Annotated in this window: 748 protein-coding genes, 9 tRNA genes, 1 other RNA gene and 4 pseudogenes (2 of these 762 running past the window's edge); 390 read left to right on the top strand and 372 right to left on the bottom strand. The window is 39.8% G+C overall.

Translation table 11 applies throughout. The features are described 5' to 3' along the window. The 3 genes from EJ994_RS12430 to hemA form a co-directional block, all read right to left on the bottom strand. A protein-coding gene (locus EJ994_RS12430; RefSeq protein ID WP_126592790.1) for a four helix bundle protein crosses the window boundary here: on the bottom strand, positions 1–143 show its 5' portion. The gene continues 214 nt to the left of window position 1, outside the view; the window shows 143 of its 357 coding nt (coding positions 1–143); the start codon lies at positions 141–143; its stop codon lies off the left edge, out of view. A gap of 67 nt (positions 144–210) precedes the next feature. Continuing rightward, positions 211–1,788 (bottom strand): hydroxymethylbilane synthase, encoded by a 1,578-nt coding sequence (gene hemC / locus EJ994_RS12425; protein ID WP_126592789.1) that lies wholly within the window; start codon positions 1,786–1,788, stop codon positions 211–213. After that, complete coding sequence (gene hemA, locus EJ994_RS12420; RefSeq protein ID WP_126592788.1) at positions 1,785–3,041, bottom strand: glutamyl-tRNA reductase; 1,257 nt, start codon at positions 3,039–3,041, stop codon at positions 1,785–1,787. The genes hemC and hemA overlap by 4 nt, the downstream gene beginning before the upstream one ends. Before the next feature lie 192 nt (positions 3,042–3,233). Between hemA and EJ994_RS12415 the strand changes: the two genes are divergently transcribed. Then, the gene (locus tag EJ994_RS12415; protein ID WP_126592787.1) at positions 3,234–4,124 is read left to right on the top strand and encodes a helix-turn-helix domain-containing protein; all 891 of its coding nucleotides are present in this window, start codon (positions 3,234–3,236) and stop codon (positions 4,122–4,124) included. Between the two features lie 25 nt (positions 4,125–4,149). Here EJ994_RS12415 and EJ994_RS12410 read toward each other — a convergent pair whose 3' ends face one another. Both EJ994_RS12410 and EJ994_RS12405 read right to left on the bottom strand, forming a co-directional pair. Beyond that, complete coding sequence (locus tag EJ994_RS12410) at positions 4,150–4,989, bottom strand: N-acetylmuramoyl-L-alanine amidase-like domain-containing protein (protein ID WP_126592786.1); 840 nt, start codon at positions 4,987–4,989, stop codon at positions 4,150–4,152. 18 nt (positions 4,990–5,007) lie between these two features. Beyond that, a complete protein-coding gene (locus EJ994_RS12405) occupies positions 5,008–6,072 on the bottom strand; it encodes a mechanosensitive ion channel family protein (RefSeq protein ID WP_126592785.1) in 1,065 nt (354 codons plus the stop codon). Positions 6,073–6,229: 157 nt separating this feature from the next. Here EJ994_RS12405 and hemH point away from each other — a divergent pair, with 157 nt between their 5' ends. The 10 genes from hemH to EJ994_RS12355 all read left to right on the top strand — a co-directional run bounded on the left by hemH (position 6,230) and on the right by EJ994_RS12355 (position 22,378). After that, entirely contained in the window at positions 6,230–7,261 is a 1,032-nt protein-coding gene (gene hemH, locus EJ994_RS12400; protein WP_126592784.1) for a ferrochelatase, read from the top strand. A gap of 67 nt (positions 7,262–7,328) precedes the next feature. Next, on the top strand, positions 7,329–8,432 hold the full coding sequence (locus tag EJ994_RS12395) for a lactonase family protein (RefSeq protein WP_126592783.1): 1,104 nt from the start codon (positions 7,329–7,331) through the stop codon (positions 8,430–8,432). 294 nt (positions 8,433–8,726) lie between these two features. Continuing rightward, positions 8,727–11,861, top strand: a complete 3,135-nt coding sequence (locus EJ994_RS12390) for a VPS10 domain-containing protein (RefSeq protein ID WP_126592782.1) — start codon at positions 8,727–8,729, stop codon at positions 11,859–11,861. Between the two features lie 93 nt (positions 11,862–11,954). Then, on the top strand, positions 11,955–15,080 hold the full coding sequence (locus tag EJ994_RS12385; protein ID WP_126592781.1) for a WD40/YVTN/BNR-like repeat-containing protein: 3,126 nt from the start codon (positions 11,955–11,957) through the stop codon (positions 15,078–15,080). A gap of 88 nt (positions 15,081–15,168) precedes the next feature. Continuing rightward, positions 15,169–15,720: a CopD family protein gene (locus EJ994_RS12380; RefSeq protein ID WP_126592780.1), complete on the top strand. Its 552-nt coding sequence runs from the start codon at positions 15,169–15,171 to the stop codon at positions 15,718–15,720. 153 nt (positions 15,721–15,873) lie between these two features. Then, positions 15,874–17,307 (top strand): sensor histidine kinase, encoded by a 1,434-nt coding sequence (locus tag EJ994_RS12375; protein WP_099574019.1) that lies wholly within the window; start codon positions 15,874–15,876, stop codon positions 17,305–17,307. Between the two features lie 11 nt (positions 17,308–17,318). After that, on the top strand, positions 17,319–18,101 hold the full coding sequence (locus EJ994_RS12370; protein ID WP_126592779.1) for an enoyl-CoA hydratase/isomerase family protein: 783 nt from the start codon (positions 17,319–17,321) through the stop codon (positions 18,099–18,101). 17 nt (positions 18,102–18,118) lie between these two features. Continuing rightward, entirely contained in the window at positions 18,119–19,672 is a 1,554-nt protein-coding gene (locus EJ994_RS12365; RefSeq protein ID WP_126592778.1) for a hypothetical protein, read from the top strand. Between the two features lie 46 nt (positions 19,673–19,718). Continuing rightward, complete coding sequence (locus EJ994_RS12360) at positions 19,719–20,792, top strand: PA0069 family radical SAM protein (RefSeq protein WP_126592777.1); 1,074 nt, start codon at positions 19,719–19,721, stop codon at positions 20,790–20,792. A gap of 179 nt (positions 20,793–20,971) precedes the next feature. Continuing rightward, on the top strand, positions 20,972–22,378 hold the full coding sequence (locus tag EJ994_RS12355) for a glycosyltransferase (RefSeq protein WP_126592776.1): 1,407 nt from the start codon (positions 20,972–20,974) through the stop codon (positions 22,376–22,378). Between the two features lie 13 nt (positions 22,379–22,391). On the opposite strand, the gene EJ994_RS12350 is transcribed toward EJ994_RS12355, so the two are convergent. The 3 genes from EJ994_RS12350 to EJ994_RS12340 form a co-directional block, all read right to left on the bottom strand. Then, positions 22,392–23,069: an HD domain-containing protein gene (locus EJ994_RS12350; protein WP_126592775.1), complete on the bottom strand. Its 678-nt coding sequence runs from the start codon at positions 23,067–23,069 to the stop codon at positions 22,392–22,394. After that, positions 23,066–23,803, bottom strand: a complete 738-nt coding sequence (locus EJ994_RS12345; RefSeq protein ID WP_126592774.1) for a lysophospholipid acyltransferase family protein — start codon at positions 23,801–23,803, stop codon at positions 23,066–23,068. The genes EJ994_RS12350 and EJ994_RS12345 overlap by 4 nt, the downstream gene beginning before the upstream one ends. Before the next feature lie 91 nt (positions 23,804–23,894). Then, positions 23,895–24,305 carry a BrxA/BrxB family bacilliredoxin gene (locus EJ994_RS12340; RefSeq protein ID WP_126592773.1) on the bottom strand — a complete coding sequence of 137 codons (411 nt, stop codon included), beginning with the start codon at positions 24,303–24,305 and terminating at the stop codon, positions 23,895–23,897. 132 nt (positions 24,306–24,437) lie between these two features. Between EJ994_RS12340 and EJ994_RS12335 the strand changes: the two genes are divergently transcribed. From EJ994_RS12335 to EJ994_RS12320, 4 genes are all read left to right on the top strand, one after another. Continuing rightward, positions 24,438–25,178, top strand: coding sequence for a TerB family tellurite resistance protein (locus EJ994_RS12335; protein WP_126592772.1), 741 nt, complete (start codon positions 24,438–24,440; stop codon positions 25,176–25,178). Positions 25,179–25,343: 165 nt separating this feature from the next. Beyond that, complete coding sequence (locus tag EJ994_RS12330) at positions 25,344–25,928, top strand: HupE/UreJ family protein (RefSeq protein WP_126592771.1); 585 nt, start codon at positions 25,344–25,346, stop codon at positions 25,926–25,928. A gap of 88 nt (positions 25,929–26,016) precedes the next feature. After that, positions 26,017–26,448, top strand: coding sequence for a deoxycytidylate deaminase (locus EJ994_RS12325; protein ID WP_099574010.1), 432 nt, complete (start codon positions 26,017–26,019; stop codon positions 26,446–26,448). A 19-nt stretch (positions 26,449–26,467) separates the two neighbouring features. Then, positions 26,468–28,090: a S41 family peptidase gene (locus EJ994_RS12320; protein WP_126592770.1), complete on the top strand. Its 1,623-nt coding sequence runs from the start codon at positions 26,468–26,470 to the stop codon at positions 28,088–28,090. On the opposite strand, the gene EJ994_RS12315 is transcribed toward EJ994_RS12320, so the two are convergent. Beyond that, entirely contained in the window at positions 28,087–28,290 is a 204-nt protein-coding gene (locus tag EJ994_RS12315) for a hypothetical protein (RefSeq protein WP_126592769.1), read from the bottom strand. The genes EJ994_RS12320 and EJ994_RS12315 overlap by 4 nt on opposite strands. 34 nt (positions 28,291–28,324) lie before the next feature. Continuing rightward, positions 28,325–28,909, bottom strand: coding sequence for a MarC family protein (locus EJ994_RS12310; protein WP_126592768.1), 585 nt, complete (start codon positions 28,907–28,909; stop codon positions 28,325–28,327). Positions 28,910–29,024: 115 nt separating this feature from the next. Between EJ994_RS12310 and EJ994_RS12305 the strand changes: the two genes are divergently transcribed. Then, positions 29,025–29,594: a DUF3109 family protein gene (locus EJ994_RS12305; protein ID WP_126592767.1), complete on the top strand. Its 570-nt coding sequence runs from the start codon at positions 29,025–29,027 to the stop codon at positions 29,592–29,594. Here the strand turns inward: EJ994_RS12305 and EJ994_RS12300 are convergent. Next, on the bottom strand, positions 29,587–31,380 hold the full coding sequence (locus tag EJ994_RS12300; protein ID WP_241240775.1) for a tetratricopeptide repeat protein: 1,794 nt from the start codon (positions 31,378–31,380) through the stop codon (positions 29,587–29,589). The genes EJ994_RS12305 and EJ994_RS12300 overlap by 8 nt on opposite strands. A 191-nt stretch (positions 31,381–31,571) precedes the next feature. Beyond that, a complete protein-coding gene (locus tag EJ994_RS12295) occupies positions 31,572–32,306 on the bottom strand; it encodes a LytR/AlgR family response regulator transcription factor (RefSeq protein WP_126592765.1) in 735 nt (244 codons plus the stop codon). A 507-nt stretch (positions 32,307–32,813) separates the two neighbouring features. Here EJ994_RS12295 and EJ994_RS12290 point away from each other — a divergent pair. The 3 genes from EJ994_RS12290 (at position 32,814) to EJ994_RS12280 (ending at position 37,460) form a co-directional block, all read left to right on the top strand. Further along, positions 32,814–33,359 carry a hypothetical protein gene (locus EJ994_RS12290; RefSeq protein WP_126592764.1) on the top strand — a complete coding sequence of 182 codons (546 nt, stop codon included), beginning with the start codon at positions 32,814–32,816 and terminating at the stop codon, positions 33,357–33,359. A 472-nt stretch (positions 33,360–33,831) separates the two neighbouring features. Next, a complete protein-coding gene (locus tag EJ994_RS12285; protein ID WP_126592763.1) occupies positions 33,832–34,818 on the top strand; it encodes a ribonucleotide-diphosphate reductase subunit beta in 987 nt (328 codons plus the stop codon). 140 nt (positions 34,819–34,958) lie between these two features. Further along, on the top strand, positions 34,959–37,460 hold the full coding sequence (locus EJ994_RS12280; RefSeq protein WP_126592762.1) for a ribonucleoside-diphosphate reductase subunit alpha: 2,502 nt from the start codon (positions 34,959–34,961) through the stop codon (positions 37,458–37,460). A gap of 655 nt (positions 37,461–38,115) precedes the next feature. Here EJ994_RS12280 and EJ994_RS12275 read toward each other — a convergent pair. From EJ994_RS12275 to EJ994_RS12265, 3 genes are read right to left on the bottom strand one after another with little or no spacing between them, the layout of a single operon-like run. Continuing rightward, positions 38,116–39,036, bottom strand: coding sequence for a hydroxypyruvate isomerase family protein (locus EJ994_RS12275; RefSeq protein ID WP_126592761.1), 921 nt, complete (start codon positions 39,034–39,036; stop codon positions 38,116–38,118). Position 39,037: 1 nt separating this feature from the next. After that, a complete protein-coding gene (locus EJ994_RS12270; protein ID WP_126592760.1) occupies positions 39,038–39,685 on the bottom strand; it encodes a gluconate 2-dehydrogenase subunit 3 family protein in 648 nt (215 codons plus the stop codon). Next, the gene (locus EJ994_RS12265; RefSeq protein ID WP_126592759.1) at positions 39,685–41,403 is read right to left on the bottom strand and encodes a GMC oxidoreductase; all 1,719 of its coding nucleotides are present in this window, start codon (positions 41,401–41,403) and stop codon (positions 39,685–39,687) included. Before EJ994_RS12265 ends, EJ994_RS12270 begins: the two co-directional genes overlap by 1 nt. A gap of 293 nt (positions 41,404–41,696) precedes the next feature. On the opposite strand from EJ994_RS12265, the gene EJ994_RS12260 reads away from it, so the two are divergent. The 4 genes from EJ994_RS12260 to EJ994_RS12245 are packed head-to-tail and all read left to right on the top strand — an operon-like array spanning position 41,697 to position 45,444. Further along, complete coding sequence (locus tag EJ994_RS12260) at positions 41,697–42,566, top strand: sugar phosphate isomerase/epimerase family protein (RefSeq protein WP_317128086.1); 870 nt, start codon at positions 41,697–41,699, stop codon at positions 42,564–42,566. Positions 42,567–42,582: 16 nt separating this feature from the next. Beyond that, positions 42,583–43,026: a DinB family protein gene (locus EJ994_RS12255; protein WP_126592757.1), complete on the top strand. Its 444-nt coding sequence runs from the start codon at positions 42,583–42,585 to the stop codon at positions 43,024–43,026. Positions 43,027–43,029: 3 nt separating this feature from the next. Then, positions 43,030–44,259, top strand: coding sequence for a nucleoside permease (locus EJ994_RS12250; protein ID WP_126592756.1), 1,230 nt, complete (start codon positions 43,030–43,032; stop codon positions 44,257–44,259). Positions 44,260–44,304: 45 nt separating this feature from the next. Continuing rightward, positions 44,305–45,444, top strand: coding sequence for a Gfo/Idh/MocA family protein (locus tag EJ994_RS12245; protein WP_126592755.1), 1,140 nt, complete (start codon positions 44,305–44,307; stop codon positions 45,442–45,444). 51 nt (positions 45,445–45,495) lie between these two features. Here the strand turns inward: EJ994_RS12245 and EJ994_RS12240 are convergent, their stop codons facing one another. After that, positions 45,496–45,954 carry an ASCH domain-containing protein gene (locus EJ994_RS12240; RefSeq protein ID WP_126592754.1) on the bottom strand — a complete coding sequence of 153 codons (459 nt, stop codon included), beginning with the start codon at positions 45,952–45,954 and terminating at the stop codon, positions 45,496–45,498. Positions 45,955–46,023: 69 nt separating this feature from the next. After that, positions 46,024–47,727, bottom strand: coding sequence for a GMC oxidoreductase (locus EJ994_RS12235; protein WP_126592753.1), 1,704 nt, complete (start codon positions 47,725–47,727; stop codon positions 46,024–46,026). Positions 47,728–47,887: 160 nt separating this feature from the next. On the opposite strand from EJ994_RS12235, the gene EJ994_RS12230 reads away from it, so the two are divergent. The 7 genes from EJ994_RS12230 to nadD all read left to right on the top strand — a co-directional run bounded on the left by EJ994_RS12230 (position 47,888) and on the right by nadD (position 53,538). After that, positions 47,888–48,940 (top strand): sugar phosphate isomerase/epimerase family protein, encoded by a 1,053-nt coding sequence (locus EJ994_RS12230; protein ID WP_126592752.1) that lies wholly within the window; start codon positions 47,888–47,890, stop codon positions 48,938–48,940. Between the two features lie 87 nt (positions 48,941–49,027). Beyond that, positions 49,028–49,777 (top strand): DUF1080 domain-containing protein, encoded by a 750-nt coding sequence (locus EJ994_RS12225; protein WP_126592751.1) that lies wholly within the window; start codon positions 49,028–49,030, stop codon positions 49,775–49,777. Between the two features lie 15 nt (positions 49,778–49,792). Continuing rightward, the gene (locus tag EJ994_RS12220; protein ID WP_126592750.1) at positions 49,793–50,611 is read left to right on the top strand and encodes a DUF1080 domain-containing protein; all 819 of its coding nucleotides are present in this window, start codon (positions 49,793–49,795) and stop codon (positions 50,609–50,611) included. Between the two features lie 37 nt (positions 50,612–50,648). Beyond that, a complete protein-coding gene (locus EJ994_RS12215; RefSeq protein ID WP_126592749.1) occupies positions 50,649–51,455 on the top strand; it encodes a DUF1080 domain-containing protein in 807 nt (268 codons plus the stop codon). A 53-nt stretch (positions 51,456–51,508) separates the two neighbouring features. Next, on the top strand, positions 51,509–52,366 hold the full coding sequence (locus tag EJ994_RS12210; RefSeq protein WP_126592748.1) for a YicC/YloC family endoribonuclease: 858 nt from the start codon (positions 51,509–51,511) through the stop codon (positions 52,364–52,366). Then, positions 52,367–52,957 carry a guanylate kinase gene (gmk, locus tag EJ994_RS12205; protein ID WP_126592747.1) on the top strand — a complete coding sequence of 197 codons (591 nt, stop codon included), beginning with the start codon at positions 52,367–52,369 and terminating at the stop codon, positions 52,955–52,957. Then, positions 52,954–53,538 (top strand): nicotinate (nicotinamide) nucleotide adenylyltransferase, encoded by a 585-nt coding sequence (gene nadD, locus EJ994_RS12200; RefSeq protein WP_126592746.1) that lies wholly within the window; start codon positions 52,954–52,956, stop codon positions 53,536–53,538. Before gmk ends, nadD begins: the two co-directional genes overlap by 4 nt. Before the next feature lie 13 nt (positions 53,539–53,551). Here the strand turns inward: nadD and EJ994_RS12195 are convergent, their stop codons facing one another. The 3 genes from EJ994_RS12195 to EJ994_RS12185 all read right to left on the bottom strand — a co-directional run bounded on the left by EJ994_RS12195 (position 53,552) and on the right by EJ994_RS12185 (position 57,111). After that, positions 53,552–54,289, bottom strand: coding sequence for a DUF6503 family protein (locus EJ994_RS12195; RefSeq protein WP_164721460.1), 738 nt, complete (start codon positions 54,287–54,289; stop codon positions 53,552–53,554). Continuing rightward, entirely contained in the window at positions 54,276–56,519 is a 2,244-nt protein-coding gene (locus EJ994_RS12190) for an inorganic phosphate transporter (RefSeq protein WP_126592745.1), read from the bottom strand. Before EJ994_RS12190 ends, EJ994_RS12195 begins: the two co-directional genes overlap by 14 nt. A 199-nt stretch (positions 56,520–56,718) precedes the next feature. Beyond that, positions 56,719–57,111, bottom strand: a complete 393-nt coding sequence (locus tag EJ994_RS12185) for a carboxypeptidase-like regulatory domain-containing protein (protein WP_126592744.1) — start codon at positions 57,109–57,111, stop codon at positions 56,719–56,721. Positions 57,112–57,274: 163 nt separating this feature from the next. Between EJ994_RS12185 and dgt the strand changes: the two are divergent. Next, a pseudogene (dgt, locus tag EJ994_RS12180) lies at positions 57,275–58,617 on the top strand (dGTP triphosphohydrolase). On the opposite strand, the gene EJ994_RS12175 reads toward dgt, so the two are convergent. Next, the gene (locus EJ994_RS12175; protein WP_126592743.1) at positions 58,614–59,741 is read right to left on the bottom strand and encodes a DUF3078 domain-containing protein; all 1,128 of its coding nucleotides are present in this window, start codon (positions 59,739–59,741) and stop codon (positions 58,614–58,616) included. The pseudogene dgt and the gene EJ994_RS12175 sit on opposite strands and share 4 nt — an antisense overlap. Continuing rightward, positions 59,738–61,504 (bottom strand): 1-deoxy-D-xylulose-5-phosphate synthase, encoded by a 1,767-nt coding sequence (locus EJ994_RS12170; RefSeq protein ID WP_126592742.1) that lies wholly within the window; start codon positions 61,502–61,504, stop codon positions 59,738–59,740. Before EJ994_RS12170 ends, EJ994_RS12175 begins: the two co-directional genes overlap by 4 nt. A 97-nt stretch (positions 61,505–61,601) precedes the next feature. Between EJ994_RS12170 and EJ994_RS12165 the strand changes: the two genes are divergently transcribed. Then, positions 61,602–62,045 carry a nucleoside deaminase gene (locus tag EJ994_RS12165; protein ID WP_126592740.1) on the top strand — a complete coding sequence of 148 codons (444 nt, stop codon included), beginning with the start codon at positions 61,602–61,604 and terminating at the stop codon, positions 62,043–62,045. 100 nt (positions 62,046–62,145) lie between these two features. On the opposite strand, the gene EJ994_RS12160 is transcribed toward EJ994_RS12165, so the two are convergent. From EJ994_RS12160 to aspS, 4 genes are all read right to left on the bottom strand, one after another. Continuing rightward, a complete protein-coding gene (locus tag EJ994_RS12160) occupies positions 62,146–62,337 on the bottom strand; it encodes a cold-shock protein (protein WP_099573978.1) in 192 nt (63 codons plus the stop codon). Between the two features lie 71 nt (positions 62,338–62,408). Further along, positions 62,409–62,675 carry a hypothetical protein gene (locus EJ994_RS12155; RefSeq protein WP_126592739.1) on the bottom strand — a complete coding sequence of 89 codons (267 nt, stop codon included), beginning with the start codon at positions 62,673–62,675 and terminating at the stop codon, positions 62,409–62,411. Between the two features lie 23 nt (positions 62,676–62,698). After that, complete coding sequence (locus EJ994_RS12150; protein ID WP_126592737.1) at positions 62,699–64,486, bottom strand: chloride channel protein; 1,788 nt, start codon at positions 64,484–64,486, stop codon at positions 62,699–62,701. Positions 64,487–64,728: 242 nt separating this feature from the next. Continuing rightward, the gene (gene aspS / locus EJ994_RS12145; protein WP_126592735.1) at positions 64,729–66,477 is read right to left on the bottom strand and encodes an aspartate--tRNA ligase; all 1,749 of its coding nucleotides are present in this window, start codon (positions 66,475–66,477) and stop codon (positions 64,729–64,731) included. Between the two features lie 256 nt (positions 66,478–66,733). On the opposite strand from aspS, the gene EJ994_RS12140 reads away from it, so the two are divergent. Continuing rightward, complete coding sequence (locus tag EJ994_RS12140) at positions 66,734–67,081, top strand: toxin-antitoxin system YwqK family antitoxin (RefSeq protein ID WP_126592733.1); 348 nt, start codon at positions 66,734–66,736, stop codon at positions 67,079–67,081. A 68-nt stretch (positions 67,082–67,149) separates the two neighbouring features. Here the strand turns inward: EJ994_RS12140 and EJ994_RS12135 are convergent, their stop codons facing one another. The 7 genes from EJ994_RS12135 to EJ994_RS12105 all read right to left on the bottom strand — a co-directional run bounded on the left by EJ994_RS12135 (position 67,150) and on the right by EJ994_RS12105 (position 75,484). Further along, positions 67,150–70,647, bottom strand: coding sequence for an efflux RND transporter permease subunit (locus EJ994_RS12135; protein WP_126592731.1), 3,498 nt, complete (start codon positions 70,645–70,647; stop codon positions 67,150–67,152). A 92-nt stretch (positions 70,648–70,739) separates the two neighbouring features. After that, positions 70,740–71,912 (bottom strand): efflux RND transporter periplasmic adaptor subunit, encoded by a 1,173-nt coding sequence (locus EJ994_RS12130; RefSeq protein ID WP_126592729.1) that lies wholly within the window; start codon positions 71,910–71,912, stop codon positions 70,740–70,742. A 57-nt stretch (positions 71,913–71,969) separates the two neighbouring features. Next, the gene (locus EJ994_RS12125) at positions 71,970–72,329 is read right to left on the bottom strand and encodes a four helix bundle protein (RefSeq protein ID WP_126592727.1); all 360 of its coding nucleotides are present in this window, start codon (positions 72,327–72,329) and stop codon (positions 71,970–71,972) included. A 24-nt stretch (positions 72,330–72,353) separates the two neighbouring features. Beyond that, positions 72,354–73,694 (bottom strand): TolC family protein, encoded by a 1,341-nt coding sequence (locus EJ994_RS12120; RefSeq protein WP_126592725.1) that lies wholly within the window; start codon positions 73,692–73,694, stop codon positions 72,354–72,356. Beyond that, complete coding sequence (locus tag EJ994_RS12115; RefSeq protein ID WP_126592723.1) at positions 73,695–74,300, bottom strand: TetR/AcrR family transcriptional regulator; 606 nt, start codon at positions 74,298–74,300, stop codon at positions 73,695–73,697. Positions 74,301–74,534: 234 nt separating this feature from the next. Beyond that, on the bottom strand, positions 74,535–74,942 hold the full coding sequence (locus tag EJ994_RS12110; RefSeq protein WP_126592722.1) for a hypothetical protein: 408 nt from the start codon (positions 74,940–74,942) through the stop codon (positions 74,535–74,537). A gap of 11 nt (positions 74,943–74,953) precedes the next feature. Next, entirely contained in the window at positions 74,954–75,484 is a 531-nt protein-coding gene (locus EJ994_RS12105) for an RNA polymerase sigma factor (RefSeq protein WP_099573967.1), read from the bottom strand. Positions 75,485–75,626: 142 nt separating this feature from the next. Here EJ994_RS12105 and EJ994_RS12100 point away from each other — a divergent pair, with 142 nt between their 5' ends. Next, entirely contained in the window at positions 75,627–76,601 is a 975-nt protein-coding gene (locus tag EJ994_RS12100) for a polyprenyl synthetase family protein (RefSeq protein WP_126592721.1), read from the top strand. Here EJ994_RS12100 and EJ994_RS12095 read toward each other — a convergent pair. Together EJ994_RS12095 and EJ994_RS12090 are read right to left on the bottom strand one after the other, a co-directional pair. After that, positions 76,598–77,746, bottom strand: a complete 1,149-nt coding sequence (locus tag EJ994_RS12095; protein WP_126592719.1) for a lycopene cyclase family protein — start codon at positions 77,744–77,746, stop codon at positions 76,598–76,600. The genes EJ994_RS12100 and EJ994_RS12095 overlap by 4 nt on opposite strands. A gap of 53 nt (positions 77,747–77,799) precedes the next feature. Continuing rightward, positions 77,800–80,067: a TonB-dependent receptor gene (locus tag EJ994_RS12090; RefSeq protein ID WP_126592717.1), complete on the bottom strand. Its 2,268-nt coding sequence runs from the start codon at positions 80,065–80,067 to the stop codon at positions 77,800–77,802. 101 nt (positions 80,068–80,168) lie between these two features. Here EJ994_RS12090 and EJ994_RS12085 point away from each other — a divergent pair, with 101 nt between their 5' ends. The 9 genes from EJ994_RS12085 (at position 80,169) to EJ994_RS12045 (ending at position 93,575) form a co-directional block, all read left to right on the top strand. Continuing rightward, complete coding sequence (locus EJ994_RS12085; protein WP_126592715.1) at positions 80,169–80,843, top strand: metal-dependent transcriptional regulator; 675 nt, start codon at positions 80,169–80,171, stop codon at positions 80,841–80,843. A gap of 11 nt (positions 80,844–80,854) precedes the next feature. Further along, positions 80,855–81,676, top strand: coding sequence for a ZIP family metal transporter (locus tag EJ994_RS12080; protein ID WP_126592713.1), 822 nt, complete (start codon positions 80,855–80,857; stop codon positions 81,674–81,676). A 21-nt stretch (positions 81,677–81,697) separates the two neighbouring features. Next, on the top strand, positions 81,698–82,207 hold the full coding sequence (locus tag EJ994_RS12075; RefSeq protein WP_126592712.1) for a DUF4440 domain-containing protein: 510 nt from the start codon (positions 81,698–81,700) through the stop codon (positions 82,205–82,207). 265 nt (positions 82,208–82,472) lie between these two features. Next, positions 82,473–83,480: an endo alpha-1,4 polygalactosaminidase gene (locus EJ994_RS12070; protein WP_164721459.1), complete on the top strand. Its 1,008-nt coding sequence runs from the start codon at positions 82,473–82,475 to the stop codon at positions 83,478–83,480. Between the two features lie 147 nt (positions 83,481–83,627). Beyond that, positions 83,628–85,169, top strand: coding sequence for a GT4 family glycosyltransferase PelF (pelF, locus tag EJ994_RS12065; protein ID WP_126592708.1), 1,542 nt, complete (start codon positions 83,628–83,630; stop codon positions 85,167–85,169). A gap of 10 nt (positions 85,170–85,179) precedes the next feature. Beyond that, the gene (locus EJ994_RS12060; protein WP_126592706.1) at positions 85,180–86,784 is read left to right on the top strand and encodes a hypothetical protein; all 1,605 of its coding nucleotides are present in this window, start codon (positions 85,180–85,182) and stop codon (positions 86,782–86,784) included. Further along, entirely contained in the window at positions 86,771–87,592 is an 822-nt protein-coding gene (locus EJ994_RS12055) for an endo alpha-1,4 polygalactosaminidase (RefSeq protein ID WP_126592704.1), read from the top strand. The genes EJ994_RS12060 and EJ994_RS12055 overlap by 14 nt, the downstream gene beginning before the upstream one ends. A 5-nt stretch (positions 87,593–87,597) precedes the next feature. After that, positions 87,598–89,568, top strand: coding sequence for a hypothetical protein (locus tag EJ994_RS12050; protein ID WP_126592702.1), 1,971 nt, complete (start codon positions 87,598–87,600; stop codon positions 89,566–89,568). Next, positions 89,565–93,575, top strand: a complete 4,011-nt coding sequence (locus EJ994_RS12045) for a DUF2194 domain-containing protein (protein WP_126592700.1) — start codon at positions 89,565–89,567, stop codon at positions 93,573–93,575. Before EJ994_RS12050 ends, EJ994_RS12045 begins: the two co-directional genes overlap by 4 nt. 191 nt (positions 93,576–93,766) lie before the next feature. Here EJ994_RS12045 and EJ994_RS12040 read toward each other — a convergent pair whose 3' ends face one another. Then, on the bottom strand, positions 93,767–96,550 hold the full coding sequence (locus tag EJ994_RS12040) for an alpha/beta hydrolase family protein (RefSeq protein ID WP_126592698.1): 2,784 nt from the start codon (positions 96,548–96,550) through the stop codon (positions 93,767–93,769). Positions 96,551–96,674: 124 nt separating this feature from the next. On the opposite strand from EJ994_RS12040, the gene EJ994_RS12035 reads away from it, so the two are divergent. Together EJ994_RS12035 and EJ994_RS12030 are read left to right on the top strand one after the other, a co-directional pair. After that, complete coding sequence (locus tag EJ994_RS12035; RefSeq protein ID WP_241240774.1) at positions 96,675–97,181, top strand: hypothetical protein; 507 nt, start codon at positions 96,675–96,677, stop codon at positions 97,179–97,181. A gap of 55 nt (positions 97,182–97,236) precedes the next feature. Then, entirely contained in the window at positions 97,237–97,650 is a 414-nt protein-coding gene (locus EJ994_RS12030) for a DUF2141 domain-containing protein (protein WP_126592696.1), read from the top strand. A 10-nt stretch (positions 97,651–97,660) separates the two neighbouring features. On the opposite strand, the gene EJ994_RS12025 is transcribed toward EJ994_RS12030, so the two are convergent. Further along, on the bottom strand, positions 97,661–98,065 hold the full coding sequence (locus EJ994_RS12025; RefSeq protein ID WP_126592694.1) for a TonB-dependent receptor: 405 nt from the start codon (positions 98,063–98,065) through the stop codon (positions 97,661–97,663). Positions 98,066–98,174: 109 nt separating this feature from the next. Between EJ994_RS12025 and EJ994_RS12020 the strand changes: the two genes are divergently transcribed. Next, a complete protein-coding gene (locus tag EJ994_RS12020) occupies positions 98,175–98,561 on the top strand; it encodes a DUF423 domain-containing protein (protein WP_126592692.1) in 387 nt (128 codons plus the stop codon). 144 nt (positions 98,562–98,705) lie between these two features. On the opposite strand, the gene EJ994_RS12015 is transcribed toward EJ994_RS12020, so the two are convergent. The 5 genes from EJ994_RS12015 to EJ994_RS12000 all read right to left on the bottom strand — a co-directional run bounded on the left by EJ994_RS12015 (position 98,706) and on the right by EJ994_RS12000 (position 103,834). Beyond that, positions 98,706–100,241, bottom strand: coding sequence for a carboxypeptidase-like regulatory domain-containing protein (locus EJ994_RS12015; protein ID WP_126592690.1), 1,536 nt, complete (start codon positions 100,239–100,241; stop codon positions 98,706–98,708). 173 nt (positions 100,242–100,414) lie between these two features. Next, complete coding sequence (locus tag EJ994_RS17440; RefSeq protein ID WP_164721458.1) at positions 100,415–100,564, bottom strand: hypothetical protein; 150 nt, start codon at positions 100,562–100,564, stop codon at positions 100,415–100,417. A 1-nt stretch (position 100,565) separates the two neighbouring features. After that, on the bottom strand, positions 100,566–102,809 hold the full coding sequence (feoB, locus tag EJ994_RS12010; protein WP_126592688.1) for a ferrous iron transport protein B: 2,244 nt from the start codon (positions 102,807–102,809) through the stop codon (positions 100,566–100,568). Positions 102,810–102,816: 7 nt separating this feature from the next. Beyond that, positions 102,817–103,050: a ferrous iron transport protein A gene (locus tag EJ994_RS12005; protein WP_099573954.1), complete on the bottom strand. Its 234-nt coding sequence runs from the start codon at positions 103,048–103,050 to the stop codon at positions 102,817–102,819. 109 nt (positions 103,051–103,159) lie between these two features. Then, complete coding sequence (locus EJ994_RS12000) at positions 103,160–103,834, bottom strand: SCO family protein (RefSeq protein WP_126592686.1); 675 nt, start codon at positions 103,832–103,834, stop codon at positions 103,160–103,162. A 161-nt stretch (positions 103,835–103,995) separates the two neighbouring features. Here EJ994_RS12000 and rseP point away from each other — a divergent pair, with 161 nt between their 5' ends. Next, on the top strand, positions 103,996–105,348 hold the full coding sequence (gene rseP, locus EJ994_RS11995) for an RIP metalloprotease RseP (RefSeq protein WP_126592684.1): 1,353 nt from the start codon (positions 103,996–103,998) through the stop codon (positions 105,346–105,348). A gap of 81 nt (positions 105,349–105,429) precedes the next feature. Next, positions 105,430–105,503 (top strand) — tRNA-Asn (locus EJ994_RS11990). 169 nt (positions 105,504–105,672) lie between these two features. Here EJ994_RS11990 and EJ994_RS11985 read toward each other — a convergent pair. The 4 genes from EJ994_RS11985 to EJ994_RS11970 all read right to left on the bottom strand — a co-directional run bounded on the left by EJ994_RS11985 (position 105,673) and on the right by EJ994_RS11970 (position 109,589). Next, on the bottom strand, positions 105,673–106,269 hold the full coding sequence (locus tag EJ994_RS11985; RefSeq protein WP_126592682.1) for an SIMPL domain-containing protein: 597 nt from the start codon (positions 106,267–106,269) through the stop codon (positions 105,673–105,675). A gap of 10 nt (positions 106,270–106,279) precedes the next feature. Then, the gene (locus EJ994_RS11980) at positions 106,280–106,705 is read right to left on the bottom strand and encodes a hypothetical protein (RefSeq protein WP_126592680.1); all 426 of its coding nucleotides are present in this window, start codon (positions 106,703–106,705) and stop codon (positions 106,280–106,282) included. A gap of 211 nt (positions 106,706–106,916) precedes the next feature. Then, positions 106,917–107,564 carry a response regulator gene (locus EJ994_RS11975; protein WP_126592678.1) on the bottom strand — a complete coding sequence of 216 codons (648 nt, stop codon included), beginning with the start codon at positions 107,562–107,564 and terminating at the stop codon, positions 106,917–106,919. Between the two features lie 3 nt (positions 107,565–107,567). Continuing rightward, positions 107,568–109,589: an ATP-binding protein gene (locus EJ994_RS11970; protein WP_126592676.1), complete on the bottom strand. Its 2,022-nt coding sequence runs from the start codon at positions 109,587–109,589 to the stop codon at positions 107,568–107,570. A 239-nt stretch (positions 109,590–109,828) separates the two neighbouring features. Here EJ994_RS11970 and EJ994_RS11965 point away from each other — a divergent pair, with 239 nt between their 5' ends. The 6 genes from EJ994_RS11965 (at position 109,829) to scpA (ending at position 119,591) form a co-directional block, all read left to right on the top strand. Next, positions 109,829–110,308: an acetyl-CoA carboxylase biotin carboxyl carrier protein subunit gene (locus tag EJ994_RS11965; RefSeq protein WP_126592675.1), complete on the top strand. Its 480-nt coding sequence runs from the start codon at positions 109,829–109,831 to the stop codon at positions 110,306–110,308. Between the two features lie 10 nt (positions 110,309–110,318). Beyond that, a complete protein-coding gene (gene accC, locus EJ994_RS11960) occupies positions 110,319–111,791 on the top strand; it encodes an acetyl-CoA carboxylase biotin carboxylase subunit (RefSeq protein ID WP_126592673.1) in 1,473 nt (490 codons plus the stop codon). Positions 111,792–111,810: 19 nt separating this feature from the next. Continuing rightward, a complete protein-coding gene (locus EJ994_RS11955; protein WP_126592672.1) occupies positions 111,811–113,352 on the top strand; it encodes an acyl-CoA carboxylase subunit beta in 1,542 nt (513 codons plus the stop codon). A 213-nt stretch (positions 113,353–113,565) separates the two neighbouring features. Further along, entirely contained in the window at positions 113,566–116,004 is a 2,439-nt protein-coding gene (locus tag EJ994_RS11950) for a carboxypeptidase-like regulatory domain-containing protein (RefSeq protein ID WP_164721457.1), read from the top strand. 61 nt (positions 116,005–116,065) lie between these two features. Continuing rightward, on the top strand, positions 116,066–117,442 hold the full coding sequence (locus EJ994_RS11945; RefSeq protein WP_126592669.1) for a methylmalonyl-CoA mutase subunit beta: 1,377 nt from the start codon (positions 116,066–116,068) through the stop codon (positions 117,440–117,442). Then, on the top strand, positions 117,435–119,591 hold the full coding sequence (scpA, locus tag EJ994_RS11940) for a methylmalonyl-CoA mutase (protein ID WP_126592667.1): 2,157 nt from the start codon (positions 117,435–117,437) through the stop codon (positions 119,589–119,591). The genes EJ994_RS11945 and scpA overlap by 8 nt, the downstream gene beginning before the upstream one ends. Positions 119,592–119,670: 79 nt before the next feature. Here the strand turns inward: scpA and EJ994_RS11935 are convergent, their stop codons facing one another. After that, entirely contained in the window at positions 119,671–120,903 is a 1,233-nt protein-coding gene (locus EJ994_RS11935; protein WP_126592665.1) for an MFS transporter, read from the bottom strand. A 162-nt stretch (positions 120,904–121,065) separates the two neighbouring features. Here EJ994_RS11935 and EJ994_RS11930 point away from each other — a divergent pair, with 162 nt between their 5' ends. Then, positions 121,066–121,644, top strand: a complete 579-nt coding sequence (locus EJ994_RS11930; protein WP_126592663.1) for a RidA family protein — start codon at positions 121,066–121,068, stop codon at positions 121,642–121,644. 43 nt (positions 121,645–121,687) lie between these two features. On the opposite strand, the gene EJ994_RS11925 is transcribed toward EJ994_RS11930, so the two are convergent. From EJ994_RS11925 to EJ994_RS11910, 5 genes are all read right to left on the bottom strand, one after another. Next, positions 121,688–123,541: an FAD-dependent oxidoreductase gene (locus tag EJ994_RS11925; protein ID WP_126592661.1), complete on the bottom strand. Its 1,854-nt coding sequence runs from the start codon at positions 123,539–123,541 to the stop codon at positions 121,688–121,690. After that, positions 123,538–124,701, bottom strand: a complete 1,164-nt coding sequence (locus tag EJ994_RS11920) for an AGE family epimerase/isomerase (RefSeq protein ID WP_126592659.1) — start codon at positions 124,699–124,701, stop codon at positions 123,538–123,540. Before EJ994_RS11920 ends, EJ994_RS11925 begins: the two co-directional genes overlap by 4 nt. Positions 124,702–124,764: 63 nt before the next feature. Beyond that, positions 124,765–125,712 (bottom strand): DUF4434 domain-containing protein, encoded by a 948-nt coding sequence (locus tag EJ994_RS11915; protein WP_126592658.1) that lies wholly within the window; start codon positions 125,710–125,712, stop codon positions 124,765–124,767. Between the two features lie 65 nt (positions 125,713–125,777). Then, positions 125,778–125,987 carry a hypothetical protein gene (locus tag EJ994_RS17750; protein WP_317128085.1) on the bottom strand — a complete coding sequence of 70 codons (210 nt, stop codon included), beginning with the start codon at positions 125,985–125,987 and terminating at the stop codon, positions 125,778–125,780. Then, positions 125,987–127,600 carry a sodium:solute symporter family protein gene (locus EJ994_RS11910; RefSeq protein ID WP_317128084.1) on the bottom strand — a complete coding sequence of 538 codons (1,614 nt, stop codon included), beginning with the start codon at positions 127,598–127,600 and terminating at the stop codon, positions 125,987–125,989. The genes EJ994_RS17750 and EJ994_RS11910 overlap by 1 nt, the downstream gene beginning before the upstream one ends. A 126-nt stretch (positions 127,601–127,726) precedes the next feature. Between EJ994_RS11910 and EJ994_RS11905 the strand changes: the two genes are divergently transcribed. The 8 genes and pseudogenes from EJ994_RS11905 to EJ994_RS11870 all read left to right on the top strand — a co-directional run bounded on the left by EJ994_RS11905 (position 127,727) and on the right by EJ994_RS11870 (position 136,424). Further along, a tRNA-Arg gene (locus EJ994_RS11905) sits at positions 127,727–127,798 on the top strand. Between the two features lie 458 nt (positions 127,799–128,256). Then, positions 128,257–129,705, top strand: coding sequence for an arginine decarboxylase (locus tag EJ994_RS11900; protein WP_126592656.1), 1,449 nt, complete (start codon positions 128,257–128,259; stop codon positions 129,703–129,705). 175 nt (positions 129,706–129,880) lie between these two features. Then, entirely contained in the window at positions 129,881–130,819 is a 939-nt protein-coding gene (gene speB, locus EJ994_RS11895) for an agmatinase (RefSeq protein ID WP_126592654.1), read from the top strand. Continuing rightward, complete coding sequence (locus EJ994_RS11890) at positions 130,809–131,783, top strand: deoxyhypusine synthase family protein (protein ID WP_126593714.1); 975 nt, start codon at positions 130,809–130,811, stop codon at positions 131,781–131,783. Before speB ends, EJ994_RS11890 begins: the two co-directional genes overlap by 11 nt. A 2-nt stretch (positions 131,784–131,785) precedes the next feature. Next, the gene (locus EJ994_RS11885) at positions 131,786–132,109 is read left to right on the top strand and encodes a hypothetical protein (protein ID WP_126592652.1); all 324 of its coding nucleotides are present in this window, start codon (positions 131,786–131,788) and stop codon (positions 132,107–132,109) included. Positions 132,110–132,185: 76 nt separating this feature from the next. Then, on the top strand, positions 132,186–133,712 hold the full coding sequence (locus tag EJ994_RS11880; RefSeq protein WP_126592651.1) for a bifunctional GNAT family N-acetyltransferase/carbon-nitrogen hydrolase family protein: 1,527 nt from the start codon (positions 132,186–132,188) through the stop codon (positions 133,710–133,712). A gap of 5 nt (positions 133,713–133,717) precedes the next feature. Beyond that, positions 133,718–135,087 (top strand): annotated as a pseudogene (gene rimK, locus EJ994_RS11875) (30S ribosomal protein S6--L-glutamate ligase). Between the two features lie 476 nt (positions 135,088–135,563). After that, positions 135,564–136,424 (top strand): RNA polymerase sigma factor RpoD/SigA, encoded by an 861-nt coding sequence (locus tag EJ994_RS11870; protein ID WP_126592649.1) that lies wholly within the window; start codon positions 135,564–135,566, stop codon positions 136,422–136,424. Positions 136,425–136,442: 18 nt separating this feature from the next. On the opposite strand, the gene EJ994_RS11865 is transcribed toward EJ994_RS11870, so the two are convergent. Next, positions 136,443–137,384, bottom strand: coding sequence for an NAD-dependent epimerase/dehydratase family protein (locus tag EJ994_RS11865; RefSeq protein ID WP_126592647.1), 942 nt, complete (start codon positions 137,382–137,384; stop codon positions 136,443–136,445). Positions 137,385–137,449: 65 nt separating this feature from the next. On the opposite strand from EJ994_RS11865, the gene EJ994_RS11860 reads away from it, so the two are divergent. Further along, on the top strand, positions 137,450–137,950 hold the full coding sequence (locus EJ994_RS11860) for a hypothetical protein (protein WP_126592646.1): 501 nt from the start codon (positions 137,450–137,452) through the stop codon (positions 137,948–137,950). Then, complete coding sequence (locus EJ994_RS11855; protein WP_126592645.1) at positions 137,937–138,428, top strand: nuclear transport factor 2 family protein; 492 nt, start codon at positions 137,937–137,939, stop codon at positions 138,426–138,428. Before EJ994_RS11860 ends, EJ994_RS11855 begins: the two co-directional genes overlap by 14 nt. 45 nt (positions 138,429–138,473) lie before the next feature. On the opposite strand, the gene EJ994_RS11850 is transcribed toward EJ994_RS11855, so the two are convergent. From EJ994_RS11850 to EJ994_RS11840, 3 genes are all read right to left on the bottom strand, one after another. Beyond that, complete coding sequence (locus EJ994_RS11850; protein ID WP_126592644.1) at positions 138,474–139,178, bottom strand: hypothetical protein; 705 nt, start codon at positions 139,176–139,178, stop codon at positions 138,474–138,476. Between the two features lie 129 nt (positions 139,179–139,307). Beyond that, on the bottom strand, positions 139,308–139,682 hold the full coding sequence (locus EJ994_RS11845) for a hypothetical protein (RefSeq protein WP_126592642.1): 375 nt from the start codon (positions 139,680–139,682) through the stop codon (positions 139,308–139,310). A 120-nt stretch (positions 139,683–139,802) separates the two neighbouring features. After that, entirely contained in the window at positions 139,803–140,618 is an 816-nt protein-coding gene (locus EJ994_RS11840; RefSeq protein ID WP_126592640.1) for an NAD(P)H-binding protein, read from the bottom strand. 137 nt (positions 140,619–140,755) lie between these two features. Here EJ994_RS11840 and EJ994_RS11835 point away from each other — a divergent pair, with 137 nt between their 5' ends. After that, positions 140,756–141,220 (top strand): CBS domain-containing protein, encoded by a 465-nt coding sequence (locus EJ994_RS11835; protein ID WP_099573007.1) that lies wholly within the window; start codon positions 140,756–140,758, stop codon positions 141,218–141,220. 202 nt (positions 141,221–141,422) lie between these two features. Here the strand turns inward: EJ994_RS11835 and EJ994_RS11830 are convergent, their stop codons facing one another. The 10 genes from EJ994_RS11830 to EJ994_RS11785 all read right to left on the bottom strand — a co-directional run bounded on the left by EJ994_RS11830 (position 141,423) and on the right by EJ994_RS11785 (position 152,411). Then, on the bottom strand, positions 141,423–141,773 hold the full coding sequence (locus EJ994_RS11830) for a hypothetical protein (RefSeq protein WP_099573006.1): 351 nt from the start codon (positions 141,771–141,773) through the stop codon (positions 141,423–141,425). After that, positions 141,774–142,265, bottom strand: coding sequence for a DUF6265 family protein (locus tag EJ994_RS11825; protein ID WP_126592638.1), 492 nt, complete (start codon positions 142,263–142,265; stop codon positions 141,774–141,776). A 102-nt stretch (positions 142,266–142,367) separates the two neighbouring features. Further along, positions 142,368–142,940, bottom strand: coding sequence for a pentapeptide repeat-containing protein (locus EJ994_RS11820; protein ID WP_126592637.1), 573 nt, complete (start codon positions 142,938–142,940; stop codon positions 142,368–142,370). A gap of 18 nt (positions 142,941–142,958) precedes the next feature. After that, positions 142,959–146,108, bottom strand: coding sequence for a WD40/YVTN/BNR-like repeat-containing protein (locus EJ994_RS11815; RefSeq protein ID WP_126592635.1), 3,150 nt, complete (start codon positions 146,106–146,108; stop codon positions 142,959–142,961). A gap of 107 nt (positions 146,109–146,215) precedes the next feature. After that, positions 146,216–147,772, bottom strand: coding sequence for a M20/M25/M40 family metallo-hydrolase (locus EJ994_RS11810; RefSeq protein ID WP_126592633.1), 1,557 nt, complete (start codon positions 147,770–147,772; stop codon positions 146,216–146,218). Between the two features lie 76 nt (positions 147,773–147,848). Then, complete coding sequence (locus EJ994_RS11805; protein ID WP_126592632.1) at positions 147,849–148,811, bottom strand: 2-hydroxyacid dehydrogenase; 963 nt, start codon at positions 148,809–148,811, stop codon at positions 147,849–147,851. Continuing rightward, positions 148,812–149,300 carry a VOC family protein gene (locus EJ994_RS11800; protein ID WP_126592631.1) on the bottom strand — a complete coding sequence of 163 codons (489 nt, stop codon included), beginning with the start codon at positions 149,298–149,300 and terminating at the stop codon, positions 148,812–148,814. It lies immediately after the preceding gene. 4 nt (positions 149,301–149,304) lie between these two features. Beyond that, a complete protein-coding gene (locus tag EJ994_RS11795; protein WP_126592629.1) occupies positions 149,305–150,468 on the bottom strand; it encodes a mandelate racemase/muconate lactonizing enzyme family protein in 1,164 nt (387 codons plus the stop codon). Between the two features lies 1 nt (position 150,469). Next, positions 150,470–151,354: a sugar phosphate isomerase/epimerase family protein gene (locus EJ994_RS11790; RefSeq protein WP_126592627.1), complete on the bottom strand. Its 885-nt coding sequence runs from the start codon at positions 151,352–151,354 to the stop codon at positions 150,470–150,472. Positions 151,355–151,964: 610 nt separating this feature from the next. Then, entirely contained in the window at positions 151,965–152,411 is a 447-nt protein-coding gene (locus tag EJ994_RS11785; RefSeq protein WP_126592625.1) for a hypothetical protein, read from the bottom strand. Positions 152,412–152,628: 217 nt separating this feature from the next. Here EJ994_RS11785 and EJ994_RS11780 point away from each other — a divergent pair, with 217 nt between their 5' ends. The 3 genes from EJ994_RS11780 to EJ994_RS11770 all read left to right on the top strand — a co-directional run bounded on the left by EJ994_RS11780 (position 152,629) and on the right by EJ994_RS11770 (position 155,414). Then, entirely contained in the window at positions 152,629–153,498 is an 870-nt protein-coding gene (locus EJ994_RS11780; RefSeq protein WP_126592624.1) for an IS1595 family transposase, read from the top strand. Positions 153,499–153,526: 28 nt separating this feature from the next. Next, positions 153,527–154,642 (top strand): virulence RhuM family protein, encoded by a 1,116-nt coding sequence (locus EJ994_RS11775; RefSeq protein ID WP_126592623.1) that lies wholly within the window; start codon positions 153,527–153,529, stop codon positions 154,640–154,642. 439 nt (positions 154,643–155,081) lie between these two features. Then, positions 155,082–155,414: a single-stranded DNA-binding protein gene (locus tag EJ994_RS11770; protein ID WP_099572997.1), complete on the top strand. Its 333-nt coding sequence runs from the start codon at positions 155,082–155,084 to the stop codon at positions 155,412–155,414. Between the two features lie 40 nt (positions 155,415–155,454). On the opposite strand, the gene EJ994_RS11765 is transcribed toward EJ994_RS11770, so the two are convergent. From EJ994_RS11765 to EJ994_RS11650, 24 genes are all read right to left on the bottom strand, one after another. Beyond that, positions 155,455–156,747 (bottom strand): phenylacetate--CoA ligase family protein, encoded by a 1,293-nt coding sequence (locus EJ994_RS11765; protein WP_126592622.1) that lies wholly within the window; start codon positions 156,745–156,747, stop codon positions 155,455–155,457. A gap of 3 nt (positions 156,748–156,750) precedes the next feature. Continuing rightward, positions 156,751–158,424 (bottom strand): C45 family autoproteolytic acyltransferase/hydolase, encoded by a 1,674-nt coding sequence (locus EJ994_RS11760; RefSeq protein ID WP_241240773.1) that lies wholly within the window; start codon positions 158,422–158,424, stop codon positions 156,751–156,753. Between the two features lie 5 nt (positions 158,425–158,429). Further along, a complete protein-coding gene (locus EJ994_RS11755) occupies positions 158,430–159,302 on the bottom strand; it encodes a cupin-like domain-containing protein (protein WP_126592620.1) in 873 nt (290 codons plus the stop codon). Then, complete coding sequence (locus EJ994_RS11750; RefSeq protein ID WP_126592619.1) at positions 159,302–160,852, bottom strand: phytoene desaturase family protein; 1,551 nt, start codon at positions 160,850–160,852, stop codon at positions 159,302–159,304. Before EJ994_RS11750 ends, EJ994_RS11755 begins: the two co-directional genes overlap by 1 nt. Continuing rightward, positions 160,849–164,541, bottom strand: coding sequence for a 1-acyl-sn-glycerol-3-phosphate acyltransferase (locus EJ994_RS11745; RefSeq protein WP_126592617.1), 3,693 nt, complete (start codon positions 164,539–164,541; stop codon positions 160,849–160,851). The genes EJ994_RS11750 and EJ994_RS11745 overlap by 4 nt, the downstream gene beginning before the upstream one ends. After that, positions 164,534–165,703 carry a DUF2062 domain-containing protein gene (locus EJ994_RS11740; protein WP_126593712.1) on the bottom strand — a complete coding sequence of 390 codons (1,170 nt, stop codon included), beginning with the start codon at positions 165,701–165,703 and terminating at the stop codon, positions 164,534–164,536. Before EJ994_RS11740 ends, EJ994_RS11745 begins: the two co-directional genes overlap by 8 nt. A gap of 101 nt (positions 165,704–165,804) precedes the next feature. Continuing rightward, the gene (locus tag EJ994_RS11735; RefSeq protein ID WP_126592615.1) at positions 165,805–166,287 is read right to left on the bottom strand and encodes a hypothetical protein; all 483 of its coding nucleotides are present in this window, start codon (positions 166,285–166,287) and stop codon (positions 165,805–165,807) included. Next, positions 166,287–166,655, bottom strand: a complete 369-nt coding sequence (locus tag EJ994_RS11730) for a 3-hydroxyacyl-ACP dehydratase (protein WP_126592614.1) — start codon at positions 166,653–166,655, stop codon at positions 166,287–166,289. The genes EJ994_RS11735 and EJ994_RS11730 overlap by 1 nt, the downstream gene beginning before the upstream one ends. A gap of 28 nt (positions 166,656–166,683) precedes the next feature. Next, positions 166,684–167,292 (bottom strand): hypothetical protein, encoded by a 609-nt coding sequence (locus tag EJ994_RS11725; RefSeq protein ID WP_126592612.1) that lies wholly within the window; start codon positions 167,290–167,292, stop codon positions 166,684–166,686. Continuing rightward, on the bottom strand, positions 167,273–167,890 hold the full coding sequence (locus EJ994_RS11720; RefSeq protein WP_126592611.1) for a LolA family protein: 618 nt from the start codon (positions 167,888–167,890) through the stop codon (positions 167,273–167,275). Before EJ994_RS11720 ends, EJ994_RS11725 begins: the two co-directional genes overlap by 20 nt. Then, positions 167,883–168,659, bottom strand: coding sequence for a polysaccharide deacetylase family protein (locus tag EJ994_RS11715; RefSeq protein ID WP_126592609.1), 777 nt, complete (start codon positions 168,657–168,659; stop codon positions 167,883–167,885). Before EJ994_RS11715 ends, EJ994_RS11720 begins: the two co-directional genes overlap by 8 nt. Continuing rightward, positions 168,653–169,720: a beta-ketoacyl synthase N-terminal-like domain-containing protein gene (locus EJ994_RS11710; protein WP_126592608.1), complete on the bottom strand. Its 1,068-nt coding sequence runs from the start codon at positions 169,718–169,720 to the stop codon at positions 168,653–168,655. The genes EJ994_RS11715 and EJ994_RS11710 overlap by 7 nt, the downstream gene beginning before the upstream one ends. After that, the gene (locus EJ994_RS11705) at positions 169,717–170,916 is read right to left on the bottom strand and encodes a beta-ketoacyl-[acyl-carrier-protein] synthase family protein (RefSeq protein WP_126592607.1); all 1,200 of its coding nucleotides are present in this window, start codon (positions 170,914–170,916) and stop codon (positions 169,717–169,719) included. Before EJ994_RS11705 ends, EJ994_RS11710 begins: the two co-directional genes overlap by 4 nt. A 63-nt stretch (positions 170,917–170,979) precedes the next feature. Beyond that, positions 170,980–171,234, bottom strand: a complete 255-nt coding sequence (locus EJ994_RS11700; RefSeq protein WP_126592605.1) for a phosphopantetheine-binding protein — start codon at positions 171,232–171,234, stop codon at positions 170,980–170,982. A 4-nt stretch (positions 171,235–171,238) separates the two neighbouring features. After that, positions 171,239–171,835 carry a 3-oxoacyl-ACP synthase gene (locus EJ994_RS11695; RefSeq protein WP_126592604.1) on the bottom strand — a complete coding sequence of 199 codons (597 nt, stop codon included), beginning with the start codon at positions 171,833–171,835 and terminating at the stop codon, positions 171,239–171,241. 6 nt (positions 171,836–171,841) lie between these two features. Then, positions 171,842–172,903 (bottom strand): methyltransferase, encoded by a 1,062-nt coding sequence (locus EJ994_RS11690; protein WP_126592603.1) that lies wholly within the window; start codon positions 172,901–172,903, stop codon positions 171,842–171,844. Between the two features lie 48 nt (positions 172,904–172,951). Further along, positions 172,952–174,103: a beta-ketoacyl-[acyl-carrier-protein] synthase family protein gene (locus tag EJ994_RS11685; protein WP_126592602.1), complete on the bottom strand. Its 1,152-nt coding sequence runs from the start codon at positions 174,101–174,103 to the stop codon at positions 172,952–172,954. Further along, a complete protein-coding gene (locus tag EJ994_RS11680; protein ID WP_126592599.1) occupies positions 174,096–174,545 on the bottom strand; it encodes an acyl-CoA thioesterase in 450 nt (149 codons plus the stop codon). Before EJ994_RS11680 ends, EJ994_RS11685 begins: the two co-directional genes overlap by 8 nt. Further along, positions 174,523–175,785 (bottom strand): ABC transporter permease, encoded by a 1,263-nt coding sequence (locus EJ994_RS11675; protein ID WP_126592598.1) that lies wholly within the window; start codon positions 175,783–175,785, stop codon positions 174,523–174,525. The genes EJ994_RS11680 and EJ994_RS11675 overlap by 23 nt, the downstream gene beginning before the upstream one ends. Further along, a complete protein-coding gene (locus EJ994_RS11670) occupies positions 175,778–176,521 on the bottom strand; it encodes an ABC transporter ATP-binding protein (protein WP_126592597.1) in 744 nt (247 codons plus the stop codon). Before EJ994_RS11670 ends, EJ994_RS11675 begins: the two co-directional genes overlap by 8 nt. Positions 176,522–176,656: 135 nt before the next feature. Then, positions 176,657–178,855, bottom strand: a complete 2,199-nt coding sequence (locus EJ994_RS11665; protein ID WP_126592596.1) for a PepSY domain-containing protein — start codon at positions 178,853–178,855, stop codon at positions 176,657–176,659. Between the two features lie 11 nt (positions 178,856–178,866). After that, positions 178,867–179,352: a DUF2271 domain-containing protein gene (locus EJ994_RS11660; RefSeq protein WP_126592595.1), complete on the bottom strand. Its 486-nt coding sequence runs from the start codon at positions 179,350–179,352 to the stop codon at positions 178,867–178,869. Between the two features lie 17 nt (positions 179,353–179,369). Beyond that, on the bottom strand, positions 179,370–180,866 hold the full coding sequence (locus EJ994_RS11655; RefSeq protein ID WP_126592594.1) for an ankyrin repeat domain-containing protein: 1,497 nt from the start codon (positions 180,864–180,866) through the stop codon (positions 179,370–179,372). A gap of 7 nt (positions 180,867–180,873) precedes the next feature. Beyond that, positions 180,874–181,809 (bottom strand): DUF6607 family protein, encoded by a 936-nt coding sequence (locus tag EJ994_RS11650; protein ID WP_126592593.1) that lies wholly within the window; start codon positions 181,807–181,809, stop codon positions 180,874–180,876. 103 nt (positions 181,810–181,912) lie between these two features. Between EJ994_RS11650 and EJ994_RS11645 the strand changes: the two genes are divergently transcribed. After that, on the top strand, positions 181,913–184,006 hold the full coding sequence (locus EJ994_RS11645) for a TonB-dependent receptor plug domain-containing protein (RefSeq protein WP_126592592.1): 2,094 nt from the start codon (positions 181,913–181,915) through the stop codon (positions 184,004–184,006). A 10-nt stretch (positions 184,007–184,016) separates the two neighbouring features. Further along, positions 184,017–184,652 carry an HmuY family protein gene (locus EJ994_RS11640; RefSeq protein WP_126592591.1) on the top strand — a complete coding sequence of 212 codons (636 nt, stop codon included), beginning with the start codon at positions 184,017–184,019 and terminating at the stop codon, positions 184,650–184,652. 187 nt (positions 184,653–184,839) lie between these two features. On the opposite strand, the gene EJ994_RS11635 is transcribed toward EJ994_RS11640, so the two are convergent. The 12 genes from EJ994_RS11635 to hutH (EJ994_RS11580) form a co-directional block, all read right to left on the bottom strand. Beyond that, positions 184,840–185,847: a BtrH N-terminal domain-containing protein gene (locus tag EJ994_RS11635; RefSeq protein ID WP_126592590.1), complete on the bottom strand. Its 1,008-nt coding sequence runs from the start codon at positions 185,845–185,847 to the stop codon at positions 184,840–184,842. Then, complete coding sequence (locus tag EJ994_RS11630) at positions 185,840–186,241, bottom strand: hypothetical protein (RefSeq protein ID WP_126592589.1); 402 nt, start codon at positions 186,239–186,241, stop codon at positions 185,840–185,842. Before EJ994_RS11630 ends, EJ994_RS11635 begins: the two co-directional genes overlap by 8 nt. Before the next feature lie 4 nt (positions 186,242–186,245). Beyond that, positions 186,246–186,701, bottom strand: a complete 456-nt coding sequence (locus tag EJ994_RS11625; protein ID WP_126592588.1) for an ABC transporter permease — start codon at positions 186,699–186,701, stop codon at positions 186,246–186,248. Positions 186,702–186,706: 5 nt separating this feature from the next. Further along, entirely contained in the window at positions 186,707–187,141 is a 435-nt protein-coding gene (locus EJ994_RS11620; RefSeq protein WP_126592587.1) for a hypothetical protein, read from the bottom strand. Beyond that, a complete protein-coding gene (locus EJ994_RS11615) occupies positions 187,142–188,275 on the bottom strand; it encodes a beta-ketoacyl-ACP synthase III (protein WP_126592586.1) in 1,134 nt (377 codons plus the stop codon). Beyond that, entirely contained in the window at positions 188,275–189,201 is a 927-nt protein-coding gene (locus EJ994_RS11610; protein ID WP_126592585.1) for a dialkylrecorsinol condensing enzyme DarA, read from the bottom strand. The genes EJ994_RS11615 and EJ994_RS11610 overlap by 1 nt, the downstream gene beginning before the upstream one ends. 94 nt (positions 189,202–189,295) lie before the next feature. Then, a complete protein-coding gene (locus tag EJ994_RS11605; protein ID WP_126592584.1) occupies positions 189,296–190,180 on the bottom strand; it encodes a lipid A biosynthesis acyltransferase in 885 nt (294 codons plus the stop codon). A 20-nt stretch (positions 190,181–190,200) separates the two neighbouring features. After that, complete coding sequence (locus EJ994_RS11600; protein WP_126593711.1) at positions 190,201–190,446, bottom strand: acyl carrier protein; 246 nt, start codon at positions 190,444–190,446, stop codon at positions 190,201–190,203. Beyond that, a complete protein-coding gene (locus tag EJ994_RS11595) occupies positions 190,446–191,675 on the bottom strand; it encodes a beta-ketoacyl-[acyl-carrier-protein] synthase family protein (protein ID WP_126592583.1) in 1,230 nt (409 codons plus the stop codon). The genes EJ994_RS11600 and EJ994_RS11595 overlap by 1 nt, the downstream gene beginning before the upstream one ends. Positions 191,676–191,687: 12 nt before the next feature. Continuing rightward, entirely contained in the window at positions 191,688–192,434 is a 747-nt protein-coding gene (gene fabG, locus EJ994_RS11590; protein ID WP_126592582.1) for a 3-oxoacyl-ACP reductase FabG, read from the bottom strand. A 27-nt stretch (positions 192,435–192,461) separates the two neighbouring features. After that, positions 192,462–193,583, bottom strand: coding sequence for a WG repeat-containing protein (locus EJ994_RS11585; RefSeq protein WP_126592581.1), 1,122 nt, complete (start codon positions 193,581–193,583; stop codon positions 192,462–192,464). Beyond that, positions 193,580–195,115: a histidine ammonia-lyase gene (gene hutH / locus EJ994_RS11580; RefSeq protein WP_126592580.1), complete on the bottom strand. Its 1,536-nt coding sequence runs from the start codon at positions 195,113–195,115 to the stop codon at positions 193,580–193,582. The genes EJ994_RS11585 and hutH (EJ994_RS11580) overlap by 4 nt, the downstream gene beginning before the upstream one ends. A 116-nt stretch (positions 195,116–195,231) precedes the next feature. On the opposite strand from hutH (EJ994_RS11580), the gene EJ994_RS11575 reads away from it, so the two are divergent. Beyond that, positions 195,232–196,479 (top strand): NAD(P)/FAD-dependent oxidoreductase, encoded by a 1,248-nt coding sequence (locus EJ994_RS11575; protein WP_126592579.1) that lies wholly within the window; start codon positions 195,232–195,234, stop codon positions 196,477–196,479. A 286-nt stretch (positions 196,480–196,765) separates the two neighbouring features. Beyond that, entirely contained in the window at positions 196,766–198,424 is a 1,659-nt protein-coding gene (locus tag EJ994_RS11570; RefSeq protein WP_126592578.1) for a solute:sodium symporter family transporter, read from the top strand. A 14-nt stretch (positions 198,425–198,438) separates the two neighbouring features. Here the strand turns inward: EJ994_RS11570 and EJ994_RS11565 are convergent, their stop codons facing one another. Together EJ994_RS11565 and EJ994_RS11560 are read right to left on the bottom strand one after the other, a co-directional pair. Continuing rightward, a complete protein-coding gene (locus EJ994_RS11565) occupies positions 198,439–199,275 on the bottom strand; it encodes a phosphatase PAP2 family protein (RefSeq protein ID WP_241240772.1) in 837 nt (278 codons plus the stop codon). A gap of 115 nt (positions 199,276–199,390) precedes the next feature. Further along, positions 199,391–200,293 (bottom strand): histone deacetylase, encoded by a 903-nt coding sequence (locus EJ994_RS11560; protein WP_126592577.1) that lies wholly within the window; start codon positions 200,291–200,293, stop codon positions 199,391–199,393. Positions 200,294–200,335: 42 nt separating this feature from the next. Here EJ994_RS11560 and EJ994_RS11555 point away from each other — a divergent pair, with 42 nt between their 5' ends. Beyond that, positions 200,336–201,289, top strand: a complete 954-nt coding sequence (locus tag EJ994_RS11555; protein ID WP_126592576.1) for an L-threonylcarbamoyladenylate synthase — start codon at positions 200,336–200,338, stop codon at positions 201,287–201,289. On the opposite strand, the gene EJ994_RS11550 is transcribed toward EJ994_RS11555, so the two are convergent. Beyond that, positions 201,286–203,418 (bottom strand): Tex family protein, encoded by a 2,133-nt coding sequence (locus tag EJ994_RS11550; protein WP_126592575.1) that lies wholly within the window; start codon positions 203,416–203,418, stop codon positions 201,286–201,288. The two genes, EJ994_RS11555 and EJ994_RS11550, sit on opposite strands and share 4 nt — an antisense overlap. Before the next feature lie 200 nt (positions 203,419–203,618). Here EJ994_RS11550 and EJ994_RS17435 point away from each other — a divergent pair, with 200 nt between their 5' ends. After that, positions 203,619–204,773 carry a hypothetical protein gene (locus EJ994_RS17435; protein WP_164721456.1) on the top strand — a complete coding sequence of 385 codons (1,155 nt, stop codon included), beginning with the start codon at positions 203,619–203,621 and terminating at the stop codon, positions 204,771–204,773. A 167-nt stretch (positions 204,774–204,940) separates the two neighbouring features. Continuing rightward, positions 204,941–205,756, top strand: a complete 816-nt coding sequence (locus EJ994_RS11540) for a hypothetical protein (protein WP_126592574.1) — start codon at positions 204,941–204,943, stop codon at positions 205,754–205,756. 86 nt (positions 205,757–205,842) lie between these two features. Here the strand turns inward: EJ994_RS11540 and metG are convergent, their stop codons facing one another. From metG to EJ994_RS11525, 3 genes are all read right to left on the bottom strand, one after another. After that, entirely contained in the window at positions 205,843–207,981 is a 2,139-nt protein-coding gene (metG, locus tag EJ994_RS11535; protein ID WP_126592573.1) for a methionine--tRNA ligase, read from the bottom strand. 176 nt (positions 207,982–208,157) lie between these two features. Continuing rightward, complete coding sequence (locus EJ994_RS11530) at positions 208,158–209,867, bottom strand: DUF1501 domain-containing protein (protein WP_126592572.1); 1,710 nt, start codon at positions 209,865–209,867, stop codon at positions 208,158–208,160. 11 nt (positions 209,868–209,878) lie between these two features. Next, positions 209,879–211,372 (bottom strand): DUF1800 domain-containing protein, encoded by a 1,494-nt coding sequence (locus EJ994_RS11525; RefSeq protein WP_126592571.1) that lies wholly within the window; start codon positions 211,370–211,372, stop codon positions 209,879–209,881. 189 nt (positions 211,373–211,561) lie between these two features. On the opposite strand from EJ994_RS11525, the gene EJ994_RS11520 reads away from it, so the two are divergent. Both EJ994_RS11520 and EJ994_RS11515 read left to right on the top strand, forming a co-directional pair. Then, the gene (locus tag EJ994_RS11520) at positions 211,562–211,921 is read left to right on the top strand and encodes a YraN family protein (RefSeq protein ID WP_126592570.1); all 360 of its coding nucleotides are present in this window, start codon (positions 211,562–211,564) and stop codon (positions 211,919–211,921) included. 85 nt (positions 211,922–212,006) lie between these two features. Next, the gene (locus EJ994_RS11515; protein ID WP_126592569.1) at positions 212,007–212,666 is read left to right on the top strand and encodes an aspartate kinase; all 660 of its coding nucleotides are present in this window, start codon (positions 212,007–212,009) and stop codon (positions 212,664–212,666) included. Here the strand turns inward: EJ994_RS11515 and EJ994_RS11510 are convergent. Then, positions 212,663–213,982 (bottom strand): TlpA family protein disulfide reductase, encoded by a 1,320-nt coding sequence (locus EJ994_RS11510; RefSeq protein WP_126592568.1) that lies wholly within the window; start codon positions 213,980–213,982, stop codon positions 212,663–212,665. The two genes, EJ994_RS11515 and EJ994_RS11510, sit on opposite strands and share 4 nt — an antisense overlap. Positions 213,983–214,115: 133 nt before the next feature. Here EJ994_RS11510 and EJ994_RS11505 point away from each other — a divergent pair, with 133 nt between their 5' ends. Continuing rightward, positions 214,116–214,958, top strand: coding sequence for a zinc-ribbon domain-containing protein (locus EJ994_RS11505; protein ID WP_126592567.1), 843 nt, complete (start codon positions 214,116–214,118; stop codon positions 214,956–214,958). 8 nt (positions 214,959–214,966) lie between these two features. Here EJ994_RS11505 and EJ994_RS11500 read toward each other — a convergent pair whose 3' ends face one another. From EJ994_RS11500 to mfd, 4 genes are all read right to left on the bottom strand, one after another. Further along, positions 214,967–215,281 carry a TerB family tellurite resistance protein gene (locus EJ994_RS11500; protein WP_126592566.1) on the bottom strand — a complete coding sequence of 105 codons (315 nt, stop codon included), beginning with the start codon at positions 215,279–215,281 and terminating at the stop codon, positions 214,967–214,969. Between the two features lie 100 nt (positions 215,282–215,381). After that, positions 215,382–216,197, bottom strand: a complete 816-nt coding sequence (locus EJ994_RS11495; RefSeq protein WP_126592565.1) for a helix-turn-helix domain-containing protein — start codon at positions 216,195–216,197, stop codon at positions 215,382–215,384. 141 nt (positions 216,198–216,338) lie between these two features. Further along, complete coding sequence (locus tag EJ994_RS11490; RefSeq protein WP_126592564.1) at positions 216,339–216,959, bottom strand: hypothetical protein; 621 nt, start codon at positions 216,957–216,959, stop codon at positions 216,339–216,341. 32 nt (positions 216,960–216,991) lie between these two features. Then, a complete protein-coding gene (gene mfd, locus EJ994_RS11485; RefSeq protein WP_126592563.1) occupies positions 216,992–220,342 on the bottom strand; it encodes a transcription-repair coupling factor in 3,351 nt (1,116 codons plus the stop codon). Between the two features lie 395 nt (positions 220,343–220,737). Between mfd and EJ994_RS11480 the strand changes: the two genes are divergently transcribed. Beyond that, positions 220,738–222,087 (top strand): dihydrolipoyl dehydrogenase family protein, encoded by a 1,350-nt coding sequence (locus tag EJ994_RS11480; RefSeq protein WP_126592562.1) that lies wholly within the window; start codon positions 220,738–220,740, stop codon positions 222,085–222,087. On the opposite strand, the gene EJ994_RS11475 is transcribed toward EJ994_RS11480, so the two are convergent. The 5 genes from EJ994_RS11475 to EJ994_RS11455 form a co-directional block, all read right to left on the bottom strand. Next, a complete protein-coding gene (locus EJ994_RS11475; protein ID WP_126592561.1) occupies positions 222,084–222,881 on the bottom strand; it encodes a tryptophan-rich sensory protein in 798 nt (265 codons plus the stop codon). The genes EJ994_RS11480 and EJ994_RS11475 overlap by 4 nt on opposite strands. Before the next feature lie 68 nt (positions 222,882–222,949). Further along, positions 222,950–223,621 carry a ligase-associated DNA damage response endonuclease PdeM gene (gene pdeM, locus EJ994_RS11470; RefSeq protein WP_126592560.1) on the bottom strand — a complete coding sequence of 224 codons (672 nt, stop codon included), beginning with the start codon at positions 223,619–223,621 and terminating at the stop codon, positions 222,950–222,952. A 297-nt stretch (positions 223,622–223,918) separates the two neighbouring features. Continuing rightward, complete coding sequence (locus EJ994_RS11465) at positions 223,919–226,381, bottom strand: ligase-associated DNA damage response DEXH box helicase (protein WP_126592559.1); 2,463 nt, start codon at positions 226,379–226,381, stop codon at positions 223,919–223,921. Positions 226,382–226,384: 3 nt separating this feature from the next. Continuing rightward, entirely contained in the window at positions 226,385–228,019 is a 1,635-nt protein-coding gene (locus EJ994_RS11460) for an ATP-dependent DNA ligase (RefSeq protein ID WP_126592558.1), read from the bottom strand. Beyond that, a complete protein-coding gene (locus EJ994_RS11455; protein WP_126592557.1) occupies positions 228,016–229,038 on the bottom strand; it encodes a ligase-associated DNA damage response exonuclease in 1,023 nt (340 codons plus the stop codon). Before EJ994_RS11455 ends, EJ994_RS11460 begins: the two co-directional genes overlap by 4 nt. 101 nt (positions 229,039–229,139) lie before the next feature. Between EJ994_RS11455 and EJ994_RS11450 the strand changes: the two genes are divergently transcribed. Then, positions 229,140–229,562 carry a TerB family tellurite resistance protein gene (locus EJ994_RS11450; RefSeq protein WP_099572975.1) on the top strand — a complete coding sequence of 141 codons (423 nt, stop codon included), beginning with the start codon at positions 229,140–229,142 and terminating at the stop codon, positions 229,560–229,562. Between the two features lie 56 nt (positions 229,563–229,618). Here the strand turns inward: EJ994_RS11450 and fbp are convergent, their stop codons facing one another. Beyond that, positions 229,619–230,626, bottom strand: a complete 1,008-nt coding sequence (gene fbp, locus EJ994_RS11445; RefSeq protein ID WP_099572974.1) for a class 1 fructose-bisphosphatase — start codon at positions 230,624–230,626, stop codon at positions 229,619–229,621. Between the two features lie 112 nt (positions 230,627–230,738). Here fbp and EJ994_RS11440 point away from each other — a divergent pair, with 112 nt between their 5' ends. The 3 genes from EJ994_RS11440 to EJ994_RS11430 all read left to right on the top strand — a co-directional run bounded on the left by EJ994_RS11440 (position 230,739) and on the right by EJ994_RS11430 (position 234,420). After that, a complete protein-coding gene (locus EJ994_RS11440) occupies positions 230,739–231,218 on the top strand; it encodes a GNAT family N-acetyltransferase (protein WP_126592556.1) in 480 nt (159 codons plus the stop codon). Positions 231,219–231,263: 45 nt separating this feature from the next. Continuing rightward, positions 231,264–232,511, top strand: coding sequence for an aspartate kinase (locus EJ994_RS11435; protein ID WP_126592555.1), 1,248 nt, complete (start codon positions 231,264–231,266; stop codon positions 232,509–232,511). Positions 232,512–232,596: 85 nt separating this feature from the next. Continuing rightward, on the top strand, positions 232,597–234,420 hold the full coding sequence (locus tag EJ994_RS11430) for a GNAT family N-acyltransferase (protein ID WP_126592554.1): 1,824 nt from the start codon (positions 232,597–232,599) through the stop codon (positions 234,418–234,420). Here the strand turns inward: EJ994_RS11430 and EJ994_RS11425 are convergent. The 13 genes and pseudogenes from EJ994_RS11425 to EJ994_RS11370 form a co-directional block, all read right to left on the bottom strand. Further along, a complete protein-coding gene (locus EJ994_RS11425; RefSeq protein ID WP_126592553.1) occupies positions 234,417–234,914 on the bottom strand; it encodes a GNAT family N-acetyltransferase in 498 nt (165 codons plus the stop codon). The two genes, EJ994_RS11430 and EJ994_RS11425, sit on opposite strands and share 4 nt — an antisense overlap. Before the next feature lie 19 nt (positions 234,915–234,933). Then, positions 234,934–235,422, bottom strand: a complete 489-nt coding sequence (locus EJ994_RS11420; protein WP_126592552.1) for a DUF6428 family protein — start codon at positions 235,420–235,422, stop codon at positions 234,934–234,936. A gap of 11 nt (positions 235,423–235,433) precedes the next feature. Continuing rightward, entirely contained in the window at positions 235,434–235,757 is a 324-nt protein-coding gene (locus EJ994_RS11415) for an ArsR/SmtB family transcription factor (protein WP_126592551.1), read from the bottom strand. A gap of 113 nt (positions 235,758–235,870) precedes the next feature. Beyond that, positions 235,871–236,365 (bottom strand): NINE protein, encoded by a 495-nt coding sequence (locus EJ994_RS11410; protein WP_126592550.1) that lies wholly within the window; start codon positions 236,363–236,365, stop codon positions 235,871–235,873. 50 nt (positions 236,366–236,415) lie between these two features. Further along, positions 236,416–236,805 carry a VOC family protein gene (locus EJ994_RS11405; RefSeq protein ID WP_126592549.1) on the bottom strand — a complete coding sequence of 130 codons (390 nt, stop codon included), beginning with the start codon at positions 236,803–236,805 and terminating at the stop codon, positions 236,416–236,418. Positions 236,806–236,859: 54 nt separating this feature from the next. Continuing rightward, positions 236,860–237,315, bottom strand: coding sequence for a DUF1801 domain-containing protein (locus tag EJ994_RS11400; protein WP_126592548.1), 456 nt, complete (start codon positions 237,313–237,315; stop codon positions 236,860–236,862). A 28-nt stretch (positions 237,316–237,343) separates the two neighbouring features. After that, complete coding sequence (locus EJ994_RS11395) at positions 237,344–238,285, bottom strand: 2-hydroxyacid dehydrogenase (RefSeq protein WP_126592547.1); 942 nt, start codon at positions 238,283–238,285, stop codon at positions 237,344–237,346. Between the two features lie 101 nt (positions 238,286–238,386). Beyond that, the gene (locus tag EJ994_RS11390; RefSeq protein WP_126592546.1) at positions 238,387–238,752 is read right to left on the bottom strand and encodes a cupin domain-containing protein; all 366 of its coding nucleotides are present in this window, start codon (positions 238,750–238,752) and stop codon (positions 238,387–238,389) included. Between the two features lie 54 nt (positions 238,753–238,806). Then, positions 238,807–240,159, bottom strand: a complete 1,353-nt coding sequence (gene mgtE / locus EJ994_RS11385; protein ID WP_099572962.1) for a magnesium transporter — start codon at positions 240,157–240,159, stop codon at positions 238,807–238,809. Continuing rightward, positions 240,146–241,015 carry a 16S rRNA (adenine(1518)-N(6)/adenine(1519)-N(6))-dimethyltransferase RsmA gene (rsmA, locus tag EJ994_RS11380; protein ID WP_126592545.1) on the bottom strand — a complete coding sequence of 290 codons (870 nt, stop codon included), beginning with the start codon at positions 241,013–241,015 and terminating at the stop codon, positions 240,146–240,148. The genes mgtE and rsmA overlap by 14 nt, the downstream gene beginning before the upstream one ends. A gap of 114 nt (positions 241,016–241,129) precedes the next feature. Then, on the bottom strand, positions 241,130–241,450 hold the full coding sequence (locus tag EJ994_RS17620) for a gamma-glutamylcyclotransferase family protein (RefSeq protein ID WP_410504179.1): 321 nt from the start codon (positions 241,448–241,450) through the stop codon (positions 241,130–241,132). 6 nt (positions 241,451–241,456) lie between these two features. Then, positions 241,457–241,762, bottom strand: a pseudogene (locus tag EJ994_RS17615) (DUF4286 family protein); the annotation flags it as partial. A 118-nt stretch (positions 241,763–241,880) separates the two neighbouring features. Continuing rightward, the gene (locus tag EJ994_RS11370) at positions 241,881–243,662 is read right to left on the bottom strand and encodes a tetratricopeptide repeat protein (RefSeq protein ID WP_126592544.1); all 1,782 of its coding nucleotides are present in this window, start codon (positions 243,660–243,662) and stop codon (positions 241,881–241,883) included. A gap of 201 nt (positions 243,663–243,863) precedes the next feature. On the opposite strand from EJ994_RS11370, the gene EJ994_RS11365 reads away from it, so the two are divergent. After that, a complete protein-coding gene (locus tag EJ994_RS11365) occupies positions 243,864–245,171 on the top strand; it encodes a ComEC/Rec2 family competence protein (RefSeq protein ID WP_126592543.1) in 1,308 nt (435 codons plus the stop codon). A gap of 1 nt (position 245,172) precedes the next feature. Here EJ994_RS11365 and serS read toward each other — a convergent pair whose 3' ends face one another. The 3 genes from serS to EJ994_RS11350 all read right to left on the bottom strand — a co-directional run bounded on the left by serS (position 245,173) and on the right by EJ994_RS11350 (position 248,789). Next, positions 245,173–246,444 carry a serine--tRNA ligase gene (serS, locus tag EJ994_RS11360; protein ID WP_126592542.1) on the bottom strand — a complete coding sequence of 424 codons (1,272 nt, stop codon included), beginning with the start codon at positions 246,442–246,444 and terminating at the stop codon, positions 245,173–245,175. A gap of 87 nt (positions 246,445–246,531) precedes the next feature. After that, positions 246,532–247,860, bottom strand: a complete 1,329-nt coding sequence (locus EJ994_RS11355; RefSeq protein ID WP_126592541.1) for an HTTM domain-containing protein — start codon at positions 247,858–247,860, stop codon at positions 246,532–246,534. 2 nt (positions 247,861–247,862) lie between these two features. Further along, the gene (locus EJ994_RS11350; protein ID WP_126592540.1) at positions 247,863–248,789 is read right to left on the bottom strand and encodes a bifunctional riboflavin kinase/FAD synthetase; all 927 of its coding nucleotides are present in this window, start codon (positions 248,787–248,789) and stop codon (positions 247,863–247,865) included. A gap of 53 nt (positions 248,790–248,842) precedes the next feature. On the opposite strand from EJ994_RS11350, the gene EJ994_RS11345 reads away from it, so the two are divergent. Together EJ994_RS11345 and EJ994_RS11340 are read left to right on the top strand one after the other, a co-directional pair. Next, entirely contained in the window at positions 248,843–252,619 is a 3,777-nt protein-coding gene (locus EJ994_RS11345) for a reprolysin-like metallopeptidase (protein ID WP_126592539.1), read from the top strand. Continuing rightward, positions 252,616–253,302 carry a hypothetical protein gene (locus tag EJ994_RS11340; protein ID WP_241240771.1) on the top strand — a complete coding sequence of 229 codons (687 nt, stop codon included), beginning with the start codon at positions 252,616–252,618 and terminating at the stop codon, positions 253,300–253,302. Before EJ994_RS11345 ends, EJ994_RS11340 begins: the two co-directional genes overlap by 4 nt. A gap of 5 nt (positions 253,303–253,307) precedes the next feature. On the opposite strand, the gene pth is transcribed toward EJ994_RS11340, so the two are convergent. From pth to EJ994_RS11325, 3 genes are all read right to left on the bottom strand, one after another. After that, complete coding sequence (pth, locus tag EJ994_RS11335; RefSeq protein WP_126592538.1) at positions 253,308–253,937, bottom strand: aminoacyl-tRNA hydrolase; 630 nt, start codon at positions 253,935–253,937, stop codon at positions 253,308–253,310. Positions 253,938–254,023: 86 nt separating this feature from the next. Next, entirely contained in the window at positions 254,024–254,671 is a 648-nt protein-coding gene (locus tag EJ994_RS11330) for a 50S ribosomal protein L25/general stress protein Ctc (protein WP_099572954.1), read from the bottom strand. A gap of 109 nt (positions 254,672–254,780) precedes the next feature. After that, complete coding sequence (locus EJ994_RS11325; RefSeq protein ID WP_126592537.1) at positions 254,781–255,722, bottom strand: ribose-phosphate pyrophosphokinase; 942 nt, start codon at positions 255,720–255,722, stop codon at positions 254,781–254,783. Positions 255,723–255,899: 177 nt separating this feature from the next. On the opposite strand from EJ994_RS11325, the gene EJ994_RS11320 reads away from it, so the two are divergent. Further along, a tRNA-Leu gene (locus tag EJ994_RS11320) sits at positions 255,900–255,979 on the top strand. Between the two features lie 37 nt (positions 255,980–256,016). Here EJ994_RS11320 and EJ994_RS11315 read toward each other — a convergent pair. Continuing rightward, positions 256,017–256,916, bottom strand: coding sequence for a hypothetical protein (locus EJ994_RS11315; RefSeq protein WP_126592536.1), 900 nt, complete (start codon positions 256,914–256,916; stop codon positions 256,017–256,019). A 206-nt stretch (positions 256,917–257,122) separates the two neighbouring features. Here EJ994_RS11315 and dinB point away from each other — a divergent pair, with 206 nt between their 5' ends. Then, positions 257,123–258,337, top strand: coding sequence for a DNA polymerase IV (dinB, locus tag EJ994_RS11310; RefSeq protein ID WP_126592535.1), 1,215 nt, complete (start codon positions 257,123–257,125; stop codon positions 258,335–258,337). 79 nt (positions 258,338–258,416) lie between these two features. After that, positions 258,417–261,452: a DNA polymerase III subunit alpha gene (locus tag EJ994_RS11305; RefSeq protein WP_126592534.1), complete on the top strand. Its 3,036-nt coding sequence runs from the start codon at positions 258,417–258,419 to the stop codon at positions 261,450–261,452. A 9-nt stretch (positions 261,453–261,461) separates the two neighbouring features. On the opposite strand, the gene EJ994_RS11300 is transcribed toward EJ994_RS11305, so the two are convergent. The 4 genes from EJ994_RS11300 to EJ994_RS11285 form a co-directional block, all read right to left on the bottom strand. Next, on the bottom strand, positions 261,462–263,129 hold the full coding sequence (locus EJ994_RS11300; RefSeq protein ID WP_126592533.1) for a sodium:solute symporter: 1,668 nt from the start codon (positions 263,127–263,129) through the stop codon (positions 261,462–261,464). Between the two features lie 153 nt (positions 263,130–263,282). Next, positions 263,283–265,919, bottom strand: a complete 2,637-nt coding sequence (locus EJ994_RS11295; RefSeq protein ID WP_126592532.1) for a glycoside hydrolase family 3 C-terminal domain-containing protein — start codon at positions 265,917–265,919, stop codon at positions 263,283–263,285. 49 nt (positions 265,920–265,968) lie between these two features. Further along, entirely contained in the window at positions 265,969–267,612 is a 1,644-nt protein-coding gene (locus tag EJ994_RS11290; RefSeq protein ID WP_126592531.1) for an endo-1,4-beta-xylanase, read from the bottom strand. Between the two features lie 198 nt (positions 267,613–267,810). Next, entirely contained in the window at positions 267,811–269,883 is a 2,073-nt protein-coding gene (locus EJ994_RS11285) for a hypothetical protein (RefSeq protein WP_126592530.1), read from the bottom strand. Positions 269,884–270,035: 152 nt separating this feature from the next. On the opposite strand from EJ994_RS11285, the gene EJ994_RS11280 reads away from it, so the two are divergent. The 4 genes from EJ994_RS11280 to EJ994_RS11265 all read left to right on the top strand — a co-directional run bounded on the left by EJ994_RS11280 (position 270,036) and on the right by EJ994_RS11265 (position 282,574). After that, positions 270,036–274,181, top strand: coding sequence for a two-component regulator propeller domain-containing protein (locus EJ994_RS11280; RefSeq protein WP_126592529.1), 4,146 nt, complete (start codon positions 270,036–270,038; stop codon positions 274,179–274,181). Positions 274,182–274,424: 243 nt separating this feature from the next. Continuing rightward, on the top strand, positions 274,425–277,484 hold the full coding sequence (locus tag EJ994_RS11275) for a SusC/RagA family TonB-linked outer membrane protein (RefSeq protein ID WP_126592528.1): 3,060 nt from the start codon (positions 274,425–274,427) through the stop codon (positions 277,482–277,484). Positions 277,485–277,528: 44 nt separating this feature from the next. Beyond that, positions 277,529–279,049: a RagB/SusD family nutrient uptake outer membrane protein gene (locus EJ994_RS11270; protein WP_164721454.1), complete on the top strand. Its 1,521-nt coding sequence runs from the start codon at positions 277,529–277,531 to the stop codon at positions 279,047–279,049. A 201-nt stretch (positions 279,050–279,250) separates the two neighbouring features. After that, positions 279,251–282,574, top strand: coding sequence for an FG-GAP-like repeat-containing protein (locus EJ994_RS11265; protein ID WP_126592526.1), 3,324 nt, complete (start codon positions 279,251–279,253; stop codon positions 282,572–282,574). Positions 282,575–282,674: 100 nt separating this feature from the next. Here EJ994_RS11265 and EJ994_RS11260 read toward each other — a convergent pair whose 3' ends face one another. The 4 genes from EJ994_RS11260 to EJ994_RS11245 all read right to left on the bottom strand — a co-directional run bounded on the left by EJ994_RS11260 (position 282,675) and on the right by EJ994_RS11245 (position 287,516). Next, complete coding sequence (locus EJ994_RS11260) at positions 282,675–283,877, bottom strand: glycoside hydrolase family 5 protein (protein ID WP_126592525.1); 1,203 nt, start codon at positions 283,875–283,877, stop codon at positions 282,675–282,677. 471 nt (positions 283,878–284,348) lie between these two features. Further along, positions 284,349–284,972 (bottom strand): SDR family oxidoreductase, encoded by a 624-nt coding sequence (locus EJ994_RS11255; protein WP_126592524.1) that lies wholly within the window; start codon positions 284,970–284,972, stop codon positions 284,349–284,351. 15 nt (positions 284,973–284,987) lie between these two features. After that, positions 284,988–286,373 carry an NAD-dependent succinate-semialdehyde dehydrogenase gene (locus EJ994_RS11250; protein WP_126592523.1) on the bottom strand — a complete coding sequence of 462 codons (1,386 nt, stop codon included), beginning with the start codon at positions 286,371–286,373 and terminating at the stop codon, positions 284,988–284,990. Between the two features lie 30 nt (positions 286,374–286,403). Next, complete coding sequence (locus EJ994_RS11245; RefSeq protein WP_126592522.1) at positions 286,404–287,516, bottom strand: alkene reductase; 1,113 nt, start codon at positions 287,514–287,516, stop codon at positions 286,404–286,406. A gap of 495 nt (positions 287,517–288,011) precedes the next feature. On the opposite strand from EJ994_RS11245, the gene EJ994_RS11240 reads away from it, so the two are divergent. Beyond that, positions 288,012–289,250 carry a site-specific integrase gene (locus EJ994_RS11240; RefSeq protein WP_164721453.1) on the top strand — a complete coding sequence of 413 codons (1,239 nt, stop codon included), beginning with the start codon at positions 288,012–288,014 and terminating at the stop codon, positions 289,248–289,250. Positions 289,251–289,883: 633 nt separating this feature from the next. Here EJ994_RS11240 and EJ994_RS11230 read toward each other — a convergent pair. The 9 genes from EJ994_RS11230 to EJ994_RS11195 all read right to left on the bottom strand — a co-directional run bounded on the left by EJ994_RS11230 (position 289,884) and on the right by EJ994_RS11195 (position 296,934). Further along, on the bottom strand, positions 289,884–290,336 hold the full coding sequence (locus EJ994_RS11230; RefSeq protein ID WP_126592519.1) for a DoxX family protein: 453 nt from the start codon (positions 290,334–290,336) through the stop codon (positions 289,884–289,886). 68 nt (positions 290,337–290,404) lie between these two features. Next, positions 290,405–290,971 carry a Crp/Fnr family transcriptional regulator gene (locus EJ994_RS11225; RefSeq protein ID WP_126592518.1) on the bottom strand — a complete coding sequence of 189 codons (567 nt, stop codon included), beginning with the start codon at positions 290,969–290,971 and terminating at the stop codon, positions 290,405–290,407. Between the two features lie 328 nt (positions 290,972–291,299). Further along, positions 291,300–292,316: a nucleoside hydrolase gene (locus EJ994_RS11220; RefSeq protein ID WP_126592517.1), complete on the bottom strand. Its 1,017-nt coding sequence runs from the start codon at positions 292,314–292,316 to the stop codon at positions 291,300–291,302. Next, entirely contained in the window at positions 292,306–293,133 is an 828-nt protein-coding gene (locus EJ994_RS11215) for a hypothetical protein (protein ID WP_126592516.1), read from the bottom strand. Before EJ994_RS11215 ends, EJ994_RS11220 begins: the two co-directional genes overlap by 11 nt. Before the next feature lie 389 nt (positions 293,134–293,522). Then, on the bottom strand, positions 293,523–293,654 hold the full coding sequence (locus tag EJ994_RS17725; protein ID WP_262707409.1) for a hypothetical protein: 132 nt from the start codon (positions 293,652–293,654) through the stop codon (positions 293,523–293,525). 3 nt (positions 293,655–293,657) lie between these two features. Beyond that, positions 293,658–294,056: a DUF6326 family protein gene (locus tag EJ994_RS11210; protein WP_126592515.1), complete on the bottom strand. Its 399-nt coding sequence runs from the start codon at positions 294,054–294,056 to the stop codon at positions 293,658–293,660. Between the two features lie 45 nt (positions 294,057–294,101). After that, complete coding sequence (locus EJ994_RS11205; RefSeq protein WP_126592514.1) at positions 294,102–294,719, bottom strand: hypothetical protein; 618 nt, start codon at positions 294,717–294,719, stop codon at positions 294,102–294,104. A gap of 362 nt (positions 294,720–295,081) precedes the next feature. Beyond that, on the bottom strand, positions 295,082–295,780 hold the full coding sequence (locus EJ994_RS11200; RefSeq protein WP_126592513.1) for a LytR/AlgR family response regulator transcription factor: 699 nt from the start codon (positions 295,778–295,780) through the stop codon (positions 295,082–295,084). An 11-nt stretch (positions 295,781–295,791) separates the two neighbouring features. Further along, the gene (locus EJ994_RS11195) at positions 295,792–296,934 is read right to left on the bottom strand and encodes a sensor histidine kinase (RefSeq protein WP_206507130.1); all 1,143 of its coding nucleotides are present in this window, start codon (positions 296,932–296,934) and stop codon (positions 295,792–295,794) included. A gap of 171 nt (positions 296,935–297,105) precedes the next feature. On the opposite strand from EJ994_RS11195, the gene EJ994_RS11190 reads away from it, so the two are divergent. From EJ994_RS11190 to EJ994_RS11140, 11 genes are all read left to right on the top strand, one after another. Continuing rightward, entirely contained in the window at positions 297,106–297,711 is a 606-nt protein-coding gene (locus EJ994_RS11190) for a Crp/Fnr family transcriptional regulator (protein WP_241240770.1), read from the top strand. 53 nt (positions 297,712–297,764) lie between these two features. Beyond that, positions 297,765–298,409 (top strand): hypothetical protein, encoded by a 645-nt coding sequence (locus EJ994_RS11185; RefSeq protein WP_126592512.1) that lies wholly within the window; start codon positions 297,765–297,767, stop codon positions 298,407–298,409. Between the two features lie 12 nt (positions 298,410–298,421). Next, positions 298,422–298,877 carry a DoxX family protein gene (locus EJ994_RS11180; RefSeq protein ID WP_126592511.1) on the top strand — a complete coding sequence of 152 codons (456 nt, stop codon included), beginning with the start codon at positions 298,422–298,424 and terminating at the stop codon, positions 298,875–298,877. Positions 298,878–298,879: 2 nt separating this feature from the next. Next, positions 298,880–299,413, top strand: coding sequence for an NADPH-dependent FMN reductase (locus EJ994_RS11175; RefSeq protein WP_126592510.1), 534 nt, complete (start codon positions 298,880–298,882; stop codon positions 299,411–299,413). Positions 299,414–299,597: 184 nt separating this feature from the next. Then, on the top strand, positions 299,598–299,966 hold the full coding sequence (locus EJ994_RS11170; protein WP_126592509.1) for a hypothetical protein: 369 nt from the start codon (positions 299,598–299,600) through the stop codon (positions 299,964–299,966). Beyond that, on the top strand, positions 299,950–300,444 hold the full coding sequence (locus EJ994_RS11165) for a DUF1772 domain-containing protein (RefSeq protein WP_126592508.1): 495 nt from the start codon (positions 299,950–299,952) through the stop codon (positions 300,442–300,444). Before EJ994_RS11170 ends, EJ994_RS11165 begins: the two co-directional genes overlap by 17 nt. Before the next feature lie 41 nt (positions 300,445–300,485). Further along, positions 300,486–300,887 (top strand): DUF5367 family protein, encoded by a 402-nt coding sequence (locus tag EJ994_RS11160; protein ID WP_126592507.1) that lies wholly within the window; start codon positions 300,486–300,488, stop codon positions 300,885–300,887. A 71-nt stretch (positions 300,888–300,958) separates the two neighbouring features. Next, entirely contained in the window at positions 300,959–301,798 is an 840-nt protein-coding gene (locus EJ994_RS11155) for an NmrA family NAD(P)-binding protein (protein ID WP_126592506.1), read from the top strand. Between the two features lie 114 nt (positions 301,799–301,912). After that, positions 301,913–302,746 carry a CPBP family intramembrane glutamic endopeptidase gene (locus EJ994_RS11150; RefSeq protein ID WP_126592505.1) on the top strand — a complete coding sequence of 278 codons (834 nt, stop codon included), beginning with the start codon at positions 301,913–301,915 and terminating at the stop codon, positions 302,744–302,746. Positions 302,747–302,750: 4 nt separating this feature from the next. Then, positions 302,751–304,040, top strand: coding sequence for a serine hydrolase domain-containing protein (locus EJ994_RS11145; protein WP_126592504.1), 1,290 nt, complete (start codon positions 302,751–302,753; stop codon positions 304,038–304,040). Next, positions 304,012–304,761 carry a hypothetical protein gene (locus EJ994_RS11140; protein WP_241240769.1) on the top strand — a complete coding sequence of 250 codons (750 nt, stop codon included), beginning with the start codon at positions 304,012–304,014 and terminating at the stop codon, positions 304,759–304,761. The genes EJ994_RS11145 and EJ994_RS11140 overlap by 29 nt, the downstream gene beginning before the upstream one ends. Before the next feature lie 27 nt (positions 304,762–304,788). Here the strand turns inward: EJ994_RS11140 and EJ994_RS11135 are convergent, their stop codons facing one another. The 4 genes from EJ994_RS11135 to EJ994_RS11120 all read right to left on the bottom strand — a co-directional run bounded on the left by EJ994_RS11135 (position 304,789) and on the right by EJ994_RS11120 (position 308,412). Further along, positions 304,789–305,643, bottom strand: coding sequence for a helix-turn-helix domain-containing protein (locus EJ994_RS11135; RefSeq protein ID WP_126592502.1), 855 nt, complete (start codon positions 305,641–305,643; stop codon positions 304,789–304,791). A 50-nt stretch (positions 305,644–305,693) separates the two neighbouring features. After that, the gene (locus tag EJ994_RS11130; RefSeq protein WP_126592501.1) at positions 305,694–306,446 is read right to left on the bottom strand and encodes an NAD(P)-dependent oxidoreductase; all 753 of its coding nucleotides are present in this window, start codon (positions 306,444–306,446) and stop codon (positions 305,694–305,696) included. Between the two features lie 74 nt (positions 306,447–306,520). Next, the gene (locus EJ994_RS11125; RefSeq protein ID WP_126592500.1) at positions 306,521–307,618 is read right to left on the bottom strand and encodes an adenylate/guanylate cyclase domain-containing protein; all 1,098 of its coding nucleotides are present in this window, start codon (positions 307,616–307,618) and stop codon (positions 306,521–306,523) included. 29 nt (positions 307,619–307,647) lie between these two features. Then, positions 307,648–308,412: a DUF6090 family protein gene (locus tag EJ994_RS11120; RefSeq protein ID WP_126592499.1), complete on the bottom strand. Its 765-nt coding sequence runs from the start codon at positions 308,410–308,412 to the stop codon at positions 307,648–307,650. Positions 308,413–309,162: 750 nt separating this feature from the next. Here EJ994_RS11120 and EJ994_RS11115 point away from each other — a divergent pair. The 9 genes from EJ994_RS11115 (at position 309,163) to EJ994_RS11075 (ending at position 317,002) form a co-directional block, all read left to right on the top strand. Next, positions 309,163–309,453 (top strand): helix-turn-helix domain-containing protein, encoded by a 291-nt coding sequence (locus EJ994_RS11115; RefSeq protein WP_126592498.1) that lies wholly within the window; start codon positions 309,163–309,165, stop codon positions 309,451–309,453. 138 nt (positions 309,454–309,591) lie between these two features. Then, on the top strand, positions 309,592–309,939 hold the full coding sequence (locus tag EJ994_RS11110; RefSeq protein ID WP_164721452.1) for a plasmid mobilization protein: 348 nt from the start codon (positions 309,592–309,594) through the stop codon (positions 309,937–309,939). Continuing rightward, positions 309,929–310,975, top strand: coding sequence for a relaxase/mobilization nuclease domain-containing protein (locus EJ994_RS11105; RefSeq protein WP_126592496.1), 1,047 nt, complete (start codon positions 309,929–309,931; stop codon positions 310,973–310,975). The genes EJ994_RS11110 and EJ994_RS11105 overlap by 11 nt, the downstream gene beginning before the upstream one ends. Positions 310,976–311,205: 230 nt before the next feature. After that, positions 311,206–311,451 carry a helix-turn-helix domain-containing protein gene (locus EJ994_RS11100; protein ID WP_126592495.1) on the top strand — a complete coding sequence of 82 codons (246 nt, stop codon included), beginning with the start codon at positions 311,206–311,208 and terminating at the stop codon, positions 311,449–311,451. A 71-nt stretch (positions 311,452–311,522) separates the two neighbouring features. Next, the gene (locus tag EJ994_RS11095; RefSeq protein WP_126592494.1) at positions 311,523–312,053 is read left to right on the top strand and encodes a hypothetical protein; all 531 of its coding nucleotides are present in this window, start codon (positions 311,523–311,525) and stop codon (positions 312,051–312,053) included. Positions 312,054–312,261: 208 nt separating this feature from the next. Further along, positions 312,262–313,251, top strand: a complete 990-nt coding sequence (locus EJ994_RS11090) for a type IV toxin-antitoxin system AbiEi family antitoxin (protein ID WP_126592493.1) — start codon at positions 312,262–312,264, stop codon at positions 313,249–313,251. Next, positions 313,226–314,074: a nucleotidyl transferase AbiEii/AbiGii toxin family protein gene (locus tag EJ994_RS11085; protein ID WP_126592492.1), complete on the top strand. Its 849-nt coding sequence runs from the start codon at positions 313,226–313,228 to the stop codon at positions 314,072–314,074. The genes EJ994_RS11090 and EJ994_RS11085 overlap by 26 nt, the downstream gene beginning before the upstream one ends. A gap of 16 nt (positions 314,075–314,090) precedes the next feature. After that, the gene (locus EJ994_RS11080) at positions 314,091–315,659 is read left to right on the top strand and encodes a type I restriction-modification system subunit M (RefSeq protein WP_126592491.1); all 1,569 of its coding nucleotides are present in this window, start codon (positions 314,091–314,093) and stop codon (positions 315,657–315,659) included. A gap of 131 nt (positions 315,660–315,790) precedes the next feature. Then, the gene (locus tag EJ994_RS11075; protein WP_126592490.1) at positions 315,791–317,002 is read left to right on the top strand and encodes a restriction endonuclease subunit S; all 1,212 of its coding nucleotides are present in this window, start codon (positions 315,791–315,793) and stop codon (positions 317,000–317,002) included. 361 nt (positions 317,003–317,363) lie between these two features. Here EJ994_RS11075 and EJ994_RS11070 read toward each other — a convergent pair whose 3' ends face one another. Both EJ994_RS11070 and EJ994_RS11065 read right to left on the bottom strand, forming a co-directional pair. Next, on the bottom strand, positions 317,364–317,744 hold the full coding sequence (locus EJ994_RS11070) for a hypothetical protein (RefSeq protein WP_126592489.1): 381 nt from the start codon (positions 317,742–317,744) through the stop codon (positions 317,364–317,366). 5 nt (positions 317,745–317,749) lie between these two features. Continuing rightward, the gene (locus tag EJ994_RS11065) at positions 317,750–318,871 is read right to left on the bottom strand and encodes a hypothetical protein (RefSeq protein WP_126592488.1); all 1,122 of its coding nucleotides are present in this window, start codon (positions 318,869–318,871) and stop codon (positions 317,750–317,752) included. 90 nt (positions 318,872–318,961) lie between these two features. Here EJ994_RS11065 and EJ994_RS11060 point away from each other — a divergent pair, with 90 nt between their 5' ends. Beyond that, entirely contained in the window at positions 318,962–321,826 is a 2,865-nt protein-coding gene (locus EJ994_RS11060) for a type I restriction endonuclease subunit R (protein ID WP_126592487.1), read from the top strand. Positions 321,827–321,882: 56 nt separating this feature from the next. On the opposite strand, the gene EJ994_RS11055 is transcribed toward EJ994_RS11060, so the two are convergent. From EJ994_RS11055 to dnaE, 9 genes are all read right to left on the bottom strand, one after another. Continuing rightward, the gene (locus EJ994_RS11055) at positions 321,883–322,083 is read right to left on the bottom strand and encodes a hypothetical protein (RefSeq protein WP_126592486.1); all 201 of its coding nucleotides are present in this window, start codon (positions 322,081–322,083) and stop codon (positions 321,883–321,885) included. A 9-nt stretch (positions 322,084–322,092) separates the two neighbouring features. Continuing rightward, on the bottom strand, positions 322,093–323,568 hold the full coding sequence (locus EJ994_RS11050) for a hypothetical protein (RefSeq protein WP_126592485.1): 1,476 nt from the start codon (positions 323,566–323,568) through the stop codon (positions 322,093–322,095). Positions 323,569–323,750: 182 nt separating this feature from the next. After that, complete coding sequence (locus EJ994_RS11045) at positions 323,751–324,515, bottom strand: metallophosphoesterase (protein ID WP_126592484.1); 765 nt, start codon at positions 324,513–324,515, stop codon at positions 323,751–323,753. A 234-nt stretch (positions 324,516–324,749) separates the two neighbouring features. Then, positions 324,750–324,823 (bottom strand) — tRNA-Asp (locus tag EJ994_RS11040). A 74-nt stretch (positions 324,824–324,897) separates the two neighbouring features. Beyond that, a complete protein-coding gene (locus EJ994_RS11035; RefSeq protein ID WP_126592483.1) occupies positions 324,898–325,827 on the bottom strand; it encodes a DUF58 domain-containing protein in 930 nt (309 codons plus the stop codon). 111 nt (positions 325,828–325,938) lie between these two features. Continuing rightward, on the bottom strand, positions 325,939–326,256 hold the full coding sequence (trxA, locus tag EJ994_RS11030; protein ID WP_099574059.1) for a thioredoxin: 318 nt from the start codon (positions 326,254–326,256) through the stop codon (positions 325,939–325,941). Between the two features lie 192 nt (positions 326,257–326,448). Beyond that, positions 326,449–328,077 (bottom strand): hypothetical protein, encoded by a 1,629-nt coding sequence (locus EJ994_RS11025; RefSeq protein ID WP_126592482.1) that lies wholly within the window; start codon positions 328,075–328,077, stop codon positions 326,449–326,451. A 95-nt stretch (positions 328,078–328,172) separates the two neighbouring features. Next, complete coding sequence (locus EJ994_RS11020) at positions 328,173–329,384, bottom strand: cytochrome c3 family protein (RefSeq protein ID WP_126592481.1); 1,212 nt, start codon at positions 329,382–329,384, stop codon at positions 328,173–328,175. 7 nt (positions 329,385–329,391) lie between these two features. Continuing rightward, positions 329,392–333,777 (bottom strand): DNA polymerase III subunit alpha, encoded by a 4,386-nt coding sequence (gene dnaE / locus EJ994_RS11015; protein WP_126592480.1) that lies wholly within the window; start codon positions 333,775–333,777, stop codon positions 329,392–329,394. Between the two features lie 171 nt (positions 333,778–333,948). Here dnaE and EJ994_RS11010 point away from each other — a divergent pair, with 171 nt between their 5' ends. Next, positions 333,949–335,370, top strand: coding sequence for a sulfatase (locus EJ994_RS11010; RefSeq protein WP_126592479.1), 1,422 nt, complete (start codon positions 333,949–333,951; stop codon positions 335,368–335,370). 58 nt (positions 335,371–335,428) lie between these two features. On the opposite strand, the gene EJ994_RS11005 is transcribed toward EJ994_RS11010, so the two are convergent. Further along, positions 335,429–335,884 (bottom strand): ferritin-like domain-containing protein, encoded by a 456-nt coding sequence (locus tag EJ994_RS11005; protein ID WP_126592478.1) that lies wholly within the window; start codon positions 335,882–335,884, stop codon positions 335,429–335,431. 279 nt (positions 335,885–336,163) lie between these two features. Here EJ994_RS11005 and EJ994_RS11000 point away from each other — a divergent pair, with 279 nt between their 5' ends. Then, positions 336,164–336,748, top strand: a complete 585-nt coding sequence (locus EJ994_RS11000; RefSeq protein ID WP_126592477.1) for a 30S ribosomal protein S16 — start codon at positions 336,164–336,166, stop codon at positions 336,746–336,748. A gap of 10 nt (positions 336,749–336,758) precedes the next feature. Further along, positions 336,759–337,286, top strand: a complete 528-nt coding sequence (gene rimM, locus EJ994_RS10995; protein ID WP_126592476.1) for a ribosome maturation factor RimM — start codon at positions 336,759–336,761, stop codon at positions 337,284–337,286. Positions 337,287–337,320: 34 nt separating this feature from the next. Here the strand turns inward: rimM and EJ994_RS10990 are convergent, their stop codons facing one another. From EJ994_RS10990 to EJ994_RS10960, 7 genes are all read right to left on the bottom strand, one after another. After that, entirely contained in the window at positions 337,321–340,656 is a 3,336-nt protein-coding gene (locus EJ994_RS10990; protein ID WP_126592475.1) for a VCBS repeat-containing protein, read from the bottom strand. 113 nt (positions 340,657–340,769) lie between these two features. Further along, positions 340,770–342,248: a SusD/RagB family nutrient-binding outer membrane lipoprotein gene (locus EJ994_RS10985; RefSeq protein ID WP_126592474.1), complete on the bottom strand. Its 1,479-nt coding sequence runs from the start codon at positions 342,246–342,248 to the stop codon at positions 340,770–340,772. 10 nt (positions 342,249–342,258) lie between these two features. Further along, positions 342,259–345,363: a SusC/RagA family TonB-linked outer membrane protein gene (locus tag EJ994_RS10980; protein WP_126592473.1), complete on the bottom strand. Its 3,105-nt coding sequence runs from the start codon at positions 345,361–345,363 to the stop codon at positions 342,259–342,261. 201 nt (positions 345,364–345,564) lie between these two features. Beyond that, on the bottom strand, positions 345,565–347,835 hold the full coding sequence (locus EJ994_RS10975; RefSeq protein WP_126592472.1) for a GH92 family glycosyl hydrolase: 2,271 nt from the start codon (positions 347,833–347,835) through the stop codon (positions 345,565–345,567). A 34-nt stretch (positions 347,836–347,869) separates the two neighbouring features. Then, positions 347,870–348,958: a carbohydrate-binding family 9-like protein gene (locus EJ994_RS10970; protein ID WP_126592471.1), complete on the bottom strand. Its 1,089-nt coding sequence runs from the start codon at positions 348,956–348,958 to the stop codon at positions 347,870–347,872. A gap of 6 nt (positions 348,959–348,964) precedes the next feature. Continuing rightward, positions 348,965–349,930, bottom strand: a complete 966-nt coding sequence (locus tag EJ994_RS10965; RefSeq protein ID WP_126592470.1) for a glycoside hydrolase family 130 protein — start codon at positions 349,928–349,930, stop codon at positions 348,965–348,967. A gap of 33 nt (positions 349,931–349,963) precedes the next feature. Further along, positions 349,964–351,841: a sodium:solute symporter family protein gene (locus EJ994_RS10960; protein ID WP_126592469.1), complete on the bottom strand. Its 1,878-nt coding sequence runs from the start codon at positions 351,839–351,841 to the stop codon at positions 349,964–349,966. Positions 351,842–352,030: 189 nt separating this feature from the next. Here EJ994_RS10960 and EJ994_RS10955 point away from each other — a divergent pair, with 189 nt between their 5' ends. From EJ994_RS10955 to EJ994_RS10935, 5 genes are read left to right on the top strand one after another with little or no spacing between them, the layout of a single operon-like run. Continuing rightward, positions 352,031–353,122, top strand: a complete 1,092-nt coding sequence (locus EJ994_RS10955; RefSeq protein WP_126592468.1) for a sensor histidine kinase — start codon at positions 352,031–352,033, stop codon at positions 353,120–353,122. After that, the gene (locus tag EJ994_RS10950; protein WP_126592467.1) at positions 353,119–353,844 is read left to right on the top strand and encodes a LytR/AlgR family response regulator transcription factor; all 726 of its coding nucleotides are present in this window, start codon (positions 353,119–353,121) and stop codon (positions 353,842–353,844) included. Before EJ994_RS10955 ends, EJ994_RS10950 begins: the two co-directional genes overlap by 4 nt. Beyond that, on the top strand, positions 353,834–355,300 hold the full coding sequence (locus tag EJ994_RS10945; RefSeq protein WP_126592466.1) for a sulfatase: 1,467 nt from the start codon (positions 353,834–353,836) through the stop codon (positions 355,298–355,300). Before EJ994_RS10950 ends, EJ994_RS10945 begins: the two co-directional genes overlap by 11 nt. After that, positions 355,297–356,010: a tRNA1(Val) (adenine(37)-N6)-methyltransferase gene (locus EJ994_RS10940; protein WP_126592465.1), complete on the top strand. Its 714-nt coding sequence runs from the start codon at positions 355,297–355,299 to the stop codon at positions 356,008–356,010. The genes EJ994_RS10945 and EJ994_RS10940 overlap by 4 nt, the downstream gene beginning before the upstream one ends. Positions 356,011–356,066: 56 nt before the next feature. Next, a complete protein-coding gene (locus EJ994_RS10935; RefSeq protein ID WP_126592464.1) occupies positions 356,067–357,245 on the top strand; it encodes an acyl-CoA dehydrogenase family protein in 1,179 nt (392 codons plus the stop codon). A 425-nt stretch (positions 357,246–357,670) separates the two neighbouring features. Here EJ994_RS10935 and EJ994_RS10930 read toward each other — a convergent pair whose 3' ends face one another. Continuing rightward, complete coding sequence (locus EJ994_RS10930; RefSeq protein ID WP_126592463.1) at positions 357,671–358,756, bottom strand: phosphotransferase enzyme family protein; 1,086 nt, start codon at positions 358,754–358,756, stop codon at positions 357,671–357,673. Further along, positions 358,747–359,625, bottom strand: a complete 879-nt coding sequence (locus EJ994_RS10925) for an NDP-sugar synthase (protein WP_241240768.1) — start codon at positions 359,623–359,625, stop codon at positions 358,747–358,749. The genes EJ994_RS10930 and EJ994_RS10925 overlap by 10 nt, the downstream gene beginning before the upstream one ends. Positions 359,626–359,772: 147 nt before the next feature. Between EJ994_RS10925 and EJ994_RS10920 the strand changes: the two genes are divergently transcribed. Further along, positions 359,773–361,125 (top strand): Gfo/Idh/MocA family protein, encoded by a 1,353-nt coding sequence (locus tag EJ994_RS10920; protein ID WP_126592462.1) that lies wholly within the window; start codon positions 359,773–359,775, stop codon positions 361,123–361,125. A gap of 58 nt (positions 361,126–361,183) precedes the next feature. Here EJ994_RS10920 and EJ994_RS10915 read toward each other — a convergent pair whose 3' ends face one another. The 4 genes from EJ994_RS10915 to EJ994_RS10900 form a co-directional block, all read right to left on the bottom strand. Then, the gene (locus EJ994_RS10915; protein WP_126592461.1) at positions 361,184–362,326 is read right to left on the bottom strand and encodes a permease; all 1,143 of its coding nucleotides are present in this window, start codon (positions 362,324–362,326) and stop codon (positions 361,184–361,186) included. 127 nt (positions 362,327–362,453) lie between these two features. Further along, positions 362,454–363,644 carry a pyridoxal phosphate-dependent aminotransferase gene (locus tag EJ994_RS10910; protein ID WP_126592460.1) on the bottom strand — a complete coding sequence of 397 codons (1,191 nt, stop codon included), beginning with the start codon at positions 363,642–363,644 and terminating at the stop codon, positions 362,454–362,456. Positions 363,645–363,670: 26 nt separating this feature from the next. Next, the gene (locus EJ994_RS10905; protein WP_126592459.1) at positions 363,671–364,171 is read right to left on the bottom strand and encodes a hypothetical protein; all 501 of its coding nucleotides are present in this window, start codon (positions 364,169–364,171) and stop codon (positions 363,671–363,673) included. Positions 364,172–364,204: 33 nt separating this feature from the next. Continuing rightward, complete coding sequence (locus EJ994_RS10900) at positions 364,205–367,165, bottom strand: TonB-dependent receptor (RefSeq protein ID WP_126592458.1); 2,961 nt, start codon at positions 367,163–367,165, stop codon at positions 364,205–364,207. Between the two features lie 549 nt (positions 367,166–367,714). Here EJ994_RS10900 and EJ994_RS10895 point away from each other — a divergent pair. The 3 genes from EJ994_RS10895 (at position 367,715) to EJ994_RS10885 (ending at position 370,450) form a co-directional block, all read left to right on the top strand. Next, positions 367,715–368,176 (top strand): Lrp/AsnC family transcriptional regulator, encoded by a 462-nt coding sequence (locus EJ994_RS10895; protein ID WP_126592457.1) that lies wholly within the window; start codon positions 367,715–367,717, stop codon positions 368,174–368,176. A gap of 73 nt (positions 368,177–368,249) precedes the next feature. After that, positions 368,250–369,611, top strand: coding sequence for an oxygen-independent coproporphyrinogen III oxidase (hemN, locus tag EJ994_RS10890; RefSeq protein ID WP_126592456.1), 1,362 nt, complete (start codon positions 368,250–368,252; stop codon positions 369,609–369,611). 17 nt (positions 369,612–369,628) lie between these two features. Beyond that, positions 369,629–370,450 (top strand): universal stress protein, encoded by an 822-nt coding sequence (locus tag EJ994_RS10885; RefSeq protein WP_126592455.1) that lies wholly within the window; start codon positions 369,629–369,631, stop codon positions 370,448–370,450. Between the two features lie 2 nt (positions 370,451–370,452). Here the strand turns inward: EJ994_RS10885 and EJ994_RS10880 are convergent, their stop codons facing one another. Then, positions 370,453–371,844: a Gfo/Idh/MocA family protein gene (locus EJ994_RS10880; RefSeq protein ID WP_126592454.1), complete on the bottom strand. Its 1,392-nt coding sequence runs from the start codon at positions 371,842–371,844 to the stop codon at positions 370,453–370,455. A gap of 162 nt (positions 371,845–372,006) precedes the next feature. Here EJ994_RS10880 and EJ994_RS10875 point away from each other — a divergent pair, with 162 nt between their 5' ends. From EJ994_RS10875 to EJ994_RS10860, 4 genes are all read left to right on the top strand, one after another. Next, entirely contained in the window at positions 372,007–372,465 is a 459-nt protein-coding gene (locus EJ994_RS10875; protein WP_099574071.1) for a COG2426 family protein, read from the top strand. A gap of 98 nt (positions 372,466–372,563) precedes the next feature. Beyond that, positions 372,564–372,923, top strand: coding sequence for a pyruvate kinase (locus EJ994_RS10870; protein WP_126592453.1), 360 nt, complete (start codon positions 372,564–372,566; stop codon positions 372,921–372,923). Positions 372,924–373,056: 133 nt separating this feature from the next. Further along, entirely contained in the window at positions 373,057–375,144 is a 2,088-nt protein-coding gene (gene pta, locus EJ994_RS10865) for a phosphate acetyltransferase (protein ID WP_126592452.1), read from the top strand. Positions 375,145–375,150: 6 nt separating this feature from the next. Further along, the gene (locus EJ994_RS10860) at positions 375,151–376,338 is read left to right on the top strand and encodes an acetate/propionate family kinase (protein WP_126592451.1); all 1,188 of its coding nucleotides are present in this window, start codon (positions 375,151–375,153) and stop codon (positions 376,336–376,338) included. A gap of 9 nt (positions 376,339–376,347) precedes the next feature. Here EJ994_RS10860 and EJ994_RS10855 read toward each other — a convergent pair whose 3' ends face one another. The 9 genes from EJ994_RS10855 to EJ994_RS10815 all read right to left on the bottom strand — a co-directional run bounded on the left by EJ994_RS10855 (position 376,348) and on the right by EJ994_RS10815 (position 385,629). Next, complete coding sequence (locus tag EJ994_RS10855) at positions 376,348–376,839, bottom strand: GTP-binding protein (protein WP_126592450.1); 492 nt, start codon at positions 376,837–376,839, stop codon at positions 376,348–376,350. Between the two features lie 8 nt (positions 376,840–376,847). After that, complete coding sequence (locus EJ994_RS10850; protein WP_126592449.1) at positions 376,848–377,552, bottom strand: sulfite exporter TauE/SafE family protein; 705 nt, start codon at positions 377,550–377,552, stop codon at positions 376,848–376,850. A 3-nt stretch (positions 377,553–377,555) separates the two neighbouring features. Then, positions 377,556–377,999: a FixH family protein gene (locus tag EJ994_RS10845; RefSeq protein ID WP_126592448.1), complete on the bottom strand. Its 444-nt coding sequence runs from the start codon at positions 377,997–377,999 to the stop codon at positions 377,556–377,558. A 13-nt stretch (positions 378,000–378,012) separates the two neighbouring features. Beyond that, a complete protein-coding gene (gene ccoG / locus EJ994_RS10840; RefSeq protein ID WP_126592447.1) occupies positions 378,013–379,431 on the bottom strand; it encodes a cytochrome c oxidase accessory protein CcoG in 1,419 nt (472 codons plus the stop codon). A 69-nt stretch (positions 379,432–379,500) separates the two neighbouring features. After that, positions 379,501–380,382 carry a cbb3-type cytochrome c oxidase N-terminal domain-containing protein gene (locus EJ994_RS10835; RefSeq protein WP_126592446.1) on the bottom strand — a complete coding sequence of 294 codons (882 nt, stop codon included), beginning with the start codon at positions 380,380–380,382 and terminating at the stop codon, positions 379,501–379,503. A gap of 80 nt (positions 380,383–380,462) precedes the next feature. Continuing rightward, the gene (locus tag EJ994_RS10830) at positions 380,463–380,654 is read right to left on the bottom strand and encodes a CcoQ/FixQ family Cbb3-type cytochrome c oxidase assembly chaperone (protein WP_126592445.1); all 192 of its coding nucleotides are present in this window, start codon (positions 380,652–380,654) and stop codon (positions 380,463–380,465) included. Positions 380,655–380,750: 96 nt separating this feature from the next. Continuing rightward, on the bottom strand, positions 380,751–382,952 hold the full coding sequence (gene ccoN, locus EJ994_RS10825) for a cytochrome-c oxidase, cbb3-type subunit I (RefSeq protein ID WP_126592444.1): 2,202 nt from the start codon (positions 382,950–382,952) through the stop codon (positions 380,751–380,753). Positions 382,953–382,958: 6 nt separating this feature from the next. Then, positions 382,959–383,162 carry a cbb3-type cytochrome oxidase assembly protein CcoS gene (gene ccoS, locus EJ994_RS10820; protein ID WP_126592443.1) on the bottom strand — a complete coding sequence of 68 codons (204 nt, stop codon included), beginning with the start codon at positions 383,160–383,162 and terminating at the stop codon, positions 382,959–382,961. Between the two features lie 70 nt (positions 383,163–383,232). Further along, the gene (locus EJ994_RS10815; protein WP_126592442.1) at positions 383,233–385,629 is read right to left on the bottom strand and encodes a heavy metal translocating P-type ATPase; all 2,397 of its coding nucleotides are present in this window, start codon (positions 385,627–385,629) and stop codon (positions 383,233–383,235) included. Between the two features lie 119 nt (positions 385,630–385,748). On the opposite strand from EJ994_RS10815, the gene EJ994_RS10810 reads away from it, so the two are divergent. The 3 genes from EJ994_RS10810 (at position 385,749) to EJ994_RS10800 (ending at position 388,202) form a co-directional block, all read left to right on the top strand. Further along, positions 385,749–386,429, top strand: coding sequence for a Crp/Fnr family transcriptional regulator (locus EJ994_RS10810; protein WP_126592441.1), 681 nt, complete (start codon positions 385,749–385,751; stop codon positions 386,427–386,429). Positions 386,430–386,530: 101 nt separating this feature from the next. Beyond that, complete coding sequence (locus EJ994_RS10805) at positions 386,531–387,220, top strand: Crp/Fnr family transcriptional regulator (RefSeq protein WP_410504178.1); 690 nt, start codon at positions 386,531–386,533, stop codon at positions 387,218–387,220. 82 nt (positions 387,221–387,302) lie between these two features. Continuing rightward, entirely contained in the window at positions 387,303–388,202 is a 900-nt protein-coding gene (locus EJ994_RS10800) for a universal stress protein (protein ID WP_126592439.1), read from the top strand. On the opposite strand, the gene EJ994_RS10795 is transcribed toward EJ994_RS10800, so the two are convergent. The 7 genes from EJ994_RS10795 to hutH (EJ994_RS10765) form a co-directional block, all read right to left on the bottom strand. Further along, positions 388,199–388,426, bottom strand: a complete 228-nt coding sequence (locus tag EJ994_RS10795; protein ID WP_126592438.1) for a hypothetical protein — start codon at positions 388,424–388,426, stop codon at positions 388,199–388,201. The two genes, EJ994_RS10800 and EJ994_RS10795, sit on opposite strands and share 4 nt — an antisense overlap. A 63-nt stretch (positions 388,427–388,489) precedes the next feature. Then, a complete protein-coding gene (locus tag EJ994_RS10790) occupies positions 388,490–389,695 on the bottom strand; it encodes a hypothetical protein (RefSeq protein WP_164721451.1) in 1,206 nt (401 codons plus the stop codon). Between the two features lie 345 nt (positions 389,696–390,040). Continuing rightward, positions 390,041–390,385: a hypothetical protein gene (locus EJ994_RS10785; protein ID WP_126592436.1), complete on the bottom strand. Its 345-nt coding sequence runs from the start codon at positions 390,383–390,385 to the stop codon at positions 390,041–390,043. 2 nt (positions 390,386–390,387) lie between these two features. After that, positions 390,388–391,341 carry a formimidoylglutamase gene (hutG, locus tag EJ994_RS10780; protein ID WP_126592435.1) on the bottom strand — a complete coding sequence of 318 codons (954 nt, stop codon included), beginning with the start codon at positions 391,339–391,341 and terminating at the stop codon, positions 390,388–390,390. A 5-nt stretch (positions 391,342–391,346) separates the two neighbouring features. Further along, a complete protein-coding gene (locus EJ994_RS10775; RefSeq protein WP_126592434.1) occupies positions 391,347–393,389 on the bottom strand; it encodes a urocanate hydratase in 2,043 nt (680 codons plus the stop codon). A gap of 64 nt (positions 393,390–393,453) precedes the next feature. Then, positions 393,454–394,704, bottom strand: a complete 1,251-nt coding sequence (gene hutI, locus EJ994_RS10770) for an imidazolonepropionase (protein ID WP_126592433.1) — start codon at positions 394,702–394,704, stop codon at positions 393,454–393,456. Between the two features lie 12 nt (positions 394,705–394,716). Next, the gene (gene hutH, locus EJ994_RS10765; RefSeq protein WP_126592432.1) at positions 394,717–396,297 is read right to left on the bottom strand and encodes a histidine ammonia-lyase; all 1,581 of its coding nucleotides are present in this window, start codon (positions 396,295–396,297) and stop codon (positions 394,717–394,719) included. Between the two features lie 78 nt (positions 396,298–396,375). Between hutH (EJ994_RS10765) and EJ994_RS10760 the strand changes: the two genes are divergently transcribed. Together EJ994_RS10760 and EJ994_RS10755 are read left to right on the top strand one after the other, a co-directional pair. Next, positions 396,376–397,272: a LysR family transcriptional regulator gene (locus EJ994_RS10760; RefSeq protein WP_126592431.1), complete on the top strand. Its 897-nt coding sequence runs from the start codon at positions 396,376–396,378 to the stop codon at positions 397,270–397,272. Positions 397,273–397,283: 11 nt separating this feature from the next. Further along, positions 397,284–397,838 (top strand): nitroreductase, encoded by a 555-nt coding sequence (locus EJ994_RS10755; protein ID WP_126592430.1) that lies wholly within the window; start codon positions 397,284–397,286, stop codon positions 397,836–397,838. On the opposite strand, the gene EJ994_RS10750 is transcribed toward EJ994_RS10755, so the two are convergent. Continuing rightward, positions 397,835–398,350 carry a DUF456 domain-containing protein gene (locus tag EJ994_RS10750; RefSeq protein ID WP_126592429.1) on the bottom strand — a complete coding sequence of 172 codons (516 nt, stop codon included), beginning with the start codon at positions 398,348–398,350 and terminating at the stop codon, positions 397,835–397,837. The genes EJ994_RS10755 and EJ994_RS10750 overlap by 4 nt on opposite strands. A 160-nt stretch (positions 398,351–398,510) precedes the next feature. Between EJ994_RS10750 and EJ994_RS10745 the strand changes: the two genes are divergently transcribed. The 15 genes from EJ994_RS10745 to EJ994_RS10675 all read left to right on the top strand — a co-directional run bounded on the left by EJ994_RS10745 (position 398,511) and on the right by EJ994_RS10675 (position 411,611). Further along, complete coding sequence (locus EJ994_RS10745; RefSeq protein WP_126592428.1) at positions 398,511–398,903, top strand: BlaI/MecI/CopY family transcriptional regulator; 393 nt, start codon at positions 398,511–398,513, stop codon at positions 398,901–398,903. Positions 398,904–398,907: 4 nt separating this feature from the next. Beyond that, complete coding sequence (locus EJ994_RS10740) at positions 398,908–400,290, top strand: M56 family metallopeptidase (protein WP_126592427.1); 1,383 nt, start codon at positions 398,908–398,910, stop codon at positions 400,288–400,290. Positions 400,291–400,301: 11 nt separating this feature from the next. Continuing rightward, positions 400,302–401,438: a tetratricopeptide repeat protein gene (locus tag EJ994_RS10735; RefSeq protein ID WP_164721450.1), complete on the top strand. Its 1,137-nt coding sequence runs from the start codon at positions 400,302–400,304 to the stop codon at positions 401,436–401,438. A gap of 41 nt (positions 401,439–401,479) precedes the next feature. Further along, complete coding sequence (locus tag EJ994_RS10730; RefSeq protein WP_099574099.1) at positions 401,480–401,956, top strand: hypothetical protein; 477 nt, start codon at positions 401,480–401,482, stop codon at positions 401,954–401,956. Between the two features lie 4 nt (positions 401,957–401,960). Further along, positions 401,961–402,515, top strand: a complete 555-nt coding sequence (gene ruvC, locus EJ994_RS10725) for a crossover junction endodeoxyribonuclease RuvC (RefSeq protein WP_126592425.1) — start codon at positions 401,961–401,963, stop codon at positions 402,513–402,515. A gap of 62 nt (positions 402,516–402,577) precedes the next feature. Further along, positions 402,578–402,943: a four helix bundle protein gene (locus EJ994_RS10720; RefSeq protein WP_126592424.1), complete on the top strand. Its 366-nt coding sequence runs from the start codon at positions 402,578–402,580 to the stop codon at positions 402,941–402,943. 44 nt (positions 402,944–402,987) lie between these two features. Next, positions 402,988–404,118, top strand: a complete 1,131-nt coding sequence (gene hemW / locus EJ994_RS10715; protein WP_126592423.1) for a radical SAM family heme chaperone HemW — start codon at positions 402,988–402,990, stop codon at positions 404,116–404,118. 92 nt (positions 404,119–404,210) lie between these two features. After that, positions 404,211–404,957 (top strand): cyclase family protein, encoded by a 747-nt coding sequence (locus EJ994_RS10710; protein WP_126592422.1) that lies wholly within the window; start codon positions 404,211–404,213, stop codon positions 404,955–404,957. 2 nt (positions 404,958–404,959) lie between these two features. Continuing rightward, complete coding sequence (locus tag EJ994_RS10705) at positions 404,960–405,319, top strand: DUF4260 domain-containing protein (protein WP_126592421.1); 360 nt, start codon at positions 404,960–404,962, stop codon at positions 405,317–405,319. Then, a complete protein-coding gene (locus EJ994_RS10700) occupies positions 405,312–405,935 on the top strand; it encodes a DUF4230 domain-containing protein (RefSeq protein ID WP_126592420.1) in 624 nt (207 codons plus the stop codon). Before EJ994_RS10705 ends, EJ994_RS10700 begins: the two co-directional genes overlap by 8 nt. A 46-nt stretch (positions 405,936–405,981) precedes the next feature. Continuing rightward, positions 405,982–406,374: a Dabb family protein gene (locus tag EJ994_RS10695; RefSeq protein ID WP_126592419.1), complete on the top strand. Its 393-nt coding sequence runs from the start codon at positions 405,982–405,984 to the stop codon at positions 406,372–406,374. Between the two features lie 6 nt (positions 406,375–406,380). Continuing rightward, positions 406,381–406,734: an MmcQ/YjbR family DNA-binding protein gene (locus EJ994_RS10690; RefSeq protein WP_126592418.1), complete on the top strand. Its 354-nt coding sequence runs from the start codon at positions 406,381–406,383 to the stop codon at positions 406,732–406,734. A gap of 60 nt (positions 406,735–406,794) precedes the next feature. Beyond that, positions 406,795–408,582, top strand: a complete 1,788-nt coding sequence (locus tag EJ994_RS10685; protein ID WP_241240767.1) for a MutS-related protein — start codon at positions 406,795–406,797, stop codon at positions 408,580–408,582. 82 nt (positions 408,583–408,664) lie between these two features. Beyond that, a complete protein-coding gene (locus tag EJ994_RS10680) occupies positions 408,665–409,666 on the top strand; it encodes a metal-dependent hydrolase (RefSeq protein ID WP_126592416.1) in 1,002 nt (333 codons plus the stop codon). A 109-nt stretch (positions 409,667–409,775) separates the two neighbouring features. Next, positions 409,776–411,611, top strand: a complete 1,836-nt coding sequence (locus EJ994_RS10675) for a DUF5060 domain-containing protein (RefSeq protein ID WP_126592415.1) — start codon at positions 409,776–409,778, stop codon at positions 411,609–411,611. A 3-nt stretch (positions 411,612–411,614) separates the two neighbouring features. Here the strand turns inward: EJ994_RS10675 and EJ994_RS10670 are convergent, their stop codons facing one another. From EJ994_RS10670 to EJ994_RS10660, 3 genes are all read right to left on the bottom strand, one after another. Continuing rightward, complete coding sequence (locus tag EJ994_RS10670; RefSeq protein WP_126592414.1) at positions 411,615–412,715, bottom strand: DUF4407 domain-containing protein; 1,101 nt, start codon at positions 412,713–412,715, stop codon at positions 411,615–411,617. A gap of 130 nt (positions 412,716–412,845) precedes the next feature. Further along, the gene (locus tag EJ994_RS10665) at positions 412,846–415,338 is read right to left on the bottom strand and encodes a M56 family metallopeptidase (RefSeq protein ID WP_126592413.1); all 2,493 of its coding nucleotides are present in this window, start codon (positions 415,336–415,338) and stop codon (positions 412,846–412,848) included. Between the two features lie 2 nt (positions 415,339–415,340). After that, entirely contained in the window at positions 415,341–415,706 is a 366-nt protein-coding gene (locus EJ994_RS10660) for a BlaI/MecI/CopY family transcriptional regulator (protein WP_126592412.1), read from the bottom strand. A gap of 230 nt (positions 415,707–415,936) precedes the next feature. Here EJ994_RS10660 and EJ994_RS10655 point away from each other — a divergent pair, with 230 nt between their 5' ends. After that, positions 415,937–416,518, top strand: coding sequence for a PhnA domain-containing protein (locus tag EJ994_RS10655; RefSeq protein ID WP_126592411.1), 582 nt, complete (start codon positions 415,937–415,939; stop codon positions 416,516–416,518). 65 nt (positions 416,519–416,583) lie between these two features. Here EJ994_RS10655 and EJ994_RS10650 read toward each other — a convergent pair whose 3' ends face one another. Then, positions 416,584–417,972 (bottom strand): dipeptidase, encoded by a 1,389-nt coding sequence (locus EJ994_RS10650; RefSeq protein ID WP_126592410.1) that lies wholly within the window; start codon positions 417,970–417,972, stop codon positions 416,584–416,586. 265 nt (positions 417,973–418,237) lie between these two features. On the opposite strand from EJ994_RS10650, the gene EJ994_RS10645 reads away from it, so the two are divergent. Further along, positions 418,238–418,319, top strand: a tRNA-Leu gene (locus EJ994_RS10645). Positions 418,320–418,480: 161 nt separating this feature from the next. Here EJ994_RS10645 and EJ994_RS17780 read toward each other — a convergent pair. The 6 genes and pseudogenes from EJ994_RS17780 to nirB form a co-directional block, all read right to left on the bottom strand. After that, complete coding sequence (locus EJ994_RS17780; protein ID WP_126593704.1) at positions 418,481–418,843, bottom strand: DUF7009 family protein; 363 nt, start codon at positions 418,841–418,843, stop codon at positions 418,481–418,483. Between the two features lie 6 nt (positions 418,844–418,849). Further along, positions 418,850–419,425 (bottom strand): annotated as a pseudogene (locus EJ994_RS10635) (bifunctional precorrin-2 dehydrogenase/sirohydrochlorin ferrochelatase); the annotation flags it as partial. Continuing rightward, the gene (locus EJ994_RS10630) at positions 419,412–421,253 is read right to left on the bottom strand and encodes a type IV pili methyl-accepting chemotaxis transducer N-terminal domain-containing protein (RefSeq protein ID WP_126592409.1); all 1,842 of its coding nucleotides are present in this window, start codon (positions 421,251–421,253) and stop codon (positions 419,412–419,414) included. The pseudogene EJ994_RS10635 and the gene EJ994_RS10630, both read right to left, overlap by 14 nt. A gap of 25 nt (positions 421,254–421,278) precedes the next feature. Continuing rightward, complete coding sequence (locus EJ994_RS10625) at positions 421,279–421,872, bottom strand: DUF4202 domain-containing protein (RefSeq protein ID WP_126592408.1); 594 nt, start codon at positions 421,870–421,872, stop codon at positions 421,279–421,281. A gap of 21 nt (positions 421,873–421,893) precedes the next feature. Then, a complete protein-coding gene (gene nirD / locus EJ994_RS10620; RefSeq protein ID WP_126592407.1) occupies positions 421,894–422,271 on the bottom strand; it encodes a nitrite reductase small subunit NirD in 378 nt (125 codons plus the stop codon). 104 nt (positions 422,272–422,375) lie between these two features. Beyond that, positions 422,376–424,880 carry a nitrite reductase large subunit NirB gene (gene nirB / locus EJ994_RS10615; RefSeq protein ID WP_126592406.1) on the bottom strand — a complete coding sequence of 835 codons (2,505 nt, stop codon included), beginning with the start codon at positions 424,878–424,880 and terminating at the stop codon, positions 422,376–422,378. A 126-nt stretch (positions 424,881–425,006) separates the two neighbouring features. Between nirB and cobA the strand changes: the two genes are divergently transcribed. From cobA to EJ994_RS10550, 13 genes are all read left to right on the top strand, one after another. Beyond that, positions 425,007–425,777, top strand: a complete 771-nt coding sequence (gene cobA, locus EJ994_RS10610; RefSeq protein WP_126592405.1) for a uroporphyrinogen-III C-methyltransferase — start codon at positions 425,007–425,009, stop codon at positions 425,775–425,777. Between the two features lie 248 nt (positions 425,778–426,025). Further along, entirely contained in the window at positions 426,026–427,411 is a 1,386-nt protein-coding gene (locus tag EJ994_RS10605; RefSeq protein WP_126592404.1) for a CmpA/NrtA family ABC transporter substrate-binding protein, read from the top strand. A 36-nt stretch (positions 427,412–427,447) separates the two neighbouring features. Continuing rightward, positions 427,448–428,548 (top strand): ABC transporter permease, encoded by a 1,101-nt coding sequence (locus EJ994_RS10600; protein WP_126592403.1) that lies wholly within the window; start codon positions 427,448–427,450, stop codon positions 428,546–428,548. Between the two features lie 189 nt (positions 428,549–428,737). After that, the gene (locus EJ994_RS10595; protein WP_126592402.1) at positions 428,738–429,577 is read left to right on the top strand and encodes an ABC transporter ATP-binding protein; all 840 of its coding nucleotides are present in this window, start codon (positions 428,738–428,740) and stop codon (positions 429,575–429,577) included. Between the two features lie 15 nt (positions 429,578–429,592). Then, positions 429,593–430,414 carry an ABC transporter ATP-binding protein gene (locus tag EJ994_RS10590; RefSeq protein ID WP_126592401.1) on the top strand — a complete coding sequence of 274 codons (822 nt, stop codon included), beginning with the start codon at positions 429,593–429,595 and terminating at the stop codon, positions 430,412–430,414. Between the two features lie 39 nt (positions 430,415–430,453). Continuing rightward, positions 430,454–431,755 (top strand): alginate export family protein, encoded by a 1,302-nt coding sequence (locus EJ994_RS10585; protein WP_126592400.1) that lies wholly within the window; start codon positions 430,454–430,456, stop codon positions 431,753–431,755. Between the two features lie 426 nt (positions 431,756–432,181). Beyond that, positions 432,182–432,850, top strand: coding sequence for a response regulator transcription factor (locus EJ994_RS10580; protein WP_126592399.1), 669 nt, complete (start codon positions 432,182–432,184; stop codon positions 432,848–432,850). Positions 432,851–432,919: 69 nt separating this feature from the next. After that, a complete protein-coding gene (locus tag EJ994_RS10575) occupies positions 432,920–433,804 on the top strand; it encodes a sce7726 family protein (protein ID WP_126592398.1) in 885 nt (294 codons plus the stop codon). Continuing rightward, the gene (locus EJ994_RS10570; protein WP_126592397.1) at positions 433,786–434,721 is read left to right on the top strand and encodes a sce7725 family protein; all 936 of its coding nucleotides are present in this window, start codon (positions 433,786–433,788) and stop codon (positions 434,719–434,721) included. The genes EJ994_RS10575 and EJ994_RS10570 overlap by 19 nt, the downstream gene beginning before the upstream one ends. A 2-nt stretch (positions 434,722–434,723) precedes the next feature. After that, on the top strand, positions 434,724–435,764 hold the full coding sequence (locus EJ994_RS10565; protein ID WP_126592396.1) for an RES family NAD+ phosphorylase: 1,041 nt from the start codon (positions 434,724–434,726) through the stop codon (positions 435,762–435,764). Between the two features lie 128 nt (positions 435,765–435,892). Then, entirely contained in the window at positions 435,893–437,242 is a 1,350-nt protein-coding gene (locus EJ994_RS10560) for an alpha-amylase family glycosyl hydrolase (RefSeq protein ID WP_126592395.1), read from the top strand. A gap of 133 nt (positions 437,243–437,375) precedes the next feature. Then, positions 437,376–440,903: a nitrate reductase gene (locus tag EJ994_RS10555; RefSeq protein ID WP_126592394.1), complete on the top strand. Its 3,528-nt coding sequence runs from the start codon at positions 437,376–437,378 to the stop codon at positions 440,901–440,903. A gap of 16 nt (positions 440,904–440,919) precedes the next feature. Beyond that, positions 440,920–442,359 (top strand): rubredoxin, encoded by a 1,440-nt coding sequence (locus tag EJ994_RS10550; protein WP_126592393.1) that lies wholly within the window; start codon positions 440,920–440,922, stop codon positions 442,357–442,359. A 21-nt stretch (positions 442,360–442,380) separates the two neighbouring features. On the opposite strand, the gene EJ994_RS10545 is transcribed toward EJ994_RS10550, so the two are convergent. The 5 genes from EJ994_RS10545 to EJ994_RS10525 all read right to left on the bottom strand — a co-directional run bounded on the left by EJ994_RS10545 (position 442,381) and on the right by EJ994_RS10525 (position 450,860). Next, a complete protein-coding gene (locus EJ994_RS10545; protein WP_126592392.1) occupies positions 442,381–443,862 on the bottom strand; it encodes a sulfatase in 1,482 nt (493 codons plus the stop codon). 173 nt (positions 443,863–444,035) lie between these two features. Further along, on the bottom strand, positions 444,036–444,746 hold the full coding sequence (locus EJ994_RS10540) for a fasciclin domain-containing protein (protein ID WP_126592391.1): 711 nt from the start codon (positions 444,744–444,746) through the stop codon (positions 444,036–444,038). Positions 444,747–444,772: 26 nt separating this feature from the next. Next, entirely contained in the window at positions 444,773–446,329 is a 1,557-nt protein-coding gene (locus EJ994_RS10535) for a RagB/SusD family nutrient uptake outer membrane protein (RefSeq protein WP_164721449.1), read from the bottom strand. Positions 446,330–446,355: 26 nt separating this feature from the next. After that, on the bottom strand, positions 446,356–449,460 hold the full coding sequence (locus EJ994_RS10530; RefSeq protein ID WP_126592389.1) for a SusC/RagA family TonB-linked outer membrane protein: 3,105 nt from the start codon (positions 449,458–449,460) through the stop codon (positions 446,356–446,358). Positions 449,461–449,813: 353 nt separating this feature from the next. After that, on the bottom strand, positions 449,814–450,860 hold the full coding sequence (locus EJ994_RS10525; RefSeq protein WP_241240766.1) for a GntR family transcriptional regulator: 1,047 nt from the start codon (positions 450,858–450,860) through the stop codon (positions 449,814–449,816). A gap of 183 nt (positions 450,861–451,043) precedes the next feature. On the opposite strand from EJ994_RS10525, the gene EJ994_RS10520 reads away from it, so the two are divergent. The 9 genes from EJ994_RS10520 (at position 451,044) to EJ994_RS10480 (ending at position 462,811) form a co-directional block, all read left to right on the top strand. Further along, positions 451,044–453,143 (top strand): bifunctional aldolase/short-chain dehydrogenase, encoded by a 2,100-nt coding sequence (locus EJ994_RS10520; RefSeq protein WP_126592388.1) that lies wholly within the window; start codon positions 451,044–451,046, stop codon positions 453,141–453,143. Between the two features lie 76 nt (positions 453,144–453,219). Continuing rightward, positions 453,220–454,500 (top strand): sugar isomerase, encoded by a 1,281-nt coding sequence (locus EJ994_RS10515; RefSeq protein ID WP_126592387.1) that lies wholly within the window; start codon positions 453,220–453,222, stop codon positions 454,498–454,500. Between the two features lie 10 nt (positions 454,501–454,510). Beyond that, positions 454,511–455,884 (top strand): FGGY-family carbohydrate kinase, encoded by a 1,374-nt coding sequence (locus EJ994_RS10510; protein ID WP_126592386.1) that lies wholly within the window; start codon positions 454,511–454,513, stop codon positions 455,882–455,884. 11 nt (positions 455,885–455,895) lie between these two features. Continuing rightward, a complete protein-coding gene (locus tag EJ994_RS10505; protein ID WP_126592385.1) occupies positions 455,896–457,047 on the top strand; it encodes an alpha-hydroxy acid oxidase in 1,152 nt (383 codons plus the stop codon). Positions 457,048–457,059: 12 nt separating this feature from the next. Continuing rightward, a complete protein-coding gene (locus EJ994_RS10500; protein WP_126592384.1) occupies positions 457,060–458,478 on the top strand; it encodes a purine-cytosine permease family protein in 1,419 nt (472 codons plus the stop codon). Positions 458,479–458,595: 117 nt separating this feature from the next. Continuing rightward, positions 458,596–459,636 carry a sugar kinase gene (locus tag EJ994_RS10495; RefSeq protein WP_126592383.1) on the top strand — a complete coding sequence of 347 codons (1,041 nt, stop codon included), beginning with the start codon at positions 458,596–458,598 and terminating at the stop codon, positions 459,634–459,636. Positions 459,637–459,713: 77 nt separating this feature from the next. After that, positions 459,714–460,382 carry a bifunctional 4-hydroxy-2-oxoglutarate aldolase/2-dehydro-3-deoxy-phosphogluconate aldolase gene (locus EJ994_RS10490; RefSeq protein ID WP_126592382.1) on the top strand — a complete coding sequence of 223 codons (669 nt, stop codon included), beginning with the start codon at positions 459,714–459,716 and terminating at the stop codon, positions 460,380–460,382. A 9-nt stretch (positions 460,383–460,391) separates the two neighbouring features. Next, on the top strand, positions 460,392–461,792 hold the full coding sequence (gene uxaC / locus EJ994_RS10485) for a glucuronate isomerase (RefSeq protein ID WP_126592381.1): 1,401 nt from the start codon (positions 460,392–460,394) through the stop codon (positions 461,790–461,792). 38 nt (positions 461,793–461,830) lie between these two features. Then, positions 461,831–462,811 carry a Gfo/Idh/MocA family protein gene (locus EJ994_RS10480; protein ID WP_126592380.1) on the top strand — a complete coding sequence of 327 codons (981 nt, stop codon included), beginning with the start codon at positions 461,831–461,833 and terminating at the stop codon, positions 462,809–462,811. A gap of 83 nt (positions 462,812–462,894) precedes the next feature. On the opposite strand, the gene EJ994_RS10475 is transcribed toward EJ994_RS10480, so the two are convergent. From EJ994_RS10475 to EJ994_RS10430, 10 genes are all read right to left on the bottom strand, one after another. After that, complete coding sequence (locus tag EJ994_RS10475; protein WP_126592379.1) at positions 462,895–464,595, bottom strand: GMC oxidoreductase; 1,701 nt, start codon at positions 464,593–464,595, stop codon at positions 462,895–462,897. 91 nt (positions 464,596–464,686) lie between these two features. Beyond that, complete coding sequence (locus tag EJ994_RS10470; protein ID WP_126592378.1) at positions 464,687–465,982, bottom strand: TRAP transporter large permease; 1,296 nt, start codon at positions 465,980–465,982, stop codon at positions 464,687–464,689. 3 nt (positions 465,983–465,985) lie between these two features. Then, positions 465,986–466,447, bottom strand: coding sequence for a TRAP transporter small permease (locus EJ994_RS10465; protein ID WP_126592377.1), 462 nt, complete (start codon positions 466,445–466,447; stop codon positions 465,986–465,988). Between the two features lie 11 nt (positions 466,448–466,458). Beyond that, positions 466,459–467,436, bottom strand: a complete 978-nt coding sequence (locus EJ994_RS10460) for a TRAP transporter substrate-binding protein (protein ID WP_126592376.1) — start codon at positions 467,434–467,436, stop codon at positions 466,459–466,461. A 7-nt stretch (positions 467,437–467,443) separates the two neighbouring features. Then, complete coding sequence (locus EJ994_RS10455; protein WP_126592375.1) at positions 467,444–468,622, bottom strand: DUF4861 domain-containing protein; 1,179 nt, start codon at positions 468,620–468,622, stop codon at positions 467,444–467,446. A 5-nt stretch (positions 468,623–468,627) separates the two neighbouring features. Further along, positions 468,628–469,422, bottom strand: a complete 795-nt coding sequence (locus tag EJ994_RS10450; RefSeq protein WP_126592374.1) for a gluconate 5-dehydrogenase — start codon at positions 469,420–469,422, stop codon at positions 468,628–468,630. Positions 469,423–469,426: 4 nt separating this feature from the next. Further along, a complete protein-coding gene (gene kduI / locus EJ994_RS10445; RefSeq protein WP_126592373.1) occupies positions 469,427–470,266 on the bottom strand; it encodes a 5-dehydro-4-deoxy-D-glucuronate isomerase in 840 nt (279 codons plus the stop codon). A gap of 109 nt (positions 470,267–470,375) precedes the next feature. Continuing rightward, a complete protein-coding gene (gene uxuA, locus EJ994_RS10440; RefSeq protein ID WP_206507127.1) occupies positions 470,376–471,569 on the bottom strand; it encodes a mannonate dehydratase in 1,194 nt (397 codons plus the stop codon). Between the two features lie 12 nt (positions 471,570–471,581). Beyond that, positions 471,582–473,018, bottom strand: coding sequence for a sulfatase (locus EJ994_RS10435; protein ID WP_126592372.1), 1,437 nt, complete (start codon positions 473,016–473,018; stop codon positions 471,582–471,584). A 10-nt stretch (positions 473,019–473,028) separates the two neighbouring features. Further along, on the bottom strand, positions 473,029–473,859 hold the full coding sequence (locus EJ994_RS10430) for an SDR family oxidoreductase (RefSeq protein WP_126592371.1): 831 nt from the start codon (positions 473,857–473,859) through the stop codon (positions 473,029–473,031). Between the two features lie 436 nt (positions 473,860–474,295). On the opposite strand from EJ994_RS10430, the gene EJ994_RS10425 reads away from it, so the two are divergent. The 7 genes from EJ994_RS10425 to EJ994_RS10395 all read left to right on the top strand — a co-directional run bounded on the left by EJ994_RS10425 (position 474,296) and on the right by EJ994_RS10395 (position 489,288). After that, complete coding sequence (locus EJ994_RS10425; protein WP_241240765.1) at positions 474,296–478,318, top strand: hybrid sensor histidine kinase/response regulator transcription factor; 4,023 nt, start codon at positions 474,296–474,298, stop codon at positions 478,316–478,318. Positions 478,319–478,522: 204 nt separating this feature from the next. Beyond that, entirely contained in the window at positions 478,523–481,552 is a 3,030-nt protein-coding gene (locus tag EJ994_RS10420) for a SusC/RagA family TonB-linked outer membrane protein (protein WP_126592370.1), read from the top strand. A gap of 19 nt (positions 481,553–481,571) precedes the next feature. Then, a complete protein-coding gene (locus EJ994_RS10415) occupies positions 481,572–483,092 on the top strand; it encodes a RagB/SusD family nutrient uptake outer membrane protein (RefSeq protein WP_126592369.1) in 1,521 nt (506 codons plus the stop codon). Positions 483,093–483,155: 63 nt separating this feature from the next. Next, positions 483,156–484,352 carry a glycoside hydrolase family 88 protein gene (locus EJ994_RS10410; protein ID WP_126592368.1) on the top strand — a complete coding sequence of 399 codons (1,197 nt, stop codon included), beginning with the start codon at positions 483,156–483,158 and terminating at the stop codon, positions 484,350–484,352. A 110-nt stretch (positions 484,353–484,462) separates the two neighbouring features. Further along, on the top strand, positions 484,463–486,871 hold the full coding sequence (locus tag EJ994_RS10405) for a glycoside hydrolase family 2 protein (protein WP_126592367.1): 2,409 nt from the start codon (positions 484,463–484,465) through the stop codon (positions 486,869–486,871). Between the two features lie 72 nt (positions 486,872–486,943). Beyond that, complete coding sequence (locus tag EJ994_RS10400; protein WP_126592366.1) at positions 486,944–488,101, top strand: alginate lyase family protein; 1,158 nt, start codon at positions 486,944–486,946, stop codon at positions 488,099–488,101. Positions 488,102–488,145: 44 nt separating this feature from the next. Beyond that, entirely contained in the window at positions 488,146–489,288 is a 1,143-nt protein-coding gene (locus EJ994_RS10395) for a lactonase family protein (RefSeq protein ID WP_126592365.1), read from the top strand. Here EJ994_RS10395 and EJ994_RS10390 read toward each other — a convergent pair. Then, positions 489,285–490,286 (bottom strand): Kelch repeat-containing protein, encoded by a 1,002-nt coding sequence (locus EJ994_RS10390; RefSeq protein WP_126592364.1) that lies wholly within the window; start codon positions 490,284–490,286, stop codon positions 489,285–489,287. The genes EJ994_RS10395 and EJ994_RS10390 overlap by 4 nt on opposite strands. Positions 490,287–490,512: 226 nt before the next feature. Here EJ994_RS10390 and EJ994_RS10385 point away from each other — a divergent pair, with 226 nt between their 5' ends. Genes EJ994_RS10385 through EJ994_RS10375 form a run of 3 tightly spaced genes read left to right on the top strand, consistent with a single transcriptional unit; the run spans position 490,513 to position 495,955 of the window. Further along, positions 490,513–493,347, top strand: a complete 2,835-nt coding sequence (locus EJ994_RS10385) for a DUF1549 domain-containing protein (RefSeq protein WP_126592363.1) — start codon at positions 490,513–490,515, stop codon at positions 493,345–493,347. A 39-nt stretch (positions 493,348–493,386) separates the two neighbouring features. Then, on the top strand, positions 493,387–494,838 hold the full coding sequence (locus EJ994_RS10380) for a DUF1501 domain-containing protein (RefSeq protein ID WP_126592362.1): 1,452 nt from the start codon (positions 493,387–493,389) through the stop codon (positions 494,836–494,838). Positions 494,839–494,857: 19 nt separating this feature from the next. Beyond that, on the top strand, positions 494,858–495,955 hold the full coding sequence (locus EJ994_RS10375; RefSeq protein WP_126592361.1) for a 6-bladed beta-propeller: 1,098 nt from the start codon (positions 494,858–494,860) through the stop codon (positions 495,953–495,955). A 26-nt stretch (positions 495,956–495,981) separates the two neighbouring features. Here EJ994_RS10375 and EJ994_RS10370 read toward each other — a convergent pair whose 3' ends face one another. The 13 genes from EJ994_RS10370 to EJ994_RS10310 all read right to left on the bottom strand — a co-directional run bounded on the left by EJ994_RS10370 (position 495,982) and on the right by EJ994_RS10310 (position 514,901). After that, the gene (locus EJ994_RS10370; protein WP_126592360.1) at positions 495,982–497,010 is read right to left on the bottom strand and encodes a Gfo/Idh/MocA family protein; all 1,029 of its coding nucleotides are present in this window, start codon (positions 497,008–497,010) and stop codon (positions 495,982–495,984) included. After that, positions 497,011–498,279: an MFS transporter gene (locus EJ994_RS10365; protein ID WP_126592359.1), complete on the bottom strand. Its 1,269-nt coding sequence runs from the start codon at positions 498,277–498,279 to the stop codon at positions 497,011–497,013. Further along, positions 498,276–499,655 (bottom strand): four-carbon acid sugar kinase family protein, encoded by a 1,380-nt coding sequence (locus tag EJ994_RS10360; RefSeq protein WP_126592358.1) that lies wholly within the window; start codon positions 499,653–499,655, stop codon positions 498,276–498,278. The genes EJ994_RS10365 and EJ994_RS10360 overlap by 4 nt, the downstream gene beginning before the upstream one ends. A gap of 5 nt (positions 499,656–499,660) precedes the next feature. Next, positions 499,661–500,305: a cyclase family protein gene (locus EJ994_RS10355; RefSeq protein ID WP_126592357.1), complete on the bottom strand. Its 645-nt coding sequence runs from the start codon at positions 500,303–500,305 to the stop codon at positions 499,661–499,663. Between the two features lie 5 nt (positions 500,306–500,310). Next, entirely contained in the window at positions 500,311–501,372 is a 1,062-nt protein-coding gene (locus EJ994_RS10350) for an isocitrate/isopropylmalate dehydrogenase family protein (RefSeq protein ID WP_126592356.1), read from the bottom strand. Between the two features lie 178 nt (positions 501,373–501,550). Beyond that, positions 501,551–501,865, bottom strand: a complete 315-nt coding sequence (gene rhaM / locus EJ994_RS10345; protein ID WP_126592355.1) for an L-rhamnose mutarotase — start codon at positions 501,863–501,865, stop codon at positions 501,551–501,553. A gap of 25 nt (positions 501,866–501,890) precedes the next feature. Then, entirely contained in the window at positions 501,891–503,189 is a 1,299-nt protein-coding gene (locus EJ994_RS10340) for a Gfo/Idh/MocA family protein (RefSeq protein ID WP_126592354.1), read from the bottom strand. 42 nt (positions 503,190–503,231) lie between these two features. Beyond that, entirely contained in the window at positions 503,232–504,473 is a 1,242-nt protein-coding gene (locus tag EJ994_RS10335; RefSeq protein WP_126592353.1) for an alginate lyase family protein, read from the bottom strand. A 1-nt stretch (position 504,474) separates the two neighbouring features. After that, complete coding sequence (locus tag EJ994_RS10330; RefSeq protein ID WP_241240764.1) at positions 504,475–505,575, bottom strand: glycoside hydrolase family 105 protein; 1,101 nt, start codon at positions 505,573–505,575, stop codon at positions 504,475–504,477. Positions 505,576–505,605: 30 nt separating this feature from the next. Beyond that, the gene (locus EJ994_RS10325; protein ID WP_126592351.1) at positions 505,606–507,870 is read right to left on the bottom strand and encodes a glycoside hydrolase family 3 N-terminal domain-containing protein; all 2,265 of its coding nucleotides are present in this window, start codon (positions 507,868–507,870) and stop codon (positions 505,606–505,608) included. 46 nt (positions 507,871–507,916) lie between these two features. Next, positions 507,917–508,690 (bottom strand): hypothetical protein, encoded by a 774-nt coding sequence (locus tag EJ994_RS10320; protein ID WP_126592350.1) that lies wholly within the window; start codon positions 508,688–508,690, stop codon positions 507,917–507,919. Continuing rightward, positions 508,687–511,512: an alpha-L-rhamnosidase gene (locus tag EJ994_RS10315; protein ID WP_241240763.1), complete on the bottom strand. Its 2,826-nt coding sequence runs from the start codon at positions 511,510–511,512 to the stop codon at positions 508,687–508,689. Before EJ994_RS10315 ends, EJ994_RS10320 begins: the two co-directional genes overlap by 4 nt. A 38-nt stretch (positions 511,513–511,550) precedes the next feature. Continuing rightward, positions 511,551–514,901, bottom strand: coding sequence for a glycosyl hydrolase (locus EJ994_RS10310; RefSeq protein ID WP_126592348.1), 3,351 nt, complete (start codon positions 514,899–514,901; stop codon positions 511,551–511,553). A 338-nt stretch (positions 514,902–515,239) separates the two neighbouring features. Here EJ994_RS10310 and yiaK point away from each other — a divergent pair, with 338 nt between their 5' ends. Then, positions 515,240–516,253, top strand: coding sequence for a 3-dehydro-L-gulonate 2-dehydrogenase (gene yiaK / locus EJ994_RS10305; protein WP_206507125.1), 1,014 nt, complete (start codon positions 515,240–515,242; stop codon positions 516,251–516,253). A gap of 11 nt (positions 516,254–516,264) precedes the next feature. Continuing rightward, on the top strand, positions 516,265–517,182 hold the full coding sequence (locus EJ994_RS10300) for a sugar phosphate isomerase/epimerase family protein (RefSeq protein ID WP_126592347.1): 918 nt from the start codon (positions 516,265–516,267) through the stop codon (positions 517,180–517,182). A gap of 155 nt (positions 517,183–517,337) precedes the next feature. Here EJ994_RS10300 and EJ994_RS10295 read toward each other — a convergent pair whose 3' ends face one another. From EJ994_RS10295 to EJ994_RS10235, 13 genes are all read right to left on the bottom strand, one after another. Continuing rightward, complete coding sequence (locus tag EJ994_RS10295) at positions 517,338–518,726, bottom strand: sulfatase (RefSeq protein ID WP_126592346.1); 1,389 nt, start codon at positions 518,724–518,726, stop codon at positions 517,338–517,340. A gap of 106 nt (positions 518,727–518,832) precedes the next feature. After that, positions 518,833–519,273, bottom strand: coding sequence for a glycosylhydrolase-like jelly roll fold domain-containing protein (locus EJ994_RS10290; RefSeq protein WP_410504177.1), 441 nt, complete (start codon positions 519,271–519,273; stop codon positions 518,833–518,835). Positions 519,274–519,310: 37 nt separating this feature from the next. After that, complete coding sequence (locus EJ994_RS10285; protein ID WP_126592344.1) at positions 519,311–521,209, bottom strand: gliding motility-associated C-terminal domain-containing protein; 1,899 nt, start codon at positions 521,207–521,209, stop codon at positions 519,311–519,313. Positions 521,210–521,323: 114 nt separating this feature from the next. Next, entirely contained in the window at positions 521,324–527,452 is a 6,129-nt protein-coding gene (locus EJ994_RS10280) for a tail fiber domain-containing protein (protein WP_126592343.1), read from the bottom strand. Positions 527,453–528,456: 1,004 nt separating this feature from the next. Continuing rightward, positions 528,457–528,768 (bottom strand): glycosyl hydrolase, encoded by a 312-nt coding sequence (locus tag EJ994_RS10275; protein WP_126592342.1) that lies wholly within the window; start codon positions 528,766–528,768, stop codon positions 528,457–528,459. Then, the gene (locus EJ994_RS10270; protein WP_126592341.1) at positions 528,765–530,480 is read right to left on the bottom strand and encodes an alpha-L-rhamnosidase N-terminal domain-containing protein; all 1,716 of its coding nucleotides are present in this window, start codon (positions 530,478–530,480) and stop codon (positions 528,765–528,767) included. Before EJ994_RS10270 ends, EJ994_RS10275 begins: the two co-directional genes overlap by 4 nt. Continuing rightward, positions 530,477–533,995: a glycosyl hydrolase gene (locus EJ994_RS10265; protein ID WP_206507123.1), complete on the bottom strand. Its 3,519-nt coding sequence runs from the start codon at positions 533,993–533,995 to the stop codon at positions 530,477–530,479. Before EJ994_RS10265 ends, EJ994_RS10270 begins: the two co-directional genes overlap by 4 nt. 34 nt (positions 533,996–534,029) lie before the next feature. Continuing rightward, on the bottom strand, positions 534,030–535,505 hold the full coding sequence (locus EJ994_RS10260; RefSeq protein WP_164721448.1) for a sulfatase: 1,476 nt from the start codon (positions 535,503–535,505) through the stop codon (positions 534,030–534,032). Positions 535,506–535,510: 5 nt separating this feature from the next. After that, complete coding sequence (locus EJ994_RS10255; protein ID WP_164721447.1) at positions 535,511–537,706, bottom strand: glycosyl hydrolase; 2,196 nt, start codon at positions 537,704–537,706, stop codon at positions 535,511–535,513. Positions 537,707–537,795: 89 nt separating this feature from the next. After that, positions 537,796–539,364 (bottom strand): sulfatase, encoded by a 1,569-nt coding sequence (locus EJ994_RS10250; protein WP_126592338.1) that lies wholly within the window; start codon positions 539,362–539,364, stop codon positions 537,796–537,798. 1 nt (position 539,365) lies between these two features. Further along, the gene (locus EJ994_RS10245) at positions 539,366–541,840 is read right to left on the bottom strand and encodes a heparinase II/III family protein (protein ID WP_126592337.1); all 2,475 of its coding nucleotides are present in this window, start codon (positions 541,838–541,840) and stop codon (positions 539,366–539,368) included. A gap of 4 nt (positions 541,841–541,844) precedes the next feature. Continuing rightward, positions 541,845–544,616, bottom strand: coding sequence for a family 78 glycoside hydrolase catalytic domain (locus tag EJ994_RS10240; protein WP_126592336.1), 2,772 nt, complete (start codon positions 544,614–544,616; stop codon positions 541,845–541,847). Positions 544,617–544,679: 63 nt separating this feature from the next. Beyond that, complete coding sequence (locus EJ994_RS10235) at positions 544,680–546,590, bottom strand: hypothetical protein (protein WP_126592335.1); 1,911 nt, start codon at positions 546,588–546,590, stop codon at positions 544,680–544,682. Positions 546,591–546,841: 251 nt separating this feature from the next. On the opposite strand from EJ994_RS10235, the gene EJ994_RS10230 reads away from it, so the two are divergent. Together EJ994_RS10230 and EJ994_RS10225 are read left to right on the top strand one after the other, a co-directional pair. After that, positions 546,842–548,227, top strand: a complete 1,386-nt coding sequence (locus EJ994_RS10230) for a DUF1080 domain-containing protein (protein WP_126592334.1) — start codon at positions 546,842–546,844, stop codon at positions 548,225–548,227. Between the two features lie 5 nt (positions 548,228–548,232). Next, complete coding sequence (locus tag EJ994_RS10225) at positions 548,233–549,576, top strand: Gfo/Idh/MocA family protein (RefSeq protein ID WP_126592333.1); 1,344 nt, start codon at positions 548,233–548,235, stop codon at positions 549,574–549,576. An 83-nt stretch (positions 549,577–549,659) separates the two neighbouring features. On the opposite strand, the gene EJ994_RS10220 is transcribed toward EJ994_RS10225, so the two are convergent. From EJ994_RS10220 to EJ994_RS10190, 6 genes are all read right to left on the bottom strand, one after another. Then, positions 549,660–551,141 (bottom strand): sulfatase, encoded by a 1,482-nt coding sequence (locus tag EJ994_RS10220; RefSeq protein ID WP_126592332.1) that lies wholly within the window; start codon positions 551,139–551,141, stop codon positions 549,660–549,662. A 5-nt stretch (positions 551,142–551,146) separates the two neighbouring features. Then, positions 551,147–553,690 (bottom strand): heparinase II/III family protein, encoded by a 2,544-nt coding sequence (locus EJ994_RS10215; RefSeq protein WP_126592331.1) that lies wholly within the window; start codon positions 553,688–553,690, stop codon positions 551,147–551,149. A 28-nt stretch (positions 553,691–553,718) separates the two neighbouring features. Then, the gene (locus EJ994_RS17610; protein WP_241240762.1) at positions 553,719–555,722 is read right to left on the bottom strand and encodes a hypothetical protein; all 2,004 of its coding nucleotides are present in this window, start codon (positions 555,720–555,722) and stop codon (positions 553,719–553,721) included. Positions 555,723–555,748: 26 nt separating this feature from the next. Then, positions 555,749–557,614, bottom strand: coding sequence for a DUF5060 domain-containing protein (locus EJ994_RS10200; protein ID WP_241240761.1), 1,866 nt, complete (start codon positions 557,612–557,614; stop codon positions 555,749–555,751). Positions 557,615–557,646: 32 nt separating this feature from the next. After that, the gene (locus tag EJ994_RS10195) at positions 557,647–561,168 is read right to left on the bottom strand and encodes a sulfatase-like hydrolase/transferase (RefSeq protein ID WP_126592330.1); all 3,522 of its coding nucleotides are present in this window, start codon (positions 561,166–561,168) and stop codon (positions 557,647–557,649) included. A 123-nt stretch (positions 561,169–561,291) separates the two neighbouring features. Continuing rightward, positions 561,292–562,758 carry a sialate O-acetylesterase gene (locus tag EJ994_RS10190; protein ID WP_126592329.1) on the bottom strand — a complete coding sequence of 489 codons (1,467 nt, stop codon included), beginning with the start codon at positions 562,756–562,758 and terminating at the stop codon, positions 561,292–561,294. A gap of 160 nt (positions 562,759–562,918) precedes the next feature. On the opposite strand from EJ994_RS10190, the gene EJ994_RS10185 reads away from it, so the two are divergent. Beyond that, complete coding sequence (locus EJ994_RS10185; RefSeq protein WP_164721446.1) at positions 562,919–564,613, top strand: sulfatase; 1,695 nt, start codon at positions 562,919–562,921, stop codon at positions 564,611–564,613. Between the two features lie 117 nt (positions 564,614–564,730). Here EJ994_RS10185 and EJ994_RS10180 read toward each other — a convergent pair whose 3' ends face one another. From EJ994_RS10180 to EJ994_RS10155, 6 genes are all read right to left on the bottom strand, one after another. After that, positions 564,731–567,274 (bottom strand): TonB-dependent receptor plug domain-containing protein, encoded by a 2,544-nt coding sequence (locus EJ994_RS10180; protein WP_126592328.1) that lies wholly within the window; start codon positions 567,272–567,274, stop codon positions 564,731–564,733. Positions 567,275–567,422: 148 nt separating this feature from the next. Continuing rightward, the gene (locus tag EJ994_RS10175; RefSeq protein ID WP_126592327.1) at positions 567,423–568,832 is read right to left on the bottom strand and encodes a cellulase family glycosylhydrolase; all 1,410 of its coding nucleotides are present in this window, start codon (positions 568,830–568,832) and stop codon (positions 567,423–567,425) included. 171 nt (positions 568,833–569,003) lie between these two features. Then, positions 569,004–570,572: a RagB/SusD family nutrient uptake outer membrane protein gene (locus EJ994_RS10170; RefSeq protein WP_126592326.1), complete on the bottom strand. Its 1,569-nt coding sequence runs from the start codon at positions 570,570–570,572 to the stop codon at positions 569,004–569,006. Between the two features lie 16 nt (positions 570,573–570,588). Continuing rightward, positions 570,589–573,636 (bottom strand): SusC/RagA family TonB-linked outer membrane protein, encoded by a 3,048-nt coding sequence (locus EJ994_RS10165; protein WP_126592325.1) that lies wholly within the window; start codon positions 573,634–573,636, stop codon positions 570,589–570,591. Positions 573,637–574,134: 498 nt separating this feature from the next. After that, positions 574,135–575,649 carry a sulfatase gene (locus EJ994_RS10160; protein ID WP_126592324.1) on the bottom strand — a complete coding sequence of 505 codons (1,515 nt, stop codon included), beginning with the start codon at positions 575,647–575,649 and terminating at the stop codon, positions 574,135–574,137. Positions 575,650–575,670: 21 nt separating this feature from the next. Further along, complete coding sequence (locus EJ994_RS10155) at positions 575,671–577,017, bottom strand: sulfatase-like hydrolase/transferase (RefSeq protein WP_126592323.1); 1,347 nt, start codon at positions 577,015–577,017, stop codon at positions 575,671–575,673. Between the two features lie 383 nt (positions 577,018–577,400). On the opposite strand from EJ994_RS10155, the gene EJ994_RS10150 reads away from it, so the two are divergent. Both EJ994_RS10150 and EJ994_RS10145 read left to right on the top strand, forming a co-directional pair. After that, positions 577,401–578,783, top strand: coding sequence for a DUF1800 family protein (locus EJ994_RS10150; RefSeq protein WP_126592322.1), 1,383 nt, complete (start codon positions 577,401–577,403; stop codon positions 578,781–578,783). A 10-nt stretch (positions 578,784–578,793) separates the two neighbouring features. Further along, positions 578,794–579,984, top strand: a complete 1,191-nt coding sequence (locus EJ994_RS10145; RefSeq protein ID WP_126592321.1) for a DUF1501 domain-containing protein — start codon at positions 578,794–578,796, stop codon at positions 579,982–579,984. Positions 579,985–580,144: 160 nt separating this feature from the next. On the opposite strand, the gene EJ994_RS17720 is transcribed toward EJ994_RS10145, so the two are convergent. The 4 genes from EJ994_RS17720 to EJ994_RS10135 all read right to left on the bottom strand — a co-directional run bounded on the left by EJ994_RS17720 (position 580,145) and on the right by EJ994_RS10135 (position 582,331). Further along, positions 580,145–580,267, bottom strand: coding sequence for a hypothetical protein (locus tag EJ994_RS17720; RefSeq protein WP_257212949.1), 123 nt, complete (start codon positions 580,265–580,267; stop codon positions 580,145–580,147). Between the two features lie 264 nt (positions 580,268–580,531). Beyond that, positions 580,532–580,660, bottom strand: a complete 129-nt coding sequence (locus EJ994_RS17715; RefSeq protein WP_262707407.1) for a hypothetical protein — start codon at positions 580,658–580,660, stop codon at positions 580,532–580,534. Between the two features lie 144 nt (positions 580,661–580,804). After that, positions 580,805–581,077: a hypothetical protein gene (locus EJ994_RS10140; RefSeq protein ID WP_126592320.1), complete on the bottom strand. Its 273-nt coding sequence runs from the start codon at positions 581,075–581,077 to the stop codon at positions 580,805–580,807. Between the two features lie 15 nt (positions 581,078–581,092). Then, positions 581,093–582,331, bottom strand: coding sequence for a 3-deoxy-D-manno-octulosonic acid transferase (locus EJ994_RS10135; protein WP_126592319.1), 1,239 nt, complete (start codon positions 582,329–582,331; stop codon positions 581,093–581,095). A 91-nt stretch (positions 582,332–582,422) separates the two neighbouring features. Here EJ994_RS10135 and EJ994_RS10130 point away from each other — a divergent pair, with 91 nt between their 5' ends. From EJ994_RS10130 to EJ994_RS10115, 4 genes are all read left to right on the top strand, one after another. Beyond that, positions 582,423–583,577, top strand: a complete 1,155-nt coding sequence (locus tag EJ994_RS10130) for a DegT/DnrJ/EryC1/StrS family aminotransferase (RefSeq protein ID WP_126592318.1) — start codon at positions 582,423–582,425, stop codon at positions 583,575–583,577. A 42-nt stretch (positions 583,578–583,619) separates the two neighbouring features. Next, positions 583,620–584,636: a UDP-glucose 4-epimerase GalE gene (galE, locus tag EJ994_RS10125; RefSeq protein WP_126592317.1), complete on the top strand. Its 1,017-nt coding sequence runs from the start codon at positions 583,620–583,622 to the stop codon at positions 584,634–584,636. A 76-nt stretch (positions 584,637–584,712) separates the two neighbouring features. Continuing rightward, positions 584,713–585,987 carry a metal-dependent hydrolase family protein gene (locus EJ994_RS10120; protein WP_126592316.1) on the top strand — a complete coding sequence of 425 codons (1,275 nt, stop codon included), beginning with the start codon at positions 584,713–584,715 and terminating at the stop codon, positions 585,985–585,987. An 8-nt stretch (positions 585,988–585,995) separates the two neighbouring features. Further along, on the top strand, positions 585,996–586,358 hold the full coding sequence (locus tag EJ994_RS10115; RefSeq protein ID WP_241240760.1) for a hypothetical protein: 363 nt from the start codon (positions 585,996–585,998) through the stop codon (positions 586,356–586,358). A 2-nt stretch (positions 586,359–586,360) separates the two neighbouring features. On the opposite strand, the gene EJ994_RS10110 is transcribed toward EJ994_RS10115, so the two are convergent. Continuing rightward, positions 586,361–586,876: an alpha-ketoglutarate decarboxylase gene (locus EJ994_RS10110; protein WP_241240759.1), complete on the bottom strand. Its 516-nt coding sequence runs from the start codon at positions 586,874–586,876 to the stop codon at positions 586,361–586,363. A gap of 118 nt (positions 586,877–586,994) precedes the next feature. Between EJ994_RS10110 and EJ994_RS10105 the strand changes: the two genes are divergently transcribed. Together EJ994_RS10105 and odhB are read left to right on the top strand one after the other, a co-directional pair. Continuing rightward, positions 586,995–589,796 (top strand): 2-oxoglutarate dehydrogenase E1 component, encoded by a 2,802-nt coding sequence (locus EJ994_RS10105; RefSeq protein ID WP_126592315.1) that lies wholly within the window; start codon positions 586,995–586,997, stop codon positions 589,794–589,796. A 22-nt stretch (positions 589,797–589,818) separates the two neighbouring features. Continuing rightward, positions 589,819–591,036 carry a 2-oxoglutarate dehydrogenase complex dihydrolipoyllysine-residue succinyltransferase gene (gene odhB, locus EJ994_RS10100; protein ID WP_126592314.1) on the top strand — a complete coding sequence of 406 codons (1,218 nt, stop codon included), beginning with the start codon at positions 589,819–589,821 and terminating at the stop codon, positions 591,034–591,036. Between the two features lie 81 nt (positions 591,037–591,117). Here the strand turns inward: odhB and EJ994_RS10095 are convergent, their stop codons facing one another. Then, positions 591,118–591,564 carry a retropepsin-like aspartic protease gene (locus EJ994_RS10095; RefSeq protein WP_126592313.1) on the bottom strand — a complete coding sequence of 149 codons (447 nt, stop codon included), beginning with the start codon at positions 591,562–591,564 and terminating at the stop codon, positions 591,118–591,120. A 99-nt stretch (positions 591,565–591,663) separates the two neighbouring features. On the opposite strand from EJ994_RS10095, the gene EJ994_RS10090 reads away from it, so the two are divergent. The 8 genes from EJ994_RS10090 (at position 591,664) to EJ994_RS10055 (ending at position 596,902) form a co-directional block, all read left to right on the top strand. Continuing rightward, entirely contained in the window at positions 591,664–592,431 is a 768-nt protein-coding gene (locus EJ994_RS10090) for a TatD family hydrolase (protein WP_126592312.1), read from the top strand. A 19-nt stretch (positions 592,432–592,450) separates the two neighbouring features. Further along, the gene (locus EJ994_RS10085) at positions 592,451–593,482 is read left to right on the top strand and encodes an asparaginase (protein ID WP_099574131.1); all 1,032 of its coding nucleotides are present in this window, start codon (positions 592,451–592,453) and stop codon (positions 593,480–593,482) included. A 71-nt stretch (positions 593,483–593,553) separates the two neighbouring features. Beyond that, positions 593,554–593,641 (top strand) — tRNA-Ser (locus tag EJ994_RS10080). A 78-nt stretch (positions 593,642–593,719) separates the two neighbouring features. Further along, positions 593,720–594,469 (top strand): MotA/TolQ/ExbB proton channel family protein, encoded by a 750-nt coding sequence (locus tag EJ994_RS10075; protein WP_099574132.1) that lies wholly within the window; start codon positions 593,720–593,722, stop codon positions 594,467–594,469. 25 nt (positions 594,470–594,494) lie between these two features. Beyond that, positions 594,495–594,926 carry a hypothetical protein gene (locus EJ994_RS10070; RefSeq protein WP_126592311.1) on the top strand — a complete coding sequence of 144 codons (432 nt, stop codon included), beginning with the start codon at positions 594,495–594,497 and terminating at the stop codon, positions 594,924–594,926. Positions 594,927–594,938: 12 nt separating this feature from the next. After that, a complete protein-coding gene (locus EJ994_RS10065; protein WP_126592310.1) occupies positions 594,939–595,562 on the top strand; it encodes an ExbD/TolR family protein in 624 nt (207 codons plus the stop codon). Between the two features lie 20 nt (positions 595,563–595,582). Continuing rightward, entirely contained in the window at positions 595,583–596,065 is a 483-nt protein-coding gene (locus EJ994_RS10060; protein WP_099574135.1) for an ExbD/TolR family protein, read from the top strand. A 150-nt stretch (positions 596,066–596,215) separates the two neighbouring features. Next, positions 596,216–596,902, top strand: coding sequence for a porin family protein (locus EJ994_RS10055; protein ID WP_126592309.1), 687 nt, complete (start codon positions 596,216–596,218; stop codon positions 596,900–596,902). Here the strand turns inward: EJ994_RS10055 and EJ994_RS10050 are convergent. The 6 genes from EJ994_RS10050 to pyrH form a co-directional block, all read right to left on the bottom strand. After that, entirely contained in the window at positions 596,897–597,502 is a 606-nt protein-coding gene (locus tag EJ994_RS10050; protein ID WP_126592308.1) for a hypothetical protein, read from the bottom strand. The genes EJ994_RS10055 and EJ994_RS10050 overlap by 6 nt on opposite strands. Continuing rightward, positions 597,502–598,959 carry an RNA polymerase factor sigma-54 gene (gene rpoN, locus EJ994_RS10045; protein WP_126592307.1) on the bottom strand — a complete coding sequence of 486 codons (1,458 nt, stop codon included), beginning with the start codon at positions 598,957–598,959 and terminating at the stop codon, positions 597,502–597,504. Before rpoN ends, EJ994_RS10050 begins: the two co-directional genes overlap by 1 nt. Positions 598,960–598,997: 38 nt before the next feature. After that, positions 598,998–600,431, bottom strand: a complete 1,434-nt coding sequence (gene asnS, locus EJ994_RS10040; protein WP_126592306.1) for an asparagine--tRNA ligase — start codon at positions 600,429–600,431, stop codon at positions 598,998–599,000. Positions 600,432–600,529: 98 nt separating this feature from the next. Beyond that, positions 600,530–602,917 carry an efflux RND transporter permease subunit gene (locus tag EJ994_RS10035; RefSeq protein WP_126592305.1) on the bottom strand — a complete coding sequence of 796 codons (2,388 nt, stop codon included), beginning with the start codon at positions 602,915–602,917 and terminating at the stop codon, positions 600,530–600,532. Between the two features lie 137 nt (positions 602,918–603,054). Next, complete coding sequence (gene frr / locus EJ994_RS10030) at positions 603,055–603,609, bottom strand: ribosome recycling factor (protein WP_126592304.1); 555 nt, start codon at positions 603,607–603,609, stop codon at positions 603,055–603,057. 43 nt (positions 603,610–603,652) lie between these two features. After that, positions 603,653–604,360, bottom strand: a complete 708-nt coding sequence (pyrH, locus tag EJ994_RS10025) for a UMP kinase (protein ID WP_126592303.1) — start codon at positions 604,358–604,360, stop codon at positions 603,653–603,655. Between the two features lie 175 nt (positions 604,361–604,535). Here pyrH and EJ994_RS10020 point away from each other — a divergent pair, with 175 nt between their 5' ends. After that, positions 604,536–606,407 (top strand): peptidase M61, encoded by a 1,872-nt coding sequence (locus tag EJ994_RS10020; RefSeq protein ID WP_126592302.1) that lies wholly within the window; start codon positions 604,536–604,538, stop codon positions 606,405–606,407. Between the two features lie 75 nt (positions 606,408–606,482). Here the strand turns inward: EJ994_RS10020 and tsf are convergent, their stop codons facing one another. The 4 genes from tsf to rplM all read right to left on the bottom strand — a co-directional run bounded on the left by tsf (position 606,483) and on the right by rplM (position 609,742). After that, positions 606,483–607,448 (bottom strand): translation elongation factor Ts, encoded by a 966-nt coding sequence (tsf, locus tag EJ994_RS10015; RefSeq protein WP_126592301.1) that lies wholly within the window; start codon positions 607,446–607,448, stop codon positions 606,483–606,485. Between the two features lie 71 nt (positions 607,449–607,519). After that, entirely contained in the window at positions 607,520–608,686 is a 1,167-nt protein-coding gene (gene rpsB, locus EJ994_RS10010) for a 30S ribosomal protein S2 (protein ID WP_126592300.1), read from the bottom strand. Positions 608,687–608,900: 214 nt separating this feature from the next. Then, positions 608,901–609,287: a 30S ribosomal protein S9 gene (rpsI, locus tag EJ994_RS10005; RefSeq protein ID WP_099574146.1), complete on the bottom strand. Its 387-nt coding sequence runs from the start codon at positions 609,285–609,287 to the stop codon at positions 608,901–608,903. Continuing rightward, positions 609,287–609,742, bottom strand: coding sequence for a 50S ribosomal protein L13 (gene rplM / locus EJ994_RS10000; protein WP_099574147.1), 456 nt, complete (start codon positions 609,740–609,742; stop codon positions 609,287–609,289). The genes rpsI and rplM overlap by 1 nt, the downstream gene beginning before the upstream one ends. Positions 609,743–610,061: 319 nt before the next feature. Here rplM and EJ994_RS09995 point away from each other — a divergent pair, with 319 nt between their 5' ends. Next, entirely contained in the window at positions 610,062–610,565 is a 504-nt protein-coding gene (locus EJ994_RS09995) for a lipocalin family protein (RefSeq protein WP_241240758.1), read from the top strand. Positions 610,566–610,621: 56 nt separating this feature from the next. Here EJ994_RS09995 and EJ994_RS09990 read toward each other — a convergent pair whose 3' ends face one another. Next, entirely contained in the window at positions 610,622–610,954 is a 333-nt protein-coding gene (locus EJ994_RS09990; protein ID WP_164721445.1) for a T9SS type A sorting domain-containing protein, read from the bottom strand. Positions 610,955–611,285: 331 nt separating this feature from the next. Between EJ994_RS09990 and EJ994_RS09985 the strand changes: the two genes are divergently transcribed. Further along, positions 611,286–611,846 carry a hypothetical protein gene (locus EJ994_RS09985; RefSeq protein WP_126592298.1) on the top strand — a complete coding sequence of 187 codons (561 nt, stop codon included), beginning with the start codon at positions 611,286–611,288 and terminating at the stop codon, positions 611,844–611,846. A 48-nt stretch (positions 611,847–611,894) separates the two neighbouring features. Here EJ994_RS09985 and polA read toward each other — a convergent pair whose 3' ends face one another. Both polA and EJ994_RS09975 read right to left on the bottom strand, forming a co-directional pair. Continuing rightward, positions 611,895–614,729, bottom strand: coding sequence for a DNA polymerase I (gene polA, locus EJ994_RS09980; RefSeq protein WP_126592297.1), 2,835 nt, complete (start codon positions 614,727–614,729; stop codon positions 611,895–611,897). Between the two features lie 48 nt (positions 614,730–614,777). After that, on the bottom strand, positions 614,778–615,770 hold the full coding sequence (locus tag EJ994_RS09975; protein ID WP_126592296.1) for an isoaspartyl peptidase/L-asparaginase family protein: 993 nt from the start codon (positions 615,768–615,770) through the stop codon (positions 614,778–614,780). A 41-nt stretch (positions 615,771–615,811) separates the two neighbouring features. Between EJ994_RS09975 and EJ994_RS09970 the strand changes: the two genes are divergently transcribed. The 3 genes from EJ994_RS09970 to EJ994_RS09960 all read left to right on the top strand — a co-directional run bounded on the left by EJ994_RS09970 (position 615,812) and on the right by EJ994_RS09960 (position 618,208). After that, positions 615,812–616,534 carry a copper homeostasis protein CutC gene (locus EJ994_RS09970; protein ID WP_126592295.1) on the top strand — a complete coding sequence of 241 codons (723 nt, stop codon included), beginning with the start codon at positions 615,812–615,814 and terminating at the stop codon, positions 616,532–616,534. Between the two features lie 55 nt (positions 616,535–616,589). Further along, positions 616,590–617,819, top strand: a complete 1,230-nt coding sequence (locus EJ994_RS09965) for a metallophosphoesterase (protein WP_126592294.1) — start codon at positions 616,590–616,592, stop codon at positions 617,817–617,819. Positions 617,820–617,911: 92 nt separating this feature from the next. After that, entirely contained in the window at positions 617,912–618,208 is a 297-nt protein-coding gene (locus EJ994_RS09960) for a thioredoxin family protein (RefSeq protein ID WP_099574154.1), read from the top strand. A gap of 51 nt (positions 618,209–618,259) precedes the next feature. Here EJ994_RS09960 and EJ994_RS09955 read toward each other — a convergent pair whose 3' ends face one another. Further along, positions 618,260–621,604: a DUF2723 domain-containing protein gene (locus EJ994_RS09955; protein ID WP_126592293.1), complete on the bottom strand. Its 3,345-nt coding sequence runs from the start codon at positions 621,602–621,604 to the stop codon at positions 618,260–618,262. A 188-nt stretch (positions 621,605–621,792) separates the two neighbouring features. Between EJ994_RS09955 and EJ994_RS09950 the strand changes: the two genes are divergently transcribed. From EJ994_RS09950 to EJ994_RS09940, 3 genes are all read left to right on the top strand, one after another. Further along, positions 621,793–621,867: transfer RNA gene (locus EJ994_RS09950), tRNA-Gln, on the top strand. 388 nt (positions 621,868–622,255) lie between these two features. Beyond that, positions 622,256–622,804 carry a hypothetical protein gene (locus tag EJ994_RS09945; RefSeq protein WP_126592292.1) on the top strand — a complete coding sequence of 183 codons (549 nt, stop codon included), beginning with the start codon at positions 622,256–622,258 and terminating at the stop codon, positions 622,802–622,804. Between the two features lie 173 nt (positions 622,805–622,977). Next, positions 622,978–623,250: a hypothetical protein gene (locus tag EJ994_RS09940; RefSeq protein WP_126592291.1), complete on the top strand. Its 273-nt coding sequence runs from the start codon at positions 622,978–622,980 to the stop codon at positions 623,248–623,250. A gap of 83 nt (positions 623,251–623,333) precedes the next feature. On the opposite strand, the gene EJ994_RS09935 is transcribed toward EJ994_RS09940, so the two are convergent. Continuing rightward, entirely contained in the window at positions 623,334–624,659 is a 1,326-nt protein-coding gene (locus tag EJ994_RS09935; protein WP_126592290.1) for a cation:proton antiporter, read from the bottom strand. Between the two features lie 225 nt (positions 624,660–624,884). On the opposite strand from EJ994_RS09935, the gene rimP reads away from it, so the two are divergent. The 3 genes from rimP to infB are packed head-to-tail and all read left to right on the top strand — an operon-like array spanning position 624,885 to position 629,350. Then, entirely contained in the window at positions 624,885–625,346 is a 462-nt protein-coding gene (gene rimP, locus EJ994_RS09930) for a ribosome assembly cofactor RimP (RefSeq protein WP_126592289.1), read from the top strand. A 12-nt stretch (positions 625,347–625,358) separates the two neighbouring features. Further along, entirely contained in the window at positions 625,359–626,591 is a 1,233-nt protein-coding gene (gene nusA / locus EJ994_RS09925) for a transcription termination factor NusA (protein WP_126592288.1), read from the top strand. A gap of 41 nt (positions 626,592–626,632) precedes the next feature. Further along, the gene (infB, locus tag EJ994_RS09920; RefSeq protein WP_126592287.1) at positions 626,633–629,350 is read left to right on the top strand and encodes a translation initiation factor IF-2; all 2,718 of its coding nucleotides are present in this window, start codon (positions 626,633–626,635) and stop codon (positions 629,348–629,350) included. A 31-nt stretch (positions 629,351–629,381) separates the two neighbouring features. Here infB and EJ994_RS09915 read toward each other — a convergent pair whose 3' ends face one another. Continuing rightward, on the bottom strand, positions 629,382–629,756 hold the full coding sequence (locus tag EJ994_RS09915; protein WP_126592286.1) for an SPOR domain-containing protein: 375 nt from the start codon (positions 629,754–629,756) through the stop codon (positions 629,382–629,384). 233 nt (positions 629,757–629,989) lie between these two features. Between EJ994_RS09915 and EJ994_RS09910 the strand changes: the two genes are divergently transcribed. The 9 genes from EJ994_RS09910 (at position 629,990) to EJ994_RS09870 (ending at position 642,719) form a co-directional block, all read left to right on the top strand. Further along, positions 629,990–631,354, top strand: coding sequence for a cytochrome c3 family protein (locus tag EJ994_RS09910; protein ID WP_126592285.1), 1,365 nt, complete (start codon positions 629,990–629,992; stop codon positions 631,352–631,354). Between the two features lie 34 nt (positions 631,355–631,388). After that, the gene (locus EJ994_RS09905) at positions 631,389–634,511 is read left to right on the top strand and encodes a TAT-variant-translocated molybdopterin oxidoreductase (protein WP_126592284.1); all 3,123 of its coding nucleotides are present in this window, start codon (positions 631,389–631,391) and stop codon (positions 634,509–634,511) included. Between the two features lie 31 nt (positions 634,512–634,542). Further along, positions 634,543–636,285 carry an NrfD/PsrC family molybdoenzyme membrane anchor subunit gene (nrfD, locus tag EJ994_RS09900; RefSeq protein ID WP_126592283.1) on the top strand — a complete coding sequence of 581 codons (1,743 nt, stop codon included), beginning with the start codon at positions 634,543–634,545 and terminating at the stop codon, positions 636,283–636,285. A gap of 3 nt (positions 636,286–636,288) precedes the next feature. Further along, complete coding sequence (locus EJ994_RS09895) at positions 636,289–636,819, top strand: DUF3341 domain-containing protein (RefSeq protein WP_099574166.1); 531 nt, start codon at positions 636,289–636,291, stop codon at positions 636,817–636,819. A gap of 2 nt (positions 636,820–636,821) precedes the next feature. Continuing rightward, positions 636,822–637,382: a c-type cytochrome gene (locus EJ994_RS09890; protein WP_126592282.1), complete on the top strand. Its 561-nt coding sequence runs from the start codon at positions 636,822–636,824 to the stop codon at positions 637,380–637,382. Between the two features lie 16 nt (positions 637,383–637,398). Beyond that, positions 637,399–638,733, top strand: a complete 1,335-nt coding sequence (locus EJ994_RS09885) for a quinol:cytochrome C oxidoreductase (RefSeq protein WP_126592281.1) — start codon at positions 637,399–637,401, stop codon at positions 638,731–638,733. Between the two features lie 31 nt (positions 638,734–638,764). Beyond that, positions 638,765–639,868 (top strand): cytochrome c oxidase subunit II, encoded by a 1,104-nt coding sequence (locus EJ994_RS09880; RefSeq protein ID WP_126592280.1) that lies wholly within the window; start codon positions 638,765–638,767, stop codon positions 639,866–639,868. A 60-nt stretch (positions 639,869–639,928) separates the two neighbouring features. Next, positions 639,929–641,758 (top strand): cbb3-type cytochrome c oxidase subunit I, encoded by a 1,830-nt coding sequence (locus EJ994_RS09875; protein WP_126592279.1) that lies wholly within the window; start codon positions 639,929–639,931, stop codon positions 641,756–641,758. 136 nt (positions 641,759–641,894) lie between these two features. Beyond that, positions 641,895–642,719, top strand: a complete 825-nt coding sequence (locus EJ994_RS09870) for a GIN domain-containing protein (protein WP_126592278.1) — start codon at positions 641,895–641,897, stop codon at positions 642,717–642,719. On the opposite strand, the gene EJ994_RS09865 is transcribed toward EJ994_RS09870, so the two are convergent. Further along, positions 642,716–644,980 (bottom strand): acyl-CoA dehydrogenase, encoded by a 2,265-nt coding sequence (locus tag EJ994_RS09865; RefSeq protein ID WP_126592277.1) that lies wholly within the window; start codon positions 644,978–644,980, stop codon positions 642,716–642,718. The genes EJ994_RS09870 and EJ994_RS09865 overlap by 4 nt on opposite strands. 95 nt (positions 644,981–645,075) lie before the next feature. Between EJ994_RS09865 and ruvB the strand changes: the two genes are divergently transcribed. From ruvB to EJ994_RS09815, 10 genes are all read left to right on the top strand, one after another. Further along, positions 645,076–646,098 carry a Holliday junction branch migration DNA helicase RuvB gene (gene ruvB / locus EJ994_RS09860; protein ID WP_126592276.1) on the top strand — a complete coding sequence of 341 codons (1,023 nt, stop codon included), beginning with the start codon at positions 645,076–645,078 and terminating at the stop codon, positions 646,096–646,098. Beyond that, positions 646,099–647,424, top strand: a complete 1,326-nt coding sequence (locus EJ994_RS09855) for a cytochrome P450 (RefSeq protein ID WP_126592275.1) — start codon at positions 646,099–646,101, stop codon at positions 647,422–647,424. After that, complete coding sequence (gene queG / locus EJ994_RS09850; RefSeq protein ID WP_126592274.1) at positions 647,421–648,338, top strand: tRNA epoxyqueuosine(34) reductase QueG; 918 nt, start codon at positions 647,421–647,423, stop codon at positions 648,336–648,338. Before EJ994_RS09855 ends, queG begins: the two co-directional genes overlap by 4 nt. Before the next feature lie 175 nt (positions 648,339–648,513). Continuing rightward, positions 648,514–649,821, top strand: a complete 1,308-nt coding sequence (locus EJ994_RS09845; RefSeq protein WP_126592273.1) for an MFS transporter — start codon at positions 648,514–648,516, stop codon at positions 649,819–649,821. A 116-nt stretch (positions 649,822–649,937) separates the two neighbouring features. Then, positions 649,938–652,232 carry an NADP-dependent malic enzyme gene (locus EJ994_RS09840; protein ID WP_126592272.1) on the top strand — a complete coding sequence of 765 codons (2,295 nt, stop codon included), beginning with the start codon at positions 649,938–649,940 and terminating at the stop codon, positions 652,230–652,232. 74 nt (positions 652,233–652,306) lie between these two features. Then, the gene (gene ruvA / locus EJ994_RS09835) at positions 652,307–652,888 is read left to right on the top strand and encodes a Holliday junction branch migration protein RuvA (RefSeq protein WP_126592271.1); all 582 of its coding nucleotides are present in this window, start codon (positions 652,307–652,309) and stop codon (positions 652,886–652,888) included. An 80-nt stretch (positions 652,889–652,968) separates the two neighbouring features. After that, entirely contained in the window at positions 652,969–660,072 is a 7,104-nt protein-coding gene (sprA, locus tag EJ994_RS09830) for a cell surface protein SprA (RefSeq protein ID WP_126592270.1), read from the top strand. Between the two features lie 155 nt (positions 660,073–660,227). Continuing rightward, positions 660,228–660,608 carry a glycine cleavage system protein GcvH gene (gcvH, locus tag EJ994_RS09825; protein ID WP_099574180.1) on the top strand — a complete coding sequence of 127 codons (381 nt, stop codon included), beginning with the start codon at positions 660,228–660,230 and terminating at the stop codon, positions 660,606–660,608. A 37-nt stretch (positions 660,609–660,645) separates the two neighbouring features. Beyond that, entirely contained in the window at positions 660,646–660,993 is a 348-nt protein-coding gene (locus tag EJ994_RS09820) for a VanZ family protein (protein WP_164721444.1), read from the top strand. 62 nt (positions 660,994–661,055) lie between these two features. Then, positions 661,056–661,760 (top strand): energy transducer TonB, encoded by a 705-nt coding sequence (locus tag EJ994_RS09815; RefSeq protein WP_126592268.1) that lies wholly within the window; start codon positions 661,056–661,058, stop codon positions 661,758–661,760. A gap of 79 nt (positions 661,761–661,839) precedes the next feature. On the opposite strand, the gene EJ994_RS09810 is transcribed toward EJ994_RS09815, so the two are convergent. Continuing rightward, positions 661,840–662,718 (bottom strand): MBL fold metallo-hydrolase, encoded by an 879-nt coding sequence (locus EJ994_RS09810; RefSeq protein ID WP_126592267.1) that lies wholly within the window; start codon positions 662,716–662,718, stop codon positions 661,840–661,842. A gap of 114 nt (positions 662,719–662,832) precedes the next feature. Between EJ994_RS09810 and cyoE the strand changes: the two genes are divergently transcribed. From cyoE to tsaB, 17 genes are all read left to right on the top strand, one after another. After that, complete coding sequence (cyoE, locus tag EJ994_RS09805) at positions 662,833–663,735, top strand: heme o synthase (protein ID WP_126592266.1); 903 nt, start codon at positions 662,833–662,835, stop codon at positions 663,733–663,735. A gap of 12 nt (positions 663,736–663,747) precedes the next feature. After that, positions 663,748–664,329 carry a heme-copper oxidase subunit III gene (locus tag EJ994_RS09800; RefSeq protein WP_126592265.1) on the top strand — a complete coding sequence of 194 codons (582 nt, stop codon included), beginning with the start codon at positions 663,748–663,750 and terminating at the stop codon, positions 664,327–664,329. A 98-nt stretch (positions 664,330–664,427) separates the two neighbouring features. Continuing rightward, on the top strand, positions 664,428–665,492 hold the full coding sequence (locus EJ994_RS09795) for a cytochrome c oxidase subunit 3 (RefSeq protein ID WP_126592264.1): 1,065 nt from the start codon (positions 664,428–664,430) through the stop codon (positions 665,490–665,492). A gap of 54 nt (positions 665,493–665,546) precedes the next feature. Next, positions 665,547–665,930 carry a cytochrome C oxidase subunit IV family protein gene (locus tag EJ994_RS09790; protein ID WP_126592263.1) on the top strand — a complete coding sequence of 128 codons (384 nt, stop codon included), beginning with the start codon at positions 665,547–665,549 and terminating at the stop codon, positions 665,928–665,930. Between the two features lie 125 nt (positions 665,931–666,055). Then, complete coding sequence (locus EJ994_RS09785; RefSeq protein WP_126592262.1) at positions 666,056–666,688, top strand: hypothetical protein; 633 nt, start codon at positions 666,056–666,058, stop codon at positions 666,686–666,688. Further along, positions 666,685–667,413 (top strand): SCO family protein, encoded by a 729-nt coding sequence (locus tag EJ994_RS09780; RefSeq protein ID WP_126592261.1) that lies wholly within the window; start codon positions 666,685–666,687, stop codon positions 667,411–667,413. Before EJ994_RS09785 ends, EJ994_RS09780 begins: the two co-directional genes overlap by 4 nt. A 4-nt stretch (positions 667,414–667,417) precedes the next feature. After that, positions 667,418–667,948, top strand: a complete 531-nt coding sequence (locus tag EJ994_RS09775; RefSeq protein WP_126592260.1) for a DUF420 domain-containing protein — start codon at positions 667,418–667,420, stop codon at positions 667,946–667,948. 8 nt (positions 667,949–667,956) lie between these two features. After that, positions 667,957–668,172 (top strand): hypothetical protein, encoded by a 216-nt coding sequence (locus EJ994_RS17775; protein ID WP_099574190.1) that lies wholly within the window; start codon positions 667,957–667,959, stop codon positions 668,170–668,172. Between the two features lie 115 nt (positions 668,173–668,287). Continuing rightward, positions 668,288–669,538, top strand: coding sequence for an ABC transporter permease (locus tag EJ994_RS09765; RefSeq protein WP_099574191.1), 1,251 nt, complete (start codon positions 668,288–668,290; stop codon positions 669,536–669,538). Between the two features lie 36 nt (positions 669,539–669,574). Next, positions 669,575–670,831: an ABC transporter permease gene (locus tag EJ994_RS09760; protein ID WP_126592259.1), complete on the top strand. Its 1,257-nt coding sequence runs from the start codon at positions 669,575–669,577 to the stop codon at positions 670,829–670,831. A gap of 33 nt (positions 670,832–670,864) precedes the next feature. Then, the gene (locus EJ994_RS09755; RefSeq protein ID WP_126592258.1) at positions 670,865–671,977 is read left to right on the top strand and encodes an efflux RND transporter periplasmic adaptor subunit; all 1,113 of its coding nucleotides are present in this window, start codon (positions 670,865–670,867) and stop codon (positions 671,975–671,977) included. 94 nt (positions 671,978–672,071) lie between these two features. Next, complete coding sequence (locus tag EJ994_RS09750) at positions 672,072–672,773, top strand: ABC transporter ATP-binding protein (RefSeq protein WP_126592257.1); 702 nt, start codon at positions 672,072–672,074, stop codon at positions 672,771–672,773. Then, complete coding sequence (locus tag EJ994_RS09745; protein ID WP_099574195.1) at positions 672,766–673,995, top strand: ABC transporter permease; 1,230 nt, start codon at positions 672,766–672,768, stop codon at positions 673,993–673,995. Before EJ994_RS09750 ends, EJ994_RS09745 begins: the two co-directional genes overlap by 8 nt. Before the next feature lies 1 nt (position 673,996). Beyond that, on the top strand, positions 673,997–675,259 hold the full coding sequence (locus EJ994_RS09740) for an ABC transporter permease (RefSeq protein WP_126592256.1): 1,263 nt from the start codon (positions 673,997–673,999) through the stop codon (positions 675,257–675,259). Between the two features lie 39 nt (positions 675,260–675,298). Next, positions 675,299–676,441: an efflux RND transporter periplasmic adaptor subunit gene (locus EJ994_RS09735; protein ID WP_126592255.1), complete on the top strand. Its 1,143-nt coding sequence runs from the start codon at positions 675,299–675,301 to the stop codon at positions 676,439–676,441. A gap of 36 nt (positions 676,442–676,477) precedes the next feature. Next, entirely contained in the window at positions 676,478–677,836 is a 1,359-nt protein-coding gene (locus tag EJ994_RS09730) for a TolC family protein (RefSeq protein ID WP_126592254.1), read from the top strand. An 80-nt stretch (positions 677,837–677,916) separates the two neighbouring features. Beyond that, on the top strand, positions 677,917–678,591 hold the full coding sequence (gene tsaB, locus EJ994_RS09725; protein ID WP_126592253.1) for a tRNA (adenosine(37)-N6)-threonylcarbamoyltransferase complex dimerization subunit type 1 TsaB: 675 nt from the start codon (positions 677,917–677,919) through the stop codon (positions 678,589–678,591). 52 nt (positions 678,592–678,643) lie between these two features. Here tsaB and EJ994_RS09720 read toward each other — a convergent pair whose 3' ends face one another. The 4 genes from EJ994_RS09720 to EJ994_RS09705 all read right to left on the bottom strand — a co-directional run bounded on the left by EJ994_RS09720 (position 678,644) and on the right by EJ994_RS09705 (position 682,871). Beyond that, positions 678,644–679,468 (bottom strand): mechanosensitive ion channel family protein, encoded by an 825-nt coding sequence (locus tag EJ994_RS09720; RefSeq protein ID WP_126592252.1) that lies wholly within the window; start codon positions 679,466–679,468, stop codon positions 678,644–678,646. Positions 679,469–679,546: 78 nt separating this feature from the next. Then, positions 679,547–681,595: a thioredoxin domain-containing protein gene (locus EJ994_RS09715; RefSeq protein WP_126592251.1), complete on the bottom strand. Its 2,049-nt coding sequence runs from the start codon at positions 681,593–681,595 to the stop codon at positions 679,547–679,549. Positions 681,596–681,688: 93 nt separating this feature from the next. Beyond that, positions 681,689–681,889 carry a dodecin family protein gene (locus EJ994_RS09710; RefSeq protein ID WP_099574202.1) on the bottom strand — a complete coding sequence of 67 codons (201 nt, stop codon included), beginning with the start codon at positions 681,887–681,889 and terminating at the stop codon, positions 681,689–681,691. 73 nt (positions 681,890–681,962) lie between these two features. Next, positions 681,963–682,871 carry a NifU family protein gene (locus EJ994_RS09705; protein ID WP_099574203.1) on the bottom strand — a complete coding sequence of 303 codons (909 nt, stop codon included), beginning with the start codon at positions 682,869–682,871 and terminating at the stop codon, positions 681,963–681,965. A gap of 123 nt (positions 682,872–682,994) precedes the next feature. Here EJ994_RS09705 and EJ994_RS09700 point away from each other — a divergent pair, with 123 nt between their 5' ends. Then, positions 682,995–684,017 carry a type IX secretion system membrane protein PorP/SprF gene (locus tag EJ994_RS09700; protein WP_126592250.1) on the top strand — a complete coding sequence of 341 codons (1,023 nt, stop codon included), beginning with the start codon at positions 682,995–682,997 and terminating at the stop codon, positions 684,015–684,017. 52 nt (positions 684,018–684,069) lie between these two features. Here EJ994_RS09700 and EJ994_RS09695 read toward each other — a convergent pair whose 3' ends face one another. Next, positions 684,070–685,248 (bottom strand): vWA domain-containing protein, encoded by a 1,179-nt coding sequence (locus tag EJ994_RS09695; RefSeq protein WP_126592249.1) that lies wholly within the window; start codon positions 685,246–685,248, stop codon positions 684,070–684,072. Positions 685,249–685,449: 201 nt separating this feature from the next. Between EJ994_RS09695 and EJ994_RS09690 the strand changes: the two genes are divergently transcribed. The 7 genes from EJ994_RS09690 to EJ994_RS09660 all read left to right on the top strand — a co-directional run bounded on the left by EJ994_RS09690 (position 685,450) and on the right by EJ994_RS09660 (position 698,099). Then, positions 685,450–687,654 carry a histidine kinase gene (locus tag EJ994_RS09690; RefSeq protein ID WP_126592248.1) on the top strand — a complete coding sequence of 735 codons (2,205 nt, stop codon included), beginning with the start codon at positions 685,450–685,452 and terminating at the stop codon, positions 687,652–687,654. Further along, a complete protein-coding gene (locus EJ994_RS09685; protein ID WP_126592247.1) occupies positions 687,651–688,382 on the top strand; it encodes a LytR/AlgR family response regulator transcription factor in 732 nt (243 codons plus the stop codon). The genes EJ994_RS09690 and EJ994_RS09685 overlap by 4 nt, the downstream gene beginning before the upstream one ends. A 16-nt stretch (positions 688,383–688,398) precedes the next feature. After that, a complete protein-coding gene (locus EJ994_RS09680; RefSeq protein ID WP_126592246.1) occupies positions 688,399–688,905 on the top strand; it encodes a gamma carbonic anhydrase family protein in 507 nt (168 codons plus the stop codon). Between the two features lie 87 nt (positions 688,906–688,992). After that, on the top strand, positions 688,993–689,880 hold the full coding sequence (gene fabD, locus EJ994_RS09675) for an ACP S-malonyltransferase (RefSeq protein WP_126592245.1): 888 nt from the start codon (positions 688,993–688,995) through the stop codon (positions 689,878–689,880). A 142-nt stretch (positions 689,881–690,022) separates the two neighbouring features. Then, positions 690,023–695,173, top strand: a complete 5,151-nt coding sequence (locus EJ994_RS09670) for a Calx-beta domain-containing protein (RefSeq protein WP_126592244.1) — start codon at positions 690,023–690,025, stop codon at positions 695,171–695,173. Then, positions 695,152–696,174 (top strand): type IX secretion system membrane protein PorP/SprF, encoded by a 1,023-nt coding sequence (locus EJ994_RS09665; RefSeq protein ID WP_317128083.1) that lies wholly within the window; start codon positions 695,152–695,154, stop codon positions 696,172–696,174. The genes EJ994_RS09670 and EJ994_RS09665 overlap by 22 nt, the downstream gene beginning before the upstream one ends. An 11-nt stretch (positions 696,175–696,185) precedes the next feature. Further along, positions 696,186–698,099: an OmpA family protein gene (locus EJ994_RS09660; RefSeq protein WP_126592243.1), complete on the top strand. Its 1,914-nt coding sequence runs from the start codon at positions 696,186–696,188 to the stop codon at positions 698,097–698,099. A 25-nt stretch (positions 698,100–698,124) separates the two neighbouring features. On the opposite strand, the gene EJ994_RS09655 is transcribed toward EJ994_RS09660, so the two are convergent. Beyond that, positions 698,125–699,375: an NRAMP family divalent metal transporter gene (locus EJ994_RS09655; protein WP_126593691.1), complete on the bottom strand. Its 1,251-nt coding sequence runs from the start codon at positions 699,373–699,375 to the stop codon at positions 698,125–698,127. A 21-nt stretch (positions 699,376–699,396) separates the two neighbouring features. Beyond that, positions 699,397–700,032, bottom strand: a complete 636-nt coding sequence (locus EJ994_RS09650; protein ID WP_126592242.1) for a vancomycin high temperature exclusion protein — start codon at positions 700,030–700,032, stop codon at positions 699,397–699,399. 273 nt (positions 700,033–700,305) lie between these two features. On the opposite strand from EJ994_RS09650, the gene EJ994_RS09645 reads away from it, so the two are divergent. Continuing rightward, positions 700,306–703,725, top strand: coding sequence for a methylmalonyl-CoA mutase family protein (locus EJ994_RS09645; RefSeq protein ID WP_126592241.1), 3,420 nt, complete (start codon positions 700,306–700,308; stop codon positions 703,723–703,725). A gap of 75 nt (positions 703,726–703,800) precedes the next feature. On the opposite strand, the gene EJ994_RS09640 is transcribed toward EJ994_RS09645, so the two are convergent. From EJ994_RS09640 to mutS, 3 genes are all read right to left on the bottom strand, one after another. Beyond that, positions 703,801–703,884: transfer RNA gene (locus EJ994_RS09640), tRNA-Leu, on the bottom strand. Between the two features lie 81 nt (positions 703,885–703,965). Next, positions 703,966–704,037: transfer RNA gene (locus EJ994_RS09635), tRNA-Gly, on the bottom strand. 141 nt (positions 704,038–704,178) lie between these two features. Next, positions 704,179–706,761: a DNA mismatch repair protein MutS gene (gene mutS, locus EJ994_RS09630; protein WP_126592240.1), complete on the bottom strand. Its 2,583-nt coding sequence runs from the start codon at positions 706,759–706,761 to the stop codon at positions 704,179–704,181. A 144-nt stretch (positions 706,762–706,905) separates the two neighbouring features. Here mutS and EJ994_RS09625 point away from each other — a divergent pair, with 144 nt between their 5' ends. Continuing rightward, positions 706,906–707,436, top strand: coding sequence for an RNA methyltransferase (locus tag EJ994_RS09625; protein ID WP_126592239.1), 531 nt, complete (start codon positions 706,906–706,908; stop codon positions 707,434–707,436). A gap of 113 nt (positions 707,437–707,549) precedes the next feature. On the opposite strand, the gene folK is transcribed toward EJ994_RS09625, so the two are convergent. Next, the gene (gene folK / locus EJ994_RS09620) at positions 707,550–708,695 is read right to left on the bottom strand and encodes a 2-amino-4-hydroxy-6-hydroxymethyldihydropteridine diphosphokinase (RefSeq protein ID WP_126592238.1); all 1,146 of its coding nucleotides are present in this window, start codon (positions 708,693–708,695) and stop codon (positions 707,550–707,552) included. A 71-nt stretch (positions 708,696–708,766) separates the two neighbouring features. Between folK and sppA the strand changes: the two genes are divergently transcribed. Genes sppA through EJ994_RS09605 form a run of 3 tightly spaced genes read left to right on the top strand, consistent with a single transcriptional unit; the run spans position 708,767 to position 714,012 of the window. Further along, positions 708,767–710,527 carry a signal peptide peptidase SppA gene (gene sppA, locus EJ994_RS09615; protein WP_126592237.1) on the top strand — a complete coding sequence of 587 codons (1,761 nt, stop codon included), beginning with the start codon at positions 708,767–708,769 and terminating at the stop codon, positions 710,525–710,527. A 3-nt stretch (positions 710,528–710,530) separates the two neighbouring features. Then, positions 710,531–711,241, top strand: a complete 711-nt coding sequence (locus tag EJ994_RS09610; RefSeq protein WP_126593690.1) for a queuosine precursor transporter — start codon at positions 710,531–710,533, stop codon at positions 711,239–711,241. Positions 711,242–711,285: 44 nt separating this feature from the next. After that, positions 711,286–714,012: an AsmA family protein gene (locus tag EJ994_RS09605; protein ID WP_126592236.1), complete on the top strand. Its 2,727-nt coding sequence runs from the start codon at positions 711,286–711,288 to the stop codon at positions 714,010–714,012. Here the strand turns inward: EJ994_RS09605 and EJ994_RS09600 are convergent. After that, the gene (locus EJ994_RS09600; protein WP_126592235.1) at positions 714,005–714,799 is read right to left on the bottom strand and encodes a DUF2797 domain-containing protein; all 795 of its coding nucleotides are present in this window, start codon (positions 714,797–714,799) and stop codon (positions 714,005–714,007) included. The genes EJ994_RS09605 and EJ994_RS09600 overlap by 8 nt on opposite strands. A gap of 77 nt (positions 714,800–714,876) precedes the next feature. On the opposite strand from EJ994_RS09600, the gene EJ994_RS09595 reads away from it, so the two are divergent. The 5 genes from EJ994_RS09595 to EJ994_RS09575 all read left to right on the top strand — a co-directional run bounded on the left by EJ994_RS09595 (position 714,877) and on the right by EJ994_RS09575 (position 719,378). Beyond that, positions 714,877–716,397, top strand: a complete 1,521-nt coding sequence (locus tag EJ994_RS09595) for a GH3 auxin-responsive promoter family protein (RefSeq protein WP_126592234.1) — start codon at positions 714,877–714,879, stop codon at positions 716,395–716,397. A 22-nt stretch (positions 716,398–716,419) separates the two neighbouring features. Beyond that, a complete protein-coding gene (locus EJ994_RS09590) occupies positions 716,420–717,535 on the top strand; it encodes a helix-turn-helix transcriptional regulator (RefSeq protein WP_126592233.1) in 1,116 nt (371 codons plus the stop codon). A 94-nt stretch (positions 717,536–717,629) separates the two neighbouring features. Further along, the gene (locus EJ994_RS09585) at positions 717,630–718,160 is read left to right on the top strand and encodes a hypothetical protein (RefSeq protein ID WP_126592232.1); all 531 of its coding nucleotides are present in this window, start codon (positions 717,630–717,632) and stop codon (positions 718,158–718,160) included. Between the two features lie 34 nt (positions 718,161–718,194). Continuing rightward, a complete protein-coding gene (locus EJ994_RS09580; protein ID WP_126592231.1) occupies positions 718,195–718,545 on the top strand; it encodes a hypothetical protein in 351 nt (116 codons plus the stop codon). Between the two features lie 275 nt (positions 718,546–718,820). Next, positions 718,821–719,378 carry a hypothetical protein gene (locus EJ994_RS09575; RefSeq protein ID WP_126592230.1) on the top strand — a complete coding sequence of 186 codons (558 nt, stop codon included), beginning with the start codon at positions 718,821–718,823 and terminating at the stop codon, positions 719,376–719,378. Between the two features lies 1 nt (position 719,379). Here the strand turns inward: EJ994_RS09575 and clpX are convergent, their stop codons facing one another. The 6 genes from clpX to EJ994_RS09545 form a co-directional block, all read right to left on the bottom strand. After that, a complete protein-coding gene (clpX, locus tag EJ994_RS09570) occupies positions 719,380–720,615 on the bottom strand; it encodes an ATP-dependent Clp protease ATP-binding subunit ClpX (RefSeq protein WP_099573250.1) in 1,236 nt (411 codons plus the stop codon). An 84-nt stretch (positions 720,616–720,699) separates the two neighbouring features. Further along, positions 720,700–721,380 carry an ATP-dependent Clp endopeptidase proteolytic subunit ClpP gene (gene clpP, locus EJ994_RS09565; protein WP_126592229.1) on the bottom strand — a complete coding sequence of 227 codons (681 nt, stop codon included), beginning with the start codon at positions 721,378–721,380 and terminating at the stop codon, positions 720,700–720,702. 88 nt (positions 721,381–721,468) lie between these two features. After that, a complete protein-coding gene (tig, locus tag EJ994_RS09560) occupies positions 721,469–722,791 on the bottom strand; it encodes a trigger factor (RefSeq protein WP_126592228.1) in 1,323 nt (440 codons plus the stop codon). A gap of 105 nt (positions 722,792–722,896) precedes the next feature. Further along, positions 722,897–723,241, bottom strand: a complete 345-nt coding sequence (locus tag EJ994_RS09555) for a phage holin family protein (RefSeq protein WP_126592227.1) — start codon at positions 723,239–723,241, stop codon at positions 722,897–722,899. Between the two features lie 140 nt (positions 723,242–723,381). After that, positions 723,382–724,155 (bottom strand): alpha/beta fold hydrolase, encoded by a 774-nt coding sequence (locus tag EJ994_RS09550; RefSeq protein ID WP_126592226.1) that lies wholly within the window; start codon positions 724,153–724,155, stop codon positions 723,382–723,384. Next, complete coding sequence (locus EJ994_RS09545) at positions 724,152–724,865, bottom strand: pyridoxine 5'-phosphate synthase (RefSeq protein WP_126592225.1); 714 nt, start codon at positions 724,863–724,865, stop codon at positions 724,152–724,154. Before EJ994_RS09545 ends, EJ994_RS09550 begins: the two co-directional genes overlap by 4 nt. Positions 724,866–724,957: 92 nt before the next feature. Between EJ994_RS09545 and EJ994_RS09540 the strand changes: the two genes are divergently transcribed. From EJ994_RS09540 to EJ994_RS09510, 7 genes are all read left to right on the top strand, one after another. Then, on the top strand, positions 724,958–725,614 hold the full coding sequence (locus EJ994_RS09540; RefSeq protein WP_126592224.1) for a CBS domain-containing protein: 657 nt from the start codon (positions 724,958–724,960) through the stop codon (positions 725,612–725,614). A 1-nt stretch (position 725,615) separates the two neighbouring features. Beyond that, on the top strand, positions 725,616–726,497 hold the full coding sequence (locus tag EJ994_RS09535) for an NAD kinase (protein ID WP_126592223.1): 882 nt from the start codon (positions 725,616–725,618) through the stop codon (positions 726,495–726,497). 115 nt (positions 726,498–726,612) lie between these two features. Further along, a complete protein-coding gene (locus tag EJ994_RS09530) occupies positions 726,613–727,299 on the top strand; it encodes a DUF6089 family protein (protein ID WP_126592222.1) in 687 nt (228 codons plus the stop codon). Positions 727,300–727,307: 8 nt separating this feature from the next. Beyond that, a complete protein-coding gene (locus EJ994_RS09525) occupies positions 727,308–728,048 on the top strand; it encodes an isoprenyl transferase (protein WP_126592221.1) in 741 nt (246 codons plus the stop codon). A gap of 4 nt (positions 728,049–728,052) precedes the next feature. Continuing rightward, entirely contained in the window at positions 728,053–730,668 is a 2,616-nt protein-coding gene (locus EJ994_RS09520) for an outer membrane protein assembly factor (RefSeq protein ID WP_126592220.1), read from the top strand. Positions 730,669–730,772: 104 nt separating this feature from the next. Beyond that, a complete protein-coding gene (locus tag EJ994_RS09515; protein WP_126592219.1) occupies positions 730,773–731,615 on the top strand; it encodes an OmpH family outer membrane protein in 843 nt (280 codons plus the stop codon). Positions 731,616–731,664: 49 nt separating this feature from the next. Continuing rightward, positions 731,665–732,174, top strand: a complete 510-nt coding sequence (locus EJ994_RS09510) for an OmpH family outer membrane protein (protein WP_126592218.1) — start codon at positions 731,665–731,667, stop codon at positions 732,172–732,174. Between the two features lie 54 nt (positions 732,175–732,228). Here the strand turns inward: EJ994_RS09510 and EJ994_RS09505 are convergent, their stop codons facing one another. From EJ994_RS09505 to gcvP, 4 genes are all read right to left on the bottom strand, one after another. Further along, positions 732,229–733,083 (bottom strand): glycosyltransferase, encoded by an 855-nt coding sequence (locus EJ994_RS09505; protein ID WP_126592217.1) that lies wholly within the window; start codon positions 733,081–733,083, stop codon positions 732,229–732,231. A gap of 15 nt (positions 733,084–733,098) precedes the next feature. Next, a complete protein-coding gene (locus EJ994_RS09500) occupies positions 733,099–733,629 on the bottom strand; it encodes a methyltransferase (RefSeq protein ID WP_126592216.1) in 531 nt (176 codons plus the stop codon). A gap of 1 nt (position 733,630) precedes the next feature. Then, entirely contained in the window at positions 733,631–734,686 is a 1,056-nt protein-coding gene (locus tag EJ994_RS09495; RefSeq protein ID WP_126592215.1) for a 3-oxoacyl-ACP synthase III family protein, read from the bottom strand. 167 nt (positions 734,687–734,853) lie between these two features. Next, positions 734,854–737,706, bottom strand: coding sequence for an aminomethyl-transferring glycine dehydrogenase (gcvP, locus tag EJ994_RS09490; RefSeq protein ID WP_126592214.1), 2,853 nt, complete (start codon positions 737,704–737,706; stop codon positions 734,854–734,856). 127 nt (positions 737,707–737,833) lie between these two features. On the opposite strand from gcvP, the gene EJ994_RS09485 reads away from it, so the two are divergent. Then, a complete protein-coding gene (locus EJ994_RS09485) occupies positions 737,834–738,667 on the top strand; it encodes a hypothetical protein (protein WP_126592213.1) in 834 nt (277 codons plus the stop codon). Positions 738,668–738,885: 218 nt separating this feature from the next. Here the strand turns inward: EJ994_RS09485 and EJ994_RS09475 are convergent, their stop codons facing one another. After that, complete coding sequence (locus EJ994_RS09475; RefSeq protein ID WP_099573275.1) at positions 738,886–739,440, bottom strand: sigma-70 family RNA polymerase sigma factor; 555 nt, start codon at positions 739,438–739,440, stop codon at positions 738,886–738,888. A gap of 110 nt (positions 739,441–739,550) precedes the next feature. On the opposite strand from EJ994_RS09475, the gene EJ994_RS09470 reads away from it, so the two are divergent. The 4 genes from EJ994_RS09470 to EJ994_RS09455 all read left to right on the top strand — a co-directional run bounded on the left by EJ994_RS09470 (position 739,551) and on the right by EJ994_RS09455 (position 744,525). After that, a complete protein-coding gene (locus EJ994_RS09470; protein WP_126592212.1) occupies positions 739,551–739,910 on the top strand; it encodes a rhodanese-like domain-containing protein in 360 nt (119 codons plus the stop codon). A gap of 400 nt (positions 739,911–740,310) precedes the next feature. Beyond that, positions 740,311–740,943, top strand: coding sequence for a hypothetical protein (locus EJ994_RS09465; protein ID WP_126592211.1), 633 nt, complete (start codon positions 740,311–740,313; stop codon positions 740,941–740,943). 47 nt (positions 740,944–740,990) lie between these two features. Further along, a complete protein-coding gene (locus EJ994_RS09460) occupies positions 740,991–741,866 on the top strand; it encodes a hypothetical protein (RefSeq protein ID WP_126592210.1) in 876 nt (291 codons plus the stop codon). Between the two features lie 88 nt (positions 741,867–741,954). Beyond that, positions 741,955–744,525: a DUF1963 domain-containing protein gene (locus EJ994_RS09455; protein ID WP_126592209.1), complete on the top strand. Its 2,571-nt coding sequence runs from the start codon at positions 741,955–741,957 to the stop codon at positions 744,523–744,525. A 206-nt stretch (positions 744,526–744,731) separates the two neighbouring features. Here EJ994_RS09455 and EJ994_RS09450 read toward each other — a convergent pair whose 3' ends face one another. Together EJ994_RS09450 and EJ994_RS09445 are read right to left on the bottom strand one after the other, a co-directional pair. After that, positions 744,732–745,457 carry a class I SAM-dependent methyltransferase gene (locus tag EJ994_RS09450; protein WP_126592208.1) on the bottom strand — a complete coding sequence of 242 codons (726 nt, stop codon included), beginning with the start codon at positions 745,455–745,457 and terminating at the stop codon, positions 744,732–744,734. After that, the gene (locus tag EJ994_RS09445) at positions 745,447–746,073 is read right to left on the bottom strand and encodes a TMEM175 family protein (RefSeq protein ID WP_126592207.1); all 627 of its coding nucleotides are present in this window, start codon (positions 746,071–746,073) and stop codon (positions 745,447–745,449) included. The genes EJ994_RS09450 and EJ994_RS09445 overlap by 11 nt, the downstream gene beginning before the upstream one ends. A gap of 130 nt (positions 746,074–746,203) precedes the next feature. Here EJ994_RS09445 and EJ994_RS09440 point away from each other — a divergent pair, with 130 nt between their 5' ends. After that, positions 746,204–748,771: a toxin-antitoxin system YwqK family antitoxin gene (locus EJ994_RS09440; RefSeq protein WP_126592206.1), complete on the top strand. Its 2,568-nt coding sequence runs from the start codon at positions 746,204–746,206 to the stop codon at positions 748,769–748,771. 170 nt (positions 748,772–748,941) lie between these two features. On the opposite strand, the gene EJ994_RS09435 is transcribed toward EJ994_RS09440, so the two are convergent. From EJ994_RS09435 to purK, 4 genes are all read right to left on the bottom strand, one after another. Continuing rightward, positions 748,942–749,991, bottom strand: coding sequence for a cadherin domain-containing protein (locus EJ994_RS09435; RefSeq protein WP_126592205.1), 1,050 nt, complete (start codon positions 749,989–749,991; stop codon positions 748,942–748,944). Positions 749,992–750,186: 195 nt separating this feature from the next. Then, on the bottom strand, positions 750,187–752,205 hold the full coding sequence (locus EJ994_RS09430) for a M3 family metallopeptidase (protein ID WP_126592204.1): 2,019 nt from the start codon (positions 752,203–752,205) through the stop codon (positions 750,187–750,189). Positions 752,206–752,349: 144 nt separating this feature from the next. Then, positions 752,350–752,838, bottom strand: a complete 489-nt coding sequence (gene purE, locus EJ994_RS09425) for a 5-(carboxyamino)imidazole ribonucleotide mutase (RefSeq protein WP_126592203.1) — start codon at positions 752,836–752,838, stop codon at positions 752,350–752,352. 2 nt (positions 752,839–752,840) lie between these two features. After that, positions 752,841–753,995, bottom strand: a complete 1,155-nt coding sequence (gene purK / locus EJ994_RS09420; protein WP_126592202.1) for a 5-(carboxyamino)imidazole ribonucleotide synthase — start codon at positions 753,993–753,995, stop codon at positions 752,841–752,843. 137 nt (positions 753,996–754,132) lie between these two features. On the opposite strand from purK, the gene EJ994_RS09415 reads away from it, so the two are divergent. From EJ994_RS09415 to EJ994_RS09385, 7 genes are all read left to right on the top strand, one after another. Beyond that, the gene (locus EJ994_RS09415; RefSeq protein WP_126592201.1) at positions 754,133–755,239 is read left to right on the top strand and encodes an adenylate kinase; all 1,107 of its coding nucleotides are present in this window, start codon (positions 754,133–754,135) and stop codon (positions 755,237–755,239) included. A gap of 287 nt (positions 755,240–755,526) precedes the next feature. Beyond that, entirely contained in the window at positions 755,527–756,528 is a 1,002-nt protein-coding gene (gene obgE, locus EJ994_RS09410) for a GTPase ObgE (protein ID WP_126592200.1), read from the top strand. Between the two features lie 20 nt (positions 756,529–756,548). After that, on the top strand, positions 756,549–757,259 hold the full coding sequence (locus tag EJ994_RS09405) for an ion transporter (protein WP_099573216.1): 711 nt from the start codon (positions 756,549–756,551) through the stop codon (positions 757,257–757,259). A 31-nt stretch (positions 757,260–757,290) separates the two neighbouring features. Then, entirely contained in the window at positions 757,291–757,815 is a 525-nt protein-coding gene (locus tag EJ994_RS09400) for a DUF4136 domain-containing protein (RefSeq protein ID WP_126592199.1), read from the top strand. A gap of 309 nt (positions 757,816–758,124) precedes the next feature. After that, the gene (locus EJ994_RS09395) at positions 758,125–758,328 is read left to right on the top strand and encodes a hypothetical protein (RefSeq protein WP_126592198.1); all 204 of its coding nucleotides are present in this window, start codon (positions 758,125–758,127) and stop codon (positions 758,326–758,328) included. Positions 758,329–758,529: 201 nt separating this feature from the next. Further along, positions 758,530–759,600 carry a sensor histidine kinase gene (locus EJ994_RS09390; RefSeq protein WP_241240757.1) on the top strand — a complete coding sequence of 357 codons (1,071 nt, stop codon included), beginning with the start codon at positions 758,530–758,532 and terminating at the stop codon, positions 759,598–759,600. Beyond that, positions 759,597–760,331, top strand: coding sequence for a LytR/AlgR family response regulator transcription factor (locus EJ994_RS09385; protein ID WP_099573213.1), 735 nt, complete (start codon positions 759,597–759,599; stop codon positions 760,329–760,331). Before EJ994_RS09390 ends, EJ994_RS09385 begins: the two co-directional genes overlap by 4 nt. An 11-nt stretch (positions 760,332–760,342) precedes the next feature. Here the strand turns inward: EJ994_RS09385 and EJ994_RS09380 are convergent, their stop codons facing one another. The 5 genes from EJ994_RS09380 to EJ994_RS09360 all read right to left on the bottom strand — a co-directional run bounded on the left by EJ994_RS09380 (position 760,343) and on the right by EJ994_RS09360 (position 769,931). Beyond that, complete coding sequence (locus EJ994_RS09380) at positions 760,343–761,356, bottom strand: transglutaminase domain-containing protein (RefSeq protein ID WP_126592197.1); 1,014 nt, start codon at positions 761,354–761,356, stop codon at positions 760,343–760,345. After that, the gene (locus EJ994_RS09375; RefSeq protein WP_164721443.1) at positions 761,356–761,967 is read right to left on the bottom strand and encodes a carboxypeptidase-like regulatory domain-containing protein; all 612 of its coding nucleotides are present in this window, start codon (positions 761,965–761,967) and stop codon (positions 761,356–761,358) included. The genes EJ994_RS09380 and EJ994_RS09375 overlap by 1 nt, the downstream gene beginning before the upstream one ends. 296 nt (positions 761,968–762,263) lie before the next feature. After that, a complete protein-coding gene (locus tag EJ994_RS09370) occupies positions 762,264–768,677 on the bottom strand; it encodes an MG2 domain-containing protein (RefSeq protein WP_241240756.1) in 6,414 nt (2,137 codons plus the stop codon). Positions 768,678–768,806: 129 nt separating this feature from the next. After that, complete coding sequence (locus EJ994_RS09365) at positions 768,807–769,592, bottom strand: SDR family oxidoreductase (protein WP_126592195.1); 786 nt, start codon at positions 769,590–769,592, stop codon at positions 768,807–768,809. A gap of 21 nt (positions 769,593–769,613) precedes the next feature. After that, a complete protein-coding gene (locus EJ994_RS09360) occupies positions 769,614–769,931 on the bottom strand; it encodes a cupin domain-containing protein (RefSeq protein ID WP_126592194.1) in 318 nt (105 codons plus the stop codon). Positions 769,932–770,031: 100 nt separating this feature from the next. Here EJ994_RS09360 and EJ994_RS09355 point away from each other — a divergent pair, with 100 nt between their 5' ends. Beyond that, on the top strand, positions 770,032–771,387 hold the full coding sequence (locus tag EJ994_RS09355; protein WP_126592193.1) for a UDP-N-acetylmuramate--L-alanine ligase: 1,356 nt from the start codon (positions 770,032–770,034) through the stop codon (positions 771,385–771,387). Positions 771,388–771,391: 4 nt separating this feature from the next. Here EJ994_RS09355 and EJ994_RS09350 read toward each other — a convergent pair whose 3' ends face one another. Beyond that, positions 771,392–771,835 carry a DUF1569 domain-containing protein gene (locus tag EJ994_RS09350; protein WP_126592192.1) on the bottom strand — a complete coding sequence of 148 codons (444 nt, stop codon included), beginning with the start codon at positions 771,833–771,835 and terminating at the stop codon, positions 771,392–771,394. A gap of 63 nt (positions 771,836–771,898) precedes the next feature. On the opposite strand from EJ994_RS09350, the gene radC reads away from it, so the two are divergent. The 6 genes from radC (at position 771,899) to EJ994_RS09320 (ending at position 777,577) form a co-directional block, all read left to right on the top strand. Next, positions 771,899–772,597, top strand: a complete 699-nt coding sequence (gene radC, locus EJ994_RS09345) for a RadC family protein (protein WP_126592191.1) — start codon at positions 771,899–771,901, stop codon at positions 772,595–772,597. Further along, positions 772,598–773,893, top strand: coding sequence for a polysaccharide deacetylase family protein (locus tag EJ994_RS09340; protein WP_126592190.1), 1,296 nt, complete (start codon positions 772,598–772,600; stop codon positions 773,891–773,893). Continuing rightward, positions 773,886–774,575: a YjjG family noncanonical pyrimidine nucleotidase gene (locus EJ994_RS09335; protein ID WP_126592189.1), complete on the top strand. Its 690-nt coding sequence runs from the start codon at positions 773,886–773,888 to the stop codon at positions 774,573–774,575. The genes EJ994_RS09340 and EJ994_RS09335 overlap by 8 nt, the downstream gene beginning before the upstream one ends. A 61-nt stretch (positions 774,576–774,636) precedes the next feature. Continuing rightward, positions 774,637–775,179: a hypothetical protein gene (locus EJ994_RS09330; protein ID WP_126592188.1), complete on the top strand. Its 543-nt coding sequence runs from the start codon at positions 774,637–774,639 to the stop codon at positions 775,177–775,179. Continuing rightward, positions 775,176–776,606, top strand: coding sequence for a DUF5723 family protein (locus EJ994_RS09325; RefSeq protein WP_126592187.1), 1,431 nt, complete (start codon positions 775,176–775,178; stop codon positions 776,604–776,606). The genes EJ994_RS09330 and EJ994_RS09325 overlap by 4 nt, the downstream gene beginning before the upstream one ends. 68 nt (positions 776,607–776,674) lie before the next feature. Beyond that, the gene (locus tag EJ994_RS09320) at positions 776,675–777,577 is read left to right on the top strand and encodes a hypothetical protein (RefSeq protein WP_126592186.1); all 903 of its coding nucleotides are present in this window, start codon (positions 776,675–776,677) and stop codon (positions 777,575–777,577) included. Here EJ994_RS09320 and EJ994_RS09315 read toward each other — a convergent pair. Continuing rightward, positions 777,574–778,851, bottom strand: a complete 1,278-nt coding sequence (locus EJ994_RS09315; RefSeq protein WP_126592185.1) for a replication-associated recombination protein A — start codon at positions 778,849–778,851, stop codon at positions 777,574–777,576. The genes EJ994_RS09320 and EJ994_RS09315 overlap by 4 nt on opposite strands. 146 nt (positions 778,852–778,997) lie before the next feature. On the opposite strand from EJ994_RS09315, the gene EJ994_RS09310 reads away from it, so the two are divergent. Next, positions 778,998–779,741: a rhomboid family intramembrane serine protease gene (locus EJ994_RS09310; protein ID WP_126592184.1), complete on the top strand. Its 744-nt coding sequence runs from the start codon at positions 778,998–779,000 to the stop codon at positions 779,739–779,741. Here EJ994_RS09310 and rlmB read toward each other — a convergent pair whose 3' ends face one another. From rlmB to EJ994_RS09270, 8 genes are all read right to left on the bottom strand, one after another. After that, on the bottom strand, positions 779,742–780,482 hold the full coding sequence (gene rlmB / locus EJ994_RS09305) for a 23S rRNA (guanosine(2251)-2'-O)-methyltransferase RlmB (protein ID WP_099573198.1): 741 nt from the start codon (positions 780,480–780,482) through the stop codon (positions 779,742–779,744). It abuts the gene before it with no gap. Positions 780,483–780,550: 68 nt separating this feature from the next. After that, entirely contained in the window at positions 780,551–781,354 is an 804-nt protein-coding gene (locus tag EJ994_RS09300; protein WP_126592183.1) for a hypothetical protein, read from the bottom strand. Positions 781,355–781,469: 115 nt separating this feature from the next. Beyond that, a complete protein-coding gene (locus EJ994_RS09295) occupies positions 781,470–782,246 on the bottom strand; it encodes a hypothetical protein (protein ID WP_126592182.1) in 777 nt (258 codons plus the stop codon). A 1-nt stretch (position 782,247) separates the two neighbouring features. After that, positions 782,248–782,991, bottom strand: a complete 744-nt coding sequence (locus EJ994_RS09290) for a hypothetical protein (RefSeq protein ID WP_126592181.1) — start codon at positions 782,989–782,991, stop codon at positions 782,248–782,250. A gap of 52 nt (positions 782,992–783,043) precedes the next feature. Further along, entirely contained in the window at positions 783,044–784,357 is a 1,314-nt protein-coding gene (locus tag EJ994_RS09285) for an aryl-sulfate sulfotransferase (protein WP_126592180.1), read from the bottom strand. 87 nt (positions 784,358–784,444) lie between these two features. Beyond that, the gene (locus tag EJ994_RS09280; RefSeq protein ID WP_126592179.1) at positions 784,445–785,302 is read right to left on the bottom strand and encodes a hypothetical protein; all 858 of its coding nucleotides are present in this window, start codon (positions 785,300–785,302) and stop codon (positions 784,445–784,447) included. 16 nt (positions 785,303–785,318) lie between these two features. Further along, positions 785,319–786,854: a SusD/RagB family nutrient-binding outer membrane lipoprotein gene (locus EJ994_RS09275; protein ID WP_241240755.1), complete on the bottom strand. Its 1,536-nt coding sequence runs from the start codon at positions 786,852–786,854 to the stop codon at positions 785,319–785,321. A 120-nt stretch (positions 786,855–786,974) separates the two neighbouring features. Then, positions 786,975–790,214 (bottom strand): SusC/RagA family TonB-linked outer membrane protein, encoded by a 3,240-nt coding sequence (locus EJ994_RS09270; protein ID WP_126592177.1) that lies wholly within the window; start codon positions 790,212–790,214, stop codon positions 786,975–786,977. Positions 790,215–790,617: 403 nt separating this feature from the next. Here EJ994_RS09270 and rpsL point away from each other — a divergent pair, with 403 nt between their 5' ends. The 41 genes from rpsL (at position 790,618) to EJ994_RS09065 (ending at position 818,796) form a co-directional block, all read left to right on the top strand. Beyond that, a complete protein-coding gene (rpsL, locus tag EJ994_RS09265; protein WP_027078345.1) occupies positions 790,618–790,992 on the top strand; it encodes a 30S ribosomal protein S12 in 375 nt (124 codons plus the stop codon). Positions 790,993–791,014: 22 nt separating this feature from the next. After that, positions 791,015–791,491, top strand: coding sequence for a 30S ribosomal protein S7 (rpsG, locus tag EJ994_RS09260; RefSeq protein ID WP_099573190.1), 477 nt, complete (start codon positions 791,015–791,017; stop codon positions 791,489–791,491). 6 nt (positions 791,492–791,497) lie between these two features. Further along, positions 791,498–793,630 (top strand): elongation factor G, encoded by a 2,133-nt coding sequence (fusA, locus tag EJ994_RS09255; protein ID WP_126592176.1) that lies wholly within the window; start codon positions 791,498–791,500, stop codon positions 793,628–793,630. A gap of 9 nt (positions 793,631–793,639) precedes the next feature. Further along, a complete protein-coding gene (gene rpsJ, locus EJ994_RS09250; RefSeq protein WP_007094989.1) occupies positions 793,640–793,945 on the top strand; it encodes a 30S ribosomal protein S10 in 306 nt (101 codons plus the stop codon). Between the two features lie 218 nt (positions 793,946–794,163). Beyond that, positions 794,164–794,781: a 50S ribosomal protein L3 gene (gene rplC, locus EJ994_RS09245; protein ID WP_099573188.1), complete on the top strand. Its 618-nt coding sequence runs from the start codon at positions 794,164–794,166 to the stop codon at positions 794,779–794,781. After that, positions 794,781–795,413 (top strand): 50S ribosomal protein L4, encoded by a 633-nt coding sequence (gene rplD / locus EJ994_RS09240; protein ID WP_126592175.1) that lies wholly within the window; start codon positions 794,781–794,783, stop codon positions 795,411–795,413. The genes rplC and rplD overlap by 1 nt, the downstream gene beginning before the upstream one ends. Before the next feature lie 4 nt (positions 795,414–795,417). Further along, entirely contained in the window at positions 795,418–795,708 is a 291-nt protein-coding gene (gene rplW, locus EJ994_RS09235) for a 50S ribosomal protein L23 (RefSeq protein WP_126592174.1), read from the top strand. 9 nt (positions 795,709–795,717) lie between these two features. Continuing rightward, entirely contained in the window at positions 795,718–796,542 is an 825-nt protein-coding gene (gene rplB, locus EJ994_RS09230; protein WP_126592173.1) for a 50S ribosomal protein L2, read from the top strand. 13 nt (positions 796,543–796,555) lie between these two features. Further along, complete coding sequence (gene rpsS, locus EJ994_RS09225; protein WP_027078352.1) at positions 796,556–796,834, top strand: 30S ribosomal protein S19; 279 nt, start codon at positions 796,556–796,558, stop codon at positions 796,832–796,834. A 3-nt stretch (positions 796,835–796,837) separates the two neighbouring features. Beyond that, complete coding sequence (gene rplV / locus EJ994_RS09220) at positions 796,838–797,245, top strand: 50S ribosomal protein L22 (RefSeq protein ID WP_099573184.1); 408 nt, start codon at positions 796,838–796,840, stop codon at positions 797,243–797,245. Between the two features lies 1 nt (position 797,246). Further along, entirely contained in the window at positions 797,247–797,966 is a 720-nt protein-coding gene (rpsC, locus tag EJ994_RS09215; protein WP_099573183.1) for a 30S ribosomal protein S3, read from the top strand. 19 nt (positions 797,967–797,985) lie between these two features. Continuing rightward, positions 797,986–798,414, top strand: a complete 429-nt coding sequence (rplP, locus tag EJ994_RS09210) for a 50S ribosomal protein L16 (RefSeq protein ID WP_099573182.1) — start codon at positions 797,986–797,988, stop codon at positions 798,412–798,414. Between the two features lie 12 nt (positions 798,415–798,426). Then, a complete protein-coding gene (gene rpmC, locus EJ994_RS09205) occupies positions 798,427–798,618 on the top strand; it encodes a 50S ribosomal protein L29 (protein ID WP_099573181.1) in 192 nt (63 codons plus the stop codon). Positions 798,619–798,631: 13 nt separating this feature from the next. Continuing rightward, positions 798,632–798,892 (top strand): 30S ribosomal protein S17, encoded by a 261-nt coding sequence (gene rpsQ / locus EJ994_RS09200; protein WP_027078357.1) that lies wholly within the window; start codon positions 798,632–798,634, stop codon positions 798,890–798,892. Between the two features lie 3 nt (positions 798,893–798,895). Further along, positions 798,896–799,264 (top strand): 50S ribosomal protein L14, encoded by a 369-nt coding sequence (rplN, locus tag EJ994_RS09195; RefSeq protein ID WP_013993867.1) that lies wholly within the window; start codon positions 798,896–798,898, stop codon positions 799,262–799,264. 12 nt (positions 799,265–799,276) lie between these two features. Beyond that, a complete protein-coding gene (gene rplX, locus EJ994_RS09190) occupies positions 799,277–799,591 on the top strand; it encodes a 50S ribosomal protein L24 (RefSeq protein ID WP_099573180.1) in 315 nt (104 codons plus the stop codon). A gap of 2 nt (positions 799,592–799,593) precedes the next feature. Beyond that, positions 799,594–800,145, top strand: coding sequence for a 50S ribosomal protein L5 (gene rplE / locus EJ994_RS09185; protein WP_099573179.1), 552 nt, complete (start codon positions 799,594–799,596; stop codon positions 800,143–800,145). Position 800,146: 1 nt separating this feature from the next. Further along, a complete protein-coding gene (gene rpsN, locus EJ994_RS09180; protein WP_047246265.1) occupies positions 800,147–800,416 on the top strand; it encodes a 30S ribosomal protein S14 in 270 nt (89 codons plus the stop codon). 69 nt (positions 800,417–800,485) lie between these two features. Further along, a complete protein-coding gene (rpsH, locus tag EJ994_RS09175) occupies positions 800,486–800,884 on the top strand; it encodes a 30S ribosomal protein S8 (protein ID WP_126592172.1) in 399 nt (132 codons plus the stop codon). 19 nt (positions 800,885–800,903) lie between these two features. Continuing rightward, positions 800,904–801,446: a 50S ribosomal protein L6 gene (rplF, locus tag EJ994_RS09170; protein ID WP_099573176.1), complete on the top strand. Its 543-nt coding sequence runs from the start codon at positions 800,904–800,906 to the stop codon at positions 801,444–801,446. 10 nt (positions 801,447–801,456) lie between these two features. Then, positions 801,457–801,813, top strand: a complete 357-nt coding sequence (gene rplR, locus EJ994_RS09165) for a 50S ribosomal protein L18 (RefSeq protein WP_126592171.1) — start codon at positions 801,457–801,459, stop codon at positions 801,811–801,813. Positions 801,814–801,822: 9 nt separating this feature from the next. Then, positions 801,823–802,347 (top strand): 30S ribosomal protein S5, encoded by a 525-nt coding sequence (gene rpsE / locus EJ994_RS09160; protein WP_099573174.1) that lies wholly within the window; start codon positions 801,823–801,825, stop codon positions 802,345–802,347. Between the two features lie 10 nt (positions 802,348–802,357). Beyond that, on the top strand, positions 802,358–802,537 hold the full coding sequence (gene rpmD / locus EJ994_RS09155) for a 50S ribosomal protein L30 (RefSeq protein ID WP_099573173.1): 180 nt from the start codon (positions 802,358–802,360) through the stop codon (positions 802,535–802,537). A gap of 11 nt (positions 802,538–802,548) precedes the next feature. Next, the gene (rplO, locus tag EJ994_RS09150; protein ID WP_126592170.1) at positions 802,549–803,001 is read left to right on the top strand and encodes a 50S ribosomal protein L15; all 453 of its coding nucleotides are present in this window, start codon (positions 802,549–802,551) and stop codon (positions 802,999–803,001) included. Positions 803,002–803,015: 14 nt separating this feature from the next. Then, positions 803,016–804,359: a preprotein translocase subunit SecY gene (gene secY / locus EJ994_RS09145; RefSeq protein ID WP_099573171.1), complete on the top strand. Its 1,344-nt coding sequence runs from the start codon at positions 803,016–803,018 to the stop codon at positions 804,357–804,359. Between the two features lie 3 nt (positions 804,360–804,362). After that, a complete protein-coding gene (gene infA, locus EJ994_RS09140; protein WP_013305172.1) occupies positions 804,363–804,578 on the top strand; it encodes a translation initiation factor IF-1 in 216 nt (71 codons plus the stop codon). Between the two features lie 8 nt (positions 804,579–804,586). Beyond that, positions 804,587–804,703, top strand: a complete 117-nt coding sequence (gene ykgO, locus EJ994_RS09135) for a type B 50S ribosomal protein L36 (RefSeq protein ID WP_073370549.1) — start codon at positions 804,587–804,589, stop codon at positions 804,701–804,703. 2 nt (positions 804,704–804,705) lie between these two features. Continuing rightward, the gene (gene rpsM, locus EJ994_RS09130) at positions 804,706–805,080 is read left to right on the top strand and encodes a 30S ribosomal protein S13 (protein WP_126592169.1); all 375 of its coding nucleotides are present in this window, start codon (positions 804,706–804,708) and stop codon (positions 805,078–805,080) included. A gap of 9 nt (positions 805,081–805,089) precedes the next feature. Then, positions 805,090–805,482: a 30S ribosomal protein S11 gene (gene rpsK / locus EJ994_RS09125; RefSeq protein WP_099573169.1), complete on the top strand. Its 393-nt coding sequence runs from the start codon at positions 805,090–805,092 to the stop codon at positions 805,480–805,482. A gap of 89 nt (positions 805,483–805,571) precedes the next feature. Beyond that, a complete protein-coding gene (gene rpsD / locus EJ994_RS09120) occupies positions 805,572–806,177 on the top strand; it encodes a 30S ribosomal protein S4 (protein ID WP_126592168.1) in 606 nt (201 codons plus the stop codon). A gap of 17 nt (positions 806,178–806,194) precedes the next feature. Continuing rightward, the gene (locus tag EJ994_RS09115) at positions 806,195–807,187 is read left to right on the top strand and encodes a DNA-directed RNA polymerase subunit alpha (protein ID WP_126592167.1); all 993 of its coding nucleotides are present in this window, start codon (positions 806,195–806,197) and stop codon (positions 807,185–807,187) included. 57 nt (positions 807,188–807,244) lie between these two features. Further along, positions 807,245–807,778 (top strand): 50S ribosomal protein L17, encoded by a 534-nt coding sequence (gene rplQ / locus EJ994_RS09110; RefSeq protein ID WP_126592166.1) that lies wholly within the window; start codon positions 807,245–807,247, stop codon positions 807,776–807,778. Positions 807,779–807,875: 97 nt separating this feature from the next. After that, positions 807,876–809,003 carry a glutamine-hydrolyzing carbamoyl-phosphate synthase small subunit gene (gene carA, locus EJ994_RS09105; protein WP_126592165.1) on the top strand — a complete coding sequence of 376 codons (1,128 nt, stop codon included), beginning with the start codon at positions 807,876–807,878 and terminating at the stop codon, positions 809,001–809,003. 107 nt (positions 809,004–809,110) lie between these two features. Beyond that, entirely contained in the window at positions 809,111–810,403 is a 1,293-nt protein-coding gene (gene eno / locus EJ994_RS09100) for a phosphopyruvate hydratase (protein WP_126592164.1), read from the top strand. A gap of 109 nt (positions 810,404–810,512) precedes the next feature. Next, positions 810,513–812,048, top strand: a complete 1,536-nt coding sequence (locus EJ994_RS09095) for a glycogen synthase (protein WP_126592163.1) — start codon at positions 810,513–810,515, stop codon at positions 812,046–812,048. A 129-nt stretch (positions 812,049–812,177) separates the two neighbouring features. Next, complete coding sequence (locus EJ994_RS09090; protein ID WP_126592162.1) at positions 812,178–813,464, top strand: citrate synthase; 1,287 nt, start codon at positions 812,178–812,180, stop codon at positions 813,462–813,464. Positions 813,465–813,559: 95 nt separating this feature from the next. Then, complete coding sequence (locus EJ994_RS09085) at positions 813,560–814,471, top strand: dimethylarginine dimethylaminohydrolase family protein (protein ID WP_126592161.1); 912 nt, start codon at positions 813,560–813,562, stop codon at positions 814,469–814,471. Positions 814,472–814,482: 11 nt separating this feature from the next. Beyond that, complete coding sequence (gene ctlX / locus EJ994_RS09080) at positions 814,483–815,412, top strand: citrulline utilization hydrolase CtlX (RefSeq protein ID WP_126592160.1); 930 nt, start codon at positions 814,483–814,485, stop codon at positions 815,410–815,412. Between the two features lie 109 nt (positions 815,413–815,521). After that, entirely contained in the window at positions 815,522–816,130 is a 609-nt protein-coding gene (locus EJ994_RS09075; RefSeq protein WP_126592159.1) for a hypothetical protein, read from the top strand. An 8-nt stretch (positions 816,131–816,138) separates the two neighbouring features. Beyond that, the gene (locus tag EJ994_RS09070) at positions 816,139–816,630 is read left to right on the top strand and encodes a (2Fe-2S)-binding protein (RefSeq protein ID WP_126592158.1); all 492 of its coding nucleotides are present in this window, start codon (positions 816,139–816,141) and stop codon (positions 816,628–816,630) included. Positions 816,631–816,633: 3 nt separating this feature from the next. Continuing rightward, complete coding sequence (locus EJ994_RS09065; protein ID WP_126592157.1) at positions 816,634–818,796, top strand: xanthine dehydrogenase family protein molybdopterin-binding subunit; 2,163 nt, start codon at positions 816,634–816,636, stop codon at positions 818,794–818,796. Between the two features lie 78 nt (positions 818,797–818,874). Here EJ994_RS09065 and EJ994_RS09060 read toward each other — a convergent pair whose 3' ends face one another. Continuing rightward, the gene (locus EJ994_RS09060) at positions 818,875–820,314 is read right to left on the bottom strand and encodes an SDR family oxidoreductase (protein WP_126592156.1); all 1,440 of its coding nucleotides are present in this window, start codon (positions 820,312–820,314) and stop codon (positions 818,875–818,877) included. 21 nt (positions 820,315–820,335) lie between these two features. After that, the gene (locus EJ994_RS09055; protein ID WP_126592155.1) at positions 820,336–820,761 is read right to left on the bottom strand and encodes a hypothetical protein; all 426 of its coding nucleotides are present in this window, start codon (positions 820,759–820,761) and stop codon (positions 820,336–820,338) included. A gap of 102 nt (positions 820,762–820,863) precedes the next feature. Here EJ994_RS09055 and argS point away from each other — a divergent pair, with 102 nt between their 5' ends. After that, positions 820,864–822,648: an arginine--tRNA ligase gene (gene argS, locus EJ994_RS09050; protein WP_126593686.1), complete on the top strand. Its 1,785-nt coding sequence runs from the start codon at positions 820,864–820,866 to the stop codon at positions 822,646–822,648. 83 nt (positions 822,649–822,731) lie between these two features. On the opposite strand, the gene EJ994_RS09045 is transcribed toward argS, so the two are convergent. Continuing rightward, positions 822,732–823,469 (bottom strand): bacteriorhodopsin-like, encoded by a 738-nt coding sequence (locus EJ994_RS09045; RefSeq protein WP_099573155.1) that lies wholly within the window; start codon positions 823,467–823,469, stop codon positions 822,732–822,734. 108 nt (positions 823,470–823,577) lie between these two features. On the opposite strand from EJ994_RS09045, the gene EJ994_RS09040 reads away from it, so the two are divergent. After that, a complete protein-coding gene (locus EJ994_RS09040; RefSeq protein ID WP_126592154.1) occupies positions 823,578–824,480 on the top strand; it encodes a Brp/Blh family beta-carotene 15,15'-dioxygenase in 903 nt (300 codons plus the stop codon). A 13-nt stretch (positions 824,481–824,493) separates the two neighbouring features. On the opposite strand, the gene EJ994_RS09035 is transcribed toward EJ994_RS09040, so the two are convergent. The 3 genes from EJ994_RS09035 to EJ994_RS09020 all read right to left on the bottom strand — a co-directional run bounded on the left by EJ994_RS09035 (position 824,494) and on the right by EJ994_RS09020 (position 828,707). Further along, complete coding sequence (locus EJ994_RS09035) at positions 824,494–827,022, bottom strand: carboxypeptidase-like regulatory domain-containing protein (RefSeq protein ID WP_126592153.1); 2,529 nt, start codon at positions 827,020–827,022, stop codon at positions 824,494–824,496. Beyond that, entirely contained in the window at positions 827,003–827,914 is a 912-nt protein-coding gene (locus EJ994_RS09030) for a FecR family protein (protein ID WP_126592152.1), read from the bottom strand. The genes EJ994_RS09035 and EJ994_RS09030 overlap by 20 nt, the downstream gene beginning before the upstream one ends. A 262-nt stretch (positions 827,915–828,176) precedes the next feature. Next, positions 828,177–828,707 carry an RNA polymerase sigma factor gene (locus EJ994_RS09020; RefSeq protein ID WP_241240754.1) on the bottom strand — a complete coding sequence of 177 codons (531 nt, stop codon included), beginning with the start codon at positions 828,705–828,707 and terminating at the stop codon, positions 828,177–828,179. Positions 828,708–828,795: 88 nt separating this feature from the next. Between EJ994_RS09020 and EJ994_RS09015 the strand changes: the two genes are divergently transcribed. The 4 genes from EJ994_RS09015 to EJ994_RS09000 all read left to right on the top strand — a co-directional run bounded on the left by EJ994_RS09015 (position 828,796) and on the right by EJ994_RS09000 (position 835,186). Then, positions 828,796–830,556, top strand: a complete 1,761-nt coding sequence (locus tag EJ994_RS09015) for a hypothetical protein (RefSeq protein ID WP_126592151.1) — start codon at positions 828,796–828,798, stop codon at positions 830,554–830,556. Between the two features lie 235 nt (positions 830,557–830,791). Further along, on the top strand, positions 830,792–832,120 hold the full coding sequence (gene ffh, locus EJ994_RS09010; RefSeq protein WP_099573150.1) for a signal recognition particle protein: 1,329 nt from the start codon (positions 830,792–830,794) through the stop codon (positions 832,118–832,120). 35 nt (positions 832,121–832,155) lie between these two features. Continuing rightward, positions 832,156–833,040, top strand: a complete 885-nt coding sequence (locus EJ994_RS09005; RefSeq protein WP_099573149.1) for a bifunctional 5,10-methylenetetrahydrofolate dehydrogenase/5,10-methenyltetrahydrofolate cyclohydrolase — start codon at positions 832,156–832,158, stop codon at positions 833,038–833,040. Between the two features lie 100 nt (positions 833,041–833,140). Beyond that, positions 833,141–835,186, top strand: coding sequence for a M13 family metallopeptidase (locus EJ994_RS09000; RefSeq protein ID WP_126592150.1), 2,046 nt, complete (start codon positions 833,141–833,143; stop codon positions 835,184–835,186). A 54-nt stretch (positions 835,187–835,240) separates the two neighbouring features. Here EJ994_RS09000 and EJ994_RS17425 read toward each other — a convergent pair whose 3' ends face one another. Next, positions 835,241–835,384 (bottom strand): hypothetical protein, encoded by a 144-nt coding sequence (locus EJ994_RS17425; RefSeq protein WP_164721442.1) that lies wholly within the window; start codon positions 835,382–835,384, stop codon positions 835,241–835,243. A gap of 137 nt (positions 835,385–835,521) precedes the next feature. Here EJ994_RS17425 and EJ994_RS08995 point away from each other — a divergent pair, with 137 nt between their 5' ends. From EJ994_RS08995 to EJ994_RS08985, 3 genes are all read left to right on the top strand, one after another. Continuing rightward, entirely contained in the window at positions 835,522–837,255 is a 1,734-nt protein-coding gene (locus EJ994_RS08995; RefSeq protein ID WP_126592149.1) for an alpha/beta hydrolase-fold protein, read from the top strand. Positions 837,256–837,333: 78 nt separating this feature from the next. After that, positions 837,334–837,765 carry a DUF1569 domain-containing protein gene (locus EJ994_RS08990; RefSeq protein WP_126592148.1) on the top strand — a complete coding sequence of 144 codons (432 nt, stop codon included), beginning with the start codon at positions 837,334–837,336 and terminating at the stop codon, positions 837,763–837,765. Positions 837,766–837,809: 44 nt separating this feature from the next. Continuing rightward, positions 837,810–838,781 (top strand): aldo/keto reductase, encoded by a 972-nt coding sequence (locus EJ994_RS08985; protein ID WP_126592147.1) that lies wholly within the window; start codon positions 837,810–837,812, stop codon positions 838,779–838,781. Between the two features lie 34 nt (positions 838,782–838,815). Here the strand turns inward: EJ994_RS08985 and EJ994_RS08980 are convergent, their stop codons facing one another. Next, complete coding sequence (locus EJ994_RS08980; protein ID WP_126592146.1) at positions 838,816–839,244, bottom strand: VOC family protein; 429 nt, start codon at positions 839,242–839,244, stop codon at positions 838,816–838,818. A 58-nt stretch (positions 839,245–839,302) separates the two neighbouring features. Further along, the gene (locus EJ994_RS08975; protein WP_126592145.1) at positions 839,303–840,142 is read right to left on the bottom strand and encodes an alpha/beta fold hydrolase; all 840 of its coding nucleotides are present in this window, start codon (positions 840,140–840,142) and stop codon (positions 839,303–839,305) included. 96 nt (positions 840,143–840,238) lie between these two features. Between EJ994_RS08975 and EJ994_RS08970 the strand changes: the two genes are divergently transcribed. Continuing rightward, entirely contained in the window at positions 840,239–840,661 is a 423-nt protein-coding gene (locus tag EJ994_RS08970) for a winged helix-turn-helix transcriptional regulator (RefSeq protein WP_126592144.1), read from the top strand. Between the two features lie 109 nt (positions 840,662–840,770). Here EJ994_RS08970 and EJ994_RS08965 read toward each other — a convergent pair whose 3' ends face one another. Then, positions 840,771–841,325, bottom strand: coding sequence for a hypothetical protein (locus EJ994_RS08965; RefSeq protein WP_126592143.1), 555 nt, complete (start codon positions 841,323–841,325; stop codon positions 840,771–840,773). A gap of 84 nt (positions 841,326–841,409) precedes the next feature. Continuing rightward, on the bottom strand, positions 841,410–842,915 hold the full coding sequence (locus EJ994_RS08960; RefSeq protein ID WP_126592142.1) for a helicase HerA-like domain-containing protein: 1,506 nt from the start codon (positions 842,913–842,915) through the stop codon (positions 841,410–841,412). Positions 842,916–843,096: 181 nt separating this feature from the next. Here EJ994_RS08960 and EJ994_RS08955 point away from each other — a divergent pair, with 181 nt between their 5' ends. After that, positions 843,097–843,729 carry a 7-carboxy-7-deazaguanine synthase QueE gene (locus tag EJ994_RS08955; RefSeq protein WP_126592141.1) on the top strand — a complete coding sequence of 211 codons (633 nt, stop codon included), beginning with the start codon at positions 843,097–843,099 and terminating at the stop codon, positions 843,727–843,729. A 271-nt stretch (positions 843,730–844,000) separates the two neighbouring features. On the opposite strand, the gene EJ994_RS08950 is transcribed toward EJ994_RS08955, so the two are convergent. Both EJ994_RS08950 and EJ994_RS08945 read right to left on the bottom strand, forming a co-directional pair. Then, positions 844,001–844,879, bottom strand: coding sequence for a hypothetical protein (locus EJ994_RS08950; RefSeq protein ID WP_126592140.1), 879 nt, complete (start codon positions 844,877–844,879; stop codon positions 844,001–844,003). Between the two features lie 42 nt (positions 844,880–844,921). Continuing rightward, on the bottom strand, positions 844,922–845,635 hold the full coding sequence (locus EJ994_RS08945) for a class I SAM-dependent methyltransferase (RefSeq protein ID WP_126592139.1): 714 nt from the start codon (positions 845,633–845,635) through the stop codon (positions 844,922–844,924). Positions 845,636–845,710: 75 nt separating this feature from the next. Between EJ994_RS08945 and EJ994_RS08940 the strand changes: the two genes are divergently transcribed. Continuing rightward, positions 845,711–846,205, top strand: coding sequence for a YkgJ family cysteine cluster protein (locus tag EJ994_RS08940; RefSeq protein WP_126592138.1), 495 nt, complete (start codon positions 845,711–845,713; stop codon positions 846,203–846,205). 68 nt (positions 846,206–846,273) lie between these two features. Further along, positions 846,274–847,110, top strand: a complete 837-nt coding sequence (locus EJ994_RS08935) for a sterol desaturase family protein (protein ID WP_126592137.1) — start codon at positions 846,274–846,276, stop codon at positions 847,108–847,110. A 114-nt stretch (positions 847,111–847,224) separates the two neighbouring features. Here the strand turns inward: EJ994_RS08935 and EJ994_RS08930 are convergent, their stop codons facing one another. Then, entirely contained in the window at positions 847,225–848,463 is a 1,239-nt protein-coding gene (locus tag EJ994_RS08930; protein WP_126593683.1) for an exo-beta-N-acetylmuramidase NamZ domain-containing protein, read from the bottom strand. A gap of 3 nt (positions 848,464–848,466) precedes the next feature. On the opposite strand from EJ994_RS08930, the gene EJ994_RS08925 reads away from it, so the two are divergent. The 7 genes from EJ994_RS08925 (at position 848,467) to EJ994_RS08895 (ending at position 856,926) form a co-directional block, all read left to right on the top strand. After that, complete coding sequence (locus EJ994_RS08925) at positions 848,467–849,708, top strand: ABC transporter permease (RefSeq protein WP_126592136.1); 1,242 nt, start codon at positions 848,467–848,469, stop codon at positions 849,706–849,708. 33 nt (positions 849,709–849,741) lie between these two features. Further along, positions 849,742–850,722: a PLP-dependent cysteine synthase family protein gene (locus EJ994_RS08920; protein WP_126592135.1), complete on the top strand. Its 981-nt coding sequence runs from the start codon at positions 849,742–849,744 to the stop codon at positions 850,720–850,722. Positions 850,723–850,759: 37 nt separating this feature from the next. After that, positions 850,760–852,157, top strand: coding sequence for a CotH kinase family protein (locus EJ994_RS08915; RefSeq protein WP_126592134.1), 1,398 nt, complete (start codon positions 850,760–850,762; stop codon positions 852,155–852,157). A gap of 25 nt (positions 852,158–852,182) precedes the next feature. Continuing rightward, positions 852,183–852,959, top strand: a complete 777-nt coding sequence (locus EJ994_RS08910; protein ID WP_126592133.1) for an aldose 1-epimerase — start codon at positions 852,183–852,185, stop codon at positions 852,957–852,959. A 28-nt stretch (positions 852,960–852,987) separates the two neighbouring features. After that, positions 852,988–853,578, top strand: coding sequence for a DinB family protein (locus tag EJ994_RS08905; protein WP_126592132.1), 591 nt, complete (start codon positions 852,988–852,990; stop codon positions 853,576–853,578). Between the two features lie 90 nt (positions 853,579–853,668). Continuing rightward, positions 853,669–855,396: a SulP family inorganic anion transporter gene (locus EJ994_RS08900; protein WP_126592131.1), complete on the top strand. Its 1,728-nt coding sequence runs from the start codon at positions 853,669–853,671 to the stop codon at positions 855,394–855,396. A 120-nt stretch (positions 855,397–855,516) separates the two neighbouring features. Further along, positions 855,517–856,926 carry an MBL fold metallo-hydrolase gene (locus EJ994_RS08895; protein WP_126592130.1) on the top strand — a complete coding sequence of 470 codons (1,410 nt, stop codon included), beginning with the start codon at positions 855,517–855,519 and terminating at the stop codon, positions 856,924–856,926. 456 nt (positions 856,927–857,382) lie between these two features. On the opposite strand, the gene EJ994_RS08885 is transcribed toward EJ994_RS08895, so the two are convergent. From EJ994_RS08885 to ssrA, 5 genes are all read right to left on the bottom strand, one after another. Next, positions 857,383–858,771 (bottom strand): exonuclease domain-containing protein, encoded by a 1,389-nt coding sequence (locus EJ994_RS08885; protein WP_126592128.1) that lies wholly within the window; start codon positions 858,769–858,771, stop codon positions 857,383–857,385. Positions 858,772–858,909: 138 nt separating this feature from the next. Further along, positions 858,910–861,207, bottom strand: coding sequence for an FdhF/YdeP family oxidoreductase (locus EJ994_RS08880; protein WP_126592127.1), 2,298 nt, complete (start codon positions 861,205–861,207; stop codon positions 858,910–858,912). 167 nt (positions 861,208–861,374) lie between these two features. Further along, the gene (locus EJ994_RS08875) at positions 861,375–861,596 is read right to left on the bottom strand and encodes a hypothetical protein (RefSeq protein ID WP_126592126.1); all 222 of its coding nucleotides are present in this window, start codon (positions 861,594–861,596) and stop codon (positions 861,375–861,377) included. 241 nt (positions 861,597–861,837) lie between these two features. Beyond that, complete coding sequence (locus EJ994_RS08870; protein WP_126592125.1) at positions 861,838–862,038, bottom strand: hypothetical protein; 201 nt, start codon at positions 862,036–862,038, stop codon at positions 861,838–861,840. A 322-nt stretch (positions 862,039–862,360) separates the two neighbouring features. Continuing rightward, positions 862,361–862,758: a transfer-messenger RNA gene (ssrA, locus tag EJ994_RS08865) on the bottom strand. A gap of 356 nt (positions 862,759–863,114) precedes the next feature. On the opposite strand from ssrA, the gene EJ994_RS08860 reads away from it, so the two are divergent. Further along, positions 863,115–864,320, top strand: a complete 1,206-nt coding sequence (locus EJ994_RS08860) for an NAD(P)-dependent oxidoreductase (protein WP_126592124.1) — start codon at positions 863,115–863,117, stop codon at positions 864,318–864,320. Between the two features lie 573 nt (positions 864,321–864,893). After that, on the top strand, positions 864,894–865,265 hold the full coding sequence (locus tag EJ994_RS08855) for a DUF1801 domain-containing protein (protein WP_126592123.1): 372 nt from the start codon (positions 864,894–864,896) through the stop codon (positions 865,263–865,265). 10 nt (positions 865,266–865,275) lie between these two features. Here the strand turns inward: EJ994_RS08855 and kdsA are convergent, their stop codons facing one another. Further along, positions 865,276–866,094 carry a 3-deoxy-8-phosphooctulonate synthase gene (gene kdsA / locus EJ994_RS08850; RefSeq protein WP_126592122.1) on the bottom strand — a complete coding sequence of 273 codons (819 nt, stop codon included), beginning with the start codon at positions 866,092–866,094 and terminating at the stop codon, positions 865,276–865,278. An 88-nt stretch (positions 866,095–866,182) separates the two neighbouring features. Here kdsA and EJ994_RS08845 point away from each other — a divergent pair, with 88 nt between their 5' ends. Both EJ994_RS08845 and EJ994_RS08840 read left to right on the top strand, forming a co-directional pair. Next, positions 866,183–866,749 (top strand): hypothetical protein, encoded by a 567-nt coding sequence (locus EJ994_RS08845; RefSeq protein ID WP_126592121.1) that lies wholly within the window; start codon positions 866,183–866,185, stop codon positions 866,747–866,749. A 296-nt stretch (positions 866,750–867,045) separates the two neighbouring features. Then, positions 867,046–867,630 carry a hypothetical protein gene (locus tag EJ994_RS08840; protein ID WP_126592120.1) on the top strand — a complete coding sequence of 195 codons (585 nt, stop codon included), beginning with the start codon at positions 867,046–867,048 and terminating at the stop codon, positions 867,628–867,630. Here the strand turns inward: EJ994_RS08840 and EJ994_RS08835 are convergent. The 3 genes from EJ994_RS08835 to EJ994_RS08825 are packed head-to-tail and all read right to left on the bottom strand — an operon-like array spanning position 867,627 to position 870,027. After that, positions 867,627–868,349, bottom strand: a complete 723-nt coding sequence (locus EJ994_RS08835; protein WP_099572760.1) for a LytR/AlgR family response regulator transcription factor — start codon at positions 868,347–868,349, stop codon at positions 867,627–867,629. The genes EJ994_RS08840 and EJ994_RS08835 overlap by 4 nt on opposite strands. Then, positions 868,346–869,416, bottom strand: coding sequence for a sensor histidine kinase (locus EJ994_RS08830; protein ID WP_126592119.1), 1,071 nt, complete (start codon positions 869,414–869,416; stop codon positions 868,346–868,348). Before EJ994_RS08830 ends, EJ994_RS08835 begins: the two co-directional genes overlap by 4 nt. Before the next feature lie 17 nt (positions 869,417–869,433). Continuing rightward, positions 869,434–870,027 (bottom strand): hypothetical protein, encoded by a 594-nt coding sequence (locus EJ994_RS08825; RefSeq protein WP_126592118.1) that lies wholly within the window; start codon positions 870,025–870,027, stop codon positions 869,434–869,436. 195 nt (positions 870,028–870,222) lie between these two features. On the opposite strand from EJ994_RS08825, the gene EJ994_RS08820 reads away from it, so the two are divergent. From EJ994_RS08820 to EJ994_RS08805, 4 genes are all read left to right on the top strand, one after another. Next, positions 870,223–872,619 (top strand): TonB-dependent receptor domain-containing protein, encoded by a 2,397-nt coding sequence (locus EJ994_RS08820; protein WP_164721441.1) that lies wholly within the window; start codon positions 870,223–870,225, stop codon positions 872,617–872,619. A gap of 57 nt (positions 872,620–872,676) precedes the next feature. After that, complete coding sequence (locus EJ994_RS08815) at positions 872,677–873,240, top strand: hypothetical protein (RefSeq protein WP_126592116.1); 564 nt, start codon at positions 872,677–872,679, stop codon at positions 873,238–873,240. A 102-nt stretch (positions 873,241–873,342) separates the two neighbouring features. Then, on the top strand, positions 873,343–875,142 hold the full coding sequence (gene typA / locus EJ994_RS08810) for a translational GTPase TypA (RefSeq protein ID WP_099572765.1): 1,800 nt from the start codon (positions 873,343–873,345) through the stop codon (positions 875,140–875,142). Positions 875,143–875,224: 82 nt separating this feature from the next. Further along, a complete protein-coding gene (locus tag EJ994_RS08805; RefSeq protein WP_126592115.1) occupies positions 875,225–876,133 on the top strand; it encodes a hypothetical protein in 909 nt (302 codons plus the stop codon). A gap of 78 nt (positions 876,134–876,211) precedes the next feature. Here the strand turns inward: EJ994_RS08805 and ppgK are convergent, their stop codons facing one another. Beyond that, a complete protein-coding gene (gene ppgK, locus EJ994_RS08800) occupies positions 876,212–876,961 on the bottom strand; it encodes a polyphosphate--glucose phosphotransferase (protein ID WP_126592114.1) in 750 nt (249 codons plus the stop codon). Positions 876,962–877,659: 698 nt separating this feature from the next. On the opposite strand from ppgK, the gene EJ994_RS08795 reads away from it, so the two are divergent. The 3 genes from EJ994_RS08795 to EJ994_RS08785 all read left to right on the top strand — a co-directional run bounded on the left by EJ994_RS08795 (position 877,660) and on the right by EJ994_RS08785 (position 882,713). Then, on the top strand, positions 877,660–880,572 hold the full coding sequence (locus EJ994_RS08795; protein ID WP_126592113.1) for a PEP/pyruvate-binding domain-containing protein: 2,913 nt from the start codon (positions 877,660–877,662) through the stop codon (positions 880,570–880,572). Next, on the top strand, positions 880,569–881,828 hold the full coding sequence (locus tag EJ994_RS08790; RefSeq protein ID WP_126592112.1) for a serine hydrolase: 1,260 nt from the start codon (positions 880,569–880,571) through the stop codon (positions 881,826–881,828). Before EJ994_RS08795 ends, EJ994_RS08790 begins: the two co-directional genes overlap by 4 nt. 204 nt (positions 881,829–882,032) lie before the next feature. Continuing rightward, on the top strand, positions 882,033–882,713 hold the full coding sequence (locus EJ994_RS08785; protein ID WP_126592111.1) for a hypothetical protein: 681 nt from the start codon (positions 882,033–882,035) through the stop codon (positions 882,711–882,713). 79 nt (positions 882,714–882,792) lie between these two features. Here the strand turns inward: EJ994_RS08785 and EJ994_RS08780 are convergent, their stop codons facing one another. Continuing rightward, positions 882,793–885,603, bottom strand: a complete 2,811-nt coding sequence (locus EJ994_RS08780) for an NTP/NDP exchange transporter (RefSeq protein WP_126592110.1) — start codon at positions 885,601–885,603, stop codon at positions 882,793–882,795. Positions 885,604–885,635: 32 nt separating this feature from the next. Continuing rightward, a complete protein-coding gene (locus EJ994_RS08775) occupies positions 885,636–886,541 on the bottom strand; it encodes a serine hydrolase (protein WP_126592109.1) in 906 nt (301 codons plus the stop codon). A gap of 264 nt (positions 886,542–886,805) precedes the next feature. Here EJ994_RS08775 and EJ994_RS08770 point away from each other — a divergent pair, with 264 nt between their 5' ends. Genes EJ994_RS08770 through EJ994_RS08760 form a run of 3 tightly spaced genes read left to right on the top strand, consistent with a single transcriptional unit; the run spans position 886,806 to position 890,031 of the window. Then, entirely contained in the window at positions 886,806–887,867 is a 1,062-nt protein-coding gene (locus tag EJ994_RS08770; protein WP_126592108.1) for a pyridoxal-phosphate dependent enzyme, read from the top strand. Between the two features lie 41 nt (positions 887,868–887,908). Next, positions 887,909–888,982 carry a DUF1611 domain-containing protein gene (locus EJ994_RS08765; RefSeq protein ID WP_126592107.1) on the top strand — a complete coding sequence of 358 codons (1,074 nt, stop codon included), beginning with the start codon at positions 887,909–887,911 and terminating at the stop codon, positions 888,980–888,982. After that, positions 888,979–890,031: a mandelate racemase/muconate lactonizing enzyme family protein gene (locus EJ994_RS08760; RefSeq protein WP_126592106.1), complete on the top strand. Its 1,053-nt coding sequence runs from the start codon at positions 888,979–888,981 to the stop codon at positions 890,029–890,031. The genes EJ994_RS08765 and EJ994_RS08760 overlap by 4 nt, the downstream gene beginning before the upstream one ends. A 14-nt stretch (positions 890,032–890,045) precedes the next feature. On the opposite strand, the gene EJ994_RS08755 is transcribed toward EJ994_RS08760, so the two are convergent. Beyond that, positions 890,046–892,673 (bottom strand): MGH1-like glycoside hydrolase domain-containing protein, encoded by a 2,628-nt coding sequence (locus EJ994_RS08755; protein ID WP_126592105.1) that lies wholly within the window; start codon positions 892,671–892,673, stop codon positions 890,046–890,048. A gap of 64 nt (positions 892,674–892,737) precedes the next feature. Further along, on the bottom strand, positions 892,738–893,421 hold the full coding sequence (locus EJ994_RS08750; RefSeq protein ID WP_126592104.1) for a cell division ATP-binding protein FtsE: 684 nt from the start codon (positions 893,419–893,421) through the stop codon (positions 892,738–892,740). A gap of 157 nt (positions 893,422–893,578) precedes the next feature. Here EJ994_RS08750 and EJ994_RS08745 point away from each other — a divergent pair, with 157 nt between their 5' ends. From EJ994_RS08745 to EJ994_RS08715, 7 genes are all read left to right on the top strand, one after another. Then, on the top strand, positions 893,579–896,602 hold the full coding sequence (locus EJ994_RS08745) for a tetratricopeptide repeat protein (protein WP_126592103.1): 3,024 nt from the start codon (positions 893,579–893,581) through the stop codon (positions 896,600–896,602). Between the two features lie 23 nt (positions 896,603–896,625). Next, a complete protein-coding gene (locus EJ994_RS08740; protein WP_126592102.1) occupies positions 896,626–898,380 on the top strand; it encodes a TonB-dependent receptor in 1,755 nt (584 codons plus the stop codon). Between the two features lie 82 nt (positions 898,381–898,462). Further along, positions 898,463–899,566, top strand: a complete 1,104-nt coding sequence (locus EJ994_RS08735; protein WP_241240886.1) for an OmpA family protein — start codon at positions 898,463–898,465, stop codon at positions 899,564–899,566. 102 nt (positions 899,567–899,668) lie between these two features. After that, positions 899,669–900,973 carry an MFS transporter gene (locus EJ994_RS08730; RefSeq protein WP_126592101.1) on the top strand — a complete coding sequence of 435 codons (1,305 nt, stop codon included), beginning with the start codon at positions 899,669–899,671 and terminating at the stop codon, positions 900,971–900,973. 90 nt (positions 900,974–901,063) lie between these two features. Beyond that, positions 901,064–901,822: an NYN domain-containing protein gene (locus EJ994_RS08725; RefSeq protein WP_126592100.1), complete on the top strand. Its 759-nt coding sequence runs from the start codon at positions 901,064–901,066 to the stop codon at positions 901,820–901,822. Between the two features lie 34 nt (positions 901,823–901,856). Further along, positions 901,857–903,674 carry a DUF885 domain-containing protein gene (locus EJ994_RS08720; protein ID WP_126592099.1) on the top strand — a complete coding sequence of 606 codons (1,818 nt, stop codon included), beginning with the start codon at positions 901,857–901,859 and terminating at the stop codon, positions 903,672–903,674. Between the two features lie 83 nt (positions 903,675–903,757). After that, positions 903,758–904,180: a hypothetical protein gene (locus EJ994_RS08715; protein ID WP_126592098.1), complete on the top strand. Its 423-nt coding sequence runs from the start codon at positions 903,758–903,760 to the stop codon at positions 904,178–904,180. A 75-nt stretch (positions 904,181–904,255) separates the two neighbouring features. Here the strand turns inward: EJ994_RS08715 and EJ994_RS08710 are convergent, their stop codons facing one another. Then, complete coding sequence (locus tag EJ994_RS08710; RefSeq protein WP_126592097.1) at positions 904,256–904,795, bottom strand: DUF2911 domain-containing protein; 540 nt, start codon at positions 904,793–904,795, stop codon at positions 904,256–904,258. Positions 904,796–905,042: 247 nt separating this feature from the next. Here EJ994_RS08710 and asnB point away from each other — a divergent pair, with 247 nt between their 5' ends. The 3 genes from asnB to EJ994_RS08695 all read left to right on the top strand — a co-directional run bounded on the left by asnB (position 905,043) and on the right by EJ994_RS08695 (position 910,297). Beyond that, positions 905,043–906,713 (top strand): asparagine synthase B, encoded by a 1,671-nt coding sequence (asnB, locus tag EJ994_RS08705; RefSeq protein WP_126592096.1) that lies wholly within the window; start codon positions 905,043–905,045, stop codon positions 906,711–906,713. Between the two features lie 492 nt (positions 906,714–907,205). Further along, complete coding sequence (gyrB, locus tag EJ994_RS08700) at positions 907,206–909,206, top strand: DNA topoisomerase (ATP-hydrolyzing) subunit B (RefSeq protein WP_099572792.1); 2,001 nt, start codon at positions 907,206–907,208, stop codon at positions 909,204–909,206. Between the two features lie 71 nt (positions 909,207–909,277). Next, on the top strand, positions 909,278–910,297 hold the full coding sequence (locus tag EJ994_RS08695; RefSeq protein ID WP_126592095.1) for a DUF6588 family protein: 1,020 nt from the start codon (positions 909,278–909,280) through the stop codon (positions 910,295–910,297). Positions 910,298–910,432: 135 nt separating this feature from the next. Here the strand turns inward: EJ994_RS08695 and EJ994_RS08690 are convergent, their stop codons facing one another. Further along, on the bottom strand, positions 910,433–910,807 hold the full coding sequence (locus EJ994_RS08690) for a hypothetical protein (protein ID WP_126592094.1): 375 nt from the start codon (positions 910,805–910,807) through the stop codon (positions 910,433–910,435). Positions 910,808–911,087: 280 nt separating this feature from the next. Between EJ994_RS08690 and EJ994_RS08685 the strand changes: the two genes are divergently transcribed. From EJ994_RS08685 to secDF, 3 genes are all read left to right on the top strand, one after another. After that, positions 911,088–912,014, top strand: a complete 927-nt coding sequence (locus EJ994_RS08685; RefSeq protein WP_126592093.1) for a malate dehydrogenase — start codon at positions 911,088–911,090, stop codon at positions 912,012–912,014. 135 nt (positions 912,015–912,149) lie between these two features. Then, positions 912,150–912,761: a hypothetical protein gene (locus EJ994_RS08680; RefSeq protein ID WP_126592092.1), complete on the top strand. Its 612-nt coding sequence runs from the start codon at positions 912,150–912,152 to the stop codon at positions 912,759–912,761. Between the two features lie 131 nt (positions 912,762–912,892). Then, the gene (gene secDF, locus EJ994_RS08675) at positions 912,893–915,862 is read left to right on the top strand and encodes a protein translocase subunit SecDF (protein ID WP_126592091.1); all 2,970 of its coding nucleotides are present in this window, start codon (positions 912,893–912,895) and stop codon (positions 915,860–915,862) included. Between the two features lie 59 nt (positions 915,863–915,921). Here secDF and EJ994_RS08670 read toward each other — a convergent pair whose 3' ends face one another. The 7 genes from EJ994_RS08670 to folE form a co-directional block, all read right to left on the bottom strand. Then, positions 915,922–917,163 (bottom strand): ATP-binding cassette domain-containing protein, encoded by a 1,242-nt coding sequence (locus tag EJ994_RS08670; protein WP_241240885.1) that lies wholly within the window; start codon positions 917,161–917,163, stop codon positions 915,922–915,924. Then, positions 917,147–917,665 (bottom strand): GNAT family N-acetyltransferase, encoded by a 519-nt coding sequence (locus EJ994_RS08665; RefSeq protein WP_126592090.1) that lies wholly within the window; start codon positions 917,663–917,665, stop codon positions 917,147–917,149. Before EJ994_RS08665 ends, EJ994_RS08670 begins: the two co-directional genes overlap by 17 nt. A gap of 4 nt (positions 917,666–917,669) precedes the next feature. After that, complete coding sequence (locus EJ994_RS08660) at positions 917,670–918,158, bottom strand: DUF192 domain-containing protein (RefSeq protein ID WP_099572798.1); 489 nt, start codon at positions 918,156–918,158, stop codon at positions 917,670–917,672. 2 nt (positions 918,159–918,160) lie between these two features. Continuing rightward, the gene (lgt, locus tag EJ994_RS08655) at positions 918,161–919,120 is read right to left on the bottom strand and encodes a prolipoprotein diacylglyceryl transferase (RefSeq protein WP_126592089.1); all 960 of its coding nucleotides are present in this window, start codon (positions 919,118–919,120) and stop codon (positions 918,161–918,163) included. Positions 919,121–919,199: 79 nt separating this feature from the next. Beyond that, positions 919,200–919,421: a membrane protein insertion efficiency factor YidD gene (gene yidD / locus EJ994_RS08650; RefSeq protein ID WP_126592088.1), complete on the bottom strand. Its 222-nt coding sequence runs from the start codon at positions 919,419–919,421 to the stop codon at positions 919,200–919,202. Between the two features lie 36 nt (positions 919,422–919,457). Beyond that, a complete protein-coding gene (gene cysS / locus EJ994_RS08645) occupies positions 919,458–920,939 on the bottom strand; it encodes a cysteine--tRNA ligase (protein WP_126592087.1) in 1,482 nt (493 codons plus the stop codon). 14 nt (positions 920,940–920,953) lie between these two features. After that, positions 920,954–921,634, bottom strand: coding sequence for a GTP cyclohydrolase I FolE (gene folE / locus EJ994_RS08640; protein WP_126592086.1), 681 nt, complete (start codon positions 921,632–921,634; stop codon positions 920,954–920,956). Positions 921,635–921,769: 135 nt separating this feature from the next. Here folE and EJ994_RS08635 point away from each other — a divergent pair, with 135 nt between their 5' ends. After that, on the top strand, positions 921,770–922,746 hold the 5' portion of the coding sequence (locus EJ994_RS08635; RefSeq protein ID WP_126592085.1) for a T9SS type B sorting domain-containing protein. Its footprint extends 823 nt past the window's final position; 977 of the gene's 1,800 nt are visible here — the first part of the coding sequence; the start codon lies at positions 921,770–921,772; its stop codon lies beyond the right edge, outside the window.

Raw genomic sequence — 922,746 nt, 5'->3', positions numbered from 1 at the left:
GAAGGTATAGAAATTGCTGCTCTCGTAATTTGACTTCTCAGTCCAAATTTTTCATTAGCGGGTAACTGTTCAGCTATTTCATATATTTTTTGAACGAGCGTTATCCCGTTTTTCCAAATATCAAGCTTTTTAAAATCTCTCATTTTATAAATTCACCGCTACAACGTAATTCTAATAACAGGGCTAATAGCAAAAGGCAAAAGGCAAATATTATTTAAAATCATCATTCACTAGATCAATAACACTTTCCACATCCGGTATTTTAGAGACCTTAACATCCTTAAAATGTTTGCGTGCTTCAGCAGCGGTGGTCTCACCGATACAGTAGGCTGTCTTATTTGGTTCATTATTGATTAAATAACTTTCAATGGTAGAAGGGCTATAGAACAAAACACCTTCCACTGCTTCATCAATCTTCTTTCCAGCTAATTTTGTTCGGTAAGCCTCAATGGTATGAACGGTAATGGTATTCTCCTCTAAAATTTTTGGTATTATATCCAGGCTAAGGTTTCCATGAAAGTACGTTACTTCGGTGCCCTCGATATACTCTACCAAATAGTTTGCTAAATCTGTAGCATTTTTTTCAAAATGGGTAACCTTGCCTATTTTCTTCTGAATGAGACGTCTGGTTTTTCTACCAACACAGTAGATGTTTTCAAATTTTAGCTCTTCTGGACTTATGTTGGTCAGCAAGCTCTCCACTGCATTTTTACTGGTAAATACCACATTTTTCATTTCCTTCCTAAGCTGTATCGGAGAAATCCTATTGGGGCTTATCTTTATAAAATCCTCTGAATCTACCCTTACTGAAGACGAGAAGCGTTGTTGCTGTTCTTCGGTGAATTTTTTAGTAGAGAACACGTGTGGTTGTAGATTGCCATTCTGCAGCTCGTTCATGAGGCGTTTGCCTCCCCGGCTAAGAATACTTTTGGCGCAATCAATTCCCAGATTTTCATGCTTTCCAAGCGGTGCTTCCAAAGAAGCTTCCAATTTTTTAGAACCGTCAACGGTTAAAAGAATACCTTTTAAATGAACAATATTCTCTTTGTTTATATAGGCTAATGCCCCTATGGGTGCAGAACAACCACCTTCAAGCTCTCTTAGGAATTCCCTTTCTAGTTGGGTGCAGATGTCCGTTTCCTCATGATTAAGTTGTGCACAGATTTGGCGTATTTCATCATCATGTTCCATGGCAACCACCATAATCGCTCCTTGTGCAGGTGCGGGTAGCATCCATGTAAGACCTAAGGTATTTTTGGGTTCTAAACCTATGCGTTCTAATCCGGCAGCTGCAAAAATGGCTCCGTTCCAATCGCTATTGTTCAGTTTTTCCAAACGGCTGTTTACATTACCCCTTAAATCAACCACAGTATGGGTGGGGTATCTGTTCAACCATTGCGCTTTTCTTCTTAAACTACCTGTGGCGATAACTCCTTCGCGTTGTCCAAGGAACTCTTCATTGTCATTATATGCCAGAATATCCAGATAATTTGCACGCTTTAATACCGCCGCTTGCACAATGCCTTTGGGTAGCGCGGTGGGTACATCCTTCATGGAATGCACAGCGATATCCACATCGCCATTGAGCATAGCAACATCTAAGGTTTTGGTAAATATGCCCGTAATCCCAAGTTCGTAAAGAGGTTTGTCCAAGATGAGATCTCCAGTGGACTTTACTTTTACGATCTGTGCTTTATGGCCCATAGATGTCAAGGCATCTTTTACCGTATTGGCCTGCCACAGTGCTAATTCACTATCGCGGGTTCCTATGCGTATGGTTTTGCTCATTTCTTGTCCAGTTCTAATTGAAATACTTTTTGGATAAGTTCTAGACTGGAATCAGAATCTACCTTATCGTCTTTGAGGTGATTCGCAAATTGTTTGGTTATCTTTTGAATAATGCGGTCAGAGATAATATCCGCATGTTCCGTATCAAAATCGGATTTCTTTTTGGACTGATAGTCCAGTTCCTCGTCCTTCATAGTTTTCAACTTCATTTTCAAGGCTTTTATAACTGGAGCGAACTTACGGGTCTCCAACCACTGTATAAAGTCTGCCATGACATCCTCTATGATTACCTCCGCAGCAGGTATAAATTCTTTTCTTCGTTCCAACGTTTCATCGGTCATCTGGGAGAGATGGTCCAAATGAATCAGGGTTACGTTTTCCAAATCGGATACATTTTCATCTACATTTTTTGGAACGGATAAATCCAATACCAGAAGCGGCTTCTTTGTATAGATTAATTCCTTGGAAACGGTAGGTTTTAGTGCGCCTGTGGCTACTACCAAAACATCGGCTTTACGGATTTCGGTCTGTAAATCCCCATAATCTTTAACGGAAAGGTTAAATTTTCCGGCAATTTTTTCAGCTTTACCCTTTGTTCTGTTGATAAGGGTGATATGCGGATTTTTAGTGTGTTTGATTAGATTTTCACAAGTATTTCTACCAATCTTACCTGTACCAAAGAGTAGAATATTCTTTGCGGCAATATCGGTGACATTCTTTAAAATATATTGTACCGATGCAAAAGCCACGGATGTGGCTCCTGAAGAAATTTCGGTTTCATTCTTTATACGCTTGCTCGCCTGTATTACGGCATTACATAGCCGTTCTATAAAAGGGTTCGCAATACCAATTTTTTTAGAACGATTAAAGCTTTGTTTTAATTGACTGATGATTTCAAAATCACCTAGTATTTGACTGTCCAAACCTGTACCTACGCGGAACAAATGGCCAATGGCCTCGTTATTTTTGTAAACATAGGCTACTTCCTGAAATTCTTCTACGGTTCCGTTGGAATGCTCACAAAGTAATTTTATAAGTTGAAAGGGGTGCTGTGCAAAGCCGTGAAGCTCGGTTCTATTACAGGTAGAAGTTGCCAAAAGTCCGTCTACCCCTTGTTCTTGTGCTTTAAGTAAAAGATTGTTCATGGAAGTCTCGTCCAAACTGAATTTACCCCGCACTACGGCATCGGCCTTTTTGTAGTTAAGTCCTATGGTGTAAAAGGAATTGTGTTTGGAAATATGATAATCTTTCATAAAGCGAAACAAAAATAGAATCCCTTCACGGATAAAAGTAACGCTAGAGGAACAATTAACATCGATAAAAGTGTTTTTCTGAGTAAATTGATGTAAATCCGCTTAAATGCCTTAATTTTAGTATGATTTTAAGCATCATCGGTGAATTATTTAGACTCTATCTAAATAACTTAGAAGTAAAATTTATTTAAAATGAAATTAGAAAATGTCGCTACAGGTTCTTTCGAGGAAATATTAATCGATGACGGTTTCTATGTACTCAAAATACAGAATGAAGGGGTTGAGCCTCAGCAGGTAACAAGAGAGATCAATAAAAGATATATACAGTTCCATTTCTGTTTAAAAGGGGGTGGAAAATTTGTCTTTAACCAAGGAAACTATGCCCTGGAAGTTTCTGAGGAAAATTCATTATTGTTGTATAATACGCAGGTAGACTTACCATTGGACCTGTCCTTAGCTCCTGGTTCATGGATGGTTTCCGTGGTAATGACCATACGTAAGTTTCATTCCTTATTCTCTGATGAAGCCAGTTATATCCCCTTTCTCAATACTGAAAGTAGCGAAAAGAAATACTACGCCCAAGAGGCGGTCTCGCCGGCCATAGCGGTAGTGCTCAGTCAAATGATAAACTATAATTTGCACCCTACCATCAAGAAGCTATATATCAAGGGAAAGGTCTACGAATTAATTTCCCTTTATTTTAATAAAAGCACGGATGCTGATGTAGAACAATGCCCTTTTCTTGTAGACGAGGATAACGTAAAACGCATTAGAAGGGCTAAGGAGCTGATTATTGCGAATATGGCCGAACCTCCTTCTTTGCCTGAACTTTCCAAGGAAATAGGACTAAGCCTTAAACGTTTGAAAGAGGGGTTTAAGCAGATTTACGGAGATTCGGTCTACAGCTTTCTTTTTGATTACAAAATGGAGTACGCTAGAAGGCTTCTGGAATCTGGACAGTACAATGTCAACGAAATAGGTTTAAAAATAGGGTACAGTACTTCTAGCCATTTTATAGCAGCATTTAAAAAGAAGTATGGTACTACACCTAAGAAGTATGTAATGGCCTTGCCCAACGTTTAAATCGTAAAATACCGTTCGTTATCTGTTAGGAAGAAACCCTAGCCACCATGATGCCGGTATTGCCTTTTATTTTCTTGAGATAGTCTATCAGGGGTAGTTTAGATACTACTACTTTACCCACGGTAGAGGCATGTAATAAATGGATACGACCGTCCTTTTCCCGAGTTGCAATTCCGGTGTGTGTAATATCTAGGCCTTTAATAGAAGTTGTTAGGGCTATGATATCTCCGGATTTCACGAGGTGTTCGTTAGCCAAAATATCTTCTTGTGATAGGACACAAATTACCTGTTCGTTCAGATACTTCTCCGAAGCCTTAATTTTTTCAAAATTGGCATCATCGCTCAAAAAGGGATATAAATCGCGATGGGTGCTCATAAAATTTATAGGCTTGGTAATTTCCTTGCCACCTATTTCATTGGTAATATCTTTCAATAAACCCTTAGACTCATTATTGGCTATCCACTCCGAAAAATAGTGCAATCTAGAAGCATAACCATCTAACTCGCCATCTTTATACCGAATGGTTTCTAATGTCTGAGTGAAATCATCAAAACTGGACTGCCCGTTCTTTAAAAGCACACTAAAAGCAAGCACGTTTTCAACAAAGGTGGTGCAGTCCAATCCATGAAGGTTTACCACCAGTGATTCTGTCTTACCAATTTCTAGGGTTTTTGCAACATATGGGGTGCCTAAAAAAGTCTTTCCAACAGCAACCATGGTTTTGCCCAAATCCTTTTCAAGAAGACCATCTACATGTATCAATTTATCTTTTACTGCCTGTTTGTCTTTCGGGGTGCAGGTGATTTGTTGGGAAAATACCGCAGTCGTTAGAATGAAAAATGTAAATAGCAAAAAAGATTTCATGGGAATAAAAGTACGTATTTATTGTTCTTTTGTATTAACGTCCTTCAACAACACCCTGTTGTGAGCAATACTATCCGGATAGTTTTCTTGTAAAAAAGTAATCAGTCTTTCCCGTACCAGCACTCTTAAATCCCACGCGTCTGATGCATTCCGAGCACTGACCATGGCCCTGACCTCCACATAGGTCGCTTTGCTATCGGTTATTTGAATATTACTTGCTTCACCGTCCCATAAGTCCGTGCTTTCTAAAATGGTATCGAGTTCTTTTCTGAGCGCATCGAACGGAACCCTATAATCCATATGAAGGAACACGGTTCCTAAAATGTCCGAAGACGATTTGGTCCAGTTCTGGAAGGGTTTCTCAATAAAATAGGGAGTTGGGACTATCAGCCTACGTTTATCCCATATTTTAACGACCACATAGGTCAGGGTAATTTCCTCTATACGTCCCCATTCACCCTCAACAATGACAACATCATCTATTTTTATGGGCTGCGCAACGGCTATTTGAATACCCGCAAGAATGGTCCCTATTAATTTCTGAGCGGAGAACCCTATGATTATACCGGCAACCCCTGCAGAGGCAAAGATACTGACCCCGATTTCACGAATTTCTTCAAAACTCATTAGCGCTAGGCCTATAGCTAATATTACTACTATAAATATGATAATCCGTTCCAGAATATTAAACTGCGTGTATATTTTTCTGGCTTTCAGGTTATCGGAAGAACTAACGTCGTAGTTATGTATGATAAGTTTTTTTATCACCTTTAAAACTCCTATTACCAACCACGTTGCGGCGAAGATGAAAAGCAAGGTACTTGCTTTTCGAAAAAGGTATCCTTCATTCTCTAGTCCTAGCAATTGCCTAAAAGAGGCCATTCTAATAACGATGGAAACAAAGATTAGGAAAATAGGAAAAGCTACCCGCTTCATAACGCCTTCGGGCAGTAAGTACTTGGGGTCCCTACCCAGTTTTCGCAAAACAAAAAGTACCGTCCAATAGAGTATAAGAAAACTACCAAAGGTTAAACTCAGATATAAAATAGCCTCCTTGGGCATATCCTTAAAAACAGTGTCCATAGGTTTTAGGTTTGTAGCGAAATCATGAATTAGTTGTCGTCAAAGTTATCATTAAGCTGCGATTGAAACAACTTATATCACCATTGATAAAGTATTGCTCATCCGTTAGGGTAATATTGATGTCAACTCGTATTTTTGTTTTAAAACACAAAGCAGCATGAAAGGAGTTTTACTAGTTAATTTGGGTTCCCCTGATAATCCTACCGCAGAGGATGTGAAACCTTATTTGGATGAGTTTCTCATGGATGAGCGTGTAATAGATGCTCCAAAATGGTTAAGAACGCTATTGGTCAGAGGGATAATACTTCAAACTAGGCCCAAGAAATCTGCTAAGGCTTATGCAAAGATTTGGTGGGATGAAGGCTCTCCTTTAATTGTGCTCTCCGAACGGTTTACAAAAAAATTACGTGAGCACACCAAAATGCCCGTTGCGCTAGGGATGCGTTACGGTACCATGACCATAAAAAATGCATTGCAAGAGTTGAAGGAAAAAGGCGTGGACGATGTGTTGCTAGTTCCCCTATACCCGCATTACGCCATGTCTTCCTATGAGACAGTAGTAGTGAAGGTGTTGGAAGATCAGCAAAAACTTTTTCCTGAAATGAAGGTCACCACAATGCCAGCCTTCTATAAGAATCCGGATTACATTAAAGCCTTGTCCGAAAATATTAAAGAGGGATTAAAAGACTTTGAATACGATCATATTCTGTTTTCCTACCACGGCATACCAGAACGCCATATCAGAAAAAGCGACCCTACCCGTTTTCACTGTAAAATAGATGGTAGTTGCTGTAATATAAACTCTGTGGCCCATAATACCTGTTACCGTCATCAAGTATATGACACTACGGAAAGTGTAAAAGCTTATTTAGGCCTGGCGAACGAGCAGGTAAGTACTTCTTTTCAATCCAGATTGGCGGGGGACCCTTGGTTAAAACCCTACACGGATTATGAGTTTGAACGTTTGGCCAAAGAAGGCAAAAAACGTCTGGCCGTTATTACACCTGCCTTTGTGAGCGACTGTCTAGAAACCTTGGAGGAAATTGCGATGGAAGGGAAGGAACAGTTTGAAGAGGCGGGAGGCGAACATTACAAACATATTGCCTGCCTAAACGATAGCGATGCTTGGGTGCAGGTTATGGCAAATTGGGTAAATTCTTGGGAAGAAAAAGAGCTTTTGCCGGTTTAGGTCGTTTACGCTGTTTACGGTTTAACAGTATTCAACTACATTATTTAATCTAATAAATTCTTGATAGATGAAAAACAAACACACCTATGCACTACTTTTTTTTATAAGCTTATTCCTTGGATGTAAAATGAACCAACCCTCTAAAACATATCGGTTATTTGTAGGTACTTATACAGATGGTGAGAGTGAAGGAATTTATTCTTACAGTTTTAACGCCAGTACAGGTGAATTATCCGCTAAAAAATTGGCGGTTACTTTGCCCAACCCATCTTTCTTAACGATTTCACACGATAAACAGAACTTGTACGCCGTACAGGAAACGGCTGATTTTGATTCCTTGGGCGGTGGTGTCTCTGCTTTCAAAATAAGCGATGGACTTTTGACATTTCAAAATAGTTTAGGTACGGGGGGAGCACATCCTTGTCATGTTTCGCTTACGGGGAAAAATAAGTTAGTAGTATCAAACTACACTGGTGGCAATGTCATGGTTGCCGATTTGGAGTATGATGGTAGTTTGTCTGAAAAACATCAAATAATCAATCACATAAGTATTGATACGCTCTCTAAACCACATGCCCACATGGCAAAAGGTAGTAGAGGCGAGCTATTCGTGTCTGATTTAGGTCTTGACGCAATAAAGCGTTACCAAAACGTCGACGGCGATTTCATTGCAGGCGAGCAACCGTCGATAGATTTGAAAAAGGGTGCAGGTCCCCGACATTTTGTTTTCTCAGAGAACCACGAATTTCTATACGTTATTAACGAATTGAATTCTACTATTACCCTTTTGCAAAGGAATGCGGAAAATGTATTTAATGAAGTGGACACAATTAGTACGATATCAAAGGATTTCAATGGAGATAGCTATTGCGCCGATGTGCACCTATCAAAAGACGGTAAATTTCTTTATGGATCCAATAGGGGCGAAAATACGATAGTGATTTTTATGGTTGATGAAGTTTCGGGTAAATTAAAATTAGCCGGAAGGGAAGCAGTTAGAGGAGACTGGCCAAGAAATTTTACTTTGGACCCGACCAATAATTTTTTACTTGTTGCGAACCAGAAAAGTGATAACGTCTCTATTTTTAAACGGGATACTGAGTCCGGCACCCTAACCTTTCTTAAGAGCGAAAAATTACCAAACCCCGTTTGCTTGCAATTTTTGAATTAGCGAATACTTCTGCTGAAACTTCTTGTCCGATGGTGTTAAGTTCGCCTTAGATGTGACTTTGGTGTAGAAACATGTTTCTAATACTAAAATACTTTACCACTTATGGGCATACTTATTATTGGCATATTCATTATTTCCATTGGGTTACTTGTTTACAGTTTCATAGAATTGTTCAAATCGAAGAAAGCGTACAAGAAGATTTCTGAGAAAAATCAAGAATAAACCTACTTCGTAATTTCATTGTAATACTGCTTTTCATTACATTTAAGCTAGACTAATTCAACTACTTAAAAAATGAAAAATTTCTACACATGGGCAAGTGTGCTATTGCTTGTCTTATTCCTTTTTCCAACGAATACCGAAGCACAGCGCAAGAAAAAATCCAATACTGTTACGCCCCAATATCCAGAAGATTTATATTCAAGTCTTGACTATCGTTTGGTAGGCCCGTTTAGAGGGGGTCGTTCTGCTGCGGTAACGGGTGTGCCTGGAGAACCTAATCTATTTTATTTTGGAGCAGCGGGTGGCGGGGTTTGGAAAACTCTAGATGGTGGCCGTACGTGGAGTAATATATCCGATGGTTACTTTGGCGGTAGTATCGGCGCCGTTGAAGTAGCAAAGAGCGACCCCAACGTCATCTATGTGGGTGGAGGCGAAAAAACCTTAAGGGGGAACGTGTCTTCTGGTTATGGAATTTGGAAAACGGAGAACGGAGGTAAGACATGGATGTCCGCCGGATTAGAAAATAGTCGTCATGTGCCAAGAATAAAAGTGCACCCTACGGATTACAATATCGTTTATGCAGCGGTACTCGGTAATATTTATAAGCCTACGAAAGAAAGGGGAATCTACAAAAGTACCGATGGGGGGAAAAATTGGAAACAGATTTTATTCGTAAACGACCAGGCAGGTGCCGTTGATTTGACCTTAGACCCGAACAATCCAAGAATTTTATATGCTTCTACATGGCGCGCACAAAGAACCCCGTACAGTTTAAGTAGTGGTGGAGCAGGTTCGGCACTTTGGAAAAGTACGGATAGTGGGGAAACATGGACAGAAATATCAAAGAACGAAGGTTTTCCAAAAGATACCTTGGGAATTATGGGGATTACGGTGTCACCCAAGAATTCGGAACGTGTTTGGGCCATTGTTGAGAATAAAGAAAAAGGCGGTCTGTACCGCTCTGACGATGGGGGTAAAAAATGGATACAGGTCAACAGTGAAAGAAAATTACGCCAAAGGGCATGGTATTATACAAGAGTCTATGCTGATACCGAAGATGAAGATGTGGTTTATGTGTTGAACGTTAGATATCACAAATCTACCGATGGTGGAAAAACCTTCAATACCTTTAATGCGCCTCACGGGGATCATCATGACTTATGGATTGCGCCTGAAAATTCCCAACGCATGATTATCGGGGACGATGGCGGCGCACAGATATCCTACGACGGAGGCGAAACTTGGAGTACCTATTATAACCAACCTACCGCCCAATTTTACAGGGTAACTACGGATAATGCCTTCCCGTACCGTATTTACGTGGCACAACAGGATAATTCTACCTTGCGTATCAACCATCGCAGTGATGGGGGTAGCATAGACGAGTCAGACTGGGAACCAACGGCCGGAGGAGAATCGGCGCATATTGCCGTGGACCCCACTAATAACGATATTGTATATGGAGGTAGTTATGACGGTTTCCTTACCCGGGTAAACCACGACAAAGGAACGGTGAGGGGCATTAATGTTTGGCCGGATAACCCTATGGGAGCAGGAGCGGAAGCTATGAAATACCGTTTCCAGTGGAACTTTCCCATTATTTTCAGCAGACATGATCCAAAGAAACTATACACCTTTTCGCAACACGTACACGTCTCGGAAAATGAAGGACAGAGTTGGAAGGTGCTAAGTGGCGACCTTACAAGAAACGACCCTACCAAGTTGGGTTCAAGTGGTGGTCCAATAACTCAGGATAATACCAGTGTGGAGTACTACTGTACCATTTTCGCTGCTAACGAAAGTCCTCTAAAAGAAGGTTTGCTTTGGGTAGGTAGTGATGATGGATTGGTGCACGTTTCCAAAGATGGAGGAGCTTCTTGGGATAATGTTACTCCAACCGGGATGCCCGAGTGGAATATGATCAATAGTATTGAACCATCCGCATTTGATGAAGGCACTTGCTACATTGCCGCTACACGCTATAAACTGGGTGATTTTCAACCGTATTTATACAAGACTACGGATTATGGGAAGACCTGGACAAAAATTATAAACGGTATCGATAAAGAGCATTTTACTAGAGTAGTTCGCGAAGACCCTAAAAGAAAAGGATTATTGTATGCAGGAACGGAAACAGGCATGTATATTTCTTTTGATGATGGTGCAAATTGGAGCTCTTTTCAGTTGAATCTACCTATTGTGCCCATAACGGATCTAACAATTAAGGATAACAACTTGATTGTTGCCACGCAAGGACGAAGTGTTTGGATGATAGACGACCTTACCGTTCTTCATCAGCTAGATACTAACAAGAAATCCGCTTCTTCAATTTTATACAAACCAAAGGACGCTTACAGGACCAAGGGAAGAGCAGCTAAAACCCCGTCTAAAACCGCGGGACAAAACCATACTAACGGAGTGATAACCCACTTCTATCTAAAGAATCTATCGGAAAAGGACAGTATTAACCTAACCTTTACCTCAATGGCGGGTGATACCTTGGCGAATTACAGCAACACTACCAAAGAGAAAAACAAAAAGCTAGAGCTAAAAAAAGGAGGAAACACCTTCGTTTGGGATACTCGTGGAAAGGGAGCTGAAAAATTAGATGGTATGATCTTATGGTGGGCAAGTCTTGATGGTGCCAAAGCCGTTCCGGGAAGCTACAAAGTACACTTAAATGTCAATGGCGATAGAAGCACGGAGACTTTTAAAATTGTACCGGATCCCAGAGCAGAAGCTTCGGTGCAGGAAATGCAAGAACAATTCAACTTCATCACCGATATCAATACAACAATTGATAAAGCGCATCAATCTATAAAGAAAATCAGGAAAATCAATACCCAGCTAGATGCCTTTTCTTCCCAGTACAAGGATAATGAAGCCACAAAGGAATTAGTAACGAAGGCTAAGGCGATGAAAGAACGTTTGGAAGAGGTTGAAAAGGCCTTGTATCAAACGAAAAACAGAAGTAACCAAGACCCCTTGAATTTTCCCATTAAGCTAACAAATAAATTAGGGCATCTAAATAGTCTGGTGGCCATTGATGATTTTCCACCTACGGAGCAGGACATTGCTGTAAAGAATGAACTTACGGGAAAAATAATTAAGCAGTTAGACACTTTTGATGCGGTTATCTCAAAAGAGCTTCAAGAATTCAATAGTGCTTTTAATAATTTAAAGCTGAATTATTTATTTGTTGAATAGCCAGCTATTGAATTAAGTGTTTCGTGATGTTTCTGTCATTCAGAGCGGAGTCGAGAAGCGCATGAACACCAAATTTAATTATATAAAAACATAATGAGAAAACAATTTTTATCCCTAGTACTCGTCCTGGTAACAGTCATTACTTTCGGACAAACGGTCAACGACTATTTTCAGCCTGTGAAATATCGGAATATTGGTCCTTATCGAGGTGGGCGTTCCGTAACGGCAAGTGGTGTTGTTGGGGATCCTATGACCTATTACATGGGAACAACCGGCGGTGGCCTTTGGAAAACAGAAACAGCGGGACAAAAATGGGAAAATATCTCCGATGGTTATTTTAAAACCGGTTCCGTTGGGGCAGTAGCCGTATCAAAATCAAATCCGAATGTCGTGTATGTGGGTATGGGAGAACATGCGCCAAGAGGTGTAATGACCTCCTATGGCGACGGTGTTTATAAGTCTACTGACGCTGGGAAAACATGGAAGCATTTAGGCCTGGAAAAAACGCAGCATATTTCTCGGGTTATAATTCATCCTACCAATCCGGACGTTGTTTATGTTGCTGCACAAGGTGCACTGCACGAAGGTAACGCGGAAAGAGGAATCTATAAATCAGTAGATGGTGGTATTACTTGGAAAAACACCTTGTTCGTCAATAATTTGACTGGCGCTGCGGAACTTTCCATGGACGCCAATTATCCAGAGATTATGTACGCCGCTATGTGGGAACACCAACGGAAACCTAATATGGTCATTAGTGGAGGCAAAGGAAGTGGGTTGTACAAATCTACGGACGCAGGCGAAACTTGGTCAAAAATTCACAAAGGCTTGCCCGAGGAAAAAGGCAAAATGGCGATAGCGGTTAGTCCGGCAAATTCCAATAAGGTATATGCCTTGATAGAAAGCGATTCCAATGCGGATAAAGGTGGGTTGTTCGTTTCAAATGATGCAGGAGAAAGTTGGTCTATGGTCAGCGGAGATAACCGCTTGGTACAACGAGCTTGGTATTATATTGAAGTATTTGCCGACCCCAACGACGCAGATACGGTCTATGTGTTAAGCGCACCTGCTTTGCGTTCTACGGATGGCGGTAAAACCTGGGAACGACTTTCGGGCACGCACGGGGATTATCATGATTTATGGATAAATCCGGATAATTCCAAAAATATGGTCATAGCTAACGATGGCGGTGCCGCCATTTCCTTTGATTTTGGGGCTAGTTGGTCTACCCAACTTAATATGCCTACCGGTCAGTTTTACCGCATTAATGCAGATAATCTATTTCCCTACAACGTATATGCCGGGCAGCAGGATTATTCTTCTGCAATGATCGCCAATATGGCGAATAGTAGTAGTGGTATCTCCATGGCGGAATTTAGCCCTTCGGCCGGTGGGGAAAGTGCCTTTTTAGCTTTTGACCCAGATAATCCAAGATACGTTATGGGCGGAAGTTATTTGGGTACAATAGAGATTTTGGATACAAAATCCAAGGGGTCTACACAGATAATGGCGGCTCCTATTCAATATTTGGGTAGGGAAGCCAGAAATATGAAATACCTCTACAATTGGAATGCGCCCATTATTCGCTCGCAACATGAGCCAAATGCTTTTTACCATGGAGCACAATTGGTATTGAAAACTACGGACATGGGAGTTTCATGGAAAGAGATGTCACCAGACTTAACAAGGGATATCGATGAAAAACAAGGAAATGGTGGTGGTCCTTATACGAACGAAGCCGTAGGAGCCGAAAACTACGGAACCTTAGCCTACCTCATTGAATCTCCGCACGAAAAAGGGGTGTTTTATTCGGGCAGTGACGATGGCTTTGTACAGATCACTAAAGATAACATGCAAACTTGGCAAAACATTACGCCAAAGGTTTTGAAGGAGTGTTTAATTAATGCTATCGAGGTGTCACCACATGAGCCTGCTACTGCGTACATTGCCACTACAAGATATAAATTCAACGACTATACTCCAGCTATATATAAGACGGCGGATTACGGGAAAACGTGGACTAATATCAGTGCGGGCATTCCCTACGGTGCCTTTACGAGAGTAGTACGAGAAGACCCTAAAAGGAAAGGACTTTTATATGCAGGTACCGAAAAGGGAATATACATTTCTTATAATGATGGTAAAAATTGGGAATCCTTGCAGTTAAACCTACCCGTGACCCCCATAACCGATTTAAAGGTACATCAAGGAGATTTAATTGTAGCCACTTCGGGTCGTGCATTTTGGATTTTAGATGATTTAGAACTACTTCCACAATATGAATCTCCCAAAAAACAGCTCCATGTATACAAGCCAGCGCTTGCTTATAACGGTTCATGGAGAAGTCAATTAAACGGTAATGCCAAAATTTTCAAGGGGACACATCCTTTCAATGGGGTTAATCCTGCAAACGGACTCGTCATATACTATGAGCTTCCAGAATTGAAAGACTCGACCGTCCTGACGATGGAAATTAGAAATGCCAAAGGAAACTTGGTCAGAAGCTTAAGCTCTGAAAAGGACCCTGATTACAAACCGCATAATGGCGGCGGACCGTCACCAGAACCTTTGCTATCTAAAAATAAAGGTCTTAACCGTTTTGTTTGGAACATGAGCCATAATACCATGCCTGGAATTCCTGGGGCATATATTGAAGCAGGGTTTAACGGTCATAAGGCTATCCCAGGAATATACGATATTCAATTAAAGGTGGGGGACAAGCTAGTTAAGACTCAGGGAGAAATTAAGGCCGTTCCTACCTTTGAGACGAAACCGGGACAATATGAAGCGTTCGATGATATAATGACGGAAATGGAGACTAAGGTTACAGAAATGCATCACATGGTCAATACATTGTATCGTCTTCAGGGTGATCTTAAGGAACATTTAAAAGATGTTGAAAATGCCGAACTTAAAAAAGAGGTTGATGCCGTATTGGAAAAAATGGAAGCATGGGATAATGACATGATTCAACGTAAGTCCCAGGCGTATGACGATGTGGAAAATTTTCCCAATAAATTTACGGCAGAGTATCTGTTTTTAATTAATCAAACCAGTAGTAGTATCCCAAGGGTTAACAAGGCTAATTTGAATCGGAAACAGGAATTGGACGAGCAATGGACCATTTTAAAATCTAGGGGTAAAGCCATTTTGGAAAAAGACCTGCCTGCAGTGAACAAGAAATTATGGGAGAATGGTATTGGAGCGCTAAAACTTTAAAGCCAATTGATGCGTCTTTCACTAACTTTGAGTGATGAAATCTTTGTTGATGTTTGTTGTATAGACTGGAAGTTAGAACCCTATTGTTATGAGTGAGTATTACAACTATATAAAAGCCCTGCACCTTATTTTTGTGATTACCTGGTTTGCAGGACTCTTTTATATGCCCAGACTCTTCATTTATCACATTGAGGCCAACGAAAAGGGGTCCCCAGAGAAAGAAATTCTTTCCAAACAGTTAAAACTGATGGCCAAGAGGCTTTGGTACATTATCACGTGGCCATCCGCAATTTTAGCAACGGTATTTGCCATATGGTTATTGGTTTTAGCGCCATACTGGCTACAACAACCCTGGATGCACATTAAACTTGGTTTTGTGCTGTTGCTCATTATTTATCACCTTAGAAATCATTTTATTTTCAAAAAGTTTCAAAAGGACCAAATTAACTATACCTCTAATTATATGCGTATTTGGAATGAAGGTGCTACGCTGATTCTTTTCTCGGTCGTTTTTCTAGTGATTCTGAAAAGTTCCTTTAATTGGATTTTTGGAGTTGCCGGAATCATTGTGCTCGGGGTAATATTGATGCTAGGGATAAAACTTTACAAGCGTATCCGTCATAAAAGCCAAGAGGACTAAGGAAAACCGAAATCAAATTTCTTTCCCTTTTTAAGTTCGTATTCTTCACTTCTATTTAAGTTTCAATTATTTGGTTCGATATTTGCTAACTTTGAATGAAACGCCAGAGTCTTGCTTAAAAAATTATCCCTAAGATCCCGTATTTTCTTTGCCATGATTTTCTTGGTGCTATTGGCCTCGGTATTGATTTTGGCAACTACAATTTACCAGTTTCAAGAAATAAATAGGGATTACCATCAAGATAGGATGGAAAGGAAAGAGGAACAAATACGGCAAAGTATTGATTTGGCCATTCAAAAAACCACGTATCCTGTTACCACAGAAAATCTAGGACTTATTTTTAAAGACGAAATTTATGAGATTGCGGTCGTCCAGAATATGAACTTTAACCTTTACGATTTGGAAGGTCAACTTATTAAAAGTTCCAGGCCAAAGTTCGAGAACGATTCCTTATCTATTTGTTTGGACCCCATAATCCTAAACCACCTAGAGGCCAGTGCAGATAAAAGGTATGTGGAGGAACGGTCTGCTGCGGGTGATAAATATCAAGCTTCCTATACCTACATCGCCGACCGCCAGTTTAAGCCCATAGGGATTATAAACCTACCCTATTTTGAGGATAACTCGTTCAACGATAAAGAGCTCAGGGAATTTCTAATACGTTTGGGAGGAGTTTACCTAATTATGTTGCTTATTGCTATTGGCTTTGCATTCTTTATTTCTAAATATATTACAAGATCATTAGAAACCATTTCTGATATGATGGGTAGAACCAATCTTACGAAGAGGAATGAAAAAATTCATATTGAAAAACCCGGCGAAGAAATAGAAAAGCTGATTTCATCATATAATGCTATGATTGACGAACTAAGTCAGAGCGCGGCCAAATTGGCGAAGAGTGAGCGGGAACAAGCTTGGCGAGAAATGGCAAAACAAGTAGCGCATGAAATAAAAAATCCGTTAACCCCGATGCGTTTAAGTGTGCAAAGTTTTGAGCGAAAGTTCGATGCGAACGATCCAGAGATAGAGAAAAAGGTAAAGGAGTATTCTACGACACTCATACAGCAGATAGATACTATGAGCAGTATTGCCTCGGCCTTTTCCAATTTTGCTGAAATGCCGGCACAGCAGAACGAAACGCTTAACGTAGTCAAAATCGTAAAGCTGGCCCTGGATATCTTTAATGAGGATTACATACATTTTATAGCCGAAGAGGAGGAAATTATAGCGAAACTAGATCGTACGCAGCTCATAAGAGTGGTTACCAATTTGGTAAAAAACGCTATTCAGGCGGTACCGGAAGTAAAATCTCCACGCATTTTGGTTTCCGTAGCCTCGGATAAGGATATGGTAAAAATTTCTGTGGCAGACAATGGTATAGGAATAGAGCCCGAATTCACCGATAAGATTTTTGAACCAAAATTTACCACTAAGACCAGCGGAATGGGCCTAGGTCTCGGGATGGTTAAAAATATCGTAGAAACCTATAAGGGCAGTATTAATTTTACATCGCAACCGGGTAAAGGCACAGTTTTTTGCGTAAAATTCCCACAAGAGAAAAATCACCCTTTTATCATAAAAAAATAAATTTTCAGCTTATGTCCTACAATACTATTTTGATTGCAAAAAAGGCGGCTATCGCCACAGTGACGATAAATCGCCCGAACAAACTCAATGCCCTGAACAAAGAAACTATAAAAGAATTGCATGACGGAATCAAGGATTTAGCGGAGGATAGTGGAATAAAGGCAATTATAATCACGGGAAGCGGAGAAAAAGCCTTTGTAGCGGGAGCGGATATATCCGAATTTGCCGATTTTTCGGTTAAAGAGGGAAAAAAGCTAGCTGCCAAAGGGCAAGAAATTTTGTTCGACTTTATCGAGAACCTTTCCACACCGGTAATTGCCGCTGTAAATGGTTTTGCCCTTGGAGGAGGCTTGGAGTTGGCAATGGCTTGTCATTTTAGAATTGTTAGCGATAATGCTAAAATGGGGCTTCCCGAAGTTTCTTTAGGAGTTATTCCTGGTTATGGCGGTACGCAAAGATTACCACAGTTAATAGGCAAGGGCCGGGCCATGGAATTGATTATGACAGCGGGAATGATTTCTGCAGAGGAAGCTAAGTCGTACGGTTTGGTGAATCACATCACCACGCAAGAAGAACTACTTCCCTTATGTAATAAAATCGCCTATAAAATATGTGGTAACTCAAGTGTTGCCATATCATATGCAATAAAATCTATAAATGCTGGTTTTAAGAATACTGTTAACGGTTACGAGCAGGAAATTAAAGCATTTGGCGCTTGTTTTGGAACGGACGACTTTACCGAAGGTACAACGGCTTTTCTAGAAAAACGTAAGGCAGAATTTCCGGGTTCGTAACGCTAAGCGTACCCGACATGTTCAAAAAAAGTATTTCCTATATCCTTATTTTAATAGCTGTTTGGAGCATTAAAGCCCAAGAAACCAATATAGCTTATGATATTGGTGAGAAGTATAACGACAAACATAAATACTCTAATTTACTATCCATTGCGGATGATGGTAATGGCGGCACCGTTGTGGTACGGTCATACTTTTCGGGAATAGTCTTAAAGCCCAAGGGATATCTAATAGAGCATTACGATGAGAACCTTGCGTTGTTGTCCGAGTACAATTATAAGCTCAAGAAATCTAATTTTGTTGAAGCCTATGTTAAGAACGGTCAGGTTTACCTCCTGTTTTTAGAGTATAACTATAGTTCGTTATCTTATGAATACATAGTACACAGAAGTCCGTTTACGGAATTTGCATTTACCAAGGAAGTATTACTTTCCATTCCGTCTGAAATCGTGCAACAACCTTTGGATAGAAATTATTACAACCGTAATTTTAGCAAAGGCTTTACAACTTCGGTCCTTTTCAATGACGATAAAACCGCTTTCGCCATAACTTCTCATTTTAAAAGGCGTAAAGAGCACAAGCATTTTATTTATGTGTTCGATTCCAGTTTACGCAAATTGATGGAGCACGATTTTTCCGAGGAAGTAGAGGAGAAAAATTACGCTTTTGAAAATATTGTTTTTTCAGATGATTTAAGTAACGTTTACTTGGTAGGTAAGGCTTATTTTAAAAAGAAACGTTTCAATGCCACGGAGCGCAAATTTCAATACGAATTGGTTCGCATATCTAAAAATGACCGTGATACACAATCCTTTTACACCCCGGGAAAGTTTCCTGAGGCCCTAAAGCCCATTTTTAAGGATAAAGAATTACTATGTATAGGCTTCTATGCAGACCGAAAGGATAATCGCTACAATGGCATTGCATACTTTAAATTGAATCCACAGTCCCTTAGCATTGAATCTCAAAAGTTCAATGCATTTTCGCAGCAATTTATGTTGGATAAATTTGGTAGGGAAGAAGATCAAAACATTAAGAACCTTGTTTTTAAAAGTATGGATGTGACCGACAATGGGGAAATACTTTTCAATGCCGAAGAATATTTTACCAGTAATAGCGTGCAGGCGAATACAAGTGGGGGTCGTGTTATGGTCACAAGATACCATCACAATGATATTGTCAGTGCTAAGTTAAACGCAACGGGAGATATGCTATGGGCGCGAAATATTAATAAGACCGAAGTTACCCAAGGAGATGGAGCCTATGCTTCTTATAGTGCCTATACGAAGGATAACGACACCTACTTTTTTATAAGTACGTCTGCAGAAAATCCGCAACAACTTAGTGCGGAACGTATTATGTTTAAACAGGGCTTAAGTAGAAATAGGAATATTTTTCTTATTAAGTTGGATGCACAAGGTCATATGAGCTATGACAAGGTCATCGATGATACGGATGCCCGCCTTCCATTAATGGTTTCGAAGCCCCTGATTGATAGTGGTGCGGACGAGCTTCTTTTTTATGCGAAAAGAGGTAGTAAAAAACAATTGGTACAGGTAGCCGTTAAATAAAATCAAGTATTGGATAAATTCCATATTTTTGGAATAAATCCAATTTATGACATTTAATGGAACGATAAAAGGGAGAGGTGCCCAACAGAACACTCCGAACAAGTTTTTAGAGCATATTTACGAAACCAGAGCTGATTTTTTGGAGTATTGCCGCTTAGCGGGTGAGGAAGCGGATAACAATAGAACACAGTACATACCAATTTTTCCCAAAACCATTGTCAATAAGGTTACCAGCCCCGATGTTGGTATGCAATATTCTATGAATACCTACCAAGGATGTGAGCACGGTTGTATTTATTGTTACGCCAGAAATACCCATGAATTTTGGGGCTATAGCCCAGGTCTCGATTTTGAGCGAAAAATTCTCATTAAAAAAGATGCGCCAAGACTTTTGGAAGCGAAACTGATGCATAAGAATTGGAAAGCCTGTACCATTGTGCTATCGGGCAATACCGATTGCTATCAACCCGCAGAAAAAAAATATGAGATCACCCGGAAATGTCTAGAAGTATTCTTAAAGTATAGGCATCCCGTTGGTATCATTACTAAAAACGCTTTGGTTTTAAGAGATTTGGACCTGTTTAAAGAACTGAACAAAGATGGTTTGATCGGAGTAAATATTTCGGTGACATCCATGTCGGAGACTACCAGAAGAATTTTAGAACCCAGAACAACAACCATTAAAAAAAGATTGGAGGCCATACGTGTACTTTCTGAACATAATATTCCCGTTAATGCCATGCTTGCGCCTATAATTCCTGGAATCAATAGTCATGAGGTTCTGCAATTGGCAAAAGCTGTCTCTGAAAATGGTGCAAGGTCATTCGCTTTTACGGTGGTGCGTCTAAACGGGGCTATTGGAGGTATTTTTACGGATTGGATTAAAAAGACAATGCCAGATAAGGCTGAAAAGGTACTACATCAAATACAGGAATGCCATGGAGGTAATCTCAACGATAGTAGATTCGGTATAAGAAGTCGTGGAGAAGGTAAAATAGCAACCCAAATTCACGATATGGTTGGCCTTGCTAGGCGCAAGTATTTTAAAGAAAAATCTTTTCCTAAATTAAACACGGAATTACACGAACAATATAAGAATGGTCAGATGAAATTGTTTTGAACTTTATTTCTGTATAGTTTTTCGTTTTTTGATTAAGTAAGGGTTGAACGTTTCAATATGGTATTTGAAATAAATGTTAACAAGGACCCTTTTGTCTTAAAACTTTCAAAAGTTCTAATCTAAAAAGTGTTTGTCAACGTAGATGAGGGGAACACTATAAATGCTGATTTAAGATACCTATGAAAACTGAAATTTCTACTCTTCCCAATTCTAAGAAAAATGTATATATAACACGCTGGAAATCAATAATTGAAGGAGCCAACCCATGGGGCATTTTTGTTATGGGCAGTACCTTTGTTCTAATGATAGGCGCGGTGTATCTCGCCTATATTTTACAAAATGACTTCACGCAGTTTAACTTAGATCGGTCCAATACTACTATTGGTTCTTTCTTCATGAATCTTGCTTTGGGACTGTTCGCTTTTAAGGCCTTGTTCTTTGTTTTTGTTACTTACAAATATTTTAGATACAAAGCGATACCGTCCGTCTCTGATGAAAAGTTGCCGACCTGTACGGTTATAGTTCCCGCTTATAATGAAGGAAAACAGGTTTACGATACGCTAATGAGTTTGGCGAAGAGCGATTTCCCTAAAGAAAAATTACAATTGTTGTCCATAGACGATGGTAGCCAAGACGATACCTGGCACTGGATGAAAGAGGCAAAAAAAGTACTAGGCGATGCAGTTACCATTTTTCAACAGCCTAAGAATATGGGAAAACGTCATGCGCTGTATAGAGGTTTCAACGAAGGAACAGGTGCTGTTTTTGTAACCGTGGATAGTGATTCCATCGTAAGACCAGATACACTTCGCAATCTAGTAACCCCGTTTGTTACCAATGAAAAATGTGGAGCAGTTGCCGGAAATATCAGGGTCTTGAATAATAAAAAGGCGCTATTACCTAAGATGCTCGATGTTAGTTTTGTAATGAGTTTTGAGTTTGTCCGTTCTGCGGAGAGTACCTTGAATTCGGTGTTATGTACGCCAGGAGCGTTAGCTGCTTACAGAAGAACGGCGGTTTTTGATTGTTTGGACGAGTGGATCAACCAAACCTTTATGGGGCAGCCTTCTGACATAGGTGAAGATAGAGCTATGACCAACATGATTCTTAAACAAGGTTTTCATGTACTCTTTCAAAGAAATGCCTATGCCTATACTAATGTACCCGAAAAATACCGTGGCTTGTACAAGATGTTCATTAGGTGGGGAAGAAGTAATGTTAGGGAGAACATACAAATGTCCAAATATGTATTCAAAAACTTTAGAGAAGGTTCAAAACTAGGGGCAAGATTATTATTCGTTAGTCAGTCTTTGAAAATTATTATGAGCTATCCATTTTTGCTGTTCATGCTTTTCTTCATCGTAATGCATCCGTTACTTTTTCTAAGTTCTACATTGGCAAGTATTTTAATTTTATCGACTTTTCCAGTGTTGTTCTACGCTAAAAGATATAACTTTTCAGAATCTGTTTGGGCATATTCCTATAGCATATTATACACTTTTGGGCTGTTTTGGATTACGCCGTACGCCATTGCAACGGCCAATAGAAGAGGATGGTTAACAAGGGGGTTGTCCGAGAAGAAATAGCATCTAGTTGCTATTATGCTTTGGGCGGTAGAGGATTCCATTCTGCGTAGAATTGGTCTAGAAACCCCAGCATATATTGGTGGCGTTGTTCGGCCATTTTCTTACCTGTTAATGTGTTCATTTTATCCTTTAGCAGCAATAGCTTTTCGTAAAAATGATTTATAGTTGGTGCGGTAGTTTTCTTATACTGCTCCTTGGTCATTTTCAGGTTGGGGGCAACGTCGGGATTATAGATTTCTCTATTTTTGAAACCGCCATAATTAAAAGCGCGTGCAATTCCTATAGCACCTATGGCATCTAAACGGTCGGCATCTTGAATAACGTCTAGTTCTTTTGAGTTAAAATGGCTTTGATGTTGTCCATTTGATTTCAAACTGACTTTAAAAGAAATATTTTCAATAATGTTTACCACATGTTTAATGATATCAGGATCTACTTCCATCGATTTCAAAAATTCCGCAGCCTTTCTAGGGCCAACGGTTTCATCTCCATCATAAAATTTTGCATCTGCTATGTCATGCAGTAAGGCGCCCAGGCTTACGATGAGTATATTAACTTTTTCGTCTTTCGCTATAAGCAGGGAATTTCTGTAAACCCGTTGTATGTGAAACCAATCATGACCTCCTTCTGCCCCCTGTAATGTTATTTTGACATAAGTAATGGTTCTTTCTATCAGTTCTGAATCGGTCATTTAAATGAATTTATGCCAGAGTTTACGGCTGCCTCTGTTTGCTGGATAATTAGTTCGGCGTCACCAACATTTTCTATAGGCTCATGAACTTTGAAGGAAACGCTGGCCCCAAGACCCATTGGAAATTTTCCGTAGCGTACCAACTTCCAAGAATTATTAATACTTACGGGGATAATAAGTGCGGACGGAGCCTTTTTCAATAACATTTTTAGCCCCATGGGTTTAAAAGGTTTCGGATGTCCGTCCCTACTTCTAGTACCTTCAGGAAAAATAACGGCACTTCTGTTGTGTTTTTCTATGTAGCTCCCCAACTTTGCAATTTCCAATAAGGCTCCTTTTCCGTCGTTTCTATCGATTAATACTGAACCACCATGAACTAAATTGAAAGATACACTGGGGATTCCTTTTCCTAGTTCTTTTTTACTGACGAATTTGGGATGATATTTACGCATGTGCCAAATAATGGGCGGAATATCGTACATGCTTTGATGATTGGTAACGATAACCAGAGGTTTCCCAGTAGGAATCTCATACGAATTGGAAAAGGTATAGGTGGTACCAAGAATGTTGGTGCTGCGCATCAGGCACCAGTTTAGAATACTTACTGTTTTTTTAAGGCCGTTATATCCGAACAGTTTTAACCCTAACCATTGTATGGGATGAAAAAAGAGCAGGCAAGCTCCAAAGGCAATGAAGAAAATAGGGGTTAGTATGTAGGACAGTATTTTCTGCATGGTACAAAAATAAAAAACCGCTTTATATAGAGCGGTTTTTTATTTTTTTAAAATCAGACGGAACACTAAAGTGTTGATCCAAATATAAATTTTAACAGAACTCGTCGTAAGCTTGAACCAAGTTCTCTGCTATCATTTCGGCCGGTCTTCCTTCAATATGGTGACGCTCTATCATGTGAACTAATTCGCCATCCTTGAACAAGGCCATAGATGGAGATGAAGGGGGGAAGGGAACCATAAGATTTCTAGCGGCGTTTACGGCATCGGTATCAACACCTGCAAATACAGTTACTGCATAATCTGGAGTCTTGGCGTTCTGTAGGCTCATTTTAGCGGCAGGTCTGGCATTGGCAGCAGCACAACCACAAACGGAATTAACAACGACCAATGTTGTCCCTTCTTTTTTTATAGCGCTTTCAACAGCTTCTGCCGTATATAATTCTTCAAACCCGGCTGATGCCAAGTCGTCTCTCATAGGTTTTACTAATTCTGCGGGATACATAGACTATTTTTTAAATTAAATCGATAAACAAAGATAACCAATTTGTCGTATTTCTTTAGTAGACCTTAACTTTTACTTGGCTCCTTATTTATGGGTTAATATTTTATCTTTGGCAAATATCAAAAACAGGACATGATAAAGTGGATTGCAGCTTTTATTGGTTTTTTTATTAGAGGATTATCAGGTGCTGTTCTAGGGTTTTTCGCAGGTAGTGTTTTGGACAGTCTCTTCGGTTCAAACGGCGGTAGGGCAAAAACGGTCTTCGATGACTTTACGAGACAAAGTGTGTCGCCAGCTGATTTTGAACTGAACTTACTTTCGCTTTGCTCTATCGTAATTAAAGCCGATGGTCAGGTGAGCCAGAGAGAAATGGACTATGTACGCCAGTATTTCGTGGGTACGTACGGTAAGGAGAAGGCAAATGCCATTTTTAGAAGTTTTAATGATATCAATAAGAAAAGGGAGATATCGGCACAACGTATTTGTGCGTTTTTAAATCAAAGAACGCGTTATGAAGTACGTTTACAGCTACTTCATTTCTTGTTCGGTATTGCCCAGGCAGATGGAAATGTTAGCACCCCTGAAGTTAATAAAATAAGAGAAATCGCTGGGTATTTACGAGTTTCTCTAAATGATTTTGAGAGTATTATGGCCATGTTCATAAAGTCGGCCAACAATTCTTATAAAATATTGGAGATTGATAAATCTGCATCTAACGATGAGGTGAAAAAAGCATATCGAAAGATGGCCAAAAAGTATCATCCCGATCGGGTGAATACCCAAGATGAGGCCATTAAAAAGGGTGCGGAAGAGAAGTTCAAACAAGTTCAAATGGCTTATGAAACTATACAAAAGGAACGAGGTATAGGATAGCCGGCCGGAGCTTAAATATGCGTAATTAGTAAACTACCTCGGGGCAAGCCCGCGAGGCATTCGTAAGGAAAAAACCTTAAGAAACGAGGCAAGCCTCGGAGCATTTAATCTTGATTATCGAGTAAATAACTATCATATCCGTTAATTAATTCAAATATGTAAGCCATGCAAGATTTTTGGTTCTATATTAAATTAGGTTTAGATCATGTGCTAGACTTTAGCGCGTACGATCACATTCTATTTCTATCTGCCCTGGCCATACCGTTTACCTTCAAGCATTGGAAAAAAGTTCTGTTATTAGCTACTGTCTTTACCGTTGCGCACTGCTTTTCTTTGATGCTATCTGTCTATGAAGTTGTTGTAATGGATGTGTCGTTGATAGAGTTTCTAATCCCGGTCACCATTTTTTTAACGGCAGTTTTTAATGTCATCTATTTAAAAACAGTACAAAACCATAGGAATATAGCACTACATGTGGTCGCAACCACATTTTTTGGACTTATCCACGGTTTTGGTTTCTCAAACTACTTTAAGATGTTGATTTCCGGTGCCGAGGAGAAGTTGGTGCCACTTCTTGGGTTTGCGACAGGGATAGAGATTTCTCAAGTTATTATTGTTCTCTTAATGTTGGCTTTGGCTTTTGTTGTGCAGTCTGTCCTAAACGTTAAATATCATTTGTTTGTTTGGATAGCAAGTATTATTGTACTCTTAATTACTATCCCGCTTCTTTACCAAACATTTCCTTGGTAGGGTGTTTTGTTAAAATTAACCATAAGAGGTTGTAGGGGAATGGTAAAGCCGGTATCTTAGTTTTTCAAGGATAGTATCGCATTAGCTAATGAAGAAATCCAAACAGAAGAAATACGATAAGGCTTATTTAAGAATGGCACAGGAGTGGGGAAAACTCTCCTATTGTGAACGTAAACAGGTAGGAGCGATTATTGTAAAGGATCGGATGATTATTTCAGATGGGTATAACGGTACTCCAACAGGTTTTGAGAACTATTGTGAGGATGAAGATGGTTATACCAAATGGTATGTCCTACACGCAGAAGCTAATGCAATTCTAAAAGTAGCGGCCTCAACACAATCCTGCCAAGACGCGACACTGTATATTACGCTGTCTCCTTGTAGAGAGTGTAGTAAACTCATTCATCAATCTGGCATAAAACGTGTAGTCTATCAGGTTGGTTATAAGGATGATTCGGGCTTACGATTTTTAGAAAAGGCGGGGGTAGATTTGGTGCATATGCCAGAAATAAGTGAGTAGTAGAAAAAGAAGGTTTAGAATGAAAAAATATAGTTACTTCATACCAACACTGATTGCGGCTGCACTGGCGCTGGGCATATTCGTAGGAGGAAAACTGCATTTCAATGATACTCCAGAACGTCTCTTTACCACCAATTCCAAAAAGGATAAACTAAACAGGCTTATAGATTATATAGACTATGAGTATGTAGACGACGTTAATACGGATAGCATAGTGGATGTAACCGTGAATAGTATCTTGGAAAAACTTGACCCACATTCCGTTTATATTCCAGAAAAAGATATGACGCGCGTTTCAGAGAATATGAAAGGCGATTTCGTAGGTATAGGGGTAAACTTTTATCCTTACCGAGATACTATAGCGGTAATCAGAGCCATAAAAAATGGGCCTAGTTTTGTAAAGGACATAAAACCTGGGGACCGTATCCTTATGGCAGATAAGGATACATTGTTTGGTAAGGGAATGCCTAGCGATGTTATTGTAGATAAATTAAAAGGGAAGGAGGGTTCTCCTGTTAAACTAACGGTTTACCGAAAGTCAGAGGATAAGGTATTTACGGTCAACGTTATTAGGGGCGTAGTACCAATTAAAAGTGTAGAGGCGCAGTATATGTTAAAAGACGACATGGGCTACATTAAGGTGAACCGGTTTGCGGAATCTACGTTCAAAGAATTTAAATCTGCTTTAAAGAAACTTCAGAAGAAAGGAGCAAAAAAGCTGGTATTGGATTTACGGGATAACCCTGGGGGATATCTAGGTATAGCGGAGGAGATGGCAGATGAATTTTTGAAGGAAGGAAAATTGATACTTTTTACCAAGAATAAAAAGGGAAAAGTGGACAAGACTTATGCTACCGATAAGGGTAGTTTTGAAGATAAACCCATTTATGTATTAATTAACGAACGTTCTGCTTCTGCAAGCGAAATTATAGCGGGGGCACTCCAGGACAATGATATCGGCACTATAGTTGGGCGCCGTTCTTTTGGAAAAGGATTGGTACAAAGGGAGATGGCTCTAGGAGATGGTTCGGCAGTACGGTTAACCGTATCCAGATACTACACCCCTACGGGAAGAAGCATCCAAAAGACCTATGCAAAAGGAAACAAGGACTACTATAAACGCTTTACGGAAAGATATCATAGTGGAGAAATGATATCGGTAGACAGTATAAAGGTAGCCGACTCCCTAAAATTTACTACGCCCAAAGGAAAGATAGTTTATGGTGGTGGGGGTATAGTTCCAGATGTTTTTGTTCCGATAGGGTCTAACGAAGAAGAGGCGGTAGAGAGTATGGATAGTCTAGGGTTTCTTTCCTTTTTTGTTTTTGAGCATTTGGATGAAGACAGAAATAGATACAATCAATACACCGAAGAGGAATTTGTAAGTGATTTTAGGGTCGATGATATCCTCTTTGAAAGATTTGTAGATTACTCCGTGAACCGAAACCTTAAAATGAATTTTTATGATTTTGAAGATAGCATAAAACTGTATCTCAAGGCAGCTTTAGCGGAGCAATTGTTCAATAAAGATATTCATGCTAAAATAAAAAGTAGTGAAGATGCTATGCTTCAGAAAGTGATACAATTGGATAACCCACCCGTAAAACAGGAAGAAGCGGAAGCCATTGAAGCTAACAACTAATCCTTATCAACTTCTTTCTGCACTTTTTTACTCATTACATAAAGTAGCAGAAGTACTATGGCACACAATGAGGCCATGATTCCAATTATTGCCACTATGCTGTTGCCTTCCAATGGATTTGAAAAATTTACCAATGTCACGTTGTAGGCAATTAAAGCCAGGGCCAGGACAATTAGAACTACAAGAAGTGTTTTGTTCATAATTAAAAAATTATAAGTAAAAATACGTCCTTTTTTAGTGATTAAGAAGTTCGTTGATGTTTGTGGCAAACAATTTTACTGCAATAGCCATTAGTATAACCCCAAAGACTTTTCTAATAACGTTGACGCCGTTTTTTCCTAATATTTTTTCCAGCTTAACGGAAGATTTAAGAACAATATAGACGAAAATAATATTTACGATGATGGCAACGATTATATTTTCAACATGATATTCCGCTCTTAAAGAGAGTAACGAGGTTAATGTTCCGGCCCCTGCAATGAGTGGAAATGCTATAGGAACTATCGAGGCGCTTTCCGGCTCGTCATCCTTATACAACTGTATTCCTAAAATCATTTCTATAGCTAGAAAAAAGATAATAAATGCACCTGCAACGGCAAAGGAATTTACATCGATACCGATAAGCTTAAGAATTTCTTCTCCCAAAAATAGGAAAGCCACCATGATACAGGCTGCCACGATAGAAGCCTTTTCAGATTGAATATGACCAACCTTATTACGGAGCCCAATGATTATAGGGATACTGCCCAGTATATCTATGACGGCAAAAAGAACCATGCTTGCCGTTGCGATTTCTCTAAAGCTAAAACTAAAATCCATTCCCAATATTTTTGCAAATTTACGTCTATAAATGTGGTTTTGGATGTTTAATCTTTCAATTCTTCCTTTATTCAAAGTAGAGAAATAATGTATCTTGCTCCCAATATAACTGCACATGTTTCAATTAGGAAAGACTATAGTATCAGAGGAAATCATTGAGAACGATTTTGTGTGTAATCTAAATGCCTGCAGAGGAGCTTGCTGCATAGATGGCGATGCCGGCGCACCACTTGAAGATAATGAAACGGAAATCTTGGTTGATATCTATTCCAAAGTAAAACCTTTTCTAAGTGAGGAAGGAGTTTCCGTTATAGAAGAAAAGGGAGCTTTTGTAAAAGGAGAAGATGGCGAATGGGAAACGCCATTGGTAAACGGAAATGCTTGTGCTTACGTTATTTTCGATGAAAATAAAATAGCCAAGTGTGGTATTGAAGAGGCCTATAACCAGGGTGAGACCAATTGGAAAAAGCCACTCTCGTGCCATCTCTATCCTGTTAGAATTAAAGAATACACCGAACTAACCGCAGTAAACTACCATAAATGGCAAATTTGTGACCCCGCTTGTGCTTTAGGAGAGCAGCTAAAAATGCCTATTTATAAATTTGTAAAAGAAGCTTTGATCCGAAAGTTCGGAGCCGATTGGTATCAGGAGTTGGAAGAAGTAGCTCAAGAGCACCTTAAATAGTGGGTATATGTAGTACTATCTTAGTTCCCGACGGGTTATTGGAATCATCGTAAACGTCAATTATCTCAACGTGGAAGGAATTTTGATAGTCTTTAGAAAAATTGGCCAATCTTTCTTTTGTAATATCGATACCAACAGATTTTCGTTTTAGGACCTTCCCTTGTTTTATTTTTTCCGCAGCGTCCCTACCCACACCATCGTCTATAATTGATATTTTTATAAAGCCTTCTTGAGCTTTCATGACTTCTAATACTATGTTTTTCTCGCCATCTTTTGAGGAGAGTCCGTGCCATAAAGCATTTTCTAAAAAGGGTTGTAATATAAGAGATGGTATCCTTATGGTGTGCACATCTAAGGTTTCGTCCACTTTTATCTTAAAATTTATTTCGTTAGAGAATCTTATATTTTCAATGTTCATATAAAGTTCTACCGTCTCTAACTCCTCTGCCAAAGGAATTTCCCGCTGAGAGGAGGCCTCCAGTATTTTACGAACCAATTTGGAGAACTTGTTCAAATAATGAACAGCGTTCTTTTTTTCATTATTGATGATGTATAATTTAATGGAGTTTAGCGAATTGAAAAGGAAATGAGGATTCATTTGGCTTCGTAACATCGTCTGTTCCAAGGTGAGCAGCTTTTTTTCGTTGTTCAGTTGGTATTGTCTGTATAGAATGTATAGGATGCCAGCCAACAAAGCCAAGCCAATACCGCTAATAAGCAACATGGTTCGGTTCTTTCTTAACTTAAGGCGTACCGTCTCGTTCTCTTTGGCCAAAGTTTCTAGTTGACTAGCGCGCTTTTCAGATTCATACCTTAGAATCATGTCATTTACGTATCTTAAATTAAGGTTGTTCGTAATCTGTTCTTCATATTTCTTTGCTTCCTTATAGAAAGCCATCCCTTTTTTAAAGTCGTCCTTTTTTATCCAGAGCTCTGAGAGAAACTTATTAGATTCGGCAATTTCGGCAGGTAAATTATATTGTTGCGCTATTCTTAAGCCTTCGGTAAGATTATTTTCGGCTAAATCGTACTTGTTTAATTGAATATAGGTCCAACCTAGGTTAATGAAGATAGATGAAATAATCTTTTGGTCGCCTAGTGGTTTTGCTGCAACAAGAGCGCTATTCAACAACTTTAGTGCTTCTTGCATCTTCCCTAAATGTACATAAACATGGGCTATGCTATAATTGCAAATAATTTTACCCTTATCCGAGTCTATATCAATATTGTAGGCTAGTGATTTTTGGAAGTTATCCAGAGCTTCCTCAAGTTTCCCTTGAGCTTCATAGCATTCACCTATATTTTGATGGTTTATGGCCAGACCCAACTTATTCTCTAGCTCTTTTTCTAATCTCATTGATTGCTTGAACTTTTCGATGGCCAAGTCGTACTGCTCCAATATCTGATATATATTTCCAATACTGTTCAAAGAGACGTTGATACTTCTTTTTAAGCCAACAGATGGGTTTTTAACGGTTTCAGCAAGTTCTAAAGCCTCCTGACTGTAGTCCAGGGCAGATTTTATGGCATCAGTTCTTCTGAAAACAACACTTATCATGTTTAGACTGTAGACCTGAAATTCGATATTCTCGGATTTTCTGGAAACCTCTAGTGCTTCTTGAAATGATATGAGTGCCTTAGAGAATTCCGAAATACTTCTATACGTACGCCCAATTTGATTCAGGGCATAAGCTTGCCCGTCCAAATAATTATTTTGCCTTGCTTTGGTGTTAAAATAGCGCATTAATAGGGTATCCTTCCTAAAGGGGCGCAGAACTTTATCCATCTCAGAGTAAGTTTCAGGTGTAACCCTTATCAAACTATCTACGCTGTTCTTAAAATTTTCGGTAATTTCTTGTCCGTAATTTGAACTTGTGAAAAAGAGTACTATAAATAACTTGAAAAAATTGAAACGTAGCGATTTGCTATCAGGACAGCAGTTTTGATTAATTGACTTACGAAATCCCATAAATCGTACTATAATAAATCAAGGAAGTCCGATTTCTTTTGTCTGGAAACTGGAATTTTATGATTGGATTTCAGGACCACGTAACCATCGGTTTTCAAGAATTCCTTTATTTTGTTGAGGTTGATGATATAGGAATTATGAATTCTGAAAAATGAATCTTGAGGTAATAGGGTATTAACTTCTTTTAGTTTCTTGGTCAAAACTATTTTTTGACCATCGGCAAGAAAAATAGTGCTGTAATTACCATCGGATTCTGCATACAGTATTTCATCACTTTCCAAGAACAATAGCTTGCCGTCCGTATTCAAGGTAATTTTTTTATTTATGAGATTGGAATTAAAATTAAGCAATATTTGCTCTAATTTTTCCGTAGTGAAATTTTTGGCATTGAACTTTTTTATTTTGATAATCGTTTCCTTTAGATCATCCGTATCTATTGGTTTCAGGAGATAATCAATAGCTTCATTTTTTAAAGCCTTAATAGCATATTGATTATAGGCTGTAGTAATGACTACCGGAAAATTTTTGTTGGTAAGTTTCTGTATAAATTGAAATCCGTCCATAGTTGGCATCTCAATATCTAGAAAAAGACAATCGGGTGTATTCTTTTCCAAATAGGTTAAGGCCTCAAATGGATTAGTGAAAGATGCGGATACGTTTATTTCTTCACTAAAGTTGGTAAGCTCCCAAGTCAGGCTTTTCAAGGCTTTTATTTCATCATCTACAATTACGGCTTCTAACATATATACGGGAAAAATCAAAAACGAAAGTTAGTTAAAAATAAGATTTCACCAGAGAGAATGGGGTTTTTTTGTATCAATGGAACTTATTAGAGTATAATTGGCACTAAAAGCCAAGTACCTTGCCGAATGATATAATAATTATTTATTAACAAGAAAAATATTACATAAATTGTTTTCTAATAAGACTAGAAAATTTGAGTTCTCCCGTTTACACAATAAAATATGCAGATTATACATAATGACCCTTAAATATTAGGTGTTGGTCTAATTTAGCTTTTACAGAAGATAGTCCAACCATTTATTGTTTAATGTATAAACAATAAAACAAAGAAGTCAAAGTAGTCATGAAAAGATGTATGTTAATGTTCGTGTTTTTTATACTTACGTTATGTATAGCAGTTTTAATTGACAGTTCAAAAAACACAGACAGCGAAATTCCGGTAGGTCAAAAAGAGAGTGTAGAAAATAAGTCTTTTGTAAACCATAAAGGGAAATAAATCAAGACCAATGCCGAACACGTTAATAAAAATCTTTAAAGTATTGTTTTTGGGACTTGTACCTATGCTTCTAATATCGAATAGACATCAAGAAATAGAATTACCGTCCCAAAGCGGTGAAAGTTTTTCTTTTCACAGTAACAATCTTGTCAAAACTTTAGATACTTCTAGTGACGTTGAAATTAAAGCCAACACTTTTGATCTGCCAGATGGTAAAAGTTCTTTAGAATTAGAACTTTTGATTCAGGAAGATGGGGAGCCCTATACTATATCGCTTTTCATTTCCGGTGTTTCCCAATCTGCTGGGAGGTTTCATAAGAAATATACCGTTGCTCCAATTGAAGGCTTCTTAAGTGATTTCAGTGGTATTTTTGGAGTTGTCAATATGGATTCCCTTGGAGAAAAACCATTTTTCTCAAAAACCGGAAATATCGAATTAGTAGCAATGGCCAATAACAGGCTCAAAGCTAATTTAAATATGCAATTTTCAAACGATAAAGGAAAAACCATTACAATATATGGTGAGTTTAATACAATTAAAGATGTAAAGCCATAAAGAGGTACGGCTCAGAGAATATGTTTTTGGATGTATTTTCAACCAGTGTTTTGAGCGCCAAAAAAGTGACTGATACAGCTAGTCTGTTAAGTTGCAAGTCTAATATAGGTTTCGGGGGAACTACCTTAATTAGCACTTGGTGGGCATTTTCATTATATGAAGCACAGGAAGAGCCGTACAATTTGGCTTAATTTATTTTTAGCTTTTTAATAAACCAAGAGGTATAGTAATTATACTTTTTGGTTTATTTTTTTGTGTTCAATCTTCGAGTTTATTTTATATTTTATTGGAGTAGTCCCTGAAGGTAGCAAACATCACTTGTGAGCTTAGATTTCAACATGTTGTGTTAAAAACTTTGTGCTTCAAATGATAAAACAGACTTCGTAAATCGTTCGTATTTCCACATCTTTGTTAGTCCCTATTAGAAGGTAGTTTTCATCTTCTTTACAATTAATTTTAAAAAGTAATAACTATGTCCGCAGCCTTAGAGCCTATCCTGGAACCAAATGACGACCGCTTTGTAATTTTCCCTATCAAACATCACGATTTGTGGGAATGGTATAAAAAATGTGAGGCCTGTTTTTGGACGGCTGAGGAAATAGACCTTACCGAAGACCTAAATGATTGGGAGAACAAAATGAGTGGGGACGAGCGCTATTTTGTAAAACATATCCTTGCGTTTTTTGCAGCTTCGGATGGAATCGTAAATGAAAACCTAGCCGAGAATTTTGTAAGTGAGGTGCAATACGCAGAAGCTAAGTTTTTCTATGGTTTTCAAATAATGATGGAGAATATCCATTCAGAGACCTATTCACTTTTGATTGACACCTACGTAAAAGACGAAAAGGAGAAAAATGTTTTGTTCAAAGCATTAGAGAACTTTCCTGCCATAAAGAAAAAGGCGGACTGGGCCTTAAACTGGATTGAGTCCCCAAGCTTTGCAGAGCGCCTTATTGCCTTTGCCGCTGTGGAAGGAATTTTCTTTTCAGGAGCCTTTTGCTCTATCTTTTGGTTAAAGAAAAGAGGGCTTATGCCGGGCCTTACCTTCTCTAATGAATTAATATCCAGAGATGAAGGTATGCACTGTGATTATGCGGTTCATCTTCATAATAAGCACTTGATGAATAAAGTCCCAAAGGATAGAATAAAGCAGATTTTAACTAACGCTCTGGATATAGAGCGTGAATTTATAACGGAGTCATTACCCGTTAGTCTTATAGGAATGAACTCCAAACTAATGACACAATACTTGGAGTTCGTTACGGATAGATTATTAGTAGAATTAGAGTGTGACAAGGTTTATAACGCAACGAACCCTTTCGATTTCATGGATATGATATCCCTACAAGGGAAAACCAATTTCTTTGAAAAGCGTGTTTCTGAATATCAGAAAGCGGGAGTCCTCAACAATGAAAAAGATGAGGATGCCCAAAAAATTAGTTTCGACGCAGATTTCTAGAAATCGATCACTTTTGGAAACGTAGAGGTTTCAAAAGATATGTAATACTATAAATAGAATTTTCCATGTGTTGGCCAAAGATAACTTCTTAGTGTATGACATGGACGGAATGAATAACCCACAAAAACAACTGTAACAAAATGTATGTAGTAAAAAGAGACGGAAGAAAAGAGCTGATAATGTTTGATAAGATAACAGCTCGAGTTAGAAAATTATGTTACGGGCTCAATGGTCTTGTAGACCCATTGAAAGTAGCTATGAGGGTTATTGAAGGTCTGTATGATGGGGTTACTACTTCCGAGCTTGATAATTTAGCCGCGGAAATAGCAGCAACAATGACAACCACGCATCCGGACTATGCAAAACTAGCTGCACGCATATCTGTCTCTAACCTACATAAGAATACCAAAAAGTCCTTCTCTGAAACAATGAAGGATTTATACGAATACATTAACCCAAGGACAGGCAAAAAAGCACCGTTATTATCAGACGAAGTGTTTAAGGTGATTTCTGAAAATTCCGAAAGATTGGACTCTACCATAATTTACAACAGAGATTTTGGTTACGATTATTTTGGTTTTAAAACATTAGAGCGTTCCTATTTGCTAAAAGTTAACGGACAAATAGCGGAGCGTCCACAACACATGTTAATGCGCGTTTCAGTTGGAATTCATTTAGAGGATTTAGATGCAGCTATAGAGACATATGAATTAATGTCCAAGAAGTATTTTACACATGCAACGCCAACCTTGTTTAACTCGGGTACACCTAAACCCCAAATGTCCTCTTGCTTTTTGTTGGCAATGAAAGAAGACAGTATCGACGGGATTTATGACACCCTTAAACAGACAGCAAAAATTTCGCAATCCGCAGGAGGCATAGGACTATCTATTCACAACGTAAGAGCAAGAGGTTCCTATATTGGAGGAACTAACGGGACTTCTAATGGAATAGTGCCTATGTTGAAAGTGTTTAATGACACGGCGAGATACGTTGATCAGGGTGGTGGTAAGCGTAAGGGTAGTTTTGCAATTTATATGGAGCCATGGCACGCAGATATCTATGATTTTCTTGATTTAAAAAAGAATCATGGTAAAGAAGAGATGCGTGCACGTGATTTATTCTATGCCATGTGGATATCCGATTTATTCATGAAAAGAGTAGAGGGCAACGAAGATTGGACCTTAATGTGTCCTAACGAGTGTCCAGGGTTATTTACAAAGCACAGTGAGGAGTTCGAGGAGTTATATCTTAAGTATGAAGCAGAAGGAAAAGGTAGAAAGACCGTTAAGGCCAGAGATCTTTGGGAAAAGATATTGGAATCTCAAATAGAAACAGGTACGCCTTACATGTTGTACAAAGATGCTGCCAACCGTAAGAGCAATCAAAAGAATTTAGGAACCATCCGTTCATCAAATCTATGTACGGAAATTATGGAGTATACATCTCCAGATGAAATTGCTGTGTGTAATTTGGCTTCTATAGCGCTTCCAATGTTCGTTAAGAATGGTGCATTTGACCATAAGGAACTTTTCAAGGTAACCAAAAGAGTTACCAAAAACTTGAATAAAGTAATTGATAGGAATTATTATCCCGTAAAAGAGGCCGAGAATTCTAACATGCGCCATAGACCTATTGGATTGGGTGTACAAGGCCTTGCAGATGCCTTTATAATGCTACGCTTGCCATTTACTAGTGATGAGGCCAAGAACTTGAATCAGGAAATTTTTGAAACACTCTATTTTGCGGCGGTTACCGCTTCTATGGAATTGGCAAAGGAAGAAGGTCCATATTCTTCATATAAAGGTTCGCCTATTGAGCAAGGAGACTTTCAACATAACCTTTGGGGCATTAAGGATGAAGAATTATCAGGACGTTGGGATTGGGCAAAATTAAGAAAGCAGGTTCAAAAGAACGGCGTTAGGAACTCTTTGTTGGTGGCTCCTATGCCAACAGCATCTACTTCTCAAATTCTTGGTAATAATGAGTGTTTTGAGCCTTACACTTCTAATATTTATACCAGAAGGGTCCTATCAGGTGAGTTTATCGTGGTAAATAAGCATTTATTGGAGGATTTGGTGGGTCTGGGTCTTTGGAATGAAAATATGAAGCAGGAGCTTATGAGAGCAAACGGATCTATTCAGCATATTGAGACCATTCCACAAGAGATTAGGGAATTGTACAAGACGGTATGGGAATTGAGTATGAAAGATATAATCGATATGTCCCGTCATAGAGGTTATTTTATTGATCAAAGCCAGTCCCTAAACCTGTTTATGGAAAATGCTAACTATTCAAAGTTGACCTCAATGCATTTTTACGCATGGAAAAGCGGTCTAAAGACGGGAATGTATTACCTGCGAACCAAGGCTGCAGTTGATGCTATCAAATTTACTTTGGATAACACCAAGAAGAAAGAGGTTCCTGTGAGTATTGCAGCAGAGGCAGAGGTTCTTGCCGCCACGGGAGTAGATTCAGCTTCCACTGCGGAATTAAAAGTTAATACGGACATGCCACAGGCGCAAACTAAGGGACAAGTAGAGACAGATATTAAACCTATGACACCAGCGGAGATGAAAGAGATGATTGCACGAGCAAAAGAAGGGCAAGCAGACGATGACTGCCTCATGTGTGGATCCTAGGCCCTATATTTTAAATTTAGTACTCTTTTAGCGATATATTGAATATCGTTTAACTAAAAAGACACCGTTATTAACGGTGTCTTTTTGATTTCATTCCAGAATATAATTTCTACTTATTTTTTATATAAGGCTTTAAAACACTTGTGAATACAAGGGCCGCGGCATATATCATTAATATAATTACATAATTATCCATAGTGCTTTTTTTAGGGGATTCAATCTATATACGTAATAACAACGCAAATTGGACTATGGAAATTTTATTAAATCATTAAAAAAATTGTTAAAATTTAATAAATATGGTTTTTTCAGACCTTTACTATGGGATAAGGATTTTTCTCGGCTAAGACCAGTTTTTCGTTTCATGTAAAAATGAAAGCTGATTTTAGAAATACAAAATAGCAGTACATAGACTGTAAGTAGGTATAAGTAGGGAAACATAATTATAAATTTGGGACTTACATAAAGTAACGGATAAATGTGCTATTACTTACCATTGCACATGGTAGTTCATCGAAAGGTTGAATTTATTCGATGAGCGACATCAGAAAGAAAAAGTTATAAGCAAAAAAGCTAATAAGAAGATGCATCAATTTGAATATACAAGAAAGCCGCGATACTCAATTGCGGCTTTCCTACCTCTAGAAGTATAATATTAGAGAAAGTTATCTACTTTTCTGTACGCATCTATAACGGCTTGCTCGCCTTCTTTATTTGGTCGCGAATTACCGTGCTCCATACCTAATATGCCATTAAATCCCTTGCTATGTATAAATTTAAAGACATTTTTATAATTTATTTCCCCGGTAGTAGGTTCCTTACGGCCTGGATTATCACCAATTTGTATATAGGCTATTTCGTCCCAACAAGCTTCCATATTAGGGATTAAATTACCTTCCTGTATCTGTTGATGATATATATCAAAAAGAATCTTGCAAGAAGGAGAATCAACAGCTTTACAAATTTCGTAGGCTTGTGGAGATTCCGTGAGAAATAGTCCTGGGTGATTTCTAAAATTTAAAGGTTCCAATACCATCGTAAGGTCATGAGGTTCAAGAATAGCCGATGCTAGCTTTAAGGTTTCAACAACGTTAGCTGTTTGATATCCCATGTTCAGTTTTAAATCGACATGCCCAGGAACTACGGTCATCCATTTAGCATTAGCACGTTTGGCAACTTCAACGGACTCTTTTATGAAATTTAAAAATTCAGTTCTCTTTTCGCTATCTCCGGATGCCAAATTGGGTTCCTTCCAATAAATCTTATGCGCTACAAAAACGCCCATTTCAAGGTTACGTTTTTGCATGGTTTTAGCCATTTCATTTTGAACACTGATTTCTCGTGTTCTCATATTGTTATCTTCAAAAGCGGTAAAACCCTGATCAGCAATAAAGTTAAGTTGGTCAATGGGGTCCTTACCCGCATGATGTTCAAACATGCCTATATGAGGCGCGTACTTAAGGTTAAACGCAGGTGCTGTAACATCACTTTTGCCAGATGCAAATGAAAAATTGCTACCTAACACCATAGCACCACCGGTCAAAATTGAATTCTGAATAAAACCTCTTCGTTTCATATTATAAAGACCAAGCCTTTCCTCCGGTTAGTTCTTGGGTATCGGCACACCCGATATATTCCCCAGGAACTGGAAGATAAGCCAATACTTCTTCACCCACATATTCTGATGTTTTGTAGCCCCAGATAGTTAGCCCTCTTAAATTATCGGCAAAGGCAAAACGAGAGACCGTATCATCCAGCTGGGCTTCTTCACCTGCGGCGACAGCTTTATTATACGTGTTTATCATCTTCATGTTCGTTATCTTATCTTCGTTGCTCACTTTTAAAGCGGCCGCTAAGACCGGTTCTAAATCCTCTGTGGTTATATCCTTTATTTGTTCCTTTCCACTATCCGCCAAGACTTTATCCATAAACTTGTTCATGGACATTCTAACAAAATCTTGTTGCTCCTTTTCCATCACTTCATTTGCAAATTTATCAATGAAAAGATGAACATTAACTTCGGAGGCAGAAGGAGTATCTGTTTTAGGTAATATAATATCTACTAATTTAGTAACTGCCGAGCCTTCATCCATTGTAAAGAAATCTGGCGTCCATACCACCGCGGGTTCACCTTTACAGCTTTGCATTAGGCTAATTAATGTTGGGGTGGCTAAGGTGTAACCCATTGCTAACCCCATGTTTTTAAGTGCTTTTCTTCTATCCATTATATATTTCCTTTTTTAAGTTCTTTTGCTGCATGGTTTGCCGCTCTTGCCGTAAATGCCATATATGTTAACGATGGATTAACGCAACTGGCGGAGGTCATGAATGCACCGTCAGTGACATAAACATTGGGTACATCATGTAAGGCATTGTTCCCGTCTACTACAGACGTTTTTCTATTACGACCCATTCTGGCAGTACCCATTTCATGGATTCCAAGACCAAGAGCTGTCTCTTTATCAAATGGTTCTACTTCTTTTAGTCCTGCCTTGGTAAGCATATCCACAGCAGACTGCATCATATCTTTTCGCATATTCAATTCGTTCTCCTTGAATTCTGCATCAAAGGTTGCCGTGGGTAAGCCCCATTGATCTAATTTGTCATAATCCAAGGTGAAACGGTTATCTTGATAGGGCAATACTTCGCCGAAACCACCCATGCCAAAGGTCCAACCTCCTGGCTTAAGAATAGCCTCTTTGAGTGCTGCACCGTGGGAAAGCTCTGCAATACTTTCCTCCCAATTACCTCTTCCGGCACCTCCTTGATAACCAAAACCTCTTGTGTAATCCTTTCTGTTGGAATCACCTCCTAGGTTCCTAAAACGCGGAAGGTAAATTCCGTTGGGTTTTCTTCCCTTGTAGTATTTATCTTCGAATCCGTCGAATTTTCCTTGTGCGCCTACTCCTAAATGATGATCCATAATATTACGGCCAAGTTGGTCGGAATCGTTCCCCATACCATTTGGAAAACGGTCGGATTTGGATTGCATTAAAATGGAAGTAGAGGCTATGGCAGAAGCACAAAGAAAAATTACCTTAGCTTTGTACTCATAGACTTCTTTTGTTACACGATCTATAACTTTTACACCGGTCGCTTTTTTAGAATCAGCATCATAAATAACTTCATGTACGATGGAGTCTGGCCTCAGTGTCATGTTCCCGGTTGCTTCGGCTGCAGGCAATGTTGAGGAAAGGCTGCTAAAATAGGCGCCGAAAGGACATCCGCGAATACATCTGTTTCTGTATTGACATCTAGAACGGCCATCGCCATCAAACTGTTTATCACTATTGATATGCGCTACACGACCGGCAGTAATAACTCTACCATTAAAATTTTCCGCTACTTTTTCCCTAACGTGTTGTTCAACGCAGTTTAGCTCCATCATAGGTTCAAATTGCCCATCAGGAAGTTGCGGAAGGCCCAGTTTCTCGCCGGTAACACCAATGTAGGACTCTACCTTATCATACCAGGGCGCAATATCTTTATAACGCACAGGCCAATCCACGCCGTGACCATCATTTAAATTTGCTTTAAAGTCTATGTCGCTCCAACGGTAACTGTGACGGCCCCATTGTAAGGAACGTCCACCAACATGGTAACCGCGCATCCAGTCAAAACGTTTAACTTCATTATAAGGATGCTCTAAGTCATTCACGAACCACATTTTGCTGGCAGCTTGGGTGGTGTATCCTGTTCTGTGTTGTTTTTCTTGTTTAGCAATATCTTCTTGAGTAGGTTGCCCTGCATTTGGAAAATCCCATGGGTCCATATTGGCCGTTTCATAGTCATCCCGATGTTTTACCATTCTTCCCCGCTCTAGAACAAGAGTCTTTAGGCCATTTTCACATAATTCCTTTGCAGCCCAACCACCGCTAATACCAGTTCCGACAACAATTGCGTCGTAAGATTCCTGCTCTTCGTTGTAATAAAATTTACTCATAGAAATTGTTTAGTTTCTAAATTTATTAAATATAAAATTAATTCTCTACATTTAATCCGCAATCTTCCTGATGATTCCTAACTAAAACGTTAGAGAACATCATTTTTAGATTTATTTTTAACAGTTGTATCATTATTAAACTGCTAACCTTTAAAAGTATATACCGAACCGATGAAAGAAGAAATTTTATTAGGAAAACCTCCGTAGCAAGTGTTGGCATTACGTTCCTAGGAACATACGCTTGTAAGGAAACAAAGAAAGAGAATGACAGTACAGCCGAAGTAACGGATGAAGTGGCCGAGCCAGCACCATTTTTTACCCTTTCACTGGCGCAGTGGTCCATACATCGTATGATAAGGGAAGATGGGGTAGATCCTTACACCTTTGCTGAAAAGGCGAAAAATTGGGGCTTTACGGGATTGGAATATGTGAGTCAGCTTTATAATCCAGAGCTTTCGGATGCAGAGTATTCCGAAGAAGCCATGGCTTCTTTCGTGAACAAATCTAATGCTGAGGCGGAGAAGCATGGAATGAAAAACGTGCTTATTATGATCGACGGTCAAGGAAATTTAGCCGTAAGTGATGAAGCTGAACGAAATGAAACTGTTGAAAAGCATAAGCGTTGGGTAGATGCCGCAGCTGCAATGGGCTGCCACTCCATTAGGGTGAATCTTAACGGAAGTCTTGATCCCGAAGAATGGAAAATGAATTCGGTAGACGGACTCACCAAATTATCAACTTACGCTAAAGGGAAAAACATTAATATACTAGTGGAAAACCATGGAGGTCTTTCTTCAAACGGAGAAATGCATGCCGAGGTCATGAAAATGGTGAATATGGATAACTGTGGGACATTGCCGGATTTTGGTAATTTCTGTATCACCAGAAAACCGGATAGCCGGGAGTGCGAGTTAGAATACGATAAGTACAAAGGAGTAAAAGAATTGATGCCTTATGCCAAGGCAGTAAGTGCAAAATCTAATAATTTTGATGCCGATGGTAATGAAATTGGAATAGATTACGTAAAAATGTTACAGATGGTAAAAGATCATGGCTATAAAGGTTTTATAGGAGTGGAATATGAAGGGAGTGTATTGGATGAGGAAGCCGGGATAAAAGCCACCAAAGATTTATTACTTAAGGCCGCTAAAGAAGTGGTTTAAAAGAGCCCAACATCCTATGAAAGTTTTTTTCAACGAGCTTTTTGATTACAATTTTTATTGTAACAAGAAAATTATAGACAACGCTATGACCCTGGAGAAGCTTCCTGAAAAAAGTCAGGATCTCTTTAGTCATATATTAAATGCCCATCATATTTGGAATGCTAGAATCTTAGGTAGACCATCGGACTTTGATGTTTGGGTTAAACATCCGATTAAGGATTGGGCAGACATTCACTATGAAAACCAAAGGAGTTCTTTTGAAATTACCACTAACGCGGATAATTTTGAAAAGAGAATAGATTACGAAAATACCGAGGGCAGACTATTTACCAATACCCTCCAGGATATGCTTTTTCATATAATAAACCACTCAACAAACCATAGGGGACAAATAGCCACAGACTTTAGAAATAACGACATACAACCCATTGTATTAGACTACGTTTACTACAAAAGATAAAATATGAAAACCGGGGTCCGAATACAGCTTTGTATTATGATGTTTTTGGAATTTTTTATCTGGGGAGGATGGTTCGTTACGCTCGGTACTTTTCTGGGGCGTAATATTAACGCTACGGACGGGCAAATAGCCCAGGCATTTTCTACGCAGTCATGGGGCGCCATCGTCGCTCCTTTTATAATAGGGTTAATTGCAGATAAATATTTTAATGCGGAAAGAATACTCGGTGTTCTTCATATTATTGGTGCTGGGCTGCTTTACATGATGTACGGAACTACCTCGTTTGCCCTCTTTTATCCCTTCGTTCTCGGATATATGATACTATATATGCCAACCTTGGCCTTGGTTAATTCCGTTTCTTTTAATCAAATGAAGAATCCGGCGAAGGAGTTTTCCTTAGTGCGTGTTTTTGGTACGATAGGTTGGATTTTTGCTGGGCTTTTAATCAGCTATTTTTTTCATTGGGACTCCGATGTCGGGATTTCTGCAGGTTTGCTCAAAAATACTTTTTTGATGACGGCTATTGCTTCCCTGGTACTTGGAGTGTTTAGTTTTACGCTACCTAAAACACCTCCAAAAGCCCAAAGCCCGGAAAAATTAACCTTGTCCGAGATGGTAGGTTTAGATGCGCTAAAATTATTGAAGGATAAGAACTTCTTCATATTCTTTCTCTCTTCCGTTTTAATCTGTATTCCCCTAGCTTTTTATTATCAAAACGCGAATCCGTTCTTGGTAGAAATAGGAATGGAAAATCCGACGGGAAAAATGACCTTAGGGCAAATCTCCGAAATTCTCTTTATGCTATTATTACCATATTTCTTTACGAGATTCGGGTTTAAGAAGACCATTCTTGTTGCCATGCTGGCCTGGGCGGTGCGGTATTTGCTTTTTGCTTACGGTAATACAGGAACCTTAGGATTCATATTATTGATAGGTATAGCACTGCACGGTATTTGTTATGATTTCTTTTTTGTTTCCGGACAAATTTATACGGATAGCAAAGCCGGAGTCAAATATAAAAGTTCCGCTCAAGGCTTAATAACATTGGCTACATACGGCGTAGGAATGTTAATAGGTTTTTGGATAGCAGGGGAAATTTCCAATAGTCATACGCTTAGCAATGGAACCCATTTATGGGATGCTATTTGGTTATATCCATCGGGCTTTGCAGCGATTGTGTTGGTTTTGTTCGCTCTTTTGTTCAAATCTGAAAAAATCGACTATAAATCTTAGAATTTTATATAAATTGAAGTTTAAATAATTAAATACGATTACGACATGCCAAAGAAGATTAGATTAGGAATTTTAGGAGGGGGAGGAGATTCTCTTATTGGAGTTTTGCATAGGGTAGCTTCCCATATAAACGATAATTATCAGATTACCGGTGCTGTTTTTAATCCGGATTTTGATGCCAACTTGGCTTTTGCGAAGGAGATAGACGTTCCTCTAAATAGAATTTACAAGGATTTCGATACGTTTATAGAAGAGGAGATGAAGCTTCCTGTTGAAGAACGGATTCAGGTTTGTTCAGTCCTTACGCCAAATTTCCTGCATTTCCCTATGGCAAAGAAGTTGTTGGATAACGGGTTTCATGTTATATGCGAAAAACCGATGACCACAACATTGGAAGAAGCTAAGATATTACAAGAGGCCCATAAAAAAGCAGGAACTGTTTTCGCTTTGACACACACCTACACGGGTTATCCAATGGTGCGTCAAATGAGAGAAATGATCAAAGCGGGCGTCCTTGGAAGAATACATAAGGTAGATGCCAGATATTACCAAGGTTGGATAAACACCATTATCCATGATAAGGACAAACGTTCTTCTGTTTGGAGGCTGGACCCTAAAAAAGCCGGGATAAGTTCTTGTATGGGAGATATTGGCGTACATGCCTTTAATCTGGTAGAATTCACCACTGGGTTAAGAGTAAAATCATTGCTGTGTGATTTCAATTACCTGTATGAAGACAATCAGATGGATGTGGACGGTACCGTACTCATCCGTTTGGGAGATCATGTAAAAGGTGTTATTAGAGGCAGTCAGGTAGCTACTGGAGAGGAAAACGGTTTGGCAATTGCAATTTATGGTGAAAAGGGTGCCTTTAGATGGGAACAGGAAAAACCGAATTTCCTTTATAAAATGAGCGATACGGAGCCCATGCAGGTATACAAACCTGGCCATGCTTATAATTCCGAGCTTTCCTTAGATGGAACAAAACTTCCTGCTGGCCATCCAGAGGGTATTTTTGATTCTATGGCCAATATTTATCTGGGAGCTGCACGTGCCATAAGGGGAGATCAATATAATGACGGAGAATTTCCTACCATGACCGATGGTGTACGTGGTATGGATTTTATTGAATCTACGGTAGTATCACATAAGAACGGAAATACCTGGGTGCAATTGGAAGAGTAACCAAGGATTTTTGATCAGATAAAACAAAAGCCGCTTTTTGCGGCTTTTGTTTTAAAATACTTTTTCGAATTCTTCACATACAATAATCATACTTTCTCTCGGAACACGTCCAAAAGGTTCCAATTCACGGGTAAAATAGTCCCAGTGAACTTTTTTCCAGTATGCTAAACTTTTGTCTCCTTCCCCTTCCAACTTAGCATAGCTTTTATCGATACTAAAAAATGGTTTAAGTTTTACCGCGGTCGTTTGTACAATGCATTGTGCTTTACCCTCCCAGTTTGTAACCACTAAGAAATCTCCTATTTTAGGAAGTGGTTCATTCCTATATTGTAAACCAAGTAAAGAATGTGAGGTGGCTCTTTTAATGCCCTTTTTTACCAAGGCGGCGCATTCGTTGGCATCCTTTTCATTATCACAGAAGTAATCGGCTTTTGGTGCCTCTTGAAAGACATCCTCAAGATGATTTTTCAAGTAATCTCCCCACATGTTGTTAGCAGAAGCGTTTTCCATGAAATTTAAACGTATGGTATTTGGTTTATATTGTTACTTTTTGTCAAAACTGTAGTGGTGTTCAAGGCATCAAGAAAACTTCCCGGCCTTAAATTCCTTGGCCGCATGGTTGGCTGCTCTCGCTGTGAACGCCATATAGGTCAAAGATGGATTTACACAACTAGAACTACTCATAAAAGCACCATCAGTCATATACACATTGGGTACAAGATGTACCTGATTGTGCTTGTTGACGATTGAAGTTTTTGAAGAGTGACCCATTCTCGCACCTCCCATTTCATGAATACCCAACCCTGGTCCGGATGGTTCGTCGTACGGCTGTACATCTTTAAATCCCGAAGCTTTGAACATTGCTACAATCTCTTTTTTGATATCCTCCCTCATTCTATATTCGTTCTCCTTGAATTCCACATCAAAGGCAAGCTGTGGTAAACCCCATTTATCTTTCTTGGTTGTGCTTAACATTACCCGGTTATCGTCGTAAGGTAAGAATTCACCGAACCCGGTAACACCTATTTGCCATTTTCCAGGTTTGAGTATTTCTTCCTTCAGCGCAGACCCATAACCCATTTCGGCTACAGAAGAGGACCAATCTTCTCTGCTTGCAGTTCCTTGGTAACCAAAGCCTCTTAGATAACCCTCTCTTTTGGTCTTTTCGTCTAGATTTACAAAACGAGGAATGTAAAAGCCATTGGGTCTTCTGCCTTTGTAGTATTTGTCCAGATATCCATCGATTTTAGCGGTGGCCCCTAGTTTGTAGTGATGGTCCATAATTCCTCTACCCAGTGCATCTGAATCGTTTCCTAGACCGTTAGGAAAACGCTCTGATTTAGACTGCAGCATGATGCCAACGGAGGCCATTGCGGAAGCACATAAAAATATGACCTTTGCATTAAAGGTTAGTGCCTCATTGGTTTCTGCGTCAATAATCTTTACCCCGGTCGCTCTTTTGGTCTTGTCGTCATAGACCACCTCATGAACAATGGAATTTGGTCTCAGAGTCATGTTTCCGGTGCGTTCCGCGGCGGGTAACGTAGAAGAATTACTACTAAAATAACCCCCAAATGGGCAGCCCCTCCAACATCTATTTCTATATTGACACGGATTTCTTCCCTCTACTTTAGCATCCTTATCGGTGATGTGCGCCACCCTGCCAATGGTAACCAGCCTGCCATCGTCAAATTTATCTGAAACGGCAGATTTAAATTCTTCCTCGGCACAGTTTAGGTCCATTGGTGGCTGAAACTTGCCATCTGGTAATTGTGCCAAACCAAGGTTTTCTCCACTTACGCCTATATATTCCTCTACCTTGTCGTACCATGGCGCTATGTCCCTATAGCGAACAGGCCAGTCTACACCAATACCCTCTTCTTTATTTGCTTTAAAATCTAAATCGCTCCAGCGGTAACTTTGTCTGCCCCATGTCAGTGAACGTCCACCAACGTGATATCCTCTTATCCAATCAAAACGCTTTATTTCTTCATAAGGATGTTCCAAGTCGTTCACAAAGAAGTGTTTTACGTCTTCCCGTGGAGCCCAATTTACGCGACGTTGTTTATGGTATTTCTCTTTATCTTCTTTGGAAAGTTCTCCCCTAAGTGGATAGTCCCATGAGTCATCGTTCATGGTTTTGTAATCCTTAATATGTTCCACCATTGGACCTCGCTCCAAGACTAAGGTCTTTAAGCCATTCTCACACAATTCCTTGGCAGCCCAACCACCGCTTATTCCTGTTCCTACGACGATTGCGTCATACGTGTTATCTTGATTCATCCGGATAATTTTATTCTAATACTGATGTAATTCCTATATTTATAACGTAACTCGTTTAAAACTTAATATCAAACAAGTATTTTCTAAATATAGGATTAAAATCTGAACTTTATAAAGTTCAGATAAGACACATTTTAATTAACAAATAGTACAGAACAATATGAAAACAATAAAGGGGCCAGCAGTATTTTTGGCACAATTTGTAGATAATAAAGCACCTTTTAATTCGCTAGACGGGATGTGTAAATGGGCTTCCGATCTAGGTTACAAGGGTATACAGATACCCACATGGGAAAGTTTTTTAATCGACTTGGATAAAGCGGCAGAAAGTCAAACCTATTGTGACGAGTTAAAAGGCAAGGTAAATTCCTATGGTCTGGAAATTACAGAACTTTCTACGCATTTACAGGGACAACTGGTTGCCGTACACCCTGCATATGACTTAATGTTCGATAATTTTGCCCCGGATGCCGTTAAGAATAATCCTAAAGCCAGAACGGAATGGGCGGTAGATGTTGTGAAAAAAGCTGCTACTGCGAGCTGTAGATTAGGGATTACGGCGCATGCCACATTCTCCGGAGCCCTACTTTGGCACACATGGCATCCATGGCCTCAACGACCTGCGGGACTCGTAGAAATGGGCTTTGAAGAGCTTGCCAAGCGTTGGATGCCTATTTTGAACCATTTCGATGAGCAAGGTGTTGATCTGTGTTATGAAATACACCCGGGAGAAGATCTTCATGATGGAGATACTTTTGAACGGTTTTTAGAAGCTACAGGAAACCACAAAAGGGTAAATATTCTTTACGACCCTAGCCATTTTGTATTACAGCAACTGGATTATATCGAATATATAGATCACTATCATGAGTTTATCAAATCATTTCATGTAAAAGATTCAGAGTTTAATCCTACGGGTAAAAAAGGAGCTTTTGGGGGGTACAATGATTGGGGAAATCGCGCAGGAAGGTACCGTTCACTAGGTGACGGACAGATAGATTTCAAAACCATATTCTCAAAACTAACGCAGTACGGTTGTGACGTTTGGGCAGTGATGGAGTGGGAATGTTGTATTAAAAGTCCCGAGCAGGGTGCAAGAGAAGGGGCTATTTTTATTCAGGACCACATCATAGAAGCTACTCAAAAAACATTTGATGATTTTGCCGGGTCGGCCGTGGACAAGGAAATGTTGAAAAAAATCCTTGGAATTTAGTGCCTACTGGTGCCTAAAAATGTTGTTCGTAGAAAAAAGAATGTCAAATAGCTTTTCTGCTTTATTTTAACGCTTAAACTTAGAATCATGAAACAACTATTAGTGGTAACAGCTTTGGTTTTTGCGTTCGGCTCTTGTAAGGAGAAAACAAAACCAACGGATATAGCAGAACAAAAAGTAGAATTGGAAGAAAAAAAAGAAACGCAGGCAGATTGGACCACACTTTTTGACGGAAGTTCTTTTGATAATTGGCATTACTACGGTAGGGGCGAAGTTACGGAACCCTGGAAGCTAGAAGACGGAGCAATGGTTTTTTATCCTCCGCAGGTTAGAAAAAAAGGAGAAGCATTTAACATTGTGACCAAACAGGAATATACAGATTTCGTCCTGTCTCTGGAATGGCGAATAGCCGAGGCCGGCAATAGCGGTATTTTTTGGGGAGTTCATGAAGACCCATCCCTAAGTGAAGCTTATCAAAGTGGCCCTGAGATACAAGTGCTGGACAACGACAAGCACCCTGACGGTAAGAACGGAACGACACATCAGGCAGGAGCACTATATGACATGGTGGCTCCTTCAGAAGATGTTACCAAACCAATAGGAGAATGGAATCACTGTGTAATTACAGTAAACCATAAGACAAATACAGGAATCGTTGTGCTTAACGATGTTGAAATCGTAAATTTCCCAGTGAACGACCCAGAGTGGAGTGCCATGGTAAGCCAGTCTAAATTTAATGGTTGGGAACACTTTGGAAAATATACCATCGGTAAAATAGGATTACAAGATCATGGCGATGTTGTTGCCTACAGAAATATTAAGATTAAAGAATTGTAAATTAAAGTATCTAGAATGAATAAACTACGTGCCCTCGGAGTACTATGTGCGCTACTATTGAGTTCTTGCCAAGAACCGTCCAAAGAAAAAGTTAGCTCTGATATTGAGAATAGAGACGCTGTTATTGTGTATGAAGAATATGAAAAGCCAGAGCCCACAACTCCAGAAGGTACGGAATACTACGAGCCAAAAGTACCCGTGGTTGGGTCCGCGTTAAATGGAAACGTCCCTAGTGACGCTATTGTTCTTTTTGATGGAACTTCTTTAGAAGGGTGGATGCATGTCCAAGATAGTACGGCCGCTAAGTGGCATTTAAACGAAGATGGTAGCATGACGGTTGCGGATAAGACGGGAAATATTAGGACGAAACAAGAATTTGGAGACGTACAATTGCACATTGAGTGGAAATCGCCCCTTCCCGTTCAGCGAGACGGCCAGAATAGAGGAAATAGTGGTGTTTTCCTGAACGGTATTTATGAGGTGCAGGTCTTGGACAATAATGATAACGATACCTATGTTAACGGACAGGTTGGTGCCATCTACAAACAAGGTCCACCTTTGGCCATGGCATCGGCCCCGACAGGGGAATGGAATGTTTACGATATTATTTATCATGCGCCGGAATTTAATGAGGAGGGTGGCAAGATAAAATCGGGCACCTTAACTGTTTTCCATAATGGTGTTGTAATTCAAGATCATACAGAAATTAAGGGTACAACGCCTTATATCGGTTGGCCAAAGAATCCAGCGCATGGTAAAGGGCCACTAATGCTTCAAGACCATGGGGACGATAGTCGTGTAAGCTATCGTAATATTTGGGTAAGAGAACTTTAGGTTTAAAATCCACTACGAAACAGGTTAAAACTATAAAATGAAACAATTTATTTATGTCTTTATAGTGTTTTTTGTTCTGATAGGTTGCCAAGAAAAGAAGAGTGCCAACCTTACGAAAGAAAATAATTCAAACGAAAGTTTACAACCTACAAAATATAAGGGAACGGAACCTACAACGCCGGAGGCTACCGAGCTATACCAGCCAGTACCCCCCAAAGTAACACTTACAAAAAATAATGTCCCCAGTGATGCTATTGTGCTTTTTGATGGAAGCGGACTCGAGGAATGGGTACATGTTGTAGATAGTAGTGCGGCGCAATGGTATGTCCAAGACGATGGTAGTTTGTTGGTAAAAGACAGATCTGGTGATATTATGACAAAAAGAAATTTTGGTAGTATACAATTACACATCGAATGGAAGTCTCCAAAGGACGTTATTAACGAAGGACAAAGTAGAGCGAATAGCGGTATTTTTATCCAACGGAGATATGAAATTCAAATAATGGATAGTAATGACAACCCTACCTATACCAATGGTCAAGTAGGTGCTGTTTATAAGCAGTCCATCCCTTTGGCCATGGCATCTGTACCATCAGGCGAATGGAATACCTATGATATCATTTATGAAGCTCCGGAATTTGAAAATGAAAGACTAGTACAACCAGCCTACGTAACAGTACTTCATAATGGTGTGCTTATTCAAAATCATTTTGAAATTGAAGGCCCTGTTAGATATATAGGTTGGCCCAGTTATGAAGCACATGGCAAGGCACCGATTCAGTTGCAGGATCATGGTGATAACAGCCGTGTGAGCTATCGTAATATTTGGGTAAGAGAATTGTAGTCTTAAATTTTCTTTTACAAAAGAATTACCTTTGCGAAATATAATTAGAACCTATGATTCAATCCATGACTGGATTCGGCAAGCATGTTGTACAGCTTCCAACTAAAAAAATTACGGTAGAGATTAAATCCCTAAACAGTAAGAGCATAGATTTAAACGCTCGTATGCCATCTGCATATCGGGAAAAAGAGTTGGAGTTGAGGAAACTAATCGCCAACTCACTTCAAAGAGGAAAAGTTGATTTTAGTTTGTACATTGAAATCACTGGAGATGAAACCTCCGCTCAGGTAAACGAGAGTGCTGTAAAGCAATATATGAAGCAGCTGAAGTCCATTGCGGATGGGGATGATCTTAGGTTATTAGAGATGGCCCTGCGTTTTCCTGATGCTATGCGAACGGATAAGGAAGACATAGATGAAGAGGAATATAAGGCTATAATTAAGGCGCTGAAGGGAGCGTTATCAGAAATAAATAAGTTTAGATCAGAAGAGGGAAACGTTTTAGAGAGAGATTTCTTAGATCGTATTTCATCCTTAAAGAATTTACTGCAAAACGTGCTTGAGATGGACCCGGACCGCCAAGGTACCATTAGGGAGCGTTTGGAAAAAGCAGTACAGGAGATAAAGCAGGATGTGGATGCGAATAGATTTGAACAGGAGCTTATTTATTATCTAGAGAAGTACGATATTACCGAGGAAAAGGTGCGCTTAGCCAATCATTTGGATTATTTTACGAAAACCATACAATCCAATGATAGTAATGGTAAAAAACTTGGTTTTATCTCCCAAGAGATAGGAAGGGAGATAAACACTATTGGGTCAAAGGCCAATTATGCACCAATGCAACAGCTCGTTGTTCAAATGAAAGACGAGTTAGAAAAAATAAAGGAGCAGATGCTAAATGTACTTTAGATGAAAGGTGGTAAACTTATTATATTTTCGGCTCCTTCTGGTAGTGGTAAAACTACCATCGTTAGACATTTACTTGGATGTGAAGACCTTAACTTGGCTTTTTCTGTGTCAGCCACTTCAAGGCCTAGACGTGGAAAGGAGAAGAACAAACAGCATTATTATTTTATGACTGTATCCGAATTTAAGAAACATATTAAAAATGATGATTTCTTAGAGTGGGAAGAAGTATACAGGGATAATTTTTATGGCACTTTAAAGAGCGAAGTAGAACGCTTATGGGCAGAAGGAAAGAATGTAATTTTTGATATAGACGTGGCAGGTGGACTTCGTATTAAAAAGAAATTCCCAAAACAGACGCTAGCTGTTTTTGTAAAACCACCGAGTGTGGATGAGCTTAAGATACGTTTGAAGAAGCGAAGCACGGAGACCGACGATAAAATTAATATGAGAATTGCAAAGGCTTCTGTAGAACTTGCGACGGCGCCACAGTTTGACAGGATTATCAAAAATTACGATTTAAATACAGCTCTAAAAGAGGCAGAAGAACTAGTGTCCGATTTCGTTAACCAAACGGAGACTGACGAAAGATGAAAAAGGTAGGGTTGTACTTTGGAACCTTTAACCCAATTCATATTGGTCATATGGTCATAGCCAACCACATGGCAGAGTTTTCCGAGTTGGATGAGATTTGGTTCGTAGTAACACCTCAAAGTCCCTTTAAGGTCAAGAAAACGCTTTTGGAAAATCACCACAGGTATCAGTTGGTACTTGAAGCTACCAAAGATTTCCCAAAGTTAAAGCCCAGTAAAATTGAATTTGATTTGCCTCAACCTAACTATACTATTAACACCCTTGTACATCTTGGAGAAAAGTATACAGATGAATACCAGTTTTGCCTTATTATGGGAGAGGATAATTTAAAAGGGTTTCACAAGTGGAAGAACTATGAAGTAATCTTGGAAAACTACGAGCTCTATGTATATCCAAGAATTTCTGAAGGTACCGTAGCACATAGATTTGAGGGGCATCCTAAGATTCATAAGGTTGAAGCGCCCATAATGGAAATATCATCGACCTTTATTAGAAATGAACATAAAAAGGGTAAAAACATTAGCCCAATGTTACCCTATAATGTTTGGAAATATATGGATGAAATGAATTTTTACAGGTAATGGACAGCAAATTCTATAAGGCACCGCCTTTGGTAAGAATGTCCGTTCCCAAATATTTATCATCCTTATTGTAATACCATGCTCTAGTTTTGGGCATTTTTATACCATTGACCTCGAGCAAATCATCTAGTACTATATATTCGCCATCATTTTTAGACTCGTCATGGAAAAATTGATAAACTTCCATAGCATAGGTTAAAGGATCAAAATAGAAATACCAAGTATCTTTGCCCACTTCTTCATCGTAGTTTACCTTCAAAACAAGATATTCCTTTCCTTTGAACGATTTCTTTTTTACTTCTGGAGCAATGATTGTTCCTGGGTCTTTTAGCTTCATCGGTAAGCCGTAGAGATAGGTGTAATAATTTTTCATCATTTTAGCCCTATCACAAGTTATTCTAAGGCTATCCCTATATTTTTTAGATATTACCGGACTTCCGTTTAGTTTTAGATTACAACTGTCCTTCATCAAAACAGATTCAATAGTGTTGTTATCCCTTCTAACCTTAGATTTAAAATATTCCGCAGGAAGGTCCATGAACAAGATACTATGACGGTCGCTAGAATTTGGAGATTTCATGGTGATAGCCAATTTACCTTTAAAACTTTTCCAATTAGCTTCTTTATCATGGAACTGGATTGCTTTTTCCAATAATTCTCGTCCCGATAGTTCTTGGGAGTTTCCCAGATGATTTAAGAATATCACCAGAATAAAGGAAAGTATAAATTTCAGTGTCTTACCTATTTGCATATTTGTCATAGGTTTCTATCAAGTTCATTGTTGCTTGCAACAAGTCTTTAGTTTCTAGTAGCAAGCTAAAATATAGCGCCGTATTCTTTGGACTAGATTCATCGGAACGGGTGCGCTCTACCTGTTTGGCTATTTTTTGATCTAGTTTAAGGAGTAGTTCCTCTTTTCCCATCAAAAGGCTGGTCAGATTTCCAAAATTTCTTGATTCGAATATTTCGCGTACCTCTACAAACAGTTTTTCTACGTATTGGTCCGTTTCCTTGAGGTCTTTGATTTGATTGAATCTTAGTTTTTTATGGTTGTTGTTTACATGTTTGAAACCAGCTTTGGATATATATTCCAAAGATTGGGTCATATCTTGAAGGTAACTTAAAGCCGTAATATAAAAGTTACTGGCTCCTACGCTTGATTCATCTAGGTTTTTGATAAAGTAAAAAATGTTGCCTCTAAGGTCCTCTACTTCCTTATCTAATTTTGAAATTCCTTTTTTTCCTTTTTTTAGGGTGTCAATATCATGCTTTGCAAGACCATCTATACTTTGGGTATAAATTTTACTGCCGCGCTTCATAGCTAGTGCTACATTGGTTGCACTTTCTTCGATCAATCCAATTATAGTATTGCTCTCTGCCTTCTGTAACTTTTCCTCAAGTTTGGTTTCCTTCATTTTCTTAGAATGCGAGAGGTAATTTTTACCGATAAGCAAAAACGCCAAGGTCAAAAGAATTCCAATGGCAACGATACCGCCAAGATGAATAATATAAGCTATTATGGCCGCTGCCGTAAAAGCACTGAAGGCAGTAAAGAACCAGCCTCCTATGACGTTAAGTACACCTGCTACCCGATAAACAGCACTTTCTGGACCCCATGCCTGGTCTGCCAAGGAAGTACCCATGGCAACCATAAAAGTTACGTAGGTTGTAGAAAGTGGTAATTTCATGGAGGTTGCCAACGATATCAATACACTGGCCACCATTAAGTTTACGGACGCCCTGACCAAGTCAAAAGCAGGTAGGTCCTTTACTTTACTTTTTGGAATGTACACATAAGGCTTTTCAAACTGGCTATTTATTCTTTTCTGAATGTTCTTTGGAATGATTCCCGATAAGTTTTCAGAAGCCATTATGCTATATTTTACGATTTGCCTCGATAAGTAGTTCGGTTGAAAACGTTCGTCCCCTTCGTCCTGCCTGGATAAATCTACACTGGTTTTTACCACGTTTTTAGCTTTGGAAGAAAACCAAAGCGTAATGACCATTATAAGACCGGATGCCAGCAAAAGGTAGGTGGGTGCTTGGCTTGCCGTATTTAGTCCTTTCATATTAAATTCAGAAGCTAACATACCGGAGGCTTGCCAGCTTTCATAAGAGGCCAAGGCTGCTAGCGGTACCCCTATGAAATTAACAAGGTCGTTGCCCGCAAAAGCCATCGCAAGTGCAAACGTGCCTAAAACTATGATTACAGTGTAAATATTCCAGTTTAAAAATTGGGTAACCACAAAGGATAATATGGACCAAAATAGGATATTTCCCAGTATGAATAATTCTGGTTGGGTGCCTATGAACATGGATATTTCAGGTGACAGAATAGAGGTTCCCTTTAGGCCCTTGACCAGAATAAAATAAACAATGGCGGTTATGGCAAACCCACCAAAAACAGCACCTATCCATTTTGGTTTTTCCTCGAATTTAAAAGAAATAAGTATTCTAGAAACAAACTGGACCAAAGCACCTATTGTAAAGGCTACGACTACGGACAAAAGAATACCTAATATAATCTCAGTAGCCTTTTCTGTATTGATATATTGGACCAAATCTGAAACACCACCGTCCGAGGCATATATTTTTACCATTGAAATAGCGACAGCGGCACCCAATAATTCAAAAACTATGGAAACCGTGGTTGAAGTAGGCATTCCAAGGGTGTTGAAAAAATCCAACAAAAGAATATCGGTAATCATTACCGCCATGAAAATAATCATGATTTCAGCAAAGACGAACTCACTCGGATTAAAAATTCCCTTCCGTGCAACCTCCATCATACCACTAGAGGAAATTGCGCCAAAGGCAATACCTACACTTGCAACGATCATGATGGTCTTGAACGAAATGGCCTTTGAGCCAATTGCAGAATTCAAAAAGTTTACGGCATCATTACTTACCCCAACAACCAGGTCGGTGATGGCCAGAACGGCCAAGGCAATAATCATAAACAAGTAAATGTTTTCGCTCATCTAAAAAGAAATAAAAGCAAAAATCATATTATAATTCATCAGTAAGGTTAAAATAAGGTTATGAAGTAAAAAGTTTGTCTTCTTAACAGGAGTGTAAAGTCGAAAAATACTAAAATCTTTTGTAATAAACGGTACTAGAAATAAGGTAATTTCAGACCCTAGTCCATAATAGTACCATTCGCTAAAAGAATTGGGTAACTTACTTTTTAAAACCTGAAATTTGACTATCGGTAGCGTAGTCCTCTTTTGCCGCAACTACAGAGTCGGGAAGGGCAGGCAAGGATTTGGCTTTTAAAGACTGTAGTACATCCAAACGTTCACCATCCTTAATTTCTACGGGTACTTCCACCGTTTCATAACCTAAAAAGCTAATCTGCAGCGTGTATTTACCAGGAGTTACTCCAGCAATTTCAAAATTGCCGTTAAAATTAGTCTGTGCTTTCCAAGAGGTGCCTTTTAAACACAATGAAGCCATAAGTAAGGGTTCATTATATATCTCCGCATCTAATACCTTACCGCTCAAGACACCATTTGATTGGGCGGATACATTGTAAAAAACTGCGAATAAGAATACAAAAAGTAACTGTTTCATTGAAGGACTTTGTTTCTAGACAAAGAACGCTTTACAAGGTTAAGTTAAGGTTAGCTGTCTGTTATTTATTTATTTTCAAATGGTTAAGATTATGATCGTTTTGCTTGCTTGCGATGTTAAAAGGATGGCAAAAAATGTATCTTGCGCGTACTAAATTTTAAACATGAATTGGGAGCAATTACTTTCATTACGAAGAAACGGGGATACCAATAAAAGGCTCAGAAACGAGCAGGATGAAACCAGACTTGGTTTTGAAGTTGATTATGACCGTATTATTTTTTCTTCGGCCTTCAGAAGTCTACAGGATAAAACGCAAGTAATACCGCTTTCAAAAACAGATTTTGTACATACGAGACTAACCCACAGTTTAGAGGTATCCGTTGTAGGACGAAGCCTGGGAAGATTAGCCGGTAAAAAAATATTGGAAAAACACCCCTATCTTCAAGAAGTTCATGGTTTTAAATTCAACGATTTTGGCGCTATTGTCGCTGCGGCCGCTCTTGCACACGACATTGGGAATCCTCCGTTTGGACATAGTGGTGAAAAATCCATCGGTGAATATTTTAGAACGGGTAGCGGTAAAAAATATAAGGAGCAGTTGACCGATAAGCAATACCAGGATATTATTGATTTTGAAGGGAATGCCAACGGTTTTAAGCTTTTGGCCCAAGATAGAGAAGGAGTTTTGGGTGGACTCCGTTTAAGTTACGCTACGTTAGGGGCTTTTATGAAATATCCAAAAGAGTCTTTACCTAAGAAACCGACCAAACATATTTCAGATAAGAAATTCGGGTTTTTTCAAACGGAAAAGCAAACTTTTGAGGACATAGCGAATGACTTAGGACTAATACAGACTAGAAAAGGAGCGTCTGTTTCCTACGCTAGGCATCCCTTGACTTTTTTAGTCGAAGCAGCGGATGATATCTGCTACACGATAATAGATTTTGAAGACGGCATTAACCTTGGCCTTATTTCGGAAGATTTTGCTTTGGAATACCTTATAAAATTGGTCAAGGACAGTATCAACACCAAAAAGTACCGTTCTTTGGCTTATAAAGAGGATCGGTTAAGTTATCTAAGAGCCTTGGCGATCAACACATTGATACAAGATGCTGTTTCAATTTTCATGGAAAACGAAGAACAGATTTTAAGCGGTAATTTTGATGTATCACTTTTAGATAAGAGCAAATATGATGCGCAAATAAGGGATATTATAGGAATCAGTGTTGAGCGGGTTTATCGTGCTCAGGAAGTAGTTGAAAAAGAAATTGCGGGCTATAAGATCATCTCAAATATCCTGGATGTTTATATAGATGCGTTGGTTCAGAAAAAAATGATAGTGCCTCTAATTATCATAAGCTAATCGTTCAAACTTTACCGGAACCATATCAGCATACCTGTATTTCACTTTATGAAATTTTACTGAATACCTGCTGTTACGTAGCTAGTCTTTCCGATAGTAGTGCCGTTCATATTCATAATAAAATTCAAGGAAGACAACTTTAAAAATCGTAAGCTACACCTACCCCTAGCACTTGTTTAAACTGCAACCTAGGTTCTCCGGGGTCGGTAACGATACCGTCCACATTCTTTACTTCATCAAAAAGAATATCATCGTCGTAAATAAGATGTGTGCCTATGGTGGTCAAAATATACTTGTTCACCCTCATCTTAATATTAAGTTCCCAATCTAAATCTATGTTCCCAAAGCTGGCGAGATAATCGGTATACAGGTTTAGCCTACTGTTCAAGTCAATATTCTTCCCCAGGTTCAGGTTCCAATTATGCGTAACCAGAAACCCCAGTTCTAAAAGATGGTTTTCCCCGGGTGTAATCACATTTCCATCTGCATCCAAAACGGCTTTTTCAACACCAAATGCACCCCTGTCCGCCAATCTTTGGTCTAGAACAAACGTAGATTTCTGTGTTAAGGGAGAGAGGTAAAGATTAAATTTTTGGTCTTGACTTATATACGATGTTCCAGCACCAAAAAACAAATATCCGGGAGCCATGAAACGGGATATTGGTGTAGTTCTATCTGGATACTTAAAACCGTTGGAAAATTGGGTGTTAAAGTTTAACTGCACGGAGTAGTACCAATTACTGATGGTATCCCTGCGATAACCGACATTTGAGTTTAGCCGTATAACATCTTCTGTCTTTCTTAATTTACGACCTTCCTGTGCGTTAAGACCATATCTGAGATCTAGATTATTGTCCCATTTAAAATATCGAAATTTGTAGTTACGGGAAAATTTAAGAAATCCTAGACCGCTTATGGCATTGTCCCCACCTGCATTCCAATTCACAAAGGCCGTCTCGCTCACATTTATCCCCAGTTGATTCTCCTTTTTCCAAAAAGAAGGTACCCTAAATCGGTTGTACCTATCTTTAAGTGGTTTTGTTTTTTTAAATGAGATAACGGGATTGGTAAGGTTAACGCCCCTTGGTATATGCTTTATCTTGGTGAGTGTTTTTCGTATAACTATGGTATCCACAACAGTTGTATCTATTGAAACACTGTCGGTAGGCGTTGTAGCCGGAATTGTATTTTGAGCGAAAAATAAATTTGCAGCTAACCCTAATATAATGGTAAACCATACGGTCTTATTCGTAATCCTCTTGGTCATGTGATATGCGCTAAATACTCTTTAATAGTTTCTTTGTCTATCCCGGCTAATTTATAAAGTTCTTCCACGGTTCCATGTGGTATAAATTCATCCGGAACTCCAAATATCTTAATATTTTTAGTGATGTCATTTTCGTTCGCAAATTCTACCACTGCACTCCCAAAGCCACCGATACTACTGCCATCTTCAATAGTGATAATATGTTCGTAAGATGCCAATAGGTGCGCCAATCTTTTTTGATCTAATGGTTTTACGAAAGGAAAATTATAATGCCCTATCATGTCCTTAGAATCAAATTCTTCGATTATATCGGTTATCATATTACCAACTGGGCCGGTACTTAATAAGGCTATCTTATTTCCTTTTTTGAGCTCAAAAGATGTGCCAATTTCCATTTTTACCATGGGTCGTTTCCAATGCTCCAAACGACCTTTTCCTCTGGGATATCTAATGGCAATCGGTTTTTGAAGACCTAGTTGAGTAGTATACATTATATTCCTTAACTGTATCTCGTTCATTGGTGCGCAGATGATAAGATTAGGAATGCACCTGAGATAAGCAACATCAAAAACACCATGATGCGTGGGGCCATCTTGTCCTACGATTCCTGCTCTATCCAAACAAAATATGACAGGTAGGTTTTGTAGGGCAACGTCATGTATGAGCTGGTCATAAGCACGTTGTAGGAAGGTAGAGTAAATATTACAAAAAGGAACTAGGCCCTGCGTGGCCATCCCTGCTGCCATTGTTACGGCATGTTGTTCGGCAATACCAACATCGAAAGCGCGATCGGGTATTTTTTCCATCATATATTTCAAGGAACTTCCCGTAGGCATTGCAGGGGTAATACCAACAATTTTTTCATTATCGTTAGCCAGCTCTACCAACGTATGACCAAAGACATCCTGGTATTTTGGCGGCCCTGGTTTCATTGTCTTTGGAATTAACTCTCCGGTGTTTTTGTCGAATTTACCTGGAGCATGATAAACCACCTGGTTCTCTTCTGCCTTTTGAAGCCCTTTACCTTTGGTGGTTATGACATGCAATAGCTTTGGACCTGGAACAGATTTTAGTCGATTTAACTCCGTTATCAGTGTTTGGAGGTCGTGGCCATCTATGGGTCCAGAATAATTAAGGTTTAAACATTCAAAAATATTTTCGTCCTTTGCAACTCCTTTCTTGACATTGGTGAGATATTTTTTCAATGCCCCTACACTAGGGTCTATACCAATGGCATTATCGTTTAGGACAATGAGCACATTGGCATCTGTAACACCTAAATGGTTAAGTCCTTCAAAAGCCATTCCGCTGGCAATAGAGGCATCCCCGATGACGGCAATATGTTGTTGTTCCCTTTTTCCTTGAATTTGCGCGGCTAGGGCCATACCCAGTATGGCAGAGATAGATGTAGAACTATGTCCGGTACCAAAGGCGTCATAGCTGCTTTCTTCTCGTTTTGGAAAACCGCTTATTCCGTTTAACTGCCTATTGGTTTCAAAAATTTCCTTTCTGCCCGTTAAAATTTTGTGTCCGTATGCTTGGTGACCGACGTCCCATATAAGTTGATCTTCGGGTGTGTTGAATGTATAGTGCAACGCAATGGTAAGTTCCACAACACCCAAGCTTGCTCCTAGATGACCCTCTTTAGTGGCTACGATGTCTATGATGAATGTTCGAAGTTCTTTCGCTAGTGCAGGAAGTTGATGCACGGAAAGCTTTTTTAAATCAGCCGGGGAGTTAATATGGTCTAAAAACGTATCCAAGATTGAAGTGCTAAGCCACAAAAATACTTCTTTTAATAGGTTAAACAATTGTTTTAAAGCCTAGTTATTAAAGCTAGGCTTATTGTATTTTTGATTTATGATATTACCCTATGATGATTCCTATTTTATGAAAAAGGCCCTTCAGGAGGCGGAATATGCCTTTGAGCAGAACGAAATACCTGTTGGAGCTGTCATCGTTATCAAGGATAGAATTATAGCTAGGGCCCATAATCTAACAGAGCAGTTGAACGATGTTACTGCACATGCCGAGATGCAGGCCATTACGGCGGCGGCCAATTTCCTGGGCGGAAAATACCTCCGCGCTTGTACCCTATATGTTACCTTAGAACCCTGCCAAATGTGTGCTGGTGCGCTTTATTGGAGCCAAATAGGCAAAATTGTTTTTGGTGCAAAAGATGAACAAAGGGGATGTGGGGTTATGGGGACGCAATTACATCCTAAAACAGTCATTACCGGTGGTATTTTGGCCATGGAATCAACGACCCTATTGAAACGTTTTTTTGAAAAAAGGCGGGAGTAGTGACGTATATAAGTACGGAATTATGGGAAAATTCAAAAGAACCAATAAAAAAACCATGCATTGGCATGGTTCTAATTCTTACAAGATGTCATACGTTTGGTTAAAGGACTTGAACTTGCCCTGCAACTATTCCTTTTCTTCCTTCTTCTTCAACGTATTCCACTTTGTCTCCTTCTCTCAGCTCCGTTCCGTTAAGGGCGGTTGCATGAACGAAGATGTCCTTTCCGGTGTCGTCATTGGTAATAAAGCCATATCCTTTGGATTCATTAAAAAATTTAACTGTGCCAGTCATGAAAATTAAAGATTAAATGTTAGTACTCTAATTTAATCATTTTTTGTCTAAGAAACGTGGCGTTGAAGAATTTAATTGGACGGAGTGTCCTGATTATCAGTATTCTTAGGTTCCTTTCCTTGCATTTTCCTTACGTTTTCTTCCGTAAGCATATAGTCGTTCCACTTTCTGGTTTTACTTTCTTTATACAAGAAAAGCGGCATAGCAACAAGAAATAGGGTCAAAGTTCCTGAACCGATATACTTATCGGCAATCGCTTCTTCTGTTTCATCTAAGGAAAAGCCATAAATAATAAGGCCAAAAGCAATGCAGACAATAAGCGATATCAGATATTTCATAGTGCAAATTTACAGAATGAAAATTAGTTACTGGTGAAATTTATAAGCTCTCTGCGATAGGCCGTTAGCAGTTTGGATTTGGAGACAAAGCCTATATATTTTCCATTTTTAATGACCGGAAGGTTCCACGCCCCACTATCCTGAAATTTTTGCATTACCTGTTGCATATTATCCTTACCGTAGAATATATGTTCTGGAGCGTTATGCATAAACGTCTCTACTCGGGTTGTCTTATACAATGCGGTGTCGAACATAAATTCACGTATGTCGTCCAATAGTATAATGCCTACCAAGGAATTGTTGGTATCCACTACCGGGAAAATGTTTCTAGCCGATTTGGCAACGGACTCGTGCAACATATCTCCCAAGGTCATATCCGGGCGTACGGTCTTAAAGTTCTTTTCAATGATATCATCAAGCTGCATAAGTGTCAAAACCGCTTGGTCTTTGTTGTGCGTCAGTAAATCACCACTTTCTGCCAGTTCCCTTGTATAAATAGTGTAGTCTATCGCATTTTTGGTAATGATGTATGAAATGGAAGCGGTAATCATTAAAGGAACAAAAAGTTCATATCCTCCGGTAATCTCAGCTATTAAGAAAATGGCCGTTAAAGGGGCATGGAGTACTCCCGCAATAAGACCAGCCATGCCTATCAACGTAAAGTTACTCTCCGATACGGACAGACCGAGGCCTAGGTTATTGATGACCTTCCCCACAACGTTCCCCAATGCACTGCCCATAACCATGGTAGGAATAAAAATACCTCCTGCACCGCCTGCGGCTAAAGTGGTGGTCATGGCCACCGCCTTGAAGATGGTAATACCGAACAATAGGGCAATGACTACCCAAATATTATCCATAAATGCATCAAAAGGGGTAGTGCCCAGTGCAAGTAAGTGATTCCCGTCTAACAAGTGGTTAATAAACCCAAAGCCTTCACCATAAAGAGGAGGAATAAAGTAGAGCATTATACCTATGGCCAATCCACCAACCAATAAACGGTATTTAGGACTTCTAAGGGGTTTAAATAGTTTCATAATGCCAAAGTACATTTTGGTAAAGTATATGGAAGCTATTGCGGTGCCCACACCAAGCAGAATATAAAACAAGGTGTCTTTTACCTCAAATGATTGTGTAATGGTGAATTTAAAAAGCACTTCGTTACCCAAAAAAAAATAGGAGGTAAGTACGCCGGAAATGGAAGCAAGTAACAGGGGTAACATAGAGATCATGGTCAGGTCTAGACTAAAGACCTCCACGGCAAAGATTATCGCTGCAATCGGAGCTTGAAAGATGGAAGATATAGCCCCGGCCGAGGCACAGGCAATTAGTAATGACCGTGTTTTGGTATTGATATGAAAGAGTTGTCCAAGATTGGAACTAATGGCCGCTCCAGAGGCCACCGCGGGTCCCAATAAACCTACCGAACCACCAAAACCGACCGTTAGCGGTGCTGCAACAAGTTGGGTTAGTATCTGTTTTTTGCTGATGATACCTTTGTTTTTTGAAAGCGAGAACAAAATGGATGAAACGGCGTGTTTCAATTTTTCTTTATGGACGTATTTTACGTATAGAAAAACCAGTGTTAACCCTAGTATAGGAAGTACAAAGTAAAGTTGATTCCTTGTAAGGATAATACCGTTCTCTAAAGAGGCCTCTATAAAATAGGTGATGTTCTTTAGGGTTACCGAAGCTAGGCCAGCTAATAGTCCAACGATTACGCTAAGAATGTAAATAAAGGTTTTGTTGGAAATATGTTTGTACCTCCACTTATATATACGTTTTAAAAGACTGTTTTTCTGGTTGGGCATTACTGTGCTTTACTCGATAACCGAGATTAAAAATACTCCTAAGCTTCCCTCGGAGTAATTTTCTTCTTAAAAATAATCTATTTTGTTAGACGATTTTTTAAACAGCGCAGATCTCGTTATAATTACAGCGTTTTCAATGGACTTCCTTGTCCTTTAAAAAAGGGAAATAAGTCGTATTGACTTTACCTCATCATTGGATACGAATGGAATTCGTAGAACCAGAAAATTATAATTAAAGAAAATTACAAATCTAATTTCAAGTTCAATTCCTTTAATTGTTCGTCATCAATAGCGGCAGGAGCGTCAATCATTACGTCACGGCCACTGTTATTTTTAGGAAAGGCGATAAAATCACGTATGGTTTCCTGTCCGCCTAAAATAGCTACTAGTCTATCCAGGCCAAAAGCAATTCCACCGTGCGGAGGCGCGCCATACTGGAAGGCGTCCATTAAAAACCCAAATTGTTCCTTGGCTTCTTCAGGGGTAAACCCTAAGTGACGGAACATGGTAGCTTGGGTTTCTTTATCATGTATACGAATGGAGCCACCACCAATTTCATTGCCGTTCAATACCAAATCATAGGCATTGGCGCGTACGGCTCCCGGATCTGTTTCCAATAATGCTAACTGGCCCGGTTTCGGTGAAGTAAACGGATGGTGCATGGCGTGGTAATGACCGGTCTCTTCATCCAATTCCAATAAAGGAAAGTCTACCACCCATAATGGCGCAAATTCAGTATTTTTTCTTAGGCCCAATCGTGTGGCCAACTCCATACGTAAAGCACTTAATTGAGCTCGTACCTTGTTTGTTTGTCCCGATAGCACGCAAATAAGATCTCCCGGTTTGGCTCCCGTTGCTTCTGCCCACTTGGCCAAATCCTCTTGGTCATAAAATTTATCCACAGAAGATTTAAAACTGCCATCCTCATTACACCGGCAGTACACCATACCCAAAGCGCCCACTTGTGGTCTTTTAACCCAATCTATCAGTTTGTCAATTTCCTTGCGTGTATACGTATTTGCACCCGGGACGGCAATACCTACGACCAATTCGGCCTTGTTGAAGACATTGAATTCTTTGTGTTGAGTAACGTTGTTTAATTCACCGAACTCCATGCCAAAACGAATATCCGGTTTATCGTTACCGTACTTGGCCATGGCTTCATCATAGGTCATTCTAGGAAAGCTATCTACGGTAATACCATTTATCTCTTGTAACAGATATTTTGTTAAACCTTCAAATACATCCAATATATCCTCTTGCTCTACAAAGGCCATTTCACAATCTATTTGTGTAAATTCTGGCTGGCGGTCCGCTCTTAGGTCCTCGTCCCTGAAACATTTTACAATCTGAAAATATTTATCCATACCACCTACCATAAGCAATTGCTTAAAGGTTTGTGGCGATTGTGGTAATGCATAGAACTGTCCTTCGTTCATACGACTAGGCACCACGAAATCACGGGCACCTTCTGGTGTGGATTTAATCAAGTAAGGCGTCTCTACTTCTATAAAATCTTGGTTAGACAGGTATTTTCTAACTTCCATGGTAACCTTACTTCTGAAGATAAGGTTGTTTTTTACTGGATTTCTACGAATATCCAAGTAACGATATTTCATACGCAAATCTTCTCCACCATCCGTTTCGTTTTCTATGGTAAAAGGAGGGGTCTTAGATTCGTTCAAGACAATAAGTTCTTCAACTAAAACTTCAATATAACCTGTAGGGATATTAGCGTTCTTAGAGGCCCGCTCAATAACCTTTCCTTTGACCTGTATAACAAATTCACGACCAAGATTTCTCGCTTGTTCCAACAACTCGGGAGAAGTCCGGTCCGCATCAAATACCAATTGTGTAATTCCGTAACGATCTCTAATGTCTACCCAAACAACAAAACCCTTGTCCCTTGTCTTAGATACCCATCCAGAAAGTGTGACAGCACTATCAATATGTGATTCTCTCAATTCTCCGCAGGAATGGCTTCTGTACATGGTCGTATCTTTAAATAAAGGGCAAATTTAAGAAGTCTCATCCATTAAATATCTATATAAATTGGAGGTTTTATAGGTGAAACAGCAAATTCAAATATGTTAAAGTGTTTAATTTAATAGTCTAATTATCAATAAATTAGTCTTGCAATGTTAATTTAAGGTAAATTAAAAGTTATGTAATAATTGATTTATTGTAAAATAATTCTAACTTTGTAACGTTAATGTTAGATAAATATCAATTTAAAAGAATTATATCATGAAAAAAATACTAATAATAGCTTTGATGTCATTTTCATTAGGAGCCTTTGCCCAAGACATAGCTCCGAAATTTGAAAAAGAAGGAGATATGGTCAAAGCGACTTATTTTCATGCTAATGGTGCAGTGGCGCAGCAGGGTTATTTCCTGAACGAAAAATTGGAAGGTGAATGGACCATGTTCAACGAAAAAGGTGATAAAATTGCAATGGGAAACTACGTAAAAGGCGCTAAAACAGGAAAATGGTTGTTCTGGGAAGGTGATGCGCTAAGAGAAGTTAATTTTGACAACAACAAAATAGCTGCTGTAACCAATGCGAACCAAAGTAGGTCTCTTGTAAAGGACTAACGATAATTCATGTAATGGAAAAAGCCTGTACTTTAAAAGTACAGGCTTTTTTTAGTGTTCATGTTTATTTAAGCTGCCGCTTCTAAACGATCTGTTTCGGCATTCTTACTTCCACGCCCTCTTATGGCAGTTTTAATTCTGTATACAATATTGAACAATACCGGCACAATAATCAGGGTAAGGAAAGTGGCTACGATTAAACCAAAAATTACGGTCCAGGCCAAAGGACCCCAGAAAATAACGTTATCTCCGCCGATATAAATTCTTGGGTCAAACTGAGAGAACAACGAAAAGAAATCTATGTTGAGTCCTATAGCTAAGGGGATTAAACCTAGCACTGTTGTAATCGCCGTTAATATTACAGGTCTTAATCTTGCTTTTCCACTTTTAACAATGATTTCGGTAGCTTCATCCATAGGTAACAAATCTTTATCCTCTAAATCAAGTTTAACCTTTCTACGATCTATCAATATCTGTGTATAATCTAGAAGTACTACTCCATTGTTTACAACAATACCGGCAAGGGAAATAATTCCCATCATGGTCATAAGAATTACAAAGGACCACCCGGTGAGCATTAGCCCTCCGAATACTCCGATAAAACTCAAGAATATAGCGATCATGATGATCAGTGGTTTGGAAATACCTCCGAATTGAAAAATGAGAATAAGCATTATAAGCCCAAGTCCCGAGAAAAATGCACCCACTAAAAAGTTCATTTGTTTATTCTGTTCTTCAATTTCTCCAGTAAAATCTACCTTTACCGTATCCGGAATACCTTCATAGTTTTCCATTACTTTTTTAATTTCCTCCACGACCAAGGCCGGGTTACCACCTGCTTTAAGTCCGGAATATACCGTAACTACCCTATTCCCGTTACGGTGCTTTATAGCACTATAGCCAGAGGAGTTTTTCTGTGACGCCACGGCAGAGACGGGAACCTCTTTTATTTGACCGGTAGCAGGGTCCCTGAAAATTATGTTTTGATTGAAAAGGGCATTCTTATCAAAACGGATATCCTCGTTAAAGCGCACGTTAATATCATAATCGTCTCCATCTAACTTATAAACACCCGCTTTTTCTCCAAATAGAGAACGTCTTAATTGTTGCCCTACCTGACCAACGGCTACACCTAGTTCTCCTGCTTTTTGACGGTCTACGGTTACCTGCATGGAAGGTTTGCTCTTATTTACATCAATCTTCAATTCTTCTATGAAGGCGATGTTTTTTGTATTGATAAAGTTTCTAATATCTTCAGCCGTTCCAATTAATTCATTATAGTCTTTACCTTCCAGCTCAATGTTTACGGGGTATCCCGGTGGTGGGCCATCTGCATTCTTTTCAACGGAAATAGAAACGCCGGGATAAATACCTGTTAGGCTTTCCTGAATTTCACCACGCAACTTCTCCGTATCAAGCCCGTTTCGGTATTTGTACTCTCTCATAGAAACGGTAACCTTACCACGGTGCGGCATCTCTGCTGAGGAGCCACCATCGGTCTGGGGGTTTCCGGCACCTTCTCCCACTTGAGAAACGGCAGATTCTACCAAGTAGTTCTCTCCGTCCGGGTCTATATACATTTCTCTATTAACAACCTCATAAACACGATCCTCTATGGCTTTGGTAAGTGTGTTTGTTTTGGTGATGGAAGTCCCTTCAGGATACTCAATATAGACGTATATTTCGTTGGGGGTGTTCTCCGGGAAGAACTCGATTTTTGTTCTACCAGAGCCTACCGACATGCCGAAGAGCATAAAAGTTGCTATCAATAAAGCGAAGGTGATTCCGAAATACCAGTACACGTTTTTGCCTCTTAAAGCATGTTTTATGCGCCTTTCGTACCAATTTTCAAAACGTACCATGGTGCTGTTCTGAAATTTCGTAGCCCATTTCTTTATGGCGTATTTATATACCCAAAAGAGGATAGCGGTAAAAATCATTACCGTACCCAGACCCCTCATGGCACCACCGAAGATGAGTATGAAAATACCAAAACCGCCTAGTATGGCACTAATGCGCAATAGTTGTTTCTTAGTAAGTTCTTTCTCTTCCGTGTCCATAAACTGTGAAACCAACATGGAGTTCATGAAGATGGCTACGAATAGTGATGATCCTAAAACAACGGATAATGTAATAGGAAAGAAAATCATGAATTGACCGAATATACCCGGCCAAAATGCCAATGGAACAAAGGCTGCTACCGTTGTAACGGTAGATATGATGATCGGGAACGCAATTTCCCCTATTCCCTTTTTTGCAGCCTGTGTGCGGCTCATGCCCTCACTCATTAAACGATATACGTTTTCTACCACAACGATACCATTATCCACCAACATTCCAAGCCCCATGATCATTCCAAAAAGAATCATGGTATTTAGGGTGTAACCCGCTAAGTTTAGTACAGCAAAGGATATGAACATGGACATGGGTATGGCAAACCCTACGAACAAGGCATTCCTAAAACCGAGGAAAAACATTAAGACGTTGACTACCAGAATAATACCAAAGATGATGTTGTTCACCAAATCATCCACCTGATTCAAAGTTCTATCCGATGAGTCGTTGGCAATGGATATATTCAGGTCAGCGGGATAGTAATTCTCCTGAGCTTTTTTGACTATTTCGCGAATTTGCGTAGTAGCTGCAATCGTATTTTTGCCAGACCTCTTTTTTATATCCAGCATTACCACACTTTCCCCAAATTCACGTGCATAAGTGGTTTTTTCCTTTTCCTGAAAATACACTTTGGCAATATCCTTAAGGTAGACGGAGCCATTTTCCGATTTTACTACGAAATTATTCAGTTCTTCTGGTTTTTCAATCTCGCCCAATACGCGGATGGTACGCCGTTGTTCCGAAGTTTTAATGTTGCCCGCGGACATGGTCATGTTGCCATTACTGATGGCACCGATTACATCTTGAAAATTTACTTTGGCCGCCATCATTTTATACACATCAACAGCTACTTCTACCTCTTTCTTTTGCGCACCGCGAATATCCACTTGTTTTATTTCCGGTAAATTTTCAATTTCTTCCTCCAAGTATTCCGCAAATTCTTTTAGTTTTTCTACCGGATAATCCCCCGTGAAATTCACGTTCATGATGGGAAAGGATTCCGCAAGATTAAGGTCAAAGATATTTGGCTCTACCTTAGCACCGTTGAAGGTGGGCCAATCTTCACTGGCTTTTTCCCCGTCTACTTCATCCTTTACCTTTTGTTTGGCCTGTTCAACGGTGATATCCTCATCGAATTCGACCGTAATAATAGAATAATCTTCTTGAGAGGTAGAGGTTGTTTCCACTACATTACTCACATTTTTTAGTCGGTCTTCAAGAGGGTCGGTAAGCAATCGTTCAATATCCTCAGCGGTATTTCCCGGATAGGGGGTACTCACGTATATTTTGGTCTCCACAATTTCTGGATAATCTTCTCTGGGCATGGCCTGATACCCTGAATAGCCTATTAAAAGGAAGAGTGCAATCATTACATAGATTACAGATGGATTATCTATGGCCCAGGACGATAAGCTAAATTCTTTGTCGGCGTTTTTCTTTTGTTTACTCATTTTAAGTCTTTAGTTATTGTTTTTATGAGTGAGTAATTACACTAAAAACATTTCTAGTTGTTACTTAAGTTTTTATGCTAATTATGTAGATGCTAGTCCGTACTTAAAATCTGTACGCTTTGACCATCCTTTACGCTCCTTGCTCCTTCTTTTATGAGCAAATCCCCAGCTGTAATTCCAGATAATACTTCAACCATGTTACCTTGTGTACGTCCGGTAGTGATAATCCGTCTCTTTGCCGTCGCCTTGTCCTCTGTTCTGTCGCTCGCAATATAAAGGTATTGTTGTCCTTCTGCATTTTCTGAAATAATCCCTTGTGGAACTAAGACCGCGGCTTCTGAAGAGTAATCATTGAGGCTTACTTTTGCCGTTAAATTCGGTTTTATCGTATTATCCCTATTAGGAACAGCAACCTCTACTTTAAATGCCCTGTTACCTGGGTTGATAAAATTTCCGGTCTGTCTTATTTCAGAAATTAGCGTGTCGCCTAAGACAGGAAAATATACTATGGCGGAATTTCCTTTTTTAATATCACCTAAATACGTTTCAGGGACATCTATCGCTATATACATATCAGAAAGGTTCACTATTCTAAATACTTCCGAACCTGGGCCTGGTGCAACTACCGTTCCTTGATCTTTTATCACATTATCTATAATGCCGGAGAAAGGGGCTCTAATGGTTGATTTTCCTAACTGACTTTTAATTTGCTTTACGGCACTTTGCGCTGCTTCGTAGGTTGTTTTTGCCTGCAGATATTGTATTTCAGAGCCAATTTTCTGATTCCAAAGACGCTCTTGCCTTTCAAAGGTTGTTTTCGCCAAATCTGCTTGGGTCTCTAATTGTGAAAGTTGACTGGCCATACCACCATCATCAATGGAGGCCAATAGCTGCCCTTTGAAAACTTGCTGTCCTTCTTTTACATAAACACGTTGCAGCGTACCCTGCATTTCTGGGTAAATAAGCACATTCTGTTTTGTAGTAACATCGCCTTGAAGTTCCAAAAAGTGGTCAAACTTTTCTGTTTTCGCAGTAATGGCAGAAACAAGGGGTAGATTACCTTCCCCGGTCTGCGCGGCAATCGCAGAATCTAACTGCTTAATCTCTTGGCCCAAGTTTTTATAGGCTTCTGAAATCTCATTTTTCCTTTCCCTAATCGTTTCAAGGTTCCCTTCAGCGATAAGTTCTGTTACGGATTTCTCGTTAGAACCTCCGCAAGCTGTTAATAGAATTGCAAGGAATAAAAAATAACTAATGTTTTTCATTTGTAATACGTTTAATAGTTTATAAGGTTGAAAAGTTTAGGTTTTTATCTAGAGTTTTCATGCCAATTGTGATTTTCTTAGTGCGTTCAACATTGCAGTAATCTCCGTTAGTTCTGTTCTAATAAGTTCGTAGTTTTCATTGGTTAGAAATTCCAAATCATTTGATACTATAGTTTGATTCAATAGTTCTAGTGCCGAACCATATGCTATTTCTGTAAAACGAGCTTTATCTTTTGCTGTATGTCTACCCGTTCCCTCTGCAATATTTGAGGAAATTGAAATGGCACAACGCCGCATTTGAGATATTAAGCCAAACTTTTCGTCATCTGGGAAAACCTTGGTTATTTTGTAAATCATAATGGCCAGATTTCTTGATTTCTGCCAAACTTTTAATTTTTCAAAAGAGAATAATCTCATAGTTAACTTCTAAACCATTAAACTTTATAAACTTTCGTTTAGAATAATTTCCAATGCCGTTTTTTTGTTAATTACCTCTACCATACTTTGTAAATAACCTTGTTGCGCATCATAGAGTTGTGTCTGTGCCTGGCGAAGTTCAAAACTACTTGCAAGACCTTCTGCGTATTTAATCTGATTTTTATTTTCTATGCGCTCCGCAAGATTAAGATTATTCTTTGATGTTTGATATTGTTCTATGGCCAGGGTGTAATTACTTTTTGCACTTTGTAACTGAAGACGTATCTGTTGCTCCGCCTCCGTAAGCTGTGTCTTGGCTTTTTCCAGGGCTATTTTGGCTCTAGCCGTGCTGGCACTTCTTTTTCCTGAACTGAAAATTGGGATGCTCAGGTCTACGCCAACCGTAGAAAATTCAAACCATTGTTGTCCGTTATCAAAAAAAGAGAAATCTTCTCCAAAAGATAGACCACCGTAAGAGGCAAATGCGTTAAGCGTTGGTAAGGCCCTGCTTTTGGCGAGTTTCCATTCAAAATACCGCTGTTCGTTCAGATTGGTAATTAATTTATAATCGACATTATTTTCAATAGTCAATTCACTTTCTAAGAGATTAAAATCTATTTGAGTTTGTGTAAGATTGTCTAAGTTTTCCTCTAATTGGGTAGGTGCATCCAACTCGATTCCCATCACCAAATTGAGCATTTGAAGGGTAATTTCCTCCAAGCGCATGGCATTTTTCAATTGGTTGTCTATTGAGGATAGCGTAATTTGTAACTGCTCAACGCTTTCTTCATCTCCTAAGCCATTTTCGTAGATTTTTGTGGTCTCAAAAAGTGTTTTTTCCAATGTTTCCTTATTCTTTTGTAGAATTAGCACACTTTCTTGAGATAACAATACATTGCCGTAGGCCTCCACTACGGCCTTTCTTACTTCCTGTTCTGTTTTTTCTTTGTTATTGGCGCTATAACTTAAAAAGGATTTAGTTGCCTGTACGCCCACAATGTAGGATCCATCAAAAAGTTGTTGTCTTAATGTTGCTGCGGCATTGACCTGTTGCGGCTGACCAAAAACCACTTCTACGAAGGTGCCGGGCTCACCACCTGCAATTTCCCCGGGTAGTTGCACCACCTGCTGAATTAATTGATTCTGATAATTAACAGCACCTGTAATCTGCGGAAGTCCGGTGGCTATGGTCTCCCATTTTTGTTTTTTAGCGGCCAACACGTCGCGATCCGCATTGATGGCACTATAATTATTCTCAAGTGCAAAGCTTATCGCTTCTTGAAGTGTAAAACTATAGGTCTTTTCTTGGGCAAAAGACCAACTACCTATGCACAATGCCAGTATTAGTAATCTGATTGGTTGCATTTATTCTTGGTTTGAATTGATGATTTTATTTAATGTTTTCCTTCCCTTAGGAGTTACTATTCCCCGTAAATGATACTCTAGATAATCATCCATTAATTGAGCGATTGGAAATTTATTCAATGGAAACAATTTTTGATCTTTTATACTAGTTACTCCAGAGAAATAGATTCTGGAAACAAATTCCACGTTCAGATTTTCCCTGTATATTCCCAAACCAATACCTCTGTTTACATTGTCTACGACGCAATCTTGCATCATTTCAAAATGCTTTTTCTTTAAGGCTAAATGTGTTTCCGGATAATACTTTTGAAGCTGATATTCTGGCGAGGATTTCTCACCCTTAAGATGCAGCATAACAAACTTTTTAATTTCGTAAAGCTCTTCAATCGGATTTTTTTTCAACGCTATTATGGCATCAATACCGGTGCGTATAAACTCAAAGAGATGAAGCGTACATTGTTGTACTAAGTTTGTCTTATTATCATAATGACTATAAATGGTTTTTTTTGAAATACCCATTTCCGCAGCCAGATCATCCATAGTCACACTTTTGAAACCTTGTTCCAAGAATAGTTCAGTTGCCTTATTTAAAATGTTTTCTTTCATAGCGAAGGCAAATGTACATCAGGAAACTTTAAAAACATTAAAAGTTTCCTGAGTTTTACACTTTTTTAACACATTCTTAATTGTTTGGTCACACTTTTCTATCGGTAACCGTTTTATCATCTGATTTTTCTTGCGGGCTTGCCGTATATGCGGATTTAGCATTAAGACTTCAGTAAAATGGTCTGGTTGGATATTTGCTCTTTCTTTTATCTAGATTATTTTTCGCTGTGTTCATTATTCCTCTTTTTTAATTCTTTCCAAATAATTATTATAAGCTTCCTCGCCTTCCGCTTTCCAGAATTCATCATAGTGCTGCCACTCTGAAAAATCTCTTCGTAGTGATACACATTTTTTAGAACTAGGACGCTTCTTGGATTTACTACTGCTCCTAGGTCCTTCTCCACCGCCAAAACCAAAAATTATTTTGGCTAAGATTAAAATACCTACCGCTTGCCAATAGCCAACTGTAGGCAGGCCAAAAAGTTCTGGCATGAGCCAATTCCATAAGCGCATAACTACATACCCTACCAAAAAGGCAATCAATAACCCAAGCACTATAAAGAATAGTACTTTACAGATTTTGACTACGTAATATTTCACTTTGTTCTCTACTTGCCTTTCTAAATGATCTTTGTACTCCATATCTTATTTTTTTATTGTTTCATTTCTAAATGTTTTACTAATAATGCTATTGCCCTGTGTCTTCTAGACATCAGTGTTCCTTGAGGAATTCCTGTCTCTTCTGAAATTTCTCTGTAGGTATACCCTTCAAAATCAACCGCCAGTATAATATCTCTGTAAGGCGGTTTTAAGGCTGTTATCGCTTGCTTCAACTTTTCCCTTAACCGCTCTGAATATGCCATCGTTGGGCCTTCATAGAACATTGCGGTGAAATCCGTCCAAAGTCGCTCAATGTCTTTCTCATCGTTAATGCTTTCTTTTTTAGTTCGCATAATGTCAATAATCCTATTTTTAACGGCGTTGTATACAAACCCTCCCACATTTTTAATAGGAATCGCATTGGGTGGTCTTGAAAAAATTCTTAAAGCCACGTCTTGTATGATATCTTCAGCATCACTTTCCGTAGTGTGCTCAATTTTAGAGCGCACATATCTTTTTAAAGACTGGTATTCGTCTCTAAAAAAATCATTCAGGTTGTTATTATCTTGTTTCTCAGAAACCATTGACGGTTTTTAAAGCGATCCTTATTAGTAAAGACGACGAATTAAAAATCTATTGCATTTTTTCTATCTATTTTCTTTATATCATTTGACGGTTATATGAACTATTTGTAACAATGGATGTATTTTTGAAAAAAATTCGACTATGCTCTCCATAGAAAAGTATCGTAACGATTTTATCTCTTATTTGGAATCCAAAACGGAGACAAAGGAGCCAAAAAACCTATATGCACCTATCACCTATATATTACAATTAGGTGGTAAACGCCTTAGACCGGTATTGGTTTTATTGTCCGCACAGCTCTTTGAAAAGGATCATACCGATGCTTTGGACGCTGCATTGGCTATTGAAGTGTTCCATAATTTTTCATTGGTACATGATGATATTATGGATGATGCCCCCAAAAGACGTGGTAAACCCACGGTTCATGAAAAATGGGACACAAATACGGGCATTTTATCCGGAGATGCTATGCTAATCATGGCGTATCAATTATTTGAAAATTATGAAGTTCATATTTTCAAAGATTTAGCAAAGTTATTCAGTAAAACAGCTTTAGAAGTTTGTGAAGGCCAACAGTATGATGTTGATTTTGAAACCAGGGAAGATGTTACCCTTGAAGAGTATCTTAAGATGATAGAATACAAAACTGCTGTTTTAGTAGCGGCTGCCATGAAAATGGGAGCTATTGTTGCCGAAGCCTCAGAAAAGTCTCAAGAAGAACTATATGCTTTTGGTTTGAATCTAGGGATTGCTTTTCAATTACAGGATGATTATTTGGATGTGTACGGCGACCCTTTAACCTTTGGGAAACAAGTTGGGGGAGATATTATAGAAAACAAAAAGACCTATCTCTTTATCAAGGCAATGGAGGCAGGCACCGTAAGTAACCGAAAACAACTTATGGACCTCTATTCCATACAACCCAAAGAAACGGACAGTAAAGTAAAAGCGGTTAGAACAATTTTCAGCGAAAGTGGAGCAGCCACTGCTACCCAAGACGCTATCGTAAGCTATAGCAAAAAAGCTTTTGCGGTATTAGAGAGTTTAGAGTTAGCACAGGAAAAAAAGGATATTCTCAGAGCTTTTGGTGAGAATCTTATGCGAAGAACTGTTTAGAATAAGCGTTTTATCAAAGCGGTCGTAAATGGTATTTTAGGACAACCTAAAATGTAGTAGATGTCTTCCATGACGCTAGTATCTTCGTCTAAGAATTTAAAGATCAATTGAGGATTCCTTTCCTTAAAGAGTTTTTGGAATATTAAATGTCCGTTTTCATTTTTGTTATGAAGTACGTCTAGAAGAAGTAGGTCGTAATACCAAAAACGATTCTTAAAATCTAATTCCTTTAACGGCCTGCCCGTTTTTAAGAAGGTTATAAGTTGTGGAATTTTTTTTGAGGTACTCATAAAGGTATAGCCAGTACTAGGTTTGGCCCATCCGCCAGCGGTACCGATGAACCGAATTTTATCAGTGTGGTGTTCCTTAAAATCATAACATGTCATGGGTATGCTCCCTTGTTCTTTTTCCAATATTTCGTACACTGAGCAATCTAGATTGTTATGTAGGTACTCCTTTATGGCCTTTTCGTATTCTTCTTTTGGAAGAAGCTTATCAGAGAACAAAGTGTATTCAATAAGTGCCGTGTCATCACTGTAGGGTAGTATGTACATAAACCTAGTATTCCCTTTCTGTGCTATGGAGAAATCCATATAGGTGGCTTGACTAGCGTCAAAAATTGGTTTTTTAGTCTTTACCACCCATCCTATAAAATGCTGTTGAAGTACAGGGTATTTATTCTGCTGGGTCGCCATTTCATAGTCGAAAATGCTATTTAATACTTCCTTGGTCGAATAGGTTTCTGCCGAGGTGTGTACGTGCACCTCTTCTTTTTGCTCCTCTATATTGGTAACGCTTTCAGTCTTGAAGGTAATGTTGGGATAGCTTCTTATGCGGGCTAAATAGGCGGAATAGAAATCTATACCACGGACCATTTTATAAGTGTACGGAGCTATATCATACCGCTTGGAAAAACCCTTTCCTGCGAAAAAAATATGGTCCCATTTCTTATAGACAATAGCGTCGAATGTACCTTCTCCTTTTTCCCAAAAACACCATGTACGATCATTGGTTTCCTTGGTTTCTTTATCTAGCAATAGAATGGATTTTGTTTCAAAAAAGGCATCTTTCCCCATAGCGTCCGCAAGCATAAGACCTGCTGCTCCCGCTCCTATAATGATGTAATCGTATTGTAATTTGGGCATCAATCAAAAATAACAATTAATAGCCGGTTGTATTTAAAATAAGAATAGGTTATTCAATTTATTCTGTAACGCATACCAAAAAAACCGCGAATACCTTGGTTTGGACCATAAACATAGGAGGGATCAAACGTAAGGGCATTTGGATTATTAGGTGTGGCGAGGGGGTTGCCGTTGGAATCAAAAGTCACTTCCTTATCAAAAGGGTCGTTTGCTCTGGCTATAATGAAGGGATTGCCTCTGTTTGGGGTCCAGTCCAAAAGATTTTTAATACCTCCGTAAAATTCAAAGTCCGCTAAACCTTTATAGGTGAACTGTATGTTTTGGATACTCCAAACGGGTGAAAAGTCTCTTCGGGGGTCGGTATCCCCTAAAACGGGTAGTCTCATAGGACCATAAAGATTTCCTGTGTAATCTATACTCAGGTCAAGGTTTCTAAACGTGTAACCAATATTCCAAGTTGCAGTATAACTCTCTGTCAAGATTTGCCTTTCTTTAACTCCGCTTTCAGTCTGGGCAACATCTTGAAAGGTAGCCCCAAGTAAAAATTTGAATCCATTTGGGAAGACAATATCAATATTGGCACTAACTCCTTGAGAAACCGATTTTCCATCTAAATTATCATAAATAATCTGATCGGGGTTGGTATCATAATCAGGTAGTATTGCATTGCTAAAGTTGGTATAAAAGGCGGAGGCATCCAAACTTATAAACGTACCGTTATCACCGTATATCTTTTTAAGATAATTTAGGTTAAAGTTGAACGAACGCTCCGGATTTAGTTCTTCCGTTACCACCACTTCCCTTGCCCCGGTCAATGCTGCATGATCTTCCGTAAAAAGATTTACGACCCTAAAACCTGTTCCTGCATTAAACCGGAGAATGTCGTTATCGGTTATTTTCCATCTGTAAGCGGTTCTGGGGGTAAAAATGTTACCGTGTCTTTTGTCGTAATCATAGCGCATACCCAATAAAAGAGAATGCTTCTTGGAGAAGGCTATTTCATCTTGTACGAACAGACTAGGAATAACTATTTCATCTGGCTCAATGGTAGCCGTTGTATTGTCGTCGTAGTAGTTATAGCGCAGTGCAGAACCGAATAATACATCATGATTACCCCACATTTTATCCCAAGTGAGCTGTGTAAAACCAATCCTTTGGTCTGCCAAATAAGAAAGATCTCCGTAAACCGAGTTTTGATTATGGTCGTTGTACGAGAAAGAAAGCATTACTTTTTCGTCTACGGGTAGTTGATATTTTCCAATGATTTCCCATCGGCGGGTATAAATACTTTCCCCATAAACTTCATTTCCTCCTCTAAATGCGGGAGTCCATTGGAGCTCACCTCCCCATCTATCTTCATAGAAGAAGCGACCGGCTAAGGAGAGAATTCTGGACTTACTCCGCTCAAAGTTCCACTTTTGAAAGATAGAAATACGGTCCTGTAGGGTGAGGTCAGTAAAATTATCCCCGTTATTATCTATGATTTCATCATAGTTGAAATAGTTTACTCCCAGTAACATATCCGTCTTTTGTCCTAGCGCTATTTTGGCGCCAACATCCAAGTTGTATTCACCCCAGCCCGTGGCGAAAGCATCGGCAAAAAAATCCGGAGCTTCCAAGGAATTCTTGGTAATGATATTAATGAGTCCACCTACGGCTTCGCTTCCATATAAACTGGAGGCGGGACCCTTAACAATTTCAATCTGATCTATGAGCGAATTTGGTATTCCTGTTAGGCCGTAGACCGTGCCCAGGCCGCTGACAATTGGCATGCCATCGATTAAAACCAAGGTGTATGGACCTTCTAGGCCATTAATATGTATATCACCTGTGTTACAAACGTTACAATTAATCTGTGGTCGCACGCCGTTCACATTCTGTAAGGCTTCAAAAATACTTGCGGTAGGATTTTTTTTCAAGAATGTAGGGCTGTATACTTCTACGGGGACCGGACTCTCTGAACGTCGTACCGCTTTTAAAGTTCCGGTTACGACCATTTCATCCAATGCTTCCATAGATGGAACAAGTTCAATATCTAAAAGTCTAGTTTGTCCTTTGTTCAGTTCGATATTGGTGCTAAAAGTATGATAACCCAGTACCGAAACGATAATTCTTTGTGTTCCGCTCTCAAGATTATTTAATCGATACGTACCATTCTCGTCAGATGTAGTTCCCGTCTGGGTATTTTTTAAATAAATGTTGGCATATGGTACGGGTGCTCCCTCGGAGGAAATAGTCCCTAAAATGCTTCCTCTCTGTGCATTACAAAAAAAAGAGAACAGAAATAAAAGAGAAAAATAAAGATATAGTTTTTTGAACACCCTTGAATAATATTTAAATAAATCAAAATATTAATTTAGACAAAACTAAAAATTTGTTTTTATATATAAAAATGTATTTTAGCATATATTTTAATTTGTGAATGACACTCTCTGAGGAAGACTATATCAAAGGAATTTATCACCTTAGTAAAGGCGAGCAAATTGCGATTTCTACTAACGCAATAGCCAAGCAAATGGATACCAAACCTTCTTCGGTAACAGATATGATCAAAAAGCTATCTGATAAAGACCTTATTTTCTATAAAAAATATAAAGGCGTATCCTTAACCGAACGAGGACGGTTATCAGCATTGTCCATTATTAGGAAACATCGTTTGTGGGAAGTCTTCTTAGTAGAAAAACTAGATTTTGCCTGGGATGAGGTACATGAGGTAGCGGAGCAGCTAGAACATATAAAAAGTGAACAGCTCATTGATAAATTGGAAGGCTATTTGGGAAGCCCAAAAGTTGACCCCCACGGAGATCCTATTCCCTCGAAGGACGGAAGGTTTACCAAATCGGTAAAAAAGCTGATAAGTGAACTTCCTATTGGCAGTAAGGGCATCTGTGTTGGTGTAAACGACTCTTCAGCGGCCTTTTTAAAATTTTTGGATAAAAATAAGATTGCTCTGGGCGATACCCTGAAAATATTGGACAAAGAGGAATTCGATGGGTCGGTACAATTAGAAACTTCTGAACAAAAACTACGTATTTCCGCTCAAATTGCCTCCAATCTATTTTTAGAGATAGTGGAACAAGAGTTGAATAAAAATTAGCGCAAGATTTTATGGAACAGGTAATTAACTATTTTGAATCTATCAACCCAATTTTGGCGGCATTCTATGCAACCCTTTTTACGTGGGGATTGACCGCTCTTGGTGCCAGCCTGGTTTTTTTATTCAAAAATCCCAATAGAGCTGTCATGGATGGTATGCTGGGTTTTACAGGAGGTGTCATGGTAGCCGCTAGTTTCTGGAGTCTTTTGGCTCCGGGAATTGAAATGAGCCCTGGTGAAGGGTTTATAAAAGTAATACCGGCTGCTGTTGGCTTTGCCCTTGGAGCATTATTCTTGTTTGGATTGGACAAAGTATTACCCCACTTGCATTTGAACTTTAAAGAAAGTGAAGCAGAGGGTGTTAAGACACCGTGGCACAGAACCACCCTATTGACACTTGCTATTACCTTACATAATATTCCGGAGGGTTTGGCGGTAGGGGTTCTCTTTGGTGGGGTAGCGGCCGGCTTTGACGGAGCAAGTATAGGTGGTGCCGTGGCTTTGGCATTGGGTATTGGTCTTCAGAATTTCCCAGAAGGTTTTGCAGTTGCGATGCCTTTGCGCCGACAAGGATTGACCAGAAGGAGAAGCTTTATGTACGGTCAAGCTTCCGCTATAGTAGAACCAATAGCAGCGGTTATAGGTGCCTGGGCAGTATTGACCTTTCAACCTATATTACCATATGCACTTTCGTTCGCTGCAGGAGCGATGATTTTCGTGGTAGTGGAAGAAGTAATTCCCGAAACACAGCAAGATAAACATTCCGATGTGGCCGTGTTAGGCTTTATTGGAGGATTTATAGTGATGATGACCTTAGATGTGGGATTAGGATAATACTTATTTAAAATAAATTTTATGAGATATATTATAGCCATGGCGATTATGCTTTCATCCGCCACTGTGGGTGCACAAATCGAAGTCTTGAATATTCAGAGAGAAATAGATACCAGCGTTTGGAGACCTTTTCAAACGGCTTTTGAATCTTTGGATGGTGAAGCTTTAAACAGAACTTATGCGAAAGAGGTATTGCGGGTTACACCAAATGGAATAGATACCAATAATAGTTTTAAGTCTGCCAATATAAAACGTTTTGATAAAAACAGGGAGGATGGAGCCAGTATAACGCTAGATTTTTGGTTTGATAGCAGACACACCAATGAAACAACGTCATATGAAGTTGGTTTTTACAGAATAGGAACCACCTATACGGGAAAAGAACCTAGCTATAATTACGGACAGTTTCATATAGTCATTAAAAAGATTGATGGGCATTGGAAAATTACCCAAGATTGGGATACTGCACATATTAATGGTAATAACATCTCCCAGGAAGATTTCCAAAAACAAGAGCCCTTAGAATTTTAGGGGGGGATACTTATAGGAGCACCCCATCCTTATCTTTAAATGCAAGTCATATTAGGCACAGTTCTTTAAAAATACTTTTTTAATCTACGTTTAAAACTAGGATGTTTAGTTTTAAGGACAAGAGATCTATTTACAATTAGACCGAGGGGCTATTCGAACGTGGTAATAGTGTTAGACATCACTCAGAATGAAAAATGTATATTGAAGATTTTGAGGAATTACTTTACCTTAGCGTAATATAGAAGAACAAATGGGTTTACTAAAAATGAATTGTTTATTGTTGTTACTTGTTTTAGGATGTAATAACAATCAGGAACTTTCTGAAGTTTTTGGCGAAGAAACGGACCAATCCGTGAATCAGGCAAATAACGGAATCGATTATAGACAAGAGATGAGAGATTTTGTGATCGGGCTTGGAAAACATGCTAAAGAGGTTAATCCTGATTTTAAAATTATTCCACAGAATGGCATCGAACTGGTTACTATGAACGGAGAACCGGACGGTAAAATCAGTAAGGATTACTTGGCACTAATAGATGGTAACGGTCAGGAGAGTTTATTTTATGGGTACAAAAAAGATAACGTTAAAACAAATCAGTCCGTTAGTAAAACATTAATTTCTTATCTGGAAATTTCCCAGAAACAAGATAACATGATTTTTGTAACGGATTATTGTTCTGATTTGGAAAAAGTTAAAGATTCCAAACACAAAAATTCATCTTATGATTTTGTTTCATTTGCTGCTCCAGACCGGGATTTGACTATAATTCCTGAACTAAATCAGACCACAGACAAACTAAGTGGTAAAGACATTATCAATTTAAACGATGCCAATAATTTTTTATTCTTCCTGAATTACGAAAATTACCCCACTAAACAATCGGTTGTAAGCGCCATTTCGGATTCTGATTATGACATTGTTTTCATTGATATGTTTTTTAATGACGGCACGCCCTACTCCAAAAGCATGATTGAACGTCTAAAAATAAAAGCTAATGGCTCTAAAAGATTAGTACTGGCCTACATGTCCATTGGGGAAGCAGAGGATTACAGATTTTACTGGAATCCAAGCTGGAAACAAGAACAACCTGAGTGGCTGGATAAGGAAAACAAAAATTGGCCAGGTAATTTTAAGGTAAAATACTGGGAAAAGGATTGGCAAAATATCATTTACGGTAATACAGACTCCTATCTTGATCGAATTGTAGCAACTGGCTTCGACGGAGTATACTTGGATATCATAGACGCCTTTGAATATTTCGAAAATGAATAGATTCTCCTTTCTATTAAAAGTGCATTTTATCGATTATGGTATTCTACATCGTAGTTCATAGATAAAACGCTTACGTTTAACAAAATAAAATTAACATTCCCGTTAAGAGTGATTTCTTTGTGGTTACATACTAACTATAACTATTTAATGAATCATTCTAAGAACATTGAGGTTCTGCTGATTTGTGAGGGTACATTCCCCTATAACACAGGAGGCGTATCAACCTGGGCCAACGATCTTTGTACTCGAATAGAAGATGTGGACTTTACCGTTTATTCTATAAATGCAAACGTAGAGCGCTCAACCAAATACCATCTTGGAGATCGAATAAAAAAGGTCATACAGGTTCCCATGTGGTCTTCAGAGGAGCCATTTGACTGTTTGGACTACGGTATAAAGTATTCAAAAATACTCCAGAAAAGAGAGTTAACCACAGAATCGGCAATCGCTAGTTCGTTTTCACAAAGTTTCAAGACTTTTATAGAAGAGATATACGCTACGGAAAAGTCCATTGAGGTCATAGAACAATGTTTCCATAGGATGTGGCAGTTTTTTCAAAAATACGACTACAAAAAGACGATGAGCAGTGCCGTTGTCTGGAATAGCTTTAAAGAGGCCCTGATTTCCGTCATCCCCAAAGAAGAATTGGAAGACATAACACTTGAAGACACCACCACCGCTATGCGTTGGATTTACCGTTTTTTGATACCCATGGCAATCAAAGTTCCAAAGGTGGACATTGCTCATATCACAATTTCCGGTATCGCAGTGTTGCCCGCGTTGGCCCTTAAATATAAATATAATACACCCATATTGGTTACGGAACACGGTGTATTCATTAGAGAAAGATTGATTGCGATAAGTTCGGCAGAGTATCCGTATTTTTTAAAAAAAATGCTTATAAATTTTTCTGAGTGTATTACAAAACTAGTTTACTATCACGCTACTAAGATTACAACGGTAAGTAAGTTCAACCTATCGTGGGAAACCTTTTATGGTGCCAATGCCGCTAAAATAAACGTCGTATATAATGGGGTAGATCATACTAGATTTAAGCCACTACCAAAACCGGAACCTTTACTAAATATACCTACGGTAGTAGCCGCTGCTAGAATATTTGATTTGAAAGATATTATTACCATGATTCGTGTCTGTCATGAAGTAAGAAAATCAATACCAAATGTGCAGTTTTTAGTCTATGGTAATAAAGATGCCGTTCCGGAGTATACGCTTGCCTGTGAAGAATTGATTGTATCACTTAATTTAAAGGAGCATTTTCACCTTAAAGGATTTCATCATAATCCAAGTAAACTATACTCCGAGGGAGATGTGTCTATTCTAACCTCAATTTCTGAAGGATTTCCTTATACGGTAATTGAATCTATGAGCTGTGGTATTCCTGTAGTTTCAACGGACGTGGGTGGAGTTTCAGAAGCTCTGGATGAAACATGCGGGTTTATATGTAAGCCAAAAGACTATCAAGACATTGCCGATAAAGTAATAACACTTCTGAATGATCCTGATTTAAGGAGGGAAATGGGAGATAGTGCAAGAAAAAGAGTGATTTCAAACTTCACTATAAATAGTTTTACGACTGCTTTTAAAGATATATATAAGGGTTTGGGCAATAAAGATGTAAAGCTGAAAGAGACAAAAGAAACGAGCGTAGAAATAGCCGTTCCTCAATAGTATTTGCGAAATGATAGATTACAATAAAGTAGTAGCGGACACAACGAACGCAGTTGTCCTTAAGGTGGGTAACCCGGTAAACGATAGGGTGGTATTAGCAACTCTGGAATCCTTCGGCATTAGGGATAGTGACGTGTTATCAGATTATGGATTTCCCTCTATAAATGAGCTCGCGCAACATATTTTTTTAGATTTAAAAAGTAGAAACCCTAAGGATTTGAAGAATGAGCCAGAAATGAGAAGGGAAAAAAAGTCCAGAAGTATTCCCGTTTCCGATTATTTATGGATCAAATCAAAGCTCTTTACAAAGTATTACCCCTTAGGTCTATTTCATTTAATGCCCGTATTTATACAGATTATTACTATCGTTTTTTTTGGGTATTCCCTCTGGACCTATTTGGGATTTAATATTGTACAATCAACATCAGTTGTATTTGGGGTAATTCTTGGCCTTACGATTTCTGGCGGTTACATTCAAGTTCTCGGAAGGCAGTCATCCTTTTATTGGCATCATCAAGAATACTACAAGGCTAAAGTGGTCATAGATAAAATGACGTTCTCAGGAATCAAAGGATTGCTGGTTTCTTTCGCAGCACTGCTAGTGATTAATATGTTCTTTAATTTTTATCCATTTTCATTTGTCCTCATAACAATGATATACGCCTTCCTAATAGGCTTATTATTATTGGTTATGGCTCCTTTCCATTCTATAAAACAACGTTGGTTCAACTCATTGGTTATACTTATTTCTACAGTATTGGCACTTACCTTGAGTTTAACCACCTCTATTCATATCTACATTACGCATTGGATCGGGATTGGCTTGGCGATTGTCCTTTGCAGGGTTTATTTGTTATTATTCTTTAAGAAGAAAATCGGATTAAATGGTACAGACGCTATAAAACCAAGAACGGTTACCGTGATTTATAGGAATTATCACTACTTCTTTTATGGTATTCTGGTTTATCTATTTATCTTTTTGGATAGACTATTGGCATGGTCCGCAGACGCTACACTCACACATAACTACTTATTTCTTTATGAAAAAAATTATGAAATAGGCATGGATCTCGCCATCATTATTTTCTTCTTGTTATCCGGTGTTTTGGAATATTCCATCGCTTCATTCAGTAAGTTTTTGGATATAAGACAAAAGAGTACATCATTAATATATATAAAGTCGTTTAATATGCGCATGCATACCATGTATAAAGGACATATTACACTTTTATTGGGGACTGCTTTTTTATCTACTCTTTTCATTTATTTCTTTGTGACGAAATCATGGGGTTACCAAGCAAATTTTGGCGAAGCACTTGACCCCATAAGTATAAGGGTCTGTATCATTGGAGGGTTCGGATACCTGTTCATGACTTGGGGTATGCTCAATTCTTTATACTTATTTCTTCTTAATAAACCACAGGGAGCTTTGAAAGCAATTACGATTGCCTGCGTAATCAACTTTACGATCGGATTCTTTTCTAGTAGAGTTTTAAGTTATGAGTACAGTTCCGTAGGTATGCTGATCGGAGCATTCGTTTTTATGATTTTAACAAGTAAGCACACGATGTCCTACTTTAAAAAATTGGATTACCATTATTATGCGTCTTATTAATATACTCTTAGTCATATGGCCCTTCTTGTGTTTCTCAAAAGGAGCACATTTACAAGGTTCAAACGAAAAATCGTTGTTTGTCTGTTATGGAAAAATAGACCCGAACAGTATTGTAGGTTACAAACTTGTAGTGCTGGAGGCAGGTCATTTTAATGATGAAGATATTAGAATTTTTAAGAAAAATAATGAAAAAGTGATAGCATATATCAGTCTTACGGAGGTCAATGAGAACAGTCCACTTTTTAATAAATTAAAGTCATATTGCATTGGTGAAAACACCAATTGGGGAAGTAGGTTCGTTAATATATCTGATGAAAGAGCTAAGAAGGTTTTGCTCAGTCGAATCGGTAAACTCGAAAATCACGGCTTTGATGGACTGTTCTTGGATAACCTTGACAATGTTTCTAGTTGGGGCGCACTTAACGGAATGGAGAATGAGTTAGTAGAGCTTTTACAGACCATCAAAAGGAAGTATCCACAATTTTATCTCTGCCAGAATTCAGGTCTTTTTCTTGATGCTCAGCTATCGAGCCTTACTGATGCCATAGTTTTAGAATCTTTGGTAACCAACTATGATTTTCAAAAACAAGAATATCTTTTGAGAGATGAAACATCTAAGAATCGCATGTTGCAAGAAATTCTAAACCAAAGAAAGTCAAAGGATAAGCCTATTTATATTTTGGAATATAGCGACAATTTTAAAATAATGGAAGAGGTTACAAAAGAGTTGATTACGTACAAATTGCCATACTACATTGCTCAGATAGACCTTCAACATCCATCTCAATTTTTAATGCTGAATAAATGATACTCATGGATTATGTTTTAGTTGGCCCACTTAGGGTTCTCTTTTTGTTTGCAGGGGTTTTGTTCTTTCATCAAATAATAACAAGACAGCCCTTACGCAATTATGGTTTGGACTATATTTTAAAAAGGATAACTTTTTATGGCAGTAGTTTGTTGATTTTGGTATTTATCCTGGTTCAGTTGGATTTATATGACACTTTTTCGGTATTGGCTATTCTAGTAATTATACTAGTTTCCCAATATTTCGGATTAAAGAATTATGCTTTTAGCGGTAAGTCATTTAAACGTAAAAAAGTAAAATTCCTATTAAAGTTCTTCAAGTTCATTGAAGAACGCCCCAGGTTTGGGGATATTTACACAAGTTTAAAAAGGTTATATGTTCCACAACATATCAGTTTAAAACTTATCACTGCTTTTCTAGTTGCCGCTGTTTGTTTTGTATCCAGATATTTATTTCTTGAAAGTGATTTATATACTCTATCCGATTTATGGCAAACAAACTTGGAGTTTGTCAAACAATTTAACTATAACCAATGGTTTACCAGTGGATTTAGATTATTAGGTGAAGACGCTGTTATCAATTTATATTCAAAAGTTACTGGGATAAGTGAAGAAATGGCTGTGCACTCTTTTGGACTGTTAGAAGTGTTTGGTCTCAGTATAGTGCTGTACTGGATAATCTCTAAAATTAGTAAATCCGATTTCTTAGCACCCATGTTTTCAGTACTATTTTATGGTTTTGTATTCAAATACTTGCCAATTAACACCAACTTATTGTTAGAGCATAATCCTATAAATATGGCTTTTTGGATTGCCTTACCAATTATGATATACACACTTTTACCAGGACTACTGACTATTAAAGCAAAAAAGTTCATGACACAATTAATGGTGGCGTACAGTGCACTGTTTTTCGTAAATCTTTTCGTCGCCATTATCGTAATACCCCTTTTTTTATTGACAGCACTTATGTTTCAAACAAAAAAACGAAGAATGTTCGTACTGAGAAGCATTTGGGTTTATATTTTGGCGGGAACCCTTGTGATAGGTTTGCATGGAATAGCCTGTTACGTAAACGATGTTTCCTTTTATAGTTTTTTTAAGGAGAACCTTATTTTAGTAGATGCGTACACCTATTTTCCCCAGATAGAAATGGGTATAGAAAAGCTTATGAGCTATTACGCTATTTTTGGAGTAATCGTACTGTTATGTCTCTTGCCTATTTATCTTAAAGAAAAAGCAAAATGGACCCCTGCACTAATAATCATCATATTTTTTAATATAGTCGTTTCCCTTAAATGGTTAAGGTGGGATTGGATAGATGTTGATCTATATTATCAAACTATTGCCGCATTGATTGCCATGCCCATCGGTATCTTTTTTGGGGTGGTAATGCATTATTTGAAAATGACAATTCCTAAAAACCAACTCCTTAGGGCTCCTGTCTATAGTTTCCTATTCTTGATGCTTGTTTACATGGCTTATACTTCAAACAGCTTCCTTAAATCTGATGAGAACCAAAAAGACAAACTTAAAAGTGATGTATTACTGGTTTATAATAAATTGTCCAATGACTATTTACCCTACTCTTATATGGTTGTGAACGACAATTATGGTTTTACGATCAGCAAAAGTAAACACCATTTTATTCAGTATGAAAATTTTCTGAAGACCTATATAGAAAGAGATTCCATATACCACAACATAAAGGAGAATGACAAATTGTTAAGAGAGAACTCCCAGTATATTCTACCCAACAGTGTTTTTGTTTTTGTTTCTGAAAACGAGGACAAAGAGAACCTAAGTTCATTGGCCACATCGGCAGAAATAAAAAGTAACATTTTAAGAACACTCAAGGTTCTAAGAAGTAGAGGTAGAAAAATAGACATTTTCTATACTAATCAATATTTAACGGTTTACGAAATCGTAAACCAAAAAAACTCATCAAGATTAGATGAGCTAATATTCAATCTATGATAAAAAGTGTTAAAATAATTTTAGTTGCAATCTCGATTCTAAGTCTGAATATTGGATGTCAGAGTGATTTGTATCGATTCAATAGTCGGTTTAATATCCCTGCAAAAAGTTCAGAATCACCGTTAGTTCAATTCATACAAGAATCGGGGGATTATGAGGCTATGATGGAGCGAGAAAATTTAGGAAAGGCCTTTGAATACACCAAAATACCCTACAACTATATTCCCGTTAAGCAATTTAACGAAGATGTAACCTTGGCCCCGACCGCACGACTATTAGTCATCAACCAGACGTTTGGACTCAAGGATGCCGCTATCGATTCATTATTGGCATTTGTTGCAAAGGGCGGAAGCATATTTTTTACTAAACCTATTAATGACGAGCGTCTCGCTTTTTTCTACGGTTTCGGGACAAATTCAAATTGGAAGACCAATAAGACGGCAGAAGGCTTTTATTTTAAAAAGCCAATTTTTCCTGAAAAGATGAAGTTTACCTATTTAAACAAGGGCTTACATTCAGGATTTCAGAATTCTAATTTCTCCGATAAAATTGAGGTTTTGGTTGCTGCGGCTAACGATAAGGAATATCCAGTTCTAATCAAAAATAAAATAGGGAAGGGTCAGGTCCTTTTACATAATTCTTTTGAACAATTGAACAAAAGTATGAGAGGATTTATTTTTAGTTGTTCTTTGTTGGGGCTGGAAGGTGTTCCCTATCCGGTGGCAAATGTGGCAACTATTTTCCTTGATGATTTTCCTTCTCCTACTTATGCCATCTATAAAGAGCCGATAAAATCCGAAATGAACATAACAGTGACAGATTACGTGAATAATGTATGGTGGCCAGATATGAAGAAACTTGCCAAAGAGGAGAATATGAAATATACAGCCTATGTTACCTTTGACTACAATGCCGGCGTTATTCCACCTTTCTCATTTAAAGAATGGGACAGGAACAAAGTTACTGTGAACAATCTAGAGCAGAGTGCTAGTGGTTGGATCGGGAGAGACATATTAAAGAGTGGTCATGAATTAGGTTTTCACGGATACAATCACGTGTCACTTTTAGCTAGTGATTGGACAAATCCCGACTATATGGTCACGGCCCTAAAATCTGCTGATAAAAAATGGAACATCTTAAACTTTAAAGACCTTCCTAGATCATATGTACCACCCAGTAATTATATCGATAGTGTGGGCTTAGCAAAATTATATCAGGGAATGCCAAGTCTAAGATATGTGCAAAGTACTTATTTAGGGGAGTTGAAGGAAGGCGGATTGCGTGAATTTGACCCAGAACCGTATAATAATCGCTTTTTTAACTTTCCAAGAATCAGTAGTGGTTACGTTTTGGATACGACAAGTGAATGGGAAATTGAATCCATGTACATGTGTACGGGTATATGGACGCATTTTGTGCATCCAGACGATGTTTATCAAATACCGGATAAATCCAACTCTGAAACAAGTGGTCATTTTGAATATCGTAATAAGTACAATTTAAACTGGTATAGCACTGGCTCAAAGAAAGGAATGTTAGATCGGTTTAAGGAACATATTAAGGATTACAAAAAGAATCACCCTAATGCTAGGTTTCTAAATGCGACTGAGGCATCGGAAGTTACCGTAGAATGGCGTAATAACTATTATTCACATTCTAATTATGATGGTCTTTACGAGGTTCAGGGTAGGAGTGAAAGCAAGGGTTCCCCTGAACGTTTTTGGTTGATGTATGTAGGCAGAGAAAATGTTCAACAGATGGATAATACGTTGAACAGGGAAGAGATAGCCTACGAAAAGAAAAAGCTAATGAACGGCTTCCTCTATTCTATAAAGACTAGAACTGCCGAACTTGTGATTCCTGACTTGAATCCCAGTTTACCCGTCCTGTTCGAAGACGAAAATAACAGAATAGGGCAGGTAATGACAGAACGCGCCGTATTTGAAAAAAACAAGAAATTACTAATGCCTATTGACGAAAGGATAAAACGGTATGTAGCAGAGGGTGATTTGAGTGCCGCAACAGATTTAATTCAAGAGCAATTTAAAATAAGTTCCAAAGTAAACAGAGTCATGATCAAAGACTATGCCCAGTATATGGTCTGGCAAGAAAGGGAAAAAGAACTATGGACCGTATTGGATAGGTATTATTCTCGTTTTGAGTCTGCTAGTACGGCCCAAGTTCACAGTCTTGTTCTGGATGTAACTTTCTACCCTGAACCAAGTGAACATCAAAAATGGTTGGAGCGAGAACTTTATTGGGATACGGATAACGCGGAGATACTTAAAGATTACATACAAAATTTTAATACAGAGGAAAACTATCATAGCATTAATAAATCTTTTCAAAAACTTATAGCAATTGAACCCTCTATTGATTTAACCAAGGCCTACGCTAATTTTTTAATAGGTAGTGAAGCAGAAGAGGTTTTATCTTTTTTAAACACCATAGAGGTTTGTTCTTTTGATGATAAAGCATTGGCCAATGTAATAGCTTGGTCCTATGCAGACAGATTGGTTTTTGAAAAGGCCCTACTTTGGGCACAATGCGCTCAGGGTATTAACCAAGAAACTATTGATTTTTGGACATTAAGCTCAACTTCTTTTGAGGAGAAAAAAGAGACAGATTTACCCTATTATATAAGGCTGTTATTGGCCAACGATGCCAGAAAGGCCTATCAGGAATTGAGGAATATTACCCCATGTTTTAGAGGTCTAGAAAATGAAGCAACTCGGATAGCGGTTAATTTTGCTGATTATGGTGATTTTTCTAAGGCCTTGGAATGGTCTAAATGCGGTGCGGAGGTGCCAATTGAAAAAAAGATGGAATGGTATTTTGAAACCAATCAGTTAAAAGAGTTGAAGAAGGTCTTTAAAGAATACTTAAGTGAAAATCCAAGGGATTATAAGATAAAAAATCATATGGCGACCCTCATGCTGTACAGTAGTGACATTATGGGCGCAGCTAGAATTGTTATCGGAATGCCCATGAACAAAGTAGATAAGAACATCATAAAAGCTATCAATCGAGAAGTAAAGGAAATGGATTTGAGGCAGCAGGCTTCTTTCTATAAACAATATATAGAACTGATCGATGCTAACGTTGGAAAGGAAATAGTGTCGAAAATAAGAGAAAACCAGGGTAACGAGATTGGTTTTGAAACGTTTAACATAAATGATGCTTTTAGGCCTACGGCTCTGATGAATAGCGTTTACTTCAAACTAAGAAATCAAAAGGGTAATTTTCATAAAATTGGGCTTACACAGAGTACCATGTACAAAATTCCGCCAGATTCTATCATAAGGCCAAATAATGAAGGAAGAGATTTATTAGGTTTAGAATACGGCTATTATATGAATTCAAAAGAAAATAAAAATGCTTGGTTAAGAGGAAGATTAGAAAGAGATAATCAAAACAAGTTGTATTATCAGTTTGGAATAGGTTATAGCACTAGTCAAAAACTGAATTTTACATCGTTTCAATTGGATGCTTTTCCCGTAAGAACGGGTCCAGGACATGTTTTAGACATCTATAGAATTAGGTTCAATGGATACAAGGAAATAGCATTGGGTAAATCTTTCAAGAATATCATATCCTTGGAATCCAACTATTATACGGATGACGAGTTTGAAACAACCGGGCTGTTGAGGCTTGAGTATGCCCTCCTTAATTTGAAAAAATTCAAAATTTCCCCATTGTTGGAAACATCTTACGGATTTGGGACTTTAAATAGAAGGGACGGATTTCCTTACTGGATAGCTAATAATAGATTAGTGGGCGGTGGAGGCATCCTTTTTACAATTGGTTCGCCTTTGACAAATTTTCAATTTACTACGGATATTAGCCTTTTTGCAGAACGGGACCAACCTAACTTTGAGAGATATATGGGGCAACTAACCTATAAAATCAAAAAGTTTACACAGATAAGAGCAGCTTATGAAATCTATACCATTGATGACTTTTTCTCTAATGTATTTCAACTGGGATTGGGATATCGGTTTAAGTAAAGATCGGGTCAAAGCAATTATGGGTTTAACGCTTACTAAATAAACGTTAAACCCGTAATAGCTTAATTTCATTGGCACCACCAAAGGGTGTGATATTCATGGGCTTGCCTCGAAATTGAAAATATGTTTCCAATGAATGCCTCGAGGGCTTGCCCCATGGTAGTTTACGAATCAAGGATCAATTCTTTCTTTTACTCTGGAGAATCCGTTAACTCATACCCTTGGTTAATTCCTTTTACAAGGGCAGGGACTCCTTTCTCCATCCATACGGGTTTTGGAGCACCCTTGAGATAGTAATCGAAAAATTGGGCCATTCTTAGGTTAAAATCTTTTCTGTTCTGTAATTTTAACGGCCAATGCGGTTCCCCATTGTAGTTTAGAAACCAAGATGGTTTCCCCAACCTTCTAAGGCTAACGAAGAATTCAATACCTTGATACCAAGGCACATGGCCATCTGCATCGTTATGCATGACCAATAGTGGTGTATTTATTTTATCGATGTTGAAAATTGGGGAGTTTTCTATATAACGCGCTGGGTATTCCCACGGTGTACCTCCGATTCTACTTTGGGTATGTTCGTACTGAAATTGCCTACTAAGCCCTGTCCACCAACGAATACCTCCGTAGGCACTAATCATATTGGGTACGGGAGCACCGGATTCAGCCGCTTTGAATATATCGGTTTTAGTAACTAAATAGGCAATTTGATACCCTCCCCAGCTATGTCCTTGCACACCAATGTTGTCCTTATCTATAAACCCTTTTTCTATAAGGGAAGTTACACCAGGAATGACACAATTATAAGCGCTTTCACCAGGATAACCTACACGATAGGCCACATCAGGATTAAATATTATATAGCCTCTACTGGTATAAAAGCTATAGTTAATAGATGATCGCTCCGCTCTGGGTATTCTGTGACGGTGCAGACCGTCCGAACTACGTTCGTAAAAATTTACGAGTAAGGGGTATTTCTTGTTCGGGTCAAAATTCTCTGGTTTTATGAGCATCCCTGTAAGCTCTTTACCGTCTAGGGATGTCCAGTTGATAAGTTCATTGGTACCCCAATTATAGCCGCTTTGTTGCGGATTGGCATCGCTTAGCACAGTGATATTCTCAAAATCGAAGTCGGTTGTTCTTAGATCTGGGAATTCCTTAAAAGATTCCCTCGTAAATAACAGTTGTTCACTCAAGACAGCCTTTTTAGGATTGGAATACCGATATGGTCCTGATACTAGTTTGGTCAATTTTTGATTCTTTGGGTTGAAAAGTACGTAACCGGAATTCTTGGTAATTTCGTCAAATACCGTAAATAACCATTTCGTATCGGGATTTAAGAAACGTTCTTCTTTGTCTAATTGAACCAAACGGTACCTGGTCTTTGTTTCACGCCCTTTGGTTAATCTATTTCCTGCGCCTGTTTTCGGATTAAACTCCCAGATGTCGTACCTGTCATAAAGTAGAACTGAAGCATCATCTTTTGTAAAGCCGGCCATTCCATAGGCATAAGGGTGGTCTGGGTAATCATGGAATTCATTATAAAAAACCTTGTCCTTTGTTAGTGCTTTATAGATTCCCGATTTCATATCATGTGTAAACCAAGTGGTATCTACCCTGCTGTAACCATATGCATACTTAGCCTTTGGGCTGAGCTTCATTTGAGCGGATTTTTTGATTTTCCTTACGGTTTCTCCCGTACGGACATCCAGTACGGCATAATCGTACTCCTTAAAACCTTTCCATTGACTTTCTAATTCATAAGGTGTTGAGGTGCCTATTAGCGTATAAGCAGCATTACCTTCATCACCCAGTTCACTTTCTGTAAACTCGGTATTTGCCAGTTGTACTAGTTTGTTATCTTTTAAATGGATTACGGTTTCAAAGGACCGTATGGTGTCATTTTTTAACTGTAGTTCTTGTACAGTGTACAACCGGGGTTCATTATAGGTCCATACCTCTACGTTCACGATTTCATCATCGGTAAGGGTGGTGTCCTTAACGATAGGTGGGGTTCTTAGACCAAAAAATAGTTTGGACTCATCTTTGGAGAAATGTACTTTTCCATCAGATGAAACCAAATAATCTTTAGGGGCACTGGACGAATCAACTAGTTTTTCTGCTTTCCCAGCACCTTTTTTCCATAAAAAAAGTTCGTTTGGGCGTATCTGTACTTTCGTGGTGTCCGCATCTACCACAAAACCAAGATGCCGGCCTGTCTCGCTAAACTCAAGTTGGTAATATTTGGCGCTTTTAACGGAGTGAATATTGTTTGTTTCTTCATTCTCCAAATCCATAACAACAACACTCGAGTTACTGTCTTTATCTGGACCCGTAGTACTATAGGCAAACATGTTGTCCTTTTTTGAAAAGGTATAGTGTGTTACGAATTTTAAGGTATCCTCCGTATTATCTTCGAGATTACGTAGCACTACGTGATAGCCATTTTCCTTACTTACGTTCTTTTTTTTAGGCTTTTTCTCTTGAACCGAATCTTTACTTTTTGACGTATTATCGGTTTTTACTTCTTCCAGCATATAAGCCACATAACCGGACCATTTTTCCGGTACTTTGTACGATTTTAGATTCCCTATTTTGGTAAGGCTCTTATTTTCTAGGTTGAAAATTCCTAAAGAATCCTTTGGCAAATTTTTCTTCTTCACCTTTCTGCTTTTCATGGCCCTAAGGCTATCTTTCCAAGGTTTTATTGTAAAGAACAGGTGTTTGGAATCATAACCGAATAGTCCTTGCTTCCCGCGGTCGTACGACAATAATTCCCTTCCGTCAATGTCCTTTATCTTCAGGAAATGGTCCTTTTCTCCCTTTGCTAAAGCGTAAACTAAATACTTTCCATTTGGGTCTAGTTGGTCTCCTTCAATAGTACTCCAAAGCTCATAATCGCTGTGGTCCAGCACTTTTTTTTGTGCGGAAACAGTCAGGGAAATAAACAGTAGCAGAAAGGGTATTATAATTTTCATAGGGTCTAATTATTTAATGCTTTTAAATATAAAGGGATTATTGGAATAATGTTTGCGTTAGAACCTTAAAAGAACAATTTTAATTATAAGAGTGAGGTGGCAATAGTGTTCTTAAGGTGTCGTTATGATTATAGTACATAGTGATATCTTTGAAGAAATAAATTACAGTAGGGCAATAGTTAAGAATGGTATGACAAGCAAAAAAAGACATTGGTTTTGGAATTTGGTAATGATTATTACTTTCATCATATGCCTCTCTAGCTTGGTGATGCATTACAAAAATTGGGTAAAATTAGAACCTAATGAAATTCAATTACTTTCTGGATTTTATCGTGTTGCTATCCCTTATGCCGACATGGATAGTGTGCTGTTCGTAGAGCGTATACCGCCAATGGAAAGATTGAATGGATTTTCTGCGTTGGAAAAGGAAAAAGGTATTTTTAGAGCATTTAAGGATTCTCTTACAGAAAGTAAAATTCATGTTTTCGTGGATAATATTTCACAACAGAAAATAAAAATAGTCTATAAGGACTCGCTCAAACTGTTCGTAAACCTTAAAGATTCTGTTGAAACCTTAAACTTATTTAACCACTTACAAGAAAAAAGTTTGGATGTTACCGTTCCAAACTAGAACAATAGACACTATAATTTATAAATTATTGAAGCTATGAACGCTTCAAATCCCTATGAAAAAAATAATCAGTTCCTTTTTGATTTTAATGGTTTACGCCGGTTTTAGCCAACATAATCTTAGCCTTAAGATTGAGGGTGTGCCGTCTAACGCAGGTGCTATTTGTGCCGCTGTCTATAAAGACCACGAATCATTTTTAAAGTTTGATAAGGTCTATAAAATGGGTTCTAAAAAGGCAACAGAAGGGAATACGATTATCCAAATAAACGATATTCCGGAAGGTAACTATGCCGTGGCCATTTTCCATGACGAAAACGGGAATGATGTTTTAGATACCAATATGTTCGGTATTCCCAAAGAAGCCGTAGCCTTTTCAAAAGCAAAAATGAAAATGTTCGGCCCTCCTAGATTTGACGAATGTGCGTTTAAAATTGTTGCGAACACTGAAATTACAATAGTGTTGGACTAAGGAATAATTCTTAGTCGTACGTTGTGATTTTTATGACGCCATTAGCCGCTCTGGTGCCATACTCCGCTGCTGCAGCATCCGAAAGTATTTCTATGGTTTTTACATTAAAACTATCTACCAACTGATTTACAGAGTTAAAGGAACTACCAACGATATAGGAATTAAGGATATACAGCGGTTCTTCCGTAGCACTTGCCAAAATAGAATTTGCCGTTTTGTTGATTACCGGCCTTCCGTTTCTGCGAACTATGCCGGGCAACTGTATTACCCTAGTAAGTAGGGAAACGGCACCTCTATTTTTTTCGGTGAGCTCTTGTTCAAGTTCCGATTTGGAAGTATCCTTGGCTTTTGAGCTACCGCAGCTGTACAAAATTACCACAGCAATTACGGTTAAAAGTAGTGATACGTTTTTCATTATGGCGGATTATTAGCTTTCTAAATATAATCCATTTTGTTGGGTAATATGTAAATCTTTATCAGGAACTTCGTTATTCAATAATTAAAGAAACTAAACAAGGAATACTATGGTTTTACTTGCACAATGCTTGGGAGCACTTTTTGGATTATTGGCAATAGTCTTTGGAGCCTTTGGGGCACACGCTTTAAAAAAACGTTTTAGCGTGGAGCAGTTGAACAGTTTTGAGACTGGGGTCAAATATCAAATGTATCATGCCCTGGTTCTATTGATGTTAGGTTTTAACCTAAACATGGATACGTCATTGGAAAAATATATGGTGTACTGTTTTATTATCGGGATCCTTCTTTTTTCCTTTAGTATCTATGGCCTATGCATAAGTTCCTCAAAAGGGAAGAAATTGAAGTTTTTAGGTCCAATTACTCCCATCGGAGGATTATTTTTGGTAGCGGGCTGGGCGCTTTTATTGTACTCCTTTATTCGGAACTTGATTTAAAGTCTCGGCTGTTTTAGAAGGACATGTTTTCCTAGGAACTGATTTATAAGCCTAGACCATTTATTTATTATTTAAAGAAATTACTAAACCCAATGATAAAATAGGCTTTAAAGCAATGTTCTTTTCTTCTAAAATATAAGGGCTTTATTTTTCTGCCGCCACCTCGGAGGTAAATTCTTTTATCGCAGTATTAGGCTCCATAATCGTATATCCTTTCCAGAATTCTGGGTCGTAATTAGCCATGTACTGTGGCAACACCTCGTTAGACTCTTTAAAGTTTTCAAAGGTGGTATCGCTGATGTTCTCGGTATCAAAAACAACGACCTCATAACGATTTAATCCACCAAAGGCGGCATCGATTTTTAAATGAAGTTCATTTTGTTTTCTTCTTCCTTTTACGTTTTTATTTTTCTCAATGATCTGAACAGGTCTTCTAAAGCCAACCCTGTTTCCTTTTGTTATTTCATAATACTTTAAACCGTATAGTCCATCTTCGTCCTTTCCGAACAAGATGCTGCCCTTAGCGAGATATTCATTGATAGAAATGCCCAAGAGCTTAAAGTTTCGGATGGGTTCCGTATTCTCAAAATCCATCTTTACTAGGGCAAAATCATCGGAATCAATATAAAGCTTACCGCGAAATTCTTCTGACCCCTTAGGTTCAAAACGAATAACATATAATGCTTTATCACCGATATAGGTAAAGTCTTCCAGTGTAAGTTCAAAACGTCGAGGTTTAAAAAGTACATTGTAGTCGGTATCCTTAAATATGGGAAGATTGCTATACAGATTCCCTAGCGTTCTACGTTTGTAATTGGCAAAGAATTTTTTCTGATTCACCTTTTCCTTCTTTTTCTTTTCAAGTTCTTTGTTTAAAGCCGCCACATCTGTGGAATCTACTTCTGCATCAAATAGTTCATCTGCGTCTAACCGAGTGCCGAACAGGCCGGATTTCACCTTAAAATAAGAATCGGTTTTCACGTTTTTCTTAATGATCTCATTAAAACGTTCTTCTAAGTTCTCTATATCTATACGTTTACTCTTGTCATACAGTTCAGAAGCTTTAATCAAGTCTAGTTTCTGTTCATCATCGTCCTCACTACCGTATAAATCGCCTATCATTTCCGTATAATAGGTATCCCTTTTAGGAACCGAGCGTATAACACTATCCAAAAAGGGTTTGCTAAACGCAGGTATGGTAGACTCTTTTATGGTATAATCGGTTTTGATGATGGTATTTTCATACGATTCTCTCAAAAACAACCTTTTTTTGGTAAAACCCAGCCTATAGTTTTTTTCTAAGTTTTCCTCGACCAGCTTTATAATCTCTTTAGGGGTGTAATTCTTGTTGGAAACGATTACTTCCTTTAGCTCAATAGCCTTAGGACTGAGATAGATAGAACTTTCTTTGAATTCTTCAATAGGTTTGCCTAGAGACTCATAACCGATACATGATATGAACAAGGAATCCGTTGGCTGTATACCTTTGTCCAACAAAAAAGTAAATTGACCTTCCTCGTTGGTTATAACCCCTTTATTGTTCAATAAAACTGTAGCGTAAGGGATTGGTTTTTGCGTAACGCTGTCCAATATTTTGGAGCTGAGTGTCTGAGCCTGAATAGTGGGGAATGATAGAAAAACGGTCAGTATTGCAATTTTTGAGGTAAAGGTCTTTCGCATATAATAGGAATAACTTAATTACAAACTAAAGAATAGGTAGGCGTAATACCTGCCTGTTTTTGTTTTTATTAGGATGTATTTATTATTTTTTTAACGAACTAAGTTCGGTTTAAGGAAGACTTCAAAAACGTCTCATTTGTTACGATAAAATTGAAAAACTGCTCATTTAAACTTTAATGACAGCCACAATCATCTTGTCCACATGCTTTGGACTGCTGTTTTTTGGTTCCGAACAAGGATTTGGGAAGGAAGAATTTTTTAAGGATGTACCCAATGGCTATCGCTAAAGTAAGGTAGACTAGAATCTGTTGTAGGATATCCATTTTATTTTAAAAGTTGATAGGCGATTAAAGCTACAATATAAGCAAAAAGACTCATGAAAACGAGCTGACCTGCCGGCCATTTCCAAGAATTGGTTTCACGTTTAACAATGGCCAAGGTGCTCATACACTGCATGGCAAAGGCGTAAAATAATAAAATTGAAATGCCAGTCGCCAAGTTAAAAACCGGCTTTTGAGTTTTTGGGTTTACCTCCGCTGCCATTCTTTGCGTAATGGTGTCCGTGTTTTCTTCTCCACTACCAACACTATATATGGTGGCCAAAGTTCCAACAAACACTTCTCTAGCGGCAAACGAGGTTAAAACGGCAATACCTATTTTCCAATCATAACCCAAAGGTTTTACAAGGGGTTCAATAACCTTGCCTGCGTATCCCATAAAAGAATTTTCGAGCTTAAAACTTGCAATTTCTTGGCTTTTAGCAGCTTTAAAAAGTTCGGTCTTCTTCTTCTCCATAGCATCCGTAAAGTCAACTTTATCTAATTGGTAAGCGTTTTTAGAAATACTATCGTTCAGCTCTTGTTGGTAAAGTGCTAGTTTCGTTTCCACGTCCGATTGATTAAATGCGGAGAATCCGTCCCTTTCAATACGTTGTTCAACAATCTGTTCGGCGTTTTTGAAATTGTTTGAAATTCCAAAGGAGCCCAAAAACCAGAGGATAATAGAAATGGCTAGAATAATTTTACCCGCACCCAATACAAAACTCTTGGTTTTTTCCAATACGGTGTAGGCCACATTTTTGGGCAGGGGGAGCTTATAGTTTGGCATTTCTACTACGAAAAAGGACCTGCTTTTTATTTTTAGGATTTTGTTCAACACTACGGCAGAGAGTATTGCTGCCCCAAAACCTAGGAGGTAAAGCAACATTAAAATCAGGGCCTTATAGCTAAGTCCTAAAAAACTTCCTTCTGGAATAACCAGGGCTATGATAATTAGGTAAACGGGCAGCCTGGCAGAACAGGTGGTAAAAGGGGTAACTAAAATAGTGATAAGGCGTTCTTTCCAGTTTTCTATGGTCCTGGTGGCCATAACAGCTGGGATGGCGCATGCCGTGCCAGATATTAATGGTACTACACTTTTACCACTTAGTCCAAAAGGACGCATAACGCGGTCCATTAAAAAAACCACCCTACTCATATAGCCGGTCTCTTCCAATAATGATATAAAGAGAAATAGAAATGCAATTTGAGGAATAAAGATCACGATTCCCCCTATACCTGCTAGTATGCCCTCGGCAATAAGATCGGTGAATACCCCTGCCGGCAAGGTATTTTTCACCCATTCCGTTGCAGAGGCAAAAAAGGAATCTATCATATCCATGGGATATTCGCTCCACCCGTAAATAGCTTGGAAAATAATCAATAGGATTAAGAAGAAAATTAGGTAACCAAAAATCTTGTGGGTAAGTATTTTATCTAAACCGGCCCGAAACCCTTTGGCCGCATTGACATCAATTTTATAGGTCTCCTTTAAAATGCCGTTGATGTACTGGTATCTTAAAATAGTCTCTTTTTGCTGCAATCTTTTGAGCTCGGATTTTGATTTGGTATCAAAAGAAGAGGTGTCCTTTATGAGATTTTTCTCAATAGGCATAAAGTTTACATCTTGGGTGATGACCAACCACAGCTTATACAGGTCTTCGTTCGGAAAAGTATTTTTTAATCCGTCAAAGTAGTCAGGAGCAATAACGGTAGTATCTACAACTGGTCTTTTAGAAAGATTTTTAAAATCGGCGATGAATTCCTTTAATTCAGTAATACCTGTGCCTTTTCTGGTGCTGACCAAAGCAATTCTGGTATCTAGTTTCTCTTCTAGCAAAGGTATGTCTATACTAATGCCTTTACGAGACATTCTATCGGCCATGTTTATGACTAGTATCGTAGGAATTTTGAGGTCTTTTATCTGTGTGAATAGAAGGAGGTTACGTTTTAAATTTTCAACATCCGATACTACCAGGGCAACATCTGGATGGTCTTTATCATTTTTATTCAGTAATAATTCTACCGCTACACTCTCATCCAAAGAGGTGGTGTTAAGACTGTATGTTCCCGGCAAGTCTAAGATATGGGCCTTGACCCCACGGGGAAGCTTACAAATACCTTCTTTTTTCTCAACGGTGATTCCGGGGTAGTTCCCTACCTTTTGATTGAGTCCGGTAAGCTGATTAAAAACCGAAGTTTTTCCCGTATTCGGGTTTCCTATGAGCGCTACATTGATTTGTTTGGCCATAGCTATGCTACTCTTTAATGATTTCTAAGGCAATCTTAAAAGCCATGGATCGTCTGATAGCGATATGCGAACCATTAACATTAATGTATATGGGATCTTGGAGGGGTGCAACTTGTATCAACTCTACTTCATTGCCGGGCAGGCAGCCCAATTCTAGGAGTTTTATGGGCAATGCGTCCTCTGCGAACTCTTTTATGATTCCTCTCTCCCCACGCTTTAAATGCCCAACAGTTGTCTCCAATTTTTATTTAGATTCATTTTAAGTAAGGGCAAAAATAAGGGAAAAAACTGAAAGGGAATCTGTAAAAATAAAAAAAGCCCTTTAGATTAACTTACGGTTTTCTCAAAGATTACTCTAGGTACGATGCTTTCAATAGCGCCAAATCTTCTAGGAGCTCCTCAATAGCGTCTTTCTTAGTGCCATCGTAGAAACCACGTATGCGTTTTTCCTTATCTACCAGAATAAAGTTCTCTGTATGTATCATATCGAATGGACCTCCATCACCATCGGTCTTTACCGCTAGATATGATTTTCTGGCCAGTTCATAGATAACTTTTTTATCGCCCGTGACCAAATTCCATTTTGCGTCGTTCACTCCTTTTTCCAAAGCGTATTTTTTTAATTGCGCAACGGAATCTATTTGGGGGGTTACGGTATGGGACAATAGTAATATATCGGGGTCGTCCATAATTTGGGCCTGTATCTCGGCCATATTTTTTGTCATTATAGGACAAATCGTAGGGCAAGTGGTAAAAAAGAAATCGGCGATATAGATTTTATCCCGGTAATAGGCCTCCGTGATGGTTTTCCCATTTTGGTTGGTAAGCGAAAAGTCCGCGATAGTATGATACTTACGAATATGCTGTATCTCTTCTGGAACCAGTTCCGAATTAACCATTGCCGGAGAATAAACAGGCAGCAGCTTTTTAGGTTTCAGTGCATTATAGAACAAATAGATGATTACCGCTGACAATAATAGAAGTACTATTCCTAAAAATTTAAATCTGCCAAAAAAAGAGCGCATCGTTTTTTTTTACAAAGGTACGTTAGGGCTGTGAAGGTTTCAAGCCGTGCGTTGGTAATCGCTGCCAAAATATTCTTAAAATAGACCAAGGGCAGCGAGTTTCTTTTTTTAAGACCCTGTAAAAATGTACTTTTGTCCGATTTAAATTTTAGAAGACACTAATGAGTCCCATTATAATAAAGACGATACAATTTTTTTTAAGCCTGTCCCTGCTTATCGTATTGCATGAACTTGGACATTTTATCCCAGCAAAATTATTTAAGACACGCGTAGAGAAATTCTACTTGTTTTTTGATGTCAAATTTTCCTTGTTCAAAAAGAAAATAGGGGAGACCGTCTATGGTATCGGTTGGTTGCCCTTAGGCGGTTATGTGAAAATTGCCGGGATGATTGATGAGAGCATGGACACCGAAGCCATGAAAGAGGAGCCCAAGGAGTGGGAGTTTAGAAGCAAACCGGCCTGGCAACGATTGATAATTATGCTAGGTGGGGTAACGGTAAACTTTATTCTAGCGGTTATCATTTATATAGGAATGGCTTGGTCTTATGGTGAAGAATATATACCTGCGGATAGTCTAAAGGACGGACTCTTAGTTACGGAGAAAAACATAGGCGATAAATTAGGGGTACAGACGGGAGATTTAATACTTGCCATCGATGGTGAGAAAATTGAAAAATTCGGAGCACTTCCTATAGAGATTGTCAATGGCAATACAATGACCATTCAAAGGGATGGTCGCACTTTTGAACAGGAAATCCCGGTGGATTTCATTGCTACCTTGTTAGAGGATGAGGATAAGATTCGTTTCTTAAGTATGCGTACACCGTTCGTCATTAGAGAGGTGCCAGAAGATTCTCAAAACGCAAATATTGGACTACAGGAAAAGGATGCTGTCATAGGTATAAATGGAAATGTGGTACACTACCAAGATGAAATAGTGCCTATTCTCACAGAAAATAAGGGGAAGAAGGTGCAGTTGTCGGTTTTAAGAGATGGGGCAACCATACCTATGGAAGCGGAAGTTTCGGAGGAGGGAAAATTAGGGGTAATCGTAGGACTTTCTTCTATGGAAGAATATCAAGAAAAGGGGTATTTTAAAATAGAGACGGTTAAATACTCTTTTCTGGAATCTATACCTGCGGGAATTGATAAAGGCGTGAGCACTTTGTCCGGCTACGTAAAGCAAATGAAGAAAATTTTTAATCCTTCTACAGGTGCTTACAAAGGAGTTGGAGGTTTTGCCGCCATTGGAGGTCTTTTTCCGGATTCTTGGAACTGGCCTGCATTTTGGAGCGCAACGGCCTTTATATCAATTATTTTAGCCTTTATGAACATACTACCGATACCTGCGTTAGATGGGGGCCACGTGATGTTTCTTTTGTATGAAATAATATCGGGAAGAAAGCCAAGCGATAAGTTTTTGGAGTATGCGCAGATGACAGGATTCTTTCTTTTAATTGCCTTGTTATTGTTTGCGAACGGTAATGATGTCTATAAATGGCTTTTTAAATAGAAAAAGCGGTTTTTTTTGTTTGGCGAGTTTTAAAAAACGATTATATTTGCAGCCGCTTTGAGTGATTAAAGCGGGTTATTTTCCTCCTTAGCTCAGTTGGTTAGAGCATCTGACTGTTAATCAGAGGGTCCTTGGTTCGAGCCCAAGAGGGGGAGCTTGTAAGACGAAAACCTTATCAGAAATGATAGGGTTTTTTTGTTTCGCGAGGTCTGGATTTGTCAGCCTTAGCATAGTCATTTGATGCAGAATTAGAACTTTGGAAAAAACAAAACCCAGCCATCAACAAAAATGCTGACCACTGGGTTCATAACCAACCAACTATTTTTAGTTCAATTGAAAGCTAACGCTTAGTGTTAGTAATTCCTCATAGGAGTCGTAATACGAACTCCATAACTCTGGTCTAGGGGCACTTTCGCTTATGTTCATGATAGCTCCCAAGGTACCACCTGAAATTTTGCAAAGTTGCTCTGCATTGACCCTAGCATCTGCTAAAGCTTTTGTACGCAATTCGTTTCTTCTTTCAGGGCTTAGAACGGATTTAAATTGGTATTGTAGCGTAATTCCGTTCATTCTTACGCTCATTAATATCTCTGCCATCTCTTTAGAAGTGGTTTCAAACTTTAGAATGGTACCTTCTTTTTGATAACCTAGGGTTAGGAATTCCATCTTTGATTCTTCAAAAGCCTTTGGGTCAAAGCCATTTTCACGTAACGCATTAAAGTATTTTTCTTTAAACTCTTCAAGGCTTTTGCATTGTGGATCGGAATAATAAGCCTGATCCATATTAAGGGTGGTTTTTATTCTGTAATGGGTGGTTTCCCTTTTGATGACTGCGCTACCTGTAGACGTAACGGTTCTCTTTTCTTGGGCGTTGGTCATAATGCCAATGAATAAAATTAAAATAGCGATTACTTTTTTCATTTTTTTAGGTTTAGGAGATAGTGAATAAAAAAGAAGCAACAATCATCCAAGCGCCGACGGCAATGCCTAGAATACCTAGTTTTCCTTGTTTGGGGGCAATTTTACTTCTAAGTTGTGCCGCTTTTTCTTGGGCTTCTGGATTCTTTCCCATAAAAAGTTTGTTCATAAGACCGGAGCCTAACATAAAGCCAAGTGTGGCCTGTACCAAACTACCCGCGGCTAGGGTAACCCACCATATGGGAGCAGTGGTTAACCATCCCAGGTTAAGGATACTACTAATAATGCCCCATACCCCTAGAATGCAAAATACCAGACCAATCCAACCTTGATAGGGTTCTATTTTTTCCAATAATTCTTTAGCATTTGGTTTTTTGGACAGCACTAAAGAAGGTACTGCGATAATGCTTAATAATACTAACATAATTCCGTTGATCATAATAAAGGTTTTTTATAAGTTTATAAGGCAAAGATGCCTCAATTAAGGTGCCCTTCTAGCCCCGTTTTCCGTAGAAATGTACCCCCTGAAAACAGGGATGCAAGTCAGGTGTAGAATCATAAAAACCGTTTAAAGCATTAGAGGAATCGCTTTAAACGGCCTTATATTCGGAAACCACCGATAGGGAAGTTTGTTAGTGGGCTGTGAAAAATTAGGTATCTAACAAGCCAAATTTAATTGCGTGTTTAGTAAGTCCGGCCAAGTTGCGTACCCCTAGTTTTGAGATAAGATTCTTTCGGTAACTTTCTATCGTGTGTTTGCTTAAGAATAGTTCGTCTGCTATTTCTTGGGTAGTATATTCTTTCGCAATTAGGGTAAGTACTTCCTTTTCTCTCTTAGATAAGGATTCCTCTAAGCTTTGCTCGTTGGAGAACATTCCTTTTAGGTACACATCTTTAATAGATTGGGCAAAGTATTTGTCGCCGTTCAAGATGGTTTCTATAGCGGTTAACAACTCATCTTTCTCGGCATTTTTTGGAATATAACCGTCCACATTATCCTTTGTTAAGGTTTGTACTGTGGTGGCATCGTGCAGCATGCTTACAACTAAGGTCTTTATTTTAGGATGATTTTCCTTGATGTGCTTATTGAGTTCAATTCCGTTGTATTCCGGCATGTTTACGTCGGTGATGACCAGGTCTATACCATCCTTTGCGTTAATATCTACATATTTAGCTACGTTCTTTCCATTGTTCGCGGTAAGGATTACTTCATAATTTTCTTTGTGCGCAAGGATACTCATAACGCCGTCTAGGAACATTTTATGGTCGTCTGCAATAATCAGTTTATAGGTTTTCATTTGTTATGCGTTTATTGGAATTTCAATGGATACTGCGGTTCCGCGACCTATGGCACTATCTAAATGCAAGGTGCCGTTCCATTGTTGAATTTTATTTTCAATATTATAGAGTCCTATACCTTTTTTGGTTTCATTTACATTAAAACCGGAACCATCATCCTCAAATAATAACTGAAATATAGTTTTATGAAATGTCAAATGTAACTCCACTTGTTTTGCCTCGGCGTGTTTAATAGTGTTGGTAAAAAGTTCCTGTATAATTTGATATAAGGCAACCTTCAGGGGTTCCCCTAAATTGTTGATACGTTCTTTTGGATGTGCCTGAAAGGTAATCTCCATTTGAGAACTACCTTTTAGTTTTGCTACATATTCCTCGATTAAAAGGGTAAAGGCACTTTCATTGAATTTTCTGGGGGTGAGATTATGGGAGATTTCACGGACCAGCTCATAGGTTTCGTTAATTTGGGTCATGATGCCTCGTTGCAGTTCATTTTTATCATCAATGTTTGCCATTTGTAATTTAATGCCCGCAAGGTTTCCACCAATGCTATCATGCAATTGTTGGGCAATGCGCGATCGCTCTTCTTGTTGCGCATGTAAGGAGGTTCTGGCAAGTTTCAATTCTTGTTCGTTGAGAAGTCCTGCAATGCGTTGGGAATTGATTTCTTCCTGCTGTTGGTTGAGCTTGCTTTGCGTCTGTAATTTTTGATAATAGACGTAAAGTAGCGCAAAGATGGGAACCAGCAAGGCCAAGAAGCCGTATAGTACTGCTTTTTTAATGGTTTTTTGTCGTTCGATCTCGGATTGTTTCGCCTGTTGCTCTTCTTTTAGTTCATAGATTTGATTCTCTTTTTGAAGGGTTTGATATTTATACTCTAGTTCTTGGATTGCCCTTCCGTTTTGTTGTGCTATGATTTCACTGGAGAGCGCAGTATATTGGGTCATTAAGTTGTAGGCATTTTCATAATCGCCCTTTGTGGCGTAGGTTCGTCGTAGACTGTTCACTATTTTTTTCTGAAGGTCTAACCTGTTCCATTGCATGGCGTTGGCATAGGCCATGGATAAGGTCATTTCTGCAACCTGGTAGTTGCCCAAAGCTCGGGAAGCACTGCCATAGCCTAAAACAGCTTCGGTATACACATCAAAATAACTTTGTTGTAATCCTTCGTTTAAAATGGTCTCGTAAATGGGGAGCGCCTTAGTATAGTTCTTTTCTTTAATGGCCAGTTCCGCAAGTGCCAAGCGAATCTCCATACTTAATTTTGATGTCGTTTCATCGCCAAGAAGTTCTTGAGCTTTGTGGTATGCCTGTATGGCATCTACATATTTATCCTGTTCAAAAAAATTACGGCCTAAATAGAGATAGGCTTCTGCGGCAAAAATTGAATCTTCTTCATTAGATGTGGCTTCTAGGAATATGTGCTCTGCCTTATCCAACATTTTCTTTTGCAGGTATACCTTGCCAAGACCTAATCGCAACCTTTGGGTAGTACTGTCCTTTTTAATAGTTGCCATGGCGGACAAGCCGTTTATGAATGCCTCAAGAGCCTGATCGTATAAACCGTTTAAATATTTACCCTCTCCTAAAAGTTCATTGCCCTTGGCGATGTAAAGTTTGGTCATAACAAATGCTTCCGGACTTTTAGAGACCGCTAGAATGCGATGTGCATAGTGCACAACAGAATCAGCATTTCCGTATACCAAATGCTCCTTGCCTATGGTATATAATATAGGAAGTCGTTCCCTAGTTGAGTTTGCCTTGTTTAGACTGGTGTATAAAGAATCTTGAACAAGATTAGGCATGTAACCAAAAGCCTTGAAATTAACTTTTTCCTGAGCATTTAGTGGTGATAAAAAGCAGAGAAAAAGGATGCACTTTAAAAGAAACGAGCCATGACATTGATACCTCAATAAGGCGGTAGGTTCCGTTTTTGTTCCGGTATTAAGATGTCTTGATTGCTGAGGTATTCCCACGCCGAGTATTAATTTTAGGTGCACAAGTAGATTGCTGAAAATTAGATTCATCAACCTTAAAATCAAAATTAAGATATTATAAGGCACCAAAGCACCCTGTTTTCAGGGAGTTTGTTCAAATGGTCTGATACTTCCCTCTATGGATTCCTCCAAATAATCCCTAATGTAAGGTTTGATGGTACGATTTACTAGTCGTAAATTAGAGCATTATGGAAGCGTAAACCTTCTTAGTGGGTTAGCATATTAAAGACGAAAAGATACTAGCCTCGAAATGGACTTAATAAAATATAATGGAAAAATACCTCATAATGGTAGACGATGCGGAGTTTAGCCTTAGTGCTCAGGATGTTGCCGCATTGGACATACAAACGCTAACGGACAAAACTTATCATCTCTTAGACAACGGGAAGGCCTATCATGTGGAGTTGGTAGATGCTAATTTCACCGATAGAACATTGAGTTTCCTGATCAACGGAAATACGTATCGGTTAAGCATAAAGGATAATTATGCCCAGTTGGTCGATAAAATGGGATTATTATCCGGAGCTTCACAAAAGGCAAAGAACATCAAAGCACCGATGCCAGGTCTTATTATGGATGTGTTGGTGGAAGCCGGACAAGAGATTGAAGAGGGTACGCCATTATTGGTCCTTTCCGCTATGAAAATGGAGAACCAAATTCTGGCCCAAGGAGCAGGCACTATTAAATCCATCGAGGTAACCGTTGGAGATAGTGTGGATAAAGGACAACTGATCATTGAAATGGAATAAACTGAAAAAGATGCAAAAAATACTAGTTGCTAATCGAGGTGAAATTGCGTTACGAGTCATGAAGACCATTCGTAAGATGGGGATAAAAACGGTGGCTGTATATTCGGATGCCGATCGTAATGCGCCCCATGTAAAGTTTGCCGATGAGGCGGTCTTATTAGGCAAAGCTCCTTCTTCCGAATCTTATTTAGTGATGGAGAAAGTGATAGCCGCTGCAAAACAGACTGGAGCGGATGGCATACACCCGGGATACGGATTTTTAAGTGAAAATGCCGTTTTCGCAAAGCTAGTGGAAGAGAACGGAATTACGTTTATTGGTCCCAGACCACATGCTATTGAAATCATGGGAAATAAACTAGCGGCCAAGGAAGCGGTTAAATCTTATGATATTCCTATGGTGCCAGGCATAGAAGAAGCCATTACGGATAAAGACCTGGCAAAAAAAGTGGCTAAAGAAATAGGCTTTCCTATTCTCATAAAGGCCGCGGCAGGAGGTGGTGGTAAGGGGATGCGGGTAGTTCATAACCTAAAAGAACTTCCCGAGCAAATGGATCGGGCCATTAGTGAGGCCGTTTCCGCTTTTGGGGACGGGGCCGTTTTTATAGAAAAATATGTAGGTTCTCCAAGGCATATAGAAATTCAGGTTTTAGCGGATACACACGGGAATGTAGTTCATCTTTTTGAGCGGGAATGCAGTGTGCAACGCAGGCATCAGAAAGTTGTGGAGGAAGCCCCTTCTTGCGTGTTAACGCCAGAGATTCGGACCGCGATGGGAGCAGCTGCTGTCCGTGTGGCGAAAGCATGTGATTATGTAGGCGCAGGAACGGTGGAGTTTTTACTGGACGAAAACAAAAAGTTCTATTTCTTGGAAATGAATACGCGTCTGCAAGTAGAACACCCCGTAACGGAATTGATCACCGGGTTGGATTTAGTGGAGCAGCAGATAAAAATTGCAAGGGGAGAAGCACTAGTATTTAAACAATCTGATTTAACTATAAAAGGACATGCCTTAGAAGTACGGGTATACGCAGAAGACCCGCTAGAGAATTTTATGCCGAGTATCGGTACCTTATCCACCTACAAAACACCAACTGGTGACGGGATTCGCGTAGATGACGGCTTTGAAGAGGGGATGACGGTTCCCATGTATTACGACCCTATGATCTCAAAACTGATTACCTACGGAAAAACGAGGGAAGAGGCCATACAATTAATGGTGCAGGCTATTGATAGCTACCGCGTTGAAGGCGTAGCAACCACTTTGTCTTTTGGAAAATTTGTTTGTGAGCACGATGCGTTTAAATCGGGCGATTTTGATACCCATTTTGTGCAACATCATTACAGTCCGGAAGCATTGAAGGCTAAATATGATAATGAAAAGAAAATTGCTGCTATGGTTGGTTTACAACTTTATTTGGAACAGAAAGTAAAGTTGAAAGTGCATAGGGCCGCATCCCAAGATTGGAAACAGAATAGAAGCTAAGAGAAGGTAAAAGTGAAATATGAGCGACAAAATAAAAAATCTAGAAGCCAAATTAGCAGCTGCTAAAGCAGGCGGTGGAGAAGAACGCATCAAAAAACAACATGCCAAGGGTAAGTTAACGGCAAGAGAGCGTATCCATTTTTTAATGGACGAGGGTTCTTTTGAAGAAATGGGTGCCCTGGTTACCCATAGAACCACCGATTTTGGTATGGACAAACAGAAGTTTTACGGTGATGGAGTGGTCACGGGGTACGGAACAATCAACGGGCGACAGGTTTGTGTCTTTGCGCAGGATTTTACGGTATTTGGCGGGGCGCTTTCAGAAACGCACGCGGAGAAAATATGCAAGGTGATGGATATGGCCCTTAAAATCGGTGTGCCCATGATCGGACTCAATGATAGTGGTGGCGCCCGTATACAGGAAGGGGTACGTTCCTTGGGAGGCTATGCGGATATCTTTCATAAAAATGTGATGGCATCCGGAGTCATTCCTCAAATATCAGGAATTATGGGACCTTGTGCCGGTGGGGCGGTATACTCTCCGGCTATTACGGATTTCACTTTAATGGTAGAAAATTCCAGCTATATGTTCGTTACCGGGCCCAACGTGGTAAAAACGGTGACCAACGAGGAGGTTACTTCGGAAGAATTGGGAGGTGCAATAACCCATGCCACTAAGTCTGGCGTAACACATTTGACAGCGGTAAACGATATGGAATGTATTGCTCAAATAAAGACCATGCTATCCTACATGCCACAAAATTGTGAAGAATTACCGGAGTTAATCCCTATGGAATTCGGAAATGAGATTCGGGATGAGTTGGAACATATTGTGCCTGAAAATCCGAATCAGCCTTATGATATGCGACTGGTTATCAAAGGAATCATCGATGAAGATTCGTTCTTTGAAATCCACAAGGATTATGCAGAAAACATTGTAGTAGGTTTTTCAAGAATAGGTGGCAGAAGCGTAGGTGTTGTGGCCAACCAGCCCAATAGTCTGGCCGGTGTTTTGGATGTGGATGCCTCTAAAAAAGCTGCTCGTTTTACGCGTTTCTGTGACTGTTTTAATATTCCTTTATTGGTATTGGTAGATGTACCGGGTTTTTTACCCGGAACCGACCAAGAATGGAACGGCATTATAACCAACGGTGCTAAGTTGCTATATGCTTTGAGCGAGGCTACGGTACCAAAAATAACGGTAATTACTAGAAAGGCCTATGGCGGGGCTTATGATGTGATGAACTCCAAACACATTGGTGCGGATATGAACTATGCTTGGCCAGGTGCGGAAATTGCGGTAATGGGAGCAAAAGGAGCTAGTGAAATCATATTCAAGAAAGAAATTGCCAATGCAGCAGATTCCGAAGCGAAATTGGCTGAAAAGGAAAAGGAATATTCGGATAAATTTGCTAACCCTTATAGTGCTGCGGAAAGAGGATTTATAGATGAGGTGATTCTTCCTAAGAATACGCGTAGAAAATTGATTAAAGCATTTAGCTTGTTAGAAAGTAAGGTGGCGCATTTGCCAAAGAAAAAACATGGGAATATTCCGTTGTAATTAAGCTTTTTTTCAGGTGTAGAAGGAAAAAGGGCCTCCACTTTTTTTCTTGTCTCCGACGAGCGAGTTATGAGTGAAAGGAAGGCACAAGTGGATTCCGACTATTTTCGTGAGGACGAAAGAGTGACGTTTTGTAATACTAAAGGGCTATTTTTATAGTCTTCAAGAGCGAGCAAAAATGATAATGAATTAATGCCATATCAGCAGATGAATATGAACATAATTAGCAAACTATTTCTACTACTTGCCGGACTTTTCCTAAACCTCGGAATAGCACAAAAACCTACGTTCAACGAAAGATTTTTAAGCGATTATGAAATTGTCCTGCTGGGCGAACAAACCCATGGCGATGGCGCCGTTTTTGAAAGAAAGCTTGAAATGGTCAAGGAACTGCACGAAAAAGGCGGGTTTAACCTCTTGATTTTTGAAAGTGGCATGTACGATAATTTTAAGGCCGATCAGTTGTATGCTACGAACAAAGAGGATAGCAGTATTTTTAAACAAAGTGTGGGTTGGCTGTATTCTGACACCAAAGTATTCCAAGAACTTTTGGAGTATATGGATACGCATCCAGAATTGAAAATCATGGGATTTGACTCTCAGGAATCCAGCTTATTTGAAACGTATTTTCTCGATGATTTTAAAGCACTTTGTCAAAAGAATGCTATTTTCATTTCGACCGAAACCTACAGGACATTGGAAAAGACCTTGGTTGTAAAGGATGTAGAAGCTTATGTAGGTAACAAAAAGGATTCCACTGCCTTGTATTCTACCATACTATCCATACAGGATCAGCTAGACCAGATTCCGAAAAAGGATATAGAAACCAAAATACTGATACAAACCTTTAAAAGTGTGTTTTCGGATATGGATTTTATATTAAAAGACCTTCAGAAAGAAAAAATATACGTTCAGAACCCTAGGGACAAACAAATGGCAGAAAATCTGATTTTTCTTAAAAAAACGTATCCCAACGAAAAAATCATAGGTTGGGGTGCCAGCTATCATTTTGCCAACCGTTTAAGCAATTTTGAATTTACTAGCACAACGGAGAAGTATATTAAAAAGGTATTCCAAGATATAGATAGTATTGCGGAACACAACCATACAGCGCTACAGGAAGAAATAGACCAAATAAAGGAATTGAGTTTTGCCGTACCCATGGGGCAAATCCTAAAAGAAGAATACGGAGATAAACTATTTAGTTTGGCTTTTACCTCGTATGAAGGCACCTATCAAAATTTTATACATGATAACATTCTTCCAGTACCGCAACCACCTATCAATAGCCTTGAATACACACTAAAAAAGCAGGGGATTACAGAAAAACTCCATTTTTTGGAGCAGAACAAAGAGAAAACATATTCCTCCGTCCTAGGTTATATACCGGTATATGCTCATTGGAATACCATTTTTGATGGTATCTATTATATCGAAAAAATGACACCTCCCGTGTACACGGAATATGGTTCCAAACGGGAACAACTTTTGATCTCAACTAGACCCAATATGATTTCTGGAGCTGTCCTGGATGCCGAAACCTCAGAAGAAATTCCTTATGCAGATGTGTATTATTCGGATACGAACCGTAGCACGGTTACAGATGCCAAAGGTGCTTTTTCAATTTCCAGTTCCAACAATACTGATGCCTATTTGATCTTTTCTGCCATAGGCTACAAGAGCGATTCTATCCAAGTCCGTAATCTAAAAAAGAAACAAAGCATTGGTCTGAAAATTTCAAAGAATGATATTGTGTTAAATGAGGCAATAGTCACTGCAAAATCCACTCCTTTAACAGCGGAAGAAATCATTAAAAGAGCACGAAAAAATATACCAACGAATTATGTGCAAACACCTTATAACCAAAGTTTCCTGTTTAGGGTAATAGATTTTAGTACCAAGGATTCTATCACTCATGGAGAAGAAGCTTTAATATACACCTATAATAAAAAGGGAATTAATGGGTCTAATAAAGCTGAGAACGGTTTTTTTGGAGAAATTCAACATATTAGAAACAATTCTAACAAATATGATAAAGACCGATGGAATGGTATAGGTTCTCTATGGGTACTATTTAATCGTGATATTATTTTAAGTAAGGCAAATGTCCTTTATCGGACTCCTTCTTATGACGTTGCCACCGAAGGTATTGTGAATTACGAAGGTCGTAAGGTGCATAAAATAAGCTTTGTAAACAATTCCCCTGGATCCTATTCTACAGGCTTTGGGTATCCAGCCCCTGAAAAATCAAATGGCTCCATATTTATAGACACCGAAAATTACGCCGTTCTTAAATATGAACACTATATTATACGCGAACCATTTGTTTCAAAGAAAAGTAAGAATACGAATAAGTGGAGGCACCACATTGTACAATCTTATAAAAAGGTTGATGGCAACTATTTCATTAACCTTCTTCAAATGTCAAATACAAGTGATTCCTATTCTCCGGACAATATGTTTTTAAATAGATATAGTGTTCATGAAAAATTAGTATCGAACGATATAAATACCCAAAATGTCACTGTTATTAAAAGACCTTTGGTAGATTTAAAAAAGGAGTTCAAAAAACATGCTGCTGATACGTTTTGGGACAATAAACCGATGGACTTTAGCATCAGTGGTTCAACCTTTAATACTGTTATGGAATGATGGTCATGACTATAGTAAAATCCCTGATAAGACCACGTATTTCTCTAAGTTTGCCTAAGATATGAAGCAAAAACTATTTACCGAATTCGAAGAAGTCTCCGAAAAGGCCTGGAAACAGAAAATCCAGTACGACCTTAAAGGGGCGGATTATAACGATACCTTGGTTTGGGAATCTCCGGAAGGGATTAAGGTAAAACCCTTTTACCACCAAGACTCCATGTCGGATATTGTTTCGAAAATACCTTTGCCTGAACATGGGTGGTCTATCGGACAGGAAATTTATGCTGGTAATGCGGCCATGGCCAATAAAAAAGCCATTAAAGTACTGGAGAACGGAGCAGAACGGGTACAGTTTAATATTCCATCGGAAACGATTGATGGTTCAGTGTTGTTGAAGAATATTGACCTAAAACAGACTTCTGTTTATTTGGAGATGCAGTTTCTTTCGGAGCCCTATATACAGTCAGTTTTGGAGGTTGCCAAGGGTCATGAAGATGCTATTTATTTTAATGTAGATATCATCGGTAATTTGGCACGAACCGGAAATTGGTACACTAGTCTAGAAAAAGACCATCGATGCTTGGATTTGATGCTGAAAACTAAAGCGCAACACATCCTAAGCGTGGATGTTTCCTTGTATGAAAATGCAGGATCTACAATGGTACAGCAATTGGGCTATGCCCTGGCACATGCCAATGAGTATTTAAACCATATAGATCAAAGTGGAAGCGGTAACCAGACAAAATCCTTGGTTTTTAAGGTAGCTGTTGGAGGCAACTATTTCTTTGAAATAGCCAAACTACGGGCGTTACGACTGCTGTGGGTAAATTTAATTTCGGTTTATGACATAAAGTTAGAATGTCATATTGTTGCCTATCCTTCTAAAAGAAATAAAACACTTTACGATTATAATGTAAACATGCTGCGGACCACCACGGAATGTATGTCCGCCGTATTAGGAGGTGCCAATACGCTTATTAATATGCCTTATGATGCGCTATATCATAAATCCAACGATTTTGGAGAGCGTATTGCCCTGAATCAATTGTTACTCTTAAAAGAGGAAAGCTATTTTGATAAAGTAAGCAACGCATCGGACGGGTCTTATTATATAGCATCTTTGACTGAGCAGCTGGCAGAAAAAAGCTTGGAACTGTTAAAGTCTATTGAGAAGGGCGGCGGATTCTTAAAACAGCTTAAAAACCACACTATCCAAGGAAAGATTAAAGAGTCTGCCAATAAACATCAGGAACGCTTTAATGCACAAGAAGAAGTTTTGGTGGGGATGAACAAATTCCAGAACGAGACGGATACCATAAAAGAAAACCTAGAGCTTTATCCTTTTGTGAAAACCAACGCAAGAAAAACGTTGCTCGTACCTATAATAGAAAAGCGTTTAGCAGAAACCATGGAACAAAATAGATTGAAGGATGAGTAGAAAAAGCCTGGACAATCTTAGTTTAAATTTTTTGGCGGTAACAGCTAAAAAAACTAATGCTACCTCAGATGGCAGTACGGGGTATGTTACCGCGGAAAATATCGAACTAAAAAAGACCTATTCCGAGTCGGACATAGCGTCTTTGGAGCATCTAAATTTTGCAGCAGGAATCCCACCTTATTTGCGTGGGCCCTATTCCACAATGTACGTTAGAAGGCCTTGGACCATTCGCCAATATGCTGGGTTTTCTACGGCTCAAGAGAGCAATGCATTTTATAGAAGAAATCTGAAAGGCGGACAAAAGGGTTTATCCGTTGCTTTTGATTTGCCTACCCATCGTGGATATGATAGTGACCATGAGCGCGTGGTGGGAGATGTAGGAAAAGCAGGTGTTGCAATCGACTCCGTAGAGGATATGAAAATCTTGTTCGATGGAATTCCTTTGGATAAGATGTCGGTTTCCATGACCATGAACGGTGCGGTATTGCCCATAATGGCCTTTTATATTGTCGCTTCGGAAGAGCAAGGCGTGTCCAAAGCGTTATTGGCAGGCACTATACAGAACGATATTTTAAAAGAGTTTATGGTGCGTAACACCTATATCTATCCACCAGAACCTTCCATGCAACTGGTGGCCGATATTTTTGAATATACGAGTCAGTTTATGCCTAAGTTCAATAGCATTAGTATCTCTGGGTACCACATGCATGAAGCCGGTGCGCCTGCGCACATAGAATTAGCGTACACCCTGGCAGACGGACTGGAATACATCCGTACCGGAATTAAAGCCGGTTTAAAAATTGATGATTTTGCACCCAGACTTTCCTTTTTTTGGGGTATTGGCATGAATCATTTTATGGAAATAGCCAAGCTGCGCGCTGCACGTATGTTGTGGGCAAAACTGGTGAAGCAGTTCAACCCTCAAAATCAAAAATCACTTGCCTTGCGAACGCATTGCCAGACCAGTGGCTGGAGTCTTACGGAACAAGACCCGTTTAATAATGTGGCCCGAACTACCATTGAAGCAGCGGCAGCTGTTTTTGGAGGCACACAAAGTTTACATACCAATGCCTTGGATGAGGCCATAGCCCTACCAACGGATTTTTCTGCCCGAATTGCCCGTGAGACCCAGATATACTTACAAGAAGAAACCAAGATAACCAAGACTGTAGATCCTTGGGCGGGAAGTTATTATGTGGAGACCTTAACGCATGAGTTGGCTGAGAAAGCTTGGGAGCTTATGGAAGAGGTAGAAGATTTGGGCGGTATGACCAAAGCTATTGAAGCAGGAATCCCCAAGATGCGTATCGAGGAAGCGGCTGCCAGAAAACAGGCACGATTGGACAGCGCACAGGATGTACTTGTGGGCGTAAACAAATACAGACTAGAAGAAGAGGACGAGTTACAGATACTGGAAGTAGACAACCAAGCGGTTCGTAAGGAGCAAGTCGAAAGATTAGATGCAATAAAGCGAGATAGGGATAGCAAAGAAGTAGAAGTTTGCCTGCAGAAGCTAACAGAGGCGGCCAAAACAAAGATGATTGGTAACGGAGCTTCTCATAATTTATTAGCTTTAGCGGTAGAAGCGGCCAGAGTTAGGGCAACCCTAGGAGAAATCAGTGATGCCTTGGAAGTTGCTTTTGGGCGTCACAAGGCAGAAATAAAATCATTTACAGGAGTGTATTCCAAGGAGATAAAAAACGACAGTAGTTTTAAGAAGGCACAAGAGCTTGCCGATAAATTTGCGGAACAAGATGGCCGTAGGCCGCGTATTATGATTGCCAAAATGGGTCAGGACGGGCATGACCGTGGCGCTAAGGTAGTCGCTACGGGATATGCCGACCTCGGTTTTGACGTGGATATAGGACCTTTGTTTCAAACACCGCAGGAAGCCGCTAAACAGGCCGTGGAGAACGATGTGCATATTTTAGGCGTATCCTCCTTGGCAGCAGGGCATAAAACCTTAGTGCCAGCTGTAATAGCAGAATTAAAAAAGTATGGCCGGGAAGATATTATGGTCATTGTTGGCGGCGTTGTTCCCAAACAGGATTACTCCTTTTTATTGGATGCAGGAGCAACCGCCGTATTTGGACCTGGCACAAAAATCAGTGATGCCGCTATTGAGATATTGGAGCTTCTGATAGAATAGAAAGAAGATAGCAAACAATTGAAATGCAAAATACCCAAACAGTTTTCTGTTTGGGCATTTTTTATGCTTTAGAGATTGTTTAGGCAGTTGCCACTTCTACCTCACTTTTTTTATTCTTTAGCCAGAAATATAGTATGGTAAACAGAACGATTAATATGCCCGGAAAAAGTACCATGGTTCCTAAAGTTGCTTGTCCAGATACTAATTCCAGTTCGTCCCCAGTTAATCCCTGAGCAACCGCATCCGCCTTGTCAGAATCAATCCAACCTCCTATAATAGGCTGAAAAATGGAATTGGCGAACATACCGATAGCACCAATGATAGACATGCCCAAAGCACCACTCTTAGGAACTTTAGTAGCTACTAAACCAATCATATTCGGCCAAAAGTAGGCAATACCAAGGGCAAAGATTATAGCGGCAACATAGGCCATTGCCCCTGTTTGCGTGCTAAAAAGATATATCCCGATAGTGGCTAAAATTGCGGAACCCAATAATACACCAGTTTGGTCAAAACGTTTCACCATGTCACCACCAAAATAGCGGGCTACGGCCATTAAACCAGCGGTTAAGGCCAATATCAAGGTGGGTTGTGCTCCACTCTTTGCTAAAATAAGACCTACCCATTGATTAGGTCCAAATTCGGTAATTGCTGTCAAGGCCATACAAACTCCAATGAATAAGAACAAGGGAGTAATCATAGACCTTAAATTAACGCCAATGGCCGCAGCTTCCTGTATTTTAGCTTTTGGCCAATCCTGTCCAAAAAACATATACGCATAAATTAGTGTTGGAATCAGGAGCAGCCACATCTGATTTTGTCCTGTGATTCCATAATCGGTCATAAAACCCGAGAGTAGACTCCCTATGGCAATACCTCCTGGAAACCACATATGAAAACGATTCAACATCTTACTCATTCTAGTACCTTGATAAGCGTCTGCAATCATTGGATTACAAGCAGCCTCAGTACAACCATTACCCAAGCCTATCAAAAGGTTGGCAATTAATAAACCGAGATAATTACCGGAAAATATGAGTAATAAGATACCAACGGCATGCGCAAAGAATGCAAATTGCATAATAGCTTTTCCACCTACCTTATGATAGATTAATCCGCCAACTACCATGGAAATGGGAAAACCTAAAAACCACATCGATGTGATAAGACCGGTCTGACTTGCCGTTAATTCTAATTCAGTTTTAAGTTGGTCTAAAATTCCAGCTGCAATAGCAAAAGAGAACGCTGTCGTTATTAATGCGAAACAGCTACCGTAAAAAAGCCTATTCGCATTTACCTTAGAATTTTCCATATTCAATTAATTTTATTGGTTTGGTTAATATGCTAATCTAATAAAAATGAAATAGTTTTTAGTATTTTTTAGCTAAATCCTATCCTTCACCGTATAAGGTTAACATATTATCATATTTTTATGATGAATATGTATTTATAATCTTATAAACAGTAATGTAACATGAAAAACTTGATGCTAGGGGCCTTTCTATTACTTCTTTTGTCCTGTGGAGCCGAACCCAATAACGAATCAGAACAGAAAACCGTTGAGAATCCGATAGAAACGGTTCCCGGTGATTATAATCCAGAGGCCAAACTTGGGGATCTCAATATTACACTAAGAGATCAAGGAACGCCTGTTGCTAATTATGTACATGCCGTACGAACGGGAAATCTAATTTTCTTGGCCGGGAAAGGGCCTAAGCAAGATAATGGCGAAAACATTCTTGGTAAATTAGGTGCGGACTTAAGTGTAGAAGAGGGCTATAACGCCGCTCGGGAGGTTGCTATTAATCAACTGTCCGTCTTAAAGTCGGAATTAGGGAATCTGAACAAAGTTAAAAGAGTAGTCAAGGTAAAAGGTATGGTCAATGCAATACCAGATTTCAAGGATCATTCCAAGGTTATTAATGGCTATTCTGACCTTATGGTCGCTGTCTTTGGTGATGCGGGTAAACATGCCCGAGCTGCGGTAGGTATGGGTTCGTTACCTGGTAACATGGCTGTGGAGATAGAGATGATCGTTGAGGTGTATGAGTAACAGGAAATTCTACTCGATAATTAAGGTTAAAAACGTTTCGAAGTTACTTCTGCTTTAATTCTCCATTCCAGTTTACTTCCATCGCAAATGGGTTCAATAATTTATCAGCGAGAATGCTTACGGTACGCCTGTTCAATGCTATTTTATCATCACAAGCCTGGTGAATACCCCATGTATTCCATTTTGTTTTAATAACCGGAATTGAGTATTCCATGTTTACCTTTTGTAATATAGAGGCGATAAAAGGTAACCTGATTCCAGCACCGGAAGCCGCCATACTCTCTAAAGAAGGAAAGTAGGGTTGAAGCCCCCTAATAAGTTCATGTTCCGATACCATTCTATTGGGGTAAAACCAAGTCTGATTTGCCCACTTATAGGCAATTCCGGTACCTTTTAGTATTCCTGTTGCACCCATGCGTTGCATGGCCCCAAAAGCGGAATCTTCTTTTTTGATATCGATAAAAGGCATGATATAGACATTACTCTCTAACAGCGCGTTTTGAACCTTTCTTATGGATATTTCAGAGGGTTTTTTGTTTTCTAGAATGGACATGGCTGACAAAGCACCAGCAGCTTGGCCTATGCCCAAAACTACAGGTTGGAGTCTTGTTGCCCCGTTGACAATATTGGATACGCTAATATTTTTTTCCGCCACTATAAATTGCTCCACGCTTTCTGGAACCAAACTACCTAAAGGTACATTGTAACTTGGAACTTTTATATTGATAAAATCGATTTCTGGAGCTTCGGAATTTTTATCGTGATGATGGTCTATAGGATAGTCGCCCACCGTAATTCCTGTTCTGTATAAAGTGAAATCATATGGTCTTTCTAAATGGTCTACGGTTAAGAACGTTTTTCCTTTTACCCTTCTAGCCTCCCTATCATAAGGAATCATTGGAAAATTGTCTTTGGTAGGAAATTCTTCTGCTACCCTTAGGTGTTTAAAGCCTAATTCATTTTGAATGTAGTAGACGAAACCTTGTGTGAATGCTTTGGCATCCGCTAGCTTATTTGAACGTTCTTCTTTTGACAATTCTGGCCAGTTCACATAAAAATCATTTCCACAATTGGGCCAGTTCACCATATATTTATTGTTGGGTAGTTTGCCGTAGTTCAGCATTTGTTCACAACCGGAAACTCCACCGAACATATCACCATCTTCCCGTTTACAGGCACAGGCATACGCTTCAGGGTCGTAGTTTTTGGGTTTTTTTACTAGCCCTTTTTTACCCTGATTAAGGAGAGGGATTTTCGAAACATCCTCCAATGTCAAAACATAAGTTAGGTCCTGCACAATGTTATTGGCTGTTTCGGGAGCTTCTTTTTCGTTTGTATCGCTTTTTGCATCCATACCTAGCCTAAAATCGGCACCAACCAAGGGCAATAGTTCGCCTATTTCGGTAGCATCTATGAGTATTTTGGCCTTTGTGGAATAGACTTTTTTGTTTCGACTGTAGGTAATTTGCCATCCTTCCCCATCTTTTTTTACATCACTGTATATCGCATTAAAAGCGATGTCCAAATTAGGGATATTTGCCATTTCTTGAAGGATTTTGTTGCCTACCGAGGGTTCAAATAAGGTGTGGCTAACCCAGCCTGTAGCCAATGCCTCTGCTCCGCCATAATGGTCACGCAATTTTTGACGAAATTCTCCCCAAATACCAGAGGGCATTTCATGGTTGCCGTCAATGGCCGACACACCGGCCGAGGTCAGCATACCGCCTAACCAAGGTGTAGCTTCGATGATTTGCACTTTAACACCCATCCGTGCCGCCTGGATTCCTGCAGAAGTTCCGCCAGCACCGCCTCCGATAATCAAAACGTCTACTTCTTTCTGGCCGGCACATATGGTTAGTAGTAATAACGAAAAAAGAGTACAATACAGATTTTTCATAGACTAGAATTTTCCAAGGTTTTCCAAATTTCTAACAGAGCTCTTGGTACATGAAAACAGCCTTTCCATTTACCGCCTTTTAGGTTTAGGTGCACCTTTCCCTCTCTGTTAAGGTAGCCGAACCATTCGCCACCGTTTTCTATATCCCTGAAATGGGACCAAGTATAGTCATGTACTTTTTTGAACCATTCCGCAGCTTTGGGGTTTTGATTGTAGGCATATGTTTTTGCCAAGGCGACCAGGGTTTCTAAATGCACCCACCAAAGTTTTTGGTCGTGTTCCAGTTGCTGCGGTGGATGGCCTTTTCTGTCCATAAAATATAGGATTCCACCATATTCCGGGTCCCAACCATGTTCCAGTTGTTGAAACATAAGTTTTTCCGCTTTGTTGATCAGGGCCGTATCATTTTTACGGATTCCCAAATTCATGATAAACCACATGGCCTCTATTGCATGACCGGGATTCAACAATCTGCCCTCAAAGCTGTCCACAAACTCTCCAGTGTGCGACACGTTTTCTAGTACCAATCCAGTTGCATCGTCATAGAAGGTATTCATGACCAAATCGATGACGTTATCCGTCACCTCGGAAACTTTTTCCGATCCTAATAAAGGTTCCAATTCCAAGGAAAGGTTGCACAGGATCATGGGCAGAGCAAAGTTTTGCATGGGTCGTGTACCGGGAACCGATTTGTCATATTTCCCCTTGGGATGCTGCTGCCGCTTTAAAATATGTTCAAACGTGGTCTTAGCGATTGTTGCGTATTTCTCTTGCGGATCTATTTCATAGAATTTGCCAAAGGCCATAGCCGCAAAACAGTCCGAAAATATATTGTAAGGTTGGATGAGAGGCTGTCCTTTTCGGTTCAAGGAAAAGTACCAATCACCGGCCGTATCCCGCCCATAGTTTTCCAGAAAATCGGCACCTAATGTGGTGATTTCCTTCCATTCCTGTTTTTGTGCTACTTGTTGGTACAAGGTAGCGAACATCCAGACTTGTCTAGCCTGTAGCCATACAAATTTATCGGTATCGTAAACTTCTCCTTTTGGGGTCAAACAGGTGAAATAGCCCCCATATTCTTCATCCAAAGAATACTTTTCCCAAAAAGGTAGAACTTCGTTCAAGAGTTCATTTTTGTAAAGGTTTGCGTAGTCTTTCAATATAAGTGCTATTTATTTTTTTACATTGATATCCAGTCAAGGATAAATTGTTCAATACGGTTTTTATGTCGTTCCTCGGCCTGGAGCGAGGGAACTTTCCATATATCTATTATATAAATGTCCCGCTTGCAAATAAGCTGATTGTGGACTCATAAAATGGGAGAATTCAAACGTAATGGCTTTTTTACAACCAGCCTTTTTTGCAGCCCTTAATTTAAAAAGAAGTTTTTCCCACTTTATTGGTAAGAACTTAATAGGCATATCTCTATCAAATGATTCTGAATTAGTCCATGATTGTAGGCCGTATTTATCGGCTAATTTTTTATTTAGTTTTAGGTAATCTTCCAAATCATTATAATCCACATGGCCATCTTGGAATGCTACGATGTCCACACTATCTTTAATGCCTTTAAATATCTGGTCCCATTCTTTTTCGTGTTCTTGTAACGAAACTCCAGAATCTTTGGTGAGTTCATTGTTTGCCGCCATTACCGCTTTTTTACCGTCTATCCAAGGAGAAATCAATACCGGCAAACCCTCGCTGACCGCTTTGCATTTGGCACCCAATTGTGCAATGGAAGTTACGGCACCTATGGTCTTTCGACTCAGCTCCAAACTCAAATACCAGCCGCCAAAACTTTTGTAATGGCCATAGGTGTTATAGGCTTCTTCGATTATGTGGAGATTTACCTCAATTTCGTGTCGCATATCCCCTGTTTTCCAATATTCCCCACTGTCATATGTGCCAAAATAAAAGGTCATACCGTACTTGTCCGACAGTTCCAAATATAGTTTTACCAGATCCATGGGAGGATCAAAACAATGGTGTTCTTTTGTTAGGTATTTAGAAGGATAGGTCAAAAACCGTTTGTAACCGCAACGAATTAAGATTACGGTCTCTATACCCATGGCCTTCATATGTGCAAAGTCCTTATCCCATTCTTTTGCTCCCCAGTTCTGATGAGGTATATCGTGACTAATTTCGTCTATAAAAGTTCCAGTTATTTGCATTAAAACAAGTTTCAAGTTTATGGTTTCAAGTTTACAACCTTGAACGTTGAACTTGAAACCTTAAATTATTTTTCAAGGTTGTCCCACCAATATTTCTTCAATAGTACGCTTGTTAGTATTAATATAGCGCTCCAAATTACCATCTGCGTATTTTGGCGTAACATAAAATACATGGGAATCAGTACTTGTGCCATTTGCCAAATGACACCTATGACCACATTAAAACTATCGCGTTTAAAGTCCATATTAGGCACAAAGCTAAAGTCTTCTTCCATCACTTCTTTCTTGATCGGCCCCAGAATCCCCAAGGTCTAGTTTGTTTGTAGAAGGTTTTTATCTGTTCTCGATTAGGTAAAGGCTCCATATAAGTGCCAATAATACAACCAATAAACGCAAACGCAAAAATGAGCGGGAACACAAAAATATCCACATAATGCGGAAAGAATATGAATTTTACCGTAGAACCAATTAGGCCAAAAAGCATTCCCCAGAAGTAGCCGTTACCTGAAAAACGCCACCAGACCCATTTTAATACATTGGCCGCCACATATCCTCCATATAAGGAAGAGCTGAGCCATAGGATAAGACTGTTTAGGGAGCCGGCATTAAATCCAAAGGCAATACCTACCATAACCAAGCCTAAAGAAGAAATAATACTTAGCTGTACCAGTTTTTTATCCGGTGCACCTGGATTGATGTATTTCTTATAAATATCATTGACAATATAGGCAGGAGCCGAATTTACAAATGCGGCGAAGGTCCCCATAAAAGCGGCTAGAAAACCGGCAAGCATTAAACCCTTTAACCCTACAGGTAAAAATTTATTGATAGCCATGGGAAGTACTTGTTCAAAATCTATAGCATCTCCCATTGCCTTTAATTCAGGGCCAAGAAAAACCAAGGCTAACACCGCAAAACCTATAATCATAAAATAGCGTGGAATATATAACACACAAATGGTTAAGAAACTCATTTTTGCAGCTTCAGAAGGTGTTTTAGTAGCAAGTATACGTTGCATGTCATAACTGGGAACAGGGCCAGCAACAGAAGCAAAAACTCCTTTTAAGACCATTAGTATGAATAGTATTCCAAAAAGGTCAAAGCCATCGGAATCAATTTTATTGCGTACCTGAGGGAAGGCGGAGTTACTCCAGTCTAAATCTAGATTCCACCCAAACCAAAGTTTGTCCCAATTATCAGGTACAACGGCGGTAATCTGTTCTGCCGTAACCATGTTGTAAGCAACGATTCCAACCCCAATACAAGCAATGGTCATGATTACAAATTGCATTACTTCTGTGGCTACAACGCTATGCATTCCGCCCTTTACCGTGTACAAAGAGGTAAGGCCACAAATGATAAGAGCATAACTTCTTGCAGAAGAAACCTGATAACCAAGTAAATCAAAGGCCATATCCCAAGGTAGTATAGACGTGCAATATTTGCCGATTCCTTCAAAAAAGTAGGCTATAAAGCCAAGAACACTGATAACCGCAAAAATTACGATAATGATATGGGAAAGCTTTGCTCCCCTTCCGTCTCCAAAACGGAACGTAATCCATTCTGCCCCTGTCATCACACCGGACCTTCGCATCCAAATAGCAAGATATACAAATACGAAAACCTGGTTCCATACTGGCCATAACCATGGTAGCCAAGCACTTTTTAATCCGTAAACGAACAGAATACCGACTGACCACATGGTGCCGGAAATATCGAACATTCCCGAGGCGTTACTAAGGCCAAGATAATACCAGGGTAGTTCATTTCCTCCTAAAAAATACGATTCAAGATTCTTGGAAGATTTTCTGGATAAATAAAAACCAAGTACTAAGACCCCAACTACGTAAGCGATAACAATACCTATATCCCAAGGGGAAAGTGTCATACTAGGATTTAATTTAAATCTTGAATATAATCAAGATTTCCGTCGGGTTGAAGAATAGTGGTAATTAGTTCTTTGAGATTTTTATAGAATACCTGAAAAACCCTAATTTAGCGCACTTGATTTTTTGGCCTCGTAGTTCAATGGATAGAATAGAAGTTTCCTAAACTTTAGATGCAAGTTCGATTCTTGCCGAGGCTACAATTAAATTTTAAACATAAGTTTTTTACCTCCATTTTCAATTATTCGAAAAATAAGCCTGTAACTTACTGATTGCAAGTAACTTAATTTTAAAAATTATTTTATCAAAAATAACTTCTTTTTCAAAAAAAATGTTTTCATTTGCATGCTCAAAATAGCCATGCGCTACTTTGTATTTAGCATTTAGCTGAACATGACATGTAATGTTTATATGTTCGGGCTTTGGGGGATTAGGAAGTCAAACCTTAAAGTAGCTTATAAGATGAGCGACCGAATTTTAAAGCTTACTTCCGTTTTAAATTCACCGATTGTGCGGCCACAGCACAACTACTTTTTTATTCCTACTACTCAGGAGCAAATCATCATTTGATTTTCAATTTGCTTACATTTTATTAATGTCTAGCAACACTTTCCATTATTATTTTTAACGAATTTTAAAGCGTAATTGTTTATAAAGCATGAATACCAAATATATTGACCTCATAGAACAAACCTATGATTTCCCTCAAGAAGAATTTACTTTAGAAGGAGAGCACCTGCACTTTCATGGAATCGATTTAAAAAAATTAATCGCGCAGTACGGGAGTCCTCTAAAATTTACCTATCTGCCAAAAATATCGGAGAATATTCAAAGAGCCCAACATTGGTTCAAAAAAGCTATTGATAAATACGACTATAAGGGTACGTACAAGTATTGTTACTGTACAAAAAGCTCTCATTTTCAGCATGTGTTACACGAGGCACTGAAAAATACTATTCATATCGAGACTTCATCGGCTTTTGACATTAATATTGTGGAAGAACTCAAAAGTGTAGGGAAAATTAAGGACGATACCTATGTACTTTGCAACGGTTTTAAAAGAGCCCAATACATTGAGAACATAGGAAGACTGATTAACAATGGCCATCGGAATTGTATCCCCATTATAGATAATTACGAGGAGATAGATTTACTCTCTGATGTTATTAAGGACGATTTTCAAGTAGGTATTAGGATTGCATCGGAAGAAGAACCGAAATTCGAGTTTTATACCTCTCGCTTGGGCATTGGCTATAAAAACATTGTTCCTTTTTATGAAGATCAAATTAAGAACAATGATAAAGTAGAGCTTAAAATGCTTCATTTTTTCATTAATACCGGTATTCGCGATAACGCCTATTATTGGAACGAACTAGTCAAATGTTTAAAAGTATACGTAAAGTTGAAAAAGGTTTGTCCGTCTTTGGACAGCTTAAACATTGGTGGAGGTTTCCCCATAAAAAACAGTTTGGCGTTCGATTATGATTATGAATATATGGTCGATGAAATCATTAATCAAATTAATATTACCTGTGCAGAGGCCGAGGTACCTGTACCTAACATTTTTACGGAATTCGGAAGCTTTACCGTTGGGGAAAGTGGCGGTGCCATCTATGAAATTCTGTATCAAAAACAACAGAACGATAGGGAAAAATGGAATATGATAGATTCCTCTTTCATCACTACCCTGCCAGATACTTGGGCCATAAATAAACGTTTTATCATGCTGCCCATTAACCGCTGGAACGATGAATATGAGCGTGTGCTTCTGGGTGGACTTACTTGTGATAGTGATGATTATTACAATAGTGAACAAAACATGAACGCTATTTATTTACCTAAATACAAGCGGGACAAACCTTTGTATATCGGATTTTTCAATACTGGGGCGTACCAAGAAACTATAGGGGGTTACGGAGGCTTACAACATTGTCTAATTCCGCAACCAAAGCATGTTTTAATTGATAGGGACGATGAGGGCAATCTAATGACCACTTTGTTCAACCCTCAACAAAAGGCAGAAGATTTACTCAAAATATTGGGATACGGTTCCAGATTTGAAGTAAAACAGGATACGCTAGAAGAGCTTCAGGATGAAGTACGTTAGAACCCGTTTATTGAGGAACAGATAGCTTCTCTATAAGCTTCGATTGGAATAACGGGTTATGTATAGGTTTTTCGCTAAAAAGGAGGGATTAAGGGAGGTGTAGAAAACAATATTGCAATCTTAAAGATTACAGAAAAAATATATTTTATCAAATTAAAAAATAACGAACATTACAATGAAATCAACAAAGAATTACGCAGGTATCGCTGACGAATTCGCGCAACTGGAAACCGCAAAGGTGGTTTTAATCCCTGTTCCTTACGACGGGACAAGTACTTGGGGAAAAGGAGCTGACAAGGGTCCGGAAGCTTTCTTAGAAGCCTCGGAGAACATGGAGCTCTATGATATTGAGACGGAGTCGGAAGTATACCGGCAAGGCATACATTTGGCAGAGGCTATTACGGAGAACACTTCCCCGGAAGCTATGGTAAATGCCGTGCATAGAACCACCAAGGAATATATAAAACGAAATAAATTCGTAACCCTATTCGGTGGCGAGCATTCTATTTCTATAGGGAGTATTAGAGCTTTTAATGAATGTTTTGATAATCTTACGGTACTGCATATCGATGCTCACGCAGATTTACGTGAGTCCTATGATGGTACGGCGTATAACCATGCTTGTGCCGTACACGAGGCGAGCCAAAACACCAATTTGGTTCAGGTAGGAATACGCTCTATGGACGCTATCGAGAAAACCTTTATGGATGCGGAAAAGACATTCTTTGCCCATGATATGGTTACGGATGAATATTGGATGGACAAGGTTATAGAGGCCATGTCGGATACCGTATTCATTACTTTTGACTTGGATGCTTTAGACCCTTCAATACTTCCTTCTACAGGAACTCCCGAGCCAGGTGGCTTATTATGGTACGAAACACTGGATTTTTTAAAACAGGTTTTTGAAGAGAAAAATGTAGTCGGTTTTGATATCGTTGAACTATGTCCGAATAAAGTAGATAAGTCTTCGGATTTTCTTGCTGCAAAACTTTATTATAAAATGTTGAGCTATAAATTTATGGGACAGGACATAGACGAAGACTATGATAATACTTACGATGTGGATTATAAATCCAATAACGGATTAAAATTTCAAGATGATGAAGACTAAAGGAGCGATCTCAAATTTTATCGAAAAATACTACCTACACTTTAACGCAGCAGCTTTAGTAGACGCAGCCAAAGGCTATAAGGAGCAGTTGAACAATGGGGCTAAAATGTTGGTTTCCTTGGCTGGAGCCATGAGTACGGCAGAACTGGGCAAGATTTTTGCGGAGATGATCCGCAAGGATAAAGTCCATATAATTTCATGTACCGGAGCCAATTTAGAGGAGGATATTATGAATTTGGTAGCACATTCACATTACAAACGTGTTCCGAATTATCGCGATTTAACGCCTCAAGATGAATGGGACTTGCTAGAGAAAGGATTAAACCGTGTAACGGATACCTGTATTCCAGAAGAAGAGGCGTTTAGAAGAATACAGGAACATATTGTAAAAATTTGGATGGATGCAGAAGCAAAGGGAGAACGTTATCTGCCTCACGAGTATATGTATAAATTATTACTTTCCGGTGTTTTGGAAGAACACTATGAAATAGACCTTAAAGATTCTTGGATGTATGCCGCCGCGGAAAAAAACCTGCCTATCGTTTGTCCCGGTTGGGAAGACAGTACCATGGGAAATATTTTTGCGTCCTATGTCCTAAAGGGAGACCTGAAGGCCAGCACCATGAAATCGGGAATAGAGTACATGACCTTCTTAGCGGATTGGTATACGGATAATTCATCCAATGGAATCGGATTCTTCCAAATTGGAGGTGGTATTGCAGGAGATTTCCCAATCTGTGTGGTTCCCATGCTCTATCAGGATATGGAACGTACGGACACACCGTTTTGGAGTTATTTTTGTCAGATAAGTGATAGTACAACGAGTTATGGTTCTTACTCGGGAGCCGTTCCTAACGAAAAAATCACATGGGGAAAACTGGATATTGATACACCAAAGTTTATCATTGAAAGTGATGCCACTATTGTAGCACCTTTAATTTTTGCTTATCTTTTAGATTTATAATTATGGATAAACACGCACATTTAAAAAAAGTAATCGTTGACTTTAAAAAGTTGACGCCAGAAGTGCTGAAACTCACCGTGGCACGTTACCCGGACGGTTATGATGATAGGGATATCGTTTCCTTCAGAAACGCTCATGGTGAGCGTGTAGAGGCGGTAGAGGTTTTAACCCATGACACTAAATACTTGGTAAAAATCAGTGAGAAACTGGAATATACCATGGAAAATTACGATGAGTCGGATTATGAGGATTTTGAGGATGACGACCCTGAGGCAGTGGTGGAACCAGACCCTAAGGACATGGTAGACGGAGATGACGACGAATAAATTTTACTGAATTTCTAATTAAAAATATACCACGGGATTTTCATAGCGAAAATCCCATTTTTTTATGCAAAGAAGTATGAAAATAGAACATATAGAAAATATTGAATTAAAGTTTTTAGACCTGGACGATTATCAGGAATTAAAAACCGCAATGATATCGGCATACTCCAATATGCCCGGGGCTTACTGGAAAGAAAAACATATAGAAGCCCTGATAAAGAAGTTTCCTGATGGCCAAGTTGTTATTAAGATTAACGGACAATTGGCCGGTGTGGCCCTTTCCATAATCGTAGATTACGATAAGTTCGATGATAATCACACCTACGAACAGATAACGGGTAATTATTCTTTTAAGACGCACGATCCCGATGGAGATGTGCTCTACGGTATCGAGGTTTTTATAAAGCCAGAGTTCAGAGGCTTAAGATTGGGCCGTAGGTTGTATGATTATAGAAAGGAACTCTGTGAGAAGCTAAACCTTAAGAGCATTGTTTTTGGTGGTCGTATGCCCAATTATCATACCTATGCAGAAGCGTTGACCCCAAAAGAATATATCGCCAAGGTGCGTCGTAAAGAGATACAAGACCCCGTACTCAATTTTCAAATTAGCAACGATTTTCATCCGGCAAAAGTGATGAAAGGCTATTTAGACGGAGATTTGGCATCTGGAGAGTTTGCCATTCTAATGGAGTGGGACAATATTTACTATCAAAAACCATCCAAAAAAGCTGCCACTAAAAAGACGGTAATTCGCTTAGGATTAATACAGTGGCAAATGCGTCCTTATAAAGATTTAGAGGAGCTGTTGCAGCAGGCAGAGTATTTTGTGGATGCGGTCTCTGGCTACCGCTCGGATTTTGCGCTGTTCCCTGAGTTTTTTAACGCTCCACTAATGGCAAAGGACAACCATTTGTCCACGCCGGATGCCATACGGGAGCTTGCTAAACATACCGAAGCTATCGTACAGAAGTTCTCGGAATTTTCCATTTCCTATAACATCAATATCATCACGGGAAGCATGCCGGAAATGATTAATGGGAGACTCTATAATGTGGGTTATCTATGCAGACGAGATGGAAGTATGGAGCGTTACGAAAAGTTGCATGTTACCCCAGATGAAGCTAAAGTTTGGGGTATGCAAGGGGGCACGCAACTGAAGGCATTTGATACCGACTGTGGCAAAATTGGAGTGCTTATTTGCTATGATTCCGAATTTCCGGAATTAAGTCGTCTTCTGGCAGATGAGGGGATGGACATTCTTTTTGTACCCTTTTTAACGGATACACAAAACGGGTATTCTAGGGTAAGGCACTGTGCGCAGGCAAGGGCTATAGAGAACGAATGTTACGTAGCCATTGCCGGTAGTGTGGGTAATTTACCCAATGTGCAGAATATGGATATCCAATTTGCGCAATCCATGGTTTTTACGCCTTGCGATTTTTCTTTTCCTACTAACGGGATTAAAGCCGAGGCAACCCCAAATACCGAAATGATACTGATTGCCGATGTGGATATCGACTTGTTACGGGAATTGAATCAATTCGGTGCGGTAAGAAACCTAAAGGACCGTAGAACCGATATCTTTGAACTTAGAAAAAAATAAGAATTTTGAACGATTTAAAAATAATTGGTAGTGAAGAGTGGTGTGTTTTTGAAGGTCTTGGCGTTCCTGCCATTAAGGCCAGAGTAGATTCAGGTGCAAAAACCTCATCTATACAGGCGACCAACTTAAAGGTCATTACCAAGGGTACCCAAGAATGGGTGCGTTTTGAAGTGAATCCGCTTCAAGAAAACAGAAGTATCGCCATTCCATGTGAGGCACGTTTGGTAGATCGCCGTATGGTAAAGAGTTCTTCAGGCATTTCGGAAGAGCGCTTGGTGGTAAAGACACCGGTAACCATAGGGAAGGACACTTTTGAGATTGAATTGACCTTGGCCAATAGAGATACCATGGAGTTCCGCATGTTATTGGGAAGAGAAGCGTTGACCGAGCGCTACATCGTAAACCCTGCATTAAACTATGTGGTACAGTATTTTTCCAATGAAGAGATAGCGTCCAAGTACGCTCCTTTCAAAAAGGAAAAAACAGGGTTAAAAATAGCTTTGCTGGCTAGCAACCCTAACTTATACAGTAATAAGAGAATTATGGAGGCCGCAGAGGCACGTGGGCACGAGATTCAGTTTTTGAACGTAGAGCTGGCCTATATGAAATTAGATGCCCAGTCTCCCGAAATACGGTATAGAGGGGGTAATATACTTACCGATTTCGATGCGGTCATACCACGCATAAAACCGTCGGTAACTTTCTACGGCTGTGCTTTGATACGGCAGTTCAATAACTTGGGTGCTTATTGTCAGAATTCCGCTGAGGCCATTACACAGTCTCGCGATAAACTGTTCGCTTCCCAATTATTTTCCAAGAATGACATTCATATTCCTATTACCGGTTTTGCCAAGTCCCCTATGGATACCAAAGACCTGATAAAGATGGTCAATGGTGCCCCTTTGATCATAAAACTGTTGGAGAGTACGCAGGGTAAAGGTGTGGTATTGGCAGAGACCAATAAAGCAGCTGAAAGTGTTATCAATGCTTTTAAAAGTGTAAATACCAATATTTTGGTTCAAGAATTCATTAAGGAAGCTAATGGACAGGACATCCGGTGTTTTGTGGTCAATGGTAAAGTTGTCGCCAGTATGCAACGACAGGCGCAAAAAGGCGAATTCAGGGCCAATATCCATCAAGGAGGAAAGGCTTCTATCATTAAAATAACTTCAGAGGAAAAGAAATTAGCCATAAAAGCCGCTAAAATTCTGGATTTGGCAGTTGCGGGGGTAGATATTATCCGGTCTAATAAAGGCCCCTTTTATTAGAGGTAAACTCCTCTCCGGGATTGGAAGGTATAGAAAACGCAACAGGTAAGGATATTGCCAATGAGATGATCGTAGCGATCGAGAAGAAGTTGAAGTTTAGTAGTTGACTTAAATTCACCAAAACCTCTTTGGTCGTTCTGGTAGACCAAAGGCTGCTTGCCAGTCTCAATCTAGCTGTGCATTAGTGTTTCTTATATTGCTGGGTCAAGCATTTGTAATAGCCTGTCTAAAATTGGGCTCATATGTCTCTTGAAAAGAGAGAACTTTTTCTTGCATTCTTTTGGCTATTTCGGCGGGAGCAAGACGCATAGACTATAAATTTTGTGAAAAGCGGATTTTTATGTCCCCGGTTCTGACCCCATAATCTTCAACGTAGCCTTATGAGCATCTTCCATGAAGATTACCGTTATTATAGCATCCTTTTTTAGGAAGCGAGTGTATGCGCCTCCAGCGATAGCTTCGCGATGAATTTTTACACGATAATTGTCCGTTTTTGCACAAAAAAGCTAAAAAACACGTCAATTACTTGTATTTCTGGTATATAATGATAGATTAAAGGAGAATAGTAAACCAAAATAAATATATGCGCCAATTAAAAATTACAAAGCAGATTACCAACAGGGATTCCAAATCTTTAGAAAAGTATTTTCAGGAAATTTCTAAATTAGATATGATAACAGCAGAGGAAGAGGTGGAACTAGCGATTAGAATACGAGAAGGTGATCAAGTGGCTTTGAATAAATTGGTGAATGCTAATTTACGTTTTGTGGTTTCTGCCGCAAAGCAATATCAAGGTAGGGGATTGCGCCTTTCAGACCTTATTAACGAAGGAAATTTCGGATTGGTCAAAGCGGCCAAACGTTTTGACGAGACCCGTGGGTTCAAATTCATTTCGTATGCAGTGTGGTGGATACGGCAATCTATCCTACAGGCCATATCCGAACAGTCCAGAGTAGTGCGCTTACCTTTGAACAAAATAGGAACTATCAGTAAAATATATAAAGTACATTCTAACTTAGAGCAGAAATATCAACGCCAACCATCCGCCGAGGAGATTGCAGGTGAATTGGATATCAGTGTATCAAAGGTTAAGGGTGCAACGAAAAATTCTGGAAGACATATTTCTATGGACGCACCTTTGCGTGAAGGAGAAACGTCTAGCCTGTACCATGTAATGAAATCAAAAAATGCCACAAGTCCGGACAAAAAGGTGATGCAAGATTCCCTTTCAACCGATATTGATTTAGCATTGGATACGTTACCCGATAGGGAGCAAAACATTGTGCGTCTTTATTTCGGTATTGGCGAGCGTCATCCGATGAGCCTCAATGAAATAGGGGAAATATTCGATTTAACAAGGGAAAGGGTCAGACAAATTAAGGAAAAAGCGATACGCTTGTTAAGGAATAAATCCAGAAATAAAGTCCTAAGGGCTTATCTGTAGTGTTTTACGAACCCACAGTTAGCTACTTAAATTTACCAACATCTCATTTGTAGTTTTCTCTAAATCAAATTCTGCGTTCCAACCCCAATCTTGTTGAGCGTTCGTGTCATCTATACTACTGGGCCATGAATCTGCAATGGCTTGTCTAAAGTCCGGTTCGTACTTCATTTTAAAGTCCGGGAGTTGCTCTTGAATACTTTTGGCCATCTGCGCCGGAGTAAAACTCATAGCGGATAAATTATAAGAAGAGCGGACTTTTATGGCTTCTGGTGCTGACTCCATTATCTGTAGTGTAGCCCTAATGGCATCATCCATGAACATCATGGGCAATGCGGTATCTTCCTTAAGAAAACAGGTATAGGCACTTTTCGCAAGAGCCTTGTGATAAATTTCCACGGCATAATCCGTGGTACCCCCTCCGGGCATGGTTTTCCAACTAATTAAGCCAGGATAACGTATGCTTCGCACATCTACGTTGAACTTGTTAAAATAGTACTCGCACCAGCGCTCCCCACTTTGTTTGCTTATTCCGTATACCGTGCTGGGCTCCATTATGGTATTCTGAGGGGTATCTGTTTTTGGAGTATTAGGACCAAAAACGGCAATGCTGGAAGGCCAAAAGATTTTATCTATTTTCTTTTCCTTCCCTAGATTTAGCACGTTAAAAAGGGAATTCATATTCAGGTTCCATGCCCGCATCGGGAATTTCTCTGCAGTGGCACTTAACATGGCCGCCATAAGGTAGACTTCACTAATTTCATAATATGCTACTATCTCTTCTAAAGCGTCGTAATCCGTAGCATCCAGAATTTCAAAAGGACCAGAAGCCATAAGACTTTCGCTACCTTCTCTAATATCACTGGCAATGACATGGTCATTTCCGTATTTAGAACGTAAGGCTAATGTGAGTTCCGTTCCTATTTGCCCGCAGGCACCGATGATTAAGATATATTTTTGCATTTAAAATGAGGTTAAAACAGTACTTGTGTAAAGATACCTTTTCTTAAAATTTGTACCTTCGTTTAATGCGAAAAACCTTTTTGCTTATTTGTTTCATGGTGCTGGTAAGTTCTTGTAAGGACTCTGCCGCTGGAGACGCAGAGCTTCAAGATGCTGGTTGGTCGGTTGATGTTTCTAAGTTGCCAAAAAAAACTAATGTTAATGCCAAAGCCCTGGCAATTTTAAAGGGTTGGCAACCCTACAATGCTTTTGAAGTTAATTTTGATAGGTTGTATGAAACGGAATATCGCGAAGATTTTGTGTTGACCGTAGAGGGGCTGGTGGAATCACAAAAACTTTGGGAAAGTTCTACCTATCCCGTACAATTTGATATCCCTCAGGTACGTGGTCGTCAAAAAGTTTTGAAAACCTATATCCTAAAAATTAAGGGCGACTTGGAATACAGACAAAACCCGGAAACTTCCATAAAGGAGATGATAGGTGCCTTTAATGATTTACGGGAACATTTCAATATTGTGGTAAACAGTAATTTGCCGGAAGATTTATTTTCAGATGAAAAAAATTAGCGTTTTACTATTCTTCATAGGATGCTTTACGTTCGCACAGGACAAGACCAAAGAAGCAATAGACAGTACTTTGGAGGCATGGCACGAAGCTGCCAGTAATGCAGCGTTCGATACGTATTTTGACTTAATGACCGCCGATGCCGTATTCATTGGAACGGACGCTACGGAGCATTGGGATATACCAGCGTTCAAAGCGTATTCAAAACCGCATTTTGATAAAGGTAAGGCGTGGAGCTTTAGAGCGGTTGAGCGCAACATTTACCTCAATGAAACGCAAGATATCGCTTGGTTCGACGAGTTGTTGGATACACAAATGAAATTGTGTAGAGGTTCCGGAGTTCTAAAAAAGACCCCCAATGGATGGAAAATTACACATTATGTCCTTTCTATTGCGGTTCCTAATGAGTATGTAGGCGAACTTATTGCCATCAAAAAAGACACCGATAACGCCTTATTGACAAAGTTATCTAGAAATTAAAAAGGGTGAACGAACGTTCACCCTTTTTAAATAAAAAAATTGAGTTTATTGCTTTGTCCCAGTTTCCGCTGGTGCCTCTTTTCTAGATGCGAGTGCTTGCTTGCTTAAACTGGCCAGGTTAAAATTAGGGTCAATTTTAAGTGCCTCATCCAATATGGCGATAGCCCCATCTATATCTTCTTTGTTTTGATTAAATTTTATCAAGGCCTTTAAGTGAAGAAAAGCGGCTTTTAAAGGTACTTCGTAGGGTTGTTGTCTTTCGTAAAAAGCATACTTCATGTCGTCCTTGGCATTCGACAAACCATAATCTACGTTGGTAGACGCACCTGCATTATCTCCTAATTGTATTTTTAAATCTGCCAGCTCATAGGCCAAATAAGCATTGGGAGTTCTCGTGTTCAAAACCTCAAACTGTTCTAAAGCTCTTTTTGGTTGATTCAATGCCTTTAGTGATATGGCCTTCACCTGAACTGCTAAATCTGAATCTGTATCCAGTTTTTCTATACCAATGGTGTTTAAGGCTTGTAAATGCCTGTTGTCGTTAGCATAGATATAAGCTAAGGTATCTTTTCGCTCTTTGGACGGAGAAAGAATATTAAGATGTGTTAAGGCGTTAATAACACCATCTATATCTCCCTGTAATCGCATTTCATCATAAAATGCTTCATAATGCTTTTGTAATTCGGTTTTGGTTTGCGCTATCCCGTTAAAACTAATGAGAAGTACAAGCGCAAAAAGTAATTTTTTCATTGTTTGTCAATTTTGGTGCGCTAAACTATTAAAATATTCCCTAAGAACCTGTTAAGGAAAGCATTAAATATGGTAAAGAAAAAAAGGGCACCAAGAGATACCCTTTTTGTTAGGTAATTTGAATAGGATTTAAGCCAATGTGTACTGATTTTCCTTCTGATGAAAAGAACGGAGAATTTGCGCATAGAAACCAAGGCTTTTAGGGTCTTTATCTATACAGGATTTCAGGAACTTTTTAAGATTAAGAAAAAGTAAATTGGTGTACAAAGTAGGAACGTTAACGTTTACCTGCGATGCTTGAAACATTTTATCGTCCAGAATAATATCCATCTCTACCCTGTTTCTATGATAATCAATAGTAACATCTGCTGCATTATAGTGCTTTTTTAAAAGAGCTATATGCAAGCGATTGAATTTCTTATATCTTTTTGGGTCTTTACAACTCAGGGAGATGAGGTTATCCAATTCCATTAAAACCTTCTCCCGTATTTTTGATTTTTCCATAACATTTTGTTTTTAATGAGATATAAAGGTATGTATTTCATCGATAACTATCTAGAAATCAATAAGATGTTAACATCGGTTGGGAGCAATTGTTGTGAAGTGCTAAAATCTTGTGGTAAACTAATCGTATAGCGAGGTGAAAAACGACCTTCTCTTAATAAGAAAAGACCTACAAGTAATGATTTTCTTATACTTTTTATCCTTAACTAATTGATATTCAGGTATTTTTAAGTCTCTTGTTTTAGCAATTCTAGTATAATAATCTCTCTTCGAGGGATGTTCTGGGTGGACTCCATTAAGCACCGTGTCCCATTGATTTTCTAATATGATGCTCTTAATAATACCGATACAATCATCTAGATGAATGAGGTTTACAGGGGCATTGCCATCTTTTAGGTTCTTTTTTGTGGATAAAATGGTAACAGGATGTCTTGAAGGTCCTATTAATCCGGCGAAACGGAGAATGGTCGTTTTTAAGGATGAATCTTTTCTAAATAAGTTCTCTGATGTTAATAATTGTATACCAGATTCAGAAATAGGCTGTGGTATAGTTTCTTCGTCGACGTCCCCGGTGGCATTACCGTAAACAGCCGTGCTACTCACAAAAATGACGTGTTTTACTGAGGCTTTTTTTATTTCCAGATGTAGCAATTGCATCTTTTTTACATAGCTTTCCTTTGGACCTGTTCCTCTTAATCCCGGAGGCACGTTAATGATCAGATAATTAAGGTCCTTAAGGAAATCCTCTATTTCTCCGGTAATTTGATGCTCTGAAAGTTTAATCTGATAAGGTTTGATGCCCGCCGCTCTTACATCATCTATTTTAGTCAGGGATGTGGTAGTGCCCTTTACCGCATACCCATCGGCGATAAATTCTTTTGCCAACGGCAGTCCTAACCAACCAATTCCAAGTATTCCTATTGTTTGCTTTGTCAAAAGAATTCTATTTTTTAGTTCACGAATTTCGCATTAAAAAACTTAAAACCTTGAATAACATAAGCCATACAACGATTATTTCTAAGAAATCCATAATTTTTTTCTATCTTTAGTAATCAACCTCTAAACAAAATGCCATGGGAATCAAGAGCTTTCAAGGGATACGCAAGATCGTAAAAAAAGAATTCGAAGCGCCTATTTTGGTCTCAGATTATATGACGACCAAACTAGTGACCTTTAGTCCGGATCAATCCATTCTCGCGGTTATGGAGCAGTTTGCAAAGCACCATATTTCCGGGGGTCCCGTTTTGGACAATAATGGATTTTTAGTGGGTATCATCTCCGAGGCGGATTGCATGAAGCAGATTTCCGAAAGTCGCTATTTTAATCAGCCTATATTGGACAAAAGCGTGGAACGATACATGACTAAAAATGTAGAAACGATACCTCATGATATCTCTATCTTTGATGCTGCAGGCATTTTTGACAAGCACAATAGACGCCGATTACCAGTAATGAAGAATGGACTGCTTGTAGGGCAGATAAGCCGCAAGGATATCGTTATAGCCGCTTTGAAATTAAGCGGACACAATTGGAAATAGAAAGCTCCTTAATCCCCAAAAGGGGAAACACAATGTACTAGATGATTCAAGCATTTTCCATTTTAAATAGTTGATCACAAAATAATAAGTTTCATAATAACTAGTTTAGGTTTGGCTGTAAAGGCAATATCCTGAAATAACGTTGCGTAAAATGTTATTTTAGAGTTGACCAGTAGACGCAAATCATGGGATGTAAGGCTTGTTATTCTCTTTTCACAATCATATAGTAATCATTATCCAGAGGCAAGTAGCCCAAATCATACACAAAATAATATGTTGTACCTTTTTTGGTGGTGTAGAGATTGGTGATGAAATCAAAATCGAATCCTTTGTCCAATAAACGTGTTCGCGTGGTCTTGGTTTTGCCGTCCGTTAGTTTAAAACTGTCCAAAACCCGATAGTTTTTGCGTAATCTATTATTAATATTGCGTATAAGGTTCTTACTGTCTTTATTTACTTTGTTGTTATAGGCATTACGGCAATAATCGTTACAGAATTTCTTATCTATGCGCCCAATAATCTCCGTTCCACATTCCAAACACTTTTTCTTCATTTACTGTCTTTTGTAGTTGAACTTAACCTCTGCCACCGAACCGTCATCTTGGTGAATTAGGCCGTAAATGTTTATTTCGTCATGACCTAGTCTTTCAAAAGTAAACCCATCAAAATAGAGACGGTTATCGGCTATTTTAATCAACTTAAAACGTTGTACTTCTTCTTTCTCTTCCCATCCCCTTAATTCCTTGTCAAAATGTTTCAACTCAAAGGCCAAGGTGTTGTCTACCTCTCGAATATGACCAATTTCATAGAAATTAACTTCACCATCAACTATCAATCTAAATACGAACATCATGGAACCGGCACTTGGTGGACTCCAAATTTCTTCTGTTATCCCACCAAAGGCCTCTCCTTTCCAATGGCCTGTCATCCATGCTGCCTCCGCAATGGTAGCTTTGGGAGAAGTCGTGTTCGCATTTAAGGACATGGTATTTTGACCATTAGCGATGCCTCCTAAAAATAAGAACAAGATTACTATTGATTTCATACGTGTGCTTTGTCACAAGATACAAATTATCCGATTACAAACGGATAGTGTTATTTTCATAAGTCGAGCAAATAATAGCTGTAAGATGCACTTTGTTTAGCATTAGTCCTTAATTTGAAGTTGGTATTTTTTTAATAGCTTGGGAAGCTCCTTCAAAGTAAATGCGGCATTTTTCAGGCGATTAATTTCAGGGTCAATGTTAAAATTAAATGCTGTAGTAAAATCCACTTTTTCTAGGATAGTATGTTCAAAGGTAGCCCTCTCTAAATCGCATTTCTCAAAAACGGATGCTGTCAAATCTGTCTTTGTGAAATCTACCTCGTTTAGCTTGCAATTCAAAAATCGCGTCTTTTTAAGGTTTAGAGTCCTAAAAGAGGAGAGTTGTAAAGCACAATGCTCAAAAGTAAAATCCATTAAAAAATCCGATGTATCTTCAAATTTAACGCCCATGATTTTACAATGGTCAAATAGCACTTCCTTGAATTGGGTATTGGCAACATTAGTATTACTTAGGTTACATTCCAAAAAAGAACATTCCATAAAGTTTTGATTGTCCAGATAACCGTCAGAAAAATTACAACTTTCGAATATGCAGTTTTCATAGTCGGCCTTGGGCAAACGCTGTATGGTAAAATCTAAACCTTTAAAGGATTCATCTGAAATAAAAGTGGTCATTTCCTAGTTTATGACGTTCTAATCTTTTGGTATGATGATAGCGGGTATTCCCAATTCTTGATAGAGGTCGTTAAAGGCTTTCATCTCTCCATTAACAATGGCTTTATGTTCCGTGCTGTAACTACTCCATTCACTCAAAAGGTCTTTTAGCCTTTGTTTTGCCCCTTCTGTAACCTTAGGCTCAGCAACGTCAACGTAGCCCCTTAAATGAAGTAATTGTGCATTTAATTGATTGGGGAAATTGATGACGTCCTGAAAGGTCTTCTGTTTGGGTTGTATTAAGTGCTCTTCCCATGTGGTAATGCGTTTCGTAATCGAATCGCCCTTTTCTAGTAAGGCCTTAGCTTCATCCCTATCTTTCAAGAGTTTTGCATATTGCGAAAGTTGCGTTTTAACAGTACGCATACTATTGACCGCTACATGTATTTCCTTTACGGTATTTTCAATTGTAGTCAGCATTTGTTGTTGCTCCTTATAATCGGCCATATCGCCTTTGACCTTAGGATTCGGTAAAATAGTTGCGGTAGTTTCAGCACTGTGGGCTTCTGTACTTAGCCGTAAGGTATAGGAGCCAGGTCCTACCGTTGAACCGTCGAGTCCACCAAAAGTGAAGACTTTTTCAACGCTCGGAAGCACATCTCTCTTAAAATCCCAAGTAAATCGGTTATACCCCGCTTTTGAAGGTAGTAGTTGCGGTTTTGCAGGTCCTCCTGGCCAAGATTTAAAATCCTTTGGTTTTTGGTTGGTAAGGGTCCTTATGAGTTTGCCATTTTGTAGCACCTCTAATTTAAGTTCCATACTATCCATTTGCTGCTTCAAATAATAGTCGAACGTGACACCACTTTTTGGGTTATCTCCCAAGCCTGGTCTTGGTTTATCGCTAGAACCACCAAAAAATAGATACGTATCCTTTGGCTGAAATAGACTTATTTCCTGTTTGGGTGATTGTATCTGCTGTATTGCGGCAACATCATCTAGAATCCAAAAAGCACGTCCTGCGGTAGCTACTACCAAATCATTGTCCTGAATGGTTAGGTCATTAATGGGAACTATGGGCAAGTTTAACTGAAATGGTTGCCAATTGGCCCCGTCGTTCAATGAAATAAACAGTCCTGTTTCGGTACCCGCATATAACAGGCCTTTTTGTTTGCGGTCTTCGCGCACTACTCTGGTAAAGGTATGTTCCCCGTCGATACCATTGGTAATTTTCGTCCAGGTATTGCCATAATCCGAGGTCTTGAAAATATAGGAATTCAGGTCCATAGATTTATAACGCATGACCACAACATAGGCTGTTGCCGCATCATGTGGTGATACCTCAATAGAATTAATAATACCATCTTTGATGTTTATAGGTGTAACATTTTTCCATGTTTTACCGCCATCTTGTGTCAAGTGCAATAGCCCATCATCACTACCCGCCCATAAGACGCCTTCTTCATGTACAGACTCCACAAGATAGGTTAGCGTATTGTAGTTTTCCCCTCCGGCGGCCTCATTGGTAAAAGGACCTCCACCTGCGCCATGTTTGTCTTTTTCGTTCTTAGTTAAATCTGGACTAATTGGTGTCCAGCTATGTCCTTCATCCGTAGATTTGAAGACAACGTTACCCGCGTGATAAATTGTTTTTCTATTGTGTGGGGATGTAATTATCGGAGCGTTCCAATTGTAGCGGTATTTAGCATCTTTAGGAGCTATACTTAATCCCAATTCGGGATATTCTTTAATGGGTTTTGATTCCCGCGTAGCGGCATCCCATTTGTCAATATTCCCCTGATAGGTCCCGCCATAAATAATTGTGGGATTATCCGGGTCAAAAGCTAAAAAAGCACTTTCGCCGCCTGCAACGGCATACCAGTCTTTCCAATCGATTCCCGCATCATTGGTCCGTGATGCAATGGCAACCGTAGAGTTGTCCTGTTGACCACCATATATGTTGTAGGGCATTAAATTATCCGTAATTACCCTGTAGAATTGTGCGGTATTTTGATTTTGTTGGGTACTCCAGCTTTTACCACCGTTATTGGAAACGTTAGACCCGCCGTCATTGGAATTTATCATCTTCTGGTTGTCATAAGGATGTATCCATAAATGGTGATTGTCTCCATGGGGTGTTGCTAAAGGAGTGAAGGATTTTCCGCCATCAATAGATTTTGTAACAGGGGCGTTCAGCACATAAACCACGTTTTCATCCTGCGTATCGGCAAAAATCTCCATATAGTACCAAGAACGGGCAATATTGATGCGGTCTTTATTAACCTGTGTCCACTTTTTCCCCGCATCATCGGAACGATAAACGCCTCCTTTGTCACCTTCGGCCTCTATTACCGCAAAAACACGTTCAGGATTTGCCCGAGAGACGGATATACCCGCTTTTCCAAATTCTTTAGGAAGACCTTCTTTTAAACGTTTCCATGTGGTGCCACCGTCCGTAGATTTATATAATCCAGAACTTTTTCCGCCCGACTCCATTAGCCAAGGATATCGGCGATGTTCCCACATGGCGGCATAGAGGATTAACGGGTTTTTCATATCCATGGACAAATCCGAAGCTCCGGTAGTATTAGCTACGAACAACACGTTTTCCCAAGTGTTTCCGCCATCTAAAGATCTATAGATGCCACGTTGTGCACTTGGGCCGTATTGAGCACCCTGCGCCGCAACGAAAATGATATCAGGATTCGTGGGGTGGATAATGACATCGGAGATGTGTCTAGTTTCGTCCAGACCAATATGCGACCAGGATTTTCCAGCATCCGTAGATTTGTAGACACCGTCTCCCATAGAGGTCATGACCCCACGGGCGGCATGCTCTCCCATACCTGCTATGACAATATTCGGATTGGTTTCGGAAACAGCAATAGAACCGACGGTTCCTGTTTTCAGAAATCCATCCGAAACGTTTTTCCAAGTAATACCATCATCCGTTGTTTTCCAGATACCTCCGCCAACGGTACCATTGTAATAGGTCATGGGTTGGCCTACAACTCCAGAGGAGGCTACGCTCCGCCCACCTCTAAAGGGGCCTATGTTTCGCCATTTTAAGCCATGAAAAGTAGAATCTTCAACCTTTACGTAAGGAGCGGCTTTTCTGTTTTTTCTGCTTTGTGCTTGTAGGGATAACGGTAAGATGAATACCGCAATGAGGAGATAGTGTACTGTTTTCATTGGTTGGTTTGATGGTTATTATTGTTTACGCTACGTTAAGCGGAATTCAGATTTCTCAGAACTAAAAGGGTCTCTACTCTGCTAGATTCTGAGGTCATTACTTTTCATTAATCCAAGCCCCCTTTTCTATTGGGACTTCTTTGTGTTGGCCACGAAAGTGGCTCACCGGTTCTGCGGCTTGTGCCGATCAAAGTGGCTTTTTCGCGGGATGTCTTTTCAGGGTCTTCACAGGCCATATAAGTTAGTATGGCCGTTAAAATGGCATTGTTTCGTACATCGTCGAATACAATTTTATCATAGGTGTCCAGATTCGTGTGCCATGTATAGTTCCAATAACTCCAGCTCAAGGAACTTAAGGAAAATCCAGGTGCTCCTGCCGCTACAAATGAAGCATAATCAGAACCACCACCGCCTGGAGTTCCTGGGAAAGTAGTTTCTATGTGTTTTTTGATGTCTTCTGGTACAGCTTCCAACCATCTTCCTAAATAATCATATGCGTGCAGAAACCCCTGACCAGATAAGCGAACAACACGGCCTGTACCATTATCTTGATTAAAGAGGGCTTGCAACCCGTCAACGATTTTTGGATTATCCTCTACAAAGGCCCGTGAACCGTTCAAACCTTGCTCCTCACTTCCCCAATGTCCTATAAGGATAGTGCGTTTTGGGTTAGGGTACACCTTTTTAAGAATACGTGCGGCCTCCAGCATGGTTATAGTACCCGTTCCGTTATCGGTGGCGCCGGTTGCTCCGTCCCAAGAATCAAAGTGGGCGGAGAGTATTACGTATTCATCCGGAAATTCAGTTCCGGGAATGGTTGCAATAGTATTGAAGGTGGGTACTTCTCCGAGTTCTTTGGATTCCGCTACGATTTTGATTTTTGGGTTGGCACCTTTCACTGCCATCCTGTAGAGCATGCCGTAATCTTCCAAGGATAAGTCTACCACTGGAATCTTATCGGTTCCAGCACTGAAAATCTTATTGGCTCCAAACCCTTCGGACCATCTGGATTGCGCAATACCCACCGCTCCTGCTTTTTCTAATGCAGCGTTGATATTTCTACTGGTATATCCTGTATTTCTAAAATTTTCCCGCCATGCTTTTTCCTTGGCATCACGCTCCGTTTTCATTTTTTCAAAGGATTCCGGCGTGGCGAATTCTTCCCAGTTATAATCCGGCCTCCCTGTAGGTTGCAGCATGCTCACCATCACAATTTTACCCTTTACGTTAGGTAGCCATTTTACGAAGGCTAAGGAATCGGATATCGTAGGCAGTGTAATCAAAGAGGCCGTTACGCCATTTTTTCCCGTACTTGGGTTCCAGGCCAATTGGGTGGCATGTAAAGAAGCAATTCTCGGAGAAACCATATCTACATGGGTAATACCGCGTTCCCATCCGCGCCATTTCCCCCATGCTTGATTTTCAGCCATAATACCCCATTTCTTATAGGTGTTTACTGCCCAATCGTGCGCGGTCTTCATTTGTGGTGTACCGACCAATCTAGGACCGTTTACGTCCATTAGTTCATAGGCTAATTGTTCTAATTGTGAATTTTCGTTAGCTTCTTTTTCAATAGCGGATACCATTTCCGCCGTAGATTGTGCGATAGTATAGTGGCTAATAAATAGTACGATAAGAAACAGCACGGGTAGTCTTTTTTTCATTTTCTAGTGTGTTGGTTGAATGATTTCAAGTTAAGGAATAAAAGAATAAAAGCGTAGCTATTTTCTTTTAAGATTTTTAGGAAAGACCAAGTTCATTGCGATTAAAGATGCAATTGGGTGCAGGTGCTTCCCGTCTCAAGATTTTCAAAGTATTTTCAACCGTCATCACACACATTTGAGTATAGGTAGTTGTTGTAAGACTACCTACATGGGCCGTAATCAAAGTATTCGGATATTGAAGTAGCGATTCGTTAGTTTCTGGAGGTTCAACAGCTAAAACATCTGCGGCAAAACCACCAATCTTTTTATTCGCCAACGCTTTGGAGAGTGCCTCTTGGTCAATGATTTTACCTCTTGCCGTATTTATAAGTAGAGCTGTGGTTTTCATTTTTGCTAACGCTTTCTCATTAATTAGGTGTTCTGTTTTCGTCGTAAGGGGTAGATGAAGGCTAAGTGCGTCGGAATTCTTTAAAACTTCTTCTAGGCTTAAAAAAGGGTAGGGGACATCCTCTTTTTGAGCGCTCCAATAGATAATGTTCATTCCCATGGCATTCGCAATATGAGCTACCTTTTTGCCAATATTTCCAAGACCTAGAATTCCTAGTGTTTTACCATGAATTTCATCACCTACGTAAGTTCCTCTTTCGTTCCAACGACCTTCTTTTACCATGGTGATGGCACCATAAAGATTTCTCTGTAACAGAAGTAGTAGCGAAATCGTATGTTCGGCAATGGTATTGGCATTGGAATTTGGAGCGTTCACTACTTTTATGCCCCTTTTCGTGGCTGCGGCAACATCGATATTGTCCAAACCAACACCGCAACGCGAAATGACTTTTAAATGAGGGAGTTGGTTCAATAATTTCTCCCGTACTTGACCCTTGCCACGGGTGATGATGGCATCTATGGTAGTATTGGCTATATTTTTTTGAAGTGATACTTCATCAAAACCGGTAATGATATGCATATCCGGAGCCTCCTTCAAAAGCTGCATTGCCTCCTTGGCCACGGTTTCTAAGAGTATAATGGTTTTAGGCATTTATTCTTTATGATATAAGGTAGCGTCCTTGGATTTGTATCCTCTAAAATCATTTCGGCCAGAGACGTAGATGCCTGGTTTAAAAAGTTCATCCTTAAAAATCCTAGGGTCAATATGGGCTTCAGGGTCAGAGGATAGCTCTACTAAATTTCCCGAGGGGTCCCGGACGAACATTTGTATGGCCCCGTCAGGTAACTGACGCACGTTTCCCCATGGTTCAATATCAATAATTCCCAATTCCTTCATTCTAAAGAATAGGGCATTTATGTCATCTACCTGAACACAGATATGACCTCTAAAGGAATAGGCGTCCTCCCATTCCGTAAGGCGTAATTGCTGTTCTTTATTGAACTTGAAAAAAGCTGTGGGATAGTCGAACAAGAAGGCAGGTATAGGTTCCAGTCCCAACTCATATTCGTAAAATTTACAGGCTTCCTCTAAATTACTTACCACTAGGGCTACATGATTTATTTTTACCGCTCGCGCCATGATTCTATTGTTTAAATTCCTTTACAAAATCCCAGTTAGGGGTTAAACCCAAACCAGGCTTATCTGGTTCAGAGAGCATTCCATTAGTATCTACCGCTATCTGTTCTTGTACTAAATCGTACATCATAGGATTACCCCCTAGGGAGAATTCAATAACGTTAGCGGATGGTGATGCGAAAGCAACAGATACCCCGGCCATGAAGGAGAAAGCAGAACCCCAACAATGCGGTGCCAGCTCTAACTGGTACGTGTGTGCCAGTTGTGCTACGCGCATGGCTTCCGTAATACCACCAATGATGGCACAATCTGGTTGAACAACATCTAAAGCTCTTTCGGCTATCATATCCCTAACATCAAATGCCGTGTATTCACTTTCGCCAGCGGCTATCGGAATATCCGTACTGGCCCTGACTTCTGCCGTACCTACTCTGTTATCGGGGCTGAGGGGTTCTTCAAACCAGTAGAGATTACAATCTGCTACACCTCTGCAAAACTGTTTGGCTTCGGGTACGCTAAAGGTACCATGTGCATCGGTCATTAATTTGATATGGTCTGGTAAGGCCTCTCGTGCCGCTTTCACTCTCGTGATACTCGCCTGCACGGTCTCGTCCATAATTCCTACACGCATCTTTACGCCTGAAAACCCCTTTGAAGTGTAGCTTAACAATTGTTCCCCAATAGCATCTGCCTTAGCCCACCCACCACTGGCATAGGCAGGCATTTGTTCTCGGCAACTTCCGCCTAACAATTCCACTACAGGCACTCCTAGAGCTTTCCCCTTTAAGTCCCACAAAGCCGTGTCAATACCGCTCATGGCAGAAACGGTCAATCCCCGTCTCCCTAAAATAGGGAATTTGCGACCTCTGGATAAGGCATAATGGTCGCGCGTTCCGTTATAAATGTGTTCCCAGATTCGTGAGATATGTCGTGCATCTTTCCCTATTAGTATGGGTTTAATTTCATTTTCAATACAACTTACGATGCTCGCACAAGAACCCGATGAACCTACTGCGGCCTTTGCTTCTCCAAACCCTTGTAGCCCAGAATCCGCAGTTACGACCACAAGGGTCATATCAAAATTAGTGAGTAAGCCGTAATCGGAGAAATGCTGTTTTTCCTTTGGAATGGGACACCGTAACCAAAAGGCTTCTACATTGGTGATTTTCATATTATAGCAAAGGTTTTAAGGTGTCGATGGATTTTTTCGTTAGCATGGAATAGAATTCCTCAGTTACCGCTGAGCTGCCATGGTCTTGCAAAAATTTCAGTTGTTCATCACTTAGCCCAACCTGTGCCGTGTCGATGGAATTTGGATAGGGATTGGCAGGAGTGCGGTCCATGGCCGCACAGAACTCTACCGATAATACGCCATCATACTGTATTTCCTTTAAGGTGCTCATAATCCGCACCCAGTCTAAATGGCCCATACCGGGCGCCATACGGTTGTTGTCCGCAACATGAAAATTCACAAGACGGCTCCCCACTTTTTTCATGGTGTCGAACATGTCCTCCTCCTCTAGGTTCATATGAAAGGTATCCAAGCAAACCCCGCAATTGGGACCTACCGCTTCTGCCAGTGCCAAGGCTTGTGCTCCGCGATTAATGAAGTAGGTTTCAAACCTATTAATGGGCTCAATACCTATGCGTAGGTCATTGACCTCCGTATAGGCATACACTTCCTTGATACCCGCTATGGCCCATTCCCATTCTTCTTCCGGTCGTGCATCGGGAATTATTTTACCCACAGTAGCCGGAACAAGGGAAATCACGGAACCGCCCAATTCTTTGACCATCTTGGCTAAATCCAACACATATTGTACGGACATTTGGCGTTGTGCCGCATCCTTGGCCAACATATTACGCTCTTCTAGCATTAAGGTAACGGAACCCCAACATTGTATGCCATGTTTATCTAGCAAGGCCTTTACTTCTTTGGTGTTATAGTTTTCTGGAGTACCCTGAATTTCAAGGTGAGTGTACCCCATTGCTGCAATCCGGGTTATGGTGCTTTCCAAAGGCTCGGCACGCATCCAATTATGTATGGCTAATTTCATTTATGTTAGGTGGTTTGCTGGTAATAGACAGTAAGTTAATTGAAAAAAATGAAAATATCTAGGCGGCTCTCTATTCTAGCGTAATGAAGCCTAACAGAAAACTATAACTAGGTTTTTCAGCCATGTTTTAAATTTAGGGTTCTATGAGGTGATATATAATTGAAAACGTAATATATTTATCGCAAGGAGAAAAATAAAGGACATGATGAAAAAGCTATTGGGAATTCTGATAATTATAATAAGCATTGGTCTGATAGGGCGCCTCATTTTTACCCTACCTACTGTTGCCGCTGAATTTACTGAAGCATTAAATTCCGGTCGAGCACGTTCTTGGGGCGTTTTCACAGGAACACTACTGTTCCAAGTAATTTTATGGGTCGTGGTCTATTTTCTTTTCAAATTCGGAAGGAATCTTTATCGGGTTAATTGAAAAACTAAAAATTTACTTTTCAACCTTGTCTTAATAAAAGCGATAGATGCCAAAAATTACGTTCAAGTAGTTTGATAATCTATTTTATTTAATCCTCCCAATTTCGATATAATTACCTTATAACCGATAATTATATACTTGTTTACACCGATTAAATGAAGACTGATATATCAATAATACTTATTTCGATTTTTGTTTTAAGCTATCTTTTTGGGGTTCGAATTGTAAGGAATTATTTTCCTGATTGGGAGTTTTCAAAGAATCAGAAGTTTGAGGGACTGAAGATGAAGTATGCGGTTTGGCTGCTTCCCCTTCCCTTTGTTGGATGGGCGTTCGTGTTGCTTCTTTATTTACTTCGTTTCTTGGGGATTGAAGGGTTTGTATAAAATTATAAATACTTAGTATAAAAGCGATAACCGAAAAACTGAAAATCCACCAGTATGTAAAATATCTATATTTCGAATAGTAATAATCCCATTTGTCTTTTCTCTTGGATCTATCAGCTTTAAGTTTTTCATCTTCTATATATTTTAACCAACCTCCATTTTCAGAAATCCTTTTTCCTTTTTCAGAAAGAATTGCCTTATTACTCGCTATCAAAGTCAAAAGTTTTAATTCAGTTGTCATTACTATTGTAACCAACCTCCTATAGGAATTGTATTGTTGCTGATTGTTACCAAAATCGTAAAGGTGTTTAAACTCATAGATTTCTACGTTTTCCGCTTGTTTTAAGATTTCATCAATATTATTGTCGTTCATAAATTGACTAAATAGAAGTTATTTACACTAAATGATTAGGTTTGGTGTAATTAAAGTATTATCATAGCTGTATAATAATACAGTTATGATTAACCAAGACTTCAACTCCATTATCGAACTAATACAAGCCTTTCCTGACCAACAGTCTTGTATAGACCATTTAGAGCAATTAAGATGGAACGGTAACGTAGTTAGTCCATTTGATGTTGAATCTAAAGTATATAACTGTAAGGGGAACAAATACAAATGTAAGAATACGGGAAAGTACTTTAATGTAAAGACCAATACTATTTTTGATAACACTAAGATTGACCTTCAAAAATGGTTCTTAGCTATTTGGTTGGTTACTTCACATAAAAAAGGAATCTCTTCTTTACAATTAGGTAGGGATTTAAAAATCACTCAAAAATCAGCTTGGTTCATGTTATCTAGAATACGTCAATGTTTTGGTATCGATAACGATACTAAACTTGATAATGAAGTAGAAGCGGACGAAACATTCGTAGGTGGTAAGAACAAAAACAGACACGCCAACAAGAAAACTAGAGATACTAGCGATGATAAAGCACCAGTTTTAGGAATGGTAGAGAGAAGCGGCAAAGTAATCGCTAAGCACGTTCCCAATACGACTATGGAAACCTTATCCCACGAGATTTTAAAGAATGTAAAGGAAACCGCCAAGCTTTATACGGATGAATACACTTCCTACGCTAGAATGAAGCGTGTATACGACCATTCAGTTGTAAAGCATAGTCAGCACCAATACGTTAACGGAAGGGTTCATACGAACACTATAGAGGGCTTTTGGTCATTGTTAAAGCGTGGTATATTCGGAATCTATCATTTTACATCAGTAAAGCACTTGCAACGATATGTAGATGAATTTTACTTTAGATACAATTCTAGAAAACAACCCGAAGCAATGAGATTTAATTTATTTTTGAAAAATACTTAGAATAGAATCACTTATAAAGAATTGATAAATGCATAGTTTAGAGAATACAAACTTCATGTTTTATACTTCGGATAATGGAACTACCAATATCCAAGTAATACTTGATGATAAGAACGAAACGGTTTGGGTTTCTCAAAATAGTATGGCTGAAATATTTGATACTTCAAAACAAAACATCAGCTACCATTTAGGGAATATTTATAAGGACGGTGAATTAAATAAATTTTCAACTGTCAAAGAAATTTTGACAGTTCAAGAAGAGGGGAATCGTAATGTTCAAAGGAAGATAGAGTTTTACAACTTAGATGCAATAATATCAGTAGGTTATCGTGTCAGTTCTCAAAAAGCAACTATGTTCAGGATATGGGCAAATAGTGTTTTGAAAAACTATCTCGTTAAGGGTTTTGCAATTGATAATGATAGGCTGAAACAAGGCAAAAACCTTTTTGATAAGGACTATTTTGACGAGTTAATTGAAATAGTAAGGGAGATACGAGCTTCTGAAAGAAGGTTTTATCAAAAAATTACCGACCTATACGCTACGGCAATAGATTATAATCCTAAAGCAGAGATAACAAGATTGTTTTTTGCGACTGTACAAAACAAACTTGAATTTGCAATAACACATCACACAGCACCTGAAATTATTAAACTAAGAGCAGATGCAAACAAACCCAACATGGGGTTAACTAGTTGGAAAAACGAAAAGAAAGGAGGTAAAATCATAAAAACAGATGTTTCAGTAGCTAAAAACTATCTCAAAAAAGAAGAGATTGGAGAATTAAACACTTTGGTAAATATGTACTTAGATTTTGCAGAGCTTCAAGCTAAAAGAGGAAAAACTATGACTATGGCGGAATGGGCAGACAAATTAGACTCCTTCCTTAAATTTAACGATTACGATCTTTTAAGTGATGCTGGAAAAATTAAAAAAGATGTTGCTAAAAAATTCGCCGAATCAGAATATAAAAAATTTAGAATTCAACAAGATAAAGAGTTTGTGTCTGACTTTGATAAAGTAGTTTCTAAAATAAATAAAGGGGAAAAATTGCCACCCCCACCGCCTTTAGCACCTCCTTTATCTGATTTTAATAAAAAACTAAAAAAAGGCTTAGATTGGAATCCTAAAGAAAATAAATCATAGCATCGGTTCTGACCGTTTAGCCTTGGTATCGTCCTAAGAAAACGATTCATTGGCAATGTGACACGCTCTCTGAAATACGGAAATACCTATAGTGCCAATTTGCCTTTGCTCTTTTGGTTTGAATTAGTGAACCAATAACAATGGGGTATCGACCGTAAAAAAAATACAGGATATAGCATCCGAAATCAAACTTTACTTCCTAGTGTAAACAAGTATATAGTTACCTAATAATCAATAATATAAAAGTTTTCAAACGACTACAAATGATTACAAACGAAAGTAAGTATTTTGTAACCGTATAACTTTTAAGGCTCGTTCTATGTTTGCAGTGTCCAAATGATAAAGCGTGTAATCCACAACTTATTACAGGATAAATTAAAAAGATACTGAAGCGATTTCAGTATTAAGTTTTAACTGTTTAACGATAAAATAAATTATTATGAACGCACTTAAAAACAAAGTACAGTTGATTGGAAATTTGGGTCAGGACCCGGAAATTGTAAATCTTGATGGTGGAGCCAAATTGGCAAAATTTTCCATTGCCACAACAGAAAGCTACAAAAACAATAAAGGAGAAAAGGTAGACGACACGCAATGGCATAATGTGGTCGCCTGGGGTAAAACTGCAGAAATCGTAGAAAATTACCTGACCAAAGGAAAGCAGGTGGCCGTAGAGGGGAAATTAACACATCGCTCTTATGAGACCAAAGAGGGAGAAAAACGATATATTACCGAGGTTCGTTGTAACGAGCTTTTGATGTTGGGTAAATAAAAAAGAAGAGGCCTCACCGTTAGGGTGGGGCTTTTTTTCATTAAACTGTTCTTGTATCTATGACCCTTATGGGTTTTCTTCCCAACTTAGAAGCCTGTAATTTCTGAATTTCTCTAAGGTCCGTTATTTCTATTTTAGGAGAAACCCGAAGACGCGACCTAAAATGGTCTTTAATGTTCCTTAGAAGCCGTTCTGATGCAGACGAAGCGTTAATTTTAATTTTTATTTCATCCGTGCCAATTTCATTATGATATATTTCTATGACATGGTTGGTTACTTCACTGAAATCGTTCAGTAAATTATCCATTGCTGGCGGGTAAAGTGTAGTTCCCTTGTATTTAATCATTTGCTTTTTTCTCCCTAGAACCGGCCCCAAACGCAAGGTATTTCTTCCGCACTTGCATGGCAATCTATGGGCTACTACTACGTCACCTGTTCTAAAACGAAGCAGTGGCATTGCTTCTATTCCTAAGGTGGTTATGGTAAGTTCACCCGGGTAACCATCCGGTACTTCATTTCCTTCGTCATCTAGTATTTCGGCAATGAGCAATTCCGGATGCAAGTGTCCGCCCTGTTGCTCCGAGCATTCGGTAAATGCTGTACTCATTTCTGTCGAGGCATAGGTGGAATATAGGGCTATATCCCATTCTGATTTAATTCTATTCCCTAAGACGTTCAATTCAAAATCCTGATCGCGTAAAGCTTCTCCTATGCAAATAGCCGCTTTGATGCCGGATTTTTTATAGTCGATATTATGGGCCTTGGCGTATTCGATTAATTTTAATAGAAAGGATGGCACTATGATGAGATAGGTAGGCTTAAACTTGAGGATGGTGTCCCATTGTAATTCAGGGATTCCTGCACCCACTCGGATAATTCCCGCTCCTAATTTACGCGCTCCCAAGAAATAGGCCAAGCCGGCCATGAACCTTCGGTCAATAGTGGTCGTTAATTGTAGGATGTCATCCTTCTGCACCCCTGCACAGGCGAAGGAAATAGCTTCATTATAGGCCAAGCGTTCTAAATCCGTATCTGTTAAGCCAATGGTTACTGGATCACCTAGCGTACCTGAGGTAGTTACATAATCAATGATTTCTGTTCTAGGAACACAGAAAAAATCCTCATTTTGTTGTTGAAGGTCGTCCTTATCGGATGTAGGTATTTTTGCGAGATCTTCGATTTTTCTTATACCGGTTATATCAATATTATTGGTTTTGAAAAGCTTTTGGTAAAAAGGTGACTTATCTGCCAAATAAGAGATAAGTGCTGCCAACTTCCGCTCTTGGAGTAGTTTAATCTCCTCTATCTGTGCCGTTTCAATTTCAGGAACCATATACTACCTTCTATTTATTTTACGAATATAACGCGCTATCGATTCCCTATCAGGAACGGTTGTAATTTCTTTTTGTTCCGCTGCTAAAAAATAGGAGCGGGCCACTGCCTCATATCCTTTTTGGTAATTGTATATGCCCGCTAGGTAATAGCCTTCCCAAAAGTTAGGATTCAACGCAATCAATTGCTCCAGTTTTGACGGTTCAATATGCGATTTATCGTTGATGGCAGTTTCTATGTCATTCCGTAATATCCGATAACGCTCATAATCTTTATAAGCCACAGTTTTCAAAAAAGAATCCGCTCCGATATTTGCATCACTCGTGGCGATAATTTCAGTAGGCTCGGGGCTATTGTCCCTTTGGAATATTTTCTTTAAATCGTATGCTACAAACTCACCCATTTGATAGGGATTGCTAGATACCCATACCATCAGGTCTTCGGGCTTAAAAACTATCCCGTGATGCGCCAATAATTGATTCAACGCTTTTTCATTGCCGTAGCCGATTTTTTTGTCACCCAATCCTTCTCTATCACGAAGAATGTCAACAACGGCTTTTTGGTCTACTTTTGAGGATTCTTGTAACAGTTCTTCCATGCGTTCGTAACGGTACTGTGAATGACTTTCAAGGATGTGTCTTTGATTCTTTTTATCGTTTTGGTAGGCGGCACTTTGGAAGTGATTGGCACAAATCAATTGATTTGAATTTTGCACTTCGTATACCCCGAATTTTTGAGGAGAGACTTCAATAATAGCTGCTTTTTTATCTTTTGCACTGCCTACAAAAATGGATTCCGATACAAAAACTTCTCTTTTTTTGGCTATGGCGATAGCCTCCTCAATGGTTGCTGCATACTGCAAAATTTCTCGGGTCACCAAAGAAACGGGTGTCTTAGCAATCAAAGGAAATTGCGATTTGCCCGCGTTGATGGTAACGGTTAATCCTTGGTCGTTCATACCGGACACTACTCCTATCATTCCGCCCCAGGTTACGGACATAAAGGAATGCCCTTTGTCCGGTGCTATAAAGGCTATGATTTTGTTTTTGGCAAAATCGTCCCCTGCATAAAAGTCGAAATTTCTTCCTATCAATAACTTTCCATCCTGCGTCTGGTTGCCCCACGCAGCAAAAGAAGAACAACCCACCAAAGCTAAATCCTGAAGTGCATGGCCAATATCATGCGCGCCATGAAAGTACATAACCCGCTGGTAGGGCTTGGCTACGTAATCGTAATTTGGAGAGGCATATTTAGAAACACCAAAAAGCTCTACTTTAAATTGCTCGTCTATGTTTAGGTACATTTTTCTGTTGAACCATGCCAAAAATTTTCGCAATAGATTCTGGTATCCTTTAGAAGGAACCAATTCGTCAATTTTTTTGATAAAAATATCTTCCTGTTCGTTGAATAGTTCTTGTGTAAGACTACCTGTTTTTAGTCCTATTTCCAACGGATTACCACTAACATAGAGTTCCCAAAGCCCTTGTTCGTTTTTCCGAAGAAAATTGTCCGAAATACTGAAGGTACTATCATTAAGCTGCACACGCTCCGGTATTGGTGTTTCGTATTGTGAAACATCCAAGTTTTCCTTAAGCGATTTGGATACGCCACAGGAGTTTAGACCTATTGCACAGACAATGATGAAAAGATTGCGGAACAAATTTGCGGTATACGCCACTTGGGTTAAATGTTGTTTAAGTTCTTATGTGTTCTTTTTATGGCCAATTCATCTTTGTAATCGAGCCATTTCTGACCCCAGTATTTTCGAGTAAAATTATCGAAATTTCGCATGATAAGCACGTTGTACAACATGTTCGCAAATCTTTTTGGATGGCGCGGCAAAGCCCTTAAGGTCATGGAGAAACCTCCATCTAAATATTTAATATAATGCCAATAGCCACTAGGCATAAAGAGTGCATCTCCGTGTGCCATCTCAGCGGTAATGCCCTCTGCACGTTTTAAAGCGGGATATTTTTCAAAATCCGGATTATCCATATCTATCGATTCTAAATTATGAATGGAGTAGGGCACTCTATAGAGGTATTTTGTTTGCTCGGGTGAAAAGAGTGTTACGTGCTTGTGTCCATCAAAATGAAAATGCATGCTATCCGGTAGGTCAATATCATAATGCATAAAGACTTTGGAGGCTCCGCCCCCAAAAAACAAAGCGGGTAATTTTTTAAAGAATTTGAGTCCAATATCGGGATACGTGAAATCCTTTGTCAGCTCAGGCATTTTTTTTAAAATCTCATAAAAAAAGATTCTAAGGTCTGTAGGTTCTGTTTTTAGGATTTCTATATAATCCTTCAGCTTCATTTCCTTTACGGGTGCATAGACACTCTGTTTATCTTTTGCCGGTTCATTATTGTATAACGGTACAATTTGGTCGCCTGCTTTATCTTGTATATAATCTAAGGACCATTTTTTGAAAGCTGGCCAATTTTTGGTCAACCCTTTAATTAGCACTGGCTTTTGAGGTTTATAATAGTGCTGAATAAAGTCTTTTTTGGAAATATGTTCCAATACAGGCACGGCAGATGTCTTAAACGTTCCCATTAGGCAGTGATTGTTTCTTTATTTTGTTTTAAGGGAGTACCCTTTATTTTATTTATGAGATATTCTCCCCCTAAAATCTCCGAACAAGTGACCACTCCGCTAATGGTTACACCCAAGATGCCATGCATGTTAAGACTTTGCCCGGTAAAATATAGGTTACTGATTTTTGTTCTCGGTGAAATGAATGACTTCAACGGGTCGTTTACATCTTTTACATAGCCATACATGGAGCCTTTATTGCAACCAATATAATCTCTATAGGAAAGTGGCGTAGATGTATAAATGGATTGTATGCAATTTCTTAAATCGGGAAATTTTTTCTCTAGTTCGTCCAGTAATTTCTCTGTCTTTTCTTTTTTAAACTCCTCATAATCTTGTCCACGCTCATTTTTATGGGCTACGGTATTGAACGTATCTTCCCATGCTGCTACTTCATCGTAATTCATGTACGTTATGGCCGTTAATTGTTCTCCCCATTCCCCTTGGTTTTTACGAACGCCCATAGAAACCATGTACGTCTCTGGCCAGCTTTCTTCAGTATATTTATGACCCTCCCAAACCTTTTGGTAATCTTTAAAATGATAGTAATTCTTATTCAGGTATTTAAAGGTCTTTGGTTTAAGGACAATATGAATGCTAAAGGCAGATATGGTACTCTCCATCTCTTGTATTCTATGGGTATACGATTTTCTGAAGTGTTCCTCCCCAATCATTTTTAAGGTGTGTTTGGGCTCAATATTGGAGATGAACACATCTCCTGTCACGACGCTACCATCCTTAATCTGTACGGATTTAAGCTGCTTATTTTCACAGGTCATGTTTACTACTTCACTGTGTTTATAGGCTTCCCCACCGTTCTCTTTCAATCGCTTTAGAAGTAGTTTGGTAATTTGGCTTCCACCATCCGCACAGCGGTAAGCACTTTCTATGTAGGAGTTTATAGAAAGTGCGTGTACGTATAAGGGTGTTTTATCGGGGTCACCGGCATATAACAGATTAGACCCCGCTAGTACAGCTCTCAGTTTTTTATTCGTGGTAATACGCTCTATATAATCCTTTGCGGATTGTTGAAATATTTCTGCGTCGTTTCCATAGGGTTTCCCCTCCTCTAGGTTATAGAGCGGAAATTTATGGCAGACTTCTTTGAGTTTGTTACAGTAGGTTTCAATAGCTTTTTTCTCTTCGGGAAATTGCTTTGTCAATTGTCTTATAAAGTTATCGTAACCCTGTGCATGCGGATAGGAAACCGTATCATTATCAAAAGTGATAATATCAAAACCATCTTCGTTCAGTTTTTTTAAATGTAGCCCATCCAGAATATCCAAATATTCAAAATACCGATATAGGTTTTGCCCTTTTGAGAGCCCACCCAGATAATGTACGCCCGTATCAAAAATAGTACGCTCCCTAACAAAGGTCTGTAAGTTGCCACCGTATTGATTGTTTTTCTCCAAGACACATACACTACGCCCTTCGCGCGCCAAAATATTGGCGGCAACCAATCCTCCCATGCCACTTCCAATAATAACAACGTTGTAATGCGATTTCATTTAAGGCTTTCTTTTATAAGTACGATAAATGTATCATTTTGGATACGAACAGAAAAATCCTTCAGCGCTAGTTGAGCTAGGTTCAGATTTCTACTCGCTTTCAATAAGATTAAGGTAGTGATTTCCTTGCTTATTTTAGTATGAAGCTTGTTGAGGTCTAAGTCTTTTATATTGAGAATAAGGACTGAGGCTGATGTTTCAAGTGCGGTAGTAAGCGTATCAAAAACCTTTATTTTGCTGTATTGATGGGTCAAAAAATTATGTTTTAATCTAGCACTTGCACTGCTATCTTTTAAGTAGGAAAATATTTTACGGTCTATACTATCTAGTGCCAGAATCAAATCTAATTGTCCTTTATCTTCCGATAAATGTAGTATTGTATCCTTTTCTCCGATCAGATTAGTTATTTCATGGTAGGTCGATGCAAAATCCTTCAAATCGTCTTTCACTTCACTATAATAGGTGGCCCCTTTGTACCGGTAATGCTCCAACACTGTTTTGTGCCAATATGTTTCTGTCTCAATCTGATTTCTTAGACGTCTGAATTCATTTCTAAAATAGGCTCCGATTAGTTTTCCTTGCTGCGTATAATTGCTGCCATAGGTATGATTATCTGGAGTTATCCGAGGTAATAGCTCTACGGTTATACTACCATCACGGATTACAAAGCTTCCCTTAGGTAATACTTCAGAATTGCCGTGAATGAGAATGGGTATAATATCTAGATGAAACTGTTGCGCCAAATAAAAGGCGCCTTTGTGAAATCGTTTAATTTTATTAGTTGTGGAGCGGGTGCCTTCGGGAAATGCGATGATGGAAAATCCTTGTTCCACTTTCCTCTTAAGAAAAGCCTCTCCGTTTTCTACTCCCCCGGATACGGGATAGGCTCCTACAAGCTTAGCAGCGCTTCCAAAAATAGGGGAGTTATAAACCCAGTCGTTCACCAAGAAAATCATTTTAGGATGCAGCATCCCAATACAAAGAATATCTAAAAAAGAAGTATGGTTGGCAATAATCACTGCCGGCTTCTTAAAGTTTTCCTCGTGAGGGTTTAGCACTTTCTTGCTAACAAAAGGGTTGGTGTACAGTACGGAGCCCATAAATTTAGAAATCCATTTATGAAAACCTACATTCGCTCCATGAAGGCTATTCGGCCTAAGTTTCATGACTATCCATGCATATAGGGAAAATAGAAGTCCTATAATCCCAAAATACGTAAAGGAAAGTACGGAGTGCACGAAATAGCGTAATGATGTAGGTCTTTTTCCAGTATTTCCAACAAATAGACGGAACAGCAGGGGTTGCACTGTAAAAGAAACGAATGCCGCAGAAAAAATTCCAATAAGCGATACTTTTGATATGGTGTACAAAGCAGGATGTTTGGCAAATATCATAACACCCACGCCAGCAATCGTAGTTATTACGGAAAGGATAATTGAGGTTTTGTGTGTAGGGAGTACTTTATTACCCGTTCTATATTCCGCCAAAAGGCCGTTGGTCATAAAGATGCTGTAATCCACACCCAGTCCAAAAATAAAGCTGCAGATAATGATATTGAAAATATTGAATTCAATATGAAGTAACCCCATAATACCTACGGTCAAAAACCAGGTTAAAAATATGGGGATAGCGGTGATAAGGGTTAACGAGATACTTCTATAAAACAAAAGAAGAATTATTAAAACAGTTATAAGCGAATAACGGAGTAAGCTGTTAAAATCATCTTTTAAACTTCCCAAGAACGATTCATTTACCTGCTTTCTGTTTATTAGAAGTGTTTTTTCCAGGTTTTTAAAACGGGCCGTAACGGTGTCAAAGTTTTCATCCTTTAGTTTTAAAAGTGAGGTTATGGTGGTCACATTTTCGTCTTTTACAATATAATCCGAGGTGGAGAACGCAGGTATGACCTCAAATTCTTTCGGAGCCACAGTTTTAAAATCTGTTTGTAGCCAATCAAAGAAGGAATCAAATGTATTGGGTTTAAAGCCTAAATTAGAACTATTGGTAACTAAATTACTCCGTAGGGTATCTATTTTTTGGCTGTACCAAAACGCTTCCCAATCCCTAATTTTTTGCTCCTGTTTTTTTATTGATCTTACCAGGCTTCCGGCCGAAGTAAAATTAATAAGGACCTTGTCTTTTTTTAACTGTTGTAGTTCTTTAAAAATGGCATCGTTACGTTGCAATACTTTTTCCTCATCGTCCCCATAGGTGCTTAGGTAAACGGATTTAGAGGCGATGTCGGTAAGTTCCTCTAATTTTTCACGAGCTTTTGACAATACTTCCGACTCATAGTTGAGCTTACTGATATCTTGATTGAATACTACATCTTTATAGGTGATAACACTGGTTACACATGCTAAGACCAAGAACCCTAAAGCCAGTTTGTTTTTGTGCAAATCTAATGAAGCGATACGGTCTAGCAGATTTTCTTTGGGAACCTGAAGCGTTTTTGGTCTATAAACCACGGGAATAAAAAGTAGCGCAAATAGAGAGGCCCCTGTAACGCTTACTGCTGCAAAAATCCCTAAATCTTGAAGCGCTTGTGAATCCAAGAACAGTAGGCAAAGAAAGGCAGCTGCCGTGGTAAGGCTACTCATGAGTATAGAAGGAGCAACTTCTGCGTACAATTCCTCTACCGTTCTGCCATTGCGAATATGGGTAAGGATATGCAAGGCATAGTCTAAAGTGACGCCTAGTAAAATTGCACCAATGCCTAAAGAAATAGCAGAAATATGGGGTCGTATGAAATACAGAAAGACCAAAGCCATTAAGGCTCCAAATATTGTGGGAGCAAATAGAATTAATGGAAGTCTAATCTCTTTATAAAAAAGTATGAGTAAAAGAACCAGAAGCGTCATAGCTATACTCACGGTAAATTGTATATCACTTTTTATTTGTCCAGCATTGGCCACAGCTACCAAGGCAGCACCAAAAAAGGAAACTTCAATTCTTGAGCTATAGTTTTTTTGTAGCGCTTCTTGTAATTTATAGAGCCCGTCGGATAATGGTTTGTTTTCTACAGTGGCACTAGAAGGGTGTACAGGAGTTATAAAAAGTAAGATATTGGTCTCCGCATTATTCACTAAAAACCCGTTCTTCAGTTTAAAATTTTCTGCAACACCTAGTTGTTGTAATTTTTTTAAGGCGACAAAGGAAAGTCCCAAAGGATCTTTAAGGATACTCTTTTTTGCTATTATTCCCGAGGGCGATATAAGAGTCCTGTAGTTTTGAGTCATTATCGCCGATACGGTGTCTTTTGATAATTTCTGATTAATGGAATCATAATCGCTTTTATCCAAAAAAAGTGGCAGATGGTCATAGACAAAATCAAAGGTCTTTAAAATTTGCGCATCTGCTACTTTACCTTGAATATGCTTTATATGTAATGCATGGTTTTTCTGAACACTGTCTATAAAATCCGCAGCGTATTGTGTAAGCTCATCTACCGAAGCTTCCGGACTTTTTTCAATATTCACTATAATTTTGTCCGTAAAGGAAATGGACTTTAGGACTTTTTGTACCCGCTGGGTTTCTTCGTTAGAGGGGATTAAGGAGGTGATATCGTCTTCAAAGCGAATTTTTGAAGCAAGAAAAACAAGTAGACCCACTACTGAAATCAGCGCTAGAATACTTACTATTTTATTTTTTAAAATGCCACGGTATGTCCTGAACAAGATATTACCCATTGTTGACGGCTATTTTCCGTTTTCCTAAATACAATAGCATAAGATACCCTATTACGCCTAAAACCAAAGCCCCAAGTACTGCCAATACCAGACTGCCCAAAATGTAGGTTTTTAGATGGATAAGAAAATCAAAATCTGTAGTAATGGAGTCTAGTGATAAAGAAAGTGGCTCCCCCAAAATCCATCCGCCTATTTGTAAGCTAAAAAATACGATGAATGGGATAAAAGGAGGTAGACTTACGTTGGAAAAGGCGAATGCAATGGGTTTGTTCAGTTTAAACACAAAGGCGAGTAGAAGTACCAGAAGCGTATGAAGTCCCCAAAACGGGCTTAAACCTATAAAGACTCCTAGTGCAATCGAAAATGCTTTTTTTGATGGAGCATCCGTACTGCCTAATACATCTTCTAAAAGAAATTTTTTCATCCCCCTTTGCTTTAAACGTCTATAAAAATCCCTTGGCTTAATATAAAAAATTGCAACAAGAACAAACCAGGTATTGAGTATGCTTATACGTGTAAAATCGGGAACCGTTCTAAAGTGTGTAACCCGCTCTTCTTCATCGTACAGAATTTTGACCGGCACATTCTTGACCAAAGTTCCGTTCCAGGCCGCCTTTACAATGACCTCTATTTCAAATTCGAATTTAGGGGTAAACAGGTTTAGCTTCTCAATTTCCTTTAAAGGGTATAACCGATAACCACATTGGGTGTCCGCTAGCCAATTTCCGGTTTCAAACCAAAACCAGAAGTTAGAGAATTTATTGCCGAAACTACTTTTGCCGGGAACATCGGACTGTTCCATATTTCTTGCACCGATGTAAAGGATATTTTTGGTAGTTTCTTTTTCTAAAGCACTGAGAAATACAATGATATCCTCTGGGAAGTGTTGGCCATCGGAATCTATGGTAATTGCATAGGAATACTTAAGCTCCAAAGCTTTCTTAAAACCTATTCTAAGGGCATTTCCTTTTCCTTTGTTATGGGGTAGATGCACTTGTGGCACTTGGGGGAAACTTTTTAAAACCTCCTGGGTATTGTCCGTTGCGCCATCGTTTATAACTATGATATTCGTGGTAAATTCTAGAATACCCTGTAGCACTCTTGCTAGGGTTTTGTCATTGTTATAAGTTGGTACTAGAACACAACAGCCCAGTTGTTGCATTCTTTCATGTATAGAAGTTTTAATTTCTGCCACTTATTACGGTTTTACCGCCGTTACAGGTCGTTGGTATTTCTAGGACAAAGATACGTATAAGGGAGCCCCTAGAATAATTGCTTTTCTGTCTGTGAAAAAAGAGTTGAGTTTATGCAATATTTTTTGATCATACTTTTTAACTCTTGGTCTTTGATAGTTCTGTATTTTTTTAAGATAAAGTTTTTATCGGCTTCAATTTGTTGGTTGTACCGCACAATTTTTGGAGCGTTTTCTTGCACCGTTAACCGAACAAAATGTATTTCTACATTATCTGGCGAGGCCTTCAATGCAGTCTCTAGAAGCGCAACGCCATCCTTGAAAAACTCTTTTTTAATCTTAATGCCTTTACTATGCTTTGCTTTTAGGGTATGCACAGCTCCTTTATAGGCCAGAAGGATGTGGTTATCCGTGTCTTTCAGATTGGACAATGTTGAAAATAGGGTCTCCGTTATTTCAGGGCTTTCTTGAGCTTTGGGATATACTTCACGAACCTCGGAGAGCGATATCCCGAAAGATAAAGTACCTAGAAGAAGTAAAATTAATTTGTGCATTACGCTCTATTTTTGAAAGTAGCACTCAATTTTAATGCCAAGGTATCGTCAAAACTAACGGTGTTCTTTACTTTAATTTCATTGCCTACTTCCGTGAGGTCTAGCTTAAAATTTATGATATCGTTTTTTTCTGGATTGATAACCGCCATGAATTTAACGTTTGAGGCCACGGCGAGTAAAAGCTTTTTGTTCAGTGCCTTTTCCGTGAATTCTTTAATCATTTGTATGACGCAAACTCCTGGTAATACGGGATGACCAGGGAAGTGCCCCTCAAAAATTTCATGCGTTTTATTCAGCTTTACCTTAGCTTCAATATGTCCTTCTTGGTAGTCATAACTTAGTAATTCATATAAACCCTTTATCAACATAGTGTGCTATTTTTGTACTACTTACCTGTTATTCAAATGCCTTTAATTCAATTTGAAACCTTAAGTTTTTATGGTTGATTTGAATATGCTTTGCAATGTTATTACTTATTTCCGAGAACAGGAAAACCACTTTTTCTTTTTGGCCTCCCACTCTTGTAATACGTTCTAATTGCGTTTCTTTAAAGGTGTAAAAATGTGGTTTTCCATAGATAGTGGCAGCTGAGATGGTGCTATGACCATCGGTGTAATTTTTGGTTATTTCGGCTTGTTCGTGAAGTAAGCTTTTAAAGTCCTTTTCAAGAATATTCAGGAGAATTTTCCGGTCTATCTCTTTTAATACACGATTTACTTTAAACTCGTTATCAATAATTGAAAAATCAAAAATGGTATTCCCTAGTTCGGTGGTAAAAACGATACGGTGAGCCGCAGGTGCTGTTTTTTTTATAATGAGGATTCCTCCTAAATCGTTATTGAATACTTTAATCTTTGCTTTGTAGACATAATCTGTGTTTGTATCGAAAAAATAGGGGTTGCTTACCGTTAATGCCATGCTATCCGCCTCGGTAAATCCCATTTTAGCTGAATAGGAACCACATCCTACAAGCAATAGAATAAGACTACTGATTAAAAACCGCATCAGGAATGGCTTGGTTCTCTATTCTGTTGCTAAAAGTAATTTTAGTGTAGTCATCACTGGGTTCTATCATCTTTACTTGAGTAACTTCCCCACTATTGGAGAAAGTGATATGAAAGGCTTTTATAAATGTTGCAAATTGACTATCCTTCGGTATAAAATAAACCCTGTTTTTACCATCTACCTTAAAATAGGAAATATCAAATTCTTCCGATAGAAACATATCTCCACTGATACTTGCCGTAATCAATCTGTTCAATTGTTTAAAAAGCTTGTTGGAACTTAAATCCATAGCGCTTTTATTTCCATCATCGTTGACAAACAGTTTTTCATTTTTAAAAAGTACGCTGTACGCGAAAGGAGTAGTATATTCCCATTTTACCTTTTCCGGAGCCATAAACGCCAACTTCCCGGTGGATTTAATATCGTCGGATAGAAAATCTAAGTGTTTGTATTGGATAAAATCACTAGTGATGGTTTTGGTAGCTGCTGCCTTTTCTTTTACTGTAGCGCGTAGTGTTGCTGCTTCATTCGCATTCATCGGCGTTTGCGCCTCAACGGTACAGACTGCAAGTAAAAAGACAAATAATATTCTATACATAGGCTGGCAATTGAAGGAGATGGTCCACAGTAACCGACTTTAATTCTCTCTCTTTCAAAAATAACAATAACTGTTCCAAAACAATTACTGTTTTGTCGCTGGTATCATGCAAGAGTACAATATCTCCTTTTGTGACTTTGGAAGTTATTCGATTTAAAACGCTGGAGCTACTTCTAGGCGTGGTATCCAAAGAGCGCACATTCCAACCAATGGAATCTAGTTGAAGTTGTTTTACCGCCTTTTCAATACTTGGGTTGGTCACCGCGAATGCGGGGCGATAAAGTTTCATTCGTTTCCCTATTAATTCCTGTACAATGGCATTTGTTTTCTGAAGTTCCTGAACGACTCGCTCAGTAGAAAAGAATCCGAAGGACTTAGAATGCGAATAGGTATGGTTTCCCACGGTGTGGCCGGCCGCAATTATAGCCTTAAATAACGCTGGATGGTCTTCTACGTTCTTGCCAATACAGAAAAAAGTTGCTTTGGCGCCATACTTTTCTAGAAGTTTCAGAATTTGAGGTGTAAATTCTGGATGCGGACCATCATCAAAAGTGATGGCTATACAATTATCCGAAACATTTTTATTGGAATGGGTAGAGGTATAATGATAGTTCCAACGAATAAGAAATGAACCACATAGGGTAATTAAGAACCAAAAGAGGCCCACAATTACAAATATCCAAAAAGGGATAACGTAATAAAAAGAAGCTATGGCCAGTACCACAAGGGTGATGAGCGTTAGGGTATTTATGGTTCTACGCCTTAACATTTTTCAAGTACTACTAGGCTATGGTTTTTACCGCGGTATTGGTTGTAGATTAAAATTCGTTGAGGTTTCGCAGTTTTCAACTTATTTAAACGAAGAACTTCTGGAACGGATTGTGTTTTAAATACTTTGTTCGCTACCCAAAATGCAAATCCCGTGGCAGTATCGTATTCACCGGACAAATGCTTGTAAGCAATCTGGGAAATGTCTTTGAACAGACCTGCGCTTAAATTATGGTAATACCTGTCGTACTCTGAATCTCCGTTGTTGCCAAGCACTACTAAATCTATACCTTCCAAGGGTATATTCATTTCACTTAAAAACGCGGTAATGGTCGTTGAGACTTCAGAAATGTCCAGGGTATTGTAGGTGCGTACAGCGACCAGCTTGGAATAACTTGTGTCTTGCTTTTTGTTGGAGAGCACAAAAAAATGCGAACCCTCTGCTATTATACAGCCTTTGGTGGTAGCGGTTAACACTTCTTCATTGGATGTAGGAACTTCTTTTAAATGTCCTATCAGACGATGGGTTTCTACATGATGGTTTACCATTTCATCCACACCGCCTACTAAAATATTTGTAGCCTCGTCGTTCTCTAATTGTAATTTTGCATCCCATAAGCTGGACTCAAAAGAGACGTTGGCATGTACGTAAGTGAAATTATATCCCTTACATCCCATCGCAAGTGCTATTTGGCCGGCTACGGTATTATGGGAGGATTGTATGAAACGTGTAGGGGTAAGGTATTGCTCATCGTTATCAATAATATCACTAACAAATTTTTCAGAGTCTCCCAAACAACCCAGACCGGTGCCCACTATAATGGCATCTACGTTTTCTAGACCTGCTTCTTTTAAAGCCGTGTGCGAGCTAACGGTGCTCATTTTTATCCCTTTGGCCATTCTTCTGGCGGCTGCCGGAGGAATAAAGTCCTTGTAATTAGGATCTACTACTTTAAGCGTGGTGTCCTTGTAGGCTATAATGTCCTTTAAAAAAGTAGTGCCGTCATACGTTTTTTGAACGGAAACAGAGCCAATACTGTTGATATAAACCGATTTTTTCATGCCTCCTTGGAAAATATTAAAGTGGAACAATTACCTCCGAAACCAAAGGAATTGGAGAGCACGGTTTTTATTTCTTTCTTTTTCAATTCGGTTTGAGGCACCAAATTAAATTCCTTCATTGGTGTTTTGAAGTTTAGATTAGGATACACCACATTGTGCTGAAGTGCCAAAATAGAATAGATTGCTTCAACGCCGGCAGCCACAGCTAAGGTATGCCCTGTAAAGGCCTTGGTAGAACTAAAATCGGGAACTCTTTCTCCAAAAACACGTTGTAATGCTCTTCCTTCTGAAAGGTCGTTGTTCGGTGTAGCAGTACCGTGTGCATTGACATAATCTATGGCAGAAGGGGCCAAACCAGCGACCTTAAAAGCTTTTTCCATAGCCAATACGGCACCATCCCCGTTTTCCGAGGATGCGGTTTGATGAAAAGCATCGTTCGCGTTGCCATATCCCTTTACGTAAGCTAGAACCTTTCTATTTTCTTGGGCCACAATAGTATCTGACTCCAGGACTAAGAAAGCGGCGGCCTCCCCGAGATTTAATCCTTTTCTGTTCTCATCGAATGGGCTATTGTACGTATCCGATAAAATCATAAGTGTCTTAAAACCGTTGATGGTAAATTTTGATAACGAATCAGAACCTCCGACCACTACACGGTCCAATTCCCCTGATTTTATCATTCTTGCTCCAAGCATTATAGCATTGGCGACAGAAGAGCAAGCTGTACTTATGGTGGTGACAAAACTCTTTTCAAGTCCAATCGCTTCCGCTATTTTTTGTGTTGAATCTCCTGCATGTAGCGCATTGATATGGGCCCAGTGCGTATCCCTTTCAAAATAGTCGTAGAAGTATTGTTCCGCTTTGTCCATTCCCCCTACGGTAGTACCAGAAATTAAGCCTGTTCTATACGAAGAAATATCGGTAATGCCTGCTTGTTGTAGGGCCTCTTTTGCTGCTATAATCCCTAACAATGGCGTTCGTGAATGCGTGTTATGAGGAAGGTTTAAGCGTTTTTCCAGTTCTTCATTGGTAGCAGCTACTTCGCCCACCATAATTTCATTTTCATGCACCGTTTGAATCTTGGTAATCCTTGAAATCCCCGATTTTCCTGCTATCAAGGAGGCATAATTTTCTGCCACATTGTTTCCAATAGCAGAAATCATTCCCATTCCCGTGATTGCAATTCCTTGGTTCATTGAAAGTATTTAAGCAAAAGTAGGACTATCGTCCTAACTTCAATACGGTATTTGAAATCCGCTTTAAGACTTATTCGCTGTAATATAGGCCGCCATGGTATCTATGGACTCAAAAATATTCCTCCCCTCTTTGGGGTCGGCCAATTTTATTCCGTAATCCTTGTCTAGCATTACTATAAGCTCTAGCGCGTCAATAGAATCTAGACCAAGACCATCACCAAAAAGTGGGTCATTGTCCGCAATTTCATCAACAGAGATATCCTCAAGATTTAATTGCTCTATAATCTTTTCTTTTAGTTCTAATTTTAAGTCGCTCATCAGTCTAATATAATCGGTTTATTTCGGTAGTGGAATGTACAAAAATACCCTTCTTTGCCACAACATACAAAAATGCGTCATATTTTCCATGGTCAACATCTACCCATCCGCAAAGCACCTTTTCGGCCTTATTATTATGAAGTAAATTGCTGGAATAGGAGTGTAAAATAGATGGGGAGAATTCATTGAAGATATAAAAACTATTTTCTGAAAATAGTTTGTGTTTAATACTTATTTCACCCAAACAAATATTGGGAAGTGTATAAACGAACACAGAGGGACTCGGATAATACTGAGTGGGGTCTTTAATGGACTTTTGATGCTTTCTGTCGGTATCCAAGCTTGCCGCCCTATTGGATAGGACCAAGGCCATGTTCTCCTCTTTTTCGGTTTTTAAAAGCATATCGGTAGCAATGAAAGCAAGCTTACTTAGACTATCCATTTTAAAGAACTTGGAATAATCCAGTTGCAGTTTTTTGTAGGCCGATTTCATTACCGATTTTAAATCGGTCTCTTCACTTTTAAATATGGTTTTGCCATTAAGACGTATCTCCCCATTTCTGATATGGCAGTAGTCCTGTATGTAATATGGTTCTTCCAAATGAACTTATATCTTTTTACAAACGAACAAGGTATGGAATTCACCTAAATTAACGTCCTCTTTTATTTCCAAGCCAGCTTCATTGGCCAAGGCAATAAGTTCTGTGGCCTTGTACATTTTGCTATTACCGTTTGCAATGGCCGTAAAATATAACGAAGTGGCTTCCAGGGTAAATTTTGCATTTCCAAACTTTTGCCGGTCTGTATAGGTTTCTATAATGATGAGTTCCGTATCAGAATCCATCGCTCTTACCGCTGTTTTTAAGATTTTTAGAATCTCCTCCTTGGAAAAACAATCTAGGAACTGACTCATCCAAATAGTATCGGCCCCAAGAGGGATTTCTGGATTGTCGGACAGCCAATCTATCGCTGTACCGCTTACTCTATCTTCAAAACCTTTCTCTGCCGTTTTATGCAAGGCCTTTTTTAGTTGCCCCGGCAAATCAAAAATCCGAATATGTACATCGGGGTTATATGTGCAGCATTGTATGGCGAATTTTCCCGTATTACCGCCAATGTCGAATAACAGTTTTGGTTCATGTCTAAAAACCAACCGCAAGGCCTCCTCAAAAATTCCATCGGAATAGAAGTGGTCAAAAGCAAACCATGATTGTTGTACCTGTGGTTCTAATTGTGAAAGTCCTTCGTAAACAGTTTTCCAGTCCCCTAGTTCTTTTAAGCCAGCAGGCTTTCCTTCTTTAATCGCATCTTGGAGATGAAAAAGACCTTGATAGCAAACGTCTTGGGTGAAATTCATATTCACCTCGGTCATTGGGTTATAACTTAAAAAATAGCCAATTTTGGTGAGTTCGTATTTACCGTCTTCGTCCAAACTTACGATATCTGCGCTTTCGGCAATCTCTAAAAGTACACTTAACCCGTACTCGGTTAAAGAGAGTGCTGCGGATATTTCCGATATGGTTACTCCACCTTTGGCATTATTTTCAAAAATAAAATCAAAAACGCCAAGTTTCTTTAACGAAACCGTGGTTTGAAAAACAAAGGGGGCAAAGGCAATTTTTTGCGCCTCTTGTAACGCATCTATGGCCTTTATATTTTTCTTTGACATGCTACTGAACAATTTTAACGGCGAATTTAATACTATCCCGTTTATTTTCTAGTATTCTTGAATTTTTTGAAAGATTACCGCTGTATTGCAGCCGCCAAATCCTGACGCAGTTTTTAAAAAAGTACGGATATCTTTATGCCTTGTCTCTCGTATGATGTTTAAAGGCATTGATACTCCTAATTCTTGAAATCCTTTTGAAGCGAATAAGGTATTCTGATGTAAGGAATACATGCCAATAATCGTTTCCAATAATCCGGAAGCGCCGAGGGTATGCCCAAAATATCCCTTCAAACTATTTAAAGGAGTGTTCCCCATTTCGGCCCTATTGAATGCGATTGCCTCCATTTCATCATTGAACTGTGTGGCGGTCCCATGTGCTGAAATATAGTCTATTGCTGTGGAGGAAAGCCCTGATTGTGCCAATGCTATCTGAATACTTTTGTATAAACCTTCCCCAGTTCTTGACGGACCTGATATATGATTGGCATCATTACAGGAAGCTTCGCCTAGCACCGCAACGGATTCAGGTATTGCTTTCTTAGAATCTTTGGTCACCAGCACACTAGCAGCTACCTCTCCAATATTGATGCCAGTCCTTGTGTTACAATAGGGACGGCAGGGCGCATCACTTAAAGCCTGAAAAGCGTTAAACCCCGAAAGTATGAATTGAGTAACCAAATCACCACCTATTACAAAGACATGGTCATAAGTTTCCTGTTGGATAAATCGTTTGGCGGCCGCCACTGCCAATACTCCGGAAACGCATGCATTGGAAAGAACAATAGCTTTATTTCTAAACCCGAAGAATTTTTGGATTTTAGCACCAAGAACGCCGAGATATGCTCGCTCTTCCGGAAAAGGATTACGTTCTTCTAATACATCTATGTTTCCCTTCGTGGTCGAGATGATAAGTCCGACTCTTTCATTAAGTTCAATATTGGCTTTCGATAGCGCATCCGATAAAGAAACTATGAGCATTTGCTCTAGTCTTGTATGGGTTTCCTTTGGACTTAATTTATGATACTCTTCCAATAACCGATTTTGGTCAATTCGTGATGCATAAAAAGGATGTGGAAGAATGTGTTTGTCTTCTATAAGCTGAAGGCTAGATACTTCACTTTCTACCTTAGAAATAGCCGCTTGGGTATGAAACCCATAAGCAGAAACGATGTTGTTATGTGATAAGAAGATATTAGCCATCTAGCAAGCCAACTTTTTCTTTCCAATCCAAGAAGAATTTTGGAATGACCAAGGATAAATTTCCATGAAGTTCTACAAAAACCTGTACTGTCTTTCCTGTGCAGACCACTTTTCCTTCCGGATTTAGAATTTCATACTTAAAAATCATTTTTGCTGCCGGAGAATCAATGTACGTTGTTTTGATTTCAGCAACATCACCATATTTCAAAGGCAGTTTATGTTCACAGAAAGAACTAACGATAGGCGTAGAAAAATTATGCTCTTTTTGATCCAAATAAGAGATGCCATGATGTCTGCCAAAAGCTTCTCTCCCATCCTCAAAATACTGAATATAATTTCCATGCCAGACAATACCCAACGGATCTGTCTCCGTGAAACGAACTCGTACTTTGCTCGTAAAGCTGATTTCCTTTTCTTTTTTAGACTGCATTTTTTCTTTCATTGTAGATAATTGCAATAAGGCTTGTTCCTATAAAGAACAGAAACAGGAGTGAGATTTCCGGAATGATTTCTAAAAATCCAACATGGCGTAAAAATACGTCATAAAAGGCATTTAGTCCCCAATTCATAGGTGATACGTTTGAGATGACCTGCATGAATTTTGGCATGGCAAATACGGGAACCCAAACGCCTCCGATTGCCGCTAAAATAACTACGAAGGTTGCGCCAAAAGGTGCAGACTGTTCTTGGGATTTGGCGATTGTGCCTAAAAGTAAACCTAGGCCCACTGCCGCCAATCCTGCAAAAAATGCAACAATAAAAAGTAAGGGTAACCTCCCGGCAACCTCTAATTTTGGGAGGTCTATTAAAGGGAACAAATAGATGCCTAACAAAAGCATCAGCGCAAATTGTAATAGGGCCACTGCTAAAAAAATAAGGGCCTTACCGCCTAAAACAATGGCATAAGAAACCGGTTGAGTCCGTAGGCGCACAAAAGTTCCCTGATTTTTTTCCTTTACCATGTTTATGGACAAGGGCAGGATTATAAAAAAGATAGCAAATAGCGTCCAAGCTGGGATATTGTGTTGCGTGGAATTTGGAATGGAGGCCTGTTTGTCCGCGTTTGGGATGATCTCCCTGAACGAGATAAAACTTTCCGTTTCAAAAAAGGGTTCGGTATCATCTTCTCCTAATTCTTGCTGAAAGGCTTTGTAGATAGACTGACTTTCAATTTGCGCAATCATCTTGTCAATATTATTACGTACAGAACTTTTGAAGGATTGTTGACTGGCAGGGTCAAAATACAATCTAATTTCTTTGTTCGCTATCGGAGTATTAGGAAGCTTCTCTTCTTCTACGCCGAATTTGGCCAAAATTCCTTCAACGTTGCTAGCGATTTTTAAATCTAAATCCTTAGAAAGGTTTTGTGGAAGGATGACCGCTAATTGATACGTTCCCGTCTGTACGAGATTTTGCGCCCGACCTTCATCTTTTTCTACGATGACGTCAAATAGGTTGGAGGCTACTAAGCTTTCTTTGACCTGGTCGGAGACATTACCTTTATCCATATCTACGAGTAGTATTGGGATTTTGTTTTCCTGAATAATTTTAAAGGTATTGTCTTGGATAACGGTAATGGTAATCACCAGTAGTAGGGGCATTATAAAAAGTACGGCCAAACCGCCCAAGTCTCTGGTAAGAAGTAGCAGTTCTTTATATGTGGAGACCCAAAGTTTATACATGGTCCCTTAAGGCTTTACCGGTTAGTGCCAGAAACACATCCTCTAAGTGTTCTGCATCTTTTTGTTTAGCGATTAAGTCTTTTGGCGTGCCAACACCTACCAATTCGCCATGGTCTATAATGCCTACACGGGTACAGAAATGTTCTGCTTCGTTTAAGTGGTGCGAGGTGTAAATAATTGTTGTGCCGTTATGGTTCAATTCTTTCAAATAGTCAATAATGACGGTTTTGGACTGTACATCTACACCAACCGTTGGCTCATCTAAAAAGAGGACTTTAGGCTTGTGAAGGATACTCGCTATAAGATTTACCCTTCTTTTCATACCACCGGAATAGGATTTTATTTTTTTACGAGCAAAATCGGACAGCCCAAGAATACTCAGATGTTCTTGAACTGAATTGGTGAAATCAGAACCTTTTAACCCGTACATAGCTCCAAAATAATTAAGGTTTTCTACCGCTGTCAAATCGGGGTATAGGGCATATTCTTGTGGGACTATGCCGATGTGCTTTTTTAATTCTTTTTTGCTGTTGGAATAGTCAAGCCCGTTAATATTAAAGGAACCAGAAGTAGGTTTTATAAGGCCGCTTAACATAGAAATTAGGGTGGTTTTTCCCGCTCCGTTGGGGCCCAATAGACCAAAAATCTCTCCGTCAAGAATTTCCAAATTCAATTTAGAGACCGAAAACTGTTCGGCCTCTTTGTATTTCTTAGAGAGTTGGTTGATTGTAATCATCTAGTTGCAAACTAAGGTACAGTAAAATTTAAAAGTACGATAGAGATAAAATTATTGAATACCTCTTAACAAAACGTAGTTTTTCATTGATTTGTAATAGCAGTATGGAAATATTAAGCTAAATCATTGATTTGTTTAATAACAATCCATTTTTAATTGTCCGTTATTTTCAAACTCGTTTAGTGGCGTTTTTAGTTGGTCAGTGGCAATTACCTCCAATATGGACAACACTTGCTTTTGCATCGCCACAGAACCACAAATCATGAATACCGCACCCGATTGTAGCTTATGAGCTATACTTTCAGCTTCTTGCTGAAGTAGGTCCTGAACATAAGTTTTTTCTTGATACTCTTGTGATAAGGCTAACTGAACACTGGTAAGTTTTTTAGCATTCAAAGAGCTGTCTATAATTTCTCTATAGGGGTCAAAAGAAGTGCTAGTTTTTCCACCCCAAAATAACTGTATGGGTATCTGTTTTTCATTTTCATCTATAATTCCTAAAAACGGAGCTATGCCCGTACCGTTGGCAATACACACTAGCTCTTTGGCATGCTTTGGAAAACGAAACGCCTTATTTTTTTGAATTGCGGCATTTACCGTGTCGTTTTTGGAAAGCTGATGAAAGTAATTGGAACAAATACCAAACTCATGCTTTTTAATACTCAGGAGAACATCATTCTGTATTCTCGCAACAGAATATAGTCGGGGTATCTCTTCTTCTTTAGGTTGATATGCCAATAGGTCCCCCGACTGAAATTTAATCTTGTTTGCAGGACGAAGGCGTATTAAAAAAGTGTTGTCATTTAAAGGACTTTTGTCCATTACCTTGAAGGGTTTCGTTTTTAACGGCCTAATGGTTTTCTTAAGTTGATTTATTTGTAATGATACCCCGTTTGCCGCACTCCATTCAGATGACCAATCTTTAAAGGCTTCAAAAGATTGATTGTTTACTTTATATAAAGGGAGTAGTCTTTTGAAGAAGGCATTCTTTTCCAATAAAAAATCTATATCCTTCGCAAACTTGCAATAATAAGGATATACCAAGGAACCAAAGCCCAACACGCTAAAACTTAAATTGCTTCTTGGCCTAACTGCGTCGAAAACCTTTATAAAATTACGAGCATTCGTTGGTGCATCGCCCTCGCCGTAGGTTGCCGTAAAAATGATGATATGTTTCGCACTGTCATACGTGGTATAGTTATTTAGGTCGGACTTAAAAACATTTTTTCCCGCTTTGGTCAATGCGTTATAAAATAAGGTGGCATAGTCATTGGTGCTTCCAGTTTCTGAACCTACTAAAAGAATGTATTCACAATTATCCTTATTCTCTTGCGATACTACGGGTTTTATTTTTTTTCTCCTTTTAAGGGTCATCACAAAACCAGAGTACATGAAAAATACCAAAGAAAGACTTGTTATGCACAGCACTATGGACCAAAGAATACTTCCCTGACCTGTATGAAGCGTTAGACTAAATCTAGATACCAAGGTCACAAAGGGATATTTTGCTTCACTCAAGGTCTCACCTGAATATTGGTCTACATACAATTCACGGTCGGTCAGTGCAAGTTCAAAGTAATCTTCTGGCGCTTCGGAAAAGGGATAAATAAGTGACCGAACATTTCCAAGAACAATATTTTCAAAAATGGGAAGGGATTTCAACTTGCTTTCAGGAATACTAGCTATTGCCTTTCCAGTGCTTACGTGCTGTAAATCATCAGCAGGCAAGAGTGAAAATTTCTCCGCAGATAAATAAACACCTGTAGTGGCAACGAGGATTATAGGAAGTATGAACCATCGTCCAAGTATCACATGATACCTTTGCTCAAAATAATCTTTCTGAAATTTAGAAAAAACTTTTCGGATTCCACCTTGTCTTTTCGCTATTAGTACGAATCCCGTCACGGTAATAAGGCAAAGAAGAAACGAGATAAAGCCTACGAAAAACCGTCCAGTACTTTTTAAAAAAAGTGAACGATGTAGATTCGTTGTCCATTGAAAAAAGGCAGATTTCTCTTTTGGGATTCCTAGTTTTTCTCCTGAAATTGGGTTAACGTAAATTCTTTCGTTCAACCCATCAAGCGTAATGACCGATGCGATTACAAAATCGTTAGCATCTACTTCTATATCAAGTATTTCATCATATTTTTTATCTAGTGCGGCAACTGTTTGGGCTATAGATACCTTATTAAGATCAGTTTTAGCGATTGGCCGGCTTGCCTCTGAAATAGGTTCAAACGCGAGAATTGCTCCCGTGATAGCGGCAACAAATAAAAATAGCGATGAGGTAATAGCCAGCACAAGATGACTATATCTCCAGATAGAGATGGTCATTATGCCTTATTTTATTGAGGTATCATACGCACGTATCTAATAAAACCTTTTCCTTCTTTTTTAGATTTTAAGTTAGTGGCAGTAAGATCAAATTCCACATCATCTTTATAGTATTCCTGATCTTCAACGGCCGACTCAAAGCGTATCTTATATCCGGCGTCTATTTTATCCGATGGTATTTTTAGAACTGTCATCTTTCGTTGACCACCAGTGACAGTTTCTCCCACTATAGCATCAACATCCGGTCTTTTGATACCATATACGTTTTTCCACCACTCTTCAAGGTCTCGGTACCATTCCTTATCATCCCCTTGTATGTAAAGGGTTTCCTCATATTCACCTTCAGTATCTAACAATGATACTACCACGTAAGCGCCTTCTCCTGAATAATTCGTTAGTTGAATCATGCATTTATAATTGACGGTCTCTTTAGGTTGTATAAAACCTAAGATTCCGAATAAGGACAAAACAAATAGAAGTGTAATTAACTTTTTCATCTTCTTGATGTAATAATTTATTTCAAGTAGTCTAGAATGTTGAGCTGTTCTCTTAGAAGTTCGTTTTCACTAACTAGATCATAGACCGTTTCTTCAAACTCGGTTTTCAATGATTTGTCCGCGCCTTGGGCAATGAGATATTTTAAAATAGTCTCGTTATGACTGCTCATTGCGGCTAGGTGCAATGCCGTGTTGCCATCATTGTTTCTTTGATTAATGCCAATATTAAACTTTTCTAAACGCTTTAAAAGTGTTAGGTCATTTTCTTTTGCGGCTAAATGGAGTAAGGTGTTCCCATTATTCTGTGCGGTTGTCATGACCAAACCGCTTTTTTGAAGTGCCTTTAGCTTGGCCTCGAAAACCTCAGGTTTTTTGGCGTTAAAAGAATTCATAAGGTAGTAGGCCAATGAATTTCCCTTGACATCAACTGTTTTACTATCTGCTCCTTTTTGCAGCAGATATTTAACAATATCAGCACTATTTCTGTTTACGGCCATGGCAAGTGCAGAGCGTCCATTTTCATCTTTTGTATTGATGTCTTCCACGTAATCGAACAAAAATTCTACTACGCTTAAGGTATTGCTGTTAGCCGCGTTCATAAAGGGAGAATCACCGCCTTTGTCTTGTTTATTAACATCAACACCTTTTTCAATAAAATACTCGAACAAAGAAAGGTCATCACTTTTGTAGGCTATAGCATGTAGAGGATTACGCCCTTGTTTATCTGTAATATTGGCCTCTAAGCCTAGATTTTCTAGATATTTGAAAGTAGTCAATCCGTCTTTTAATTGGTCTGCACCTTGGCTTGCCATTAAGATGGCGTTACCACCTAATTTGTTCAAAGAATTGTAGGACAGCCCTTTTTCAATCAATTTTTTCAGTAATTCAATATTTCCTCCACGTGCGGCATAGTGAAAGAGATTGTTTCCTTCATCGTCAGTACTTTCTAAATCCAGCCCTTTCATATTGAAATAGGCTATAGTAGCATAATCCAAAACAGAAGGAGCGACCAATAAAAGCGCGTTTGCCCCATTGTTCGTTACATCATTGATATCCGCCTTGTGTTTTAGTAAAAAGTCATAGAGCGTTGTATTCGTTATGCCAGCTCTTGCAGCAAAATTGATAACATTATAACCGTGACTATCCTTTACATCTGCCTTGGCGCCATTTTCAACTAAATACTTTACAATATCAAGATTATTACGATAAGCTGCCCAAAAGATATAGGTTCTTCCGTCGTGGGTAATTTTATCCACTTCGTTTCCTTTTTTGGTTAATAGGTACTTGACAATGGAATTATCCGTTTCTGCAAGTAGGGCATAGGAGACCGCATCGAACATATTTCCATTTAACTGGGCTATATCGTTCCCTTCGGAAATATCGGCTTCAATTTTATCTATGGACGGGTTGGCTTTCCAATAATCCCTGCTTAGAAAAACATTTTCTTGAGCAAGGCCTAAGGTAATACATAGCAATGCTAAAAAGCTACATGTAAGTTTTGATAGTGACTGCATATCCTTTTTATTTGCTTCTGACTTTTTCTGCTTGGTTTGTTTTTACAAAAGATTCTATAATCTCAGCGATCTCCTTTTCCTTTTGCATCTCATCTGCGAAGAGATGTTTGTACAAGACCTTATTATCCACTTTTTCGGCAAGGACCAAATCTTGATTTCTGGAAAAAACCTCGTCCCATTTATTGCGAACACTGGCCCATTTCCCCTGTTCTTTCATCCACCAATCGGCGGCCGCTTGGCACCTGGCATCCAGTACTTTAACGTAAGTATTATAGCCTTTTTCCTTGGCTAGGACCACATCTTCTTCTCCCTCCTTGCGTATAATCTTAGCATTATCTTGGTCATGTGCCCATCCGTTCTCGGTGATTTCATGGCGATTTCCACGCATGGTAATATTGTAATCTCCCCTGGTAGTATATTCTCTACGTGGTAGTGGAGCGGGTGTGGTGTTTTCCCAAAAGCTCTTGCCATCTACATGTACCCAGGTGGCAGTACCCTCATAGCGTGGACTATCATCTACTTGGTATACTTTTTGTGTCCATTGGCCAGCGACATCAGCGTCACTTTTCTTCTCATAGTTCCAATGGTTATCACCGTTGTAGGTATATAGATCGGTATTCTCATATAACCAATCTTGGCGCCAGTGCTTTACGACCATAGGCTTAGCAGGATTACCAACCTGCAGTAAATGTTGAATGACTACTTTACCATCTTCATCGCTTACAAGTTGTGCCCATTCTAAGGCTTTGTCAACTTTAGATTTGGAGGGTTTGTACAGAGAGTCATTACTATAGTTAAAAGTTTCCGCAAAATTGAAGGTGACTTCAAAACAGCCACACATTTCTTTTATGGCGTTTGCGTCTTGCTCTTTTTTGTCTTGTTGCGCAAAAGTCGGTATGCTAAGCGTAGCAAATATTAACACTATTAAATTTTTCTTGATCATTTCGTGACTTATTTAGGTGGTCTAATAATTTCTTTGACAAAAATATAAAATTTATTTAGACTGTTTAAAAATAAGCCTATATATTTGACGAAAATTATTAATAATGAATCTAAATAAGGTTTTAGCCTTTATGCTTTGTACGTTCTTAACGGGCTCCATTTTTGGTCAGGAGAATTACGAGGTTCCAGATTCTATACTTACCCAAGATTTAGACGAGGTCATTGTCACCGCAACACGTACCGTTCGTCAGCTCTCGTCTGTTCCACTTCCCGTAACACTTATTTCAAAGAAACAATTACAACGTACAGGTGTTATTAGACTTGATGAAATCTTGAACGAGCAGACGGGAATAATCACGGTAGCTGATGAAAGTGGATTTAATGGTGTACAGATTCAAGGTATTGCTTCGGATTATGTTATGATTTTAATAAACGGGGTGCCTTTGGTAGGGCGCTCCTCGGGCAATTTTGATTTGAGTCGTTTAACCGTAGGGAATATAAAACAGATAGAAGTGGTTAAAGGGCCATCTTCTAGTTTGTACGGTTCAGAGGCATTAGGGGGTGTAATTAACATTATTACCGAGGACCCCAAAGATGAAGAATTACACGGAGAAGCAGCATACCGGTTCGCCTCTTTTAACACGCATGATGCTAACTTTAATCTTGACCAAAAGCTAGGTAAATTCGGCTATTCTTTCTTCGTCAACACGCTACATAGCGATGGCTACGACTTAAGACCTGAAACAGCTGGACAAACGGTAGAACCTTTTAATAATTATACATTTAATGCTCAGTTTTTCTATGACTTTACGAACGATTTAAGATTATTTACTTCCGGCAGGTACTACCAACAAAACCAGAATGCCTCTCTGGTTTTAAGTGATGAGGTATTCGAAGGTAGCACGGACCTTGATGAAGCAAATATACACTTAAGGCTAGATGATAATGCAGGAGCTAAATTACAGTTACAGTATGAATTTTATTATACGAATTATAAAGCTTCTGAGCTGCTTGCAAGCCCTATTACTGATGACGTTTTTAGCCAAAGTGATTTTGACCAGAATCTATTGCGCCCAGAAATAAGAGCAACATACACGATAAAGGACGAAAATAATCTCACATTAGGAGTAGGTTATAATCACGAAAACCTAGACCGAACCTTCTTTGACGATAAAGTCATATTCAATTCCCAATATGCCTTTGCCCAGTACGATTTCTATCCCTTGGAAAGAGTAAACGTAATTTTAGGTGCCCGCTTTGATAATCATAGTGAATACCAATCGCAGTTTAGTCCTAAAGCTTCCGTCAATTGGAAACTTAATGATGAAATTTCCATAAAAGGGTCAATGGGCTATGGGTTTAAAGCTCCTGATTTTAGGCAGTTGTATTTTGATTTTACCAACTCTGCAGTAGGCTATACGGTGCTAGGGTATAACGTTGCAGTAGAAAAAGTACGGGAGTTAGATGCACAAGGGCAAATCATAGATATCTTATTTCCGCTGTCAGATTTAAAAGAACCTTTGGAGGCAGAGCGTTCTATTGGTTATAATTTGGGTGCTTCCTACAGAAAAGGGAAAGTAAAACTAAATGTAAATCTATTTAGAAATGAGTTTACAAACCTTATTGATACGCGTGCTATTGCTAGATTGACTAATGGGCAAAATGTCTTTAGCTACGTCAATTTTGATGAGATCTATACAACGGGAGCTGAATTTGATGTGGATTATAAACTCACCGAACATATTAGTCTTGCTGGGGGTTATCAGTTACTTTTCGCCAAGGATAAACAGAAAAAGGTGGCTTTGGAACGGGGTGAGGTTTTTGCACGCGACCCGCGGACGCTGCAAACCGTGGTCCTAGATAATTCCGATTATTTTGGACTCGTGAACCGTTCCAGGCACACCGCCAACTTTAAAATATTCTATGAAATTCCAAAGTGGGATTTCAATATGAACTTCAGAGTAAATTACCGAAGTAAATACGGTCTTTTCGATGGTAATGGTAATGGCATAATCGATGATTTTGACACCTCATTTGTTAATGGCTATGCCTTATCCAATATCGCCTTGAACAAAACTTTTGCCAGCAAATATACCTTACAGGTGGGGGCTAATAATCTCTTTGATTATAGGGATGAAGAAAATATACCCGGTCTCGCCGGAATACAATTATTTACAAGAATTAACTATCAATTTTAAAACGAGTACTATGAAGATGACCCTTAAATTTTTTACCTTTTTTCTTTTAGCAACTGTATTTATTTCATGTGATAACGAGGACGACGAACCTCCTTTAGTTGCCGTGGAGAGCCAAACTGCCAGTAATATTCCAGCGCCTCAAACGGGTGGTCAACCTTCGGATGAACCGGTAGGAGGTCCATTCACTAAATTTAACTTTGCCACGGGAGCGGTTACCACTAGTGATACGGAATGGGATATAGCCTTTCGAGGAACAACTATTGCCGTAAACGGTGGGGTAGTTACAGGCACCAATGATGAACCTGCAAGAGAAGGTGAGGCTGGAGCGGCAATAGCTACCGGTACTTTTGCCAGTATTACCGACGCCGCTAGTTACACCTTTGCGCAAGATTCCGATAGTGGTTTCGCTATCCCCACAGGAAGCGATAATGGCTGGTACAATTATAATTTTATGACTAACGTAATTGCGCCTATTCCAGGAAAAGTTTTGGTGATTAGAACTAGTGACGGTAGATATGCCAAAGTTGAGATTCTAAGTTATTATAAAGATGCGCCTGCACAGCCAGACGGTTTTGCGGATGAATCTCGTTTTTATACTTTCAATTATGTATATAATCCGAACGAAGGCCAGACTTCTTTAGAATAATAAAATTTAGGAAGCCATTACCCAAAAAGAGCTTTAATCTTTAATATGGATTAAGGCTTTTTTTGAGTTGTATTATATATGTATATACGTGTAATTTCTTTTTATGTTAACGGTTATCAGAAAACAAAAAAATACTACAAAAGATGCTACTCTTTCAACTTTTTGCTTAGCAAATCCAAAGTGCCTTTTAGACCGCCTTTTTGAGTGTTTTAAAAAAGACTTCTTCGCGATCCGCTATTTCTTCCAGTTGTATGGCAACATCTTCGTATCCGCCGCTCTTGGCATTTCTATTTTTATAAATTCTAGAAGCGTCTACGGCAAAATCGCGCCAAGCATCTCCAATTGAGGTCATTTCTTTGGAAAGCTCCAATAGTTTTTCATTTTGTAATACTTCACTTGCCTCTTGCAAAAAAGCCGCATAAATATATCGGAATCCTCCTCCTCCTGTTCCAATCTCTTCTTGCATACGAACAAGCTGTCCCAAATAGTGATTCGCTTTTTTCGGTCCCAATTTTTTTGGCCATTTTCTAATGTTCTTGGCAACCCAACGCATTGCCTTTACCCCAACAATAGGTACAGGCGCAGTCATATCCCTGCTAGTCTGTTTAATTCCTTTGGTTATCGCCTTCTTTAGTTCTAACTCCTTGGGAAATTCGGTAGGATAGTACATATGCCCCTTGGGTGCGAAAGCGCCTTTGGCAAAGCGTACTTTTTCTAACTCCTTACTGGAAAGACTGGTAACCTCTTCCATAACAGGGTCGCTTATCAAATAGCGGTCATCCTGTTTGCCGTATACGACCATATTATGTGCGTTGAAATGAAAGCGGTATTCGTCCGGAAAATAAACCAGATTATACACACCTACCTGTAAACCAACGGGATTGTTCTTGGCCAAGTTCTCATCCAACCGCGCTTTTGCAGCTGCCGGGTTCTTGAACTTTTCCTTTTTCATCTTCACTCCTACTCGTTTAGCGAACTTATTGAATATAAAGCCCGGCATGGAACGATAGGTAAATACAGGCGCATAATTCACCTTTAAGAAAGGTAGATAGCTGAACAATAAGCCAGAACCAATTCCAAAGACCATAGGCTCGCTTATTTCAAAGCCTTGATGTCTCATAAGATTGGAGACTACACCGTTCTCGCAATGCGCGGACTGGTTGTGGGTAAAATTTATTTTTGGTTCTTTAGACATTAATATGTTTTAGTTCACTGAGACTTATTTCAAAAACATCGGCATATTTTTGTAACGTTTTTTCCTTTAGTTTCTTAAATACGGCCGGTTTAAAATGTCTTTTTACACGCCACTGCCAAAGTCCCACATAACTAGCCAGAACGGGTATGTCCATTTTATGTAATTCCATGTAATATTCTATAGGACTCGTTTCCCCTTTTAAAACTTTTTCTTTAGCTATGGCAATCCGCTCTTCAATGACCTTAATGGCATTGTCCAAGGCAATGGTCTTTGGGTCCCATCCAGTACTGAGAGAGGTGGTGTATTTACCATCTTTGTCAACGGCGTACACCATTTCCCTAATATTCGCAGATGCCAAATTACTTTTGTCCTGTGGGACTTCTTCTTTTTTCATTTACTTATACTTCGTGAATGAGACAATTTAATGTACAATCTACAATTAAATCATCATTTCTAAAAGTAGCGCAATCTATAGTGCAAATACTAAGATTACCCGTGTCATAACGAGATATTAAATTTGCTCTTGTCACCAAAATATCACCTACTCGTGGTAATTGATGAATGATAACGCGTTTAATGGCACTTATATAACCAATGAGTTTATTGCTTGTTCCTTCTAAATCCTCTTTGTCAAAATATCCTTGACCTACAATGGCGGAACAGGTTTGTGCAGCGTTCTCTATTAAGCCTGCTTCCATCAAAATATTATCCTCGACAAAGAGACAGTCCCCTTCAATATAAAATTCAGTAGTTACAGAAGTATCATCTATATAGGGCATGTTACTTACCAGTAACATGGGTGGTCTATGGGGCAAGAATTTCTTAATATCTATTTTTCGCCCGTTGTCTTCCATCGTATTTACGCAAGCGCTGTTTTAATTTCACTTATAGCAATGACTTCTTGGTTGCATTCAATTTTTGCTTTTACCAAGGTAACACCCATAATATCATGTAGGATGGTGACCGTAGTCCTAAGTTCGTCCCCGAGTTTGGGTAGCGAATAAATCTCCGCTTTCTTGATCGCACCAATATATCCAACAGGTGCAGGTTCATTTTTTAGGTAATAGGTGTAGCCTTTGTGCATGGCCACCGTTTGAGCCATATTTTCCACCAATCCTGGCTCGGTAAATAGATTATCAAAACAAAGCAGGTTCTCTTTCTTAATGGTTAATCCTGACACTATTTCATTTTCTGAAAACCCATGAAGCTTATCTACCATGACGAAAGGCCATTTTTGAGGTATTAAATTAACGATGAAAGCAGCATCGGTAATAGGTGGTTGCACAATACTCATCTAGCAAACGGTTAAATAAGCATACATATAGGAGAAACGAGCGCTTTCCGGGACATGCAATAAAATTCTATCTCCCTTCTTTAGCTTTCCGCTAGAAACCAGTTCTTCTAACATGACATAAATAGATGCCGCACCAACATTGCCCACATGCGAGAGGTTCAAGAACCATTTATTCCATGGCATAGGTATGCCTTGCTTTTCCAACTCTTTATAAAGCCCTTCCTTAAAGTAGTAAGAAGATATATGTGGAAGGTAGTAATCAACATCATCAGGTCCTATTCCGTGTTTTTCATAGGCCTGCTTTAAACTATCCACACCTTTTACCAAAATATTGTCTCCAAGGAGCCTGGTGTCCTGTTTCATTGCGAACAAGGACATCTTAGCCCATTCACTGGCCGGGAACTCGCTCCATGGCTGAAGGTGTCCATTTTCTTTTTTCTCCGCTCCTGCATACATGCAGGCTTCCATTTCAAAGGCGTAAGAATAGGCTTCCATCCAATTTATTCGTAATGGATTTTTGCCTTTTGGCTCCGATTCCAGTAATACGGCACCTGCGCCATCGGATAGCATCCACCTTAAGAATTCTTTGTTAAATGCTAGAATAGGATTGTCTTCTAGGTCTTTTAAATGTGCTACTTCGTTTTCAAATACATCAGACTTCATCCACGAAGAAGTGCGCTCGGAACCTGCGCAAACAGCATTTTCGACTTGCGCTGTCATCACTGATAAATAACCATATTTAAGTGCGCTCATTCCAGCACAACAGGCACCTGAAGGCGAGTTGATTTCCATATTCCCATTTTCAAGGAAACCATGGACCATTGCAGTATGAGATGGAAGAATCTGATCCGGACTAGATGTTCCGCAGGATAACAATTGAATGTCTTTTGTAGTGAATTCGTCATCACATAGCAATTCAATTGCCTCTTTAGTAAGTTGAGCATTGTTATGGGTAACTTCGCCATTAGCATCCAATGCGTAATAGCGTTCCTTGATCTGATTGTTTCTAAGGACTATACGGCGCGCTTTAGAGCTCTTACCATCTATAAATCCCAATTTAGCCTCCATGTCTTCATTGGAAACGGGTCTGTTCGGTAAAAATTTAGAGATTTTGGTAATAAATACGTCCTTCATCAATTCTCTTTTAAGGCTACTGAGGCATAGTAGGCCTTGTCTGTTTTTCTTTGTTTAAAACTCGGTAAATAGGTCAACAAAAATACGATAAAAACTATTGGTGCTATGACCCATATGGCAAATAACAGGTAATATTTAAACAAAGTAATCCATTTTAAACGTTTGGGATTACCAGGCCCTCCTTTCTTTATGATGAGATTGGCCCATTTGGAAAAAAGAATATTTCCACGTTTGTCCGTCATCACCAAGAAGGGGTTGATTTTAACTCCTCCTAATTTTACAATAGTGTTTTGTAAATCTTTAAAATTGTTCGAAGTCAAGGCTGATTTTATGGGTGGCCCAAACCTTTCCGCCTCCCGTATGTCCCTGTCGGATACACCTGGTTTTGGGAAAATACCTAAATAACGGTCTTTTCTTCCCGAGAACATCCAGTGCGAAATGGTAATAACGCTCACATGGTTAATATGCTTATCCACTAGAGCTATATGGCCTACAAGATTTGCTCCTACATCCGTAAGGAGTCGCTTCATTTTTTCCTGTGCTTGAATCCACATGTTTCTACAGGCTAGTACGGTTATTACGGGAGTATCCTTTAGAATTTGACTAGCATAGCGGGACTTTAAAAATGAGTTAACCGGTATAGAGGGTGTTAAAAACCAGACTTGATAACCGAGTATGACCAAGTCATATTTTTTTTTGAGAATGGTTTCTTTTGGAGGGTGAAATTTATCGGGGATTTGTAAGAAGGATTCTGGAAAGCTATCATAAAATTTTTCCTGTTTCCAGGGAAATTCATAAACGGGTTCCGGTATAATTTCGTAATAAGAGATGGTAACATCGTCTCCTTTTATTTTCCGCGCCATATTTTCCAAAATATCGAGGAGTTGTCCGGTCTGGGAATAATAAATAATTAAAACTTCTTTCATCTTTTACTCGATAATCGAGATTTATAATGCTCCGACGACTGCGTAGAAATAAATGTTGGCTTTACTTCCAATGCTTCGTGGGCTTACCTTATGGTTATTTACTTCCGTCTTTCCAAAAATCAAAATAGTTGAACCACTGTAAAGGGTACTTCTTAAGGATCCACTCCATACTGGTCGTATATTCTTTTAATAGCGCTTGTGGATCTCTAGCCTTAGCAATGGCTTTTCTGGCATAGAGGTGATATTCCTTTTTGGGTCCTTTCATAACGTAAACGAACAGGACCGGGACTTTTAACCTTGATGCTAAGAGGTAAGGCCCTAGCGGAAAATCTGCTTCTGCACCTAAAAATTCTTGCGTAAGTATTTTTGAACCGGGAAGATAGCGATCTCCCGTGAAAACTACCAATCCGCCCTGGTCTAAAGCCGTATGGATTTCAAAAATATGTGACATATCTTCCTGTACCACAATAAATTTCATGGACGATTCCGCCACTAGACCGTCCATATATTCCCTGATGTTGGCATGTTCAGCGTGCGTTGTGACCATGAAGATTTTTGAAATGGAATAACGGTCTTGTAAAAAGTAATGTGAAACTTCAAAATTACCTATGTGACCACTTATAAGTATACCACCCTTATTCTCCTTTAGAAGGTAATCTATATGTTCGATCCCATCATGGGTATAGGTAAATTTATCACGGAACTTTGTGGATATCGCAACCCTGTCCGTTAATACACGACCCAGCATATAATAGCTTTTATAAATTGATGCAATACTTTTTGCTCGGGTATATCTTAATCTTCTTTTAAAATAATAGTATATGGCTTTGGAGCTGCTTGGAGAAAATATAAAGTAATAGGCTACTACAAACCGTAATATAAAATAGGCTCTGTTTATACCAAAAGTAGTTAGGAAGAAAATAAATAGTTTGTAACCTAAAAGCGTTCCCTTGGATTTCCCTTCCCACTCCGTTGCCATTTCATTTTATGTAAAGGATGTTATTGATCCAGTTTTCTTTCAATAAGGTTATAAAAGTCCCGTAGGGTAATTATATTCACGAAATCCTCGCCAACTAGTTTTACACTAAAATTACTTTCTACCGCGACTACTAAATCTACAAAGTCTAAACTATCTAATCCAATAGCATCTTTTAGATTAGCGGCGGGCACCAATTCCTCCTCCTCTACTTCAAAATCATCAATGAGGAAGTCGTTTATTTTTTCAATAATGGTTTCCTTGGTCATCATTCTTGGCTGACATTTTTTACGATTAAAGCGGAGTTGGTTCCGCCAAAACCAAATGAATTCGACAAAAATACATCAATTTTTTTATCTACAGTTTTACTTGTAATGTTAAGTTTAGCCGAGTCCTCATCAGGTTTTTCCAAGTTAATGTTGGGGGCTACGAAATTGTTTTTCATCATGATCATAGAATAGATGATTTCACTTGCCCCGGCCATCCAACATTCATGGCCGGTCATTGATTTCGTAGAGCTGACCAAAGGACCGTTTTCGCCGAATACTTCAAAAATTGCTTTCGCTTCATTAGCGTCTCCCACTGGAGTAGAGGTGGCATGTGCATTTACGTAATCTATGGCCGAAGCCTCTAGTTTAGCATCTTCTAAAGCTTTGTTCATGGCCCTTGCAGGTCCTTCCATATTTGGTGTAGAGATGTGTGCACCATTTGAGGAAAACCCATAGCCTATGAGCTCTCCAAGAATGGGAGCATCTCTTTTTATAGCAGATTCATAACTCTCGAGGATAACGGTCGCTCCCCCTCCGCTAGGGATCAGTCCATCTCTTTCACTATCAAAAGGTCGCGAGGCTTTTGTTGGCTCATCTTGTCTCATGGCAAAAACCCCAAGACCGTCAAAACTGGCCATGGCTAGATGGTTTATCTCCTGGGCGCCACCTGCGATGATACAGTCCTGCATTCCACTCTTAATCAAATGATAGGCCATGCCAATAGCGTGTGAACCACTTGCACAGGCCGCACTCAAAGTGAGGTTTATACCCGTTAAACGGAATATGGTAGAGAGGTTCATGGTTACCGTGGAATTCATTGCCTTGAATATGGCTCCTGAACCAACCAATGTGGTGTCTTTTTTTTCTCTTATGGTATCAATGGAGTTGATGACCGATTTTGCGGTACTGTCATTTCCGTAAATAATGCCTACTTCGTTACCATCAATAAAATCTTGTTCTATTTGAGCATTTTTTAACGCTTCAATTGTAGCAGCATAAGCGTATTTGCTTTCTTCACCCATGCTTATGCGCTGTCTTCGGGAGAGGAGTTTTTTTAAATCGGGCTCTGCGACAAAACCGGTTAAGGACGATCTAAAACCGAACTCTTTACGGACAGGATCATAAATAATACCCGATTTACCTTGATAAAGGGATTCTTTAACCTCTTCTAGGTTTTTCCCTATACAAGAATAAATTCCCATACCTGTTATAACAACTCTCTTCATCAGCCTAAACGTATTCTAAGAATATATACCACCATTAATGTTAATGACCTCACCGGTAATGTATGATGCTTTATCCGAAGCTAAAAATGATACTACATGTGCTACCTCTTCCGGTTTGCCAAAGCGGTTTGCAGGAATCATTTTTTTGAGTTCTGACTCATCTAAATCTTCTGTCATATCTGTTGCTATAAATCCGGGTGCTACTGCATTTACAGTAACCTTTCTTTTTGCAACCTCTTGTGCGAGCGCTTTTGTAGCTCCGATAACGGCACTTTTAGCGGCGGAATAATTAGTTTGCCCGGGGGTGCCTTTAAGTCCGGACACGGAGACCATATTAATAATACGACCATATTTATTCACTAACAATTTTTGAATAAGCGTGTTGGTCACATTGTAAAAGCCATTTAAACTTGTATTGATTACCGAAGACCAATCGTCTGAAGACATCCACATAAATAGCCCATCTTTCGTTATTCCGGCATTGTTCACCAATACTTCTATAACACCATTCTTATTGGCTTCATGCCAAGCCTCTAACTTTGTGGTCACTTCTTCGCCATCTGCTACATCAAATTGTATTATGGCACCTTCCCCACCGACAGCTCTTACCATTGCCAGTGTTTCTTCTGCAGCTTCCTTATTTTGTTTATAATTGATAAGCAACGGATAATTCAGGTCTTTGGCAAGTTGCACACATATAGCCCTTCCAATACCCCTGGAACCTCCTGTAATTAAAGCATATTTTACTTTTTCCTCTCCCATATATCCTATCTTGCTTGGTTTGCCGGGTTAATTTTTGACAAATGTTTCTGCATTTTCATACCATTTGTTACCTAAAAGCTCTCCTTTAGCATTAAAAAAGCCCCAGCCCTTTTTAGATTTTAATCTAGCAAGCTCTCCTATAAAGCCTTTGTCATTATTGCCTGCTAAAAAGGCAAGGCCGGCGGTAATACTATAGTCGGTGGGTATGATCATGTTTCCAGAGGTGTCTATAAACCCCCAATCCTTCTCTTTTACCGGTGCAAGACCATTTGCGGCGAAAACTTCGGCATCACGGTATTGAAAGTCTACTACTGTTTCTCCCTTAGTATCAATATAGCCCCATTGTTTGTCTTTTGAGACTGGTGCCAATCCGTTAGAAAAAGCGCGTGCCTTATCAAAAGTAGGAGCAATCACCCAAGTTCCTTTTGAGTCAACAAAACCTATTTGCTTGTCTTTCCTTGCATAGGTTAGGCCAGAATCTCCGTGGAAGTTCCAAACCTTATCCGCCCCCTCTACTACATTGAAACTACCATTGTGGATGATTCCAAATTCTTCACCTTTTTTTCCGTAAACACCGGACTTATTAAAGGTATTCCCTATTTCTTCGTACGCCGTAGGAATCACCTCTTTCCCATTGGTATTAATCATACCCCAAAGCTCTCCTTTTTTAACCTTTGCATGGCCATTTCTAAACGCCTTTATAACTTCGTATGTGGGGTCTAGGACTATTTTTCCGTCCGTTCCAATCAAGCCAATTTTCTCATTTTGCCTGATAAAGGCTACGCCGTCATCAAAATCAAAATATTTTTCTGTGGCCGGCACCTCCAATTCTTTCTCCGCACTGTCTATGTAGCGCCACTCATCATCCTTTAGGACAAGGACGTAGCCAGAATTAAAGTATTTTACTTTGTCATAGGTGGGCTCAATTGCCCACGCTCCTTTTGTATCTATAAAACCCCAGGCTTTATCCTTTTCTACGGCTGCATAACCTTCTGAAAAACTTTTTGCCTTGGAAAACTGTGGTTGAATAACATATTCTCCAGATGTGTTGATATACCCGAACAATCCATCTTCACGGACTAACGCTAATTCCTGTCCAAAGGAAAACGCAAAGCAAATGACTAGTAATACTGTAAAAATTTTTCTCATGACTTTTTATTTTGATGATTAATAATATAGTTCTTTACTTCATTTACATAAGGATACATTACCTTATCTGTTTTGAACGGGGGAACTATGTTACGGACGGCATCATACATTTTTCTTGTCTTAGATGAGACTTTGTCCTTGACATCAAGATACTCTATTGCTTGTACAACGGTAATCATTTCAATGGCTACCACTTCGAATGCATTTTCAATTACTTTTTTAGTAATTAGGGCCGCATTAGTACCCATGCTCACAATATCTTGGTTGTCGTTGTTGTTAGGTATGCTATGCACGTACATGGGGTTGGACAGCATCTGATTCTCCGCTGTGGTAGAGGTTGCCGTAAACTGTACGCCTTGCATTCCAAAATTTAATCCTAATGTTCCTAAGTTAACAAAAGGCGGAAGAATATCGTTCAATTTGGAATTCAGTAGATAATTGAGTTGTCTTTCGGCCAACATGCTCATTTTAGTTACCACGATCTTTAATTTGTCCATCTCCAAGGAAACGTAATCTCCATGAAAATTACCTCCATGATACACGTGCTGTTTTTCAACATTTACGATTGGGTTGTCATTGGCAGAGTTCACCTCTTCTATCAAAATCCGCTCTACCTCATTCAAAGTATCCAGAACGGGACCCAGTATTTGCGGTACGCAGCGTATGGAATAGTATTCCTGTACCTTTTCTTCAAAAACAGAAACATCAGTATTGTCCGTATATAGATGATGTTCTCTTTTTCTTGTTAAGGTGCTGTCCTCTAAATGACTTCGCATAGAACGTGCTATCTCTCGCTGGCCTAAGTGCTTTTTAGTATAATTTAAATCATAGGACAAATGATCATCATAAGCTTCTACTATCTCGTTGATAGCAGAAGAACAACAAATCACCCATTCCAACAGACGTCTTGTGTAAATCGTGTTTACGATACCAATTCCGGTCATGACAGACGTACCGTTGATAAGGCCAAGACCTTCCCGCAGTCTTACCTCGATAGGACTTATTCCTTCTATTTTAAAAACTTTGCTAGTCGGTGTTCTTGCACCTTTGTAAAAGACTTCTCCCTCTCCGATTAAGACTAAGGCCAAGTGTGCCAGTTGTACTAAATCCCCGCTTGCGCCAACACCTCCGTGCTCATAGATAAGGGGAATAATGTCTTTATTAATCAATTCTGACATCACTTTAACAACGGATACGTGTACACCGGAATTTCCCAGACTTAGGGTGTTTAATCTTGCCAGCATTGCTGCCTTTACATACTTCGGGTCAATGGGGTTTCCCGTTCCCGACGCATGGCTTCGAATAAGATTATACTGTAACTCTAAGGTTTCGGGATCTTTGATTTTGTACTGTGCCATAGGGCCAAATCCTGTGTTGACACCGTAAATGACCTTATTCTTCGAAAATTCTTTCAAGAAATTAAAACTTTCCTCAACAGTATTTAAAAGCTCTTCATGTAGTGATATGGATTCTTGATTAAAAATCACATCGTAAAATTCCGCTATTCCTAACCTTCCTTTAATTTCTGGCATGTATGGTTGATTCTATCGGGTATAAATAATACCTTAGTACATAAAAATAAGCATCTTGAAGCGCAAATTTATAATAATTAGCGAATTTGAATACTTATTGTATCGGAAATATAGAGATGGAAAAAGAAAAAGTTGATGTCTTGATAATAGGTGCTGGCCCCTCGGGTTGTGTGGCGGCCGCATATCTGCATAATAAAGGCTTTTCCATTAAAGTGGTTGAAAAAAATAAGTTTCCACGTTTCGTTATTGGCGAAAGTCTTATTCCAAGATGTATGGAACATTTTGAAGCGGTCGGACTACTAGATTGTCTTAAAGCGAAAAACTTTGAAGTGAAGACTGGTGCACGGTTTATGCAAGGTCCAAAAATTTGTGAATTTGATTTTAGCAAGAAACATACAAAGGGGTGGAACTGGACCTATCAAATACCGAGAGCAGATTTTGATAAAACCCTTACTGATGAACTTCAAAATAGAGGTGTAGCCATTGATTTTGAGAAAGAAGTGGTAGGGGTGGAATTTGCCAATGAAATTTCTACGACGCAAATAAAGGACCTGCAAGGTAGAACCTCTCAAATTGAAGCAAAATATATCATAGATTCCAGTGGTTTTGGCCGTGTGTTACCGAAATTATTAGACTTGGATAAACCATCGGAAATACCTGCACATTCATCTATTTTTACACATGTCAAAGATATTAGGAGACCCGATGGCTGGGAAGGCCATAGAATAACTTTTGATATCGTAAGCCTTGAAACTTGGTTATGGGTAATTCCGTTTTCGAACGGATATACGAGTATAGGATATGTAGGGCCAACGGATTACTTGGAATCTTTTGAAGGAAACAACGAAGAACGTTTACGGGAGATGATGAAGCTTTCGAATCACTATCTAAGTAGATTTGAGGACCTTCCTTATGAATTTGAACCTAGGATGATTAAGAATATTGCTAAATCTGTAAAACAGCTCTATGGACCTGGTTACGTGCTTACAGGAAATAGTGCCGAGTTCTTAGACCCTGTTTTCTCTTCTGGTGTAACTTTTGCAACGGAATCTGCCCATTTGGCCGCAAAAATGATAACAAAGGAACTAAACGGTGAAGCAGTGGATTGGGAGCATGATTACTCTAAATATATGCTGGATGGCGTTAACGTATTTTCCACTTATGTTAAAGAGTGGTACACAGGAAACCTTCAAAAAATATTCTTTGCCGACTCTGAAAACCCTGTTATAAAATCACAGATTTGTGCCGTACTCGCCGGGTACGTTTGGGATAAAACCAATCCTTTTGTCAAAAATCATCATCGTCTGGTCAAAACAGTTGCTCATATCGCCGATATGGAGAAAGAGGCTGCTAACGCCCGTTAGGATATTCAACGTAATTCAGTTAAAAATTACAGCTTTTTTTAAAGGAAAATCTCCTATGGCAGAAAATGAGGTCTAAGTTTTGTTTCAGGCATAAAACACCTGTAATACTTAGGTCTATTCAGTTTCCAAAGTAATTCTAGTCAGCTCGGACCGGGGGGAGTATTAATTGACTACAAAATTGGTGTTCTACTCTTGGATGTATTATATTAGACCTTTCGCTTTTATGCATGTGGCACAAATTAGTGCAGTTATGGAGCGTGTTAACCAATTAACCAACTCAACCCTCATGGATTACTTATCGATTTTCTCTTTTATTGGATTCACACTTTTGGTAGCGATTATCGCTTGGTACGCTACAAGAAACACCAATGAAAGTACCGCAGACGGATATTTCCTCGGTGGAAGGAGTTTGGGTGCCTTGACTATTGCAGGTTCCTTGTTATTGACCAATCTTTCGGCAGAACAAATAGTGGGTTTAAACGGTCAGGCATTTTCTGAGGGAATACTCGTGATGGCTTGGGAAACACTTGCCGCTATAGCCATGGTCATTACAGCTGTCTGGTTTCTGCCCAAGTATATGAAAAAGGGGATTACCACCATTCCTGAATTTATACAGGGTCGTTTTGACGAAAACACCAAAGCCATTCTATCCATATTATTTTTAATCGCATTTGGTATCGTGTTATTACCGACCATTCTTTATGCAGGTTCTAAGGCTTTTATCACCATGTTCGAATTGCCCGATGCTTTGGGAGTTTCAGAGACGGCCGCTTATTGGATATGTGTTTGGAGTATTGGTTTAATAGGAATTATATACGCAATATACGGTGGTCTAAAAGCGGTGGCGGTATCCGATTTGGTCAATGCTATAGGATTGTTGGTTGGTGGTCTGGCTATACCTTACTTTGGATTGGTTATGATTAGTGATGACAATAGTATCGCTGGAGGTTTGTCCAAGTTATGGGTAGACAATCAGGATAAATTTGATGTCACCGGCGATATTACTTCTTCCATACCGGTGGGGACTATCTTCACAGGGATGATGATTGCGCAGATGTATTATTGGGGTACGAACCAAGCTATTTTACAACGTGTCTTTGGAGCGAAAAGTTTGGCCGAAGGTCAAAAAGGGATGTTGCTAGCGGCATTTGTGAAATTCTTGATTCCTGTTATCGTGGTGTTACCAGGTATCATTGCGTTCAATATGTTCGGGTCTGAGCTAAACGATGCGGACGCCTCCTATCCAGAGCTGGTTAGAAGGGTACTACCAGGTGGATTGTTAGGATTCTTTGCCGCAGTTTTATTCGGTGCCATATTAAGTTCGTTCAATAGTCTTTTGAACAGTAGCGCTACCTTATTCGGTTTTGATTTGTACAAAAAGTTTTTCAACCCTGAAGCAAGCGAATTACAGACAGTAAAAGCAGGAAAACGTTTCGGTTTGGCATTGGCGGTTATCTCAATGTCCATAGCCCCATTTATACGTTATGCTCCGGACGGTTTGTTCTCCTATATACAGCAAGCGTTAGGAAGTTTAAGTGTACCAATATTAGCCGTGGTCGTTATCGGAATTTTGACCAAAAAGGTGCCAGCCTTAGGTGCTAAGGTTGTTTTAATCGGTGGGGTGATTATGTATTTGATCAGTCTATTAGGATTGGGCCCCGCAATGATTAATTCAGCTATGGCTAAGGCAGCCGAGAATGGTATTACCGATGCGGGCCAATTAGCAATTATAAAGGCTGAAGCTTATCCTCATTTTCTCCACATCATGGGAATACTGTTCGTGGTTAACATTATTATTATGCTCATTATTGGAGCTGTTAAACCAAAAACTGAGGAGTATGTGCCAGAGGTGACTAAAGTAATCGATACTACGCCTTGGAAGTATGCCACCGTTGTTGGTATTTTGGTCGCGTTGTTGGTTCTAAGTACCTATCTGATTTTTTAGGAGAAGGGTGTTTTTTAGAATTCTAGATGTAACCCTACTTGGCCCGGTCCAAAGTTGAGGTTCCAGCTTAGTTTTTTAGCATTGTCATTATATTTTTGGTCGTATTTAGAGTCTAAATAGCGGTCTATCGATTCCACGGTAAAAATACTGATAGCCACACCTAGGACTACGTCGGAGAGCCAATGTTTACCCTCCCATAACCTTGATATGGCAGGTATAGAACCGAGTGTGTAAATTCCGGTTTTCACCCAACAATTCTTAAATTGTTTGGCTATGGCATGAGCATTGGTCATTGCTAAAATGGCATGACCTGACGGAAAGGAATGAAATTCTCTATCACCGGCCCATAGTGGTCGATAGGTATCCTTGTTTTTTCCGCTTAAGGGTCTTGCCCTACCAACTGCGGATTTTAGTACTTGTTGAAGTAGACCTGCTGAGGAAGCGGAGGAAATTAAAAGTACCCCTGTTCGCCTCAATTTTTCGTTTTTACTAATTAGACCCGTGAGGTAAACCGCTCCTGTAATCATATAATTATTCTCTGGACTCCCATAGTTGAATCCGTAGTCGCGAACAACTTTTGGTACGTCTTCTTTAATACCTCTAAAATAATCACTGGTAGGGGTGTCCACTAAATAGGCAATGCCCGTTGCCCCCATCGTATAACCAAAATTAGACCAATCCTTGCCAGTCCAATGTAGCGGTCTGCTATAGGAATAGCCTATACCTTTAAACACATTTCCTATGTCATAGGTAAACATTTGCCATCTGGTTTCAACAGAATCCTTAGAAGTGCTTTGAGCAGAACACGAGAAGGAAAATAGAATAAGGAATACTATTATTGAATTTTTCAAAATGCTGTTTTTAGAATTTGCAAATTAAAAAAATAAATAAAAAACTATTATTTCTAACGATTGGAAAGTTAGCTCAATCTATTATTCATCGCTGAAGGTTAAGATAAAAATTTTGTCAAAAATAAATTCCTTGCGCTAACCTAAATGTATTGGCATGGGCATCAACAATAACCTTAATTTCAGGAGAGTAGCCACCACCCATACTACATTGCACGGGTATTTGAAGCTTGTGGCAGGTCTCTAGGACAAAGCGATCTCTTTCCTTACAACCTTCTACGGTTAAACTTAATGTGCCTAATTTGTCCGTTTCAATAACGTCTACGCCACATAGGTAAAATATAAAATCCGGTTGTTGTTCGTTAATAAGTTTTGGAAGGGTTTTTTTTAAAATAGATAAATACGTGGCATCCGTTGTTCCTTTTTCCAAAGGAATGTCCAAATCTGAATGCTCCTTTTTAAAGGGATAATTACCTGCCCCATGCATGGAAAAGGTGAAAACGGAGGCATCTTTTGCAAAGATTTCAGCTGTCCCGTTACCTTGATGTACATCCAGATCGACAATTAGTATTTTCCTCGCCAATCCTTTTGATTGTAAGTATCTAGCCCCTATAGCTTGGTCATTTAGCATACAGAAGGCTTCCCCTTTATCGGTATAGGCATGATGCGTGCCACCGGCAATATTCATGGCAATTCCGAATTGTATGGCGTACTCACAGGCTTTCATGGTTCCGTCCGCAATGATTCGCTCACGCTCTACCAAATCCTCCGTGAGGGGAAAACCTATTTTTCGGGCTTCTTTGGGTGGAATTTTAATGTTCAATAAATCGTAGAAGTATTCCGGGTCGTGCACCGCAACAATATGCTTATCGTTCGGTATTTCTGGTTCAAAAAAATTGGTTTCCTCACAAGTACCTTCGTATAGGAGTTGTTTGGGAAGCAAATCGTACTTAAGCATGGGAAACCGATGTCCTTCCGGTAACGGATGTTTGTAAATAGGGTGAAACGCAATTCTTAACATAGCAGCACAAAAATACCAAAAACCTGCACTACCTTTGTACCAATGCGTACTTCAATTACTACAGATATTGCCTTTTGTCAAAAGCTTTTAAAAACAGGCGAATTGGTTGCCATACCCACGGAGACGGTTTATGGGTTAGCAGCGAGCATCATGGATATAGGAGCTATAGAACGTATTTTTGAAATGAAGGGTAGACCTATGTTCAATCCTTTAATAGTTCATATTCATAGCTTAGAGCAATTGTCTCTTTTGGCGAGGGATATTCCCGAAAACGCTCTAAGACTGGCACGAGCTTTTTGGCCGGGCTCACTAACGCTTATTTTGCCCAAGACGGCGGAAGTTTCCGATACCATTACGGCAAATAAACCTACGGTGGGTATCCGTATGCCAAATCACCCAAAGACCTTAGCATTGTTAAAGGGGCTGCCTTTTCCCATCGCGGCACCCAGTGCAAATCCGTCCACCAGAGTTAGTCCTACTTCTGCTGAACATGTGTTCTCTTATTTTGGAACGAAGCTACCGGCTATTTTAGATGGCGGACCTTGCGAAGTAGGTTTAGAATCTACCATTGTAGGATTCAAGGGAGAAACGCCGGTTATATATCGAAAAGGGGGGATTACCGTTGAGGCTATCGAAGCTATCGTCGGTAAAGTTCAATTGGTTACTAAAGAAGATAAAGCGCCAGTGGCTCCGGGAATGTTGGCAAAGCACTATGCTCCAAAGACTAAACTGATCATTAGTAGCAGTGTGGCTGAAACAGTTGAAGAATATACAGGCTTTAAAGTGGGTGTCATTTCTTTTTGCTCAAATTATGAAAGGGTTGAAGCGCTAAGAATACTTTCACAAGAAGGCAATCTTGCTATAGCCGCAAAAAACCTTTTTTCCGCTTTACATGAGCTGGATCAGATGGAACTGGATTTCATTGTCGCAGAGAAATTTCCCGAGGAAGGATTAGGGAGGAGCATTAACGACCGTCTAGAACGAGCAGCATACTAAGTTTTCTTATGCATTGCCAGCTGTATTCTTTTTCTGGGAATATCTACGGATAATACTTTTACAATAAGCTGCTGGTTCAAGTGAACATGAGCGTTCACATCCTTTACAAAAGTATCCGCTAAATTAGATACGTGAATAAGGCCACTTTCCTTAATGCCGATATCTACAAAACATCCAAAATTGGTAATATTGTTGACAATACCTGGTAGCAATTGCCCGTCTCGCAGATCACCTATGGATCTTATGTTTTGATCAAAAGAAAAAACCTTCGCCTTCTCCCTTTTGTCCAAACCGGGTTTCTCCAGTTCTTCTACAATGTCTTGTAATGTAGGTAAACCTACTTCTTCAGAACAATACTGTCGTAAATCTATTTCTTTGAGTTCCCTTTTGTTTCCGATTAAATCAGATAGGGATATTCCCCTATCTTTTGCCATTTGTTGTACAATGGTATAGCTTTCCGGATGCACTGCAGAATCGTCCAACGGATTTTCCCCGTCTTTAATACGAAGAAATCCCGCACCTTGTTCAAAAGCTTTACCGCCTAAACGGGCAACTTTTTTAATTTCGTTCCGTGAAGGAAAAGCACCATTTTCAGTTCGGTACGCAACTATGTTTTCTGCTAATTTTGGACCTATTCCACTAACATAACTCAATAATGGAACACTGGCGGTATTGATATTAACACCTACTGAATTAACACAACTTTCCACCACGCGGTCCAAGGATATCTTTAACTTGGGTTGGTCCACATCGTGCTGATATTGACCTACACCAATAGATTTGGGGTCTATTTTAACCAGTTCCCCTAGAGGGTCTGCCAACCTACGACCAATGGAAACCGCACCTCTTACGGTGACATCATAGTTGGGAAATTCATCCCGGGCAATTTTAGAGGCAGAATATATGGATGCTCCAGCCTCGCTCACCACAAAGACTTCAATCGGATCTTTGAACACCACCTTTTTAACCAACCGTTCTGTTTCTCTAGATGCTGTTGCGTTGCCAATGGCAATGGCTTCAATTTTATAGGCATTGGCCAAAGAGCTTAGTTTTTTAATACTTCCAGACACATCGTTTTGTGGGGCGTGCGGGTAAATCGTTTCATTGTGCACCAAGTTTCCCTGTTGGTCTAAGCAAACTATTTTGCAACCTGTTCTAAAACCAGGGTCAATCGCTAAAATTCGCTTTTCACCTAGTGGGGGGCTCAGTAGAAGTTGTCTTAAATTTTTAGCGAATACCTCAATAGCATTGCCGTCTGCCTTTTCCTTGGCCTTTTTTAATAATTCAGCACTTAGTGAGGAAAATAATAACCTTTTGTAGGCATCTGATATAGCCATTTTAATCTGCTCCGCACTTTCGGTAGTATCATTTTTAATGATGCGTTGCTGTATACGTTCCAATGCTCGATTGTCGTCAATCTCAATTTTAATGCGGATGTATTTTTCCGATTCCGCGCGGGAAATAGCTAGGAATCGGTGAGACGGACAACGATTTAAAGCTTCGCTCCAATCAAAGTAATCCCGGTATTTCTGTGCTTTTTCCTGATCTTTTTGTTTAGCGACAACTTTGGTCGTAATCATGGCAAAGCGTTCTAATTGCCGTCGTAGTTGATTTCTGATATCCGTACGTTCATTGACCCACTCTGCAATAATATGTCTTGCCCCTTCTAAGGCTTCACCCTCGTTTTGCACTTCTGCATTTAAGTACCTACCTGCCAAATATTCCAACTCTTCCGTACGTTGGGCCATAATAATTTTGGCCAAGCGCTCCAATCCGTTCTTACGGGCAACTTCTGCCTTTGTTTTTTTACTTTTTTTGAACGGTAGGTACAAATCTTCCAGACTAGTGAGATTGGCGCATGATTCAATTTTTGATTTTAGTTCTGCGGTTAGGACACCTTGTTCTTCAATGACCTTAAGAATAGTGGATTTCCGTTTCTGTAATAATTCAAATTCATTTTTATACTTTACAATGTTACCTATCTGCACTTCGTCCAACCCACCAGTTGCCTCTTTTCGGTAGCGGGAGATAAACGGGATGGTACAATCCTGATTTAGAAGTGCTACTGTATTTTGAATTGATTTTTCAGGGAGTTGGGTGTGTTGAAGAATAGAGGATATAAGATTCATGGGAACTTAAATAAGAGGTAAAGATAAAAAATACCCATTATTAGGTATTCTTTTTGGTTTCGGTTTGTAATAATATTGGTAAACGAAAGTCAATTTACTATCTCCCCTAGAGTACTTTTCGTTGAATCCCCCCTGTTATATAAAGGAACATGATAATTATCCGTAAAAGGGATTATTAGATAAACACTAAATAAATGATTATGAAAAAACCAATGATGGCATTAATTTGCGCAATGATGGCTTTCAGCGCCTGTAACAAAGATGACGACAACCCAATTACTACCGAAGAAGAAACGGCGAATCCTCCAAAAGAGGAGGTTATGGACCCGCCGGAGGTACTAACCGGTGTTTTTAGGGATAGTGAGGTACAAGGCCTAAGCTTTAGTACCGCTACTCAAAATGGGACTACAAACGATAAAGGCGAGTTTTCCTTTTTGGAAGGAGAGACCATTACCTTTACAGTGGGGGAACTTACATTAGGAAGCACAATAGCCGATACCTTGATTACCCCTATTTCTTTGGCGAAAGCTATAGATGCCAATGCGACTATAGCAAGTCCTTTAGCACAGAATATAGCAGCTCTTTTACAAACCTTGGATAGTGATAATGATCACAGTAACGGTATAATCATACCACAAAATATAGCAAGTGCTATTGGGGTGCAAAATATAGATTTTACACAACCTATTGAAAGTACTTTGGCGGATATTGTGTTAAGTGTTGCACAGAATCAGGGCCCTGCATTACAGATTGTTTATCCGGGACAAGCGGCCGATAACATGGCTGCTGCGCTTAATATTGACTATGATGCACCACCGAATTTTGCGATAAGTCATTTAATGCCAGCTTTAAAAGCATTTTTTCAGGGCTACTATAAACAACATACTCCGGCATCGGCAGTGTATAAAAATACCTTCGATGTAGAGGGAAGGTTAATTTCTACCGACATCATATCGAGATTTTCCGGAAATATGCTGTACAGTTTCAGGTTTTCGGGATATGCTGATGATGGTCAGCCAGTAACAGGTACGTACACTAGCTTTAATGCGAATTCTAGATTTGGAAGCGCGGTTTTAAACGCAAGTTTTGAGTATGGTCTAGAGCTTGGTTATGATGAAGATCATAGATTGACAGAATTTGGAGAATTGTTCAATGGGCAAATGTCTAACTTAACTCAATTCACAACGTTCGATGAAGATAATAGGCCTTTGTCCTATTTTAGGGACTTGTCTCAAGAGGGCGAAGACCTTGAATTCACTATTACCATAGATGCCACATATGAAAACGGGCTGATAAATACTTCTCGAAGAAACTTTTATCAGGAATATGACCAAGGGGGGTCACTGGTATTATAAATACCACTAGAGAATTAACCTACAGGTATAATGAGGTCAAGAATTTAACTAATATCGATTTTACCCGTGTTTTTGAAGAAACTTTTACTCAGGACGGCGTAGTAACAAATACTGTTGATGATGGCACGCATAATGAAACTTTGAGCTATGATAATAATAACAAGTTAGTGACTCATCAATCTCTGGAACAAGGTACTACCGGCGCTGATGTTACGTATACCAGTGAATGGACAAGGGCATATGACGCCAATGAACTGTTAGATTCCTATACGTTCTCCTCTACTTTAAATAGAGAAAGTTTTATTGATTACGAGGCAGGAATACTATTAAGTTCGCAAGATTTTTTTAATGGTCAGCTTACTTTTGAGGCTAGTTATGCCGCAGATGGTTCCAGTATCTTTACCAATTATTTCTATAATGAAAACAATGATCTGATTCGGACAGAACTGTTTGAACGTGATGCAAATTTCAGAACCATTAAACAAATAAACGTATATTATGATAATGGGGTAATATCCTTCATAGACGAGTTATTTTATGACGAAAACGGAAACATAGGTTCAATTATTTATAAGGATGCCGATGGAACAGTAGTTCAAACGAATAATTATACTTACAACGCATCTGGTCAAATTATTAGTGTGGAGGGATTATTTGCCGACGGAAGTTTACGGTTTACGGAAGAGTGGGAGTATAACAGTGATGGTCTGTTGACCACAATAAATGTTTTTAGGGCCGACGGAACTCTCGAAGTCATATATCGTTACGAAAATGGAGAATTAGCTACTGGAGAGTTTTATGATGAGGATGGCAATTTAATTGAAACAGTAGATTATACCACCAGTGGAAAATCTAAACTGAATACGAATAAAAGAGAAAGAAACAGGAAACATCTACAATCAAGAATAACCAGAGGAGAACAAGTACGGACAATATCTACCTCCAGTTATGACGATGAAATTAGATGGATAAGCAAAAAATAAGAAAAAGTTCAAGCTCTTGCTTTCTATCTTTATCTTGTCCTGTTATTTTGAATTAGTTAAATCCCCGGTCATATGGCTGGGGATTTTTAACTTATCCCCTCACCATTACCAACACCTTCCTCATCCGGATTTACAAAGACCAATTTGCCTTCGGCATTTTCGGTCATCAGAATCATGCCTTCACTATCTACACCACGTAAAGAACGTGGCGCTAGATTGACTAGTACGGTGACTTTTTTACCCACAACCTCTTCTGGCGTAAAACTTTCGGCAATGCCGGACACTATTGTCCTAGTATCTAAACCGGTATCTACCTTAAGAACCAGCAGTTTCTTGGCCTTGGCCATCTTTTCAGCTTCCACGATGGTGCCTACCCGCATATCTAGTTTTGTAAAATCATCGAATTGTATGGTATCTTTTTGTGGCATAAGTTCTTTGCTGGCGTTGGAGCTTGTACTGAGCGAAGTCGAAGTATTAATTTTTTTCGTGGCCTCTAACTTGTCTAGCTGAACTTGAATTTCTTGGTCTTCTATTTTTCTGAAAAGCAATTCGGCTTTGTTGATTTGGTGGGCTGGGGGTAAGAGGGTTTCTTTGGATGAAACTTCTGACCAATTGTGACTTTGGCTACGCTCAGTCTCGGCTTGAGTTTTGTGGTCGCTGAGCGTAGTTGAAGCGATATTTAGTATTGATTTTAGTTTCGTAGAAGTAAACGGTAAAAAAGGTTCGCTTAAAATGGCTAAACCTGTAGCGATCTGTAGCGCTACGAACATAATGGTCTTTACTCTTCCCTCATCTTGCTTTATAACTTTCCAGGGTTCCTCGTCCGCTAAATACTTATTTCCCAAACGTGCTAAGTTCATTAATTCTTGACCGGCTTCCCTATAACGATACCGTTGAAGGGAACTTGAAATTATTTCGGGATATTTGCGAAGCTGTTCTAGGGTTTCACTGTCAACTTTTGTAAAATTACCGGGAGAAGGCACTTCTCCACCATAATATTTCTGTGTAAGTACGGCCACACGGTTTATAAAGTTCCCGAATATGGCCACAAGCTCATTATTGTTCCTAGCCTGGAAATCTTTCCAAGTAAAATCATTATCCTTGGTTTCCGGGGCGTTTGCCGTTAAGGTGTAACGCAATACGTCTTGCATTTCCGGAAAATCAACCAAATATTCATGCAACCAAACTGCCCAATTTTTAGAGGTGGATAGTTTGTTGCCTTCCAGATTCAAAAATTCATTGGCAGGTACGTTGTCCGGAAGGATATAATCCCCATGCGCCCTTAAAATAGCAGGGAAAATGATACAGTGAAAAACAATATTGTCCTTGCCTATAAAATGTAGGAGTTTGGTGTCCTTATCTTTCCAATAGGGTTCCCAATCTTTACCTTCTCGTTCAGCCCATTCCTTTGTAGAAGAAATATAGCCGATAGGAGCATCGAACCAAACGTATAATACTTTTCCTTCCCCACCTTTTACCGGTACGGGAATTCCCCAATCTAAATCGCGTGTTACCGCTCTAGGTTCGAGTCCGCCGTCTATCCATGATTTACATTGACCGTAAACATTGGGTTTCCAATCGTTTTTATGACCTTCTAAAATCCATTTTCGCAGAAAATCTTCGTGCTTATCCAGGGGTAAGAACCAATGCGTTGTTTCTTTGGTCGTGGGAACGGTGCCGGTTATGGTAGATTTAGGATTGATTAGGTCCGTAGCGTTCAAGGTAGACCCGCAATTTTCACATTGGTCACCATAGGCCTCTTCATTTCCACATCTGGGACAGGTACCCGTTACAAAGCGATCGGCCAAAAATTGTTTTGCTTCGCCATCATATAATTGTGCGGTTGTCTCCTCGATAAAATCTCCTTGTTCATAGAGCTTTTTAAAAAAATCGGAAGCAGTTTCATGATGTATGGGCGCCGAGGTCCTTGAATAGTTATCAAAGGTGATTCCAAAATCCGCAAAAGACTGTTTAATAATGGCATGGTATTTATCTACTACCTCTTTTGGTGTTATACCTTCTTTTTTTGCTTTCATAGAAATGGCCACACCGTGCTCATCACTACCGCAAATAAAGGCAACATCTTTCCCCGTAATCCGTAAATAACGGGCGTAAATATCCGCTGGTACGTAAACACCCGCTAGGTGACCAATATGTATGGGTCCGTTAGTATACGGTAGGGCTGCTGTAATTGTATATCTTTTGGGTGACTCTATCGTGGACATCTCATTTTATTAAGCCACAAAAATACTGAAATTGTTGTAAGAACTTGTATGATGTACCTCATCAATAAAGGTGTTCTTTTTTAGGAAAATAGAATGAACTGTGACGGGTAAAAAAGAAAAACCTTCGGATTGTAAAAAATACTACCGAAGGTCAAGTTGCATAGTGGGGAAACAGATTAAGCGACCATAACTGATTTACTCATCTTTTGATTCTGTACACTTATACGATAAATGTACTTGCCAGTTGATAGTTGCTTGGGCATGCGCTCTCGTATGTTAATTTCTGTGGAGCCCTCTAGCATCATCTCGTTAAAGACGGTTCCTACGTGTTGTCCAAGAATATTGTATAATTGGATATCTACCTGTGCGGTAAATGGCATTTCTAAATAAATGTGCGGTGCACCTTCAGAAGGATAAAAAGGTTTGTGTACAATAGCAGTCGCTATTTCTTCACTACCTACTTCAGGCTCTTCTGCTGGTGGAGTAGGAGGGGTCACGGGGTCATCGTTATAAACAATATCCGGGAAATCTACACCGCTACAGTTAAACCCAAGGTTAACCGGGGCATAGGTGTGGTTCAATAAATGTTGTTCTACCAAGGGGATATCCACACAGAGCCATTCTGCCAGAACAGTCGCATACAAATCTCTAAAGTCCATGGTATATTCCAAGTTTCCTCTACCGTCCGGGTCTTCCAGAGTAGGATGGTCACCCACAAAAGCACTTCCATTAAGTCCTGAACCAAAAAATAAGGTTGGTGCGGCCTTTCCGTGATCAGTACCGTTAGAGCCGTTTTCAAAAATTCTACGGCCAAATTCGGAGAATGTCATACTTAGCACTTTATCATCTTGTTGTGTACAGGCTAAATCTTCATAGAAACTGTTGATAGCTATGGATAAGTTAGACATTAATCGTTCATGGGCCAAGGGTTGGTTACCATGGGTATCAAAACCACCCATAGAAATCATATACACCTTTGTGCCTAAATTACCTTTAATCAATTTTGAAATGACCGATAATTGTCTAGCAAAACTGTTGTCCTGATATTCTACGCCGCAACCAAGCGCTTCACCTCTCTCGTAGGCTTCATGGATTAAACCGGAATACTCGTACGTGGTATTGGCAACACCTCTTAAAAACTTAAGCTGGTCCCCATACATACAATCGTTGAACAAGGAATCGTCCAGTCCGTAAACTACTCCCGATTCGGCAATCTCTTCTAATTGGTTAATATTTGAGGTTACGAACGCATAGTTGGTCTCTTCTCCTTGAAAAACCAAGCTCCCGAACTGCCCTATTTGTATGGCTGCTGGTGCTGCTGGTGGATTTACTAGATAATCGGGATAAATGTTTTCAAAATGTCTACCCATCCAGCCGGTGTTCAATCCGCTAAAACCGGTGGTGGCCAAATCCGTATTGGCAAAAATGTCTGAGCCTGTAAAGTGGGAAAGACTCTGACCTTCATAACCAACCCCGTGAACGGCCTTAAATTGGCCTTCGCCCCACATGGGTTCCAAAGCACTCATGTAAGAGGGTACCCCAAATTCATCGGTAAGTTTTAAAACTTTACTTTCTGGAATATAAATATTGGGTCTTGCATTGGCATAAGCATCGTACTGTTCTATGGGAATAACCGTACTTAGCCCATCGTTTCCTCCGGATAGACGAATCAGGATTAAAATATTATCTGTTTCTGCGGCCGCGATCCCTGCAGATAGGGCAGATGGAGCAGAAGCCGTAAGCATATTGGCACCTAGCATCATGGAACCGGAACCGGCTATACCCAATGCTTGTAAAAAGGAACGTCTGCTCCAATATTGATGTTCGTGATCATGGCCATCGTGTTCTAAGCCTTTATGGGGAGAATTATGATTTATATCGCACATAGTAGTAGGTATTATTTTAATTGAAACTCAGGTTGTCTTGCTAAATATTGCAATAATAGATAGACTTGGAATGGAGCCGCAGGCCAAGTGGCCAATGTCCATGATTCTTGATTGCCGCCTTCATAGTAAACGTCTTCTACATCACTTCTGAAAATGGCATAGGCTTTTTGATACTCACCCTCGTCCAAAAGACCTTTGGGAAGCATAAAATCTATGATAAGCCTAGATACTTCATCTGGATTGTTGCTGGTTAACCCAACATTGCCGGAAATGGCCAACCCTAATGACCTGAATTGTTCGTTATCAGCTTGATAAAAAGCCTCAAGTATACTTTCAATAGTTAACCAACGGCCAATAATGAAATTGGTGTTGATCCAGGATCGGTCTCTTTGCCAACCGGCAACATCTACCGGATCAAATAATTCTTGGCTAAGTAACCTACTATAGTTTGCCATTTCAAGAACGGTGGCATCCGTATAGGCAAAGCTTGTTTCCTTTAAGGTATTGAAATAAAAATCGAACGGACTTTTAATGATCACACCGATGGCCTCATCATCAAAAAAGTGCTCGCTTCTAAAAAGTTGTCTTAGTACAGGAGCTATTTCAAAGTCGTTGGCAAGAAATGTTGCCGCCATACCATCTATAATGGTCTGTGCATTATTAGCTTCGTCCTTGGAATCTGGATGTACAAAGAATTCATAAAGCTTTCTGCATACGAACTCTGCTATTTCATTGGGTCTTTGCTGAAAAAGAATATTTATAACATCGTCATAACCCCAATTTCCGGTCTGCCCTAAAATCGTTTTAGGACCGGCATCGTGGCGGTCCGCTCTAAAAGTAACCTGAGTACAACCTACTTCTCCCCGCTCAACATAACCGGTCAAAGCTTTTGCTGTCTCTATAACATCTTCTTCTGTGTAACCGTTACCTTCACCTAAAGTGAAAAGCTCATAAAGTTCACGGGCATAGTTTTCATTGGGGTTGTTGCCATTATTGAAAACACCATCTAAATAGTAAAGCATGGCGCTGGTGAGCCCAATTTCACTGGTAAAGGTTCTAAAATTACCGATTGCGTTTCGTTGTAGACAATTTACATAGTAATACAAGAAAGAATTACAATCATAAACATCCAGTTCTGTTACGAAATGATTACTCCAAAAAAAACTTAAGCGATCTCTTAGATTATTGTTCAGCAGACCATTGGCGTAGTCTAATCCAAATTCTGTTCGTTGTTGGTTGCGTAGTTGCCTGCGGGCATCATCGTCTTCGGGATAGTTTGCATTCGTCCAGTCTGCCCAAGCAGGGGCGGGTAAGGGAGCCATATTTAATGCTTCGTCCACCAAAGCGTCAACAAGCGTACCTGCATTTTGACCTACGGCTTGGTTTATGGTATCCACGGATGCACTGAATCCTAACCTTCTATACAAATGCGATGCTCTTAGTTGGTCTAAGGGAGCGTTGTAGGCTGCAAGAGTAGAAGTATTACAATTAATGAAATATTCCATAGTCTTATTGAAAAGCGTTAGTAAATTACGTTCATAGAGTTGGGGCTTCTATTCAACGTAACGAAATTTGGGATAGTATACGAATCCTAGTATTTTCGTTAACTGACACCCCAAAAGTAAGTGCTAGATTTAAAAAACCCGCTCAAGAGTCTATATTTTCGATGAACTACACAATTTTGATGCAATTTTATGGGAAAACATAATGAGTTTGGAAAGGAAGGGGAAAAGATTGCCGTTGATTATCTCAAAAAAAAGGGATATCAAATTTACTATAAGAACTATAGATACCTTAAGGCCGAGATAGATATCATTGCTCGTAAAGGTGATATTTTGGCCATTGTTGAGGTACGATCTCGTAGCTCGGATTTTATTGAGAATATTGCCGATACCGTGACCCCGAAAAAGATAAAATTATTGGTCATGGCTGCAGACCACTATGTTACCGAAACAGATTTGGATGTGGAGGTCAGATTTGACATAATCACTATTCTGAAGAACAGGAAGCAATTTGAATTGGAGCACCTAGAATCAGCATTCTATCATTTTTGAATACCTATTGAAGTACTAGAATAGATTTAAAAACATTTTGTTTTATTTGTAACAAGTTGTTATATTTGCCCACAATCTAACTATCATGAAAACAATATCATCTGTCGTAGAACAGTATATTAAGAAAAAACCATTTCTTCAAAGTGCTCTGGCACAGGGTATTATAAATCTTACCTCATTATCCCGTATCGTTAAGCCAGAGATTGAAGAGGAACTTGGAAAAGACATTCGTAACGGCGCTATCGTAATGGCTTTAAAGCGGCTGTCTGATGATTTAGAATTCCGCGCTACCCATAAGATTCTAAAGGTACTTAAGAATATAGGCGAGATTACGGTGCGATCTTCTTTAACGGATTATACCTTTCTGGCCTCGGACAATATTTTGGTGCAACAGGCAAAACTTTTAGAGGAGATCAACAACAATCAAGATGTATTCTACACCTCTTCAAGAGGAGTAAATGAAATCAATATTGTCATCAGTAACATTATGGACAAGACCGTTGAGGAATTGTTCCAAGAAGAGAAATGTACGCAGAAGGCAGAAGATCTTTCTTCTATTACGGTAAAGCTGCCGGCTGAAAACGTGTCCGTACCTGGAATCTATTATTTTATTTTTCAGCGGTTGGCTTGGGAGGGAATTGTCCTGTACGAGGTTATTTCTACGACCAATGAGTTTACCATATTGGTAAACGATGAGCAGGTAGATATCGCTTTTAAAACCATAAAAGATTTAAAGGGACTCTAATCTTTAAGAAATGCTACAACTTCCTTATCCGTATGGGGTTTTGAAATAAATCGTTTTTTCTTATCCAGAATAAAATAGGTCGGTGTTTGTTGTATAGCGAACAGTTGTGCATATTCGCTTTGCCATTTATCCAAGGCAATGGCATGGTGAAAATTGGGCAGTTTGGCAATTTCCATGTTCCAGTTCGCTTCATCATCTTCTAGTCCTACTGCAATTACCTCAATATTCTCGTAAGTTGCTAATTCTTTATGCAAGGCGGGTACTTCCTTTAAACAATGGGAACACGTGCTACTCCAAAATACCAATACGTAATGCTCCGCTCCGTTCAGGCTAGAAAGTGATTTGGTAGTACCATTTTCCTTCCATGTGATGTCAGGAGACGGTGCTCCTATACTAAGCCGCGTCTGTACCGTTATCTCATCTATTAATTGCTGTTGACCGTTTTCTATAGCTAGGGTCTTCAAGTGGTTGTCGTAAATGACCTCCGCAATAGTATTGAGACTGTTTTCTCTTGCTGTTTCCCAAAGACCATGAAAAATAGCTACCTGAAAATTACCCGGTGTAGTTTCTAGCTTAGCTGCTATAATCCTTATATTTTCTTGTATTGCTTTTTCAACTTCAGTTTGCGAGGTTTGCTCCAGAGGTATGGCGGAAAAAACATAATTGGTTATTTTGTCCTTTAAAAATCCCGATGCCTGTAACATTTTGTCTTCAACATTGATATGCTCAAAATATCGTTTCTTTTTCTGATTAAAATAAGATGTGACCGGTTCATAACTCTCTGGAATATAAGGCTTGTTGGCCATTATAAAGGAACTGACCAGTAGACCTTCACTTCGCGTTTCAAAGCTTTGTTGGGTATTTTTTAATTCTTTAAGAATAGCTTCAAATTCCTTTTCCGATGTTTTTCCCGACTGATAATACGCGACGAGCTTACTTTCTAAGGCACCAATAGTTGAGAAATAGGAATCGAACGTTATATTTTCTTTTGAACTTGTAAAAGATACCCCTTCTTCAAAATCAAAATTGAAACTGATTTCTTCCTCACCATTGTAGATAACATCAATGTAAAATTCATCTTGCGGAATAGCATAGACCAATCTGTACATGCCTTTGACGGCATTCGCAGGCAAGTCCAATTTAAAATAACCGTCATTGACTGCCGTATCCGCAACATATCGCTGACTACCTGGTGTAAGCTCATAGGCAATGAGCCATTTAAAATCTTTAGCGGGTGTAAAGTTCCCCGAGATGGACTGTTGGGCCTGTAGACCGAACGTTAAAAGAACAATGAATAAACTAGTATAAAATTTCATAGTAGTAAAAAGACAATAATCAGACCAAATTTAAGACTTCTATTTGTGTATTTGTAAAATCCCTGAAAATGGGGAGTACAACAGCAAAGGAATAGGCTACTTTTGAGTTTATTAATCCATTTAGACCTAGCCAATGATTTTCTTTTTTGGAACCCGTGCTTCAAAAATAAAAGAGCGACAACTAAAGGGCACTACCTGTCCTTATTGTCAATCCCAAGATTCTTTTATAGTAAGCTCATTCAGTAAATACTTTCACTTTTTTTGGATTCCGATTATCCCGTTGTTCAAGACCCACATTGCGGAATGCTCCCATTGTAAAAAGAGCTACGGTATAGGGCAATTCACTAAGGAAATGCAACGCAGTCTTGAAAATGAAAACCGACTGAACCCTGCAAAAAGACCCCTGTGGCAAGGTCTTGGGTGTTTGGTCCTGATAGTATTTTTTGGCGTTATGATTACTATTTCATTCTATGGAGTTTACAGGCGCTCTAAGAATCCAGAGAAATATAAAGTGGAAATTGACCCAAGGTTGGAACTCTTAAATGCGGATATGGATAAGCTTTCAAAATTGGTTACCACAGAAACGGATAGTTTGACCTTAGCTTTAAAACAATGCGTAACCCATGATATTGTTGGCGGATTGAATACTGAAAATATTGAATACTTTACAAAGCGAAACGATAGTAGCATATTGGTTCTTTTACGAATAGAGGAAATAAAAAAAATAAAGCCAGGGTTTAGAAAAGATATTATAGCTGTGGTAAACGATTGCCTATTTCAGATGGATAGTATCACTAGGACAAACGAGATATATATTGGGGTTGAGGGACGATGGAATATAGTCTTGGTACAAACCCCTACAGATGCTGATTTAGGAGGTAGATTTGCGGATAAAAACAAACTGTTGCCTTTTTACGGAACCAAAGCTCTAAGTCCCGTATTAGAGGGTGTGCAAGATAGTATTAGCGTACCTTAAGGAAGCAGTTAAACTTCCAACGCGGTATACAGACTGTTTAAAAGTTCTGTTTCCTTTTCATGAACAAATCCGTCCGCCTTTGCGATGTCCTCTAGAATTCTAGTCAAAGCAATCTTCTTTTCTTCTGTCATTTCTTGTAAAATGGCTACGCTCTGTTCCTTTTCAATATTCTGGGCAAACTGAATATGATTGCTATCAAAATCAATGACGTTCATGAGCTTACTTACTTCATTGATTTCGCCCTTATGCACTACGCCATCTGCATACACCATTGAATAAATCATCTTTACGATGGCTAATTTTTCAGCTAAATTAAACTCCATGGTTTTGGTCGGTATTTTTAATTAACGGCCTTGAAGATAGGGAATATTGCTAAATCTATACTCTTCAAGATTGCTGACCGTGTAAAAAGGACTTGCCGCCTCAAACACTTTGCACCTTTATGGCTTGCCTAATTTTAAGAAGTACGATGACTTCTATAATAACGGTAGGGAATTGTAATACCAATCCTAATAAGGATAGGACTACCAAAAGGAAACAGACCGCGGTAATAATTTCTAAGCCTCCTGCTAGATAACCTAATGTGCCTAATTTCTTGGCGGATTTAAGGATTGAAATACCGAAAAGCACTCCCAAGGTCCCTAATATGATGGATTCCGCTATAAGGATTCCTTCAATAGGAAAAGTGCTTTCAAAAAAGAGAGATGTAATATCATAAGCATAAAATAGTAAAAGGACCACAATAAGTAGCACCGCAGCTATTTTCATCAAATAATTTCTCAAGAGCTTTCCTACGATAAGGAAACCATAAATAAGGACGGCATAGCCTATATAAGAAATGATTTTGATAATAATATGACCGGCCAATCCAAAAACGAGCTCGCCATCACCAAAACGATAGTAATCGGCAAAACCTTCGAACGGACCAATAAGGAGGTAAAGGATACCAAAAATACTGGCTACGATCAGCAAGGTGCCGATAGATTTAGCTTCGCCCTCCGAGTTAACGACGATATCGGTACCGGTAGTTTCCTCCGTAGAGGAATAGAGCTCCTCATAATCATGGTCCAAAGCGGACAGTATGGTTTTGATCGTATAGCTCCTAGGGGATACTTCCCCATTTTCTATGCGCTGCAGGGTGCGTACGTTAATATTACAGCGTTCTACCAATTCTTCTTGGGTGAGACCTTTTTGCTTGCGTAACTCAACAATTTTAGAACCTAATGCTGGTTGTTTCATCTGTTTAGATTTTAAGTGTTCAGCAATGTTACAATCAAGATAAAACCAAACCTAAGAACTTCCCAAAATTTGACCCGACATTAGCACGGCATTGTAATCCTAGAACTTATAACACTAAAGTTATTTTTACGCTTAAAAAAATCAAGAGTTTATTTCTTTTCTTATTTGAGTGGTTAGTTGAGCTAATTCTTTCATAAGAGGAAGATATAAAGAGGGAACCTCATTTGGAATATAAAATTCCTTTGAACTATTAATCTCAATAATTTTATTTTCTATTGAATATTTCAAACTAAGGAGTTCTGATTTTATTTTACTCAAATGATTTATAATGACTATACTTCCAAATGTTCGAAGTCCATCTATTTCAAATAAATTATTGATTTTCAATTCCAAATCCTTTTTTAAATTTTTATATAACTCGACTAATTGTTCATTGTGATTTAAAATAGAAGCTTCAATTAATTGTTTTTCTTGTTGAATTTCTTTGGTACCACGCGACCTATTTGTTTGCAGTTTTCTTATTAAATTTAATTCTTGACCTATGGAAATTGAATCATGATTAATAAAGGGTTTCAGAAGGATAGAGGTAATATTATCTAATTCAGATTGTAGTATCAAATAGGTGTTGGTTTTCTTTATTCTTAACTCATCTTTCTTCTCATATTTCCGTTTAAGAAAAAATTGCCAAACACCCCAAATCAGGCCAATTACACCTAGATAAGGAAGGATATTTTGAATTAACCAAGTAGAATTACCCTCCATACAATTATGAGATATTAAATTAAAACTATAATCTATTTCAACTGCTCTAACGCTAAAAAGGCCCTGTCTATACTTCTGATGCCGTCAAAGACCAACAACAAGCGCAGTCCGTTACGTGTTTTTTTCTCTTTTATCTTACAAAGATGTGCATGACTTTGAACATATTGTAATACCCTGGTAAAGGAGGCAGTTTGGTAGAAATCCGATTGCTGGTCCGCAATGAAGTAGCCGATTAATTTGCCCTGCTTCATTACTATTTTTTCAATACCCATGGTATTGGCGATCCATTTGATACGAACCGAATTCAATAGGTCTTCTGCCTGCGGGGGTAATTCTCCGAACCGGTCTACCAATTGTGCTTCAAAATTCTTTAAAGCGTCTTCATCCTTAATCTGGTTCAGTTCGGTATACAGGTTTAGCCGCTCTGTAATATTGTTAATGTAATCGTCCGGGAATAAGAGTTCAAAATCGGCATCTATCTGGGTTTCTTTAATAAAGACTTTGTTCGCTTTACCTTCTACCTCTTCATAAAGGTCTTTAAACTCATTCTCCTTAAGTTCGTCTATAGCTTCGGCCAAGATTTTCTGATAGGTTTCAAAACCAATTTCGTTAATAAACCCGCTTTGTTCGCCACCCAATAAATCCCCGGCACCACGGATTTCTAAATCTTTCATGGCGATGTTAAACCCGCTTCCCAGTTCGGTAAACTGTTCCAGGGCCTCAATACGTTTGCGAGCATCACTGGTCATGGATTCATATGGTGGGGTAATGAAATAACAGAATGCCTTTTTATTGCTGCGACCTACACGTCCACGCATTTGGTGAAGATCGCTGAGCCCAAAATTATTGGCGTTGTTTATGAATATGGTATTGGCGTTGGTAACGTCTAGCCCACTTTCTACAATCGTCGTAGAAACCAGAACATCAAAAGCACCATTGATAAAACTTAACATCAATTGTTCTAGTTTTTTGCCTTCCATTTGGCCGTGGCCAATACCCACTTTGGCATCTGGCACCAAACGTTGTATCATACCCGCAACTTCCTTTATATTTTCAATACGGTTATGGATAAAGAATACCTGTCCGCCACGTTGTATTTCATAGGTAATTGCATCGCGTATGGTTTCCTCGTTAAAACGGATTACCGCACTTTCAATGGGGTAGCGATTGGGTGGAGGGGTAGTGATTACGGACAAATCCCGAGCCGCCATTAAACTGAACTGAAGGGTTCTTGGGATAGGTGTAGCCGTTAAGGTAAGCACATCTACATTTTCCTTGATCGATTTTAATTTATCCTTGACCGCCACACCGAATTTTTGTTCTTCATCTACAATTAACAAACCTAAATCCTTGAACTTTACGTTCTTGTTCACCAATTGATGTGTGCCAATAATAATATCTACCTTGCCCGCTTCCAGTTTTTCCAAGGTTTCCCTTCGCTCTTTGGCTGTTCTGAACCGATTAAGATAATCTACGGTAACGGGCATTTCCTTTAAACGTTCACTAAACGTGCGGCTATGCTGAAAGGCTAATATGGTAGTCGGCACTAAGACAGCAACTTGTTTTCCATTATCTACGGCCTTAAATGCCGCTCGTATCGCGACTTCCGTTTTGCCAAAACCTACATCTCCACAGATGAGACGGTCCATGGGGCGTTCGCTCTCCATGTCTTTTTTTATGTCTGCGGTCGCCGTACTTTGGTCGGGCGTATCCTCGTAGATAAAGGAGGCCTCAAGTTCGTTTTGAAGATAACTGTCCGGGTCGTATTGAAATCCTTTTTCCAAACGTCTTTTCGCATAGAGTTTTATCAGGTTGAAAGCAATTTTCTTGACACGGGATTTCGTCTTGTCCTTTACCTTTTTCCAAGCTCCGGAACCAAGTTTGTATATTTTTGGTGGGGCGCCGTCCTTCCCATTGAACTTGGATATTTTATGAAGGGAATGAATACTTACGTAAAGAATATCTCGTTCTCCATAGGCCAGTTTTATTGCTTCCTGCTTTTTCCCTTCGACATCTATTTTTTGTAATCCGCCGAATTTGCCAATACCATGGTCAATATGGGTTACATAGTCCCCAATTTCTAATTTATTGAGTTCTTTAAGGGTGATGGCCTGCTTTTTGGCGTACCCATTTTTAAGGTGAAACTTATGATAGCGTTCAAAGATTTGATGGTCCGTGTAGCAGACAATCTTTAAATCATCGGATATGAAGCCCTGATGGAGCGGAAAAACGATAGTCTTATAGTGTACGAGCCTACCGACCTCTTCAAAAATGTCATGAAACCGCTTGGCCTGCTGTTGTGACGCACAGAAAATATAATTGGTAAAGCCTTTGGAATGATTATCGTTCAGGTTTTCAATCAGCAGATTAAATTTTTTATTGAACGAGGGTTGGGGTTTGGTATGGAAAACGATGTTCTCTTGCGTAGCAGGGAGCACTGACCCGCCAGATGTAATCAACATGAAATTTGCCAACTGCGCTTTAAATTCCGTCGCATTCAAGAAAAGTTCTTCCGGTTCGGCATGTTTTATGTCTTCCGAGAGCTCTTTGAAAGCTGCTATGGCCTTTTCAAAGAAGTCATCCAAGCGACCAAAAAGAAGGTCGGTATTCTTTGAAAAAACAATGGTTTTAGAAGAGATGTAATTTAAAAAACTCTCTCTTCGCTCTTCTAAAAATTTATTCGCTACGTTAGGGATAATGGTGATTTTGGTCACTTTTTCCGTAGAAAGTTGGGTCTCTACATCAAAAGTTCTAATGCTGTCCACCTCATCACCAAAAAACTCTATTCGGTAGGGCTCGTCGTGGGAAAAGGAAAATACATCTACAATACCACCACGCACGGAAAATTCGCCTGGCTCCGTCACAAAATCCACCCGCTTGAATTTATACTCAAAAAGGACTTCGTTCAAGAAATCCAAAGAAAGTGTATCCGCTAGTTTTATCTTTAAAGTGTTCTTATCCAGTTCCTTTCTGGTGACCACTTTTTCAAAAAGTGCATCTGGATAGGTAACGATTACCGCTGGTTTTTTTCTGGAATTGATACGGTTCAAGACCTCTGCCCTTAAAAGTACGTTGGCGTTATCCGTTTCCTCTATTTGATAGGGTCTGCGGTAACTTCCTGGATAAAAAAGTACATCTTTCTCACCGATTAGTTTTTCCAGATCATTGAGAAAATACGCCGCTTCTTCTTTATCGTTGAAAACCAAAAGGAAGGGCGCATCGCTCTGCAAAAAAGCATCGGCCAAAACAAAGGAGAGCGATGAACCTGTAAGGCCTTTTAAATGAATGGAACTTGGTGACGAAACGGAATTGGCAATAGCATCCCTCAGTTTTCCGGCGGTGGAAGACTGTGAAAACAGTTGTTGAATAGAGGAGTGCGTCAACCGTTACATTTTGTGAACTGCAAATATAAACATCCAGCCTCAATGTATTGCGTTCATTTTTATCGAATGTGAGCAATAAAATATCGCTAATAAAACGGAACTTGTATCGCAGGCTACGCGTTACAAAAATGGGAGTGAAGAATGAAATAGGAAAAGACCTGAATTATGTATTTCACTGGATAATCAAGATTTGTAATGTCTGGGTATTTGCATCCAAATCAATAATGATTTACCTTCCAGTGCCTAGCGGCTCAGTGCGAGGACATGGACTGGTTTAGTATTTTTCGGGTATGTAAAACTTGTTGCCTACCAGTTATGAGCCCGATATCTAATCAACGGTAGCAATAGTGCGGTGTTAACAGGAAATGAAGATTTCATAAAAACAACTTGTTAAGATGGAAGAAAAGGAATTCGATGTTTTTGTAATTGGAAGCGGTATAGCGGGCCAGACCGTTGCGGAAACTTGCGCAAAAGCGGGTAAGAAGGTCGCTATAGTGGATAATAGAGAGTTTGGAGGCACTTGTGCCAATAGGGGGTGCGACCCAAAAAAGGTCTTGATGTCATTGACCGAAATTTTGGAAGATGCCCATAACCTTAAAAAGAAGGAAATCTTACAATCCCCAAAATTCAATTGGAAAAAGCTACAGCAGTTTAAAAAGAAATTTACGGCCAAGGTGCCCGAAAGCACAGAGAAGAAATTAAAAAATTTGGGAATAACCCTGTACCATCAATCTCCAAAATTTTTGGATGAGCGCACGGTGCTGGTCGAAGGTAAAAAGATTATCGCAAAACACTACGTCATTGCAACCGGATACGAACCTCGGAAATTTAACTTTGATGGGCATAAGCATTTAAAAAGTAGTGACGAATTTTTAAATTTAAAGGCACTGCCCAAACACATTACTTTTATGGGGGCGGGCTATGTAGGAATGGAACTTGCCCATATTGCGGTACGGGCAGGAGTTAAAGTAACCGTCATCGATTCTGGTGAGCGACCTTTAAGCGCATTTGATAAGGATTTGGTGAAAGAGCTCACCCATTATTCCAAGAAATTGGGAATCGACTATATTTTTAAGGCTAAAATTACTTCGCTACAAAAGCTAAGGAAGAATTACAAGATTACCTATATTAAAGGCGGTAAAAAACCAACGTTTAAATCCCGAATGTTATTCAATACCGCTGGTAGGGTTCCCGCTATTTCTCAGCTAGATTTGAAGAAGGCCAATGTATTATTCAGCGATGCCGGTATTGAAACCAATGCGTTTTTGCAGAGTAAGAGCAACACCGCTGTGTATGCTTGTGGCGATGTTTCCGCCAATGGATTGCCCCTTACCCCCTTATCGGGGCTAGAAGGTCATATTGCAGCGAAGAACATTTTAGAGGGCAAACAGAAAAAACTGTCGTATCCAGTGATACCCTCGGTGGTTTTTACGCTCCCCAACCTCGCATCGGTAGGCTATTCGGAAGAAGAGGCCCAAGCGCGCTTTAAAAATATAATAATCAAACAAGGTGTTGCCAATGCTTGGTTCAATGCCAAAAGAATCAACGCGCCTGTTTACAGTTATAAAATTCTACTGAACGAAAGAACCGACGAAATTGTAGGCGCCCACCTTTTGGGTCCCGAAGCAGCCGAAACCATCAATATTTTTACCATGGCCATAAATGCGAAGATGACGGCGAGAGATTTGAAGACCACTATTTTTACCTATCCCTCCTGGGTGAACGATGTTAAAAGTATGGTTTAGGTATTGGATGTTCTTTCCATTAATTTTTTTAAAAAATTGGTTTTTCTATTCTGGTATCCATGCACGAGGATGGCAATAAAAAGCACGATGCTTCCCATCAAAGCACTAAGGGCAATATTTTCTTGAGTCTCTTGATGCCTCACATAAATGGCAAATAGTGCCCAAACGCCTACCAATGCAAATTCCCGCATGTTGCGTTTTACGATCATTAGCAGATTTAGGATTACCGCTACTACAATCAGAATTATGGTCCAACTTACCTCCGTTAACGGATTCCCGTTCCATCCCAGTTTACTGAAATAGGCCGAAAAATTGGCAATGGTTGCTACGGTAATCCACCCGCTATAGATGCAAATGGGCCACCAAACAAAAGCAATAATGGAAACAGGGGCATCCCATCGCTCCATGTTGGTTCGTAGCACTACCTGCAACAGTGAAAATAAAATTCCCAACATAATAAGAACGGACATGGCCGTATAATCGTAGACAAATGCTAATACCCAAGACGCGTTCAATACATTGGCTAAACAGAACCAGTAACCGGTCTGTTCAATAAACACACTCTTCTTATCACTAAAAAAAGCTCGGCGTACCTGAAAAATACCATAAGCGAGTAGACTTAAAAAGATGATGCCCCAGATGGAAAAGGCATATGAGGCCGGGGTAAACAGATTATCGTAGGTGGCACTTATTTCGCCAATGGTGGTATTGTTCAACCGTAATGCTTGGGAGAGGTAATTAACGACAATAACGAAAATGACGGAGGCCAGATTAAGAATGGCGTATTTTTTCATGCGGTATGGGTTTCTGTAAAAATAACGATTAGACCTGTACGGGCCGTATCTATTATTAACCCAAATGGTTACCTAGCGGAACGCCTTCTTTTTTTAACTTCCTTGATAGGAACTTTCAACACGGAATCGCCCAAAAGGGCGTAGGCCTCACAGTCATCTGTTGGTTGCATCGTAAAGGTTCCCGTAAATTCCCCGAAGGCAGGCAGGATCATTTGATTTTTCGTCTTAAAGAAACAGGGGAGTCTTACGGATTGCCGGCCTAGTCCTGTAAGTTTAATGGCAGGATGTATATGCCCCGCAAAATTAAACCATCCTTCACGTTCTTCCGGGTGATGCGTAAGTAAGAATCCTTCTAGGTCTAGTTCTGATACCACGGTAATCCCCAAATCTTCATATCTCAAGGGTGATATAATATCATGATTTCCAGATACCAATACCAACTTAGCTGTAATTTTCGCACTCCATTCCTCAAATAAACCCCATTCTTTGTTGAGCGAAGAATGAAATAAATCGCCCATAAAAACAATGGTCCTCGGTTTAAAAAATGCAACGCTTTCATTTAGAACATCAAAATTCTTCTGAACGGCTTGTTGCGGTACCGCCGCCCCAAATTTTCTAAAGTGCGAGACCTTCCCCAAATGCACGTCACTGATCAACAACGTAGATCGCTCTTCCCAAAACAAGACGCCAGAGGCATGCATTGCAAAGTTGTGGCCATTAATCTGGATGGGACAGGTCATTTATTTTTTTTAACCAATACTGCCTAACTGTAGTTTTTTCTAAAAACAGCATAATGAGTTTGTAAAAGTATAATAAACATCAATACTAATTGTTACGAATTAAATGTACAAGAGAATGGACACCTCCCTTAATCCCTCCTTAAAAGGAGGGAGGTTTTACTTTGATAAAAACTACTACCTGCACCGATTAATTAGGAAAACATCCCAACATAAATTAAGCCTGTTTATTTCGCTTTATGGACTAACCATTACAAGAGGGAAGAGTAATTCCCTCTTAGAGGGACAGAAGGCCTTTTGTTACTTCATCAAAATGGCCGTCATACGTTTTATTCTATCTGCCAACTTTTCACTGGATAATTTTTCTCGCAATCTATCGGTGATTATAGGAAATGAGAACGGTGTGGCCTTTGTGCATTGCTTCCACACGGTTTCCTGCCGTGCAATACGTTCCAATGCCAGTCGTAACCGGCCTTCTTCCAACTGGTGTTCAAAGGTTTCCGTATAGGCCTGTTGATACAATAGATTATCATCCTCGAAATCTTTAAATACATCAAAAAGGAGTTGAGAACTACTTTGCAAGTGCTTCATTTTTATGCCTTTGTTGGGGTACCCGGTAAATACCATGCCGCTTATCACGGCAATATCACGGAATTTACGGCGAGCCATTTCGTTGGAATTCAGGCTCTTTTGAAGGTCTCCTAACATATAATCCGTAGTGAAAAGGTCATTGTCCAGAACTTCTTGAATGTTTATCTGTTGGTCCGATAGTAATTCAAATCCATAGTCGTTATACGCTAAGGAACAGGTTATGGGCGAAAGCAGACTTATACGATAGGCCAATAAACTACTCATGGCCTCGTGCACTGCACGACCTTCAAAAGGATAGAAGATATGGTGGTACCCATCTCTTGTTTTAAATGTTTCTATTAAAAATTCACTTGGCTTAGGAACGATACTTTCTTCCCGTTGCTTAGCGAACATGGGTGCCAAGGATTGAATTTCTATGGATTGCTCTTTTGTTTCCAATGTTGCCGTGTACAGTTCCTGTCGCAATAATTCTGACATTTGAGCGGAGAAACTTAGTCTGCCTCCCATCCAGCTGGGTACCTTATTCGTGCGTTTGGTAGAATTACGAACATGGGCCTGCATTCCTTTAACCCTTATAAATTCTAGGTTTCTCCCAGCGAAGGTAAAGACATCTCCCTGGGTTAACTTGGAAATGAAATATTCTTCGATAGAACCAATGTACCCGCCTTTTTGGTAGCGTACCGAGATATTGGCATCACCGACAATAGTCCCTATCTGAAAACGATGGCGCATGGCTATACCACGATTGGTTACCTTAAATTTTCCATCCGCCTCCACATCAACTTTTTTGTATTCATCATACGACTGAAGGCTTTGACTGCCCATCACCAAGAAATTCAACAACCATTGCCATTGAGTTCGTGAAAGCGACTGATAGCAGAATGTCTGTTTGATCTCATTATAAATTTCATCGGGATAAAATCCATCTGATACTGCCAACGTGGTAAGGTATTGCAAGAGGACATCGTAGCTGTTGAGGTATGGGATCCTGTCCTCAACGGCTTCCTGTTTAACGGCTTGTTGCATGGCAGATGCTTCAATAAGTTCCATAGCGTGTGTGGGTAAAAAGTGAATTACACTTTCTTTTCCTGGTCTATGCCCGCTTCTTCCGGCGCGTTGTAAAAATCGTGCAACACCTTTAGGTCCGCCAATTTGAACTACCGTTTCTACCGGGGCAAAATCGACCCCTAAGTCCAGACTGGAGGTACAGACCACTGCTTTTAGACTTTCGTTACGTATCGCTTGTTCTACCCAAACCCGGGTTTCTTTGTTGACGCTACCATGGTGCATGGCCATTTCGCCTGCATATTCCGGGTGTTTTTCCAGTATTTTCTGAAACCATATTTCGCATTGGCTGCGCGTATTGGTAAAAAGTAGGGTGGTTTTGCTACTATTGATTATTGGTACTACATCTTCTAACAAACGCAGACCTAAATGACCACGCCATGGAAAGGTTTCCATCTCTTTTGGGATGATGCTTTTTACCGTAATTTTTTTATTCAGTTTGGCTTTGATTAGCACTGAATTTTTTAATGCCGCTGTTTCTGGACCTAACAGCACCTCTCTTGCCTGTCCTAAATTGCCTATTGTTGCCGATATACCCCATATGCGCAAATCTTTGGAGATGACCTTTAACCTGGATAGTCCCAACTCCATTTGAACGCCTCGCTTGGTGCCCAGTAGCTCGTGCCATTCGTCTACCACAATGGCGGTACAATCCTTAAACACTTTTTCGTACCCTTTGGAGGATAGTAAAAGTTGTAGACTCTCTGGTGTGGTGATAAGGAGGTCTGGCATTTTCGTTTTTTGCCTAGCACGTTCTTTGGCGGAGGTATCACCTGTGCGTATACCAACGGTCATCTGTGTTCCCAAATCTTGGGTAATACGTTCGGCAGATTGTTGAATTTCATTGGAAAGGGCTCTTAGTGGTGTAATCCAAATAGCCTTTAAGCCTTTTTTATGTTTTGTTTTGTAGTCGGGATTTTTTTTAATGTAGTTCAACACAATCGGAAACCAAAGGGCATAAGTTTTTCCGCTTCCTGTAGGGGCGTTCAGTAGGCCATTTTTTCCCTGTAGAAAAGCGGTCCAAGCATCTTTTTGGAACTTAAAGGGCTTCCAGTTTTGCTCTTGGAACCAGGTCTCGGCTATGTTATACAAATCGCGTCTATTCATTACCTACTTGGGTATCATCGCCTTTAAATCTTCCAGGTTGTTTGCTTCGTGTATGGTTTTATCCTGTCGCCATCTAACTATTCTAGGAAATCGTGTTGCAATACCGCTCTTGTGTCTTTTTGAAAGGGCTATGCCTTCAAAAGCGATTTCAAATACGTGATGGGGCGTAACGCTGCGGACGGGTCCAAAACGTTCCAGGGTATTCTTCTTTATCCAAGCGTCCACTTTTTTAAATTCAGCATCCGTAAGACCTGAATAGGCCTTTGCAAAGGTTACGAGTTCTTTTTCTCCTTGCTCATTCTCTTGCCATAATGCGAAGGTGTAATCGGTAAAAAGATTGCTTCTTCTTCCGTGACCACGCATAGCGTAAGTAAGCACGGCATCAATAGATAATGGGTCTACCTTCCATTTCCACCAATCCCCTTTTTTTCTACCAACAAGATAAGGAGAGTCTTTTCGCTTTAGCATTAACCCCTCACTTCGCATTTCCCTAGCCCGTTCTCGTTCCTTGGCCACTTCTGACCATGAATTAAATTGTAGTCTTTGGGATAAAAATAACGGAATTTTGCCCTTAAGGTTTTTCTCGTCCTCGCTTGGTATTTCGGATGTAGTTCTGAAAAGATCCTCTAGGAGTTTACGGCGTTCCATGAAGGACTGCTGACGAATATCTTTTCCTGCCCATTCCAATAGGTCGTACGCTTTTAAAATGACGGGTACTTTCCCCAGTAATGCCTTGGAAACTGTTTTGCGGCCAATTCTAGTTTGCAAATCGTTAAAAGTTCCTATTTCTCCGTTGGGATAGGGTAGTATTTCACCGTCGATTACGGTGCCGTTAGGTATAGTGCCCACAAAAGCCTGAAATTCTGGATATTTATCCGTCACCAATTCCTCTCCACGACTCCAGACAAATAGTTCGTTATTTCTAAGAATTACTTGAGACCGTATACCGTCCCACTTATGCTCTGCCGACCATTCGCTCACATTTCCTAAATCACTTACCGCTCCTTCGATGGCATAGGCCAGATAAAAAGGGTAGGGCTTGGAAAGAAAATCGCTTTCGTTTTCTTCCAATACCAATTCTTGAAAGGTAATTTTATTGGGGTCCCAGTTGCCCATCAATTTGTAGGCTAGGATATCCTCGTCAATTGTCGTGGCTTTGGAAAGTGCCTTGGTCATCAGTTTTTGACTTACTCCAATACGAAAACCTCCGGTAATGAGCTTGGTAAAAACAAATCGCTCATAATAATTCAACACTTTCCAATTCTCGTAGAGGTAATTTTTTTTATCCTCGTCCGATTTCTTTTTTAAGGAAATCATCTCCTCTAAGAACTGCGTTAAACTTTTTTCGGTGGATTGTTGGGAAGTCGGCAGTACCAAAGCAATTGTTTCTGCCAGATCACCCACAATATGGTAACTTTCCTCAAAGAGCCACAGGGGTATGTTGGCCAATTCGGAAGCCCATTCCCGTAATAAAGTCGTATTAACAGGTCTTGGCGGACGCCGATGAGAAAGTATGGCAATGGTCCAGACTTTATCCCTGTCATTGGCCTGTTCAAAATAATCCGCCAGGGCATTCACCTTTAAGGTGGTCTTATTGGTGCTGTCCAAGGTTTTTATGAGCGCTGCAAATCTTTTCATGGTTCTACCTCTTCCTTGGCCATAATAGTTTCGTTTTCTTCTTCACCATATTGCGTTTCCTCTGTTCTGGCATCATAGCCTTGATCTCTTAAATACCTAGAAAATATTTCGGTATAGCCATGCGTACAGATAATTTTTTCTGCTCCGGTGGCTTCAATACTGGCCAGCAATCCTTGCCAATCGCAATGATCGCTCAAAACAAAACCTTTGTCAATGGCACGTCTTCTTCTAGCGCCTCTAAAGGCCATCCATCCGCTGGCCGATGCGGTAACATAGGGAACCATTTTACGAATCCAAGAGGAGCTATGCGCACTTGGGGGTGCCAAAACGATATTTCCTAAAAGCTCGGTTTTTTTGGTATCCTTCGTAATGAGATGGGTATCCGGAAAATTGACCAATGGTCGTAGCACTCGCGTCATATTTTCGATAGCGCCATGGGTGTATATTTTGCCAATATCCGTATCTAAATATTTGAGCAGACGTTGCGCTTTGCCCAGGCTATAACCAAAAAGAACGGATGTTTTTCCTTCGGCTTTATTCGCTGCCCACCATTGATTAATATTTTGTAATACTTCAGCTTGTGGTGTCCATTTAAATGCCGGCAGGCCAAAGGTACATTCTGTAATAAAGGTGTCACATTTTATAGGTTCATAAGGTGTTGAAATACCATCATCCTCTGTTTTATAATCACCCGTAAACACCCATACTTCATCTTTATGTTCCACTCTAATCTGCGAAGATCCAATAATGTGACCCGCTGGGTGAAGACTGAATTTTACGTTATTAATAACAAAGGGTTCTCCCCAGTTTACACCGGTAACGTTTATATCCCCGAGCCTATGGGAGATTATGGGTACATTTCTATGATGGGTTATATATTGTTGGTGTCCCCATCTGCTATGGTCTGCATGACCATGTGAAATAATTGCTTTTTTCACTGGCTTCCAAGGGTCTAGGTAAACCTTTGCAGGATTGCAATAGATGCCTTTATCCGTAAATTCTAAAAGAGGTTTGTTCATAGCCCTGTGAAATTACAAATTTGAGCGCAAAACAAAGTTGGGAAGTATATAAACTATGACCTCTAAAAAAATTATATTTGTGTCCAATAAATAAAGAATTTATGTCATTTACAGATTTATACGGAAACCCCGAACATAGGAAAAACGTAGCACATTTTGCCGCTATGGCCACCTTGGCGGCATCTGACGGAATAATAAGCGAGGAGGAACAATCGTTATTGGACAAATTTGCCCGTAAGTTGCAGATTTCCGATAGTGAGTACAAGGAAGTCATGAAACCCTCAAATAAATATCCAATTGAACCTCCTGTAGATTCGGAAAAGAGATTGGAGCGTTTATACGATCTTTTTAGAATCATCTTCGCTGACCACATGATAGACGACGAAGAAATGATACTCTTAAAAAGATATGCTATAGGCTTAGGTTTCTCCGAGGAAGCCGCTAATAAAGTAATAGAGCGATCCGTAGCTATATTCAGTGGTAAGATAGATTTTGAAGATTATAGCTATTTATTAAAGCGCTAATAACAATTGTGGAAAAATGGATTAAAAAAGGGGAGGCATTTGCCTCCCCTTTTTTATTAATGGTACTTATCTAAAAATTCTTGTAACTTTTCTACCATTTTTCTACTTCCGCAGAAAAAAGGAACACGCTGGTGTAGTTCCGTTGGTTCAATGTCCATAATACGCGTCTTACCTCCAACGGCTAGACCATTTGCCTGCTCCGCAATAAAGGCTATAGGGTTGCACTCATACAATAAGCGTAGTTTTCCACTTTCGGTTAAACTGCTTTTGGGATACATGTAAATGCCACCCTTTATCATATTTCTGTGAAAGTCGGAAACTAGCGAACCTATGTATCTAGAGGTATAGGGTCTGTCACCTTCTTCTTGTTGGCAATATTTAATGTAGTCCTTAACACCTTGGAGGAAATGCACATAGTTCCCTTCATTAACGGAATATATTTTACCTGTTTCCGGGAATTGCATGTTAGGATGTGATAGATAGAATGTTCCTAGGGCCGGGTTTAGTGTAAATCCGTTAACACCATCACCCGTGGTGTATACCAACATGGTAGATGTTCCGTAGACTACATATCCTGCGGCAACTTGTTTATTTCCGGGTTGCAGGAAATCTTCTAAAGTAACGGGAGTGCCTACTGGAGTTACCCTACGATATATAGAAAAAATGGTTCCAACGGAAACATTTACATCTACATTAGAAGAACCATCCAACGGGTCAATCAGAACAATGTATTTATTTTGATGTTTGTTGTCGTTACTATTTATACTGATAAAACTATCTTCCTCTTCAGAGGCAATACCACAGACGATTTCCCTGTTTTTTAAGGTCGAAATAAATTTCTCATTTGCAAAGACATCCAATTTCTTTTGTTCTTCGCCTTGGATGTTAGTATCTCCGGCATCTCCAAGAATATCGACCAATCCTGCCTTGTTCACCTCGTGGTTAACTACCTTGGCCGCCAAACGGATGGCATTAATCAGTTTAGATAACTCTCCAGATGAATATTGAAATGAGGACTGATTTTCAATAATGAACTCTCCAAGGGTCTGATTTTTTTTTGTCATCAAAAAAGAAGTTAGGTTTAGACCACAAATATCGGGTATTTTGTGAAACTACATCGTTTTAGGACATTTTACATTTCTTAAATTTATAACTTTGTGTTTTATTTGTAACAATATGGAGTTTACGATTAGAAATGCACAAGAAAAAGACATGGCTCATGTTCTTGAACTAATTCATGAATTGGCTAGGTTCGAAAAGGAGGCTAATGCTGTTGAGGTCACCGTTGATGATTTAATAGCTGATGGTTTTAAAGAGAATCCGTTGTTTCATTGTTTTGTTGCCGAGCATGGGAGTTCTATTGTAGGAATGGCATTGGTGTATCCTAGATATTCTACTTGGAAAGGACCCGTCATCCACTTAGAAGACCTCATTATTACGGAAAAAATGCGGGGTAGCGGTTTAGGTACGGCCTTATTGAATGAAGTGGTGAAATATGGAAACGATTTGGGTGTAAAACGAATCAGCTGGGAGGTAATAGACTGGAACGACCCTGCCATAGACTTTTACGAGAGCAAAGGAGCCAACGTTATGCGCGATTGGGACGTGGTACAGTTGGACGAAAAAGGAATTAAAGCATATTTAGAGAATATATAATACTGTAACTCGCTATGAAGTGAGGAATTGAAAAGAGAATTTTTTATGAGGGTTTTTAAATTTGGTGGTGCATCGGTAAAGGATGCTGCAGGTATAAAAAATGTAGTAAAAGTATTAGAGGAAGTTGGACATGCAGATACAATTTTAGTCGTTTCTGCCATGGGTAAAACCACTAATGCCATGGAGGCTGTGGTAGACGCTTATTTCAAGGATAAAAACAAAATATCCAGTACTATACAGGATATTGTAGTCTATCACCAAGATATTCTTAAAGATTTATTCCCCAATACCCAACACCAAGTGTATAAAGATGTGAAGACTTTGGTGGATGAGGTTACCGGATTTCTTGCTTGGAACAAATCACCTAATTATAATTTTGTGTACGATCAGGTGGTAGGATACGGGGAGTTGATTTCTACCACGATTATTAGTGCTTATTTAAAGGAAATCGGAATCAAAAATCAATGGTTAGACGTTAGGAATTTCATTAAAACCGATAACGCCTACAGGGATACGACGGTATCTTGGGAAAAGACCCAGGAGAATATTGCTAAGATAAATAGGGGAATATTGAATATTACCCAAGGCTTTTTAGGTAGTGATGACAACAATTTCACCACCACTTTAGGAAGAGAAGGCTCTGATTATACGGCCGCGATATTGGCCTATTGCCTTAATGCGGATTCCGTTACAATCTGGAAAGATGTACCGGGGGTTTTGAATGCAGACCCTAGGTATTTCAAGGAAACACAACTTCTGAACAACATTTCTTATCGGGAAGCTATAGAACTAGCTTTTTACGGGGCTTCTGTAATTCACCCTAAAACCCTGCAGCCGCTTCAAAGAAAGGAGATTCCACTTCACGTAAAGTCTTTTATCAACCCTAAGAACAAGGGTACTACGGTGGGTAAGGGCGTGGGGATAGAACCAAAAGTGCCCTGCTTTATCGTTAAAAAGAACCAAGTCTTAATGAAGTTGTCCTCATTGGATTTCTCTTTCATTGTTGAGGACAGCATCAGCGCACTGTTCAAACTTTTTCATGAACATAAAATGAAAGTAGATTTAATCCAAAATTCTGCAATCAGTTTTTCCGTCTGTGTGGATAATAAATTTGGTGGTCTTGAGCCATTACTAAATCAACTTAAAAGCAAATTTAAGGTTGTGCATCATGAAGATGTTTCGCTGTATACCATTAGACATTTTGATTCTAAATCCATAGAATCCTTGCAAAACGGGTATGAAATATTGCTGGAACAACGCGGAAAAGAAACGGTTCAACTGGTTGTGAAGTAGTGCTGTCTTTTATCTTTTAAAAGTTAAAATAGCAGGCTCAACTAGGGATTTTGCTATATTTACCGCACGCTAATATTTTCTTTCTATGGGTTTAGTGACCGCAAAAGAGATAGCAAAGGCTATCAACCTTTCTAAATACGGTTATGTAGGTACTTTTATCGGCTGGCTCTTGATGAAAATCACCAGAATCTCAAGTATTAATTCTTTTTACGATAAAATAGCACATCTAGATTGTGAGGACTATGCCGCGGCCATCCTAAAGCATTTTGAGATTGACTACGAGATACCCGAAGAAGATTTTAAGCGATTGCCAAAAGAGGGAGCGTACATTACCATTAGTAATCATCCTTTAGGTGCTATTGATGGTATTCTTTTAATGCGGTTAATGTTACCAAACCGTAAGGATTACAAGATTATGGCCAACTTTCTCTTACAACGGATGGTTCCTCTGGCGCCCTATATTCTTCCGGTAAACCCTTTTGAGGAACATAAAGATGCCAAGAGCAGTATAGCAGGCTTTAAGAAGGCTTTGGTTCACGTAAGAAACGGTCATCCCCTCGGGATTTTTCCGGCTGGGGAAGTATCCACCCATAAAGAAGGGAAGCTACTGGTAGATAAACCATGGGAAGAGGCTGTGTTGAAGTTGATAAGAAAGGCAGAAGTGCCTGTAGTGCCCATATATTTTCATGCTAAAAACACCAAGTTGTTTTATCGACTTTCTAAATGGAGTCCTATTTTTAGAACAGCTTTAATTCCCTCTCAAGTATTCTCTCAGCGTAATAGACCTATAAAAGTGCGCATTGGGCAACCTATTTCGGTTCAGTCCCAAAAAGAACAGGAAAATCTTGAAGAGTATACTGATCTGTTGCGCAAAAAAACCTATATCCTTTCCAATGCCTATGAGAAAGAACGACTCATAGACCAGATACCGGCGACACTGAAAATACCCAAGCCTCCCAAAAAAATTGCCGGTGCCATGCGTAAGGAGGTTATGGAGGGCGAAATTGAAAAACTTCGTGAGAAGGATTGTAGGCTACTCCAGAGTAAGAACTATGAGGTATTCCTGGCCAAAGAAAAGGACATGCCCTTTATTTTAAAGGAAATTGGTCGGCAACGAGAAATTACCTTTAGGGCCATTGGCGAAGGCACCAATAATGCCATAGATTTAGACAAATTCGATGCGTATTACCATCATTTATTTCTTTGGGATAGCGATGATAAATGTATTGTGGGAGCTTATAGAATGGGTATGGGGGCGGAAATTTTTCCAGAGTATGGTATCGATGGCTTTTACCTGCAGGATTTGTTTCGCGTAGAACCGGAGTTATACGGTATGATGAAAAATTCCATAGAAATGGGCAGGGCTTATATTGTAAAGGAATATCAGCAGAAACCTATGCCGTTATTCTTACTATGGAAAGGTATCGTGCATACCACGCTAAGATACCCAGAACATAAATATTTAATCGGAGGGGTAAGTATAAGCAACCAATTTTCAAATTTCTCTAAGTCACTTATGATAGAGTTCATGAAATCTAATTATTGGGACCCTTATGTTGCCCAGTATATCAGACCAAAAAAGGAATTTAAGGTAAAATTGAATGATGCCGATAAGGAATTTGTTTTTGACGAAACCCAGGCCGATTTAAATAAATTTGACCGTTTAATAGACGAGGTAGAACCGGGTAGTCTGCGTTTACCGGTATTGATAAAGAAATATATTAAGCAAAATGCAAAGGTCGTTGCCTTTAATGTTGATCCGTTATTCAACAATTCTGTAGATGGCTTAATGTACATTAAAATCGCCGACTTACCAGAAAGTACCGTGAAACCTGTTATGGAAGAGTTTCAGGCAGAGTTGGAGCGTAAATTAATGGAGACCCAGTCTAAAGGAAAAGAAGAATCCTAATCTATACCGACTAGCTCACTTCGACGCTCAAAAAGTAAATTATCTTTCCAAGCTCCTTGGCTTGTTCTGCCTACTCTTTCACGTTTGCCTATATACCGGAATCCGACCTTTTCATGGAGCTTAATACTGGCTTTGTTCTCTGGAAAAATGCCCGACTGTAAAGTCCATAACCCTTCTTTTTCGCTTTCATAGATGAGATGCTTCATGAGTAGTTTTCCCACTCCTGTTCCTCGAGAGGTCCTGCTGATATACACACTCACTTCTCCAACCCCGCCGTAAACACATCTGCCGGACACTGGAGAAAGTGCCGCCCATCCTATCACCGTAGTCTTGTCAAGAGCAACTATTCTACAACTTTTTAGGTGTGCCTTATCCCAATCCTCATAGGTCGGTACTTTTGTTTCAAACGTGGCGATACCTGTATCTATACCCTCGTTGTAGATTTCTGAAACAACATTCCAGTGACCCTGCTCCATCGGTTTAATAACAATCATCCTAATTCTTTTAGATTAGTTAACAACACCCACTTTCCGGACTACAGGAATTTGCGGAACTGGAAGTCATTTCAACAGGAACACCACAAGTGTCCTTAGCTTTGCAGTCTGTTTGTTCTACGCCAAGATGAAAAACCAAATTGTTTCCCGCTACTTGGTGCGCATTAACAAAAAGTTGAGCGGTATGAAAATTTGGGTTGCTGTATTCAAATTTTACTTCTACCTCTTTCTCCATGGGTTTTATCTTATCTACCTTGTTTAAAATGGATAAGGCTTTAAAGGCGGACATATAATCTCTTTTACCAATTTCTTCAGGACTTTCCCATAGTTGAATAATGGTTTCTTTCCAGAAGTCAGTCCCTGCACCGCAGTCTACGGAATCAATAGTTATATTTTTAACCTCTGTAATATGATAATTCGCCGGTACAAGTTGTCCCGGTTTGTATTCAAACAAAAGGTTTTTGTTGGGATTTTCTTTTAAGAGGGATAAGAATTCGTTCGTTTTCATAGTTTATGTTATTAACAACAATTAAATTTAGTTTTATCAAAAAAGGAATTGAGAAGGTCTTGTATTTTCTTCCATTTTTTTAGGTTGATGCAATAGCAGACCCGTTTACCCTCAATTTCTCCTGTGATGAGGTCAATGCTTTTTAACTCCTTTAGGTGTTGGGAGATGGTGGGTTGTGCCAAACCTATTTCATCTACAATATCGTTGCAGATACAGGCTTCTTGCGTACTTATATATTGCAGTATGGCAATCCTGGCAGGATTGGAAAGCACCTTGAATATGGTGGCAAGTTCGTTCTGGTTTGTATTGAATATTTGTGTCTTGGTTACACCCATAACATATTTATATATTGCAATATTACGATAATAAATGAATTAAAAAAAGCCAGACTTTAGAAAATCTGACTTTTAAAATTTTGTAAGCTTAGAAAAATTCTAAGCTCAATTTTTCAAAACCAAGGTTTTTTCCCTATTTGATAGGTGTTATAAAAATCTTCATCTGACTTAGTCAGATAAATAATTCCTTCTACCAATCCAACAATAGCGACTCCCATAACTATAAAACTACCTATAACAAAACAAGCAGTAATATAGCCTAGGATTGTAGCCCCTAGCATAATAAAACCTTCCTTTTGATAACCCAAAAGAAATTTATGAACACCAAATTGTCCCAATATTATAGCAAGAATACCTACTAACATTTTTTTATTTTCTCCGCCTCCAACTGCTTTATTTAAGCCGTCGCTAAATTCATTTGCAGTCTTTTTTGCTTCATCTGCAAAGTCATTCGCTTTTTCTTCTGCTTTGTCCGCAAACTCCCCAGCCTTTTCCTTGGCACTATCGAAGGCATCCTCTGCTTTATCTCCTAAATCTTTTGCTTTATCCTTGGCGGCATCAAAAGCATCTTCCGCTTTGTCCCCAAGGTCTTTGTTTTCTTCTGACATTTTAATTGTTTTTGGTGGTTAAAATACTTCTAAATGTAACAAATTAATAGCTATTGTAGAAAAGCTTTATCAATAGGTTCCCAAAGTTCTAATTTGTTCCCGTCAGGATCTAATATCCATCCAAATTTACCATAGCTATATTCTTCTATTTCCCCAACGACAGTTACACCTTCTTTTTTTAAGACTTGAAGTAGTTCCACTAAATTCTCTACTCTAAAATTCATCATAAAAGTAGCGGTGCTTGGTCTAAAATATTCGGTATCCTCATTCATAGGGCTCCATTGTGTGGAGCAGTCATTACCCTCCTTATCCTTCCACCAAAAGGTACATCCGTATTGGTCCGTATTCAGACCCAAATGTGTGGCATACCAATCTTTTATTTTATTTGGTTCTTTGGTTTTAAAAAAGAATCCGCCCAGTCCGGTTACTCTATTTTTCATTTTTTTTCAATATTTAGAAGTTTGTATTGTATGCGGTATAACCATGATTTAAAGCTATTTCTTTATCCGCTCCTCGTATATCCCAATCCAGTCCTTCACGGTCATTTTGGTGCTGAGTTCGGCGATAAGTTCATATGGAATATCGTCCATGTGCTTAAATCTAACACAGCTTTTGCCCATATCCAATTTTCGATTACAGTGTTTGGGATACTCCGCCACGAACCAGTTTAAAAGTTTTTTATCGGCATAGATTCCCGAGTGGTATAAGGCTACATAATTCTTTTGAGAAGCAATATTTATAAAAGGTAGCGGTAGCTTAGGGTCACAATGATAACCGTTTGGGTAAATCGTATGCGGTACAACATACCCGATCATTTTATAGTTGATACATTCTTTAAAACCGTTAGGAAGGTTTTCCTCGATGGTTTTACGTAATAGCGCGATTACTTTTTTTCGTTCCTCAGGAAGCTTGGAAATATATTCATCTACGGTTTGGGCATCGATGGTCATTTTGTTTTCCTATTGATTCGGAATAAAGTTAACAAAATTCAGCCTTGATTTTAGCAACGATGGTCTGTGCTAGTTTTTCTTTACTCTCTACGGTCCAACCTGCAACATGGGGAGAGAGCAGTACATTTTCCGCCTTAATAAGATATTGAAAGGCTTTTGGGAGAGCTTGTTCAGTGAACATGTTTTCAAAGGATGTTTTTTCATATTCTAATACATCTAGCCCTGCACCCAAGATTTTTTGGGACTCCAAGGCATGGACTAAATCTTCTGTGTTAACGCATTTACCCCTGGCGGTATTGAACAGCCAAAAAGGTTTCTGAAACTTTGATATGAATTCGGAATTGACCATCCCAAGCGTGAGTTCTGTTTGGGGAACATGAAGACTTATAATGTCCGCTCTTTGTTGCAGTTCCATAATGCCTACCTGTCTTGCATTATCGTCTTCAACGCCTCCTTTGATGTCATAACAGATGACTTCATCAACATCAAAGCCTTTCAGTTTTTTCGCAAAAGATTTGCCCATATGGCCGTAACCTATAATGCCAACTACTTTACCCTCTAATTCTAATCCGCGATTTCCTTCTCGGTCCCATTTTCCGCCTCGTACTTCCGTATCCGCTTTTTTAAGTTTATTAAAGAGGGAAAGTAGCATTCCTAGAGTATGTTCCCCCACTGCATTGCTGTTTCCTTCTGGAGCTGCCGCCAAAAAGATTCCCTTTGCCTTTGCATACCTTACATCTATATTCTCCAGACCCGCACCAAGCCTTCCAATAAATTTTAGATTGGTGGCTTTATCCAAAAAATCTGCATCAATGGTAAATCTACTGCGTATAATTATCCCGTTGTAGTGCTGAATTTTCTTCTCAATTTCCGATTTTGAAGCGCTATAATCCTCATCATTCTCGAAGCCTAATTGTGAAAATTGTTCTAAAAGCAATGGGTGATTGGTATCTAAGTGGAGGACTTTCATATGTTTCAGTATTCAGTATTCAGTATTCAGTATTCAGTATTTGGTAATTCGTGTTTGAAATTGGTTTTGGAGTCTATTATTATCTCGTATAAACCTTCTATTTAAATTTTAGGATAATCAGTTTGGGTCATTTCATGGGTTACATTGCCTGTGTGTGTGGTATCTTGTTTCTCGAACAATAATAAATGCACTTCTTCATCATTTTTAGTTGATGGGCAATGTTCTACTCCTTTAGGGACTACTATAATTTCGCCTTCTTTTACAATCTCTGTCCTATCCCTGAACTTCATGTACAAGGTGCCTTTCAGCACTTGAAAGAGTTCGTCTTCATTTTCATGTGCATGCCATACAAATTCACCCTGTATTTTGGCCAAAATCACTTGCATATTATCCACGGTGGCTATCTGGTGGGGGTGCCATTGCTTGCTAAATAAAGCATGTTTTTCTCTAAGGTTGATGGATTTCATAACATTGATTTTAGATGGTGCCGATTTAAAGATATTTTACGACTGACATCTATTTTAAATGCCTAAGATAAGCTTGGCAATCATAAAATAGATAAGTATGCCGAAAATATCATTACTCGTAGTGATAAAAGGTCCTGTAGCAATGGCGGGGTCAATTCCCCTTTTATGTAAGAACAAGGGCGTAAAGGTTCCAATAAACCCAGCAACGACGATTACGGCTATCAAGGAGGTAGATATGGCCAGAGCGGTCAAGAAGTCGCCCTTCCATATCCAAGTGAACAGCAATAACAACGCTGCTAAAATAACTCCGTTCAAAAGTGCCAGAAGCATTTCTTTCAATAACCGATTTCCAACGCTACCTTTGATATCATCATTGGCCAAACCCTGTACAATTATGGCACTGGATTGCACCCCTACATTTCCTGCCATGGCGGCAATTAAAGGGGTAAATAAAAATAAAATGGTGTACTTTTTAAACATTTCCTCAAAACCACCCATGATGACCGCAGCGGCAGCTCCTCCAAAAAGGCCTAGGATAAGCCAGGGCAACCTTGCTCGGGTCAACTCCCATATACTGTCATCCGCTTCCACATCTTGGGAGATACCGGCCGCCATTTGATAATCCTTATCCGCCTCTTCACGAATAACGTCTACAATATCATCAATGGTAATGCGTCCTACAAGCCTACCTATTTCATCAATTACCGGAATGGCTTCCAAATCATATTTGGACATGATTTTAGCTACTTCTTCCGGTTTTTCGTTCACGTTCACGGCATCTACCTTAGGAATGTATATTTCCCTAATGTGTGTAGCGGTAGAAACGGTCAATAAATCTTTCAAGGAAAGTCTTCCCATTAATTTCTCTTCCTTGTCCACTACATAAATGGAGTGCACACGGGTAACATTCTCGGCTTGAGCCCGCATTTCTTTTACGCATTTGGTTACCGTCCAGTTCTCGCTAACCTTCACCAATTCCTTCGCCATTAAACCACCGGCCGAGTTTTCGTCATAACGTAATAAATCAACAATATCCTTGGCATGTTCCCTATCCTCAATTTCTGAAATGACCTCTTGTACAATCTCCTGAGGAAGTTCCGCAATGATATCCGCGGCATCATCCGTATCCAGTTCCTCTAGTTCTTCGGCAATCTCTTTGGAGGAAAGGTTACTAAGAATAGCTTCCCTTACATCTTCATCCAGCTCGGTAAGTACGTCCGAGGTTTTATCACTGTCCAAAAGCTTTATGAGATACGTGGCATCATCCTCATTAAGCTCATTGATGATTTCCGCTACATCCGCGTAGTGTACTTCTTCCAGAATGGAATTCAATTGAGAATCCTTTTGGGTTTCTATAAGCTGCTCTATTTCGCTTACAAGTTCTTCTGTAAGTTTAAACGGTGTCATCTGCTATTTTCTTTGTCAAAGCTATAAAATCAGCTACTGCCAGTTGTTCTGGACGCTGGTCAAATATAGCATCTTCTTTGAGAATATCTGAAAGGGAGAACGATTTTAGACTGTTGCGAAGTGTCTTTCGCCTTTGACCGAAAGCCGTTTTAACTACCTGATAAAATAGTTTCTCGTCACAATCTATTTCAAAATCGGTTTTTCTGGTTAGTCTAAGCACACCAGATTGAACTTTTGGTGGTGGGTCAAAGACTTGTGGATGTACCGTAAAAAGATATTCCGCCCTATAGAAAGCTTGGGTCAGTACCGAAAGGATTCCATAGGTTTTACTGCCTTCTGGGGCGCAAATACGCTTCGCGACTTCTTTTTGGAACATACCCGTAAATTCGGGTACTTGTTCGCGCATTTCAAGCATTTTAAAAACAATTTGTGTTGAAATGTTATACGGGAAGTTTCCGGTGATGGCAAATTGCTCGGTTCCAAATAACGCCTTTAGGTCGTATTTAAGAAAATCGGCCTCAATTACCTTAAAAGAGTTTGTGCCCTGTAAAACCTTAGGATGTTCTAAAGGAAAACTATGGTTTAGATAAATAATAGAATCGGAATCCAGATCCATAGCTACCAAATCTATATCCTGTAGCAAAAGATACTTCGTTAAGACGCCTGTTCCTGGACCAATCTCAATAACATTTTTATAATCTTTAAAGGATAGGGTCTCCGCAATCTGACGGGCAATACCTTCGTCCTTTAAAAAATGCTGCCCTAAATTTTTTTTTGCCTTAACGGGACTCTCCTGTTTTGATTTGCCTTTATTCCCGTAAAAATCGTTCTTATTCTTCTTCCTTTTTTTTCCCATACCCTCATTTTACTCGATAATCGAGATTTAAATGTCCTAACACTTGCCTCGAAATTAAGCGCGATTCTCGTCTTTTCAATATCTTGTCAACTTGCCCTACGACAATTTACTACGCTATTTTGCAATATACGCCCATGCTTTTTCACCGGAGGCTAAAACTACTTGAATTCTTTTATAAGCCTCTCCCTCGTATGCATCTGCCTTAATGAGTTCTTCGGGAGATAGTATATATATTTTTCCCGTTAGGGTTTTGGAGCTATCATTAGACACTGCTATGGTAGGGTAGCGGTCCGCAACTTTTTCATTCGAAATGATATATCCGTTCAAAATTGCTTCTTCACCTTGGAGCACCCTAGAAAATACCCCCAGTTGCACCTCTGTTTCTTGTAGGGTTCCGTACGTAAAAAGATATTGGGTTGCGCTTGGGCGTTGCAAGGTTTGCTCGTGTGTAATTTGTAATTCTGTTCTAAAGGAAACGAACTTACCTGCAAAAAGGGTATTGGCTTCTTCTCTTAGTGTTGGCGCATCTTCTTGATAATATCGGTAGAGAGTTTCCTTGTCGGAAACGGAATATTGTACGGAATAAGTTACCCCTCCCATATCTTCCTCAACGAGTACCTTACTCATCTTTGCGCTAATGAATTTACCGGTATCCAACATATCCGGAATGTGTTTGTCCTTCATCCATTTGACCCAATGATCGTGAGCGGATTCTTCAATATTCGTAGTAACGTTATAGATGTACATTGGCCCCTCTCTTATCTCTCCAAAGGGGAGAGGATTAGTATATATTTGTTTAAATCTTCCAAGATAATTTATTTTAGAGTTAAAAGTCCTTCCCTTGAGAAGCATTTAGGACGGGTCTTTAGTTAATGGCATCTCCCCTTAATATTCTGAAATTCTTACGCGCCTGTGGAAAGTAATAGCTGTCTTGGTAGTTATAAATTATCTTCTCATAGTGTCCTTTTGCCTTTTCGGGTTTATCAAATGTTTTTCGATATAGCTCTCCCAACGCAAAATGGGCATCATCGGCCAAAATGCCATTACCGTAAAATTCTATTATTTTTTTATAATTGAACTCGGCGGATTCATACTTTTTCTGTGCTTCAAAAAGTTGTGCTTGTTTTAGTAGTGCCTCATCCTCTATTTTTTCCCCTTTATGATTTTGTAGTATATCCTCTAAGCCTTCAATGGCCTCTTCCGTCTTATTCTGATACGCTAAAAAATCTGCTCTGGCATATTTCTTTAATGCAGTTTGGGTGGAATCTTCCAATGAATTGTCAGAAATCAAAAGACTTAACTGCATAGCATCATTGGCAATGAGCTGAGAAGTAGAACCGCGTAGTACTTTTAATTGGGTCAGTGCCCAGTCGAAATCTCCTTTGTAAAAACTGGTTTCGGCAACTTTGTACCTAGCGTTTTGACCTAGGACATCGTTCTTTAATTTTTTTTGAATTTGTGAAAAATAGATAAGAGCCTCGTTAAATTTTCTGTCATAGACCAAAATGTCCCCTAAGGTTAATTTTAGGTAAGCCGTTCCCCTATCGTTAAGGGGTAACTCTAAACTATTTTTTAGTAGTTTAATCGCTAGCTCGGGACTATCCTTTTTAAAGGTCAGAAATTTGGCATAGGCCACCTGCAATTGCAGGGTTTGGGTTCTATATCCGTAGGTGTCTATAAGTTCTTCATACTTTTTTTGAATGGAAGGGTAATCGCTTTTTGTTGACTCTAATAGCTCAATATCCAACAAATTGAGGTTGGCCTCCAAGCGCGTAACTTCATCTCCCGTTTCCTTAACAATGTAATTAAATATTTCCCTGGCAATCTCGGTCTCCTCCTCATCAAGTGCGGTTTGGGCTAAATTTTCTAGCCGTACCGTTGTGCTGCCATCCATACGTTTATAAATTGCTTTTTCTTGTCTAAACGCACTGCTATATTGTTCTTGTTGTACGAATAACCAACTCAAAAGTTCGTTCCAGACAATTTCCGGTGTCTTCTGTGCCTTTTCAAGTAAAATTTGCTTGAGAAGGGTATTATTATAGTTTTCGGGGTCTTCGGTAATGAAATCATCTATATTCCTAAGAATGTTGGACTTTGAGGTTTTTCCATTGCCTATTAAATCCAAGTAGGAGCGGTACATTTTGTCAATGTTTCCTTGCTCGCCGTATAATCGCGCCAATTGAAAGCTATAATCAAGGGCCGGGTTCAACTCCATTGCCTTAGTATAAGCTAAAACAGCCTTATCTAACAAGCTGTATTTCTGAAACTGATATCCTAGGGCATAACCATAATTGGGATTTTGCTCAATAATCTGTAGGGCTTGTGTGTAATACTCATTTGCCTTATCGGGCATCTCCTGTAGGGTATAATTATAGCCTAATTCTATAAATAGACTTGGGTGTGGATTCCTCTGCTTCAACTGTTTCAAGAGAAATTCTTCTGCGTCGTTATACCTTTGTAATTGTTGGTAACAGGAAATTAAACCCTGTTGATAGTCTGTTCTTCTGGGATTTTTCTCCGCCAGTTTTTCGTAAAAAACGAGTGCCTTTTCAAAATCACCATCCGCAAAATACTGTTTTGCAAGAAAGTCTTCTTGAGCTCCAAGAGAAATAGAAAATAACAGCAATAGTAGTAGAAACAACCGCATATCGGAAATTTATCAAATTTAAGCAAGCTTGGGAAAACAATCTGTTAAGTGTTCGCTAATTCCAGTAAAAGGTGCTGTAGCTTTTGAATATATCTTGCCAGATGTACAAAAGATAGGGCCATTTACAAACAAAGCGTACGTCAATTTTTATAAAGACGTAACTTTAGAATACGATATAACGTAACTAAAAAAAATTATAGAATGGAAAAACGATTTTTAAGCTCAAAAACGAAACGGTTCTATTTTAATAACGGTCAAGCAGATGTTAGTTATGTTGCCATCCATGGAGATGAATTAGCAGTAGACCCTACGCAAGATGGAACGGTCACGGGGAGGAGGGATACCGTTTATAGGGGTCGACAAGGAAGTATAGCGGCCAATACGCCAATGTCACCGCAACGCAGTATTGAATACTACTTTTTGGATATTGGACAAGGTGATGCCTCTTTTATCGTTACCCCGAACAACAAAAAAATTCTGGTGGATGGTGGTCTAAAGGATAGGGCATTGGGCTTTTTAATCTGGAAATATAGATTGGACAAACCCGGTAACAAGGTAGTCATAGACCATTTATTCCTGAGTCATGCCGATAAGGACCATGTTGTGGGACTTATACCCTTATTGAAACACCCTAGAATAGAAGTGAAGAATATCTACCATAATGGAATAGGTCTATACGAAGCTGGTCATAATACGGAATTGGGAACTATGGTGAACAACAAACTCACTACTATTCATGATTCGGTACAGGATTTGGATGGCGAACAATTAAAACCTGGTTTCAAGAAATGGATCGATGCAGTGAAGGCATCACGAGCCAATTATAGAAGACTGGACGCCTCACAGGGGTTTCTGCCAGTAGGTGATGCTAGTGTACAATTGGAGATACTAGGGCCCGTATTTGAGGAGGATAATACATTGAAGTGGTTTGGAGGTAAATCGCATACTATTAACGGACACTCCCTCATATTCAGGATGGATTACAAACACGTGCGTACCTTCTTTTCTGGGGATCTGAACGTGGAGGGGAGCGAACATCTATTAAATATACCCGGGAACAACTTAAAGATAAACGCTCAAATTTTTAAGGCCCCGCACCATGGGAGTCACGAATTCTCGCAAGAATTATTTCATCATGTGCATCCTATGATTACAGTGGTATCCTCTGGTGAGACACCAGACCACGGTCATCCGCGCGCTGTATTTTTAGGGGGACTGGGACTGGCGGGAAGAGGCCGAATGCCACTTATTTTTTCAACGGAACTTTCAGCTCTTTTTGTAGATGCGGGAGATACCGAGGCCGAGGCTCATTCTAATTCTGAAATTACTACAATGGATGGTTTGGATTTTTCCAGTTCTGCTGCAAATGCTGAAGCAAGACAGCGATTTAAAAAAATTCTACCCGGTATCATCAACGTACGAACGGACGGTGAAAATATCTATGCTTTTAGGCGGGTTCAAATGGGATACCAATGGGAATCCTATAAGATAAAATATAATGATTTGTAAACTAGTCTATCTTATCAAAACCACAATAGGGAACCAGTACTTCTGGTATTTGAATGCCATTCGCCGTTTGATAATTCTCTAAAATTCCTGCTAAGACCCTTGGCAACGCCAAGGAGCTACCATTTAGGGTATGTGCTAATTGACTTTTCCCGTTCTCGTCTTTAAAGCGAAGTTTTAATCGATTGGCCTGATAGGTTTCAAAATTGGAAACGGAGCTTATTTCTAGCCAACGGTCCTGAGCGGTAGAAAATACTTCAAAATCGTAGGTCAAGGCCGCTGTAAAACCTAAATCTCCGCCGCACAAACGTAAAATTCTATACGGTAACTTAAGTTCGCGTAAAATATGCTTAACGTGTTCTACCATGCCGTCCAAAGCCTTATAGGAGTTTTCAGGGTGTTCTACGCGTACAATTTCAACCTTATCAAATTGATGTAGTCTGTTCAACCCTCTAACATGGGCACCATAACTACCCGCTTCTCTCCTAAAGCATGGGGTGTATCCCGTATAGCAAATTGGGAATTCCTTTTCGTCCACTATTACATCCCTGAAAATATTGGTCACGGGGACTTCTGCGGTCGGGATTAGATAAAGGTCGTCTGCCGTAACGTGGTACATTTGGCCCTCTTTGTCGGGTAATTGTCCCGTTCCGTAGCCTGATAGTTCATTAACCAAATGGGGTACCTGTATCTCCGTGTAGCCTGCCTCGGTATTTTTATCAAGGAAATAGGTAATCAAGGCACGTTGTAGTCGCGCTCCTTTTCCTTTATAAACAGGAAAGCCTGCCCCAGCTATTTTAACACCTAATTCAAAATCAATAATGTCATATTTTTTAGCCAATTCCCAATGCGGTAGTGCATTTTCTATAAGTTCAGGAACAACACCTTCTTTGAAGATTTCCTCATTGTCCTCATCGGTATTTCCATTGGGTACGGAAACGTGTGGTATATTAGGAATTTGATAGAGTAACGTTTTGAGCTCCTCTGCCGCAATACTTAAATCCTCGCTCAGTTTTTTGGATTCTTCCTTTAGACCCCCTGTTTTTTCTTTTAGAACGCTTGCTTCTTGAGCCTTTCCGGTTTTGTAAAGGATTCCGATTTCCTTAGAAAGACTATTGGATTCCGCTAGTACCGCATCTAAACGTGTTTGAGTGGCTCTTCTTTTATCGTCTAACTGAATAACGTTTTCAAGCAAGGAATTTCCATCGATATTTCGCTTTTTAAGTGCGTCTACCATTTCATTTTTTTGCTCGCGGATAGCCTGTAGCTGTAACATGAGTGAAATCTTTAAGAGTGCAAATTTAAGCTAATCTTATGATTTAATACAGCTACCTTTGTGATGTATATCGATTAAATAGGCACGTTATGGTCTATTGGATAGTTGCGAAGGCAATATCCACTCATGATGCCGATAGGGATTCCATGGAGTGTTTGTTAAATCGACCTTAGGGTCTATAAAAGGAACATAGGGTCTCCCGTTGATGCTGATCGTAGATTCAACGAGGTATACAGAAACTCTTTCGCCCTTCTTTGAAAATTCCTTTTTCATATAATTGGCAAATTGCCAGGCAAAATCAGGATAGGAGAATACCTTGCGTTTTTGACCACGGTTTAAATAGTCGTTTGTACGGACAAATATCTGTTTACCTGTGGTATGATTAACAATTTTGAACTGACCTCTACCATTTCTACTGCGAAGCATCATACGCCAGCTCATGCGGTGTCCTTCTTCCGTCCAAAGCACATCGTCTTCAATTGCATGATGCCGTAAAGGCAAGAGCAACTGTATCGTAAAGTAAATCCCAAACCCTACCAGAAATGCCTGTTTGTAAGAGGGCTGACTTATTTTTTTAGAGAAAAATGGAATCTTGTTTTTAAAGAAAATTTTTCGAATTGTTTCTGTCTCGAAGAAGAAAACACTAAAAGCTAAGGACAAATAGGGGAATATACCAATTTGAAAAACGATGGAATTGAACAAGTGAAAAAAGATGGATAGAAAAAAAGCAATTTTTCTGCTGGGTTTCCAAAGCAAGGCAGGAATAATCAGTAGGTCGAACAGGATGCCCGCCGAACCAATTATTTTATGCACCCAAGGTTGTTGCAGAATTTCACCGATTAAAAAGTAATCGGCTTTAGGACGCATTAGAATCTTAATCATACCAAAATCTAGCCAATCTCCATATAATTTTGCCACCGAGGCATACACGTAAACGATGAGAAGCTGTAATACGATAATCCATTTGACATAACCATACATGGAATTTTGGTTCGGTGCCGCACTGTTCCTTGCATCTATGGCATAGTTTTTATGTGCTGGAAAAAAACACATGAACAATGCAATCAATATCAATAGGTAATAATGATTATTGTAGGCCGTTTTTTGCATAAGATACACCGCTGTCCACAGTAGTGTAAAGGCTATGATGCTAAAACGATATTTATAGCCAAGGGCGATGGTAATGCCCAGTGTTCCCATAATGGCAAAGTAGAGATACATGCCTGGCCCTGAAAGGTTTTGAAGCCATTCAAAATCAATAAACGGAAAAGTAAACTGCGGTTCTACCAGATTTTTTTTGACCCAGCCTGTAATGAGGGCTCCAAAGCACTCTAATGAGATAAGTATACCAAAAAAGATTCTAAAAATTAGTAGCGGACTGTTGTCTATTCTCTGAAATAACAACCTGTTCAACATACTTATTTGGATATGAATTCGAGAGCGTTTTTACGGTCTATCGCAAGTTGTTGCTTGAGTGCGTCCAAAGACTCAAATTTATGTTCGTCCCTAAGTCGGTGTAGCATATTCACTTGTATTTCCTGTTCGTACAGGTCTTTTTCAAAATCAAAGAAATGAACTTCTATGGTTTGTTTCTTGCCGTTTACCGTAGGATTATAGCCAATATTCATCATGCCATGAACAGTGTTACCGTCAATAACACTGCTTACGGTGTAGGCACCTGTTTTTGGAATAAGTTTATAGTCTTCTTTAATAGCTAAATTGGCCGTAGGGAAATTGAGCTGTCTACCTAATCCTTTACCTTTTTGGACAGTTCCGGTGAGCATGTATTCATACCCTAAATACATATTCGCCGTTACGATATCACCACTATCAAGTGCTTTTCTAATTTTTGTGGAACTTACGGATACATCATCGATTTCTTGGGCGGGTATTTCCTCTACCTCAAATTCCAGTGTGTTTCCAAAAGAGATGAGATCTGTGATATTGGCATTTCTATTTCTCCCGAACCTATGGTCGTAACCAATGATAATTTTCTTTGATTTGAGTTTATTTACCAAAAGGTCTCGAACAAACTCAGTTGCGGATAGTCTAGAAAATTCCTTGGTAAACGGATGAATAACCAAAATATCCAGACCCATTTTTTTGAGGATGGTCGTTTTTTCATCAATGGTATTGAGCAATTTAATATCCGCATCTTTTTGTAGTACCATCCTCGGATGGGGGAAAAAGGTAAGCACCGCAGATTTCAGTTCGGCATCTTTGGCATGATTTATGACCCTTTCCAGTATTTTCCGGTGACCAATATGAACGCCATCAAAAGTGCCAATGGTAATGGCAACAGGATGTTGTTGGTTATATTTGGAAATGCTACGGACTGTATTCACCTATGATGGAAAATAAAAGAACTATATTTGATATTGAGATAAAAGCCCCCTCAATGGTTACAAAATTACGTCTAGTTTTCTCAATTACCATAGTATTTTTCTCCTTTTATGGTACTGCGCAAAGTAATTATTGGAATGATGCAGTGTTAAGTGACGCCAATAAACGAATAGTACGTAATAAATTGGCGGTAGAAGAGGTTAAAGTTTTTAGTTTAGACGATTCACTTTTTCGGGCGAAGCTCACTCAAAATAACGTCCAGACCGGTTCCATCGTTTATTTTCCGGACGATAATGGCAAACAGATTGCTTTTAAAGTTTTTGAGGCCAATGTATTTTCTAAGGAACTGTCCATAAAATATCCAAATATAAAGTCGTATCGAGGTGTAAGTATGGATAATAGCACCAAGAGAATTCATTTTAGTGTTTCGCCCAAGGGCATCCAAAGTATGATGACAGGGCGCGGCGAGAAGGGAATGTTGTTCATGGAAAAGAGTATAGGTCAAACCTACGTGCTATATAATCGCAATAACCATAATGCCAAGGATATTGGGTTTATCTGCAAAACCTCGCCTAAAATTCTTGAACAAAGTTTATCATCGACTGCAAAGCTGGTCGATGACCAGACCTTAAGAAAATTTAGGGTGGCCATAGCTGCCTCTGGAGAATATACGAATTATCACGGCGGCACAAAGGCTGGTGCTCTAACGGCCATTAATGCAACACTTACACGTGTAAACGGTATTTTTGAGCGTGATTTAGGAGTTACGCTGGAACTTATTGGAACTACGGACGAGGTCATCTATTTAGATTCGGAAACCGATCCGTTTACGGGTAGCCTAAGTTCTCAGACCCAAAACGTTCTTACAAGTGTTCTTGGTGAAGAGAGCTACGACATCGGTCATCTGTTCAATCAAAAAGACGATACACTAGATGGTAACTCAGGTTTCATCGGTTCAGTCTGTAGGGATAATCGAAAAGGGAGTGCGTATACCACGTTTTCCGATCCTGAGGGAGATGTCTTTGATATTGATTTAGTAGCGCATGAAATGGGGCATCAATTTGGTGCAAATCACACCTTTTCTCATCTTTCAGAGGGCACTTCTGTTCAAGTAGAGCCTGGTAGCGGAACTACCATAATGGCTTATGCAGGTATTACCGGGGCCAACAATGTTGCCTCTAATAGCGACGACTATTTTCATTACTCCAGTATTCTTCAAATTAGGGAATATCTGGAAACGGTGTCGTGTGGGGAGACCATGGCGCTGACCAATGTTCCGCCGGTTCTTAACCCGGTTCAGAACTATATTATCCCGAAGACTACGGCTTTTGTCCTAACAGGGGACGCCACGGATGCGGATGTAGGGGATATTATCACTTATGCTTGGGAACAAATAGACAACGGCATAGTTACTCAAGCCACTTTTGGACCTACAAGTCCTACAGGAGCTATGTTTCGCTCTTTGCCACCTACAACGGTTCCGGAACGGTATTTCCCAAATATAGATAGAATTTTATCAGGTAATTTAACCCAGACCAACCCAGGTTTGGGAGATGCTTGGGAAACAGTTTCAAGTGTAGAGCGAAATTTGAATTTCTCGTTAACCGTTAGGGACAATGCGTTGAACGGTGGACAACTGGTATCTGATGAAATTGCAGTATTGGTCAGTAATGATGCCGGGCCCTTTATAGTTACTTCGCAAAGCGCGCCAGACACATATGTTGCAGGCGAAGTACAAACTATTAGCTGGGATGTCGCCAATACCAATTTGGCTCCTGTTTCTGCAGAAACTGTTGATATTTTTTTATCGATAGATGGAGGGTTGACCTATCCGACGATAGTCGCTCAAAATGTGCCCAACGATGGCACTCATGACGTCGTTATTCCGGCACAGCCTACGTCATCGGCCAGGTTTATGGTAAGAGCCCACAACAACATATTTTTCGCTATTAACAGTGTTGATTTCACTATTACCGCATCGGAGATTGTTCTCAATTTCGATGCCTTGGAATATGAAATATGTAAACCAGATGATTTGGTAGTTGATTTTAACTATGAGACCTATCTAGGTTTCTCAGAAGAAAGTACCTTCAGCATAGTATCCTTGCCTCCTGGCTTAAATGCAACATTTTCATCACCAACTGCAAACACCAATAATACGCCTATTTCCATAACTTTTACCGGAACCAATAGCGTGCCCATAGGGAACTACCCTTTAACGGTAAGGGCTACAGCACCCACTTTTACCAAGGAGCTGGAGATTACTTTAAATCTTTATGATACTACGTTTACTGAAGTGCAATTGGTGGCTCCAACGGACGGATTCTTGAATGCGTCCAAAGACCTTACTTTGGAATGGGAGTCCAATATTCAGAATACAGCTTATGTGCTAGAAATTGCCACTGATGCATCTTTTACCAATATTGTTGAATCTCCTACGGTAAGTAACAATGTGTATATGCCAACTGCCTTGGAAAACAATACCGAGTACTTTTGGAGGGTAAAACCGATCAATAGTTGTGGGGAAGGGGTTTTTGGCGCTTCTAGAACTTTCACTACCATAGATTTCAACTGTATTTCACAAGATGCTTTTGGACTTCCACTGGACATTTCATCTAGCGGAACGCCGACCATAATTTCGAGGATATCTTTTTTTGAAGACCTTCCATTGGCAGATTTGAATGTAAATCTAGATATAGAACATAGTTTTTTAGCGGATTTGGTGGTAAGCCTCACATCACCTCAAGGTACGACCGTAGTTTTGGTCTCTAGTTCCTGTGGGGAAGCGCGTAATATTAATGCGGTTTTTGATGATGACGCCTTGCCATTTACCTGTACCGGAAACCCTGCGGTAAATGGTACGGTTAGGCCATTAGGTTCCTTAAGTTCTTTCAATGGAGAATCTATCTTAGGGGAATGGATATTGGAAGTGAAGGATAATGCCCCTTCGGATGGGGGAAGGTTAAATGCATTTGCCTTGGAAGTTTGTGTAGAAGGAAATTTTAGGCCCGACGCTGATAATGACGGGGTTTTTGATGATGGAGATGACCTTTGCTTGGATACTCCTACGGGTCAAGAGGTAGATGCGTCCGGATGTCCTATATTCCGATTTCCAACGGAAAATTTCAATGTAAGTCTACAAAGTGAAACCTGTAGAACAAATAATGACGGACAAATTCAAATTGAGGCTAAGATTGGATTAGACTATGAAGTTACGGTTACTGGAGCGGGGGTTAATGTTGTTCAAAATTTTACGGACTCATTTGTACTTCCAAATTTAAGTGCCGGAACATATGCTATTTGTATCAATGGTACAGACGGGACCATAGTCTATGAGGAAGAATGCTTAGATGTTGTTATTACAGAGCCAGATATCCTAGAAGTAAGTGCTATCGTTGCTTTAGACAGTAATCAGTTGACAGTTAGTTTAGAAGGTTCAGCCTTGTACAACGTAGCACTAAATGGTGTTGTACAACAAACGGAACTTTCCGAAATAACTTTGGACTTGAAGGATGGCGCTAATATTTTAAAGGTTTCTACTAATTTACCTTGCCAGGGGATTTACGAGGAAGAGATTATAGTCGCTAGTAATAGCTCACCCGTGGTTTTTCCAAATCCATTTACAGATTTTATTGAAGCGTATTTGGGTATGGAGTCCGGAAAGGTAATTTTGAAGGTTTTTAGTGCGACCGGGAGATTGGTTAAAAGTGATAGCCTAACGCTTAATGGACCGGTGACACGAATTGATCTTAGCGAACTTTCAACGGGACTGTACTATGTTCAGTTTCTTGGTGAGAATAGCAAGGGAACCGTAAAATTGATTAAAAGATGATACGCTATATTTTACTATTCATAGTCTCTCTCTTTATAATTACCAGTTGTAAGAAGAAGAACAGTCCAAAACCACCGGGGCAGGTGCAACTTATTTTTCCGGATAGGAATTCTGAATGTACTACGGGTCAAAGTTTAAATGCGGAAACAAGTCAAGTAGAATTTAGATGGGAAGAGGGAATCAATGTAGATACTTATGAGCTTAGGGTTACCAATGGTAATACGGGTACCGTACAAACCATTAATACCGCCAGTACATCGGCAAGACTACCTATTGCAAAAGGGGAGCCATTTTCTTGGTTTGTAAAATCTAAGAACAATGAGGTGCCGGAAACGGTTTCCAGTCAAATCTGGAATTTTTATAATGCCGGTTCTAGGACCACTTTTGCTCCTTTCCCTGCCGATATCCTAAACCCTAGGATGTCAGAAAATGTCTTTAAGGATGTAAATAACGAAGTTAGTCTGTCTTGGTCAGCTTCCGACCTTGATGACGATATTCTGGAATATGAAGTATATCTTTCTGTTGAAACACCACCCGCAGACTTAGTAGGCACCCTTGATGAAGATGAGACTACACTAAAAGTTAGTGTGGCCTCCAATACCGTATACTATTGGAGTGTTATTACTAAGGATGAAGAAGGGAATGCCACAAACTCCGGAATTTATAGTTTTAAGGTTTTATAGCTTACTTACGAACCGTTAAACTGGTTCATAGTTCTAGAAATACCTGATAGCACAAAGGAATCTACAAGTTCTACAGATTTGTTTAACCGTACTTCTAAAGCAAGTTCTTCATCTTCGGTCCATTTGCCTAAGACATACTCTACTTGTCTTCCTTTACCAAAATCGGACCCTACACCAAACCTAAACCTATTATACTTTGTGGTCTGTAGATATTCCTGCGTATCTTTTAATCCATTATGTCCGCCATCACTGCCTTTGGTCTTAACTCTAATAGTACCGAACGGAAGATTGATATCATCCGTAATTACGAGTATATTTTCCAAGGGTATTTTCTCCTTATCCATCCAATATTTAATGGCTTTACCGCTCCGGTTCATGTATGTAGATGGTTTTAGACAAAGGATGCTTCTGCCTTTCAGCTTATAAACGCCTAAATCACCAAGCTTTAAGGTTTCAAAGGTAAATTCTTTTTTCTTCGCCAAATTGTCCAACACCTTAAAACCAATATTGTGCCTTGTTTCAGCATATTCATCCCCAATGTTTCCAAGACCCACTATCAAAAACTTTTTCATACTGTCTTTCTCTTCTAGCAACAAATTATCGTGACCAAATAACGATAAAAAATATTTGAACATTGACTTTTATATGGTTTATGACATATAAAAATACAAAAGCATCCACCATTTGGCGGATGCTTTCTATCAACTTTACATTAAAATTCTTATTCTTGAGCTGCTTCGGCTGCAGGAGCATCTGCACCTTCGGCGCCTTCAGCACCCTCAGCACCTTCTTCTCCTTCTTCTTCATCTTCATCAACAGCAACGGCGGCACGAGCAGTTTTAACCTGCACTACAACAGTACTATCTGGGTGTAAGATGGTAAAATCGTCATTTAACAAACTAGCCACTGAAATATTTTGGCCAATTTTTAATTTCGATATATCAATATCGAAGAAATCGGGAAGTTTGTCCGGTAAGGCTTTAATGGCCAGTTTTCTTTTTCTAAATAAAAGACGACCACCGTTTCTAACCCCAGGAGAGTTCCCTTGAAGACGAACAGGAATGTTCATGGTTACCTCTTTATCATCGAATAATTGGTAAAAATCAATATGTAAGATTTTATCTGTAACAGGATGGAATTGAATATCCTGCATAATTGCTCTTACTTGCCCTTCACCCAAGTCAACCTTTACGGTATGTGCGGCGGCGGTGTACACTAAATCCCTGAAACTTAATTCAGGTGCTGAAAAATGTAGTGGTTTTTCCCCTCCGTATACTACGCAAGGAACCATTCCAGCATTACGTAGGGCCTTTGTTGCCTTTTTGCCCACGCTTTCTCTTTCTGATCCTTTAATTGTAATTGACTTCATTATATATATTAAAAATTAATAATTCAAAACTAATTTGTGACTTCGACTACGCACAGTCACCTTATTTCCTCTAGATTATCTCAGCATCGGTAGCTGAGCGCAGCCGAAGCTACATTAAAAACTTGGAGGAAATAGAGTTGTTGTTATGTACTTTATGCATTACATCAGCAACTAGATCAGCACAACTCAATGCCTTTACTTTATCACTTTTTATTTCTATCGGAATAGAATCTGTAATGATCAATTCTGTTAATTTAGACTTTTCTATCTTCTCGTAAGCATTTCCCGACAACAGACCATGTGTTGTTATTGCTCGTACACTGATAGCGCCCCTTTCCATCATCAAATCGGCCGCCTTGGTCAATGTGCCTGCCGTATCTACCATATCATCCACCAGTACCACATTTTTTCCTTGAACATCACCTATTAATTCCATATGCGAAATTACATTGGCCTTTGCGCGTTGTTTATAACAGACCACAACATCACTTTCCAAGGCTTTAGAGTAGGCGTAAGCTCTTTTCGATCCGCCCATGTCAGGGGAGGCAATAGTAAGATTCTCCAGGCCTAAGTTCTTTAAATAGGGTAAAAACAGTGTTGAAGCGAATAAATGGTCTACGGGCTTTTCAAAAAAACCTTGAATTTGGTCTGCATGGAGATCCATAGTAATAATGCGTGTTGCCCCTGCAGCTTCAAGCATTTTCGCAACCAACTTTGCAGCGATAGGAACCCTAGGTTTGTCTTTTCTATCTTGGCGTGCCCAGCCAAAATAGGGCATGACCGCCGTTATATGTCTTGCGGAGGCTCTCTTTGCCGCATCTATCATCAGCAACATTTCCATTAGGTTTTCAGGGCCGGGATGGGTAGAGCCAATGATAAAGATTCGTGTGCCTCTAATAGATTCTTCATAAGAAGGTTGAAACTCACCATCGCTGTAACGTGATGTAATGACTTTACCTAGCTCCATTCCATAGGCTTTTGCTATCTTTTTGCCAAGTACCATACTTTGGGTACAAGCAAATATTTTTGGTTCTGGAACTTGATATGGCATAATCAAATATATTGTGACCTCTGAAACATGGAAGTCCCTACTTCGACTGCGCTCAGCACAGGTGTTTTCTAAGGAGGTGCAAATTTAAAAATTAATTTGAGTTGCTAAAGGATAAATGTTTATATTTTTAGGTGTGAAACCAAAATATTTTTTAGTTTTGCAGTCCTATTTGGGAAAGCTCGAGTGGCGGAACTGGTAGACGCGCTGGATTCAAAATCCAGTTCTTCGGAGTGTGGGTTCGATTCCCACCTCGAGTACTTAAAAGAAAAGCTGAGATTTGTGTCTCGGCTTTTTTTACTTTTTTACACTTATCATTACCGCTTCACAGCTTTCCAAATCGGAATTAAGGATGATGTTTTCAGATTTGGCGCCATCTGTGATCTCTATAGATACCGTATTTGGAGGTGCATCGCCAAGATTGTGTGCGTACAGGAAAAGATCATTGGATTTATTGGGGTCCAGGGTTACTTTGAATTCTCTTTTCCAATAAGTCAGATAGTGTTTGGACACAATAGAATTACCGTTTAAAAAGATGGATACAATATCCCCGTCTTGCCTGCCGTGGTCCCATATTTTAATACTAATGTCTTCATTGGTAAAACTCAGTTCTTTGGTGTAGGATATTTTTCTGCCCTCAAATTCTTCCCTGATGTTTGGCTTAGCTTCTTCTTTTGAGCTTGTAATCGCCGTTGGTGTACTTTGTGTTTTGGTTTTTGGTTGTTTTTTCGGTCTCTTCTTTCTTTTTTCTCTTTTTTTCTTGGGAACTATAGCTGCTTGCGATGCTTGTTCCTGTTCTTTTTTTCGTGCATCCGAGGCCGCGTTTACAATAGAGAAAAATGGGGTTACAAATTTTGCGATGTTATACTTGTCATTAGGAAATAATTCAATACCAACAACTTGGTATCTATCTCCAGACCCAATATTTTTGGCTAGTGCTATATTTTCCGCTAAACCATTATTCTCATAGGAGCCTAGTTCCTGAACTACCATTTCATCACGAACCAGAAAGAAGCGTGTAGATTTTGTAGTATCTATATGCTCAACATCCCACTCTAATTTCACTAGTTCGGGTATGGACCACACTGTTCCTTGAGTAGGATAATTGATGGTAATCGCAGATTTCCCCTCTTGAGAAAAGCAAGAAAAGAGATTTATAAATAAAAAACTGAAAGAAAGGATATGGGGGAATTTCATAATCTAGATACGTATGAAAAAACGCTAATATAAAGTTAGACTTTTGACTTTAACAACAAGTTAATGGTTTGGTTTTTACTTAACGCTAATTGCCTTAAAATGTTGGGTATTAGTATTCAATTTAAAAAAGTATATTTTATTTATTGGAAATAATCCAAAAAATAGGAATTATTCCATAAATTAGCTATCCCTTTTTCAGGATGCTTATGCAAAAAACTATCTTACATTTAGATTTAGACACTTTCTTCGTGTCCGTAGAGCGTAAACTGGACAGCCGTTTAGTAGGTAAGCCTATACTTGTCGGAGGCCTCAGTGACCGTGGCGTGGTGGCAGCTTGTAGTTATGAAACACGGGGATTTGGCATACATTCCGGAATGCCCATGAAAATGGCAAAGGAACTCTGTCCTGAAGCGATTAGGATCAAAGGTAATGCAGGTACCTATAGTACCCATTCTGATGTGGTCACCGATATTATTAAAGCGTACGTACCACTGTTTGAAAAATCTAGTATCGATGAGTTTTATGCCGATTTAACGGGGATGGATCGTTTTTTTGGATCATATAAATATGCATCCGAGCTTCGGCAACGAATCATCAATGAGGCAGGACTTCCTATTTCCTTTGGGTTGTCCGTGAACAAAGTAGTCTCAAAAGTGGCTACGGGACAGGCCAAACCTAACAATCAATTAAAAATAGATTATGGACTCGAAAAACATTTTTTAGCACCACTTTCTATTAAAAAAATTCCAATGGTGGGGGATAAAACCTATCAAACCCTTAGAAATCTTGGGTTACGGAAAGTAGGCACGGTACAAAAAATGCCTGTAGATGTTATGCAGCGCGTACTGGGTAAGAACGGAGGAATCATTTGGAAGCGTGCCAACGGTATTGATCATAGTCCGGTCGTTCCTTTTTGTGAACGTAAATCTATTTCTAATGAACGCACTTTTGATAAGGATACTATTGATGTGGTAAAATTGAGGGGTCTATTGATTGCCATGACGGAGAATTTAGCATACCAGCTAAGACGTGGGGAAAAGTTAACGGCCTGTATTGCGGTTAAGATTAGGTATTCCGATTTTAATACCTATTCCAAGCAGATGCGTATCCCCTACACGAGTGCCGATCATATCCTGATTCCAAAGATTTTGGAGCTATTCAAAACGCTTTATAACAGAAGGCTGTTAGTACGGTTAATAGGTATCCGGTTTAGTCATTTGGTCAGTGGTAATTATCAAATTAATCTATTTGAAGATACTGAAGAGGCCTTGAGCCTATACCAAGCAATGGATCACATCCGAAATAAATATGGGGATAAGAGTGTAGTACGCGCTTCAGCGATGGGCAAGAATACCATAGGCCGAATGCACAACCCGTTCAATGGGCAACCGCCTATTGTGCTTGCGCACCGAAAACAATAATACGGTTGTTGGTTACTAGTTCCTCGTTGTCTACAAGGATGAACAATTAGTAACTGGCAACTAGCAACTAATATTCAATTTGTATATAAATTGTCATACATATTACAGTCTTCGCTTTGGAACCTTTTCCGAAAAAGTACTCCTGCAATTGGCGCAAGATAATCAGGTGACACAACTGGTGCTGACGGATATTAACAATACTTCGGCCGGACTCAATTTTGTGCGGTTAGCACCGGAATATGGTATTGAACCTTTATTGGGAATCGATTTTAGGAACGGGGTAAATCAACAATTTATAGGGATAGCTAAAAACAATGAAGGTTATCTGGAGTTGAACAATTTTCTTTCAGAACACCTCCATGAGGAAAAAGTGTTTGCTCCCATTGCCCCAAAGTTTGAAAACGCCTATATCGTGTATCCTTTTGAGCAGGTACTTCAGAATGATCAAAAAGTTTTTGCTCCGAATGAATTTATTGGAATATCCATTACAAACCTTAGGAAACTACCTTTTTCAAGATTGTCTAAATTGAAGGATAAGTTAGTGGTCCAACAACCCGTCACCTTCAGGAATAAGACTGATTTTAATGCGCATAGATTGCTCCGCGCCATCGATAACAATATTTTGTTGAGTAAGTTGGAAAAGACAGAAGAAAGTGATGAGGAAAATAAAATGTTCCCTATTAAAGATTTAGTGACCGCTTTTTCCGAATACCCTTTTATTTTAGAAAACACGGAGCGATTGATGAGCTCATGCAGTATTCACTTTGATTTTTCCAAAGAAAGAAAACCTCAGAATCTTCAAACCTATTGCGGTACTAGGGAAGAGGATGAGGAAATGATTGAAAGATTATGTCATCAGGGGCTGGCCTACAGATACCCTGATGGGGGAGTAGGTATTATGGAACGTTTGGAAAAAGAAATGAAACTTATCAAGCGTATGGGTTTTGTCTCTTACTTCTTGATTAATTGGGACATTGTAACCCATGCAAGGAAACAAGGGTTTTTCTACGTGGGCAGGGGAAGCGGTGCCAATAGCATTGTTGCTTATCTTTTGCGCATTACGGACGTAGACCCTATAGACCTGGACCTGTATTTTGAGCGTTTTATTAACCTGTACCGGGCAAATCCGCCCGATTTCGATATCGATTTTTCGCATCGTGATCGCCCAATAATGACGCAGTATATTTTTGACCGCTTTGAACATGTAGCATTACTTGGTACTTACGTAACGTTTAAAGATAAAGGAGTTATCCGTGAATTGGGGAAAGTGTTCGGGTTGCCAAAAAGCGAAATAGATTCCCTTTCTGAAGGGCAATACGATTTTTCAAAGCTTGATGAAATAGCGTTACTCGTCCTAAAATACGGTCGCCTTATCAAAGGTATGCCCAATTACCTAAGCATCCATGCGGGGGGTATCTTGATCAGTGAAAAGCCCTTGCACTGGTTTTCGGCGACCAACCTGCCTCCCAAAGGATTTCCAACAACGCAATACGATATGGTCATCGCCGAAGATGTGGGTCTTTTTAAGTTTGATATTCTAGGACAACGAGGACTTTCTAAAATAAAGGAATCATTAGAGATCATTGCTTACAATCAGTTTAAAGGGGCGGTTACTTTTGATATTCATGATGTCAAGAGATTTATAAAAGATCCGACAATTAATAATCTCGTGAAGACAGCGCAATGTATGGGTTGTTTTTACGTAGAATCGCCCGCTATGCGTATGCTGTTGAAAAAGTTGGAAGTGGATAATTATTTGGGTCTGGTCGCGGCAAGTTCCATTATTCGCCCTGGAGTATCAAAAAGTGGTATGATGCGCGAGTATATTTTACGGCACAGGAATGCAGGCAGGGCAGAGAAATTAGCGCATCCGGTGATGTTGAATATTATGCCAGATACTTATGGTGTTATGGTCTACCAAGAAGATGTAATTAAGGTAGCGCATCTTTTCGCGGACCTTGACCTAGGAGAGGCCGATGTATTGCGGCGAGGTATGAGCGGAAAATTTCGCTCGCGAGCGGAGTTTCAAAAGGTAAAGGAAAAGTTTTTTGAGAACTGCAGGAAGAAAGGTTACGATGAAAGACTGATTTCTGAAATCTGGAATCAGATTGCCAGTTTTGCAGGTTATGCTTTTGCGAAGGGGCATTCCGCCAGTTATGCGGTAGAGAGTTATCAAACACTGTTCTTAAGAGCTTACTATCCATTGGAATATATGGTGGCGGTGCTTAACAACGGTGGTGGGTTTTATCGTGCCGAATTCTATGTGCATGAGGCTAGGATGCTGGGTGCCACCATTCATCCGCCCTGTATCAATAAAAGTTTTACGCAGAATGTAATTTATGAAAAGGATATTTTCCTGGGCTTTGGTTACCTCCATGAGTTGGAGAACCGTGTAGCAGAGCGCATTTTAAGGGAACGAGTGGAGAATGGAAATTTTAGTTCCCTAGAAAGTTTTTTAGACCGTGTCTTTATTACTGTTGACCAGATCAGTATCCTTATCCGTATCGATGCATTTCGGTTTACCGGAGTAAACAAACATAAATTGCTTTGGAAAGCACACCTCTTCCTGAACAAGAACGTAAAAGTTGACCATCCAAAACTATTTCCGCCAAAGCATCAAAATTTTAAGATTCCGCAATTGCACACTACGGACCTTGAAATGGCCTTCACACAACTAGAACTTTTGGGTTTCTGTCTTTGCAGTCCGTTCGCTTTATTGGCAGAGGCACCAAAAAATACTAGATGTGTTGATGATCTACCACGGTTTTTAAATCATCATATCGATATTTATGGCTATCTGGTAACGGTTAAGCATACGAGTACCAGTAAGGGAAAGCGTATGCATTTTGCAACAATAATCGATCAGCAAGGAAAAGTTTTTGATACGGTTCTTTTTCCGCCTGTAGCTGCACAGTATAGTTTTAGGGGTAAAGGAATCTACCGTTTTTACGGTAAAGTGGTTAGTGAATTCGGTTTTTTGAGTATTGAAGTCATCAAAATGCAGAAACAAGACTACGTTCCCGACCCTAGATATGCTGACATGAAGACCAGTACAAAAGTGTTCAATGCCAAAAAGCAGCATCCAAGGAAGAACGAGACACCAAGTATGGGATAAGGAAGAAAATCAACCTGTAAAATACATGAGTATTCCTATAACGATAACCACCAATAATACCGATAAGACTACGTCGATAGTATCATAGCTTTTCTTTGCCAACTGCTTATCTTCAGCACTCAATGTTCCAAAAGACAAACCTCTTATGGTTTGGTAATTAGGTGCAGTGGTGGCCAATGATGTTCCTATACATAAGGCCATAGAAAAAATGAACATAAAAATAGCCATATGAGCAAAATTTATGGTGGCAAAAGTGTACATAAAACCAGAGGCTAATTGCTCTCCTGTCTGTTTAAAATGTTCAATTGCTGGCTGGTAGTATATCTCACTACCCAACCTAGCGATAAGAAGCCCTAGTCCACTCATTAGGGTGGTAATGGCTGCAGTGGAATTCACCCTTTTCCAGATAATTCCTAGTAGAAAAACCGTTGTAACCGGGGGAGCAATATAGGATTGTACATTCTGGAGGTACTGGTACATTACACCGCCACCAATCTTTTCCATAATGGGAATCCATAAGATTCCAAGAATTACGATTACCCCCGTGGCCAATTTTCCTATTTTGAGAAGCTGTTTTTCGCTCTTTTGCGGCATTATTTTTTTATATATGTCTATAGTGAAAATTGTAGAGCAAGAATTAAATACGGATGCCAATGAACTCATTAATGCGGCGATAAGCCCTCCGGCCACCAAGCCTTTTAATCCTACGGGTAATAATGTCTTTACCAACATTGGAAAAGCACGGTCTGCTTTGTCTACACTAAAAACATCAGGATTTTCGATAGTCAATGCAAAGGCAATAATACCAGGAATCAGAAATATAAATATGGGAAGTAGTTTTAAGTAAGCTCCAAAAATAGCCCCTCTGCGACCTATTTTAATATTATTGGCAGCTAAGGTTCTTTGCACGATGTACTGATCCGTACACCAGTACCAGATACCTACTATGGTGCCGCCTATCAATAATCCCGTCCATGGAAAATCAGGGTCGGTCATAGGTCGCCACATATTAAAGTGTTGTGGACTCACTTCTTTTACGGTTTCGGTCATGGCCGTCCAGCCGCCAATTTCCTGTAGGCCAAGAAAAGTGATGATCAATGATCCTAGAATTAGGATAATAGTTTGTAGGGTTTCCGTATAGATAACCGCCTTCATTCCGCCAACGATCGTGTAAATACCCGTAAAAATTACGATGCCTATAGCCCCACCCCAAAAGGATACACCTAACAACTCGGAAACAACAATACCACCTGCATATATGGTTACCGAAACTTTGGTGATTACATAACCTACAAGAGAGAAAATGGATAAGAACCATCGGGAGCGACTATCAAAACGTTTCTCAAGAAACTCGGGCATCGTAAATGCCCCGCTCCGTATATAAAATGGAAGGAACAACCATCCCAAAAGAAGCACGATCCAAGCGTGTAGCTCGTAATGTGCCATTGGTGTTCCGGACTCAAACCCTGTACCGGCCAAGCCTACGACATGTTCTGAACCAATGTTCGATGCAAAAATAGATGCTCCAATGACAAACCATCCTACGTTTCTACCTGCTAAAAAATAGTCCTCCGTATCCTTGTTCTTTTGAAGCACCACCCAAACCGCAACACCGATTAGGACTAGGAAATACATTCCCAAAACTATCCAATCACCAAATTCCATAACGGATTCCATACGCTCTATACTTTATTATTATTTAAAAACAATCTTACTTTTTGCCTTCTTCATTCTTCGCACTTCGTACTGTTCAACTAGTCGCTATCATGAACCCATTTCTAGTTTCTTGATTTAGAAAGATAAAGAAATCCCTTAAATCTTTACGGCGCTTCACAAAACAGTTAGTTTATGTGTCACTACGGAACCCTCTTTGATTCTTTTTTCAGAGGGTTGTGCCCCACCAACTGAAATATTATATGCTCCTGGTAACATTACTTTTTCACCATTCGCATTTACGGAACTCAATTGTTCTTTGTCAATGGTAAAAGTCAAGGTTTTCTTTTCTCCCGGGGCAAAGGAAACCCGTTCAAAAGAAGCTAGGGTTTTATGAGGATTAAATTCATCTGCATTGGTGTTTTGCACATATACTTGTACTACTTCATCTCCTTTTAAATCTCCAATATTTTCTAAATTAACCTTTACGGTAAGGTCATTGCCAGATTCTAAAGTACTTGGCACTTCTATATTGCTGTATTTAAATTTGGTGTAGCTAAGACCGTAACCAAACTCATATAAAGGATCTCCTTTAAAGTAGCGATAGGTCTTGCCTTTCATTTTATAATCACTAAAGGCAGGAATATCATTAATGTCTTTGTAGAAAGTAACTGGTAACCTTCCCGAAGGGTTGTAATCTCCAAAAATAACATCGGCAATGGCCGTGCCACCTGCTTGACCCGGATACCAAGCCTCTATAATAGCCGGTATGTTGTCGTTTTCCCAATTAATGGATAATGCGCTACCATTTAGCAAGACTAGAATTGTTGGTTTTCCTAGTGCCTGAATTTTTTTGATTAATTCGGATTGTGTTTTAGGTAATTTGGTATGCACACGGTCTCCGCCAGAAAAACCATCTACCTTAACTTTCATTTCTTCCCCTTCTAATAAAGGACTTATACCCATACACAAAATAACCGTATCTGCATCTTTGGCAATGGCAATGGCTTCTGCCTCCAAATTATCTTTAGGTGCTTCCCATAATAGCCTCATGATAGAATGGTCCGTTTTATTCTGAACACATTCAAAACGAATTTTATACTTTTTACCCGCCTGTAATTTTACGTATTCGTATATCTTTTTTGGGTGATGTACATCGTTTCTTTCCAACAACAATTTGTCGTCTAAAAATAACTTCATGGAAGAGAAGGCTTCTCCACCGAGCGCGTAATTTCCAGTTTTGTCAACGGAAAGAATTCCTGACCATTTAACAGCATAGGTATCTGGATTCATGTCTTTAAAAGGAGGTGTTGTTCTCCACGTAAAATCAACAGTTTCGTCCACACGGGTATGTACTGGGGCGCCTTCAAAAGAAATATTGTCGTAGTACGCTCCTTTTAATCCGCTAGTTTTCATAGAACTATCAGAAAATAATACGGATTTTGGCATTGGCTCGAAAACGGGTAGTCCTTCTGCCAATTTGCATCCGACCGCGTAAGACACCTCTGCATTGGGTAATTTTTGTTTAATGCCTTCTAAGGGTGTTATAGGCTCAGTGGGGTAACCATTGTAATTGCCGAGTAACACTTCTAAATCATTTGCGTTGGAGCCAATTACCGCAATTTTCTTAATCTTATTTTTATCTAAAGGCAACAACTTGTCCTCGTTCTTTAAAAGCACCATGGATTTGCGAGCAGTTTCTAATGCCGAAAGCCTGTGTTTTTCAGAATCCACCACCTCATAGGGTATAGCTGCATATTTTACGGCTCCTTCAGGTGCAAATAGGCCTAATTTTAAACGGGCCACCATCAATCTAATTAAAGAAACATCCAATTCTGCTTCACTTATTAAACCATCTTCAACAGCTTTTACCAGTGCAGGGTAAGAGCTTCCGCAATTTAAATCAGTGCCCGCTTTTACAGCTATGGCTGATGCTTCTTTGGTATCTGCACTAATATCATGCGCATTATCATCATAAAAATCCCTAATCGCCCAACAATCGGATACAATGTAACCTTTAAAACCCCAATCGTTTCGTAACAAACTACTGAGTTCTTGATTTCCGCAACAAGGTTTTCCGTTATAACTATTATAAGCGCACATAATGGAATACACACCTGCTTCTTTTACTACTTTTTCAAAATGTGGACTATAAGTATTCAAAAAATCTTGTGGGCTCGGGACCGCATTAAACCGATGCCTGTCTGCTTCTGGTCCACTGTGCACCGCAAAATGCTTAGCTGTTGCCACCAGCTTTAAATAATTAGGGTCGTCTCCTTGTAGCCCTTTAATAAATCTCACGGCCAATTCTCCAGCTAAATACGGGTCTTCGCCATAGGTTTCCATGCCGCGACCCCATCTTGGGTCACGAAAAATATTAATGTTAGGAGTCCAATAGGTCAAACCCTGATAAATACCTCTTTTTCCGCGTGATGCAAAGTCATGGTGTTTAGCACGAGCCTCATCAGATATGATCGTTGAAATTTTAGACATGTTATCCTTATCAAAAGTAGCTGCCAAGCCTATGGCCTGTGGATATACTGTTGCCTTACCTGCTCTTCCAACACCATGTAAGCATTCGTTCCACCAATTGTATTCTGGTATACCCAAACGCGCTATAGCCGGAGATTCGTAATGCATTTGGCCTACTTTTTCCTCTAAAGTCATTTGAGCGACCAGACCCTTGGCCTGCTCTTCAAAATTGGGTTTTTCATACACTTGCACATCCGTACGTTGTTTTTTGGATTCTGAACACCCCGTAAGAAATAGTAGGACTAATAAGAGTACTTGAGCTATATTTTTTAAATGGTTCATATTTTTAATGCTTTACATTTTAATAGTACGAAGTTGAGTTGTGTTCAAGTTACTTTTCTAATGCTTGTATGAAGGCGGCATAAGCCTTCTTTTTGCCAAAAGAACTATCGAATAATAGTGGCCAATCTAGAAAACCATAACGTGGCGTTACCCAAGAATCATCATCTTTAAGCCCCCAAACTGTTAAGGCATATTTATTTTCTGTGGGTATGGCGTTGTAAACTTCCACTACTTCATAAACCTTTTGTGCCTGCGCATTATTTCTTTTCTCGGTAAACTCAGCGATAGCTCCTTTAGGGTTAGTTTTTACATCTAATTCAGAAAAATGAACTAGTAATTTTCGTTTTACAATAAGGGCTGTTGCGGTTTGTAGAGCTTGCTTATTGGGAAAGTTATAATCTATATGCATTTGGTATCCTACGCCGTCTATAAGGTTGTTGGCCATTAAATCATCAATAATTTCAAAAGCTCCTTTCTGTTTTTGTGTATCGAAAACCAAGTTATAGTCATTATAAAATAGCTTTACCTCTTGGTCCGCATTTCTGGCATACTGAAAACACTTTTTTACATAGTCCGGCCCCATGCGCTCCAGAAATACCGATGGCCTTAAAGCTGAACTGTTGTCCGTGATAGCTTCGTTTACCACATCCCAAGAATCAACCTTGTCTTTGTATCTTGTTACAACGGCCGTGATGTATTTTTCTATGATGGACTCAAATTCTTGATTTGTGCCTGTAAAAGTCTTTATAAAGTCAGGAATACTTTCGTGCCATATGAGTGTGTGCCCATGTACGTTTAAACCATTTGCTTCTGCAAAATCCACGATAAGATCAGAATTAGTCCAATCTAAGTTTAGATTTCCTTCACTATCTATTCCTTTAAAGATGCTCTTCATCTTCATGGCGTTCTCTGCCGTAACGCTATTAAACTCCTTTGTGTAAACAGCGCTATAATTAGCGTCTTGAACTCGTGATGGATTAACCGCTATGCCAACGAAAAAATCCTTAGCCCCATTTTTTAAGGTGTTAGTGTCAGCGATACTTGCACTAGGGTCATAGCCTGTAACTGCTACCTTGTCTTTAACCACTAGCGCCACATTGTCAAATTGAACAAGTTGTCTTTTGGTTCCCGAAAAAACATCCACACCTATCTTAACTCTTCCTACTTTATTGATGTTAATACTTTTTTCATGATTGCTGGGGTCATAGGCATAGCCAAATTCTGCTAAGTTTATTTCTATGGTTTCCCATTCGCAGGTGTTTTTAACAAAAGAATACTGCCAGTTTACATCGTTACTACAGCAATCATTAGGGCCATCTACTAAGACTATATTTATTTTAGTGCCAGGAGCTCCTCCACAACTGATATCTAGCCTAAGAAAGACATTGTCTATAGTTTTATCTTTTAATTTCTTTTTGGGAATTAGCCTAAATGTGATATCAGATTGGCTTACAATATAACCTTCATCGGTACTACCATTCCAAACTTGTTCGTAAAATTTGCCATCGCTGTTTGGCTTGGCGCTCACCACGCCATGAGAACCTAAATCCCCATATGATTGCCATGCATTGGGTAATATACCGTTTCCATCAAAATCAGTGATCAAATAGGTGGTTTCTTCTTGTGCAAAACTCAATTGGGCAAAAAGAAGCATTATTAGGGTAAGAACTGTGAAAGGTTTTAGAAAATTCATGGTAGGTTTAATCAAGATATATGTTGCTTATTCATTTTTTTAACCTGTTTTAGATTTAAATGAGGTATATCATTACCTGATAATTTTCTTAGGAAAATTTAAAAACAGACCAAATGTTTCGCAAATTAAAGGGCGAGCCAAGTCAGTAAGAGGCTCACCCTTTTAAGGCTACATAAAGTTAATTGTCAATGTTTAATTTTATTCCGGACAAGACCCGAGGTTATCAATATAGAAGGTGCCAGAAACATCTTCTCCTGGTGCTATAAAGAAGGTTGGTTGGTTGTATTGCCCTGTTGGAGCTAGAGCCTCACCGTTGGCGATACCAAGTGCCTCTCCACCATTTGCAAAACCGGCAACCGCTGTTGCAAAATCAAAGCGTAATTCTTCCCATCCGGTTCCTCCGTGTGCCACAGCGACTTCAACCTCGCGCTCGGTTTCATTATTGTTGGGATTTTGTTGCATGTTCAGTCTAAAAGTCACAGCACTCGTAGACCATACCAGTACGCGTACCACTTTATCTTCTGCGCTAAAATCCACAGGGTTTGCCAGTACAGTACCAAATCCGTCAAAATTACCACCGCCGTCTTGCACTATTTCTAATACATTGGTAGCGTTTGCATTAGCACCAGTTTGGTCTGGATTAGGAACTATTTGTACGGTTACTCCGTTGAATCCGAAGAATTCTTCACCATTTTCGAATGTTATTGCGTCTGGAAAAATAGTAATACACGGATCAGCTGCTTCTTCTTCCTCTTCTTCTCCACCACCAGTTGAACTAGTGTCATCACCTGGACATGCGCCAAGATTATCTAGATAGAATGTTCCCGCAACATCTTGTCCTGGAGCTATGAAGAATGTAGGTTGATTATATTGACCAGTAGGTGCAAAAGGTGCACCGGTTGCAATACCAAGAGCTTCACCTTCGCTAACGAAACCTGCTACTGCATTGGCAAAATCGAAAAGAAGTTCTTCCCATCCTGTTCCGCCATGTTCTGCTGCAACCTCAACTTCACGTTCTGTTTCATTATTGGTAGGGTTTTGCTGCATATTTAACCTAAAGGTAACAGCAGAAGTAGACCATACAAGTGCACGCACTACTTTATCGTCACTACTAAAATCCACAGGATTTTCTAATACTGTTCCAAATCCGTCAAAATTGCCACCACCGTCTTGTACGATTTCCAATACATTGGTAGCGTTAGGGTTGGCTCCAGATTGGTCCGGGTTTGCTACTACTTGAACATCAACACCGTTGAATCCAAAAAACTCCTCACCATTTTCAAAGGTAATTGGGGTGTTAAAAATTCTGGCACAGGCCTCCATTTCTTCCTCCATTGGTTCTTCCGGCGGTGCTGCGCCACCACCTTCGCAAATACCAACGTTGTCCAAGAAAAAGGTGCCGGCAACATCGTCACCAGGGCTAATGAACATTTGGAATCGAATATACGCTCCCGTGGGCACAAAACTTGCGCCATCTGCAATACCAAGTGCCCCATCAGGATTGCCCGTAAAACCTGCTATGGCATTAGAAAAGTCAAAACGAAGTTCTTCCCATCCGGTTCCTGTATGTATTAAATTTACTTCTGCTTCTCGTTCTGTTGTGTTATTAGGGTCCTGCTGCACCGTAAGTCTTACGGGCAATTCCACATCCGACCAGAAATTTAATCTAACAATTTTATCTGCGGCGCTAAAAAGAGCAGGTCCTGTCATTTGCACGCCAAATCCATCAAAATTACCGCCTCCGTCCTGTGTAATCTGTAAGACGTTGGAAACTTCAGAATTGGCTCCAGAAGGGTCTGGATTAGCTACCACTTCTAGTTCTACACCATTAAACCCAAAGAAGAACGCCGGGTCATTACCATTATCCCAACTTACCGGGGCACTGAATATCTGAGTACATGGGTCGGCAGGGGGTACAATCTCAAACTGTTCTTCCGTTACCCTACCGTTGGGGGCAATCGCCCTAATGGTCACGAAAAAATTCTCATCGGCATCGGGATAATCAAAGGTTAAGGATTGTTGTATTCCAATGAGTTCAGCGGCTTGTCCGGGTATGCCCGATAATACTTCAAACGCCGTAGCCCCGTCAGCTGTAGGGCTTATCGTAACCGAAAAAGGGGGCTCCTCATTATTAAATACGATATTTGCTTGCAATTCGCTAGGTGCCGGACCTTCGTTTAAGATGGCGTCGAAGCCCCTATCCCTATCACAGGAGGCCATTAAGAATAATGCCATCGCGAAAAAGGCGAATCGTGGAGTAAAAAATTTCATAGTTTGGTTTGTTTTAGACATAATGAATACAATATAACTTTTTACTTCCTTTGAAAGGTATATGTACATTCTTTGCAAAGGTGTTTGCAACATTTGAAGCCTAAAATGCTACAAATTTTATTTTTATTAGATTCGAAATACCTTTAATTGACATGCTAATTGAATTGGGAATGGTGAACGTTAAAATGAAATGCGCTAAGGTTTTACAGCTTATATTTTTACTGGTTTTTTTGATAAACCCAAAAGAAGCGGCTTCTCAAATAGACTTTAAGGCTTTAGAGTTTAATACGGTAAAGGAAAATATTTTTCAGCGTCCCATTACGACCATGGTCAAGGACAGGTTCGGATTTATCTGGATAGGAACGGATGGAGCAGGACTTTATAAGTTCAATGGACTGTCCTATACGTATTACGGTCATGATATAACAGACGCAAACAGCATAAACAGTAATTCCATTAGTTCCTTGTTCTTGGACAGTTCAGGTAAATTATGGATCGGCACGGACGCTGGCCTAAGTCTCTACGATGATAAACAGAACACTTTTATACGAATAGCTACGAGAGTAGGGAATATACAAAGCGAGAACTATACGAGTGTTTTGTGTTTTGCCGAATACAAGGAAAAATTACTTATTGGAACATATGATGGTATCAAAGAAGTAAATATTAAGCATACCTCAATAAATAATTACGCTTTAAGCGGCATTTCTATATTGGATCTTCAATATTCTACCAAGGGCAACTTGTACATAGCAACGAACCAAGGGCTTAAACTAGAGCACTATTCGGAAAGAGGAGCGATTCAGGATTTAGCAATCCCTAGTCTTATTTCGGCGCCTCACGTTACAAAGCTACATCTTGATAAGAGAGAAAACCTATGGATAGGTACGTTAAGGAGTGGTGTATTTACGGCCGATTTAAAAAAAGTCCGGACCTCGTTTACCAAATTGAATATTATAGAAAGTACCATTATGGCCATTACCAGCGGTATGGACCATATCTTCATCGCAGTGGAAAACGAAGGACTGGTTGTTTTAGACCAAACAGGAAACATCATTAAACATTATCAGCAAGATGTTCAGGATGTGCGTAGTATCAGTTCAAATTCGGTATGGTCTATATTGGTCGATGGAGAGAATAGACTTTGGCTAGGCTATTACGAAAACGGGTTAGGCTTTTTTGACCAACACTACAAAAAGTTCAAAGCTGTTTTAAACGAGGATACGGATAGAAATATTCAAGCCAACGATATCAGAGCTTTTGCAAAAACGGAAGATGGTAACCTTTGGATAACCCAAGCCAATAATCGTATAGATATCCTGGATATTAAGACCAAGAAAGTTACCAATGTATATGGCGGGTCCGGTTCTCGCTATAAAGGTTTAAAAGAAGGTATCTATTTAGAGGACGTATTTGCAGATAGTAAGGGTAACATTTGGCTAGCAACCTGGGGCGAAGGAATATACCTTTTAAAAAAAGGCAGCAAAACATTTATAAATATCAGCAGTAAAAATACGTCTGGAGCACTTACTACGGATAAAATACATTGTTTTACAGAAGATGCCTTTGGTAGGGTGTGGATAGGATCGTTCTTAAAAGGTGTTTTCTATTTAGATCCAACAACCAATGAAATTAAAGTGCCTTCTAGCGATTCTTACAAGAATTCCGGAATCGCAGAAAGAGATGTAAGGGTTATACACAACGATAGTAATGGTAACGTTTGGATAGGCACTTCCTCTGGATTGTACCATATAGAAATGGACAGTAAAAATGATTTTGAGGTCGTAGCCCATGGAAACGCGATTTCATCCAAATTTGGAGGACACCCAAGCTCTAATCGTATCCTAGATATTTATGAAACCCAGGACGGGACGGTCTGGTGCGGCACTAATGGTGGCGGATTGTATTCCTATAATAAGGATAAACAGAATTTTGAGCGGTTAGCGTTAGACGACTATGACCTAACCTATGTTAACGCCATACACGAACCTATTAAGAACGAGCTATGGCTCAGCAGTAAACAAGGCATTTTAAGAGTTAATCGCGCTACAGGTAAAGTGGAAAAATTTACTACCTATGATGGTCTTTTAGAGAATTATTTGATTGACAGGGCCTTCATAATGGACGATAATAATACGCTGTACTTGGGTACCAAAAAAGGAATCAATTACATAGCGCCACAAGACATTGCCTATAATCCTTATTTGGCAAAGCCTTACCTGAAAGATATTAAACTGTTCAACAAAAAAATCGATAAAAAAGATAGTATCAACGCGCTACACTGGACACCCGAGACGAATACCATTACCCTGAGGCACGACCAGAATATATTGACTATCGATTATGAAACGATAGCCTATACAAGGCCGGAGAAAAATCAATATGCCTATTTTCTAGAAGGTTTTGAAGAAACATGGAATTACGTAGATTCTAAAACCAGTGCTACCTATACCAATCTTGCATCTGGTGAATATACCTTTAAACTGAAGGCTTCTAATAACGATGATAAATGGAACGAGGCTTCGGTGTTGCTGCAAATTCAGGTATTGCCGCCGTGGTGGAGAACGGTCTGGGCATATCTGTCCTATATACTTTTGTTCTTACTACTCGTATTATCCGGTATGTACCTATATAAAAAGCGAATCAATGAAATAAACACTTTTAGACTTGAACGTGAGGGAAGAAAGCAGAAGGTAGAATTGCAAAAACAGAAACTCCAATTTTTCACCAATATTTCCCATGAATTCAGAACACCACTGACCTTAATTATAAATCCGATACAAGAACTTATAGACGCTAAGGAAGACAATATTTCTAAGAGCACTGCTCAAAAATACCATATCATCCATAAAAATGCAGAACGCCTCTCTAGACTAATCAATGAACTAATGGACTTCAGAAAATTGCAGTCTAATAAGTTTAGGCTTCAGGTAGATCAATTTAATCTTGTTGAAAATACTAGAAATATACTCAGCTTTTTTAATGAGGAATCTAAAAGAAGGGCAATTCGTCTAGATTTAAAACACACCAAGAAGAACTTACTGATATGGGCAGATAAAGGGATTTTGGAAAAGGTCCTATTTAATCTTTTATCCAATGCCTTTAAGGTTACGCCCAATGAAGGAAAAATACAAGTGCGTATAAGTGAAATCGAAAAAAAGGTGTTACCATTGGTCAGTAAGGAAAAACCCATTCCGGCCGTAGAACTCAGCATAAAGGATAATGGTCCTGGAATAGACCAAAAGGACTATAAGAAAATTTTTAAGCGCTTTTATCAAGTTAGCGAACTCAATAAATCTTATTATGGCAGTACGGGAATAGGTTTGGAGATGGTCAAAAGCTTTGTAGAACTACATAAGGGAAGTATAGAGGTGGAAAGCGAATTGGGAAAAGGTTCTATATTTAAGATTATTCTTCCTTACGGGAAAGCGTTTTTTCAAGACTCGCAATTTTTGGAATCTGATGCAAACCTTCAAAAGATTGCTGCCAATAAGATGCTTAAAACAAAGCCAGAAGTTTATGCCATTGAAGATATCCTTTCAAAAAAAGAAGCCAAGAAGAAGTTACTAATTGCAGAGGATAATGTAGACCTTCAAGATTACCTAGTTTCTATATTGGAGCAGGATTATGATATAATATTAGCATCCGATGGTCAAGAAGGGTGGTTGAGAACTATGGAGCATCGTCCGGACATCATAATTACAGATGTAATCATGCCGCTTATGGACGGTATCGCATTTAGCGAAAAAATAAAAAAGGACCCCACCTTGAATCATATCCCTATTGTTATCCTCACCGCAAAGGAACTTGCTGAGGACCGCATAAAGGGCCGCGAGGTTGGTGCGGAAGCGTATTTGGTAAAACCTTTTAATACCAAGGAACTCAAAGTAATATTAGAGCAACTTTTATTGAAGAACGAGCGTCTTCATCGTCAATTTGCTACGATAGATCTTCCAGAAGTAAAAACAAAGGAAACAGATTTTAATGATAGGTTTATACAAGGTGTCGTAGAATACATTCATGAAAATATAGAGGACACTTCATTGAACGTTGAAAAGTTATCTTCCCACCTTTGCTTAAGCAGGAGCCAAGTGTATAGAAAGATTAAATCTCTGACGGGGCTGTCTCCCATTGAATTTATTAGAAGGGTCCGCTTGGAAAAATCCAGGACGCTTTTTCAAAATGATAAAAATTTGAACGTGAGTGAAGTGGCCCATAAGGTTGGATTTTTATCGGCATCCTACTTCACGGTTTGCTATAAAAAGCAATTTGGCGAACTTCCTAAGGCTGGTAAATAAAGAATTCATCGGTCTTACTTCTAAGAAAATCCAAATAGTTGCAGTGCGCTCAAACCCCTGAAAACCTATTTATTTAGAAGGCTTACGCTAAATGCAACATATGAAATATTTATTGCATCAAATAAGTTCCCGTTAACTTCCTGTTAAAATTAACTTGCACTTAACAAATCTAACTTTCACTGTGAACGCACAGTATTCTAGGGGATGATTTGGTTTTCCATTAAAACTAAACTAATCTAACAAATGAAACTAAAGAACTTATTTTTTGCTCTGATTCTTATGACAGTGAGTCAGGCAATAGGTCAAGTCGTTACCGGGACCGTAACTGCAAGTGACGGGCCTTTGCCTGGAGCAAATGTTATTATAAAGGGTACTAAAATTGGTGTAGTGACCGATTTTGAAGGAAATTACACCCTTGATAAAGTAGCTAATGGTGACGTGCTCGTATTCTCATATATTGGTTTCAAACCAAAGGAGGTGACCTATACAGGTCAAGCCCAAATAGACGCCCTCTTGTTTGAGGATTTGGTAAGCCTGGATGAGGTCGTTATCGTTAACTACGGTACGCAAAGAAACACTCCTGTGTCCGTAGTGAAGGCAGATGCCTTGAGTGAGTTTCCTACAACGGATATTGGTCAAGCGCTGCAAGGTAGGGCTGCTGGGGTAACGATTACGAACGGAGGATCTCCTGGTTCACAGACCTTGGTGCAAATACGTGGCGTAAATACATTTGGTGATGGTACTCCTCTCTTTGTAGTAGATGGTGTTTTTACCAATAGTATTAATAGTCTTGATTTGGCAAGTGTTGAAAAAATCGATGTTTTAAAGGATGCCGCTTCGTTGGCTGTTTATGGTTCTAGAGGAACCAATGGAGTTATTTTGATAACCACTAAAAAAGGTAAAGTGGGGAACGCTACATTGTCATTTAATATTTCCTCTGGTATTCAGGAGTTCAATAGACGCTATGACTTATTGAATACACAACAGTATATTCAGTTTACTAAGGAAATAAATGCGTTGACCGGTCAGAACGGAGGTCCGGATTTCCCTATTGGAAGAGTTAATCTTGATCCAAATTTTGATGGGGACGGAATAGATACCAACTGGCAAGATGCCTATTTTAGGCAGGCACCTATTTTGAATATTAGTGCTAGTGTCAACGGTGGTAGTGAAAAGGCGCGCTTTAATGTTGGGGTGTCTAGATTGGACCAAGATGGTGTATTTATAGATACAGGTTTTTCAAGGACGACCCTAAATATTAATACGGATGCCAATATTGCCGAGTGGTTAGAAATAGGACAAACACTTTCTTTGGCTCACAACGAAACCACATTACCTGAGCGAGACGGCGGTAGAGATCCTTTTCAAAATATAATAGGACAGGCGCCCTACATACAAGTACGGACAGACAACAATCTTTTTGGTGGAACAAATTCACTTGACCTCAACGATTCTCGAAACCAAGTGAGAGTGCAATCTTCGCAGGATAATTTAACGAGACTCTCCAGCGTGATAGGCAGCTTATATGCTAAATTCAAAATTACCAACGGCCTAACTTTCAGGTCACAATTTGGCTTAAATGCTAATTTAACGTTGCAGGATAATGAAAGAAGGGCTTTTGCCGAAGATGGTGGTCGATTTGTAAACCCGATTAACTTTGTAGATAAAACTAGACAGACCTTATCCCAGACGATATTTACCAATACTTTGAATTTTGATAGAGATTATGGAAAACATTCGTTGAACGCCTCTGCGGTGTTGGAGCAAACTAAAATCCGTTTTGAATCTACCTCCATATCTGACAATAACGAGGTGTCTTCTGAAATTCCCGAAGCTTTTTCCCCTAATGCAAGAGCAACTTCATTCTCAATTCCCGAAAATTTAAACTCCATTCTTTTTCTTGGAGGGTACGAATTCGATAATCGCTATTCCATTAGTGGATCAGGGCGTCGTGATACGTCTTCACGATTTTCTCCGGAGAATGCATCGCAGTGGTTCTTTTCCGGTGCTCTTGGTTGGGACATTTCTAACGAACCATGGTTTAAAGTAGACGCGGTGAATAGTTTAAAATTGCGCGCTAGTTATGGAGAAACCGGGAACAACAGAACCGGAAATGCCGTGAATCAATTTTTACCTACATTGGGTCTAAACCTTCCTTCTTCTATAGGAGACCAGACTTCTGCTGGTATTAGCCCGAATAATGCAGCAAACCCTGATTTGAGATGGGAAACACAGATCAAGCAGAATTATGGTTTTAGCTCTGCATTTCTTTATGATCAGATTCAGTTTAGCGCAGACTATTTCAAGAACAGGAGTGAAGATTTATTGATTCCCGTAGAATTGCCATCATCGGCAGGAATACCAGGCAACTCGCAAACAGGTTCTACTGTTATTAGAAATGTTGGGATTGTTGATGTAGAAGGTTACGAGCTTACGCTTGGGTACAATGATTATAAAGGCAAGTTTAAATGGAATTTTTGGGCTAATCTAACGAGAGCAACAAATGTCGTCGAGAGTTTAAGTGGGTCTGGAGAACCTATTGAGCGAGCTAGATTAAACCCTCCTTTTGCATCGGCCTTGAATAGATTGGCTGTTAATGAAGCTCCCTTCCATTTTTTCGGATTGGTTGCGGACGGAGTCTTTTCCACCCAACAACAGATAGATGCTGAATTGCCAAATAACAACACTGCGGCTGTGCCGGTACAACCAGGCGATGTCCGTTTTTTAGATCTTAACGGGGATGGTCTTATTACTTTAGATGACAGGGATGTCATTGGAAATCCTAATCCAGATTTTACCTATGCCATAAATCTAAGGGCAGAATACAACGGATGGGATTTTGATGTTCTCTTCAACGGTGTACAAGGTGTGGATGCGCTTAATAGTAATATATTTTATTTAGAAGGTTTGGACAACGGATTAAATTATGGTACGCAGGTATTGCGCAGATGGCAAAACCCTGGTGATATTACGGATATTCCACGTTTCAGATTCGGGTCAAATATCAATAATGAAATATCTACCAGGTACATCGAGGATGCTTCTTATCTTAGGTTAAGAAATGTAACCGTAGGCTATACTTTACCAACTACCATGGTGAACAAGTCAGGGAACGGTATCATCAAAAAACTACGTTTTTATGTGCAAGGACAGAATTTGGCAACGTTCACCAATTATTCCGGATTAGATCCAGAGATAGCACCTTTTTACAATGCTGCGGGATTAGTAGATGGTCTGGGAATAGATAGAAGTGCACAGCCCAGGCCTATTACGGTTTTGAGCGGAATCCAAGTGGAGTTTTAAATTTATAAATTGTTAGAAAAATGAAAAGTATCAAAAATTATTTTATGAACGGTTTAGTACTACTATTTGTACTATTCCATGTATCATGTGATGATGATGTGCCCGTAGAGAACAGAAACGCCTTGAACCCTGAGATTTTCTTTGAATCTTTAAGTCAGGTCGAAGCTGCGGTCAATGCGAGTTACAATCAATTTCAAATCGTATACCAACGTAACGGGTATGTGTTTCCTGATGCCATGTCGGATGAGGTGGTGTCCAGTGGGGACCCCAACTTTGCACCATTTAATAGGTTCGAATTTAATGCCACTTTAGAAAACATAGCTCAATACTGGACCGCTTGTTTCAACGGTGTTGGGGCTTGTAATTTCGTTATCGGGAACGAGGAAAGAATGCGAGAAAACACGTCGCTCGGGAATTTTACCCAAGGTGATATTGATAATGCATTGGGGCAGGCTTATTTTTTAAGAGCACTGTACTATTACCATTTGGTGAAACGTTTTGGAGGGGTCCCTTTAAAATTGGATATAGCAACTGCTTTGGAAGATACCCCGAGATCTACCGCTGATCAGGTGTACGATCAAATGATAGCAGATTTAATTTTAGCTACGCAGCTTACATTGCCAAAAGGAACTACAGAGGTTGGAAGGGTGACCAAGGAGGCGGCATACGCTTTACTAGGAAAAATTTACCTGCACAGAGAAAGATACGCAGAAGCAAAGCAAGCATTTGACAACGTTACTAATCATAGTCTGCTTCCCATTGAAAACTACAGGGATAATTTCAGTGAATCGGGAGAGCATAATGACGAATCCATGTTTGAAGTAGGCTATAACGGCGAGGTAGGTACTGAACAAGAGCGTTGGGCGCAAACGGGTATCGGAACTTCGGAAGTAACTTTTCACTCTCAAGACTATACGGGTTGGGCCAATGCGAGACCTTCATCTAAGGTAATAGCGGAGTTTGAAGATGATGACCCAAGACTTAATCAGGCAATTCTTATTGACGGCACCAACAATTATGGTCCAGGAGAGGCTTTTCAGTTTCCATGCCCGGGATGCGTAGGCGGCCCCGTATGGTATAAATTCTCTCAACTCTACGACAATGTGGATGTGTCCGAGAATAGTGGTGTAAATGTTCGTATTATGCGCTATGCCGATGTAATCTTAATGCAAGCGGAAGTAGAATTGAATTTGAACAATAATCAGGGCGCAATAGATTTTCTTAATCAAATTAGAGACCGTGCGGAAATGCCAAGATATGGTACCGCCACTATGGATGCTAGAGGTTATCCCGTGAATACTTCGGAGCAGATATTTAACGCTATTGTTCATGAAAGATTCGTGGAGCTTAGTGGGGAACAGCAGCGCTTTGATGATTTGGTGCGTTGGAATTTGGACGATCAGGAACTTTCTATTTTTCCGGACGCAAACTTTAATAATCCGGACGAATCGTTGCGCTTGATTAGAAATTATGATCCCAATGTGCATCGGGTAATGCCATTACCACAAAATGAACTGGACAGCAATACGGCTATCGGAGAAGGTGACCAGAATCCAGGATATTAAGAACTTTGAGTTAGTTTAGTTAGGTATGACAATGGGCGTAAATTTTAATTTTCGCCCATTTATCTTTTTAGTAATTTCAAGATCGGAATGGGAGTAAATAATCTTGGGACAAGTCTACAAGAGATTAGTGGCATAATTAACATTGGTTTAGAAGCAATTGTAGGAGTATTCAGATTTCGATTATCAAGAAAAATTAAAAGCATGCGGAGAGTATTCGGGATATTGTTTGTATTGATGGTTTTTGGATGTGCCGATAAGGCGGATAAAGACGATAGCAAATCGGAAATCAAAGAACAACCTATTTTCACAAAACTAGCCTCAAACATTTCAGGAATAGGTTTCGAAAACCGTTTGAAGGAAAACGATACCATCAATTATTTTACGTATCCATATATTTATATGGGTGGGGGAGTATCGGCGGGAGATATGAATAATGATGGTCTTACCGACTTATTTTTTACAGGCAACATGGTACAGAACAAATTGTACCTCAATAAAGGAAATCTAGAATTCGAAGATATTACCGTAACTGCTTCGGTAGGAGGAGATCAAAGATGGTATACAGGTACGAGCATGGCAGATGTAAATGGTGATGGCCTGTTGGATATTTACTGTCTGGTTGCCGGGCAATCAGGAAATAAGCAAAACCAACTATTTATTAACCAAGGAGATAGCACGTTTAAAGAGGAGGCTGCCCTTTATGGTTTAAACGATGCTGGCAATAGTGTAGATGCTACTTTTTTCGACTTTGATAATGACGGCGATTTAGATGTGTACGTAGCGAACTATCCCATTACGCCATTTGAGTATAACAGTTACAATTATAAAATGCGAATGGACCGCGTCACTGACATAGAGACGGATAATCTCTATAGAAACGATGACGGGAAATTCACAAAAATAACTGAGACATCGGGCGTAAAACTATATAGCCTTTCTTTAAGTGTTACGGCATCTGATTTAAATGATGATGGGTGGACAGACCTTTACATCTCCAACGATTTTGGAACTCCCGACTGCCTCTACATCAATCAAAAAGATGGAACCTTTGTAGATGAAATTAAAAATGCGACCTCGCACACCTCTTTTTACGGAATGGGTGTTGATATCGCCGATTTCAATAACGACGGTTTTTTAGATATTGTACAAATGGATATGGATGCGGCTTCTAACCGAAGGGCTAAGGCAAATATGGCGAGTATGAATCCTGAGCTTTTTGCTAATATTGAACGTGTTGGTTTTCAATACCAGTATATGCAAAATGCCCTTCAAATGAATACGGGTCATACCTTTAAAGGAATTCCAAAATTTAAGGATATCTCAAGGTTGGCAGGCGTATCTTCCACAGATTGGAGTTGGGGTCCCTTAATGGCAGATTTTGATAATGATGGCTTTAAAGACCTTTTTGTCTCTAACGGTACGCGCCGTGAAATTAATAACAAGGATTATTTCAATAGCCTTGTAGGTGAGAAAAAACATAAGGATAGCTTATTGATTAAAAGCCAACGAATTCCTTCTGAACCTATTGACAATTTTATTTTTAAAAACAATGGAGACCTTACTTTTTCAAGAAAAAATAAAGCATGGGGTATCGAGGACAAAGGTTTTTCCAATGGTGCGGTGTATGCCGATTTGGACAATGATGGGGACTTAGAAATAATTACCAACAACATCGATAAAACGGTTTCTGTATTTCAAAACCATAGTGCTGATTTAAATAACCATCTTACTTTAAATTTTAAAGGGAGTTCCGAAAATAGATATGGTCTGGGAACAAAAGTGCATGTATATCATAATACCAAACACCAAGTTCAAGAAGTTACACTTAGCAGGGGGTTTCAGTCATCGGTAGCACCAAAATTACATTTTGGCCTTGGTAAAGATAGTAGCATAGATAGCCTTATCGTTGTCTGGCCGAATTTAAAAAGACAAAAACTAACCGAAGTCAAAGCTAATAACACTTTGGTACTTCAAATAGACGAGGCAAAAAACACATTTAAACATCCTGTTGCTAAGAATCAATTATTCGAAAGCTATACGGATACCTTAGCCCTTTACAAGCACAAAGAGAATACTTACGATGATTTTAAGAACGAAGTGCTCTTACCTCATAAAACTTCACAATTTGGGCCTGGTTTGGCAGTGGGGGACTTAAATGGCGATGGTTTGGACGATTTTTATGTGGGAGCGGCTTCCAAATACCCTGGGGGATTGTTTTATCAAAATCAAGATGGTTCTTTTGAACAGCAAAAACTAAAGTTGCTCTTAAAAGATAGAATGCATGAAGATATAGGGGCGCTTATTTTTGACGCGGACAGCGATGGAGACAATGACTTGTACATTGTAAGCGGCGGTAATGAATTTGGCCCCAATTCTCCCTTGCTTCAAGACAGGCTTTATGTAAACGATGGAACCGGAACTTTTATGAAACGTACAGATGCACTTCCGGTGATGATAAGCAGCGGCAGCAGGGTCTATGCCTGTGATTTTGATAAAGACGGGGATAAAGACCTGTTTGTAGGAGGGAGGCTCATACCGGGCAACTATCCTTATCCTGCTTCGAGCTATGTTTTGGAAAATGTAAGTACTAAAGGAAATGTAAGGTTTATAGATGCAACAAAAAAAACACTTCCTGTTTTAAATCGTTTGGGACTTGTGACCTCCGCTCAGTGGATGGACTATGATAATGATGGATGGCAAGACTTGGCCATAACTGGAGAGTGGATGAAACTTAGGATTTTTAAGAATTTGAATGGGAAAAAATTTAAAGAAACAACGGACGAATTAGGTTTGGATGAGACTACTAGAGGATGGTGGTTTAGTTTAAAAGCCGATGATGTGGACAATGATGGGGATTTAGATTTAATTGCTGGAAACCTTGGTGAAAATTATAAATACAAGGCTAAGGAAAAAGAAACCTTTGATGTGTTTTTGAATGATTTTGACGGCAACAAGACCAACGATATTGTTTTAAGTTATTATAATGAAGGGGAACAATATCCTGTAAGAGGAAGAGAATGTTCTTCTCAGCAAATGCCTTCCATTAAGAAAAAGTTTGAAGATTATGATACTTTTTCTAAAGCTACTTTGGTCGATATTTATGATGAAGAAAAGCTTGAAAACAGTATTCACTACCAAGTCTCTTCTTTTAAAAGTGCTATATTCATTAATGAGGGAGGTACATTTGTAAGACAAGATTTACCGATAAGAGCTCAAATTGCTCCAACCAACCAAATTCTTGTAAAAGATTTTGACGCTGACGGCATTAAGGATATTGTCCTTGGCGGTAACCTTTACGCTTCTGAGGTGGAAACTCCAAGAGCGGATGCTGGTCACGGAACATTCCTTAAAGGTTTAGGAGAAGGCGGCTTTATTGTACAACAACCCAAAGAAAATGGACTTTATATGGACGGTGATGTAAAAGATTTAGGTCTTATCAATGTAAAGGGTAAAAGCTATATTATTGTAGCCAAGAATAATGATTTTTTGAAGTTTATTAGAGTAGCTAATAATTTGAAAATTTAGTACCATCTAGGCTACCTTAATTTTTTAAAGTAGTCAAATATTTAAACCAAAAAAGACAAGCTTTTGGCTCGCCTTTTTTAGTTTATACTTGTATTTTACCTTAATTATTAGGCTCGATAATGGCATCGGCTATATTACCGAATGGCCATGTTATGTTTGTTCTATTAAATATAGCAAGGCCATCATTAGATACGCCACTATTACCGTTATCCCACCAAATACTTGCGAAACCTCTTTCAGCAGCTGCTTCGGCGTAGAAGGAAGCATGTTCTAAACGGTCGGCTAAGTTATTTTGATTTCCAGAACTCCATTCCCCCAAAACCACTGCTTTACCGTTGTCAGTAAATTTTGCTTTAATCCGGTTCATCTCCATCGTAAGTTGTGTTCTGTCATCGGTAGATCCCCAAGTTTGGTCCGTACCTTCTAAAGTAAAAGGAAAAGGAAAATAGGAATGTAGTGATATTAATGTTCTTGGGTCATCGTTAGGTACGATAAGGGCATCCATAGCCACAGGAAGTGTACTTGCCGCATAGGTAGAAATCATAATTTGACGTAAAATATTATTCCCTCCTGTTGCGCGTATGGCATCTAAACTTACTTGGTGGTATTGGTTAACGGCCGCTCTTCCTTCGGCTGTTCCTCCGTTCCATTCATTTGGGGTATTCTCGTGTCTTGGCTCATTTAAGGTTTCGAAGATGACGTAGTCACTATATTTTCTAAATCTATTGGCAATTTGTGTCCATAATTTGCCTAGTCTATCACTTACTTCGGCTGTTTCTGCTGCGGTTGGTATAATCCAGGGGTCATCATGATGAACATTGACTATGGCGTACATATTATTGGCTCTGGCGTAATTCACTACCTCTTCAACCCTATCTAACCAAGCCTCTTCTACTGTATAGTCAGGTGCTGGACCCTGATGAAACCTCCAAGTAACAGGAATTCGTAAAGTTTTGAAGCCCCTTGCGGCGACGGCATCGATCATTTCTTTAGTTGTTGCTGGATTTCCCCAAAAAGTTTCATCAGGACCCTCTGCATCTAAACTATTTCCAAGATTCCATCCAGTCTTCATGTCTGCGGTAAAATCAAACGAAGAAAGATTCCTAAAAGTGCCATCATCAAATTCACTTGCAGCACCTTCCTCCCCTCCCGTTGGTTCTTCTCCAACAGGTTCTTCAGGAGTTTCCTCCACCATAGGTTCTTCCATCTGTTCGCCTTCTGGGATTATGGTAATGCTACCGGAATCGGAATCACATGAAAACAGAAATACCAACAAGGTAGTGTAGAACAGTAAATTTTTCATAAGCAATCAATTTTTTAACAAATTTAGGAATAGATCAAGAGAACAACTATCCTAAATGATGTATAAGTTGAAACAAATGTAGCATCTTCCTTAACAGTGGGGTCTATTGTTCAAGTCTTTCCAATTACTTGACCGTTCCTATTATTTCCAAGCTTGATGGTCATTTCTTTCTCTTTCTTAAGATTTTAAGACTGATTAAAAGCAAAGCTGTTGGGAGCAATGACAGTAAAAATCCTTGATAACCATACTGTTTGGTAATCCAAAAGATCATGTAAAGATTTATCCATGCTATAAGGAACAGGATAAACCATTTTTTATACTTCATAACTGTTCTCATACGGTGTTATTCCATTTACTACATATATACGACAATTCTGTACATAAGGTTCTTTCTTAATAAACTGTTCAAATGTTATATTAGATGATTTACTTTTTGATTTTGCTTAATTTTTGCCATCTACATCGACGATATTAATTGGGTAAAGCTTCACCGATAATGGTATCGCCCGACAATATTTCAAAGGTTTTGTTCTTAGAGGTGTCATCATGTAGTACTCTGGAGAGTACTTGCGCTACATCTGCACGACTTATGGACCCATCTTTTGCAATTGATTTTCCTAAGGTTATTTTCCCAGAACCTTTTTCATTGGTCAAGGCGCCAGGTCTTACGATAGTGTAGGGTACGGAGCTAGACTTTAGGTATTCGTCCGCGTTATGCTTGGCTCTAAGATATTCCTTAAGCTCGCTAGCTTTTTCTGGGGCATCGGCACCCATGGAGCTGAGCATTACAAACTTCTTAACGCCTGCGTTGCGTGCAGCATCAACCATTTTCTTGGCGCCCTCTTGGTCTATTTCAACCACTTTCTTTCCTCCCGAGCCAGCGGCGAAAATGATTTTGTCAATGTTTTCAACGGTATGGGAAACATCATTTTCTAGATCACCATGAACCGTTTTCACTTGATGCGCTTTGAACTCTACTGATTGGCTCTCCTTTCTGACCATAGCAATAGGTTCAAAATACTGAGATTCTTTAAGTAAGCGAACAACTTTTTTTCCAGTGGTGCCCGTAGCACCGACTACTAATATATTTTCCATATTTTTTCTTTTTTATTATGATCTTGTAATCGATTTTACATTTACAAATTCCCTTATTCCAAAGCCTCCGTGTTCTCTTCCGTAACCGGATTCTTTTACACCACCAAAAGGCATGTTCGGATGTGCCAGACCAAAGGAGTTGATATTAACCATCCCAGTATCGAAATGATTTTTGGCCAATTCCATTGCTCTATCCTCGTCTCTACTAAATATTCCTCCCCCGAGACCAAATTTACTGTCGTTGGCAATGCGCATGGCATCTTCATTATCCTTGGCCTTGATTAGTGAAGCAACCGGACCAAAGAGTTCTTCTTCATAAGCCGGTTGATTTGGTTTTACATCGCCGATTACCGTAGATGGATAGTAAAAACCGGTCATGTCGGGGATTTCTCCACCGCATAGAATCGTTGCACCCTTTGCTACGCTGTCCAACACTTTTTGGTGTAGCTCTTCCCTGAGGTCCTTTCTGGCAATAGGGCCAAGGTCAGCGGCTTCCTCCGTAGGATTTCCCATTTTCATAGCTTTCATAGTATCCACGAATTTTTCCTTGAATTCTTCGTAAACAGCATCAACCACGATAAATCTTTTTGCTGCTACGCAGGTTTGTCCGTTGTTATAGAGTCGTCCTTTGGCACATGTCTTAGCTGCTAAATCTACATCAGCATCATCTAGAACAAGGTAGGCATCATTACTGCCAAGTTCTAATACTGTCTTTTTTAAAACTTCCGCAGATTTTTTGGCCACATATCTTCCGGCGTCGGAACTACCGGTTAAGGTGACTCCCCTAACAAAATTGCTTTCAATGATTTTATCGGAGACATCATGGTTTATGATCAGCACTTTAAAAACGTCTTTGGGCAATCCCGCTTCTTCAAAAATTTCGCTGAGCTTCAATGCACTGCCGGTTACGTTCTTTGCGTGCTTCAATAATACTCCATTACCTGCCATAATATTTGCAATAGAATAGCGTATGGCCTGATAAAGCGGAAAATTCCACGGCTGTATCCCATAAATTACGCCTATGGGCGAATAAATTATGGTTCCCTTACCACCATCTTGTAAGGTTCTATGTTCTTCTTGTAATTGTTTTAAACCCTCTGATGCGGTGTAGTTACAAATGCCGATACACAATTCAATTTCTTGATGACTTTGTTTTAGTAGTTTACCCATTTCTTGTGTCATCAATTGGGCGTACGAGTCCTTGTTTTTTTTCAAGGTCTTACCTACGGATTTTATAATTTCCGCACGTTCTTCCAAAGTCGTTAATTTCCAATTTTCAAAGGCCTTATGACAGTCTTCCACAGCTAGTAGTGCCGTGCGCTCTGACATATAATCATAGTGTACAATTTTATCCTCTGTTGTAGGATTTATAGTATCAAATCCCGTTTCTGTCTTACTCATGTTCTTTGTTTTTTATTGACTTAGATCGAATTACGCTTCTTGTGTCGCTTTTGCTTTAGGGTAGTCTATATATCCTTCCTTTCCAGTAGTATAAAAGGTATCGTTGTCCCATGGTGCCAATTCTAAATTATTCTCAAAACGTTCTACTAAATCCGGATTGGAGATGAAAAGTTTTCCGTAGGCCACTAAATCTGCGTCACCGCGCTTAATGACAGCATTGCCTTTTTCTTGGTCGAAGCCTGCGTTTATCATTAAGGTGCCATCGTACATGGGACGGTATCTTTTGGCAATTTCGGTTTCCGCGTAGGGGATATCGGAAACATCATTGAAAGGTTCCGAGAGATGCAAGTAAGCCAAATCATAATCGCTGCTTAGTTTTTTGATGATAAAGTCGAACGTGGGTATGGTATCCTCATCCATGGTCATTCCAAAAATGCCATTTAATGAGGGATTTAAGCGAACCCCAATTTTATGAGTAGGCATCACCTCTTTGATGGCGTCGATTACTTCAAAAAGAATGCGCGATTTATTTTCATGCGAACCTCCGTACTCGTCCGTTCTTTTGTTGGAGGTACTATTGAAAAATTGATGTAGCAAATATCCGTTGGATGCATGTATCTCAACACCATCGAATCCTGCTTCCATGGCATTTGCTGCGGCTAGTTTAAAATCGTTAATCGTTCGTTGAATATCTTGCTTGGTCATGGCCTTGGGTACAACGGTCTCTTTTTGGCCCTCTGGCGTATATACTTCAGATTCCGGGTTCAGGGCAGATGGGGCTAGAGGCAACTCCCCTTCGTGAAAATCTGGATGCGAGATACGGCCAACATGCCAAAGCTGAATATAAATTCGGCCACCCGCTTCGTGTATTTCCTTGGTTACTTGTTTCCAGCCTTCTACCTGTTCTTTACTATGAATGCCTGCGGTATTGACATACCCTACCGCTTCTTTTGATATTTGAGCACCCTCCGTAATGACAAGGCCAGCACTTGCCCGTTGTTTATAATAGACGCCATGTAAGTCGCTTGTAGGTTTGTTATGCTTATTATCAGCGCGACTTCTGGTCATGGGTGCCATGACGACTCTATTCGGTAGTTCTAAATCCCCTAAAGTGTATGGTTGTAGTAATTCTTGTTCTTTCATTATAGCAATAGTTTTTAATTAGTGAAAAGGGATGCTACAGTGTTTTCCTGTACCATTAATGGTTACAATAAGTTTTCGGAATAACCTTAATATCGGTTATTGAAAAGTGGTTTATGGTAGTGAAATCCCGTTCGCTTCCTTTGAAATTTCTTATCGGGATAAAAGTACTAGCGTAATAAGGTTTTTTGTAACTGTATCACTAGGAATAGTGTCTTGAATACGCTCTGAAAATAAAAAATATCAGGGAGGCAGGTGAGCTATCTAAAAAGTATAAGCGAAATATCAAAATTCGTGTTAAAAAAGAATCAACCAAAAAAAGCTCCCAATTTCTTGAGGGCTTTTTGCGGTCTGGACGGGATGCTTCCACGGTAGTTTAACTTTTCATTAACATACATTATTTTATTGATTATCAGACTATTAAATAAATATGGATTTGTATTTTACACTATAAAACACTACTTTTCATGAAAAATGCGGCACGAATGCGGCACGCTAATGTACAATTATAAGTTTTACATATCTGACAAACCGAACCTAAACGGAACCCATAGTGTAAAATTACGATACTATGAAAATCGCAATTCCAGAATTCAAATCGATACTGGAATCGAAATTCCTACAAGATATTGGAACAGGGAAAAATCATTTCTTAAAAAGTCTAAAGAAGTGGGTTCGGAATTTGTACAATTGACGCAAATGGACATTTTGGCGCGCCAAATTGTTTCCACATATCAAAACCAAAACAAACCACTATCCAAAAAGCTTTTTAAAAGACAGTTCGAAGATGGTGAACCATCGGTAAACCAAAAACCGCTACAAGATTTCTTTGATGAGTTCGAGGACTATTTAGAAAGTAAAAGAGGTAAGGTAGTCAAAGATGTCATTAAGGATTACAATTCCCTTACAAAGCATCTAAAAGGATTTCAGGAATTCTCGGGAATCATTATCGACTTCAATGCTTTTGACTATAATTTTTACCAAGAGTGGACGGATTACCTCGCTTATCATGCTCCTCTAAGAAATGGGAGTGTTGGAATGAAGAACAACACCATTGGTAAACTGGTCAAAAACCTCAAAGCCTTTTTAAACGATCGTATGCGCAGAAATCGTATTCAGTCGATAGATTTGTCAGCCTTCAAAGTCGTTCAGGAAGAGGTAGACCATATCTATCTGTCAGATAATGAGATTCAAGCTATTGCAAAAATTGATTGTAAGGAGGATAAAGAACTTGAACAGGTCAAAGATTTTTTTGTCATTGGTTGTTTGACTGGACTTCGGTTTTCGGATATTTCAAGAATACGACCTGAATATTTGGACAACGATGGGTTTTTAAATATCAGGCAAAAGAAAACCTCTGGGCGTATTGTGATACCGCTACGAGAACAGGTCAAGGAGATATTAAAAAAGTATAAGGGGTATGCGCCCGATATTGATTCGTTTACCTTTAATCGACGCATCAAAGAATTAGGCGACGCGGCAGAACTTCACCAAAAAGTTGAAATCGAACACAAAAGGGGCACCATCAAAGAGGCGCAACTTTTTAAAAAATACAAGCTTATCAGTTCACACACCTGTAGGCGTTCATTCTGCACCAATGCTTATTTGAATGGTATCGATGTACAATTGATTATGAAAATATCAGGACACAAATCCGAAAAGGCTTTTCGGCGTTATCTGAAAATCTCGAATTACGAAGCGGCTCAAAAACTAAAAGAGGCGTGGGGCCTAGATTAGAGCTTCTAGATATAATTTATTTGCTAGTATATTTTAAAACAGTCCTATTATTTGTTTGATTTTATAGAATGCAAAAATTAACTCGGCATAAGTCAAATAGACTCTTATAACAATGCGCTTTAAGTGAGGATTGTATTAATGCAATGTGTCTCTTCCGATTCAATTAGTCCCCTAAATGTTAGACTTTTACTTGATAAGCAAAGAATAAACAGCAGGATATGATAAGTATGTTTATGGAAGCTCGAATTATCCATGGGAAATTTGAATAGTCTATTTTAGCATAATCTCCTATAATCACGCAAAAACCCATAAACAAAAACCACGGAGTCAATAGCAATGTAAAATCCCGTCTTAACAACATGATTACTAAATCATGTAAAAATCCACAGAAAATAAAAGTTATTAATAGAGATAATGCCGGAGGAAAAATGATTTTAAGAGGTTTAAAAATGTATTTCCCCAAATAATAACTCCAAATCGGATTCCAATATTTCCAAAATATGGAGAACTTTCCTGCTCCCAATGAACGATACAGCATATTTCGCAGTGAATTGGCTGCACCCATTGGTACGCCGTTTCTTCTCTTTATATAATCGGAAAGGTTCAAGTTTTAAATTATTATTGTTTCTCAAGTTACATTCGGATTGAACAGATATAAGTCCAAACGATAAAAAAGATTTGTAAAGGAATCCGAAACCACAAATAGGAAAGACCATTCCCGTCAAAGGTTCCTTTTTGGTAGTTGACATTATTTATAGCCGAATAGATATTGGCAGGTAGCATCAACAGCAGAAAGATAATAAGTGCCCAACCAGATATATATTTAAATCGGGGAATTAAAAGGCCTATTGCAAGTAAGACTTCAAATATGCCCGTTAGGTGAACGAATGTCTCTTTATAAGGAATAAAACTAGGTATCATCATTGCCATCCCTTTTGTAAATACAAAATGGCCAATAGCCGTAAATACAAGCATTATTGACATTGCAATTCTAGCGGATAAGGCAAAATCATATTCTTTTTTGACGGTTCTAATTACAAAAATGGAGATTGTAAAACTTAACAATAGTACTAGTAGTGGTTTCATGCTTTTCAGAATTTTTGTATTGAAATCCAAAGGTCAGAAAAGACCAATCTCAAAACAATGAACCCAAGTTAAGTAATGCGTCTTCTTATCCTGCTTAATGCTTGTGGGGTTACACCAATGTATGATGCAATATATTTTAATGGGATTTGTTGTAACAATTTTGGCCTATCAGAGAATAAGCCCAAATAGCGTTCTTCTGCAGTTTTGCTCAATAACGAAAGTTCACGTTTTGATTTTATCAAAAACATATTTTCGGCCATTTTTCGTCCGATGATATTTCCACTGCTTGTAGTTTTGTAGACTTCTTCCAAGTCATTGTGTGAAATTTGCCATAAAACGGTATCTGTTAAAGTTTCAATTTGGTATTCAGAAGGGGTCCGGGTCAAAAATGAATCGTAACCTGTGACAAATTCATTTTCGAACAAAAAACCAAAAGTCAAATCGTCTACTTCCCTTGGAACAAAAAATCTGACCATTCCCTTTGATATAAAGGACAGATGGTTTTCGACTTCCCCGATTTTCAATAAAGGCGTGTTTTTTTTGAGATGTACTTCCTGCAATTTTGAAGAGAAAAATTGCCAATCAGAATCGTTCATTGGAGCGATATTATCAATAAACTTTCTGATTTCGTTCATTTAAGATTTTTTTAGTTTATGACTAAAATGTAAAGCATTGATTAAGGATACAAAAAGTTCCTAAGAGAAAATAATATTCCTAATCATAAAAATTTCTTCTGCTTAAATTATTCCTAATAATTAAGTTACTCAGTCCTTCTTCCGCTTTATTTCAGGGGTATCGAACTTATCACAGGTTTTTTCAATGCATAATTGCTTAAAAGCTGGATTGCCTCGGCAACATGTGATCGGCTTTCTCGTGATATTACATTCAGATTGTACAAATCTGGATTTAAGAAGCACCTCCAAATAGTTGTAAACAAACCGTGTTATAAATCCTTCAAATGTTTCACCTTCTATTTATATCCAACATGGTGATTTCCCCCTTTGATGGCGGACTTGCAGTCAAAAGATAATCAAGTATAAACTGTTTATACTCTTTATCAGTATGGTAAAAGTAATCGACCTTATGAGAACCCTTAAAAGACTCAGAGACCAGTAGATAGGGTTTTACTTTTTTGAGAGACCATAACCAAGAATCGTTTTTAAGTTTATAAATCTGTACAGGTATGTTCTCGTATTTCTGCATGTAATCTTCCCTAATAAAACTACCAAGGGTTATGGCATCGAACGGAATAAACCCTTCTTTAGACCCAATACTTACCCGCCAAATTTTCAACCATTTACTCAACTGTTTATACAACCAACGGTCTCCTTTATTATCACTTTTCCTCAAAGGTGCAATATCGGTCTTGGATAAGTATATATTCGATGCGGGCTCATAACTGGCAAGACTGATGTTTACGCCCGAGGAAATTAGAATTTGTGCTGCTTCGGGATCTTCTTCAAAATTACAGTCACATACATTTACCTTCCCATTACCTGGCGCAAACTTTTGATTCGGCTGCCTGCCAGCGCACCAAACTATATTCTTTATGCGCGGTGCCAGTTCCGGATATCTTTGTAGCATCAATGCTATATTGCTCACCGGTCCCAGGGCTAAAATGGTCATTTCATGTTTTCGCAGGGCTTCCGCCATGGCTTCTACAGCTTCATTCTGGTGATAGGTGCGTATATCTGTGGATGTAACTCCCCTGTAAACAGGAATTTGAGGCCCATTGTTATACCATCCTAGCAGCTTTTGGGTGACCTTGTAGCCATAGTTTGGCCATCTAACCAGACTGATGCCCACTATTTCCAGTTCATCGGATTTAAGGGCCATAATTAAGGCTATACCGTCATCCACATCCCTGCCTAACTTGCCTATCGCAATATCTGTGTCTATCCATACTTTCTCTGCGTTTTGGACTTGGGCATTACTTAGTGTTGTGAGCATAAAACAGATTGCGATAATTTTAGTTTTCATTACCTAATTTATTTGCGTTATTTCTTGATGTATAAATGGCTTGAACGGGCGTGCCAAACTTTAATGTATCGTTGTTTGAGTAGGGCATAGCTGTAATAACATAATGTTTACCAAAAGCACATTTTTTATCTTCACAAACAAATTCATAATACACGTGATTATCTGATACCCACGTAAGTTGACTTTGGTCATTTAAAAAAGCATAGTGTGGATTTTCGTAATCTAATGCTCCATTCTTATTAAAATGGTATACGTGGCCTAGGATGGTTATTTCTTCTCCATTCTGAATCAAATAATTCCACCCAAATCCGTCTCCTGTAAAGCAGCTTTGAAAACCAATGACTTTATACCCAAGTCCAATTTTTACATTACAACTTCTTATAGGAAGCCAAAGATGCTCAACATCCATAGATTGCCATTTTCCGAACCACTCGCCAGAAAACGTATGCAGTACTTCTGAACTTTTATCACTTGTTGATGTGTTCATTGAAGGCACTTTCAACTGATGTTTTAGATGATACTGGTATACCAAGTTTTTTTTAAGAACATTGTTAATATCATACTGTTCCATAAGATTTGGAGACTGATAAAAATGAAAAGATTTTAATGCGCCTTTCCAAAACAAATTTTTGAAGCTTACTTCGGAAATCCCGTATGCTTTCATCTGCTCTGAAAAATCAGATAAATGCCGATAATCCAATAACAGTATCTCATTCAGTTTATCGCGCTCTTTTGAGATGTCCGCAGGTCTCTCTAAATTAATCGTGAAACTGAGCAGGAGAGGTAGCACCGCCCTAAAATTCAGAAATGCCTTCATCCTTTAAAGTTTAGATCGTTAGGCCTTTTCCGTTTTTTGGCATTCTCTTGAACGGAATCAGAAATTTTTTCATTTTTATTCTGATGTTGAGCTTCCCATTCTTTTATACTTTTATCCCGAGGGCTTAGTGCCCAACTTGAGAAGCAACCCGTTAAGAGCAATGAGGTAAGCCCCATTAAACCGAATACCATCAGAAAACGAGCCGATTTTTCTATCTTTTTTTGGACATTATTATTTGCATTGTGCATGACTCTAATTGATTTGTTTTAATTGATTAATGAGCATTTTTGGAAAAGTCTATTCCTATCCAAATTCATATGATGAACTTGGCTGAGAAAGAAATTTTTAAAGCTTGGGCTAGAAAAATCGTATGCTTGGCAGTACTTGTCTTAATCGTACGGGTCTATAAATTCCAATAAGGGAAACGGCAATTGCGATAAAAAACCAAGGTCGTATCTTTCCATTTCGAGAAGTCGTAGCATATCATGCGTTTCATGTTCTATATCAATACTATTGATCATGGCTTATTGCAATTGATGGTTCTTAGTATGAATCGGTAATTTCCAGGCTATGCGCAGAACGATGAGAAGCAGAATATTTTCAACAATGACAAAGAAAACATCATCCATATCGGCTGTCGGCAAGGTGCTTAGGAAGCCAAGTGACGCTATAAGGCCGGCAACCGTATTAAACCACTTATTTGCTTTGTCTTTTAATGTTCTAGATAAGAGTATCATAAGTATGGGTACTTGAGCCACAAAACCGTAAAACAGCATATTTTCCTCAGGTATTCGAAGTGACATCATTTCTTCTATGTACCCTTCGCGTAAAAACTCGTGTAGGTCTCTAATAATCATATTGAACAGTATTACGATCCACAGGGTGGATAGGAGTACTTTCGGGTCTGTATTTTTTGTGTTCATAGTGAATTATTTTTATTATTTGTTGAGTGATATTTTTTGGATTGTTCAAAAATGATAGCCTATGAAAAACCAAAAATTGTTGACGTATTTGTGAGCGGAAATCGTTGTATTACCCCATTCCGTTTCTGGAATGTCATTGAAATAGTATCGGAACGGTATTGATATATTGGTGTATAAATGCTTTACACCAAATAAATTTTCTTTTCTATAACCAATGGCAAATCCAACGGTCGCTGTTTCGTTTTCTAGGCTATTGTCTGAAATAAGATGGTTGTACTCGTCCCTGACATAGGCTATACTGCCACTGTAATAGAAGTTCTTGCGTTTTCCAAAGTACCGGTCATAGTATAGTTCATAGATTCGAAAATACCCCTCTACATTGTCTCCGTCCACAGCTGCGGCTTCCCACTTACTGGACAAATGTCTTTCAGTTAAGTTGACTTCTCCGATCATCAATCTAATTTGATTTTTATCATCAAAACGGTAGCCCATCTCACCCGCAAAATTTTGAAATTTATTCATAGTCATTTCAAAGGTTTCATAGCCAATAAAAAATGATGATCGGTCAGTAGCCTGAGCATTTACCGAACCATATAGAAAGCATGTCACAAGTCCAATAATTAGGTTTAGCTTATTACTGATTGAATTTGTTTTTTTAATCATAACAATAGATTTTAATCTAATTAAACAATTGATTATGAGGCAAATATTAGCATAAGGGAATAACCCAAAAACTTTATTATGCAAGTTTGGTATAGTTGTCTGCGAAATGGTGTTTTTAACCTGCAAAAGATTTAGCTCAGAGCGCTATTTTGAATAAATCAGTAAGGAAATCTGAAGAGAGTCTTATAAATATTTCAGCGTCAAAATCAATACGATCATTTTGATATCCTTCATTTGTCGTAAAGTGCTGTGGTGGATAAATTATCCACATAAAAAGGCGATTAGTTTTTAATTAAAAACCAATCGCCTAAGATGTACTAGAACCTATTTTAGAGGCTTTATTTTCTTAGTATTTTATGAATTTACCATTTGCTATTACTTATTTGCTGAAAAAAACTGGTTTTATACGTTTCGGAAATGGGAATGCGTTGGTCCGCAATTCTTATTCTATTTCTTTCTATGGAATCTATTTTACTTAATGAAACCATGTAGGATTTATGAACTCTACACACCAATTTGGGCGGTATGATTTGTTCAAATTCCTTAAAATTTTGCAAGGTCATAATCCTTTTGTCGATGGTGTGTATTCTGCGATAATCACGCATTCCCTCGATGTACAAAATTTCATGAAGGTTGATTTTTTCAAGACGATTTTCAGTCTTAACGAAAATAAATTCAGGGGGCGTGATTGTCGTTACTTTATGCAAATTACCCAAAGCCTTATTGGCGGCTTGCAAAAACCGATTGAAGGTAAACGGTTTTAATAGATAATCCGTTACATTAAGTTCATAGCTTTTAAGTGCATATTCTTGATAGGCGGTAGTAATAATTACCTGACTTTCTATTTTCGAACTTTCTAATAATTCTACCCCGGTTAACTCATCCATATTAATATCCAGAAAAAGAACATCCACTTTGTTGGTTTTCAGAAAAGCAAGGCCATCCAATGCATTGTCAAAAGTAGCGGAGAGCTCAAGAAAAGGCACCTTTTGAGCGAACTGTTTAGTTCTTTCGAGTGCCAATGGCTCGTCTTCAATGATGATACAGTTAAGTGGTTTCATTGTCTATAAACTTACTGAACAATCGTTAATCTAACGCTATATTGCTCTTTTCCTTTCTCTACTTCTAAAGTGTGTTTCTCCGGGTATAGCAGGTTCAGCCTTTTTTCAATTAGTGTATTTCCCAAACCACTATTCTCCTGTCTGATTTTTCTATTTGGATTAAATTTGTTTATACAATCGAATTTCACGATTTCCTTATCTATAGCTATGCGAATTGTAATCGCATCATCCAATTTCTTATTTGTGGTATGCTTAAAGGCATTTTCAATAAAGGGAAGAAAAACCATAGGTGCAATGGTCTTGCCATTTGGCGAACCTGTAATGCCAAAATTGACGTAACTGGAATTGGCCGTTCTTATTTTTTGTAGGGCGATGTACTTTTCAATGTATTCAATTTCTTTGGATAGTAGAATTTTGTCCGCTTTGGTTTCGAACAACATAAAGCGCATAATATCCGACAGTTTGTTCAGGTATTTGGAAGCTTCGGTGGCATCCTTTAAAATAAGGATGTCGATATTATTCAAAGTATTGAACAAAAAGTGTGGATCCAGTTGCGACTTGACCAATGCCATTTCCATTTCATGATTTTTTTGCTTGAGTTCCTCTTTCAATTTTAATTCTTCGTACCAAGTGATGAACCCTTTGGTAATTAGTGCTACGATACCTGTTGCTAAACAGACAAAAGAACTGAAAGCGATACCAACCATAATAGATTCCTCGCGTTCCGTCAGGCTCTCTAACCCTAAAAAAATGTAGATTAAAAGATTTCCAATTAAAGATGAACCAATTGCAAACAAAAGTGCGTACGTAATGGTGAGCACAAACTTCTTTTCACGAATCTTAGGAAAGACAAGAAAATAGAATAAATAGTAGCAAATAACAGAAGGAATCACTGTAAAATACAGAACTCTTTCAGTCGTTTCAGCTACAATAGCATTATTATCCTCTCCACGTAACGAAAGGACAACTAAAACAATGGTCAAGACCAAGTAGCATAACCAAAACCCAATATGTAACCCGACAACAATTGATTTTTTCACGATTTTAAAATACTGAATAATTCTAAGTAAAAATCGATGTATTCCTTTTCTATAGAAAATAGGTTCTGCAAATTGGGAATATTTGTCTGCAAAATGATGTTTGGTGAATGTCATGCAGATTTATGCAAGAATGGATGCGACGAGGAATTCGAGAGTGTTTGAGCGCAAATAGGGTTTAGCTTTGATAGTCGTAGAATTACTATTCCAAATCTATTTTGAGTAGTTAGTCATCGTATTATCGAATTTCTAAGTCTGAGATTTATTATTTAAATTATAGTCAATCAAATGTCACAAGAATTGAATTATAAAGAATCTCATACGCTTGTACTTAAAAATGTATCTCGGTTTATCGATTTAACGAAGTTAGAAAAGAAGAAATACATCTCTTTGTTGACTGAAGTTAAGGTAGAGAAAAAAGACTTTCTGATGCAGGCGGGTGAGATTGCCAAGTATGAGTACTTTATAACAAAAGGATGTTTAAAAGTCTATACCTTAGATGATGATGGAGCACCTCATATTTCAATGTTTGCTATTGAAGATTACTGGACTGGTGATTTGTCGAGCTTTATGACCAAAGAACCTTCTAGGTATTATATTAAAGCAACTGAACATTCAGAACTTCTGGGAATTTCGAGAGAGAATTATGATTTGTTGTTTCGAGAGATTCCAAAATTTGAACGGTTCTATCGCATCTTATATCAAAAGTCTTTAATAAGTTATATCCGACGCTCAAACCATGGAATATCGCTAACCGCGGAAGAAAGATATATCAATTTTAAAAAGAAATATCCTCAAATTGTCAATAGGATAACCCAAAAAGACTTGGCCGGATATATTGGGATTACACCAGAATTTATGAGCAAAATTATCACAAAAGTCAACCGAACGTAAAAGTCTTAAACTAGTTCATTTTTTTTCACACCGCCCCGTCGGAATTTTGAAGTGTGAAAAGAATAGAACTCATATCGACAACATTCTTAATTGGTTTTGTAAGTACTCTGCAAGCACAGTTTACTCAACTGGAATTGTTTTCAGGGTTTGAGAAAACAGACTTCACCTTATTCTCTAATTATCCGATCAATGCCAATAGTAATCTAAGTATTGCCACCCTCGCCTTCTTTCAGAAATATAGAGAAGAAGAAAATCAAATATTTGATGAAGTCGGTGTTCAGCCCACAGCATTCTGGAATATCAATGAAATTATTGCTTTAGGACCTTCCCTGTACTATAACAGCTTTGGAGGATTTTCAGAAAGGCTTTCGGCTAAGTTCACCCTTAAGAATTCGAGAGCTTTGCTAGTGGTCATTCCTACAGTAGCCTATTCAGAGAAGAAAGATGCAAGCCTTGGGGAGGTATTTACCCAATTTCAGATACAAAAGCGACTTACCAAAAATCTATCCCTGTGGTTGAATGGACAATTCTTAACCGTTTGGGATACGTTCAAATCACACTCCAGAAGCTTCCAACAACTACGTTTGGGCGCAGCCTATAAAGACCATCAACTTGGACTTGGGGTGGACTTTGACCAATACGGAACTGAACCAATTCGAAAATCGAGTTTCGGAATCTATTATCGTAACACATTTTAAATCTAACATATTATGAAAAATCTATTCAAAAAATTAATTACGACACACCCTAATTTGGGATTTAGTATTGCACGTTTAACGCTAGGATTAGTCATATTTCCGCACGGCGCGCAAAAGTTATTAGGACTCTTCGGTGGATATGGCTATCAAGGTACGATGGAGTCATTGACTACCCAAATGGGTTTGCCAAGTATTGTAGCCTTCTCAGTTATAATGATTGAGTTTTTTGGTTCCATTTCATTGGTTCTTGGAATCTTCTCTAGGTTTTGGGCATTATCCCTTGTAGGTATGTTTACAGGCATCATAATTACTACGCAGCTAGAACACGGCTTTTTTATGAACTGGTATGGTAACCAAGCAGGTGAAGGTTACGAATATTCTCTTTTAATAATTGGTCTTGCATTGAGTGTGTTATTAAATGGAAGCGGAAAATGGTCAATTGATTCTATAATCTCAAAAAATAAATAATTATGAAAAAAATAATCACAATTGCAGGAAGTAATAGCCAAAAATCTATCAACAAAATGCTTATAGCATATACGACGACGCTTTTAAAGGATGTAGAAATCTTGACCATTGATTTAAATGATTATATACTTCCCATCTATGGAGAAGACTTTGAAGCAGAGAATGGTATTCCAACCGCTGTGAAAAGATTGAACGAAATCATTAATTCAGCGGATGGTTTTATCATCTCTTTAGCAGAGCATAATGGCTCTTATGCAGCAGTATTTAAAAACACCATAGACTGGTTATCACGTTTAGATATGAAAATTTGGAAAGAAAAACCTATGCTGCTTATGGCAACTTCACCCGGAGGAAGAGGTGGTGCAACTGTACTACAAACAGCAAATACTTCTTTTCCATTTCTGGGAGCACGAATCATAGATACATATTCGTTGCCATCTTTTTATGACAAATTTAAGGATGGTGGAATTGTAGAAGAGCACTATAGAAAAGAGCTGGCAGATAAAGCAGTGGCATTTTCTAAAGAATTGGACTAAGATAACGGAACACAACTCTGGAAATTCCTTGATAAACTACATCAAGTTAATAAATAGAAATCCAGAGAGTTAGCCTTCGATTTTCACAATGCACTTTTCGAACAAATCATATTTCCGCTCGAATAAATGATTGGGAGTATATCTCCGCAACTTTGTATCATCATTAACAATCAGCCTTTTAACAATGAACACATTAGTGAAATTAATTGTCGCCACCTGTCTAGCAATTATGGCAGGGCAAAATGACCCTCACACATCATCTGATGGATATGAAGGTCTAGCGTATACAGGTCTATCTAAAGAAGACCCGATAGAGGAAAGAGCGTTTACGGTTCTTACAAACAAATGCAACGTCTGTCACGAGAAACGCAATCGTAGACGTGTCTTCACTGAAGATAATATGAATGGCTGGTCAAATGATGTATACAAGCAGGTGTTCATTAAAAAGCGAATGCCCAAAGGCAAGAAAATAGAATTAACCAGCGAAGAATATCAAGATTTATTAACCTGGATATCATCCATAAAAAATAATGAAAATGGAAATCAACTTTAAAATCATCATATTGATACTAGGCATCTTATTTACTGGACTCACCGCAGGCTTATGTTTTACCTGGTCTAACGCAGTAACTCCAGGAATCGGCAGACTGGATGATTTAGGTTTCTTACAGTCATTTCAAGCAATGAACCGCGCCATCATTAACCGCAGTTTTCTCATCACTTTTTTTGGACCTGTGATACTGCTATTCATTAATGCCTATCTGCATCGCAATGCACATCCAACGACATTTTGGTCATTTATGCTCGCGGCAATTCTATTCCTTATCGGAATAGGGTTGATAACGGTTTTCAAAAATGTACCGCTTAACGAACTGTTAGATAAAACGGTTCTTGAAAACCTTTCGGCTATTGAGCTTAAGGAACTACGAACCAAATTTGAGCAGCCTTGGAATCGTTGGCATATTCAACGTACTATAGCCTCATTCACATCATTCTCATTACTATTAATAGGCTTGATATATTCAAAATGATACAGCAAATAAAATATTCATTCATCAATAAACGAACAGTTATGAAACTAACAAGAGCAATTAGCATTGGAATACTTATTTGGATAATAGGGGTAAGTTTATATGCGTCATCCTTTTATGTACCACTTTTAGAAGATGCAGAACAGCAAGCGAATATTTGGTTGTCTATAGTCATAGTCCCCGTGGTTTGGTATGGAGCAAAACTCTATTACCGAAATAATATTAATACTCACGGATTGAGAGTAGGACTGATTTTCTTCATCATATCTGCAGTTTTAGATGCACTCATCACGGTGCCATTTACAGTTCTGCCTTATGGCGGCACATATTCTGACTTCTTTATCGATTTTGGGTTTTGGTTTATTGGACTAGAGTTCATTACAACGACAACTCTGTATTGGTACCTCAAAGTATTAAAAAAAAAGAGTATTCAACACATATAGTATAAAAAGTAATATCAAAAACCCTCATAATATTGGAGGAGAAATTAATAACAATTTAAAAACAAAGAAAAATGAAAACTGAAAACATCGTAGTAATCGGAGGAACTGGAAAAACTGGTAGCCGAGTAGTAAAAAATTTACAAGAAGCTGGATACAACGTTCGCGTTGTGGGTCACAAAACGAATCCCGCTTTGCATTGGGAAAATCCAAAAACTTATGACGCTGTATTAGAGGGTATGGATAGAGCTTATATTGTGTATTATCCAGATTTAGCAGTACCTGGCTCAAGAGAAGCGATAACCACCTTAACAAAAAAAGCTATAGCTGCTGGTTTGAAAAAAGTAGTATTACTTTCTGGCAAGGGCGAAACAGAGGCGGAAGCTTGTGAACAGATTGTTGCCAATTCTGGCTTGGACTACACCTTGGTTCGAGCATCTTGGTTCAACCAAAATTTTAGCGAAGGTGCTTTTATAGACTTTGTTTTAGATGGTGTTGTAGCACTACCTATGCCAGAAGCTAGAATACCTTTTGTAGATGCCAATGATATCGCAGATGTAGTTTCTAAGGTATTAGTAGATGACTCTTACAACGGACAAACGATAACGGTTACAGGTCCAAAAATGAGAACTTTTGAAGAAGTTGTCGGCATTATGGCAAATGCTAGCAACAGAGAGCTACAGTATGTACCTATTTCTATTGAAGAATTCAAGGACGGAATGCGAAAAGCTGGATTACCTGATTCTTATGTTTGGCTCTTTGGTTACCTATTCAAAGAAGTTTTAGGAAATCCAGATAACCAAGAGATTTCTAATGACGTTGAAAAAGTATTAGGTAGAAAAGCTATTGACTTTACCGAGTATGCTGAACAAGTAGCAGCAACTGGGGCTTGGAATCCTGTAACAACCGCATAACTGTTGTTGATAGCGGGTGTAGCCCGTTGTAAAGAATCAATTCGAATTTATACAACGGGCAATACACCTAACCGCATTCAATACTTCAGCCATCATCATCAAAAAACGAACATTATGAAAAAATCAAAACTACCAACGTACCCGAGCATAGGGCAAAGTTTTGCGATTACAGGAATCATCATTATTGCAATGATGATAGTAAGCGTTGTTATTCCTGCCCTTAATAAAGTTGTGGGTAATGAGACTGCTGCACTACTTTTTCAAATTTTGGCAATGGGAATTCCATTTTTGATAGTTTTTAGAATCAAAAAAAGAAAGTCTTCTGGAAAAGCATTTAACCTAACAGTAAAAAACAAAAGAATAATACCATTTTTAATAGTCGGCGGGATAGTACTATTATTAGGCGTGGTAGGGCCAATTTCTGCTTTAATATCAGTTCCAGAAAGTATGGAACTAGCATTTGCCAAAGCGGCAAGTCAAACCGGACTTTCAACTTTTATGTTAATGGTCATTGCTGCACCTGTTCTGGAAGAATTGATTTTTAGAGGAATAATTCTAGACGGTCTGTTGCATAGGTACTCGCCTAGAATATCCATCTTAATTTCTAGTCTATTGTTTGCTATAGTTCATTTAAATCCGTGGCAATTTGTAGCGGGACTCATTATGGGTGCGTTTCTTGGATGGGTGTACTACAGAAGTAAGAGTATGTTGGCGGCTATAATAATTCACGCTTCGGCCAATTTTAGTGTGTACTTTCTAAGGTTTTTCAATGATTCATCAATGATAGACAAGAATTACATTGAAAGCGTAGGTGGCTTGACCAACTTTATACTAATACTTTTAAGCTCAATTTTAGTTGTTAACATCTGTATCTATTTCTTGAAAAGAGAATTTAGAAATAAGCTTCAGACTAATTCAGATTCCATAATAGTACCTTCTAAAACATAGCTTTATGAAACGATTTTTAAAATATACAGGACTTGCAATTGTATTAATGGTAGTCCACACTTTAGTAGTTTTCCTTGGCACGGATAACGGGTGGTGGTATACACCGTTTACAAAAGAGAGAGTACCTGAAACATTTATTGCCTCGGTGCAAAAAGAGCTTCATAACGAGTTTGTGGGTAATATGGCTTTGGGAGTTTTCAAAAATGGACAACTCGAAGCAGAGTCTTTTCATTCTAATGATAAACTTGTAGATAGAAATACTGTTTTCCAAGTAGCATCACTATCTAAGTTTGTTTCTGCCATTGGCGTGATGAAACTTGTTCAGGATGGGAAGCTAGATTTAGATGTTCCAATAGACCAATACCTGACCAGATGGCACTTGCCAAAAAGTGGCTTTGACAATTCAAAAGTAACAGTAAGGCGATTGCTAAGTCACACGGCAGGTTTAACAGATGGATTGGGTTATGCAGGTTTTGAATCTCTAAAAGATTTGCAATCATTAGAATCATCATTAACAAAAGCTACAGATGCAGACCCAGGTAGCGATGTTAGAACGGTCGTTGGTATCGAGCCAGGAATTGAGTGGCGATACTCAGGTGGTGGTTTCACCCTTTTGCAACTTATTGTTGAAGAAGTAAGTGGGCAATCTTTCGATGTCTATATGAAAACTGAAATTTTTGAGCAATTACAAATGACATCGTCCTTTTATGAATGGGATGAACGCTTTCGCGAATGCGTAGCAGATTTCTACAATTCAGATGGTTCAAAAGCAAGACATCGCTATTATACAGCGCAGGCAGCAAGTGCGCTTTATACCACTTTGGCAGACTTAGAAAAACTCTTTTATTCTTTGAAAGAAGATGAGCGCAAACAAAAACCGTTGTCAGTACAATTTCAAAAAATGATGTGGCAAGCCCAAGCAGAAACTCTTGGAACACCCATCTATGGATTAGGCACTTTCTTGTATGCCGAACTAGAAAACAATTCTTTCATCATTGGTCACGATGGCAAAAACAATCCACCACTTAACACCGCTTTTCGATACAATCCTTTAACAAAAGATGGAATTATTCTTTTAACTACTGGAAGCACTGATTTTGCCACAAGAATAGCGAGCGATTGGGTTTACATCCACACTGGTAAAGTAGATGCACTTCTCTTTAAAAGGCAACTGGGGAAGATGATTCAAACAATAATTATTGGCTTGGTAGTCATATTGGTTTTGGTCATATCTATCGCTTTCATTCGTAAAAAACTAAAAAATAATGATATCGTATCCACTCATCAAGCCTAAATATTATTGGTCTTTGATAAATGATTTAAGCACTTTTATTGTGTCGCCCAAGTACAAGACAGTACAAGAAAAAAGCAAGAGAAACAAAGTCTATGATACCATTGGCCTCTTCTTAATCAAGGTAGTTTTCTCAGTAGTAGTCGCATCATTACTTCAGTTTATCTATGACCCCGAAAACTTGACGTCCACAAGTATGGCGGAACGTTTTTCTCCATTACTCTTACTGCTAGTAGGTGGAATTGTATTACCTCTATTCGAAGAAATAACCTTTAGACTGTCATTAAAATTTAATCCAAGTTATCTAGCCCTGACTACGGGAGGGTTTACCTATTACATTCTAACTAAGGCAGTCTTTAAAAGCAGATTATCTCTTGTGGATGATACGTTTTGGTACAGAGTAATTAGCACTATTATTATTGTTTTGATTGCTTATGTAGTCTGTAGTAGAAAAACCGTCAATGTCAATGCGCAGCGGTTTTGGGAAAGGCATTTCAGAATGATATACTACTTGTCTTGTCTGAGTTTTGCTTGGTTACACATTTTTAATTTTGAGTTGAGTTTAGTCAATCTATTGTGGATGCCTATTCTAACACTTCCGCAATTATTCAGCGCTACTATTGCAGGATATACAAGAGTCGCCTTTGGATTTCAATATCCACTTTTAGTGCATATGATAACCAATATTTTCTTTCTAAGTCTCACTTTTTTACCGTTTGACTAGAAAAGAATGTCAAATGAGTCTTTTGGGTTATTTAATCTGGCTTGGGCGATAGCCAAACTTTTTCGCGAAAGCGTTAGAAAATGAACTAAGACTATCGTAACCCACCTGCCAAGCGGCTTCCTGCACTGTGGCTTCATTTTCACTTATGAGTTTATGTGCAGAAGTAAGCCTTTCATTTTGGAGATATTTAAAGACAGGTACACCGAAAATAGCTTTAAATTCTTTTTTAAGTCGGGTAGTATTAAAACCAATCGCCTTTGAAAGCTCTGAAAGTGAAGGTGGGTTTTCCAAATTTTCCAGAAGAATATCTTTTGCCTTATTCAATTGCTCTCTATGTAGTGGCTTCGAAGCTTCTTCTTGTTTTAATGCTAGTTGACCAAAGAAATGAGATAATAATGCGGTAATCTGACTTCTAAAAAACATCATTTTTGTTTTTCCTGAATAGGTGTTTGAGAAAAAAGCGTCCACGATGTGTTTCATCTCTGGCGTCATAAAAAAACTTGGCCCTTCTACGTAATGGTCTTTAGGATTGACTAATTCATTCAGCAAGTCAGAGAACAACTCGCCTTCTTGATTCGGGAGTTCTTCAAGTTTACTCATCTTCGTAGCCACAACGATACATTTAAGGCTCTTTTCTGGGCTAACGGTATGTTCAAACTCTACTTTTTCATCTGCATAAAAAGCAAAGGAAAGTCCTTTGGTGTAATGAAAGTCTTTTCGTTTTTCACCGTATTTAACCGCTAAATCTACATTGCCAGAACCGTAAAAAGCCACAGCTACAATGGGCTCATCAAAATAACACGTATCTACTTCTATCTTAGTTTCATTTGCTTCTTCAACTAAAATTACAAAGTCATTGATATGGATAAAATCGCGGGTCATGAGAACTTCATAAATTTACAAAATTGGAGCGTATTTTGGGAAAAGAAGAGTTAGCGGTACTTTGCTTGTTTCACTATCATTGATGTTTCATTATAAATGACCGGCATTTGTCCCTTCCACTTAATCCATGTATCATCGTCTACGATCAAAGCTGCCATGAAATGTGCGACGTTGATTCTACTGACTTTCCCTGCATTGAAAATCGCACTTCGAATTGGTGAAGGATGTATTTCATATGCGGTCACTTCGTCCTCGTCAATTAAACCGTCGGGACGTACGGCACACCACTTTACAAATTGGTTGTTCTGACCAATATGGGTTCGTAAGTAATCCGCAGCTTTTTCATTATCCACATGAGGTGGCAATAACAGGCGAAGAAGTCCTATTACGCATTTATGGGTAAACGAAATGGGTTCTTCCAAATCGCGGTTCCGGTTTCCCGAAGTATTCATAAGGATATATTTTACCGCCTTGGTTGGAGTATTCACTATTATTGCGTTGCAAAGTCGGCGTGTGGCATCTGTGACAAGTTTTCTTGGTTGGCCATATATGCCCTTAAAGGTCAAGTTATGACCAAGACACGAGGCTACAGCATCACAGTCAGCTACATATTCGACCATTTCGGCAGCGGTAAGATCCAAAATACTAGCTTCGATGATTGTCAAACGGTTTTCGTTTCTAAGGGATACCGGTAACTTTTCGGCGTTCCGTACAATAGCCCTAACATGTTGACCTTGTTTAAGAAGTTGCGATACTAGATGTTGTCCCGTTGCTCCACTTGCCCCTACTACTAATGTTGTCATCTTTTAGATTTTTGATGTAATTTCAATAAAGAGAGCGTTTTGTTGGCCAACAATATTACTTTGCCTCCTGATGCTCATTTCTGAATCGTAAACAATTCTAGATTCTCTTCTTTTCCTTTCAACTCGAAAATTCCCAAAGGATTGATTCTAAAAACAGTTCCAAGTCGAAGCTCTTTTATCAGGTCTTCAGAAACCAAGATTTCAACCTTGTATTTATTGCAAAGGCCTTGAATTCTAGCTGTGGTATTGAGCACATCCCCAGTGAAGATAATCTCTTTTTTCAGCGCACCTATTTCGCCTGTGGTAACCTCGCCAACATGAAGTCCAGCTTTGAATGTAGGGGCTACCCCAAAAGTTGCAGTATACCAATCCGCTCTTTTTCTTAGGTCTTCTTTCATGGCGAAAAAGCAATTGATACAATTATTGGATTTGATTCCATCTTCATACTTCCAAGAAATCACGATTTCATCGCCTATGTATTGATATACTTCCCCGGAATAACGAACAATGGCATCCGAAAAATCGGAATAGTATTCCCTGAGCAGCTCAAAATATTTGATGTGGCCCAACTGCTCGGCAATGGTCGTGGAGGACTTCATATCCGAAAACAGGAAGATCCGTTTTTCCTCGATCGGTTTATGATATTTTCCAATAAAAAAATTCATCAATACGCCATGGCCTATGTTCTCGCTTATCTCTGAATAAAAAAGACTTATGAATAGACTGAAGGATATAGAGACCATGGTACTTGCAAATTCAATATTCATTAGAAAGTCTAGCAATTTGTCAAAAACGATTGGGTCGAAAAGTGATATTTGTGACTCCAAAGCAACTGCAATTGGGTAGTTTATGAGGATGACAAGCAACAAGAAAATGGTGTAAAAAACCAGCTTGTAGCCAATTTTGAGTAAGAAACTCCTTTTACCGAACAGTTTGCCCAACCATACCACTTCAATGGTACCTACCAACAAACCGACGATGATGGTGGCTATGCTTGCAAAAAGAAAAACCTCGCGAGTCATTCTGATCACGGCAGACTGATTCGAATTTTCGTCCAGTGCGGCAGTCAGCACGGCTTCTTGCGAGAATAAATTGACCCACCCCAGAACCAGCCAAATCACTCCGAAAGGAATAATTCGTGAAATGTTTCGCTTTATTTTTGGGGATAGCATTGACAATTATTCTAAATCAAACCCAATTTTTACTCCTTTATTTCCGTATCCAGAATTTCTAAAATAGCATCTAGGCTTTCCATTAATGGTGTATAATGGGCATTCTCCGTTGCATAGGTTGTCAGCATAAAAGTGAGAATATTATTCTCGAATTCCTGTGAATCCAACAGGTGCAGGTTACTGCTTACTTGGTTCCCTTGGGGCAAATCCAGTACTGCATTTACTCCCGCCAAATCGAAAATAGTGCGAATACTGTTTTCGTTGTTCCTGAACATATCCAGCACTTTTTCCCTTTGCAGGGCAAGTTCGTTCTCTTGCTTGCCGATATCATCCAATGTTGATATCCAATTCGTCAAATCCATTCTTAATTGCGGATTTGAAAGATCCTTTAAACTTCCGGAATTGATCATTTCATTCAAGAGGGAGTTGTTGGGGTTAAAGGAAATACCGGAAACAAACGAATTATAGAGCAGTTCGGAAAACTGCTTTTCCGTAATGGCCATAGTATCCTCGGAAATATGTTTTATTATTTTTTTAGCTCCTTTGTAATTATTCCTATTTACCCCGATCAATTCGTTCAGTTTCAACTTACTGAACTGAAATTCGGTTTTTAACCCTTTTAGGTACGTTTGCTCTTTTTTTTCCAGAATCCTCTTTTGTTGGCCGTTATTGATGGCAAGTGCGATCAAAATTCCAATGACCACAAGTATGATTTCCCCAATGGCATACAATAGATAGTTGCGAATTTTTTTTTCTACGACCAACTTCTGTCTGATTTTTCGAAAGAATTTCATCACTTTTTATTGTTGATTATGATTCAGGCAACCAATACAATATGGTTATGTCACATCGCAATTACAATAAAAATAGGTAATTAAACGAAATTTATTTGTCTATTATGAAAGTCATATTAATTGACTGTTTTAGGGGCCACTTTCGCCAAAGCGTAGAAGCTCGTACTAGAATGCCCCATTTCTGGTCTTTTTAATAGTTTCGATTAATATTTTTTCTCCAGAAGATATCGATTCGTTTCAAGACAAGAAAAATACAATACTGAAGTACATATTACGATAAGGACTTGAACTCAATTCATGAGGTAAAATCTTCCATCGAACTCTTGAATAGCTACATTGCTCCATTTGACCATATAATCATATGAAACTATGGTTATAGCAATATATAACGCGATAGTGCTATACATAGCTTTTTAAAACTTAACCTTTGTGGTTAGGGAAAAAAGAAGCGCAGTCAAATATCTGCAAACTTTCCGGTATAAAGCTATTTTCTTTTCTTTACCCGAACAACATCCTTTCTGCGGAAGTGGACAAAAATCTATCGTTTTTCGTCCACCCCCTTGAAAAAAAATAACGATAGCGATAAAAAAGCTTTTTGGCTTTTCCATCCCTATCTTCAATATTCCCCGGCCAATTAAAATACTTCTTTCTATCTGTTTGCCGTACATAATCGCGTGTACAGCAAACGGATAAAATATCGTTCAATGCTGCTAGGTTTGTTCAATAAAGTAAACCTTAAAACAGCTCATTATGAAACGAATATTTATTATGGACGATAACGGGATAAAAGAATACGTACCTGCCGATTATCCCCAAAAGAACAATTCTATTCCCGTTGAAAACTCTTCTAAGGAAGAATCAACTGAAGACAAATTATTGACCATTGCCGACTTGGTAAAAAAATTTCAGGTAACAAGGCCCACAATTTATGCCTGGATTGAAAAAGGCCTTTTGAAAAAAATTCCACTTGGAGGAAGGGTTCTATTTCACCCTGATGACATTGATTCACTTATCCAAGAAATGAGGGGAATATTATCTTGAGGGTAACAAACAGAAGCCCAAATACTGTTCAAAACTAAATTTTAATCGGAGGTCATGTAGCAAGCCATGTTTTTGCAAGCAAAAACTGCTCACTTTGTTCGCATGACTTGTTGGGGATGCTCCCCAAACCCCAAGATTATGGCAAGACCAAAAAAGAAAATACAAGACTTAAAAGCTATTCGTGTCAACGTAAGGATGACCGTTTCGGAATATCTAACAGTATCCGAAAATGCGGACACCTTAGGAATTACAATTCCTGATTTTATACGAATGAGAACAACTGGAAGGGTACTGCCTAGAAAAAAAATAACTCCGGAGGACAGAAAACTTTTTATCGAGTTGGGCCGAGTTGGAAACAACATCAACCAATTGACCAAAAAGGTGCATTTGGGAATGAACAATACTACGGTGTTGACTAAACAATTATCTGAATTGGAAAGAACCTTGGATATCCTAAAATCAAATATTGTAAACCGTGATAGCTAAGCAGATTAAGGGGAAAGATTTCTACGGAGTGTTGGCCTACAATGAAAGAAAGGTCGAGCAGGGAATAGCGTATGTACTGGACACCAATATTTCCTATGGAAAAACCGTTGATATGACCCAAGAGTTCAATATAATTAGACAGCTCCGACCAAGATTGGGAAAGGCGGTGTATCACGTTTCGCTGAACCTGCCCTATGAGGATAAATTGAGCGACAAGCAATTCACTTCTTTGGGAATGGATTATATAAAGGACATGGGGTTCGATGACAATCAATATATCATGTACCGACACGGTGACCAAGAACACGAGCATATCCATATCATTGCCAATAGGGTAAAGTTTTCTGGAGAACTGGTCAGCGACAGTAAAGATTATGAACGAAGTGAACGTCTTGTCCGGAAACTAGAATCAAAATACGGACTGTCTCAGCTCGAGGATATTAAACTAACGAGAAAGGCGACCATTACCCATAAAGAGATACAAAAGGCATTTCGAACTGGCGAACCTCCAATAAGGTTAATCCTTCAGAACCATCTTGAAAGTACAATCTCAAATTCCAAGAATACAACTGAATTCATTAGCAAATTGAGTGCAAAGAAAATAAGTCCCAAGTTCAATGTAAGTAAAAGCACGGGAAGGGTAACAGGGTTATCCTTTAGATACAAAGACATCATTTATAAAGGAAGCAGTCTGGGGCGACAATATTCATGGAACAACATTATAAAACGTATCGATTATGAACAAGACAGAGACCGTACAATTATTCTCGAAACTAATAACACAGCACGAGGAGCTGATAGTGCTACTAAGAAAAATTCAAACTCAGCAACAACAAGTAAAGGAAAGACAAAACCTATTTCAGAACGGCATATCAAAGCTACTGAGCAACCAAAATCTTATTTGGAAAAAACTCAATCAGAAGAATTGAAACCCCATCAAATAGAAGACAATCCATGGAACGCTTTTAAACTAGAGATTGAGAACGATAGCCGATTCAAAAAGAGGAAACGCAAACGGAAAGGTCGAAAATGGTAATTGGTTTACTTCTATAGAAAAATTAAAATCTTATTGTTTAGAAAAAAACGATAATAGCAGTAATAATTACCACCTTTCTTATAAGTTTACTAAGACCTAGATTTAGATTCCAATTTGAGTAACTAAAATTATACCCTTTCAGATATAATTGACTACTCCAATCTTATTTTATACCTCATAGGGTATAATTCAAATTGATTTGTTTAATTTGCACCCGAAAAGGTATAATAATGGAAGATTGGAGTAGAGATAACCCAATAGCTGAATTTACCCGACAGCGAAGAAGAGAACTTAAGCTCACGCAAGTTGAACTTTCAGATATTACCGGAGTCGGACTTCGATTTATTCGTGAATTAGAGCAGGGAAAACCTAGTTTAATGATGAATAAGGTTAACGAACTGCTTCTGTTTTTTGGTCATACGCTTACCCCCATAGAGCTCTCTAGAGAGCAGCGTTTGAAATTGATAGAAGATTAATTGTTTGAATAATAGCGACCTTAGTCTAAGCTTATCTTTTTCGGTTAGACTTAAAATAAACGAATAGTATTATGATTACAGTTGACGACCGATTGTTGGTAACCAATGAAATGAATGCCATCGTAATCGATTACACTCAAAAAATGGTTTTGAAAAAATTGTTGATGGGATTCTCTTTTGAATCTATCGGCAAGGCTCAAGTTGTCACCGAATTAATTCAAAGCGTCAATTATTATGGCACAGATACAAAACCATCTGATATTGAACTTGAGCTTTCAGCGTATGTATGGAATTTCTTCGCAGATCTCAAAAAAGAAGAACGTACTGCTCTGTATTATTGGGTGCTGAACCAAAAATACCTGCTCTATTTAGAGGCTTTTGAATGTAAAATTGTTCCATTCTCCGAAAATGAATTCGATTTAAAGTTTGGCAGGGAATTGGCCTATAAAATTTATGAGCCAAATCATAGCGAATTAACGCAGGACACCATACACGAGCTGAAGAACCTTCTAATCAACTTTTCTTCAGAATTAGATTTATCAGTAATCGACGAGTACACCTCGGAACAAATTTTAGAGGAAATAGATGATTATTGTTTGTAATTGAAATATCATTTAAAGCTTAGACCTCGTCCCACCCTGCCTAATTATTATGTGATTTTTGGAGATAAATGTGCATTGTTTAACCAAATGTGAAAGATTTGAAGCGTTTTGTTATTTATAAAACTGCTGTATTATTACTTTAAAACGATGAGTATTTTCATTATATTTGATTGTTCATGTAACATGAACATTTGAAATAAATGAACAAATGCTAAGCACTATTTACCTAAATGAATTTTTTGATGAGTTAGACTTTGCAACAGAAGTACGCTATGTAAATCTAGATGTCAAATCAGAGGAAAAAATTTATACCATAAATGGTGAAAGCGTTTTTGTAGAGTTTAAAAACGAAGTACGCCCACATAATATTTCTCTTTTTGAAAAAACTAGAAGTAAAGAGCTTCCCGTTTTGGTTGCATCTAAATACATTACTCCAAAAGCAAAGGAAGCACTGAAAGCAAGAAACATCAATTACATTGATAGTTTCGGGAACGCTTTTTTAAATCTTGATAATCTTAAACTATATATAGAGAAAAATAACGGCAAACCAGTACACAATCAATATTCAGATGTTTTCACTCAGTCAGGCGGACAAATATTATTTCACCTGCTCCAAAATCCTGAATTAATAAATGCAACTTATCGTCATTTGGCAGAAATAAGTAAAGTTTCATTAGGTAGTGTTAGTAAAATGATAAATGGTCTTTTGGATGAAGATTTTGCGGTAAAATGGGATAACGAAAAAAAGTATCAATTGGTTCGTATGGAAGAACTGCTAGAAAAATGGATTGATGTATTAAATCAAAAAATACTGCCAGTTTACAAATTAGGGAAGTACAGTTTTTCGAAAAACAGATTTGAAATTAAAGAAAACAGTCCTGAATTTGAAACCCGATGGGGAGGTGAATCAGGCGCGGCAATGTTGACCAATTACTTAAAACCAGAAAAGTATACACTGTTCACGAATCGCCCCAAACAAGACTTAATTAAGAATTACAGATTATTACCCCAAGAAGATGGCGAGATTAGTGTTTATCATCCCTTTTGGAAACTAGGGTCATGCGATCATGATTATGAAGACAGCAATGTAGTCGCCCACCCTCTTTTAATATATGCCGAACTCATTTACAGCGGCAACGATAGAAACATAGAAACCGCTAAAATAATCTTTGATGAGTATATCAAACCCAACTTATAAAGATTATTCATTTGCCAACCATGGTGAAGTATATCAGATATTGGAAAAAGTATTCACTTCGCATAATATCAAATACTACTTAATTGGTGCGAATGCTAGAGATGTGCAACTTTATAAAGCAGGTCTTAAACCTGCTCGAAACACCGCTGATATTGATTTTGCAATTATGGTACCTGATTTTGAAAAATATGACATTTTGTTCAATGAACTATGTAGCAGAGGATTCAAAAAAACAAACGAAAGCTACCGACTTATATATAATAAAACAGATACCATTCTCGACCTCCTACCCTATGGAGAAATCGAACAAGACTATACCGTCAATTTTGATGCGCGTGATATTTCATTATCAGTTCTTGGTTTTAAAGAAGTTGGCGAACAAGCGGAAGAAATAACTATCAAAGAAGCTGGTTTTTCATTACCCACTTCACCTGTAGTAGGGTTGATCATTCTTAAACTGGTTTCTTGGAATGATAAAAAAGATAGAATCAAAGATTTAGAGGATATCTCATTACTCCTTAACTCCGGATGGGAATTCTATGAAGCCGAAGCCTACGAAAATCACTTAGACCTTTTTGATGATGATTTTGAAATGACAACTGCGGCTGCCAGAATCATTGGTAGAAAGATGAAACCCATTCTAGCATCAAATGCAAAATTACAACAAACCATCATGAACATCTTGGAAGAGGCTATACAAGAAAAACCAAAAGCAAATTTGACTGAAGTTACGCTAGCCCTGAATATGAAGAAATCTTTGCAAGAAGTGCAGAGGATTTTGAGTGAAATTAAAAAAGGAATTACTGAAAGTTCAACCAATTAAACACCCACGATATAATATGTCAGAAGAACAAAAACAACTCCTACAGCGTAAACTCTGGGAAATAGCAAACCTCCTAAGAGGTAAAATGAACCCAGATGATTACCGTGATTACATTTTGGGATTCATATTTTTTAAGTATCTATCTGAAAAACAGGAGCTTTACGCTAACCAACTACTTGAAGGTGAGGAAGTTACTGATTTCACACAAGTAACTGACCCTGAAACACTTGAGGCAATCCGTGAAGAGTCGCTTATCAAATTAGGGTACTACCTCAAACCTGAAGAATTATTTGCAGCGGTAGCTAGCAAAGGAAGCTCAAAGGTAGAAGGAGAAAGTACGTATATTCTGGATGACCTTCAGGAAATCCTAAGACATATAGAGCAAAGCACGATGGACAGCGAGTCTCAAGATGATTTTGAGGCATTGTTTGAAGACTTAGACCTAACCTCAACAAAGCTAGGGCGTACCGTAGGAGCAAGAAACGAGATTATCGTAAAGATTATCAATGCACTAGATGAAATCGATTTTAGATTAGAAGATATTGAGAGTGACGTACTAGGAGATGCGTATGAGTTTCTAATTGGTAAATTTGCAGCTGGAGCTGGTAAAACCGCAGGAGAATTTTACACACCTCAACAGGTGTCTACTATACTAGCCAAAATTGTTACTACAGGAAAAACCAAAGTAAAATCAGTATATGACCCAACCTGTGGCTCGGGTTCGTTGTTATTACGTGTAGCCAAAGAAGCAGACGTAAGTGAGTTCTACGGTCAGGAATTAAACCGTACCACCTACAACCTCGCACGTATGAATATGATACTGCACGATGTGCATTACCGTCAGTTCGATATACGTCAGGAAAACACATTAGAAGAACCTCAGCATTTAGAGTACCGTTTTGAGGCGATTGTTGCAAATCCACCATTTTCAGCACATTGGAAAGGGAACAAAAATCCGCTCAACAGTACAGACGAGCGTTTCAGTCAATTCGGGAAGCTAGCACCTAACACAAAGGCAGATTATGCATTTGTAACCCATATGTATTACCAGCTAGCAGATAATGGCACAATGGCGTGTGTATTGCCTCACGGTGTCCTGTATCGTGGCGCAGCAGAACACGTAATACGCAAGTACCTCATCGAGGAGTTGAACGCACTAGACGCCGTTATAGGCTTGCCAGCAAATATCTTTTACGGTACATCCATTCCTACCTGTATTCTGGTACTCAAAAAATGCCGTGAGGCAAATGATACCATAATGTTTATTGATGCCAGTGGTGAAGACCACTACGAGAAGGTAAAGAACCAAAACGAACTGCGAGAGCAGGACGTTATGGAAATTGTAGAAACCTACCGCAACAGAACCGAGAAGGACAAATACAGTAACGTAGTCACCATCCAAGAAATACGTGATAACGATTACAACCTCAATATGCCTCGTTATGTAGATACGTTTGAAGATGAGGTTATCATTGACCTCGATGCGGTGACCGAAAGACTCAAAAATATAGATGAACAACTAGCCGAAGTAGATAAAGAGATTGCAGGCTATTGTGCAGCATTAAACATCGCAACGCCTTTTTAGATGAAGTATAACAACTATTTGGGCGTGACCTTATCAGGTCGGGCTATCCACTATATCTTTTGTTCTCCCGATTCCTATCGGGACCACAAAAGGATGCCGTTACTATCCCTCACGCAAAAAACTAGCTCGCTATGTCAAAACAACTAACGCCAGAGCTGCGTTTTCCAGAGTTTGATGGGGATTGGACTACTAAAAGTTTAGGAAATCCAGAGGTTGCTACATTTTTTAAAGGGAAAGGAATTTCTAAAAATGATATTGTAGAAGATGGTGAAACGCCCTGTATAAGATATGGCGAACTTTATACCGAGTATAACGAGGTTATTGATGAGGTTAAGTCAAGTACAGACGTTCCAGAAGATGAACTTGTTCTAAGTGAAGAGTTTGATGTTATTATTCCAGCATCGGGTGAAACGGTTATTGATATAGCAACTGCATCTTGTGTCTTAAAATCCGATATCGCATTAGGTGGTGACCTAAATATCATTAGACCTAATACATTAAATGGAGTATTCTTAGCATATTACCTCAACAATGCTAAAAAGAGAAATATAGCACGGTTAGCACAAGGTATATCTGTAATTCACTTGTACAAGAACCATTTAAAAAGTCTAAGCCTAAATATTCCTGAACCAGACGAACAACAAAAAATAGCCAATTTCCTTAAAGCTATAGATAAGCGCATAAAGTTACTCAAAACCAAAAAAGAAGCTTTAGAAGATTACAAAACCAGCATAATGCAAAAGCTATTTTCACAAGAAATACGCTTTAAGCAAGAGGATGGTAGGGACTTTCCTGAGTGGGAAGAACTAACGTTTAGTGATTTGGTGAAAATCAATCAGGGATTACAAATACCAATAAGTGAAAGGTATACAGAACATATCCCAAATTCATATTTCTATATTACTAATGAATTTTTAAAGGATACTAATGACAAAAATTATTACATAAAAGAACCTCCACAATCTGTTATTTGCTCAAGGGAAGATGTATTAATGACAAGAACAGGGAATACAGGAATGGTGGTAACAAATGTTGAAGGAGTATTTCACAACAATTTTTTTAAAATTGACTACAATGAATCTCTAAATAAAGATTTCTTGGTTTACTTTTTAAACTCTTTTAATACACAAAAAAGAATTAAAAGGTTAGCAGGAACCTCAACAATACCAGACTTAAATCATTCTGATTTTTATAAAATTGAAATAAATCTGCCTGTTTTTGAGGAGCAAGCCAAAATATCAAGGTTCTTGATTAAAATAGATTCACGCATTGAAATTCTTATCGATAACATCTTTGACCTGAAAGCTTTTAAGGATTCTTTACTTCAAAAAATGTTTGTTTAGATATGGAGTTGACTAAGGCAAAAATAGAAGAGTTTAATCATAGCAGAGCTGTTTTTCATTGTTGTTTAGGTCTTAGTCAACTAGTATTAAAAAGTATCATTTTATACCATTTTGTATCATTTTGGTACATTTTATGTATATTTGCAGTAACAGTACGCACCGCGCTACCCACTATAACAGCGTCCCAGGGTGCGTCTTTTGCTTACTTCGACTACGCTCAGCATAAATTTAAAAACTTTTTTCACGTATCTTTTCTATGTAACGGGGATGTAACTAAGCGACTTTCGCGAAAGCGAAACCCCAGTAAATACAGGGGTTTTTAATGTAACTGCAATGTAACTTAGCGATGAATAGTGAAGATTTAAGGTCTGTATTGCCATCCTCGTTCCGTTGCTTTTTTCTTGAGCAACGTAGCTTTCTTCTTAATTTGGCTGTTTGATTTTTCTCGGTAGTCTATAAAACTATGACCATCAAAAGGGATGTTATCTTCAACTACAGGTAATTCAATATCGTTACATTCTTGTAAGGAGACAGAAACCACACCAACAGATTCCATTTCAGTATCTACATAATGTTCATAGCTTTCGTCTGGTTGATATTTATCTCCATTATACACTGATAAACACTTTTCATCTTTAGGTGTAGGTTTAAATGTTTGCGAAGAGAAAACTAAGGATGAAAGTCTGTCACCTTGTATAAATGATGGATGTACCTGTCTATGTAAGAGCGTATTTTCCTCCATAAAATTTAGCTAAGATGCTCTTTTAAAAGAGTATTTAACTCAGACCAACTATCATCCTCAGACAGCTCCAATATTATGTTTGTTTCATTTGAAGGATTCGTATGATTTATAATTTGTAAATCAGAAGTTTTAGTTTCAAGATTCACAACCAGCTCAATATCTAAATCTTCATTAGACCATTCTAATTGTAAATTTCCATCAGGTGTAGGATACGCATATGTATTCACTTCTAATGCTTCAATAAAGGTCTCAAATTTCAATTCAAACCACTTTAGAGCTTCTTTACTAAGCTTTGTCCCTTCTCCATTGAGCCAACCATCTTTTAATTGAGATAGTTCGTCTAATCTGTAACCCAAATCATTTTCATCAAGCAATATCAACTCTTCCACACTTTTAATTTCTTTGAGTTTAGAAAAGGAGGAAAATTTTCCAAGACCATTGACTATTACCTTCTGGTTTCCCTGACTAGCTCCAAAAGCTTGTAGAAACTGAGAATATTGCAATTCATCGTAAAAACCAGTGATTTTTTTTCCACTCGGAGTTTCTATTTGAAAAGATAATTTGCTTTTATCCATTTCGCACAAAGTACCTCTCAGCATTGTGTCTTCAGTGTATTCTCCCGAGGTAGAAGATGCTGAAATCAATTTCCTGCGTGTATTTCTAGTAAAACGCGCTTTTTTCTCGCTATGTTCAGGACGGAATTCTATATGCTCGTCTTCACGAAGTTTTTTTCCAAATCTATTGAAATAAGCCAAAACAGATGATGGCGCATTTTCAGAAATATTGCCATCCTCAGATGCAATTTGTACTACTTCCTTAATGTGTTCGCTTGCCTGTTCAAAATATGTAACATTAGCTTCTGGAAACATACCTGCAAGTGCAAATGTCATAATAATCTTAGGTATAGTACTACCTTCTTGAAGACCTTCTAACTCAAAAGAAATTCCCTGTGTAAAGTTTTTAGGAACTCTCTGGCGGTCATTTTGTTCCAAATAAAGAAACTTTGCCATTTCCACAGTCATTTCCTGCAATACTTTTAAATCTTCTAAAAGCTCTAAAGGCATCGTATGGTTCTCAAATCGAGAACCATCAAATCGTGGTGCAAATATTTCTTTTTTATTTTCCAATACTTCTTTAAAGAATTACAACGTACAAAATAACGAAATTACTAAGTTAGTTATTCTACAATTATGATTATTTTGCTTATTTAATTGTAAATGACAACACAACCAGAACAAATATTAGAAAATAACTTAGTTACACAACTAGTTGCATTAGGTTATAAAAAGGTCGAGATAATTGATGAGGTTTCTATGTTGTCCAATTTAAAAACGCAACTAGAGAAGCATAATAAGGTCACTTTATCCGAGCAGGATTTTAAGCAAGTACTTAATTACATCAACAAAGGGTCAATTTTTGACCGTGCAAAAATTCTACGTGACCGTGTACCCTATGTAAACGATAAAGGTGAGAATAAAACCATAGAACTCATCAACCAGATACATTGGTGTAGAAACCAATATCAAGTCACACAGCAAGTCACCATAGAAGGGAAATACAAAAACCGTTACGATGTTACAATTCTCATAAATGGTTTACCGTTAGTGCAAATAGAGTTAAAACGTAGAGGTTTAGAACTAAAAGAAGCTTTTAACCAAATTAACCGCTACGAGCGTCACAGTTTTGGAGCTGGAGCTGGTTTGTTTCAGTTTATACAGTTATTCGTAATCAGTAACGGAGTCAACACAAAGTACTACGCAAACAGTCCTATAAAAGCGCGTTCGTTCAAGCAAACCTTTTACTGGACAGATACCAAGAATAAGCTCATCACACAGCTCGCAGACTTTTCTGAGATATTCCTAGAGCCGTGTCACGTATCAAAAATGATATGTAAATATGTTGTGATGAATGAGTCAGGACGTTACCTAATGGTATTACGTCCGTATCAGTTTTACGCAGTAGAAGCTATTATTGATACCGTAAAGACCACAACTAAAAACGGTTACATTTGGCATACCACAGGTTCAGGCAAAACCCTGACATCGTTTAAAACCAGTCAGATACTTACACAAATGCCACAAGTACACAAGGTGGTTTTTGTAGTTGATAGGAAGGATTTAGATTATCAGACTACCAAAGAGTTTAATAGTTTCAGTAAAGGCAGCATTGACGGTACAAATGATACCTCAACATTGGTAAAGCAATTAACTGGAGATGCGAAGTTGATAGTAACTACGATACAGAAGCTTAATACCGCAGTCACCAAGTCACGCCATATTAAGAAAATGGAATCGCTTAGGGATAAACGAGTTATATTCATTTTTGATGAGTGTCACCGTTCGCAATTTGGTAAAACACACGAAGCGATTAAAGGATTTTTCGAGAATAGTCAGATGTTTGGCTTTACAGGTACACCAATTTTTGAAGATAACGCTGGAAAGAATGAATACGGTAAACGTACCACTGCAATGCTATTCAATAAAGACTTGCACAAGTATGTAATCACCGATGCAATACGTGACGAGAACGTACTAAAGTTCTCAGTAGAGTATATCCAGACGTTTAAAAAGAAAGACGGTATTCAGGATATCGAGGTAGAAGCGATTGATGAGAAGGAAGTAATGGAAGCACCTGAACGTTTGGATGCTATTTCTAACTACATCATAGCAAACCACAACAGGAAAACACACAGCCGAGAGTTCACAGCAATATTTTGTGTGAGTAACGTTGATACCCTAATCAAATATTACAACCTGTTCCAACAGAAAAAGGAAGCAGGAGAACACAATCTACGCATAGCAACCATATTTTCATACAACGCTAATGAGGACGATAAAGAAGCTGTAGGTGACACGTGGACAGATGATGAGTTTGCGATGGCAGCAGAACCAGAAGCAAGCTATGGAACAGCGGAGAAGAACCAGCACACCAGAGAACATTTAGAAGGTTTTATTGGTGACTACAATAAAATGTTTGCCACAAATTACAGTACTAAAGACTCGCAGTCATTTTACAATTACTACAATGACATTGCAAAACGAGTAAAACACAAACAAGTAGATATTTTACTTGTGGTGAATATGTTTTTGACTGGTTTTGATAGCAAGTCGCTAAATACCATTTACGTTGATAAGAATTTACGTTATCACGGTCTAATACAAGCCTATTCCAGAACAAACCGAATTCTGAACGAATTAAAATCACAAGGCAATATCGTAGCGTTTAGAAATTTAAAAGAACGTACCGATGAAGCAATAAGCCTATTCTCGAATATAAATGCTAAGGACGAAATCATAATGCAACCGTACGAAGAGTACGTTGAGAAGATGAACGCAGCTTTTATCGCATTACTGCAAATAGCACCAACGGTTAACAGCGTAAACAATCTGAAGGATGAAGAAGAAGAGCTAGCTTTTGCGAAAGCATTTAGAGAGCTAATGCGTTTAAAAAATATTCTTAGCACGTTTACAGAGTTCACGTTTGATGACCTTAGTGTAAATGAGCAAACTTTTGAAGATTACAAAAGCAAGTATCTCGATTTATACGATAAGGTCAAGAGTCACGATGCAAAAGAAAAAGTATCAATACTTCAGGATATAGATTTTGAGCTGGAATTGATACATCGTGACGAGATTAACGTTGCATATATTTTAAAGCTACTAGCAAAACTGAAAGATGCGACACCAGAAGAAAAAGAACAGCAGGAAAAAGCTATCTACGATATCATTGCTGGAGATACGAGATTGCGTAGTAAGCGAGAATTGATTGAGAAGTTTATCAATCAGCATTTACCATTAATTGAAGATTCTGAAGATATCGGTGATGAGTTTGCAAATTTCATCAGTATCGAAAAGATGAGAGCCATAAAAGACCTCAGCGATAAAGAAGACTTAGATGCTACCAAACTGGAGAAAGTAATCGGTGACTATCTATTTACAGAAAAGAAGCCACTACGTGATGATATTGTCGATTTAATGAACAAAAGACCAAGTTTGAAGGAACGAAAAGCAAAATCAGAAAGAGTAACAGCAAAAATCTTAAAGTTCGTTGAAACCTTTATTAATGGCATTTCAAGACCTTAAAATATACCAAGAAATATTAAACAAAAAAGCCGCAATTTGCGGCTTTGGTATTTCTTTTACGCTGTGAAAACAACGTTTGAAATGTCTTCTTGGGAATCTTTAATTCGCTGTTGATTTTCAAATTTATACTCTTCTAGGTCTTCTTCTATACCATCGAATATAATCTTTGTGGTGGCCTCATCTACGATTTTTACTTCGGCTTCAGCTTTTAACTCTTTAATCAACAACTCATAATATTCTTTGATAGATTGTGCCATACTACTCTACTATCTTAAATTATTGTTGAAGTTCTTAAACGGTGACAAAGGTACATTTATTTGCACAATTTCGTTTAAATTTTCTGTAAGGTAATAATTTCCTATCAATCCAGCAATCAAGCCCTGACGATTGGTCTCTGTTGCATCTAATACAAAAACACCATTTACATAGTTCTTTTTAATTAATTCTTTAGTGCTTAGTTCAGCTACCCATATAAATTTTGGCATAGGCAAACGCAATAAAAGTTCTCTTGGTAAAGCCCCTAAAGAGTCATTAGCTGTCAATTCATTTTTATAAGACCTAGATGATGCTAAAAACACTTTTAATATTACATCAGTATCCTTAAGCACTTTCAGCTGAGTTATATATCTTTTGAGAACAGACTTTGCAAATGTCCTTGCCTCGCCTGCATCCATATAAATTTTTGAATATAAGGGAACGATAAAGCTTTTTATTTCACAGCCAGCCCAGTTAGCTTGAGAATAAAAACTAGAAGGGTTCTCTAGTTTACTATGCATATAAGGAGGATGATTATCATCCATAAAAACATAATCAACATTTATATCCTCAAAATCGTATACAAGAACGTTATTTCCATAGTCCACAGGGTTTGCCAAAGCATCTACGTCGGCATCTGAAAACCGTGCTCGACCAATTATGCTTTGAGCGTGACCTATACCTTGAGTATTCTGAATTGCACTTACAACAGGAATACCTGACTCTATATACATTTTGAGCAACTTGATAAATTCGTTACCATAGGCATCACTTGAATAAATTTTAACACCAAACCCCAGTTCTCGAAGAGCAAATGAAATTTGCTGAGCAGTAAGCCCTTTAGATGGCAATAATCGTTCAAAAGACTGAGAAGCAAGAAGTGCACCTATCTTTGACGGTAACGTAGGTCTATATTCCGGATAACGCATTCCAAAATATTCCATGATACACCATATTGTAGTTTCTGCACAAGTAATTGTTTCTGAATTCTGAGATGCATGCGGGAAGCCGGTAACCGAAGTTTTCAAACTGTTGGCAGTCACATCTACTGTTACTGAACAAATTCTAAAACTATTTTTCTTTATTGCTTGTGGAGATATTACGGACCTTCCAATTACCTGGGGAAAAGTAGGTCTAATAATAGTAAAGCCCAAATAGCTTTCCTTTATGTCATCATGTACCTTGACATCTCTAAAATCTTCAAGCTTTAGCTCTTTTGAAAAAAAAGAAAGACGAGCACAATCTCTATGGTATTCCTGATTTTTTGAAGAATAGTAGTGATAATAAGAATCTCTATAAACCTTATCCACATAAGGGTGTTCAACTAAAACATAAATATCATCTCTTAGATGGTTTAAATAATTATTTAAGACTCCTATACTAGAGACTCTTGGATATTGATGAAGCTGATATTGTTTCTCAAATAGCTCATCAAGGCAAACACCTACTTTATTTATTGGTAAAAACTGTGTGGTGATTAATTGCATATAGTTAAACTCTTACGCTAAAATGAGTAAAAAATGACAAAATGCCAACTTTTGTAAATTGTTAATTGGATTGGTTTGATAACACTAAAAAATGCTTTATAACATACGGCAGATAGTGGTAAAACCAAAACTGAATATAAATCTTACTTTTCTTCGGTATCAAGAAATGAAACTTTTCGCTATCATTCTATTTCAACAAACCTATCTCTTGAAAAATCCATATGCTCATTCAAATCAACATACCCCAATTGATTGCACAGCATTGTAGTACCTCCCAAATCCAAACCGTTACCAAGATTTCTATGTACATGGCCGTAAATCCAGTAATCAATATTTGATTTGGTTATGTAATCGGTTTTATCAACGACAAAAGCATCGTTGATTAAACTGCCCTTGAATTCGGGGGAATTGCACAACGGCGTGGGCAAATGATGGGTAACCACAACCGTTTTGCCATTATGGTCTTCAAGATTTTGATTCAAAAAATCAAAAGCCTCCGCATGAAGTTGATTAAAATCATCTACACTCAGCCGATTCTCGCCCATTCGTATTTTGTAAAAGTCATTGACCCCTCTGGCCACCGAGTTTCTATTTTCAGCATGTACATGGCTCCAAAATGTAGAAAATAGGAGTGTGACATCATTTATTTGTACAGATTGATTGTTTAGAAAGAACACGTTATGCTGCAACTCCCATTTAAAGGGCTTTTGGTGTAAAGACAGGTCATACCCGCCATAGTATTCGTGATTGCCAGCAATAACATAGGTTTGTTCGTAATGGTCAGAAGCCCATTTATAAAAATCGAGGTTTTCAAAATCATTCCCCAAATAATAGGTGTCTCCGGCAACAATGAGAATCTCCCCAGAAGGTATTAAAGGGTTTTTCGATAGCCATCTGTTGTTTTTGGCAAACTCTAAGTGCAGATCAGAACAGTATTGTATTCTCAATTTATCTTAATTTAGAAATAGAAAAGTATGAAGATAAATTGATTTTATTCCATTTTACAATGAATGCCAATATCAATTCTAGGGTGTTGTAAAATGCTGTAAAGAAGTGAAAAAGGGTCAAAAATGCAGCACGATTGCAGCACGCTGATTAACTTTTATTTAACATTAACATTTTTATAACATTGAATATCAAATACTTATAAATAAAAAAGCCTCGAAAAATCGAGGCTTATGCGGTCTGGACGGGACTCGAACCCGCGACCCCCTGCGTGACAGGCAGGTATTCTAACCAACTGAACTACCAGACCGTGGCGTTTAGCGTGTGCAAATATACATTGCTATTCCAATACCACAAACATTTTCTTTTAAAATATTAATTTACTTAAATGAATTTCTGCCTTTCTACCAAAAAAGTGTTCAGAACAGTGGAAAAACTAGCATTAATGTCTACGGGAACATATTTAATTCTGTACTGTGAACATTTAAGTTTTATCTGGGTAAGGTAGTTGGTAATGGCCTCCTCATAGGCTTCTTTTACATTATCTGCATACAAGTCTAAATGCGCTCCCGTCTCTACATCTACAAAGCGTTTGGGAGTATTATCAAAGTTGAAATGGTGTTCATGTTTTTTATCCAAAAGATGGAACAAGACTACTTCATGCTTATTATACTTTAAATGCCGTAGAGCTTCAAAAAGCTCATCGTCCGATTTTTCGGTTTGGAACATATCGGTGAACAAAAAAATAAGACTTCTTCTTTTTATTTTTTCCGCTATTTGATGTAAATAGGTATAGGTGGCTGTTTCTTTTGGTGCTTGTGCTACTTGGTTAATTTCATTCAATTTAGCTAGAAGCATTTGAAAATGCCGTTCGCTTCCTTTTTCCGCTGCGTAGTAATTGTAACTATCAGAATAGATGCTTAAGCCTACGGCATCTCGCTGGCGTTTAAGAACGTTCATAAGAGCGGCTATGGACAAAGTTCCAAAGCCAATTTTATTCAAATTGTTCAGGCCCAGCTCCTTCACTTCGGGAAAATACATGGAGGCGGAATTATCCAAAATCATATGGCAACGAAGATTGGTCTCTTCTTCATAGCGCTTGGTATAAAGCTTATCACTTTTGGCGAAGAGTTTCCAATCTATATGCTTGGTACTTTCGCCATTGTTATAAATTTTATGTTCAGCAAATTCTGCGGAAAAACCATGGAAGGGACTTTTGTGGATACCACTTATAAAACCCTCCACTACTTGGTTGGCAAGTAACTCCAAGTTTTGAAACAGGGAGGCTTTATTTAATACTGATTGTAAATTCACAAGAATAAAGATATGAAAAACTAAACCCTAAACGGATGGTGTAGGGGTTATAAATAAAAAGAGCTGGCAACATACCAGCTCTTTTTATTTATCTGTTCTTAAGTGCTTACCCTATAATAAGGCATCTATAGCATCTGTATAAACTTTCTTTGGAGATACGCCGACCTGTCTGCTAACGATTTCACCGTCTTTAAATACCAATACGGTAGGAATATTACGCACACCATATTTCGCAGCGAATTCTTGATTGGCATCCACATCTACCTTACCTACAACGGCTTTACCATCATATTCATTGCTTACTTCATCAATGATAGGACCTACCATTCTACATGGACCACACCAGGCTGCCCAGAAATCTACTACTACGGGTTTATCACTTTTTAAAACTACTTCGTCGAAAGTAGCGTCTGTTATTTCTAATGCCATTTTAATTTACTTTTATTGATTACACAAAGTTAGTCAAATAATCTGCTTGTTCCTTACTAACTACATATACGTTTTGACTATCAAGGTATTGATTTTAATAATGATGTTATTCCTTAGGAAATCAAAGGCAATAAAAAACCTTCCCAAAGTATGGGAAGGTTAAGGCTACGTATTATTTTAGCTACTACTAATTCAGTCTTTGGAACTACACGCTAACGTTACTTCGGGTCCCTTATCGCATTCGCCTTCGTAGACTACTTCACCTTCCAGATTCGTTGCAACGATTACAAATACATCGCCCTGTTGGGTTGTTGTTATTTTCAGTTCAGAAGTGCCTTCTATGACTATTTCTCCACATTCCGTAGTAATAACGCATTGTTTTACGTTCGTATCATCTTCAGTGGTATTGTCATCGGATGTATCTTCCGTTTCATTATCGTCTTCCATAGTATCTTCTTCGGCTTCCCCGTCATCAGAATTCGTTTCAGAACTGCACTCCAAAGTTACTTCAGGTCCTTTGTCACACTCTCCTTCATAGACCACTTCTCCTTCTAGGTTCGTCGCCACGATAACAAATACATCACCTTGTTGGGTCGTTGTTATCTTAAGTTCCGAAGTACCTTCTATTACTACTTCTCCGCATGCTGTAGTAATCACGCATTGTTTGGTGGCCATGTCATCTGCTGTCTCATCGTCATCATCAGTGCCGTCCTCATCGGTTTCCTCTGTGTCGTCATCATTATCGTCCATGTTGCTAGAGCTACAGGAGACGGATACATTGGCTCCTTTTTCACATTCGGCTTCGTATACCACCTCACCATCTTGGTTCTTCGCTACAATAACAAAAACACCATCAACTTGGTTTACTTCTATGCTGATATTGGACGTATCTTTTATCACTACTTCTTCGCAGTCCGTAGTTATGGTACATTGCTTCGTATTCGTGTCCTCGTTATCATCATCATCTTCATTATTTCTGGATGTGCCCAAAGTAACTTGACTTTCTGTTCCGTCTGGGAAGGTAGCGGTGGCAAATTCATCACAAGTACCATCGCCATAGTCCAAGGTAGTTGTACCCTCACTTGTGGTATAGGTCTTGATACCAGAAACAATAAATCTGCAACTGGCCGGTTTTATCAATGCAGATGTAATGTTCACTTCAAAAGTTTCTTGAAGACCTGTATAGGTATAGGAGCCGGTAATGCTTCTAACATCGTCTTTATAGGTTCTTGTGTCCGCACCTTCAATGATTTCAACAGTTCTATTCCCTACTCTGGATATGGTGCCCATTTCGGTCGTTACACTTATATCTACGGAGCCGTTCATTTCGGGATTTCCGTTTTCATTACTGGCTATCCAAGTGTGGCTTTTGGCACCGTTAATAGTGCGGCCATTAATGGTAACATCTTCAATAGTCATTGTATTTTCAGAACTTCCTTCTCCAAAAGTGGTTGTCCTTATGATGGTTCCGGTAATAGCATTGCCATCGCGGTCTTTGCATTCACCGTTGAAAGTGAGCGTTATGGTGCGTGACATCTCTGTGCGCGATATGGTAATGTCCATACAATTTCGAAAAAATGTGCGGTCGTCATCATCTTCTTTGTCCGATTTTGAACTTGTTCGTAGGGGACCAAAATTACTTGTGTAAATGGCAATATTGTCTAAAGCATTGTCTGCCTCATCAATGAAGTTTTCTACGTTGATTTGTGCATTAATGCTCTCTAGTGCATTATCGTCCAGAATTTGCGTTTCTATTTTTTCTGTTTCGCAGGAAAAGAATAATAAGGCCGTGGCCAGAAATAGGGCATTAAAATGTTTCATGATTAAATGTTATTAGGTTATGGTCATAAAACAACTGAGTATTGAAAAACCCTACCTGGACAAAAAATGAATGAACCTATTAGGTTGAATTTACTCTAGTAAATAGTAATGTTATGGGTCCGCACTTTTACGGCCGTTTTTGTGCTGTCTACCTTTATGACCATGGATTTGGAAGGTGTTAACGGCATGTGACAAGTAATGCAATCCGTCATTGAAGTATTCGCATGCGTATCCTCTTTTTTACAGGAAATAGTGGATTGCGAGTGGCAAGACATACATTTTAAATTGAAAAGCTCCGATTCACCTCTTTCATTTTCATGAGGGTTGTGGCAGGTGGTGCAATCCATTTGAGGACTATTTTTAAAACAGGCACTGCTCGCAAGTAAACCATACTGATTGCCATGTACGTCCAAAGTATCCTCATCGTCTTCCTCATTAGGGAAGTAAAATTTGTCAAGGTCATCTCCGACCAAAAAGCTAAAAGGAGGTTCTTTAGGCGCTCTGTTACCGCCGGAATGGCATAAGGCACAGGCATCCAATCGCTGTTGTCTGGAAAGTTCTTTGTATTTTAAAATATACTTTGCCGTTCTTGTCTTCGGATTCTTTTGCTGATACCCAACATGTTTTGCGGCTGGTCCATGACAACGTTCACAATCAATACCGTAAATGATGTTTTTTTTGTCGTATTGGTTACCTCTACCGTTGGGTGTGATGTTCTTGGCAAACGTACTATGGCATTCAAAACAACGTGCTACCACAGGTCTTTGAGCGCGCAAGTTTTCTAGTCCCGGACTGCTCATCCAACGGTTTTCAGGCGTAAAGTAAGATGCTTGTAATTGAAAGAGTTTATCATCTTCCCAGCTTAAATAGGACTGCCCTTTTGTTCCAGAACCAAATACGATGTCACTCGGTAGCTTAAATAACTCTAGCTGATTGTGGATGAAATTTGCACGTTGGTAAAACCCCGAGTCGGTTTTAATCATAGTAAAGACGGCTCTGTTATTAAATGTGAAGGTATTTTCACCTGTTTTAAAACTACCTTTAATACTTGATGAATCTGCAAGCGCAGAAGTTTTATAATGTGCCGTATGCACATGGGTGTCATAAATGTCTTTGTGACAGGCAATACAACTGGCACTACCGGCGAAGGCTCCGCCATTCCCATGGACGGCGATGGGTTCTATCGCATAATAATCCGAGGCTATTTCGGGATTTTTACACTTATATACTATTAGTAATAAACAAAAAAGGAGTGCGCTGAGTAAAAGGTTTTTGGCCAAAAATCGCAAGCGCCAATACCTATGCATCCTTGGTTTAGTTTAATTTAAAATGTACCTCTTGTTCTTCAAGGATATGTAAGAGTTCACTTGTAATCTCTACTTTTTGTTTTCTGCTGGATAAATTTACCTTTATCTCTTCTTCCATTTCATAGATAACAAAATTTAAAGGGTGGTTTCCTTTATGAGAAACCAATGTGTCCTTTAATTGGTGAATACCTTCTTCCTTTAATTCATCAATATTTAATTTTATGGTAAGCTTTCTGGCATAGGTCTCCATAACATCTTGAAGCAACATAAAACTATTGAACTGCATTCTAGGGTCCCCTTTCTTACCTGTTTCCCTATTTACCCAACCTTCGCGAATGAAAATTTTGACATAGGCAAAGGAATTTATCATAAGAAAGTGTCTGAATTTTAAATATTCTTCACCAAAAATCCGGAACTCAAATGAGTCTGTATAATCTTCCATGGTAAAGGCGGCCCATCCTTTACCGTTCTTGGAAATACGATGTTGCACATCTGTAATTACTCCAGCAAAAGTGAGCTCTCGGTTAACATAACTGGCCATGTCGTTAATATGGGAAATACCCGCATTGCAGAACGCCTTTATTTCCGTTTTAAAATCATCCAAGGGATGTCCGGAAATATAAATACCTACCACTTCTTTCTCCCGTCGCAGTTTCTCCATGGTGCCCCATTCTTCACATGGTGGTACAATGGGTTCAGGGATTTGTGCCTCGCTCATTCCTCCGAACATATCCATCTGGGAAGAATTTTTATTCTCTTGATATTTTGCTGCAGACTTGATAACTTTTTCCAAAAAAGTGATGCCATCGCCTTCCGTGTGAAAATATTGGGCTCGATGAGTGGTCCCAAAAGAATCGAAACCACCTGCAACGGCAAGGTTTTCAAAAGCTTTCTTATTGGCGGCACGGAGGTCTATACGCTTGGCCAAATCAAAAACAGAATGGAAATTCCCATCTTTTTTACGATGTTCCACGATAGTTTCCACGGCAGAACGACCTACGCCTTTAATGGCCCCCATACCAAAACGTACGGCTCCTTCTTTGTTTACCGCAAACTTATAGTAAGATTCGTTTACATCCGGTCCTAAAACGTCCAAGCCCATGCGCTTACATTCTTCCATAAAGAAGGTAACCTGTTTAATGTCGTTCATATTATTACTCAATACCGCAGCCATGTATTCTGCTGGGTAGTGGGCTTTTAAATAGGCCGTTTGGTAGGCGATGTAGGCATAGCAAGTGGAGTGACTCTTGTTAAATGCATAGGCTGCGAAGGCTTCCCAATCTTTCCATATTTTTTCCAGAACCTCGGTAGGGTGCCCATTGGCTGCGCCTCCTTCCAAGAACTGAGGTTTCATTTTTTGGAGCACCGCAAATATCTTTTTCCCCATGGCTTTACGGAGTACATCGGCATCACCCTTGGAGAAACCGGCTAACTTTTGTGACAAGAGCATCACCTGCTCTTGATAAACGGTAATCCCGTAAGTTTCCTTGAGATATTCTTCCATGTCCGGAAGGTCGTACGCTATTTCTTCATCACCGTGTTTTCTGGCGATGAAGCTAGGGATATACTCCATAGGACCGGGTCGGTACAGCGCGTTCATGGCGATGAGGTCGTCAAAAACAGAGGGTTTTAAATCCTTCATGTGCTTTTGCATACCTGGAGATTCATATTGGAAAACCCCTACGGTTTCTCCTTTTTGGAAGAGTTCATACGTTTTTTCATCATCCAACGGAAAATCGTCCGGTACTAAATCAATACCATGTTTTGCCTTTACAATTTTGACGGTATCCTTGATCAATGTTAAGGTTTTAAGCCCTAAGAAATCCATCTTCAGCAGACCGGCACTTTCAACGACCGAGTTATCGAATTGTGTGACGTATAGGTCTGAATCCTTCGCCGTTGCTACGGGCACAAAATTGGTAATGTCATCTGGTGTTATGATTACCCCACAAGCGTGTATTCCTGTGTTTCTTACAGAACCTTCTAAAGTTCGTGCCATTTTTAGGGTCTGACCTTCAAGGTCGTCCCCATCATGTATATTTAAAAGTTGATGGATTTTTTCCAAATCCTCCGCACGGAATTTCTTCTTCAGTTCAGCGTCGGACTTTCCAAAAATCTTCCCTAATTTCGACATCGTGGGAATAAGTTTTGCAATCCTATCCGCATCACCCAAGGGCAGGTCCAGTACACGGGCCGTATCCCTGATAGAGGACTTGGCCGCCATGGTTCCATAAGTGATAATCTGCGCTACTTGGTTGGCGCCGTATTTATTAATGACATAGTCCATAACACGCCCACGACCTTCGTCATCAAAATCAATATCAATATCGGGCATGGATACCCTATCCGGATTCAGGAAACGCTCAAAAAGTAAATCGTATTTTAAAGGGTCAATATTGGTAATGGTCAAACAATAGGCGACTACGGAGCCTGCGGCGGAGCCACGACCTGGACCCACGGAAACATCCATGTTTCTTGCCTCTCTGATAAAATCTTCGGTAATCAGAAAATACCCGGGATATCCCGAATTTTTAATGGTATCCAATTCAAAATCGATGCGTTCGCGTATTTCTTCGGTTATCTCCGCATACCGCTTTTTCGCACCTTCGTAAGTGATGTGCCTTAGATAGGCATTTTCACCGCGGTTACCGCCATCAATTGCATCCTCGGGGTCTTTGAAATCGTCGGGGATGTCAAATTTAGGTAAGAGCACGTCCCGTGCCAGTTCAAATGGCTCAATCTTATCTACAATTTCCTGCACGTTCAAAATGGCTTCCGGAACATCTTTGAACTGTTCCTTCATCTCTTCTTGAGATTTAAAGTAATACTCTTGATTGGGCAGGCCATAACGATATCCACGACCACGGCCTATAGGCGTAGCTTGTTTTTCACCGTCTTTAACACATAGTAATATGTCGTGCGCCTCCGCATCTTCCTTATTGCAATAGTAGGTGTTATTAGTAGCCACAAGCTTTACGCCATGTTTTTTGGAAAACTCCACCAAGACTTGGTTCACACGGTCCTCATCTTCCTGTCCGTGACGCATCATTTCTATATATAAATCGTCTCCAAATTGGGCTTTCCACCAAAGAAGTGCCTCTTCTGCTTGGTTTTCACCAACATTCAAGACTTTACTGGGGACTTCCCCATAAAGATTTCCGGTAAGGACAATGATATCCTCCTTGTACTTCTGAATTACCTTTTTATCGATTCGTGGCACGTAGTAAAACCCGTCCGTGTATGCGATGGAGGACATTTTGGCGAGGTTGTGATATCCCTTCTTGTTCTTGGCCAAGAGCACCATTTGATATCCGTAATCCTTTACACTTTTGTTGGTATGGTCTTCACAAACAAAAAACTCACAACCAATAATCGGGGTTATCTCCTTTAGTTGCGTTTCTGCTCCCGTTTCTTCCGCTTCCTTGTTTTTTTCCTTTACCGCTTTATTATGAGCACTGATTTCCTTTACAAAATGAAAGGCACCCATCATATTGGCATGGTCCGTTAAACCCACCGCAGGCATTTGATTATCCGCTGCTGCCTGTACAAGTGATTTGATATTGATGGTGGATTGCAATACCGAAAACTGGGAGTGATTGTGAAGATGAACGAAGGTCGCATCTTCCAGTGTTTTTATATTCTCATTGATTTCCTCTTGCGAAACACCACCCGTATCTTTTTCCCAAAGGGCGTCCGCAATTTTTTTAGAGGCCTTTTTTAGGTTAATGTGTTTTAGACCGATCAGCTGTATTTCCTCAGGATTGGCTTCGGAGAAGTTCTTAAAATAATCTGGCTGTACGTCTAGTTGCTCGGTGGTATACTGCCTTAAGCGTACCAACTCCAAAAAACATCGCGTAGTAGCTTCAACGTCGGCAGTGGCATTATGTGCCTCGCCAAAGGGTTTGCCAAAGAGATGTTGGTGCAGTTCGGTAAGCGTGGGTAGCTTAAATTTTCCGCCACGGCCTCCAGGGATTTGACAGAGTTGTGCCGTATGTTCGGTACAGGTATCTAGGACGGGTAGGTCTTGTAACGGGTTGTCAACGCCCATACGGTGAAATTCCGCTCCCATGATATTTAAATCGAACCCTACGTTTTGACCCACAATAAATTTGGTCTTGGACATGGCCACATTAAACTTTTCCAAAACCTCGCTTAAGGAAATGCCCTTCTGTGAAGCTAGTTCTGTAGAGATACCATGTATTTGCTCCGCATCATACGGAATATTGAAGCCGTCTGGGCGTACTAGATAATCTTGATGTTCAACAAGGCGACCCATATCGTCATGCAACTGCCAAGCGATTTGAATGCATCTGGGCCAGTTGTCCGTATCTGTGTAGGGTGCATCCCAACGTTTTGGAAGACCTGTGGTTTCGGTATCAAAGATTAAGTACATATGTTATGTTCAAAGTGTTTAAAAGCCTTCCAATTCCGAAGTAGAACAGTATAAAAAAGGCAAGGTTAAAATTAAGCAAAAGGTATTGGCCTAAAAAGAGGAGTTACTAAGAGTTATTAACCTAGTCAATTACAAATATGACTATCTTGGAAAAGATATAAACTTTACCAAATGAAAATTAATAACCGTTTCACCCTCAGATTTCATTTTTCAATATGGCTGTATGCGATAAGTTGTACCATTTTATATGGTCAAGAGCCCCAAGTAAAACCTCCCAATTTTATCATCATCTTTGCAGATGACTTGGGGTATGGGGATATTGGGGTGTTTGGAAATCCATCCATAAAAACCCCCAATCTTGACGCTATGGCCTTCGAGGGTCAAAAATGGACAAATTTCTACGCTGCTGCAAGTGTTTGTACACCCAGCAGGGCTGGTCTGCTGACCGGACGGCTTCCCGTGCGCAGTGGCATGGCCAGCAACGGGAGGAGGGTATTGTTCCCTAACTCTAAAAATGGTTTGCCGGCTTCGGAAATTACCCTAGCTGAACAACTTAAAAAAGCCGGTTATACTACCGCTGCCATTGGAAAATGGCATTTAGGCCATAAGGAGAAATTCTTACCGACCAATAATGGGTTCGACTCCTATTTTGGTATTCCATATTCCAATGACATGGATAGGGTTGTTAAAAAAAGCGGAAAGGAGTATTGGAATCAACCTAATGATAGCATTAAAACAGAACATTTTAATGTGCCTTTACTTAGGGGGAACAAGGTAGTGGAGCGTCCAGCGAATCAAAATAATATAACAAAGCGATATTCCGAAGAAGCTGTTGCTTTCATAGAAAATCAAGGTGAAAAGCCTTTCTTTTTATATCTAGCGCATAATTTACCACATATACCACTATTTGCCTCTGAGGATTTCTTAGGTAAAAGTAAGCGGGGATTGTATGGGGATGTAATTGAAGAGATAGACCATGGGGTTGGGAATATAATAAGTGCCTTAAAGGCAAAGGGTCTTCAGGATAACACTATAGTCGTATTTACTTCCGATAATGGACCTTGGTTACCTTTTAAAGATAATGCCGGAAGTGCCGGGCCTTTAAGGGCGGGCAAAGGAACTACCTGGGAAGGAGGTATGCGCGAGCCCACGGTATTTTGGGGTCCAGGACTTATTAAAACGGCCGTAATATCGGATATAGGTTCTTCGCTGGATTTTTTTACTACGTTCAGCGCCATGGCTAATATTCCAACTCCAAAGGATGTTTTCCTAGACGGGAAAGATTTAAGCGAAACCTTAAGAAATGGTGCACCTAGCCCTAGAAACAGTATATTGTATTATCGTGGTACGGAATTGTTCGCCGTGCGATTAGGTGATTTTAAAGCACATTATCGTACTCAAGGAGCGTATGGGCAATTTGGTGAACGCAAAGAGCACGAGGTTCCTTTGCTATATAACTTGGTCATTGATCCAGGAGAGCACTTCAATGTTGCGGACGCTCATCCCAAAGTTATCGAGCAAATTAAAACACTTGTCGTGCAACATACCAATCTTCTCGTTATGGGGGAGGACCAGTTAATTGATCGGGAATAGATGGCATAAAAAAACCGAGCGTTTCGCTCGGTCTTTTCAAATCTTTCTGTGATGTAGACTAGGATACTAGTTCCTCATATCTTTTGTTCACGTTCAATGCTGATTCGATAGCATTTCTTTGTTTCATCAATAAATTCTCCGTGGATGGTGGTAATACCATGTCGCTATCGTTTAGTATGGCATTATATTCTTCTAGACTTGCCTTCTCTCCGCGTTCTACTTCCTCCAAAATACGTTCTGTTTCATTTCCTGAGAGCGTGGCCGTTAAGTTCATCCAAGTTCTGTGTAAATCGCCTTTGATACTTCCTCCTTTTTCTGGCAGTTGTCCAAAATTGGCTATCTCATCCTTTAACTCGTGCCCAAAATTGTAACGCTGTTGCACCCTTTCGTTCAAGAATTTTTTAATGGACGGATTATCAATTTTGTCTTGTGCTAGTTTATATCCTTTTTCCGCATCGTATGTACGTGTTAATAAATCATTTAATCTGTTTGATACTTTTTCTGTGTACTTCATTTATCTCTTATCATTTTAGTTCAATCGCGTTATTGACTATCAATAACTACACTATATAAATTAATAGAATATGTCGAAATTACAAGTATTTACGGGGGTTTAGCATGAGTTTAACGACTTTCCCCGTAAATGTTAAGGCTATTTAACAATAATCGATAAAATTTGAGGCATAATATGGGGAAGTATAAAAGTGAATGTTCTATATTTGCAGCCCTTTTAGGAAATAATAGAGATAGAATTAATAATCAAGGGTCGGGCACCCTACAAAATTAATGTGATATGCCAGTAAAAATTAGATTACAGAGACACGGTAAAAAAGGTAAACCATTCTATTGGGTAGTTGCAGCAGATGCACGAGCAAAAAGAGATGGTAAATTCTTGGAAAAATTGGGAACTTATAATCCTAACACCAATCCAGCAACGATAGATTTGAATGTGGACAATTCTGTACAGTGGTTACAGAATGGAGCGCAGCCAACGGATACGGCTAGGGCAATACTTTCTTATAAAGGAGTGCTTTTGAAGCATCACTTACTTGGAGGTTTGCGCAAAGGAGCCTTAACGGAGGAGCAAGTAGAGGAGAAGTTCAATGCTTGGTTAGAAGAGAAGGAAAAATCAGTTGCGGATAAAGTTGGTGGTTTAGATAAGGCTAAGGCCGAAGCAAAAGCTAAGGCGTTACAAGCTGAGAAGGAAGTGAACGAGAAGAGAGCTGCTGATGCTGCTGCTGCCGCATTACCAGAAACTCCAGAAGGCGAAAGTGCTGAAGAAGAAGTGGAAGCCTTAGAAGAGGCCCCAGCTCCTGAAGCGGCTGTGGAGGAAACTGAAGCTCCTAAAGAGGAAGCTACAACTTCGGAAGAAGAATAGATAGGTAACGATGCGCAAGGAAGATTGTTTCTACCTAGGCAAAATCGTTTCAAAATATAGTTTTAAGGGAGAAGTACTTGTTAAATTAGATACGGACGACCCTGAAGTTTACGAAAAAATGGAATCGGTTTTTATTTCCTTGGGAAATAATCTGGTTCCATTTTTTATTGATAGGTGTCGCCTTCATAAATCTAATTTATTACGAATAGATTTTGAAGAAGTGAAAACAGAATCCGATGCGGATAGGGTCATGGGTGCTGAACTGTACCTACCGCTAACCTTACTACCCGAGTTAACGGGGAACAAATTTTACTTTCACGAAATTATCGGATTTACGATGATGGATGATGTGCACGGAGATATCGGTATTGTCCAGAGTGTTAACGATACTACCGCTCAAGCTTTGTTCGAGGTTTTGAAAGACGGGAAACAACTTTTAATCCCTCTGAACGATGATATCATCAAAAAGGTAGATAGAGCTAAAAAAGTAATAGAAGTACGTACGCCTGAAGGATTGGTTGAACTTTACTTAAGCTAGTCCGGCCCGGCCTTTCATTAATCCCATTTTGAGCTTATCGCAGCTGAAAACTCTGTAGGACATCATTATTGTTACCTACGAGAATATGGTTTTTCCCTGAGACCTTTATAGTAGCGATTCTTTTGGCATCCCCAGCAGCATAGAAACCTATTTTAGCCCCCCTTAGTGGTGTAAAATCTCCTTTACCGTTACCTAAAAGTAAGAGACCGGTGCCTGCATCGTTTCTAGGGGTTTCTATTTCTGAGACGAATAGATTACCAACGATTAAAACATCGGTGTGTCCATCACCATTATAATCCTCCACTTGCATGTCGTTAATATTGGTAAGCTGCGCTAAGCCTGGCAATGGGGATATTTTAAACTTACCTTGTCCCAAATTTTCGATATACACAGAAGCAAAAGTATCAGTAATGTAGTGCAGGGAATTCTTTAACTGCTCTTCCCCATACACTTCTTCTAGTTCTAACGAAGCGAAGGCATCGTATTTTTTAATTTTGTCCTTTAAACCTGGTATTTGTTGCGAAGAGCATGAAAAACCGCGAAGTGGGTAATGTTTTTCATTGTTGTAATAACCTAGCACTATATCGCCATTTCCATTGGTATCAAAATCATTGTAGTAGATGTCGAAGGGCTTTTCTGAACTGGTTTTGTATTTATAGTTAAGGCCCAAATTGCCTGCAATGTAGTCCATATCGCCATCGTTGTCAAAGTCGCCATGTTCAAGACTGAACCACCATCCCTTAGTTTTTTCAAGGTCAGGTTGATCTAATTTGGTCAATTGGCCGTTCTTGTTATCGAAAATAGTAATAGGCATCCATTCTCCGGTAAGAATTAAATCCAAATCTTGATCACCATCATAGTCAGACCAAACGGCATCGGTAACCATGCCTATCTCTTGGAGCTCTTTTGCTAGCGTAGCTGTGCTGTTGACAAGTTGCCCATTGTCGTTAAGCAACAAGGCACTGGATGTGGGATTGGGATATTGATGGGGTAAATGTCTACCGCCTACAAAAAGGTCCATATCGCCATCGTTATCATAATCGGATGCTTTTACCACTGAACCACTAGCTCTGTCTCCATTTAGAATAGCACCTTTTTTAAAGCCTCCAGTACCATTATTTAAGTAAAGACGGTCCGTATAGTGAAAATCATTTTTTTCATAGGCATTTCCACCACTAACCACGTAGAGATCTTTAAAACCATCCCCATTTATATCAACGAAAAGCGCATCGATATCCTCATAGGCACTTTCCTTTGTCCAGAAGGATTCGTTCGTAGCGGAAAAACCGCCGTCTGGGTTTTGTACGAAAAGCTGTGGACGCTGCTCCGCTGCTCCGCCAATATAGAAATCCTCTAAACCGTCATTATTAATGTCACCAACGGCCAGTGCCGGACCAAATTGAGAAAGTTTGTGTGGAAGTAATATCTGCTTTTCAAAATCATCAAAATTGTTCTCTTGATGTTTAAAATTGGCCGTAAAAGATTCCGTAATGTCTTTAAAAAGTCTGTCATGGGTATTCACCAATATAGGGCGAGATAGTTCATCAGCTTTATCCATGCTCAGCTTTAGGACTTGATTTGCTGCAATATTTTGTTTTACGGTACTTTTACCGTTTGGCCAGCTGATTACCAAACTGTCCACTTTTGTGTTTCCAGATATTCCGAAGTGAACCAAAGGCTCACTTGTGGAATAGATACCCCTAACGTTAGTGGTTTCTTGGGTTTGTAATCCGTCAGCCGTGTAAATATTGATACGTGTGCCAAATAATGGTCTATTCTCGGAATCGGTGAGTTGAATGCGGAGATAATTGGTGTCATTAAGATTTTCCGAGTTATTGCGATAAATGAAGGCTTCAGCATTGATATTATTGACCACTAAGTCTAAATCACCATCATTATCCAAATCGGCATAAGCAGATCCATTGGAAAAGGATTCTGAGTCTAGGCCCCAGTCATTGGATATTTTCTTAAACTGAAGGTCGCCCATATTCTTATAGGCATAGTTTTTAAGGGGTTGGGAGGGAATCATACTTACAGCCTTTTCCAAATCTACAATGTCCCAGATACTATTAATATTGCCCCCATTAGGATTCTTGGACAACCAATCCATTCTAGTTGTATTTATATAATTGGCAATTTTTTTGTCGGCATCTGTATTTCGTATGTCTCTTAGCAGGCCGTTGGTGACGTAGGTGTCTTTTAAACCATCATTATCAAAATCTGCAATTAAGTTGGACCAACTCCAATCTGTAGCGGCCATGTTAGCGTACTGAGCGATATTACTAAAAGTTTCATTTCCGTTATTCAATTGTAAGGTGTTGTACATGTATTGGTATCCACCACCATCTTCTACAACCTTCCAAAAGGAACTGATGTCCATACCGCTCATGTTGGACTTTAGCCGAAAATTGTCTTCGGCAACCATATCCAGAACAAAAACATCCAATAAAGCGTCATTATTTATATCCGCTACATCAACACCCATACTGTAATAGGATGTCTGCTTTAAGGCATCTTTCTCCATGCTAGAAAATGTGCCATCCTGATTGTTGATAAATAAGAAATCAGGGGCATAAAAGTCATTGGCCACGTACAAATCTGTCCAGCCATCATTGTTTAAATCACTAGCGGAAACGGCATTAGGAAATCCCGTCCTATTTATCCCAGAGGATGTTGTAACATCCTTAAACGAATTGCCTTCGTTCTTATATAAACGTAAAGTGTATTCGGGTATTAAAAGATTGTCCGTATTAAAATATTGCGATAGACTGCCCGGATTTGGCGGTTGTGTGAGTAAAAAGAGATCTAAACGCCCATCTTTATCATAATCCAAAAAGGTGGCGTGACGGGTTCTTTGATCGTTGGCAATGTTGTAAGCTTCGGCCTGCTCCTTAAACGTCCCATCTCCATTATTGATGTAAAGTAGGTTTTTTCGCCAAGCAGGGTTCTCATCATAAAGTTCCCGGCTGACATAAATATCTAAATAACCGTCATTAGTAACGTCCGCAACAGTTACTCCTGTAGACCAACCGGGGATATCTTGAATTCCCGACTGAAGGGTGCGGTCTTCAAAAACCATGTTTCCCTTATTAAGGTACAACTTATCCGGAACCATGTTTCCTGCAAAAAAGAGATCTTGTAGGCCGTCATTATTGAAATCTCCAACGCCAACTCCTGCGCCTCCGTAGAAATTTGCATAAAGGAAAATACTTTTATCCTTGTCATCTTTTATCTTGTTTACAAAGTCGATACCCGTATCTGATGATTTTAGTAGCGTAAAGTGCGTCTGTGCGGGTCGCTGTTCCTCTTCCGTATTACAGGACCATATGAAGAGAATAAATATAAAATAGGGTAAATAGCCTGCTTTCATAAGTACAAGATACTATTTTGTATAAAAAAATAAAGGAGAGTTTCCCCTCCTTTATCAACTCAATTAAAACTAACTCAAACTTTATAAAGATTACTTATTAAGTATTTTAAATACTATTCAACATCCCACCAAACTCTTGTAGTAAGAATATCCGGACCTTGAGCCGCTATTGCTGCTTGATAGTTATCCGCATTTACAGCTGCTTCATTTTCTGTCCAGGTTAATCTTCTTGGGATGGTTCCGCCAGTTTCGTTACCTGGGAAATTTACGGGTACCAAGGTCGGGAAACCTACTCTTCTCCAATTAGAAAATGTCTCGTATTCGTTAAGAAATGTTGCCACCCAGTACTGGTTCGCAATTTGCTCTATCGCATTTGCAGCGTCATAAGGATTAGCCGCTAGATAGGTGTCAATATCCGCATCTGCTATGGTAGCAGCATCTGTATATAATGAAAGTTGTTTCATAGCAGCTCTAACACCATTGTTGTAAGCTGTTTCAGCATCACCACCAATACCCCAACGTACGTTTGACTCTGCAATCATGAACTGTACTTCAGCATAAGTTTGGAAAATCATTGGAGCTTCAAAAGCGGCTAAGATATCCCTGTTCGGCTCCGCGTAAGCGTCCGTGTTTTCTTCACCTGTCATTTCTAATAACATGGCACTATTTAAACCGTTAGGGAATCCTATCAAGTCTTCTGCAGCTGTGCTGCCATCCCCTCTTCTAGCAGCCAAAATAGGTAACCTTGGATCATTACCGGCCTGTAAAAAGTCGATAAACGTCTTACTCATTCTTGGATTACCATCAGCAGCAAATACTTCGGAGATGCCATTTCTGTTATTATTATCATGCTGAAGATAGAAGATGTCATCATTTGATTCCATTACGCCACCGGCGATTGCCTTGGTAGCCCAAGATTGTGCGGCTGCGGGGTCAACTTTGATTAAACGTAGTCCTAAACGAAGCATTAACGAATTGGCCAGTTTTTTCCATTTTGCCTGATCACCGTTGTAAATGACATCTGCAGCACCAAAACCTGAAGTTCCGCTACTTAAAGCAGCTGCGGATTCTTCTAGCTCATTCAGCATATCTGGATAGATTTCACTTTGAGCATCGTACTTGGGTAGAAAAATACCCTCTAATACCGCTTTGCCTGCTTCACTATAGGGAACGTCCCCATATAGGTCTGTCAAACGTGAAAAAGCGAATACCCTTAGAATACGCACTATGGCCTTCATTTCATCGGGAGCTTCTTCTTCATCCAATTGAAAGAGTAAATCTTCAATAGTTTTTATGGCGTTACCATAATAACGGTCCATTAAAGAAGAGGCATAACCTCTGTTCCAGGTGTATTTGTCACCATCCCAATAACCGGCGGTCGTTGCAATATGTTGCATCATGGTAGATTGATAAATCATACCTGCTCTCCAGTTATCATAACGCTCACTGGAAATAAATTTCTGTACAGCGGTCAACTTATTGGCCGCTGCAATTTGCGGTGGTTTTGTTGGATCTACGTTTAGTTCGTCAAATCCTTCATCACAAGCGCCTACTACAAGCGCCATCATAAATAAATAAATTAATTTTTTCATACTTTTTTTTTTAAAACTTAACATTGATGGACAAGCCGTAATTTCTGGATGCTGGAACACCAAAGTATTCTAAACCTTGAGAATTTCCAACATTATAAGAACTTTCAGGGTCTATATTATCTATACTTCTAGAAATATAGAAAAGATTTGAAGCTATAACCGAAACATTTACACTTGTTAGAAAAATATTTTCTAAAGATTTTTGAGGTAAGGAATAGCCTAAGCTCAATTGTCTAAATTTAATATAATCCGAGTCTTCAACAAACTCTTCTGCAATGTCGTTTATCTCTCCCCAGTAGGTCTGAAGGTTTTCTGGAGCTACGGTGGTTGTAAAAGGCTGGTCCGTAGCATTGTCAATACCTGATACGGTTAGCCCAGTCTCTCTACCTTCTACGGTTTTTTTATGAAGACCAAATCCGTATAATAAGGTATTTGTTCCCGAGAATATTTGACCGCCGAATTTACCGTCTATCAAGAAATTAAGATTAAAATTCTTGTAGGTAAAAGAGTTAGTGAAACCTAATGTTAATGGAGGAACACCTTCACCTAAGATTTTACGCTCACCTTCAACAGCTCGTGGAACCCCTTCTGCATCAATATCGTATTTGATAACTCCATTGGCATCTCTCTCATAAGAAACACCTACGATTGTACCGTATCTTTCACCAACACGATGTGTAATCCTAACGTTTCTCGTTCGTGGTTCATCTAAATTAACATCCGAACCTACGTCATCGGTAGCTACAACCAAACCTTCGTTATAAGCACCATTCACAGAGACGTTCCAGTTAAAATCCGCGGTTCGTATAGGCGTTCCGCTAACCAAGAATTCAAAACCTTTATTGGATACCTTACCTAGATTTGCACTAGCTCCCCCGTAACCGGAGAATGATGAGGTGGCAACGTTTACAATATCATTTGTTGTTTCATTGCTGTAGTATGCTAAATCAAAGGAAAGTCTGTTTCCGAACATTCTTAAATCTAAACCTATTTCAGATTCATTCTTACTAAAAGCGACTAGATTGGCATTTGGCACACTACCATTACTTATGTTCCCAGTAGGTTGACCATTTAAAGGGTTGCCGAAGATTTGATACGTTAATCCTAGTGTGTAAGGATCTTGCGCACCACCTGCTACTTCAGAATAACCACCTCTCAATTTTAAAAAATTAATAAAAGAGGGCATTTCAAAAGCATCCGATAAAACCAAACTCGCATTTACAGAAGGATAAAAATCATCGTTAGGTGTTGTCTTTCCCGGAAATGATAATGTGGAGAACCAGTCATTTCTTCCCGTAAAGGTAATGTAGGCCCAGCGATCATAGGATAATTCTAAAGAACCGTATACCGAACCAATTTTACGTTCTGAAAATTCTCTACGTCTATTCTGTGTTACCGTATTTCCAATATCCTCTAAGCCAGGAACGATAAAATCACCACCTCCCAGAAAGAGGTTTTCGCTTCTTAGGTGGTTTGAGTTGGCTCCCACTAAAGCCGAAATGGCAAACTTATCCGTTATATCACGCTCGGCGGCTAAAATGATATCTGCATCTACCTGATTGGTTCTTCTTTCAGATTCAGTAAGACTTCCTAAAGGCTGAAATCCTGTACCGAAAGGTGTTACTTCTGTTCTACGTATTACATCATTATCGATACCCATTCTACCCGTTAAGGAAAGCCAATCGGTAAAGTCGTAACGAAGGGTAGTAGAAGCTATGATTCTATTTCTTCTATCCTGTCTTCTAAAGTTAAATGCGGAGAAGTAGGGATTGGTAACAAAAACATTGTCTGTAAATTGACGTTCTTGTCCATTTTCATCCGTAGCTGGTAAAAAATCACTTTCATTTAAGTTTCCAGGAAGAAGACCTACAGAGAAGTTTGCATTTCCAGGACTATCGGATAATCTCGGTCTGTTTTGTACCTTCTCTATAATATACTTAGCGTTTACCGTACTCGTCAGCTTATCTGCCAAAACAGCTGTAGTATTCAAGGAGAAAGACTTTCTGTTGAAACCTGCATTTGGCAGTACATCTTCGTTGGTAAGGTCAGATACGGACATTCTATAGGAAAGGTTCTCTTTTGCCGAAGTAAGTGCAACGGTGTTGATAAATGTGGTGCCTGTTCTGTAAAATCTATCCTCATTATTTCCTGTGTAAGAATAAGGCCTGGAAACGCCATCCCACTGAGGAACAGAAGAACCATCAAAACGAGGTCCCCAAGAATTAAAACCTGCTTCCAAAGCACCTGCGGTATTAGCCGGCTTAGCTCCAAGAAGCCCTTGGCCGTATTCTGTTTGATAATCCCTTAATGAGGTATCTACTCTGTCGAAAGTTACTTGGCTGCCAAACTCTACTCCAAACCCTTCTTGACCTTTACCGGATTTTGTAGTAATAATTACTACACCACCGGCTGCACGGGAGCCGTATAGTGCCGATGCAGCACCACCCTTTAATACTGAAATAGATTCAATATCATCCGGGTTGATACTAGAGATACCATCTCCACCATCAGAACCACCCCATAGACTTGCGGAACCGTTGTTGCCATTACTTATAGGAATACCGTCTACAACGTAGAGAGGTTGGTTTTCACCGGATAGGGAGCTAGAACCCCTGATGATTACCCTACTGGAACCTGCCGCCCCGGTAGCATTTTGCGAAATGTTAACACCTGCTATTTTACCCTGGAGGGAGTTGATTGCGTTAGGTGTTTTTACTGTTGCGATTTCCTCGCCACCAACTTCGGTTAAGGAATAACCGAGTGCCTTGGTTTCCTTCTTAATACCTAGTGCAGTAACTACAACTTCGTCCAATTCACTAGCATCTTCGGCTAGCGAAGTGTTTACAGTGCTCTGCCCGTTCACTGCAACTTCTTTTCTTTCGTATCCTAAGGATGAGAAAACTAAGGTTGCATTATTTCCCACACTAATGGTATAGTTACCGTCAAAATCGGTAGAGGTACCATTTGATGTGCCTTTTTCTACAACATTGACACCGGGAAGTGGTGAGCCAGAATCATCTGACACCGTACCGGATACCGTGCTGTTTTGTGCAACTACCCCCTGAAAGAAGAGTAATGACACAAGAGTCAGAAAACTTAAGATTTTTTTGTTCATAAATTTTGAGTTTAGTTAGGTAATACTAATATGAATACTAAAAGTGATGAGATGACCACTAAAGTTGAAAATTATTCGACTAATAACAGCCGTGAAAAGCTAAAGAGCGTATTTGCGAAACTGCTACGAAAGTTAAATAATCCTTAATTTCATTTAAATTAGGGTTTAAATTTGTGATAATATGTTAAAATTTAACAAATATTAATGACTCAGTTTAATTTTCAATGATTTATTATTCACTAGATTTTCGTGTGACACAAAGAATTCTGTAAGCGTTTTTAACCCACTTTGTAGCTCTGATATTTTACCCTTGCCTACCTTACTAATTTCAATTTTATTTTCTTTATAATATTTTTGGTTCAGATGAATGGTGATTTTATCAAAACTTGGTGTCGTGATGGCGTAAACAGGATTTGCAGGATTTATAGGATAAATTCCCATCATTGAAAAGACGGCCCACGCACTCATGGTACCGGTGTCATCATTTCCAGGTAGACCTTCGGGCTTGTTCTTGTAGTATTTCTCTAAAAGTTCTTTCACTTTAACTTGTGTTTTGTATTCTTCCCCGCTTACATAATTAAAGAGATAGGGATACATAATATCGGGTTCATTTGCCATATCAAACTGGCCGGAGTTAAAAACTTTAGCTAACTGTTGCGAAAATTTTTTCTTTCCGCCCATTAATTTTATAAGTCCCGGAATATCATGAGGTGCCATAAAGGTATACTGCCATGCATTTCCTTCTATAAAACCTACATTTTTAATAAAGTTTGCACCGTCCGTAGGATCGTATGGAGTTACCCAACTGCCATCTTCGTTCCTTGGTCGAAGTAAATTCAGGTTTTTATCCAATAACTTTCTATACGATTTTGAACGTTTGGAAAAACGTTGGTAATCTTCTTTTTTGCCTAATGCTTTAGCCAATTGTGCTATGGCATAATCACTGATGTTATATTCTTGGGTGGTGGAGACAGAACCACTATTGGTGGTGGTTGTCGTTAGATAGCCGTATTTAAGATAATCTTCTAAACCTGGCCTAAGCGGATTGTCTTTTAATTGGTCCGCACTTTTGACCATGGCCTCATAAGCTAATGCCACATCAAAATCCTGTATACCCTTTAAATAGGTGTCCGCTATTATAATACCTGCGGGATCGCCCACCATGGTCGTAGTTTCTGTAGCGTTGAGTTCCCATTTAGGTAGCCATCCAGATTCTTTATAAATGCGAAGCATACTATTAATCATATTGGATTGTTGTTCAGGGTATACCAAACTCATCAGTTGGTGTAAATTTCTGTAGGTATCCCACAAGGAAAATACAGTATATCTTGTCCCATCTGTTTTTAAGGTCTCTCTAGTGCCCATTTTTGGATATTCTCCGTTAAAATCATTAAGCGTGCTAGGATGAATTAATGTATGGTACAGTGCGGTGTAGAATTTAATTTTGTCTTCTTCGGTACCGCCTTCAACTTCAATTCTTGATAAATTCTCGTTCCATTCTTTTCTAGTTTCCGCTAGAATTTCCTTAAACGGTTTATTACCGACTTCTTTTTCTAGGTTTTCTCTGGCATTGGCAACACTTACATAAGAAATACCTACCCGCAGCTCAACATTTGTTGGCGCATCAAAATTATAACGCATGTAGGCTCCGATACTGTCCCCCACTACTTCTTGCATAAACCCTTCTTTCAAAAGGGTCTTACCGTTGTAACTTCCTTCATGGGACTGCATCCATTGTGTTTCTACCCCTTCTGTTTTATGTGATTTTTTCCAAATTCCGTATGTGGTCGCGGGCTCTGAGAATCGGGCAACGAAGTAAAGTGGGTAGGCTTCTTCCGGTTTGTAATAACAAAAGGAACCCACTGTTCGCATACCTTCTACTTCGGTAGGTGAGACTATCCTTAGTCTGGCTCCCTGCTCATTGGTTAAACCTAACCCAAGATTCAGAAGAATATTGGCCTTGCCCTTGGGAAAATTATATTTTGATATACCAACTCTGGTAGATGCGGTAGTTTCAACTTTTATATCGTATTTCTCCAATCTGTTGGAATAGTAACCTGCTTTGGATACTTCGTCGCCATAGGCGGAGCCATATTTTAAATGATCGGTCTCCAATTTACCAGTTGTTGGCATGGCCAGTATGACACCTAATTCCGGACAGCCAACCCCACTTAGATTGGCATGGCTGAATCCTGTGAGAAATTTATTTTCGTGGACATAGGGAGTGGAGAGCCATCTACTGTCTTTTTCCAACGGTAAATTTTTGGCACCTGCTACATTGAAAGGCGAAACATTAGCCATACCACGAACTGCTATGGGCCCGGGATTGGTAGTGCCAAAATTAGATGTACCAATAAACGGGTTGACATATTCTATTAAATCCTGTGTTGTAGTTGATTGGGCTCGTATGGTAGTTTCTGAACAGAATACCAGAACGAGCACCACTATCCTATAAGTGATCCTAAGTTTCATTCAATACGTGTTTGTAAGCCTTGGTTATAAATGCCTATTCCGCTTGGAAACTCTCAAATTTCCCATCGTCATGAACAATCAATTTTTTATTGGTAAACGGACTTGTTGCCCAAATATCAAACCCGAAAGTATTTTTTTCCAGAATAGGAGTAACTGATTTTCCAAGTATCATTTTAGCTGCTGTGGTATAGGCTTTTCCATTTTTTCTCCAAACCACTTTGCCCTTATTTTCATCTCCGTAGTCTCGGTATAATTCATATAAATACCATTTTATATGTTCATCTTCCGGAATCGTAAAATGAGATTCCACACCAACTTTATCGGTAGAAAAATAGACATATCCCCAATGCTCTGGTTCATGCATATTGATGACTCCTTGTGGTGACCACACCCAATTACTTTCGTGAAGGTATTTCCCTGAGGCATCTTTCTTTCTAGTATAACGACCTCCGTCTAATTCATGTTCCCAATTGACTCTCGAGAAGTTGACGCGCCAGAATTTATTCTCGGGAACATCGGTGGTTCCTCCAGGAGGTGTTACAAATGACCAAGGAATGGCAATTTCTGCCGTCCATCCTTCGTCAATGTCTCTTGAATCGTTAAGCGTTCCGTTAACATGTACAGCAGATTTTAATCCCTTAAAATCCCAATCCCCAAGAATATAACCGCCATTACGATATGGTTTGGACAAGAACAGATCCCAAATGGTATTCAATGCGTTCATCTCATACTCATAGTAGTTATGCGTATCACCGTCCGGATCAATAAAAATTTCAAAATCATTGTTATAAAAAATAATGGTGTCTTTCTTCTTTAAGGTTGCCCAAACATGGGGTTCCTTGATTTCTGCCAGAAAATAGAGATAATGCTGATCCCAAATCATTTTAAAGCGCGTATTGTAGGTAGCGGATTTTTCCCCTTCAATATCTTTGAAAATTTCCGACCATTTTGCTTTTTCCCAAGAGAGTTCATCCATTTTTCCATCTACCTGAATTTCCTCGGTTGTTTTTTGAGCTACATAGCTATTTGGCTTGTTCTGTGCGAGTAATGATATAGAACCGATATAAAGTGCAAATAGAAGTATTGCGATTATTTTTTTAGTCTTAAGGGATGTGTTGTTCATAACGCTTTACAGACTATTTTTCTTGGTAAATTCTATTATTTCGGACAATTTTCCAAATGCCAAACCTACAACGGTATCCGCAGCACCATAGTAAATAGCTACTTTATCCTCTTCATGAGAATGTAAAGATGCACAGGGAAACACTACGTTAGGAACATCCCCCACACATTCATAAGTAGTCTGTGGAGATAACAAATAGGGTTTGGTCCGGTACTTTACAATTTCTGGTTTATTGGCGTCTAGGATTGCGGCACCCATGGAATAGCGAAAGCCGTTACAGGTATTTATTACCCCGTGGTAGAACATTAACCACCCTTCTTTGATTGGAATGGGTACGGAACCAGCTCCTATCTTTGTGCATTGCCATGCGCTCTCGGTAAAAGGGGCAACCTTCATAACGCATCTGTGCTCCCCCCAATATTTCATATCCGGACTATAGCTTACATAGATATCGCCGAAAGGCGTGTGGCCATTGTCGCTTGGTCTGCTCAGGATGGCAAATTTCCCGTCTATTTTCTCTGGAAATAATACGCCATTTCTGTTAAAAGGTAAAAATGCATTTTCACATTGATAAAATTCCTTAAAATCAAAAGTGTAACCAATGCCAATAGTAGGACCGTGATACCCGTTACACCAAGTAATCCAATAACGGTCTTCAATAAAGGTAACGCGTGGGTCATATTTATAATCAGAGGCAATCATATCCGTATTGCCTTTTTTAAAATTGATGGGTTGGTGTTCAATGTCCCAATGGACACCATCGGCACTGAACCCGGCAAATATGTTCATTTGAACAGCTTTGTTGTCGCACCTGAAAACACCGGCAAACCCTTCATTGAAAGGTACTACCGCACTGTTAAAAATACTATTGGATGTAGGTATGGCATCCCTTTTAATAATAGGGTTTTCGCTGTATCTCCAAAGGACTTCAGTATGTTCTTTTGGCTTTTCTTGCCATGGTATTGTATTCACTACTTGATTGGTTTTAAGTTTAGTATTTGATTGTTAATTGGGCATCTTCCTGACCTTATCTAACCAGGTATATTTGAGTACTATGGAAGTCGCTAAAAATACCGCTAAGGCGATAAGGGTCTTAGGGTAATCCCGTATCATAAAATAAACCGGCAATACGATCATGCTGGATTGCCATATGATTCCAATACCACAGTTCATCATATCCCAATAGAATTCTTTATTGGGCGTAATTTTCTCGCCGTCTAGTTTAATTCTCTCGTAAACTGGCCTCCAAAAGCCCCATGGTCTAACATTTTTGTAAAAAGACTTAAGTACAGCTAAATCCGTTGGTTGTGTTAGGAAAGTGCCTAGAAACGAACCCAGAAGAGAAAAGCCGAAAATAATAGGAAATAGATAAATCGCATGTACATTACAAAGATCAAACAGTAAAGAGCCTTCCGTAAGATTGGCCTTATTTTGGTCTAGTATAAATTGTAATGAGGCAATCAGGAGCCCCGCCAACATTCCCCAAAAATATCCCCAACCATTAAAGCGCCACCATATCCATTTCAAGAAATTTGAAGCGACATAACCACCGAACAACGCACTGGTGATCCATAGTGTTAAGGAGTTAATGGAGTCTGCAAAAAAACCCATGCAAACCCCGAGAAGAACTATTAAGAAAGACGCAATATGGCTTACTTTAACATAGTGTTTGTCCGTTGCTTGTGGCTTAAAATATTTTTTGTAGATATCATTAACGATATACGCCGGTCCCGCGTTTACAAACGCAGAGAATGTAGACATAAATGCAGCTAAAAGGCCGGCTAAAAGAAGTCCCTTGATGCCTACAGGAATATGGTTATTGATGACCTTGGGGAGAATAATCTCTAAATCCGCACCACTAAGATTCGGGTTTGAAGCCATTACCGGGCCAAGAAATACTAATGCAATAACAACAATACCAGCAATTAGGAGGTACCTTGGAATAAAGAGTACCAAATTTGTAAAACCGCTCATGTAAGCCGCTTCTTTAACGGATTTAGTAGATAAAATCCGTTGAAGATCATAACTGGGCGTTGGGCCCGCTACACTTGCGAAAAAACCTTTGAATAAGGTCATTCCTATTAGGGCTCCAAACATTTTGTAACCTTCGGAATCTATTAAGTTATTGAATGCCTGAAACTTTTCGCTCCAATGTGTTTCTAATTGGGCTCCGAAAAATACATTTTTCCACTCTGTGGATATGATGGTGTTTATTTCTACATCCGTAACGGTGAAAAATGCATAACCGGCAACCAAAATACCGGCAATGACCATAATGCCATATTGTAAAACTTCCGTGGCTACAACGGAAAACATGCCGCCTTTAACGGTATAGATCGTAGTCAAGAAAATAATTATAAGCGCATAACTTTGTTCAGAGTTTAATAGTGCGGTGCTACCTATTTCTAAAGCTAAATCCCATGGAAGGATGATGGTCATAAATTTTCCGATACCTTCAAAAAAGTAAGCTATGAAACCTACTGCGGCAACAATGGCAAATACCGCTACAATACTATGAGAGGCCCTACCTGCCTTTCCATCTCCAAAACGTGTTAGAATCCATTCCGAACCTGTCATTATATTGGAACGCCGTATCCAAACGGCCAGGAACATCATTATGAAAATTTGATTCCAAATAGGCCATAACCACATGAACATAAAGCTCTTGGCCCCATAGAGGAAGAGTAAACCTACCATCCAAGCGGTTCCGGAAACATCAAACATGCCCGATCCGTTGCTTAGTCCAAGGTAATACCACTTAATATTATTCCCGCCAAGAAAATATGACTTTAAACCTTTTGATGCTTTTTTAGATACCCATATTCCAACGGCCAAAGTAAGCAGCACATATAGGAATATAATAAGAGTATCAATAATGTTCATTCTGTTGGTTATACTTTTTTATCTTAGGTTTTTCAGTACTTTAGTCTAAGATAATGGTCAATGGCTTTGGAACGTATTGAGAGTAAATAATTTTAAAATGTTGGGAAATTTCTTCTAATGTAGAATAAAATTAGACCAACAACCTTCCGCTAGTGCTAAACGTCAAAAAAACTCTGTAGAACATTTGTAATGAACGCTAATAATAAGATCGGTGAATTTTTGGGCAAAACGAATTCTTCGTCTAATTATGGAATTAAATATTGGCATCATATTGTCTTTTGGTTGGTATATTTTATTTTTAATACTGTTAGATGGAGTAGTATTCATAACGACTTTCTTTACTCTTTAAAGACCAATCTTATCGGTTTTCCTATTCACATGTTGCTAGCCTACTTCAATGTGTATTATTTAATGCCCAAATTCGTCTACAAGCAAAAGTATTTGCTTTATGCCCTGGGAATTTTTGGTTCATTGGTAGTTATGTTACTTGTAAAGTTCAACCTAACCTATTATTTGGTCAGTAATGACGTTATGCCAGAGGGACAGGGGGAAACCAATAGTATAACGTTCGCCTATTCGGTTACCACTATGATCGGGGAGGTATACGTAATGTCTTTTTTTACGGCTATCAAATTAACAATAGATTGGTTAAGGGAAAGTAGCAAATTACACGATTTGGAGCGTAGGCAATTAAAGACCGAGCTAAGATTCTTACGTTCACAGGTTTCGCCACATTTTTTCTTCAATACCTTAAATAACATTTATTCCCTAACTTTAGAAAAGTCGGATAAAGCACCAGAAGTGATCTTAAAGCTATCCGAGTTAATGCGATACCTTTTATATGCAACCAAGAAAAGAAGACAAGACCTAACGAACGAAATAGAATGTATCCAGAATTATATTGATTTGGAGCGGATACGGTTTGACGATTCCTTGAAAATCGATATTCATATTTCAGGTAATCTAAATGGGTGTAGTATAGCGCCAATGCTTTTGGTACCATTAGTGGAAAATTGTTTTAAACATGGCGCAAGTAAAAACATAGGTCAAATGAAGATTAGTATTAACCTTGAAGTTGTAGAGGGTTATATGACCTTTAAAATATGCAATAATATACCCAATGCGGATAGGGCTACCAACTTTCCTACGAGATCTGGTGGTATTGGACTTTCTAACGTAAAAAAGCGGCTAGAACTGGGATACGAAGATGGGGATTATGATTTGTCGATTTTCGAAGAAAATGAAATGTTTAATGTTATACTTAAGCTGAAAGTTATATGAATTTAAAAGCAATAGTGGTAGATGACGAACCCTTGGCCATAAACGTACTAAAGAATTATATCTTGCAGGTAAAGGAGTTGGAGTTGGTCGCCACATTTTCCAATGCCATGGACGCCTCCTCTTTTTTAAGGGATAACGATAATGACATAGATATCATGTTCCTTGATATCAACATGCCTTATTTAGATGGTTTAGAATTCTTGAGCACTCTTCACAAGAAGCCTTTTGTAATTATGACAACGGCCCATGAGGAGCACGCATTAAAAAGTTTTGAACTAGAGGCAATAGACTATCTGGTCAAACCCATTTCCCTACCCAGATTCTTAAAATCGGTCGATAGGATTATTGGTCTAAAACAGGGAATGGTTACATCTAAGAGCCTTAGAAAAAAGGAAAAGCCTAGTATTTTTGTTAAGGTAGATAAGAAGAAACTCCAAAAGGTATATCTAGATGAGATTATGGTGGTAGAAAGTTTAAAGGATTACATAAGGATTATTACTCCTACGGCAAAGTTTATTATTCATAGAACATTAAGTAGTTTCACGGACGAGCTGCCATCGGATCTCTTTTTACGAATTCATCGTTCTTATACCATAGCTATAGACAAAGTAAGTGTTGTTGAAGGTAATAGCGTTGAGGTAGGGGGAATAAGATATACCATCGGCAGGAGCTATTTAAATGATGCAAAGAGTAGAATTATACCGAATTTCAATGCTGGATAAATTAACCAAACCGGGAAGAAAATACTTGCTATCCGCTCTTGTCCTCATATTTTTAACGGGCTCTAGTATAGGTTGTGCGGATAAGAAACCAAAACAAGAAACCAAAGAAAGGCCTCCTAATGTAGTTCTCATTTTTACGGATGACCAAGGCTATAACGATGTGGGTGTTTTTGGTGCCAAAGATATAGCCACGCCAAACTTGGACCAGATGGCAAGAGAGGGCGCTATGCTCACAAGTTACTATGCGGCACAGGCCGTATGTTCTGCGTCTAGAGCGGGAATCTTAACAGGCTGCTACCCTAATCGTATCGGTATACATAATGCTTTGGGTCCAGGGAATACGCACGGTATTAACGCTTCGGAAACTACCTTGGCGGAAATGTTGAAAGCAAAAGGATATGCCACCGCAATTTTTGGAAAATGGCATTTGGGACACCATGAAAAGTTTTTGCCTACCAGACATGGTTTTGATGAGTGGTTCGGAATTCCGTACTCTAATGATATGTGGCCTTACCATCCACAGCAAGGGCCTATTTTTAATTTTCCAGACTTACCTCTATATGAGAACGAGACGGTTATAGATACTTTGGAAGAACAATCACAATTAACCACTCAAATAACAGAACGTAGCGTTTCTTTCATTAAAAAGAATAAAGACAATCCCTTCTTTCTTTACGTTCCCCATCCGCAACCACATGTGCCCTTGTTCGTTTCGGATAAATTCAAAGGTAAATCCAGTAGGGGGCTATATGGAGATGTGATTATGGAAATAGATTGGTCTGTTGGCCAGATAATGAACGAATTGAAAGTTAATAATTTAGAAGAAAATACCATAGTCATTTTCACATCGGATAACGGACCATGGCTATCTTATGGTAATCATGCGGGTAGTGCTTTTCCGCTTAGAGAGGGTAAGGGAACCGCTTGGGAAGGCGGTCAACGAGAACCGTTTATCATAAAATATCCAAAGGCTATACCCGCAGGGAGTACAATTGATGTTCCTGTTATGGCAATAGACATTCTTCCCACTTTAGCAGAAGAGACGGGAGCTACCTTGCCTGAACAAATCATTGATGGCAAAAGCGTATTGAAAGTTTTAACAGGCGAAGAAAATAAAAGTCCTCAGGAGGCCTATTTCTTTTACTATAGGGTTAATGAACTCTTTGGGGTTCGCTATGGAAAATGGAAATTGTATTTTCCACATCGCTATAGAACCATGGATGGGCAAGAATTAGGAAAGGACGGTCTGCCCGGTGATTATAGAATGGTCGACATGGAGGAAATTGAACTTTATGACTTGGCAATCGATAAAAGCGAAACCAAAAATGTGGCCGAGCAGAATCCTGAAGTCGTTAATAAAATAAAAGTATTGGCCAATAATATGCGCTACCGTCTAGGAGATGCTTTATTGGAGTTGGAAGGTTCTGAAACCAGAATGGCGGGACAGTTAGAATGAGCGAACCTTTTAGATTTAAAGAGTTTACCGTAAATCAAGACCGTTGTGCCATGAAAATTGGCACGGACGGCGTACTACTTGGCGCGTGGGTCTCTGTAGAGAATAACCCTAGCTCTATTCTGGATATTGGAGCAGGGACCGGACTTATTGCCTTAATGCTGGCTCAAAGAAGTAATGCCGACACTATCGATGCCATAGAAATTGATGCGGACGCTTACGAACAATGTGTAGATAATTTTGAAGCATCTCCCTGGGGAGATCGTCTTTTCTGTTATCATGCCGGTCTAGATGAAATGGTTGATGAAATCGAAGAGCAATACGATTTAATTGTTTCTAACCCGCCATTTTACAAAGAGGATGTTTCTAGTGGAAACAGTTCTAGGGATACCGCTAGACAAAACAGTTCGCTACCGTTTGACGAATTGGTAGAAAGCATTTCAAAACTTCTTTCACCGGCGGGCATCTTCTCGGTCGTTATACCGTTTAAGGAAGAGCGGAAATTTTTAGAATTGGCTCATGACTATGGGTTATATCCGACACGCATACTACATGTAAAGGGTAATAGTATATCCAAAACAAAAAGGTCACTGCTTGAGTTTAGTTTTACTAAGGTCAACCCGACTATCAAGGAGTTATATATTGAAATAAAAAGACACGAATACACGTTGGAGTACAAAGCGCTGACCAATGCGTTTTACTTAAAAATGTAACAATAGCGTGTTGAATCGTTATATTTCTTTAATTACCTTTGATAAAAATATTGCTTATGAGACCTGATTTATTTGAAGCTCCTGATTATTATAACCTAGACGATTTACTTTCTGAAGAGCACCTTCTTGTTAGGGATGCAGCCCGTCAATGGGTAAAGAGAGACATTTCTCCCATTATAGAGGAATATGCTCAAAAGGCGGAATTCCCTAATCAAATTATAGATGGTCTTGCGGAAATAGGGGCATTTGGACCTTACATTCCTGTGGAATATGGTGGTGCGGGATTGGACCAAATAAGTTACGGACTTATCATGCAGGAAATTGAACGTGGCGATAGCGGTGTGCGATCTACCGCTTCCGTGCAATCTTCTTTAGTGATGTACCCCATTTATACTTATGGTACGGAGGAGCAGCGAAAAAAATATTTACCAAAATTGGCGAGCGGAGAGATGATGGGCTGTTTTGGTCTTACGGAACCTAATCACGGGTCTAACCCAGGCGGTATGGAAACAAAATACAAGGATATGGGCGACCATTATCTTTTAAACGGTGCCAAACTTTGGATATCTAACTCTCCTTTCGCTGATATTGCCGTGGTATGGGCCAAAAATGAAGAGGGTAGAATACACGGTTTAATCGTAGAAAGAGGAATGGAAGGATTTTCAACCCCAGAAACCCATAACAAATGGTCACTTAGGGCATCTGCCACGGGAGAGTTGATTTTTGACAACGTTAAGGTGCCTAAAGAAAATTTGTTGCCGAACAAAACGGGTCTTGGTGCTCCTTTGGGATGTTTAGATTCTGCAAGGTACGGTATTGCTTGGGGAGCTATCGGAGCGGCTATGGACTGTTATGATACGGCACTGCGCTATGCAAAGGAAAGAGTGCAGTTCGGCAAGCCCATAGCGGCTATGCAACTACAACAAAAAAAGCTGGCGGAAATGATTACGGAGATTACAAAAGCACAATTGCTTGCCTTTAGGTTAGGTCAGTTAAAAAATGAAGGTAGCGCCACCACTGCACAAATATCCATGGCCAAACGGAACAATGTGGACATGGCCATTAAAATTGCTCGAGAGGCAAGACAAGTGCTTGGCGGTATGGGCATAACCGGAGAATATAGCATCATGCGCCATATGATGAATCTAGAGAGTGTTATAACCTATGAGGGGACTCATGATATTCACCTTCTTATCACAGGTGCCGACATTACGGGGCATCAGGCATTTAAATAAGATAACACACTCCTTAGATTCTCTTAACACTGAACCTATAAAGAGAACGTACTTTTGAACTGTTCTGCAGAACATACGTTCATATTTTTTGAGTTAGTTAGAGCCGATGTTCGCATCGGCTCTTTTGTATCCTCTTTATTAAAAAAGGGTATATGTCGCTCAAAAGATGTCTAGATATCAAAAAAGATGGTTTTCACCACATTTTTCTTCAAGTTCACAACAATTAGTTTAAAATAGTAAGGAAAGAAAGTACCTTCACTATGACAATAAAAGCGAATTATAATTTTTCATTTTCATATAGTGTTCTCGTAAAAGAGTCTGATTTTAATTAATCGGACTCTTTTTAGTTTAGGAAGGTTTTTAGGGCATTCTCATTTGATAATTATCATTCTACGAAAAGTGTTTGGTAAACTTTTCTGGTATCACTATGCCTGTAGTGCCGGAAAATGACTGGCTAGAATACGCTGTATTTCTTTCTGATTGCCCCATGCTTTTTCAGAAAAAGAAAACAGACTCCTACAACGGTCTAAATTTTGATTCTCATAAGAAACTTTATAATATTTATTGTTGTTCAAGTAATCGGTCAAGGCTCTTAAACCATGGATAAAGGGCATAAAAACAACTCCTAAAGGCAAAGATTTCAACTCCTCCTTTGTGAGAAAAGATGAATTGTCCGAGAGGCCCTTTACAAAAGCTTCAAAGAGATCTAAACAAAATGTAATTTTACTGTGGTCCTGTTCGTCTTCGGGTGCCGTATTGACAATAGTGCGTACGGCATCTCCAAAATCATAAAAGAAATAACCCTTCATAATAGTATCCAAGTCTATCAGAGAAAGGGCTTTATTGGTTTTTTTGGAGAAAAGGATATTGTTTAGTTTGGTATCGTTATGGCAAATGCGAACCTTGAGTTTATCCACTTCAATAGCCTTTAGTTTTTGTAAGGTAGTCCGCGCATAACTAATGTCTTCTTGGGCTATTTCCAGCTTAGATGAATGAGCATTTTCGAGGGCACTGTTAAACGCAGCGGACCTATAGGATAAATCATGAAATCTAGGAATAGTATCAGCATATGCCGAAGGTTTTTCATGTTGTAACAAATCATGGAATTTACCCACTATTCGCCCTGCTTCAAAAGCTATTGTAGCTTTAGTAGTGGTATTAAATGTGGTGCTATTCGGAATAAAAGTCATTAAACGCCAGTATCCATTCATAACTTTGATATGGTATTGGCCGGAGGGTGTCGAGACAAGCTTTATTTGAGTGTAGTCACGAGCATTGAGTACCTTAAGAGCGCTTGATACGTTTTGCATTAAACCATCAATATCCGCGAAAACAGTATGGTTAATACGTTGAAAAATATATAGGGGTCTATCGGTTTTGGATACCAGAAAGGTGTCGTTGATGTATCCAGCAGTTAAGGTCTTTACATGAAAAGAAGCCGCGTCAATAGAAAAATACCCTAGAACAATATGTAATTCTTCTAGGGTATAATTGCTATTCTCTAGTTCCATAAGGGAGATGTGTACTGACCTTCCTTGGTTTTTTTCAGAAGACTTCCCATAGCCTTCTCCTTGTCGCTGGCATAGGTAACGCCGAACCATTCACTACCAGAAGGGATACATTTTACGTTTATTTCCTTGCCCTGGAGCATTTCTTGGATCATTAGCGGAATATAAAGTTCGCTGTTTGCTATACGGTCTTCGTCCTTTAAGAAGATTCTGAATTCGGATTCTATTTTGTCAAAAATTGATGGTCTACAGACCCAAAAATTCATACTGGCCTGCTCCTCTCCCGAAAATTCTAATCCTGTGTCTTCATCAAGAACCACATCGCCTTTTTGAATCAATTTTAATCGCTCTTCTACCGAAAGTAAATTATCACCAGAAACTTTACAGACCCCTCTAGAGACCGATCCATGTTCAGATAAGGTGTCTTTTAAGGTATAGCCCAATAAGCAATAGTCATTTTCATTAGATTTCATAAAATCGGCTGCCCTTTTGTAGGCAGATTGCCCATAAAAATCATCGGCATTGATGACTACAAAAGGTCCGTTTATTACGTTTCTCGCCGTCCATACCGCATGTGCGGTTCCCCAAGGTTTTTTACGCTCCCCGGTAAAGGTAACCCCAGAAGGTAAATCCGTAATTTCCTGTGCTAGAACATCTAGTCTAATGTTTTTAGGGAGTCGGGCGCTGAGGTAGTCGTTCAAGAAAGTGACATTGGCCGCCTTCGTAATGACGACAATCTGACTGAAATCATTTTTGATGGCGTCATAGATGGCAAATTCCATGAGGAATTCCTCCTTTGGTCCTAACTCGTCAAACTGTTTTAATTTTCCATATCTGCTACCGCTTCCGGCAGCCATTAAAAGTAGTGTCATGGTTACTGTTTTAGGGTGCAAAAATAAGAATTGCTTGGCTAAATCAATTTTATTTTGGTTGTACGGCAACGAAATTAGGGTAATCTTGTAAAAGGATCCCTAAGTTTTTCATAATTTACTAATCCAAACCAACAACACTGTTTTAATATGGGCACGAGACGAAATTTTATCAGAAATACATCAATCGCGGGAGCAGGTTTATTTGCGGTTCCAAGCTTTGCGAGCAAACTTTATAGTCCTGCTGATAAATTGAATGTAGCCTTGATAGGAGTTGGATTAAGGGGAACGAACCATCTTCAAAACTTGTTGCTTCGTAAAGATATCAACGTGGAGGCTATTTGCGATATTGACCCAAAGAGGATTTCCATTGCGAAAGACCTTATCACAAAAGAAGGAGCAAAAGACCCCTTGATATTTGGAGCGAACGATTATGATTATAGGAACCTATTGGAGCTTAAGGAGATAGACGCTGTGGTGATTTCTACACCTTGGTTATGGCACACACGTATGGCAGTAGACTCCATGAAAGCGGGTAAATATACCGGGGTCGAGGTTTCAGCTTCAAACACCATGGAAGAGTGTTGGGATTTGGTCAATACGCACGAGGCCACTGGTTCACATTTAATGATTCTTGAGAATGTAAATTATAGAAGGGACATCTTGGCCGTTCTTAATATGGTGAAAGGGAATGTTTTTGGCGAACTGGTGCATTTTAGATGCGGGTATCAACATGATTTACGCCACGTAAAATTCAACGACGGAAAAACTGCCTACGGCAAAGGGGCAGAATTTGGTGAAAAGGGAATTTCAGAATCTAAATGGCGTACCCATCACTCCGTAAAGAGAAACGCCGATGTATATCCCACGCATGGGTTGGGTCCTATTGCGGTAATGGCAGATATAAACCGTGGCAATAGATTTATGTCCTTAACATCGCATGCTACGAAAGCAATTGGTCTGCACAACTACATTGTTCAAGTTGGTGGAAAGGACCACCCAAACGCTAAGGTTAAGTTTAAGCAAGGAGATGTTATTACGACTACCATAGATACCGCAAACGGAGAAACGATAATTATTACCCACGATTGTAATTTACCTAGACCCTATTCCTTAGGGTTTAGAGTGCAAGGTGCTAACGGATTATGGGAGGTTGATGGTAATAGAATTTACGTAGAAGGTAAATCGGAATCGCACCAATGGGACGAGGCTACCGATTGGTTGAACAAGTATGATCATCCTTTATGGAAAAAGTACGGTGAATATGCTCTGGATGCAGGACATGGCGGAATGGACTTCTTTGTATTGAATTCTTTCGTTGAATCTGCCAAAGCCAACATTGCCCCACCTATGGATGCCTATGATGCGGCAGCCTGGAGTGCGGTAACACCGCTTTCGGAACTTTCCCTTGCCAATAATGGTGAACCTCAAGATTTTCCGGACTTTACCAGAGGCTTATGGATTAACCGTAAGCCGTACAAATGGTTAAAGGAAACTTATTGACTTAAAAGGTTAACTTGCTTTCTCTTTTTTAACGGTCTAACCTTTCTAAGGTGCACTATCAAGAATTTTTAGATTTGAAGCTGCCTTTTACGCTTGGCGAATTGAACTTTTCTTTTTCCCGATCTCTTAAAAAGCTCTTTGATTTGAAAATATGGGGGGCATATGAAATTCCAAGGGCAGTTAGACCAATACCTAGCAAGGCAGGCGCGCTGATAAAAAAGTCACTAAAAGAAAAAATCCCTATAATTAACAGAGTAGAAAAAGGTAGGGAACATGCCATTACGTTTACCGCAAAATTAATATCAAAAGTAGGTTCTGGGTGATTATCTTTTTCCTCCAAGGAGTTGATGGCGCTCATATGGGCAAAAGGCCAGAAGCTGCAGGAGCTTTGTGGAAAAACCACTACTAGTAAGAGAAGTGCTGGTGTTAATGAGGGAAACAGAAAAATAAAGGTGCTGGACAAACAGAAAGATAATCCAGCTCTGCGCAATAACATAGAGAATATAACTCCAAACTCGCCCGATTTAATTCGCACGGCCATTCCGATGAACAGCAATACTAAAGGAGTCATAAGTGTAGACATGCTTAAAATAGTGTTCTGAATAAAACCAGGTAATGAAGAAAGATTTATACTAAAGCCCAATAAAACAAGCTCAATCAAAATCACCATATTGATTGGTTCATTGAGCAATGAGAAAAGCAAGCCTTTTAATTTGTTTTTGGAAGAGACTTCGTTTTGTTCTAGGGTTCTTTGACGATACCAACGCATGGCCAATATGTAGAGGAGAATGAGTACGAATATTTTGTTACCTACATCGGTAATTGCCGCTAGTGCGAGGGAATCATCTCCCAAATAAGCTACGATAAAAGGGAAACATGAAAGGCCTGGAGCCAATGATGGTAAGAGCATCGTCAAGGTGCGTTTTTTTGCATTCTCCTTAGTCGGAAGGGTAACAGAAAGAAAGTATTTTGAAGCAAGAAGCATTAAAAGGTTAAACGTTAATGCCAATAACGGAAAAACTAATAAGGTTCCTTTTAATTCTATTTTTAACAATGCAACGAAAATGGTCGCAGGAAGTGCAACACTTAGGATTATTACCTTAACCCCCTTTAAATCTTGCTTTGCTACTTTCTTTTGCAAGAAAAGCCCTAACCCAATAATTATAAGAAGCTCTAAAGTTTTTTGAAGTGCAAAGTTCATAAGATTTATAAATAAAAAGGTGGTTTAATTATTTAGGAAGGAAGCTAATAGAATAGCCCTAAGGAGCTGAATAAAATATGATTATCGAGCAATTGTCTGAAAATCCAACTCCAGGGCTAATTCAAACTTAAACTAGCACTTTTTCAAGGGCAGCTGTAAACAGCTTCATTTCATCCATAGTACCCATGCTTACTCTGCACCAGTTTTTATTATAGATTTCAAACGCCCTGACCCCAACACCTAAAGCAGTCATTTTTTCCAAGAAGGGTTTACCCTCCATCTCAATTGGGAATAATATAAAGCTTGTAGAAGATGGCACGTAATCAAAACCCATGCGTTTTAGGTTTGCGTAAACATATTCTCTACATTCTTTGTTCAATGTTCTTGATTTGTTCTTAAAGGCAACATCATCCATACTGGCCATTGCTGCATATACAGATGGTAAGGTGATACCCATACCGCCGCGAGTAACTTTTTGAATGACCTCTAGGGTTGCTGGTTGAGCAACGACATAACCTACACGTAAACCTGCCATTCCCTGAATTTTAGAAAAAGTACGCGCGATGATCACGTTATTACCTTCGTTGATAAGGGACACCATACTCTTTTTTGCACCGTCCTCTAGGAAACCTAAATATGCTTCATCAACAAAAATTGGAACTTTGGCCGAAACTCTAGAACAAAAATCCACTAGTTCCGCATGATCTGTCATACTTCCTGTTGGGTTATTTGGATTACAGATGTACACTAATTTGGTATCGGAATCAATCGCAGCTTCCATAGCTGCCAAATCGTGAGACCAATCTTTTTTTAGTGCAACGGGTTTCCAAGTCGCCCCTGTGGCTTCAGCAACTTTGATTAAGGACATGTATGCTGGATCGGCAGAAACAATGTTTCCTCCATCTTTAAAAAATACCATAGCGGTCTTTTCCAAAAGATCTGACGACCCGGGACCCATCATTATATTACTTTGTTTTACACCCTCTTCTAAGGCAATTTTATCCATTAGTTGGTATAATTCCTTCCATGCGTAACGGTTGCCCATTGGAGCGTATTTTTGCATTGCATCAACAGCCATGGGAGACGGTCCATAAGGATTTTCGTTGGCATTGATTTTAGCGGCCAACTCAACAGGTTCGGTTGGGGCATACGGTAAATACTCTTTAAAAAATGGGGTATAGGGGATATTTCCTTGCGCATCCATTTTAATAGGTTGCGACGGAAATGCTCCGTAAGTCAAATAAGGTGCCGCCATTACCCCGGCAGCTGTGAGAACGCCTCTTTTGAGCCAATCTCTTCTGTTTACTGTTGTTTTCATTGTGCGCTATATTTAAGTTATAAAATTTAATTAGAATCCACTGGATCCGCATTAATTCCTAAATTTCCTGACGCCACAACTGTATTGTCCGTTTCACTTAGGTAAATGTTAACATGCGAATCCATAGTTAATATCGAATCATAAAAGTTAGTGTCGGCTATTAGGAAAAGCTTATTGCTATTTAGCTCTCCTGTATCACCGGATACGTCATCTAAGGTCAGCATTGTGGCACCCGCCGACTCAACAGCGCCATCTAAAACCAATGCGGGATGTAAAGTACCGGGTATGGTATTGAATAGCGAGATTTGCACGAGCGTTTGGTTTAAGCTGGTTTCCCAAAAAACTATTCTTCCATATACATTTGAACCATCTGGGTCGGTAGAATCTATGGTATAGGCAGTAAATGTATCCAACGTGCCTCCGCCAGGAGCAACCTCTTGAGCTGATTCTAATCGCTCTAAATCACAGGAAGTAGTAAGGGACAATGCAACTACCACTAAAATTATTCTTGCTATATAGGTTTTCATAATTTTTTTATTTTTGAATATCATACTATTGTTTTAGAAACTAAAAGTTGCTCTTGCTGAATAAAAAGCGCCTAACGCACCTTGTTGCCCACCATTATAGAGGAGAAAGCCTCTTTCCTCTTGTCTTCGTATATCAGGATATTGATTAAAAATATTTTGACCTGTAAGGGTGAAAGCTAAGTTTTCCGAAAATTGATAGGTTACGCCGATATCGTTTACGAACTGAGCCGAAAATGTTTGATCTGAAAATCCTTGAGTTCCCGCATTAGGAAAATTTTCGTCTACTAGGGTGCCTAGGCCGTCATCAAGTCGGGATACTTCTCCAAAATAAGTACCTCTTAAATTGGCAGACCACCTTCCTAGGGAATAAGACACAGAAGCAATCATAGTCGTGTTCGGGTTACCAACTTCGTATTGTCCTATCACCGCTCTATCTATATACCTAGCTTCAAGATCTTCATCAGAAAGGACCGTATTTAAATTAGGAATGTTGGCTCCTTCAAAAGTTCTGTCCATAAATGTTCCTGAGAACATAACACCTAAAAATCCATCACCAATACGCTCATTATAATTTGCTACAACTTCAAGACCCTTTGTGCTAATGTCACCTCCGTTTATGCGAAAGCTGGCCAAACCCGAACCAATAATGGGTTCTAAAGCTGGAGCATCGGTAGCACTGAAATTCCCAGTGTCAAACAAACGGTCCGAAATCTGTATATCAAAATAATCTACGGTCAGGTCTATTTTGTTGAAAAGTTTTGCGGTAAAACCTACGCCAAAGTTTGTGGATTTTTCTTCTTGTAGAGCTGTAATCCCAATCGCCTGTGCAGCGGAACTTCCATTAGGAAATACGGTGCCATCGAACGGTACCAAATCAACGAAAAAGGTAAAAGTGTGCGAATAGTTGAGCTCTTGCAAGGATGGAGCCCTGAATCCCGAACTTAGTGAACCTCTAAGAGCAAAATTATCTGTAATTTTATAACGTGTGGCGAATTTTCCAGTGAAAACACCACCAAAATCTGTGTATTGTTCCGTTCGCAAAGCTCCGCTTACGAACCACTTATCGGTCACGTCAAGTTCCGTATCCAAATAAAGGGCCGTAACCGATCTAAATTCGTTTGCCTCATTTTCAGGGGCAAATCCTCTAAAACACTGAGAATTTGGACTATGCTGATGGACAGGAAAAGAACTAACGCCTCCAAAGGGAAGCACTAATGCATTACCATCGTTACCAAGTATAGGATTCCCGTTCAAATCTGTCAAAGGAAAACCATCTGGTCCAATAAGGGCTTGGTTATCCTCTGTAGCAGTGAATAAACCTGCATCGCCTGCTTCAAAACTCTCTGACTGACCAGCTTCTATGATATAATTCTCAACTCTAAACTCGGCTCCGACAGCGATGTTAAATCCAGAAAGAAAATCATCATAGTACTTGCTCATGTCAAAATTGGCCGTATTTTGAAAAAAGCTATGCGTGCCAAGATCCATCTCTGTAGGCGATTCTGACTGTAGACTGGCATTAAAGGTATTGAACTGAGTATAAACTTGTTTATTTTTACCGTAGGTGTTACTGAAATCAAAGTCCCAATCTCCAAGTTTCCCTTCGATACCTGCGGTAAATCCAATATTGGTCTGAGTATTTACCATCTGAGGCCTAAACCCATTGGGATATAGGTCAAAGTTGAAACGATCAGTTTGTGCCGGTCTTCTGTAAAAACAACTTAGAAGGTCTGAATTTTTATATCCGAAATCTCCAAAAGAATAGAAACTGGTTTCCGAGTCAGCGGATAATGGTAATGCTAAACTATAATTTACTACACCTAACTGGCTGGCGGGCAGTCCTGCAAAGGTAGAAATATCTCTAGCGGTAAGGCCTCTGGCCGAAAGTAAACCATCATTTGTCTGAAGTTCAGCGGCCAAAGCCGTATTCCCTGCAGTTTGGGCGGCCAGTAGCTCAGGGTTGGTAATGATGATATTGCCCCGTTCATCCGTTCTTTCATTGTTCAGATATGAATCTCCGTAAGGTGTAGAACCACTAATATTAGGGCGGATTGCTATTTCATTTTGTCTGTAAGTACCCGATACGTTAAGATAGCCACCATTCTCAAAGGTTACTCCATAATTTGCACCCAATTGATGGGTTATACCGTCAACACCTCCATTATCCTCTAATAACGCCTGGTCAGACTCACTAATGCTGGTTCCCTCGGTGTTAGGCGTGGTGTTAGAATAGAAACCCGCAGTGTAATTCGCTGTAAATCTATTAGTTCCTTTTCTGGTGATAAAATTCATTACACCAGCTATAGCATCTGAACCATATTGGGCCGAAGCACCGTCTCTTAAAACTTCCACACGATCTATGGCATCTAGCGGTATAAAGGACAAATCTACAGAGTTTGCTTGTGAGCCGTTCGGTGAGGCTATCAACTGCGCGCCACTGTGTCTTCTTTTTCCATCAATGAGTACCAGAAGTTGGTTTGGTCCCAATCCCCTTAGAGTTGGTGGATTTACGGATGCACTAAGGTCACCGCCTTGGGATTGCACAGCAGTAAATGAGGGTACGGACGCTACCAAGAGTGATGCAATGTCTAATTGCGGCATATTAACGGCCTGTTTACTTACACTGATAACATCTACTGGAGCAGCAGTTTCCAATTTGGTACGTGATTGCCCTCTTGATCCAACAACTATGGTTTCCGTAAGTTGTTCTGCCGCCTCTTGCAATGTTACATCTATGTTGGTCTGATTATTGACCGCAATATTTTTGGTGGCATATCCCAAATAGGAAAAAATCAAAGTTCCCGTACCGGAAGCATCAATAGTATAGTTACCATCAAAATCCGAGATTACACCTTTGGTAGTTCCCTTTACCCTAACATTAACTCCGGGTAAGGCACCCGTTGCATCTGAAATCTTTCCGGATACTGTAATTTCTTGTGCATATACATTTATAATTGCACTTAAAAAAAATGATACAAATAAAACTTTCTTCATAAGTCTTGAGGTTTAGTCAGTTATTACTCAAATTTCCATACCCTTACCGTTCATAAAAGCGTAATACAATTAAGAATGATTTTTTTGGTGTATGTTAAAAGAAAAGTTCCGGACACTTTACTATGACAGAATTGATTTTAAGTTTCAATTCTGTCACGAACAATATTAATAAGACTTCATCATAAAATAAAACTGATAACCTCTGGGAAGTTCCGATTTCATTAAGATTATTGATTTAAAACCTATCATATCGATAACTTTTTTCATTTTTTCTATCGATATGGCAAATTCATACATTTTCAATTTTAGAAAGCTGTTTTTTTGATAAAATTTTGGGCAAAGACATTTTTATGACATTTATATTTTGAGAAGATTATTTTAAAATATTATCATTAAAATGACATTTATATTATCAAATAATAACTAAAAATTAAATTTGGTTAAATTAAATTTACTAAAACAAAAATAAGTTTAGTTAAATTGATAATTGTTCAAACAAAGTGATGTTCAAACAAAGTGATGTTCAAAATTCCTAATTAACCTTTAGATGTGAAGAATAAATTAGACCAAGTAGATTTCAATATTCTGTCCATCCTTGCTGAAGATGCGCAGACTCCTTACACTGAAGTTGCTAAGACGTTAATCATATCTCCTGGAACAGTACACACCCGCATAAAAAAAATGCGTGAGATGGGCCTAATACTTGGGGCCTCTTTAAATTTAGATTACACCGTTATGGGTTGGAATTTTACTGCTTTTTTAGGAATCTACCTTACTAAAATTACTTTGTACAAGCAGGTCATAGAAAACCTTATTAAAATAAGGGAGGTAGTTAAAGTACACCATGTAACCGGTAAGTATGATATATTTATTAAAATGCATACGAGGGACAGTATCCACTACCGAGAAATTTATCAGGATGCTATTCTTACCGTTGAGGGAATTAAAGGTGTTGATTCCTTTATATCGGTCGAACAGAATTTGACTCGCCATATCGATTTGTCCGGATAGTATTATTAGACTGACATTTATCATATTTTCTAACAAGCACAGCCTATAGATTTGTATAAAATTTTATAGTCATATGTGCAGTCTTGTTCAAAAATACAATGTTCCCGGACCCAGATATACAAGTTATCCAACGGTACCTTACTGGAACATAAAGGAGTTTTCTGGTAAGAAGTGGTCGGCATCAGTTCAAGGAAGCTTTGGGGAGTCAAATTCTAAAGAAGGGATAAGTTTATATATTCATCTACCTTTTTGTGAGAATATGTGTACTTTTTGTGGCTGTCATAAAAGAATTACAAAAAGACACGATGTAGAGTTGCCCTATATTAAATCGCTTTTAAAGGAATGGTCCCTCTATTTGGACCTCCTTGAAGAAAAACCCAAGGTCAAGGAACTTCATTTGGGTGGGGGGACACCAACTTTTTTTAGTCCCGAGAATCTAAAATTGCTCATCAACGAAATCTTTAAAAAGGCAGATAGAGCAGAAAATTATGAGTTTAGTTTTGAAGGGCATCCAAATAATACCACGAAGGAGCATTTACAGGCATTACATGACGTAGGCTTTAAGCGCGTGAGTTATGGCGTACAGGATTACAATGAAACTGTTCAAAAAGCCATCAATAGGGTACAGCCTTTTGAGAATGTAGCTAACGTAACGAATTGGGCAAGAGAGATAGGATATACCTCCGTAGGCCATGATATCATTTTTGGTCTGCCATATCAAACCATGGCCCATGTGGCTAAAACTATACTGAAGACAAAATCCTTAATGCCCGATAGATTGGCCTTTTACAGCTACGCTCATGTACCTTGGCTAAAGGGAAATGGACAAAGAGGTTATAAGGATTCTGATTTACCATCACCAGAAGAAAAACGTAGACAATATGAAGACGGTAAGAACTTGCTAGGCTATTTGGGTTATGAGGAAGTGGGTATGGATCATTTCGCCTTAAAAACAGATAGTTTGTATGCATCTTCCGTTGAAGGAAGATTGCACCGAAATTTTATGGGATATACGGCCTCTAGAACAAAATTGATGATAGGTCTGGGCGCCTCAAGTATTAGCGATAGTTGGTACGGCTTCGCTCAAAATGTAAAAAGTGTGGAAGAGTACCAACACTTGGTGGCAAATAATGTGATCCCAATTTTCAAGGGCCATCTTCTTACCAAGGAAGACCAGGTAATACGAAAACATATCCTTAATCTCATGTGCAATTTTGAAACCTCCTGGTTTAACGAGGAGATGTTTTTTGCCGACTTACCCTTTGTTTTGGATGAATTGAAGGAGCTGGAGCATGACAGATTAATAGAGATAACGCCGAGACAACTTAGGGTAAATGAAGCAGGCCAACCCTTTATACGCAATATTTGTATGGCATTTGACCGTAAACTTCATGAAAGAAAACCGGAAACGCGATTATTTTCTATGACCATCTAATTTTAAATAATTGACCTATGAAAAACATAATTGTTCCTATAGATTTCTCGGACCAATCGGATAATGCCTTACAGGTGGCCGCTAGTATTGCAGAAAAAAATGACGCAACGGTCTATGCGCTGCATATGTTAGAACTGAACGAGGCTATTTTATCTTCCAGTGAAGGTTTTCATCCTGAACAGACCGTATTTCTAATTAAACTGGCCGAGAAACGATTAAGCGATTTTTTAGATAAAACCTATTTACAGCCTATTAAAGTGGTGCCCATCATAAAACATTTTAAGGTGTTCAGTGAAGTAAGTCAGGTGGCGGAAGATCATAATGCGGACTTAATTGTCATGGGTAGTACGGGAAGTGATGGGTTAAAAGAGATCTTCATTGGGTCAAATACCGAAAAGGTAGTGCGTCATTCGGATATTCCGGTAATGGTCATTAAAACCAAAATAGAACATTTTAGTCCAAAAGAAATGGTCTTCGCCTGTGATTTAAAAGAGGAAAACATTCATGCTTTTCAACGTGCAAAATATATAGCGGATACCTTTTCAGCAGAATTGAAATTGGTATACATTAATACTCCAGGAGATGATTTTTTAAGTACTGCGGAAATTCAAGAGAAAATAGCCTCGTTCTGTAGTACTGTTGGCCATGATGTGTTGATAGCGATTTATAATGACTATAACGTAGAACGCGGAATTCTCAATTTTACCGCGATGAGTAATGCGGACCTTATCGGAATACCCACTCATGGTCGTAAAGGGCTATCCCACTTCTTCATGGGAAGTATTGGTGAAGATGTAGCCAATCATTCCGTTTTACCGGTGGTAACATTCAAAATCTGATGTTATAACAATTTCATTTTTGTTGGGTCCCAATCTACCGGTCTGTTTTTAAAATAACTCTTGTTTGCAAGTAGTGCCGCCCCTGCAGCTCTAAGACCAAAGGTAGGGTCTTGTATTACCGCTCCGTTAGTGCGAATAGCCGAAAAAAAGTTATAAAAATGGTCATAATGGCCTCCCTTATAATTATGGGGCGCCTCCCAAGTGGTAGTGCCCGTACTTAGGTTGTTCTTACGTGACTCTAAATTTTTATTGGCATAAGCGGTTTTGATTTTCTCTTGCGTTTCTTCCGTATAGGCAATAAGGGAGTAACTTCCGGGGACTCTGCCTAGCTTAGAACGGGTTAATTTAACCTGATTCTGGCCTACCTCCATTTCACCTTCCGTGCCAATTAACTTAAAACCACCTCCACCGCCGTTTCCAGCAATGAAGTTTATTCTAAAAGCTGCATTGAATGCCGCATGTGTTTCCGTTTTGGGATAATCATAAAGGGTAATGGTCACGTCGGGTACATCTCTTCCGTCTTTCCAGTAGCGTAGGCCACCTGTGGCGAGTGCCCTATTTGGTCCGTGTGAACTAATTACGTGGTTTAATGTGGAAAAGGCATGAACGAATAAATCACCGGCGACACCCGTGCCATAATCCTGATAATTCCGCCATCTAAAAAAGCGTTTTAGCTCATAAGGTACTTTTGGAGCGGTTCCCAAAAAAGTATCATAATCTATGGTGGTTTTATTAGCATCTGGCGGAATGGGATACTGCCATGCACCTTCTGCGGAATAACGGTCGTTGTACATATCCAACATAACAATATCGCCTATGGCGCCATCCTCATATAACTGTTTTGCCTTTTCGTTTCCTAAGGACGACATTCCTTGACTACCTACCTGACATATTTTACCACTTTTCTTCTGAGCCTCGATAATCGCCTGCCCTTCTTCAAATTTTTGTACCATCGGTTTTTCACAATAGACGTGTTTCCCTGCATTTAGTGCGTCGATTGTAATTTTTTGGTGCCAGTGGTCTGGTGTTGCTACAATAACAGCGTCAATATCTTTTCTTTCTAAAATTTTTCTGTAGTCCTGCGTTACAAAGATGGCATCTCCCCACAATTCTTTCGCCCTGTCAAGTCTTCCTAAATAGAGGTCACAGGCCACAACTAGCTTAATACCTTGAACTCCAAGTGCTGCTTGCGTATCATATATGCCTTGAATTCCGGCCCCGATTAATGCAAGATTAATATGGTCGTTCGCTGTGTATTTAGGTTCATTGTAATTTCTTGAGAGCAGTATTTTTTCATCCTCTTGTGAAGTAAGAATAAAAGGTGATGCTGTTAGCGCAGCGGAGGTGAGTGATGCTTTTTTTAAGAAAGATCTTCTAGAATTATTTTTTTTCATATCAAGCGAATTAGGTGGAATACTACTGTACTGTAGATAGTTCTAAAATAGGGAATTTAAAAGTATTGGCTATACACGGTTTCTTTTAAAGATTATTTATGATTTTATAAGCTGTTTTAAGTGATTTGAGACGTAATTTTACCGATTCCTAAAACAACACTAGTGATACTTGATCTTATAATAGCTGCGTTGTGGAGTATTTCCCCTTTTGGAGAAGCTAAGGTGGGTATTCCCTATGGTCTTTTAAAAGGGGTGAATAGTTATGCTGTATTCCTAGTATGTTTTGTGGCTAATTTATTGGTATTCCCAATTATGCACTTTTTTTTAAAATACCTGAACAAGTCAATGCTTAAATGGGATTTTTACAAAAAATCTGCCATTTACGTGGCCAGAAAAGCAAAAGTTGGTTCTGGGGATAAGATTAAAAAATACGGCTTTTATGGCCTTATTTTCTTTGTGATGCTCCCGGTACCTGGAACTGGAGTATACGCTGGTAGTATCGCTAGTTATTTGTTCAAAATAGAGAAGAAAAAAGCTTTTGCGGCCAATGCTATCGGAATATTCTTTTCGTCGGTCATTGTCTGGTCAACTACCTTGCTTACCATGAAAGGTATGGGCTAATACCCAGAAATTTTGACTTTATAAATTTTGTGAATAAGTAAGTGCGGTCTTTCTTCCAAGAACCCTACACTGTTTTTAGTTTAGCATCTTTTTTATATATGTATAAACTTAAGATAGGAGATAAAGTCTATAATGTCGCTAAAGATGGGTTCGATGATTTTGCACGGTATTCTTTTTCGGAGGTTGTGGCACTAACAGAAACTTTGGCCGTTTTAAAAAATGGAGTACGATTGGTGAATAGACCTAAACCATCCTACATCATAGAAGATGTAGGTTATTCCGTTTCCAGAAAAAAGGGTACGCATTGGCATATCGTTTCCTTACAAGCTATTAGAAATGCCCAAATAGAAAACGAAAAAATTAAAATCCATGAATGGTTTGCTTCCAAAGAGTTTACTTTAGAAGAGAAACGGCAGATTTTTGAAAACTTGAATGCACCTGTAGTAGATGTAAAATAGTAGTAGGTAATCAACTATGTAAATCTATAAGCTTTAATTACCTACTGGCTTTTTACTTGTTTTGATTCTGATTGTTGTACTGCAGTGTGGCAAAAACCATATCTTTATTTTTTCAAATCAGCACCTTCGAATAATGACAAAAGCCCTTTATGTTGCCACATTAGAATCCCATAGCGGTAAATCTTTAGTTGTTCTCGGTTTAATGCAACTTTTGCTTGGTAAGATGGCTAAAGTAGGCTATTTCAGACCTGTTATTGATGATGTGGCAAAAGGAAAAATTGACAATCATATCAACACGGTAATCTCTCATTTTGATTTGGATATTAATGCCGAAGATGCCTATGCTTTAACGCAAAGTCAGGTTGTAGATATGTTCAATGATGGTAGACAAGGCGATATTCTAGACATTATTATAGCAAAGTTCAAACAGCTGGAAGAAAGGTTTGATTTTATTCTTGTAGAAGGAAGTGATTTTTCTAGTGACGGTAGTATTATCGAATTCGATTTGAACATAGATATCGCAAAAAATCTGGGCACGCCCGTTATTTTAATAGATAATGCCAAGGGTAAAGCTCTTGAAGAGTTTTGCGGAAATCTAGAATCTGCGGTAAATACCTATATTCAAAAAGGAATAGAAATTCTAGGCGTAGTGGCCAATAAGGTGCGTCCGGAAAATACGGATGTAGTTCACGAAAGGCTACTTGAAGAATTGAAGGATAAAACGATTCCGTTTACAGTTCCGAGGGTTAAAAATCTATCGCACCCAACATTACACGAGATTTTAGAATCCCTTGACGGGAAAGTGCTTTTTGGAAAAGAGAATTTAGATAACCAGACGGGAAGTTTTGGAGTAGGGGCCATGCAGTTACATAATTACTTAACGCATCTTAGGGATAATAGTTTGGTCATTACCCCGGGAGATCGGTCAGATATCATTCTTGGTGCTTTGCAGGCCAACCTTTCGGATAATTATCCTACCATCTCTGGTATTGTGCTTACCGGAGGCATTTTGCCGGAACCATCTATCATAAAGCTTTTGGAAGGTTTTGAAACCCATGTTCCTATCATCTCCGTGCAGCAGGGAACTTTTGAGACTACCAATTCCGTAGGTAATATTAAATCAAAAATCTATGCGAAAAGTAAGCAAAAGATTGCTACATCAATAGCACTTTTCAACACCCATATTAATGGTGAGGTATTACTAGAACGACTGAAAACTTTTGAGCCTAAAAGCATTACACCAAGAATGTTTCAATACAATCTATTACAACGGGCCAAGACACAAAAGAAACATATTGTATTGCCAGAGGGAGAGGACGCTCGCATATTGGAAGCAGCCAGTGAACTAGGCGGTTTAGGAATCGTAGAGATAACGCTTTTGGGAGATCCAGAAAAAATAGAGAAAAAGGCTATGCAATTGGGGATAGATATTTCTCACCTTAATTGTATTGACCCGGCACGCTCGCCAAACTTTGAAAATTATGCGGAAACCTTTTGTGAGCTTAGAAAGCACAAAGGTGTCAATATGGACGTCGCAAGGGACACCATGCTAGATGTCTCCTATTTTGGGACTATGATGGTGTATCAAGGACATGCGGACGGAATGGTATCCGGTGCCGTACATACCACCCAGCATACCATAAGGCCGGCGTTACAATTCGTAAAGACCAAACCGGGCATAAAGGTAGTTTCTTCCGTATTTTTTATGTGTTTGGAAAATAGGGTGTCCGTCTTTGGTGATTGTGCCATAAACCCTAACCCAACTGCGGAGCAATTGGCTGAAATTGCAATCTCTTCAGCTGCTTCTGCCGAAAGATTTGGTATTAAAGCAAAAATTGCCATGCTATCCTACTCCTCGGGAAGTTCTGGAAAGGGCGAAGATGTAGACAAGGTAAGAAAGGCAACCGAAATCGTAAAAAGTGAACATCCTAATTTACAGATAGAGGGTCCCATACAATATGATGCGGCAGTAGACCCCTTGGTAGGTAAAAGTAAGTTGCCGGATTCTTTGGTGGCCGGTCAGGCCTCTGTACTCATATTTCCGGATTTGAATACGGGGAACAATACCTACAAGGCAGTGCAGCGAGAAACAGGTGCCCTAGCTATTGGGCCAATGCTTCAAGGTCTTAATAAACCGGTAAACGATTTAAGTCGCGGTTGTTCCGTGGACGATGTTTTTAACACGGTAATCGTTACCGCCATCCAAGCACAAGAAAGTTAAAATCCTATGCAGATACTGGTCTTAAATTCAGGAAGTTCGTCCATTAAGTTTCAGATTATTGAAATGCCTTCCGAAATAATTATGTGTAAAGGTCTGGTGGAACGTATTGGGCACAAAAATGCGAAGATACATTATACAACCAAGGCTATTTCGTTGTCCAAGGAGAAAGCGGTTTTTAGTCATAAGGAGGGATTAGAAGCGATAACTACGCTTTTGATGGATGCGGATAATGGAGTATTGAACACGGCGGAAGAAATTGCTCTTGTCGCCCATCGTGTGGTACATGGTGGGGAACATTTTAATAAACCCGCCAAGATTGATGCATCTGTTCTTGCCGAAATTGAACGTTTGTCAATATTGGCGCCATTACACAATCCCGCTAACGCCACGGGAATAAAAGTAGCGGCAGAAATCTTTAAGAACGCCCTTCAAGTTGCGGTGTTTGATACGGCCTTTCATCAAACGCTACCCGAAAAAGCGTACCGGTATGCCATACCCAAAGCGCTTGCCGATAGGGAGCATATTCGGGTATATGGTTTTCATGGCACAAGTCACCACTATGTTTCTGAAAAGGCAATTGATTATCTGAACAAATCAGCTTCTAGAATAATAAGTATTCATTTAGGAAATGGCTGTAGTATTACCGCTGTTAAGGATGGAAAGAGTGTGGACCATTCCTTAGGTTTTGGACCCACCAACGGACTCCTAATGGGAACACGCAGTGGTGATATTGACCAATCCGTAGTTTTTTTCCTGATGGACAGTCTTAAAATGACTTCCCAAGAAGCAAACGAGCTGTTGCAAAAGCAAAGCGGCCTGTTAGGAATTACAGGATATTCCGATTTAAGGGACGTACAAACGCAAGCAGCAAACGGCAACCAAGACTGTCAATTGGCATTGGATATGATGGCCTATCGTATCAAGAAATTTATTGGTAGTTATATAGCAGTCCTTAACGGTGTTGATACCCTGTTATTTACAGCGGGTATCGGTGAAAATTCCAGTTTACTCCGTGCCATGGTCTGCGAAAATATGGATGGCCTAGGAATTAAAATCGATTTAAAAAAGAATCAAAAACGTACCGATGGTATTCAGGAAATACAGCATGAAGACTCCCGGGTAAAGATTTTGGTCGTGCCCACAAATGAGGAATTAGAAATTGCTAAACAGGCGTTTGAATTAATGAATGCCTAAGCGCTTCTTTTAAATCGTTAATACATTCATCATAAACCCATATAATTCCTGCATTTGAGGTTTCCCCTTTCGTTTTCCCACCCTACCCAGTACATAGAGTACAAACCATAAAAAGACCATAAAGACCATTAATCCTATTTGTAAGTCATATGGTTTATTCAAAGCGGCACTAGAATAAGCCCATATCGCCAAAATGACAAATACGGTTGCTACTGCAAAATGCAGAAACATAAAGAAGGTCCAAAGTGTGGGATTGGGACCAAATACCCCGTAGAGTTTACAGTTGTTTTTATCTATTTCATCAATTTCTAGATGTAGCTGAGGCGACCAAAAATGATGCTGTTCTTGGTTGAATTTTATAAATAGATGCTCATCTACACGTTTTACCAAAAACGGTGGCTTTTTAGATTGCTCAAAATTGGAAAGTACGTTGTCCTTAGGATGGGATAGTTCCAATTGAAATCTTGGACGTAAAACAATATCGTTGGGTAATACGCTCATGACCTAGTTCAAGGATGACATTCTATTTGAGAAGAAACTAGTGCTGACACAGGTTCTGGGGAAACATAAGGAATACCAAGTCCCAGTCCTCTCAGAATAAATAAGATTCCCATAGCGATAATAAAAACCGGAATGAGTTTTTGAACACGTTTTTTTACTCCACCTTTTAAAAAACCACTAAAATATATGGCTGTAGTCATTAAAGGTATGGTACCCACTCCGAATAGGATCATGAATACACTTCCTTTGGCGATATCTCCCATGGCTATTGCTCCGAACACTGCCATGTACACCAGCCCGCAGGGAAGAAAACCGTTTAGGATGCCTATGGTTAAAAAAGTGTCCGCGGTCTTCTTTTGCAGTTCTTTGCCTAATCTTGTTTTTACTTTTGATATCCATCTATAAACCGGTTTAGAAAGATTATAGTTGGCTAATGTTCTTGTGGGTATCAGTACTAGGACAATCATTAGAACGCCAATGCCAATAGACAATTTCTGTTGTAAGCCAAAGACATAAAGGCCTTTTCCTAAAAGTCCGAACAGGAGGCCAATTAACCCATATGCAAGTAGTCTTCCCGTATGATACAGTAAGATTTGACTAAACTTCTTTATCGGGTTATTTCTTTCCACAGGAAGCATAAAAGCGATGGGCCCACACATTCCAATACAGTGCAAACTTCCCATAAAACCCAATAAAATGGCTGTTAAGAGCATTTTTTAGTAGGTTATTTTTTCTTTTTGCAAATAGGAATCTTCATTGATTTTCCAATTTATTTTAATGTCCCAGCGACCATCTAACAAACGTTTGTCAGGTATGAGCAAATGTGTATTGGATAAACTTATGGGTAAGTCAAAATCCAATTGTTTATTAGATGGTCTGTATAGGGACACTGTTCCTTCTAGTTCCTTTAGGTCTATGGTTTCCGGAAATATCAGAAGTAAGCCTTCCGCTGTTTTTTCAATTAAGATTTTATCGGCATTATTCGCATTTACTTGCGCATTTATTTCAGTTTGATGATTCAATGCATCCTTGTAATAATCTTCTGTGACCAAATCATGGTTAGATCTGTTGTCCATATTCATTTTAAAAACGAAAAAAAGTATGAACGAGATAAAACCAATAAAGGCCAATACTACTCCGGTTCCCCAATTAATTTTCATAATATTATTTTATTTATTTGTAACTCCTTGGTGCCATAAAGGCGCATAGTGTGGTTTCAATCAACTTATCACCGCTGTAAACGCCTACCTTAACTTTTTCCTTATCGCTTTTAACCGCGGCATTATCAATTTCTATAAAGAGAGTGCCCTCTGCTAGATCCTGAGCAGGTACTACAAAGTTTTTGGTGCGTACTACTTTTACAATTCCTTCATGTGAAAGGAGCCTAAAGTTAACATCGGGGACGGCCTCTGTAGTCTTGTTCATTAGTTTGTATGTATATACATTACTAATAATATCTCCTTCTTTGTGCTCATACAATTGTCCTGGCAAGCGTAATATATTGGCTTCTAAATCATTCCGGAGAAACAGCATTCCTGCCAGAACGCCTATTAATATGAATAGAACAGCGGTATATCCTTTAAGTCTGGGCGAAAATTTAAACTTTTCCTTTTTGGTGATTTCATCTTCACTTGCATACCTGATCAGGCCTTTTGGAAGGTTTACTTTTTCCATAATCGTGTCGCACTCGTCAATACAGGCGGTACAGTTTACACATTCTAACTGTGTTCCATTTCTAATATCTATCCCTGTAGGACAAACATTGACACATTGAAAACAGTCAATACAGTCGCCGTGTCCTAATGCCTCCCTATCTTCGTTTTTACGCCATTTTTTCCGCCCCTTTTCCGCTTCGCCCCTTTTATGGTCGTAGGCGACGACTATAGATTTATTATCCAATAAAACGCCCTGCATCCTTCCGTAAGGGCAAGCAATGATGCAGACTTGTTCTCTAAACCATGCGAAAACGAAATAGAACACTGCGGTAAAAATCAATAAGGAGATAAGTGTGCTCCAATGCTTAAAAGGGCCATCAATGATGTAGCTCATAAGCTTGTCACTCCCTATTAAATAGGCTAAAAAGACGTTTGCGATGAGGAAGGAAATGATAAAGAAAATCAGACCTTTAAGGGTCCTTTTTTTTATTTTTTCCGCATTCCAGGGTTGTCTGTCCAATTTTATTTGGGCGCCGCGGTCGCCATCTATCCAATATTCAATCCTACGGAACACCATTTCCATGAAAATGGTCTGTGGACACATCCACCCACAAAAAATACGGCCAAAGGCAACCGTGAATAGCGCAATGAAAATAACACCGATGATCATGGAAATTACAAACAAGTGAAAATCTTGCGGCCAAAATGGAAAACCGAATATATTGAAACGCCTTTCCAGTACATTGAACATTAGAAACTGGTTACCATTGATTTTCACGAATGGGGCCGCCAAAAGAAAAATCAATAGCACATAACTAACATATTTGCGATAGGTATAGAATTTACCACTAGGTTTTTTAGGGAACACCCAAGCGCGTTTTCCCTCCTCGTTTATAGTTCCGATGGAGTCCCTAAAATTTTCTTGACCTTGTGCCATTACCTAATTTGCATTAACTACGATTACATAGCTCTTTGAAGAGCCTAATAGTGTCTTCTCGTAAAACATCTAAGGAGTTTCTACCCAAATATCTCCTTCCGGTGCTTTTGGATTGGCTGGTGTGGTTCCGTTAATTTCTGTGAGGATATAGCTAGATACCTGCGCTATTTCCGCAGGCTTTAAAATCTGTTTCCATGCCACCATTCCCTTACCATCTCTACCTCCTTCGGATATGGTGTTGAACACATTTTTGATGCCACCACCAAGAATCCAGTTCTGGTCTGTGAGATTAGGACCAATACCACCGCCACCATCGGCCATATGACAGGCTACACAGTTGTTCTGAAATATGGTCTTTCCGGCGTTTATATCAGAAGCATCAGTTAAGAGTTCAACGGTATTTACATCCACAAGGTCTTTAGCGGTTCTCTTGTACTCTTCAATCGCTAATTGTGCAGCAGCCACCTCCTGTTCGTATTCTAAGTCTTGGTCATAGCCATTGAATACATGGAAGCGCGCCAAATAGATAAACCCAAAAATGATGGTAGCATAGAACATGTACACCCACCAAGGCGGTAGTTTGTTATCCAACTCGCGTATGCCGTCATAGTTATGGTCAAGAATTATTTCTCCTTCTGCTTCAATAGGTTTTGATCCCAACAACTTCTTGTAGGTCTTTTTGCCCCAAGTCCATTCCCATCTTTTGGATGATGCCGCTAGATATTTCTCTTTAGCTTCATCCGATAAGGTTTGGAACATAACGTTCTCTATAGATGCAAGAATAAGCTCTATGGCGATCAATAGAATTAATATAAAAACCAAGAAGGCGGCTGCCATAGGAAAAGCTATGAAGGCGGGTTGCTCACCGGAATCTATAAAATACTCCATCAATCCAAAAATGGTAAAGAAGAGAAGTGGAATTCTAATCCACCAAGGTGACATATTTTTCATCTGTATTTGTTTTAAAGTTTCTAGTTGTAATGAAAAGAGGCATCGTAAAACAGAAAGGTCTTAAAGTGCCAAGCCTCATTTCATAACTCTATGTTCTGTTGGTTCGTTTGGTCCAATGGCAATTCACTAACTTCTTTTATGTACTCCTTTGATGCGGTAAACACCCAAGCGAAAAGCACGACAAAAAAAATGAAGAAAATTAACAGTGATAACATGGGGTAGGTGGCTATCCCATCTATACTTTCCATATATCCTTTTACAAATTTTAGCATAACGGTATCTTGTTTAAAGTGTTGACATTGGATTTGAGCTGTAACATAAATTCTGCGTTTTATCTAACATCTTAAATCCTTGGTCCATTACGTTGTTTAATTGTTTTCTGACAGTAACTCGTTGGTTCCTTTTATTTTAATATCTGTCCCCAAACGTTGCAGGTAGGCAATCATGGCCACGATTTCCCTATTGCGCATTTCCACAAATTGCTCACCATTTGCAGCGGCCGATTTTTTGTCTGCCTCATAACTTTTGGCAAAATCGGGATCGGTGTACAAGTTCTTTTCAATTTGAGTAGCTTGTTCGTTCATATGCTGTTGCGCATTGGCAATATCCTCATCTGTGTAGGGAACGCCCAAAGCGACCATGGCTTCCATTTTTTTCGCTACATCATTACGGTCATGTTCGTTTCGTACGAGCCACGAGTAGGAGGGCATTATGGAGCCTGATGAGGTACTCTGCGGATCATACATATGGTTTAAGTGCCAGTTATCGGAATATTTACCTCCGACCCTAAGTAAATCCGGGCCAGTACGTTTACTACCCCATAGAAATGGATGGTCATAAACAAATTCTCCTGCTTTGGCGTATTCTCCATAACGTTCTACTTCACTACGGAACGGCCGTACCATTTGAGAGTGGCAACCCACACAACCTTCTCTAATATAGAGGTCCCTACCTTCTAGTTCTAGTGGTGTATAGGGCGTAACACTCGTAATTGTTGGAATGTTAGATTTTACTAGGATGGTTGGTACAATTTGGATGATACCTCCTATAAGAATGGCAACGGTAGCCAAAATAGTTAGTTGTATAGGTTTACGCTCTAACCAAGTGTGAAAGGTTTCTCCGGCTGTTCTTCTTTTGGATACCCTAGTCAAAGGCGCAGCCTCCGCTAACTCATCCTCCACGGTTTTCCCTGATCTTATGGTAATTACAATATTATATACCATGACCAATGCACCAATAATATACATGCTGCCACCAATGGCACGCATCCAGTACATGGGCATAATTTCATTTACGGTTTCCAAGAAATTACCATAGACCAATGTGCCATCAGGATTAAAGTCTTTCCACATGAGTGCCTGTGTAAACCCGGCTACGTACATGGGAAGTGCATATAATATAATACCAAGGGTACCTATCCAAAAGTGGAAATTTGCCAAACCTGTTGAGGCAAGTCTTGTTTTGAACATTTTGGGAACCAGCCAGTAGATCATTCCAAAGGTCATAAACCCGTTCCAAGCTAAGGCTCCAACATGCACATGGGCAATAATCCAATCACTGAAATGAGCAATAGCGTTTACGTTTTTCAAGGACAACATAGGTCCTTCAAACGTTGCCATACCATAGCCGGTAATGGCCACTACCATAAATTTTAAAGTAGCGTCCGTACGTACCTTGTCCCAAGCTCCTCGTAAGGTAAGTAGCCCATTGATCATACCTCCCCAAGAAGGTGCTATTAACATGATGGAGAAAGCGACTCCCAAGTTCTGTGCCCAATCCGGTAAAGAAGAATACAACAAATGGTGCGGTCCTGCCCAGATGTAAATAAATATTAAGGACCAGAAGTGAACAATGGATAATTTGTAAGAGTATACCGGTCTGTTGGCGGCTTTAGGCACAAAATAGTACATTAAACCTAAGAACGGTGTGGTTAAAAAGAACGCTACGGCATTATGTCCGTACCACCATTGTACCAATGCATCTTGAACGCCGGCATATACCGAGTAGCTTTTTAACGCGCTTACGGGAAGCTCTAGACTATTGAAAATATGGAGCACTGCAACGGTAACGAATGTGGCCAAATAGAACCAAATAGCGACATATAAATGGCGCTGTCTTCTTTTGATCATTGTGCCTATGAGATTTGCTCCAAAAGCTACCCAAACCAAGGCAATGGCAATATCAATGGGCCATTCTAGTTCTGCATACTCTTTAGAGGTCGTATAGCCTAATGGAAGCGTTATCGCCGCGGCAACGATAATTAATTGCCAACCCCAAAAATTGAAGTTGCTTAGGAAATCACTGAACATTCTAGCTTTTAACAAGCGCTGTGTGGAGTAGTACACCCCAGCGAAAATGGCATTCCCTACAAACGCGAAAATGACGGCATTGGTGTGTAAAGGTCTTAGACGACCAAAACTTAGCCAAGATATACCGTCGGTAATGTTTGGAAACATAAACATAAAGGCCAGTAAAAGGCCAACGGACATTCCTACAATACCCCAAAGCATTGTAGCATAGATGAACTTTTTTACGATTTTGTTATCGTAATAAAACTGTTGTACTTCCATAGTTGATTAGTTATTTTGTTCTGTGTTTATATCCATATCGGGCGGTAGTTCGCCAACCTGTGATTTTACTAGTTCATCTTCAAACAGCATACGTACCGATGGCGTGTAGGCATCGTCATACTGACCACTTTTTACCGAAAAAATGAAAGCCATGAAAAAAAGTACAGCGACACTGATGCTGATGGCCAATAACACATAAATTACACTCATACCTACCTGAATTCTGATGTAAAACTAAATGGACTAGCAATGAATAAATATGACATTTGTCAGGTTTTTATTATTTTAATTTTCTTCCTAAAAGATTGGTTGTTACGGTAGCGAAAACCACGACGCTAATAGAACTCAAAGGCATTAAAATCGCCGCAATCACAGGCTCTAACTGACCAGTTACCGCAAAATACAGCCCTATACTATTATAGAGTAGCGAGAGTAGAAAACTGAGCCTTATAATTTTTAGGGCCTTTTTTGAGGCTTGTATGTACTGGTATAGTTCTTTAAATTTTATGGCATCCATAATTCCGTCGCACGCAGGAGAAAATACGTTTGTATTCTCTGAAATCGCAATACCTACATGGGCTTGGGCCAAAGCACCGGCATCATTAAGCCCGTCTCCAACCATAAGCACCTTTTGTCCTTGTTCTTGTAGGGATTTAATAAACTTGAGCTTATCCTCAGGTTTTTGATTAAAATAGAGCGGTGTCAATTTTGGGAGGAGTTTTTCCAGTCTAGATTTTTCTCCTTCATTATCTCCGGAAAGAATGGCCAATCTCAAATTTTTGGACATGGCTTTGAAGGTTTCGCTTATACCTTCCCTATACTGATTATGAAAAATGTACCTACCTTTATAACTGTCATTATTGGCGACATGAACAGCGGTGTCCAGAAGCCCTTTGACATCAGTATTGCCTACAAAATCCGCAGAACCTATTTTCATACGGTTTTCTCCCTTACGCGCCATTAAACCTTTGCCTAAATACTCGTCGTAGTCGTCCAAGGGATAGATATCCTGTTCTGCCAATAAATTATATAAGGTTCTACTTAAAGGATGGTTAGAAGAACGTAGGGTATTCTTTAGAAGTGACGCTTCTTCATGGTTTAAGGGCATGCCCTCGTAGGTCGCTGTACTTGTTTTTGTGCTGGTTATGGTACCTGTTTTATCAAAAATTGCGGTGTCAATTTGTGCAAGTAGCTCAATGGTCAGGGTGTCTTTTAGATAGAATTTTTTTCGACCAAAAATCCGAAGCATATTGCCCAAGGTAAATGGTGCTGCCAATGCTATGGCGCAGGGGCAAGCAATGATGAGCACTGCGGTGAAAACATTCATTGCCTTTGAAGGTTCATAATACAGCCAAAAACAAGAGGCCAAGACTGCAATGGATAATACGGTAACCGTAAATCTTTTCCCAATACTATCCGTTAAGGTTTGAAACCTACTAGATTTATCGGTTTTAAAAATAGCATTGCTCCACAGCTGGGTAAGATAACTTTGAGAAACCGACTTCATAGCTTCCATTTCAATGACCCCGTTTACCTGCTTTCCGCCAGCAAAAAGTTTATCGCCAGATTGCTTTTGTTGCGGTTCCGATTCTCCGGTAACAAAACTGTAATCTATCATCGCATTCCCTTTAAGGAGTATGCCATCTGCAGGAATCAATTCCTCGTTCCTTATTAATAACCTGTCACCCGATTCAATATCATGCACCTGGGTCGTTTCTTCCTTGCCCGAGGGATTTATCTTTGTTACGGCTATCGGGAAATAGGATTTGTAATCGCGCTCAAAGGACAAAAAGGAATAGGTTTTTTGCTGAAAAAATTTACCTAACAAAAGAAAGAAAACCAATCCGGTAAGTGAATCAAAAAAACCACTTCCCAAATTAAATGTAATCTCGAAGGTACTACGTAAAAAAAGGACTAAAATGCCAAGCGTAATAGGTACATCTATGTTTAATATGCCCGAACGAAGCCCTTTAAAAGCAGATGTAAAGTAGTCTTTTCCTGCGTAGCCTACTACTGGTAAGGAAAAAGCGAACATGAGCCAACGGAACAAAATTTCATATTCGTTGAGCCAAAACTCACCGCCAGTAGAGGCGCTCGAGGAAAGATCAAAATAGTCCGGAAACGACAGGAACATCACATTACCAAAAGCAAAGCCGGCAACACCTAATTTATAGGTGAGACTGCGATCCGTTACCTTTTTCTTGTTATCAAAATCATCTAAGGAAATAGTTGGTTCATAGCCTATCTTAGCCAATAGCAGCACCATTTCTTTTAAAGAAATTTGGGTAGGGTTATAATGTATGCGTACTGTTTTTTTCGGAAAATCTACTTGTGAGCTATTAATTAAGGGGTTTAGCTTGTTCAGATTTTCCAAGACCCATATACAGGAGCTGCAATGGATATGTGGTACATAGAGATTTGCGATTTGTAAATCACTATCGTTAAAGTCCGTTAATCTTTCAACAATAGTAGGAGTATCGAGAAAATCATATTTTCCTTCAACTTCGATAGGACTAGCCCCAGCACTTTCTTGTAAATCATAATAATAGGACAAATCGTTAGAAGCAAAAATCTCGTATACCGTCTTGCATCCCGTGCAACAAAAACATTTTTCATCATACGTTACTGAAACCTGCTCACAATCGTCACCGCAATGATAACAACTTTGTTTATCCATAATAACTTTGCTTATACCTAAAACAAAGTTCTTGTTTGTGGGCACTTTAAAACATGACATATGTCAGGTTTTAAGATGGTAGTCTAGATTAATTTTGTGGAGAATTTAATTGAATACTTATGACAACTTGTAATCTTAGTAAGGCAAAGCAGTTGAATTTTTTGAACAGTCTTTCCATAAAAGAAAAAGAAAAACTGAACGCCAATAGCGAGATGTGCCAAATAAGGAAAGGGTCTGTAGTTTTTGTTGAAAACGAACAACTTCAAAAATTATTTTTCATTAATGAGGGTGCCTGTAAGTTTTCTGTTTTTGATGATAAAGGCAAAGAACATATTACCAGATTACTTGGAAAAGGTGACCTTATGGGACGTCGTTCCTTAATAACAAAAAAAGGCGCTTTAGTAACTGCTACCGCAATTAGCGATACTACACTGTGTTGTTTGGATAAAAGTGCGCTACTAAAGAATCTAGAAAGAAATAATAATTTTTGTATTGATGTATTAAGAGGATTTTTGAGTGACTTTGAGGACCAAGAGTTTAAAATGAAAGTATATCAAAACCGACAGAGTATTCAGAAACGTTTAGCAGGACTTTTACTTTATATGAGGACTAAATTTGGGTTAAATGCTGATGGTAGTCTAAGAATTACCTTAAAGCGAGAGGATATGGCCAATATTTTAGGAACATCCAGTGAATATATCATAACAATACTAACCCGTTTTAAGAAAGCACATTTAGTAGCCTTAAAGAAAGGCAAGATTACCATTATCTCTGATAATCAACTCCGTACATTTTTGTGAAATAAAAAACTAAAACCTTTAATTTTAAAGGTTTTAGTTTTTGGTTAACTTGTATTTTTACTGGGTCAGGTAAACAAACGGTAGTTATGGAACGTGAAGAAATGGAAACCCGCTGTGAAAATTGTATTGTACGAAAATTCAATGCTTTGCGCGCTATGAACAAGGAAGAATTGAAACGAGTATCCGATTCTAAAGTGAGCAAAACCATAAAGAAGGGAGAAGCTATTTTTGAAGAAGGAGAAAAGCTAGATGGCGTATATTGCGTAAGAGCTGGGGTTTCTAAATTATCAAAACTGAGTGCGAATGGGAAAGACCAGATTGTAAAATTGGCCAGTAAAGGCGAAGTTATAGGTCAGCGATCGGTGGTAGCAGAGGAGTCCGTTAACTTAAGTGCAGTAGCGGTTAACGATATGGAGGTTTGCTTTATACCCAAAGAGGGAATCGTAAATACACTACATACCAATCCTAACTTTACCTTAGAAGTACTGCGCCATATGGCACATGATTTAAAAGAAGCCGATGATGTTATCGTAAACATGTCTCAAAAAACGGTAAAGCAACGCATTGGAGAGGCCCTTCTTTATCTAAAGAACAATTTTGGTGAAGATGAGGAGGGTTTCCTAAAGTTGACACTTTCCAGGGAAGATATATCAAATGTTGTAGGCACGGCCACGGAGTCTTGCATCAGAATCATTTCCGAATTCAAAAAGAAAGGGTTCATTAAGGCATCTGGAAAAAAAATTGCCATTCTAGACCAAAAAGCGCTTCAAAATTTGGTCGATGGATTTTAATCGTCTTGTATAAAACCTGACATTTATCATAGTTCCAAGGGTTGAACAGGGCTACTTTTACGGTATACAATACCAATTTTAGATGAAGTATATCTTAATTCCGACAGACTTTTCTAGCAACGCATGGAACGCTATACAATACGCCTTAAAGCTTTTACAAGATGAGGAGTGCACGTTCTATTTGCTTAACACCTATACGCCGGCTATTTCTAGTAGCAGATTTATAGCCGCTTCTTTAGAAGGAGGGCATTTGGCAAATTCTGCGCACAGCGCTTCAAAAATGGGATTAAAAAATGTCCTTTCTGCAATAGCAAGGCAATATCCAAATGACAAGCACACTCTTAAGACCATCTCTTCCTTTAGTTTGTTGGTAGATGAAATTGTTGAAATTGTCGCCGACCATGGCATAGATTTGGTTTTGGTGGGAACTAAAGGAGCTAGTGGCCTGGAAGAGGTTTTTATGGGTAGTAATACCGTGAGAATAATAAAGGCGGTTAAAAATTGTCCTGTTTTGGCAATCCCCCAAAACTATGAGTTCATAAAACCGTCCGAAATTTCATTTGCGACGGATTTTAATCGTTTTTATACAATTTCCGAACTAAAACCTGTGATAGATTTGGCGGTTTCGTTCGGGGCAGCCGTGCGTATTGTTCATGTGCAGCATAAAATCAAGGCGCTAACGGAATTACAACGCTTTAATTTAGGTATGTTGCGAAAGTATTTGGGAGAAGTAGCGCATTACGTGCATACGGTTTCTGAATGTAACTCGGTCTCGGAAACGCTAGAGTTATTCGCGCAAGAACTGGACATTCATCTTTTGGCCATGTTGCATTACCCTCATAGTTATATGGAACGCTTAACCAGAGCGCCTGTAGTGAAAAGGGTTGCATTTCATACCCGTATTCCGTTGTTGGTTATACCGGAATTGGGCATGGGCACTTCCAATAAGAAAAATTCAAAAGCACTATCTTTTTCTGATTAAGTAGAACGTTTGCCAATAGGATGGTCCTCATAAAAATCGTCAAAAGTTTTCGCCGTTTTATAATTATCGGTCAATATGCTATAGACCATGGCAATAAGTAAGCCCTGACCTACAACAGTCACATAAAAAATCCAATTAAAGGGCAAGTTCATAGCCACCATTATTACCAAGGTCACTAATAAAAAACTGGTGAGTACGACCCAAAAAGAAACTGTGGTTTTCATTTTTAATTTTAAAATTACCTCAAACAGATGGCCTTGTCCGTTAAAATATTTTTAAAATTTGTGCTAGTTGTTTGCAATCCAAAACATATCTCCGTCAGGGATGTCATATTTTCTTCCCAGATGTAGCGGATTAAAACCTAATTTGGCAAAGGAATACCAGATGGTAGAGGACAGTGCCGGGGCAATGTCGGCGTGGTTCCATAACATGCTATTTCCGTAGGATGTTCCATGATTTGATGCATAAGGTATGCCTTGGGCATTTACCACCGTTGTGCTGTTGAGCAATGTTTTTTCTAATGTTACTATGAGCGTTTCGGATTTGTCAAACCTTCCAATACTAGCAAAAGCAACCGCCATTTGTGCGGTGCCTTCTAACCAGATTACATCCTTATCATCATCAAAACAATACCCCGTAATTTCTTCGCCGGTCACCGTTACGTTCTGACTGTTAAGATACCTGTTTGCCTGAAAAAGCACATCATCGGGCATATCTTGAAAAACACCATTGCCAAGAGGATGAAGATCCATGGCATATTTGTATTGCGGATTCTCTGGCCAAGAGGTCAAAACTCCAAGCGTATTATCCCATCTATTCTTATGTAGAAAATTTAAAATTCCTTTATGGAAATCGTCGTACCCCTTAACCGCGTTAAAGGCCATTAGAATGCCCTCGGTTACCTTAGGAATTATACTGCCGTCGCTATTGACACCTCCTTTTATGCTCCCGTCTTCATTTTGCATGGAACGGAGCCAATTGTCCAAAGCATTGGATAGGGATTCGTATTTATTAGATTGATAGGTTGCTTCATAATGGTTCAAGGCAATCAATAGCCAGGCGTTATCGCCCATCCATATTCTTTCTCCTTCTTCCCCAGAGCTATTCCTGGATTGATAAAAACCGCCATTGGTTATAAGTTCCGTTTCCTTCTTGGTATGGTAAAAATCGAATATTTTTTCTGCTCTTTCCGGATTGCCTTGCTGAATGAATAGAATGGCTGCCAGCGCATTATCGTAAAGTGATACAAAATCTGTGTTCTCGGCACTTTCCAATAACCCTGAAGTTCCCTGCATTTCATAGATCCAATTAAGGTGGGCATCTAGGTCCGCAGGCTTTGTATCCAAATCATTTTTAGAGACTTCATCTATAGTTTCATCAAGGATTACTTCAATTTCCTCATTGTAAAGTATTTCGTCTTTTTGACAGGAGCCGAAGAGGAGAACTATGAAGAGTAAGAGATATAATTTAACGTGCAGGTGTCGGTAGTTCATCGGTTTGGTTTTCTTTGGGGCTACCAAATTTACACCAGCATTAAAGGTTTTTAAAGGCATCACGACCACCCGCACAGTTTATCGATAAGCGTAACAGGGATAGTGTATTGCCGATATAACCGACGTTTAGTCGATAACGATACAAACCCCCATAACTCGTTTTACAGAGGAATACGTTTATTTCGTCGATAAGAAAAAAATTCCAGTTCTAAATTGTTGAAAAGCTTTAGTATCTTTGCTTTGTTGTGTTGTGCTTCAGACAACGTTTGGAGCAACTAGTGTTAATCGATTTGTTATCGATTTTAACCAATGAAAGGCTTTCCATAAAGGGAGGCTTTTTTTGTTTTATTTCGTTTTGTAGGCTTCTCTTATAAATTGATTTATCCTATTGGCTGCTGCCATTGCTATGCCTTGGTCGCCACCTTTTAACGAAATCACTATTAACTTTCCTTCATAATTAAATTTGAGTTTATCTCGTTCTTTGTAAACATCTCCTGAAGTTTCAGTAAAAACTCCCACAATGAAAGAAAGTATGCTTACAACCCAATTGACTCTTTTTCCAATTTGAAAAGAATCGATTTCTTTTAATACATATTCTGTTTTTTCCTTATCTTTTTCATGGAGTTCTAATCTATCATTGAATAGAACAATCTTAATTTGCGGATTTTCTCTGATAATAAACTCTTCCATAATTAAATATTCTGCATAACAGCATGGATTAGGGATGCAGCTAACTTTGCAGTTTGGTTGTCCACATCAAATTCGGGATTTAATTCAGCAATGTCCAAAGTACATAATTTACCGGAACTTATGATGGTTTTTAAGGACTCCAATACGACGTCTGGCGTAAATCCCATAGGAGAAGGGGCACTTACCCCAGGCGCATAAGCAGATGAAAATCCGTCAAGGTCTATGGTCACATAAACCGCATCTACATTTTGTATGAAGGCATTGATCCAGGCATTGATCTCCGTATGAAACTGAATTCTGAACGTATCCCGTAGAATATACTTTACATCGAGCTCCTTTGCTGTCCGAAACAATTTACGGTCGTTCGCATCTTCCCTGATACCCAGACATAAGTAATGAAAAGGATTTTCAGTGTTCTTGCAGTCCTGTGCAATTTGATAGAATGGGGTTCCCGAATTGGTGCCATTTTCCGTTGAACGTAAATCAAAATGGGCGTCAAAATTAATAATGCCTATTGTTTTAGAATTCTTCAAATAATTCTTAATAGCGTTGAAAGTTCCATAGGCTATATCATGTCCGCCACCTAGGATAATAGGAAATGTATTTTGTTCTAAGATTGATGTTATTTTTTTGGACAGAAGTCCTTGCGCGGCTTCTAAATCGGCATCGTCACAGATGATTGTTCCCATGTCTAAGAGCGAGGTGTCCCTACTCAGGTGATTTGGGAGTTTACCCAATTGTTTACGAATAGCGTCGGGCCCTTTTTTAGCACCGATCCGCCCTTGATTTCTTTCTACACCTTCATCACAGGCATATCCCAACAGGCCAATGGCCTTATTGGTAGTTTCGCTAAGTTCGGGGAGTCCAACGCAGGTAATTTTCTCGTGCAGATAGTGCTGTGCTTCCGATGTTCTCCCACTGTAGAAATCCGATTTGGTAGTTTTGAAAATCGCCATTTAGTTCAGATAAATAATCCGTTTAACAACTCATCTTCCACTAAGTTAGGTAAAGTAACTTTAAGTTGCGGTGTCCGTGCCATTTCTCGTTCAATGGCAAAAATAGCTTCTTTGTTACGGGCCCAACTTCTTCGGGAGATGCCATTGTTGACATCGTAGAACAGCATATTCCTCAGCTTTCGGGATGCCTCTTCGGACCCGTCCAGCACCAAGCCAAAACCGCCATTGATTACTTCTCCCCACCCTACACCTCCGCCATTGTGAATGGAAACCCATGTGGCGCCCCTGAAACTGTCGCCAATTACATTGTGTATGGCCATATCTGCGGTGAATTTGCTGCCGTCGTAAATATTGCTTGTTTCTCTGAAAGGCGAATCTGTTCCACTTACATCATGATGGTCCCTACCTAAAATTACCGCAGCCGAAAGTTCTCCGCTAGCGATAGCCTGGTTAAATGCCGCTGCAATTTTAGCCCTACCCTCTGCATCCGCATATAAAATACGTGCCTGTGAACCTATGACCAGTCTATTCTCTTCAGCTTCCTCGATCCATTTGATATTGTCTTGCATCTGTTGCTGAATTTCCTTGGGAGCAGTTTTTTTGATATCCTGCATTGTTTCTAGGGCTATTGCATCTGTTTTTCGCAAGTCCTCTGGTTTTCCAGAAGCACAAACCCACCTAAACGGTCCAAAACCGTAATCAAAACACATTGGGCCTAGAATATCTTGGACATAACTTGGGTAGGCCCAATTCTTTTCTCCTTGGTCTTTAGAAGGGGAGTCTAAAAAGTTTCCTTTTGCATCTTTGTATACAGCGGCACGGGCTCTTGAGGCTTCCAGTAGAAAAGCGTTTCCGTAATCGAAAAAGTAGGTGCCTTTCTTCGCATGTTTGTTAATGGCATTTATGTGTCTTCGTAAAGATTCCTGAACACTTTCTTTAAATGTTTCCGGGTCGGAACTCATTAAGACGTTCGATTCTTCAAAGGATAAGTCCACGGGATAATAGCCGCCCGCCCATGGATTATGTAAAGAGGTTTGGTCGGAGCCTAGATGAATAAATATGTTCTCTTGATAGAAGCGTTCCCAAACGGCAACCACGTTCCCGATAAAGGCGAGCGAAACGACTTCTTTTTTTTGAATTGCCTTTTTAGTGCGATGTACTAGTGCATCAATATCATCTAATAGCTCATCTACCCATCCTTGCTCATGTCTCTTTAACGCTGCGACGGCATTCACTTCTGCACAAATGGTAATGCAGCCCGCAATATTTCCAGCCTTGGGTTGTGCACCACTCATACCGCCCAAACCTGCCGTAAGAAATATTTTCCCTGCCGGGGTTTCGTCTTTCTCCAGCACTTTTCTAAAGGCGTTCATTACCGTAATGGCAGTCCCGTGAACAATGCCTTGTGGACCAATATACATATAGGAACCTGCGGTCATTTGACCATATTGTGTAACCCCAAGCGCATTGTATTTTTCCCAATCGTCCGGTTTGGAGTAGTTGGGAATCATCATGCCATTGGTGACTACTACGCGTGGTGCTTCTTTCGACGATGGAAAGAGGCCCATTGGGTGCCCCGAATAGATATGTAGCGTTTGCTCATCAATCATGGTGGCCAAATACTTCATGGTTACCAGGTACTGCGCCCAGTTTTGAAATACCGCTCCATTACCTCCGTAGGTGATAAGTTCTTCAGGATGTTGGGCTACAGCGGGATCAAGGTTGTTCTGTATCATTAGCATTAAAGCGGCGGCCTGTGAAGATTTAGCAGGGTATTCTTGAACGGGACGCGCGTACATATCATAATCTGGCATAAATCTGTACATGTATATCCTACCATGCTCCTTAAGCTCTACGGCAAATTCCTTTGATAGTTCCGTATGCCAAGCTTTGGGAAAATAGCGTAGCGCATTTCTGATGGCCAGCTTTTTTTCATCGAGCGATAAAATCTCTTTTCGTTTAGGAGCGTGACTCACTGCTATTGAACGCTCTTTTTTTGAAGGAAGTTCTTGTGGAATACCTTGTACTACTTGTGATTTAAAATCCATTTTATGCTTAATTACACTGTCTTTTTTTAATTTTCAACCCTTGTCCCGAGCGTAGCCGAAGGAATCAACCTTTATGCTTATCAAAAACCAATATTCCTTTTTTCCAAACCATGCAGGGTTTCAGATTGCCTTGATTGTATAAGATTTCTTGATAATTTCCAGTATGGAAAAGGCTAAAATCCGCTAAAAGACCTTCTTCCAATCGGCCTCTGTCCTCTAGCTTTAAAGCCGCCGCCGCCCTAAAGGTTATTCCGGCCAATACCTCGGCATTGGATAATTTTTCAAAGGTTCCCAATATGGCTGCCTGTGTTAAGAGATCACCCATTGGAGCAGAACCTGGATTGTGGTCACTGGCAATGGCCAATGCACCGCCAGCGTCCAAAATTTTTCTGGCAGGTGTAAAAGCGCATCCCAGTCCTATGGATGCTCCTGGTAAAGCGGTTGCGATAACATTACTATTTGATAATTGTCCTATTTCGGTATTGGTACTGGCCTCTAAATGGTCTGCACTTAGGGCTTCAAAATCTATAGCCACTTTACTCCCTCCGGTAGAAAATTGGTCGGCATGAACCGTGATGTCAAAACCCATTTGCCTTGCTTTTTCAAAATAGGCTGTAATCTGTGCTGCTGAGAAAGCACTTTCCTCAATAAAGGCATCTATGCGATTGGTTAATTTTTTAGCTTTTAAAATTGGAAAAAGCTCAGTGCTGATTTCTTTCAGATAGGCTTCCGCGCTACCTTTATAATCCTTGGGAACCATATGCGCCGCTAGGCACGTGGCTATTAAATCGCTAGCAATGGTTTCGTTTGCCTCTTGTATTGCGCGTAACATTTTAATTTCCTCCGCAACGGATAAACCATAGCCGCTTTTTACTTCAATGGTGGTTACACCATTTTTTAAATGTCTATTGGCTCTTTTTTTAGTGCTTTTTACCAAGGTTTCTTTTGTGGCTTTCCGCGTTTGCATAACGGTATCCCAAATACCACCACCGGCTTTTGCAATTTCTAAATAGGTTTTGCCTGCATTTCGCATGGCATAGTCATTGGCCCTTGAGCCTCCAAAACAAATATGCGTGTGAGCATCGATAAAGCCCGGAAGACAGGTATGGTCTCCTTTTAGCTCATGAAGTTCTGCCTCCTTATACTGTGTTCGTAACGTATCAAAATTACCTACGGATTTTATCTTTTCTTCTTCAAGTAGGATGCCGGCATCTTTTAAAACAAGGAGCTGTTCGTCCAACAGTGCCCCTTTTAGGGAAAGACCGGTCATGGGAACTATTTGCTTAATGGGGCCAAGAAGCTTTAATTTTTTCATTGTAAAAACTATTTAGTAGGTTTCAAATTCATTGGAATACTTTGTCTTTAAAGATATCCCTTCTTTTGCTCCAATACGCTCAATCAGTTTACTAATTGTGTTGTTTTTTATCATCTTAATTCCCTTTTCAATATCATCGGCAAATACCCTATCCTTATCGGCAAAGGCAACTTTTTTTCGAATTTCTTTATGGATTTCATCCAGAAAAATACCGGACTTCATAGGTTTCCTGAATTCGAAAGCTTGGGCGGCGGTCAATAGTTCTATGGCCAATATCTTTTCTACGTTTCCAATGACCTGTAGGGCCTTACGCCCGCCAATGGAGCCCATGCTTACATGGTCTTCTTGACCCAATGACGTGGGAATACTATCCGCACTGGACGGAAAGCAAAGTCCCTTATTTTCGCTGGCGAGGGCAGCCGTAGTATACTGAAGAATCATATAGCCAGAATTGATGCCCGTATCCTTCATCAACAATTTAGGAACTCCGGGGCTATTGCCTTCTAGTGCTAAATAAATTCGCCGATCCGAAATATTTCCAATCTCCGATGCCGCCAAACAGGCATAATCCAAAGCCATTGCCAAGGGCTGCCCGTGAAAATTACCTCCACTAATCGTAAGTTCCTCATCAATTATTACGGGATTATCGGTGACGGAGTTTAATTCTACTTCCAACAACTCTTTGAGATGTAACCAGGCATTTCTAGACGCACCATGTACTTGCGGAATACACCGCAGTGAATAGGGGTCTTGTACACGCTCGCAGTCAATATGGTCCTCCATAATTTCGGAACCCTTTAATAATCGTTTCACGCGTTTGGCAACATGAATGTTACCCTTGTAAGGTCGTAAGGCGTGTAGTTCATTATAGAAGGGTTTTACAGAACCTTGAAGCCCTTCAATCATCATAGCCCCAATAATATCGGCCTGGGAAAGAACGGAGTGTAATTTTTCTACAACTTTAACGGCGTGGGCGGCTATAAACTGTGTTCCGTTAATAAGTGCCAGACCCTCTTTTGGTCCAAGGTCAAGTGCTTCGAGGTCAGTTTTCTTAAATAATTCTTTAGTGCTTATCGTCTCGTTTTTATACCGCACTTCTCCAAGGCCTATTAGTGGAAGGAACAGGTGTGATAAGGGTGCTAAATCACCCGAAGCTCCTACCGAGCCTTTAGAAGGTACTATGGGAATAGCATCATTTTCTATATGCCAAACTATTCTGTTCAGCGTAGCTTCGGCAATACCGGAATAACCTTTTGCCAAAGAATGGGCCTTTAAGACCAGCATCAGCTTCGCAATGGATTTAGAAATGGGTTTGCCCACGCCTACGCTATGGCTTTGAAGAATGTTGGTTTGTAGTACATTGGTTTCAGAAGAAGAGATTTTTGTAGTGCAGAGCGGACCAAAACCGGTGTTGATTCCATATACCGGATGTCCCTTATCCACAATGTTCTGCACAATTCCCCAGCTGGTTATTACATTATCTCTGGTTTTTTGACTTATCGTGAGGTCAGTAATACCCTTTGAGATGCTTATGGCGATACTTGCGGTAAGCCAATCCTCTCCTAATCTAAATGTTTTTGGTGCGGTAACCATTATCTATGTTTTAGTTCTATAAATTTATTTATTAAGTTTGATAATTACCAATACTATTTTTGTATATAATTAATAACTATGAGTTCTCAAATAGAATTGCGACATCTATCCTATTTCTTGGCGGTAGCGGAAGAACTGCACTTTAGAAAGGCTGCGGAAAAATTATTTATTTCTCAACCTGGCCTAAGTCGGCAAATTAAACAGATGGAGAACCTTCTGCAGGTAGAACTATTTGTGCGAAATAAGAAGAAGGTGGCGCTTACACCAGCGGGACATTATTTGAAAACGCAAACGGAAGCCATATTAAAACAGTTAAAAGAGACAAAGAGACAGTTGCAGTTGATAGGGGAAGGTGACACTGGTGAAATCCGTATTGGATTTCTAGGCTCCGCTATGCAGAACGTAATTCCTAATTTGCTTTTGCAGTTGCGGGATAACTACCCTAAAATAAAAACTTCCCTAGAGGAGCGTGCCAATCAAGACCAAGTAGACGCGGTGTTGAAAGACGAATTGGATATTGGTTTTGTGCGATTGGCCAGAGTGCCTGCAGCTTTGCATATGCAAACCATTTTTGAGGATACGTTTTCTTTGGTGCTACCAGAGAGTTATCCTATGCTTACAAGGGATTATAAAGGCATGTATCAGTTTTCAGAAGATAATTTTATACTGTTCAGTCAAGCGTATAGTCCTTACTATTTTGAAACGATTATGAGTATTTGCTCCGATGCCGGTTTTGTTCCTAAAGTATCACATAAGTCGGTACACGCGCATACGATATTTAAATTGGTGGAGAACAACTTGGGTATTGCCATTGTACCAACGGCCCTACAAGCCGGATTTCAGATGAAAGTGAAGTTTATTGAGTTGAAGACTTTAAAACAGCGTGCGCTACTTTCGGTGATATGGAGGAAGGAAAACGCTAATCCCGTGTTAAAAAATTGTATGGATTTACTTTTAGGTAGATCTTCATCCTAAAATTACTTATTATGATATTTGATTTGATAAAGGAGAGACGCTCCATATTCCCAGCGCAGTATATTGAAAAGCCTATTGTAAAAAGGGATATTGAGCTAATATTGGAAGCCGCTAATTGGGCACCCAATCACAAGAAAACAGAACCCTGGCGGTTTAAGGTAATACAAGGAACAAAAAAGGCCGAGTTGGGCGAGTTTTTATCGAACACCTACATTGATATTACGCCAAAACCCAAGCAAATAAAAGCGAAGAAGCTCATTGAAAACCCAAAAAAAGCTGGGGCTATTATCGCTATTTGTATGCAACGAGACCCTTTGGAAAGTATTCCGGAATGGGAAGAGATTGCAGCGACTGCCATGGCGGTGCAGAATATGTGGCTTTGTTGTACGGAGCTAGGTATTGGTTGTTATTGGAGTTCTCCGGGGCTCATTACATATATGGACGAATTTCTTCCCATGGAGGAAGGTGAGAAATGCTTGGGATTCTTCTATATGGGCTACTACGAGGGCGAATTACTGGAAAGAACAAGAAAACCTATTTCTGAGAAAGTGGTGTGGTTAGACTAATCAAAATAGGGAAAAAGAGCCGCTTTATACTCCCAAGCCGTTGTAATAAAAAGTCCTAGGAATACGATGGTAACCATAAATTTCAGGAAAGTTCCTGTCAAAAAACCTAGAAAGGAACCAAAAGCCGCTTTAGTAGCGGTTTTTTTGTCGGCCTTGTTCAGTAATTCTCCTACAAGCGCACCAACAAATGGCCAGATAATAATTCCTAACGGACCTAGAATCGGAAAGAATATAGCTACCAATAACCCAATGGTAGTTCCGATCATACCCGCTTTTGTACCTCCGAATTTTTTCGTGCCCATTGCTGGTATAATGTAATCCAAAGCAAAGACGACAAGGGCTACCGCGAGGGTCACCCCCAGTATCCACCAGTTGTTTGGAACCGCGTTGGTCAGATAGAGGAGTAAAAGCCCGATCCAGCTAATGGGCGGCCCGGGTAGTACGGGCAAAAAACTACCTAGAATTCCAATAATCATAAAAATAAACCCAATAATAAGTAGTGCAATATCCATACTATGTACGCTAATAGACTGTTTATGGGACGAAGATAGCATCATTTTGTTACAAATACAGGAAGAGTCTTCCTGATGACTTCAATTTTGAACTAAAAAGTTAGTTTAAACTAAATATTTAGTTATATTTGTTTCAGAAATGAACTAAAATTTTAGTTGAATGAAACAATTAACAAAAGCGGAAGAGGAGGTAATGCAGGTTCTTTGGAAGTTGGAAAAAGGCAACGTTGCTGCGATTATTGCGCAGCTTCCAGAACCTAAACCGGCTTACAATACGGTATCTACTATTGTGCGAATATTAGAGAATAAAGGATTTGTAGATCATGAGCAGGAAGGAAAGGGCTATTTGTATTTTCCATTACTAAAGAAATCGGACTATAGTCATCAATCCATCAATAAATTGGTAGACGGGTATTTTCAGGGTTCTTTTAAAAGTATGGTGTCGTTTTTTATGAAGAAGAACGATATGAGTTTGTCCGAACTGGAGTCTATCCTGAACGAAATAAAGACTGCCGAGCCTAAGGCGGTAAATAGAAAACCTGATAAAGAATAATGGCATGATACAGTATATTCTAGAGTGCATCGCCTTTCAATTGGTGTTTCTCGTCATCTATGATTTCTTTTTGAAACGCGAGACCTTCTTTCAGTGGAACAGGGTTTATTTAATAGCTACATATAGCCTGTCGTTACTGTTACCGTGGATTAAGATAGATGCCTTTAGTAGCGAAGTACCACGAACATTTCAAGGTTATTCTGAATTTCTTTGGAATTTGGACCAAAAACCAATTTTGTTGAATGCGGAAGTAAGCCAAGGGTTTTCCCTCGCTTGGCAAGAGTGGGTCTTCATAATAGGTGCTTTGTTCTCCTTTCTTTGGTTTCTCTCCAAATTGTGGCGTCTGCATCAACTTAGGTCAAAAGGAACTATTGATTATTTCAAGAATTTCACTCAAATATTAGTCCAGGACAGTCATGTGGCCTTCTCGTTTTTCAAATCTATTTTTTTGGGAGATCAATTGCCCCATAAAGAGTATAATGCTATCATCTCTCACGAATTAGTACATATAAAACAAAGGCATTCGTTGGATTTGCTCTTTTTTGAGCTGATGCGCATCGGAGGCTGGTTCAATCCTTTGGTGTATGTATATCAGCATAGAATAGCCGAGTTACACGAATTTATTGCGGATGCCCATGTACCCAAGGAAGAACGGAAAGCTCATTATGAACTTTTATTATCTCAGGTTTTTCAAACCCAACATATCTCTTTTGTCAACCAATTTTTTAAAACCTCATTAATCAAAAAACGAATCGTCATGTTACAAAAATCAAAATCGAAGAAAATCTGGCAATTAAAATATTTAACAATAGTACCTGTGTTACTTGGGATGTTGTTGTATACCTCTTGCCAAACTGAAATATCGTCCGAAGAAAAGAAAAAATCACCGCTATCTAAAAAAATTGAGGCTCTTGAACTGGAAATAAATAATAAGGACTCACTTACACAAGATGAGAAAGATCAATTGGCAAAATTGATCTACAATACATTTCCGAGAGATCTTAAGGGTCTATCTGGAGAGAAGGGAGAAATTACATATAGTGGAATTCCATTCGCCGTAGTGGATGAAGTTCCAGTTTTTCCAGGATGCGAAAACTTAGCGGATAAAAGAGCTTGTTTTAATGAACGGATACAAAAACATATCAGTAAGAACTTTAATTATCCCCAGGAAGCACAGGATAAAGGCATTCAGGGTAGGGTCAATGTTGTTTTTACCATTCAAAAAGATGGAAGTATCGGAAATGTTAAGATGAGAGGTCCTGATAGGTTATTGGAAAATGAGGTAGCGCGTATTATCAAAAGATTACCTAAAATGACAGCAGGTCAACATAAAGGAGAATCAGTGGATGTTCCCTTTTCAATTCCAGTTACTTTTAAACTAAAATAGTTCTTAGAATTGTGAAGAGGATTTTCTTGCTGGTATTACTTATAGTTTTCAATGGCATAGCCCAATCCTCTACATTGTCACTTGCAGATAGTCTTTATGCGCTAGGAAATTACACGAAAGCTATTAATGCTTATGCTTCTGAAGGGAGTATATCTTCTGGTTTGCAAATTGCACGATGCTATAAAGCTATTGGGGATTTTGAAAAGGCTATGGTGCAGTACCAGAATCTGGTCAAGGAGCACCCTGAATTGCAGATAGCATGTTTTGAGTTGGGGAAACTTAGGTTCAAAGTCAAAGACTTTAACGAGGCTAGGAAGCTGTTTACTGATCTCATTGCTACTAATAATCAGAATCCGGAATATTTCTACTACTTGGGCGAATCTTTTCGGGAACTGGAGCAGCCAGCAAGTAGTTTGGTAGCTTTTAAGAACGCCGTTAGAATAGATAGTACGCACCTAAGAAGTCTTTTTCAATTGGGGAAATATTTTACGATTAAGCAAGAACGTGACAATGCCTTGCGGTATGTTGATGCCGGATTGCGATTTTATGAAAACGACGTTTCCCTAATAAACTTAAAGGCGCTGATTTATTTTAACGATGGGCAATATGAAAAATCCATTCCTTGGTTTGAGCGGGTGCTGGAACTAGGGGAGCGCAAAGCATACGTATATGAAAAATTAGGTTATAGCTATTATAAGAATTGGGATTTTGACAAGGCCAAGAAAATGTACCAAACTTTAATCGGAAAGAACGAGACCAATTCGGAAGCCTATTTTAGTTTGGCTGAGGTATACCGAAAGAATAAACAGTTAGATAGTGCAGCGATTTTTATTAAAACCGCTATGGACGTCAAAAGACCCATTTTTGGACAGGGCTACAGTGCTCTAGCAGGTTTGGCACGAGAAAGAAAAGATTTAAAAAAGGCCTTGGCATACTATACCCTTGCTCACAAGGAAATGCCAACTGAACCGCGCCATTATTTTCAAATATGTACCGTATACGATCGGTTATCGGAAAATGCGGATAAGAAATTAGAGCACTATGAAAATTTCATCCGGTTATACGGTAAAGCACAACCCTATTTATCAGAAATAGTAGTAAAACGGGTTTCGGAATTAAAGGAACAAATACATTTTGAAGCGGATTAAACTAGGTAAAAATTCGTAATTTCCACCATACTTTTGGTGGCATGAAACGGTTTTTTATAGTTCTGATTTGTTGCAACTTGGCTTCTTGTAGTTTCTTTGAATCCAAAGAAAAAAGAACCCAAGAGCTTATCAACGCCGAACTACGCGAAATTGACTGGAATTCCATTGATTCTTATCCGCTTTTTCTATCCTGTGACGAGACCGCTTCAAAGGAAAATCAGCGTTTGTGTTTCGAAAATAAACTAATCACGCATTTTGAAGCAACTTTGAACGAGTTTGAATTTACCGTAGATTCAGCCAAAAACCCCGTTGTAGCAGTTATCTTTGTTATTGACACCGAGGGTAGGATTACCATTGTTGACATTGAGAAGGATGCGGACATTGTAAAACAAATGCCAGAATTTGATGGTATTATTAGCCAGAGCTTAAAGAACGTTCCGGCAATTGCCCCGGCATTAAAAAGAGGAATACCGGTGAGCACCAAGTTTAGGATTCCTATTCAATTAAATACCAAGTAAGAATTTGGCGAACGAAAAGATAATTTTAGGAATAGACCCCGGAACAACGATAATGGGCTTTGGTCTCATAAGGGTAGTCGGAAAAAAAATGGAGTTCATCCAAATGAACGAACTCTTACTTCAAAAATATAGCGATCCCTATACTAAATTGAAGCTCATTTTTGAACGGACCATAGAGCTGATAGACACCTATCACCCTGATGAAATAGCGATAGAGGCGCCCTTTTTCGGAAAGAACGTACAGTCCATGCTTAAACTGGGTAGAGCGCAAGGCGTGGCCATGGCAGCGGGACTCTCCAGACAGATTCCTATCACGGAATATTTGCCTAAAAAAATCAAAATGGCTATTACAGGTAATGGTAATGCTAGTAAGGAACAGGTGGCCAGAATGTTGCAAAGCGTTTTGGGCCTTAAGACCTTACCAAAAAATTTGGACAGTACCGATGGTCTTGCGGCAGCAGTTTGTCATTTTTATAATGAAGGTAGGGTAGAGGTCGGTAAATCGTATACGGGTTGGAGTGCCTTTGTGAAGCAGAATAGTCAACGGGTTAAAAAGTAAACAGTGTTCAGTTGGCAGTATTGAGTTGGCATAAAAAATAACTTATAAAAATACGAGTATTTATGAAGTTTCAAGATTTATTGGCATATCGAAAATCATTTGATCTTGCCATGCGAATTTTCGAATTGACTAAATCTTTTCCAAAAGAAGAAAGGTATTCTTTAACAGACCAGGTAAGAAGATCATCCAGGAGTGTTTCTATTAATATTTCGGAAGCTTATAGAAAAAGGAGCTATCCTAAGCATTTTGTAAGTAAGCTTACGGATAGTGATTCTGAAAATTCTGAAACACAAGGTTGGCTAGAATTTTCTCTTGCATGTAATTATATCGACCAACCTACTTTTGAAGAGCTCATAAAAGTGAGTGACGAGGTTGGAAGGTTAATTTATTATATGATAAATAACCCTGGCAAATTTGGAGCAAAATGAACCATAAAAAAACTGCCAACTGCCAACAGCTAACTGTTTACTAAATGTCGGGAATCTACATCCACATCCCTTTTTGCAAACAAGCTTGTCATTACTGCGATTTTCATTTTTCTACGCGTATGATGAAGAAAGAAATTATGGTACATGCTTTGTGCAAAGAGTTGGAGCTTAGGAAGAAAGAATTTGAAGATGAGCTTGTAGCAACGATTTATTTCGGAGGTGGAACACCGTCCGTTCTGGAAACAGAAGAAATAGATCGTATTATAAAAGCGGTTTATGATAATTATTCGGTTGCGGCATCTCCAGAGATTACCTTGGAAGCGAATCCTGATGATTTGTCGGAAGAGAAATTAGTAGCACTTTCAAGAAGTCCTATTAATCGATTAAGTATTGGGATTCAATCTTTTTTTGAGGAAGATTTAAAGTTGATGAACCGGGCACATAATGCCAAAGAAGCTGAAGACTGCATTGCCCGAGCGAGCCGTTATTTCGATAATATTTCTATTGACCTCATTTACGGAATGCCCAACATGACCAATGAACGGTGGAAAGAGAACATCGCAAAGGCCCTAACGTTCAAAATTCCGCATATATCTAGCTATGCCCTGACCGTTGAGCCTAATACCGCCTTGGCCAGCTTTGTTAAAAAAGGCTTGGTAAAGCCTGTGGAGGATGAGATTGCACAGGAACATTTCAATATATTAAACGAAACTTTGAGTAATGCGGGGTATTCCTGTTATGAGATTTCCAATTTTGGTAAACCTGAATATTTTTCTAAGAACAATTCGGCCTACTGGCAGCAGAAAAAATATCTAGGAATAGGGCCCTCCGCGCATTCTTTTAATGGAACTAGCCGCGGATGGAATATCAACAATAACCCAAAATACCTAAAGGCCATTGAACAAGGAGAACTCCCTATGGAGGTTGAGGTGCTTTCTACTACCGATAAGTACAACGAGTATGTAATGACCGGTTTACGCACCATTTGGGGTGTTTCACTGTCTAGAATAGCTGCTGAGTTTGGTACTAAATATAAAGAGTATGTAATGTTACAAGCAGAAAAATACATAGAAGAGCATCTGTTATACCTAGACGGAGATGTGCTTTTAGCAACTAAAAAAGGTAAATTCTTGGCCGATGGGATTGCGGCGGACCTCTTTATGATTAACTTGTAGGCACTAAAATTTTGCGGTTAAAGGGAAATAGAGAGCCTTAAAAACCTAACTTAAAAGACACGTCTCCGCTACAATCGCTGAGACCTACTATATTGAAAACTACAATAACATATAAAAAGAAGGACTATAAAATAAATTTGTCCAAGCCATTGGATATTTCAATGCCCTTAAAAGGGGACCAGACCAATGTAAATGCATGGTACGTAAATCATCCTAAAATGGAACCACACAAAGCGGGCGATTTTATAGGAAGTGTTGCCGCGGGAGCTTCGACAAATTTTAATGATATTAGTTTCAATCCCCATGCACATGGAACGCATACCGAATGTGTGGGACACATTACCAAGGATTTTAAATCTGTAAACAAGGTGCTAAACAGTTATTTTTTCTTAGCGGAATTAATAACTCTTGCCCCGGGAAAATTAGGGGACGACTTCGTGATTTCTAAAAAACAGTTGCAAAATGCTATCGCTAACGCAGATGCAGCGGCTTTAGTCATTAGAACTTTACCCAATACGGCAACTAAAATTACACGACAATATTCAAATACCAATCCGCCTTATCTGTTGGAAGAAGCTGCTATGTATTTAAGGGAAAAAGGAATCACTCATCTATTGATCGATTTGCCTTCGGTGGATAAAGAAAAGGACAACGGTGCGCTTTTAGCTCATAAGGCCTTTTGGGATTTTAATGGTGTAATTAGGAATGAAGCTACTATTACAGAATTCATCTATGTACCTAACACAATTGCCGATGGAGATTATTTTCTAAACCTACAGGTTGCTCCTTTTGAAAATGATGCTAGTTCAAGTAGACCGGTGCTTTATAAAATAGAATAGCGATGAGAACCCTGCTAAAATTAGAAGAATTGGCTCTGTTTCTTTTAGGGATATTCATGTTCGGTTTGTTGGGATATCAATGGTGGTTGTTTCCGGTATTATTGTTATTGCCAGATGTGGGAATGTTAGGGTATTTGGTCAATAATAAGATGGGGGTTAGGCTTTACAATCTCTTTCATCACCGTGGAATTGCTATTGTCCTATACTTTTCCGGCATGTATTTTTCTTTTCCAATCGTTCAATTAATAGGCGTTATTGTATTTTCGCATGCCGCCATGGATAGAATCTTTGGGTACGGACTTAAATATGATCGCGGGTTCAAGTTTACACACTTAGGTGAAATAGGGAATAAAAATGGATAATGTGTTAGAAGTTTTTCTGGGATTAATATTAGGAGCCATTAGCATGTACTGGCTATTTTCTTTCTTTAGAAAAAAACAAAGCAAGGAGATTACATCGCATCAGTCTACCGTATTGTTAGAAAAAATAAGAAGTGTATGTAAGTTAATATCCGTGGAGGGCGATTTCGCCGAGATTTATAAGTATGAGAATACCAAAGAGCGCTTTCTAAGTTTGGTGAGCAGTAAGAAAAAGGCGCTCATAGTTATTAAAGCAAAAGCGCAAATAGGGTATGATCTGAAGAAAATTTTTATGCATGCCGATGACGGAAAGAAGAAAATCATCCTAACCAATTTTCCTGAGCCAGAGGTACTTTCCATATCCCCAGAAATGGAATTTTACGATGTAAAAAACGGACTCTTCAACACATTTACCCCTGATGATCTGACTACGCTGAACCAAGAGGCAAAAAATCATATTCTAGAGAAAATACCGGAAAGTGGTTTGATGGATACGGCTAGAAAGGAAGCTTTGCAGACCGTGCTTCTTATTGAAAAAATTGTAGAAACCATTGGTTGGAAGCTAGATTATACCGCTCTGGAGATTACCGAAAAACAAAAGGAGTTGTTGGACAAATAACGCTCATATAAGAACTTTATTTAAATTAGGACTAGACTTATTTATTATGAAAACAATTACGACTTTATTATTTTTAACCGTATCACTAACGGCCCTTGCCCAAAACAAAGAAACTATGAACGAGTTTGATTCCAATTTTGCCCATACGGTATATTTTTGGCTCGAAAATCCTGATAGTAAGGAGGATTGTAAAGCTTTTGAAACGTCACTTCAGAAATTCTTGGATAACTCCGCCTATGCTAAAACAAAATTCATCGGTAAACCGCCAAGAGCCAGTAGAGATGTAGTTGATGGTTCTTTTACTTATTCCTTGATTGTTTCTTTTGAGTCGGCCGAGGCACAGCAGAACTACCAAGATGAAGCACCGCACAAACTTTTTATAGAGGAGTCCAGTAAATTATGGACTAAAGTAATCGTTTATGATTCTCAAGGTATTTAGTCCCTCATGAATATCGAAGAATTCAGGGAGTACTGCATCGCAAAGAAAGGTGTGACCGAAGGTTTTCCTTTTGATGAGCAAACCCTTGTTTTTAAAGTCATGGGAAAAATGTTCGCACTTTGCGGTCTGGAAAGAGTTCCTGCACAGGTAAACCTCAAATGCGACCCCGAAAGGGCCATTGAACTAAGGGAGACCTATGATGGCGTCATTGCAGGCTGGCATATGAGTAAAAAGCACTGGAATACTGTTTTTCTGGATAATATAGACCCTCAATTAACCAGGGAACTTATAGATCATTCGTATGAGCTAGTAGTGGCGAAATTTACAAAGAAATTAAGGACTGCTTTGGAGGCATTGTAATACCAGGCTTATCCATATCTTTATGCGTCAATCAACGCTGGGTTTCTCTTCGCAATAAAAATGTTCAATAGAAGAATGCAAGATTTATTTGCCTTTTACCAAAATCAGACGCAAAAATACACTGCAGAACTTTCCCAAAAGCAAAAGCAGCTATGGGCGTCCAGCATGTTGCGTTTAGGGGGCTTTGTTCTTGCCGTTATTGCGATATACGTTCTAAGGGATACTATCAAATTTGTTGTTGCCGTACTTTTAGCGACAGTTATTTTATTCCTGTATCTCGTGTCAAGACATACAAATCTGCAGCAGAAGCGAGATAAGTTAAAGGCATTGATAGCCATCAATGAAACGGAAATTCAGGTACTGAAAAGAGATTTTCATCATCTGCCCAGCGGTGATGAATTTAAGGATAGTACCCACTATTACAGTCAAGATATCGACCTTTTTGGGAAGGGTTCGTTTTATCAATATAGCAATAGAACTGCACTAAAGGAAGGTGCAGACATGCTTGCGCACATTTTAAAAGAAAACAGCATCGATGCCATTAAGCAAAAGCAAGAAGGTATTGCAGAATTGGCTAAAAATCCACAATGGCGACAAGAATTTTCTGCAACTGCTAGTATGGTTAAAACAGATACGCCTACACCAACTATTATAAACTGGCTTAACAACTATAAGCCCTTTGTGCCAAGGTTCATGAAGGTTTTACCTTGGATATTTTCTGGAATTTCAGTTTTCCTGTTTATACTTTATTTCATGGATTTCCTTGCGGAGTCCACCTTAATCTATTGGGTGGTTTTCGGATTGTTACTTACGGGGATTTATACCAGGCAAATAGCTAGACTGGGCGCAAATTCTGGTAAATTGTTAGCTACGTTTCATCAGTATTCAAAACTATTACGGCTCATAGAGGAGCAAGAGTTCACATCGGATTTTTTGATGGATAAAAAGAGTCAAATCTTAAGCGATGGTCGTAAAACTTCAGAAACCTTAAAAGAATTTTCAAACCTATTGAACAGTTTGGATAGGAACAATAATATCATTTACCTCATTTTTGGAAATGGGCTGTTTCTTATGGGCTTAGCAACCTGTTTTAAGATGGAGAAGTGGATTAGCACCTACGGAAGTGATGTTGAGAATTGGTTCAATACCATCGCCTTTTATGATACCTACTGTACGCTAGGTAATTTTGTATTTAACCATCCAGATTATACGTTTCCAAAAATCGTCAAGGAAGGAAGTACCATAAAGTCGGTACAGGCGGGTCATCCACTTTTAGCACCTGAAAAAAGTATTCTTAACGATTTTGAAGTCAAAGAAGAAGAATTTTTCATTATTACAGGAGCAAATATGGCCGGCAAGAGTACTTTTCTACGTACGGTTTCCTTACAGTTGCTTATGGCCAACATCGGACTTCCGGTCTGTGCCAAGTCTGTTACCTATAAGCCTATAAAATTGATTACCAGTATGCGTACCACCGATTCTCTAACGGATGATGAGTCGTACTTCTTTTCAGAATTAAAGCGATTAAAATTTATTGTGGACGAAATTCAGAAAGACCACTACTTTATTGTTCTGGATGAAATCTTAAAAGGAACGAACAGCACGGACAAGGCCAAGGGGTCTAGAAAATTTTTGGAACGTTTAGTTGTTTCAAATTCCACAGGTATTATAGCTACGCACGATTTAAGTCTTTGTGATGTTGCCGAGGAACTACCACAGGTAAAAAATTATTATTTTGATGCTGAAATCATAGCGAACGAACTGCATTTTGATTATAAGTTCAAAGGGGGTATTTGTCAGAATATGAACGCTTCGTTCTTGTTAAAGAAAATGGAGATTGTAGATTAAAACAGGAGCTAGCAGTGTTCAGTATTTAGCAAACAGTATTGAATAAGTAGAAAAAAGTAATTTAACGAATATTTCTTAACCTATGGATTCACTCACACAAATAGTATTAGGAGCAGCTGTAGGGGAGGCAGTACTTGGGAAAAAAGTGGGGAATAAGGCGATGGTTTATGGTGCAATTGCAGGCACAATACCAGACTTGGACGTACTGGCACGTTATTTTACGGATACGGTTACCGCTACCGAATGGCATAGAGGCTTTAGCCATTCCTTGCTATTTGCGGTTTTATTTGCACCCATTTTTGGTTGGCTGGTATGGCGCTTAAATAGAAATGGTAATGCAACATGGAAGAATTGGTCATGGTTAATGTTTTGGGGTCTCTTCACCCACCCCATACTAGACGCTTTTACCACTTGGGGTACACAACTTTTTTGGCCATTTGAAACAAGACTAGCCTTTCAGAGCATATTTGTAATAGATCCCTTGTATACCCTTCCTTTTTTGGTATGCTTAATCTTGGCAGCGCGTCAAAGAAGAACGGCGCCCCGACGAAAAAAGTACAACGTGGCCGGACTTATACTAAGTTCAACATATTTACTACTTACTTTAGTTTTAAAAGGTATTGCATTCACAAAATTTGAGGATAGTCTTAAAAATCAGAATATAGTGTATACCCAGATGGATATAAGGCCCACTCCTTTCAATACCGTTCTTTGGACCGCTAATGTAGACACCAAAGACGCTTATTTAATTGGGAATTATTCGTTTTTTGATTCAGATACGGTTCAGTTTAAGGCTTATCCCAAAAATAGAAACCTGTTGAAAACCTTAAAGTCCCATGAAAAAATCAAGAGACTGATTGCGATAACCGAGGGCTGGTATACGCTTTCGGAAAAAGATGGACAACTTGTCTTCAACGACCTTAGGTTTGGTTTGGTAAGTCTCTCTGAAAACGAAGAAAAATTCGCTTTCTCTTATGAATTAATTAAAAAGGAGGACGATATCATAGTGAAGGAAACTCCAAAATTTCAACGGGATGCAAAAAGACTGTTGAAGGAGCTTTGGAAAAGAATGTGGGGAAATTAAACGAACTATAAGTTGAGTTGACTTATTGGATAGGGTAGTATTTGTTTATGTAGTTCAGGAAAAAAGTTCAGAAATATTTCTGTAAAAAAGAAAGCTTAAAAAATAATTTATGAAGAAATACATGCTATTTTTTGTCATTCTACTTCATCTAGGATGTGTAACTGAAGATAAAGATAAGGTGTTGACTAAATACCAAAAGTGGCATACCATAACCTTATCCTTTGATGGAGAGGAAACTTCCGAGACGGATGAAATCAATCCTTTTCTAAATTATAAATTAGTGGTCAATTTTACGCATAAGGAGTCTCAATATGCAATTAGGGGGTTTTATGCGACTGATGGAAACGCGGCTGAGACTAGTGCCAATTCCGGTTCCGTTTGGCAAGTCCGTTTTACGCCGGACAAAATAGGGGAATGGAGTTTTGAGGCTACACTATACAAAGGAGAAGAGATAGCGTTACAGCAAATAACGGCCAACACTGAAAAATTACCCGTTGCAGATGCAAGTGGCAAATTCATGGTCGTTCCATCTAATAAAAAAGCCCCGGATTTTAGGGCTCAAGGGAGATTGGTGAATGCTAACGGCTACTTCAAATTTCAGGATTCTGATACCTATTGGATAAAGGGCGGTGCCGATAGTCCAGAAAATTTACTGGCGTATGAAGATTTTGACGGTACGTATAGGATGCAGGCCGCTGAAAGGGATGGCGAATCCAAGACCAGCCAACTTTTACATCAATACGAACCACATTTAGAAGATTGGAATAGTGGCGACCCCACTTGGCAAAATGGCAAAGGTAAAGGTCTTGTGGGGGCTATGAATTATCTGGCCTCTAAAGGAATGAACGTCGCCTACTTTTTAACGATGAACATTAAGGGCGATGGTAAGGATGTTTGGCCCTATGCGGAACCGGACGATTTCACCCGCTTTGATGTTAGTAAACTTGAGCAATGGGAAATTGTTTTTCAACACATGCAGTCCAAGGGTATTTTTTTGCATGCGGTTTTACAGGAAACAGAAAATGAAACGATGTTGGATAATGGAGATACTGGTTCCTTAAGGCAATTATACTTTCAGGAAATGGTAGCTCGGTTTGGACACCATTTGGGTCTCCAATGGAATTTGGGCGAAGAGAATGGTTTTGCAGAATTCACGCCTATCGCGCAAAATGATGGTCAGCGTAAAGCGATGACCGATTACCTTACTCAGATAGACCCATACGATCACCCTATACTATTGCATACACATTCTCACGAACCTGCAAGAGGTAATGTATTGGATTCCATAGTCGGTTATAAGAACTTAGACGGACTCTCCCTGCAGGTCGATAAAAGGGAAAACGCTGCTAAAGTAGTAACGGAATGGAAGAAAAAATCTAAAGCTGCCGGGCATCCTTGGCTCATTGCAATGGATGAAATAGGGATGTGGCATACCGGGGTTGTCCCGGATTCCGTCGATTATAACCACGATTCCATTAGGCGCTATGTCCTATGGGGTACCTTACTTTCCGGTGCGGCAGGTGTTGAGTGGTATTATGGTGCAAATAATAGGTATAATGATTTAAATACAGAGGACTGGAGAACAACGGATAGGCTTTGGGAATTAACGGATCATGCGCTTCAATTTTTTCAAAATCATTTGCCTTATTGGGAAATGGAAGCGAACCCAGAGCGCATTAGTGCAGTACAAGGCTATTGTTTAGAAAAACCTGGAGAGATCTATGCCATTTACTTGCCAGACGCCAAGAACTACACCATTGATTTAAGTGCTATTGAAGGTGTTTTTACCATTCAATGGTTTGACCCTTTGGTAGGGGGCGAACTTCAAAATGGAAGTGTATTATCTGTAAAAGGCGGTGGTACAACCGAAATGGGCGCGCCACCATTAAAACAAGAGCAAATTAAAAATCAAGACTGGGTAATCTTGATTAAAAAATCACAGTGACAGTTAAAGATTTTTAACCTGTACCTCATGGAATGTATCGGCTTGTAAACGAAGTAATTCTTCGGCTTTTTTCTTCTTGTACCCATAAAGTTCTTCTTCACCTTTAAGGTCTTCATAGATTTTTTGGTTGATATCACTATCCGTAGATACAATTAGTTTACGTTGGGCCACTTTTTGGGCCACCCATGAAGCTAGGATACTTTCTTCTTCTTCCAGCTTTATATCATACTCACCTTTTGGCGCTAAAAGTTTTGCGATAATGGGAGAGGTTTCGATGGCTAGGAACAATAGAAAAATAAAGAAGGATGGAAACCATGGTAATTCTCCCAAAGCGGTGATGCGTGCCATTAAACCATCAAAACCATCAATGATGGGCTGGGAATTTTTCACCACATCGGCATATTCCTTATTTAAGGCTGTAATGTCCGCTTCTATACCCGAAATTTTTTCAGCGTTAGTAGATTTTAGTGATTGAAGCTCCGCAAGAGCAGCGTCATGTTTTTCTCGCTTTTCAGCATATACAGGACCTTTACCTAAAAGTTTGGTGCCGGCAGTACCTTCCGCTTCGGAAATATACGTGTCATAAAGTGCGTTGGTTTCTGCCTCTTTTAGGGCTATTTCCGCTTTTAAAGCGTTAATATCTTGATTTAAATTAGCAACGGATGGTGCGTACTGCAGCGCTAGTTGTTCCTTGTTGGTAAGGGTAAGTTCGTTCTTCTGTTCTAGTAGGACCTGGTTGATTTCTTTCTCAAAAATTTTCATTTCCAAGGGTTTGGAAATGACCACTGCAATGATAAGTGCTAGTATAATTCTCGGTGTAGCTTGTAATAACTCTTGTGAAAAATTAGCCCTTTTTTTGATGGTAGAAACTATGAACCGGTCTAGATTAAAAATAAGAAGACCCCATATAAAGCCAAAGAATATCGCTGCATAAACGCTGTCAAAAACAGTATATAAGGCATAGCTACTTGCAATAAATGCCATCACAGCGGTAAAAAATACCGTGGCGCCGATGCCTGCATATTTGTTCTGTTCCCCTTTGGAACAGGTTTTTAAAATTTCGGAATCCGCCCCGGAGCAAAGGATGAAAAAGTGCTGTAACATAGTGTACTGATTTTGATTGATGATGATTTAAAGGTTAGAACGCTATTTCTAGTAATTTGTTACACAAAAAGCCCTCTTTCGGAGGGCTTTAACAGTGAATTGTGATTTTAGTTTACGATGACCAAGAGTTTTAAACTTTTTTCCAAAGGTAAACCTTAGGTTTTCCTGTTCTGGACCCTACGTTGTTTACACGGTCAATGTGCTCGTTTTGAGTTAGCCATAATGCTTTTTCAGCGGATATGGGTTCGTTGTTATAGAAGAATAGAGCCTCTTTTGCTATCATCTCTGTTAAGTCTATGGCCGAATTCGGATTAGGGTTGTGATTGTAATTTGTGTTATCGGACGATTTACTTAAGTCAGACAAAACAATAGCATATTCTTCGTCGGAATACGTTTCAGTGGTAACTTGTATTGATTTATTATTTTGTAATAATCTATGTGCTTTTTCCGAGGATATTTTATTTCCATTGAAATAAAATGTAGGGTTTTGTTTATTTAAACTGGTTAGTTTTTCTCCCTTTTTATCTACTTGTTGCCCAAATTCATTAAAATAACTCGTTATTCCATTTTTAGTACTATAAAATAATTCTTTGCCGTTTACTTTAATATTTCCGGTTTCTAGATTTATACCCGAAGAACTACTTTTAATAGAGATTGGCTCTTTTGAAATTTTTACCTTAGGCTTTTTAGAATTACTTTTTGTTGTAGATATATTGAAGTTTTTATTGTTCTTTATTAGCTTAATGGCTTTGTCCGATGAAATTTCCTTTCCTTCATAAAAAAATATTGCTCCCTTTTTAGCCATATTAACCACATGGTCTAATGGGTCCATCGGTTGTGGTGGCGCAGGTACCTTACTTACTCTCCCTGTTATGGTTTTGGGATGATTCACATTTGGTGGCGGCGGCACGTTGCTTACCCTGCCCTTTAGTACCCTAGGGCTTTTTGGCGCAATTGGAGAATTTATTGAATTCGATGCTTGTGGTGCCGGTGGTGGTTCCGGAAAATCTGGAAAGGGTTCAGCGTCGGCTTTTTGCTTGTCCGACATTAGACTATAGATGAATTCCAAACGTTCTACATCACTTTTTAGAATACGCATACGGTCGCTATCCATTTCATTATACTTTTTGGCTAAGGCGTTGTACTCCTTTATTTCCGCTCTGGTTATGTTTCTTTGTTTAGAAGGTTGGGATGAATTCTCTGGGCCAATAATTTCAATGATAGCAGAACCGTAATCGGTAACTATTTGGTTTACCTGCTTTATTACATCTTTTGGGGTCTTGAAGTCCACTTTGATAATAAAGTGTAAGACCTTTTTTCGTTGATTAAACGATAAGTGTTGATTAATTTTAGAGAGAAACTCAGGCAGATTACCCAAAGGAACCAATTCTTCTTGAACCAGTAATTGCCCTTTATTATTGATATTAATTTCTATTAAGTTTTCGTTTTGATAAACTATTTTTTCTAAACCATTTTTGGTATATAAATGAACCTGAAAGGGTTGCGGATATTTAGTACTTCTCGCATTCTCATAAACAAAACTACTCACGAAATGGACTATCTGATTAGGGTCTAAGTTTTTTAGAGCCGTATTATTGATATTTTTATCGTCAAGCCAAAGTGCATATTCCTTGGCATCTATCCATTTGGCGAAATCCTTAGCTGTGGCTTTTTGATAAATTTCTCCTTTGACTTTCTGGTAAGGGGAATACCCGCTATTTGGGACTGCTTTTTTTGATTGTATTTCAATAATTTTAGTTTCAGTAAAACTGTAAAGAAGTAAGGCTAAAAGTGGAAATACCAATAGTCCACGTAAAACTGCTGCTTTTTTTGATGTTCTTTTTTTCATGACGGTAAATCGTTTTTTGATTGATGAATAATTAATGGCGTTTGCAATGCCGGTCGACTGATATTTTTCCAGACTTTCCTTTGATAAATAGGACAGTAATGTATTCTGGTAATTTTTAGTGTGTATTTCTTGTTGTAGTACGGCATTATCTGCCAAAAATTCATGATTTAGTTTTATCGCTTTTTTATAGAGATAGACTAGGGGATTAAACCATAGTATTACTTGTAGAAATTCTACGAAAAGGACATCTAGGCTATGGCGTTGCTTGGCATGTGTTTCTTCATGTAGCAATACTTCTTTGGGGATAGCATTCTCTTCATACTTTTTCTTATTCAAAAAAATATAACTAAGGAACGTATGCGGTGGTAGTACTTCTTTTAGAAGAACTCTAACACTTGAAGCTGCCTTAAAGTTTGGGTTTCTTTTAATGCGTCTTAAAATTTGAAAGAGGTTTCTAAAGAACCGGAAACTAAAAAAAATGATTCCTATTAAATATATAGTGGTCATTATCAAACTCCAGTTGATCATATCTAAATCTTTGGGTTCATTGGAAACCACGGCTACATAAGGCACATTAGCAATGTTTTCGATGTTTTCCGAAACGGTTTCCACATAGGAGGTAAATACGATGCCTGGTATTAAAAAGGAGGCTACAATTGCCGTTAATAAGAAGAATCTCTTAAAAACATGCATGTTCTCTTGCTCTAAGAATAGTTTGTAAAAAAGCAGAAATACGGCCATGCAGGCCCCGGATTTTAATAGATATATCAACATTATTATTTCTTTTTGATTTCGTCGTCTATTAGTTTTTTTAATGCTTCCAGTTCTTTTTTGCTGAGGTCTGTTTCCTGAGTAAAAAATGAGGCAAACTGACCTGGACTATCGTTGAAAAAATTTTTAATGAGTCCGTTTACGTGTTTAGAGAAATAGTCTTTCTTCTTTACCAAAGGGTAGTATTCCCTGCTTCTACCATAGCTTTTGTATGCGATATAACCTTTGTCCGTCATCCTTTTTAAAAGGGTGGCTATGGTGGTGGTCGCTGGTTTGGGTTCTTCGTAGGAGTCCAGTAAATCTTTCATAAAGGCTTTTTTTTGCTTCCATATGATATTCATTAGTTCTTCCTCGGTTTTTGATAGCTGCATTTCTACGTTCTTAGAATTAACTCTACAAACATAGAATAAAAATTTTAATTCTACAAGTGTAGAGTTTAATTTTTGATTTTGCGTTAGGGATAGAAATGGAAAGCCCGGATTTTCCCGTAAGGGTAAAACGGACTTGTAATGTATAGCCCGACCCTTTTTTAGGGTAACGCCCCAAACATATATCTTGCTTGATGTAAAAAGATTAAGTTTGTTCCTTAAATTCATTTTTAATGAGTGTATTGACCGATTTACAGGAGCGCAGCGGTACTGCTTGTGAGCTTTGTGCCGCAACTACAGATTTAGATATTTACGAGGTGCCACCAGTTTCTATTAGTGGGCTGGACGTAAGTCTACTGGCTTGTAATACCTGCCGATCGCAAATTGAAAAAGCAGCTGAAATGGACCCTAACCATTGGCGTTGTTTAAATGACAGTATTTGGAGCGAGTACGATACGGTTAAGGTAGTGGCGTGGCGAATGCTTCAAAGATTAAAGAAAACGGAGGGCTGGCCAAACGATTTGTTGGACATGATGTATTTGGAGGATTCTGTCTTGGAATGGGCCAAAGCTACGGGGGAAGGACTTTCTGAAAATGAAAAAATTATTCACAGAGATGTGAACGGCGTTATTCTAGAGAATGGAGATAGTGTAGTACTTATCAAAGACCTCAAAATAAAAGGGTCCAGTCAAGTGGCCAAACAAGGTACGGCCGTTCGCAGAATTTCACTTGATTGTGAGAACGCTGAATACATTGAAGGCAAAGTGGGACCCACACAGACCGTTCTCATTACCAAATACGTGAAAAAAATATAATTTTAGAAACTAGAATACAGCTTGTTCTTATTCGTGTTCTAAAAGCGCAGCCATCTTGCTTTTATTTAAGAATTCATCTCCGTAAAGTATTGATAGAAATACGGAATGGTCTCTATACCTTTTAAATAATTCCACACGCCAAAATGCTCGTTAGGGGAATGAATGGCGTCGCTATCCAGGCCAAACCCCATGAGAATGGTTTTACTTCCAAGTTCCTGCTCAAAAAGGGATACAATGGGAATGCTACCACCACTACGTTGCGGAATAGGTTTTTTGCCAAAGGTAGTTTCGTAGGCTTTTGAGGCCGCTTTGTAACCAATTGTATCTATAGGCGTAACGTAGCCCTGACCACCGTGATGGGGAGTCACCTTTACCTTGACTCCCTCGGGGGCACTATTTTCAAAATGGTTTTTGAAAAGTGTCGTTATTTCTTTCCAATCCTGATTGGGTACCAAACGCATGCTAATTTTGGCAAAAGCCTTACTGGCAATAACGGTTTTGGCACCTTCGCCAGTATAACCTCCCCATATACCATTGACATCTAGTGTGGGGCGTATGGCATTGCGCTCATTGGTCGTATACCCTTTTTCCCCATAAACTGCGTCAATATCCAATGCTTTCTTATAGGCTTCCAAACTAAAAGGGGCTTTGGCCATCTCCGCTCGTTCCCCTGTAGAAAGTTCTTCTACGTTGTCGTAAAAACCTGGAATGGTAATACGATTATTCTCATCATGCAGACCGGCAATCATTTTGGTTAAAATATTGATGGGATTGGCCACTGCACCACCATAAAGGCCGGAGTGAAGGTCTCTATTGGGACCCGTAACTTCTACTTCAACATAACTTAAACCTCTTAGTCCGGTAGTGATAGAAGGAATATCGTTAGCGATCATGCCCGTATCCGAAATAAGAATAATATCGTTGGACAGTTTTTCCCTATTCTCGGCAACGTAAATGGCCAGATTGTTACTACCCACTTCTTCCTCGCCCTCTATCATGAATTTTACGTTACAGGGTAGCCGACCTGTTTCTACCATAAGTTCCAAGGCTTTTACGTGCATGTACATCTGCCCCTTGTCATCACAAGCACCTCTAGCGAATATGGCCCCTTCTGGATGTAGGTCGGTTTTTTGGATGACAGGTTCAAACGGTGGTGAGTTCCATAAGTCTAATGGGTCTGGCGGTTGTACATCATAATGTCCGTATACCAAGACCGTAGGTAAGGTTTCGTTTATTATTTTCTCTCCGTAAACAATAGGATAGCCTTCTGTTTCATGAATTTCCACTACATCGCAACCCGCCTTTTCTAGTGCGTCTTTTACGGATGCTGCCGTACGAAGTACATCTTTGGAATAGGCATTATCCGCACTTATAGAAGGTATTTTGAGTAAATTGATGAGCTCCTCTACAAAGCGTTTTTTATGTTGGGAAATGTATTCGGTAATGTTTTGCATGTGACGTTGTTATAAGTAGCTGCAAAAATACAAAAGAAGATGTTCTATAACGGACTTATTTAGGACCCACTTTTCGATTATGTTTTCTCATTAGTATTGTTCTCCATGTAGCGTTGATGTTTGCTCGAGTCAGGTGTAATGGGATAGGAAACTTTTCTTGATATGTGATATTCCCTAAGAAAAAGAAGAATAGATTTTTTGATAAAACCTTATGCGTGAATTTCAAATTTTACTTTATATTTGCATCCCGTTTTAGAACGGATAAGCAGGCGTGGTGGAATTGGTAGACACGCTAGACTTAGGATCTAGTGCCGCAAGGTGTGAGAGTTCGAGTCTCTCCGCCTGTACAAAGTAAAAGCTCTTCGGTAAACGGGGGGCTTTTTTAGTTAGGAATAATCCGTATGCTCACTGCATTTAAGGAGAGGCAAGTCTCGGAGTTTATCCTGAGCGAAGCCGAAGGGCCTGTACAGAGGGAAAAGCCGACTTTTAGAAGTCGGTTTTTTTGTTTTTACGCTTTTGGATTAGGATAATTATCGGATTGATCTTCAATGGTCTCGTCCATGCACACGAAATCCTTTTCTACTAAAAGCGAAAGCTCGGAATTATCGGCCCTGACCGAGGTATGCCTAAAGCCTATTTCATTAGAGGCATACCAACCCACACTCATTTCTTTGGACATGAATAGGGTAATCGTATTGTCTTTAAACTCCGCATCTAGGACAGCAGTAGCTTCTTTGGCTTCCAAAACATAAGTGAATACCGAATTACCAAAGTTCGTAGATTCTTCATAACGCCCCGTTGCACAAAAAGTCTCCACTTCTGATTTTGTTAACCGGTATCGTATGGAATTTCCTCTAATCCTTATTTTCATCCTTTTCTTTTTTTGGACCAACCCCTTAGTAAATTCGTTCAGGGTCTCTACTTTTTCTTCAAAATCTCCTTTTATAGTTTTGCGGTATTCGTTGAGGTTCTTTACCAAATCATCGATATTTTCCGGAATCACATCTTCAAAGAATTGGCGCAAGCGCTTGGCCGTTGTTGGCGATTTTCCATTCGTGGAAATAGCGACTTTTACATTGCCTTTGGTAACGATACCTCCCATATAAAAATCGCAAAAAGGTGGGTTGTCCGCCACATTCACTAAAATAGAACGTTTTCTGCAATCTGCATAAACTTGTTCGTTTACTTCTGGAAATTCTGTTGTTGCGATGACAAGGTGTTTTTTTCTCAAAAACCTCTTTTTATAACGTCCCTTATGCATTTTTACATGGTGCTTTTCGGCCAATTCAATGGTGCCCTTGCGATACATTGGAGAAATCATTTCCACTTGTGCATTAGGACTGGATTTTAGTAAAAAGGTCAGTTTCTCCTCAGCAACGTTGCCTCCGCCCACAATTAAAATATGCAATTGCGACACTTTTAGAAAAACGGGATATAACTCATTCTGTTCCATTCGAGATTGTTTTTTGTTCACTTTTGTAATTAATGGTCACACGTGTTCCCTTTCCCGGTTCGGAATGTATAAAGAGACGTCCGTTAATGTAACTGATGCGCTCTTTCATAAAGAAAAGCCCCATACCGCCTTCGCTATTGTTTTTGGGCACATCGTTCAAGATGTTGGTATCAAAACCTTTGCCGTCGTCATCAATAACAATGCTTAAAATAGCTTCCTTAAAATTGATGGTGACGAGAATATAGTTCGCCTGCGCATATTTTATGGCATTATTAACGGCCTCTTGGGTAACCCTATAAATATTAGTTTCAGCAAGGGAGTCCAAGCGGATGTTGGTGTCCGATTTATTTTCGAAAAGAATTGTTTTTCCTGTGAGTTTAGAGAGTTCTACGGTCATTTTCTGGAGGGCCGGAAAAATACCGTGATCGCTCAATTCCGGAGGTGTCAAATTAAACGTAGCGGTACGCACACCTTTGATAAGGTCAGCGGTAAGGTTTTTAAGGTAGGATATTTTCTCCACTGATTTTTCTTTGTTCGCAAGGTCGATAGACTCTATATTAAATCGTAATGCCGTTAGCATCTGACCAATACCATCATGAATATCTTTGGCGATGCGTTTGCGTTCTTCTTCCTGACCCTCCACTATTTGACTGGCCTGGCGTTTCTTTTGAAGCATACGTTCCTCGAAATTATCTTGGGTCAATTGCTCAAGTTTCAAGGCGTTTTGCTTACGCTGGGTAATATCGGAGCAAAGAATTAAGATGCTCTGTTGCCTGCTTGCTTGGTGCATGGGTATAATGGACATGTCAAACCAAATGCGCTTACCATCTAATGTGGTCAATGCCATCTCCTCATTTCTAATATTGTTTTTTCTATTGCTTTTAAAAATTTCTTTTAAGTACTGTTGCTGACCCTCGTCCGTAGTCAAAAGTTCCGATAAAGGCTTGTTCAACTGGGCTTCTTTAAGGTTCAGTAAGTGCATAAATTTTTTGCTTATGAAAACAACGCTTCCATCGTTTCTGGCACTTGCAAATAGGGCTGCATTATCGATTACAAAATTGAGTTCTTGTAACTCTTTTAAGGCTTTTCCCTGCTCCGTTAAAAGCGTTTTTATTTTTTCAGCGTTGGTGTTCGATTCCGTTTGTGCACGCATCAACTTGGAAATCGTTTTGCGTATCTGTACCGACAGCGGTCTAAAAATAAAGAACATTTCCAGAAGCAAAATCAAAAGTGAAAAAGCAAGAAGCCAATATTCTTTTCTTTTCAAGTTCTGTAATTGCGCATTACTACGAGCATCATACTTGTTCACTATATTGTCCATCATCCACAAAAAAGTCCGTTCGTTTTCTAGGAGAATGGTTTTTTGCTCATTAAAATCTTCTGTTTGGCCTTTTTGGGATAAAATTGTTTCTATGGCGCCGACCATTGCCTTGTGGTGCGGGTCTATTTCTTCGAAAAGGGATAGAATTTCAGTATTCTTTTCAACGGGAAGTCTCATTTTCCTATCCCCGGATTGCAGCCCTTGATGAGATGCTTTCCAAACCGTTAAGGTTTTCTCTATTTCCGATATGATTTGTTGCCTATCTATAGGGATGTTGGTTTCTTTAAGCAGTAATATTTCCTTTACCAACTTTTGGCTGAATGCCCGTTGACGACCGGCAACGTTAATGACCCGTGAATCGTTGAGTTGGGAGTTTAAGTGCGCTTGTATTAGAATTTGCGCAATGATAATGGTTAGAGCAATACCGGCCAAGGCCAAAAGATACCACTTACGAATCCTCTGAAAGGTCGTAGTGTCAAGTGGCTTCTCATGTTTGCTGTTCGCCATTGCCGTTTTTATTTAAAAGGGTAGTTTATGCGCTACCTATCGCCTTGGATACTAAATTTATGGAGTTTTCTGATAAGGGTAATTGTAAGGCGGCCCCATGCCCTTTTTTAGACATTTTACGCCATGTTTTTTGAAGAATATCAATAGTTTTTTCCTCGGGATGTTTTTCCGCGAAAGGTTCAAAGTAGTGTTCTAAAAATACGAGGCAAATGACATCTTCCAAGGTTTGGGTTTCTTCGTTCTTCTTTAATTGCTTTTTTTCTAAAAGGAATTTAACTTTTGAAATGATTTCCTCTGTATAACCTACCTCAGTTAAAATAGCAGCTGCCTTTTCTGCATGGAATTTCTTAAGTGCCTGTCGCCAACGTAGATATCCCTCTCGGTTCATTTCGTAGGAATCCCTGCCAATCTCCCAACGGCAGATGTGCTGGCACCTTGCCGTTAATTGTAAGGCTTCGGAAGCGTTGGGTTCAAAACTATTGAGCTGCATTGTCATCCGTTGCGCGTACAACAGTTCTTTCGGATAGGTTTTTCCATCAAAAACTTCGGTATTTGGGTCTTGTTGATTGGCCTCGTCAAAAAGATGAAACGCACGTTGAAGTCTATTGGAAGCGGACATATTATTCGGTTTAGGCCAAAACTATTCAGAAAAGCCTACATACACAACGTCATTTTCAACTTTTACGGGATAGGTGGCAATTGCCTCCAAGTCACCGTTCAAATGCTTTCCGGTTTTCAAGGAGAAATTGTTCTTATGCAAAGGGCAGGCTACCTTCGCTTCCATTTGCTCATCACCTATCATTCCCCGAGAGAGTACCATTTCCATTTTATGCGGACAAAGATTTTGACAGGCATACCAAGCGCCTTCTCTTTTAAAATTAAAGACTGCGATTTGTTTGTCCTTATATTTAATGCACGCACCTCCATTTTCGGGAAATTTAGAGGTGGCTGCCGCTTTGAACCAAACCTTTACTTCCTCGGGTTTTACGGTTTCATAAGTATTTAGATTTGTAATCATAGTTTTACGGTTTAAAATCTCGAAGGGACAGAAAATTTTTATTTTTTTTGACTGATTTTCTATCAATTTATTTGACTTAGGGGTTGGCTCAGCGAAGCCCTAAACTAAGCCCATTCTTTAGGCATTTTCTGTTCTCGTAGCGATACAAACTCAATGTTATTGTCCGTTTCCTCAGAATTGACAAAATGGGTATAACGTTCTCTTATTTCAGGTGTTTCTACGGCTTCTTTCCATTCACATTTGTACGAATCCACTAAAGCTTGCATCTCGGTATCCAGCTCAGCGCAGATGCCTAAAGAATCATTAATGATCACGTTCTGTAGATAGGTGATACCTCCTTCCAACTTTTCCAACCAAGGAGCGGTGCGCTGCAAGGGTAAGGCTGTTTTAATATAGAACATGATAAAGCGATCTACATATTTTATAGCGGTTGCCTTATCAACTTTTTCAGCCAGTAATAAGGCATGTTTAGGATTGGCACCACCGTTGCCGCCAACATATACGTTCCAGCCGCCTTCTACAGCGATGAAACCAAAATCCTTTCCCCTAGCTTCAGCGCATTCCCGAATGCATCCGGAAACGCCTCCTTTGAATTTATGTGGGGAGCGAATGCCTTTATAACGGTTTTCAATTTCCACGGCAAAACTTACACTCTCATCCATACCGTAGCGACACCAGGTGGAACCTACACAACTTTTTACGGTTCGGAGCGATTTGCCATAAGCTTGCCCCGTTTCAAATCCTTCTTTGATAAGTTCTTCCCAAATTAAAGGAAGCTCATGCAGTTTAGCACCGAACATGTCAATGCGCTGACCTCCTGTAATTTTGGTGTACAGGTCATATTTTTGTGCAATCCTACCCATGGCCATCAACTGCTTTGGTGTAATTTCTCCGCCTGCTACTCTAGGAACCACGGAATAGGTGCCATTGCGTTGTATGTTGGCAAGGAAACGGTCGTTGGTATCCTGAATGGTATTTTGTTTATTGGCTGTTTCGTTGTAGATACTGGCGAAAATAGCGGCAACGGCAGGCTTACAAACTTCACATCCATGACCTTTGCCCACGGTATCCAACAATTCATCATAACTTTGGATGCCCCTCAATCTAACGATATCGAATAGCTCTTGACGGGAATAATCAAAATGTTCGCAAATCTGGACTTTTACCGTTTTCCCTAGCGTTTTCAAGCTTTCGGTTATCAGGTCCGTTACCATAGGTTTACAACCACCGCAGCCTGTAGCCGCTTTGGTCGCTTTAGCGACCGCTTTTAAATTCTCATTACCATCTTCTAGGACAGAACAACAAATGGCACCTTTGGTCACTGCTTCACAAGAACACACTACAGCCGTGTCCGGTAAGTCCATAGCACTACCAAAAGAGGCACCACCCTCACCACGACCGCCAATAATAAGGGCTTCGGGATGTTCGGGTAAAGGCATTTCGTTCTGGTACATTTGGAGGAGCATATTGTAGTCATCCGCATCGCCTACCAAAATACCCCCTAATAGTTTCTTACCGTCATGGGTAACGTTGATACGTTTGTACAAGCTCTCTGTTTTATTTTCGAAAATGATGGAATGTCCTTTATCCGCAGGCATAAAGGGCACTCCGAAACTGGCAACATCTACACCGATGAGTTTTAGTTTGGTAGACATATCTATTGCTGCGGCCATGACCGTGTCTTTCTTGTCAAGAATCTGGTCTACCGCAACTTGCGCCATTTCATATCCCGGAGCTACAAGACCATATATCATTTGGTTGTATAGTGCAACTTCTCCAATAGCTAGAATATTAGGGTCAGAGGTTTCCATTTTGTTATTGACCACAATTCCGCCCCGTGTTCCCATTTCTAGACCGGCACTTTTTCCCAGTTCATCCCTGGGGCGTATGCCGGCGGATATAACCAACATATCCACGTCCAGAGCATCGTCCTCGCCAAATTCCATGCCACTAATTTTACCATTGCCAAGAATTCTATTTGTGGCTTTGCTCAGATGGATATGAATGCCCATGGACTCCAATTTTACTTGAAGTACTTTACTACTCCTACTATCCAACTGCCGGGGCATCAATTTAGGCGCAAACTCTACCACATGTGGTTCAAGACCCATATCCATTACTGCTTTTGCTGCTTCCAAGCCCAAGAGACCACCACCTAGAATGGCCGCTTTTCCGCCTTTGATGGTAGCTGCATAGGCCAGTGTATCTTCTAAATCTTCAATAGTGCGATAAACGAAAACGCCATTTTTCTCCACTCCGTTGATAGGAGGTACAAAAGGAACAGAACCCGTGGCCAATACCAAGTAGTCGTAGGTAAATGTGCCATCTTTGGAGGTGGTTATCGTTTTGGCTGTCCTGCGTATTTCAGTAACCCGTTCACTTGTATAAAGTTCAATGCCATTTTCTTCGTACCAACTCCTTGGTGCAAGGCTCAAACGCTCTGCATCTCCGTCTTCAAAGAATTCACTTAAATGAACACGGTCATAAGCAACTCGGGGCTCTTCCCCAAAAACGATGAGCTTATATTCGGTATGAGCTGCTTGAGCTACAAATTTCTCACAGAACTTATAACCCACCATTCCATTTCCAACGACTATAATAGTTTTCATGTGCTTCGATTTAAAACTAAAACACAATATTACGTATTAATACGTATTTTTAAAGTGTTTATTTGAAAATAAATACGTACTCTTGTTGTCAAATTGATAATATAACCGAAATAATACGATAGGATTATGACCAAAATAGAGCCTAAAGTAAGTTTAGTAGGAGCGGGCCCAGGAAGTGAAGACCTCATAACAGTAAGGGGTTTACGTGTTTTACAAATGGCCGATGTGGTGTTGTACGACGCACTCGTAAGTAAAGAATTATTGGCGGAAGTCCCGCCTTCGGTTCCTAAAATATACGTAGGTAAACGCTGTAGTCAGCATTCGTTCACACAGGATGATATCAATATATTAATCGTGGAGCATGCGTTTAAATATGGACATGTAGTAAGGCTAAAAGGGGGCGACCCTTTTGTCTTTGGTAGAGCTCATGAAGAGATAGCATATGTGGAGTCTTTTGGTATATCGGTTAGTGTGGTGCCTGGAATTTCTAGTGCGCTGGCCGTACCTTCCGGTCAAGGTATTCCCATGACACGAAGAGGGGTGAGCAGTAGTTTTTGGGTAATGACCGCGACCAAAAGAGACGGTTCTTTCTCAGAGGATTTAAGGTTAGCGGCCAAATCTTCTACAACAATGGTCATTTTAATGGGTGTGCGTAAACTAATGGAAATTGTTAAAGAGGTGAGTAGATACAGAGGTTCCCAGACGCCTATTGCCGTAATCCAGAACGGTACTATGCGCAATGAACAATGTACGGTAGCTACTTTAGAAGGCATACAGGAATTAAGTAATGGTATCGATGTTACAAAGCCTGGAATAATTGTGATTGGAAATGTTGTAGCGGAGCACCCCTCCTTTTTTGAAGATGAAGTGCAACGCGTATTGCATTCTAGCTTATAGTACTACCTTAATATATATATAATGCTTGTTCTTTACAGAAAAGAACGGCTGTATTTCCTAAAAAAATCTGAATTCCTCAGTTTCGTTCTCCTTTTTTTCTCAATTCTCAATTTTTAATGAGCAGATTACTTCATCCTCATAAAAATACGTATGAAAGCACATTTTATAGTGAGTTAAATACGTATTAATACGTATAAGTACGTATTTTTGATTTGTTGATAATATGTATAACCAAAAATCTATTGAATATGAAAACCATCTTAACTAAGGTATCGTTACTAGTATCCATGGCATTTCTTTTTATAGCCTGTGGGGGTAAGGATGCCAAAAAAGCAACTACAGAGTCTGCTATTGAAGAAGTAGCCTCTAAAACAAAACAACTTGATATTGAAAAACCACAGCTTACGTTCGGGTTTATCAAATTAACGGATATGGCTCCTTTGGCTATAGCCAAGGAAAAGGGATTTTTTGAGGATGAAGGTCTCTTCGTTTCTGTGGAAGCACAGTCCAATTGGAAGAACGTACTAGATCGTGTCATCGATGGTCAATTGGATGGTTCTCATATGTTAGCCGGCCAGCCCATTGCGGCAGGTGCCGGATTTGGAAGACAGGCGCAGCTGGTAACGCCATTTTCAATGGACCTGAACGGAAACGGAATCACGGTCTCTAACGATGTCTGGTCAAAAATGAAACCCAATGTTCCTGCCGATGCTTCGGGAAAACCTATTCACCCTATTAAAGCAGATGCCTTAAAACCGGTTATTACGGAATATAAGAACAGTGGTAAACCTTTTAAAATGGGAATGGTTTTTCCGGTTTCTACGCACAATTATGAAATACGTTATTGGTTGGCCGCAGCTGGGATTCACCCAGGAATGTATACTGCCGAAAATGTTCAAGGACAGATAGACGCCGAGGTGTTGTTATCGGTAACGCCACCACCTCAAATGCCTGCTACGTTGGAATCTGGAACTATTTATGGCTATTGTGTAGGAGAGCCTTGGAACCAGCAAGCGGTTTTTAAAGGTATCGGGGTGCCAGTTACCACCAACTACGATATCTGGAAAAACAATCCGGAAAAGGTATTTGTAATGACGAAGAAATTTGTAGATGACAACCCTAATACCGCTATTGCAGTGACCAAAGCTCTTATTCGCGCAGGGAAATGGTTAGACGAGCCATCGAATAGAGCGGAGGCAGTAAAGATTTTATCCATGTCCCAATACGTGGGCGCGCCAGAGGAAGTACTGGCGAACTCCATGACAGGAACGTTTGAATTTGAAAAAGGCGACAAGCGAGAGATGCCAGATTTTAACGTATTCTACAAGTACAATGCTACCTATCCTTTTTACTCTGACGGGATTTGGTTCTTGACCCAAATGCGGAGATGGGGACAGATTCCTGAAAAGAAATCGGCGGATTGGTATGGTGAGACGATAAAAGACATCTACCGTCCTGATATCTGGAAAAAAGCTGCGGATTTATTGGTGGCCGAGGGTCAGATTCCAGCAACGGACATTCCCGAAACCGATGGTTACAAACCGGTAACGAGCGATTTTATAGACGGAACATCGTATGATGCTAAAGACCCTATAGGTTATATCAATAGTTTCTCCATCGGAAATAAGGATTAAAAAAGAGCATACCTAATCGAAGCAAAGCAAAGTAGTATGGAACAAGAAATCACATTAAAAAAAGAGAATCAGGGCCTTGCGTTTTTGAAACCGTTGGTGGCTAAGTTGACGCCCAAATTTCAAAAAGGAGATGTAATCGCATCGCTTAAGAAAACAGGTATTACCATCCTTTCTATAGCCCTATTCCTAGGATTATGGCATCTGGGTTCAAAAGCACTCTATAACAAAGAGGCCAATTTTAAGATTGAAAAGGCCTTAACGGAGCAAGGGCAGGCGGCGGCCGATGCAGAAAGAGCCTGTATCGCATCTGGGGATAGCAGTTGCCAACCGAACACCTTACCATCGCCTTCACAAGTGTGGGCCTCTTTACAGTCTCTAATAGCGGACCATAAGGTAATTACTGCGGATAAAGCTGCTTTTGAGGAAAAAATGGCTACTATGAACGCCAAACTGATAGCCCAAGGTAAAGATGCCATCGTGTATACGGGTCGTGCTTCTTTTGTGGATATTGTTCTAACGAGCATTAAAACCGTTTTTGCCGGATTTTTACTGGCCCTGTTGATTGCGGTTCCTATCGGAATTATTATTGGTTTGAGTCCGTCGTTGCGGAGTGCCTTCAATTGGTTCATTCAGGTTTTTAAACCGGTGTCGCCCGTAGTTTGGTACCTCTTGGTTTTTATGATCGTAAAGACCTTGTATATTGGCGATAGTTCAGACAATGCCTTTGTAATTTCCTTTATCAGTGTGGGCCTTTGCGCCATGTGGGCTACTTTGGTCAATACCGCAATGGGCGTTTCTTCCGTGGATAAAGATTACATCAATGTCGCCAAAGTATTAAAGCTAGGTACTTTTCAAAAAGTCTTTAAGGTGATTTTACCCTCCTCTTTACCCTTGATTTTTACAGGATTGCGAATTACGCTTTCCGTGGCATGGATGGTACTCATCGCTATTGAGCTTTTGGCACAGAGCCAAGGATTGGGATTATTTGTGTGGGAGGAATTTCAAAATGGGGCCAACGACTCGAATGCTAAAATTATCGTGGCGATGTTCATTATTGGAATCATTGGTTTCCTTTTGGATAGATTAATGTTAACCGTTCAAAATATGGTTTCATTTAATAAAAACGAAGGCGTCTGAAATAGATGAAAGACCGCTGTGCTTTTAGATATAAGACTAGAAGAACTGTCCGGTAGAGCGTAGTCGTCGAGACCTATTCAACTTACGAAATACGAAAGGAAAAGTCTGAAGTAAAAATACTAGCAACTAGCAACTAGCAACGAAAAACGAATAACGAATAACGAAGAACGAAGAACGAAGAACTAAAATATGGCATACTTAGAACTGAATAATATTTATAAAACCTATGGAGAAGGAGAAAATGCTACTGAAGTGCTTTCTGATATCAATTTATCCATCGATGAAGGAGAATTCGTGGCGATCGTCGGCTTTACGGGTAGTGGAAAAACAACCTTGGTGAACCTGATTAACGGACTCTTGAAACCCACGAGCGGAGAGGTGCTTTTCAAAGGAGCACCTGTAGTGGATACCAGTCATGAAAGAGGGGTTATTTTTCAAAACTACTCCTTACTGCCTTGGCTTACAGTCGGTCAAAATGTTTATATGGCGGTAAAGGAAGCCTTTCCGAAAGAGGATAAGGCTACTTTGAAAAAACGGGTGAGCGACTATGTGGAAATGGTGAGTCTAAGCCCTGCTATCAATAAAAGACCTAAGGAATTATCGGGTGGAATGCGCCAACGGGTTGCCGTTGCCAGGGCCTTGGCAATGAATCCGGAGATGATCATAATGGATGAGCCGTTGGGGGCCTTGGATGCACTTACCCGTGGTAACCTACAGGATGAAATATTGAATATCTGGAGTAAAGACAAGCGTACCGCCTTATTGATTACCAATGACGTTGATGAGGGTATTTACATGGCAGACCGTATTATTCCATTAAAACCGGGACCGAACGCCACGTTAGGACCGGAGTTTAAAATTGATATAGAACGGCCTAGGGATAAAACGGCCTTGAACGATAACCCCAATTACAAGAAAACCAGAAACGCCATTATCGAATATCTGATGGATATCGGTGCGGAAAGAAAGTCGGTTTCGCATGAAGAATACCTGCTCCCAGAGATAGCACCGAAAAGTTTTGTAGCCTAATAAAAGAAAACAGATATGAACACAGCAACTATAGCAAGTACAACGTCGGAAAACGGTATTGTCTATCCTTCGAAGGTAATGCTCGATTTATCCAAATTAAAGAAAGTCTATCCCACTCCTAAAGGAGATTATGTGGTGTTAGAAGATTTGGATCTGCAGATAATGAAAGAGGAGTTTGTGACCATCATTGGACATTCCGGTTGTGGTAAAACGACCATGCTTTCTATGATAGCGGGTTTAAACCCTATCTCTGGCGGTAATATTGCAGTACTGGGCAACCCCGTTAAGGGTCCTGGGCCGGACCGTGGAGTTATTTTTCAATCGCCGAGTCTTATGCCGTGGATGACGGCTTTGGAAAATGTGCTGTTGGGCGTTAATCAAGTTTTTCCGCATGCCACCAAAGCACAACGAAAAGACATCGCGAAATACTACTTGCATAAAGTGGGCTTGGATGGGGCCTTTGATAAAAAAGCGCTGGAATTATCACAGGGTATGCAGCAACGGGTTGGCATTGCAAGGGCCTTTGCCATTAAACCCAAGGTTTTGTTGCTGGACGAACCTTTTGGAATGTTGGATTCTTTAACGCGCGGAGAGCTTCAGGACATTCTAATCGAAATCTGGAACAAAGAGAAAATTACGGCGGTGATGATTACCCACGATGTGGACGAGGCCATTTTCTTGGCCGATCGTGTGGTCATGATGACAAGTGGACCAAGAGCCAAAATCGGGGATATTCTAGACATCGAATTTGAGCGGCCTCGAACCCGAAAATCTGTTTTGGAGCACGATGATTATTATACCTACAGAAAACATTTAATTGATTTTCTAGAACACTAAAAACCAAATTTAAGTACAATCCTTTTAAAAACTAAGATCATGAAAAAACAACACGTTGTAGTTGTCCTAGCTTTGCTATGCACTACTTTTACCTTCGCTCAATTTACTTTAGACGGTCAATTTAGACCAAGGACCGAGTACCGAAACGGATTTCAAACCTTGATTCCCGATGCGTCGGATGCCGGTTTTGCCATCAACACCCGATCGCGTTTAAATGCCGGTTTTACCGCTGATTCTTTTAAAGTATATATTAGTCTACAAGATGTTTCGGTATGGGGAGAAAATCCACAGATTATTCCGGTGGATGATAATAACTCTTTTGCACTGTTCGAAGCTTGGGCCTCACTTAAGTTAAGCGAAAAGTGGTCTACAAAATTAGGAAGACAGATAATTTCTTATGACGATCAACGCTTTTTCGGCGGCTTGGATTGGGCACAGCAGGGCCGTAACCATGACTTGGCACTTTTACAGTATAAAGGGGGTAAGTTTATGCTAGATGTCGGGTTGGCCTTTAATCAGGATTTAGATGGTAACGGAGGTCCGCTTTTTGGCTTTCAAAATGAAGGAACCGCCTATCCTGCGAATAATCCGTTCCAGTACAAAACAATGCAATATGTCTATGCCAAGCAGCAATGGGAAGGTTTTTCTGCCAGTCTTTTAGCGGTGAACTACGCGCATCAGAATTTTGACGTTGATGGTAATGCCGATGGTGTCAATAGTCTTATTACCCTAGGTACGCACTTAAATTATAAAAAGGGAAGTTTCGGTGCAGCGGCGAACGCATTTATCCAAAATGGGGAATTTTTTAATGGCGCTACCGATGTAAAAGGTGCCTATTTATTAGGATTGGACTTAAGTTATAAGGTGTCCTCTAAAGTAGGCCTGGGAGCGGGTGTTGAGTTAATTAGCGGTAATGACGTCACTACTACCGATAGAACGGAGGCCTTTTTACCTACTTTCGGCACCAACCATAAGTTCAACGGTTTTATGGATTACTTCTACGTAGGGAACCATGTGAATACGATCGGTCTGTTCGATGTGCACGCCAGCGCTAATTTTAAACTAGGGGAGAAAGCAAGTCTCCTAGCTAAAATATTGAACTTCTCCGGGGATCAGGAATTGCCTAGCGGCGAAAAATCCTTGGGTACGGAGCTGGATTTGGTCTATACACAAGGTTTTAAAGGCTATGCCCTAAAAATTGGGTACTCGCACCTATTTCCCGCAGATGGTATGTACGAGTTAAAAGGAGTTACGGAAGCCGATGCGGCCAGTTCACAGAATTGGGCATGGGCCATGTTAATTATAAAGCCTAAATTTTTAAATACGGCAAAATCGGAATAGTTGGTCTACCCACCGCAGTATAGGTAGGATATCATCTTATGATGCTTCGATTGGCTATCATGACCGCTTTGGTTGTGGTAGCTTTCGAGGGTTAAGGGGTTGGTAGTTGTTAGTCAGTAGGCAGTGTTCAGTAGGCAGTGTTCAGTAGTCAGTAAGCAGTATTTAGTATGCAGTACTAAGTAGTTCATATGTAGTAGTGAACGCCAGATTCAGCCTGGTTAAAGATATTCATCGATCAGTGCTTAACCCTTAAACCTTAACTCTTAAACTTCTAAACCCTAAACCCTAAACCCTAAACCCTAAACCCTTAAACTCATAAACTCATAGACTTCTACACTCCGAAACTCCTAACAACCAACCCCTACTTTGCACTTCTTCTTTAGAATCCTATCTTTGTAAGTATAACTACGTATAGCGCCACACATTTTGAACCAGACCAGTATTGTTTTAGTAGATGACCATTCCCTTGTACGTGATGGTATCCGTGCACTTTTAGAGAGCGAAGAAGATTTGAACGTTATTGGCGAGGGTGTCGATGGTACCGAGGCATTGACCTTGGTGAAAGAGAAAAACCCCGATATACTGATTATTGATATTCGCATGCCCAAAATGACGGGTATTGAGGCGGTGGAGAAATTGAATGCAGCCAACGCCACCACCAAATGCATTATCCTTTCCATGCACGATTCCGAAGAATACATTCTGCAGTCGGTAGCGGCGGGGGCCAAAGGTTATCTGTTGAAAGATACCGGGAAAACTGAATTTATCAAGGCCATCCATGCCGTACAGGGCGGTGACAAATACTATAGTGGCGATATTTCTAACGTGCTGGTGAACAATTTACTGAACCCGGGCGCAAAGATGGCGGAAAGCCCTAAAAATGATAGCCGAACCAGCAAACCCTTTGACCTTACCAATAAAGAAATTCAGGTCTTGGAACTGGTCTTATCCGGGCTCACCAACCAACAAATCTCTGAAAAACTAAAGAACAGCAAACGCACCGTAGAAACACACCGTTTTAATTTGATGCGGAAGATGGAGGTTAAAAACCTTATGGACCTTTCTAAAAAGGCACAGGAGTTTGGCTTGGTGTAAACGTGATAAAATTTTCAGAACAATTTTGACTAAGGATTTAAAAAATTCGAATTTGTATATTTATACTATATGGAAGCTATAACTGATATAACTCACTTACGTAGTCTATCACAGATAATTGCAACATCTAATTTTAGGAAGATTGTGAGAGAGAATGATTACTATTCAACGCTCTATAGATTGAGGAAGTATGCAATAATTGAAGACTCTACCACCATTCTTGATGCAATTAATGTTATTTATGATTCCCTGTTAAAGAATTACAGAAATGAATATGTGTATAAAAACATACTTACCAATAAGCTATTACTTAAGAAATATAGTTTAAAAAACACAATAGCATTAAATGAGTTTAATATTGGGAATTCAATAGCTGATTTTGTTTTATTAAATGGAGAGGCAAGGGTTTATGAAATAAAAACAGAGCTTGATAAGCTTGAAAAATTGGATAAACAAGTATTAGATTATTGCAAATTTGGAGACAAGGTTTATATAGTAACTTGTTCAAAACATATAAATAAATTAATTGAACTCTATGAAAATTCTACTATTGGTATTATTGAATTAACTTCAAGAAACGCTTTAAAAACTATAAGAGAAGCAACAAGTAATGAAGTTACTTTTAGTTATGATGTATTGTTTAAAACTCTTAGAAAACAGGAGTATTTAGAGATAATTAAGGAATACTTCAACTTTGTGCCGGCAGTTTCTAACACTAGAATTTTCAAGGAATGTTTGGCCCTAGCAAAAAATATTGAAATCTCATTATTTCAAAAAATGGTGGTTGCCAAACTCAAATCGAGAAATATTTCTAATCCAAAAAAAATCCAAGAAAAAACTATTCCGGAGAGTCTTAAACATATTTGTTACACGTTGGATTTTTCAAAAAATGAATACGAAAAACTAAACACATTTCTTAATCAAAAAAGCAAAATATGTATCTCCCATATTTAAGAGGCAAACAATTTGAACTAATTGCCTTAAGAGAATTGTGTTCTCTTTTTCCGCAGGAATTAAATAAAATTTCCCCAATTATTGAACCTGTCAAAGCTTCGAGTACTATAAAATCTACTCTAGCTGAATTCGTAAATCGAAACGCAAATTTTAACTTAATAATAAATCCGAGAGTTGGAGATTTAGAAGGACAATACGAAAGAATTATTGAAATAATTACTTCTTCAATTCCATCAGAATATAATAACTACCAACTAGCTGTTATAATTGACACTAAAACTGAAAGAAACCTTGGAACATTAATTGAGTTCGTAAATGAGTTAGATTTAACTTTTAACGGAATCACATTAATACATAAAACAGAAATAAACAGCCAAAATATTGAGGTTTTAAATAATCAATTAAACATAATTTATAATGTTATTTATTTTCAAAAAACTAGTCGTAGGTATTACCGTGAATTTGAAGCCAACACACTCGTTAGTCTAGATGATTATTTTATAGAACAATCTAGGAATGCAGACTATTTAAACCAAGAAAGTGATTTTTCAAAAGAATATAGGTACTATATCCAAGACGGCTTTGTTGGGTTTTCTGATTTCTTAACAATTGGCGATAGCTATTCAGAATCTGGATTTTTGCCAAGAGCTGTAGCAATTCACTTGAGCTATTTGGAAAATGAACAAATCAAGGTAAAACATTTCGTTTCTGACTCTAATGAAGATGTTGCTGATATTGGGGGTAAATTTTCAGAAGCAATAAATAAATTGGTCATTTGGTGCAACGAAAAAAATCTAAATACTGCTGCAATTAATGAATTTAGAGATTTAAAAGAAAGAGGTCATTTTCCAGGGCTTGGAACTTTAAAAAAACTTTCAATAATGAATCACATTGAGTTGATAGTTAACAATATTTAATTATGAACTGTTGTGTTAATTGCTTTACTAGTTCTTACTTAATTAGTATTATTAATGGTGATGAGAGAACTGGAAAATGTGATTTCTGTAAAACTAAAAATACATCAATTTATTCAGCACGAGAGTTATCGCCATTTTTCAGAAATATATTATCTCTGTATGTTCCAGACGTAAATTCTAATTCTCAAATATCTGAATCTTTAAAGGAAGATTTTAATGTAATTAACGAAATTGTATTTAATCCAACTGATTTATTGAAAGCTATTTTTGCTGATGAACTTGAAGTTTTTGAATCGCTTTTCAAAAATAATGTATCCTTGAAACTTAAGCCTTTTCTGGAAACTCAGGCTGATAATATTCATAATGTTTGGAACGATTTTAAGGAAGAAATAAAATTTGTTAACCGTTACCATATTCAGAATACAATTGACTTAAAAAAGTTAGAAACATTTTTTCTTCACGAAAGCTTTTATAGAAAAATTAAAAAAGGTAGGATTTTTTTTAGATGTAGAGTTTCAGATAAAAGTGGTTTTCCTTGTGAAAAAATGGGAAACCCGCCAAGTGAATTAGCTTCAAGCGGTAGAGCCAACCCAAAGGGAATATCGTATTTATACGTTGCTGATAGCCTTGAAACGTCGATGTATGAGACCAGAGCATCACTTTTTGACTACGTGACCGTTGGCGAATTTAAACTAACAGAAGATATTAAAATATTGAACCTTCGAAACCCTAAAGATGACCCAATTTATTGGTCTGAAATCGAAGAAATAGAAAATTATTTAATTTATATTCCTTTCATACAAACACTTCAAAAGGAATTGTCTTTGCCAATTAGAAAGAGAGACCAAATTCTAGATTATATTCCTACTCAATATATATCGGAATTTATCAAGTCTTTGGGATTTGACGGTGTGGAATATCAAAGTTCTTTAAATTCGGAGGGATATAACATTGCTATCTTTAATCCAGAAAAATTGGAGTGTTTTAAAACCAATGTTTATGAAATTAAAGACATTAATTTAACGCACGGAAAAATAAAATAGCTTTTTGGGTCTATGGAATTATATTTCATTCCCGCTAGCACTCGTCTATGAAGAGTTCCAAAACAAGTAAGCTAAATTGGTAACTTGGAATATAATAAATCAAATAATACCTCCTCTAGTAGCTCCTTATGCAAAACCAAATCTTTTACCATATCTATCCCTTGGGATTAGTAGGTACGCCAAAGGAAAACGACTTCCTATCCGCAGCCACTAATAACCTAAATAGTTTGGTTCCTTGGTTGGAACATTTAAAGGCTTTGGGCTGTACCGCGTTATATCTAGGTCCTGTTTTTGAATCCACTTCGCACGGTTATGATACGGCGGACTATTTTCAGGTAGACCGCCGTTTGGGTACCAAGGCTCAGCTTCAGGAATTGGTGACGAAAGCCCATGAGTTGGGTATCAAGGTGATTTTGGACGCGGTGTTCAATCACGTAGGGCGTAACTTCTGGGCTTTTAAGGACCTCCGGCAAAAAGGGGAGCGTTCTCAATACAGGGACTGGTTTGCTAATGTGGACTTTTCCCAAGCGGGCGAACACGGCGATGGTTTCACTTATGATGGGTGGCACGGGCATTACCAATTGGTAGCGCTAAACCTACAGCACCCAGAGGTACGCGCTCATCTTTTTTCTGCCGTTTCGGAATGGATGGACAGGTATGGATTAGACGGCCTACGCCTAGACGCGGCCGATGTAATAGACCTGGATTTTTTGGAGGCCCTCCGTACGTTCTGTACGAACAAGAAGCAAGATTTCTGGTTGCTTGGGGAAGTGGTTTTCGGAGATTATAGGGAGTGGGCCAATGCCAATAGGTTACACTCCGTGACCAACTACGAATACCATACACCCTTGAGCGAGAGTTTTAATCGGGAAAATTTTGAGCATATCGCTAGCATATTACGGCGGCAATTTGGCCCTGCTGGAACATATAAGGATTTGACGCTGTATTCCTTTGTGGACAATCACGATGTAGACCGTGCGGCAAGTGCCTTGGCCGAGCCAGCGCACCTCTTTCCACTATACCTATTGCTATTTACACTCCCGGGGATTCCCGCTATCTACTATGGTAGCGAATGGGGTTTTGAGGGAAGAATCAAGGATGGTACACACGATGCCTTGCGCCCCAAAGCGGTTTTAGGTGCTATTGAGAAGCAGGCCAAACATCCGCTACTATTGGATTCCATAAAACGATTTACCGCATTACGGAAGACAAACAAATGCCTGCGCCAAGGAGATTACAAAGAGCTATTGGTCCAGAAAGAACAATTGGTATTCGCGCGGGCCTTGGATAGTGATGTTGTGATTTGTATAATCAATGCATCAAGACATGTGGTAAATCTTGAAATTCCTTTGGGGCCATATACTTCAACGGGATACAAAGACCTTTTAAACCCTGAATATTCAGGTAAGGTCAGGGACGGAATGCTTAGGGTGGAAATTCCGTCTTGTTGGGGACGCGTGTTGGCGCCATTGGATTAATCCTAGCGGATGCCTTAATTTTTTATCATTCTCACAGAATATAGGGCAACTATTATCATTTCTTTACTACGTATTAATACGTATTTTTCTAATTTGCTTACTGTAATTTGATGGGAACATCAAAGATGGAGCTATGCAGAAAAAGAAGACAGAAAAGACGATTTGTAGTTACTGCGGTGTTGGTTGTGGTATAGAAGTAGCGGTAGATACTAAGGGCGCTATCTCAGTAGAAGGCGACCCGGACTATCCCGCTAACAAAGGAATGCTCTGTTCCAAAGGAAGAAACCTTAACTACGTAGCACAAGATATCACGGACCGCATACTTTACCCGGAAATGCGATGGAGTAGAGACCATCCACTTCAAAGAATTTCTTGGAATACTGCTTTTGAACGCGCTGCTGCGGTCTTTAAAAGTATTATTGCCAAACACGGTCCGGATAGTGTGGGGTTTTATGTCTCCGGTCAGTGCCTTACAGAGGAGTACTACCTCGCCAATAAGATTATCAAGGGATTTATTGGTAGCAATAACATAGATACCAATTCCCGTCTCTGTATGAGTTCGGCCGTGGTGGGGTATAAAAAAACGATGGGGGAGGACTCCGTTCCTATTTCCTATGCAGATATTGAACTGGCGGATACTTTTCTGATTGCCGGGGCTAATCCCGCCTGGTGTCACCCTATTCTGTACAGGCGTTTGGAACAGCACAAAGCCGATAATCCAGAGGTAAAAATTATTGTGGTAGACCCAAGGAAAACACAAACTGCTGCCGCGGCGGATTTACACTTGCAAATTCTCCCCGGTACCGATGTGGTGCTCTTCAATGCCATAGCGCGATGGCTCATAGAAAAACGAAAGCTGGATAAGTCGTTCATTAAAAACCATACGGTAAATTATGAGGCGGTCGAGGAAATGGCCTTTTCACTATCTATACGGCAAGCAGCACAAAAATGTGGCATTCCGGCCTCGGAAATTCGCAAAGCGGCGCAATATATTGGGGAAGCTAGTAGGTTTCTAAGTATGTGGACTATGGGACTCAACCAAAGTGTCATAGGCGTGTCCAAGAATGTATCACTTTTAAACCTTTCTTTACTTACCGGTCAAATAGGTAAACCGGGTTGTGGTCCGTTTTCATTAACGGGTCAACCCAATGCCATGGGCGGCCGGGAAGTGGGCGGTATGGCCAACTTACTAGCGGCGCATAAGGATTTGGGCAATCCAGTCCATAGAAAGGAAGTAGCCGATTTTTGGGGTGGAAAGGAAATACAGGGAGAGCCGGGCTATACCGCTACGGAAATGTTCGATGCCTTGGAAAATGGAAAATTAAAGGCCATCTGGATTATTTGTACTAACCCGGCCGTAAGTATGCCCAACGTACACAAAGTGGAGCGCGCCCTTAAAAATGCCGCTTTCGTGGTGGTACAGGATATATCCCATAAATCGGAGACTACCAAGTTTGCTGACCTGCTCTTACCCGCCGCCGGATGGTTGGAGAAGGAAGGTACGATGACGAATTCCGAACGACGCATCAGCTATTTGCCCAAAGTAATAGACCCTCCTGCGGAAGCCTTGCCCGATGTGGAAATTCTTTGGCGTTTTGCTCAGGCCATGGGTTTTAAAGGTTTTGACTATACCAGTGCAAGCGAAGTTTATGATGAACATTCCCTTCTGACAAAGGGCACCAATATCGATATTTCGGGTCTGAGCTACCAACGCCTTAAGAACGAAGGTAGTTTTCAGTGGCCCGTTCCCCATAAGACCCACCCGGGCACGCCACGCTTGTTCACCGATTACGTTTTTCATACGAATGATAGAAAGGCACACTTTAACGCACCACAAAGCCTTTATAACAAGTCTGAGGAAACCAGTACGGATTTTCCCTTGATTCTTAATACTGGTAGGGTAAGGGACCAGTGGCACACGCGTACCAAGACAGGTAAAGTAAAACGTTTGCTGACCCATATCCCGCAACCCTTCTTGGAAATGAATACGGTGGACGCCTATCTCAGAAAACTTAAAGAAGGCGATATAGCGGTCGTTAAAAGCCGTAGGGGTGAAGTGCAGGTAAAGGTAAAAGTCAATGATGATATACGGGACGGAGTGGTGTTTTTACCCATGCATTGGGGCAAGGTGTTGAACAACGATTTTGGTAGGGCCAATAATTTGACCAACGATCTGGTAGACCCGGTATCCAAAGAACCGGATTTTAAATATTGTGCCGTACAGGTGGAAAAATTTAAAAAAGAGAAACAGAAGATTGTAGTTATCGGTGCCGGTGCCGCAGCTTATCGTTTTATACAATCCTACCGAGAAAAGAACAAAAAAGACGAGCTTCATGTTTTTTCCATGGAAAAAGACCCGTTTTACAACCGGGTATTGCTGCCGGAATATGTAAGTGATGAGCTCTCGTGGGAGGCCTTGGAGAAACTGAAAAACGGGGAGCTTCAAAAATTGGAGGTCAGCCTTCATCCCGGAATAGGAATCGTAAAAATTGATGATTCCTTAAAATTTGTCACGGATACCAATGGAACCGAACATTCCTATGACTTGCTCGTTATGGCTACCGGTAGTCGTGCCTTTGTGCCCAGTGATGTGAAAATGGATATGCCGGGCCGGTTTACCATGCGTGAACGTGGTGATGCTGATAAACTGAAACAATATTTACAGCAAACGGGTCTGCCGGCCGTTGAGCAACACGTGGTCATTGTAGGGGGTGGTCTTTTGGGACTGGAACTGGCTGCTGCACTAAAAAAAATAAACGTTAACATAAGCATTATTCAACGGGCCCCACGTTTAATGGAGCGTCAATTAGACCGTGTCGCCAGCCGATTACTGGCCGAGGATGTTGAAGAGCGGGGAATCCAAATTTATTTTGATAACGAGGTTAGTACCGTTTTTGAAGAGAAGGAAGCGCCCAGCTCCTTATTGGTGAACCTAAAGACGGGGAGAACCATACAATGCAACGCCATTGTCTACGCCATTGGCACCCGACCTAATATTGAACTGGCCAAAAAGGCCAATTTAGAGACCCGCCGTGGGGTACAGGTGAATGCATATTTACAGACCAGTAACCCATCTATATTTGCTTTGGGAGAAATTGCGGAGTTCAATAATTCGCTTTTTGGGATTACCTCCGCGGCAGAACAACAGGCAGATATTGCAGCCAATTATATGTTGGGAGATTTTAGTAGCATCTACAATGGCTCGGTTTTGATGAATATCCTAAAATTCGAAAATCTAGATCTGTGCAGTATCGGTATGGTCAACGCTCCCAAGGAAGATAGTAGTTACGAGGAAATTATTTTGATGGACGTAAGCAAACGTTTCTATAAAAAGTGCATTGTTAAGGACGATACATTAAAAGGTGCTATTCTGATGGGCGACAAAAACGAGTTCGCAGAATTCAAACGCTTGATAGAAGAGGAGATTGAACTTTCAGAGAAACGAAACGAATTACTACGTGGAGCATCTAATACCGTTCCCCTAAAAGGGAAGCTGGTTTGTTCTTGTAGTCAGGTAGGGGAGGGAAATGTATTGGATGCCATTGCCAATGGCTGTTCCGATTTTAATAAACTATGTGCGGAGACCGGTGCCGGCTTGGGTTGTGGTAGTTGTAAGCCAGAGGTGAAGGTTTTGTTAGACAGTCAATTGCAGTTGAATTAAAGCTAATATCAAGAATATGAACGACGATTTACATCGTATTTTGATACCGGGAGGGGTGACTTCCCCAGGTGAGTTGAAGGATATCATTTCTATGCTAGAATCCGCCGGCCTAAAAGAGGTTTATTTTGGTTCGCGACAAGACCTGTTGTTTCCTATTGATAAAGCCAACGAAAGACAACTTGAGGGTATTTCTAAATTCAATACGGATGTTGTTGGGGAACGTAGTTATCAGAATATCGTATGCTCCTATGTTTCGGCAGATATTTTTGATATGTCCTATTGGTTAAAAGGGTCTACCTACCTCTATATCTTAGAGGGGTTTGATTATTCGCCCAAACTCAAAATAAATATTACGGACCCCAAACAACGATTGGTGCCTATTTTCAGTGGCGACCTTAATTTCATTGCGTCGGATAGTGAAGACTACTGGTATCTAAACGTGAAATTACCGCACTGGAAAACATCGGCGAACTATCCCGTACTCATTTACAGTTGGGATATCACGACCATTTCAAAAGCCATAGAAGGAGTCTATGAGGATATACAAGATGTGGAAGAACTTTTCTTCGTCATCAGCAAACAACTGGACACCAATAATAAAACCATAGAAAAGGAACTGAATATAGATTATACGACTTTTCCATATTACGAGGGCATGAACCGCATGGGACTAGACCAATATTGGTTAGGCTTGTATTGGAGAAACAATAGGTACGATCTTGATTTTTTAAAGGAGTTTTGTGGTTTTTGTTTGGATAATAGTATCGGCAAAATATGTATTACGCCATGGAAGTCTTTTATTGTGAAGGGGATAAAGCAGGAAAGCCGACCAGAATTGGAACGCTTCTTAGGAAGTTGGGGAATAAACGTGCGCCATTCTCAATTGGAAATGAACTGGCACATTCCCGTAGACGATGCAGAGGCTTTAGATCTTAAAAAGTTTTTGGTACGTAGTTTTGACCAAAATGATATTAGTACGTATGGGCTTACTTTTGGAATCAGTAATGATGTAGGGAAACGCTCCCATTTTTCCTCCGTTATTATTGAAAAAAACAGCCCGCCTACCATTGTAAAAAACTTCGAAGTTCGCCCTACGTATAACGTGTTGCATTTTGAGAACTTTGACCCTAATACACATCATTACATTTCGTACGCTCAGGATATTGATAAAATTGAGCTTCCGGGCTTGTTAATGGAGTTGAGTAAGAAATATTTTGAGCAGTTGGGGAAGGTAAAACCAATTGAAAAACGGGCCGAGAAAAAGAATACCGTCGCCCCACAACGTATTCATCAATGTCAGTCCTGCTTTACGGTTTATGATCAAGCGTATGGGGATACGAAAGCCGGCATATCCGCAGGTACTACTTTTGATTCTATTCCTGAGAATTACGTTTGCCCTGTATGTGATGCCCCGAAGGCGGATTTTAAGGAAACATTCTTAAGTGCCGCCATCTAAAGCTGTTTCATAGGGCTATTACTACCAATGCTCTATAATGAGATAATCTTCCTTGTTTAAAGTGTTTTTGAGCGAATCTGGAATTGTTCTTCTGGGCGTATCTTGATCCAGTTTAAAGCCCCTATTGCCTGGAGGGGTTATGAGGGGCATTGTGCCTGTTTCTTCGCTTAAAAAATCTCCTTGGTCTTGCATCCATTTGAACATGTCTTCCGTTAGTCTATCCTTAATGACGGCATAGTAGGTATCTGTTGCTAGATTATGCAGCTCATAAGGGTCGTTTTCCAAATCGTATAATTCTTCAAAAGGTTCCTCTTTAAAGGCTAGGGCTCCTCTTCGTATGAATACATTGATATTCGGATTGTTTCCAAGATTCTTTTCCACCACTTCCACAGCATTAAAATTCCTGATGTATTTGAAACGTTTATCACGTATCATCCGTGAAGGAAATACCTCGGATTTGAGAATATTTTGATTCGTTCGTACGCCGTAGACATATGGGTTGATTTCTACATTTTCGCCTTTAAGTAGTGGTAAGAAACTTTTGCCGTCCATATCTTCTGGCACTTCGCCACCGGCAATTTTTATAAACGTAGGAAGTACATCGGTATAATGTATAAGTTGCTCAGTGGTGGTGTTTGGTGCTATTACCTTGGGCCATCGTGCAACAAAAGGTACTTTTAACCCCACATCTTTTACCGTAAACTTGCCAGATACGCCATGGTCCGCACTATAAATAAACAAGGTATTTTCCTTGTCTAAATAAGTGTCCACCAAATCCAATACCGTAGTTAATTGTGCATTATCCTCTGCTATGCTACGGTAGTAACCTGCTTTGCTTTTTAAGAACTTTTGGTTGTTACTTTGAACTTTATTAAACGGAAAGAGTTGAATATCCTCCGGGTTGACCTCAGGCACATCGTAATATTCCGCATGCGGATAGGCCGAGGCGATCAGCATGAAAAATGGTTTTTTAGTTTTTTTGAAGTAGGCTTCTATACTGTCTGTTGGGACGTACTTTCGAGGTCCGGTGGACTTTTCGATGTTGTCCCAGGCTACGTCCCAATCGTATACCCGCTCTGGGGCAATATGGCTTTTACCGGCCCTAATGACCTCATATCCCAAATCTCGCATGTACTTCGTAATACTTACTATATTCGGTCTGGTACGCGTGTGGTTTGCGAAACATCCATTTTTTAGGGGATATTTTCCCGTGAGTAGTTGAGACCTACTTGGTGCGCATATGGCTTGTCCCGTAAAAGCGTTTGAGAAAAGTATCCCTTCCGATGCCAACTGGTCAACTGCTGGGGTCTTTACCTTTTCATTCCCATAACAGCCATAATCATAGACGTCTTGGTCATCAGATAGGTAAAAAATAAGATTTGGTTTTTCGGCAACCTGCACGGTGCTTTCCTTTGTTAGCGGATTTTTATGCGTTTGTCCGCAACTTGTCACTATAAAAATTACAGATCCAATCAAACTACCTGTAAATCGAATTTTAATCATAAATTGATTTCTGTTTTGTTGATAATTCTATGTGGAATACGCATTTCTGTTCTATTGGATAAATTTCACTGGTCTAGGTTTTTATAATAAACGAAATTAAAGTGTTTCACTAAAAATCCTCTATCATCAATTAAGACCATAGAGGATTTAAACAAACTACTAAAATCTAAATCTTAATTTGGACTAGGATAAGGCTGATTCCTAACGGGATCATTTAAACTATGTCCGATACCATTATTAAAAACATAATTATAATTTCTAATCCTTTCGTTATTACCTCCACCTGTTGCGGTACCGGGTAATGGTGCAGGACTTCTATTGACGTCAACACGCAACCTGTCGTCCCTTCTTAATACGATTTTACCTGCTTCTCCAGGTATCAGGGTTTGGAACTCATAATTGACTCCAAACTCTTCCAAGGGATCGTTTTGGGTTACATAGGTGGTAATGATATGATATTGTAAAATCAATCTTAACACGTCAACATCCGCTCTTGCCATGACCTCTGCAGGAGTTTCTCCGTCTTCAACATCGGCTGAACCCGTAACCAAGGCGATAACATCTCCATTTCCTGTGAAGGCGTTGTTGTTGAGCATTAGAAAAGTTCTGCCACCATTGGCGGTATTGTATTCATCTACCATACCTGCAGCCTGGATGGCCGCGGCCATATAGTTATAGTTGTCCCCTACCAATTCACCATCTTCGTTAAGGGCATTGACTTGTGGTAGATTGAAGAACTGCCAGGCCGTTAGTTCGGCAAAAGGATCACTTAGGTCCACATCCGGTTCAAAAACGAAACGTTCTTGCAAGTCTAAATCACAACCTGTTATTAGGAGGGTTAGACTTAGAAGCCCCCAAATTGTTATATTTTTTATTTTTTTCATTGTTACTAGTTTTAGGTCAAAAATGATTAATATCCTGGGGTCTGGTCTAACATAGGATTCTCTACGATATGCTCGTCAAATATTGGGAATAATAGTCTTTCCTGGGTGAGCGGAACTCCGCCACTCAAGGTATCCAATATAGGATTCATTACTTCCAATGCTCTATTAGTTCTGCGTAAATCCCACCATCTTTGGGCCTCACCCAGTAATTCTAACTGACGTTCATCCAGTATAAAAATTTCGCGTTCATCTTCCGTTGCCCCAAACTCAGCCTCATCCACTAAGGGCAATTGTCTTGCGGTCCTGAATTCATTGATGATCTCTAAAGCTCTTGGCGCATTGCCCAAACGATTTTCTACTTCTGCTAGATAAAGTAAGATACCGGCATAACGGTAAAGTACAATATCGGTATCATCTAAACTTACGTTGTAGTTGAATTTGTTGTACTTGGCCAATCTGGCATTGCCAACCCCTTTTGCCTCAAGATTGGTGAACTGTTCCCTGCATAAATAATATCTGTAATCACCATAGATAAATTCCCCGGTCTCTAAATCAGTAAGTATTGGGTCCGTATCTGGATACTTGGTTACCCAACCTAAAGAGTCAATTGGAAATTTATCTCTCCATTTGTTCTCTAACGCCGGTGATAAGGTAAAGGAAGGTATACCTGCAAAGAACAGGGAAAAGACGCCAGACCTGTTTGCATTACCGGTGCCCTGGGACTCGTCTAAACTATATCTTAGGGACATTATTAATTCGGGTCCTTCTTGTATTTTCAATGGACCATCACTCTCTGAATTAGGGTCAAAAGGATTACCGTTATCATTTAAAAATTGATTTTGCCATTCTACGGGAGAAGAGGCTAAGCTAAATCTATTGCTTTCAACTATCTTTAACAGGGCCTCCTTCGTCTTTTCGTCATCGCCTAAAAAGCCATAGACATCTGCTTGTAATCCCCAAATACTTGTGAGTGAAAAACGGAATCTATTCGTTAGACTACTTAAATCCATATTCTCTTCTGCAGCTAACATATCAGGAACTATAATTTCGTTAATAATAGTCTGCGCATCTGTACGGGAACGTTGTAAGTCTTCTGGAACTCTAGTGGGTTCAGTGAAAACAGGTACAGACCCCCAAACGCGAACGGCTTGGAAATAGGCATATGCCCTTAGCGCTTGTGCTTCTGCAAGGAGATTGGCATCGAAACCTTCAATATTCGGAATATTGGCAATAGCCTCGTTAGCTCTATTGATCATTCCGTAGAAATCGTTCCAGCGCAATGCAGGAGTGTTGCCAGAGGTTACGTCGTTAGTGGTCAACTCTATATTATTTGCGTTGGCCCCATCATTACCGTTGATATAGCTATCTCCCCTGAACTCTCCCCATAAATAATGTTTCACTCTAAAGGCAGGTTGCATGGCGTCATAGATACCAATTACTGCTGCTGAGGCGTCATTATTGTTTCTGTAAAAGTTTTCTGGATCTATTTCGCTTATGGGCGATTCATCAACGAGTTCTTCACAAGATAGTATACTACCCAATATTAGAAATAAGGGTAGTAAAGTTGATATATACCTTTTCATATTCTCAATTTTCATGTGTGATAAATTTAAAATTTAAAATTAGCTCCAAAAATTACTTCTCGATCATTAGGGAACCTAAGATTATCCAGACCAGGTTGTAAAGGGTTTCCTCTGGTTCCCAATTCCGGATTGTAACCTGGGTAATTGGTCCATGTTAACATATTATTTCCAGAGACGAAGAAAGAACACTTCTTAATAAATCCTAACTTATCCAAAATAGATTTAGGTAAGTCATAGCCTAGGCGAACAAAACGCAGTTTTATAAAGCTACCGTCCGTTACAAAAAAGCTGTTGGGTCTATCCCTGTTTTGGGGTACCCTATTTAGTCTTGGATACACCGTAACATCACCTGGGTTCTGCCACGCACCTTCAATACGTCTTGGGCCCGGGGTTTCGTTGGCCGAGTTCAAATCGTTTCTTAGTTCGTCCCAACGTCTCCAAGTGTCATTTCCAAGGGTAAAATCGAACAAGAAGCTTAAGCTTAGATTTTTGTACGCAAAATCATTGGAAAAACCACCAAAGGCCGTTGGAAGACCATTACCGATGACTTGTCTGTCAGCATTAGTAATTACAAAATCACCATCCACATCGTCCCAAATGATATCTCCACCTTCAGCTACACGCCCATCGTTTCTTATCTGGTTGACATCACCTGTAAATTCTGAACCGTTGAGTGTATAGTTAACAAAATCACCTGCTGCATCAAAATTTGGAGTTAGCTGTACTCCATCGTCCGTGAATGCGTTTGATTCATCATATTGGAAAACACCCAAATTCTTAAAACCAAATATATTACCTATAGACTCTCCTTCTTCTATGATATAATCTCCTGATTGAAATGGTGTTCCGCCTGCAAGTCTGGTAACTTCATTTTCTTGAAAACTGATGTTAAAATTACTGTTCCAGCTAAAGTTCTTTGATTGGATTATGGTCCCACCAATGTTCAAGTCAATTCCTTGGTTACGAACGGCACCCACGTTTTGGCGAATTCCGCCAAATCCAGACTCCTCTGGTAAGGGTACGTTCGCTAAAAGATCTTCAGTATCCTTACGCCACACATCAACGTTAAAGGTTAATCTGTTCCTGAACATGCCAAGATCTAAACCTATATTGGTTTGGTTGGTACTTTCCCAACTCAACTCAGGATTTCCTAGTCTTGTCGGCCTAACTCCACTAATACCATCATAGATAGCACCTGGTTCAAAAGCCGAAGTAAATTCGTAGTCCCCGATCCTATCATTACCTGTCTCTCCATAACTTGCTCTAATTAAAAGATTGTTTACGGTAGTATTTCCTTTTAGGAATCCTTCATTACTAACTCTCCAACCAATAGAGCCCGATGGGAAATAACCAAATTCGCGATTTTCTCCAAAACGGGACGATCCGTCTCGTCTTACCGTGGCACTGAATAAGTACTTGTTGTCAAAGTCATAGTTGAAACCGGCGAACAGTGAAAACAAGTTACTTCTGGTATTGAAAGTTTGCCCGGCATTTATTGCGAGACCGTCCGGATCTACATTGTTAAAGGTTTGAATGTCCTCGGAGACAAAAAGGGCGTTGGAAATACCAAATTCTTCTTGATATCGCTTTAAAATCTGCATACCTGCGAAAGCTGATACACTGTGTTTCCCGAAGGTATTCGTATAGTTCATGAAATTTTCTTGCTGAATGTCATAATCTATTCTATCCCGGAAGCTTGCCAGAGGATTCGTATTTCTTGGATTTAGAACCAGTAAAGGTTGAAAATCATTGTTTCTTCTTAGTCTAAAATTAATTCCCAAGGTAGATTTTATGGATAACGAGGGCGTTATCTTATACTGGATAGAGTTAAAACTTTGTCCCCTCCAAGTTCTTAGTTGAAGTTGTCTTAAGTTGGCCTCAGCCAGTGGATTTTGACGACCAGCAATTTCTGGTGTAAAATCCCCATTGGGTTCCAATACCGGAAAATAGGCGATACGTTCTACCAATTGCTGAAAAACCTGATTTTCACTTAAACCGCTGAACTCCTCGAAGGAAGCATTAAAACTGGAGCTTACGGCCAATTTTTTGTTTGGTGTAAAATCCAACTTGAACCTGGTATTGATTCTTCTAAAATTGCTATTTACTACGATACCATCTTCGTTTAGGAAACCGGTATTCCAATAGGCCTTTAATTTTTCGCTACCGGCAGCTACAGCTACGTTCACTTGATTTCTAAATCCTGCCCTTGTAATTAAGTCCTGTAAGTCAAAGGAATTTCTCAACAGCAGATTCAAAGAATCACGGTCATTACCTGTTGGATTTTGTCTTTGGGCATCCGTACGTCTCACGTCCTCATAGAATAAACGTTGTCTTGTGTTGGCTACCGGAATGGCACCATTAAGACTATTAATACCAGTAACTACGTTCACATCTAGGCTTACGTCTCCAGACTTACCGGATTTTGTGGTAATCAATACCACCCCATTTGCACCTCTTGTACCGTAGATGGCCGTTGTAGCACCATCTTTTAATACTTCAAGGGAAGCAATGTCATTTGGATCTATGTTGTCTATGTTGTCTAATTGTTGACCGTCTACTACATATAAAGGCCCTGTGCCGCCCGCACTAAAAGTAGAGGTACCCCTTACCCGGATATCAAAACCAGCACCGGGACCACCATTGGTGGCAATCTGTACACCGGCCAAACGACCCTGAACACCTTCAAAAGCATTTGTGGGAGTCACTTCGGCGATATCTTCCGATTTAACAGAAGATAATGCGCCCAATACCTTTTCTCTAGATACCGTAGCGTAACCAATAACAACTACTTCGTCTAAATTCTCGGTATCTTCTTCCAGTACAACGTTCATGTTGGCAGCATTAACGGTTACCTCCTTAGTGTTAAAACCAATATAGGAGAAAACCAAAACTCTAGACCCTGGTACTAGCCTAATAGTATAGTTACCATCAAAATCGCTGGACATTCCGTTAGTAGTATTTTTTTGAACAACGTTTACACCCGGTAAAGGTTCTCCGTTTACATCGGTTACTGTTCCTGTAACCGTTTGTACCTGTGCAATAGCGAAAGAGCTAAAGAGAATACACAGGATAAGGGTTAAAAAAACAGGAAGACCGGTATTGCGCAATCTTCTGGTATACTTTTTCTTCATTTCCAGTTTAGTTTTGTTAAAATTGAGTTATTCTTATTTCATCAAAAAAGAGCCTTGATATTTTTCAATCGAATAATTAAAAAGGAAATTGACTGATGAATTCTTAACAATTATATAAACTAGCCTTCGTGAAGGCATCCTGTACTGTACGGTAAAGATGATAGAGTTTTTTGTGCTAATTGGAGTGCAAAGAACATTATATATTCATAAATAATTGATAATCAAATTATTATGTGAATAAAAAGTAGTATTTAATTTTTTTTACCATCAATCTATATTAACATTTGTGAAATACGATTAGGTGTGATTAGAATGTTTCTAGGTATTTTCTGGTTTAATAAACCATAATGATATCAAACAGAGAATCGGTCGATAAAATTAAAATCGTTTTTTATTTCTTGGGGCTTATTATTTAAGATCATTTTAGCGGCTTCTTCACCCATGTTTTTAAAATTGGTGCTAATTACAGTAATCCCCAACAGTTCTTTAAGAGGCGTGTCGTTATAAGAAATGATACCAATGTCCTCTCCTAATTTGTAATGCCTGTCCCTACTCTGTTTTACTAAATTAACCAAATCCGATTCTTCTATGGTAATGTACAAATCTCCCAACTGTAGTTCCATACTGTCATAGATTTCATCTAAAATCTCATAATCGATATCATGTTGTATGCAGAACCTTTTAAAACCGGTAACGATACCTTGTGGATAAGGATACACTCCCTTACTTGGGTAAACTAAAATTATTTTCTTGTATTTCTCGAGTTTTTCCAGACCGGCTGTTAAGGCATTATAAATGTCTTCGGTAAAATCTTGATAAATTCTACCAGCCTCCTTGGATAAACTTTTAAGATTACGGTCCATGATAATCAACTTTCCCTTGGGTATCGAATGGATTGCCTTAAGAATCTCATCCGTACAACCCATATGCTGCAAGTTTTCATTTTTAAAATGGGGCATGATGACATAATGGTCGTAAAGGTGTTTTTTGTTTTCCAATATGGTGCTGAAAACCAATGGTTCACAGTGGTAAATATCTAAATCAACATGCACATTTGCACCCAAACTGTTAACAAAGGAGTTGAAAATACGCATTTTATAGGTGCTTAATTTATTGATTAAGAAAAGCACCTTGATTTTTACGGAAAGATCGGTTTTAGCGATATAATAACCCTTTCCTTTAACGGAAACAATAATATTCTGCTCTTTTAGAAGTCCATAGGCTTTCTCAACCGTATCTCTGGACAGGAGATATTCTTCACTGACCTCGTTTATGGAAGGTATTTTTTCTCCCATACCTAGTGTGCCCTTATGGATACTGTTTATAACGGAATCCATCACTTGCTTATACTTCGGAATTCGAGACTCTGTGTTTATATCTATATACTCTAGTCTTTCCACCTTAAATTGTTTACTATTGATTTAAAATTGTACTTTTTATAAAGTTATTTAAAAAAACAAAACTAGGTATTTACCTTGGATTATTTATTTTTTCGAAATTGTACCTGTCAGCATAGTACAGGATGCTTGGTTTTTTTTCATAATCTATTTTCGTTGACAAGCATCTTATAAAAATAAAGTTTAATGCAGGTTAAGACATACAAGCACGTAGATTATCTTTGGGATGAAGCCAAAGCAGCCAAACTAGGCGACAATCAAGTAAAATTATTCCTATATAGGTCCAATATTCTTGGAGCGGACCTAAGAATCACAAATTACGGTGGTGGTAATACCAGCTGTAAGACCATGGAGAAAGATCCCTTGACAAATGAGGAGGTAGAGGTCATGTGGATCAAAGGTTCTGGAGGAGACATAGGTACACTGACCAAAGCTGGAATTGCTGGCCTGTATACAGAAAGATTGCGAAATCTTAAGGATGTTTACGGCGGTTTGGAAGATGAGGATAGAATGGTGGGACTTTTTAACCACTGTATCTATGATTTGGATAGTAAGGCTCCGTCCATTGATACACCATTACATGGACTGCTACCATTCAAGCATATTGATCATTTGCATCCGGATGCGCTTATTGCAGTAGCTGCCGCAAAGGATAGCGAAAAGGTGACCAAGGAAATTTGGGGAGATACCATGGGCTGGGTTCCATGGCAGCGTCCTGGTTTTGACCTAGGCTTACAATTAGAGAAATGTTTAAATGACAATCCTGGTATTCGAGGAATAGTTTTGGGTAGTCATGGATTGTTTACTTGGGGAGATACTTCTTACGAGTGCTACATCAATAGTCTTGAAGTTATTGAAATGGCATCCCAATTCATTGAGAACAAGATAGAAGAAAACGGAAGTGTTTTCGGGGGACAAAAACTGGAAAGTCTTCCAAAAGAGGAACGCTTGGAAAAAGCCGCTCAATTAATGCCTTTACTTAGAGGCCTATGCTCATCCGAAAACGGAATGATCGGTCATTTTAACGATAGTGACGTTGTTCTAGAATATATCAATAGTAATGATTTAGAGCGTCTAGCGCCGATGGGGACTTCTTGCCCGGACCATTTTTTAAGGACCAAGATTCAGCCCTTGGTATTGCAGTTAGATGCCAAACAAGACCTGAGTAACTCTGATGAAGTACTCAATATGTTGAAGCCGGCCTTTGCGCAGTACCGAAAGGAATATCAAGAATATTATGACAATCATAAACGCGCTAATAGTCCCGCAGTAAGGGATGCTAACCCGGTCATTATAATCTATCCTGGAGTAGGGATGTTCAGCTTTGCCAAAAACAAACAGACTACCCGTGTCGCAAATGAATTTTATGTGAACGCCATTAACGTAATGCGCGGTGCTGAGGCAATAACGGAATACACTTCATTGCCAAGACAAGAAGCATTCGATATAGAATATTGGTTGTTAGAAGAGGCAAAATTGCAGCGAATGCCCAAAGAAAAACCTTTATCAAGGAAAGTTGCTCTGGTCACCGGTGCAGGAGGAGGCATAGGCAAGGCCATTGCGGATAAACTTGCAGAAGAAGGGGCGAATGTGGTGCTCACCGATATAGCTGAGGACAGGTTAGAAGAGGCGGTGGCCACTTATCCTAGGGATACGGCTAGCTATGCTCTTTGTGATGTAACCGATAGCGACTCTATTGCCGAAGCGTATAAAAAAGCCTCATTGGAATTTGGAGGTGTAGATATCGTGGTACATAGTGCAGGATTGGCAATTTCCAAACCACTGGAAGAAACCACCCAGAAAGATTGGGACATTCTGCAGAATGTGCTTGTAAAAGGGCAGTTTGAGCTGGCAAAGCAGGCGGTTGCCATCATGAGAGACCAAGGTTTAGGTGGTAATTTTATCAGTATAGCCAGTAAAAACGGATTGGTTTCCGGACCAAATAATGTAGGTTACGGTACTGCTAAGGCTGCACAACAGCACATGTCAAGACTCCTTGCTGCAGAACTCGGTAGTGATAAAATAAGGGTCAATGTAGTAAACCCTGACGGGGTCATTGTCGGTAGTAAGATATGGGAAGGAGAATGGGCTGAAGGTCGCGCCAAGGCCTACGGTATTACTGTCGAAGAATTACCTGCGCACTACGCCAAAAGAAATTTATTGAACGAGATAATCTATCCAGAAGACATTGCCAACGGGGTTTTTGCCTGTGTTGGTATTTTGGACAAGACTACAGGAAATATTATCAATGTAGATGGCGGTATGGCCAATGCATTTGTACGATAGTTGTTAAGTTAGTTTTCTTAAGCTTCCAAGGGCACTCGTCTTTGGAAGCTTATTTTTAAAAAGAGAGGTACGAGATATGAGAATAGATATAAATCAATTAGAACAGGTCAATAAGAACAGTCTTTCCGGTCATAATGATAGGTTTAATTTTTTAGCGGATAGCTTATCAAAAGAGGGTAAGGATGTTTCTGGAATTATAGAGAAAATCTCAAAATTTCAGGTGGCCATTCCAAGCTGGGCCTTGGGTGCCGGTGGAACGCGTTTTGGGCGTTTTGGATTTCAAGGTGAGCCTAGTAATTTGGAGCAGAAAATTGATGATGTAGGTATCTTACACCGTCTTACGCAAACGGCAGGTGCCGTATCTTTACATATTCCTTGGGACGTACCCAATGATTATACAGCGATAAAAGAATTGGCTTCATCGCACAATATTCTTTTTGATGCGGTAAATTCCAACACATTTCAAGATCAGGCCAATGCCGAACATAGTTATAAATTCGGTTCCCTGTCCAATACAAGCAAGGCTTCCCGAGAGCAAGCCATTGCACATAATATCGATGTTATAAAAATCGGGGATAAGTTAGGTTCCAAGAGTCTTACCGTTTGGTTGGCCGATGGTTCAAATTTCCCCGGACAGAGCAACTTTCAAGCGGCATTGCAGAACACCGAGGATAGTTTAAAAGAAATTTATAAAGGTTTGCCAGATGACTGGAAACTCTTTATAGAATATAAACCCTATGAGCCAAACTTCTATAGTACTGTAATTCAGGATTGGGGTACTTCTTTTATGCTGGCCAATGCCTGTGGCGATAAAGCGTATACACTTGTGGATTTAGGACATCACTTGCCCAATACCAATATTGAACAGATTGTTTCTACCCTAATGTTAAAGGGTAAACTTGGTGGTTTTCACTTCAATGATAGCAAATATGGAGATGATGATTTAACCGTAGGTAGCGTAAAACCCTACGCACTTTTCTTAATTTTCAATGCCTTGGTGTACGGTATGGAGAATAATCCGCAGAATCCATATCCTGCTTGGATGATAGACGCTAGTCACAACCTTAAGGATCCTTTAGAAGATCTAATTCAATCTTTGGAGGCCATACAAGAAGCTTATGCAAAAGCTTTAATAGTAGACCAAAAAGCACTTCAAGAGGCACAGTTAAACCATGATGTGGTTACCTGTCAAGAAATACTACAAGATGCGTACCGCACGGACGTAAGACCTTTGTTGGAAAAAGCGAGACTTAACGCTGGTGGGGTGATAAACCCAATAACTGCTTACAGGGAGTTGGAAATACGAAAAAAACTAATACAGGAGCGAGGCGCTAACTCGGTGGCATCCGGACTATAAGGCAACACATATGAAAACCGACGTAACCGCAGTATTTGATATAGGTAAAACGAATAAAAAATTCTTTCTCTTCGATAAGGATTATCAAGAAGTGTATAGAGAATATAATCGTTTTGAAACTATTAAAGATGAAGATGGTCATGAAACGGAAGACCTAGCATCTTTACAAACGTGGTTAAAGGAAGTTTTTGATAGAATTCTAAAGACGGACAAGCACAATATCACGGCCATCAATTTTTCTACTTATGGTGCCAGTTTTGTCCATTTGGATAAAAATGGAAAAGTATTAACGCCTTTATATAATTACACAAAACCACTGGATAAAGAAATCGTTGAAGATTTCTATAAAAAGTACGGTCCTAGAGAGGAATTTGCCAAAACGACAGGTTCATCGGATTCTGGTATGCTCAATTCTGGAATGCAATTATATTGGTTAAAGCATACGAAACCAGATGTTTTCAAGAAAATTGCCTTTTCACTTCATCTTCCACAATACATTAGCTATGTATTTACGGGAATACCCTTGAGTGAATATACGAGTATAGGTTGCCATACGGCAATGTGGAATTATAGTAAGAAAGATTATCACGATTGGATTTACAAGGAAGGGTTAGACCATATTTTACCCCCTATCGTCTCTACGGAGACCAGTATCAATATGAACTATAATGGAAAGCGCATCAAGCTTGGTGTAGGTATTCATGATAGTTCGGCAGCTTTACTTCCCTATGTAAGAAGTATTAAAAAGAAATTTATTTTGGTGTCGACCGGAACCTGGAGTATCGCCTTGAATCCGTTTTCGGAAAAGTTGCTCTCTGAGGAAGATATTAAAAAGAACTGTATCAACTATATGCGCATCAATGGAAAACCTGCAAAGGCAAGTCGCATCTTTCTGGGTAATGAATACAGTTTACAGGTAAAGGAGCTGGCCGATTATTTTAAGGTTTCAAAGGATTTTCACAAGTCCATTGCTTTTAATTATGATACTTTTTTTGCCATTATAAAGGATTTTAAATTTTGCTTTAGATGGAAAAGTATTGAAGACAATAATATGCCTGCGGAAACAAAATTTGGGTATGATAAATTTGAACATGCCTACCACCAACTAATGATTGAACTGGTTTTGCTACAGGTAGAAAGTATCAAAGTTGCAGCAGGAGACGATATCATCGAAAAGCTTTATATTGATGGTGGTTTCAGTGATAATGACGTATATATAAAACTTGTTTCTCACTATCTAAGAAACATGGAGTTAAGAACAACCGATTCCTCTTTAGGGTCTGCCTTGGGGGCTGCGATTGCAATATCGGATGCTAAGCTCAATTCGAAGTTTTTGAAGAAGAATTATTCGTTAAAAAAACATATTCCTTTCATTTTAAAATAAGTAGTTGCTATATGGCCAAGGAGTTTAATCCCGATTACCCGTCCATGGACGATTTAAGAAATAAGGCTATGCGAAGAATACCAAAATTCGCATTTGAATATCTAGACGGCGGTTGTAACGAAGACGTTAGTATTTCTAGAAATACGAAAGAAATACGTGATGTTCAACTACAACCCAGATATCTCAGGAATAAAGGTATAAGTTCTACGAAGACAAAAGTTATGGGAATGGAGTTTGACGCTCCTTTTGGTATAGCACCTGTGGGGTTACAGGGCCTTATGTGGCCCAATTCCCCAGAAATATTGGCAAAGTCCGCCTTCAAAAATAACATCCCCTTCATTCTTAGTACGGTGACCACGATGAATATTGAGCGTGCTAGTGAGCTTACAGAGGGTAATGCTTGGTTTCAGCTTTATAATCCTGCAGAGGATAGTCTTAGAGACGATATTATAAATAGAGCGGCCGCTGCAGAATGCCCGGTTTTGGTGCTGCTTTGTGATGTGCCAACATTTGGTTATCGCCCTAGGGATATAAGAAATGGTTTGGCCTTACCGCCTAAAATGTCGGTAACCAATATCATGCAAATATTGGGTAAACCCACATGGGCATTTAATACCTTAAGGTACGGACAACCAACTTTTGAGACCCTTAGGCCTTATACACCAGAGGGTTTAAACCTTAAACAACTAGGTCAATTTATGGATAAGACCTTTTCTGGCCGATTAAACGAAGAAAGAATAAAGCCCATACGGGAAAAGTGGAAAGGGAAATTGGTATTGAAGGGTGTTGCTTCGGAACAGGATACGCAAGACGCTATTAGATTAGGCTTTGATGGTATTATCGTTTCCAATCATGGTGGCAGACAGTTAGATGCAGCGGAATCCACGATAAACTCACTCGCTGGTATTGCCGCCAAGTATGGCGACCAAATAGAGGTAATGATGGACAGTGGTCTGCGCTCAGGTCCGGATATCGCTAGAACTATGGCTACTGGAGCCAAATTCACCTTTATGGGAAGGTCTTTTCTCTACGGTTGTGGTGCTCTTGGAAATCAAGGAGGAGACCATACTATTTCCATGTTAAAAACTCAGTTTAAGCAGGTCATGGACCAACTATGCTGTGAACGTGTAGAAGACTTGCCCAAGCATTTGATAAACAACTAAAACCAACCTAAAATGAGCCAACATAACATCGAGGAAGAAATAGAGGAAATCGCGGGAGGGGAATTTGAGAGAGAACCCATTCCACAATCTAAACTAAAAGGTTGGAAAAGTTTTCTTGGGATGTACGCAGGCGAACACGCAGCAGGTACGGAATTCATGATCGGTCCCTTATTCCTAACAGCAGGGGTTAGTGCCTTCGATTTAATTGTTGGACTATTGTTGGGTAACTTATTGGCGGTGCTTAGTTGGCGATTTTTAACGGCAAGGATTGCGGTTGAAAATAGATTAACGCTTTATTACCAATTGGAAAAAATCTGTGGAAAAAAATTAGTCATCGGTTATAACTTAGCGAACGGAATTTTGTTCTGTTTTCTAGCGGGTGCAATGATAACGGTGTCTGCCACTGCTGTTGGTATTCCGTTTGATATGGAAATGCCTAAACTAACGGATACCACACCCAATGGTGCTACATGGGTTATTATAGTAATACTTATTGGAGCGGTAATTTCCTTAATTGCCTCCAAAGGTTACGATACGGTTTCAAAGGCGGCCAATTGGATGTCGCCAGTTATCGTGCTTGCATTTATTGCCTGCGGCGTAGTGGCTTTGAACCAACTCGGAGTAAAGAATTTTTCTGATTTTTGGAATATTTGGGGAGAGGGTTCAGAACCGTTCCCAGGGCAGTTAAAATATACGTTTTGGCATGTTGTTATCTGGTCTTGGTTCGCTAATGCGGCCATGCATGTGGGCATGTCCGACTTATCGGTATTCCGTTTTGCAAAAAAAGAAAGTGCTGGTTGGACAACCGCCGCAGGGATGTACGTAGGTCATTATATGGCCTGGATAGCTGCAGCTTTGTTGTACGCCGTCTATTTGAAATCCCCAGAGGCACAAGCCTTTTTATCTAGTGGAGAGGCACCTCCGGTGGCACCGGGACCATTGGCCAATAACGCCATCGGTATTTTTGGAATCATTGCAGTAGTTTTAGCAGGATGGACCACCGCCAACCCTACCATCTACAGGGCAGGATTGGCATTCCAGGCTATTATGCCTAAAGTGTCTACATTTTGGGTCACCATAATAGCGGGAACGGTGGCAACGGTTGCCGGCTTATTTCCGGCGTTTGCAATGAAATTGTTGGGTTTTGTGGCCTTGTACGGATTTATCTTAGCTCCGTTTGGTGCCATTATCGTCTTTGAACATTTCTTTCATAAACAAGTGGGTATTGTAAAGAACTACGCCGAAATAGCAAATCTTAAATTTAATAAATCTGTTTTTTTAGCTTGGGCGATTAGTTTTGGATTGTTCTATTTTATATCGCTTCAGTTTGATGTTTTTCTGTCTTTTGTTACCTTACCAGCATGGCTTTTATGTGGAATCTTGTTTTTACTGTTCAGTAAAAAATTTCAAAAGAGTGCTGAGATTGCTTAGTAATTTTGGATTAGAAAGAATGTACTTTTTTAATCCCTATAGTGAACCGGATGAAAATAAAGAAAGGTTAATTTTAAATGCTAAATATTAACTCCTTCTATTAATTAAATAAATTGAATGAAAAAAGTAGTGACTTTCGGAGAAATTATGCTCCGCTTATCCCCTCCTGGATTTTTAAGGTTTTCTCAAACCAATAGTTTTGATGTGGTCTACGGTGGTGGTGAATCCAATGTCGCCGTTTCACTAGCTAATTACGGTGTTCCTGTAGAATTCGTTACACGATTGCCAAAAAACGATATCGGCGAATGTGCCTTAATGGAAATGCGCAAGCGAAACGTTGGGACAAGCAATATTGTTTATGGAGGAGATCGTTTGGGAATATATTTCCTGGAAACGGGTGCGGTAAGTAGAGGTAGTAAAGTGGTCTATGACCGTGCGCATTCTGCTATCGCGGAAATTACCGCAGGCATGATAGACTGGAAGACCGTTTTTAAAGGGGTGGAATGGTTCCACTGGACGGGTATTACTCCCGCCATTTCGCAAGGAGCGGCGGATGCCTGCTTAGAAGCTGTGAAGGTTGCGAGTGAAATGGGTGTTACCATTTCTACAGATTTAAACTATCGCGCTAAGCTTTGGAAATATGGTGGTGATAGGGAGGCCATAATGACAGAGCTTACCTCGTATTGTGATATTATACTGGGTAATGAAGAGGATGCAGAGAAACATTTTGGGATTAAACCCGAGGGATTGGATATCACAACGCAGGGAGAACACGTAAAGGCAGAGGCCTTTTTATCTGTCTGTGAGCAGATGATGAAAAAATTCCCTCGTGCTAAAAAGGTGATTACTACCTTAAGAGGCTCCATATCCGCTTCACATAATAGTTGGGCAGGAGTTTTATACGATGGTAAAACAATGTTTAAATCTCCAGAATATCAAATTACGGATATTGTGGACCGCGTAGGTGGCGGTGACAGCTTTATGGGTGGATTGATTTACGGACTTTTGAAATATCCAGAGGATGACCAAAATGCACTTAACTTTGCAGTTGCAGCATCTTGTTTAAAACACACCATTAAGGGAGATGCAAACTTAGCTACAGTTGCTGAGGTAGAAAAGCTGATGAGCGGAGATGCCTCTGGAAGGGTAGCTAGATAAACTGAGTTATAAATAGTATTTTAATGGTATATATAACGGAGCGGTTTTCTGCTCCGTTATTTTTTAAAAATAGCGATATGGCACAATTTTCAAGGATTGAAGTGGCTTCTGTGATGAAGGAAAACGGTATGGTACCCTTATTTTACCATCCAGATATTGATTTGGGAAAAAATGTTCTAAAGGCATGCTATGATGGTGGCTCTAGATTAATGGAGTTTACCGCCCGGGGTGATTTTGCTTTTGAGGTGTTTTCGCAATTAAATAAGTATGCAATTGAAGAATTACCCGGGATGATTATGGGCGTTGGATCCATAACAGATGCAGCAGCAGCGAGTATGTTTATGCAAATGGGTGCAAATTTCATTGTTACGCCTTCTTTAAGAGAGGATATAGCCATTGCATGCAATCGTCGTAAAGTACTATGGTCACCAGGTTGTGGTTCTTTGACAGAAATCAATAAAGCAGAGGAAATGGGTTGTGAAATTATTAAATTATTTCCAGGTTCAACCTACGGACCAGGTTTTGTAAAGGCCATTCGTGGGCCACAACCATGGACGAATATTATGCCCACGGGAGGGGTGTCTACAGAGGAATCAAATTTAAAAGGCTGGTTTGATGCCGGTGTTACCTGCGTAGGAATGGGCTCGCAATTGATTAGCAAGGATATTTTGGCCAATAAAGACTATGAGGGTTTAAAAAATAGAGTGGTTACAACTCTAGCACTTATTAAAAAACTACGTGCGTAATATTTCAATATGAAGACATTTATCACGGACGATTTTTTACTGCAGAATAAGTTTTCAAAAAAACTGTATCATGGGTACGCTGCGGATTTGCCGATTATAGATTACCATAATCATTTACCTCCAAATGAAATTGCGGAAAACAGGGTATTCAAAAACATAACCCAGGTATGGTTGGCAGGAGATCATTACAAATGGCGAGCCATGCGTGCTTTGGGTATCAACGAAAAGTATATTACAGGAGATGCATCAGATAAGGATAAATTTCTTAAATGGGCCGAAACGGTCCCATATACCGTTCGGAACCCATTGTATCACTGGACACATCTAGAGCTACAGCGTTATTTTGATATCGATACCTTATTATCGCCCCAAAACGCCGAGGAGATATATGACCGTACAGCATTTATGCTACAGCAACCGTCTAATCATACGGTTGGTTTACTACAAGAAAAAAAGGTTGAATATTTATGTACTACAGATGATCCAACGGATAGTTTGGAACATCATAAACATATTGGTAAACAGGAAATCTCACCTAAAGTATTTCCAACGTTTCGCCCAGATAAGGCTTATGCCATTGAGGACAGTGTCTCCTACATTCAATATGTTGAAAAGCTAGGAGCCGTTGTAGGAAGTGAGATAAAGAATTATGATGATTTATTATCGGCCTTAACACAGAGAATAGATTATTTCCATGAAGTAGGAGGCAGGTTGGCAGATCATGGTCTGGAGCAAATGTACCATGTTGATAAGGATAACTTTAATAGTGATGTGCTTTTTAAAAAGGCTATGGACAAGAAGAGCCTTAGTCCCGAAGAAGTTTATTTTTTCAAGGCTAAGATATTGTTATTTTTAAGTAGGGAATATCATAAGCGAAAGTGGGTTCAACAGTTTCATCTTGGTCCTATAAGAAATAATAATAAAAGATTATTGGCGAATTTGGGCCCTGATACTGGCTTTGATTCTATGGGAGATTTGCCTCAGGCTAAAACCCTGAGTGGCTTTCTCAATGAATTAGATAGTACAAACGAACTTACTAAAACAATACTTTATAACCTTAATCCCTCTTACAATGAAGTTTTTGCTACCATGGCAGGGAATTTTAACGACGGTAGTATTAAGGGTAAAGTGCAGTTTGGCTCGGCTTGGTGGTTTCTAGACCAGAAAGATGGTATGGAAAAGCAAATCAATACCCTTTCCAATATGGGCTTACTCAGTTGTTTTGTTGGGATGCTTACCGATTCTAGAAGTTTCCTTTCTTTTCCAAGACACGAATATTTCAGAAGAATTCTTTGCAATCTAATTGGTAGAGATGTGGCCAACGGTGAACTTCCGGCAGACGAAAAGTGGCTGGGGAAAATAGTTGGCGATATCTGTTATCATAATGCAAAAGACTACTTTGGACTCTAGCAGGGTAGTTTAGAATCGTAAACAAAACTTGTAATACCATGAAAACTGTAAAATGGGGTATCATCGGATGTGGTGATGTTGCCGAGGTAAAAAGTGGTCCCGCTTTTCAGAAAGTAAAACATTCGGAGTTGGTTGCGGTCATGCGACGTAACAAAACTAAAGCCGAAGATTTTGCGAAACGTCATAAGGTTCCCTTTCACTATGATACGGTAGAGGCATTATTAAGGCACAAGGCGATCAATGCGGTTTACATCGCTACACCGCCCTCAACACATTTGGAGTACACCCTAATGGCCTTGGATGCCGGAAAGGATGTCTATTTAGAAAAACCGATGACCTTAAATTTTGTGGAGGCCAAAATCCTTGCTGAGGCTCTAAAGGATACCACGCATAAACTTACCGTAGCTCATTATAGAAGAAAACTACCAGCGTTCTTAAAGGTAAAACAACTTTTGAATGAAGGCGTTATCGGTAAGGTTTCGAGTGCCGATATTCAAATACTACAACCTAAAAAATCAAACATAATTGCCGATACCGAAGACAACTGGCGATTGAATCCTGAGGTTTCGGGTGGCGGTTATTTTTACGATATCGCTCCGCATCAAATCGATTTAATGTATCATTATTTTGGAGCTATTGACGCCGTCTCCGGGTTTTCTAGCGCTGATGATAAAGCTGCATTAGTAGATGATGTGGTAAATGGAATTATCCGTTTTGAAAACGGGGTTCAGTTCAGGGGAATTTGGAATTTTACCGCATCCGAGCAAGACCAGAAGGACGAATGTATTATCTATGGCTCCGAGGGTAGCATCCATTTCTCATTTTATGGGGATGAGGTTCAATTAAAAAATAAGGAGGGTGAAAAAAGCTTCCCATTCCAAAATCCGAAACATATACAACAACCTATGATTACAGCCGTAGTGGATTACCTTTTAGACAAAACAGAGAATCCATGTCCGGTACAAGACGGGTTAGTTGTCATGAAGACCATGGAACAACTCTGCGGGCGCTTTTCTTAGAGTAAATTTTTATTTCCAGTTCAGTTGTAGGAGACTCAAATAGATATATCTAAGCGGTTTAAGTGGAAAAACCAAGGCTAAGTTTAAATATTTCTCTTTTTTAATTCCTTTACCGCATGGTCAGCCGCCCTTGCTGTTAAGGCCATATAGGTCAGTGAAGGGTTTTGGTTTCCAGAAGAGGTCATACATGCACCGTCCGTTACATAAACATTGGGTACTTCATGGATTTGATTATGTTTATTGAGTACTGAGGTTTTAGGGTTATGCCCCATACGTGCCGTTCCCATTTCATGGATTCCACCGCCCATATAAGAGTCTCTCTTAGTAGCTCTAACGTCCTTGAAACCTGAATTCTCAAGCATCTCCTGTGCTTGAACAATCCAATCTTTCTTCATTCTTTTCTCATTCTCCTTAAATTCAGCATCAAAAACGATTGTAGGAAGGCCATACTGGTCTAACTTGTCATAATTTAAGGTCATTTGATTCTCGTGATAGGGTAGTACCTCACCGAATCCACCAAGGTTTATGCGCCATCCGCCAGGTTTCAGCATGGCGTCTTTATATTCTTTACCATAGCCGTATTCTGGAATTACAGTACTGTAATCATTTCTTCCAGCACTTCCCTGATATCCATATCCACGAATAAAATCAACTTTTTCAGATTTTGCGTTCAGATTTCTGAATCTAGGGATATAGAAGCCGTTGGGTCTCCTGCCTTTATAGTATTTATCGTCGTAGCCATCTATTTTCCCCGATGCGCCCGCACCCAGTTGGTGGTCCATAATATTATGTCCGAGCTCTCCACTCGCATTACCCATTCCATTAGGAAATGCATCGGATTTGGATTGCATTAGAATAGCGGTAGAGGCCATTGATGATGCACAAAGGAAAATTACCTTAGCTTTAAACTCTAGTATTTCTTTTGTATTGGCATCTACTACTCTAACGCCTGTGGCTTTCTTTTTGTTCTTATCGTACAACACTTCGCATACAATGGAGTCTGGTCTTAAGGTCATATTCCCGGTAGCTTCGGCCATGGGAATGGTAGAAGAGTTAGAGCTAAAGTAGGCTCCATATGGGCAGCCTCTTTTACATCTATTTCTGTGCTGACAAGTTCCTCTTCCTGCACCAGGTTTTGTTCCCTCTGTGATATGTGCCACCCTTCCTATTGTCAGAACACGATCCTCATAATGGTCCGCTATTCCCTTCCTTAAATGTTCTTCCACACAGTTTAGCTCCATTGGTTTAAGGAAAACACTATCCGGTAGCTGAGGTAATCCTAAAGCTTCACCACTAATGCCCACATGTTTTTCAACATAGGTGTACCAAGGCTCAACATCTTTGTAACGTATGGGCCAATCCACACCTATTCCATCTTTGACATTGGCTTCAAAATCTAGGTCGGACCAGCGATAAGTTTGTTTTCCCCATATTAAAGAGCGGCCTCCAACTTGTGTGCCACGGATCCAATCAAAACGTTTTACTTCATCGTAGTCATGTTCAGAATCGTTATTGAAAAAGTGTTTTGTAGTATTGTCCAGCCGCCACCGTAACTGCTTGCTATAGTCTTTCTTTTGTTCGGCGGTAAGAACGCCTGCATTTGGGATATCCCAAGGGTCTTGGTGCATGGTCGGGTAATCCAAAAGGTGGTTTACCATTCTGCCACGTTCCAGCACAAGGGTTTTTAACCCTTTTTCACAAAGTTCTTTTGCAGCCCAACCGCCGCTAATTCCTGTTCCTACTACAATGGCGTCAAATTCAGTTTCTGGATTTTTTAAAGGCATTCTTTAGTGTTTGAGTGTTACTAAAAGTACAAATTAGAACCTTTTAGGGTGTCCTGTAGTGTAAGGTGTACCTTGTTCTCCTTAGCAGACTTTACAACCCAAACTGTCTTGGCAACCACAGACTCAACTCTGGAAAATAGGTGACCAAAAACAATGCAAAAATCATGGCGATAAATAAAGGCAATAGCGGTTTCACTACTTTTTCAATAGAGGTCTTAGCTATTCCGACACCCACAAAGAGCACTGAGCCAACAGGCGGCGTGCAGAGTCCTATACAGAGATTCAGTACCATAATGATTCCAAAATGAACGGGGTCTAAGCCAAGCGCCGTAACGACTGGTAAAAAAATAGGGGTAAAAATGAGTACGGCCGGGGTCATATCCATAAATATTCCCACGAACAGCAACAGTAAGTTTATAATCAATAATATGACAATAGGATTATCGCTTAAGGCTAAAAGACCTGTACTTATCTCTTGTGGAATGTTTTCATAACTTAGTGCCCAAGACATGCTCATGGAGGCGCCTATGAGGAGCATAACTATGGCTGTTGTTCCAGCAGAATCTAACAGAATCTGAGGCATTTTAGGAAGGCTTATTTCTCGATATATCATTCCTAAGATAAAACTGTAGAGTACTGCAATGGCAGAGGCTTCTGTAGCCGTAAAAATTCCTGTAACGATACCTCCAATGACTACTACGAGCATAAATAGGCTAGGTAATGCATCCACGAAAGTCTTTAAAACAGCCTTTAAAGTGCTTCGTTTCCCAACTTTATATCCTTTTTTCTTTGCCCAGAAAGAGGCAACTATCATTAAAAAGAGTCCCGTTAAAATTCCCGGTATATAGCCTGCCAAGAAAAGAGCGGCTATAGATGCGCCACCACTGGCCAAGGAATAAACGATCAATACATTACTAGGGGGTATGACAAGACCTGTAGTTGCCGCAGTTATATTTACGGCGGCACCGAATTCCCTAGAATATCCTTCTTTTTCCATTTCTGGGCCAAGTATACTCCCCATTGCGGAAGCAGCGGCCATAGCAGAACCTGCTATGGCGCCCATAAGCATAGCCGAAATGATGTTAATTAAAGCTAAACCTCCTGGTAATGCACCTACTAGGGTTTTTGCGAAGGCAATAAGTCGATGGGCAATACCTCCCTTGTTCATTAGTTCTCCCGATAGAATAAATAAGGGTATGGCCAAGAGGGCAAAGCTATCCAATCCGGTGCCTATTCGCTGTGAAACGGTAGTGGCCGCAGGCAATATAGGTATGCTGACCAACAGGGTCAATAGCGATGAAATAGCGATGCTCCAAGCAACGGGCGTTCCTATGGCCAAAAGGCATATGAAACTGATAACTAATACTAGTATAGGTGCGTATTCCATGGCTTATTGTTTTTTGAGAATGTCCGAAAGTTTATAGTATATAATAAGTAGACCACTAATGGGGATGACCATGTATACGACAGCTAACGGAACTTGTAGGGCAGGGGAATTTTGACCCAGAACATAGGTAATATAGACCAGTCTAGAACCACCAATGACCATGGCCAGTAGGCAGAACAGAATTATCAATATGCGTACGATTAAGATCAATCGTTTCTGCATAGGTGGGCTCAAGCGGGTTGGTAGTACATCAATGGCCACGTGCATATTTCTGCCCGATATATAGGCAGCACCTAAAATACCGACCCAAATCATTAGATAACGCGCCAATTCATCCGTAAAGGAACTGGGTGAGCCTAGAATAAAACGACTGGCTACCTGCCAAAGCACATTAAGTACCATAATGGCCATAATGATTACCAGAAAATTGGCAAGTATCTTATCAATGGTTTTTCGTAGTTGCATACCTTGGTTGTTTAGTTGGTTGCTTGAATATCTTGTATCAGTTGGTAAAATTCTTTGTCCTCTTTGTACTTGTCAAAGGAGTCTTTTATTTTGTCCGAGAACAATGTTTTATCTGGTCTTATGATTTGTACGCCAGCTTCTTTAACAGCTTCCAAGGCTTCATTCTCTGCTTCTAACCAAAGTTTACGTTGGTACACTACAGATGTTTCCACGGCCTGCTTTAACCAGCCTTGTTCTTCTGGAGTTAGTTTATCCCATAAATAGGTTCCTGCCAAAAGAACGTCGGGGAGTACGGTATGCTCATCCAAGGTGTAATATTTAGCTACCTCGTAATGTCTGGACAGGTAAAAACTCGGAGGATTGTTCTCTGCCCCATCTACAACGCCTTGTTGTAATGCTGTGTACAGTTCACCCCAAGATATTGGGGTAGGGGAGCCACCCAAACCACTTACCATATCCATGGCGGTAACACTCTCCATGACACGTATTTTCTGTCCCTCTAGGTCTTCCGGGGTATTTACAGGTTTATCCTTAGTGTAAAAACTACGACTTCCGGCATCGTAATACCCTAATCCTTTTAGCCAATATTGTTCCCCTTCATTAAGTAGTTGCTGTCCTATGGGGCCATCGAGAACGGTAAAAGAATGTTCCCTATCCCGAAACAGAAATGGTAGTCCCAATACCTTCATTTTTGGTGCAAAGTTCTCTAAAACTCCTACGGAAACCTTGGTCATATCTAGGCTTCCAATTTGCAATAATTCTAAACACTGTCGTTCCGTTCCCAATTGTTGACTTGGATAGATTTCCAGTTTTAACTTTCCGTCGGATAACTTGTCCAAGTCTTCTCCCATTTTCACCATGGCTTTATGAACACTATGGCTCACATCCAAACCATGACCTAGGCGAAGTGTTTTGGTGTCGTCCGTTTTTGCACAGGACGCCATTAGAGCAACAATAAGAATCAGAAATACGTGTCTTTTTAGTTTCATAGTACGTTTATTTCACGGTGACTTGTAACGGATTTTTAAGGTTTTCCGCGAATGTTGCCAAATACTTCTCCCATTCCTCTTTAGAAGTAAATTGATTGCTTTTTTTCCAACCAAAACCAGCATAATAAACTGCCTTACTGTCTTTGGTTTTGATATGGGCAAAAAGATTGCTTTCGTCTTTTCTAGTCGTTTCGTAATGTTCATAACCCACCATCCTATCATTAGGTACTACGATACCTGTACCTAGTTCGGAGTCAAAATGGGGTTCCCAATAGCTAATCCATCCCTGATCCTCATTTACTCCAATCTCCCCTTCTTTTTTATGTAGTGTTAATCCGGCCGAAATGGTATCCGTTCCTTTTAACGTAATTTCAAAACGAGATAAATTTTGACCGTAATCCAAGGAAATCATTTTTTCTTCGGATATATTGTTGCCTGCTGCATCCCAATTCGAATAGATTAAAATAAAACTGGTTCGTATGGGTCCTGTACTCAACGTTTGCCAAGAGATGAAGTTTTTAGAAATATAGTAACTGGTATCTATCTTTTTAGCAATACCACCCACACCTCTACTGATGCCCACATGAAAATTATCCAAACCTTCACCATCATCCTTATGATAACTGCCATCGGTTTCTAATTCTTTTTTATACCATTTATTAATGATAGGATAATCTACACGTTTTAGCCAAGCATCTATTCCGCTAGAAAGGGTGCCTCCTTTGATACCATCCTCAATCATTTTTTGTGCAACGGGTCCGTAGGTTCTAAATGCAACGCGATTGTTCTCCCATGCGTAATCGTCCGTACGCTCAGGCACAAATCTTGAATAGCAAGCGGGAATACTGTCCTTAGGTACCATACCTTCGGAAAAGCTGATTTCATACACTTTTTCACTATTGGCAGCAATTTCTGGTTGAAATAAAATTTCATCCATGGTACCATCTCCATCAGTATCTATTTGTTGTGAAACGATTTCGGCCTTTGTCTCGGCATCCAAAATGACAATGTTGCCTTTTTGGTTCTCTTGTGGTATAGCTTCCAAATCCACGGAAACGGTTTCAAAAGAGCGGTCGCTATTCAAGGTATTCTTCACTACAACCTGTTGGTTGGGTTGTGTCTGCTCTTCGCAAGAGAAGAGTAGTAAAGTGACATATACAGATACTAAAAGCTTGACTGTTCTCATGATACTTATTTTTCGTTCGATGGTTTTCCTATAGTGGCCAAAATACCTCCGTCCACATAGACGACATGGCCGTTGACAAAATCACTTGCCCGAGAAGCCAAGAAAATTGCAGCTCCTGCTAAATCGTCCGGATCTCCCCATTTTGCCGCTGGTGTTCTATTGATGATAAATTCATTGAACGGATGACCGTCCACACGTATAGGGGCGGTTTGCGATGTAGCAAAGTAGCCTGGGCCAATACCGTTGGTCTGTATATTGTGTTTGGCCCACTCGGTTGCCATGTTCTGTGTAAGCATTTTTAGTCCGCCTTTGGCGGCCGCATAGGCTCCCACCGTATTACGTCCCAACTCGCTCATCATAGAACAAATATTGATGATTTTTCCTTGTTTACGAGCAATCATACCTTTGACAACATGTTTGGAAACAATAAACGGACTCACTAAATCTACGTCGATTACCTGTTTAAAATCTGCGACCTCCATCTCTTCCAAAGGTGTTCTTTTGATAATACCGGCATTGTTGACCAGAATATCAATAGTCCCCACTTCGCTTTGAATCTTATTGATGGCGTCAATGACTTGGGCTTCGTCGGTAACGTTGAATTTATAGCCTATTGCATTGATGCCTTCACTTTCATACATTTTAATAGCATCATCAATTTTTTGTTGTGATGAATTTCCGTTAACGACTATGGTAGCTCCCGCTTTACCAAGTCCTTTGGCCATAGCCATCCCCAGGCCGTGCGTACTGCCGGTTACCAAGGCTATTTTTCCGCTGAGGTTAAAAAGTTCTATACTCATGAAATTATCTTAAATCGGTTATTTTGGCAACATCCATATCGCCATAATCTAAATTCTCACCTGCCATACCCCATATGAAGGTATAATTGGAAGTTCCGGAACCACAGTGAATGGACCATGGTGGGGAAATGACAGCTTCATTGTTCTGCATCCAAATATGTCTAGTTTCTTGAGGCTGGCCCATAAAATGACAAACCGATTGACCCTCTGGTACATCCAGATAAAAATATACTTCCATTCTTCTATCATGAACATGCGCTGGCATGGTGTTCCAAACACTACCCGTTTTTAATTCTGTCATGCCCATCTGTAGTTGGCAAGTAGTAACCACACCCCCAATAATCATTTGACTTACGGTACGATGGTTTGCAGTTTCTAAAGAGCCTAATTGTAGTTTATTGGCTTCGGCCAGGCTTACTTTTTTTGTGGGGTAGGAGGTGTGCGCCGGAGCAGAGTTCAAATAGAACTTTGCTGGGTTTTTTGGGTCATCACTTTTAAAAATGACCTCTTTAGCACCGCTGCCTATATACAAAGCGTCTTTATGCGCAAGGCTGTAGGTAGTACCATCTACGTCTACCGTACCAGCTGCTCCAACATTGATGATTCCGAGCTCTCTCCTTTCTAAAAAGTAACTCGCTTTTAAAGGGTCTATAGCCTCTAATTTTAAGGGACTGTCCGGAACTGCAGAACCCGCAATGTAGCGGTCATAGTGCGTATAGGTGAGGTTGATTTTACCTTTTTGCATAAGGTTATCGATTAAGAACTCATCTCGCAATGCGGTTGTGTCATATTTTTTAACGGCTTCCGGACTGGAGGCATATCGTGTTTCGTAGGATATGGACATTGTATAGTTTATTTTATGATTAATATTGATTCGATAATCGAGATTTTTCTATTCCGAGGCTTGCCTCGAAAGGTAAACGTTGTATCTTTTCTAATGACTCGTAAATTTGCTACGAGTTGGCCGACCTTCTAATTCCAAGTTCAAGCCCACGTAATTCCGCAAGACCTCTTAAACGACCAATGCCGGAATATCCCGGATTCGTTTTTTTACGTAAGTCGTCAAGCATCTTATGGCCATGGTCCGGACGCATAGGCATCCGTATATCTTTACGACCCGCTTTCTTTCTTTTTTCTTGCTCTTGCACAAGGGCTTTCATCACCGCGTACATATCCACATCGCCTTCTAAATGATTGGCTTCATGGAAATTACCATCTGCATCCCGTTGTGTGCTTCTTAAATGGATAAAATGAATTCGATGTCCCAATCGGTTCACCATTCCCGCTAAATCGTTGTCATCACGGACTCCAAAAGAACCCGTACAAAAGGTAAGTCCATTATTAGGACTGTCCACAGCATGATACAAATCCAAGATATCTTGTTCCGTACTTACTACTCTTGGTAGGCCAAGAATAGGATAGGGAGGATCATCTGGGTGTATACACATTAAAACTCCCGCCTTTTCTGCAACCGGGATAATATGTGCTAAAAATTCAAAGAGATGTTCTTTAAGTTTTGCCGCGTCAATGGTGTCATAGGTAGCCAAGATAGTATTGAATTCCTCCAAGGAATAACCTTCCTCCGCTCCGGGTAGTCCCGCAATGATATTATCAGAAAGTTTTTGCTTTTGAGCATCGTCCAAACCGTCAAAATAGGTCTTTGCTTTATGTTGTTGTTCCACCGTATAGGATTCTTCAGCTCCGGGTCTTCTTAGTAAGAACAGCTCAAAGGCTGCGAATGCGGCTGCTTCGAATCTAAGGGCTGTGGAACCATCTTCGATTTCATAGTCCAAATTGGTCCGTGTCCAATCCAGCACCGGCATAAAATTATAGCAGACAATATCTATACCACATTTTCCTAAATTAGATAGGGTTTGCTTGTAATTTTCAATATAGTCTAGATAGCCTTCCGATTGTGTTTTGATGGCTTCGTGGATGGGTACACTTTCTACAACAGACCATTTGAGCCCGGCAGCTTCAATAGTTTCTTTTCTTTTTTGGATTTCCAAAATGGGCCAAACTTTTCCATTAGGAATATGGTGTAAGGCAGATACGATACCAGTAGCACCGGCCTGTCTTATATCCGCTAAGGATACTGGGTCATTAGGTCCGTACCATCTCCATGTTTGTTCTAATGACAAATTCATTTTATATTTATTTTAATCATATAATTCGCTATTCAATTTTATCTGAAGCATTCGTTTCAATTCATTTACTTTACTCCTATTGCTTTCTGCAATATTTAGGTTTTCTTTTTCAATAGATTCATAGTTGTAAAGTTCAACAAAGTTATCATCATGTACTATAAGTCTGTAATCGGGCACGCGAATAGTTTTGGCTTTTTTCCAGTACGATACGGCCGAGTGTCCGGGGTTATCAGCATTTTCCAACATAGGGACTAAAGATTTACCAGTGGTATAAGCTGTTTTAGCAACTCCTGTTAGTTCACATAAGGTAGGAAAGATATCCAAGGTTTCTACAATACCTTTGGCTTTTGCCCCAGGATTTTTCATTTGGGGGGTAGCGATGATTAAAGGAGATTTTAAGGCTACATCAAAAAGATTGTGTTTGCCCCAAATGCCATGCTCTCCTAAATTCCATCCATGGTCTCCCCAAAGGACTATCACAGTATTCTTATCCGCACCTGTTGTCTTTAATTTTCTAAGGATTTGGCCAACTTGTTCGTCGGCATAACTTACGCAGGCGGCATAATATTTTTTAAGTTCCAAATCCAGTTCGGAACCAAGTTCAAGGTCCTTTCCAAAGAAATCATAACGTCTTATCTCATTAGATGGATGCCAAGTACTTTTACCATCTGGTTTTTTAGGATAGGGGTTTTCTGGAATTGAAATAGTATCATAGCGGTCCAAATATTTTTGAGGAACCCCGAATGGTAAATGTGGCTTTATAATACCTACCGCTAGAAAAAACGGTTGGTCAGGGTTGGAGGCTAAGTTTTCCAATTCGGAGAGGGCTTGTTTTGTGATAAGGTCGTCCGGATAGCTGTCGCCAAAATTATTTGCGGACTCGTATACGGGCATCGTACCTTTTTCTTTGCTACGAATAATACCATTCTTTAATCCGTGCATGGCACCACGGGGATGTTTCCACGGTCCAACGGGCATAAGACTACTATCCCAAGCGCTGGGCATTTCAATAGCGTCCTTATCGTTCCAGTCTTTACCTCCCAAGCCACCGGGGTGATGGGATACTTTACCTACTGAAACTGTTCTGTATCCATGGTTTCTAAACCATTCCGGCATAGAGGGGTGTGTGTTCTTGGTCTCCTTTAAAATTATTTCAGCCCTTTTAAAAAGCGCATTATTTGAAGATGGACCATAAACACCGGTCAACAAGGTATATCTTGAAGGACCGCAGCTAGGGGCATTTACATAATGATTTAAGAAGACGCGGCCTTTTTGAGCCAGTTTGTCAATATTTGGAGAGTGAATATAGGGTTGGCCGAAAGAACTTAGTTCTGGGCGCAAATCATCGATACAAATTAGAAGAACGTTTTGCAGCTTTTCAGATTGCGCATTAGTGTTCAGTCCTACAACACATAGGGCAAGTACACAGATAACACCTTTATAATTCATTATACTCTTATTAAACTCCGCTAAATGCGCTAAATCCACCATCTACAGGAACTACAACTCCCGTTACAAAAGTAGCACCATCGCCACACAACCATAGGGTTGTACCTATAAGGTCTTCCGGTGTTCCAAAACGACCCATAGGGGTCTGACCGATAATCGTATTACCTCTTGGTGTTAGTGAACCATCCCCTTCTGTTAATAATGCCCTATTTTGGTCGGTAAGAAAAAAACCAGGTGCCAAAGCGTTTACGCGAATGCCCACTTTTGAAAAGTGTACCGCTAGCCACTGGGTGAAATTTGAGACGGCCGCCTTGGCTCCGCTGTAGGCGGGAATCTTGGTCAATGGTGTAAAAGCGTTCATAGAAGATATGTTTAAAATACTACAACCTTCCCTACCTACCATATCTTGGGCAAAAACTTGAGTGGGTAAAAGGGTTCCAATAAAATTAAGATTAAACGTGAACTGGATGCCCGAACTATCCAAATCGAAAAAGGTTTTAAAACCCTCCGTGGTATTCGATAGGTCTTCTTCTTCTAAATACGGGTTACTTGTGGTGCCCAAAGGATGATTTCCTCCGGCGCCGTTTACAAGAATATCGCAAGCACCTAATTTTGAATTGATTTCTTCCTTGGCCGCCAAAAGCGATTCTTTTTCCAATACGTTGGCCACAACTCCTATGGCCGTACCCCCAGAGTTGTTTATTTCATTGGCAACCTCTTCCGCTGCCTCTTTTTTAAGGTCTAAAACCGCAATTTTATGCCCTTCTTTTGATAGGGCCAATGCTAATGTGCTGCAAAGAACACCCCCGGCTCCGGTGAGCACAACTACTTTTTTACTCATTTTTAGTTGTTATTTTAAAGCTAGTGAGCAGAAATATTAGTATAACTGCTATTTACTCAAATTTCAAGCTTTTAATTTAAAAGAACTAATGGCTCGTTCAAACAATAGTGCAAATAAGGGGTAAAAACGTCCATTTCATTAGTTCTAAAACTACTTCATACCTGTGTTATACGTATCCTGTAGTATCTTGTCTTGGCATTAATCTGTACTGTTTTTATAGCTATATTTAATGGATGTTCTTTCTTTGTAGCGGTACAACCTGCTCAAAGCTCGGTAAGAGGACTATTAAGTAAATCGTTCATCCTCGAAGTATGGTCTAAAATTGCTTGAAGTAATATTTTTCGATTTCATGAAAACTAGGTTCGTCATATTTATAATGCTTAATTGTATTTTTTGTCTTGGACAAAATTTACCTAGTACCTATCAGTTTAAACACTTGAACACTTCGGATGGACTCTCACAAAGTTCTGTTATCGCCATTGAGCAGGATAATCTAGGGCGTATGTGGCTGGGTACGCGCGATGGCCTGAACCTATATGACGGTACAGGTTTTAATGTGTATAGAACCGTTGTGGATGATAGTACCTCCATCAGTAATAGTGACATTCTTTCCATTAAACAGGATACGGAAGGTTATATATGGATCGGTACCTATAACGGTTTGAACAAATATGACCCAGCCCATAATTCGTTTGAGCGATATTACCATTTTAATGAGAAGACATCTTTAAGTAACAATACCATTTGGGCTATTGAAGAACTATCTGATGGTGAAATTTGGATTGGCACCTCAAATGGACTTTCTATTTATAACAAAGAGAAGGATAGTTTCACTACCGTTTATGCAAATGCGAACGATCAGCACAATACCTTACCGTCAGATTATATCCTTAGTATCACCCAAGCGAATAACGGGACAATTTGGATTGGAACTTCAGAAGGCTTTTGCAAGGTGGTCTCTGCCGATAATAATACGTTTGAGTTCAAAACCTATCAACCAAAAAACGAGGATAAAAATCTCTTTGTTCAAACAATTACCGTTTGTGATGAGAACACACTTTGTGTAGGTACAAAGAATATGGGTCTCCTTAAATTTGATTTGATCTCGGAACGTTTTCTTCCCAGGGATATTATCAACACGGATGAAGATATCAGAGCTGTTGCTGCTGCCGATAATGGTTTGTTATGGGTAGGTAGTTCGGATGGGATAGACCTTATAGCTAATGAGAATCTCGTACGGACAATAAAAAATGAGCCCAATGAAGAAAATAGTTTAAGCCATAACTACGTAAAATCTATTTTCAAGGATAAAAAAGGGTCCATTTGGGTGGGCTCGTATTATGGCGGCGTTGATATTTGGGATGCTTCAAACACCAACTTTCTAAATTATAAGGAGTCCTCCGGTAAGAAACGGTTAGGGCATAAGGTAGTTAGTTCTATAGTGGATGATACCGAAGGTAACCTCTACTTAGGTACCGAAGGCGGTGGAATAACCATCTTTAATAAAAAGACAAATGGTATGCAGTATATCAATACAGAAAACAACGAATTTTTACGTAGCGATAATATCAAATCATTGCTCTTCGATAATCAAAAGTTATGGATCGGCACTTTTAATAAAGGAGTGAAAATCTATGATTTAGCAAGAAATCGTTTTGTCACGGATATTTTGACGGATGATTTAAGTACTCTTTTAAGTAATTCAGGAACCTATACCATAAAAAAAGGTCTACACAATGATATTTGGTTCGGAACATTTGGTCTAGGCCTAATAAAATATGATGTTGAAAGTAGGAAGTACGTGATTTTTGATAATTCTAAAGAAGAATTGAAAGGCCTATCCAGTAATAGGATTAGAAGCTTAATGGTAGACAAAGGGTCTAATATTTGGGTAGGTACCCAAGGGGGATTGAATCTATTAAAATATGCAAATGGCGGTTATTCCGAAGAGCGGCTTACACGTTTTTTCTACGATAAAGAAACGGGTTCCGGGGATGACATACTAACTATTTTTCAGGATTCAAGAGGTACCATATGGGTAGGTATTAGAGCCAAGGGTTTGTTTCGCTTTGATGGTAAAACATTCAATCAAGTGCCTATAAAGACCACCCGAGAAATAACGTCTATCTATGCCATATTAGAAGATGATAACAATAGACTTTGGATGAGTAGTAACCAAGGGCTGTTAAAGTATGGTGTGGCGGACGACTCTTTTGTAGTGTACACGGAACGAGATGGTTTGGTGGGAAATGAATTTAGCAGTGGCGCGGCACTTAAACAAGGAAGTTCAAAACTATATTTTGGCGGACCGGAAGGAGTTTCTTTTTTTGACTCCAAGACAATTGTAAGTAATAATTTCAACCCCCAAGTACTGCTTACGGACTTAAAAGTAAAGAACCAATCTGTACTGGTCGGTGATGAAAACGGTGTTTTGTCCCAGAGCATGCCCTTTACGAAAGAGATAGCGCTTGACTATGATAACGCTAATTTTTCCATTGATTTTACCATGCCCAATTTTATAAATCCCAACAGTAATCAGTATCGATATCGTATGGTTGGCTTAGAGGAGAATTGGACCTTGACGGACCAAGCCAGTGCAAACTATACGATTCAGAGGCCGGGAAATTATGTTTTTGAGGTCATGGGGGCAAATAACGATAAGTTATGGAATCCGCAGCCAACTACCTTGAAAATTACGGTACATCCTGCGCCGTGGTTCAGTAAATGGGCGTTTGCGCTGTACATTTTTACTATACTAGCTGTGGTTCTTGGCATCATAAGTATAATACGTTCAAGGACAAAATTAAAACACAAGTTGCAGCTAGAGCATTTAGAAAATGAAAGAAATCAGGATATTACCGATGCAAAACTTAGATTTTTCACTAACGTCTCCCATGAATTTAGAACGCCCTTAACTTTAATAACGGGTCCGTTACAACAATTGTTAGCAGATTATAAAGGTAGCAGTATGGTGTATAAGAAACTACTGGTCATAGAAAGTAACGCTAATCACCTGCTGCAACTCATCAACAGGCTTATGGATTTCAGGAAACTTGAACATAAAAAATATGTGCTAGAATCTGCCGAAGGGAATTTTATAAAATTCTTGAAAGAAATTTTCCTGTCCTTTTCAGAGTTTGCTAAAGGCAATTATTATGAATATACTTTTGAAACCGACGAAGAACAGGTTTTAGTGTATTATGATCGCCCTAAATTGGAACAAGTCTTCTATAACCTTATTTCCAACGCTTTTAAATATACCCCCGCAGGCGGAAAAATAGCTATTAAGGTAAAAAGGAGTCACAACCAGGTCGTGATTGATATTGTTGATTCCGGGCCAGGGATTCCCGCCAAATATCAGGATAAGGTGTTTGAACGATTTTTTGAAATTCCCGATTATATAAAAGGGGATACCTCTCAAAATAAAGGAACCGGTATTGGACTTGCCATCGCAAAAAAAATCATCGAATTGCACAAAGGAGAGATATCTGTTTTAAGTGACTCAAGAACTGGAAGTACGTTTAGGGTTGCGTTAAAATTGGGTAATGAACATATTGCTAAGGAAGAAATCATAGAGGATTTTAAATTTAGTGACGATGTAGCCTTGTATACTTCCCAATTATCACATACACCGTCTAAGGAAATTCTTTTAAGTTCGGAACAATTAGCCATGGATAAGGAGAAAGACCTTGTGCTAATAGTAGAGGATAATTTGCCGTTACGTAATTTCATTAAAGATATTTTGAAGGATACTTATAACGTTATGGAAGCTGGTGATGGTCGTGAAGCTTTAAAGAAGGCGATGAAGTACGTTCCTACCTTAATCGTATCGGATGTGATAATGCCCGAGATGGTCGGGACCGAACTGTGCGCAAAAATCAAGGAAAACATCAAGACCAGTCATATACCTATAATACTGCTTACCTCAAGGACCTCGCTTTTATATAAGTTTGAAGGCTTAGAAAGCGGTGCCGATGATTATATAAGTAAACCTTTTAATATTAAGGAATTCAAATTACGTATTAAGAACTTAATAGATTCTAATAAACGCTTGCGCACAAAATTTGGTGAAGAGCAAAGTCTTACTCCTAACGAGATAGTAATTTCTTCAATTGACGAGCAATTACTCAAAAAGGCATTACAGATTGTTGAGGATAATATTTCTAACGATCAATTTGATATTATTACTTTTAGCACGGAATTGGGTGTGAGCAGGACCTTGTTATTTACTAAAATAAAAGCATGGACAAATTTTACTCCCAATGATTTTATTCAAGAAATTAGAATGAAACGTGCTGTGCAGTTACTAGAGCAAGGTAATCTGAATATTTCAGAAATAGGATATCAAGTAGGTTTCAAAAACCCAAAATATTTCAGCAAGTGTTTTCATAAAAAGTTTGGTTTGAGTCCTACAGCTTATATTGAGAAATTCTCAGAAAAATTCTTCGATTTAAACTAATTCTTCGATTTTATAGGGTCTAAATAGGGGTTTTGGGATTATTGTACCCCTAGTTCTGTATTTTTAATAATCCGTATTCCTTTAATTTTGAGTCATGCTAATAGCCATACATCACTCATAGATACTTTCAAGCACCTATGAATTTTTTAAACGCTTTAGTTGTGTTTTTAATGAATAATCAAACTAACTCAAAATTTAAAACTTATGTTCAAACAACGAAAAAACAATTGGTTAGGAGCACTATTGTTCTTTACCTTTTTGCTGGCAAGTTCGGTGGGCTTTTCGCAATCGACCTATACAGTAACCGGCACGGTTACGGACGAGGCCAACGTTCCCGTTCCGGGGGCCAATGTCGTCGTTACGTCCAGTGCGACAGGAACCTCTACCGATTTCGACGGTAACTATTCGATCACGGTAAGCGAAGGGGACGTACTGGAATTTTCCTCACTTGGTTTTACCACTGTTTCCAGAACCGTTACGGGACAGACGAGAATAGACGTTGTCCTCGCGGAAGACTCCGCTCAACTGGACGAAGTGGTGGTGGTCGGTTACGGCTCCAGAAAGAAGAGCGACATTACCGGTTCGGTATCCTCGGTAAAATCGGAGGAACTGAACGCCTTCCCTGTGCTCGATGCGGCGCAGGCGATACAGGGACGTGCCGCCGGTGTGGTGGTACAGTCCAACAACGGTGGGGAGCCCGGTGCCCCTATCAATATTCAGATCAGGGGCAACACCTCTATCAATGCCAGTAGTGCGCCACTGATAGTGGTCGACGGTTTTGTGGGGGCGGTCTTTCCCCAACCCAACGATATCGAATCCATAGAGATCCTGAAAGATGCTTCCGCAACCGCGATCTATGGTTCAAGGGGTTCCAACGGAGTGGTCCTGGTGACCACCAAAAAAGGTAGGAAGGGCAAACTGTCCGTTGAGTTCAATACCAACTATTCCGTTCAGAATACGGCGAACGAACTGGATCTGTTGAACGCGGACCAGTTCGCTACCTATCAACAGGCCATCAATCCCGGTTATGTGCAGGGTAGCGCCAATACGGACTGGCAAGATCTACTGTACAGGTCGGGAAGTACACAGAACCATCAATTCTCCTTTTCGGGAGGGACGGATAAAGTGAACTTCTATGCCTCCGCCACTTACTTTAAACAAGAGGGGGTCATCGTGAACTCGGAATTCGAGCGTGTATCCTTTCTGTCCAATATCGATGCGCAGGTAACGGATAAGCTTAAACTGGGATTCAACCTTTTTGGAAGTAGGGGTTCCAAGGACGGTGTTCCTACACAATCCACCGGTGAGACCGCCAACGGAGGTGGGGACGATGTTATTTCACTACTCTTCAGGTTTGCTCCCGATCAGCCCGTTCAAGACGCTAACGGCGTAAATACCATTAATTCGGTAGGCGACAACGTGGACAACCCCTTTGCAGTTGCAACGGAAGGGGTCAACGAGACGAAGACGGATAATTACAGGGCCAACCTTTATGCCAATTACGATATTGTCAAGAACCTGGCCTTTAAAACAACGTTCGGTCTCAGTACCGCCAACGGTACGGAAGGGGTCTTTAGACCATCCACTTTGGTGGTGACCGCCGGAGCTGGTACCGGGGGCAGGGCCACGGTACAGAACTTTAAGAGAACAAGTCTGTTGAGCGAGAACTATTTGACCTATAACAAGGAAATAGGTAAGGGCAATTTGAACCTTTTAGCGGGTTACTCCTACCAAAAGACGACAACGGAACGGTTTTCCGCAGGTGCTTCCGGTTTTACATCCGATTCTTTTTCCTATTTCAACCTACAGTCGGGCGCAGTTCAGCTGATCCCTACTTCGTCTTTCTCGGAAACGGAGATTCAGTCCCAGTTCGCTAGATTGAACTATGATTATGACGATAAGTACCTGATTACCGCGACCGTAAGAAGGGATGGAGCCTCCAACTTCGCCGAAAATGAAAAATATGCCATTTTTCCGTCCGGTGCATTGGGCTGGAAAGTCTCCAACGAGAATTTCCTGAAGGATCACAAAACCATATCCAACCTGAAATTAAGGGCCAGTTACGGTGTTACCGGTAACCAGGCGATAGCGGCATACCAGTCCTTGGCGAGTTTCGGTTCCGTATTCACACCGATCAACGGTACCACGGTGATCAACGTAACGCCGAATCAAGTTGCCAATCCCGATCTGAAATGGGAATCGTCCTTCCAGACGAATCTGGGTCTTGACCTGGGACTTTTCAACAACAGGGTCTCCCTTTCCCTGGACTACTATAATATAGATACGAAGGATCTTATCATCGAGGATACGAGCCAACCACAATTTTTAGGTTTTCTTACCGCGGCCAGTCTAAGAAATGTAGGTGAGGTGAACAACAAGGGGTTCGAGATTACCTTGAACACAAGGAACATAGTGAACGATAATTTCAGTTGGACGACCGATTTCAACTGGTCCAGGAACAGGAACGAATTCGTTACACTATTGAACGGAGAGGATATTTTCCAAGATGCCTCCCCCGGATATTTCAACGTACCCCGTACGCATGTCCTAAGGGAAGGTGAAGCGGTAGGTGTTTTCTGGGGCTTTGATTACAAAGGCGTATATCAAGGAGGTGCATTGCCAGAAGGTACGGCCCTACTTGCCGGTAGTGATGTAGGGGATCAATTGTTCGCCGATCTTGACGGTAGTGGTGATATTACTACGGACGACCAGACCATAATCGGTGATCCCAACCCGGATTGGACCATGGGTATCACGAACAACTTCTCTTACAAAAACTTTGACCTGAACATCTTTTTCCAGGGGTCTTTCGGAGGGGACGTGATGAACCTCACCAATGTGCAGTTGTTCAACGGAGATTCAAACGCTACGACGGCTATCCTTGATTCTTGGACACCGACCAATACGGATACCGATATACCACGAGCTAGGTTGAGAGGTAAGCAGATAACTTCCCGTTTCGTGGAGGACGGTAGTTATCTTCGACTAAAAAACATAGCTTTAGGGTATAACCTGCCTCAGGAGGTAACCGATAGAATAGGTATGGACAACGTTAGGTTCTCCATCAGTGGTCAGAACCTGTTGACCTTTACCGATTACTCCGGATTAGATCCCGAGGTAAGTTATGGTGTGGTAGGCCAGGACAGCTCGGCCAGTAATACTACCAACGGTTTCGATTTTGGTAACTATCCAACGGTAAGATCCGTTAACTTCAGTGTCAATTTAAAATTTTAAAAACAAAAAAAAAATCAATATGAAAACTTGTAAATTTTTATTCGCGTTCATTGCATTGTCGATCATGGGATGCTCCGATCTAGAGGAAGAACCGATAGGGCTATTGGCCCCGGACGGTTTCTTCCGATCTACCAATGATATCCAAACTGCGGCAAACGCCGCTTTTGGCCACATGACCCACGAAGATTTCTGGGGAAGGAAAATGTCCTTGACCCTTATGTTACGAAGTGATATGGTAGCTTTTGGCGACCCGACCACATCACAACGAAGAATCGACCACGACATATTCACCGTGCAAGCGGATAACGGTATGATCGACGGGTACTGGCTTAGGGTCTACCAGATCATAGCCGCCGCCAACCAAGCTATCGCCGGTGCGGAGGACGTGGACGTGGACGAGTCCATCAAGAACCCGGTTACGGCACAGGCCTATTTTGCAAGAGCCTTCGCTTACTTTCATTTGGTAAGGCAATTCGGGGACATCCCGTACATATCAGAAACAGTAACTGATCTTGCAGCTGCAAGTAGTATCAGTAAAACTCCTGCTGCCGAGGTGTATGCCAACATAATCGCAGACCTTCAATTCGCTAAGCAGTGGTTGCCCGATACGCAGGCGGCAAGATCCATACCCGCAAAATCCGCGGCACATTCCTATTTGGCACTTGTATATTTGACCATGGGAGAATATGCTAACGCGTACACGGAGGCCAAAGGGGTTATAGACAACGAAGGTGCCTATGGGCTAGGTCTGGAAGCCGATTTTCAGGATCTGTTCGACGCCACTAAGATCGACGGTTCCAGTGAACCGATCTTTGTATTGGATTTCATAGGGGCCAGTAACGGGGACGACGGTAGGGACTATCAGGCCGCACTTACGGGCATTCGTGACGACGAACAGTATGGCCTGGGAGGAGGTTGGTCCGTAGGAGTTCCGGCACTGGGCGTATACGATTCATGGGACGGACGCGATTATAGGAAGGCCGTAAGCCTGGATACCATCGGGCTTTTTGACGGTGTGGTACAGCCCTTTACCGTTTTTAAGGAAAGCGGGGCGGGCAGAGCCGTGAACAGACCGCATATCGCCAAGTATACCCGTGGTACGGGGGTCACTTCCACCGGTAACGGTAGGGGGTCCCAGCAGAACTACATGATGATGCGCTATGCCGAGGTACTCTTGATAGCCGCAGAGGCGTTGAACGAGACCAGTCCGGGTTCCGGTGAGGCGGCAGGTTATGTGAACAGGGTGCGCGCAAGGGCAAGAGCGGGTAACGGTTCCGCTTTTCCGGAAGATGTAACGGGAGGTATGTCGCAGGGAGACTTTAGGGACATGGTCCTAGAAGAACGCAAATGGGAACTTGCTTTTGAATACAAGAGATGGTACGATATTGCCAGAAGACAATTGGGTGCAGAAGTATTCGGGGCCTCGGGACTGGAAGGATTAAAGGAAAACTTTGACCCGGGCAGGGATTACCTATTCCCCATTCTCGCCGACGAACTGGCAAGAAATCCGAACCTTGAACCACAGAACCCAGGATACTAATCACTTACCAAACTCCTTTAAGTTTTATGTTAAAACTTAAAGGAGTTTTTCAAAAAAAATTGAATGAACAGAGTTAGCTATGTTGTCTTAGCTATTGGTTTTGTATTGCTTTTTAGTGCGTGCAAAACCGATGGCAAAGATGATAAAAACACCGGTGCTATAACGATAGATTCCCTACTACAGGTTCGTTATCAAAAATTACTGACGTACCCTCTAGATTCCCTAGCGTTTCCAAGAAGTTATACTGCCGAGACAACAACTATTAAAAAAGTACCTTCCAAGGATTGGACCAGTGGTTTTTTTCCAGGTAATCTTTGGCAGCTCTATCAACTAACGGGAAATAACGATTACAAAGAGCGTGCAAAGGCTTGGACCATTTTTATGGAAAGAGAGAAATTTAATGGTGTCACGCACGACATGGGCTTTAAGGTGTTTTCAAGTTTTGGACAGGGATTGAAGGTTCAAGGAAATATACAGTACGACGAAATTGTCGTTGAGAGCGCAAAAACCTTATCTACGCGTTTCAATGAAACCGTTGGAAGTTTACGATCTTGGGATTTTAACGAGGATATTTGGGAATTTCCGGTTATTATAGATAATATGATGAATCTGGAATTGTTATTCGAAGCTACTCGGATTTCTGGAGATAGTACCTATCACAAAATCGCAATATCCCACGCCAACACAACAATGAAGAACCATTTTAGAGAAGATAATAGCAGCTATCATGTGGTAGTATACGATACTATTTCTGGGAAGGTAAAGGATAAAGTCACCCATCAAGGATATAATGCCGATTCCGCCTGGGCTAGAGGCCAAGCTTGGGGTATTTACGGGTTTACCATGTGCTATAGGTATACAAAAAATGTGAACTATTTAGAACAGGCCAAAGCTAGTGCTTCCTTTTACTTAAGTCATCCAAATTTAAGAGAAGATGGTATACCATATTGGGATTTTAACGACCCAGCTCTTCCAAACGCGGTTAGGGATGTTTCCGCCGCTACTGTAATAGCTTCTGCATTTTATGAGCTTATGAAATATGATGATGACCCTAGATATAAGGAATATGCGGATAAGGTCTTGGATAACTTACGAACGAAGGAATATGTTTTGGACGCTGGTATAAATGCACCATTCATTTTAGATCATAGTACGGGAAATTGGCCTAAAAAAGATGAGATGGATGAGCCTATTGTTTATGGGGACTATTATTTTCTAGAGGCCTTGCTAAGACAAAACAGTATTTCGAGGTTAAACTAGCAATTATAATATGGCTTTTTGTCTCCCTTAATTGTTATATCCATAGGCCCTAATAGACCATACCAAAAGCCCCTTAAAATCGGCTTGTTTATCATTATTAAAAGTTTAAAATGAAATTTAATCTTAGTATTCTTTCTATTGTTCTTGTGTTACTAGGCTGCATCAATATGTTTGGTCAAGCAGAAGTTAGAACAGCGCAGGTCATCAATGAAAATTGGTCTTATCTTGAGCATGCAACAGAAGAGTTGAATAATGCTAAAGCACAGACGAATTGGGTAAACATAAACTTACCACATACCTGGAACAGTGAAGATGTAACCGATAATGAGCCGGGCTACCGAAGGTCGATAAGTTGGTATAAAAAGGATGTATTAATCGAAAAAATTATTAATAATCGTCAATACTTCCTTTACTTTGAAGGCTCCAATATCACAACTACCGTATTTGTTAACGGTCAAAGAGCAGGAAACCACATCGGGGGATATATTGGTTTTGAAATCGATATTACCCCCTATATCAAAAAGGGAAAAAACGAAGTATACGTAAAAGTCGATAGTGGCTACAATCCAGATATCATTCCTTCTCAAAAGAGCGATTTCTTTATTTATGGTGGTATTACTAGGGATGTTTGGCTTAAGACCAAACCTAGTACGGCTATTGGAAAGATACAGGTAACTACACCTAAAGTATCTAAGGAATCAGCTTCCTTGCAAATTGCTGTACCCATAGAATCAAAAGAAGATTTAAAAGGGTATGGGGTTGAGATTATTTTGAAAAGCCCAGATGGGAATGTAGTCATTTCAAAAACGGGTCTTGTTCAAGGGGGCTCTGCTACGATTACTATAGAGAATATTGTGGAACCTAAACTTTGGGATATTGATAATCCGAACTTATATACCATCGATGTTTTTTTGAAAAAGGGAAAAAAGGAGATGGACAAAGTATCCGATAGGGTAGGTTTCCGCTGGTTCGAGTTTGTAGAAAACGGACCGTTTTTCTTAAATGGACGTCGCGTCTTATTGCGAGGAACACACCGTCATGAAGAGCATGCTGGAGTAGGAGCGGCCATGTCCAATGAACTTCATAGGAAGGACATGGAAATGATCAAGGAGATGGGAGCCAATTTTGTTCGGTTGGCACACTATCCCCAAGATCCAGAAATTTACAAGGCATGTGACGAGCTAGGACTACTTGTTTGGGACGAATTGCCTTGGTGCAGAGGTGGTTTAGGAGAAGCTGTTTGGCAGACCAATACCAAGAATATGCTAAAGGAAATAATTACTCAAAACTATAACCATCCGAGCATCATTATTTGGTCATTAGGGAATGAAATGTATTGGTTGCCAGATTTTGAAGGTGGAGATGATACGGGTAAAATGAACACTTTCTTGACCGAATTGAATACCATAGCCCACGAGTTAGACCCGAATAGAAAAACGGCGATACGTAAATATTATGAAGGCGCAGATATCGTGGATGTTTTCTCACCATCTATCTGGTCGGGATGGTATTCGGGTAGTTATAAAAGTTATCAAAAGGCTTTGGATACCTACAAGCCCAAATACAAAAGTTTTTTGCACGCGGAATACGGGGGCTCTAGCCACGTAGGAAGGCATACGGAAAACCCTATCACAGGAGAGGGCGTTATTAACTCTGACGGTTGGGAAGAAGCCATTGTACAAACCAAAGTTGCTAACATCGCTCAAATTGGCGACTGGAGCGAGAATTATATGGTAGATCTTTTTGATTGGCATTTACGAATTACGGAAACCGATTCTACCTTCGTGGGTAACGCGCAATGGGCCTTCAAAGATTTTGGTACACCTCTGCGTCCAGAAAATGATATTCCGTACATGAACCAAAAAGGATTGGTTGATCGTTCGGGTAACCCAAAGGATGCTTACTACGTATTTAAGAGTTATTGGGGCAAAGAACCTTTTGCTTATATTGAATCACATACATGGACCGAACGCCAGGGCCCTGAAGATTTAGCAAGGACCATTAGTGTTTTTAGCAACTGCGATGAAGTTACCCTATTCCATAATGGAAAATCGTTGGGTCTTAGGTCAAAAGATATTACAGCATTCCCTGCATCAGGTTTAACTTGGGACGTAAATTTTATCGAGGGCGCTAATGAACTTATCGCAAAGGCAAGGTATAAAAACGGTACTATGGTAACGGATTCGTTATTATTGAATTACCGATATACAAAAAATGAAACAGCTAAAGGTTTAGAACTTTCCGCGCAAAAAATGGAGAATGGAAATTATTTGGTCACGGCCATTGCTGTGGATGCAAATGGCTTGCGCTGTTTGGATTATGAGGATAAAGTGTACTTTCAAACCTTAGAGGGTGGACGAAGTTTAAAGCATCAAGGAACACCTACCGGAAGTGAAATTATCGGTATGGCCAACGGGAAGGCATCTATAGAAATTATACCCAATGAAACGCAGGATGCCCTAAAGGTAATGGTGCTGAACCAAAATTTTAAAGGAACCTATTTAACCATTGAGAAATAATTACGAGTTGAGTTGTTAGGTGAATGCCGTGGTTGTGTTATGCAATCATGGCATTTTAAGTAAATTAAGCGTATGAAATATGTAGGATATTGGCTTTTACTATTGTTTGTTGCGTACGGGAGCGCACAGACAAATCATGAAAATGTAATCTTTGATAAAGAGAAGAAAAGAGTTCTGAAGCTTGCCAATGATTATTCTAAATTAAAACCTGTTACGGTAAGTGCTTTTGTTTGTGAACGTAGCGCCGGTGGTAAGAACGATTTTTATTCCGAGGGCGACTATTGGTGGCCAGACCCCGAGAATCCCAAAGGACCTTATATGAGAAAGGACGGGATGACCAATCCTGAAAATTTTACCGCGCACCGAGAGGCTATGATTCGTTTCAGTCAGATTTCAGGAGCATTAGGCTCAGCTTATCTTATCACCGGTGATAAAAAATATGCCCATTACCTGTTGCCACATCTAAAAGCGTGGTTTTTAGATGAGGATACTAAAATGAATCCAAACCTTCTTTTCGGGCAAGCCATAATGGGAAGGGTTACCGGTAGGGGTATTGGAATTATAGATACCATTCATCTATTAGAAGTTGCCAAAGCCGTTATGGCAATAGCCGATACCGATGTTTTATCCATGGAGGAATTAAAGGGAATCAAAAGCTGGTTTTCTCAATATTTAGATTGGATAACTACCCACCCTTACGGCATAGCTGAGCGAGATAATGGAAATAATCATAGTGTCTGTTGGGCACTCCAAGTAGCGGTTTTTGCAGAACTTGTTGGTAATGAAGAACAAACCGATTACGCGATAAAAATGTATAAGACGGTATTACTGCCCAATCAAATGGACATAGACGGTTCTTTTCCTTTAGAATTGAAACGCACGAAGCCTTACGGATATTCTCTTTTTAATTTGGATGTGATGACCGCATTATGTCAAGTACTTTCATCATCAGAGGAAAACCTATTTGATTATAGAACAAATGATAATAAAGGTATTCTAAAAGGCATCTCGTTTCTTTTTCCATATGTAACGGATAAAACAAAATGGCCTTATGCCCAAGACGTTATGTTTTGGGAGGAATGGCCTGTTCGGCACCCATTCTTGTTTTTTGGAGGTATGGCCACTAAAAACGAGGCCTATTTGGTGTTATGGAACAATTTAGAAGCGGATTTTAACACCCCAGAAATAATCCGAAATATGCCAGTGCGTTATCCTTTGTTATGGCTGTGACAATTGTTTTAATACTAACTTAGCTTTAATGAAGCCTATTCCTTATGAGAAAGTATATCGTTTTATCACTTATTCTAATCGCTTCTTTCATGTCCTGTGTAAAGAAACCTTCAAAAACTTTACTTTTTGTTGGCAGCTTTACTGAAGGCGCACCAAGTGATGGTATACATGTCTATGAGTTTGACGATGCAACTGGAGAACTTTTCTTTCGCTCTAAAGTAGATTCATTGATTAATCCATCATTCTTAAAAATTGCCATAGATGGTAAGCATCTTTACTCCGTAATGGAAAGTCAGTTGCCTACCCATGGAAAAGTAGCTGCGTTCGCCGTAGATTCCTTAACCGGTTCGTTGAAATTACTTAACGTGCAAAGTGCTGGAGGACGCAACCCCGCACACCTTTCTTTACATCCTGACAGAAAATATTTAGTGAATTCCAACTACACCGATGCTGGCATTTCCTTTTTTCAAATTGAAACCGATGGAAGTTTAGCACCGTATCATCAACTAGTGGAATTTAATGATAGTAGTATCGTAAAAGGAAGGCAGGACGAAGCGCATTTGCATTCTACAAATTTTTCACCTGATGGGCAGTTTTTATTTGGACAGGATTTAGGGGCCGATAAAATACGTGCCTTTAAGGTAACTGACATTGAAGCCGATTCTTTGCGATTGCAGCCATCAAAAGAAATTCCCGTAAAACCAGGTAGTGGTCCAAGGCACTTTACCTTCCATCCCAATGGTAAGTTCGGATATGGCGTGTCCGAATTAAGCGGTAAGGTCGCTGCATACACATATGACAACGGTCATTTAGAATTTTTAGCGGATTATCAATCCTACGCAACGAAGCAAGAGATATATAGGTCAGCGGATATCCATATTTCTCCAGACGGAAAATTCTTGTATGCCTCTAACCGTGGCCCTAAGGAAGATTCTATTTCTATTTTTTTAATTAATCAAGAAACAGGTAGTTTAAACGCAGTGGGACATGTGCCAACATACGGTAAACACCCGCGAAACTTTGTTATAAGCCCATCAGGGAAATTCTTATTGGTAGCCAATCAGTTTTCTAATAATATCATCGTGTTTGAACGGGATTCGGTTACGGGAGAGCTCACTAAACTAGCAACAGAGTTGCCCTTTAATAATCCTTCCAGCCTTCAAATGCGCACTTACAAAAGGTACTAGTTGGTTTTTAACGGCAACTTCTCTAGGGAGTCTAATTCCGGTTTTCCGGCCCTATTACCACAACCCGCCGCAATATAGATAGCATCTTTATGTACAATTGCTTGGGTGCCATGCCTTCCCCTATTTAACGGTTGTAATTCATTCCATTTCATCGTTTTAAGATGTAGTGCCTCTACATGGTCATGAGCACTTTCCTGACTGCTACTTTCTCCTCCAATAACGATAAGTTGGTTGTTATGTAGAACAGAAGTAGTACCTGCTCTTTCGGTAGGTATATTTCCGCTTTCTTTCAGAGTGGTCCATATGTTACTTTCTATATCGAAAACATCAACTTCTGGAATGGTGAGCTCAAAAGTTTGCTTCGTAGCGTAGGATGAATTTCTTCCCCCAGCAGCATAAATTTTACCACCGCCAATAGCTGCTTGAAAATGGTCTCGTGCTCTTGGTGCATCCGCTAAAACTGTCCATTTTCCCGTTTTAAAATCATAGCGGTCAAGCCACGGCACGTGTGTGCTGTTGTGCCCGTCAACAATTCCGCTGACCATATAAACACTATTTCCATCAACTACTACACCACAGGAGCCTCTTCTTCTTTCTTTCGGTATTTCAGGGCCCTTTTCCCACGTGTCCGTACTAGCATCATAAATTAGCATATGCGGCAGGGGAGTCTCATAAGGGTACTTTCCAGTCATGGCTCCGATAACATAGATTTTGTTATTGTATGTAACCCCTTGAAAATGATGAATTTCAATAGGAGGAGTGGAACCCGTCGTCCACGTATGGCTATCTACATTGTATATGGATATGGGTTTTAGGCCTCTTCCGCCTAACAAATAAAAATTTTGTCCAATAGAGACAAAACTGTTTTCATGCCGTGCCAAAGGAAGTCCATTTGTTTCTATAGTTTTCCATTCATTTAGCGAATCCTGATTTTGGGAATGTATAAGGCAAGTGCCAAGAAACAAAAGAAATAAATAAGTGATACGTATATTTTTCATTTTAATGTGATAAGAGCCATTATTATTGAAAAGAGATAAATAGTTTTCAATAGCCAAGATAACGTTATTTTTTTGACATAGTAATCGTAAGATAGAGGGGTTACTCATGAGAACGACAGTATAGTACAGGATGGTAACAAGTAGAAATTCTATTAGTATTGATTGTTTTCTGGGACAAGGTTTAACCGCTCAGAACTAAAGAATTTACTATAACAGAGAGGTTTTAATGGAAGATTTTAATTGGGTACTTCAGCTTCTAGGAAGGTTTCATCCCTTGATGGTGCATTTTCCTATTGGACTGTTAGTGGTGGCGCTATTTATGGAACTGCTGAGTATAGGTGGAAAAAGAAAAGGGCTTCGTGAAGGTATTCGTTGGATGCTCTACATTGGAACTATTTTCGCTGTTCTTTCCGCATTGTTCGGTTGGTTGTTACGCACCCAAGAAGACTATGCAGGGGATTTGGTAGATAATCATCAATATACCGGAATCGCCACAGCGGTTTTAGCGGTCATCACGTCCTTTTTATTGCATCAAACGAACAAAGGGAAGTTAAAGGATTTAAAAATTTATAGAGCCACTTTCATCGCCACGGTTGGGCTATTGACCGTGGCAGGACATTTAGGTGCTAATTTAACGCACGGCGAGGATTATTTGAGCGCTGTTCTCCCGAGTAATCAAAATTCTTATGACGATGCCAAAGGCTTAGCATTACTAGCTGACTTAAAGACATCTGATTCCATAACACAGCATCAACAAGATGAGCTAAATATGGAGGTGAGGGCTATTTTTGCACACAATTGTTACCAATGTCATAACGAGAACAAGCAAAAAGGAGGTTTAGTACTGGACAGTAAGGAAGGTGTTTTCAAGGGTGGTGATACGGGTATGGCCGTTGTAGCGGGTAATTTAGGGGAAAGTGAACTATACCGAAGGATTACGCTATCACCCAATGACGATGAGGTGATGCCAAAAAAGGGCAAAGTGCTAAAAAGCAATGAAATCAGTCTTATCAAATTATGGATTGAAAACGGAGCCCATTGGTCCGACCAGGCGTTAAAGGTCTTTCCTGAAGCCGAACTGGCACTTCAGGAACCGGAGCTACCAGAATCTTCGGAAAAGCAACCAGTAGATAAATTGGTTGACGCCTACTTTGAGAAAGAAGGGGTAGATTGGTCCAAGGTGGTAAACGACGATGTCTTTATACGTCGTGTTCATTTAGATATTATAGGTTTGCTTCCGGGGCCCGATGTAATAAGTGCTTTCAAACGGAATACTGATGCTAAAAAGCGAGAAAAATTAATTGATACCTTGCTTGCGGATACGCACAATTACACACAACATTGGCTGAGTTTTTGGAACGACCTCTTGCGGAATGACTATAGCGGTACCGGATTTATTACGGGAGGTAGAAAACAGATTACAGATTGGTTGTATACCTCATTGAAGGAAAACAAACCATATGACCAAATGGTTGCGGAGCTTGTAAATCCCTCGCCAAGTTCTGAGGGTTTTATCAAGGGTATTCAATGGCGAGGCGTGGTCAACGCCAGCCAACGTACTGAGATGCAGGCGGCCCAAAACATTGGGCAGTCTCTTATGGGTGCCAACGTCAAATGCGCATCTTGTCACAATAGTTTTGTAAGTAATATGACTTTGGACCAGGCCTATGGCTTTGCGACCATATTTGCAGATTCGGTTCTGGAACTCAACCGTTGCGATAAGCCGATAGGCAAGATGGCAAAAGTGAATTTTTTGTATCCGGAATTGGGTAATGTGGCTGGTGAAACCGTTCAGGAACGATTGTTCAATCTCTCTAAAATAATGGTAAAGCGAGAAAATGGTCGTTTGTATCGGACCATTACCAACAGACTTTGGCACCGATTGATGGGCCGGGGTATTATTGAGCCTTTGGATGAAATGGATAATGCGCCTTGGGATGCTGATGTGCTAGATTGGCTGGCCTCTGATTTTGTGGCATCGGGTTATGATTTGAAGCATTTATTAAAACGCATTATGACTTCAAAAGCTTATCAGTTGCCGGCGGTAACCTATGACAATCAGGAAGGACTAAAAAGTGACTATGTTTTTCAGGGTCCGGTGGTGAGGCGATTGAGTGCAGAACAATTTTCCGACGCTGTAAGTCAAATTATTGAACCGCTTTATCATACGGTGGCCTATAATCCGGCCAATGAAAAGATTATGGCGAAACGTATTTGGCATCCTGAGATAAAATTTGACCGTAACGTTCTTCCAGAACCTGGAAAGCGCTATTTCAGAAAAACAATTACGTTACCAAGTACAGCGCCAGAAATAGCGGAAGTTTTAATTTCCGTAGACCACTCTTACATACTTTATATTAATGGAAATAAAGTCTCGGAGGGAAACGATTGGGAAAAAGTAACTCGATTAAAGGTTGAAAAGTACCTGAATTCTGGCGAGAATATTATCGCTATAGAGGGTATAAACGAAGGAACTCTGGCCAACCCTGCAGGCACTCTATTTTCATTGAGAGTTTCTTATGGTACTGAAAAGGAAATTCAAATTGATTCCGATACCACCTGGAAGAGTACGGCCGAAGCCCCATTGGAAGATTGGGTTTCGTTGGAATACGATGATAGTTCTTGGGTTAAAGTCCGTAATTATGGTACTGCAAATTGGGGAGATTTGGTCAATTTTACCTTCAAGGAACAAAATGGGGTATTTGCCCGTGCCAGTTTGGTGAAGCAACACCCGTTCATGAAAGCTTTAGGTAGACCGAGCAGGGAGAACGTTACGACCTCAAGAGACGACCAAGCGACCTTGTTGCAAGCCCTAGAACTAACAAACGGAGCTTTTTTTAACGGGGTTTTGGCCGACGGTGCTAAAAGTTGGATTGACAAATATCAAAATGATAGTCAAAAGATAATAACTCATCTATATCAGAAAACGCTGGGGAGGAATCCATCAGAGGATGAGCAGGATGTTCTGCTTGGTGTGTTGGGCAATGAACCTAACCCAGAAGATGTACAGGATATATTTTGGTCCACTTTAATGTTACCGGAATTTCAATTTATAAATTAATTTCAATGTAGTTGTATTAGATTTAAAAAGTATCGATTCATGGAGAAACAGAATCAAAGAAGGGAGTTTATAAAGAAAATGACAGCGGCTAGTTTGGCAGCGTCCACAACCACAATTCCCTTAGCCAGTTTCTTAAGTTCCTGTTCGCCAGAGGTTGCCAGACGAGCCGCCACGGCGGACAGTGTTATTCTTTTATGGATGGCAGGAGGTATGGCACATACCGAAACCTTTGACCCAAAAGCCTATGTGCCTTTTGAAAAAGGGGTGGAAAGCAAGCGGATATTAAGCACTTTTCCCAAAATACCAACGGTGGTAGATGGATTGGAATTTTCAGAAGGATTGGAATCCATTGCCGGAGTTATGGACAAGGGGGCTATCATTCGCTCCTATAAATCGGCCGATTTAGGTCATATTCTCCATACGAGGCATCAGTACCATTGGCATACCTGTTATGAGCCACCCCAATCCGTACAGGCTCCTCATATTGGAGCTTGGATAGCTAAAGAGTTGGGGCCTGCCAATCCGGTAATTCCTCCATTTATTAGTATGGGGCAACGTTTTACCGTGGGAGAGGCAGAGGAGTTGAAAGCATTTCATTCCGCCGGGTTCTTAGGTTCCGAATTTGGACCTTTTTTGATTCCCGACCCTTCTGGCGGATTGGAAAGTGTACGCCCTCCGCACGGGATGTCCCTCAAACGTTTTGAGGCCAGATACAAATTGTACAAAGAATTGGCGAACAAGAATAAACTGATGGAGCAGGGGAGTGATTACCAAAGGGAATCCCTAATGCGCTCCATGGAACAGTCCTATCGCTTATTGAACTCCCCAGAGGCCAAGGTGTTTGACCTTTCCCAAGAACCTAAAGAAGTCTACGACACGTACAATACAGGTAGATTTGGATTAGGCTGTTTATTGGCAAAAAGATTGGCTATGAACGGGGGACGCTTTATCAGTGTCTCTACCGAATATGAGCCGTTTTTAGGTTGGGATACCCACGAAAATGGACATACACGAGCCAAAAAAATGAAGGAGTTGATAGATAGGCCTGTTGCCCAACTAATTAAAGATTTGGATGAAAGTGGTCATTTGGACAGGACCTTAATCATTCTAGCGAGTGAGTTTAGCCGTGATGCCATCATGGAAGGTAGACCGGGGGAACAAGTAAAAGACCAAGTAAGGCAACCGGATATTATTGAGGACGAAAAGTTCTACGGCATGCATCGCCACTTTACGGACGGGAGTTCTATCTTGCTTTGGGGTGGGGGTATCGAAAAAGGGTTGATATATGGTAAAACCGCTGACGAAAGGCCCTGCTCTTCCATAGAAAATCCTGTGGTCATAGATCAAGTACATCAATCTATATATCATGCTTTGGGTATACATCCCCAAACGGAATACACCATTGAAGGTCGGCCCTTTTATACCACGCCAGACGGTCACGGAGAACCTATTTTGGATTTGTTCGGCAAGCCGATGACCGAGGCTGGTTAATCTATTTAAATAATTACACATGAGTGCACCTAAAACAAGTCGCAGGACTTTTTTGAATACAACCGCAAAGGCAAGTGCCGGTATGGTTTTAATGCCGCATTTCAATATCAATAGTGCTAAACCTAAACTATCGGATGACATTATTGGTCATGGCGATTATACCTATCGGGTGCACAAGGCTTGGGGCGATTTAGACCCTAATACCACTCCGGTTAAAAATTGCCATGAAATGGTAATGGATTCTCAAGGGAGATTGGTTATGGTGGGTGATCATACCCAGAACAATATCCTGATTTATGATAAATCCGGAAAGTTGTTGGATAGTTGGGGTATTCGTTACAAAGGGGGACATGGACTTTCTTTGTGGAACGATGGTGAAGAAGACTTTCTTTTTATCTGTGATACCGATGGGGCCATGATAAAGACCACATTGGATGGAAGGGAGTTGCTATTGATTGGCCATCCTTCGGAATATGGAGCGTATGAAAAGGACGATACCTTCAAACCTACCGAATCCGCCATTGGTCCTAATGGGGATATCTATATTGCGGACGGATACGGTTCACAGTACGTCCTACAATTTACTAAAAATGGAGAGTTTAAACGAAAAATAGGAAACGGACGGGGTACCGAAAACGAACAGTTTCAGACAGCCCACGGAGTTTGTATCGATAATCGGGATAAGACAAATCCCACTTTGTTGATTACTTCGCGTGCAAGCAATAGTTTTAAGCGTTTTACACTTGATGGCAGGTATCTGGAAGAAATTTCTTTACCCGGTGCTTTTGTCTGTAGGCCCGTAATACATGGTCAGCAATTGTATGCGGGCGTATGTTGGTCCTCAGAGACCGACTTTGTGGAAGGGGATATGACTACGCATCCGACCAGAACCAGTCCAAAATCTGGTTTTGTTACCATTTTAAATGAACAGAATAAAGTGGTTTCTAATCCCGGAGGTACCGCTCCAACCTATAAAAAAGGAAAATTGGAACGTATGCTTCAAAAAGAGCCAATTTTTAAGCACTGCCATGATGTTTGTGTAGATGAGGACGAAAACTTATACGTTTGTCAGTGGAACGCCAACAGGACTTATCCGGTAAAACTGGAGCGGGTATAAGTCCTATTTTGATAATAATGGAAGGCCTATTGCACGATTAGTGGATGTCCTTTGCTATTGGATGCATAAACGCTTTCCAATACCCTAATGTTCGCCAGGTATTCTTGAACATCGGTTTCAAAAGACTTTTTCGAAATTAGTTGTGTTATAAAGTGCAACTGGGTATAGTACACACAATCTCCAGAAAAATTTTTATCCTCAAAATGGTAGTCATGTACGGTTTCAGGCTTACCCAATCGCTTTACGGTAATACGGCCATCTTGGTGTAAGTGCAAATGGCCTTTGTTCACTTCGATATGGACTTCACCAAAGGTTAATCTAGGGTTTTCACAGGTACTCTCATGAAACCGATTGGCATCTATAATAGCCGTGCCTCCCTGTGAGAAATCGCATAGCACCAATGCAGAATCTTCTCCTTTAATGTTGGGATTGAACCGTTGTAATTTGGCAAACACCTGATTGATTTCCCCTCCAAAATAACGAAGTACATCAATGAGATGTATCCCGGTTTCATATATCAATAACTGTTTCATTTCTCGAAAATAAGGCTGCCGGTTCATATAGGCATCTTTCTGCCAACCGTCTCCCATGCGCATACGCCAGTGGATACTATGCAATTGGTTTCCAATAGTTTGTTGGTCAAGCAGTTTTTTGATTTCCCGATGCCAAGGCTGAAACCGAAAGTTTTCATGTATCATCATCCGAACCTTATTTTTTGAAATGGTTTCGGCTATTTTTTGTGCTTCTTTTAAATCTGGTGCCAGAGGCTTTTGACAAATAATATCAATTCCCATTTCAGCGGCCAAGATACACAGTTCCAAATGGGTTTCAGGTGGAGTTATGATATCGATGAAATCGGGATTTTCATTGGCTAGCATTTCATTGATATCAGAATAAAATCGTGGTATGCCATATTGGGATGCAGTGCCTTCAGCCTTGGCGATATCGGTATCACATATCGCTACCAAATCGACCTCTTTTATACGCATCCAAGCTTCTAAATGAAACTGACTGAAATACCCTAGACCTACCGCTACGCCTCTTTTTCTTTTCATTTAATATGTCGTAAAATGTCGTCTTGGCTTCATTTTTGACCAAAGTAGTATTGCTATGATATTTAAGGCGGCCCCAACAATAAAAAAAAGTGTTGTGGAGCCAGTCCAATCCAAAAGATACGGAAATAAAAGTGCCGTGATAAATGCACCTATATTTCCGGCCATATTCATGGTGCCAGAAATTGCCCCCGCATTTTTCTTGCCAATGTCCACACAGAAGGCCCATGAGGGCGGTAAGGTCATATCCGCACCAAAAATGGCGATGCTTAGCATCAATATGGCACCTGTAGCGGTATCCATATATATACTTCCTATCAAACCTATGGCGGCTAAGCCAAAACCTAAGGATGCAGGAAATATCCTAGACTTGTCCCAATCTCCTTTGGAAAAAATCCTATCTATTAACCAACCTGCAAACCAATTACCGAAAGCTCCAAAAATCAAGGGCACGGCGGTATAAAGTCCGGCCTCAATGGTTTCCAATCCATACTCTTTTTTTATGTGTGGAAATAACCAAGTCAGGGCGAAAAAGAACGTAAAATTACTGCAGAAATATTGCCCCATGGCTAGCCACATGTTCTTTGATTTTGAAAGCTGACGAAAACTGATTTTCTCTTTGGTCAGGGATACTTTTTTATCCTGTCTGTTCGAGATTATATATTCTTTTTCCGCTGCGGAGATACCTTTATGGTCTTCTGGTCTATCCCTGAACAAAATGTACCAACCAGAGGCCCAGATTACACCTATGCCACCTAGTATGAGGAAGGTAGCCCTCCATCCTAAATCCTCAATCATCCAAGCTACTAGAGGCAGTGCAAATGCCGCCCCCAATCTTGAACCTGAAAAATTGATACCGGTAACCACCCCCCTTTCCTTTAAAGGAAACCAATTGTAAATGGCCCTTGACATTCCAGGGAATGCCCCGGCTTCACCTGCGCCAAAAAGAAAACGAACTACCAGTAAGGAACTAAAGTTCCATGCCGCACCGGTTAGGGCAGTAAAAGCGGACCAGATAGTGACAATCCCGGCCAATATTTTTCTAGGCCCGTATCTGTCTGCCATAAGACCCGATGGAGTCTGAAAAAACGCATAGCCGAGGGAAAATGCTGCCAGAACCCAACCCATTTGCTTATCACTAAGGTCCAAGCTTGAAGAAATGGGTTCTTTCGCTACCGAAATGCATATCCTATCGATGTACAGTAACAATGCCAATAGAAAGGTGCCGGCCACCATAAAATAACGCTTTGGGAAATGGTTTTTTGTGCTCATTCCAATCTATTTAAAAGGTTATACAAATCGTTATCTGTACCTACATTACCGGGAAAAACGATATAAGGGATTCCGGGAAATTTAGAATTTTCGTCCGCTTGCCAAACAGGAACGCCTTTAATGAGTTGACCTATCACAATTGCGCGTTTAATTTGTAATGATTTTACGGCAATATCGCTTGAGGTAATTCCGCCTTTCGCTACAATAAACCGAGGCTGAGGACCTATAAGTTCAACGAGCGTGGTTAGCGCTTGTGATACCCTGTTCACGATAGCTAAACTGTCTTCTTTGGTACTTCCCTGTTTAACCTTTCTGCTGGTGTAAAGTACCACATTTTCACCCTTACCCAACCATAAATCTATACGCTCCGCCTTCTTCTTTAATGAAGCGTTCAAATTTTCATCATTAAAAATCTCATCAACATCTAGCTCCATATAACTCGCCTTATATTTTGCTTTCAGAACGTTTAGCTGTGCTGTGGTTTTTGGCACATAGGAGCCTATAACAATTAAACCTCCCTGTCCTTTTGCTTTACCTAGGGCATCTTTTTCCAGTAAAGCTGCCGGACGCTTACCTATGATGGCATTGACAAAAGAAGCTGCGGTTCGGTGAACCAATGGAATATTGGTTTTTAGCGCAAACAGGGCAAAAGTTTCTAAATCGGCATGGGTCGTGGCGTTGACTATAATGCATTGGTGTTGCTCTATCTTCTTTTTGATATCCGAAAAGTCTGGACTCGACCTAAGTTCATTTAAGGATATTGATGTAATTTGTGTCGCATCAATCTTGCCTTTGTACTTTTCAATGGCATACTCGGTAAGGTCTGAGGCGTCGTAGCCAAAGGTGTTATCCTTTGCGAAAGGCGTACTAGCGGCTGGGATAAATGTGTCTCCTTCCCTCACGTAATGTATGTTGTCACAGGTGTATCTTCCACCCTCGAAGAAAGCGGGAATCAATACGTGTTTGTCATTTTTATACCCAAGTGACTTTGATAGCGCGATTACTTCATCCGGATAATGCCCACGCAGGGTAGAATCACCACGGTTGACCACTAGTAACTTTTTATGATGTTTTTCTGCTAGTTGTTTTAATCGCCTACCGATGAGAGTTAGAAGGGCTATTGCTTTGTCTTTTTGTAAGGCCCTAGAATTAGTGAGGATAAAAAAAACGGGACTCTGTAAAAGTTCTTGTTCCAAAATAGGTTCCTCCCAATTGGTTATCACGGGAATGTTCTGAACCGTTTGAGTGCCGGTAGGGTCGTCATCTAAAATTACTATGGTTTTGGGGTGCTCTTTTAGATAGTCAACTATATCCTTCTCTTGACCCTTTAAAAGGTTGCCCTCTTCTATTGATTTTAAGATGCGTTGGTTTTCCATAGTTGTTATTCCAAGGCCAAAACTCTTGCCGGTGCACCATCACCCCGTAAAACCTTAAGTGGTAGGGCAATCAAGGTCACCTGTTCTTTGTTTATTGAATCCAAGTTTGTCAAGCCTTCTACAATGATAATGTCATTTTGCATCAGGATGGTATGTATTTCCGTCACTTCCTTCAGATTATTGACATCAGCGACAGAAGGTGGTTCCACGCCCAAAAGTCCAATACCTTTTTTACCCATCCAAAGTGCTAATTCTTTGCTAATTCTGGGTAGCTCATCGCGATAACTTTTGGTATCCACTCTTTTGCTCCAATCCGTTTGAAGGATGAGGCTTTGCCCCTTCTTAATTTTATTGGCAATAGGTGACATATCCGAAACTGTTATCATGGCACTTGGGGCAATATGTGATAAGTTGACCACCCAAGCTTCCGAGATGAAACGCGCAACAGAAATCTCATCGATACTTTGTTGGGTTACTTCAAAATGCAGCGGAGCGTCCATATGAGTTCCCACATGGGAGTAGAGTTCCAAGGTGCTGGCGTTCCAACCATCTTTAGCCAAACTTCTTGCCTCTGTGATGGAAACTCCTTTCATTTTGTCAGACAAGGTGAGGGTTAAATCAATCACATTTTTACCGATGAGGTCCATCATCTAAACTATGAATTGATAAAGCCAACAATGCGTTCCGCAATTTCCGAAGTGGAAGCGTTGCCTTTGAGGTCTTTGGTGAGGTTTCCTTGCGCGGTGGCATATTCAATGCCCGCCACAATGGTATCGGCAGCTTCCTGCTCCCCCAAATGTTCTAACATAATTGCGGCCGACCAAATTTGGCCAATGGGGTTTGCGATGTTCTGCCCTGCAATATCCGGTGCAGAACCGTGAATAGGTTCGAACATGGAGGGGAAATCTCCTTCTGGATTGATGTTTCCACTACCGCCCAAACCTAAACTTCCCATGATGGCGCCTCCTAGGTCTGATAGTATATCGCCCATCATATTGGTAGTAACGATGACGTCGAAAAATTCCGGTTTCAGTACAAAACTAGCGGAGGCATTATCAATATACATTTTACCGTATTCTACATCGGGATATTCGGCTGCTACTTCGGCAATCACTTTGTCCCAAAATCCCAAGGTATAAATTAGGGTGTTGGATTTGGTGACGTTGGTTACCTTTTTTCTTCTTTTCCGTGCCAATTTAAAGGCATAATGCGCTATGCGTTCTACACCCAAACGGGTAACCATACTGGTATCTACTGCGCAACCATTGGGTGTGTCCGGATAGAATATTTTACCATTTTGTACAAACTCCCCTTCATTGTTTTCCCGTAGAATGACAAAATCAATATCTTTTTCTGTTTTGTCACGCAATGGACTCTGCACCCCTGAAAATAATTTTACAGGTCTGTAGTTTACATATTGTTCCAATTCCGTTCGTACTTTAAAAGTATAGTCCTTTGCAGGTAGGGTGTCGTCCACTTCGGGAAGTCCCACGGCACCAAAGTAAATGGCGTCGAAATTTTTTAGAGTTTCCAGACCGTCTTTCGGCATAAATTCCCCATGTTTCACATAATGTCCTGCACCCCAAGAAAAATATTCTGTTGTAATGTCAAAATTATATTTTTTGGCAACCGCACTTAATACCGATACCCCTGCCGGAACAATCTCGTTTCCTATGCCGTCACCGTTAACTACTGCGATTTTGTATTGTTTACCCATTGTACTACCTAGTTTAATATTAAAATGTTTGTGATTTGTTTTTTATAATCTAAAGCGTGTATAATACTAGCCTTATTTTAGGAATAGCACATCCTGTACTATACTGGTCAGTAAATCGTTGCCATACTGGTAAAAAAATAAGCTTGTAAAACGGGGAAATTGAACTTTAACGAAGGAATTATTCCATGTAGAACACTTCTTCCAATGCCGTCGAAACGGGCGAGTTATCGGGATTGGTTTCCATGATATCCGCCATAAAGGCCCACCATTTCTGCACTATGGGATTGTTCGCCAAGTCCTGGGAACCGCCATTACCCGATACCTTTTGAAAAGCAAAAAGGGTGTGGGTATCCTCATCAAGGAAGATGGAATATTCACTAACACCGGCTTCCTCTAATAATTTTTTAAGTTCTGGCCAGATTTCATTATGGCGTTTGGTATACGCTTCTTTCTGACCTGGATTCAGTTTCATTTTAAAGGCTAATCGTTGCATAGTTTTTTAGATACTATTCTCAGGGTTAAGCATAATTGCGTTTTTTTCTCTTCCTCATTTTGTTGGCCTCGTAATCTCCTTTGAATTTTTCCTTTTCAGGGTTCCATTCCAAAGGTCTACCGAGTTCATAGGCAATATTCGCAACATTACAGATGGTCGCGGAACGATGCCCAGTTTCTACCCCGCAAATAGGTTCTTGTCGTGTTCTAATGGCATCCAACCAATTTTGATAATGGTTGCCCTGGTCTTTGAACAGTTCTTTTGGGTCACCTCCGTTTGGTAAAAGAATGGTATCGGGTCGCGTTTCCAAAAATCCACGGCTTACGTCCAATTCCCCTTCGGTGCCTATAAAACGTACCGCCCATCCACGACCAAAGTCCTCATGTACCAGTTCGATTCCGTTTTCATAGAACATTCGTAGTCCGCGAACGGCATTGGGGTCTTTTGGCGGAATAAAAGATACTGGCCCGGTTTTGTCCATACCCAAGCACCATTGCGCAATATCGAACATGTGCGTTCCCCAATCGGCGATGCGTCCACCACCGGTTTCCTTAAAGTCGCGCCACGCGGGATAGGTTTTTACGATTTCAGGAGCAATGCTTTCATGATAACCAAGTAGGGGAGCAGGACCACACCAAAGGTTCCAATCTACACCTTTTGGTAAAGGCTGCGCGGTTAGGTCATATGGCCGGTAAGGGTCACCAACATTAACCAGTACTTTTTTAATCTCACCCAGCTTGCCGGAACTTACGATTTCCTGTGCTTTCTTAAATTTAGCCCATGAGCGTTGCATACTACCTATTTGCACTACGCTGCCATACTTTTCTTTGGCATTTACCATATCCCTACCATCTTTGATGGTGTTGGTCATGGGTTTTTCGCAATACACATCTTTACCCGTTTTCATAGCGTCTATAGCTTGCTTGGCATGCCAATGGTCTGGTGTGGCAATGACTACAGCATCAATATCCGTTCGTTCCAAGAGTTCACCGTATTCTAAATAGGTAGTGACCCCCTTGTAGTTGGTTATATTCCTTTTTTGAGCATAATAGCCTTCTACCAGTTGCTTAAACCATTTTTGTTTAGAATTCCAAACTTCGGCACCAGCAACAATTTGCGCTTCGGTATTGCCCAAAAACCTATTCGCTAAAATGCCACCTTGTTTTCCCAAGCCTATATAACCCAGATTTATCTTATCATTAGGTGCCATAAAACCTCTCCCCAAAACGTGCCTTGGCACAATACTTATGAGCCCTGCAGCAAGTGCCGTATGCTTTATAAATTTTCTTCGGGAATTATGATGGTTGGGTACGTCCTCTTTCATAGTATAGCAGCAATCAAATTTGTAATCTTAAAGTTAGGTATTTTATGGGAAACAGGGATAAAGTAGGTGTAGTACGTCATTCTTCTCTATTAAGCTAATATTGGTTTTACAATAGGATGGGATAGTAAGCATGCTGCCCGTAGCTGCGAACATTTTTTGAAGTCTTTCTAACGCTTTGTCCATACTGCCTAATTGCTGGTAGGGCCAAGTTTTATCTTCATTCATATAGGGATACAGAAAGTCATGCCCTTTTTTTAGGGTTCCTGATGCCGATTCATCTTTCCATAAATCGATTTGCATACTTTCTTTTCTTCCTAGGAAGGCTAATTTGGTAAGACCGGACAGATTTAGGATGCTATAGGTCATGCCTTTAGTTCTTTCCAATTCATGTGGCTGTCTCCCATCAGCTTCAATTTGATGCCGAATTCTATTTTCACTTACCGATTCTAGGACAGTTCTTGCGGCATCGGTTTTATCTAAAAATAGAAGCAAGGAGACGACTTGTACATCGTATAGCGTGCCATGATTGTTTTTACGGGTTTTTTCAAAGATTCCAAATTCGCTGGTCTGTAACCAATGCAGATAGTCCTCCATCCATTTTCTCATCGGGGTTTCAACTTCAGGTTCCAATGTATTCCCCACCTTCAAAATTTCCAAAGCGGTTACAATGTTCAGGATGCCATGAAAGTCGATAATGCCAAAACCCCTGCCGGTATTCCTTCCCGGGATGCCCTGTGCATAATCTAGGTTGGGGTTCATTTTAGTGGTTTCGTCTATAAACCAAACCTGCAATAATTCTTTGGTTTTATCGGCATATTGCTTTTCGCCTGAAAAAAAGAATGCAAAGGAAAGTGTTTTAACATGATAGAATAATAGATTTTTTGCATCCGTATCTACATTTTCTCCTCGGGTCATCGGGTTTACTTCCCCGTCCCTGCGTATCCACGGTAGGCCGTCCTCTTTATCCGGGTTTGGCCACCAATAGGGGGCCAGACTTAAATAATCGCGCTTATCGCCGCTAGCCGCCGTTCTGCTTTTTTCAACAACTGAAGTTGGTTTCGCATCTAAAGCGTTTTTCGCATCGGCCATCAATTTTTGATAGGCTGGTAAAAAATGGTCAGATTTATTTTTGATTTCTAGTTTTACCTTCTGAAGTTTATCAAAATCAAGCATAGTAAAGGTATCGCTTATGTAGGATTCCTTTTCTTGACCGTAACAGGAACAGCCTAACAGTATCAGCAAGAAAAAAACTGAAAACGGAAGGCTTTTGGTGCCTGTATGCATTTTATCGTTCCAGTTTTAGTAGCTCGCTACCGGCCAATAAAAAAGCGCCTGTACCATAATTCTGCCAGCTGTCTGCCGTGGCTGGTTGTGGGTCGGCACCAATATCTTGCACCCAGCCTACCATACCGTTCTCTTGCTGACAAGCCACCAAGGCATTCCAAGCTTTTTTTGCGGATGGGCCATATTCGTCTTTGTCTAGAAGTCCATTGTTTACTCCCCAAGCCAATGCAAATGTGTAAAATCCGCTTGCACTGACCTCACCGTGATTCCATGATTCTGGCGAGAGCAAACTGGTTCTCCAAAGACCATCCTCATGTTGTAATTCTTTGATTCGAGCGGCCATTTCTTTGTAGAGATTTACATAAAATTCACGGTGTTCATAGTCTTTGGGCAAATCAGTCAATACTAAGGCAAGTCCGCCCAATACCCAACCGTTACCGCGGGCCCAAAATATTTTCTTACCATTGGGTTCTTTCAAATCTTTTTCGTTAACGCCCCACTGGTAACGCGTATCCCTTGCAAAAAGGTGTTCTTCTTTATCAAACAATAAGTTATAGGTTTCCATGTAATACTTGTGCATTGCATCAAGGTATTTCTGCTCCCCGGTTTGTTTGGCGTATTCGGTAATTACCGGGGGCGCCATAAACAGCGCATCACACCACCACCAAAGAATTTTTTTCTCTTTGTTTTTGTCAGTACCATCTTTCCATTTGTTGGGTTCGTAAAGATGTGTGTCTAAAAATTCCTTGGTAGGGCCTAAATCCACCAAGTTTTTCCGAGTACTATTGGCATATAAATATGAATAGGAAATAGCGACATCATCGGCATGGTAGGTTCTATACAATGGTTTCCAATGATTTCTATACCCCTGTGTTTTAAGAGCTGCCAAGAAGATAGGGTTTTTGGTCGTTTCATGGGCTTTGGCTACGCCCACGTAATAGGCACCATTGGTCCAGTCCGTTGGGGCAAGGGCAAAAATAGGATGCGCTTCTTGCCACTCCATCGCTTTGACCATGGCGGTTTCTATGGCCTTGTTGTCCATCTGCTGCCCCATGTTTTTGGTTGTCGCAAATACTAGTAGAATAAGCAGTAATCTTTTCATCGTTTTCATCGTTTTCGTTTTAGTGCGTTTTTATTTTTCTAGTCTGAATTTCCCCGTTACCCCTTCTTTGGAAGAAGTACCTACCATAACCGTATAATCTCCTGTTTCCAGTATTTTCTCCATGGTCAATCCAGTAAATTCGAGCATTTTTGGGTTGATGGTGAAGGAAACGGTTTTGGATTCCCCTGGGGCCAATTCAATTTTTTCAAAGCCTTTTAGCTCTTTGTCCGGTCTGGTTACGGAGCCAATATCATCTTTCAAATAGAATTGAACCACTTCCTTGGCTTTTACTTTTCCGGTGTTGGAAACGTCAACGCTAATGGTTATTTCGGAAGTAGGGGTGATGGTACTGTCCGATAATTTAAGGTTTTTATATTCAAATGTTCCATAGCTCAATCCGTGGCCAAAAGGATATAAAGGACCATCTTCCAGAAATAAATAACCTTTCTTGTTATTGATTTCCTTCATGCTGTAATGAAAGGGAAGTTGCCCTATGGACCTAGGAATAGTTACGGGGGATTTCCCGGACGGGGACACATCTCCAAAAATGATTTTTGCCAATGAGGCGTCGCCAAGTTCGCTTAAATCCCATGCGTCTAAAATGGCATCAGCTTGTTCCGATATCGTGTTGATGGATAAGGTTCTTCTGTGTTTTAAAATAACGATGACGGGTTTTCCAAGAGCTTTAATTTTCGTTACCAGTTCGTCTTGGGCACCAACGGGGTCAATAGTAGCCCGGTCGCCCAAGGCATTATTGAAAAAGGCCTCTTTCGAGGTAAACTCATCACCGCCTAAAAATAGGACAACGGCGTCCGAGGCTTGGGCAATATCAACTAATTTATTTATCTCTTCAGAACTGGTTGGAAGTAATTTCGGTACGCCTTTATTCTTGTCCGTCAATTCAAAACCTTGTGCTGCTACAAAAGTTACTTGGTCACCTGTTACCGATTCAAAAGCGGCTTTGGTGGTTTCGTTCAAGATAGGCCCTAATAGAGCAATTTGCTGTTTCTCTTTTTTTAGGGGTAGTGTATTTGCCTCATTTTTCAATAGGATAATGGATTCTAAATCGGCTTCTTGCGCTAATGCCAATGAGGATTCAGAACGGACCGTTTTCTCTACCTTTTTTATGTCAACATAGGGGTTGTCAAAAAGCCCTAGAATCATCTTTGTCCGTAATACCCGTCGTACGGAACGGTCTATCATTTTTTCTATGGAAGGGTCTTTCTTGACCATTTCCGGCAAGTAGGCATAGGAATCCTCGGCATACAAATCAATATCGATACCAGCAACAAGCCCCATCAGGGCTGCAGCTTCCGGACTTTCCGCAACCTTCATAAAATAGTATAAACGCGCAATGTCATTGGAATCTGAGACTACGTAGCCGTCAAATCCCCATTGGTCGCGTAAAACCCCGGTCAATAATTCTGGGTTTCCGTGACTGGCTACACCATTTAAATCGCCATGGGAGGCCATAATGCCTAAGGTTCTAGCTTCTTTTACCGCTGCCTCAAAAGGAGGGTATATTTCGTCTATCAAGGTTCTGGGTGATATTTCAACTGCGGCAAAATTAGAACCTCCCAACACTTGTCCGTAACCTGCAAAGTGTTTTGCAACGGCACCGATATGGGTTCCTGCTCCTAAGCCTTTATAATCGCCTTGCACGCCTTTTATGGCGTTTACCACCATTTGAGTGGTCAAGTAAGTGTCTTCACCAAAAGCTTCGGACATACGGCCAAAACGGGGGTCGCGCACAATATCCGCCTCCGGCGAATGGCACATATGCATTCCTCTTAATCGTGCTTCATTACCTACCACGTCCCAAATACGGTTAACTAACTCGGGATTGAAAGAGGCGGCCGAGGTAATAGGTCTACCGAATTTTGTACAGCCCTCAGCGTCTACTCCGTTGTATGATTCGGTGACAAATAGGGCAGGTATGCCCCAACGGTTATGTTCAATGATATACTTCTGTAGTTCGTTGTTCAGTTTGGCGGCTGCTAAGGGAGAAATATGCTCTCCGGGATTCTTGATACCGGCAATGCCTAGCTTTAATTTCTCAATGACTCTATCCGATAGTTCCAATCTCTCTTTTTCGTCGGATTTTACCCCGATATTGGCATGGAAAATCCGCATTTGGGCCACTTTTTCTTCTAGCGATAGTCTGGGCAGCAAATCTTCAACCCGTTCTTCTATAGAAAGTGAAGCGTCTTTGTAGTCCATCTTCTTTTTTTGTGCCGTTAGGCCAACGGTTAGAAGTGAAAGGAAAAATAGGATTGGATATTTTATTTGTTTCATAAATGTTTAATTCTAAAAATTGTTTTAAGGATTTTACCATACTTTTTTAGGGTTGTACAATTACACTGCGTTCTGCATTCTGTGCCTCGGTCAATGTTTTTCCTTCTATAAACAAAACAAATCGGTCCAGTGCATGGAACTTAGAACGTCCGGATACTTCCATGGTATAGATACCGGGGGTATCAAATTTCACAAATATATTGTGTGGGTCATTATCGCTGGTATTGGAACGCCAAAACCATTCCCCAACCCGGTTCATATACACTTTAAACCAACCGTCCGAGCTGCTGCCTTCCGGATTAGGGGTTTTATCCAATCCCTTTGGAAAAACGATGCTGCCCTCTCGCTGCCCAAAAAAATCACTTGCATCGGAAAAGCGGAGCCAGGAGTCATTTCCTTCAGATTGACTATCGCCTTCTGAAATTCTGGACCGCCACACAAACTGGTAGGTTCCGGGAGTGGAGATGTTTAATTTATAGACCAAAATGCCTACTCCGGGCATATTAAAATTATCTTCTTTGTTCCAACGTAAATAACCGGTGCCGTCAAAAGCATCAAGGGTGTTTCCGCGTTCCCATTCCAAATCGCCCTCTACGGTTTCAAATTCCACACTTACGATTCCGTCGTTTTCCTTGTAGCTGATAACATCTAAATCGGTATTTGGGTTCATTGGGTTGTCTGTGCCTTCTTCCTCCGGCTCTTCCATTTCTTCCATCATTTCCTCAATGGGTTCTTCCGTGTTAGCGTCTGAACTACAGGAAAAACCTAGCGTCAAAAAACAGATGAAACTGTATATTTTAATACGATGGATTTTTCTCATTTTTTATAACTTAAGGTATAGGTTCCCGAACCTAGGGGTATGGTATTGTTCGTTGCATCACCAACAGCAAATGTTTTCCAGTCCTCGCTATTAATTTTCAAGGTCTCTTTTTGTTTTTCATCAATGAATACTCGCGCCATTGTATTAAAGGGTACTTTAAGGTTCATTTCAAAATCGGTGCCATTTTTTGTCCATTCGTTACTAATGGTGCCGTAAGGCGTGCTAATGCTGATGTCATTATTCTTGAGATGACTAGGAAATACTGGGTTTACCGTAAATTCTTTAAAACCCGGTTGTTCCGCAATGGGTCGCACACCGCCTAGGGTCTCAAAAAAATATGCTGCAAAACCACTATGCATGGGGTGGTTTAAAGAATTTGTGGGTCCTTCCATCTTTTCCCACTCAAATTGACGTTCTGGCCATGTGGTGAATCCGGAGTTCATTTGGTAGGCCTGACTGGGGAAGTCCGGCGTTGTTAATATAGCATGGGCCAAATCTGCTTTACCGTGCTTTGCCAACACGGTGTAGATATATCTATTTCCATGTATCCCCGTGGCATGATGCCCTCCTTTTACTTCAACAATATCGTGCACTAATCCATTGACTACATTCTCAATCTCCCCTTCTGGCACCATACCAAATTGTAAGGCTTGTACCGTTGCGGTCTGACTCAGGTACCATTTATATTTGGTGCCATCTTTCTGCTTTAAATATGCTTTGTTGAAGGCTTTTTTTAAAGCTTCTTTTTCCATTTTCATTTGAGCTTCGTAGGTGCTGTCATTATTCATTTTTGCAAAAGTTTCCATAACACCTAAAATATCAAAGAAATAGGCATTGGCGGAAATAATCGGGTCAGTTTCCATGGCACCGGGATTTAACCTTCGGTCCCAACTTGGCGGACACCAATCGCCCATGCCGTCTTGCATAATCCCATTCTCACCTTTAAAATTCAAATAAAAATTGGTCAGTTCTTTCATTTCCGGGTAGTACTCCTTTATGATGGCATCATCTCCATAAAACAAATAGTTGTACCAAGGCAGGTACATGGTGGCAACGCCCCAATCTATTTTTGCATAGGTAGAGGTCCGCTTACCGGGGGCAATCATGGTAGGCACCTGAAATTTGATATCCGGGTCGTTATGCCCTTTGGTGGGCCGCATTTGGGTACGGATATCTTCCATGTATTTTTTATAGAAATCGTACATGTCGTAGTTGTACAATGCATACTCGGCAAAGGCATGGGCATCACCCAACCAACCACATTTTTCGCGATGGGGGCAATCCTCCGGAATACCATGAAGGTTATCTTCTATGGTCCATTTACTAATGCTGTGCATTTGGTTCAGGATATCGTCCGAGGAGGAAAAACTTCCGGTGTTGTCAATATCGGTAGCAACAAGCACCGCTTTAATCATATTGGCATCCGGCTTTTTGGAAATGCCTTTTATCTTGGCGTACCTAAAACCATGATAGCTGAATTTTGGTTCCCAAGATTCCGGCTCTGAGCTTTTAGCGATGTACTTGTATATTTGGGGCATACCGTTGGCACCGCCTCCCGTAGACCCGGGAAAAATATCACTACCGTCCGTCAATAAGGCCTCTGTATTTGTAATCTCTATAAGCTGTCCCTCTTTTTCTTGGATATTTAGTTTGACCCAACCAGCGATGTTCTGTCCAAAATCAACTATCCATTCTCCATCCGAACCTTTAAACACTTTTTGCGGCTCCAAGGTTTTTAGTTTTTTAATGGGCGGTATTTGCTGTGCACTCACTTTGGTAATGTTTGGTACTGTTTCCGTAGCTGTTCCCCAATCATCATCTATGTAGCCCACGGTGTTCCATCCATTTATTTCATGGCGGGCATCATAGGTATCGCCACCGTAGATGTTGTTGAATACGATGGGACCGGTATTTTCTTTCCATGTGTTATCCGTATAAAAATCAGAAGTTGTACCATCGGTATAGGTGGTCTTTACCAGTAGCTTTACGGTAGGTGGGCCGTATGCCAAGTCCTTTTCAGATTCAGGGTCATTTTTCCAAGAGATATTCTGTCCGTAAAAACCATTGCCCAAAAGAATACCAAAGGCATTTTTATCCTCTTTAATAGCCTCTGTTATGTCATAGGTGACATAGTAGGCCTGCTTGTAATAATTGGATGGTGCAGGGTCCAGCACGTGGTCGCCTACTTTTTCCCCGTTCAAATAGAGTTCGTAGTATCCTAGTCCACAGATGTAGGCCTGTACTTTTTCTACTTCTTTTTCTACGGTTATTTCCTTTCTGAAATAACTGGCCGCAAAACCTTCTACCATAATGGGTTTTGCCATTTTACCGGTTTTGTATTCCCTGTAACGGTGTGGCGAGATCCTTTTATCTTCTGTTAGGGTAATCCATTTAGCGTTACCCCAATTGTCAAGATTCATTAAGCCCATTTCAAAATGCTGGGTAGTGGACCAGTTGGATGCCTTGTTGTTTTCATCCCAAATTTTCACTTTCCAAAAATAACGCTGCATGGCTTTAAGGTTAGTGCCGGCAAAGGGTACAAATGTAGATGTTGTGCTTTGTACTTTGTTGGAATTCCAAACATCGGCATCGTTCTCGTTTAATTTTTCTTCAGAAGATGCCACTAAAATATGATAGGCGGATTGTGATTTATTGAACCCTTCGGCGTCAACAATCCACGAAAAAACGGGATTCTCAGTTTCAATGGATTTAGGAGTTTCTTTCTGATTACATAAGAGCTGCTCAAAAGATAGGTTAGGCCCTGGTTTTTCCTCAGTACATGAACCGAGGATTGCTAATAGTAGAATTCCAATGCAGCGCAAAAAGTAATTTTTATTTGATTTTATGCGATTGTGAGTCATTATTTACGGGTTATAGTTTTAGAAAAATGCAGTTGCACCGGGCCTAATAATCCAGATGGCATCAGTACATCGTTTACTTTATAAAAAGGAGCTGTAGTAAAGGTGGTTCTTTTTCCTTTAGGCCTTGGTTCATTGTTGGTGTACCATGTCGGCATGGTCAAATCGGTGGCGCGATGCGGTCCTAATTTGTACCCTCCATCATTTGCGGGGTAGCGTTCATCACCGATCAGTCTATTACTCCATTGGTTGGTGAGCAGAATTTCAATTTGATTCTCGCCACTTTTTACGTAATCTGTAATGTCTACTCTAAAAGGCGGCATCCACGAAACGGCAACCGGTTGACCGTTAACAAGCACTTCCCCTACAATATAAACCTGGCCCAAATCCAGTTGTATTTTGGTGCCTTTTTTTGTTTCTTCTTCATTCAGCACAATCGTTTTGCTATAGCTCGCGGTTCCGCTGTAATAGTTGATGGAATCTTTAGGGTGAGCGCTCCAATCTACCAAGGAGTCAAATGGTACAGTACCGCCATACCCTTGCTCTTGGTTGAAGGTTACTTCCCAAATGGTAGAAATATCTTGGGACGCCGGGATATCGGTCACCGAAAAATCCCAACTTCCCCCAGAGGTCAATGGAACGGAATAACTGCCGTTTTCCGTCGCAGTTGCTTTAAGGATATTTTCCTTGGATAAGCTGAGGTTGAGATGCTCCTTGTGTTCTTTTGCGCTATGAACGGTATCGGCATCCTCCCGAAACACCACAAAAATAGATGCTCCTGCATCTAACCGAATCTGCGTAGTAGTGTTGCCATTTTCTGTTATAAACTGACCTTGTTTGGTGATGCTCCCGTCCATTGGATTCCATAGTTCCGGAATTTTATGGCCTACTCGGAACTGGGCATGGAATGTTTTCGTTTCTAAGGTATCTGGATTAAAAAAGAAATAGATGTCTTCCGTAGCGGTTTTTCGGTGTGCGTAATCGGTAGTTTCTTGATTGAGAAACCGCATATCTGGGCTAATGTTCTGGTCTGTCAAAACCCTTTTCCACTCGGTAACCGATTTTATCAAAGTTTTTAATTCGGACACTACTTGGTCAAAAGCTTTCAGGTCTTCCTCCGTTTTTTTATAGCCTGCTAATTTTTCAGGAAGTTCTCCGTAAACAGGAACCCCGCTTTTGGCAATGGCCAGTATGCGTTTTGCGGTTTTCAGGGAAATCGTTTTGCTATTTTGGAGCAGCAGTATTTTATACGATGTGCCTTCGGGAAGTACCAATTCCTTTTCTTCAATGGCGATTCTATTTAAAAGTACATCGGTATTTACGTTGTCAAAATTGATGCTTTTTGGTATGGCCGGGGAAATATCGTCTCTGTAATAGGCAGAATTTGGCGCTCCTTCTCCCACGTATATCAATACATCCGATACTGGAACCCCTTGCCTGAGCATATGAGAGCCACGTGCAATGTAGTCAAACCATGCTTTTCCGGCATTTTCCCACCAGGTTTGGGTTCTGTCCAAATGAAAACCCCAACGGTTCATGGTCATTCCTGGGGCAACATTAGGATTGGCCTGGTGCGCAAATCTGTGGAACATGAATTCGTTGATGCCGTAGGTCCACCCTAAGTCTCCAGAAGTTTTTGCCATGGCGGGATGACCTTTCCAGTTGATGGTAGGGTTAGAGGTGAAGGATTCTGCAGATATAACAGGTTTGCCATAAATATGGGCAGAAGACACGGCAGATTCGGTTTGGGTGATAGGGCGGTTCATCCAGAATTCCCCCATGGGAATATCGGTTACGCCGCCAATATCCAAATCGTTTAAAGGCCCAAAACCATAAGGTTCTATGTAACTTTTAAGTCCGTCTGCATTGCACAGCTCCGTAAAATACTCAAAATAGTTTTTGGTCATGAGGTCGGAAATTACCTTTCTGTAATCGGATAGTACGGCCTCTGATATTTCAGGATTGCCAATAAATCTTCCCGCTACTAAGGGAAGCATTTCAATAAAATCATAGTCTTTTTCGTTCTCAAAGATTTTGGCAAAACCATCAGTCCAGTTTTGGCCTCCCATTTCATAACTGTCAATCTCAATATATTGCAAAGCATTAGGCGCTACAGGACTAGCATTGTTCACCACCTTTTTAATAAAGGCATCGTAATGTTTCTTAAAAGGCGGCCTGCTTAATTTATCCACTTCCAAGCCACGACCTTCGTCAGAGGCGGGATTGTTAAATGCACCCGTGGAGGTATAACCAAAGCGCATTATGGTCCAGTTGCCACTTGGCAGTTCCGTTTTTAGGACACCTTTGGCATCCATCTGATTCGAAAGATTTCTTATTTGCCAAGGGTCTATAAGCATCGTGCTATCCGGAGAACCTATATCAGCTAAATTCTTGTCCTCGGTTCTGGCGATTGCCGTTCTGCCCAAAGGGTTGTTTATAAAATAATTTGCGGTCAGCTGTACTTCTTTTAAGGTGGTGGTACGATTAAACTTTAAGCGAAAATATTTTGAAGTAACACCCTCAAAATGGTCGTTGATGGCCCATTCTCCTTTTCCCGTCCTCACCTTAAAAAGATTTCGTATATCAATAAAATTGATGCCATCCGCACTGATTTGCAGCATAGCCGTACTATGACGGTCGTTGAAAATGATTTTGGCGGACCGTAAGGTTTTGGGCTTTTGGTAGGTAAACTGTACCCATAGGGATTCGTCTTTCTTCGCGTTTAGAGTAGATTCGGCATCTATTTTTCCATCAGAAATAAGGGCTGTATCCAACGATGTATCAGATGCTGTAATTACCGGGGTATTTGTAGTGTCGTCTATTTCTGAATCTAAGGCGGGGTAGGCGATTACAGCAATATCCTTGTAAAACCCCTCTCTTTTTGTAGGTTCTTTTAAGTTGAGACTGATGTTTCCTCCTTCTGTAACCGTTTCGCTCCAAACCACCATTTTCATGGATTCTTCGGGTAACACCCAGGGGCCACCACTAGCAGACCAACCATCACAATTATGTACGCCAAAGGAAAGACCAAGGCGTTCTGCCTCTTTGGCTGCGTGGTCAATCATTTCATGATGCTCGGCCGAGTTGTATTTTATAGGTCCATTGGGAATGCCTTGGGTAACGTTGAATAATAATAACCCACCCAAGCCAACCTCGGCCATGGATTCCAAATCTTTGGTGAGTCCTTCTTTGGTCATGTTGCCGCTCATGGCATGGAACCACGTCTTGGGCTTGGCGCTAGCCGGTGGATTTAGAAATTCTTGGGCAAGGTTCCGGGTATTTTCACCTTTCTCCTCACAGGAAAAAAGTATCACCGTCAACACTGTGAGAACACCTAAAATTAGCTTTTTCATTGTCTATAATCCCTCACGGACTAAAATACAGTTTTGAAAGGGGTAGGGTATCCTGTACTATATGGTTGACATAGCGGAAAATAACGATGTATTCTTTGTTCTAAAAAGATTCTTTAAAACATCAATTAAGGTTTACTACTTTAGATTAGAAGCTAGTCGTGCGTCTTATGTAAATGGTATAGGAGACATTTTAAGAAATAAGGGATAGCATGAAGATACAAGTCCTGTAATTGGGACGAGTATTTTAGACTTACAGATTTTAGCTATCTTCAAAGCCCCTAGCATGGTTCGTATTAGCAACTTTTAATAATTTAGTTTCATCCGTAATACTAATTGAATTGACTATCAACATTACAGCTAAAGAAATGAACGAAGTGCTGACAACACTGTTTAGCAAATACGGATTTTCTTCAGAAAAGGCCAAATTATTGGCGCATGTACATACCGAAAACACCTTGCATGGTGTAAATTCCCACGGCATTAACCGAGTACCCTTCTTTATTGAACAGCTGCTACGCGGTTTGGTCCGTAAAGATGCTGAGGCTGAAAAAGAGGAAGGTTTTGGTAGCATAGAACGGTGGGATGGCAATTTGGGTTCAGGTGTACTCAACGCGATAAAATGCACGAAACGAGCCATTGGTATGGCGAAAGAAAACGGAATGGGATTGGTGGCATTACGGAACACCAACCATTGGATGCGGGCAGGTTATTATGGTTGGATGGCCGCGGAACAAAATTGCATCGGTATGATGTTTACCAACACCGAGCCCAATATGCCGGCCTGGGGCGGGAAGGAGTCACGATTGGGAAACAATCCCTTGGTAATCGCAATTCCAAGAAAAAAAGGACACATTGTTTTGGATATGGCCATGACCCAATTCTCCTTTGGTAAAATTAACGAGTACCAACTTAGCGGAGCACAACTGCCCTATGATGGCGGATTTGATGCACATGGAAATCTTACCAAAAATCCGGAGGACATTTTAAAGACCAAAAGCGGACTCCCCATTGGTTATTGGAAAGGTTCTGCCCTGTCCATAGTCTTGGATATGCTTGCCACGCTACTATCCGGAGGGAGGTCTACCTATAAGTTGGGCTTGGAAGAACATGAGTACGGGGTATCTCAAATTTTTATGTGTATTGACCCTACAACATTTCACCAGTCTAACATTCAGGAACAATTGCTAGAAGAAATCATTACCTATACAAAGGATATTACACCAACCCGTCCAGATGGGAAAACGTATTATCCCGGAGAAAAATCCCTTTCCAATAAAATCGAAAATGAAAAAAACGGGATGCAGGTAAGCGAAGAAATTTGGAACAGGGTAATTAACCTTTTAAATAACTAAAAACCAAGACCGTGAAAAATAGTAGAAGAGACGCCCTTCGTAAATTAACAATGGTACCCGCCCTTGCTGCGGCTCCCACCTTGTTTGGGGCCTCAACCGGTAATAGTTTAAAACCTGTTTCAACGCTGCAACGTGTGCAATACAGCGTTAATGCCTACTCGTTCAATGATGAGTTTAAAAGCGGGAAGATGGATTTTTTCGATATGATGGAGTTTGCTGCGGATATTGGACTTCATGCGGTAGATTTAACTTCCTACTATTTTTCAAGCTACCCAAACCTACCCGACAAGGCGGAAATTTTTGCTTTAAAAAAACGGGCGTTGGAACTAGGTTTGAACATTTCATGGACCGGCGTTCGAAATAATTTTGTTACCGCAGATGTGGCAGCAAGAGAAAAGGACCGACAAATGATTAAAGATTGGTTGGCCGTTTCCTCACAGATAGGTTCCACCATTTTGCGAATTTTCACGGGCAGGAATCTTCCCGACGGCTACACGAAGGACCAAGTAAAAGCATGGTTGGTGGAAGAATACAAGTTATGTGCCCGGTATGGTGCAGAAGTTGGCGTTTTTGCCACGCTACAAAACCATAATGAGTTTTTGTTTACGGCAGATGAAGTTATCGCTATTCTTGAGCGGGTAGACTCCGAGTGGTTCGGGCTTATTTTGGATATATCCGGCCTACGCACTACAGATGACCCCTATGCCGAGGCGGAAAAACTGGCACCCTATGCCAAGTATTGGTTTATCAAAGAGCATGTATATCACGACCAAGTCAAAAGACCGACCGATATGTCAAAGATGGCGACCATGATAAAAAAACAGGGATTCCAAGGCTATGTATCCTTTGAGAGCTTATCCGACGGTAATCCAAAAGAAATCATCAAGAATATGTTGATGGATTTTAGGGGGGAGTTTGAAAATCAGTAAAGCAAAGGTCTCGTCTAAACCGAATTACCTATCTCAACTTACATCACTAAAAGGAAGATATTCGCATTATCTGAAATAATGGCAGTCTTGAATTTTTAGCTACACCTTTCTTTACAAGACCTTCATATTTTTTAGCAGTCCAGAATCTCTTTAAACTATAGTTCAGTTTTATATTCAGGATTTAACTCCGTTGGAATTGGGGCATTGGTTTCTTCCCACCATTTTTTAAGCAGTTCCAGTAATTCGTTTGCCTTTTCGGGATGGGCGGTGACTAGATTATTTTTCTCCCCAATATCTTTGGATAGGTTATACAACTCCATCCCATCATCTTCAAAATAATAATGTAGTTTCCAATCACCTTTTCGAACCACGGAGCCTGGTCGGGTTCTGAACAAAGAGTCTCTGGTTTCATTATCATGTATATTGTAAGCCTGTAAATAAACGGGGAAGTGCCAAAAAAGAGGACGCTCCATGGTAGTTTGCCGTTCCTCTAATACCGCTGCCAAATTTTTACCATCTAATTGAAGGGACTGGGACCCAACCTGTGCATACTTCAATACGGTCGGAAAAATATCCAGATTGGTAATGGGAACGGCACTTTTTGTCCCAGGCTTTATTTTTTTGTTGAACACAAAGAAAAAAGGCTCTCGGATACCACCCTCATAATAGCTGCCCTTTCCTGCCCGTAAAGGTTTTTGTTTGGTGATGCCGTACAGGCCGCCATTATCGGAGGTGAATACAATTAGCGTATTGTCATAAAGCCCCCTCTCTTTTAGTTTACCGATAATTAAACCAATGTTTCTGTCCAAATTATCGACCATTGAGGCATATTCAGCATTTTCTTGTCCTTGCCAGGGCGACTTCTTTTCGTATTTGGGAACAATGCTGTCCACCGGCATAATGGGTACGTGCACCGCATAAGGAGCATAGTTTAAATAAAATGGTTTTTGAACCGTGTCAATGAAGTTGAGGGCCTTTTCAACAATTAAATCCGTGAGGTATTCGGTCTTCCCTTTTTCTATAGCCACATTTTTATAAGGTGGATAATAACTTTTCGGAAGTCCGTTGTGGGCACCTCCAATATTTATATCAAAACCATATTCCAAAGGGTTGTCGCTCAAATGCCATGTGCCAGCGTGGCAAGTGGTATATCCGTTTTCCTGTAAAACCTCTGGTAATATCTTGTGTTTGGCCGCTAGGGTATGGGTGTTTTTGGTGGGAATCAATTTTCGGTCTTCAGATTTCCCTCTGGCGGAAGGTGTTACCGTATAAACCCCGTGACGTGGTGTCCATTGCCCCGTCATTAAACAGGCTCTGCTTGGTGCGCAATTGGATGCGGATGCATAGCCATTGGTAAAAATCATGCCTTGACCAGCCAATTCATCTATATTGGGGGTTTCATAGTATTGACTTCCCATAAACCCCACATCCTTCCATCCCAAATCATCTACATTGATGATGAGGATATTTGGAGCTTTCACCTCTTTTTTACCGGTACATGCCACACATAGTAGGATTAGGAGTATAGGTAGTATTCGTATCATTTTATCGTATTTATACAAATTCTCTTTTCTATTTAAAATAATGAATTTTGGTACAATAACTTTGATATACTTTTTTAAGTAAGTTAGGGTCATTAATTCAGTGTTTTTATTTTAATCGGAATGAGGGTGACGGGGCCAATAGTGCCGAAGTCAACAAAGGGTCATCCTTTTTCCAATGGCTCCAAGAGGAAAATGTAGTCCGCTCTGTGGGCCGTTCGGTATACTTAGTCAACCATTCCGGTAAGGTTTTTAGTTTTTTACCATTCCGTTCATAATCCATTGGCAGGTTTTCATCACTTATGAGCCTATTTGGCCATAAATTCGTAACCTTAATTTCTAAGGTATTAGTGCCTTGGGTAACATACTTGTCAATAGGCAACCTGAAAGGTGCTTTCCAAAGTATCCCTGCGTTTTTACCATTGATAATGATTTCGGCCATTATGGCGACACTACCTAAATCCAATACTAAATAGCTGTCCGAACCTAGCAGCTTTTTTGAAAGTTGAAATTCCTTTATCTTCTTAAACCGATTTGTGAAGTAAAAAATCTACTAGAAAGTTCCACAGGATAATTCGGGTTCAAAATCAATCCACACTCAGATATATAAATCCGTTTAAGGGTTCAAAATTGGGCTGTTCGTTAATACTAACGATATAGTAATAGGTTCCTGTAGGTAAGCTGTCTGATTTAAAGACAGCATTATCAGGTGAAGAACCACCCCAATCGTTTTGATAATTTTGTGATTCAAATACCTTATTGCCCCATCTATTGAAAATCATTACATTAAAAGTATAATCGCAAAGCTCGTTATTCCTGATTTCGAACAAGTCATTTACGCCATCGTTGTTTGCAGTCACCGCTTTGGACACCTCAAGAGATACGATTCCGCAGTCAGCACAATCCTGATCAACCGTTACAATAAAGTCTACTTCATACCTACAAGTATCAACAGAGGATGTATAAGAGATGGTATAATCACCTATTCCATGAACTGTAGGGTCAAAAGTACTTCCATTGAGTTGGGTTCCTTCTTGAAACAAAGTAAATGTATCGGAGGGATCAAAAGATTCAGGCAAATAATCCAATAAGTCAACAGGACTGTCCTCAATACAAATTTCAATCTGTATTTCAGCCAATTGTTGTTGTAGAACGAATATGGTTTGTGTAAAGTTCGCCGTGTTTCCACAGGAGTCAGAAACCATCCAAATTCTCTCGATATTGTAGTCGTCGCTTCCATCAACCATTTGGATTTCTTCGGAAAACTCCACTAGAGGAGGCGTACAACCGCCCACATCGCCTAAATCAGTTATGGGAGGAATAGGATCACCGCATATAATGGTGATGTCTTCAAAATTTGGATCTGTGAAGACAGGGCCATTTGGGTCTAGATAATCTGGCCTGCCATCGTTATCACTATCATCGTTGGTAGGATCACCGTTGTTGTCAATATCTTCATCTGGGGTATTGATACCATCGCCATCATCGTCTAAGTCTCTAAAGTCGGGTATACCATCTCCATCGGTATCGGGTAGACTTGATTGAGGATCGTCAATATCATCATTGACGTCATTATCGTTTACTTCATTTCCTTCGAATCCATCGTTTAGGCCATCTCCATCGGTATCATTTCCACTGAACGATACATCGGCCACACCGTCTTGATTAAAATCGTGTCCTTCTATATTATCTGGAACAGTGTCGTTATCACTATCATCATCTACATAGTCCGGTATACCATCACCGTCCGTGTCTATTGGAACCAGACCTAAATTACCATTATTTTCATAAGCATCATCAAGACCGTTATTATTGGCATCAATACCGCTAGGGGCAACATAGTCTGCTACGTTTTGAGCTTCGACATTATCAGGTATACCATCATTGTCACTATCAATATCTAAGTAATCGGGTATGCCATCGTTGTCTTTATCGGTGGGGTTCGTAGCTGGGTCATTATCCCCATCCAAGTCTAAATCTTCAAATAGATTAACAATACCATCATTATCCGAATCTATATTAGAATTCAAGGAAGCAATACATACCACCGTAAACGACGGTAGTACAGTTGGATTATCTGCTCTGGTGATAGTAGCTACATAGCGTTCAACCGTTTGCGTTGCGGTCACCGTTGGCTCGCTCCCTGAAAGTGAGGGATCGTTCCAATTTATTGTAGTTACCTCGTTTATGTTTTCGGTGATGTCCAGAATAACCTGGTTTTCTGGGTCATTACAATCTGTCACGATGAAATATCCTGTAGCATTGGAACCGCAGAGCGTACCATCATAAGTGGCAAAATAGACCCCAGGTTGTGTAACCTCATAAAAAGAATCGGTTCCCAAAACCGTACTTAAATCTGAAGCCTCATACCAACGATAATTGCTTTCATCCCTTGTATTTGGTGCATCCAAGATAAATTGTGAACTTACTGGAATAGACCAAAAGAGGACTACAAAGAATAGTAGATGTAGGTAGTTGAATTTCAATATTTGGGTTTTTGTTTATTTAAATTTTTATTCAATCCTTAATGGAACAAGTGGAGAATGCTAAAAAAAGTGAATCCAGTAACACTTGAACCATACCTTGGAGTTTACCATTCTTTATTTATCGGCCTTTCTAAGCATGGCCTCTATGGCATCTAAACGAGCCATGATAGCCTCGTTTTCTTCTTTAAGGTTTTTATTTTCCTCATTCAAATCATTATTATCTTGTTTGAGCGTGTCAATTTGGCCAGTCAATTCTTTTAAAGCATTGACCATCGTCGCCAATATGGGTCGGTTGTCCAATGTCAAATAACCTTTTTCGTCTTTGCTTATGGCCTCGGGGATGTTTGCTTGTACATTTTGCGCACTGAAACCAATATAAGTACCTTTTTGCTCCAAGCCGGATTTTTCATTCCATTGGTAAGCAATCGGATTGATACCTCTGAGGGCGTTCAACCCTTTTTTGAAATTACCGACTACATTTTTTAAACGAATATCGGAGGATACGGATAAGTTACCGTTGGCATCTGATTGTACAGATCCTGCTCCCAAGCCACGTATTCTGGTCTGTCCGTTAACGTCTAAGGTTCTAGTGGGGGTATTGGTATTGAACCCTATTTGCTGATTGAGGAAGTTGATAGATCCAAAATCCGAAGTACTACCTGAACCAAAATTACTTTCAATTCTTGAATCATTTTCATTGATTGAAATCGAAAACTCCCTAAATTGGTTTCCCCCATTAATTCTCAATCCTGCCCCTTGTGCTTGGCTTGAAAAAAGTTCCGTCGAAGGATTTTCGGCACTACCAAATGAAACCGTTGCAATACGTGATGAGGTTTCAGTAGCCAAAATGGATGCATTGCTTAATCCTTTTTCAACCCGCATCAATGCTGTTGAACCAGCAGCAGGGTCGTCATCGATAACCAATAAATCAGGTGATTGTAAAATACCCAATGGGGTACCTGAACCTACCTGAAGATTGGCTGCAGGGGCCGAAGTTCCAATGCCCACGTTTCCGTTGGCATTAATACGCATACGTTCCGTTAAATCTGAGGGATTGGCACCTATCTGCCCCCCGGAAAAGACTAAGTTCGCATCGTTGCCAACTGCTGTCTCCCTGAACATATTCCAAGTGTACGAACCGCCTGAGTTCTGAAAGGCTATACCGTTAGAGGCGGAGTTATCAGGGGTTTGTATGGTAAGGGCTTCGCGGTTGGTATTGCTGATGGTCACATTCCCCGATCGAGAGATGTTCGCCACTTGATCTTCGCCCGTTACGCCCCAAGCATCGCCATCTGAACCAGCACCCGCAACCTCTGCTAGTGTACGTTGCCTAATATTACCATTTACATCTGTTGTTAAAATACCATCTGTAGCTACACCTGCTGGTATGTTTCTCACTCTTGCATTACCATTTATATCTACAGAGGCAGTAGGGTTTGTATTATCGATTCCTATATCGTTACCTACAAAGTTTATTGCTGAACCACCACCATTGCTGTCCCCTGATAAGGTCACTATATTATTTCTTGCCACAAGATTAAATTCTGAATCATCACCAACTCCACTTCTTAAAGCACCTTGTATGGAAACATCCAAATTAGTAGACCTCATGCGCATAAAATCAGAGTTGGCATTATCTACGCCACTTATCATTTGAATTTCTTGACCAAAAGCAGATGAATTACTAGAGTTCATCACAATAAAACCATTATTAGCCGAATCCTCTCCAACTACGAGCGCTGCACGTGTGTCACCATTCGCATTACCTACACGCACATCTCCCGCAAACCTAGAGCCATTGCTTGTAATTCCCACAGTAAATGGTGAGACAGGGTTTGCATTATTTACACCTACGTTACCACCTAATGGGTTAAATAGTAGATTATAAGCAGGCGCGTTTGCAGCGAAACCTCTAGCTTGTAGATAGGTATTAAACCCACCAGCCTCAGTCGAGAACCCTGAAACGGCACCTATTGTAGCATTGTCTGAGTTAGAGAGCACTAAGTTATAATTACTTGAATTAGCAACATTTACAGCTTCAGATAGTGGTCTTACTGTTGCTCCTATTGTTGGTGTTTTAGAAAGTTCTAAACCAGCTCTTGGTGTTGTTGTGCCTATACCCACATTACCTGTTCTACCTATGTTGCTTGCTATATCTTCACCGGTAACGCCCCAAGCGTCTCCATCTGCACCACTAACGCCACTAGCAGCTACAATTTCTGCCGCAGTACGCTGGCGTATATTACCATTAGCATCTGCTGTAACAACAACGTCTGCAGCTGCACCTGCTGGTATGTTTCTTACTCTAGCATCTCCATTAACATCTAGAACACTTGTTGGCACTACATTACCAATACCTACACTATTTTGGTGTACTACATCTCCAAATGTGGTAATTCTTCTACCATTGCCTGCTACGGTTTGAACCCCCACTATGTTAAGTCCTTCTTCAAACAGACCAGCACTTATAATACCGTCATTACCATCAGTTTGATTAGTGTTGGGAAATCTTAGGAAGTTACCATCAGATGTAAAGGTCTGGTTACCGTCTACTTGTAGTTTTTGTGTAGGTACAGCAATACCAATACCTACATCTCCTGTACGGCCAATAACACTTGCTTGGTCTTCTCCAGTAACACCCCAAGCATCGCCATCTGAACCAGCACCCGCAACCTCTGCTAATGTACGTTGCCTAATATTACCATTTGCATCTGTTGTTAAAATACCATCTGCAGCTTCACCTGCGGGTATATTTCTTAATCTAGTTGTACCATTTACATCTAAAGCGCTTGTAGGCACTACATTACCGATACCCACACTATTTTGGTTTACTACATCGCCAAATGTGGTAATTCTTCTACCATTGCCTGCTACGGTTTGTGTACCCACAATGTTTAAACCTTCTTCAAAGGCACCAGAACCAATAGTGCCATCGTTACCATCTACAGCATTACTGTGCGGAAAAAGAATTCTTTGCCCATCTTGTACGGTTGTAATATTACCATCTATCGTTAGGCGTTGGGTGGGTGCGGTTGTACCTATACCTACGTTACCCCCTACTGGGTTGAACAGTAAATTATAGGCAGGCCCGTTTGCAGCAAAACCTCTAGCTTGTAAATATGTATTAAAGCCACCAAATTCTGATGAAAACCCTGAAACCGCACCTACTGTAGCATTATCTGAATTAGATAAAACATAGTTGTAGTTACCAGAGTTTGCAACATCTACAGCCTCTGTAAGCGGTCTTACGGTTGCTCCTATAGCTGGTGCTTTAGAAAGTTCTAAACCGGCTCTTGGAGTAGCTGTACCAACACCTACATTACCTGTGCGACCTATGTTGCTTGCTATATCTTCTCCGGTAACACCCCAGGCATCGCCATCTGAACCAGCACCCGCAACCTCTGCTAATGTACGTTGCCTAATATTACCATTTGCATCTGTTGTTAAAATACCATCTGCAGCTGCACCTGCTGGTATGTTTCTTACTCTAGCATCTCCATTAACATCTAGAACACTTGTTGGCACTACATTACCAATACCTACACTATTTTGGTGTACTACATCTCCAAATGTGGTAATTCTTCTACCATTGCCTGCTACGGTTTGAACCCCCACTATGTTAAGTCCTTCTTCAAACAGACCAGCACTTATAATACCGTCATTACCATCAGTTTGATTAGTGTTGGGAAATCTTAGGAAGTTACCATCAGATGTAAAGGTCTGGTTACCGTCTACTTGTAGTTTTTGTGTAGGTACAGCAATACCAATACCTACATCTCCTGTACGGCCAATAACACTTGCTTGGTCTTCTCCAGTAACACCCCAAGCATCGCCATCTGAACCAGCACCCGCAACCTCTGCTAATGTACGTTGCCTAATATTACCATTTGCATCTGTTGTTAAAATACCATCTGCAGCTTCACCTGCGGGTATATTTCTTAATCTAGTTGTACCATTTACATCTAAAGCGCTTGTAGGCACTACATTACCGATACCCACACTATTTTGGTTTACTACATCGCCAAATGTGGTAATTCTTCTACCATTGCCTGCTACGGTTTGTGTACCCACAATGTTTAAACCTTCTTCAAAGGCACCAGAACCAATAGTGCCATCGTTACCATCTACAGCATTACTGTGCGGAAAAAGAATTCTTTGCCCATCTTGTACGGTTGTAATATTACCATCTATCGTTAGGCGTTGGGTGGGTGCGGTTGTACCTATACCTACGTTACCTGTTCTACCTATAGCACTTGCTTGGTCTTCTCCATCAACTCCCCAAGCATCACCATCCGCAATTGCATTTAGGTTAACCGTGTTGCCATCCTCTATGCTCAAATCCGTTCCGGTCAAAGTCAGGGTTTGGTCATCAGTATTCGTTGCCGCAGCGATATCCGCTACGGGCACGCTTACCGTACCACCATCACTGTCGGTGATCACCAAATCGGAGCCTACCACCTCAAAGGTCGCATTGGTCGTGTTGGTATCCGTCGCCGCGGCGATGTCCGCCAAGGGCATGGTCACGGTGTTGCCGTCACTGTCCGTTAATATCAGGTTTGTGCCGTCATCGCTCAGGCCTACGTTGGTCGTGTTCGTATCTGCGAGGGCGGCGATATCCGTTACGGGTACGCTTACCGTACCACCGTCACTGTCGGTGATCACCAAATCGGAGCCTACCACCTCAAAGGTCGCGTTGGTCGTGTTGGTATCCGTCGCCGCGGCGATGTCCGCCAAGGGCATGGTCACGGTGTTGCCGTCACTGTCCGTTAATATCAGGTTTGTGCCGTCATCGCTCAGGCCTACGTTGGTCGTGTTCGTATCTGCGAGGGCGGCGATATCCGTTACGGGTACGCTTACCGTACCACCGTCACTGTCGGTGATCACCAAATCGGAGCCTACCACCTCAAAGGTCGCGTTGGTCGTGTTGGTATCCGTCGCCGCGGCGATGTCCGCCAAGGGCATGGTCACGGTGTTGCCGTCACTGTCCGTTAATATCAGGTTTGTGCCGTCATCGCTCAGGCCTACGTTGGTCGTGTTCGTATCTGCGAGGGCGGCGATATCCGTTACGGGTACGCTTACCGTACCACCGTCACTGTCGGTGATCACCAAATCGGAGCCTACCACCTCAAAGGTCGCGTTGGTCGTGTTGGTATCCGTCGCCGCGGCGATGTCCGCCAAGGGCATGGTCACGGTGTTGCCGTCACTGTCCGTTAATATCAGGTTTGTGCCGTCATCGCTCAGGCCTACGTTGGTCGTGTTCGTATCTGCGAGGGCGGCGATATCCGTTACGGGTACGCTTACCGTACCACCGTCACTGTCGGTGATCACCAAATCGGAGCCTACCACCTCAAAGGTCGCGTTGGTCGTGTTGGTATCCGTCGCCGCGGCGATGTCCGCCAAGGGCATGGTCACGGTGTTGCCGTCACTGTCCGTTAATATCAGGTTTGTGCCGTCATCGCTCAGGCCTACGTTGGTCGTGTTCGTATCTGCGAGGGCGGCGATATCCGTTACGGGTACGCTTACCGTACCACCGTCACTGTCGGTGATCACCAAATCGGAGCCTACCACCTCAAAGGTCGCGTTGGTCGTGTTGGTATCCGTCGCCGCGGCGATGTCCGCCAAGGGCATGGTCACGGTGTTGCCGTCACTGTCCGTTAATATCAGGTTTGTGCCGTCATCGCTCAGGCCTACGTTGGTCGTGTTCGTATCTGCGAGGGCGGCGATATCCGTTACGGGTACGCTTACCGTACCACCGTCACTGTCGGTGATCACCAAATCGGAGCCTACCACCTCAAAGGTCGCATTGGTCGTGTTGGTATCCGTCGCCGCGGCGATGTCCGCCAAGGGCATGGTCACGGTGTTGCCGTCACTGTCCGTTAATATCAGGTTGGTGCCGTCATCGCTCAGGCCTACGTTGGTCGTGTTGGAATCGGTAGAAGTCAATTCCCAAGAAGTGCCATCCCAAAAATAGATGGTTCCCGTATTGGTATTTACATACAAATCGCCAAGATCCGACCCGCTTGGACTTGTAGCACCTGGCGCATCTACGACCGTGCCTTGTATTACCTCACAGTTACATTGGTCACCGATTGCAACCCTAGTCTGTGCGAATGTGATTCCGGATAGGAATAAAAATAGCACTAAAATTCTTTTATCAATTACCCTATATCTAATTAAAGACGTTGTCATTTTCTTATTGAACCTATTATTTTTTTCTTTAATTTTCATTGTAGATGTATTCATTTTGCACTGTTTAACACTACCGCATGTTTGTACGCCGCAAAACTAAAGCTATGTTCCTCTAAGGAAAATATTTGTTGTGAAACTGCAATTTTAGGAGGTCTAGGAAGAAAAAAATGAGGTTATGACTTTTGAGTAACCTTAAAACTCTTTGATTTTCTTCGATCAATAATTATACCTTGATCAGGGGTATGCACAAAACCGATTATGAATTATTATCAAAAAAGAAACATATTTTTTATGTATTAAAATATTCTAGAAGAATCTCGGAAACTTTAGGTTGGAGGACTTTTTAATAAAATCATAATTCAGTCTTAACCAAAAAAGACTAATTGCTGAGAGTAACGCCCCACCCCCAACTGGGTAACCTCTCCATCTTATACCATAGCACTTGAGGCGGTACCGTAATTGCAGGCCAAACCGGACTCAAACTTTTTATTCAAAAGAAAACTACCTTAGATATTCTTGTAAAGGAGCACTTCTTAACGCTTTGTTCAGAACGATAGGTTTAAATTTTAAAGGAGAGTTCAATGCTGAGAAATAGCAAACAATTAAGTAAAATTCATCTTCTAACTTGCTGTAGATAATTATTGCTCAGTAAAATGTTCCGTTGTTAAAATACCCGGTACGGATAGTCCTGAATATGAATGATTGGTATAATAATAGGCCCAATTCCTAAATGCTGTTAAAACATATTATTAATAGTCTGTTACAATGCCCTATCATTTATTTGTACAATGCCTTGATTCAACTTATTTAAACCAACATCTAAAAGATGAATACCAGGTCATGTAGCCAAAAGAGTAATGTATTTATAGTAGTCAAATTTGATTTCTAGTCTTGGTAATTTTTCTGAAAGTTTGACTTCAAGTTCACTAAAAACGCTGTTTGCATGCTATGCGTTTCGGTAAGACAATGTGCTCGAGCAGACAACCAACCCGAACCGTTGTTGAATGCCTGTTCTAAGCTAAGCCGTTCGGATTCTTAGGTCGGAAAACGAAATTAGTCTAACACTCTTCACTAAGGTAACTAACCGGCCCCTGTAGAAAATCCAATTGAACATTAAATAATGATTCCTCTTGAATCCCCACTTTCTTCATCGCTTCCAAATCAGCCGTAATGCCTTCTTTGGAAACATTTCCGCTCAACCAATGCCACCAGCTTCGCGCTTTGGTTTCACTGGGCGGATTTTTGAAGCCTTCGATTACATCGGACTGCGGAGATGGTTCATTATACCGATCCAACAGAAAACTGTTCCCGGAGAGCAAAAGCGCCTGAACGAGCAGCAAAACGACTATGGTGTTAGGTCTTGTGTTCATTTGGGTATTTCATTTGATCTCCAAAAAACGGCACTCACCGCAGGTAGGGTCAATTTGGCCTTGGTAATTACTTCTTTTTGTAGGGTCTCTTTTGTTGTGTTGGTCAGGGGTGAAATAGTGCCGGTATGTGGGTTTGCTTCAAATAACGTAAAATCGCCTTTTAACCTTACCTGAGTCTCTATGTCTTCATCACTGGAATTGGAGAAAAAGTAAATATGCCTACCTTCCTTTATTTTGTGGATATAATTGAATTTTCCAAAATCCGAACCAAGTGTTGGATTGGGAGAAAAGGCCACATCGGGCGTGAGGCCCATGGCCAAGGCCTTGGATAGCTCAGCTTCATTGGCATCTGCCAAATGAATGGCCCTGCCACCGGTTTTGTCAAAAACGTCGTGGCTGCGTTGCTCCCAAGGGGACGTTACTTCTTTATGGTCGGCAACCTCAAAGGTGATGGTATCACCCTCTTTTCCATTGAACAAATTCATTTCAAAATGGCCGGTGTAATTTTCGCCCATGTCAATGATATACTTGCCATCTTCCTTCTTCGCAACGCCAATGGGTTTTATTTCTTTGAACCTCACCTGTGGCTCTACCATTTGAGCGCTCAGGGTTGCCGTGATTTTGGTAGTGGGCGGATTGGCATCCGTACTGGGAGCGCGAATAGCTCCTTTTGGGCCTAAATTGATATCGGTAAAGCCAATTTCTTTAGCGTTGTCATTATCAAATACCACGGCATTGGCCCAATCATCATCATCGTAACCTACGGTGTTCCAGTCATCTTCACGTAAACGTTCATCAATGATTTCACCGCCAAAATCCAAAATATCCCAAGAACCGATGTATGAACTATAGCTTTTCTTGCATTTCCAGGTATCGTCGGTCACCAAAGTTAAATTCGTGGTATCAGTCTCAATTTGGGCCTGGGCCTTAAATACGAAAGGAGAATCATAATATTCTTTCATCCTGCCCCATCTTGCCCAACCTGCGGCATGCCAAATACTAATGACATTGTCGCCTTTTGTTAGGTGTTCCTTAATATCGTAGGTAAGGTACGGGAGTCTTTTTTTCTTATAGGACAACACAGGGTTCATCACCGCATCGCTCACTTTTTTGCCGTTCACATAGACCTCATGATACCCAAAAGAGGCCACGTAGATATATGCTGATTCTGGATTCGTATCCAAGGTAAAATTCTTTCTGTACCAGTTGTGGTCTTTTTTATTTTGACCTTCTTTGTAGATCCATTCGCCCTGCCAATCCTCGGGCTGTAATAAGCCCATGGAGAATTTGGCCGATGGACTCCAAGCTGTTGGATTACCGACTGCATCCCAAACCTTTACCTTCCAGTAATAGGTTTTGGTAGACTGCAATGACCCGCCATTATACACCACATTGACCGATTGATTGCTTGACACTTTTCCAGAATCCCAGATATCCCTCGCATTCTTATCCAAAGCCTCTATATTGCTGGCGACCAATACTTGATAGGCCGTTTGTTTTTGCTCTCTTTCAAAATTGGGTGCTACCAATTTCCAACTCAATCTAGGTTGTGTGTTGTCAATGCCCAAGGGGTTGTTTTTGTACTCGCATTCTAGGTCGGTCACCGCCAATTCAGAGGGCGTTGAGCAACTACTTAAGAATAATGCCATTGCGGCCATAACAAATTTTGCCATTTTCATTTTAATGGGTGTATTTCTTAGGGTTGGTATCATTGCTGCAGCGTTTTTAGTTTGATGGGAATCAGGGTCACTGGACCCAAAAGTCCGAAATTCAATAAGGTATCGTCCTTTTCCCAATGGCTCCAGGAGGAAAATGTAGTCCGATCCGTGGGCCTTTTGGTGTTATTGGTCAACCATTCCGGTAAGGATTTTAGTTTTTTACCATTCCGTTCATAATCCAACGGTAGTTGTTCATCACCGATCAACCTATTGGGCCACACATTCGTAACCTTTATTTCTAAAGTATTCTTGCCTAGGATAACATACTTGTCAATAGGCAACCTGAAAGGTGCTTTCCACAGGATACCTGCATTTTTACCATTTACGATTACCTCTGCAATGACGCCTACACTCCCCAAATCTAACCATAGACGGGTATCCGAACCCAGCATCTTTTTAGGAAGTTGAAACTGTTTTTTATAGGAAGCGGTTCCTGAAAAATACCGAATGGATGTATCGGCAGATGTGGTCCAGGATTGCAATTTTGAAAAGGTGGTCTTTTTTTCCGCACGCTTGGAAATAGGAAAGCTAACATCCCAATCCGTTGATAAATCCATAGGAGCGGGAACGGATTTTACTACGACCGATTTCTGTTTTCCATCTACGGTAGTATAGGCCAAGGTGCCGGGATAGGGTGTGGCCCAGTACACTTTTTTATCCTTAACCATGAATTCTGTTGTGGGAACATCTTTTGATAATTTAAGCATGCCGCCTTTTGGGATGGTACGGGTTTGTTCTTCCCCATCTTTGGAAAAGGTAATTCGTAAGGCTGTATTGTTTCCGTCAAGGGGCCTGTTCCCTATTAATTCGTCCCGTATAGGAATATCAATATTCCCTGAGGCGACCATCGCTTTAATCTCTGAGGTGATATCATGGATTTTATACTTTCCGGGTACCCCTTTGGTTTCGGCTTTGAATTTGCCAAATACCGCTTTCAAGATTTTTAACTCTTTATCTCCGGCATCTAGATGGATGTGTTCGCGTTCCTCTGCATTCAAAATATGAGTATCCTCACCAATCCTATATTCCATCCGAAGTTTTTTCTTATAGCCCATGGCAGGGTCACAATCACAAAACCCCCTGGACATCTGAAAGTCCAATGTTCCATTTTTTATGGCTTTGGATACCCTATCGGTGATATCTACCAAGCCCTCTTGTAAAAATGTTCCGTATTCCGCTTTGGTAATGCTTAGATTGGAGAGTGGGACTAAACTGGGTTTTTCCAAGTTTGCCTTGGTTTCCAAAAAATGTCCGTTTGTAATTGGCTTTCGGAACACCACAAAAACAGCCTCTTCCATTCCTAATCTTAAGGGTACGCTGGTGGTGCCATCTTCATGTTGTTGAAAGACCGGTACCTCTTTAATAACCCCTGTTTCCGTATTCCAAAGTTCGGGCTGTTTGCCTGCAACCCTGAAACGCCCAATAAATTCTCGTCCTTCCTTTCGTGCGTTGGCAATGAAATACATATCCGCTTGTTCTGATGTTCTATGAATAAAACTGATGTCCGATACATCATCACCTTCCAGTTTTACATCGGGCGGTGTTTTCGTTTGTTCCAAATAGGCTTTAATGGAGGTCGCTTTTACGGCTCCACGCTCCCAAAGGGCATTGGCGAGCTGGTCAATTTCAGTATCTCCATTTGTGTAGTCTTCCAGACTTGGGGATTTCTTGGGCTTGGTGCCAATGACAGTTGCCCCATCTGCCACCAAGCCATTTATTTTGCGCAGGGTCTCCGCTTTCATCCATTGGCTATCGGTCAGTGCCAAAACTTCATACGGACCACTATGGGCGGTGTAGATTTTTCCATCTTTAACATAAAGCTCCTTTATTTTATTGGAGCCCAATAAATCATAGTCATAGCCCAGCGCTTTGATTTCAGGTTTTAAGAAAGCTGTATTTGGTGAAGATTCGCCTGTGAACACCAAGACATCGGCAACGCTTTTGCCATGCTGCAATAAGAATTGCGAACGAGCAATGTAGTCCATAAAAGCACTGCTCTGTTTCCACCACGTATTTAGGCGATTGAATTCGGTACCGTGATAGCTCAGGGCGAAACCCGGTGCCACCTCAAAAGGTTGATGCACATAACTATGAAAGATAAATCGTGTAATGCCCTCTGCCCAGGCCCTATCACCAATGGATTTTAGCATGGCGGGATGTACGTTCCACCCGCCAATACCCGTAAAAGATTCTGCCCCCACGATGGGACTACCATTTAAATGCGCAATGGAGGACACAAATTTTGGGGAGTCAAAAAACGGATAACCACCGCTCCAAAACTCACACATTACAATATCTCCGGTGGCGCCCACCTGCATATTGTCAAAAGGACCCCAATAGGGCTCCACGGAAAATTTCATTCCGTTTTTACGGCATAATTCTCCAAAATGCTCATAGTAATTTTTAGCAATGAGGTCGCCAATGGTTCTTCTGAAATCCCATAAAAAGCGTTCCGTAACTTCACCGCTATCTACGTAATATCCGGCCAAGGTGGGTAAATACGAGCTGAGGTCATAGCCCCTTAGATTTTTAAATTCGTTATCAAAACCAAGGGTCCAGTTCGTGGTTTCCACCTCGTAACTATCAATAATGCAATTATTTACCGTAGTACCTATCAAATCGCCCAATTTGTTGATGATGGGTTGAATACCCGCTGCCCAGTAAGCGTCCAAGGCCTTTTTACTCATTTTGTCCACTTCCAAACCGCTACCGTCTTCCGGTGCAGGGCGGTTTTTCATCCCGGTGGGTGTGTGCCCTAACCTCAAAATTATCCAATCGCCCTTGGGTACTTTCCACTCCAGAATTCCGTCTTCAGAAAATCTTGAAGTAAGCTCAATGATTGCTTCTTTTTTTACAATGGCCGCCTCATCAATAGGTTTGGCATCGGGCAATAGGTGATTCCGAATACGCTCGGATAGGTTTTTGTAATCCAATCCGTCTATTTTGATGTCTTTTTTAGGTTTTGGAAAAGCCAGCACGGCAATATCTTGATAGTACCCCAATTTGGTTTGCGGCTGAGGCAATTGGTTATTAAAGCTTTGTCTACCTTCAACTTCAATTTCACTGAATACCACGGTCTGCATGGCCTGTTCTGGCGTTACCCAAGGCCCTCCGCTGGAAGACCATCCGGGTCCGTTATGAAATCCTAGTTCCAAGTCCAATCGCTTTGCCTCCTTCGCTGCAAAATGAAATAGTTCCAGCCATTCTTCACTTAAATAGGTTACTGGACCATGGGGAATATCCAAATGCACATTGAACAGTTGTGCCTCTTGAATACCTACCTGTTTCATGGCCTCCAAATCGGCCGTAATTCCTTTCATGGAAACATGACCGCTCAACCAATGCCACCATGTACGGGCTTTGGCTTCATTTGGTGGATTTTTGAAGCCCACTTCTAATTCCGTAGACACTACCCTTTTCACCTCTTGACTCCACAAGATTGTGCTGCTCATCAAGAGCAGCATAATAATACTTATAAAGGGTTTGTATGTGTTTTTAACTATTTTCATTAGTTACTTCGTACCTTAGGTTGGGTCTTAAAAATTATTGAACTGGTTTAGGCGACTGTACCACACCCTTTCCCTCATCAAAACTCCACCAATCAATGGCTTTCCTTTTTTTATCAAAAATGTAGTTCCATTTTTTAAGGTAGTAATCCCTATCACCAAATTCGTCCCCTATTTTATTGAGCTGACCGACCAATTCGTCATCTAACTTTTGCTGGACTTTCGCATACTCCGTTTTATGTACCAAATTTTGCATTTGAAACGGGTCATCCAGATTATCGAATAAATGACTGGCACCTTCTGGGGTTTTCACGTAGGTATATTGCTTGGTTTTTATGGCCCTGTAGGCTGGGTCTTTTACATTGGCCCCAAAAGGAGCGACGCCCATCGCCAGTGCAGCTCTATCTACATCTGGATTGGGATTTTTAATGAGATTGGCCAAATTTTCACCTTCTACGTCTTTGGGAATCTGAATATCGGTCAAACCTAAGAGCGAGGGGAGTATATCGGGTGTGGTCAATGGGGCATTTACTACCGTTCCCGCGTTGGCATCAATTTGGGGATATCGAATTAAAAATGGTATTCGAAGCGCTTCATCCCATGCCAGTTGTTTTACAAAAGGTCTTACCCCGTGGGCACCCATCATCTCTCCGTGGTCGGCAGAAAAGACCACAATGGTATTTTCCAGTAAATCCAGCTCTTTTAGTTGGTTGAGCATATTCCCAATAGCCTCATCGGTCGCGGTTGCATGGGCGTAATAGCCTTGCAGCTCTTTCCGAACCCTTGGCTCCAATGACTTTGGAATATTCGGAGGAAGCACAAGGCTATCCTGCGGATACATTTCCTTATATTTCTTGGGAGCACTGTTATGCGGGTAGTGCGGAGTAGCTATGGAAACCAGCATGAAAAAAGGCTGTTCGCTATTGGCGTTATCCGCCATATATTGGTTGGCATCCTTCGTGATGGCAAATGGCGAATATTCTGGCCAATACCTTAAAATGGTATCATTATTATCATAGTAAGGCATTTTATTATAGGCATGAGAACATTCCAAGCCCTTCCAATATTCAAAACCTTGTCTTCGTTCTTCCGGGATATAGGTAGAACGGCCATGACCATCTAAGTGCCATTTTCCCCAAAACCCTGTTTTGTAGCCTGCACCCTTAAAAATTTCGGCCATGGTCACTTCTTCTTTGGGTAGATAAAGGTCATTGACGAACATGCCCGTAGTAGTCGGGAATTTACCGGTCAACAATGCCGCTCTGTGCGGTGTACAGACGGGTGCTACGGATATGGCATTGGTAAAGTTGACGGACTCTTTGGCAAACTGGTCCAGATTTGGTGTTTTTACATTGGGGTCGCCCGCGTAGCCCAAAGCATCACCGCGCCATTGGTCGGTCAATATGTAAACGATGTTCGGTTTTGTGTTCGCTTTTTTTGTTTCTTTCTTTTCATCTTGTTTGCAGCTAAAAAGGCTTATAAACAGGGTAGTCAATAAAAGTGTTCGCTTCATTATATTCATTTCAGGTCTTCATTTGATATCCAAAAAACAGCACCCACCGGAGGCAAGTTCAGACTGGCTTTTGTATAGGATTGATTTTCTATACTTACCTTTTTTGAGTTTTTAATTGGTGTGATATTCCCTGTATGGGGATTCGCTTCAAAGAGCTTAAAATCACCTTTGAGGGTCACTTCGGTCTGGATGGCTTCATCACTGGAATTGGAGAAAAAGTAGATATGCCTACCTTCCTTTATTTTGTGGATGTAGTTGAACTTGCCAAAATCCGAACCAAGTATTGGATTGGGAGAAAAGGCCACATCGGGCGTGAGGCCCATGACCAAGGCCTTGGATAGCTCAGCTTCATTGGCATCTGCCAAATGAATGGCCCTGCCACCGGAGTTGTTCTGGTTTATGTGCGGGTTGCCATCCAAAGGGGCATTTGCATCCACTCCAAACAGCTCCTTTATCAGGGTTTTTACCTGCTCGTCTTTTCCCATTTCGGAGGATTTATATGGCAGTTGGCCTGTGGAAATCACCAAGCCGCCTTGGTCATAATAGGCTTTTAGCTTTTCCAATGTCTTTACCGATATCACTTTGCAACCGGTTAGGATAAGGGCTTTATAAGTTTGTTTGTTTTCAAGATTACTTAGGGTTACGGCACCGTTGTGAAGCGCATATTTGTCCCCTAAAAAGAATTCGGGGTGGATAAAGGTGAAATCTTGCCGTAAATCGTTGGTGAGCATTCCACTGATTTCCATATAATTAGTTTCTGGGGATATAAAAAACCCTTGCCGAGGGTTAGCTGGGTCTTCAAATCGGTACCAGCCCGCCAATTCTTCAAACGGATAAAAAACCCCTATTTCCGAAACTCGTTTTCCACCTTGCAACAACATACAAGCGCGGCCTACAAACTCTGAGTAGCCGGGTAATGCAGCGGCCAATTTTTCACTGTAGGGCGATACCAAAGGGGAAATATAAACTTGTTCCGGATGGTACCAGAGGCCATGCGGCACTACAAAATTTACACCGCGGGAGAAGAGGTCCATCGCCGAGCGATAGAGCATTAAGGAATCCATGGTTTCTTCCTTATAGGCGCCGTAGATTTCCGTGGAAACCATGGGTCTATCATAATAATCGGCCGCAGAACTGATGAGTTTGTGCCCATTTTGACCAAACTGATAGCCAATGATGGCGTCGGTCAATGGTATGGCCATATGCCTGTAGAACTTAAAAATATCGGCGTTCATGTCTATGGGGGTGGGGTCGTAATTACCTGGCGGGTGCCCCGTATCCTTCAAGCCGTTTTCTTGGGCCCATTTCCCGACCAGTTTCGGAAACCCTTCGGCCAATAGTTCGGCCCTCGTTTTAAAAAATGCATGACGTACCGATTCCGTTTCTGGTCCTATATCGTACCAAAGTGCAGGGTAATAGGGTTCGGGGTCATAACCGTTGAGTTCTTTGAATTTTTGATTGAAACGACCGGTCCAGGTTCGTGGGTGTTTCCAAAAACCCACATCATCAAAAAAGACTTTTTTTATGGTATTCCCAAAGTAGGAACCAAAGTTTTCTTCATGCACCTCGTAAGTCAATTCCATTAGTTTACGCACCGCAGTGGTATCCAAATAATCGACAACGGGATAAGCTTTGTGATAACTATCCTTTACTAAAACAAAATACATGACCTTCCATTCGCCCGCAGGAACCTGCCAATTGATGGTATTGTCTTTAATGTACTCACTAAGGTCAAGACGTTCCAAGGTTTTTGGATTCATGGCCACCGCAGCAAGCAATTCGCCATCGGGCAATTTTTCTTTTAAAACAGCCGGACCTTGGACGGTTGATTCTACGTTGTCCAGGCGTTTCATGGTATGCTCGGGATATAGCTCGCCCAATTTTCCGCCCGCCATACCACTGGGAAAATCATTATCGTCATATAAAATCACCTCCATATCCAATTCCTCGGCGATATTCAAAACATCTTGGAATCGTTCCAAGTACTCCTTGGAAAGAAACTTAGGTGTTGTACCTGGCCGTCCATTTTTTTTGGGCGCAAGGGGTAAAACGCTAATGCCGCTAAAACCACCTAATTCCTTGGCATCTTTCATCTGTTGACGAATGCCATCGGTGGTCAATTCCCCATTAATGTGCCAAAAAGGCATGGGTTTAAAGGCCTTAGGTGGATTTTTAAAATCTTCAATAAGCGATTTTGGCAAGGTATTATTTGCTTTATCACATGATAGGAGGACCATTCCCAGCATGAGGAAGCATAGCCAATATTTTAAGCATACCGATTTGTACATCATCAATCTTTTGTGGTTTGACTCCCCCACCAATCTGCATTGGGTTGAAAGTTGGGTTGTAGTATTTCCAAACGTTGTTGCTCCAAAGCTTTCCGCTTTTCTGTAGCCATTCGCTCTAAATAAACCCGTTCCTTTTCAGCATCGTAAAGCGGGTCTTGTTTAGGAAACTTAGCATCTACTCCGTTTAAAAAATCCATAAGCTCCGCTAACAGGGCACTGGTTAATTCTTGGTGCTTGCCGGCAACATTATTTTTTTCGGAAATATCAATTTCCAAATCATACAATTCGTCCCGACCATCTTCATAGTAATGAATCAATTTCCATTTCCCTTTTCTAATGATGGAGGAAGGTTGCCCACCTTGATTTCCGTAATGTGGATAATGCCAGATTAAACTTCTCTCCTTTGCGGGCAATCCGCCCATCAGCGGAAGAAGGCTTATTCCGTCTTGATGTTGTCCAGGTATCAATTCCACTTCAACTGCATCTAAAATGGTGGGATAGATATCGGCTCCGGTAACCGGCACGTCGGTTTCTGCCGTCTGATTTTCCAGCCAAGGAATTTTTATTAGGTAGGGCTCTTTGATGCCCCCTTCAAAAGGGTAGCCCTTACCCCCACGTAACGGAAGGTTGGATGTGGCATAATTATCCCCAGAAGCCACGCCACCATTATCTGAGGTAAATACCACCATGGTGTTTTCCTCCAAGCCCATTTCCCTTAGGGCATCTAAAACATGACCCACGGCATCGTCCATACTTTCTACCAGTCCTGCGTAAATGGGATTGTCTTGAACCTGGCGTATGGGCAGCACTGCTTCCATTCCGTATCCCGCCTCTGCCAACCCACTGGCCACTGCCTTATCCCTGTATTTGTTCCATTTTGGTTGGGTGGTCTGTAAGGGTGCATGAACGGCATAAAAGGACAAAAAGGCAAAAAAGGGCTGCTTTGTATTGTCTTTCATAAAGGCTACGGTTTCTTTTGCCAACCGCATACTTAAATTTTCACCAGGCTGTCCGTTCTTTAGATTTGGATTGTTATAAGGGGCAAAAAATCCCCCATTTGGACTACCGGAGTCCCAACCACCTATATTGTGGTCAAATCCATGGTCCTCTGGCCAAGAGCCTTTGCTACCCAAGTGCCATTTGCCCGCAAAAAAAGTGGTGTACCCTTGTTTCTTTAAAGCTTCTGCCAGGGAAATATCCTCTGAGGGCAACTGACGTGAATATTCTGGTGGCAGCAGCTGGTTGAACCTTTTTTTCTTTCGCCATTCCTCCCCTGCTGGCGCTCCTATCCAATCCGTAATACCATGCCGTGCAGTAAATTTCCCCGTCATGATACTGGCCCTGGAAGGGCTGCAGACCCTAGAGTTGGCATAACCTTCTTTAAATACGGTGCTTTCGCTTGCCAATTGGTCAATACTCGGAGTTTCATAGAAACTGTTGTTTCTAAAACTCATGTCGTTGTATCCATAATCATCGACCAAAATCAACAGCACATTTTTTGGTTCGACGGACTTCTTACAACCCAGCATCAGAAACAATAACAATAATGGTATCCAAAGGTTTTGCTCCATGCTATTTTTTATAATTGAAATAACGTATACCCTTTCCTGCCCCATCGGCCTCCAATTTTTTATCGCCCCAAATCAAACGCTCGCCTTCACCAATGTAGAGGGTCATTTGCACGCCTTCTTTTTTCTTGGTTTCTCGAACGATACCAAACCGCCCTGTAAAGGCAAGGCCCAAAGATTCATTTACATAATTTGAATTTTCAGTGTCCAGTGAAATGATATAATCCGTGATTTCGGCATCAACAATCTGTGAATGAACAATCACACCAATAGTTGTGACCCCATCGGTCAACGGCACCACTTTTTGAACACTTGATGATTTCTCTAGTGAAGGTTCCAGAACTACTAAAAAAGGATTTTCCCAAGCTTCGCCATTTTGGCGTATTGCCAACACTTGTGTTTTTTTATCTACATACCCATTTTTGGCTTCTCTAGTTGGAGGTGCCAAGGCTTTTGTATAGGCCCTTGAAATACCCTCAGGTATAAAAAGGTGCATGTATCGGTCGTCGTATGTGATATCAAAACGCACTTTGACGCCTTCCTTCGTCATCTCAGTAGTCATGGTATCCTCAAAATAACGCCAACCCGGAGATTTAACGGTATCCCCAATATCATTTTGATAACGGTCCGTTGGTTTCAGAGGTAATTCCTGCTCTTTCCCATCCAAAATATACGTGGCATCCCCCAAGTTGTGATAGAGGTAATCATGAAAGTTATTATCGCCATTTGACTTGGAACGAAAAACATCCAAATAATATCCTGTGGTCTCACTGGTCCTAATGGTGCTTAGCGTGCGTTCTTGCCTGGCATTGTTGACGGTATCGTCTAAAAACTGCGTCGCAAAACTGAATTCCTCTGCAATACCGTCTTGCAAATGTTTGGGCTCCGCGGCAACGTTCATCACGGTGTTCTGCCAGACGTTGGCCCTGCGTTTCCAAGAGCCTTCGTCCAACCCATGTGAAGTTCCGTTTACTACCACCGTATTGTTACCGGCATACAACCTAAAATAATGTTCATGAAGGGGTATCTGTCTTTCCGGGACGGTTGGCGGTAGGCCGGCATTGGGAGCCATCACATAACCTGCGCCATAGAGTTCCATGGAAATCCCAGTGACATGGGAATGAACGTAGTGGGCGCCACCGATGATACCACAGAGGCCATATAATTCATTGTTCTTGTCTACAGCATTCCTTTGCAGCCCCACTCCAGCATGTTCTATAATCACAGTTTTTTTGTTGAAATCGATGCTGCTCTCCAATTGTCTGGGAACATCTATACCCCAAAACAATTGTAAATGTTGGTATTGGTCGTATGGTGATGTGCTCTTAAGGTTCGGGTCGTATCCGCCTTTTGCCTCATACGCCTGATGTAATGCCAATTGTGCCTTTTGCGCTATATCGGTATAGCCATGGCGAGCTGCAATATGTAGGGCATACCTGTAATTGTTTTCGGTAAAGTCATTGTTTCTTTTAGAATCGCCATAGCGTACAAATCGCCTATCCGGATACCGTAAATAATCATATAGGAAATTACCGTTAAAAATATGTTTTGAACTTTTGGTAACTTCCATCTCCGGTTTAATGCGGTCTACGATGTTCAGTACCATACTTACGATGGGCATAAAACCATAACTCAGGGATTCTGGCCACAGTCCCTGATTGGAAAATAGGGGTAAAATTGTATTTTTAAAGGAGTTTTGATGTGCGGTGCCTTCCTCCCAGAAAATATTGAAAAGACGTTCCCGCTCCGTATCATTTTCAATACAAAGTATCATAAAAAGTGCTCCAGGCGCCGTAAGTATGGGATGGTTGGAGACCCTTTGGCCATGCTTATCCGGTTTTCCGTACTCTTGTAATACACTGCCTATCATATGCTGTAATGCTTTTTGCGCCATGGCATTATCAAAACGGACCTGTTTTTTCAGTTTTGAGCTGTAGGTCATGGTATTTTCTTTTTTTAAGAAGTCGTATACGAAATCGTACGCCAAAGCAAAATGAGGATATGTAGTTCTGGGATCATAAAATTCATTGCCACAAATGGTGGTCGTCTGTGGGGTTTCTGGCGCGAGCTTCTCAATATAGGCCATTAATATATCTGCGGATAGTTGGGCGTACTTATCGTTTTTTGTGATGTAATAGAGCATGCCCGATTCAGAGGCTATCATTAAAACTCTATTATGGGCATTTGCCAAGAACGTGGCCTCCTGCTCACTGTGACCGCCATGGTCAAAACTAAAGGGGGGCAGTGTTGTAAGAAAGGCTTGGGGCCGTTTTTTATGCACATCGGCAATGCTGTCTATTCGCCCGTGCAACTCGGCAACCATGGCTTGGGCCCAATCATACGTAGCTATAGTTTGTAATAGTTGGGGTCTTTCATCAGCGGTCGTAAATATAACAGGATGGGGTAAGGATTGGGCAACTAGCGGTTCCGTGAATATCAATAGTAGAAGCCCTAGTAGTGCTTTGTTCCATTTGTTCATAGTCCTATCTAGTTTTCAGTATGGTTTGAAAATTATACGTACCGGGTCTTACTAGTAGTTCAAAGGAATCGATGCTCGTTTTGATGAGCTGTACGCTGTTTTTATTTTTAATTGGGGCACCATCCAAAAGGAGTTCCTTTTCTTTATCTCCAGGTAAAATTACTGTTGCTGTTGTGTTCGGTGGAATCGTAGTTTTAAGTGTAAATAAATTGTCTTCTATAGTCCATGAAGATGCCACTTGTCCAAAGGGCGTCTCATACGTTGCAGATGCAGATGTAAGTGGTGTGTTGGACTGTGGCGCAATTTTGATGGTTTTGTAACCTGCCTCCAAAGGTGCAATACCTGCTATACGCTCGTACATCCACTCCCCAATGGCTCCGTATGCATAATGGTTTAAGCTATTCATGCTCTTAGGGTTGTATCCTTCTTCTTTACTATAACTGTTCCAACGCTCCCAAATAGTGGTAGCGCCTTGATTGATAGAATAAAACCAAGAGGGATAACTTTCATTAAAAAGTAGTTTGTACATTAAATCTATTTCGCCCATTTCATCTAAAACTTCCGATAGTAGCGGTGTTCCTAAAAAGCCGGTGCGTAAATGGTTGTCGGCATCATTTAGTTTTCGTAATAAATTGGCCTGGGCATTTTTTCGTTTATTTTCGGGAAGCAAATCAAAGGCCAATGCCAACAGATAAGAGGTTTGGGTTTCTGGTACTTCCTTCACTTTACCGGTCTCGTCAAAGTATTTTTCATCAAAGGCTTGTGCAACGGTTTCGTATAAAGCATCATACGTAGCCTGCTCCTCTTTTTTGCCTAATACTGCGGCTGTTTGGGCGGTTAGTTTGGCCGAGTGCGCAAAAAATGCCGTACCAATTAAATTTTTTGAGGTATCGCCCCTATTGTCGCCATTCTCGGGAAAAGGCTGTAACCAATCCGAAAAAGACATCATATTAGATATATAGTTTTCCGATTTCAATTCATGATGTGCTACCCATTTCTTCATCATTTCATAGTTAGCTTCTAAAAACCCAATATCCCCGGTACGTCTATATATTTTCCAAGGGATAATGGTACATACATCTCCCCAGCCAGAACTTGCAATTTTATTACCGCGGGCGTCTGGTACCGTCCAAGGAATGGCACCATCTTCCAATTGTGCCTCGCGTACACTTTGTAACCAACTGGCCCAGAATTTGTACACATCCGAATTGAACATGGAGGTGGGGCCAAATACCTGTGCATCACCTGTCCATCCTAAACGCTCGTCACGTTGTGGACAATCCGTAGGGATATCCAAAAAATTACCACGTAGACCCCAAACAATGTTGCTTTGTAGTTGGTTTAATTTGTCATGAGATGAGGTGAAAGTGCCGTTTTCATCAAAATCGGAATATTGCACAATACCGGTGACCCAATCTTTAGTGGGTTCTTTGGACGGGTCAAAACCGCTCAATTCTACATATCTGAAACCGTGAAAAGTAAACTTAGGTTTATAGGTAATGTTACCATCTTCGGCGGCAATATAGTAATCCGTAGAATGCGCACTTCTGTAATTTTTAGTGTAAAAAGTACCGTCCGGGGATAACATCTCGGCAAACCTTATTTTAAGCGTGTCGCCTTTTTTCATAGGTGCTTGAACTAATGGAACGCCCACCATGTTCTGTTTTAAGTCGAAGATGACCGCTCCATCCTTTTTAGTGATTTCCTTTGTCGTTAGCTTGATTTTATCCTTTACCGCGGTATGTCTTTTGGGTTCTAGCTTCACGCCGGCATCAATTTCGGAAGTCGTTACAGAAGTCCAATCCGCATCATCAAAATCAGCTGTGGTCCAATTGGGCAGCTCCAAGTTGGCGTTGTAGATTTCCCCATCATAGATTTCTGCAAATTCTAAAGGGCCGTTGGTCATTCCCTTCCAGCTACTGTCCGAAAGTATAAGCTTTTTTGAGCCATCACCCATAGTGATTTCTAATTGAGCCAATATCTTTGGTGAAATGGTATTGTCCCAAGGAGTGTTGCCCCATAATAGTCTCCCAGAATACCAACCAGCTGCTAATTCTATACCTATAGCATTCTGTCCGGATACCAATAAATCGGTCACATCGTAAGATAAGGTCTCTATGCGCTTATCATATGTGGTAAAGCCAGGAGACATTACGTCATCCGAAACATCTGTTCCGTTCACGGAAACATCGAAAACACCTTTGGAAGTGATGTATAATCTAGCGGATGCTACTTTATCGGGTACTTCAAAGCTTTTTCTTAGGTATTGGGGTTTGTGGATTAATACTTTTCCACGTCCCCTGACACTATCCTTTGCGGTATTTAGTCCAACCCATTTGGCTTGCCAATCGCTATTGTTCAGCAATCCCAATTCAAAGTGCTGTGTCTCGCTCCATGCAGAAGGCGCGCCATCTTGATTCCAATACCTTACCTGCCAATATACTTTTTGACGGGATGTTAAGGGTTTCCCATTGTAATTAACCCATGTAGACTGACTCGTTTCCTGCTTTTTAGAATCCCAAAGGTCTGCATTTTCCGGTAACAAATCCGGACTGCTCGCAGTAACTATGCGATAGGCCGTTTGACTGGATACGTCCTTAGCAACCGGTAGTTGCCAAGAAAAAGTGGGCGTAGCATCGTAAAATCCCATCGGGTTTTCAAAACCTTCTGATAAGGTCAAAGCTGTTGGTTTTTCAATGACTTCCGGTGCGCAAGAGGTGAAGAATAAGATAGCTAGAAGGGGAATGCTATGTTGTATGATCGACTTAAAATTCATAATGTGTTATTATCGGTATGGGTTGTGTATCAATTTAAACTTTGCAATTTTTAGGTTGCACCATCAAATGATGGCTAGGGTACAGATAACTTCTTTTATTCCCTCTGGAAAACTGACCATTATGGGTACTACCTCCATACCGGGAACTTGATTGAAGATACGTTCTTTCTCCATTTCTTTAATCTGCATAGGTACATTTGAAGTGATAGTCACAATGCCTTCTGGTTTATGGATTTTAATTTGGTTTTCAGAGGATATGACTACTTTTTCCCCTGTCGGAGAAATTACGGGAAGCACCAAGGCGTCTCCATTTTCGGCGGTTCCCGTGCGCAAGGCCTTTATGGTGGTGGTATCAGAATCGATACTATAGTTTAACTGAAAATCTCCATCCGTTTTTAGGGTTTCTTTTTCCCGATTGGTAAGGGCGGTCGAAATAGCAAAATCAATTACACCGTCGGTATCCGTTACCGAAACTTTGGCTTTTAAATCCTGTACGTTCGTAAACTGCACCCCATCTACATAACGTTCTACTCGTGGCGTAAGACAAAAATCCTCTCCCGGTTGCGGTTGTTGGTTTGCGGGTTCCACTTCTATATATTCTACCATACTGGCCGTAAATACGGGACCCACTTTTTCATGCCATAGTACGGCCAAGGACCCGCCTGTTGCAGCTACAGAGTAGGGTTTTTTCCAAATTTGGTCGTAAGAAGAAACGGTATTTCGCCAAGGGCCTCTTGCACCCAACCAAACATCCAATTCCGGGAAATGTTTCACGCCATCTTGGGTACTTCTAGGTAAGGGTGTTTTTTTATTTACCTGCTGCAGTTGTTCCATATTATCCAGCACAAAGGTCAAGTTTTTAGCATGTGCAAAGGTATGGTGCATACAGGGTTTTACACCATGTGATGTATAATGCAGCCCCCCTGCTAGAAGTCCGTTTACGGTGCAGCGTTCCAACAGTTCCGTACTTAAAACGGCGGCCGTTCCAAAAGCTGGATTTCTATCGGCCATTAAACTAAAGGCGGGTTGGCACCCATCCGTAGTTCTGCTGCCCCAATAGGTCCATTTGTTCTGTCGCGTTCCATAGCTATTGTCCCAAGCACCATCCGGTAGCATAAACGCTAAATGTCCATTCAAGGATTGCGTCAGTAATTCCAGTAATTCCTCATCCTTTTCAAGTACCGCATATTGTACCATGGCATTCAATGTCTCCTCTACGTTGTAGCCCAAGTCAATAGGGTATAGACCTTTTGCGCTTTTGTCGTTATCCGGTTTGTCCTCACCAAAAAGTAGTTTGTTGGGTTCGGTAAGCCATTTTGGTATTTCTGCCGCAAACTCTTTACTTCTTGTAATATATTTATCTTCGTTAAAGTGCTTTCCTAAAAAGTACAGGGCGTAGATTGCCGTGAACCTATAGTTGATATGGCTAAAGTGCATATCAAATTTTTGGTACACATATTCAATGGCACGTTTTAAACGTTTTTCCCATTTCTCCTTAATGTCGTTTGGCAAAATATGCCCATGGTGGTGTAATGCCTCTCCAAGAGCAATGGCTCCAAAAACAGTAGTACCGTTCCAAGATTTTGGGTCCAACATGTTTGTCCAGCTGCCGTCGGGTTTATCCACATTTTCGGACCAGTCCATCACCTTAATTGCGGCATCCAGATATTTCTGTTCACCAGTGGTATCGGCCATATATAAAAAGGGATATACGGCATCAGGGCATCTACCGTGAATTAAATCGCAGGCATGGCAGTACAAAGCGCCATGCATAACCGAATCATTAGGGTCATTTATTTGGTCTCTTATCATCGCATCGCACCAAGTGGTCAACAAGCTCAAAGAGGATTCGCCGAAGGCCTTGAGCTCCGCATGATTAGGTGATTTATGACTACTATTCTTGCACCCATAGTGTGGTAATATAAAACTCAAGCCGGCCATCGCCGTGAGTTGAGTGAAAGAGCGTCTTTTCATTTTCGTGATTTGAAATGGTATATACCAAGATTCCTCTCTAAAACTAAACCAAGCGTTGAAATGTACCATCCTGTACTATATGGTGTACTTTTCTTATATTCAAGTCGTCTAACTTCGTGTTTAGCGGGTTCAACTATTGTCTATTACGGTCAAGAATTTATAGACGTCAACATTCGCTGAAATGTAACGGGGCAGTACAGGACGGTTTAACCTGTGTAAACTGTAATTTTAAAACATAAACTAGATATAAAATGAAAAGACACTTTTTTACCTCCCTACCAACGTTTAAGATTATTGTAGTACTTTCAATAGTGCTAGGGTCAACCAGTTGTGAGGATACCAGTAAGGACCACCTTACACCCATATTCAATGGAGAGAACTTAGACGGCTGGCATACCATCGGTGGGGAGGCTACCTACAAAGTTGAAAACGGTGAAATTATTGGTACAACCGTCGCCAATACACCCAATACCTTTTTGGCAACGGATTCAAATTATTCGGATTTTATATTGGAGCTGGATTTTAAGACGGATTCCGTGTCTAATTCCGGCGTGCAGATAAGAAGTAATAGTCTGCCTTGGTACAGAGATGGTATGGTACACGGCTATCAAGTAGAGATAGACCCTTCCAAAAGAGCATGGAGTGGCGGTCTGTACGATGAGAAAAGAAGAAAGTGGTTGAATCCGCTTGTAGATAATCCTGCGGCGCAAAAAGCCTACAAACCCAATGACTGGAATCATTTTCGTATCGAGGCCATTGGTGACACTATAAAAACATGGCTCAATAAGGTGCCAGCGGCTTATGTTATAGACGATATGACGGCAGAAGGATTTATAGCCCTGCAAGTACATAGTATTGGGAAAAACGGAAAGCCCGACGTGGAAATCAAATGGAGGAATATTGAATTCATTACCGAGAATCTAGCGCAGTACAGTACACCGTCTCCTTTAACTCCGGTGGTTACAAAAAACCAACTGACCTACGATGAAAAGAAGGCAGGTTGGGAAATGCTCTGGGACGGTGAGACTACCAAAGGTTGGAGAGGTGCCAAGTTGGAAACCTTTCCCGAAAAAGGCTGGGAAATTAAGGATGGTGTCCTAAGCGTGCTTGCTAGTGGCGGTGGCGAATCTACTGCAGGTGGCGATATCGTTACCGAGAAAATGTATGATAATTTTGAAGTGAAGGTCGATTTTAAGATAACCGAAGGTGCCAATAGCGGTATCAAATATTACGTAGATACCGAGCTGAATAAGGGTGAAGGCTCCTCCATAGGATTAGAGTTTCAGATTTTGGACGATGAACGCCATCCCGATGCGAAATTGGGAAGTCACGAGGGTAGTAGAACCGTCGGGTCCCTTTATGATTTAATTCAGGCGGACACCAGTAAACATATGCATCCGATAGGGGAATGGAATACAGCACATATCGTATCCAAAAACAACCAAGTGGAACATTGGTTAAACGGTGTTAAGATTTTGGAATACGAGCGTGGTAGCGAAGACTTTTTACAATTGGTAAGCGAAAGCAAGTATAAGGACTGGCCCAATTTTGGGTTGTTGGAAAAGGGTAATATACTTCTCCAAGACCATGGCGACCTCGTTTCTTTCAGAAATATCAAAATAAAAACAGAAAACTAAGAGTAATGACAAATCGTAGAAGTTTTATAAAGAAAACAGCTTTGGGCAGTGTTGGCTTGGCGGCATCCTCCTCCATGGCCATGAGTGCCAAAAGCTATAACAATATTATCGGTGCTAATGACCGTTTGAACGTGGCCATAGCCGGACTAGGGCGTAGGCTAGGAGCCTTCTATGCGCCCATCGCCCATAAGAAAAGTAATGTTAGATTAGTGTATTTATGCGATGCCAAGCAGAGCCAAATGACCAAAGCGGCCGGTAACTTTGAAAAACATATCAACTATAAGCCAAAACTGGAGCAAGATATTTTTAAGGTGATGGCAGATGATAAGGTCGATGTACTCATTAACGCTATGCCCGACCATTGGCATACCCCGGGGTCCATTATGGCCATGAAAGCGGGCAAGCATGTATATGTAGAGAAGCCGAGTAGCTGTACCATGGAGGAGAACGAGATGATTGTAGACGCAGCCAAACAATACGGTAAAGTGGTGCAGATGGGGAATCAACAACGTTCCTCTGCACACACCATACAGATTGTAAAAAAGATTCATGAAGGCGCCATCGGCGATGCTTACAAAGCGGTTGCTTTTTACAGCAATGGACGTGGCGAGGTACCGCACCAAAAAGCAGCCGCCGTGCCGGAAGGTCTGGATTGGAACCTGTGGCAGGGACCAGCGGTGCACAGGGAGTATACTTCCGAAACCTGGGATTACAATTGGCATTGGTACGGATGGAATTATGGTACGGCAGAAATGGGCAACAATGCCACCCACGAATTGGACGTTGCTCGTTGGGCGCTTGATGTTGGTTTTCCCCAAAAAGTAGAGGTCGATGCTACCAAAAGACATTTTGTGGACGATGGCTGGGAAATGTACGATACCATGATGGCGAAATTTACTTTTGACAAAAACAAACAAATAGAATGGGACGGTAAAAGCAGGAATGCTTATAATACCTACGGAAGTGGTAGAGGAGTGATTGTTTACGGTACCGAGGGGACCGTTTTTGTGAATCGTGGCCATTATAAATTATTCGATAGAAAAGGGAAGTTGATTGAAGAAGTGTCCAGCGGAGGCGAAGAAGGCGGAGTTGCGCTCGGTGGCGGTGGTGATATGTCCACCATACATGTAATGAATTTCTTTGAGACCATTAGGGGCAAGGAAAAGGCAATGGCGCCTATAGACGATGCCAACATTTCAATGGCCATGGTACATTATGCGAACGTATCTTCACGCATCAACCAAAACTTTGAAATAGACAGTAAAACAGGAATCATGTACAATAGAGAGGCGATGCAACATTGGGGCAAGCCTTATGAAGAGTCTTGGAAGTCTAAGTTTATGATGTAATAATAAATCCCCGAGTTTTTAGCTCGGGGATTTTTAATTCAATAGAGTTTTGTTGCATGTTTTATTAACGAACGGAATTCTAATTAGTGTGTATTAGCAGGAGCAACCGTATTCACCAAAAAATTAGCACCCCATTTCTCACGAAGTGCAGCAGCCATTTCCTTAACGATAGTTTGGTGTGATTCTTTTTCCGCTAGGTTGTCCAGTTCCATAGGGTCGGTACGGTGGTCAAACAACATTCTGGCATAGGCGATTCCTTCGTTGTCTGTCCATTCGGTATAGAAATAGTCCCCTTGTATTAGCGTAACCGCATCTTTGAATTTAGAAACGGCATAGTCTTTTTGTCGCTTTTCAGGTGTGCCGTTAATGAGGGACACAAAACTTTCTCCTTCCAATTGATTTTCAGGAACATCTAACCCTGCTAATTCTGCCAGACTAGGATACACATCAATAAACTCTGTGATATTAGCCGTGTGCTCTCCTTTTGTTTTGCCCGGTACCTTAATGATAAGCGGACTATGTAAGGACGTTTCAAAGGTGCAATGCTTGCACCATAGTTGGTGTTCTCCTAAATTCCAACCGTGGTCGCCCCATAAGACAACAATGGTGTTTTCTGCCATGCCCGAGTCTTCCAACTCTTGCAGTACCTTACCAATTTGGGCATCAACAAAGCTTACACAGGCAAAATACCCTTGGATAAGCTTTTTTGCCATTTCATCCGTAACCGGCCCTTTTTGAGGAACGCTGTGGTAGTTGCGGAGTTCCCCAAACTTATGGAATGCCTTAGACGGCGTAGTTTTGGGCTGTACATAACTTTCAGGAAGGGTAATGTTTTCAATAGGGTATTTGTCCCAGTATTTTTGTGGTGCATTAAAGGGTAGGTGGGGTTTCATAAAACCCATGGCCAAGAAAAAGGGTTTACCGTCTTGCTTTAGTTTTTTGAGGTCGGCAATACTCTTGGCGGCAATCTTACCATCTAAATATTCATTTTCATCTACCGTGGAGGTTTCAAAAGGATTACCACGTGATTCAGGTGATGCAATCAGATTTTTGTTTTCTTCGGTGAAATAATTTACGGTTCCTTTTTCAGGCCGCCAGATTTCGTCCCATGCTTTTTTTCTATCGTTCTTATGATGCAACACTTTTCCGTTGGATATGGTGGTGTATCCGTTGGCTTTAAAAAGCTCGGGTAGGGTAATGGCCTCCGGTATCTCTTCGTCCACTTTAACGTCGTGGGTCAAGAAACGGTAGCGCGTAGGGCGAGTTCCTGTGAGAATACTTGCTCTGGATGCACCGCAGGTTGGAACACTGCAATAGGCCCTGTCAAAAACCAAACTCTCCGCTGCAAGCGCATCAAGATTTGGGGAGCTGATATGTTCCGCGCCATAAAAATTAAGCTCAGGTCTTAAATCATCCACGGCGATAAAAAGGATATTGGGTTTTTGCTTTTCTTGGTTTTTGGTTTCCTGTTTTTGTCCCGATTTGCAGGAAAGTAACAACAATGAGCAAAGCACACCACAGGTGATTTTTGCAGCGAACGAAGTCGCATTTTTTCTTAAGTTCATATAATTTATTCTTTAGGCATCAAACTTATGTTTCCACGTATACTGGGCGTATCGGCTGAAAAATTAATGTAACCCGCTCTTGAATCTGTATTCATGGTTTTTATAATATGTTGGTCGACTTCCAAGCGTTCACCGTTCCCAATGTAGATATCTTTTAGCTTGTCATCCGTATCGTAGGTAATAATGGCAAAGTGGCCCTGAAAGCTCATGTCTTTTTCTGGCAGTGAAAGAAAACCGTTCTCCGTACTGGTAATGATATACTGTACAAGCTGCTCTTCATCAACAGAGCTCGTTACTTTGACACCCTTAAGGATTCCGTTCTGTTCCAATTTCTCAACGGCTATTACCGACCCATTAGTTTCACTGGTCGCAAAGGGTTCGTATACCGCAACAAAGGGTTTGGTATAAGCCTCGCCGTTTTGTCGCACGACCAAGGTGGGTGTAGGCATTTCATCGTAGGGAGCAGGTGCCTCGAATGTTTTGGGTGCTTTTACCTTCGTATAGGTACGACCAGCAAAACCGGGCATGAACATTTTCATATAACGTTTTTTGCCCTGAAAACCTTCCGACTTAAAAAGTACTTGAATGTCCTTGTTATAGGGTTTGGAAGTCATTACGTCCTCAAAAAAGTGCCATCCCGGATTTCTAAAAATGCGATTTCGTTTCCATTCGCCATTGGCATTTGCCATGTACCGTTGCGGTTCGGGTTTTAGGATGAGGTCTTCATTTAAGAAATTGAGTGATTCCCCTAGATTATGGTAGAGGTAATCATGAAATTCGTTCGGCAGGGCCGATTTAGAACGAAAAATATCCAAATAATAGCCGGTTGTTGGCGATGTGCGAACCAAAGCCATAGTTCTTTGTTGTTCTGCCTCTGCTTTGTCTCCGCCACCATCATAAAAATTGGTAGTGGTAAATGAATAGTTAGGGGATACGGCTTCTTGCGTTGGCATGGGCTCCATAGATGCTAAAGTTACCGTCTCCATTCCCAAGTTTACCCATTCACCTTCGCCCTGTGAAGCCCCGTTTACAATAACGGTATTGTGCGCAGCAAAAATTCTCGAATAGTTTTCATGAATGTCTTGGGCGTACTTTCCACGACCATTGTCCACTCCCAGTACTACACCTTCCCCGTATAGTTCCATATACATTCCAGAAGCATGGCCATGCACCATGGAAGCTCCACCAACAAAGCACATTAACCCGTCATCAGGATTATTTGTACTACTTAAATTGCGTTGCAGAAATATACCGGCATGGGGTTGTTCGTCCGTTCTGGGTAAGTTAATTTCAATATCATTTTTTTCAAAATCTTGATGAAACCAAAGTAGTGCCTCTAAACCTTCACGATGATACTTTCCTTCGCTCATGGCCGCTCCCAGTAAAGTTGAAAATTGCTTTTCGAGCCCGGGCACGCTATCTAACTTACCAAGATTGTATGCCAGTTCAAATGCCTCATAGGGCGTTTTGTATTTGCGGTGGCCATCACCCCATAACAACAATTCTCCATTGGGATTCACCAAATAATCTAGTCTTTGTATGGCCCACGGAATATTAGGATAAGTTCTACCCAATTTTAAGTTTGGGTCATACTTTGTCAAAAGAAACATCAATTTCGTAGAACGCTCAGCAACATCATTGGTGTATTGCGAAGATTCTGGCCAAATATCACCTTCGTTCTTATAAAATTCAGCCACTTTAGCGAGCGCATCCTGATTGGATGTGTTTTTTGTCAAGTAATATTCCAAAAAGCTATTTCGTTTTTTCAAATCATTCAAAGCCAACGTATTGTACACCAAACAATTGGATTCTAATACGGGGTGATTGGAATTGACCATTCCGTTATCTATCACGAGTTGAGCGTAGGTTCTAAATACTGTTTGGGCTTTTTCCATGGGGAAATCAACTTTCTTTTTCTTTCCGATATCGTAAGCCATGCCCCCTTTGTTAAGAAAGGGTGCTACAAAATCATATGCAATAGGATATTTTTCCCCGATGACCCTGGATTCCCTAAGAATATCATCCGGACATAACCAGCCTCCTCTCGGTTTCCAGTCGGACGGTTTCAATTGTATGAGTCCGTTTATTGCGGTGTGAAGAATATCCGTAGCACATTGTGCATAGGCTTCTTCTTGAGTTAGGTAGTAGAGTACGCCACAATCAATAGCGGTTTGGAGATAATCCGACAACATATTAAAGTTGGCCATTTCTTCATCACTGGCATTGTCTAAATTTTCGTGTTTCCCTTTTTTGCCCGTAGTGGTGTAGGTTAGAGGTGGGATATTGCCATTTATTTCTTTCTCCCAATCCAACGGCATTCCTCTCAAAAAAGCCTGAGGGTCATTTTGATGTTCGCTTATCTGTTGGTCAACTTTTTTCTTTAATCCATCGTAATACTTCGCTGCCCAAGTGTTATCCTCAATTTTTTGTAGAATAGTATTTCGTTCTGAGGTAGTTACCCATATAAACGGGCGTTCGCGTTCTTGGGCGGTACCGTTAAGTGCTAGCAGGAGAACGATTATAAAGGTAAAAACTGTTCTTTTTATCATGACTTAACCGTATTATTCTTAAGTGTTCTTAGTTCATTTCAATATAATCCAAAAGCAGTTTTTTTACATCCTCGACTCCGCCTGTTTTCAGTCCACCGTTGGTAGCTCCTGTTATCCAGTACAAAACCATACCGGCATCGGAGCAGTCCCATTTTCCTTTTTGGAATTTTACCACATCATCTACCTCTGCAATTTTCCCTTGTAGCCAGACCCATTGCACTCGTGGATCTGGATGATTTTTTGCCCAATCCCATTTTTCGAGGTTCACTTTTAAGTTTACATTTTGGTCCGGAATACGAACCTCTTCTACTCCATAGTCTAAAATTTGCTGCCAGGTGTAGAAATCTCCGGCGTCGTCGTTTGCGGAATGGTGCGTGACCACTTTTACATGTTTATGCTTGCTCTTGGAACTAGCATCTAAGGCTAAACCAATGATATCGGGTTCTCCGGCCTCTATAATCCAAAGGGGGTCATTGGCAGTAGATGCGTTGATAGCTTTGGCCAAATCGGTCACTGTTTCTTTCTGTTGCCATTTGGCATCAAAGAAGGTGAGGTCATCAAATCCTCCCCAGCGTCTTGCGGTGACATCGGATGCGGTTTGCATTAATGCGTGACGTTCTCGTTCCGCCCGTTCCGATATACGTTCTACTCGTTCCAAATCACAGCTATGGGAATAATGAACCAACCTATCGGCTAGTCCCGATGCTTTCAATAACGAAATGGAAACTGCCGTTCCACCCAAATCGTCCGGATCGGGGGAATTACCATCGGCAACAATGGCGATACGCCCTTTTGGTGGGTTTATTTTAGGTGCCGCCACTGCTTTATTAGCTACGGGAATTCCTGATGCGGCACTTACGATTTTGCCTTTTCCCACTGGGGCAAAAATAAGACCAGCCCAACGCGCTCTGGCATATTCTTTTCCGTCGGCACTTCCTATCTTGGAACGTACGGTAATTTTATCCCCCTTTTTTAGGTATACATTTTCCCAAACGGTATTTGATTTCTCGCCTTCTGCAAACATTTTTTGTGTGAGTGCCGGTGAGTAGGAACCCAATTCTTTATTGTTTACTAAAATGGTGAAAGTGGATTGTCCGTCATTTTCTCCCACGCCTATAAAAACCACATCATAGTGGTCACTTTTAAAATTGAAATCGGTTGTGGTGCTGGCCTCTTTTCTTTGGTTAGGATTGATGGCCAACCAACGTCCGCCCGCGTCCTTGTAGTAGCCTGTGCCCTTTACGGGAAAATCGGCCACGGGCAAGGTTTTATTTTCGACCACCGAGGTGCTGATGGCCTCATAATACGAAGGTTCCGGCCACGTGATGACCACTCTGGTACCCATATCCTTTGGGATGAAATTCTTGTCGTTGGTCAATAGAAATTTATCGAATTCAAACCCATCTTCACGCATGCTAAATTGAATGTCATGAATACCGGCTTTGTCAATGTCTAAATAAATTTTATAAGGTACGCCACAGTGTTCTTCGTTAGTGCGTTGTTTGCTTGCCCAAGTCCATTCGTTTTTTCCGTCGCACCATTGCATCCGCTGACCACTATCCGGCCACGTTCCATTAAGCCCCACATGAATTCCATTGTCCTCACCACCCGTGCTGTAGGCTCTTACCCATATGTAATAACGACCAGGGGTATCGATTTTTACTCGATAATGTGCTATAGCAAGTTTACCCGGCTCGTTTGAAAAATTTTCACCGTGAATGAGTTTGTCATCATGTGTTACTCTCGTATCCGGGAGAATTTCAAGATAGCCATTATTGCTTGCACCCGTACTATGGTTTGGGTCTTGGTCCGCTACGTTATCTGGAGTTTCGTGCTTATTTACCCGATACCAACTTCGGGTATCGGTTTTGGTCTGTTTGTAAAAGTATTCCGCCTCTACCGCAACGATACCGTTTTTCTCTTTAAAAATATTGGTTTCATCAATAATGGGGAGGTTTAATTTTGATGCTTGGGCATGTAGCTGGTAGCCTCCTAAAATTAGCAGAAGGAATAAGCTAAATATTGATTTCATTGCAAAATGTACTTGTTCGAGCATTGTTATTTTTTCTTTATCAGGATGACCCAATCCTTATTTTTGTTGGATGGGGGATATCCTACAGTAACTATTCCTTTTGCTTTTATGCTTTGTATAGAACCCTCTTGCAAATCGCCGCCATTTCTTGGGTCGTACCAAGCGATGGAAAATTCGTCACCCGAGGTGCCCAGTTCTAGGGTTGTCGTTTCTTTTTCCATAGACAGATAAATGGTATAGGTTTCTCCTTTTTTGGCAAAACAGTAACCGCTATCTGTAGCGATGAGTTCGTTGGCCGGTTCCATTTCCCAAAAAGGAATATAGTTTTCAAAGAAATGTAGGGCATGTTTATTTTGGTCCCAGAACAAATCCCGACTTCTAAAATCTTCACAGGTAAGGTCGGAGTTGGGGCTAGCATAGCCAAAGTACCATTCTACGCCAAAACCACCTGCGAGCAGGGTTCCCCAAAGGGCGTTTCCCCGCGCTAAATTATGTTCTGGGTCTTCATCGTCAGGTAACAGGGCAATATTGGCCTTGCCGGGTTCGTCTACGGATAAGGCCCACTTTCTACCAGTTGCATTTGATTTTTCACGCCATTTAAGAACCCTAGGACTTACGTCCTTAAATTCAGGGTCGCTCAACTGTAAGGATGCCCCTGTCAAGGGAGATTGGTCGCCGATAAAATCATTGTATCGGTCGTCCTTGTTGGGAAAGGTATGCATGACCAAGTGATTGCTGTAAGCATCTAATTTTTTAATGTAGTTGGCGACTTTTAATACCTCCTCGGTAGGTTGGTCGTTCTCTTCCCCTAGATTCCAGTTCATGGAGAGATGGTGGCCAAAACGGGCTATCAATTCTCTGTAGTATAATTTTCCTTCTGTTCCAAAAACACCTTTGTCCATGAGATGGTCGGTCTCCGTTTCATTGGTCTTAAAATGAAGGAACATACCCAAGGTCTCAGCATATTCAAAAATACGTTCCCATTGGTCCAACTTGGAAACATCCAATCTGGTTTTATGGAAGAAGTTTTCCCATGCCTCCAAATTCTTTTTATTGCTGGCGTAGGTTTCGTATTCCGCTACCGGTTTTTTCAGGAGGTAAGGAAAAATATTACGGTCATCACCATCCACGTTAAAAGTCAAAAAAGAAAAGACGTTCAGTTCTTCAGCGGCTAGATAGTTAATCGCACCCAAAAGATTTTTTCCTTTGTTTTCTTTCCATACAAAGGCTTGTGCATCTGCTGTAAAATCTTGGGCATGGGGTTGCCATTCCTTTAAAAAATCGAGGACATTGGTCGCTGCATCAAAATCAGCATAACCCAATAAATTTTCTGGTGCATCTACCCCAAGTTTAATGAAATACTTTTTACTTTCCTCAAACTGCAAGTAGGATTCCCCAATGTATTGTAGGCGTCCTTTTGCTCTATTGTCCCGTCCCGATTTATCCGATGCTGTAATGGTAAAAGTTCCGGTTTGTCCGTCCATAAATCCGCCAGATTCGGCACCTGTTGCGTTATCGGCAACCGCAATTTCGTCCCCTTTTTTTAAGGATGTTGTGTACGACCATTCGCCAACGGCATCAGGAGTAAAACGTACCTGCCATATCTTACCGCTGGTAGCACTGGTTTCCGCAGCATTTCCATCGGCGGCATAAAATCCGGGAATTACATAGCTCGTATCTCCGTTTGTAAAGGTCACATCAAGCCGATAGTCTAAAAAGGGATTCACCTCCGAAAGTTCATCGGTCTGTGGCCCAACAAAGTTTAAGGTGATGCGATGCCATTTTTTGAGCTCTCCGTCAATTAAAGGAGCTGTCTTCTTATCACAATTGACCATAAACGAAGCAGCACCGATGAAAACAAGATTTAAAAGTAAAATTTTAAATGATTTCATAGGTACCGCAGATTATAGCTAATGGTAAGTGTTTAAAATGAATTGATTTTTAATTGAATGGTATGTTTACCCGGGTCTAACCTGATATATTCAAAAGCAGATGGTACTTTTTCGCCGTTATGAATAAAGTCCTTACCGTCTAGATTGTTCAAAGAAAACTCCGCGACCATATTACCGGGTATTTCTATCTCATACGTCTGAAGTCGAGGTCCATTATGCGTAAAGGTTCCTTTTATAGTCCCTCTTACGGTAGGCACTTCAATACTACTGGATTTAAGCTTGCTCATTTGTGGTTTGATGGTTGCAATTCCAAATCCGGGCGTTTTTGGTTTTATACCCCATAGTCCCCTTGGAATTACATTTGCAGGTACGGCACCCCACGCATGGTTCCAGTCTAGATTGTTCTTATACTTATTGTCCCAAGCTTCTAAAGTGATGGTAGAACCTATACGTATCATATTGTACCAACTTCTATCACTGGTATCCACTAAGAGGTCTAAGGCATAATCTTCTTCCCCTGCATTATATAGCCCGTCCATCAAAAATTGAGAGCCGTATACACTACAGGCCATTCCACGAGATTTCACAAAGTTTACAACAGACTCATAATGCTCCTCAGGAACCAAACCAAAGGCCAACGGCATCATATTGGCATGTAACGAAGCATGGTCCGTACCTATACCATCTACATAAATACCTCTTTCTTTATCGAACATTTGTTCGTTTACCGCTTTTTTGGCTTTCGCGGCCCGCAGCTCAAAATCCAATACATCTTGAGTTTTGCCCAGTATTTTTGCAAATTGCGCCATAATCTTCATATTCTCATAGAAGAAAGAATTGATAACGGTGCTGTACGGTTTAAAGACAAAACCGTCTCGTTCCCCAGGGGTTGTACTGCGGTTGAAATTCGCCGGTGGCCAATCTACAATATCAGTCAAGGGTTTTTTATATCCGTCAGGAAAACCTAGTTTACGCATAAATTCTGCATCTACCTTAGTTGAGGTTATTAAGCCATCTTCATTGGATAGTTCAAAAAGTGTCTTGTGTTTTAGTGGCTCGTAGTAGCGTTCTATGACTTCGGTATTGCCCGTGTACATAAAATCTGCGTGTATTAACAATGCAACATGCTGCTGCCATTCTGTTGGCCAGGTTGGGTTTTTCATGAAATACTCTATAGTACGTCTTGCCATGGCAAATTCCCTATCCGTGGTATAATGACTTAACTGGTTCAGGTAGGCATCCGCTTCATAAGGAATACGTTCCCTATCCCCATCTACATATAAGCCATTAAAGGTTGTTGCCTTAATGGAATATTTGCATAAGTCCCAAACTTGGTTCAGGATGTCGTTGTTACTTGCAAAATCACTCGCCTCTTCATCCCAGTAGGTATGAAAGGCCAGTTGTTCAAAATCTTCAGCTGAGATTGGTTCTTGCGCTCCTTCTACTTCGGCATATCTAAAAGGCACCAATGGTGGAAAACCATCTGGAAGTGGTACGGCTTGATTGGGCCTGGTATTGCGTTCATTCTTCTGTACCTCTATTTGATATTGCGTCTGCCCTGGTTTTACATCAACCTTTAGTTCTTGATAGCGAATATTACTTTTTGCCGGAGGAGTTCTATTTACATTCCCCTTGTCATTCACCATTTCACCAACCCTTATGGTTAAGGTGTGCGGTGTTTTGGCTTCGTAAGAGAAATTCATTGTCGCAAAAGCAGCTTTTCCAAAATCTATAAAATAGAAATCACCCCGTTTTTCAAATACCTTTGGTTTTACTTTGGTAGTTATGAATTTGTTTTCGGTGGATATGATATAACTATCGCTTTTGCCTGTCGTAAATTGTTGTGTTTCGGAATAGTCCACCAATCGGTTGTCCTGGTCCCAGATACGGACTTTCCAATAGTAGGTTTTTCCAACTTCCAGCGGCGTTCCGGTATATTCCACATTGGTAGATGCGTTTGAGCCCACACGTTGACTGTCCCAAACATCGCCGTTATTGGCATCGATACTGGCTTTACTAGAGGCCAGTAAAATCTGATATCCTGATTGAAATTTAGCTCCAAGTGGAACCGTCCAACCAAACTCCGGTTGTAGGTCGTAGATTTCCACTTCGGTTTCTGGAGAGCGTATCAATTCTACGGTAAGGTCGGTCGGAGCAGCTCGGTAGGTATCACTATTTTTTGCGATTAAACCATCGGTAGTCTTTCTAAAAGCCTCCATTTTGTTTGCGTATGCAGGGTCTTTCGCAAGATTGTTGATTTCCTGAGGGTCTTTGCTTAAATCATAAAGTTCCTCAATGGTCTTGTCGTTTACGTAGCGAAAGTATTTCCAGTCTTTGGTACGCACGCCTTCGCTTGGGGGTATGTTCTCAAAATCCCAAATATGCTCTATTAAAACGGTATCCCGTTCAAAGTTTTTTGTTCTGTTATTGGCTATGGGCATCAAACTTTTTCCATGCCATCCCTCAGGTGCTGGAATATTTGCTAAATCGAGAATAGTGGCGGGCACATCAACGTTCAATGCCAATACATCGCTATCCTTTTGTTTCTTTTGTCTTGGGTCAAAAACGATTAGTGGCACACGGACGGAGTTGTCGTACAACAACCATTTGCCCGCCAGTTGACGTTCACCTAAAAAGTAGCCGTTATCTCCCATAAGGATGATAACGGTATTATCTGCCAATCCTTTTTTCTCAAGTGTTGCTCTGATTTTTGCAATTTCTCGGTCTATTCCCGAGAGCATTCTGTAGTAGCCTTTTACGCTATGCTGATATTTTTCGGGTGTATCGTAGCGCCATGTCCAGCGTAAGCGATTAAAGCCATCGCGTACAATTTTTGGTTGCGCCTCAAAATATTTGTCCTCTCCCAGGGCTGGTCCGGGCATGCTCATGTTTTGTAATAAGGCGTCCGACTCTTGCTGCCAGAAATATTGGTCCTCCGCTGGGTCATGCGCGTGTGGGGCGCTGAAGCTAAGGGAAAGACAAAAGGGTTCGTCACCATCGGCGTTTGTTATAAAATCCAATGCTTTTTGGCCAGTGTAGCGGGTAAGGTGTACGGTGTCCTTGCCCAAGGTCTTATAATAATATCCACGCCTGTCCTTATACCCGTTATTACGGTCATAAGATTCGTATTCATCAAACTGTTTGTCCAAATCATTATAGCGTACTCCGTATTTTCCGAAGAAACCTGTTTTATATCCATTTTCTTTTAAGATTCTTGGATAAGAATCCGCCATATAAGATTCCCGGATATTCCCTGTTTGAAAGTTGAAATTGTGGGTTCGTTCGTAGAGTCCGGTAAGTATACTGGCCCTACTTGCTGCACAAATTGGTGTGGTGACCATGGCGTTTTTAAAATAGGTGCCCTCTTTGGCCAGTTTGTCCATTTCAGGGGTCGTAATCAATTTGTTCCCCGCATATCCTATCGCATCAAAGCGTTGGTCATCGGTAAGAATAAAAATGATATTAGGTTTTTTTGTTTCCTGGGTCTTTTTCTGCGCTCGTATTAAACTGCTGGAAAAACAAAGGAAAGCTAGGGCTAAAAGTCTCATTTTCATCAAAATAACTATTTTAAAGTGGATTGCATCGACGATAGATAAAGTGCCATGCCGATTATTTTTCTCGTACAACCAAACATAGGTTTAGAGGGGGTTTTATCCATCCTGTTCTGTCCTGAACAATTACCAGCTATCCGTTCTAAAAGGAGATACCGGTATTTTTGCTAGGTCGTACAGACTAGCATTAAAACAATCTTCAAAACCGTATCTAACAGCAACGGGTTCTGGTACTTTTATACTATGAACGCTTATGGTCCCATTGCGGTTTATTGTGGCATTGGCAGGGTAAAATATCTTATCCTTTCCTGCTATAGTAAAGCCCGTAAGTTTTGCGCCAAAACTAGACAGCTTAATGGTGTCATCACCTTGTATGGATTTAAAGGAGAGTTTTGCGGTGTTGGTTTCTATCTCCATGAAATCAAATACAGGTGCTGCGTACCGTATATGTTCATAACCGTATTGTTTTGCCAAGGCCCAATATGCCAATCGGTCCGCAATAGTTTTCTTTTCCGGGGGATGGATATCATCACATTTTCCAACATCGGATGTGACCACCAATCCCGTGTGCGGAATTTCTAGGGAGGCTAATACTTGTGCTTCACGAATTAAATCGGCCTTGGTGGCTTCGGTATTACGCAGTTGTTCGTAAGCATAAGGCGCAATTTGCACGAAATAAAAAGGAAGGTTATCGTTGTTCCATTGCGAGCGCCAAGCATGCACCAATGTATGCATGTAGCGTTTATAGGGTTTTGGATTTGCCCTGTTGCTTTCGCCCTGATACCATAAATATCCTTTAATGCTATAATCTTGAAAAGGATGTATCATAGCATTGAAAATCTGCGAGGGCTGTTTTCTTTGATTTGGGTCTTCGGGTAAGGTATTCGCAATTTTCACATTGCTATAAACGGACAAGGAATCTTTCGGTAGCCACGCTTCAATGCGCGTGCCGCCCCATGAAGATTCAATAATACCTATGGGAATATGTAGTTGCTCGAATAACTTTTTACCGAACAAGTAACCAATGGCGCTAAAGTCAGAAACCGATGCTCCATTTGCCTCTTCCCAAGTACCGACAACATCACTTTCGGGCTCCAAGCTGCCGGCTCGTTCTGTATTGAACAAGCGAATGTTCGGGTTTTTTGCATTTAGGATAAATTCATTGGCACCGTTTACAGGTGATGCTCCCAAACCTTTTATAGGCATTTCCATATTCGACTGTCCGGAACAAAACCAAACCTCTCCAAGCAATATATTTTTCAAGGTTCTTGTGGTACTTCCCTCAATTTTTATTTCATAAGGCGTAAAAGAAGCTTTAATTGTTTTTAATTGGGTTTTCCAAGAGCCTTCCGAATTAGTTTTGGTTGTTTTGCTTTCTCCCCAGCTGGTCTTTAAGCTTACTTCGGTATTAGGAAGGTCACGCCCCCAAATAGCTACCGTTTCATTTTGCTGTAGCACCATATTGTCCGCAAAGAAAGTGGGTAATTCAATTTGGCAAAAAATGGGGCTGCCTTGAAATATACAGATTAATACTAATGCTAGACGTAGGATGTTCTTGTGAGCGTCTTGCAAGGCTAAATTGGCTTTTTTCATGAGTTTTCAGTATAGTACAGGGTACGCCTAAGAAGAAATACCCTTAATATTGTAATACATGTTAATTTACAAAATAACTATGGTCACAGATTCTTTTCTTCGTTTAAAAAATTCATTCGCTTCAATTTTTCTATTAGTAATACTGCTTGTAGGATGTAATATGAAAACCAAAAAAGAGAAGGATGTTTCTAAAGAAAAAGCTGCAGCCGTACTCCCCGAACGGCCCAATATTCTGTGGTTGGTGACCGAGGATATGGGGGCTTATATTCCTTCCTTTGGGGACTCTACCATCGTGACGCCCAATATAAGTCGGCTGGCAGCGGAAGGTGTGGTGTATCCCAACCTCTATTCTACTTCTGGCGTTTGCGCTCCTAGTAGGGCCGCAATTGCTACGGGAATGTATCCGTCCAGTATTGGTGCCAACCATATGCGTACCACCAGCTATACTGAAGTTACCGGTTTACCAAAATATGGAGCTGTACCACCACCAGAGGTAAAAATGATAAGCGAACTGTTACGGGCAAATGGATATTACTGTACCAACAATTATAAGACTGATTATCAGTTTCAAGCACCCATGACGGCCTGGGACGAGAGTAGTCCGTATGCGCACTGGAGAAATAGGGGAGCAGGGCAACCTTTTTTCTCGGTGATGAATTTTACCGATACGCATGAATCGGGATTGTTCGAGCCCTATGGCCTTAGGGAAATCGAAACCAGACATTACCATTCCGGAGATAGGGATTATAAGTGGAAAAATTTTGAAGGCTCACACGCCAAAAACAGAATGTCCGAAGCGGAAACGCCAAAACATTTATCCAGAGATACCAAGTTTACCATTCCACCTTATTTGCCGGATACGGAAGTCGTTCGCAGGGACATGTGGAAGTTGTATAATAACATTGTCGAAATGGACGCCCAGGTTGGGGCGGTTTTAAAGCAGTTGGAGGAAGACGGACTATTGGAAAATACCATCATATTTTTCTACGGAGATCATGGCGGTCCTTTACCTAGGGAAAAAAGGCTGATTTATGATTCTGGTTTAAACACGCCTCTGATAGTAAGATTTCCAAATAAAACGAACGCAGGAACAAAAGATGAGGAATTGGTCAGTTTTATTGATTTTGCACCTACACTATTATCCCTTACGGGAACCAATCCACCGGCACATATCCAGGGGCAAGCTTTTTTAGGTAAGTATAAAGCCAGTGAAGAACGAAAATATATTCATGCGGCTGCGGATCGCTTCGATGGGTATACCGATGCTATACGTGCCGTTCGTGATGAACGCTTTAAGTACATTCGAAATTACAGGCCGGACCAGGGCTATTATTTGCCTATTGATTACCGGGAAAAAATACCGACCATGCAGGAGTTATTGCGTTTGCGCGATGCTGGCGAACTGGATAGTGTTCAAATGCAGTGGTTTCGCAAGACCAAGGATCAAGAGGAATTATTCGATTGTCTGAACGACCCGTACGAGTTGCATAATTTGGCTAACGACCCCAAATATGCCGCGAAGCTTAAGGAGCTCCAAAATGAAATGGATCATTGGATTGCCGAAATTGGAGACCAGCCCAATTTGCCTGAAAAGGAACTGTTAAGTCAATTATGGAAAGGCGCGGAAAAACAACCCGTCACCGCTGACCCGGTGATAAGCGCAACCGATGGGGCTGTCTCACTGAGCTCTGCAACAGCAGGTGCCTCCATAGGGTATAAAATTCTCTTTCCCGATGCACCTATGCCAACGGCTTGGTCCGTTTATAAAAAACCATTTGATTTGCCTAACGGGGCTAAGCTTATCGTTAAGGCGCACCGAATTGGCTATTTATCTAGTACCGTGGTAGAAATGTAGTTAGGTGTTACTTTTAGGGTGATAATCTACTTGTTGAATACCTTGTAGGTTTTTCTTGAATACATAGGCGCTATGATAAAAAACAGTGCTAAAGTTGATTGCTTTATTATTCCATACCTAATTCGGGTCTACCACATTAAAATTATATAGTTTGCTCACCGGTCTACCGTCAGTAGTAATACCCTCGATACGTATAACGTATTCACTTTCGATATCACCCGTGTAAAAGTTCAAGTTGGCGACTGAATCATCCTTTAGCTCAATGTTCGGTTCCCAGTGCAACGTTCTGCGGTAGTCCAGTTTTTTATGTTCAGGTTTTTCAATTGCGTAGTTGGGCCTGTAGAATTCCCTCGCCTTGTAAAAACCGGGAATGGTCGCGTTGATATAATTTGAATTTTCTTTCGGTTTTTCCTCGGTAAATTCACCTGTTTTCATATAAACGGCCACTACGCCACCAGCAGCCCGCCCCCCATAAATCGATGCATCCGCACCCTTTAGTATATCTATGAACAAAATATCGGTAACCCGAATACTTTGAATTTGACCTGCGGATACAGGTGTGCCGTCTAGTAAGTAAAGAGGTGGAGCTCCGCCTGCTTCGCCAAATATTGGTCTGATAAACGCCTGTTGGTTTGGAAAGGTACCAAGAACCCTAACACTGGGGTCACGCCTTAAAACATTGAAAGCATTAACCACTCCATTCCCCAAACCAGGAATAGAGTCGGGCATAAGTCTGGTTGATGGATATCCATATATTGTTCTAGCGTTGAGTTTTTTATCAAGTAGGGCTTGCTTATTTATTTTTCTATCCTTTACAACTACCTCGTTCAAATAAGTGACATCGGGGTCGTATTCGAAATCGGGCACTGCTTTTTGCCTCACCACACTAGGATAGGATTTTGTAACGGTATTAGTTACCTTTTTTGTACTGCCACCATCTATCTCCTCGTTATTTTTGACCTTTACTTCAGGGAAATATGAATCCAGATAGATGGAGAATCGGTCTTTTCTCTTTTTGAATAGGGGCCAGCTGTTCGCGTTCAACACTGCCGTGATGCTATCCTTAAAAACAAAGGGCCCGAAACTGAACCTACCCAAGGTATCGGTCACTCTCTTTTCTTGTATCAATTCATTTGCAACAATATTCAAGGTCGCAAGTGTTTTTTTAGGCTTGTATTTATTGTTGAAGGCTGTTGTCGTACCCGTTATCATAATGCCCTTTTCCGGAGGAAAGGCTATTTCTTTGCGGACGCTATCCTTCAAAATTGACTTCCAGGTGAACCTCCGCCAGCCATGAGTGAGCATCAACAGGTCCAACAGGTACTCCCGGCCGTTGATCTCCTCTTTAAAAAAGAAGATTGGGTTTGAAATAGTACTGCCCAGATCTGAGTTCAACAACAACCAACTCTTGATGTTCTCTGTACCTTCCTGCATTTCACTCTTGGCAAAGACGCTCATGGAAAAGTCGCCTTCAAGGGGTTTTGCATCCGTATCAACCACGGCAAGGTCCACACTCATTTTTTCACGTAAGCCATAGTTGGATTTGTTCGTTTCTATGAACAAATCCAGGTTGTTCTCAGGGTTTTCGATAAAGGTCAGGCGCTCACATACGGGTTCCTTGTTTGGGGTGAACAAGGTAAAATGGGCAATTCCATCTTGTAGCTTTGAAGTAAGCAATTTTATGGTAGTGCTGTTTTCATTATTGCCCTTCAAGACTTGCTTGAAGATGACATCACCCCGGGTGTGCCCTACGAGCATCGCGTTTTGAAGGCCGTTGGTAATAGTTGTGGAAGCGGTAATCATGATATGGCTTCCCCTGTTCATGACACGCAAAGCATAACCTTTTTCAACAGGTTGGGGAACCGGGTACTTCACCATTGTTCCATCGATAGGAATGTGTAAATAATAATCGGTATTGGGTTCTGGTTTCAAAGAGGACCAGCCCAATCCAAATTCATAACTATCGAAAAGGGAAACCAAATGGCAATCTTGGTCCAATATTTTACCCTTTAGAGCGAGACCGTTACCCTCAGCATCGGTAATCTTTGTGGCCAAGACACATTCTATACCGGTTACGAGTTCACCCCCTTCCGGAAAGAATTGGACAATAGGCTTGGTCTGTTTTATTATTTCTGAATCTGCTTTTGAAGACTTATCCTTTCGTTTATTATTCCTTAGTTCCGTAGCACCCTTACCATTCGACTCGGGCTGCGATGCGGAAATGGAAATTTCCTTTTGAAAAAGAATTGGTTCTTTGTCGTTCAGCATATATTTCGTGTATGCGCGCAGTGTATAGGTTCCTACCTCCATTTTATCAGAAAGCGTAATATCACCCGCCGCACCTACGGATTCCATAACTAATTTTTGTTGCGCTACTATGTTTTCATTTGCATCTAGCAGTTCCACATAAATCACGCTGCTCATAGCACTGGCGATATGTGTGGTTCCGTTTAACAGATAGGTTTTGAACCAAATAGTCTCCCCTTTGGTGTAGCTGTCTTTATCGGTCTGGAGGTATACTTTTTCAACAGGAATCCTAGTAGTATGACTGGTAAGTTTCCCCAGTATTTGCTGCATACTATGCTGTGCAGAAATTTCGGATACAAGGCACAACAGAAAACCCATACATAGAAGCGCAGTACGTTGTGTAGATTTTAGCATAATGAGTTTTCTAGAACCTTTGTTAAATTACTGTATATCAAACTATAGTGGAAATTTAATCTCTTAAATAAAAGTTATTTTCAGGTCTAAACATTTTTCTTTAAGCATGTTAATACATACTAGGAGGAGCGTATTATGCCGCAGATTGTTACTTGTTTTTCAATTCTTCAAAATCACGAATTCCCGGTACAATTTGAATATGTAAATCCGTTCTGTTCCCTGGCCATTTTAAAATGGTTAGCCTCTGCGTGTACTCATCCCAGATAAAATCTTTTGGATTTACATTTTTGGGAAGTTTATAAATTTCTAGGCCTACATTTTTGAGTGGGTCACGGTATATGATAACATCATCATCAATAAGAATCGAGAATCCGTCTGGATAATGCCTGTTGGCACCGATGAAAATGGTAGACGCTCCTTTTGTGTTGTCAGGATGAATTTTCAAATCTAGACTTCTTGTAGCGTGGTTGAACAGAAAGCTGTGGATATCCCCTGCAATGGTTTGAGGATACGGTCTGGCAATAATATCAGTAATATATTTTCGTTCTACTGTGCCTGCCGCTTTTTTGTCGCTGAAAATGGCCCAGGTAGAGGGTCCGCCCGGTAGAAAGTTCTGCATCGTTCTATTCCCTAAAAACCATGCTTTGATACTGCCTACGCCCATTTTGTCGAACACTTCTGCGGTTTTGATATAAAGCTCTCTATACCTTAACTGTCCTAGGTCGCCCGAGATTAGGGTATCTGTAGATGTGAATGTGGGGAACCCCCATTCTCCAATAAAGATGGGTGCTTGTAGCAGTTCGGATTCCTTGTCAAAACGGTCCATAACAGGTTTTATAAAGTCGATTTTGTCTTGATAGATATGAGGTGCAAAAACAATGTTTTTTCTATTGACCGAAGAAGTAATCTCTGCATATTGATTGTTGTCTATTCCTTCTCCCTTGTTCATAAAAATGGATTGAAGAAGAATCTTTTTACTCGGATTTATCTTTTGACTTTCGTCTATAATTTTTTGATATAAAGGAATTAAATAGGTGTTGGTAAGGTCGGTATAGGAAATATCCATGGTCAGTTTTCGCGGTTCGTTAACTATATCGTAGCCCAATACAGAGCTTTCGTCAGCAAATCGGTTCCATATCACTTTCCAAGCATCGATATAAGTATCATACTCCTTCTTCTTGTTCTGCCAGAACACTTCCCATTCAAAACTATCTACACCATATACCGTCATTTTAAATACGGTTTTCATACCAGCGTTTTTGCCATGTGCCACAAGCGTATCCAATTTTCTAAGATAGTTCTCTTCCACGCGACCTCCGGGAAAGGTACTTAGTCTTCCGAGTTCCAGCCGAATCACTTGTGAATTGGCACCGAGCCTAACCATCCGTGTATAATCATCCGAATTAAAGAAAACTTCTCCCTTATGGTCATTGGTATTTATTACAAATCCTCTGGACACTACATGGCGTCCTTGTGCATCCCTAAGGCCATGTTTAATTTGTGACTGCATGGTAAATGTAAATAACAACAGCAAATAGGTGAGGTAAGTAGTTTTCATGGGTTTTGGTTTAATGGTTGAATAAAAGTTTCAAGCAGTGTGTAGTTTCAATTATTGATATAATCTCAAAACGAGTTTAAGGCTAAAAAAATGGGGCAAGCACGATGCTTACCCCATTTTCAAACTAACTCAAACAACTTTCTTTAAGTCTTTACACGTTTTTATTACTTATTAACGGTAGCCGTTATTGGTTGGGTCTGATTCCAATAAAGCTGGGTTCTGTTCCAATTCCTGCAAGGGAATGGGCAACAATACGTGCCAAGGTCTAATATTCTGTGCTGGGCTCCAAAACCTGTATTCAATGTTTTCCATTACATCGAACAAAATTCCCCAACGGATTAAATCATATCTTCTATGAGCTTCAGCCGCCAGTTCCCACTTACGCTCGTCATAAATAGCTTCTCTGAACTCTTGTTGGCTCAAACCTACCAATTCCCACTCGGCTTGGGTAGCATAAGCTCGTTGGCGTATGGGCTCAATATATTGATATGCTCCTCCGGGTCCATTAGCTTCGTTTTCACATTCTGCAGCCATTAAGTATACGTCCGCCAATCGAAAAACCATACGATTATCTTCATGATTGAAACGTGGCGATGTTGCTAAATCTAAATTCCAGAATTTTGCCATATAGGGAAAATTAAGCTCGAACCCTAGGTAGTTATCCACTATATTTAGTGGTCTTCTCAAATCATTTAAAGGAAATGTCTCTGCAAAGTCTTTTGCGGCTACCTGTAAACCTGTACCATTGAAAGCCTCTCCTCTTGCGGATAATGCCTCCCTTAAAGCGCCTCTTTCGTCCGAATTGGCAGGTTCATCCCGTAAACGAGGGTTGAACATACTCGGTCTCCAGCTATTATTACCCGCAAAAGATCTTCCTGGGAAAGCGGGGTCAAATATACCTTCAATATCTCTTGCAAAATCCAATGACCAAATAATCTCCGCATTATATTCGTTAGCTGGATCAAATACCTCTTCATAGGTCGGCAACAATACGTGAGGAGATTCATTAATAATTTCTAAACACTTGGTGAGACCGGCTTGCCAGTTTTGCTGCTTCATATAAATTTTTGCCTCAATAATAGCAGCTGCCCATCTTGATGCACGACCTCTTTGGTCGTCAGGATACGTGGAGGGTAAGACTCCTTGCGCAAATTGTAAATCGGCTATTACTCCCTCTAGAATAGTTGCCTCATCAGTTCTACCTAAAACCCTTACTTCATCGAGGGTCAAAGCTTCGGTGTAATAGGGTGCATTACCCCAAAGATTGGTGATATGCCAATAACTTAAAGCGCGAAGAAACCTAGCTTCAGCAATAACCTCGGTACGCACTTCTTCAAGTATGGCTTCATTATCCGTAACTCTATCAATGATGAAATTAGCGTTAAAGATTACTCGGTAGAGGTCTTTCCAGGTATCGGACACACTCATTTTTTGAACGGATACATCGGCCAGAGCCTCGTCTAAAATATAATCACCAATAGGCTGTACAAAATTGGCAGGTCTGTTCGGTTCTATGATATCCGCACCATTGTCATAAAAATGGTCGAGGCCTACCTGACCGTAAATTGAATTGTTCTTTAATATGGCGTATGTGCCTTGTATGGCTTGCCTAGCATCATTATCAGATGCAAAAAATGTCTCCGGGGCAATAACTGCTCTAGGATCCTCTTCCAAAAACTTCTCACAACTTACGATTGTGAAAATGATGAAGACGAATAAATAAATGTTCTTTGTTTTCATATCTAATTCTTTTTTTTTAGAAAGTTACATTAAGACCAAGTGTAATAATCCGAGGATTAGGATAATTCGCATCTAAAAATCCAAGTGCTATATTGCCAAATTGGTTATTACCTTCGTTAAAATTATTGGCTTCAGGTTCGATCAAACGAGTTTTGGAGAACAATAATAAGTTGCTACCGTTTAAGTATATAGTTGCATTTTTCACTCCATCCAAGCCCATTTTATCGGTAGGGAAATTATAGGCCAAACGTACCGCTTTAAGACGAATGTGCGAACCATCTTCTACATACTCCGAATTAATAGGCGTATTGGTTACAGAATCACTTCCTGCCCTAGGAATATTTGAGGTAGGGTTATCCGGCGTCCAACGATCCCGTAAATCTCCAAATTTTACTGTTTCGGCACGATTAAAATAGTGATTTCGCATTCTTAAGTTAAATACCTCATTGCCTGTGGTACCTTGAAAGAAAAAGGAAAAATCAACATTCTTATATGAAAATGAGTTTTCGAAACCGAAAATTAAATCCGGGAAAGGACTTCCCAAAACCACATTGTCTTCTGTCGATATAATACCATCGCCATTCAAATCTTCGAATCTTGACCCACCGACAACTTGTGATGTTAAACCTGAGGCATCAATTTCCTCTTGACTTTTCCAAGTACCTAAATAATTTACTCCCGTGAAAACAGGAACCGATTCACCAACAATTAATCGCGTATTACCCGAACCTATAATAGGATCCACGACAAGATCAATAAAATCTTGGCCCCCAAGATCTAAAATTTCATTCTTATTTCTAGCCAAGGTTACGGTGCTATTCCAATTGAAGTTATCGTTGGATATATTGGTTGAATTAATCAACAATTCCCATCCTCTATTTTCAAGTGCGCCAACATTTTGCAATTGGCTTGTAAAACCGGTTTGTCTTGGTATGGTCACATCCAATAGTAGGTCGTTGGTCTCCTTTTGGTAGTAGTTGAATTCGGTAAATATCCTACCGCCAAATAGTGATGCTTCCAAAGCGATATCCAATGAAGTGGTGGTTTCCCATTGTAGATTAGGGTTGGAAGGCCTACCCAAGGTTAAACCTGGTACCTCGGCACCGTTAAGTGTCGTGTTCGCTTCGGTTAGAACACCCAATGTTCTATATGGTCCTATTGCTTGGTTACCAGATTTACCCCAACTAGCCCTTAATTTTAAATTACTGAATAAGCTCTGATTCTGCATGAACTCCTCTTCATTGATGTTCCAGGCCGCTGCCACAGAGGGATAAAAATTATACTTGTTACCTGGGGCAAAAACAGAACTACCATCTGTTCTTCCTACTAAGGTCAGCAGGTATTTGTCTTTGTAGTCATAGTTTATCCTTCCAAAAAAAGAGGCAATTTGAAATCCGTTATAATCACTAGTTACGACCGATCTTATTGGGTCTGAATTACCTAAGTTATTAAAGCCTGTGGCATCACTGGTGATACCTGCCGCTTCCGCCTCTGTAATCTCTGTTTCTACTTTTTGGAAAGAAGCACCTCCAAGAACGGTTAAGCTGTGATTTTCTCCCAATTGGGTATTGTACTGTATGGTGTTTTCATTGTTCCAACCCACACTAGCTACAGTTCTAACGCTTGCATTGCCGCCATCTGTTATACCTACGGCAAGGTTGCCCGGTAATTGGCTAGAATTGAATCTGTTTCGTTTAACATTATTGAATTCTGGACTGAACGTTGAACGAATGATCCAACCGGGTGCTGGTTTGTATTCTAAATACGCCGTGCCCAATAAGTTATTGGTAAAGGTTTCATTGGTATTCAATTCAAAATTTGCAAGCGGGTTGTTGAATGGAGAACCAACGACATCATTAAACCCATTAAAAGTGCCGTCCTCATTAAATGCCGGTTGTGTACGTAAAGTTCCGAACAAATTCCCGCCAAAGGAGGTAAGGCCATTATTATTTTTTAGTCTTGAATAATTGATACGGAAACCTGCTTTTAATTTATCACTTAGATTAATATCTAAATTGGATCTGAAAATAAATTTTTCGATACCCGTACTATTTACAATACCTTCTTGATTAAAGTAATTGATAGAGTTGTAATAGTTCACATTTTCTGATGATCCTGAAATGGATACGTCCGCATTATAAATTGGAGCGGGGCCCGTCGTTAAATCAACCCAATCATTATCAGGGTAGGTAGATGGATCATCTGGAAATGGTATCGCCACGCCTCTAAAAGTATTATGTTCATTAGTAAAAGCAATTTGTTCCTCGCGAGTTAATATATCTGGAAGTTCAGGCAACATTTGCATACTGGTGAATAAATTAACACTCACTTCAGGTTTACCGGTTCCTGTACCACGACCACTTTTGGTCGTAACCAAAACCACCCCATTTGCACCTCTAGAACCATATATGGCAATAGAAGAGGCATCCTTTAAAATTTCAAGGGACTGAATATCGCTGGGGTTGATATTGTTCAAGTTAAAATTGGTCCCAACTACAATCCCATCAATAACGAAAAGAGGTTCGTTACTACCGGTAATAGAGTTACCACCCCTTACACGTATAGTCGTCCCCGCACCGGGCGCACCACTTGCTTGGGTAACCTGAACCCCTGCGGCCCTACCTTGTAAAACTTGGTCAACCCTTGAAGCGGGTATCTGTGTGATTTCTTCGGAACTTACGGATGATACAGATCCTGTAAGGTCTTTTTTAGTTGAGGTACCATAACCAATTACTACAACTTCATCGAGTTTGTTGTCTGCCGCTAGAATTACGTTGATTGTACTTTGGTTTCCTACCCGAATTTCTTGACCGGCATACCCTATATAAGAGAACATGAGCGTATCATCGGTGTTCGCTTCAATAGTGAAATTACCATCAAAATCTGTGCTGACGCCAGTAGTGGTTCCTTTTACGACCACAGATGCTCCCGGCAATGGGCCATCTTCATCGGATACTGTGCCAGTCACCGTCTGTTGTGACCAGGCCGTTAAGCATCCAAGGGTAAATAGTAAAGTACATACCCTAGATTTTAGTTTGTTTGATTTTAGTTTAATTTTTTCCATAAGGTTGTTGTTTCATACAGTTGTAAATTCTTTTAAACGTTGTTAAATTATCGTTAAGGTTTTTTTAGGTCATCCTGTACTGTACTGTAGGGTATCTTATTTTGGAACAAAAATTCTTGTTATCGTCTGTATTCATTGGGATTGCTGCTTTATTAAGAATTAATTAAAAATTGCTATAAAAATTTTTCAGATAGTTATTTTTTTAGGAATTTACTGAGGAGATAGGCAATAGTGTTTCCGTGAATAGCGCTCTAGTTGAATAGAATTTTAGCCTATTTAGCACTGTTTTATTTGAAATCTTAATTGATAATTGAGATTTATAGTGCGCCGACACTTGCGTCCAAATAAATGTTGACTATTCATCAAATGCCTTGTGTGCCCGTCCAGAGGTTATTTTTTGAAAAGGTCTTAACGCTTACAAGGACTTATCAGAAGCAAATGATTATACCCGTGCCAGCGTATCTTAAGCTTAGATCTACGGTTTTTTGACTGGTTTTTTCATTTATCTGCCTCTGTAGGTTTCCTAGTCTCTTTGCTTAGACCGTTAACGCGAGCTTTCTGTTCAACAAAGTAAGGTTGAAAGGTGTAAGAGGAATTTTGGTCCCAAATAGCGTTCCCTTTAGGTAACAGCGATTTTAACCTATCAATTTCCTGATTGTATTGCTGTTGTCCTGCCAGATTGGTATGTTCATTAGGATCATTTTTATGATCATACAATTCCTCTTTACCGTCCTCATAACGTATGTATCTATAGCGTTCCGATTTTATAGTATGATTGTTCATTCCAAAAGTTGTAATAGCAAATGAGGGTTTCTCGTCATTTCCTAACATGGTAGGGACTAAACTTTTACCTTCGTTACGATCATAAGCAGGTAGATCGGCCAATTCCAAGAGCGTTGGATATACGGAAAGCAATTCAGCTGGACGGTCAATTTTTTTGCCCTTTGGTAGTTGAGGAGCGGCGAATATGAGTGGGACCTTTGTGGCTACATTCCAAAGTGCATGCTTGGCAAAAGTGCTTTTTTCGCCTAAACGATAACCATGGTCTGACCACAATACGATTATGGTATTATCTGCATATTCGCTCTTTTCTAAAGTATCTAAGAGACGCCCAATTTCATAATCTACAAAACTAATGCATGCAAGATACGCTTGAATGATTTTTGGCCATTCGCCACTTTCAATGGCCCAATCCGTTGAGGGCATCATTGGTAAGTCGTTTATCATTTTTGCTACGACAGGAACATCATCTAAATCGTCAGGTCTATATGGCATAGTTTTAATACTATCCAAAGGATAAAGGTCAAACCACTTTTGAGGTACATATAGCGGTACATGAACGCGTAAAAAACCAACGCCCATAAAAAAAGGTTTATCCTGTTTTCGGTTTAAACGTTCCATGGCCCAATTAACAGATTTATGGTCGGGCATTAGCGAATCGTTCTCTGGGAAAGCGCCCCAGTCGGTGCTTGTTTTACCATATTTTTTTCTGTCCGATGTTCCAAAACCATCCCAAACAAAGCGCTCTTTAGGTAGGGGACCAAACCCTTTAACACGTCCTCCAGAGTCATCGAACATATCTTCTGGGGAATGGATGTGGAATAATTTCCCGATTCCCATAGTATGGTAACCATGCTGTTTAAAGTATTCCGGCAGCATAATAATGTCCTTGGTTGCTGGATTTTCCGAACGTATTTTATCATCGGGTATCATGCCGTATATCCCTGTGGTAGATGGTCGTAAACCGGTCATCACAGATGCTCTTGACGGACCACATAATGGGGCTTGGCAATGTGCATCCGTAAAGGAGACTCCCATCGCAGCTAACCGATCTATGTTTGGTGTTCTTGCCGGTCCATCGAAACTTCCCAACATGGTGTTCAGGTCGTCTACGGCAATGAAAAGGATATTTGGGGGGCGTTTTGCAGATTTCTCTTTTTCCTGGCCATGTTCTTTGCAGCCCAAAGAAAGAATGGCAATACATCCTAACAAAAGAAGTGCTTTAAATTTCATAACTTTCCTCTTAACTCAAAATTATTTTACCCAAGAGGCCTCTATTTTTTGTCTTAGTGTCTCTACGATTTCGGGGTACTCTTCGGAAATATCGTTTTGTTCGTAAGGATCCTCATAGATGTTGAACAGTTGAGCCTTTTCGTTGGGTTTATTGGTTTCATCCGGCAGAATCAGTTTGAACGGATGGGTCATCGCCATTCTGTAAAACAGGCTTTCGTCTATGGTATTAAAATCGTGGGCATATATTTCTCCGAAAAGGGCATCCCTTTCTGTTCGTGCATTTTTATCCAAAATATTGATGCCGTCCAATTCCTCGGGTAACTCCATATCCAATAAACTCAATACGGTTGGCACCATATCCAAGCTACTGGTAAGGGAAAGGGTATCCATAACCGGTGTGATTTTTCCTTTCCACTTGTACATTATTGGTGTTCTAAGACCATAATCGTAAGGAGATCGCTTGGATATTTTGTTGTAGGTAGCATTCGTTTCGTTTTGTACCCAACCATTATCACAGACATAAACAAACAGGGTATTTTCTGTTTCGCCTTTATCCTCTATATAATCCATCAATTGGCCGCAAGTGATATCAAACCATTCGCACATGGCCCAGTATTTTGCAACATATTCGGTAGGTGCCTTAGGTAGGTATTTTTGTAAAAGACTATCTGGTGGATTATGGGGTGAATGCGGTAAAAATGGCGCGTACCACATGAAGAAGGGCTTCTCTTTTTCCATGGCCACGTCTATGTAGCTGTATAGGGTATCCATTCCCTCGCGACCGATTTCTAATCCATAATCGCCATGCCTACCGCCACGTTCCGGATCACCGTGGGTCATACCAGAGTCAAAACCTCCATTTTTGTAATTACCCAACCACCATTTACCGGTCTGGAACGATAGATATCCTTTTTCCTTTAATAATTTGGGAAGTGTTGTTTTTAGCTTGTCGAAATTGTCAATGACAGTAGCGTAATTTTTTGGCCTCCACGTTTTTCGCCAATCATTTTCCCCACCCTTATCTCTTACGTTATCTGGTAGCACCCTATCATTACCCAATACGCCATGTTTTCTTGGATATACCCCAGTTATTATAGAGGCTAGGGATGGAGCACATAAGGAGGTGGGGACATATCCTCTTGTAAAAGTTAAACTTTCGTTAGCTAGCTTATCTAGATTTGGGGTCTGAATATGTTCATGCCCCATAAAACCATAATCGGTCCATGCTTGATCGTCCGATAAGATAAAAACAATGTTCGGTGGTTTCTCTGTGTTCGGTTCCTCTGAGCGTTCGGGCCTTGTTTGCTTGCAGGAGAAACAGAAGAGTAGTGTAAATGCTATAAAGGTCGATTTGAAAAGTGTTTTCATTGTAGTGTGGTATATAATAAGCTTTTTTATAATCCTTTTAAAAAATGAAGGTCTAATAATGCATTATGGTTCTATATGATTGGTTTGAGATACAGGAGATGAGGTGTTTAAGCTAAATTTATTAGGATTTAAAACAAAGCAACCTATTCCTTAACAAGTATACCAGTGTTTTCAAAGATTAGCATCCTGTAGTGTACGGTGGAAAACTTGGGTTAAGCAAAGTTCTGTGCCAATTATAATAGATCGGATAACATATATTTTGCAGATTCCATACTTTATTTTTGGTACTATAAAATCTTATTTGCAACTCTTGTGCTTCTCCAAGATTAAACCATTTATGTCTTATCTTGTCCTAAATACATCACTATACTCCTTATGGTCTTATGAAAACAAAGCATTTACAGCATGTTTACAGTAGAATTGGTTTTGGCGCGTTGCCCAGTGATATTAAACTGTTTTCGAATTTCGATAGGAGAAAAGTAGTGGCCAGAATAATGGAACAGTCCGAAAAAATAGTGCCCCTTGAAATGGATTTATCCGATTTGGAAGCACTTACTTCTGAAAAAAACAGGGTTGCAATGGACAAAAAGAAGCGGATGGAGCTTCAAAAGATCAGTCGCAAGAAGATCGAAGCTTACAATCAGTTATGGATTGAAAGACTCGCAGAGACCGATCAACTTTTGAGAGAAAAAATGACGCTTTTTTGGGCCAATGTTTTCGTATGTAGGGACAATAATATTTTTCACGTACAACGGTATAATAACACCCTGAGAAGACACTCACTAGGAGATTTCAGAACTTTTGTAAAGGCAATAGCCAGGGAGGCAGCTATGAGTAAATATCTTAATAACCGACAGAATCTAAAGGAGAGACCAAACGAAAACTTTGCTCGTGAATTAATGGAACTTTTTACTCTAGGCGAAGGTAACTATACGGAAAAGGACATTAAGGAAGCGGCGCGCGCTTTTACGGGGTGGTCGTTTAAACCCAATGGCGACTTTTATCTGCGTCAAAAGAAACATGACTACGGTGTTAAGACATTTATGGGCAAAACGGGAAATTTTGAAGGAGAGGACATCATAGATATTATATTGGAGCAAAAACAATGTGCCCGCTTTATCTGCAGTAAAATTTATAGGTATTTCATTCATCCGGAAATAAATGAAACAAGGCTTAACGAACTAACGGACTTCTTTTATAAGGACTACGATGTGGCGTCGCTTATGAACTATATATTAATGACCGATTGGTTTTACGCAGAAGCAAATATTGGTGCTAAAATAAAATCTCCCATAGAGCTTTTAGTAGGCATCTTAAGAATAGTGCCATTGAATTTTGAGAAAAGGAAGCAACTATTATATCTGCAAAAAGTAATGGGTCAAATACTATTCAATCCACCCAATGTGGCTGGTTGGCTTCAAGACAAGAACTGGATAGATAGTAATACCTTGTTGTTCAGAATGAAACTTCCGTCCGTTCTTTTGAACAATGCCGTGATTCAAGTGAATCAAAAAGGAGAATTCGAAGATTCATTTGATGCCTATTATGCGAAAACAAAAAAGACGAATCGATACATAAAGATTACTAGGAACTGGGCTATTTTTAACCGTGAATTCTTGTTGCTATCCGATAAAGAATTACGTGAAATTTTAATTTTGAGTCCCATAGAAAAGGACACTAAAGCGTTTTTGGATTCTTTGGCGGTAGTGGGTAAAAAAGAGTACCTAGTGCAGCTAATGTCATTGCCAGAATATCAACTATGTTAAAATCAAGAGTATGAAAAGAAGAGATTTTATACAGCAAAGCAGTTTGGCCACTAGTCTTTTAATGGTGCCTAACTTTATTAAGGCTTTTGAGGGTTCTATTCTTAATGAACGTAGTTTTAAAAAATTGGTAATTGTTCAGCTTTCCGGTGGTAACGATGGTTTGAACACCATCGTGCCATACACGAATGATGTATATTATAAGAGCAGGCCTAAAATTGCTATTAAGGCATCTGAGGTCCGCCCAATAAACAATACTTTGGGGTTTCATCCAGGTCTTCTACCAATGCAGCGACTATATGATAAGGGTTATCTTTCCATTATTAACAATGTTGGCTACCCTAACCCCAGTCGTTCCCATTTTAGGGCAACGGATATTTGGCATACGGCCAGTGATAGTAATGATTATTTGACATCGGGATGGATTGGACGCTTCATAGAGCAAAACGGGAAAAAACCATTTTCTGCAATTGAAATAGACGATAGCCTCTCCCTAATGCTCAAAGGAAGGGAAATAAACGGAATAGCTACTAAAAATCCAAAGTTGCTCCATAACAATATGAATACACCCTACTTTAATAAAGTGCTAAAACAGCAGACGGATAGACATCTAAGTGAGCACAATTTGGGTTATTTGTACAAGACGATGATTGAAACAAAATCATCTGCCAAGTACATCTATGAAACTTCTAAAACTGCCAGAGCCAAAATAGAATATCCTCAAAATCCATTTGGGAAACAATTGAAAACCACGGCCGAGTTCATTAATTCTGGATTAGAGACAAAGGTTTATTATGTGTCCATGGGAGGTTTTGATACACATGCCAATCAAATTAACTCCCAAGCCAGATTACTGGATGTTTACAGCAAGGCTATGGAAGTCTTCGTAAAAGATATTGATGAACAAGGGAATCTAGAGGATACCTTGATATTAACTTTTTCGGAATTTGGAAGACGCGTAGAACAGAATGCCGCCAACGGAACGGATCATGGCGCGGCAAATAATGTATTTGTTATTGGGAAAAACCTGAAAAAACCCGGATTATATAACGAAGCTCCTAATTTGGACGATTTGGATACGAATAAGGATCTTAAATATTCTATTGATTTTCGCTCAGTTTACGCCACAATACTCTCAAAGTGGTTGAAGGTAGACACCAAAGAAATTTTAAATTATAAAGGCGAAATCTTAGATTTCATTTAGAGCCAAAGAGCCAAAGAGCCAAAGAGCCAAAGAGCCAAAGAGCCAAAGCTATGTTGATTTTTGAATAGGTCTTAGCTAAGTGAGGAAAATAAAAAACCTCTCAAAAGAGAGGTTTTCCTAAAGTAATTTTTAATCGATAAACAATTGTTTAAAATTGATTTTAGATTAGTCCAATTAAGGACATGAAGGTTCCTACCGCAACGACAGCCAAAAAGGCGTTCATCGCAATAATTAGAACGGATAGATAAGAATCTACCCCTGTTTTAAATGATAAATCTTTCATAACATTACCTACTTTAAAGTTATAATTTTCAAATTAGATATTGTTGGTGGTCTGATTTAATAAATGTTGTAAAATCTTACAATAATGTGGTAAAACCGTATATTTTTGTGGTTTGAACAAAACGAAATACGCTTTTTAACGACAAAACTTGGATTTCATCGAGCTGGGACTACTTAGCTTGTTTAGATTTGAATAAAAAAAGCACACTTGTCCAAAAGCATGCTTTTTAGTAATCTTTAGAATATTTTAGAGTAGTTCGCTTTTCTATATTACGCCCAAGAAATCCAATATCAATGCTATCGGAATGGCTACTAGAATACCAACTAAGCATGCAATCATTAATTTTAAAAAACCATTAAGGAGTCTAACTCCTGATGTAAGTTCCTGTTCCATAATCATATAGTGTTGTTTCGTCTAATATATGGATTATGAAATTAAGTTCTTCGAAAAAGCATTTTGAAATCGACCAAACGCCTAAAAGTCGCTATGAAGTAAAAAATAGCTACAATTCTTTATAATCACAATAAAGTTGAATGACTATTTTGATAAAGGTTCTGAAACTTCGTTTTTTTCAGGGAAATCTAAATCGGTTGCGATTCTGGGTTTTAGGGTGTCCCTGGATTTTTGCTTTTTAGTTTTTTTAATGGGTTCGTGTAGTATGGAATCTTTTCGTTGATCTCTAAGTGGTATGTCACTGCCCTTTTTTTGATTCTCGGCTGGAGACTTTTGACCAGATTTTGATGTCGTCTCCCCGCAAGAGAAAAGGAATAGTAGGGCAACCATTAGCATAAGGTTCTTGGGCAATTTCATAAGCGAGTATATTGTCTACTTTAATAAAGTACGTATACCATCCATTATTCGGACGCTCGCTCCTTTATTCTTTTCAATGTAAGTACTGTTTATTTGACCCAATTCAGCGCTTTTATCCTCGCTTGTAATAAGCATTTCAGCGATTGAACAAAACTCACGCTTATTGGAAACAGGTAGAACACCTCCCAGTTCTACCAGTTTTTCCGCTTCTAGAAAGCCGTTGTAATTAGGACCTATGATAACCGGTACACCAAACACGGCGGGTTCCAAGGTGTTATGTAGGCCAGTCACGAAGCCGCCGCCCACGTAGGCAATATCCGCATAACTATATATTTTGGTCAAAAGCCCTATAGTGTCTATAATAAGTACCTGGGTTGTTTTTAAATCTATATGCTCAATTTCGGAAAATAGCACTGTACTTTTGGTAATGGAAGCTTTTAAGTTTGATATATGATTCCTTTTGATATTATGTGGTGCAATGACAAACTTTGTTGTGGAGGGCGAGGTATTCATGAAATCCACTAGTACTTCTTCGTCTTCCGGCCATGTACTTCCTGCTGCAAAACAAGTATAATTTTTAGAAAAACTATTCATGAACCCTAGATTGTTATCGCGTTCCAGTATTTCGGAAACCCTGTCAAACCTCGTATCGCCGCTAATATCCGTGTTGGTTAACTTAATGGATTTCAGTAGTTCTTTGGATACACTATCCTGTACATAGAAATGGGAAAAATTACCTAAACTCTTTCGCATAAAACCTCCATGAGCTTTGAAAAAGATTTGTGATTTTCTGAAAAGCCCCGAAATAAGTACCGCGGGTATTTTTCTTTTGCCCAATTCAGCAAGGTAGTTGGGCCATATTTCATACTTAACAAAAACAGCAAGTTCAGGATGTACGGTGTCTAAAAACTGAACGACTTTCTTCTGGGTGTCCATTGGCAAATAGGTTACCACATCTGCCGCTTTTGTATTTTTCTTGATTTCATAACCGGAGGGGGAGAAGAAGGTCAACACTAATTTATGGTCGGGATATTCCAATCGTAACCGTTCTAGAATAGGTAATCCTTGTTCATACTCACCCAAAGATGCCGCATGTAGCCAAATAGTTTTGTCCGTCTCATTAATATGCTTTTTTAGTGTTGCAAAGGTTTGTTTCCTTCCTTTTACAAAAAGCGAGAGTTTTGTGTTAACCAGCGCTAGTAGTTTTAGCAGCTGCCAGGTGATGGAGACGACAATATTATAAATTGAAAGCAAACTCTTTTATTTGAAGCTAAATTACGTTTCTTTCCAGAAATTCATTGTCAGACGTTTCGTATTTTTGTGGTGCTTCACCTAATGTAGAAAAATGAAAAAAATTCAAATGGTAGACCTTGGTGGTCAATACCAGGAAATAAAAGAGCAGGTTAACGCCTCTATCGCCCAAATTTTGGAAACATCAAGCTTCATTAACGGGCCAGAGGTACACTCCTTCCAAAAAGATTTGGAAACTTATCTTGGCGTGAAACATGTTATCCCCTGCGCAAACGGAACGGATGCTTTGCAGATCGCTATGATGGGCCTAGGTCTGGCTCCGGGCGATGAGGTCATCACTGCGGATTTTACCTTTGCGGCTACCGTTGAGGTGATTGCCTTATTACAATTAACTCCGGTTTTGGTAGATGTAGATTTGGACACCTTCAATATTAGTATTGATGCCATAGAAAAGGCCATTACCCCAAAGACCAAGGCAATAGTACCAGTGCATTTGTTCGGACAATGTTCTGATATGGATGCCATTATGAGTTTAGCCAAAGAACATGATTTATTCGTAATTGAGGATAACGCACAGGCAATTGGCGCTAAATATCGTTCAAAAACAGGGGAAAAGGCTATGGCAGGTACTATAGGTCATGTTGGTGCAACATCATTCTTTCCCTCTAAAAATTTGGGTGCCTATGGTGATGGAGGTGCTATTTTTACGAATGATGACGATTTGGCACATACACTGCGGGGTATCGTAAATCACGGAATGTACGAGCGTTACCACCACGATGTGGTCGGAGTTAACTCTAGATTAGATTCTATACAAGCGGCGGTACTAAGGGCTAAGCTCCCAAAGTTGAATAGTTATTGCAACGCCAGACGAGCTGCTGCAAGGAAATATAATATGGCTTTTGCAGGTAGGACCAACATCATAGTACCTAAAACTGTTAATGGTTGTGATGGTATTTGTGATGTTTGTGATTGTCACGTTTTTCATCAGTATACCTTAAGAATTACGAATGGTAAGCGAGACGCTTTAGTGGCACATTTAAATGAGCACGGTATTCCATGCGGAGTGTATTACCCCATTCCCCTGCACAAACAAAAGGCTTACGTAGATGAGCGATATCAGGAGGAAGATTTCCCTCATACGAACCAATTGGTAAAGGAGGTTATTTCATTGCCTATGCATACGGAACTTGACGATGAGCAGTTAAACTATATTACGTCTAGGGTTATCGAATTTGTAAATGGCTAAGCCAGTTTAGTGTATATATTTGGCACACCTTAAAAATAGTACATGAAAATATTAGTTACAGGTGGACTCGGATTTATAGGTTCACATACGGTTGTAGAACTACAGAGCAAAGGTTTTGAAGTCGTTATTATAGATAATTGTTCTAATTCTAGTGAGTCCGTTTTAGACGGAATCACTAAAATCTCTGGGAAAACTCCCATATTCGAAAAACTGGACCTTAGGGAAAAGGAGAAAGTCAGTGATTTTTTTAAAAGACATCAAGATATTAAGGGTGTTATTCATTTTGCTGCTTCAAAGGCGGTAGGGGAAAGTGTAGAAAAACCACTATTGTACTATGAGAACAATATTGGCACCTTAGTTTACATCCTTCAAGAACTAAGTAAAAAGGAAAAAGCAAGCTTCATCTTTAGTTCTTCTTGCACGGTATATGGCCAAGCCGATAAGATGCCGATAACAGAAGATGCTCCCGTAAAGATTGCGGAATCTCCTTATGGTAATACAAAGCAAATGGGTGAGGAAATCATCGCGGATACTTGCAAGGTTACTCCCGGTATCAGTGCTATAGCTTTACGTTATTTTAATCCGATGGGGTCGCACCCTAGTGCCGAGATTGGAGAACTTCCTATAGGAGTTCCTCAAAATCTAGTGCCTTTCATTACCCAAACGGGAATTGGATTACGAAAAGAACTTTCCGTTTTTGGAGATGACTATCCGACTCCGGATGGTACATGTATCAGGGATTATATTTATGTGGTGGATTTGGCCAAGGCTCATGTAGTTGCCTTAGAAAGACTTTTAGCAGGTAAGAACGATGAGAATTATGAAGTTTTCAATGTGGGTACCGGAAAGGGCAGTTCGGTTTTGGAGGCTATTCAAAGTTTTGAAAAAGTCTCTGGCAAAAAATTAAATTATAAAATTGTTGATAGACGCCCCGGTGATATTACTAGTGCCTATGCGGACACTACAAAAGCCAATACCGTTTTAGGGTGGAAATCGGAATATACCTTGGACGACGCCATGAAATCGGCTTGGGTCTGGGAACAGAAGATACGAGATTGATATAGTTACGATCAAAATTCTGAATAAGGGAGAAATATGGTATATTTCTCCCTTATTTACTTTAATGCCAATTCGTATGAGAAATGCTATTCTATCCCTTTTACTGCTAATTGTAAATCTAGTGAGTGCTCAAGACACTTATCTACAATGTGGCAGTATTTACGATGTGTCCACTGGAAAAATGAATACGGAAAGAACAATTATAGTTTCCGGTTCTAAAATAAAGCGTATTGAAAATGGTTTTGTTTCAGGAACTGCTTCAGATAGGACTATTGACCTTAAAAATAGGATAGTTCTCCCCGGACTTATTGATATGCATGTGCATATAGAAGGTGAATATAACAAGGGAAGTTATATGAAAGAGTTTACCCAAAATGAGGCCGATATTGCTTTAGAGTCTACCGTATATGCGAAAAAAACACTCATGGCAGGCTTCACCACGGTCCGTGATCTTGGCGGTACAGGTGTAAATATCGCTCTAAAGAAAGCCATTAATAAAGGATTGGTAGACGGGCCTCGAATATTTACTTCAGGAATGGCTCTGGCAACAACAGGTGGACATGCAGACCCCACCAATGGTAGAAAGCGAGAATTGATGGGAGACCCTGGACCCAAGGAAGGGGTCGTGAACTCGATAGATGATGCAAAAAAAGCAGTGAGACAGCGTTATAAAAATGGTGCGGACGTTATAAAAATAACCGCTACAGGAGGAGTGTTGAGTGTAGCAAAGAGTGGTAATAACCCGCAATTTACTTTAGAGGAAATCCAAGCTATTACAAGTACGGCAAAAAATTATGGTTTTAGTGTTGCAGCACATGCGCATGGCGACGAGGGTATGAAACTGGCTATATTAGGTGGCGTAAATACCATAGAACATGGTTCTTTTATGAGCGAAGAAACTATGGCACTTATGGTCGAAAATAATTGTTATTTGATACCGACCATAAGTGCAGGAAAGCAGGTTGCAGAAAAGGCAAAAGAACCCGGATTTTTTCCGGAAGTTGTGGCGAGGAAAGCTTTAGAAATTGGTCCTATACACCAATCTACGATGGCAAAAGCTTATAAGAAAGGAGTGCCCATGGGTTTCGGAACTGATGCAGGCGTTTTTCCGCATGGCAAGAATGCCATTGAATTTGGTTATTTGTTAGAAGCCGGTATTCCTGTTAAAGAATCACTTAAGGCTGCGACCATTATAAACGCCCAGTTATTGGGGATGGAGAATGAACTGGGAAAAATTGAAGAGGGTTTTACAGCGGATATAATTGCTGTAGAAGAAAATCCGTTAAAAAAAGTTGGCACCCTCGAAAATGTAAGTTTTGTAATGAAGGAAGGCGTTGTGTATAAGCAATGATTTTTTAGATGAACATGAAGAAGGAAGTTTCTGAAAGTGTACATTTATTGAAAAAGGCTAATGAAAACCATCTTTACGGAAAATTGGTAGTGCAGCTTCAAAAAGATTTTGAACGGATAAATGTGCCAATAAAAATCCCTGATGGAATTAACGCAGAAGAACTAGAAACTACTCTTAATGAAAAAATCTATTTTTTGCTTATGGAGCGCTTTCCGGACTATCTCAATTTACTATACGCCATAGATATTCCGGAATCAGTCTTTGAAAAGATTGAAGTTATGGATGCGGTAGATGTTTCAAAACAAATTACATTTTTTATCTTGGAGCGAGAACTTCAAAAAGTAGAATTAAGGGAAAAATACAACTCCTGATTTTAAAAATATACCCTTACAAAGGGGAGCAGTGCATTGGCGTAAATGCTCCTTTCGTCGTCATATAGAATATCATAACGCAGGCCTACGGTAATATTATTGGTGCGGTAACCAATACCTAGAAATAGTGCAGGCGACCAATAATTATCTTTGATATCATCTGGAAATCCTTGTAATGTTCTGTTTATCCGTAGTTGTTCTAACTCGGCTGATAGTTGTATTTGCGGAATTGGATTGTAAAGCGACAAAATACTACCCCCATAGGCCAATAACTTATCTTCATTGAATTTGGCGTAGTTAAAATTTAGACTTATCCCAGTAGCAAATTGATTGTTGAAATTGTAAATAGCACTAGGTGAAACAGAGGCATTAAAGCCTCCGTTGGTAAATCCTAAACCAAGGCCCCCTCCAAAATTCACACGTCTCCAGAAATCACTTTTTTGACTCCCTAATTGTCCAAAAGAGAGCTGTACTAAAAGACAGACCGCCATGAATAAAAGTGTATTTTTTAGGCTCATTTTTATCGATTTTCGTTAGAAATTTCATTTTTCTCAATAATAGTGCGCAACTTTACTATAGATATCGTAAATGTTGTATTTTTGATTAAGTTTATTCTAAAGATACAGAAAGTAATTCATGGATAAATATTCCTTTTTAAATACTGCGCATACTTCTTTTTTTTCAGAACTTTATGACAAGTATTTGCAAAACCCCGACAGTGTAGAACCGAGTTGGAGAGCATTTTTTCAAGGCTTTGATTTTGGAATGGAAAGCTCTTTAGAAGAGTTGGACATTTCCGGTGATGACCGAGTAACCTCGGTTATTAACGGTCGTGAGGTTGAAATGCCAGAATCTCTGCAAAAAGAATTTCAGGTAATTCGATTAATCGACGGTTATCGTAGCCGGGGGCATTTGTTCACAAGAACTAATCCTGTTAGGGAAAGAAGACAATATGTTCCCTCTTTGGAAATTGAGAACTTTGGTCTAACAAAGGCCGATTTAGGTACTGTTTTTAATGCCGGAGATATTATTGGCATAGGCCCAAGTACCTTAGAGGCTATTATAAGTCACTTGACCAGAATTTACTGCGACGCCATCGGTGTAGAATACATGTACATACGCAAGCCGGAAAGAGTTAAATGGATTCAAGATTGGATAAACGTAAACGACAATCACCCGGATTTTAATGCAGACCGAAAGAAGCATATTCTCAAAAAATTGAATCAGGCAGTTTCCTTTGAAGGATTTTTGCATACCAAATATGTTGGTCAGAAACGCTTTTCACTAGAAGGGAACGAATCGCTAATCCCTGGTTTGGATGCCATTGTAGAGAGGGCTGCCGAGATGGGAGTAGAGCAATTTGTCATGGGTATGGCACATAGGGGACGGTTAAACGTACTCACCAATATTTTCGGAAAGTCCGCCAAGGATATTTTCAGTGAATTCGACGGAAAGGATTACGAGCAGGAGATTTTTGATGGTGATGTAAAGTATCATTTGGGTTGGACATCGGATAGAATGTCCGATAATGGGAATAAAATAAAGATGAATATTGCTCCGAACCCATCGCATTTGGAAACCGTTGGGGCAGTTGTCGAAGGTATTGCCAGAGCTAAACAAGATGCTAATTTTGCAGATAACTTTTCTAAAGTCTTACCTATAGTAGTTCACGGAGATGCTGCAATTGCGGGTCAGGGACTGGTTTATGAAGTGGTGCAGATGGCAAATTTGGACGGTTATAAAACAGGAGGTACTATTCATATTGTCGTAAACAATCAAATTGGTTTTACCACCAATTATTTAGACGCTAGATCTTCTACCTATTGTACAGATGTGGCCAAAGTTACGTTGAGCCCTGTATTGCACGTTAATGCGGATGATGCGGAGGCGGTAGTACATGCCTCGCTATTCGCCTTGGAATACAGAATGCGTTTTGAGCGTGATGTTTTTATCGATTTATTGGGTTATAGAAAGTATGGACATAATGAAGGTGATGAACCTCGCTTTACGCAACCAAAATTATACAAGGCCATCGCTAAGCACAAAAACCCCAGAGACATTTATGCCGAAAAATTGATAAGTGAAGGTGTTATCGATGATGGTTATGTTTCTGAATTGGAAAAGCAATATAAAGAAGCTTTAGAGGAGAAGCTGGAAGATTCTAGAAAAGAGGACAAGACGGTGATTACCCCTTTTATGGCAGATGAGTGGAAAGGTTTTTCCAATGTTAGGGAATGGGAGATGATGGATGCTGTTGATACCAAATTCGATAAAAAGAAGCTTACCGCTATTGCTAAGACCATAACCGAGCTACCGGAAGGAAAGAAATTTTTGAGAAAGGTCGAGAAGTTAGTTAGAGATAGGAAGAAAATGTTCTTCGAGACCGATAAACTAGATTGGGCCATGGGAGAATTATTGGCCTATGGTACATTGCTTGAGGAAGGTTTCGGAGTTAGGATGTCCGGACAGGATGTGGAAAGAGGTACTTTTTCACATCGTCATGCGGTCATGAAAGTAGAGGAGAGTGAGGAAGAAGTATTGCTGCTCAATCATCTGTCCGATAAACAGGGTAGATTTCAGATATACAATTCGCTTTTGTCAGAGTACGGCGTGGTAGGGTTTGATTATGGATATGCTATGGCCAATCCGAATACCTTGACCATATGGGAGGCTCAGTTTGGGGATTTCAGTAACGGAGCCCAAATTATGATAGACCAATACATATCTGCTGCAGAAGATAAATGGAAATTACAGAATGGCCTGGTTATGCTCCTGCCACATGGTTACGAAGGTCAGGGAGCCGAGCATTCTTCGGCTAGGATGGAACGTTACTTGCAGTTGTGTGCAAAAGACAACATGTATATTGCAGACGTTACCACTCCGGCACAGATGTTTCATATTTTACGTCGCCAAATGAAGGCCAATTTCAGAAAACCTTTAATCATATTTACACCAAAAAGTCTATTAAGGCATCCTAAGGCGGTGTCTTCCGCAGACGACTTGGCTAACGGAGCTTTTAAAGAAGTAATAGATGATGAAGGCGCGGATAAGAAAAAGGTTAAAAGCTTGGTCTTTTGTACTGGAAAATTTTATTATGATTTGCTTGCTGCTAGGGAAGAGCTGAATAGGAATGATGTAGCCTTGGTACGGGTAGAGCAGTTATTTCCTTTACCGGAACAAAAAATGAAGGAAATTACCGCAAAATACAAAAATGCGAATGACGTGGTCTGGGCACAGGAAGAACCTAGGAATATGGGGGCATGGAGCCATATTATGATGCACTATGCCGAGGCTGGTAGTTTCAGGGTGGCATCAAGACGTTTTTATGCAGCGCCTGCCGCAGGAAGTTCGGTGCGCAGCAAGGCACGGCATCAGCAAGTGATAGATTATGTCTTTGATAAGACCAAGGACAACATGACAAAACCAAAAAAGAAGTAGAATAAATCAAATTATAGGAAGAATGATTCTAGAAATGAAAGTTCCCTCTCCAGGAGAGTCCATAACGGAAGTTGAAATCGCGGAATGGTTGGTAGAAGATGGTGATTATGTAGAAAAAGACCAGGCGATAGCAGAAGTAGACTCGGATAAGGCTACCTTGGAATTACCAGCGGAAGCAAGCGGAACGATAACCTTAAAGGCTGAAGTAGGTGATGCGGTTGAAGTGGGAGCGGTGGTGTGTTTGATAGATACAAGTGCAGCAAAAGCAGATGATAAGAGCAGCAAGGCCGAAGCTCCAAAGGAAGAGGTTAAAGAAGAGAAGCCGGCCCCGAAAGCGGCACCTGCCGCAAAAGAGTCCTATGCTACGGGAAGTGCTTCGCCTGCTGCGAAGAAAATAATGGAGGAAAAAGGTGTGGACTCCAAAACCGTTAAGGGTACCGGGAGAGATGGCAGAATTACCAAAGAAGATGCGGTTAATGCCGTTCCGTCAATGGGTTCTCCGGTTTCTGGGGGAAATCGTGGTGAAACGCGGTCCAAACTCTCTATGCTTCGCAGAAAGGTAGCAGAGCGTTTGGTTGCGGCTAAGAACGAAACGGCAATGTTGACGACTTTCAATGAAGTAGATATGTCTCCAATCTTTGCTTTGCGAAAAGAATATAAAGAAGCTTTTAAAGAGAAACACGGGGTTGGATTAGGCTTTATGTCATTCTTTACAAAGGCGGTTGTCAGAGCATTGGAAATGTATCCTGCTGTGAATTCAATGATAGACGGTAAAGAAATGATTTCTTATGATTTTTGTGATATCAGTATAGCGGTTTCAGGTCCAAAAGGGCTTATGGTTCCCGTAATACGAAATGCCGAGAATTTATCCTTTAGAGGAGTGGAATCAGAAGTGAAACGACTGGCTATTCGTGCAAGAGAAGGAGAAATTACCGTAGATGAGATGACCGGTGGTACGTTTACCATAACTAATGGAGGTGTGTTTGGTTCCATGTTGTCCACTCCAATAATCAACCCGCCTCAAAGTGCCATTCTTGGAATGCATAACATTGTGGAAAGACCAATAGCTAAAGATGGTTTAATAGCAATAGCCCCTATCATGTATGTAGCTTTATCCTATGACCATAGAATTATTGATGGTAAGGAATCTGTGGGCTTTCTAGTTGCTGTTAAAGAGGCCTTGGAAAATCCAGAAGAATTATTGATGGACGGTAATGTGAAGAAAGCTTTGGAGATGTAAAAAACATTCTTTATCATAAATTATAAAAGCCTTTTCCGAATATGGGAAAAGGCTTTTATATTATGCTAAGGGCAAAACGAACTATTTTATCTTCTTGAGATATACATTTTTTTGATGGTAATCGATTACGGCTTTTCCCTTTTTTAATACATCGGCACCTATTATACCGTCTACAGGAGCAGCATTTTGAGAGGTTAGGGCTTCATTGACATGGTTCAAATCAAAAAGTACAATCTTTAGCTTTTTCATCCTCCATTTACCAATTTGTATGTTGTTTTTTTTTGATAGCAGTGTTTTCATATTGGAAGCTCCTGCGCCTGCTGCCTTAATATCCGAGGATTTTGATTTCAGGTTAAAATACTCGATTTTATCAAAGCCTACGCAGGTGTTAGATGCTCCTGTATCTAAAATAAACCGGCCTTTTATACCGTTTATTTTGGCCGTTACCTCAATATGATTGGTGCCGGTGAGCTTTAAATTGGTTCTAATAAAATTCTTTTTCTTCAGGAATTTATATAATCTTGACATACGTCTTTCGATTTGCTTTTTAAAACAATGGTCCAGAATCTCTCAAATTCTTGACCGGACTTATAATTTAATCTGTAAAGATAAACCTATTTTTGCGGTATGATACTTACGGATACACATACGCATTTATATAGTGAGGCTTTTGATGATGATAGAGAAACCGTTATTGAAAACGCCATTTCCCAAGGTGTAGAGCGTTTTTTTATTCCTGCAATCGATTCTACCTACACCCAACGCATGATGGATTTAAAACGAACTTATCCAGAAAATATGTTTCTTATGATGGGTTTGCACCCTACCCATGTTAAGGAGAACTATAAGGAAGAGCTGGCGCATGTGGAAGAAATGATCACGGCACACGATTTTTGCGCCGTGGGGGAGATTGGAATAGATTTATATTGGGATAAGACATTTTTAAGGCAACAGCAAGATGCGTTCCGATATCAGATAAAATTGGCCAAGAAGCACAAACTGCCCATAGTTATTCACTGTAGGGAAGCTTTCGATGAAATTTTTGAGATTCTTGAAGAAGAGAAAGGAGAGAATCTTTATGGCATATTCCACTGTTTTACAGGTACATTGGAACAAGCCCAAAAAGCAATATCCTATAACTTTAAATTGGGTATAGGAGGTGTTGTCACCTTTAAAAATGGAAAAATTGATACATTCTTAGAAAAAATAGACTTAAGTCATATCATTTTAGAAACAGACGCCCCTTATTTGGCTCCTAAGCCTTACAGGGGTAAACGTAATGAAAGCGCCTATTTGCTACATGTACTGGAGAAGGTGGCGTTAATCTATAAAAAGGAGGAGGCAGAGATTGCTGAGATTACAACGAATAACTCAAAACTGGTCTTCGGGGTCTAACGTACTAAATTAGAGAATTATGGCCGCTAATGATAAAAACATCCTTTTGATTTATACCGGGGGAACCATAGGTATGGTCAAAGACTATAAGTCGGGAGCACTTAAGGCGTTTAACTTTGATAAGTTGCTGAACAACATACCTGAATTGAATCAATTGGACTGCAGTATAGATACGGTTTCTTTTGAAGCCCCTATTGATTCCTCTGATATGCAAATTTCAGATTGGATAAGAATTGTAGAAATCATTGAGGCTCACTACGATTCGCATCACGGCTTTGTTGTTTTGCACGGTAGTGACACTATGAGTTACACCGCTTCTGCCTTGAGCTTTTTGCTGGAAAACCTCTCGAAGCCGGTGATTTTGACGGGGTCACAATTACCGATAGGTGATTTGAGAACGGATGCCAAGGAAAATTTAATTACTTCTATTCAGATTGCGGCATTACAAGAAAGAGGCCGTCCGGTAATTAGAGAAGTGGGTCTGTATTTTGAGTACAAACTTTACCGAGGGAACAGAACAACCAAAATAAATGCCGAACATTTTCAGGCATTTGCTTCATTAAATTATCCGCATTTAGTTGAGTCCGGGGTGCATTTGAATGTTTTTAGGGAATATCTATTACCCCTTAAGAAGAACAATAAGATAAAGTTCCACAAGCAGATGGACGAAAATGTTGCTGTTCTAAAGATTTTTCCCGGTATCAATTTTCGTGTTTTGGATAGTATTCTTAGAACAGAGGGATTGCGTGTTCTTGTTATTGAAACGTATGGATCGGGAAATGCCCCTACCGAGGATTGGTTCATTGAGCGCTTAAGAGCGGCCATAAAAAATGGCCTTCATATAATCAACGTTACCCAGTGCTCTGGAGGTAGTGTGTTAATGGGGCAATACGAGACAAGTACACAGCTAAAAAAATTGCAAGTTGTTAGTGGTAAGGATATTACAACGGAGGCAGCTGTAACGAAGGCGATGTACATGCTGGGAAGTGATGTGTCCAACGCCCTGTTTAAAACGGTGTTCGAGACTGCTCTACGTGGCGAAATGCACTAAAATTAACCTGTTTAATTTCTTAAACCAATATTTTTTTTGTTATTTGCCCAACCTTAAAAAAGACTAATTTTAGAGAGGTGGCCGAGTGGTCGAAGGCGCACGCCTGGAAAGTGTGTATACCCCAAAAGGGTATCGAGGGTTCGAATCCCTTCCTCTCTGCAATTAAATTTTACTTTTTTTATATTGTTTTTTTTTTATCTTTAACCCTATTAACTAACTAATTTAAGTTTGAAAAAAATGAAAAAATTATTCCCAAGCCTAGCAGTTGCTGGGGCATTTGTAGCAGGTACAAATATGGTAAGTGCAAAGGTGGCAACTGCAGCAATGCTAGTTCAAGATGCAGCTCCTGAGGCAGAAAAAGGATTTACGCAAGTTTTAAAGGAAATGTTCATTACAGGGGGTGCCGGTTTTATGGGTATCGTTCTTTTATGTTTGATTCTCGGCTTAGCGGTAGCTATAGAAAGAATCATATATCTTAATATGGCGAGTACGAACAGTTCTAAATTAAAGCAGCAAGTAGAAGATGCTTTAGCTTCTGGTGGTGTTGAGGCTGCTAAAGAAGTTTGTAGAAATACAAAAGGACCTGTTGCTTCTATATATTACCAAGGTTTAGATCGTGCAGGTGAGAGTATTGAGTCTGCAGAGAAAGCGGTTGTAGCCTATGGTGGCGTTCAAATGGGGCAGCTAGAGAAAAACGTTTCTTGGTTATCCTTGTTTATCGCAATTGCACCGATGCTTGGTTTCATGGGTACCGTAATTGGTATGATTCAAGCCTTCCAGAAGATTGCAGCTGTTGGTAACTTAAGTGCATCTCTTATTGCAGGTGATATTCAAGTGGCATTATTAACAACGGTATTCGGTTTGATTACGGCTATTATCCTTCAAATTTTCTATAACTATATCATCGCTAAGATTGATAGCATCGTTAATGATATGGAAGATTCTTCGATTACTTTAATCGATATGTTGGTTGATCACAAAAAATAAGTAGCACCTTTAATACCTAAAAATTATGCAAAAAATTATAAAAATAGCATTGATTGTTATAGGTGTGGTAAGCGCATTGCTTTGGTACTTATTGCCTAGTTCAGATATGCCTGTAGCGGAAGCTGCTCAAAGTGGCGCAATGAACGCAATGTTCATCATTACGTACATACTACTAGGAATTGCAGTGGTAGTAAGTTTGGTTTTCACACTTAAAAATTTATTCTCTAATCCACAAGGTCTTAAAAAGACCCTATTCGTAATTGGAGGCTTTTTATTAGTGGTCGGTATATCATATGTGTTGGCTAGCGGAACGGATGTTGATCCGGAATTTTTAGCTATGTCAGATGAAAGTACAGTGAAAAAGATTGGGATGGGATTGAATGTTTTCTTTCTCTTGACCATTATCGCTGTAGCTTCTCTTATTATACCAGCTATTAAAAATATGTTCAGTAAATAAAAAACAAAAATTATGGCTAGAAGAGCAGGAGCACCAGAAGTTAGCGCTGGTTCCATGGCGGATATAGCTTTCCTATTACTTATCTTTTTCTTGGTAACGACTACTATTGAAACTGATGCAGGATTGGATCGTATGTTGCCTCCAATAGAACCGCCCGATACAGATGTTGTTATTAAACAAAAGAATATCTTTCAGGTAAACATCAACAAGAACGGGCAGCTGTTGGCTGATGATGAGTTGATAGAGCTTAAAGACCTTCGTGAAAAGGCTAAAGCTTTTTTGGATAACGGAGGAGCACCTTCAGGTAGTCCAGAGTATTGCAACTATTGCAAGGGAAAGAGAGATGCATCGTCATCCGATAATCCTTCAAAGGCAATTATTTCTCTTAAGAACGATCGTGAAACTAAATATAGTACTTACATAACTGTTCAAAACGAGCTCGTAGGTGCTTATAATGATTTACGTAATAGAGAAGCACAACGTCTATTCAAAAAGGATTTTACGGATATGGAAGCCGAGTATTTGAATCCTGAAACTTCTGATGATGTCAAAGAAGAATTAAAGGAGAAAGTAAAACGTATTCAGGATTTATTTCCACAAAAGCTTTCTGAGGCGGAAACCTCCTCATCTAATTAACGAACGATAAATAAAACACTATGTCAAAATTTGCAAAGAAAAAAGATGGAGACGTGCCTGCGGTATCAACGGCATCACTTCCAGACATTGTATTTATGCTTTTATTTTTCTTTATGACGGTAACGGTTATGAAGGATAGTTCGCTAAAAGTTGAGAACGTTCTCCCTAACGCGAGTGAAATAAAGAAGCTTGAAAAGAAAGATCGGGTAATTTATATTTATGTTGGTAAGCCAACAAAAGAATATGAGAGGGTCTTTGGAACAGAGCCTAAAATACAATTGAACGATAAGTTTGCGAACCCTTCTGAGGTCGGTGACTATATCTTGATGGAGAGAGCTAAAAAGGCTCAAGAACTTCAAAACGTTTTGACTACTTCTTTAAAAGTAGATAAGAACGCAAATATGGGTCTTATATCGGATATAAAGCAGGAACTACGAAAGGTTAATGCACTTAAAGTAAATTACACTACGTACGAAGGCGACGCTTTTAGAAACCTTCAGTAGATTATTTAATCATTTCAAACTTATATAAACGCTCCAATATTCTTGGAGCGTTTTTTAGTTTGTTATATTTAAGCACGCCGTACTACCCTTCGAAGCACTATAAGGTTAAGAGGTTTTCTAGTTGGTTATAGATATCGTAAATTAAATAAGATGAAAGGTTTTCTATGTTTTGTATGCCTAAGTTTAGTGTTACAGGCTACGGGCCAATCTCCAATTAAGGATAATTCTTCAACAGCTGACTATCTTGAAGATCAGTTCTATTTTGGGATAACATATAATTTTGTTCGTAATAGGGCAGAGGATTTTAAACAGCGTAATCTATCTTATGGTCTCAATACTGGTTTTATAAGGGATATACCGCTTAATCAAACAGGAACAAAGGCTTTGGGTCTCGGAGCCGGTGTTGCGATAAACAACTACTATTCTAATCTTGGTGTTAGGGAAAACGGTTCTGGACTTGACTATGTTTTTGATACGGATATAGCTGGTTTCAGGCGGAGTAAATTGGAAACGCATCTCATTGAGATTCCATTGGAATTTCGATGGCGTACTTCTACCGCTACCGAATATAAATTTTGGCGTATCTACACAGGTATCAAGGCTGCCTATGTGATAGGAGCCAGGTCGAAGTTGGTTACTGAGGATTTTACAGATGGTTTCTTTAATTCTGACATTAGAAGACTTCAGTACGGATTAACCTTAAATGTTGGGTACAATACCTTCAATATACATGTGTATTATTCCTTGACCGATTTGTTTGAAGAGAACGCCGTTGTTAATGGGGAATCTATAGGTTTTAGGCCTTTGAGAATCGGTTTTGTATTCTACATTTTATAACCAGAACTTAACGGTCAAAAGTTGTGATAGCAGACCAATCATCAGCCCTACCAGTAGTTCTGGTTTCGTATGGGCCTTTAAGTATAACCTTGATGATGCCACAACACCTACTGCCAGAGTGAATAAGCTTATGGCTATAATCACGTTTATTTCAAAGTGGATGCTAAGGGCAATTAAATACATGAGTAGACTTCCTAGTCCCATAAGATGTAAACTCACCTTAAATTTCAAGAACAGTAGCATAAGACTTGCTGCCGCGGCTCCTATTAAGCCAACAAAGAAGAAGTACAGCTCAATGGTATAATTGTTAGGAATAACCTTATAAAGAATAAGCGCCAGTAATAGTATATGAATGAGCACTGGATATTTGCGCTCTGCAATACTTGGCATAAAAACCGAATGTACCAGATGTAAATTTCTTAGAATCATGTAAGTGACAATAGGAATAATAACGGTCAATATAAATATGGGTAATATATTACCACTTTGAACTTCTAACGGACTATATTTTGGGGTGATTATGAAGTATATGAGTGTGCCTCCTATTGGTACTAATAGCGGATGGAATATGTAGGAAATGGCACTCGAGAAGAATTTCATTAAATCTGTTTTCGCAATCTGGCTACAGGTATTCCAAGTTGTTCTCTATACTTGGCAACGGTGCGCCTTGCAATAGGGTATCCTTTTTCCTTTAGAATTGCGGCAAGCTTGTCATCGGTTAAGGGTTTCTTTTTCGTTTCCTCGTTAATGACCGTCTCTAGAATTTTCTTTATTTCTCTAGTAGACACGTCTTCTCCTTGTTCATTTTTCATGGACTCCGAGAAGTATTGTTTTATCAGTTTGGTGCCGTAGGGAGTGTCTACATACTTGCTATTCGCCACTCGTGATACCGTAGAAACATCCATTTGTATTTCATCAGCTATATCCTTCAATATCATGGGGCGTAGGTTACGCTCATCTCCAGTCAAAAAATATTTCTTTTGATACTGCATTATGGCGTTCATCGTTATAAATAACGTCTGTTGCCGCTGTCTAATGGCGTCAATGAACCACTTTGCCGCATCTAACTTTTGTTTTATGAAAAGTACCGTATCTTTTTGGGACTTGGATTTTTCTTTAGACTCTTTATAACCCTTCAGCATATTGCTATATTCCCTTGAAACATGAAGTTCGGGAGCGTTTCTACCATTGAGCGTTAGTTCTAGTTCACCATCCACAATTCTGATGGAGAAATCCGGTACTACGTGCTCTATTATACGCGTATTTCCCGAATAGGACCCACCGGGTTTCGGGTTTAATTTCTCTATTTCTGAAATAGCACCTTTTAACTCTTCCTCTGTTACATTATGCTTCTGTATGAGTTTCTTGTAATGTTTTTTAGTGAACTGCTCAAAGGACTTTTTTAATATAGCTACGGCCAAGTCTATACTTGGGGTACCTTCTTTTCTTTCCAATTGAATAATCAGACATTCTTCCAAGGACCTGGCAGCCACCCCAGGAGGGTCTAATTGCTGTACCATATGTAATACACGTTCTATGGTTTTCTCTTCGGTATATATGTTTTGGGTAAAAGCCAAGTCGTCCAAAATATCGGATAATGGCCTTCTTATATAGCCACTCTCGTCAACGCTTCCCACCAGAAATTCGGCAATTGCCCACTCTTCGTCATTCAGGTATACTGTATTCAGCTGATTGAGTAAGTATTGATTAAAAGATGTTCCAGAGGCATAGGGAACACTTTTTTCGTCATCGTCCGCACTATAATTATTGGCTTGGGTCCTATACTCCGGTATTTCGTCATCACTTAGATAATCGTCAATATTGATATCCTCCGCTTCTATCCTCTCGCTGTCGGTTTCCGCTTCATACTGGTCATCGAATTCATCGTTCAAGGATTCAATTTCCTCTTTACCACTTTCCAATGCCGGGTTCTCTTCCAGTTCCTGCTTTAATCGCTGCTCAAAAGCCTGTGTAGGCAATTGTATCAACTTCATCAACTGTATCTGTTGAGGAGATAGCTTTTGAGATAATTTAAACTGCAGGTATTGTTTTAACATTGGTCTTTTCTAGTCCTTATAAAAATAATCAATTGCGTTTAAAACTCAGCATTTTGAGGGGTCCTTGGGAAAGGAATAACGTCTCTTATATTACCCATGCCAGTAGCGAACAGTACCAGTCTTTCAAAGCCCAATCCAAAACCACTATGCACTGCGGTACCGAATTTCCTCAAATCCAGATACCACCAAAGTTCTTCTTCGGGAATATCCAATGCGGCCATTTTCTCCTTGAGCACATCTAAACGTTCTTCTCTTTGCGAGCCACCTACGATTTCACCGATTCCGGGAAACAAAATATCCATAGCTCTAACCGTTTTTCCATCTTCATTTAAACGCATATAGAATGCCTTTATTTTAGCTGGATAGTCAAAAAGGATAACGGGGCATTTAAAGTGTTTCTCTACAAGGTAACGTTCATGTTCACTTTGCAAATCGGCTCCCCACTCATTTATAGGATATTTAAATTTCTTCTTCTTGTTGGGTTTACTATTGCGAAGAATATCTATTGCTTCAGTATAGGTGACCCTCTTGAAATTGTTCTCCGAGATAAACTTTAATTTCTCTATCAGCGCCATTTCGCTGCGCTCTGCCTGAGGTTTGGTTTTTTCTTCATCCAAAAGACGTTTTTCCAAAAATTGTAGGTCTTCTTGACAATGTTCCAGAACATAGTCGATGACACTTTTTATAAAGTCCTCCGCCAGACCCATGTTGTCATCTAAATCGTAAAAAGCCATCTCTGGTTCTATCATCCAAAATTCCGCTAGGTGTCTGGATGTATTGGAATTTTCAGCTCGGAACGTAGGTCCAAAGGTATATACTTTCCCTAGGGCCATGGCATAGGCTTCCGCTTCTAGTTGCCCCGAAACCGTGAGGTTAGTTTCTTTACCAAAGAAATCCTCTTTATGGTCAACCTCCCCGCTCTCCGTTAAAGGCGGGTTTTTTTCATCTAGTGTGGTTACTCTAAACATTTCACCGGCACCTTCAGCATCCGACCCTGTAATTATAGGTGCATGAAAATAGTAAAAACCATTATCCCTGAAATATTGATGTACTGCAAAAGCCAAAGCGGAACGAACACGCATTACGGCCGAAAAGGTATTGGTCCTGACCCTTAAATGTGCTTTTTCCCGTAAAAATTCCAAGGAGTGTTTTTTAGGTTGGATGGGGTAGGCCTCTGGGTCCGCATTCCCGTGTACAACTATATCCTTTACTTGAATCTCCACACTTTGCCCACGACCCTGACTTTCAACCAATGTTCCTGAAATACGTAAAGCAGAACCGGTATTTATCTGTTTTAGAACGGTTTCATCGATTTTTTCGAAATCTACTACACATTGGATATTGTTTAACGTGGAGCCGTCGTTCAATGCGATAAAACGATTGCTTCTAAATGTTCTGACCCATCCGTTTATGGTAACCTCTTGTAGTAAATCTTTTCCTGAAAGTAGTTCTTTTATGCTTGCTGAGCGCATTTTAAATGGATTGAAAATTAAAAATCAAAGATAGGTCTTTGCTAAAAAAAATGAAGGAATACTTAGGCTAAAAAGGAATTTTTAAGCTAAAAAGGAAATCAATCCGTCTCTTCTCCCTTTGGTAGAATATCTATTTGCGGTTTTTTAAGGACCTCTTTATTTGCGATGCTCTTCTCTAGGGATAGTAATAGCGACGGTAATAGAATAAGGTTGGCCAACATGGCAAAAAGTAGGGTTGCGGAAACCAAAGAGCCTAAAGCCACCGTTCCCCCAAAATTGGAAATAACAAAAACAGAAAAGCCAAAGAATAAAACGATAGAAGTATAGAACATACTTACTCCGGTTTCACGCAACGCAGCGTACACCGATTTTTCAATCTTCCATTTGCTTGACGTGAGTTCCTGCCGGTATTTGGCCAAGAAGTGTATCGTATCGTCCACGGAGATACCAAAAGCAATACTGAATACAAGTATGGTAGAGGGTTTAATGGGAACGCCTACAAAACCCATAATGCCTGCCGTTACCAACAGGGGTAATAAGTTTGGGATTAAAGAAATGATAATCATCCTAAAAGAACGGAATAAGTAAGCCATAAACAGGGCTATCAGACCTATTGCTAGGGCCAAGGACATAATTAGGTTCTTCACGAGGTATTTGGTTCCTTTAAGGAATAACAGGGCGCTACCCGTCATGTAAACGGTATATCTCTCTTTTGGAAAAATTTTGGCTATGTTCTCTAAAAGCCGCTGTTCAATTTCTTCCATACGGTCCGTTTTAACATCGCGCATAAACGTCGTCATCCTTGCAGTTTGCCCAGTACTATCTACAAAGCTTTTTAGCAGGTTGCCATTGTCGGACGATTTTCTGGCAACATCCATGATGAATGTATTTTCCTGACTCGTGGGTAATTGGTAGTATTTCGGGATTCCGTTATAAAATGCCTGTTTTGAATACTTCACCAAATTGACCACGGAAACCGGTTTGGACAGTTCCGGTATTTCTTCTACAACATCTCCTAGTCTATCTATTCTTTTGAGCGTTGCAGGTTTCAATACACCTTTCGGACTTTTTGTGTCAACAACTATCTCTACTGGCATTATGCCATCGAATTCTTCTTCAAAAAAGCGAATATCCTTAAAAAATTCTGCGTTCTTGGGCATATCCTCTATGGGGCTCCCAGAAATATCAATTTGGTAAATACCTATGATACTCACTACTAAAAGGGCAATAGAAACGATATAAACGGCAACTCTCTGGTGTCTTACAATACCTTCCATCCAACTCACAAAAGCATCAATCCACCTTTTGTTCAGATGTTTTAAATGTTTGGTCTTGGGAAGAGACATAAAACTATAGACAATGGGTATAATTAGAAGGGAGAGTACAAAGATCCCTATAATGTTTATGGAGGCTACGATTCCAAACTCTTTCAGAAGTTTGCTATCCGTTATAATGAACGTCGCAAAGCCAGAGGCCGTAGTCATATTGGTCATTAATGTGGCATTACCGATTTTGGAAATTACCCGTTGTAGGGATAATGCCTGATTGCCATGTTTTTTTACCTCTTGCTGATACTTATTGATAAGGAAAATACAGTTGGGTATACCGATAACGATGATCAGAGGTGGAATCAATGCCGTTAAGACCGTTATTTCATATTGAAGCAATCCAAGTATTCCAAATGCCCACATTACCCCAATTATTACAACGCACATAGATATGATGGTGGCACGCACGCTACGGAAAAAGAAAAAGAAAATTAGCGAGGTAACTCCCAATGCGGCTAAGATAAACTTACCGATTTCATCAATAATATTTTGGGAGTTCATGGTACGGACGTACGGCATACCGGAAATGTGCACATCTAGACCAGTTTCCTCTTCAAAACTGCCTACCAGATGTATCATATCTTTAAGGATAAAATCTTTCCGAACGCTGGTATTCACAATATCCTTATCCAAGTACATTACGGTGCGTAACGTTCGACTTTCTTTATTGTACAGTAGATTGTCATAAAACGGCATGTTGTTGAACAAATGCTGTGTTATGCTGTCAATTTCCTGTTGACTATCCAATTGTTTTTTAAGGAGGGGCTGAAGAACAAATTCTTGTTTTTCATTATCCTTTACCAATTCTTGAAGATTATCTGTGGATAGTACAAAATCTACTTCTGGGAAAGCTCCTAACTGTTTGCTAAATTTATTCCAGCGTTTAAAATTGTTCGGCAGAAAAAGTGCGCTATCCCTAACGGCAAGCACAACGGCATTACCCTCTTCTCCAAACTGACTCAGAAAAGATTGATATTCTTGGTTTACGGGGTGATCGTCCGGTAACAAATTAGCTTGGGAGCTAGAAAACCGCATATGTTGCCATTGCATTCCTAGAAAAACGGTGAAAGCCGCAACAAGTAACAATATCACTACTCTGTTCCTAAGTATTATCCTAGCGGTCTTTGCCCAAAATCCTTGTGTAAGTTTTGCTACCATTCCTATTTTTAGCGGAGTGCAAAGGTAACTATTGTGTTGTAAGCTTCCTAAATTGGAGCTTTAAAATGATAGCAAGCCTGAAAAGAAAAAGCAGCCTACTGGGCTGCTTAATTCAACAATAACTTGATATAATTATGTTATACCTTCATTATTTCCGCTTCTTTAACAGCAAGGAAATCGTCAATTTTCTTAACGTAAGTATCCGTTAGGTCTTGAACGTCTCCGGTGGCGTTTTTTTCTAAGTCCTCAGATACATCCAGTTCTTTTATTTCTTTATTCGCATCTTGTCGGGCACTGCGTACACCTACCTTTGCATGTTCCGCTTCTGCCTTGGCCTGTTTGGTTAATTGAATTCTACGTTCTTCCGTTAAGGGTGGTACATTAATTATGACCATGTCACCATTGTTCATCGGATTAAATCCTAAATTGGAATTCATAATGGCTTTTTCTATTTCTTGTAACATGCCCTTTTCCCATGGTTGTACCGAAATTGTTCTACCATCGGGTGTATTTACGTTCGCAACTTGTGACAGTGGTGTTTGGGAGCCATAATATTCTACCATAATAGAAGAGAGCATTGTAGGACTGGCTTTTCCAGCACGTATTTTTACGAACTCACGTTCTAAGTGTGCTATTGCTGCGTCCATACTTTCTTTTGCAGAATCTAGGACAAATTGTATTTCTTCGTTCATATTAAAATGTTTCTATCGTATAATCACAAATTATACCAAAAGTTTAAATATTAACAGTGGTGCCAATGGTTTCCCCTGCAACGATTTTTAAAAGATTACCCCTTTTATTCATGTCAAAGACCACTATTGGCAATTCGTTTTCTTGGCTCAAGGTAAATGCAGTAGTATCCATTACTTTAAGACCTTTTGTGAGCACATCTTGGAAAGAAATGGTATCGAATTTAGTGGCGTCCTTATCTTTTTCGGGGTCTGCAGTATAAATACCGTCAACCCTAGTTCCTTTTAAAATAACATCGGCCTCTATTTCGATGGCTCTTAATACTGCTGCGGAATCTGTGGTGAAATAAGGATTACCGGTTCCTCCTCCAAAAATAACCACCCTGCCCTTTTCCAAGTGTCGCATTGCCCTTCTTCTTATAAATGGTTCCGCTACTTCATTTATTTTTATTGCGGATTGCAAACGAGTCTGAACGTTCTGCATCTCAAGGGCACTTTGCAAAGCTAGACCGTTTATTACTGTGGCCAACATACCCATATGATCCCCTTGCACACGATCCATACCTGTAGCCGCACCCGCTAGACCTCTAAAAATGTTTCCACCACCGATGACTATGGCCACTTGAATACCTTTATCTACAACCTCTTTGATTTCTTCCGCATATTCACTAAGTCTTTTGGAGTCTATACCGTACTGTTTTTCCCCCATAAGGGCCTCACCACTTAGTTTTAAAAGTATTCTTTTGTATTGCATATTTCTTTTCTTTCAAAGCAAAAATACTGAAAAATTTTGATGACAGAGAAGCGAAAGCTTCACATTAAAAAGCATAATTATTTCCTAATAAATGGGACGCAGACGATTATATTTAATAATCTTGTCATGGTTGTATGAGTGTATGTAAGTATAAATATTCAATTCAAACTTTTATATGAAAAAAATTTATCTCTGGATAATTATCTGTGGACTGCTATATGGTTGCGGAGCAAATAAGTCATTAATCACAGTAGACAAAACTCCCATTATTGCTTCTTTGGATTTAATCAACATAGACGAGGACAGGGTTAAGGTGGAAATAAATCCAGGAGCCTTTATTTCGGATATCGTTACTTTTAAAATACCAAAAACGATTCCTGGAACTTATAGCACGGACGATTATGGTAAATACGTAGAGGGTTTGATGGCCATTGATTATAAAGGCAATGGGCTGAAGGTAAATAGACTTGATGATAATACATGGAATATTGAGAACGGGAAAAATTTAGATAAAATAACCTATCTGGTAAACGACACTTACGATACTGAAAATGAAGTAGGAGATGCCGTTTTTTCCCCTGCTGGAACGAATATTTTGAAGGGCGAGAATTTTATGTTAAACCTACATGGGTTTATTGGTTATTTCAATGACTACAAAGAGGTGCCTTATACCATATTGGTATATAAGCCAACGGAATTAATCGCGACCACCTCTTTACCAATGGAACAAAATAGAAAGCCAGACCCTTCCTGGGATAGTTTTATAGCGCAACGCTATTTTGAAGTCATAGACAATCCTATACTTTATGCTAGGCCCAACAAGGAAACGTTTCAAATCAATGATATAAAAGTTTCTATAAGTGTCTTTTCGCCAAACGAAACCTATAAAGCTAGCGACCTTAAGGAACGTATGGAAGAAATGATGAGTGCTCAGAAGAAGTTTTTGGGAGATATTGATAGTACTAAAGAGTATAATATCCTATTATATCTATCTCAATTAAATGATGATGATGCTCAGGGCTTTGGAGCTTTAGAGCACCATACCTCTACTGTAGTGGTATTACCAGAATCCATGTCCAGAGAACGTTTAGAACAAGCAATGATAGATGTGGTTTCCCATGAGTTTTTTCACATAGTTACCCCATTGAATATTCACTCAAAAGAAGTGCAGTATTTTGATTTTAATGATCCTGAAATGTCTAGCCACTTATGGATGTATGAGGGTACCACGGAATACTTCGCAAATTTGTTTCAAATTCATCAAGGCTTGATAACCGAGGAAGAATTTTATGAGCGACTCATGCGTAAAGTGGCTAACTCAAAAGGATATGACGATGCCATGTCCTTTACTGTAATGAGCAAGAACATTTTGGAAGAGCCTTTTGCATCAAACTATCCAAACGTCTATGAGAAAGGGGCGTTAATCAATTTTGCGTTGGATATTCTGATTCGTGAGAAAAGTAAAGGGCAAAAGGGAGTGTTGTGGTTAATGAAGGAGCTATCTAAGAAATATGGAAAGGATGTCCCTTTTGATGATGAGGTGCTGATAGACGAAATTGTAAATTTAACCTACCCAGAAGTGCGTGAGTTCTTCAATACACATGTGATAGGTGCTACTCCTATCGATTATATGGCCTACTTCGCAAAGGTTGGCTTGGCAAATACAAGATTAAAAGAAAAAACGGGTTATTTTCTTAATGGTGATATTCCGTTTATTGATGTGGATACAACCTATGGAAACAACATATTTGTAAGAAATGGAATAAGCTTGAATTCCTTTTTCAATGATTTGGGTATACAGGGGGGCGATATTATCAAAACCATTAATGGCATGACCATTACTTTAGAATCTATTAGGCCAATAATAAGTCAGAGCTTTGCATGGACTCCAGAGACTGAGATCGAGATGGAAATTCTACGTGATGGAGAGGTTTTACAGGTTAAGGGATTGGTTGGTTCGCCTACCGTAGAGGTTGCGAAAATCATACCTGTGGAAGGCATTTCAGAAGATTTTACTGAATTGAGGAGGACATGGCTTAAAGGATAATGGAAATTATCACCAATAAAAAACCCTTAAGAATTACCTTAAGGGTTTTTAGTTTGAGTTAGTCTAATGCTATCATTATCCTACTGTCGCACGCTTAAATCCGGTAACGTGTACATCTCCATATGATGCTACATAATCTGCAACACTTTTCTTCTCATCCTTAATGAAATTTTGGTCAAGCAAACATTGTTCTTGATCTAAAGTAGTATTGTCAGAAATGAAACGTTCCATTTTACCTGGAAGGATTTTATCCCAAATCTGTTCTGGTTTTCCTTCTGCCTTTAATTGCGCTTTGGCATCTTCTTCTGCCTTAGCCAAGACCTCGTCGGTTAATTGCGCTCTTGAAATGTACTGAGGTACATTCTTCAGGGTTTTACCTAAGCGACCCAACTCTTCATTGTCTTTTTCGATAACAGCAATCCTTGCTTCTGTTTCAGAGGCTACAAAGGCTGCATCAAAATCTTTATAAGAAAGAGTCGTTGCTCCCATAGAGGCAACTTGCATAGCTAAATCTTTAACTAAGACCTCAGCATTATCAACTTTGGACGATAATCCTACGAGTGCTGCTATTTTATTAATATGAACATAGGAACCAACGTAAGGTGCTTCTAATTTCTCAAAAGCCGTAATTTCTAGTTTTTCGCCTATAACGCCGGTTTGCTCAATTAATTTCTCGGTAACGGTCATGCCTCCAAAATCAGCAGCTAACAAGGCTTCTTTGGAATCGTGGTTCAAAGCAATTTCAGCGAGATCGTTGGCTAGGGCTACGAAATTTTCGTTCTTACCCACAAAATCAGTCTCACATCCTAAAACTAGTGCTACACCGGCGGTGTTATCTGCATTTATTTTAGCTATTGCAGCTCCTTCAGAAGAATCTCTATCGGCTCTTTTGGCTGCCACTTTCTGTCCTTTTTTACGAAGAACTTCGATTGCTTTGTCAAAATCCCCTTCAGCCTCAACTAAAGCATTTTTGCAATCCATCATCCCGGCTCCTGTAGCTTTTCTTAATTTATTTACTTCTGCGGCGGTAATTTTTGCCATTGTCTTGTATTTTATAGTTCCTCTTAAATGAGGAGACTGTTCTTAAATCTATTTAGCGAAGAGAGTTTCGTTTATTCAACGCCTCCCTTTACATTATCTTGCCATTCTTTTAACTCGTCCCATTTTCCATCAGCAGCCATTTGAGCTTGCTTAGGCCAAGAGGTTGGGTCTAAATGAGCCATTCTAGAACTTGCTTCCGTTAAAATTTCTTTCATCTTATCGGCATCAGCTTTTGCAACTTTGGCAAAAGTTTCAAGTCCTGCGTTGGTCAAGGCTTCCGCAGCTTTTGGACCAACCCCCTCAATTTTGGTTAGGTCATCTACCTTTGCGGTTTTTGCCTTGGCGTCTTTCTTAGGAGCTTCCTTTTTTTCTTCTGCTACGGCCTCCTTAGTGGCTTCAACATCTACTTTTATCTCTGTTGCTTTAGCTACCACAGGAGGTGCTTCAGTTTCAACAGTTTCTGGAGTTGGAGCTAATTTTTCCTTTACCTCCTTTTTGGGAGCCTCTTCCTTTTTGGCCTCTTTCTTAGGTTCTTTTTCTCCTTTTTCAGACTTACGTTCCGCAAGACCTTCTGCAACGGCATTGGTAACTTGCGTCATGATAATGTCTATGGATTTAGACGCGTCATCATTGGAAGGAATCAAATAATCTACATCTCTTGGATCGGAGTTGGTGTCTACCATGGCAAAAATTGGAATATTCAATTTTTGTGCTTCTTTGACCGCAATGTGCTCACGCATGGTATCTACTATGAATAAAGCACCGGGCAAACGTGTCATCTCGGAGATAGAACCTAAGTTCTTCTCTAGTTTTGCACGTAAACGGTCTACTTGCAAACGCTCTTTTTTCGAAAGCGTAAGAAAGGTACCATCTTTTTTCATTCTGTCGATCATAGCCATTTTCTTAACGGCTTTTCTGATGGTCACAAAATTGGTAAGCATACCACCTGGCCATCTTTCTGTGATGTACGGCATGTTCACATTTGCTGCTTTTTCTGCAACGATGTCTTTTGCTTGCTTTTTAGTGGCTACGAAAAGAATCTTACGTCCGGATGCTGCAATTTTGCTCAAGGCTTCGTTAGCCTCGTCCATTTTTGCAACAGTTTTGTAAAGATTGATTACGTGTATACCGTTACGCTCCATGTAGATGTAAGGAGCCATGTTCGGATTCCACTTTCTGGTAAGGTGGCCAAAATGCACACCTGCTTCTAATAATTGTTTTACTTCGACTTTCGCCATTTTAAATTTAGTTTACGTTCTTTTGAATTAGCAATGCTGAAGTGGTATTTCATATAAAGTGAAAAGCCTTCAACATTTAGATGCTAAACTAATTTACCTTGCTTTCTTAGCAGAATTCAAGGATTTTTAATTGTTCCTCTAACGGAACTTTCAATGAACTAGTTAAAAATATAATAAAGGTGCTTCTTGAGAGAAGCACCTGATAATTTCTTGTTTAACGCTTAGAGAACTGGAATTTCTTACGAGCTTTTTTCTGACCGAATTTCTTACGTTCTACCATTCTTGGGTCTCTGGTTAATAGACCTTCTGGTTTAAGTGTAATTCTGTTTTCAGCATCAATTTCACAGATTGCTCTTGAAATAGCCAATCTAATAGCTTCGGCTTGTCCAGTGATTCCGCCGCCGTATACATTAACCTTAACATCATAAGTGTCATCTGTACCTGTTAGGGTAAAAGGCTGTTTTACTTTATACTGTAATGTCGCAGTTGGGAAATAATCGTTTAAGTCTTTATTGTTTATTACGATGTTTCCTTTTCCTTCAGAAAGATAAATTCTGGCAACGGCCGTTTTTCTTCTTCCGATTTTGTGAATTGTATCCATTACTTAAGATCTTTTAAATTAACCGCAGTCGGTTTTTGTGCTTCTTGTCCGTGCTCCGTACCAACGTATACTTTAAGATTTCTAAAAAGTTCCGCTCCTAGTTTATTCTTAGGCAACATTCCTTTTACAGCTCTTTCTACAATACTTGCAGGGTTTTTTTCTAATAGTTCTCTAGCAGTCGTTGATCGCTGTCCACCTGGGTAACCTGTATATCTTAAATATTCCTTGTCGGTCCATTTGTTGCCACTAAGTGTCACCTTTTCCGCATTAATGATAACCACATTATCGCCACAATCAACATGTGGGGTAAAATTTGGTTTGTGTTTTCCTCTCAACAAATTAGCGACTTTAGAAGACAAACGTCCTAAAGCTTCTCCCTCGGCATCCACTAATAACCAACGCTTGTCTACGTTTGTTTTATTGGCCGAAATGGTTTTGTAACTTAATGTATCCACTACTGCTATTTTTAACTATTAATGTAATCAATCCCGTTAAACGGGGTGCAAATGTACACTAATTAAGTGTAATTGCAAATAGTTAGTTCTTATTATTTTATAGATTTTTTTGACTTCTGTTTCAAGGGTATTCAAAATCCAAAATGAAACGTAAATTATGTTTTTTATAGGGTACTCTCTAGCTTCTTTGCCTTTGGAAAATCTTTTCTTATTTCATATAATTTTCTGAAAATATTAGATACTCTCATGTAATTAAGGTTGGGAGACGAAATAATCCCGTTTATTCTTCGTTTTATGTGATTGATAATCAAAACTAAGAATGATGTTAAAGAAAATATGTGGTTCCATAGCACTCGTATCGCTATTGTTCTCTTGTAGTTCGGATAAGGATTCGGATAGCATGGACTCTTCACCAAGCGCTATAATCGGTACTTGGGATGCAACAGAGCTTGTAATAGATAATACTACAGCTAGTGATGACGCAAAATTTGGTAAACAAATTTTAGATTTCCTTACTGATAAGGATTGTTACATTATAACCCTGCAGTTTAATGAGGACTTAACGGCCGAGGCTACTAACGCAGCTAATTTCGTTGAAGTGAATGCCACTGCAACTGGTTTGGATGTTCCCTGCCCAACAGAGTCCGATTCGGAGTCTAGCACCTATACCTTTGATGGAAGTGTGGTAAGTATTGTGGATATGAACGGCGATACTATTAATGTGGATGTGCTTATTCAGGGGGATATAATGACGGTTGATGCTGCTGATTTGGAAATTCCCAACTTTGACGATAGTGGGGAGTTGATTTTTAGAAAGAGATAATCTACAATAGACAATAAGATATAAAGCCTTCTTTTTAAGAGGGCTTTTTTGTTTTGTTATTGTTTGTAAAACTTTGTTTGAACATTTTGTTCGGAAGACTGAATGAAAATGACGTAGATCCCCTTTTGTAAATTGGCAACAGGAATGTTCAAAGCTTTGTTCTTTATTTCCCAATTATGTTGTAACACTACATTACCGTATACATCCGAGACCACAATCGCTGCACTTTTTGAATTTTGAAGCCCCAATACGTTTATAATGCTCGTAGCCGGATTTGGAAAGACTTTTATTTGCTCGCTCTGTACTGCGTTCAAAATCTCATTGGATTGGGCTAGTCCAGTTCCAACAAAGAGAAATAGGAACAAAGCGAGTACAATATACTTTTTCATAGTTAAACCTGATTCGTACATATTAAGTGAGAACAGTCTATATGCAACGGATTTGGATTAACAATAGTGTATTCTTTAAGAATGTTTAACAGTTAAGAAAACTGACTTTCAGGCAATTACTTGTGCCAGCGGTAGAACATGTTGATGAAAATTGTTCTGATTAGTGGGAATTTTACGCAAGGTGAAATATTGTAAAGTGTCTTAAATTAACCATTTTTTCTATATTATATGATTACAAAGTTAATATTGAACATATAGTGGATAATTTTGTAGTTGTTTGATGGTATTGTAGGGACATAATTTTGCAATGTATAATTAAATACAATGTATTATGGAAAAAACAAGATTTTATCCACCAATTTGGACCATGACCCCATTTGGCTTCGATGTAGTTAGGCAATGGTATGCGCATGACAAGAAACTCAAAGAGATAGTATTAAAAAATACCTTATTACATAGTTACAGGGTTTCGGAACTAGATTTGAACATTACTAAGTTAGCAGTTATAGATGGCAAAGGAAACGAGCAGCGTATATTGGATTTTCCCGGTCAAAATTCAGTAAAGATTAAAGGAATGTCTTCAGGTCATTTTTTGAAATCATCGGATGTTGTTTCATGGAAACCTGGCACCTACAGTATATTAAGAGTATACTTTGATAGAAAAAATGCGGAATTCACGCTTAGTGATGGGTCGGTAAGAGCTGTATCTAGTTTTGATTATTTCGATTTTACCATGGAAAATGAACTTATGCTTAAGAATGATGAGAAGACTGAAATAAAACTTTGGTTCAATCTAGCTCCTAGGCAGGTTACCAGTCCCTTCACTTTTCTTAAGGATTGGGTAAAAAGGAAAAAAGCGCAATTTCCGAGATTGGCCGGTAATATGGGTTAAAGTTAATTTGGTTTATATTGTAAAAGGCATCCCAATGGATGCCTTTTTTTAATGCGCTTCTAGCCAATTTTCGCCCAATCCTACTTCTACGTCCAAGGGAACGGCAATTTTATAAGCATTTTCCATTTCATCTTTTATGAGCACCTTAAGCTCATCCAATTCGGGTTTGTAGATGTCAAAAACCAATTCATCATGTACTTGCAATAGCATTTTAGAGGTATAATTACCCTGTTCTAATTTTTTATGAATATTGATCATTGCAATTTTAATAATATCTGCGGCGCTTCCCTGTATGGGAGCGTTCACGGCATTACGTTCTGCCGCACCACGAACGATGGCATTACTACCATTAATGTCCTTTAAGTACCTTCGTCTTCCAAGTACGGTCTGGACATATCCGTTATCACGGGCAAAATCTACCTGCTCGCCCATATAGTTCCTGAGTTTTGGGTAGGTCTTGTAATAGGTATCAATAAGTTCTTTTGCTTCGGAACGAGATAAGTCGGTTTGGTTACTTAGGCCAAATGCAGAAACACCATAGATGATGCCAAAGTTCACGGTTTTGGCATTGCTTCGTTGTTCTCTTGTCACCTCTTCAATGGGCACATTAAACACTTTGGAGGCCGTAGAGGCGTGGATATCCTCTCCGTTCTTAAATGCTTCTATCATTGTGGTTTCTTCACTCAATGCCGCTATAATTCGTAATTCTATCTGGGAATAATCCGCAGCCAGTAGGATGTGCTCTTCATTTCTTGGGATGAACGCTTTTCTTACCTGTCGTCCGCGCTCCGTTCTAATTGGGATATTCTGTAAATTGGGATTGTTACTGCTTAAACGACCCGTGGCCGCTACGGTTTGCATGTAGTCCGTATGCACACGACCCGTTGTAGGTTCCACTTGCTCGGGAAGGGCGTCTACATAGGTACTTTTTAGTTTGGATAGCCCGCGATAATCCAAAACGTTCTGGATAATTTCATGATCCTTTGCCAAATAAGAAAGAACATCTTCTGCGGTAGAGTATTGACCTGTTTTGGTCTTTTTTGGTTTATCTACTAATTTTAGTTTGTTAAAGAGTATCTCTCCCAATTGTTTAGGGGAACCGATGTTGAATTCCTCTCCCGCATCTGCGTAAATCTTCTTTTCCAAAGAGGCGATATCATTGTTCAAATCCGAGGAAAGGGAGTTCAGGAACTGCTTGTCTAAATTAATACCCTCTAGTTCCATATCCGCTAAGACCCGAAGTAAAGGGATTTCTATATCTTGAAATAGTTTTTCCGTATTGGCCGACTTTAATTCCGGTCTAAAATGTTGTGCAAGTTGAAAAGTAATGTCGGCATCTTCTACTGCATATTCGGTCTGCTTTTCCAGGGGAACATCGCGCATACTTAGCTGGTTCTTTCCTTTTTTGCCAATTAGTTCCGTAATGGAAACGGGCGTATAATTAAGGTAAGTTTCTGCGAGGACATCCATATTATGTCTCATATCAGGATTTATAAGATAGTGCGCCAACATGGTGTCAAAAAGTTTGCCTTTTACTGCAATGTTGTATTTGGCAAGAACTTTAATATCATACTTCAGATTTTGACCTACCTTCTCAATTTCCTTTGATTCAAAGAACGGACGGAGTTCCTCAATCAAGGCTTGTGCGGCATTTTTGTCTTCTGGAAATGGCACATAAAAGCCCTTGGTAGCTTCCCAAGAGAAAGCAATACCCACCAATTCTGCCGTTAAGGGATCTAGTCCGGTCGTCTCGGTATCAAAGCATACCGATGTTTGTTTCATTAGATTCTGTAGGAATAGTTTCATGGCCATACCAGGGGCAACACTTTGATAGGCATGTGGTATATCCTTAATAGTGTTCCTGCTGGAACTATCTTTTATGGTCGCGGGGGAGGCACCATTGCCTCCAAATAGGGAAAACTGTCCACTGCCCGCAGCTGTATTGACTTTTTTAGCCGTTTCTGTACCCGTTACCTGTGTTGGAGTTTCCTCAGAGGCTCCGGAGAAAATTTTAATGAATTGGTCCTTGAGTCTTCTAAATTCCAATTCTTCAAATATTTCCTGAACTTTTTCATTATCCGGAACGGACATTTCATAGTCCTCGGCGTTAAAGCTAACATCACAGTCTATACATATAGTAGCCAATTTTTTAGACAGCAAGCCAAGTTCTTTATTTGCTTCTACCTTCTCCTTCATTTTGCCCTTAAGTTTATCGGTATTGGCCAGCAGGCCTTCCATAGACCCAAATTCTTCAATGAATTTTTTAGCGGTTTTATCACCTACTCCCGGTAATCCTGGGATATTGTCACTAGCATCGCCCATCATACCCAAATAGTCTATAACCTGTTCTGGCCGTTCTACACCAAAACGTTTCTGGATTTCCGGAATTCCCCAAATTTCAATACCATTGCCCATTCTTGCCGGACGGTACATAAAAATGTTCTCGGACACCAGCTGGCCAAAATCCTTATCAGGTGTAACCATAAATACCTTATAATCCTCTTTTTCTGCTTGTTTGGCCAATGTTCCAATAATATCATCTGCCTCCCAGCCTTCTAAAACCACGGAGGGAATGTGCATTGCCTTCAGAATATCCTGAATGTAGGGTATGGCAATTCTAATAGCATCTGGCGTTTCGTCACGATTCGCCTTGTACTCTGGGAATAGTTCCGTGCGCTCTGAGCTACCTCCTTTATCAAAGCAAACGGCGAGGTGGTCTGGCTTTTCTCGCTTGATAACATCAAAAAGTGAATTCATAAACCCCATTATGGCAGAGGTATCCATACCCTTGGAATTAATTCTAGGGTTTTTGATCAGGGCGTAATATCCACGGAAAATTAATGCGTATGCATCTAGTAAAAAGAGTCTTTTTTGATCGGCCATTATTTGAAATTAAAAGTGGGGTTAAAAGTACAAAGTTTGATTTGAATCCTAGGATAAAAACGATTGGGAAAGATTGTTTCTGTGACCCTCTTCCGAATAGGTCCTGTAACTAAATCCTGGTTGAATACAATACCCGCCGGTCTCTCCATTTTTATTGATAGCGATAAATCCGATTTGAAAATCGTCCCGGCCTTCGTTCTTAGCCATTATACGCTTAACGCCTTCCTCGCATGCTTCTTGTGGAGTTTTCCCCTGACGCATCAACTCTACTATAAGAAAGCTTCCTACGGTACGTACTACTTCTTCTCCAACCCCCGTCGCTGTAGCCCCGCCTATTTCATTGTCTACAAAGAGCCCTGCTCCGATTATGGGAGAATCTCCAACCCGTCCTGCCATTTTATAGGCCATGCCACTAGTAGTACATCCGCCAGAAATATCACCGTTCTTATCTATGGCCAACATGCCAATGGTATCGTGGTTTTCAATATTGATGATGGGTTTGTATTCGGAAGTCTTTTTCCATTCTAACCATTCCTGTTTTGATTTTTCTGTAAGTAAATCTGCTTTGGGGAATCCCTTTTCATAGGCAAATTGTTCTGCACCTTTTCCAGCTAACATCACATGTGGTGTATCTTCCATTACTTTACGGGCTACGGAAATAGGGTTGGCAATGTTCTGTATGGCCAGTACTGCTCCACAATTCCCATCTTTGTCCATAATACAGGCATCAAGGGTTACGTTGCCGTCCCTATCCGGTCGGCCTCCGGTACCCACGGTCTGATTGTTACGGTCGTCTTCTTCTACCATAACTCCTTGTTCTACCGCGTCTAGCGATGTCCCTCCCGCTTGTAAAACTTCCCAGGCCTTTGCGGATGCATTTAAAAAATTCCAGGTGCAAATAACGATTGGCCGAACAACTTCTGCGTTCTCATTTTTAAGTACCGGCACCGCCTTTTCTTCTTTGCAAGAACCTAAAAGGGTAGTAGAAATGAGTCCGGCCGTAGCGGCACTCGAATTTTTAAGAAAGTTTCTTCTTTTCATACTAAGGGTTGTTTACTTTTAAGGAGACTAAATATAAGTATATGCTCGTAGAAGTTTGTGCCAATTCTTTAGAATCTGCCTTGAACGCGCAAGAAGCCGGAGCGGACAGGATTGAACTTTGTTCGGAACTGGCAGTGGGGGGAATTACACCGTCATATGGTCTTTTAAAAGCAGTTCGCGAGGAAATTTCCATACCCGTACATGTCCTGGTGCGACCTAGAAGCGGTGATTTTACCTTTTCCAATATAGAGTTTGAGATTATGAAGGCCGATATTCTATTGTGCAAAGAATTGGGATTCCAAGGGATTGTTTCTGGAGTGCTACATGCTGACCATACACTAGATAACGAACGGACTCAGGAATTAGTGAAATGTTCGGAGGGGATGAACTTTACATTTCACAGAGCTTTTGATTGGGTGAAGAACCCCATCATAGTCTTAAAACAGTTAGAGGAAATGGGAGTGGACTATCTCCTGACTTCGGGACAAAAGCAATCGGCTATTGAAGGAATAACGCTTTTGGATAAATTAAACGCCAATAGCACATCTTGTGCAATAATGCCAGGGTCCGGGGTTAAGGAATACAACGTAGCGGTCTTCATGGACAAAGGGTTTAAGGCGGTTCACCTTTCCGGAACTCAGTTTCAAAAAACTTTGGATATGCAGCCCATGGTTTCAATGAATTCGGTTTCATTTCTAAAAGACGACCAAATCGCTGTTTCTAGTAAGGAAACTATCGCCGCTGTTGTGAATAAGGTTAAATAAAACGGAAAAGAGCCTCTTTATCGATTATCAAAAAATATCTTTGTAAAAAATACCTATGCTACGTTGGATTGTTTTTGTCATTATTTATATTGGACTTAGTGTTTATGTACTGCAAGCACTAAAAACCGTAGTTAGGCAACCATGGTGGCACTATCTTTATATTACAATAGCACTGGTGGTCTTAATTAATTTCATTTACCAGTTTACGGCAGGTGAGGAGGCCGGTCGGGTGCTCAGTGGTCCAAAAAGTTATGCTTTTGGATTTTTGCTTACGGTGTTGACCTTTAAGGTAATTACCATTTTATTTCTGTTCTCGGAAGATATTTTTCGGATAGGAACAGGAGTATATCAAAAGATTTTTGGAGCTTCACAAGAGTTCAGTTTACCACAACGCCGGCGTTTCTTAAGTATTATCGCATTAGGTATTGCCGCTATACCTTTCGGGGCTTTACTCTATGGTATGTTCAAAGGCAAGTATAATTTTAAGGTGTTGAAGTACGATTTGGAGTTCGATGATCTGCCAGATGATTTCAACGGGTATCAAATTACACAGATATCCGATATTCATAGCGGTAGTTTTGATAATAGGAAAAAGATTGCGTACGCCGTAGATTTAATTAATCAGCAAAAGAGTGATGCCATTCTTTTTACAGGAGATATGGTGAACAATAAGACCGAGGAAATGATACCATGGGCGGACTTGTTCGCTACTCTGGAGGCCAAAGATGGTAAATTTTCGGTCTTAGGGAACCATGATTACGGAGATTATATTCCATGGGAAACCGAAGCCCTGAAAAGTCAAAACCTACAGGATTTGAAGGATTTGCAAAAGGAGATGGGTTTTGATCTATTGTTAAATGAACATCGGTACCTGAAAAAGGGTAAGGATAAAATTGCGCTTATTGGAGTAGAAAATTGGGGTAAAGGTGGTTTTAAAAAAGCTGGTGATCTTCAAAAAGCTACCGCTCTGATTGATAAGGACGATTTTAAGATTTTAATGAGTCATGACCCTTCACATTGGGAAGAGGAGGTAATTCACGACGATAAGCACTTTCATCTGACACTTAGCGGTCATACCCACGGGATGCAATTCGGGATTGAGATACCAGGATGGATAAAATGGAGTCCTGTAAAGTGGCGTTATAAGTATTGGGCAGGTATTTATAGTGAATTAGGTCAATTTATAAATGTTAATAGAGGTTTCGGCTTCTTAGGTTATCCAGGTAGAGTGGGTATTTGGCCAGAAATAACTGTCATTACGTTAAAAAAGAAAGCCTTAACATGATTTTAACCCGCCCTGCAGGTTACAAATAAGCTGTTAAGACTAGTATTTTAACAATTTTTACTACATTTGGCGAATAAAGAAAAGCCGATTATATGTCTAAATTTGGTGAACTTATAGATTTAAATGTTCCTGTGCTGTTGGATTTTTACGCGGAATGGAACGAACAGTCTACTTCAATGCACGCCGTACTAAGAGATGTGGCCGCTGCTCTTGGTGATAAGGGCAAGGTGATTAAAATTGATGTAGATAAGAATAAAGAGCTCTCGCAAGCACTTCGCGTTAAAGGACTTCCTACACTTATGATATACAAAAAGGGAGAAATGGTCTGGCGACAAAGCGGAGAGCAAGACGCCAATACCCTTATTGGTATACTTAACGAATACGCTTAAATCCTTTTTGTTCCAATATCCATTAGGTACTACTGTTTTAGTCGGTGGTTATTATTGAATGTTGACCGTATCTTTCGACAACTCCGTTTTCGTGTTATCTAGTTGAATGGTATCGGAGATAGGCATGGTGTCTATCATATCCGGATTCTGTTCTACGCTAGGCTCTGGGATTTCTAAATCGTCCTCATCCTTGTAAAAATGTTGAAACTTATCAATGTATTCATTGAAAATAAGTGTCTCTTTCTCAGCTACTTCACGATCATCGTTAGCGATTAGAGTATCGATATTTCTTCTGTAAGCTTCCATATCGGCAATGATATCATCTATATCATTGTACTGTTCGTCCAAACTTGTACTCGCATAATACTCCAAACGTTCTTGGTACTTTGTTTTCAAGGCATCAAAGAGCGCTCTAGCTTTTTGGGTTTCACCTACCTTATAGTAACCATCTACAAAAGGTTCCAATAGGGTATAGTATCCAAAATAGTCTACGGGCATATTGGTCAATGAAATTTCGATGATTTCTTTTGCCTTGTCTATCTTATTTTCTTTTAAAAGCGCTTCCATTAAGCGTGCAAGGTTACCCCTATAGGATACACTTTGTATTCTTGTCTGTGTGTCATGATAAATCTCTGAACTGCCGGAGTTGCCCCAGTCCCATCCGGTAACGATATCATACATTAAGTCAGTATCAATTCTTCCCATTTCAAAAGAATTGGGTCTTTCCGTGCGTATGGGGACGAGCTTATAGGCGAGTCCATCTAATTGCAGGTAATCCTTCATCCAAAGGTATTCAGCATTGTCAAAGCTTCCTCCAGAGAAATATAAAGGTCTTTTCCAATCGTTATTGGCAAGGATATCTAACATCATCATGCTTTTCTTGGTAATGACACCGGGTAGGTCAATATCTATATAATCTACTATCAGCGCAGAATCTTTCTGCTTAACAAGTCCACTCTCCAAAGCGTTCTTCTTGTTTACGGGAACCCTAATCTTATTGGTAGGATAGAAGACCATATTCTGAGTGCTTTCAGAATACTGACTCAAATCTGCGCCATTCTGCTCAAATAAGTATTTCAGTTTGGTCCTTGGCTTGTCACTATCTATCCAGTTGATAAAATCCTTTATAGGCCATCTATTTTCAGTAATACCTTGATGGTACAGTACATCTCTAGAGCCCCATCTGTATTTCTCGTGTTCTATCTGTGAGGGTATGGCTTCGCTTTCGTAAGCTTTCTTTTTCATTTGGTCTACATACCAGTCCGTTTCAAATAAACTGGTACAAACAATGCGCACGTCGGTTCTGTAATTTTCTATTTCCTGTGCATACCACAGGGGAAAGGTATCGTTGTCGCCAATGGTGAACAAGATGGCGCCAGCATCTTCCTGGCAAGAATCTAGATAGGCTTTTGCCGATGCATTGGCGGTATATCTATTAGAGCGGTCATGGTCATCCCAATTTTGTACCGCCATAACCGTAGGAACGGCTAAAAGGCAAACCACTACGACCACGGGAGCTAATATTTTTGGAGTAAGCCAATCTTTAAAACCATCAAAAAGACCGTAAACACCTATCCCTATCCAAAGTGCAAATACGTAGAAAGAACCTACTAGGGAGTAATCGCGTTCACGGGGTTGAAAAATGTAAGGATTGGTGTAAAACTGTATGGCCAGTCCCGTAAAAAGAAAGAACATTAGAAGCACCCAGAATTGTTTCGGGTTTTTTGAGGTCTGAAAAACGATACCGATAATGCCCAGTAATAGCGGCAAAAAGAAATAGGTATTGCGTCCCTTGTTGTTTTCAATGTCACTAGGAAGATTGTCTTGACTCCCAAGGCGCCAACTATCAATAAAACCAATACCGCTGAGCCAGTTTCCATTGTCGTTATAGCGTCCTTGAATATCATTTTGTTTACCTACGAAATTCCACATGAAATAGCGCAAGTACATGTAGTTGAATTGAAATTCTACCATGTATTTGATATTATCCCAAATAGATGGTGGTTCCACCTCTATATAATCGTCAAATCGCTTAAGGAAGCTAATGTACTGGTCTGCATCAATTTCACCATTGGCAAAACCCGATTTCACCTGATTAACGGCTTCAAGCAGCTCAGGACTGGATTGCGTCATCCTAAAGTCAAGCGGACCAAAATATTGCATATAGTTCTCGGCGTGCTGTGTGCTCCACATCCTTGGAAAAAGCCCCTCATGTTCTGGATTGGAACCTTGTTCGGAATTAATGTACTTATTTACTATGATGTATTTTCCTAAGGTGTAATCCTTTTCATATTTCGGTTTACCGTCCCTGTCCTCACCAGGTTCGGCAAAAAGGTCGGAATAATAAGCGCCGTATATAGGGCTATCCACCCCGGGATACTGTTCTCTGTTGTAATAAGCCAATAGAGCTCTGGCGTCTTCTGGGTTGTTCTCGTTAATCACGACATTGGCATTGGCTCTTATCGGCAACATTAACCAGGAAGAAAATCCTAGAAAAAGGAACATCATGCACAAAACAATGGTGTTTGCTGTACGGTAGCCGTTTTTTCGCGTATAGTTCAATCCAAAATAGAAGGCTGCAATAAACAACAGCCCAATAATTATGGACCCAGAGTTAAAAGGAAGCCCAATACTGTTGATAAAGAAAACTTCTCCCCACCCAAAAAGTTTTAAAACATAGGTCAAAGAGAACTTGTAGACCAGCATTAAGATGGCAATGACACTTAAATTGGCCAATAAAAAGTTTTTTACCGTCGTTTTTTTATAGGTTTTAAAATAATATAACAGACCTACGGAAGGGATGGCCAAGAAGCCCATAAACTGTATTCCAAAGGTGAGCCCTATGACAAAGGATATTAATATGATCCATCTATTCCCACGTGGGTCCTCTAGATTGTCCGTCCATTTTAGGCCTAGCCAGAGTAGTAAGGCCATAATAAAGCTGGCCATGGCGTAAACCTCGGTTTCTACGGCGTTGAACCAAAAACTATCGGAATATGTAAATGCCAATGAGCCAATAAGGCCACTTCCTAATACGGCTATGGCTTTACTGTTGGTAAGTTTTTCGTCTTTTTCCATCAACTTTCTGGTAAGATTGGTAATGGTCCAGAACATGAACAGAATGGTAAATGCGCTTGAAACACCTGATACCAAATTCACCATCATGGCAACCTGGTTCGGTTCCAATGCAAACATGGAGAAAAAAGCACCGATCATCTGTAGTAATGGGGCTCCTGGCGGGTGACCTACCTGAAGTTTTGCTGCGGTAGCTATATATTCTCCGGCATCCCAAAAACTATTGGTAGGTTCAACGGTTATGAAATAAGTGATTAAAGCGATAAAAAATGCTGTCCACCCTAATAAGGTGTCCCATTTCTGGAAGTTCTTTGAAAACATGTAACCGTGGTTAAAGCTATGGGGCGAATTTACTAATTAAAATAGATACCGAAGCACAATTTTTATAAACCTTTAACAGCGTTATCTTCAGGTATTTTTAGATTATTGTTCCGAAAAATGTTTGGCGAAACCAAACTTTGTTTTAAATTTGCACCCTCGATTACTAAAACAATGTAGTAAGAAGAGATTGGCCCATGGTGTAATTGGCAACACTCCGGTTTTTGGTACCGTCATTCAAGGTTCGAGTCCTTGTGGGCCAACCAAGTTTAAATTGAATCCCGACCTCTTCTTGTTGTCGGGATTTATTTTTTAGGAACAGGTTTAGGACGAGAAGCCTGTCCTGAGCGAGGTCGAAGGGAGTCCTTGTGGGCCAACCAAGTTTAAATTGAATCCCGACCTCTTCTTGTTGTCGGGATTTATTTTTTAGGAATAGGTTTATGCCGAGAAGCCTGTCCTGAGCGAGGTCGAAGGGAGTCCTTGTGTTCCAACCAAGTTTTAAATCCTGATGCCAATAGTATCGGGATTTTTTATTTTGAGCAATTATCAAAAAGATTAAAAACCTTATTCAAAGTGATAAATAAACTAATTTGCTTCGTTATTGTTCTCTGTTTTCCCTTATGCGTTGTAAATGCTCAAAAAAGACCTACAAAATTGTTGCTTAAAGATAGTACGGTAGTGGAGGGTATGGCAAGATTTGTGGACTACGGTAGGGGATTGGAATTTGTTAAGTCCAACGGTAAAGACCCCATCGTTTATACATATCCCGAAATTGAAAAAATTGAAATGTTCAAAAACGGCGAGCGTGTTACCTATGAATACATACAGGTCGTAAATCAAGGTACCACAAAATTGGCTGAATTGCTCATTGAGGGGAATATGAACCTCTATAAATTTTCGTACCTGACAGAAGGTTGGGTTACAGCGGGGCCTGGTCTGCCACTGGGTGGTATTGGTGCGGTTTCTGTCACCTTAAATCTATCCTATAAAAAAATAGCTGTAGGCAAAGACCTTTGCGTTAAACGTTCCAATGAGACCATGGCCAGGTATTTTAAGGATCAATCCACTGGAGCTAGTTTTAAGCAGATGGGGGCATATTATTTTAGGGACTGTCCTAGCTTGGTCGAAAGAATTAAATCTGGCAAGTACAAACTGAATAAGTTGGGCGCTATTGTGGATTTTTATAATAGTTTCTGTGACTAGGCGCTAAATTGAGTTTCGTGGTGTTTTATAGGCCTGTCAACGTTTATTTTTTAGGCGGCTATTTTCTATTTTGTATATTCGATCATGATTGAGCCAAGGATTTAGTCAAAATAGGACATCATTCTTCTCCGTCTCTGTTAGTTTTACCCCCCGTTTAATTAGAGCTAATAACTATGAAATTAACCGCTAAGCATTTTAAAATAATCATCGCACTTCTTTTGGTAGGTTTCGGCGTTGGTATATATCTACAAGATTTACAACATCAAAAGAGCACGGACCATGCATGGAAAGCCAACCGATACAATTTGGCAAGATTCAATAAGATTACGGAATACAATAAAAAGATGAATGCTGCTAATTGGAAAATGATGCGAGATAGCATTAACAATCAATTGGACACCCTGATGATACTGCGCTTTAGAAAAGAAATGGATAGTATGAACTAACTCGACGGACGTACAGGAGGCGAGCTTGCTGTTAGGTGCTACGGCATTAGAGAAATAATAGCTTGGTCCAAGCAAAATTGCTATTAGGTCCCTTCTGGTTCTTCCGTTGGTTCTGAATTGCTCTCGTTTTTCTCAATTAAATCGCTTTCCTTCTTTTCCCTAAGAATATCCTCGGCTTCATTCCTTTCCTTATATTCTTCATCTATTTCGTCTAACAACGTACTCATTTTTTTCTTGTCTTTTATCATGGCCCATGTCATAACCAAACTAGTAGCGATGATAACGAACAAAAGAATTCCAGATTCGAAATTTTCAACTTGTGCCTCAGTGGGAATCGCATAGAAAAGAAGTACGGTAATCAAACCCCTTGGTGCTACAAAAAGTTGCGGAAGAATATCCTTGCCTACAAACACTTTAAGGATTAAAAACCGTATGGCGTAAATTGAAACTACGATCAATAGGCTTATAAGTGCTACGTTGAAACTAAACAGCGAGGTGATCGCTATGCTCAATCCAAAGACGACGAAGAAAAAGGTGCGCACTACAAAGGCGGTCTCTAAAGTTATGATATGAAGCTCATGATAAATTTGGTTGAGCTTTTCGTTTTCGAGGAAAACCGCCATCTTTCCCGGAAAGAAAAGCTTCACATTTGCGATAACGAGACCAAATATCAATATGATAATTAAAGATGATAGATGGAATTTTTTTCCAATAGCATAGAGCAGTAGGAGTACAGCAATTAATAAAAATAATTTGGCTTGACTCTTAATCTGTTGAAAAATGAGAATTATGGCATAGCTGGCCACCAATCCGATAACGATAGTAAGTATAAGGTTTCCTGCAAATCCTGCAGCTCCTGCATCTTCTGCCGGATTGAGTCCGCCAATAAGATAATAGAACATCATGATGCCCATGATGTCGGAAAAAGTACTTTCATAAATATGAAACTCTTTTTTAGCTTCAGACAGGCCACTTACACTTGGGATGATAATAGCGCTTGAAAGAATGGATAAAGGAGTAGCATAAAGCCATGCCGATTGCATGGACATTTCAGGGATAAACTGAAATAGGATAAGGGCAGCTACCCAAGCAGAACCGACCAAACCAATTAGCGCAATGGCCATAGATTTTAGAATAGGAACAAGTTTCTCTCTTTTCAGTTCTAGTTCTAATGCCGCCTCCAGAACGATCATGATTAGCCCAACGATGCCCAGTAATTCCAGGCCGCCGGAAAAATCTAGGGTCTCTGGAACAAAATATTTTAAAACATACTGAAGTATAATGCCCAAAACAATGAGCATCAACACAGATGGGATATTAGTCTTTTTAGAAATACCGTTAAACCAAAATGATAGAATAATTATGACAGATGCTTCAATAATTAAATTGTAGGATGAAAGTAAATCCATTTCCAAAAGGTTAGTTGTTTATATCATTTAAAATTAACATTAATTGGCCAAAGCTTCCGCTCTTAGCTCCTTTAATTTTATCGGTATATTATTTTAATCCTAAATCGTTTGATTGTAGCTGCATAAGCTCTTGTGAAAAACAAAGATTATTGTATATTTGCATCACTGAAAGGATATTAGTATTCATGAGGGGACAATTTGTCCCCTCTTTTATTACTTGGTTTTATGTTAAAGACAAGGGTTAAGGAACTTTTGGATGCCGGATTGGAGGAAGATGAGTCATTGTTCTTAATCGATTTTACGATTTCATCCGATAATAAGATAAAGGTTATCATTGATGGAGACCAAGGTGTTACTGTAAAGGATTGTATAAAGATAAGTAGGGCCATAGAACATAATTTGGATAGGGAAGAGCAGGATTTTGCACTAGAAGTTGCTTCGGCCGGGGCCACTGCGGAATTAATAATGCCAAGGCAGTACAAGAAGAATGTTGGCAGAAAATTAGAGGTGCTGACGGATGAAGGCGAATTTGAGGGAAACCTTACTTTTGCGGATGAAGAGCATATTGTACTAGAATGGAAAGCAAGAGAGCCCAAACCCATTGGTAAAGGCAAGGTTACGGTCCAAAAGAAAAAAGAGTTGAACTTTTCTGAAATAAGGAAAGCAAAAGTTAAATTAAAATTTTAATTGTAGTAACAAATGGAAAATATTGCGTTAATAGAATCTTTCTCTGAGTTCAAGGATGATAAATTCATAGACCGGGTAACGCTTATGGCAATTTTGGAAGATGTTTTCAGAAACGCCTTAAAAAAGAAGTTTGGTTCGGATGATAATTTTGATATCATTATAAATCCAGACAAAGGAGATTTGGAAATTTGGCGTAACCGTATTGTAGTAGAAGATGGAGAGGTAGAGGAGCCCAATGAAGAGATTTCCCTTAGTGAAGCGAGGAAAATTGAGCCAGATTTTGAGGTTGGGGAAGATGTGTCCGAGGAGGTGAAGTTAATTGACTTGGGAAGAAGAGCCATATTGGCCTTAAGGCAAAATTTGATCTCTAAGATCCATGAGCACGATAATACTACAATATACAAGCAGTTTAAGGATTTAGAAGGTGAGATTTATACTGCTGAGGTACATCATATTAGACATAAAGCGGTTATACTTCTTGATGATGAGGGTAATGAAATTATTCTTCCGAAGGATAGACAAATACCATCGGATTTTTTCCGAAAAGGAGATAACGTTAGAGGTATCATAGAAAGTGTAGAGCTCAAAGGTGCAAAGCCGACGATTATCATGTCTCGAAGCTCGCCCATATTCTTGGAGCAATTGTTCTTCCAGGAAATACCTGAGGTTTTCGACGGTTTAATCACCATTAAGAAAGCCGTGCGTATCCCAGGAGAGAAAGCAAAAGTGGCCGTTGATTCTTATGACGATCGTATTGATCCTGTTGGAGCTTGTGTGGGGATGAAAGGAAGTCGTATACATGGCATTGTGCGAGAACTGGGCAATGAAAATATAGACGTTATCAACTGGACTTCAAATCCGCAATTATTGGTAACTAGGGCATTAAGTCCGGCAAGAGTGTCAACGGTAAAATTAAATGATGAAAAAATGACCGCTCAGGTGTATCTTAAGCCAGAAGAGGTCTCCAAGGCAATAGGTAGAGGAGGTCATAATATCCGTCTTGCAGGACAGCTAACGGGATATGAAATAGATGTGTTCAGGGAAGGTGTTGAAGAGGATGTAGAACTGACAGAGTTTTCAGATGAAATCGATGGTTGGATCATCGAAGAATTCAAGAAAATTGGGATGGATACGGCCAGAAGTGTATTGGAGCAAGATGTCAATGATTTGGTCAAGCGCACGGATTTAGAGGAAGAGACCATACAGGAAGTTGTTCGCATCCTAAAAGAAGAATTAGAAGATTAGCTATATATTAGCAAAAGAATAAAGAACGGGAATCAGTATTTATGGCAGAAAATGCAACAATAAGGCTTAATAAAGTTCTTCGAGAACTTAATATTTCTTTGGATAGGGCAGTGGACTTTCTTAGCAGTAAAGGACATGATGTGGAGGCAAGACCTACCACAAAAATATCTAATGAAGTTTATCAAGTGCTACTTGATGAGTTCCAGACCGATATGAGCAAAAAAGTTGCGTCTAAAGAGGTTGGAGAAGAGAAGCGCAAGGAGAAAGAGGCCATACGGGTTCAGTTAGAACAGGAGCAAGAAGAGCGTAGGCTAGCCCGTGAAAAGAGGAATGCGTCCAACGAAAAAATCATTAAGGCGAAAGCGGAGTTAGCTGGCCCTAAAACAGTCGGTAAAATTGACTTGAATCCTAAGAAGAACAAAGAAGAAGCTCCAGAGGTTAAGGAAGCTCCCAAGGAAGAAGTTAAGATAGCAGCCGCTCCAGTTGCCGAACCCACTAAGGAAAAGCCTTTAAAGAAGAAAGAGGCGACTGAGAAAGCGGAGCCTAAGACTACGGAAGATAGCACGGAAAAGACGGTAGAAGAGGGTGCGGATGATAAGGAAACCATAGAGACACAATATCAGAAACTTTCCGGTCCAAAGATTACCGGAGATAAAATTGACCTTACTAAATTTCAGAAACCGAAGAAGAAGAAAGAAGACGAAAAATCTTCTGGAAATACGGACCGTAAGAAGCGTAGAAGACGTATAGTTACCAAGAATACTTCTGGTTCAGGAGCCGGTGCCAGAAATTCAGGCGGAGATAGAAAAGGAAATAAGCGTTTTGCAACCGTTAATAAAGTGGAGCCATCCGAGGAGGATGTGCAAAAACAAGTGCGTGAAACGCTAGAAAAGCTTCAAGGTAAGTCCAAAAAAGGTAAGGGAGCAAAATATAGAAGAAGTAAGAGGGACCAGCATAGAGAGCAGACAGAAAAAGACTTAGAACAACAGGAACTAGAGAGTAAAGTGCTTAAGGTAACCGAGTTTGTTACTGCAAGCGAGGTTGCTACAATGATGGATGTTTCTACAACGGAAATCATTTCGGCCTGTATGTCCTTAGGGATAATGGTAACCATGAATCAGCGTTTGGATGCTGAAACTTTATCCATTGTGGCAGAGGAGTTTGGTTATGAAGTGGATTTTGTAACTGCGGATATTGAAGAAAGTATTGTTGAAGAAGAGGATGCTCCTGAAGATTTGGAGCCCAGAGCGCCTATTGTTACCGTCATGGGACATGTGGATCATGGTAAAACCTCTTTGTTAGATTATATTAGAAAAGAGAACGTAATAGCTGGAGAGAGTGGTGGTATAACCCAACATATTGGGGCTTACGGCGTTACTCTTGAAAACGGTGAACGGATTTCTTTCTTGGATACTCCCGGTCACGAAGCATTTACCGCCATGCGTGCAAGAGGTGCTCAAGTAACGGATATTGCCATCATCGTAATTGCGGCGGATGATGATATAATGCCCCAAACTAAGGAAGCCATTAGTCATGCGCAAGCGGCCGGTGTTCCTTTGGTTTTTGCTATCAACAAAATTGATAGACCAACGGCTAATCCGGATAAGATAAAAGAAGGTCTTGCCCAAATGAATCTTTTGGTAGAGGATTGGGGAGGTAAAATTCAGTCCCATGATATTTCTGCCAAAACTGGGGATGGGGTAAAGGAATTGTTAGAGAAAGTGCTGTTGGAGGCAGAATTGTTGGAGCTTAAGGCCAATCCGGACAAGTCGGCTACCGGTACTGTAGTTGAGGCATTCCTTGACAAGGGTAAAGGTTACGTCTCTACTATTCTAGTACAGGCAGGTACCCTTAAAATTGGGGATTACGTTTTGGCCGGTACTACTAGTGGTAAGGTGAAGGCGATGCAGGACGAACGTGGAAAAAACGTAACAGAGGTGGGTCCATCTAGACCTATATCCATTCTTGGATTGGACAGTGCGCCACAAGCAGGCGATAAGTTCTATGTTTTAGAGGATGAACGCGAGGCCAAGCAGATTGCAGCCAGAAGGTCGCAATTGCAACGTGAACAATCTGTTAGAACACAGCGTCATATTACGCTAGATGAGATAGGAAGACGTATTGCTTTAGGAGAATTCAAAGAGCTTAACATCATATTGAAAGGTGATGTGGATGGCTCTGTTGAAGCGCTTACAGATTCTTTCCAAAAACTATCTACAGACGAGATTCAGGTTAATATCATTTATAAAGCTGTTGGACCTATAACGGAGTCGGATGTATTGTTGGCATCTGCTTCAGATGCGGTAATTATCGGGTTTAACGTAAGGCCAATGGGTAATGCTAAGGCCATAGCGGAGAAAGAGGAAATAGATATCCGCATGTATTCCATTATTTATGATGCCATCAATGACCTTAAAGATGCCATGGAAGGTATGCTTTCTCCAGAAATGAAGGAAGAAATTACCGGTACGGCGGAAATACGTGAAACGTTCAAGATTTCTAAAATCGGAACCATTGCAGGTTGTATGGTTACCAATGGTAAATTGTTCCGTAATTCCAATATACGTTTAATACGCGATGGTGTGGTTATTTATACGGGCGAGTTCGCTTCATTAAAGCGATTTAAAGATGATGTCAAGGAGGTTTCCAAAGGTTATGATTGTGGTCTTCAGATAAAGAATTACAATGATATTCAAATCGGCGATGTCGTGGAAGCTTTCCAAGAAGTGGCCGTAAAAAAGAAACTAAAATCCAAGTAAAAATTTTAGATATGGATAAAAAAAAATCGACCTATTTGGTTGATTTTTTTGGTTCTAAAAGCATGGCATTAGGATACTTGACCCTAATCTTATTGTACATTCTTTCCGCCTCTAATTTTGTCTTGAACCTGCCAATTCTAACCCTATAGGTAGGGGAGGCGAAATCTATTCGAGAAGGGAGGTTCGGGAAATCTATTTCAGCGTTAGATTTAAGGGATTGTGCCGTTGCATCATTAGTGCTAAAACCAATTTGCACCCTGTAGTATTCATTGTCCTTTAATGCAGATTTATAGATTTCTAAGAGCTTAGTGATCTGTTCGTCCTGTTTTATGTTTAACTCGCCCTGTTGGCCATGTAGGCCTAGCACTGCACCAAGCATAAGCAGCCAAAGAATATTTTTTTTCATTATAGTTTCATTTGTGTTCAAACTAGGTGTACAAATGTAATTTTTTAAGGTATAATGCATTAGCTTTTTCATTTATTTAGAACAATTATAAATTAGAAATTATAACTCCATTAACATTTTTTAAAATAAATTCTGTGTCGTATTTTTGTGCTCGATCAAGGCACCTATTTACAGTTATTTTGTAAGTGTACCGACTAAAATCATGCCAAGATTCCGATTGAAATATTCTATCTATGAAAAAGGTTCTATACCGCAATCAGTTTTCTAAAGTTTTAGGTTTCAGCTTAGTAGTCCTGCTATTTTTTTCAAACTCGATAATCGCTCAAGACGAAGCTGTTGTTGAGGCTGAGGCTGTGGAAGAATCTAGTGGTGATGCTGTTGCAGGAAAAGCATTGTTCAATCAAAATTGTGCTGCTTGCCACGCACTGAATAGAAAAATGACCGGTCCCGCTCTGGCAAACGTAGAAACGCGTTTGTACGAGGAAGAAGGATTGGATAAGGAATGGCTGTACCGCTGGATAAAAAATAGCCCAGGAATGATTAAATCCGGGGACGCATATGCCAATAAAATATACGCGGAATACAATCAAGCGGCAATGACTGCCTTTCCTACACTTTCCAATGCCGATATTGATAATATTTTGGCATACACGGCCGCTCCTGCACCTGCACCTCAGGGTCCGGCAGCAGGGGATGTTGCTTCAATAACTCCCGCTAACACTACCTCCGGAATATCCAACGAACTTATTTTAGGGGCTCTGGTTTTGGTTTTTGGACTTTTGGTAGTGATGTTGGTTTTGGTAAACAAGACTTTGACGCGTATCGCAGAGGCCAATGGTATTACGGTCGAAAAAGAAAAAGCACAGCAACGTACTCCTATTTGGAAGGCTTTCGCTCAGAATCAATTTTTAGTTTTGGTTTCGGTGATATTCTTATTGTTGGGTAGTGCTTATTTTGCATATGGTTGGATGATGCAGGTGGGTGTAGACCAAGGTTATGCTCCTATACAGCCTATTCATTATTCCCATAAAATTCACGCTGGTGATAATAAGATTGAGTGTAAGTATTGTCACTCTTCAGCTAGGGTGTCAAAGCATTCTGGCATTCCGGCCATGAATGTTTGTATGAATTGTCATAAGTCCATATACGAATACAAGGGTAATCCAGAAGGTCCTACACAAGAGGATTTGGCTAATGGGTATACCAACGAGTTTTATACCAAGGAAATCAAGAAATTGTACAAGGCCGTAGGATGGGATGAGGAGAATCAAAAATACACAGGTGAGACACAGCCTATAGAATGGGTTCGTATTCACAACCTTCCGGATTTTGCTTATTTCAATCACTCGCAGCATGTTTCCGTCGCCGGAGTAGATTGTCAAACATGTCATGGTCCTGTCGAGGAAATGGAAATTATGTACCAGTACTCTCCATTGACGATGGGTTGGTGTATTAATTGTCACCGAGAAACCAATGTGAAGGTCGAGGGTAATGAGTATTACGAGAAGATTCATGCGGAACTTTCCAAAAAGTATGGTGTTGAGAATTTGACGGCTGCTCAGATGGGTGGTTTGGAATGTGGAAAATGTCACTATTAATAATTATTTAAGAAGCTAATTACAGATATTACGTATGGCATCAAACAAAAAATATTGGAAGAACGAGGCGGAGTTAAATCCTAACGATTCCATTGTTGAGGCGCTAAAGCAAAACGAATTTGTAGAGCCAATTCCTGTCGACGATTTCTTGGGGGATAAAGAAAATTTATCCACAACAAATACAAATCGAAGGGATTTTCTCAAGTACGTTGGTTTTAGTACAGCTGCAGCTTCTTTGGCGGCATGCGAGGGGCCGGTCATTAAGTCGATACCTTATGTGGTACAGCCAGAAAACATTGTGCCCGGTGTTGCCAATTACTATGCAACCTCGATTGCCAATGGTTTTGATTTTGCCAGTATTTTAATAAAAACTCGAGAAGGGCGTCCTATCAAGGTAGAGAACAATACCTTGGCAAAGGTTGGAGGCGCAGCTAATGCAAGAGTGCAGGCGTCTGTTCTTTCTTTATATGATAGTACAAGATTGCAAGGCCCCCTGGCTAATGGGGAGCCTGTTGAATGGGATGCGTTAAACGCTGCCGTTAAAGCAAAGATGGGAAGTTTAAAAGGGTCTTCTAAAAAGATTGCCTTTTTAACACAGACATACGCAAGTCCTTCTACGGACAGATTGATGAGTGATTTGAAAACTGCTAACGAAAATGTGCATCACGTAACTTATGATGCCATATCCGAGGATGCGGCTTTAACTGCTTTTGAAAATAAATATGGGGAACGCGCTCTGGCCGATTACGATTTCGAAAAGGCTGGATTGATTGTTTCTTTTGGTGCGGATTTCTTGTCCGATTGGCAAGGTGGTGGATATGATGGTACATATTCCAAGGGTAGAGTTCCTAAGAAGGGTAAGATGTCCAGGCACGTACAATTAGAGGCGAATATGTCTTTGACGGGTGCCAACGCTGATAAAAGGATTCCTTTAACGCCTTCGGCTCAGAAAGTTGTTCTTGCCAAATTATACGGAAAGCTCAACGGAACCTCTGTTGGTGGTAATACCTCCGAGTATGATGCTGTTGTTGATCAGATAGCAGGAGAAATCAGAAAGGCGGGCGCTAACGCAGTAGTTGTAACTGGTTTGGATGATGTAAATGCGCAAACCGTTGTTTTGGCCATAAATGAAATGTTGGGTAGTAAGGCTTTTGACGCTGTTGCCCCGAGATTGGTTAGACAGGGGAGTGTAAAGGCGCTGAACGCTTTAATTGCCGATATGAAGTCAGGTAGAGTTGGAGCTTTGATTATGGATGGTGTTAATCCTATGTATTCGTTGCCCAATGCCGCTGATTTTAAAGAAGGTCTTGAAAAGGTAGATTTGACCGTCGCTTTTTCAACCAATTGGAATGAAACTACAGAGGCGGTGCAGTATGTTGCAGCTTCCAACCATTACCTCGAATCTTGGGGTGATGTTGAAATGAAGAAAGGTCATTATAGTTTGATGCAACCTACGATACAGGAGTTGTTTGATACCAAGCAATTTCAGTCGGCTGTTTTAGGTTGGTTAGGTAGTGATAAAACATATTATGATTATATAAAGGAAACTTGGACGGGAGGTATCTTAGGAACTTCCGAATGGAGTCAAAAGCTTCAGGATGGTGTTTTCAGTGCTTCGACTATGATGGTCGATGCAGAGAGCACGGTTACCGAAAGCGAGGATGTTGAAAATGCTGAAACGGTTTCCGCGCTGCCAATTGCTTCCGCTTTGCGCAGCCTTGCAAATGCTACCGGAGAAGGAATGGAGCTAACGCTTTATTCTAAGGTGGGTATGGGTGACGGTCAGCAGGCTAATAATCCATGGTTGCAGGAGTTCCCTGATCCGATTACCAGAGTTTCTTGGGATAATTACGTAACCGTTTCCAAAGCCGATGCAGAAGCAATGGGACTAGAGAACGTTAACGTTGCAAATGGTGGTATGAATGGTAGTTACGTTAATATTACTGTAGGCGGAGCAACATTGAACAAAGTGCCAGTGGTGGTGCAACCGGGCCAAGCAAAAGGAACCGCAGGGCTTTCTTTTGGCTATGGAAAGAAGGTAGGTATGAAGGAGGAAATGCAAACAGGTGTTAATGCCTTTGCATTGTACGATGGCTTCAGTGCTAATCAGTCTGTTAAGATTGAAAAGGTTACTGGTGTGGACGACCACGAGTTTGCATGTATACAATTGCATAAAACCCTTATGGGTAGAGGTGATATTATCAAGGAAACGACCTTGGAAATATTCAATACTAAAGACCATGCGGAATGGAATCATGTTCCCCAAGTGTCTTTAAACCATCAAGAGGTACCGGCAACTTCCGTAGATTTATGGGATAGTTTTGACCGTTCCATCGGGCATCACTTTAATATGTCTATCGATTTAAATGCTTGTACGGGATGTGGGGCTTGTGTTATCGCTTGTCACGCAGAGAACAACGTTCCTGTAGTTGGTAAGCAGGAAGTACGGAAGTCAAGGGATATGCATTGGTTGCGTATCGACAGGTACTACTCTTCAGAAGAGACGTTTGAGCAAGATGATGCTAAGAAAAACGGATTTGATGGATTGTCTGGCGATAACGGTTCTTTAGGAGGATTTGGAGAGTTGGAAGATCCTTCGGCTAATCCGCAGGTTGCTTTTCAGCCCGTAATGTGTCAACACTGTAACCACGCTCCATGTGAAACTGTTTGTCCTGTTGCGGCAACTTCTCACGGTCGTCAGGGTCAGAATCAAATGGCATACAACAGATGTGTGGGTACAAGGTATTGTGCAAACAACTGCCCTTATAAAGTAAGGCGTTTTAACTGGTTCCTATATAACAATAACGATGAGTTCGATTTCCATATGAACAATGATTTGGGTAAAATGGTATTGAACCCAGATGTTAATGTTCGTTCTAGAGGTGTTATTGAGAAATGTTCCATGTGTATTCAAAAAACACAAAAGACCATTTTAGATGCCAAAAGAGATGGAAGGGTAATAGAGGATGGAGAATTCCAAACGGCATGTTCATCTGCCTGTGGTAACGGAGCAATTGTCTTTGGAGATATAAACGATGATAAGAGTAAAGTTGCCGAATTGAAAGAAAGTGACCGTATGTACCATTTATTGGAGCACGTGGGAACACAACCGAATGTATTCTATCATGTTAAGGTTAGGAATACCAACGAAGCATAACAATACTAGAAAGTAATTATAACAGAATTCTATGGCGTCGCATTACGAAGCTCCTATAAGAAAACCCTTAGTAGTCGGAAACAAAGGCTACCACGATGTAACCGTGGATATTGCCGCCCCTGTTGAAGGAAGAGCCAATAAGCATTGGTGGATAGTTTTTTCCATTGCTTTGGTCGCTTTTTTATGGGGAGTAGGTTGTATAATTTATACGATTTCCACAGGTATCGGTACTTGGGGTCTTAATAAAACTGTTAACTGGGCTTGGGATATTACCAACTTTGTTTGGTGGGTAGGTATCGGTCACGCCGGAACCTTGATTTCTGCGGTATTACTGTTATTCCGTCAGAAATGGAGAATGGCTATTAACCGTTCTGCAGAAGCGATGACCATCTTTTCCGTAATACAGGCCGGGTTGTTTCCTATCATACACATGGGTAGACCTTGGTTGGCCTATTGGGTATTGCCCATTCCCAATCAATTTGGTTCGTTATGGGTAAACTTTAATTCACCATTGCTTTGGGATGTATTTGCGATATCAACATATTTGTCGGTGTCACTGGTCTTTTGGTGGACAGGTTTGCTACCTGACTTTGCAATGATTCGTGATAGGGCCGTTTTGCCTTTCCAGAAGAAAATATATGGAATATTAAGTTTCGGTTGGAGCGGAAGAGCCAAAGATTGGCAACGTTTTGAAGAGGTGTCCTTAGTTTTGGCTGGTTTGGCCACTCCTCTGGTACTTTCTGTACACACTATTGTATCGTTTGACTTTGCTACTTCGGTAATACCGGGATGGCATACTACAATTTTCCCTCCTTACTTCGTGGCAGGTGCTATCTTTTCAGGTTTTGCGATGGTAAATACGCTTCTCATTATAATGAGAAAGGTGTGTAGTCTAGAAGCTTACATTACGGTACAGCATATTGAATTAATGAACATCGTAATCATGATTACGGGTTCTATCGTAGGTTGTGCGTACATTACGGAATTGTTCATGGCGTGGTACTCCGGAGTAGAGTACGAGCAGTACGCATTTTTGAACAGAGCTACAGGTCCTTACTGGTGGGCATATTGGGCTATGATGACTTGTAATGTATTTTCGCCACAGTTCATGTGGTTCAAGAAGCTACGTACCAGCATCATGTTTTCCTTCTTTATTTCTATCGTAGTAAATATAGGAATGTGGTTTGAGCGTTTTGTAATTATCGTAACATCACTTCATAGGGATTATTTACCATCTTCATGGACAATGTTCTCCCCAACATTCGTAGATATCGGAATCTTTATTGGAACTATAGGATTCTTTTTTGTACTCTTCTTATTGTATTCAAGAACCTTTCCTGTTATTGCGCAGGCAGAAGTTAAATCAATACTGAAATCCTCTGGAGGAAAGTATAAGGCATTAAGGGATGCAGGTAAGCCGTTATATGAAATTCCAACATCAAAAGCGATAATTAAAGAGCGTGTTACTCAGGATGTGTTGATGGGAGAGGTTGTTCCCAAGGAAGGGGATAAAGTCGGAGTAACGGAGTTGTTAAGTTCTATTGGAACATTTGACTCGACGAAAGAAACTGCTGACGATCTTAAAAAAGTAAAGGGCATCGGTCCTCAAATGGAAGCGACATTGAATGAAATCGGGATTTTCACTTTTGCACAAGTTGCAAGGATGACGGCAAAGGAATATGATTTGTTAGATTCAATTACCGGATCTTTCCCAGGAAGGGCACAGAGAGATGATTGGGCCGGACAGGCAAAAGTATTAAATAACAAAAAGTAGGCTATGGCATCAAAGGTTATACAGGCATTTTACAACGATGACGACGTGCTGATGCACGCTGTTAAGAAGGTGAAGGCGGCCAAGCATCATATAGAAGAGGTCTATTGTCCGTTTCCAGTACATGGTCTGGACAAAGCTATGGGGTTAGCTCCTACAAGAATAGCGATAACATCTTTCTTGTATGGTTGTGTGGGCTTAACAGTGGCGATACTAATGATGAATTTCATTATGATAAAGGATTGGCCACAGGATATTGGTGGTAAGCCAAGTTTCAGCTACTTGGAGAATATGCCGGCATTTGTGCCAATCATGTTTGAGCTTACGGTTTTCTTTGCGGCACACCTTATGGTAATAACCTTTTACCTTAGAAGTAGGTTGTGGCCGTTTAAAAAAGCCGAAAATCCAGATGTTAGAACTACGGATGACCATTTCTTAATGGAAATTGAAATTCATGGTAACGAACAGGAATTAAAAGATTTGTTGGCAGATACTGGAGCAGTAGAAATTAATATATCAGAGAAAAACAGTCATTAAATATGAACAGTTTTAAGAAAATAGGATTAGTAATAGGTTTGATGTTCGCTTTTATAGCATGTCAGGACGATAGTAAGCCGAATTACCAATATATGCCCAATATGTACGAACCTGTAGGTTATGAAACTTATGAGGAAGTAGACTTTTTGCCTAATGGTTCTGAAGCTATGCTTCCCCCGGCAAACACTATAAATAGAGGTTGGCTGCCGTACGATATTCCTAATAGTCCGGAGGGTAAAGAAATTGCTAGATTAAATGAAAGTCCGTTAGATTCTTTGAATACTGAGGAAAATTTGGCCGTAGGTGGACAATTGTATACGATTTACTGTGCTATTTGCCATGGTGATAAAGGAAAAGGACAAGGTACTTTAGTGAAACGAGAAAAGATTTTAGGAGTTCCAAGCTATGACGATGCTGCTAGAAATATTACCGTCGGGACTACGTATCATACCATGCAATACGGATTGAACTCTATGGGGTCGTATGCTTCTCAGATGAATACGACCGAGATGTGGCAGGTTTCTGAGTACGTGATGAAATTGAAACAAGATTTAACCAAATAATAGGTAAAACCATACTATGTATACGTTTTCAAATAGACTTAAGATTGCTTCCATTGTATTAATGGCCGTAGGACTTGTTGGAATAATTGGCGGGTTTGTTATGGCACCTGGTACCGTTGAGGAAGCAAAAGCTATGGTAGCCAGCCATGATGATGGTCACGGAGGAGATCATGCGGAAGAAGCGGCGCATCCAATGGTTGCAGATGACCACGGGGAGGCTGAAGCTCACGGAGAGGAACATGGAGCATCACATGATGAACATTTACTGCACCAGTTGCAGAATAAGCCTTGGGCGGCATTGTATGTTGCGGCATTCTTTTTTATGATGATTTCCTTGGGTGTTCTGGCATTTTACGCCATACAACGTGCCGCGCAAGCGGGTTGGTCTCCTTTATTGTTTAGGGTTATGGAAGGTATAACGGCTTATTTGGTACCTGGAGGAATTGTTGTTTTCGTTATACTATTGCTGTCCGTACTTCATATGAACCATTTATTCGTTTGGATGGATGCAGATGTGGTAGCGCATGATGCATTATTGCAAGGTAAATCCGGATACTTGAATCCTACGTTTTTCTTGATTAGAGCTGCGGTATTTTTGGGTGGTTGGATAGCATATCGTGAGTACTCTAGAAAATTGTCTTTACAACAAGACGAGTCGGATGATAATTCTAACTTTAAATTGAACTTTAGAATATCCGCGGCCTTTTTAGTATTCTATCTAATTTCAGAATCCATTATGTCATGGGATTGGATCATGAGTGTAGACCCACACTGGTTCAGCACCCTTTTTGGATGGTATATTTTCGCAAGTATGTTTGTTTCTGGTATTACGGTTATCGCTATGGTTACTATCTACCTAAAATCTAAAGGTCTTTTAAAGGAAGTAAATGACAGTCATATTCATGATTTGGCTAAGTTCATGTTCGGTATAAGTATATTTTGGACCTATTTATGGTTTTCCCAGTTCATGCTTATATGGTACTCTAACATTCCTGAGGAAGTAACATATTACGTGACTAGAATAGAAGACTATAAGTTACCGTTTTTTGGTATGGTGGCGATGAATTTCTTATTCCCTGTGCTCTTATTGATGAACAGTGACTATAAACGTGTCAACTGGTTTGTAGTAATGGCAGGAGTGGTAATACTGGCGGGTCATTATATGGACATCTTTAATGCAATTATGCCTGCTACAGTGGGTGACCAATGGTATATTGGAATACCGGAGATAAGTTCCATATTGTTCTTTGCCGGATTCTTTATTTTTTGGATTTTCAGAGCGCTTTCAACTGCGCCTTTGCAACCCAAAAGAAACCCATTTATTGAAGAAAGTAGACACTTTCATTATTAGTAAGTTTTAAGGTATAATATTAAATCATACAATGACTACATTATTAACTTTAGCAGTTTTAGTTCTCGTGGCAATTGCCATCTGGCAAATGACCAAGATATTTGAATTATCTCAGCTTAAAACTGATAATCAGGAAATAGCAAACGATTCGGATAACAAAAATAATGGTTATCTATTGTTCGCTTTTTTGATTTTCATTTACGGAATTACCATATTCAGTTTCTGGAAATATTCTAAGTTCTTGCTTCCTGAGGCCGCTTCTGAACACGGAGGGGAATATGATTATCTGATGCTGGTGTCTTTTATTATCATCTTCATCGTACAGACTATCACACAGGCGTTACTTCACTATTTTGGTTATAAGTACAGAGGCGAGAAAGGTAAGAAGGCATTGTTTTATGCTGATAATGATCGCTTGGAATTTATTTGGACCATTATACCGGTAATCGTCTTGGCAGGTCTTATTTTATGGGGCTTATATACGTGGACGAATATTATGGATGTTAATGATGAGGATGACCCTCTTATCGTTGAGCTGTACGCACAACAATTCAATTGGACGGCCAGATATGGAGGGGCGGATAACGTTCTCGGGGGAGCTAATGTTCGGATGATAGATATAGATCGTGCCAACGTCATGGGATTGGATGAAGCTGATTCTTATGCCGCCGATGATGTTATTGTTAAAGAATTGCATTTGCCAGTCGGTAGAAAAGTGAACTTTAAGATGCGTTCTCAAGACGTTTTGCATTCAGCCTACATGCCGCACTTTAGAGCACAGATGAACTGCGTTCCTGGTATGATTACGGAGTTTTCGTTTACACCCATTTATACGACGGAGGAAATGAGAATGAATCCTGATGTTGTAGATAAGGTAAAGCGCACAAATAAAATTAGGGCAGAGAAATCTGCAAGTGGTGATGAAGTTTTAGACCCATGGGAATTTGATTATATTTTACTATGTAATAAAATTTGCGGGAAGTCCCATTACAACATGCAAATGAAGATAATTGTAGAGACGGAAGAGGAGTATAATGAATGGATGAAGCAGCAAAAAACATTTGCGGAGACCGTACTTAAAGATGAAACTAATCCTGCTTTCAATACCGTAGAGGGTGTTTCAGTAGGACAATAGTTCGATTTAGGTTTTAGAAGTAGGCTAGAAAAAGAAAATTAATAAAAAAAGAATTCGATTATGTCAGCAGTAACAGCACATGTAGATGAAAATGCACATGACGATCATGGACATCATCATCACAAAGAGACTTTTGTAACAAAATATATCTTTAGTCAGGATCATAAAATGATTGCCAAGCAATACCTCATTACAGGTGTTTTGGTAATGGGTTTTATTGGCATTGCAATGTCGTTATTATTTAGAATGCAATTGGCATGGCCAGGAGAGTCATTTTTAGTTTTTGATACTTTTCTTGGTAAATGGGCCCCAGATGGGGTAATGGATGCCGACGTTTATTTGGCATTGATTACGATGCATGGAACCATCATGGTATTCTTCGTTCTAACCGCAGGTCTTAGTGGTACATTCAGTAACTTATTGATCCCATTGCAGATAGGCGCACGTGATATGGCGTCTGGCTTTTTGAATATGGTTTCCTTCTGGTTATTCTTTGTATCGAGTGTAATCATGGTAATCTCACTATTTGTAGAAGCGGGACCAGCGGCTGCGGGATGGACCATCTATCCCCCATTAAGTTCGCTACCTATGGCACAGCCAGGTTCTGGTATGGGTATGACGTTATGGTTAGTGTCCATGGCAATTTTTATCGCCTCTTCCTTATTGGGTTCATTGAACTACGTGGTAACGGTCATCAACCTTAGAACTAAAGGTATGTCCATGACAAGATTACCTTTGACGATATGGGCATTTTTTGTAACCGCTATTATCGGTATCATATCGTTCCCTGTTTTATTATCTGCAGCATTGCTATTAATAATGGATAGAAGTTTTGGTACTTCTTTCTTCCTTTCGGATATTTTTATTCAGGGTGAAGTGCTACATTATCAAGGTGGTTCGCCAGTTTTATTCGAACACCTATTTTGGTTCTTGGGTCACCCAGAGGTTTATATTGTTCTATTGCCCGCATTAGGAATCACCTCAGAAGTAATGTCCACCAATGCTCGTAAGCCTATTTTCGGTTATCGTGCTATGGTCGCCTCTATTTTGGCCATTGCGTTCTTATCTACGATTGTTTGGGGTCACCATATGTTCATTTCAGGGATGAATCCGTTCTTAGGTTCCGTATTTACTTTTACAACATTGTTAATTGCCATACCGTCAGCGGTAAAGGCATTCAATTATATTACAACCCTATGGAAAGGTAACTTGCAGTTGAATCCGGCAATGTTATTTTCAATAGGACTGGTATCAACTTTTATTACTGGTGGCCTTACAGGTATCATTTTAGGTGATAGTACGTTGGACATCAACGTACATGACACCTATTTTGTGGTAGCACACTTTCACTTGGTAATGGGGATATCTGCATTATACGGTCTTTTCGCAGGGGTGTATCACTGGTTCCCTAAGATGTTCGAAGGTAGAATGATGAACAAGAATCTAGGATACGTGCATTTTTGGGTAACGGCCATTTGTGCTTACGGTGTATTCTTCCCGATGCACTTTGTCGGTATGGCAGGCGTACCTAGAAGATACTATGAAAACACTGCTTTTCCAATGTTCGATGAGCTGGCAGACGTTCAAATTTTAATGACGGTATTTGCGCTTATTGCCGGAGCGGCTCAATTGGTATTTGTGGCCAATTTTGTGTACAGTATGTTCTATGGTAAAAAGGGACCTCAGAACCCATGGAAATCAAATACGCTCGAGTGGACAACACCACAAGAGCATTTTCACGGCAACTGGCCTGGTGCTATTCCCCACGTGCACCGTTGGGCTTATGATTATAGTAAAGTAGATGAGAAAGGTGAGTACATTATCCCAGGACAGGATTTTGTACCACAGCATATTCCCCTACAGAACGATGAGGAGGAATTGAATCATTGATATAGACATATATTTAATAAAATGCTCAGCTTTTTCAAGTTGGGCATTTTTTTTGATAATAAGTGTAGTAGAGACATATTGAATTTTTGTAATACCTTTAAATCCATATTTTATATTCAGAAATACTTTAGAACACATGAAAAGAGTCATTTTATTGTTAATTATATTTAGTTATACGCATTCCTTTGCTCAACGAAAACCAAAAATAAAGGGGAATAAGAATGTTGTAGAAGTGCGTGAAGACTTGCCTGCCTTTCATGCCATACAGCTCAACGATGATCTTGAAATTTTGTTACAGAAGGCTTCGAATGAGGGATACACCTTGGAAGCCGACGATAATTTAATAGATGTGCTGAAGTTTAAAGTGACAGATAGCACTTTGATCATTTCCTCATTTTATAAAATCACCTCCAAAAAGAAACTTAATATTGTGGTATACTATACGGAGCTGGATGGACTAACCATGCGGAACGGAGAGATAAGTATGAAAGATGTGATATCCTCCGATAGACTTACGGTTAGAACCTCAGGTACTGCAAGACTTGAGCTGAATGCAACTGCCGATATTATTGATATAGACATGGAAGGGATTAGCTCTGGAGATTTCAATGTGGCGAGCGACTCGCTTAATCTTACCTTAAAGGACAGGATAGACGCAAAGATATATGCTACTGGGGAAAAGAATACCATTTACATGTATAAGAACGCCTCGGCTAAGTTAGAAGGGACAACCGATTTCTTAACGGCTAAACTTTATGGGAATAGTAATCTTAAAGCAGAAAAACTGGAATCCAATACGGCCCTAGTCGTTTCTGAAGATTCTCCAAATGCAAGAGTAAATGTGCTGGTGGACTTTCAACTATCTTCAAGAGGCTCTTCTAAAACAAGTTTGTACGGAAACCCTAAAATAACCATACTGGACTTTTTAGATACCTCACAACTGGATAAAGAAAATAACTAACGAGCTATGGGTGCCGACATACAATGGTCGGGTATGCCAAAACCATCTACCAACACTTCTATATGAGGGCGTAACTCGGTGCATAATCGTTCGGTTCTTTGTCGTATAGCTTTTGATTTAGCGCTGCCAATGTAGCCCTGCTCTAAGAACCAAGAGGCATCTTTTCGTAGTTCCGATAGTGCGTAAAGCGTTCCCAATTTTTGAAACAGTGCCCTATTTGTTTCGTTAGTTATTGAATCCGTAAAGGACGTAAATGTCGAGTAAGCGAGTTCAATGCTATATGCTTTCCCTAAGGCCAGTAAATGCGTCTGTACTTTTAGGAATGCTTGGTAAGAGGGTACGCCTTTTTTAATATAACTGCGTATGCGCATGGCCAAGGTATAAGTTAACCTTCGTGTTCTATATTCAAAAGCGTGCTTGTGAAATTTTGGATTATATAAATGCTCAGCATCCACCTTATTGGCGTACAAAGGATTTACAGTTGCTAGTTTATCGCTCAACTGCTGACTTAAAAGTTTCAGGACAGAAGTAAATCCTGCACTATTAAACTCTGCCTTAAAATCCGATAGTACACCTTTTGCCGCTAGCTGGAGCAATACGTTATTATCTCCTTCAAAAGTGGTAAAGATATCTACATCGCCTTTTAAATCTGCAATACGGTTCTCTAATAAATAACCTTTACCTCCACAGGCTTCTCTACATTCCTGAATGGTGTTATTGGCATACCAGGTGATTATGGATTTCAACCCCGCTACCTGAGTTTCTACTTTGCGTTTGTCCGGTTGATTTTCATCACAGTATACCTCCATCATCTTATCCAATGTGATATGATACACGTACGCACTAGCTACCAAAGGTGTCAAACGTAGTTGATGCGTAGGATAGTCCATCAACAAATCTTCTTGAATTTTTATACTATCATTGAATTGCCTTCTCTTCAAAGCATGCTTAATAGCGACTGCAAGAGCCATTTTGGCTCCCCCGAGTCCTGCACGGGCTACACATATCCTGCCCCCGACTAGGGTTCCCAACATGGTAAAAAAGCGCTTATTAGGGTTCTGGATGTCGGATGTATAGATTCCTTCCGAGTTGATGTCCCCGTATTTGTTCAATAGGTTTTCTCTTGGAACACTCACTTGATGAAACCATATTTTTCCGTTATCAACCCCATTGAGGCCTAATTTGTAACCGTTGTCTTCAACTTTGATTCCAGGTAACAGCTTGTGGTTTTCATCCCGTAACGGCACCAAGATAGCATGCACACCTTCATTTTTTCCATTTACGATGAGCTGGGCGAAAACTGAAGCCATTTTGGAATCTAAAGCGTTTCCTATATACTCCTTATTATCGTTTTCTCCTGGTGTATGCAACACAATGACATCAGTTTTTTTATCATAAGTGGCGGTAGTTTTAATGCCTCTTACATTAGAACCATGACCCGTTTCGGTCATGGCGAAACAACCTAGTAAATCGGCCTCTCCAGTTTTATTCAAGTACTTATCGTGATGCTTTTTGGTGCCCAATTTTTGAATACTACCTCCGAACAGACCAAACTGTACGCCGAATTTTATGGTAAGACTTCCATCAACATACATCATATTCTCAAAGATAGTGGCGTAGCCTTCCATATCATTGGTTCCTCCGTATGCTTTGGGATAGGCCATGGCGCCGTACCCCTTGGAAGCGAGATATTTAACCTGATCAAGAACTATTTTTCGGAAATCCTCTTTTGTTCTATGAACGTCCCATTTAAAAATATCATGGTCTAAAACGGTCCTAAAATCATCTACTACGGTAGCGTTCTTACCCTTTAGAACAAGGTCTATTTCTTTGGCATCATAGAAATCCGAAACGCTCTCATATTCAACCTCCACATCAAAAAGATGGTTGTAGTGATTGGGTTGTATGCCTAGATTAATTTCAATAGCTTTTAGACTCTCGTTAAACGGACACGAATCTTTGTAATGACAAACCACCTTTTGACTAAAAGTGGTCAGTGGGTAAGTCTCACTTTCGATGAGTTTAACTCCTGAATTGGAAATGATATTTTTCCAAGCCTTAAATTCTTCGTTGGCAGGAGGATTATTTACCGCTAGCCAAGACGTCAACACCTTCTTCTCTTCTTTAGATAGACTATCGTCTGAACTGATGGCCTTTTCTACTACGTTTATTTCTGATGTCGAAACCAAATCGTCTGACCAAATCACGTAAAATATCGGGATATATTGTAAAATGCCGGCAGAGTAAATTTTCTTTTCCATGAGTTGAAAATACGAATTATTCGTTTAAAATTTCCTAAAGAATGCAAACCCTACCATGAATTTCTTTAAGCCCGTTTCCCTATCTTTGTTAGGATATGAATGAGTACTTAGACCCTTCCGCAGATGGTTTTTCTGATATAGAGCTTGATATTGAAAGAGCTTTAAGACCAGTTAGTTTTGACGATTTTACCGGACAGGAACAGGTTTTGGAGAATTTGAAAGTCTTTGTAGAAGCAGCCAATCAGCGAGGTGAAGCCTTAGATCATACTTTATTTCATGGGCCTCCTGGTTTAGGTAAAACCACCTTGGCGAATATTTTGGCCAATGAATTGGGCGTAGGCATCAAAATAACCTCTGGTCCGGTATTGGATAAACCGGGAGACTTAGCAGGTCTTCTCACTAATTTGGATGAGCGAGATGTGCTGTTCATTGACGAAATACATCGTTTAAGCCCTATCGTGGAAGAGTATTTATACTCGGCTATGGAAGACTATAGAATTGATATCATGATAGAGACTGGGCCTAATGCAAGATCGGTTCAGATTAATCTAAGCCCCTTTACACTGATCGGCGCAACGACAAGGTCTGGACTATTGACAGCACCAATGCGGGCGCGTTTTGGTATACAAAGTAGGTTGCAGTACTATTCAACGGAGTTGTTATCTACCATTGTTCAGCGTAGCGCCGAAATTTTGAAGGTCAAGATTTCCAATGAGGCGGCCATCGAAATAGCGGGGCGTAGTAGAGGAACTCCGCGTATCTGTAATTCATTGCTCCGCAGGGTACGGGACTTTGCTCAAATAAAGGGCACTGGGGACATAGATATGGAAATTTCAAAATTTAGTTTGAAAGCATTGAATGTTGATGCGCACGGATTGGATGAAATGGACAATAAGATTCTTACTACCATTATAGACAAGTTCAAAGGAGGTCCTGTTGGTATCACTACCTTGGCCACGGCAGTTTCGGAAAGTTCGGAAACCATAGAAGAGGTGTATGAGCCATTTTTGATACAGCAGGGTTTTATTATGCGTACTCCGCGGGGCAGGGAAGTAACGGAGTTAGCTTACAAGCATTTGGGCAGAATTAAAGGAGGAATACAACCTGGACTTTTTTAAATGAAAAAACTACCAGTGGTATCAAGGACCCATGTTTTTAAAAACAGAAAACAGATCCTTAAAAACCCGATACCTTTTCATCACGATAATTTTAACCGTTTAGGAGATACTTTTGAAGTGGCTGTAGGTCTCAAGAAACGGATCATCTTTACCAGACAGGCCAAATTTATCAAGCAAATCCTTCAAACAAAGCAAAAACATTATCAAAAATCCTCACTTCAAACGGTGGACTTGGCAAAGTATATTGGACGTGGTCTGCTCACCTCAAACGGGGAGCATTGGCGTAATCACAGAAGGATGATACAGCCCGCTTTTCATAAAAGAAAACTACAGGGCTTATTACAGATTATGTACCAGGCCATAAAAGGGGAGTTGTCCAAGATAAAAGCCGGAGAAATACAGGATATTTATCCGTTAATGGGGGACCTCGCATTTCAAGTAGTGGCAACATCCCTTTTCAGTCGTGACGATATTCAAGTGCAGATGTCAGCATTGAAAGAAATTACGGAAGCCAATCAGCGTATGCTCATCCAAGAAATGAGACAACCCTATCTAAATTGGTGGTATAAGTTTTCGGGTAAAATAAATAGACATATCAAACTTTCCTTAGAGGCACGTGCTATATTAAGTAGCATTATAAAGGAGAGGTTGGCTCAAGATTCTGAAAAAGATGATTTGATGGATATGCTTCTTAAGGCTACTTATGAGGACGGAAGCCGTATGCCAGAAAAGCAATTGATCGATGAAATTTTAATACTGTTTGCAGCGGGACATGAGACTACGGCCAATGCCTTAGGATTTATATTGTTCCTACTGGCCAAACATCCGGAAAAACAGGGAAAAGCCTTTGCAGAAATAAATGCGATAGATTGGACGGAGGGTATTGAGATGGAAAGTTTACGAAAATTGGGTTATGTAAAACAGTGTATAGAGGAAGGAATGCGCTTATATCCACCTGCGTACTATATTGACCGGGAATCTATTATAAAAGATGAGATAGAGGATTACGAAATACCTGAAAACTCAATGTTGTTGCTTGCCATTTACGAATTGCATAGGGATTCGCGTTTTTGGGAATCTCCCAACGCTTTCAAGCCAGAGCGGTTCGATCCTGCAAATAAAAGGGACTATTCCGATTATTATTTTCCCTTTGGTGGCGGGCCAAGAATGTGTATAGGTAATAACTTTGCCATGCAAGAAATGATTTTGACGGTGGCCGAGATTCTTCGTAGCTATACCCTAAGACCGGTGGATGATGAAGTCCTTATTAATCCATTAATTTCCCTGAAACCTGTTAGCGTTAAACTTCATTTTATACCAAGATGAATTTTTCCAAGACAAGCGAACTTATAAAAACCGAAGCCAAGCGCCTTGGTTTTTTGTCGTGTGGAATTTCAAAGGCCGATTTTTTAGAGGAGGAGGCCCCCCGTTTAGAGAAGTGGTTGAACAATAATATGCATGGCGAAATGGCATATATGGAGAACCATTTTGACAAACGTTTAGATCCACGTTTATTGGTCGATGGAGCCAAATCGGTCATTTCACTTTTACTGAATTACTATCCGGAAGAAACCCAAAAAGAAGATACCTACAAGATTTCCAAATATGCTTATGGCCATGATTACCATCATGTGATAAAATCCAAATTAAAACAACTTCAAGAATTCATCTCCGAACAAATCGGTGAGGTCAACGGAAGAGCATTCGTAGATTCTGCACCGGTCTTGGACAAAGCATGGGCCGCTAAAAGTGGTTTGGGTTGGATTGGTAAGCATAGCAACCTACTAACACAACAAGTGGGTTCTTTTTATTTTATAGCGGAACTCATTGTTGATTTAGAGTTATCCTACGACTCCCCGGTCACCGACCATTGTGGCACTTGTACCGCATGTATAGATGCATGTCCTACACAGGCTATAACAGAACCCTATGTGGTGGATGGTAGTAAATGTATTTCCTATTTCACGATAGAACTTAAGAACGAGATTCCCAGTGAATTTAAAGGTCAGTTTAATGATTGGGCTTTTGGCTGCGATGTATGCCAAGATGTTTGTCCTTGGAACAAATTTTCAAAACCACATCAAGAACCGCTGTTCAATCCACATCCGGATTTATTATCCATGACCAAAAAAGATTGGGAGGAGATTACAGAAGATGTTTTTAAAAAAGTATTCCAAAAATCCGCCGTAAAACGAACCAAATTCTCTGGACTACAGCGCAATATTAAATTTCTTAAGTGATTGGTTAGATAACTCTATCGTTTTCGTTGGGGAACTTAGCTCTTTTTTTGGATGCTGATGGCGCATCAAGCATTAAAAATACTATCTTGGAAGAGCTAAAATTTTACGAATTATCGATTTTTTATACAGATTTTTAAGATTTTGACATCAATATTCAACCAAACTAAACGTTAAGATGAAAATAGCGAAACCAAGCCTCAGTTTTTGGCAGATCTTTAATATGAATGTTGGTTTTCTTGGAATCCAATATAGCTTTGGTCTCCAGCAAACTGCAATTAATCCTATATTCCTTTATTTAGGTGCTCCAGAGGATATGCTTCCTATTTTAAATATCGCTGGGCCGGTTACCGGCTTGGTTGTTCAGCCCATTATTGGGGCTATGTCAGATAAAACATGGTCTCCTAAATGGGGAAGACGTAAGCCCTATTTTCTAATAGGAGCAATATTGGGTAGTTTATGTCTTTTTGCTTTCCCAACAAGTCCTGTGCTTTGGTTCGCCGTTGGTTTGCTTTGGATTCTTGACGTAGGTAACAATATGGCCATGGAGCCTTATCGTGCATTTGTAGGGGACAAATTGCCTGAAAAGCAATTGAGTTTAGGTTTTCAAATGCAGAGCTTATTTGTAGGCGCGGGTATTCTTTTGGCAAATGGGTCTATCGTATTGTTTCAATACCTGTTGGGAGATGAATCAATTGAAGTAGCGGGTTCCATACCACAGTGGCTATACTATTCTTTTTATATAGGAGGTATACTTTCCATAGCAACTATTTTATGGTCCGTTCTAAAAACACCGGAAATTCCTCCATCCGCCGAAGAGTTAGCTGAAATTAACCATGATAGAAGTAAGCCAATTGGCGCAAGAATTGCTAAGCCCTTTGCTGAAATAGTAACAGCTATTAGAGATATGCCTGCTTTTATGTGGAAAATTAGTGCGGTTTACTTATTCCAATGGTATGCACTTTTTGTGTACTGGCAGTACATAACGCCACTTTTTAAGCTTACACTAGGTTACTCTACTTCAGAAGCTGCTTCGCAATCGGCCCAAATGAGTTTAACGTATAATATAGTTACTATGGTGGTGGCCTTAGCTCTCGTGCCGCTTACTTTGAAATATGGAGGTAAAAAGATATATGCATTAAGTTTGGTAGGAACCGGTTTGGCATTGTTCGCAATTCCATTTATTGATGATTCTTTACTAGTGCTAGCGCCTATGGTACTTTTCGGCATTGGTTGGGCAGCTATGATGGGTATTCCCTATACCATGGTGTCAAAGGTTGTTCCGCAGGATAGACGTGGTGTTTATATGGGTATTTTAAATATGATGATCGTTATTCCAATGGGCATAGAAACGCTGACTTTTGGACCTATTTATAAATATTTACTTGGAGGAAGCGCTATAAATGCTATCCTATTTGCAGGAGCCTTCTTCATCATTAGTGCAATTTTGGCCATGCGCCTTAATGTTCCCAATAATTCTGAGTGATTGGTACAATTTTCTTCAACTGAAGAAAATTGCAATTAAATTTTTGTTTTAAACCTTTGGGGAGATTCTGCTTTTCCAAAGAATACCCCTAAATTTGTTTTAATAAACTACACTAGATGAGCAATCAGAAGCAACGCAGGGAGGCACTAATTTATCACGCTAAACCACAACCGGGAAAGATAAAAATAGTACCGACTAAACCGTACAGCACGCAGAGAGATTTAGCTTTGGCTTACTCGCCAGGGGTTGCAGAGCCCTGTTTGGAAATCGCAAAGGATAAGGAGAATGTATATAAATATACGGCTAAGGGAAATATTGTAGCAGTCATCTCTAACGGAACTGCCGTTTTAGGATTGGGAAATATCGGTCCAGAAGCATCTAAACCCGTTATGGAGGGGAAAAGTTTGCTTTTTAAGATTTTTGCGGATATCGATGGTATTGATATTGAATTGGATACCGAAGATGTAGATAAGTTCGTGGAAACTGTAAAAATGATTGCTCCTACCTTTGGTGGAATCAACTTGGAAGATATCAAGGCTCCGGAAGCATTTGAAATTGAACGACGATTAAAGGAAGAGCTTGACATTCCCGTAATGCACGATGATCAGCATGGTACGGCAATTATATCCGCTGCGGCGTTATTGAATGCCTTAGAGCTTACAGGAAAGAAGATAAGTGAGGTTAAAATTGTAGTTAGCGGCGCAGGTGCCGCGGCAGTTTCCTGTACGCGACTCTACAAAGCCTTTGGAGCAAGTCCAAAAAACATAGTCATGTTGGATAGTAAGGGTGTTATCCGCAGTGACAGGGCAAATCTGTCCACGGAGAAATTGGAGTTTGCGTCTGACAGAAAAATCGATACGCTGGAAGAGGCAATGAAAGATGCCGACGTTTTTGTAGGCCTATCCATTGCCAATATCGTTTCTCCGGAAATGCTTACCTCAATGGCACCGAACCCCATTGTTTTTGCCATGGCCAACCCAGACCCTGAAATACCTTATGAGCTGGCATGTAAGACAAGGAAGGATATTATTATGGCCACGGGAAGATCGGACCATCCTAACCAAGTGAACAATGTGCTTGGATTTCCTTTTATTTTTAGGGGTGCTTTGGACGTCAGGGCTACCTCCATTAATGAAGCAATGAAAATGGCTGCGGTAAAAGCCTTGGCAGAACTGACCAAGGAGCCCGTTCCGGAGCAGGTAAATATTGCCTACGGAGAAACCAGATTAACCTTCGGAAAGGATTATATCATTCCGAAACCTTTTGATCAACGACTCATCGCTAAAATTCCGCCCGCTGTGGCTAAGGCTGCTATGGAAAGCGGTGTGGCGAATGCCCCAATAGAAGACTGGCAACGCTATGAAGAAGAGCTGTTACAACGTTCGGGTAATGATAATAAGGTGGTTAGATTATTGCACAGCAGGGCAAAATCGAATACAAAGAGAATCGTTTTTGCGGAGGCGGACCAATTGGATGTTTTAAAGGCTGCGCAAATTGTGTATGAAGAGGGGATTGCAGAACCCATTCTATTGGGAAGAAAAGAAATTATAGTAGAGCTTAAAAAGGAATTGGAATTCGATGCCGATATTCCTATTGTGGATCCCTTGTCCAAAGAATTTGATGAACGACATATACGTTATGCGACAAAATATTGGGAAAGCAGAAAGCGAAACGGTACTACACTGTACAGTGCCAAGATAAAAATGAAGGAACGTAATTACTTTGGGGCAATGATGGTTCTAGAGGGCGATGCGGATGGAATGATATCCGGATACTCCAGGGCTTATCCTACGGTGGTTAAACCAATTTTAGAAGTTATTGGCCGTGCCGCCAATGTAAAAAAGGTATCTACGGTAAACATTATGATTACGGACAGGGGTCCCTTGTTTTTAGCGGATACTTCCATTAATATTGAACCTAATGCAGAAGAAATTGCAGAAATAGCACAAATGACCGCTAACGTAGCGGCAACCTTTGGATTTGACCCTGTCTTGGCGCTTCTTAGTTATGCGAATTTTGGGTCTTCATCCCACCCCAACGCTAAAAAAGTGCGCAGGGCTGTGGAAATCTTACATGAAACAAATCCAAGTTTAGTTGTAGATGGGGAAATTCAAACAGATTTTGCATTGAACAGGGAACTTCACGAGAGTCAATTTCCATTTTCTAAGCTAGCGGGTAGAAAAGTGAATACACTGATCTTTCCAAATCTTGAATCCGCGAACATTACATATAAATTACTGAAAGAATTGAACGGAGCGGACTCTATAGGTCCAATTATGGTAGGCCTCCGGAAATCGGTACATATCATGCAGCTCGGGGCAAGTGTTGACGAAATTGTCAATATGACGGCCGTAGCGGTTATCGATGCCCAAGAAAGAGAAAAAAGAAAGAAAGCAAAATCCCTAAGATAGTAAGCAGTATATAAGTTTAAAATCAATCGTTAGGCATTGAACTTGAACTGGATTTTTAAACCTGAATTTAACCAATGATTCATCACCTTAAAGGAAAACTGGTAGAAAAGAACCCAACGGACGTAATTATAGAGTGCGCCGGGGTAGGATATTTTGTAAATATCTCCTTGCATACGTTTTCTAAGATTCAAGAAGGTGAATTGATCAGTTTGTACACTCACCTTCAGGTAAAGGAAGATTCGCATACACTGTTTGGTTTCGCCGAAAAATCTGAACGACAAATATTTCGTCTACTGCTATCGGTTTCAGGTATCGGTGCCAGTACCGCAAGAACCATGTTATCCTCTTTAAGTCCAGCTCAAATTAGAGACGCAATTGCTAACGGAGATGCGCCCACCATCCAAAGCATTAAGGGCATTGGTGCAAAAACGGCCCAACGCGTAATTTTGGATTTAAGGGACAAGGTTTTAAAAGTATACGATATAGACGAAGTTTCCCTAACTCAAAACAATACAAATAAAGATGAAGCGTTATCTGCTTTAGAGGTTCTAGGATTTGCTAGAAGACAAGCCGAAAAGGTTGTAGATAAGGTAATCTCCCAGGATTCATCTCTAAGCGTAGAAAACATAATAAAACTCGCGCTCAAAAATTTGTAACAAGTTTGAAACAAGGGGCAACAAAAATTCTTAAAATAACTTTTAAGTCAACCTTCCTATTCATTCTATTTTTTGCTTCGATGGCGGTTTCCGTTGCGCAAGAAACAGATGAGCAAGAGGTAGACTCCGTAAAGACCGGTTTTGATCTAGGTAGAATTGTCCTTGAGAATCCGGACAGCATCGTTTCCAAATACATTTATGATGCTAATTTAGATAGGTACATCTACAATGAAAGTGTAGGCGAATTCGATATTGGTTATCCCATAATTTTAACACCGGCCCAGTATTATGATTTAATTAGAAAAGAAGGCATCAAGTCTTATTTCAAAGAAAAATCGGATGCTTATTCTGGCAAAAAGGAGGGGAGCGAGGAAGCAAGAAAAAATCTACTGCCTAACTTTTATGTGAACAACGACTTTTTTCAATCTGTTTTTGGAGGAAACACCATAGAGGTAATTCCACAGGGTTCCGTTGCTATGGATCTTGGTGTCATTTGGCAAAAGAACGATAATCCTGCTTTATCCCCCAGAAATAGGACAAACCTGTCTTTTGATTTTGATCAGCGTATTAGCTTAAGTATGCTGGGAAAAATCGGAGAGCGTTTACAGGTTACCGCAAATTACGATACAGAGGCCACGTTCGACTTTCAAAATATTGTAAAGTTGGATTACACGCCCACCGAGGACGACATTATCAGAAAAATCGAAGTGGGTAACGTTAATATGCCCTTAAATAGTTCGCTCATTCAGGGCGCACAAAGCTTGTTCGGTGTAAAGACCCAGTTACAATTTGGGAAAACAACGGTGACCGCCGTATTTTCCGAGCAGCGTTCACAGAACAATACTGTAGTTGCCCAAGGTGGAGGAACTTTGAACGAATTTAATATCACCGCGCTGGATTATGACGAGGACAAGCACTTCTTTTTAGCACAATTCTTTAGGGATAGTTACGACCAAGCTTTGGCACAATACCCTTACATACAGAGTCAAATACAGATAACGAGACTAGAAGTCTGGGTAACTAATAGGAGCCAACAAACCCTTAACGTGCGAAACGTAGTGGCGCTACAGGATTTAGGGGAAGCTGATGAAACCAAAACCAGAGTAGGTCAGAATAATGGTGCTGGTGCAGGATTCTTCAATAATGTTGCCGATTTAAGACCAAGGAACAATGCGAATGATTTTGACCCAGCACTTATTGGCGCAGGGGGAGCCTTAACGGACAACATCAGGGATATAGCCACCGTTGAAAGTGGATTTAATGCGGGTAGTTTTGCCGCAGGTTATAACCCTAACCAAGGTTTTGATTACGCTATTTTAGAGAACGCTAGAAAGTTGGAACAGGGGCGTGATTATGATTTTAATACCCAATTGGGGTATATCTCATTGAACCAGCGTTTGAGTAACGATGAGGTTTTAGCTGTTGCGTACCAGTATACTTTTCAAGGAGAGGTTTTTCAGGTGGGAGAATTTGCGAACGGTGGTTTGGATGCAACTACAATTTCTGGAGGAGCCAACCCGATTATTGAAAATAATACGTTGGTTTTAAAGCTCTTGAAAAGTAATATTACCAACATTAGCGATCCTATCTGGGATTTGATGATGAAGAATATTTACGCAACGGGTGCCTTTAGATTAAGTCAGGACGACTTTAAAATGAATATTCTCTACTCTGACCCTACACCTCGTAACTACATTACACCGGTTGAAGAAGGTCCGGGAACCGGTTGGCCAGATGGCTTACAGGAACGTATTCTTTTAGATGTCTTTAACCTAGATCGGTTAAATGTTTACAACGATATACAACCTGGAGGTGATGGTTTCTTTGATTTTATTCCGGGAATTACCATAGACACACAGGGTGGGCGTATTGTGTTCACGAAAGTGGAACCTTTTGGGGAGTTTCTTTTCCAGACCTTGGAAAACGGAAATGCGGACCAATATAACAACCCATCGGCGTATAACGCAAATCAAGACCAGTATGTATTCAGGGATATGTACGAACTCACAAAAGCTGCGGCATTACAAGATCCCGAGAAAAATAAATTTCTTTTAAAAGGTAGGTATAAAGCAGAAGGAAGTAATGGTATTCCCATCGGGGCATTTAATGTGCCTAGGGGTTCTGTTCGTGTTACCGCAGGGGGAAGACAGTTACAAGAAGGTATCGATTATACGGTAAATTATCAGGCGGGTACCGTACAGATTCTTGACCCTAGTTTGGAGGCTTCAAATACGCCCATTAATATCTCTGTAGAGAACAATGCAGTCTTTGGCCAACAAACAAGGCGCTTTACCGGTATCAATGTGGAACATCAAATTAATAAGAACTTCGTGCTCGGCGGTACACTTTTAAATCTGAACGAAAGGCCGTTGACTCAAAAATCAAACTTTGGAGTAGAACCTGTAAATAATACGATTTTTGGACTAAACGGTAATTTTTCTACCGAGGTTCCTTGGTTAACAAGGATGGTGAACAAACTTCCGAATATAGATACGGATGTTCCATCTAACCTATCCGTACGTGCCGAGATAGCATGGTTAAAACCGAATTCCCCTAAAAATGCTGATTTTCAAGGGGAAACGACTACTTATCTTGACGATTTCGAAGGCGCACAGGCGCTCATAGATATTAGGGCATCCTTAGGATGGACCCTAGCAAGTACACCTCTGGAGTTTGCTCCTGGTGGACAACTAGCGGGTAGTTCTCCGGAAGACCCTGCAAACTTGGAAAATGGTTTTGGCAGGGCTAAAATGGCTTGGTATACGATTGACCCTATTTTCTATACCAATCAAAGACCTGATGGCATCAGCGATAATGATATTTCTACAAACCCTACTCGTAGGGTATTCATAGATGAGGTTTTTCCTCAAGTAGATATTGCCCAAGGGCAGACCACGGTTCAGGGAACTTTGGATATGGCATACTATCCAAATTTAAAAGGACCTTACAATAACAATCCTAATTTTACCAGTGCGCCACCTTCAGAGAAATGGGGTGGAATTATGCGTTCCTTGAGCAGCACAAATTTTGAGCAGGCCAATGTGGAGTTTGTGCAATTTTGGGTTTTAGATCCTTATGTTGATGGGGAGGCCACAACGCCCGGGGAATTGGTATTGAACCTGGGGAATATTTCGGAGGATGTCTTGCGAGATGGTAAAAAACAATATGAAAACGGACTTCCCGGGGTGGATAGTAACGATTTTGTAGCGCCTACTTCTTGGGGAGAGGTGCCTGCAACGCAATCACTGGTCTATGCTTTTGATGCCAGTGAACCCAATAGGGCTTTACAGGACATAGGTTTTGATGGCTTAAACGACGCGGCCGAAGCAGCCATTTATGATAGTAATCCCGGGGAAGACCCTGCATTGGACAACTATCAGTATTACTTGAACAGGGAAGGCGGAATTCTAGAACGTTACTTGGATTTTAATAATCCCGACGGAAACTCCCCAGTGCAGGTGACCAATACCAACCGTGGGTCCACCACCTTACCGGATGTAGAGGATATTGACAGGGATTTGACAATGAACACGGTGAACAGTTATTATGAGTACCGCATAGAAATTAAACCGAATACTACGATTAATGATAAGTACGTAACGGATATCAAGGAAGGTATAACGCCAGAGCTGCCAAACGGCGACCAATTGAACCGTAGGTGGATACAATATAAAATTCCTTTAAGCGATTTCACCGATGCGGTCGGAGGTATCACCGATTTTAGGTCCATTAGCTTTATGCGTATGTACATGACAGGCTTTAATAGTCCAACCGTACTACGTTTTGCTACTTTAGATTTGGTGCGCGGCGACTGGAGAACGTATACCAAGACGCTTCAAGATGTGAATATTGACGATAACCCTGCCGATGACGGTACTACTTTAGACGTGAATACGGTAAACATAGAGGAGAACAGTGGTAGAATCCCAATTCCCTATGTGTTGCCTCCAGGTGTTGTCAGGGAACAGTTGAACAATAATAACACGATTATTCGTCAGAACGAGCAATCACTTTCTTTGTTGGTAGAGAATTTAGAGGCACAAGATTCCAGAGGGGTTTTCAAGAATTTGAATATCGACATTAGGCAATACAAGAACTTGAAGATGTTCATGCATGCGGAAAAAATTGTGGATAGTGATTATGCGGATAGTTCTACACCATTGGTTGGTTTCCTTAGAATGGGTACCGATTTTTCCCAGAATTTCTATCAAATTGAATTGCCCTTACAGTTTACACCGTTCAATGCAGCTTCCGAAAGTGAAATTTGGCCGGAAGTGAATGAAATGGATATTGACCTGAGCGATTTAAATAAAGTTAAATCACTTTGGATACAAGGAGGAGACCTAAGTGAGGTGCGTTTCTTTGAAGTGGAGAACGGAGAGGTCTTTCCGGTAAACGAGTTTGATGTGCGTACTCCGGGTAGAATACGTATAGGTATTAGAGGTAATCCATCCTTGGGAAGTATTAGAAGTATCATGGTGGGTATCAAGAACCAAGACAATCTTCCTGCGAGAGGTGAGGTGTGGTTCAATGAATTGCGTCTGGCAGGTTTGGATAATAACGGAGGCTATGCCGCGGTAGCTGCCGTAGATGCCAACATTGCCGATTTTGCAAACGTAACGGCTACAGGAAGTACAAGTACTTCTGGTTTTGGGTCCATAGACCAGATGCCCAATGAACGCGCCCGTGAAGATGCCACTTCTTATGATGTGGTTACCAATATTAATGTAGGGCAATTGCTTCCTAAAAAATGGGGAATCCAATTACCGTTCAACTACGGTATTTCCGAACAGATTATTACACCAGAATTTGACCCGGTCTATGACGACTTAAAATTAGATGATTTAATAGATGCTGCCCCGGACGAGGAGGCTGCGGAAGAGATAAGAGAGCAAGCAGAAGACTACACCAAGAGAACTAGTATTAATTTAATAGGTGTTCGTAAGGATAGGGGCGAGGAAGCCGAGGAGAATTTCTACGATATCGAGAATTTTACGTTTAACTATTCGTATAACGAAACGGAGCATAGAGACTTTGAAATTGCAGAATTAAGGGACCAGAACATAAATACTGGTTTTGTATATAATCATAGTTTTGATCCTGTTGAGGTGGCGCCTTTTGCTAAGAAAGATTCCTTGTTCAATGGAAAATATTGGAAATGGCTCAAGGACTTGAATCTAAACCTATTGCCTGCAAGTATTTCACTGAACTCTAATATTAATAGACAGTTCAATGCGCAACGTTTTAGGGATGTAAGGGAAGAAGGCGTAGATCGTTTAGAACTGCCGGAACTTCAGCAGCGTAACTACTTGTTCAACTGGCAATACGCGGTGAATTACAATCTAACGAAATCACTCCGCCTTAACCTGACGGCTTCCAACAACAATATCGTGAGAAATTACTTTGAGGAGGAGGGTAATCCAAGGTCGGACATTGATGAAGCCTTAGGTTTATGGGATGGCTTTTTTGACATAGGGGAGCCTAACAGGCACTCGCAGGAAATGCAATTGAATTATGAGTTGCCCTTCGCTAAAATCCCTGCGTTGGATTTTATCAATGCTCAATATACCTATACCAGTAATTTTGATTGGCAGCGTGGGGGAGATGCACTCGCGGAAGTGGCACAGATTTCTTTAAATGACCCCAATGCTCAGATAAATACCATTCAAAATGCCAATACACATGCGCTTACGGCCTCATTGACCATGCAAAAGTTTTATGATCTCATTGGTCTTAAAAAGAGGGAGACGGCTACGAAAAAAAGCACACGACCCGTCCGAAGGGATAAGGCCGGTATTTTAGCGGATGGAGAGGAAAAAATAGAGAAGAAAACCAGTGGACTGTTCAATACGGTGGTCGATATCGTGACCATGGTAAAAAGATTGAATATCAACTATAATGAAAATAATGGTACGGTTTTACCAGGGTATACACAATCTGTAGGATTCATAGGCACCGCCAGACCAACTATTGGTTTTGTATTTGGAAGTCAGGCCGATGTGCGTTTTGAAGCGGCCAGGAATGGTTGGTTAACGGCATTTCCGGAATTTAACGAGCAGTTCATCAAAAGAACCAATAAACAATTGAACATTACGGCCACCGCACAGCCTACGAGAGACTTAACGATTGACTTGGTTGCCGACAGGCAATTCTCTAATAGCTATCAGGAAAATTTTAATATTGATCTGGATGCTGATGACCCCTACCAAGTACAATTGGGAAATAACTTTGGGAGCTTCAGTATATCAACAATGATGATCGGTACCGCTTTTGGAAAAAGTGATGAATTTGATTCAGCTAATTTTCAAAAATTCAAGGACAATAGAATTACCATCGCTAATCGTTTGGTGTCTGACAGAGGTGAAACTCCGGGCACTTTGGATGATGATGGTTTTCCACAACGCTACGGTAAAACACAGCAAGATGTCCTATTACCTGCATTTTTTGCGGCTTATACAGGGCAGGACGTAGATAGGGTAAATCTGGATGCTTTTAGAGACATTCCAATTCCAAACTGGAATATTAAGTTTACCGGGTTAATGAAGAACAAATGGTTCAAAAAGAAATTTAAACGTTTTTCTTTAAGTCATGGCTATAGAGCTTCATACAGTATCAATTCGTTCCAGACAAACCTTGAAAAACAAAATACCACTACTGATCCCGAAACTTTGGATGTTCTGCCGGATAATATCATTAACAATGTGGTGCTTACCGATCAGTTTAACCCGCTAATGCGCGTAGATTTTGAAATGAAAAATTCCGTGAGTGTATTGGCAGAAGTAAGAACCGATAGAGCTTTGTCTTTGAGTTTTGACAATAATTTAATGACGGAGATTAATGGTAAAGAGTACACGGTGGGTCTAGGCTACCGTATTAAAGACGTGAAATTTGTGACCAATATTGGTGGAAATAAAACACGGTTAAAAGGGGATTTGAACCTTAAAGCCGATGTTACCCTTAGGGACAATATCACCATTATCCGAAATTTAGATATCGATAACAACCAAATAACATCAGGGCAAAATCTACTGTCCATTAAGTTTACCGCCGATTATGCGCTTAGCAAACAACTGAATGCACTATTTTTCTATGACCATTCTTTCTCCCAGTTCGCTGTTTCAACGGCCTTTCCCCAGACTACCATCAATGCTGGTTTTACATTGCGTTACAATTTTGGTAATTAAAAATTTATAGTAAATCCATTGCCAGAGAATAGGTTGCCTGTCCTTAGTATTGAATTAAATCAATTGACGGGGCCTAATTTATCTTTGAATTTTAGGCTTCGATTTGAATACTTTTCAAGAATAATTTACATTTGTCCAAACTCAAAACAGACATAATGAATACACCATCAGAATTAAAATATACAAAGGATCACGAATGGGTAAAGATAGATGGTGATATTGCCACTGTTGGTATTACGGATTTTGCACAGGGAGAACTTGGAGATATCGTTTATGTTGAAGTGGATACCCTGGACGAAACCTTGGAAAGGGAAGCTGTTTTTGGAACGGTAGAGGCGGTTAAGACGGTTTCTGATTTATTCTTGCCACTCTCTGGAGAGATTATAGAATTCAACGAGTCTTTAGAAGATGAGCCGGAAAAAGTAAATTCGGATCCCTACGGCGACGGCTGGATGGTGAAAATAAAGTTTAGTGATGAAAGCGAGTTAGGCGACCTGTTGAGTGATGAAGATTACAAAGCTCTTGTTGGTGCTTAAACCAATCATATTTAGAATAGCATTTATAAGCTGGTTAATGTTCGTAACATTTTCCAGCTTATCTTCTTTTGAGGGGGTTGATGTGTCCTATATTAACATCCCCCATTTTGATAAGATCGTTCATTTTGGATTCTACTTTGTTATGGTCGTCTTGGGAGTTTTTGCCTTCGATGAACAATTCAAAAATCGTTTTGGACCGCAGAAAGGGCTAATTTTTATGCTAATTTTTGCAATTGCCTATGGCGTAATTATTGAGGTATTACAAGCAGGGTTTACGGCGAACAGGCAAGGGGATGTTCTGGACGCAATAGCCAATACCTTAGGCGCATTATCGGGAATGTGGATCGGTAAGTCGCTATTTTCCAACCGATGGCCGTTAAAATGAAAATTTTAATTGCATAATTATGATTTTATTAGTTAAATTAGCAATCACTAAATTGAATAGATATGGAACCTAAAAAGAATCCTAAAGCGGACTTAACAAAAAATAGTAGTCTCTATTTTGTAATTGGTCTGTTCGCCGTAATGCTGTTTACTTACGTAGCATTTGAATGGAAAACGTATGATGAGAGCAATGATTATGACATTTCTATGAATGTGGATGATTTGTTGGATGAAGAAGTTCCGATGACCGAACAGATAAAAACACCACCACCTCCACCACCACCAGCCGCACCTGAAATTATCGAGGTTGTAGAGGACGAAGAAGAGGTTGAGGAAACGGTTATCGAGTCTACAGAAACGAGTCAAGAGGAAGAAATTATCGAAGTAGAGGATGTTGAAGTAGAGGAAATGGAAGAGGATGTAGACGTTCCTTTTGCGGTAATTGAAAACGTACCTGTTTTTCCTGGCTGTGAAAGTGAAAGCGACAAAAGAGCTTGTTTTAACAAAATGATGCAGAAGCATATCAGTAAAAACTTCCGCTACCCAGAAATCGCTCAGGAAATGGGTGTGCAAGGAAGGGTAAATATCATGTTCGTAATTCAGAAAGATGGAAGCATCGGTAACGTAAGAATGCGTGGACCGGATAAGAACTTGGAAAAAGAAGCTGCGAGAATCATTGCGAAATTACCTAAGATGACGCCAGGGAAACAGAGAGGTAGAGCAGTACGTGTTCCTTTTAGTATTCCTATCACATTTAAACTACAGTAAAAGGTTTAAAACCTAAAACATAGAAAAGCCCGAATCAAAGATTCGGGTTTTTTTTTTGACGAGTGCTATATTTTTAGGACTATTGTTTCAAGCTATTATAAAACGTAGCTCTTATTTTTTCTGGATTAATAAAGCCCGAGCCATGCGTGGCGTCATATGAACTTGTCAGCTCTTGGGCTTGTTGCACTTCTTCAAGTGTTTTTCCGTCCTTAATGGCCTCAAGTATATTGGCTTTTATCATCTCCAACATTTCCGTGTAGGATGCAAGTTCTTGTTTCGAGGAAGGCCTTCCGTGTCCTGGAATTATCTTGGTGTCTTCATTAATGAGCAATAACGCTTTTCTGTGGGCTTTGATATAACCTTCAACACTACCTCCGTTTTTCAGGTCTATATAAGGATATCTTCCTGAGAAGTAGGTATCACCCATGTGAAGCACATTGTTCTTCATAAAATATATCATTGCATCTCCGTCGGTGTGCGCATTATGAACATGAAAGGCCATTATGGTCTCTTCTCCATCGTAGAGGGTAACATCGTCAGAAAAGGTAATTTCGGGTAAGATTGCAGCACCAAGTTCTGGTTTTTCTGCCAATTTTGCGGATAGGCTATTCCTTACGTTGTCATGGGCTATTAAAATAGTTTCTTTACTATTGAAATTTATGTTGCCTCCAGTATGGTCTCCGTGCATATGCGTATTAAAGAGAAAGGCAATAGGTTTTGATGTCAAGGAAGCGATGGCGGTTTTAATTTTAGGACTTAATCGTTCAAATTGGTCATCAATCATATAAACATTCTCTTTTCCAACATATATACCGATATTTCCTCCTTGACCCGTTAACATGTAAACGTTGTTGGATAAGGTGTCTACAGTAATCACAACATCATCTTTTTGTGCGGTAACCTTCAGGGAAAATAGTAGTAAGAAAATGAGGAAAGAACGTAAATCTAATTTTTTCATAGTGTAGTATTAATTTGAATAAGCTATCATCCTTCAAATATAACAGAAATAGCTGTGTTTGGTTGCAGGGATATGGCGTGGAGGTTATCTTTGTATCCTTATTTTTTATTAACGATGAAGACCGCAGTCAGCTCAGCAAAAAGCAATTCATTTGCGTTGGTTTTTGCTGATTTTAAGGAAATTACAAAAGCTAGGCTAGCTATTAGTGTGGTCTTTTCTTCAGTGGCCGGCTACTTTTTAGGTGCCTATGAATTAAGCATGGTGTCCATTCTTCTTTTGGCTTTCGGAGGTTATTGTATGGTTGGGGCCAGTAATGCATATAACCAGATTATAGAAAAAGACCTGGATGCGTTGATGAGTAGAACCAAAAATAGGCCAATACCTGCAGGTAGGATGAGCAGCAGAACTGCAATGGCTATCGCAATTATACTTACTATTCTTGGTGTTATTTCCTTATATTTTCTGAACCCGAAAACGGCCATGTTCGGGGCAATTTCAATATTTCTTTATACCAGTGTGTATACTCCATTAAAAACAAAAACACCTTTGGCCGTATTCGTTGGTGCATTCCCAGGTGCCATTCCTTTTATGTTGGGATGGGTGGCTGCCACGAACGATTTTGGAATTGAGCCCGGAACCTTGTTCATGATTCAGTTTTTTTGGCAATTTCCGCACTTTTGGGCTTTGGGTTGGATGTTGGACGAGGACTATAAAAAAGGAGGATTTAAAATGCTTCCTACCGGTAAGAAAGATACGGGAACTGCGCTACAGATAATTATGTATACTATTTGGATGATGGTCATTAGTATTATTCCGGTATTTGGAATTACAGGTAGGCTAACATTATCCGTTCCTGCTGCGGTTCTCATATTTTTAATGGGCGGTGTAATGCTGTTTTTCGCACTACAGCTATATAGTAAAAGGGATAATGTCTCGGCTAGAAAATTGATGTTGGCCAGTGTTACGTATATCACGCTGATGCAGGTGGTATATGTTATCGATAAATTTATTGCTTAAGAAAAAGAACATATGGATTTAACTCAAGGTACCGTTAAAGAAAAGAACGACAGAGCAAAAAAAATGATGCTTTGGTTCGGAATTGTGAGTCTGCTTATGGGGTTTGCGGGGTGGACAAGCGCTTACATCGTAAGTAGTTCACGAGAAGACTGGGCTAGTGACGTTAATTTACCAAGTACGTTTTATATCAGTACTTTGGTGATCATTATAAGCAGTCTTACTTACATCCTAGCTAAAAACGCGGTAAAGAATGATAAGCAATCTACCGCCGGCTTGTGGTTATTGGTAACACTAGGTCTTGGGATAGCTTTTATTTTTCTGCAGTTTAGCGGTTTCTCCCAAATGGTGGCGGAAGGATATTATTTTACCGGTCCTACCAGTAGTATTAAAATGTCCTATGTGTTTTTAATAGCAATGGTGCATATCATTCACGTTGCTGCGGGCATGATTTCGTTATTGGTGGTGATATACAATCAGAAGAGAGGAAAATATTCGTCTAAAGAATACTTGGGAATAACATTAGGTGCTACATTTTGGCACTTTTTGGACCTATTGTGGGTGTACTTAATTGTATTTATGACCTTTGTTAAATAATAATTCTAATTATTACGAGTTTTGAATACATTTCAGCTTTTATATAGGATGAAAAAAATGTAAATTTGCTAAAGTTTTATTAAAACGATATTTCATATATGGATACTACGGTTACAACGGCAACAGAAGAAAACGTTTGGGGAGGTGGTAATAGGCCTTTAGGTGCTAGTTACGGTAAGTTAATGATGTGGTTCTTCCTTGTTTCGGATGCGCTTACATTTTCTGGATTTTTGGCCGCTTACGGTTTTTCAAGATTCAAGTTTATAGAAACTTGGCCTATTGCAGATGAGGTTTTTACGCACTTTCCGGGATTTCACGGTGTTGAAGCACCAATGTACTACGTAGCGTTTATGACCTTTGTGTTAATTATGTCTTCGGTAACCATGGTTTTGGCAGTTGATGCTGGGCATAAGATGAAAAAGAACGCCGTTATTTGGTATATGTTCGCCACAATTATAGGCGGTGCAATTTTTGTAGGTTCACAAGCTTGGGAATGGGCAACTTTTATTAGTGGTGATTATGGTGCCTTGGAAACTAAGGGTGGTAGAATCCTACAATTTGTTAATGCAGATACAGGTAAAAGGGCTGCCATTGCCGATTTTGCCGAGGTAATACCTGGTGAGCGCGTGGCACATGAGAAGAAGAACGGTATTTGGTATTACGAAGAAGGTACAAGAACTAGTTATAATCTAAATGAAGTCGTAGCTGGTTTTAAGGCCAATTCCAATATTGTTATACGTACGGAGACTATACTTCCCGACGTTGAGGAGTTAAAAACATCCGATAGACCAAAAGATGTGGCAATGGCTGCTAGATTTGAAAAAGAGGTTTCCAATATAGAAGGAATAGGTGAGAAAGCAGTTTTGACCAGAGAGGCATCATTATCTAAGCTAGACGACGCAGTCATGGTAGTAGAAGGTGCCAATCTTGTTCGTAATGAATATGGTAGTCGCTTGTTTGCGGATTTCTTTTTCTTCATAACAGGTTTTCACGGTTTTCACGTTTTTTCTGGGGTACTCATAAACCTTATTATATTCTTTAACGTGGTTATAGGTACCTATGAGAGAAGAGGGCACTATGAAATGGTCGAAAAGGTTGGTCTTTACTGGCACTTTGTAGATTTAGTATGGGTATTTGTATTTACATTCTTTTATTTGGTGTAATACATTCCCCCGCATCCGATTATAAAAAATTAAAAAAAAAACAGTATTTACAGAATGGCACACGAACATAAACTAGAGATTTTTAGAGGTTTATTAAAATTCAAATCGAATACACAAAAGATTTGGGGCGTACTTATATTTCTAACTTTGGTTACCATTGTAGAAGTTGTCCTTGGTATTTTGAAACCAGCCTCTCTTACGGATACCTATTTTTTGGGTATGAAATTGTTGAACTGGATATTCATTATTCTAACCCTTGTAAAGGCCTATTACATTGCTTGGGACTTTATGCACTTAAGAGATGAAAAAACCTCTTTAAGAAGAGCAATCGTTTGGACACCGATATTTCTTGTTATCTACTTGGTATTTATACTATTAGTGGAAGCAGATTATATCTACAATGTCTATAAAGACGGTTTTATAAGTTGGAATTTCTAAGATAGAATTAACAGATAAAAAAGACGGTTTAAACACCGTCTTTTTTATTTTTGTAAACTAATGTTGATGAAACAGTTTGGTGTCAATATACCCATTCTGTTTCTCAATAAGCAGGGCTAAAATCGATGAAAAAAACTTTTGTACTTATTGTATTATTCGTGTTGCCTATTATCGCATATCTCTTCTTTGCTTCAGGGGTCAATAATTTTGGCAGATTACCAACACTCACGGAAGGTATTCGTGAAATTGATGCACCGGACAACCGAGTAAAGTTCGCTAATAATATTACTGTTCTTGGTTTTTTAGGAAACCAGGTAGAGAACAAGAAAGGAAATGCTTTTAACTTGAATCAGAAGATTTATAAGCGTTTTAATGAGTTTAAAGATTTTCAATTTGTAATGGTAATGCCGTTTGGAACGGAGACTAAAGTTGAAGAGCTTAAAACCGAACTATCCGCCTTGGCCGATGTTTCTAAATGGAAATTCGTTTTTCTAGAGCCCGCAGTGATTCAAGAACTTTTTAATAGCTTAAAGACTGACCTTGAATTGGATGCTGATTTGGGTACACCATATGTGTTCATTATTGATAAGGAAAGAAATCTAAGAGGTAGAACGGAAGATGAGGACGAAGGGACAAAATTTGGATTTAATACCAACTCCGTTGCTGATCTGAATAATAAGATGGAGGATGATGTGAAAATTATTCTCGCGGAATATAGATTGGCGCTTAAAAAGAATAATGCAAACAGAGCGAAATAGTGAATAAGAAATATACCTATGTCTGGGTCTCTTTAATAGTACTAATTTTTGGAATTATCGTAGTTCCTCGAATAGTCGACCGCCTAAAATCAGGCACTGTTGTCGAGAACGATAGGATGAATAGTCCTATGCAAAAGAAAGGACTTAGTTATATTCTACAAAATAAGAAAAAGCGCAAAGTCCCTCCATTTCAATTTTTAAACCAGGATAGTGTTCTTGTTTCCAATAGGGATTATATCGGTAAAGTATATGTAGTGGAGTTTTTTTTCACTTCTTGCCCTAGCATTTGTCCTATAATGACAAAAAACTTGGTGGCGCTGCAAAACCACTTTAAAGACAGGGAAGACTTTGGTGTTGCTTCCTTTACGATTACCCCGCAGTATGATACCCCGCAGGTGTTAAGGGCCTATGCATCGAAGTACGGTATAAAGGACAAAGATTGGAATTTAATGACAGGCGATAAGGATGCGATTTATGATTTGGCCAATAGCGGCTTTAATATTTTTGCAGCTGAAATGCCTGATGCCCCAGGGGGATTTGAGCATTCTGGACTTTTTGCACTGGTGGATAGGCAAGGTTATTTGCGTTCTAGACTGGATAAGTTTGGGAATCCCATAGTGTATTATCGCGGGGCTATTTCTGAGGAGATGGGCGAGAATAGCCAAGGAGAAAAGGAAGAAATTGGTATTTTAAGGGAGGATATTTTAAAATTATTAGAAGAATAGCATAATGAAAAGTGTTTCGGAGGAAAAAAGATTTAATACCATAATTACAATCATATCCATTGTGATACCGGTAGTGGTGGCTTTACTCTTTACGGTTAAAATTCCAAATGTGGAACCTCTATCATTTTTACCGCCTATTTATGCTACTATTAACGGTTTAACAGCCGTATTTCTGTTGGTAGCCGTTTGGGCCATTAAGCAGGGTAGAGAGAAACTACATCAAAATATAATGACGTTGAACATAGCTCTGTCGCTGTTGTTTTTAATCATGTATATAGCTTATCACATGACGTCCGATTCTACCTCGTATGGTGGAGATGGTTACCTTAAATATGTTTATTATTTTATTTTAATAACTCATATTATATTATCCATTGCAATAGTCCCATTAGTTCTTAGAACCTATGCTAAAGCATATCTAAAAGATTTTGAAGGGCATAGAGCTTTGGCCAAATATACTTTTCCTATTTGGCTCTACGTTGCCGTGACAGGCGTTGTTGTTTATCTCATGATTTCACCCTATTACACACATTAGACCTTAGCATGAAAAAGAAGTTGATTTTCTTATTGGTTGTTTGTCTCTCCTTAGTGCCGGAAATAGTGGAGGCACAGTGCGCTATGTGTAGGGCAGTCCTTGAAAGTGAGTCAACCGGAAACGCTGCTAAAGGTATCAATAACGGCATTGTTTATTTAATGGCTATCCCTTACATCCTAGTGGCAGGTCTCTTCTACTTTATCTACCGTAAGATGCGTTCTTAACACAATTTTAAAGATTTAACACTTTTTTTATTCTTTATCTGTAACATTGTGTAAGATAGCTAGTCTTATCTATGTGCGACCGTAATAATCGCATTCATCAATCAAAACCAATCACATGTTCGACATTGAAAGATGGCAAGAAATTTTCGATACTATTCGGAAAAACAAATTGCGAACCTTCCTCACTGGATTATCTGTAGCCTCAGGTATCTTTATACTCGTTATTTTATTAGGTTTTGGCCAAGGCATGCAAAACGGTATATCAGAAGAGTTCAAGGAGGATGCGGCCACTAGTATATGGGTTTGGCCTAGGAGAACTACAGTAGAATATCAAGGATTGAACCCAGGCAGGCAAATTCAGTTGCGTAACGAGAATTTTGATATGGCAACAAATGCCTTTGAAGGCGATTATGAAAAAGCTTCACTCCTCTATTTTCCACGAGACGTTCAGGTTGTTTATAACAACGACCTACTGGTATATCGCATTCAGGGTACGAACGGTGATCTTCAAACTATAGAAAACGAATACCTCTCAGAAGGAAGATATATCAACGAGACCGATGTCGCGCAGAATGCTAAAGTTGCCGTCATCAGTAATAAAATAAAAAGAGAGGTTTTTGCAGATGTAGCATCACCAGTTGGTGAGTATATCACAATTTCGGGAGCTGGTTTTAGAATTGTGGGTGTTTTTGGGGAACACGGTGACAATGAAGGGGAGGAGGAGCGCATTTTTATTCCTATTACTACCGCACAAATAGCATTCAACGGAGGTGATAGGATCAACAATATGAATTTTATGCTGCCCGAGCTAGAATCTTTTGATGCCACGGTCGCTAAGAACGGAGAGTTCACGGCAGCACTCTTGAAATACCTCAAAAAATATCATAAAGTAGCACCGGAAGATGATCGTGCCATCCGCATTTGGAACCCTATTCAGGAGGCCAAACGCTACTATTCCTTAATCGGTGGTATTAAACTATTTTTCTGGGTCGTAGGCTTCTTTACCATTATAGCAGGAGTGGTTAGTGTCAGTAACATTATGCTTATCGTCGTAAAGGAAAGAACACGCGAAATCGGTATTAGAAAAGCACTTGGCGCCAAGCCTTGGTCCATTATTGGTATGATTATGCATGAAGCAATTTTCGTGACCGCCATAGCAGGATTTACCGGACTCATATTTAGCATGGGGCTCTTGGAACTTTTGGGTCCTCACATACAGGTGGATTATGTTCTAAATCCTTCGGTAAATTTTAACGTTGCCCTTACTACGGTAATATTATTGATCGTTGCTGGTAGCTTAGCAGGGTTTTTTCCTGCCTGGAAAGCCGTGCGAGTGCATGTTATCGAGGCTTTAAGAGACGAATAGATTTAAAAAAGCAACTACGGAGTTAAAATAAAAAAAATGTTCAATAAAGACCGTTGGAGGGAAATTTTAGAAGTGCTTTCTACAAATGTGTGGCGTACCGTGGCCACGGCATTCGGTGTGGGTTGGGGAATATTCATATTAATCATTCTTTTAGCTGCGGGAAAAGGTCTGGAAAACGGTATACGACAAGACTTTAATGGTGTCGCAACGAATACCATGTTCATGTGGACACAGACCACGACAATGGCCCATCAAGGACTTCCAGAGGGAAGGAACTTTAATTTTAAATTACCCGATGTAGACCTGTTGAGGAGGAGTGTACCGGAACTGCGCATTATATCGCCTAGGAACAGTATGAGACAAACGGAAGGCGATAATGTGATACGCGGTCTAGAAAGTGGGCAATATCGCGTTTTTGGAGATTACCCGGAAATCATCGAACAAAACCCGATATATGCGGCCAAGGGTCGTTTCTTTAATCATAACGATATAAAGGCAAAACGTAAGGTTGTGGTTATCGGTGATGGTATACGGCAAGACTTATATGAGGAAGACGAGGACCCTATAGGTACCTACCTCAAGGTTAATGGGGTCAATTTTATGGTGGTGGGCACCTATAAAGAAAAAACTAGTGATGGCGGCGGACAAAATAGTGAGCGTGAAATATTCATGCCGTTCACAACTTTTTCCCAAGCTTTTAACCGCGCCGATAATGTAGGTTGGATGGCAATAACAGCCAAAGATGGAAGCTCCATAAGCGACTTGAAAAATAAGGTCATCAGTACGGTCAAACAAAGTAGAAAGGTACACCCTGATGATGAAAGAGCAATTGGTCATTTTGATTTGTACCAACAATTTAATCGAGTGGAAAGCCTTTTCGGGGCGTTAAAATTTGTAGCATATTTCGTAGGAATATTGGTTTTGCTTTCCGGAATCATCGGTGTTAGTAACATCATGCTTATCGTTATTAAAGAAAGAACCAAGGAAATAGGCATCCGTAGGGCCTTGGGTGAAGACCCTTGGTCTATTAGACTACAGATTTTGATGGAGTCCATATTCCTAACCATTATTTCAGGTATGGTGGGTATTATCTTCGGTGCACTTTCAATCTATGGCATCAACACATTGCTAGAATCTCTCGGTCCTGTGGATATGTTCCTTAATCCGAGTGTTAGTCTAGGCGTCGTAATCAGTGCCTTGATTATACTGGTCATATCTGGTCTGTTAGCAGGTTTTATCCCCGCAAATAGTGCCATACGCGTGCGCCCCATTGAAGCCTTAAGAACAGAATAAAGACAGAATCAATTATATTAAACCAATCAAAAAATGAAAAAATCAATCACAAGAATTATTTTAATTTTAATCGTAGTGCTTTTTGGAGGAGCTATGTATTATCTCTATCAAAAAAATTCGGAAGACCCCGTTGTTTATGAGACCGAACAGGCTTCTAAAAAAACTATTGTTAAGAAAACCGTAGCGACCGGAAGTATTTTGCCTTTAGAAGAAGTATTGATAAAGCCTAATATCTCAGGAGTTATTGAAGAGGTTTTTGTTGAAGGCGGGGATTACGTGAAGTCGGGCGATTTGCTATGCCGTATTAAGGTAGTGCCAAACCTTAATGCCTTGAACGACGCCAGAAATGCCATTGACGAAGCGAAAATTGGATTGGACGATCAACTAAGGAATGTAGAGCGTCAAAAGAGCTTGTTCGCAAAAGGGGTAATTTCCCAGGTAGATTTGGAAAGGGCTCAGGTGGCCTATGACCAAGCCAAACAATCCTATGGTGCTGCAAACAAAAGGTACGATATTATTAAGACCGGTACGGCCAAAGGTTTTGGCAACGCCGCCAATACGCAAATACGGGCAACGGTAAGTGGTATGGTCTTGGAAGTACCTGTAGAAGTTGGAAATCAAGTTATAGAGAGTAACAACTTTAATGAAGGGACTACTATTGCTGCTATCGCAGATGTCGACAAAATGATTTTTGAGGGGAAAGTGGACGAATCCGAAGTAGGTAAGATTAAAGAAAACCTACCGCTTGAAATTACAGTGGGTGCCATAGAAAATAAAGTTTTCGATGCGGTTTTGGATTATATTGCACCCAAGGGCAAAGAAGAGAACGGCGCAATCCAATTCGAAATTAAGGGAACAATGAAAAAGCAGGACTCTGTCTTTATACGAGCAGGTCTAAGTGCAAATGCCTCAATAATCTTGGCAAAGGTGGATAGTGTGTTGGCGGTAAAAGAAGCCTTGGTCCAATTTGATGATGAGACCAAGAAACCTTATGTAGAAATTGCCACAGGAGAGCAAGAGTTTGAGCGTAAGGAAATAGATTTGGGGGTAAGTGATGGCATTTTTGTAGAGGTATTATCCGGGATTACAATGGAAGACAAAATAAAGGTCTGGAACAAGATTGAAAACGAAGGCGAGGACAACTAAAAAATAAAGTAAAAAAAATGTAACATTTAGAGGGTTTAGCGGTCTTACAGATGAGCGTCTTTTTAAAGCCCTTAAAACTATTAATACAACCAACATGATTGAAATAAACGATCTTCACAAATCCTATAAAATGGGGAGTAATTCGCTCCATGTTCTTAAAGGAATAAATTTTAAAGTAGAAGAAGGCGAGTTAGTAGCTATAATGGGTTCTTCGGGGTCAGGGAAATCTACCTTGTTAAATATATTGGGTATGTTAGACGAGCTAGATGAGGGTTCCTATACCTTGGACGGTGTTCCCATAAAGAACTTAAATGAAACCAAGGCCGCTCAGTACCGTAATAAGTTCTTGGGATTTATTTTTCAATCCTTCAATTTGATAAATTATAAGAGCGCAATGGAAAACGTTGCTTTACCTTTATATTATCAACGTGTTAGCCGTAAAGAACGTCAAGAAAAGGCTCTGAAATATTTAGAACAAGTAGGTCTAAAACAATGGGCCACTCATTTACCTAGTGAGCTTTCAGGTGGTCAAAAGCAGCGGGTTGCCATCGCTAGAGCTATGGCCGCAGAACCTAAAGTGCTTCTTGCCGATGAGCCAACGGGTGCTTTGGACAGTAAGACATCGTATGAGGTAATGGATTTGATTCAGAAAATCAATGATGATGGAAACACTATTTTGGTAGTAACGCATGAGCCGGATATCGCCGATATGTGCAAGCGAATTGTACATTTAAAGGATGGTGTTATCGTAGAGGATAAAAAAGTTAAGCAAGTAAGAGCATCGCAATATGTTTAATAGGGATAACTGGAAAGAAATATTTGAAACCATTCAGAAAAACAAGCTAAGGACGTTCCTTTCTGGTTTTACGGTGGCTTTGGGTATTTTGATATTTGTAGTATTGTACGGTTTTGGTAATGGTCTGATCAACACGTTCGACGAGTTTTTCAAGGACGATGCTACCAATACATTTTTCATCTTTCCAGGGAGAACATCCATTCCTTATAAAGGGTATAAGTCTAACCGAAGAATAGAATTTGATAATTCTGATTTGGCGGATTTAGAAAAGAATTTTGCCATGTTCATTGAGTATATCTCTCCGAGAGTGGATAGGGGAGGACTCGTAAAGTACAAAAATGAATCCAACAATTATACTACTCGAGGAGTAAGTGAGTCGTATCAATTTGCCGAGAAGACCATTATGATGAAAGGCAGGTATCTGAACAGGGAAGATATTGCAAATAAAACCAAGTATGCGGTTATTGGTAGGTTGGTAGAAAAAGATTTGTTCTCCCAAGAGGAGTCCATTGGTAAATATATTGATGTTGCAGGAAGTGCTTTTAAGGTCATTGGGGTTTTTCAGGATGATGCGGGAGATAATGAGGAAAGAAGAATTTACATCCCTTACACAACGAGACAACTCATAGAAAAAAATACCGATAAGGTTAACCAGATTGTAATCGGTTTTAAACCAGAAATAGGTTACGCGGGCGCAATGGCTTTTCAACGAAGCTTGGATAAGTTTATTAGAAATAAAAAATTCATCAACCCGGAGGACCAAAACGGACTGTTCATCAGGAATGTTGCCGACCAGTTAAAACAAAATCAACAGTTTGCGGGTATTTTACAGTTAATTGTATCTATAGTAGCCTTTGGGACCATTATAGCTGGGATTATTGGCATTAGTAATATCATGGTTTTCGTGGTAAAGGAGCGTACCAAGGAACTGGGTATTCGTAAGGCCCTAGGGGCAACGCCAAAATCCGTTATCAGTACTATTCTATTGGAGTCTGTTTTTATTACTACCATTTCCGGTTTCGTTGGTATGCTCTTGGGAGTAGCCCTTCTTAGTTCCCTTGGAGAAAAACTAGCGGATTATTTCATAACCAATCCATTTATAAATACAGGAACAGCCATTTTTGCTACGGTAACACTAATCATTTTTGGTGCTATTGCGGGATATATTCCCGCTAGAAGAGCCGCTAGAATAAAACCTATTGTTGCACTAAGAGACGAATGATATGAAATTTATTTTTGATAGAAATACATGGCAGGAAATATTCGGTTCTATTAGCAAGAACAAAACACGGACCATTATTACGATAATTGGCGTGTTATGGGGAATATTTATTTATATAGGCTTGTCAGGAGCCGCGAAGGGACTGGACAATGGTTTTGAGAGACAGTTTGAAAGTGTGGCCATGAACAGTATGTTCGTTTGGGCACAAAGTACAAGTGTTCCTTACGACGGTTTTAAGACGGGAAGACAACTGCAGTTGAAATTGGGAGATGTTGAGGTTTTAAAAAATCGTATCCCGGAAATAAACTATATCGCTCCAAGAAATGCTAAAGGTGTTTTCGGAGATGCCCCAGGTTTGGTGGTTCGCGGCCAGAAATCTGGTAATTACGCGGTGTATGGGGATTTTCCCGTATTTACTAAAATAGCGACCAAGAAAATTTATGACGGTGGTAGGTTTATCAACGATGAAGATATAGAACAGACCAGAAAAGTATGTGTAATCGGAGAACGAACCGAAAAAGAACTGTTCGAGAAAGGTGAAAATCCTATTGGAGGATATATCAGGATTGACGACATCTATTTTCAGGTGGTCGGGGTTCATAAGTTCACACCGGGTGGCGGCTTTGAAAGTGACAGTGATATTTTTGTGCCATTTACCACCTATAGAAAGTTGTACAATACTGCGGACAATGTGGGATGGTTAACCATTGCTGCCTATGATGATGCCGATGTGGTACAAGCGGAAGAAAACGTGAAAGCGACCCTGAAGAGCATCCACAGGGTAGACCCTGAGGATGAGAGAGCATTTGGATCGTTTAACCTAGGGGAGATTTTCAATAAGATTATGGGATTCTCCAAGGGAATGACCTTTTTATCCCTAATCGTAGGTATCGCTACAATTTTAGCGGGCGTTATAGGTATTGGAAATATCCTTTTGATATCGGTCAAGGAGCGAACGAAAGAATTGGGTGTTCGTAGGGCGCTAGGCGCCACTCCTGCTGAGGTTAGAAATCAAATTATACTAGAATCCGTTTTCTTGACCATGCTTGCGGGAATCATAGGGATAATACTGGGAGCTCTAGTACTAAGCGCTATAAACAGTTTTACGCAAGGTGTAGATTTTCCCTATACCAATCCTACCGTGCCGATTCCATTGGTGCTGGGAGCATTGGTGATTATGGTAGTTCTGGGTACTTTGATAGGGCTAATTCCGGCGCAGAGAGCTGTAAGTATAAAACCTATAGACGCATTACGAGAAGAATAGTAAACAACAAAACCAAAATAAAAACTAATACACTTTAAAATGAACAAGATTGTTAAATACATATTAATTGGAATTTTAGTTCTAGGAGCTTTATGGGCGGCAGTATTCTTTATAAAAAGTAACAGTAAGTCTTCCATTGTTTATGAAACATCGCAACCTTTTAAAGCCAATATTGAAAAGAAAACCGTTGCTACGGGTAAAGTGATTCCAGAGGATGAAATTGAGATTAAACCTCAAATTTCTGGTATCATCGACAAGATATACCTAGAAGAGGGAGCAAAGGTAAAAGCAGGTGAACTCATTGCCGTAATCAAGGTAGTTCCTAATGAACAAGCATTGAACCAAGCTAATGGTAGGGTAAGGAACGCCGAACTGGCCTTGAACAATACCAAAATTGAATACGATCGTAACAAGGCGCTTTTTGACAAAGGTGTTATTTCCAGTCAGGATTTTAATACCCTTCAATTGAGCTATAACCAGGCCGAGCAGGAGTTAAAGAATGCCCGTGCGGATTATCAAATCATTAGAAGAGGTTCTGCAGGAGGTTCTTCAAGTGCAAATACAAATATTAGAGCTACCGTAGATGGTACGATTTTAGAAATTCCTGTCGAGGAAGGGGATCAGGTAATCCAGAGTAATAATTTTAATGACGGTACTACCATCGCTTCAATTGCGGATCTGAGCAAAATGATTTTTGAAGGTAAAGTAGATGAAGGTGAAGTGGGTAAATTAAAAATTGGAATGCCGCTAAAAATTAGTCTTGGAGCCATAGAGGGTGAAGAGTTCGATGCCAAGTTAAAGTTCATAGCACCCAAGGGAGTTGAAGAGACCGGTGCGGTTCAGTTCAAAATTGAGGGAGACGTTGAGGTCAATGACGATGTTCTCATACGGGCAGGCTATAGTGCAAATGCATCTTTGGTTCTGGATAGGAGAGATAGCGTAATGGTGGTTCCAGAAGCCTTATTGCAATTTGACAAGAAAACGGATAAGCCCTATGTAGAGGTAGCAACTGGAGAGCAGGAATTTGAAAGAAGGGATATTGAGATAGGTATTTCGGACGGAGTAAACGTAGAGATTCTATCCGGGTTATCAGAAGAAGACAAAGTAAAGCAGTGGAACAAGACCGAGCCTGTTAAAAAAGGAGAAGAAGAGGGCGAAGAAGGCGAGGAGACAGAAGAGTAATCATCAATCAATAATACGAATCAAAAAAATCACAAAATGAAATTTAAATCAACCATCATATTGCTTTTTGCTGCCGTAACAACCACCTTGGCGCAAAGCAAACAATGGAGCTTGCAAGAATGTGTGGAGTACGCCATGGAAAATAACCTTAGTGTGGCACAATTTGAACTGGACTTGGAAAATGTGAAAATTGAGAGGTCTGATGCTTTAGGTAATTTCCTGCCAAGCCTCAATGCAAATACTACTGTTAGTGAGCGTTCTGGTCTGGTTACCAACCCAAACACGAACATCATTGAACCTGGTCAAATTTTTTCGACATCAGCTGGAATCAATGCCGGCATGACCATCTTCGATGGTATGCAGAATCTGTATAGATTACAACGCGCAAAATTGAGCGCAATAGCTACACAATATGGATTGGATGATTTGCAGGATGATATTAGCTTGAATGTTGCCGAAGCCTATTTACAGGTTTTATCCAATAAAGAGGCCTTAAAGGTTTCGCAAGCCCAGTACGAGATTACAAAGCAAGATGTAAATAGAACAAAAGAGTTGGTAGATTCAGGAGTGCTACCTAGAGGTGATTTATTGGAAATAGAGGCAACCGCTGCGACACAAGAACAACAAATTATTAATGGTGAGGCTTTGGTATTGATTTCACGCATTAATTTGGCTCAATTACTTCAGATTACGGATTATCAAAATTTTGACGTTATGAAGGAATCTTATGAGGTGCCACCTTCAGAAATCATGTCTACTTCTCCTGAATCTATATATGCTAAAGCGCTTACTTTTAGAAACGATATTAAGTTTTCAGAGGCAAATATAGATTTGGCCGAAAAGGATTTACAAATAGCTAAAGGAGCTAGATACCCAACACTTAGTACGTTTTTTCAATACAATACTTTTTATACAAATCAATTTAGAAGTGCACCGGATGGTTTTGGTGGTGTTACCACGTTTAGACCGGATTTTATAGATCAGTTATGGTTAAATGACGGTATTTCTTATGGTTTTCAATTAAACATACCAGTATTCAATGGTTTTGCTACAGAAAACAATGTGAAGCGATCAAAAATAGGCGTTAAAAGAGCAGAACTACAATTGGAGCAAAACAAATTAGAACTTGAAAATACGATTCAACAGGCTCATGTAAACGTTAAGACTTTTGGAAAGACTTTTGAAGCAACTCAAAAAACCTTGGAAGCACAAAGGCTTGCTTACGACTATGCTAAAGAACGCTACGAAGTAGGTTTGTTGAATGCCTTTGACTTCGGGCAAGCACAAGCTAGAGTCGATAATGCCGAGGCAAGTGTAATTCGAGCGAAATATGACTATATTTTCCGATTAAAAATTTTAGAGTTCTTCTACGGGATACCTCTTTCATTAGACTAAGCTAACTCAACTCAATGTAAAAGCCTGCAACAGTAATTTGCAGGCTTTTTCTTGTTGGGTCTATGCTGTACCTTTGAAATATGGGATTAATTTTAAACTTGGAAACTGCTACGACCAATTGTTCCGTATGTCTAGCTAAGGATAATAGGATTTTGGCATCACGGGAGAACGATACACCCAACTATTCCCACTCGGAACAACTTCATGTGTTTATCCAGGAGTGTTTGGAGGAGACTGATTTTATGATGACGGATGTTGACGCCGTTGCCGTTAGTAAGGGTCCAGGCTCTTATACGGGCCTGCGCATAGGGGTGTCCGCTGCTAAAGGGCTGTGTTATGCACTGGATATTCCGTTAATCGCTATTCCTACGTTAAAAAATATCGCTTCCCAAGCCAGAGATGTTCAAGCGGATTATATAATTCCGGTATTGGATGCTAGAAGAATGGAGGTTTACGCGACCATATTTGACGCGAATCTTAATGAGATAAGGACAACAAAGGCCGAAATTATAGATGAGCACTCCTTTAAGGAGTTCTATCGGGACCATACCGTTCACATCTTAGGGAACGGTGCTGAAAAGATAGCTGCCACTTTAAAGAATCCGAACATCAGTTACAATGCAGCGGTACAACCATCGTCAAAGGAAATGGTGTCGCTAGCGTATGAGAAATATGTACTAAAAGAATTTGAGGATGTGGCGTACTTTGAGCCTTACTATTTAAAGGATTTTATATTGCAGACCAAGAAAAAATAAAAAACTCCCAAACCATATTTGGTTTAGGAGTTTTGTTTGCAGAGTTGATCTTTTAGGCCTTTGCTTCATGAACTACACGTTGTGGGAAAGGAATTTCTATACCCTCCGCATCGAACCTGTTTTTTATTTCTTCCATAACATGAAAATGTGCTGGCCAAAACAATTCGTTATTTGCCCAAAAACGTAGGGTCAGGTTTACCGAACTGTCTGCTAAGGCCCCAACATACACTTCGGGAGCGGGTTCTTTTAAAATATGTTCACAGTCGTTACAAATTTGCAGCATAATATCCTTTGCTTTTTTAATATTGGACCCGTAACCGATACCGATATCAATTTTATCTCTACGAGTGCTCTCAGCGTTATAATTAACGATATTATTGTTGGAAAGCTGTCCGTTGGGAACAATAGCTACCTGATTCCCAAACGTGTTTATTTTGGTCGTAAAGATGGAAATTTCCTTTACGGTTCCATCCACACCTTGGGCCGAAATAAAATCACCGACTTTAAAAGGTTTAAATAAAAGAATAAGTACGCCGCCAGCAAAATTGGAAAGGGAACCTTGAAGGGCAAGTCCAATAGCAAGTCCGGCCGCCCCTAATATCGCGGCCAATGATGTAGTCTGTACGCCTAGTTGGGATATGACTACCACGAATAGAATAATCTTAAGCGCTATGTTGATAAAGCTTTGTAAAAAGGTTTCCAAGGCAAGGTCATAGTCTTTTTTCTGAAAAAACTTTCGTACAAGTTTATTGATAAGTCTAATTAAGTAGATTCCCGCAACCAGAATGATGATAGCCAAAACGATGTTTGGCAGGGCGTTCCAAAGCCAATCAATTGCCTTCTTTACATGTACTTTATAATCGGTAATTTCTTCCATAAGTTTTATTTATTTATTCTGAATTGCAAAGCTGAAAATTTGAGTAGGCCCTGACAAGCAAATTTGTTTAAACTATTGTTAATGGTCGTTGTTTAGATGTAAAAGCGTTAAAACTTCTTTGGTATGTGTTAACGGTAACTTGCAACTTCCTTCGTGGCAGACATAAATTTGAGTAGTACCCTTAACTAATCTGTTTTTCAGTAGGGGCAACTCGCTTTTCTCTTGCGTTCCGGCAAAAATCGTATTTGGCAAGTAATTTTTGGCGATTGTTCTAGCCTTCTCCTTATAACTATCGCCAACAATAGCGACTTCATAGAACGGTAAATTTTCAAAGAGAACAAGATGCAACCAATTCGCGTAGTTTTGCGGATTTTCATCAAAATTTGGCTGTATGTTTTTAAGCATATTTTGATAGACGGTTCTGTAATTCGTTTCCGGAAAGAATTTGGATAGTTTCAGCAGATTTAAAGCCATTATAGAATTAGAGGCAGGGATAACATTGTCCGAAGTCTCTAAAGTTCTTCGAATAAGGATGTCATCCTCTTTCGAAGTGAAGAAGAATAGCTCACTTTTATCATCAAAGAAATTCGTCCTACAATAGTCCGCTAGCTGCTTGGCCGTGGACAACCATTTTTCGTCAAACGTAATTTCGTAGAGGCCTATGACGGCATCTATGACGGAAGCATAATCTTCTAAATACCCATTAATTGTGCTGGTTCCCTCCTTGTGACTATGATAAAGACTTCCGTCTGATTTTGTTAGGTTTTTTAGAATGAATTCAGCGTTCTCTAATGCCAATGATAAATAACTGTCATTTTGAATATATCTGGCGGAGTCTACCAAACCTTTAAGCATTAAACCGTTCCATGAGGTTAGAATCTTATCGTCCAGTCTGGGGTACGCTCTTTTTTTGCGTTCTTCTGAGAGTAGTTGTAAACTTCTTTTTATTCTGGCTTGTAACTCTAAGATTTCAATATCATGCTTTACGGCAATTTCATTGTCCGCTTTATCCCTTATCAGAACATAGTTTTCATGTTCCCAAAGACCGTAGGAGTTAATATTGTAGTAATCTTCGAAAAGAGGATAATCTTCCTTGAGTACATCTTGTAAGTCCTCTTTCTTCCAAACATAATACGCACCTTCCTCAAGTTTTTCATGGTCGTTTAGGCTATCTGCATCGAGAGAGGAGTAAAAGGCTCCATTTTCGCTTTTTAGTTCTGTGGTGACAAAATTAATTGTCTTTTCCACTACCTCCTTATAGTGGGCGTTCCCTGTAAAGGCATATGCTTTTGCGTAGAGACTAGTGAGCTGTCCATTGTCATAGAGCATTTTTTCAAAATGGGGCACGTGCCATTTGGTATCAACGGCGTACCTGGAAAAACCTCCGTCTACATGGTCAAATATTCCACCATATGCCATTCGGGTCAATGTAGTATCCACATATTCCATGATGGACTCGTTTTTTTGAGTTACGGCGTAGTGCAATAAGAATTCTAAATTCACGGGCATCATAAATTTTGGAGCTCTCCTATATCCGCCTAGAAAAGTATCAAAATAACCAGACCATTTTTCCACACATTTCCTTAACTGGTCTAAAGAATAGGTATCAGTGTCGGTATTAGTTGCGATAAGGTTTATCTGCTTTATGCCTTGAGCCATATTTTCAGCATAGCCGATTACCTTATTCGGTTCTGTCTTATAAAGCTCGCTTAACTGCGAAAGAACGGTGGTCCAATCTTTTTTCTTTACATAGGTGGCGCCCCAAAAAGGTCTCCCGTCCGGTAGTGAGATAATATTCAGCGGCCAACCGCCACTACCGGTCATCATTTGTAATGCATCCATATAAATATGGTCAATATCAGGCCTTTCCTCTCTATCAATTTTAATATTGACGAAATTTTCATTCATCACTTTTGCAACTTCTTCGTCTTCAAAACATTCATGTTCCATAACATGGCACCAATGACAGGCGGCGTAGCCAATACTAATGAGCAAGGGTTTATTGTTCCTTTTTGCTTCTGCCAATACAGTGGGGTTCCACGCTTCCCAATTAACAGGATTGTGCGCGTGCTGTAGCAAATAGGGGCTGGTCTCTTTAATAAGGTTATTGGTATATTTTTGCTGCATAGTTCAATTCTAAATTATAGCTACAAGTCGTATGCTAAAACTGGGGTATAAAAAAAGCACCAACAGGTGCTTTTTGTCTTGTTGAAGTAAGGCTTACTTTACTTCAAAAGTGATTTTTACATTGACGCGGTAATCAACCATTTTTCCGTCTTCAACGGTGGCACTTTGCTCGTTTAAATATACGGAACGGATGTTCTTGACAGACTTTGAGGCCTGGTCTACTGCATTCTTGGCCGCGTCCTCCCAACTCTTACTTGAATTCGCTAATACTTCTATTACTTTTAAAACTGCCATAATTAGTGTTTTTTATATTTTCTACAAAGTACTAAATTTTATGAAAGAAAGCTTAACGCATCTGTTGGTTTTTTTAGCCGTTTAGGGCTACAACCTCATTTATTTTATCACCCATCATATTCTTTAACATGGTTTCTATTCCGTTTTTTAAAGTAAAAGTCGAAGACGGACAACCGCTACAGGCACCTTGTAGTATCACATTTACTCTACCTGTTTCTTGCTCATAAGATTTGAAAAGAATGTTACCACCATCACTTGCTACGGCCGGTTTAACATATTCTTCTAAAATATCGATGATTTCTTTAGAAGTGTCATCTAGATTTTCTTCCACTGTAACAGCAGTCGTTTCCTTGGTGTCCTCTTTCCCAGCGGATTTGGCATTTCCTAGAACTATCTCTTTACCTTGAGCTATAAAATTACGTATAAGCTCTCTTAGTTCTAAGGTAATATCTTCCCATTCGGCTACCTCATATTTGGATACCGAAACATAATTTTCATCAATAAATACCTCTTTCACGAACGGTAGTTGAAACAACTCCATCGCTAAAGGAGACATCCTGGCTTCATCAATATTCTTAAATTCGTAGGCCGCACCAACAATTTTCTTACTTGCAACGAATTTCATGGTCGCCGGGTTCGGTGTAACTTCAGCATAGACCGTAATGGCGATTGGTTTGTCTGTATCTTCTTCGATAACAACAGGTTCGCCGGCATTGAGGTACTCCACTAATTGCTGTGCTACTTCATCTTTTACGTCTTCCCAAGCTACGATATCATAGCGTTCCAGACCGATAAAATTACCCGACACATAGACTGTCTTGATAAATGGAAGGTGGAAAAGTTGTTGCGCCAGTGGAGCATTTTGGGCCTCGTCTATATTTTTATACTCGTAGTTCTTTCGTTTTACCAGAAGATGGTTCGTTTCAAATTTAAGTATGGTAGGATTGTTGGTTTTCACAACCGTAATGGTGTACTCTTTCATCGCTATAGAATTTTAAACAAAAATACGAAGGAAATCTAAGTTAAAGCTCATATAATAATGTTAGCGTTAAGTCGTTATACTTTATATTTAGCGCATATTGAACCTATATCCTCATTTCCTAAGATGAAATTTAAGCTACTGATCATTTTTTCTTTCCTTGCTTTTGGTCTAAAGTCCTTTGCACAGGAAGGTATACCCGTATATTTTGATTACCTGTCCGATAATTACTATCTAGTATATCCGTCAATGGCAGGGATTGGTCAGGGAGGTAAAATTAGGGCTACTGCGAGAAAGCAATGGTTTGACGTAGAAGATGCGCCCAGTTTACAGACGGTTAATGCTCACTTTAGATTAGGTGACGGACCCAGCGGAGTAGGAGCAATTGTTTTCAACGATGCCAATGGATTTCATTCACAAACAGGAATGAAACTTACCTATGCACATCACCTTAGAATGGGTGGGGACGATGTAAGGGTCCTAAATCAGTTATCTTTTGGTTTAAGTGGTACAATTTTACAGAGTAGTCTTGACGAAAGTGAATTTAGGTCTGTATTGCAAGACCCTGCAATAGCCGGTATTAAACTAAGTGCATCCTATTTCAATGTCGATTTGGGTTTATCCTATAACTTCATGGAATTTTATGCGCATTTTGCAGTAACTAACGCTTTAACAGGTAGCAGAAGAAATATTTACTATAGAGATAGACAAGATAATCCAGACCAGTTGGTTATTGATAATATTAGAAGATACCTCATTTCGGCAGGATACGTATTCGGAAGAAGTGAATGGCAAGTAGAACCTTCTGTTCTATTTCAATTGACGGAGTTTACCGAAGAGAAAACCATAGACATCAACGCCAAGGTATACCGTGATGTTGATTTCGGTAGAATTTGGGGCGGTCTATCCTACAGAAGAAGTTTTGACGGGGCTCAGTTCCAGACAGCTACTGGTTTTGGCGAGCAAAGACTGCAGTTGATCACACCGATAATCGGTGCCAATATTAAAAACTTTCTAGTGTCCTACAATTATTCTTATCAAATGGGGGATATAAGGTTTGATAATGGTGGTTTTCATCAGATTACATTGGGGTACGATTTTGGTCAAGCAGAGCGTAAGTACGACTGTTACTGTCCGGCGGCACAATAAAAAGAGGCTCTTCCGTAAAAGAAAGAACCTCCAATATCACATTAAAATTGTTCTATTCCCAAGTGTAGTTCTTTGCTGAGGCCTGCCTTTTGATTGCCTTTAACATGACACCCTCTAAACCATCTTCGCTTTCATTCTTTTGGTTTTTAGCAATATAGGCCAGTCTTTTGGCATTTAAAGCCTTTATTTCTTTTTGAACCTCTTCTCTCTCGGATTTTTTCATTTCTATAAATTCAATCTTTTCGGTCTTCGATTTTCCCCGTAACTCTTTAGGTAAATCTTTATCATCAAGGGAATTTATATCAAATGTCTTATCTCCCGAAGCATCTACCAAGTCCCATTTTTTGTTATTGTAAAGACGCGAGCTTTTGCTCACAGCTCGTTTTACAGCAACAACTTCTTCCATTTCCATGGCATTATTGTCCTGCATTGCTTGGGCCTCAAATTTGGATGCACCCAAGGAGCCGTACCCAAGGTAGGTTTTGTTCAGTTTCGAGTTAAGCTTTATAATGATGTCATCATAAGGGGTGCTCACATGGACTACCTGCCTATTATGGTCAATCGCCATATATTCTCCGCCGCTCAGCGTAGCGCCATTTTTCCAGTTAGACTGTATGCCTTGTTCATAGTTGCCACAGAAGATAGTGTTCACAACAATATCCTTTTCCTTGGCATTGGTTACCGCATCCTTATAATTCAACTTTCCCTGATTGAACGGTTCGTTACCAGCAATAAATATCATTTTTAGGTTATCCGCATTTTTACCCCATTCTAACTGCTTTAAAGAGGTTTGGATGACCGCTCCACAATATTCTTCACCACCGTTGGTTGTCAATGAAAAGAGTTTTTCAGAAATCTCATCTAAATCATCGCTGAAGTTCAGTACCTGTTGTATGTAGCCTTCCCTAGAGGAAAGTGCATCATTCCCGTATTGATAGATGGCGATTTGTAATTCCGGCCGCATTTCATTACCGCATTTAGCATGTGTAAATTCGTTTACGATATCCCAAAGTTGAGATTTTGCTTGGTTAATAAGTCCGTCCATACTATTGCTTGTGTCCAATAGAAGCGCAATCTTAACAGTATTGTTCTTTTTAGTTGCTTCGTCAGTTTTCATTACTTCAGCTAAAAAAGGCTCTTTTTCTGTTTTTGGTCTAAGTTCGCATCCATAGGTGAACGATAGCGTTAATGTCATTAGGCTCAAGGCTGCTATTCTTTGATATTTTTTCATCTTTACGTTTTTATTTTGGGATAAATTTAATTGCAAACTTTTTCATGAAATAATGGCTTTGAGGGAATAGGCCTATTGAATGAGTAAAAGCAATCACTGGCTGTGTAAAAGGTCCAAATGGTCAATTTTTATAGGCTTTTTGATGTAGAATCGATTTTTAAGTAATCATAAAATCAGCTAAGTTTACAGTAATTAGACCTTATGAAAAATCTGTTTATACATATACTCTTTGTTTTGCTAGGCGTTCATACTTGTCTTTCACAACAGGGAGGAAGCGTCAAGAAATTCGTAGTGAAGGGAATAGTTCAGGAAAAGGCATCATCACAACCTATTTCTGGAGTTTCCATATCAACGAGCTCGGGGGAATATACTGTAACCAACGGTCTTGGCGAATTTAAAATTAGAGCTGCCAAGGGCGAAGAATTAACCGTTGAGGATTCGGATTTTGAAACGGTGAAGTACGTAATTAAGAGTGATGAGGATATTAAGGTACTTGTCGAGGATTATGTTCCCAGAAATAGGAGTAGTAGTACGGTTGGAATTTCCAAACGTGAAGCTTCTAAACATCAATCCTTACTGGATTCGGCCGAAACTTACAAGAAAAAGGATATTGCGAAGAGTATTGATTTCGTTGCGCGATCCATCGCTGTTTTAGGTAGTAGAGGCAATAAAAATGAATTGGCAAAATCTTTAACCGCCTTGGGAGAAATATATCTTTTTCATAAACAGTACGATTTGGCCATAGATAATTTTGAAGATGCGCTTGAAGCCAACAAATCAATAAAAACCTCCCTTTTATTGGGGGAAACCTTGATTGTTAATAAACAGTACCAAGAGGCTAATAAAGTTCTTGACCCGTTGATGGAGTTGCAAAATATGGTACCCTACCAACGGGTTACTTTATTTGAGCTTTTAGGAGATATTAAAAAGGGCTTAAATGACGTCAAAGCTGCTGTCTCCTTTTATAACGAAGGACTAAAGGTGGCCACAAAGAACCAGATTACGCCCAAGATGACAGATTTAAATTCTAAGATTGCCGATGCCTATTCACAAGGAAATCAATTGATGGAGGCAGAAGCCTATTATGGCAATTCACTTGAATTGGCAAATAAACTTGCTCCCAAACGCGCTTTACAGGAAAAGGAGAAGGTGGCGGATTTTTATAATAAAAAAAGTCAATTTAATGAAGAAATCGCTTTGCGTAAAAATAGTTTGGTGGAACTGGATAAACTTAATTCTCCCAAAAGTAAAGCTAGGAGGCAAGAAATGGGCGACACGATAACCGCGCAACGCATTAATTACAAAATAGCGAATGCGTACATAGCCCAAGATAAGTACAGTGAAGCAATTCCCTATTTGGAAAGAAGTATTGTAGAAGCGGATTCCGAGAACGACTTGGTGGTACAGAAAGATGCCACACGTAAACTATCCGAAGTTTATGAGTTTAAAGGGGATTTTGACAAAGCATTAGAGACCTATCAATCCTATGTTACTTTGGTAGATACCCTTTATATAAGAAAAGAGCAGGAAATCTCTAGAGCGGCCCGTTTTAATCGTGAAATAGCAGCAACGCAAAGCAGAATAACCGGTCTGGAACAAGAGCGGGAGCTATCTCAAAGCAAGTATGATCTGGCCTTGACTGAACAAGAACTATCTGAGGAGAGCTATAAACGTCAACGTTGGGTAATCTATTCCTTAATTGTGGGACTGTTGCTAACCGGTTTGGCGGCTTTCTTTTTTTATAGAAGTAATCAACAGCAAAAGCTGGCCAATAATTTATTAGCGCTCAAATCTTTGCGATCCCAAATGAACCCTCATTTTATTTTCAATGCACTTAATTCCGTTAACAATTATATCGCAAAAAGCGACGAACGAAGTGCCAATAGATATTTAAGTGAATTTTCAACACTAATGCGGTCAGTGCTAGAAAATTCGGAAGAGGACTTTATTCCCCTGGCAAAAGAATTACAATTACTAGAATTGTATATAAAATTAGAGCACTCTAGATTTCCGGATAAGTTTGATTACGAAATCAAAATTGATGATAATATCGATATTTCTTCGTTTCAAATACCGCCGATGTTGCTACAACCCTATATAGAAAATGCTATTTGGCATGGGCTAAGATATAAAAAGGAAAAAGGTGTTCTTAAGGTTAATGTAACATCGAAAAGTGAAAGGGCATTAGAGATTAGTATTTCCGATGATGGCATTGGAAGAAAAAAATCAGCAGAACTTAAGACAGCAAACCAGAAAAAGCAAAAGTCAAAGGGTATGGGTAATATAAAACAGCGAGTGGCCATTTTAAACGATATGTACAAGGATAAGGTAGCCGTTGTAATCACCGATTTAATGGAATCTGGTCAAGGTACCAGAGTAATTTTTACCATAAAGAAGGATAAATGAATTTAAAAGCCATAATAGTCGAGGATGAGTCTAATAGTCGGGAAATTTTAAGGAATTACTTAAAAAAATATTGCCCAAGAGTGGATTTAGTAGGTGAGGCCGCATCAATCAAGGAAGGTCTTACACTTATTGGCGACCATAATCTGGACTTGATTTTCTTGGACGTAGAAATGCCTTTTGGAAATGCCTTTGACCTTCTTGAAAAAATACCTGAACGTAGTTTTGAAATAGTATTTGTAACCGCTTATGACCACTATGCCAAGGATGCACTGAATGAGCATGCGGCCTATTATTTGATGAAACCAATAAATATTGATGAACTTATTAAAGCTGTAGACTACGTACTTGAGGTGAAAGAAAAGGAAAATAAACTACAGGAACGCGTCTTGAATTCTAAATCAAAAGGAGTACGTGGTAAGTTGACGCTTCCCCAACAAGATGGATTCCAAGTTTTGAATGTAGAGGAAATCCTATACTGTAAAGCAGACGATAATTACACGGAAATATTCTTGGAGAACAAGAAAATTTTAGTGAGTAAGACTTTAAAGTATTTTGAAGAGGCCCTATCTGATTTTCCTTTTGCACGGGTCCATAAGTCGTATCTTGTGAACGTTAATGAAGTGGTCAAATATAGGAGAGGTAAAGGCGGTAGTGTTATTATATCCAATGGAAAGGAACTAATGGTCTCTGCCTCAAAAAAGAAAGAGTTTCTTGCTTACTTCGATTAAAATATACAGTAGAAACATGATAAAATCAGTACGTGGTCATACACCAAAAATAGGAGAGGATTGTTTTATTGCAGAAAATGCCACTATAGTTGGCGAGGTATCCATGGGAGCCCAATGTAGCATCTGGTTCAATGCTGTTTTAAGGGGAGACGTTCATTTTATAAAGATGGGAGACAAAGTAAATGTGCAGGATGGTGCGGTAATCCATTGTACCTATAAAAAATCTCCTACCAATATAGGTAACAATGTTTCAATAGGACATAATGCCATTGTACACGGCTGTACTATTAAGGACAATGTATTGGTAGGTATGGGGAGTATTATCATGGATGACTGCGTCGTTGAGTCGAATTGTATCATCGCTGCCGGTGCGGTATTGACCAAAGGAACCCATGTACCATCGGGCACCATTTACGCAGGGATGCCGGCAAAAAAAATAAAGGATATTAGTCCGGAATTAAGTAAGGGAGAAATTAACCGCATTGCGGAAGCTTATATAACATATTCAGGATGGTTCAAATGAAAGGGGGTGATGTATCTATTTTTCGAATGATACGGTTATTTGTGGGTGAATATTATATCCTTATTTTTGCCCTCTAAATCAAAAGTTATGAACGCTTATATATTTCCAGGACAAGGAGCTCAGTTCGTAGGTATGGGACTAGACCTCTATGAGAAATCGTCTCTTGCAAAAGATATGTTTGAGAAAGCAAACGATATTTTAGGATTTGATATTACCGAGGTGATGTTCAACGGTACGCCGGAAGGGCTCAAGGAGACAAAAGTGACACAGCCTGCTATTTTTCTGCATTCCGTTATCCTATCTAAAGTTATGGGTGAATCGTTTAAGCCAGATATGGTTGCAGGCCATTCTTTGGGTGAATTTTCAGCCTTAGTGGCAAACAACTCATTGTCTTTTGAAGATGGGTTGAAATTAGTTTCGCAAAGAGCTATAGCCATGCAAAAAGCATGTGAATTGCAACCAAGTACAATGGCAGCGGTTTTGGGCTTGGCAGATGATGTTGTGGAAAAAATATGTTCCGATACTCCCGGAGTGGTCGTAGCGGCAAATTATAACTGTCCAGGTCAGTTGGTAATCTCGGGAGAAGTCGAGGCTATCAATGTAGCTTGTGAAAAGATGAAAGAAGCAGGCGCCAGACGCGCTTTAGTGTTGCCTGTAGGCGGCGCTTTCCATTCTCCCTTAATGGAACCGGCACGGGAAGAATTGGCCACGGCCATTTCAGATACACAATTTGGCGTACCAACTTGTCCCATTTACCAAAATGTTAGTACTACTCCCGTCACAGAGGCAGAAGGCATTAAAAAGAATTTAATTCTACAATTAACGGCACCCGTAAAATGGACGCAAAGTGTCAGAAACATGTATAGAGATGGGGCTACTATGTTTACGGAAATAGGGCCTGGTAAGGTTTTGCAGGGTTTGGTGCGCAAAATAGAGCCAAATGCGCAAACGCAGTCTCCTTCTTTCGAATCATAACTCTTATAGGTCCTATTCTGTATTTCAACCCAAAAAGCCTTTTTTAATCTGTTAATTAAAGGTTTAGCTATTTTTTTTTAGTAATATTGAACCCCTTTTTTACTTTTTGTCATAATTCTATGGAGTGGACAAAAGAACTGTTATGAAAATGAAAAATACGCTTGGCCTTCAAAATCTGCTTACTATCAAAAAGCCTATTGCATTTTGGTATGCTGTGCTACCACTCTTTTTCTTTACCACCTTAGTTAGTGCTCAGGAGCTGTCCATTAATAATGTGACTCAGGATGAAGATGTCGGTAATATGTTATTTACCGTAACACTAGATGCTATAGCTCCAGGTGGCTTTACGGTAGGTTACACCTTTAACGATGATGAGGCCACTGGTGGTCTAGACTATGATAATACCATAGGTCCGGACCTTGTGTTCGTGGGTTTGGCAGGTGAAACACAGACTATTACTGTACCTATTATCGACGACTTCATTGATGAGGTGGACAATGAAGACTTTGAGGTTATTCTGGGTACCCCGAGTGATGCGGGTGTTGGTATAGATGATGGTCTTGGAAGGGGAAGGATAAGAGATAACGATGTCGCTGGTGTAACGGTCAATACCTTAACAGGTAATACCACTGAAGGTGGCGGGACAGCTACCTTTACCTTTACACTCGACAGTGAACCCACTGATCAGGTTAGAATTCCAATAAATGGATATGATGCCACCGAAACCTCTGGGCCTGCTGCTGTATTTTTGGACGATACGAACTGGAATACGGGCGTAGATTTGATAATTACAGGTGTAGACGATAATATTATAGATGGTGATATCGATGATCTTATAAGCACGGGCAATGTTACCTCGGACACAGATTCATTTTATGATGGATTAACTGGTGGTGATGTACCACAACTGACGGTTACGAACGTGGACGATGATTTGGCTGGTGTCAATGTGTCTGCAATTAGCGGAGATACTAGTGAGGATGGTGCGCAGGCGACCTTTACCGTTACGCTGACAAGTCAGCCTACAGGTACCGTCAGTATAGTCTTAAGCAGTAATAATACAGATGAGGGAACTGTTCCCGCGTCTGTTACAATAGCCGCCGCAGATTGGGATACCGGTGAAGTTGTCACCGTTACTGGTGTCGATGATTTAATTGCTGATGGAGATGTTGCCTACACTATTATAACAGGAAATGTTACATCGGGAGATGCGGATTACAATGTCTTAAACGGTGCTGCAGTAGCAAATGTTCCGGTCACAAACTTGGATAATGATAGTATAGGTTTTTCTATTACGGAACTTGGAGGAACTACAGAAACATCTGAACCGGACATCGAGGAAAATTTTGATTTGGTTTTGACTAGCCAACCAACGACAAATGTAGTCCTGAATATTGTCTCTTCGGATACGGGAGAGGCTACGGTGAGTCCTGCTTCGGTTACCTTTACTCCGGCAAACTTTAATGTTGCGCAGCGAGTTGTGGTTACAGGTGTGGATGATGCTTTAGTGGACGGACTCCAGAATTATACGATAACGGTAAGTGTTGACGATGCAGCTAGTGATGACGCTTTTGATGGTCTACCGGATGGAATCATCAACGCAACTAATGCCGATGATGATAGTTATATAGCTACCATTGCCGCAACTTCGGCTACTGCCGAAGAAGGTAATCCGGCAACGGAGGGTGCATTTATCGTTGATATAGGCACACCAAATACCTCTGGGGCTCCCATCATAGTAAATTTCACCATTACAGGTACGGCTACCAATATCACGGATTATTTGGATATCGGAACGAGTATAGCAATTGCTGATGGTAACCAAACTGCGGAGATAACCATTACTCCTACCGATGATCTCTTGGTAGAAGGGACTGAGACGGTTACAGTTACTTTGGCGACTGGGACAGGATACGACTTAGGTGCTGTTGCCACTAGAACTGGAACCGTAAATATTGCTGATAACGATGTTTTTGAGGTATCCATAGCTGCAACCGACGCCGATGCCGCGGAGAATACTCCGGCAAATGCAGTGGGAACCTTTACGGTAAGACTAGATGCTGTGAACAATACGGGTAATCCGGTTATAGTGAATTTTACTGCTAGCGGAACGGCAACGAACGTTGCTGATTATGGTGATATCGGTTCTAGTGTTAGCATCCCAGATGGAAGTCAGACCGCAGCAATTACCATACGTCCGGTCGATGATACCATTGTAGAAGGACAGGAAAGTGTTACTATCACTTTAGGTTCTGGAACAACTTACGTAGTTGCAGCGAACCCAGATAATTCAGACACCGTAAACATTACCGATAATGATAATCTAACGGCAACTATTGTGGCAACGGATGCTAGCGCTACGGAAAATACGCCGGCTACCTCCACGGGACTATTTACTGTAGATTTGGGCGCACCGAATACATCCGGCGGACCAATAACCGTTAATTACACTATTGCTACGAGTGCCGGTAACGCGATCAATGGTACGGATTATACGACTATTGGAACAAGTTTGACGATACCTACGGGACAACAAACGGGTGCCATTTCCATAGTCCCTACGGATGACAACATTCAAGAAACCGTTGAAACCGTTATCTTGAGTTTGGCCACTGGAACGAATTATATATTGGGAGCTGCACCAACACAGACCGCTACGGTGAACATCAATGATAATGATAGGGCTACGCTAACTATTTTAGACCAAGCTGTAAACGAAGACGTTGCGACGGGTGTTTTAGAGTTCGATGTGACTTTGGATATTGCCGTGGACGGAGGTACAAGAGTAACGTACAGCTTTTCCGATGATACCGCAATCGGTGGTGGTACGGATTATACGGGTACGCCAGATGAGCTGAATTTTACCGGTACCGCTGGGGAAATAGAGACCATTTCCGTAACAATAAATAACGATCAGTTATTGGAACAGACAGAAACTTTCTTTGTGCAGTTGGCCACACCGACCAATGGTGTTGCCCTAGCTGATGGCGGGGACGCCATAGGAACAATTAACGATGATGATAATTGTGCGCCTGCACCAATATTAGATACTACGGTTCCGACAGTGTTTTGTGACGTAATAGACGTTAGTTTGAACGACTACACCAATAGTACCGCTCCTGCGGGTACAGAATTAAGATGGAGTACGCTCTCGAATCCATTGAATGAAAATGCATACTTAACGGCTGCTCAGGTCGCTAACCCGCCGAACGATGGTTCTTACTTTGGGTTCTTTTTAGATGATAATGGAACACCAAATAATTTTGACGATGATTGTGCCAGCGGAACGATAGAGGTTGAGCTTACCCTTAACACGACACCAACACTAGTGAGCGTCACCAATAATGAAAGATGTGATACCGGTACGGTATTGCTCAGCGCAGTGGCCAGTGATGGTGCTTCCATTAACTGGTATGATGTTCCAACCGGAGGGACTGTTTTGGCTACAGGTACGAGTTTTACTACTCCTGCAATAAGTAGTACGAGATCTTTTTACGCAGAAGCGGTGGAAAATGGCTGTGCTACGGAAAGGCAGGAGGTTATTGCTACGGTCGGTTTTCAGGCAAATGCTGGGATAGCTACAGATGCCTCTGCCTGTAGTGTTGCAGCTAACGGACCCGTAAGCTTGGATTTGGACGATAGATTATCCGGTCAAGATGCCGGTGTTTGGGCCATAACTACTGACCCTTCATCAAGTATTGTTATAGGTAATGATAATGCTGTAGATTTCACAGGTTTACCCGACGGGAATTATGTATTTACCTACACAACAACGGGTTCTACGGCGCCCTGTACAGATGTTTCTGTAGACGTTACCATTTCAGTAAGTGATTGTGATACTGATGTAGATGGGGATGGTTTGTTAGGTGGCGAGGAAGCGACTTTGGGGACAGACCCAAATAACCCGGATACGGACGGAGATGGTATAAATGATGGGGACGAAACCGGTCCAGATGTCAACAATCCATTGGATGAAGACAACGACGGTATCATAGATGCCCTGGATTCCAATGTCTTGGACTCTGACAATGATGGTGTAAATGATCAACAGGATCCTGCAAACGCTAACCCATGTATTCCAGATAATACCAACGGTTTGTGTGATACTGATGGAGATGGTATTTCTGATGGGGATGAGGAGGCTAATGGCACTGACCCATTGGACGCTTGTGACCCTAATTTAACACCCGATTGTGAACCTGACCCTATTGATCTTGAAATTGTTAAGGTGGTGGATAATCCGGATGCTGCAATTGGTGATACCGTGGTTTTCACGGTTCGTGTTAACAATTTATCGGACAGTAGAGTTTTGGGAATAAAAATTGGTGAGCTTCTAGAGACGGGATTTGAGTATATGAGCCACGTCACAAGCAATACCAATGATGTTTATGACCCACTCACAGGGGAATGGGACGTTTTAGAACTATCTCCTCTAGGTAATGCGCAATTACAGTTAACTGCAACTATTTTAGAAGATGGTGTTTACTCCAACACGGCTACCTTACTAGAATCGTTTCCCTTGGATAACAACGAAGAGAATAATGAAGCTGTTGTAATCCTAGAAATAGAAGTTCCTGAGGGAATCGATTTAAATATTGAAAAAACGGTTAGTAACATTACACCGCTAGTAGGAGAGGAAATCACGTTTACTATTACGGTTACGAATCTCTCGCAAGAAGGTGATGTCATAAATAATATTATTATCAGAGATAGTATATCTAGCGGTTTTGAGAACTTGTTCAATTATGAATTTGATAATCCAAGTATAGGTTCTTATGACCCTATCAATGAAAGTTGGACGATACCCTCTTTGGAGGTGGGTGAGGAAAATGCAGCTGTGTTGGAGCTTGTAGGCACAGTCACAGCGGAAGGGAGTTTTGATAATACGGCATATTTAATAAGTTCTTCCCCAAGAGATGGCAATGAAACAAATAACCAAAGTACAATTACTGTTACGATAGGTGTTCCTACCCCTGCGGCTCCTGGATTCCTATTTAACCAGTTTTCACCAAATGGAGATGGCACAAATGATTTTCTTAGAATCAACCTAACAGATACTGATACACGTTCTTTTGCGGATATCGTTTATAGTATGAAGATATTTGATCGCTATGGTTCGCTAATATTTGAAGCGGATAGCCAATCAGTATCCAACCAACCAGTTGCAGACGTTTGGAACGGTACTTATGAGGGAAAAGATGCGCCAAAAGGAACTTACTTTTACATACTTAACTATTCCATCAATAATGGTATTCCGGTAACCGATAAGGGATGGATACAATTGATACGATAAAAGGTACTATGGATTATAAAATATATAAGTCAGGATATACTTTTGTCCTTAGTTTTTTACTCTTGTCTATAACAATGGGCATTACGGTGTACGGTCAAAAAGAACCGCAGTATACCCAGTACATGTACAATATTGGGAGTTTTAACCCTGCCTATGTAGGTACTGTCGAAAATGCGGAAATCGCTGGATTGTATAGAGCTCAGTGGATAGATATCCCCGGTGCTCCAAGAACCATACGATTCGGAACCAACTTGCCTTTTAAGAATGAAAAGATGGGCTTGGGTATTAATATTGTAAATGACCAACTGGGCCCGCAGACACAGACGTATGCAGACCTGTCCTATTCATATCAAGTAAACTTAACGGATAAAACCAAACTGTCATTTGGTCTGGATGCAGGAGGTTCCTTCTTGAACATCGATTTCTCCAAAGGAACCTTCGAAAACCCTGGGGAACCATTGAACGAAGAGAACGTGAGTAGATTTTATCCTACAGTGGGGGCCGGTACGTTTTTGTATGGAGATAATTGGTACCTGGGAGCTTCCATTCCAAACTTTTTAACGGAAGGAGTATATAACGACGACGTAGCCTCAATTGTAGAGGACAGAATGCAATTTAACTTTATTGGAGGATATGTCTTTAACTTCTCGGACGGTCTAAAATTTAAACCTGCATTTTTGATTAATTCCCTTCAAGGTGCACCGTTAAATATAAACGTGTCTGCGAATTTTTTGATTTCCGATGTTTTTACGGCCGGCGTTTCCTATCGTGTTGAGAATGCATTTAGTGGCTTGGCAGGTTTTCAGATTTCCAGTGGAACATTTATTGGTTACTCGTACGATTATAATACCAATGCGTTGGGAGAATTTAATAATGGTTCGCATGAAATTATATTGAAATTTTTCCTCGGAAAAGGCGGAGGTAGTTCCACAGATAAGAACAATAAGAACAAAAACGCCAAGGGTAAGCCAAAACAGATTGATACACCAAGATTCTTTTAAATAAACGGGATATGAAATTTAAATTACTCATCGTATTTCTTCTAGTGATATCCTCTTCTCTTTTTGCGCAAAATAAAAATTCAAAGGGAGATGACCTTTTTTACGGTTACCAATATGAAGCGGCTATTGCAGCATATAATAAGGAAAAAACGAAGGCACCTTTAAAGAACAGCCAGGTTCTGAATCTAGCAGATGCTTACTTTAAAACTGGTAAATACGATGAGGCCTCTGAATTGTACATGCAGGTAAATAAGAACGATACCATAATGTCTGTGCACCGTTTTAACAAGATGCTTCAAAGCATGTCCAAAGGTAAAAATAAGGAAAGGATTCGGGCATTTCTAAAGTCTAAATCTCCTATGTTGTCTTCTGAATTGTTAGAAAATGCAGCGTTCAATTATGAGCTTTTGGCCGCTTCGGAAGAACCGGACGAAGTTAATATCACAAACCTTAGTATAAATTCACCGCAGGGGGATTTTTCTCCCGCATTCTACAAAGAGAGTCTTCTGTTCAGCAGTGGTAGACCTCAAAAATCTAAAGAGGTTTACAAGCCTTCGGGCGAATCTTATTTGGATATATATTTTGGTGAAATAGCCACTGACGGTGACGTAATCAATAGTGCTGCCTTCACAAAGATTCCAGAGTCCAAGTTCCATAAATCTACTCCTTTCTTTTCTGAAGAACTGAATCGATTTTTCTTTATACTTTCCAATACGCAGGACGGTGAAATGGCTTTTGACGATAACGGCAAAAATGCGTTGGCCATAGGAATGCTATATGATAGCGGTCAGTTTCGTTTTTTATTAAAGGATTTAAGTACCTCTTTCTACTATCCGTTTTTTGAAGCTTCTAGCCAAAGACTATATTTTTCGGCTAATTTTGAGGACAGTTACGGTGGTACCGATTTGTACTATGTTTTAACGAACAATGGACAAATTATGTCGGCGCCAATAAATTTGGGACCTAGAATTAATTCTCCAGGAAATGAAATAGCCCCTTTTATACATAACGGAAGTTTATATTTTTCTTCGGATGTGTTTTATGGTTTAGGTGGTATGGATGTTTACAAATCCAACATTCAAGGTCAGGAATCTTATAGCATACCTGTGAATATAGGAGAAGGAATTAATTCAGAAGCGGATGATTTTGGCTTTATTATTAAAGAAGGCGGTGTTAATGGGCTTACGGGTTATTTCGCATCCAATCGGGCAGGGGGCAAGGGAGGTGACGATATCTATAGCTTTGAACTAAGCGAAGCACCAGGATTAAAAACTTTTGGACTAAAAGGTAAAGTGGTCAATCTGTCTTCTAAAGATGGAATATCAAAAGCACAAGTTAGGTTATTAAGTAGAGAGGGAGAAGTCTTGAAAGAGGTTTATTCCAATGCAGATGGTAGTTTCTCATTTGAAATTCCTTGGCAAGAACAAGTCACTATCCAAGCTACTAAGGAGCGTTATTCGATTTTTTCAGCGGCTTATTCAGCAGAAGAAATGGAAGAAGTACAGAAGAGTCTCTATAATATGGGTCTAGCTTTGTTAGATGATTTAATAGAAACCAAAGAAGATAAAACCGTGTTAAAACTGAATAAGTTTTATTTTGATAAGAATAAGAGTACGGTAAATGCTAGTGTCATTAACGAATTGGATAAGGTCGTTGATGCGGTCAAACGATTCCCACAACTGAAGCTTAGAATAGAAACGCACACGGATAGCAGAGGTAGTTCAGCTTATAACAAAAAACTTTCTCAAAGGAGATCGGACGCTATTAAGATTTATCTTCTAAAAAATGGTCTGTCTTCCAATAATATTATTGAAACCATAGGTTACGGGGAAGAAAAGATCAAGAATAATTGTACCAACGGAGCATATTGTCTAGATTTTCTTCATAAACAGAACGAAAGAACGCTTATAGAGGTTGTTGAATAGTTGTTTAAAGATGTTTCGTATCGCTTTAAGCGATTACAATATAGAAGTAATACATAGAAAAGCAGGATAGAAACAAAATACCGATGTAAGTAAGTATTTGTAAATTACTATTCGGACGATATTCCTTCGATACATCCTCGCTCATTACATTTTTTAGGTTCATATATCCAATGATAGGAGCAACAACGAAAGAAACAAAGGTAGCCAAGGCGACCAGATTTCCCATATTCGCTGCAAATGCTGCGATAACGATGAAGTTCACAACCGCTAGTAAAAAAACGATTAATGCGAAGTTTCTTTTAGTTTTTATTTCTTTTTTAGTTGGAAATAGTAACTCAATGATATCCAGACTTACCCTACTCACGGCATCATGCGCGGTCATACAAGTACTGAACATGGTTGCAAAAGCAGAGATAGCAATAAATATATAGGCCCATGAGCCTATATGTGTGGTAAACAATTGTACCACTTGATCTGCAAAACTAACTGCATTATTGCTCAAAATGGTATTAGTTCCGTAAAGTGTAAACCATCCGATCACCATAAAAAACAAAGCAAGGATTCCTGTTAAGATATACCCTATATTAAATTCTTGGAGCGATTCTTTTAGGGTGGGTTTTTCTTGATTTTTCCATTTTTCTATACTCCAAAGGCTTACCCAGCTAGAGGCTTCTACTGTGGTCGGCATCCAACCCATCAAACCTATTAAAAATAAAATTCCAACCTCGTTAAAAATTGGAGTAGCTACAAAATCGTCGACAGGTTCTACTTGACCTTGCGCTATAACCAAGGCCGTAGTTACAATAAGTGCTAAAAACAAGATGCTTACCACGAACTTTAGACTTACTTCCAAAAACTTATATCTGCCTATAATCAAAAGCGCACTGATCAGCACAAAAAGACCTAGGGCTACACTGCTTACTGAAAATTCAGTCACCTTAAATAGGTTAATGAAAAGACCTGAAGTTACCGTATATAAGGCGGCAAGAATAGTAAACGTAGTGATTAGGGTAATGAAAGCATAAAACAACAAATAGCCTTTACCTCTATTTAAATAACCTTCAATTAAGGTCTTGTTGGTAACGCTGGTATAGCGCACACCGAATTCAAAAAAAGGGTATTTTAGAATGTTGGCCAGTACTATAGGTATAGCCATTATCCACCCATATTGAGCCCCTGCCTTTGTAGATAGTACAAGATGAGAAGTGCCAATTGCCATGCTTGCAAATAAGAGACCTGGACCTAAGTTTCTAAGCAATACTTTTGTTTTGGACATCATTTCTAATAAAGTTGGATGTTAGTGGATCAGAATCTTTTCTCCATAGAACCTGGGTTGGGTTTTCAGGGCCAAATCTAAAAATACCTTTACCCGGGCAAAATACTCCCGGAACTGTATTTTTAACCCGGCCTCCAAGGGGATGTCCTTGGCATTATAACCTATTGCGTTCAGTCCTTTTCTAGCCGCTAGATAAATAGCTCTCTCATTATGGAATTTTTGAGAAATAATGGTTACTTCTTGCAGCCCAAAAACTATTTTGGCCCTGAATACGGAATCTAAAGTTCTGAAACCGGCGTAATCCAGAAAAATTCTTTCTTCAGGGATACCGGCACTTATTAAGTCTTTTTTCATTGTCGTGGGCTCATTATAGTAGATACTACCATTATCCCCACTAACCAATACGTATTCAATTTTACTTGCTTTGAATAGGGTAACTGTCGCCGATACCCTATTGGAATAGTAAGGGTTGGGTGCTCCTCCTTTCAGCTTTTTAGAAGTTCCCAGAATTAAGCCTACTTTATTTTTGGGCGTTTTTGAGACCGAACTGTATGTCTTGCCTTCAGCGAAAGAATTAATTATATAATTGGAGAGTATTAATGCTACTAGGGATAAACCGAGTATCAAAAGAATGAGTCTTGTAATTTTTTTTCGCATTGCCAAGAGATAATAGTATAAAGGTAGCGAAATGACCAGAGTATACAGGGTTTAATATTTGGATATTGATTATTTAAGAATCTTACGATTGGAATTACATTTAATACATCAATTTTAGGAAATCTTTCTTTTTTATGGTTTCAATTTATTCAAACCCTTAAAAATAAGTCACCGTTTTCTTGTAAATAGTAATTTATCCACAGTACTACTGCTGTTCGAGCATAATGAAAATACTTAAATTTGAGAGAGGGTCTAAGTTTTAAATACTTCACTATGACACAGCTATCAGTTTACAAACCGAATAATAAAATTAGAATTGTTACCGCAGCTTCACTTTTTGACGGGCATGATGCAGCTATCAATATTATGAGGAGAATCATACAGGCAACGGGAGTAGAGGTTATTCATCTCGGTCATGACCGTAGTGTCGAGGAGGTGGTAAACACGGCCATTCAAGAAGATGTCAATGCTATCTGTATTACATCATATCAAGGGGGACATAATGAGTACTTTAAATATATGTACGACCTTCTAAAAGAAAAGGATAGTCATCATATAAAAATATTTGGTGGTGGTGGGGGAGTTATACTTCCCGAAGAAATTAAGAGTTTAATGGCATACGGCATTGCAAGATTATACTCGCCTGATGATGGCAGGGAAATGGGACTGCAAGGTATGATAAATGACTTGGTAAAAAGTTCGGATTTTCCTACGGGAGAATCATTGACGAATGAAATGGAGGCATTAAAATCCAAAGATAACAAAGCTATCGCCAGACTTATTTCTGCCGCGGAAAATTTCCCGGAAAACGCTAGAGAAGCACTCGACAAGGTTGCTAAGCTGGCCAAAGCCTCTGGTTCGCCAGTATTGGGTATTACGGGGACCGGTGGTTCTGGAAAATCGTCTTTGGTAGATGAGATAGTTAGGCGTTTTTTAATGGATTTTCCCGAAAAGACTGTAGGTATAATTTCCGTTGACCCCTCTAAAAGAAAGACCGGCGGTGCATTATTGGGAGATCGGATTAGGATGAACGCCATTAATAATAAAAGAGTTTATATGCGGAGTCTGGCTACTAGGCAGTCTAACCTGGCGCTGTCAAAACATGTAAACAAAGCTGTTCAGATATTAAAGGCTTCTGGGTTTGATTTAATTATTTTAGAGACTTCAGGTATTGGCCAATCGGATACCGAAATAATTGAGCACAGTGATGTCTCGTTGTATGTGATGACACCTGAATTTGGTGCTGCCACGCAGTTGGAAAAAATAGATATGTTGGATTTTGCGGACTTGGTCGCAATAAATAAGTTTGATAAAAGAGGGGCTTTAGATGCGGTTAGAGATGTAGAAAAACAATACAAACGTAATCACAACCTATGGGAAGCAAAAGAGGATGATTTGCCTGTCTTTGGAACCATTGCATCACAGTTCAATGACCCTGGAATGAACAGGTTGTATGATGCGGTCATACTCCAAATCACAGAGAAAACGAAAGTAAATTTCAAGACAACCTTTTCACTTTCTAAAGAAGTAAGTGAGAAAATTTACGTAATTCCGCCTTCAAGAACTCGTTACCTTTCGGAAATAGCTGAAAGTAACCGTACTTATGATAAAACGGTTGAAGCACAAGCTAAAGTAGCACAGCAATTGTATGGTATTTTTAAAACTCTTGAAACTGTTACAGGATGTGAACCAGTATTGGAAGCTACCGCATTAGGTTTGGAAGCGTCTGCTGCCATTGTTAACGAAGAAAACCGCGATTTTGTACGATTATTGTTGGCGGAGTTTGATAGCCTAAAACTAAACCTAGACCCTCATAATTGGAAAATTCTAAGGGAGTGGAGCAAAAAAAAGGATGCCTATAAAAATCCAATTTACCGATTTACTGTACGGGGCAAGGAATTGGAGATAGCTACGCATACAACATCGCTTTCGCATCTGGAAATACCTAAAATAGCATTGCCCAAGTATACTGCTTGGGGAGATATATTGAAGTGGATTCTACAAGAGAACGTGCCTGGGGCTTTTCCCTTTGCGGCCGGTCTTTATCCATTTAAGCGAACGCAAGAAGACCCAACACGTATGTTTGCGGGAGAAGGTGGCCCCGAACGAACGAACAGAAGATTTCATTACGTAAGTATGGGATTGCCTGCAAAAAGACTGTCTACCGCTTTTGATAGTGTTACCCTATACGGGAACGACCCAGACTATAGACCCGATATCTACGGAAAAATAGGAAATGCAGGGGTGAGTATCTGCTGTTTGGACGATGCCAAGAAACTTTACTCAGGTTTTAACTTGGCGGACCCGATGACTTCGGTGAGTATGACTATTAACGGTCCTGCTCCTATGCTTTTAGCTTATTTTATGAACGCTGCCATTGATCAGCAATGCGAACTTTATATTCAGGAAAATGGATTGAAACAAGAGGTCAAACAAAAAATCGATAAAATCTTCAAGAATAAAAAGAGGCCTGAATACTATGGTGCGCTTCCGGAGGGGAATAATGGTCTAGGGCTCTTTCTGCTTGGAGTTACGGGAAACCAAGTACTTCCTAAAGATATTTACCGACAAATTAAGATGAGAACCTTAGCGGAAATACGAGGTACCGTACAGGCCGATATTTTAAAGGAAGACCAAGCTCAGAATACCTGTATCTTTTCAACGGAATTTGCGCTGCGCCTTATGGGCGATGTCCAAGAGTACTTCATTGCCAATTCCGTCCGTAACTTTTACTCGGTCTCTATTTCAGGATATCATATCGCAGAGGCAGGAGCCAATCCTATCACACAGTTGGCACTTACGCTATCCAATGGTTTTACCTATGTAGAGTACTATCTGTCTCGCGGGATGGACATTAATGCCTTTGGTCCTAACCTGTCCTTCTTCTTTTCTAACGGAATTGACCCCGAGTATGCGGTTATCGGGAGAGTGGCCCGTAAGATTTGGGCAAAGGCCATGAAGTATAAATACGGAGCCAACGAACGGGCTCAAATGCTTAAATACCATATCCAGACCTCTGGAAGGAGTTTACATGCCCAAGAAATAGATTTTAACGACATTAGAACTACCTTACAGGCTTTGTATGCCATTTATGATAACTGTAATTCTTTGCATACCAATGCCTATGATGAAGCTATTACTACCCCGACGGAAGACTCCGTTAGAAGGGCTATGGCCATACAATTGATTATTAATAAGGAATTAGGACTTACCAAGAACGAAAACCCCTTACAGGGCTCCTTTATCATAGGAGAACTAACGGATTTGGTGGAAGAGGCCGTATTACTGGAATTTGATAGAATAACGGAAAGAGGCGGCGTGCTAGGCGCTATGGAAACAATGTACCAAAGAAATAAGATTCAGGAAGAGAGCCTTCACTATGAAACGCTAAAACATAATGGAGATTTCCCGATAATCGGCGTTAACACTTTTTTAAGCTCCAAAGGTTCCCCGACTATTTTACCGGACGAGGTGATTAGGGCCACAGAGGAGGAAAAAGAGAATCAGATTAAAACACTCAAAGCACTCCATTCCTTTGCGGATACGGATAACTTACTTAATGAACTCCGAAAAACTGCGATTACACATGAGAACATTTTTGAAACCTTAATGGAAGTCTGTAAAAAATGTTCGTTGGGTCAAGTTACGAATGCCTTGTTCGAGGTTGGAGGACAGTACCGGAGAAATATGTAGTAATGGTATGAAATCCGATAAACGGAGCTAATTCAAAAAAACCCTGAAAATCAGATGATTAACAGGGTTAAAATGTACTCGAGATGGGACTTGAACCCATACGGACTAATGTCCATTGGATTTTAAGTCCAACGTGTCTACCAATTCCACCACTCGAGCATGTCTTACGCATTGTTCACGTAAGGAACTGGATTTCAAACTAAAAACTCCGTCAGCGGCGGCTGAGCGGAGTCGAAGTCGAGCGAAAAAAGGGATTCGAACCCTCGACCTCCACCTTGGCAAGGTGATGCTCTACCCCTGAGCTACTTTCGCGTTTGATAATTGTATTTTAAAGAACATCATTCGTTATGAATGCGGGAGCAAATTTAATACATTTCTATAAATTGCAAAGGAATTTCTTTTAAAAATCACGATAATCCTGCTTTTGAAAATGGAAAGGGTTCAAAAGAAAACTTAACTGGTTGCCTTCTTGTTCTTTGTGAGTAAACGCTTTATTTCATTAAGTTTCATTAAGGCTTCAACAGGAGTAAGCGTGTTGATATCTAAATGTAAAATTTCTTCCTTGATTTCTTCTAAAAGTGGGTCGTCCAGATTAAAGAAACTCAATTGCATTTCATCTTGCGCTACTTGTAATTTCTCCGTTAACTCCTCGTTAGAATGTGATTTTTCTAGCTTCTTTAAAATTTTATTGGCCTTATGAATTACTTGTTGCGGCATTCCGGCCATTTTAGCGACGTGAATACCGAAACTATGTTCACTTCCTCCGGGTCTTAGTTTTCGAAGAAACAACACATTGTCCTTTAATTCTTTAACGGATACGTTGTAATTTTTAATGCGCTCAAAAGAAGCTGACATTTCATTCAGTTCATGATAATGAGTAGCAAATAAGGTTTTAGCTCTGGCCGGATGTTCATGTAGGTATTCAGAAATGGCCCATGCAATGGATATACCGTCATAGGTGCTGGTTCCTCTCCCAATCTCATCTAATAGGACAAGACTCCTTTCCGATAAATTATTGAGAATGGAGGCAGTTTCGTTCATCTCTACCATGAAGGTAGATTCTCCCATAGAAATATTATCACTGGCACCTACACGGGTAAAAATTTTGTCTACATAACCTATATGGGCAGCTTCAGCAGGTACAAAACTACCCATCTGCGCTAATAGTACAATTAATGCAGTCTGTCGCAGAATGGCGGACTTACCACTCATATTAGGCCCGGTTATCATAATGATTTGCTGACTTTCCCTATTAAGGGAGACATCGTTTGCAATATAGGTTTCACCCAAGGGTAATTGTTTCTCAATGACAGGATGTCTTCCATTTTTAATTTCAAGGGAGGTGGTATCGTTAATCTCCGGAAGTACGTAGTCGTTTTCTTTGGCCAATTGGGTAAAACCACAAAGACAGTCTAGTTGCGCTATTAATTGGGCGTTATTTTGAACAGGGGCGATATACTCTTGCATCCAAACAATCAGTTGGGAGAAGAGTTGTTGTTCCAGCGTTGCTATGCGGTCTTCGGCGCCTAAGATTTTTGCCTCGTATTCTTTTAATTCCTCCGTAATGTATCGTTCTGCATTGACCAGGGTTTGCTTTCGTATCCAAGTTTCAGGTACTTTGTCCCGATGCGTGTTCCTAACCTCGATGTAGTAGCCAAAAACATTATTGGATGCTATTTTCAAAGAGGTAATACCCGTAGCTTCGGTCTCCCTTTCCAGCATTTTGTTCAGATACTCCTTTCCTGAAGTGGCCAAACCTCTGAGCTCGTCCAATTCTTCTGAGAAACCTTCAGCGATAACCTTGCCTTTGAGAATATTTACAGGGGCTTCCTCGCTAAGCATCTCTTTTATTTTGGTCCGTAGCAAATCGCAGGATTGCAATTGGTCTCCGATGAGGGCCAAGGCTTCATTGTCAGCGTTGGAAGCACTTTGCTTAATAGGAACTATGGCTTCCATGGAATTCTTCAACTGAACTACCTCTTTAGGATTAACCTTTCCTGTAGCTATTTTAGAAATTAACCGTTCCAAGTCTCCCATCAACTTAATACTGGCCTGTAGTTTGTGCAATAGTGTTTCCTCGGCCATCAAATGGCTCACAACATTATGTCTGTTCTTAATTTTCTGAACATTCTTTAGCGGTAAGGCCAACCATCTTTTAATCATACGACCTCCCATGGGAGAAATGGTCTTGTCTATAATATCTATTAAGGTAACGGCATTTTCATTCGCAGAATGGTAGAGTTCCAGGTTTTTAATGGTGAACCTATCCATCCAAATATAATCGTCCTCGGCAATACGCTGCAATCTATTAATATGCTGTAATTGCCTATGTTGTGTTTCGGATAAATAGTGCAATATAACGCCGGACGCCACTATACCGTGAGTTAGATGGTCAACGCCGAAACCTTTCAGGGTTTTTGTGTTAAAGTGGTTCGTTAAGTTTTCCATAGCATAATCCTCCTGAAAAATCCAATCTTCCAAATAAAATGTATGAAATTGCGGACCAAAAATTTCGCCGAACTCCTTTCTATGGTTTTTGGAAATAAGGACCTCGTTAGGGGCAAAATTCTGTAGCAGTTTATCAATTTGCTCTTCATTGCCTTCCGCGGTCAAAAACTCGCCCGTGGAAATGTCAACAAAAGCGACACCCAATTTTTTTCTTCCAAAATGAACGGCACACAGAAAATTGTTGCTCTTTGCGCTTAAAATATCATCGTTCAAAGCTACTCCGGGAGTAACAAGCTCTGTAACCCCTCGCTTTACAATGGTCTTTGTCTGTTTAGGGTCTTCTAGCTGGTCGCAAATGGCAACGCGCTGGCCTGCTTTTACAAGTTTGGGTAAATAGGTATTTATGGAATGGTGTGGAAAACCGGCTAACTCCGTTCTATCCCCACCGTTATTTCTGTGGGTGAGTATAATTCCTAATATCTTAGAAGCTTTGACCGCGTCTTCTCCAAATGTTTCATAAAAATCACCCACTCTAAATAGCAGCAGCGCATCAGGATGTTTTGTCTTGATGGTATTGTACTGTTTCATTAAAGGGGTCACCTTTTTTACCTTTCCTTTATCTGCCACTGCCTTTATCTGCCTATTTTTGTTCTATGATAACGAATATATGGCATTCACAATGCGATTTAAATTTTTGTTGATATCTAAGGTTGATAGTTGAAAAGTATTCTAATGAGAAAGTTAAAAAACGAGGAACTTGGAAGGTTAGCGGTAACCGAATTCAAAAAAGCCAAAAAACTTCCCGTGATCATTGTTTTGGACAATATCAGGAGTTTAAATAATATTGGCTCCGTTTTTAGGACGGCAGACGCGTTTTTGATCCAAAAAATTTATCTCTGCGGAATTACCGCTTCACCGCCACATAAGGATATTCATAAAACGGCTTTAGGGGCTACGGAAAGTGTCGCGTGGGAATATGCCGAAAATACCTTAGAACTTATAATGAAATTAAAAGCTGAGGGTAAGCTCATATGCGCTATAGAACAGACAGAAGGTTCTCAAATGCTGAACGGTTTCTCACCGCAGAACGATACAACCTACGTTCTGGTTTTTGGTAATGAGGTCAAAGGGGTCCAACAAGAGGTAGTTAACAGTGCTGATGAGGTTATAGAAATACCTCAATTTGGAACTAAACATTCACTCAATATCTCCGTAAGCGCAGGTGTGGTAATTTGGGATTTTTGGTCAAAAATGAACAAATAAAAAACCCAACCGAAGTTGGGTTTTTCGTATAGTTTGAGTTAGTTAGTTTCTCCTTAGAGCCTCACAAGAAACTAAATACATTTCTTTTCTGCAAGAAAATTGCAAAAATTGTGTTAAAAATTTTGTGTTAAGGCAAAATCTTGAATGGTACTTAAAACCATTTCGTAATCTTCTTTATCTCCTACAAAATCAAGTTGAGATACATCTATAATCAGTTGATTTTCTTTGGGATAGGTCTTTAAAAAATTGAGATAGCCCCTATTGATATTATCAAGGTAAACGGCATCAATACTTTGCTCATAGTCGCGCCCCCTTTTTTTTATCTGCTCCAAAAGACGAGTAGTGTTCTGATACAGGTAAACATAAATTTTAGGCTTTTTAACGTCTTTATACATGAAATTAAAAATCTTACGGTACAGTTCGTACTCTTCTTTTTGTAAAGTTACCTTGGCAAAAATCAATGATTTATAAATATCATAATCACTGATCATAAAGTTTTTGAAAAGGTCGAACTGACTCGTATCATCCGAAAATTGTTGGTATCTATCTGCCAAAAAAGACATTTCTAGTGGAAATGCATAACGAGCCTTATCTTCATAAAAATTGGGTAGGAAAGGATTCTCGGCAAAGCGTTCTAAAATTAACTTAGCATTAAAATCATTTGATATTTTAGTGGCAAGGCTGGTTTTTCCAGCGCCAATATTTCCTTCAATGGCAATAAATTGTAGACTGGTAAATAAAGCGGCCCTATTGGCATGCAGTTTACCGCTTATCTTTGATAATTCGCTTTTATCCCTGCACTGTTGCAATAGATTTCTACTGTCTTTTTTTAGAACTGGGTGATAGAACTGTGGGGCAATATCACTTAACGGTTTAAGAACAAACCTACGCTCTGCCATTTTGGGATGGGGAACGGTCAAATGTTCCTCGTTGATAATGGTATTCCCGTAATAAATAATATCTAGATCTATAATCCTACTTTGATAGGCCTGGGTGCTAGTTCGTTCCCTGCCCAAAGACTTTTCTATACGCATAAGCCCATTAAGTAAATCGTTGGGTGCAAGTGAAGTTTTTAATTCTATACAAGCATTGAGAAAATCGTCGGACTCAAAACCCCAAGACGGTGATTGATATATGGGAGATATTTTCGCAACTGTTCCCAAGGTATCGGAGATGAGAAAAATGGCCTTTTGAAGGTTCATTTTTTTCTCGCCCAAATTACTTCCAATAGAAATATGTGCCCTTTGTGTTTTATCCATAATGTAGGGGCAAAATAAACAAAACAATTTCACTTTGGTTATCTTTGAAACGTAATAATAATCGGAATTGCATGAATTTTTTAAGAAATTTTCTGGCTGCTATCTTAGGTTGTATGGTTGCCATTGGCATTATTTTTATGATGTTCTTTATACTGGTAAGCCTTTTGGGTAGTGATGAAGACGCCGTTACTGTAAAGAATAACTCAATTTTAGAAATACAATTGCAACGACCTATAGCGGACTACACCGGTACTAGCGAAGTAAACCCCTTTTCCGGATTATTTGAAGAATCCCAAGGACTAGACGAAATCTTGCATGCCATAACCGTGGCTAAAGATGACGAACGTATCAAAGGTATCAGTATCAACAACAATTTCATTATTGCCGGTCTGGCGCAGACCCAAACCTTACGCAAGGCACTGACGGAATTTAAGGAGAAAGGAAAGTTTGTCTATGCTTACGGCGATTTTTATACGCAGAAAGACTATTACCTGGCAAGTGTTGCAGATTCCGTATTCATTAATCCTGTTGGAGTGCTCGATTTTAAGGGATTATCATCAGAAGTGCTTTTTTTTAAGGATTTACAGGATAAAACGGGGATTAAAATGGAAGTCATCCGGCACGGGAAATATAAAAGTGCGGTAGAACCCTATTTGGAAAATGAGATGAGTGATGCCAATCGGGAACAAATCAAGGAGTTAATTCAATCCCTTTGGAATTCCATGGTGGCTGAGATTTCAAACGATAGGAATATTTCTGAGCAGGACTTGAATGTTATTGCCGATACTTTGGGCGGTAGAACGCCTAAATACGCAAAACTGTCAGGGCTGCTAGACGAGGTCGTTTTTTACGATGAATATGAAAGTAAACTGGCAAATGCCCTAGCAATTGAAGAAAGTGAGGAGATTGATTATATAAATCTTGACGATTACACAAAGTACGCCAACAAAAAAGTACTGAAATCGGGCAAGGATAAAATTGCTGTCATCTTCGCTCAAGGCGAAATTTTCTATGGAGAAGGTGGGCCGGATATCATTGGTCAGGGTATTATTAACAAAGCACTCATAAAGGCACGTAAAGATGATAAGGTCAAGGCAATTGTTTTAAGGGTAAATTCACCTGGTGGTAGTGCTTTGACCTCGGATATTATTTGGAGAGAAGTAGAACTAACGAAGGCTATAAAACCTGTTATCGTATCCATGGGTAATGTAGCCGCTTCCGGAGGGTATTATATCGCCGCAGGTGCCCATAAGATTTTTGCCGAACCTACTACCATCACAGGGTCTATCGGGGTTTTCGGCACTGTGCCGAACGTTAGTGAACTTGCCGAAGATATCGGGATTAATGCAGAACAAGTGGGGACGAATAAGAACGCTGTGGATTACTCTCTCTTTGAACCTATGACAGATAGATTTAGAAACCAGGTGCAGGAAGGTATTGAGGATACTTATGAAACTTTTCTAGAGCGTGTTGCGCAAGGGCGTAATATTACCATTGCACAGGCAGATAGCTTGGCTCAAGGAAGGGTATGGAGTGGTGTCGATGCTAAAAGACTGGGCTTGGTAGATGAGTTGGGTACTTTGGAAGACGCAGTAGAAGCTGCTGCGAATATGGTAGAATTATCTTCGTACGGAATTAAAAAGTTTCCTAAATATAAGTCAGGTTTTGAACGGTTCATGGAAGACTTGGGAGGCGCCAGCGCCAAGACTAAAGAGGGTATGATTAGAGAGGAAATAGGTGAGGAGTTCTATACGATATTAAAAAACGTAAAGTCTATTACAGAACAGAAAGGCGTACAGGCAAGAATGCCTTTTACCTTGAATATAAAGTAGATGATGTTGCAGAAGGATAAGGTGCTTGCACGTAGCATATATTTGTACTTAGGGGCTCTTTTTATTACTTCCCTAGTCGTATCCAACCTTATATTTCAAAAGTTTTTCTATTGGAATCCTTTCGGGGATGTTACAATCTTTGGAGCTTCTTTATTTGAAATTTCGGTAGGCATATTACCCTATCCGATAACCTTTTTAATTACCGATTTAATTTCTGAAATTTTTGGAAGGAAAAAGGCGAACCAAATTGTGGTTGCGGGTATTTTTGCATCGTTCTTTTCTTTAGCGATTGTTTATACGGCCAATGCGGTCCCAGCTACTACATGGTCACCTGTAAACGATGGTTTGTTCACCTCGGTTTTTGGGAATACCATTGTGGCTGTCTTCGCCTCCATGATGGCTTATTTATTGGCTCAATTTGTTGATATCCAGATTTATCATTTTTGGAAAAACCTTACTAAGGGAAAATATTTATGGTTGCGAAATAACTTTTCTACTTTTTCTTCTCAATTCATAGATACTTTTACCGTAGTACTTTTATTGTGTGCTTTTGGAGAAATACCATGGGATAAATTTACAGGACTTGTTATTAGTGGTTTTATTTTTAAGATTATTATAGCATTTCTGGACACCCCTTTCCTTTATTTGTTCGTATATCTAATGAGAAATCGCTTTAATCTATCCGTTGGTGAAGAAATAGACTTAGATGTATAATATGAAGCGTAAATAGTAGTTCTAAAGAAAAACGTACGTTTAAGATGAAAAAGAAGGTTTTTAGAGTTCTTGGTGTAGTAGTGTTATCATTTGTGGCACTTTTGATTGCAATTCCATTTTTCCTAGAAGGGAAAATAGGGGATATCATTAAAAATAACGTAAATCAGAATGTAAATGCCACATTAGATTTCGCCGATGCCGATCTTAGTCTTTTCAGTAGTTTTCCTAATGCAGAGGTCGCTTTAAGAAATGTTAGCTTAGTCAATAATGCTCCTTTTGAAGGTGATACCCTTTTCTCATCGCAAAAAGTTTTCTTGAAAATGGGTATTGCCCAACTTTTTAAAGGTGGTAATGATCCTATATCAATTCAAAGTTTAGCCTTGGATAATGCTTTGTTCCATGTACGGATAGATACAGCCGAGAATGCAAATTATGATATTGCTAAGGACACACCGACTGAATCTAACCAAGATAATAGTGTTTCAGATGGTTTTACCTTTAATATGGAATCGTACGAGATTAAGGATTCTAAGGTGCTTTACGACGATTTTTCCACGGGCTTGCATCTAGAAATTATAGCGATGAACCATAAGGGTACGGGAGATTTGTCCTTAACAACCTCTGAATTGGATACCCATACAGATGCTCTGGTCTCTTTTGAAATGGATAGCACCAATTATCTGAACAAGAACAAAATTCAATTGGATGCTTTGATCGGTATCGATTTGAAAGAAAATAAATACTCGTTCTTAAAGAATGAAGCTTTGGTAAATCAGTTGCCACTAGTGTTTGAAGGCTTTGTTAAGTTGAACGAGGATGAAAGTCAGGATGTTGCCATCAGTTTTAAAACACCATCATCGGAGTTTAAAAACTTTTTGGCCGTAATACCGGAAACATATTCCAAGAACATTGCGAATGTAACGACTACAGGAAATTTTACGGTCACCGGGGATTTTACAGGCACGGTAGATGAAACGCATATTCCCAAATTTAATATTCTCATCAATTCAGAGAATGCATCATTTAAGTATCCTGACCTACCAAAAACCGTAAGTAATATAAACTTAGATGTTGCTATAAAAAATGCCACGGGAATTACCGAAGATACCTTTGTGAATATCAATAAGGTCTCCTTTAACATCGATAAGGACAGGTTTAACCTTAGCGCCAAAATCGCCGAACTTATGGGTAATACCCAAGTAAACGCACACATGGACGGTAAGATGAATTTGGCCAATCTAGAAAAAGCCTACCCGATGCCAGAGGGACTTAGTTTAAAGGGGCTATTGAATGCTGATGTTACCACTGCTTTTGACATGGCCACCATAGAGAAAAAACAGTATGGAAATACCAAGACTCAAGGAAATATGAGCTTGGCCGATTTTGAATATAAATCCGAGGAGATGCCCAATGCCATACTTTTAAGATCCACGGACATTACATTTAACCCCAATACAGTAAGCCTTACCAAACTTGTAGGTGCCTCTGGTAAGACGGATTTTAATGTGTCCGGCACCATTGACAACTTCTTGGGATATCTCTTTAACAATGAAAATGTTGAAGGGAATTTTAATTTAAAATCCAATGTGTTCAGTCTTGATGATTTTATGGCGAAAGAGGAAGAGCAATCGAATGAAAATACCACAACCTCAACTGCTGAAAAAATTAAGATACCTTCCTTCTTGGATGCAAGCTTTGATGCCACGGCGAACACGGTAATCTATGATAACATTACCCTGAAAGACGTAAAAGGAAACTTGAGGATTAGAGATGAAAAAGCTGTTTTGAGCAATATGACGTCTTCCTTGTTCGATGGGAAAGTCGCATTTAACGGTGAGGTTTCTACCAAAAACGACGTACCAACCTTTTCGATGAATTTAGGAATGGACCAGTTGAAAATAGGAGAGACTTTTCAAGCCTTGGAATTGTTCAAGGTGCTGGCGCCAGTGGCTGAGGTGTTGAAAGGAAATTTTAGCTCGGATATTGCATTGTCAGGCAATCTTACGGACGATTTTGTACCAGACTTATTATCCTTAAGTGGTAATATCTTGGCCAATGTGCTTACTCGGGAAATTAATGCGGAGAAGGCACCAATTTTGACAGCATTGGGTAGCAAGTTAGATTTTTTGGATATTGAGCAGCTAAATTTGAAAGAGTTAAAAACAAAGCTATCTTTTAAGGACGGTATTGTTTCTGTAAAACCCTTTACAGTAAATTATAAGGATATTGCGATAAACGTGGATGGCAACCATACCTTTGACCGCAAGATGAACTATAAGGCTACGCTGGAAGTGCCAGCTAAATATCTTGGCAAGGACATCAATAATTTGATAGCTAAAATTGACGATGCTTCCTTAGAGGGTTTAACTATTCCCGTAACGGCAAATATTGGAGGGGTTTATAATAGTCCGCAAGTAAGTACGGATTTTACTTCTGGCGTCAAAAACCTTACCAATCAATTAATAGAAATTGAAAAGCAGAAATTAGTAAATAAAGGAAAAGATAAGGCAAAGGATTTAATAGGGGGTATTTTATCTGGAAATAGTTCCAACAAGGATTCTACAGCGAAACAAGACCCGGTCAAGGGCAGCGCTAAAGATGTTCTAGGTACTATTCTAGGAGGAGATAAAAAAATAGATTCCGCAAAAACAAAAACTGATACCGTCCCAACGAAGAAAGAAGATGCGGTTAAGGATGCAGCCAAAGATATTCTAGGAGGCCTGTTCGGTAAAAAGAAAAAAGCGGAAGCAAAAAAGGATTCGGTTAATTAATGGTTATCCCAACATAATAACCTTCATTGCCCCTAACGTTAAATACGGTATTATCATCAAAGATGAGATATTGACCTTTTATTCCTTTTAAAATACCCGTAAAATTAGGAGTTTTATCCAAATTAAGACTCTTAACTTTTTCTGGATATTCCAGAACTGGAAATTCCAGATTGGTCTCGTAATTGCTTTCTATAAAATAAGCTGCCGCTTCTTCCGGTATAAAATGTCTTAACTTGTTGCGCCATTCTATCAGGTTCTCATCAACCACCGTATTCGTTAGCATCTTACGCCAGTTGGTCTTATCGCCAACGTGTTCTTTTAAGGCCACCTCGGTTATACCTGCTAGATAACGGTTCGGAACCTCTACGATTTCAATGGCTTCATGTGCACCTTGATCTATCCATCTGGTAGGAATTTGTGTTTTCCTTGTAACGCCTACCTTTACATTGCTAGAATTTGCTAGATATACGATATGGGGTTGTAACTGTACCTTCTTCTCGTAGTCCAAATCCCTGTCTTCCTTATCTAAATGTGCAGTGCTCAATTCAGGGCGCATGATCCAATCTCCTGCAGATGGTATTTCAAAAAAGCAGGATTTGCAGAAACCTTGTCTGAATATGGGTCTGTCATTACCACAATTTATACATTGGTGTTTAATGAAACTAACTTTCAGTTCCTTGTCCAGTACCTGATTCACATTAAGAAAATCGGACTCAAAAACGAGATAATACTGAATTGGCGTGCCAATTTCCGTTTGCATTTTTCTTAAAACACCTTGGTACTGCATGGGTATAAGCTTTAAGACTGTTGAATTTGAAAATGATAGGGATATAACCTATTTTAGGCGTATAAAGATACCTAAAAATGCCGATTCCACTATTCAATTCTATTGCTTCTTGGTTGCTTAAAAAGCGGTATCATCAAATAGAACTCTTTTTGAAATATCCAGAAGAGGTGCAGCAAGAAGTATTGTTGCAACTTATAGAGATAGCGGAAGATACGGAGATTGGGCGCAGCTATGGGTATAACAGTATTACTAACTATGAAACGTTTAAAGAACGTGTTCCCTTGGTTTCTTATGAAGATATAGAACCCATAATAGAACGAACAAGAAGGGGTGAGCAGAATATTTTTTGGCCTACTTCCGTGAAGCTATTTGCAAAGAGCAGCGGCACGACTAACGCTAAAAGTAAATTTATTCCTGTAAGCCTTGAGGCCTTGGAGGACTGTCACTATAAATCGGGTAAAGACTTACTTTGCTTGTATTTAAACAACAATGAAAACTCCCAGTTATTTACCGGAAAGAGTTTAAGATTGGGTGGTAGTAAGGAGTTGTACGAGGATAATGGTTCATTTTTTGGAGACCTCTCCGCTATCCTTATCGACAATATGCCGCTTTGGGCGGAATTCAGTAGTACGCCAAGTAGTAAGGTCTCGCTAATGAGCGAATGGGAAAGCAAACTAAAGGCCATTATCAAAGAAAGTGTTACGGAAAACGTAACCAGTTTGGCAGGTGTGCCTTCTTGGATGCTTGTATTGCTCAACAGTATGTTAGAGGAAACGGGGAAGGATAATCTATTCCAGGTCTGGGAAAATCTGGAAGTATACTTTCATGGTGGTGTCAGCTTTAGTCCATATAAAGAACAATACAAGGTATTACTTCCGCGAAAGCAGTTTAAGTACTATGAGATTTACAATGCGTCTGAAGGTTTTTTTGCGATTCAGGATAGGAACAATGCAGATGACTTATTGTTGATGTTGGATTATGGTATTTTCTACGAATTCATTCCCATGGATACCTACAATACCTCGGAACAAGTAGAAATACCTCTTTGGGATGTTAAGGTTGGTGTTAACTACGCTATAGTAATTACTACGAATTCTGGCTTATGGCGCTATAAAATCGGTGATACGATAAGGTTTACCTCCAAAAACCCATACCGTATTCGAGTTACGGGCCGTACTAAACATCATATTAATGTCTTCGGGGAAGAGCTTATCATAGAAAATGCAGAAGAAGCCCTTAAAAGTGTATGTAAAAAAGCGGGGGCTGAAATTAAAGACTATACAGCCGGCCCTATTTTTATGAAGGGAAGGGAAAAAGGGAGTCACGAGTGGATTATAGAATTTAGAAAAGCTCCGCAAGACTTGGATTATTTCACAGAATTTTTGGACAATGCCCTTAAGTCCTTGAATTCGGATTATGAGGCTAAACGGTACAACAATACCACCTTGAGCATGCCTAAAGTGCATGTGGCAAGAGAAGATCTTTTTTACGATTGGTTAAAGATTAACGATAAACTTGGCGGCCAGCATAAAATCCCTAGGTTGTCAAATAAAAGGGACTATATAGATGAGTTACTTCAAATGAACACGAAGCTTTAGAGTAATACAAAACTAGCTGTTTATGACCGCTATTTTCAATTTTTTAATGATTGCAGGGGCCGTGCAGGGCTTTGTGTTCAATGTGGCTACCTTCGCCTCCCGAAAGAAAATTGAAAAACCCATTCTCTACCTCAATTTATTCGTTCTTTTTCTTTCCTTAAATAATTTACAATCTTGGCTAATTGACAAAGGTCTATTATTGGAGGGGGTACCATGGCAGAACTTCGCCCTACCATGGTACGTTCTTATTGTGCCCATGTTCTATGCGTTCTTACTGCATTATCTAGAGATAGAAAAAAATCGGTTCTCATTAGTACGGCTATCTATCGGACTGTTCTTTCTGGAATTGTTGACTAGAACGGTCGCGAACATCATGGTGGTAAGTGCGGCCTGGCCGGCACATTATTTAAGCATCTATAATACTATCGAGGATGTCATTACATTGGCCTTTTCATTATTTCTTTTTTATAAATCTATCGATATTGTGTTTCAGTTTAAACCAATTGACACTCCTATTTTAGCTTTTGACGATTTAAAATGGTTAAAGTGGTTTTTTTATCTTGGCGGAGGTGTCTTCGCACTTTGGATATTATCCATAGTATTTAATGTTACCGGATGGCTTGCAAAACCATATAGCTACTATCCACTTAGACTAGGTTCCTCAATTTTAATATACTGGGTGGGCTACCAGGCTTTTTTTAGGTATACAATTTTAAAGGATAGGGTATTATTGAGAAAGGAGATTCGAAAAAAGAATACGCTTAATGGTTTAGGGCTGAGGGATAAGGAAAGTAGAGGTGCGGTTGCCTTTGCAGAGGTTGATGACTATGTTTTGTCCAATCAAAAATTTTTAGATCCTTATTTAAGTTTGGAATCCTTGGCTGCGGAGTTGGGTAAAAGTACAAGTAACCTATCTAAATTAATGAATACCTACGCAGGGCATAATTTTTCAGACTATATCAATAAGTATAGGGTTATTGAGGCTAAGAGGTTATTGGCTGACCCGGATTTTGACGCGTACACGATAGTTGCCATTGGTCTTGAATGCGGTTTTAACTCTAAATCTACCTTTTATACTTCATTTAAAAAGTTTACAAGTTTAACTCCAACTACCTATAGAACAATGCCCGTTTCTTAAATATCAGAATTGTCCGAATTTTTCTTGTTTATAAAATTTCGGACAAGCCGAACTTAACGATGTTCTAGTTTTGATCAGACAAAAAACTAGACCCATGAGAGTATTACTAATTATTTTCTTTTACACCATTACCCAAAGTCTAATAGCCCAAAAGAATACTGTTTTCTTAGAATTAGGAGGGCAGGGTGGTATCACGTCACTTAATTACGAGAGACAGTTCAACAATAGAACTACCGGTCTTGGTGTACGCACTGGTATTGGCGCAAGCGTATTCGAGTTCAAGCCCAATGAATCAGATTCTGGGTCAATAGCTGGATGTGCTATCTGCGGGGTCAATATTACAACACCAAGGATTTCATTTACAATGCCGGTTACTTTGCAGTACCTGATTGATATTAGCAATAGTAATTATATGGAGGTAGGCCTAGGGTCAACCTGGCAACTGATTTCCCCATCAATCTTTGTTCATCATGCTGTGATCGGATTCCGAAGACAATTTGGATATCAGAAAAGATGGATTTGGAAAATTAATTTTACACCTATAATCGGCGTAAGTGGCGAAAATATTCAAAAGGATTCAGAACCAACGATCTGGGGAGGAATATCCCTCGGTAGAAAATTTTAACCTATCAACAATAATGAACATTAAAATATAGAATATGAAGAAAATAGTCATCTCCGCATCTCTTTGTTTGCTTCTTAGTAGCTGCTTTACCTATAGGAATATAGACCTGGACAAAGGAGAATTCAACCAAGAAGATATTTTTAAAATAATAAAGACGGATAAACAAATAGAGAAAGGAAAATTATATTCCTTAAATGATAGTTTAATTGTTCTGCAAAGGAAAGCAGGTACAAAACATATTGTTCTAAGAACGGATATACAGGAAATTCGCAAGAGAAAATTTTCTTTAGGAAAAACCATAACATTGCCCGTTGGAATTACGGCTGTTGTTACAGCTGTAGCTCTTTATACCTTCTCCAATTGGAGTGTTTCGTTAGGATATTAATTTAGATTATTTTACAAATCTGTTTTACACCTTAAACCTTTTTAAACGTATGAATTTGAACGGTTTTAATAGGTGAAAAAATCTTGATAAAAGTAAGAAGTGCTTACTTTCATTAAAACAGGAATGCATTTTAGCCCAATAAATGATTGGTTTAACCGATAAACGGACCTACATCGAGGAATTTCCTCACATGAACAATTAAATGACGATTTTAGACGTTAAAGAGAGAATTTAGTACAATAATTCCCAAACTAATATTTAATTATACTACTATTATGGCTGAAAGATTAGTAATTGTTTCTGATATGTGGGGGGCAAAAAAAGGCCTCTGGATAACTTCCTATTTAGGCTATTTGCAACAATATTTTGATATTACTTTTTATGACAGTCAACAATTGGCAAATCTGGACTTGACTGTCCAGAGTGAAGAAAATGTACACAATGCCTTTGTAGAAGGCGGTATCGATACTGCGGTTGCGCATTTATTGAAAAAAGAAAAAACGCCAAGCTATTATTTGGCTTTTAGTACTGGAGGTACTATTGTGTGGAACGCGGCCAAAATGGGGCTACCCGTAAAATCTCTTTATAGTGTATCCGCAACACGCATACGATTGGATAATGATAAGCCTTGCGTGCCATTTAATTTATTGTATGGGGCTAACGATTCCTACGCGCCAAAAGAATCTTGGGCAAATATGTTAGGGATCGAGATGGAATTGATGCCGAATTTTGGGCATACCCTTTATTCCGACGAAAAAGTGATTCGTAAAGTGTGTTTGGATCTACTACAGCAAGTAACTCAAATTGCACCTAAGGAGAAAAAGGCGGTGTAGCTTAAGAAACTGCCTTTAATTTTTTCACCGTCTCGTAAGAAAGCTTCTGCTCCGCATAAGGTTTGGTCACCTTAAATTCTGTTTCCCCGCTTGTTGGCATTTCAAACATGGCATCGGTGAAAATTGCTTCACAAAGTGACCGTAATCCTCTTGCCCCAAGTTTATACTCAATGGCTTTTGCTACTATATATTCTAGCGCTTGCTCTGTTATGGTAAACGTAATGTTATCCATGGCAAAAAGCTTTTCATATTGTTTTATGATAGCATTTTTAGGCTCGGTGAGAATTGCTCTAAGCGTCTTTTCATCCAAGGGGTTCATATGGGTCAAAACGGGTAGTCTCCCTATAATTTCAGGTATTAGGCCAAACTCTTTTAAATCCTTTGGTATAATGTATTGAAGCATGTTGGAATTATCCAGTTGCTCATCTACCTTAGAGGCATTGTAACCCACGGCTTGCATGTTCAAACGTTTTGCAATAGAGCGTTCAATACCATCAAAAGCCCCACCTGCAATAAAGAGAATATTTTCGGTATTAACTTCTATGAATTTTTGATCAGGATGTTTACGACCTCCCTTTGGCGGTACATTGACTACGGTGCCCTCTAGCAACTTTAAAAGTCCCTGTTGTACACCTTCTCCTGATACATCTCTTGTAATGGATGGATTATCACTCTTTCTAGCGATCTTATCGATTTCATCTATGAAAACGATACCACGTTCCGCCTTTTCCAGATTATAGTCTGCCGCCTGTAATAATCGCGTTAAAATACTTTCTACATCCTCGCCTACATAACCCGCCTCGGTTAAAACTGTCGCATCAACTATGGCCAGAGGAACGTTAAGCATTCTTGCAACGGTCTTGGCCATAAGGGTTTTACCAGTACCTGTTTGACCCACCATGATAATATTACTCTTCTGAATCTCTACGTCATCTTCTTTGGAAGAAGGTTGTAAAAGTCGCTTGTAATGGTTGTATACGGCTACGGACATTACCTTTTTGGTGCGTTCCTGCCCAATGATAAAGGTGTCTAAAAAAGATTTTATTTCCTGTGGTTTCTTTAGGACCAACTCCGAAGAGAGGTCATTGGTCTTTGTTTGCCTAGATTCTTCAGCAACAATGCCATGCGCTTGTTCTATACATCTATCACAAATGTGTGCATCCAAACCGGCAATCAAAAGATTGGTTTCCGGTTTTTTTCTCCCACAAAACGAACATTCTAAATTTTCTTTTGCCATATTCTAGTACAATAACCTAATCTATAACGAGGGTATTTTGATTTTGGTTCAAAAAACTAACTTAATTTTGGTAGTTGGTCGAAATTATTTCTTTTCCCTAACCAAAATTTCATCGATCATACCGTATTCCAAAGCTGCATCGGCCTTCATCCAGTAATCTCTATCACTATCGTCGTGTACTTTTTCAACTTTTTGCCCGGAGTGTTTTGCTATAATTTGATATAGTTCATCTTTGAGTTTAAGTATTTCCTTGGCGGTTATTTCTATATCACTAGCCTGGCCTTGAGCTCCTCCCATAGGCTGGTGAATCATAACTCTTGAATGTTCCAAACCACTTCGCTTTCCTTTTTCTCCAGCGCACAGTAGAACAGCACCCATAGAGGCTGCCATACCGGTACATATGGTGGCAACATCAGGATTTATAAATTGCATGGTATCGTAAATGCCAAGACCTGCATAAACACTTCCTCCTGGGGAATTGATATATATCTGAATATCTTTTGAGGCATCAACGCTAGCCAAGAACAATAACTGAGCCTGTACAATATTAGCTACCTGATCATTGATTCCGGTGCCGAGAAATATAATACGGTCCATCATAAGCCTAGAGTATACATCCATGGCTATAACGTTCATTTGTCTTTCTTCAATGATGTTCGGCGTCATGTTGGTCGGGTACATGCTACTCATGATGTTGTCATAGTACGTACTGCTGATACCTTGATGTTTTATGGCGTAATTCTTAAATTCTTTTCCGTAGTCCATAAATAGTTAATCGATTTTAGTGGTAAAAAAAGGTGCCGAAAAAGTGTTTTCCCGGCACCGTAAAGATACTTAATTTATTGTTTGGATACTATCCATTAACTTCTTTGATGAAGTTTTCATACGTAACTTCCTTGGTCTTTAGGTTCGCCTTTTCCTTATAAAGACTAAGAAGTTTTTGGCTCATCAATTGTTCAGATAAACGTTTTACCTCGTCCTGGTTGCCTAAAACTCTAGCTGCTATATTGTCCAGTTCTTCTTCTTGGGGATCAAGCTGGCCAAACTGTGCCATTTGGGATTTTATAAATCCTTTGGCAAACTCCTTAAGTTCGTCAAACTGAACTTGAAGATTGTTGTCGTTGATGACCTTACCTTCAATGAGTTGATAACGAAGTCCTTTTTCAGATTTTTGGTATTCTTCCGCAGCCTCCTCTTCGGATAACTCCTTTTCACCGGTCACCTGTATCCATTTGGTCAAAAATCCTGCCGGTAGATCAAACTTTGTATTTTCAATAAAATATTCGGTTACATCGTTAAGCAATTTTTGATCCGCTTGCTGCTCAAATTGTTTTTCGGAATCTTCAATAATACGTTCTCTAAGCTCTTTCTCAGATTTTACGGCATCCTTTCCAAAGAGCTTGTCAAAAAGTTCTTGATTTAATTCTGCTGGCTCTCTTTCGTTTATCTCCGTAATCGTAAAAGAAACTTCGATATTCAATTTTTCTGCTTTTTCTTTAGAAATACCTAGGATACTTCCCAGTAAATATTCCTCCTTGACCAAGCCTTTGGTCTTTAAGGTGACCGTATCTCCGACTTTTTTGCCAACTAGACTTTCTATGGCTTTTTTACTTTTTAGTTTATCTAACTCTAAAAGCGTTTGGTTGTCTATTTCTTCTGCTTCATTAAAGAACTTGCCCGATACTTCATCGGTTTTACCGACGACCTCCTTGCTAACCAATTTTCCGTATTGTTTCTGAATGCGTTCCACTTGCTCCGTCACCATTTTTTTGTCAGCAACTATTTTGTAGTGCGTTATGGCTTTTTTAGTCTTTAGGGGAACTTCAAAATTCGGTGCTAAACCTAGTTCAAATTCAAAGTCAAGTTCTTCTTGGTCCCAGTCAAAGCTGTCTTGTTGCTTTGGTAACGGATTACCAAGAACATCTAGCTTTTCTTCTGTAAGGTATTTGTTCAAATTGTCTTGAAGCAATTTGTTCACTTCGTCAACTAAAACAGCTTTACCGTACTGCTTTTTAATTAGGCCCATAGGAACCTGTCCTTTTCTAAAGCCAGGAATATTAGCCTGTTTTTTATAATCTTTAAGGATGGTATCTACTTTATCTTGATAGTCTTCCTTTGTAATAGCAACTTTAACAACAGCGTTTAAATCGTCTATCTGTTCTTTTGTAATATTCATTCCTTATTTTCTTATGTCCTTATATAAAATGGGATGCAAAATTACTATAATTTAGACTGTTCGCCAAGTTTTTAAGGGGTTGAATTTCAAAAGCTAAGTCCATCTTTACTTGTCCTCCTTGAGGAGCGAATACAATATGGATTGTAGAAAGGAGAGCAGAAGGCTGAAAAGGAGGGCCCACCAAATATTCCCCACACTAAAACCTGCTACTAGGGCATCGGCCAAAAGAATGATAATGGCATTGATGATCAACAGAAAAAGTCCGAACGTGACTATCGTTACCGGTAGGGTCAGAATAACTAAAATGGGCTTTACCAAGAAATTCAACAAACTCAGTATTATCGCAACAATAATAGCGGTAACATAGGAGTCTACCGATACATTGGGTAGAATATTTGCCAAAAGGATTACTGCTAAAGCACTTAATAAAATTCGCAATATAAGTTTCATTAGTTTTTGTGTTTATAGGTTGTTTTAGAATTAATGAGCTATAGCGGGTACAGCAGAGCTCCTTTTAAATGTAATCAATTTTTGTTTGTCTTTGTCCTTTGACAATTACAAAGCCAAGTTAGCATTTAAGCAAAAGCCTATTAGGATGCCAAGAAATGTAGCGATTTAGACAAGAATTCCTTTGGGTTTTCTGCATGTAGCCAGTGTCCGGCATTGGCTATCGTTTCCATTTGAGCCAAAGGAAAATGCGTTTTTATTCGAGACAGGTCACTATCGGTTACATATTCGGATTTACTTCCTTTTAGAAATAATGTAGGCCCGGCGTAGCTATCCGTGCTATTGATGTTCTCCCCAACTTCTTCCATCTTATGGCTTAGAACGGGCAGGTTAAACCTGAAAGACAGTTTTTTTTCACTGTTCCAATACAAGTTTTTTAAGAGAAATTGCCGTATTCCAAAATTAGATATGTGCTTCTGAAGTTCATCATCTGCTTCCTTTCGCGAAGTGAGTACAGATAAATCAATTTTATTAAGGCCATCTATTATTTCGTGATGGTGGGGAGGGTAAAATTTTGGGGCAATATCCGCAACCAATAGCTTTTCCGTTTTACCAGGATAATCACAGGCGAATTGCATTGCCGTTTTGCCGCCCATAGAATGTCCTATTAATAGCGTACGCCCCATATTTTTGGACTCTAGATAATCGTTCAGGTCTTTGGCTAAAAAATCATAATTAAAATCTTCGGAATGAAAGCTCTTGCCATGATTGCGTTGGTCTATGAGATGCACTTCCATACCACTGTCCGCATAGGCCATTCCCAAGGTCTTCCAGTTATCGGACATTCCCAGAAAGCCATGAAGAATGCACAATGGTTTTCCGGAACCTAATATTTTTGAATGTAGTATTTCTCTCATTTCAATTTGTTCAGATACATATTTACCACATTGTCCAAGCCCAAGTAAATTGCTTCACATATTAAGGCATGCCCTATGGAAACCTCTAAAAGATTAGGTATATGTGTTTTAAAGTATAGGATGTTTTCTAGACTAAGGTCATGACCGGCATTTATACCGATACCGATTTCGTTGGCGGTTAGCGCCGCTTCCACAAAAGGTTGTATGGCTTTCTCTTTATCCGAGGTGAATTGCGAGGCATAGCTCTCGGTGTAGAGTTCAATGCGGTCCGCCCCAACATTTTGAGCACCTTTTACCATTGCGCTATCCGGGTCTACGAAAATAGAGGATCTAATCCCTGCTTTTTTAAAGGTGCCGATAACATCTTTTAAAAAGCTTTCGTTCTTAACGGTATCCCACCCGGCGTTTGATGTTATTGCGTCTACGGCATCCGGTACTAAGGTTACCTGTGTTGGTTTTACTTCCAAGACCAGGTCAATAAACTTTGGATTAGGATTACCTTCAATATTGTACTCCGTGGTGACTATATTTTTAAGGTCTCTAGCATCTTGATATCGAATATGACGTTCGTCCGGTCGTGGATGAATAGTAATTCCTTGAGCGCCAAATCGTTCTATATCCGCTGCGACTTTTAGAAGGTCAGGTACATTGCCGCCACGGGCATTACGGAGAGTTGCAATTTTATTTATGTTTACACTGAGCTTTGTCATCGGGTCATTTTAGTTTCAAAAACGTTCCAAAAATACGAATTAGGCATGCCTTTTGATATTAATAATTACTATTTTGCGTTATAATTTAACTCATGCAGATTCAAAGCCACATAATAAAGAATATACCTGAATTCAAGATTGGAGATTCCTTTGGAAAAGTTTTGGATTTTTTCAAGGAGAACACGTATTCGCACATCGCCATTACGGAGAAAAATCGATTCTTGGGTGTATTTTCGGAAAATGATGTAGAGATTATCGATGCGGCTGCAAAAATCGAATCGTACCGATACGATTTGGAGACCTTCTTTGTTAGGAAGAATACCAATTGGCTAGACGTACTAGAAGCCTTTGCAAGAAATGAAGCAAACTTGCTACCAATTTTAGACGAGAACGAAGAGATAATAGGATATTACGATTTAACGGATATTGTTTCCGTTTTTATCGACACTCCTTTTTTTACGGACCCAGGGAATATCCTGGTCGTGGCCAAAGGACTGAAAGACTATTCATTTAGTGAAATAGCTCAGATCGTTGAAAGTAATAATGCCAAGTTTATTGGTGGTTTAATAACCGATATACAGAATGATGTCGTTCAAATAACCATTAAGATAAGTACCACTAATTTTAATGACGTAGTGCAAACTTTTAGACGCTACAACTACAATATTATCTTCGGTAATAGTGACGACCAATTTTTGGAAGATTTGAAACAGCGTTCAGATTATTTGGATAAATTTTTAAACGTTTAGCATGAAAGTTGCCATTTACGGTCAAACATATCATGAGCAAGTCATTGATTTTTTACTGGAACTTTTAGACGAACTGCAAAAAGAAAGTGCGGAAGTCGTTATAGAAAAGGAATTTTACAATCACTACCTATTAAAGGGGAATACCCTCAATTTTCCAACATTTACCGAATCTGCTGGCCTTGACGGTTCCTTTGATATGTTCGTAAGTTTTGGCGGAGATGGTACCATTCTAAGGGCCACCACTTTTGTAAAGGACATGGGAATTCCCATTGTGGGAGTAAACACAGGTCGGTTGGGGTTTTTATCCACCTTTAAAAAAGAAGATGTAAGGAAAGTGGTTCGTGAATTTGTTGCCGGTGCCTATACCATAGTAGAAAGAAGCCTTGTTCAATTAAATACAAAGCATCTAGATGCAGAATTTGGTGACCTTAATTTTGCACTCAACGAGATTACGGTAAGTAGAAAGGATACCACTTCCATGATTACAGTAGAAACCTATTTAAATGACGAATACCTTACCTCTTATTGGGCAGACGGTCTTATTATTGCCACGCCCACAGGGTCAACTGGGTATTCTTTGAGCTGCGGAGGCCCGGTAATCGTACCCACGGCCAAGTCATTGGTGTTAACTCCTATTGCGCCTCACAATCTTAATGCGAGGCCATTGGTAATTTCAGACGAGACGAGTATTCGGCTTAAAGTTTCGGGTAGGGAAGAGAATCATCTGGTTTCTTTAGATTCTAGAATAGCTTCCCTTGAAAATGGTCAAGAAATTACTATTAAGAAGGCCCCTTTTTCAATTAAGATGATTGAATATACTTCGGAGAGCTTTCTAAAAACCCTCAGAAATAAGCTTTTGTGGGGTGAGGACAAAAGAAATTGAACCTCAAATGAAACAATAAATACCTTCAAAAGCTGTTTATCTTGTGAGAACATAAGTAGGGTTGCACACCTTTGTAAACGATGAAGATGGACCTATTTATTGAAAATAGTAACGTATGTGGCGAATTGGTTTATTAGTGCTTTTTTTTAGCTCCCTGAGTTTGAAGGGTCAAACTTATGAGGTGGGGCTCTTTGCCGGTGGCGCTAATACAATTAGTGATGTAGGGCGTACCAATTACATTTTGCCATCGGATATTGCGTTTGGAGGTATTTTTAAGTGGAACAAAAGCAAGAGGTATGCGTGGAGGGGTAGTGTTATGTACGGTAAGTTCACTGCGGACGATACCAAATCTAGCTCTTCTGCAAGACAACAAAGAGGTTATGTGGTGGATAACTCCATACTCGAAGGTTCTTTAGGTCTAGAATTTAACTTTGTGGAGTACAACCTGCATAAATTGGGCCCGGCATTTACACCGTATCTTTATACAGGGGTAACCTATTTTAGGTATGATTTTGAATATTTTAATGGTACGGTGTTACAGGAAACTTCGCAGAGAGATGGTTCGTTTGCGATACCAATGACGGCCGGTTTTAAGTATCGTATCAATCAGTTTCTTATTTTTGGGGCAGAAATTGGTGCCCGATATACGTTTACGGATAATTTAGATGCCAGTAATCCTGCAGGCTCCAATTTTGAACAGTTCCGTTTTGGGAATATTTTTAGTGATGATTGGTATGTGTTCTCCGGGGTTACCTTAACCTATACTTTTGGGAGAAAGCTTTGTACCGATTGTTTTGAGTAGCAAAGTAAATGGATAAAATAGAAGAATTAGTCAATCACAATTTACCAAAACATCTGGCCATAATAATGGACGGTAATGGCAGATGGGCCAAGCAACAAGGTAAACATCGCGTTTTTGGTCATGAGCACGGCGTAAAAACCGTAAGGTCTACCGTTGAAAATTGTGTGAAGATAGGAATTGAGTACCTTACTTTATACACGTTTTCTACAGAGAACTGGAACAGACCCAAGATAGAAATACAGACTTTAATGCGGCTCTTGGTATCTTCACTTAAAAAAGAACTTAAAACTTTTAACAAAAACAACGTTCGTCTCAATACCATCGGGAACATTTCTGCACTGCCGGAAAAAGCTTATAAAGAGTTGTTGGAGGTGATGGATAAAACAAAGGATAATACAGGGATGACCCTGACATTGGCCTTAAGTTATGGCTCTCGAGAAGAGCTGCAATCCGCTGTTAAGGCAATTGCGGTCAAAGTTAAAAATAATATAATTTCAGCTGAAAATATTGATGAAACCATTATAAATAACCATCTTTACACGCATAATTTGCCAGACGTAGACTTGCTTATCCGTACTAGTGGAGAACATCGGATCAGCAATTTTTTATTATGGCAGATAGCATACGCAGAATTATATTTTATTGACGTATTTTGGCCCGATTTTAGTGAGCACCATTTGGTGAAGGCTATAAAGAATTACCAGAACAGAGAACGACGATTTGGAAAAACTAGCGAACAACTCATTTAAAGATATGACCAGGTTCATATCCTTGAACCACTTAATTACCACTCTTCTTATTTTTATTTCAATTAATACCTTCTCACAAGACCTGTCTTATGAAGATGGTAAAAAATATATTTTAGGAGGGCTAGAGGTCACCGGGCTGGTAAGTTATAACGAACAGACGGTAAAGACCTACACAGGGCTTCGTGTGGGGCAGCCTATTACCATTCCAGGGGAACAAATAAGCGGTGTAATCAACAAGTTATGGGGTCTGGAACTGTTTAGTGGTATAGATGTTTACATTACGGACATCAAGGGGAACGATATTTTTTTAGAACTGCATATAGTTGAAAGACCCACCCTAACGGACGTTACTTTTTACGGAGTCAAAAATAGGAAGGTAGAAGAGCTAGTTAAGGATACCGATCTTAAGAAAGGAAAAAAGATTACGGAAAGCCTTATTTCAAACACCAAAAATTACCTTACTAACAAGTACAAAAAACAGGGTTATCTTAATACCAAGGTCACTATTGCCACAAAAAAAGACACTTCCGAGACCAATGCCAGAAGCATGGTGGTGAATATAAAAAAAGGGGACAAGGTTAAGATAAAGGATATTGTCTTCGAGGGTAATGAAGAGTTGTCAGATAAAAAACTTCGTAAAGCTCTAAAAAACACCAAGAAAAAACGCTTGGGTCGGTTCTGGAAGAAATCAAAATTCATCAAAAAAGATTACGAGGAAGACTTGGGCTTGCTTATAGATAAGTATGCGGAAAACGGATTTAGGGATGCGCGCGTCATATCCGACACTTTGGTAAAGGTAGATGATAATAACATCCAGCTGAACATTAAGGTAGAAGAGGGTAATAAGTACTATTTTGGTGATATCGATTTTGTGGGTAACACGGTGTATACCGATCGCCAACTGTCGCAGGTACTGGGCATTAAAAAAGGGGCCACTTATAACGGCGTTCTTTTAAGAGAGCGTATTGCAGATAATTCTAAACCTGATCCAAGCGACGTAACTAGTCTATATCAAAATAATGGATATTTGTTTTCTACGATTAATCCGGTTGAGGTATCAGCGGCAAATGATACCATTAATTTTGAAATTAGAATCATAGAGGGTAAGGAGACCTTTCTAGACCATGTTACAGTAAATGGAAACGACAAGACCAATGACCATGTTATTTTCCGTGAGCTAAGAACCAGACCAGGTCAAAAATATAATAAATCGGATATTATTCGTAGTATAAGGGAATTAGGGCAGTTAGGCTTCTTTGACGCGGAACAGATAACACCAGATGTCTTGAATGCCAATCCTAATGAAGGTACGGTTGACTTATCTTGGAATTTGGTAGAGTCCGGCTCTAGCCAAATAGAATTGCAAGGTGGTTATGGCGGTGGTGGTTTTATTGGTACCCTTGGCCTTTCTTTTAGTAATTTTTCCATACAGAATTTATTTAAGGGAGAAGCTTATAAACCGGTGCCCATGGGGGATGGACAAACCTTTGCCTTGCGTTTACAGGCAAGTAGAACCTTTAGAGTCTACAGTCTTAATTTCTCGGAACCTTGGCTTGGAGGTAAAAAACCGGTACGTTTTAACCTAAGCTTATCGCGTACACAGCAGTTTGCTGCTAGTTTTGGAGGTCGCGATGGAATCCAAGTGGACAAGAATCAGCAGTTTTCTATTACGGGTGTAACGGCAGGGCTGGCAAAGCGAGTACAATGGCCGGATGATTTTTTCACCATTTCGCATTCCTTGAGTTATCAATTATACGATTTCAGGAACTATAATATAGGTCTGTTTAATTTTGGTAATGGTAAGGCTAACGCTCTGGCCTATACTTTAGGTATTTCTAGGAATGCCACCTTAGGAGGGCGTATTTTTCCAAGAGGAGGTTCTAACTTTGAAATTACTGCTAAATTCACACCACCGTATTCCCTGTTCAGCAATAAGGACTTCAGGGCCTTGACGGATAGGAGTACAGAGCTGCAACCTATCGTGAACCAGCAAAGAACGCAGGGCATACAAACATCTCCGGAAATTACCGAACTGGAAAATGCCGACCAAGAACGCTTTCGATTATTGGAATATTACAAAATAAAGTTCAAAGGAGATTGGTATACGACCTTGGTTGATAAACTGGTCTTACGTACCAATGCAGAGTTTGGATTCTTAGGTAATTATAACAGTGATATCGGAGATGTGCCTTTTGAGCGTTTCTTCGTTGGTGGTGATGGTCTTGGGAACTTTACCCTAGATGGGCGTGATGTTGTACAGCTAAGGGGATATGACAATCAATCGTTAACACCGGTAGACCCAATTTCCCGACAACAAGAAGGAGGTATTGTGTACAATAAATTCTCTTTAGAACTTAGGTATCCGTTAACCTTAAAGCCTTCTGCATCCATTTACGGACTAGCATTTTTAGAAGGTGGTAACTCTTTCAGCAATTTTCAGCAATTTAATCCGTTTCAATTAAAACGATCGGCCGGTGTGGGGGTTCGCATATTTATGCCAGCATTTGGATTATTGGGAATAGATTTTGGATACGGGTTTGATGAAGACCTTAGACCTCAATCTGCTGGCCAAGGTCCAAGCGGATGGCAAACGCACTTCATAATTGGTCAACAGTTTTAATTTAAATTTGAAATTTTACGATTGTACCATATGCTAATCCTTTCATTTTAAAAGTTTTAGTAATTTTGGCACGATATTTTCTATTGGATTAAACGATATCAAAAATGAAGTCAAAAACAAAAGTTCTTTTATTTCTTAGTGTAGTATGCTTAAGTGTAAATTCCTTTGCCCAGAGAGGGGTTCGGATGGCTTACGTGGACATGGAATATATTTTGGAAAATGTAGAAGAGTATAGGGAGGCAAGTGAGCAATTGGATACCAAAGTGCAGAAATGGAAAGTGGAGATTGAGCAGAAGCGAAGTGTCGTTGAGCAAATGAAGAAAGATCTAATGGCCGAAAAAGTATTATTGACGGCGGAACTTATTTCAGAACGCGAGGAAGATATTCAAATTCTTGAGAAAGAGATGTTAGAATATCAACAGAACAGATTTGGACCACAGGGCGATTTGGTCCTGCAGAAACGGAGATTGATACAGCCTATACAAGATCAGGTGTTCAATGAAGTGCAGAAAATAGGTACGAATAAAAAATATGATTTTATTTTTGATAAATCAGCGGATGTCGTAATGTTGTACTCCGAAAAAAGACACGATATAAGTGAATTAGTATTGCGCCAAATCGCTAGGACTAGAAAAATAAGTAAGCCGGCAAATAAAGGAAATAAAAGAAGCCGATTAGATGATTTTGAAGGCGACGATGAAGAGTTAGAAGCAGTTGAAAGCGATGCGGTCAAAGAACGAAAGGATAAAGCTAAAGAGGCTAGTGAAGCAAGGGCCAAAACAGCCGAAGAGAAAAGAGCTGAGCAATTAAAGTTACGAGAGGAAAGAAAGAAGGCGTATGAAGAACGAAGAAAGAAGTTGTTAGAAGAAAGAGAAGCGAAGAAAAAAGAAAAGCAAGAGGAGCGCAAGAAGGACTCGGAAGAAAAAGAAAATAGTTCCGAACAATAGATTTTAAGAACCATTAATTAACACTCAAATAAAAATTAAATTTTAACTCATGAAACAAGTAAAGAAAATAGCTGTAGCCTTAATGTTGTTTGTGGTGGCGAGCAGTTTTGTAAATGCACAGAGTAAAGTTGCACATATTGATGTAACACAATTATTGGCAGCGATGCCAGAGATGAAAGCTGCTGAGGCAGAACTTAAAAAATTACAAGAAACGTACAACGCAGATATTCAGGCTTCAATGACAGAGCTACGTAACAAGTTTACGCAGTACCAGAACGAGGCGCCATCAAAGTCAAAGGAAGAGAACGATAAGAGAGCTGTAGAACTTCAAGGTTACGAGAAAAGTATCGGAGAAGCGCAACAAGCAGCGCAACAAGAATTTCAAAAGAAACAAGCAGAACTCTTTGCTCCAATTTCCGAAAAAGCAAAAGCAGCTATCGAAAAAGTTGCGGCCGCTCAAGGTTACGACTATGTAATAGATGCGCAAGCCGGTGGAGGATTGATCGTAGCGAAAGGTAAAGACCTTTTGGCGGATGTAAAGACTGCATTAGGATTCTAGTAAGAAATATCATTTCAAACAAATAAAAAACCATTCTTTAATAGGATGGTTTTTTTATGGAAGCAATTTACTTTTAATTTTTTGCCAACGTAGTTTCCTTATAAATCTTCCTTCATTTAGAGATACCATAAAGGAAATTTTTTCTTTTTTGGCTTCAAAATATCCGTACATGTTGTCAAAAAAAATGACACTCTTTCGCTGTTTTATCGCCATTTTTAATGAAGCTATCAGCGTTATGAGAAAGCCATAACGCATCGTATACATGGCCCTGCCTTGAAGATATCTTGCTTTTGGATTATAGGCTTTTCCAGTGGGTCTTAGGTGTTTTACCTTTAAAGTCTCGTCGGTGACAATGAAATACCCGTGATACTGCGCTAACAACTCGTCTACCGTATCCCATCCCATTTCTGTTTTAAGTCCGCCTATGGCTTCAAAGCAGCTTTTGGAATATGCCTTAAAAGCTCCCCGAACATGGTCCTTGTCCATGGTATGGTTCAATATCCACGTTCCATTACTGTCTTTTTCATAAATAAACCCGCCTGCGATGCCTACATCCGGCCTGCCCTTGAAAATATAGGCAATTCGTTCAAAATAATTATCAGGAAGAATAAGGTCGGCATCTAGCTTAACGATAAAATCAAAATCATCATCTAGTTCTTGAAGCCCTTTATTAAACGCCTTAATGACCTTACTACCGGGTAGGTGTTCTTCAGAAGAATGGGTATTTATCTTAAGAAGGGTAGTCGTCTTACTTATGAATTCATCAATTATCCGCTCCGTAGTATCCGTAGAGTTGTCATTAACAATAACCACCTTCTTTGGTTGTAAGGTCTGGCGAAATAAGGAGTCTAGGGTAAGCCTTAAAAAGGCTTCCTCATTGTGCGCCGGTATAATAACATAGTAGTTCATTTTTAGTACGGGATGTTATTCACTAGCTTTTCTAGTGGCATAGACCATATAATATCTGGGCGTAAAGGTCCTCAATAAGGGTCTTATCCCTATTTTCTTAACAGGATGTGTCCATTTCATGGCATCTTGAATCTCCCATCCCGATTTTTCCAACAGCCAATTAAATTGCCAGTCCTCAAATTCATGATAATGACGATCCCAGGGGTCCGTTTTACTCTGATAGGCTTTTGAGAACCATAAGCGTAACGGAATACTGGCTACAAGTTTGTCCGACTTAATTTCTGATAATACATTTAAAGGAGCAAGTAGGTGCTCAAAAATTTCAAAAGCGGTTACGACTGAAGCATCTGAATGCTGTACCGAGAAAAAGTTCTTGTCTAAATCTTCTCCCTTGGTGTTGCTAACCTTATAGCCTTGTTCCTGCATTAATTTGGACAAAGGGTTGGGTACACCTAAGTCTAATATTTTTTCCGTTGTACTAACGTGTTTCTGTAAGAATCGAAGTGTTTTCTTGAACCGTTTGTTAGGAAAGGTATTTTCGTACATATTACATTCGGTAAACAATTGCATTGACGTTCATTCCCGCGCCAACACTAGCAAAGATAACAACATCTCCTACTTTTAATTCTTGATTTTCAATTTTTCCTTTTCTAATCAAGTCCAATAGGGTAGGAATGGTGGCCACGGAGCTGTTCCCCAATTTCTGGATAATCATAGGCATAATTCCATCCGGCATTTCTTTGCCATATAGGGCATAAAATCTTTTGACGATAGCCTCGTCCATTTTCTCATTAGCTTGATGAATGATAATCTTTTTAACATCGTCTATAGCCACACCACTTTCTTCTAAGCAGGAGGCCATGGCTCCGGGGACATAGGTTACGGCGAATTCGTATATTTTTCTACCGAACATTTTTATGTATTTGGTATCCTCTGCCGTAGGAAGGTAGGACTTTCCGTAGAATAGAAAGTAAGCCTCTTCGTAGGTGTAGGTGGCGGTGGCGTGCGCTAAGATTTCACCACTATGGGAATCTTCTTCAATTATCGCCGCGCCGGCACCATCGGAATAGATCATGGAATCGCGATCATAGGGGTCAACTATCCGCGAAAGTGTTTCAGCGCCGATGACCAAGCATTTCTTAGCGATGCCGCTCTTAATGAAGGCATTTGCCTGTATAACGCTTTCTATCCAGCCAGGACACCCAAAAAGCATATCATAGGCTACACATTTTGGATTTTTTATGCGTAAATGATGTTTTACCCGTGTTGCCAAACTTGGAAGCATATCGCTTTGCGATTGCCCATAAGCTACATCACCAAAATTGTGGGCAAGAATGATATAGTCTATTTCTTCTTTATCCACACCGGCGTCATCAATGGCTTTTTCCGCTGCTAGAAAAGCAATATCCGAGGTATTGAGCTTTTTTGCCGCATAACGTCTTTCTGCAATTCCCGTAATGGTTTTGAACTTTTCAATGATAACGCTATTGTTATGCTTGAATTCACTTCCGTCGGCATTCAAAAACTCGTGCTGTTCAAAATCTTTGTTCTCAACGATCAGTGATGGTATATAGCTTCCTGTTCCTGTAATACCTATCTTCATTTGGTGTAGTGTTAGTTGGTACTAAGCAAGATAGGTGTAATACCGCTAATTGCTATGCATGCATAATACACTTTACGATGTCCAGAAATAAAACCATCATATTCAAGGGAATAAAAAAGTCCCCATTAATGAATGAGGACTCCTGTTATGCAGTGTTAAGCGTTGTTTTATGCTTCGGCATACGCTTCTATCGGAGTACAGGTGCAAATTAAATTCCGATCCCCAAAGGCCTCATCTGTGCGACGTACGGTTGGCCAAAATTTATTTTCAGATACATAATCCAAAGGAAAAGCGGCCAATTGACGACTGTAAGGAAAATCCCAGTTATCAGAAGTAACCATGGTCAAGGTGTGCGGTGCGTTTTTAAGTACATTGTTGCTGTCTTCAACCGAGGCGTTATCAATTTCTTTTCTAATCGATAGCATCGCTTCACAGAATCGGTCTAACTCCGAAAGGCTTTCACTTTCTGTAGGTTCTATCATCATAGTGCCTGCCACTGGAAACGAAACTGTTGGCGCATGAAACCCGTAGTCCATTAATCGCTTAGCAATGTCCGTTACCTCAATACCGTTCGTTTTAAAAGGACGACAATCTATAATCATTTCATGGGCCGCCCTGCCTTTCTCACCGGTATAGAGTACATCATAGGCGCCGTTAAGACGTTCCTTTATGTAATTGGCACTTAATATGGAATATCGTGTTGCATCCGTAACCCCTGAAGCCCCCAGCATTTTTATGTAGCCGTAAGAAATAAGGCAAGCCAATGCGCTACCCCATGGTGCCCCTGATATTGCCGTAATGGCATTTGCACCACCCGTTTTTACGACGGGGTTAGAGGGTAGAAATGGTTTTAGCTGTTCGGCCACGCAAATAGGTCCTACTCCAGGACCTCCACCACCGTGAGGTATGGCAAAGGTTTTGTGAAGATTCAAGTGGCATACATCGGCACCGATAGTTGCAGGATTAGTTAAGCCTACCTGAGCGTTCATATTTGCCCCGTCCATGTATACTTGTCCGCCATGGTCGTGTATCAAAGAAGTGATATATTTTATAGAGGATTCAAAAACGCCATGTGTTGATGGGTACGTTACCATCAGGGCCGCTAAATTTTCAGAATGTTCTTTTACCTTCTCTTCCAAGTCAATGACATCAATATTACCATGCTCATCGGTTTTAGTAACGATTACCTTCATGCCCGCCATCACCGCTGATGCGGGATTTGTACCATGTGCAGATGCAGGAATAATACATATATCGCGATGGTGGTCGTTTCTGGAATGGTGATAGGCCCTAATGGTCATCAACCCGGCGTATTCTCCTTGAGCCCCAGAATTTGGCTGTAGCGAAGTTGCAGCAAAACCGGTAATGATATTTAATTGTTCTTCAAGCTCTTTAAGTACTAATTGATACCCTTTGGCTTGGTCTAAGGGTGCAAAGGGATGAATATTACCCCAATTGGCCCAGCTAAGCGGTAACATCTCAGAGGCTGCATTCAATTTCATGGTGCAACTTCCCAACGAAATCATGGAATGGTTTAAGGCCAAATCCTTACGCTCTAGTTTTTTGATGTAACGCATCAAATCAGTTTCGGAGTGATAGGTGTTAAAAACGGGTTGTTGTAAGAAACTAGATTTACGTGCTAATGAGGCCGTGATAATTTCGTCAAGGTCTTCTTCTTTGGAAGTATCATCATTAATACCTTGTGATTCCAAAAAACATAGGATCAAAGGTCGAATATCTTTTTCTGAAAAAGCCTCGTTTATGGAAATGGAAACCGTTTCTTCATCAATATAATTGATGTTAATCTTCTTGGATTCCGTTATGGTACGTAAAGATTTTACATTTTGAGCCTTGATCCGTATGGTGTCAAAGAAACAGGTATTTACTTGTTCAAATCCGTGAGCAGTAAGCTTTTTGGCTATGATTTTAGTGTAATTATGTATTTTATTGGCAATATAGATCAAGCCTTTTGGGCCATGATATACGGCGTACAAGCCAGCCATAACCGCCAACAGGACTTGTGCGGTACAGATGTTAGATGTTGCCTTGTCCCTCTTAATATGCTGCTCCCTTGTCTGCAAAGCCATTCTCAAAGCTCGGTTCCCATCCGTGTCCTTGGTTACTCCAATAATACGTCCCGGGATGTTTCGCTTGTAGTTTTCTTTAGTAGCGAAAAAGGCTGCATGGGGACCGCCGTACCCTAGAGGAATTCCAAAACGTTGCGTGGTGCCTACAACAACGTCTACACCCCACTCACCGGGAGGAGTTAAAACCGTAAGACTTAATATGTCCGCAGCAACAGCTACTTTGATATCGTTCGCTTTCGCTTTTTCTACAAAAGAAGAATAATCGTTTACTTGTCCATATTTGCCAGGGTACTGAAGAATTGCGCCAAAATACTCACTTGAGAATTCAAAATTTGCGGGAGTATCCAACACCAATTCAATATTCAAAGGTGTAGCACGGGTTTTTAAAAGACTCAAGGTCTGTGGTAGTATTTCATCTGAGACAAAGAACTTAAGCACACCGTCCTTTTTCTGCCCTCTGCTTCTTAAATCGAACAACATGGTCATGGCTTCGGCCGCAGCTGTACTCTCATCCAAAAGAGAAGCATTTGCCACTTCCATTCCAGTAAGGTCACACACCATGGTCTGGTAATTTAAGAGGGCTTCCAACCGTCCTTGGGCAATTTCTGCCTGGTATGGAGTGTAAGCGGTGTACCAACCTGGGCTTTCTAAAATATTCCTTTTTATGACGGATGGTGTAATACTTTCATTGTAGCCTAGACCTATGTACGATTTAAAAACCTTGTTCTGGTTGGACAGATTTTCTAATAGACCTAAGAATTCATATTCGCTTATCGCGGGTGGTAAATTTAGACTTTCCTTTAAACGAATATCATGAGGAATCGTTTGATCAATTAGTTCATCTAAATCCTTTACCCCAACTACAGAGCACATTTTTTCTAAATCTTCTTCACGGATGCCAATATGGCGCGATGCAAACACGTCGGTCTTCATAATTTTATTCGAATTAGTCGCACAAAATTAGCGATTTATTCCATGGAAAAATGTCCTTTTTATCGCCTTTGAGCGAAAGTTTTTAACCAAAATCCATGGTTATAAACAGTTTGGCTACTTTTGTTTAATGAAGCTTTGGAGGCGATTTTTCAACTTTTATCTAGATGCTAGTATTCATGTGGCCTTGGCGGTATTTTCCTTAGTTTATGTAACGGGGATTACCTTAAACATTCCCATAGATTTTAACCTCTCTTGTTTTATATTTTTCGGAACTATAGTCTGTTATAATTTCATTAAATACGGTGTAGAGGCGTCTAAGTATGTTTTAGTTGCGAATCCGTACCACAAAAATATTCAAATACTCAGTTTTTTAGCTGGTGCTGGAGCGCTTTATCATGCATTTTTCTTGAATGAACATGCTTGGTATTTGCTGTTTTTTTTGAGTTTTATGATACTGCTATATGCGCTACCGCTATTGCCCAGTGCAAAAAATCTCAGGTCTTTAGGGGGTTTAAAGATTTTTGTGGTTGCCGTGGTATGGGCCATGGCTACGGTGCTATTACCTTATTTTTCGGTGAACGAAGGGGTTTCATGGGACGCCATAGTGGAAACTGTACAACGTTTTTTACTGGTGCTAATATTATTAATACCCTTTGAAATCAGGGATTTAAAATATGATAGTCCAACCCTGAAGACCTTACCGCAGCGTTATGGGGTGGCCAACACTAAAATAATAGGCGCTTTTTTAACTCTTGTGTTTTTCTTTATAACCTTTTTCAAGGACGATATCAATAGGAATGAACTTTTGGTGAAAGGAGTATTATTTTTGGGCTTGGGTTGTTTAATGTATACTACAAAAAGAAACCAAACCAAGTACTACGCCTCTTTTTGGGTAGAAGCAGTCCCCATTCTTTGGCTTGTAATTCTTTTATTTATGGAGAAACGGCTTAGTCTTGTTTAGCCAGCTGCTGTTTCATTTTTAGCTTTTCTTGTTCGGATAAGCTTTGGAGTTCAGCTTTTTGGCACAACGAAGTAAACTGGGTGTTACGGCTACTATGCGTTGAACAAGTTTTACACATAAAAAGATGAAATTTAAGTTTCATCTTCTCCATAAATGTTGCCTCTCTATATTGAGTTTTGTCACAAATATGAACGGCTTTTTCGCAAGAAATCATCATGTTAGAACCAATTTTGATTAAGGCATCCCATAAGAGCAGTTCTTGCCCTATGAATCATTACCCATAGGTTAGACGGATTTATTCCGAGCTCATTACAAATATCTTCTGTACTTATTCCTTGAATGGTTTTCATGGTAAAAACCATGGCCTGTTTTTTAGGAAGTTTGGCTATACATTCTTGTATGGCAAGGCCTAGTTCCTCATTTTCCATTGTACTATTTTCTGACTTGCTGAAGGGGTCTGCTACTTGTTCCTCCATCCAATCCCCATCAGAATCGCTACTGGACCCGTAACTCATACGTACCTCTGCTTTGCCTTTTTTCGAATTTATCTTACGATAATGATCAATTACCTTTCTTTTTAAGATGGCAATGAGCCAAGTACGTTCCGCTGCATCTCCCTTATAATTCTTGGCAGATTTAAGACCGGCTAAAAACGTTTCAGATACCAAATCTTTTGCAACTTCGGCATCACTTACCCTTCCTACGGCAAAATTAAAAAGATAATCAGCATAGCTGTCTACCCATAGGTCAGGATTTAATTTGTGAAGCGTCATATTTTTATTGTCAGGTTCAAAAGTAACAGAATTTGTTGTAACAATCCTCATGTTTTCGTTGCGTTCGTGGTATTTTAGTGCAGTCATAATGTATTTTTTTATTTGTTGCTATGAAATATGTGCTCTTACTATCTTTTATTTTGGTTTCTTTCTTTGGAATATCCCAAAGTTCAACTATACATATCACAGAGTTCTCACAGAATGATATTAAAAATGGGATACTTATAGATGTAAGGACGCCAGTGGAGTTTGCCAATGGTCATTTGGATGGTGCTATAAATATGAATTGGTACGATAAGGACTTTGCTGGTCATTTGAGTAATATCTCAAAAGATGAAACCATATATGTTTACTGCAAGAAGGGTGGACGTAGTGCCAAGGCGCAAGAAAAACTAATTTCTTTAGGATTTAGCAATGTTATCAATTTGGAAGGGGGATATGATGCTTGGTTTGACGCTAAAAAGAAGTAACAGGATAGGGGTCATCTTCATATCCTTGCCCTGAGAATACTGAATGTCACTACTCTCATAAATGCCATTCTTAACGCTTCAACGAACTATTTGTGTACTATTTTCAATGGAACGATAGCATTTCTTGTTCCTATTTTCATATTTAAATAGTATTGAAATATTAATCCGCCCCAGCCGTTAATTTAAACAAGTGCCAATTGGTGGAGTGATACCTTTTTCCATGGTAATAGCATCTTATTAGGTAAAGAGTTTGATAATTTGGCTCAGAGATATTTTTCGGAATCCCAGAATACAGGGATGTATGTAGCTTTTATCTCATGTAATTTGCATTCCTATTAAAAGAACGATAGGTCTTCATAAATAGAATGAACAGAACAACAACTTTTAGACCAATTATAATATGATAAGAAATTTAGCAATAGCATTTGTTCTAATTACCCAAATTACCATGGCCCAAACCAGTTTTGAGCCTGTAGAGCAGGAATTGTTGGACTCTTGGATTACCGATGCCCGTGAAACCGATGAAATAGCAACACAGCATTTGCCAAAATTTAGGGAGGAATATAAAGATGTGCTCAAGGAGCCCGATGATTCCAATAGGATTTTTGACTATGGCCGTATATTGACTATCTTGATACAACCTGCATTATCAACTGCGAGCGAAAACCCCATGAGCAAAAGTGCGCATAAAATAGCTACTGAGGCTGAACGTGCTTATTTGGGGGCAATATCAAAGTATAAAAAGCACGGCCGGGCTAATATTATGTTAGGTTTACTATATAACCAACAAGGCAAATATATGTTTTCCGAGCCCTATTTGGAAGTAGGTTTAGAATTGGAAGAAGGCGGCGAAGACTGGATGGTTGCGGCCAATCAATACCTATTGGCCGGTGCGTACACTTACAATACCAGCGAAGATAAATACCAGAAAGTTTACAAAAAGTTTAAAAAGTACGCCAGAACAGATGGTATCAAAGACGGTTCTTACTATTTAAAAATGGCCGTTTTGTATGTTTCCTATTATGAAGGTTAAACGTTTTTAAATTGATAGTCAGGCAATAGCAATACAAAAGAATTAATATGAAAAATTATATGTTACGTATCGGAATCCTAACATTTTTTGTTTTGATTACCGCTTGCAAGTTCGATAAATCCGTTAGCAAGAACTTTAATACCAGTATTAGCACGGAAGGCGATGGACTTTCTGCCGGTGAGGTCTACCTTTCCACAGACGCTGAACGCTTGGACGATAACGTTTTTATTTACGGACAGAAGATTTACACCAATTTTGAAAACATGGATGGTTTTGTCATAGAAAATGACAAGTATTATGCAAAAATGGGGGTTGAAGTGATTTCGGAAAGTGGTGAGGTGGTGATGCAAAGCAATAATTTGTTGGACAGTTCTGCCGGATTGGACGCTTCCTTAAGAACGCTCTTTGGAGAACTTATCCTTGCACAACCCATGCATTCAGGAGCAAAGTATACCGCGTCGTATGATATATCCGATGAAAGAGGTGAGGGGACTTTCACGTCTACAATGGATTTTGAAATACTGCCAAACCCGAATATAACCGTGAAGGAATCGGGTCTAAAGGCACAGGAGATATATATATTCAATACCGATTCGAAATCCGTTATCACAAATTCTGAAACTCAATTTGGCGATAATTTGCAATTTCAGTTTGAAGGGCTAGAGGGCTACACTTTGGTAGATGGCTTCGTAGCTTTAGGGTTATCCATAAAAGTTGAAGATGCGAGGGGAAAGCAAATACTTTACAATAAAAATGCCTTTGAGAACACACTTATTACGGAAGCGCAAATAGCTCAAGGAGTAGGCGGCACATTGGTTTTTTCCAAAGGAATGATAAATAACCCCGTTACTTGGGAGGTTGAAATATGGGACGTGAACAGCGATGCGCGTTTAAAAGGAACTACCCAGTTAAAAGTGAACTAATCATAGGTGTTCTTACAATAAGACCGATGGGTTGGGGCAACGAAATGTGGCTACTCCCAAAGCCATTACTAATGAAGCTTAAAAATAGATGAAAACGATTAGTACGCTTGTATTTGAACTACAACTTCCGGATACTTTTCAAATCATACAGGAAAGTAAAATAGGGCTTCGCGTAGAGGACCACACCAACGATTGTAAAGTGCAACATCCGCATTTGGAGGCAAGGTTGTTTGAGCTGGCCGATTTAAAATCGGATAGTTATAAAGGTGATACGCTAGAAAAGAAGTGGGAAGATTGGTGTATATCACTGCATTATAAATCTGAGCTTATCAGTTTTGAAGAGACCAAGTTCAAGGGCTTTAAGACTTTCGTTATTCATGCCCATACAGATGCTTCTTGGAATAATATGCACTTTAAACTACAGTATTTTCAAGCTGCAGTGTTTTTGGACGATAACTATTTTTTAGAGTTTAAGACCGTTCACGAAAAAACCACATCCAATTCATTGGACTTTTGGGTGATGCCCGCCTTTGAATCTCTACTGTTTTTGGGTGATACGGTTACAAGAAAACAGGCTTATGCTCAACATCTATTGGATACGCAGAAAGCATACGAAGTACAGCAGCAGTTGGTAATAACTGATGAGGAAAGGAAGGAAGAGGAAAAGAAAAATGACTTTTGCGAGGTTGCAAACCCCAAGGACGGAAAAGAGATTTTTAAGGTAGGAAAATTTGATTTTGAGTTTATCCCTGAGGAAACCGAAATCAGTATCGGAAAAATGTCAAGGGACATACAACTGATTATAAAAGCGAGGACCAAAGCATACAAAAAAGCTATTTCAGCTAAAATTCTAGATGACTATCCAGGTGATGGTGTAGTTACCTTGACCATACCCGCAATAGGCATTCATGAAAATGGCATGCCTAAAGGGCAACTGTATTTTGAGGAGGAAAAGACCAATGCACCACTATTTTTACATGCCAGATGCGAAGGTTTTGAATATAGTCTGGCATTCTCTGGCTCCGTTACCTATGATAATGGTTGGGTATTGTTAAAGGGAGAAATGACTAAGAGCTATCACAATAAAGCATATCCAATTTTTGTGGCTAAAAAATTTGATATGTCGGGTTTAAAATGGTCAGATTATCGCTTTTCATCCATGGAAGAGGCGACAACTGCTAGTCCAAATGAAGTAGCTTATCTTATGCTGCAAAACCCAAGCTTTACAAAATTACCGGAAGCCTTATTCAAGTTCAAAAATTTAGAGGAGCTTACCATACATCAGAAATCAAATCATTGGGAAGAAGAAAAGTTGCCTTTTAATGAAATTCAGCGTGAAATAGGCGCATTGACAGAACTAAAAAAACTACATATAAGCGGTGCTGCACTACAACAGCTTCCGAATAGTCTGGGTCAACTAACGGATTTGGAACAGTTAAACGTCAGTAATACTTTTATTCGGGAAGTTCCTGACAGTATTTGGCAATTGCCCAAACTAAAATATCTCTGGTTGTCATCCAATAAATTGGTACATATTCCCGCTTCTATCCACCTTCCTAGTTTAGAGAATATTTCCTTGGATAAGAATGAATTGTTAACCCTGCCAGAATCCTTGGCGAAACAACCAAAGTTAAATCGGGTTGTGCTAGATGAGAATCCTTTGGAAAGTCTGCCCGATGCTTTTAACAACATTAAGGAAATCGGTTTGTCCATGGAAGACAAATTACGACTACTGGACTTCAGCTATAAAGGAGCGGATGGCGAGGGATTGTTTACATGGGAAGATTCCGTTTTTTGGTCGCACTATGACAAGGAATTGGTTTCACAAATTGATGCAACTATCAAGACCAATAAGTTAGAAAAATATGCCAGCGCCCTTCGTCCTATGGTCAAAAAGGCGATTGGTTTTAAACATGATGGTGAAGAAAAGTATAACACGGTTGGCAACCATCGGTTTGGGGGTATGCCAGATTTGCCAGAGAATGTACCGTACCCAAGATTTGGAGAGAACTGGCGCGAAGGAAAATCGGATTACACCTATGAATTTATAGGGCAGATTAATTGTACCGAAATTGCGCATTTGCAAGACTATTTACCAAGGACGGGCACTTTGTTTTTCTTTTTAGAGACCATGCATAATATCTATGGAGGCACTAACAACCCTGGGAAAATCATTTATGTGGAGGATAACACCCGTTTGGCTTCGGGCAAACGTTTTCAATTTACGGAAGAAGATTATTTTGAAATGTGGGACAGCGCTTATCTTGGTTACAAAGTCAAAGCAGCGAAAATGAACAGTGCTCCATCGTTTTATGCGAGTTACGTGAATAAACATCTTTTTAAGAACGACAGTGAAGTTTTATTGGAAGATGATAAATTATTGGACGAACTCTACGATACCTTTGAAAGTCCACTAAATGACAAAACACAATTTGAATATATGGTTAATGCGCACGGTTTTACCCAACATGAGGTACCAGAATTACAAGCTTCACTGTCGAAAAAAGGAAACCCTGAAGACTGGATGACCTTGTTGGTGGTAACTTCTGCGGGAGATATGCAATGGAGTGATGCGGGTGATATTTTCTATGTTATACATAAAAGTGATTTGGCCAAGCTAGATTTCAGTAACGTATTCGTTACTTTGGAGAGTAGTTAGTAAAGGCAATTTTGACTCGATTTTCCTTAACGGTCAAGAAGATAAATCACCTTAAAAAGGAACAAGCTGGGGAAATCAAAAATATAGATACTGGGTTTCAAAAATACCTGTGCATAAGGTTGAAACACTAATTAATTGTTTCCAATGAATCATCAAAAAAATCTTTATAAATCTTCAAGCTGATGATTTAAAAAATGCTATCCCCATTATTTGATAATCTTATAGCTAGTGCTAAAAGTATGCACAAGAAGTCCAATACCGTTTTCAGAAGCGTTCTCTTGAAGTTGGTGAACTAATTTTTTAAACGGCCTACTAGTGTCATATTTTCGCTGTAATTCTCTAAAAATTTCGTTTTCAGAACAAATCAAGTGGGCTAACTCCTCTGCGGTCACATTTAATCTAATTTTATCGGAAACTTTAGAAACCAAACGAAACCCTTCGGTGTTAAGGTCGGTGAAGTCAACAAAATGATCATAATTATTAATTTGTGCAGGTTGCTCTAACCGTAATTTGTGGTATATCGAATTAAATAAAACCTCAAAGTCGTATATTAATACCACAGCATCGCTTCTACCTACGTTGAATATCTCCTGAAGTAATTGTTGGGATTTTCCGTACCACCAGGAACCTGCTAGGGTAATAATATCAAAAGAGTTTTTCCTCTTGTTCAGCGATAAACCATCAAAATATTCATAGGAAATGCCTTCTTGCGGTGCAGTTTTCTCTAGCATGGCGGTACTGGGGTCCATACCTACGGTTTTCTTACAAAATTGCTTTAGTGCTATGGTAGATTTCCCAGTGCCACAACCAATATCCAATCCATTTTCAAATTCCTTTTTTAGCAAGGACTTTTTTAGGATAAGTGAGTGGAGCGGAGGTCTGTACGCTTCGTAGTGATAGGCAGTTTGCGCATTATATGCTTCACTGGACATCTGCTGCTATTTTTTTCTTAAAATACCGGTCCCCAAAAATTTGAATTACGAATATGAGTATAAAAATTATTCTAGCCAGAGTGGGGAACGATGTTGCAAGCACTGCCGCCAATGCCCAAACAAAAACAGCCGTCAAAGACCGGAACTGCAACCAATTGCCGATACTTTTTGTCATTCCATTATTCCCTAATTCCTTCTTGGCAATAGCTCGAATTAGCATAAAATTGAACAAACCTAACAGGACTAGATTCATACAATAGAAAATGAAAGGAGCGGTACCAAAGAAGTCACCTACGTAAAGTGCCGTTGAAAAAGGCAGGAATACCACGAATAGTAGTAAGATAATGTTCAGCCATATTAATTTTTCGGTCAATACGGTGATATACCGGTAGATTCTTAAGTGACTTACCCAATAGAGCGCAATGACCATAAAACTGACCAAAAACCCAATAAAGCTGGGTATTCTATTTGCTAGAACAGCTGAAAAATCGTTTTTATAAAGTACTTCAACGCTGGGGACTTCAATTTCTAATATTAAAAGGGTCATAGCAATAGAGAAAACAGCATCGCAAAAAGAGGCTACACGACCCTTGTCAAATAAAAAAGAATGTGGCATTTATGGTTTTTTAATTTCAACCTTTACAAGATACTAAACTAAAATACCTGAATCTAGGGATACGGTTTAAAAATAGGGTCGTTATTTTTGTTTCAAATTAAATAGGTTACCATTTAACAAAGCTGTGATTATGACAATAAAAAATTTTTCTTGTAAACTCTTGACCGTATTATTTTTTACTGGTGTTTTTTTAGTAGGGGGTAAAATTATGGCTCAAAACGATACCATATACTATGATTCCAAATGGAAAACTACCGTTAAGGATAGTGCCATTTTTTTTCGTCCCCCAGTAAGGAAAGAAGGTAATCTGTATGTAATGCAAGATTTTTACAGTTCCGGGAAGTTACAGATGAGCGGAACTTCATCCAAGGCCAATAAAGACTTTTGGGAAGGTAAAGTAACTTGGTACAATGAAGACGGAAGTATTTTGCAGCAAGGCAACTACACCAACAATCGTTTGAACGGAACATATATCTCCACACTAGACGGGAAATCCTTAAAGGCGCTTTTTAAGGACGGGAGAATAGTCTCTGGAAAGACCAATAGTAATTTTGGTAACAACAGGCGGTATTATACTGAAATAAAGGGAGACACTACACTGAACATCATTTATGAGAAAGATATCAAAGGTGTGCGTTATGAAAGATACAGCGTAGGTAATAGGTACGACGTCTTGATAAAGTATTTTGATGTTGAGGGTAAATTTATTGGCGAACGAAAATCCTTATCTAACGGAACTTATGAAGGTCTGGAAGTCTCCTATTATAAGGAGCCCATGCGTCCACTGCGAATCACCTATTATCCTAAGGGACAAAAATTAGGTACCACGGTGTACTACTGTAACGATCAAGTAAGGGAGGAATTTAATTCTACAAATGGGCTGTCCAAAACCTTTTATAGTCCGGCAGGTAAGGTCATAGGTAAGATTAACTATGTTTATGAAAATAATTACCTAAAACCAGTGGATGGCAAAGAGTATCAATTTTATTCAAGTTATAACGAGTACAAGGAAGAGCTTATTAAGGGCATTAGAACGTATAGCGAAGGAAAATTGGTAACAGAACAACAGTTCTACGAAAATCAGCAACTAAAGAGCCGTACCGAATATACCGATGGAGCCAAAGAACTACAAATTAGTTACAGTGAGGACGGAAAAGAGATTGCCAGAATGGTGTATAAGAACTGGACTCCATTGAACGGAACAGAAATTATCGGAGATCGGAAAGCTACCTACAAGGACGGTAAATTAGTTGTAGAACTTAACAACTATTACAATACCGATATTGTATTCAGTGAAAAAACAACGGATAAGGAAACGTACTACGATAAAAATGGTACCATCTTGGGAATATTGAATTTGGAGGACGATAACGGGTATCTTAAGGCAATAAGCGGTGATCGCTATACCATTGATTATGAAGGGGATGTTAGCACAATTGAACATTATGAAAAGGGTTTTGTGACCCGTAGGACTAGCTATAGAAAACGTAAAATAAGTGAGAAGGAAAATGCCACTTTCAAAACGGTGGAGCTTTATGAGCCGCTAGGGTATAAACGAACAAAGGAAATCAGATTTTATAGCAATGGAAAAAAGCAAAGCGAAATAGCGTACGAAGGGTACGATAAAACTACGGGTACCTTTTATGATATGGATGAGAACGTATTGGGAACGTATAACTTTAAGACCAAGGAAGGAACGGTCTATGAATTTTTTGGAGACTCGGACCAGGTAAAACTAATGGAAACCCGTAAAGATGGCGAGCAACTAAGACTAAAACGTTATGATTATGGCCCTAACAATACGTATGGTCAGATTGACCCAGTGTTGGTTGAGGATATTGATGCCAACTGTTGCGCTTCCTTTTATTCCCGAGAAGGCGAACTTTTAGGCAAAATAACTTTTAAGGAAGGTAAGCCTTGGGAAGGTACTTATTACGATGTAAAGAAACGGACCTCTTACATCTTGAAGCAAGGAAAACGTAACGGGGCGTATAAAAAATACGATTATGATGAGAGCATTTTAGAAGAGGGTACTTTTAAGGATGATAAGGAAGAAGGTCTTTTTAAATATTATAGTTATAACGAAGAACTCGTTAAGACTGAAAATTTCAATGATGGTCTGCTAAACGGAATAGCGAGGTACTATGACGAAGACCAAAAGCTTGCCTACGAGATGACCTATAATGCGGGGCTACCTGTTGAGGGAACTAGATCAATAAACACCTATTCCAGTAAAAAACCCATCACGGAGACCTTTACTGGCGGTGTAATGGTGAAGCGTATAAGTTATGACGATAATGGAAAAAGGGTGTCTAGCTATGTAGCAGGAAAGGAAAAAGAAACTACGGCCTACTATGGTGATACGGATAAAAAAAGACTAAGCTATAAGGTAGATGGGAGTACCCTTGACGGTAGGGTCATTAGCTACGATAAGGACGGCAAAGAACAATATAGTGCACTGTTCGAAAAAGGTAAGCTTAAAGAAGGTACCGTAATGCTTACAGGTGGTAATGTAAGAGGTAACCCAGAATATATGGTGCTGTCCAGAGAACCGGATACGTTGACCGTAAAATTAATGGGTCAGAACAATAAAGTACTTTTTACCGCAAAGGAAAATCTAGCTTTTGGTACGGCTACAGTTTTTATGCAAAATCTAGATATCTACATGGATTATATAGGACCAAACCGGTTGTATTAAAGTATTGATAAACCTAAGTTGCAAACAGAAACGGCCGATTATCAGTTATAATCGGCCGTTTTATTTGATTGTTAAAATTTATAATACTTCGATGTTCGCGTCGAAATTATTTAGAAGTTTTCTTATCACACCATTTGGAATCCTTCCTATGGTTATTTTTTGAAAGAGCATTACATATCTAACAAGATAAAATTAGATAAGTAATCTTCTATTTCTTGTTCATTTAAGCCAGAGGGCATGTCTTCATGATATAAATAACGCAATACTTCTACCTCTGATGGTAGAATGTTATGGTTAGGAGATACTGTAGAGCACATAAAACTTCCAACAGGCTCACTGGAACCACAGCGATTGGAATGACCCAACCCTAGTCCGTGCCCTAATTCGTGCTTAAAGAGAATCTCTGAGTCAATCGAGAGCCAAATACGAGCATCGTCAATAACGTTGTTAGAAAAAGACGTGGAAGCGTATCCTTGATTGTTACTTCCGTTAGCGATATCAAAAATATCCGGCCACAAGGTTTCAATTTCTGATACATCACCTAAATACAATGTGGCGTTCGCATCGGATTGATTGTTGGTCAAAGAAATCGTAAAATCGCCTACGGTAAAATAGTCATTTATTTCTGCTAAGGTTGTCGTTACCATTTCTCTGTATGCTGGGGTAATGGCACCATCTAGATAGAGTTTTATGGATTCTCCCCATTTTAAATTGGTTGTTCTAGGGCTACTAGCACTTTTTCTAAGTGTTAAGAATGTATAATACTCCACCAAATCCTTTTGCGCCTGACTTAATATCTGGTATTCGTTGATATCCGTTATGGTAAGCGTAGCGTCCCAATCTACGATGGTGCTCCCATCAAAAACCGATACGGTAAAAGATATTTCGTCATTCGTTTCAAAATCTAGCTGTAAATTCTCGCCAACAGATAATTCCCCCGTATTTTCATCGATGATCAAATCATAATTGGAATCAATGGTAAAGGTTAGCCTGTCTTCATCCGCATCAGACGCAGTTACGGTGCCTATAGTGGTGCCTCCCAGACTATGTTCTGGAATCTGAAAAGCGGTTGCTTCAATTCTTGGGGCGTTGTTCTGGCCGTCGCTAGCCGTTTCATCATTGGTAACTTCATTGTCCAGAAGTTCATCAGTTAAAACATCGGTATCTGTGCTACAAGAGGCAATAAATAGCACTCCTAGCATATAAACTAATCTTCTCATCTTTAAGTAGTTTTTAAAGTATACTAAGAACTAACGCTAATATGCTGTAATCTATATATAGGTAAATTTAAAATTTAGTGTATTTCATCGAAAACTATAATCACTTACCCCATACTAGCTGCTTAAACCAAAAGAATTACTTAGAATACTAAGGGATTATGCGTGCAAAGAAACACCCTTTCTTAACGTACTGTTTTATAGAAGTCCGGCCCTTTCCAACAGCGCTTCTACTTTTGGTTCCGCTCCTCGAAAACGTTTGTAAAGGACCATCGGGTTCTCCGTACCACCTTTAGAGAGTACGTGTTCCTTGAATTTTGTGGCCACCTCCTTATTGAAAATACCTTCTTGTTTAAAATACGCAAAGGCATCGGCATCCAACACTTCTGCCCATTTGTAGCTGTAGTAGCCAGAAGAATATCCACCTTGAAATATATGCGCAAAAGCTGTACTCATACAGGTCTCGGGGGTTTCAGGATAGAGATTGGTATCGGCGAATGCTTTGTCCTCATATTCTTTTACGTTCGTAATGTTAGTGGGGTCGGTACCATGCCATGCCATATCCAATAGGCCAAAACTCAACTGGCGCAGGGTTTGCATTCCTTCCTGGAACGTGGCGGAATCCTTGATTTTTTGAACGAGCTCCATAGGTATAACTTCGCCCGTTTCATAATGCTTGGCGAACAATTCCAAAGCTTCTTTTTCATAACACCAGTTTTCCATGACTTGACTCGGAAGTTCAACAAAATCCCAATAGACCGAAGTTCCGGAAAGACTTGGATATGTGGTGTTCGCCAGCATACCATGCAATCCGTGACCGAATTCATGAAATAAGGTAGTAACCTCGTTAAAGGTCAATAAAGATGGTTTGGACGGTGTTGAAGGCGTAAAGTTGCATACGTTAGAGATATGCGGACGCACATTTTGTCCGTCTCTTATATATTGCGGTTTAAAAGAGGTCATCCATGCTCCTCCGCGTTTTCCCGCACGGGGATGAAAATCCGCATAGAAGATGGAAATAAAGTTCTTATCGGTATCGTATACTTTATAGGTCTTTACTTCCTGATGGTATTTATCTATATCGGAAACCTCCTCGAATTGCAGCCCAAAGAGTTTTTCAGCTACTTGGAAAACTCCGTCAATAACGTTCTCTAGTTTAAAATAGGGTTTCAGTTGCTCATCATCTAGGCTAAAGAGTTTCTGTTTTAGCTTTTCGGAATAGTAACTACCGTCCCATTTCTCCAGACGGTCGATAGCGTCCTCCTTTTTTGCGAAGTCCTCTAATTGCTTAAATTCTCGCACGGCCGCCGGCTTGGCTTTTTCAAGAAGTTCGTTTAAAAAGGAATGTACTTTTTCCGGTGTTTCTGCCATACGCTCTTCAAGAATAAAATGGGCATGGGTCGTATAGCCCAAAAGCTTGGCACGCTCATGTCGCAGTTTAGCAATTTTCAGTACATTTTCTTTGTTGTCCAATTCATTTCCATGAAAACCTTTACTACCAAAAGCCAAGGATAGCTCTTTTCGCAAGGTCCGGTTCTTGGCATACTTCATAAAGGGTATGTAGCTGGGATAATCCAAAGTCAACATCCAACCCTCTTCCTTACCTTTTGATTTGGCCAATTGTGCAGCCGCTTCTTTGGCACCATCAGGCAAACCATCTAGATCAGCTTCGTTGGTAATATACTTTTGGTACTTGTTCGTTTCTGCCAATAGGTTTTCACCAAACTTTAATTTAAGCTTGGACGCTTCGGCATCAATCTCCCGTAAACGTTTCTTTTTATCCTCGGAAAGGTTAGCTCCATTTCTACTAAAACTCTTATACCTTTTTTCCAAAAGGGTGCGCTGTTCCACGGTGAGGTCCAGGTCGTCTCTTTGTTCGTAGACCGTTTTTATGCGTTTAAACAAAGCTTCGTTCAAGGTAATGTCATTCCCGAATTCAGAAAGGAGTGGGGATATCTCCTGTGCTATTTGCTGAATCTCCTCATTGGTTTCTGCAGAATTAAGATTAAAGAAAACACTCGAAATCCTGTCCAATTGCTGCCCTGAAAACTCCAAAGCTTCAATAGTGTTCTCAAAAGTTGGCGCTGCCGTACTGGATGTTATCGCATCAATTTCTGCCCTTGCATCTTCCATGGCTTTCAAAAAAGCTGGCTTAAAGTGCTCATTTTTTATTTTTGAAAATGGGGCTAAATCGAAATTTTCTACTAATGGATTCATTAAAGAGATTATGAGATTATTTGTTCAAAGGTTTATACTGAAGTAGTTTTTGGTGTTAAAAGTTAAAGAGTAAGGCAAAAGTTCTAATTGCTTTCAGCTTTAAAGGAACATTGATTTTGCCAACTGCCAACTGCCAACTGTTTACTACTTACTGCTTACTGATTTTGAACCTTCAATGACTTTTTGCTTTAGGCCTTCTTTGTAAAGGATTACTTTGTCCAGAACACAGGTGTCAGAACTTCCAATAATCTGGGCAGCAAGAATACCGGCATTTTTGGCACCATTAAGAGCAACTGTTGCTACCGGTACACCACCTGGCATTTGAAGAATGGAGAGGATAGAATCCCACCCGTCAATGGAGTTGCTACTTTTAACGGGTACACCGATTACAGGTAATGGTGACATGGAAGCAACCATGCCCGGAAGATGGGCAGCACCTCCCGCACCGGCTATAATTACGGAATACCCGTTGGTATGTGCGTTTTTGCTGAAATCGAACAATTTTTCAGGAGTACGGTGTGCCGAAACAATATCTACATCAACTTCTATATCAAAACCTTTTAAGATATCTATGGCATCTTGCATTACGGGAAGGTCACTGGTGCTTCCCATGACAACGGCTACTTTGCTCATGATTATTTACTTATTACATTAATCGTTTCCTTTACCTTCTGTGCAATACTTCTTGCCTCCGCAATATTTTCGTTTACAATGGTCACATGTCCCATTTTGCGAAAAGGTCGGGTCTGCTTTTTACCGTAGATGTGTGGGGTAACGCCTTGCATGCCCAAAATTTCTTCTATATTTTCATAGACCACATCTCCTGTATGACCTTCGGCTCCAACAAGATTTACCATAATCCCTGCAACTTTACTCTCCGTTTCTCCTAAGGGCAAATTTAATATGGCTCGTATATGCTGTTCAAATTGATTGGTATAACTGGCCTCTATGCTATAGTGTCCGCTGTTGTGAGGTCGCGGAGCCACTTCATTGACCAGAATATCATCTTCTTGGGTTTGGAACATCTCCACGGCAAGTAGGCCGGTAAGTCCTATTTTCTCCGAAACCTTCAGGGCTAATTTACGTGCTTTGTCCGCTACCTTTTCGTCTATCCTTGCAGGACAGATAACATATTCCACCTGGTTAGCCTCGGGGTGAAACTCCATTTCCACCACGGGATATGTTTTTACTTTCCCGTCCGAGTTTCTTGCAACGATGACCGCTAGTTCGTTTTTAAACGGAATCATGGTTTCCGCAATACACTCCCCTGGCGGTAATCCTTCTAAATCCGATAGTTTACGTACCACTTTTACACCTTGACCGTCATACCCAAATTGAGCTACTTTCCAAACAAAGGGCAAATCTAACCCTCCGTTTTGTATACTGTCCTCTATTTCACTCCGATAAGCGAATCGTTGAAAAGGAGCGGTGGGTATGTCATGGTCTGTATAGAATAATTTTTGTTTTGCCTTATTTTGGATAATGCGAAGGGCATCTGGTTGCGGGTGTACCTTTACACCTTCTTTCTCCAATTGCTCCAGAGCATCCAAGTTTACGTTTTCTATTTCTATGGTGAGGACATCAACGTCTTTTCCAAAATTATAAACCGTATCGTAATCTAGCAGGCTTCCCTGAACAAATTCGTTACAAGCTATTTTACAAGGAGCGTCGGGTGAAGCATCTAGGACCTTTGTGGCTATATCCCATTTCCGGGTTTCGTAGAGCATCATTTTACCCAGTTGCCCTCCCCCTAAAATTCCTAGCTTAAAATCCGATGAAAAATAGTTCATATTCTAAACAGTCTTTTTATTTTTAGAATTAATCCTGTTTGTCGCAAAAATACGCTTAAATCTGAGAATCCGATGAGCTAAAATTCAAAAACACATCTCAATATGCTATCTTTGCCAACCTTACTAATTTTTAAAAATTGATTCAACTTCACGACAAATTTTTTAAGCCTTTTATCAGCGAAAAGGAAATTCTGCAAGCGGTCAAACGTGTTGCGGATACCATTGCAGCTGATTATAAGGACAAGACACCAATTTTTGTGGGTGTTTTAAACGGGTCGTTCATGTTTGTATCCGATTTTTTAAAGGCTTATGACTACCCTTGCGAGGTTTCTTTTGTAAAACTAAGCTCTTATCAAGGGCTTACTTCTACCGGTATTGTGGAAACTTTACTTGACTTGCCCGACAATATAGAGGGTAGAAGTGTCATCATTTTGGAAGATATTATTGATACGGGTCGTACGCTAAAGGAGCTGGTTCATCTTTTTTCGAATACCAATGTAAAGGAGTTTAAAATTGCTAGTCTCTTTTATAAGTCCGATGTGTACAATGGTGAATACGCTATAGACTATTTTGGGCTAGAAATCCCCGACCGTTTTATTGTGGGATACGGACTCGACTACAAAGAATTAGGAAGAAACTTTAAGGAAGTATACCAACTAAACCAAAAACATATGATAAATCTTGTACTATTTGGAAAGCCCGGAGCAGGAAAAGGCACCCAGGCCCAGTTCTTAAAGGAACAGTACAATTTAAAGCACATTTCTACCGGTGACGTTTTCCGTTTTAATATTAAGAACGGTACCGAACTAGGTAATTTGGCCAAGTCTTACATAGATAAAGGCGATTTAGTGCCGGATGCGGTGACCATTAAAATGTTAGAGGATGAGGTGGGTAAAAATCCCGATGCGGACGGCTTTATTTTTGACGGCTTTCCACGCACCGCCGCACAGGCGGAAGCACTGGACAATTTCTTGGAATCTAAGGATATGAAAATTGATGCCACCATTGCGCTAGAGGCCAATGATGAGGTGTTGATTGCCCGTTTGTTGGAAAGAGGGAAGGTAAGTGGCCGTACGGATGACCAAGATGTGGATAAGATTAGAAACCGTTTTGAGGAGTATAGTTTAAAAACTGCACCATTAAAAGAATATTACGAAGACCAAAACAAATTCCACAGCGTCAATGGCATAGGTACCATTGAAGAAATTACGGAAAGACTAACAAAGGTAATCGAATCGCTATAGTTGGCAGAACAAGTAATACGACCCAAAGAAGCTATCAAGGGCTGTTTTGTTACCGGCTGTTCTGCAGTGTTTATTTTTTTCTTAATAGCTGCTTGCTACTTGATCTATCTATTTTATTTTGATGATTCGCTAGATTTCGATTAACTATTTTCCTAGGAAAAACATAACAACTTTATCGCTTTTAATGTAACCTCTATGCATACCGGTTATTCCTAAAGTCCCTTCATCTATATTATGTATTTTTGCGCTAGCATAGAAGCGTTCTTGCTTAAACCTAATCACTTAAAATGACCGAAGGTAATTTTGTAGACTACGTAAAAGTGTTTTTAACTTCCGGTAACGGAGGTAAAGGTTCGGTACACCTACATCGAGAAAAGTTCATTACCAAAGGTGGTCCTGATGGGGGTGATGGGGGCCGTGGAGGTCATGTGATTCTAAGAGGTAATCAGAATTTATGGACCCTCGTTACGTTTAAGTTCAAGAAGCATTTTAAGGCCGGTCACGGTGCTCACGGAGCAAAGAGCAGAAGTACTGGGGCAGATGGGGAGGATGTGTATTTAGACGTGCCCTTGGGCACTATTTTGCGCGATGCGGAAACCAATGAGGTCCTATTGGAGATTACGGAACATGGCGAAGAAAAAATTGTAGTGGAAGGCGGTATGGGAGGCCGTGGAAATTGGCATTTTAGAACGGCGACGAACCAAACACCGCGGTATGCGCAACCCGGAAAGGAAGGAACCGAGGGTGCTTTTATTTTAGAGCTTAAGATTTTAGCTGATGTTGGGCTTGTAGGTTTTCCCAATGCAGGTAAATCTACGCTGCTATCGGTGATAACCTCTGCCAAACCCAAAATTGCGGACTATGAATTTACCACGCTAAAACCAAACTTAGGGATAGTAGAGTATAGGGATTTCAAGAGTTTCGTAATGGCCGATATACCTGGTATTATTGAGGGGGCTGCCGAGGGTAAAGGTCTCGGACATTACTTTTTACGTCATATAGAGCGCAATGCCACCTTACTTTTCTTAATTCCTGCGGATAGTCCGGATATAAGTAAGGAATATGATATTCTATTGGATGAGCTAAGACGCTACAATCCTGAATTATTGGACAAGGAGCGTTTAATAGCTATTTCCAAAAGCGATATGTTAGACGAGGAGTTGATGGATGAAATGCGGACAGAACTCGAAGCTGATTTAAATGGAGTTCCTTTTATGTTCATCTCTTCCGTAGCACAATCTGGAATAACAGAACTTAAGGATAAGCTTTGGACAATGATAAACGCTTAATGGATATTTAGGGGAGCGGAATGAGGCAGTATCTTAAAAATATCGTTGAATTGAACGATAACGCTAAAAGCAGGTATTTTGCTTATTTTATTCAGGTTTTAATACTGGTCTCCATTATTTCCTTTTCATTTGAAACGGTACCGGATTTAGAACCCCGGACAAGAAAACTACTGCGCTTTATAGAAATTTTCTGTGTGGTTATCTTTAGTGTTGAATACGCACTGCGTATCTATGTGGCCGATAGAAAAAGTAAGTTCATCTTTAGCTTCTATGGCATCATTGATTTCTTGGCCATACTTCCTTTTTACCTTGCGCTTGGGATAGACCTAAGGTCGCTGAGGGCGCTACGGTTTTTGAGACTTTTCAGAATTTTTAAGTTAATGCGTTATAATAGGGCAATCAAGCACTTCTCCGCCGCCATAATGAGGGCCAAGGAAGAAATCCTATTGTTCCTTTTCGTTACATTGATATTGATTTATTTTTCAGCCGTAGGCATTTATTATTTTGAAAATGCCGCGCAACCAGAACACTTTTCCTCCATTTTTGATAGTCTTTGGTGGGCGATCATTACGTTGACTACAGTAGGGTACGGAGATGTATATCCTATAACCGTGGGCGGTAGGGTATTTACCTTTTTTATCTTGATGATAGGCCTTGGAATCGTGGCGATTCCTACAGGTATTATATCATCCGCGCTTACAAAGTCGGTTGATAAAACTGATGAAGATTGATTTTTACGTATATTGAAGTAAAATATTGATAATGAAATATTTCAGTTACCTACTACTGCTTTTATTTTTCTCCTCTTGTGGTGCCATACAAGTGGATTACGATTATGACCGTAATACGGATTTTTCCTCGTACACTACATATAATTATTTCTCCGACTTACAAACAGGACTAAATCAACTGGATGAAAAACGTTTAATGAGGGCCATGGATATTACTTTACAATCCAAAGGGTTAATGTTCTCGGAAGAGGCGGATATTTTTATTAATATAAAAAGTACTGTGTTTAGAGCACAGGCAGGTAATTCCGTAGGTGTTGGCCTAGGTGGTGGTGGTAATGTTGGCGGAGGAGTATCTATAGGCATACCCGTTGGTGGTCCAAAACTTAATCGTGAACTACAAATAGATTTTGTAGATGCAAAGAAAGATATCCTGATTTGGCAGGCCATAAGTGAGAGTCCTTTTAAGGAAGGCAGTACTCCAGTGGAAAAAGAACAAAAAATGCAGGAACTTGTTGCTAAAATATTCGATAAATATCCTCCCAAATCTCGTAAATAGTACCTAAGACTATCTGCTGAAACCCTACTTCTTTTTAATACCCTAAAAACGCCGAAAATACCCATTTTACGGGAATTATTGATTACTTTTTACGAAATAAATACAGTATAAAGAACTTGTAATCAAATAGTTACATTTTAGTCAAGCAAAATGCCCGTTCGGACGTTTCTTTCTACCGTTCGTCATAATTTAGTGTGCTGCCCTAGATTTCTCACTTAGATTTACACCATCAAACAAAATAGATACTTAAAAAAATAAACGTATCAAGTTTGAAAAATAAAATCAACTAAATAATAAAAACATATCATTATGAAAACAATCGACAAAACAAAATTAACAGTATTAAGTATCGGAGTATTAACCGTTGTGGTTTCCTTGTTCGGAGCAGTAAGTAGTTTAAATTTGATGGATTATTTCTTTCCGCTTTACGCAGGCTTAACCTTGGTAGGCGTATCACTCTTGAACAAGGAAAGTAATAAGGAGTGTTCTACAGAACCTTCCATGCTTAAATAGTATGATACCGTTTAGAACCAACTAGGTCTAAGCGGTATTTGTATTCTATTCTCCACACGTAATAATAGCTTTAAAACAATAACATGATCGCAATAGTAAAAATACTTTTATCCCTTCTCATTTCTATTTTTTTCTAGACCAAGAAAGGAACAACAGGTACCTTGAATATAAACTATATTTGAAGTTGAAAATTTAGATTAAATGAGTTCATTTATAAAGAGACACAGATGGCATTTCTACTTCTGGGCCGTACAGTTTTTAGGCTGGGGCGGACTGGTTTTTATTGCCTATGCCTTTACTCCCGATATGGATGGGTATAAGGCGAGTAAGTTGTTCTACTATGGGCTAGCATCTACGTTCTTAATAGGTGTTCTCACGACTAGTTTATTACGTTCTTTCCTAAAGAAAGTCTTAAATTTCGATGCTTTTGATTCTAAACAGCTTCTAAAAATTCTGGCTGGTATTGGTGTGGCGGCATTCTTATATTTTGGCCTTTCCTACGGTTTTGGTCATTTTGTAGGGAAGTTTTCGGAGGAGCACGTAAAAGTTCCGGAGATGTATAAGGATTTTGGAATTGGGCTGTTATTGATCAATTCCCTAATCACCATAATGGGGTGGACCATTTTTTACATGTCCGTTAAAATTGCGGCAAAACTCAATGCAAATCGCTTGGAACGTGCTGAACTTAACAGTACCCTAAAACAAGCACAGTTAAATACGTTAAAGGGACAGATAAACCCCCATTTTATGTTCAATAGTCTCAACAATATAAGGGGTCTTATGCTAGAGGACGTAGAAAAATCTAGGGATATGCTAACCAAGCTATCAGAAATGCTTCGCTATTCATTGACAAAAAATAATATGAATGCCATCTCACTAGAGGAAGAGCTAGAGATGGTAGATAATTACATAGCTCTTTCTAAAATTCAGTTTGAAGACCGTTTGGATTTTATAAAGGAAATCGATGAGAACACCCTAGGTTTTCAGATACCTCCAATGATCATTCAGCTGCTCATTGAGAATGCCACAAAACACGGAATTTCTAACCTTAAATCTGGTGGCACGATAAAGCTGATAGCGGAAAAAACAGAAAACCTACTCTCTATACAGGTAAGTAATACGGGTAAACTCATGATAGCTCATAATTCTACCCAGTTAGGACTAAAGAATATTAAGCAACGTTTGCGTTTACTTTATGGCGCAAAGGCTTCTTTTATGCTTAAAGAGGTTAACGGGGAAGTAGTGGCAACCATTAAAATACCCTTGTCATGAGTAATACCATTAAAGCGGTACTAGTAGAAGACTCTCGCTTGGCACGCAATGAGCTCAAAGAACTCATTAAAAAGCATGAACAGATAACGATTATAGGTGAGGCGGAAAATGTAGACGATGGTTACAAATTAATTCAGGAGAGCCGCCCAGATTTACTTTTTTTGGATATTAATATGCCAGAGAAAGACGGATTTGAATTACTGGAAATGCTAGATGAAGTGCCAATAACCATTTTTACCACTGCTTTTGACGAATACGCCATAAAATCTTTTGAGTATAATGCACTGGACTATTTGCTGAAGCCCATCAACGAAAAACGTTTTGCTCAGGCGATAGCCAAAGTAGAGGACAAGCTTGATGCCGAAAAGGAAGAAGCTCTAGTCCCTAGCGAACGCCTTACGGGAAACAGTCAAATATTCATTAAGGATGGTGAAAAGTGCTGGTTGGTGAAAGTAGGGGATATTTCTCATTTTGAAATCGTGGGAAATTATACCAGGGTATTTTTTCAAGAGGAGAGTCCAATGCTTTACAAATCTTTAAATCAGGTGGAGGAGAAACTACCGGAAAAGTATTTTTTTAGAGCCAACCGCCAACAAATAATAAATACCAATTTTATAACGGATGTAGTCCCCTGGTTCAATGGTAAACTAAAATTGACCATGGCCAATTCGGACGAGATAGAAGTATCTAGAAGACAATCGTATTTGTTCAAGGACAAAATGAGTCTTTAATGCAGGAAAAATCATTTCCGCCTTACTTTAACTACATAGGTAGCTACTATAGCATCTTTATATTGCACGTGAACATCAAAGCTTCCTGCTCTTTCAAAGCGGTGTTTTAAAGTGTGCCCTGTATCATTATTTGTTATTTCTGGTTCTATTTTGGTTGTTGCCCCATTATGGACCAGTAGCAGGTTTAGCTCCTTCTCATTGACCAACTTAGGAGTGGTCAGTTCAAATGAAACACTCTTGTTTTTAACCGTTTCTAAATACATTTGTTGCGGCGCTATCGGGATGATATTGTTAGAAAAGGCCTGTTTATAGACCACAGGTCCTGTTATGAATTCAGTATAACTGGGAACCTTCTCAAGTAAGGACCATTTGGCTTCTAAGGGATAATGATTTTTTATGAATAATTGTGGTTCGGCCAAGAAGTATCCATCCGTATATTGACTTTTGAATCTAGGGCCATCTTCCTCTACGACGATAAGACCTGCGGACCATGTGGCATCGCACACATACCATTTATTCTGTAATAAAATGGTGTTCCAAGAATGGTTGGCACTACTTTCTTCCTGCAGTCTTAAGGTGGCCGTACGTCCGTGGCCATCTACGATTTCACTTTTAAGCCCCGCCAAGTTGGCCATTTCCTTAATAAGATAGGCATACCCCGTGCAGGCGGTCTTTTTGGTTGTCAATAATTTTTCAAACACTTTTGGTGTAAAAGAATGATTCCATTTTAAAAACCCCTCCCTGTCATCGGATAGTTTTTTACGTTTGTTACTTGTTCTTAAATAAGCAGTGTAGTCATTTTCAATATTGGTGCAGACCCAAGTATAAATGGCCCTAAATTTCTCCACATCCGTGGTAAAATTACCTGTAAGCTTATAGGTAAGCAGCGGTAAATTTTTAAGTGATGTACCTTTATGGGATAGCGCAACACTATCGGCTTTTTTAAAGTCTATTTCTAAAAAATCCGATCGTTGCCCATAAGAATTATACAATCCCGTTAGAATAAAAAGGTAGACTAATTTCATTATCGGAATAAATCTGCCACTTTTTGGAAGAAGGTTCTCTTAGAGGAAAAAACACCTTCTACGTCTACTTCACCCATTAGTTCTACATCTGCGAAATCAAAATTAATCGTAATATCCAATACTCCTGCGGTACTTTCCGGGACTATATATGCTTTGGTTTCGTAACCCAAATAACTAAAAAGCAGAATATCACCGACTTCTAATACTTGTGGAAATTCAAATTTCCCGTCAAAATCCGTAGATACACCCACATTGGTTCCTTTTAAGAATACATTAGCTCCGGGAAGAGGAAGGTTTTCTTCATCTAGAACGGTTCCCCTTACGGTCAGTTCTTGAACCAATTTAGGGTTGACAATACTTTGATTAAGATTGAAACTGGTTTGCGATATATTTTTCGGTAATTGCGGTTTGCTATCTTGCGCGTTAACAGCATTCAACACGCATAAAGAGAGTAATGAAAAGCTTAGCATCCCCAGCTTTTTTGCGAATAGATTTGTAGGTAAATGATGGGTCGTGTTGGTTTTGTAGGATTTGAGTTGGGAGGTCTTAAAACGTCCGCACGTCTTTTTCTCGCCACTACTAAAATGATTCATAAGTGCTGTTTCTGACATTAGACTAAAATCTATAACTTCTAGGTTACAAGATAGGCAAAATCCTCCTTTTTTGGTTTTGTCGAAGTTTTCGAAATTTTCTGAACATGGTTTTTTTACTGAGATACAAATTGCGTTTTTCATCACATGTGGTTTTAGGATTACACCTCTAAGCTATGGTATGCTAGGGGTTATAAAAACCGGTAATTCGTGAAAGGGTCTTTTTAATGAGTGACTGGGCTTCTTGGGCTAAATTCAAGTTCAAGTATCAAACTTAGGTATGAATAGTTGATTTTAAGAGTGTGTTTTGACTCCGGTTATTCATTTGTCACCTTTACACGAACACCCTCGCTATGGCTGCTGAACTCTGGCGCGTACATACTTTGTATTGAGGTAATGCCGTTGCTGAAATCTCCAGAGTTGTTCACGCGCACATCATATTCAAAAACATAAACGCCTTTGGGCAGGTAGTCAAAAAAGAAATTGGTGCTCGCATCCTTGGTGCTTTCGTAATAGCCTAGGCCGTCTTGCCATTTGTATTGAGATAGTACATTTATGGGTTCAAAACCTGCGGCGCGCATATCTTTCATATGTAGAAATTCCATATTTCTGTCCGATTTCAATTCAATACGTACACGGACCAGATCACCCACCTTCAACTCAGTTGACTTGGTGATTTCAGAAATTGTTTCTCCTGTGCCAGTGTTCTTTTTCAGGAATAATTTCTTTTTGAGCTGCAACGGGGTATCAGCAGAAGTTATCTTGTCCAATTCTTCAAAATATTGCCAGTATAATGCACCCCATGCAATACCTTCACCTTTTTTTGCAATCTGTACCTCGGCCATTTTGGATTCCACTTCTGAGCCAGCCCAAGACGTTTTGTAGTAACCGGTACCCGCTTCAATTTTTACATTTTCTAATTTGGAAGGAGCTATTTTTTCCTCGCCGACCAAAACACTGACCGCTTCTGTAACCGATAGCCAGTCGCTACCTTTTAGGAGTAAAGCATAAACCGCTTCTGTGGTTGCTTTCGTAGTTTTCCATTGATTGGTCTGCTTGTTTTTTAACAACCAAATTTTTAAATTATCAATAGTGGTAAGGTCACCATCAATCTCAGAAAAAGCTTCGATAAGTAATGCCTGCGTTTCAATTGGTGCTTGGTACCAATACCAGGAACTGGTGTTTTCTTTCCAGTACATGCCCAATTCATCGGATACAATACTATTCTCCTTCAGGGAACGTAATATTCTGGTAGCTGTTTTTTCATCTCCGTTTCGTTGCATAACAAGGGCCAACATTCCCTTGGTGTAAAGGTTTCTTTTTGTCCAATACTTGCGTGATTGTCCTAAATAATAGGTGCTGATTTCATCTACCTGCTTTGACGTCTTAATATCCTCGAAAAAACTTCTCATGTACAGGTACTGAATTTGTGTATCGTTCAAATGGTCTTTTGACAGATCAGTGGCATATTTTTTCATTTGCCTATATTCCTCTACAAAGGCATTGTCCAAGTAACGGACCGCTTTCTTGATCATTCTCAGTTCCTTGTCATCTGCAGCAACGGACAGGTGTCTTAGATGACCTAATCCGGTAATAATATGTTGGGTAATGTATCTGTTTTCACGGCCACCGTTAAACCAAGGCCAAGCACCAGAGTACATTTGATTGTTTTCCAGTTTTCTTAGAGCTATCTCTTGCTCGCTCTTCATTTTATTTAAATTGAAAAGTAACCCAATACGTTTTTTCTGTTGACTTTCGGACTGGGCGTCTCGCAACCATGGGGTTTCTTGAATGAGCAATGATTTCAGTTCTTGATTCTTCTCCAGATTACTTAACAAAGCATCAGTATTTGCCCATTGTTGAAATACTTCTTCAATTCTTGGATTGGAATTGGCAATATGAGTTGCCAACGTATTGGCATAGTACCTAGAAAAGGTCTGCTCATTACACTCATAAGGATATTCCATTAAGTAGGGGAGTGCCTGCACGGCGTACCATGCCGGATTAGAGGTCATTTCCAAAGTTAACTTATGGTTGCTCAAGGTAGTTGAGGTATTATCCTTCAACTTGTCCAACGTAAAGGTTTTTGTCTGATTGCTCCGCACCCACATGGGAAGTGTTTCCGTCACCAACATACGGTTTGTTAGTACGGGTAATACATTTTGTTCACCATCGCTAAAATCTCCGGCCTTGGCAACGATTTTATATTGAACGCCTTGCAGTCCTTTAGGAATGCTGATGGTCCATGAAAGTTGTGTATTTCCCTTGGCATCAACCTGAAAGTCTTGTGTATTGCGGTTATTCAATAGAAGTGAGTCTACGGATTTTCCGGTAATGACGTCCGTTAATTCCAACTGACTGGAACCACTTAAGTATTTATCGGATAGATTCGAAATTTTACTACTAATGGTAATTTCATCACCCTCACGTAAAAAGCGTGGCGGGTTGGGTAAAACCATCAATTCTTTTTGCGTTACAGCGGAAAGTCTAGTGCTTGCCGTTTTCAAGTCTTTGGTATACCCTAGTAATTGTACGTTCCACCGCGTTAAGGCCTCCGGAGTCGTAAAACTGAAGCTTACCGTGCCGTCTTTATCCGTGCGTAGCTGTGGAAAAAAGAAAGCGGTTTCTTGAGGGTTTTTGCGGATTTTGATTGAGCTGAAATCTATTTTTTCAGAAAGCGTTTTTTGAGAAGATTCTCCTCGTACTTTCACTTTCGTACCTGCTCCGGGAGCACCGGCAGCGGAAGAAATATTTACACCTGCCGCTCTTCCTTGAAGAGCATCTGCGACCTCCATTTCCATATTATCTTCTGCCATTTCCATAGCAACGGCTCCCGTAACGGATTTTCTTTTTTGTGTTCCATACCCCATAACAACCACCTCCTCAAGGGCTGCGGAGTCCTCTTGCATGTAAAAAACATAAAAATTATCCGTGCCAACCTTCTGCCGTAGCGTTACCTGTCCTATGAACGTAAGTATCAGTTCTTGACCCACGGCGGCCTTGATGGAAAAGTTACCATCGAAATCGGTTTGCGTTCCCTCGGTAGTTCCCGAGATAACTACATTTACACCAGGTAACGGTTGACCATCCTGATCGTATACGGTACCGCTTATATATCCTTTTTTAATCGTTGCATCAACGTAGGAAGCGTTCCGTAAGCTTGCTTGTCTTCTTTTTAAATAGTTGCGTTGGGCATACCGTGGATTTCTGAAATCTAGACCAAACCACTCAAAACTATCAAAGCTTAGGTCAGGTACGGCATCTATCAGAAAATTAGCATCGTACTTCCTGAACGATTTCGTTCCAAAACTTTGGCTAGCGTTCGTATAAGAGTCAGAATAGTAATAAGGTCTGGCAATGGGGTTAAAGTTCCAACTATGTCCCCTGAATTGATCTAGAGAGGCGTCGTACATACTTGTGAGTAGTTCCGCGGTAACTTTTTCTCCTTTAGGTCCTTTTATCTTGAAACTCCATGTTTCATCGGTTCCCGGTTGTAGTTTGTCCCTAAAGGTAAGGGTCTCAATCTCTAGGTCCGTATTGGGATAGGGAACGCTGATAGGTACACTACCTGCTCGGAACGAATTAAATACCGTAAAATGGTATCTTACGATAAAACCGCCCACATCTTCCGCAGTTACGGGAACGGTGATTGTTTTGCAGCCTTGTTCAAACCTAAGAATTTCCTTCCGTATTAATTTTTTGTCTTTTTCAACCAATACCGTTACATACGAATCTTTCGCATTGCTGTAAAAGGTGATTTCTGCCATGTCCCCAACATTATAAAAAGGTTTGTCGGTCTTGACATGAAATAACTGATTATCGGCGCGTATTTTTTCTTTTCCGTTATGGACACTGGTCTTTGTTTTTGCAGTAACCTTTTGTCCAAAGATGTCCTTTGTTTCTAGTTCTATAATGTATAGACCAGAGTTCCATTTTTTTAGGTTTTTCAGTGTTATCTGTGTACTTTTTTCCGTGTCAAAATCAGTCTCTAGTACCAATTTTCCTTTTTCCCAAGTCTTAGGGTCATGTTCGTTTGAATAGGAATCATGGGGATAAAGTGTTTTAAAATCCTTTTTGCCCCAGTAGTTGTAATCGGGTGCGGGCCATGGCCTATCCCGTAAAACGTACTCCGGTGCCTTTAATTTGTACATTTTTAGAACACCTTTTGCAAATACGTTTTGTCCGTTAAGGTTTTGCGTACTGATATTTATTTTTTGGTTTTTAGCACTGGTGTTCAACGGTCCATCTACCATAATGGAAGCGGTCATGGCATGATACCCAACTTGTACCGTAGTTGCCGTACTCCTAGTTTCTCCGTTGATGTCGGTAACATCGGCGGTAACATAATAGGAAAATGTGGGTAGACTGGCTTTATCCGCTGACAGATCAGGCAGTGCTTTAAAAGTAATCTCATAACTGCCATCGCTATCCGTGGTGGTCTCGCCCAGTGCTATTTCTTGCGGTTCTCCATAGTTATATGGCCTGCTCCAATAGTACCATTGAGGATAGTTTACATTGCGCTGAACACGGTAGCTTACCTTAGCTACTGAAACGGTGCTTCCCGCAAAAGCATTCGCTGTACCCTTTACGGTAATGCTATCGTTAACGCGATAGGTCTCTGTTACGGGTTTAAAAGATGTTTCAAATTTTGGGCGCTTATACTCTTCAACAAAAAAGTAAAAATCTTGGTCCACCAATCCGGAGACACCATAAACCTCTAAATAGAACATGCCCGTTAAACCTGTATTTGGAAGTATAAATTCGCCTGTAAAGGAACCGAAATCGTTGGTTTGCAAATCCATTTCCGATACTTTTTGACCATTAACATCATATAGGCCAACGGTAACGGCTTCCTCGCTGGCAACTTTGGATACGGTATCATTATTTTCTATAAGTACTCCCTTAAAATATAAGGCTTGTCCAGGGCGGTAGATACTCCGGTCTTTGAATACGAATGCTTTATATGTTATCTGGGGCTTTTTGGTGTCCCTTCTCTTTTGATTAATGTAGGTGCCTTCAAAAAAAGCGGTCTCTTTACCATGTTCAATCTTTGTTGTTTCAATAGAAATGCTAGACCTGTTCAAATCCATTGCACTAAAGCCATTTTTGTCTGTCACTAAACTCTTTCTGAGAACGGACCCACGGTAATTTTTTCGATAATACAAGGTAATTTCCGCCCCAGCCTTAGGTTTGCCGGTATTGCGGTCCACTACTTGGAAGATATGTTGGTTTGGCATTTTGGTTTCGGTGAATGCCAAATCTGTAACCTGTAGTGTACTAAAGGCAAAACTCTTTTCTGTGTTCGATTTCTCATCGGTATCGGCTCTTGTGGCCAGAATAACATATTGTCCGGCTTCTAGTGCAGGAAGCGGTATTTCTATACTGTGCCTTTGGTAGTCTCCTTCATCTTTTAGTTGAACGGTCCACGAAGCTCGTGCTTTCAGGTCTTGGATATACGCCAACTGCTTTTTTATAGGGTATAGTTCCTCCAATTTTTTTCGCTGGATTTGAGAGATTGCATACGCTTTTAGGTTTAAAGACTTGTGATTTTTATAGTTTACCAATAACCTTGATGGTTTACTGACCGCTAACTGCTTTTCGGAAGTTAATTGTAGCTCTGAAGCCAGTATTCTAGATTTAAGCGCGGCACATTTTTGTCCGCCTCGGCTATCGGGAAATTTTGCTATAGTTGCATCGCAGATGGCTATGGCTTCCTTAAGTTTCCATTGTGTTGCTTCGTTACTGGTATTATAGGTATTCCCTTGATGTTGCAGTAATTGAGCAATTTCATGGTTGTACAAGGCAGAGACTTCATGCTGTACCAAACGTTCTGCGGATTGTTGCAATACCGATAGATACACTTCGTCCTTGTCCTCAAAAACGGCATTGGTGTGGATAAACCTTAAACGTTCTACGTCGACCGTGACCAGAGCATCTAGTCTTGGATTGGGAAAATGGAAAGTCAGCAATTGTTGATATATTCCCAACGCTCTTTGTTGTAAGGATGTTCTGTCATCCATGGGAATATTCAACTGTGTAAACCCGTAAGCTTCGCATAGTAATTCAGGGTCCCTTATTTCAAATTTATCCGCTGGCCTGGTGATGCTATTTTCGTTGGTCTTATAAAAATCAAGGGCCGTATGTGCCAATACATCAAAAAGACTTGGTCTGAAGGTTTTAGAGCCCTCCTGTTCATGTAGTATTTCTTTAAAATCTTTTAGAGTTTCCTTTTGGAGCTTTTTAGGATTAGCGAGTGATTGTTCAAAACGGAAGCCGATTTCATTAAAAAGTGTGGTCAAATCCCAAGTTCTGAAGTCTACACTATCTATTTTGGTATCGGTAGCGGTTCTGTTATAAAATTGATAGCGATTTTGTTGGTAGTACTGCCAGTATAAATTGGCCAAATAGCTTTCCAGCACATTCTTAACAGGGAAATTGGCCTTAGAAATTTCAACCTTGAGATTGGTAATGGTCTTAAGCTTTGCATCCTCCTCAAGAATCAATCCATACTTTGCTTTAAAAAGAAGGGATTTAATTACTTGACTATGCTGCTCTTCTTTCTTTGCCTTAGCGTTAATCGTTTCAACAATCTCTAGAGCGGATTTTGTTAATACTTCCCGTTCTAGTTTATGAACCTTGGCCCACATTTGCTCATAAGACAAATTCGGTTCTTGTGCGGGTAGTAGCTGTGAAAAGAGTATTACGGAGAAAGTAGCTATCAATGTTTTCATTATTCTAAATTTACATAACAAATCTTTGCAAAACCTATGCCGTGGCAAAATAGCGTTGAGCCAAGTAGGGCTTTCGGTTACGGAAAGGGCCGTTTTGGGTTAGGTTATGCTCTTTTATATAATGAAATATCACATGGATTTTAATAGACCGCCATCGATAGGGATATTGGTTCCCGTAATGTAGGCAGCCTTGTCCGATGCTAAAAAAGCTGCTAAAAACCCATATTCCTTTGGGTCGCCAATCCTTTTTAAAGGAACACGGGATTGCATCTCTTGGAGGACCTCTGCTTCCGTAATGCCCATTTGCTCAGCTTTCTTTGCGTTGAGCTGCGCTATACGGTCCGTATCAAAATAGCCTGTGAGAATACTGTTGACCGTTATTTTATCCGGCCCAACCGCTGTTGCCAGTGACTTTGCCCAAGTAGTCACCGCCGCCCTTATGGTATTGGATAGCGCCAAATACGATAGCGGTTCTTTTACGGAAACCGAAGCCACGTTGATAATGCGTCCCAATGAATTGGCTCTCATGTGTTTTAATGCAAGTTCGGTAGTATATACCGTTGTCTTGAACAGTAAATCAAAAGCTTGCTGATAATCTGCGATATTTTTTTCCAAGGGATCTCCGGCAGGCGGTCCTTGGGTGTTGTTCACCAAAATGTCAACATAATTCTGCTCAAAATAGTTGGTGATAATTGTTTTATAGGCATCAAAATCATTGAAATCCACTACGAGATATTGATGTTCCTGGCCCTTATCCGTTGGAAGATTCGCCACGATACGTTTTAACTTTTCCACGCTACGGGACATTATCGTTACACTTGCACCGCTTTCTGCCAATTGCAGGGCAATTGCCTTGCCAATTCCACCGCTACTGCCACCTACCAGAGCTTTTTTATTTTTTAAGGATACTTCCATAGTAGTTTATTTTCAACGGTCTTATTTATATTCCTCTCTTGCTGGACTGAAAACGTCTAATAGTTTACAGGCTGTTAAGGCTCTTCCGCTGTGTTTTTTATGTGCTGCAATGACTACGATATCTCCTGGATAGTAGGTTCTTGTCTTTCCTTCTAAGGTAAATTCAAACTCACCTTCCATCACATGCATGATCTGTTCGTTCATATGAGAGTGCTCCGGTACTTCAGCATTTTTTTCAACCGTCCAAAAGGCTATGCTCATGGTTTCGCTGTGTACAAGTTTGCCGTGGTAACCTGGCATAATCTCCTTAGAGGGTATTTCGGCTAGACTTAAATCCATAATATGATTTTTTCTTGACAAGGTAAAAATAAACTGTAGAAGTAAGAAGCAGTTTGTGATGCTCTTGGCTATCGCTATCTTTACGGTCTAATTTTGTTCGATGAATATACATTTTATAGCAATCGGTGGCAGTGCCATGCATAATTTGGCCTTGGCTCTTGACCATAAGGGTTATCAGATAACTGGGAGTGATGATGTGATTTTTGAGCCTTCTAAATCTAGACTAGATGCAAAGGGTCTACTGCCTTTCGAGTTCGGATGGTTTCCGGAGAAAATACATGCGGACCTTGATGCAATCGTTCTTGGAATGCATGCAAAGAGCGATAATCCTGAACTGATAAAGGCACAAGAACTTGGGTTGACAATCTATTCTTATCCCGAATTTCTTTACGAGCAGTCCAAGGATAAAACCAGGGTGGTCATTGGTGGTAGTCATGGTAAGACTACCATTACCTCAATGATTTTACATGTATTGGATTTTCATGGACGAGAAGTAGATTACATGGTAGGCGCTCAATTGGATGGCTTTGACCGTATGGTACATTTGACGGAAGAGAACGACTTCATTGTTCTTGAGGGAGATGAGTATTTGTCTTCTCCCATAGACCGCAGACCAAAATTTCATTTGTACAAACCTAATATCGCTTTATTAAGTGGTATCGCTTGGGACCATATCAACGTGTTCCCAACGTTCGATAATTATGTGGAACAGTTCCGGATATTTGTGGATAGTATTGTCAATGGTGGTAGCATCACTTACAATACCGAAGATGTTGAGGTCAAAAAAGCGGTAGAAGCCTCCGAAAATGCCATACGAAAGTTTCCGTATCAAACACCAGCATATACCGTGGAAGAAGGTGAGACACTTTTAGAAACGCCTGAAGGACCAATGCCCATTGCAGTGTTCGGAGAGCACAACCTAAGCAATCTTGCAGGGGCAAAGTGGATTTGCCAGAACATGGGTGTGGACGAGGACGATTTCTACGAGGCCATTGCTACTTTCAAAGGTGCCTCCAAACGATTGGAAAAGATAGCTGAGGGTAGTTCTAGCATAGCCTACAAGGATTTTGCCCATTCCCCAAGTAAGGTGGCGGCAACTACCAAGGCTGTAAAGCAGCAATATCCAAATCGCAAATTAGTGGCCTGTTTGGAATTGCATACCTATAGTAGTTTTAATCCTGAATTTTTAAAGGAATACAAGGGGGCTTTGGATGCCGCCGATGAACCTGTTATTTTTTTCCTCCCGGAATCCGTTGCAATCAAAAAATTGAAAGAAGTAACTCCGCAGCAGATTGCTGAGGCTTTCCAAAGAGATGACCTCAAAATTTTTACTGATGCTACCTCTTTTCATCAGTTTGTAAAAGAACAGGACTATAAAAATGCCACCTTGTTATTAATGAGTTCCGGGAATTACGGAGGTCTAGATTTAAATGAAGTTCAGCACCTAATGGTATAGTGACCTAGACTCCGAACTGTTTAAGATGATGGTCTAAATGCTTGTACTGTAATTGTCCCCATTGCTCTTTGGTAAAGGTTCCGAAGGTTGGATGCGGATACCAATGATCTCTATCCCTTAAGGCATAAAAATCATCTACCAACGTTTTAAGAAGTTCAGATTCACTTTTAAAATCTTTGGGCTCTCTTGCCTTGAGTTGCGGAGCGGTAGGGAGGTTTTTACGCCAGGGTTTATCGTTGTACAAGGACTTTTTGAAAAAGGTTTTAATGAACCAATTTCCTTTAGAGGAGTTCTCTTTGTTCTTTATGGCCAGTTTCAATGGGTATTGGCAATGCCACGCCATTTGGCCAACGGTCATCTTGCCCCATTTCCGCTCCGATGCTTCCGACAGTTGAGACATGCGTGCAACAATTTCTTTATGGCCATCAGCAGTTAATAAGGATTTCATTTTTTACACTTTTAAATGATAGTGAAATTTACGATAAAATAATTTGTTCGTTATCTTTAGCCTATGCAAGAAAAGCCAACTTCCTTTTCCATAAAACATTGGTCAGATGATGATAAGCCACGGGAAAAACTGGTGAATAAAGGAAGGTCTGTCCTTTCGGATGCTGAGCTCATTGCAATTTTAATAGGTTCCGGAAGTAGGTCCGAAAGTGCCGTTGAACTTTCTAAACGTATTCTTTTGTCCGTGGACAATAATCTCAACGAACTGGGAAGACTCTCCATAAAACAACTCATGCAGTTCAAGGGTATTGGTGAAGCTAAGGCCGTAACCATAGCTGCCGCACTGGAAATAGGTAGACGAAGAAGGGGAGAGGAAGCTCAAAAAATAGATAAGATCACTAGTAGTAAGGACGCTTTTGAAATCTTACAGCCCATTATGGGTGAATTGGAACATGAAGAATTTTGGATTTTATACTTGAACAATTCTAACAAAGTACTATTTAAAGCACAACTAAGTAAGGGCGGTATTACCGGAACATTGGTAGATGTGCGTTTAATAATGAAACAAAGCCTGGAATTAGGTGCGGTAGGTATTATATTAGCACACAATCACCCTAGTGGTACCTTAAAACCTAGTGCTGCAGATAAGGAGATTACGCAAAAGATAAAAAAAGCTTCCGAATCTCTGGATATAAAAGTATTTGACCATCTTATCGTTACGCAGAAGAATTATTATAGTTTTGCCGATAATCAAGTTTTGTAAATGTTATTGATATATACCCATAAAATTACACCGCGCTTCAGCTACACGATGAAGCAGGTGTTCACGAAAATTTTGGGTATAGAAATTGGTTTTACGACCAAAGTCGAGGATTTTATAAAACATAACGAAGCCAAGATTACCTATACGAAGCAGCCACTTCAAAATGAGTTTTTTGTAAGAAGTAATGACCTGCTTTTTGAGCAGGGCATAAGCGATATACAGCTTAATGTTGTGCAATGGGACAATACGCCATGTTTCTTCCCTACTGGAGAAAGAAGCAATATACCCTACGATATTTTTGCCGCAAGTTTTTATTTATTGAGCAGGTATGAAGAGTACCTTCCCCATGTAAAGGATATTCATGGGCGGTTTTCTCCTAAGGATAGTGTAGGTTATCAGCATGGTTTTTTGGACAGGCCTGTGGTAGATCTATGGGCACTGAAGTTGTTGGATGTACTATTGGAGCGTTTTCCGGACTTAGAGCATGGTAAACGAAGCTATGTTTATGAATCCATTATTGATGTGACCACTTCGCATTGTTACTCCAATAGAGGGGTAATTAGAGGTGCGGCTGGCTTCTTGCTAGATTTGGGTACATTCAGGTTAAAGCGGGTTTATGAGCGCATTGTTGTTGGTCTCAAGATAAGAAAAGACCCTTATGACAATTTTTCGGAGTTAATAGCATGGCACAAACAGTTGAAGGTTAAAAGTATTTTCTTTTTTCAGTTTGCTAATTATTCCAAGTACGATAAGAACGTATCTACCAATAGCAATACCTTTAAATCACTGATCAAATACATTGGGGACTACTCCAAAGTTGCCTTGGCAGCGTCCTATAGTTCCTTTGCGAACGCTACCCTTTTAAAACTTGAAAAACAGGATTTGGAGAATGTGGTCAATAGACCCGTATACATGTCCAGAATGCGCTATAACAGAGTTGATATCCCTTATACGTACAGAAATCTTATTGAGGCAGAGTTTACGGACGATTATACCATGGGATATAGCCGTGAAGTTGGTTTTAGGGCCGGAACCTGTACTTCGTTTCAATTCTACGATATTCCCTTGGAAGTACAACAACCCATAAAAATTCACCCATTCGCCATACACGATTATGCACTTGTAAACCTTAAAAATAGGACTGCGATGATGAGCAAAATAAAGGATGTTCATGATGAGGTGCAACAAGTCAATGGAAAAATGGTGACCGTTTTCTCCAACGAACTATTGGGTAGTACAGGGAAATACCAGTGGAAATCCATTTATAAAGAAATCCTTGAGAAGTACAATGTATAAAGATACCGTTACCGATGTTTTTTTTGATCTGGACCACACGCTTTGGGATTTTGAGAAAAATTCTGCACTTACTTTTAAGAAGATTCTTGTTGAACACGAGATTGATATTCCCTTAGAGCGTTTTCTGGAAGTCTACGTACCTGCAAATTTTGCCTTTTGGAAATTATATCGTGAAGAGAAAATAACAAAAACGGAATTACGATACCAACGTCTTAAAACGGTCTTTGATACTTTGGAGTATGGTATTTCAGATGCTACTATAGACAGTCTTTCTGAAAAATATATCAATCACCTATCATCTTTTAACCATCTCTTTCCTCATGCGACCGACATCTTGGATTATCTAAGACCTAATTATAAATTGCACATCATCACCAACGGTTTTCAGGAAATACAAGAAAAGAAGCTAAGGAAATCGGGTATCCATGGTTATTTTGATCAAATTATCGATTCGGAAATGGCAGGCGTTAAAAAGCCTAATCCGATAATTTTTGAAATGGCTTTAGATAAGGCTAAAACAAAGGCTACGAACTCTTTAATGATTGGGGATAGTCTTGAGGCCGATATACTTGGTGCACAGGCCAGTGGTTTAGGTGCCTTACATTTTTGTACGCTCGGTGAAGATTCGCACGAGCATTGTCCCATCATTAACGACTTACGGGAAATAAAAAACTATTTATAGAGTTATTAGTACTAGAACAAGGTTCATAACGGTGGTTAGGGACACTTTTTTGATTTTAGAAATGAAAATTTCACGGATTGTCTTGGTACTATTATTAACGGGATGTTTTGTCTCTTGCTCTGAAGAGCTGGATTTAGGACAATACGATGATTTATCTATTACCCCATCCTTTGAATCCAGTATTTTTTATGTTGAAGCACAAGAAAGCCTTATCAATAGGATCGTTGGGTTAAGCTTCTTTACCCAAGAATTTAATTTTGATGCTTTTGAAGAAGCATTTTTTGCAGATAGGGTTTTAGGTGGTGTCATTACTTACGAACTGGAAAATACCACCAGTAAGGATGTAGAGATCAGTATAGAATTTTTGGACGAAACAGACACTGTTCTAGATATTGAGTTCTTTCAAATGGATGCCGCTCCTACGGCTCTTTTAATCAGGGAGGTTGCTTACGGCGATTCCGGGAAAAGTCTTGATATACTGCGAAATACCTCTAAGATTAGATTGAGTGCTAGAAATCTTGGCGATAATAGTAGTACATCTAGTATTCCTAATCCGTCATTGGTGTTGAGATCGGCGGGTGAATTTATGTTACGAGCCAAATGAAATTAATCCGGGGCTATTTTATCTTAATCCTTTTCGGGTGCCACTTTCTGCTGGCACAGAACAAACAATTGCTATACGATTTTAGTGAGATTCCACAATCTTTAATGGTTAATCCCGGTGTAGAAACAGATTTCAGGTGGTATGGAGGAGTTCCCTTACTTTCTGGTGTTTTTGGTTATGGTGGCTCTAATGCCGCAGCTGTAAACGACATTTTCGCGGTCGATGGTTTGGATATTAATGATAAGGTAAGAAATCGTCTGGTCAATCGTTTAGGGCCTTCAGACGAGCTCAGCGGTAATGTTCAACTAGAGTTTTTAAATGTTGGTTTCAGGTCTTCTGATCCTGATATATTTTATTCCTTTGGTGCTTATCTGGAGTTTGATAATATTTCGTATTGGCCTCAAGATTACGCTATTCTATTATTTGAAGGAAATGCCAACCAACTGAATAGAAGGTTCAATTTGGGAGATTTAAGTATGAGGGGATCTATAGTGAATGTTTTTCACTTCGGGATAAATAAGAATATCGACAAGGATTTAACCATTGGTGTTAGAGGCAAGATTTATTCTGGAATATTAGATTACAACTCAACGGGAAACAAAGGCTACCTCGTAAACACGGAGGGTCAAAATAATATCTTAAATACGACCCTTAGCGCGGACCTTAAATTAAGAAGTTCTGGGTTCGGGGATTTGGACAATGCGGCTGACGATGATAACGTTGCAAGTGCGCTTGTCAAAAGAGCTTTGTTCGGTGGTGATTTAGGATTAGGAGTGGACTTGGGTTTTAGTTATCATTTAAGTGAAAGAACGGTAATCACGGGAAGTGTTCTTGATTTGGGATTTATGTACCATAGCGGAGATACCCAAAGTTATAGTCTCGAAGGTAATGCAAGTGTAGAAGGTATTGAAATAAACATTTTAGAAGAGTTTGGGAACCTAAATAGGGATTTTTGGCAAGATTTAGTAGATGAGGTAGAAGAATTGGTGCCTTTTGAATCTAGTAATAAGGCCTATGTAACTTTTAGACCAACTAAAATAAACGCTTCACTAAGACATGACTTTGGAAAACCAATAGGTTCACAAGAAAATTGTGACTGTTCCGTTACAGCTTTTTCAAGTAATGCAAGGACAAGATATCGGAATTCTGCCGGAGTTCACGTATATGCCATAAATAGACCTAGAGGTCCACAGGCAGCGGTAACAGGATTCTACCTCCGTAGACTTGGTAATATCATGGCCCTTAAAGCTACCTATACCGCAGATAAATTTAGTGCTACCAACTTGGGTTTAGGTGTTAGCTTGCAAGCCGGACCCGTAAACCTATATGCAATGGCAGATAATCTATTGTCCTATCAAAATATTGCGGCGTCTAATTATGCTTCTTTTCAGTTAGGATTAAATATCATATCTTGGAACAAAAGATAATGATTTAGCTCAAAGTAACTCTTTGGCACGTTTTTTTCATTTCTTTAGCGTATCACTAAAATTCTAATATGTTGAAAGGAGTAATTGTAGCATTGTATTTAGTTCTAAGCTTTATGACCTACGGTCAGGAAAATATCAGTGATTATAAGTATATAATCGTGCCCAAGAAGTTTGATGTATTTAAGGAGCCGAATGCTCATAAGACGAGTACCCTGGTGAAATATCTTCTAGATCAAAAGGGTTTCCCTGTAATATATGACGATGCCTTACCGGAAGAACTGACTAAAAACAGATGTTTAGGGCTTTTAGTGGCGCTCGTTGATGATTCTTCGATGTTTTCGACCAAGACAATAATAACCCTAGAGGATTGCAATGGAGAGATTGTCTTTAAAACATTACAAGGTAAGAGCAGAAGTAAGGCATTTAAAGAGGCCTACACCGAGGCCATAAAGGAGTCTATGCGTTCCTTTGACCAGGTGAAATATACATATAAGGGTCAATCCGAAACTACGGAACCTATAACGGTGAGTTTCAAGGATGATATAAAAAAGCTACCGGAACGTACCGAAAAGTTATCCAATGAAAACAAAGCTCAAGGACTTGAAGAAGTAGATATGAAGCAAGAACCTCTGGTTGTCCAAGAGGCAACTACGGAGAATCAGTTTTACGAGAGTAAGGAGCCTGTTGCTTCTGATATTACAATGGCGGAAAAACCAGCTCCGAAAAAATTACAGTTAAGAAAGCCTAATAAAGATGACATTTTATACGCACAGTCTTTACCTAGCGGATTTCAATTGGTGGATAGTGCGCCAAAAATAAGAATGAAGTTGTTAAAAACCTCCAAGGACAACATCTATATGGTTCAGGGCGAAACTAAGAACGGTATCGTGTATCAGAAAGAGGATAAATGGATTTTTGAATATTATGAAGAAGATGTATTGATGCAACAAGAGTTGAACATCAAATTTTAGAAATCATATTTTGTCTTCCACCTTTTTTTGAGAAAATCGCTCAAGGCAGCCTCCCTTTGGTTTTTTCCAGGTACGTAAAAAGAACTACCGGACAGTTCGTCTGGAAGATATTCAGCAGCAACAAAATTATTATCATAGTTATGTGCATATTGGTAATTGTCTCCGTAACCTAAATCCTTCATCAGTTTTGTTGGCGCATTTCTCAGCGGCAAGGGCACCGATAGATTTCCGGTCTGTTTTACGGTTTGTTGTGCCTTGCCTATTGCCATGTAACTAGCATTGCTTTTTGCGGAAGTCGCAAGGTAAATTGCGCACTGACTTAAAACAATTCGTGCTTCAGGATATCCTATGGTGGCTACCGCTTGGAAGGTAGTGTTCGCGATTACCAGTGCCGTAGGATTGGCAAGACCTATATCTTCCGAAGCAGAAATGAGCATTCTTCTTGCAATGAACTTTACGTCCTCGCCACCTTCTATCATTCTGGCCAACCAATATACAGCTGCATTTGGGTCACTACCCCTAATGGATTTTATGAAGGCCGATATGATGTCGTAATGCTGTTCACCAGTCTTGTCGTAAAGAACAGTATTTTTTTGAACCTTTTTCATCACTAGTTCATCCGTTACGGAAATGGTGTCCGTATCCTCAGAATTGACGACAAGTTCAAATATGTTCAATAATTTCCTGCCATCCCCACCTGAGAGCCTTAGTAAGGCCTCGGTCTCTTTTAATTCAATTTTTTTGGAGGCAAGTTGTTTATCCTTTTTCAAGGCGCGTTCTAGTAGTTGTTCTAAATCTTCCTTTCCAAATGCATTAAGGATGTACACTTGGCACCGAGACAGTAATGCGGGGATGACCTCAAAGCTTGGATTTTCGGTCGTGGCACCGATTAAGGTAACCCATCCTTTTTCAACGGCTGCCAATAGAGAGTCTTGCTGCGATTTACTAAAGCGATGTATCTCATCGATAAAAAGTATAGGATTCTTTGCGGTAAATAGCCCTCCTGCCTGCTTTGCCTTTTCAATAACTTCTCTTATATCTTTTACACCGCTGTTGATAGCACTCAGCACGTAGAAAGGTCTTTTACTTTCTTCGGCGATGATGTTTGCTAAGGTTGTTTTTCCCGTGCCTGGAGGTCCCCAGAGTATCAGGGAAGGGATAATCCCCTTCTTTATCTGATGGGTAAGCGAACCCTGTTCCCCTACCAAATGGGTTTGACTAACATACTCTTCCAAAGTCTTAGGACGTACTCTTTCCGCTAATGGTTCGTTCATAGTATAAAAATAGGACAAAGTTCTTGAAATGGTCTTCCGCGTTCGTACAATATCAATGGATTTCCGCTGTTGATATCAGAGGATATGACAATTTAACCGATTTTAAAATTTGGTCAACAATTTGATAAGAAGGGTAGCTAAGGATTATGAACGATAGTCAACATTTTAAGTTTACCAATGCCGTATTACTGGTTCCCTTGGGAGCAGTACTTTTCATTTGGGCTTTTTATTGGATGGAATTGGCAAATGGCATCAACCTAAATCATTTAGGAGTTTATCCTAGGACTCTTTTAGGATTAAGAGGTGTTGTAATGAGTCCGTTTATACATGGTTCTTTAGAACATTTGTATAACAATACCATTCCCTTGGCGATTTTATTAGCGGCCTTGTTCTATTTTTATAGAAAAGTTGCTTGGAGCGTTTTGATTATAGGAATTATACTATCTGGCCTCCTTACATGGCTTATAGGAAGGCCCTCTTACCACATTGGTGCTAGTGGTATTATCTATGTTCTTGCCAGTTTTATTTTTTTCAAAGGAATTTATACAAAGTACTATCGGCTGGTAGCACTTTCTTTAGTGGTTGTATTTATCTATGGTAGTCTGTTGTGGTATATATTTCCGGTAAAGGAAGGCATTTCATGGGAGGGACACTTGAGTGGGTTTGTTACCGGTTTGTTATTGGCCATATTTGTTAGGGCCACATTGCCGGAGCTTAAAAAATATGATTGGGAACGGGAGGACTATAATGAGGAAGAAGATGAATTTCTAAAACAGTTTGATGAAAATGGTAATTTCATAGAAACTCCAGTGGAAAAATCAGAAGAGTCGCCCGATAAAGTGAAAATTAATTACGTATATAAAAGGGGCAAGAAAGAAGGGGATTCTTAGTTAAGTATACATGCGCTGACGAACTGCCTCATATAGAAAAAGAGCACAAGCCACGGAAACGTTGAGTGATTCTATTTCTCCTAATAAAGGAAGTTTGGCGGTATAATCCGCCGCTTTTAAGATAGAAGGTGAAATACCTTTGTCCTCCGCACCCATGACTATAGCAATATCTTGTTTAAAGGAGACATCATAGATTGAAGTATTCGTTTTTTCTGAGGCAGCTACTACCTTTATCCCTGATGCCTGTAAGTAAAAGACGGCATCCTTAAGATGGTCCACTTTTGCAATAGGAACTTTAAATGCGGCACCAGCGGAAGTTTTTATGGTATCCGCAGTAACTGGGGCGGCACCTTTCTTTTGTATGATAATACCGTCCACGCCAGAACATTCCGCCGTACGGATAATGGCTCCAAAATTACGAACGTCCGATAACTGGTCCAAAAGGAGGAATAGCGCAGGCTTTTCTTTTTGTTGCACTTTTTCGATTAGCTCCTCTAAAGTAGAGAAGGCGATAGGGGATATATTAGCAACGGCACCTTGATGATTACCTTTGGTTAATCTGTTCAGTTTCTCAGGGGGCACATAGGAGACATTAATTTCATTTCTTCGAAGCAGCCCTTCTAGCTCCTTGATTAAATCACCCCTTAAACCCTTTTGAATAAAAACTTTGTCAATTTCTTCATTGGTATTTACGGCTTCAATTATAGCTCTAATTCCGTATATCTGGGTGGCTTTATCCATAAATGTAAAAATAAACAAAAACCGCTCGGTTATTAGCCGAGCGGTTTAGAATTCTTATACTCCTTTGATTATTTTCCCTGGGAAGCCAAGTCTACGGTATTTAGCGTATTCGCAAATGTTAGAATCTGTACTAAAGAGGATTCTTTTTTTAGATTTAATCCCTTCTTCTTTATTAGTGCTGCAACCTGCATTTTTTGGTCGCTGCTAAACAAGTTTAATAGTTTAGACTTCTTTGTTGGTATATAACTCACCAAATTAGAGTTCAAATCCTTTAAGTAGTACTCGGTAGCATTTGAAAAACGCGCAGGGATAGCATTTACCATAGAATTTGCTGCCTCTTTCCCTTCAACATATTTAACAATATAGCGCTGATATAGGTTGTAATTTGAGCCTGATAACTTTGTTATTAAATAGTCTTGAGTTATTTTTCCATCTTCATCAATAAAACTTGCGTACTGAAGTTCTTTATCATCAAAAACAACTCTAATATTTTCATCTTTGACCAAGGCCTTGTATTGTTCTTCTTCTAAATTGGTCTTTTTAATTTCAATTTCTCGACTGTATGCGTTGAACCTAGAATAAAAAGAACCAAGAAGTTGCTCGTTTACATAGATGTTACTTTTTTGAAAATTATCAACTAAGAAAGGAGAGCCCTTAATTTGTTGCGCCGATACCGTTGTTCCCGTTGAAGAAGCGTTCACATCGGCATACATTAAATTATGAAGGGAACTACCAGACTGGGTAAATAATGCGTCTAAATCACCGCAAGTGGTTGCCTGTGCTCGTAAATCGCCGGTACTCTGAGATACCTGTGCAAATGTTACTGTTACGCAGATACATGTTAAGATGAGTGTAAGAAACTGTTTTTTCATAGGATTGTGGTTTAATTAATTATGAATCCTTAAGTTATGAAAAAAAAGAGCGCAAGCTGCTGATAATTAATTTATTATATTTAAAAGAAGGGATTATTATGGATTTCTCGATAAGTTACTCCTTTTCGTGAATTTTATTAAATAAGGATATCAAGTCTTTCCCATTTTCTAAATCTATTTCATTCGATTTTAAATACTTTTTGATTTCATTTAATTTTTCCTTTGGAACAAAGTGTTTGATAAATTTATTTTTTTGTTTCGGAATTTGAACAATGGGATTTATATCCTTCACTTTATAGTAATACTCCCTGTAGGTAGTAAACCTGCTAGGAATTGCAGTTACCATTGAATTCGCAGCCTCTTTTCCTTCCGTATATTTTATACGTATTCTTTCAAATAGGCTATACTGCTTGGTTTCGTTGACAGAAATTAAATACGATTCTTCAATTTGTCCTTTTTTGTTTTCAACACTCAAGTATTGCAAAGTTCCCTGAGCAGTTTCCAATTTTACTTTGGCATCTTGTACCAAAGCCTTTTCTTGCTCTTCTTCTAGTAGGGTAGCCTTTAATTCAATTTCACCATTATAAGCATTAAAACGATAGTAATAATTTCCTAGGTGCTCATCTTCATAATATACCTTGCCAGGTAAGAACTCATCACTGACGTATGGTGATCCAATATCGGAACCAATGTTATACTCAATAAAATCTTTATTATTACTTACAAGTTGAAATAAATTAGTCATCATAGGTGTAAATTGCTGATGAAAATTTGCGAAGGGGTCATTTTCTACATCAGAACCACCAAAATTTGCTACTCCTACCTGCTGTCCGCATATGGATACAGAGAAAAGTAAAACAAAAGAGAACATAATTATCTTGGACGTTTTCATTTTACATAGCGTTAATATGATTAAATGCCTTAATTAAATCTTCTTCTTGATCTAAGTTTATATTTTCTTCTTTGAGATAGATTTTAATGTTCTCCCGCAATTCTTTATCGAATTGTTTAATGAAGCCACCTTTTTTCTGTGGTAAAAAGTCAATACGGTCTACTCCTATTTTTTGATAATAATATTCTTCAAAATGAGCGAATCTACTAGGAATATCTGCTACCATAGAGTTAATCGCGGGTTTACCCTCCGAATATTTGACCGCTAGTCTATGGTATAGTTTGTACTTAGAGCCGGATGCTATTTGCGATAAATATCCATTTTTTGTTTCGTTCTTTTTGTTAATGTAGGTAGTAAAACGTAATTCTTTATTTAAATATTTAATTTTGATTTTCTTATCGGGATATAGCCTTTTCGCTTCTTCATCTGGTAAATCTGTTTTTTTCATCTCAATGACACTGTTAAGAGCATTATAGCGAATAAAGAAATCACCTTGAGGTTCGTCCCCATAATAAATTTTACTTTTCACAAAGTTTTCGGTGGAGTAGGGGCTACCTACTGTTTCTCCTAAATCTCTACTTTTAGCATTGGTTCTTAGTTCCATCAAGACTAGGTTGAGCATGGGGCTACCCCCCTGTGCGGCACCAAATAATCCTGCTTCTCCTGTTGGTGCAGTACTGAGATTTTGAGATTGTAGTGTAGGGGCGATAAAAAATGCTAGAAGTATAAATATTATTTTTTTCATTTTTTCTTTTGGATAATGGGTTATATAAATTTAAGAAACGTGTGTGTTTTGTTTAAAGCCCTAGAGACTTAATTTCAGGGGCATTTTTATCGTAATGATAAGCTCTCCAAAAAAATCCATCTTGGCTATATTTCCAAACTATTTCTTTTTCTTTAGTAACTTCCCAAATACCGAAATCACCTTCGGTAATAAGTATGTTTCCGTTGGGAAGCTTCACTGCTCCTGAAACTTTAGGGGAATAGAGTTCATCATTAGAGAACTCCCATAGTACCTCGGGTTCATTATTTAGGTTAGGTAGTAATTCAAAGGTGTTAGGTAAGTTCAGTTCATAGACCGTTGATTTCTCTAATTCTGCACCGTTAGAAAATATTAACATTTTTCCTTCATCTGCTCCATCTAGTAGGTTAGGGTAGTGGTTGTTGTGAAATAATCGCTCTCCTTGGGTATTTTTATAAGCGGACGGATTACCAAATCTGTATATTAAATCTCCTCCTTTTCCGTATTGCCCACCGGTATTCGAGGATGCCTCTTCTGAGGTAGTACTATGGTCAATTACCCAAACCTCACTATAGAAGTTGGCACTTAAATAAATGACGTCTTTTACAGGGTCATATGAGATTGCGTTGCCGTGTGTGATATCCCCGTTTTCATCGGTTACATAATTGACATCGATTAGTTGTGGATTATCAGCTACAGTTCCGAAATTGGATTTTGTGCTATCGTGCTCTTGAATAACATGGTCCCAAACATGCCATTCCCAAACGATAGTGTTGGTAACTGGGTCTATTTCTATTAGACCGTCAGGAAAAGTCTCAACGTTTAGTGAATAACCCGCTTCTATTGATTCTTCGGGGGTCTTGCGTTCCCATATCATAGTAAGGATATTACCGTTCGGTAACATTTCGGCATCGTGATGAAGTATATAGTCATCAGAGGAATAATCAAAATTCCAGGCGATGGTTCCGTCAGCGTTCAATATTTGTAGTTTACCACCGAAACCTCCAATTTCTATTTTGGGGTCGGCAGATTCTAGCATGGCCAGAAGTTGGCCGTTGTCCAATAGAAAAACATCATTGCCTAATCGTTCTCCGTTAAGTGGAAAGTCGTAAAGGATAGCCCCATCTTTGTCCATAAGATACACGGAGTTGGCCTTGGCATCATTCACCAAAACATAATTATTATCCATTTTAGACTTATTGAAAAACTGAACAGGGCCTACATTTTCCACTTCAGGTTCCGCTGGGTCTGTTTGCTCCTGCTCTGGAGCGGAAGGTATTACTACCGTTGGTTCTGTTGTTTCACAAGAATATAGTAGTATGAAGGAGAAAAGTGGCATTAAATATTGCCTATAGCTTAACTTTTTCATAAGAAATTTTTTGATGGTAAGATATTAAAAAAAGAAAGGCCAAACTCTTAAAGTTTGGCCTTTACTCTTATTCTATTGTTCGGATATTTAATTGCAAATATTCAATACAATATCTCCACCAGGCCCAGGTGAACCAGCTGCTGCTGTTTCTCCGGTCGGTGCAGTTAATTCCCAAATATGCTCTTCTTCGAAGTTTCCTGGAGTATAGGTGAAAGTCAACTCCTCTGTTCCGTCAGGAACAACAATATCAAAGTTCGCAGCACTACCTGATTCTATAGTGTAATCCGTAGTTTCACCATCAATAGAAACTGTAAAGAATGCTCCGTCCCAACCATCTCCATAGGTATCTTCCATGTCAAGGTTGTAGGTTCCAGACACTGGTGTAACAGGTATACAAGCTACCCCAGCAGTATACTGGTAAGGTGAGCTAAAGTAGGAACCACCGGTGATGTTTCCATTTCCATTGGCGGCTGACCAAGAAGTGCCATCCGTTAAGTTAACAACAAATCTAAAATTAAAGGTATCCCCTCCGTCAAATTGTCCATCGACCAAACCAACTGCAGCCAAAGCCTCAGCTAAGGTAGCAGTAAAGTTCGTTTGAGGAAGACCTCTTTCACTTGGGCTAAATTCGCTTGCAGGGATAGTAGTGTAAGCTACTTCTGCTTTAGAATTATCCACACCATCATCTTTGTTGTCCGCGAAAGATACGAGGACGTCTACAGAGGATAATAGGGCACCATTCTCTTCATCTTGTTGCTCTACGGTTACAGAGAAAATCGATGAAGTGTCAAACCTATTGAAAGTACCACTTTCAATGCTTCTTGTTCTTAAGATAGCACTGCTGGTTATACCGTCAATAACATCTATTACAATTTTGTCATCGCTTTCACAGCTCGTGAAAAAGACAGTTGCAAAGGTTAAAAAATATAAACTTAGTTTTTTCATTTTTTCTTTTATTTAATTAGTTACCAACAGGGAAACCAGGTGAAGCTGGGTTAGTATCCCAAAATACTTGAACTGTAACGGTTGTTTTTTGCGAGATGTTCGAGTTCGTGTTAGCTGCATTAGCAGGATAGAAGAAAGACCTGATAAAAGCTCCAGGATCTAACTCTAAATTTGGCTCCATTGTTGTTGGGAAACCTGTTCTTCTGTACATGTTGTATCCATCATGACCGTTTCCTTTAAGAGAAACTAAGAATTGTTCTGCCCATATGTTCAATTTACCTTCGTCGTCAGCAGCGTCGAAATCTGCTTCAATAGAAGCAAGAAATGCATCAACGTCAGCCTCTGTAGGTGCAGTAGATAAATCTGCACCTGGATCTCTAGATCCAAAGGTTTGTACTTTGGCGATAGATTTAGCTATACCATCCAGTAAGAAAGGTTTCGCAGCAGCAGCACCACCTGCGGTAGCTACTTCAGCTCTCCAAAAATCAACAGTAGACGCTAAAAGAATCGGTGTTACACCGTTTCCACCACCACCAGCTCCAAGACCAGATTCAGCGAAACTACTATCATCGAAAAGACCACCAACAGGGTATACGCCAGGAATAGTTCTTAATAAACCATCTGGAGGAGTACCGGCATCATTTCCATGATTACGACCCCAATATCCGTTAGGTAAAGTACAGAAGGTAAATCCACCAGCGGCATAGTGCGGAGGAGGCGCTTGTAATGAACAGTCTAATGTCTCTTCATTCGGAGGGGTGCCATCTGAACCAGGTACTGTTGCATTTTGTCTGTAGTAGTAGTATCTGATACGGGGATCATCACTAAGATCCATTATTTCCATTAGGTAAATAGACATATAATCAGCACCACCTGTAACAGTATAGTTGTCGGCGTAATCTGGATGACGTGTATCAGGCTGAACTTCATTAGTTCCCCACTGAAACTGCATATCATCTGCTGAATCTTGGATAAAGTCACCAGAAGCGATAATGCTATTGAAAGCGGCATTGTTACCAGTATTCTTGTACAATCTTAATTTTAAGGTGTTACAAGCTAAGATCCACTGATCGTAATCATTGTCGTAGAAAAAGTCATTCTGAGGATCAACAGAACCACCAGCGTTAAAGTTAGCGATAGCACTATCTAATAACCCAATAGCAGCAGCATAAACATCAGCACCTGGGTCAGGAACCGGGTTTAATATATCTGGTGCTTGTAAAGCTTGAGAATAAGGCACATCACCAAAGAAATCCACTAAAAGAGATATGGTGTAAGCCTCGTAGAACTGTCCCATTGCAGTGTGGTTAGTTAAACCAGCCTCATTGGTAAGAACGTTCATATCCTTAATGTTCTGAAGTATCTGTTGATAAGCTTCTTCCCATTCGTTGTCAAAGTTTGCAGGATCATATGCATTTTGGTAATCTCTACCGAACATATTTTCTATTCTTACAACCTCTGCCATAGTTTCTCCCAAAGATTCTGTAAATCTTGCGAAATCCTCTTGAATAACGTTCAAGTAGAAATCGGGGTCAGCCTGTGAAGGGGTCAATGCATTTGGATCTTCAGTCAGATCTAGCTCAGTTGTCTCACAGGAGTTGAAAAGGGCTCCGGCAATAAAAAAAGCAGCTATGTATTTAATTGTTTTTTTCATTATCAAATATTTTTTTAATTAAAATGTTGCTCTAACACTCAATCCGTACCTTCTTGAGCTTGGTCCGTTCAAGTAATCAAAACCTCTACCATTACCAACACCTACACCGGCAACGTTTGGATCAAAGTTAGTTCCTTTTGGTATGTTAATAGCTTCATACCAAAGGTTTTGACCTGATAGCGTGAAACTTAACGACCCAAAAGGTGTTTTGTCCAACCACTTTGAAGGCATAGAGTAACCAAGGGAAACTTCTTGTAATCTTATAACAGAAGCGTCATAAATACCTAATTCATCAGGACCGAAAAGTACGTTACTGAAGTAGAATGTAGAGTTGTTTACAGCTACATCGTTAGGTGTGCCATCTGCTTTTACCCCAGGGAGTATAAAACTGTTCAAACGATCTAAGGTATCCGTGGTAAGTCCTCTACCTAGAAGAACAGAAGTAGTTCTACTATAGATATCCCCACCATGGGTATAGTTCATTAAGAAGTTGAAAGAAAAGTTTTTATAATTGATACTATTACCAACATTTAATAACCAATCTGGATTCGGGTCACCAATGGTAAAAGTTCCGTTTTCTTCCGCATAACTACCTGCTCCGTTTACAATGAAGTTGTCGTTTTCATCTCTTTGGATTCTTGAACCAACGATTACACCTAAAGGCTCACCTACACGGGCTGCATTACCTAGGTTAGTAAAACCGGCATATACAACAATGTCCGTGTCAAGACCAAGGTCTACAACTTCTGTTTCATTAGCGGTAAAGTTTGAGTTGATGCTCCAGTTAAAACCACCTTCTTCTTCGCTTCTGAATAAATCTACGGTGGCATCTAATTCAACACCGTAAGAACTAATTTCACCAACGTTAGTCTGTGTTTGAATAAAACCAGTTGATGGATCTAAAGGACGTTCAATGATTAGGTCTTTCGTTGTTCTTGTATAGTAAGAAGCATCAAGAGAGACTCTACTGTTGAACAATCTGGTCTCCAAACCAAATTCTAATTCCTCTAAAAGTTCAGGCTTTAAATTAGGGTTACCCAATTGGTCTGCACTTGTATTGGTAGTAACATCTCTTCCAGCACCATCTTGAAAATCCTGTGTATCTAAATCAAGTGTCGCCGCAACAGGATATCCTGTAGGGAAGTTAGCAGAAGTTCCGTATCCCGCACGCAGTTTCATGTAATTAATACCATTTTGGCTCTGAAGTCCTTCAATGAGCTTTGTTGGAATTAAAGATAAACTTGCACTTGGATAGAAAATTGATCTGTTCTCCTTTGCAAGGTTAGATACGTAATCGTTTCTTCCGGATAGCGTTAAGTAAATTTTTCTATCGTAATCAAAATCTAACTGCCCGTAAAGACCTGCTATATTTCTTTCTTGGAAAAATTGAATTTCATCCTGTAATTGAAAGTTGAAGTGTCTTAGCACACCAAAGGCTTGTTGACCAGAACTTGCAACACCATTTTGATCGAACACTTCTCTTCTCGTAGTGGCACCAGCATTGAAACTGAAACCAATTTTTTCGGACAATTCGTACTGTCCTGTTAAGATAAAGTTATGGTCAAGGATAGTGTTTGTGTTGTTCCATGTTTGTAGAATACCGCTTTGCGTTGCAACACTTCCACCAATACCTCCTTTGTTTTGGGAGTTTGTATTGTTTTCACTGTACACATCTAGACCAAATCTATAAGTAAGGTTTAAGTTGTCATTAATATCATACATTAAGGCTGCATTACCGAACACACGGTTGGTAACCTGTCTTGTCTGAGCATTGTTAACAGTCCATAAGGGATGTTGTATACTGTTGTTCTGACGATAGTAAACACTTCCTCTAGTGATAGGATTTTCAAAAGGCAATCCTTGAATATCCACACTTCGTGGGGTGTAGAAAAGGTTAGCGAACAATGAAGATCCCGTACCAAATACGCTGTTACCCGTACTGGCAGCAATTGGAGGTGATTTAAAATCTGTATTCGAAAAGTTCATAGTTCCAGAAACGGTGAATTTATTGGAAAGGATAGCTCTACCACCTAAACCAAGCGTATACCTTTGTAAACCGTTTTCAGGTGTAAAACCTTCATCGTCTAAGTGACCAAAGTTGGCATTGTACGAAACCTTACCATCTTCTGAAGACCCGTTAAAGTTAACAGAGTTACTCTTTACTACACCTGTTCTGAAGAAGTTTTCAACACTGTCATATGGTCTCCAATCATAACGTGCCCCGGCAAATTCCGGAAACGCAGCTCTAATTGCTGAAGTTGAAGTTGAATATGGGTGGGCTAAGGTACCTGCATCATCAATAGCTGCTTGGTTACCCCAACCGGCGACTCCGTCTCTGTCAAAACTTGGTCCCCAGTTACTAAAGAACCATCCAAAAGCTTGGTCGAAACCATTTCCGTACTGATCCTGATAATCTGGAAGCGAAGCAATATCATTGAAGAATAATGAACTAGTTACGGTGATTTCATTTTTCTTTACACCACCACTAGTGCCAGCAGCACCATTTTTAGTGGTGATTAGGATAACACCATTACGACCTGCCGTACCATATAAGGTGGCCGCTGCCAAACCCTTAAGTACGTTCACGTTTTCAATGTTGTTGGGGTCTAAATCCAGGAATCTACTGGATCCGTTATTCCCATCAACAAAGCTACTATCTTCACCACTTTGCGACTGTCCGTTGGTGCCACTATCAAAAGGAACGCCATCAACAATAAAAAGCGGTTGGTTACTACCACTAAAACTACTTAGTCCACGGATAACGATACTGGTACCAGATCCAGAAAGACCACTCTGTGCTGTAATGTTTACACCAGAAGCTTTACCGGTTAGGATTCTACCAACGTCACCTTCAGGTCGCTGCTCCAAAGCTTCTTTGCCAACTTCAGCCACGGCGTAACCCAGCGCTTGCTTTGACTTTTTAATACCTTGGGCAGTAACTACTACTTCTTCTAAGGCTTGAGCATCTTCGGTCATTTGCACGTTTACCGTGTTTCCTGAACCTACAGCTTGCCTCATTGCCTTCTGACCTATATAGGTAAAGAGAAGTGTTTGGCCCTGCGAAGCGCTGATGGAATAATTACCATCGAAATCAGTTTGGGTACCGTTAGTTGTTCCTTCAACAACGATGTTCACCCCAGGCAACGGAAGTCCGTCCTGGTCAGTAACCGTACCGGTAACTGTTTTTTCTTGTGCGAAAGATAGATGCACAATTAACGCCAATAATAGCGTTAACAATCCATTTCGTTTTGTTCTCATTTTTTAATTATTTGAATTAGCTAAGCGCAAAAATCATAATAATGTGTTAATAATCCAAACTAATTTTAATAAAACTTTAAGGATGCAGATACTATTTCAAAGTTATAAATGAAACGGCTATTGAATTTTACTATGTATAACGTAACAATATGGATTTTGAGAATTTGATAATATTAGAGGTAAAACTCTATAAAAAATAGGTTTGTCGATTTAAAAAGATTAATAGATGGTAATAAGCAATTGGCCTGACTTTTTTTGTACTTACTAAAGGTCTTTTTTTTGTTTCAAATAGGGAGGTGAAAAAAAGTTTTAAAATAATTAGGCAGGTGTTTGAATTATTAGGAAATATTACTACATTTGCCGACCCTTAAACAAAGGGTAATTTTATACATATTTATATAGTATGCCAACAATTTCACAATTAGTACGAACAGGAAGAGCCACAATTACTAAGAAGAGTAAATCGGCTGCTTTGGATTCGTGTCCACAAAGAAGAGGGGTATGTACACGTGTGTACACAACCACTCCAAAGAAACCTAATTCAGCAATGCGTAAAGTTGCGAGGGTTAGGTTGACCAACGGAAAAGAGGTGAATGCCTATATTCCAGGAGAGGGACATAATCTTCAAGAGCACTCGATAGTATTAGTAAGGGGCGGAAGAGTAAAGGATTTGCCAGGAGTTAGATATCACATCGTTCGTGGAGCATTGGACACCGCAGGTGTTGCCGGTAGAACACAACGTAGATCTAAGTACGGAGCAAAAAGACCTAAGAAGTAATAACACTTTTTAAAAAGAAGAAATGAGAAAAAGACAGGCGAAAAAAAGACCTCTTTTACCAGATCCAAGATTTAACGACCAGTTGGTAACAAGGTTCGTTAACATGATGATGTGGGACGGAAAAAAATCTGTGGCTTTCAGTGTTTTCTACGACGCAATAGATATTGTGGATGCAAAGAAAACGGATGAAGAAAAAACAGCTTTAGAATTATGGAAAGATGCATTGAGTAACGTTATGCCTCATGTTGAGGTCCGCAGTAGAAGAGTTGGTGGTGCTACTTTTCAAATTCCAATGCAAATAAGACCCGATAGAAAGATTTCTACGGCAATGAAATGGCTAATCAGCTTTGCTAGAAAGCGTAACGAGAAAGGTATGTCGCAGAAATTAGCCGCTGAGATTCTAGCTGCTTCAAAAGAAGAAGGCGCTGCTGTTAAGAAGAGAGTAGATACGCACAAGATGGCCGAGGCGAACAAAGCATTTTCCCACTTTAGATTTTAATCAGAAATGGCAAGAGATTTAAAATATACAAGAAATATAGGTATTGCTGCTCATATTGATGCTGGAAAGACAACAACAACAGAGCGTATACTTTTTTATACAGGTGTAAGTCATAAAATTGGAGAGGTGCATGATGGTGCCGCGACAATGGATTGGATGGAGCAAGAGCAGGAAAGGGGTATTACCATAACTTCTGCAGCTACCACTTGTGAATGGCATTTCCCTACCGAGAACGGTAAACCTACTGCTGATGCTAAAGGTTATCATTTTAATATCATAGATACCCCGGGTCACGTAGATTTCACCGTCGAGGTGAACAGGTCTTTACGTGTTTTGGACGGTTTGGTATTTTTATTCAGTGCGGTTGATGGTGTTGAGCCACAGTCGGAGACTAACTGGAGGTTAGCGGATAACTATAAAGTTCCGAGAATAGGTTTCGTAAATAAAATGGACCGTCAGGGTTCTAATTTCCTTATGGTCTGTAAGCAGGTGAAGGAGATGTTAGGGTCGAATGCTGTTCCTATTGTTTTGCCTATCGGTGATGAAGCCGATTTCAAGGGAATTGTGGATTTGGCCAAAAACCGTGCTATCGTATGGCATGATGAAGGTTTCGGTTCTACTTTTGACGTTATCGATATTCCTGAGGAAATGAAAGCTGAAGTGAAGGAGTATAGAGCTGCTTTAATAGAAGCTGTTGCTGAATATGATGAGGAATTAATGGAAAAATTCTTCGAAGACGAGGATTCCATTACAGAAGAGGAAGTGCATGCGGCATTAAGAGCTGCTGTTATGGACAGGGCTATCATACCAATGATTTGTGGTTCTTCTTTTAAAAATAAGGGAGTTCAGTTCTTGTTGGATGCTGTTTGTAGGTATCTGCCTTCTCCTATAGATAAGGATGCCATAGTTGGAACGGATCCCGATACTGGGAAGGCTATTTCTAGAAAACCAGATGTTAAGGAGCCTTTCGCTGCTTTGGCATTTAAGATTGCTACAGATCCTTTTGTGGGTCGTTTGGCATTCTTTAGAACGTATTCTGGAAGGTTGGACGCTGGTTCTTACATACTGAATAACCGATCCGGTAAAAAGGAAAGAATTTCAAGAATCTATCAAATGCATTCTAATAAGCAAAACGCTATCGATTTTATCGAGGCGGGAGATATTGGAGCTGCGGTAGGTTTCAAAGATATTAAGACGGGAGATACCATGTCTTCTGAGAAGCATCCTATTATATTGGAAAGTATGGATTTCCCGGACCCTGTAATAGGTATCGCGGTGGAGCCAAAGACAAAGGTTGATGTGGATAAACTAGGTATGGCTTTGGCTAAATTAGCTGAAGAAGATCCTACGTTCCAAGTTAAAACCGATGAGGCTTCAGGCCAGACTATTATTTCTGGGATGGGTGAGCTTCACTTGGATATCATTGTAGACAGACTGCGAAGAGAGTTTAAAGTAGAGGTTAATCAAGGTGAGCCTCAAGTTGAATATAAGGAAGCGTTGACCAAAATGGCTGCGCACAGGGAAACTTATAAGAAGCAATCTGGTGGTCGTGGTAAATTTGGAGATATCGTCTTCGAAATGAGCCCTGCCGATGATGATTTCGAAGGAGATGGGTTGCAGTTTGTGGATGAGATAAAAGGTGGTCGTATACCTAAGGAATTTATTCCATCCGTAGAGAAAGGATTCAAAGCTGCAATGCAGAATGGACCTTTGGCCGGATTTGAAATGGATACCATGAAAGTGGTATTGAAAGATGGTTCTTTCCACCCTGTAGATTCTGATGCACTTTCGTTTGAATTGGCTGCCAAGATGGGTTATAAAGCTGCGGGTAAGGCTGCAGGTGCCGTAATTATGGAACCAATAATGAAATTGGAGGTTATTACTCCAGAGGAGAACATGGGTGATATCGTTGGAGATTTGAACCGAAGAAGAGGAACGATTAGTGATATGAGCGACAGAGCCGGAGCCAAGGTTGTTAAGGGTACTGTTCCTTTATCGGAAATGTTTGGTTACGTTACTTCCTTAAGAACACTTTCTTCTGGACGTGCTACCTCAACAATGGAGTTTTCACACTATGCCGAGACACCTTCTAATATATCTGAAGAAGTTATTAAAGCGGCAAAAGGAATAACAGCATAAATTTAGGACATGAGTCAAAAAATTAGAATAAAACTTAAATCTTACGATCATAATTTGGTGGACAAATCTGCTGAGAAGATTGTAAAAACGGTAAAGACTACAGGTGCTGTTGTTACTGGGCCAATTCCCTTGCCAACGCACAAGAAAATTTTCACGGTATTGAGGTCACCTCACGTAAATAAAAAGTCACGTGAGCAGTTTCAACTCAGTTCTTATAAGAGATTGTTGGACATATACAGCTCTTCTTCTAAAACTATTGACGCTCTGATGAAATTAGAGTTGCCTAGTGGTGTGGAAGTAGAAATTAAGGTTTAGCAAAGTTCGATTCTCTATTTCTGAGAATCGTAAGTCGAACAAACACTGAGCTAAGTCGAGTTGTCTGTCGAAAGTTAATAAGATTCTGAAACAAGTTCAGAATAAACATGTCCTAAGCTGCGGGCGAGGGAAAAACGGAAAAAATATATTCAGGGTTGAATTATTTTGACCCTATTTTTTTGTAAAAGAATTAGTAATAGTAATTAATATATTTAAATATGTCTGGGTTAATAGGAAGAAAAGTAGGCATGACCAGTATTTTTGACGAGAATGGTAAGAATATACCGTGTACCGTTATAGAGGCTGGACCATGTGTAGTTACCCAAGTCAGAACCGAAGAGGTAGACGGGTACAGTGCCCTTCAACTTGGTTTCGATGACAAGGCAGAAAAACGTGCTAACAAGGCTGAACTAGGTCATGTTAAAAAGGCAGGCGCTTCTCCCAAGAAAAAAGTCGTAGAATTCCAAGGTTTTGAAGGTGATTACAAATTAGGTGACACCGTTGGTGTAGATCTTTTTGTTGAAGGTGAATTTATTGATGTTATTGGAACATCCAAAGGAAAGGGATTCCAAGGGGTTGTTAAGAGACACGGATTTGGTGGAGTCGGACAAGCTACTCACGGTCAGCATAATAGGCTTAGGGCTCCTGGTTCTATAGGTGCGGCTTCATATCCTGCGAGAGTTTTCAAAGGAATGAGGATGGCCGGAAGAATGGGTGGTGAACGTGTAACTGTTCAAAACCTTAGAGTATTGAAAGTAGTTCCAGAGAAGAATCTTTTAGTAGTAAAAGGTTGTGTTCCTGGTCATAAAAACGCTTACGTAACTATTGAGAAGTAATGAAGGTAGCAGTTTTAGATATAAAAGGCAAAGATACGGGCAGAAAGGCAAACCTTTCTGAGGACGTATTCGGTATAGAGCCCAACAATCATGCAGTATACCTGGATGTGAGGCAATATTTGGCTCATCAAAGGCAAGGTACTCATAAGTCCAAGGAAAGAGCAGAGATTGCAGGTAGTACTAGAAAGATAAAGAAACAAAAAGGAACAGGTACTGCTAGAGCTGGTAGTATTAAATCCCCGATTTTTAGAGGTGGTGGACGTATATTTGGCCCTAGACCTAAGGATTATACCCAAAAATTGAATAAAAACTTAAAGCGTTTGGCTAGAAAATCTGCGCTGAGTTTAAAGTCAAAGGATAAGGCGATTTTAGTCGTAGAAGACTTTGATTTTGATACACCTAAAACAAAAGATTTTGTACAGGTTTTAAAGTCTTTAGGGCTTGAAAACAAAAAGTCTTTAATTGTGTTGGGCGATTCAAATAAAGGCGTATATTTGTCTTCGCGTAATTTTAAGGGTTCAGATGTTGTAACTCATTCAGAATTAAGTACTTACAAAATACTCAACGCGAATAGCTTGGTATTGTTGGAAGGGTCATTAGAAGGAATAGAGTCGAACTTAAATAATAAGTAAAACCATGAGTGTGTTGATAAAGCCAATTATAACGGAAAAAATGACCGCGGATAGCGAGTTGAACAACCGTTATGGTTTCATAGTTGACCCAAAGGCCAACAAGATTCAGATTAAGGATGCTGTTGAGGCAGCTTATGGTGTATCGGTCAAAAAAGTTCGTACCATGAATTACGGACCTACTAGAAAATCCAGATATACAAAAACTGGTGTACAGCATGGTAAAACTAATGCCATTAAAAAGGCAATAGTTGATGTTGTAGAAGGAGATATTATTGATTTTTACAGTAATCTATAAAGACAAAAAATGTCAGTTAGAAAATTAAAACCAATCACTCCTGGACAGCGTTTTAGAGTAGTAAACGGATTTGACGCCATTACTGCTGATAAGCCGGAGAAAAGCTTGCTTGCTCCGTTAAAAAAGTCCGGAGGTAGAAACAGTCAAGGTAAAATGACCATGCGCCAAAAGGGTGGTGGGCATAAGAGAAGATATCGTGTTATCGATTTCAAAAGAGATAAACAGGATGTAGTCGCTACTGTTAAATCAATTCAGTACGATCCTAATAGAACGGCGTTTATCGCGTTGTTGGAATATTCTGATGGAGAGAAGAGATACATCGTGGCTCAAAATGGGTTGCAAGTGGATCAAAAAGTTTCTTCTGGTACAAATGCTGCTCCGGAAATCGGTAATGCTTTGCCACTAAGTGAAATACCTTTAGGAACAATAATTTCTTGTATAGAATTACGACCCGGTCAAGGTGCTGTGATGGCAAGAAGTGCTGGTACTTTTGCTCAGTTGATGGCTAAGGACGGTAAATTTGTGACGGTTAAAATGCCATCTGGTGAGACAAGGCTCATTTTGTCGGCGTGTATGGCAACTATTGGCGCCATATCCAATTCTGATCATCAATTGCTAGTATCAGGTAAGGCCGGTAGAAGTAGATGGTTGGGTAGAAGACCTAGAACTAGACCTGTAGCAATGAACCCTGTTGATCACCCAATGGGCGGTGGTGAAGGAAGAGCTTCTGGTGGTCATCCAAGATCAAGAAACGGTATTCCTGCAAAAGGATTTAGAACTCGTTCGAAGACGAAGAGTACCAATAAGTATATAATAGAACGTAGAAAGAAATAAAAAGTAGAAAGAAATGGCACGTTCACTAAAAAAAGGACCTTACGTTCACTATAGTCTGGAAAAGAAAATCCAGCAAAGCGCTTCATCTGGCAAAAAGTCTGTTATCAAGACTTGGTCCAGAGCATCTATGATCACTCCTGATTTCGTAGGAATGACGATAGCAGTGCACAACGGAAGACAATTTGTACCGGTTTTCGTAACGGAAAACATGGTAGGACATAAATTGGGAGAATTTTCACCAACAAGATCGTTCAGGGGTCATGCGGGTGCAAAAAACAAAGGTAAAAAGTAAGCTATGGGAGTTCGTAAAAAACAAATGGCCGAAAGAATAAAGGCAGAGAAAAAGAAAGTAGCTTTTGCAAAATTGAATAATTGCCCTACCTCCCCTAGGAAAATGAGGCTTGTTGCTGATTTGGTTCGTGGTGAGAAGGTAGAGAAGGCCTTGGCTATCTTAAGATTTAATCCTAAAGAGGCTTCTAGAAAGTTAGAGAAGCTACTGTTGTCCGCTTTGGCCAACTGGCAAGCAAAGAATGAGGATGCGAGTTTGGAAGATGCTGACTTGGTCGTTGCTGAAATTAGGGTTGATAGTGGTGCGATGTTAAAGAGACTTCGTCCTGCACCTCAAGGTAGAGCACATAGAATCAGAAAACGTTCTAACCACGTTACTTTAGTGTTGGGGTCTAAAAATAATATAGAAAGCTAGAATGGGACAGAAAACAAATCCAATAGGAAATCGTCTAGGAATCATTAGAGGTTGGGAATCTAACTGGTATGGTGGTAATGATTATGGTGATAAGCTTGCCGAGGACAATAAGATAAGAAAATATATCCACGCGAGGCTTTCGAAGGCTAGTGTTTCAAGAGTTATTATTGAGCGTACGCTAAAACTTATTACGGTAACCGTTACAACTGCAAGACCTGGTATTATCATCGGGAAAGGTGGACAGGAAGTAGATAAACTTAAGGAAGAGCTTAAGAAGATTACCAACAAGGAAGTACAGATTAATATATACGAGATTAAAAGACCTGAGGTAGATGCTAATCTTGTTGCAGCAAGTGTTGCACGTCAGATTGAAAGTAGAATTTCTTTTAGAAGAGCTATCAAAATGGCAATTGCAGCTGCTATGAGAATGAATGCCGAGGGTATTAAGATTCAGATTTCAGGACGTTTGAATGGTGCGGAAATGGCACGTTCGGAATCCTATAAAGATGGAAGAATTCCACTATCTACTTTTAGAGCGGATATTGATTATGCTTTACATGAGGCACAGACCACCTACGGTAAGTTAGGGATAAAGGTTTGGATTATGAAAGGTGAGGTTTATGGTAAGCGAGAGCTTTCTCCTTTAGTGGGCATGCAAAAAGGTCAGTCTAAGGGTTCAGGTAAACAAGACGGACCTAGAAAACCACGCCGTAGAAAGTAATTTTTAAAGAAGTAAAGAAATGTTACAACCGAAAAGAACGAAGTTTCGTAAAATGCAGAAAGGCCGTATGAAAGGTAATGCCAGCAGAGGGCATCAACTTTCTAATGGTATGTTCGGTATCAAGTCTGTAGGAGACGCTGCTTTTTTAACATCACGTCAGATAGAAGCCGCGCGTATCGCAGCGACCAGATATATGAAGAGAGAGGGTCAATTGTGGATTAAAATTTTTCCGGACAAGCCTATTACCAAGAAGCCATTAGAGGTTCGTATGGGTAAAGGTAAGGGTGCTCCTGAATATTTTGTAGCAGTTGTTAAGCCTGGGAGAATAATGTTCGAGGTGGCAGGTGTTCCTATTGATGTTGCTAGAGAAGCATTAAGGTTGGCTGCGCAAAAGTTGCCTGTTAAGACAAAATTTATAACAGCTAGAGATTATACAGTAGAGAATTAATCGTAGGTAATTATGAAAAAACAAGAAATTAAAGAATTGTCTGTTGAAGGACTTACGGAAAAACTTGCTGAATATAAGAAGCAGCATGCGGATTTAAAAATGGCGCACTTTGTGACTCCTTTGGAGAACCCTTTACAAATAAGAAAGGTAAGAAGAACTGTTGCGAGGTTAGCTACGGAATTAACAAATAGGGAAAACCAATAACTGGTTCTGCTTTATGGAAGAAAAGAGAAATTTAAGAAAAGAGAGAGTTGGGGTTGTAACCAGTAACAAAATGGAAAAGTCCATCGTTGTTGCGGAGGTAAAACGTGTTAAACACCCTATGTACGGTAAATTCGTTTTAAAAACGAAAAAATACGTTGCACACGACGAAAAGAACGATTGTAGGGAGGGAGACACCGTTAAAATAATGGAAACTCGCCCTATGAGTAAGACCAAGTGTTGGAGGTTAGTAGAAATCTTAGAAAGAGCTAAATAAGTTATGTTACAGCAAGAATCTAGACTAAAGGTGGCGGATAATACAGGAGCAAAGGAAGTTTTAACTATCCGTGTTCTTGGAGGTACCAAAAGAAGATATGCTTCTATTGGAGACAAAATTGTGGTTACCGTTAAGGAAGCTACGCCAAATGGGGGTATTAAAAAAGGTGCAGTTTCTACGGCAGTAGTTGTTCGAACCAAGAAAGAAGTAAGAAGACCTGATGGTTCTTATATAAGATTCGATGATAATGCTTGCGTTCTTCTTAACCCTACTGGGGAGATGAGGGGTACACGTGTTTTTGGACCTGTAGCTCGAGAATTGAGAGATAAGCAGTTCATGAAAATTGTTTCATTGGCCCCTGAGGTATTATAAGATAGAGATAAGATGAAGAAGTTAAAAATCAAAACTGGAGATACTGTCAGAGTTGTTGCAGGAGATCATAAAGGTTCCGAAGGCAAAGTGATGGTTGTAAATCTAGAAAAGAATAAGGCTATAGTGGAAGGCGTAAACATGGTTTCTAAACACGAGAAGCCTAGTGCTAAGAATCCACAGGGTGGCATTGTAAAAAAAGAAGCTTTGATTCATGTGTCAAACTTGTCTTTGATTGATCCTAAATCGGGTGATACCACAAGAGTAGGTTATGATATGAGGGATGGAAAAAAAGTGAGATTTTCTAAGAAATCTAATGAAGTAATTTAGTTATGACTTACGTTTCAAGATTAAAGAAAGAATATAAAGAGCGCATTGTATCTGCGCTTACTGAGGAATTTGGTTACAAAAATGTAATGCAGGTGCCTAAATTAGAAAAGATAGTTGTGAGCAGAGGGGTTGGTGCAGCTGTAGCCGATAAAAAGCTTATTGATCACGCCGTAGACGAAATGACTATGATAACAGGTCAAAAGGCTATAGCCACTATGTCCAAGAAGGATGTTGCGGCCTTTAAACTCAGAAAGGGTATGCCTATCGGAGCAAAGGTTACGTTAAGAGGTGAACGCATGTACGAGTTTTTAGATAGACTTGTTACATCCGCTTTACCAAGGGTAAGGGATTTTCAAGGAATTAAGGCTACGGGTTTTGATGGTAGAGGAAATTACAACTTGGGTATTACGGAACAAATTATTTTTCCGGAGATAAATATTGATAAAATCAATAGAATCAACGGTATGGATATCACCTTTGTTACTTCTGCAGAGACAGATAAGGAGGCAAAGTCATTATTAACGGAATTGGGATTACCTTTTAAAAAGAACTAGTATGGCTAAAGAATCAATGAAGGCCCGTGAAAGAAAAAGGGCAAGGACTGTAGCTAAATATGCAGAAAAAAGAAAAGCTTTAAAAGAAGCTGGTGATTACGAAGCACTACAGAAACTGCCTAAAAATGCATCTCCGGTTCGTATGCACAATCGGTGTAAGCTTACAGGAAGACCAAAAGGTTACATGAGAACATTTGGTATTTCCAGGGTTATGTTCAGGGAAATGGCAAATAAGGGTTTGATACCGGGTGTTAAGAAGGCTAGCTGGTAGTAAAATAAATAAGTTGAACTGGTTTCAGGTTTAGCAAATGGCTAAAAACCGTCACCGAATTATATATAAATGGTAACAGATACTATAGCAGATTATCTAACTAGAGTTAGAAATGCAAGTAGAGCAGGTCACAGGGTTGTGGAGATTCCTGCTTCTAACTTAAAAAAAGCAGTAACAAAGATATTGTTCGATCAGGGATATATTCTTAGTTATAAATTTGAGGATGATAAAGTTCAGGGAACTATTAAGATAGCCTTGAAATATGATAAGATGACTAAGGAGCCTGTAATCAAAAAGATACAGCGTATCAGTAAGCCCGGTCTTAGAAAATATGCTCCTAGTGAAGATTTGCCAAGAGTATTGAACGGTCTTGGTATAGCCATAGTCTCTACATCACACGGAGTAATGACAAGTAAGCAGGCCAAGGCAGAGAATGTAGGTGGTGAGGTTTTATGTTACGTATATTAACAGAATAAAGAGTTAGAAGATGTCTAGAATAGGAAATAATCCAATAGCAATTCCGGAAGGAGTTACAATAGAAATCAATGATAACATCATTACTGTTAAAGGAAAATTAGGAGAGTTAACTCAAGAATTTTCTGGCGTCAGTGTTAAGGTAGAAGATGGTGAGGCATTCGTGACCAGACCTTCGGATTCAAAGGAACACAAGGCCAAGCACGGACTGTATAGATCATTAATTTTGAATATGGTCGAAGGTGTGTCTAAAGGTTGGACAAAGGAATTGGAGTTGGTTGGTGTAGGTTATCGTGCTAGCAACCAAGGTCAGAAATTGGATTTGGCTTTGGGTTTTTCACATAATATCGTTTTTGATTTAGCTCCAGAGGTTAAAGTTGAAACAATATCGGAAAAAGGGAAGAATCCTATCGTAAAATTAACCTCACATGATAAGCAGTTAGTCGGTCATATAGCCGCTAAAATAAGATCTTTCCGTAAGCCTGAGCCTTACAAAGGAAAAGGTGTTAAGTTTGTAGGTGAAATATTAAGAAGAAAGGCTGGTAAATCAGCTTAATTATAGCATTATGGGATTATCAAAAACGCAGAGAAAGTATAGAATTCGAAGAAGAATCCGTAAGGTTTCCGTTGGTACTGCTGAAAGACCAAGATTATCGGTTTTTAGGAGTAATAATGAAATTTATGCTCAGGTAATTAATGATGTAGAAGGTATCACTTTGGTAGCGGCATCATCTAGAGATAAGGATATCGCTTCAGTAAATGGGAACAAGACAGAGATAGCTACCCTAGTAGGAAAGGCCATAGCGGAAAAATCGGTTAAAGCCGGTTTCGATAAAGTGGCATTTGATAGAGGTGGTAATTTATATCACGGAAGAGTTAAAGCTTTGGCTGAAGGGGCAAGGGAAGCGGGACTAAAATTCTAAAAAAAGAGTATGTTTCAAAAATATAAAAACGTAGAGACTGTAAAACCAGGCGGCTTAGATCTTAAAGATAGATTGGTCGGAGTACAGCGTGTTACTAAGGTTACAAAGGGTGGTAGGGCATTTGGCTTTTCTGCGATTGTAGTAGTAGGAGATGAAAACGGAGTTGTTGGTCATGGCCTTGGAAAATCAAAGGAAGTGGCTACGGCAATTGCAAAGGCAATTGAAGACGGAAAAAAGAATTTGATTCGTATCCCTTTGAATAAAGGTACGCTGCCACACGAGCAAAAAGGTAAATTCGGTGGAGCACGTGTTTATATCCAACCTGCTTCGCATGGTACCGGTGTAATTGCTGGTGGTGCCGTTAGAGCGGTACTGGAGGCCGTTGGCGTTCATGACGTACTGTCAAAATCACAGGGTTCCTCAAACCCCCACAACGTAGTTAAGGCAACTTTTGATGCTTTATTACAATTAAGGGATGCAAGAACAGTTGCACAACAAAGAGGAGTTTCTTTAGAGAAAGTTTTTAAAGGTTAAGAAGGGTATTATGGCAAAGATTAAGGTTACACAGTTAAAGAGTAGCATCAAAAAACCTCAAAATCAAAAGCGAACGTTAGAAGCTCTTGGTTTAAAAAGAATTGGTCAGGTGGTAGAGCATGAAGACACCCCTAATATTCTTGGAATGATAAATAAAGTTAAACATCTAGTTTCTACAGAAGAAGCTTAAATAAATATTTGATGAATTTAAGTAATCTACAACCTGCAGAAGGTTCAGTTAATAGAGATGGTAAGCGTCTGGGAAGAGGCCAAGGATCTGGTAAAGGTGGAACTGCTGCAAGAGGACATAAAGGAGCTAAATCTAGATCGGGTTACTCCAAGAAAATAGGATTTGAAGGTGGACAGATGCCCTTGCAAAGAAGAGTGCCTAAGTTCGGTTTCACGAATATAAATCGTAAGGAATATCAAGGCATTAATCTAGACAGGTTGCAAGCTCTTGTTGATGACAAGGTTATCAAGGATACTGTTACTTTAGATATTTTGATAGAGAACGGACTTGTTAGAAAAAATGAGTTAGTGAAGATTTTAGGTGGTGGAGAGTTAAAAGCATCACTGAAAATTTCGGTACATAAATTTACAGCTACAGCAAAAGCCGCTATCGAAGCTGCCGGTGGTGAAGCAATAAGTTTATAAGCATAAACGAGAGCATGAAGAAATTTATTGATACAATATCCAATATTTGGAAAATAGAAGAGCTAAGGAATAGAATACTTATTACCTTAGGTCTTTTATTGGTTTATAGATTTGGTTGTCAAATTGTACTTCCAGGTATTGATTCTACACAATTGGGTGGACTGGCAGATGGCACGGACCAAGGAATATTTGGTTTGCTGAACGCATTTACAGGAGGGGCTTTTGCCAATGCTTCTGTTTTCGCACTTGGAATAATGCCCTATATTTCTGCTTCGATTGTAGTTCAATTAATGGGGATTGCAATTCCCTATCTTCAAAAGTTACAGAAAGAAGGAGAAAGCGGACGTAAAACGATAAATCAGATAACTAGATGGCTAACCATCGGTATCTGTATTGTACAAGCACCGGCTTATCTATATGGCTTAGAAGCTTTTGGTGTTAGAGATAGTGCTTTCCTATTAGGGAAGGGACTTGACTTCATGGTGCCTGCGGTCATAATTTTGGTAACAGGATGTGTTTTCGCAATGTGGTTAGGAGAAAAAATAACGGATAAAGGTATCGGTAACGGTATATCCTTATTAATAATGATCGGTATTATCGCCACCTTGCCTCAATCCTTTGTTCAAGAGTTCATTTCTAGGACTACGAACAATAATGGTGGATTGATGTTCATACTTATTGAGGTAATTGTTTGGTTCTTGGTTATTCTTGCTAGTGTTCTCTTAGTAATGGCCACTAGGCAAATTCCGGTGCAGTATGCTCGTAGAACTGCATCAGGAGGCTATGAAAAGAACATCATGGGTTCCAGACAGTACATTCCTTTGAAACTTAATGCTTCGGGGGTTATGCCAATCATATTCGCACAGGCAATCATGTTTGTTCCCAGTATGATTGGTGGTGCTTTTGATGATACGGAGTTCGGTCAGTGGATGCAGGTGCAATTTGCTGATATCTTCGGACTAGCATATAACATTCTATTCGGTCTATTAATTATCATATTCACTTACTTCTATACGGCTATTACGGTTCCAACTAACAAAATGGCTGATGATTTAAAAAGAAGTGGTGGTTTTATTCCAGGAATTAGGCCAGGTAAGGAAACGGGTGATTTCTTAGACAAGATTATGTCTTTGATTACTTTGCCGGGGTCAATATTTTTAGCTTTACTAGCGGTATTACCGGCAATTGTTGTAAAGCTTTTAGATGTGCAGGCAGGATGGGCATTATTTTACGGAGGAACATCATTGCTCATTATGGTGGGTGTGGCCATTGATACTGTACAACAGGTAAATTCATATCTCTTGAACAGGCATTATGATGGTCTGATGAAATCAGGAAAAAACAGAAAAGTAGCATAATTTATGGCTAAGCAAGCAGCAATAGAGCAAGATGGATCTATCATAGAAGCGTTGTCAAATGCAATGTTTCGTGTGGAGTTAGAAAATGGACATGTGGTAACTGCTCATATATCGGGCAAAATGCGCATGCATTATATTAAATTATTACCTGGAGACAAGGTGAAATTGGAAATGAGTCCATACGACCTTACGAAAGCAAGAATTACTTATAGATACTAAGATACAAGATGAAAGTAAGAGCATCAGTTAAAAAGAGAAGTGCCGAATGCAAGATTGTACGCAGAAAGGGCAGGTTGTACGTAATCAACAAAAAGAATCCTAGATTTAAACAAAGACAAGGGTAATTATGGCAAGAATCGCGGGTATAGACATACCAAAACAGAAAAGAGGCGTAATTGCCTTGACCTATATTTTCGGAATTGGAAGAAGCAGGTCTAAAGAAATATTAGAGAAAGCCCAAGTTAGTGAAGATACTAAGGTCTCTGATTGGAACGATGATGAGATTGGTCGTATCAGGGAGGCTGTTTCTGCTTTTACCATCGAGGGAGAGCTTCGTTCTGAAACACAATTGAACATTAAGCGTTTAATGGACATTGGTTGTTATAGAGGTATTCGCCATAGATCAGGTTTACCCTTAAGAGGTCAACGTACCAAGAATAACTCTAGAACTAGAAAAGGAAAGCGTAAAACAGTTGCTAACAAGAAGAAGGCTACTAAATAATAAATAGTTATGGCAAAGGCAAATACAAAAGTAACTAAGAAACGTAAGGTTGTTGTAGATTCTGTTGGTGAAGCTCACGTAACAGCTTCATTTAATAACATTATTATTTCATTGACTAATAAAAAGGGTGATGTAATCTCATGGTCATCAGCTGGTAAATTAGGATTTAGAGGTTCAAAAAAGAATACACCATATGCTGCACAGGTTGCTGCAGAAGATTGTTCCAAAGTAGCTCATGAAGCTGGTTTAAGAAAAGTAAAGGTGTATGTAAAAGGACCGGGTAATGGTAGAGAATCTGCCATACGTGCCCTACACAATTCAGGAATTGAAGTGACGGAAATCATAGATGTAACTCCGATGCCTCATAATGGTTGTAGACCTCCAAAAAGAAGAAGAGTTTAATTAAGTATTAATAGATTTCACAGAAGGTGTAATTACGATTATCGAAGGATAAGCCTTAATTCATAATCTCACTTTCATAATTTAAGAAAATGGCAAGATACACAGGACCAAAATCAAAAATCGCCCGTAAATTCGGAGAAGCGATATTCGGAGACGACAAAGCCTTCGAAAAGAAAAACTATCCCCCAGGACAACACGGTAACGCAAGACGTCGTGGTAAAAAATCGGAGTACTCCGTGCAGTTAATGGAGAAACAAAAAGCAAAATACACGTATGGTATTTTGGAAAAGCAATTCCGTAATTTATTCTCCAAAGCTAACAGGAGTAAAGGTGTTACAGGTGAAGTATTACTTCAGTTATGTGAATCTCGTTTAGACAACGTTGTTTACAGAATGGGAGTTTCTCCTACCAGAAGTGGCGCTAGACAATTAGTATCACACAGACACATTACTGTTAACGGAGAGTTGGTAAACATTCCTTCTTACTCTTTGAAAGCAGGAGACGTTGTTGGGGTAAGAGAAAAATCTAAATCCTTACAAAACATACAGGATTCATTGGCTGCAAATAGCTCAGTTTATGAATGGATGACGTGGAATTCAGAAAAAATGGAGGGTACATTCGTATCGGTTCCAGAAAGACTTCAGATTCCTGAAAATATCAAAGAACAATTAATAGTCGAGTTATACTCTAAATAAACAACACTGATCCAATTATGGCATTATTTAATTTTCAGAAACCCGATAAAGTAATAATGATCGATTCCTCAGATTTCGAAGGGAAATTTGAATTTCGTCCTTTGGAACCTGGTTATGGATTAACTGTTGGGAATGCATTAAGAAGGGTATTGCTTTCTTCATTAGAAGGGCATGCCATCACATCCGTAAGGATTGATAAAGTAGAACATGAGTTCTCTGTAATATCTGGTGTTGTAGAAGACGTAACCGAAATTATATTGAATTTAAAACAAGTTCGTTTTAAGAAGCAAATCGAGGATTCCGAAGCGGAAGTTGTTTCAATATCCGTAAGTGGTAAAGATCAGTTGACCGCTGGGGATTTCCAGAAGTTTATTTCTGGTTACCAAGTGCTTAATCCTGACTTGGTCATCTGTAATATGGATGCTAAGGTTAGCATCAACATGGAAATCACGATTGATAAAGGTAGGGGCTATGTTCCTGCCGAAGAGAACAAAAAGTCGGGAGCTCCAATGGGGACTATCGCTGTGGACTCTATTTTTACACCAATTAAGAATGTAAAGTATAGTATTGAAAACTATCGTGTAGAACAAAAAACCGATTATGAAAAGTTGGTTTTCGAGATTGTTTCTGATGGTTCTATTCACCCAAAAGATGCTTTAACTGAGGCGGCCAAGGTGTTAATACATCACTTTATGCTTTTCTCTGATGAAAGAATTACGCTGGAAGCTGACGAAATAGCTCAAACGGAGACTTATGATGAAGAGTCCTTACATATGAGACAATTGTTAAAAACCAAGCTTGTGGATATGGATTTATCCGTTCGTGCTTTGAATTGTTTGAAAGCGGCAGAAGTTGATACGCTTGGAGATTTGGTGTCTTTCAATAAAAACGATTTGATGAAATTCAGGAACTTCGGTAAAAAGTCGTTGACAGAGCTAGAAGAACTTGTTATTAACAAAGGACTTAGCTTTGGAATGGATTTGTCAAAATATAAATTAGATAAGGATTAATAATCATATTTTGCTCCTCGCCAGTCGAGTTTGGTAGCAAGATGATAAAGTAAACATATGAGACACGGTAAAAAAATAAACCATTTAGGAAGAAAAACAGCACATAGAAAGGCGATGTTGGCCAATATGGCCTGTTCCTTAATTGAGCATAAGAGAATCAATACTACTGTTGCCAAAGCTAAGGCGCTGAAGCAATTTGTAGAACCATTGATTACAAAATCAAAAGCAGAGAATAATTTATCTGCTGAAAAAGGTACGCACAACAGACGTATCGTATTTAAGAGTCTTAGGGATAAGTATGCTGTAACTGAATTGTTCAGCGTGGTATCTGAAAAGGTTGCCGACAGGCCAGGTGGTTACACTAGAATTATAAAACTAGGTAATCGTCTAGGTGATAATGCTGACATGGCCATGATAGAGCTCGTAGATTTCAACGAAGTGTACAATGCTGGCAAGCCTAAGAAAAAATCTACAAGAAGAAGTAGAAGAGGTAGCGGAGCTAAGACGGAAACGCCTCCGGTGGCTGTTGCAGATTCTAAAGCAGAAGCTCAAACTGATACAGAGGCTAAAGCAGATGACTCAGAAGAATAAAATGTCAATAAATATTGATAATTATAAAAGGATAAGCTTTATAGCTTATCCTTTTTTTATGTTTTTTTGTTAACGATTAATAAAGTATAGAAAACTTATGAAATATCAATCCAGAAAAAAGGCGTTAATATTATTGGCGGACGGTACCATTTTTTATGGTAAGTCCGTTGGGGATAAAGAGGGAACTGCATTTGGGGAAGTCTGTTTTAATACGGGAATGACCGGTTATCAGGAGATTTTTACGGATCCCTCTTATTTTGGTCAATTAATGGTCACTACTAATGCACATATTGGTAACTATGGCACCAATAAGGAAGAGGTAGAATCAGAAACCATTAAAATTTCGGGATTGATTTGCAGAAATTTCAGTTATGAATACTCTAGGCCCATAGCGGATGCCAGTTTAGAGGAGTTTTTAAATAAAAACGGGTTATTTGCCATATCCGATGTTGATACAAGGGCTTTGGTGAATTATATAAGGGATAATGGTGCTATGAACGCTGTTATTTCTACGGAGGTGGATAATATCGAAAGCCTAAAGAAACAATTGAAAGAAGTACCTAGTATGGACGGTTTAGAATTGGCTTCAAAAGTTTCTACCCGTGAGCCGTATTACTATGGAGATGAAAATGCGAAGTATAAAATATCTGCCTTGGATATTGGTATTAAAAAGAATATCTTAAGAAATCTCGCTAAGCGAGACGCGTATATAAAAGTGTTTCCATATAATACTAGTTTTGATAAAATGGCGTCTTGGAATCCTGATGCTTATTTTATTTCTAACGGACCTGGTGACCCAGAACCTCTTAAAGATGCTATCAATACGGCAAAGGATATCATAAAAACAGACAAGCCCTTATTTGGAATATGTTTAGGACATCAGGTAATTGCCTTGGCTAACGGAGTATCGACTTATAAAATGCATAATGGCCATAGGGGTATCAACCACCCAGTTTTAAATTTGCTGACAGGGAAAGGAGAAATTACCTCTCAGAACCACGGTTTTGCGATTAACCGAGAAGAAACAGAGGCCAATACGGATTTAGAGATTACCCATGTACACTTAAATGATAAGACGGTCGCGGGAATCAGGATGAAAGACAAGAATGTTTTCTCGGTACAATACCATCCTGAAGCCAGTCCAGGCCCTCATGATGCGGACTATCTTTTCGATGATTTTTTCAACTTAATTGCGAAAAACACAAAAGAGCCGTTAGAAGTTTAAATTATCGTTATTTTATTGGGAATTACGGTACCTAAGAGAATTCTTTAAAAAGAGTGTTTCGTATCTTTGCCCACTATTAATAATCAATTTTAATCAAGAAAAATAAGATGAGTATCATACTAAGTGTTCACGCTAGACAAATATTGGATTCAAGAGGTAACCCTACCGTAGAAGTAGATGTAATTACTGAAAATGGTGTAATGGGAAGAGCGGCTGTGCCCTCTGGTGCTTCAACTGGTGAGCATGAGGCTGTTGAACTTAGAGATGGTGGTAGCTCATTTATGGGTAAAGCGGTCACTAAAGCCGTTGCCAATGTAAATAACGTCATTGCTGAAGAAATCTTAGGGATGTCCGTGTTTGAACAGAACCTATTGGATCAAACGATGATAGATTTAGATGGTACCCCTAATAAATCCAAACTTGGAGCTAATGCCATTCTGGGCGTATCCCTTGCCGCTGCAAAAGCTGCTGCTAACGAGCTTGGGCTCTCCTTGTTCCGTTATGTAGGAGGCGTAAGTGCAAATACGTTACCTGTTCCAATGATGAACATCATAAATGGTGGGTCGCATTCCGATGCTCCTATAGCCTTCCAAGAATTTATGGTAATGCCGGTAAAAGCCAAGAATTTCTCGCATGCCATGCAAATGGGGACGGAAATATTCCATAACCTCAAAAAAGTATTACATGATAGAGGTTTGAGCACGGCGGTTGGCGACGAAGGTGGCTTTGCACCTAATCTTGCCGGTGGTACGGAAGATGCATTGGATACCATTGCAAAGGCTGTTGATAAAGCTGGCTATAAATTGGGAGGTGATGTTATGATTGCCCTTGATTGTGCTGCGGCAGAGTTTTTCGTAGATGGAAAATATGACTACACCAAGTTTGAAGGGGATAAAGGGGTTATAAGAACATCTGAAGAGCAGGCACAATATTTGGCTGACCTTTCCGCAAAGTATCCTATCATATCAATCGAAGATGGCATGGATGAGAACGATTGGGACGGTTGGAAAGCATTAACTGATAAGATAGGGGATAAGGTGCAATTAGTTGGTGATGATTTATTTGTTACTAACGTGGAGCGCTTGTCTACTGGAATAGAAAAGGGCATTGCTAATTCTATTCTAATAAAAGTAAATCAAATAGGAACATTAACGGAGACTATCGCCGCGGTAAACATGGCTAAAAATGCAGGGTATACCTCAGTAATGTCGCATCGTTCTGGTGAAACCGAAGATAATACCATAGCAGATTTGGCAGTTGCACTTAATACAGGTCAAATTAAGACCGGTTCCGCATCACGTTCTGATCGTATGGCCAAATACAATCAATTGCTTCGTATTGAGGAAGAACTCGGGAGTATGGCATACTATCCCAAGGACAAAGCCTTCAAATTAAAATAATACCTCTAAAAAGCCTTTCTAATTCAGAAAGGCTTTTTTTTTGGCCTATTCACAAAAAAAATAACTACCTTTTTACAATTCAATAATTAAAATCCCTCTAACACCGAATATGAATAATTTCCTTTTTGTTGCTGCCGAGAATGATGCCATACCAGATTGTAAAGCGGGCGGAATGGGCGATGTTGTCCGTGATGTCCCTAGAGAAATTTCCAAACGAGGAGATAAGGTCCATGTTGTGGTTCCTTCCTACTCTAGGTTGCATAAATCAGGCGTATTTAAAATGAATTTAAATTTTCAGCTCAGAGGTACGTCTTACACCGCTGAGTTATATGAGGTGGTTCCGAAAAAAATCGATGCGAATATAAAACATTATGTAATCCACCATCCAGAAATAGAGGAAGGTGGTATTGCCCATATTTATCATGACGACCCAACAGAGCCATTTTATAATGATTTTGTGAAGTTCATGGTTTTTAATACTGCAGTCGCTGAATCTATGCGAGTAGAGGCTTACGGGTCTTTGGATATTGTACACATGCACGATTGGCATTCAAGTGCTTTGTTATTTTTAAAGAAATACCACCCAAGTTATAGAGGTCTAAGGAAGATGCGATATGTTTATAGTATTCACAACTTGGCCATACAGGGAATACGTCCCTTCTACGATAATTATGCTTCAGTTAATAATTGGTTTCCCGAAATAGAGCTTGACCATAAGACTTTGATGGACCCGCGTTACCAGGATTGTATTAATCTCATGGCAGTTGGTATTCGCCTGGCAGATGCCGTACATACGGTCTCTCCATCTTATAAGGAAGACGTGATGCTTCCTAGTAGAAAACCTGAATTTATTGGGGGGGAAAGTTTGGAAAATGATTTACTACAGGCAGATAATGAAGGGCGGTTGTTCGGAATTTTGAATGCGTCCAACTATGGTAATATTAGAGAAGCGGAAAAGGGCTTGCTTTATAGAAATACGGTCAAAGCATTATTTGGATGGCTTCAAGATGAGTCAAAAATGTATAAAGCTAATTTTCTTGCCCATACAGGTGAGAAAATCATGGAATACGTAGGTAATAGACCCAAATTTATAGTGTCTAGTGTTGCCCGTTTAACAGAACAAAAATTTTACTTTTTTATGCGATCTCCGGAAGCATTGGAAAAGATGTTAAAACGACTTGATAAAATAGGCGGAATTTTTATGCTCTTGGGAACAGGAGATCCAGGTTACGAAGAACATTTTCGTAACATGAGTTATAAGTATAAGAATTTTATTTTCACGAACGGTCAGTCAGAAGATTTGATAGATTCCATGTATCTAGAGACAGACCTTTATTTTATGCCTAGCCTTTTTGAACCTTGTGGTATAAGTCAGATGTTGGCGATGCGCAACGGGAACCCTTGTTTGGTGCATCATACTGGAGGTTTAAAGGATACGGTCTCCCACTTAAAAACCGGCTTCGCGTTCGATGGTAATACCTATGACGAAAAGATAAATAATATGGTTAAGAGTTTTGACCAGGCCCTTGATATCTGGGAGAACGACCAGCCCAAGTGGAAAAGGATTAAGAACAACGCTAAGAAAATGAGGTTTACATGGGAAAAATCACTGGATGCCTATTATAAGGACTTGTATTTATTGTAGTTATAAAAGCCTATTTTATCTTAAAAAATATCAGGTGTTAATAATTATCTAAAGCTACCCGTTTAATTGTTAAAACAATCACTTTTCCGTAAATTTACCGTTAAAATTAAATCTAAGTAATTACGATATATGTCAGATAAAGCTACTTTAAAGTACGATGGTAAAGAGTATGAATTTCCAGTTATAAAAGGTACCGAGGATGAACTTGCCATAGATATCAAGCAGCTACGTGGCAGTACTGGTGGGATTATTACCATAGATCCTGGATACAAGAATACCGGGTCTTGCGAAAGTGCTATAACATTTCTAGATGGTGAGCAGGGTATTCTGAGATATAGAGGGTATGCCATAGAAGAACTTGCTGAGAAAGCAGATTTTCTTGAGGTGGCCTACCTATTAATTTTTGGAGAATTACCTAACAAAGAGCAGTTAGAAGCTTTTCACATAGACATAAAGAATGAATCTCACGTAGATGAAGAAATGAAAAAGATTTTGGATGCTTTTCCAAAATCAGCCCATCCTATGGGCGTTCTTTCTTCTTTGACAAGTGCACTGATCGCTTTTAATCCAATTTCGGTAAATGTAACTTCAAAAGACGAAATGTACGGTGCTATTGTAAGGATACTGGCCAAATTTCCGGTTCTGGTAGCATGGACACTTCGTAAGAAAAAAGGATTACCATTGGATTATGGTGATGACACCTTGGGTTACGTAGAGAACATTCATAAAATGATGTTCAAAAAACCTTCTCAGGAGTATAAGAGAAATAAAATCGTAATCGATGCGCTTGATCAATTATTAATATTACATGCCGATCACGAACAGAACTGTTCTACATCTACCGTGCGTATTGTTGGGTCTTCGCATGCAGGCTTGTTTGCTTCCCTATCCGCAGGTATTTCCGCCTTATGGGGCCCATTACACGGTGGTGCTAACCAAGCGGTTCTGGAGATGTTGGAAGCTATTGAGGCAGATGGTGGTGATACTAAAAAGTATATGGCCAAGGCAAAGGACAAGAGCGACCCTTTCAGACTAATGGGCTTTGGACATAGGGTATATAAGAACTTTGACCCAAGGGCTAAGATCATCAAAAAAGCAGCTGAAGAAGTGCTTAACGACTTAGGTATTGATGATCCAATTCTTGAGATAGCAAAAGGACTTGCGAAAGAAGCCTTGGAAGATCCATATTTCGTTGATAGAAAATTGTATCCTAACGTAGATTTCTATTCAGGAATTATCTATAGGGCCTTGGGTATCCCAACAGAAATGTTTACCGTAATGTTCGCTTTGGGAAGATTACCAGGTTGGATAGCGCAATGGAGAGAAATGAGGCTACGTAATGAACCTATTGGCAGACCAAGACAAATTTATATCGGAGAAACCGAGCGTCCGTTCGTTGAACTTGATGCCAGGTAGATTGCTACCTTTTAATAAAAACAATGAAAGCTCTTTTATTTATAAAGGAGCTTTTTTTGGTTTAAAATCGAAATTAATTTTATTCTAAACTTATCATGCTCAGATTAAATATCAACGATGAGATTTCACCTTTGAAGGCCGTTGTTTTGGGAACAGCTAAAAGTAGTGGTCCAACACCAAAACCCGAAGAGGCCTACGACCCCAAGTCTTTGGAACATATACTTGCTGGGACTTATCCCAAAGAAGCCGATATGATACAAGAAATGGAAGCGTTTGCCGCGGTATTTGAAAAATATGGTGTAAAAGTGTACCGACCTGAAGTTTTAGAGCAGTGTAATCAAATCTTTTCAAGGGATATTGCCTTTGTTATCGAGGATAAACTTGTAGTAGCCAATATCTTACCGGAAAGAGAAAAAGAAGTAGAGGCTATTCTGCACGTACTAGATAAGATAGATGAAGGTCATATTTTGCATCCACCGGAAGAGGTACATGTAGAGGGTGGAGATGTCATGCCCTGGAAGGATTATATTTTTGTAGGTACATATACGGCAGATGATTACGCTGAATGGATAACGGCCAGAACCAACTCACATGCAGTAGACTACTTGAGAAATCAGTTTCCCAGAAAAACCGTAAAATCGTTCGAGCTTAGAAAGTCCAGTAACGCAAGGGAAAATGCATTACATTTAGATTGTTGTTTTCAACCACTGGGAAAAGGAAAAGCTATCTTGCATAAAAACGGTTTCTTGGTTGAAGAAGAATACCAGTGGCTGGTGGATTTTTTCGGTAGGGAAAACATCTTTGAAATAACTGCTGACGAAATGTACCACATGTTCAGTAATGTGTTTTCAATCTCTCCAAACACCGTAGTCTCGGAAAAAGGCTTTACTAGATTAAATGATTGGCTAAGAAGTGAAGGTTTTACCGTTGAGGAAATACCGTATGCCGAAATAGCAAAACAAGAAGGACTATTAAGATGTAGTACATTACCCTTAATAAGGGAGTAATTAAAATGAATATGCAGATTACCAATACTATTTTAATGATACGACCGGTTGCTTTTAGAATGAACGAGCAAACCGCGGTAAATAATTATTTTCAAGAAGATCTTAACTTAAAGAACCATACGATAAACGAGCGAGCCCAAAAGGAGTTCGATGATTTTGTAACCGTCTTACGAAAAAATGGGGTTAACGTTATCGTGGTAGATGATAAAGAGGAAAATGACACTCCGGATTCTATTTTCCCTAACAACTGGGTCTCTTTTCACGCTAGTGGCACCGTTGCCGTGTATCCCATGTTCGCAGAAAACCGCAGAAAGGAAAGAAGAGAAGATATTTTTGATATTTTAGAAGAGGCCGGTTTTCATATTAATAATATTGTTGATTATACCTCAGCAGAAGAAGAAGGTGTTTTCTTGGAGGGCACGGGAAGCATCCTAAAGGATAGGGTGAATCAAAAGGCCTATTGTGCCCTTTCAGAAAGGGCGGACGAGCATCTCTTTATTGAGTTCTGTGAAGATTTTGATTGTTTTCCGGTCATTTTTACGGCCAATCAGTCTGTGGATGGTAAACGTATGCCAATATATCACACCAATGTTATGATGGCCATGGCAGAGACTTTTGCCGTCATTTGCTTGGATACCATAGACGATAAAAAAGAGCGTAAAAATGTGGTAGCGCATTTAAAGAAGGACAACAAGGAAATTATACGAATTACAGAAGAACAAATGCACCATTTTGCTGGAAATATGTTGCAGGTCATCGGTGTGGACGAAAAACGTTTTATGGTAATGAGTTCCGCTGCCTATAATACTTTGGAGCAAGAACAGCTCAAGGCCATTACAAAGCATTGTGAGATAATACATAGTTCTCTGGACACCATAGAAACCTGTGGAGGTGGAAGTGCTCGTTGTATGATGGCAGAGGTTTTTTTGCCCAGGGCATAGTATAATAATAAGTGAAGGAGTTTATTAAACGGTTTTTTTCATGCGTTCTTGTTGAAGATTGCTTAACTTTTAAGAAAATTAATCTTTAAATATAGAATCCTGCGTCCCCATGAAAACACAAAGAATACTCATCCTTGGATTTATTTTATTGGTAGGTATACTTTTGGCTTCCAACGGGGGTCCATCCACTTCTGTATATGAAATAACCACAGCTGAAAAAACGAAAGACGAAGCGGACACCGCTTTTGATACCATGATGCGCGTTCTATCGCATCAGCGGTGTGTCAATTGCCATCCTAATGATAATATACCCAAACAGGGAGATGATAGTCACCCTCACTATTTCGGAATTAGAAGGGGAATGGATAAGGAAAGCTCCGCTGCTACCCAATGTATTACTTGCCATCAATCCGAAAATAATTCATACTCGGGAGTGCCCGGTGCGCCGGAATGGGCCCTGGCACCGGCTTCCATGTATTGGGAGGGGTTGAGTAAAATTGAAATTGCCGAGTCCATGATGGACCCCGAAAGAAATGGAGGTAGGACGCCAGAAGAAACCATGCATCATTTAACGGAGCACGAACTAGTCTTGTGGGCTTGGGCACCTGGGGTAAATGCTAACGGCGTGCCTAGAGAAGTACCGCCCGTTCCCAAAGAAGAATATATAGCTGCGGTTAAAAAGTGGTTTAAGGAAGGACATAGTATTCCATCTAAATAAAAGTGATTATGAAAATATCCTTGACGGTAAATGGCGATTATCATACGATTGATATTGCTGATACCGATACTCCTTTATTATGGGTCATTCGAGACATCTTAAATCTGAAAGGCACTAAATTCGGTTGCGGTAAAGCGGCTTGTGGGGCATGTACCTTACATGTTGAAGGGGAGGCGGTGCGTTCCTGTTCTTATGCTGTCAAATTTGCCGACGGAAAAGAGATTACTACTATAGAAGGATTGGGAACAAAGGCCAACCCTCATCCAGTACAGCGCGCTTGGATTGAGGAGGTCGTACCACAGTGTGGCTATTGTCAACCTGGTTTTATAATGGCCACTGCGGCCTTGTTGAAGAAAAATCCAAATCCTACTGATGAGGATATCGATGTTAACATCATTAATGTTTGCCGATGCGCTACCTATTACCGTATGAGGAAAGCGATACATAGGGCAGCTGAGCTTAGTGTATCTCCCGAGGAATCAGAAAACTTAAACGCATAGCTTATGGCAGGTAAGAAAAAATTATCACGACGAGCTTTTCTGGTGAGAGGAGGTCTGGGTACGGTGGGCGTTTTAGCAGTAGGGACATACTTGTTCAGAAACCCGATACGTAGGGAAATAGCGGGGATGGTGAATACGGCGGACGCTCCCTATCAAGGAAATACGGAAACTCCGATTATTTGGTTTGAGATAACCAAGGATAACAACGTTGTACTTCATAGTCCTAAAGTTGAAATGGGGCAAGGAACTTTTACAGGGTTAGCGCAAATAGCTGCGGATGAACTTGGAGTTGCTATGGAGCAAATGCAAGTAGTACATGCAGATTCCGCTTCGGGCAATATTGATGCTTTCGCAACAGGAGGTAGTACATCTATTTCGTCATTATGGATGCCGCTTCGAGAATTAGCGGCTACCATGCGCGTTATGATAGTTCAGGAGGCTGCGAAAAAAATGCAAGTTGATGCCTCAACCGTTTCTATTGATAAGGGGATGATTACAGCTGCGGATAAGACCATGTCTTATGCACAGGCTGTTAAAGGGGTCAGTGAATGGCAAATCCCCGAAACCCCAACATTAAAACCGGTATCGGATTACAAATTTGTGGGCAAACCTATTGCCCGTGTAGATTTAGAGGATAAGGTTTTTGGGTCGCCCATTTTTGGTATGGATGCTACGATGCCAGATATGCTTTACGGAGCTGTGGTGCGTCCTTCTAGGATAGGTTCGGTGTATTTGGGAGCTGATACTTCCAAAGCTGAGGCCATGCCTGGAGTGGTGAAAATAGTAAAGCAGGACGATTTCGTAGGAGTCGTAGCCAATTCCTTAATTGAGGCTGAAAATGCCAAGACTGCAATACAAGCGGAATGGGAAAGTAACCAAACGCTTCAAACCGCAGATATAAAAGCAATGGTCACCGTTGGAGAGGGGAAACCTTTCGTCATCCAAAAAGAGGGGAATGCTAAAGCTGTTTTAGAAGAGGGAGAAAATATTATCGTTGCCGATTACTGGAGCCCAATCGGTGCGCATGCCCAATTAGAACCTAACGGGGCACTAGCCTTTGTTACCGAGGATAGTGCAACTATCATGATGTCTACCCAGGTCGTTAATTTTACCCGGAAAGAAATCGCGGATCGTTTGGGTTTTGAAGTGGAGCAAGTAAATATTGTGCCTACGTTCCTAGGAGGTGGTTTTGGAAGGAGGTTGCACACTCCAAATGGCATACAGGCGGCCGTTTTGTCCAAGGCTGTGGGCAGACCCGTTAAATGTTTCTTTACCCGAAAAGAAGAATTTCAAAACGATACGTTTAGGCCGCCCACCCACCATATCATGAAAGCAAAGTTATTACCGGACGGACTCGTTGAAGCTCTAGAGCACAATGTATCTAGTGGTGACGTAGCCTTTGGGTCCCCAATAGTCCCAAGTATAGCTGAACCTGTGCTTGGTGCCGATTTAGGAGCTTGGCGGGGTGGAATGATACAGTATGGGGCCATACCAAATTATCGGGCTATTTCTTGGCGTGTTAAACTGCCTTTTGCTACTAGTTGGTGGCGTAGTTTAGGATTGCTGGCAAATACATTTGCAATAGAAAGTTTTATGGATGAACTGGCTATCAAAGCAGGCAGAAATCCTGCCGAATTCCGTTTGGCGCAGATACAGAACGATGAACGAGGAGACCGTCTGAAATCTGTTATTGAAGCCGTTATAGAAAATGCTGGCTATACTGATGATGTAATCGATGGCAAAGCTATGGGGCTTGCGGTTTCAACCGACACCAACACGCCATGTGCACAAGTAGTAGAAGTGTCCATTTTGGAAAATGAAATTAAAGTTCATAAGGTTACCTGTGCCATGGACCCGGGGCTTGTAGTGAATCCGGACCAAGTACGCGCACAGTGCGAAGGAGCTATTATAATGGGTATGAGCGCAGCCCTATTTGAAAAGATGGAAGTGGAAGATGGTGTCTTGACACCGACCATTTACGGACCTTATGAAATGGCGCTAATGAAACATGCCCCTAAAGAGATTGAAGTGGTGCTGCTTCAAGGTACAGATACTCCCGGTGCGGTAGGAGAACCTCCTCTAGGGCCCATTGGTGCAGCGATTGCCAATGCGGTATTCCGACTTACGGGACAGCGGTTGAGAGAAATGCCACTAAAATTAGCATAGCTTTTCTTTGGGACGAACCTTGGTTTATTAAGATGTTTTAAAGCTGACATTTCTAGTGTAACGGGTAACGCCGATAAACTAGTTTTCCCCTTTTCTGGTCTTCGCTATGTTCCGTATCATACCTCCAAAGATAAAATAGTGGAGTGGTACTATACTGTACCAATATAACCTACCTCGTAAACCTCGCGGTCTAAAGGTTGCCGTTTGATGTAAAACGTTGTTTTCATCAATTTTGAATTCTAACCATGCTTCTCCCGGCAGTTTCATTTCGGCGAAGAGTAATAGTCGTTTACCTTTTTTATCGGCTAAAAGCACTCTCCAAAAGTCCAGTGCATCACCCGCAAAGATTTTATCGGGATGGGTTCTACCTCTTCTAAGACCAACACCACCTATCAATTTATCTAAAAATCCTCGGATTTTCCACAACCAATTACCATAATACCATCCATTGGTGCCACCAATTTTCCAAATGTTTTTCAAGACTTGTTTGGGGTTGTTTATCTTCATGGTTTGTACATCCCTAAGTACCCCAAATTTGGGTACCTGAATATACTTTTCAAGATTTTTATTAAAACGGCCACTGATCAGACTGTCCTTCCAACTACTGACTACTAGATTCTGTTCTATTTTTACGAATGCCATGTCTATGGCCTCACGGTAGGTATGTGGGGTAATCTCTAAAAGATTGGCTAAGCGATTGTCTTTGGCAACCACCTCAATTTTCATGCTATCCACTAAGTTCAAGGCCAAAGTATAAGAAGTGGAAGTCACGAAATATAACCAATAGGAAGAAAGCTTCGGTGTCATGACCGGGACGGTATAAATCCAATTTTTAAACCCTCTGGCATTGGCATATTGATGCAACATTTCTTTATAAGTAAGAATATCAGGGCCGGCAATATCAAAAGAATCGTTGTACGTTTCCGTGTTCCCCAATACTCCTGTTAAAAAGCTAATGACATCTCTTATGGCTATAGGCTGTGTTTTGGTCAATACCCACTTTGGGGTAATCATAAAGGGAAGTTTTTCACAGAGATCACGAATGATCTCGAAAGAGGAACTCCCAGAACCTACTATGATGCCCGCCCTTAAAACCGTGAGACTAAAATTGCCTTGGTAAAGTATTTCCTCTACATTTTTACGTGACCTTAAATGCTTGGAAAGATTGGCATCATTTACAATTCCACTGAGATAGATGACTTGTTTTATACTGGTTTCTTGGACATAGGAATTAAAGTTCTCAGCGGTCTTGGCTTCCATTTCATCAAAATCCGTTGTTGAAGTGCTCATGGAATGAATCAGGAAGTAAGCGGCATCCAAATCGGTAGGAAGTAGTCCAGGTTGTACTTCTTTTAAAAAATCGATCTCAACTATTTCTATTTGATTCCGTGTTTCAGCATCTACGGACAAGCGTTCTGCATCCCTTACGGCACAGATCACTTCATGCCCTTGTTTTAGTAGTTGGGGAAGTAGTCGCATGCCTATATAGCCATTGGCTCCTGTCAACAGTATTTTCATTACTTGGGAATTTTAAACATTTTATAAATCATCAACAGAAGTCGGTGCGTTATCCGCTTTGTAACCCAAAAGCTTCTTAAAGAACTTTTGTACAGCTTTGGTGTCAGATTCCACTTTAATAAAATAGTTGTCACGATATATGGAATAGACCGATGCTTGACCCTTGTAAATGGTTAGCTTATAGTAAGGTATGACCAATGCAAAAGTTTCCAATAAAGACCTAAACCGCACTATAATTCCTTTTGGTCGTATTTCAATATTACAGGTATCTCTATTATTATCTAGAATCAGCAGGTTCCTGATTTCAACACTGGTTTCTGTAATAATCAACTTTGGAGAACCAATACCACCCATGCTAAAGCGCTCTTTTAAGGTGAAAGGTTTCCCTACGGCTTCATCAACTTTTTTGGTTATCGCTTTATTATTGTAAGATACGTTTACTAACATTTTGCATTTTTCCTTAAAGTTAATAAAAGGGAAATCGATACCTAAGGGAATAGCGCAATAAGTGTAAAAATGATTAGTTTTGCAGCCTTAATTACCTGTTTTATGACTATTCAAGAAGTACTTAGTGCCAACGTTAAGAAAGGGATATCCGAGCTTTATGAAATAACGTTGCCCTCGGTAGAATTTCAGCCTACACGTAAAGACTTTGAGGGTGATATTACCATCGTAGTTTTTCCCATGTTAAGGCACATCAAAGGAAACCCTGTTCAAATAGGGGAGCAGATAGGTGCTTTTTTGAAAGAAAACGTGACCGCTGTTTCAGATTATAACGTCATTAAGGGATTTTTGAATATTGTTATTTCCGATTCGTTTTACGTATCCTATTTTGATACCATTAGAGCGGAAAAAGATTTTGGTCTGGTTACGGCGTCGGACGATGCGATCATGGTCGAGTATTCTTCACCCAATACCAACAAACCTTTACATTTGGGACATATCCGAAATAATTTATTAGGGTATTCGGTGGCCGAAATTTTGAAGGCTTCAGGTAAAAAAGTATATAAGACACAAATTATAAATGACCGAGGAATTCATATTTGCAAGAGTATGCTGGCTTGGCAACGGTTTGGTAATGGAGAAACACCGGAGACCACGGGCATCAAGGGTGATAAGCTAGTTGGCAACTATTATGTTGCTTTTGATAAAGCGTATAAGGAGGAGATAGCGACTATGGTTGCCGAAGGAATTGATAAAAAGGTGGCCGAAAAGGAGGCTCCTATACTTCTTTCGGCACAGGAAATGCTATTAAAATGGGAAGCTGGTGATGAGGAGGTCGTGTCCCTATGGAAGACAATGAACGGTTGGGTCTATAAAGGATTTGATATTACCTATAAAAACCTGGGCGTAGATTTTGATACGCTTTATTATGAGAGTGATACCTATTTACTAGGTAAAGACGTTGTAGCGGATGGACTCGATAAAGGAGTTTTCTTTAAAAAAGAGGACGGTAGCGTTTGGATTGACCTTACGGATGAAGGTCTGGACGAAAAAATTGTACTACGTTCAGATGGCACAGCTGTTTATATGACTCAAGATATTGGTACCGCCATACAAAGAGTAAAGGACCATCCGGATATCAATGGCATGGTCTACACGGTAGGGAACGAGCAGGATTACCATTTTAAAGTACTGTTTCTAATTTTAAAGAAACTTGGTTTCTCATGGTCTGAGAAATTACATCATTTAAGTTATGGAATGGTGGATTTGCCTAGCGGTAAGATGAAGAGTAGGGAAGGTACCGTAGTTGACGCAGATGACCTTATGGAGGACATGACCAAAACTGCAGGGGCTATCTCAAAGGAACTGGGTAAGCTAGAGGATTACTCCGAAAAAGAGAAAGAGGAGCTGTATAAAATGATTGGTCTAGGCGCCTTGAAATATTATATTTTAAAGGTAGATCCTAAAAAGCGCATTTTGTTCGACCCGGAAGAGTCGGTGGATTTCCAAGGAAACACAGGGCCTTTTATTCAGTATACGTATGCCAGAATCCAATCCATACTAAGAAAGGCCAATGAAACAGGTGTAGACCTAACAATGGTACCTGATGCCGCACTGATCTTGCATCCAAAGGAAAAGGAATTGATCAAACAATTACAGCAGTTCCCTGATACCATTCAATTAGCGGCAGAAAATTATAGTCCGGCCTTAGTGGCCAATTATACCTATGATCTGGTCAAGGAATTCAATTCATTTTACCAACAGGTTTCCATTTTAGGTGAAACGGATTCCGCAAAAAAAGTGCTTCGGGTTCAACTTTCCCATAAGGTCGGGGAAACGATAAAAACGGCATTTAGCTTATTGGGGATAGCAGTTCCTGATAGAATGTAAAATAAAACGCCACTCTAAAAAAGAGTGGCGTTTCACTAACCAACCATAAAATGAACGCAGGTACGTCCATACTCTTATGAAGCTTACGCCTCCAAAGTCTTTTCGCTTTGTGATACCGCTAAACCATATATAACTAGACCAAAGCCGATTTTATTTATTGCGTCTCCAATGTTATATACTACATTTAGGTCTAGACCTCCAAAAAGTCCTTCATACCAACCTGGAGTTCCTGCCATATAGCCGATTGGGTAAATTGCCCAGCCCACAAGTACAAACCAACATAAAGTTTTGTGAGCCTTTAATACGGACCCACCAGCTTCTACTGCCAATTTTTTCGCCTTTCCTAACCAGATATCGTATACAATTACAAAATAGGCAATTCCAGAAATTAAGCCCCATAACCAAGCTTGGTCCCTGTAAACAGCTTCTCCTAAATATCCGGTGACCAACATAATAACCGATAATGCGATTAGTCTCCACATTAAGGAAGTTTTTGCGCCTGCCACTCGTAGAATAAGGAAAAATTCAACACACATTAACGGTACCGTTAAAATCCAGTCTACATATCTAAAAAAGGTTGGGGATTCTGCGAAACCAGACCAGTAATCCCTCATATACCAATAGTGAACGGCTGCAATAAAGGTAATTAAACCAGAAACCAATATTGAAGTACGCCATTTCCTATCAAAACTGTTCATTGAAAGAAAGAAGAAAGCAGAAGCGGCCATCATGGCCATGCAGCCCACGAAGAATGTGAACCCAACATAATCGTCTGTAGCCAGTTTGGCCACTAGAGAAAAAGAACTCATTAAATTTTCCATAATTTTTAATTTTTTTGATTTTGTTTAGGTAAATTTATAAAAAGTTAAACACTTATTGTTTAAGTAAAATGTTAAATATTTAAACAAAAGTTTAAATAATTATGATATATGAAAAAAGACAGGGCTGAAAATATCAATTTGAGCAGCTTTATAATAGTAGCTACTTTTTTTTCCCTTTGGGTGGCCGTATTTTTTGAACCTGCTATAGAGGACTTTTTAGCTTATTTTTTGATTTTAACTTTTGGAATCCTTCATGGAGCCAATGATATAAAGTTGCTTCAAAAAACGAACGTGGTCATCAATACCAAAATCGGTTTTGTGACCACTTTGGTTTATTATATACTATTTGTAGGTACCAGCATTCTTTTTTTCTTTTACCTTCCTTCTATTGCTTTGGGGCTTTTCATTATTTTTAGTGGGTACCATTTTGGAGAACAGCATTGGATTTCAAAAATAACCGGACAATCTTTTTTCAATTCGGTGCTATTTCTGGTATATGGTCTGTTCGTCCTGTTCTTGATTTTTAATGCGCACGCTATCGAGGTTTCCGCAATTATCACTGAGATTTCTGGAAGGAACATACCTTTGAATTACTACGGTTATGCACTAAAGTTTTTTGGAACGGTAACCGTATTAATGGTTGCTTTTGGTTACTTTAAAAAAACCTTGTTGTTCAATTTTCCTAAGCAGGCTTTTTACATATTGGTTTTGTACATCGTATTTCATACGGCTTCTCTATTATGGGCATTTGCTATATATTTTATTTTATGGCACTCCATACCATCTATGGTTGATCAAATCAAATACTTATATGGTAATTTGAGATTGACTAGCGTTAGACGTTATGTGCTATCATCGTTACCTTACTGGACGATATCGGTCCTTGGAATAGGTATTATACTCTTTCTGTTTAGGGCAGAGGTGAATACGTCCTTGGCGTTATTTTTCTCTTTTTTAGCAGCTATTACTTTTCCTCACGTGTTGGTTATAACGAGACTGAATAGAAAGTAATGTTCAGGTTCAGCTAGAAATACACCCTAAAACTGGCATTTGGGGTTACCCCTAAAGAAACCCGCTGAATTTGCTCTATCTCATTAGCATCGCTCAAGCGATAGTAGGTGTTCAATGTATTTCTTCTATTGGTAAGGTTTAGAATAGATGCGCCAAATGAGGCTTTAATTCGCTTATTTAAATTAAAATCATAAATAGCGGAGGCATCCATCCTAAAATATTCGGATATACGACTGCTATTGGGCTCCCTATAATTAATCTCATTGGGAAAAACAGTCGTATCGATAGGATTGTCTTCATCCGGTTCCGTAAAAGGTCTCCCGGAACGGTAGTTCAATCCAAAGCCTATCTTAAGATTGCCGTAGGTGTAATTTCCGGCAAGGGTTATAGCGTGTCTTATGTCTAAATTGTTGGGGAAACTTGGTGGTGCCAAAGTTTCAAAAGTATAGTTGTTCAAGTTATAGGTATAACTTAACCACGCGCTATAATAGTTGTTCTTTTTATTAATCAGTACCTCAACACCCTTATTGGTATATGCGCCTATTTCACTGTTGAACTGACCCTGATTCTGAAATCCTTGTGTATTTACGTTGATTCCTTGCACTTCTTTAAAAAAACCTTCTATACCAAAGTAAAAGCTATTCTCATCATAGTTAATACCAAGCGAGCCCTGTTTGCTTGTAGTGACTGGTAATGTAGATTCATCTGCCAAAACCCAACGGCGTTTTTCTATGCCTAAGAAATTCTGTTCTAGATCTATGATTTGGTTGGTGCTCTGACTTTTAAATTCGCCTAACAACTCTGTTTTAAAATGGGGTGCCAATTCATAACTTATATTTAACCTAGGCTCCAAACGAAGCTTTTGAAACGTATTTACGTTTTCTATATAATTTAGCCTAGCACCGGCCCTAGCTACCAGTTTTTGGTTCGCAGAATTGTAGTTCATTTCGGAGTAAAGCGAGTGCGTGTAAACCACTCCTTTAATATCGCTTATGAATGTTGGTTCGTTTAATTCGGTTGTATTTTGAATACCTGTTTCAACTACTTGATAGCCGTTTGTCCATTGTAGACTTTCATTAAACTTGTACTTTGTGCTTAGTTTAGCACTCTTTTCTACTACACGATTATTCTGCACGAGACGCTGTCTGGCCTCGTTAGAAATACTCAGGGCATTTAGACGGTATCTAGTGTAGTACAGATTTAGGTTTGATGAAAACCTATCCGTCCAGTCGCTCTCTAGCGTTCCTCCAAAAGAGAGATTGGTCTGATCTAAATTACTTTCTATAGAACGGTTACCGGTTTCATTGGTCTCTAAGTAATCCAATCTATTGTCAATACTTATTAGACTTAGACGCACTCTTTGGTACGGATTAATATCGTAGAGCACTTTTCCTGTAAAATCATAAAAGTAGAAATCACTATCGGTCTCTATTTCACTGTCTTGGAATGCTTTTTCCGAAAAGGTATTGTATGTTGGTGTATTCAAAAAGTCCGTGTAGGAACGTCTGCCAGAAAACTGGACGGCTAAATTTTCCTTAATCGGAATTTGGGCATAGGCATCTCCACTGATCAAATTAAAACCGGCTCCTCCAAAAATGGTAGTTTCAATCTTGTTTTTTGTTCTCATGTCCAAAACGCCGCTGACTCCATCACCGTAAGTTGCACTCGTTCCATTTTTTATCACCGATATTTTATCGGTCAGATAGGGGTTAAACGCTGATATTAATCCAAAAAAGTGACCGGATTGATACATTTTTATCCCATCCCACAGAATAAGGTTTTGGTCATTTGTACCTCCTCTGATATTAATGTCGGATACCGTTTCGTCAACACTTCTTATACCGGGAAGCGCCTGTATCGTTTGGAGAATATCAGGTTCTATAAGTCCAGGTAAGATTCCAAATTCTTCAGTATTCAGTTCCACGCTTCCATCTTCTAGTTTGGCCAAACCGTCCGTTAGGAATTTATAGACGATAACCTCGTCCAATTCTTGATAATTCTGCGCAAGAGCTAATATTTTGCATGGTTGGGCTTGCACAAGTTCCTCTGCGGTAATAAATAAGGTTTTAAACCCCAAATGCTTCACTTGTATTATGGACTTCCTAGGAATATTCGTAAAAGAGAAAGAACCTTCTGAATTGGTTACTGTAGCAACGGTACTCCCTAAGACCTGTACAGAAGCTCCGGGAATGGTATTACTTTCATAGTTGTCCAGCACCTGAGCACAAATATCTACGGTGGTGCTTTTGGAAATGGAATAGTATCTACTATTTAGTTTTTCAATCTTTAATTGGGTTTGCTTTCTAATGTCATTTAATATGACCTCTAGGTTGGAATCGTTCGGAAAGGAAACTCTTATTTCTTTTAAGTCCTCGTCTACGTAAGAAAACTTAATGCCATAGGTAGACTCTAATTCCTGTATTAGCGTGGTGACCGCAATTTTAGAACTGGCCGTATCTTGGGCTTTACTATTGCCCCAGAAGAGTAATAATAGAAGAGAAAGTAAATAGGATGTGAGCGTATTAAGGTGCGCTTTCCCCATAGAACAGCACTTTATTCCCCTCTAATTTAAACTTTATTTGAAGAGGAACACTGATACTTCTAAGGGCAAGCTCCTTATCCGTATTACTAAAGGTTCCGGTGAACAGCTGTGCTGTATCTATATTTTTTGTTTCAATGGTGGTATTGTGCTGACGTTCAAATTCATCAAAAACATATGAAAGCGGAATACTTTTAAAAGTACTTTCATTGTTTAACCAAGAAGGTGTAGTATTTACGGCAACTTTGGACTGGGTAATTTTCCCGTTTACGGATAGGAAGGAGTTGCCTGCATGTAATTTTATTTCTTTACCATTATAAGTAACGCTTACTATGCCCTCGTAACAGGTAGCCTCAAAGAAGCCCTTTCTGTTTTCAACATTAAATTGAGTTCCGAGAACGCTAACCGCTCCTTGGTCTGTGCTTACCGTGAATTTTTTTCCTTTGGCCACTTTAAAAAATGCCTCTCCCTTTAAGGAGATATTTCTCTCTTCATCCCAGTTCTTTTCATTATACGATAAGTGCGAATCTGAATTTAGGATAACCTCAGAGCTATCGGGAAGCACAATTTCTTTACTTTCTGCATATTGGGTAGTTATAGTCGCGTCCAAAGTATTCAGATAAAAGTAAGAACCTGCTAATAGCACAGCAACTGCGGCCGCAATACGTAAAAAGCTTTTGAAAGGAGTTATGCTAACCACCTTAGGCTGCTTTTGAGCACGACGCTCTCCAAGTTGGGCCCAAGCTTCCTCTACATTATAATCAGGTGCCTCTATCCTTTCAGAGGAATCCATAATTTTCTTATAAGTAGCATACGCTTCAGATTGTTTAAACTCTTTGAGTTCTGCATCTGTAAGCTCATTATTCAGCCATTTTGCTAAGTAATTTTCTTGCATTAGTTCTAGCTTTATACTTTAATAACAACTTAATTTTAAAAAACCCTACTTTCTTTTGGGAAAATTATTTTTTATCAACCATCAACCATCAACCATCAACCATCAACCATCAACCATCAACCATCAACCATCAACCATCAACCATCAACCATCAACCATCAACCATCAACCATCAACCATCAACCATCAACCATCGACCCTTGTCCTGAGCGTAGTCGAAGGAATCAACCCTTGTCCTGAGCGTAGTCGAAGGAATCAACCATCAAATCCCATCAATCTTTTCTCGTAAACTTTTTAAGGCCAGGTGCATTCTTTTTTCGATTGCTTTGACGCTTACTCCTTCTAGCTCCGCAATTTGGGCGTATTTCATTCCATCAATTCTATTCAATAAGAAAGTGGAACGTTGATTTTCCGGTAGACTGTTTAACGCTATTTCCAGTTTTTCTTCAAACTCGCGCTCCTCTAATAAAAATTCTGGGGTCTCGTTGGTAGTTTTTAGGGTTTTATCCGCATACTTTAAACGAACTTTTTCTGCCTTGATAACATTCAAGTATAAATTGTTCGCTACAGTGTATAGATATGATTTTGCTTTTTGCGGAGGAACCTTAGCGCAATTTTCCCATAGTTTTACAAAGGCTTCCTGTACCGCATCGTGGGCTTTTTCTTCATTTCCGTACTTATAAAAAATATGGTTGAAAATAGTTTTGGCGTTTTCTTGGAATATAGTGCTGTATATTCTCTCTTCGCATACGTCCTTGTTGAGGTCTACTTCCAAAAGATGGATTTTTTTCAAAGATATTTGAAAAAAATTAAAAAAACGGGTAGGGTTTTTTTAGAGTAGGTTGTTTTAGGGTGGTACGAACTAATAATACCAAATCGTTATGAAAAAGTTTTTGAATTATGCAGCGTATATAAGCTTATTTGTCGTTGCACTGAATTTTACGTCTTGCCAAGATGAATTTGAAGAGATAAACACAGGAGAGGAGCCACAAGCCATAATGGCAAATTCCTCAACAGCTACCCTCGTGAAGAACACATCCACTAATGACGGCTCTTTTGATAATATAGTAGACGGAGCCAGTTGTTTTGATATTAAGTTTCCCTATACCGTCACGGTAAACGGAATTGAACTGACCTTAGATACTAGGGAAGACCTTCATATAATAGAGGAAATTTTTGACGCTATCGATAATGATGAAGACTTTTTAGAAATTCTCTTCCCCATTACGATTACTACCGGAGATTTCACGGAAATTACTATAAACGGTATTGAAGACCTGAGGGAACTTGCCGCGCAGTGTAAGGAAGGTGGAGAGGATGAAGATATTGAATGTATAGACTTTGTTTACCCAATGACCTTGTTCATTTTCGATATTAATCTGCAGCAAACGGGAAGTGTCTTAGTGGAGAGTGATAGGGATTTAAGAAGGTTCTTTGGAGGTCTTGACGACAATGACCTTGTAAGTTTTGACTTTCCTATTTCTTTGAAATTGTATGATGGTACTACGTTAGAGGTCAATAGCAATGAAGAACTGGTTAGGGCCATAGAGGATGCGAAAGATGCTTGTGACGAAGATGATGATGATGATTACAATGATGATGATTTTGATGAAGAGCGTTTGGATTTCTGCTTAACGGAGTGTCCATGGTATGTTAAGGAGATAAGACGTAACGATGTAGAGCAAACTGCGCAGTATACAGACTATATCTTCGATTTTATGGAAGATGGTACCGTAAATGTAAAGGATAGGGCAGGTATGAATGTTACAGGTACTTGGGAGTCTAGAGTAGGTGATAACGGAGCCGTCCTAGTGATGGAATTTGAAACCTTAGTAGATTTTACCTTAGAGTGGCAAGTTTACGAAATAGATGACCATAGAATAAAGCTCTTTAACGGCGAAAGTAATAGAATCGTAATGAAGCAAATTTGCGAGGAAGATGTAGTGCCTGCAAATCCGGATACATTGCGAGAAATCCTTAGGGAGTGCGAATGGATTATCAAAAAGGTGAAGAACCAAGGTGAGGAAATTGATAGGCTATTAGGTTATGAGTTTAAGTTCATGTCGGAAGGGGTGGTAACCCTTAGTAACGGAATGAATACTTCCGAAGGTACGTGGGAAATAGGTTTTAACGAAGAGCAAAAATTAGTTATGGCCATTACCATGGGAGATGAACCTGGAGTTAGCTTTGAATGGCCCGTCCGCGATTTAGCGAACAAGAGACTAAAGTTTGAAGTTGAAGAAATAGGTTATGAATTAGTACTCGAACGTAATTGCGATGATAACGAGGATGACCGCATTGTTCCCCAAATAAGGGAGGTTTTGATCAATGGTGATTGGAGCGTAACTACTTATATAGAAGGGGATATTAATAAAACCGAGATTTATGGAGGTTATAGCATTCAATTGATGGAGGACCACCAAATTTCTATCAAAGAGGGTGGAGAAGCTTTTGGCGAGGGACTATGGAGAGTATTGAGGAATAGTGAAGAACGATTAAAAGTGTATTTGAATTTTGGAGCTAACATGCCTTTTGACGAATTAACCGATGATTGGTTATTTGTCTCAATGACCAGCGTTAGCCTTGAACTAATACGCTTAAACGAAGATGGTACAACAGACATCTTGATTATGGAAAGATAAGAACATCCAAAAATACACCGCCAGCAGTAAAGAGTTGGGCCTCGTTGGTGGTGTTGATGGAGGTTTATAAAAACTGGGAATTTTCATGAAAATGTAACACCTTTTTTGCCCCACATCCCAGAGAAAGAGCACCCTTATAGCGGGTGCTCTTTTGTTTTTCAGATTTTAGCCTACTTCTTAGAGACTTACAACTGATATTCTTAAATTTGTTCTCCTTGTAAAATCTCAAAAAAAGATGTTTGATAATTTAAGCGAAAAGCTAGATAAAGCCCTTCATGTACTCAAAGGACATGGGCAGATTACGGAGATTAACGTAGCAGAGACCACTAAAGAAGTACGGCGTGCTTTATTGGATGCAGATGTTAATTTTAAAATAGCTAAGGAATTTACCAACAGGGTTAAGGAGAAGGCACTTGGTCAAAATGTCCTAACGACCCTACAGCCGGGCCAGTTAATGGTTAAAATCGTAAAGGACGAACTGACCCAACTCATGGGTGGGGATTCTGAAGGGATTAATCTATCAGGAAACCCTTCGGTGATTTTAATGTCCGGACTCCAGGGTTCTGGTAAAACCACATTTTCCGGAAAACTCGCCAACTTCCTTAAAACTAAGAAATCTAAAAATCCATTATTGGTTGCCTGTGACGTTTATCGTCCTGCGGCAATAGACCAGTTGCACGTGGTTGGGGAGCAGATAGGGGTTGCGGTGTATTCGGACCGCGATAACAACGATCCTGTGGCAATTGCAAAGGCCGGGATAGCAAAAGCCAAATCAGACGGACATAATGTGGTCATCGTGGATACAGCAGGTCGTTTAGCTGTTGATGAAAAGATGATGGATGAGATTTCCAATATCCATAAGGCCATTAGTCCTCAAGAAACACTTTTCGTCGTAGATTCTATGACAGGTCAAGATGCCGTAAATACGGCCAAGGCCTTCAACGATATTCTGAATTTTGACGGTGTTATCCTGACCAAGTTAGATGGTGATACGAGAGGTGGAGCGGCTATTTCCATTAAATCTGTTGTAGATAAACCCATTAAATTCATTGGTACAGGAGAAAAGATGGAGGCGATTGACGTGTTCTATCCCTCACGTATGGCCGACCGTATTCTGGGTATGGGAGACGTAATTTCTTTGGTGGAAAGAGCGCAGGAGCAATTTGATGAAGAAGAAGCGCGTAAGATTCAAAAGAAGATCGCCAAAAATAAATTTGGTTTTGATGACTTCTTAAGTCAAATACAGCAAATTAAGAAAATGGGGAATATGAAGGACCTTATGGGTATGATACCCGGTGCCGGAAAGGCCCTAAAAGGTCTGGATATTGATGATGATGCTTTTAAACATATTGAAGCAATAATACATTCCATGACCCCGGATGAGCGGTCCACACCTTCTAAGTTAGATGCAAGCCGTAAAAAACGCATAGCCAAGGGAAGTGGTAGAGATGTAAAGGAAGTGAATCAGTTGCTTAAACAATTTGATCAGATGAGTAAGATGATGAAAATGATGCAAGGCGGTGGCGGCAAGAAGATGATGCAGATGATGCAGAATATGCGTTGATTTGTTAGTAGTAAGGAAAAACTTTAAAAAATAAAATGGAAATTCTTGACGGTAAAAAAGTATCTAACGATATTAAATCAGAAATTGCTGCCGAAGTCGCAAAAATGAAAGAACGGGGAGAGAAAGTACCCCATTTGGCAGCTATCATCGTGGGTAATGATGGTGCCAGCCTTACTTACGTGGGCAGTAAAGTGCGTTCTTGTGAGCGTGTAGGCTTTGAATCTACTTTGGTCAAAATGCCAAGTACTACCTCGGAACAGGAACTTCTGAAGAAAATTAACGAACTGAACGATGATGCCAATATTGATGGTTTTATCGTTCAACTTCCCTTACCGGAACAGATAGATACCCAAAAGGTGATTATGGCCGTTCACCCAGATAAGGATGTAGATGGTTTTCACCCTACGAACTTTGGTAAAATGGCTTTGGATATGAGTACGTTCATTCCTGCAACACCTTTCGGTATTTTAGAACTATTGGAACGCTATAATGTAGATACCAAAGGAAAACATACGGTTGTTATTGGTAGAAGTCACATTGTAGGTAGGCCTATGAGTATTCTTATGGGGCGTAAGGGATGGCCAGGGAATTCTACGGTAACGCTTACACACAGCCACACCAAAAACATAACACAGATTATATCCCAAGCGGATATTGTTATTTCTGCACTAGGAGTCCCTAATTTCCTAAAAGCGGAAATGGTGAAGGATGATGCCGTTGTTATTGATGTGGGCATCACCAGAGTTCCGGATGATAGCAGGGAAAGAGGGTACTATATTACAGGAGATGTAGATTTTGAAAATGTAAGTAAAAAAGCATCTTACATAACCCCGGTGCCCGGAGGTGTGGGACCGATGACGATTGCTATGCTCCTAAAAAACACCTTGCTGGCAAGAGAAAGACACAGAAATAGAGAATAAAGCCCGAAAGGGCTTTTTTCATACCCCTTTTTAACATTTAAAAGTGTAACGTACAGTTTATTATATAGTCTAACGCGTAACTAAAATCAAACAATACCTTATGAATGGAAAATCAAGAATTTTAAGCGTAACTGGTGTAGCTGCTCTTTTTCTAGCTATTGGCTGCAAATCAGAAGTAAATGAGGCTCCCGAGAAGGAACTGACATCCGGTATTCTCAAGGAATATATGGACACCTCAGTTGAACCTGGCAACGACTTTACGGGCTATGTAAACGGCACCTGGGTAAAGAATACGGAAATCCCGGCAGACAAATCGTCCTATGGAGTAGGCTATATCGTCCATGAAGAGTCAGAAGAGAATGTAAAGAAGATTATTGAAGAATCTGCATCCGGGGATTTTGAAAAAGGTTCTGATGAACAAAAAGTAGGAGATTTATTTCAGTCCTACATGAATATGGAGAAAAGAAACGAACTTGGCGTTACTCCATTAAAAGCTGAATTCGATAAGGTAGATGCCATAGGTACTTATGACGAATTGGCCACCTATTTTGCATACGCCAATAAGTACGGTATAAATGCCCCTTTGAGTTTGTTTGTTTATCAAGACCTTAAGGACCCCACCATATATACGGTCTATACTTGGCAGGCAGGTCTAGGTCTGCCAGATCGCGAGTATTATCTAAAAGATGACGAACGCTCAAAGGAAATACAAACAAAATATGTTGAGCATATAGAAAAAATGTTCGATTTGGCTGGTCTTCCAAATGGTTCAAAGGCAGCAAAAACGGTCATGGACCTAGAGACCAGTATTGCTTCTAAACATCTTGAAAAGGAAAAAACGAGGGACTTAGTGGGATTATATAATATGTTTTCGGTAGATACTTTAGCTAATATTATGCCCAAGTTTAACTGGACAAACTATCTTACCGAAGCTGGTCTTGCAGACCAAAAGAAGTTAGGAGTTCTTATGTTGAATTACACAAAGGCGTTGGATAAAATCATTACTTCAACCAATTTGGAAACTTGGAAAACCTATTTAAAGTGGAGTGTTCTAGATGCGAACGCCTCTCGTTTAAACGAAGCGCTGGACAAACAGAACTGGGAGTTTTATAGCAAGGAGCTTCGGGGCACAAAGGAACAACGGCCTATGTGGAGACGTGGTGTATCTACGGTAAACGGCACTTTAGGGGAAGTTGTGGGTAAAGTGTACGTAAAAAGACATTTCCCGCCAGAGGCAAAAGAACATATGGAAACTCTAGTGGAAAACTTGCTCAAGGCCTATGAGGTAAGTATTAAAGAATTGGATTGGATGAGCGAGGCTACCAAAAAAGAGGCCTTGGATAAATTGAGCAAGTTCACACCTAAGATTGGTTATCCCGATAAATGGAAATCTTACGATATCGATATTAATCCAGATGATTTGTTCGGAAATCTTAGACGTTCTAGTTTAATGGAATATGACAGAGAATTGGCCAAGTTAGGTCAACCCATTGATAAGGACGAATGGGGAATGACGCCACAGACCGTTAATGCGTATTACAATCCTACCATGAACGAAATTGTCTTTCCGGCAGCTATTCTTCAACCTCCGTTTTTTGATTTAGATGCGGAAGATGCGGTTAATTATGGAGCTATCGGTGCCGTAATAGGTCATGAAATAGGTCATGGTTTTGATGATATGGGTAGCACTTTTGACGGTGATGGGGCTATGCGTAATTGGTGGACAGATGCCGATAAGGAAGAGTTCAAGAAGAGAACGGGTGCTTTGGTAGAACAGTATAACGGTTATGAGGTTTTGCCGGACCTTAATGTGAACGGTGAGTTTACACTTGGCGAAAATATTGGCGATTTAGGTGGCCTGAGCATAGCACTTAAAGCCTATAAGATGTCCTTAGGTGAGGATGAGGCACCGGTAATGGACGGTTTTACAGGAGAACAACGCGTATTTATCGGTTACGCTCAGGCGTGGAGAAATAAAGCAAGAGATGAGGCCATACGTGTGCAGATCAGTACCGATCCGCATTCCCCAGCTGCTCTAAGGGTTAATGGTATTGTAAGAAACGTACCGGAATTCTATACGGCCTTTGATATTAAGGAAACGGATTCTCTTTACTTAGCTCCGGAAGAACGCGTTAAAATTTGGTAGTCCGTAACTAATAAATGATAAGTTTAAGCCTTCAGTCTTTGGATTGGAGGCTTTTTAGTTAGCCAAGTCTGGAGTGTTTATTCCAGTGGCTGTAGAATCTACAGGTTTCAGGATGTCTATATCATTACTGTCATCGTAATCACAACTTAAAAGCACAAACGCACAAAGCAAACTCAGGACAAATACTATTTTTTTCATGAGGTGTTTTTTAGATTTAAATAGATAGACCTATTTACTTAAAACGCTTTAATCCTTAATTTCTTATTTGACGGTGAAAAAGAATACCGTACCTTTTAGGTAATGTTATCCAGTGTTGAACCAACGAAATTATTACCATGAAAAAATTATTATTTAGTGTGCTAGCAGGATGTATTCTGTTGGTGAGTTGTGAAGAGAACAAAAAAGACCCTGCTATTTCCATTAATGTTTCCTTTGCTAATACAGCTAGTGAGACCCCTAAAGATGGTCGCCTGCTCTTAATGCTATCTAATAATGATGAGAAAGAGCCTCGTTTTCAAATTAATGATGGCCTAAATGGGCAATTGATTTTTGGGATGAACGTCGACGAGATGAAACCAGGAGATGTTATCACTTTTGATGATACGGTTTTTGGTTATCCCTATTCAAGTCTAAGTGATGTGCCACCGGGAGAGTATAACGTACAGGCCTTGCTACATGTGTATGAAACCTTTAATCTGATTACTGGGCATACGGTCAAACTTCCAATGGATAATGGTGAAGGTCAACAATGGAAGAGTTCGCCAGGGAATCTATACAGCAAACCCTTTAAGATAAGAGTGGTGGATAAAGGTATTGAGAATGTTGCAGTGGTAATGGATCAGGTCATACCTCCAATTGAAGAGCCAAAGGATACGGAGTGGATAAAACATATTAAAATAAAATCCGAAAAACTTTCAGAATTCTGGGGAAGGGATATGTACTTGGGAGCCCATGTTCTTTTACCTAAAGGTTTTAACGAACACCCGGAGGCCAAGTATCCCTTGATGGTTTTTCACGGTCATTTTCCGGATGATTTTGGAGGTTTTAGAACAACGCCACCAGACCCTGAAATGAAGCCGGAGTATTCGGAGCGTTTTAATTTAGAGGGCTATAACGTTATACAGCAGCAGGAGGCCTATGATTTCTATAAGCGTTGGAACGAGCCAGATTTTCCAAGAATGATTATCATAGAAATACAGCATCCAACCCCATACTATGATGATTCCTATGCCGTTAATTCGGCAAGTCAGGGCCCCTATGGTGATGCCATTACCTACGAACTTATTCCCTATATCGAAAAAGAGTTTCGTGGTTTGGGAGAAGGTTGGTCTCGCTTTCTTTATGGAGGCTCAACCGGTGGATGGGAAGCCCTGGCCGTACAGGTGAAATATCCAGAAGAATATAATGGATGCTTTGCTGCGTGTCCGGACCCAATAGATTTTAGAGCGTATTGCTTAACCAATATTTACGAAGATGATAACGCCTACTACTATGATAGTGCGCATAAAAAGTTAGCGGTTCCTGCGCATAGAGATTATTTGGGGAATATTCAATCAACTTTGATTCAAGGAAATCATCTAGAGCTGGTTCTGGGAGACAAGTCGCGTTCAGGGCAACAATGGGACATTTGGGAAGCGACCTATTCTCCTCAGGGAGATGACGGTTACCCGGTTCGTATTTGGGATAAGATGAGCGGTGATATTGACCATACCGTGGCGGAGTATTGGAAAGAAAATTATGACCTAAGACATATTCTGGAAAGGGATTGGGATAAACTTGGAGATGACCTTAAAGGTAAAATACATATTTATTGTGGAGATATGGATAATTATTATCTCAACAATGCCGTCTATCTCATGGAAGATTTTTTAGAAAATACATCAGAACCTTATTATGACGGGGAAGTACTTTATGGCGATAGGGCAGAACACTGCTGGAACGGTGACCCGGAAGAACCTAATGCAATAAGTAGGCTACGCTATAACAGCATGTATGTCCCTAAAATTATGAAACGTATTGCGGAGAGTGCACCGACAGGAGCCGATTTGACTAGCTGGAGATATAAATAAAGGTCCTCAATTTTGACAGTGTATAATCATTTATTTTTTAGATCATGGTAACAAATTTTGTTTCCTTAACTAAGGGTAATGAGTGAAAAAGAGATTCATGATTTTTTTGATAGAATAGATACGTTAGCAGCTAATACCAAACCTATGTTTGGAAAAATGAACGTGAATCAAATGATTTGTCACTGTACGGACCAAATTCGTTTGGCCTTGAATACCATACGTGCAGAGGAGTACGGTGGTTTAACGTCTAAAGAGGTCATGGTGCTGTCTAGTGCCGGAAAAACCGTTCCGGTGGCTAAAGGATTGGGACAGGTAGAGGGAGGCGGAACGCAACCGACTCATTTTAGAAACGACGTTGTTTTATTAAAACAACATATTTTGGAATTTTCTCAATTGGATAATGATTTTGTCTGTGGGCCACATCCTTATTTTGGTCAACTGAACAAAGCGAAATGGACCCGTATAACAAAGTATCACCTTAATTACCACTTAAGCCAATTCAACGTATAAAATTGTACAAGCAGAAAGGTAATCGATAAAAAGAATTAAAACATATGAAATACAGAAGATTTGGAAGAACGGATTGGCAAGTGAGCGAAGTAGGTTATGGTATGTGGGGAATGGCAGGGTGGACAGCTTCGGACGACCAACAATCGGCAAAATCGCTGGATTTGGCCGTTGAAAACGGAGTTAACTTTTTTGATACCGCTTGGGGTTATGGTGAAGGTCATAGTGAAGAATTACTTGGCGAGTTGGTCAAAAGACATCCCTCTAAAAAATTATATACCGCCAGTAAGATTCCTCCTAAAAATTTTCAATGGCCTGCAAAGCCAGAATATCGTTTCGAGGACTCTTACCCTGTGGAACATATCATGGATTTCACGCATAAAACATTACGAAATTTGAGAATGGAGCAGTTGGATTTAATGCAGTTTCATACCTGGGACGATGTTTGGAGCGATAGGGAGGAATGGCAGCGCGCTATTGAGGATTTAAAGACTTCCGGGAAAATAGGAGCTATGGGTATTAGCATGAACCGCTGGGAGCCCGAAAATGGAATTAAAGCATTGAAAACCGGAAAATTGGATACAGTTCAGGTTATCTACAATATTTTTGACCAAGCTCCTGTAGATAAATTATTCCCATCATGTAAAGAATTAGATTTAGGAATTATTGCACGGGTACCTTTTGATGAGGGTACTTTAACGGGAAACATGACAAAGGAGACCACTTTCCCAGAGGGCGACTGGCGAGGAACTTATTTTGTGCCCGAAAACTTAAATTCTTCTGTGGAGCATGCAGATGCGCTAAGACCACTAATTCCCGAAGGAATGACTATGGCCGAAATGGCACTCCGCTTTATTTTAATGAACGATGCTGTGAGTACAACCATTCCAGGAATGCGAAAACAACGCAATGTTTTGGCCAATACAGCAACAAGCGATGGGCAAGGGTTGTCACGAGAATTGTATAAAGAACTCCATAAACATAGATGGGATAGGGAACCTACGGAGTGGTCGCAATAATTAAAAGTTAAACGTATTTTTTAGTTAGGCCCGTTTACTTGGCAAATAGTTGTCCCATATCTTTGAAGGCTTTGAACTCTAATGCGTTACCGGCCGGGTCTAAGAAAAACATGGTGGCTTGTTCACCAACCAAACCTTGGAACCGCACATAGGGTTCAATCACGAATTTTACACCTTTGTTTTTTAACTCTTCTGAGAAAGACTCAAAAGTTTCCCAAGGTAGTACAACGCCATAATGTGGAACGGGAACATCATGACCATCTACAGGGTTATGATGTTGGTCCGTAGATTCAGTTTTAGGTTTATAGTGTATGACCAATTGATGTCCAAAAAGATTGAAATCTACCCAATGGTCGCTACTTCTTCCTTCTTCACAGTTCAATATTTCTCTGTAGAACGTTCTACATTCTGCCAAGTTGTGTACCGGGATGGCAATGTGAAAAGGAGTTACGGTGTTGTTCATGACAAGATGCGTATTTTATTGGTGCATTAAAAGTAAGAGATTGTGCAGAACCTCACAATTACTTACTTAAAAATTCGACGATCTTTTCATTGACCTCGTCTTGATGCATGGAATGCCCTAACCCTTCAGTGCTAATGAATTCACTGTTTTTCCAACTGGCGTGGACTTGTTCAGAAGCGTGGTAAGGCGCAATGACATCTAGTTTGTCATGGAATAAAAGACCTTTCTTAGTATTCAACCGTGCAAAGCGAGAGGTCGAAAATTCTCGTATGGTAAAGCCAAACCTATCTCTAATGTATTTTGCTAGTGCATTGTATACCCGTGTATTTAAACCTAGAAGTAGTTGATAATGGCTCATGATTTCATGAAATTCCGATGGAGAGCCGATGGTAACCATTTTCTCTACGTTGGCGTTGCTGTATTGGTATTCATTGTACAGCAAGGTCATTCCACCCACGGAATGGCCTACGAGATGTTCGGGATCGAACTTTGTGACAAGTTCTTGAAGTACCTGGGAATATAGAGGAACATAAAGATATTTTCCTGAAGAATAGCCATGTGCAGGAGCATCAAATGCAATAATGTTGTAACCTGCATTGGAAAGTTTTTCAATTAGTTTGTGCCATCTCCAAGTATTGCTTTCCCAGCCATGAACTAGCAATACGGTATCTCCACTACCTTTCCATTCATATAGTTGAATTTTATGGTCGGCTATAGCGATAAGCTCTTTTTTCTTTGGGTCTAAATAGGTTTTCTGATGTGGAAGTATACGCCCCTTTCTCACCGTGCAAAAGATATAGAAAGCCTTTTTTGCCGCTTTGGTTGGGTTAATCAAGGCCAATACATTAAGGGACATGCCGTAAAGTTTTGGAAGGAATTTGGCCAAGCGTTTTTTCATAAGGTTACTTTTTGTAACTTGGTTATTATTTGTAATCAAAAATACATAAATGATTTGTAATCCGCACTGGTTACATAACTCTAATCTGGTATCGTAATGGAAACTATAATTGACAATCAACAAGTTAGGACGGCAAAAAAATTAAAAAAAATGTTCGGTCATATCGATTATAGAAATCCGCCAGAATTATGTCCTGTACGCGATGTATTGGCCTTGGCCTCTGACAAATGGAGTATTCTTATCATTCTATATTTAGGCTACTTTCCCGTGTTGCGTTTTAATAAGCTGAAAAAATATGTCTATGGTATTTCCAATAAGGTTTTGAGCGAACGCCTTAAGATGTTGGAGACCGATGGTTATTTGGTGCGTAAAATGTATCCCGAGGTTCCAATACGAGTGGAGTACAGCCTAAGCGACTTTGGTAAAAAATATGTAGAAAAATTAATTCAGTTAACGGAATGGATGCAGCTCAACAGTCCCAAAGTACTTCAGAATAAAGAAAAATTTCAAATAAAATAAAAATAGGTTTCAATTGCTGATAATTTCTTTTAAGAGAGCATCAACCCTTGTCCTGAGCGTAGTCGAAGGGATCAACCCTTGTCCTGAGCGTAGTCGAAGGAGTCAACGATTAATCCCAACCAATCATCATATACTTTATTTTGGCCGTGTCAGGAATTTGTACCGCTTCAATATCCGTATTGGCTTTATAGCGTAAACTAGCTGGAAGTTCCGTTTTATCAATAGTGAAGTATATATCATTATTCTTCAACAGAATTACCACGTTGTTCAGGGAAGTGATAATCTTTTTAATCTGATAGTGATCTTTAATATCCTTAAAGGTGCTATTAATATTTATCCCATCATCGGTAATGTATCTAGGGTCGTTAACCTTTACGTTTTGTACGGTTGGTATGCTGTCTGAATTAGGTGTTAAGGTTAAGAGGTGCGCGCCACCTTTTTCAAAAACCTTAATTTTACTGGCCCCACTTCCAAAATTTAATTTTACCGTATCCATAACTAGGGAATCTTCGGCATAGATGAGTTCTAAATCCCTGGCCAAAGTATTTTTATTCAGTTTTCCAACTTGGTCAGAAGAAAGTATAAAGTTGAGGTCTTTTTCCTCTTTGCACTGCGTTAACAGCACGCAAGAAAGAAGAATGATGATTGTTTTGATTGATTTCATGTACTACTATAATAATTTAAAATTAGCTGTGCTTATCATTTGGTTACTATTGCCTTTTTTCTGAAAAGGCGTAGCGGAAAACTTTTAACGCATTACTTTTTTCAATACTCCTAAAACACCCCTTATGAAGGTGGCACTAGTTAATACTTTAATAACAGGGTTTTGTCTGGTGCTTCTTCTTGTAGTTCTGCTTCTGGTCTTTGGCTTTGCCTTTTCCTTTGCGGCAAGAACTTCTGCTTTTTCAATTTTTTCATTTAAAATTTCATAGGCACTTTCCCTATCTATGACCTCTCCATACTTTTTTACGAGGCTTGACTTTTTAATAACATCCTTAAGTTCTTTTTCCGTAAGAATATCCATGCGGCTCATAGGAGCTCTTAATAAGGTTGCAGCTAATGGGGTTGGCCTACCTTTCTCATCTAGTGCAGAAATCAATGCTTCTCCAATACCAAGAGAAGTAAGGACTTCTTTGGTATTGTAGTATTCCGAAATAGGATAATTTTCAGCCGTCAATTTAATAGCTTTTCTATCTCTTGCCGTAAACGCCCTCAAGGCATGTTGCACTTTAAGGCCTAACTGTGCTAATACTTCGTTGGGAACGTCCGTTGGGTTTTGGGTAACAAAATAAAGGCCAATACCTTTAGAACGAATAAGCTTAACAATACTCTCTATCTGGTCCAATAGCGCTTTCGAAGCTTCCTTAAAGATAAGGTGAGCTTCATCTATAAAAAGTACCAATTCCGGTCTATCGCTATCACCTTGTTCAGGAAAATTGGCATAGATTTCTGCCAAAAGACTAAGCATAAAGGTCGAAAAAAGTTTTGGTCGGTCCTGAATATCCGTTAGTCTAAGAATATTAATATAGCCTCTTCCATTTTCGTCTATTCGGGTAAGATCGTCCACCTCAAATGACTTCTCACCAAAGAACAGGTCTGCACCCTGTTGCTCTAGCTCAATTATTTTTCTAAGTATAGTACCTGTAGAACTGGTAGAAATACGACCATAGTCCTTTGTGAATTCCGCTTTTCCGGCACCTGTGGCGTATTGTAAGACTTTTTTGAAGTCCTTTAAATCTAATAGGGGTAGCTTGTTGTCATCACAATATTTGAATACCACGGCAACAATTCCTTCCTGGGTTTCGGTAAGATCAAGAATTCTGGAAAGTAATGTGGGGCCAAATTCCGATACTGTAGCTCTCATTTTAACCCCGTCCTGCTCGGACAGGGATAGTATTTCCACAGGAAAACTTTTCGCTTCAAAAGGAATTCCGATTTTGGTATGGCGTTCATCAATTTTTGGATGACCTGGGCTGGGTTGTGCCAAGCCACTTAAATCTCCCTTTAAATCCATTAGCAACACAGGGATTCCCTTGTCGGACAAATTCTCTGCCAACACTTGAAGTGTTTTCGTTTTCCCAGTTCCGGTCGCTCCTGCAATAAGACCATGTCGGTTTAGCGTTTTCAGTGGTATTTTGACCAGTGCATCTGTAATGGTCTCTTCGCCAAGCATAGCCGCACCCATGGTAATGAAATCACCTTTGGTGGCATAGCCTTTTTCAATATGTGCAAAGAAATCTTCTTTGGAACCCATGATATTTATTTTTGATAAAAATAGCTGATTTCTGAGCAATACAAAAGCAGAAGTGCTCGGGGGTTATGAAATGTAATTAACACTACGTAATTTTAATTTACGTTTTGTAGGGGACATAAAACCTTCTCACTTAAAACTTCAGGGTTATAATTTTAAAAAGTGTTATTCCTATCTTTGCACGATGGATAAACAGGAGGTGTTAAAATTAGTGGAAAAGGGTTTGATGCTGCCTTTAATGGAGGAATTTTATACCATACAAGGAGAAGGTTTTCATAAAGGCACGGCGGCTTACTTTATACGTGTAGGGGGCTGTGACGTAGGGTGCCATTGGTGCGATGTTAAGGAAAGTTGGAACGCGGATACGCACCCCCCGACCCATATTGATTTTATCGTAGCCAACGCCGCAAAATACTCGGACACTATCGTCGTCACCGGAGGCGAACCACTAACTTGGGATATGGGACCTTTGACCTCCGCTCTTAAGAACAAAAATCTAAAAACACATATAGAGACGTCTGGAGCTTATCCGTTAACAGGTTTGTGGGATTGGATATGTTTATCGCCTAAAAAGAATAAATTGCCCAAAGGAGGTATATACGATGAAGCGCACGAATTAAAAATAATCATCTACAACAAGCACGATTTTATTTTTGCAGAGGAACAGGCTGCCCTGACTAATACCAATTGTATCCTTTATTTACAGCCGGAATGGAGCGTAAAAGATAAGGTAACCCCTTTAATCGTTGATTATGTGATGAAAAACCCTAAATGGAAGGTTTCGTTACAGACCCACAAGTATTTGAATATACCTTAAAGTCAGTATTCGGTAGTCAGCAGTCAGTAGTCAGTAGTCAGTACCCAGTAGCCATTAGTGAGTAGTCAGTATTCAGGAGTTGGGAGTCTGTAGTTGACTGTTAGGAATTAGCAGTAGATACACAGTTTAGAGAAAATAAGATTGGGATAATTCATCATCTTTTTCGAATTTCTACAATCTACACTTGTCCTGAGCGTAGTCGAAGGGATCAACCCTTGTCCTGAGCGTAGTCGATGGGATTAACCCTAGTTTATGGCATTAAATAGAAGAATCAACGTCCTCCATTAGCTTGTATATCTAAGATACACTCGGCATCTAGTCCAGGGGCGGCAGAACTTTTACCGGAGTTGGATTGTAATAGATTCAGAACACTTTGTCCGGAAAGGATGCAACCCGCTTTGACACCATCTTCATAACTGCTTGTAGAGGCTAATAAGTTAGACTTACCAGAAGAACCCCCAAATTGTAGCTCGGCCCTCATTAAACAACCTGGCACATTACAATGATTTAAAGCATCTTGATCTTCGTGATCATTAATGGCGGGAGTGCCCAAATTTACCAGCCCGAACAAATGTCCGAACTCATGATTTAAAGTGGCCGACTCAACATCTGCGTTGGAGATAAATGAACTCTGCGCAGCTAAACGTCTTACCGTGACTTCATGGATGATCATGGAGGTATTTCTATAGACGGCTCCAAGGGTAACACGCCCACCGTCCTCTTCGTCCCCGACAGAGGGGGCATCGGCAAAGTAAATGTAAATGCCCAAGGTTCTCCCATTATTGTACACCGTTCTGTTCTCACCCTCTAGTTCGGCAATTTCTTGCAAGGTAAGACTGTCTTCTTCTGGAGAATCTAGTTGTGTGAAAATCACTTCAATGTCCTCTTTAAAGGTATGCTGCCTAAGAAAATCGGTAAATTCTGTCATGGCAGCAGCCGTTGGTCTAAACCCGGTTACATGCGCAATTTCAATTTTGATCTTGTCAAAAGAGGCGTTGGAGAGAATGTCATTGGCAGAGTCTCCCGTGCCTTGAAGGTTAGCTGTTTTATCAATTTCTTGTTCCGGTTCTGGGGAATCATCACTATTCTGGCTACAGGAAAAAAACAACAGAAACAAACTAGATAGAAAAATACTTTGGAGCTTATTCATAATCTTTTTTATAAGGACTTAACGCAAAAAACGTGCCTGCTATTATTTTTTAATAGATAATCTAGCTAAATAGTCGTAATGTTCGCCTTCACTTACAAGTTCACAGGATAAATTGTTGCAAACTGCTGCGCGTTGCAGCGTATTAAAATCTAAATATAGCCAATTAAACGGTTCGCTTTTTTGTTGTTTGTATTCCATTTGAAACTGCACTTCTCCGTAATAGGATACGTTTTCGGGAATCCAATAACCGCCGTCCTCATCAGTTTCATACATGTAAATAATATCACTCGAATCCAGTATAATTTGTCCCCCAGGTTTCAAAAGTGATTTCAGTTTATTCAGAAATACATTTAGTCCACTAAGCGATTTACAAATCCCAATTCCGTTCATTAATAGGAGTAAAGTGTCAAAGGATGCTCCTTCAAAATTTAATAGACTCCCAAGGTGGGTATGCACTAAACCTCTGTTTTTACATACCGTTATAGCTCCGGGCGATTGGTCTAAACACGTAATCGTATACCCCTTATTTTGTAGGTATAACCCATGACTGCCGGCTCCACAACCAATATCCAGGATAGTACCCTTGCAAAGGGATAGTGCTTTCTGTTCAAGTAGCGGCATGGCATCAAAATCTCTAAACAGATAAGGCAGAGGCATTACATCTTCTTCCTCCAGGGAGGAATAGGTTTTAATATCTTCCGTGTAGTTTCCGTTTTGATAATCTAGAAGGGCGGTGCCAAAAATATCTTTCTTCAAATACGCTATTTTAAAAGTCAAAAATCACTTTTTTTAGAAGGACTTTGCTAGTTTTACGACATTATTATTCATTTTATGGAGCAGGTTCTAAGGGATTTACCTAAAAAGGCAAAGGACAAACATACTGAAAACAAAAAGTTTTTTGCAAAGCTTAAAAAAAGACCTCCCAAAAACTTGGATTACCTCATGCAGGAATTACATGAGAAAGAATTTGAACGAACAGACTGTCTTACCTGCGCCAATTGTTGTAAGACTACCGGACCACTTTTTACCAATGCCGATGTAGCCCGAATAGCCAAAAATTTTAGGATGAAACCCCAAAGATTCATTGAACAATATTTGCGGGTAGACGAGGAAAATGATTATGTTTTACAACAGGTGCCTTGCACTTTTCTTGGAGCGGATAACTTTTGTTCCATTTATGAAGTAAGACCTAAGGCCTGTAGGGAATTTCCACATACGGACAGGAAAAAGTTTCAACAAATAAGTCATCTTACGCTTAAAAATGTAGCTATTTGTCCCGCTGCGTTCAATATCGTGGAAGAGATGAAAAAGCTAACGGCTTTATAGGAGTAATATGAAACAGCCAAGCTTACACTAGTTTTGCGTGCTAGTACCCTTTTAGGTATATTTAGAACATGGAACAACTGCTCGCTTACTTTGAAAATATTCCACCGTTGCACCGAAGTCTGATCTTGGTGGGGGGCATCACTTTTTTTTGGATTTTGGAAGGTATTGTCCCTCTATTTAGTGTCAGATACAAAAAATGGAAGCATGCACTGCCTAATCTGTTCTTTACGCTGACCACTATTATCGTAAATTTCCCCTTAGCCTTTTTGTTGTTAAAGACATCTGATTGGACCATTCAAAATGATTTTGGGATTATCAATTGGCTGCCGGAAATGCCGCTATGGTTGTACGTGCTGTTGGGCATTATGTTATTGGATTTAATTGGCGCCTACACGGCGCATTTGGTAGAACATAAGGTAAAACCCCTATGGATGGTTCATTTAGTACACCATTCGGACCACAATGTGGACACTACTACGGCAAACAGACATCACCCGTTAGAAAGTTTAATTAGATACCTGTTTACCCTGCTTGGAGTCTTAATCGTTGGAGCTCCCGTAGGGATAATCATGCTCTACCAAAGTGTATCTGTAATACTGTCCCAATTTAATCATGCGAATATCAGCTTGCCGAGAGCGGTGGACAAGGCTTTGAGCTGGATTATTGTTTCACCGGATATGCACAAAGTTCACCATCATTTCGTATTGCCCTATACCGATAGCAATTACGGAAATATATTTTCTATTTGGGACCGTATGTTCGGCACCTATATGGAACTGGAACCTGAAAAGATTACCTACGGGGTGGATACTTTCCCCGATGAGAAGGAAAACTCAAGCATAAAAGGTCTTCTAAAACAACCCTTTCATAAATACAGAAAGCCTACACAAGTTCAAACCGATTAAGGGCCACATTCTCCTATTTCAACTAAGGGTAATTGTAGGTGTTGCTAGGGCAATAGCAAGCGCAGGCCTAGCTTTAAAGGGATTCAAAAATTCAAAGATTCAAAATCAAGCTAGCTAATCGTAAATAAGATATTGTTTTCTGATTTTATCGAACTTTTCCAAATCAGCCTGCCAAGTTAACTTGATTGCCGCTTCTGAAAGTCCTTCCTCAATTTGCTTTTGTAGTTTGATGGTTCCGGCGTGTTTTGTAAATCCATCGGTAAGAAAGAATTTAGATTTGTCAGTACAGTTCTTATAAGCTTCTAGTATCCATTTCAAAGTGAATTGGTTCATCCTCGGTGTTTTCGATAAATCCAGACCGTAGCAGGTTTTACCTTCCTCTTTGGGATATTTAGAGCCAAAATTAGGTTTTGGAACATAACTGAAGTCATACTTGGTAGTATCCAAAAAGGAAGCGCCATAACGCTGAAATTGGAATTCCGTACCGCGACCCGCATTAATATTGGTGCCTTCAAAAAGCCCGAGACTCGGATATAAGGTAATTGCAGTATCGTTAGGTAAGTTCGGAGAGGGCCGTATAACCAAATGGTATTCCATTTCTCGCGACCAGTTTTCCAAAGGAATAACCTTTAAATCTGCCTTTTTTCCGTTTGCCAACCACCTTTCCTCGTTAATCATCTTTCCATATTCGCCAATGGTCATTCCGTACACAAGAGGTATTGTAGTCATGCCCAAAAAATTGGTGTGTTCGGCCTCCATCGTTGGTCCGCCAATATAATGGGCATTTGGGTTTGGCCGGTCTAAGATGATAACCGGAACTCCTGCTTCGGCACAGGCCTCCATAACTAATTGCAAGGTGGCTATATAGGTGTAAAAACGAACGCCCACATCCTGAATATCAAAAAGCACCAGGTCGATGTCTTTTAGTTGTGCTTGCGTGGGCTTTCTGTGCTTTCCATGGAGGGATTTAATGGGCAAGCCCGTCTGGGTATCCGTTCCGTCCTTGACGTTTTCGCCAGCATCTGCCTTTCCACGAAAACCATGTTCCGGTGCAAATACTTTTTTTATATCCATTTGTAGACGCAAAAGGGAATCTACCAAATGCGTATACCCTTTTTCGTTGAATATAACACTGGTCTGATTGGCTACTACGGCTATCTTCTTACCTCGTAATAAAGGAAGGTAGACCTCGGTTCTATTGGCTGCGACTTTAATTTTTTCTGGAGGCGTTTTTGCTGGTATTTCTGTCGTATGTTCCGTTTTGGCAGTGGTGTTCTTTGATGGGTTTCCGCAGGAAGCACATATTAAAAACGATAATAAAACTGTACTTTTGAAATTGGATAAAAATAACATCATTTGAACCTAGAATATTTTATCGCCAAAAGGCTTATTACGGGTAAGGAGCATAAAATTAGTATTTCCGCACCAATAATAAAAATAGCTATTACAGCTATCGTCCTCGGTATCATTATGATGTTGATCGCCATTGCTACAGGTGTTGGTCTAAAGCATAAAATCAGGGAAAAAGTAACCGCTTTTAATGGACACGTCCAAATATCGAACTATGACAACAACAGTTCGGAAGTATCGGTAACCCCCATATCAAAAAATCAAGATTTTTATCCTGAATTTACCTCTGTTAACGGTATTGAACATATACAAGCAGTTGCCACAAAAGGAGGGATCATCCGTACTGCGGATACTTTTGAGGGAATCATCGCCAAGGGTGTGGGAGTAGATTTTAATTGGAGCGCGTTAGAGGAGTTTTTGGTAGAAGGAGCGTTGCCTAACTATGCCGATGATATTAGTGATGAAGTGCTTATTTCTCGTATTTCCGCTAGTCGTTTGGGTCTAAAAAACGGAGATTCTTTTTTTACCTTTTTTCTTAGGGACGACGATACCAATAAAATTCCCAACCAACGTAAGTTTACCATTAAAGGAATCTATGACAGCGGTTTTGAAGAAATTGATAGCAGATTCATCTTTATCGATATTCGTCATATTCAGCGCATGAATAAATGGGGTGCCGATGAAATTGGGAATTTTGAGGTTTTTTTGGAAAGCTTTGATGATATCGATAGCAAAAGTGCGGAAATCTACGGCAAAACAGTATCCAGTTTAGATACCCGAACCTTAAAGGATAAATACTATAAGATTTTTGAATGGATCGGTCTGTTCGATTTTAATATTGCTTTGATTATCGGTATTATGATCATTGTAGGAGGTATAAACATGATTACGGCACTCTTGGTCCTTATTTTAGAAAGAACCCCCATGATAGGTATTCTTAAAGCATTAGGCACTACGAATTGGAGTATTAGAAAAGTGTTCTTGTACAACGCAACTTATTTGATTGGGGTGGGGCTATTTTGGGGAAATCTTATCGGTTTAGCAATTATAACGTTACAGGATAAGCTAAAGCTTTTTAAATTTCCGAATCCTAAAGAGTATTATATAGAATATATACCAGTGCATATAGATGTGATGACGGTTATTTTATTGAATGTGGGTGTTTTAATATTATGCTTGCTGATGTTGTTGATACCGTCCTACATCATCACAAAAATTACCCCGGTAAAAGCGATACGATTTGAATAATGTGATCGTAGCGAAGAAGTTGAAAATATGAAAATGGAATACGCAGAGAATATATTGGAGACCATTGGAAATACGCCACTGGTAAAACTGAACAGATTAACGGCAGAACTTCCCTGTTTGGTTCTTGCTAAATATGAAACCTTTAACCCAGGGAATTCGGTAAAGGACCGTATGGCCTTACAGATGGTCTTGGATGCGGAAGCTGCTGGGGTTTTGAAACCTGGGGGAACCATCATAGAGGGTACTTCTGGTAATACGGGAATGGGTCTGGCCTTGGCAGCGACTATTCGTGGTTACAAGATGATTTGCGTCATCAGTGATAAACAGTCCAAGGAGAAGATGGATATCCTTCGAGCGGTCGGTAGCGAGGTTCATGTTTGTCCTACCGATGTTGCTCCGGAAGACCCTAGGAGTTATTATAGTACGGCCAAAAGACTGGCAAAGGAGATACCGAATTCTTGGTACGTGAATCAATATGACAATCCGTCTAATTGCAAAGCACATTTTCTGAGCACCGGTCCCGAAATTTGGGAACAGACGGCGGGGAAGGTCACTCATTTTGTCGTGGGAGTAGGCACGGGCGGTACCATTTCCGGTGTGGGGTCCTATTTAAAAATGAAGAACCCCAACGTAAAAGTATGGGGAATAGATACCTACGGTTCTGTCTTTAAAAAATATCATGAGACCGGTATTTTTGATGAGAACGAAATCTATCCCTATATCACGGAAGGTATCGGGGAGGATATTTTACCGCTAAATGTCAATTTTGGGGTGATCGATGGTTTTACCAAGGTAACGGATAAAGATGCGGCCGTATATACCCAACGTTTGGCAAAAGAGGAGGCCATGTTCCTAGGGAATTCCGCCGGTGCCGCAATTAAAGGTCTGCTGCAATTAAAAGAGCATTTTACAAAAGATGATGTTGTGGTGATACTGTTCCACGATCATGGGAGCCGCTATGTAGGGAAAATGTTCAATGACGAGTGGATGAAAGAAAAAGGTTTCTTAGAGTAGGCTATTTTTTCAGTATCTTAGAAATAAAAGTTCCATTATGAAGAAGGTTCCATCTTTAACATTAACAGAATACTATCGTTTATTGTTTTCTTGCCTTATTTTATTTTTGTGGGGTTGTAGTTCAGACAGTTCAGTGCCTGTGGAAGAAGAGGAAGACATTGAAGACCCGGTGGTAAGTACACTGCCATTGATAGCTATTTCTACAAACGGCAATGAAATTGTGGACGAACCAAAGTCCGATGCTACTTTCATCATCTCAAAGGAAGATGTGGTTTCCTATGAGGGGAACATGGGTATAGAGATTAGGGGAGCTACTTCTCAATTTTTTCCGAAAAAATCTTTTGGATTTGAAACAAGGGATGCTGCAAATGAAGACTTGGATGCATCACTTCTGGATTATCCGGAGGAAGAGGATTGGATTCTTTACGCGCCATACAGTGATAAGTCTTTGATGCGGAATATGCTGGTATATGATCTGTCTCGGGATATGCAACGCTATGCAAGTAGAACACAGTTTGTAGAAGTTTCCATCAATGGTGTGGATCAAGGGGTTTATGTATTTATGGAGAAGCTAAAACGAGATGCCAATCGTATCGACATAAATAAACTTAAAGAAGATGAGAACGACGGAGAGGATCTCACGGGCGGTTATATTCTGAAGATTGATAAAACAGCAGGTACTAATTTGGGAGAGGGTTATAATGACGAGAATTCTTTCGTCTCCAATTACGCGCCGCGCAACGCTGCATTAGATCAGGAAATCTATTTCCTCTACGAAGAACCGGATGCGGAGGATATTACAGCTGCGCAAAAGGACTATATCTCTAACTATATGGCAGAATTTGAAGCCGCATTGGCTTCGGACAATTTTGCCGATATGGAAACAGGTTACGCTGCTTACATCGATATAGACAGTTTTATTGACTTCTTTATTTTAAATGAACTTTCTAACAATGTAGATGGTTATCGTCTAAGCACCTTTATGCATAAGGATAAAAACGATAAACTGAAGATGGGACCCATATGGGATTTTAATTTGGCCTTTGGAAATGCAGATTATTGTGATGGCGGCGCTACTAACGTTTGGGCGTACCGGTTTAATGAGCGTTGTCCGGAAGATTTTTGGCAAGTACCTTTTTGGTGGGAGCGACTTATGGAAGATCCTGCTTACGTTTCCAAGTTAAAAAAAAGATGGGGGCAACTCCGTGGAGGGTCACTATCCAATAGTGCCATTTTTGGAAGAATAGATACTTACACAACGGCTTTGAACCAACCTGGTGCCGCTGAAGCTAATTTTAATCTCTGGCCTGTTCTTGGAACGTACGTATGGCCTAACAACTTTGTTGGTAATACCTATGCGGAAGAGCTCAATTATCTAACCGATTGGATAAACGACCGCCTTAGCTGGATGGATACTCAGATAGACGCGCTCTGAGCGAAAATTTAATGAATAGTACGCGATGACAGAACTTAGTTTAGGAAATCAATCCGTGAAAATCGATAAAGGGGAACTGGTAGGGTACGTAGTTACTGGCCACCAATTCATACACCAAAAAGGGAGTCCAGGGTGGCGTAATGCCGATACGGAAATGTTTCCCGTTATTGGACCAACTAACGAGGCTAATTTTAGGGTAGCGACTCCAAAAGGCGATGCGGTACAGGACCAACACGGCCTACTAAGGGAAATGGTGTACGAAGAAAAACATCAAACGACAACAAAGGCCGTATTCGAGAAAGGGTACAAAGCTCACACGCAGGTCAAAAATTCTAAATTTCCAGTAAAATCTACGGAAGTACAATTAACATGGCCTTACGATTTTCAATTTCAGAAGTCTTTTGAACTGAAAGAAGACGGGTTAGAAGTGGTCTTTACCATTACTGGCGAAGTAGGGATGCCATTTATGTTGGGGTACCATCCCGCCTTTAACCTTACAACATCGAACCCTGTAATCACGACTTCAAAAGGGAGTGTTACGTTAGATGAGGTCATGGCCGTTGGGAGCAGGGCTTTTCATGTGGCAGATTGTGAAAAAATTCTATTGAAGGACGAAAAGTCCCTAGAGATTACAACAGAAGGATTTGGAAATTTTATGCTGTGGACAGAGGTTTCCAATATGGTCTGCATAGAGCCCATTAGCTTTTACCCCTATGCTGTACCCCAAAACCAACTGCATTTGGGTTTTGAAGAATTGTCTGAAGAGCCTAAAATCTTTAAAGTACTGCTGAAACCCTTATAGCATAACCCTCTTACCATTTACCTAAGAAATGAAAAAGATAATAGTCATACTTACCATTGTTTTAAGCCAAGCTATGTGCGCACAAGAAAAACCGGACCCTGAGACGTTTTATGCTACCATTCCGGAAGCACCGGAAGAATATACGCCCGGCACGGTAGTGTCTCGGATGATAGATGGTCTCGGCTTTAGGTATTATTGGGCCACTGAAGGTTTAAGAGAGGTAGACCTAGCGTATAGACCAACGGCAGAATCGAGAACTTTGGCGCAAACCATGGACCATTTATACGGATTGTCCAGAACAATAGTCAATTCGGCAAAACAGCAACCTACGGATTACACACAAAAGCAATCGGAATTAAGCTTTAGCGCCAAAAGAAACGCGACCTTGGAAAATTTTAGAATAGCGAGTTCCTTGTTTCTAAAGTCGGCGGATTTATCGCAACATAAGCTCGTATTCATTCGCCCCCAAGGGAGTTCCGAATTTCCATTTTGGAACCATATCAACGGACCAATAGAAGATGCCGTTTGGCACGCTGGCCAGGTGGTGGTGCTGCGCAGGGCATCAGGGAACCCGATCAATCCTAAAGTGAACGTATTTTTAGGAAAACTCAATGAGTAGCGTAGGTATCTTATTCCACATAGTATTCGCGAAAAGACGCTTAAGCTAACGAAGCGCGTTTGTACTGTCAAGATTGATTAACTTTGCAAGGTGCAACGTATCTTTCCTATTTTAACGTGGTTGTCTACCTATAAGAGGGCCTATTTCCTAAAGGATTTAATTGCAGGCTTAACGGTAGGTATAGTGCTGGTGCCTCAAGGTATGGCCTATGCGATGATTGCCGGGCTACCACCGGTTTACGGTTTATACGCTTCACTTTTTCCGGTTATTACCTATGCATTTTTAGGAACCTCTAGAAAAATTGCAGTCGGTCCCGTAGCTATGGATTCCTTACTTGTCGCTGCTGGACTTGGAACATTGGCCATATCGGGAGTGGAGAACTATATTGCAATGGTCGTGGTTCTGGCCTTGATGGTAGGTGCCATTCAGTTTTTGTTGGGACTGTTCCGAATGGGTTTTCTAGTCAATTTCCTATCCAAACCCGTGATTAGCGGTTTTACTTCGGCCGCAGCGGTAATTATTATCCTTAGCCAATTAAAGCACTTGTTAGGCACAGAAATAGCGGGTAGCAACAAGTTTCATCAACTCCTTCAAAATGCAATTCAAAAATTTGGGGATACTAATCCCTATGATTTGGGTATTGGACTCTTGGGTATCGTATTGATAATTATATTTAAAAAATGGAATAAAAACATACCTATTATTCTAGTCATCGTAGTCCTTGGTATCCTAGGAGTATATCTGTTGGATTTAAAAATATATGGGATAGAACTTGTGGGCGAGGTCCCGCAAGGATTACCGTCGTTTACAGTTCCGGATGTAAAGTTGGAATATGTACAAAGCTTATGGCCAATTGCCATAGCCCTAGCTTTGGTGGGTTATCTAGAGGCCGTCTCTATTGGCAAGGCATTAGAGGAAAAAGACGGGGAAGAGACTATCGTATCAAATCAAGAATTAATTGCTCTGGGAACATCTAACATGATCGGGGCCCTTTTTCAGGCGTACCCCGTGACGGCCAGTTTTTCCCGCTCTGCTATTAATTATGAAACGGGTGCAAAAACACTATTGTCCACTTTGTTCAGTGTTGCGCTAGTGGTGATTACCTTACTGTTTCTAACCCCGGTTTTCCAGTATTTGCCCAATGCCATCTTAGCCAGTATTATCATGGTTTCCGTTTTTGGTCTTATAGACGTGAAATATGCGAAAAGTCTTTGGACCAATAGAAGGGATGAGTTTATCATTCTTATCATCACTTTTTTAAGTACACTTTTCATTGGTATCACCGTGGGTATTTTGATTGGGGTACTTTGTTCACTATTGCTGATGGTATATCGCACTTCAAACCCGCATTTTGCAGAGCTAGGAAATATCAGAAATTCGGATTATTACAAGAATATCAGGCGTTTTGGAAATGAGGTTCAGGTAAGGGAAGATTTATTGATTGTGCGTTTTGATGCGCAATTATATTTTGGTAACGCCGCCTATTTTAAAAAGGAACTGCTACGGCACGTAGCGGCAAAGGGAAATCCCTTAAAGGCCGTTATTTTAAATGCCGAAGCCATAAACTATATTGACGCTACGGGAGCGGATATGTTAACAAAGCTCATACATGAAATACATGCTATGGGATTACAGTTTTACATTGCAGGAGCCATAGGTCCTACTCGGGATGTCATTTTTAGTTCGGGAATCATCAATGAATTGCACAGGGAATATCTTTTTGTAAAGACCAAGGAAGCAGTGTCGTTCTACGATGATCCTAACAAGGTTTCTATCGTGGGGTGCCGAGTGGCCTATGAAAACAGTAGAAAGAATTGACAATTGTCATAAAACAATAAGGGGTAATTCCTTTATTTTTGTAATAGTCAGTACGCCATTTTTTAATCGTATAATAGATTTTAGGCGTTTGCGCCGTGATGATATCAAAAGAAAAGCAATATGAAAATAGAACAGATTTATACCGGATGTTTGGCACAGGGTGCTTACTATATTGAAAGTGAAGGTGAGGTTGCCATTATTGACCCCTTGCGTGAAGTAACACCCTATATAGAGAGGGCCAGAAAAGCCAATGCTACCATAAAATATATATTCGAGACGCATTTCCATGCCGATTTTGTCAGTGGTCATGTAACCCTTTCCAAGGAGACCGGTGCTCCCATAATTTACGGTCCTACGGCGAACCCATCGTTCGACGCCATTATCGCCAAGGATGGTCAGGAGTTTCATTTGGGGAAGCTTACCATAAAGGCACTTCATACGCCAGGTCATACCATGGAGAGTACTACCTATCTTTTGAAGGATGAAAATAACAAAGACCATGCGATTTTTTCTGGTGATACTTTATTTCTGGGTGATGTAGGTAGACCGGATTTAGCACAAAAAGCTGCACACCTTACACAGGAACAGTTGGCAGAAACGCTATACGATAGCTTACGGAACAAGATAATGCCCTTGGCGGACGATGTTATTGTATACCCTGCCCACGGAGCGGGATCGGCCTGTGGTAAGAATATGATGAAAGAGACCGTGGACACCTTGGGTAACCAGAAAAAGATGAACTATGCCCTACGGGCGGATATGACCAAGCAGGAGTTTGTCAAGGAAGTAACGGACGGACTTTTGCCTCCTCCCAAATATTTTCCGCTTAACGTAAAGATGAATAAAGAAGGATATGAAGATATTTCCGAGGTCTTAGATAGGGGAATGAGGGCGTTGACGCCAGAAGCGTTCGAGTTCGCCGCAAATGAAACTGAGGCTTTGGTGCTTGATGTTAGGACGCAGGCCGCATTTGTTGAACAACACATCCCCAGGTCTATATTCATTGGCCTAAACGGGGATTTTGCTCCGTGGGTCGGTGCTTTGATAGCAGACACCAAACAACCTTTACTATTGGTTATACCCCAAGGCAAAGAAGAGGAGGCGGTCACGCGATTATCAAGAGTTGGTTTTGATGGTACAATCGGCTACCTAGAAGGCGGATTAGATGCATGGGTAGCTGCCGGAAAAGAGACAGACAAGATAACATCGGTACCGGCTTCGGAGGTCAAAGCAAGATTGGCCAGGGAGGAAGTTCCTGTATTCGATGTTAGAAAAGAAGGAGAATTTCTTTCCGAACATTTGGAAACGGCAAAACATACTCCACTGAGTAATCTGAACAGCTATCTTGCCGATTTTCCGGAGAAAGAACCGTTCTTCTTACATTGTGCCGGAGGTTACCGATCTGTAATCGCTGCCTCAATTTTAAAGAGTAGGGGTATTCACAACCTAATAGACGTGGCAGGTGGTTTTGGAGCATTGAAAAAAGAAGGCCTAAAGATGACGGATTATGTTTGCCCTAGTACCTTATAGCCCCTAAGGTTTTGTTATCGGGTTATAAAAATTGAATATACACATTTGTTTAGCCTAAAATATTCATTATTTTAGGCTTTTCTTTGACAAATCATTAAATGTTAATAAAAACTTAATGATTCGTTAAATTTTTAAAATTATTATTAATACCTTTAAGTAGGATTTGTATTACAGTAATGATTAAAAATTTTATTGAGAGAATAGGAGCAATGAATTGTGTATTGCTTTTGGTAGTCTTATCCATAATTGTAGTATCCGAGGTTTTGTTTCTCAGTGGAAAAAAGTTAGATGCCATTTTTATAGCTTTCTGGGCACCTACGATCCTTGGTTTTATGAATTACTTGAAATATAAGAAGTAGTGGATTTTGTTTTGTTATATTCGATTTTCGTGGGAATCATATTTATGGTATGGTTTCTCTTTGTAGTTCGTATGTATAAAAAAATGGACGACTAATGCTACCACGCGCCTAATTTTTCTTGACTAACTTCAATAATCCTATCCGAATTTTTACGCGCAAAGGACTCCACTAAGCGTTGTGTTTCCAATGTATTTTTTTGTGGGATAATATAAAAGTCCAAATCGTTTGGCTCTTTTACTTGTATATCGCTAGGTACAAACCCATATCCTGCATACATACCGTTCACAACCGAAACAAAAGCCATTTCTTCCTCGGTTCTACCCTTCAGTTTTAAAAAATAATCGCTGCTGCTGTTCTTTAGTGTTGTAATGGCCTGCAGTACCCTATTATTATACGCTTCCAAATGCGCTAGGTCGGTACATATGCCCATACACTGTTTTATCTTGTAATGCGAGCATGAGGTGATGTTTTCCTGCAAATGGCAATACTTAGGACATAGACCGTTGGCTTCACAGAAAGCTTCCATAAAAATGCGGCATTCTGTGGGACTATAAAAAATGGCCAGCGGACTAGGAACCATTTTTAATTTATTGAAGGCTAGATGAAGTATTCCATTCCGGTCTTCGTAAGAGAAGATGCCATATTGCTGAATGATTCTTTTCTGGGCCCTATTGTATTTGGGATAATGCTTTTTTATTTCACTGGATTCTAATAGAAGAGCAATCAATTCGCTTCCGGTTTCTTCAAAATCAAGGAATGCGGTCTCCCCGCAAAGCGCAATTTCTTTAGTGGCCTTGTCATAAAAATGACTCAGAACCCTTTTCTTGATATGTATCGCCTTTCCTACGTAGATTATCTTTCCTTTGGCATCCTTAAAGTAGTATACTCCAGGTGTGGCGGGTAATTTTTCAAATTCTATTTTTGGTAGGGCAGGAGGCAAGGTTGCTTCTTGGGAGCGCGCATTAAGAAAGGTTTTAAAGACAGGTTCCGCATCAGGAGTCCGTAGTAATTTATGAAAAAGTAATACTGTTGCATGAGCGTCTCCGCGAGCTCTGTGGCGGTCCGTTAGCGGAATACCCACAGCAGAGCATAACTTGCCTAAACTATAGGAATTATACCCGGGCAATAGTTTTCTGGATAAACGTACGGTGCATAATTTTTTTCTAGAAAATTCCAGACCAATTCCTTTGAACTCATTTTTAATGACGTTGTAGTCAAAATTTACACTGTGTGCAACGAAAATAGTATCCTTGGTTATCTGAAGTATCTTAGGTGCAATTTCTTCTAACTTGGGCGCATCCCTTACCATGGCATTATCAATACCCGTAAGGCCGGTAATGAAATAAGGAATTTCGCATTCGGGATTTACAAGGGAATTAAATTCATCCACTACCTCATGTCCATCAAATTTAAAAATGGATATCTCGGTGATGCGATTGCCTTTAATTCCGTTTCCGGTTGTTTCTATATCTACTATGCTATACAATGAGAGTGCTTTACTTTTCTTGTGTTCGGTATCAATTTATTCAATAATTAAAATCTAAATTTCACCACGTTTAGGTCGAAATTAATATTGGTTTCTTTCTTATACCTCGGTGGTTTACCCCGAGGCCCTTTACTACTTCTAAGCCTTCTTTTCCAAACGGACTACAACGGACTTACTTATTGGAGTATTGCTACTACGCGCAAAGTGATTATGGGGAATGACCATATTCGTTTCTGGAAAATATGCCGCCAAATTTCCTTTGGGTATATTGTAGGGAATCAATAAAAATTGTGCTGCCCTTCTTTCAATATGATCATAATTACTAATCAAATCAACAACATCTAGTTTTTTAAAACCATGGTTTACCATATCGGTTTCGTTCATAAAAAGTACTCTGCGTTCATTGTATATACCGCGATACCGGTCGTTTAGACCATAAATTGTGGTGTTGAATTGGTCATGGGACCTAAAGGTCATCAGTAGAAATTCATCCGGTTCTATTTTGTGATCAGCAATTGCACAGGTGCTAAATTGCGCTTTGCCATGGGGTAGTTTGCTAAAATCAAGCTCCTTTACATTGTTCGGCAAGTAAAAACCACTGCCTTCGGATTTTTCGGTGACATTGTTAAAGCCTTTGATGGTCTGTGAGATTTTATCCCTGATGAAATCATAATCGGTTCCAAAATCCCGCCATGGAACGCTGTGATTTTTGCCTAGTACGGCGTGAGCAATTTCACTAATTATTTCGGGTTCGCTTTTAAGGTTGTTCGATTTTGGGGTCAACATACCCTTGGTACGGTGCACCTTACCCATGCTATTTTCAACGGTTAAAAAACGAGGGCTACCATTTTTACTATCCTTTTCGGAACGTCCTAGCGTGGGTAGAATCAAAGCCTTTCTTCCGGTAATGAGATGACTGCGGTTTAGTTTGGTACTTATCTGTACGGTTAATGAACAGTTTTGAAGCGCCTCAGCGGTGTATTTGGTATCCGAAACGGCGGAAACGAAGTTGCCGCCCAAGGCCATAAATACCTTTGCTTTTCCATTATGCATTGCTTCAACGGCATTAACGGTATCTAGACCCTCATCATCAGGCGGAGTAAAACCAAATACGTTTTTGATGGAGGTGTTCAGCTCTGGAGAAACGTAGTGCATAATTCCTACGGTACGGTCTCCTTGTACATTGCTATGTCCACGCACGGGGCAAGTACCGGAACCAGGTTTCCCTAAACTACCTTTAAGTAGTAACAGGTTTACGCACTCTTTTATGTTGTCCACGCCATTTTTATGTTGGGTGAGTCCCATGGCCCAGCAGATAATTATCTTATTTTTTTTAGCTAATAGGGAGACGACCTTGTCGACTTTCTCTTCCGGAACTCCACATATTTCAAGAAGTTCATCGGTAGAGTAAGAACTTAAACCCTCTAAAAAGGATGCATATCCATGGGTATAAGCTTCAATAAATTCATGGTCGAACACGGTTTTGTTTTTAGCATCAAGAGCTGCCAGTTTTTTCATGATGAGCTTCAGTAAGGCAACATCTTGATTTATCTTCACTTGAAGATGAATGTCCGTAACGGATATGCCTTTAACTAGACCTGTTAACTTTTGAGGATTTTTAAAACGGATAAGACCAGCTTCCGCAAGGGGATTGATACTAATGATTTTTCCGTCATTATGCTTACATTTTTCGAGTGCGGATAACATCCTAGGGTGATTTGTTCCCGGATTCTGTCCCATAACGATAACTACCTCTGCTTGGTCAAAATCTTCTAAGGTTACAGAGCCTTTACCGATACCTAAGGTTTCAGATAGGGCCACGCCGCTACTTTCATGGCACATGTTGGAACAGTCCGGCATATTGTTGGTGCCAAACGCCCTGGAAAACAGTCCATATAGGAAGGCCGCTTCGTTACTGGACCGTCCTGAAGTATAAAAAATGGCCTCGTTGGGCGACGTTAGGTTTTTCAGTTCCTCGGCTATAAGCACATAAGCGTCCTCCCAGGTTATGGGCTCGTAATGTAGGCTATCTTCTTTAAGGACCATTGGTGTTGTAAGACGCCCACTTTTACCAATTTTAAAATCGGACCACTGTGAAATTTCATTGACACTGTATTTTTTGAAGAAAGCCTCATCAACCTTTTCGTAAGTTGCCTCTTCGGCTAAGGCCTTAGCGCCATTTTCGCAATACTCCGCTATTTTGGAAGGCTTCTCCGGGTCTGGCCACGCACAACCTGCACAGTCGAATCCTTCTTTTTGGTTCATCCGTGCCAATGTTGAAAGGGCTTCTAAAGCTCCCATTTCCTTAAAGGTATGTTGCAAGGCTACCTTTACGCCAAGGGCACCTGCAGCATAGTCCATGGGCGCTTTTAGTTGAATTCCTGTAAAGTCTATTTTTCCGGTCAAGGAAACATCTCGGTGGATTGTTTTCGGCATCAAAAAGTACTTAAGGGAGTAATTTACCCTAAGATATTACAAAAGACTTGGATTAAAAATTGTTTTAAATAATTACAGGTTCACGATAAAGAACACCTACAGTGCAAGACTTGAACTATATAAGTCTTCGGTTAACTCTTTAGAATCGAATCTTAGTTTCGTTCCGATTAAGGTGTGGTAAGAGTAGTTGTGTTATTTGTTTCAGATTCAGTCTCCTTAAGTGCAACGGCATCCTTCGCCTGTAAAGTACTGTCAAGTGACACTTTAGATTCTCCTAGGACAACATAGTCGGAGACCAAGTCATAATTTTTGCTACAAGAAATACTTAGGGAGGAGAATAAAATTACTAATACAACAATGATTGGGAATCTTGAAAGGGAAACTCGCATTAGACCAGCGGGATTATAGGGTTCTTTTTCTAGAACTCTAAAGTATAGACGAAATTTGTTTTTGCGATAAAATGCATGCTTTTTTCGATGAAATGCACGAAAAAGTTATCATCAAGTGTTGTTGATAACTTTACGGATTGGCTATTGTAACTTTTACATTAAGTATTTTACCCTCCATTTTGATTGCACTTTTAGTTTCCCCCGATTTTAAAACGCAATGTCAATGAAGGGCTTTGTTTATTCAGTTATCGGCTATGAATTTGTTTATCCAGTCCTTGTCAAGAATCTTGGATCTTCTATGAAGCTTTAGGATAAGTGCAAGTTCTCTTTCGGTAAGTTCGTAGGCTATTTTCAAAGATTTAACCTTCTTTTCTCCTAAGTCACGTAAAAAATCTAACTCCGTCTGATGTTCTTTTTGGGTCACCCGTTGCGCTAATATCATCCTAGTAATCTTTATTTTTTGCTTACATACGTAAGCAATACTGTTTAGGTTCGAAAATAGTTCAGCACATACTTCTTTGTAATACCCAGTTGTAGGTATTTTTTTGACTATTGTTGCATATTCGAGTATTGGGCCTAGGTGTTTTGGTCAGAGTAAACTTTAACGTCGAGTCGGAGGAATTAGCTACGTTGTTCCCTGTGGCTTCCGTCCTGCAAATACAACTGTTAAGGCTAAATGTAGCCTTGATGACTAAAAATAAAAATCCCAAACAAGCACGCTTGATGGGATTTTATGTTTTAAGCCAATTCACAGTTGTGAGTGATAGTGGAGCCGGAGGGATTCGAACCCTCGTCCAAACAAGCAACGCCAGTGCTTTCTACATGTTTAGTTTCCGATTAATTTTCGACGCAGGCCTGACCGGAAACGGCCTAACAAACGCTTAACTTCTTAAGTTTTAGTGTTATTGCCAAAGCGAACAACAACCTTATGTTGACTTTTCTGGTGCTCCTAAATGGGTCGCCATCAACAAGGGCTACCCAGGAACATCTCGCTTCCCTACCTTGTAGGGACGAGGCAAATCCTACTATAATTCAGATTATGCGGCAAGAGCGTAATTGTTTTCGCCAATTAAAAGTGTGAAATATGAGATTAACGAGCTGTATCCCAGCGCTCGACATGCTTACAATGCCATTGGTCTCGCTGTCAAAACCAGTCGGCCCCTTCAATGAGATAGGTAAACTATACTTACCGTAATCGAATTGAACCCTGAGCGTAGCCGAAGGGTCTCATCGACCGGATAGGCGTTCAGAAATTCAATTCTTCCCAATGATTTTTTTCAAAGAACATATCGTACCCGAAGCTATATCAGATACATAAGTAGTATTGTTGTCTAACGTCTACTTTGGCGTTACCCTTTTTTTTAAAAAAGGGTCGGGCTTTTGGCTATACATGGTATTTGCCGCTATCCTTAACGCGGGCAGCAAAGCTAACAAAAACTTGCGAACTTTACGCTCAACCTAGCCGAAGTGCCTGCTATTTGCTACATTTAGGTCAAAATTCATACCAAAAGAGCATACATGAAGTTCGGAATCATAAGAGAACGTAAGAATCCCCCGGATCGCAGGGTAGTACTATCGCCAGAGGCCTGTCAAAAAGTCCTGTCCACCTATAAAGATGCTAGTATTATCGTGGAGCCTTCACCTATTCGTACCTTCAAGGATAGCGATTATGAAAAAGCGGGAATTACCGTAGCTCCAGAAATGGAAACCTGTGACGTTCTAATTGGGGTAAAAGAAGTCCCTATCAAAAATTTGATTCCCAACAAACAGTATTTTTTCTTTTCACATACCATAAAGAAGCAACCCTATAACCGGGACTTGCTTCAGGCTATTTTACAGAAAAATATAGAACTATATGACCATGAGGTCATCACCAACGAAAAAGAACAACGCCTAGTGGCTTTTGGAAGGTACGCGGGTATCGTAGGTGCCTATAACGGCTTTAGGGCTTACGGTCTTAAATATAATTTTTTTAAACTACCTAAGGCGGAGACTTTGACGGATCAGCAAGAATTGATTTCAGCATTGAAAAAAATAACACTCCCCAATATTAAAGTGCTTTTAACGGGTAGGGGAAGAGTAGGTAATGGTGCTAGGGAAATGCTAGACGGTATGGGTATGCGACGTGTTAACGTTTCCGAATATTTAGAGGAGGACTTTCGGGAGCCCGTGTATTGCCAAATAGATGCGTCGGAATATAATAAGCGTAAGGATGGCGTGCGTGGCAATAAGGCCGACTTTTTTGCAAATCCTCAAGAGTATAAATCCAACTTTTTTCGTTTTGCAGCGGTAACGGATTTCTACGTTGCCGGTCATTTTTATGGAGAAGGAGCACCCTATTTATTTACTCGGGAAGATGCCAAACACCCCGATTTTAAAATCAAAGTTGTCGCAGATGTGAGCTGTGATATCGATGGTCCCGTAGCCTCTACAATAAGACCCTCTACCATTGCCGACCCCATTTACGGTTACGACCCACAATCCGAGTCCGAGACCAATTTTACCGATCCCGATGCCATCGCTGTTATGGCCGTCGATAATCTTCCTTGTGAATTACCCAGAGATGCTAGCATAGGTTTTGGAGAGGCATTTCTTAAGAACGTTATACCCGCCTTCTTTAATGGGGACAAAAACGGGGTATTACACAGGGCTCGTATGACCCAAAATGGCAAATTAACGGAGCGTTACAGCTATTTGCAGGATTATGTAGATGGGAAGGAGTAAGTAAGTTTCTATGAGTGTTTTTGATTTAGGTACGTACTGTCAGTTCGAGTGAAGTCCTGAAAGAGACTTTGTATAAAGAACTTTAAGAAACACGTTTGCTTTTCGATATTAATTTTTTTCGTTCACTTCGACTCCGCTCAGTGACCGCCCAGAAAATTCACTCGAAGTGACAAAGTGTTTTTGATTTAGGCATGAACCGTCAGTTCGAGTGAAGTCCTGAAAGAGACTTTGTATCGAGAACGCTTTGGTACACGGTTAGCTTCTCTCCCGAAGCGTCGGGAACTAATTTTCTTCGTTCACTTCGACTCTGCTCAGTGACCACCCAGAAAATTCACTCGAAGTGACGTCTCGTTTTTCTTTTTGTCAGTTCGAGTGATCTGCTGACAAGCAAATAGTATCGAGAACGCTTTGGTACACGGTTAGCTTCTCTCCCGAAGCGTCGGGAACTAATTTTCTTCGTTCACTTGGACTCCGCTCAGTGACCGCCCAGAAAATTCACTCGATTTGACTGATGCATTTTTATAACTCCATTTATGCAAAAACTTGTAAATTGTAGTTAGATAAATTTCACAAATGAATCCTGCCGAAGCTTACATTTTAAATCAAACAGAACCTTACCAAAGTATATTGCTATACCTACAATCTACTATCGAGCGCATGATTCCTGATGTTCAGTTAAAGTTTAAATGGAACATTCCTTGTTTCTATTGCGAGGGTTCGCCCATTTGCTTTCTCAATGCGGTGGTAAAAAAAGGTTATGTAGATGTAGGTTTTTGGAATTCGGCACATTTTACCAAGTACCTAGACCAATTAGTCTCCGATAACCGCAAAGTAGTTCGTTCTTTAAGATACCGTTCGCTAGAGGAAATAGATAATGAACTTTTAATTGCCGTCCTGCAAGAAGCCTATAGCCTAAGAATGAAAGGTTTTTATAAAAAAAAGTAAAAATTCTTCTCTAAAGGGTATTCATTACCCCCCTTATGGCCACTAAATCGGTTAATAATTTCTCTAGCAAACTTAAATCCAACATATTAGCGCCATCACTTTTTGCGTTTGCAGGGTCAAAATGGGTTTCAATAAAAAGTCCGTCTACACCAGCGGCAATACCTGCCCTTGCCATGGTTCCTATAAGCGCCGGTCTTCCGCCCGTTACTCCAGAGGATTGGTTGGGTTGTTGTAGGGAATGGGTTACGTCTAAAACTACGGGTGCATATTGCTTCATGGTCGGTACGCCCCTAAAATCTACCACCATATCTTGATACCCGAACATGGTACCACGATCTGTAATAATAGCCTGTTGGTTGCCCGTTTCCGTTACTTTGGTCACGGCATGTTTCATACTTTCCGGACTCATAAACTGTCCTTTTTTGATATTTACGGTTTTTTCCGTTTTCGCCGCGGCCACCACTAGGTCCGTCTGCCGTGCCAAGAATGCAGGAATCTGCAGTACATCTACATATTCCGCCGCCATGGCCGCATCTTGTTCGGTATGGATATCGGTTACGGTCGGGACATTAAAGGTTTCGGAAACCTTGCGTAATATTTTAAGTGCTTTTTCATCACCGATACCCGTAAACGAGTCTAGCCTACTGCGATTGGCTTTTTTAAAACTACCCTTAAAAACATACGGAATATGTAGTTTATAAGTGATGGTAACCACATGCTCCGCAATGCGTAATGCCATATCCTCACCTTCAATGGCACAAGGTCCGCAGAGAAGAAAAAAATTCTTTGAATCGGTATGTTTAAGTTGGGGTATTAGAGACAGGTTCATTTTGGCTTTAATTTAATAGAACAAAGATACTATTTTAAGCTGCTTTCTGTTGTATAAAGGTACTATTGTGATAAACCCAAATCTACAAATGATACCGCAACGCATACTGCTCAATTTACTACTGCTCTTAACTGCTGCCCAGGCAATGGCACAGTTTGGTAAAAATTGTGAGTTACGCCAGTTCAAGGTAAATCTTTTAAACCCGGGTTTGGAGTACGAAATGGCACTTGGCGTTAATACTACCCTGGACATTAAGGCCGGTCTGCAAGTAGCGTTGGACCCGCTGCTTCCGGATGTGTATAAAGAATTCGGTTTTTTTCCGGCGGTCGCTGCGCAATACCGCTACTATTATAATTTTGAAGCACGCCAGCGAAACAGAAGAACGATTTATGGGAATTCTGCCAACTATATTGCGCCAGCTGTTGCTGCATTTTTTCCAGATACCCGTACTATCAATGATGAAGTGGTTAAAGGTGCTTTTGGATATGCCGGAGTTGTAACGGGTATTCAACGTAGTTATAACTCCGGATTTAATTTTTCTTTTGACGCTGGGGCCGCTTATTACCTTGGCAATTTTGAGGGCGCCATTTATCCTGTGGTGAACGTAGGAATCGGATGGATTTTCAGTGAAAAACGTTGGTGCGTGGGTCGATAAGTTAGTTGGTAGCGGGTAGTTTTTAGAGGGTAGCGGGGTAGCAGGAGTTTTATGTTAAGGGTTGGTCATTCCTAAAACGTCTTTACGAGTTGGCAACATGAAATAAGCGGTCAAATTGATGCAAGATGTTAGATGCTCGATGTCACAATAGTAGTGTTGCAATTGATTTTGAAACTTGCACTTGTGTTTGACATTTGTATTTGTATTTGATTTTTGAATTTGTTTTCATAAAGTTTCATTAAAACTTAGGGTAGCTTTTGGTTAACTCATTAGCTTTAGTGACCAAACAACCTCCTATGTTCAAAAAAATACTTCCTTTATGCCTCTTTTTTCTATTCGCCTATTCTGGTAAAGTCCAAGCGCAGACGAACGAGAAGGGTTTTGGTATCGTCAATCTGGAACGACATCAGTTTACGTTCAATATTTTTGGTCCTGGTATTCGTTACGAACTGGGATTATTTAAAAACGTCAGTGTTTCCACTAGTTTCAACCCTGCTTTAGCGTATTATTCAGAGGGATATACCTTCGGTTTTGCCTGGCACACCCGACTGCGGTACTATCTTAATTTTGAAAATCGCCTGGACGTAAATAAGAATACTACCGGAAACTCTGCAGATTATATTTCAGCGGCCCGCAGTGTGTTTTGGGGACCCTTACAACTCGCAGATAATCTAAATGCCCCAAGCGATTTTGCCATCGCCTTTTATGGTGGGGTTTATGGCGTACAGCGTACCAATAGAAAAGGATTCAACGTAAACGCAGAACTCGGTTTTGGGTATTATCGTGGTGACGGAGTTTCAAACGGTTACGGACCGCTGCTTAACGTGACGTTTGGTTGGGTAGCTACGAAGCGTAAATCTACTAAACCCATATTCGATTAAAACATAATTTTTTTTAAGTCATCCATATATCCACGGCTTACTCTAACAACATCAGTGTTTTCCATAGTAACGTCATAGCTTTTTCCATACCTGTGTAATTCCTTGACCTTGTTCAGGTTTATTATTGAGGATCTATGAACGCGCATAAAGGATTTTGGATTTAGTTTTTCCTGAAGATTAGTAATACCGTAATTACTCAAAAAAATAGAGGAGGTAGTATGTATTTTAGAGTAATCTCCATAAGCTTCAACCCAAATAATATCTGAAACGCCAATCGTGACTAATTTTTTATTTAATTGGACTAAAACCCGCTCTGGGTAATCATCTTTTTCCATGATTAAGCTTTGAGCCAGACCGCCAACATTTTTATCGCTCGTTTCCAAACGTTCAATTGCCTTTTTAAAACGTTCCTTGGTATAGGGTTTTAATAGATAATCTACCGCATGTACTTCAAATGCCTGTAATGCATACTGGTCATAAGCCGTGGAAAAAATTATTTGTGGTATCTCTTCTAAATGAGATAATACCTCAAACCCTGTTTTACCGGGCATTTGTACATCCAAGAAGACCAAATCTGGTTTAAAACGATTTATTTCTGTAACGGCATCTACGCCGTTATTAACCTCACTTATTAACACAAGTTCTGGAAAGGCCTCTAAATATTCCTTAATCAGTTTACGCCCTGCTATTTCGTCATCGGCTATTAAGACCTTCTTCATATTGCAAATTTTACAATTAAGCCATTGGGCGAATTATCTACAAGCTCTAATTGACTCTCATACATTTTTTGTAATCGAAGTGCGGTATTGGTCAAACCTACGCCCTTATTGAAGACCGCGTTCTTGTCTTTTACCCCAATACCCGTATCGGATATTTCAAATTTTAATTTGCCGTTTTCTTTAAATATATATATTGAAATAGTGCCTCCTTCTATAAGACTAGACAGACCATGCTTTATAGAATTTTCCACCAAAGGCTGCAACAGCATCGGAGGAATTTTCTCTTGCATTAAATCTTGAGAAACTTTTATATCAATATAAAGTCGGTCTTGAAAGCGTTCTTTTTCTAGGTTTAGATATTTCTGTACAAATTCTAGTTCTTCGCCCAAGGATACCAATTCTTTTTTAGATGCCCTCAATTGATACCGAAATAGGTCAGATAACTGCGCTATCATATTACGCGTTTTTTCGCTCTCTGGGGGTAAAGATGCGTTTATAGTGTTAAAGACATTGTACAGGAAATGGGGGTTTAATTGGGCTTTTATAGCCGCAAGTTCACTTTTGAGCGCTGCTTGGCGAAGTTCCCCTTCCAATTTTAGTTTGCGTTCGTTCTCCAAAAAATACCTATAAACGAAAAAGCAACCGAATTGAATGAACAGGAATAATAAAGGAATGTACCAATCCCAGACCGTACTTGTTCCCCTTAACCTATTCTCACCAAGGGAGTCTATAATAATATATCTGAATTCCCGGACTAAATAGGATAGAATGGGTATTAAAAAAATCACAGCGGTCATTTGCCAATTACGAGATTTTTTTCTGAGCAAATAGAAACCTAAGTACCAAATCAGAATTGAAGCTAAAAGTAAAAAAGCATACTGACGACCAGACGCCAACCAAAAACCTTTAAGGTCTAACCACCCCCAAAATCCCCCATCTTCATAACGCCTACCATTATACCATAAAACGATTCTGTAAAGCCATGCAAAAAGAAAGTAGAATAGGAGAACTGCAAAAACCTCTTTTTTCTTAAGTGCCGCTTTGTCATTATGTTTAAATGAATCCATCTTTAGAATTATAAATATTAAATTTCAAAAACGTACCAGAATTCCCCGTATCTAGGATTAAAACTAAGTTTTAAAGTACCATCCGGAGTTTGAACAAGATAGTGATTTGTAACTTCAATTTCTTCGTTCTCTAACCAGGCTCTTACTTTACCATAATCATATTTAAAAACCAAGCCATTGCTAAACACGGCTAGTAGATTATAACGTTCAGATTTATGGCTGGACAATACAATTTCCTTCCGTTCTAAACTTGGTTTATTTTCATTTTTAACCCTTTTATAATGGGTAATCTTAGAGGGACGGTCATTATACTTATAATTTCTCCGTTCTGCGGGGAGGGCGAAGATTTCAAGTATTCCACCATCACTCGTAATGAGTTCTGCCTCGGTATTCCAAGGAGTCTCAATTGATAGGGTATAGTTGCCTTTTAAGGTTAAGGCTTCATCTTTTTTTATCAAAGTTGAATCACCCAACGCGTTGATTATGGTAATCTCTGCATTTTCAGGATAATTATAAGTAGTCTGATTATTTTTTACCACTATGGAAAAGTAGTCTTGAGCATTGGAAAAATAAGAAATGAGAAAAGCGAGAATTATTAATATGGGCTTCATAATTTTTGTTTTTGATTTGAATCAAATGTATAGTTCTAGATTCTTTTGAGGAATTTAAAACCGATGAACCGACCCATAGGGAGTTCAAATGACCGGGACCATTGAGCAGGTTATAAGGCCATCCAACGACTTCTGTTTTCATGAACGCAGTGAACAATGCATTTTCGTCCCGTCGAATTTTTAAATCTTGTAAACATGAGAATTTTAATTGCTGGTATAGCGTTCCTTTTGCCTTTCGTTATTAATTCCCAAACCCTATCAGGAAAGGTTTTGTCTCAAGAAAGGGAGGTAGTTCCTTTTGCCGCGGTAACCTTAAACAATCCCGTAGATTCTAGTTTGGTCAAGGCTACTATAACCAATGAAAAAGGACTTTTCAAGTTCAACGAAGTATTAGCGGGTAAATACCTGCTACAAATAACCAATCTCGGATTTGCTGATTTTAAAAAGGAGGTAAATTATACGGGGAAATCGATAAACCTGAATGAGATTTTATTGGTAATCGCGGCCGAGAATTTAGATGAAGTAACTGTATTGGCAGAAAAACCAATGGTTCAGGTCCTAGCAGATAAGACCGTTTTTAATGTAGAGAACACCATTAATGCTACTGGAACCAGTGCTTTTGAACTGCTACGTAAAGCCCCAGGTGTCGTTATGGATAATTCCGGTGGAATAATCGTTGAGGGAAAGGTTGGAGTCCAGATTTTTATAGATGGTAAACTGTCTATTCTACAAGGTGAAGATTTAATGAACTACTTAGAAAGTTTACAGGCAACCGATATCTCAGCTATTGAAATTATTACACAACCTTCTTCAAAATATGATGCCGCGGGGAATGCAGGTATTATAAATATTAAACTCAAAAAAAATAAGAGCTTGGGTACCAATGGAACAATTACTGCAGGAGTAACCATTGGAGATTTTGCGCGTTATAATTCCAGTGTCAATTTTAATATCCGGGAAAAGAAGGGCAATCTATATGGTACCTATAGTAACCGGTTCGGAAAAAGTACCAATTTTCTTAATTTACTTAGAACCCAGTCGGGAACGAGGTTCGATGCTCGCACCAATAGTATTTATGACCGTAACAGTAATAATCTAAAGCTGGGATATGATTTTTATGCTTCGTCAAAAAGTACCTTTGGATTATTAGTAAATGGTAATTTTAATAATGGTTTTGTAGATAACAATTCCAGAACACCTATTAGGCCCGTTGGAAATACAGTTAATGACAGCGTTTTAGTGGCCAACAGTAGAAGTGCCAACACTTCTTCTAATATTAATGCCAATGTCAATTATAAATATGCGGACACGCTCGGACATAGTTTCAATGTAGACTTTGACTACGGGAAATATAATAGCGATAGGGACGCCACACAACCTAATGTATATTTTAATGGTAGTGAAACTGAAGTTCTACGTGAAAATATTACCAGCCAAAATACCCCAATTGAGATTTCGATAATCACTCTTATGATGGATTATGAGCAAAATCTCTTTAAAGGGAAATTAGCTGCTGGTTTTAAGCTAGCTAGCGTTAAGACAGACAATACATTTGACTTTTTTAATCGTATTGACGGACAGAGTATTCTAAATGTAGACCAAAGCAATCAATTTAAGTATAATGAAAATGTAAATGCCGTCTACGTTAATTATAACTACAAATGGACGAAATGGAATTTACAAATGGGCTTAAGGGTTGAGAACACATATTCTGAAGGTAATTTACTAAGTTCAACGCAGAACGAAGATGCAAGAGTGGAGCGGAACTATACCAACTTATTTCCTTCTGGAGGGTTAACCTATCAGATGAATCCAAAAAATCAATTCGCCGTTACCTATAGTAGAAGAATACAACGGCCTAACTATCAGTCTCTGAATCCTTTTGAATATGTAATTGATGAGCTCTCTTTTCGAAAGGGTAATCCTTTTTTACAACCACAGTATGCAGATAATTTAAAACTGTCACACACTTTTAACTACAGACTTACGACGTCTATAAGCTATAGTTATGTATCAGATTTTTTTGCTCAGGTGACCGTTGCGGATGGGCGTAGTAGAAATTTTATAACAACAAGAAACGTGGCGGATAATGAAGTCATAAATTTTGGGATATCCTATCCTAAAAAAATCAAGGAATGGTGGGATGTTTATTTAAGTCTCAACGCTTATACTAGTAATTATAAGGCCAATAGTCCAGAATTTTTACCCGTAAGGCAGGAAACTTTAAGTCTATATGCACAAAATACGTTTTCACTACCAAAAGAAATGCGAATAGAACTTTCAGGGTGGTATAGTTCGCCTACGGTATGGGGTGGCACATATCAAACAAAGTCACTCGGGTCCTTGAATTTGGCATTCCAAAAGAAATATTTTCAAGATAAGTTAACCGCTAGGCTGGCTTTTAACGATATCCTTTATACCATTCCATGGCAGGGAACTACCCAATTTGGGGACTTGTTTATCAATGGTAGCGGCGGAAGTGATAGTAGACAAGTTGCTTTTGGTATTACATATGATTTTGGTCGGGACGAGATTAAAAAAGCTAGGAAAAGGAAAACAGGACTACAGGATGAACAAGATAGAATTGAATAGTAAACTTGGCTTACTATTTGATGCTAAAAAGCTTAACCAAAAAATCGGACAAGCTTTATGAAAAATTTTTTATGCATTGTTTTATTAGTTTCATTCTCATTTGACATTAATGCGCAGTCAGGAAAAAATGTAGAAGAAAATCAATTTAAGATCAATATTATTAATCCCGGTATAGAATACGAAGCAGGCATAGGCACTAATCAAACCATTAATCTAGGGTTGGGTTTTCAATTTGGGGCATCTGGTGGAGGCAGTGAGTTCAACTATGCTTTTCTACCTGCAATTAATGCGCAATACCGGTATTTCTATAATATGGGAAGAAGACTTGATAAGGGTAAACGAATAGACGGCAACACGGGCAATTATTTAGCGGCATCTGCTACATTATTTACATCCGATGTTGTTATAGGTAATGTAGAATCTGGTTCTGGAACCGCCGGTTTTATGGGCCCCGTTTATGGTATTCAAAGAACATATCCCAAAGGATTTAATTACACTATGGAATTTGGCCTTGGACTTTACTTTTCGAGTGACGAAAATTTTCAAGCGGTCGATACCGGTTTTGGTCCTACCATAAGCTTTAGCATCGGTTGGGTTATAGGAAAGAACAAAAACAAGTAAATTGAAAACCAAACCTTCTCAAAATCAGTAAGATAAAAATAACATAAGATTGTGCGTACATGCAAAAAATAGAAGTATCTTTGCACGCTTAAAATAGACCTTATGTCCGCAACTAAAAATATTGCAATCATTGCACACGTAGACCACGGTAAAACTACCTTGGTCGATAAGATAATGTATCACTGTAGCCTTTTCCGAGAGAACGAGAATACGGGAGACCTTATTTTGGATAATAATGACTTGGAACGGGAACGTGGAATTACCATTACCTCCAAGAACGTGTCCGTTGTTTATAAGGATACCAAAATAAATATTATAGATACCCCTGGTCACGCCGATTTTGGCGGGGAGGTAGAACGTGTGCTAAACATGGCAGATGGTGTATTGTTGTTGGTGGATGCCTTTGAGGGCCCTATGCCGCAGACGCGTTTTGTGTTGCAAAAGGCAATCGATTTAGGGCTAAAACCATGTGTGGTCATTAATAAAGTGGATAAAGAAAACTGTACGCCGGAAGAAGTGCATGAAAAAGTATTCGACCTTATGTTCGAACTAGGTGCCGAAGAGTGGCAGTTAGACTTCCCTACTGTTTATGGTTCTGCAAAGAACAATTGGATGAGCGAGGATTGGAAGGATGAAACGGACAGCATTGAGCCACTTTTGGATATGGTCATTGAGCATATACCTACTTTTAAGCCTACCGAAGGAAATACGCAGATGTTGATTACTTCGCTGGACTTTTCTTCGTTCACAGGAAGAATCGCTATTGGGAGATTAACCCGTGGAAACTTAAAAGAAGGACAACAAATTTCTTTGGTAAAAAGAGATGGTAGCATCGTAAAATCTAAAATCAAGGAACTTTTTGTTTTTGAGGGGCTAGGACGTAAAAAAGTACAAGAAGTAGAGACAGGTGATATTTGTGCCCTAGTAGGGGTGGAAGGTTTTGAGATTGGCGATACGGTTGCCGACCTTGAAAATCCAGAAGGTTTAAAGACGATTGCTATAGATGAGCCTACGATGAGTATGCTCTTTACCATTAACGATAGTCCATTTTTTGGTCAGGATGGTAAGTTTGTAACTTCACGTCATATCAAGGAGCGCCTGGAGCGGGAATTGGAAAAGAACCTTGCTTTGCGCGTTAATGAAACCGATAGTGCGGACAAGTTTTTAGTTTTTGGTCGTGGTGTATTACACCTTTCGGTTTTGATTGAAACCATGAGAAGAGAGGGCTATGAACTACAAATAGGTCAGCCGCAGGTAATCATCAAGGAGATTGATGGTCAAAAATGCGAACCGATAGAACACTTAACAATCGATTTGCCAGAGGAAGTTTCTGGTAAGGCCGTGGAAATGGTATCTATCCGTAAAGGGGAGATGACCAGTATGGAGGCTAAAGGAGACCGTATGTTGTGCGAGTTTCAGATACCTTCTAGAGGTATCATCGGTTTACGTAACCAATTGCTTACCGCTACGGCAGGGGAAGCAATTATGGCGCACCGTTTTTTAGAATATCAACCTATGAAAGGCGATATTCCGCAACGTCAGAATGGTTCTTTAGTGTCGATGGAGAAAGGGAAGGCCATTCCGTATTCAATTGATAAATTACAGGACAGAGGTAAGTTTTTTGTAGATCCAGGTGAAGATATTTATGAAGGTCAGGTCATTGGCGAGAATTCTCGTGGAGACGATATGACCATCAATATTACAAAAACCAAGAAGTTATCTAACGTACGTTCTTCAGGAGCGGACGATAAAGCAAAAATTGTTCCCGCGATTAAATTTTCGTTGGAAGAGGCTTTGGAGTATATTCAGAAAGATGAGTATGTGGAGGTTACCCCAAAGCACTTGAGACTCCGAAAAATATTCCTGACCGAAGTAGATCGGAAGCGAAACAAAATAGCCTAATTCAAAGCCCTGAACTTTTCAGGGCTTTTTTTATGAAATGTTGTCACCTATTTTACGACAAAGAATCTTTAAAACAATCAACATGAAGAACACCCATTTAAAACTACTTACACTTATTATTTTAAGCGTTTTTTTAGGATGCAAGGAGACGCCTAAGAACGCAGAGGACAAAGACAGTATAGCCAATGAAGCCATGAGCGCAAATGCTACCGTTCCTACTGCCTGGATTACTAATCGGGTTGCGAAGGCCAAAGAAAAGTTGAATCGAACAGACGCGGGTAAGGTGGTCTGGAATGCCATGGAAGCGCATGGTGGTTTGGATACCTGGTACGGTAACGGACCATTGTCGTTCAGGTTTAATTACCAGCCCTTGGATACGACCAAGGCGCAACGGGATAGCTACCAGACCGTTGATACTTGGAGCAATAAGGCAAGACATACTAGTGCAACGGAAAGCACAGCGCATTATGGTTGGTCTGGAACTACCGCTTGGATTAAAGCGGCGGATAGTTTGGCGTTCAAGTACGATACTAAATTTTGGGCCTTGACACCTATCTACTTTTTAGGGCAGCCTTTTATTTTAGATGGTGAAGGGGTGAATTTAGAATTGCTTCCGCAGAAGACGTATAAAGAATCGCCTCAAGATGTGGTCAAAGTTACATTTGATGCAGGTACGGGAGATGCTCCGGATGATTATTATATTCTTTATTTTAAAGAGGATACCCACCAACTAACGGCCATACGTTATATTGTTTCGTATCCTGCTTATTTTAAGGATGGTGGACATCTACCCGAAAAGTTCATGGAGGTAATCGGTGCTACTACGGTTGAAGGAATTCTATTCCCTACAGGATATAAAACCCATTGGCTTACGGATCAGGAAACACCAGGGGAATATATTACCAAAATCGATGTTTCTGACATACACTTTGAAAAACAAGTATCCAAAGACTTCTTTGATGTTCCTGAAGGAGCAAAGATTGTAGAGTAAGTTAAGGAACTTATTGTAACGAAAAAGCCAAGCAACTGCTTGGGCTTTTTTATATTCATATTGTATATTTTCTGAAACCTAAACTTTAGGAGCCTTGTGTAACGTTGCCGCAGCGGCACCGATAATCCCTGCTTGGTTCCTAAGTTCCGCTGGTATTACCGGAGTTTCTATGGTGATATATTCTTTAAACTCATCAAAATTCTTAGAGGTGCCACCGCCTAAAATAATCAAGTCTGGTGCTATGATCAAATCCACGTACTCTAGGAATTTATTAAATCGTTTTCCCCACTCCTTATAGCTGAGTTCTTCTCTTTCCTTTGCCGAAGCGGCGGCCCATAATTCTATTTTTTTATATTTTTTATAGGGTATTTGGCCTAGCTCAAAATTCGGGATTAACCTACCGTCCAGAAAAGCACCGCTACCCAATCCGGTTCCAATGGTAATCATCACCACAAGACCCTTTTCTCCTTTTCCAATACCATAGGTCATGGTGGCATATCCTGCGGCATCGGCGTCGTTGATGACCGTAAAGTCAAGGCCCGTCTTCTTTTCTAAAAGCTCTTCTACATTAAGGTTAAGCCAACTTTTATCCAGATTGCCAGGAGACTTACAAACACCTTTTTTAATCACCGTTGGAAAACCGCACCCTACTTTTCCCTTATAGTCAAAATGTTGTATAATTTGGTTTACCACATCCGCCATATCCTCTGGAGTTCTTCCAGCGGGTGTTTTAATCCGATGGCGTTCGGTCAGCATTTCACCGGTTTCCAAATTTACCAAAGCTCCTTTAATTCCCGAGCCACCTATATCAATTCCAAGAACTGCCATTATTTTCTTTTAAACTTTTGCGCAAAGTAACAAAAAAGAATTGGCTCCAAGGAATTTGATGGTGGTCCGGCGCTTTATAAGGGTGTAAAAACAAAAAGGAGGCCTAAGCCCCCTTTTTTAATCAGTCCATTAGTTTTAATGCAACTATGGTGTTCGTATTGATATCTTCATTCAGTTCGTCCGTTTCGGTTTCGGTTATAAAGGTAATCTGGAATTTCTTGCCGATATATTTTTTATCGCTTAACTCGTAGGATTTTAAAGCTTCATCCGATATATGATGAAACTCGATGTAGTAACCGTCTTTATCAGTGAAATTATAGAAATCGTCTTCATACCCAACGTAGGTAGCAACTGTTTTTTAGGTTTCCTGTACCATCAAATTAGAGATTGAAGAGGCGGTCAATAGCATAGCAAGTAGTACTGTTTTCATGGTTTTTTTATTTAGCTTAATATTATTTTTTCTTGAAGTTATGACCCCGATTTTAGGAGTCTATTTTCGCTGTAAATGAAATGAATAAATACATACGAATGTCTTTTTTTATGATTTATTTATGACATTTTTGTTTGATTGTATTTTACTGATATTCAGAGGCCTAAGGTCTATTTTTTTTAGTTGATTATTTCGAAATAAAAACAATATTGATTCAAAATAGATGTTACCTTTGATTGACAATCAGGAATTGCTTACTTAGAAATAAATGAAATTAAAATACTACGCCGTTCTGTTCATTTTATGGGGGACTACGTTTGCCTACGGTCAAAATGAACTAAGAAATACAAAAATCACCGATCAGATTAACACCTATAAGAACGATATTCGAGGTCCCTACAAGGATATTCGTTGGTTTTGTACCGACGGCAGCATAAGGGCGCCTAAAGACCCATGCCCCGATAATATTGGTCCAGGGGCGCAGCATGCACGCTATAAAGATGAGGTGGTCGCTTTAGGAAAAGACCATCATATTTATATCGGACAAATCTTAGCGTACACCTCAAAGGAGGAGTTTTGGGATGAGGATAAGAATCAATCCCGATTGAAACAATATCAGCTAGACAAGTATTTGCGCAGTGTGGATAATGGTTGGGTAAACCAAAAAGGACAGTTTTACCGTGGGGCGGTACAGGTAGAGGACGAGGAAGCATGGGGCATCGATTTTTATAAATGGTTATTGGCAAAGGATAAGGTTCTGACCGAACAGTATTTTCTGGTAAGGCAATCCTTAAGGGATGTGCCCCATAGTGGAGATGATAATATTTCGCAATTAATGCGAAGCCAATCCAAGGTTATTTCCGATATGTACTTGCCTTTTATGGACCTTCGTGTTAAAATCCATAGCTTACCAGAAAAAGGGGACATTCAAAAAGTAATCGAGTTCAAACAAAAAAACGGGAGTAAACTAACGGCTGACCTAAGCAAAAAACTGGACGGACTCGTAACCACAATGAACGTGTTTTTTGCTCCAGTAGATGGCGAGAAGTTAATAGAAAAGGCCAAATTGACACATGGTACCGTTTTAGGCGATAAAATTGTGGCCTACGCAAAAAACACGGCAACGACCAACGCTGCCGATGCCTTAGTTTCCCAGACGGCGCAGTTACTTTTAGATATCAGGGAAGGTCTTGTAGAGGAGAAACGTCCTATGGCCCGCTTACAGTTGTTGGAGGTGAGCTTAAAATTGGAGGAAATTTTATTTCAGAATGCCCAACAATGGGTGCCGGATACGGTCAGCGAACAGCTAGAGAAAATATGTGCCTTAGGGACTGCTGCTGCTGGTGCTGGTTATATAGAGCTTTGGGAATGGAACGAGATAATAGGCACCCTGAGTCAGTTTGAAAAAGAACAATTACCCCTAGCCGAGCTTACGACCGTTTTGGAAACTGCCAGGGGAGCGGTAGAATGGAGTGCCGCCATGGTAAAGGCGAACTACCAACATATCGTGGACACCTATACCGGATTTGAACCCAGGGCCTATGGTTTTATAGATGACCGTATCAGAGGTTCCATTGCTTTGCATTTGGGCAAAAGTGTGGGCGAATTGGGCGATTTTATCGCTAGGGAATCTGCCCTGACCAATAAAGTGATGGCTATTCCCAACCAAAGTACCTTCCGTGGTCTTAATCCCGGTTACGCTTTTGGAGAGCTTGTTGTTATTGGAGGTTCATCCGAGGATATTGAAGTGTCTTCCGATAAAATCTATATTTTTCAGCGTTCCCCGTCAGATTTAAAACCGGTTGCGGGCATTGCCACCGTGGCAGAGGGGAATATGGTTTCCCATGTACAATTATTGGCACGTAACCTTGGTATCCCCAACGCGGCACTTTCAGATGAAAATTTGCAAAGTCTAAAGCAATATGATGGGCAACGTGTTTTCTATGCGGTTTCCAATAAGGGCAATGTTATCCTTAAACCGGAAGCACAAATGACGGACCAGGAGCGTGACCTTTTTACGAAGAAGGAGCGTAATACCGATAAGATAGCGGTACCTATAGAAAAAATACAACTGGACAATACTAGCGTATTGAACATGCGTAACGTAGATGCCAGTGATTCCGGAGCACTCTGCGGTCCCAAGGCAGCCAATTTGGGACAATTGAAAAAGATGTTTCCGGAGCAAGTGGTAGAGGGACTGGTAATTCCGTTCGGGATTTTTAGGGACCATATGGACCAAGAAATGCCTGAGCAAGGAAAATCCTACTGGACCTACCTGAACGATATGTTTGCGGAGGCCGAAAAAATGAGGACGGCAGGTGTTGCCGAACCCGAAGTAGAAAACTTTCAGTTACGCCAGTTGGAAACCTTACGCGATGCTATTAAAAAGATGCCGCTAAAAAGTACCTTTTTAGCGGAAATAGAAACGAAGTTCAAGGATATCCTTGGCAAACCCCTCGGGGAGATTCCTGTATTCTTACGTAGTGACACCAACATGGAAGACCTTAAAGACTTTACAGGTGCCGGTCTTAATCTTACCTTGTTCAATGTGCTGGATAAGGATAAAATTTTATTGGGTGTAAAAGAGGTTTGGGCATCGCCCTATACGGAGCGCAGTTTTAAATGGCGTCAGAAATATTTATTGAATCCGGAGAATGTCTTTCCGTCTATTTTGGTCATACCAAGTGTGGATGTGGACTATTCCGGGGTATTGATAACGAAAGGCATCAATTCTGGCAACGAGGCGGATATGACCGTGGCGTTTAGCCGTGGTGCCGGTGGTGCCGTAGACGGGCAATCTGCGGAGACCTATACCATTTACCAAAAAAGTGGCGCACGTTTGTTGGCACCTGCCAGAGACCCGTTTTACAATAGTTTACCGGCTACCGGGGGAACGGGCAAAAAATCGGCCTCGTTTCAGCAATCCGTCTTGAACATCAAGAATATCAATGCAATTAGGGAACTGGCCTATACCATTAGAAAAACCCTGCCAGAAGCTACGAATTCGGATTACGAGGGAGCGTACGATGTGGAACTCGGTTTTAAAAACGACAAGCTATGGTTGTTTCAAATACGTCCCTTTGTGGAGAATAAAAAGGCGGTCAGCTCGGGTTATCTGGAGTCCATCACCCCAAAAATAGACACCAACAAATCCATCTCACTTTCTAAGAAAATATCATGAAAAAAATCACAATATTGCTGTTCCTGTTCATTTTAGGTTCCGCCTTTACCACCTATACTTACTATCCTATAGACGGTTACGAGCTTACGGGCATCAAACGCTTAAAACGTTTGGAGCGTATTAAGAATGGCGAAATCAAGGATGCTACTGCTTTACCTGCCGGCGCTATGAAATCTTGGAGCGATATTCACCTGAACCTTTTGGACAGAAAGGCGGATAGTGCCATGGCTCTTATGACTATAGATGCCGATTTTCAAAAGGAGATTAGCGGACTTTTTCGTGGACTCGATAAAAGTTACTCACTTACGGTCTTGGATATCTCCGACGTGAACAATATTAGGTATGCGGAACGGAACGAAACCGCTGGTTACCAACCGGGGAGTGTTGGCAAGTTGGCTGTCTTGAACGGGTTGTTTGTGCAACTGGCTAAAATTTATCCCGATTCTTGGGAAAAACGTACGGACTTGTTAAAAAATAAATCGGTCAAAGCCGGTGTATGGGGTCTAACGGACGAGCATACCATTCCAATTTACAATATAGAAAAGAATACCTTGGTAAAGCGGCAGGTCGTTGCCAGTGATGTATTCACCCTTTATGAATGGGCAGACCATATGCTCTCCGTAAGCAATAACGGAGCAGCGAGTATTGTTTGGCGCGAAGTACTCTTAATGGCCGCTTTTGGCGAGCAATATCCGGAGTTGACCCAAGAAGAGACCGATGCCTATTTTAAGGAAACCCCAAGAAAGGAGTTAACGGACCTAGGTAACGACGTGGTGAATCTGCCCTTACGGGATTTGGGAATTACGGCGGACGAATGGCGATTGGGCAGTTTTTTTACCCGAGGTGCCAATACCTTCGTGGGAGATAAAGGAGGCAGTATCGGCTCACCACAGGGGCTCATGAAGTTCTTGGTGCAGCTGGAGCAGGGCAAGGTGGTAGACGAGCAGTCTAGCCTAGAGATGAAACGGCTAATGTATATGACGGACCGCCGAATACGCTACGCCCAAGCACCGGCATTAAAGGAAGCGGCCGTGTACTTTAAATCCGGTTCCTTGTATAAATGTGACCGAAGTAAAGGGGAGGCCTGTGGCAAGTATATGGGGAACGTTACCAATTTTATGAACTCCGTAGCCATCGTGGAGCACCCGGATAATTGCAAATATATGGTGGTGTTGATGACCAATGTACTGCGTAAGAACTCCGCTAGCGACCATATGTATTTGGCAGGAAATATTGATAAGATCATTCGGAAATAATGGGGTAATTGTAGACACTACTCATAAGCACGCTACTTTGATCAATAGGGTCTTTTTTATTCAAGGATAAACGTTTGTTTTCGCTTGTAATCGCATACGATACGGCTATGATGAACGAACAAGGGGGTTGAAACGATTTTCACTACATTGTACCTACAAAAGATATATAGATCATATGGTCTATTTTCAATTGTTACAGCACATATGACATTTAAACAAGCCTTTATAGCAATATCAATCTTTCTGCTTTTTTCGAGCTGCGAAAAAAAGCAGACGGATTTGGAATTTGAACAATCAGTTGCCTATGAAATATTCCCGGCTTTGATGGGAGAACTTCATTACAATACTAGACTCGGACCACCGCCACCGCCAACACCAATCTACGATACAAATGAAAAATTGATCGGATATGATACGATCATTGCGGAAAGGACAATGACCGAATGGCAAATGAAACTTGCGGAATTCAAGGCTGATTCCGTGAGATTGGTTATAGCCGTTGATGATAGTACCAGACTGTTGGAAAAAGAAGAACGAGAAGAACTACTAAAGTACTTTTCGGACAAAAATTTAATTCTGGATACCTCGGATTTATCAAAAAATTACAAAATAGAAGTGAACAGACTTAAAGCAGAACCAAAACTAAAATTCAAGTATCGATCAGAATTTCCAGCGGCCAGTGACATGTGGAGCGAAGAATACGATTTCCATTTATCTGGAACAACCGGTTTTTCAAGAATTCAATTCGATGCGACCAAATCATATGGAATCCTGCACAGCGGGTTTGGATGCGGAAAACTTTGCGGGACGGGATTTCGGGTTTTAATTAAAAAAGAAAAAGGTAAGTGGATTATCGAAAAAATGGTGGCAATTGAGATTGCGTAGAAAAAAAGTGCTGTAACAATGGTAGCCGTTGCACAAGCCCTAGTCCAGTTCGCTTAACCTAAGATCCTTTTCTTTTTCCTTAAACCAACGCTTCCTTAGCCTCTCTCGCAAAAGTCCTTAATTTGAGATCTTCGCTATCCGTATACCTTTCTACGATAGGCAGGTACTTTACCTCTTTTTGTTGTGATATAAGGTAGAGCACGGCCAATTTTACTTTAAGGTCGTTTTCCTGTAGTAGCAATTGAAAACATTCTAGCTCTGTCGGTATCTTATGCTTAATTTTTTGAAGTTCGGCCTCAGAGGAAATATCCACTGCGGAGTCCTCTATAATGGGTAGCAGTTTGCGTTTTAGGTCGCCCGTTAAAAGGTTGTCTAAAAATTCTATGGCATTGGTTTGCGCTTCCTCTTTTTCGCTCAGGAGGCCTTCATAAGCAATATTGATATCGGTTTGGCGATAGCGTAGACCCAAGAGTTTAAAAATACGTTCCAGACCGGCATCCAACCTTCGTTCTAACAGTTCCAAAAGACTGGTACGTGCTTCGCGCTCCGCATCGCTGATTTCCTTTCTGGACTTTTTTCGGTTCCGATAGGAAATAATAATTTGGGTATGCATGGCCGCCAAGGTCTGGTGGTGCAGCTTGCATTCTTCATAGATACTGGATACCACTTTGTACCGGTTAAATTTCAGTTCCGGATGCGAGCTGCGCATGGTACTCAAGGCTCGGACCACCTCTAGGCGAATGGTCAAATCGGTGTCCTTTAAAAGTAGGAGCAAGCTTTTTACGGCCTGCTTCGAACTAAAGGACTGTATCACCATAGGAATAAAGCGTAACACCGGTAAGGGCTGTTTTCTTTTTTGAACGTTCTCCGTAAGTACCGGTAATAATCTTGGTCCGTAATGTTGTAGAGCCTTGACCGTAGTTTTTCTTTGCTGCTTATTAGCAAGAAAAGGAAGGAGTTCCGTTAAAAACATAGGGTGCATGCTTTGCCCCATGGCCCTAATGGTTTCAGCGACTATTTCTGGGTCCGGATGTTCAAGATATTTCAGAAGCACCGGATAAAAATGGGGCAAGTTGGCCACCCCGATGGTCTCAATAAGCGGTTTTATGTCTTCGGTCCACGCATCTCTGGCACCTATATTTTTTAGCTGCTGCTCCAGCAGTGCTCTTACGTTAAATTGTTTTTGTAGAGCGAAATTATCCCGCACTTCCCTAGCCAAACAATATAGGGCGGCATTCGCGATTCTAGTGTTGGTATGGTTAAGGTATTGTTCGTACACAAATTCCGATTCCTTTTCTGCAAACCGCAATACATAGGCCAAGGTCGCCACAGTAAGCTCATGATTATCTATCTTTAAAAGTAGACCAATATCGGCGGTCATACTTTTACTGTTCAGGAAATATAGGTTCTGGATGGCGGCGGTCTTTACTTGTACGGACGGATGGTCTAAAAGGCGTTCTACAGCTTCCTCAAAACGCTTATCGTTGATTTCCATCAATTTTTGGAGCATAAAAAGGATTTGTTCTTCCGTTCCGTTATTAAAAACGGTACGCATTCCCTGTACCACCGAAGCCGGCTTTTCCGAAGACTTTTTTGTGTTCGTTTTTTTATCCGTAAGGATTTCCAGGTTGGTTCGGAAAGTCCGATAGTATTCCTTTCGAACTTTGAAAATAAAGAACAACCAAAGTACCACTAGGGCCAAAATAAGCACTCCAATATAGAAGGAGGGCAAATCCAACCCCCGGATGACAAAAATTAGGAGACAACCGGCAATACCGGTAGCGATACTGTCTACGACCACATCTATAAAGGATTTGGTCTTGTTCTTCAACTCAAAGGGTAGGGGCAGTGCCAATAGTTCCGAAGCGCTTTTATGAACGGATTGTTTCAGGATACCGTCCATCGCCTTGATGACCACAACCGCAGAAAGCTCCGGTAAGAGTAAAAAGAAAATGCTTCCACCAAAAATACCTATCGGAAGTAATAAAAGTGAAAACCCGACACCCCAAATGCCTACAATACGGTGGGTGAAGAATAACTGTATGACTAGGGACAATAGATTGAAGGTTGAAAACCAAAATGCGAAGAAAGCGGTGAGTTCATCCGCATCCTCAAACGTCGCCGCCGCAAAATCGCTGAACAGATAATCCACCAACTTAGCGACCAGTACACTTACTGCCACGATACACGCAATGTAGCTCAGGTGTTTTGATTTTAAAACAAGACGTAAAGGTCGTTCTGCAGTGCTGACCGTTCTTTTTTTCTCTTTAAAGTCACCTAGGTTTTTAACGCGGTTAACCCAGACCTTTTGTAGTAAGGGTATACAAAGAAATAATAGGAATGCCGCAATAAATACTAGATTTTCATTGCCAATATAGGGCGCGAGAATCGAGGTAAGGTATCCCCCTATGATTCCGCCCATGATGGCACCAGAACCTATGAAACCAAAAAGTCGTTTTGCTTCCCTAACGTTGTACACCAAATTGGCCAACACCCAGAATTGTGATGCGGAAAGTACCGCATAAATGGCTACCCAGGTATAAAAAAAGTACAGGACAAAGATATTGATGATGTTCAAGGTCAATAGGATTCCCAGACCTATAAGAATTACGATAGAACTTATTAAGGTGGTCTTAATAACCTTATTGAGCGCATATTTGGACACGGCACGGGAGTAGAAAAAAGAACTGACCATGGCCGTAACGGCCACCAATAAAAAGGCAAAAGGTAATTGCTCCACACCAAGTTCAGAAAGGAACAGTGCATTTACGGTGGGCTTTATGATCAATAAAACCGTTATGGTCAAAAAGATATAGGAGAGCATCCAAAGGCATACTTTGAATTCGCCCTCCCGTATATCAAATAGCTTCTTTACTAAATTTTTAATCATCCGCTTGGCGGAACACTTTTAGTTTCCGGCTACTAAAGTACTGGCTTTTTTAAAACCTTCTCAATGGGTTTTACCAAACTTCTGATAATTTGTTCTCCGCTAGGATCATCGATCAACGCTACTAGAATATATCTGCGTTCGGAATTTTCGCCCCAAACCAATATGGAATCGGAATGATAAGTTCTCCATGAGCCAGATTTGCGGAACAATCGTGCATTGGGCGCAATTTGGTCCAAAGTGTTTACGAACTTGTGATGTAATTCCGGGTCTTCCATAATAGCCAACATTTGTTCGGAACGCTTTTCATTGACCAATTTTCCGTTCGCCAATAAATAGTAGTACCTACATACTTGTGTTACCGTGGCCGCATGGCTTAAGTTTTTAAGAGGTTCCCTATTGGTGTTGCCTCCTCCTCCATAACGCTTGCCTACCCATAGACCACCACCTTTATCCTCATCGTAAAAATTATATTTTGGGTCCGTCATGACCGCCTCTAACTTCGCATAGCCAACTCGGTCTATCATACGCGTAGATGCGGCGTTGTTAGATTTGCTGATCATAAGGCGCATGTCTTTTTTTACTTCGGCTGTTTCCTTAAGCTCGCCTTTATCAATGGCATCCATTGCAGCCAAAAGAATGGCAATTTTAGGTAAACTTGCGGCATACATCATATGGTTACCATTTACACGGGCAAAGCGCACATTGTCAGGGTCGCTTAAATCTACAATGCCTACGGCCATTTTTTTCTGGGATATGAGCCTATTCCAATCGGCATGTGCCGCTAACTCACTTTCAAGCTTGGTTTGTAAAGAACTGTCTAAAAGTTTGGATAGTGGTTTTATTCTAGTATCCTCGGTAGGTATAGGTAGCTCATTTTGAGCCGATACCAAAGTGCTTGCGATAAGCGAGAAAACGAAAAAGAAACGTTTTGATTTCATTGATTTTATCATGGTTTAAAAATGTAGTCAAAAGTAGATAATCCACTGACAGGTAGTATGTTAATTTTTGATGTATGCCGCTTGTCGACAAACCCAATAGAATGGCTCAGTGCAACCAGAGGCACTTAGAAAATATGTTAAATTCCGAAATGAAAGTTAAAAATAATGTACCTATGCACCCATTTTTCAAGAAATAAAATCTAAATTTTAATTGTATTTATCAGACTAAATAATGTACCTTAAAAAAGAACGGAACCCTAAAAAATGAACCTAAAGGACGGTGTAAAATCCGCAGAGAATAAAGTGTCATCCGAAGCCAGAAAACTAAGTGTTTTGGTTAAGGATACAACGAAATCCCTAGTAGATAGATTGGAGTGTTATGAGGATATCATCAGCTTAGAAGTTGGGGATACGGGACTGAGTAGGGCAAAGACCTTGGAACGAGAGTTCGATGTGCGCCAGCTTTATATAAAGTACGAAGGAGATAACCCTACCGGTACACAAAAGGACAGAATTGCTTTTGCACAGTTGTATGACGCATTACGTAGGGAATATAAGGTGGTTTCCCTGGCTACTTGCGGTAATTATGGTGTGGCAATGGCTTTAGCGGCAGATTTAGCGGGCATAGCTTGTAAAGTATACATACCGGAAACCTATCACACGGACAGAATCGCGGAGATTGAACGTTTGAACGCCGAAATTATTAGATTACCGGGAAGCTATGAAGAGGTGGTGATGAAAAGCACGGAGCATGCTAGTCGGAATGGATGGTACGATGCCAATCCTGGCGGTTCCAATACACCGTTGCAGATATCCGCTTATGCGCAAATTGCCCAGGAGATTTTCGAAGATTTAGGAGACGCACCAAAATATTGTGCCGTTCCGGTTTCCAACGGTACTTTGTTCGCTGGAATCTATAGAGGATTCGTTAGTTTGTACAAGCGTGGTAAAACATCACGGATACCCAAGATGGTCGCGGCCTCTTCGTCCTTTAAAAACCCTATCATTCAATCCTTTTTGCAAGGATTGGACCATTGTAAGGATTTGAATCCCGATAAAATCAAGGAGACCGTCTATAACGAACCTTTGATCAACTGGCACAGTTTTGATGGCGAAGAAGCCTTATATGCTTTAAAGGAATCCAACGGAAGTGCCTACAATATCAGCGATAAGAAATTACGTGAAATGACGGCATTATTGGCAAAAAAAGAAGGTTTTAAAATCTTACCGGCGGCTACAGCAGGCTTAATAGGCTTGTTGGAATTAGATGAAGAATTAAATTTGGAGCCCGACCGTTTTGTGGCCGTGCTCACTGCAAAACATTAATGGATTCCTTTTTAGAAGAGAATCACAACTAAAAATATAGTATGAAAAAAGTAATAGATGGTAAAGCCCTGGTATACTGCGAAGGCGCTTTTAATACACCGAACGGAAAAACGGCCCATGGTCTCGTACGTTTTACGGAACGGTATGAAATAGTGGGGGTGCTTGACGAAAAATATGCCGGTAAGGACGCTGGTGATGTTTTGGACGGAAGACCCAATAATATTCCTATTTTTAGTAATATTGAAACAGCAGTTTCGCAATTAAGCGTCACGGATAACATGCCAACTTATTTGGTCATAGGACTTGCACCGGACGGTGGTCGCTTACCCCAAGTGGCCAAAGCTACTATTAGAAAAGCGTTGGAAAAAGGATGGAACGTGGATAGTGGGCTCCATGATTTTCTCACCAATGATTCGGACTTAATGGCTGTGGCTCGAAAAAATAATTGTCAGGTACGGGACATCAGAAAAACACCGGACCGTGATAAACTCCATTTCTTTACTGGTGCTATTGAAAAGGTAGATTGTTTAAAACTGGCCGTATTGGGTACGGATTCCGCTTTGGGAAAACGTACCACCGCTTGGTTGTTGGTACACGCTTTTAGAGCTGCCGGAAAAAAGGCGGAAATGATAGGGACCGGACAGACCGGCTGGATGCAGGGTGCCAAATACAGTATGGTAATGGACAGTTGCATCAACGATTTTGTTTCGGGAGAAATAGAACATGCCGTGGTGAGTGCTTTTAAGAACGAGTCTCCTGATGTAATCGTCATTGAAGGTCAGGGCAGTCTAATGAATCCGGCCTATCCCGGCGGATTCGAAATTTTGGCTGCGGGTCGCCCCGATTATGTGATTTTACAACACGCACCCACACGTGTGGAATATGATGGTTTTCCAGGTTATAAAATGCACTCTTTGAAGGAACAGATAAATGCAATTCAAGTAATTTCAGGAAAAGAAGTCATTGCCATAACTGTAAATCATGAAGGTATGACCAAGGAGGAAATACCTGAAGCATGTAAACAGATTACCCTGGAGACCAAACTCCCAGCGTTCGATGTACTGGAATATGGAGCAAAGGAATTGGTTCACTTGCTCATGGAAAAGCTGAAATGAAAATCACAAGAATTTCTTACGAACGTCTCGATTTAAAATTGGCCGTTCCCTATACGATTGCTTACGAGACCATAGACCGAACCACTAATTTCATTCTAAAGATAGAAACGGATGGGAAATGGGTGGGCTACGGATGCGCCGCACCTGATAAAGTGGTAACCGGCGAGACACCTGAGGATGTAGAAAAAGCCATTAACCATGAGATTACGGATTACCTAATAGGAAAGGACCCCTTTACCTACGCCTTTTTATTGATGGAGTTGAAACAGGTACTGGGCAAAAGGGCCTCTTCTTTGGCTATGGTAGATTTGGCCCTGTTCGATTTGATCGCTAAAAAAGCGGAGGTACCCTTGTATAAATTTTTGGGTGGATTTCAACATCAGATCGCGACCAGCATTACAATTGGAATCCTTCCATTGGAAGAGACCTTAAAGCACGCTTCGGAATATGTGCGGCAAGGCTTTACGATCATCAAGATTAAAGGGGGAAGCAACCTAGAGGAGGATGTGGAGAAAATGAAAAAGCTTTATGAAACGTATCCGGATATTACTTGGCGTTTTGACGGTAACCAAGGCTATTCCGTGAAAGATTCCATAGCATTTGTTAAAGCCACGGCCGCCATTGGTATTGAAATTTTTGAACAGCCAACAAAAGTGGAAGCGGAGGAACGTTTGGGACAGGTTACGGACCAAGTTGCCATACCGGTAATGGCGGACGAAAGCCTTAAAACGTTAACGGATGCTTTTCGTTTGGCGCAGAACGAACGTGTGGATATGATCAACATAAAACTACAGAAAGTAGGAGGTATCATGGTGGGCATGCACATTAATTCCGTGGCCAAATCCGCTAATTTGGAGACCATGGTGGGCTGTATAGACGAGTGTGGTCTTGGTATAGCCGCAGGACTTCATTTTGCGCTCTCACGCCCCAATATTGTATATGCCGATTTAGACGGGCACCTAGAATTATTGGAGGATCCTTACAAAGGTATTTTTACCTTGCGGAACGGTATCTTATATCCAACTGAAAAATATGGTTTGGGCCTATAGGCGCTACCGTAGTCCTAACTGTCAATTTCATCTATCAGATTTGCTACTAAGGCCGTCCATCCGGTTTGATGGGATGCTCCCAGGCCGCGTCCGTTTTCGCCATGGAAATATTCATAGAAAAGGATATGGTCCTTAAAATGTTCTTTTTGATAGGTTGTTTCGTATAAGGCGTTAAAGGGTCTGTTTCCTTTTTCGTCCTTTTCAAAAATCTTAATAAGACGCTTACTTAGTTCCGTGCTTATCTCTTGAAGATTCAACTTTTTGGTCCCGCCGGTGGGATATTCAAATTTCAGGTCGTTACCACAGTAACTAAAATATTCCCGCAGGGAATGAATAAAAAGATAGTTCAAAGGCATCCAAACGGGCCCGCGCCAGTTTGAGTTTCCTCCAAAAAGCGATACGGTAGATTCCGCAGGCTCATAATTAATGGAATAATTGATGCCCTCGATTTCTATTTCGTACGGTTTTTGATGAATCTGGGAAAGCGACCTGATGCCGTATGGACTCAAAAATTCCTTTTCGTCTAACAAACTCTTTATTAGTAACTGCATCCTATCCCTAGGAACTAGGGAAAGCAGCAAATCTTCGCCCTCCGCAAATTCCTGAATTACGGGGTATTTAAGGTTTTCTGAGCGGTATTTTTTAAACCATACCACACTCGCCTTGAACTTGGGAAGCTTATCCAAGGTTTCTTTTTTAATGGTCAAAACCGCCGCAAGCGATAACATGCCGGCTATAGACCTTATTTTAATGGGAGCGGAACGCCCGTCGGGTAAAATGAGACGATCATAGAAGAAGCCTTCCTTATCGTCCCAGGTGGCGTAGTTGTTATCCATTTGGTTTAAGGCCTCGGCTATGAATATAAAATGTCCGAAATACTTAGTGGCCATTTCCTCATAGGTTTCGTCGACCATTGCAATTTCAAGGCTCATCTCCAGCATATTCAAACAGTAGAGCGCCATCCACGCCGTACCATCTACTTGTTCTAGAATACCGTTACCGGGAACACCGTGACTACGGTCAAAAACACCAATATTGTCCAGTCCTAGAAAGCCTCCCTGGAATACGTTATTGTTATTGCCGTCCAAACGGTTTACCCACCAGGTAAAGTTCAAGGATAATTTATTGAATATACGTTTCAAGAACTTGACATCGCTAGAACCTGTTTTTTGTCTGTCGGTTTTGTAAATACGTAGGGCGGACCATGCCTGCACCGGCGGATTCACATCACTGAAGTTCCATTCATAGGCGGGAATTTGTCCGTTGGGCGCCATGTACCATTCCTTAGTGAACAATAGGAGTTGTTCCTTAGCAAAATCGGGGTCTATAAGGGCAAAGGAAGCGCAATGAAAGGCAGAATCCCAAGCGGCATACCACGGATATTCCCAAGCATCTGGCATGGAAAGTACGTCATGGTTACGTAAGGTTTTCCAACTATTATTTCTTCCGGATAAGCGTTCTTGGGGTGGTTGCGAATTTTTAGAATCTCCTTTTAACCATTGCTCCACCTCATAATTGTAATACTGTTTTGTCCAAAGTAAGCCTGCGAAAGCTTGTTTTAGAACGGCTCTTTTGTCGGTCGTAGTTTTTGGTGCCAGATTACCGTAAAAGGTGTTGCACTCTTCTTCTCGCTCCTTAAAAATGACGTCAAAAGATGCATCCAAAGGATTTTTCAGTGCCTTTTCCGAAAGACGCAGTTTAAAGGTTTTAGATTGTCCGCCTTCTAATGTAATTTGATACATAGGCGCAAATTTGGTCCCATTTTTATTCTTGGTGGCCAACTTGAAATCGTTGGAAAGTACGGCCTTATGAAAAAGGTCCTTCTTAAACGGGTGACTATTCTTCTGAAGATAAATACTTTCCCGGTTCGTTTCGTTTTCGGTGAAGAGTAACTCACTTGCCTCCTCAAAATAGAGTTGGTAATTCCCTACGTACGGATGGTCAATGGCTACATATGGCACTTTGTTTTGGATGCGTTTCTGGATTTTGGGTTTTCTGGACATTTCCTTAAAGGTCCAATGATTACGCATGGTCAAGGTGGGTAAGAGCGTTAGGTTGGCCGCCTCCGTATGTCTATTGGTTACGGTTACCTTTATAAGGATATCCTTTTCATCTGCCTTGGCATATTCGGTTACGACATCAAAATATGCATTGTTATCAAAAACACCCGTATCCAATAGTTCATATTCTAGATCATTCCGGCCCCTGTTCTGGTTTTCGGCTACTAGTTTATCGTAGGGAAATTTCTTTTGGGGATATTTGTACAAATGTTTCATGTACGAATGCGAAGGCGTGTTTGCCAAATAATAGTACAATTCCTTGACGTCTTCTCCGTGATTTCCCTGTGGGCCGGTTAGTCCAAATAAACGCTCCTTGATGATTGGGTCTTTGCCATTCCATAGCCCAATTCCGAAACAGATATTGCAATACCTGTCGGAGAAACCGGCAATACCGTCCTCTCCCCATCTATAGGCCCTACTTCTGGCATGTTCATGTGGAAAATAGTTCCACGCGTCTCCGTTGGCGCTATAATCCTCCCGCACCGTTCCCCACTGCCGTTCACTAAGATAAGGGCCCCATTTGAGCCAATCTTTCTTTTTGGTCTGTTGTTCGTGGAGTCTTTTTTCTTCTTCGTTTTGCATAGGAGTTTCGGTTTAAAAGGAATGAAATGAAGCTAGGAATCTGAATGATTATTGCAAGAAAAGTTTAAACAGCTTTTTGTACCACTTCGAATACACGATTAGCGTCGCACTTAATGGTCTTTGAAGGGTATTTTAAGATTAAGGCGTAATCGTGGGTGGCCATTAAGATGGTACGTCCGGATTTATTGATTTCTTGAAGTACTTTCATGACCTCTACGCTGGTCTGTGGGTCTAGGTTTCCGGTAGGCTCATCCGCCAGAATCAGTTCGGGGTCGTTCAACAAGGCCCTAGCAATGGCAACCCGTTGTTGTTCACCCCCGGAGATTTCATGCGGAAACTTAAAACCTTTGGTCTTCATGCCCACCTTTTCCAGCACCTCAAGGACTTGAGCATCCATTTTAGGTTTGTCTTTCCAGCCTGTAGCCTTTAATACAAAAAGCATGTTTTCGTTGATGTTCCTGTCCGGTAATAGTTTAAAATCCTGAAAAACGATGCCAAGTTTACGTCTCAGGAACGGGATATCGTTTTCTTTTAAATTTTTTAGATTAAAATCCACTATTTTACCTTCGCCTTTTTTTAAGGGCAAATCACCGTAGAGTGTTTTCATAAAGCTACTTTTTCCACTTCCGGTCTTACCAATAAGGTAGACGAACTCCCCCTTTGATACCTCAATGTTCACCTCGCTCAAAACAAGGCTTTCTTTTTGAAAAATAGCAGCATCCTTTAGCTCCAGAACAGTCTCTTCCATAGTCTTAATGTTGATATAAAAGTAATAAGTTCCCTGCGATTTTAAAGAACGGTTTTTTAAATTCTTTTCTTTTGTTGTTACGCAGTACATACTTAGGTACAATATTTGTCGTTATCCTTTGTAATACTTAGGTATTTCATAATAGTCAGAGAACGCTATGCATAAAAAACTTACCTTTCTTATTCCTCTTTTTACAGGAATACTCTGGACGGTCAATGCCCAGGAAACTAAGATTTACACCCACGAGAAGAAAGATTTTCAGGATGCACTGACCCTGTACAATAATGAACAGTATCAGGCTGCACAAACTATTTTTGAAAAGGTCCAGGCCACTACCAAAGATGAAGAGACCGCGGCCAACAGTGCTTATTATGTCGCCAACGCAGCTGTGCGCCTAAATCAGTATGGTGCGGATAGGCTAATGGAAGACTTTGTTGAAAAGTACCCTACCTCTACCAAGCGAAACTCCGCCTTCGCGGATGTGGCGGAATATTATTTTGAAACGGGTAAGTATCCGTATGCTTTAAAATGGTACAATAAAGTGGATCAGAGTGCGCTTTCGCGAAACGAGATGGACAAGTTTAATTTTAACTACGGTTATTCCTTGTTCTCATCCAGAAAGACCGATGATGCGGAAAAGTATCTGGAGAAAGTGACTACCTCACCCATCTATGGTTCCCAGGCAAAATATTATTTAGGCTATATTTCCTATCAGCAAGACGATTATGAGGAAGCCAACCAACGTTTTGACCAGATAACGGACCAAGACGTGTTGGAGGAAAAACTGAGCTATTATCAGGCAGATATGAATTTTAAGCTAGGTAAGTTCGAGGAGGCTATCGCGCTAGCTAAAAAACAACTGCCAAAATCTGACCGTAAAGAAGTTTCCGAACTTAACAAGATTATTGGGGAGAGTTATTTTAATCTCAACCAATTCAGTAATGCTATTCCATATTTGGAACAGTACAAGGGAAAACGCGGTAAATGGAACAATACCGATTACTACTTGTTGGGCTATTCCTATTACAAGCAAGAAGATTATGCGAACGCCATTCAGCAGTTCAATAAAATTATAGGGGGAACCAATAGTGTATCCCAGAACGCCTATTATCATTTGGCGGAATGTTATCTAAAGTTGGACAAAAAACAAGAGGCCTTAAACGCCTTTAGGAATGCTTCCCAAATGGATTTTAAACCTGAAATACAAAAGGATGCCTTTTTGAACTACGCTAGGTTGAGCTACGAAATAGGTAATGCCTATGAACCGGTGCCACAAGTAATCACCAATTATCTGGAAACCTATCCTAATGATGAGCACCAACAAGAAATGCAGACCTTGTTGGTAGATTCCTATATTACTTCCAAAAACTTTGCGGGCGCTATGGAATTGCTGGAAAAGAATAAGAACTATGCCAGTAAAGCCACCTACCAAAAAGTAGCTTATTACAGGGGTATTGAACTTTTTATGGAGTCCGATTACGGTGGTGCTTCCGAAAATCTTGGAAAATCCCTATCCAGTGCCGAGGATGCCCTATTTACAGCAAGGGCAAATTATTGGAAGGCAGAAGCGGATTACCTACTGAACCGCTTTGAGGAAGCTGTGACCGGTTTTAGGGCCTTCAAGCAAAATCAAAATGCCAATCTGGTGCCGGAAGGTCAGGATGTAGATTACAGTTTGGCCTATTCCTATTTTAAGCAGAAGGACTATGCTAATGCCATCACCTATTTTAACGCCTATACCAGTGGCGGAGGCAGTGAGGTGGAAAAGTTGAATGACGGCTACCTTAGGTTAGGTGATAGTTATTTTGCTACTAGTAAATACTGGCCGGCCATTGAAACCTATAATAAGGCTCTTGCGTTGACCGGACCAGAAAAGGACTATGCCTCGTATCAAAAGGCAATGAGCTATGGCTTCGTTGGAAGAGGAGCTACAAAAATTGAGAACCTGGAAAGTTTTGTTTCCCAATATCCAAGGTCTAGCTTTAAGGACGATGCCCTCTTTGAGCTTGGAAATTCTTACGTTACAGCTGGAAAGGAAACAAAAGGCCTCAAAGCCTATGACAGACTTATTAGTGAGTATAGAGGAAGTTCCCTTGTTCCGCAAGCTTTGATGCGTCAAGGATTAATTCACTACAACGGGAATAGGAACGAGGCCGCCCTAGCCAAGTTTAAGACCGTGGTGAGGGACTTTCCTAAAACCCAAGAAGCAGTGCAAGCGGTAGCTACGGCGAAACTGGTCTATGTAGATTTAGGCCGTGTGGACGAATATGCGGCATGGGTCGGTGATCTGGATTTTGTTGAGGTAACGGATACGGAACTGGATAACGCCAGCTTTGAGTCTGCACAAAAGCAGAACAGGGACGGTAATAAAGATGCCGCCATACGAGGGTTTAAAAACTATATTGAGCAGTTTCCGAACGGGCTTCATGCCGTGGATGCCAACTTCAGTTTAGCACAGTTGTATTTTGGAAAAGGCGATAAGGAAGCTGCAATTCCCTATTACAAATACGTTGCGGACAGAAGCACCAGTGAGTATGCGGAGCAGGCATTGACACGTGTCTGTGAGGTATATATCGGAAGGCAAGATTATGCAACGGCCTTGCCGTACTTATTGAAGTTGGAAGATCAAGCGAACATTCAACAGAACAGGACTTTTGCCCAGTCTAACTTAATGAAGGGCTATTATGGACAGAAGAATTACAGCAAGACCCTGGAATATGCCGATAAAGTTTTGGCCACTCCGAGTATAGATAATCGTATTAAAAGCGATGCTCAAATTATGATAGCGCGTTCTGCCATTGCCACGGGTGACGAGGCCAAGGCACAATCGGCTTATGCACAGGTGTTAAAAATTGCATCGGGCGGTACAGCTGCGGAAGCTTTGTATTATGATGCATACTTTAAGAATAAAGATGGAGATTATGAATCGTCCAATAGTTCGGTTCAGAAATTAGCAAAGGATTATGCTACCTATAAAGAATGGGGCGGAAAAGGATTGGTACTGATGGCAAAGAATTTTTACGCCTTGGGAGATGCCTACCAAGCCACCTATATCTTGGACAGCGTTATCTCAAACTTTGGTCAATATCCAGAGATCATTGCCGATGCTAAAGGAGAACTGGCCATAATAAAATCTAAGGAATCACAAAGTAATTCCTCAGTAAATCCCAATCAAAATTAATGTACCAAAGTAATAGAACACCTATGTACAAAAGCATAAAAATAAGTATTGCGCTATTGTTTTTTGGAACGCAGTTTGTTGTTGCACAGGATGATAAGACCGATGATATAGGCACGGAGACCGTTACGGTCACCAAAGCTTATACTCCTACGGTTTCGGATGCATTTAAAATTAAGTCCGTACCTAACTTGAACGACTCCATAGTCTTGCAAAAGAAGAAAATAGAGTACAGCATATTTTCGGTACCGGTAGCATCGACGTTTACCCCTTCTAAGGGAACGGCTTCAAGGGTGGAGAAAACACCGCCCCCAGTACTTTTTAATTCTTTTGCTTCCGCAGGTGGTGGAAATCCCGCAAATATTATGGCGCAATTTTATACGAGCCATGAGATTGACAGGGAGTCTAATTATACTATTGCGTTGGACCATAATAGCTCAAGGGGCGATATTGATGGTTTGCAATTGGATAACATTTTTTCCAATACCAATTTGGATGCCTCTTTTAAGAAACGTGACCGTGATTTGGACTGGGGTGCCGATATTGGGGTGAAACATCAGCTCTATAACTGGTACGGTTTGCCCGAGGGTGTTTATGATCAGGCTACGGCAGACGGAATCGATGAGCGACAGAATTACTTTATGGCAGAAGCTGCGGGACATATCAACGTGGATGATTCTTTTTTTAAGCGAGCGGACCTTAAATACCGCAGGTTTTGGGACGTGGTGGGTTCTGGTGAGAACAGGGCCATTTTTAATACCGGTTTCGAGTTTCCACTAAACGAGGAGTACTTAGGCATAAAAGCAAAAGTAGATTACGTAGGTGGAAGCTTTGAGAATGCTAATGTAAATAACGCCAATAACGATGCGGGGATAGCCTATAGTAATTTGCAGGTTGGTATCAATCCTAGTCTAACCATGTTACGGGATGACCTTGCCCTAAATCTTGGGGTGAATCTTGTTTACGGAATGGATTTGGAGAACAGTGAGGGTAATTTCTATATCTATCCGGCGGTTACGGCTTCGTACAGACTGCTAGAGGAAACCGTTATTGCCTATGGGGGCGTAGTAGGGGAGTTGCGCCAAAATTCCTACTATGATTTTGTCGATGAAAACCCTTTTGTGTCACCAACTTTAACTATTGCTCCAACCGATAGTCAATACAATGCATATATTGGCCTCAAAGGACAATTATTACCTAACCTTAGTTATAATATCAAAGGTTCCTACACGGCTGAAAACAATAGCCCCTTATTCAAATTGAACCCGCAGAATAACTTCAGGGATGATGAAAAAGGATATTATTTTGGTAACTCTTTTGAAGTGTTCTATGATGACATTAAAACCATCGGTATTTTCGGAGAGTTGAATGTTGACGTTAATCGCAACTTTACCTTGGGAATAAATGCCGAAGTCTACGATTATAATACCGAGACGGATAACCCCGCATGGAACCTGCCCAACTTAACAGGTTCCCTGTTCATGGATTATCAGATAGGTGAAAAATGGTACATGGGGGCAAACCTCTTCTTTGTCGGGGAACGTGAAGATTTTTCCACCGTCGTGGTGCAAAATGTAGCGCAATCGGATTTTCCGGCAACCCTGATTACGTTAGATAGTTATTTTGATGCTAATGCTCATGTAGGGCATCGCTTGAACGACCAATTGTCCATCTTCGTAAAGGCGGCCAATATTGCCAATAATAATTATCAGCGTTGGGCGAACTATCCGGTACAGGGTTTTCAGGTTCTAGGCGGAGCTACCTATAAGTTCGATTTTTAAGAGCATCGCCGGATAAGAAAAGGCCAAGATAAAATTTCAGGAATTCTATTTTCTTATTTTAGAGGTATCTAAGCAGTTTTTTATGAACTACAGGTGGTGCTTTTTAATGGTCTCTTTTATCAGTGCCCTGGGATATGCCCAAAAAAGTAATTCTGAAAACCTAGTTCAAAACCCAAGCTTTGAAAATTTTGTGAATTGTCCGCAAAAACTGGGGAATTTGGAGAATGACGTACTTCATTGGAAATCACCCACCATGGGTTCTACCGATTATTTCAATGGCTGTAGCCAAGCCATGGGTACGCCTAAAAATTTTAATGGGGAACAACCCGCAGATTTTGGTGTGGGTTACGTAGGGCTTTACTTCTATGCGCCCGAAGATTACCGGGAATACGTACAGGCGAGTTTGGTACAGACGCTACAAGAAGGGGTGCGCTATAAAGTGTCTTTTTATGTAAGCTTGGCAGAGCGTTCCGATTTTGCCATCAAAGAATTTGGTATTCAGTTTACAGCGCATCCGGTTGCGGTTGCTAGTAGAAAAGTGCTCTCTAGAATGCACCTCTCAAAGATACGGGGAGATATCTCTAATTATTTCGAAATTAAATATTCCGATTTCTATTCGGACAAAAAAGATTGGGTCTTAGTGGAAAAGGAATTTGTGGCCAATGGGACCGAGAATTATATGATTATCGGAAATTTTAAAAATAACAAACGTACCCAAAAATTCCGTACGAAAAGAAATATTACCCAAGGCTCATATTACTATCTGGATATGGTAACCGTTGAAACCGTAAATGGGGACAGTAGTACATCAAAGGATAAGGAAAATAAGGTGGTATTTGAACTGGACAAAACAAATACCTTTAAAAACGTACTCTTCGATTTCGATAAGACCGTGCTGATACCATCATCACGAAAAGAACTCAAAGAAATAAGGAGCTATTTGGCCAACAACCCATCGCTGAAAATTCTGATTTACGGCCATACGGATGCTATTGGCTCCAAGGCCTATAATGTTTTATTGTCCGAGAATAGGGCAAAGGCCGTTGCCCAATATTTAATACATAAGGGTATCGCTGCGGATAGGATTACCTACAAAGGTTTTGGAAGCGCAAAACCAATTAACGAGAATAGGACCAGCGCTGGTAGAAAAACAAATAGACGCGTGGAGTTTGTCATTTCCTATTGACCGCAAGGTTGAAATCGATATTTTTGGTCTTATTGTAGAACTTCGTTAGTCAGGTTCGCTACTCTTTTTCAATAGCGTATTTTTGTCTTTAGCTTTCAATTCATGCCCAACATATTTCAAAAACAACTAATAGACCCGGCAAAAAGCCCCATTTTTTACGGATACGTTATCGTGGTCATAGGAACAATCGGAATATACTGTAGTATACCGGGGCAAACTATTGGGGTTTCTGTATTTACCGATCCTGTAAAAGATGCGCTAGGTCTTTCTAGAAACCAGTTCAGTAACGCCTATATGATAGGTACCATAGCAAGTTCTTTGGTAATAGGTAGAGCCGGTGTTTGGTTTGATCGTTATGGAGCAAAGTATGTTGCTTTTTTTGCCGCCCTTACCCTTGGGATTACACTGTTTCTTTGTTCATGGTCCGCAAAGATGAGTGAGTGCTTAAGAGCACTATTAGCAACGGATTCTTGGGTGGTTTCCTTTAGTTTGATAACGGTATTGTTTTTTATACTACGTTTTGCCGGTCAAGGTGTACTTACTATGGCCTCTAGAAACGTGATCATGATTTGGTTCGATAAGAATAGAGGAAAGGTCAATGCATTCAGTAGTGTTGCACTTTCTTTCGGTTTTTCTTCCTCTCCCTTATGGATTAATGGCTTAATAGAGGGTTATGGGTGGGAATCAACATGGCAATTTTTAGCTGTGGGGTTGTTGTTCTTTAGTGTCATCATCTTTATTTTCTATAAGGTGTCCCCTGAGAAACATGGATTACTGCCCGACGGAGCGGATACTCTTTCCGTAGATGCTGAAGAGCAGATAACGGTGCGGCAGCAGTTTACCTTACAAGAGGCTAAAAAGAAAAGAGCTTTTTGGATGTATGGCCTTACATTGGCTTTCAATAGTTTTTTTATTACCGGACTCACGTTTCATGTAGTCTCTATTTTCGATAGTGAGGGTTTTTCAAAGCAAGATGCCATTTCCATTTTCCTACCAGGTTCGGTGGTGGCCGTAACCGTTTCTACCATCTTCAATTTTTTGAGTGACTACCTTCCACTAAAGTTGTATTTGTATCTGATGCTTTTTGGAGGTTTCCTGGCGTCCTTAGGATTTTTGTTGTTATCCACCTCGGCCGGTGTTCCTATGCTTATTGCTGGTTTTGGTATTTTGGGCGGATTTTTCGCCGTCTTGAACGCGGTAGCGTGGCCCCGTTTTTTCGGGAGGACGCACTTAGGAAGTATAACAGGGAAAATCATGAGTTTCTTAATATTAGCTAGTGCTTTAGCCCCAAGTATTTTTAGTCTTTGTCTCTCTACATTCGGTTCGTATAGATTGGTAGGGTATTTAGGAATCGGTTTTTTGACTTTTTTAGCGATTGGTTCCTTAAAGGCCGATAATCCGCAATAAATCGATATCCGAAAACAAAAAAATCAACTTATAAAGATGTCTATTGGCAAGCAGTTATAAAACAAGCTACCTTTACAAAAAAGTGAAATAATGGATTTAAATCTAGCAGTGTTAATAGATGGTGACAATATACCATCGGCCTATGTGAAGGAAATGATGGAAGAGATAGCCAAATACGGTAACCCTACCATTAAAAGAATTTATGGTGATTGGACCAATCCTCGCTTGGGAAAATGGAAGAACGTACTACTGGAAAATGCCATAACGCCCATACAACAATACGGCTATACACAGGGTAAGAATGCAACGGATTCTGCCATGATTATCGACGCTATGGATATATTATACTCCGGAAAAGTCAATGGTTTTTGTATCGTAAGCAGCGACAGTGATTTCACACGTTTGGCCACTAGGTTAAGGGAAGCTGGTATGCAAGTATTCGGAATCGGGGAGCGTAAGACTCCTAACCCGTTTATTGTCGCTTGTGATAAGTTTATTTATATCGAAATTTTAAAAAGTCAGGCAGAAGAATCTGCTGGAACGGGGGGTGAAAAATCTACTACGGCTAATAGGGTGGACAAGATTACGCCTAAGGAACTTAAGTTTATCTCCAATACCATCGATGATTTGGCAGATGATGACGGTTGGGCATTTTTGGGGGATGTGGGTAGTTTGTTGCAAAAGAAACAGCCCAACTTTGATGCGCGTAATTATGGCTTTCAAAAATTAACACCACTAATAAACTCCATCCCGAATTTTGAGATAGAGCGGAGAGAGGATTCCAAGGGAAGAAATAAACTTATTTATGTTAAGATAAAGGAGAAGAAAAAGAATCGTTCTACAAGATAAAATGGCGGGTCTTTTCCAATTAACGCGTTCTATTATGAAAAAACTACTATATGTTCTTGGTATCCTTGTTATCATGATTTCTTGTAAAGGTGAGCAACAGGTAACTACCACATCGGATGCCAACGGTGCTATTGATAGCCTGTTCACAGAGTTTTATTCCTTTAAGAAAAGTATTAACCCCATAGAAGCTACGAAAGCGGGGTATCAGAAATATAACGACACTGTTGCCAACTATATTTCTGATGATTATCAATTGCACTTAAAAGACCGATACACGTATTTTCTAGATGCCCTTTCTCAGTATGACTCCTTAAGTTTGAGTTCTGAGAACTGGATGAGCCTCAAGGTGATGGAGTGGGACTGTAGTATTAAATTAGAGGGTTTAATGAACCCAATAACCACGATTGCCTCTCCTATCTATGACCTCCCTAGTTTTGAATTAATGCCTTTATTTCAGATTCAATCGCTGCATTTATATATGGCGCAGTTGGGTGCAGGTTCAAGTGTACAGCCTTTTAAAACGGAAAAAGATTATAGCAATTGGTTGAAACGTTTAGAGGACTATTTGGTTTTTCTGGATACCTGTATCACCAAGATGGAAGAAAGTGTGGAGCAGGATGTCGTTTTGCCAAAAGTACTTACTTTGAAGATGCTCCCTCAGGTTCGGTCCTTCATCGATGTACCTCTAGAGGATAATTTATTCTATACGCCCGTGCTGAACATCCCTGAAACTATTTCAGATGCAAGGCAAGAGGCTATAGTAAAAGCGTATGACTCCTTTATTTCCGATAAACTTGTGCCAAAATATAAAGAACTCCACAGTTTTTTAAGACATACGTATTTGCCTGCCTGTAGAGAAACGGATGGAATAGGAGATTTACCCAATGGAGCGGATACCTATAACTATTTAATACGTTTACACACCACGACTAAACTAACCGCCGAGGAGATACATGATTTAGGCCTAAAAGAAGTGGCCCGAATCAGGGGAGAGATGGAAAAGGTAAAAGCTGAAATAGGATTTAAAGGTGATTTGAAATCATTTTTTGAGTTCATCAGGGCTAACGAAGATTTAAAACCTTTTAAGAAACCAGAGGAGGTAATCGCTAATTTCAATGCGATTAAGGAGCGAATTTATATCCGGCTGGATTCCGTCTTTACAACTAAACCAAAAGCAGGTTTTGAAGTAAGAAGGACAGAAGCGTTTAGAGAAGCTTCTGCCAGTGCGGAATATGTGCCTGGATCCAAGGACGGTGTTAGACCAGGTACGTTTTATGTACCTATTCCCAACGTGGCAGAATTCAATACCCTCCAGAACGAAGCTTTGTTTCTTCATGAGGCCGTTCCGGGGCATCATTACCAATTATCACTTCAGCAGGAAAATACGAATTTACCCGAGTTTTTGCATCCAGAAAGTATGGGCGTATTTGTAGAAGGATGGGCACTGTATGCGGAATCTTTGGGTAAAGAATTGGGATTATATGAAGACCCCTATCAATATTTTGGAATGCTAAGTATGGAAATGCACAGGGCCATTAGACTAGTGGTGGATACGGGTATACATGCAAAGGGATGGACTAGGGAAGAGGCCATAGCCTACTCCTTGAATAACGAGGCGGAATCCAAAGAGGGAGTCATTTCTGAAATAGAACGCTATATGGCGACTCCGGGCCAAGCGTTATCCTACAAAATAGGACAACTTAAAATACAGGAATTAAGAGTAAAGTCTCAGAAAGAACTGGGAGCTAAATTCGATATTAGACTTTTCCATGACCAAGTACTTAATTCTGGTAGCTTACCTTTAGTATTGCTAGAGAAAAAAATCAATACATGGATCAATAACATGAAGTGATACCTATCATCATTAAAAAGTTTAAAGATTTGGAATATTTTCAACACTTCTACGTTATGTAAAAACAACCAGTCGTTTCTAAGATGAAAAAGTATCGTAGTTTTCTTAAAATCACCATGTTGGTTTTTGCAGTAATGTCAGTGGTACCTGCCTCTTTCGCAAGTTCCAATGCATCAGGCAATGTGTCAAGTACAACAAAAACGGAAAACCCGTTTGGGGTATGGCTATACACCGCTGAGGGTACTTCTCCTGAATATAGAACGGGTGTGTTCTTTATTCGCGAAGAAAATGGCGAACATATTGTTGAGGTACAATTAGATACCGGAACCTTATCAGGTCAAGATGTACAGGTGAGCAACGATATGATTAAATTTAATATGAACATTGAGGGTCTAGAGCGTATATCTGTGGTCTTAATGGTAAGCGGAAACACTATCGAGGGAGAGACTTCCTCAGCTCGTGGAATATATAAGATTAGCGGTACCAGAAAAATACCGCCACAATAAATTTTCAAGATTCATTACGTACATAAAAAAAGGCCCGAGCTATTGCTCTGGCCTTTTTAATTCTAAACTTATATATTACCACATCAACGGCACCGCAACACGGGTCGTATCCCAACCCATGACCATATGAGCGCCACCATCAACCTCTTTAAAAGTAATGGAGAATTCTTCTAGAGCATTATCGTCCTTACTTGCCGCAGCAGTAACACGCGCTACGTCAAAAGTATCCTCGTAGAAATAAGCTCCCCATTGGTTTAATTGGCTATGAAGAATTACCGTCCACTCCTTTTCACCTGGAATGGTAAGCAAGGCATAGGTTCCTGCCTTTATGTCTTTTCCCCCGAATTTTACATCCTTATAGAATGTAATTTCAGGAGCTTCGTTAGCACCAGTTCTCCACACTTGTCCAACAGGAGCAAGCTCAGATAGGGAACGTCCCTTTAATTGTGGGCGACCGTAGGAAATTCTAACCACTTTTTCGGAAACCTTGTAGTCGCTAGGGTAAGAAGCCATATCCAAAGGACTTTTATCCAATCCAGAAAATTTCTGTGCGCTTGCGGTGGTTGTAAAAACCAAGGCAAAAATAAATGTAGTAAGTACTAATAATCTTTTCATAATTAATGTTTGTTTTTAAAGTGCTTCAAAACTAAGTAGTTCGTTCAGTTTTATGTGATAAAAAGTCGTTAAAATTTTCCTGCCTTACAGAATGATTAAATTTTCAGGGAATACCAGTTATTTGCTAATATTTTTACTATTTAATTTAGATTGTAATTAATAATTGTAATAGATATGTATGTTATTGTTTAATTATTGAAAGTTTATATTCATATTTGCTTCTTAAATTGATATAATAATAGAGATTATGTGTGGAATTGTATGTGCATTCGACGTAAAGGAAAGTACAGAGGTCTTAAGGCCTCAATTGTTGGAAATGTCAAAAAAAATCAGACATAGAGGTCCGGATTGGAGTGGAATATATTCTAATGAGAAAGCTGTTTTGGCGCATGAGCGTTTGGCTATTGTAGATCCTGCTTCTGGAAAACAACCATTATTAAGTGCCGATGGTTCATTGGTGCTAGCCGCAAACGGAGAAATTTACAATCATAGGGAACTACGCAAGCAATTTGAAGGTAGTTATGATTTTAAAACAGAATCCGATTGCGAAGTGATTTTAGCACTATATCAGGAAAAAGGAGTTTCTTTCTTGGATGAAATGAACGGAATTTTCGGATTTACCATTTATGATGCCGCCAAGGATGAGTACTTCGTGGCTCGTGACCATATGGGAATTATTCCGTTGTACATGGGATGGGACCAAAATGGGACATTTTATGTTGCTTCGGAATTAAAGGCGTTGGAAGGGACCTGTACCAAAATAGAACTATTTCCCCCAGGGCATTACTTGCATAGTTCGGATGGTGAACTTAAAAAATGGTACTCTAGGGATTGGATGGAATATGATTCCGTTAAGGAGAACGAGACCAGCATACAGGAAATAAAGGAGGCCTTGGAGGCAGCCGTTCACAGACAATTAATGTCAGATGTGCCTTATGGTGTATTACTGTCCGGAGGATTGGATTCCTCTGTAACTTCTGCTATTGCCAAAAAATATGCGCAAAAACGGGTGGAGTCAGATGATACTACAGAGGCCTGGTGGCCGCAGCTCCATTCTTTTTCGGTTGGTTTGGAAGGATCTCCCGATCTCGCTGCCGCACAAAAAGTAGCGGATCACATTGGTACGGTACACCATGAGATAAAGTTCACCATTCAAGAAGGGCTGGATGCTATACGTGATGTTATTTATAATTTGGAAACTTATGATATAACTACCATTAGGGCTTCTACGCCAATGTATTTAATGGCTAGAGTAATAAAATCCATGGGTATTAAGATGGTACTTTCAGGTGAAGGTGCAGATGAGCTTTTCGGAGGGTATCTTTACTTTCATAAAGCTCCAAATCCAAAGGAGTTTCATGAAGAAACGGTGCGTAAACTGGATAAGTTACATATGTACGATTGTCTCAGGGCAAATAAATCATTGGCAGCTTGGGGAATAGAAGGGCGTGTACCTTTTTTAGATAAAGAGTTCATGGACGTTGCCATGAGAATTAATCCCAAAGATAAGATGATCAATGGAGAGCGTATGGAAAAATGGGTGGTTCGTAAGGCATTTGAAGATATGCTGCCCGAAAGTGTTGCTTGGAGACAGAAGGAACAATTTTCGGACGGAGTTGGTTACAGTTGGATAGATACTCTAAAAGAGGTCGTTGCTGCTGAAGTTTCTGACGAGCAGTTGGCCAATGCAAAATTCAGGTTTCCTCTACAAACTCCTACGGCGAAAGAGGAATTCTATTACCGCTCTATTTTTGAACAACACTTTCCATCAGATGCGGCTGCGTTATGCGTTCCACAGGAACCTTCGGTAGCCTGTAGTACCAAGATAGCCTTGGAGTGGGACGAGGCTTTTAAAAATATGAACGACCCGTCCGGTAGGGCAGTGGCTGCCGTGCATGACGATGCTTATGTAAAATAATTGTAGTATCGGAAGATAATGCTATGCTTTCTTTTCGAAGAACGTAGTATTTTTTTATTTAATTAGTCCGTGTAAAGGTGTCATATGTTGACACCTTTACTAGTTCTAGAATGTTAAAGATAAAAGTATTGTACCGGTGCATACTTTCACTCAGTTTGTTATTAGGAATGGGATACCTTCAACTTTTCAATAAAATCTCGTAAAATAATCGGAGAAACATAGATTCCCTTTTCCAAAATTCGACCTAGAAAGAAATAGAAAGGTTTATAAATTGAAAGAATAAATCCTACTCTAAAATGTTTTTTCTTTTATCGAGGATAACTGAGAACAATTCAATTTTAACCTCCTTTTTATCGATTCAAAATATGGCTTAATTTTCCACAATTTTTGTTAATAACTTCATGACAGTGAAATGGACAAAACACTATATTCTATAGGCTATTCCGTATATTTGTAAGATTGCGAAATTTAAAGTAAACAACTTTTATTTATATGAGCGAAGAAGCAAAAAACGAGGACGAGGCAAAGAAGGATGATGCGGTAAATAAAGTGCCAGAAATTACAGGCAAGGACTATTCTGCAGATAGTATTCAGGCCTTGGAAGGTATGGAGCATGTACGCATGCGACCATCAATGTATATAGGAGATGTTGGTGTAAGAGGTTTGCACCATTTGGTGTATGAAGTCGTCGATAATTCCATCGATGAGGCCATGGGTGGACACTGCGATAGAATTTCGGTAACCATCAACGAAGATAATTCCATTACTACCAGGGATAATGGTAGGGGTATTCCTGTTGGGATGCATAAAAAAGAAGGCGTATCTGCACTAGAAGTCGTAATGACCAAAATTGGTGCAGGTGGTAAATTCGATAAAGACTCCTATAAGGTATCCGGTGGTCTACACGGTGTTGGTGTTTCTTGTGTAAACGCTTTATCCAGTCATTTAAGGGCTACAGTCTTCAAGGACGGAAAAATATGGGAACAGGAATACGAGCGTGGTAAGGCACTATATCCGGTGAAGACCATAGGAGAGTGTACTGAAGAAGATAGGGGAACCGAGGTTACCTTCTTGCCGGACACTACCATCTTTACCCAGACAATTGAGTATAGTTACGAGACGCTTTCTAGCAGAATGCGTGAACTCTCTTATTTAAATAAGGGCGTTACCATTACCATAACGGATAAAAGACAGAAAGATGACAAAGGAGAATTCGTTTCTGAGGTCTTCCACTCAACAGAAGGCTTAAAGGAATTCGTTAAGTTTTTAGATGGTAATAGAGAATCACTGATACAGAACGTGATTTCAATGGAAGGGGAAAAAAATGATATTCCCGTGGAAGTTGCAATGATTTACAATACAAGTTACACAGAGAATTTGCATTCCTATGTAAACAATATAAACACGCACGAAGGAGGTACACATTTATCCGGTTTCAGAAGGGGTTTAACCTCTACCTTAAAGAAGTATGCGGATTCTTCAGGAATGTTAGATAAGTTGAAGTTTGAAATACAAGGGGATGATTTCCGTGAGGGATTAACAGCTATAGTTTCCGTTAAGGTCGCCGAGCCACAGTTTGAAGGTCAGACCAAAACAAAACTAGGTAATAGGGAAGTATCATCAGCGGTAAGCCAGGCGGTTTCCGAGATGCTGACCAATTATTTGGAAGAACACCCCGAAGATGCTAAAGTCATTATACAAAAAGTTGTGTTAGCGGCTACCGCCAGACATGCGGCCACTAAGGCCCGTGAAATGGTGCAGCGTAAGACCGTAATGAGCATAGGAGGGTTGCCGGGGAAATTATCGGATTGTTCTGAGCAAGACCCCGCACAGTGTGAGGTATTCTTAGTTGAGGGAGATTCTGCAGGCGGTACCGCAAAACAAGGTCGCGATAGAAAGTTCCAAGCAATTTTGCCCCTTCGTGGTAAAATTCTGAACGTGGAAAAAGCGATGCCTCACCGAGTTTTCGAAAATGAGGAAATAAAGAATATTTATACTGCTCTAGGGGTGACCATAGGTACGGAGGAGGACAGTAAGGCCCTGAATCTGGAAAAACTACGTTATCATAAAGTGGTGATTATGTGTGATGCCGATGTTGACGGTAGTCACATCGAAACACTCATCCTAACTTTTTTCTTTAGATATATGAGAGAACTCATAGAGGGAGGTCATGTTTACATAGCCACACCTCCTTTATATCTTGTGAAGAAAGGACAGAAAAAACGTTACGCCTGGAATGATGAGGAACGTGATGCTATAGCGGATTCTTACAGCGGAGGAGTTAGTATTCAGCGTTATAAAGGTCTGGGTGAGATGAATGCGGAACAATTATGGGATACGACCATGAATCCGGATTTTAGGACCCTACGTCAAATTACCATTGAAAATGCAACGGAAACCGACCGCGTATTTTCTATGTTAATGGGCGATGAGGTGCCGCCAAGAAGAGAATTTATTGAGAAAAATGCTGTTTATGCGAACATTGACACATAGAAATTGATACTTACACAACAAAAACCTGCGGCAACACCGCAGGTTTTTTAGTTTTAGTAAAAATTTAAAAAATGAAGTATTTACTTACAGGAATTTTAACGTGTAGTTTTTCTTTCCTTATCGCGCAGACGGACTTCAACGAGGTATTTGCGGCAGGAGTGGAAGATGCGGAACGATTTACAACAGACTATTTGTCACCGGTTTCTGAAAGCGCGGTGTTTAACATGGCCACCGGATGGTATAATTCAGCAGATGCCAAACCCCTAGGTGGTTTTGAAATCTCTGTAATCGGTAATATTACCGGTTTTAAGAATAAACAGGACAAGAAAAGCTTTATTCTTAATCCTAGTGATTACGAAAACCTCGATTTTGTGGACAATCCCGGGACAGCAAGGCCAGTTTCTTCCGCTCTCGGTGATTTAGAAGGTATAAGGGTATTTGTGGAAGTAGAGGTAGGTCCAGGCCTACCGCCGGAACGTCGAGAATTTGAATTGCCGACGGGACTTTCAGCCGAAGGTTTGGATTTTATACCATCAGGTTATCTACAGGGTAGTGTGGGGCTTATAAAAGGTACGGAGATAAAGGCGCGATTTCTGCCTAAAATTGAATACGAAGGCGCTTCTGTGGGCATCATAGGTTTTGGTCTTCAGCACGATTTTACCAAACTGTTACCAGCGGACAAGATTTTACCGGTAGCTATTTCCGCTGTAATCGGCTATACTAAAATTTCCGGCGATTATGATCTTACGGAAGTTTCTACCATAGGTGGGAGTGACCAAAGACTTGAATCGGATATTAGTACCTGGGCATTCAATGCTGTAGTATCAACCAAATTACCCATCATAAATTTTTACGGAGGTCTAGGGTATGTTACGGGAAAATCCGTAACCGATGTCTTAGGGGATTATACTGTTGGAATAGGACCTTTTGCACGGACCGAGACGGATCCTTTTTCCATAACTCAAAAAACAAACGGTGTAACCGGTAACGTAGGTGCTAAGCTTAAGCTAGGTTTCTTTAGGTTAAACGCAGATTATACCCTAGCGGAGTTCAATACGTTGACTTTTGGTCTGAACTTTGGGTTTAGATAATTTCTAGTTAAGAGTCTAATGCCTCCTATGACCACATCAGTGTTTTAGGAGGTATTTTTTGGTCTTACTCCAAATACAAAGAGCCCGCCCGGATTGCTCCGAACAGACTCTTTCCCATGGCCCTATTAAAATTGTTTATTCCTTTATGGCTAACAAGTCACCATCAGTCTTTTGTAATAGTACACCTTGTTCATTGTTTTGAATGGTGACCATATCGTTAGGTTTATCTTCAAGACCTCTATATTCAACGGTATAGATGCCATTCTCCTGGGACCATTTAAAATCGGTTTTGAGAGTGATGTCGTTTCCATTGATTTCGTGATATCTACCCAAGTAGACATCGTTGAAAATCCATTCTTTTCGTACTGTTGTCTTGAAAGTGCTTTCTTCGGACAAGGTTGATGCTTCAACCCATATACCGATTATAGGGTCATCGTTCTGCTCTATACGAGAGCAATTAGCAGATAAAACTATGGCAATAATTGCCATTAAAGAAAATAGTTTCTTCATAGTTAAGTAGGTTATTGGAATTTGGGATTCCATTAACGATAACGGCTAGTTGTATTTTAATAGTATTAAAATTCGTTGTATGGTAACTATTTGACGTTTTCTTCGTTAAACGGTTCGTTTTTTTAACGTGATTGTCATTTCATCGATACTTTTCATGACGATTTAAGATAATTAAAGAGCTGTTTGCGTTCTATTTTTGATCAATAAATAACTATTTTTGACCTACTTATTACAGAAATAGAAAAACGTACATATTTTAACAATAACTAAATTAGTATAGATGAAGGTTACAGTAGTAGGAGCAGGAGCGGTAGGAGCAAGTTGTGCTGAGTACATTGCAATAAAGGATTTTGCATCGGAAGTTGTTCTTTTGGATATAAAAGAGGGCTACGCCGAGGGTAAAGCTATGGACTTGATGCAAACGGCATCCTTGAACGGTTTTGACACTAAGATTTCGGGTAGTACAAACGATTACTCCAAAACGGCCAATAGTGATATTGCCGTTATTACTTCCGGTATACCAAGAAAACCAGGTATGACAAGGGAGGAATTAATAGGTATAAATGCGGGAATTGTAAAAACCGTTTCCAGTAATTTAATACAACACTCTCCTAATGTTATCCTTATTGTCGTAAGTAACCCAATGGATACTATGACCTACTTGGTACATAAAACTACAGATTTACCAAAAAATAGAATCATTGGAATGGGTGGGGCTTTGGACAGCGCCCGTTTTAAATATAGACTAGCAGAAGCTATGCAAGCACCAATCTCGGATATCGATGGTATGGTCATAGGTGGTCATAGTGATACGGGTATGGTTCCATTAACCTCTCATGCCACTAGAAATAGTATCCGCGTATCTGAGTTTTTGACAGAAGAGCGTTTAGAACAAGTTGCTGCCGATACCAAAGTTGGTGGCGCTACGCTTACAAAATTACTAGGAACAAGCGCATGGTATGCTCCTGGAGCTGCAGTTTCTGGTCTCGTACAGGCCATTGCTTGCGACCAAAAGAAAATGTTTCCTTGTTCTACCTATCTTGAAGGCGAGTACGGACTAAACGATATTTGTATCGGTGTGCCCGTAATTCTTGGAAAAGATGGTATCGAAAGAATTGTGGATGTTCCTCTAAGCGATGCTGAAAAGACCAAGATGCAGGAAAGTGCTGCGGGAGTCACAAAGACCAACGGCCTGTTGGAATTATAATTTATCTACAAAAAATACGTTATTGATAAGCCTTTATAGTTAAACTATGAAGGCTTTTTTTTGACGGTATACTTCCAATACAGAGTTATTGTAAAATTATACCGTGTAGTACTTCTTTATTTTTATCTTTGCCGCATGAATTCAAAATGGTACATAAGTACTTTACTTGTTCTGTTATCCTTGATAGGGTTGATATCTGGACAGCAGACCAAAGTAGTGAATCAAAAAATTGTGTTGCAATTTGCTGATACGGATACTACATCCGGTGCCGCTCAGGACGATGCCCTAGCAACAATTACGTCAAAGCTTCAAGCTTTGGGTATTACGGATATTGAGGTTTTGGAGAATACCGATGCGCAGCTAAGTTTACGTTATTACAGTAGTATCGATGCTCATCAAGTAAAAGAATTCCTTTCTAATTCTGATGAACCGCTACTAAATCTTGAGGAACTAGATAAACTTCCTGTTGATTTTCCCGAAGATGAATTGCCCGAGATGTGTAGTTTGGTGGTTTTAGACCTTCATGAAATCGAAGATGCTTTAAATTTAAACGGAAAGTTTGCCTTTGAATCGCATAAGGACGATTATGAACTTCTGAAATTTCCTATAGCGGCCGGTAATATAACATGTTACGTTGGTCAAAATTACGCTTACTATGTATCGTACGAGGTTAATAGCGGAGTAGCGATTTCAATAGACAATATAACAAATATCTTTCCAGAGGTCAGGGCAGGACCTTTAGCTTAAAAACAGGCAAATGGTATGCTTCAATACCTATTCTTAAGCCTTAATACGCAATTAATAATACCAACATTACAATTTAAAACGATATGCCATAGCTATAAAGGCATAGTATATCCAACATAAACAAGAATAAAATGCAAAACAAAGGACTTATAAAGCTATTTGCTTTATTGTTTGGGTTAGTTAGTATCTACCAGCTATCCTATACTTTTATCACCAACAAAGTAGAAAAAGAGGCCGGTATCTTCGCCGCAAGTAAAATTTCTGAAGCTGAAGAGGATTATATCTCTAAGCGAGAGGCGCTCGAAGCGAGTTATCTAGATTCCATAGGCACTAACCCCATACTTGGTTATACCAATTATGAGGAAGCAAAGAAGAAAGAACTTAATAAAGGCCTTGACCTTAAAGGAGGTATTAACGTAACCCTTCAGATTTCGGTTAAGGATATTTTGAAAGGTTTGGCCAATAACACCAAGAATCCGGTGTTCAACAAGGCATTGGCAGATGCGGATACTGCATCTAAAAACAGTGATGATACCTATATTGAGCTCTTTTTCGAAGCTTTCGACAATATTAAGGGAGAAACAAAACTGGCTTCCCCTGATATTTTTGCCAACAAGGGCTTGAGTGACGAGATTAATTTTCAAATGACTGATGATGAGGTTAAACCTATCATAAGAAGAAAGATAGACGAATCTATAGTTTCGGCTTTCGAGGTACTTCGTGAGCGTATCGATGGATTTGGTGTTACGCAACCCAATATCCAAAGAGAAGGTAATTCTGGCCGTATATTGGTTGAATTACCGGGAGCAAGGGATATAGCTCGTGCACAGGATTTATTATCAAGTACGGCACAGTTAGAATTTTGGGAAACCTATCCGCAAAGCAATACTAGTTTCAGTACATTTTTGATTCAGGCGAACGAAAAATTGAAAAGTATTGTAGAGGTTGACGAACCAGAACCTGTTAAGGAAGAGTCGGAGCTGGATTCTTTGCTTTCGGATGTTTCTGCGGATTCGCTGGATTTGGCAACGCAAGTAAATCCATTATACGAATTGCTCATACCTGCCAACCCAGGCAGCAACGCAATGTTCCAGGCAGCTATAAAGGATACTGCTACCATAGGCTCTTATCTAAGAATGCCAGAAATTAGGAGATTATTACCGGCAGATATTCAATTTGTAAAATTTGTTTGGGAGAGACCATCTTCGGATGATGTGGAAGTTATCAACTTATACGCCCTTAAATCTAACCGCGACGGAACGCCAAGAATAAGTGGAGATGTAGTAAGTGATGCAAGGGGCGAATTTGACCAGTTCAGCAAACCTGTGGTAACCATGAACATGAATTCTAAGGGTTCTAAACTTTGGCAAAAACTTACAAGTGATGCCAATGTGAACCAAACAGGTATCGCCGTTGTTCTTGATAATAAAGTTTACACTGCTCCAGGTTGTTCCGTTGTTGGAGGTATTACAGGTGGTAGAACCGAAATCTCTGGGGATTTTACGGTTAATGAAACTAAGGATATAGCTAATGTACTGCGAGCGGGTAAATTACCTGCTTCTGCTGAAATCATACAATCCGAAATCGTAGGTCCTTCATTGGGTCAGGAAGCTATAGACAGTGGTTTCATGTCTTTCTTGATCGCCATGGCCATTGTATTGTTATGGATGATTTTCTATTACGGTAAAGCAGGTGCTTTTGCAGATATTGCTCTATTGTTGAACATCTTACTGATATTCGGAGTTTTAACTTCATTAAACGCGGTGTTAACCTTACCTGGTATTGCCGGTATCGTGCTAACCATTGGTATGTCCGTGGATGCTAACGTTCTTATATTTGAGCGTATCAAAGAGGAACTGGCAAAAGGAAAAGGAAAGAGTCAGGCTGTTGCCGATGGTTTTGGAAATGCACTATCTTCTATTTTAGATGCGAACATTACCACAGGTCTTACCGCTATTATTCTTTTCATTTTTGGTTCTGGTCCAATTAAAGGATTTGCAACAACATTGATTATAGGTATACTTACCTCTTTGTTTACGGCAATATTCATTACGCGTTTATTAGTGGATTGGTATATTAGTGGTAAGGGAAGAACGCTAGATTTCTCCACGAGCATTACAAAAGGGTTATTCAAGAACCTAAGTATAGATTTCTTGGTGAAGCGCAAGATTGCTTATGTGATATCAGGTATTTTAGTGGCCGTAGGTCTGTTTTCCCTGTTCTTTGGACCTGGGTTGCAACAAGGTGTTGATTTTGTTGGTGGACGCTCATATACGGTCCGCTTCGAGCAACCCGTGAATCCTTCAGAAATAGCTTCGGAATTAAATACGGTTTTTGGTAGCGGTACCAATGTTAAAACGTACGGGGAATCTAATCAGATAAAAATAACGACACCCTATAAGGTAGATGTTGAAGGTATTGAAGTAGATGCGGAAATTCAGGATAAACTGTACACATCCTTACAGAAATATTTGCCAGATGGTATAACAGAGCAGGCCTTTAGTGTTGGTAGCGATGATAAATCCATAGGTATTTTGCAATCGGTAAAAGTAGGTCCTACCATTGCCGATGATATTAAGAAAAATGCCTTCTTGGCAATCTTAGGTTCGTTAGCAGTAGTTTTCTTATATATTTTACTGCGTTTCCGTAGATGGCAATTCTCTTTAGGAGCGGTTGTAGCCGTTTTTCATGATGTACTCATCGTGTTGGGCGTTTTCTCCATTCTTGGAAAAGTGTTGCCTTTTAACATGGAAATTGACCAAGCTTTTATAGCGGCGATATTAACCGTAATAGGTTATTCCTTGAATGATACCGTGGTTGTTTTTGACCGTATTCGAGAGGTCATCGCGGAGCGTGGCTGGAAAGGTGGTGCCAATATCAATTCCGCCATAAACAGTACACTGGGAAGAACCTTGAACACCTCTTTAACTACATTGGTAGTATTACTGGCCATCTTTATTTTTGGTGGAGAATCCCTAAGAGGATTTATGTTCGCTATGATTGTTGGTGTAATCATAGGTACCTACTCTTCGGTATTTATTGCAACACCAATCATGTACGATGCACTTAGTAAAAAGATTACTTCAGGAAGTAAGGAGTAATACGTACTAAAACTAACTTAATATAAAAAGTCGCTATACTTTGAAGTGTAGCGGCTTTTTTATTTTTTGATTACTCCAATAGATCCCTTGGGGCTCATGTGTAGTTGATATGTATATTGGGGTTGTAAACCCGTTTCGTTCCTATGTGAAACATAGATGATGGCGGTATCGGTTTCTTTGGCTATTTTGTTGACCAAGGCCACTAGAAGAGCGGCAGCCTCATCATCCATGCCCGTGGTGGGTTCATCTAAAATCAATAATGGCGGGTGTTTAACCATAGCTCTCACCGTCATTATTAAACGCTTTTGCCCCAGTGAACTATCGGCGAAAAGCATATCTTTTTCAGGCCAAAGGTTTAAAAGCTGTAGCCACTCTTTTGCTTTTCTTTTTTGAACTTCAGTGGGTTTTGTGTACAGGCCTATGGAGTCATTGAATCCGGATATGAGCATTTGCTCTATGGTGAACCTACCACTGAATTTATAGGTCATTACAGGTGAAAAATAGCCCAGCTTCTGTTTGATGTCCCACACACTTTCCCCTGTGCCCTTTCGCTTTCCGAAAAGTAATATATTTTGGCCGTATGCTTTTGGATTATCTCCCGTAATCATGGATAATAGGGTTGATTTTCCAGAGCCATTATTACCGATTAACTGCCAGAACTCACCTTTCTTAACGGTCCAATTGATATTGTTTAAAATAGCTTTGTCCTCGTACGAAACGGAAACGTTCTTAAATGCTATCAACAGTTCATTGTCCATTCGGATAGGTACTATGGCAGCAGGAATTTTTCCATTAAGAAAATCGCTTTGTGGTTTAATAACAGTAGGCATCTCACCAATGGATTCTAATCGGTCTCCGTTCAGTTTGGTAAACTGGTTGATAAAAGGTAGGATATCAGTGACCCTGCTAACCAATTGTATAAAAATAAAATCTCCTGAGACTTCCAGTAATAGGTTTTTCAGTTCTTTTTGAAAACTATGGTCAAGACTATCGAACGGATTATCTAGAATGATGTAATCTGGTTTTGATTCTAAAATGTGTCGTAATAGGGCTTTTTTTTGTTCTCCGCTGGACATAGTCCGCAACGGCTGTTTTTGATGTATTATTTTGTGATTATGACGCTCTTCTTCATCTATCAATTGTGATAACATTACAGGAGAAAACAAGGTCCCTTTTTTTGTTCCTAAAAACTTGAAAAAAGACTGTTCATTCCTGAGTATGGCATGAATAAGTCCCTTTTTTTGAGATTTGTTGTCGATAAGTACGGCACAGTGTTTTTTCATGTCAGGCGTTGATTCCATAAATATGAACCGGATTATTCTTGTAGGTGGTAGTTTTCTCTAAGAGCATTCCATTTTTAAGCGCTACTCTTTGCGAGGGGATATTATCAATATGAATGATTGAAATCAAATGTGAGGGCCATCGTTGCGAAAAAGCGTATTGCTTGCACTTTTGGGCTGCTTCAAAAGCGAATCCCTGTTGCCAATACTTTGGTAAAATAGAATAACCTATCTCTAATTCACGCACTTCGTCGACCTCCTGAACAAGAAGTCCGCACAGCCCAATGAGAACCCCTTCATTTTTGGAGATAAGTGCGTTCATACCACCTAAACCTTGTTTATAGCGTTCGAACGTGCGATTAAATTGTTCTCTGCAGGCTACCTCAGGGTCTATCGGTAGTCCATCCCAAAATTGTGAACTGAGTGGTTCTTGATGAAACGGAAGCCAATCATTAAAATCGGAAGCCAATACTTTTCTAAAGTACAATCGCTCCGTTTCTTGACCCTCTAAAAGGTAGTTCATACCTCTATTTTCTTGTAAACGTAATTTGGTCCCCTATTTCTAAGGTTAGGCTTTCCGAGAGACCGGCATTAATTTCTAGAACATATTTAATGGGTACTTGGGAGGAAAGTCCATTTTCATCAAAAGGCTGCGCATTCTCCTGAAAACTGGCAATCCTCAGATTTTCATCAATATAGATGATGTCCAGGGGGAATTCCGTATTTTTCATGTAGAACGAGTGCATGGCAACATCGGGAAAAACGAACAGCATGGCCTGATTATCATCCATACCCTTTCTATACATTAGCCCTGTCTGTGTTTCGTAATCCGTCTCTGCAATTTCAATATCAAGATTAACCAACACCGAATCAGTTTCCTGTTTCAGAATTTGTAGCGTACCCTCTTTGGTAAAGGCTATGGTTTCTGTCTTAATTACTTTTTTAGCCTCTTCTTTACAACCGGTTATAGTAGCCAAAAGAAAGATTGATAAAAAGTACCCATTTAAAAATTTCATAGCTACCCCTTTTTAGCAGGTTTGAACATGAAAAACAGACCGATAAAAATAAAAGGAATACTCAACCATTGACCTGTTGAAAGTACCCCTAGGGATTCTTCAAAACCACCTTGACTTTTCTTAACGAATTCTACAAAGAATCTTATGGTCCAGAGCAGCACTAAAAACAAACCGAACAAATATCCGGATTTGTGTCGCTTGTCCGTTTTCCAATATAGAAGGTATAATATGATGAAAATAAATATGTAGGCTACTCCTTCGTAAACTTGTGCAGGATGGCGATAGGGAATTTCTGCCAGATACTGTGCAAATTGCGGATTATTTTCAATAGCGTGATAAGCGGCATCCAAGGTTTTTTCCTGAGTGACAGCTAATGCCTTGGACGGATGTAAGTCATCTGAATCGCGTATAAACCTCGTGGCGAAAATAAAGTTCTCATCGACTACTTTGCCATTGATTTCAGAATTGAAAAAATTGCCAAAACGAATAAAGGCAATCATTCCAAAAGGTACGACCATTCTATCCAAAAGCCACAGCATACTGAATTCTGGAAACTTTCTTGTAAAAATATACACCGCTACGAACACCCCTATAATAGCACCATGACTTGCTAGCCCAGTAAATCCCGTAAACTCATAACCATCAATCAATCCAAAGAACAGGCTTCCCGCATTGCTTTCTCTAATGGGTAATAATATTTCTAATAAATGATTTTTGTAATAAGGCCAGTCATAGAAAAAAACATGCCCCAGTCTAGCTCCTAACATGGTGCCTAAAACCGTATGTATAAAAAGCGAGTCTAATTGTTCCACGGATTTTTTCTCACGAACAAAAATCTTTTTCATTATATACCATCCCAGGGCAAAAGCTATAATCCACGATAGATTATAATATTTGATCTGTACAAATCCTATATTGAACAATGTCTCGTTCGGATTCCAAGTAATACCTAAGAAATGCATATATTTTGTTTTGAAGGGCTAAGATAAAAAATAGAAACTAGACCAATACGCTTTCGTAAAATAGTGGGTAAATTAAATTTTAAGGAACGGGGTCGTAACCGTTTCCTCCCCAAGGATTACAGCTAAATATTCTCTTTGTGGCCAGCCAACCTCCCTTAAAAAGGCCGTGTTTTTTTAATGCTTCTAAAGTATATTGAGAGCAGGTAGGGGAATATCTGCATGTAGCAGGTGTGTAGGGTGAAATGGCCAATTGATAAAATCTTACTAAAGCGATAAAAGGTGCTATCAAGATTTTTTTCATTTGTCAAACAATACGTTTTGGTTTTAGAAGTACACTCTAAGATACACTAAAAGTGGTTCCTTCTTTTCCGTCCTTTAACTGTATACCTAGGGAAGCCAATTGGTCTCTAATCTTATCAGAGGTCGCGAAATCCTTATTTTCCCTTGCTTCTTTTCTCATTTGAATCAAGAGTGCTACCACACCTTCTAACTTTTCGGTTCCGGCATTAGAGCTGCTCTTACTTTCTAGCCCTAGTACATCAAAAACAAAACTATGTAAGGTGTTCTGAAGCTCTTCTTTATCTTCTTTTGTTATCGATTCGTTACCTTCTTTGATAAGATTAATATGCTTTACAGCATCAAAAAGCTTGGCAATTAAAATTGGCGTATTAAAATCATCGTTCATGGCTGCATAGCAAGCCGTTTTCCAAGAGACCACATCAAAATCGGTTGTCTTTCCTGTGGATAAGGATTTTAATGAACTTATGGCCTCCATAAGCTTGTTAAAGCCTTTTTCTGAAGCTAAGAGAGCGTCGTTACTAATATCTAAAATACTGGTGTAATGCGCCTGCATCATAAAAAAGCGCACCATGGAAGGGGAGAAGGCTTTACTCAAAATGTCATTCTCTCCAGAAAATATCTCGCCCGGCAAGATACTGTTCCCAGTAGATTTTGCCATTTTTTTACCGTTTAAGGTGAGCATATTCGCATGCAGCCAATATTGCACGGGAGATTTTCCATTACTCGCTTCCGCTTGCGCAATCTCACATTCATGGTGTGGAAATTTTAAGTCCATTCCTCCTCCATGAATATCAAAGGTCTCTCCAAGATACTTGGTGCTCATTGCGGTACATTCTAGGTGCCAGCCGGGGAAACCATCGCCCCAAGGAGACGGCCATCTCATGATATGTTGCGGTTCCGCACGTTTCCATAAGGCAAAGTCTTGAGGACTCTTTTTCTCGTCTTGGGCGGCAAGTTCCCGTGTATTTGCAATCATGTCCTCCAACTTTCGTCCGCTTAACTTTCCGTAATCGTTGGTTTGGTTAAACTTGACCACATCAAAATAAACGGAGTTGTTAATTTCATAGGCATATCCCTTTGCGATGATATCCTTTATAATTTCGATTTGCTCTATGATATGGCCCGTGGCCGTAGGCTCTATACTAGGTGGTAGAAAGTTGAACTTTTCCAAGATATTATGGAAGTCAACCGTATAGCGTTGTACCACTTCCATCGGCTCTAACTGCTCTAATCGTGCCTTTTTGGCTATCTTGTCTTCACCATCTTCGGCATCGTCCACTAAATGACCGGCATCGGTAATATTACGTACATACCTTACTTTATATCCTAAATGACGGAAGTACCTGAGAATCATATCAAAAGACATAAAGGTACGGCAATTACCGAGATGTACGTTGCTGTATACCGTAGGTCCACAAACATACATTCCAATATGCCCCTCGTTCAATGGACTGAAAATTTCTTTTTTGCCGGTAAGTGAATTATGTACTTTAATTGTCTGTTGTTCGTACAATTGCATTGTCGGAGAGGTAATTAAAAATTGGTTTCTAAATTGATGTAGTCCAAAAACTCCCTTCTCACGGCCTCATCTTTAAATTTGCCGCCATATTCCGCAGTAACCGTGCTACTCTCAATATCCCTTATTCCTCTTGAGTTTACACATAAATGTTTGGCGTCTATTACGCATGCCACATCATCGGTGCCCAATACGTTCTGGAGTTCTCTTACAATTTGAATATTTAGGCGCTCCTGTACTTGAGGTCTTTTGGCGAAATAATCCACTATTCTATTCATTTTGGAAAGTCCAACAACTGTTCCTTTGGAAATATAGGCTACATGTGCCCTACCAACAATAGGTAACAGATGATGCTCACAGGTGGAGTAGAGGGTGATGTTCTTTTCCACCAACATTTCTCCATACTTGTACTTGTTGTCAAAAGTGGAAGATTTGGGTTTTCTCTCCGGATGTAGACCACCAAAAATCTCCTTAACGAACATTTTTGCTACCCTATTGGGAGTTCCCTTTAGGCTGTCATCCTCTAAATCCAGACCTAGTGTAAGCATTATTTCTCTAACGCTCTCTTTTATTCTTCCAATTTTTTCTTCATCGGTTAAGACAAAGGCATCTTCACGTAATGGTGTTTCTTCTGATGTAGAGACATGATCATCTCCAAGCTGTTCAAAATGGTCTTCCAATGTACCTTCTATTTTCATTTAAAATGAACTTTAACAAGCTCCAAAGATATACATTATATAGCACTTTATAACCATTTAAAGGTGTTACACAACATAAATTAGTGTTAAGGGAAGGGGCTTCATATTTTTAGTTTCCAAATCAGAAACGAATTTATGACACGCTTAAGCGTTGCTTTATTTTTTATATTTTTTGTTGCCACAAATCCTATCTTGGCCCAAGTGTCTCCAGATTGTAACAATGCCGTTCCTATTTGTAACAATACACCCATAAATGGAGGGACTGATGGTTTTGGAATCGATGATTTCAATGGAGCTTCCGTAACGGGCTGTATCGCCTTGGCAACCGGCCCTATAGAATCCAATTCTGCCTGGTACCGGTTTCGGACAGGTGAAAGTGGTCAGCTAGGCATAAATATCGGTTTCGATGTTTCCGAGGATTGGGATTTTGCCCTTTACCGTGCCGCTGATTGTTCAAATTTAGGCGAACCGGTGAGATGTAACTATTTTGATAATTCTGATGACAATACATTCACAGGATTCGGTGAAGACCCAACAGGAGTGGACAATTTTCAGTATGACGATTGGTTAGATGTTGCCGCTGGAGAGGACTATTATCTTTTCATCAATAATTTCAGTAATAACAACTCTGGTTTTTCCATTCAGTTTTCAGGTGATGTCTTTGTGGATTTCCCGAACACAGCTTTAGATTGTTCTATTATTAATAATCTATTAGGCCCGCCTATTGCTGCCTGTGAAAACGATACTATTACACTAAACGCAACAACTATTGGTGCGATATCTTACGAGTGGTATTTAGATATTGGGAATGGTTATCAACAAATACCTGCGGAAAGTGGAGAAAACCTAAATGTGGCTGTATCCGGAATGTACCGTGTTTTGGTTGTGGTTCCTTCAGGGGAGAATATTATTAGTGAAGTACAAGTTTCTTTTTCGCCATCTCCTACTACGAACCCTCTTGGTGATGAGCTTATGTGCTTGGACGGAACTGCTTTTGATTTAAGCCAAAAAAACGGCGAAGCCTTGGGTAACCAAAGCGCAGATGAATTTAGAGTTAGTTATTATGGTTCCATTGCAGATGCTACTAATGGAACCAATATATTGGACAACAA

The sequence above is a fragment of the Maribacter sp. MJ134 genome (assembly GCF_003970695.1).
In the GTDB taxonomy this organism is placed as follows: Bacteria; Bacteroidota; Bacteroidia; order Flavobacteriales; family Flavobacteriaceae; genus Maribacter.
This window is presented reverse-complemented; position numbering and strand designations above follow the sequence as displayed.

Bases quoted from the DNA above. Each gene is read 5' to 3' on its own strand.
- EJ994_RS11205 (WP_126592514.1), bottom strand. From the start codon at position 294,719: ATGATTAAAAAAACAAATTCAATCAGTAATAAGCTAAACCTAATTATT.
- EJ994_RS12315 (WP_126592769.1), bottom strand. From the start codon at position 28,290: ATGAACAAAACACTTCTTGTAGTTCTAATTGTCCTGGCCCTGGCTTTA.
- EJ994_RS10235 (WP_126592335.1), bottom strand. From the start codon at position 546,590: ATGAAAAGACGCTCTTTCACTCAACTCACGGCGATGGCCGGCTTGAGT.
- EJ994_RS11410 (WP_126592550.1), bottom strand. From the start codon at position 236,365: ATGTCAGAAGAAAACAAAGACCTTGGGGACAAAGCGGAAGATGCTTTT.
- EJ994_RS09625 (WP_126592239.1), top strand. From the start codon at position 706,906: ATGAGAAAGTTAAAAAACGAGGAACTTGGAAGGTTAGCGGTAACCGAA.
- EJ994_RS10515 (WP_126592387.1), top strand. From the start codon at position 453,220: ATGAGAATAGATATAAATCAATTAGAACAGGTCAATAAGAACAGTCTT.
- EJ994_RS09405 (WP_099573216.1), top strand. From the start codon at position 756,549: ATGAGGCAGTATCTTAAAAATATCGTTGAATTGAACGATAACGCTAAA.
- EJ994_RS11520 (WP_126592570.1), top strand. From the start codon at position 211,562: ATGGGAAAACATAATGAGTTTGGAAAGGAAGGGGAAAAGATTGCCGTT.
- EJ994_RS10055 (WP_126592309.1), top strand. From the start codon at position 596,216: ATGAAAGGTTTTCTATGTTTTGTATGCCTAAGTTTAGTGTTACAGGCT.
- EJ994_RS11705 (WP_126592607.1), bottom strand. From the start codon at position 170,916: ATGAACCAAGGAATTGCAATCACGGGAATGGGAATGATTTCTGCTATT.
- EJ994_RS12080 (WP_126592713.1), top strand. From the start codon at position 80,855: ATGGAACAGGTAATTAACTATTTTGAATCTATCAACCCAATTTTGGCG.
- EJ994_RS08665 (WP_126592090.1), bottom strand. From the start codon at position 917,665: ATGAACTACCTTTTAGAGGGTCAAGAAACGGAGCGATTGTACTTTAGA.
- EJ994_RS10555 (WP_126592394.1), top strand. From the start codon at position 437,376: ATGCAGAAAAAGAAGACAGAAAAGACGATTTGTAGTTACTGCGGTGTT.
- ruvB (WP_126592276.1), top strand. From the start codon at position 645,076: ATGAATGAGTACTTAGACCCTTCCGCAGATGGTTTTTCTGATATAGAG.
- EJ994_RS09515 (WP_126592219.1), top strand. From the start codon at position 730,773: ATGAAGTCAAAAACAAAAGTTCTTTTATTTCTTAGTGTAGTATGCTTA.
- EJ994_RS11835 (WP_099573007.1), top strand. From the start codon at position 140,756: ATGGGAATCAAGAGCTTTCAAGGGATACGCAAGATCGTAAAAAAAGAA.
- secY (WP_099573171.1), top strand. From the start codon at position 803,016: ATGAAGAAATTTATTGATACAATATCCAATATTTGGAAAATAGAAGAG.
- EJ994_RS10265 (WP_206507123.1), bottom strand. From the start codon at position 533,995: ATGAAAATAGTTAAAAACACATACAAACCCTTTATAAGTATTATTATG.
- EJ994_RS12370 (WP_126592779.1), top strand. From the start codon at position 17,319: ATGTCCTACAATACTATTTTGATTGCAAAAAAGGCGGCTATCGCCACA.
- EJ994_RS12310 (WP_126592768.1), bottom strand. From the start codon at position 28,909: ATGGATTTTAGTTTTAGCTTTAGAGAAATCGCAACGGCAAGCATGGTT.
- EJ994_RS10370 (WP_126592360.1), bottom strand. From the start codon at position 497,010: ATGAAAAGAAAAAGAGGCGTAGCGGTAGGTCTAGGGTATTTCAGTCAG.
- rsmA (WP_126592545.1), bottom strand. From the start codon at position 241,015: ATGGGAAAAAAAAGGAAGAAGAATAAGAACGATTTTTACGGGAATAAA.
- EJ994_RS10490 (WP_126592382.1), top strand. From the start codon at position 459,714: ATGGCACAATTTTCAAGGATTGAAGTGGCTTCTGTGATGAAGGAAAAC.
- EJ994_RS11880 (WP_126592651.1), top strand. From the start codon at position 132,186: ATGAAAATAGAACATATAGAAAATATTGAATTAAAGTTTTTAGACCTG.
- EJ994_RS09115 (WP_126592167.1), top strand. From the start codon at position 806,195: ATGGCATTATTTAATTTTCAGAAACCCGATAAAGTAATAATGATCGAT.
- dnaE (WP_126592480.1), bottom strand. From the start codon at position 333,777: ATGTACTTAATCTTTGATACCGAAACCACAGGTCTTCCAAAACGTTGG.
- EJ994_RS10540 (WP_126592391.1), bottom strand. From the start codon at position 444,746: ATGAAAAAAATAAAAAATATAACAATTTGGGGGCTTCTAAGTCTAACC.
- hemN (WP_126592456.1), top strand. From the start codon at position 368,250: ATGTGCAGTCTTGTTCAAAAATACAATGTTCCCGGACCCAGATATACA.
- uxuA (WP_206507127.1), bottom strand. From the start codon at position 471,569: ATGAATTTGTCATTAGAACAAACATGGAGATGGTACGGACCTAATGAC.
- EJ994_RS12185 (WP_126592744.1), bottom strand. From the start codon at position 57,111: ATGAAACAGTTACTTTTTGTATTCTTATTCGCAGTTTTTTACAATGTA.
- EJ994_RS08870 (WP_126592125.1), bottom strand. From the start codon at position 862,038: ATGATATTAGCGCAACGGGTGACCCAAAAAGAACATCAGACGGAGTTA.
- EJ994_RS09785 (WP_126592262.1), top strand. From the start codon at position 666,056: ATGAAAAAAACTTTTGTACTTATTGTATTATTCGTGTTGCCTATTATC.
- rpsG (WP_099573190.1), top strand. From the start codon at position 791,015: ATGAGAAAAAGACAGGCGAAAAAAAGACCTCTTTTACCAGATCCAAGA.
- EJ994_RS11390 (WP_126592546.1), bottom strand. From the start codon at position 238,752: ATGAAATCCATCAACCTTAGAGAAAAACATGCTTTATTTAGCAAGCAA.
- EJ994_RS10940 (WP_126592465.1), top strand. From the start codon at position 355,297: ATGAGCGAACCTTTTAGATTTAAAGAGTTTACCGTAAATCAAGACCGT.
- EJ994_RS12365 (WP_126592778.1), top strand. From the start codon at position 18,119: ATGTTCAAAAAAAGTATTTCCTATATCCTTATTTTAATAGCTGTTTGG.
- EJ994_RS11270 (WP_164721454.1), top strand. From the start codon at position 277,529: ATGAACGGTTTAGTACTACTATTTGTACTATTCCATGTATCATGTGAT.
- EJ994_RS10685 (WP_241240767.1), top strand. From the start codon at position 406,795: ATGTTCAATAGAAGAATGCAAGATTTATTTGCCTTTTACCAAAATCAG.
- EJ994_RS09875 (WP_126592279.1), top strand. From the start codon at position 639,929: ATGTCAGCAGTAACAGCACATGTAGATGAAAATGCACATGACGATCAT.
- galE (WP_126592317.1), top strand. From the start codon at position 583,620: ATGAAAATATTAGTTACAGGTGGACTCGGATTTATAGGTTCACATACG.
- EJ994_RS10720 (WP_126592424.1), top strand. From the start codon at position 402,578: ATGAAGTTTCAAGATTTATTGGCATATCGAAAATCATTTGATCTTGCC.
- obgE (WP_126592200.1), top strand. From the start codon at position 755,527: ATGACCGAAGGTAATTTTGTAGACTACGTAAAAGTGTTTTTAACTTCC.
- EJ994_RS12305 (WP_126592767.1), top strand. From the start codon at position 29,025: ATGTTTCAATTAGGAAAGACTATAGTATCAGAGGAAATCATTGAGAAC.
- EJ994_RS11150 (WP_126592505.1), top strand. From the start codon at position 301,913: ATGAAAAAATCAAAACTACCAACGTACCCGAGCATAGGGCAAAGTTTT.
- rplN (WP_013993867.1), top strand. From the start codon at position 798,896: ATGTTACAGCAAGAATCTAGACTAAAGGTGGCGGATAATACAGGAGCA.
- EJ994_RS09000 (WP_126592150.1), top strand. From the start codon at position 833,141: ATGAATGGAAAATCAAGAATTTTAAGCGTAACTGGTGTAGCTGCTCTT.
- EJ994_RS09475 (WP_099573275.1), bottom strand. From the start codon at position 739,440: ATGACGCTTCACAAATTAAATCCTGACCTATGGGTAGACAGCTATGCT.
- EJ994_RS10470 (WP_126592378.1), bottom strand. From the start codon at position 465,982: ATGGAATACGCACCTATACTAGTATTAGTTATCAGTTTCATATGCCTT.
- EJ994_RS11900 (WP_126592656.1), top strand. From the start codon at position 128,257: ATGAATACCAAATATATTGACCTCATAGAACAAACCTATGATTTCCCT.
- EJ994_RS09070 (WP_126592158.1), top strand. From the start codon at position 816,139: ATGAAAATATCCTTGACGGTAAATGGCGATTATCATACGATTGATATT.
- pelF (WP_126592708.1), top strand. From the start codon at position 83,628: ATGAATCATTCTAAGAACATTGAGGTTCTGCTGATTTGTGAGGGTACA.
- EJ994_RS09040 (WP_126592154.1), top strand. From the start codon at position 823,578: ATGAAAAAAGACAGGGCTGAAAATATCAATTTGAGCAGCTTTATAATA.
- EJ994_RS10585 (WP_126592400.1), top strand. From the start codon at position 430,454: ATGAAAAAACAACACGTTGTAGTTGTCCTAGCTTTGCTATGCACTACT.
- EJ994_RS11620 (WP_126592587.1), bottom strand. From the start codon at position 187,141: ATGAGTATTGTGCAACCACCTATTACCGATGCTGCTTTCATCGTTAAT.
- typA (WP_099572765.1), top strand. From the start codon at position 873,343: ATGTCCGCAACTAAAAATATTGCAATCATTGCACACGTAGACCACGGT.
- trxA (WP_099574059.1), bottom strand. From the start codon at position 326,256: ATGGCATTAGAAATAACAGACGCTACTTTCGACGAAGTAGTTTTAAAA.
- EJ994_RS10630 (WP_126592409.1), bottom strand. From the start codon at position 421,253: ATGGCGAACAGCAAACATGAGAAGCCACTTGACACTACGACCTTTCAG.
- EJ994_RS09810 (WP_126592267.1), bottom strand. From the start codon at position 662,718: ATGAAAAAATTAGATTTACGTTCTTTCCTCATTTTCTTACTACTATTT.
- EJ994_RS11330 (WP_099572954.1), bottom strand. From the start codon at position 254,671: ATGAAGTCAATTACAATTAAAGGATCAGAAAGAGAAAGCGTGGGCAAA.
- EJ994_RS12350 (WP_126592775.1), bottom strand. From the start codon at position 23,069: ATGACCGATTCAGAACTGATAGAAAGAACCATTACTTATGTCAAAATA.
- EJ994_RS10500 (WP_126592384.1), top strand. From the start codon at position 457,060: ATGAGCCAACATAACATCGAGGAAGAAATAGAGGAAATCGCGGGAGGG.
- EJ994_RS11195 (WP_206507130.1), bottom strand. From the start codon at position 296,934: ATGACATTCACCAAACATCATTTTGCAGACAAATATTCCCAATTTGCA.
- EJ994_RS11085 (WP_126592492.1), top strand. From the start codon at position 313,226: ATGAGTATATCAAACCCAACTTATAAAGATTATTCATTTGCCAACCAT.
- EJ994_RS10535 (WP_164721449.1), bottom strand. From the start codon at position 446,329: ATGAAAAGGTATATATCAACTTTACTACCCTTATTTCTAATATTGGGT.
- EJ994_RS09295 (WP_126592182.1), bottom strand. From the start codon at position 782,246: ATGAAAACGTCCAAGATAATTATGTTCTCTTTTGTTTTACTTTTCTCT.
- sprA (WP_126592270.1), top strand. From the start codon at position 652,969: ATGGCGGTTTCCGTTGCGCAAGAAACAGATGAGCAAGAGGTAGACTCC.
- EJ994_RS10760 (WP_126592431.1), top strand. From the start codon at position 396,376: ATGAGTTCTCAAATAGAATTGCGACATCTATCCTATTTCTTGGCGGTA.
- rplF (WP_099573176.1), top strand. From the start codon at position 800,904: ATGTCTAGAATAGGAAATAATCCAATAGCAATTCCGGAAGGAGTTACA.
- EJ994_RS11720 (WP_126592611.1), bottom strand. From the start codon at position 167,890: ATGTATAGAATATTATTTGTCTTTTTACTTGCAGTCTGTACCGTTGAG.
- EJ994_RS11355 (WP_126592541.1), bottom strand. From the start codon at position 247,860: ATGTTGAACAGGTTGTTATTTCAGAGAATAGACAACAGTCCGCTACTA.
- rplB (WP_126592173.1), top strand. From the start codon at position 795,718: ATGTCAGTTAGAAAATTAAAACCAATCACTCCTGGACAGCGTTTTAGA.
- rpsM (WP_126592169.1), top strand. From the start codon at position 804,706: ATGGCAAGAATCGCGGGTATAGACATACCAAAACAGAAAAGAGGCGTA.
- EJ994_RS11915 (WP_126592658.1), bottom strand. From the start codon at position 125,712: ATGCAAATAACTGGAACTTTTATAGACGAAATTAGTCACGATATACCT.
- EJ994_RS11870 (WP_126592649.1), top strand. From the start codon at position 135,564: ATGCGCCAATTAAAAATTACAAAGCAGATTACCAACAGGGATTCCAAA.
- EJ994_RS11955 (WP_126592672.1), top strand. From the start codon at position 111,811: ATGAGCGACAAAATAAAAAATCTAGAAGCCAAATTAGCAGCTGCTAAA.
- EJ994_RS11145 (WP_126592504.1), top strand. From the start codon at position 302,751: ATGAAACGATTTTTAAAATATACAGGACTTGCAATTGTATTAATGGTA.
- EJ994_RS11815 (WP_126592635.1), bottom strand. From the start codon at position 146,108: ATGAAAACAGTACACTATCTCCTCATTGCGGTATTCATCTTACCGTTA.
- EJ994_RS10900 (WP_126592458.1), bottom strand. From the start codon at position 367,165: ATGAAGAAAGTTTTATTTGTATCATTTTTTTTAAGTGCAATTATAAAT.
- EJ994_RS12390 (WP_126592782.1), top strand. From the start codon at position 8,727: ATGAAAAATTTCTACACATGGGCAAGTGTGCTATTGCTTGTCTTATTC.
- rpmC (WP_099573181.1), top strand. From the start codon at position 798,427: ATGAAAAAACAAGAAATTAAAGAATTGTCTGTTGAAGGACTTACGGAA.
- EJ994_RS10050 (WP_126592308.1), bottom strand. From the start codon at position 597,502: ATGAAATTCTTCTCGAGTGCCATTTCCTACATATTCCATCCGCTATTA.
- EJ994_RS09300 (WP_126592183.1), bottom strand. From the start codon at position 781,354: ATGAAAAAACAGTTTCTTACACTCATCTTAACATGTATCTGCGTAACA.
- EJ994_RS09555 (WP_126592227.1), bottom strand. From the start codon at position 723,241: ATGAAACTTATATTGCGAATTTTATTAAGTGCTTTAGCAGTAATCCTT.
- EJ994_RS08685 (WP_126592093.1), top strand. From the start codon at position 911,088: ATGAAGGTTACAGTAGTAGGAGCAGGAGCGGTAGGAGCAAGTTGTGCT.
- EJ994_RS09325 (WP_126592187.1), top strand. From the start codon at position 775,176: ATGAAATTAATCCGGGGCTATTTTATCTTAATCCTTTTCGGGTGCCAC.
- EJ994_RS09375 (WP_164721443.1), bottom strand. From the start codon at position 761,967: ATGTCAGAAACAGCACTTATGAATCATTTTAGTAGTGGCGAGAAAAAG.
- EJ994_RS10690 (WP_126592418.1), top strand. From the start codon at position 406,381: ATGAATATCGAAGAATTCAGGGAGTACTGCATCGCAAAGAAAGGTGTG.
- EJ994_RS09500 (WP_126592216.1), bottom strand. From the start codon at position 733,629: ATGTACGAAAATACCTTTCCTAACAAACGGTTCAAGAAAACACTTCGA.
- nadD (WP_126592746.1), top strand. From the start codon at position 52,954: ATGAAAAAGGTAGGGTTGTACTTTGGAACCTTTAACCCAATTCATATT.
- EJ994_RS08960 (WP_126592142.1), bottom strand. From the start codon at position 842,915: ATGGGTTCCAAAGAAGATTTCTTTGCACATATTGAAAAAGGCTATGCC.
- EJ994_RS12375 (WP_099574019.1), top strand. From the start codon at position 15,874: ATGATTTTCTTGGTGCTATTGGCCTCGGTATTGATTTTGGCAACTACA.
- rplR (WP_126592171.1), top strand. From the start codon at position 801,457: ATGGGATTATCAAAAACGCAGAGAAAGTATAGAATTCGAAGAAGAATC.
- EJ994_RS11080 (WP_126592491.1), top strand. From the start codon at position 314,091: ATGTCAGAAGAACAAAAACAACTCCTACAGCGTAAACTCTGGGAAATA.
- cyoE (WP_126592266.1), top strand. From the start codon at position 662,833: ATGAAGACCGCAGTCAGCTCAGCAAAAAGCAATTCATTTGCGTTGGTT.
- hemH (WP_126592784.1), top strand. From the start codon at position 6,230: ATGAAAGGAGTTTTACTAGTTAATTTGGGTTCCCCTGATAATCCTACC.
- EJ994_RS09885 (WP_126592281.1), top strand. From the start codon at position 637,399: ATGTATACGTTTTCAAATAGACTTAAGATTGCTTCCATTGTATTAATG.
- EJ994_RS09915 (WP_126592286.1), bottom strand. From the start codon at position 629,756: ATGAAAAAAAATATTCTTTGGCTGCTTATGCTTGGTGCAGTGCTAGGC.
- rplE (WP_099573179.1), top strand. From the start codon at position 799,594: ATGACTTACGTTTCAAGATTAAAGAAAGAATATAAAGAGCGCATTGTA.
- EJ994_RS11560 (WP_126592577.1), bottom strand. From the start codon at position 200,293: ATGTTAAGAATTGCGTTTCACCCTATTTACAAACATCCGTTACCGGAA.
- EJ994_RS09690 (WP_126592248.1), top strand. From the start codon at position 685,450: ATGAAAAATCTGTTTATACATATACTCTTTGTTTTGCTAGGCGTTCAT.
- EJ994_RS11950 (WP_164721457.1), top strand. From the start codon at position 113,566: ATGAACATAATTAGCAAACTATTTCTACTACTTGCCGGACTTTTCCTA.
- EJ994_RS09815 (WP_126592268.1), top strand. From the start codon at position 661,056: ATGGAACCTAAAAAGAATCCTAAAGCGGACTTAACAAAAAATAGTAGT.
- EJ994_RS09435 (WP_126592205.1), bottom strand. From the start codon at position 749,991: ATGAGAAGATTAGTTTATATGCTAGGAGTGCTATTTATTGCCTCTTGT.
- EJ994_RS11460 (WP_126592558.1), bottom strand. From the start codon at position 228,019: ATGAAAAGATTTGCAGCGCTCATAAAAACCTTGGACAGCACCAATAAG.
- rplX (WP_099573180.1), top strand. From the start codon at position 799,277: ATGAAGAAGTTAAAAATCAAAACTGGAGATACTGTCAGAGTTGTTGCA.
- tsf (WP_126592301.1), bottom strand. From the start codon at position 607,448: ATGGCAAAAATTACCGCCGCAGAAGTAAATAAATTAAGAAAAGCTACA.
- EJ994_RS10785 (WP_126592436.1), bottom strand. From the start codon at position 390,385: ATGGAAGAGTTTATTATCAGAGAAAATCCGCAAATTAAGATTGTTCTA.
- EJ994_RS10705 (WP_126592421.1), top strand. From the start codon at position 404,960: ATGAGAACCCTGCTAAAATTAGAAGAATTGGCTCTGTTTCTTTTAGGG.
- gyrB (WP_099572792.1), top strand. From the start codon at position 907,206: ATGAGCGAAGAAGCAAAAAACGAGGACGAGGCAAAGAAGGATGATGCG.
- rpsS (WP_027078352.1), top strand. From the start codon at position 796,556: ATGGCACGTTCACTAAAAAAAGGACCTTACGTTCACTATAGTCTGGAA.
- EJ994_RS08775 (WP_126592109.1), bottom strand. From the start codon at position 886,541: ATGAAATCAAAACGTTTCTTTTTCGTTTTCTCGCTTATCGCAAGCACT.
- rpsI (WP_099574146.1), bottom strand. From the start codon at position 609,287: ATGGATACAATTCACAAAATCGGAAGAAGAAAAACGGCCGTTGCCAGA.
- nirB (WP_126592406.1), bottom strand. From the start codon at position 424,880: ATGAAAACTATTATAGTCGTTGGAAATGGAATGGTGGGTTATAAGTTC.
- EJ994_RS09940 (WP_126592291.1), top strand. From the start codon at position 622,978: ATGAAATTAACCGCTAAGCATTTTAAAATAATCATCGCACTTCTTTTG.
- EJ994_RS09645 (WP_126592241.1), top strand. From the start codon at position 700,306: ATGACACAGCTATCAGTTTACAAACCGAATAATAAAATTAGAATTGTT.
- EJ994_RS09355 (WP_126592193.1), top strand. From the start codon at position 770,032: ATGAATATACATTTTATAGCAATCGGTGGCAGTGCCATGCATAATTTG.
- EJ994_RS10625 (WP_126592408.1), bottom strand. From the start codon at position 421,872: ATGTCCGCTTCCAATAGACTTCAACGTGCGTTTCATCTTTTTGACGAG.
- EJ994_RS10035 (WP_126592305.1), bottom strand. From the start codon at position 602,917: ATGGTAGCAAAACTTACACAAGGATTTTGGGCAAAGACCGCTAGGATA.
- EJ994_RS08815 (WP_126592116.1), top strand. From the start codon at position 872,677: ATGAAAAATTTTTTATGCATTGTTTTATTAGTTTCATTCTCATTTGAC.
- EJ994_RS08835 (WP_099572760.1), bottom strand. From the start codon at position 868,349: ATGAAGAAGGTCTTAATAGCCGATGACGAAATAGCAGGGCGTAAACTG.
- EJ994_RS12330 (WP_126592771.1), top strand. From the start codon at position 25,344: ATGCAAGATTTTTGGTTCTATATTAAATTAGGTTTAGATCATGTGCTA.
- EJ994_RS09705 (WP_099574203.1), bottom strand. From the start codon at position 682,871: ATGAAAGAGTACACCATTACGGTTGTGAAAACCAACAATCCTACCATA.
- EJ994_RS10450 (WP_126592374.1), bottom strand. From the start codon at position 469,422: ATGAGTATAGAACTTTTTAACCTCAGCGGAAAAATAGCCTTGGTAACC.
- EJ994_RS09590 (WP_126592233.1), top strand. From the start codon at position 716,420: ATGACCGCTATTTTCAATTTTTTAATGATTGCAGGGGCCGTGCAGGGC.
- EJ994_RS10985 (WP_126592474.1), bottom strand. From the start codon at position 342,248: ATGAAAAAATTAATTTATTTATTTATGATGGCGCTTGTAGTAGGCGCT.
- EJ994_RS11735 (WP_126592615.1), bottom strand. From the start codon at position 166,287: ATGCACAAATTAATTTTACTTCTTCTAGGTACTTTATCTTTCGGGATA.
- ykgO (WP_073370549.1), top strand. From the start codon at position 804,587: ATGAAAGTAAGAGCATCAGTTAAAAAGAGAAGTGCCGAATGCAAGATT.
- hutG (WP_126592435.1), bottom strand. From the start codon at position 391,341: ATGGCGATTTTCAAAACTACCAAATCGGATTTCTACAGTGGGAGAACA.
- EJ994_RS08770 (WP_126592108.1), top strand. From the start codon at position 886,806: ATGAACCTAAAGGACGGTGTAAAATCCGCAGAGAATAAAGTGTCATCC.
- cysS (WP_126592087.1), bottom strand. From the start codon at position 920,939: ATGCAATTGTACGAACAACAGACAATTAAAGTACATAATTCACTTACC.
- fbp (WP_099572974.1), bottom strand. From the start codon at position 230,626: ATGACAAAAAAAAATCAGACCCTTGGAGAGTTCATTATTGAAAATCAG.
- EJ994_RS11675 (WP_126592598.1), bottom strand. From the start codon at position 175,785: ATGTATAAACTTTGGGTCTCCACATATAAAGAACTGCTACTTCTTACC.
- EJ994_RS09430 (WP_126592204.1), bottom strand. From the start codon at position 752,205: ATGAATCCATTAGTAGAAAATTTCGATTTAGCCCCATTTTCAAAAATA.
- EJ994_RS09965 (WP_126592294.1), top strand. From the start codon at position 616,590: ATGCTACGTTGGATTGTTTTTGTCATTATTTATATTGGACTTAGTGTT.
- EJ994_RS10790 (WP_164721451.1), bottom strand. From the start codon at position 389,695: ATGAACTACCGACACCTGCACGTTAAATTATATCTCTTACTCTTCATA.
- EJ994_RS11250 (WP_126592523.1), bottom strand. From the start codon at position 286,373: ATGAGTAAGACAGAAACGGGATTTGATACTATAAATCCTACAACAGAG.
- EJ994_RS11635 (WP_126592590.1), bottom strand. From the start codon at position 185,847: ATGTCTAAAGAACCAAAAATAAATTTTACCCACAACCAGTCCGCGCAT.
- EJ994_RS12255 (WP_126592757.1), top strand. From the start codon at position 42,583: ATGAAAGTTTTTTTCAACGAGCTTTTTGATTACAATTTTTATTGTAAC.
- EJ994_RS10180 (WP_126592328.1), bottom strand. From the start codon at position 567,274: ATGCTAAAATCTACACAACGTACTGCGCTTCTATGTATGGGTTTTCTG.
- EJ994_RS09450 (WP_126592208.1), bottom strand. From the start codon at position 745,457: ATGTCCAGTGAAGCATATAATGCGCAAACTGCCTATCACTACGAAGCG.
- EJ994_RS11610 (WP_126592585.1), bottom strand. From the start codon at position 189,201: ATGAAAGAAGTTTTAATTATTTATTATTCCCAGACCGGACAACTCCTC.
- EJ994_RS10085 (WP_099574131.1), top strand. From the start codon at position 592,451: ATGGCCGCTAATGATAAAAACATCCTTTTGATTTATACCGGGGGAACC.
- infB (WP_126592287.1), top strand. From the start codon at position 626,633: ATGGCAGAAAATGCAACAATAAGGCTTAATAAAGTTCTTCGAGAACTT.
- EJ994_RS08950 (WP_126592140.1), bottom strand. From the start codon at position 844,879: ATGAATAAGCTCCAAAGTATTTTTCTATCTAGTTTGTTTCTGTTGTTT.
- EJ994_RS08920 (WP_126592135.1), top strand. From the start codon at position 849,742: ATGGAATACGCAGAGAATATATTGGAGACCATTGGAAATACGCCACTG.
- EJ994_RS11295 (WP_126592532.1), bottom strand. From the start codon at position 265,919: ATGAACCATTTAAAAAATATAGCTCAAGTACTCTTATTAGTCCTACTA.
- EJ994_RS11395 (WP_126592547.1), bottom strand. From the start codon at position 238,285: ATGAAAGTCCTCCACTTAGATACCAATCACCCATTGCTTTTAGAACAA.
- EJ994_RS10395 (WP_126592365.1), top strand. From the start codon at position 488,146: ATGAGAAAGTATATCGTTTTATCACTTATTCTAATCGCTTCTTTCATG.
- EJ994_RS09385 (WP_099573213.1), top strand. From the start codon at position 759,597: ATGAGTAATACCATTAAAGCGGTACTAGTAGAAGACTCTCGCTTGGCA.
- EJ994_RS11700 (WP_126592605.1), bottom strand. From the start codon at position 171,234: ATGAGCGACTTAAAATTAGAACTAAAAGAAAAGATTATAGAGCAATTA.
- EJ994_RS10570 (WP_126592397.1), top strand. From the start codon at position 433,786: ATGTATCTCCCATATTTAAGAGGCAAACAATTTGAACTAATTGCCTTA.
- EJ994_RS09535 (WP_126592223.1), top strand. From the start codon at position 725,616: ATGAAAGTTGCCATTTACGGTCAAACATATCATGAGCAAGTCATTGAT.
- EJ994_RS08970 (WP_126592144.1), top strand. From the start codon at position 840,239: ATGGAAACTATAATTGACAATCAACAAGTTAGGACGGCAAAAAAATTA.
- EJ994_RS17750 (WP_317128085.1), bottom strand. From the start codon at position 125,987: ATGGAAGAAGACTTTAGCTTTGTGCCTAATATGGACTTTAAACGCGAT.
- folE (WP_126592086.1), bottom strand. From the start codon at position 921,634: ATGAAAATAGAAGGTACATTGGAAGACCATTTTGAACAGCTTGGAGAT.
- EJ994_RS11180 (WP_126592511.1), top strand. From the start codon at position 298,422: ATGAAAAATCTATTCAAAAAATTAATTACGACACACCCTAATTTGGGA.
- asnB (WP_126592096.1), top strand. From the start codon at position 905,043: ATGTGTGGAATTGTATGTGCATTCGACGTAAAGGAAAGTACAGAGGTC.
- EJ994_RS09335 (WP_126592189.1), top strand. From the start codon at position 773,886: ATGTATAAAGATACCGTTACCGATGTTTTTTTTGATCTGGACCACACG.
- EJ994_RS09670 (WP_126592244.1), top strand. From the start codon at position 690,023: ATGAAAATGAAAAATACGCTTGGCCTTCAAAATCTGCTTACTATCAAA.
- EJ994_RS10330 (WP_241240764.1), bottom strand. From the start codon at position 505,575: ATGAAAAGATTACTGCTTATTCTACTAGTATTTGCGACAACCAAAAAC.
- EJ994_RS09360 (WP_126592194.1), bottom strand. From the start codon at position 769,931: ATGGATTTAAGTCTAGCCGAAATACCCTCTAAGGAGATTATGCCAGGT.
- EJ994_RS08795 (WP_126592113.1), top strand. From the start codon at position 877,660: ATGAAATTAAAATACTACGCCGTTCTGTTCATTTTATGGGGGACTACG.
- EJ994_RS11575 (WP_126592579.1), top strand. From the start codon at position 195,232: ATGGAAAAAGAAAAAGTTGATGTCTTGATAATAGGTGCTGGCCCCTCG.
- EJ994_RS08875 (WP_126592126.1), bottom strand. From the start codon at position 861,596: ATGCGAGTTTCCCTTTCAAGATTCCCAATCATTGTTGTATTAGTAATT.
- EJ994_RS08725 (WP_126592100.1), top strand. From the start codon at position 901,064: ATGGATTTAAATCTAGCAGTGTTAATAGATGGTGACAATATACCATCG.
- EJ994_RS11665 (WP_126592596.1), bottom strand. From the start codon at position 178,855: ATGACCATCTCTATCTGGAGATATAGTCATCTTGTGCTGGCTATTACC.
- EJ994_RS09365 (WP_126592195.1), bottom strand. From the start codon at position 769,592: ATGGAAGTATCCTTAAAAAATAAAAAAGCTCTGGTAGGTGGCAGTAGC.
- EJ994_RS10980 (WP_126592473.1), bottom strand. From the start codon at position 345,363: ATGAACAAAAAAATCTTAAGTTTTCTGACTCTTGTGTCATTACTCTTC.
- EJ994_RS12155 (WP_126592739.1), bottom strand. From the start codon at position 62,675: ATGAAATATCTGATATCGCTTATTGTCTGCATTGCTTTTGGCCTTATT.
- EJ994_RS11165 (WP_126592508.1), top strand. From the start codon at position 299,950: ATGGAAATCAACTTTAAAATCATCATATTGATACTAGGCATCTTATTT.
- EJ994_RS11685 (WP_126592602.1), bottom strand. From the start codon at position 174,103: ATGGCTAATATCTTCTTATCACATAACAACATCGTTTCTGCTTATGGG.
- rpoN (WP_126592307.1), bottom strand. From the start codon at position 598,959: ATGTTAAAACAATACCTGCAGTTTAAATTATCTCAAAAGCTATCTCCT.
- EJ994_RS08660 (WP_099572798.1), bottom strand. From the start codon at position 918,158: ATGAAATTTTTAAATGGGTACTTTTTATCAATCTTTCTTTTGGCTACT.
- EJ994_RS10430 (WP_126592371.1), bottom strand. From the start codon at position 473,859: ATGAGTAAAAAAGTAGTTGTGCTCACCGGAGCCGGGGGTGTTCTTTGC.
- EJ994_RS10185 (WP_164721446.1), top strand. From the start codon at position 562,919: ATGAAAACCAAAAAAGAGAAGGATGTTTCTAAAGAAAAAGCTGCAGCC.
- EJ994_RS11170 (WP_126592509.1), top strand. From the start codon at position 299,598: ATGAACACATTAGTGAAATTAATTGTCGCCACCTGTCTAGCAATTATG.
- EJ994_RS11110 (WP_164721452.1), top strand. From the start codon at position 309,592: ATGGCAAGACCAAAAAAGAAAATACAAGACTTAAAAGCTATTCGTGTC.
- EJ994_RS08905 (WP_126592132.1), top strand. From the start codon at position 852,988: ATGAAAAAGATAATAGTCATACTTACCATTGTTTTAAGCCAAGCTATG.
- EJ994_RS09890 (WP_126592282.1), top strand. From the start codon at position 636,822: ATGAACAGTTTTAAGAAAATAGGATTAGTAATAGGTTTGATGTTCGCT.
- EJ994_RS10755 (WP_126592430.1), top strand. From the start codon at position 397,284: ATGATATTTGATTTGATAAAGGAGAGACGCTCCATATTCCCAGCGCAG.
- EJ994_RS11615 (WP_126592586.1), bottom strand. From the start codon at position 188,275: ATGAAGGACGTATTTATTACCAAAATCTCTAAATTTTTACCGAACAGA.
- EJ994_RS10560 (WP_126592395.1), top strand. From the start codon at position 435,893: ATGCAAAACCAAATCTTTTACCATATCTATCCCTTGGGATTAGTAGGT.
- EJ994_RS10420 (WP_126592370.1), top strand. From the start codon at position 478,523: ATGTTCAAACAACGAAAAAACAATTGGTTAGGAGCACTATTGTTCTTT.
- EJ994_RS10120 (WP_126592316.1), top strand. From the start codon at position 584,713: ATGAGAAATGCTATTCTATCCCTTTTACTGCTAATTGTAAATCTAGTG.
- EJ994_RS12035 (WP_241240774.1), top strand. From the start codon at position 96,675: ATGATTATAGTACATAGTGATATCTTTGAAGAAATAAATTACAGTAGG.
- EJ994_RS12325 (WP_099574010.1), top strand. From the start codon at position 26,017: ATGAAGAAATCCAAACAGAAGAAATACGATAAGGCTTATTTAAGAATG.
- EJ994_RS08985 (WP_126592147.1), top strand. From the start codon at position 837,810: ATGAAATACAGAAGATTTGGAAGAACGGATTGGCAAGTGAGCGAAGTA.
- EJ994_RS11125 (WP_126592500.1), bottom strand. From the start codon at position 307,618: ATGCTATCCCCAAAAATAAAGCGAAACATTTCACGAATTATTCCTTTC.
- EJ994_RS10115 (WP_241240760.1), top strand. From the start codon at position 585,996: ATGAACATGAAGAAGGAAGTTTCTGAAAGTGTACATTTATTGAAAAAG.
- pyrH (WP_126592303.1), bottom strand. From the start codon at position 604,360: ATGCAATACAAAAGAATACTTTTAAAACTAAGTGGTGAGGCCCTTATG.
- EJ994_RS12070 (WP_164721459.1), top strand. From the start codon at position 82,473: ATGAATTGTTTATTGTTGTTACTTGTTTTAGGATGTAATAACAATCAG.
- EJ994_RS08845 (WP_126592121.1), top strand. From the start codon at position 866,183: ATGATACCGCAACGCATACTGCTCAATTTACTACTGCTCTTAACTGCT.
- EJ994_RS10920 (WP_126592462.1), top strand. From the start codon at position 359,773: ATGGGCACGAGACGAAATTTTATCAGAAATACATCAATCGCGGGAGCA.
- EJ994_RS10070 (WP_126592311.1), top strand. From the start codon at position 594,495: ATGCAAAAAATTATAAAAATAGCATTGATTGTTATAGGTGTGGTAAGC.
- EJ994_RS08695 (WP_126592095.1), top strand. From the start codon at position 909,278: ATGAAGTATTTACTTACAGGAATTTTAACGTGTAGTTTTTCTTTCCTT.
- EJ994_RS11650 (WP_126592593.1), bottom strand. From the start codon at position 181,809: ATGATCAAGAAAAATTTAATAGTGTTAATATTTGCTACGCTTAGCATA.
- EJ994_RS09990 (WP_164721445.1), bottom strand. From the start codon at position 610,954: ATGAAAAAGTATATTGTACTCGCTTTGTTCCTATTTCTCTTTGTTGGA.
- EJ994_RS10130 (WP_126592318.1), top strand. From the start codon at position 582,423: ATGAAAAAAATTCAAATGGTAGACCTTGGTGGTCAATACCAGGAAATA.
- EJ994_RS11820 (WP_126592637.1), bottom strand. From the start codon at position 142,940: ATGACCACTTTTATTTCAGATGAATCCTTTAAAGGTTTAGATTTTACC.
- EJ994_RS09790 (WP_126592263.1), top strand. From the start codon at position 665,547: ATGGCACACGAACATAAACTAGAGATTTTTAGAGGTTTATTAAAATTC.
- EJ994_RS09650 (WP_126592242.1), bottom strand. From the start codon at position 700,032: ATGCGAAAAAAAATTACAAGACTCATTCTTTTGATACTCGGTTTATCC.
- EJ994_RS10325 (WP_126592351.1), bottom strand. From the start codon at position 507,870: ATGAAACAAATAAAATATCCAATCCTATTTTTCCTTTCACTTCTAACC.
- EJ994_RS10175 (WP_126592327.1), bottom strand. From the start codon at position 568,832: ATGAAAACTACTTACCTCACCTATTTGCTGTTGTTATTTACATTTACC.
- EJ994_RS12190 (WP_126592745.1), bottom strand. From the start codon at position 56,519: ATGAGCGAAAACATTTACTTGTTTATGATTATTGCCTTGGCCGTTCTG.
- EJ994_RS10650 (WP_126592410.1), bottom strand. From the start codon at position 417,972: ATGCAAAACATTACCGAATACATTTCCCAACATAAAAAACGCTTTGTA.
- EJ994_RS09660 (WP_126592243.1), top strand. From the start codon at position 696,186: ATGAAATTTAAATTACTCATCGTATTTCTTCTAGTGATATCCTCTTCT.
- EJ994_RS09045 (WP_099573155.1), bottom strand. From the start codon at position 823,469: ATGGAAAATTTAATGAGTTCTTTTTCTCTAGTGGCCAAACTGGCTACA.
- kduI (WP_126592373.1), bottom strand. From the start codon at position 470,266: ATGTCCATATCCTACGAAACACGATATGCCTCCAGTCCGGAAGCCGTT.
- EJ994_RS11775 (WP_126592623.1), top strand. From the start codon at position 153,527: ATGCATAGTTTAGAGAATACAAACTTCATGTTTTATACTTCGGATAAT.
- queG (WP_126592274.1), top strand. From the start codon at position 647,421: ATGAATTTTTCCAAGACAAGCGAACTTATAAAAACCGAAGCCAAGCGC.
- EJ994_RS09800 (WP_126592265.1), top strand. From the start codon at position 663,748: ATGGATTTAACTCAAGGTACCGTTAAAGAAAAGAACGACAGAGCAAAA.
- purE (WP_126592203.1), bottom strand. From the start codon at position 752,838: ATGAGCAAAGTAGCCGTTGTCATGGGAAGCACCAGTGACCTTCCCGTA.
- EJ994_RS09540 (WP_126592224.1), top strand. From the start codon at position 724,958: ATGCAGATTCAAAGCCACATAATAAAGAATATACCTGAATTCAAGATT.
- EJ994_RS10520 (WP_126592388.1), top strand. From the start codon at position 451,044: ATGCAGGTTAAGACATACAAGCACGTAGATTATCTTTGGGATGAAGCC.
- EJ994_RS08990 (WP_126592148.1), top strand. From the start codon at position 837,334: ATGAGTGAAAAAGAGATTCATGATTTTTTTGATAGAATAGATACGTTA.
- accC (WP_126592673.1), top strand. From the start codon at position 110,319: ATGCAAAAAATACTAGTTGCTAATCGAGGTGAAATTGCGTTACGAGTC.
- EJ994_RS09090 (WP_126592162.1), top strand. From the start codon at position 812,178: ATGTCAGATAAAGCTACTTTAAAGTACGATGGTAAAGAGTATGAATTT.
- EJ994_RS12085 (WP_126592715.1), top strand. From the start codon at position 80,169: ATGACACTCTCTGAGGAAGACTATATCAAAGGAATTTATCACCTTAGT.
- EJ994_RS10250 (WP_126592338.1), bottom strand. From the start codon at position 539,364: ATGGAGCAAAACCTTTGGATACCATTATTGTTATTGTTTCTGATGCTG.
- EJ994_RS09880 (WP_126592280.1), top strand. From the start codon at position 638,765: ATGACTACATTATTAACTTTAGCAGTTTTAGTTCTCGTGGCAATTGCC.
- EJ994_RS08755 (WP_126592105.1), bottom strand. From the start codon at position 892,673: ATGCAAAACGAAGAAGAAAAAAGACTCCACGAACAACAGACCAAAAAG.
- EJ994_RS12030 (WP_126592696.1), top strand. From the start codon at position 97,237: ATGAAAAAAATAATCAGTTCCTTTTTGATTTTAATGGTTTACGCCGGT.
- EJ994_RS11060 (WP_126592487.1), top strand. From the start codon at position 318,962: ATGACAACACAACCAGAACAAATATTAGAAAATAACTTAGTTACACAA.
- EJ994_RS10680 (WP_126592416.1), top strand. From the start codon at position 408,665: ATGGATTCACTCACACAAATAGTATTAGGAGCAGCTGTAGGGGAGGCA.
- frr (WP_126592304.1), bottom strand. From the start codon at position 603,609: ATGAACGAAGAAATACAATTTGTCCTAGATTCTGCAAAAGAAAGTATG.
- EJ994_RS12240 (WP_126592754.1), bottom strand. From the start codon at position 45,954: ATGGAAAACGCTTCTGCTAACAACATGTGGGGAGATTACTTGAAAAAT.
- EJ994_RS10240 (WP_126592336.1), bottom strand. From the start codon at position 544,616: ATGAATTTTAAGTCGATCATACAACATAGCATTCCCCTTCTAGCTATC.
- EJ994_RS10505 (WP_126592385.1), top strand. From the start codon at position 455,896: ATGGCCAAGGAGTTTAATCCCGATTACCCGTCCATGGACGATTTAAGA.
- EJ994_RS10550 (WP_126592393.1), top strand. From the start codon at position 440,920: ATGAACGACGATTTACATCGTATTTTGATACCGGGAGGGGTGACTTCC.
- EJ994_RS11265 (WP_126592526.1), top strand. From the start codon at position 279,251: ATGCGGAGAGTATTCGGGATATTGTTTGTATTGATGGTTTTTGGATGT.
- EJ994_RS09370 (WP_241240756.1), bottom strand. From the start codon at position 768,677: ATGAAAACATTGATAGCTACTTTCTCCGTAATACTCTTTTCACAGCTA.
- EJ994_RS08710 (WP_126592097.1), bottom strand. From the start codon at position 904,795: ATGAAAAGATTATTAGTACTTACTACATTTATTTTTGCCTTGGTTTTT.
- EJ994_RS12340 (WP_126592773.1), bottom strand. From the start codon at position 24,305: ATGTATCCCGCAGAATTAGTAAAACCTATGAGAGACGACTTGGCATCA.
- EJ994_RS08880 (WP_126592127.1), bottom strand. From the start codon at position 861,207: ATGCCGAAAACAATCCACCGAGATGTTTCCTTGACCGGAAAAATAGAC.
- EJ994_RS11490 (WP_126592564.1), bottom strand. From the start codon at position 216,959: ATGGAGGGTAATTCTACTTGGTTAATTCAAAATATCCTTCCTTATCTA.
- EJ994_RS11750 (WP_126592619.1), bottom strand. From the start codon at position 160,852: ATGAAATCGCATTACAACGTTGTTATTATTGGAAGTGGCATGGGAGGA.
- EJ994_RS12135 (WP_126592731.1), bottom strand. From the start codon at position 70,647: ATGAGTAAACAAAAGAAAAACGCCGACAAAGAATTTAGCTTATCGTCC.
- cobA (WP_126592405.1), top strand. From the start codon at position 425,007: ATGACCAAAATAGAGCCTAAAGTAAGTTTAGTAGGAGCGGGCCCAGGA.
- ffh (WP_099573150.1), top strand. From the start codon at position 830,792: ATGTTTGATAATTTAAGCGAAAAGCTAGATAAAGCCCTTCATGTACTC.
- EJ994_RS12385 (WP_126592781.1), top strand. From the start codon at position 11,955: ATGAGAAAACAATTTTTATCCCTAGTACTCGTCCTGGTAACAGTCATT.
- EJ994_RS11090 (WP_126592493.1), top strand. From the start codon at position 312,262: ATGCTAAGCACTATTTACCTAAATGAATTTTTTGATGAGTTAGACTTT.
- EJ994_RS08765 (WP_126592107.1), top strand. From the start codon at position 887,909: ATGAAAAAAGTAATAGATGGTAAAGCCCTGGTATACTGCGAAGGCGCT.
- EJ994_RS09380 (WP_126592197.1), bottom strand. From the start codon at position 761,356: ATGAAATTAGTCTACCTTTTTATTCTAACGGGATTGTATAATTCTTAT.
- EJ994_RS12360 (WP_126592777.1), top strand. From the start codon at position 19,719: ATGACATTTAATGGAACGATAAAAGGGAGAGGTGCCCAACAGAACACT.
- EJ994_RS08680 (WP_126592092.1), top strand. From the start codon at position 912,150: ATGAATTCAAAATGGTACATAAGTACTTTACTTGTTCTGTTATCCTTG.
- EJ994_RS10880 (WP_126592454.1), bottom strand. From the start codon at position 371,844: ATGAAAAAAAATAATTCTAGAAGATCTTTCTTAAAAAAAGCATCACTC.
- EJ994_RS10655 (WP_126592411.1), top strand. From the start codon at position 415,937: ATGAGTGTATTGACCGATTTACAGGAGCGCAGCGGTACTGCTTGTGAG.
- gcvH (WP_099574180.1), top strand. From the start codon at position 660,228: ATGAATACACCATCAGAATTAAAATATACAAAGGATCACGAATGGGTA.
- EJ994_RS10230 (WP_126592334.1), top strand. From the start codon at position 546,842: ATGAAAAGACACTTTTTTACCTCCCTACCAACGTTTAAGATTATTGTA.
- EJ994_RS09740 (WP_126592256.1), top strand. From the start codon at position 673,997: ATGAAATTTATTTTTGATAGAAATACATGGCAGGAAATATTCGGTTCT.
- EJ994_RS09895 (WP_099574166.1), top strand. From the start codon at position 636,289: ATGGCATCAAAGGTTATACAGGCATTTTACAACGATGACGACGTGCTG.
- purK (WP_126592202.1), bottom strand. From the start codon at position 753,995: ATGAACTATTTTTCATCGGATTTTAAGCTAGGAATTTTAGGGGGAGGG.
- EJ994_RS10105 (WP_126592315.1), top strand. From the start codon at position 586,995: ATGGATAAATATTCCTTTTTAAATACTGCGCATACTTCTTTTTTTTCA.
- sppA (WP_126592237.1), top strand. From the start codon at position 708,767: ATGAATTTTTTAAGAAATTTTCTGGCTGCTATCTTAGGTTGTATGGTT.
- EJ994_RS09095 (WP_126592163.1), top strand. From the start codon at position 810,513: ATGAATAATTTCCTTTTTGTTGCTGCCGAGAATGATGCCATACCAGAT.
- EJ994_RS10905 (WP_126592459.1), bottom strand. From the start codon at position 364,171: ATGAAAACCTATATAGCAAGAATAATTTTAGTGGTAGTTGCATTGTCC.
- EJ994_RS10950 (WP_126592467.1), top strand. From the start codon at position 353,119: ATGAATTTAAAAGCAATAGTGGTAGATGACGAACCCTTGGCCATAAAC.
- clpP (WP_126592229.1), bottom strand. From the start codon at position 721,380: ATGGACTACGGAAAAGAATTTAAGAATTACGCCATAAAACATCAAGGT.
- EJ994_RS11970 (WP_126592676.1), bottom strand. From the start codon at position 109,589: ATGAATCTAATTTTCAGCAATCTACTTGTGCACCTAAAATTAATACTC.
- EJ994_RS09035 (WP_126592153.1), bottom strand. From the start codon at position 827,022: ATGGGGAAAGCGCACCTTAATACGCTCACATCCTATTTACTTTCTCTT.
- EJ994_RS09530 (WP_126592222.1), top strand. From the start codon at position 726,613: ATGTGGCGAATTGGTTTATTAGTGCTTTTTTTTAGCTCCCTGAGTTTG.
- EJ994_RS11115 (WP_126592498.1), top strand. From the start codon at position 309,163: ATGAAACGAATATTTATTATGGACGATAACGGGATAAAAGAATACGTA.
- EJ994_RS10935 (WP_126592464.1), top strand. From the start codon at position 356,067: ATGAGACCTGATTTATTTGAAGCTCCTGATTATTATAACCTAGACGAT.
- EJ994_RS11780 (WP_126592624.1), top strand. From the start codon at position 152,629: ATGATTAACCAAGACTTCAACTCCATTATCGAACTAATACAAGCCTTT.
- EJ994_RS09030 (WP_126592152.1), bottom strand. From the start codon at position 827,914: ATGCAAGAAAATTACTTAGCAAAATGGCTGAATAATGAGCTTACAGAT.
- EJ994_RS11455 (WP_126592557.1), bottom strand. From the start codon at position 229,038: ATGAACAAACCTCTTTTAGAATTTACGGATAAAGGCATCTATTGCAAT.
- rpsE (WP_099573174.1), top strand. From the start codon at position 801,823: ATGTTTCAAAAATATAAAAACGTAGAGACTGTAAAACCAGGCGGCTTA.
- EJ994_RS10320 (WP_126592350.1), bottom strand. From the start codon at position 508,690: ATGAGAAAAATCCATCGTATTAAAATATACAGTTTCATCTGTTTTTTG.
- EJ994_RS12405 (WP_126592785.1), bottom strand. From the start codon at position 6,072: ATGGACACTGTTTTTAAGGATATGCCCAAGGAGGCTATTTTATATCTG.
- rpsL (WP_027078345.1), top strand. From the start codon at position 790,618: ATGCCAACAATTTCACAATTAGTACGAACAGGAAGAGCCACAATTACT.
- EJ994_RS10460 (WP_126592376.1), bottom strand. From the start codon at position 467,436: ATGAAACTAAAAAGACACGTATTTCTGATTCTTATTGTTGCTCTAATG.
- pta (WP_126592452.1), top strand. From the start codon at position 373,057: ATGACAAAAGCCCTTTATGTTGCCACATTAGAATCCCATAGCGGTAAA.
- infA (WP_013305172.1), top strand. From the start codon at position 804,363: ATGGCTAAGCAAGCAGCAATAGAGCAAGATGGATCTATCATAGAAGCG.
- hutH (WP_126592580.1), bottom strand. From the start codon at position 195,115: ATGCCAGAAATTAAAGGAAGGTTAGGAATAGCGGAATTTTACGATGTG.
- EJ994_RS12275 (WP_126592761.1), bottom strand. From the start codon at position 39,036: ATGAAACGAAGAGGTTTTATTCAGAATTCAATTTTGACCGGTGGTGCT.
- EJ994_RS09745 (WP_099574195.1), top strand. From the start codon at position 672,766: ATGTTTAATAGGGATAACTGGAAAGAAATATTTGAAACCATTCAGAAA.
- EJ994_RS11260 (WP_126592525.1), bottom strand. From the start codon at position 283,877: ATGAAAAATTTACTGTTCTACACTACCTTGTTGGTATTTCTGTTTTCA.
- EJ994_RS12195 (WP_164721460.1), bottom strand. From the start codon at position 54,289: ATGCAAATAGGTAAGACACTGAAATTTATACTTTCCTTTATTCTGGTG.
- EJ994_RS09735 (WP_126592255.1), top strand. From the start codon at position 675,299: ATGAACAAGATTGTTAAATACATATTAATTGGAATTTTAGTTCTAGGA.
- EJ994_RS09060 (WP_126592156.1), bottom strand. From the start codon at position 820,314: ATGAAAATACTGTTGACAGGAGCCAATGGCTATATAGGCATGCGACTA.
- EJ994_RS11800 (WP_126592631.1), bottom strand. From the start codon at position 149,300: ATGGCGCGAGCGGTAAAAATAAATCATGTAGCCCTAGTGGTAAGTAAT.
- EJ994_RS09340 (WP_126592190.1), top strand. From the start codon at position 772,598: ATGTTATTGATATATACCCATAAAATTACACCGCGCTTCAGCTACACG.
- EJ994_RS11830 (WP_099573006.1), bottom strand. From the start codon at position 141,773: ATGAAGAAAAAGTGTTTGGAATGTGGAACGGAGATTATTGGGCGCATA.
- EJ994_RS11640 (WP_126592591.1), top strand. From the start codon at position 184,017: ATGAAGATGACCCTTAAATTTTTTACCTTTTTTCTTTTAGCAACTGTA.
- EJ994_RS17440 (WP_164721458.1), bottom strand. From the start codon at position 100,564: ATGGATATCCTACAACAGATTCTAGTCTACCTTACTTTAGCGATAGCC.
- EJ994_RS09845 (WP_126592273.1), top strand. From the start codon at position 648,514: ATGAAAATAGCGAAACCAAGCCTCAGTTTTTGGCAGATCTTTAATATG.
- kdsA (WP_126592122.1), bottom strand. From the start codon at position 866,094: ATGAACCTGTCTCTAATACCCCAACTTAAACATACCGATTCAAAGAAT.
- EJ994_RS17780 (WP_126593704.1), bottom strand. From the start codon at position 418,843: ATGAAAATAAGGATTAGAGGAAATTCCATACGATACCGGTTAACAAAA.
- EJ994_RS11200 (WP_126592513.1), bottom strand. From the start codon at position 295,780: ATGAAACCACTTAACTGTATCATCATTGAAGACGAGCCATTGGCACTC.
- EJ994_RS12280 (WP_126592762.1), top strand. From the start codon at position 34,959: ATGTATGTAGTAAAAAGAGACGGAAGAAAAGAGCTGATAATGTTTGAT.
- EJ994_RS10750 (WP_126592429.1), bottom strand. From the start codon at position 398,350: ATGGATATTGCACTACTTATTATTGGGTTTATTTTTATGATTATTGGA.
- EJ994_RS10475 (WP_126592379.1), bottom strand. From the start codon at position 464,595: ATGCCTTTAAAAAATCCAGAAACTGAATTTGACGCCATTGTAGTAGGA.
- EJ994_RS09350 (WP_126592192.1), bottom strand. From the start codon at position 771,835: ATGAAATCCTTATTAACTGCTGATGGCCATAAAGAAATTGTTGCACGC.
- EJ994_RS17720 (WP_257212949.1), bottom strand. From the start codon at position 580,267: ATGAAAGATTTATCATTTAAAACAGGGGTAGATTCTTATCTATCCGTT.
- EJ994_RS09085 (WP_126592161.1), top strand. From the start codon at position 813,560: ATGCTCAGATTAAATATCAACGATGAGATTTCACCTTTGAAGGCCGTT.
- EJ994_RS09870 (WP_126592278.1), top strand. From the start codon at position 641,895: ATGAAAAGAGTCATTTTATTGTTAATTATATTTAGTTATACGCATTCC.
- EJ994_RS11135 (WP_126592502.1), bottom strand. From the start codon at position 305,643: ATGACCCGCGATTTTATCCATATCAATGACTTTGTAATTTTAGTTGAA.
- rplP (WP_099573182.1), top strand. From the start codon at position 797,986: ATGTTACAACCGAAAAGAACGAAGTTTCGTAAAATGCAGAAAGGCCGT.
- rpsK (WP_099573169.1), top strand. From the start codon at position 805,090: ATGGCAAAGGCAAATACAAAAGTAACTAAGAAACGTAAGGTTGTTGTA.
- EJ994_RS10975 (WP_126592472.1), bottom strand. From the start codon at position 347,835: ATGAAACTTAGGATCACTTATAGGATAGTGGTGCTCGTTCTGGTATTC.
- EJ994_RS10165 (WP_126592325.1), bottom strand. From the start codon at position 573,636: ATGGAAAAAATTAAACTAAAATCAAACAAACTAAAATCTAGGGTATGT.
- EJ994_RS10170 (WP_126592326.1), bottom strand. From the start codon at position 570,572: ATGAAAACAAAGAACATTTATTTATTCGTCTTCATCATTTTCACAATC.
- EJ994_RS11155 (WP_126592506.1), top strand. From the start codon at position 300,959: ATGAAAACTGAAAACATCGTAGTAATCGGAGGAACTGGAAAAACTGGT.
- clpX (WP_099573250.1), bottom strand. From the start codon at position 720,615: ATGGCAAAAGAAAATTTAGAATGTTCGTTTTGTGGGAGAAAAAAACCG.
- EJ994_RS11825 (WP_126592638.1), bottom strand. From the start codon at position 142,265: ATGAAATCAATAGTAATCTTGTTCTTATTTTTAGGAGGCATCGCTAAT.
- EJ994_RS11810 (WP_126592633.1), bottom strand. From the start codon at position 147,772: ATGAAAAAAAGACTACCCGTGCTGTTTCTTATCGTACTATTTATTAGC.
- EJ994_RS09510 (WP_126592218.1), top strand. From the start codon at position 731,665: ATGAAACAAGTAAAGAAAATAGCTGTAGCCTTAATGTTGTTTGTGGTG.
- EJ994_RS11055 (WP_126592486.1), bottom strand. From the start codon at position 322,083: ATGGCACAATCTATCAAAGAATATTATGAGTTGTTGATTAAAGAGTTA.
- EJ994_RS09310 (WP_126592184.1), top strand. From the start codon at position 778,998: ATGAACGATAGTCAACATTTTAAGTTTACCAATGCCGTATTACTGGTT.
- rpsD (WP_126592168.1), top strand. From the start codon at position 805,572: ATGGCAAGATACACAGGACCAAAATCAAAAATCGCCCGTAAATTCGGA.
- EJ994_RS11715 (WP_126592609.1), bottom strand. From the start codon at position 168,659: ATGTTAAGGCGTAGAACCATAAATACCCTAACGCTCATCACCCTTGTG.
- EJ994_RS12225 (WP_126592751.1), top strand. From the start codon at position 49,028: ATGAAACAACTATTAGTGGTAACAGCTTTGGTTTTTGCGTTCGGCTCT.
- fusA (WP_126592176.1), top strand. From the start codon at position 791,498: ATGGCAAGAGATTTAAAATATACAAGAAATATAGGTATTGCTGCTCAT.
- EJ994_RS10595 (WP_126592402.1), top strand. From the start codon at position 428,738: ATGGCATACTTAGAACTGAATAATATTTATAAAACCTATGGAGAAGGA.
- EJ994_RS10670 (WP_126592414.1), bottom strand. From the start codon at position 412,715: ATGTTACAGCACTTTTTCATCCTTTGCTCCGGGGCGGATTCCGAAATT.
- EJ994_RS08830 (WP_126592119.1), bottom strand. From the start codon at position 869,416: ATGGATTCATTTAAACATAATGACAAAGCGGCACTTAAGAAAAAAGAG.
- ccoG (WP_126592447.1), bottom strand. From the start codon at position 379,431: ATGGCACAAGGTCAAGAAAATTTTAGGGACTCCATCGGAACTATAAAC.
- ccoS (WP_126592443.1), bottom strand. From the start codon at position 383,162: ATGAGTGTAATTTATGTGTTATTGGCCATCAGCATCAGTGTCGCTGTA.
- EJ994_RS11005 (WP_126592478.1), bottom strand. From the start codon at position 335,884: ATGAAGTACACAGAAAAAGTATCAAACAGATTAAATGATTTATTAACA.
- EJ994_RS12115 (WP_126592723.1), bottom strand. From the start codon at position 74,300: ATGAAAGAAAACATTTTAAATAAGGCAACTGAACTATTCTTGGAACAA.
- uxaC (WP_126592381.1), top strand. From the start codon at position 460,392: ATGAAGACATTTATCACGGACGATTTTTTACTGCAGAATAAGTTTTCA.
- EJ994_RS11425 (WP_126592553.1), bottom strand. From the start codon at position 234,914: ATGATTGTTATTAAACCGATGGAGCAGGGTCACTGGAATGTTGTTTCA.
- EJ994_RS09575 (WP_126592230.1), top strand. From the start codon at position 718,821: ATGGCTGAAAGATTAGTAATTGTTTCTGATATGTGGGGGGCAAAAAAA.
- EJ994_RS08895 (WP_126592130.1), top strand. From the start codon at position 855,517: ATGAAAATAGAACAGATTTATACCGGATGTTTGGCACAGGGTGCTTAC.
- EJ994_RS09285 (WP_126592180.1), bottom strand. From the start codon at position 784,357: ATGAAAAAGTTAAGCTATAGGCAATATTTAATGCCACTTTTCTCCTTC.
- carA (WP_126592165.1), top strand. From the start codon at position 807,876: ATGAAATATCAATCCAGAAAAAAGGCGTTAATATTATTGGCGGACGGT.
- EJ994_RS10090 (WP_126592312.1), top strand. From the start codon at position 591,664: ATGATACTTACGGATACACATACGCATTTATATAGTGAGGCTTTTGAT.
- EJ994_RS09605 (WP_126592236.1), top strand. From the start codon at position 711,286: ATGAAAAAGAAGGTTTTTAGAGTTCTTGGTGTAGTAGTGTTATCATTT.
- EJ994_RS10385 (WP_126592363.1), top strand. From the start codon at position 490,513: ATGGAAGATTTTAATTGGGTACTTCAGCTTCTAGGAAGGTTTCATCCC.
- EJ994_RS11570 (WP_126592578.1), top strand. From the start codon at position 196,766: ATGGATTACTTATCGATTTTCTCTTTTATTGGATTCACACTTTTGGTA.
- EJ994_RS09485 (WP_126592213.1), top strand. From the start codon at position 737,834: ATGAAGCTTTGGAGGCGATTTTTCAACTTTTATCTAGATGCTAGTATT.
- lgt (WP_126592089.1), bottom strand. From the start codon at position 919,120: ATGCATTTCTTAGGTATTACTTGGAATCCGAACGAGACATTGTTCAAT.
- EJ994_RS10400 (WP_126592366.1), top strand. From the start codon at position 486,944: ATGAAATATGTAGGATATTGGCTTTTACTATTGTTTGTTGCGTACGGG.
- EJ994_RS08910 (WP_126592133.1), top strand. From the start codon at position 852,183: ATGACAGAACTTAGTTTAGGAAATCAATCCGTGAAAATCGATAAAGGG.
- EJ994_RS09495 (WP_126592215.1), bottom strand. From the start codon at position 734,686: ATGAAGATAGGTATTACAGGAACAGGAAGCTATATACCATCACTGATC.
- EJ994_RS10955 (WP_126592468.1), top strand. From the start codon at position 352,031: ATGAACGCTAATAATAAGATCGGTGAATTTTTGGGCAAAACGAATTCT.
- EJ994_RS12270 (WP_126592760.1), bottom strand. From the start codon at position 39,685: ATGGATAGAAGAAAAGCACTTAAAAACATGGGGTTAGCAATGGGTTAC.
- fabD (WP_126592245.1), top strand. From the start codon at position 688,993: ATGAACGCTTATATATTTCCAGGACAAGGAGCTCAGTTCGTAGGTATG.
- EJ994_RS11845 (WP_126592642.1), bottom strand. From the start codon at position 139,682: ATGGAAAAATCAAAAATACGGGAGAAGGTTTTAATGGAATTGGATAAC.
- EJ994_RS10530 (WP_126592389.1), bottom strand. From the start codon at position 449,460: ATGAAGAAAAAGTATACCAGAAGATTGCGCAATACCGGTCTTCCTGTT.
- EJ994_RS08930 (WP_126593683.1), bottom strand. From the start codon at position 848,463: ATGTTATTTTTATCCAATTTCAAAAGTACAGTTTTATTATCGTTTTTA.
- EJ994_RS11790 (WP_126592627.1), bottom strand. From the start codon at position 151,354: ATGAAATTAGCCATACATAATTGGATGCGTGCCGAGCCTTTGGAAAGC.
- EJ994_RS12265 (WP_126592759.1), bottom strand. From the start codon at position 41,403: ATGAGTAAATTTTATTACAACGAAGAGCAGGAATCTTACGACGCAATT.
- EJ994_RS10095 (WP_126592313.1), bottom strand. From the start codon at position 591,564: ATGTCAAGATTATATAAATTCCTGAAGAAAAAGAATTTTATTAGAACC.
- EJ994_RS10605 (WP_126592404.1), top strand. From the start codon at position 426,026: ATGAAAACCATCTTAACTAAGGTATCGTTACTAGTATCCATGGCATTT.
- EJ994_RS10990 (WP_126592475.1), bottom strand. From the start codon at position 340,656: ATGAAAGCAGGCTATTTACCCTATTTTATATTTATTCTCTTCATATGG.
- rplD (WP_126592175.1), top strand. From the start codon at position 794,781: ATGAAGGTAGCAGTTTTAGATATAAAAGGCAAAGATACGGGCAGAAAG.
- EJ994_RS11345 (WP_126592539.1), top strand. From the start codon at position 248,843: ATGGTTACAAAATTACGTCTAGTTTTCTCAATTACCATAGTATTTTTC.
- speB (WP_126592654.1), top strand. From the start codon at position 129,881: ATGAAATCAACAAAGAATTACGCAGGTATCGCTGACGAATTCGCGCAA.
- EJ994_RS09550 (WP_126592226.1), bottom strand. From the start codon at position 724,155: ATGAGAGAAATACTACATTCAAAAATATTAGGTTCCGGAAAACCATTG.
- EJ994_RS09465 (WP_126592211.1), top strand. From the start codon at position 740,311: ATGATAAGAAATTTAGCAATAGCATTTGTTCTAATTACCCAAATTACC.
- EJ994_RS12335 (WP_126592772.1), top strand. From the start codon at position 24,438: ATGATAAAGTGGATTGCAGCTTTTATTGGTTTTTTTATTAGAGGATTA.
- EJ994_RS11240 (WP_164721453.1), top strand. From the start codon at position 288,012: ATGTACAATTATAAGTTTTACATATCTGACAAACCGAACCTAAACGGA.
- EJ994_RS09700 (WP_126592250.1), top strand. From the start codon at position 682,995: ATGAAATTTAAGCTACTGATCATTTTTTCTTTCCTTGCTTTTGGTCTA.
- EJ994_RS12300 (WP_241240775.1), bottom strand. From the start codon at position 31,380: ATGGATAAAGTTCTGCGCCCCTTTAGGAAGGATACCCTATTAATGCGC.
- EJ994_RS12075 (WP_126592712.1), top strand. From the start codon at position 81,698: ATGAGATATATTATAGCCATGGCGATTATGCTTTCATCCGCCACTGTG.
- EJ994_RS12380 (WP_126592780.1), top strand. From the start codon at position 15,169: ATGAGTGAGTATTACAACTATATAAAAGCCCTGCACCTTATTTTTGTG.
- EJ994_RS08730 (WP_126592101.1), top strand. From the start codon at position 899,669: ATGCCCAACATATTTCAAAAACAACTAATAGACCCGGCAAAAAGCCCC.
- EJ994_RS11655 (WP_126592594.1), bottom strand. From the start codon at position 180,866: ATGCAGTCACTATCAAAACTTACATGTAGCTTTTTAGCATTGCTATGT.
- EJ994_RS10915 (WP_126592461.1), bottom strand. From the start codon at position 362,326: ATGAACTTTGCACTTCAAAAAACTTTAGAGCTTCTTATAATTATTGGG.
- EJ994_RS10075 (WP_099574132.1), top strand. From the start codon at position 593,720: ATGAAAAAATTATTCCCAAGCCTAGCAGTTGCTGGGGCATTTGTAGCA.
- hemW (WP_126592423.1), top strand. From the start codon at position 402,988: ATGTCGGGAATCTACATCCACATCCCTTTTTGCAAACAAGCTTGTCAT.
- EJ994_RS09865 (WP_126592277.1), bottom strand. From the start codon at position 644,980: ATGGAAAAGAAAATTTACTCTGCCGGCATTTTACAATATATCCCGATA.
- EJ994_RS11285 (WP_126592530.1), bottom strand. From the start codon at position 269,883: ATGAAATTTTTTACTCCACGATTCGCCTTTTTCGCGATGGCATTATTC.
- EJ994_RS12160 (WP_099573978.1), bottom strand. From the start codon at position 62,337: ATGACTGGCACAGTTAAATTTTTTAATGAATCCAAAGGATATGGCTTT.
- EJ994_RS08955 (WP_126592141.1), top strand. From the start codon at position 843,097: ATGGATAAACAGGAGGTGTTAAAATTAGTGGAAAAGGGTTTGATGCTG.
- EJ994_RS10885 (WP_126592455.1), top strand. From the start codon at position 369,629: ATGAAAAACATAATTGTTCCTATAGATTTCTCGGACCAATCGGATAAT.
- EJ994_RS11225 (WP_126592518.1), bottom strand. From the start codon at position 290,971: ATGAACGAAATCAGAAAGTTTATTGATAATATCGCTCCAATGAACGAT.
- EJ994_RS10495 (WP_126592383.1), top strand. From the start codon at position 458,596: ATGAAAAAAGTAGTGACTTTCGGAGAAATTATGCTCCGCTTATCCCCT.
- EJ994_RS09595 (WP_126592234.1), top strand. From the start codon at position 714,877: ATGCCGATTCCACTATTCAATTCTATTGCTTCTTGGTTGCTTAAAAAG.
- EJ994_RS12000 (WP_126592686.1), bottom strand. From the start codon at position 103,834: ATGCGCTCTTTTTTTGGCAGATTTAAATTTTTAGGAATAGTACTTCTA.
- EJ994_RS09765 (WP_099574191.1), top strand. From the start codon at position 668,288: ATGTTCGACATTGAAAGATGGCAAGAAATTTTCGATACTATTCGGAAA.
- EJ994_RS10245 (WP_126592337.1), bottom strand. From the start codon at position 541,840: ATGAACAAATGGAACAAAGCACTACTAGGGCTTCTACTATTGATATTC.
- EJ994_RS10745 (WP_126592428.1), top strand. From the start codon at position 398,511: ATGAAACAATTAACAAAAGCGGAAGAGGAGGTAATGCAGGTTCTTTGG.
- EJ994_RS11885 (WP_126592652.1), top strand. From the start codon at position 131,786: ATGGATAAACACGCACATTTAAAAAAAGTAATCGTTGACTTTAAAAAG.
- EJ994_RS11645 (WP_126592592.1), top strand. From the start codon at position 181,913: ATGAATCTAAATAAGGTTTTAGCCTTTATGCTTTGTACGTTCTTAACG.
- EJ994_RS11765 (WP_126592622.1), bottom strand. From the start codon at position 156,747: ATGGTTCCTGAAATTGAAACGGCACAGATAGAGGAGATTAAACTACTC.
- rpsC (WP_099573183.1), top strand. From the start codon at position 797,247: ATGGGACAGAAAACAAATCCAATAGGAAATCGTCTAGGAATCATTAGA.
- EJ994_RS08785 (WP_126592111.1), top strand. From the start codon at position 882,033: ATGACATTTAAACAAGCCTTTATAGCAATATCAATCTTTCTGCTTTTT.
- argS (WP_126593686.1), top strand. From the start codon at position 820,864: ATGACTATTCAAGAAGTACTTAGTGCCAACGTTAAGAAAGGGATATCC.
- EJ994_RS09905 (WP_126592284.1), top strand. From the start codon at position 631,389: ATGGCATCAAACAAAAAATATTGGAAGAACGAGGCGGAGTTAAATCCT.
- EJ994_RS11515 (WP_126592569.1), top strand. From the start codon at position 212,007: ATGAAAACAATATCATCTGTCGTAGAACAGTATATTAAGAAAAAACCA.
- EJ994_RS11325 (WP_126592537.1), bottom strand. From the start codon at position 255,722: ATGCCATATCAAGTTCCAGAACCAAAAATATTTGCTTGTACCCAAAGT.
- EJ994_RS10870 (WP_126592453.1), top strand. From the start codon at position 372,564: ATGTATAAACTTAAGATAGGAGATAAAGTCTATAATGTCGCTAAAGAT.
- EJ994_RS11935 (WP_126592665.1), bottom strand. From the start codon at position 120,903: ATGGAAAATTCTAAGGTAAATGCGAATAGGCTTTTTTACGGTAGCTGT.
- EJ994_RS11550 (WP_126592575.1), bottom strand. From the start codon at position 203,418: ATGAATCTTATATCCTCTATTCTTCAACACACCCAACTCCCTGAAAAA.
- EJ994_RS12410 (WP_126592786.1), bottom strand. From the start codon at position 4,989: ATGAAATCTTTTTTGCTATTTACATTTTTCATTCTAACGACTGCGGTA.
- EJ994_RS11420 (WP_126592552.1), bottom strand. From the start codon at position 235,422: ATGAAAACGAACGAATTCTTATCCCTCTTAAAAGAAAATCCCAACAAA.
- aspS (WP_126592735.1), bottom strand. From the start codon at position 66,477: ATGTACAGAAGCCATTCCTGCGGAGAATTGAGAGAATCACATATTGAT.
- EJ994_RS10380 (WP_126592362.1), top strand. From the start codon at position 493,387: ATGGAGAAACAGAATCAAAGAAGGGAGTTTATAAAGAAAATGACAGCG.
- EJ994_RS17715 (WP_262707407.1), bottom strand. From the start codon at position 580,660: ATGGAACAGGAACTTACATCAGGAGTTAGACTCCTTAATGGTTTTTTA.
- EJ994_RS09795 (WP_126592264.1), top strand. From the start codon at position 664,428: ATGGATACTACGGTTACAACGGCAACAGAAGAAAACGTTTGGGGAGGT.
- EJ994_RS10350 (WP_126592356.1), bottom strand. From the start codon at position 501,372: ATGGGTAAACAATACAAAATCGCAGTAGTTAACGGTGACGGCATAGGA.
- EJ994_RS12045 (WP_126592700.1), top strand. From the start codon at position 89,565: ATGATAAAAAGTGTTAAAATAATTTTAGTTGCAATCTCGATTCTAAGT.
- EJ994_RS10405 (WP_126592367.1), top strand. From the start codon at position 484,463: ATGAAATTTAATCTTAGTATTCTTTCTATTGTTCTTGTGTTACTAGGC.
- EJ994_RS10480 (WP_126592380.1), top strand. From the start codon at position 461,831: ATGAAAACTGTAAAATGGGGTATCATCGGATGTGGTGATGTTGCCGAG.
- EJ994_RS10280 (WP_126592343.1), bottom strand. From the start codon at position 527,452: ATGAATACATCTACAATGAAAATTAAAGAAAAAAATAATAGGTTCAAT.
- fabG (WP_126592582.1), bottom strand. From the start codon at position 192,434: ATGGGAGAGGAAAAAGTAAAATATGCTTTAATTACAGGAGGTTCCAGG.
- EJ994_RS12165 (WP_126592740.1), top strand. From the start codon at position 61,602: ATGATATTACCCTATGATGATTCCTATTTTATGAAAAAGGCCCTTCAG.
- EJ994_RS11020 (WP_126592481.1), bottom strand. From the start codon at position 329,384: ATGCATAGGTATTGGCGCTTGCGATTTTTGGCCAAAAACCTTTTACTC.
- EJ994_RS11785 (WP_126592625.1), bottom strand. From the start codon at position 152,411: ATGACAACTGAATTAAAACTTTTGACTTTGATAGCGAGTAATAAGGCA.
- EJ994_RS10855 (WP_126592450.1), bottom strand. From the start codon at position 376,839: ATGAGCGTATTACCCAACGATATTGTTTTACGTCCAAGATTTCAATTG.
- EJ994_RS12210 (WP_126592748.1), top strand. From the start codon at position 51,509: ATGATTCAATCCATGACTGGATTCGGCAAGCATGTTGTACAGCTTCCA.
- EJ994_RS11010 (WP_126592479.1), top strand. From the start codon at position 333,949: ATGAAAATTAATAACCGTTTCACCCTCAGATTTCATTTTTCAATATGG.
- EJ994_RS11290 (WP_126592531.1), bottom strand. From the start codon at position 267,612: ATGAATTTTCTAAAACCTTTCACAGTTCTTACCCTAATAATGCTTCTT.
- EJ994_RS09585 (WP_126592232.1), top strand. From the start codon at position 717,630: ATGAGAGTATTACTAATTATTTTCTTTTACACCATTACCCAAAGTCTA.
- EJ994_RS11925 (WP_126592661.1), bottom strand. From the start codon at position 123,541: ATGAAAAATCTGTATTGTACTCTTTTTTCGTTATTACTACTAACCATA.
- EJ994_RS11050 (WP_126592485.1), bottom strand. From the start codon at position 323,568: ATGCAATTAATCACCACACAGTTTTTACCAATAAATAAAGTAGGTGTT.
- EJ994_RS11000 (WP_126592477.1), top strand. From the start codon at position 336,164: ATGCCAGTAAAAATTAGATTACAGAGACACGGTAAAAAAGGTAAACCA.
- EJ994_RS11625 (WP_126592588.1), bottom strand. From the start codon at position 186,701: ATGGAAGACAACGGGCGAAAAATAGATATTAAGAAATTCTTGCCCCAT.
- EJ994_RS09440 (WP_126592206.1), top strand. From the start codon at position 746,204: ATGACAATAAAAAATTTTTCTTGTAAACTCTTGACCGTATTATTTTTT.
- EJ994_RS12120 (WP_126592725.1), bottom strand. From the start codon at position 73,694: ATGCAACCAATCAGATTACTAATACTGGCATTGTGCATAGGTAGTTGG.
- EJ994_RS09760 (WP_126592259.1), top strand. From the start codon at position 669,575: ATGTTCAATAAAGACCGTTGGAGGGAAATTTTAGAAGTGCTTTCTACA.
- EJ994_RS09320 (WP_126592186.1), top strand. From the start codon at position 776,675: ATGTTGAAAGGAGTAATTGTAGCATTGTATTTAGTTCTAAGCTTTATG.
- EJ994_RS11100 (WP_126592495.1), top strand. From the start codon at position 311,206: ATGGAAGATTGGAGTAGAGATAACCCAATAGCTGAATTTACCCGACAG.
- EJ994_RS10600 (WP_126592403.1), top strand. From the start codon at position 427,448: ATGGAACAAGAAATCACATTAAAAAAAGAGAATCAGGGCCTTGCGTTT.
- EJ994_RS12130 (WP_126592729.1), bottom strand. From the start codon at position 71,912: ATGAAAAACATTAGTTATTTTTTATTCCTTGCAATTCTATTAACAGCT.
- EJ994_RS09005 (WP_099573149.1), top strand. From the start codon at position 832,156: ATGGAAATTCTTGACGGTAAAAAAGTATCTAACGATATTAAATCAGAA.
- EJ994_RS08975 (WP_126592145.1), bottom strand. From the start codon at position 840,142: ATGAAAAAACGCTTGGCCAAATTCCTTCCAAAACTTTACGGCATGTCC.
- EJ994_RS11985 (WP_126592682.1), bottom strand. From the start codon at position 106,269: ATGAAAAAAGTAATCGCTATTTTAATTTTATTCATTGGCATTATGACC.
- EJ994_RS11930 (WP_126592663.1), top strand. From the start codon at position 121,066: ATGAAAAACTTGATGCTAGGGGCCTTTCTATTACTTCTTTTGTCCTGT.
- EJ994_RS11120 (WP_126592499.1), bottom strand. From the start codon at position 308,412: ATGAAATTCTTTCGAAAAATCAGACAGAAGTTGGTCGTAGAAAAAAAA.
- EJ994_RS10270 (WP_126592341.1), bottom strand. From the start codon at position 530,480: ATGATACCAACCCTAAGAAATACACCCATTAAAATGAAAATGGCAAAA.
- radC (WP_126592191.1), top strand. From the start codon at position 771,899: ATGCAAGAAAAGCCAACTTCCTTTTCCATAAAACATTGGTCAGATGAT.
- EJ994_RS08935 (WP_126592137.1), top strand. From the start codon at position 846,274: ATGGAACAACTGCTCGCTTACTTTGAAAATATTCCACCGTTGCACCGA.
- rseP (WP_126592684.1), top strand. From the start codon at position 103,996: ATGAGTCCCATTATAATAAAGACGATACAATTTTTTTTAAGCCTGTCC.
- EJ994_RS12295 (WP_126592765.1), bottom strand. From the start codon at position 32,306: ATGTTAGAAGCCGTAATTGTAGATGATGAAATAAAAGCCTTGAAAAGC.
- EJ994_RS09445 (WP_126592207.1), bottom strand. From the start codon at position 746,073: ATGCCACATTCTTTTTTATTTGACAAGGGTCGTGTAGCCTCTTTTTGC.
- tig (WP_126592228.1), bottom strand. From the start codon at position 722,791: ATGAATATTACAAAAGAACAGATAGACGATTTAAACGCTGTTGTTAAA.
- EJ994_RS08915 (WP_126592134.1), top strand. From the start codon at position 850,760: ATGAAGAAGGTTCCATCTTTAACATTAACAGAATACTATCGTTTATTG.
- EJ994_RS09975 (WP_126592296.1), bottom strand. From the start codon at position 615,770: ATGAAAAGAAGAAACTTTCTTAAAAATTCGAGTGCCGCTACGGCCGGA.
- EJ994_RS10065 (WP_126592310.1), top strand. From the start codon at position 594,939: ATGGCTAGAAGAGCAGGAGCACCAGAAGTTAGCGCTGGTTCCATGGCG.
- EJ994_RS10695 (WP_126592419.1), top strand. From the start codon at position 405,982: ATGAAAACAATTACGACTTTATTATTTTTAACCGTATCACTAACGGCC.
- EJ994_RS12415 (WP_126592787.1), top strand. From the start codon at position 3,234: ATGAAATTAGAAAATGTCGCTACAGGTTCTTTCGAGGAAATATTAATC.
- EJ994_RS12100 (WP_126592721.1), top strand. From the start codon at position 75,627: ATGCTCTCCATAGAAAAGTATCGTAACGATTTTATCTCTTATTTGGAA.
- EJ994_RS17775 (WP_099574190.1), top strand. From the start codon at position 667,957: ATGAAAAAGAAGTTGATTTTCTTATTGGTTGTTTGTCTCTCCTTAGTG.
- EJ994_RS11585 (WP_126592581.1), bottom strand. From the start codon at position 193,583: ATGAGAAAAATTTTTACAGTATTACTAGTCATTTGCTTTGCGTTTTCC.
- EJ994_RS10435 (WP_126592372.1), bottom strand. From the start codon at position 473,018: ATGAATTATAAAGGTGTTATCTGTGTACTTGCCCTATGTGTTGTAGGA.
- EJ994_RS10850 (WP_126592449.1), bottom strand. From the start codon at position 377,552: ATGCTCTTAACAGCCATTTTATTGGGTTTTATGGGAAGTTTGCACTGT.
- EJ994_RS11945 (WP_126592669.1), top strand. From the start codon at position 116,066: ATGAAGCAAAAACTATTTACCGAATTCGAAGAAGTCTCCGAAAAGGCC.
- EJ994_RS10665 (WP_126592413.1), bottom strand. From the start codon at position 415,338: ATGTTGATATATCTATTAAAATCCGGGGCCTGCATGGCCGTATTTCTG.
- EJ994_RS10275 (WP_126592342.1), bottom strand. From the start codon at position 528,768: ATGAACACAAGACCTAACACCATAGTCGTTTTGCTGCTCGTTCAGGCG.
- EJ994_RS11890 (WP_126593714.1), top strand. From the start codon at position 130,809: ATGAAGACTAAAGGAGCGATCTCAAATTTTATCGAAAAATACTACCTA.
- EJ994_RS08715 (WP_126592098.1), top strand. From the start codon at position 903,758: ATGAAAAAGTATCGTAGTTTTCTTAAAATCACCATGTTGGTTTTTGCA.
- EJ994_RS12290 (WP_126592764.1), top strand. From the start codon at position 32,814: ATGCCGAACACGTTAATAAAAATCTTTAAAGTATTGTTTTTGGGACTT.
- dinB (WP_126592535.1), top strand. From the start codon at position 257,123: ATGCAAAAAACTATCTTACATTTAGATTTAGACACTTTCTTCGTGTCC.
- tsaB (WP_126592253.1), top strand. From the start codon at position 677,917: ATGGGATTAATTTTAAACTTGGAAACTGCTACGACCAATTGTTCCGTA.
- EJ994_RS11495 (WP_126592565.1), bottom strand. From the start codon at position 216,197: ATGAAACAACCAGCATTAGGTTCTAAAATTGTTGAGTTACGCAAGCAA.
- metG (WP_126592573.1), bottom strand. From the start codon at position 207,981: ATGTCCACGATAGAGTCACCCAAAAGATATACAATTACAGCAGCCCTA.
- EJ994_RS09935 (WP_126592290.1), bottom strand. From the start codon at position 624,659: ATGGATTTACTTTCATCCTACAATTTAATTATTGAAGCATCTGTCATA.
- EJ994_RS12175 (WP_126592743.1), bottom strand. From the start codon at position 59,741: ATGACCAAGAGGATTACGAATAAGACCGTATGGTTTACCATTATATTA.
- EJ994_RS10200 (WP_241240761.1), bottom strand. From the start codon at position 557,614: ATGAAATCATTTAAAATTTTACTTTTAAATCTTGTTTTCATCGGTGCT.
- EJ994_RS11365 (WP_126592543.1), top strand. From the start codon at position 243,864: ATGGAAAAACGATTTTTAAGCTCAAAAACGAAACGGTTCTATTTTAAT.
- EJ994_RS17725 (WP_262707409.1), bottom strand. From the start codon at position 293,654: ATGATCAATAGTATTGATATAGAACATGAAACGCATGATATGCTACGA.
- EJ994_RS10335 (WP_126592353.1), bottom strand. From the start codon at position 504,473: ATGCATACAGGCACCAAAAGCCTTCCGTTTTCAGTTTTTTTCTTGCTG.
- EJ994_RS11500 (WP_126592566.1), bottom strand. From the start codon at position 215,281: ATGGAGTTTAATTTAGCTGAAAAATTAGCCATCGTAAAGATGATTTAT.
- EJ994_RS11795 (WP_126592629.1), bottom strand. From the start codon at position 150,468: ATGAAAATCACCAATGTAGAAGCCTTTTGGTTACGGTGTCCCATTCCA.
- EJ994_RS11680 (WP_126592599.1), bottom strand. From the start codon at position 174,545: ATGAAAGAAAAAATGCAGTCTAAAAAAGAAAAGGAAATCAGCTTTACG.
- EJ994_RS12150 (WP_126592737.1), bottom strand. From the start codon at position 64,486: ATGCCCAACCAGAAAAACAGTCTTTTAAAACGTATATATAAGTGGAGG.
- EJ994_RS11475 (WP_126592561.1), bottom strand. From the start codon at position 222,881: ATGAAAAAATACGCCATTCTTAATCTGGCCTCCGTCATTTTCGTTATT.
- gcvP (WP_126592214.1), bottom strand. From the start codon at position 737,706: ATGAAGACCGACGTGTTTGCATCGCGCCATATTGGCATCCGTGAAGAA.
- EJ994_RS10390 (WP_126592364.1), bottom strand. From the start codon at position 490,286: ATGAAAAATATACGTATCACTTATTTATTTCTTTTGTTTCTTGGCACT.
- EJ994_RS12095 (WP_126592719.1), bottom strand. From the start codon at position 77,746: ATGCCCAAATTACAATACGATTACATCATTATAGGAGCGGGAGCAGCA.
- EJ994_RS11510 (WP_126592568.1), bottom strand. From the start codon at position 213,982: ATGAAATTTTATACTAGTTTATTCATTGTTCTTTTAACGTTCGGTCTA.
- EJ994_RS11220 (WP_126592517.1), bottom strand. From the start codon at position 292,316: ATGAAAACTAAAATTATCGCAATCTGTTTTATGCTCACAACACTAAGT.
- EJ994_RS10340 (WP_126592354.1), bottom strand. From the start codon at position 503,189: ATGAAAGAGGACGTACCCAACCATCATAATTCCCGAAGAAAATTTATA.
- EJ994_RS09985 (WP_126592298.1), top strand. From the start codon at position 611,286: ATGGAAAAAACAAGATTTTATCCACCAATTTGGACCATGACCCCATTT.
- EJ994_RS10740 (WP_126592427.1), top strand. From the start codon at position 398,908: ATGATACAGTATATTCTAGAGTGCATCGCCTTTCAATTGGTGTTTCTC.
- feoB (WP_126592688.1), bottom strand. From the start codon at position 102,809: ATGGCCAAACAAATCAATGTAGCGCTCATAGGAAACCCGAATACGGGA.
- EJ994_RS09315 (WP_126592185.1), bottom strand. From the start codon at position 778,851: ATGAACGAACCATTAGCGGAAAGAGTACGTCCTAAGACTTTGGAAGAG.
- EJ994_RS08995 (WP_126592149.1), top strand. From the start codon at position 835,522: ATGAAAAAATTATTATTTAGTGTGCTAGCAGGATGTATTCTGTTGGTG.
- EJ994_RS12055 (WP_126592704.1), top strand. From the start codon at position 86,771: ATGCGTCTTATTAATATACTCTTAGTCATATGGCCCTTCTTGTGTTTC.
- rpsH (WP_126592172.1), top strand. From the start codon at position 800,486: ATGGTAACAGATACTATAGCAGATTATCTAACTAGAGTTAGAAATGCA.
- EJ994_RS08740 (WP_126592102.1), top strand. From the start codon at position 896,626: ATGTACAAAAGCATAAAAATAAGTATTGCGCTATTGTTTTTTGGAACG.
- EJ994_RS08820 (WP_164721441.1), top strand. From the start codon at position 870,223: ATGAGAATTTTAATTGCTGGTATAGCGTTCCTTTTGCCTTTCGTTATT.
- hemA (WP_126592788.1), bottom strand. From the start codon at position 3,041: ATGAAAGATTATCATATTTCCAAACACAATTCCTTTTACACCATAGGA.
- EJ994_RS12355 (WP_126592776.1), top strand. From the start codon at position 20,972: ATGAAAACTGAAATTTCTACTCTTCCCAATTCTAAGAAAAATGTATAT.
- EJ994_RS10775 (WP_126592434.1), bottom strand. From the start codon at position 393,389: ATGGATTTTAAATCACAAGTAGTACAAGGTATTCCACAAGAACTTCCT.
- EJ994_RS10830 (WP_126592445.1), bottom strand. From the start codon at position 380,654: ATGCTAAAATTTGTAAAAGGATATATGGAAAGTATAGATGGGATAGCC.
- EJ994_RS10545 (WP_126592392.1), bottom strand. From the start codon at position 443,862: ATGATTAAAATTCGATTTACAGGTAGTTTGATTGGATCTGTAATTTTT.
- EJ994_RS09730 (WP_126592254.1), top strand. From the start codon at position 676,478: ATGAAATTTAAATCAACCATCATATTGCTTTTTGCTGCCGTAACAACC.
- EJ994_RS12040 (WP_126592698.1), bottom strand. From the start codon at position 96,550: ATGAAAATTATAATACCCTTTCTGCTACTGTTTATTTCCCTGACTGTT.
- EJ994_RS11690 (WP_126592603.1), bottom strand. From the start codon at position 172,903: ATGTCAAAGAAAAATATAAAGGCCATAGATGCGTTACAAGAGGCGCAA.
- gmk (WP_126592747.1), top strand. From the start codon at position 52,367: ATGAAAGGTGGTAAACTTATTATATTTTCGGCTCCTTCTGGTAGTGGT.
- EJ994_RS11230 (WP_126592519.1), bottom strand. From the start codon at position 290,336: ATGAAACCACTACTAGTACTATTGTTAAGTTTTACAATCTCCATTTTT.
- rlmB (WP_099573198.1), bottom strand. From the start codon at position 780,482: ATGGATAAAGCCACCCAGATATACGGAATTAGAGCTATAATTGAAGCC.
- EJ994_RS09750 (WP_126592257.1), top strand. From the start codon at position 672,072: ATGATTGAAATAAACGATCTTCACAAATCCTATAAAATGGGGAGTAAT.
- EJ994_RS10155 (WP_126592323.1), bottom strand. From the start codon at position 577,017: ATGAAAACACTTTTCAAATCGACCTTTATAGCATTTACACTACTCTTC.
- EJ994_RS09820 (WP_164721444.1), top strand. From the start codon at position 660,646: ATGTTCGTAACATTTTCCAGCTTATCTTCTTTTGAGGGGGTTGATGTG.
- EJ994_RS11400 (WP_126592548.1), bottom strand. From the start codon at position 237,315: ATGACCATCGATGCCCAAACCGTAGATGAATATATTTCCAAGCTTCCT.
- odhB (WP_126592314.1), top strand. From the start codon at position 589,819: ATGATTCTAGAAATGAAAGTTCCCTCTCCAGGAGAGTCCATAACGGAA.
- EJ994_RS09525 (WP_126592221.1), top strand. From the start codon at position 727,308: ATGGATAAAATAGAAGAATTAGTCAATCACAATTTACCAAAACATCTG.
- pth (WP_126592538.1), bottom strand. From the start codon at position 253,937: ATGTTCAAATATTTTTTATCGTTATTTGGTCACGATAATTTGTTGCTA.
- EJ994_RS10675 (WP_126592415.1), top strand. From the start codon at position 409,776: ATGAAGAAATACATGCTATTTTTTGTCATTCTACTTCATCTAGGATGT.
- EJ994_RS11070 (WP_126592489.1), bottom strand. From the start codon at position 317,744: ATGGAGGAAAATACGCTCTTACATAGACAGGTACATCCATCATTTATA.
- EJ994_RS09655 (WP_126593691.1), bottom strand. From the start codon at position 699,375: ATGTCCAAAACAAAAGTATTGCTTAGAAACTTAGGTCCAGGTCTCTTA.
- EJ994_RS10410 (WP_126592368.1), top strand. From the start codon at position 483,156: ATGAACAGAGTTAGCTATGTTGTCTTAGCTATTGGTTTTGTATTGCTT.
- rplV (WP_099573184.1), top strand. From the start codon at position 796,838: ATGGGAGTTCGTAAAAAACAAATGGCCGAAAGAATAAAGGCAGAGAAA.
- EJ994_RS09545 (WP_126592225.1), bottom strand. From the start codon at position 724,865: ATGACAAAGCTCAGTGTAAACATAAATAAAATTGCAACTCTCCGTAAT.
- EJ994_RS09840 (WP_126592272.1), top strand. From the start codon at position 649,938: ATGAGCAATCAGAAGCAACGCAGGGAGGCACTAATTTATCACGCTAAA.
- EJ994_RS09995 (WP_241240758.1), top strand. From the start codon at position 610,062: ATGATGTTAAAGAAAATATGTGGTTCCATAGCACTCGTATCGCTATTG.
- EJ994_RS09695 (WP_126592249.1), bottom strand. From the start codon at position 685,248: ATGAAAAAATATCAAAGAATAGCAGCCTTGAGCCTAATGACATTAACG.
- EJ994_RS11025 (WP_126592482.1), bottom strand. From the start codon at position 328,077: ATGAAACATTTTAATGCCCTATTTCTGGCCACGGCCTTATTATTCTTT.
- EJ994_RS12105 (WP_099573967.1), bottom strand. From the start codon at position 75,484: ATGGTTTCTGAGAAACAAGATAATAACAACCTGAATGATTTTTTTAGA.
- ccoN (WP_126592444.1), bottom strand. From the start codon at position 382,952: ATGGAAGTACAACAGTTTTATTACGATAACAAAATCGTAAAAAAGTTC.
- EJ994_RS11255 (WP_126592524.1), bottom strand. From the start codon at position 284,972: ATGGAAAATATATTAGTAGTCGGTGCTACGGGCACCACTGGAAAAAAA.
- EJ994_RS11980 (WP_126592680.1), bottom strand. From the start codon at position 106,705: ATGATCAACGGAATTATGTTAGTATTATTAAGCATTATCGCAGTACCT.
- EJ994_RS08825 (WP_126592118.1), bottom strand. From the start codon at position 870,027: ATGAAGCCCATATTAATAATTCTCGCTTTTCTCATTTCTTATTTTTCC.
- EJ994_RS11710 (WP_126592608.1), bottom strand. From the start codon at position 169,720: ATGAAAAAATCGGTTTATATCAACAGTATTGGCTCTGTTTCCGTTCAA.
- EJ994_RS11480 (WP_126592562.1), top strand. From the start codon at position 220,738: ATGGAAGAAAAGGAATTCGATGTTTTTGTAATTGGAAGCGGTATAGCG.
- EJ994_RS11725 (WP_126592612.1), bottom strand. From the start codon at position 167,292: ATGCGGTTTTTAATCAGTAGTCTTATTCTATTGCTTGTAGGATGTGGT.
- EJ994_RS09955 (WP_126592293.1), bottom strand. From the start codon at position 621,604: ATGTTTTCAAAGAACTTCCAGAAATGGGACACCTTATTAGGGTGGACA.
- EJ994_RS10360 (WP_126592358.1), bottom strand. From the start codon at position 499,655: ATGGAAAACCAACGCATCTTAAAATCAATAGAAGAGGGCAACCTTTTA.
- EJ994_RS08940 (WP_126592138.1), top strand. From the start codon at position 845,711: ATGGAGCAGGTTCTAAGGGATTTACCTAAAAAGGCAAAGGACAAACAT.
- EJ994_RS11525 (WP_126592571.1), bottom strand. From the start codon at position 211,372: ATGGAATATTTCATTAATTGTAATACTTCTACTCTTGCAGCCTACAAC.
- EJ994_RS11415 (WP_126592551.1), bottom strand. From the start codon at position 235,757: ATGGGTGTAACCAAGACACAAATATTCAATACAAACCAGAACGAACTT.
- nirD (WP_126592407.1), bottom strand. From the start codon at position 422,271: ATGATTACAAATCTAAATACTTATGAAACCGTAAAACCCGAGGAAGTA.
- EJ994_RS11670 (WP_126592597.1), bottom strand. From the start codon at position 176,521: ATGATTACAATCAACCAACTCTCTAAGAAATACAAAGAGGCCGAACAG.
- EJ994_RS11630 (WP_126592589.1), bottom strand. From the start codon at position 186,241: ATGAAAAAAGAAGAAGTCCCACAGGACAAAAGTAATTTGGCATCTGCG.
- EJ994_RS09600 (WP_126592235.1), bottom strand. From the start codon at position 714,799: ATGCAGTACCAAGGTGTTTTAAGAAAAATGCAAACGGAAATTGGCACG.
- EJ994_RS10925 (WP_241240768.1), bottom strand. From the start codon at position 359,625: ATGACACTACTTTTAATGGCTGCCGGAAGCGGTAGCAGATATGGAAAA.
- EJ994_RS11855 (WP_126592645.1), top strand. From the start codon at position 137,937: ATGAAAAAAATTAGCGTTTTACTATTCTTCATAGGATGCTTTACGTTC.
- EJ994_RS09855 (WP_126592275.1), top strand. From the start codon at position 646,099: ATGAAAAAACTACCAGTGGTATCAAGGACCCATGTTTTTAAAAACAGA.
- EJ994_RS09505 (WP_126592217.1), bottom strand. From the start codon at position 733,083: ATGAACTACTATGTTATTATACCGGCGCACAATGAGGAAGCCTTTTTA.
- EJ994_RS09720 (WP_126592252.1), bottom strand. From the start codon at position 679,468: ATGGAAGAAATTACCGATTATAAAGTACATGTAAAGAAGGCAATTGAT.
- EJ994_RS12230 (WP_126592752.1), top strand. From the start codon at position 47,888: ATGAAAACAATAAAGGGGCCAGCAGTATTTTTGGCACAATTTGTAGAT.
- EJ994_RS09455 (WP_126592209.1), top strand. From the start codon at position 741,955: ATGAAAACGATTAGTACGCTTGTATTTGAACTACAACTTCCGGATACT.
- EJ994_RS11755 (WP_126592620.1), bottom strand. From the start codon at position 159,302: ATGGGAACGTTTAAGACATCTGCCGTGCCTGTATTGGAACATATTTCC.
- hutH (WP_126592432.1), bottom strand. From the start codon at position 396,297: ATGGTTACCGCACCAAAAACATTTAGATTAGGAGAGGATTGGCTTACC.
- EJ994_RS17425 (WP_164721442.1), bottom strand. From the start codon at position 835,384: ATGAAAAAAATAGTATTTGTCCTGAGTTTGCTTTGTGCGTTTGTGCTT.
- EJ994_RS11865 (WP_126592647.1), bottom strand. From the start codon at position 137,384: ATGCAAAAATATATCTTAATCATCGGTGCCTGCGGGCAAATAGGAACG.
- EJ994_RS11730 (WP_126592614.1), bottom strand. From the start codon at position 166,655: ATGTTGATAAAGGGTTTATATGAATTACTAAGTTATGACTACCAAGAA.
- rplC (WP_099573188.1), top strand. From the start codon at position 794,164: ATGTCTGGGTTAATAGGAAGAAAAGTAGGCATGACCAGTATTTTTGAC.
- EJ994_RS10220 (WP_126592332.1), bottom strand. From the start codon at position 551,141: ATGAACTTAAGAAAAAATGCGACTTCGTTCGCTGCAAAAATCACCTGT.
- EJ994_RS11805 (WP_126592632.1), bottom strand. From the start codon at position 148,811: ATGCCTAAAACCATTATACTCTTAGAAACCGTGGCCAAGGAGGCAATG.
- EJ994_RS10800 (WP_126592439.1), top strand. From the start codon at position 387,303: ATGAAGTATATCTTAATTCCGACAGACTTTTCTAGCAACGCATGGAAC.
- EJ994_RS11175 (WP_126592510.1), top strand. From the start codon at position 298,880: ATGAAAAAAATAATCACAATTGCAGGAAGTAATAGCCAAAAATCTATC.
- EJ994_RS10730 (WP_099574099.1), top strand. From the start codon at position 401,480: ATGAAACGGTTTTTTATAGTTCTGATTTGTTGCAACTTGGCTTCTTGT.
- EJ994_RS10795 (WP_126592438.1), bottom strand. From the start codon at position 388,426: ATGAAAACCACAGTTTCTTTTTGGGTCGTACTCACCAGTTTTTTATTA.
- rhaM (WP_126592355.1), bottom strand. From the start codon at position 501,865: ATGCAACGATTAGCCTTTAAAATGAAACTGAATCCAGGTCAGAAAGAA.
- rpsB (WP_126592300.1), bottom strand. From the start codon at position 608,686: ATGGCGAAAGTCGAAGTAAAACAATTATTAGAAGCAGGTGTGCATTTT.
- EJ994_RS08750 (WP_126592104.1), bottom strand. From the start codon at position 893,421: ATGGAAGAGACTGTTCTGGAGCTAAAGGATGCTGCTATTTTTCAAAAA.
- EJ994_RS11440 (WP_126592556.1), top strand. From the start codon at position 230,739: ATGGAGTTTACGATTAGAAATGCACAAGAAAAAGACATGGCTCATGTT.
- EJ994_RS09470 (WP_126592212.1), top strand. From the start codon at position 739,551: ATGAAATATGTGCTCTTACTATCTTTTATTTTGGTTTCTTTCTTTGGA.
- EJ994_RS09970 (WP_126592295.1), top strand. From the start codon at position 615,812: ATGCTCGTAGAAGTTTGTGCCAATTCTTTAGAATCTGCCTTGAACGCG.
- secDF (WP_126592091.1), top strand. From the start codon at position 912,893: ATGCAAAACAAAGGACTTATAAAGCTATTTGCTTTATTGTTTGGGTTA.
- EJ994_RS09330 (WP_126592188.1), top strand. From the start codon at position 774,637: ATGAAAATTTCACGGATTGTCTTGGTACTATTATTAACGGGATGTTTT.
- EJ994_RS11555 (WP_126592576.1), top strand. From the start codon at position 200,336: ATGCGTACTTCAATTACTACAGATATTGCCTTTTGTCAAAAGCTTTTA.
- EJ994_RS12140 (WP_126592733.1), top strand. From the start codon at position 66,734: ATGAAAAAAATACTAATAATAGCTTTGATGTCATTTTCATTAGGAGCC.
- rpmD (WP_099573173.1), top strand. From the start codon at position 802,358: ATGGCAAAGATTAAGGTTACACAGTTAAAGAGTAGCATCAAAAAACCT.
- EJ994_RS10575 (WP_126592398.1), top strand. From the start codon at position 432,920: ATGGAAGCTATAACTGATATAACTCACTTACGTAGTCTATCACAGATA.
- EJ994_RS11160 (WP_126592507.1), top strand. From the start codon at position 300,486: ATGAAACTAACAAGAGCAATTAGCATTGGAATACTTATTTGGATAATA.
- EJ994_RS12235 (WP_126592753.1), bottom strand. From the start codon at position 47,727: ATGAATCAAGATAACACGTATGACGCAATCGTCGTAGGAACAGGAATA.
- EJ994_RS11465 (WP_126592559.1), bottom strand. From the start codon at position 226,381: ATGAATAGACGCGATTTGTATAACATAGCCGAGACCTGGTTCCAAGAG.
- hemC (WP_126592789.1), bottom strand. From the start codon at position 1,788: ATGAGCAAAACCATACGCATAGGAACCCGCGATAGTGAATTAGCACTG.
- rimM (WP_126592476.1), top strand. From the start codon at position 336,759: ATGCGCAAGGAAGATTGTTTCTACCTAGGCAAAATCGTTTCAAAATAT.
- EJ994_RS10310 (WP_126592348.1), bottom strand. From the start codon at position 514,901: ATGAAAAAGCTAATTTTAGGTGTTCTCACAGTGTTGACGGTGATACTT.
- EJ994_RS11075 (WP_126592490.1), top strand. From the start codon at position 315,791: ATGTCAAAACAACTAACGCCAGAGCTGCGTTTTCCAGAGTTTGATGGG.
- EJ994_RS11975 (WP_126592678.1), bottom strand. From the start codon at position 107,564: ATGAAAACCTATAAACTGATTATTGCAGACGACCATAAAATGTTCCTA.
- EJ994_RS11275 (WP_126592528.1), top strand. From the start codon at position 274,425: ATGAAACTAAAGAACTTATTTTTTGCTCTGATTCTTATGACAGTGAGT.
- EJ994_RS09610 (WP_126593690.1), top strand. From the start codon at position 710,531: ATGTTGCAGAAGGATAAGGTGCTTGCACGTAGCATATATTTGTACTTA.
- EJ994_RS10510 (WP_126592386.1), top strand. From the start codon at position 454,511: ATGAAAACCGACGTAACCGCAGTATTTGATATAGGTAAAACGAATAAA.
- EJ994_RS11530 (WP_126592572.1), bottom strand. From the start codon at position 209,867: ATGTGCGATATAAATCATAATTCTCCCCATAAAGGCTTAGAACACGAT.
- EJ994_RS11605 (WP_126592584.1), bottom strand. From the start codon at position 190,180: ATGGCAACGGAGTGGGAAGGGAAATCCAAGGGAACGCTTTTAGGTTAC.
- EJ994_RS10375 (WP_126592361.1), top strand. From the start codon at position 494,858: ATGAGTGCACCTAAAACAAGTCGCAGGACTTTTTTGAATACAACCGCA.
- EJ994_RS09755 (WP_126592258.1), top strand. From the start codon at position 670,865: ATGAAAAAATCAATCACAAGAATTATTTTAATTTTAATCGTAGTGCTT.
- EJ994_RS09290 (WP_126592181.1), bottom strand. From the start codon at position 782,991: ATGAAAAAAATAATATTTATACTTCTAGCATTTTTTATCGCCCCTACA.
- rpsJ (WP_007094989.1), top strand. From the start codon at position 793,640: ATGAGTCAAAAAATTAGAATAAAACTTAAATCTTACGATCATAATTTG.
- EJ994_RS10260 (WP_164721448.1), bottom strand. From the start codon at position 535,505: ATGAAGCGAACACTTTTATTGACTACCCTGTTTATAAGCCTTTTTAGC.
- EJ994_RS11130 (WP_126592501.1), bottom strand. From the start codon at position 306,446: ATGACAACATTAGTAGTAGGGGCAAGTGGAGCAACGGGACAACATCTA.
- EJ994_RS09680 (WP_126592246.1), top strand. From the start codon at position 688,399: ATGATAAAATCAGTACGTGGTCATACACCAAAAATAGGAGAGGATTGT.
- ctlX (WP_126592160.1), top strand. From the start codon at position 814,483: ATGCAGATTACCAATACTATTTTAATGATACGACCGGTTGCTTTTAGA.
- EJ994_RS09075 (WP_126592159.1), top strand. From the start codon at position 815,522: ATGAAAACACAAAGAATACTCATCCTTGGATTTATTTTATTGGTAGGT.
- rplW (WP_126592174.1), top strand. From the start codon at position 795,418: ATGAGTGTGTTGATAAAGCCAATTATAACGGAAAAAATGACCGCGGAT.
- EJ994_RS10660 (WP_126592412.1), bottom strand. From the start codon at position 415,706: ATGCAGCTATCAAAAACCGAGGAAGAACTAATGAATATCATATGGAAG.
- EJ994_RS10190 (WP_126592329.1), bottom strand. From the start codon at position 562,758: ATGAAAAAAGCCAATTTAGCCTTGCAAGACGCTCACAAGAACATCCTA.
- scpA (WP_126592667.1), top strand. From the start codon at position 117,435: ATGAGTAGAAAAAGCCTGGACAATCTTAGTTTAAATTTTTTGGCGGTA.
- EJ994_RS10355 (WP_126592357.1), bottom strand. From the start codon at position 500,305: ATGATGGACCTCATCGGTAAAAATGTGATTGATTTAACCCTCACCTTG.
- EJ994_RS10365 (WP_126592359.1), bottom strand. From the start codon at position 498,279: ATGAGCACAAAAAACCATTTCCCAAAGCGTTATTTTATGGTGGCCGGC.
- hutI (WP_126592433.1), bottom strand. From the start codon at position 394,704: ATGAAAAAATTAAAGCTTCTTGGCCCCATTAAGCAAATAGTTCCCATG.
- EJ994_RS09390 (WP_241240757.1), top strand. From the start codon at position 758,530: ATGAGTTCATTTATAAAGAGACACAGATGGCATTTCTACTTCTGGGCC.
- EJ994_RS09065 (WP_126592157.1), top strand. From the start codon at position 816,634: ATGGCAGGTAAGAAAAAATTATCACGACGAGCTTTTCTGGTGAGAGGA.
- EJ994_RS12285 (WP_126592763.1), top strand. From the start codon at position 33,832: ATGTCCGCAGCCTTAGAGCCTATCCTGGAACCAAATGACGACCGCTTT.
- EJ994_RS10910 (WP_126592460.1), bottom strand. From the start codon at position 363,644: ATGAAAACAACAGTAAACAGAAGAGATTGGCTCAAAAGAGGCGTTCTC.
- EJ994_RS12025 (WP_126592694.1), bottom strand. From the start codon at position 98,065: ATGAAAAACGTATCACTACTTTTAACCGTAATTGCTGTGGTAATTTTG.
- EJ994_RS08855 (WP_126592123.1), top strand. From the start codon at position 864,894: ATGAATCCTGCCGAAGCTTACATTTTAAATCAAACAGAACCTTACCAA.
- EJ994_RS09665 (WP_317128083.1), top strand. From the start codon at position 695,152: ATGGATACAATTGATACGATAAAAGGTACTATGGATTATAAAATATAT.
- EJ994_RS11095 (WP_126592494.1), top strand. From the start codon at position 311,523: ATGATTACAGTTGACGACCGATTGTTGGTAACCAATGAAATGAATGCC.
- EJ994_RS09460 (WP_126592210.1), top strand. From the start codon at position 740,991: ATGAAAAATTATATGTTACGTATCGGAATCCTAACATTTTTTGTTTTG.
- EJ994_RS10140 (WP_126592320.1), bottom strand. From the start codon at position 581,077: ATGAAATTGCCCAAGAACCTTATGCTAATGGTTGCCCTACTATTCCTT.
- EJ994_RS17610 (WP_241240762.1), bottom strand. From the start codon at position 555,722: ATGAAATCAATATTTAGCTTATTCCTTCTGCTAATTTTAGGAGGCTAC.
- EJ994_RS10415 (WP_126592369.1), top strand. From the start codon at position 481,572: ATGAAAACTTGTAAATTTTTATTCGCGTTCATTGCATTGTCGATCATG.
- EJ994_RS12020 (WP_126592692.1), top strand. From the start codon at position 98,175: ATGGTTTTACTTGCACAATGCTTGGGAGCACTTTTTGGATTATTGGCA.
- EJ994_RS09685 (WP_126592247.1), top strand. From the start codon at position 687,651: ATGAATTTAAAAGCCATAATAGTCGAGGATGAGTCTAATAGTCGGGAA.
- EJ994_RS12125 (WP_126592727.1), bottom strand. From the start codon at position 72,329: ATGAGATTATTCTCTTTTGAAAAATTAAAAGTTTGGCAGAAATCAAGA.
- EJ994_RS10215 (WP_126592331.1), bottom strand. From the start codon at position 553,690: ATGATAAAAAGAACAGTTTTTACCTTTATAATCGTTCTCCTGCTAGCA.
- EJ994_RS11210 (WP_126592515.1), bottom strand. From the start codon at position 294,056: ATGAACACAAAAAATACAGACCCGAAAGTACTCCTATCCACCCTGTGG.
- EJ994_RS12395 (WP_126592783.1), top strand. From the start codon at position 7,329: ATGAAAAACAAACACACCTATGCACTACTTTTTTTTATAAGCTTATTC.
- EJ994_RS10700 (WP_126592420.1), top strand. From the start codon at position 405,312: ATGGATAATGTGTTAGAAGTTTTTCTGGGATTAATATTAGGAGCCATT.
- EJ994_RS09715 (WP_126592251.1), bottom strand. From the start codon at position 681,595: ATGCAGCAAAAATATACCAATAACCTTATTAAAGAGACCAGCCCCTAT.
- EJ994_RS12050 (WP_126592702.1), top strand. From the start codon at position 87,598: ATGGATTATGTTTTAGTTGGCCCACTTAGGGTTCTCTTTTTGTTTGCA.
- rplO (WP_126592170.1), top strand. From the start codon at position 802,549: ATGAATTTAAGTAATCTACAACCTGCAGAAGGTTCAGTTAATAGAGAT.
- EJ994_RS10815 (WP_126592442.1), bottom strand. From the start codon at position 385,629: ATGGATAAACAAAGTTGTTATCATTGCGGTGACGATTGTGAGCAGGTT.
- EJ994_RS12220 (WP_126592750.1), top strand. From the start codon at position 49,793: ATGAATAAACTACGTGCCCTCGGAGTACTATGTGCGCTACTATTGAGT.
- EJ994_RS10020 (WP_126592302.1), top strand. From the start codon at position 604,536: ATGAAAAAAATTTATCTCTGGATAATTATCTGTGGACTGCTATATGGT.
- EJ994_RS08745 (WP_126592103.1), top strand. From the start codon at position 893,579: ATGCATAAAAAACTTACCTTTCTTATTCCTCTTTTTACAGGAATACTC.
- mutS (WP_126592240.1), bottom strand. From the start codon at position 706,761: ATGAAACAGTACAATACCATCAAGACAAAACATCCTGATGCGCTGCTG.
- EJ994_RS08860 (WP_126592124.1), top strand. From the start codon at position 863,115: ATGAAGTTCGGAATCATAAGAGAACGTAAGAATCCCCCGGATCGCAGG.
- EJ994_RS12245 (WP_126592755.1), top strand. From the start codon at position 44,305: ATGCCAAAGAAGATTAGATTAGGAATTTTAGGAGGGGGAGGAGATTCT.
- EJ994_RS08980 (WP_126592146.1), bottom strand. From the start codon at position 839,244: ATGAACAACACCGTAACTCCTTTTCACATTGCCATCCCGGTACACAAC.
- EJ994_RS09400 (WP_126592199.1), top strand. From the start codon at position 757,291: ATGAAATATTTCAGTTACCTACTACTGCTTTTATTTTTCTCCTCTTGT.
- EJ994_RS11435 (WP_126592555.1), top strand. From the start codon at position 231,264: ATGAGGGTTTTTAAATTTGGTGGTGCATCGGTAAAGGATGCTGCAGGT.
- rpsN (WP_047246265.1), top strand. From the start codon at position 800,147: ATGGCTAAAGAATCAATGAAGGCCCGTGAAAGAAAAAGGGCAAGGACT.
- EJ994_RS11245 (WP_126592522.1), bottom strand. From the start codon at position 287,516: ATGAAAGAACAAGAATTACTACAACCATACACTTTAGGGGATTTAGAA.
- EJ994_RS08720 (WP_126592099.1), top strand. From the start codon at position 901,857: ATGAAAAAACTACTATATGTTCTTGGTATCCTTGTTATCATGATTTCT.
- EJ994_RS17435 (WP_164721456.1), top strand. From the start codon at position 203,619: ATGAAAAAACCAATGATGGCATTAATTTGCGCAATGATGGCTTTCAGC.
- EJ994_RS11860 (WP_126592646.1), top strand. From the start codon at position 137,450: ATGCGAAAAACCTTTTTGCTTATTTGTTTCATGGTGCTGGTAAGTTCT.
- EJ994_RS10060 (WP_099574135.1), top strand. From the start codon at position 595,583: ATGTCAAAATTTGCAAAGAAAAAAGATGGAGACGTGCCTGCGGTATCA.
- polA (WP_126592297.1), bottom strand. From the start codon at position 614,729: ATGGCCGATCAAAAAAGACTCTTTTTACTAGATGCATACGCATTAATT.
- EJ994_RS11405 (WP_126592549.1), bottom strand. From the start codon at position 236,805: ATGAAAAATAGAGTAACCGGACTGGGCGGATTCTTTTTTAAAACCAAA.
- EJ994_RS08670 (WP_241240885.1), bottom strand. From the start codon at position 917,163: ATGGAATCAACGCCTGACATGAAAAAACACTGTGCCGTACTTATCGAC.
- EJ994_RS11215 (WP_126592516.1), bottom strand. From the start codon at position 293,133: ATGAAGGCATTTCTGAATTTTAGGGCGGTGCTACCTCTCCTGCTCAGT.
- EJ994_RS10945 (WP_126592466.1), top strand. From the start codon at position 353,834: ATGCTGGATAAATTAACCAAACCGGGAAGAAAATACTTGCTATCCGCT.
- EJ994_RS11340 (WP_241240771.1), top strand. From the start codon at position 252,616: ATGATACGCTATATTTTACTATTCATAGTCTCTCTCTTTATAATTACC.
- rplQ (WP_126592166.1), top strand. From the start codon at position 807,245: ATGAGACACGGTAAAAAAATAAACCATTTAGGAAGAAAAACAGCACAT.
- ruvA (WP_126592271.1), top strand. From the start codon at position 652,307: ATGATTCATCACCTTAAAGGAAAACTGGTAGAAAAGAACCCAACGGAC.
- EJ994_RS08965 (WP_126592143.1), bottom strand. From the start codon at position 841,325: ATGAAATCAATCAAAACAATCATCATTCTTCTTTCTTGCGTGCTGTTA.
- folK (WP_126592238.1), bottom strand. From the start codon at position 708,695: ATGGATAAAACACAAAGGGCACATATTTCTATTGGAAGTAATTTGGGC.
- EJ994_RS09520 (WP_126592220.1), top strand. From the start codon at position 728,053: ATGACCAGGTTCATATCCTTGAACCACTTAATTACCACTCTTCTTATT.
- EJ994_RS09280 (WP_126592179.1), bottom strand. From the start codon at position 785,302: ATGAAAAAACTAAGTTTATATTTTTTAACCTTTGCAACTGTCTTTTTC.
- EJ994_RS10930 (WP_126592463.1), bottom strand. From the start codon at position 358,756: ATGGAACTAGAGAATAGCAATTATACCCTAGAAGAATTACATATTGTT.
- eno (WP_126592164.1), top strand. From the start codon at position 809,111: ATGAGTATCATACTAAGTGTTCACGCTAGACAAATATTGGATTCAAGA.
- nrfD (WP_126592283.1), top strand. From the start codon at position 634,543: ATGGCGTCGCATTACGAAGCTCCTATAAGAAAACCCTTAGTAGTCGGA.
- EJ994_RS09775 (WP_126592260.1), top strand. From the start codon at position 667,418: ATGAAAAGTGTTTCGGAGGAAAAAAGATTTAATACCATAATTACAATC.
- EJ994_RS08805 (WP_126592115.1), top strand. From the start codon at position 875,225: ATGAAGAACACCCATTTAAAACTACTTACACTTATTATTTTAAGCGTT.
- EJ994_RS11660 (WP_126592595.1), bottom strand. From the start codon at position 179,352: ATGAAAAAGTTAATTACACTTCTATTTGTTTTGTCCTTATTCGGAATC.
- nusA (WP_126592288.1), top strand. From the start codon at position 625,359: ATGGAAAATATTGCGTTAATAGAATCTTTCTCTGAGTTCAAGGATGAT.
- EJ994_RS09910 (WP_126592285.1), top strand. From the start codon at position 629,990: ATGAAAAAGGTTCTATACCGCAATCAGTTTTCTAAAGTTTTAGGTTTC.
- EJ994_RS10565 (WP_126592396.1), top strand. From the start codon at position 434,724: ATGAACTGTTGTGTTAATTGCTTTACTAGTTCTTACTTAATTAGTATT.
- EJ994_RS09710 (WP_099574202.1), bottom strand. From the start codon at position 681,889: ATGGCAGTTTTAAAAGTAATAGAAGTATTAGCGAATTCAAGTAAGAGT.
- EJ994_RS10455 (WP_126592375.1), bottom strand. From the start codon at position 468,622: ATGAGAACAGTCAAGCTTTTAGTATCTGTATATGTCACTTTACTACTC.
- EJ994_RS10160 (WP_126592324.1), bottom strand. From the start codon at position 575,649: ATGAAATTTAAAGCACTTCTTTTGTTAGGATGTATTGCCATTCTTTCT.
- EJ994_RS08840 (WP_126592120.1), top strand. From the start codon at position 867,046: ATGTTCAAAAAAATACTTCCTTTATGCCTCTTTTTTCTATTCGCCTAT.
- rimP (WP_126592289.1), top strand. From the start codon at position 624,885: ATGTTAAAGACAAGGGTTAAGGAACTTTTGGATGCCGGATTGGAGGAA.
- EJ994_RS10960 (WP_126592469.1), bottom strand. From the start codon at position 351,841: ATGAACATTATTGATACTCTTATTATATTCCTATATGTGCTGCTTACT.
- EJ994_RS11910 (WP_317128084.1), bottom strand. From the start codon at position 127,600: ATGACACTTTCCCCTTGGGATATAGGTATTGTTATCGCTTACGTAGTT.
- ppgK (WP_126592114.1), bottom strand. From the start codon at position 876,961: ATGGCAGTTCTTGGAATTGATATAGGTGGCTCGGGAATTAAAGGAGCT.
- EJ994_RS11600 (WP_126593711.1), bottom strand. From the start codon at position 190,446: ATGACCAAGGAAACCATTATTGAAAAAATAAACGACTTCCTCATTGAT.
- EJ994_RS11505 (WP_126592567.1), top strand. From the start codon at position 214,116: ATGATTTTCTTTTTTGGAACCCGTGCTTCAAAAATAAAAGAGCGACAA.
- mgtE (WP_099572962.1), bottom strand. From the start codon at position 240,159: ATGACACCGTTTAAACTTACAGAAGAACTTGTAAGCGAAATAGAGCAG.
- EJ994_RS12110 (WP_126592722.1), bottom strand. From the start codon at position 74,942: ATGGAGTACAAAGATCATTTAGAAAGGCAAGTAGAGAACAAAGTGAAA.
- EJ994_RS08735 (WP_241240886.1), top strand. From the start codon at position 898,463: ATGAACTACAGGTGGTGCTTTTTAATGGTCTCTTTTATCAGTGCCCTG.
- EJ994_RS09270 (WP_126592177.1), bottom strand. From the start codon at position 790,214: ATGAGAACAAAACGAAATGGATTGTTAACGCTATTATTGGCGTTAATT.
- EJ994_RS12015 (WP_126592690.1), bottom strand. From the start codon at position 100,241: ATGCGAAAGACCTTTACCTCAAAAATTGCAATACTGACCGTTTTTCTA.
- EJ994_RS09960 (WP_099574154.1), top strand. From the start codon at position 617,912: ATGTCTAAATTTGGTGAACTTATAGATTTAAATGTTCCTGTGCTGTTG.
- EJ994_RS12060 (WP_126592706.1), top strand. From the start codon at position 85,180: ATGATAGATTACAATAAAGTAGTAGCGGACACAACGAACGCAGTTGTC.
- EJ994_RS11430 (WP_126592554.1), top strand. From the start codon at position 232,597: ATGGGTTTAGTGACCGCAAAAGAGATAGCAAAGGCTATCAACCTTTCT.
- EJ994_RS11280 (WP_126592529.1), top strand. From the start codon at position 270,036: ATGCTAATTGAATTGGGAATGGTGAACGTTAAAATGAAATGCGCTAAG.
- yidD (WP_126592088.1), bottom strand. From the start codon at position 919,421: ATGAAAAAAATCTTGATAGCACCTTTTATCGCTTTAGTAAGATTTTAT.
- asnS (WP_126592306.1), bottom strand. From the start codon at position 600,431: ATGCGCTCAGCAAGCATAAAAGAACTACTTTCAGGAAAAGATTTACTA.
- EJ994_RS10465 (WP_126592377.1), bottom strand. From the start codon at position 466,447: ATGCAACTACGAAAAACCATTGATAAGATACTTGCCAATTTTCTGGTA.
- EJ994_RS10970 (WP_126592471.1), bottom strand. From the start codon at position 348,958: ATGAACAACACATCCCTTAAGACTAAAAAAATAATCGCAATACTTCTA.
- EJ994_RS11140 (WP_241240769.1), top strand. From the start codon at position 304,012: ATGATATCGTATCCACTCATCAAGCCTAAATATTATTGGTCTTTGATA.
- EJ994_RS10145 (WP_126592321.1), top strand. From the start codon at position 578,794: ATGAAAAGAAGAGATTTTATACAGCAAAGCAGTTTGGCCACTAGTCTT.
- pdeM (WP_126592560.1), bottom strand. From the start codon at position 223,621: ATGACCTGTCCCATCCAGATTAATGGCCACAACTTTGCAATGCATGCC.
- EJ994_RS11770 (WP_099572997.1), top strand. From the start codon at position 155,082: ATGAACGCACTTAAAAACAAAGTACAGTTGATTGGAAATTTGGGTCAG.
- EJ994_RS09055 (WP_126592155.1), bottom strand. From the start codon at position 820,761: ATGTTAGTAAACGTATCTTACAATAATAAAGCGATAACCAAAAAAGTT.
- EJ994_RS10195 (WP_126592330.1), bottom strand. From the start codon at position 561,168: ATGAAAATGAGACTTTTAGCCCTAGCTTTCCTTTGTTTTTCCAGCAGT.
- EJ994_RS09395 (WP_126592198.1), top strand. From the start codon at position 758,125: ATGAAAACAATCGACAAAACAAAATTAACAGTATTAAGTATCGGAGTA.
- EJ994_RS12345 (WP_126592774.1), bottom strand. From the start codon at position 23,803: ATGCAGAAAATACTGTCCTACATACTAACCCCTATTTTCTTCATTGCC.
- EJ994_RS10805 (WP_410504178.1), top strand. From the start codon at position 386,531: ATGGAAACCCGCTGTGAAAATTGTATTGTACGAAAATTCAATGCTTTG.
- EJ994_RS09015 (WP_126592151.1), top strand. From the start codon at position 828,796: ATGAAAAAGTTTTTGAATTATGCAGCGTATATAAGCTTATTTGTCGTT.
- EJ994_RS11740 (WP_126593712.1), bottom strand. From the start codon at position 165,703: ATGCAACAACTGGGCTGTTGTGTTCTAGTACCAACTTATAACAATGAC.
- EJ994_RS11315 (WP_126592536.1), bottom strand. From the start codon at position 256,916: ATGAAATTCCCCCATATCCTTTCTTTCAGTTTTTTATTTATAAATCTC.
- rpsQ (WP_027078357.1), top strand. From the start codon at position 798,632: ATGGAAGAAAAGAGAAATTTAAGAAAAGAGAGAGTTGGGGTTGTAACC.
- EJ994_RS11300 (WP_126592533.1), bottom strand. From the start codon at position 263,129: ATGGAATCCGTTATGGAATTTGGTGATTGGATAGTTTTGGGAATGTAT.
- EJ994_RS10845 (WP_126592448.1), bottom strand. From the start codon at position 377,999: ATGAAAATTAATTGGGGAACCGGAGTAGTATTGGCCTTTATTGGTTTT.
- EJ994_RS12215 (WP_126592749.1), top strand. From the start codon at position 50,649: ATGAAACAATTTATTTATGTCTTTATAGTGTTTTTTGTTCTGATAGGT.
- EJ994_RS08790 (WP_126592112.1), top strand. From the start codon at position 880,569: ATGAAAAAAATCACAATATTGCTGTTCCTGTTCATTTTAGGTTCCGCC.
- EJ994_RS10150 (WP_126592322.1), top strand. From the start codon at position 577,401: ATGAAAACAAAGCATTTACAGCATGTTTACAGTAGAATTGGTTTTGGC.
- EJ994_RS10295 (WP_126592346.1), bottom strand. From the start codon at position 518,726: ATGATACGAATACTACCTATACTCCTAATCCTACTATGTGTGGCATGT.
- EJ994_RS09580 (WP_126592231.1), top strand. From the start codon at position 718,195: ATGAAGAAAATAGTCATCTCCGCATCTCTTTGTTTGCTTCTTAGTAGC.
- EJ994_RS10810 (WP_126592441.1), top strand. From the start codon at position 385,749: ATGACAACTTGTAATCTTAGTAAGGCAAAGCAGTTGAATTTTTTGAAC.
- EJ994_RS10835 (WP_126592446.1), bottom strand. From the start codon at position 380,382: ATGAAAAATATGTCACCTTGGTGGATTAGAATTCCACTTCTCTTCTTT.
- EJ994_RS08780 (WP_126592110.1), bottom strand. From the start codon at position 885,603: ATGATTAAAAATTTAGTAAAGAAGCTATTTGATATACGGGAGGGCGAA.
- serS (WP_126592542.1), bottom strand. From the start codon at position 246,444: ATGTTACAGCTACAGGCTATCCGCGAGCAAAAAAATGAAATGGTAGAC.
- EJ994_RS11965 (WP_126592675.1), top strand. From the start codon at position 109,829: ATGGAAAAATACCTCATAATGGTAGACGATGCGGAGTTTAGCCTTAGT.
- EJ994_RS11850 (WP_126592644.1), bottom strand. From the start codon at position 139,178: ATGAAAAAATTACTTTTTGCGCTTGTACTTCTCATTAGTTTTAACGGG.
- EJ994_RS12320 (WP_126592770.1), top strand. From the start codon at position 26,468: ATGAAAAAATATAGTTACTTCATACCAACACTGATTGCGGCTGCACTG.
- EJ994_RS11370 (WP_126592544.1), bottom strand. From the start codon at position 243,662: ATGCGGTTGTTTCTACTACTATTGCTGTTATTTTCTATTTCTCTTGGA.
- EJ994_RS10860 (WP_126592451.1), top strand. From the start codon at position 375,151: ATGCAGATACTGGTCTTAAATTCAGGAAGTTCGTCCATTAAGTTTCAG.
- EJ994_RS08760 (WP_126592106.1), top strand. From the start codon at position 888,979: ATGAAAATCACAAGAATTTCTTACGAACGTCTCGATTTAAAATTGGCC.
- EJ994_RS10225 (WP_126592333.1), top strand. From the start codon at position 548,233: ATGACAAATCGTAGAAGTTTTATAAAGAAAACAGCTTTGGGCAGTGTT.
- EJ994_RS10110 (WP_241240759.1), bottom strand. From the start codon at position 586,876: ATGAGCCTAAAAAATACACTTTTATTCATGGCGGTCTGTCTTTTAGTA.
- EJ994_RS11190 (WP_241240770.1), top strand. From the start codon at position 297,106: ATGTCACAAGAATTGAATTATAAAGAATCTCATACGCTTGTACTTAAA.
- EJ994_RS08690 (WP_126592094.1), bottom strand. From the start codon at position 910,807: ATGAAGAAACTATTTTCTTTAATGGCAATTATTGCCATAGTTTTATCT.
- EJ994_RS11450 (WP_099572975.1), top strand. From the start codon at position 229,140: ATGTCATTTACAGATTTATACGGAAACCCCGAACATAGGAAAAACGTA.
- EJ994_RS12250 (WP_126592756.1), top strand. From the start codon at position 43,030: ATGAAAACCGGGGTCCGAATACAGCTTTGTATTATGATGTTTTTGGAA.
- EJ994_RS11745 (WP_126592617.1), bottom strand. From the start codon at position 164,541: ATGGGTAATATCTTGTTCAGGACATACCGTGGCATTTTAAAAAATAAA.
- EJ994_RS10590 (WP_126592401.1), top strand. From the start codon at position 429,593: ATGAACACAGCAACTATAGCAAGTACAACGTCGGAAAACGGTATTGTC.